Raw genomic sequence first — 902,759 nt, 5'->3', positions numbered from 1 at the left:
GGAGGCGGACAAGCCCGGCGACTTCAAGCGGGAGTATCTGGGCGACCTCTGCTGCATCGTCGGCGGGCCGGACGGCATCCGCGAGGGGCTGGACAACTTCTTCATCAACCCGGCCCAGCGACTGACCCGCCGCCGCTTCGTTCTGGTCGGCGCCGATCTGCCGGACGGCGTGCCGCGGGCCTCCAACATCCTGACCTTCCCCGACCTCGACCCGGCGCAGCATGCCGACGTGCTGGCTTCGGCCAGTCTGGCGCTGACGCTGGCCCGCGACGACGAGCGCAGGATCGGCTGGTGTCCGTCCGACCGGCTGTTCCTCGCCGCCGCCTGCGGCTCTGCCATCGTCGCCGACCAATGGGAGGGGTTGGACAGCTTCTTCGAGCCCGGCCGCGAGATTCTGGTGGCCGCCCAGACCGACGACGTCACCACCGCGATGATGCTGCCGCGCAACCACCTGACCGATCTCGGCCGCCGTGCGCGCAAGCGGGTGCTCGCCGAACACAGCGCCGAGCGCCGCGTGCAGGAACTGCGCGGCATCCTCGACCTGAAGGGTGGCGGCGACGACTGACGGCATCCTGTTCGACAGGGATGCACAGGAGCGGGGAGCGGGCTATGGTCCGCTCCCCGTTTCGTTTGCGCCAAATCAGGGAGCCTGCCGCCGATGCCGACCGTCACCATCCGCCCCGCCGTCGAGGAGGATTGCACCACCATCCTGCGCTTCGTCCGCGAACTGGCGGAGTTCGAGCGCGAGGCCGACGCGGTCAAGGCGACCGAGGAGGATTTCCGCCGCGACGGCTGGGGGCCGCAGCCGGTGTTCGAGGCGCTGATCGCCGAACTGGACGGCGCGCCGGTCGGCTTCGCCCTGACCTTCCGCAACTTCTCGACCTGGGAGGGGCGGCCCGGCCTGTATGTCGAGGATCTCTACGTCACCCCCGACGCGCGGCGCTACGGCGTCGGCCGCAAGCTGCTGGCCGCGGTGGCGCAGCGCGCGGTGGAGCGCGGCTACCGTCGTGTCGACCTCAGTGTGCTGGATTGGAACCCGGCGCGGGGATTCTACGACCGGATCGGCTTCCGCCAGATGAAGGAATGGCTTCCCTACCGCCTGACCGGCGAAGCGCTGGCCACTCTCGCGGCCGAGGGGACGGCCGAGGAGGCGTAAGGCGTGGGATCAGGCGGCGCGGTTCAACGCGGACGCGCCGATGATCTCGGCATAGTCGGCGCGCTCGGTGCGCAGATTGGCCAGAAGATCGACCAGGCTGTCGCGAATGAAGGCGTCGTCCTGCTCGACGATGGTGTCTTGGGTCAGTCGAATGAACTGATCGAGAAGCGCGATATGGGCCGCGGAAGAGGCGTTGATCTTCTTGGAGTTGACGGCGCTGATCATGTAAATCTCCCTTGGCCTGAGCGTTCCCGATGACCTTATTGAGCCATCGGGCCAGTTAAAGACTTCCTAACGGGACTATGCGGCAGGTGGTATCTTCGGGGGTACTTCCGATCTATGGTCGCGTCGCCTATGACTACCAAGAGGAGTTACCCCGAACGTCTCTTGGGACGCTCGATACCCTGCTGCAATGGGTCACTGTCGGATGTCCCGGCGGGTGTCATGCACTATGACAACACGCACCGTTATGTCAGGTTGCTCAGAGCACCTGAGGGATTTGGAGGGAGGGACTACCAAAGGGTGCAGTCCCTCCAACCCCGTTTGAGATCGCGGCCCCCTTGAAATGCCGGCGGTTGCACGGGGTCAGGCGGCGCGGCGGGCCGTCATGCGATCCCGGGCGTCTGCGCGTTCCAATGCGCGGGCGACCAGATCGTCGAAGATTCCGCCGATGGGCGCATCCATCACCGCGGCCCGCCCGGCCAGCATCGGGCCTTCCATCAGGACGGATCCTTCCTCTCCCGGGCCGAGAACGCGCCAGCCGCGGCTTTTCATCTCCGAAACGCGCGTCCGGGCAATGAAGGCGCGGATATGGTCGTGTGCCAGATCGTCCATTCTGTTCCCCCTGTCACTGTCGCCCTATCGCTGCCGATGATCGCCGGCCTCACGACGATTCAACCGGTCACTGGGAAAAGGTACGGAAGAACCGCGAACGCAACAAGAACAAATTCGGGGGTGAAGTGAGGATTCCTGCCGAGTCGCCCAAGCTTCCGCTTGTTCCGCCTCAAACGGCCCCTCCAGAGGCCCCCTTGCCGTCGGCACCTTCACCGCAAAGATCAGGCGGGGCGGGAGCATTTGCAACCCGCCCCATCCGTGACCAAAAGCGGCGATCAGGAAAGGTCCGACCATGAGCGGTGTCCGCACCGAAACCGACAGCTTCGGCCCCATAGACGTTCCGGCCGACCGTTACTGGGGCGCGCAGACCCAGCGCTCGCTCCAGAATTTCCGCATCGGCGGGGAGCGCATGCCGGCCCCGCTGGTGCGTGCGCTGGGCATCCAGAAGCGGGCATCCGCCGCCGCCAACCTGAAGCTGGGCGTGCTCGACCCGAAGCTCGGCGTCGCGATCATGGAGGCGGCCGACGAGGTGATCGACGGCCGGCTGGCCGACCATTTCCCGCTGGTGGTCTGGCAGACCGGCTCCGGCACCCAGTCCAACATGAACGCCAATGAGGTGATCGCCAACCGCGCCATCGAGAAGCTGGGCGGCAGCATGGGGTCGAAGACGCCGATCCACCCCAACGACCATGTCAACATGGGGCAGTCGTCGAACGACAGCTTCCCCACCGCCATGCACATCGCGGCCGCCGACGAGATCGTGCGCAGCCTGATCCCGGCGCTGGAGCATCTCCGCAGCGCGCTGGACGCCAAGGCCGACGCCTTTGGGGACATCGTCAAGATCGGCCGCACCCATCTGCAGGACGCGACGCCGCTGACGCTGGGGCAGGAGTTCTCCGGTTATGCCGCGCAGGTCTCCTACGGCATCGCGCGGGTGAAGGGCGCGCTGCCGCAGCTCTACCGGCTGGCGCAGGGCGGCACGGCGGTCGGCACAGGCCTGAACGCCAAGCCGGGCTTCGCCGAGGCCTTCGCGGAGGAGGTGGCGGCCTTCACCGGCCTTCCCTTCGTCACCGCGGAGAACAAGTTCGAGGCCCTGGCGACCCATGACTCGCTGGTCGACATGCATGGCCATCTGAACACGCTGGCGGTGTCGCTGATGAAGATCGCCAACGACATCCGCCTCTTGGGCTCCGGCCCGCGGTCGGGCATCGGCGAGCTGTCGCTGCCGGAAAACGAGCCGGGCTCCTCCATCATGCCCGGCAAGGTCAATCCGACGCAGTCGGAGGCGATGACGATGGTCTGCGCCCAGGTGATGGGCAATCACACCACGGTGACGATCGCCGGCGCCACCGGCCATTTCGAACTGAACGTGTTCAAGCCGGTGATCGCCTTCAACGTCCTGCAGTCGATCCGCCTGCTGACCGACGCCGCGAACAGCTTCACCGACAATTGCGTGGTGGGAATCGAGGCCAACCGTGACCGCATCGCCAAGCTGGTGTCGGACAGTCTGATGCTGGTGACGGCGCTCAACCCCCACATCGGCTATGACAATGCGGCGAAGATCGCCAAGAAGGCCCACAAGGAAGGGACAAGTCTAAAGGAGGCCGGGCGGGAACTCGGACTCCTGACGGATGAGCAATTCGATCAATGGGTTCGACCCGAACGGATGGTTGGTCCAGGCTAAGCTTGGGGTTAGGGTGGGGGTGTGTCGTTCGCGGCCGTTCCGGCCTTCCTCTGACCACCCCCATCCCCCACTGCGATGCGTGCGTGACCATGAAGAAGCGTTCGGTTCTGATCGCCGGCCATCCTACCAGCGTCTCCCTAGAGGAAGAGTTCTGGGACGCCCTGAAATCGGTGGCGCAGTCCCGCGGTCTGTCGGTGAACGCCCTGATCGAGGAGATCGACCAGAGCCGCAGCGGCAATCTCTCCAGCGCCATCCGAGTCTACGTGCTGAAGGCGGTGCAGGGACGCGGGGAGTGATCGCTCCCGCGGATGGCCGCAATGGACAGGCGGATGCTGCCGGCGTACACGCTTGCTGGCCGTCCGCCTCCCGCTGAGACCCCGCCGCCATGCCGCCCGACCTCACCACGCTCGATATCGTCGCCTTCGTCTGGTTCGTCGGCTCCTGGGTCGGCTTCACCATCACCCAGGACCATCTGCTGACCGGCCGCAACGTGCTGAACCAGCATCTGCGGATCGTGCGCCGCTACTGGATCGAGCGCATGCTGGAGCGCGACAACCGCATCCTCGATTCGCAGCTGTTCGGCCACACCATGCACAGCTGCACCTTCTTCGCCTCCACCAACATGCTGGTGCTGGCCGGTCTGATCGGGTCCTTCGGCGCGGCGGAGCGGGCGCAGCAGTTCATCTCCAACCTGTCCTTCGCCGTTCAGACCTCGCCGCAGCTGTTCGAGATCAAGATGCTGCTGATGGTGGTGATCTTCACCTTCGGCTTCTTCAAGTTCACCTGGGCGCTGCGCCAGTACAATTACTGCTGTGCCCTGATCGGCTCGGCGCCGATGCCGCCGGTGCCGCAGGACGACCGCAAGGAAATCGCCCGGACCATCGGCGAGGCACTGACACTGGCCATTACCGCACTGAACGGCGGGATCCGCGCCTATTACTTCGCGCTGGCGGCGCTGGTCTGGGTCATCGGACCGATTCCCCTGATCCTGGCCTCCAGTGGTGTCGTTCTGGTTCTTACCCGCCGTCAGGCATTTTCCGCCACGGAGAAGGTCATCCGCGTGCAGACCCAATGGCTGGAGAGAAACGATTCAACCAAGATGAAATAACATTTAAAAAGCTACCAAGTTTTCCGCGCGTGCGACCAAATATCCTCTACCTGACGGCGAGTTTCGGCGTCTAAGGTCGGTGCATCAGAAGACGGCGCGACGAACTTCCCGCGCGACGCAGAGGATAAGAGGGCGATGATGGACGCCGATACCGCACTGAGCATCATGGAAACCCTGGATCAGGCCGAAGCGCTGCTGCGTCGCATGCACCTGCGCGACGGTTGTGCGGGCTCACACGCGCTGGCCCATAACCGGCAATTGCTGGACGCCGCCCGCCACCGGCTGGAGCAGGTCCACAGCATCGAGGGGATGGGTGCCTTCGGTGCCGCCCCGGCGCTGGGCTGATACGGCGGTTCCGGCTCAGCCCTTCAGCAGCACCTTGCCGCCGCTGCGCACCTTCGACCAGTCCTTGGCGAAATAGGCGAAGTCTCGCGACGGCCGGCTGAACAGGAAACCCTGGGCCAGCGACACCCCCAGCCCGCTCAGCAGGTCGGCGTGCACGGTCTCCTCCACCTGCTCGCCGATCAGGTCCAGCCCCAGCTGGCGGCAGACGTCGACCATCGACCGCAGCATGGCCATGTCGCGCGGATTGCCGACGGCGCCACGGACGAAACTGCCGTCGATCTTGGCGTAATCGGCCTGGATGCCGTAGAGCGACTGGAAGCTGGTCGAACCGGCGCCGACATCGTCCAGGCAGATGCGGAACCCGCATCCGCGCAGCTTCTGCAGCACCTCGTTCAGCTTGGCGATGTCGGTGACGACGACGGTTTCCGTCACCTCGATCAGCAGCTTCGCGGCCAGATCGCCATAGGGGGCGACGACCGACTGGAACTGCTTGAGGAAGATCGGGCTCATCAGCGTCTTGGCCGACAGGTTGATCGCCACATCCGGCAACTTCGGCTCCTTGCGGAACTCCTGCAGCGTGTCCAGCACGGTGCGGGTCAGCAGCAGGTCGAAGTCGTAGATCAGCCCGACATCCTCGGCGAAGGTGATGAAGTCGGCCGGCGAACTCATCCCGTCGACACGGGTCAGCGCCTCCAGATGGTGGACGGCGCCGGTGCCGATGTCGACGATCGGCTGGTAGACGACGATGAAGTCGCGGTTGTCGATGGTCGCGCGCAGCTGGCCGATCCGCTCCACTGCGCCGGCCATCAGCCGGTTGGCGCCATCCTCCAGGCTGGAGATGGTGAACTCCCCGCCTTGCGCCGAGGCGAAGGCCTGCACAGTATAGACCAGCGCGCGGGCCGCATCGGCCGCGTCCAGCCGGTCGTCGGCCATATCCAGCGTCCAGGAGCGGATGCCGCCGGGCAGGGCGCCGCCCGCCGCCTCGATGATCTGGGCGATGTGGCTCTGCACCTCGTTCCCGTCGATGTCCGCGGCATGGACGATGCCATAGCGGTCGCCGGTCAATTGCCCGGCGCTGTCGCCGTCGGCGGAGATGCCGCGCAGATAGGCGTCGATGCCCTCGCGCACTTCCACCGCGGCCCCTTCCGGCATGGCCTCCACCATTGACTGCAGCCCTTCGACCAGCAGCAGGGTCAGCCCCTGGTCCAGCCCCTTCTCACGGGCGGCGAGGATCCGCTCCTCCAGGATACCGGCGAAGCCGGTCTGGTCCAGCAACTCGCCCTGCGCTGCGGCGGCGGCGCCGTGGCGTGGTGGTGCGGTCAGCAGCACGGTCAGGAACAGTGACCCCGGACAGGAATCGAGCCGGCACCCGCCCAGCAGGGCTGGGAACTGCTGCCCGTCGAAGGCCTGGAACAGAACGCGCGACGGCTTGATCCGCGCCTTTTCCCGGATGCGTTCGAACAGGACATGGACGTATTTGCGATCGCCGGGGGCCACCACCTCCATCAGGTTCGTGCCGACCAGCCCGCCGACCTCGCCCTTGGTCAGGCGGCAGCGCGCCCCGGCGGAAAACAGGATGTTGCCCTGGGCGTCCGTCTCGATCAGCAGATCGGCGGCGGCGAAGGCGAACCCGACGAAGCGGTCGCGGTCGCGGCTTGACGACGGACGGCGCGGCGCCGCCGAACCGGCTGCCGGCGTCACGACCGGCCCGACGATCGGAGCCATCACCGCGGCGGGGCGTCCCGCACTGTCCTGCGCCAAGGGCATCGTCATGAGGTTACAAATTGCATCAAAGTTTAGAGAGTTTCAGGATGAATGTGACCGAGAGTAACCAATATCGCCATAGGTTAGAAGAGAGTCTGTTGCCGATGACCTTCGGCCTAACAAAACGCGACAATTTGTGACATCTGTTCCGCAAATGCCAACGACCCTGCGATGCCTCGCCTTCTGACTGTCTTCGCGGAAATTATCGTTGCCGAAAACTTGAAGTGATCATTCCGGGAACGCAATGAACAATGTCGAATGCACCGGTCGGGACTCGTCAGTCCCAGAGAGCGGGATGTCGAGGGGCTGCCGAGTCCCGGCCGGTGCGCCGGATCAGGTGACTTCCACTGTTGCCGGCTGGACTGTGGGTTTGTGCCGGCCCAGAAGCACCGCATTGAAGTTCGCCTGACCCGGCATCTCGACGAAGCGGTAGGTCAGCGCGGACACCGCGACCACCATCGCCAGATAGGAGAGCGCAAGCCCATCCATCGCCCAAGTGCCACCGAAGAAGATCAGCCGGGTCTCTTCGCCGCCGACCGCCGTCTCGGCGAACATCGGCTGGCCCAGCAGCTTCTGCATCACGGCCGCTATCTTCTGATACAGGGCGATGACCAGCGCATGCACCATGTAGATGGAGTAGGAGCGGGCGCCCAGCCATTGGAAGGGTGCCTTCGCCAGCAGGCGCGAGAGGGCTCCTCCCTCGAAGGCGAACACCCAGACCACCAGACCGAACAGCAGCGGCGAGGCGAAGGACAGGGCGTTGCCCCGCGCCGCCGCCACGAACACGATTACCGCGGCCAGGCAGGCCGCCTCGACCAGCCCCGCCAGCGGCAGCCTTGCCAGCCCGGCGTCGCGGGCGGCCATGAACAGCCGATAGACGATGTGTCCGGCAAAGAAGCCGTACAGGCAGCGGAAATAGCCGAGGTCGAAACTGGTGTCGATGTAATGGTCCGACCATCCCATGACGACGAAGGCGCCGGTGGCCGACAGCGCCACGGCCGCTCCTGTCACCAGCCATGTGCGGCGGGCAAAAAGACAGACCAGGGCAAAGGTGACGTAGGCAAAGACCTCCGCGCTGATCGACCAGCTCGGCATGTTCCAGGTCAGCTCGCTCTCGACGCCCAGCGAATGGACCAGGAAGAGGTTGCTGAGGATGGATGACGGCGCGAAGCGGCCGGTGAAGGCCGCGGCTTCGCCGTGGATCGCCAGCGCCTTCACGATTTCCAGCGGAATGAAGGCGACCAGGGTGGCCGCATGCAGGGGCCAGACACGGCCCAGCCGCCGGACCAGGAAAATCCCGGCATCGGGGGGCGAGTTCAGGCGCCCGAGATAGGCGTGGGTGATGACGAAGCCACTAAGAACGAAGAAAAAGTCGACAAATAGATAACTGCCTCGAACAAATGGATTGGTATAAAAGTTTCCTAAAGCGCTGAAATGGAATAAAGCCACGAATAAGGCGCATAAGCCGCGCCAGCCGTCCAGCACTGGGAAACGCATTGGGCTTCTCCTAATCGGGGTATCAATACAGTCAGGTCATGTCGATCGCCGATGCTGAGGCTGCGGCGGAATATTCCTTCGATAAATAAGGAATACGGGATTGATTACCGCCGGGTGAAAGTAAATGGCGACGGCGCAACCAAATAGCCGAAAATGCGGTTTATTCCGAATGACGGCCGACAGTTACCCCGGTCTGGTTCACGGCGCCGGCCGTGCAATTGCTGGGGAGTGCGGATTTGCCGGATTGTTCGACAGCCATAGCGCCGATGGCACGATCCGCCACACGGATTCGACCGCCTGCCACCGGCTGGGTGCCGCCGCGGCAGTACGCCTCCTGCCCCCAGCGGTTGAACCTTCTCACGATTGTGCCCGGCCGTTCCGCCCGGCATCCTTCATCCATCTCGTCGCGGTCGGAGAACCGGATGATGCCCATCCACCGGCGCAGCGCGTGCAGTGGCTGCAGTTCGGCCGTGGCGAGAACGAATTCCGCCCTGACCTGAATCCCGGCATGAAAAAGGCCCCGCGACCGGTCCGGTCGACGGGGCCTTTAAATCTTTGTGCAAAAGGAACCGTCAGCGGCGCGGGAACAGCCGGTTGACGTGGCCCATCTTGCGGCCGGGCCGGGCCTCCGCCTTGCCGTACAGGTGCAACCGGGCGCCGGGTTCGGCCAGCAGATCGGGCCAGCGCAGCACGTCGTCGCCGATCAGGTTGGTCATCTCGGCATCGGCCACCCGCTCCACCGATCCCAGCGGCAGACCGCAGACCGCACGTACCAGTTGTTCGAACTGGCAGGTGGCGCAGGCGTCCATGGTCCAGTGGCCGGAATTGTGCGGGCGCGGCGCCATTTCATTGACCAGCACGGCCCCGTCGGCGGTGACGAACATCTCCACCGCCAGCACGCCCACCAGATCGAGCGCCTCGGCGATGCGGCGCGCGATGCGGTCGGCCTCCGCCGCGGTCTCATCCGACACCTTGTCCGCCGCGGCGGGGGCGATGGTGACGTCGAGGATGCCGTCCTTGTGGCGGTTCTCCACCGCCGGATAAGCGACCATCGTGCCGTCGGCGCCGCGGGCGACGATCACCGACACCTCGCAGGCGAAGGTGACGAAGCCCTCGACGATGCCTTCCACGCCCGGCTTGCCGCCGCCGATGCTGGCCCAGGCCGCCGCCGGATCGCTGCCGCTGTCCAGCCGCGCCTGTCCCTTGCCGTCATAGCCGAGCCGCGTCGATTTCAGCACGCAGCGCGGACCGATCTCGGCCACCGCGCTTGCAACCTCCGCGGCACTGTTCGCGGCGCGCCAGGGTGCCGTCGCGATGCTGAGACTGTTGACGAAGCTCTTCTCCGCGATGCGGTCCTGCGCCACCGACAGCACGTTCGGGCCGGGGTTCAGGTTGGTGAAGCGGCGCAGATGCTCGGCCGTGGCGACCGGCACATTCTCCCACTCCAGCGTGACGACATCGACCGAGCGGGCGAAGCGCTCCAGCGCCTCCAGGTCATCCCAGTCGGCGACCGTCGCCGCGGCGCTGACCTGCGCCGCTGGGCTGTCGGCCGCGTCGGGGGCGTAGACATGTGTCTTGTACCCCAGCCGCGCGGCGGCAAGCGCCGTCATGCGGCCAAGCTGTCCGGCACCCAGCATGCCGATGGTGGAACCGGGGGCGAGGCGGGGCAGGGGCTTGCCGGTTGGCTTGCCGGTCATGGCGGTCTGACTTTCTCTGTATCAGGTCGGATCGTCGACGGGGGCCTCGGCCACCGCGGCGGTCTGGCGGGCGCGCCAGCCGTCCAGCGCCTCGGCCACCGCCGGGTCCATCAGCGCCATGACCGAGCCGGCCAGCAGGGCCGCATTGATGGCGCCGGCCTTGCCGATGGCCAGCGTGCCGACCGGGACTCCGCCCGGCATCTGCACGATGGACAGCAGGCTGTCCATGCCCTTCAACGCGTGGCTTTCGACCGGAACGCCGAACACCGGCAGCGGCGTCATCGACGCGGCCATGCCCGGCAGATGGGCGGCCCCGCCGGCCCCGGCGATCACCACCTTCAGCCCGCGCGCCTTGGCGGTGGTGGCGTATTCCACCAGCCGGTGCGGGGTGCGGTGGGCGGAAACGATGCGGACCTCGTGCGGGATGCCCAGCGCCGCCAGCGTGTCGGCGGCGTGCTTCATCGTCGTCCAATCGGACTGGCTGCCCATGATGATGCCGACCAGCGGCTGGACGCCGGCAGCCGAAGGGGTGCTGTTCGGGGAGTGGTCGGCGGTCACGGGCTGGCGCTTTCCTCAAGGTCCGGAAAGCGGCGCATTATAGGAAGAGTCGGGCGCCTGTCCAGAGGCGGCGCCGCTCCGCCCCCTTCGGCCATGACGAATCCCAGCCTGCGGCTGCGACATTCCGGCCCTTCCGGTGAAACATGGTTCCACCTATGGTGCCGTCATATATGGACTGGATAGACCCTGCTCATTCCCGGAACCGGACCCATCGCATGACCGACAGCGTTCCCAGCGACGACCAGCGCAAAGAGCACCGCGACATCCGTGCCGCCATGGCGGAGGAGCGGATGGCCGCCGTCGGCATCGACGAGGCGTCGATCGAGACGCTGGTGCGGACCTTCTACGGCAAGATCATGAAGGACGAGGAGCTTGGTCCGATCTTCGGCCGCGCCATCACCGATTGGGAGCCGCATCTGCGCAAGATGATGGATTTCTGGTCGTCCATCGCCTTGCTGACCCAGCGTTACGACGGCCGCCCGATGCCGGTCCACATCTCCCTGGGGCTGGAGCCGCCGCATTTCGAACGCTGGCTCGGCCTGTTCCGTGAGACCGCCCACGAGGTCCTGCCGGCCGAGGGCGCCAATTTCCTGATCGGCAAGGCCGAGAACATCGCCCGCAGCTTCCAGATGGGCATCCAGTTCTTCACCGTGCCAAAGAAGGGGTGAGGGGACCTGGTCTCCCTCTCCCTGGGGGTGAGGGGACCATCAGGCGATCACGCAATGATGTCCGGCAGCAGCCGGCTTTCCAGGACCATGATCTGGTCCTTCAGCATCAGCTTGCGCTTTTTCAACCGCTGCATCTGCAGCTGGTCGTAGGGCGCGCGTTCGACCAGCCGGGCGATGACGTCGTCCAGGTCGCGGTGCTCGCTGCGCAAGCTCGCCAGCTTTTCCTTCAAAATCTCTTGCTCGTTCATCGCGCCCGTTAGGAATGGCCGTTGCCCCGGGTGGATCGGGGGTGCTCTTGCGGGTGACCCGTTGGCTGGGCGGGCCGGACTATACCAGAAATCCGTCGGCACGGCACCGCCAAACCGCCGGTTCGGTCCTTTGGCCATCCGGGATATCACCGCGGCGGGGGATCGGCACAATGCCCCCTTTGCGGATGCGGGCAACGATTGCGGGAAACTCCTGTTCCGGTAACATGGTGGTCCATTTCAATGAACAGGCGAACGGGACGGGAAACTCTCAATGACTGCCCCAATTAAAGCCGGCAAGCGTATCGGCATCCTGACCAGCGGCGGCGATTGCGCCGGGCTGAACGCGGTCATCCGTGCGGTGGTTCACCGCGCCACCGGCTATGGCTGGCAGGTACTGGGCATCAAGGAAGGCACCCAGGGCCTGCTCCAGCGCCCGGTGCAGTATCAGACGCTCGACCTCGGCTGCGTTGACGGCCACATGATGCGCCAGGGCGGCACCATCCTGGGCACGACCAACCGCGGCGACCCCTTCGCCTATCCGATGCCCGACGGCACTCTGAAGGACCGGTCCGACGAGATCATCGGCGGCTATCGCGAACTCGGGCTGGATGCGCTGATCGGCATCGGCGGCGACGGCAGCTTCGCCATCCTGCACAAGCTGGCGCAGAAGGGCGGCTTCCCGATGGTGGGCGTGCCCAAGACCATCGACAACGACCTGGGCAAGACCGAGGTGTCGGTCGGCTACGACACCGCCGTCGCCGTGGCGGTGGAGGCGCTGGACCGCCTGCAGCCCACCGCCGCCAGCCATCACCGCGTGATGGTGCTGGAGGTGATGGGCCGCGACGCCGGCCACATCGCGCTGGCGGCCGGCATCGCCGGCGGCGCCGACGTGATCCTGATCCCGGAAATCGCCTATTCCATCGAAAGCATCGCCGCCAAGATCAAGGACGTCCGCGATTCGGGGCGCAACTTCGCCCTGGTCGTGGTGTCGGAAGCGGTGAAGACCCTGGAGGGCACCGGCGTCAAGAAGGTGCTGCAGGGCGGCGAGAAGCGCTATGGCGGCATCGGTGACTATATCGGCGAGAAGATCGCCGACGCCACCGGGGCCGAGACCCGCGTCACCGTGCTGGGCCATGTCCAGCGCGGCAGCATGCCCAGCCCGCGCGACCGCCTGATCGCGTCGGCCTTCGGCGTCCATGCCGTCGACCTGATCGCGGAAGGCAAGTTCAACCGCATGGTTGCCTGGGCCAACCGCGGCGTCATCGACGTGCCGATCACCGAGGCGATCGAGCATTACTCCTGCGTCGAGCTGGACGGCGCGCTGGTGAAGACCGCCCGCGGCCTGAACATCAGCTTCGGCGACTGACGGGCGCCCCATGACCGGCACCATGTCCGCGAATCCGTTCTGGGACTTCTCCCTGGCCGTCTATGGACGGCCGGGGGTGCCCGCCTGCTGTCTTGCCCTGCAGGACCGGCGCGGGGTGGACGTCAATGTTCTGCTGTTCGCCGCCTGGGCCGGGTTGGAGTGCGGCGTCCGCCTGTCCGCCGACGATCTTGCCCGCATCGACGGGGCGGTGTGCGGCTGGCGGGAGGAGATGGTGCGCCCGCTGCGCGTCCTGCGCCGCCGCGCCAAGCTGGAGGACGACGCCCTCTACCGCCGCATGAAGGCTGCGGAACTGGAGGCCGAGCGTGTCCAGCAGGACCGCCTGTTCGCCGCCGGCGGGCTCACCCCGCAGCCGGGCGGCAGCGTGGAACTGGCCGCCGCCAACATGGCGCTTCTCGTGCCGGGTGGCGATCCGGCACTGGACGAGTTGGTGGGGCTGCTGCGGGGAGGCTAAGTTGTTGCCGTGGGTTTCCCCCTCCCCCTACCTGTTCAGAATCAGCTCGTCCGGATTGCGGGTGACGTTCGACACCAGCACCGGCTTGCCCGCATAGAAGGCGCTGCAGCGCTTGCCGCTGACCAGACGGGTCAGGGCAGCTTCCCACTCGCGTCCCTTGGGGCCGATGATGCGCAACTTCAGCTGGTCGACCAGCGGCACGACCTTGAAGGACTCGATCTCGATCGGCTCGGCACTGGTGGTGGTGAAGAACTCCTGCTTCAGCGTCAGGGTCTTGCCGTTGATCTCCAGCGTCACGTCCTGCGCCCACGGGCAGCCGTTCGACTTGGCGCCTTCGTTGGCCTGCGCGGCAGCGATCCCGAACCCCAGCAACAGGGCAGCGGCGAGAGTGATCCGGTGGAGGCCGGATTGGCAAAATGCCCGGATTGGGCGGGAGGTCATGATCCGCTCCTCAGGAGTGCGGCGCGGACAATAGCGATGCGTCAGTCTCATGACAATCCAGGGAAAATCCTGATTCTGTGACCGTTTGCGACGATTTCCGACCGTGTCCGGCTGGACCGGGGCGGGGGCGCCGGGGCATGATCTGGACCGAGGCTGCATTCCCGCCAACCCGCAAGAGTCCCGATGGTCACTTTGTCGCAGGCCCTGCTGATCGCCCTCGACCACCATCAGGCAGGCCGTGTGGCGGAGGCGGAGGACATCTATCGCCGCATCCTCAACGCCGATCCGGAACATGCCGACGCCATGGAACTTCTGGGCGTGCTCGCCGCCCAGACCGGCCGGTTCGGTGCGGCCGGCCGCATTCTGCGCCTTGCGGTGGCCTTGCGTCCCGATGGGGCCGGCGGCCTGTCCAACCTTGCCGGGGTGGAGCAGTCGGCCGGCGTCCACGATGGCGCGGTGCGGCTCTATGGCCGGGCGCTGCGCCTCATGCCCGGCCTTGCCGACGCTCATGCCAGCCGTGCCGGCGCCCTGCGCCGGTTGGGGCGACCGGAGGCGGCGCTGCTCGCCGCCGGTCAGGCGCTCGCTCTGGCGCCCGGTCATGCCGATGCGCTGGCGAACCGGGCCGCAGCCCTGCTGTCGTCTGGCGATGCCGCATCGGCCGAGCGCTGTGCCCGCCGCTCGCTCCGCCTGAACGCCCGCTCCGCAGTCGCGCACGCGACCCTGGCCGCCGCGCTGGCCGGGCAACGACGTTGGGCGGAAGCGGAGACCGCCGCCCGCGATTCGCTGGCGCTCGACCGGAATGCCGGTGAGGCGTGGGAGGTGCTGGGCGCCGTCCTGGCGAAGCTCGGCCGCTTCACGGAGTCCCTGGAGGCTTTTACGGCGGCCGAACGGCTGCGGCCCGGCCCGTCGCTGTATGCGGCGCGCGGCACCGCCCTGATCGCCATGGCCCGTCCGGTGGAGGCGGCGGCCGACTTCGAGCGTGCCCTGGCCGACCGGCCGCAGGATGCCGGCCTGCACTGGAATCTCGGCTTCGCCTGCCTGATGGCCGGCGATTATCGGCGCGGCTGGCCGGAGTTCGACTGGCGCCGCCATGACGACCGCGCCGAACCGCCCTGGCGCCGCCTCACTCAGCCGACATGGCACGGTGAGTCGCTGATCGGCCGAACCGTCCTGCTCTATGCCGAACAGGGACTGGGCGACACGCTGCAGTTCCTGCGCTATGTCCCGCTGGTGGCGGCCCGCGGCGGCCGGGTGGTGCTGGAGGTACAGCGACCCCTGCTGTCGCTGATGTCCGGGGTGGAGGGCGCGGCGCAGATCATCGCCCGAGGCGACCCGTTGCCGCCCTTCGACCTCGAATGCCCGCTGATGAGCCTGCCGCACGCCTTCGACACCGTCTTGGACGGCGTGCCAGCCGACATTCCCTACCTGCGCCCCGATCCCGTGCGGCTCGCCCGCTGGCGGGACAGGCTCGGGCCGCATACAGCGCTCCGCGTCGGCGTCGTCTGGGCCGGCAACCCGCGCTTTCCCGGCGACGGGGATCGCTCACCCAGGTTGGCCGGCCTGCGTGGGCTGCTCGACGTGCCGGGCTGCCGCTTCTACGGCCTGCAGATGGGGCCGGGCCGCGCCGATCTCGCCGACGCTGTTCTGCCGGAGAGCTTCACCGACCTGGGGCCGGAGATCGCCGACTTCGCCGACACCGCGGCGATCATGGCGAATCTCGACCTCGTGGTGTCGTCCTGCACCGGGCCGGCCCATCTGGCAGGCGCGCTCGGCGTGCCGCTGTGGCTGGCGTTGCCCTTCTCGCCCGACTGGCGCTGGCTGACCGGCCGCGACAACAGCCCCTGGTATCCGTCCGCCCGCCTGTTCCGGCAGCCCGCGCCCGGCGACTGGTCGTCGGTCGTCGGGCACATGGCTGCCGAACTAGCGGCGCTGGCTCAGCGTTTCAGGCCGTTGCCGTAGCGCGAGCAATCGTAATCGTCGGTCCCGGCCTCAGCCCGGCCGCCGTTGGAGGTGTTGTAGCGCGGATCGTCGCAGCGGCCGTTGCGGGCGTAGGACGAATCGGACCCTCCCGACCCGAACAGCCCGCCGCCGCTGCCGCCGAACAGGCCGCCCCCACTACCGCTGCTGCTGGTCTGGTTGCAGGCGGCGAGCGCCAGCGGCACGGCGGCGACGATAAGAACTCGAAGCGCGGTCTTCATGGCATCCCTTCCCGGTTGGTGTTGGCGAAGAAAAAACGTTCCTTCGCCTTCAACAGGGCAGGGCACCGGGAAATTCCCGCGCCGACTCTTTGGCTGATCGTTACTCGAACGGCTGGAACAGGCGGGTGGTGGGATTGATCGCCCACATTTCGCCGGTCTGGATGTCGAACCACCAGCCATGGATGTTCAGTGTGCCGGCTTCCACCCCCTCGCGCACGAAGGGGAAGGTCATCAAATTGTCGACCGACGCGCGAACCGCCGCCCGCTCGATCACCGCCGGGGTGGCCTGCAGCTTTTCCGCATCGGCCCGCGCCTGTTCGGAGCCTTCCGGCCCGACATAGGGGTCGAGCGCCGAACCGGCGATCGACACCCAGGGGGAAACGAAATCGTCGTCCGACTTCTGGCCGGCGCGCAGCCGGATCAGGCCCTGGATGCCACCGCATTGGGCATGGCCCAGCACGATGATCTCCGACACCTTCAGCGACTTGACCGCATATTCGATGGCGGCCGAGGTGCCGTGATAGGCGCCGTCGGGCTGATAAGGCGGGACGAGGTTGGCGACGTTGCGCACGACGAACAGCTCGCCCGGCTCCGCGGTGGTCAGCAGGGCGGGATCGACGCGGCTGTCCGAACAGCCGATCACCAGCACCTCCGGGTGCTGCCCTTCGGTCACCAATTGCCGCATGCTGTCGGGACGCCGCTCGTAGTAACGGGCGCGGAAGGACTTGATGCCGGCCAGAAGCTGGCGGATGGGCTCGCTCGGTTTGCTGCTGAAGGGCATGGTCGGCCTGTTCCCGTTGCTGCCGGCCGGCGGCGTTGCCGGCTCTGCATCATGATTGTTCGACAGCGGTATAACGGCATTGCGTCCGCGCACCAAGCCACCTGTTGGGCGGTGCCGCAACAAGGCGTCGTCGGCGGTTCCGGGTCAAGCTTCTTCCGGTCGTTCGCCCCACCGCCGCAGGTTGCCGGCGTCCAGTCCGAACAGGTCCAGCACCCGCCCGACCGAATGGTCGACCAGATCGTCGATGTTCTGTGGCTTGGCATAGAAAGCAGGGACCGGCGGCGCGATCACCGCGCCCATCTCGGCCAGCGCGGTCATGGTGCGCAGATGGCCCAGATGCAGCGGCGTCTCCCGCACCATCAGCACCAGCCGCCGCCGTTCCTTCAGCGCCACGTCGGCCGCCCGCGTCAGCAGGGTGGAGGTAACGCCGCTGGCGATCTCGCTCATCGTGCGGACGGAGCAGGGGGCGACCACCATGCCCAGCGTGCGGAAACTGCCGCTGGACACCGCCGCGCCGATATCGGCGGCGGCATAGCTGACATCGGCCAGCGCCCGCAGTTCCGCCACCTTCATGCTGCTCTCATGCGCCAGCGTGACCTCGGCGGAGCGGCTGACGACCAGATGCGATTCGACCCCGGTCCGCCGCAGCGTCTGCAGCATGCGGATGCCATAGATCACCCCCGACGCGCCGCTGATGCCAACGACGAGCCGGGGCCGGGGGGTGGCGGAATCGGTCATGGGTGCATTCGCGCCCTCATCAAGGCCCTCTCCCGGGACGGGAGAGGGAACCAATCCCTCAGTGCGCGTCTTCCTGTTCGGAATAGCTGTCGTCGTCGCGGTTCTCGCCATAGAAGTCCTCGGCGGCTTCCTCCGGCGGACGGGGCACGCCGCCGCGGCGGATGGCGAGCGCCAGCGCCTCTTCCAGCTCGCGCTGCGAGCAGAGGCCCAGCATCACCGGACCGCGCGGCTTGATGTTGGCGACGTTCCAGTGGGTGCGGTCGCGCACCGCGGCGATGGTCGGCTTGGTGGTGCCGATCAGGCGGCAGATCTGGGCGTCCGACAGCTCCGGATGGTGCTTCAGCAGCCAGGCGATGGCGTCGGGCTTGTCGCCGCGCTTGGTGATCGGGGTATAGCGCGGACCCTTGGACCGGGAGGCGACCTGCGGAAGGTCGGCGACCAGAAGCTTCAGGCGCAGGTCCTGGTTCTTCTCGCAACGCTCAATTTCCTGCTTGGTCAGCTGGCCGTTGGCGATGGGGTCCAGCCCCACCATACCGACCGCGACCTCGCCGTCGGCGATGGCCTGGACTTCCAGCGAATGCATTCCGCAGAAGGCGGCGATCTGCTCGAAGGACAAGGACGTGTTCTCGACCAGCCAGACGGCAGTCGCTTTCGGCATCAAGGGCAGTGCCATCATCCCTCCTGACAAACTCTTCACCGGCCGCACCCGCTGGCGGGTGGTGCGGCCGGCCGTTCGAACTGGTTATGCGGCGCGGGGGCGGCTTCGCGGCCCCAGGGTCACCCCCGTGGCGGCCGCCCCATTCTCGTCACCACGATATAGGGCGAATACCGGTCCGCGTAAGCATGCTTGCGCAGGCGCACCGGGAAATCCCGGCCGCCCGCTCGCCTCTGCTAACCTGTCTTGGCAGCAGATGGCAAGCCCGACGGCGCCCATACGGTGAAGAAAAGCGCAAAATCAGGCCGACTCCGGCCCCACCGTCAGCACGATCTTGCCGATATGCGCGCTGCTTTCCATCAGCCGGTGCGCCTCGTCCGCCTGATCCAGCGGGAAGGTAGCGTGGATCTGCGGCTTGATGCCGCCGGACTCCAGCAGCGGCAAGACATGCTCGCGCAACGCCCCGGCGATGCGGCCCTTCTCCGCCACCGGACGGGCGCGCAGCGTCGAACCGGTCAGCGTCAGCCGCTTGGTCATCACCGGCGCCATGTTCAGCGACACCTTCGACCCCTGCAGGAAGGCGATGGAGACGTGGCGGCCGTCCACCGCCATGATGTCGATGTCGCGGGCGATGTAATCGCCGCCGACCATGTCCAGCACGACGTCGACTCCGCGCCCACCGGTCGCCTCGCGGATCACCGCGACGAAATCCTCGGTCTTGTAGTTGATGGCCCGATCGGCGCCGAGGTCCTCGCAGGCGCGGCACTTGTCGTCGCTGCCGGCGGTGGTGAACACCGTGGCGCCGAAGGCCTTGGCCAGTTGGATCGCCGTGGTGCCGATGCCGCTCGAGCCGCCATGGATCAGCAGCGTCTCGCCGCGCTTCAAGGCGCCGCGTTCGAACACGTTGGTCCAGACGGTGAAGAAGGTCTCCGGCACCGCCGCCGCCTCGACCATCGACAGCGGGGCCGGGACGGGCAGGGCCTGCACCGCCGGCACCACGCAGTATTCGGCGTAGCCGCCGCCGGCAACCAGCGCGCAGACCTTGTCGCCGCTGGCCCAGGTCTCGACGCCTTCGCCGATGGCGATCACCGTGCCGGACAGTTCCAGCCCCGGCAGGTCGGACGCGCCCGGCGGCGGGTCGTAGCGGCCCTGGCGCTGCAGCGTGTCGGGGCGGTTCACACCGGCGGCCGCGACCTCCACAAGGATTTCGCCGGGGCCAGGCACCGGGGCCGGGCGGCGGGTCGGGCGCAGCACCTCCGGCCCTCCGGGCTGGGTGATCTCGACGCAGCGCATGCTGTCGGGCAAGGCAAGGCCCATGGCGGTCGTCCCTTCCATTTTTGTCTGTCCGTTCCAGGGCCTGACGGCACCGGCACGTTGGCATTGTCCGGTGCGAAAGGTAGATTTGCCGGACCGGCCTGACAAGGCGAACCACGCGGCAGGGGAGGGACCCACACCATGGCCATCGACGACCGTTTCGAGGATCTGGAACCGCGCAAGGCCAAGCCGGCGCCCAAGGACCTGACCGTGATGGGCGTGGCCGAGATCGAGGCCTACATTGCCACGCTGGAGGCGGAGATCGCCCGCGCACGCGCCGCCATCGCCGCCAAGCAGGCGCAGAAATCGGCGGCCGAGGCCTTCTTCAGGAAGGGCTGAGGGGCCAAAGGAAAAGGCCCTTCCCGCCGGGGGGAAGGGCCTTGATTTCCAAGTATTTATCTTACCGCCCGATGCCGACCAGATCGCGGTAGCAGTGCCACGACGCGTGCCCGATCACCGGCAGGGCGATCGCCAGCCCGAGGAAGGCGGTGACCATCCCGGCGCTCATGAACAGCGCGATCAGGAAGCCCCAGGCGATCATCGGCTTGATGTTGGCGCGCACCACGGCGATGCTGGTCGCCATGGCAGTGAAGACGTCGGTCTCGCGGTCCAGCAGCATCGGCACCGACACCACGGCGATGGAGAACACCGCGGTGGCGATGATCCCGCCGAACACCGTCCCGGTCAGCAGGAACGGAATCGTCTCCGCCGAGAAGAAGATGCGGTCGACCAGTTGGTCCAGCGCCGGCGGCTCGCCGGAGAAGAACAGGGCGAAGATCAGGAAGGCGACGCGGATCCAGGCCAGCATCGCCAGCATCAGGACCATGCCGATCCCGGCGATCTGCACGCCGTTGCGGCGATAGGCGGCCACCACTTTGCCGAAGGTCGGCCGTTCCCCCAGTTCCAGCAGCCGGCTGGTCTCGTACAGCCCGACCGCGAACAGCGGACCGACCAGCATGAAGCCCGCCGCCATCGGCAGCAGCAGATACTCCATGTCCAGCGTCGCCAGCCCGACCACGAGGACGAAGCTGGAGATCACCGCCAGCGCGCCATAGGCGAAGCTGATGCCGGGCGCCGCCATCATGTCCTGCCAGGCCGACGCCAGCCAGACCCACGGACGGTCCATCTCGACCGACCGGATCGGCGGAAGCCAAGCCGGGGTATGCGTCTGTGGCGTGTGTGCAGGCCCGCGAAACGACGTCATGTCGACCATGATGACGGCCCTCCCCAAGAACCCAAGGACAGCGCCCGCCGGCGCTCATGAGGGAACTCTCACACAGTCGCGCTGATAGTCGCAATAGGGAACTATCGGTATATCCAATAGTAACAATAACGCTGAGGTTATTCCCACCCCCAAGCTTGGTCTTTTCCGTCCTTTCGGCGGACGACGTCAGTCCTCCCCGTCAAGCTTATGCCCGTCCAAAGTCTGAGTTCGCCGCTCGGCCTCCTTGCGGTCGCGCTCCTTCTCCGCCTTGGTGCGGCCGAATCGGGCCCGATTCGCCTCGGCTTCCTTGGCGCGCTCGGCCTTGTCGCGGGTCTTGCGGAAACGGTTGAGGTTGACCACGTCGCCCATGGCACGGTCTCCGGTGGCTGATTTCAATGGTTCGGGCGCCGCGCGGCCGGTCGGGACGGTCGGCGGACGGGAAATTTCGCGGAAAAAATTCGGGCCGGCCCCGACTTGGCCGTGGGATTGCCCAAATTGCTTGTTTCTTCTGCGGGCGCTAGCTTACCGAAGGACGGCGCGCACCGGAAGTGGACGGTGCGGCGGGTGGGGGGAACGAGTCTTTGTATCGACGTGGCAAAGGGGCGCGGCCGACGACAAGGCCGGTCGCAGGGAAGGCGGAAACCCGGTGAAGAAGATCCTGATCGCTGCACTGGCCGGACTGGCGGTTCTGGCCGGCCTGCTGTTGGCGGCGCCTAGCCTCATCGACTGGAACGCCTACAAGGGCGCCATCGCCGAGCGTGTGTCGCAGGCGACCGGCCGGCAGGTGGAGCTGCATGGCGACGTCGGCTTCACGCTGCTGCCGTCGCCGGCGCTGACCGTGCGCGACGCCCGGCTCGCCAATGCCGCCGGCGCCGCCGAACCCGACATGTTGCGCCTGAAGAAGCTGGACGCCCGGGTCGCGCTCGGCCCCCTGCTTGGCGGGCGCATCCAGGTGGAGAGCATCGCGCTGGTCGAACCGACCTTCGTGGTGGAGGTGCTGAAGGACGGCCGCATCAACTGGGACCTGTCCACCGCCGGCCCCCGTGCCGGTGACGGTCTGGGTGCAGCCGAGGGGCTGGTCTCCGCCGTCAGTTTCGATCAGGTGATGATCGACAACGGCACCATCATCTATCGCGACGACCGCAACGGCCGGACCGAGACGGTCGAGAAGCTGAACGCCCGCATCGCCGCCGGCAGCCTGAACGGTCCCTTCCAGCTCCAGGGCGATTTCCGCCTGCGCGGCCTGTCCCTGCATGGCGAGGCAACGGCCGGCCGCTTCACCGAAGGGGCGGCAGTGCCGGTGCGCGCCACCCTGTCGATGCCCCACACCGACGCGACCCTGCGCTTCGCCGGCATCCTGACCGGCGGCAATGGCGGGACCAATGCCGGCGGCGGGTCCAAGGTGCAGGGAGACCTGCGGGCCGAGGGCAGCGACTTCGCCAAGCTGGTGGACGCCCCCGCCTCCGGCTGGGCTCCCGCGGCGCTGAGCCAGTCCTTCAGCCTGCGTGCGACGGTGGAGGCGGGGACCAGCCTCGCCACCTTCTCCGGCCTGGAAGCGCAGCTGGGCGACACGCGGGCCACCGGCAACGCCACGCTCCGCGCCGGCGACCCGGCCAAGCGCGAGAGTCCGCGCACCGAACTGACCCTCGCCGTCAACCGGCTGGATCTCGATGCCTGGCTGGCGCAGGGCGGGCGCAACGGCGCCGCTGCGAGCAATGGCAGCGGCAGCGGCCGGGGCACGCCGGCTCCCGCCGCCGGTGCCGCGGGCGCCACGGGCGACCGGGCGCCGCTGCCGTCCTTCGCGCTGCCGACCGGCGTGGAGGCGAAGCTGGACGTCGCCATCGACGCCATCGGCTACAACCGCGGCGTGGTGCGCCAGGGCCGGATCGAGGCCAGCCTATCCGCCGGGCGGCTCAACATCGACCGGGTCAGCGCGCTGCTGCCCGGCGGCTCCGACTTCGTCGCGGCGGGCGAAGTGACCACGCCGGGCGGGCAGCCGACGCTCGACCTGCGGATGGAGGCGAATGCCGACAACCTTCGCGCGCTGCTGGAGTGGGCGAAGCTGGACCCGCGCGGCGTCCCGGCCGACCGGCTGCGACGCGCCTCGCTGTCGGCCCGGCTGCAGGGCCATGCCGATCGCTTCGAACTGTCAGGCCTGGATTTCCGCTTCGACAGCAGCCGGCTCAGCGGCGCCGTCGCCTATGTCGACCGTGGCCGGCCCGCCTTCGGCGCCCGGCTGGAACTGGACCGCCTGAACCTGGACGGCTATTTGCCGGCCGATCCCGCTCCGACGCAGCCCGCACTCCAAACTCAAGCCCAGCCCCAGCCGGCTCCGCGCGCCGCCGCCTCCGACGGCGGACAGACCACGCAGCGGCTGCTCGGCCTCGCCGACGCCAACCTCGATCTGCGGGTCGGCCAGCTGACGGTCGGCGGCCTTCCGGTCCAGGGGCTCCACCTCGACGCCACGGTCGCCTCCGGCGCGCTGACGGTGCGCGAGGCCAAGGTGGAGGATCTCGCCGGTCTGCAGGCGCGGATCGACGGGCAGGTCGCCAGCCTGATTCCGCTGCGCGGCGTCAACCTCGCCCTGGCGGCGGATGCCAAGTCCCTCGGCGGCCTGCCCAGCGCCGTCTCCTGGCCGTCCGGCCTGCCGGTGCCGGAACGGCTGGGCGCGGTCAGCGTCAAGGCCCGGCTGGCCGGCGACGGCGAGCGGCTGGCGGTGGAGGCTTCGGCCGGCATGCTCGGCGGCACGGCCGAGGCCGGCGGCGCCCTGCTCGGCCTCGACCGCAAGCCCGAAGCCGACCTGAAGCTGCGCGTCACCCATCCGGAGATGGGGCGCATCGCCGCCCTGTTCACCGACAGCGGTCTGGCCCGCGCCTATGGCCCGCTGGACCTTTATGGAGAGCTGTCGGGCAATGCATCGTCTCCCGCCCTGAAGAACCTCCAGGGGCTGGTCGCCGGCATCCCCGTGCGTGGCAGGCTGACCCTCGACCGCAAGTCGGAGCGCGCCGCCTTCCAGGCCGACATCCAGACCGGCGACCTCGATCTCGACCGGCTGCGCAATGCGCCGCTGGTCGGCGACGGCGCCGGCCGCACCGCCAACGTCGCCTCCGATCCCGCCGCCGACCTGCCGCCAGCCGACCCGCTGTCGGACCTCAGTTGGATGCAGTCGCTGGATGGGCGGCTCGGCCTGACCTCCACCTCCCTGACGGTGGCGGGGCAGCGCATCGTCCAGCCGGCGTTGCGCGCCACCCTCGACAACGGCGTCGCAACGCTGGAGCAACTGGACGGCGAGTGGCAGGGCGGGCAGATCGGCGCCAGCGGCCGGCTCGCCGCCGCGCCGGGGCAGGCGCCGAAACTCGACGCCGACCTCACCGTCATCAAGGCCGACATGGGCGGCGCCCTGTCGGGCTTCGCCGGGCTTGGCCTCAGCGGCGGCACGGTCGATCTGGACGTGACCCTGTCGGGCAGCGGCCGCGGCGACGCGCTTCTGCGCAGCCTGACCGGCCGTGGCCGCGCGGTGGCGTCGGGCGGCGTGCTGCGCGGCGTCGACCTCGGAGCATTGCGCAGCCGCCTTGCCGGGGTCGAGCGCACGCAGGAGGTGCTGGGCGCCGTCGCCGGCGCGCTGCAGGGCGGCGAGACCAAGCTGGACCGGCTGGATGCCCGCTTCGTCGTCGACAAGGGAGAGATCCGCACCGAGGACGCACGCCTGACCACCGCGCCGGCCGACGGCACGCTGACCGGCACGATCTCCCTTCCCGAGGAACGGGTGGATCTGGGGCTGACCCTGGCGGTGAAGGCGGACGGCGATCTGCCGCCGCTGACGTTGCGCATGGCAGGTCCCTGGGCCACGCCGACCCAGACGCTGGACCTGAAGGCTCTGCGTGACCACTTCAACGCAGCCGCGCCCAACAAATAAGGCCCGGCCGAAAGGACGTCCTGCCCACAAGGGTCACGGGCGTTCCAAGGGCGTTGAAGTCGCCGCGCGCGGCGTCCATAATGAACGAACGGTAACCGGAAGTCAGAGCGATGCAGGTGGACAACAGGATTTTGGACGACCTCGCCCGTGTGGCAGGTGGCGCGCTCGGCGCCTTCTCGTCCTTGCGCGAAGAGGCAGAAGGCCAACTGCGGGCCCAGCTCGAACGGGTTCTGTCACGGATGGACGTCGTCAGCCGCGAGGAATACGAGGCTGTCCGCGCCATGGCCGCCAAGGCCCGCGAGGAGCAGGAGGCGATGGCCGAGCGGCTTGCCGCGCTGGAGGCCACCGTCGCATCGCTGAGCGCCGCGAAGGCACCGCTGCCGGTCGTGGTCGAGCCCGCCGGCGTCCCCGCCCTGGCCGAATCCGAGCCGGCAAAGCCCGCCGCGGCAGGCGAGGGCAAGTCCGACACCACTGCCTCCCCGGCACCCTGAGCGGCAGCGCCGCCGCACCCAGCGGACGCTCCCTCCCGTCGGCACGCGCCGTCATACCGCGCCGCGTCCTGCGGTGGGGATGGTCCGCTGCAGCGCCACGCCCGCCTTTTCATCATCTTCGGGGTATTGCCCCGGACCCGCGCGCCAACGCCGGCGCGTCGTTGCGGTCCGGGTGAACGGTACCGCCCATAGCGCCTTCACAGGAGGACGCGCACATGTCGGCAGTCGCCGTAGAGACCACCACTTCCGCCCACAATCCGCTCGACGTGGTCGAGGAGATCGTCACCGCCAACGAATGGCCTTTCGACCGCGCCACCGAGGACGAATTGGTCGTCGAGATCGGCGGGCGCTGGTGCGATTACCGGCTTTATTTCGTCTGGCAGCCGGACGTCAGCGCGATGCAGTTCTCCTGCCAATTCGACATGAAGGTCCAGGCCGCCCGCCGCACCGCCGTCGCCGAACTGCTGGCCGAGGTCAACGGCCGTATGTGGCTTGGCCATTTCGACGTCTGCTCGGAAGAGCACACGCCGATGTTCCGCCAGACCATGCTGCTGCGCGGCTCGCGCGGCGCCGCGGTGGAGCAGCTGGAGGATCTGGTGGAGATCGCGCTGTCGGAATGCGAGCGCTTCTACCCCGCCTTCCAGTTCGTGATCTGGGGCGGGAAATCGGCGTCGGAGGCGGTGTCCGCCGCCATTCTCGACACCATGGGCGAAGCGTAAGCGAATAAACCTGAAGTGAAGGGGAAGGTCACGGTCATGACGGCGGAATCGGGTGCGTCGCTGCTGCTGGTCGGTTGCGGGAAGATGGGCGGGGCGATGCTGGACGGCTGGCTCGCCGCCGGGACCGCGTCGCGCGTGGTGGTGGTCGACCGCGCCGGTCTGCCGCAATCGGTCGCGGGCGATTCGCGCGTCACCCTGGCATCCGGCGCCGACGCGCTGCCGGACGGCTTCGTTCCCGACGTGATTGTCCTGGCGGTGAAGCCCCAGGTGATGGAGGACGCGCTGCCGTCCTACCGCGCCCTGGTCCGTCCGGGCACCGTCTTCCTGTCGATCGCCGCCGGCAAGACCATCGCCTATTTCGAACGGCTGCTGGGGGAGGGGGCGGTCGTCGTCCGCTCCATGCCCAACACGCCGGCCGCCATCGGCCGCGGCATGACCGTCGCCGTCCCGAACGCCCGCGTCAGCGCCGCCCAACGCGATCTGTCCGACCGCCTGCTGCGCGCCGTCGGCGACGTCGCCTGGGTGGAGGACGAAGGACTGCTCGACCCCGTCACCGCCGTGTCGGGCAGCGGCCCGGCCTATGTCTTCTTCCTGGTCGAGGCGATGGCCAAGGCCGGCGAGGCCGCCGGTCTGCCCGCCGATCTGGCGATGCGGCTGGCCCGCGCCACCGTGTCGGGCGCCGGCGCCCTGCTCGACGCCTCGCCGCAGGAGGCCGCCGACCTGCGCAAGGCGGTGACCAGCCCGAATGGCACCACCCAGGCGGCGCTGGAGGTGCTGATGGCCGAGGATGGGGTGCAGCCGGTGATGACCGCCGCCATCGCCGCCGCCACCCGGCGGTCGCGCGAACTGGCCGGTTGAGGGGACGCCGACACCATGACGACGCTCAGCCCCTCCGCCGCCCGCGTCCAGGCCCTGTTGGACAGCATCGGCCTCGGCCATCGCGTGGTCGAGCATGAAGGCAGCACCCGCACCTCGGAAGACGCCGCAAACTCCGTCGGCTGCGAGGTGGCGCAGATCGCCAAGTCGCTGATTTTCCGCACCAAGGAGACCGGCCGCCCGGTCCTCGTCGTCGCCAGCGGCGCCAACCGGGTGGACGAGAAGGCCGTCGGCCGTGTGATCGGCGAGAAGATCGAGCGGGCCGACCCGGAGTTCGTTCGGGAGTCGACCGGCTTCGCCATCGGCGGCGTTCCGCCCATCGGCCATGCCGTCCCGCCTCTGGTGCTGATCGACGACGACCTGCTGCGGCTGGAGACCATCTGGGGCGCCGCCGGCACGCCCAACGCCGTCTTCCGCCTGACCCCTGCCGATCTGGTCAGCATGACCGGCGGCCGGGTGGAAACCATCCGCAAGGCATAACTGAAGGGGGGGACGGGTGACGTTCGCCCGTCCGCACACCACCTTATCAGGCGATCCCTGTCGCCTGGAGGTGATGCCATGTCCGACATGTCGTCCGACAAGCCTGAAGACAACAGCTTCCGCTCCGGTCCAACGGACCCCGATTCCCTCGACCGTGCCGTGGCATCGGCGGCGATGGGGCTGGCGGCCGAGAAGGGCTGGCGCCGCGTCAGCCTGCTGGAGGTTGCGCACACCGCCGGCATTCCGCTGTCACGCTTCCATCACCGCTATCGCGGGCGCGCCGACCTGTTGGCGGCGGTGTCACGGGTCGCCGATGAAACCGTTCTCGCGGGGGATATCGCCGCCGACCCGACCGAATCGGCGCGCGACCGGCTGTTCGACGTGATGATGCGTCGCTTCGACGCGCTGCGCCCCTTCCGCGACGGGCTGCGGTCGGTGGTGCGCGACCTGCCGGCCGATCCCGCGACCGCGCTTGCCTTCTCCTGCGCCTTCGGCCGTTCCATGGCCTGGATGCTGCGCGCCGCCGGGATCGATCCGGACCAGCGCGGCGGCACGGCGCTGGTCGCCGGCCTCGGCACCGTCCATGCGCGGGTGATGCGGGTGTTCCTGAACGACGACACCGCCGACCTGTCGCGAACCATGGCGGCGCTCGACAACGCGCTGCGCGGGGCGGAGCGCTGGGGCGCGACCTTCTGCCGCTGGACCAGCCGGCGCGGTCCATTGGGCCGGTCGTCGGGAACGGAGTCCATGTCGTCAGGCATTTAGCGACGTGCAGGCGATCCGCGTCGGGGGCTTTCTCCCGCCAAGGTTATGCTGCGGCGCAAAAAACCGGATTGACTAACTTTTCGGCACTCTGCATAGTCGGCCTCTGTAATGTTGCGACGCAACATGTCCGTATTCAGATGCGGGCAGCAAACACCGATACCGGGATGAGAAACATGGCCAAGATCAGCGGTAACCCCTTCCTCGAATTCGATCCGTCCAAGATGATGGGCGACCTGAAGGTGCCGGGCGTGGACGTCGAGTCCATCATCGCCAGCCAGCGCCGCAACATCGAGGCGGTGACCGCTGCCAACCAGCTGGCCTTCGAAGGCTTCCAGGCCATCGTCCGCCGTCAGGCCGAGGTGCTGCGCACCGTCGCCGAGGACGTGAACCGCGCCGTCGGTGAGCTGTCGGCCGCCGGCACCCCGGAAGAGAAGGCCGCCAAGCAGGCCGATCTGGTCAAGGCCGCCTTCGAGAAGTCGCTGGCCAACATCCGCGAGCTGAGCGAGATGATTGCCAAGTCGAACACCGAGGCCGCCGAGATCCTGACCAAGCGCGTGTCGGACAGCCTGGACGAGGTCAAGGCCGCCATCGCCAAGGCGAAGGTCTGATCCACTCCGGTTCGCCGGAAATCAGCGAAGAGGGGTCGCCACCGGCGGCCCCTTTTTCGTTTGCGCCGGACGGTCGGTAGATGCCTTCCCGGTTCCGATGCCCGCCCCGCCGCGCTACCCTGGCGCCGATCGCAAGAACCGCATCGGACCCGTCATGACCATTTCCTACGACGATTTCGCCAAGGTCGACATTCGCGTCGGCACCATCCGCGCCGTCGATGCCTTTCCGGAGGCGCGCAAGCCGGCCTACAAGCTGACCATCGATTTCGGCGGCGAGATCGGCACCAAGCGCAGTTCCGCCCAGATCACCAGCCACTACGCCGCCGATGCGCTGGTCGGCCGTCAGGTGCTGGCGGTGGTGAATTTCCCGCCCAAGCGCATCGGCCCCTTCACCAGCGAGGTGCTGTGCCTGGGCCTGCCCGACGCCGAGGGCGCGGTGGTGCTGGTCGGCCCAGATCAGGCGGTGCCGAACGGTGCGCGGCTGTTCTGATTTCGGTCGGCATTCCGAGGCGAGATGAAAGATTCGATCACGCCTCAACTTCGAAAAAATCACCCCGAGGTTGAATTCATGCGTTCGCCGTAAGGCGACAAGTTGCCGCAGGAGTCATATGTATTTTAATTGAATGCACTCTAAACCGGGATGGCATAGTGCGGCGCGACTGCGACTTCGCACCTGCAACATGATTCCTGGTGGATGGCACTCATGGACGCCCTGCGCGCCTTTGTCGGCCGGCTTTCGATCTCCACGAAAGTCACTCTGTTGAACCTCTTCGGCATGCTGGTCCTCAGCACCGCCATCCTGTTCGCGATCGGTCAGGTGATCGTCCGCGACCTGGAGCGGCAGGCGATCGAGATGCAGCGGCTCAGCATGGACATCGCATGGTCGTCGCTGCAGGAACGCGGCGGCCAGTTCTCCGTCGCCGACGGCAAGCTGCTGCTGGACGGCGTCGTGATGAACGACAACAACCTCGTCGTCGACAAGATCAAGCGCATCACCGGGGGCACCGCCACGCTGTTCCTGGGCGACCGCCGCATCGCCACCAACGTCACCAAGCCCGACGGCAGCCGCGCCGTCGGCACCACGCTGGCGCAGGGGCCGGCCTATGACGCGGTGCTGCGTCAGGGCGTTCCCTTCCGCGGCATGGTCGACATCCTGGGCGAGCCCTATTACGCAGCCTATGACCCGATCAAGGACGCGGCCGGCAAGCCGGTCGGCATCCTCTTTGTCGGCATCAGGAAGGCGGAGGTGTTCAAGACCTTTGACGACAGCATGCGTTTCGCCACCATGCTGGTGGTGCTCTGCGCCGTCGTGCTGGCCGTTCCCGGCTATCTGGTGTCGCGCCGGCTGCTGCGCCCCCTGGGCCAGCTCAGCCAGGTGATGACCGCGCTGTCCTCCGGCGACCTGACCGCCAGCGTCGCCGGCGCCAACCGTCTGGACGAGATCGGCGCGATGTCACGCTCCGTCCTCGTCTTCCGCGACGGCATGGCCGAGGCGGAGCGTCTGCGCGCCGAGCAGGAGCATCAGCGCATCCAGGGCGAGGCGCAGAAGCGCAAGGCACTGCAGTCGATGGCCGACACGGTGGAGCAGGAAAGCCGCAGCGCCGTCGAGCGGGTCGCCGCCCGCACGCAGGAGATGGACCGCAATGCCGGCGCCATGGCGACATCGGCCGGGCTGGTCGGGTCCAATGCCCAGAACGTCGCCGCCGCCGCGGCCCAGGCGCTCAGCAACGCCCAGGCGGTGGCCTCCGCCGCCGAGCAGCTCTCCGCGTCCATTGAGGAGATCGGCAATCAGGTCGGCCATGCCGCCGGGGTGACCCGCGCCGCCGTCGCCGCCAGCAACCGGACCGAGACCACCATCGAGTCGCTGTCCTCTGCGGTAAGCCGGATCGGCGACGTGGCGGAACTGATCCAGGGGATCGCCGCCCAGACCAACCTGCTGGCGCTGAACGCCACCATCGAGGCGGCGCGGGCCGGGGAGGCGGGCAAGGGATTCGCAGTCGTCGCCGGCGAGGTGAAGAACCTTGCCAACCAGACCTCGCGCTCGACCGAGGAGATCTCGCGCCTGATCGCCGAAATCCAGTCGGTCACCGCCCGCAGCGTGGAGGAGGTGCGCGACATCAGCCGCACCATCGGCGAGATCGACGCGATTTCCGGCACGGTCGCCGCCGCGGTGGAGCAGCAGGCATCGGCGACCCAGGAGATTTCGCGCAATGTCGGCCAGACCGCCGGGGCGGCGACCGACGTCTCGACCCGAATCGACGAGGTGTCGCGCGAGGCGAAGGTAACGGAGGAGCGCGCCGATATGCTGCGCGCCGGGGCGTCGGAAGTGACCCACAGCATCGACGAACTGATGCATGTGCTGGTCCGCGCCGTGCGTACGGCGACCGACGACGTCGACCGCCGCAGCGTGCCGCGCTATCGCGTCGAGGCGCCCTGCGTCGTGGAGGGGGTGGAAGGGCGCCTGACGGTGCGGCTGCTAGACATCTCGCGCCACGGCGCCGCGCTGGGCGAGGCCGACGCCGTCGGCGCCCGCGGCACCCTGCTGTTCGACAGCCTGGGCGTGGCGCTGCCCTTCGACGCCTTCAACCGGGAGGAGGGGGTGGTGCGCGTCCGGTTCCGGCTGGGCGAGATCGACCGTCAGGCCTTCGACGCCCGCTTCGACCGCTTCGAAGAGGCGATGGCCGGGCGCCGCCTGGCTGGCTGATCCCGGTTCGCCGGGTCAGGACTGGCTTGGCGGCGAAGGCCGGATCGTCAGACCCCGGCCCGGCGGACGGCGGCGGCGTGGACGTGCGGCGGGGTCATGCCGCTCCGCGCCTGCTCAAGGGCGCCCTGCTGCCGGGCGGCGAAGACGCCGGCTTCCGTCCGGTTGCGGAAGTGCAGCTTGGACAGAACGCTGCGCACCATCGACTTGATGACCGCTTCCGACAGGTCCAGCGCGTTGGCGATGGTCCGGTTGTTCATGCCCTCGCCCAGCAGGCGCAGCGTCTCGAACTCCGGATCCGACAGGCGCGGCAGCAGCGTCAGCCGGATCTCGTCGACGCCGAGGCGCGACAGGAACTGCTTGGGCATCAGGCAGTGGCCTTCCAGCCCCAGGTCCAGCAGCTCGTTGATACGGTCGACGTTCAGATCCTCGAACACCCACGCGTCGGCGAAGGCCAGGATATGGGCGGCGTCCAGCAACTCCCGCGAGGACAGGACGACGACGATCCGCGAGCGGCGGGACAGCCGCAGATAGACCATCGGTTCGTTCTCGCGCAGAGTCGTGAACTGCTGCAGCCCGATCAGGATCGCATCCGGCGTCAGCGCGCTCTGGGTCAGCTCCCCGATGTCGTGCAGGACAGTGACCCGGTGGCGCCCGCCACGGTCCAGTTGCTGCACCACGTTCTCGGTCAGCGCGTTGTTGTCGAGGATCAGGCAGACGTGCATGGGAGTCACCGCGTTGCGGGTCTGGTGAGATGCTTTCTCATGGGCGTACTCATGGTGTGTGTGCATGGGTCAGCTCTGTCTGGAGGAGGCATCCACGGCCGGCCCGGCTCAGGGCATTGCCGCCTGCGTCTAAGGGTTGAAGAGGAACCGGCCGGTCGGCCCAGGCACGTCATCATAAAACTCACGTCATCCGGAAAATTATTGTGGGCATCGAAGTATTTCCGCCTGGACTGCAAACTCCCCCTTCGTCGGGATCGGGGAAGTCCTGTTCGCACCGCGTGATTTAGAAATGAACGGTGCTCCGCGTAAATCAGGCGATGGATGATCAGCCAAGATCGCTTATCGTCTCCTTGTTGGTCGCCTCAGGTTTCGAAACGGTAACACCTATGGAATGATGTGTGCTGAGCGGGTCACAGGGGAATGCGCGTTGGTACAGGCATCCATCAGGGCTATCCTTTCGGTTTGGTTGCTGGATTCCTTACTCTTCTGCGCGGCCGAATCGGGATTAACCAAATCCTTGCCACACGAACGCCGCAAAGATGGCAAGGTTCCAGAAAAATTCCCGTCGCTAATGGAGACAACAGGTCTCTTTTCGAATGATCCCGATCGGGCCAAGTGAATCCGATGGGCTCGCGCGATAACTCTATTCGCACGCGCAGAAAAAACTATGACCTTTGGCGGAGGCAACTCTTGGTCGTACCATGACCAAAGGTGCCTCGAAGGGGCATGCCGGCTTCGAATGACCTATGGCCCTTGTCGGGATACAGGGTCCCGACCGATCGTGGTATCAGATACCCAACACAGCGAAGAACAAGCCCACAACGGCAGACGGTCTTCCGGCCGATGTCCGCAGAGGGCGTGCAGACCAATCGACCACCAAGCCATGTATTCGGCGCGAATGTGGTGATCCGGGTGCCGCGGGGGCGTGCCGGACAACAGACAACAGCCCTGACGGGCGGTCGTCCGCAAGCGGACGGCACCGGCAAGGGTCGGCGAGCGAGGATGACGGGGACCATGAAGATTCTGATCGGGGACGACCATCTGCTGTTTCGCGAAGGCCTGCGGCGTCTGCTGGAGCAACTGCAGGGCGAGGCCAGCTTCGTCGAGGCCGGGACCTTCGACGAGGTGCTGGACCAGTGCCGGGCCGGCAGCACCTTCGACATCATCCTGATGGACCTGCATATGCCGAACTGGCCGGGCTTCGACGGCCTGCGCGAGATCCAAGCGCTGCAGCCGGGCGTGCCGGTGGTGGTCATCTCCGCGTCGGAGGCTCTGGGCGATATCCGCGGCGCGCTCGATCATGGCGCGACCGGCTACATCCCGAAGTCGAGCAGCGTGAAGGTGATGATGGGCGCCCTGAACCTGGTGTTCTCGGGCGGCATCTACCTGCCGCCGGGCGCGCTCACCGCCAGCATGGAGGCCGCGCCGCGCCGCCGCACGGTGGACATGTCCGACCGCAGCGCCGGCTACGGCCTGACCCAGCGCCAGCGCGAGGTGCTGGAATGCCTCCGCCTCGGCAAGTCCAACAAGCAGATCGCCTATGAACTGGGCCTGTCGGAAGGCACGGTGAAGATCCACGTCACCGCCATCTTCAAGTCGCTGGGCGTCAAGAACCGCACCCAGGCGGTCATCGCCGCCGCCGCCATGTCGGCGTAAGCCGACGAAGGTCAATTCGGCGTAAGCCGACGAAGGTCAATTCAGCGTAAGGTCAAAGAGCATCGACCGATCCGGGGCACGTACGGGTCGCGGAACTGGGCCGCCGGGGGACCCCCTCCGCGGCCCGTTTTCTTTTTGCGGCAACGCCCGGAGCCGCGTCCGCGGCAGTGAGCCTCTTGACCCGGCGGGTTGCCCGATGCTATCCGCCCCTCTTGATCTTGTGGAATCATCCGTCCGGTTCACCGGCCGGACCGGTTCCGCCTGACCCGCGCCGCCATCCGGGCCGTGCGCAACGCCGCCACCGCAGGGACGCCACCGCAGCGCCATGAGCGATATTTTCCGCGAAGTCGACGAGGATCTGCGCCGGGACCGCGCGGAGCACCTGTTCAAGAAGTATGGCGGCGCCATGATCGCCGCGGCCGTCCTGGTCGTTGCCGGCACCGGCGGCTACAGCTACTGGCGCCATTGGCAGGCGCAGCAGAAGCAGGAACAGACCGCCGCCCTGGTCACCGCCATCTCGCAGAGCGCGCAAGGCCCGGAGAAGGGGGTGGAGGCGCTGTCGGCCTTCGCCGGCTCCGCCAAGCCCGAACTCGCCGCCATCGCCCAGTTCAACGCTGCGGCGCTGCTGATCCGCCAGAACAAGCCGGACGAGGCCGCAACCGTCTATGACGGCATCGCCGCCAACGGTTCCGTGCCCGCCGAATACCGCGACCTCGCCACCCTGCTGGCGGTGACGCAGCGTGCCGAAAAGGGCGACCCGGCCCAACTGACGGCAAAGCTGCAGCCGCTGACCGTCGACACCAGCCCCTGGCGCTTCACCGCGCGCGAGCTGACGGCGATGCTGGCCGCCCGCGCCGGCGATACCGAGAAGGCGCGCACGCTCTACAAGCAACTGGCGGATGACCAGCAAGCGCCGTCGGGCGTGCGCGGCCGTGCCGCCGATCTCGCCTCCCTCTACGGCAAGGGCTGATCCAGGGCCATGAAGACCAACAAGACCAAGGCCGGCTCCATCCGCCGCGCGGCGCTGCTGTCCGCATCGCTGCTGTCCGTTTTCCTCGCCGGCTGCGATACGGTCGACAGCTGGTTCGGCAAGACGCCCGATCCGCCCCTGCCGGGCAAGCGCGTCGCCGTCCTGCAGCGCGAGCGCAAGGTGGAGCCGGACGCCCAGCTCGCCGCCGTCGCCGTCACCGTTCCGTCGCCGGTCGCCAATGCGACCTGGGCGCAGCCGGGCGGCACGCCGGACCATGTGCTGGGCAACCTCGCCCTGTCGGCCAACCCGTCCGATGCCTGGCGCGCCGACATCGGTTCGGGCTCCAGCAGCTCGCGCGCCCTGCTCGGCACGCCGGTGATCGCCGACGGCCGCATCTTCGCGATGGACGCCGATTCGCACGTCAGCGCTCTGAACGAGCGCAGCGGCCAATCGCTGTGGCGGGTCGACACCCGGCCGGAGAATGAACGGGGCGGCGCCACCGGCGGCGGCGTCGCCTATGCCGACGGCCGCGTCTATGCCGCCACCGGCTTCGCCGAGGTGCTGTCGCTCGAGGCCGCCACCGGCAAGATCCTGTGGCGCAAGCGCATCGCCGGCCCGGTCCGCGGTGCGCCGACGGTGGCTGGCGGCCGGGTGCTGGTCATCACGCTCGACAACCAGACCATCGCGCTCTCCACCGACGACGGTTCGGTGCAGTGGTCGCAGCAGGGCATCCTGGAGACCGCCGGCCTGCTCGGCGCCGCCAGCCCCGCCGCCACCGGCACGCTGGTCGTCTCTCCTTATTCTTCGGGCGAGCTGTTCGGTCTGCGTCCGGAAAACGGCCGCGTTTCCTGGCAGGACAGCCTCGCCGCCATCCGCCGCACCGGCCAACTGAGCAATCTGGCCGACATCCGCGGCCTGCCGGTGGTCGACCGGGGTTATGTCTATGCCATCGGCCATTCCGGCCGCATGGTCGCCATCGACGAGCGCATCGGCGTCCGCATCTGGGAAACCGAGATCGGCGGCGTCCAGACGCCGTGGGTCGCCGGCGACTACCTGTTCGTCGTCACCAACGACCAGGAGGTCGTCGCGGTGGCCCGCCAGACCGGCAAGGTCCGCTGGGTGGCGCCGCTTGCCCGCTTCAAGGATCCGGAGGACAAGTCGGGTCCGATCGTCTGGTCCGGCCCGGTGATGGCGGGCAGCCGCCTGTGGGTCACCGGTTCCAACGGCCAGCTGCTCGGCCTGTCGCCGTCGGACGGCCGGGTGGAGGTGACCCGTTCGCTTCCCACCGGTTCCTACTTGCCGCCGGTCGTTGCCAACAACACTCTCTATGTGCTGTGCGACAACGGAACGCTGGTCGCGTTCCGCTGATCGCGGATTTCCTCCGTCTGTTGTGAAAGGCCTTTGGCCCCATGTCGTTCACCGTGGTCCTCGTCGGTCGGCCGAATGTCGGCAAATCGACCCTCTTCAACCGTCTGGCCGGCAAGAAGCTGGCCCTGGTGGACGATACGCCGGGCGTCACCCGTGACTGGCGCTCGGCCCCGGCCCATGTCGGCGGCCTGTCCTTCACGGTGGTCGACACCGCCGGCCTGGAGGACGTGACCGACGACAGCCTGGAGGCGCGCATGCGCCGCCAGACCGAGCAGGCGTTGGAGCGTGCCGACGTGGCGCTGTTCATCATCGACGCCCGCGCCGGCATTACGCCGCTGGACCGCCATTTCGCCAACCTGCTGCGCCGGGGCAAGACACCGGTCCTGCTGGTCGCCAACAAGACCGAGGGCAAGGCCGGCCAGCCCGGCATGTTCGAGGCCTATGAACTCGGCCTGGGCGATCCCATCCCGCTTTCCGCCGAGCATGGCGAGGGCATGGCCGATCTGGTCGAGGCGCTGCTGCCATACGCCCCGCCGGAAGACGGCGGTGAGGTCGAGGAGAAGGACGATGGCTTCGACCCCTCGATCCCGGTCGGCGACCAGCCGGAGCCGGAGGAGGACCGCAGCAAGCCGATCCAGATCGCCATCGTCGGCCGTCCGAACGTCGGCAAATCGACCCTGCTGAACAGCCTGCTGGGCGAGGAGCGCGTGCTGACCGGCCCCGAGGCCGGCATGACCCGCGACGCCATCACGGTCGATTGGGAATGGCGCGACCGCCGCTTCAAGCTGGTCGACACCGCCGGCATGCGCCGCCGCGCCCGCGTCGACGAGAAGGTGGAGAAGCTGGCCGTCGCCGACAGCCTGCGCGTCATCCGCATGGCCAATGTCGTGGTGCTGGTGGTCGATGCCGCCGCCATCCTCGACAAGCAGGACCTGACCATCGCCCGTCTGGTGATCTCGGAGGGGCGCGCCCTGGTGATCGCCGTCAACAAGTGGGACACGGTGGACGACCGCGCCATGGCGCTGCGTCAGGTCGAGGACAAGCTGCAGGCTTCGCTCGGCTACATCAAGGGCGTGAAGGTCGTCACCATCTCGGCGCTGAAGGGCCATAAGCTCGACACGCTGCTGGACGGCGTGCTGGAGACCTACACCGTCTGGAACCGCCGCATCCCCACGGCCCAGCTGAACCGCTGGATCGAAGGCGTCCTGGAGCACCACCCGCCGCCCTTGGTCGAGGGTCGCCGGGTCAAGATCCGCTACGTCACCCAGGTGAAGACCCGTCCGCCGACCTTCGCGCTGTTCGTCAACAAGCCGCTGGATTTGCCGGAGAGCTACCAGCGCTATCTGACGACCCACCTGCGCGACAGCTTCGACATGCCCGGCGTGCCGGTGCGCCTGCTGCTGCGCAAGGGCAAGAACCCCTACGCCGAGGATTGATCCAGAGTTCCTCTCCCTCTCCCGGACCACTCGCCGGGCGAGGGAGGAATGGCGTGGGTCGAACTCCGCCGGAGGATCAGCCTCCTCAATAATGCGGCGGCGGGCGGTCGTCCTGCGGGGAGGCGATGGCATATTCCGCCGCCTCCACCCGGTCGCGCATGCGCTTCAACTGGGCGGTCAGGCGGTCGATGGTCTGGCCCTGGGCGAAGATGACCTCGGACATCTCCTCCGCCATGCGCTCGTGATGGGCGAGGCGGCTTTCCAGATCGGCGAGGCGTTGTTCGAGAGCGGGATCCATTAGGCACCGGTCAGGGATGAGGGATAACGGGAACGGGCCGCAAGATGGACCATTCCCCGCTCCGGGTCGAGGTGCCTTTCCGCTCACGCCATCGCGGTGGTTCCGGCCAGCCAGCCGGACAGGCCGGTCAGCACCAGCACCGTCAGGCTGGCCAGCCGCAGGGTCAGCGGCGCTATCGCCAGCCCGCCCATCAGCTTGTCATTGCGCAGCAGCAACAGCATCGGGATCAGGATGAAGGGCAGGGTCAGCGCCAGCACCACCTGACTCAGCACCAGCAGCCCGTCCACCGCACCGTCGCCGGCACTGCCCAGAACCGCCAGAGCCGGGATCAGCGAAGCGCCGCGGGTGATCAGCGCGCGGGTGATCGGGCGCAGCCGCAGGTTCAGGAAGCCCTCCGTCACCATCTGCCCGGCCATCGTGCCGGTGGTGGTGGAGCTTTGGCCGGCGGCCAGCAGGGCGATGGCGAAGACCAGCGCGGCGACGCCGCCGATGCTGCTGCCCAGCAGGGCGTGGGCGTCCTCGATGCCGGGAGCGCTGCCGGCCCCGGCCCCCTGGAAGGCGACGGCAGCCACCGCCAGGATGGCGCCGTTGACCAGACCGGCCAGCGCCAGCGCGGTGGACAGGTCGATGGTCAGCCAGCGGGCGGCCTGCCGGCGCTCCTCCTCCGTCTTCACCTCGGCCAGCCGCGAACGCACCAGACCGGAGTGCAGGAACAGGTTGTGCGGCATGACCGTGGCGCCGATGATGCCCAGCGACAGGTACAGCATCTCCGGATCGCGGGCCAGCTCGACGCTGGGCATCAGGCCGGCCAGCAGGGCGGCGGGGTCGGGGCGGGCGATCACCAGTTCCCACGCGAAGCAGACCACCACCACGCTCATCAGTGCGCCGACCACCAGTTCAGGGGCGCGGCCACGGGCGCCAGGCAGGGCCAGGATGCCGAAGGTCAGCACGGCGGAGATCACCACGCCGGCCATGATCGGGATGCCGAACAGCAGCTTCAGCGCGATTGCGCTGCCCAGCAGTTCGGCCAGATCGGTGGCGATCATCGCCAGTTCCGACACCGCCCACACCAGCATCGCCACCGGGCGCGGGAAGCGCTGGCGGATCAGCCGGGCCAGATCGGTGCCGGTTGCCAGCGTCAGCCGGACGATCAGCCCCTGCAGGAAGATGCCGGCCAGACTGGCGATCAGCACCGCCGACAGCAGAGCGAATCCGAAGCTGGAGCCTGCCGCGATGTCCGTCGCCCAGTTGCCGGGGTCCATATAGCCGACCGCCACCACGAAGCCGGGGCCGAGCATGGTCCAGAAGCGGCGCCCGCCGGCGGGGGAGGCGGTGCGGACGGTATCGGCGATGGTGGGGGATGCGGTCTTCACGCCGGTTGCTCCTGAACGGTATATGGCGGCCAGAGGCTTGGCCGCCCATGCAACATGGCAGGGTGTTTCGATAGCGTCCAATCGATGCTTCCTAACACCGAGATAGGCGTTATCTATCGACATGGATGCTCTGCCATGGCAGGTCCAGTTCAGAACAAGGCGGCAGTCACTTCGTTCGCAGTGCAGCAGTGCCATGCGAGTGAATTTCGCCGGGAACCATTTGGGATGCTCAGCGCCGGCGCGGGGCGAAACGCTTGCGCGGTGCGCCACGGAAACCGGCGGCCGGCGGCTGTTCGCGGCGGCGGGCACGGGAAGCGAGCGCTTCGGACAGGCGCTGGCCAATGGCGTCGCGGGCGCTGCGCACACGGTCGCGGTCGGGCAGGGCGTCGGGGAACTTGCGCGAGGCCCAGAAATAGAGGTCGCAGGCGCGCGACGCCGCTTCCAGCACATCGGCGGCCAAACCGTCGAACCGCGCCGGGATCAGCCGGGCGAGCGGCAGGACCTCTCCCGCCTCTACCGCGTCGAGGATGGCGGCGAAGACCTTGGCGTCCTCCGGCTCATCCAGGTCGGCGGGGGCGAGCAGCAGGTCGAGCTTGGCGGCCAGCACCAGCCGCCGGGCGTCCAGCATCGGCGCGGCACGGCGCAGCCCCGACAAGTCGGCCAGCCGGAAGGGGGAGCCGGCGGTAGCCGCGCTGCCGAAGCACTCCACCAGCAGCCGCGTCTCGTCGCTGTCGATATGGCTGGCGAGGCGGGCCAGCATGGCGCGGGTCGGGCGGACGGGCAGGGGGGCGTCGGCGCGCAGGCGGCGGTCGGGCGCCTCCAGCAGGCGCTTCAGCGCGGCCGGGGTGCCGCGGGCGATGACGCCGAAATGCCCCTCTTCGAACTGGCCGAAACGGCCGGCGCGGCCGGCGATCTGCTTGACCTCCGTCGCGGTCAGCGGGCGGACGCTGCTGCCGTCGAACTTCTCCAGGGCGGTGAACAGGACGCGGCGGCAGGGCAGGTTCAGTCCCATGCCGATGGCGTCGGTCGCCACCACCACGTCGGCCTCGCCGGCCAGGAAACGGGCCGCCTCGCGCCGCCGCACGGCCGGGGCCAGCGCGCCATAGATGGCGGCGACCGACAGCCCCTGCGCCAGCAGCGTGTCGCGGACGCTGTGCACCTCGCGGCGGGAGAAGGCGATCAGCGCGTCGCCGCGTTCCACCTCCGCCCACTCCAGCCGGCGGTCGAGCATCGACAGCGGGGTCTTGCGGTCGAGTTCGACCACTTCCAACGCCTCGCCGAGATGGGCGGCGGCGCGCTCCACCAACGGGCGCACCTCGGGTGCGCCGAGGATAAAGACGGTCTCCGCTGGCACGCCCATCAGGGCGGCGGTCCAGGCCCAGCCGCGCGCCGGGTCGGCCAGCATCTGGATCTCGTCGATCACCGCGACCTCCACCGGGCGGTCGGGGTCCATCACCTCGATGGTGGAGGCGGTGTGGCGGGCGCCGGGGGTGCGGATCTCCTCCTCACCGGTGATGAGAGTCGTCGGAGTCCCTTCGGCGTTCAGCCGCTCCATCACTTCCAGCGCCAGCAGGCGCAAGGGCGCCAGATAGACGCCGTCGCGTGCCTCGCGGAGTGCCGAAATGGCGCGGTGCGTCTTGCCGGAGTTGGTCGGGCCGATCACAAGCACCAGCTTGCGGTTCATGCCGCGCGCCACCGGGAACAGCCGTTCGAAGCGGGAGAAATCGAAATGCCGGTCGACATAGAGCCGGCCGCGCGCCTCCGCCCGGTCGCGGCGCCATTGGTCGTACTCGCGGTCCCAGCGGTCGAGCAGTTCGTCGGCATCGGTGCGGTTGCGGGCGGCCTTGCCCAACCGCTCGGCGAGGCTGGCGAAGCCCCAGTCGGGGTCGTCGCCGGCCCGCTCCGCCAGATCGCGCAGCCGGGCGGCGACGCGGGACAGTGCCTCGTCGAGGGCGGCGCGCAGGGCGGGGTCATGGTCGAGCCGGGCCGACAGTTCGGCGTCGGACAGGTCCGACAGTTCCAGCGCGTCGAAGGTCCGTGATACCTGCAGGCGGATGGCCGGTGCGATGCCGGGCCAGGGCAGATCGTCGCTTCGGATGGCGCGGACACGGGTGCGGTCCTCGCAGGACAGCAGCGCGGTGTGGGTTCCGGCCAGCGCCCGGCGTCCCTGGGCCAGCAGCGCATCGCGGCGGTGGGCGCGGTCGATGCGGCCGGTGATCTCCAGCAGGATGGCCTCGCGACGCTCGGCCGGAACCAGCAGGTCGCGCTTGCCCTTCGGCAGCGGCAGGCCGAGCGGCACCAGACCGCGCGCCTCGGCGTCATGCATCCGCAGCACGCCGGCCGCCCCGAGAGTCGTCACCTCCGGATGGGCGACGGCAAGGTCGTGGACCAGATGCGGGTCGGCGGGCATGGGGGTGTCGTCTGTCATGAAGCCTGTCCGGAGGCGATATGGTGCAGCACGATGCCGCTGGTGGTCGCCACGTTGAGCGAATCGAAACCGCCGGCCATCGGGATGCGGACGCTGCGGGCGCGGGCCAGCAGGGCAGGGGGCAAGCCCGGCCCCTCCGACCCGAACAGCAGGGCGGCGCGGCGCGGCGGGACCAGGGCGGCCAGCGTCTCGGCACCGGCGGGGCTGAGCGCCACCGCCTCAAACCCGAACCGGTCGAGCAGGGCGAGCGGGTCCTCATCGGCGCCGAGCCTTGCCGTCGGCACCAGCAGGGTCGCCCCCACCGACACGCGGATCGCCTTACGGTAGAGCGGATCGCAGCAGCCGGGATCGAGGATCACCACATCGGCGCCGAAGGCGGCGGCGTTGCGGAAGATGCCGCCCATGTTATCGTGGTTGCCGATGCCGAACAGCATGACGATCCGGGCGACCGGGCCGAAGGCATCCAACAGGTCGGCGGCACTGGGGACTTCCGTCTTCTCGCCGACGGCCAGGATGCCGCGATGCAGGGGAAAGCCGGCGATGCGGTCGAGCACCGGCTGCGTGGCGGTGTAGACGGGGGTGTCGGCAGGCAGCGCCGCCAGCATCGGCTCCAGCGCCGTCACCCGCTTGTCGGCGATCAGCAGCGAGCGGGCGCGATAGCGGGTGGACTGGACGAGGCTGCGCACCACCACCGCCCCCTCGGCGATGAACAGTCCGTCACGACCAACGAGATCGCGCTCCCGCACGTCGCGGTAGGGCTCGATGCGCGGGTCGTCGGGGTCGGTGATCGGGATGATGGTGGGCAAGCGGGCAACTCGGCGTCGGGGATGTGCGCCTACTTAGTGCATGTCGGCGCCGCTTTCCATTGGCATACCCCCTTGCCGGCACTGAAGCCTCTTCTCATGTTGCGGTGCAGCATTAGAAATGGGGACCTGCCGGGCATGACCATGATCCGAAGGCTGTGGAGCCGCATGCGCGGCATGGCGAAGCCTGCGCCGCGCGCGCTGCCGGCCGAACCGCTGGAACTGTCGGGGCCCGGGCCGATGCTGGCCCTGCCGCGGCCCAAGCCGACGCTGGCGCTGGCGTTGCAGGGCGGCGGCGCGCATGGCGCCTTCACCTGGGGCGTGCTTGACCGGTTGCTGGAGGAGGATATCCGGCTGGTCGGAGTCAGCGGCGCCAGCGCAGGGGCGATGAACGCGACGATGCTCGTGCAGGGTTGGGCAAGGGGCGGTCGCGATGGGGCGCGGGCCGAGTTGGCGAATTTCTGGGAGCGGGTCAGCGCCGCCGGCCGGCTTGGGCCGATCCGGCCGAGCGTGACCGACCGGCTGCTCGGCCGCTGGAACGTCGATCACGCGCCCGGGACCCATCTGATGGACTGGGCCAAGCGCTGGGTCACTCCCTATCAGACGCAGGCGGCCGATTTCCACCCGCTGCGCGGATTGCTGGCGGAGATGGTGGAGCCCGACCTGATCCGGCGGAGCGGGCTGCGGCTGTTCGTCAGCGCCACCAATGTGCGCAGCGGCGCCCTGCGGCTGTTCGACGAGACGGAGGTTCAGGTCGACCATCTGCTGGCCTCGGCCTGCCTGCCGCACCTGTTCCGCGCGGTGCGGATCGACGGGCAGGAGTATTGGGACGGCGGCTATCTCGCCAACCCGCCGCTGTCGCCGCTGGCGGAGGCTTGTCCCGGTGCCGACCTGATGGTGGTGGCGATCAACCCCCTCACCTGCGCCACCACGCCGGAGGACCCGGCCGGTATCGCCGCCCGGCTGAACCAGATCACCTTCAACGCCGCCCTGCTGCAGGAGATGCGCTGCCTGTCCGCCCTTCCCGACGCCCCGCGCCTGCATCTGATCGGCGCAGACGAGCATCTGCAGGATCTGGGGCTCTACTCGAAGCTGATGACCGACTGGAGTTTCCTGAACTGGCTGCGCGACGCCGGGCGCGAGGCGGCCGGGCGCTGGGTGGAGGAGAACCTGCAAGCCGTCGGCGTGGAGGGCACCGCCCGGTCACCGGCCCTGGCATGACCCTCACTCCGCCGGGTGATGCCCTGCCGGTTGCTGTTGGGCGTCAGGGTCGGTGTGGGCGAACCAGCGCTTCATCCGGCGCGACAGCCCGTCCAGATAGGTCAGCGCCACCGGCACCACCAGCAGCGTCAGGATGGTGGAGGACAGGAGGCCGCCGATCACCGCATGGGCCATCGGCGCCCGCTGTTGCGCCCCCTCGCCGATGCCGAGCGCCAGCGGGATCATCCCGAAGATCATTGCCGCGGTGGTCATGACGATGGGGCGCAGGCGGATGATGCCGGCCTCCACCAGCGCATCGTTCAGGTTGGCGCCGCGCTTGCGCGCCTGATTGGCGAAATCGACCAGCAGGATGGCGTTCTTGGTCACCAGACCCATCAGCATGATGAAGCCGATGGCGCTGAAGATGTTCAGCGTCGATCCCGCCACCAGCAGACCCAGGAACACGCCGACCAGCGACAGCGGCAGCGAAGCCATGATGGCGAGCGGCTGCAGGAAGCTGCCGAACTGCGAGGCCAGGATCAGGTAGATCAGGATGATGGCCAGCGCCAGCGCCTGCGCCGCGTAGCCGCTGGTCTCCGCGATGTCCTTGGTCGAGCCGCCGAAGACGATGCGGTAGCCGGGCGGCAGCTCGATCTTCGCCAGGGCCGCCTGCAACTCGCGCCCGGCGTCGCCGGCGGCGCGGCCCTGGACGTTGGCCTGGACATTCACCTCGCGCTGCAGGTCGCGCCGGTTGATCTGCGAGGCACCGAGCGTCGTCGTCACCTCCGCCACCTGGGACAGCGGGATCATGCGCGGCGTGCCGTTGGCGTCCATCCCACCCGACAGATAGATGCGGTCGAGATCGGCCCGGCCGGCACGGGCGGCCTCCGGCAGGCGGACCAGCACGTCGTAGCTTTCGCCGTCCGGCGCCTTCCAACTCGACACCGTGTCGCCGGCGAACAGCGGGCGCAGCGTGTCGGCGACCTTGGCGGTGCTGATGCCGAGGTCGCTGGCGAGGTCGCGCTCCAGCCGGACAGCGAGCGTCGGCTTGGCGGCCTTCAGCGTGCTGTCGACATCGACGAAGCCGGGGATGGCGCGCATGGCGCCGATGACCTTCTGCGACAGCCGGTCCAGCTCGGCGATGTCGCGGCCCTGCACCGACACCTGGATCTGCTTCTGCACGCCGCCGACGCCGGGGATGGCGATGCCCATGGTGACGCCGGGGATCGCCGACAGCCGTTGGCGCAGCAGCGGGGCGAGATCGTTGGGTGAGCGCTTGCGCTGGTCGATGGGGACGTAGCGGAGATAGATGCTGCCGCGGTTGTGGCCGATCGACACGCCGGTGTTGACGGTGCTGTAGGTGTAGGCGATTTCCGGGAACTCGCGGATCGCCGCCTCGACCTGTTTGGTCTTGGCGGTGGTTGCGGCGAGCGAGGAGCCGACCGGGGTTTCCACCTCGACGATCTGCTCGCCCAGGTCGGCGGCAGGGACGAACTCCACACCGATGCGCGGAACCAGCAGAAAGCTGCCGAAGAAGATCGCCAGCGCTGCGATCATCACCACCCAGCGCCATCGCAGACCCCAGCGCAGCAGCCGGCCATAGCCATGCGAGACGGCGGTGAAGCCGCGTTCGAACGCCGCGGCGAAGCGGCCGAAGATGGAACGGCCATGGCGGCCGTGCGCCGCCGGGTCATACCAGACGCTGGACAGCATCGGGTCGAGCGTGAAGGACACGAACAGCGAGATCAGCACCGCCGCCGAGACGGTGATGCCGAATTGCAGGAAGAAGCGGCCGATGATGCCGCCCATGAAGGCGACCGGCAGGAAAACCGCGACGATGGTCAGCGTGGTCGCCAGCACCGCCAGTCCGATCTCCGCCGTGCCGTCGAGCGCGGCCTGCCGATGGCCCTGGCCACGGGCGAGGTGGCGCATGATGTTCTCGCGCACCACGATGGCGTCGTCGATCAGGATGCCGATGGCGAGCGACAGAGCCATCAGCGTCATCATGTTCAGCGTGAAGCCCATCGCTGCCAGCATGCCGAAGGTGCCGAGCACGGCGACCGGCAGGGTCAGCGCGGTGATGACTGTGCTGCGCCAGGAGCCGAGGAAGACCATGACGATCAGGATGGTCAGGATGCCGCCCTCGACCAGGGTCTTCTGCACGTTGCTGAGCGAGTTGGTGATGCCGCGGGAGCTGTCGCGCACCACCGCCAGCGTCACGTCCGGCGGCAGCGAGCCGTTGGTCCGCAGATCCTCGATCGCCGCCTGCAGCCCACGCGCGACCTCCACCGTGTTGGCGCCCTGGACCTTGACCACGTCGACGGCAAGCGCCGGGTTGCCGTTCAGCAGGGCGGCGGAATCCTGCTCCTCCTGCCCGTCGATCACCTCGGCGACCTGACCCAGCCGCACCGGGCTGCTGCCGCGCCGCGCGACGATCAGGTCCAGCAGGTCGCGCGGGTTGCGTACGCGCCCCTCCACCTGCACCACGCGCTCCCGCCCCTGGCCGGTGACGGTGCCGGCGGGGACGTCCTGATTCTCGCCGGTGACGGTGGCGATCACCTCGTCGACGCCGACGTTCAGCGCCTCCAGCTTCTCCGGCTTCAGGCGGACCAGGATCTGGCGCTTCACCCCGCCGGCGATGGTGGCCTTGCCGACTCCGCGGACATTCTGCAGCCGCTTCAGGATGACCTGATCGGTCAGGGTGGTGAGGTCGCGCAGACTGCGCAGATCGGATGTGACCGCGATGGACAGGATCGGCTGGTCGTCCGGGTTGAAGCGGGTGATCTGCGGGTCCTTCACCTCGTCCCGAAAGGTCGCGCGGATGGCCGAGACCTTCTCGCGCACGTCCTGCAACGCCTGGACCGACGAGGTCTTCAGGTCGAACTCGGCGATCACCACCGACTGGCCTTCATAGGAGCGCGAGGTCAGTGTCTTGATGCCGGCGATGGTGTTGATCGCATCCTCGACCGGGCGGGTGATGTCGGTCTCCACCGTCTCCGGGCTGGCGCCGGGATAGCTGGTGCTGACCACCACCACCGGGAAATCGACGTCGGGAAACAGGTCGACGCCCAGCCGGTTGTAGGAAAAGAGGCCGAGCACCATCAGCGCCACCATCATCATGGTGGCGAAGACGGGGTTGTCGACGCTGATGCGGGTGATCGGCATGGGGACGGTTCCGCGTCAGATGCCGGCGACCGTGACGGGGCGGCCGGCGGTCAGGCCGGGCAGGTTGCCGGTGACGACGCGGTCGCCCGGCGCCAGCCCTTCCACCTGCACCAGATCGCCGCGCGCCCAAAGTTCGACGCGCGTGACCGGCCGGCGTTCGGTGCGGCCATCGGCGATCACCAGGACAAAATCGCCGCGGTCATCATGACGGATGGCGACCGGCGGCACGGCGACGGCGTCCGATGCCTGGGCCACCAGAACGTCGCCGCTGGCGAACATGCCACCGCGCAGTGCGCCGTCCTTGTTGTCGATGGTCACATAGACGGGAATGGCGCGCGACCCCGCACGCGCCATCGGATTGATGCGGGCGACGCGGCCGGCGAATTCGCGTTCGCCGAAGCCCTCGACCCGCAGGGTCGCGGCCTGGCCGACGGCGAGCCGGGCCACCTGCTCCGCCGGGACGGTCGCCTCGACCTCCACCCGCGACAGATCGACGATGGTGAACATGGCGGCGTTCACCGCCAGATTTTCCCCCGGATTGACGGAGCGGGTGGCGACCAGCCCGTCGATGGGACTGACGACCACGGCATCGCGCAGGGCCTTGCGCGCAAGCTCCACCTGGGCGGCCAGCGCATCGACCTGGGCGCGCTGAAAGCCGAAGCTGCTTTCCGCCTGATCCAGGCTGGTGTCGGAAACGATGTTGCTGCGGTTCAGTGTGCGGTTCTTGGCCAACGTCTTTTCGGCCAGCACCAGCTGGGCGCGGGCGCCCTCCAGATTGGCCTGTTTCTCGTTCAGGCGGGCGGTCAGCTCGACCGTGTCGAACCGGGCCAGCACGTCGCCGCGGCGCACAGCCTGCCCCTCGCGCACCAGCACCTCGGCCAGCCTTGCAGCCACTTCGGCCTTCACCGCCGACTGCTCCATTGGGGAGACGGAGCCGCTGAGGCGCACGGTTTCCGTCAGCGCGCGCGGTGCGACCGCAGTCACTTCCAGCGCCGTCAGTTCAACCGGCCGTTCCGCCGCCGGGACGGCTGGAGCGGGGGGAGGCGCCGCCGGGCTGCGAGCCCGCCACAGGGCAACCCCGCCGCCGGCCACCAGCAGCACCAGAAGGACCAGCAGCATCCGGCCGAGCCGCCGCCGCGGACGGGGCGAGGGCGGGGCATCGTCCTGCGGCGGGGGCCGCTGGGGCTGCAAAGGCTGGGGAGCCGGTGTAAAGGTCCGTTGCGGGGCGGTCATGATGGTCGATCCAGTTCGGCCGGCCCAAGGCGATCAAGAAGGCTTGCGGTCGAGGCGGCGTCGGTTGAGGGCGTGGCCGGCGCTCTCCATTAGGGATGGCGGCGATGTTCCGTCAAGGTTCTCATTGTCGCGCCTTATGACGGGATGGGAGCGCGGGATGGTCCTATCCAGATGGGCAGCGAAGATTGGCATACCAGCATTTGCCAAAAATCCTAATTGTCGACTTCGATACAAGAGATAAATCGGGCAACTTTGAGGCATCTTCGGGACAGGATTCGACAAACGGCCGTGATGTCGCTTGACAGTCGTGGCCTATACATTGAAAAGCGATCCAACTCTTGTCCCGCCCGCGCCAACAGCACGGAAATTCACTCGTGGTCATACGAAACCTCGCGACGATCAACGCCGCCGGTGCAATACTGTGCCTCGCCCTCGGTCTTGCCGGCTGCGCCTCCGAAGCGCCGCAGGTGCAGACGGCCCTGCCGGTCGAAGCCGCCTATGTCCCGGACCCGAACGATCCGCTGTCGCGCTGGGTCCCGCTGATCCGCGAGGCTTCCCAGAAATACGACATGCCGGAGAAATGGATCCGCGCGGTGATGATGCGGGAGAGCAATGGCCGTGCGACCACCAACAGCGGCAAGGTGCTGACCAGCTCCGCCGGCGCCCTCGGGCTGATGCAGGTGATGCCCGGCACTTATGAGCTGATGCGGACGCAATATGGTCTCGGTCCCGACCCGTCCGACCCCCACGACAACATCATGGCCGGCACCGCGTACCTGCGCGAGATGTACGACCTGTTCGGGGCTCCCGGATTCCTGGCCGCCTACAATTGCGGCCCGGCCTGCTATGCCCAGCATCTGGCCGGCAAGCAGCGGCTGCCGCGCGAGACGAAGATGTATTTGGCGGCCCTGACCCCGGTTCTGCGCGGCGTCGGGCCGCGCGAGCCGTCGCAGGCCGCCGGCGCCTCGGCCATCGAGGTCGCGGTGGTTCCGGACGACGCGCCCAAGCCGCACGGTGGCATGCCTGCCGCCCCGCCGCAGCGGTCCGAGCCGGCGCCGGTCGTGGTCGCGTCCGCCGTATCCGAAACCCGCGCGCCTGAATCCCGTGCGGTCGAGCCGCGGCGGATGGAACCGCGCCCGGCCGAGCCGAAACTCGCCGAGCCGGCCCCCGTCGCGGTCGCGTCGCTGTCAGCACCGGTACTGCCGGCCGCCAAGCCGGTCCAGGTCGCCAGCCTCGACTCGGCGCCGACCACGCATCGCGTCAGCCCGCAATTCACCACGCAGGTCGCCGAAGCGCTGCTTCCGCCGCAGTCGGTCGGCAAGGGAGAGCGCGTGGTGATGCGCTTCGTCTCCCAACGCGCCGACGGCTGCGGCAGCCTCGCCGGCCGCGACCGCGCCTGCGTCGCGCTGGCAGACGCACGCTAAGACGGGAGGGCGGTCGGCCGCTTTCCCCTTGCGGGAGAGCAGGGCCGGCCTCCGTCCTCCCAGCGTGAGCTAAGCGATTTTTTTGCGCCCTTGCGGTCTGATTTGATCCGCATCACTTACGGATCGCCTCGCCACTGGCATAACGGTGAGATGGACCGGTCCGAACACAAATCCAGCCCATACCCTCCCTGCAGCTGTTGCGGTGAAGAGGTGCTGCTTGGCGAGCCCATGTATTGGACGCCGGAGCGGCCGGGCCATGTCTGGCATGATCTGTGCGCCCAAAGGGAGGGCCTGTTGCCGGCCAGCCCGAAGCCTGTCCGCGGCAAACGGCGCAGTCCCAGGACGCAGACGGTCGAGTCGCTGTTCTGAGCGGCAACTGAACGGCCAAAAGAAAAGGGGCGGTTTCCCGCCCCTTTGTCCTTCGCCAGCGGAAGCGTCCGCTTGCCTCACTCCCACTCGATGGTCCCCGGCGGCTTCGACGTGATGTCGTAGACGACGCGGTTGACGCCGCGGACCTCGTTGACGATGCGGTTGGACACGCGCGCCAGGAAGTCGTGGGGGAAGGGGTACCAGTCGGCGGTCATGCCGTCGGTGGAGGTCACCGCGCGCAGGGCCAGCACATGGTCATAGGTGCGGCCGTCGCCCATCACGCCGACGGTGCGGACCGGCAGCAGAACGGCGAAAGCCTGCCAGATCGCATCGTAGAGGCCGGCATTGCGGATTTCCTCCAGATAGATCGTGTCGGCCTTGCGCAGGATCTCCAGCTTCTCCGGCGTGATCTCGCCGGGGACGCGGATGGCGAGGCCCGGGCCGGGGAAGGGGTGGCGGCCGATGAAGGCCGGCGGCAGGCCGAGTTCGCGGCCAAGCGCGCGGACCTCGTCCTTGAACAGCTCGCGCAGCGGCTCGACCAGCTTCAGCTTCATCCGCTCCGGCAGGCCGCCGACATTGTGGTGCGACTTGATGGTGACAGACGGGCCGCCGGTGAAGGACACGCTCTCGATCACGTCGGGGTAGAGGGTGCCCTGGGCCAGGAACTCCGCACCGCCGACCTTGGCGCTTTCCTCGTCGAAGACGTCGATGAACAGGCCGCCGATGATCTTGCGCTTCTGCTCCGGATCGGTGACGCCGGCCAGCTTGCCCAGGAACAGGTCCGACGCCTCGCGGTGGACCAGCGGGATGTTGTAGTGGTCGCGGAACAGCCGCACGACCTCTTCCGACTCGCCGGCGCGCATCAGGCCGGTGTCGACGAAGATGCAGGTCAGCTGGTCGCCGATGGCCTCGTGAATCAGCACGGCCGCGACCGACGAATCGACGCCGCCCGACAGGCCGCAGATCACCTTGCCCTTGCCGACTTGGGCGCGGATCTTCTCGATCGCCTGCTGCTTGAAGGCGGCCATGGTCCAGTCGCCCTTGATGCCGGCGACGCGGTGGACGAAGTTCGCCAGCAGCTGCGCGCCATGCGGGGTGTGGACCACCTCCGGGTGGAACTGCACGCCGTACATACGGCGCTGGTCGTTGGCGATGGCGGCGAAGGGCGCGCCGTCGCTGACCGCAACGGCGCGGAAGCCGTCGGGCAACGCCGTGACGCGGTCGCCGTGGCTCATCCACACCTGTTCCTTCGACCCGACTTCCCACAGCCCGTCGAACAGGGCGCAGGGCTCCTTGATCTCGATGAAGGCGCGGCCGAACTCGCGGTGATCGGAGCCGGAGACGTTGCCGCCCAGCTGCTGGCACATCGTCTGCTGGCCATAGCAGATGCCCAGCACCGGGACCTTCAGGTCGAACACCGCCTGCGGCGCGCGCGGGCCGTTCGCCTCGGTGACGGAGGCCGGGCTGCCCGACAGGATGATCGCCTTCGGGTCATACTCGCGGATGCGCTCGTCGCTCATGCCGAAGGGATGGATCTCGCAATAGACCCCGCTCTCGCGCACGCGGCGGGCGATGAGCTGGGTCACCTGCGACCCGAAATCGAGAATGAGGACGCGTTCGGCGGAAAGGGAAGCGGCGCTGGACATCGGCGAATCCTGATGCGTGGGGACTCAAGGCCCCTGACTACCGCACCTCCGGCCCCGCCGACAAGCGTGCAAGCGGCGTCAGGTCGCGCCAGCCATAGGCGATTTCCACCAGATCGGTGCTGGCGAAGCGGATCGGCCGTTCCGCCACCTTGATGCCGCCCAACCGTTCGTAGAACCAGCGCGACGGGTTGTCGCGCAGGCACCACACCGCCGCCGACCGGACGCCGGCAGCCAGGAAGCGGTCGGCCATCGCCGCCATCAGCCGCCGTCCAATGCCGTAACCCTTTGCATCGTCAAGCAGATAGAGCGCGTGGAACTCGCCCGCATGGCCCTGTACCGCGACCCGCCGGGTGCCGAAGGAGGCGATGCCGACGATGGTGCCGGGGGCGGAAAACCGGCCGGCGACGTCCACCGCGACGAAGGCGCCCTGGCCCGGGCCGCGCGTCTCGGCGATGGCTGCCCAGCGCTGGGCGGCGGGCGGCTCGGACAGATTGACCAGGAATTGCGCCGGGATCAGGCCGGGATAGGTTGACCGCCAGCTCTGCACATGGACGCGGGCCATGCCGTCGGCGTCCGACGCGCTCGCCCGGCGGATTGCGACCGTGGTGTCCGTCATCGACCGACCCTCCCGTGCAGCCTGTATACCAACAGTTTGGGGTGCGGATGCAGGAAGTCCAGCCTGAAAAGGAGGCAGGAATGCGTCACCAACGATAGCGCCGCGCGATTGGCGGGAGGGAGGCCTGCCCCCGGCCCGGTTGTCATCGCGCCGCAACAGGGGTAAACAGCCGGGACTGTTCCGGCGGGGGCCCGCACCGATCCAATCGGGCGGGGCCGCGCCAGTCCGCCTCAAGCGCCATGGCGGCGCCGCGGGCGGGGCTCCGGAGACCGGACACCGCATGTATTCCTCGCCTACGCTTTCCCGTTACATCGGGCGGCAGTTCATCGTCTGGTTCTGCCTGCTGATGGTGATCCTGCTCGCCATCGTGCTGCTGCTGGACACGGTGGAACTGCTGCGCCGTGCCGGCACCAAGCCCAACGTCACCTTCGGGCTGGTGGTGGAGATGGCGCTGCTGAAGCTGCCGGAGATCGGGCAGCAGATCTTTCCCTTCGTCATCCTGTTCGCGGGCATGTTCACCTTCTGGCGGCTGACGCGCAGCGCCGAGCTGGTGGTCGCCCGCGCCGTCGGCGTCTCTGCCTGGCAGTTCCTGATGCCGGTGATGTTCGCCGCCGCCGCCATCGGCGTGGTGAAGGTGACGCTGATCAATCCGGTCGGCGCCGTGTTCATCGCCAAGTACGAGCAGTTGCAGGACCGCTATCTGAAACTGCAGTCCAGCACGCTGAACATCTCTCGCTCCGGCTTGTGGCTGCGCCAGACCAGCGAGAAGGAACAGTTCTTCATCCATGCGGAATTGGTGAACCCGGTGACCTTCGAACTGTCGAACGTCATCGTCTTCCTGTTCGATGCCGACCAGAACTATCTGGGTCGTGTCGACGCGCCCAGCGCCGAGTTGAAGGACCGCAAGTGGGAACTGCAGGATGCCGTTCTGAACCGGGCCAAGAAGGATCCGGAGAAGCTCGACAGCTACACGATCCCGACCGAACTGGATATGGCGACCATCGAGGAGAGCTTCGCCCCGCCGGAGACGATCTCCTTCTGGGAACTGCCGCGCTTCATCCACACGCTGGAGACCACGGGCTTCCCCGCCGTGCGGCACCGGCTGCATTACCAGTCGCTGCTGGCCCAGCCCTTCCTGTTCCTGGCGATGGTGCTGTTCGCCGCCGCCTTCTCCCTGCGGCTGCCGCGGCGTGGCGGGACGATGGCGATGGTCACCGGCGGCGTGCTGACCGGATTCGTGCTGTTCGTGATGACCGACGTGGTCCGCACCTTCGGGATGTCGGAGACGATCCCCATCGTGATGGCGGCCTGGAGTCCGGCCGGGATCAGCCTGCTGCTGGGGACCGCCGCCCTGCTTCATCTTGAGGACGGCTGACATCTTGCGAACGGCTGACGCAGGGCGGCCGGGTAGGGGTGGGGCCATTCGCCGCAAAGCGGCCGGTTATCGCCTTCGGTCATAATTCTGCCCGTTTGGTTTTGCACTGGTTTGCCGGGTCCGATTCCGTTTGCAAGCGGCACCGGCCCCACCGTAATAACGGGCGACCCGTTTTTGGAGCTTGAGCAGCATGTCGAGTTTGCGAGCCGTCCGGACCACCGTCGCCGTGGCGACCGCCTGCGCGCTTCTGGCCCTGCCCGCCGCGGCGCAGTCCGTCAAGGCCGCCGCCGGCGCGGCGGCGCCCCGGCCGGCAGACCAGGGCGCGCAGGTGGCGCGGGCACCGGGGTCCGAAGGCATCGCCGCCGTGGTGAATGACGAGGTCGTCTCTGTTTCGGACGTCAACGCCCGCATCCGCATGGCTCTGCTGAACGCCGGGGCCGCCGGCAATCCGGAGACCATCAAGCGCCTGACCCCGCAGGTGATGCGCCTGCTGATCGACGAACGGCTGCAGATGCAGGAGGCCAAGCGCCTGGGCATCACGGTGTCCGCCTCCGAGATCGAGGACGCCATCAAGCGCATCGCCGAACAGAACCGGATGAACGGTCAGCAGCTTCAGGATACCCTGAAGCGGCAGAATGTTCCGGTCTCCACCCTGAAGGATCAGATTCGCGCGCTGCTTGGCTGGCAGAAGGTGATGCAGCGCCGCATCCGCCAGGAGGTCGTCGTCGGCGAGGACGAAATCGACGCGGCGATGGAGCGGCTGAAGGCCAACATCGGCAAGCCCGAATATCTGGTGGCGGAGATCTTCCTGGCGGTGGACAGCCCCGACCAGGACGACGAGGTGCGCCGCAATGCCGAGCGTCTGGTCGAAGAGGTGAAGCGTGGCGGCAATTTCGCCGCGCTGGCCCGCCAGTTTTCGCAGTCGGCCGGCGCCGCGTCGGGCGGCGATCTCGGCTGGGTGCGCAGCGGCGAACTCTCGCCCGAGGTCGACAAGGCTCTCGCCGGGATGCGCGGCGGGCAGCTGTCGGCGCCGGTCCGCACCGCCACCGGCTATCATATCCTGCTGGTGCGCGGCCAGCGGCCCTTCGGCAGCAGCGGCGGCGAAGTTCCGATGCCGGTCGCCCAGCCGCCGGCGCCCCGTCCGCAGCCGCGGCCCGACGTGGCCAAGGCCACGGTCAACATGAAGCAGATCATCATTCCGATCGAGTCCAAGGAGCAGGCCAAGGCGGTCAAGGAACAGGCCGAGAAGCTGCGCAAGTCGATCAAGAGCTGCTCCGACTTCCAGGCCCGCGCCAAGGAAACCGGCATGCCGGAATCGGGCGACATGGGCACCATGCGGGTCAAGGACATGGCGCCGGGCCTGCAGAACCTCGCGCTGGGCATCCCGCTGGGGCAGGCCAGCCCGGTGCTGATGAGCCAGGCAGCCGCGGTGATCCTGATCGTCTGCAAGCGCGACGTGCCGATGATCCAGCCGCCGCCGCAAGCCCAGCCGGCTCCGCCGCCGCCGCCGGCTCCCACGCCGATCAAGGAGGCCAAGCTGCCCGGACGCGACGAGATCGAGCGTGAGCTGATCGCCGAGCGGGCGGAGTTGCTGTCGCGCCGCTATCTCCGCGACCTCCGCCGCACCGCCTTCATCGAGACGCGCCTGTGATCGCCGCCCCGCCGGACAATCTGCCGCTGGCCCTCACCATGGGGGAGCCGGCCGGCATCGGCGGGGACATCACGCTGAAGGCCTGGGCGGCCCGGAACGAGGCCGGCCTGCCGCCCTTCGTCGTCCTCGACGATCCCGTGCGGCTGACGGCACTGGCCGCCAAGCTCGGATTGGCGGTTCCGGTGCAGGCCGTGTCGTCGCCGGACGAGGCTGTGGCGCTGTTCGACCGTGCGCTGCCGGTCCTGCCGGTGGGGCTCGGCACGACCGTCGTCGCCGGCAAGCCCGACCCGGCCAACGGTGCGGCGGTGATCGCCAGCATCGACCGGGCGGTCGCCCTGGTGCAGGGGGGGCAGGCTGCGGCCGTGGTCACCAACCCGATCCAGAAATCCTCGCTCTACGCCGCGGGCTTCCGCCATCCCGGCCACACCGAGTATCTGGCGCATCTGGCCGGACTGGCGGACGAGCCGATCATGATGCTGGCGGCGGCCGACCTGCGGGTGGTGCCGGTGACCATCCATGTCTCCGTGCGCGACGCGGTGACCCTGCTGACCACGGAGGCCATCGTCCATGCCGGCCGCGTGACTGCGGCTTCGCTGACGCGTGACTTCGGCATCAAGCGGCCGAGGCTGGCCGTCGCCGGACTCAACCCCCACGCGGGGGAGGGTGGGGCGATGGGCCGCGAGGAGATCGACATCATCGAGCCGGCCATCGCCATCCTGCGCGCCGACGGCATCGACGTCTCCGGCCCGCGCCCGCCTGACACCATGTTCCACGCCGCCGCCCGCCGCGGCTATGACGCCGCGCTGTGCATGTACCATGATCAGGCGCTGATCCCGGTGAAGACGGTGGATTTCGACGGCGGCGTGAACATCACGCTGGGCCTGCCCTTCGTTCGCACCTCGCCCGATCACGGCACCGCGCTGGACATCGCCGGCACGGGTGCCGCCAACGCGACCAGCCTGATCGCGGCGCTGAAGACGGCCGACCGGATGGCGCGGAACCGGCGGCGGGGCAGCGCGCCTTAGCGTCTGTCCGACGCTTATTGAAGCATCGGGCAGACTCTAACCTTTTGATTTTCCGTGCGATTCACGCTTCAGACGATTCCGTCTGAACCGATCGCACTCAAAGCGCGGCACTGCCGTACATATCTCTGCCGCAAATGAAAAAGGAGCGCTCGTGCGCTCCATTTTTCATGGCGGTCTTCCGGTGCGGTCAGCCCCGGTCGTCGGGATCGTACATCGTCGGCCCACCCTGTTGATCATGGTGAGACGGTGCCTGCTCGCGATGATGGTGGGTGCGGGCGATGAAGGGCGCCAGTTCCTGGAGTTCGATGAAGTTGTCGGCCTGTCGGCGCAGTTCGTCGGCGACCATCGGCGGCTGCGAGCGGACTGTGCTGACGACGCTGAAGCGCACGCCCTTGCGCTGCACCGCTTCCACCAGCCGGCGGAAGTCGCCGTCGCCGGAGAACAGCAGGATGTGATCGACATGGTCGGCCATCTCCATCACGTCGATGGCCAACTCGATGTCCATGTTCCCCTTGATCTTGCGCCGTCCCGATGCGTCGGTGAATTCCTTGGTCGGCTTTGTGACCATGGTGTATCCGTTGTAGTCGAGCCAGTCGACCAGCGGACGGATCGGGGAGTATTCCTGATCCTCGACCAGTGCGGTGTAGTAGAAAGCCCGAACAAGCCGGCCTTCTCCGGCGAACCCGTCACGCAACCTTTTGTAATCAATATCGAAGCCCAACGAGCGCGCTGCGGCGTAGAGGTTGGCGCCGTCTATGAACAGAGCGAGACGCTCTTCCTTGTAAAACAACTTGCTGACATCACGCGGCAAAGTCGAATTGCGGTCCAATGCCAGGATCCTTCCATCGCTGCTTGTTAAAATATGCATGGATTACGCGGAAACCCTCGCGTTCCAATTTTGAAATCTAGTGTATTGAACGCGAACATACAAGGGGGCTGCGGCTGCCGACTGTTCCGGGGCGCTCCACCGATGTATAAGGACATATCAGGGGACGTTCTCCTGGCGCAATGCAGCAACGCTGTCGTTCGCGCTTGCACCTATCGGGCCACATCCATATAGTCTAGAGCCTCCTATGACTCCGGAGTTCGTCTGGCATGGCCCGCGTTACCGTTGAAGATTGCGTCCTGAAGGTTCCGAACCGTTTCGAGCTGGTCATGATGGCTGCCCAGCGCGCCCGCGAGGTCGCGAGCGGCGCTCCGCTGTCGATCGACCGCGACAACGACAAGAACCCGGTCGTGGCGCTCCGCGAGATCGCGGACGAGACGGTGTCGCTTGATTATCTGAAGAACGCCCTGATCAAGGGCCATCAAAAGCATGTCGAGCCGGACGAGCCGGAGGAAGAGATCGTCGAGCTGATGGCCGGCGAGAATGACTGGGCTGCGCGCGGCAACACCTCGCTGGGCGATGAAGACGGCATGAGCGAGAGCGACGGCGAGGAGCTGGGCGAAGAGGACGACATCGCCGCAGACATGGATGCCGAGCCGGGCGCTGGTTTCGCCATGACCGAGGATCCCGACGGAGACCTCTGATTCTGGACAACGACCGCAGAACACGGAGGGGGCCCGGCGCCCCCTCGCCGAAGAATGGGGTGGGGGGCATCCGGCTCCCTTTCGGTTCGCTCAGGACCACCACGCAGACATTTGAGGCGCCACGCGCGCCGGGTCGGGCCGCATGATCCGGCAATACGAGCTTGTCGAGCGCGTCAAGGCGTATGATCCCTCGGCCGACGAGGATCTGCTCAACCGCGCCTACGTCTTCTCGATGAAGGCGCACGGATCGCAGACGCGCGCGTCGGGCGATCCCTACTTCCTCCATCCGCTGGAGGTCGCCGGCATCCTCACCCAGATGAAGCTGGACGCCGGCACCATCGCCACGGCGCTGCTTCACGACACGGTCGAGGACACGGTCGCCACGCTCGAGGACATCGAGCGGGTGTTCGGCAAGGAGATCGCCCGGCTGGTCGACGGCGTGACCAAGCTGTCGCGGCTGGAACTGAACAGCGAACAGGCCAAGCAGGCGGAGAATTTCCGCAAGCTGGTGATCGCGATGTCGGAGGACATCCGCGTCCTGCTGGTGAAGCTGGCCGACCGGCTTCACAACATGCGCACGCTGTTCCACCTGAAGAAGCCGGAAAAGCGCCGCCGCATCGCCCGCGAAACCATTGAAATCTATTCGCCCTTGGCCGAACGCATCGGCATGCACAAGATCAAGGACGAGCTGGACGATCTTGCCTTCGCCGAACTGAATCCCGACGCGCGCGACAGCATCCTGGCCCAGCTGGCCCGCCTGCGCAGCGAGGGCGAGAACCGCGTCCAGACCATCATCACCGAACTGCGCGAGCTGCTGGCGTCCGAAGGGCTGCCCGACGTATCGGTGACCGGCCGCGAGAAATCGGCCTATTCGATCTGGCGCAAGCTGCAGCGCAAGAATGTCAGCTTCGAACAGCTGTCCGACATCATGGCCTTCCGCATCACGGTCGGCACCGTCGGCGAATGCTATCAGGCGCTGGGCATCGTGCACGCCCATTACCCGGTGGTGCCGGGGCGCTTCAAGGACTACATCTCGACGCCCAAGCCCAACGGCTACCGCAGCCTGCACACCGGCGTGATCGGTCCCGGCCGCAACCGGATCGAGGTACAGATCCGCACCCAGGACATGCACGAGATCGCCGAACTGGGTGTCGCCGCCCACTGGGCCTACAAGCAGGACCACCAGCCGCGCCCGAACGGCGGCGAATACCGCTGGCTGCGCGAGCTGCTGGACATCCTGGAGCATGCGCAGAAGCCGGAAGAGTTCCTGGAACACACCAAGCTGGAGCTGTTCCAGGATCAGGTCTTCTGCTTTACGCCGAAGGGCGATCTGATCGCGCTGCCGCGCGGCGCAACGCCCGTCGACTTCGCCTATGCCGTCCACTCGCAGGTCGGCGACCATTGTGTCGGAGCCAAGATCAACGGCCGCATGCTGCCGCTGCGCACCCAGCTGCAGAACGGCGATCAGGTCGACATCGTCACCTCCAAGGCGCAGACGCCGGTCCCGGGCTGGGAACGCTTCGTCGTCACCGGCAAGGCTCGCGCCCGCATCCGCAAGTTCCTGCGCACCCAGCAGCGCGCCCAGTATATGGAACTGGGCCGCGGCATGTTGATGCGGCAGTTCAAGTCGGAGGGCTACGAGTTCACCGAAAAGGCGCTGGAAAACGTCATCAAGATTTTCCAGCAGCCGACGGTCGACGACCTGATGGCCGGTGTCGGTTCCGGCCTGCATTCGGTGCGCGAGGTCTTCCACGCCGTCTTCCCCGGCCACAAGGCGCAGGCCGCCCCCGCCGTCCGCGAGACGGAGGAGAGCGCGCCGAAGCCCAAGGCGAAGACCCGCAAGGAATCGGCGCTGCCGATCCGCGGCCTGATCCCGGGCATGGCCGTGCATTACGCCCGCTGCTGTCACCCGCTGCCCGGCGACCGCATCGTCGGCATCGTCACTACCGGCAAGGGCGTGACGATCCACACCATCGACTGCGAGACGCTGGAAAGCTTCCACGAATCGCCGGAGCGCTGGATCGACGTGTCGTGGGAGACCGGCCCGGATTCGCCGGAGGAGCATGTCGGCCGCATCAGCGTCGTCATCGCTAATGAACAGGGTTCGCTCGGCACGCTGTTCACGGTGATCGGCAAGAACCAGGGCAACGTCATCCATCAGAAGATCACGAACCGCAGCACCGATTATTTCGAGCTGCTGATCGACATCGACGTGAAGGATGCCAAGCACCTGACCAACATCATGGCCGCCCTGCGCGCCACCCCGGCCATCCATTCGGTGGAGCGGGCGCGGGGACGTTAAATTCCCTGTCATCCGCGGGTGCATCGGTCGGTTCGGCGTGACGGAAGGCCGGTGCACCGCTATATAGACGGAATCGCCCCCGCCCGTTCCGGCGGGCGGCGGCGCTTTGGAGTCCGTGCATGTCCCGTTTCCTGCGCCTCGGCGTGAACATCGACCATGTGGCGACCGTCCGCAACGCGCGCGGCGGGGCGCATCCCGATCCCGTCCGCGCGGCGAAGCTCGCCATCGAGGCCGGGGCCGATGGGATCACCGCCCACCTGCGCGAGGACCGGCGCCACATCGTGGATCGCGACATCGACCGGCTGATGGCCGAGATCGACCGTCCGCTGAACCTGGAGATGGCGGCGACCGACGAAATGCTGGCCATCGCGCTGCGCCACAAGCCTCATGCCGCCTGCCTCGTGCCGGAAAAGCGCACCGAGGTCACCACCGAAGGCGGGCTGGACGTGATCGGCCAATACAACCAACTGGTCCGCCCGGTCGGCGAACTGGGGTCCGCCGGCATCCGCGTCTCCCTGTTCATCGATCCGGAACCGGCGCAGCTCGACGCCGCCAAGCGCCTCGGCGCCCCGGTGGTGGAACTGCACACCGGCGCCTATTGCGACGCCCATGACGCTGGGGCGCGCGAGGCGGAGTTGGCGCGCATCGTCCGCGCCGCCGCCCATGCCGAGGCCATCGGGCTGGAATGCCATGCCGGCCACGGCCTGAGCTATGACACCGTCGGTCCCGTGGCGGCGATCCAGACCATCGTCGAGCTGAACATCGGCCATTTCCTGATCGGCGAGGCGATTTTCGTCGGGCTGACCAACTCGATCGCCCGCATGCGCAAGGCCATGGACACGGCGCGGAACGCGGCGGCGCCCGCCCGATGATGATGTCCGGCACCATCATCGGCATCGGCAACGACCTGATCGACATCCGGCGGGTCGAGAAGTCGCTGGAGCGCTTTGGAAAGCGCTTCATCGACCGCATTTTCACCGAGGTCGAGCAGGCCAAGTCGGAACGCCGCGCAGGCTCCGCCGCGAAGAACAACGCCCGCGCCTCTACCTATGCCAAACGCTTCGCCGCCAAGGAAGCGTGCTCCAAGGCGCTGGGCACCGGCTTCCGCGACGGGGTGTTCTGGCGCGACATGGGGGTGGTCAATCTGCCGTCCGGCCAGCCGACGATGCGCCTGACCGGCGGCGCACTGGCCCGGCTGGAGGCGATCACGCCGCCGGGCATGCGCGCCCGCATCCATGTGACGCTGACCGACGAATATCCGATGGCCGAGGCCTTCGTCGTCATCAGCGCCGAACCGATCGAGTCCGCCAACACCGAGCCCACAATGCCCACCAATACGGCGAACCCAGAATGACCTTTCAGAAAGAAACGGCGTCCAACGCCAAGACCAAGGAATCCGGGTTCGCCGAGACCGTCAAGACGGTGATCTTCGCCGTGCTGATCGCCTTCGGCGTTCGGACGTTCGCCTTCGAACCGTTCAACATTCCGTCGGGGTCGATGATCCCGACGCTGCTGATCGGCGACTACCTGTTCGTGTCGAAATACAGCTACGGTTACAGCAAATACACGGTCGGCTTCGGCCTGCCGCTGTTCGAGGGCCGCATCTTCGGCTCCATGCCGGAGCGGGGCGACGTGGCGGTGTTCAAGCTGCCGCGCGACAACAAGACCGACTACATCAAGCGGGTGATCGGCCTGCCGGGCGACACCATCCAGATGATTGGCGGCATCCTGCACATCAACGGCCAGCCGGTGAAGCGCGAGCGGATCGAGGATTACGTCACCACCGATCCGCTGGGCCGTAGCATCCGCACGGCGCAGTTCATCGAGACGCTGCCGAACGGCCGCACCCACCGCATCATCGAGGAGTCGGACAACGGCCCGCTCGACAACACCCCGGTGTTCAAGGTGCCGGCCGGCCATCTGTTCATGATGGGCGACAACCGCGACAACTCGCTGGACAGCCGCGTTCCGTCGCAGGTCGGCTTCGTTCCCATCGAAAACATGGTCGGCCGCGCCGAATTCCTGTTCTTCTCGCTCGACGAGGGCACGCGCTTCTACGAGATCTGGCGCTGGCCGGTCGATCTGCGCTTCAGCCGCCTGTTCAACGGAGTCCGGTAAGTGTCCATCGTCACCAAGGCGCCTGCCGACGCGGGCGCCGGCTCCGAACCCGAGGCCGATGGCGCCGTCCAGTCCGCGGACGTCGCCGGCCTCGCGCGTGCGCTGGGCTATGAGTTTTCCAACCCGTCGCTTCTGCGCGACGCCGTTACCCACCCGAGCCTGATGGGGCTGGAGCGGGCCGGCCGCAAATCGCACAAGGGGCCGGGCATCGCCTATGAGCGGCTGGAGTTCCTGGGCGACCGCGTCGTCGGGCTGGTGGTTGCGCAATGGCTGCTGGAGCGCTATCCGAACGAGCGCGAAGGGGCGCTGGCCAAGCGGCACGCAGCGCTGGTGCGCCGGGAATCGCTGGGCCGCGTCGCCGACGCCATCGGGCTGGGCGCCTATCTGCGCCTGTCGCCGGCGGAAGCGCAGAGCGGCGGGCGGGAGAACCGCACCATCCTGGGCGATGCCTGCGAGGCGGTGCTGGGCGCCATGTATCTCGACGGCGGGCTGGAGCCGGTGACGCGATTCGTCCGCGAGGCGCTCGCCAGCGAGATCGACAAGGCGACGCCGCCTCCGCTGGACAGCAAGACGACGCTGCAGGAATGGGCGCAGGGGCGCGGAAAGCCGCTGCCCCGTTATGAACTGATCGAACGCAGCGGCCCGGCGCACGAGCCGCTGTTCGTGGTTGCGGTGCATGTTGCGGGAATGGAGCCGGTCAGCGGCTCCGGCTCGTCCAAGCGCATCGCGGAAAAGAAGGCGGCCAGCGCATTGCTGCGCCAGGTGGGAGTACAGGTCGATGACTGACGGTCGCGACGACATCGACAAGAACAAGGTTCAGCCCGGTTCCGAAGCTGCGGAGCCGACCCCGGAGCCCCTGATGGACGACGAGGCGCTCGACCATGAGGGCGTTGGCGGCGAGGACGCCGAAGACGGCGACTTCGACGACGAAGACGGCGAATACGAGGACGACGAGTACGAGGCCGATGAGGATGCCCCGCGCGGGCAGCCCATCTCCGTCCTGCCGCCGCTGCCGACGATGCCGGAGCATCCGCGCTGCGGCTTCATCGCCCTGGTCGGCGCGCCCAATGCCGGCAAGTCGACGCTGCTGAACGCGATGATCGGCAGCAAGGTGTCGATCGTCAGCCCGAAGGTGCAGACCACCCGCACCCGCGTGCTGGGCATCACGATCCAGGGCGACGCCCAGATGATCTTCGTCGACACCCCCGGCATCTTCAAGCCGAAGCGCCGGCTGGACCGCGCCATGGTGGCGGCGGCCTGGCAGGGGGCGGAGGATGCCGACGTGATCGGCGTGCTCTATGACGTATCGCGCCGCTCCATCGACGAGGACACCCGCAGCATCGTCGCCCGGCTGAAGGAGCAGGGGCGCGAAGCGATCCTGATCCTGAACAAGATCGATCTGGTGAAGCGGGACGTCCTGCTGGGCATCGCCGACGCCTTCCGGCAGGAGGGCATCTTCTCCGACATCTTCATGGTGTCGGCCATCACCGAGGATGGCGTCGCCGACCTGAAGCAGTTCCTGGCCGACCGCCTGCCGGAAGGGCCGTGGCATTTCCCGGAGGACCAGATCTCCGACATGCCGATGCGCCTGCTGGCGGCGGAGATCACCCGCGAGAAGCTGTTCCTGCAGCTTCACCAGGAGCTTCCCTATTCCGCCACGGTCGAGACCGAGGTGTGGGAGGAGTTCGACGACGGATCGGTGAAGATCTCGCAGGTCATCTTCGTGCAGCGCGAAAGCCAGAAGGCCATCGTGCTGGGCAAGGGCGGCCAGCGGATCAAGGCGCTGGGCTCCGCCGCGCGGACCGAGCTGACGGCGATGCTGGAGCGCCGCGTCCACCTGATCCTATTCGTGAAGGTGCGCGAGGGGTGGGTCGACGATCCGGAACGCTATTCGGCCTGGGGGCTGGATTTCGGGGCGTCCTGAACGACAAAGGCCCTCTCCCGCGGGAGAGGGCCTTTTCCATTCCAGGGCCGGTAAAGCCTCAGGCGGCCAGCAGACGCAGATGACCGTCGAATTCGTCCAGCGCGCGCATCAGCTCCATCATGGCCTGATCGGCCTGGGCGCGGGCGAAGGGCCATGCGTCGTCATCGGCCATATGGGCGGCCTCGATGCGGGCGATGGCGCGATTGTTCAGGCCGCGGAGGCGGTCGAGCGTGCGCTCCCACGTCTCTCGCCGGTCGCTGTCCGCACGCTCCACCATTGATCGCAGGGTTTCCATGCGGTCGGTGGCGCGCAGCACGAGATCACGGCTCAGCGTGTCGAAGGCTTGCCGGTTGCGGCGGCTCATGAAGTGTCCTCCTTTGATCCTCAACCGATTTTGACCTCTCGGCCGGTCGGCAGGATATCCCGACGCCGATACTGCGCAAACGCACCGGAAGCGCAGTCGTCACAGCCCCTTTGGGAGAAGCCGTAACGATTTTGCAATGCGATTTAGCAGTTGCGGGATGTCCGTCCGAATCCAAATCCCGCCGGGTTGCCCCAGCCCGAAAAGGACAAGGCAAACCCGGTGGCCGAGGAAGTCTTCCTGGTTGGATTGCGTTTCCTCCAGGGCCGGTTTCATCCGGCCCGTTGGCGTTTTTATACGCCGCCTTTTTGACGACGTTCTTTTGTTTTGGTGACGCTTTTGTGCCGCATTGGCAGGGCAGGGTCAATCCGCCCAAAAATCATAGACGGCGCGCAATCTGTCGCAGCCTAAAGGCGAGGTTGTAGCCCCGGATCCGGGCGGAAAGTCGGAAGTGGTAGAGCGTTCGTGCGCGTGTTCACTCGGCCGCGACCGCATAGGCGGGAATGGCTTCGGCATTGGCCGGTTCCGGCATCGACGCCGTACCGCAGCAGGGCGCGGTTGCCGCCGGCATTGCGGCGATGGCAGCCTGTTGGGCCATGATGGCGCGATGCTCGCTGGCCATGCTGCGCATGGTGGGCACGCATTTGCCGCACTGGACCTGGCAATTGTGATGGCGGAACACCGAGGCCGGGGTCGTGGCGCCTTGATCCAGCGCGGCCTTGACCTTCTTGTCGTTCAACGCGTGGCAGATGCAGACGTACATTAGCCCTCGGCGACGGTCGGTTGCGGTGCGTATCCTGCGCCCAGCAATAGCTGAGAGTGAGAATCGTTGTCAATGCCGCTATTGCGAACCAATCGCATATAAGAGCTTTCGCGACGCTTTGTCACAACCCCCTTCGCGTCAGTTCGAAAGAGGGGATCCCGCATCCTTGCGCTTGCATTCGGCGGCCGGCGGCGGTAGCCCGTGGGGCATGGACGACAGCACCCCCAAAAACGCCCCCGCCAAAAGCGATCCATATAGCACCCCGCAGCAGGCCCCCGGCGCGGTGGTGACTCCGCTCGGCCAGACGGTCTATCTGGCGGCGGACGGCTTCCTCGACGATCTGGTGGCGGAACTGGGGGAAGTCGCGTCGGTCGACGGCCGGCTGGTCTTCGTCGACGGCCCGGCGCGGCCGGCCGCCTGGGCGCAGAACATCTGGTACGACCCGGTGCGCATCGAGTTCTCGTCGATCAAGGGCGGTGCCAAGGCGCTGCGCGGCATCCAGCGCAATTGGGCGCTGTGGTCGCAGCGGCATCACCGCCGCGCCGCCCTGATCCAGGAGAATCTGCCGCACGTGTCGGCCAAGCCGGTGGTCTTCCCGTCGCCCCTGCCGACGGCGCCGCTGGGCTCCTGGACGCTGACCGACGAGTCCACCATCATCGCCGCTGCGCATTGCTCCAGCCCGTTCCGCAACGGCGAGGTCACCTTCGTCGAGAACCGCACCGCGCCGCCCAACCGCGCCTATCTGAAGCTGTGGGAGGCGCTGACCCTGTTCGGGGAGCAGCCGGGTCCGGGCGACCGCTGTCTCGACCTCGGCGCCTGTCCGGGCGGCTGGACCTGGGTGCTGCACGAGTTGGGGGCGTCGGTGGTCAGCGTCGACAAGGCGCCGCTCGACCCTGCCATCGCAGCCCTGCCGCGGGTGGAAATCCGCCAGGAAAGCGCCTTCGGCCTGAAGCCGGCGGCGGTCGGCCCGGTGGATTGGCTGTGCTGCGACGTGATCTGCTACCCGACACGGCTGTTGCGGCTGGTGAAGGAGTGGATGGACAGCGGGCTGGCCAAGCGCTTCATCTGTACGCTGAAGTTCCAGGCGGAGACGGACCACGAGACCGCCCGCGCCTTCGCCGCGATTCCCGGCGGCCGGGTGGTCCACCTGCACCACAACAAGCACGAGCTGACCTGGATGTGGCCGGCGCAGTGAGCGCCGTCCCTTCGGCCATTTCCGTCAGGCCAGCGCCCGCCCTTCGGCATAACCGAAGCTGACATAATGCTGCCGGGCGCCGGACAGGCTGCCGCCGACGGCGGCGTTGACGTCCGGGTTGGCGGCCAGATAGGCGGCGGCGTTGAATCGGCTGAGGGACCGTCCCTCGAAGCGGCCGAACTGGATGTAATGAAGTTCCACGGCTTCGCGGTTGTTGCCGTAGGCGGCGATCAGGTCGGGATTGCTGGCTTCGTAGGACAGCGTGTCGAACAGGCTGGAGTTGCGGCCCTCGCGATAGCCGTTGGTGATGAAATGACGGGTCGCCGCGGCGGCATCCGTTCCGAAGGCCGAGATCAGGTCGCCATAGCCGGCCAGATAATTGTAGGGGTCGAATCCGCTCAGGCTGCGGCCTTCGTAAACGCCGGAGTTGGCGAGGTGCTGCGCCGCCGCCGCCGTGTCGGTGCCGAACGCGGCGATCAGGTCGCCATTCGACGCGATGTAGCGCAGGGTGTCGAAGTTGCCGGACACCGTGGCGGACAGCGCGCTGCTGCTGTCGGAAAAACGCAGATACTCGATGTTGGCCAGGATGTCGGTGCCGTTGGCGCCGTTGACGATATAACGGCTGCCGTCCAGCTGCTGGACGCTGTATTGCGTGCGGCTGCCGCTGAACACCACGGTATCCGTGCCGCCGCCGCCATCCAGCGCATTGCCCAGGTTGTTGACGGTGAAGCTGTCGTTGCCGCTGCCGCCGATCGCCTGCTGAACCTTGGTGCCGTATGCCAGCGCCAGGAAGGTGGTGGAGCCGGCGCTGCTGAACTGTCCGTCGCGCAGGTCCAGCGACAGCGCCGCCGTCTGGGCGCTGCCGTTCAGGCTGTTGTGTCCGTTGGGATCCCACAGGGTGATGAAGCTGCCGGTGTTCAGCGTATAGCTGGTGTCGCCGGGAGCGGCCGACATGTTGGCGCCGTAGAGATACTGGATCGCCGCGATGTCGTAGAGGCTGGGGCCGGTCAGATAGGTGCCGGACGGCAGGGCGTCGCTGTCGTTGTAGGACATGATGCTGTAGGCATAATTGTCCTGTGCGGACGACAGGTACGGACCCTCCGTCCCCTCGTCGGAGGCCGCATTGTAGTTGCCGGGATGTTTCAGGCCCAGCGCATGGCCGATCTCGTGGATGATCGTCATGTAGCCGTAGCTGCCCGTCGTCGGGTTGGTGTTCGTGGCGCTGTCGTTGGCCAGGAAGACCTGACCGCCCTGGGAGGCGGTGGACGGGTAATAGGCATAGGCCGCCGACTGGCCATACTGTCGGTTGGTGCCGAAAGCCACTTCCGCGGCGGTCGGGTTGGCGATCTCGGTGAAGGTGATGTTGGCGACCGCGCTCCATGCCGCCAGCGCCTGCCGGACGGCAGCCTGCTGGGCGCTGTTCATGGCGGCGAATCCGGCCGAATCGGCGGTGGAGATTTGCCGCGCGCTGGTCAGGAAACCGTAGGTCACGGTCGCGGCGGCACCGACGGACCTGCCGTTCAGCACGGTGCCGTTGTTGCCCCAATGCGGCGTCCCACTGGCGAGCAGGGCGGAAATGTTGGAGGTCGGCGCTGACTGGCTCATGGACGCTCGGTTCCCGCGGCGGTCGGTTGAGGTGTCCAGAGGGATTCCGGACTACCGCTTATACGAAATACGAGCACGGTTGCCAGCGCAACAGGTCAGGCACGCCGCAGTGCCAACTCGATGGACGGACGCAGCATCGAGGCGGCGGCATGGCCGATCTCCACAGCCTCCGCGGCTCGGTCGAATTCCAGGATCCCGATATGGGCCAGCCGCGGCGCGATCAGCACGTCCGGCGGCTCGCCGGCCAGACGCGAGCGGGTGATGCGGTCCTGCATGATGTCGATGGAGCCCGCCATCACCTCCAGCGCATTCGGCATCGGCTTGTGGGCCTGGGCGTCGTCGATCTGATCGGCCAGGAACCGGGTCCGTCGGGTGGGTTTGCGGCCGAGCCAGGTGGAGATCTGGCTGGTCAGATGCGAAAAGGCGGGCGAGCCGGCATCGCCGCCGGCGACCACCGGCTCCGGCACCTTGGCAGACACCGCCTTGACCGCGTCCGATTTGCCGCGGCCGTTCGGCCGGCCCAGCGGCGACAGTTCGCTGTTCAGATTGACCGCCACCACCACGTCGGCGCCGAGGGCCCGGCACAGCGAGACCGGCACCGGATTGACCAGCGCGCCGTCGACCAGCAGGTGGTGGTCGCGCCGCACCGCCGGGAACAGGCCGGGCATGGCGGCGGACGCCAGCACCGCCGACATCAGCGGACCGTCGCGCAGCCACATTTCGCGCCCGGTCGACAGGTCGGTGGCGACGGTGGCGAAGGGCAGGGGCAGATCCTCGATCAGGACATTGCTGCGCTCGTTGTCGAAGCGGCCGAACGCCTTCTCGGCGGCGACCAGGCCGCCACGGCGGAAGGTGAGGTCGATGATGCCCAGCATGCCCAGCCAGCCCATCTTCTGCGCCCAGGACTGCAGCTCGTCCATCTGGTCGGTCAGATAGGCGGCCCCGACCGCGGCGCCGATGGAGGTTCCGCAGATGATATCGGGCTTGATCCCGATCTCCTCCAGCGCACGCAGGACGCCGATATGCGCCCAACCGCGCGCAGCGCCGCTGCCCAGCGCAAGCCCGATCTTCAGGTCGGTTCCCTTCGCCATCCGCTTCCCCCGTCAGCGCCCCCACAAGAATCCGATACCGGATCGGAGGCTTGATCTAGAGCTTATCATCTAGGCATCGCCGCCCGGTATCGGAAGCTGCCGGAAGTGGCACGCCGCCGGAGTGCCGGCGATCACCGCAGGTGAAAATGGCAAATGGCGAAAATTTACCCGATCTTTGACCTGGATCATCGGAATCGGGGCCGTGACTGTGGCATTTCTGTGCCAGTACGACGGTATGATCGCTGTCCCGGCCGATTTTAACCATGCGTCAACTGGACCCGATGCATTTTCGTTGCGTTGCAGTGTAGTTCCCGAACCCGGAAGGCTTGCCATGGCCGACGAACTGAAAAGCTTCAGAAAGGACTGGAAACGCTGGTCGACCGCGGAGCGGCTGATTGCCGTCACCCTGCTGGTCCTGGCTGCGCTTCTTGGTGCGCCGGCCGCCGCCGGTCTGTTCTGATCCCCAGCCTGCCTCAGTACGGTCGCACGGGCCACAGTGTGGCGCGCCGGCAACTTCTGTGGCGCCATGGGAGCGGCGACGGGGTCCTCTTTACGGGCTATTAACCCTCACGACCCTACGCTTGGTCGGCTCGGACAGTTCCTGGGACGGTTGGGCGCCACGATCGGACGGAGCGTCGAACCTCCGCCGCAGGGGCTCTCGACGGGCGCTCGCTGGAGGGCGCGGACCGGGGTGGTTCCGGCATATTCCGCCAAGGCCTTGCCCCTCTCGCTGGACACGCCCGATGACCTTCTCCGCCCAATCCGCCGTGACGGAACAGAAGCTCCTGAGACAGCGCCTCGACGCCGCCTTTGCGGAAGCAGAAACGCCGCTGTCGCGCGACGAGGTGACGGACATCGTCCGCAACATCCTGGGCAGCATGGACGGCGACATTTCCGCCACCGACCTGCGCCTCTACAAGGAAGTCGTGGACCTCGCCAAATTCATTGAGACGGCCAAGCAGGAAATCGCGGCGCTGCAGCCGGCCGAAATCCGCGACGAACATATCCGCACCGCCACGGACGAGCTGGACGCGGTGATCGGCGCGACCGAGAAGGCGACCTTCGCCATCTTTGACGCCTGCGACGCCATCGGTGCCATCGCCGGGCAGACGGATGCGGACAACTCGGCCAAGCTGAACGACCAGATCACCAAGATCTACGAGGCCTGCAACTTCCAGGACATTACCGGCCAGCGCATCAGCAAGGTGGTGCGGACGCTGAAGCACATCGAATCGAAAGTCGACATGATCGTTGCCGCCTTCGGCAGCGAAGTGCGGCAGAACCATGCCCCGCGGCTGGCCAAGCTGGCGGCGGAGGAGGCGGAGGCCGCCGTCCATTACGAACCGATGAGCGAGGAAGAGGCGGACAAGCAGCTTTTGCACGGGCCGCAGATGCCGGGCAACGCCATGGACCAGGACGAGATCGACCGTCTGCTGGCCAGCTTCGACTGACGCCATGCTGCCCGGCGCACCCATCAGCAGGCCCACCGGCGGCCACACGGCCCAAGGTGCAGGACCGGGGACGGGTAATGCCGGGCTGCCGCCGCTGCGGGTCCCGCGGGTCGGCGGTGTCGGCATTGGTGGGCATGCCAACCCGAACAACGGCAGCATCCTGCTTCTGCTGTCGCTGTTCCTGCTGCTTCTGGTCTTCTTCATCGTGCTGAACGCCAATTCGGTGCAGACGGTGCAGAAGGTGAAGGCGGTCGCCGCTTCGCTGGAGCGGACCTTTCCCAGCTTCGTCATCGACCCGCGCCTGCGCGATGGTTCCGAACCGGTGGCCTCCCGCGCCGGGACCGTCTTCGCCGTGCAGCGGCTGGAGGATGTCGGCACCCTCTTCGCCACCGCGGTGGCGGTCGCCAAGGTGGAGGTGGTCGCCCCCGGCCAGTTGCTGGAGGTCCGGCTGCCGGCCGACGACCTGTTCCTTCCCGGCACCATGACCCTGCGGCCGGACCGTCAGGGCCTGATCGACCGCATCGCCGATGCCCTGCGCCAGTCGCGCCAGGGCGAGCGGGTGGAGCTGGACGCGCTGCTCGGCATCGGACCGACGGGGACGCCCAGCCAGCCGCCGGGGCCGGTCGCCCGTGCCGGCGTTCTGGCCCGCGCGCTGGTCGAGGATGGCGCGCCCGCCCGCAATGTCACCGTCGGGATCGAGCGCGGGGAGCCGGGCGGCGTGCGCCTGCTGTTCTCCCTGCGCTGGGACGAGGACGGGACGGCCGCGAAATCCCCGAAGGCAGGGAAGACGGAGGTGCGGAAATGATCCGCATTCCGGGCGTCGTCAACAAGGCCGGGATCGAAGGGGCGGAGGATCGCGGCGGCCAGCGCAAGACGCTGTGGCTGATCAGCTTCACCGACCTGATCTCCCTCATGCTCGCCTTCTTCGTCCTGATGTATTCGATGAGCGAGCCGGAGGCGGAGCGCTGGACCCGTCTGGCGAAAGGCGTGGCGGAGGCGATCCCCGCCGCGCGGTCGACCGCAAGCACCCCGTCCGACCGCCCCGCCGATCCCGGCGCCGCCTTCAACGCCAGGGCGGTGGAAGCCAGGGCGGCCATCGACCTGCATTATCTGGCTGCCCTGCTGGGAAGCCAGCTGCGGTCGAACGCGGAACTGGCGGTTGTCGAGGTTCGGCGCGAGGATGACCGTGTCGTCATCCGCCTGCCCGGCGAGCGGATGTTCGATCCCACCGGCGCCGCCTTCACCGAGGAGGGTCGGCGGGTGCTGTTCCTGCTGGGCGCCGTCATCGGCCGGATTGGCAACCGGATCGAACTGGTCGGCCATGCGGAGCACGAGGATGCGACGGGTGGCGTCGCCTGGGAACGGGCGCTGACTCGAGCCGTCGCCGTGTCCGCCGCGCTGCGCGAGACCGGCTATCGCCGTGATCTGGTGGCACGCGCGGTGATGATGCCGGTTGATGGGGCAGGGGGTGTCGGCAACGGGCGCCTGCCGGTCGACATCGTGGTGCGAGAGGAAGGAGCGGATTGAGGTGACGGACCGGACGGCCCAAGAGTGGAAGCGCTGGCTGCGCGGCTGTGCCGCGGCGGTGGCGCTGCTTGCCGTGCCGGTCCTGCTGTCTCCCCCGGCCGCGGAGGCCGCCACGGTTCCGGTGCGCGGCGGCACCCACAAGGATTTCGGCCGGCTGGTCTTCGACTGGCCGGGCAAGGTCGATTACACCGCTTCGGTCGAGGGCGACCGGCTGGTCGTTACCTTTACCGATAGCATCGACGCCCCGCTCGATCGTCTGGTGCGGGCACTGCCCGGCTATCTGTCCGCCGGACGGATCGAGGCGGACGGCAAGACGGTTTTGTTCGACCTGAAGCGTCCGGTCTCGCTGAAAAGCTTCCGCAACGGCAACGCCATCGCCATCGACCTGTCGCCGGCTGCGCCGCAGACGGCCGCCAAGGCGGAGGACGCGAAGCCGGAACCCGCGAAAGCGGAAGCGGTGAAGCCGGTGCCCTCCGCCGGGCGGCTTCGCGTGCGCGGAGCCGACCAGCCGGACCAGAGCCGCCTGACCTTCGACTGGCCGTCGCCGGTCGGCCACACGGTCACGCGCGACGGCGCCGCGGTGACGGTCGCCTTCGACAAGGGCGGCATCGCCGACCTTTCGGCAGTCTCCAAGGCGGCACTGCGCAACATCCGGAATGTGGAGGCCTATCGGCGGGCCGACGGCGCGCTGTCGGTGACGCTCGCCGTGCCGCAGGATGCCGAGGTGTCCGACAGCGCATCGGGCAAGTCGGTGGTGCTGTCCGTCGGCAACCCCGGTTCCCGCGCCGGCCTGCCCAAGAACGAGGGTGCGTCCGGAACCCGCGGCAGCGAAGGCGGGCAGGCTAGGGAAGGCGGCAGGGATACGCCAACCACGGCATCGGCGACCTCCGGTCGCTCGGCCACCGCGGCGAATGCCGCGGCTCCCGTGCCGATGACGAATGCCGCGGCGCCTCCCAACTCTCCGCCGGCGGAGGTCAAGGCCGCACCGGCGGCGCCCGCCGATGCCAAGGCTCAGCCGGCGGCGGGTCCGAAGGGACCGGTGCTGACCTTCGACACCGGCGGGCCGGCCTCCATTGCCGTTTATCCGCGGGCGGGCCAACTTTACATCGTGTTCGACCGGCCGATGCCCATCGGCGCCGGCAAACTCAGCGGTCCGGGTTCCGAGTTGATGGGCGCGGTGGAGCCGGTTCCGGCGACCGGCGGCAGCGTCTTCCGCACCAAGATCGGCCCCATGGTCTGGCCGACGGTGGAACGGCAGGGCACCACATGGCGCATCCTGTCCTCCGCCCGTCCGGCCAACATGGGCAGCGCCAACGATCTTCGCGTTGAGCCTGACCCTGACTTCCTTCTCGGCGCCCGGCTGCTGGTGCGTGCGCCCGACGCGGCGAACGTCGTGCAGTTCGCCGACCCCGACGTCGGCGACCGCATCCAGGTGGTCCCGCTGCCCAGCGCGGGGCAGGGTGTGCCCGAACCCCATCGGTATCCCGATCTGGAAGTGATGCCGTCCTATCAGGGCGTGGTGGTGCGGCCGATCTCCGACAATGTGACGGTGCGCGCGATCAAGGAGGGGGTGGAGCTGACCACCGCAGGCGGCCTGCACCTGTCGCCCGCCGCCGATGCCGGAAACCCGGCGGTCGCGCCACCGCCGCCACCTCCACCGGCATCCGCTCCCCAGCCGGTTCCGTCGCAACTGGCCGCGGCACCGCTTCCGGTCAATCCGCCGGCCGGCGGCGCCTCGTCCGCCATGGAACCGCCGAAGGCGCAGCCCGCCCAGATGCAGGGCCGCCGCCTGTTCAATCTGCCGGCCTGGAAGCATGGCGACCTCGATCATTTCACCGAGGCGCGGCAGGATCTGCAGCTGGCCGTGGTCAATGCGCCGGAGTCGGAACGGCCGAAGGCGCAGCTCGACCTCGCGCGGTTCTATTTCGCCAACGGCTTCGGTCAGGAAACACTCGGCATGCTGGACGTGCTGCAGCAGAACCAGCCGGACCTGGAGGGCTGGCCGGAGTTCCGCGCGCTGCGTGGCGCCGCCCGCGTGCTGACCGGCGATCTGGACGGGGCGGAAGCCGACCTGTCGATCCCGTCGCTGGCCGGCAATCCGGAAGCCAATCTGTGGCGCGCCGCCATCGCCGCCGACCGCCGCGACTGGCCCAAGGCGATGGCCGGCTTCAAGGCGTCCGGCCCGATCCTGAACAGCTATCCGGAACCGATGATCGGCAAGCTCGGCCTGCGGGCGGCGGAAGCGGCGCTGGAGACGCGCGACACCGCCACCGCCAAGCGGCTGTTCGACCGGGTGCTCGAACACAGCGGCCCGGATCAGGAGGAAAATCCGCAGACGCAATATCTGCGTGGTCTGCTCTTTGCCCAGACCGGGGAGATCGATCAGGCGCGGGAACAGCTGACCGCCGCCTACAACAGCTATGACCGGCTCTATCGCGCCAAGGCCGGGCTGGCGCTGACCAATCTGGAGCTGTCGGAAGGCAAGATGTCGCCGACCGCCGCAGCGGAGCAGCTGGCCGGCCTGACCTTCACCTGGCGCGGCGACGACCTGGAGATGCAGATTCGCTCCCGCATGGGCGAGGTGCTGATCGCCGGCGGCGAATATGCCAAGGGCTTCAACACCATGAAGGAGACGGCGGCCCTGGTCGCCGACACGCCCAGGGCCGAGGCGATCACCAAGGAGATGTCGCGCATCTTCGCCGACCTGTTCAAGGATGGGGCGCAGCGCCTGCCGACGCTGGACGCGCTGCAGCTCTACGACCAGTTCCGCGAGCTGACCCCGGTGGGTGAGGCGGGCGACGAGATCATCCGGCAGCTGGCGGAACGGCTGATCTCCATCGATCTGCTGAACCGCGCGGCCGACCTCCTGCAGCATCAGGTGGAATACCGCCTGTCCGGGCTGGACAAGGCGCGCGTCGGCACGCGTCTGGCCTCCGTCCGGCTGCTCGACAACAAGCCGGAAGAGGCGCTGAAGGCGCTGGAGCTGTCCAATGTCGCCGGGCTGCCGGCCGATCTGACGGCCGAGCGGCGGCTGATGCAGGCCAAGGCGCTGGCCGAGTTGAACCGCGGCGACGAGGCGATGCAGCTTTTGGCCCAGGACGACAGCACCAACGCCAACCTGCTGCGCGTCGACATCGCGTGGAAGGGGCAGAAATGGGATGCGGCGGCGCTGGCGCTGAACAAGGTGATCGGCCCGCCGCCTGCGGCCGGCAAGCCGCTGGACCCCAACATGTCGCAGCTGGTGCTGAACCGTGCGGTGGCTCTGGCGTTGGCCGGCGACGGCAACGGGCTGAACCTGCTGAAGAAGGATTTCGAAGGGTCGATGAAGGGCGGGCCGAATGAGGACGCCTTCCGCATCCTGACCCGCCCCGAACAAGCCATGGGCCTGATCGACGTCGGCACCATTCGCTCCCGCGTTGCGGAAGTGGACATGTTCAAGAAGTTTTTGAAAGAATATCGCGGCGGAAAGCAGTCCGGCGATAAGCCCACTTCATAAGGCGGCGGGACGCCTTGCGGGGGATTGCTGCGCCCCGCCGCCCGCTCCGCGCCGTTGGCCTGGGGCCATTACTTCGGCAGCAGAACCTTGTCGATGACGTGGACGACGCCGTTGGACTGTTCGACATCGGCGATGGTGACACGCGCCATGGTGCCGGAGGCGTCGGCGACCATCACGGCATCGCCGGACTGGGTGAAGGTCAACGGCATACCTTCCACCGTCTTCAGCATGGCCTTGCCATTGCCCTTCTTGATGTCCGCCACGATGTCCCTGGCGTCCAGCTTGCCGGGAATGACGTGGTAGGTCAGCACCTTGGTCAGCTGCGCCTTGTTCTCCGGCTTCAACAGGGTGTCGACGGTGCCGGCGGGCAGGGCGGCAAAGGCCTCGTTGGTGGGGGCGAAGACGGTGAAGGGGCCCTTGCCGTTCAGCGTGTCGGCCAGCCCGGCGGCCTTCACGGCGGCGACGAGGGTGGTGTGGTCCTTGGATTGGGACGCATTCTCCACGATGGTCTTGCTGGGGTACATCGGCGCGCCGCCGACCATCTTTTCCATGGCCGCATTGGCGCAACCGGCAAAAAGAAGGGTGGCGATCGCCACGGTGGCAACCTTCTTCATAGCATTCCCTCTTGTCGGTGAAGGTCCGCTTCCCGCGGACACAACACCGTTACGGGGGAGGCTTTGGTTCAGATCACAGCAGAATCTGTGCGTGATACTGATTTATGCTGTCTCGAAAGAGGTAATTCTTCGGTGGTGCAGTCGCCGTCTCCCGCCGGCTATAGCTGCACCTGCGTTCCCAGTTCCACGACACGGTTGGGCGGCAGCTTGAAGAAGTCGGTGGCGCTGACCGAGGTGCGGGACATCACCACGAACAGCTTCTCCCGCCACAGCGCCATCTGGGAGTTCATCTGCGGGATCAGCGTCTCGCGGCCCAGGAAGAAGGAGGTTGCCATCACGTCGAACTCCAGCCCGAAGGCCTTGCACAGGCGCAGCGCCTTGGGGATGTTCGGCTCCTGCGAGAAGCCGTAGCGCACGGTGATGCGGTAGAAGCCGTCGGCAAGCCCCTCCACCACCACGCGGTCCTTGGCGGGGACGCGCGGCACATCCTCCACCACCACGGTGACGAAGACGATGCGCTCGTGCAGGACCTGATTGTGCTTCAGGTTGTGCAGCAGGGCGATCGGCACGGTGTTGGAACTGGAGGTCATGAAGACCGCCGTGCCCTTCACCCGCTGGATGTCGCCCTTCTTCGCCTGACGCTGGATGAAGGCGTCGAGCGGCAGCGATTCCTCGGCCAGCCGCTTGGTCAGCACGGCCCGGCCACGGCGCCATGTGGACATCAGCCCAAGCGTGACGCAGGCGATCACCAGCGGCACCCAGCCGCCATGGGGGATCTTCACGGCGTTGGCGGCGAAGAAGGACACCTCTACCGTCAGGAAGGTCGCGCCGACGGCGAAACAGAGCGGCAGGCTCCAGTTCCAGCGCCGCCGCGCCACCACGATGAACAGGGTGGTGGTGATGATCATGTCGCCGGTCACCGCGATGCCATAGGCGGCGGCGAGACGGCTGGAGGATTGGAAGACCAACACCAGCCCCAGCACCGCGGCCAGCAGGCCCCAGTTGGCGCGGGGGATGTAGATCTGCCCCTCTTCCTCGGCGGAGGTGTGGCGGATGTCGAGGCGCGGGCACAGGCCCAACTGCACCGCCTGCCGGGTCAGCGAGAAGACGCCGGAGATCACCGCCTGGCTGGCGATGACGGTGGCGGCGGTGGACAGGCCGATCAGCGGATAGAGCCCCCACTCCGGCGCCAGCAGATAGAAGGGGCTGCGCACCGCCGTCGGGTCGTTCAGCAGAAGCGCGCATTGGCCTAGATAGTTCAGCAGCAGGCCCGGCAGCACCACCGCCAGCCACGCCACCTGGATCGGGCGGCGGCCGAAATGGCCCATGTCGGCATAGAGCGCCTCGCCGCCGGTCACCGCCAGCACCACGGCGCCCAGCACCAGGAAGCCGGCGATGCCGTGTTCGGCGAAGAAGGCGATGGCATAGTACGGATTGAAGGCGACAAGCACGCTCGGCTGTTGGATCACCTCCAGCAGCCCGAGGATGCCGAGCGTGGAGAACCACGCCAGCATGATCGGGCCGAACAGCGCGCCGACGCGCGAGGTGCCGTGGCTCTGGATGGCGAACAGGGCGATCAGGATGGCGACGGTCAGCGGCACCACCGCCGACTCCAGCGCCGGCTCCGCCACGCCCAGACCCTCGACCGCCGACAGCACGGACATCGCCGGGGTAATCATGCCGTCGCCGTAGAACAACGCGGCGCCGAACAGGCCGAGCGCCGTCAGAACGGTCAGCTTGCCCGACGCATCCGGCCGCGTCTTGGACGCCAGCGCCAGAAGCGAGAGGATGCCGCCCTCGCCCTTGTTGTCGGCCCGCATGACGAAGCCCACATATTTGACGGTGACGACCATCACCAGCGCCCAGAACACCAGCGACATGATACCCAGGACGTTGTCATGGGTCAGGGCGAGCCCATGCTCGCCGGCGAAGCATTCGCGCAGGGTGTAGAGCGGGCTGGTGCCGATGTCGCCGTACACGACCCCAAGGGCACCCAGGGTCAGCGTCGCGAGCTTGCCGGAGTCGGGCGGCGCGGCCTTCAAAGCGGTATCAGTCATGCAGTGATTGCGGTCCGAAGTTGGTCCGTCGTTCGATGGCGCCCGGTGCGGCGGCGATGATCCGGCCCGTCGCCCCTTCGGCGGTTGCGAACGGTCGGAGCCATCCGGCGGAACAGGCTTACCGGCCAATCATCCCACCGACGCACATCGCCTTTTCTCATACGCGCTTACGGCGTCCAACGCCAGCACGGGCTTGCGCCGCGAAGGCCAAGCCCGGGGGCTGCGACGAAGTGCGCAGGGCTCTTCCCGTCATGCGGGCAATTTCAGAGCGTACCGAAACTCCGGGCCAGCGATCCGGCGATCAGATACCACCCGTCGACCAGCACGAAGAAGATGATCTTGAACGGGATGGCGACCATGGTCGGCGGCAACATCATCATGCCCATCGACATCAGGATGGACGACACCACCATGTCGATGATCAGGAAGGGCAGGAACAGCAGAAAGCCGATCTCGAACCCGCGCTTGATCTCCGAGATCATGAAGGCCGGAACCAGGACGTGCAGCGGCATGTCGTTCGGCTCCTGCACGTTCTGCAGGCGGGCCATATCCATGAAAAGCCGCAGGTCCTTCTCGCTGGTGTGATGCAGCATGAAATCGCGCAAGGGCGCCACCGTGCGGCGGAACGCCTCCATCTCGTCGATTTCCTGGTTCATCAGCGGCTGGATGCCCTGGGTGTAGCTGCGCTCGAACACCGGGGCCATGACGAAGAAGGTCAGGAACAGCGCCAGCGACATCATCACCGTGGTCGGCGGCACCTGCTGCACGCCCAGCGCATTGCGCAGGAAGGACAGCACGATGACGATGCGGGTGAAGGCCGTCATCATGATGAGGATCGACGGCGCCAGCGATAGCACCGTGATCAGGCCGATGGTCTGGACGATACGGCCGGTGGCGGTGCCGCCGGCGTCGCCGAGGTCGAAGGTCAGGCTCTGCGCCAGCGCCGGCCCGGTACTCAGCCCCAGCACAACGCCCACGACCAGCGCCAGTGCCAGCCCCGCGGCTGCAGGCTTCCACCAGGATGTCGGGCGCCTCAGGATTGCCGCCGTCATCGCGGCTGGCTCCCGGCCGGCGCGGAAGCGGCGGGGGAATCGACCGTCCCGGCGAGCGCGGTGTCGAACCCCCCGGCGGGGGCACTGTCGACCAGCAGGTCGCCGTTGGCGCTCAGCAGGATCAGATGCTCGCGGTCATCGCGACGGACCAGGATCAGCCGCCGCTTGGCGTCGATCGGCAGAGCCTCCACCACGCTCAGCCGCCGCTGGCGGGAACGCCCGCGCACGGTGCCGCCGGCCATGCCGGCCCGGCGCATCACCCAGGCGACGACCATGATGAGCGCCACCACGAAGAGGAGCGCCATCAGGAAACGGATATACTGGTCGAGATCCATGGAAACGGCAGGCTTTCTCTTTCAGGGCGTATCGTCGGGACGGCCCGGAGCGGCCGGGCTCCCGGAGCGGCCGTAGGCGGCGGCGGCGCGCTGGCGGGCGGTGTGCGGATCGTCGCGGCCGGCCAGCGCGGCGGCGATGGTCTCCTCCCGCCGGGTCTGCTGGTCGGTCAGCGCGGCGGCCAGCGGCGCCAGCGCCGCGACCAGATCGCCGAGCGGGCCGAGCAGGGTCCGCGCCTCCCCCCGCGGCAGGGACTCGGCGGCGAGGCAGAGATGGGCCACGCGATCCTCCAGCCCGGCGAGGTCGATCAGCACGCCGGATTCGGCCTGCGTGCGCGCATCGTCGAGCGTTGCACCCAGCGCCGCCGCCTGGTCCGCGATCCGGCCGGCCGACTCGGTGCTTTCGGGCGAAGGGGAGGCGGGTGGCAGACGGGTCACGGCTTGTCCTCCTCGATGATGTCCTCGGAGTGCGGTTCCGCGGGCATTGTGCCGTTGGCGCGGTAGACATAAGCGAGGATTTCCGCCACGGCGGCGATGGCCTCGACGGGGATGTCGCTGTCGACCTCGATGGCGGACAGGATCTCCACCAGATCGGCGTCCTCACGCACCTTCACGCCGTTGGCGAAGGCGACCTCCAGGATCTGTTCCGCCACCGTGCCCTTGCCGGTGGCGACGATCCGCGGCAGCGTCTCCGTCCCCAGATGGTATTTCAGCGCGACTGCGACCGGCCGCCGGGCAAGGGGACCCCGGGCAGGGGACTGCGTCTTGCCGGCTGGCGGCGAGGCGGGGGGGCGGGCTTGCGCGGACAAAGGGCGGCCTTGTCGAGGGGGCGTCGAGTAGGGGGTCCTTCCTGGCCCGCATCCTGGACCGGTAGGCTTAACGAACTGTAAAGGCGGCGGGGCCGGTCGATTCGCGTCGGCGGGGATTCATCCTTCGTTAACGCAAACGGGCGACCATCGGAGGCTGTGACGATGCCCGTTCCGGGCGGCGTTCAACAGATTTGCCAGTGGATTTGGCAGCGGCATTCCAGCGGCATCGGGCGGGATCAGGGCCATGGACCTCGGAAATCTCGGCATCTTCAAACTGATGTCGCGCAAGATGGACTGGCTGACCCAGCGTCAGGAAGTCATCTCGCAGAACATCGCCAACGCCGACACGCCGGAATACAAGGGCCGTGACCTGAAGCCCTTCACCTTCCGCGACGCGCTGGGCGACAGCCGGCGGCTGACCCCGGTGGCGACCAACCCGTCCCATCTGGCAGGATCCCGCGGACCGGGCGGCATGGCGCAGGAACAGAAGGTGCGCGACCCGTACGAGACGGCGCCGGACGGCAACAACGTCGTCCTGGAAGACCAGATGATGCGGATGAGCCAGAATTCGATGGATTACCAGACCATCACCAACCTGTACAAAAAGCAGGTGGCGATGATCAAGTCGGCGATCCGCTCGGGCAGTTGATCGGCTTGGATTTGCCGGCGGGTTTTTGAGGAGGCGGTGCGATGGATCTCTACAAGTCGATGGCGGTGTCCGCCTCGGGCATGAAGGCGCAGGGCACGCGCCTGAAGGTCATTTCGGAGAATCTGGCGAACGCCAACACCACTGCGGAAACGCCGGGCGACCTGCCCTACCGCCGCAAGACGGTCATCTTCAAGAACGAGCTGGACCGCGCGATGGACGTCGACAAGGTCCGCGTCGCCAAGGTCGATGTGGACAAGAGCGATTTCCAGCGCCGCTACGATCCCTCCCACCCGTCGGCCGACGCCGACGGCTATGTGCTGATGCCCAACGTCAACACGGTGGTGGAGGCGATGGACATGCGCGAGGCCCAGCGCAGCTACGAAGCCAACCTGTCGGCCATCGACACCGCGCGCCAGATGCTGACCCGCACCATCGACATCCTGCGCGCCTGATCCCGTCCCGCCCAATCGCCCCTGACCTTCCCGACCGACCGGAACCGCCGCCATGATCAATCCGCTGAACGCCGCCGCGGCCTACGCCACCACCGCCGCCAAGACGACCGGCCCCGGCATGGCCGCGCGCGACGGCCTCTCCTTCGGCGACGTGCTGGAGCAGGCGGCCAAGGAAAGCATCGGTACCCTGAAGAAGAGCGAGGACATGTCGGCCATGGCCTCCGTCGGCAAGGCCGACCTGAACGACGTCGTCCAGGCCGTGACCAACGCCGAAGTGACGCTGCAGACCGTCACCGCCGTGCGCGACAAGGTGCTGAACGCCTATCAGGAAATCCTGCGCATGCCGATGTGACGGCGTCAGACCGGTCCCAAGTCACTGTCCTGTATCCGTCGTCATGAACGAGACCGAAGTCATCGAACTCTGCCGCACGTCCATCGTCACGCTGGTGATGGTGTGCGGGCCAATTCTGGTCATCATGATGGCGGTCGGCACCGTCATCTCCATCTTCCAGGCGGTGACGCAGATCAGCGAGCAGACCCTGGCCATGGTGCCGAAGGTGCTGCTGGTCTTCGGTCTCAGCATCCTGCTGATGCCCTTCATGCTGGGCAAGCTGACCGACTTCTTCGAGCATGAGGTCGCCGACCGCATCGTCGCCATCGGCGTCGGCGCCTCCGACAATGGCGGCGCGCCCTTCACCCCCGGCACCGGCGTGACGCCGCCCCCGGCGCCGACCGCCGCCGCGGCGGGCCAATGAACGTCCTGCAGCAGCTCCTGGGCGAACAGATCTTCGTCTGGATGTTGGTCTTCATGCGGGTCGGCACCGCCTTCAGCGTGATGCCGACCATCGGCGACGCCTTCGTCCCCACGCGCATGCGCCTGCTGTTCGCGCTGGCGGTTAGCACGCTGGTGGCGCCGGCGATCCGGCCGATGCTGCCGCCGATGCCCGACAGTCCATTCCAGCTGATGGTGCTGGCCGCCGGCGAGATGACGGTGGGAATTTTCCTCGGCACCATCGCGAGGCTGCTGATGGGAGCGCTGGAGGTGGCCGGCACCATCATCAGCCTGCAGAGCGGCCTTGCCAACGCGCAGATCTTCAATCCGGCGCTGGCGACATCGGGCTCCCTGCCCGGCTCGCTGATGGGCTGGCTGGGGCTGCTGCTGATTTTCGTCACCGACCTGCATCATCTGCTGATCATGGCGGTGGTCGACAGCTACGCCACCTTCACACCGGGGGCGGCGATCCCCATCGACGACATGGCGAACGTGGTCGGGCTGCTGGTGTCGAAAAGTTTCATGCTGGGGGTGCAGATGGCCGCCCCCTTCCTGATCACCGGCATGCTGTTCGCGCTGGCGCTGGGGTTGCTGAACAAGCTGGCACCGCAGGTTCAGGTGTTCCAGCTGTTCACCTCCGTCCAGGTGCTGCTGGGCCTGTTCATGTTCGCGCTGACGCTGGGCGCGATGATGCTGTTCTGGCTGTCGCGCTTCGAATCGACCTTCGTCGAATTCCTGAAGCCGCTGTAGAGGGAGGACGCCGGTGTCGGAAGAGGCGGACGAGTCCTCCAAAACAGAAGAGCCGACAGGCAAAAAGCTCGACGAGGCCCACAAACAGGGCCAGTTCGCGATGACCCGCGAGGCCGCGAACTGGTTGATGGTCGCGGCGATGCTGGTGGTGCTGATCTCGATCCTGCCCGGCACCCTGAAGGGGCTGGTGTTCAGGCTGAATTATTATTTCGAGAACCTGGACCAGTTCACTTTCGATCGCGCCGGGGTCGGCGCTCTGCTGTTCCGGGTGATGCGCGACGTCATGTGGGCGCTGTGGCTGCCCATCCTGCTGTTCGTGGTGGCCGGCGTGCTGTCGACCATCGGGCAGACCGGCTTCCACGTCTCCTGGCAGCTGATCGCGCCGAAATTCGGCAAGCTGAATCCGCTGCCCGGCCTGATGAACATGTTCAAGGCTAACCAGGGGGTGGAACTGCTGAAGAGCATCGCCAAGCTGGCGGTGGTGGGCGGCGTCGCCTACATGGCGCTCGTGCCGATGTTCGGCGGCATCGAGGCGTATATCGGCATCGACATCGTCACCATGCTGCTGCAGATGGACGGGCTGGCCCATCGGCTGCTGATCTGGGTCCTGGTGGTCCTTACCTTCATCGCCGCCGGCGACTTCCTGTGGCAGAAGCAGCAGTTCGACAAGAAGATGAAGATGACCAAGCAGGAGGTGAAGGACGAACACAAGCAGCAGGAAGGCGATCCCGTCGTAAAGGGACGCATCCGGCAGTTGCGGTTCGAGCGCGCGCGCAAGCGCATGATGGCCGCGGTGCCGAACGCCGACGTGGTGGTCACCAACCCGACCCACTTTGCGGTCGCATTGAAATACGACCCGAACCAGATGGGCGCGCCGATGGTGCTGGCGAAGGGCGTCGATCAGGTCGCCTTCAAGATTCGCGAGATCGCCGAATCGAACAATGTTCCGGTCATAGAAAACCCGCCCCTCGCCCGTGCGCTCTATGCCGCTTGCGATATCGACGAAGAAGTTCCGTCCGAGCACTATCGGGCGGTCGCCGAAGTCATTACCTATGTCTTCAAGCTCAAAGGGCGGGCGCTGCGCAACTGATCCGGCTCCGTAACGGTTGACGGGACCGGGTGGAGCGGCCGACCATCGCAGGTGGCGCGACGGAGATGCCCGGTCGGTAAAATCCGGTCCGGTGGCATTTCCCGGGAAGACCGTGTGGGGTTTGGAGTATTGGTGGACGAGACAACTTCCCTTACCGACACCGCACGCAATGCAGCGAACCACCGGGCATCGTCCGGCGGCGTGCTGATGCTCATCCAATATGCGCTGGCGCCGGCCGGGCTGCTGGTGCTGGCCGCTGGCCTTCTGCTGGACCGCGACGAGGTCGGCTGGCTGGGCGCCGGACTGGCGGCGGCAGGCGTGGCTCTGCTGATTGCCCGCAGCGTGTCGGTTGTGCGGCGGTCGGCACGCATCGGCGCGCTGCTGAGCGGTGCGCTGGAAGGGATGCCGGCCGGGCAGCTGGTCTGCGACGGGGCCGACGAGGTGGTGTTCGTCAATGCCGCCTTCCGCGAGTTGGCAGGCTGGCGCCGCGGCGAACGGCCGCTGGACGCCCTGGCGCGCCAGTTTTCCGGCGATCCCGACAGCGCACGCGAGTTCCGCCGCCTGCGCGAGCGGGTGAGGGCCGGTGCCGCCGCCTCGGCCGAACTGGCGATCCCGGCGCTGGACAACCACCCGCCGGAATGGCGCAAGGTGCAGGGGCAGCCGGTCGCCGGCTTCCCCGGCTCCGTCCATTGGCGGATCGAGGACATCACCGCGCGGTGGGAGCTCGAGCATGTCATGCTGCGCGAGCAGGCCAAGCTGGCTGACTTCATGGAGCATGCGCCGGTCGGCTTCTTCTCGGTCGATCAGAACGGCCAGTTCCTGTTCGTCAACGCCACGCTTGCCCAGTGGCTGGAGGCTGCGCCCGGCGACCTGACCGATGGCGAATCGCGCCTGCACGGCATCCTGGCGGCTCCCCCGGTCTCCGCCGCACCCTACGACCTGTTCGATCACGGCGGCGGCGAACAGCGTGGCGAGCTGACCATGGTGGGGCTGCGCGGCCGGCGTTTCCAGGTCGCGGTGGCGCAAAGCGTGGTGCGGGCCGATGACGGCACCATCCACACCCGGTCGGTCGTGCGCGACCTGTCGCCGGAACGGGAATGGCAGGAGGCCCTGCGCCAGTCCGAACAGCGGTTCCAGCGCTTCTTCGAAGACGCGCCGATCGGCATCGCCCTGGTTGACGAGACCGGCCAGCTGACCGAATGCAACGAGGCCTTCCTGGCGCTGATCGGCAGCGAGGCGGGCAGCGTCATCAACCGACCGATGGCCGACCTGATCGTCCCGGCGGAGCGCGAAGCGGTGACCGCAAGGCTGAAATCGGTGCAGGGCGGCGCCGACCCGGCCCACCCGCTGGAGGTGCGGTTGTCCGGTGGGCGGGAACTGACCGCCCAGCTCTACGCCCGGCGCCTCGCCAACCCGGTGCGCACCGATGGCCGCACGGATGCCGGCAAGGCCGACGGAGTGGGCCTGATCCTTCACTTCATCGACATGACCGAGCGCAAGAGCCTGGAGGCGCAGTTCGCCCAGTCGCAGAAGATGCAGGCGGTCGGCCAGCTGGCCGGCGGCGTTGCGCATGATTTCAACAACCTGCTGACGGCGATGATCGGCTTCTGCGACCTGCTGCTTCTGCGGCACAAGCCGGGCGACCAGTCCTTCAGCGACATCATGCAGATCAAGCAGAACGCCAACCGCGCCGCCAACCTCGTGCGGCAGCTGCTGGCCTTCTCGCGCCAGCAGACCCTGCAGCCGCGCGTCATCAACGTGACCGACGTGCTGGCGGAGTTGGCGAACCTGCTGCGCCGGCTGATCGGCGAGAACATCGAACTGAAGATGATCCACGGCCGCGATCTGGGGCTGGTCAAGGTCGACCAGAACCAGCTGGAGCAGGTCATCATCAATCTGGTGGTCAATGCCCGCGACGCTATGGCCGGCGGCGGAAAGCTGACCATCAACACCACCAACTACGTCGTCAGCCAGCCGGAACGGCGGGAGCATGAGACGATCCCGCCCGGCAGCTATGTCTCCATCGAGGTGATCGACACCGGCTGCGGCATCGCGCGGGAGAATCTGCAGCGCATCTTCGAACCCTTCTACACCACCAAGGAGGTCGGGTCGGGCACCGGGTTGGGCCTGTCGACCGTATACGGCATCGTCCGGCAGACCGGCGGCTTCGTGCTGGTCGATTCGGCAGTGGGGGAGGGGACGACCTTCACCATCCTGCTGCCGCACCACCAGGGCGAACTGCGCCCGGTCGACACTGCCGAACCGCGCGAGCGGCGCGGCAGCGACCTGACCGGCACCGGCACCATCCTGCTGGTGGAGGACGAGGACGCCGTGCGCGTCTTCTCCGCCCGCGCGCTCCGCAACAAGGGCTATCAGGTGCTGGAGGCCAAGAACGGCGAGGCGGCGCTGCAGCAGATCGAGACCAACGGCGCCTCCATCGACCTGCTGATCACCGACGTGGTGATGCCGCAGATGGACGGCCCGACGCTCGCCCGCCATGTCCGCAAGCTGCGGCCGGAGATGCGGGTGATCTTCATCTCCGGCTATGCCGAGGACCGGCTGGGTGAGATCGACGGCGTCGAAGTCGCCCATTTCCTGCCCAAGCCCTTCTCTTTGAAGCAGCTGGCCTCCAAGGTGAAGGAGGTCATCCGCGATGGTCGGTGAGGGGCGACTCCATCCGCAACAGCATGCCCGGATATACCCCGTAAAATAGGAACGCACAGGCAACATCAGCCCTTGCAAATGAGAACGAAGAGAGTACATTCAGCCTCGTTGCAAGAGCGCCGACCGTGTGTTCTAAGAGAGGGGTACCGGGCATGTCGTCCGCACAGCTTCGTTTGGTCGAGAAGGATTCCATGGACAAGCAGAAGGCGCTCGATGCCGCCCTGAGCCAGATCGAACGCGCGTTCGGCAAGGGCTCGATCATGAAGCTTGGCGCCCGTGAGAACTTGGTCGAGACGGAGGTCATCTCCACCGGCTCCCTGGGGCTCGATATCGCGCTGGGCATCGGCGGCCTGCCCAAGGGCCGCATCATCGAAATCTACGGGCCGGAAAGCTCGGGCAAGACCACGCTGGCGCTGCACGCCATCGCCCAGGCCCAGAAGGCCGGCGGCACCTGCGCCTTCGTCGACGCCGAACACGCGCTCGACCCGTCCTATGCCCGCAAGCTGGGCGTCAACATCGACGAGTTGCTGATCTCCCAGCCGGATGCCGGCGAGCAGGCGCTGGAGATCGCCGACACGCTGGTGCGCTCCGGCGCCATCGACGTGCTGGTGGTCGACTCGGTTGCCGCACTGGTTCCGCGCGCAGAGCTTGAGGGCGAGATGGGCGACAGCCACGTCGGCCTGCATGCCCGCCTGATGAGCCAGGCGCTGCGCAAGCTGACCGGCTCGATCTCCAAGTCGAACTGCCTGGTGATCTTCATCAACCAGATCCGCCTGAAGATCGGCGTGATGTTCGGCAACCCCGAAACGACGACCGGTGGTAACGCGCTGAAGTTCTACGCCTCCGTCCGTCTCGACATCCGCCGCATCGGCTCGATCAAGGACCGCGACACCGTCGTCGGCAACCAGACCCGCGTCAAGGTGGTGAAGAACAAGATGGCCCCGCCCTTCCGCGTGGTCGAGTTCGACATCATGTACGGCGAGGGCGTGTCGAAGGTGGGCGAACTGCTCGACCTCGGCATTCAGGCCGGCGTGGTCGACAAGTCGGGTGCGTGGTTCAGCTATGACGGCACCCGCATCGGCCAGGGCCGCGAGAACGCCAAGACCTACCTGCGCAACAACCCCGAGATGGCCGACGCGATCGAGGCCAAGATCCGCGGTAACGCCGGTCTGGTCGCCGATGCGATGATGGGCACCCCGGAAGCCGACGGCGAAGCCTCCACTCCGGAGTGACGCTCAGGGCTGGTGAATTGAAAGGCCCCGCCTTCCGAAAGGGAGGCGGGGCTTTTTTGTTGAGGGATGTGGGAGTTTCAGACGGCGTTTGCCCCTAAACATCCACGACCATGTGCGGCCGGAACGCCCCTTCCAGCGTCAGCAGCAGGTGCAGGTAGATCGCCACCTTGCGCGCACGGTCGGTGTTGCGGGCGAGGCAGTCGCGCAGTTGCTCCGCCAGCCGTGCAGTTTCCGGGTCCAATTCCGGTGCGGCGGCGATTGCTGCCTGGACGATGTGCTCAGGATCGACGGGGACCGGCGCCGCCGGATCCTTCAGCAGCGCTTCGGCCAGCGCCTCTTCATCATGGTGGACCGGGGGCGGCGCAGCCGGCGGTGACGGGGCGCGTCGGGAAAGGTGGCTGCGGAGATTGTCCTTCAGCTTGCTCCGCTGACGCTCGTCCAGCCCGTCGAACTGATCGACCTCGTCGAACAGAAGGTCGTAGAGACGGCGGCGCTGCGGATTGGGCGGGTTGTGGTCACGCCGTTCCTGTTCGCGGTCGTGCCGTTCCTGGCGGGGGTTGCGGCGGCTGTTGCGGTCGGTGGCGTTGCCGCTCCGCTCGACGCCCGCGGTGGTGCGGACGCTGAACTCCGGCGGGCCGATGCCGCGGCCGGAGGTGAGATTGCCGGACATGGGCCGCCTCCCGGGAAATGATCCCCTGAGAGACCAAGTCTGGCAGAGCCGGCGCTTTCGTCAATGTGAAAGCGCCGGCTGTCCCGTCAGTCGCCGGCCCCGGCCCCGACGGCGCCGTCGGCGGCTTCCGGCTTGCTCTTGCCGAAGCCGATGGTGGGGAAGACGTTGATCAGCGCGGTGATGAAGGCGGCCAGATAGGGCAGCGACTGCACCACCAGCAGGCCCGACCACATGAAGGCGTCGCGGTTCTCGTGGCCGAAGACCATGACGATGGCCAGCGCCGCGCCCCACAGCGACACCAGCAGCACCAGTTCCTCCCGCGCCATCAGGAAGGCCTGCATCAGCGCCGGCTGGTTCTCGCACTTCGGCGTGCGGACGAAAGGCCGGCCGGAGGTGAAGATGCCCAGCCACATGGCGCGGCCGACCGTGTGGGTCAGCGCCATGCCGGCCACCGCCGCCCCGACCTTGTCCCAGAAGCCGCACTTCACCCGCGCCTCGTAGAGCCAGAGCGACGCGCCGACCTTGAAGGCGAAGACGCTGAGCGTCGGGATCATGAAGACGTTGGGCGGAAACTCGAAATATTTCGGGAAGGCCATCAGGCCGATCGACCACAGGATGCCGGCGATGCCGAACACCATATGGGCGGCGTCGGCGAACCAGGGCAGCCAGCCGGTGATGAAATGGTACTTCTGGCCGGCGGTCAGCTCCTTCGCGCCCGGCGACAGCTGGCGCCAATGGTGCTTCAGGATCTGCACGGCGCCATAGGCCCAGCGGAAACGCTGCGTCTTGTAGGCGGAGAAGCTGTCGGGGACCAGCCCCTTGCCGTAGCTCTCCGGCATATAGACGGCCTCATAGCCATGCTCGAACAGGCGCAGGCCGAGGTCGGCGTCCTCGGTGATGCACCATTCGCCCCAGCGGCCGACCTTTTCCAGGGCCGACTTGCGGATGATGGTCATGGTGCCGTGCTGAATGATCGCGTTGCGCTCGTTCCGCTGGATCATGCCGATGTGGAAGAAGCCGGCATATTCCCAGTTGGTCATGCGCTGGAACAGGTCGTGCTCCCACTCGCGATAGTCCTGCGGCGACTGGACGAAGCCGACCTCCGGCCGGCTGAAGTGCGGGATGGTCGCCTTCAGCCAGTCGGGATGGACCTGATAGTCGCTGTCGATGACGGCGATGTGTTCGGCATCGGGGGCGGTCTGCGCCAAGCCGAAATTCAGCGCGCCGGCCTTGAAGCCCGGCCAGTTGTCGAGGTGGAAGAAGCGGAACTTCGGCCCCAGCTTCCGGCAATACTCCTCGATCGGCCGCCAGACCGCCGGATCCTTGGTGTTGTTGTCGAGCAGCAGGACTTCGTAGTTCGGGTAATCGAGGGCGGCCAGCGCGTCCAGCGTCTGCATGACCATGTGCGGCGGCTCGTTGTAGCAGGGCACATGGATCGACACCTTCGCCGCGTTCGGCAGCGGGGCGGCGGAGCAGGGGATGAACTTGCGCTTGAACTTGTGCTGCCAGACGACCTCCGTCAGCTCCATGCCGTCGATCAGCATGACCGCGAACAGCACCAACTGGCAGAAGATCAGCAAGCCCCAGGCGATCTCGGTGGTGAGCGCGAGTCCGGCGGCCGACGCCGCGCTGACGGTGAAGACCAGGACGGAGGCCACCGCCTGGATCAGTGCGCCGTAGAAGATCTGGCCGCCGATCTTCAGGTCGCTGCGGCGCCACAGGAAGAACACCAGCGGCAGGAAGCCCAGCGCGATGGCGGTGGCGCACTTGATCTCCCAGTTGCGGATCTCGTTCACCCCGCCGATCATCGGGAATTTCGGATTGCGCTGATAGTCCCACAGGCCCCAGCTGGTTCCCGCCGTGCCCTCGATCTCCCGCTTCCAGGGCTGGTCGAAGGCCTCCATGATGAAATAGTCGAGCTTGTTCTGGGCGGCGACGTTCAGGAAGTTGCGGATGAACTTGGCCTGATTGACCTGACTGGCCTCGGCGCCGCGGCGCCACGGGCCGTCGGCCGGCCAGCCGATCTCGCCGATCAGGATGTGCTTGTTCGGGAACTTCTGCTTCAGCTCGTTGTAGCGGAACATGGCGTAATCGACCGACTGGTCGACCGGCACGCCTTCCCAATAGGGCAACAGGTGAACGGCGAGGAAGTCGACGGCCTCGGCCAGTTCGGGATTCTTCAGCCAGACGTGCCACGGCTCGGCGATGGAAACCGGGACGTTGACCTTCTTCTTCACCCGCTTGACGTACTCGATGGCCTGCGGGACCGTCAGGTCGGCGCGCAGGATCGCCTCGTTGCCGACCAGAACGCGGCGCACATTGCTGTTGGCGCGCGCCAGCTTGATCAGGCCGGCCAGTTCCGGCTCGTCGATCTCAGGCTTGCCGGTGGTCCAGGCGCCGGCGGTCACCGGGAGGCCGTGCTTGGCGGCGATGGCCGCCACCATCTCGGAGCCGTCGGTGGTCGAATAGGTCCGGACGGCCTTTACCGCACCCTCCAGCGCGTCCATGTCCTTCTCGATGTCCTCGGCGGACGCCTTGTCGCCCTTCGACGGGCTCTTGTCCGAGTGGAAGGGGGTATAGGCGACGCCGGTGATGGCGCCGGCCCAGGACCGCTCGTCCACCGGACGATTCCAAAGTGCCCAGAAGGCGATGTTGCCGAGGATCACCAGGATCAGAACCGCAAAGGCCGATTTGCGCATGTGGATCGTTCTCGCTCGCCGCACCAGAAAACATGGATACGGCCCGTGGAGATGGCGCAAGGGGACCGTTGCCGCCCCGACCATGTCCTCGGACCGAACTCTATAATCGTCCAACGAATGCCGCTGCGCCGTATGGCCGGCGCGCACGGCAATCTATACAAGCTTCGCGGTTGCCCCGCCACTGCCGGCTATAACAGGGCAGCCTCCGGATTATTCCCCGGCGGCGCCCGGCGCAGGCCATGAATGGAGTGAAGCATGTTTTCCCTTAACGAACGGCTACGGGCCGACACCCGCCCTGTGACCGATCTGGGGCTGTGCCGGGTGCTGCTGATGAACAACCGGCTGTGGCCCTGGCTGATCCTGGTACCGATGCGCGAGGGGGCCGTGGAGATCCATCGGCTGGAAGAGAGCGATCAGGCGACGCTGATGCGGGAGATCGCGCAGGCGTCCCGCGTGGTGGAGCGGCTGTTCTCGCCCGACAAGATGAATGTCGGGGCGCTGGGCAACATGGTGCCGCAGTTGCACGTCCATGTGATCGGCCGGACGCGCGGCGATCCGGCTTGGCCGGGTCCGGTCTGGGGCTCGGGCCATGCCGAACCCTATGAGGCGGCGGAGGCGGATGCCCTGGTGGAACGGCTGGCCGAGGCGTTCCGAACGACGCCGTGAACTTTATCGGGTGGTGAGTGTTTGGGTGGTCAATCATCTTCTCGGGAGACCGCCGCCATGACCGACAAGGACCGCTCCAAATCCGTGACCTCCGACGCGCCATCGGACGCCGCCCAGCGAATCGAGGACAAGCTGGTCGACAAGACCGGCAAGGCGTCCGGCGACCCTGACAAGCCCGTTCAGAAGAAGTGGGACGAGATGGGCGAGCGGGAGGAGATCATCGAACAGAGCCAACGGGAAGGTGGCGGGGTTTAGAAGGAGAAGTTTTGCCCCTCCCTAACCCTCCCCCTCTTCGAGGGAGAGGGAACTCCGCTGCTCTGCATTTCAGTTACTCTGACAAGCGTCATTCCCCCCCTCCCGCGTTAGCGGGGAGGGATGGGGAGGGGGCAAGTGGCGTTAGCGCGCGTCCTACCGCTTCACCGTGCAGCTCAGCGACAGCACGTCCGCCGCCTTGTCCAGATCGTCGGCGCGGACCAGCACATAGTCGGTGTTGTAGGTGGAGATCGCGAAGATCGGCAAATGGGCCTGGGCCAGCGGCACGGCGATGCGGGCAAGGATGCCGAACAGCGAGAAATCGACCACGCCCTCCACCCGGAAGGCGCGCCAGCCGCGTTCGGCCTTCACGCCGTCGGGCACCCGGTCTTCGCGGCAAAGAATCGACAGTTCCTCTCCCGTCCGGGTGGCGCCGACCAGCGGGTCGGTCCAGTCGAGCCAGTCGGGCAGGCCGCTGCCGGGCGGCATCTGCGCCACCGCCAGACGGTCGGGCAGGATCGACAGGGTGAGGCCGGTCTGCTCCCGCACCAAGGCCGCGGTCAGCGTCGCCTCGTCCACCTCGAAGGGTTTCAGGATGCGCCGCGCGCGGGCGGCCAGCGACGGCACGCCGGAGCGCATGGCGCGGCCCAGCATCTCCGCTGAGGTGGCGCGCAGGTTGGCGTCCGATTCGGCCAGATCGACCACGGCCTGCAAGGCGCTGGTCTGGACGATGCGGCTCGGGCTGTTCTCGAACCAGTCGGCCAGCAGCACGGCGGCGCGGTGGCGCTGCTCCTCCGTCATGGTCAGGCGCGGCACGATCTGGGCGAGGTGCCAGCGCACCTCCGCCTGCTCGATGGCGACTGCGTCGGTCAGCAGATGCTCGACATAGGGGTCGAGCCAGCCGGGATTGCCGCGCGACACCCGTTCCAGTGCATCGGCAGCGCGCATGCGCACGCTGGCATTGCGGTCGAACAGACAGCCCACCAGCTCCGCCAGCTTGCCCCGGTCGGCCGACACCTCGTCGGCGACGGAGGGGGCGTCGCCCACCGTCCGCCGGTCGCCGATCGCCAGCCGGCGGGCGAGCGAGGCGTTCCTGATCAACTCATCCATGTCAGCGCCGCCCGGTCGGACGGCCGAAGCGGGACGGCGTGCCGAAGCGCGAGGCGATCTTGGCGCCGGTCGGCTTGGGGGGCGGCGGGGGAGGGGGCGGTGGCGGAGTCTCGCCGCGCGGCACCCCGCCGCCCGACGCCATCTCCGCCAGATCCTTGACCAGCTTCTGCACGCTGCGCACGCGGGCCTGCGGATCGGGCCATTCGCGGACATAGACCAGCTTGTGGTCGGGCCGAAGCTTCATCAGCGTCAGGTGCTGGGCGATGTAGGTCAGCAGCTTGGCCGGCTCGGCATAGAAATTGTCGTGGAAGGCCAGCACAAGCCCCTTCGGCCCGGCGTCGACGCGGTCGATATTGGCCTGTTTGCACCAGCGCTTGATGGTGACGACGTCCAGCAGGTTCTCGACCTCCTCCGGCAGCTTGCCGAAGCGGTCGATCAGTTCGGCGGCGAAGCCGTCCACCTCCGCCCGGTCGACCAGATCGGCGATGCGGCGGTAGAGCGACAGCCGCACCGTCAGGTCGGGGACATAGCTTTCCGGGATCAGCACCGGCGTGCCGAGGTTGATCTGCGGCACCCATTCCTGCGCCGCCGCCGCTGCAACAGCCCCCTCCTGCATCGCCGCGCGGGCGTTGGCGACGGCCTCCTCCAGCATCTGTTGGTACAGCTCGACACCGACCTCGCGCACCTGACCAGACTGCTCCTCGCCCAGCAGGTTGCCGGCGCCGCGGATGTCCATGTCGTGGCTGGCGAGCTGGAAGCCGGCACCCAGGCTGTCGAGCGTCTCGATGACGTGCAGGCGCTGCTGGGCGGTGGCGTTCAGCGGCTTGTTCGGGGCATAGGTCAGATAGGCATAGCCGCGCTTCTTCGACCGGCCGACGCGCCCGCGGATCTGGTAGAGCTGGGCCAGCCCGAACAGGTCGGCGCGGTGGACGATCAGCGTATTGGCGTTGGGGATGTCCAGTCCGCTCTCGATGATGTTGGTGGCGAGCAGGACCTCGAACTTGCCCTCGTCGAAGGCGGTCATCACGTCTTCCAACTCGCTGGCCGGCATCTGGCCGTGGGCGGTGACGATCTTGACCTCCGGCACCAGATCGCGCACCCGTTCGGCGACCTTCGCCAGATCCTCGATGCGCGGACAGACATAGAAGGTCTGGCCGCCGCGGTAATGCTCGCGCAGGATCGCCTCGCGGATCACCACCGGGTCATAGGGCAGGACGAAGGTGCGCACCGCCAGACGGTCCACCGGCGGGGTGGCGATCAGCGACAGCTCGCGCACGCCGGACAGCGCCATCTGCAGGGTGCGCGGGATCGGCGTGGCGGTCAGCGTCAGAACATGGATGTCGGCGCGCAGCTCCTTCAGCCGCTCCTTCTGCTTCACGCCGAAATGCTGCTCCTCATCGACGATGACCATGCCGAGCCGCTTGAAGTCGAGACCCTTGGCGAGCAGGGCGTGGGTGCCGACGACGATGTCGGCGGTGCCCTCCGCCAGTTCCTTCTTCACCAGCGTCTGTTCGCGGGCGGTGACCATGCGCGACAGTTGGACGACGCGCACCGGCAAGCCGGCGAATCGGGTCGAGAAGGTGCGGAAATGCTGGCGGGCGAGCAGGGTGGTCGGCACGACGACGGCGACCTGCTTGCCGCTCATCGCCACCATGAAGGCGGCGCGCAGGGCGACCTCGGTCTTGCCGAAGCCGACGTCGCCGCAGACCAGACGGTCCATCGGCCGGCCGCTGCCGAGGTCGGTGAAGATGTCCTCGATGGCCTTCAACTGGTCGTCGGTCTCGGGATAGGGGAAGCGGGCCGCGAATTCCTGATAGACGCCCTCCGGGGTCAGCACCGGATCGGCCTTCTTCAGCATGCGCTCCGCGGCGATTTTCAGCAGGGCTTCGGCCATGTCCTTCAGGCGCTTCTTGACCCGCGCCTTGCGGCCCTGCCAGCCGGCGCCGCCCAGCTTGTCGAGCTGGACGTTGGCGTCCTCCGAGCCGTAGCGCGACAGCACCTCGATGTTCTCGACCGGGACGTAGAGTTTGTCGCCGCCCTCGTAGATGATGCGCAGGCAGTCGTGGGGCGCGCCGGTGACCTCCAGCGTCTCCAGCCCGTCATAGCGGCCGATGCCGTGGTCCATGTGGACGACGACGTCGCCTTCATGCAGGGCCGAATGCTCGGCGATGAAGTTGGCGGCCTTGCGCTTCTTCTTGGCCGGGCGGACCAGACGGTCACCCAGGATGTCCTGTTCGGTGATGACGGCGAGGTCGGGGGAGGTGAAGCCATGCTCCATCCCCAGAACGATGGTGCCGATGATGCCGCGGTCGAAGCGGCGGACATCCTCCATGCTCTCCGCCGGTTCCAGGCCGGGAATGCCGTGGTCGGCCAGCACGTTGGACAGGCGGTCGCGCGAGCCCGCCGAATAGCCGGCAATCAGCACCCGGCGACCGTCGGCGCGCAAGGCACGGATATGGTCCTTCACCGCGTCGAAGACATTCACGTCGGGGCGGTTGCGCTCCTCGGCGAAGTCGTGACCGCGCTTGCCGCCGGCGTCCACCGTGCCCTTGATGCCGGGGGGCGTGGAGAAGATTTGCAGCTGCGCCACCGCACGCTCGGCCATCAGCGCGTCCCAGACGGTGGCGTCGAGGAACATGGAGGCGACCGGCACCGGCTTGTAGACCGGCGATCCCGCCCGCTTCTCGATGGTCATCATCGAATCGCGGGAGGCGTGGAAATCGACCACCTGGGCGATGCGGGCGTCGCGTGCCTCGTTGGCCTGATGGTCCAGGCTGACGATGCCGCGCGGCAGGTAATCCAACACCGTGTCCATGCTCTCGTGGAACAGCGGCAGCCAATGCTCCATCCCGCCATAGGACCGGCCGGCGGAGATCGCCTCGTAGAGCGGGTCGTCGTCGGTCACCGCACCGAACAGCTCGCGATAGCCGGAGCGGAAGCGGGCGATCCCGGCCTCGTCCAGGAAGACCTCCGACATCGGCTTCAGCTCGACACGGTCGCGCTTGTCGGTGGTGCGCTGGGTCATGGGGTCGAAGGCGCGCACCCCCTCCAGCTCGTCGCCGAACAGGTCGAGGCGGAGCGGCTCCTCCGTGCCGGGCGGGAACAGGTCGACGATGCCGCCGCGCACCGCGAACTCGCCCGGCTCCCGCACCGTCTGGGCGCGGGTGTAGCCGTTGCCGGCGAGGTAGCGCTGCAGCTTCTCCAGGTCGATCCGGTCACGCAAGCCTGCCGAGAACACCGCATCCTTGAAGGCGCTGCGCGGAGGCACCTTCTGCACCACGGCGTTGACGGTGGTCAGCACGATCAGCGGCGCCAGACCGTCGCGGTTCGACGCCGCCTCGCGCCGGGCGATCAGCCGGGTCAGCGTGTCGATGCGCCGGGCGACGATGCCGCCGTTCGGCGACACCCGGTCATAGGGCAGGCAGTCCCAGGCCGGGAAGGTCAGCACCTCCAGCTTCGGCGCGAAGAAGGCCAGCGCCTCCGCCAGCAAAGCGCAGCGTGTGTCGTCCAGCGCGACATGCAGCAGGCCATAGGCCCCGGCCTTCTGCGCAAGCTCCGCCAGGATGCGGGCGTCATGACCCTCGGGCGCGCCGCCGATCAGGAGACGGCCGGCGCGGCCGGGCTGGAGATCGTAACTGACCAAAGGAGGATGCCTCGGAGATGCAGGGGAGAGCGTCGGTGCGTCAGGAGCCTTGACGTGGTGTGTAACGGAATGCCGTCAACAGGCGCATCACGTCATTGTCATGCTCGGCCGGCACCGGCTCGCGCCCGGACATCCAGTCGTAGAGGTCGGGATCGCCAAGCTCCAGCAGCGCTTCGAATCGGTCGAGCATGGCGTGGTCGAAATCGCCGACATGGGCGTCGGCGAAGCTGCCCATCAGCAGGTCCATCTCCCGCGTGCCGCGGTGCCAGGAGCGGAAGCGCAGGCGCTTGCGCCGGTTTTCAAGCGATTCGGCCTTCTCGGGAGCCTGCGTCTTGGAAGCCGTGGGGGTGCCGTTTTCGGTCATTGCTGTCCAACGTCGAAAGCCCCCAGCGCCACCAGCGGCGAAGGGGGAACCATTCAGGAACCCCATCCTGCACGGGCCGGCGCGGCGATGCAACCATGGCCGCCTGCCTTGACCCTGTGCCGGGGATGTCCTATCTGCCGGGGACCCGCGGGGACGACCCCGCCGAATGGAAGAGGGTAACCGGGTGGGGACGACCCCGCCATTCCAGGACGGAGTCGCCGTCATGGCGTGGGTCACGCTGTTCTTCGCCGGTCTTTTCGAAATCGCCTGGGCCGTCGGCCTGAAATACACCGAGGGCTTCACCCGCCCGCTGCCGAGCGTGCTGACCGCCGCGGCCATGCTGGCGAGCATCCTGCTGCTCGGCGCCGCGCTGAAAAGCCTGCCGCTGGGGACTGCCTATGCGGTGTGGACCGGCATAGGAACGGTCGGCACCGCGGTGCTGGGCATGATGCTGTTCGGCGAGCCCGCCGGGGCGCTGCGACTGCTGTGCATCGCAGCGATCATCGGCGGGATCGTGGGGCTGAAGGTTCTGCATGGGTAAGGGGGGCATTCAGCACCCCCTCAAAGCACTTCCGTCCGGCAGGTCAGCCCCAGCGTCTCCGCGGTGTTCGCCACGGCCGACAGGCACACCTCCGCCCGCTCCGCCGGTATCGACACCGAGAAGCGCAGGACGTAGCGCTCACCGGCGCGGTCGGGCAGGGTCTGCGCGTCAAGGCGCACGATGTTGGCCTCGAACTGCGTAAAAATTTCCGACAGGCGCGCCACGAGGCCGGGCTGGTCGCCGCCCGACACCTCGACACGGTGGGTGACCAGCGCCTGCGGCCCAGGCTGCGGATCGAAGGCGAAGGGGCTGACCTTCACCTCTGCACCGGCCAGGACGGGCAGGGACGACAGGCTGGCCTGAAGCTCCGCCACCGTCAGGCCGTCGGGCAGCTCGCAGACGGCGGAGAACTCGGCGCCGGTTCCCAGCGAGGCGAAGGTCGCGTCGCGCAGGTTGATGCCCTGTTCGAACAGGTGGCTGGTGATGCCGGAGACCAGACCGACCCGGTCGGGGCAGAAGGTGGAAACCAGGGCCAGCCCAGCAGTCGATTCCGTCGCCATCGCACGTCTCCCGTGGTCGGTTTTCTTCGCGGACACGGCTTCTGCCGTTCCGCGCGGTTGAGCGATCATCGAAGCCGTATGCCGTGAACGCCAGCGGAAAGTGAGGATCAGCCGCCGAACAGCCGGCGGGTGGCGGCGCTGATGGCGTGAAGCTTGGCCGCCAACTCAGAATCGACATCGTCGACATAGTGGGAGGCGAGCAGGCCGAAATTCAGGTCCTCGGCACAATCCAGCCGCTTGGCCCCGTTCCGCGCCGCGGTGTCGACATAGTCGAGCTGGCGCTGGATGCTGGCCAGCCAACTGTTCTCCGGCTCCCGCCGCGCCAGTGCGGCAACCCCGGCCTGGGCCTGCGCGATGTGGCGGCGCAGTTCGTCGGTGGTGGCGATGTCCGGCATGGCAGGGCTCCCGTGGATGGCGGCGGCCAGTCTGGACCATTGCCGCCATCGGGTGAACACCGACGGCTGCGGTTGGTTGCGGCCTTACTGAACCAGTCCGCCGCTGGTGACGCCGGCCTTGACGGTGTTCGGCACCACGACCTGGGCGCAGCCGCCCTTGGTCTGCACGCTGGTGCCAGGCGTGGTCCAACTGTCGACGATGGGGGCGGCCACCGACTTCAGCCCCTGGCCGGCGGGCAGAACCGCCTTGTACTCGGCCCGCCCGGCGCCGGAAATGCCGAGGCAGTCGGGCGTCGCCGTCACCACCGGAGAGAAGAAGTTGCCGAATCGGATGCTGTCATAGCCGGTGCGGACATACTGATACCAGGTGGTCCCGGCGGTCACGTCGACCACCTCCAGCGGCTTGGAGAAATCGATGCCCTTGGAGTCGTCGGCGTAGCGGGCGGCGGTGAGGTCGGTCGAGGCATAGAAATAGCTCGCCACCACCACGCGCGCGTTCAGCTGGTCGGCGTTGGTGCCGGCAGACTTGGCGGCGACCACCTGCTCGGCGGTGGGAGCGGTCTGGGCATTTCCCGGCAGCGCCGAAACCAGCGCCAGTCCCAATGCGAGTGTCGCTGTCTTGAAAATGCGCGGCAGAGAATACATGGGCAATCATCCAGTCCGGAAAGTTGAAAATCTCCGGAATGACGATACCGATGCAATCGAGTGCTCCAAGCCCGAAATGCGAAGAGGGGCCGGACCGCATGTACGGTCCGGCCCCTCATTCAAGGCAAGGGAGTGGGGATGCTCCTGGACGTCAGGCGGCGGTGCCGCCGACGGTCAGGCCTTCCAGCTTCAGCGTCGGCTGGCCGACGCCGACCGGCACGCCCTGGCCGTCCTTGCCGCAGGTGCCGACGCCGGGGTCGAGGCGGCTGTCGTTGCCGATCATCGACACCTTGGTCAGGCTGTCCGGACCGTTGCCGATCAGGGTGGCGCCCTTCACGGCGGGACCCAGCTTGCCGTCCTCGATCAGGTAGGCTTCGCTGGCGGAGAACACGAACTTGCCGTTGGTGATGTCGACCTGACCGCCGCCGAAATTCTTGGCATAGATGCCCTTCTTGACCGACGCGATGATCTCTTCCGGCGTGTGGTTGCCGTTGCGCATCACCGTGTTGGTCATGCGCGGCATCGGGTTGTAGGCGAAGCTCTGGCGCCGGCCGTTGCCGGTCGGGCGCATGCCCATCAGGCGGGCGTTCATGCGGTCCTGCATGAAGCCGACCAGGATGCCGTCCTCGATCAGCGTGGTGCACTGGCCGGGCGTGCCCTCGTCGTCGACGCTGATGGAGCCGCGCGAGTTCTCGATGGTGCCGTCATCGACGATGGTAACGCCGGGAGCGGCGATGCGCTGGCCCATCAGGCCGGAGAAGGCAGAGGTCTTCTTGCGGTTGAAGTCGCCCTCCAGCCCGTGGCCGATGGCCTCGTGCAGCAGGATGCCCGGCCAGCCGCTGCCCAGAACCACCGTCATCTCGCCCGCGGGGGCAGGGACGGAGGACAGGTTGACCAGCGCCTGCCGCAGCGCCTCGTCGACGAAGCCGCGCCAGGTCTCCGGCTGGATGTAATGTTCGTAGGTGACGCGGCCGCCGCCGCCGTAACCACCGGTCTCCATCCGGTCGCCCTCGGCCACCACGACGGAGACGTTCAGGCGGACCAGAGGGCGCAGGTCGGCGACGCGCACGCCGTCGGCGCGCATGATCTGCACCGCCTGCCATTCGCCGCTGATCGAGCAGCTGACCTGCCGCACCCGCTCGTCCTTGGCGCGGGCATAGGCGTCGATGTCGGCCAGCAGCTTCACCTTCTCCTCGAAGGGAACGAGGTGCAGGGGATTGTCGGGGATGTAGAGGGCCCGGTTGGTGCCGGCCGGCGGTTCCGCCAGCGTGCCGGTGTGGCCGGCCTGCACGGCGCGCACGGTGGCGGCAGCGCGGCGGATGGCCTCTTCCGACAGGTTGCTGGCATGGGCGTATCCGGTCGCCTCGCCGGCGATGGCGCGCAGGCCGAATCCCTGGGTCGTGTCGAAGCTGGCGGACTTCAGCTTCCCATCGTCCCAGCCCAGCGACTCGCTCTGGGCGTATTCGAGATAAAGCTCCCCATCGTCGGCACTGTGCAGGGCGTCCTGCACGACGCCTTCCACGCGGGCGCGGTCCATGCCGGCGCGGTTGAAGAAGAGATCGTCGGTGACGGCAAGCGCGCTCATGAAAACTCCGAACCTGTGATGGGGCGGAACCCGGTCTGCCCGGCCTGACGGCGTGTGCCGGCCTTGTTCCATGGTAGGACACAGCGTCTTAGCGGGCGGTCTCGCGCCGCGCCGCACGATGTGTTCTAACGGACTGACTATAGTGTGGCGACGCTGGCGCGATCCGGCAAGTTCGCCGATGCCGGATTGTGTAACCTCCAGCGTACGGTGCTGGGATGGCGGAGGAAAGCATGGGCGACGGAGCGGTGCGGACGACCACGGATATCCTGAACCGCGCAGGCGCCTCCGGAACCGGCGTCGGCATGACCGGCCCCGGCATGATCGGCCAGCGTCCGTTGCAGGACCATCCGCTGCGGCAGACGCTCACCAACGAGGTCCATGCCCGGCCGCCCGAATCGCTGACGGCGCCGGTGCGCGCCACCATGCTGGCGATGCTGTCGGGGGAGGGTGCGGCGGAGGCCGACCGCCGGCATCTGGAGGCGCTGTGCGACTGGGCCGGCGTGGTACGGCCGCCGCAGGGCGCCACCCACCACAGCGCGTCCTTCGGCAGCTTCAACCTGAAGTGGGAGCGGCACACGGAATTCTCGACCTGGACGGTCTTCCGCCCCAGCGCAATGCCGGCCGGCTCCCTGACCGATCCTTTCCTGGAACCGGCGCTGCATGCCTTGCCGCGTGACTGGCTGGCCGGGCTGCCGGGCGAACTGCTGGTCGGTATCCATGTCGCCGTGCTCTCCGCCGACCAGCCGGAGCCGTCCGCCAACATGATGGCGGCGATGTTCGGGTCGGAAAGCTATGTCGGGTCGCGGATCGCCGGCCGGTCGGCCACCGCCTGGACCGATTTCCGCATCCACGGCGACGGGTTCTCGCGGATGCTGGTCGCCGACCATTCGATGACCCCGCGCCAGACCGGCCGCGTCGTCCAGCGCCTGCTGGAGATCGAGACCTACCGCGTGCTGGCTCTGCTGGCCCTGCCGATGGCGCGCGGCGTTCTGCCCCGCATCGGCCCGATCGAGGCCGGGCTGTCCGACGTCACCACCCGGATCGCCAGCCTGCGCGGCCTGCAGGACGAACGCGACCTGCTGGACCGCCTGACCCTGCTGGCGGCACAGACCGAGCAAATCTCCGCGGAGACCGCCTATCGATTCGGTGCCGCCCGCGCCTACTACGAGCTGGTGGAGCGGCGAATCGAGGAACTGCGCGAGATCCGGATCGAGGGGCTGCAGACCATCCAGGAGTTCATGGACCGCCGCCTGAACCCGGCGATCAGCACCTGCGAGGCGGTGGAGCAACGTCTCGATTCGCTGTCGCAGCGTGTCGCGCGGGCCAGCAATCTGCTGCGCACCCGGGTCGAGATCGCGGTGGAGGGGCAGAACGCCGAACTGCTCCAGTCCATGGACCGCCGGGCGCAATTGCAGCTGCGCCTGCAGGAGACGGTCGAAGGGCTGTCGGTGGTGGCGATCAGCTATTACCTCGTCGGCATCGTCGGCTATGCGGCCAAGGGGCTGAAGGGCTTCGGGTTCAAGGTCGATCCCGACATGCTGGTGGGGGTGATGATCCCCATCGTCATCGCCTTCGTCTGGTCGGGCGTGCGCCGGATTCGCAAGGTGCTGGTCGGGGGGCATTGAGTATTTGTTTTCGGCGGGGTTTTGCACCCTCCCTAACCCTCTCCCGCGGAGCTCTCGCACAAAGCTTCGCTTTGTGCTGACGCGACAGGCGGACCGAAGGTCCGCTGAGAGCGGGAGAGGGTTGGGGAGGGGGCCGCGGCGCCTATCACCTTCGCCCATCTGGCCCGGACCCTGAGCCTTCCCCATCCTAACCCCCTGAGTCGCGCCCAAGCACCGCAACAATCCTGCGCGGCCTTCACAGCGCACTCTCACATCCTTTCCGCACCCCATTCCCACAAAACTCCGCTGGTCCAACGGACTGCGGCGGAATGTCGCATGGCATGACCCCAATCCTCGCTCAACCTTTATCCGCACGGCCCATCCGAATGTGAGGAAAAGTCTATGCAGACAGTGGGAGAGAGGAAAGGCTTGTAACCCAGCGGGGCGCGGGGATAAGCTCCGGCTGCGGGTATATGTCGCGCTAAGATGGCGTGATCCCTGCATAAACTGGCGTTCGCTGATAAGCCCAACCATGGACCGCGCGAACAGATACCGGTCCGGATCAACAGGGCGGAGGGAGCGTCGGCGGGAAGAGACGACCGCGGGCCATGACGAGCGTCGCGGCTAAGAAGGGGTTGGGGATGAGAAGGCAAAGCCTGTACGCCGCCGGCCTGGCGGCTGTGCTGTCGATGGTAGGGGGCTGGGGTGCGACGACCGCCCTGGCGAACGAGCCGCGGCCGTGGGAGATGGGCATGCAGCCCTCCGCCTCGCCGGTCAAACACCTGATGACCTCGTTCAACGACCTGCTGACCGTCATCATCACGCTGATCGTGATCCTCGTCGCGGGCCTGCTGGCCTATTGCGTCGTCCGTTTCAATGCGCAGAGGAACCCGGTCCCGTCCAAGACCTCGCACCACACGGTGCTCGAGGTCGCCTGGACCGTGGTTCCGGTCATCATCCTGATCGTGATCGCCGTTCCGTCCTTCAAGCTGCTCTATGCGGCGGAGCGCATTCCGCAGGCCGACATGACCATCAAGGTCACCGGCCACCAGTGGTATTGGGATTACGAATATCCCGACCATGGCAACATCACCTTCTCCAGCTACATGATCCCGGAGACGGATCTGAAGCCCGGCCAGCGCCGCCTGCTGGAGGTCGACAACCGCGTGGTCGTGCCGGTGAACACCACCGTGCGCGTGCTGGTGACTGCCGGCGACGTGATCCATTCCTGGGCGATCCCCGCTTTCGGTCTGAAGAAGGACGGCGTTCCCGGCCGCATCAACGAGACTTGGTTCAAGGCCGAGCGCGAAGGCGTCTATTACGGCCAGTGCTCGGAGATCTGCGGCACCAACCACGGTTTCATGCCGATAGCGGTGGAAGCGGTGTCCCGGGAAGCGTTCGACGCCTGGGTCGCCAAGGCGAAGACCGCCTTCGCGCCGGCCAACGCCCCTGGGGACGGCGACCGCGACGTGGCGCAGCGCCCGACCGGAACGCTGGTCGAATAAGCGGACATCGCACAGCCCGCCGCAGGGACATTGCGATAAGAAGAACCCACCCAACCGCCGACGCTCCGAACCGACCGGAGCGGACGGCGGCCAGGGACAGCGACAAAGGGTAGAGACATGGCAAACGCCACACCGGGACATGGCACACCAGGACATGGGGAGCATGCTGGCGACCATGGGCACGGGCATGACGATCATCACGTCCCCGGCTTCGTGCAGCGCTGGTTCTATTCGACCAACCACAAGGACATCGGCACGCTCTATCTGATCTTCTCGGTCATCGCCGGGCTGATCGGCGGCCTGTTCTCCGTCATCATGCGGGCGGAGCTTCAGTCACCGGGGCTGCAGTTCGTCTCCGACGGCCAGATGTGGAACGTGCTGATCACGGCGCACGGCCTGATCATGGTGTTCTTCGTGGTGATGCCGGCGCTGATCGGCGGCTTCGGCAACTGGTTCGTCCCGCTCATGATCGGCGCGCCCGACATGGCCTTCCCGCGCATGAACAACATCAGCTTCTGGCTGATCGTGCCGGCCTTCCTGCTGCTGCTGGGCTCCGCCTTCGTCGGCACGGGCGCCGGCACCGGTTGGACGATCTACCCGCCGCTGTCATCGACGCTGGGGCATAGCGGACCATCGGTCGACATGGCGATCTTCGCCCTGCATCTGGCCGGCGCCAGCTCGATCCTCGGCGCGGTGAACTTCATCACCACCATCTTCAACATGCGCGCGCCTGGCATGACGCTGCACAAGATGCCGCTGTTCGTCTGGGCGATGCTGGTGACGGCCTTCCTGCTGCTGCTGGCCGTGCCGGTTCTGGGCGGCGCCATCACCATGCTGCTGACCGACCGCAATTTCGGCACCACCTTCTTCAATCCCGAAGGCGGCGGCGACCCGATCCTGTTCCAGCACCTGTTCTGGTTCTTCGGCCACCCCGAAGTCTACATCATGATCCTGCCGGCCTTCGGCATCATCAGCCACATCGTGTCGACCTTCTCCAAGAAGCCGGTGTTCGGCTATCTCGGCATGGCCTACGCCATGGTCGCCATCGGCGTCGTCGGCTTCGTCGTGTGGGCGCACCACATGTACACGGTCGGCCTGGACGTCAACACCAAGGCCTACTTCACCGCCGCCACCATGATCATCGCGGTGCCGACCGGCGTGAAGATCTTCTCCTGGATCGCCACCATGTGGGGCGGGTCGATCGAATTCCGGGTGCCTATGCTGTGGGCGCTGGGCTTCATCTTCCTGTTCACGGTCGGCGGCGTCACCGGCGTGGTGCTGGCGAACGGCGGTCTCGACAACTACATGCACGACACCTACTACGTCGTGGCGCACTTCCACTATGTGCTGTCGCTGGGCGCGGTGTTCTCGATCTTCGCCGGCTGGTACTACTGGATCGGCAAGATGTCGGGGCGCCAGTATCCGGAGTTCTGGGGCAAGGTCCATTTCTACACCACCTTCATCGGTGTCAACCTGGTGTTCTTCCCGCAGCATTTCCTGGGCCTGTCCGGCATGCCGCGCCGCATCCCGGACTACCCGGATGCCTTCTGGGGCTGGAACATGGTCTCGTCGCTGGGCGCCTACCTCTCCTTCGCCTCGACGCTGCTGTTCGTGTGGATCGCCTGGAAGACGCTGCGCAGCGGCGAACGGGTGCCGGGCGCCTATTGGGGCCCGCAGGCCGGTACGCTGGAATGGTCGGTCAGTTCGCCGCCGCCGTTCCACGCGTTCGAAACGTTGCCGCAGGTGAAGTAAGCATGCTAACGGGCGGGCGTCGCCGCGAAGAGGCGCCCGCCTCATAAAAAAGGTACCAAGCCGAGCAGCCCGAAGAATGGGCGCCGGCAGGAGGGGCACCGGGGTGACGGACCGGGGTTAGTAGACGACAAGGACATGATATGACGGACGTGACGAACGAACTGACGCTCAACCAGACCGGAGGGGCGTCGGCCGGTGACTTCATCGAGTTGCTCAAGCCGCGGGTCATGTCGCTTGTGGTTTTCACCGGGCTGGCCGGCATCGTCCTGGCGCCTGGCCACATCCATCCCTTCCTGGCGATGGTCGCCGTCCTGTGCATCGCCGTCGGCGCTGGCGCGTCGGGCGCGATCAACATGTGGTACGACCGCGACATCGACGCGGTGATGACCCGCACGGTGAAGCGCCCGATCCCCTCCGGCCGGGTCGAACCGGCGGAGGCGCTCGGCTTTGGCGTCACCCTGTCGGTTCTGTCGGTGGTTGTGATGGGGCTGGCGGTGAACTGGGCGGCGGCGGCGCTGCTGGCGGTCACCATCGGCTTCTACATCTTCGTCTACACCATGTGGCTGAAGCGCCGGACCCCGCAGAACATCGTGATCGGCGGGGCTGCCGGCGCCTTCCCGCCGATGATCGGCTGGGCCGCGGTGACCGGCACGGTGGACCTGCCGTCCGTCCTGCTGTTCCTGCTGATCTTCCTGTGGACGCCGCCGCATTTCTGGGCGCTGGCCCTGTTCCGCAACGGCGACTACACCCGCGCCGGCGTGCCGATGATGCCGGTGGTGGCGGGAGAGACGGCGACCAAGCGCCAGATGCTGCTCTACACGCTGATCCTGCTTCCGGTGGCCGCGGCGCCGTACTTCGTCGGCATCGCCGGGCCGGTCTATCTGGCGGTGTCGGCCATCCTCGGACTGATGTTCGTCGGCTGCGCCGTCCGCGTCCTGCGGGCAAGCGACGACAAGCCGGCCAAGAAGATGTTCGGTTTCTCGATCCTGTACCTGTTCCTGCTGTTCGCCGTGATGATGGGCGAGCGGCTGATCCTCGGAGGGTGGGCATGACGGCGATGGAACGCGACGACCTGACCGATACCCGCACTTCTGTCGAAGAGCAGAGGCGGCAGGAGGCCGACCTTCGCGCCAAGAAGCTGCGGGGCCGCAATCTGGCGGTTCTGGCCGCCCTGCTGGCGCTGGTCGCCCTGTTTTATGCCATCACGGTCGTGCGGATGGGTGGGGCGCACTGATGGGCGGGCGCGACGACAAGCTGCGCCGCCGCAACCGCCTCATCCTCGGCACCCTGTTCGGGATGGTGGCGGGAATGATCGGGCTGACCTATGCGTCGGTCCCGCTCTACACCCTGTTCTGCTCGGTCACCGGCTTCGGCGGAACGACCCAGCGGGCGGAACAGGCCGCAGCGCGCGTCGTCGACCGCAAGGTGACCATCCGCTTCAACGCCGACACCAACTCCGCCCTTCCCTGGTCCTTCAAGCCGGAGCAGAAGGAGCTGGTGCTGAAGCTGGGCGAAACCGGGTTCGCCGCCTACCGCGCCGAGAACCGGGCAGGCAAGCCCACCGTCGGCACCGCCGTCTACAACGTCACGCCGGAAAAGGCGGGCGCCTATTTCAACAAGATTCAGTGCTTCTGCTTTGACGAGCAGATCCTGGAACCCGGCCAGGTCGTGGACATGCCGGTGACCTTCTTCGTCGACCCGTCGATGGCCGACGATCCGAACATGGACGACGTGACGACCATCACGCTGTCCTACACCTTCTTCCGCGCCAAGGACAGCGAGGCCAAGCTTGCGCAGCACACGGCCGCCGCCACGTCTTCGGACGCGGGAGCAAGCAAACAAAAGGCGGAGCCGGGGGCGACCGCCACAAACTAAACCATATGGGGTAGTGAGACGATGGCCGACATCACCCACGGGCAAATGCCGCACGCCGAACCATCAGCCCATGAACCGGGCGCCGGCATCCCGCATCCCTACCATCTGCTGAAGCCCAGCCCCTGGCCGCTGATCGGCGCGTTTTCCGGCGGGCTTCTGGCGACCGGTCTGGTCGTCTTCATGCACGGCGGCGGCTCCTTCCTGCTGGTGCTGGGCGTGCTGGCCATCCTGGTGACGATGTTCGGCTGGTGGCGCTCCGTCATCCGGGAATCGGTGGTAGAACATGCCCACACGCCGGTGGTGAAGATCGGCCTGCGCTATGGCATGGCGCTGTTCATCGCGTCGGAGGTGATGTTCTTCGCCGCCTTCTTCTGGGCCTTCTTCCACGCGGCGCTGGAGCCCAAGGTTTCGCCGATCAATCCCGACGCCATCTGGCCGCCGCCGAACGTGCATGTCATCGACCCGTTCGACATGCCGCTGATGATGACGCTTACGCTGCTGCTGTCGGGCGTCACGGTCACTTGGGCGCACCATGCCATCATTGAAGGACAAAACCGGACGGCCGCCAAGGCGCTGGGGCTGACCGTCCTGCTGGGCGTGCTGTTCACCTTCTTCCAGGCCTATGAGTATGTCCACGCCGCCTTCAAGTTCACCGACGGCATCTTCCCGTCGACCTTCTACATGGCGACCGGCTTCCACGGCTTCCATGTGCTGGTCGGCACCATCTTCCTGGCGGTCTGCTGGGTTCGCACGGTGAAGGGGCATTTCACGCCGCAAAGCCATTTCGGTTTCGAAGCGGCGGCCTGGTACTGGCATTTCGTCGACGTCGTCTGGCTGTTCCTGTTCGTGTCGGTCTATTGGTGGGGTGGTCATGGCGGTGTGATCGCCGCACACTGACGCCACCGGTGCCGCACCGTTCCGGCGGCCCATATGTCTGCCGGAACGGTTCGAACGGGAGGTGAAGGCGTGATCGATCTGTACCCCAGAGTTTCCCCACTGTCGGCGGGCCTGCGCAGCGTCTGTCCGCGTTGCGGCAAGGGGAGGCTGTTCGACGGCTATCTGACTGTGGCGGAACGCTGCAATGTCTGCGATCTGGATTTCTCCCAGGTCGACAGCGGCGACGGGCCGGCAGTCTTCCTGATCTTCATCCTGGGTTTCCTGGTGGTGCCGCTGGCGCTGTGGGTGTCGATGACGGTGGACTGGCCGCTGTGGCTACACGCCATCGTCTGGAGCATCGTCGTGCTGGCGCTGACGCTGGGCATGCTGCGGCCTGCGAAGGCCTATGTCGTCGCCTTGCAGTACCGCTATCGCCGCAGCGAAGTGGAGAAGGGGTCGTGAGCGCCGCCGCAGCCGAAGCAGGCGAGCGGCGTCGTTTCCGCCCGTCGCTGGGGGCGACGCTGGTCACTCTGCTGGGGCTGGCGGTGACCATCGGGCTTGGCACATGGCAGCTGGAGCGGCTGCAATGGAAGGAGGAACTGATCGCGCGGATCGACCGGCGGATGGCCGAGCCGCCTGCGCCTCTGCCCGCTCGCATCGACGATCCCGCCGCGTGGGAGTTCCGGCCGGTGACGCTGGCAGGGCGCTTCCTGAACGACAAGGAAATGCTGCTGATCGCCCGCCCGCACCAGGGGCAGGTCGGCTATGAGGTGCTGACGCCGCTTCAACGCGCCGACGGGGCCGGCATCGTGCTGGTCAACCGCGGATTCGTTCCGATGGACCTCCGCGACCCGGCGACCCGTCCGGCCGCGCGGGTCGAGGGGGAGGTGAGCGTCAAGGGCATCGTCCGCGTGCCGCAGCCGCCCGGCTTCTTCCAACCCGGCAACGGCACGCCGGCCCCCGGTTCCGCCTGGATGCGCGCCGATCCGCGGGCGATGGCGGCGGCGCTGTCGCTGGGCGACGTGGCGCCGGTCGTGGTGGAGATGCTGCCGGGGCAGGGGACCATGCTGTCCGGGGCGCCGGCCGGAACGCTGGCGGGGATTGCGCCGCGGGTGGAACTGCCGAACAACCACCTGCAGTATGCCTTGACCTGGTATGGGCTTGCGGTGACGCTCGCCGGGATCTACGTGCTGTCTCAGCGCAAGCGCGCCGACACCGGAACCGACGGACGACCCGATGACCGCATATCAGGAGCTTGAACGCCGACACGCCCGCATCGCCGCCATCGGCGACGCGCTGGGCATCCTCGGCTGGGACACCCAGACGATCATGCCGGAAGGGGCCAACGACAGCCGGGCGGAGCAGACCGCGACCCTGTCGGTGATCGCGCACGAGCTGGCGACCGATCCGCGCATGGCCGATCTGCTGGCGGAGGCGGAAAGCGACGACGGCCTCGACGCCTGGCAGCGTGCCAACCTGCGCGAGATGCGCCGGCATCACATCCAGGCAACCGCCATTCCCGCCGATCTGGTGGAGGCGACCAGCAAGGCGGTGTCGGTCTGTGAAATGACCTGGCGCGCCGCGCGGGCGGAGAGCGACTTCGCCAAGCTGCTGCCATCCCTGACCGAGGTGCTGGCCCGCGTGCGCGAGGGAGCGGAGGCGCTGGGATCGGTGATGGGGATCAGCGCCTATGATGCGCTGCTCGACAGCCACGATCCGGGAGCACGGGCGGAGCGCATCGACGCCCTGTTCGCCGATCTGTCCGGCTTCCTCCCCGACCTGATCGGCCGCGTTCTCGACCGCCAAGCTGCGGCGCCGGCAGTGATCGAGCCGCAGGGGCCATTCCCGGTCGAAAAGCAGCGCGAGCTTGGCGTCCGCATGATGGAGCGGCTGGGCTTCGACTTCAGCCGCGGCCGGCTCGACGTGTCGCTGCATCCCTTCTGCGGCGGAGCGACCGGCGATGTGCGCATCACCACCCGTTACGACGAGGCGAACTTCACCGATGCGCTGATGGGCATCCTGCACGAGACCGGCCATGCGCTGTACGAGCAGAACCGCCCACGCGCATGGCTGAGCCAGCCGGTGGGCCAGTCGCGCGGCATGGCGGTGCATGAAAGCCAGTCGCTGCTGATGGAAATGCAGGCCTGCCGCTCGGCCGAGTTCATCACGTGGCTGGCGCCGGTGGTGCGCGAGACCTTCGGTGGCGAGGGGCCGGCCTGGGAGGCCGACAACCTGCGCCGCCTCTACAGCCGGGTGGAGCGCGGCTTCATCCGCGTCAATGCCGACGAGGTTACCTATCCCGCCCACATCATCCTGCGCTACCGCCTGGAAAAGGCGCTGATCGCCGGTGACCTGACCCTGCCGGACCTGCCGGGCGCCTGGAACGACGGCATGGCCGAACTGGTGGGGGTGGTGCCGCCGGATGACCGGCTGGGCTGTCTGCAGGATATCCACTGGCCGGGAGGCGGCTGGGGCTATTTTCCCAGCTATACGCTGGGCGCCATGACCGCGGCCCAACTGTTCGACGCCGCCCGCACCGCCGATCCGGAGATCGTCCCGGCGCTGTCGCGCGGCGAGTTCGCGCCGCTGGTGAACTGGCTGCGGGTGAATGTGCATGAGACGGGATGCTTCCACGCCTCCGGCGACGAACTGCTGACGGCGGCGACCGGCCGGCCGCTGGATGCGACGGTGTTCAAGCGGCACCTGGAGCGGAGGTATCTCTGACCGTCAACTCGCGGAGGGCTTGCGGAAGCCTCTTGGCAAGCGCGGGAAATGGCTTATCTTTAGGGACAGGTGCGTCGGGGTCTGATCTACCCCGACGCACCCATCCGATCAGCGGTTCAGAAGATCAAGGCATGCCTTGATGATCTGCAACAGCAGGATCAGGAGTGTGAGGATCTTTTCCATCCTCTTCTCTCCCTAGTTTGTGTGCGGCGGTGGCGGCCTATCCGCCACCCCGTTCACACAGTCCCACTATAGATGCATGGTTGCAGATGCGTGCGCGCCCCTTGGTCTGCGACGTGTGCTTTTCTGTGGATAAGCTCCGCCATGGCTAGAGCTCCGTTTCGCGCACAACCTCCATCGCATGAAAAAGGCCGTCAATGAGGCGGCCTGTTTTCGTTGAGCTTTTCGGCGGGCTTATCCCCGCGCGGTGGTGCGCAGGGTTTCTTCGGCGGCGCGGATCAGGGCCATCGACTTGTTGACGGTCTCCTGATACTCGGCCTCCGGGTCGCTGTCGGCGACCACGCCGCCGCCGGCCTGGACATACATCATTCCGTCCTTCAGCACGGCGGTGCGCAGGGCGATGCAGGTATCCATCGCGCCTGACGCGCCGAAATAGCCGACGCAGCCGGCATAGACGCCGCGGCGGGCCTTCTCCAACTCGTCGATGATCTCCATGGCGCGAACCTTCGGCGCGCCGGACACCGTGCCGGCGGGGAAACCGGCGACAAGGGCGTCGAGCGCGTCGAATTTCGGATCCAGCTCACCCTCGACGTTGGAGACGATGTGCATGACGTGGCTGTAAAGCTCCACGATCATCTTGGCCGTCACCTTGACCGTACCGACCTTCGCCACCCGGCCGACGTCGTTGCGGCCAAGGTCGAGCAGCATCAGGTGTTCGGCCAATTCCTTGGGATCGCTCAGCAGATCGGCGGCCAGAGCCTCGTCCTCCGCCGTGGTGGCGCCGCGCTTGCGGGTGCCGGCGATTGGTCGGACGGTGACCTTGCCGTCGCGCACGCGCACCAGGATTTCCGGGCTGGAGCCGACGACGGTCAGCTCGCCGAAATCGCAGTGGAACAGGAAGGGCGACGGGTTCAGGCGGCGCAGCGTGCGGTACAGCGCCAGCGGTGACGGCTTGAAGGGGAAGCGGATGCGCTGGGACGGCACGACCTGGAAGATGTCGCCGGCGCGGATGTACTCCTTCGCCTTCTCCACGATCGCGTGATACTCCTCGCGCGTCGTGTTGGAAGTCCAGGCCAGCGGCAGTCCATTCTCCGTCCGCGGCTCCCGCCGGTAGGGCAGGGGGCGTTCCAGGTCTGCCAGCGCGTCGGTCAGCCGTTCCCGCGCGTTGGCGTAGGCCGTGGCGGCGTCCTTGCCGGCCTTCGGCCACACCGGCGTCACCAGCGTGATCGAATCGGTGTGGCTGTCGAAGATGGCGACGATGCTGGGCCGGGTCAGGATGGCGTCCGGGATGTTCAGCTCGTCCGGATTGTTGTCCGGCAGCCGCTCCATCAGGCGGACCATGTCGTAGGTCATGTAGCCGAACAGGCCGGCGGCCATCGGCGGCAGCTCGTCCGGCAACGGAATCCGGCTCTCGTTGATCAGCGTCCGCAGCGCCTCCAGCGGCGCCTGATCGAGCGGCTGGAAGGCGTCGCGGTCATGCAGGGCGTCGCGATTGATCTCCGCCCGGTTGCCGCGGGACCGCCACACCACGTCCGGCTTGAAGCCGATCACCGAATAGCGGTCACGCCGCGACCCGGCCCCGCGCTCTGCCGACTCCAGAAGGAAGCCGAAGGGCCGTCCGTCCGCCAGCTTCATATAGGCGGAGACCGGTGTCTCCAGATCGCTGACCAGCGTGGTCCACACCACCTGCGGCCGACCGGCGGCGTAAGCGGCATCGAAGGTGGTGGTATCGGGCTGGACCTTCACGGCACGGAACCTCTCGGGGTTGCTGTCGGCTGAGCCGGAGACTCAGTTGCTGGCGAAGAACTGGTCGATGCGCTGGCGGTGGATGGTGACCGGATACTTGTCGCGCAACGCGCTGGTGAACTCAGCCACCAGATCGTTCTCCATCCCCTGTTCGACCGAGGCGCGGACCGGCGCCAGATCGGCGTCGGCGGCCTTCGGATCGGCCGGGATGACCTCCTTCAGGCGGGCGACGACCTGGGCGTCGGCGGTGTTGCCGGTGACGACCTCGTTCGGCTTGGCGGCGAACAGCTTGGCGACCATGTCGGCCGGCAGGCCCTGGACCGACTGGGCATCGCGGGTGAAGGGGGCGGTCATGGCAAAGCTGGCGCCGGCCTGGGTGGCGACGTCCTGCGCCGCAGCCTCGGCGCCCTTCTTCAGGCTGGCGGCGATTTCTTCCGCCTTCTTGGCGGCGCGCTCGGCGCGCTGCTCCTGCTGCCAGTCGGCGATGACCTGATCGCGCACGTCGGCCAGCGGACGGACGGCGGCGGGGATCACGCTGTCGACGCGGACGGCGGTGAAAATGCTGCCTTCGCCTTCGGTCAGGTTGGAAGTGGCGCCGGTCTTCAGCTGGAAGGCGTTGGGCAGCAGCGCCTTCAGGCCGGACAGGTCGGGGGCAGCATCCTTGCCGTCCGGCGCCTTGCCGGTGCTGTCGACGGCGGCGACCTTGGTCAGCGCCAGACCCTGGGCCTGCGCGACCTCTTCCAACGGCGCACCGCTGGCGAGCTGGTCCTCGACCCGGTTGGCGATGGAGAAGACGGAGTCGAGCGCCTGTTCCTTCTTCAACTCGGCCTCCAACTGGCCGCGCACGTCCTCGAAGCTCTTGGTCGAGGCCGGGGTGACGCCGGTGACGGCCATGACATGCCAGCCGAGCGCGCTCTTGATCGGGTCGGAGGGCTTGCCGGGCTCCAGCGCGAAGGCGGCGTCGCCGATCTCCGGCAGGTCGGCCTTGGCGATGTTGTCCAGGGTCACCGGCTCGACGCCCGCGTCCTTGGCGGCATCGGCGAGGCCCTTGGCCTTCGCGGCCTCGGCGATCTGCTTGGCCTTCGCCTCGTCGTCGACGACCACCATCTGCACTGTGCGCTTTTCCGGGGCGCCGAACTCGTTCGCACGCTCCTCATACGCCTTGCGCAGCTGGGCGTCGTCGATCTTGATGTCCTTGGCCAGCGCGTCGGGCGACAGGCGGGCGACCGTCAGGGCGCGGTACTCCGGGGCGGTGAAGCGGACCTGATGGTCCTCGTACGCCTGCTTGATCGTCGCATCGTCCGGCACGCCGACGTCGCCGATAGAGGCGTTGGGCAGGGTCACCACCTCCGCCACGCGCTTCTCGCCGCGATAACGGTAGAGGTCCTGCACCAGCGGCTGCGGCGGGGTCAGGCCGGCGGACACCGCGCCGGCGACCAGCTGGCGCGCCGTCTCGCGCTGGATCATCGCGACATAGGCGTCTTCGGTCAGCTGGTTGTTGCGCAGCACCGACCGGAAGACGTTGGGATCGAACTGGCCCTGCTGGTTGCGGAAGGCCGGTTCTTCGGCGATGCGCATGCGCACCACCTCCGGTCCGACGGCGACGCCCATGTCGGAAGCCGCGAGGTCGAACAGCGTGCGCTGGATCAGCGACTGCAGCGACTGCTCCAGAAGGCCGAAGCGCTTGGCCTGCTCGGCGGTCAGGTTGCCGCCCAGCATCGGGCGCAGCCTTTCCATCTGGCGGCGGAATTCCTGGTCCAGCGCCTGCTGCCCGATCTCCACCTTGCCGACTTCGGCGACGGTGGTGGGGGTGGTGGAGCGGAACACGTCGCCGATCCCCCAGACGCCGAAGCTGAGGATCAACAGCACGAACAGGATCTTGACGACCCAGGAGCCGGCGAAATTGCGGATGAACTGGAGCATGGGACCCGAATCTAAGCGCGTCGTTCGGCCATCCGGCCGGGGCGGCGCATCATAGATAGGGGAGGGTGGGGCGGCAACAGCCCATTTCCACGCAGCCCGCCTCCGATGTCGCTGCTCTCGCCAAAGGGGATCTGCAAACGAACACCCCGGCCTCACGGGGAACGTGGGGGCCGGGGCGTCGGACACTCATACCATCGCGGAGCCCTCGGCGGGCGCCGGGATTACTTCAGCGCGTCGCGTGCGGCATCCTTGGCGCCGCCGATGCTGTTCTGAACCTTGCCGGCGGCCTTTTCGCCGCGGCCCTCGGCCTCGGTCTTGGTGTCGCCGGTCAGCTTGCCGGCCGCTTCCTTGATCGAGCCCTTGATTGAGCGGGCGGCGCCCTCGATCCGGTCCTTGTCCATGGTGGCAACCTCTTGCGTGTTGATTATGCCGGAACAACAGGACGGAAGGGGAAAGGGTCCATTAAAAATATTACACGAAAGACAAGTCGGCCCGGCCGGAGGCGTCGTGCATCAGGCCCGGCGCGGTTCGTCGATGCCGCGGCCTGCCCGGTGCGGCGGGGTGCCGCCGCCGATGCGCATCGGACCAGCGCTGTGCCGGCGCAGTGCCGCCAGTTGCAGGGCGTGGTGGGCGATCGTGTCACGGAAATCGCGGTCGACGCGGCTGAAGGCACTGTAGGCCAGCCTCACCGCCGCCGGAGAGCGGGTGCGCAGGGCCTCATTCAGGGCATCGCGCAGGGTGCGCAGTTCGAGGATGCCGGGAACGAAGGCCATCTCCACCGCCTCCGCCAGGATCTCGACGGAACACAGCGTCGCTTCGTCGTCGAGCGTAAGCCTCACCCTGTCGCGTCCAATCCGATCGTGGGGGCTGATGTTCAGGAACCAAGCAGGTCGAGAACCGCCGTCAGGCAGCGGTGCCGGGTCAGGCACGCCTCGCAGCATCGGGCTGCCTGGGCCGGCTCCGGGCAATGCTGGCGGCGCAACGCCTCCAACCCCTGAAACAGGACGAGCTTCTTCGCATCCGAGATCACGTCGGTGGCTTGGATCGTTTCAAAGGCGTCCCGCATAGGATTGGTCGCGTCTATGAACATCGCCGTATGCCTCCGTTCCGAGCCAATCTATGCCGCACCCCTGATGAAGTCCATGAATGCGCTGTAATATAGCGGCAGCAAATTGAAACGAGCTGTGGCGCCATTCACCGGCGCGCAACGCATTGACGCGGCAATCGGCGATGGGCAGCATCGGCCCGGTCGATGACGAGGAAGAAACGGAGGCGGGATGGCGCAGGCGCTGGGGACGACGCTGGCCGTCTATGGTACGGCCGCATTGGCGGAGATCGCCGGCTGCTTCGCCTTCTGGGCCTGGATACGACTGGGCCGGAGCGCATGGTGGGCGTTGCCGGGATTAGCGAGCCTGTGCCTGTTCGCGTGGCTGCTGACGCGGGCCGACGCCGACTTCGCCGGACGCGCCTATGCCGCCTATGGCGGCGTCTACATCGCGGCGTCTCTGCTGTGGCTCTGGCTGGTCGAGGGCGCGCGGCCGGACCGCTGGGACGCGGCCGGCGCACTGGTCTGTCTGGCCGGGGCGGCGCTTATTCTTGCCGGCCCCCGCGGGAGTTGAAGGTCGGCGGAACCGGCCGGTTGACCGAGCGCCGCAGGGCGGGGCCGTTCACCAGAACAAGGCGGCCGGCGTCGTCCACCCGCAGATAGGCGCCGACGCGCACGGCCCGGCGGAGGATGTCGTCGTTGAGCATGATCTGCGCATCGGCCAGGGACAGCGGGGTGCCCTGGTAGTATGCACGGCCGTCGGTGTGGCTGATCTGGCTGAATGCGTTGGTCATGTCTGTATGCTCCCAATCGTTTTCTTGTACTGCGGACCGTTGGCGGACCCGAAGCGACGGCAGCACCCGGCGTGAGGCTGGAGGTTCACGCCTGTGGCTGCGGCCATTGTCGGACAAACGCCTGGGACGTCCGGTTTATTCCTCCATCGCGGGCTGTGAGGCGAATTGCTTCCCGTGCGGGGAATGTGTGGAGAGAATCCTGGGGCCGATACCGCCGCAGGTCCAGACCACTGCTGCGGATGCCACCGAAATGTCGCAGACCACACGCGCAAAAGCTGTGGTTGTGCTGCCGGGCGCGGCCGTTTATTCCCTGAACCGTGCCGCGCATTGAACCATGTCAATCATGTATCGGACTCTAACCGTTAGAGTGCGAATGCATCACGGGCAACGAATTGCGCAAATGCTTGGCATTTGCGGGAATGCTTGGCGTTGGAAATCAAGCCGGACGGGGTCATAATACCTCCGTCGGGTATCCAATTCAGCCGCCGGGCGTCCGTCGGTGCATCATCAGGCCGGCCTTTGCGGCAGGACAGAGAAAAGCGGATCGTTTCGTGGACCTACAACCGGCGGATCAGATGAACGGTTCCGAGTGCAGCGGTTCCAGCGGGGATCACGCCGCCGCGATGCCGCGCGATCCTGCCTTTCTGGCCTCTTTGGCCACCAGCCTGCTGGACGACGGCGGGATGGCGCTGGTCTATCTGGACCGCGACGGCCTGTGCCGCCACGCCGATCGGCATTTCGCGGCGGTCCTGGACCGTTCGCCGGCGGACCTGATCGGCCGCGAACTGGCGGGCATCGAGCATCCCGTGACTGCGGCGCTGGCCGCTGCCGTCGCGGCGCTGGGCGGATCGCCGGTGCAGACCTCCGCGCCGGTCGATTGCCCGACGGTCGGTTGCGACGGCCGGCGCTCGATCCTCAGCGGCAGCGTGATCGTCCATCGCGATGCCGCCGGGGTGACGGTCGGCTATCTCGGCACCTTTCACCTGACCGGCGACCCCGACCGCATCGCGCAGTTCGTGACCTGCCGGGATTCCTTCATCGCCACCCTGCTGGACGCGGCGGTGGACGGCATCATCGTCTCCGACCGCACCGGCATCATCCGCTCCATCAATCGCGCCTGCTGCCGCCTGTTCGGCTATGAGGATGGCGAACTGGTCGGACGGAACATGTCGATCCTGATGCCGCCGCCCTTCTCGCGCGACCACGGCCGCTACGTCGATACCTACATGCGGACCGACCGGCCCAAGATCATCGGCATCGGCCGCGAAACGCTGGGCCAGCGCAAGGACGGCACGGTGTTCCCGATCCATCTCAGCGTCGGTCAGGCACGGCTGGGCGAGGATGTGACCTTCGTCGGCATCATCCGCGACATCTCCGAACGCCTCGCGGCGGAACAGCGCGCCTCCTACCTCGCGCGGCACGATCCGCTGACCGGGGTCCTGACCCGCACCGCCTTCCTTGAGGAATGCGAGGCGCTGTTCGCCGGCAGCTGCGCCGAAGAGGCGGGGACGGCATCGGCCGGAAGCCAGTTCGCGCTGTTCTCGCTCGACGTCGACCAGTTCAGCGACGTGAACGAGGCCTTCGGCTTCCATGTCGGCGATGCCGCGCTGAAGGCGATGGTCAGCCGGGTGACGGAGGTGCTGCCGCCCAACACCATCATCTGCCGCATCGCCGCCGACGAATTCGCCGCGCTGTCACGGGTGACCGACGCCGACCATGCGCGCACGCTGGCCGGCGTGCTGCACGACCGGCTGACCGCGTCGATTTACGCCGACCGCCATTGGGTGCGGCTGCGGCTGTCGGTCGGCGCCGCGGTGCAGGACGATTCGGTCAGCACGCTGGAGGATTTGAACGCCAAGGCCAAGCTGGCCCTGCAGGCGGTGCAGCACAATGGCGGCAACGCCGTCTGCTTCTACACGCCGGAAATGGCGGCGGCGGCGACCCGGCGGATGCTGCTGACCATGCATCTGACCCACGCCATCGAGCGCAACGAACTTCGCCTCGTCTATCAGCCCATCGTCGACAAAGCCGGCCGGGTCCGGTCGGCGGAAGCGCTGCTGCGCTGGGAGCATCATGCCCTGGGGCCGGTCTCGCCCGGAGAGTTCATTCCGGTCGCGGAGGAAAGCGGCCTGATCGTGCCGATCACCGACTGGGTACTGTCCACCGCCGTCGCCCAGATGGCGGTCTGGGAGGCGGAGGGCGTGCTGCCCGACCGCGTCTTCCTCAACATCTCCGGCCAGCAGTTCCTGCGCGGCAACCTGACCCTCCGGCTGGAGGAACTGCTGGGCGGGCATCCGTCGCTGCGCAGCCATCTGGGGCTGGAGATCACCGAACAGGCGGCGGTGCGCGACCTGAAGGTGGCGGTGCGGACGCTGGGCGAACTGGCCGATCTGGGCATCCAGGCGGCCATCGACGATTTCGGCTCCGGCTATTCCTCCCTCAGCTATGTGCAGCAGTTGCCAGTGGCGAAGCTGAAGATCGACCGCGCCTTCGTCATCGATGTGCCGGAGAATCCCAAGAGCAACGCACTGGTCCGCGCCGCGGTCGGCATGGCGCACGGCCTGGGCCTGACGACGGTGGCGGAAGGGGTGGAGACGGCGGAGCAGCGCGATTTCCTGGTGTCGGTCGGCTGCGACATGATGCAGGGCTATCTGTTCGGCCGTCCGATGCCGCCCGAGGCGCTGGCCGACATGGTGCGCTCACAAGCCGCACCCGCAATCGCCTGATCCCCCTCCTTGGGGTGAATCCTGTCTCGACAGCGTCAGCTGCAACTGATATCCATTCGCACGGAATTGAGAGCCATTCGCAGTCCGGGAGTGATGGATGTTCATCGACAAGATCGCTGGTGTCGCTTTTGCCGTCGGTGCCTTGACCGCCTTTTCGGTTCAGGCGCAGGAAGTCAATGTCTACAACTCGCGTCATTACAACACCGATCGCGCGATCTATGAAACCTTCACGAAGTCGACCGGTATCAAGGTCAACATCATCGAAGGCAACCATGATGAACTGATCCAGCGCATGAAGTCGGAGGGCGCCAGCAGCCCGGCCGACCTGTTCATCACCGTCGATGCCGGCCGTCTGGCCGCGGCGGCCAAGGAAGGGCTGCTCGCCCCGGTCACCTCGCCGGAGCTGGAAGCGGTCAAGGTTCCGGCCAACCTGCGCGACCCGGGTGGGGCCTGGTGGGGCCTGTCCAGCCGCGCCCGCATCATCGTCTACGCCCGCGACCGGGTGAAGCCGGAGCAGATCAAGGATTACGAGGATCTCGCCAAGCCGGAATGGAAGCACCGCGTCCTGACCCGCAGCGGCACCCATCCCTACAGCCTGGCCCTGACCGCGTCGATGATCGAAGCGCTGGGCGAGGAGAAGACGGAGGAATGGGTCAAGGGCCTCGTCGCCAACCTCGCCCGCCCGCCGCAGGGCGGCGATACCGACCAGATCCGCGCGGTCGCGGTGGGCGAGGGCGACGTCGCCATCGCCAACACCTATTATGTCGGCAAGATGATCACCTCGGCCAAGCAGGAGGACCGTGAGGTCGCGGCGAAGGTCGGAGTCATCTTCCCGAATCAGGGCAACCGCGGCACCCATGTGAACCTCAGCGGCGCCGGCGTGGTGAAGACCTCCAAGAACCAGGAGAACGCCCGCAAGCTGCTGGAATATCTGCTGAGCCCGGAGGCGCAGCGCCAGTTCGCCGACGGCAACATGGAATACCCGGTCAACCCGGCGGTCCAGCCGCATCCGGAGCTGGTGAAGCTCGGCAGCTTCAAGGCGGCCGAGGTGAATGCCGCCTCCTTCGCCGCCCACACGCCGCAGGCGCTGCGCATCATGGACCGTGCCGGCTGGAAGTAAGATGACCGACACTCTCGCCCCTTCCGTCATCCTCTCCGGCATCACCCACCGCTACGGGCAACTGACCGCGGTCGACGATGTCTCGCTGTCGGTCGCCCCGCGCGAGGTGGTGTGCATCGTCGGCCCGTCCGGCTGCGGCAAGTCGACTCTGCTGCGCCTGATCAGCGGACTTGAGTCGGTCCAGAAGGGCGAGATCGCGGTGGAGGGGCAGCAGCTCGCCACCGCGGGCCGATCGCTGCCGCCGGAAAAGCGGCCGGTCGGCATGATGTTCCAGGATTTCGCGCTGTTCCCGCACCTGACGGTGGCGGGCAACATCGCCTTCGGCCAGACCGACCGCCCGCGCGCCGAACGCAAGCGCCGGGTGGAGGAGTTGCTGGAGACCATGGCGCTGACCCGCTATGCCGACGCCTACCCGCACACCCTGTCGGGCGGCCAGCAGCAGCGGGTGGCGCTGGCCCGCGCCATGGCGCGCGACCCCAAGGTCCTGCTTCTGGACGAACCGTTCTCCGCGCTGGATGAGCAGCTCCGCCGTTCGGTGCGGGAAGAGGTGGTGCGGATCATCCGCGCCAGCGGCATCGCCACCATCGTCGTTACCCATGACCCTGAAGAGGCGATGGAGATGGGCAACCGCGTGGTGGTGATGGAGGCTGGGCACATCGTCCAGGCCGACACGCCGGTGAACCTTTACCAGCGCCCGGCCAACAGCTTCGTCGCCCGCCTGTTCGGCGAGGTGAATCGCTTCCAGGCGACGGTGCGTGACGGGCAGATCGTCACGCCGCTCGGCCGGGTGATGGCGCCCGGCCTACCCGGCGGGACCAAGGTCGAGGTCGCCTGTCGGGTGGAGGATCTGGAACTGGTGCCGCTGGGTGCCCGGCCGGACGCCGTTCCGGTGCGGGTGCGGCATTCCAGCTTCCTGGGACCGGCGACGCGGGTTTGCCTGGATTTGGGCGGGTCGGAAATCCATGCGCGCCTGCCGGGACATGTCGACGTGCGCGCCGGCGAGGAGTTGTCCGCCGCGATGCTGGCCGAGCGGGTGATGGTGTTCCCGGCGGGGTAAGGGGAGTTATCGAGACGGATGCCCCCTCCCTAACGCTCCCCCACCTTCGGTGGGAGCGGGGACTGCCGCCGCATCGCGATCAAGTTACGCCGACAAGCTTCCCACCCCCTCCACCGCCAAGGGCGGGGGAGGGGTGGGGAGGAGGCGATCGGTGCGGAACGTCACGCCCCCGCCCGCACCTCATCCTCGCCGAACTGCAGCCGGCACAGCCGCGCATAGGCGCCGTCGGCGGCCAGCAGCGCGTCGTGCGTCCCCTGCTCGATGATGCGACCGCCTTCCATCACCACGATGCGGTCGGCGTTGCGCACGGTCGCCAGACGATGGGCGATCACCAGCGTGGTGCGCCCCTCCGTCAGCCGTTCCAGCGCCGCCTGCACCAGACGCTCCGATTCACTGTCGAGTGCGCTGGTCGCTTCGTCCAGCAGCAGGATCGGCGCATCCTTCAGGAAGGCGCGGGCCAGCGCCAGACGCTGGCGTTCGCCGCCCGACAGCTTGACGCCGCGGTCGCCGATCACCGTGTCGTAGCCTTCCGGCAGCTTCGAGATGAAGTCATGCGCGGCGGCAGCCTTGGCGGCGGAGATCACGTCGTCCATCCCGGCGTCGAGGCGGCCGAAGCAGATGTTCGCCCGCACCGTGTCGTTGAACAGAACCGTGTCCTGGCTGACGATGGAGACCGCGCCGCGCAGGCTGCGCAGGGTGGCGCCGCGCACGTCCTGGCCGTCGATCAGCACCTCGCCCCCGGTCACGTCGTAGAGGCGCGGGATCAGGTTGAACACCGTCGATTTGCCGGCGCCGCTGCGCCCGACCAGCGCCACCGTGCTGCCGGCCGGCACGTCGAGGTCGATGCCCTTCAGCGTGTCGGCCCCGGCCTCGTAGCAGAAGCGGACGCCGCGGAGCGCCACCGCACCCTTGGAAACCGACAGCGGCTTGGCGCCCGGCTGCTCGACGATGGTCGGCTGCTGGTCCAGCAGTTCGAAGATGCGCTGTGCGGCGGCCATGCCCTCCTGCAGGGCGGCGTTCAGCGTGCCGATGGCCCGCACCGGCTGGGCCGCCATCAGCAGCGCGCCGACGAAGCCGGAAAAGGCGCCGACCGAGCCCTCGCCCAGCGTCATGCGGTAACCGGCGAAGGCGATCACCCCCGCCACTGCGACGCCGCCCAGCACCTCCATCATCGGATCGATGCGTGAGCGGGCGCGCACCGCCTTCATGGTCAGTTGGTAGTTCTCATGGAAGGCGCGGCCGGCGCGGGCGCGCTCATAGTCCTCCAGATTGTAGGTCTTGACCATACGCGCGCCCGACAGGCTTTCGGTCAGCAGCGAGGTCATGTCGCCCATCTGCGCCTGGGTGTCGCGGGAGACGCGGCGCAGGCGCTTGCCGATGCGCACGATGGGCACGGCGGCGATGGGATAGATGATGAAGACGATCAGCGACAGCAGCCAGTCCAGATAGAACATCGACCCGACCAGCGCGATCACCGTCAGGATGTCGCGCACCAGCCCGGTCAGCGTGCGGGTCAGCGCATTGCGGATCAGGTCGACATCGTTGATGAAGCGGGAGGTCAGTGCCCCGGTCGGGGTGGCGTGCAACTGCGCCATGTCGGCAGTCTGCAGATGCGTGAACATCGCCAGCCGGACGTCGGCGATGACGCGCTGGACGATGTCGCTGGTCACCACGGTCTGGGAATAGAGCGACACGCCCTTGATGACCGTCACCGCGATGATCGCCAGCGGGATCGCCAGCAGCATGCCGCGGTCCTGGGCGGAGAACATGGCATAGGAGCGGTCGATCAGCAGCGGATAGGCGCCGGTGGCCGCCGCCACGACCGCCATCAGCACGAAGCACAGCAGCAGCTTGCCGCGATAGGGACGTACCCACTCGCGCCACATCCGGGCCGCCAGCCGTTCGGTCGCCGCATCCAGGCGCAGGGGCTTGCCGCTCTTGTTCGTCACGGTCGCATCCGATCTCTTGTGCGTTGGGGATGGCTTAGCCCATGGGCTTCGGCTTTGTCCACCGGTCGACGCGATGCCGCCCGCTCTGGTTACAGGCTTCCTTTACCGGTTTCGTGCGAGCCTGCTGATGATCGGCGCCGCAAACACCGGTGCCGCCAGGGGAAGAGGAGTGCCCATGCCGAACGGATTTGGCCTCAACGGCGGACTTAGCAACGGTGCGCGGCGCCCGCGCATCGGCCTCGCGCTGGGCGGCGGGGTGGCGCGCGGCTGGGCGCATATCGGGGTGCTGCGGGCGCTGAAGCGCTATGGGATCGAGGCCGACATCGTCTGCGGCTCGTCGGTCGGGGCGCTGGTCGGCGGCGTCCATCTGGCGGGAAAGCTCGACACGCTGGAAGAGTGGGTGCGCACGCTGACCCGGATGAAGATCGTCGGCTATCTGGATTTGCGGCTGCGCCAGGGCGGCGGGCTGATCGGCGGCGACCGGCTGCTGGCGGAACTGCGCCTGCATCTCGGCGACGTGCGGATCGAGGAACTGCCTTGCCCCTATGCCGCCGTCACCACCGATCTGGTGACCGGCCATGAGGTTTGGCTGCAGCGGGGCGAGCTTGTCGACGCCATGCGGGCGTCCTTCTCGCTGCCGGGGGTGTTCCCGCCGGTGTCCATCGACGGGCGCTGGATGATCGACGGCGCCCTGGTCAACCCGGTGCCGGTGTCGGCCTGCCGGGCGTTGGGCGCGCAGATGGTGATCGCCGTCAACCTGTCCGGCGACATCCTGGGCAAGGCGCGAAAGCCGGGCGCCAGCGTACCGACCGCCGCCGGTTTCGACCTGCTGAAGCTGGTGGAGGACGAGACGCCGGGCCAGCGGCCATTCAGCGGGATCGGCGCCCTGACCCGCCGCATCTTCCGCCGCGACTATGAGGGGCCGAGCCTGTTCGGCGTGATGGTCTCGTCGCTGGGCATCGTCACCGACCGCATCACCCGGTCGCGGCTGGCCGGCGACCCGCCGGACGTCCACATCGTGCCGCGGCTTGGCCATATCGGTCTGACCGAGTTCGACCGTGCCGACGACTGCATCCGCGAGGGTGAGGCGGCGGTGGAGCGCGTCCTGCCCGATCTGCACGACGCGCTTGCCGTCTTCGCCACCGGCCCGCGCGAATCGATGCGCGGGCAGGGGCGGGACTGACAGGCTTCTTAGTGGTCGATTGCGGTGCCCAGCGCCGCACCGCCCAGGCCGCCGATCACGGCGCCGCGGGTGCCGTCCACCGCGTAACCGCCGGCCGCACCGGCCGCACCGCCGACCACGCCGCCAGTCGAGCAGGCAGTGACGGAAAGAAGCGCGAACACCGCACCGATCAGACGCAAACGGGACATCATGCAACCCTCCTCGTGTTGACTGTTCGGTGTCTAAACACGCGACGATGCATTTTGCTTCCATCGTCCCCTGATCTTTCGTTCTGATACTTCCGGATGGAACCTCTTCCCCCTTCAAGCGTTGTCCGGACTTTAACCATGCAACGTTTAAAACGGGGGAACGACCATGCGGTCCATCACCAAACATTTGCGCACAACCGCCCTGGCCGCCACCGCGGCCCTGTCGCTGGCCGCCTGCCAGAACCCCAATGGCGGAATGGGCGGCATCGGCGGCATGAACACGTCGGAGACCGTCGGCACGCTGGGCGGCGCCGTGGCCGGCGGGTTGCTGGGCTCCCGCTTCGGCGGCGGGGCCGGCAAGCTGGCGACCACCGCAATCGGCACGCTGGTGGGCGCCTATGCCGGCCAGCAGCTGGCCAGGCACTTCACCGCGGCCGACCAGAACCGCGCGTCGGACGCGGAGGAGCGGGCGGTCGCCAACAACCAGACCATCACCTGGAACAACCCGGAATCCGGCAACCGCGGCACCATTCAGCCGGTGAAGACCTATCAGGGCAGCAACGGTCAGACCTGCCGCGACTACAACCATACGGTCGTGATCGACGGCAAGACCGAGGTCGCGCGCGGCACCGCCTGCCGCCAGCCTGACGGAAGCTGGAGGCTGATGTCGTAAGCGTACAGCCTATCCGAATGACCGCCTTCAGGTCCTACGCCTTGCGGATGTGGAAGGTTGCCGTCAAAATCAAGGAGTTCCGCCGGATGGCGGCCTGATGCGAACGGCGTGCGGGGCATATGGAGGCGGTCAGCTACATCATCCTCATCGGATCCACCCTGCTGATCGTCAGCGTGCTGACCAGCTACCTCGCTTTGCGGGTCGGTGCGCCGTTGCTGCTGATCTTCCTCGGCATCGGCCTGCTGGCCGGCGAGGATGGGATCGGCCAGATCGCTTTCAACGATGCCGGTTCCGCCTTCCTGATCGGGTCGATGGCGCTGGCGGTGATCCTTTTCGAGAGCGGGTTCGACACCAAGCTCGCCAGCTACAAGGCCGCGGCCTGGCCGGCGATGACGCTGGCAACCATCGGCGTGGCGGTGACGACCGGAGTGGTGGGCGTCGCCGCCCATTGGCTGCTGGGTCTGGAGTGGACCGAGGCGCTGCTGGTGGGGGCGGCCTGCAGTTCCACCGACGCTGCGGCGGTGTTCTTCCTGCTGCGCGTCGGCGGCATCACGCTCCGCGACCGCGTCCGCTCCACGCTTGAAATCGAATCGGGCAGCAACGATCCGGTCGCCATCATGCTGACCATCCTGCTGGTGGAGGCGGCGACCCACGGTCTGGCCTCGCCCGTCGCCATCGTTGGCGAGCTGGTTCTTGCGTTCGCCCTGGGCGGGGTGATGGGACTGGCCGGCGGCTGGCTGCTGGTCGCCTTTATCAACAAGGCGAATTTCGAATCCGGGCTGAACCCGGTGGTGACGCTGACCTTCGCCCTGTTCATCTTCGCAGTCACCAACGTGCTGGGCGGCAGCGGCTATCTGGCCGTCTATGCCGCCGGGCTCTATGCCGGCAATGTCAGACTGCGCGGGGCGCTGGACCTGCGGCGCTTCCATTCCGGGCTGACCTGGCTCAGCCAGATCGTCATGTTCGTGATGCTGGGGCTGCTCGCCACGCCACGGGAGTTCGCCGGCATGATCCTGCCGGCGCTGGGGGTGGCGGCGGTGCTGATCCTGGTCGCCCGTCCGGCCGCGGTGTGGATGTGCCTGCTGCCCTTCCGATTCTCGGTTCGGGAAACCAGCTTCATCGCCTGGGTCGGCCTGCGCGGGGCGGTATCGCTCCTGCTGGCGCTGGTGCCGGTGCTGGGCGGGCTGGAGAACGGCCAGCTGATCTTCAACACCGCCTTCGTCGTCGTGGTCGTCTCGCTGCTGGTGCAGGGCTGGACCATCGGCACGATGGCGCGGGCGCTGGAGCTGATCGTCCCGCCGCGCCGCGGCCCGGTGGAGCGTGTGGAGCTTGAGCTTCCCGGCAATGCCGATCAGGAGCTGGTGGCCTATACCGTCCATGCCAAGAGCCCGGCGGCCCGTGGGCAGCGCATGCCGCGCTGGGCCAAGCCGTCGCTGGTCATCCGGTCGGGCGCGGTGGTGCCGCTGCACAAGGCGAAGCCGCTGCAGCCCGGCGACCATGTCTATCTGTTCACGCCACAGCACCGGCTGCCGCTGATCGACAGGCTCTATGGCGGCAGCCGGGCGCTCGACCAGAATGACCGGGAGTTCTACGGCGATCTGGTGTTGAGCCCCGACGCGACGGTGGAGCAGATCGCCGAGATGTACGGGCTGCCGCTGTCGCTGCCGAACGCCCGTTTGACCTTGAGGGACCTGCTGCGCAACGAGTTCGGCGGCTCCTGCGAACTTGGCGACCGGGTGCGCATGGGCGGGGTCGAACTGATCGTGCGCGACATGGAGGACGACACCATCACCTCCGTCGGCATGGCGCTGGAGCCGGCCCGCGTAACCAGCCGGCGCCGGCCGCTCTATCAGCGGATCGCCGATGTCGGCGGGCGGCTGCGCGGCTGGTGGATCAAGCACTCCTTCCGGCGCTGGAAGGAGCGCGAGAAGCTTCGGGCACGCCGGCAGGAGGCGCTGCCACTGCCTGAACCGAACCACGAGGAACGGGTGGAAAGCCGGAACGACGCCGCCTGAACGTGATCCCCGGAGCTTAACCCTGGTGTCCCGGCCGCGACGCGGCGATGGTGCGGCTCAGATAGATGACCGGCGCCAGCCCGACCAGCACGATCACCAGCGCGGGCAGGGCGGCGTCGTCCAACCGCTCGGTGGAGGCCATGCGGAAGGCTTCGATCGCCAGCGTGTCGAAGTTGAAGGGCCGCAGGATCATCGTCGCCGGCAGCTCCTTGGTGATGTCGACGAACACCAGCATGGCGGCGCTGAGCAGGCTGGGGCGCAGCAGCGGCAGATGGACCCGGCGCAGCACCTGCAGCGGCGTGTGGCCGAGCGAGCGGGCGGCGCCCTCCAGATTCGGGCCGATCTTGGCGAATCCGGACTCCAGCGGCCCATAGGCGACGACGAAGAAGCGGATCAGGTAGCCATAGAGGATGCCGGCGATGGTGGTGCCGAGGATGGCGCCCATCGGCCAGCCGGTCCAGTCGCGCGTCAGCCCGACGGTGATGAGGATGCCGACGGCGATCACCGTGCCCGGCGTGGCGTAGCCGAGCGAGGCGAGGCGCGCGGCGCTGGTGGCGAGACCGCTGCGGTCATGGCGCACGCCATGGATCACCATCAGCGCCACCGTGACCACCAGCAGCGCGCCGCTGCCGCCGAGGATGAAGGTGTTCACCGTCAGGTCGGTGAAGCGGGCGAGGGTCAGTTCGGTGCCGCCGCGCAGGATCATGCGGATCAGCACCGCCCCCGGCAGCAGGAAGCCGAACAGCACCGGCGTCAGGCAGACGATCCAGGCCAGCACCGTGCCGCGGGACGACAGGCGCGGGGCGGGCAGGGCGCGGTAGCGGCCGGTGGTCTGGTGGAAGCGCATCTTGCCGCGTGACAGCCGCTCCAGACCCACCAGCGCCAGCACCACCAGCAGCAGGACGGCGGCCAGTTGTGCCGCTGCGGCCGGGTCGCCCAGTGCGAACCACGTGCGGTAGATGCCGACGGTGAAGGTATCGATGCCGAAATAGCGGACCGCGCCGAAGTCGGCCAGCGTCTCCATCAGGGCATAGCCGACGCCGGCCACCAGTGCCGGGCGGGCCAGCGGCAGCGCCACGCGGCGGAAGGCGCCGAAGGCGGTGCAGCCCAGCGTCCGGCTGGCCTCCAGCACGCAGACCGACTGTTCAAGGAAGGCGGCGCGGGTCAGCACATAGACGTAAGGATACAGCACCGACGACAGCACCAACCCGGCGCCCCAGGCGGTGTGGATCTCCGGAAACCAGTAGTCGCCGCGCCGCCAGCCGAAGCTGGCGCGCAGGAAGGACTGCAGCGGTCCGGCATATTGCAGGAAGTCGGTGTAGGTGTAGGCCAGCACATAGGCCGGCATGGCCAACGGCAGCAGCAGCAGCCATTGCAGGACTCCGCGCCCGCGGAAGTCGTGCATGGTGACGGTCCAGGCGCAGGCGACGCCGGTCACCAGCGTGACGACGCCGACGATGCCCAGCAGGATCAGCGTGTTGAGAATATAGCCCGGAAGCACCGTCCGCGCCATGTGCCCCCACAGGTCGGTGGAGACGCCGGCCGACTGGACGAAGACCGCGAGGATCGGCAGGGCGATCAGCAGCGCGAGGATCAGGGCGAACAGGCCGGTCGGGCCGATGCGTGACCACAGGCGACCGGGGGAGAAGGACGGGGAGCCGGGTGACTTCGCGTCGGTCGCCATCGCCATGCGGAAACATCCTCGCAACGGTTCATAAGAAGGGGGACAAAAAGAAGGCGGCGCCTGCTCCCTGGAGGGGGCAAGCGCCGCCGGTACTCTACACTATATGCGAACCGTTATCAGCTCGCTTCGGCGGCGCGCTGGTGACGCTTGCGCTCGTTCGGGTCGAGGTAGCGCTTGCGCAGGCGGATCGACTTCGGCGTCACTTCCACCAACTCGTCGTCGGAGATGTAGGACAGCGCCTTTTCCAGGGTCATCTGGATCGGCGGAGTCAGGCGAACCGCCTCGTCCTTGCTGGTGGTGCGGATGTTCGTCAGCTGCTTGCCCTTGATGACATTGACCTCAAGGTCGTTGCCGCGGGTGTGCTCGCCGATGATCATGCCCTGGTACACCGGAACGCCCGGATCGATCAGCATCGGGCCGCGATCCTCCAGGTTCCACAGCGCGTAGGCGACCGAGGTGCCGTCGCTGTTGGAGATCAGGACGCCGGTGCGGCGGGCCGCGATGGCGCCCTTGAACGGGGCGTAGCCGTGGAACAGGCGGTTCATGATGCCGGTGCCGCGGGTGTCCGTCAGGAACTCGCTCTGGTAACCGATCAGGCCACGCGACGGGGCGTGGAAGACGATGCGGGTCTTGTCGCCGCCGCTGGGACGCATCTCGATCAGGTCGGCCTTGCGCTCCGACATCTTCTGGACGACCGTGCCGGAGAATTCCTCGTCGACGTCGACGACGACTTCCTCGATCGGCTCCAGGCGCTGGCCGTTCAGCGGATCGGTCTTGAACAGCACGCGCGGACGGCTGATCGCCAGCTCGTAGCCCTCGCGGCGCATGGTTTCGATCAGGATGCCCAGCTGCAGTTCGCCGCGGCCGGCCACCTCGAAGGCGTCGCCGCCCTCGGTGTCAGTGACGCGGAGCGCCACGTTGCCCTCGGCTTCGCGCATCAGGCGGTCGCGGATCATGCGGCTGGTGACCTTGTCGCCTTCACGGCCGGCCAGCGGGCTGTCGTTGACCGAGAAGGTCATCGCCAGGGTCGGCGGGTCGATCGGCTGGGCGGCCAGCGGCTCGGCGACTTCCGGGGCGCAAATGGTGTCGGCCACGGTGGTGTTGGTCAGGCCGGCCAGCGCGACGATGTCGCCGGCATGCGCCTCGTCCACCGGAACGCGCTCCAGGCCGCGGAAGGCCAGCACCTTGCTGATGCGGGCGTTCTCGACCAGCTTGCCGTCGCGGCTCATCGACTTGACGGCCATGTTGACCTTGACCGAACCGGTCAGGATGCGGCCGGTCAGGATGCGGCCCAGATACGGGTTCGCTTCCAGCGTGGTCGCCAGCATGCTGAAGGGCAGGTTCTCCTCGACCTTCGGGGCCGGGACGTGGTCGCGGATCAGCTCGAACAGCGGGGTCAGCGTCTCGCGGGCGCCGTTCTCCAGGTCCGTGGTCGCCCAGCCGTTGCGGCCCGAGGCGAACAGGGTCGGGAAGTCCAGCTGCTCGTTCGAGGCGTCGAGCGAGGCGAACAGGTCGAACACCTCGTCATGCACCTCGTGCGGACGGCCGTCGGGGCGGTCCACCTTGTTGATGACGACGATCGGACGCAGGCCGAGCTTCAGGGCCTTGCCCAGCACGAACTTGGTCTGCGGCAGCGGGCCTTCGGCCGCGTCGCAGAGCAGGACGACGCCGTCGACCATGGAGAGGATGCGCTCCACCTCGCCGCCGAAATCGGCGTGGCCGGGGGTGTCGACGATGTTGATGCGCAGGTCGTTCCACAGAACGGACGTGCACTTGGCCAGAATGGTGATGCCGCGCTCGCGCTCCAGATCGTTGGAGTCCATGGCGCGCTCAGCCACCTGCTGGTTCTCGCGGAACGAGCCGGCCTGCTTGAGGAGTTGATCGACCAGCGTGGTCTTGCCGTGGTCGACGTGGGCGATGATGGCGACGTTACGGAGATTCATGGAGCCTTGGTCTCGCAATGGCACCCCCGACACGCAGCACCTTGCCACAAACAACAAAAAGGCCCGCCGAAGAAGATCGGTGGGCGCTGTCGGGGAAACTGTTGCGGCGCAATATATGGATATTCAGCAAAAACGCAAGCGCCGTGCCGTTTGGCCTAACGCGAATTTCCGGGATGGAGCCATGCATCATTGGACCTTACATTGGGGACGATGATCCGCTTCGCTTCCGCTTCCCGCCGCCGCGCGGCCGCCGCAACGAGGATTGCAGCCGTGCCGCTCAAGGCCCCCATCGCCGCTCCGCTGGTCGCCGCCCTGCTGATGCTGGGGCCGGCAAGTGCCGGGCATGCCCAGGATTCGCCTCCCGACAGCATCCCCGGCGCCGTGCCTGCGGTGCCGCCGCAGGGTGCGCCGCCGGAGAGCGCGTCGCCGGATGAGGAGGTGCGGCCGGCCGGCATCACCTATGAGGTGGACATCACCGGCGTCGAGGATGACGGGCTGCGCGGCACGTTGCGCGACGCCTCCACCCTGGTGGAGTTGAAGGACGATCATCCGCCCTCGCTGATCGGGCTGGAACGGCGGGCCGACAGCGACCGCGACCGTCTGCAGACGGCGCTGCGCTCCGCCGGCTATTACGACGCGAAGCTGGACATCCGCATCGAGGACCCGGCCGCGTCCGGCACCCTGCCCGCCGGGGGAGAGGCGCCGCCGGTCAAGGTGACCGTCGCGGTGACGCCGGGGCCGCTCTACCACATCAAGACGGTGACGGTGCGCGGCGCCAACGGTTCGACCCTGCCGAAGGAGGTCGCGACCGACGACCTCGGCCTCGCCGCCGGTGCTCCGGCCGTGGCGCAGAAGGTGCTGGACGCCGAATCGGAGCTGGTCGGCCGGCTGACCAAGCGCGGCTATGCCTTCGCCAAGGCGTCGGACCGCGAGGTGGTGGTCGACCATTCCGACCGCACGATGGATGTCGCCTACACCGTCGATCCCGGCCCGCTGACCCGCTATGGCGCCACCCGAATCGAAGGGTTGGAGAAGGTCGACGAGGATCTGGTGCGCGGGCGCCTCGCCTGGAAGGAGTGGCAGGTTTTCGATCCCGCCGCCACCGACCGGGCGCGGCAGGACATCGCCGCGCTTCAGGTCTTCGACACCGTCCGCGTGCGGATGGCGGACGAGCCGGGGCCGGACGGCGTGACCCCGGTGATCGTCACGGTCAGCGAGCGCAAGCGCCGCTTCATCGGCGGCGGCGTCACCTTTTCGACGCAGGACGGGTTGGGTGCCAACGCCTATTGGGGGCACCGCAATCTGTTCGGCGGGGCGGAGCAACTGCGCGTCGGCGTCGATGTCGGGCGTGTCGCCGGATCGTCCGGCGGCACGTCGAGCAAGGGCAACGACCTGCCGGACCTGCGTTTCAGCGTCAATTTCCGCAAACCCGACTTCCTGGCGGTGAAACAGTCGCTGGTGGTCAATTTCGCCGTGGTGAACGACCAGCCGCCGGCCTACAGCCGCGTCGCGTCGGAACTGACGGTCAAGCTGGAACGGCCGCTGACCGACCAGTTGACCGTCAGCTATGGCCTGACCGGGGAGCGCGGCCGGGTGCGGACGGAGGACATGACCTATCAGACCTCCTTCATCGGCGTGCCGCTGGGGGCGGCCTGGAACGGCACCGACAATCTGCTGAACCCCACCTCCGGTCAGCGGGCTTCGCTGCAGGTGACTCCCTGGTTCCCGGTGGGCGGGGATACCGAGTCGCCCTTCACCTCCGTGCTGTTCAACGGCTCCACCTATTACGATCTCGGCAACGATGGGCGCTATGTCGCCGCGGCGCGGATCGGGCTGGGCAGCATCCTCGGCACCTCGCTGTCGGACATCCCGCCCGACCACCGCTTCTATGCCGGCGGCGGCGGGTCGGTCCGCGGCTACGGCTTCCAGAAGGCGGGGCCGCGCGACCGCTACGACGATCCGGTCGGTGGCCGGTCGCTGTTCGAGATCGGCGCGGAACTGCGCATCAAGGTGACGGAGAGCATCGGCCTCGTGCCCTTCGTCGATGCCGGCACGGTCTATGATTCGGCCTATCCCGACTTCAGCGAGCCTCTGCGCGTCGGCGCCGGACTGGGCCTGCGCTACTACACCGACTTCGGCCCGCTGCGCGTCGATGTCGGCATTCCCCTCAATCCCGCCAGCGGCGACGCGCGCTGGCAGTTGTATCTCAGCCTGGGGCAGGCGTTCTAACTCCCGCAGGTTTATACGGAAGGGCACATTTTCGTCCCAATCCTCCGGGACGATGACCGTTTATTGCGGTTAGGACACAGGTGGCTGGTGAAAGGGCATGGTGTGACGGCGGTTCGCTTTCTTCTGGTCGGTCTGACGATCCTCACCGGCCTGTTGGCCGGTCCGCAGCCCGTCCGGGCCTTTTCGCTGTTCTCCGGCGACTCCGCCCGCGCGTGGCTGACGGAGAAGATCGAAGGGGCGGTCGAATCGCCGGACATGCACCTGAAGCTCGGCGCCATCGAAGGCAGCATCCCGACCGACTTCACCATCGCCACCGTCACGCTGGCCGACAGCCAGGGCGTCTGGCTGACCATCGACCGGCTGCATGTGGTTATGTCGCCCTCGGCGCTGTTCCTGCGCAGCGCCAAGATCGACGCGCTGGAAGCGGCGTCGGTGACGGTGACCCGCGCACCGGTCAGTACCCAACCTGCCGCGCCGTCCGATCCCAACGCCTCGCTGCTGCCCAGCCTGCCGGTGGACATCGACCTGAAGAAGCTGGTGGTGGAGCGGCTGGACCTGGCGCCGGCGCTGCTTGGCGAACAGGCCGTGCTGCGCATTGCCGGCTCAGTGCTGCTGGAGCATGGCGGCGGGGCGCTGAACGCGAACCTGTCGGTGGCGCGCATCGACGACAAGCCCGGACAAGCCGATCTGGTCGCCGCCTTCGATCCCGGCAAGAACACGCTCAACCTGTCGGTCAATGCGTCGGAACCGGCGGGCGGCGTCATGGCCCGCGCGCTGTCGATGCCGGGCCTGCCCCCGGTCGAGCTGGCGCTGAAGGGCGATGGCACGCTGGACGACTGGACCGGCAAGCTGACCGCCACCGCCGGCGAGGCCGCGGCCCTCACCGGCACGCTCAACGCCGATGCCACCATCAAGAAGGCGCCGGAGGGGCATGTCCTGACGCTCGCGGCCGGCGGCAACGTCGCGCCGCTGATTGCCGGGTTGGCGGGCGACACGGTGACGCCGCTGATCGGTCCCGGCCCGACGCTGAACGCGACCATTGTGCGGGCTCCGTCCGGCGCCATCACCCTGCGGCCGCTTGCGCTGACCGTCGCCGCCGCGAACGCAACGGTGAACGGCGACATCGGCGCCGACTACAACAGCCTCAACCTGCGCTGGACCGTCCAGGCCGGGCCGGATTCCACCCTGCATCCGCTGGTGCCGCTGTCCTGGCGCGAGGGCGTTGTGGAGGGCTCCGCCGAAGGCGCGCTGAGTGCGCTGAACGTCGCGGTGAACGCCACCCTGCGCGACCTCGCCGGGGATGATCCGGCGCTGTCCCAACTGACCGGGCCGGAGACAACCCTGGCCGCCCGCGCGAAGATCGACACCGGCAGCGGCGGGATCGGGCTGGAGACGCTGACGCTGAACGCCGCCGCCGCACGGGCCGAGGCAAAGGGTACCATCGGGGGCTGGGGCCAGACGGCCGACCTGACCCTGAGCGCGAGCGCCGACGACCTCGCCCCGCTGTCCGGCCTCGCCGGCCGGCCGCTGGCAGGCGCGGTGGCGCTGTCGGGGCCGGTCAAGCGCGTCGCCGACGGCACGCTGACCGCCGATCTGACCGGCACCGTCGACCGGCTGTCCACCGGCACCCCGGCCGACGCCGTGCTGGGCGACAAGGCGACGCTGGCGCTGGCGGCGCGGATGGAGCCGGACGGCGCCATGCGCCTGACCTACCTGACGGTCGACGGGCGCAACGGCAAGCTGACCGGCAATGCGGCGCTGGCGGACAACAAGGTCGATGCGCGAACCACCCTGACGGTGGCGAAGCTGGAACCGCTGGGCACCGCGCTCGGCACGCCGATGGAAGGGGCGGCGACGCTGGAGGCGACCGCCCGCGGCCCGCTCGACGCCATCGAGGCGCAGGCGACGCTGAACGCCCGCGACCTCGTGGTGCAGGGCCGTCGGCTGGGCGCCACGGAGGTGAAGGCGACCGCCGCCGGCCTGCCGGCCACGCCGAACGGCACGGTGTCGGCCCGCACCAACCTGGACAAGACGCCGCTGTCGCTCGACGGGCGCTATGCGCTGCGCGAACAGACGCTGCGGCTGGACGGTCTGACCATCGCCAACGGCAGCAACCGCATCACCGGCGAGGCGCAGGTGGCGCTCGACACGCTGCTCGCCACCGGCCGGCTGGACGGCAAGCTGCCCAACCTGAATGGCCTGTCGGAACTGGCGGGAATGCCGCTCGGCGGTGGGGCGACATTCACGCTGGCGCTGGACGGCAAGGGCGGCAAGCAGGCGGCCAGCCTGACCGCCGACGCCAGCGATCTTCGGGTGGACGGCGAAGGCGGACCGCTGCTGACCGCGCGGAAGCTGACCGCGAAAGCCGATGTCGCCGACGCGCTGGGCACCCCCAGCGGCAAGGCGCGGGTGGAGATGACCGACGGCAACGCCGCCGGCAACGACCTGCGCAGCGTCACCGCCTCCGTCGACGGCTCGCTGGCGAAGGCCAACTTCCAGGCCAATGCCAATGGCGCCGGCGCGCAGCCGGTCGCGCTCGACCTTGCCGGCGGGCTGGCGATGGACGGCGGCGTGACCCGCATCCGGCTCGACCGCCTGCAGGCGCGCTATGCCGGCGAAGACCTGCGGATGACCGCTCCCGCCACCATCCTGCTGGCCGACCGCCGCTATGAGGTGAAGGATCTGCGGCTGTCATCGGGCAGCGCCCGGCTGGCCGCCGACCTCGGCCTGAACGGCGAGCGGCTAAGCGGCGAGCTGACCATCGACCGCCTGCCGCTGGCGCTGGCGAAGCTGGCCAGCCCGACGCTTGCGCTGGACGGCGTCGCCAACGCGCGGGCGTCGCTGGGCGGCACGCTGCGCAGCCCGCGCGCCGACGCCACCATTCGGATCAACGGGCTGAAGGCGCAGCAGACCACCCAGGCCGGGCTGCCGGGCATCGACGCGACGGCGGACATCCAGTGGCGCGACCGCCGGCTGACTCTGGCCAGCCGGGTCGCCATGCCGAAGAATGCCGGCACGCTGACCGCCAACGCCGCCCTGCCGCTGGTGATGGATCCGGACAGCTACGCCGTCAGCGTGCCGCCGAATGGCGCGCTGGAGGCGGCGGTCAACGGTACTGTGGATATGTCGCTGGCAAACGACCTGCTCGCCGCGTCGGGCGACCGGGCACGCGGCCTGTTGCGGCTGGACGTGCGCGCCGGCGGGACGGTGGACAAGCCGTCGCTCGGCGGATCGGTGGTGCTGGCGAACGGGCGTTACGAGAACCGTGCCTCCGGCGCCGTCATCACCAACATCGAGGCGCGGCTGGTCGGCGACGGCGACGTCTTCACCATCCAGAGCTTCCGCGGCCGGACCCGCAACGGCGGCGTTATCACCGCCAATGGCGTCATCCGCCCGGGCGCGGAGGCCGACCGGCAGTTGGACATCAGGCTGCAGGCCGACAATGCCCGGCTGCTGGAGATCGATCTGGTGACTGCGGAGATCGGGGCGAACCTGACCCTGACCGGCGGCTTCACCAACGCCCGGCTGGCCGGGCCGGTCGACATCCGCCGTGCCGAGATCCAGGTCCCCGACCGTATGCCCGCCAATGTCGTCGATCTGAAGGTGACGGAGGTCGGCAAGGGCCGCCGCGCCCGCGGGACAACCCAGGTGTCCACCGCCGGCGCCACGCGCCGGGTGCCGGTACCGGAGGAGGCGCCTCCGGCCGCCTCGCCCTTCGTGCTGGCGCTGGACATGACGGTCAATGCGCCGAATCAGATATTCGTGCGCGGCCGCGGGCTGAATGCGGAGTTGGGCGGCAACCTGCGTGTCGGCGGCACCGCCGCCGCGCCGGAGGTGACCGGCCGCTTCACCATCCTGAAAGGCAGCCTGGACCTGCTGGCCAAGAATTTCGAGTTCAAGCGCGGCATCTTCGATTTCGACGGCACGCAACCCATCGACCCCCGGCTCGACCTGCTGGCCGAAGCGACGGCCAACGGCATTACCGCCGACGTCGTGGTCACCGGCACCGCCCGTCAGCCGAAGATCGAGCTGACCTCGCCGCAGGGGCTTCCGCAGGACGAGGTGCTGGCCGGCGTGCTGTTCGGCAAGTCGGTCGGCGATCTGAGCGCCGCGGAGGCGGTCCAGCTTGCCCAGTCGGCGGCATCGCTCGCGGGAATCGGCGGTGGTGGCGGCGGCATCCTGGACAAGGTGCGCCGCGGCCTGGGTGTCGACCGGCTGGACTTCACCCAGGGCGAGAACGGCAAGGGCGGCGCCGTGCAGGCCGGCCGCTATGTCAGCGACCGTGTCTATGTCGGCGTCGAGCAGGGCATCGGCGCCAACCAGAGCCGGGCCAAGGTCGAGATCGACATCACCAAGAACCTGAAGGGCACCGCTTCGGTCGGCGCCAACTCGGAGACGGAATTCGGGGTGATCTACGAGAAGGATTATTGACGGGGGAGGCTCAGGGGGCCGGTCGGCCGGCCCCTACCACCCCACCACGATCCGCGCGTGCGACGGCACCGGCACGATGCCGTCCACCGCCTGGGCATCGAACCGCCGGGCGATGTCCTCCTCCAGCGCCTTGCGCCGTTCCGCGCTCAATCCACCCAGCCGGTGGCCGAAGCTCATGTCCAGCGCGGCGCGCCAGAAGGGTTGGCCCGCCGGGGCCTTGCGCACCGGAGTCAGCTCGACCTCCGAGGTCTCCGCAAATCCCGCGGCCCGCATCACGCCGGACAGCAATCCCGGCTCGGCGAAGCGGAACAGCGGGTCGAGGCTGCCGTCCTCGCCGAGATGGTCGGCGACAGCATCGCCGATCTCCGCGAACAGCCCATTGCCGACGCGCGGTCCCCACACCATGAAGGCCGCCTTGCCGCCGGGGCACAAAACGCGCCGCACCTCGCGCAGAGCGGACTCCACGTCCGGCACGAACATGATGCCGAAGCGGCAGGTCACCCCGTCGAAGGCGGCGTCGGCGAAGGGCAGGGCGGTCATGTCGGCGGCGGTGAAGGCGGGTGCCGGACCCTCCACGCCGCGGGCGCGGCGGATGGCGCCGGCCATCATCCCGGGAACGAGATCGCTGCCCACCACCAGCCCCTCCGATCCGGCGCGGCGCGCGGCGCTCAACGCCGGTTCGCCCGCGCCCGACGCGAGATCGAGCAGCCGATGACCCTCCGTCAGGCCGGCGGCGTCGAGAAGCGGGCGGTTCAGCTTGTCGGCCAGATCGGCCATCGGATCGGCCCAGCGGTCCCAGGCGTCGGCGCTGGCGGCCCAGCGGTCGCGCTCTCTGGCGGCATCGGGATGGGCGTTATCGGGAGCGGGAGTGTCGGGAAGGGTGGTCGCGGTCAATGGAGAAGCCTCGCCGTGCCGGCCACGCGCTGGACCGTGTCGGCGTCGTTCAGCCGTTCGCCCAACGCCGACAACTCGTCGGACAGCTTGCGGTTGGCGTCGGTCAGTTGCTGGATGCGGGTCTGCGCCGCCTGCTGCTGCTGGGACAGGGTCGCCACCGTCTCCGTCAGCCTGCGGATTTGCTGGGACTGGCGCGTCGCCGCCTCGTTCAGGCTGCGGCGGATCGATCCGACGGCCACCAGCACGACGGTGCTGACGGTCACGCCGGCCATGATGGCGACGATGCTGATCCCGGTGAACCAGTCCATGGGCGGAAAGCTTCGGCCCATTTTACCGTTCGGTCAAGCAGCCTGACAATCGGTCAACAGAACGGACCCGGCGCCGCGGTCGGCGTCGGGTCCGCAAAAAATCGGAAATCGGCGGGTGGCGTCAGCCGACGGAGCCGCTGACCGGACGCTCCGCCTTCATGCGCAGTTCCTTCAGGTGATCGCCAAAGGCGCGCAGAACCGGCAAAATGCGCTGGGTCTGGTCGGTGGTGACGTGGGCGTCCGTCTTCAGCACGATGGTCGGCGCCTCGCTCATCAGGCGCTTGGCGCGCATCGGGCCGACCTTGTCGTCGAGGAACATGGCCATGCCCATCAGGATGCCCAGCGTGACGTCGTCCGGAGCCTTGGGCAGGGCCAGGACTTCATGAAGCTCGTTCAGCAGCGTGTAGGCGACGATGGAGGTGCGTTCGATGGTGTCGACGTCGGCGGCCATGGGCATCGGGCAGGTCCTCGGGAAACGTTCGGATGAAACGTTGCAGGTGAGACGCTGGCGGGTGACGCGGGATGGCGTCCCCATGGGCGCCAGCGCTTGCGAAATCCGTCGTGCCCCGAGGGTAATCGTCACTTTATAACCAAAGTGTTAACCAAACGCCTCCCGAGTCGTCCGAGTCGCATTTTTCCGAGTCGCAATCTCCCGTTCTCAGCGTTTTCCGCTGCTGCGCGTCCTGGTCGAAAGCGACAGCTCGGCGACTTCCTCTCGCGCGCTGCTGACGAGACCGGCCGACTGCACGACGCCCCGGTTGAAGGGATGATAGGTCTGCGCGTAGATGCTCCGGATCTTGGTCACGTAATCCTTCGTCTCGCGGTAGGGCGGGATGCCCTTGTACTGCAGGACCGCCCCCTCGCCGGCGTTGTAGCCCGCCAGCGCATAGGCGACGTTGCCGTCGAAATAGGCCAGCAGCCAGCGCAGATACTTCATGCCGCCGCGCAGATTCTGCTCGGCGTTGAAGGGATCGGAGACGCCGAAGCGCTCGGCCGTCTCCGGGATCAGCTGCATCAGCCCTTGGGCGTTCTTGTTCGACACGACGTCGACGCGGTAGCCGGACTCGACCGCGATGACCGCCAGCACCAGATCGGGATCGAGGCCATAGGTCGGCGCCATCTTCTGCACCATGGCGCGGATTTCCGCCGGCGGCTTGCGGATGATGCCCCAGCGCAGGTTGGGCGGCTCGCAGCGGTCGGGCGTCTTCACCTTGGCGCTGACGGTACCGACCAGCCGCTCCGCCTGTTCGTTGCCGAGAGCTGCCGCCTTGCGCAGCCAGGCACGGCCGAGTTCGGCGTCCTTGGACACGCCGCCCACCCCAGCCATGTGCATCCGGCCGGCCATCAACGCCGCGTCGGCATAATCCTGGCGGGCGGCGCGGCAATAGAGGGATAATGCGAGCCGGGAATCGGCCTTCACCCCGTCGGCGCGGTCGTAATGCTGCGCCAGTTCATATTGGGCACGGGCGCTGCCCTTGCTGGCGAGGGCTTCCAGCGCGGCGACGGTCTTCTCGGCGATGCCGGCGTTTGCGGGCGCTGCCGCCAGCAGGGCGGGCAGGAGCACCGCGGCCGACAGTGCGGCCAGCCGTGCCGAGCGGGTTCCACCTCTGCCAACGCGCCGGGAGGTTGCGGGAATGCGCGACGCGGACGGTGTACCGCAAAGGTTCGTGTGGCCTTCCACAGGACCCCCCTGTATGATTTTCTTCAAGCTTTCGGAGACCATCGAATGGTCGGAAGCAGAACTCTCAGGGAGGACGCCGCTGTATCCGTCTGGCCGGGTGTCAGGCGTGGCGGCATAAGCCGAAACGGAAGGCCGGCTGCCGGAAAATACATCGCCGTAAGTGCTTGATGTGGCGCTGCCAATAAAAAATACATAGGCCGATCGACGAATGTCGGTCGGTCTTTTTCTTTTCACGTTGGTCATGCGTCCTCCAATCGAGTTGGAGAAATAACGAAAGACCAGATGTTACGCCAACGCCCGAACGGTGATTGCCGTGGGATACACGGGGTACTCTAGGGGTTAGGCGTCCCTATTGTATGACCCATTAGCCTTTTTCCCAACTGGCAGCTCCTTTGTGCGCTCATTACGTACGGATCGGGCCAGATAATCGGCTGCAAATTCGATGGCCACGGATGATGGAGATTTTCCTTTGAAGATCTCCGCGTCCGGGGCCTTCGCGCCGGAGGCCCCGGCATTGTCGCCCGCACCCCTGAAGAGCGGTCGGCGTCGCCGTGGCGAACGGCATTGAAGGAGGCATCGTTTCACCGATGGCGAACCACGTCGCGACAACCTTGAGCCACCGACTGCGCGGCCCGGCGTTGGCCGATCCGATGCCGTTCGGCGCCGAGGCCGTTGGCCGGACCCGCTCGGACGGCCTGCCGACGTACACAGACCAGAACACCGCCGATGCCGGGATGGAGACCCATTTGACTGTCCATGCGGAGGCCAAACGGGCCGAAGCCAGCACCGAGGCCGACGAAGCCGATACGGCCGCCGCCGATGCCGGCGTGGTGGCCGGTCAGGCGGAAGCCGAGGAGGAGTTCCGCCCCGATCCCAACGCTCCGCCCGATCCCGCGGTGATCCGCCAGATCGAGGAGGAAATCCCGCGACTGCGCCGGTTTGCCCGCGCCATGGTGCGCGATGCGACGCTGGCCGACGATCTGGTCCAGGAATGCCTCGAACGGGCGCTGTCGCGCCTGCATCTGTGGCGGCCCGGCACCAACCTCCGCGCCTGGCTGTTCACCATCCTGCGCAACCTTCACATCAACGGCGTGCGCCGCCGCCAGCCGGTGGTCGACATCGATGCCGAGGCGCAGGCGGCGATCGGGGCCGCACCGGGCTCGCAGTTCGTCCGGATGGAACTGCGCGACCTGCGCCGGGCGCTGGCCCTGCTCCCCAACGAACAGCGCGAGGTCGTACTGCTGATCGGTCTAGAAGGGATTTCCTACAACGAGGCGGCCGACATCCTCGGCATTTCCATCGGCACCGTGAAGTCGCGCCTGTCGCGCGGTCGCCGCGCCCTGCGGCTGCTGATGGAGGGCCAGGATCCGTCGGAAGACGCGGACGCCTGATCACGGGGCGCCTGAGCGGGCCGGCATCGGAGACATGATGGAATTCGCGGGGTGCCCGGTCGCCGGGTGCCCCGTTTTCATGTGCCGCCCTTCCGGCTTCCGCCATGACGGGCGCAATGACGGGAAAAAGAACGGCGGCGCCCGCTTGGGACGCCGCCGGAGGCGGGGACAATCGAAGCGCCGCCCGGGCTCACCGGCCCTGACGTCACCTCTGGAGGAGAGAGTGTTGCAGCGTCAGGAGATACCGTAGTCAACCGGGCGATCCGCCGATGGTTCCTTCGCGTCGGGAAAGGTCCCGGCAGCGAAACCCATGGGCCGATCGCCCGGCCGGTTGGACTTCTGCCTACCGTCGCCGCACCAGACCCATGATCAGGCTGATGGCGAACAGGATCAGGAACAGGAAGAACAGGATCTGCGCGATGCCGGAGCTGGCCGACGCGATCCCGCCGAACCCGAGCGCGCCGGCGATCAGCGCGATGACGAAGAAAACAAGAGCCCAGTAGAGCATCATACCCTCCCTCGGTCGGCCGAATAGTCACCAAGGACTGCCGGCGTCACAGATGAGACAAGTCGTGGCCGCACCCGCCGTCCCGTCGTCTCCGTCACATGGACACTGCCTCGATGGCAAGTCGGGCCAAGGTGACGGTAAGCACAGCCGGTGCGGCGGCATTCGAAGACCAGAACACTGCCGCCGGCGCGATGTTCCCGGTTCCTGATCGGCCGAAGTATCGGGGCGCCGCAAGGCTGGTGCGGACTGGCATTTATGCAACAATGGGGCTTCCGGCGCGTTTCCGGATCATCAGGCCCGGCAATCGCCGGCCAGAGGGGACGACAACAAGCGAGGACCCTATGAAGACCGGATTGATCCTGGCGGCGATGGCCGCTTCATACGCGGTGGTTCCGGCGGCGATGGCGCAGCAGACCTACTCGCAAAGCTATTCCGGCGCCTATTCGGGGAGCACCGGTGGCGACGTCTCCGGATTGACGGGCTCCGCCGGCGGATCCAATTCCGATCTCGCCGGACGCCGCGGTCGGGGGCAGAAGCCGATCGAACTGCAACAAACGACGCTGCTGAACCAACTCAGCGCCGCCGGTTATGTGTCGGTGCGCGATTTCCGCAAGGAGGGTGACCGTTACGTCGCCAATGCCATGACGCCGCAAGGGGAGTGGACGACCGTGGTCCTCGACCCGCGAAACTCCTCGACGACACGCGCGCCGACCCCGGCCACCAAGCCGGCCCGCTGACGTCACTCCAGCAGGTGCGACCATGTGCCGGTGAGGCGGCCGACGCCTCCCGGCACGCGGAGATCGTAGAGCGGAAGTGGTTGCTGCAGACGCTGCCCGGCGTCGCGGCCGAGAGTGCGGACCGCCGTTTCGACCGTGCCGCCGACCGGCAGCCATCCCGATGCGGCGATCGGCACCACCAGCGCCAGCCCCCAGTCCATCCGCCCGCCGAAGCGGCTCTGGGCGCCGTCCGGACCCTCGGTCCAGGTGGCGTGGGCGGTCAGGCCGATGCCGCCGTCGAAGCGGCGCATCACCTCCACCGTGCCGCCCCAATCGCCGCCGAGATAACGGCCGAGCCGCAGCGCGGTGGTGGTGTCCGCGCCGGGGCTCTCCCAATAGAGACTGAGATGCCCGGTGCCGCGGGCGTCGCCGCGGTCGAAGGCCAGCAGGCTTTCCGGTCGCCGTTTCCAGACTTGGTTGAGGTCGAGGCCGAGCGCCCAACGGGCGGTGAATGGTTGCAACAAGGCCTCGGCACCGAAACCCGCATACATCTCCTCCAGATGGCCGGCGGACAGCCGCGTCGTCAGCCCGTCTGCCGGCTTGGTCAGCCACGCCGCATAGGCATGGTCGATCGCGAGCGGACGGTCGGCATAGCGCGGCAGGTCGCTGCGCACCGGCTGCGCCGCCGGCACGGCGTTGGTGTCCAGCAATTGCAGATCGCCCGGCGCATTGATGCGCAGCCCGCCGCCCAGCACCAGCCCGCGCAGAGGCTCCGTCCGTAGCATCACATCGGTGTGGGTGCGCTGGGCCAGCGCCGTCCCCAACTCCGCCAGATCGAAACCGGCAACCAGCCGGGTGGACAGGTCCAGCCGCGGACGCCAGTCCGGCGGCGGCTCCGCCGTGGCGGCAAATTGCGTCGTCCGCCAGATCTCCTCGGCGCTGCCGCGGTGATTGGCAGCCCGTTCCAGGTCGCGGCGCAGGAGGGTAACGGAGGCCGTATCCAGGCCACCCGCACCGGTGACGACGCGCAACCGCTCGACCTGCGGCGGCGCCAGATCGGCCAGCAGGCGGGCGGCGTCGCCGACTTCGCGCGCCAGCGGCATCCGTCCGCTCCCGGCCGGATCGAGCCACAGGGTCGCCATCTCTCCCTCGATGTGCGCCGCGCGCACCGGCAAACCGCGGCTGCGGGCCACCAGGGCGATGGCGTCGGCCGACAGGGTGGACCCGGCGGACGGGCGCGGCCCGACGCCGGGGGGAGGGCGGTCGGGGCGGTCGGCGTCCACCGCCGGGTCGAAGCGCACCGACAACCGCAGCATCAATCGTCTGCCCTGCTCGTAGGCCACCCCGAGGTCGGCCCAGGACACCGGACGCCAGGACAAGCCCAGGCTGTAGCGGCTGCCGGGATCGAATCCCGGTTCGTCCTGCCGCTGGGCCCGGAAGCGGTCGCCGGAGGATTCCAGCTTCAGGCTCAGTCCATCGACCGGCGTGTGCCACTCGACCCCGCCGAACAGCGCCACCCGCTCGCCGGTGAACCACGCCTTGGGACCGCGCGTGGTCGGCCATGCCGACGGATCGCGATCACGGCGGAAACGGCCGCCCAGGAAACGCAGCGGGTTGCGCAACTGCCCGCCCTCCCCCAGCGTGCCCCATCCCATGCCGAGCGTCAGGTCCAAATCCCACCAGCGCCGCGACAGCGCGATGTACTCGCCGGCAAAGCGGCCCTTGCCCGGCAGGTCCAATCCCGATCCGGTGACATCGCGCCCGCCGATCACCAGCGCCGGCCCGCGCTCGTCCTCCCGCCGCAACCGGAGCTTCAGGTCGAGGCCGGGCTCCGAGAGGCCGTAATAGCCGGGATAGGCGCTGTTGCGCGCGGTGACCTCCAGCCAAGGCAGCGGCTGGGCGGATATGGTGTAGTGGCGGTGCAGGTCGCCGAGCGCGGTCAGCCCGCCGCTCATCGAGCCGTCTGGCGCCATGCGGGCATTCGGCATCTGCAACAGCCCGATCCCGCCCCAGTCGGACAGGCTGTATCGCGCCTCATCGGCCAGGGCGGGGGCCAGAGCCGGGGATGCAGCAAGAAGAACGAGAAGTGCAGCGGGTCGCACGCGGTGATCGCGAAGGGTCGGAGATGCAATCCGATCCTTCGCGAGTCATGCGTATGAATGCAACTGAAAAGATGTGAACGCGGCCGCCGTTACGGCGCCTCGATCACCTCGAAGTCATGGGTGATGGTGGCGGTCTGACCCAGCATGATCGAGGCGGAGCAGTATTTCTCCGCCGACAGGGCGATGGCGCGTTCCACCTTGGTGGGGTCCAGCTTGCGGCCGGTCACGGTGAAATGAACGTGGATCTTGGTGAAGACCTTCGGTTCGGTGTCCGCCCGCTCGGCCTCGATGGCGGCGACGCAGTCGGTGATCTGCTGGCGGCCCTTTTCCAGGATCATAACCACGTCGAAGCAGGTGCAGCCGCCCATGCCGATCAGCAGCATTTCCATCGGGCGGATGCCGGCATTGCGACCGCCGGATTCCGGGGCGCCGTCCATCACCACGGCATGGCCGCTGCCGGATTCGCCGACGAACATCTTGCCGTCCACCCAAGTGACGCGCGCCTTCATGACCATTTCCTTCGTTCACTGTTGATCGCGAGTGACCGCGCGAAGCTAGGCGCCGCGGCGGGGCGACGCAAGGGGATGCAGCGCCCCGGTCGCCGGACTTGTCCGGCGGCGCGGCGGCGTCCAAAGTCGGTACTGTGACGTGTATTGCGACGACGAGGCCTAAACCCATGCCGCACGGCCATTCCCATGGCGGTTCTTCCGAAGCGGGCCACAACCACGGCGAACATCACCAGCACGGGCCCGCACGCTACGACCGCTCCTTCGCGCTGGGGGCATTTCTGAACATCGGGTTCGTGGTGGTGGAGGCGGTCTATGGCCTACTCGCGAACTCCACGGCACTGCTGGCGGATGCCGGGCACAATCTCAGCGACGTGATGGGGCTGCTGCTGGCCTGGGGTGCGGCGTGGCTGAGCCGGCGGATGCCGCAGGGGCGCTACACCTACGGCTATGGCAACGCTTCGATCCTGGCGTCGCTGCTGAACGCAATGATCCTGCTGATCGCCGTCGGCGCCATCCTGCTGGAGGCGGCCAATCGTCTTGCCGACCCGCAGCCGGTGGCGGAAACGACGGTGATGGTGGTGGCGATGATCGGCATCGTCATCAACGCCTGGACCGCATGGCTGTTCATGGGCGGGCAGAAGCAGGACATCAACTTGCGCGGCGCCTATCTGCACATGGCGGCCGACACGGCGGTGTCGGTGGGCGTCGTCGTCGCGGCGCTGGCGATCCGCTTCACCGGCTGGCTGTGGCTGGACCCGGTGACCAGCATCGTCATCGCCCTGGTCATCATCGCCGGCACATGGGGACTGCTGCGCGATTCGGTGCGGCTGGCGATGGACGCGGTGCCCGACGGCATCGACCGGGCGGGGGTGGAGCGCTATCTGGCCGGGCTGTCGGGCGTGGAAGAGGTGCATGACCTGCACATCTGGCCGATCAGCACGACGGAAACCGCGCTGACCGCCCATCTGGTGCGTCCCGGCTCAGATCAGGATGATGGTCTCCTGCGGGAGATCTCGTCGGTGCTGAAGGACCGTTTCGGCATCGGTCACGCCACCATCCAGGTGGAGCAGGACGGCAGCTGCTGCCGCCTTGCCCCCGCGGAGGTGGTGTAATGGTTCAGACCTGCTCGCGGGCGAGGCGGCGGGCGTTGGCGCGTACCTTGCGGTAGGCGGGGTTCATGCTGGCAGCCGCCAGCGCCGCCGTCGCCTCGATCAGGCGCAGATTGGCGTGGATGCCGGCATCGACCGCGTCGGCGAGCAGGCGCTGCTGGACGTCGACGATCTCCACCGGGTTCTTGCAGGTGGCGAGCCCGCCGATGGTGGCCGCCGCCGCCTGGGTCTGCTTGGTGATCATGGTGATCCAGGCCTGCCCGAATTCGCCGATGCCGGTGGCGACAGCATGGAAGGCCTCGACCGCCGCCTCCACCTTTTCCGAGCCCATGCGGATGAATTCCGGATTGGCGAAGTCGATGGGGTTCGCCAGTGCCGCCGTCATCATCGCCGTGCGATAGCCGATGGTCTGCGCCGCCGCGACGCCCATTTCGCTGCTGCGAAGGCCGGTCTTGGTCAGCTGACCCGCCACCGCAAGAAGCCTGTCGGTGGGATGGCCGTTGCCGGCGTTCTGTGATGCCATGGGCGTCGCCCCTCTCAAAAAAATCGTTGCCGGAACTTGGCTGCAGCCTCAACGCTGCACTGCAGCATAAGTTCCGGGACGATCTTTACGCCTCGGCGAGCGCGCGGTCGAGATCTTCGATGATGTCCTGGGGGTCCTCGAGACCAACGGACAGGCGCAGCAGGCCGGGTTCGATCCGCGCGGCGACCTTTTCCTCGTCCGTCAGCTTGGAGTGGGTGGTGGTGGCGGGGTGGGTGATGAGGCTCTTCGAATCGCCGAGATTGTTGGAGATCATCACCATGCGCAGGCCGTTCAGCGTGTTGAACGCCTCGGTCTTGCCGCCCTTCAGGAAGATCGACAGCATGTTGCCGCCGCCGGTCATCTGCTTGCGCACCAGATCATATTGCGGGTGGCTGGGCAGCAGCGGGTACAGCACCTGGGCGACCTTCGGATGGCTTTCCAGGAACTCCGCGACCTGCAGCCCGGCCGCCGACTGCGCCTGCACGCGCAGTTCCAGCGTCTCCATGCCCTTCAGCAGCAGCCAGGAATTGAAGGGGGAGATGGTGGGGCCGGTGTTGCGCAGGAAGGGATGGATGACCTCCGACGCGTACTTCTTGTCCTTGGCCAGGATGACGCCGCCCAGGCAGCGGCCCTGGCCGTCGATGTGCTTGGTCGCGGAATAGATGACGACATCGGCGCCGAAGTCGAACGGACGCTGCAGGACCGGCGTCGCGAAGGCGTTGTCGGCGACCACCACGGCGCCCGCCTTGTGGGCGAGATCGCAGACCGCCTGGAGATCGACGACCTCCAGCCCGGGGTTCGACGGGGTTTCCAGGAAGACCGCCTTTGTCGGCTTGGACAGCGCCTCTTCCCACTCCGTCAGGTTGGTGCCGTCGACGAACACCGTCTCGATGCCGTAACGGCCGCACAGCTCCTTCAGGATCCAGTAGCAGGAGATGAAGAGCGCGCGCGGCGCCACCACCCGGTCGCCGGCGCGCAGGCCGCTCATCAGCGCGCCATGCACCGCCGCCATGCCGCTGGCGGTGGCATAGGCCCATTCGGCGCCCTCATACTCGGCCAGCCGGTCCTCGAACATCGCCGAGGTCGGGTTGCGGAATCGCGAATAGACATGGCGCGAGCCGTCGTTGGCGAAGGCGTTCTCCGCCTCCTCGGCCGAGCCGTAGACGAAGCCGGAGGTCTGGTACAGCGCCTCGCAGGTCTCGTCGAACTGCGAGCGGCGGATGCCGCCATGGACCAGCTTGGACCGCGGGCGCAGCCCTGCGACGTTCGGATTGCGATGATCGGTGCGCGACATTCCGCAACTCTCCCCTGATGATCGCCGGTGGGGCGAGGCCGGCCGCAAACAAAAAACGCCCCGACCGATCGGGTCGAGGCGCGGACGCGGCTCGGACCTTTTTAGCGGGTTGTTTTACGTGGCCCGCAAGCCGGTCGACCAAATCACCACGTGGATGCGCTTGTACGACTGCCTATGACCGCCGTCAAGTGGGGCTAGCCATGACTTGCCGTCTCCTCTGCCCCTTGCGGCGAGGGGGATTTCGACAGCATCCCCTTCAAGTCCCCGAGCTTGGCCCCGCCCAGCAGTACCGCCAGCAGTCCGAAGGCCACCGCTCCACCGGCCACCAGCAGTCCGAGCGCGGCGAACCGCACCGCTGTGGAAGCAGCCGCCAGCCAGGGCGCCAGCACATGGTCGCCGACCAGCAGCGCCGCCCCCATGCCCGCCGCCGCCACCGCGATGCGCGGCGCGCGGCGCTTCAGCCGGTCATCCAGGTCGAACAGGCCGCGCCGGCGCATCGCCGCCACCAGCAGCCCGACATCCAGCCAAGCCGTCAAACCGGTCGCGAGCGCGATGCCGACATGGCCCAGCCAGGGCATCAGCAGCAGCGCCAGCAGGGCGGTGGCCACCGTTACGATCACGGCGACCCGCACCGGAGTCACCGTGTCGTGGCGGGCAAAGAAGGCGGCGTTCAGCGATTTCACGATGACATAGGCCGGGATGCCGACGGCATAGGCGGCGAGCGCCATCGCCGTGGCCTGCGCCTCCTCCGGACCGAAGGCGCCGCGCTGGAACAGGACGGAGACGATGGGCGCCCCCGCCACGCCCAGCGCGACCGCCGCCGGCAGGCCGAGCAGCAGGCTGAACTCCAGCGCGCGGCTCAGGTAATGGCGGACCATCCGCTCGTCCCCGGCGGCGACATGACGGGCCAGAACCGGCAGAAGGGCGGTGCCGATGGCGATGCCGATCACGCCCAGCGGCATCTGGTTCAGCCGGTCGGCATAATAGAGGAAGGACACCGCGCCCGACGGCAGCAGCGAGGCAAGCACGATGTTCAGGAATAGGTTGATCTGCATGACGCCGGCCCCGATTGCGCCCGGCCCGATCAGCCGGAACAGCCGCCGCATTCCCTCCGTCATGCGCGGCGGACGCAGCCGCAGGGCGATGCCCGCCTTGCCGCAGGCCCAGGCCATCCACCCGACCTGCACCGCGCCCGACAGGGTCACCGCCGCCGCCATGGTGGTGCCGGGCTCCAGCCCCAGCCGCGGGGCAACCAGCAGGGCGGCGACCAGCGTCAGGTTAAAGGCGATGGGGGCGGCGGCGAAGGGGCCGAAGCGGTCGAGCGCGTTCAGCACGCCGCCCAACAGCGCCACCAGCGAGATCAGCGCCAGATAGGGAAAGGTCAGCCGCGCCATGTCCACCGCCAGGGCGAACTTGGCCGGTTCGTCGGCAAAGCCGGGAGCGAGACCGTGCATCAGCCAGGGCATGGCGACGATGGCGGCCAGCGTGAAGGGCAGCAGCATCGCCAGCAGCATCGCCAACGCCTCCTCCGCGAAGCGGATAGCGGCGGCCCGCCCGCGGGTCTGCAACTCGGCGGCGAAGAGCGGAACGAAGGCGACGCCGAAAGCGCCTTCCGCGAACAGGCGGCGGAACAGGTTGGGCAGTTTCAGCGCGACGAAGAATGCGTCGGCGACCGGGCCGGCGCCGAGCACCGCCGCTGTCAGGATGTCGCGTGCGAAGCCGGCCAGCCGGCTCAGCAGGGTCAGGCCGCCGACGGTGGCGATGGCGCGTGCGAAATTCATCGCGGCGGTATAGCCGGCCGGGGAAGCGTGGCAAAGCCGGCTTTTCGGCGCAGTGGGTGCGGCGCCTCCGGCGCAGTAGGTGCGGCGCCCTTGGCGGTGGTCTACGTGGGTGGAGCAACTGTCCGGCGCTGCCACCTTGCCGGTAATGGCGTTGCGTCGGCATCGGCGTTACGGCATGCTGGCGTCCGCCTGCCGCTGCCGTCCGCATTTCCGCCGATGGACGCGGCCGGCGGACGATCCACTGCGTTCGGGGTATACGTGAAGCGGGCGCTCTGGCTTTTTTCCGGTTTCGGCGGGCGTCTGGTCCTGCCTGCTCTGGCGGTTGCGCTGGCCATCGCCGCCCTGTGGTGGATTCTGCTCGACCGTCTGCATCGGGAAGAGCGGCTGCTCGACCTGACGGCCCATGAGAAGACCGCCGTCGTCGCCCGCCTGGTTGAGGAGCATGCGGTTTCCACCTTCCGCCGGGTCGACGACCTGCTGCTGGACCTGATCGCCAACACCGAGCGCAACCGCGCCATGCGCCTGGATTCCCGCCGCGCCTTCGAAGAGGGGCTGGTGGTGGGCGTCCGCGTCTATGACGCCGCGGGGCTGCTGACCATGGGCGGGGGCAGGGCCACCTTCCAGGGGGCCATCACCGACCGCGACGAATTCCGCGTCGCCCGCGACAGCGCACCGCGCGGGCTGGTGATCGGCATCCCCTATGCCTCGTCGGAGACGCATGACCTGATCATCCCGGTGTCGCGCCGGCTGGAAAACGCCGACGGCACCTTTGCCGGCATCGCCGTCGCCGACCTTCCGGTCGAATCCTTCGTCCGCTATTACCGCGTGCTGGGCATGCCGCCCGACGGTGCGGCGGCGCTGCTGCGTTCCGACGGAATCATCATTGCGCGCAATGCCGGAATGAACGCTGCTTCGAGCCGCGATCCGGCCAACAGCGAGCTTTGGCAGGCGATTAGGCAGCGCCCGGTCGGCCATATGCGCATGATCAGCCCGATCGACGGGGTGGAGCGGATCACCGCCTTCCGGTCGTCGCCCGACTATCCGGTGATCGCGGTCGTCGGCGAATCGGTGGAGACGGTGTTCGGTCCCTGGCGCGACAACGCCCGCCTCTACATCGGCTGGGCGGTCGCCACCACCGTGGTGATCCTGCTGTTCTTCATCGCCTTCATCGTCGAACTGCAATGGCGCCGCCACACCGACCGGGCGCTGCGGGTGCGCAACCGGGCGCTGGCCTGGAGCAACGACGGCATCATGATCGCCGACGCCACCCAGCCGGGCATGCCCATCGTCTATGTCAATCCGGCGCTGGAACAGCTGCTGGGCGCGCCGGTCTCCGCCCTGATGGGCAGCGGCGCCCTGACCGCGCTTGAACGGGCGACGAACGACCGCGCGGCCCTGCAGCCGCTGCGCGACGCCATCGTGGTGGGCCGGGATGCGCGGGTGGAGCTGACCCGCCCCGGCCTTGTCGAGGACGGGGCGGACCCGCAGGGGCCGCGCTGCCTGGAGTTGAGCGCGTCGCCGGTGCGCGATCACGACAATCGTCTGGTCAGCCTGATCGCCACCGTCCGCGACATCTCCGAGCACAAGCGGGCTCAGGCGGCGCTGACCGAAGCCCGGCGGGAAGCAGACGTTGCGAACGTCGCGAAGTCGAAATTCCTGGCGGCGGCCAGCCATGACCTGCGCCAGCCGGTGCAGTCGCTGATGCTGCTGATGGAGGTGCTGTCCACCCGTGTCAGCGACGGCATGACCCGCAATGTCCTGGGCACCATGGACCGGGCGCTGGGCGCCCTGAAGATGCTGCTGGACGGGCTGCTCGACGTCTCGCGGCTGGAGGCCGGGGCGGTCGTGCCGGAGGTAACGGTGTTTCCGCTGCAGGAGGTGATGGAGCGCGTGGCCGCCAACAGCCGCTCCGTCGCCGTCCAGAAGGGGCTGATCCTGCACATCGTGCCGAGCAGCGTCCATGTCCGCAGCGATCCTATGCTGTTGGGCCGCATCCTGCAGAATCTGGTGGAGAACGCGCTGCGGTACACCGACAAGGGGCGCATCCTGATCGGCTGCCGCCGCCGGGGCGATATGCTGCGGATCGAGGTGTGGGACACCGGCATCGGCATCCCTGCCGACCAGCAGGAGGACATCTTCCAGGAGTTCGTGCAGGTCGGCAATCCCAGCCGCAACCGCGACCGCGGCCTCGGGCTCGGTCTGGCGGTGGTGCGGCGGCTGTCGGCGATGCTCGACCATCAGGTCAGGGTGCGGTCCACCCCCGGCGAGGGATCGGTCTTCACCGTGGAGGTGCCGATCGCCGACGCGCCGGCGGCCAAGACCGTGCCCGCTCCGCTGGCACCCCTCCCGGCCTTCGCCACCACCGTTCTGGTTATCGAGGATGACGGAATCGTGCGCGAAGGGCTGCGCGCCATGCTGGAGGAGTGGGGCTATATCGTCCTGGCGGCCGAATCCTGCAGCGAGGCGCTCGACCTTGCCCATCGCGGGCCGGCTCCCGACCTGATCGTCGCCGATTACCGGCTACGCGACGGCCGCACCGGGACCGAGGCGATCCGGGAGGTTCGGCTGGCGCTTGGCCGCATCCTGCCCGGTATTCTGGTCACCGGCGACACCGCCCCCGCCCGTGCGCAGGAGGCGGAGGCCGGCAATTTTCGCGTCATGCACAAGCCGGTGATCGCCGCCGACCTGCGCCGCGCGGTGGCCGAGGCGCTGGAGCCGCTTCTGCGCGAACGCCAGACGGTCGCCTGACCGGGTATCCGCGGTTGGTCAGGGGATCAGGCTGTTCAGGTCGAAATCCTGCGCGAAGGCGATCATGGCGCCGCAGGCGCTGGCCGACCCGACCCGCAGCACGCCTTCGCCGACGACCGTCGGGAACTTGCTCTTCTGCAAGGCCTGCTGGGTTTTGACCGGATCGGCGACGCGCAGCACGAAGCCGGCGAAGAAGGGCAGGGCGGCAGTGGCGAAGGCCGGGTCGGCCGTCCAGGCCCAATTCAGCCGTTCCGGCGTGGCGACCAGCACCGGGACCTGACCGTCGCCGCGCCCCTCGCCACTTTTGTGTGCCGGTTCCACCACGCGGGCGGAACCGCGGTCGGTGACGGTGCCGCCCAGCAGCTTGGCATAGGTCGCGGCGACCGCATCGGGATCGGCGGCGGCGATCACCAGCGCTTCCAGGCCGGTGGCACCGTTGGCGTGCTCCATCTGGTCGGGGCGCCAGACCAGATCGGGCGTGTGGTGCTGGCACAGGAAGACGCGGCCGGCCGGGGTGGCGGCCGGGTCGATCTGGGTGATGGTGAAGTTGGCGTCGCGGGCGCCGCCGGGCAGCTCTACCGGGCGGCCGAAATCGACGGGTTCCGACACCGGAAAGCCGGCGGCGGTCAGCGGCCCAACGGCGGCGCGGGCGTCCGGCGTCTTCAGCGCAATGGCGGCGATGCCCTCGCGCTGGCGCAGGAAGGCGGCGTAATGCGCGTTGGCCGGCCGCTGTTCCTCGATGCCCAGCAACTCCAGATAGGTGCCGGTCGGGAATAGGATGGTGTGGTTGGCCGACTTCAGCTGGGTGTGGTGGCCGCGCGGCGTCACGGTGAAGCCCAGCCGGCTATAGGCGTCGCGCGCCGCGTCCAGGTCGCGGGTGGCGATGACCAGATGGTCCAGTCCGGTGATGCCGTCGATGCTCATGGCGTCCTGCCGCTGTCGGGTTGCTGTGCCGCCAGCGATAGAACAGCCGGCCCGCCGCGGCAAGCGCGAAGCGGCCGGACCTCCCCACCCGGAGAGGCCCGGCCTGATCGTCACAGCGCCTGCTGCAGCTCCGGCAGCGCCTTGAACAGGTCGGCGACGAGGCCGTAGTCGGCGACCTGGAAGATCGGCGCCTCCTCGTCCTTGTTGATGGCGACGATCACCTTGCTGTCCTTCATACCGGCCAGATGCTGGATCGCACCCGAGATGCCGACGGCGACATAGAGATCCGGCGCCACGATCTTGCCGGTCTGCCCGACCTGATAATCGTTAGGCACGAAACCGGCATCGACCGCCGCCCGGCTGGCGCCCACCGCGGCGCCCAGCTTGTCGGCGATGGCCTCCAGCAGGTGGAAGTTGTCGCCCGACTGCATGCCGCGCCCGCCGGAAATCACGATGCGGGCGGAGGTCAGCTCCGGACGCTCCGACTTCGACAGCTCGGCCGAGACGAAGCTGGACAGCGCGGGATCGGCCACGGCGGCGACGCTCTCGACCGGGGCGCTGTTGGTGGCTGCCGCCGCCTCGAAGGCGGTGGTGCGGACGGTGACGATTCTCACCGCATCGGCCGACTGCACGGTGGCGATGGCGTTGCCGGCGTAGATCGGCCGCTCGAAGGTGTCGGCGGAGACCACGCCGGTGATGTCGGAGATCATCGCCACGTCGAGCAGCGCCGCGACGCGCGGCAGCACATTCTTGCCCACCGAGGTGGCGGCCGCCAGCACATGGCTGTAGCCGGAGGCGAGCGAAACCAGCAATGCCGCCACGGGCTCGGCCAGGGCATGCTCGTAGGCGCCATCGTCGGCGAGCAGCACCTTGGCGACGCCGGCCAGCTTGGCGGCCTGCTCCGCCGCCGGCGCGGCGTTGCGGCCGGCGACCAGGAGGTGGATGTCGCCGCCGAGCTTGGCGGCGGCGGTCACCGCATGGGCGGTGGCGGGCTTGAGGCCGGCGTTGTCGTGGTCGGCGAGGATCAGGATGGGCATGGCGAATTCCTCTATCGGGCGGAGTGCGGGGAGTGCGGAGACTTGCCCCCACCCCGACCCTCCCCCGCTCTCAGCGGACCTATGGTCCGCCTGCCGCGTCAGCACAAAGCGGAGCTTTGTGCGAGAGCTGGGCGGGGGAGGGGGAAAGTGCTGATGCGGGAGAGCGGCGGCAGTTCCCTCCCCTGCGAAGCGGGGGAGGGTTAGGGTGGGGGCACCGGACAGGCGCTCAGATCACCCGCGCCTCGTTCTTCAGCTTGTCGACCAGCGTGGCGACGTCCGGCACCTTGATGCCGGCCTGACGCTTGGCCGGCTCGGCCACCTTCACCGTCTTCAGACGCGGCGTGACATCGACACCCAGCGCGTCCGGCGTGACGGTCTCCAGCGGCTTCTTCTTCGCCTTCATGATGTTCGGCAGGCTGGCATAGCGCGGCTCGTTGAGGCGCAGGTCGGCCGTCACCACCGCCGGCAGCTTCAGCTCGACGGTCTCCAACCCGCCGTCGATCTCGCGCGTCACCGCGACCTTGCCGTCGCCGGCGACGACCTTCGAGGCGAAGGTGCCCTGGCCCCAGCCCAGCAGAGCCGCCAGCATCTGGCCGGTCTGGTTGCAGTCGTCGTCGATCGCCTGCTTGCCGAGGATCACCATCCCCGGTGCTTCCTTTTCGACCAGCGCCTTCAAAACCTTGGCGACGGCCAGCGGCTGGGTCTCGACGTCGGTCTGCACCAGGATGGCGCGGTCCGCCCCCATCGCCAGCGCCGTGCGCAGCGTCTCCTGGGCCTGGGACGGGCCGATGGAGGCCACGACGATCTCGGTCGCCGTGCCGGCTTCCTTCAAGCGCACCGCCTCTTCGACGGCGATCTCGTCGAAGGGGTTCATGCTCATCTTCACGTTGGCGGTCTCGACGCCGCTGCCGTCCGCCTTGACGCGGACCTTCACGTTGTAGTCGACGACCCGCTTCACGGGCACCAGCACCTTCATGACGGCGTGTCTCCTCTCGGATGGTGTTCTTGTAACTGTTCAGGCGGCGGCGGACAGGGTTTGCCCGCGCAAGGCTGCGACCGCATCGGGAAAAGGCAGGGAGGCGGCGGTAGTGCCGAGCGCCGCCAGGACCTCGGCCGGCGCGACCACGCCCCGGCTTCCGACGAAAGCGCCCTGGACGACGGCCAGCGCCGCCAGCCCGCCCCGCGTTTCCATGCGGTGTTCGATGAAGATGTATTTGTCGTCCCAGCACAGCACACGGCTGACCAGGGTGAAGCGCTGGAACGGCCGCAGCGAGCGGCGGTAGCGGATCGTCGCCCCGCCCAGCACCGGCTGCCAGCGGTTGCGCAGGATCGCCGGACCCAGGCCGACGCGGATCATCAGGTCGGTGCGACCCAGATCCATCACGCTGAAATAGCGCGCGTTGGTCATGTGCAGGTTGATGTCCAGGTCGGTCGGCCAGACCCGGAAACGCAGCGCCGACGGCTCCAGCAGCCCGGCGCGGCGACCGCGCAGTGCCGCGAAGATGGCGGCGGCGGCGACCGCCAGCAGGCGGAAGATCAGGTTCATGCCCGATCTCCCGGCCGTATGGCCATATCGGCAGCCCGCTGATGTCGCTGTCCCATCATGCTCCGATCTCCCCTTCTACAGGGCCGATCGGCGCATAAAAGGTGCCCGACCGGTCAGCTGTCCTTCGCGGCGGTCTTCAGCTCCGCCAGGGTGTTGTTGACCTGCTCTTCGATGTCGCGCAGCTCCTGCACGGTGGCTTCCAGATCCTCGCGCTGCTGGGCGAGGTCCTTCAGCCGCTTCTGCACCCGCTTCAACAGGTTCTTCTGCTGCTCGACCCCACCGTTGACGTTGTAGAGGTCGAGATATTCGCGGATTTCCGCCAGCGAGAAGCCCAGGCGCTTGCCCCGCAGGATCAGCTTCAGCCGGGCGCGGTCGCGCTTGGTATAGACCCGGTTGTTGCCGACGCGATTCGGCGCCAGCAGCCCCTTGACCTCGTAGAAGCGCAGGGCCCGCGGCGTGATGCCCAGCTCTTCCGCAAGCTGGTTGACCGTGTAGAGCTGTTCCATCCCTGGGAAGACCTTTTGTTTGCGTTCGGCATTGTGCGCCTTCCGTTTGGTAGCACAGCTGCCGTCGCGTGATAAGGCTTCCCTTTACGTCCGGGTCAGAAGGATGACTTCGGGTCATCCTCCATTCGATAGAGCCTGCTGCGCCTCGGCGATCAGTTCCTTCTTCGACAGTTTGCCGACGGCGGTCTTCGGCAGCTCCTCGCGGAACTCGATGGCCGTCGGCATCTCGATGCGGGAGATCTTGTCACGCAGGAAGTCGCGCAGAGTCTCCACCGTCAGGCTTGCGCCCGGCTTCAACTGCACGAAGGCCTTCGGAGTCTGGCCGCGGTAATCGTCGGGCAGGCCGATAACGCAGGCGGCGACCACGTCGGGATGCTGGTAGATCGCTTCCTCGATCATGCGCGGATAGACGTTGTAGCCGCTGCAGATGATGAGATCCTTCAGCCGATCGAGCAGGAAGACGTAGCCGTCCCCGTCCATCGTCCCGACATCGCCGGTCAGCAGGAAGCCGTCGACCACGGTGCGGTCGCTTTCCTCCGCCCGGCCCCAATAGCCGGCCATGACGTTGGGTCCGGCGATCGCCACCTGACCCTTCTCGCCGATGCCGAGCTTGCGGGCCGGGTCCTCCAGGTCGCGGATCTCGATGGCGATGCCGGGCAGCGGCAGGCCGATGGAGCCCTCCTTGTTGACGCCCTTCAGCGGGTTGGCGGCGCAGACGGGGGAGGCTTCCGACAGACCGTAGCCTTCGATCAGCACGCAGCCGGTCGCCGTCTCGAACTGGCGCTTCAGTTCCATCGGCAGCGGCGCCCCGCCGGAAATGCAGTAGCGGATGGAGGTCATCGGATAGCGGGCGACCTGCGGGTGGCCCAGCAGCGCCTTGTACATGGTGGGCACGCCGGGGACGAGGGTCGGCTTGCGCCTGGCGATGGTCTTCAGCACCTGTTCGGTCTCGAAGCGCGGCAGCATGATCAGCTCGGCCCCGCAGGCCAGCCCCATGTTCAGCACCACGGTCATGGCGAAGACATGGAAGAAGGGCAGGACCGCCAGCATGCGCTCCTGGCCCAGCGCCACGTTGGGGAACCAGGCCTGCACCTGCCGCGCGTTGGACAGCAGGTTGTGATGGGTCAGCATGGCGCCCTTGGGCACACCCGTGGTGCCGCCGGTGTATTGCAGCACGGCGACGTCGCGCAGCCCGTCGATCCGCACCGGGCGTAGCGTGCCGTCATTGGTCAGCAGGCTGTCGAAATCGACATGGCGGTCGTCGCGCGGCACGGCGGCGATCTCGCTGCGCTTCAGCACGCGGAACAGCGCGCCCTTCACCGCCGGCAGGATGGTCGGCATGCGGCAGACGACGATCCGCTTCATCGGCGTGCGCGCCAACATCGCCGCGACGCGCGGATAGATCTGCTTCAGGTCCAGCGTCACCATGATCTCGGTCTGCGAGTCGGTGATCTGGTGCTCCAACTCCCGCTCGACATAGAGCGGGTTGTAGTTCACCACGGTCCCGCCGGCCTTCAGCACCGCGAAATAGGAGATGACGTAGGTCGGGCAGTTGGGCAGGCACAGCCCCACCCGCACCCCCGGCCCGACGCCCATGTCCTGAAATCCGCGGGCGGCGCGGTTCACCAGGGTCAGAACCTCGGCGTAGGTGTAGCGGCGGCCCATGAAGTCCAGGCAGGGACGGTCGCCATAGCGCCCGGCCGCCTCCTCGAACAGCATGTGCAGCGGCATCGGCGTGAAGGTCTGGTCCCAGGCAATCCCCTTGGGATAGTGCGCCAGCCAGGGATGGGCGGCGTTCTCTGCGGCAGCGGTGGACGGGTTGGCGCTCTGCGCAAGCGGCTCGGGCATGTTTCGCTCCCCTTGGCGGTGGCGCGTTCCGGATCACCTGGCTGCCGCAATCAGTGGCGCGGGCGTCTGAAACGCTTTCGTTATGACGTTGACGTAAACGTAATGCGCGCCTACTGTCAAGACCAGTCCTACGAACAATCCTGAGGGCACGCTTTCATGGTCGACGACATTCTGCAGGAACTGCGCAGCCGCAGCGGTGATCTGCGCTCACTCAACGCATCGGTCCGCTTCCTGCTGGGCAAGGAGGGGGAGGTGATTCGGGTCGATGGCCGCGCCAGCCCGATCAGCATCAGCCGCGACGACGCCGAATCCGACTGCACCATCCGCATCTCGCCGGAAAACCTGCAAAAGCTCATCAACGGCAAGCTGAACCCGATGCTGGCCTTCACCATGGGCAAGCTGAAGGTCGAAGGTTCGATGGGCGTTGCGATGAAGCTGGCGCAGCTGCTGGACGACTGACGAAGCGGCCGGAAGAGCCGCCTGAAGAGCTGGCAACCACACCCAACCGGGAGGAAACGAACATGACGATGACGCGCACCAAATGCGCCACCCTGTCCGCTGCCCTGATGGCGGCCACGCTGCTGACCGGACTGCCGGGTGCGGCTTTCGCGCAGGCGACTGCGCGCACGCTGACCTACCAGGTCCTGATGGGCGAGGATCCCATCGGCACCGAACAGGTGAAGATCGAACCGCAGGGCGACCGCACCAAGGTCACCGTCACCGCCACCACGCGGGTGAAGGTGCTGTTCATCAACTTCCGCTACGACCACAAGCGGGAGGAGATGTGGAAGGGCGGCGTTCTGGACTCGATGACCGCCACCACCGACGACGACGGCACCCCGCACAAGATCGACATGGCGCGCGATGCCGGCGGCTATCGCCTGACGGTAGACGGCAAGGCCCAGCAGGTTCCGGCGAGCGTCCTGCCGCTGACGCTGTGGACGCCGGATGTGCTGAAGCACCGCGAGCTTCTGTCGGTGATCGACGCCGCCCCCTACAAGGTGGCTTCGCGCAAGATCGGGGCGGAGACGGTGGAGGCCGGCGGCAGGGCGACGGAGGCCGCTCATCACCGCATCGAGGGCGATGTGGAACGCGACCTGTGGTATGCGGCGGACGGCACGCTGCTGAAGACGCGCTTCAAACGCAGCGGCTATGATATCACCTATGTCCTGAAGTGAATTTTGCCCATTGAGGACCCGATGCCCATCTTCCTGTTCCCCGACGACCCCTTCTGGAACGAAGAGGCCGACGCCGTGGAGTTCGCGGTGCAGGTCGGGGAATATCAGGGCCGGGTCTTCGTCACCCGCCGTACCCTGCAGGGCATCGTCGGCCATACGCCGAAGCCGGACGAGGCGGTTCAGCAGGTCTGCATGAACCGCACCCTGTTCGAACGGGCGACCGAACAGCGCATCATGGCCCGCGCGCTCGATCCCGATGCCAACGTTCACCTGACCGGCCGCGACCTTCACCGCGCGGCCGGCTGAACCGAAGACTCAGCGCCCGTCGATCAATCCAGATGGGCGTAGCGGCCGCGGAAATACAGCAGCGGCTCGCCGTCCTCGCGTGAGGCCAGATTGCGGACGCGGCCCAGCACGATGACGTGATCGCCGCCGTCCAGCAGATGCTCGCGGTCGCATTCCAGCGTGGCGAGGCAGCCGGTCAGCAGGCGCACGCCGCCGCGGCCGGTGGTGGTTTCCAGCCCGGCCCAGCGCTCCTGCAGGTCGCGGCGGGAGAAGCGGTTCGACAGCTCCTCCTGGTCGGCGGCCAGGATGTTCACGGCGAAATGCGGCGCGACGTTGAAGGCCTCGAACGACATCGCGGCACGGCCCAGGCAGAACTGCACCAGCGGCGGATCGAGCGACACGGACGAAAAGGAGTTCACCGTCACCCCCAGCGGCAGCCCGTCGGGCGCGATGGTGGTGATGACGGCGATCCCGGTGGCGAAGCAGCCGAGGGCGGAACGGAACGCAAGGGGATCGATCGGCTGTTCGGTGGTCATGACGTCCTGTGGTGTGGGCCGAAGTGGAAGGGGCGAGCGGAGAAGTGGGCAGGGGACCCGTGCAAAGCCCCCGCATTGGTAGAAGATGACACTCAAAGTAGGAAATACCGCGAATTAATCCAGCACGCCATCCGGCGCAAGCCGGATCTCCGTTGCATCCCCAGCCCCGTCTCCGCTGCACCTCCCCTGGAGGCAACGTCGTTAAACGGATCTTAATCAAACCCGGTCAGGGTTTTGCCGCGGCGGACTGCCGCCGCGTCCACCGCGGCGCCACGCGCGGAAAACGGCCTTCGGGCCTTAAACCATTCGCCACGGCCAGGGCATGAGCGGGAATTCCGGCGGCGACGAGCGGCCAATCATCATCAAGAAGAAGAAGGGCGGGCACGGCGGCCACCATGGTGGCGCGTGGAAGGTGGCCTATGCCGACTTCGTGACCGCGATGATGGCCTTCTTCCTGCTGCTGTGGCTGCTGAACGTCACCACCTCGGACCAGCGCAAGGGCATCGCCGACTATTTCTCGCCCGTGTCGGTCAGCCGTGAACAGTCCGGCTCCGGCGGCATGCTGGGCGGCAAGACCATCACCGTGCCGGGCGCGCAGGTCTCCCCCAGTTCACCGATGTCGGCCGACGTTCCGGTGTCGGGCCCGCCCGGCTATTCGGCGCAGCAGACCGACGATGCCGACGACCCGACCGAGTCCACGTCAGGTCCCGGCCAGGGCACCGGTCCCGGAAAGCCCGGCGCCGCAGCAGCGGATGCTGACGTCGCCGACCAGAAGCCGAGCGAGACCCGGGCCGAGTTCCAGAAGCGGATGGAGGAGATGGCCAAGCAGCTCGGCATCCCCGGCCAGAAGCCCGGCGAGAAGCTGTCCGACTTCGGCGAGCGGGTGAAGGAGGCGATGGACAGCCTGCAGGGCGCGGCCAAGGAAGCCCGCCAGTTCCAGCAGGCGGCGACCGAGATCCGCCAGGCGATCCAGTCGGTGCCGGAACTGGAGCCACTGGCCCAGAACCTGATGATCGATCAGACGCCGGAGGGCTTGCGCATCCAGATCGTCGACCAGGACCGCGTGTCGATGTTCCCCGGCGGCTCCGGCCAGATGTATCCGCAGACCCGCCAGTTGGTGCAGCAGGTGGCGAAGGCGCTGTCGAAACTGCCCAACAAGCTGTCGATCAGCGGCCATACCGACTCCACGCCGTTCCCCGCCGGGTCCGGCCGCGACAACTGGGATCTGTCGAGCGAACGTGCCAACGCCACCCGCCGCGCCCTGCTGGCCGGCGGCATCGACCCGTCGCGAATCCAGACCGTCGTCGGCAAGGCGGACACCGATCCGCTGGTCGCCGATCAACCCAACAGCCCGCGCAACCGCCGCATCACCATGGTCCTGCTGCGCGAAACCCAGGCGGCTCCGGCGGCCGGCGGCCAGTCCGGCGGCGGCGGTGCTCCCACCAAAGCACGATAAGTCATCGGCGGCGCCGGTACTTTGGCGCTAATTTCCGGGATCGTCCGCGTCTGAATTCTTGCTTTGTCATTGCGTCGCACAACGGCACGCGCGATTGCCCTGTTCAAAGCGCGCGGCGTTGCGTCATACTTCCTGCACAATGCGACATGGCCGGGGCGATGCCGCCCGGCCCGCGATGATCGGTCAGATACAAGCGCGGGGGAGTCTGTGAGCGTACCCGAGGGCAAACCGTCCGACCTTTTGTCATCCTACAATCCTGGCCTGTACTTCGACGAATTGTTCGGAGCCATGGATTTGCCGGCCGAACATACGGCGCTGATCCGCCAGAGGCTGGCCGCGCTCGACTTCGATGAACTGCGCCGCCGCGCGCAGGATGCGGAGCGGGAGCTTTACAATCTCGGCATCACCTTCATCGTCTATTCCGACAAGGACGCCGTCGACCGCATCCTGCCGTTCGACATCATCCCGCGGGTGATCTCCGCACCGGAATGGAAGCATCTGGAGGCGGGCGTCACGCAGCGAGTCGCCGCGCTGAACCTGTTCCTGCACGACATCTATCACGACCAGAAGATCCTGAAGGACGGGGTGATCCCGCGGGATCTGGTCGAGGGGAACCACAATTTCCGTCCGCAGATGATCGGGCTGGACGTTCCCTTCAACACCTACATCCACATCATGGGCACCGATCTGGTGCGCGACCGCCATGGCACCTTCCGCGTGCTGGAGGACAACGGCCGCGTTCCGTCCGGCGTCTCCTATGTCGTGGAGAACCGCCACATGATGCAGCGGGTCTTCCCCGACCTGATGCAGGACATCGGCATCCGCCCGGTGGACAATTACGGCCACAAGCTGCTCGACGCCATGGTGGAGATTGCGCCGGTCGACGATCCGCAGGTGGTCCTGCTGTCGCCGGGCACCTACAACTCGGCCTATTTCGAGCACATCTTCCTGGCGCGCGAGATGGGCGTGCCGCTGGTGGAGGGGCGCGATCTGGTGGTGGACAACGACCGCGTCTTCATGAAGACGACCAACGGTCTGGCTCCGGTCCATTCGATCTACCGCCGGCTGGACGACGCCTTCCTCGATCCCAAGGCCTTCAACCCGGACAGTCTGCTGGGCGTGCCCGGCATCCTGGAGGCCTACCGCAAGGGCAATGTCGCGCTGGCGAATGCCATCGGCACCGGCGTGGCCGACGACAAGGCGGTCTACTGCTATGTGCCGCGGATGATCAAATACTACCTGGACCAGGACCCGATCATCCCCAACGTCGACACCCGCATCTGCCGCGAGGCCGACGCCCTGCAATACACGCTCGACAATCTGGCCGATCTGGTGGTGAAGCCGGTGGGCGAGGCCGGCGGCTACGGCATCACCATCGGCCCGCGCGCCAGCAAGGCCGAGCTGGAGGATTGCCGGGCCAAGCTGCTGGCCGATCCGTCCAACTACATCAGCCAGCCGGTCGTCGACCTGTCGGTCTGCCCGACCGTCTGCGACGACGCCATCGAGCCGCGCCACGTCGATCTGCGCCCCTTCGCCATCACCGGCAAGAGCACCTGGGTCCTGCCCGGCGGCCTGTCGCGCGTGGCGCTGAAGAAGGGCACGCTGATCGTCAACTCGTCCCAGGGCGGCGGCTCCAAGGACACCTGGGTTCTGGAAGGTGGTGCGGCATGAACCTGCTGTCCCGTTACGCCGAGTGCATTTTCTGGATGGCCCGCTACATGGAACGGGCCGAGAATCTGGCCCGCATCCTGGACGTGCACGAAACCTTCGCGCGCGACACCCGCGGGGCCACCAACTGGTTCTCCATCGTCCAACTGAATGCCGACGAGAAGGACTTCTTCAGCCGCCATGACCGCCCGACGGCGGAAGCGGTGATCCACTACTACATGTTCGACCCGCAGAACCGGAATTCGCTGCTGTCGATGCTGCGGATGGCGCGGGAGAACGCGCGGACGCTGCGCCCCTGGATCTCGACGGAGATGTGGACGCAGATCAACGTGTTCCACAACAAGCTGCTGGAGATGTCGGTAAAGGACGTGGCGGCGCAGAACCTGTCCAAGGTCTGCACCTGGATCAAGGAGGAATGCCAGACCCACACCGGCATCACCGAGGGCACCTTCTACCGCGACCAGGGCTGGTACTTCTACCAGATGGGCAAGTATATCGAGCGGGCGGACCAGACCACGCGCCTGCTCGACATCAAGTACCACACGCTTCTGCCGTCGCCGCTCGATGTCGGGTCCACGCTCGACGTCAGCCAATGGACGACGGTGCTGCGCTGCACCGCCGGCTATCACGCCTTCCGCCGCGTCTATCCCCGCGGCATGTCGCCGACCACGGTCGCCGGCTTCATGCTGTTCAACGAGGGGTTCCCGCGTTCCGTCGTGATGTGCGTGCGGCAGATCGACGGGGTGCTGACCCGGATTCGCTCACGCTACGACCTGCGCGGCGGGTCGGCGGCGATGGAGCGGGTGGACGAGCTGCTGGCCGCGCTGCTGTCCCGGCCGATCGATGCCGTGCTGCGTGACGGCCTGCACGAGTATCTCGATTGGATACAGCTGCAGCTGAGCGTTGTGACCACGGAGATCGCGCAAGCCTTCTTCGGCGTACAGCCTCCTCTGGCAGTTCAGAGCCAGTCGCAGTAAGCTCGGGTCCGGCGGAGGGGGATCGCGCTCCTCCGCCTCCTCTTCACTGTCGTGGTGGTTGTCGGTCAGAATGTCGGTCATCCAGCCGCCGCAGCGTCCATTGCAGCAATTCTTCCGGTCGGGGCCGATGCCCTGCCCCTATCTGCCCGGACGTGTGGAACGCAAGCTGTTCACCCGCCTGATCGGTCCCTTCGCGACCGAGGTGAACTCGACCCTGTCGCGCGCCGGCTTCCGCCGCAGCCACGACATCGTCTATCGGCCGGTCTGCCCCAACTGCCAGGCCTGCGTTCCGGTGCGCGTGCCGGTGGCGGAGTTCGTGCCGACCCGGTCGCAGCGGCGGGTGCTGAAGCTGAACGAAGGGGTGACGCTGGCGGAACGCCCGGCCTACGCCACGTCGGAGCAGTACCGGCTGTTCGCGCTCTACCAGAACTCCCGCCACGGCGATTCGGACATGGCCCGCATGGCGATGGGCGATTTCGCCGCCATGGTGGACGAGGGCAGGGCGGACACCAACCTGCTGGAGGCGCGCGACGAGCGCGGCCAGTTGGTCGGCTGCATGCTGACCGACCGGCTGTCAGACGGCTATTCGGCGGTCTACAGCTTCTACGACGCCGCGCAGGATCGCCGCAGCCTGGGAACCTTCATGATCCTGGGTCTGATCGAACGGGCGCGGCTGGCCGGCATGCCCTATGTCTATCTCGGTTACTGGATAGCCCACAGCCGCAAGATGGCCTACAAGGCGAAGTTCCATCCGCTGGAATGCCTGGGCGAGGACGGCTGGCGCCCCGCCAGAATCGCCGAACGGGACGCCGAATAGAAGCACCGCCGGCGTCTGTGCGGCCGGCGATGCTTTGTTCGGCGTTCAGGCGGGATCCGGGTGACGTGTCCGCTTAGGCGGCCTTGATGTCGCTCAGGAACTTCTCGACATCCCGTCGCATCAACTCCGCCTGCTTGGACAGTTCGCCGGCGGCGCCCAGCACCTGACCGGCGGCATTTCCGGCCTCGCCTGCGGCTTGAGTGACCTGGACGATGCTGCCCGTCACCTCCTGCGTGCCGGCGGCGGCCTGCTGGACGTTGCGGGAAATCTCGTTGGTCGCCGCGCTCTGCTCCTCGATCGCGGCGGCGATGCCGGTGGTGATGTCGTTGATGGTGCCGATGGTGCCGCCGATGCCGGTGATCGCGGACACCACACTCTGGGTCGTCTGTTGGATGGCACCGATCTGGCTGGCGATTTCGTCCGTGGCCTTGGCGGTCTGTCCGGCGAGGCTCTTGACCTCGCTGGCGACCACCGCGAAGCCCTTGCCGGCCTCTCCCGCCCGTGCCGCTTCGATGGTGGCGTTCAGAGCCAGCAGGTTGGTCTGGCTGGCGATGGAGTTGATGAGTTCGACCACCGCCCCGATCCGCTGGGCGGCGTCGGCGAGGCTGCGCACCGCGTCGCTGGTCTGCGCCGCCTCCGCCACCGCCTTGCCGGCGATGTCGGCGGAGCGGGCGATCTGGCTGCCGATCTCGCGGATGGAACTGGCCATCTCCTCCGTCGCTGTGGCGACCGTCTGGACGTTGGCGCTGGTCTGTTCGGCGGCGGACGCCACGACGGTGGCCTGACTGCTGGTCTGCTGCGCCATCGCCGACATGGCGTGCGCGGTGGCGTCCAGTTCCGATGCGGCCGACGCCACGGTGCGCAGGGCTGCGCTCGACGAGGTCTCGAAGGAGGCCAGCAGTCGCTCGACCGCCGCGGTGCGCCGTGCCTTGGTCTGCTGTTCGACGGCCTCGGCCGCGGCGAGGCGGTCGGCCTCGATCAGACCGTCCTTGAAGACCTGGACCGCACGGGCCATGGCCCCCAACTCGTCCTTCCGCTCGGTTCCATCGACGGCAACCGAAAGTTCCCGGTTCGCCAGACGCCCCATGGTCATGGTCAGGTTCTGGATCGGCTTGACGACAGTGGACAGCATCGAAACGGCGATGCCGATGCACAGCACGGCAACCAATCCGGAGAAAGCAGTGATAAGAAGTTTGCTGTTTTCATACAGGTCCTGTCCTTTGTCGGCGGCCTTGGCGCCCTCGCGCGTATTGAAGTCAATCAGCTTTTGTAGAAGGCCTTTCGCCGTCCTATACTGCTCTCTCGCTTGGCCACGAAAAATGGTCGCGGCCTCTTCAGTCTGATTCTTGCGAGAGAGAGGAAGAAGGACAGTTTTGCTGGTCTTTTGATAGCTGTTCCATGCTGATTTGAAAGCCTGGTAGGTATCGGTCTCGTATCCAGGCGTCAGCATGGCGGCGTAAGCCTTATCGGCCTCTTCGAAGGATTTGAGGATTTCCACCATGGTTTGTTCTTCGACGCGCATTTCTTCATCTGAAGTCGAGATGATGTGCGCGCCCTCGATGATGCGATAATAATCGAAGAGCGTGTAAAGATGGGCGACTGCGCCCACGGACGGAAGCCAATTGTTTCTGATGTCGAGAGACTTATCGTTCATCGACGACATCTGCAGGATGGAGAAGCCTCCAAATGCGATGAACATGATTACGACCGCTGTAAAGGAAGCGATCGACTTCATCCGAACCGTCATGTTCGATAGCCACGCCATTCCCCGTCTCCTGCAAAAGGCATCGGTGCTGATTGGTTAAGGCCTTCAATCTGGCCGACTGCCTATCGTCGCGTCTCATTAGACGTCTTTGATACGGCCACTGACCGCAAGGGCAAGGAACGTGCCATCGCGCGCCTGATTGTGAAATTACAGGAAAGGCAGGGGCTTGGCCGGTGACGATCGGTTTGTCGCTCGATGCGCAACCTATGGCACCCGACTTGTGGCGTGGCGAGTTGACGCAGATGGTGCGAATTGCAAAGCATTCCGCAGCACGCGTCTACGGGATTCTACGTAGCTCCAACGTAGCCCTTGCCGCTGGGGGACGGGAAAAGGATAGTCCCGTCCAATCCTATCTTTTGGTATACCCTCGAACCGAGAGAGGGTTGCTACCTGTCGCGCGTGCGCGGCTGCAACAAAAGCAAAAGGGGACGGCCAAAGCCGCGCCCCCGCAACAGGGAGGTTTCTCCTTTGAGAGGTCTGCTCAGACTAAGCGGGCTGATCGATGCCATGAACGAAGGCATCGGCAAGCTCGCCTACTGGCTCGTGCTGGTCGCGGTTGCGGTCAGCTCCGTCAACGCGGTGGTTCGCTATGGGCTGAACACCAGCTCCAACGCGTGGCTGGAACTGCAATGGTATCTGTTCTCGGCTGTGTTCCTGCTGTGCGCCGGCTACACCTTCCTGCGCAACGAACACATCCGCATCGACATCGTGCTGGGCCGCTTTTCCAAGCGGGTACAGGCCTGGGTCGACGTTTTGGGAATCATCTTCTTCATGTTCCCGATGACGCTCCTCATCATGGTGCTGTCCTGGCCGATGTTCATGGACAGCTTCGTCACCAACGAAATGTCGAGCGACGCCGGCGGCCTGATCCGCTGGCCCGTGAAGCTTCTGGTCCCGGTCGGTTTCTTCCTGCTCACCGCGCAGGGTGTCTCGGAACTGATCAAGCGCATCGCATTTCTCACCGGCCATCGCAATGAGCCGGGCGAGAAGATGCACAGCCATTCCTAAGGACCGGGAGCGCCCCTGATGGTCGAGTTCGTAACCGCCAACATGGCGCCGCTGATGTTCGGCGCGCTGGTGTTCTTCCTGTTGATGGGTTTCCCGGTGGCCTTCGCGCTGGCCGCGAACGGTCTGGTGTTCGGTCTGATCGGCATCGAGCTGGGGCTGCTGACCCCGGCGCTGATGCAGGCGCTGCCGGAACGCGTGTTCGGCATCATGCGCAACGACACGCTCCTGGCCATTCCCTTCTTCACCTTCATGGGCCTGATCCTGGAACGGTCCGGCATGGCCGAGGATCTGCTCGATACCATCGGGCAGCTGTTCGGACCGATCCGCGGCGGTCTGGCCTATGCGGTGATCTTCGTCGGCGCGCTCCTGGCGGCGACGACCGGCGTGGTCGCCGCCTCGGTCATCTCCATGGGCCTGATATCGCTGCCGATCATGCTGCGCTACGGCTATGACCGCCGCATCGCCACCGGCGTCATCGCCGCATCGGGCACGCTGGCGCAGATCATCCCGCCGTCGCTGGTGCTGATCGTCCTGGCCGACCAGCTCGGCCGCTCGGTCGGCGACATGTATGCCGGTGCGTTGATCCCCGGCCTCGTGCTGACCGGCCTCTACACCGGCTATATCATCCTGACCAGCATCATCCGCCCGTCGGCGGTGCCGGCATTGCCGCCGGAGGCCCGCACGCTGCGCGGCTGGAAGCTGCTGCTCCGCGTCATCACCTCGCTGGTGCCGCCGCTGGTGCTGATCTTCCTGGTTCTGGGCACCATCTTCATCGGCATCGCCACCCCGACGGAGGGTGGTGCGATGGGCGCGGCCGGCGCCATCCTGCTGGCGCTCGCCAAGCGGCAGCTGAGCTGGAGCCTGATGCGTCAGGCGATGGACTCCACTGCCAAGTTGTCGTCCTTCGTGGTGTTCATCCTGATCGGCTCGACCGTGTTCGGTCTGGTGTTCCGTGCGGTGAACGGCGACCTGTGGGTCGAACATCTGCTGACCGGGCTGCCGGGCGGACAGGTGGGCTTCCTGATCGTCTGCAACATCCTGGTCTTCGTCCTGGCCTTCTTCCTCGATTTCTTCGAGCTGGCCTTCATCATCGTCCCGCTGCTGGGGCCGGTGGCGGACAAGCTGGGCATTGACCTGATCTGGTTCGGCGTGCTGCTGGGCGTCAACATGCAGACCAGCTTCATGCACCCGCCCTTCGGCTTCGCGCTGTTCTTCCTGCGGTCGGTGGCGCCGAAGACCGACTACATCGACAAGATAACCGGACAGAAGATCGCGAAGATCACCACCGGTCAGATCTATTGGGGTGCGGTTCCGTTCGTCGTTATCCAGATCATCATGGTGATCATCGTCATCTCCTTCCCGCAGCTGGTCGATGCCGGCCGCGACAAGGGACCGAAGATCAACCTGGACGACGTGAAGATCGAAATTCCGGCCTTCGACAACCAGGAAGTCGCTCCGCCCTTCGGTGCGCCGGCGCAGCCGGAGTCGAACCCGAACGACGACATCATGAAGCAACTGCAGGGCAAGTGACGGCAATCGTCGCCAAGCCTGGACCAAGCAAATGGGGCCGGTTCATCCGGCCCCTTTCTTGTTGATGCGAATTTTAACGGGAAAGGGTCAGCGCGACTTGGTGGCACCGGCCCAGTTGGTCGGCGCCGTTCCGGTGATGGGGAGCCCCCCACTGCTGCCGAGCGAAACCATGCGGTCGCTTCCGGCGATGGGCGGCAGGGCGGCGAAATCCTCCGCCGTCATGCCGGTCAGGATCACGGCCTGACGGTTGCGGGCGTAGCGCAGATTGTCGCTGGAAACCATCACCTTGTGCTCGTTGGGGTAGCGCGGGGCACCGACGGTGACGATCGCCTGTTCGACCCGGTTGCTCGGCGCGATCACGAGATCGCTGACATTGCCGAGGATGCGGCGGCCGTCGGGCGTCTGCACGGTCAAACCGACCAGTTCCACTGGCGGTTTGGTCGCCACCTCCGCCGATGGGACGCCGCCCATGTCGGAACTGGCGCAGGCGCCCAATGCCAGAACCGGCAAGGCCAGAACCGGCAGGATAGCCAGAGCCGACAGGCTGGGGAGTGGCATGCGCAGGGAAAGGCGGCGGTGATCCATCGGTCTTGGCCCTCTTGCTGACGGCACGGAAATGTCCGCCCCTAAAACAGCACGAGCGTGGCCGGAGGTCCCTCGCGCCGACGGGGTGACCCCATCGCCCACGAAAGACCTCCATCCGGACAGGTCAGGTGAAGATGAAATCGTGGCCGGCGCTGAGCCCGATCTGGTCCACCGTCAGCGACGAGCCATCGGTGAAGGTGAAGACCGAGGTCGAGCCGCTGCTGGTCATGCCCATCTCCCACGCGGCGTAGCCATGGAATTCGATCTGGTCGACACCCTTTTCGAAGTAGTTGATGGTGTCCTGTCCAAAGCCGCCGGGCGCCTGCTCCATCAGGAAGCGGTCGACCTGCCCGTCGGTGTAGCTGACCATCAGGTCGTTGCCGGTGCCCGGCTGGAAAAGGTCGGCGCCGCCGTCGCGGTAGCTGTCATACAGCGTGTCGTTGCCGGCGCCGCCGATCATGGTGTCGTCGCCGCGCATCCCCTTGACGATGTCGTCGCCAGTGCCGCCGTTCAGCCAGTCATTGCCCTCGCCGCCGAACAGCTGGTCGTTGCCGGCATCGCCCCACATCGAATCGTTGCCAGCCTCGTTGCCGCCATAGGGATCGCCGAGCCAATCGTTGCCGTCGCCGCCATGGAACTGGTCGTTGCCCAGCCCGCCGATCAGCGAGTCATTGCCGCGTTCGCCATACAGCAGGTCGTTACCGCCGGCGCCGTTGACGCGGTCGTCGCCATCCAGACCGTCAAGCCGGTCGTCATAGGCGGTGCCGGTCATGGCGTCGTTGTTCGAAGTCCCCCAGAACTGGCGCATGGCGTCTCTCCATCAGTGCCGTTAACGTGCTGTTAACGATTAACCAGATGTTAACCATGGGGCCGGGGCGGTCGAAAAGCGATAAAGGGGCAGTACAAACGGGACAGGGAGAGATGACACAGATAACTGAAACTTGATTGGATTTATGATCTTCAATGTTTCTTTATTCGACGTATTTGTGATCGAAAGCGGGATCTTTCTGTGATGGAACGGGGACTTTGCTCCTCCTATGGGCAGGTCCGGGCCGGCGGAAGGGCACAGGGGCGCCGGCCGAAGGCGATGCGCGGTCGGGGAGGGCGGTAGGCCACAGGCAAAAGCACTGTCGGAACGGATCATCCGAAAGAGGTTCGGCGGCGCAAATGCGCTTTCCGCTGTCCACGATTGCGGATCCAGGGGAATGGACAAAAAATAACCGGGCGCCCAAAGGAGCGCCCGGTGCAGTCATATACAGGGAGGGTTAGAGACAAGAAGGTGTGTATACCCTTTGGCGGGGGTGCCGCTTTGATGTGGATCAAGAAATCCGGCAGCGGCGCCGAACCGCGTCCCCATCCTCCTCCCGCTCAGCCGTGGCTGTGCGAATGCCCGCCATAGAGAATAGACGGATCGGTTTCGACCTCCTGGATCGTCTCCAGCGTTCCGTCCCGCCAAGCCCGATAGAAGCAGCTGCGCCGGCCGGTGTGGCAGGCGACGCCGTCCTGTTCGACAATCAGCAGCAGGGTGTCGCCGTCGCAATCCACCCGGAAATCCTTCAGCCGCTGCACCTGTCCGGACGTCTCGCCCTTGCGCCACAGCCCGCCGCGCGACCGCGACCAATAGCAGACGCGGCCGGTGGACAAGGTCTCCACCACCGCATCGCGGTTCATCCAGGCCATCATCAGGATTTCGCCGCTGCCCTCGGCCTGGGCGATCGCCGGCACCAGACCGTCGGCGGTGAAGCGGATGGCGGCCAGCACCTCTTCAAAGGGGCCAACATCGATCGACGGCGTGTCCGTCATGGCAAATCACTCCTTCACAGGCCCAGCGCTCAGAGGGCGGCGGCCATCCGGCGGAAGCCGGCCTCGAGATCGCGGATCAGGTCGTCGGGGCTTTCCAGGCCGGCATGCAGGCGCAGGACCTGCCCCGGATCGGTCCAGCGGGTGGCGGAGCGCACCGCGGCCGGCCGCGTCGGCAGGATCAGGCTTTCGAACCCGCCCCAGCTGTAGCCCATGCCGAACAGTTCCATGCCGTCCAGCATCGCCGCCAGCGCCTTACGCGGCACCTGGTTGATGATGATGGAGAACAGGCCGCTCGATCCGGTGAAGTCGCGCTTCCACAGTTCGTGGCCGGGGAAGTCGGGGCGGGCGGGGTGCAGCACCCACGTCACCTCCGGCCGGGCGGCCAGCCAGTCGGCGAGCGCCAGCGCGCTTTCCTGATGCTGGCGCATCCGCACCGACAGGGTGCGCAGGCCGCGCAGGCCGAGATAGAGGTCGTCCGGCCCGCCGCAGACGCCGAAACGGGTGGCGGTCTTCTTCACGGCGGTCCAGCTTTCCTCGTCCCGGCAGGTGATCACGCCCAGCATCGCGTCGGCATGGCCGACCATATATTTGGTCGCGGCATGGATCGACAGGTCGACGCCATGGTCGAACGGGCGGAAGAACAGCGGAGTCGCCCAGGTGTTGTCGATCATCACCGTGGCGCCGACCTTTTTGGCCGCCGCGGCGATGGCCGGCACGTCCTGCACCTCGAAGGTCAGGGAGCCGGGCGATTCGAGAAAGACGACGCTGGTGTTCGGCCGCAGCAGCGCCGAGATGCCGGCGCCGATGCAGGGATCATAGAACTCGACCTCCACGCCGTAGGGCGCCAGCGTCTCCTTGGCGAAGCGGCGGGTGGGACCATAGGCGCTGTCGGTGATCAGCACATGGTCGCCCGCCTTGGTGAAGGCCGACAGCGCGATGGCGATGGCGGCAAGGCCGGAACCGGTGTTCACCGCGCGATAGCCGCCCTCCAGCGCCGCCGCCGCCTCTTCGAAGGCGAAGGTGGTGGGGGTGCCCATGCGCCCGTAATGCACGCCTTCCAGCGTGTTGCGGTCGCTTTCCTCCAGCGCGTCCAGCGTCGGGAACAGCACGGTCGAACAGTGATAGACCGGCGGATTGACGATGCCGTGGTTGTTCCGCGGATCGCGGCCGGCATGAACGAGAATCGTATCCTGCGTGACGTCCTTCATCGACTGTCCGTTTGGCTGGTGCGGCGATCCGGTGCGGCGGAGCCGAACATTGTATCATCCCGAATGCCCCGCGACCGTCGCCGATTGCGCCGAAGGGCCGTCAGCGGGCGGTATAGTCTGGTATCACCACAAATGCACGGATGATTCGACAAGCGGGATCAAGTTGATACACTCTTGTCCCACGCGCATGGCTGCGTCGCGATCCCCACAGGGGCGGTCCGTCGGGACGACCCGAACGGTCCCCGGGGGTCACATGGCCGGCGTGGCCGGCGCGTCGTCAGACCGCTCAAATGCGAAGAACGCAAGAACAGGGTGGAGTTTATAATTATGAAGTCAGGGCTTCTCGCCGCCGCCGCGGCGGCTGTGGTCATTACCGCCAGCGCCGCCGCCGGTGCTGCCACGCTCGATACCGTCAAGCAGCGCGGCTTCGTCCAGTGCGGCGTCAACGCCGGCCTGCCGGGCTTCGGCAATCCCGACAGCGCCGGCAACTGGACCGGCCTCGACGTCGATTACTGCCGTGCCGTCGCCGTCGCCATCTTCAACGACCCGAACAAGGTCAAGTTCACCCCGCTGTCGGCGCAGCAGCGCTTCCCGGCCATCCAGTCGGGCGAGGTCGATCTGCTGTCGCGCAACACCACCGCCACGCTGACCCGCGACACCTCGGTCGGCCTGAACTTCGCCCCCGTCACCTATTATGACGGCCAGGGCTTCATGGTTCCGAAGAAGCTGGGCGTGAAGAGCGCCAAGGAACTGAACGGCGCCACCGTCTGCGTCCAGTCCGGCACCACCACCGAACTGAACCTGGCCGACTATTTCCGCGCCAACAACATGACCTACAACCCGGTCGTCATCGAGTCGAACGACGAGGTGAACGCCGCCTACTTCGCCGGCCGCTGCGACGTGCTGACGACCGACGTGTCCGGTCTGGCCGGCACCCGCGCCGGTGTCGCGCCGGTTCCGGAAGACCATGTCATCCTGCCGGAAGTCATCTCCAAGGAGCCGCTGGCCCCGGCCGTGCGCCATGGCGACGACCAGTGGTTCGACATCGTGAAGTGGACGGTGTTCGCCACCATCCAGGCGGAAGAGTTCGGCATCAACTCCAAGAACATCGACGAGTTCGCCAATTCCAAGAACCCGGACATCCAGCGCTTCCTCGGCACCTCGCCGGGCATGGGCAAGGCTCTGGGCCTGGACGAGAAGTGGGCCTACAACACCGTGAAGAAGGTCGGCAACTACGGCGAGATCTTCGACCGCAACGTCGGCCCGGGCACCCCGCTGAAGCTGGAGCGCGGCCTGAACGCGCTGTGGACCAAGGGCGGCCTGATGTACGCGCAGCCGTTCCGGTAAGGCAGACCACCGTTTGAAGGCCGCCCGTCGGGAACCTTGCCGGGGGCGGCCTTCCGGTAGAAGGAGCGGTCGCGAAGGGCGTCAGCGAAACGCCCGCGCATCTGGCCGCATTGGGAGACATGTCGCATCCCCTACGGTGTGGGAAATGCCCGGAAAAACGTCCGGGACCGCGTGGGCACCGTATGGGGCGCGATGGTTGGGGGAGAGTAGTCCGTGGCGACCGAGACCCGGACCACCCAAGGCGCTCCGCCGCCGGGTGGCGTATCCATTTCCCTCAGCGACCCGACGTTCCGTGCCATCGTCTACCAGATCCTGGTGGTGGGCGCGGTCGTTCTGGTCGGCTGGTTCCTTATTTCCAACACGCTCGACAACCTCGCGCGGCGCTCGATCGCGACCGGCTACGATTTCCTGGGGCGTGAAGCGGCCTTCGGCATCGGCGAGTCGATGATCGACTATTCGCCGAAGGACTCCTATGGCCGGGCCTTCCTGGTCGGCGTGCTGAACACGTTGAAGGTGTCGGTCATCGGTATCCTCCTGGCGACGATCATCGGCACGGTGATCGGCGTCGCCCGGCTGTCCAGCAACTGGCTGATCGCCAAGCTAGCCTCGACCTATGTCGAGATCATCCGCAACATCCCGCCGCTGCTGCAGCTGTTCTTCTGGTACGCGCTGGTGTCGGACGGACTGCCGGCCGTGCGCCAGGCGCTGAACCCGATTCCGGGCGTGTTCCTGTCGCAGCGCGGTCTGCGCGTGCCGGTTCTGGAACCCCATCCGGTCTGGGCCAACATGGGCATCGCCCTGCTGGTGGGCATCGTCGCCGCCTGGGGCGTGTCGCGCTGGGCCCGGGCACGGCAGGCGCGGACCGGGCAGCCGTTCCCCGCGGGCTGGGCCGGGCTCGGCCTGATCATCGGCCTGCCGATCCTGACCTGGATCGCCGGCGGGGCGCCGATGGCATTGGACATGCCGAAGCTGGCCGGCTTCAACTTCTCCGGCGGCGCCTCGATCTCTCCGGAATTCTTTGCCATCCTGACCGGCCTGACGCTCTACACCGCGGCCTTCATCGCCGAGGTGGTGCGCAGCGGCATCAAGGCGGTCAACTGGGGCCAGACCGAGGCGGCGCGCGCGCTCGGCCTGCCGAGCGGTCCGACGCTTCGTCTGGTGGTCCTGCCGCAGGCGTTGCGGGTGATCGTGCCGCCGCTGACCAGCCAATATCTGAACCTGATGAAGAACAGCTCGCTGGCTCTGGCCATCGGCTATCCCGATCTGGTGTCCATCGCCAACACGACCCTGAACCAGACCGGTCAGGCGATCGAGGGCGTGACGATGATCATGGGCACCTATCTGGTCATCAGCCTCAGCATCTCGATCTTCATGAACTGGTACAACAAGCGCATCGCGCTGGTGGAGCGGTAACGGCCATGACCGACAACGTGCAAAGCGTCGGCCTGCCGGACGAGCGTCCGCCGGCCAACACCGTCGGCCCCATTGCGTGGCTGCGGAGCAACCTGTTCAACAGCTGGTACAACGCCATCCTGACCATTCTGGTCCTGGCGCTGCTGGTTTCGGCGATCCCGCCCTTCGTCGGATGGCTGCTGGTCAACGCGCATGGCTTCGATTCGACCTCCACGGTCTGCCGGCAGGATGCCGGCGGCGCCTGCTGGGGCTTCATCGGCGAGAAGCTGCGCTTCATCATGTTCGGGATGTTCCCGTGGGATGAGCAGTGGCGTCCGCTTCTGACCATCTGCGTCTTCATCGCGCTGCTGGTCGCCAGCTGCGACCGCCGCTTCTGGAAGCCGTGGTTCGGGCTGGTCTGGGCCGCCGGGCTGACGCTGGTGGCGATCCTGATGTGGGGCGGCGTCTTCGGCCTGACCTATGTCGAGAACACGCTGTGGGGCGGCCTGCCGCTGACCATCATCCTGTCGGTGATCGGTCTGGCCGTGGCCTTCCCGGTGTCGATCCTGCTGGCGCTGGGCCGGCGGTCGGACATGCCGGCGGTGAAGGTGCTGTGCGTCACCTACATCGAGCTGATCCGCGGCGTGCCGCTGATCAGCCTGCTGTTCATGGCGTCGGTGATGCTGCCGCTGTTCCTGCCGAACGGCGTTTCCGTCGACAAGCTGTTGCGCGCGCAGATCGCCTTCATCATGTTCGCCGCCGCCTATATGGCGGAAGCGATCCGCGGCGGCCTGCAGGCGATCCCGAAGGGGCAGTATGAGGCGGCCGATGGGCTGGGGCTCAGCTATTGGCAGAAGATGCGCAAGATCATCCTGCCGCAGGCGCTGGCCATCGCCATCCCGCCGCTGGTGAACACCTTCATCAGCTTCTTCAAGGACACCTCGCTCGTCATCATCATCGGCCTGTACGACCTGCTCGGCACCGCGAAGGCCGCGCTGTCCGACCCGTCCTGGCGCGGTTTCTACCGCGAGGCCTATCTGTTCATCGGCGTGATCTATTGGATCTTCTGCTTCAGCATGTCGAAATACAGCCAGAAGCTCGAACGCGATCTCAATCGCGGCCATCGCCGCTAGATCAACGCCGTCAAGGGAGAAGCAAGACCCATGTCCCAGGCCATGTCCCAGGGCACCAAGCCGAAGCATACCCTCAGCGGCGAGGAGATCATCCGCTGCACGGGCGTCAACAAATGGTACGGCGAGTTCCACGTCCTGAAGAACATCAACCTCAACGTCCAGAAGGGCGAGCGTATCGTCGTCTGCGGCCCGTCGGGGTCGGGCAAATCGACGATGATCCGCTGCCTGAACCGGCTTGAGGAGCATCAGAAGGGCACGATCGTCATCGACGGAATCGAGCTGACCAACAACCTGAAGAACATCGAGCTTGTCCGCCGCGAAGTCGGCATGGTGTTCCAGCACTTCAACCTGTTCCCGCATCTGACGGTGCTGGAGAACTGCACGCTCGCCCCGATCTGGGTCCGCAAGATGCCGAAGGCGGAAGCGGAAGAGCGGGCGATGAGCTACCTGACGCGGGTGCGCATCGCCGAGCAGGCCAGGAAGTATCCCGGCCAGCTGTCCGGCGGCCAGCAGCAGCGCGTCGCCATCGCGCGGTCGCTGTGCATGAGCCCGAAGGTGATGCTGTTCGACGAGCCGACGTCCGCGCTGGACCCCGAAATGGTCAAGGAGGTGCTGGATGTCATGATCGGGCTGGCCGAGGACGGCATGACCATGCTGTGCGTGACGCACGAGATGGGCTTCGCCAAGTCGGTCGCCGACCGCGTCATCTTCATGGACCGCGGCGAGATCGTGGAGCAGGACACGCCGGACGAGTTCTTTTCCAACCCGAAGTCGGACCGCACACGCCTCTTCCTCAGCCAAATTCTAAACCACTGATCCGGGCAGCAGGCCGGCGGTTCCGTCCGGCCTGCTATTTGGAAATAAAACACCTCGATTTGCGGTGCGCGACGCAATGTCCTGTGGCGTCGCGCACCGGTTTGCGGTTCAATCGGTCGCCTGACGTGCTGTTCGACCGATCCGCTTACGGAGACCGAGGTTATGGACCTGCTCAGCCCCCGTCCCAGCGTTGGCCAGATCAAGCCGTACCGTCCCGCTCGCCCGCCTCGCGACGGCCGCCGGTGGATCGACCTGTCGCTCACCCACAATCCGCTCGGACCCAGCCCGCTGGCGCTGGACGCCTATTGCGAGGCGGCCACACGCATCCATTGCTATCCCGATTGGGACCAGGAACCGCTGCGCCACGCCATCGCGCGCCGTCATTCAATCGATGCCGACCGAATCGTCTGCACCGCCGGGTCGGAGGAACTGATCCATCTGGTCGCACAGGCCTTCGCCGGCCCCGGTGACGAGGTTCTGTGCCACGAGCGGGGCTATCGCGGTTTTCTCAAGGCGATCCGCGCCTCCGGCGCCACCGCGGTGGTCGCGGCCGAGCGCGACATGGTGGTGGATGTGGAGGCGATGATCGACCGCGCCAGCGAGCGCACGAAGATCTGCTTCCTCGCCAACCCCAACAACCCGACCGGCACCTACATTCCGGCGGAGGCGGTGCAGCGCCTGCGCGCCGGCCTGCCGTCGAGCACGCTGCTGGTGCTGGATTCGGCCTATGCCGACTATTGCCGGCTGCCGGATTACAGCGACGGTACGGAGATCGTCGAGAATTCCGACAACGTCATGCTGATCCGCACATTCTCCAAGATGCACGGGCTGGCTGGCTTGCGGGTCGGCTGGGGCTATGGTCCCGCCACGGTGATCGAGGCGGTGAACGCCATCCGCGGCACCTTCAACGTCTCGCTTCCCGCCCAGGTGACCGCCGCCGCCGCGCTCAGCGACGCGGAGCATGAGGAGGCGACCTTCGCCCACAATGCGCGGTGGCTGCCCTGGCTGTCGCGCGAGTTGGAGCGGGTGGGGCTGCGCGTTTATCCCAGCGTCTGCAATTTCGTGCTGGCCCGCGTGCCGACAGATCCGTCGCTGGGCACCCAGGCGGTCATCGACCATCTCGCCCGCCGCGGCATCCTGGTGAAGCCGGTGACCGAGTACGGCTTGTCCGACTGCCTGCGCATCACCGTTGGCCGCGAGGAGGAGAACAAGGCGCTGGTGGTGGCGCTGGCGGAGATTCTCGGCTGAGTGGGCCGACCAACCGCTGCGACGGAACGACGCGAACGGATCGCAGAGATTTTCGCCTCTTTTGATGCAGATCAACGAACGGACTATGCGCTTCCGGATAAGGTCCTTCTTGTCTCTAACCCTCCCTGTATCACTGAGCCGGAGCATCCGCATGGATGTCTCCGGCTTTTCTTTTCAGGCGGGAGGGTGACGGAAAATGCCTGTCCGTTGACATGCATCAAGGCGGGATGGGGGATGTGGGCGTAGACCTATGACTGTCTCTAACCCTCCCTGTTTCACAGGAGGCTCCGGTTCCGGTGCCTCCTGTTTTTTTGTCCGGGTTCCAGACAGCGACGCCTATGAGGGCGGGCGCGAGCGCCAGCGCAGCACCAGCCCGATCACCGACAGCGGCACCACGATGACGGCACCGATCAGGATGTAGGGCAGTGCCCAGCGGCCGGCGTCGATCATCAATGCGACGATGTCCTGCACCGTCTGCCAGCTGTTCGTCAGGATGCTGGCCGGATCGATGCGCAGGAACGACAGCACGAAGCCGACGACGAAGCACAACACCAGCGTCCGAATGATCCAACCCACCAAGGCTTCACCTCACGCTCGTCACGGCGGAGCGTGCGCTCCGCCTGAAGCAACGCGCCGCCCCGCGACCGGGTTCCGGCGCCGTCAAACCTCCTCCCGCTCGACCGATAACGCGCGCGGCAGCTTGAAGACGATGTTCTCCGTCGCCGTGCGCAGTTCCTCCACCGTCACGTCGAAACGGGCGCGGGCGGCCTCGATGACTTCCTCGACCAGCACTTCCGGCGCCGACGCGCCGGCGGTGATGCCGAGGCGGGCGACGCCGGCCAGCGCGCTCCAATCAATATCGGCGGCGCGCTGGACCAGCTGGGCGGCCGGACAGCCATGGGTCTTCGCCACCTCCACCAGCCGCTTGGAGTTGGAGGAGTTCGGCGCCCCCAGCACCAGCAGCGCATCCACCTTCGGGGCGATGGCCTTCACCGCTGCCTGACGGTTGGTGGTGGCGTAGCAGATGTCTTCCTTCTTCGGCCCGGCGATGGCGGGGAAGCGGGCCTGCAGCGCCGCAAGGATCTCCGTCGTCTCATCGACCGAGAGGGTGGTCTGGGTGGCGTAGGCGAGGTTTTCCGGGTCGGTCACCTCAAGCGTCGCCACGTCGGCCACCGTCTCCACCAGCACCACGGCGCCGTCGGGCAGCTGGCCCATGGTGCCGATCACCTCCGGGTGGCCGGCATGGCCGATCAGGACGATCTGCTTGCCGTCCTCGAAATGCCGTTCGGCCTCGCGGTGGACCTTGCTGACCAGCGGGCAGGTGGCGTCGAGATAGAACAGCCCGCGCGCCTCGGCCGCCTGCGGCACCGATTTCGGCACGCCATGGGCTGAGAAGACCACCGGGCGGCCGTCCGGCACCTCGGTCAGCTCGTCGACGAAGACGGCGCCCTTGGCTTCCAGGCTTTCGACCACGAAGCGGTTGTGAACGATCTCATGCCGGACATAGACCGGAGCCCCGAAGCGGTCGAGCGCCGTCTCGACGATCTGGATCGCCCGGTCCACCCCGGCGCAGAAACCGCGCGGCGCCGCCAGCAGGATCGTCAAGGGCCGGGTGGCCTGGGGAGAGGTCGTGGTCATATGCGCTGTACCGCCCTTGCGTGGAGTGGGTCGCCCTTAGGTGGTCCTGCGCCAGACGGTCACAAGGGATAGAACCGCCGCGCGGTCTTGTGCCGGTCAAGCTGGGACACTAAAGTCGCGGTCCAACAGCCCGTCAACCGATCAGGCCGAACCGATGGACCGCCGCGACCGTAATATAGGAACCCCCGCCCGGAAAAGCCTGCTGGCGTCCCTCTTTGGGATGGGCCGCCCTGCGCTGCTCGCGGCCGGGGCCGTGCTGGTGCTTTCCGGCTGCTCCGGCATGGGGATGGGACCGACGAATCCGTCGGAGGCGGCACTGGCCTGCCCGAAGGTCAACATCGTCCGCGACCTGCAGGAAGTGACGGTCTTCCGTCCCGGCGGCAAGGATCTGACCGATCTGGAGTCGCGCGCCGCCCTGGTCGATTTCACCGGCAGCTGCGACTACACCAGCAGCGGCGTCACTGTGAACGTGAACGTCTATCTGGTGGCCGAGCGCGGTCCGGCGCTTCAGGGCAACACCGCCAAATACCAGTATTTCGTAGCATTGGCCCAGCCGGACGACACGCTGGTGTCGAAGGCCTATTTCGACACAGACGTGACCTTCGTCCCCGGTCAGCCGCGCGCCGGCACCCGCGAGGAACTGACGCCGAAGATCCCGCTGCCCAAGGACGCCAACGCCAAGGACTGGAAGATCTATCTCGGCTTCCAGCTGACGCCGGAGCAGCTGAACTTCAACCGGACGCAGATGAAGAAGTAAGCGTTTTCGGGTTTCCAGTTGATTGATCGCTTGAAAGGAGCGCCCACACAGAATGTGGGCGCTCCTTCAACTTTGCGAGTTCAAGGCAGAGAGATTACGCCAGTCGGCTTGCGGTGAAGAAGGTTGCCGTCGGCGTGCCATCGAGAATGCCATCGGTGATAATGGTATTGAGCACCTTCATCTCCACGTAATCCGTCGTCCCGTTCATGTAGGTCACCGAAGTCGTGGCGGCATAGGTCGGGGTGGACATGGGGGTGAGGGATCGGCACAGGGCGATATTGGCGTCGTTGAGGTAGAGCCCCGCGTAAATCGACCCGTTGGCGCCGCAGTTCATCATCACCTGTGCGTGAAGCAGATAGTAGCCGGCGATGGAAGGCTGGAAGCGGGAGGTCGTGTTGTTGAAAGCGTTGCCGATATTGATGTCGGCCGTGGTCAGCAGGACCTTGGCCCAACTGTTGTTGGTGATACCGTTCTGGCCGACGTTGTTGCGGTGAGCCCGGACAACGACGGAGTTCTGCGTCGGGGCCGTAAGGTCGATGAAGGATCGCTCATCCACGATCGCATCGTTGGTGATCGCGTCGGTCGTCGGCAGCAACATCACGCGGGCCACCGGCAGCTTGCCGGCCGGAATCGCCGGCGGGGTCAGGCTGTTAGCGGTGCCGGTGACGATGGACGCGGCGCCGGTACTGCGGTCCACCACCACGCGGTCGATGCGGAAGCCACTGGCCGGCGGCGCGAAGGTCCCGACGGACTGGGCGTTCACCTCGGTCAGGGTGGTGCCGTTCAAAAGGTTGCCAGGGTCGAGCGCCAGGGTCAGATTCGGGACGACCTGCGCATGGGGCGCGAAGTTGCCGACGATGCGCTGGGAAACCGCCCAGTTGGCCGCGGACTGTGACAGGTCGGACGGGTTGAAGGCCTGAACGGTCATTGCGCGCTCTCCACTCTGTCGATTGGGATTGGTCCCGCGATGGACGACGGCTGGCCAGCTCGGGTGACGCGGTAAGTAGGTTTGTATACCTAATGCGTGCGCCGAAAAGGAAAATTTCCAAATGAACGATGTTTCAACGACTTAGCCGTGACGGTGCCCAGAGCGCTGATTGACAAACTTGTATAATCGCGACACTGTGCCGCCATCACGCCGATGATCCCTCGCGGGAGAGATCGCTTGTGGGCTTGTCGTGAATCGACAGGTTCGCGGGCGGCGCCGAAGGAGCAACCGCCCCCGGAAACTCTCAGGCAAAAGGACCGCAAGGGGATAAGGCAACTCTGGAAAGCAGCCTCGGCGCCCAGTCGCCGCGACTCACCGAAGGAGTAAACCGGGTGCCCGGCTCGACCGGACGGCGGTGAATCTCTCAGGTCCAAGACAGAGGGGGCAGCTTCCTGCGCCGATCCCGGCGCGGGCGCTAGAACCCTGTCGGAGGACCCGCGTGACCGAGGCCGCAACCGCTCTCAAGACCACCCCGCTGCACGCGCTCCATGTCGAGCTTGGCGCCCGCATGGTGCCTTTCGCCGGCTATGACATGCCGGTGCAGTATCCGCTGGGCATCCTGAAGGAGCACCAGCACACCCGCGAGAAGGCCGGGCTGTTCGACGTGTCCCACATGGGGCAGGTCCGCCTGACCGGCGACGATCCCGCCGCCGCCCTGGAAACGCTGGTTCCCGGCGACATCAAGGGGCTGGCGCAGGGCCGCATGCGCTACACGCTGTTCCTGAACGAGCAGGGCGGCATCCTCGACGACCTGATGGTGACCAATGCCGGCGACCACCTGTTCCTGGTGGTGAATGCCGCCTGCAAGGAGCAGGACGTCGCCCATCTGCGCGAGAAGCTGGCCGGCAAGGCCGAGGTGGAGCTGCTGGACGATCTGGCGCTGATGGCGCTCCAGGGTCCGATGGCGGCAGAGGTGATGGCCCGCTTCGTGCCGGAAGCCGCCACCATGAAGTTCATGAGCTACCTGTCCGCCACCTTCAAGGGTGTGCCGGTGATCCTGACCCGCTCCGGCTACACCGGCGAGGACGGCTACGAGATCTCCTGCGACAAGGCCGATGGCGAGATGATCGCCCGCGCGCTGCTGGCCGAGTCGGAGGTCGAGGCGATCGGGCTGGGCGCCCGCGACTCGCTGCGGCTGGAGGCCGGGCTCTGCCTCTACGGCCACGACATCGACACCACCACGACGCCGGTCGAAGGCGCGCTGGAATGGACGCTGCCGAAGCGCCGCCGCGCCGAAGGCGGTTTCCCCGGTTACGATATCATCCACCGGCAGCTGACCGAGGGCGCCACGCGCCGCCGCGTCGGCATCCAGCCGGAAGGCCGTCAGCCGGCCCGCGAGCACACGGAAATCCAGGACGCCAACGGCACCCGTATCGGCGAGATCACCAGCGGCGGCTTCGGCCCCACCGCCGGCGCGCCGGTCGCCATGGGCTATGTCGATATCGCGAACTCCGCGGTCGGCACGCCGCTGACGCTGATGGTGCGCGGCAAGCCGCTGCCCGCCCGCGTCGCCGCTACGCCCTTCGTGCCGCAGCGTTATTACCGGGGCTGACGCCTCCGCAACCCGATCACAAGCAACCGTTTGGACAGGGAATTTTTCCGATGAGCAAGAAATTCACCAAGGACCACGAGTGGGTTCAGGTCGATGGCGATGTCGCCACCGTCGGTGTCACCGACTTCGCGCAGAGCCAGCTGGGCGACGTCGTGTTCGTCGAGCTGCCCGAGGCCGGCCGCGTGCTGGAGCAGGGCAAGGAAGCCGCCGTCGTCGAATCGGTGAAGGCCGCCAGCGACGTTTACGCCCCGGTCTCCGGCACTGTCGTGGAAGCCAACCAGGCCCTTGTCGATGACCCGTCGATGGTCAACAGCGCCGCCGAGACTGATGGCTGGTTCTTCAGGATTCAGTTGAAGGACGCCTCCGAACTCGATGGTCTGATGGACGAATCGGCCTACAAGGCTTTCGTTGAGGAATCCCACTGACATGCGCTATCTGCCCCTGACCGAGGCCGACCGGCAGTCGATGCTGGAGGCCATCCGCGCAACATCGGTCGAAGACCTGTTCCGCGACGTTCCAAAGGCGGCCCGTCTGGCCGGCCCGATCGGGGGCTTGCCCAACCATATGGGCGAGCTTGAGGTCGAACGGCTGCTGGGCTCCATGGCGGCGAAGAACCTGCCGGCGGGGAGCGTTCCCAGCTTCCTCGGCGCCGGCGCCTACCGCCACCATGTGCCGGCCACCGTCGACCATTTGGTCCAGCGCGGCGAGTTCCTGACCGCCTACACCCCGTACCAGCCGGAGGTGAGCCAGGGCACGCTGCAGGTCCTGTTCGAATTCCAGACCCAGGTCGCGCTGCTGACCGGCATGGATGTGGCCAACGCCTCGATGTATGACGGCGCCACCTCCTGCGCCGAAGCGGTGATGATGGCCAACCGCGTCACCCGGCGGAAGAAGGCGATCCTGTCCGGCGGCCTGCACCCGCATTACCGCGACGTTACCACCACCGATGCCCGCTTCATCGGGTTCGAGGCGGTGGCCCTGCCGGCCGCCCCGACCGGCGGCGAGGATCTGCTGGCGCTGGTCGACGACAAGACCTCCTGCGTCGTCGTGCAGAACCCCGACGTCTTCGGCCATGTCCGCGACTACACCGATCTGGCCGCCGCCTGTCAGGCGAAGGGCGCGCTGCTGATCGTCGTGGTGACGGAGGCCCTGTCGCTCGGCCTGCTGACCCCGCCGGGCGACATGGGCGCCGACATCGTCGCGGCGGAAGGCCAGTCCTTCGGCAACGCGCTGAACTTCGGCGGCCCCTATGTCGGGCTGTTCGCGGTGAAGGACAAATATGTCCGCCAGATGCCGGGCCGCCTGTGCGGCGAGACGGTGGACGCCGACGGCCGCCGCGGCTTCGTGCTGACGCTCTCCACCCGCGAGCAGCACATCCGCCGCGAAAAGGCGACCTCGAACATCTGCACCAACTCCGGCCTGTGCGCGCTGGCCTTCTCGATCCATGTCAGCCTGCTGGGCGAGGCGGGGATCACGCAGCTGGCTCAGCTGAACCACGCCAAGGCGGTCCAGATGGCCGACAAGCTGGCAGCGGTCCCGGGTGTTCAGGTGCTGAACGACGGCTTCTTCAACGAGTTCACCGTCAAGCTGCCGAAGCCGGCCGCCGCGGTGGTCGAGGAGCTTGCCAAGCGCCGCATCCTGGGCGGCGTGCCGGTGTCGCGCCTCTATCCAGGCGAGATGGAAGACCTTCTTCTGGTCGCCGTCACCGAGACCAACACCGACGCCGACATGGACGCCTTCGCGGTCGCGCTCACTGAGGTTCTGGCATGAGCATGAACAACCAGGGCCGTCCGTCGGCCATCCCCGCGAACTCGGGCGCTTTCGACGGCGTGACCGGCACCGTCACCGGCAACCGCGGTCTGCAGATCGAAGAGCCGCTGATCTTCGAACAGGACAGCGCCGGCCGCACCGGCGTCGACCTGCCCGACGTGCCGAAGGTGGCCTCCCGCCTGGGTGCGGTGAAGCCGCGCGCCAAAGTCGGGCTCCCGGGCCTCGCCGAGCCGCAGGTGGTCCGCCACTACACACGCCTGTCGCAGAAGAACTACGCCATCGACAGCGGCTTTTATCCGCTCGGCTCCTGCACGATGAAGCACAATCCGCGCTTGAACGAGAAAATGGCGCGGCTGCCGGGCTTCTCCGACGTGCACCCGATGCAGCCGGTCAGCACGGTGCAGGGTGCGCTGGAACTGATGGACCAGCTGGCATACTGGCTTAAGACGCTGACCGGCATGGCCGCCGTGACGCTGGCCCCCGCCGCCGGCGCCCATGGCGAAATGTGCGGCATCATGGCGATCCGCGCCGCGCACGAGGCCAAGGGCGACAGCGGCCGCACCAAGATCCTGGTGCCGGAAAGCGCCCATGGCACCAACCCGGCGACTGCCGCCGCCTGCGGCTACAGCGTCGACGCCATCCCGGCGACCGCCGACGGCCGCGTCGATCTGGAGGCGCTGAAGGCCAAGCTCGGTCCCGACGTGGCCGGTCTGATGCTGACCAACCCCAACACCTGCGGCCTGTTCGAACGCGACATCATCGCCATCGCCGAGGCGGTGCATGCGGCCGGCGCCTATTTCTACTGCGACGGCGCCAACTTCAACGCCATCGTCGGTCGGGTGCGCCCGGCCGATCTCGGCATCGACGTCATGCACATCAACCTGCACAAGACCTTCTCCACGCCGCATGGCGGCGGTGGTCCGGGGTCGGGGCCGGTGGTGTTCGCGGAGTCGCTGGCGCCCTACATCCCGGTGCCCTACGTCACCCACGGCAAGGATGGGTTCGCGCTGGTGGAGAACGCCGGCGAAGGGCCGGCCTTCGGCCGCATGAAGGCCTTCCACGGCCAGATGGGCATGTTCGTCCGCGCGCTGTCCTACATGCTGAGCCACGGTGCCGACGGGCTGTGGCAGGCGTCGGGCGACGCGGTTCTGAACGCCAACTATGTCATGGCGCGGCTGGAGGACGTGATGACGGCCTCCTTCGAAGGGCCGTGCATGCACGAGTGCCTGTTCGACGACCGTTTCCTGAAGGGGACGGGGGTTACCACGCTCGACATGGCGAAGGCGCTGATCGACGAGGGCTTCCACCCGATGACCATGTATTTCCCGCTGGTCGTTCACGGTGCCCTGCTTATCGAGCCGACCGAGACGGAAAGCAAGGCCAGCCTCGACCAGTTCGTCGACGCGCTGCGTGCGCTGGCCGAGCGGGCGAAGTCGGGCGACGTGGCTTACTTCCAGGCCGCTCCGCGTCTGACGCCGCGTCGTCGCCTGGACGAAACCGCTGCGGCCCGCAAGCCGGTCCTGCGCTGGACCCCGCCGGTGGTGGCGGAGGCTGTGGCGGCGGAGTAAGAAGTCGCGGGGGGTGCCCCCTCCCTAACCCTCCCCCGCTCTCGCGGGAGAGGGGACTGCCGCCGCTGCGGCGGTTAGATCACGCTGACAACGCTCCTACCCCCTCTCCCGCAGAACGCGGGGAGGGATGGAGAGGGGGCAGCGGCTCACTTGTCGGTCTTGTCGACGTACTTGTCGGCCTTCTTCTGATCCTCGGCGGCTTCGCGGGACATCTCCTCGCCGATCTTGGGGTCGATGCGTTTGGCTTCCTCGATCAGGTCGCGTGCCTTGCGGGGATCGCCGCCGGCGGCCTTGTCCAGCGCCTGCTCGGCCAGATCATGGGCCTTCTTGTGTTCCGGGCTGTCTTCGTGGCGGGTGGCCATGGGGCGCTCTCCTGTGTTTTGGGAGTATGGAACCGGACGTTGTCCAACAGGGTGCGGCCGCCAGGGTTCCGCTCTCCGCAGTGCACAAAAAATTTTTCGAAGTGACGGAATAGGGAAGTCGGTCTGCCCGTTTGTGCGGATGTCCGGTGGCGAACGGCCACCCTGCAACAGGGCAACGCGAACTCCCCATGAGCAACCCGAAGAACTCGATCCGGCGCGCAGCCATCGTCGCCGCACTGCTGGCCGTGACCGCCGGCCACGCGTCCTTCTGGTCCTGGCGCAACGCGCCCACGGCGGTGGACGCGGAACCCGGCCGCATCGAATCCGTGTCCTATTCGCCCTCGGGCCGCAACTACGATCCCAACCACCAGCCGATCGTCCCGCGCAAGGGCATCGAGAAGGACATGACCGCCATCGCCGGCTTCGCCGACGGCGTTCGTACCTACTCGACGCTGGGTTCGCAGGGCGAGGTGCCGGAGATCGCGGTGTCCAAGGGGCTGGACGTCACGCTCGGTATCTGGCTGAGCAAGGACAAGGTCCGCAACGAGCGTGAAGTGCTGCACGGCATCGCGCTGGCCAAGGAATTCCGCGGCATCAAGCGCATCGTCGTCGGCAACGAAACGCTGCTGCGCGCCGAACTGACCGACGCCGAGCTGGCCGGCTACATCAAGCGCGTGCGCGCCGCCGTCCCGGCCAACATCAAGGTCGGCACCGCCGACGTCTGGTCGGAAATGGTCAAGGCCGACGCCACGGTGAAGGCGTCCGATTTCATGGGCGTCCACGTGCTGCCCTACTGGGAAGGCGTTCCGGTCTCCGATGCGCTGACCTGGATCCGCGACCGGCTCGACACCGTGCGCAAGGCGCATCCGGGCAAGCCGCTGTTCGTCGGCGAGGTCGGCTGGCCGTCGGGTGGCGAGAACTTCCACGACGCCTATCCGACGCCGGAGGCCCAGGCCGCCGTCGTCCGCGGCTTCGCGGCGGAAGCCAACGCGCTCGGCATCCATTACAACGTCGTTGAGGCCTTCGACGGCATCTGGAAGTCCACCATTGAAGGCTCGCCCGGCCCGACCTGGGGCGTGCTGGATGCCGACCGTCAGCCGAAATGGTCGATGACCGGTGCGGTCGCCGCGTCCTATGGCGACCGCGTCGGTGCGGGCGTCGCGCTCGCCGTCGGTCTGGCCCTGTCGGCTTTCGCCGTCTTCCGCCGCCGGACCAACGCCGGCTTCGCGCTGGCCGCCTCGATGGGTGCCAACATCATCGGCTTCGCCATCGGTTCGGCCGTCGCCGGTGCCTTCGCCGAGTATCTGACCTTCGGCGCGCTGACCACCTGGGGCTCCGCCTTCGCGCTGGGCGCCCTGATGATGAGCGTCGCCTTTGCCGATCTGGTGGATGTCGCCCGCCGGCTGCTGACCGGCCGCGCCCCGGCGCTGCTGCCGCATGCCGTGCCCAGCAGCGACCACAAGCCGATGGTCTCCATCCACGTCGCCGCCTGCCGCGAACAGCCTGACGTGCTGAACGCCACGCTGGCCTCGCTGTCGCGGCTGGACTACCCGAACTACGAGGTCGTCGTCCTCATCAACAACACCGAGGAGGAACACCTCGTCCGCCCGGTGGAGGAGATGTGCCGGGCGCTGGGTCCGAAGTTCAAGTTCCATTGGTACAAGAAGATCTCTGGCTTCAAGGCCGGCGCCCTGAACGCCGCGCTGCGCCACACCGATCCGGCCGCCGAGATCGTCGCCGTGCTGGACGCCGACTACACCGTGTCGCCCGACTGGCTGTCGAAGCTGGCCCCGACCTTCGCCGATCCGTCGGTCGGCATCGTCCAGGCCCCGCAGGAGCACCGCGACGGCCACGAGACGGCGCTGAAGGCCGCGATGACCGCCGAATACCGTCCCTTCTTCGACGTCGGCATGCAGGAAGGCGTGTCGTCCCAGGCCTTCATCTGCCACGGCACGATGATCATGCTGCGCCGGTCGGCGATGGATCAGGTCGGCGGCTGGTCGGAAGCCGGCATCTGCGAAGATACCGAACTGGGCCTGCGCATCCTGTCGGCCGGCTACCGCGCCGCTTACACCGACGAACGGCTCGGCGCCGGCCTGGCTCCGGACAATTTCATGCAGTTCCGCAAGCAGCGTGACCGCTGGGTGTTCGGCTCCACGCAGATCGTCCGCGCCCATTGGAAGAAGTTCCTGCCGGGTGCGGCCGAGCTGAGCGCGCGCCAGAAGCTGGGCTACGTCACCAACTGGATCCGCTGGTGGTCCGATGCCGTGGGCCTGTTCGCCGCCGCCGCCGCCGTGGTCTGGACCTTCGCCTCGCTGGTTCTGCCGCTGCACCTGCCGCCGGTGGCCGCCACTGCCGCCGTCCTGGGTGCCCTGGTTCTGCGTGCCGGATCCAGCCTGCTGGCCTCGCGCTACGCCTCCGGCAACAGCTGGAAGGAAAGCCTTGGCGCCTGTGCCGTCGGGATGGCGCTGTCCACCACGGTCGCCCTGGCCGTCGTCCGCGGCCTGTTCCGCAGCCAAGATGCCTTCCGCGTGACCGCCAAGGGCGGCAAACGCACCGCCGGCCGCTTCTGTGCCAAGCCCGAAGCCTGGCTGTCCGCCGCCCTGGTCGCCTCGTCGGCCACCGCCGCCCTGGTGAACCCGCTGGGCACTCTGTCGCTGGAACTGTGGTCGGTGCTGCTCGCCGCCATGGCGGTGCCGAACCTGATGGCCGTCGCCTTCGGCATCGGTGACATGCTGCCGGTCCGCGAAGCCAAGCCGGCGCCGGTCCCCGCCACCCAGCAGGCCGTCACGGCCAATCAGGAGCAGGGCGCGAACCATCCGGTCGCCGCCTGACCACTTTCCACCTGATGCAAGATGCGGCCCCTTTCCCGCCCGATCGGCGGGGGAGGGGCCGACTTTTTTGGGGGTAGGGGTGCTTTTCTCACCAAGGTGAAACTTGTCGGCAACAGCGCTTCGTGCCTACCATCGACGGCTGAAATCGATAAGGACGCGCGAACCAACGCGCCATGCAACCTCTGGAGGGAGAACGCCATGCACGTCGTCAAAGCGTCCGACCAGTCCACGCCATCGCTGCTGTCGGGCGACAATCGCGTTCGTCTGGAAAACTGGCTGGCCGCGCAGGCCGGTGCATCCCGCGTCGTGGTGACGGAGGATGGACGGCTCGGCGGTGGCGCGATCTCCCTGAATCTTGCGGTGACCCTGGACATCGACGGCGGGCCGCTAGCCGGCCGTCACGCCTGTGTGCTGCGGGCCGAGGGAGGCGGACGTATTTCGGCCAGCATCGGCAAGCTGCGGGAGTTCGTTGTGCTGCGGGCCGCCTTCGCCGGCGGAGTGTCGGCGCCGGAGCCGCTGTTCGCCTGCGACGACCCCGCCGTGCTGGGCCATGACTTCTACATCATGCGGCGCGCCGAGGGACTGGGCGCCGGCCATGCGGTGACGCGGTCGGAAGCGGCTCAGCCGGAACTGGCGCGGGAGCTTGGCAGGCAGCTTGGCCTGCTGCATCGGATCACCCCGGAGACCGAGGGGCTGGAGAGGCTGGGCGACGCGCCGGAATGCCCGGCGCAGGAGACGCTGGCTCAGTATCGCCGCTGGTTCGGCGATCTGGGGCGCCGCGACCCGGTGATCGCCTGGGGCCTGCGCTGGATGGAGGTAAACGCGCCGCTGCCGGGTGCGGTGGTGCTATGCCATCGCGATTTCCGTACCGGCAACTATCTGGTCAAGGACGGCGCCCTGACCGCGATCCTGGATTGGGAGTTCGCCGGATTCAGCGACCCGATGGAGGATCTCGGCTGGTTCTGCGCCCGTTCCTGGCGGTTCCGCCGTCCTGACCGGGAGGCAGGCGGCATCGCCGACCGCGCGGATTTCTATGCCGGCTATGAGGAGACCTCCGGCCGCCGTGTCGATCCGTTGCGCGTCGCCTATTGGGAGACGGCCGCTTACCTGCGCTGGGCGGCCATCGCGGTGGAGCAGGGCCTGCGCCACAGCTCCGGCGCAGAGCCGTCGCTGGAACTGGCGCTGACCGGGCGAATGCTGCCGGAGATCGAGATGGACATGCTGCGCCATCTCCGCTCCATCGGCGGCATGGCGACCGGCGCGGTGGAGAAGGTAGCCTGATGCGCGCCAATCCCGACGCCCGCGGTCTTCTGCAGATCGCCGCCTCCACCTTCCGTGCCGATGTACTTCCCCATGTGGCGCCGGAAGCTCGCTTCGCCGCGCTGATGGTCGCCAACGCGCTGGAGATTGCCGAGCGCGAGTTGAAGGGGTTGGACACCGCCGGCCATTCGATGCTGGCGGCGCTTGCCCTGCTCTATGGCGAGGACGCAGACGATGGGCTATCCGGCGACGATCTGCGCAAACGAGTTGAGGCCTTGCAGCATCGCCTGTGCATCGAGATCGCCGCCGGCGACTTCGACCAAGAGGGCCAGGACGTGCTGATGGATTCGCTGGAGGCCATCGTCCAGGCGCGGCTGGGCATCTCGAACCCGAAGGCGCTGGGACAACAGTAAGGCGATTCCGGGGCGGCACTGCGTTTCGCATGCGCGGGGCGCAGTGCCGCTCAGCCTACGCTCGACAGACGGGGGCGTTGCGGCCATATAATCGGTTCCCGTTCCGTACCCGTCCTCTGATCGGATCGCCGCCCCATGGCAAGCCCCGTCCTGTCCGCCATTCCTGCCCGGCCGCTCGCGAAGCTGGAAGCCGGAAAGCAGTTCGTCATCTCGTCGGATTTCAAACCCGCGGGCGACCAGCCGAATGCCATTGAGGAACTGACCAGCGGCCTGCGGCAGGGCGAGAAGGATCAGGTGCTGCTGGGCGTCACCGGTTCGGGCAAGACCTTCACCATGGCGCACGTCATCCAGACGGTGCAACGCCCGACGCTGATTCTGGCACCGAACAAGACGCTGGCCGCTCAGCTGTATGGCGAGATGAAGTCCTTCTTCCCGAACAATGCGGTGGAATACTTCGTCTCCTACTACGACTATTACCAGCCGGAAGCCTACGTCCCGCGCACCGATACCTATATCGAGAAAGAATCCTCGATCAACGAGCAGATCGACCGTATGCGCCACTCGGCGACGCGGGCTCTGCTGGAGCGGGACGACGTCATCATCGTCGCGTCGGTGTCCTGCATCTACGGTATCGGTTCGGTCGAGACCTATTCGGAGATGACCGTCGATCTGCGCAAGGGCGAGGTGATCGCCCAGCCGGAGTTGCTGCGCAAGCTGACCGAACTGCAATACAAGCGCAACGACGCCGCCTTCGGTCGCGGCCTGTTCCGTGTGCGCGGCGACACGGTGGAGCTGTTCCCGGCCCACATGGAAGACCGGGCATGGCGGATCTCGCTGTTCGGCGACGAGATCGAGGGCATCCACGAGATCGACCCGCTGACCGGTGAGAAGCTGGCGGCGCTGGAGGCGGTGCGCGTCTATCCGAACAGCCACTATGTGACGCCGAAGCCGACGCTGAATCAGGCGATCAACCAGATCAAGAAGGACTTGAAGGACCGGCTGGAGGAGTTCGCCGCCGAGGGCAAGCTGCTGGAGGCGCAGCGGCTGGAACAGCGCACCACCTTCGACATCGAGATGATGGCGGCAACCGGTTCCTGCGCCGGCATCGAGAATTATTCGCGCTATCTGACCGGCCGCGCGGCGGGCGACCCGCCGCCGACACTGTTCGAATATCTGCCGGGCGATGCGTTGCTGATCGTGGACGAGAGCCACGTCATGGTGCCGCAGATCGGCGGCATGTATCGCGGCGACCTGGTGCGGAAATCGACTCTGTCCGACTACGGCTTCCGTCTGCCCAGCGCCAAGGACAACCGGCCGCTGAAGTTCGAGGAGTGGGAGGGAATGAGGCCGCAGACGGTCTTCGTCTCCGCCACCCCCGGCCCGTGGGAGCTGGAGCGCACCGGCGGCGTCTTCACCGAACAGCTGGTCCGCCCGACCGGCCTGATCGACCCGCCGGTGATCGTCCGTCCGACCGAAACCCAGGTCGACGACCTGATCGGCGAATGCAAGGAGGTGGTCGCCAAGGGCTATCGCGTGCTGGTCACCACCCTGACCAAGAAGATGGCCGAAGCGCTGACCGAGTACATGCACGAGGCGGGGTTGCGCGTGCGCTACATCCACTCCGACGTGGAGACGCTGGAGCGCATCGAGATCATCCGCGATTTGCGGCTCGGCGCCTATGACGTGCTGGTCGGCATCAACCTGCTGCGCGAGGGATTGGACATCCCGGAATGCGCGCTGGTGGCGATCCTGGACGCCGACAAGGAAGGCTATTTGCGTTCCAAGACCTCGCTGATCCAGACCATCGGCCGCGCGGCGCGCAACGTCGATGGGCGGGCGATCCTCTATGCCGACAAGATCACCGACAGCATGAAGTACGCCATCGATGAAACGGCGCGCCGCCGGGAAAAGCAGATGGCCTACAACCTGGAACACGGAATCACGCCGGAATCGGTGAAGAAGGCCATCGGCGACATCCTGGAAAGCGTGTTCGAGCGCGGCGACCATGTGACCGTGAAGACCGGCCTGAACTCCAACGAACTGGTCGGGCACAACCTCAAGAACGTCATCGCCGATTTGGAAAAGCGCATGCGCGCCGCCGCCGCCGATCTGGAATTCGAAGAGGCCGCCCGCCTGCGCGACGAGCTGCGCCGGCTGGAGGCGATGGATCTGGGGCTGGAGACCCCCGGCAGCATCGGAATCAGCAGCGCCCGCCAGGGCCGCGGCATTCCCGAAGGGGCGCCGAAGAAGCAAGGGCGGCGCCGCCGCGGGCCATAAGCTTCCCTTGCCGACCCGCCCTTGTCGTCGGCAGGTTGCAACACCATACTTCCGCATCCCGCAGGATGCTGCGGGTGCGCAGGAGGGTTGAGGTTTGCCGGTTCGTCGTGTTGTGAGGGTGCCGCTGATCGTGCTGGTGCTGTGGGGCGCTGGTATCGCGTCGGCACCCATCGCCATGGCGGCGGATGCCAAATCGGCAACGAAGCCGGACGCCGTGGCCGAACTGCCTGCGCCATCGCTTAAGTCCAAATCCACCGATTGTGAACTGGCCGAGCAGGGCGACGCCAACGCCGCCTTCCGGCTGGCCCGCCGCTATCTGTTCGGCAAGGGCGTGCGCAAGGACCGCCGGCTCGGCACTGCATGGCTGCGCGCCGCCGCCTCGCGCGGGCATCCGGAGGCGCGGCGGCTGGTCAACTATGTCCCCGGCCGCATGGGGCGCATCCGTCCCTGGTGCCGCCCGGGTGGCGGCCCGGTGCGCGAGATCGGCCCGCCTCCGGCGGAGGTGGTGGCGCTGGTCAACGCCATCGCCCCGAAATACGGCATCGACCCGGCGCTGGTGCTGGCGGTGATCCAGGCGGAAAGCGCCTTCCGTACCGATGCGGTATCGCCGAAGGAGGCGGCCGGGCTGATGCAGTTGATCCCCGACACGGCCGATCGCTTCGGCGTCGGCGACGTGTTCGACCCGAAGGAGAACATCACCGGCGGGGTGAAGTATCTGCGTTGGCTGCTGGCCTATTTCCAGGGCGACGTCACGCTGGCGCTGGCCGGCTACAATGCCGGCGAGCGGGCAGTCGACCGCTACAAGGGCGTTCCTCCCTATGCGGAGACGCGCAACTATGTCCGTGTCATCCGCCGCATTTACGACAATCTCCGGCATCCGTTCGACGCTTCGGTGACGGAAGCGTCATCGGCGCTGCCGGCCATTCGCGCCGCCGCCGGACGGGATGCGGAGGCGGAGTTGCCACGCGGCGCCAAATCGCCGAAAAAGGGATAGTAAGCCGTTCCCCAAAAAGGAGTGCCCGCCCGTGCCGATGTCCGAACGCAGCCTGCTCGGCCTCAGCGCCGCCGGGTTTCACAAGATCGCCTATACCCAGTGGGGCCGTGACGACGCCGCACGGACGGCAGTGTGCGTCCATGGACTGACCCGCAACGGCCGCGATTTCGACCGGCTCGCACTGGCGCTGGCCGATGGCTGGCGCGTGGCCTGCCCGGACGTGGTCGGACGCGGGCGCAGCGATTGGCTGCCGGTGCCGGCGCTCTACGGCTATCCGCAATATTGCGCCGACATGGCGGCGGTGATCGCCCGCATGGGGGTGGAGACGGTGGACTGGGTCGGCACCTCGATGGGCGGGCTGATCGGCATGACGTTGGCGGCGCAGGCCAAAAGTCCGATCCGCCGGATGGTCATCAACGACGTCGGGCCCTACATCGCCCAGGCCGGATTGCAGCGGATCGCCGATTATGTCGGCAAAGACCCGGTGTTCGAGGATCTGCCGGCTCTGGAATCTTACCTGCGCTTCGTCCTGATGGGCTTCGGCACGATCAGCGATGAATGCTGGCGCCATATGGCGGAGCACAGCGCCCGTCCGCTGCCCGACGGCCGCTTCCGTCTTGCCTATGATCCCGCCATCGGCGAGGCGTTCAAGACCGCACCCATCGCCGACGTCGACCTGTGGGCGCTGTGGGACCGCGTGCGCTGCCCGGTGCTGGTGCTGCGCGGCGCGGATTCGGACCTGTTGAGCGCCGAGACGGCGGAGCGGATGGCGACGCGCGGGCCGGGGGCGTCCGGTCTTGTGCGGGTGGTGGAATTCCCCAACACCGGCCACGCCCCGTCGCTGATGACGGACGAGCAGATCGCCATCGTCCGCAATTTCCTGGCAGAGGGCTGAGGAGGGGAGGGCGGCGGGCTGAACTCCCGCCGCCCTGGATGTCAGTTCACCCGGCGCAGCACTGTGTCAAGCCGTCCGTGGCCGTCCTTGTCCAGCCAACTCGCGGCAACGCGGCCGTCGGGGCGCAGGCGGTAGCGCAGGATGTTGCGGCCCTTCTCGTCGAAGACCAGTTCGCCATTCTCGATCCGGCCCTTGCGGCGCACCCGCTCGAAGGGCTGGTCGGCTTCCATGCCGGCGCCCAGCACATAATCGGCATAGACGGCGTCGCCCTCCGCTTTTTCCACCGACAGTGCGACCTCGCGGCCGTTGATGTAGCTGCCGTACCACATGCCCATGTAGGGGCGGAGCGTCGCCGTGGCGTCGTTGCCCTTGGCCGAGCCCGACGCGTTGGCGGGCAGGGCGGCCTGCAGCAGTTCCGCGCTTGGGCTGCGGCCCCAGGATTCGTCGCAGGGCGGGTCGTTCGGGGTCGGCGGCTCTTCGGCGAAGCGGACGATGCAGGCGCCGAAGCGGCGGACGAACAGGCCGGTGTTGGCGGCGCCATGGCCGGTCAGCAGAGACGGCTGGTCGACGATCAGGCTGCTCAGGCCGCGTTGGGACAGGATGTTGCGGGCCGGCTCGGCGCGCCCGCCCGGATCGAAATCGTCCCCATGGAAGAAGAACATCATCACCCGCGCCTGGCGAACGCCGCGCAGGATCGGCCAGAGCTGGGCGGCGTTCTCGCGATAACTGTCAAAGGCCTCGGTGAAGTTGCCGAAGGCTGCGGGGGCGGTGGCGATGACGGCGTCGATGGCGTTGGTCTGTCCGGCGGCGATCAGGGAGATGAAGGCGCCGAAGGATTGGCCGGTCAGGGCGACCCGGCGATAGCCCTTGGCCTTCAGCGCTTCCGAATAGCTGGCGAGCGCGCGGGAGCTGTTGGGCAGCGTGTCGCTGACGCGCATGCGGTCCAACCGGTAGACGTCCCAGCCGGCATCGCGCAACGCCTTCATGTAGAGCGGGGTGGGCGCCTCCGAATCCTCGGAATCCACCGACCGGCCGTGGCTCCACACCACCGCACCGCGCGCCTTGGCTGGGCCGGCCAGCGACGTCTCCCCATAAGCGGATTTCAGAACGATCTGGGCCGCCGCCGGATGGGCCACCGTCATGCCCGCCGCAACAGCAATTCCGATCACCGCCACCAGTCCGAGAACAGCTCCCCGTAGTGTCCGAATCATCCCCACCGATCCCCCTGTACTGCGAGTCGGTTCAGGATTGCCGCGGTTCGTTAACGCGACCTTTCCGGCGTTCCCGCTGTCACGGGCGCCCGATTTTTGTCACAGGCATGAACGCAAATAAGAATGACTCGCAATTAGAAGAAAGAGGCGCTAGGATGGTCCTGCAACCGGATGAAGGAGCTGCGGCATGTGCGGGACGATGGAAGAAGGGCGGCCGTCGCCCTGGACTGTGACGGACCTGACGACGGCCGAACGGGCTCTGTTGACAGGCGTCCGCCAGTGGTTCCGCGCCGGCACCGCCGGGGCGATGGCGTCGATGCGCATCGGACTGAATGTGGCCGGCGTGCCGAACACCGCGCTGCTGCCGCTCTTCGCGCTGCTCGGCACTTTCGCGGTGGCGGGGGCCCGCAGACCGGAGATTCGCTGCCCGGCCTGCAGCCGCATCAGCGCCGACGAGGCGGCCCTGCTGGATTCCCTGGCCGCGGTCCAGGGCGGCGATGCGGAGGTGGCGGCGCAACTGTTCGACCGCTGGCTTCCGCCCGTGGCGCTGTGCATGGCGGTCGATGCGATGGGCGAATTGGGCAACATCCTGGATGGCGCCCGCATCTTCCTGCCGCGCAGGCGGGCGTCCCGGCTGGTGCCCCTTCCGGCCGGCGCGGCGCTGGCGGCGGAATAGCGGTTAGTCTCCCGCCAGTCGCAGGCAACGACCGTTGTCGGCTCCCGCGGTGGCGGGCTCAGCGCCTTCGGCCATTCGCTTGTGCAGAAGCCATTGATCGATGGCGACGCGGACCAGTCGTCCTTCGGGCGTGTGGTAGAGGAACTGGCCGCGTTCCCGGCCGCAATGTTCGTATCCCAGCCGCTCATAAAAGGGCAGGACACCGGCATTGTCCCGGTCGACGCCCAATTCGGCATACGGAACTGCGCGCTGGATCACCACCTGTTCGGCCTCCCGCACCAGCCGGCCGCCGATGCCGAGGCCCCGGAAGGGCTGGAACACCCGCAAAGCCCACAGCGTGGCCCGGCCACTCGGCCGCTTGCGCAGGAAGTCGATGCAGATTTGCCCGGCGGGGAAGCCGTTGACGTCGGCCAACAACATGGAGCCGTCGCCGCGTTCCTGCAGACGGAAGGCGCCGGCTATGATCTCGCGATGGGGTGTGTGCAGGCCATACCACTCCAGGGTCGGCAAATCCTCCTGCCTTGCTGGACGGATCGTCAGTGGCAGCGCAAGGATGGTGCCCTTGCCGCCATTCTCTCCCGGCTCGGTGCCAAGACTGTCGTTGTTGGCCGTACCGTAAGGACCGGTGCGGCGGTGTGCAGTTGCCATGATGCCGATGCCTCGCAGGTTCTTCCCCGCTGCATGCCGTCGATTGGACAGCGGCTTTCGGTGACAACCCTACACGGCACGCGCTCGTTCCCACGTGGTGCTGTCGGGATAAGGCTTTTGGACAGGCGGAGCCATCTCACGGACGTAGCAAAATATATAAAATTTTCGGATAAAACGAATACAAGTCAATATAGGACGGTGGTGGGATGAAGATTAAGGCTTTCGGATGAAGAGTGACCCATGAAATCGTCATGGGGTTGAATGACGGAAGTCTTATTGACGTGATACGGCAGGTGCTGATACCTCTTTTGAGCAGAGAGATATTCTCTGCCAGAGAAAGCATCTAAATAAATTTGCTAAAATGCACGAGACCGGGCGGGGGTGAAATCATGATGAGAATCGTCAATCTGGGGCGTACGGGTCTGTTCGTCGCGATGCGGGGCGGTGTTCTCACCAGCCTGGGCGGTCGCAGCCATTGGCGCAGCGCCGATGATGTTCGTCGTGCCGCTCAGGCCGAAAATATTCCGGTCAGCGATCTGGTCGTCCGCACGATGCCGTGAGCCGCCCTACGAGGGCGGATTGGATGGTTCACCGCATTCAAATGAAAAAGGCGCGTTCCGTGGAACGCGCCTTTTTCGTTGGCAGACCTGCGGACGGGATCAGCCGGCGCGGACGCGGGCAAGGAAGCGTTCGACCTCTGTCCGCAGGGTGTTGGACTGACGCGACAGTTCGTTGGTCGCCTCCAGCACCTCGCGGGCCTCTTCTCCGGCGCTGTTGGCGGACGCATTCACCGCGACGATGGTCTCGCTGACCTCGCGGGTGCCGATCGAGGCCTGCTGGACGTTGCGGGCGATCTCGGTCGTGGCGGCACCCTGTTCCTCCATGGCGGTGGCGATGGAGGTGGAGATCTCGTTGATTCGCGCGATTGTGCCGGAGATGGAGCGGATGGCGCCGACCGCTTCCTGGGTCGCGCCCTGGACGGCCCCGATCTGCGAGTTGATCTCTTCCGTCGCCTTGGCGGTCTGGTTGGCGAGGCTCTTCACTTCGCTCGCCACGACCGCGAATCCCTTGCCGGCCTCGCCGGCGCGCGCCGCCTCGATGGTGGCGTTCAACGCCAGTAGGTTGGTCTGGCTGGCGATGTCGTGGATCAGCTTCACCACCTGACCAATTCGGCTGGCGGCGTCGGCAAGCCCCTGCACCGTGGCATTGGTCCGTTCGGCTTCCGTCATCGCGGCATTGGCGATGGCGGCCGACTGGGTCACCTGATGGCTGATCTCGCCGATCGAGGCGGTCAGCTCCTCCGCCGCCGCGGCGACGGTCTGGATGTTGACGGACGCCTCTTCCGCGGCGGCGGCGACCTGGGTCGACTGCTCGCTCGTCGTTTCGGCGGTACGGCTCATCGCCTGGGCGGTGCCCTGCAGCTGCTGGGCTGCGCTCGCCACCGCCTGGACCACGCCCTTCACCTCGCGTTCGAAGCTGTCGGCGGTGCTGCCCAGTTCCCGCGCGATGATCGCGGCGGTGTTCAGGTCGATATAGACCGAGGTGGCGAGGTCCATGTCCAGGAACACCGCCTTGTTGATGGCCTGGAGCAGCTGCGACAGCTTTTCCGGCTTCTTGCGGTGGATCTGGGCGGCCAGCTCGATCAGCTTGTTCAGGGTGAAGCAGTAGGCGCCGGTATACCAGCGCGGTTCGAGCCCGATGCGCTGGTGCGTCTGCCCGATCTTCAGGACTTGGCTGACATAAGCCTCGTCGAATGTGCCGGTGAAGACGTTGCGCAGCCAGTGCTGCTTCTGCAGCTCGCGCGCCCGGCCGGTCACCGCGGGATTGACCAGCATCGGCGCCACCTGCGGCACCGACCGGAGATAGCCGTAGAATTCCTCGAGAATCTGATCGATGCGCTGCGCCAGATAGGGCTGGAACTCCCGCAGCGTCGCCTTCGTCGCCTCGTCGATGCGCAGGAAGGTGATCCGATCAATGATCGATTGAGTCTGGGCAGCGTGCGACATGGAGCCCCTCTCCCATTTGAGATATGACTAGCGTACTAAGTATTGGAGAAAATGCAATCTTTCCCGCGAGCCGCACATCATGCGCAAGCATTCGCATCTTTGAACCGGTCACTTTGTCGCACAACACGCAAAGGCAGTAACAAACGAAACATGTGACAACCGACGGGGACCCCGCAACAGCCTGTCCACGCAAGAAAATGCCGGCGGGCCAAGGGCGCCGCCGGCGTGAAGGTGACAGGTCTGGAGGCAACTGGCGGGCGGAATGCCCGCGGCAACGATGCGGCGGCCGGCCGGCTGGCCGGCTCCGCATATTCCCCGTCCGGCATCGCGTCCGCCTGACGGGGCAATCGGATCGGTCAGGCCACCATCGGCGTGGCCGGCCGGCGCAGGGCCTGCGCGGCGCTGAGCACCGCCTTCTGCAGCTTTTCGAAGGCCCGCACCTCGATCTGGCGGACCCGTTCGCGTGACACCGAAAACTGCTGGCTGAGCGCTTCCAGCGTGGACGGATCGTCCTTCAGCCGGCGTTCGAACAGGATGCGGCGTTCACGGGCGTCCAGCCGGTCCAGCGCCTGCCCGACCAGCCGGCGGCGCAGCGCCAGTTCGTCGGCGTCGGCCAGCATGGTGTCCTGGGTGGGGCGATCGTCGGCCAGCAGTTCAAGCCAGTTGGTCTCGCCGTCGGTCGACAGGGTGGCGTCGAGCGAGCTGTCGTTGGCGGCCAGACGGCGGTTCATTTCCACCACCTCGGTCTCCGGCACGTCCAGTTCGGCGGCGATGGTGGCCACGGTTTCCGGCGACAGGTCGCCCTGTTCCAGTTCGGCCATCTGGCTCTTCAGGCGGCGCAGGTTGAAGAACAGCTTCTTCTGCGCGGCGGTGGTGCCCATTTTGACCAGCGACCAGCTGTGCAGAATGTATTCCTGGATTGCGGCGCGGATCCACCAAGTGGCGTAGGTGGCGAAACGGAAGCCGCGCTGCGGATCGAATTTCTGGGCTGCCTGCATCAGGCCGACATTGCCTTCGGCGACCAGATCGACGAGCGGCAGGCCGTAGCCGCCGAAGCCGCGGGCGATCTTGATGACGAGGCGGAGGTGGCTGCCCACGAGCTGTTCCAGGGCCTGCGGACTTCCGCGCTCCCGCCAGGCGATGGCGAGGTCGCGTTCGACGTCCGGCGCAAGGATGGGGAAGCGCTTGGACTCCTCGATGTAGCGGGTCAGGCTGGCGTTTTCACCGGTCAGCAGTTTCTTCAGCACGCGAATGCCTCCTCTCCAACGCTTCCTGGGACGGCCGGTTTTAAGGCCGGCCCATGTCGGGGCCCATGGCGGGGTCGCCTTAGAGGCGATTGTCCATCGGCGGACGCAGGAATATCGTCCGTCGCTTCGGCTCTGGCTGGTTTTGGTTTGTTGTGGGGTTCGTATTTTGCCCGGTGTCTCAAGGAACTGCGTCCTTTCGACAATGTTAATGTGGCCGCGGAAATGCGGCGGATCAACCCTGTAAAGGGCGTGTTCCGGGTGTTTTTCGGCGTATACCCAAGCTCTTCTTCCACCCGCACCGGCAGTCTGGGGGAGGAGGCAATCCTATGACCCAAGACCTTCGGCGAGGTGCCTTTCGGGCGGGTGTCACCCTTCCAATCGGCTGGCATCGATCCGGGCAAGCCGCCCCTGATATGCCAACGTCATGCCGCAGCTGCGAAGTGGATCGGCGGCAGGTGGGCCACCGGTCGACAGGCATAGCGGGAGGCGACTGTGCCTCTGCGGCGAGAAAGGTGATAGGCCCCTCTGCGGCCCATGAACCCTACCGGAACCCTAGATGGGAAGGCCGAGGCGCTTCGCTACCTGAACATTGGTCATAGGACGGCGAGCGGGAACGGGGTAGCCCGCGTGACGGCTCATTGGGCGGAGCGGAGGAAGGTCGCGGACAAAGAAAAAGGCGCGCCCGGGGACGCGCCTTTCTCGACAGCGGTGGGCCTGAGCCGTTATTCGGCCGCCGCACGCTTGCGACCAAGCCCGAGCTTGGTCGCCATTTCCGAACGCGCCTTGGCGTAATTCGGGGCCACCATCGGGTATTCCGGCGGCAGTCCCCACTTGGCGCGATATTCGTCCGGCGTCATGTCATAGACGGTCTTCAGATGCCGCTTCAGCATCTTCAGCTTCTTCCCGTCTTCCAGGCAGACGATGAATTCCGGCGTGACCGACTTCTTGATCGCGACCGCCGGGACCAGTTCGGCCTTGGCCGGAGCCGGCTTGTCGTCGCCCAGATTGCGGAAGGCCGCCTGGACGCTGTTGATCAGCGTGGGCAGATCCTGAACCGGCACCGAGTTGTTGCCGACATAGGCGGCGACGACCCTGGCGGTCAGCGATTGCAGTTCAGTTTGATCGATGGACATGGCTGCGCTCCCCCTGGGACGTGGTTGCGGGCGGATCAGCCGTTCACCAGATCGCGCAGCTGCTTGGCCGGCTTGAACTTCGGAGCCTTGGAGGCGGCAATCGCCACGACTTCGCCGGTGCGGGGGTTGCGGCCTTCACGGGCGGCGCGCTCGGCCACCTCGAAGATGCCGAAACCGGCCAGCCGCACATCTTCGCCGCGACCCAGCGCGCCGGAGATGCCCTCGAACACAGCCTGAACGACCTTGGCCGCGTCGGCCTTCTTGATGCCGGCGTTGGTGGCGACGGTTTCGATCAGCTCGGCCTGGTTCATGCAAAACTCCATTTGTTCGGTTTGGTTTCGGTTTTTCGGAGTTATTGGCAGAACGGCACCATCCGCACAAGAGCGAACACAGATTGGGCAACCGTCGGTGTTTTTCTTGCCCGTCATTTCTTCGCCATCTGTGGCGGCATTGCATCAAGCGCCGAGTCCCGATGCCGTTCCCGGCCCTTCGGCCGCAGATTTCCGCAATGCGGACGGCATCCCGACACTGCCCATGGCGCGACTCGCAAAGGCCAGCGGAAGACGCGGTGCGGTGTTTTTGCTTTCGCCGCCTCATCGCTGTTTGCCGCCATCTTGACCCGCGGCGCGGCAACACCATCTGCGAGGAAGTTCGGGTCCGGGCCCCTCTGACGGCCGAGGCGTCGGTCGTGATGTCGGAACCGCTTGATCTCACCGCTCACGCAGCGTCATCAAGTGGGTTTTGCGATGGATGGTTTGTTTGCAACGATTTTCCTGGAATTTCTGGGAAAACCGGTTTGGATTTGGCTCGTCTTCGTTGGGATCGTCCTGACGCTTCTGGTTCTGGACTTGGGCGTTCTCAACCGGCGTGACCACGTGATCGGCGTCGGTGAAAGCCTGAAGCTCTCGGCCTTCTATATCGCGGTCGCCATGCTGTTCGGCGGCTGGGTCTGGTGGTCGATGGGCGGCGAGGCCGGGTTGCAGTACTACACGGGCTTCTTCGTCGAGAAGAGCCTGTCACTGGACAATGTCTTCGTCATATCGCTGATCTTCAGCTATTTCGCCGTGCCTCGCGAATTGCAGCACCGTGTGCTGTTCTGGGGCATCCTGGGCGTCATCGTGCTGCGTGGCCTGATGATCGGCGCCGGCGCCGCTCTGGTGTCGGAATTCCACTGGATCCTCTACGTCTTCGGCGCCTTCCTGCTGTTGACCGGCATCAAGATGCTGTTCGCCAAGGACGAGGAAACCAACATCGGCGACAATGCGGCGCTGCGGTTTCTGAAGCGTCACATCCGTGTGACCGACCGTTTCCATGGCCATCACTTCATCGTCAAACAGCCGGTGGGCGACAGCGGTGTCATGCGCTGGACGGCGACGCCGTTGCTGCTGGCGCTGATCATGGTGGAACTGGCCGATCTGGTCTTCGCGGTGGACAGCGTGCCGGCGATCTTCGCCATCACCACCGATCCGTATCTGGTCTACACCAGCAACATCTTCGCCATCCTGGGCCTGCGCGCCCTGTATTTCGCCCTGGCTGCGATGGTCCATCGTTTTCGTTATCTGAAATACGCCCTGGCTCTGGTGCTGGTGTTCATCGGCGGCAAGATTTTCTACACGCAGTTCTTCGGGAAGCCCGACCCGCTGATCGCGCTGGGCGTCACCTTTGCCCTGATCGGCGGCGGCGTGGTGGTATCGCTGTGGAAGACCAGCCGCGAGACCAAGACCGCGGCTGCCGAGTAAACGGGTCCGTCGAAACGGGGGGGCGGCGCAAGTGCCGCCCCTCGTCATGTTCAGAACCCCAGCTTCGCCAGTTCGGCGATGCTCTCCTCCGCGCTGCGGTGGAGGATGAAACGGCCACCGGCCGCCTCCCACGGATTGCGGGCCTTCTCGCGGTCGTCGACCAGGATGGCACCGGGACTGGCGTAACGGGCCTTGTCGCGGGCCATGCAGGTGATGACCGGCACCTCGGCCCCAAGCATATGGGCAACCCAGCGCTTCTTCTGCTCCGGCGCCCAACTGCCCAGCGGCAGACCGGTCAGGATGGTCGGCCGGTGCGGCGCACAGAAAGCCCAGAGCTCCTGCGCGTCATGCATGAAGTCCAGCGTGCCGAAGAAGTCGGAGTGGCGGGACAAGGCCCGCCACATCTCCTTCATCGGCAGCTGTTCCGGTCGCTTGCCGGTGACCGCGACGACGCCGCGGTCAAAATCGGCAAGCACACCGTCGAGGTCGAGGAACAGCGGCGACGGCACCTTACGCCCCGCTCAGTTCCGTCCGCTCGCGGAACTCGTCGAGCGCCTGCGGGTTGGACAGCGCCTCCGTGTTCTTGATCGGCCGGCCGTGGACGGCGTCGCGCACCGCCAGTTCGGTGATTTTGCCGGAGCGGGTGCGCGGGATGTCGGTGACCTGCACGATCTTCGCCGGGACATGGCGGGGGGAGCAGTTGTCCTTGATCCGCTTGCGGATGGTGCCGGCGAGAGCCTCGTCCAGCTTCAGGCCCTCGCGCAGGACGACGAACAGAACGACACGGACGTCGCCATCCCATTCCTGGCCGATGCAGACCGCCTCCATGATTTCCGGCAGCTGTTCGACCTGGCGGTAGATCTCCGCGGTGCCGATGCGTACGCCGCCGGGGTTCAGCACCGCGTCGGAGCGGCCGTAGATCACCCAGCCGCCATGCTCGGTCTGCTCGATGAAGTCGCCATGGACCCAGACATTGGGAAAGCGGTCGAAATAGGCAGAGCGGTATTTCGACCCGTCGGGATCGGCCCAGAAGCCGATGGGCATGCTGGGGAAGGGACGGGTGCAGACCAGTTCGCCCTTCTCGCCGCGCACGGCATGCCCGTTGTCGTCGAAGGCCTCGACCGCCATGCCGAGGCCGCGCGTCTGGATCTCTCCCTTCCACACCGGGGAGATCGGGTTGCCCAGCACGAAGCAGGACATGATGTCGGTGCCGCCGCTGATCGAGGCGAGATGGATGTCCTGCTTGATGGCGCGATAGACGAACTCGAAATTCTCCGGCATCAGCGGCGAGCCGGTGGAGGTCAGGGTGCGGACGCTGGCCAGCGAATGGGTCTTCATCGGTTCCAGCCCCGACTTCTCCAGCGACTGGATGAATTTGGCCGAGGTGCCGAACAGCGTGATCCGCTCCGTATCGGCATAGTCGAACAGGATATTGCCGGTGGGCGCGAAGGGCGAGCCGTCATAGAGGACCAGCGTCGTGCCGCTGGCTAGCCCGGTCACCAGCCAGTTCCACATCATCCAGCCGCAGGTGGTGAAGTAGAACAGACGATCGCCGGGCTTCAGGTCGCAATGCAGCCGGTGCTCCTTCACATGCTGAAGGATGGTGCCGCCTGTGCCGTGGACGATGCATTTCGGCTTTCCGGTGGTGCCGGAGGAGTAGAGGATGAACAGCGGATGGTCGAAGGCGACCCGTTCGAAGGTCGGCTCGGCCGCCGGGTGGGGCGCCATGAAGTCGTGGAAGCCGACCGCACCCGGAATCATCGACAGGTCGGGCGCCTTGTCGACATAGGGAATGATGACGGTGGCGACGACGGTCGGCAGTTCCTTCAGGACTTCGGCCACCTTGGCACGCACGTCGTGGCTCTTGCCGTTGTACCAGTAGGCGTCGGGGGCGAAGACCACCTTCGGCTCGATCTGGCCGAACCGGTCGGTGATGCCCTGGATGCCGAAGTCGGGCGAGCAGGAGGACCAGACCGCGCCCAGGCTGGTGGTGGCGATCATCGCCGCCAACGTTTCCGGCATGTTCGGCATGATAGCGGCGACGCGGTCGCCCTTGCCGACGCCCTTGGCCTTCAGCGCCTGCTGCAGGCGGGAGACGGTGGCTTTCAGTTCCGCCCCGCTCCAGCGATACTTGACCTTGTCCTCGCCCCAGAAGATGACGGCGTTGTCGTCCGGTGCGCCGGCCAGAAGATTCTCGGCATAGCTGAGGTTCGCTTCGGGGAACCAGCGGGCGCCCGGCATCTTGTCGCCGTCCAGCAGATCGACGCTGCCGAGGTCGCCGGTCAGCCCGGCCCACTCCCACAGGAAGCGCCAGAACCGTTCCTTCTCTGCGATCGACCAGTTGTAGAGCGCGTCGTAATCGTCCAGCCGCAGTCCGAATCGCGCATTCGCCGCCTCGCGGAAAGCGGTCAGGTTGGCCTGCGCAATGCGCTCCTCACTCGGGCTCCACAGCGGAGTGTCCATTCTCGGTTCCCTCAGCGTCTCGTTGTCCGCCGGCGCCAGCCGCCGGCTCACCTGCCGGGTTGCTTGTTCGTGCCCCGGATTGCCGTGCAGCATAGCGCATGGCCGCCCCGGTTGTCTTTGCCCGGGTGGACGAAATGGGATAGGGCGGGCAGGCGCAAGGGCAGGGGAATGCCAACGGAATCAGAGGACTGCAAACAGATAGGGCGGGGAATCTCCTCCCCGCCCCCTGGTCCGACCGCCGATCGCCGGATCAAGCGGCCCGGATCGTCGCCACGAAGTTCTGCACCTCTCGGCGCAGCTTTTCTGCATCGCGGGCGAGATCGCCGGCCGCGTGGAGAACCTGTCCGGCGGCGGAACCGGTCTCGGACGCCGCCTGATTGACGCCCAGGATATTGGACGACACGTCGCCGGTTCCGTGGGCGGCCTGGGCCACATTGCTGGCGATATCGCCGGTCGCCGCGTTCTGTTCCTCGATGGCGGCGGCAATGCCCGTCGAAATGTCGCTGATCTGGTCGATGGTGCTGGCGATCCCGGTGATGGCGCTCTGCGCTCCGGCCGTGGCCGATTGGATTTCCTTCACCTTGATCTGGATGTCTTCGGTCGCGCGCGCCGTCTGGTTGGCGAGCTGCTTCACCTCGCTGGCGACGACGGCGAAGCCCTTGCCGGCTTCGCCGGCACGGGCGGCCTCGATGGTCGCGTTGAGGGCCAGCAGGTTGGTTTGCCCGGCGATGGAGTTGATGAGGACAACCACCTGCTCGATCTGCTGGGCGGCCTGCACCAGCCCCTCAATGGCCTGACCGGTGCGGCGTGCATCCTCCACTGCCTGGGCGGCGACACGGGTAGAGGCGGTGACCTGCCTGCCGATTTCAGCGATGGAGGCGGACAGTTCCTCGGTTGCTGCGGCAACGGTCTGCACGTTGGCGGAGGCCTGTTCAGCCGCGGCGGCCACGGCGGTTGCCTGGGCGCTGGTCTGATCGGCGGTGACGGACATGGCGCCGGCGGTGCCTTGCATTTCCGTCGCAGCAGAAGCGACCGTCTCCACGATGCCCTGAACGCTGCCTTCGAAGGTGTCGGCCATCTTAAGCATGGCGGCCCGGCGCTGTTCTGCGGCGCGCGTCTCCGCCTCCTTCGCCTCCTGCTCCATGCGGCGGGTCTGGATCATGGTATCGCGGAACACCTGGACGGCCGACGCCATGGCGCCGATCTCGTCACGGCGACCGGCGGCCGGAATGTCGACGGAAAGGTCTCCCTTCGCCAGCCGGCCCATGGCGGACGTCATCGCAATCACCGGATTGGCGACGCTGCGGCCGATCATCCAGGCCAGGATGATGGCAAGTGCGGCGGCCAAGGGGGTGAGGACAGTGCTGAGCGTCTCAGCCATTTCCGTCGTCTCGATCGCGCTCTTGCGCAATTCGGTTTGGCCGGCGGACACGGGTTCGCGGATCTCCTGCAGTTGTTTGGCGATGGCGTTTCCGATCGGGCTGAGACGTGCATTGACGATCTCGTCCATCCCCGCCAGATGCCCCTCGATCGCCTTCATGCCGGTGGCGAGACTGGCGAGCAGCGTGCGCACGGCGGCGATCCGCGGTTCCTGCCCATCGGCCATCGGCAGGCTGGCCAGTTCCTTCACCGCGTCGGAGGCTTGGTTCAGCCGTTCGGCAACTCGGTCGAAGCCATATTCCTTGTCGCCGGCCAGCAGGCGGAAAGCCAGGATGCGCGTGGTCCACACAGCCTCGCTCAGCTTGCTGAGAGTGCCGATGGTGGAATAGTGGTCGGTGCTCTCTTCGGCGGTGCGCATCTCCACGAGTTGGGCGCGCAGGTTCGACCCCGCGTCGTAGACGATCTCTTTGGTCAGACGTTCAAGCTCGCTGCGCCGGGTCAGGTAATCGCGGACCGCGGCGACGTAGGCCTGCAATTTGCTGGATTCCTCGTCGAGGGCGCGGCGGTCGGCATCGTTCGGCATCATCGGCCGGGTTTCAGCCAATTCACGCTCAGCATTGGCCATCTCGGAAAAGATGGCGTTGGTGTTTTCGACCTTACCCGTGGCCATGTAACGCAGGAATGCCATGCGGGCGCGCAAGACGGCCAAGTCGACTTTATGGATCCGCTCGACGATCAGGCCCTGGTCTGCAAAGTCGTTCAGGCTGCTGTTTGAGTTCTGTGCCGAACGCAAGGACACCACTCCAAGCATGACAAGAAGCAGCACCACGACGCCAAAGCCGGCGTATACCCGCGCCCGAATTTTCAATGCGCCCAACATGACTCCGCGTCCTCTATCGTTCGTATGCTGGGGGCCGGCTCACAGATCGTGGCGCCCCCATTGAATACTGAAGTATGTCGGTCGATCGTTAAGGCGAATTTAAAGAAAGGTACCCAATTTGCCGGTTTTCATGGGTAATAACCCTGATCGCCCAATTGGAAGGCCGAATGTTTAGACCAGAAATCTAAATTATAACTTGAATATAGAAGCCAACGAACCGGAAATACTTGATATTATATTCAAGGAAAACTCATGCTCCCTGATGTCTTTGACAAAAATATGATGGTCAGCGGGATGCATACGCCTATAAGGATATCCGATAAGTGCTAATTGTGGTGGCATGCTAGTATATCACGCACCCCTAGATTAACTGTCAGAGGGAAGCGAAGACGTGGCATTTTGCTGCCTTCCGGTATGAAGGCATGCAAGCCTGATCACCATGTGGAGCGCCTTGCTGGACCCAACCGAATAATGAAAAAGCCGGGGCGGATCAAACCGCCCCGGCTTCGTAACGAATTCCATTGAAGAACTGGAGGCTTGGGGTGACCGCTCAGGCGGCCTTCTTCTTGCCGGCGCCGATCTTCGGCTCCTCGCCTTTCAGCAGGCGCCGGATGTTCGCTTCGTGGCGGATGAAGACCAGCGCCGCGATGAACAGGCAGGGGCCACCGACCAGCGGTCCGCCGAAATACCAGCCGGTCAGCGGGCTGATGCCCAGTGCCGTCAGTGCCGACAGCGAGGAGATGCGAAACAGCGCCGCCATGACGATCCAGGTGAGGCAGGCGAGCAGCCCGACCGGCCAGCACACCGCCAGCAGAACGCCGATCGCCGTGGCGACTCCCTTGCCGCCCTTGAAGCCCAGCCAAATCGGGAAGCTGTGGCCCAGCATGGCGCCGCCGGCGGCCAGCACCGCCGCCTCCGGCCCGGCCAGCCACTGCGCCAGCAACGCGGCGATGGCGCCCTTACCGCTGTCGAGCAGCAGGGTTGCCAGTGCCAGCGGCTTGTTGCCGGTGCGGAGCACATTTGTGGCGCCAATGTTGCCGGAGCCGATCTGGCGGATGTCGCCCAGACCGGCCATCCGGGTCAGCACCAACCCGAAGGGGATCGAGCCCAGCAGGTAGCCCAGCAGGGCGGCGAACAGGAGGATCGGCACCGGATCAGTCCTCCGCCCGCCAGACGGTGCGGCCGTCGACGATGGTGCGCAGCGGCCGGCCCTGGACCGGCCGATTTTCGAAAGGCGAGTTCTTCGACTTCGACTTGAAGCGGCTGACGTCGATCTGCCATGGCACGTCGGCGTCGAAGACGACTAGATCGGCCGGCCCGCCCTTGACGATACGGCCGACGGCCAAGTCCAGGATCGCCGCCGGATTGGCGGTGACGCAGGCGAGAGCCTTCAGCAGCGGCATCTTGCCCTTGTGCACCAGTTCCAGGGTCAGCGGGAACAGCGTCTCCAGCCCGATCACGCCGGGGGCGGCCTGGGCGAAGGGCAGGCGCTTCTGGTCCTGGTCCTGCGGCACATGGTCGGATGCGATGGCGTCGATGGTGCCGTCGGCCAGACCATCGACGATGGCGCGCCGGTCCATCTCGCCACGAAGCGGTGGGGAGACCTTGGCATAGGTGCGGTAATCGCCAACGTCGGTCTCGGTCAGGGCGAAATAATGCGGAGCGGTGTCGCAGGTGACCTTCAGCCCGCGCGCCTTGGCGCGGCGGATCAGGTCGACCGATTCACCGGTGCTGATGTGGGCGAAATGCAGGCGCCCGCCGGTCAGTTCGGCCAGCCGCAGGTCGCGTTCGATCATGATGATCTCGGCTTCGCGCGGGATGCCGACGAGGCCGAGGCGGGTGGCGATTTCGCCGGAGTTCATCATGCCGCCCGCGGCCAGCGACGGCTCTTCCGGGTGCTGGACGATCAGCTTGCCGAAGGTCTTGGCGTAGCTGAGCGCCCGGCGCATGGTCTTGGCGCTGGCGATCGCCTTGGTGCCGTCGGTGAAGGCGACCGCGCCGGCCTGACCCAGCAGGCCCATTTCGGTGATCTCGTTGCCTTCGGTGCCGCGGGTGGCGGCACCGTAGGCGAACACCTTGACCAGCTTCACCTCGCGGGCGCGCCGCGCGATGAACTCCAGCCCGGCGACCTCGTCCAGCACCGGATCGGTGTTGGGCAGCAGCGCCATGGCGGTGATGCCGCCGGCCGCCGCGGCGCGGGACGCGCTCTTGATCGTGTCCTTTTCCTCCTCGCCCGGTTCGCCAATCAGCACGCGCATGTCGACGAGGCCAGGGGCGAGGCATTGGCCGCCGAGGTCGACGACCTCCGCCCCCTCGGGCGTGGAGTCGCTGAACAGGCCTTGGCCGAAATCGGCGATCTTTTCGCCGTCGGTCAGCAGGTCGCCGTGCTGGTCCAGGCCCGTCGCCGGGTCGAGCAGGCGGGCGTTGCGGTAGACGATACGGGGGGTCGTCGGGGCACTCATCAGACGGCTCCCGCAAGGTCGGACTGGCGGCGTTCACGGGTCAGCAGGTCGAGCACGGCCATTCGGACGGCGACGCCCAACTCGACCTGATCAAGGATCATCGAGCGCTTGAGGTCGTCGGCGACCTCCGAGTCGATCTCCACCCCGCGGTTCATCGGCCCCGGATGCATGATGACCGCGTCCGGTTTCGCCACCTCCAGCTTCTCGTAATCGAGGCCATAGAAGTAGAAGTATTCGCGGGTCGAGGGCACATACTGGCCGCTCATCCGCTCGGTCTGCAGGCGCAGCATCATCACCACGTCGGCATCGCGAAGGCCAGTCTTCATTGAATGATGGACCTCGACGCCCAGCCGTTCGATCTGCGAGGGCAGCAGGGTCGGCGGCGCGACGCAGCGCACCCGCGCGCCCATGGCGTTCAGCAGGTGGATGTTGGATCGCGCGACGCGGCTGTGCAGGATGTCGCCGCAGATCGCCACGATCAGCCCGTCCAGCCGGCCGAGGCGGCGGCGGATCGCCAGCGCGTCGAGCAGGGCCTGGGTCGGGTGTTCGTGGTGGCCGTCGCCGGCATTGATGACCGAGCAGTTGACCTTGTCGGCCAGCAGTTTCACCGCGCCCGAATCGGCGTGGCGCACCACCAGCGCGTCCAGGTGCATGGCGTTCAGCGTCATCGCCGTGTCGATCAGGGTCTCGCCCTTCTTCACCGAGCTGCTGTCGGTCGACATGTTGATGACGTCGGCTCCCAGCCGCTTTCCGGCCAGCTCGAAGCTGGTTCGGGTGCGGGTGGAGTTCTCGAAGAACAGGTTCACCTGCGTGCGGCCGTCCAACAGGTTGGACTTCTTCACGGGGCGGCGGTTCTGCTCGACATAGCCATCGGCCAGGTCGAGGATCTGGGTGATCTCGCCGGCCCGCAGCCCCTCGATTCCGAGGAGATGGCGGTGCGGGAAGACCGTGTCAGGGGACGGGTTCGCGCTCATGGGCGCGGACTATAGGAGCGGTCCGTTGCGCCCGCAAGCCGCTCTATTCGGCGCTTTTCAGACCGCTTCCGCCTCCTCGAACAACCAGTCATGGAAGGCCTTCACCTTAGGCCTGGAAAAGTAATGCTGCGGCGCCACGACATAGTAAGCGAGGCTGCCCGGCAGCCGCACGTCGAACAGGCGGACCAGCCGTCCCGCCGCGATGTCATCGGCCACCAGAACGCCGCGGGCCAGCGCGATGCCGTGGCCGTTGATCGCCGCCTGCAGGGTAAAGGACGAATCGTCGAATCGCAGACCGCGGTCGGTGTCCACCCCCTCGATCCCCGCCGCCCGGCACCACACCGCCCAGGAGATGTTGTAGTCGTCGTGCAGCAGCGTGTGGTGCCGCAGTTCCTCCGGATTCACCAGCGGCCGGTCGCCGGACAGCAGCGACGGGTGGCCCACCGGGAAGATGTCCTCGGTCAGCAGCCGTTCGACCCGCAGATCCGGCCACAGGCCATTGCCGAAGCGGATCGCCAGATCGACGTCGTGGCGGGCGAAATCCACCACCTGTGACGTGCTGTGAACCCGCACATCCATTTCCGGATGGCGCTTCTGAAAACGCACCAGCCTCGGCACCAGCCATTTCGACGCGAAGCTGGGCATGGTCGAAATGGTCAGCGTTCCGCTGCTGTCGGCGCGGATCAGGCGGTCGGTCGCCTGGGACAGCGTGTCCATCGCCTCGCGCACCGGCGGCAGGTAGCTCTGCCCGGCCTCGGTCAGCGCCAGCGCCCTGTTCATTCGGCGAAACAGCGGTAATCCGAGCCATTCCTCCAGCGCTTTGATCTGGTGGCTGACGGCGGCCTGCGTCACATGCAGCTCGTCGGCGGCTTTCGTGAAGGAAAGGTGGCGTGCGGCGGCCTCGAAGGCACGGAGCGCGTTCAGTGGGGGCAGGCGGCGGGACATGGCGGAGGACGGACCGGCGGCTGGATTCGGATTAGCTTAGCTAATCGATTCTATGAGAAAGCGTCGTTTGTCGGCAAGCGGTCTCTGTACCATCCTCAGTGTCACAAGCGATCTGACCAACGGAGCGGCGAGGCCGAGGCCCCGCTCCCCATTCACCGGAGGGAACTGGATCATGGCAAAGGGAACGCACTCATCGATGTCCGGCGCCGAACTGTTCGTCCGCAAGCCGGCCCCGGCCGGCGCGGGTTTGGGCGAGCGCGTGGTGGCACTGTTCGACCGTCTTGCAACCTGGAACGAGCGCCGTCGGCAGCGCCGCGCGCTGGAGGCTCTGCCCGACCATCTGCTGTCCGACATCGGCATTTCGCGGGCCGACGCGGATTATGAGGCCGAAAAGCCGTTCTGGCGGGGCTGAGCAATGGACGACCTGAAGGCGGGCGGCGAGGGGGAGCGGGTCTGGACCGGCGGTTGCCTGTGCGGCGGAGTGCGCTATGCCATCGACGCTCAGCCCGAGCCGATCTCCTTCTGCCACTGTTCCCAGTGCAGGCGCCAGCACAGCCATGTGGGCGCCTACACCGGTTTGCCGCGTGCGGCGTTGCGTCTGCTCACCGACGACACGCTGACGTGGTACGCCTCTTCCGACCGGGCACGGCGTGGCTTCTGCGCACGTTGCGGTGCCGGGTTGTTCTGGGAGGCGCTGGATCAGTCCGGCGTGGAACCCCGGATCACGGTGACCGCCGGAAGCCTGGACGACGCGTCGGGGCTGCGGGTGGAGCGCCATATCTTCGTCGACCAGAAGGGCGCCTATTACGACATCGGCGACGACGGCGTCGAACGCCGGACCAGTACGGGAGAGGTGGTGGAATGACCGAAGGCATGACGGGGCGGGAGCGGGCATTGGCGGGCGGTTGCCTGTGCGGCGGCGTGCGCTTCCTGCTGGCGGAACGGCCGGATGGGGTCGTGACCTGCCATTGCGGCCAGTGTCTCCGCTTTCACGGTCACATCGGCGCCTATGTCACGGTTCCGCGCGACAGCGTCACTTTCGACGCCGACGGAACGCTGTCCTGGTACCGCTCCTCCGACATCGCGGAGCGGGGGTTCTGCGGACGCTGCGGATCGTCCCTGTTCTGGAAGGGCGACGGCAAGAGCGAGATCGAGATCGCCGCGGGCAGCCTGGACCAGCCGACCGGGCTGACGACGCTCCGCCATGGCTATGTGGCCGATAAGGCGGACTATTATGAAATCACCGACGGGCTGGAGCAGTTTCCCGGCTCGTCCGAGCAGGAGTGACGGGGCAGGGACCCAGGGTACAGGGGCCTTCGAATCGGCGGGAATCCGAAGCGGTGCGCGATTCCGTCGCAGGTGCGTTGCAGCGCCTGCGGGTGCCTTTTCATTTGACCCCAGGGGGCTTGAGTGAGAATGATTTTCACAAGCAATGGCCCACCAGCCCCTGAGGTTTTCTGCGAATGCGTCGTGTTTCCCTGCTTTCTGCCGCCTTTGGCATCGCCCTGTCCGGTGCCGCTCTGATCCATGCCGTCCCGGCGCAGGCTGCCGACACGGTGACCATCGTCATCAAGGAACACAAGTTCGAGCCGGCGGAGGTCAAGATTCCGGCCAACAAGCGGGTGACCCTGCTGGTCGACAACCAGGACGCCACGTCGGAAGAGTTCGAAAGCGGCGAGATGAAGGTCGAGAAGATCGTCGGCGGCCGCAAGCAGATCAAGGTCATGGTCGGTCCGCTGAAGCCGGGGCGCTATCCCTTCTTCGGCGAATTCCACGAAGCGACGGCGCAGGGCGTCGTGATCGCCGAGTGACGGTGTCCCAACAGACCGCCCAGTACCGGAGACGACCATGCTCGCCAGTCTGATCATCGTCTTTCGCGAGGTCCTCGAAGCGGGACTCATCGTCGGCATCGTGCTGGCCGCGACCCAGGGAGTTCCCGGCCGCGGCCGGTGGATTTCGCTCGGCATCGTCGGCGGCATCGTCGGGTCCTGCATCGTCGCCGCCTTCGCCGACAGCATCAGCTCGCTGTTCGCCGATACCGGACAGGAGATGTTCAACGCCACCGTCCTGCTGATCGCCGTCGTCATGCTGGCCTGGCACAATGCCTGGATGGCCCAGCATGGCCGTGAACTGGCGAGCGACATGAAGGCGGTCGGCCGTGCAGTGCAGAGCGGGGAGAAGTCGCTGGCGGCGCTCGCGATCGTCATCGGCGTCGCCGTGCTGCGTGAGGGGTCGGAGGTCGTGCTGTTCCTGACCGGCATCCTGGCCTCGGAGGAGGGCGGCATCGCCACGGTGGCCACCGGCGGCCTGGGCGGCATGGCGCTCGGCGCGCTGGTCTCCGTCCTGCTCTATGCCGGGCTTCTGCAGATCCCGACGCGGCACCTGTTCGCCACCACCACATGGCTGCTGACGCTGCTGGCCGCCGGCATGGCCGCCACGGCGGTCAATTTCCTGGCGCAGGGCGGTATCCTGATGGCGGGCGGCACCGTGCTGTGGGATACCTCGGGCGTCCTGCGCGACAACAGCCTCGTCGGGCAGGCGCTGCATGTGCTGGTCGGCTACACCGACCGCCCGACCGAGGCGCAGCTGATCGCTTATGTCGGCGTGGTCGTCGGCATCGTTCTGCTGACCCGCTGGGCTGCCAGCGGGGCGCCGCCGTCGAACAACACGCGCGTAGCCTCCGCGGCCGAATAATCAATAGCATCTAGGTGTATGGCCGGGCTGACGGTTAAGCGTCTGGCATCGGCCATACAAATCGCGCCATAGTGCCCCCGCTACAGTCGAGCGGCGGGGGACATGGCGGAGCTTGTGACGTTGGTTGTGCTGCTGGCGGCGATGGTGGTCGCCGTGCCGGTGGCAAAAAGGTTCGGCTTCGGTGCGCCGCTCGGCTATCTCGCCGCCGGACTGGCGGTGGGGCCGGCCGGGCTCGGGCTGGTCACCAATGTGGGGGCGATCGCCCACGCTTCGGAACTCGGCGTCGTCATGCTGCTGTTCCTGATCGGGCTGGAGCTGAGGCCTGCCCGTCTGTGGGTCATGCGGAAATCGGTGCTGGGGTTGGGTGGCGCGCAGGTTGCCGTCACCGGTGCCGTCATCACCGGGCTATGCGGCTGGGGGTTGGGACTGGCCTGGCCGACGGCCGTCGTGCTGGGCTTCGGCTTCGCCCTGTCCTCCACCGCCATGGCGCTGCCGATGATGGCGGAGCGCGGGCTGCTCGCCAACCAGTCCGGGCGCAATGCCTTTTCCGTCCTGCTGTTCCAGGACCTTGCGATCATTCCCGCGGTGGCTCTGCTGCCGCTGCTGGGCACCGGCAGCGTGCCGCAGGCCGACGGCGCGTGGCTGTCCGTCGCCAAGGCGGCGGTCGCGGTGGTGGTGGTGCTGATCGGCGGGCGCTATCTGCTGCGGCCGATCTTCCACGCGGTTGACCGGGCCGGCGCGCCCGAGATCTTCACCGCGACCGCCCTGCTGATCGTCATCGGCACCGCCGTGCTGATCCAGGAGGCCGGGCTGTCGATGTCGCTCGGCGCCTTCATGGCCGGCGTCCTGCTGTCGGATTCGGAGTACCGGCACGAGGTGCAGGCGGATATCGAGCCGTTCGAGGGCTTGCTGCTCGGGCTGTTCTTCGTGTCGGTCGGCATGGGGGCGGATGTGCCGACGCTGATGGCGCATCCCGTCCGCTTCCTCGGCCTTGCCGCGGCGCTGCTGGTGGTGAAGGCGCTGGTGATACTGGTTCTTGCCCGCATCGCCGGGGTGCCCTGGGCCGGGGCGACGCGGATGGCGACGGTGCTGAGCCAGGGCGGCGAGTTCGGCTTCGTGCTGTTCGGGCTGGCGGTCGGCGGCGGCGTGATGGGCGGCGAACAGGCGTCGGCGGCGATGCTGGTCGTCACCCTGTCGATGCTGGCGACGCCGTTCCTGTTCGCGGCGGAAGAGCGCTGGTTCGCGCCGCGCCTGATGTCGGCGAAGCCCAAGCGCCCCTTCGACACCCCGCCCGACGACAATCCGCCGGTCATCATCTGCGGCTTCGGCCGGGTGGGGCAGGTGGTCGGCCGCGTGCTGCGGGTGCGCGGCATTCCCTTCACCGCGCTGGAGCAGAGCGCAGCCCAGGTCGATTTCGTCCGTAAGTTCGGCAGCAAGGCCTATTACGGCGACCCGACCCGTGTCGAGCTTCTGCGCGCCGCCGGAGCGGAGAAGGCGAAGATTCTGGTGGTGGCGCTGGAGGATATGGAGCAGTCGCTGCGCGTGGTGGAGATGGCGACGCGCCATTTCCCCAACCTGACCATCTTCGCCCGCGCCCGCAACCGCCGCCATGTCCACCATCTGATGGACCGCGGCGTCACCCACATCGTGCGCGAGACCTTCGATTCAAGCATCCGCTTGACCGGCGATGTGCTGCGGCAGATGGGGTTGACAGAAGGCGAGGTGACGCGGACGCTCGACACCTTCCGCGCCCATGATGAACGGACCCTGATCCGCCAGCATGCCGTCCATAACGACGAGATCAAGCTGATCCAGACCTCCCGCGACGCCGCCGACGAGCTTCAGTCGCTGTTCGAGGCGGATCGGGAAGGTGAGGCCAGGGCGAAGGCGGAGGCTTAACCGATCAGCAGGCTGTCGTCGCTGATCTCCACCCCGCCGCGCTGCTTGGCGAACAGCGCCAGCAGGTGCGGCACGTCCAGCCCGGCGCGCTCATCGCCCGCCACGTCGAGAACGACGCGCCCCTCGTGCAGCATCAGCGTGCGGTCGCCATAGTCCAGCGCCTGCCGCATCGAATGGGTGACCATCAGCGTGGTCAGGCGGTTGTCGCGGACGATGCGCCGGGTCAGCTCCAGCACGAAATCGGCGGTGGCGGGGTCGAGCGCCGCGGTGTGCTCGTCCAGCAGCAGGATCTTGGAGCCGGCCAGCGTCGCCATCAGCAGGCTGACCGCCTGACGCTGCCCGCCGGACAGCAGGCCCATGCGGTCGTGCAGCCGGTTCTCCAGCCCAAGACCCAGCGCCGCGATGCGGTCGCGGAAGTTCCTGCGGCGGTCGCTGCCCAGCGCCAGCCCAAGGCCGCGGCGGCGTCCGCGGGCGGCGGCCAGCGCCATGTTCTCCTCGATGGTCAGGGCGGCGCAGCTGCCGGCCATCGGATCCTGGAAGACGCGGGCGACCAGCCCGGCGCGGCGCGGCGTGTCCCAGCGGGTGACGTCGGTGCCGTCGATGGAGATGCGCCCCTGCTCCGCCAGCACGTCGCCGGCCAGCGAGCCGAGGAAGGTCGACTTGCCGGCGCCGTTGGAGCCGATGACGGTGACGAACTCCCCCTCCGGGATGGTGAGGTCGACGCCGCGCAGCGCGTGTTTTTCCAGCGGCGTGCCGCGGCCGAAGGTGACGTGGATGTCCTCGACGACGATCATTTGGCGGCACTCGGGCTGCGGGAGACGCTGCGCGAGGCCTTGGCCTTCAGGCGCGGCAGGATCAGGGCGACGGCGACCAGCACCGCGGTCACCAGATTGAGGTCGGAGGCCTGCAGGCCGATGGAGTCGGCCGAGAGCGCCAGCTGCACCGCGAGGCGGTAGAGGATCGAGCCGGCGACGCAGCCGACCAGCGCCAGAGCCAATGCGCGGGCGGGCAGCACCGTCTCGCCGACGATGACGGCGGCAAGGCCAACCACGATGGTGCCGATGCCGGTGGTGACGTCGGCGAAGCCGTTGGTCTGGGCGAACAGGGCGCCGGCCAGACCGGTCAGGGCGTTGGACAGGGCGATGCCGGCATAGACATGGGCGTCGGTGTTGACGCCCTGGGCCCGCGCCATCCGCGCGTTGACGCCGGTCGCCCGCATCGCCAGTCCGAACTCGCTGGACAGGAAGCGGGCGAGCAGCAGCACGACGACGGCGACGATGACGCCGACCACCAGCGGGCGGACGATGTGGTCCGGGATTCCGAGTCCGTAGAAGGGCGTCAGCACCGTGTCCTGCATCAGCAGAGCCACGTTCGGCCGCCCCATAACCCGCAGGTTGACGGAGAACAGGGCGATCATCGTCAGGATGCTGGCGAGCAGATGCAGGATCTTGAAGCGCACGTTCAGCGTGGCCGTGACCAGCCCGGCCGCGGCGCCCGCGAGGGCGGCGGCGAGGCTGGCGAGCCAGGGATTGACGCCGGCGATCAACAGCACCGCGCAGACGGCCGCCCCTAGCGGAAAGCTTCCGTCCACCGTCAGGTCGGGGAAGTCCAGGATGCGGAAGGACAGATAGACGCCGATGGCGACCAGCGCATAGACGAGGCCGATCTCGATGGCGCCGAACAGGGCGATTTCGGTCATTGCGGTGCTTCTGCTGGCTGCGGGCGTTACTGCCCGACCACCTTCGTCGCGCGCTTCACCACCGCGTCGGGCAGGGTGACGCCCATGGCGGCGGCGGACTTCGGGTTGACGTACAGGTCGGTGCCCTTGGCGAGCGCCACCGGCATGTCGCCGGGCTTCTCGCCCTTCAGGACGCGGGCGACGATGGCGCCGGTCTGCTTGCCGACCTGGAAATAGTTGAACCCGATCGAGGCGACGGTGCCGCGGGCGACGCTGTCGGTGTCGGCGGAGAAGATCGGCAGCTTGGCCTGCTGGCCGACGGTGATCACGCTTTCCAGCGCCGAGACGACGGTGTTGTCGAGCGGGATGTAGACGGCATCGGCCTTGCCGACGAGGCTGCGCACCGCCTGCTGGGCGTCCGACGACTTCGGAACGGAGGCCTCGACCACGGTCAGGCCGGCCTTGGCGGCCTCGTCCTTCAGCGCCTTGACCAGCACGATGGAGTTCGGCTCACCCGGGTTGTAGAGCACGCCGATGCGCTTGGCCTGCGGCAGGATCTCGCGGATCAGGGCGACATGCTCAGCCACCGGGGCCATGTCGGACAGGCCGGTGATGTTGGCGCCGGGCTTGTCCATCGACTTCACCAGCTGGGCCGACACCGGATCGGTCACCGCAGTGAAGACCACCGGAATGTCGCGGGTCGCCGCCGCCACCGCCTGCGCCGACGGGGTGGAGATCGGAACGATCACGTCGGGGCGGGAGCCGGCGAATTGGCGGGCGATCTGGGCGGCGGTGGCCGGGTTGCCCTGCGCGCTCTGATACTCGACCTTCAGGTTCTGGCCCTGGACATAGCCGGCGTCCTTCAACGCCTCCACCACGCCGTCGCGCGTGGCGTCGAGCGCCGGGTGCTGGACGATGGCGGTGATGGCGACGGTCTTGGTCTGCGCCATCGCCGAAACCGGGGCGGCGAACGGACCGACGAAGGCGGCGAGGGCCGCGGCGGCGCACAACAGACGGGTGACGGGCATGGCTGGGTCTCCGGAACGCAAAGGTCTTCCCCTAGACCGCGCGGTCGCCGCCGTCAACTCGGCAGCAGGGCCGGGGAGGCTGGAGTTGAACATTTGAAACGCTATGAAACAGTTTTCGGGAGATGTTCCACTGTTCCATCCGGCGCCCGATCCATCTTGTCCCCTCCGCGGTTGCAACCAGACCCCCTTTTCATAGCACGAGGCGGTAGACGGGATAAGGACGACCCGAAAATCCGGCCGGCCGCCGCGAACCCGACTCCGCATGACCGACCTGCCCGCAATCGGGGGTGTGGTTTGGCGGGCGAGAGGCTATATTGTCCGCAACACGGAAGGAGTGACCATGATCGCAGGAACCGAAGCGGCTCCGTCGAAGTTTCTCGCGTCCTTCCGCGGCCTGATCGGCTGCTGTCCCAATTGCGGGCGCGGACGGCTGCTGCGGAACTTCCTGAAGCCGGTGGATCACTGTTCGGCCTGTGGCGAGGCTTACGGCCACCTGCGCGCCGACGACGCACCGCCCTGGATGACCATCCTGATCGTCGGCCACATCGTCATTCCCGCCCTGCTGTCGGTCGAGCAGAGCTATGAGCCGCCGACCTGGGTCCACTTGGCGATCTGGCCGGCACTGACCCTGCTGCTGACGCTGATCCTGCTGCCGCGCTGCAAGGGGCTGGTGCTGGGGTTGCTGTGGAGCACCGGCGCACCGGGGTCCGAACGCGGGTAATCGGTTGGGGGAACTCCCGAATGCGAAAACGGCACCGCGCAGCAATGCGCAGTGCCGTTTCTCTATCCGGGCCGTTTCGCTGTCAGGCTGGATCCCCGCCGGTCGGCGGAGGCCCCGGCTGTCGTCAATGCGCGCTCGGCAGGGCGGTGCCGTGGCCGGCGCGGACGCCGAACAGGCTGGCGCGCAGCTTGCCGAACAGGTCGCGCAGGTGGTCGGCGCGCATCTGACGGGCGGCCAGGATGATTTCGTCGTAGGTGCGGGCGTCGCGGACTTCGTTGAAATTGCTGTTCATGACTTTGGGAATCTCCACGTGAGGTGAGAGACGTCCACTCCCTTGGGTTCGTATGAGGCTTTCGTTCGCCTTGTGAGACCCAAGATAGGGCAGAACCGCTGTCCCAAGAAGCGCGGTCCGCGCAATGCGGCCCGACCTTTTCCGTATCAGCTTTATCAATTAACGGAGGGGCGAACTATTGCTGGCCACCATGGTCCGTGGCAGCTTCGACAATAGTTCGCAGTGCCGATTACTTGCGGTCCCGCGCGCCGTCGACCGCGACATTGCGGTCGGAGACGATGCGGTCGGTCGATCCCCGTTCGGTTCCACTGGTGGTCTGGCCCTGCGGATGGTCGGGCTGGCGCGGCGGCAGTGGACCGGTGCCGAGGCCGCCGGCCTCCTCGCTGCCGGGAATGCCGAAATCCTCGTCGGGCTGGTCGATGGGGCCGCCGGCGCCGGGGCCGATGATGCGTTGGAAGCCCTCCACCCGTTCGTCCACGTCGGGATGGTCGACCGTCCGGGGGATGTCCAGTGGGATCTCGCGCTCGTCGATGCCGCCGCTGTCGCTGGGACCGGTGGCGTTGCCGATGTTGCGGTCATCCCTGGGGCGGTCATCCGCCCGGCGGTCATTCGGGGTGCGGTCATCGCTGTTGCGGTTGCGGTCATTGGCGGCCATGGGCGTTCTCCTGTCTGCTGTGTCGAGGTCTCGGTTCCCTCAACAGGGCGGAAGGACGCTCGTCACCGTCCGCACGTCGAACCAGCCGCCGACGCTGTGGCGCAGGTCCTGCCGCCGGTCCTGCTCCGGCGCCGGGGCGATGTCCCACAGCCAGGACATGTCGGGGGCGGGGAGGGCAAGGCCCCAGGTCGAATCCTCCACCTCGGTCACGGTGCCGCCATGCAACCAGGAGGCGTCAATGTCGGTGAACAGGGCCGCGCGTTCGGCGATGGCCGACAGCCAGCAGAGATGGCCATGGACCATGCGCAGGGCGAAGGCCATCCGCTCCGCCTCCGTGGCCGCCGGGGCGCGGCGTTCAACCGCTTCCAGCGGCAGCAGCGGCAGTTGGGACAGCAGGTTGCAGGACACCGCGAAGCGGAAGGGGCCACCGTCGGGGATCGGCGGTTCGAAATCGGTGGGCAAGGGACCGCCGCTGTCCAGCGCTGCGGCAAGCGGTTCCAGGGCGCCGCTGACGTCCAGTTCGACAAGGCGCACATTGGGCAGGGCCGCCGCACGGCGGCGGACGGCGCGGCTGTGCAGGATATCCGCCAGGACCACCTCGTCGAAACGGGCGGTCAGCGTCTCCAGCGGGATTTCGATCAGCAGCCCCGATCCGGCGACCAAGGCCCGTCCGCCCGACTCCACCCGCTGGATCGCCTGATCGATGAAGCGATGGCAGGCGGCGACATGGGGCGCCCAGACGCGTTTCTGCCGGCGGTGGCGGGCACCCAGGGCCACCATTTCCGACAGATAGCCGAAACGGCGGGCCAGCGGCGGGCAGGGAGTGGTCAGATATTCGAAGGCTTCGCGCAACATCGCCGGCTTACCCCTTCCACCAACTTGGCCACCAACTTGGCCACCAACCTGGCCGCCAACTTCGCCACCCACTTTGCCATCGGCCGGGCCTTTGGCCGTCTCACCCCTTGACCGGCGGCGGTGGCAAGGTACCTATGGCGCCATGGTCGAGATCAAGAGGAAAACCGCCCTGGTGACCGGGGCCGGCAAGCGGATCGGGCGGGCCATCGCGCTCGATCTGGCGGGGCAGGGGTGGGACGTCGCCGTCCATTACCGAAGCTCCCGCGGGGAGGCCGATGCCGTCGTCGCGGAGATCGAGCGGGCGGGCGGCCGTGCCATGGCCTTCGCCGCCGATCTGGACCGCGAGGCGGAGGTGAAGACGCTGGTGCCGGCGGTGACGGAGCGGCTCGGCCCGCTGACCCTGCTGGTCAACAACGCCTCCCGCTTCGAACGCGACGAGATGGCCGACGTCACCCGCGAGTCGTGGGATGCGCATATGGAGGCGAACCTGCGCGCGCCCTTCGTGCTGTCGCAGGATTTCGCGTCGCGGTTGCCGGAGGGGGAGCGCGGGCTGATCGTCAACATCATCGACCAGCGCGTTTGGAACCCCACGCCGCACTTCGTGTCCTACACCCTGTCGAAGATGGGGCTGTGGGCGCTGACCCGCACGATGGCGCTGGCGCTGGCCCCGCGCATCCGCGTCAACGGAATCGGACCCGGCCCCACCCTGCGCAACGACCGCCAGACGGAGGAGGAGTTTGCCGCCCAGTGGGACTCGACCCCGCTGCATCGCGGCACCACGCCGGAGGAGGTCTGCGCCGCCATCCGCTTCCTGATCGCCGCCCCGGCGATGACCGGCCAGATGATCGCGCTGGACGGTGGGGAGCATCTGGGATGGGCGCAGCCTGCGCATGGCTTCGTGCCCAACGAATAGCGGCGGATTGCAATCCTTGAACAGGGACGGGCGCGCCCGTCCGTAGCCTTGCGGCTGTTGGGGCGGGTGCGGTGCGGCGAAAATGACCGCGCGTTTTACACAGGTGCCCCACCCCGCGCAAGAGGCGCCTGCACACCCGCGACAATTTTGTGTCGGCGCGTCAATTCCCGCCCTTGACTCGAACCTGACCTAAGGAAATCAAAGGCTTAACGAAAATGCCCAAAAAATAGGCGGAAGCATGCGACCCGTTGTGCCGCCTAGCTCCGGACGGGCTACCCCCGTCGTTATCGACAAACTTATCCACAGGTTTCGTGGATATTCTTCCGGAGGGGTGAGTCGCTCCGCATGCGTCCTTCGCGTGCCCAACGGTTGACCCGCGACGGCCGCTCGACGACATTCTGGTCATGTCCGAAACGCATTCCTCAGAGCCCCTGGTTTCCTCTTCCGACGCCTATGCCCCAGGCGGCGAGGGAGCGGCAGCGCGTGCCAAACGGCGGCCGGCCGACATCAACCGGGGCGTCGAGATCATTCGTGAGCATTTGAAGACCCTGCCGCAGACGCCGGGCGTCTACCGCATGCTGGCGGGCGACGGGGCGGTCCTGTATGTCGGCAAGGCGCGCAACCTGAAGCGCCGGGTCACCAACTACACCCAGGTCGGAAAGCTGCCGGTCAGGCTCCAGCGCATGGTCGCGGAGACCGAGACGATGGAGTTCGTCAACACCCACACCGAGGTGGAGGCGCTGCTTCTCGAATCGAATCTGATCAAGAAGCTGATGCCTCGGTACAACGTGCTGTTGCGGGACGACAAGACCTTTCCGCACATCATGATCACGAAGGACCACGATTATCCGCAGCTGACCAAGCATCGTGGCGCGCGCGGGCGCGACGCCGACTATTTTGGGCCCTTCGCCTCGGCAGGGGCGGTCAACCGGACGATCACGGCTCTGCAGCGCGCCTTCCTGCTGCGCAACTGCGCCGACACGGTGTTCGCCGCCCGCACGCGGCCCTGCCTGCAATACCAGATCAAGCGCTGCACCGCGCCCTGCGTCGGCCGCGTCAGCCCGGCGGAGTATCAGGCGCAGGTCGGGCAGGCGCGCGCCTTCCTGTCGGGCAAGAGCCGAGACATCCAGACGGAATTTGCCGACCGGATGATGGCAGCCTCCGACGCCATGGATTTCGAGACGGCGGCGCGCTACCGCGACCGTATCCGCGCGCTGACGGCGATCCAGGCCCATCAGGACATCAATGTCGAAGGGGTGGTGGAGGATGCCGACGTCATCGCCGCCTATGCCGAGGGCGGGGTGACCTGCATCCAGGTCTTCTTCTTCCGCGGCGGACGCAACTATGGCAACCGCGCCTATTTCCCGAGCCACGACAAGGCGGCGGAGACCGAGGAGGTGCTGGCCGCCTTCATCGCCCAGTTCTACGAGAACAAGGCGGCGCCGCCGCTGGTGCTGGTCAGCCACGCCCTGCCGGAGCTGGAACTGCTGAGCGAGGCGCTGGCGGTGCGCGCGGGGCACCGGGTGGAGCTGGCGGAACCCAAGCGCGGCGAGAAGCGGCGGATCGTCGAGCATGCCCTGACCAACGCGCGCGAAGCGCATGGGCGCCGGCTGGCCGAAAGCTCCAGCCAGGCGCGGCTGCTGGAGGGGGTGGCTTCGGCGTTCGGGATGGACGCGCCGCCGGAGCGGGTGGAGGTCTACGACAACTCCCACATCCAGGGCGCGCACGCCATCGGCGCCATGATCGTCGCCGGACCGGAGGGCTTCATCAAGAACGCCTACCGCAAGTTCAACATCCGGAGCGAGGGGGCCGCCGGCGACGACTTCGCCATGATGCGCGAGGTGCTGACCCGCCGATTCGGCCGGGCGGTGAAGGAGGATCCGGAGCGCAGCCTGGGGACGTGGCCGGATCTGGTGCTGATCGACGGCGGTCTGGGGCAGCTGAACGTGGCGCTGGAGGTGTTCGCGGAGTTGGGCATCGACGACGTGACGTTGGTCGCCATCGCCAAGGGGCCGGATCGCGACGCCGGGCGCGAGCATTTCTTCATGGAGAACCGGCCCCCCTTCCAGATGGAACCGCGCGACCCGGTGCTGTATTTCCTGCAGCGGCTGCGCGACGAGGCCCACCGCTTCGCCATCGGCACCCACCGCGCCAAGCGGACCAAGGCCATCGGCAAATCGCCGATCGACGAGATCGCCGGCATCGGTCCCGCCCGCAAGAAGGCTCTGCTGCACCACTTCGGCAGCGGGGCGGCGGTGGCGCGCGCCGGACTGGCCGATCTGGAGGAGGTGGAAGGGATCAATCGCGCCGTTGCGAAAAAGATATACGATCACTTCCATCCCGATGGTTAGAATGCGGGCACAACAAACCAGCCGGCTCTCTCACGGGCGCCGTGCGGCGACATCCTCCAGCGGTTCGAGTTTTCCGTCATGCTGACCAGCCTGCCCAACCTGCTGACCCTGTCGCGCATCGCGGTGATCCCGGTGGTGGTCGGGCTGTTCTATGTGCCGGAAGCCTGGGCGGCCTATACCGCGTGCTCGCTCTATGCCGCGGCCTGCATCACCGACTGGTTCGACGGCTATCTGGCGCGCGCCTGGGCGCAGGAAAGCGTGATCGGCAAGTTCCTGGACCCGATCGCCGACAAGCTGCTGGTGGCGGCGACCCTCATCATGCTGGCGGGGTTCCACCGGCTGACCGGGCTGTCGATCCTGCCGGCGGTGGTGATCCTGCTGCGCGAGGTGCTGGTGTCGGGCCTGCGCGAGTATCTGGCCGGGCTGCATGTCGGCGTGCCGGTGACCTGGCTGGCGAAATGGAAGACGACGATCCAGATGATCGCGCTGGGTTTCCTGATCGTCGGCGATTATGGTCCGGCGGAACTGCCGGTGACCTTCATCGGCACGGTCGGGCTGTGGATCGCCGCGGCCCTGACCTTCTACACCGGGTGGGATTACATGCGCGCCGGGCTGACCCACATGATGGCGGAGCAGCCGGCGAAGCCCGGCACCGCCCGTTCCGCCCGCAGCGCCGGTTGAGAGTTTCCGACATGAAGATTTTTGGCCTTACCGGCTGGAGCGGCAGCGGCAAGACCTCGCTGATGGTGCGGCTGATCCCGGCGCTGACGGCGCGGGGCCTGCGCGTTTCGACGGTCAAGCATGCCCACAAGGGCTTCGACATCGACCATCCCGGCAAGGACAGCCACAACCACCGCATGGCCGGCGCGACGGAGGTGCTGGTCAGCTCCCCCCGCCGCTGGGCGCTGATGCACGAACTGCGCGACGGCGAGCCGGAGCTGACGCTGGAGCAGCTGGTGACCAAGGTGGCGCCGGTCGACCTGCTGCTGGTCGAGGGCTTCAAGCGCGACCGGCACGAGAAGATCGAGGTCTGGCGGGCCGAGGTGGACAAGGCGCTGATCGCCCCCGACGATCCCACCATCGTCGCGGTGGCGAGCGACGGCGTGGTTCCGGGCTGTCCGGTGCCGGTGTTGGACCTGAACGATGCCGAGACGGTTGCGGCGTTCGTGGTGGAGCGGTGCGGGTTGGGGTGAGGGCTCGCCTTCGCTGATTTGATATTCCAAGAGACGACATGGATACCGCACCTTCCCGCATGCCGCAGGCGCTCGACCGCCGCGGTTATCGGCTTGCCGTCTTCGATTTTGACGGTACGCTGGCCGACAGCTTTCCCTGGTTCATCGGCGTTCTGAACGGCGTCGCCGACCGCTATGGCTTCAACCGCGTGCAGGCGGACGAGGTGGAGCGGTTGCGCGGCTATGATGCGCGGCAGATCATGCGGCACCTGCGGGTGCCGAACTGGAAGCTGCCCTTCATCGCCAACCACATGCGGCAGCTGATGGCGCGCGACATCGACGGGATCCGGTTGTTCGACGGTGTGCCGGAGGTGCTGCAGGAGTTGACCGACCGGGGCGTGACCGTCGCCATCGTCAGTTCGAACTCGGTGGAAAACATCCACCGCATCCTGGGAGCGGAGGCGGCCGGCCGGGTGGCGCATTACGGCTGCGGCTCGTCACTGTTCGGCAAGGCGGCGAAGTTCCGCAAGATGCTGCGCTTGACCGGCGTTCCGGCGGAGCTTGCGGTCGGCATCGGCGACGAGGTGCGCGACATCGATGCGGCGCGGAAGCTGGGCATGGGTTGCGCCGCGGTCTCCTGGGGCTATGCGCGCGCGGATGCGCTGGCAGCGCGACGGCCGGATCGGCTGCTGACGCGGGTGGAGGACATTCCGGGACTGTTCGGCGGCTGAATGCCACGTCCCGGAAAGGACGCCTTTTCCCTCTTCGCAGCGGACGCCGCGACGGACTAGAGTGGCGGCCATGGTGCAACTTGACAATGATTGCTTCGCCTTCGGCGGGCCGATGATGGCGGTGGAGCCGGCGCTGGCCCTGCTGGCCGGACGGGTCGGGCCGGTGACGGCGACGGAGAGCGTGCCGCTGTCCGCTGCGCTCGGCCGGGTGCTGGCCGCCGACGTGGTGGCGCCCTTCAACGTGCCGCCGCACGACAATGCCGCGGTGGACGGCTATGCCGTGTTCTTCGACGATCTCGCCGCTGAGGGGGCGACCGTGCTGCCGGTGACGGCGCGGGTCGCCGCCGGGCAGTGGCTCGGCCGGCCGGCGGTGCGTGGGGAAGCGGTGCGCATCTTCACCGGCGCGCCGATGCCGGCGGGCATGGACACGGTGTTCATGCAGGAGGATTGCCGCAGCGACGGCGCCACCGTCACCTTGCCGGCGGGCATCCGGCGCGGCGTCAACCGTCGGCTGGCGGGGGAGGATGTGCGCGAGGGCTCGGTGGTGCTGGCCGCCGGGCGGCGCCTGCGGCCGGAGGATATCGCGCTTGCCGCCTCCCTGGGTCATGCCGTGCTGGAGGTGCGCTGCCGGCTGCGGGTGGCGGTGTTTTCCACCGGCGACGAGTTGCGGCAGCCGGGGCAGGCGCTGGAGCCCGGCGCCGTTTATGACGCCAACCGCTTCGCCCTGATCGCGCTACTGACCCGGCTGGGCTGCGCCGTCACCGACCTCGGCATCCTGCCCGACCGGTTTGAGGCGATCCGCGATGCGCTGGCCGCCGCTGCGGCGAGCCATGATGCGCTGATCACCTCCGGCGGTATGTCCACCGGGGAGGAGGATCACGTCAAGCCGGCGGTCGAGGCGAATGGGCGGCTGGATTTCTGGCGGCTGGCGATCAAGCCGGGGCGGCCGGTGGCGCTGGGGCGTGTGCGCGACGCTGTGTTCGTCGGGCTGCCGGGAAATCCGGTGGCGGTGGTGGTGACCTTCCTGCGCATCGCCCGGCCGATTCTGCTGCGGCTGATGGGGGCGGCGGACGAGGCGCCGCGGGCTATCCCGGTGCGCGCGGCCTTCGCCCACAAGAAGAAGCCGGGGCGGCGCGAGTTCCTGCGCGGGTCGCTGACACGGGGCGAGGATGGTATGCTGGAGGCGTCCAAGTACCCGCGCGACGGGGCCGGCGTGCTGTCGTCGCTGGTGGAGTCCGAGGGCCTGATCGAGTTGCCGGAGGATCTGGCGCGGGTCGAGCCCGGCATGACCGTCGATTTCCTGCCTTTCAAAGAATTCCTGTAGAGGGCGCGTGATGAAGATTCTCTATTTCGCCTGGCTGCGCAGCAAGATCGGCGTGCCGACCGAAACCGTGGAGTTGCCGACGGAGGTGTCCACGGCCGGCGACCTCGTCGAATGGCTGAAGACCCGCAGCCCCCGCCATGCCGAGGCGCTGGCCAACAGCAAATTGGTCAAGGTGGCGGTGAACCAGGAGCATGTGCCCTACGACCACCCGATCTCCGCGACCGATGAGATTGCGCTGTTCCCGCCGGTGACGGGGGGCTGACGGCATGGCGATCCGCGTCCAGGCCGAGGATTTCGACGTCGGCGCCGAATATGCGGCCTTCACCGTCGGCCGAACCAGCGTCGGCGGCGTGGCGATGTTCGTCGGGCTGGTGCGCGACATCGCCGGCGGTGCGGCGGTCAGCGCCATGACGCTGGAACATTATCCCGGCATGACCGAGAAGCAGCTGGAAGCCATCGGGGAGGAGGCGCGGCGCCGCTGGCCGCTGGACGACGTGCTGGTGATCCACCGTTACGGCCGGCTGGAGCCGGGCGACCGCATCGTGATGGTCGCCACCGCGTCGGCCCACCGCGACGCCGCTTTCGAGTCCTGCCGTTTCCTGATGGATTGGCTGAAGACCAAGGCGCCGTTCTGGAAGCTGGAAGCAACGCCGGAGGGCGAGCGCTGGGTCGAGGCGAAGGAGACCGACGACGCGGCGGCTGCGCGGTGGGCGGAGTAGCGTGTCAGGCGGGCCAGGGCGCGCTCAGGCGTGCCCGGCCTCGCCCGAAAGCATGGAGACGCTGACGCCCAGCTTGCCGATGGCGCGTTCCCACTTGGCGTCCAGGTCGGTGTCGAACAGCAGCTTTTCGTCGCAGGGCACGTTCAGCCAGCCGTTGGCCTGGAATTCGGCGTCCAACTGCCCCGGACCCCAGCCGGCATAGCCCAGCAGCAGCAGGTTGCGGCGCGGGCCGCGGTCTTCGGAGATGGCGCGCAGGATGTCGATGGTGGCGGTCAAGGCAACGTCGTCGTTCACCACCAGCGTGCCGTCGCGGACATAATCGGTGGAGTGCAGGACAAAGCCGCGGCCCGACTCGACCGGACCGCCGTAATGCACCGGCAGGTTGTGGGTCGGCTGCGGGATGTCCATGTCGAGCTGTTCCAGCAGATCCTCGAACGTGATCGACCCGAACAGCCGGTTCACCACCAGACCCATTGCGCCATCCTCATTGTGGGCGCAGACATAGATGACCGTACGCTGGAAACGCGGGTCCTCCATTCCGGGCATGGCGATCAGCAGCTGGCCGGTCAGCGATTCCGTGGTCTTGGAGTCCGGAGACTTGGTCAGGCGCGGCATGGGCGATTATCCTTGTCGTCGGTTCGGTGCGGAAGACCGCCCCCGTCCCTACGGTCGGTTGTGGTTGGCGCTCTGGCGACGCTTTCACCGGAGTGTGACAGCACCGGCCGAGCTTTGTCACCATTATATGGGCTATCATATAGGGTGTCGGGGACGCCGATGCGCCCCTTCCTGGGAAGAGAACAGTGCGCGCGATGAAAAGACATGCCCTCACCCTCCTGCTGCTTCTGGCCATGCTGGCCGGTGGTGCCGTGCCCGCATTCGCGCAGGATGGGATCGGCGCCTGGACCAAGGCCGGGCCGGTGGAGGCGCGGCTGGTGTCCGCGGTGCGCGCAGCCGGCGACCTGACGGCTCTGCCGCTGGGGCTGGAACTGCGGATGGAGCCGGGATGGAAGACCTATTGGCGTTCCCCCGGCGACGCCGGATTCCCGCCGCGCCTGGACTGGAGCCGCTCCGCCAACCTCAGCGGGGCTACGCTGTCCTATCCGGCGCCGCACCGCTTCTCCGTCCTGGGATTCGAAACGGCGGGCTACGACACGGCCGTGATGTTGCCGATCCAAGGGGCGCCGGCGACGCCGGGCAAGCCGGTCGATCTGGCGCTGACCGCCGAACTGCTGGTCTGTTCGGAGATCTGCGTGCCGCAGACGCTGGACCTCGCGCTCGCTCTGCCGGCCGGGCCGGCCGACCCCAGCGAGGTCGCCAACGACGTGGCGCGCGCGCAGGCTCTGGTGCCGAAGGGGCCGAACGGGCTGCTGCGCATCGATTCCGTGCGCGGCAAGGGGGCTTCGCTGGAGGTGGAGGCGACCGCCGCCGACGGCTTCGTCACCCCCGACCTGTTCGTGGAGACCGATCCGGCCCTGACCTTCTCCGCCCCCAAGACGGTCTTTTCCGGCAATGACCGCCATGTCCGCCTGACCCTGACGGTGACCGATCCGCAGCCGGGCCTCGATCTGGCCGGGCGCGCGATGACGCTGACCCTGGTCGATGGCGACAAGGCGGTGGAGGCGCCGGTGACGGCCTCGGCTATGGCGTTGGCGGATTCCGCCGCGCCGACTGCCGGCAGCGTCGGTCTGGTGGCGATGCTGGGGGTGGCGCTGCTCGGCGGGCTGATCCTGAACCTGATGCCCTGCGTGCTGCCGGTGCTGTCGCTGAAGCTGATGTCGGTGGTCAAGCATGGCGGGCGGGCGCCGGCCGCCGTGCGCGCCGGATTCCTGGCGAGCGCAGCCGGCATCCTGACCTCCTTCCTGCTGATGGCTTCGGTGCTGGTCGGCATCAAGGCGGCGGGCGGCGCGGTCGGCTGGGGCATCCAGTTCCAGCAGCCGCTGTTCCTGGTCTTCATGGTCGTGTTGGTCACGCTGTTCTCGACCAATCTGTGGGGTCTGTTCGAGGTGCCGCTGCCGCGCGCCCTGGCCGACCGGCTGGGCGGCGACGGGCTGGCCGGGCCGTTTGCCACCGGCATGTTCGCGACCCTGCTGGCGACCCCCTGTTCGGCGCCGTTCCTGGGGACCGCGGTGGGGTTCGCGCTGTCCAAGGGGCCGGTGGAGATCTATGCGATCTTCGCGACGCTGGGCGTCGGGCTGGCGCTGCCCTATCTGGTGGTGGCGGCGTGGCCGCGGGTGGCCGGCTGGCTGCCAAAGCCCGGGCGCTGGATGGCGACGCTGAAGACGGTGCTGGGCTTTGCGCTGATGCTGACGGCGGTCTGGCTGCTGTCGGTGCTGACGGCGCAGATCGGCGAGGTGGCCGCGGCCACGGTCGGGCTGCTGATGGCGGCGCTGGTGCTGGCGCTGTGGGTCGGGCGGAGTGCCCACGGTGCGGCGCGGATCGCCGGGCCGGTGCTGGCGGGCGTGCTGGCGGTCGCCGCCTTCGCCATGCCGGCGGCGGTCGGCCCGTCGGCCGGCGCGGCGCCGGTGGTCAGCGACAGCAAGGCGCGCTGGGTGCCCTTCGTCGAATCGACGATTCGCGAGCATGTCGCCGCCGGCCGCACCGTCTTCGTCGACGTGACCGCCGACTGGTGCATCACCTGTCAGGCCAACAAGAAGCTGGTCCTGAACCGCGGCGAGGTCGCCGAGCGGCTGGAGGACAAGGGGGTGGTGGCGATGCGCGCCGACTGGACCCGGCCGGACGCGACGATCGCGAAGTTCCTGTCCGACCATGGCCGCTACGGCATTCCCTTCAACATCGTCTACGGCCCCGGCGCGCCGGAGGGCATCGCCCTTCCGGAATTGCTGAGCGACGGCGTGGTGCTGGAGGCGCTGGGGAGGGCTGCGGGCAAGACGGTGGGCAAGTCGTCCTGAGCGTGGTCGGGAAAAGGCCTATGGCCGTTGCGGCTATTCTGCGGTAACAGGGCGGCTCCGGGAGTTCCTCCCGCGCCATGAGGACGATGATGGACGATCAGATCAACTGCCCGCAGTGCAGCTCCGAGAATGCCTATAACGACGGCAGCCTGTGGAACTGCCCCGACTGCGGCCATGAATGGAACCCCGACACGGCCGCCGCGACGGATGCCGAGGCAGGGCAGGGCGTGCGCGACGCCAACGGCAACCCGCTGGCCGATGGCGACAGCGTCACAGTCATCAAGGACCTGAAGGTCAAGGGATCGTCCCTGGTGGTGAAGGGCGGGACCAAGGTGAAGAACATCCGCCTGACCGACGGGGCCGACGGCCACAACATCGCCTGCAAGATCGACGGCATCGGCGCCATGAACCTGAAGTCGGAGTTCGTGAAGAAGGCGTGAGTCGGGCCGTGGAATTGAGCCAACCGTGCCTTGCGGCCACTGGTCGCGGGGGATAGAAGGGATGCAGGGCCGGGCTCCGCAACGAGAGTCCGGTCGAACCCGGGAAAACGGGTCAAACCTATAAATCGGAAGGGTTAGAGACGATGAGCATCCAAGTTGGCGACACCATTCCGTCCGTCACGCTGAAGTGGCTGACCGACAACGGCATGCAGGAAGTCACCACGGACGAGCTGTTCAAGGGCAAGAAGGTCGTCCTGTTCTCCGTCCCCGGCGCCTTCACCCCGACCTGCTCCGCCAAGCATCTGCCGGGCTTCGTCCAGCAGGCCGACGCGCTGAAGGCCAAGGGTGTGGACAGCATCATCTGCCTCGCCGTCAACGACCCCTTCGTGATGCGCGCCTGGGGTGACAAGGGCGGCGTCGGCGACAAGGTGAAGATGCTGCCGGACGGCAACGCCACCTTCACCACGGCTCTCGGCCTGACCATGGACGGTTCCGCCCACGGCCTTGGCACGCGCGGCCAGCGCTTCGCCCTGGTGGCGGAGGACGGCAAGGTCACGCACGTCGCCGTCGAGGCCCCCGGCAAGTTCGAGGTGTCTTCGGCCGAGGCGGTGCTGGAGAAGGTTTGATCTCATAGGATTGGTATAGGGGAATGGCGGGTCTGCTGAATTTGTCCCGCCTCTTGTCACCAATACGAATACGAGATTGACAGCATGGTGTTTCTCCCAAAGGATTGTGCCGCTATCCTTTGGGAGTACCCTCTATGGCATTGGCCCTAAATGCATTAATCAAATGCGTCCACAATTCGTTGGAAGAGGTTTGTAACGAATTTCAGGAGATCAGCGGGATCAGTTGTAATCTCATGCCTGAATATCTTTTGACAGCCGGACTGTACCGTAGTCTGAAGAGACTGAAGTCTGTTGGTTGGGTAAAACCAGAAGCCAACATCAAAGAGTCAATGAGTGAAGCCGGCGCTCTAGGACGGGGAAAATTTCCTGAAGCGCTTAATCAAGGCGGACGATTTGATATTTTTGTTTATGACACTTCTGAGGCGCCGATCGGAGCTATTGAAGTAAAAAGGACTATCAATGCTCACACGACGATAGCGAGTGACCTGTCCCGCTTGCGATCTGCTTTAAAGAAGTCGCCAAACAGTTCGACAATTCAATATGTAGGCATGGCATTTTTGGTGGCGAATGGAGACGGCGCGCGTAAATCCGCGGCTGAAAGAGTTGACACCAGGGCGCACAACATAGGTGAACAGTTTTTCGGACTTAATTACCAGAGATCCAAAGATGGAATTTACCGTTATGGCGAGGATGGGGGATCAGAGTCATATACATATAGAGTTTCTGAATCTGAAGATCAGTCGTTCCGATTTGCTTCTTGCTTCTGGGTTCTGACACGTTAAGGCGGATTGGGACATAAAGGGTTGTACGCTAGCCCTGCGCCCGCACGTCGGCCACGCCACGGCGCGCCAGTTCGTCGGCGCGTTCGTTCTCCGGGTGGCCGGCGTGGCCGCGGACCCAGTGGAATTCGATCTGGTGTTGCCGCTTCGCCTCTTCCAGGCGCTGCCACAAATCGACGTTCTTGACCGGCTTCTTGTCGGCGGTCAGCCAGCCCTTGGCTTTCCAGCCATGGATCCACTTGGTGATGCCGTTCTTCACATATTCGCTGTCGGTGAAGAGGCGCACGGTCACCGGCTTCTTCAACGCCTCCAGCGCCATGATGGCGGCCATCAGCTCCATGCGGTTGTTGGTGGTCGCCGGCTCGCCGCCATACAGCTCCTTCTCGACCTCGCCATAGCGAAGGATGGCGCCCCAGCCGCCGGGGCCGGGATTGCCGCTGCAGGCGCCGTCGGTGAAGATGTCGACGGTCTTGCGGCCGGCTTCGGTCGGGGTGGAGTCGTCGGTCATCGCCCGCCTGCGTCGGAATCGTCGAGGAAATAGTCGCCCAGGCCGCGGACCGACTGGTGGAAGCGCAGCTTGCGCAGATATTCCAGCGGGTCCTTCGGCCGCACGAAGGCGCCCGGCGGGTGGTTCAGCCAGTCGTAAAGGCGCGTCAGCAGGAAGCGCACGGCGCTGCCTCGGCACAGCCAGGGCAGGGCGTCCAGCTCCGCCCGCGACAGCGGCCGGACCTTGCGGTAGTTGGACAGCAGCAACCGCGCCTTGGTGGCGTTGAAGGAGCCGTCGATCTCGAAGCACCACGCGTTGATGCAGATCGCCACGTCGTAGACGAAGAAGTCGTTGCAGGCGAAATAGAAGTCGATCAGGCCGGACAGGCTGTCACCGCGGAAGAAGACATTGTCCGGGAACAGGTCGGCATGGATGACGCCGGCCGGCAGGCCGACCGGCCAGTTGGCCTCCAGCGCCGCCAGTTCGGTCTCCAGCGTTGCACGCAGGCCGGGGGCAACCTCGTCGGCGCGTTCGGCGGACTTGGCGAACAGATCCTTCCAGCCGGGCAGGGCCAGCGCGTTCGGCCGTTCCATGCGGAAGTCGCCGACCGCCAGATGCAGGCGGGCCAAAGCCTCGCCCAGTTGGGCGCAATGCTGCGGCATGATCCGGCGCGGCCACATGCCGGCCAGGAAGGTGACGATCACCGCCGGACGGCCGCACAGCTCGCGCAGGGCCACGCCGTCGCGACCCGCCACCGGCAGCGGGCAGGCGATGCCCTTTTCCGCCAGATGCTCCATCAGGCCGAGGAAGAAGGGCAGATCCTCCTTCCGCGTGCGCTTCTCATAGAGCGTCAGGATGTAGGGTCCGCGTTCGGTCACCAGCAGGAAGTTGGAATTCTCCACCCCCTCCGCGATGCCCTTGCACGACAGCACCGCGCCCAGATCGTACTGGGCGGCGAAGGTGCTGAGATCCTCGTCGGTGACTTCGGTGTATACGGCCATGATGTCCAGCGCCTTACCGGGTTTCCGGCCTGCGGTCAATTTCAGGAGTGATCGGCTCGTAATATTCCGGGCCGAAGCCGGCAAGCTGGCGGCTGGCGGTGTTGAACGGGCGCTTCAATCCGCCGCGGAAATGGCGGGCGACCAGTTCCTGCCAGAGGGCGACCGGTTCCGCCCCGCGCTCGGCGCAGAGATGGACGAACCAGCGGCGGCCGGCGGCGACGTGGCTGATCTCCTCGTCATGGATGGTCTGGAGCAGGTCGGCGCTCTCGCCGTCGCCGAAGTCGCGCAGGCGGCGCACGGTGTCGGGGGTGACGTCCAGGCCGCGCGCCTCCAGCACCATCGGCACCACCGCCAGCCGGGCGGCGAGGTCGTGCGCGGTCTCCGTCGCCGCCTGCCACAGCCCGTCATGGGCCGGCAGGTCGCCGTAGGAGGAGCCCAGTTCGTTCAGCCGGGTCTCCAGCATCTGGAAATGCCGGGCCTCGTCGTCGGCGACCTGGATCCAGTCGTCGGTGAAACCCTTGGGCAGGCCGAGTGGCGCGAATCGGGCGACGATGTCCCAGGCGAGGTCGATGGCGTTCAGCTCGATGTGCGCCAACGCGTGCAGCAGGGCGATGCGGTTCTGAGCGCTGCCGCCGCGCCCGCGCTTGGGCATGTCGCGCGGCAGCTTCAGCTCCGGCCGGTCGGGACGGGCGGGACGGTCGGGCGGCGGGGCCGGCACGGCGGGCGACAGCAGGCCGTCGCGCCAGGCGGCGGCATGCAGGCGGGTCAGGCGCACTTTCTCAAGCGGCGCCGCGGTGGTCAGCACCGCGGTCGCCGCCTCACCCAGGCACGAAACGGAACAGGTCATTTCCAGCCGTAGGCGACGAAGTGCGGGTTGAGGATGTCGTCCTTGCCATAGACCAGCGGCGAGCCGTCCGGCTGCTCCACCCGGCCGCCGGCGCCGATCAGCACGGCGTGGCCGGCGGCGGTGTCCCATTCGCTGGTCAGGCCGAAGCGGGGATAGAGGTCGGCCTTGCCGCTCGCCACCGTGCAGAATTTCAGCGAGCTGCCGCAGGACACCCGGTCCTTGACGGTGTACTTTCCGAGGAAATCCTCCAGCACCGAACCGCTGCCGTGGGAGCGGCTGGCGACGACGGTCAGCCCGTCGGGCGGCGGGTTGCGGACGGCGATGGGGTGATCGTGGCGGCCTTCCGCGCAATGGACGGCGGTGCCGGGACCGGCGGCGGCGTACATGTCGCCGGTGGCGGGTGCATAGACGACGCCCAGAATCGGGGCACCATTCTCGATCAGGGCGATGTTCACCGTGAACTCGCCGTTGCGGGAGATGAATTCCTTGGTGCCGTCGAGCGGATCGACCAGCCAGAAGCGGCCGCCGGAGATGTCGGGCTTGTGGCCGGCGGCCATCGCCTCCTCCGCGACGACGGGCACGCCCGGCAGCAGGTGGTGCAGCGCCGGGACGATCACCGCCTCCGCCGCCTGGTCGGCCTGCGTCACCGGGCTGCCGTCGACCTTGGTGGCGACGTCGATGCCGTCGTTGTAGAAGCGCAGGATGACCTGACCGGCCTCGTGGGCGATGGTGCGGACCGTCGGCAGCAGGCTCGCCACAGCGGCATCGGGCATGGGGTAATCTCCCTATGGTATGAAGAGTCAGCATATCCTGCCCGAAGGCGGGCCGGAAGCTCTTGAACGGGTGTGGAACGGAGAAGGCGGATGACGGCCGGGGAATTGTCGGACATCGGGCGGCCGGACGGCCACGGGGCATTTGCACTATGGCGTGCTATGACCGCGGCCGATCTGGACCGGATCCTGGCCATCGCGGACATCGTTCATCCGGACTATCCGGAGGAACGCAGCGTGTTCGAGGAGAGGCTGATGCTCTACCCCGCCGGCTGCCGTGTGGCGGAATGCCGCGAAAAGGCCATCGGCTATGGCGTCATGCATCCGGGCAAACTGGGGGTGCCGCCGCCGCTCGACACCCCGCTGGGCAGGCTGCCGGCGGATGCGGACTGCCTGTACCTGCACGACATCGCTTTGTTGCCGGAGGCGCGCGGCACCGGGCTGGGGGCGGCGGTGCTGGGCTATGCCCACGGGCTGGCGGCGCGGGAGGGGTGGCGGTGGCTGGCGCTGACCTCGACGCCGGGCGCGCGGAGCTATTGGGACCGCGTCGGCTTCGCGCCCTACGAAGGCGGCGGGGCGGCGCTGGCGGCGAAGCTGGCGAGCTATGGCGGCGGGATGAGCTACATGACCGCGCCGGTGCGGGCTTAAGCGGCCAGCCGCGCCAGATCGGGGTCGGTCACCACCGATTGGAACGCCGGCTTGGCGAACAGGTAGCCCTGCATCAGGGTCACGCCCAGGTCGCGCAGGGTCTTGGCCTCGTCAGCCGTCTCGATGCCCTCGGCGATCGGGGTGATGGCGAGATCCTCGCACACCGCCAGGATGGCCTTGACGATGCTGCGCCGGGCCCGCTCGCTGTCGATGTTGCGGGTCAGTTCCATGTCCAGCTTGATGATGTCGGGCTGGAATTCGGCCAGCAGGTTCAGGCCGGAATAGCCGGAGCCGAAATCGTCGATGGCGGTCAGGAAGCCCTGGCGCTTGTATTCGTTGAAGATGCTCTTCAGGTGGTCGTGGTCCACCACCCGCTCGTTCTCCGTCACTTCGAAGATGATGCGGTCGGTGGGGAATCCGGTGCGGCGGGCGGCGGCGAGGGTCGCCTTGATGCAGGCCTCCGCCTTGTAGACGGCGTTGGGCAGGAAGTTGATCGACAGGCGGGCGCCGTTCATCGGCAGGGACGAGGCCAGCTCGATCGCCTTGATGCGGCAGGACTGGTCGAAGGCGTAGCGGGTGGAGTCGGTCACCTGGCCCAGCACCCAGCCGGCGCCCTGGCCCTGGGCGCCGCGCACCAGCGCCTCATGCGCCCAGACGCCACCGTTGGCGACATCGACGATGGGCTGGAACGCCATCGTGAAGTCCAGATCGAGACGGTCCGCACATTGACCGCCGCACCCACCGTCGCCAAACGCCATGGCCTTACCCCTGTCGGATCGAGAGCTTCCACCTTTAGGTAAGGAACAATGCCATGGTTTTCATCCGACGGAGGTGTGGCAAGTGCCACACCTTCCGACTAGGACTTTCCCCTATTCCGCTGCCATTCGGGTTTCGGCCTTACGGATTGCCGCCCACACCGTTTCCGGCGTCGCCGGCATGTCGATGTGGGTGATGCCGAGGTCGGACAGCGCGTCGACCACCGCATTGATGATGGCCGGCGGCGCGCCGATGGCTCCCGCCTCGCCGGCGCCCTTCATGCCCAGCATGTTGGTGGTGCTGGGCACGCTGTTCAGCTTCACCTCGATCGGCGGCATGTCGACCGCGCGCGGCATCTGGTAGTCCATGAAGGAGCCGGACAGCAGCTGGCCGCTGTCGGGATCGAACACCACCCGCTCCTGCAGGGCCTGACCCAGCCCTTGCGCGACGCCGCCATGGATCTGGCCGATCACCAGCATCGGGTTGATGACCGTGCCGAAATCGTCGACGACGCTGTAGCGCAGCACCTCGACGATGCCGGTGGCGGGGTCGATCTCCACCTCCGCGATGTGGCAGCCGTTGGGGAAGGTGCTGGCCGGCGGGGTCCAGCGCGCCATCTCCGAGAAGGCGATGCCGCCGGTGCCGCCCGCCGCCGCCTTGGCGGCGACCTCCTTCAAGGAGACCGAGCGGTCGGTGCCGACGATGGTGAAGCGGCCGTCGGCGAACTCGACGTCCACCTCGGCGGTTTCCAGCAGGTCGGCGGCGACCGTGGTCGCGGCCTTCACCACCTTGGCCGCACCTTCCGCCAGCGCCGAGCCGCCGACCGGGACGGAGCGCGAGCCGCCGGTGCCGGCGCCCCAGCTGACGCGGTCGGTGTCGCCCTGAACCACCTCCACGTCTTCCGGCGGGACGCCCAGCCGGTCGGCGAGGATCTGCTTGTAGGCGGTCTCGTGGCCCTGGCCGTTGGTCTGGGTGCCGATCATCAGCACCACCTTGCCGTCGCCGTTGACCTGGACGGTCGCCTGTTCCGGCCCGCCGCCTGAGCAGGCTTCGATGTAGGTGGACAGCCCGGCGCCACGCAGCTTGCCGCGGGCCTTGGCCTCCGCCTTGCGGGCGGGCAGGCCGGCCATGTCGGCGAGGATCAGGCCGTCTTCCAGATTCTGGACGAACTCGCCGGTGTCATAGACCTGCCCCATCGGCGTGGCATAGGGCATGGCGGTCGGCGGGATGAAGTTGCGCCGCCGGATCTCCGCCGGGCCGAGGCCGGTGACGCGGCCGGCATGGTCGATCAACCGTTCCAGCAGATAGGCCGCTTCCGGCCGGCCGGCGCCGCGATAGGCGTCCACCGGCTGGGTGTTGGTGAAGACGCCCTTCACCCGCACATAGACGGCCGGAGTCTTGTAGGAGCCGACCAGCATCGCCGATCCGGCATCGGTCGGGATGAAGGGGCCGTAGTTGGACAGATAGGCGCCGAGATTGGCGACGGTATCGACCCGTAGCCCCAGGAAATGGCCGTCGGCGTCGAGCGCGAGGCGGGCCTTGCTGACATGGTCGCGGCCGTGGTCGTCGCTGATGAAGCCCTCGATCCGGTCGGCGGCCCATTTGACCGCGCGGTTCAGCCGGCGGGCGGCGAACAGGCAGGCGACATATTCCGGGTAGTTGAACAGCTTCATGCCGAAGCCGCCGCCGACATCGGTGGTCAGCACGCGGATTCGCTGCTCGGGCTCGTTCAGGATCTTGGCGAACTGCTTCTGCAGCCCGTGGACACCCTGGCTGGTGACGTAGATCAGCAGCCGGCCGGGGCCGCCGTCGGCACCGGATTCGACGCCGGCGACGCAGGCGCGGCCCTCCATCGGGTTGGCGACGACGCGGTTGTTGACCAGTTCCAGTTCGACGACGCGGTGGGCGCCGGAGAGCGCGGACTCCACCGCCGCCTCGTCGCCGGTGTCCCAGTCGAAGCAGAGGTTGTTCGGCGCCTCGTCCCACACCAGCGGGCGGCCGGGCTCCAGCGCTTCCAGCGTGCCGGTGACGGGCTCGCGGTCCTCGTAATCGACCATCACCAGTTCGGCGGCCTCGCGCGCGGCCTCCAGCGTTTCCGCCACCACCATGGCGACCGGATCGCCGACATGGCGGGCGAAGCCGCGGACCAGCGCCGGGCGCGGGGTGCGGACATAGTTGGAGCCGTCGCGCTGCTTCAACACCGCCTGGCAGGGGATCATGCCGACATTCTCGGCGTCGAGATCGGCGATGGTGTAGACCGCCAGCACGCCGGGCTGGGCCAGCGCGTCGGACGTGTCGATGGCGCCGATGGCGGCGAAGGCGTGGGGCGAGCGGACGAAGGCCGCATAGGCCTGTCCGGGAAGAGACACGTCGTCGGTGTAGCGGCCGCCGCCGGTCAGCAGCCGGGCGTCTTCGGTGCGCGGAACCGCCTGTCCGATGCCGAACTTCATGGGTGAACTCCCGCCTTCCGGTTCGATGCGATTGTTGTGCCCCGCGAAGATAGGCCGGCTTAAGCGTCAGGGAAACCCCGACGGGCGACATGGGTGACGGTTGTCCGCTGCAAGGATTGTCGGGTGGACCCGCAAGAATAGGGGCAAACGGCTGGCGCAATCGACCTTCAAGGGCCATATTTCAGGGTATGTGTGGACGCATGCTTCTCACCACCCCGGTCAGCGAGGTCCAGCGCGTGTTCGGCGTGCCCGAACGGCCGAACCTGATGCCGCGGTGGAATATCGCCCCGACGCAGGACATCCCCGTCATCCGTCGCGAGGAGGACGGCCGCCATCTGGCGATGGTCCGCTGGGGGCTGGTGCCGCCCTGGGCCGACGACCCCGCCATCGGCGGGCGGATGATCAACGCGCGAGGCGAATCGGTGGCCGACAAGCCGGCTTTCCGCGATGCCTTCCGCAAGCGCCGCTGCCTGGTCCCGCTGGACGGATTCTATGAATGGACCAGCGTGGGGGAGGGGGCGAAGCCGCGCAAGCAGGGCCACGTCATCCGCCGCCGCGACCGCGGCCTGTTCGCGCTGGCCGGCTTGTGGGAGCGCTGGCGCGGGCCGAAGGGCGCACCGCCGCTCGACCCGCCGCTGGAAACCGCGACGGTGGTGACGACGGCGACCAACGCGACGCTGTCCTTCCTGCACGACCGCATGCCGGTGGTGCTCGACCCCGCCGACTGGGATGCGTGGCTTGATCCCGCGACCCCGCTGCCGGTGCTGGAGGGGCTGATCCGCTCCGCGCCGGATGAGTGGCTGGATGTGGTGCCGGTGGGGCCGAAGGTGAACAGCGTGCGCAACGACGACTGTTCCTGCCTCGATCCGCCGCAGGAGGCCGCTCCGGTCAATGCGAAGGGCAGCAAGTCCGGCGATGACCAGCCGAGCCTGTTCTGAGGCGATGGCGATGCTGCGGAAGGGGCCGGTGAGCGGGCTGCTTCTGGCGGCGGCGCTCGCGGTGGCGGGACCGGCCATGGCACAGACCAATCAGGCGGCCAAGGGGCGCGGCCCCATCGCCAACACGCCGGACCAGACCCTGAAGGGCACCGCCATGGCGGTCGAGGGCGACCTGCTGACCATCAACGGCACGGCGGTCCGATTGATGGGCATCGACGCGCCGGATCCGGGGCAGAAGTGCAGGAACCGTTACGGTCACGAACTGGACTGCTTCAAGGTCGCCACCGCCGTGCTCGCCAACATGGTGAAGGGCGAGGAGGTGAACTGCACCGTCACCGAACAGGACCGCACCGGCGAGAAGAAGGGCGAATGCCGCGTGCGCGGCGTCGATCTGGGGGCGGCGATGGTGTCACGCGGCTGGGCCTTTCAATATGCCAGCCTGTCGCCGGCCTATCAGAAGGGCGAAGCCTATGCCCAGAGCAAGCGCATGGGGCTGTGGGCCGGGCAGGTGGAAAAGCCCTGGCAATGGCGCAGCCGGCAGCTTCGCGAGAACGCCAAATGACCGCGGCTCGCTCTACGATTGCCCTACCCTCGATTGCTTTTTCCTGACCGTAGGGGCCTGATCGTCCGTTGGCGGCCGGCACCCCCATTTCCCATTCGACCGCCACCCCGCACATGATAGGATCCGAATAGGACGAAGGACGGTCAAATAAGCCGGCTTATGGCCCGACGCGATTCGACGGGGCCGGCGCCTTTCCCCGGTCAACGGTTCGAAAGGCGCGAATCCAGAGCGGCAACTCCCGGCGGGGAGCGGAGTCACGGGTATGCTCGTTTACGAATGCGAACTGTTCGAAGTGGTTCCGGTGCTGCGCCGCTACGCGCGGGCGCTGACCGGCGCGACCGATCGCGGCGACGCGCTGGTGACCCGCTGTGTCGAGGCGGCGATGATGGCGCCGTCGCGCTTCGGGCTGGATCGTGGCGGCGACGGGGCGTTGCTGCCGATGTATGCGCTGCTGAACCTGCTGTTCGACCGTTCCGAAGACCTTGGCCCGGCAGGCCGGCCGCTGCGTTCGCCGCACCCCATCGAACGCGCCCTTGCCGAACTGCCGGAGGCCGATCGCCGTCTGTATCTGCTGACCGCGCTGGAAGGGCTGAGCCTGCCGCAGGCGGCGAAGGTGCTGCAACTGCGGCCGGGTGAGGCGATCGAGAGGTTGAAGACCGCGCGCGCACGGGTGCGCGGCGCCATGGTCCAGCGGGTGATGGTGGTGGAGGACAACGCCCTGCTGGCGATGGAACTGGGGGCGCTGGTCGCCGAAATGGGGCATGTCGTCTGCGGGACAGCCGGCAACGAGCCGGAGGCGCTGGCCCTGATGAAGGTGGAGAAACCGACGCTGGCCCTGCTGGACGTCCGGCTGGCCGACGGCGGCAGCGGGATCGAGATCGCGCGGCGGCTGAAGCGCGTGCGCGATCTGCGCACCATCTTCGTCACCGCCTTCGACGACGACATCCAGGCCGGCGATGCCCGCCATCTGGGACAGATCGTCCGCAAGCCCTTCACGAACGCCGGCATCCAGGCCGCCATCTCCCGCGCCATCTTCATGCCGCAGCCGGTGGCGCTGGCGTAAGGTCGCCGATCAGGCCCGCAATATAGGCACACGAAAAAGGGACCGCCGGCCGTCCGGTGGTCCCTTTGTGTTGTCCGGCTTTGGAGCAAGCCGGGCAGCCGGCGGTTAGACCGTCGTCCGGCGGCCGGCGATCATGCGGTAGATGGCCAGGATGATGATCGCGCCCACAATGGCGCCGATGAAGCCCGCTCCCTCGCCCGGCCGGTACCAGCCGACGGCGGCACCCAGATATGTCGCGACGAAAGCGCCGGCGATGCCCAGCAGGGTGGTGATGATGAAGCCGCCCGGATCGCGACCCGGCATCAGGAACTTGGCGACGATGCCGGCGAGAAAGCCGATGATGATCGTCCAGAGAATGCCCATGGTGTTTTCCCTTCCGTTGCGGGACCGTCTTCCCATGCCCAATAACGGGCAGAGACGCATTTGGTTCTCGCCGATGCGTGATCTTTTAGGGTGCCTCGCCTTTGGGTATGCGAAACCCGGGCGGCGGGAACCTTTCCAGGGCCGGCCATGTTCTCCGCATCACGTTCCCGGCGCTGCACTGCGGTGCCGCCACGGACGACTGTTTAGGAGATGCGTTATGAACAAGACCTTCATTTTCACCGCTGTGGGTGCCGTTCTGCTGTCGACCGGCGCGATGGCCCAGGTGGCCGGTTCCGCGACGACGCCTCAGGCCGGGTCCAGCTATACGATGGGCGCGACCACCGGCGTTCCGCCGCTCACCGCGCCGGCGCGCGGCCTGCCGGTGACCGACACGGCGCAGGGCGGCAAGGTCGTCGTGCTGGGCGAGAGCATCGGCGAACGCCAACTGGCCGAACAGCAGCGGATGGAGAACCGGATGCCGGCCGGCGGCTATTCGGGGTCCAGCACCGGGACCTATGGCTCGAACACCGGGACCTACGGCTACAGCAATTCGGGTTCCAGCCATTCCGGATCCAGCTATTCCGGCACCGGTTCCCAGACGGAAGGCAACAACAGCACGCGCGGCCTTGATGGCGGCGCGCCCTATACGCCGCCGACACGCTGATTCATGGCCCGCTGATTGATGGCTGCCGGCCGGTCTTTGGTCAGCCCGGCCTGAAACGAAGCGGCCCCGCATCGCTCCCCATCCGGAGGGCGCTGCGGGGCCGCTGGCGTTTTATAGGGACATTCCGTTCAACGCAGCGCGCGGATGTTGGCCGCATACTGCTCCGGGCCGCCGGTGAAGGTGGCGGTGCCGGCCACCAGCACGTCGGCGCCGGCCTCGATCGCCAGACGGGCGGTCTCCGGGTTGATGCCGCCATCCACTTCGAGGTCGATCTGCTTGCCGAGCGCGTCGATGCGGGCGCGGAGGTCGCGGATCTTCGGAAGCTGGCTCTTGATGAAGCTCTGGCCGCCGAAGCCGGGGTTCACCGTCATCACCAGCACGAGGTCGATGTCCTCCAGCACATGCTGGATGGCGTCCACCGGGGTGGCCGGGTTCAGCGAGACGCCGGCCTTCTTGCCCAGCGACTTGATCAGCTGGATGGTGCGGTGCAGATGCGGCCCGGCTTCCGGATGGACGGTGATGATGTCGGCGCCGGCCTTGGCGAAATCGGGAATGAACAGGTCCACCGGCGAGATCATCAAATGGACGTCGAAGACCTTGGCGGAGTGCGGACGCAGCGCCTTCACCACGCCCGGCCCGATGGTGAGGTTCGGCACGAAATGGCCGTCCATCACGTCGATGTGGATGTAGTCGGCGCCGGCGGCATCCACCGCGCGGACCTCCTCGCCCAGCCGGGCGAAATCGGCGGAGAGAATCGAGGGGGAAATCTTCACGGCGCGCATGGGGCTTTCCTGGTGCGGGAGGGGAGCGGGGCTGATTCGCCGCACTTCCTATCACGGGGCCGCAATGCAAGTCATGACATGATGTGGATGGCGGCCATGCCTCCATCGTGCGGATTGCACCGTTTGCGCTTTACCGCAACTGCGAAGCGTTGTATCCGTTGGAATATAGGTTGGGTGGCGAAATCGGCAGGAGGTGGCGATGGTCGGTTTGAATGGGAAGTTCGGGCGCCGCGGATTCACGGCGGCGGTTTCGGCTTTCGTCCTGGGCATCGGCCTGACGGTCTCGGCACCGGCGGCGATGGCGCAGGACGTGCTGGTTCTGGCGGCGGCCTCGACCAAGAATGCGGTGGAAAAGCTGGCCTCGCAGTTCAAGGTGAAGACTGGGACCACCGTAACGTCCTCCTTCGCCGCTTCGTCGGCGCTGGCCAAGCAGATCGAGAATGGCGCCCCGGCCGACATCTTCATCTCGGCCGATCTTGACTGGATGGACTATCTGCAGAAGCGCGATCTCATCAAGACCGACAGCCGGGTGAATTTGCTGGGCAACGAACTGGTGGCGGTGGTGCCGAAGGGTTCGACCCTGAAGCCGGATCTGTCCAAGGGCGGCAATCTGGCGGACCAGCTGGGCGACGGGCGGCTCGCCACCGGCGACCCGTCGAACGTTCCGGTCGGGAAGTACGCCAAGGCGGCGCTGGAGTCGCTGGGCCAATGGACGGCGGTCGAACCGAAGCTGGCGCGGGCCGACAGCGTGCGCGCCGCGCTGGTGCTGGTCAGCCGGGGCGAGGTGCCGCTGGGCATCGTTTATCGCACCGACGCCGCCATCGATCCGGGGGTGGAGGTCGCCGCGGCCTTCCCGCCGGACAGCTATCCGGCGATCACCTATCCGGCCGCCTTGGTGGCGGCGTCGAAGAATCCGGCGGCCGTCGCCTTTCTCGACTACATGAAATCGCCGGACGGCATGGCGGTGTGGAAGGAATTCGGCTTCGTTCCGGCACCCAAGGCACCGTAAGCTCTGCCGCATGGAACTCCTGACGCCGATGGAAACCACCGCGTTGCTGCTGAGCCTGCGTGTCGCGGGTGTCGCCATCGCGTTTGGATTGCCGGTGGCCGTGCTCGCCGCCTGGGTGCTCGGCCGTTATTCCTTTCCGGGCAAGACGCTGGTCGATGGGCTGGTCCATCTGCCGCTGGTCCTGCCGCCCGTGGTCACCGGCTATATCCTGCTGGTGACGATGGGGACCAAGGGGGTGGTCGGCGGCTGGCTCTACCAGACCTTCGGCATCAAGCTGATCTTCACGGCGGAGGGGGCGTCGCTGGCGGTGGCGGTGACCTCCTTCCCGCTGATGGTGCGGGCGATCCGCCTGTCGGTTGAGGCCATCGACGGCGGGCTGGAGGCGGCGGCCCGTACGCTTGGCGCCGGGCCGGTCGACCGCTTCTTCACCATCCTGCTGCCGCTGATGGCGCCGGGCCTGCTGTCCGGCGCCATCGTCGCCTTTGCCGCCGCAATGGGCGAGTTCGGGGCGGTCATCACCTTCGTGTCCAACATCCCCGGCAAGACGCAGACCCTGCCGCTGGCGATCTATGCCGCGACGCAGGAACCGGGCGGCGACGCGGTGGCGGCGCGGCTGGCGGCGATTTCCTTCGGCGTGGCGCTGCTGGCGCTGATGCTGTCGGAGTTTCTGGCGAACCGGGTTCGCCGCCTGATCGGGCAGGTCTGACCATGCTCGACCTGCACATCCGCCAGACACTGGGCGCCTTCACGCTCGACATTGCCTTCACCGCGGAGGAGCGTGGTGTGACGGCGCTGTTCGGCCGATCCGGCTCCGGCAAGACTTCGGTCATCAATGCGATCGCCGGGCTGAGGCGGCCCGATGCCGGCCATATCCGCATCGGCGACACGGTGTTCTTCGACAGCGCCCGGCGCATCGACGTGCCGGTGGAAAAGCGTCGCATCGGCTATGTCTTCCAGGACTCGCGGCTGTTCCCGCACATGACCGTGCGCAGCAACCTGGAATACGGGCTGCGCCGTGTGCCGGCCGGGGAGCGGCGGATCGCGTTCGCGCCGGTGGTGGAGTTGCTGGGGCTGGGCCATCTGCTGGACCGCCGGCCGCGCGGCCTGTCCGGCGGCGAGAAGCAGCGGGTCGCCTTCGGCCGCGCCCTGCTGGCGCAGCCGCGCCTGCTGCTGATGGACGAGCCGATGGCCTCGCTCGATACCGCCCGCAAGGCGGAGATCATGCCCTATATCGAGCGGCTGCGCGACGAGATGAACATCCCCATCGTCCTGGTCAGCCACGCATTGGACGAGGTGGTGCGGCTCGCCACCACGATGGTGCTGATCGCGGAGGGCAGGGTGCGCGCGGCCGGGCCGGTCGGCGCGGTGATGGGCCGACTGGATTTGTCGGCGGTGACCGGTGCGCAGGATGCCGGCGCGGTGCTGGACCTGATCGTCGAGCATCATGTTCCGGAGGACGGGCTGTCGGTTCTGGGCTTCGACGGCGGGCGCCTGACGGTTCCGCGGATCGACCGCCCGACCGGCGCGGCGGTGCGGCTGCACATCCATGCCCGCGACGTCATCATCGCCTTGCAGCCGCCGAGCGGCGTCAGCCTGCGCAACGCTCTGGCCGCGACGGTGGTGGAGGTGGCGGAGGCGGGGCCTTCCTCGGCCGATGTGCGGCTGGCCGTCGGCGGGTCCTTCCTGATCGCGCGCATCACGCGGGCGGCCGTGCGCGAGTTGGAACTGGCGCCCGGCCGCCCGGTGGTGGCGCTGGTCAAGGGGATCGCCTTCGAGCCGGACAGCAGCGGCGAGCCATCGGACCGGCGGAGGCGGGTGGTGGACGTGTGACCGTCCACCACGTCCGTCCTTACTGGCTGCCCGACGGGGTGGGGGAGCCGCCGGTGCTGGCGCCGCCGCCGGCCGAACCGCCGGCGGTCGAGCCGCCCGGCACGGTGCGGGTGGCGCCGCTGGTCTCGTTCATCGAATTGCCGGAGGTCCCGCCTTGCACCGGAACGCCGGTCGAAGGCGGCGGGACGGTGGTGGATTCGGTGCTCGACCCGCTGCTGGTGGTCGGGCTGGTCTGGTTCGCCGCATTGGAGTTCTGGGCGTTTTGGTCGTCGCAGGCCGCCAGGCCCAGAAGCAGGGCGGGCAGGGCCACGATCAGAAACTTGCTGCGCATGGGGTATCGCTCCTCAGCCAGTTGGCGGCGCCATCGGCGGGATTGGCCGTATGAGCCAGCGTTGGACTCGAAACCGAACCCAGCGGCGCCGTGTGGGTCCAAACACGCCACCGCCGGTTTCATTCCATGCACATTCGCTCTATGCCGCGTGGACGGCTGTACCGATGAGCGGGAGCGTCGCCCAACGGAACGCCCGTTACCAACGAGAACTTTATAGGAACATTCCGTCGACTTGTGGCTTGGGCGTGAGGGATACCCATTACTGGGTTGCGCAAAGATCACGAACCTTTTGCGACTTGGCTGTTCCATCTTTTTCGTTTGACCGGTGGAAAGCCGCTGTGATTCCATCGTGCCACCATGACGATGATCGCCGACCTCACCGACACGCTCGCCCGCGCCGCCAAAAGCGCGATCCGCCAAGCAATCATGCCGGCGCTGTGCGCCTGCGTGGTCGCCTACTTCGCCTACTACGCGATCCATGGCGACCGCGGGCTGGTGGCGATGAAGCAGATCCAGGGGGAAATCGCCCAGGCGGAGGATGTGCTCAACCAGCTCCGCACCGAGCGGGAGGATATGGAACGGCGCGCCCAGCTGCTGCGCGGCGACGGCCTTGACCGCGACATGCTGGAGGAGCGGGCGCGCCTGATGCTGAATTTCGCGAACCCGCGCGACGTCATCGTCAAGCTTCCCAAACTGGCCGATCCGGAAGGTGCGAGCCAGCAGAAGTAAGGGGATATCAGCCGATTAACCGAATCGCGGTTAATCTGAAATAGCGCTGCAAAAACAGACGTTTGCGCAGACCCAGAAGCTCGTGTAGTGTGCGCGCCATATTCGCTTCCGGTGCGGGCTCTCGCATGCCCGCAACGCGCGGCGGCAAAAGGTGTTGTCAAAGACCTTTGCCGCTTGAACCCTGGGGAGGAATCATGGCCGCGTCCCGACGCCGTTCCACCAAGGCGCAGACCGACACCGCGCCCGCTCAAGCCGTCTCTTCCGAAGAGCTTCTTCATTACTATCGCGAGATGCTGCTGATCCGCCGCTTCGAAGAGAAGGCGGGCCAGCTGTACGGCATGGGCCTGATCGGCGGCTTCTGCCATCTCTACATCGGCCAGGAAGCCGTCGTGGTCGGCGTGCAGGCCGCCCTGAAGCAGGGCGACACCGTCATCACCAGCTACCGTGACCACGGCCACATGCTGGCCTGCGGCATGGAGGCCAAGGGCGTGATGGCCGAGCTGACCGGCCGCATCGGAGGCTACTCCAAGGGCAAGGGCGGCTCGATGCACATGTTCAGCCGCGAGAAGAACTTCTACGGCGGCCACGGCATCGTCGGCGGCCAGGTTCCGCTCGGCACCGGCCTCGCCTTCGCGCACAAGTACCTCAATGACGGCGGCGTGTCCGCGGTCTATTGCGGCGACGGCGCCATCAACCAGGGCCAGGTGTACGAGAGCTTCAACATGGCGGCTCTCTGGAAGCTGCCGGTGCTGTTCGTCATCGAGAACAACAAGTACGCCATGGGCACCTCGCAGGAGCGCGCCTCGGCCGGCGAACTGCATCAGCGCGGCGCCGCCTACGGCATCCCCGGCTATCAGGTCAACGGGATGGACGTTCTCGAGGTGAAGGAAGCCGCCGACAAGTGGGTGAACTACATCCGCGAAGGCAACGGCCCGGTCATCCTGGAGATGAAGACCTACCGCTACCGCGGCCACTCCATGTCCGATCCGGCCAAGTACCGGACGAAGGAGGAGGTCGAGAAGATGCGGTCGGAGTCCGATCCCATCGACCAGCTGAAGTCGAAGCTGCTGGCCGGCGGCCATGCCGACGAGGACAAGCTGAAGGAGATCGATCGCGCGGTGAAGGCGATCGTCACCGAATCGGCCGAGTTCGCTCAGCAGAGCCCCGAGCCCGATCCGTCGGAACTGTGGACCGACATCCTGGTCGAGACCTGATCGTCGAATCCACCGTCTGGTCCTGACGTCAACGAAAAGCAGGAGCGGTGCCGACAGGGACGGGTTGCCCCCAGAAGATGGGAGCGGCACCCAGGGTCCCCGCGCCGCCGGAGGTTGAGGAATGCCGATCGAAGTGCTGATGCCGGCCCTGTCGCCCACCATGACCGAGGGCAAGCTGGCGAAATGGGTCAAGAAGGAAGGCGACACGGTGAAGTCCGGCGACGTGCTCGCCGAGATCGAGACCGACAAGGCCACCATGGAAGTCGAAGCGGTCGATGAAGGCCGCGTCGGCAAGATCCTGGTGCCGGAAGGCACCGACAATGTCGCGGTGAACACCCCCATCGCCGTCCTGCTGGAAGAGGGCGAGGACGAGAGCGCGCTGTCCAAGGGCGGCAACGCCCCGGCCGTCGCCGCTCCGGCCAACGCCGCCCCGGCCTCGGAAGAGACCAAGGCCGCCCCGTCGGCGGTGCAGGCTCCCGCCCCGGCGCCGACCGTGCCGGCCGCCCCGGCGTCCGCTCCGGATTCGGACGAGGACAAGTTCTTCGCCAAGACGGTGAAGAAGACGGTCCGCGAAGCCCTGCGCGACGCGATGGCCGAGGAAATGCGCCGTGACGAGAAGGTCTTCGTCATGGGCGAGGAGGTCGCGCAGTACCAGGGCGCCTACAAGGTGACCCAGGGCCTGCTGCAGGAGTTCGGCGAGCGTCGCGTCATCGACACGCCCATCACCGAGATCGGCTTCGCCGGTCTGGGCGTCGGCGCCTCCTTCAAGGGGCTGAAGCCGATCGTCGAGTTCATGACCTTCAACTTCGCCATGCAGGCGATCGACCACATCATCAACTCCGCCGCCAAGACGCTCTATATGTCCGGCGGCCAGATGGGCAGCCCGATCGTCTTCCGCGGCCCGAACGGCGCCGCCGCCCGCGTGGCGGCCCAGCACTCCCAGTGCTACGCCTCCTGGTACGCGCACTGCCCGGGCCTGAAGGTCGTCTCGCCCTGGTCGGCGGCCGACGCCAAGGGCCTGCTGAAGGCGGCGATCCGCGATCCGAACCCGGTGGTCTTCCTGGAGAATGAGATTCTCTACGGCCAGAGCTTCGAGGTGCCGGAGGACGAGGAGTTCGTCCTGCCGATCGGCAAGGCCAAGATCGAGCGCGCCGGCAAGGACGTGACGATCACCGCCTTCTCGATCATGGTCGGCCATGCGCTGGCCGCCGCCGAGGAGCTGGCGAAGGAAGGCATCGACGCGGAGGTCATCAACCTGCGCACGATCCGTCCGCTGGACACCGCCACCATCGTCAACAGCGTCAAGAAGACCAACCGCCTCGTCTCCGTCGAGGAGGGCTGGCCCTTCGCCGGCATCGGTTCGGAAATGTGCGCGCTGATGATGGAGCAGGCGTTCGACTATCTCGACGCGCCGGTGGCCCGCGTGGCCGGCCTGGACGTGCCGATGCCCTACGCCGCCAACCTGGAAAAGCTGGCGCTGCCTCAGGTCGCCGACATCGTCAAGGCCGCCAAGCAAGCCTGCTATCGCTGAGAGGAGGGCTGATAGGATGACCGTTCAGATTCTGATGCCCGCCCTCTCTCCCACGATGACCGAGGGCAACCTCGCCAAGTGGTTGAAGAAGGAAGGCGACACGGTGAAGTCCGGCGACGTGCTCGCCGAGATCGAGACCGACAAGGCCACCATGGAAGTCGAAGCGGTCGATGAGGGCCGCATCGGCAAGATCCTGATCCCGGCCGGCAGCCAGGGCGTCGCGGTGAACACCCCGATCGCCATCCTGCTGGAAGAGGGCGAGGACGAGAGCGCGCTGGCCTCGGCCGGCTCCGCTCCGGCCCCGGCGCCTGCTGCCGCCGCTCCGGCTGCAGCACCGGCACCGTCGGCCGCTCCGACCACAGCGGCTCCGGCTCCGGCTGCCGCTCCGGCGGCTACCACTGGTGAGCGCGTGTTCGCCAGCCCGCTGGCCCGCCGCATCGCCGAACAGGCCGGCGTCGACCTGAAGTCGGTCAAGGGCACCGGCCCGCACGGCCGCATCGTCAAGGCCGACGTGGAGGCCGCCAAGGCCGCCGGTCCGGCCAAGGCCGCTGCCGCTCCGTCTGCGGCCCCGGCTCCGGCCGCCGCCGCTCCGGCGCCCGCGGCGGCTCCGGCTCCGGCGAAGGCCGAGGGTGTGGATGCCAAGGCGCTCGCCGACAAGCTGGGCATGGCCTACACCGCCGTGCCGAACAGCGGCATGCGCAAGACAATCGCCAAGCGTCTGGGCGAGGTGAAGCGCACCGTTCCCGACTATTACCTGACGGTGGATGTCGAGATCGACGCGCTGATGAAGGTCCGCGCCGATCTGAACGGCCGGTCCGACGCCTACAAGCTGTCGGTGAACGACTTCATCATCCGCGCCGTGGCGCTGGCGTTGAAGAAGGTCCCGGCACTGAACGCCGCCTGGACCGACGAGGCGATGCTGCAGTTCCAGCATGCCGACATCTCGGTTGCCGTCGCCACCCCGACCGGGCTGATCACCCCGATCGTCAAGAAGGCGGAGACCAAGGGTCTGGCCGACATCTCCAACGAGATGAAGGCGCTGGCCAAGAAGGCGCGCGACAACGCGCTGAAGCCGGAAGAGTATCAGGGCGGCACGATCTCCATCTCCAACCTGGGCATGATGGGGATCAAGCAGTTCGCGGCGATCATCAACCCGCCGCAGGCCTGCATCCTGGCGGTCGGCGCCAGCGAGCAGCGCCCGGTGGTGAAGGACGGCGCTCTGGCCATCGCCACGGTGATGAGCCTGACCGGCACCTTCGATCACCGCGTCGCCGATGGCGCCGTCGGTGCGGAATTCCTTGCGGCGGTGAAGAAGCTGCTGGAGGATCCGCTCTCGATGCTGCTCTGACGGTTCGAGGATCCGGTTCCATGTCGAAAAGCCTTGCCCCGCTCCGCGCCGAAATCGACGCCATCGACGACGAGCTTGTCGCGTTGCTGGGCAAGCGCCTGTCCGTCGTCCACCGCGTCGCAGCGGTGAAGATGGCGGAGAACCTGCCGGCCGTCCTGCCCGACCGCGTCGAAGCGGTGAAACAACGGGCGGCCGAGGCGGGGCTGGCTTACGGCCTGGATCCGGACTTCATGGCCACCCTGTACCAGACGATCATCGACGAGGCGTGCCGGGTCGAGGAAGGCATCTTTGCCGCCGGCCGCGAGGATGCGCCTCGCTCCTGAATGGGGAGAACACCCTTGGCCGACATGAATTACGACGTCATCGTCATCGGCGGCGGGCCGGGCGGTTACGTGGCGGCGATCCGCGCCGCGCAGCTTGGCCTGCACACCGCGGTCATCGAGCGTGAAAACCTGGGCGGCATCTGCCTGAACTGGGGCTGCATCCCGACCAAGGCGCTGCTGCGCTCGGCCGAGGTGCTGCATCTCGCCAAGCATGCTGCCGACTATGGTCTGGTCATCCAGAACCCATCCTTCGACCTGGACAAGGTCGTCGCCCGCTCGCGCAAGGTCGCGGGCCAGCTGAACGGCGGCGTCAAGCACCTGCTGAAGAAGAACAAGGTCGCGGTGATCGAAGGTTCCGCCAAGCTGCTCGGCAAGGGGCAGGTGGCGGTGACCAAGGGCGAGGCCCCGGTCGGCACCTTCGGCGCCAAGCACATCATCATTGCCACCGGTGCCCGCGCCCGCACGCTGCCGGGCCTGGAGGATGACGGCAAGCTGGTCTGGACCTATCGCAAGGCGATGACCCCGGATGCCATGCCCAAGTCGCTGCTGGTCATCGGGTCCGGTGCCATCGGCATCGAATTCGCCAGCTTCTACAACGCTTTGGGCGCCAAAGTTACAGTGGTCGAGGTGATGGACCGCATCCTTCCGGTGGAGGATGAGGAAATCTCCGCAATGGCCCGGAAAGCTTTTGAAAAGCAGGGCATGCGCATCATCACCGGCGGCAAGGCCGGCAACCTGCGCAAGGCCGCCGACAGCGTGACCGTGGCCGTCGAGGCCGGAGGCAAGACCGAGGACATCACGGTCGACCGCGTCATCGTCGCCGTCGGCATCAGCCCGAACACCGAAGGGCTGGGGCTGGAGAACACCAAGGTCAAGACCGACCGCGGCCACATCCAGACCAACGGCATGTGCGAGACCGACGAGCCGGGCGTGTACGCCATCGGCGACGTGACCGGCGCCCCCTGGCTTGCCCACAAGGCCAGCCACGAGGGCGTGATCGTGGCCGAGCACATTGCCGGCAAGCATCCGCATGCGCTGAACGTCCGCAACATCCCGGGCTGCACCTATTCGCACCCGCAGATCGCGTCGGTCGGCCTGACGGAGAAGAAGGCGAAGGAAGCCGGCTACGAAATCAAGGTCGGCCGCTTCCCGTTCGTCGGCAACGGCAAGGCCATCGCGCTGGGCGAGCCGGAAGGCCTGATCAAGACCATCTTCGACGCCAAGACCGGCGAGATGCTGGGCGCCCACATGATCGGTGCGGAAGTGACCGAGCTGATCCAGGGCTACGGCATCGCCAAATCGTCGGAGCTGACCGAGGCCGAGTTGATGCATGCGGTGTTCCCGCATCCGACCCTGTCGGAAATGATGCATGAGTCGGTCCTTGATGCCTATGGCCGGGCGATCCACTTTTAAATAAGATTTTCCGAGGTGACGTTTTCCCCTTTGGACGGAGCCATGGACCGCAGCAGCGCCGCTTACGACGAGGATTTCTACGCCTGGACCCAAGCCCAGGCGCAGGAGCTTCGCCGTGCCGGCGCCGAGCGGAACAACGCCCCGGTCGACTGGGAGAACGTCGCCGAGGAGATCGAGAGCATGGGCCGCAGCCAGAAATCCGAGATCGACAGCCGCCTTGGCGTTCTGCTGGTCCATTTGCTGAAATGGATGTTCTGTCCTGACCTTCGGGAACGGTGCGAGCGCGGCTGGCGCCTGACCGTCCGGGAGCAGCGCAAGAAGCTGCTCAAGGATATCAAGGACAGTCCCAGCCTCCGGCCCTACATCGCCGACGTCTTTGCCGAGGTTTATTCGGATGCCCGCCTGCGGGCCGCCGTCGAGGCGGATGTCCCCGATGGGCATTTCCCGGTCGAGTCGCCTTTCACGCTTGACCAGGCGCTCGATCCGGCCTATCCGGCCGAGCTGTTTCCGCCGGAATGGCGGGTTTGACATCCTTATCGCACCTATTGTCGGGGCCGGGGCATCGCGTCGGCCATCGGGAGCTTTAGACCATGACCCTCGTCGACCAGACCGAGAAGCTGCGCCACCCCGAAAAGGCCCATAAGCCCGACAACCCGATCCAGCGCAAACCGGCCTGGATCCGGGTCAAGGCGCCGATGAGCCAGGAATACAACGAGACCCGCCAGCTGATGCGCGGGCTGAAGCTGAACACCGTGTGCGAAGAGGCCGCCTGCCCGAACATCGGGGAGTGCTGGAAGCACAAGCACGCCACCTTCATGATCCTGGGCTCCATCTGCACGCGCGGCTGCGCCTTCTGCAATGTCGAGACCGGGCGTCCGGATCAGCTGGACCCGCATGAGCCGGACAATGTGGCCGAGGCGGTCGGCAAGCTGAAGCTGAGCCACGTCGTCATCACCTCGGTCGACCGCGACGATCTGGCTGACGGCGGTGCCGAGCATTTCGCCCGCACCATCCGCGCCATCCGCGCCGCCTCGCCGGAGACGACGATCGAGATCCTGACCCCCGACTTCCAGAAGAAGAAGGGTGCGGTCGAGGTGGTGGTGGAGGCCAGGCCCGACGTCTTCAACCACAATCTGGAGACTGTTCCGCGCCTCTATCCCAACATCCGCCCGGGTGCGCGCTATTTCGCCTCGCTGCAGCTGCTGGCGCGGGTGAAGGAGCTGGATCCGACGATCTTCACCAAGTCCGGCCTGATGGTCGGACTGGGCGAGACGAAGGAGGAGATCGGGCAGGTGATGGACGATCTGCGCTCCGCCGATGTGGACTTTCTGACGATTGGGCAGTATCTCCAGCCCACGCCCAAGCATGCGGCGGTGGATCGTTTCGTGACTCCCGAGGAGTTCGACGGTTATTCCACTGTCGGCCGTGGCAAGGGCTTCCTGCTGGTGGCCTCGTCGCCGCTGACGCGCTCGTCCTATCATGCGGGCGCCGATTTCGAGAAACTGCGCGAAGCCCGGCTGCGCAAGCTGGGGGTCGCGGCCGCCTGATCCAGGCGGTTCAATAAAAGGAAACGGGTACGGGCATGCCGACGCACGCGGAAAAGAAGGTTCTTCCCTACACGCCCCAGCAGATGTACGACCTGGTCGCCGATGTGGAGAAGTATCCCGAGTTTCTGCCCTGGTGCCTGGCGGCCCGCATCCGCAAGCGCGAAGGCGATGTCATGTTCGCGGACCTGATCATCGGCTTCAAGATGGTCCGCGAACGCTTCACCTCTCGGGTGGAGCTGAGCGCGCCGGCTTGCCGGATCGATGTGCAGTACACCGACGGGCCGTTCCAGTACCTGAACAACCACTGGATCTTCAACGATCATCCCGGCGGCTGCTGCGTCGACTTCTTCGTCGATTTCGAGTTCCGTTCGAAGATGCTGCAGAAGATCATGGGCCTGCTGTTCAACGAGGCGGTGCGCCGCATGGTGCAGGCCTTCGAAACACGGGCGGCCCAGCTTTACGGGCCGGGCCGGGTGACGCAGCCGGCTTGACGCCGGCTTGCAGGCAGTTGCGGAGGTGGTCGGTCAGGTCTTGTCCGACCACAACTCCCCGCCGCTGGCCCAATCGCTTTTCTTCACGTCCTGGAAGATGATGTCCACCGCCGAGGGCGAGCAGCCGAGCACCTTCACGGTCGCTTCGGTCAGCGCCTTGGCGTATTCGCGTTTCTGCTCGACGGTGCGGCCTTCGAACAGCTGGATGTTGATGGTCGGCATCTGGTGATTTTCCTTGTTGATGAAGAGTTTGCCGGCGTTTCTTCAGCGCAGGCTTCCGGTCGGACGGGCCAGCCGCAGCCGCTCCAGCGCCGCCTGGACCGTTGCCATGCGCACGGCGTCGCGGTCGCCGGGGAAGGTGTATTCCTTGGCCTTGGCCGCCCCGCCGCGGACGGCGGTGGCGACATAGACGCGGCCCACCGGCTTGGTCTCCGTCGCGCCGCCGGGTCCGGCGATGCCGGTTACCGCCACCGTCACGTCGGCCCGTGATTTCGCCAGCGCGCCGACCGCCATGGCGACCGCCACCTCCGGGCTGACGGCGCCGTGGGCGTGCAACAGGCTGGCGGGGACGCCGAGCAGCTCGGTCTTGGCGATGTTGGTGTAGGTGACGAAGCCGCGGTCGACCACCTTGGACGAACCGGCGATGTCGGTCAGCGCGCCGGCGATCAGCCCGCCGGTGCAGGACTCGGCGGTCGCCAGCATGAAGCCGGCGAGGCCGTATTCGGCCAGCACCTGGGCGGAAAGCTCGCGGATGGGCTCGGGAAACATGTCGGCCTCTCCCGGTATGGACTGTCGGATGGGATGTTAGCCGGGGAGCCGGATGGTCGCCACTGCTTGCGCGGCGATGCCCTCGCGCCGGCCGGTGAAACCCAGCTGCTCGGTGGTGGTCGCCTTGACGCTGACCCGGCCGACCTCGATGCCCAGGATTTGGGCAATGCGTTCGGCCATCGCGGCGCGGTGAGGGCCGACTTTCGGCCGCTCGCAGATGATGGTCACGTCGGCGTGGGCGATGACGCCGCCGCGCTCCGCCACCAGATCGGCGGCATGGCGCAGGAACTTGGCGCTGTCGGCGCCGCGCCAGCGCGGGTCGGTCGGCGGGAAGTGGCTGCCGATGTCGCCGGCGGCCAGCGCGCCGAGAATCGCATCGGTCAGGGCATGCAGGCCGACATCGGCATCGGAATGGCCTTCCAGCCCATGGTCGTGCGGAACCCGCAGGCCGCAGAGCGTCACGAAATCACCGTCGGTGAAGCGGTGGACATCGAAGCCGCTGCCGGTCCGCACATCCCACAGGCTGCTCATGACCGCGCGGGTGGCGCGGGTCAGGTCGTCGGGCGTGGTCACCTTGAAATTGTCCTCCTTGGACGGCACCAGAGCCACGGCCAGACCGGCGCGTTCGGCCACCGCGGCATCGTCGGTCAGCGACAGGCCGGCGGCGGCGCGGTGGGCCTCCAGAATGGCGGGGAAGCGGAAGCCCTGCGGGGTCTGCGCCCGCCATAGCGCCTCGCGGTCCACCGTGCCGGCGATGGTGCCGGAACTGCCGCGCTTGAGCGTGTCGGCGACCGGGACCGCGGCGATGGCGCCGGGCGTGCTGTCGAGCGCGGCGATCACCGCGCCGATGGTGGCCGCGTCGATCAGCGGACGGGCGGCGTCATGGATCAGCACGAGGTCGAGCGCGCCGTCGGCGGCGAGAGCCTCCAGCCCGTTGCGCACCGAGTCCTGACGGCTGGCGCCGCCCGACACCGGCTGGGGCAGGCCGAGGCCGGCGACCGCGGCGTCATAGGCGTCGCGCCACGCCGGATCGATGACCACACGCACGCCGGTGACCTGGGGATGGCTGAGGAACGCCTCCACCGTCCGGCGCAGCACCGGCTTGCCGGCGAGGTCGAGATACTGCTTCGGCCGTTCGGCGCCGAACCGCTGGCCGGATCCGCCGGCGACGATCAGGGCGATGCAGGTGGGCGCGATGCAGGTGGGCATGAGGCAAACCGTAAGATATGATAGCCACTTGACGGGAACGTCGCGGAGCCTAGCCTGTCGCCGTGGTTCCGCCAAGTGCCGAGCCTTGCCGCCTGTGAAGCTCCGGACCATGTCCGGAGGCGGGCGGCATGACATGGCGGCACGTCATGGCAGCATGACGGCGGAAGGACGGGAGTGCATTCGGGTCCATGTCGCAGAACATTTTCTTGAGCCTGACGGCGCTGGTCGCCCTGTTGCCTGCCGCCTTCTATCCTTACCGGCGCATCGCGGGGCAGGGAGTGGAGGGGCGCGGCTGGTCCTTCTGGGGTGCGCTGCTGCTCGCCGCCGCCGGGCCGGGCATGTGGGCGATCATGCAGGTCGCCGGCCAGTGGCAGACCGGCTTTTCAACCGCGCTGTGGGTGACGACCGCCGCCTGCATGGCTCTGTTCATCGGGCTCAGCCTGCTCCATGACACGGCTTGGAGGCTGGCGCCGCTGCTGCTGCCCTATCTGCTGGCGGTCTGCCTGCTGGCGACGCTGACGGAGGATGCGCCGGCCCCGGTCCTGCGCGGCAATGCGCCGAACGTGTGGATCGACCTGCACATCGCGGTTTCCGTCTTCACCTATGCCCTGCTGACCCTGAGTGCCGTGGCGTCCTTCGCCGCGGTGATCCAGACCCGCGCGCTGAAGACCAAGCGGCCGACCCCGCTCAGCCGTTTCCTGCCGCCGGTGGCGGAGAGCGAGCGGCTGCAGCTGCGCCTGCTGATCGCGTCGGAGGTGATCCTCGGCGCCGGTCTCGCCACCGGAATGGCGGTGCTTTATTTCGAGCAGGGAATGCTGTTCCGCACCGATCACAAGACCCTGCTGTCGCTGGCGACCTTCATCGTCATCGGCGTCCTGCTGCTGGCCGAATACCGGACCGGCGTGCGCGGCCGGACGGCGGCGCGGACGATGCTGATCGTCTATCTGCTGGCGACGCTTGCCTATCCCGGCGTCAAGTTCGTGTCGAACGTGCTGATCGGCCAATGGGCCTGGAGTTGAGGGCGCATCCACCGCAAGCCGGTGGAAGAGCATAGGTTTTGCACCAAGCCTTAGCTTATCCGTAGGGCTTCGCGCTTGCACACATCCGCAGCAGCGTGATAACTTGCCCAAAATGGTGGCACTTTGTTGATTTGCCCATCAATCGGGCAGGTGAGAATGACCATACAAATCGGACCCATCACACTCGCCGGACCGGTGATCCTGGCGCCCATGTCGGGTGTCTCCGACCTGCCGTTCCGCCGTCTGGTGAAGCGCGCGGGCTGCGGCCTCGTCGTGTCGGAGATGATCGCCAGCCAGGCGATGATCCGCGAGAACCGCCAGACCCTGCGCATGGTGGAGACCGAGCCGGAAGAGTTTCCGATGGCGGTCCAGCTCGCCGGCTGCGAGCCGGAGGTGATGGCGGAGGCGGCGAAGCTGAACGAAGACCGTGGCGCCGCCGTCGTCGACATCAATTTCGGCTGCCCGGTGAAGAAGGTGGTCAACGGCCATGCCGGCTCTTCCCTGATGCGGGACGAAGCGTTGGCCGGCCGCATCCTGGAGGCGGTGGTGAAGGCCGTCAGCATCCCGGTGACGCTGAAGATGCGGCTGGGCTGGGACGAGACCAACCGCAACGCCCCCAACCTCGCCCGCATCGCCGAGCAGTGTGGGATCAAAATGGTGACGGTCCATGGCCGTACCCGCATGCAGTTCTACACCGGCACCGCCGACTGGACCTATGTCCGCCATGTGAAGGAGGCGGTGTCGATCCCGGTGGTGGTCAACGGCGACATCACCAGCTTCGAGGCGGTCGACCGCGCGCTTGCCGAATCCGGCGCCGACGGCGTGATGATCGGGCGAGGCAGTTATGGCCGGCCCTGGTTTCCGTCCCAGGTCATGCATTACCTGCGCACCGGCGAAAGGCTGACCGACCCGCCGCTGCACGAGCAGATGAACACGCTGCTGGAGCATTTCGACAGCATGCTGAGCCATTACGGCGCCGACGGCGGCATCAAGGTCGCCCGCAAGCATGTGTCCTGGTATTCGACCGGTCTGCGCGAGTCCAACGAGTTCCGCCAGGAGGTCAACCGGCTGGGCGACCCCGACGCAGTGCGCGACCGCATCCGTGCCTTTTACGAACCGGCAATCGAAAGGATGGCCGCCTGATGGATCCCGTACCGATGACCGCCCCGGGCCAGCGTGGCCGCAACCGGTCGGGTGCCTCGCGGGCGCCCCGGCTGGAGTCCCTGGTGGTGCTGAACAGCCTGCCCGATCCGGTGCTGGTGGTGGACGGCAACGGCGACATCCGCTTCGTCAATCTGGAGGGGCAGGAATTTTTCGACCTGTCCGCCAACGCCATGGAAGGCATGCCGCTGCCCGATCTGCTGCCGCCGGACAGCCCGGTGATGGGCCTGATCGCGCAGGTACGCCGCGGCAGCCGTCGGGTGTCGCAGGACGGGGTCATCATCGACACGCCGCGTATCGGCCCGCATCATGTCACGGTGCAGGTGGCGGCCATGGGCGACCCGCCCGACCATGTGGTGCTGACCATCCATGAGCGGTCGCTGGCCCGAAAGATCGACCATTCGCTGACCCACCGCCATGCCGCACGCTCCGTCACCGCCATGGCGGCGATGCTGGCGCACGAGGTGAAGAACCCGTTGTCGGGCATCCGCGGCGCGGCGCAGTTGCTGGAGGAGAACGCCAGCGACCAGGACCGGGTGCTGACCCGCCTGATCTGCGACGAGGCCGACCGCATCGTGGCGCTGGTCAATCGGATGGAGGTGTTTTCCGACGAACGGCCGCTGGAGCGCGCCGCGGTGAACATCCACACGGTGCTGGAACATGTGCGCAAGGTCGCCCAGAGCGGGTTTGCCCGAAAAATACGCTTTGTCGAGCGTTACGACCCGTCACTGCCTCCTGTTTACGGCAATCGCGACCAACTTGTGCAGGTTTTCCTGAATCTGGTGAAAAATGCGGCAGAGGCTGCACCGGAATCAGGCGGCGAGATCACCCTGACCACCTCCTATCAGCATGGCGTGCGCATGGCGCTGCCGGGCGGCGATGTGCGCCGGCACCTGCCCTTGCTGGTGACGGTGCAGGATAATGGCGACGGCATTCCGGAAGACCTGCAGTCCAACCTGTTCGATCCCTTCGTGACGAGCAAAGTGAACGGCACTGGCCTTGGTCTTGCATTGGTGGCGAAACTCATAGGCGATCATGGCGGAACCATCGAGTTCGACAGCCAGCCTCGCCGGACCGTCTTCAAGGTGTCGCTGCCGATGTACGATGATTCGAAATACGACGACCCGAAACTTTCCGGAGAGTCGAAGATTTCAGACGCTGGCTTGCAGTCCAAGGGCGGCCGGGGGACTCGTTGATGAGCGCGGCGACCATTCTCGTCGCGGATGACGATCGCGCCATCCGCACCGTGCTGACGCAGGCGCTCGCCCGGCTGGGGCACGAGGTCCGCACCACCGGCAACGCCGCGACGCTGTGGCGCTGGGTGGCGGACGGGCAGGGGGATCTGGTCATCACCGACGTGGTGATGCCGGACGAAAACGGCCTGGACCTGATCCCGCGCATCAAGAAGCTGCGGCCCGAACTGCGCGTCATCGTCATGAGCGCGCAGAACACGCTGATCACCGCGGTGAAGGCGGCGGAGCGCGGCGCCTTCGAATATCTGCCCAAGCCCTTCGACCTGAAGGAGCTGGTGTCGGTCGTCGAACGGGCGCTGAACGCCAACAACCCGCCGGCCGCCATGCCCGGCGGCGACATGGAAGGAGAGGAGCAACTGCCGCTGATCGGCCGCTCCCCCGCCATGCAGGAAATCTACCGGGTGCTGGCCCGCCTGATGGGCACCGACCTGACGGTGATGATCACCGGCGAGTCCGGCACCGGCAAGGAGCTGGTCGCCCGCGCGCTCCATGATTACGGCAAGCGGCGCAACGGCGCCTTCGTCGCCATCAACATGGCGGCCATCCCGCGCGAGCTGATCGAGTCCGAGCTGTTCGGCCACGAGAAGGGCGCCTTCACCGGCGCCACCAACCGGTCGACCGGCCGGTTCGAACAGGCGCAGGGCGGCACCCTGTTCCTGGACGAGATCGGCGACATGCCGCTGGAGGCGCAGACCCGCCTGCTGCGCGTGCTGCAGGAGGGCGAGTACACCACGGTCGGCGGCCGCACCGCGATCAAGACCGATGTCCGCATCATCGCGGCGACCCACCGCGACCTGCGCACCCTGATCCGCCAGGGCCTGTTCCGCGAGGATCTGTTCTACCGCCTGTGCGTCGTGCCGATCCGCCTGCCGCCGCTGCGTGAGCGGACAGAGGACATTCCGCTGCTGGTCCGCCATTTCCTGAATCTCGGCATCAGCCAGGGACTTCCGGCCAAGAGCATCGATCAGGCGGCGATGGACCGGCTGAAGCGCTACCGCTGGCCAGGCAACGTCCGCGAGCTGGAGAATCTGGTCCGTCGTCTGGCCGCGCTCTATTCGCAGGAGGTCATCGGGTTGGACGTGGTGGAGGCGGAGCTTGCCGACGCCACCCCGGCCGCCCAGCCGGTGGAGGAGCCGCAGAGCGAGGGCCTGTCCTCGGCGGTCGAACGCCACTTGAAGGACTATTTCGCGGCGCACAAGGACGGCATGCCGTCCAACGGCCTGTACGACCGGGTGCTGCGCGAGATCGAACGGCCGCTGATCTCGCTCAGCCTGTCGGCGACCCGCGGCAACCAGATCAAGGCAGCCCAATTGCTGGGTCTGAACCGCAACACGCTGCGCAAGAAGATCCGCGATCTGGACATCCAGGTGATGCGCGGCATCAAATAGGCTGCTGCCGACCGTACAGACGGACGTCGTCCCGCCGCCGCAACCGATCCGTGCCAAAATTGTGACACAGCGTCGGTGCGGACGGCGGTAGACCAAGGGCAGGCAACCGCCCGGCGGCTGCCGCGCCGGCTGGCCTAAGCGGTCCTGTCCGAAAGGCAGATCCATTGCGGCTTGGCAGGGCCGCAACAGAGGTGTATCTTTCCGGCAACAGATTAGCGCCGGACGATGCCACCCAATTCCGACACCGCAGCAGCCGGCCAGAGGCCGGTCTGGCAGAAGATTCTCCACTGGTCCCGGCGGGTAGGCCTGGGCAAGCGGCTGGCTTTCGCCCTGTCGCTGGCAGCCTTGGCCGCCGGCTTCGCCACCTATGCGGCGATGACGGAAAGTGCGCCGTTCGGGCAGGCCAACCCGCGTACGGTCACGCTTCTGCTGACGCTCGACCTTGCGATCCTGCTGACGCTGGGTGTGCTGATCGCGCGGCGGATCGTCGCAATCCTGATCGGGCGGCGGCGCCGGTTGGCGGGATCGCGGCTGCACACCCGGCTGGTTCTGGTGTTCAGCGTGCTGGCGGTGGCGCCGGCCATCATCATGACGGTGTTCTCCACCCTGTTCTTCTATGTCGGGGTGCAGAGCTGGTTCAGCGACCGCGTGCGCACGGCGGTGAACGAATCCCTGGTGGTCGCCAGCGCCTATCTGCACGAGCACCAGCAGAACATCCGCGCCGACGCCCTGGCGATGGCCAACGACCTGTCGCAGGAGGCGCGGCTTTCCAGCGATCCCGAGCGGTTCGAGCAGGTCGTCGCCACCCAGGCGATGCTGCGCGCCCTGTCGGAAGCCATCGTCTTCAACGGCACCACCGGCGCCATCGTCGCGCGGGCCGGCTATACCTTCACGCTCGAATTCGAGCCGATCCCGGAAGACAAGATCCAGCAGGCCCGCAACGGCGAGGTCGCGCTGATCGTCAAGGAATCCGACGACCGCGTCCGCGCCCTGGTCAGCCTGGACCGGGTGTCCGACACCTTCCTCTATGTCGGCCGCATGGTGGAGCCGCGGGTGCTCCAGCACATGGCCTCGGCCGAGGGGGCGGTGAAGGAATACACGGCGCTGGAGAACCAGCGCGGCAGCCTGCAGGTCACCTTCACGCTGATCTTCCTGGTGGTGGCGATGCTGCTGCTGCTGGCGGCGGTGTGGGCCGGGTTGAATTTCGCCACCCGGCTGGTCAGGCCGATCAGCGCGCTGATCGGCGCCGCCGAGCGGGTGCGTGCCGGCGACCTGACGGTCCGCGTCTCCGAGCCGCCGGGCGAGGACGAGTTCGTGCTGCTGTCCCGCGCCTTCAACCGCATGACCACCGAGATCGAGGGGCAGCGGCGGGAACTGCTGTCGACCAACCGGCTGCTGGACGAGCGGCGCCGCTTCACCGAAACGGTGCTGTCCGGCGTGTCGGCCGGCGTGCTGGGTGTCGATGCCGACGGCGTCATCAATCTGCCGAACCTGTCCGCCGCCCGCCTGCTAGGCGAGGAGGACCCGGAGCGGCTGGTCGGCATGCCGCTGGTCGAACTGCTGCCGGACATCGCCGACCTGCTGGAGAACGCGCCGAAGAAGCCCGGCCGCGTCGTGCAGGACCAGATCCAGATCCGCCGTCCGGGCAAGCCGACGCTGACGCTGCTGGTCCGCATTGCGGCGGAGGTGCGCGGCGGCGAGGTGCGCGGCTATGTCGTCACCTTCGACGACATCACCGAACTGGTGTCGGCGCAGCGCAAGGCGGCCTGGGCCGACGTGGCGCGCCGCATCGCGCACGAGATCAAGAATCCGCTGACGCCGATCCAGCTGTCGGCCGAGCGGCTGCGCCGGAAGTACCTGAAGGAGATCTCCAGCGATACGGAGGTCTTCACCATGTGCACCGACACCATCGTCCGGCAGGTCGACGACATCCGCCGCATGGTGGACGAATTCTCCGCCTTCGCGCGGATGCCGCAGCCGGTGATGAAGCCGGTCAACATCAACGATCTGGTGCGGCAGGCCGTGTTCCTGCAATCCAGCGCCCACACCGGCAAGATCCGCTTCGACACCCGGCTGCCTTCGGGGCCGCTGACGGTGGCGTGCGACAGCCGGCAGATCTCGCAGGCGCTGACCAACCTGCTGCAGAACGCGGCGGACGCCATCGAGGGGCGCACGCCGCCCGCCGACGGGTCGGAGCTGCCGCCCGGCGAGGTGGCGATCGCGGTGGAGGATGACGGCGAGAAGATCGTCGTCACCGTCGAGGACAACGGCAAGGGCCTGCCCGGCGGCGAACAGCGCGACCGGCTGACCGAACCCTATGTGACGACGCGGGCCAAGGGCACCGGGCTGGGGCTCGCCATCGTCAAGAAGATCATGGAGGACCATGGCGGCGTGCTGACCCTGGAGGACCGCGAAGGCGGGGCCGGGGCGCGCGTGACCCTGGTCATTCCACACCCGGTTGCGGTCGCGAACGACGCGGGCGGCCGTGACGACAGGCCGGCGGAGACCGGCGGAGAGATGAGGCACGAAGCCCATGGCGCATGACATTCTGATCGTCGACGACGAAGCCGATATCCGGATGCTGATAGCCGGCATCCTGAACGACGAAGGCATCAAGACCCGCGAGGCCGCCGACGCCGATCAGGCCTTCGCCCAGGTCGCGGCGCGCCGGCCGAGCCTCGTCGTGCTCGACATCTGGCTGCAGGGCAGCAGGCTGGACGGCCTGCAGATCCTGGAACAGCTGATGCGGGACCATGCCAATCTTCCGGTCATCATGATTTCCGGGCACGGCAACATCGAGACGGCGGTGCAGGCGATCAAGGTCGGCGCCTACGACTTCATCGAGAAGCCGTTCAAGGCCGACCGGCTGCTGCTGATGGTGGACCGCGCCATCGAGGCGGCGCGGCTGAAGCGCGAGAACCAGGAACTGAAGCTGCGCGCCGGCGGCGACTTGGAACTGATCGGCCGCTCCTCGGCGGTCAACCAGGTGCGCCAGTCCATCGACAAGGTGGCGCCGACCGGCAGCCGCGTGCTGATCTCCGGCCCGCCGGGCGCCGGCAAGGAGGTGGTCGCCCGGCTGATCCATGCCCGCTCGCGCCGTGCCAGCGGCCCCTTCGTCGGGCTGAACTGCGCCACCATGCGGCCGGAGCGGCTGGAGATGGAGCTGTTCGGCACCGAGGCCGGCGTCGACGGTCCCGGCCGCAAGATCGGCACCTTCGAACAGGCTCATGGCGGCACGCTGCTGCTGGACGAAGTCGCCGACATGCCGCTGGAAACCCAGGGCAAGATCGTCCGCGCCCTGCAGGAGCAGGTGTTCGAGCGCGTCGGCGGCGGCCAGCGGGTCGAGGTCGACGTGCGCGTCATCGCCACCTCCAACCGCGACCTCCAGGCGGAGATCGAGCAGGGACGCTTCCGCCAGGACCTGTTCTACCGCCTGTCGGTGGTGCCGATCCGCGTGCCGTCGCTGGCCGAGCGGCGGGAGGACATCCCGGTGCTGGCCCGCCATTTCATGCAGCGCTCCGCCGAGGCGTCGGGCCTGCCGGTCCGCGAGTTCGGCGAGGACGCGATGGCGGCGCTCCAGGCCTATGACTGGCCGGGCAACGTCCGCCAGCTGCGCAACGTGGTGGACTGGCTGCTGATCATGGCGCAGGGCGACCCGAAGGAGCCGATCCGCGCCGACACCCTGCCGCCGGAGATCGGCGCGATCACGCCGACGGTCCTGAAATGGGACAAGGGCGGCGAGATCATGGGCCTGCCGCTGCGCGAGGCGCGCGAGGTGTTCGAGCGTGAATATCTGCTGGCCCAGGTCACCCGTTTCGGCGGCAACATCTCCCGCACCGCATCCTTCGTCGGAATGGAGCGCTCGGCCCTTCACCGCAAGCTGAAGTCGCTGGGCGTCCATGGCAGCGAGAAGGGGAAGATGTTCATCGAGTGACCGGCCGCTTGTACGGGGCCGCCGGAGTGGTCATATTGAATTGACCATTTTGGCGGAGGCTTCCATGGGATTGCCGGTGGTGACGGTCAGCGTGACCGAGTTCAAGGCGAAATGCCTGTCGCTGTTCGACGATCTGGAGGATCACCGCGTGGCCAAGATCGTGGTGACCCGCCATGGCCGGCCTGTTGCCGAACTGAACCCGCCGGATCGCGAATTGCCGCCGCTGTTCGGCGCCCATCCCGGTTCCGTCGAGGTGGTCGGCGATTATGATCTGACCCAGCCGACCTTCGACGACGAGGTCTTCGACGCCGAAAGCGGGATCCTTCACCGGTGAGCGTCGAATGATCCTTCTCGACACCCACGCGATCTTATGGCTTGACGCCGGCGTCGAGCTTTCCGCCGATGCACGCGAGCGCATCGAGCAGGAAAGGTCGACCGGCGGGATCCTGATCTCGACCGTCTCAGCATGGGAAATCGGGACGTTGGTGCGCAAAGGCCGGATCCGGCTGGATCTGGAGCCATCGGCCTGGATGCAGCGATTCCTTGCCGCGGCCGGGCTGCGCTGCCTGCCTCTGTCGCTCGACGCGGCGCTGGGGGCATCGAGCCTGCCCGAACCGCTGCATAACGACCCGGCCGACCGGATGCTGATTGCCACCGCCCGCCAACTCGGCGTTCCTCTCATGACCCGGGACCGGCTGATCCATGACTATGCTGCCATATCGGGGACCATTCGGGTGCACTCCTGCTGACCCGCGCCTGCCTCTTCTGACTTGACCGGAGCATCTCTTGTCCGCCCCCATCACCCTGCCGCGCGCCGTCATCTATGATTGGGACAACACCCTGGTCAGCAACTGGGACACCGTGCGCGCGGCGCTGAACCATGCGCTGGTGTCCTTCGGCCTCGATCCCTGGAGTGCGGAGGAGGCCCGCGAGCGGATCAAGGCGTCGCTGCGCGACAGCTTCCCCCGCATTTTCGGCGAGCGCTGGACCGAGGCGCGCGACCTCTTCTATGCCTATTTCGCCACCCACCATCTGGACGGGCTGAAGCCGCTGCCGGGCGCGGAGACGCTGCTGCGCCATTTCCACGAGCGCGGCGTCTATCAGGCGGTCGTCTCCAACAAGAACGGCAGGTTCCTGCGGGCGGAGGCGGATGCGCTGGGCTGGACCCGGTATTTCGGCAAGCTGGTCGGTGCCCAGGATGCCGAGTTCGACAAGCCGCACATCGCTCCGGTGCGGATGGCGCTGGAGCCGGCGGGGATCGCGCCGGGTGCAGACGTCTGGTTTCTCGGCGATGCCGACATCGACATGGAATGCGCCCATGGCGCCGGACTCGTTCCGGTGCTAATAGGGCTGGGCGAGGGGAGCGGCTTCGACCGTTTCCCGCCCGCCCATCGCCACACCGACTGTACGGCGCTGCACGGCGTCCTGTATGGCTTGGTGGACGGCAATGGTGATACCATATCCCTGCAAACGGCTGTCGAGACGGTACCAACGCGCACCATACCTGCACCGTGAAACGGGGAGCGGACCGCCTGACGAAGGGGTCCCAAGAACATTGAAGAAGGGGGCATGAAAAATGTCTGAAAAAAGCCAAAACGTGCAGGACGTGTTTCTCAATCACGTCCGTAAGAACAAGACTCCCGTAACCGTCTTTCTCGTGAACGGCGTGAAACTCCAGGGCATTATTACTTGGTTCGACAACTTCTCGGTACTTCTGCGGCGCGACGCGCATTCCCAACTCGTCTACAAGCACGCAATCTCGACGGTCATGCCGGCCCATCCCATTCAACTTTTCGAGCCGCCCAAGGAAGGTGAAAGCGTCTGATCCCTTGACCAATGGTAACGGCGCGGCCCCTGAAGGCGCCGCGCGGGCCATCGTGGTCCACCCTGTCCTCCGCATCGAGGCGGACGGGGACATGCGCCCTCCCGAATCGCGGCTCGAGGAGGCGGTCGGTCTTGCCCAGGCCATTCAGCTGGACGTCGTCCATGCCGAATGCGCCAAGGTGAACCGGCCGCAGCCATCGACCCTGCTCGGCTCCGGCACGGTGGAGCAGCTGGCACAGGTGGTGGAGGAGACCGAGGCGACCCTCGTCATCCTCGACCATGCCCTGTCGCCGGTGCAGCAGCGCAACCTGGAACGGGCGCTGAAGGCGAAGGTCATCGACCGCACCGGCCTGATCCTGGAGATCTTCGGCGCCCGCGCCCGGACGCGGGAAGGCATGCTGCAGGTCGAACTGGCCTCCCTGACCTACCAGAAATCGCGGCTGGTGAGGTCCTGGACCCACTTGGAACGCCAGCGCGGCGGCTTCGGCTTCCTCGGCGGTCCCGGTGAATCGCAGCTTGAGCTCGACCGCCGCCTGATCGGCGACCGGATCATCAAGATCAAGAAGGAGCTGGAGGAGGTGCGGCGCACCCGCGGCCTGCACCGCAAGGCGCGCGCCAAGGTGCCGTACCCGGTGGTAGCCCTGGTCGGTTACACCAACGCCGGCAAATCGACGCTGTTCAACCGGCTGGCGAACGCCGATGTCTTTGCCCAAAACCTGCTGTTCGCCACGCTCGATCCCACCATGCGGCAGGTGACGCTGCCGTCTGGGCGCAAGGTGATCCTGTCGGACACGGTCGGCTTCATCTCCGACCTGCCGCACGGGCTCGTCGCCGCCTTCCGCGCCACGCTGGAGGAGGTGGACGCCGCCGACATCATCCTGCATGTCCGCGACATCGCCCACATCGACAGCGAGGCCCAGAAGGCCGACGTCCATGAGGTGCTGTCCGACATGGGCATCGACCCGGAGACGGACGACCGGGTGATCGAGGTGCTGAACAAGATCGACGCGCTGGACGAGGAAAGCCGCGCGGCGGTCCTGGCCCAGACCGGGCGCAATCCGCGCGCGGTGGCGGTCTCCGCCCTGTCGGGGGAGGGGATCGACGACCTCGACCGCCTGCTCGACCAGCGGATGAACGTCAACCGGCAGGTCGTCGACCTGACCGTCGGCCTCGGCGATGGGGCCGCGCTCGCCTGGCTCTATGCCCGGAGCGAGGTTCTAGACCGGCGCGACGACGAGGAGCATGCTCATCTGCAGGTCTCCATCGATCCCGTCGATCTCGCCCGTTTTGAGAAGCGGTTCCAGCCGGCCGAGCAGGTCCAGCCGCAACCTTAAGCGGCGCGGGCCTGTACCTTTGGCCGAAGGATGGGGGTGCGACCCGGGGTCTATGACCTGTTGCACCCCACTCCGGTCTTAAGACGAATGCGGCGTGGTTATTTGCCCGTTGGGGTCGGATTATGGGAACGGAGCGGTGCGCTCCCCCATCAGGAGGACTGCCAATGCGGTTGCAAACCGATCCGTCTCGCTTTTCGATTACGGCTTTCCTCGCCGATCAGGTCGCTCTCGTCGCCCGTCAGGAGAAGCTGCCGCCTGGCGCCGCATTGCTGCGGTTGCAGGAGCTTTCGCGCACGCCGGAAGGCCGCGCGACCCTGATGCGTCTGATCGAATCCGCCGGCCGGTGCGAGCCGAACGCCGAAGAGGCTGCCAAGATCGAAGCGATCTGCCGTGAGCTGGTTGCCTGGGGCTATGGCGGTTTCACCGGTGGAACCCGCCACGAGCCCCATCACGATCACCGCGCCGCGGCCTGACGGTGATTTGACACATGCTTGAGGGATGACGGCGCAGGCGATGGCGGGCCATAATGGGCCGTTCGCCATCGCCGCGGTCCCGTCGTGCTCCGTTCCCCTTCCCGTACCGTCCCGACCGGCGCCGGCCGCCTGATCCCGGCACTGCTGATTCCGGCATTGCCGCTGCTTCTGGCAATCGCCCAGCCGGTGGCGGCCGAACCGGTGCGTTACGGAATGCCGCTGCCGCCCGGCTATGTCGAGGAGCCGGCGGTGCCGCCCGAGGATCCGCTTCCCCCCCCGCCGAAACCCCTGCCGCTGGCGCCCGACCAACCAGTCGTCGTCGCGCCGGACGCTGCGGAGCTGTTGAAGGATTGCAAGCAGCAGGCCTTCACCGACTGCTTCCGCCTGTGGCAACCGCCGCCTCCGCCGCCTCCGGAACCGGAGAAGGAAACCGCGGGTCCCCCGCCGCCGCCTCCGCCGCCGGATCCCAAGGCGCCGCGTGAGCCGGCACAGGGTGGCCCGGTGCCGCCCCCGCCGCCCGATCCCGCCAAGGAGGCCGCTGCTGCCGCCGCCGACCGCGCCACCTTCGACGCGCTGTCGAAGGCGTTGAAGGAGAGCGGGCTGGACGGCAGGGTTCTGCTGACCGACCCGAAGGGCGGCGATCCCGTATTGAAACTGGACGGCGTGCCCGGCAACCAGCCGGCGGCGAAGCGCTGAACCGCCATCATCTCAAGCCATCAGGGACCTTCCGACCATGACGGGTTTCCCGCTTCCCGACATCGACCAGGTTTCCGACCTGATCCGCTCCGTCGCACGGACGGAGATCATGCCGTATTTCCAGAAGCTCGACGCATCGGGTATCCGGCAGAAGACCGGCCCGACCGACCTCGTCACCCTGGCGGACGAGGCGGCGGAGCGGGCCTTGACCCCGGCGCTTTCCGCCCTGCTGCCGGGCAGCCGCGTCATCGGCGAGGAGGCGGCATCGGAGGACGAGCGCGTGCTCGACCGCATCCATGGTGACGATCCGGTCTGGATCATCGATCCGGTGGACGGCACCATCAATTTCGCCCAGGGCCGGCCGATGTTCGCGGTGATCGTGGCGCTCGCCTGCAAGGGCGAGACGGTCGCCGGCTGGATCCATGATCCGGTCGACGGCCGGATGGCAACAGCGGTGAAGGGGCAGGGCGCCCGGCTGAACGGCAGCCGCGTCCATGTCGCGCCGGCCGTACCGCTGCCGCAGATGGTCGGCGCGCTGTCGACGCGTTTCTGCGCCGAGCAAATGGGGCGGCAACTGGAGAAGCGCAGCGCCGGACTGGGCGAGCGCGTCTGCCTGTCGAGCGCCGCCCAGGAGTATCTGCGGCTGCTTGAGGGGCGGGCGCATTACTCGCTTTATCACCGGCTGATGCCGTGGGACCACGCGGCCGGCGTCCTGATGCATGCGGAGGCCGGCGGCTATTCGGCGCTGATCGACGGCACGCCCTACCGGCCGGGGCTGCTCAACGGCAGCATCCTGCTGGCGCCCGACCGCGTGAGCTGGCAGGCGCTGCAGGGGCAGTTGTTCGGGTGAGTGGAGGCTATGGTTACCCCCACCCCAACCCTCCCCCGCTGGGCGGGGGAGGGGGTAGGTGCTTTTTTGGGAGGGCGGCGGCAGTTCCCTCCCCTGCGCAGCGGGGGAGGGTTAGGGTGGGGGCAAATGTCGCAACAAATTCTCTCAAACCCTCAATGCGTCAGCAGCACCGGCAGGGTCAGCCCTTCCAGAACCGTGCGGGTGGCGCCGCCCAGCACCAGTTCGCGCAGACGGGAATGGCCATAGGCGCCCATCACCAATAGGTCGGCACCCTGGTCGCCGCAGCAGGACAGGATCATGTCGCCGACCTCGCCGCCCGAGGCGATGACCGACTGCGGGCGGGCGGCGATGCCATGGCGGTGCAGCCAGTCGACCAGATCGGCGGCGTCGTTGCTGTGCTGGCCCGGCGGCTCGACCGACAGGACGGTGACGGAGTCCGCCGCTTCCAGGAAGGGCATGGCGGCGCGGACGGCGCGGGCCGATTCGGGGCTGTTCTTCCAGGCGACCAGCACATGGCGGCCGATGGGGGCCGCGGCCGGCTGCTTCGGTGGCAGGACCAGCACCGGGGTGGGAGTCTCCAGCGGCAGACGGTCGGGGATATGGTGCAGCGACACCCGTTCGCCAGCCCGCACCGCCGCCGACTGCACCACCACGACCAGATCGGCGTAGGAGGCGCGCTCCGCCAGCAGGTCGACGTGGTCGCCCTCCTCCAGCGTCCAGTCGAAGGACAGGCCGTCGAGCGCCTGACGCACCTCCCGCTCGATGCGTTCGGCATTCTCGTGGGCGATGGCGGTGGCCTCCGCCATGTAGCCGTAGGAGGCGGCGCGGCCGGTGGCACCCGCCGGCATCGACACCGGGGTGGCGATGTAGAGCGCTTGGATATGGGCGGAGAAGCGCTTGGCCAGGGCGGCGGCCACCGCCAGACGGCTGGCGTGGGCGTCGTCGTTGGCCATGTGCAGCAGGATGGTCTTGATCGGCATGCCCTCGCGTCTCCCAATCTTATGCTTTGCCCGCTATCGGCCCAGCGTGTCGGCCGGCGGAGCGCTTTCCCTTCAGATAACGCTCCGCCGCGACGAATGGCAATGACTGCAAGCGGATGGGGTTACTTCACCACCACCGCATAGTGGTCGAGCGGCGCCACCGTCTTGATCAGGCCGCGCGCCTTCAGGAACTCGGCGAAGCGGGTGTAGCGCTCGCCATCCAGCGCCGCCGGGCTGTGGGAGAAGCGCGGCAGCGTGTCGGCCCAGGCGCGGCGGTTCAGTTCGTCGTTCAGCTCCGGCCGGCCCTTGACGAAGGCGGCCTGCGATTCCTCCGGATGGTTCAGGATGTAGAGCGTTGCCCGTTCCACCGCCGCCAGGAAGCGTTTGAAGCGCGGGTCGTTCGCCTTGTCCTTGCGGGCGACCAGGATCAGTTCGTCATAGGGCGGCACCCCTTCCTCCTCCGGGTAGAAGGCGCGTCCGGGATGCTTCTCGATCTCCATCTGGTTCAGTTCGAAGTTGCGGAAGGCGCCGATCACGGCATCGACCTGCCCCGACAGAAGCGACGGCGAGAGCGAGAAGTTGACGTTCACCAGCTCAACGTCCTTCAGGGTCAGCCCTTCCTTCTCCAGCATGGCGCCCAGCAGGGCGTCCTCGAAGCCGGCGATGGAATAGCCGACCTTGCGGCCCTTCAGGTCCTTCAGCGTCTTCACCGGCCCGTCGCGCAGCACGACGACGGAGTTCAGCGGCGTCGACACCAGCGTGCCGATGCGGACCAGCGGCAGACCCTCGTCCACCTGCAGGATCAGCTGCGGCTGGTAGGACACGGCGATGTCGGTGCCGCCGGCGGCGACCAGCTTCGGCGGATCGTTGGGATCGGCCGGGGCGGTCAGCGTCACGTCCAGCCCGGCATCCTTGAAGAAGCCCTTCTCCTGCGCCACCACCAGCGGGGCGTGGTCGGGATTGACGAACCAGTCCAGCATCACGGACAGCTTGTCCTGGGCCAGGGCTGGAAGCGAGGTCATCAGGCTGGCGGCCATCAGGCCGGCGCCAATTATTTGTTTGATTGGCAAGTGCTTCATCGGGTGTCTCTCCCCCTTCAAGGGCAGGTGTATCAAGGGTTGGCGTCTTCGGCAGGTTGGGTATCGGGTTGCCAGGGCAGGGCGCGGCGGGCCAGCGCGTCGACGGCGGCGTACAGCGTCACCGCGAACAGCCCCAGCACCAGCACGGCGGCGAACAGAAGGTCGATCTGCATGCGGGCATTGGCGTGCAGCATCAGGTAGCCGAGGCCGGAGGACGATCCCACCCATTCGCCGATCACCGCGCCGATGGGCGCCACCGCGGCGGCGACGCGCACGCCGGACCAGAAGGCGGGCAGGGCGGCCGGCAGGCGGATGCTCCAGAGAATGGCGGCGGGGGAGGCGCCCATGGTGCGGGCAAGGTCGAGCCAGCCGGGATCGGTGCGCCGCAACCCGTCGAACAGCGCGGTCGTCACCGGGAAATAAATGACCAGCACCGCCATCGCGATCTTGGAGGCCATGCCGTAGCCCAGCCAGAGGACCAGCAGCGGCGCCAGGGCGAAGACCGGGATCGCCTGGCTGACCAGCAACAGCGGCATCAGCCAGCGCCGCGCGGTGCGGAAGCGCGCCAGCAGCAACGCGCTGACCCCGCCCAGCGTCACGCCGGCGACCAGCCCGATCAGGATCTCCGCCAGGGTGGTCAGGCCGTGAGTCAGCAACAGGGGCGCCTGCCGCTGCATGGCGTCGGCCACCGCCAGCGGGCTGGGCAGCAGGTAGCGCGGCAGGCCGGTGGCCCAGACCAGCGCCTGCCAGCCGGCGACCAGCACCAGCAGGGTGACCAGGGCGCGCAGCAGCGCCTTCATTCCGCCAGCCTCCGCAGCAGCTCCGCCTGATGGGCCAGCAGGCCGGGGTCGTCGACGCGACGCGGCACCGGGCCGGACGGCTCCAGCGCCGGCCCCATCACGGCTGGACGGCCGGTCATCACATGCAGGCGGTCGCCGATGCGCAGCGCCTCCAGCGGATCGTGCGTGACCATCAGCACGGTGCGGCCGGCCAGCGTCTCCGCCGCCGTTTCCTGCAGCCGCAGCCGGGTGATGGCGTCGAGTGCGGAGAAGGGCTCGTCCATCAGGACCAGCGGCTTGTCCTCCATCAGCGTGCGGGCCAGCGCCACCCGCTGCCGCTGCCCGCCGGACAGGGCGGCCGGCCGGTCGCGTTCCCGCCCCGCCAGACCGACGCGGTCCAGCAAGGCGCGGGCCTGCTCCACCCGCGCCGGGCCGGGACGGCGGTGGCGCAGCCGGTCGCCGAGCAGGACATTGTCGAGGACGGTCAGCCAGGGCAGCAGCAGGTCCTGCTGCGCCATGTAGGCGATGCGGCCGGCCAGCGGCTGGCCATCGCCGGTGACGACCTGCGTCGGCGGTTCCGGCTCGGCCAGACCGGCGAGGATGCGCAGCAGCGTGGTCTTGCCGACGCCGCTCGGTCCCAGCAGGCAGGTGGTGCGGCCGGCCGGCAGCTCCAGCGTCAGGTCGGAGAACAGCAGCGTGCCGCCATAGGTCAGCCGGGCGCGCGATATCGTCACCGAAAGCGGCGTCATGGCTAACATATCGGTCTGGCGGAGAAGGAGAGGGGGCGGTCCCGCATCACTGATCCCTACGCCGGCATGAACCGGATCAGGTTCCAGGGGTCGTCCCGCAACAGGACCTCTCAGCCGCCCATCGGCTCCCCCCAGTGAAGGCGGCGACTATAGGCGCGGACGATCCGTGACCGCAAGCATTGCCGGATCGGAGTTCCGGCCCTTGGAAGCTGGCGCCTGGAAGCGGGCGCTTGACCGGCGCGTGGCCGCGCCTAGTTTCTGGCGGGCATCATGGAGTGTCAGCCCTGACCACGCCCTTCCGCACCCCGCTGTTCATCGGCGGCGAGATCTATCGCGGCTCGACCTATGGGCCGAAACATCCGCTGGCGATCCCGCGCGTCTCGACCGCCATCGACCTCAGCCGCGCCATGGGCTGGCTGCCGGACGAGATCTATCTGGACACCCATGTGGCGAGCGAACGGGAACTGGCGCGCTTCCACACCGCCGACTACATCGCGGCGCTGAAGCGGGCGGAGGCGGAGCAGCGGGTGGATGAGGCGACCGCCGCCCGCCACAATCTCGGCAAGCTCGAGAATCCGGTCTTCGCCGAGATGTACCGGCGGCCGGCCCACAGCAGCGGATCGGCGCTTCAGGCAGCCCGGATCCTGGGCGACCGCCCGGCCGGTCTGGTCTATGCCCCGGCGGCAGGCACCCACCATGCGCGGCGCGACCGGGCCAGCGGCTTCTGCTATTTCAACGCGCCGGTGCTGGGCATCCTGGAACTGCTGGACCATGGGCTGGAGCGGGTGCTCTACGTCGATCTCGACGCCCACCATGGCGACGGGGTGGAGGAGGCCTTCGCCGACGATGACCGGGTGCTGACCATATCGGTGCACGAGGACGGGCGCTGGCCCTACACCGGCAAGGCGGAGGACCGCGCCGGCGGGATGGCCCGCAACCTGCCGGTGCCGCCGGGCTTCAACGACAGCGAGATGGAGCATGTGATGGAGGCGGCGGTCCTGCCGCTGGCCCGCGCCTTCCGTCCGCAGGCGATGGTGATCCAGACCGGCGCCGACGCGCTGGCCGAGGATCCGCTGAGCCGGCTGGAGCTGTCCAACCGCGCGCTGTGGGACGCGGTGGCGGCGCTGCTGCCGCTGGCGCCGCGGGTGCTGGTGGTGGGCGGCGGCGGCTATAACCCCTGGTCGGTCGGACGCTGCTGGGCCGGGATCTGGGCGGTAATGAATGGCATCGACCCGGCGATCAGACCGACGGCGGAGGCTGAAGCGGTGCTGCGCGCCCTGACCTGGAGCCGCGCCGCCGGCCGCAATCCGCCGGAGCACTGGTTCACCACGCTGGGCGACGAACGGCGGCCGGGGCCGGTGCACGACGCGGTGAAGCGGGTGGCCGAGATGGCGCTGTCCTGATCCGCAGCGAATCGTTTCATTTCCGACGAAATTCGAACCAAGCCGTGACGATTCGTTGACGGACCTGGATTGTTCGGTGATCCTCATACCACTGCGCCGGTGCAGCTTCCGTGTCGGCTGATGCGGACTTTGGTAGGAGAACGGGCGGGCGGATGTCGAACACGACGCTGTTCCTGATCGCCATCGTCATCATCATGCTGGCCGCCGTCCCGGTCGCCATGATGCTGAAGGATTTCCTGCCGAACATCATGGAAAAGAGCAGCGGTCTGGAGCAGATCGAGAACCGCGTCTATGTGCTCCATGCGGAAGCGCAGGAGTTGCAGAACCGCGTCAACCAGCTGGTTCAGCGCCGCAACAGCCAATCCTCCGACCGCAACCGGCTGGAAAGCGACATCCGCAAGGCGGAGAAGCAGATCCGCGAGTTGGCCGAGCAGCCGCCGCTGTTCGTGCATGAGGTCGGCGATCCGCAGGCCGGCCTGATGAAGTTCGTCGCCACAGTCACGCAGGAGAAGGCGTCCGCTGCCGCTAGGGCCGCCGGCGACCGCGGGCCGGTGAACCCGATCTGGCGCTGCGCCAACGTGGCGGAGGTCTGGGCCGCCAGCTTCGACGAGGCGAAGCAGATGTGCGACGTCGCCTTCCCCTTCAAGCTGGGGTTCCAGAAGTCCTTCATGCGGGGCGATGCGAGGACCGGCGGCAAGGGGGGCGTGCCGGTGCCGCCGGCCACCGCCCGCGCCAAGGCGGGTGCCGCCTTATGATGATCAACTTCATCATTGTCCTGGCGATCGTCGCCATCGGCGCATGGCTCGGCAATGTGCTGATGAGCGTGGAACAGCGGGTTTCGCAGGCGCGCCAGCGCGTCCGCGGCGTGCGCAACAGGCAGGACAAGCTGGAGTCCACCATCCACCGCCTGCACCGCGAGGAGGAAAACCTCCATGCCGAGATCGAGGAGCTGACGCGGGAGATCGTGGAACTGCGCAAGAAGCAGGTCGAGGTGCAGCAGCGTCTGACCGAAGCGCAGTCGAAGCGCCGTCCGCAGATCCTGATCCTGACCGACCGGCGCAATCCCGGCGACAAGGAATGGCTGGTGACCGTGGTGAACCAGCAGATCGGCGAGATCGACGCAACCCACCCGCTGGCCGTCGAATGGGCGCGCGGGCGCAATTATCTGGTGTGGGCGGAATCAGACCGCGAAGCGGCCGAACGGGCCAATCGCCGGTTCAGCGCGCGTCCTGGTTATCAGGTGCGGTCGGTGGCAGCGGTCAAGGAAGACCTCTACAGCTCCAGCGCCGCCCGCAGCGCGGCGTAGTAATGGAAAAGCCCTTCTCCCAGGATAGGAGAAGGGCTTCCGGAAACAAAGACAGCCTGAACGGTCGATCCAGCCTCAGCGCGCCTTGGCGGTGGCCGGGGTCTGACGGAAGGCGTCATGCAGGTAGGGCGACAGCGCCTGACGCATGTTGCGCAGCCATTCGTGGATGATGATCAGCGAGCGGGAGGCGACCGGCGGGGTCATGCCCAGCTTCACCAGATCCTCGCGGGTCATCGTCGCCACCTGATCCAGGCGGTGGCCGGTCAGCCGCGCCCAGGCCGGGGCGGTGCAGGGCTGCATGGAGATGACCTGCAGGCCCTCGCGCTCCACCATCTCCGCCTTGCGGCGGGCATACTGGCTGTCCTCCAGCTGGGAGAAGGGACCGGAGAAGCCGTTTTCGACCAGGACGCGCTTGGCCTTCGGGGCGATGGTCGCCACCCGCTCCAGCGTGGTCATGCCGGTGGAGAGAGAGGCGAGGTCGACCGTCACCGGAACCATGAAGGTCAGCCGTTCGCCGTCGCCGACGTAATAATCGAAGCCCGACACCTCGGCCCAGTTGAAGAACCACTGAGAGATGTTGCCGCCGAAATCGTACAGACGGCCGCCGCGCTGCAGCTCCGGACCGATCAGATCCCAGAACTCGTAGAAGCCGTCGCCCGACCCCATCATGTTCATGAAGTCCTGGGTGATGCGGCGATGTTCGACCACGTCCGGGCCGAACAGGCGGGCGAGACGCTCGTTCACCTCGTACTCGACGACCTTCAGCTGCAGGCCTTCCAGCATGGCGGTCGCCATCAGGTGATGGGACAGCAGCGTCTTGCCGACGCCGCCGCGGTCATTGAGGACGAAGATCGTGCCCAGCATGCGATCGCCTTTCCAGTATGCGTTCGTTGATTCGTCTTGGGTCGTCGTGGGAGGCGCAGGCGGGGACGCCGGCGAACCGGTGTCCCGCACAGCCGCCGCGGGGGTCTGCTTGGAGGCCGGCTGTGGTTCCGGCTTGGAGAACTTGGAGTCGGAAGAGACGTCTTGCGTCACGCTGTCGTCGGCGTTGTCGTCCTTCGCCGGTCCCTCGTCGGCAACTGCTATCGCCGGAGCGAGAAGGTCCGGGGCAGGGGAGGCGGGATCGGGTTCGATCTTGTCCGCCTGCGGTGCGGATTCGGCGACATCGGGCACCGGTGCGTCCGACTCCGGTTGTTCCGTTTCCGTCTCATCCTCCGCCACGTCATCCGCGGCGGCGTCCTGAACGGCGTCTTCGGCGGCCTCCGCTGGAGGTTCCGGCTCGGGAGCCGGCGCCCCGTCCGCTGCTTCCGCATCGGAGTCAGCTTTCACTTCCTCTTCCGCGTCGTCGGACAAACCGGCGGACAAACCGGCGGACAGCGCGGCTTCGTGAACGGCGGCCAGCGTTTCCGCAGGCATGACGGAGCCGCCGGCATGGTCGTCGGCCGCCTCGCCGCGCCCCTCGTTCCCGACAAGGAAGAAGGCGGAGCGCAGGGTGACCGGCGAAATCGGCTGATTGTCGCGGGCGGTCACGCCCAGCTTCGCCAGCAGATCGGAGATCTCGGCCCAGGACAGGCCGCGTTCGCGCATCAGCCCGATGTCGGCGTAGCTCTCGCGCACCGCCTGCATGGCGCTGCGGTTGCCAGCCGGGCGATCGGCAAGGAGCCGTTCAAGTTCCGAGCGGTCGATCGACACCGTATGGGATTCCGGCAAGATGAAATGGCGGCGGGGAGGCGCCTGGATGTTGGATCGCAAGGAATCCATTCCCCTGGGGCCGAAAAAATAGTACAAGCGGCCATCACGCGCAAACGGTTTCCAAACGACATCAACGGCGCTAAACATCGTTGCCCGATCAGGGGCAGGCCGTGACTGCTGCAACTTCGCCGACGGTCCGGCAGTTCGCGCCGTCATGTCGGCTTTTGGAACCGGCGTCGGTTGCGCGGGTTGCCATAAGGGGGCACCGCCGCATCATGCCGGCCGGGCGCCTTCATCGGGCTGGGCTTGGAACCGGGGTAAAGCCAAGATGCCTCACGATTTTGGTTCGTCACGGGACCGGCGGTCCTCGTCCCTCCCGGGGGCGGGAATCGGCTTCCACGAGTTGCGGCAGGCATGCGAAATCTCCGCCCTGCGCGAGGATTTGGAGCGGCTGGCACACGAGGCCGGCGCCCTGCGCGATGGCGTGGAACAGGCGGTCGAGACCGTGCGCGACCGTTTCGCGGCGCTGAGCGCGGAGGAAATGGCCGACCCCATGGTGCTGGCCCCGCTGCTGCAACTGGCGATAACCACCCTCCTGGACATTCGCGAGCAGGCACGGCAGCTCAACACCCAAACCGGATCGCTGTCTGACGACGAACGCCCGTCCTGGCTGGGCGCCGCCGACGCGCCGCGCCTGCGACAGCCGGCCGCAGCGGTTTGGGACGACCCTGTCGACCATCAACCGGCCGACCATCGATCGAATGGTGGCGACATGGGGGACGACATGGGAATGGAGGTCGATCCGGCCCCGGTTCCTCCCGATGTGCCACCGCCGCGTCCGAGCAGCCCGCTGGCCCGCGCCGGGCAGCAGGCGCTGGCCGCACCACGCCCCCCGGAATATCGTCCACCCGCATCGGCCGCGGAGCCGCTCCTGACGGCACCGGCAGGTGCCCGACCGCCGCCCAAGTCCGCCGTCCCTGTGGCAGAGGGGCCGAAGTCCGAGGGTCCTGTGTCGGAGGGACACGCATCCTGGCTGGCCGGTGAAGCGGCGCCGCCGCCGCCGCCGTCGCGTGCCGCGACGGTGCGTGCAGGCGGTGGCCGGCAGCGCACATCCGGCGGTATCGACTGGCTTGGACCGGCGGGTCGCTGACCTTTTTTCGATGACCGAAGACAGGTGGCCGGGCTGCGACTCGGATTGACGACTCACGTGCACATCCTCGCGCAAAAGGTCAGGATCTGAACGATTGAGCTTGCAAATTCGGGCTGGTTCTAGTACAAACGGCCTATCGGTAAACGAAAATTTACCAAAATTCGCTGCTTATTGCGCAACACTGGAAACGCCCGAGGTCGGTCGCATGCTCAGGATCGACTCCATCGCCAAGCAGAACACGCCACAGCGCGTCCGGTCGCCCGGGCAACCGCTTCGCGTTCTGGTCCTTGAACATGACGACGCCGTTTCCGATGCATTGTCCGTCCTGGTGGCGGACCTGGGCCACACCGTCTGCGGGATCGCGCGGACGGAGAATGAAGCGGCGGAACTGGCGGGGCGCGAGCGGCCGGATCTGGCCTTGACCGATGTGCGGTTCGGCGGTGGAGACGGCATCGCCACGGCGCGGCGACTGAACCTGGATCACGGCCTGCGGTCAATCTTCCTGTCGGGACACAGCGACCACGGCACCATGGCCCGCATCACCGAGACCTATCCGCTCGGCGTCGTGCACAAGCCGTTTTCCCATGCCCAGTTGAAGATCGCCCTGGATCTGGCCGCCCGCCGACTCCGTTGACCGCCGTACGCCTTCGGTGATCGCGCCTGGCCGCCAGGAATCCCGCGCTACGGCGAAGGAATCGGTTTCCCGGCGCCTGCTGCTCTGCTATATTTGTTCATGGAGTGTTCTGGTGCGGAACGGCAGGGCGAGTGCGCCGGTCCGGGCATCGCCGGTGCACATCCGACGGCGGTTGACCGGCGTCGGTCCCTCGTGCTTCGTTGCGCGGGACCGGGGGGATGGTCGCCATTGAACAGCCGGCCCTGCGAATGGGAACCCTCGGCATCTGGGTGCCTCCGCCGGGCATCCTGACGGGTCGGCATGGATGCTGGGACACTCGCGCTTAGGAGCAACGAGCGATGAATGTTTGGACGTTTACGGGACGCCTGGGCGCGGATGGCGAATTGCGCACGACCCAGAGCGGTGAGAAGGTGCTGGGCTTCCGCGTGGCCAACGATGTCGGCTTCGGCGAACGCAAGACGACCCAGTGGGTCGATTGCTCGATCTGGGGCCGCCGTGCCGAGTCGCTCGCCCCGCACCTGACCAAGGGCAAGAGCGTCGTCGTGTCGGGCGAGGTGACCCTGCGCGAGTATGAGAAGCGCGACGGCACCCGCGGCGCCGGCCTGTCGGTCCGCGTGGCCGAAATCGACTTCACCGGCGGCGCCCGTGAAGAGGGTGGCGGCGGCAGCTATGGCGGCGGTGGCGGCGGCTACGAATCGCGTGGCGGCGGCAGTGGTGGCGGCAGCGGCTATGGTGGTGGCGGCGGCAACTACGGCGGCGGTTCGTCTGGCGGCGGTCGCAGCGGCGGTGGCGCTCCGCCCCGTCACGAGGACCTCGACGACGAAATCCCGTTCTAAGGCGGTCCGCCACAGCGGTAGGATCCATCGGCCGGATGCCCGTCATCCGGCCGATTTCTTTTGGGAGCCCGTCAATCCGCCAGCATCGCCCGCAAGCGCGGCGCCATGTGGTCAAGGAAGGCGCGGACACGGCGGGGCGCACGGTCGCGGCCGGTATAGACGGCGTGGATTTCCTCGGTGTCGACCAGCGCATCGTCCAGAACCGCGATCAGCCGGCCCTCGCGCAGATCGGCGCGGACGTGATAATCGGCCAGGCGGGCCAGCCCCAGGCCGAGCAGTGCCATATGGCGCACCGTCTCGCCATTGTTCGCCAGGATGCGGGTCGGCACCTCGCGGTCGACCAGACGCCCGCCGGATTTCAGCGGCCAGACCGCGGCGGCGCGGCGGAAATTGAATCCCAGGCAGTCATGCGCCTCCAGATCGGCGGCGGTCATCGGCACGCCCTTGCGCTCCAGATAGGCGGGCGAGGCGACGATCCGGCGCCGGACGACGCCCAGCCGCTGGGCCAGCAACGCCGAATCGCTCAACGGTCCGGCGCGGAAGGCGATATCGACCCGGGCGGCATAGAGGTCCACCACCTCGTCCGTCATCGTCATGTCCAGCGTGATGCCGGGATGGTCGCGCAGGAAGTCCGGCAGCAGCGGAAGCAGGCAGTGCTGTCCGAACGGTACCGAGGCGTTGACGCGGATCAGGCCGGTCGGCGCGCGGGCTCCGCCGGCGATTTCGGCATCGAGTGCATCCATGTCCCCAAGCAGCGCTTCCGCCCGCTCGCGGTAGAGTTCCCCCTCGGCGGTCAGCCGCAGCTTGCGGGTGGAGCGTTCGACCAGCCGCACGCCCAGCCGCTCTTCCAGCCGGCCGATCAGCTTCGCCGTGGATGACGGCGTCATCCCGACGTCGCGGCCGGCGGCGCTGAAGCTGCCGCGGGCGGCAACCCGCAGGAACACCCGCATCTCCCAGGCGCGTGGATCGCTCATGCCGGCATCTCCGCTCTTACCTTGTCGCTGAATGACAAAATCATGGGAACAGCGTGGGCATTCCCGTTCCCGACCTTATGGCGCACATCGTCTCCCCAGCACAGTCCTTCTTGGAATGGAGAGTTTGAAATGCCTCTCGCACTGCTGGCGCTGGCGATCAGCGCCTATGCGATCGGGACGACGGAGTTCGTCGTCGTCGGGTTGCTGCCCACGGTGGCGAACGATCTGGATGTCAGCCTGCCGCTGGCTGGTATGGTGGTCAGCGTCTATGCGCTGGGCGTCACCTTCGGCGCACCGGTGCTGACCGCGCTGACCGGCCGGGTGCCGCGCAAGCCGCTGCTGCTCGGTCTGATGGGGGTGTTCGTCGCCGGCAACCTGCTGGCCGGCGTCAGCCCTAATTACGAAACGCTGCTGGTGGCGCGGGTGCTGAGCGCCTTCGCCCATGGCGTCTTCTTCTCGGTCGGGTCGACCATCGCCGCCGATCTGGTGCCGGAGGACAAGCGTGCCTCCGCCATCGCCATGATGTTCTCAGGCCTGACCATCGCCATCGTCACCGGCGTGCCGCTCGGCACCTGGATCGGCCAGACCTTCGGTTGGCGCGCCACCTTCCTGGCGGTTTCGGCGCTGGGCGTCGTCGGCGGGGTGGGGGTCGCGGCGCTGGTTCCGGCGCGGCTCAGCCAGCCGCCGGCCGCCGGTTTGGGGGTGCAGGTCGGCGTGCTGGCGAAGCCGCGGCTGCTGCTGGCCTTCGCGATCACGGCGCTGGGCTATGGCGGCACCTTCGTCGCCTTCACCTTCCTGGCGCCGATCCTGGAGACGATCACCGGATTCTCCAACTCGACCGTCAGCTTCGTGCTGGTGCTGTATGGCGCCGCCATCGCGGTCGGCAATCTCGTCGGCGGCAAGCTGGCCAACCGCCGGCCGGTGCGGGCGCTGGCCTGGCTGTTCGCCTTGCAGGCGGTGGTCCTGATCGTCTTCACCTTCACCGCGGATGCGAAGATCCCGGCGCTGATCACGCTGGCCGGCATGGGGGCGCTGGCCTTCGCCAATGTTCCCGGGCTGCAGCTCTATGTCGTCCAACTGGCGCAGCGCCATGCGCCGGGGGCGGTGGATGTGGCGTCCGCGCTGAACATCGCCGCCTTCAACCTGGGCATCGCGGCGGGCGCTTTCTTCGGCGGGCAGGTGGTGTCCTCCCCGCTCGGCCTCGGCGCCACGCCTTGGGTCGGTGGACTGTTCGTGCTGGGCGGCCTGGTCCTGACGCTGGCGAGCGGGGCACTCGACCGGAGGGAACAGGCCGTTCCGGCGGCCTGCTAGACCCCGCACCGCTAAATCGGGTCAACCTCCAGCGTCAGCGTGTCGAGCAGGAAGCTGCCGTCTTCGGTGATGTCGAAATGGCTGCGGACCTCCGCCGACGCACTGCGCTGGAGCGAGCGGATGGCCTGGGCGTGGAGGTCCGGTGTGCGGGTGCGGGCGGTCCAGACCGCGAACTCCATGCGCAGGCGACGCGGGGTCAGCGCCCGGACGGCGAAGCCTGCCCGTGCCAGCGCCGCCGTCCATTCCGCGGCCGTATAGTTGCGGACGTGGGATGGATCGCGCAGCACTTCCACCACCTGCAGATGGGTGTCCAGCACGGCGGCGGCCGGGGCGACGCAGTCGATGAAGATCGCGGTGCCGCCGGGCGCCAGCACGCGCCGCGCCTCACGCAGGCCGGCCTCGAAATCGCGCCAGTGGTGGGCGGTGAAGCGGCAGAGCACCACGTCGAAGCGGCCGTCGTCGAAGGGCAGCCGCTCGGCCGGCGCCTGCCGTGTGGCGATGTTGGTCAGGCTACGCTCGGCCGCGGTGCGGGTGACCGCCTCCAGCATCTCGGGGGTCAGGTCGACGGCCACGACCTCCGCCACATGGGGAGCCGCGCGGTAGCTGACATGGCCGCCGCCGCAGCCCAGATCCAGCACCCGCGCATCGGACCGGCCGCGCAGAGCCTGTTCGATCTGGTCCAGGTCGGCGCCGCCGGCATGGACGGCGCTGGAGACATAGGCGTCGGCGCGCGGGCCGTAATTCTCGGCGACGACGCCGTGGTGGCTTTGGCTCATGGAAGGGGCTTCCTTGTGACGGTGTGGCTGATGGGGCCAGCGTCGCGCTGAATTCAACCGGGTACAAGGCGGGTGGTTATCCTGGTATAAACAGTGCCACCATGACCTCCGCCGTCTCTGAAATCACTGCCGCCGCCGACCCGTCTGCCGAGCGGCGACGCCTGCTCGGCGCATTCCTGCGGCGCCACCGCGAACGGCTGACTCCGGCGGAAGCCGGTTTGCAGGGCGGCTCCACCCGCCGCCGCACACCCGGTCTGCGGCGCGAGGAACTGGCGCAGCTCTGCGGCATCAGCCCGACCTGGTACAGTTGGCTGGAACAGGGGAGGGACGTGTCGGTTTCTCCGGCCGCGTTGGCCCGGTTGTCCGACGCGCTGCAGCTGTCCGTAGCCGAGCGGGCCTATCTGTTCGAAATGACGCGCAAGCGCGATCCGGATGCACCGCCGGCCGGATCGACCGACCAACCACCGCCGTCACTGCTGGCCGCGCTCGAGGCGATGACCGCGCCGGCCTATCTGCTCGACAGGCTATGGACCGCCGTCGGCTGGAATCCTGCGGCGGCGCAGCTGTTCGGCGGCTGGCTGGGGCAGGGAAGTGGGGAGCACAATCTGCTGCGCTATGTCTTCCTCGACCCCACAGCCCGGAGCTTCATCCTGGATTGGGACAACCGCGCCCGCCGGCTGCTGGCGGAGTTCCGTGCCGAAACCGCCCGTCATCCCGAAGACCCGGCGGTGCAGGCGCTGGTCGCCGGATTGCGGCGGGAGAGCCCGCTATTCTCACGGATGTGGGACGATCATGGCGTGTTGGAGCGCGAAGGAGGCCTGCGCCGCTTCAACCATCCGCTGGACGGGCCATTGACATTGGAGCAAGTGACACTGCGCCCCGGCGGCCGGTCCGCCTATACGCTGGTCATGCTGCTGCAGCCGGCGGAAGGCGCGGTTTAGGGAATCCTGCAGATTTTTCGATTGGGAAAGTTGGCTGGGGCGCCAGGATTCGAACCTGGGAATGGCGGTACCAAAAACCGCTGCCTTACCACTTGGCGACGCCCCAACCGGCGCGGCGATCACTCGTATCGCCGGAAGGAGCGGCACCATAATCGGAAGCCCGGCTGAACGCAACAGGCTGTTTTCAGAAAATTTTCACCGCCAAATCAGACATCCGGAGGGTCGCTCAACGGCCCTCCCGGCGCCATGCCATCAGCAGTCCGCCCAGCACCAGGGCCAGCACTGCGCCCAGCGGCAGAAGCGGGACGTCGGTCACTCCGGTCACCGTGTAATCGCCGTTGGCGCGCAGGCCGATCCAGCCGGAGCCGGTCTGGCTACGGTCGGGCTGGGTGCGGCGCACCTCGATTCCGGGGTTCGGGCCGCTGTCGGTGTCGGTCACCCAATGGATGCCGCCGCCGGTCGCTTCGGCCACCGGCTTCATGCGGTCGCCGGTGGAACGGACGTCGGCCAGTTCCGGCGTGTTCACCGCTCCGACCACGGCGAGTGTCGTCCGCTCCCCGTCGGAGATGCGGTAGATGCCGGGGGCGGCGGCGGTCACCGTGGCGACTGCGCGGCCGGTGCGGTCGTCGGTCAACTGCAGCGTGCTGGTCTGGTCGGACGGGTCGGTGATGGTGACCGCGCGCGGATCGGGGGTGAGGGAGCGGCGTTCGACCGTGATGCGGTTGCCGTCCACATGGGCGCGCAGGTCGTTTTCCTCCAGCTCCGGTTCCTTCATCAGCCAGTGGGCGAGGCGGCGCAGAAGCTCCGCCTGCGGCCCGCCGCCTTCGAAGCCGCGGCTCCACAGCCAGATCTGGTCGGAGGCGAGTTGCGCCACCCGGCCCTTGCCGACGCGGTCAAGCACCAGGAGCGGACGGTTGTCGGCGCCCTGCATCACCACGGTGCCGTTGTTCGGCGTCACATCGACCTGATGGAACCAGCGGCCCCAGGTCGGCGGCGCGTCCAGACGGTCGCCGGGAAGCCCGGCGGTCACCGGATGACGGCGGCCGACGTCGGTGATGGTCGGCAGGAAGGGGCGATCCACCGTCTGGCCGCTGGGGGCCGCCGGCAGGATCGAGCCCAGCGGCGTGCGGTAGAGCGACAGCGGGCCGGCATAGCCCTGGCCGGAGGTCTCCAGCAGGGCGCCGCCCTTGCGGACATAGTCGGCGATGTTCTCCAGATACATCTGCGGCAGCACGCCACGGCGGCGGTAGCGGTCGAAGATGATCAGGTCGAACTCGTCCAGCTTCACCTCGAACAGTTCGCGGATCGGGAAGGCGATCAGCGACAGCTCGCGGATCGGCGTGCCGTCCTGCTTTTCCGGCGGGCGCAGGATGGTGAAATGCACCAGATCGACCGCCGGGTCGGCCTTCAGCAGGTTGCGCCATGTGCGCTCCCCGGCATGGGGCTCGCCGGAGACCAGCAGGACGCGCAGCCGGTCGCGCACGCCGTTCACCACCACCGCGGCGCGGTTGTTGGCGAGCGTCAGTTCCTGCTTCGCCGGCTCCACCTCAAGCTCAAGGACGTTCTGGCCGCCATGGGTGACGGGCAGGTCGACGCGCACGTCGCGGCCGACCGGTACGCGGATGGTGCCCGGCGTGCCGCCATCCTGCCGCAGAGTGACCGCGGCGTCGGCGGACTGGTGGCCGGGCATATCGTCGACGCGGATGGTCAGCTCCACCGGCTTGCCGACGATGCCGTAATTCGGCGCCTGGACGATGGCGATGCGGCGGTCGCCCTCGTCGCGGTCGCCGGTCAGCAGGGTGTGGATAGGGCCGATGTCGGCCAGCTTGCCGGGTACCTGCGGGACGTCGTGCACCTGACCGTCGGTGATGAAGACGGCGCCGGCCATGCGGCGGCGCGGCACATCGGCCATGGCGCGGTTCAGCGCATCGAACAGGTGGGTCTCGTTGATCGAACCGCCATTCTCGGCGCCCTCGGTGCTGCGAACGACGCGCACCTCCAGGTCGTCGAAGCGCTTCAGCCGCCCGGTCAGCTGTTCGGCCGCCCGTTCGGTGCGGTCGCGGCGGTCGCCGATGGCCTGGCTTGGCGAATCGTCGATCACCACGACGGCGACGTCCTTGATCGGGTCGCGCTTCTCCTGGACCAGCGAGGGGTTGATGAGCGCGAGCGCCAGAACCGCCACCGCCAGCAGGCGCAGCCACGTGCCGCGAGCCCGGCGCAGCGCCGCGACCAGCACCACCAGCAGGGCGAAGCCGATCAGGACGCCCAGCACCGGCCAGGGCAACAGCGGCGCCAGCGCCACGGAAAGTCCGGAGAGCAGATCGACGGGCATTTACTGGCCGAGCCTTTCCAGGATGGCGGGCACATGGACCTGATCGGCCTTGTAGTTGCCGGTCAGCGCGTACATCACGAGGTTGACGCCGAAGCGATAGGCCATCTCGCGCTGGCGCTCGCCGCCGGGGATCACGGCGAACAGCGGCTGGCCATTGCGGCCGACCGCCCAGGCCGACGCCCAGTCGTTGCCGCCGATGACGACGGAGGACACGCCGTCATTGGCCATCCCCTCCCGCGCTTCGATCCACAACTGGCCGCCGGAATAGCGGCCGGGGAAGTCGGACAGCAGATAGAAGGACTTGCGCAGCACATGGTCCTGCGGCACCGGGGCGAGCGGCGGAATGTCCAGCCCGTCCACCAGCCGCTGCAGCACGGCGGGGCCGCCGCCCGGCGACTGATCGCGGGTGTCGAACAGGATGGTGCCGCCGTTGCGCATGTATTCGTTCACCCGCTGGCGCGCCTGATCGGACAGCGGCTTCTGCCGGTCGGACACCGGCCAGTAGAGCAGGGGATAGAAGGCGAGTTCGTCCTGTTCGGGATCGACGCCGACCGCGCCCGCGGCCTCCACCGCGGTGCGCAGTCCAAGCACGCTGACCAGCCCCTCCAGCCCGGCGCGCGCGGTGTCGTCGATGCTGCTGTCGCCGGTCCGGACAAAGGCGAGGTAGGTTTCCTCCGTCACCTTGATCGCCTTGTCCTGGTCCAGTGCGCGGGCGGGCTGTGGCGCGGACGACAGCGCGAGTGCGAGCAGCAGGCCGGCCGCAGCGCCCCCGGCACCGCGGCGCAGGCGCGGCGGGCGCAGCAGGCCGCGCAGGGCCAGCGCGATCAGCAGGTCGATGGACAGCAGGGCGAGCGCCGCCGCCAGAAGCGACGGCTTCAGCGGAACCTCGCCGCGGGCACCATAGCCGTCGCGCCCGACCCCTGCCGGCATCGGCGGCAGCGAGGAGAGGGTGGTGACGGCGGCGGACAGGTTCAGCGCGCGGCGCGCATCGTCGGTGCCGTAGAAGCCCGGCGGGTGGCGCGGCCCGATCACGTCGGCGGTGGCGTTGCCGGGGATCGGAAAGGCGGTCGGCGGCGGCGGAACCAGACGGCCGGTGCCGTCCAGCACCTCCACCGGGTCGAGAGAGGTGGTCGCCGCGGTTCCCGTCACGCCGCCGCTGAGCGCCACCAGACGGCGCAGCATGTCGACGAACAGGCCGGACAGCGGCAGGTTCGACCAGTCGGGGCTGGCGGTGGTGTGGACCAGCACGACCCAGCCGTCGCCGCGCTTCTGCGAGGTGACCAGCGGCGTGCCGTCGGCCAGCCGCGCCCAGGTGCGGTCGGCCAGATCGAGGGCCGGTTCGGCAAGCACCTGCCGGTTGACCTGCACGTCGGGCGGGATGGTCAGCCCCTCGAAGGGTGATTTCGGTGGAAAGGGCTGCAGACGCGCCGGCTCCGACCAGGACAGGGCGCCGCCCAGCGCACGGTCGCCGATGCGCAGCCGCTCCGGCACCAGCGTGTCGGCATGCTGGGCCAGACGCGGGCCGGCGAAGCGGACCAGGACGCCGCCCTTCTTCACCCAATCCTCGATGTCCTGCACCTCGGTCCCGGTCAGGGCGCCGATGTCCGACAGGATCAGCACGGCCAGATCGCGTTTCAGCAGGTCCAGCGTATCGCCGCGCCGAACCTCGTTGTAGGGCGACAGCGCGCGTTCGAGGTAATAGAGGTCGGACAGCAGCGGCTGGCTCTCCCCCTCCGACCGGCCGGAGACGAGACCGACGGGACGGCGGCGCCAGCGCTCGTCGAGCAGGACGGTGGCGCCTGCGGTGGTGTCGCCCTCCACCCGCAGGCTTGCGGCGTCGTTGCGCAGCTCGGTGGGCACGTCCAAACGCACCTCCCGCATTTTCTGGCCGGGTTCGAATGCGACGGTCTGGCGGGTCAGCAGCCGGCCATCGGTGGCGGCGAGGCGGACGGTCACCGGCTCCGGCCTGGACGGGTCGGCACGGACGATGCGGGCGGTCAGGGCGGTGCCCTCGCTGGACGGCGGCAGCAGCAGGTGGGGCGGATGTTCGGCGGAATCGTCGAGGACGTCGGCGGAGCCAAGCCGCTGCAGCCCGGCCGCCAGCGCGGCGGCCTGAGCGTCGCCGATGCCGTCGCTCAGCCACACCGCGTGGATGGAGCCGCGGCCGTTGGCCTGCGTCGCCACCGTCTTGAGGGCCTCAAGCGCCGCCGCGCGATCGGTCGGCCAGGGCAGGGGGACCATCGCCTGGGACAGACGGCGCGCCTCCTGCGCCGGGACGATGGCGCTGGCATGGATCGGCTGGCCATCTGCCGGCGGGGCGGTTGGCAACAGGATCACCGGACGCTGCTGGCGGTCGGCCTGGGCGATCAGCCCGTCCATCGTGCGCTTGCGGGTCGGCCAGTCGCGCCCGGCGGCCCAGCCATTGTCCACGACCAGCAACAGCGGCCCGCCGCCGGGCAGGGCGGCACGCGGGTTCAGCAGCGGCCCGGCAAGCGCCAGGATGATGAGCGCCGCCACGATCAGCCGCAGCAGCAGCAGCCACCAGGGGGTGCGGGCCGGTGTCTCCTCCTGAGCGGTCAGGTCGCGCAGCAGGCGGATCGCCGGGAACTGGATGGTGCGCGGCGCCGGCGGCGTGACGCGCAGCAGCCACCACAGGACCGGCAGGGCTGCCAGTGCGGTCAAGACCCAGGGGGCGGCGAAGGCGATCGGTCCTAGACCCAGCATTGGCGCGTCTTCACGAGGGGAAGGGATAAGAGGGTGACGTGGTCGGCCGGCGCGTCACACCGCCTCCATCGCCATCGCACCCCACAGGGTGAGCAGCGCGGATTGTGGTGAACGGTCGGTGCGGTGGACGGCGAAGCTCCAGCCGGCGGTGCGGGCCAGTGCGGCCAGCCCATCCTGCTGGGCCTTCAACCGCTCGCGGTAGGCTTGGCGGACGGCCTCCACCCGGGGGACCAGAAGATTCTGTTCGCCCTCCATGCCGTGGAAGTCGACGCGGCCGTCATAGGGCAGCGTCTCTTCCGCCGGATCGAGGATCTGGACCAGATGGCCGCGCAGTCCGCGGCCGGTCAGGCCGGCGACGGTGGCGTGGATCTCCGGCAGGGGCGACAGCAGGTCGCCGAACAGGACGGTCTGGGCATGACGGGGCAGGGGCTCCACCCGCGGCAGCGGGTCGGGCGCGGCTGCGGCATGCGGGTCGGTCATCAGCCGGGCGATGCGGTCGATGGCGGTCTTGCCATGGTCGGGGCGCACGCCGCTGTTCAGCAGCGCCACCCGCTCGCCGCCACGGGCCAGCAGCACGGCGGTGGCGAGTGTCAGCAGATCCGCCCGCTCGCGCTTGGTCGGCAGGCCGGAGGCCGAGCGGAAATCCATCGAGGCGGAGCGGTCGCGCCACAGCCAGACGCTCTGCGCCGCCTCCCATTCATTCTCGCGGACATAGACCGGCTGGGTCTTGGCCGACTGGCGCCAGTCGATCATCGACGGCGAGTCGCCCGGCTGGTAGCGGCGGAACTGCCAGAAGGTCTCGCCCAGCCCGACGCGGCGGCGTCCATGGACGCCCTGGGCGACGGTGGCGGCCACCCGCTCCGCCGCGACCAGAAGCGGCGGCAGGGCGGATGCCAACTCCTCCGCGCGGTGACGCGCCAGCAGGGTGCTCGACAACTGGCTCTTCTGCGGGGAGGCTGGGCTTCGCGGCATTGCGGCTCCGCTGCGGGGGGTCACATCAGGGGGGCGCAGAGGCGGTCGATGACGTCGTCCAGCGTCACCCCGTCGGCCCGCGCGGCGAAATTCAGCGCCATGCGGTGCTTCAGGATCGGCTTGGCGAGCGCCACCACATCGTCCAGCGACGGCGACAGCCGGCCGTCCAGCACCGCGCGGGCGCGGGCGGCGAGCATCAGGGATTGGCTGGCGCGCGGTCCCGGACCCCAGGCGACGTGCTGGCGCACCTCCATCAGTTCGGAGGTCTCCGGCCGGCCGCGGCGGACGAGGTCGAGGATTCCGTCCACCACCCCTTCGCCGACCGGCACGCGGCGGACGAGCCGCTGAGCAACCTGGAGGTCGGCCGCGGACAGCACCGTCACCGCGCGCTCGTCGGTCGAGCCGGTGGTGGCGATCATCATCCGCCGCTCGGCCTCACGGTCGGGGTAATCGACGTCGATCTGCATCAGGAAACGGTCGAGCTGGGCTTCCGGCAGCGGATAGGTGCCTTCCTGCTCCAGCGGATTCTGGGTGGCCAGCACGTGGAAGGGCTGGGGCAGGGGATGGTACTGGCCGGCGACCGACACCCGGTGCTCCTGCATCGCCTGGAGCAGGGCGGACTGGGTGCGCGGGCTGGCGCGGTTGATTTCGTCCGCCATCAGCAGCTGGCTGAACACCGGGCCGGGCAGGAAACGGAAGGACCGGCGGCCGCTTTCCCCCTCCTCCAGCACTTCAGAGCCCAGGATATCGGCCGGCATCAGGTCGGGCGTGCACTGGATGCGCTTTTCGGCGAGACCCAGCACGGTGCCCAGCGTTTCCACCAGCCGCGTCTTGGCAAGGCCGGGAACGCCGATCAGCAGGACATGGCCGCCGGCCAGCAGCGTAACCAGCGTGCGGTCGATCACCTGCTGCTGACCGAAGATCACGCGGCCGATGCGGTCGCGGACCGAAGCGAGCCGGTCGCCCAGCGCCTCGATCTCCTCCATCAGCCGTTGCGGGTCCTCCGGCACGGGAGGCTGCCCCCTCAGGATGTCCTGTGCGCTCAAGGTCTGCTGCTCCCCGATGATGGGCCGGTCAGTGTCGTCGTCACGGTCACCATTGTTAAGGGTGCCGCGACCTGAAACACGGGATCCGCATGGTTGGCCCTGTTCCTGCGCCTTGTCGACACCCATTTTCCGAATCCCGCCGCCGGACGGGCCGCCGGATGGAGGACGCCGCAGGACCAACAGGGTGGACCTAGCGGGCGAGTGTGGCGAAAATGCGCATGTCCGGGGACAAAACGGCTCCCAACTCCATGAAGGTCGGTAACGCGATGGCGAATGACAAGCGCTCAGATGGGCAAACCGTTTCGGGGACGCCGCCGGAACTGCCGGCCGCGCTGGGCAGGACGCCGACGCTGGAGCAGTACGACATCCGCATTGCGCGCGACGGCACCTGGTTCCACAATGGCGATCCCATCCGCCGCATCGAGCTGGCGAAGCTGTTCTCGACCGTTCTGAAGCGCGACGACGACGGCGATTACTGGCTGATCACGCCGGTCGAACGCGGCAAGATCGTCGTGGAGGACGCTCCCTTCGTCGCGGTGGAGATGACGGTGGCAGGCAGCGGGGAGGATCAGGTCCTGTCCTTCCGCACCAACCTGGACCATTGGGTGGAGGCCGGCCCCGAACACCCGATCCGCGTCGCCGTGAACCCTGAAACCGGGGAGCCGGCACCCTACATCGAAATCAGAAGCCGGCTGGAGGCGCGAATCCTGCGGGCCGTGTTCTACGACATGGTGGAGCGCAGCGAGACGCGCCGAACCGAAACCGGCGAGTCCGAGGTGGGTCTATGGAGCAACAAGGTCTTCTTCGCGCTGGGCAAGCTGCCTGGCGACTGAGCCTGGACGAGGTCCGCCAGCGCTTTCCGGCGATGAGCACCGACGCGGCGGTCGAAAACGCCGTCCATTCGAACCGGATGCCGCCCAGAACGGCAGCCAAGATCAGGGGCGACCACGACCTGAATCCGGAGATGGGGCCGCCATCCGCCCTGCGCGAGGCGGCGGTTCTTGTCCCGCTGGTCGACCGGCCGGAGGAGCTGACCGTCATCTTCACCCAGCGCACCGCGACGCTGAGCGCCCATGCCGGCCAGATCAGCTTCCCCGGCGGGCGGATGGAGCCGGAGGACGGCAGTCCGGAGGAAACGGCGCTGCGCGAGACGGCGGAGGAGATCGGGCTGGAGCGAGCGCGGATCGAGATCGTCGGCCGGCTGGACACCTATGTCACGCGAACGGGTTTCCGGGTGACGCCGGTCGTGGGTGTGGTGACGCCGCCCTTCATGCTGACGCCCGACCCGACCGAAGTGGCGGAGGTGTTCGAGGTGCCGCTGTCCTTCATCCTCGACCCGTCCAACCCGCAGCGCCACAGCCGCGAATTCCTGGGCAAGCCGCGCTGGTTCTATGCCTTCCCCTATCCGCAGCGCTACATCTGGGGGGCGACCGCCGGCATGCTGGTGAACCTGCGCGACGTGCTGGGCGCCGTCGCCGGCGAGACGGAGGAGGGGGCCGACTGACGCAGCCTGACCGACAGCTGTGGCATGGACGGCCTTAATCGGATAGCGTCGCGCGCCATGACCGTTGCCGCACGCCTGTCGCCCCAACCCTGGATGACCGCGCCCGAAAGCCTGGCGGTGTTCGACGCCCTGGCGTCGGGCGGCGCCGACGCGCGATTCGTCGGCGGATGCGTGCGCGATGCCTGGCTCGGCCGTCCGGTGAAGGACATCGACATCGCCACCCATGCGCCGCCGGAGCGGGTGATGGAGTTGCTGGAAGGCGCCGGGATCCGCGTCATTCCCACCGGCATCGCCCATGGCACCGTCACCGCCCTGTGCGGCGGCAAGCCCTATGAGATCACCACGCTGCGGCGCGATGTGGAGACTTTCGGCCGTCATGCCCGCGTCGAGTTCACCGACGACTGGATCGAGGATGCTGCCCGCCGCGACCTGACCATGAACGCGCTGAGCTGTACGCCCGACGGCGCCATGTTCGATCCGTTCGGCGGTCTGGCCGACCTCGCCGCCGGCCGCGTCCGCTTTGTCGGCGAGGCGCGGCGGCGGATCGAGGAGGATGTGCTGCGCCTGCTGCGCTTCTTCCGCTTCCATGCCCATTACGGCCGCGGCGAACCCGATGCCGAGGCGATGGCCGCCTGCCGCGAGCTGGCGCCGCGCCTGCCGACGCTATCGGGCGAGCGGGTGCGGGGGGAGCTGTTCCGCCTGTTGACCGCGCCCTGCGCCGCGGGGGTGTGGCGGCTGATGATGGGGCAGGGGATCATGGTCCATCTGCTGCCGGAAGCCATGGATACCGACCGGCTGGAGCGGCTGATCTCGGTGGAGCGCGACCTCGGGGCGGCGCCCGATCCGACCCGCCGGCTGGCGGCGGTGCTGGACAGCGACCGTCCGGGCGCGCTGCGGGCCGCCGAGGCGCTGCGTCTTTCCAATCACGAACGCGACCGCCTGCTGGCCATGGTCGAGCCGCCGGTTGCCTTGGCGCCGGCCGACCACCAGAAGGCTTTACGTCAAGCGCTCTACCGCCTGGGTGACGCCGAGCTGTTCGGCGATCTGCTGCTGATCGCCGCCGCCATCCATGACGGGCCGCTGGACTTGGCGGCGCTGCGCAGGGCGCTGGCGGTGGCCGACGATCTGCCGGACTTGAAGCTTCCCATCGCCGGCCGCGACCTGCTTGAAATGGGCGTCCCACGTGGCCCGGCGGTCGGCGAAGCGCTGAAGCGCGTCGAGGGCTGGTGGATCGCCGAGGATTTCCAGCCCAGCCGCGATGACTGCCTGGAGATGGCGCGAGGCCTGCTTGATCAGCCGTCCGGGCGTTCGGCATAGCGGCGGCAGTGCTCCAGATAGGCAGCCTCGCGGACGTCGAAAACCGGATGGAAGACTGACACTTCTATGTTGCGCTGGACTGACATTTTAGCTTTGCGCCTACACAGATAAAACACATAAGGAAGGTTATGGAAATTGAATTGGTGATAGGGCGCTCGGACCTTGCGAATTCGAAAGCAAGCACCGGATAGCCGGGACCGAGCCGTATTCGCGACCATCGGGCCGTTCACTGCAATGGAGAATGGCCATGAGACAGCTTGATGGAAAGATTGCAATCGTTACGGGCGCCAGTTCCGGGATCGGGCGCGAGGCGGCGCTGTTGTTCGCCGAACATGGCGCGAAACTCGTGCTCGTGGCCCGGCGGCGCGACGAACTGGAACGGTTGGCCGATGAGATCAGCGGCAATGGCGGCGATGCCGTCGCCGTGGCCGGTAACGTGGCGGAGGCGGAAACCGCGCGCGAAGCCGTGGAGGTCGCCACCCGGCAGTTCGGCGGCTTGGATGTCGCCTTCAACAATGCCGGAACGACCGGCGCAATGGTGTCGATTCCGGAGATGACGGCGGAGATGTGGCATGAGGTGATCGCCACCAACCTGACCAGCGCCTTCCATGCCGCCAAGCACCAGATTCCCGCGATGCTTACCCGTGGCGGCGGATCGCTGATCTTCACCTCGACCTTCGTCGGTCACACCGTCGGCTTCCCCGGGATGGCAGCCTATGCGGCGAGCAAGGCCGGGCTGATCGGGCTGACGCAGGTGATTGCAGCTGAATACGGCCCGCAGGGCATCCGGGCCAACGCCCTGCTGCCGGGCGGGACCGACACCCCGATGGGACGTGCCGTGTCGAACACGCCGGAGGCTTTGGCCTTCGTCCAGGGTCTTCATGCGCTGAAACGTCTCGCTACGCCGCGTGAAATCGCGCAGTCGGCGCTCTATCTGGCGTCCGGCATGTCCAGCTTCACCACGGGAACTACGCTGCTGGTCGACGGCGGCGTGTCGATCACCCGAACCTGACGGGGTAGGGCCGCCCGCCCTTCATCGACGGGCGGCCCACCTGCCCTGCTCTACTCCGCCGCCTGCGGACGCAACGGCTGGACCACGTCGCCCTTGAGATTCATCGCCTTGGCGAGCGCATCGATCCGGCGCTGGACCGCTTCGCCCGACGGGACGCTGCCGTCGTCGGGCAGGGTCAGCACCACCCGGCCGTCGCCGACCTTCAGGCTGGTGCGCTCCAGCAGCGCCGTGGCGCCACCGGACAGCGTATGGGCGAGGCGGAGCGCCAGACCCAGCACCAGCGCCTTCATGCCCTGCCCTTCGGTCAACAGTGTCCGCACCGGCGCGGTCAGCGGCACGTCGATGGTGCCGGAATAGCGGGCATGGGCGGCGAGCGCCAGGAACGCCCGTTCGTCATGGTCCAGCGCCGGGAACGGATAGCGCAGCACGCGCAGGAAGGCATGCTCCGCCCGGTAATCCGGATGGTCGGCCCAGCCGACGTCGCTCAACAGGCAGGCGGCGTGGCGCAGGCGGATGGCGTTGTCGTCCTCCCCGGCGAAAAGTCCGGCGGTCCAGGACATCAGCAGTGCCGGGTCGCCCATCCGCACGAAGCGCCGCGCCCAATCGGCGGCCGACGCCATCAGCGGATCCTCGCGCTGTCCCTCCGGCGAGAGCAGAGAATAGAGATGCCCCTCGCGCAGGCCATAGGCGGAGAAGACCAGCTTCGACGGCTGGGCGATGCGCAGCAGCCGTTCCAGCACCAGCCCGGCCAAGGGCAGCGTGTCGAGCCGGCGGCGCGACCCCGCCATCTTTTCCAGCGACGAACGGCTTTGCCGGCCGATCAGACCGGTGAACTCGCGCGCGTCGGCCGCCGGGATGGTGTAGTGGTGGATGATGTGCAGGGGGTGGCCGGACTGCTCCATATGCAGCTTGGCGATGGCGCGCCAGCTTCCGCCGACCGGGTAGAAGGGCCGCCCCTTCATCGCCGACAACCAGGGCAGCGATTCCAGATGCTGGTCGATCAGCTTGGCCGGGCCGCCCTTGGCCGGGCCGACCTCCATCAGCCGCAAGGGCCCAAGCGGCAGCGTCACCTGCTTGCCGATCACGCCGCGGTCGAGCGTCACCAGTTCCAGGCTGCCGCCGCCGAGGTCGCCGACAAGGCCGTCGGCGCCGGGGGTGCCGGACAGCACGCCCATGGCCGACAGCCGCGCCTCCTCCTCGCCGCTGATGACGCGGACGGCCAGGCCGGCGCGGCGGCGGATGGCATCGACGAAGGCCGCACCATCGCGGGCGTCGCGCATGGCCGCGGTGGCGATCACGTCCAGCCGGCCGACACGCATGCCCCGGGCCAGCGTGGCGAAGCGTTCCAGCGCCACCAGCCCCTGGGCGACGCCGTCGGGGTTCAGCACGCCGGACTTCTCGACACCGCAACCGAGGCCGCACAGCACCTTCTCGTTGAACAGCGCAAGCGGCGACCGGGTCAGCCCGTCATAGACGACCAGACGGATCGAGTTGGAACCGATGTCGATCACGCCGACGCGCTCGCCGGCTTGATCGGGGGCGGCAGCCATGCCGAATCCCCCGGCGCCCGCCTGCCCGACGTCGCCCGGGATGGCGGCCGCACGTTTGTCCTTGCTCATACTCTCGCTCCCGTCACCCGCCCTCAGGACACCGCGTGCAGCATAAGCCGCGGCGGCGTGCGCTTGCTGCTGAGCGCGCTGCCCCGGCCGGACAGGCTGGGGTTGGTCATGAAGTAATTATGGGCGCTGAACGCGTCCGGGCCAGCCTTGATCCGATGGTACACGCCATCGGGGCCCAGCTTCCAGGTGCTTGCGTCATCCTTCATGTTGGCGACCATGATCTGGTCGAGCACCTGTTCATGCACCGTCGGGTTCTCGATGGGAACCAGCGTTTCGATGCGGCGGTCCAGGTTGCGGGTCATCCAGTCGGCCGAGGAGATGAACACCTTGGCCTGGTTGCTGGGCAGGCCATGGCCGTTGCCGAAGCAGATGACGCGGCCATGTTCCAGGAAGCGGCCGACGATGCTGCGCACCCGGATATTCTCCGACAGCCCCTTCACGCCCGGCCGCAGGCAGCAGATGCCGCGGATGATCATGTCGATCTGCACCCCGGCCTGCGACGCCTTGTAGAGCTTGTCGATGATGACCGGATCGACCAGCGAATTCAGCTTCACCCAGATCGACGCCGGCCGGCCGGCGGCGGCATGGGCGATTTCCGCCTCGATCAGGTCGGACAGGCGCTGGCGCAGCGTGATCGGCGCGATGGCGATCTTCTCCAGCACCTTCGGCGTCGCGTAGCCGGTCATGAAGTTGAACATGACCGCGGCGTCGTGGCACAGCGCCGGGTCGCAGGTGAAGAATGACAGGTCGGTGTAGACCTTCGCCGTGATCGGGTGGTAGTTGCCGGTGCCGAAATGGACGTAGCTGCGCAGCGCCTTCTTCTCGCGCCGCACCACCAGCGACACCTTGGCGTGGGTCTTCAGGTCGACGAAGCCGTAGACCACCTGGGCGCCGGCGCGTTCGAGGTCGCGCGCCCAGCGGATATTCGCCTCCTCGTCGAAGCGGGCCTTCAGCTCGACCAGCGCGGTCACCGACTTGCCGGCCTCCGCCGCCTCGATCAGGGCGGCGACGATCGGGCTGTCCTTGCTGGTGCGGTAGAGCGTCTGCTTGATCGCCACCACCTGCGGGTCGCGGGCCGCCTGCCGGATGAACTGCACCACCACGTCGAAGGATTCGTAGGGGTGATGGACGACGATGTCCTTGTGGCGGATCGCCGCGAAGCAGTCGCCGCCGAAATCGCGGATCCGTTCGGGGAAGCGGGCGTTGAACGGGCGGAAGACCAGATCCGGCCGTTCGTCGACGATCAGCTGCTTGGTGTCGGTCAGGCCGATCAGCCCGTCCAGGATGAAGACGTCGTCCGAGGCGACGTTCAGCTCGTGGCGCAGGAAATCGCGCAGGTCGGCCGCCATGCCGCTGTCGGTGGCGAGCCGGATGACGCTGCCGCGGCGGCGGCGCTTCAGCGCGCTTTCGAAGGTGCGGACGAGGTCTTCGGCCTCTTCCTCGATTTCGATCTCGCTGTCGCGCAGGACGCGGAAGACGCCGTGCGCCTTGACCTGGAACGGAGGGAACAGGCGGTCGATGAACTGCATCACCACCTTTTCCAGCTGCAGGAAGCGGATGTCGGAGCCGGGCAGGCGCAGGAACCGCTCCAGCTGCGAGGGCAGCGGCACCAGGGCGTCGATGTGCCGGCCCTTGACCGGGTCATGCAGCTGCAGCGCCAGCGAGAATCCGAGATTGGGCAGGAACGGGAAGGGGTGGGCGGGATCGACGGCGATTGGGGTCAGGATCGGGAAGATGTCGTCCAGGAACTTCGCTTCCAGCCAGTCCAGCTCGCCTTCGCTCAGGTCCTTGGGATCGACCACGGCGATTCCGGCCTCCCGCAGCTCGCCCTTCAGCGTGCGCCACATCGTCTGCTGGCTGTCCATCAGCAGGGAGATGCGCTGCTTCACCGCGGCCAGCTGCTGGGCGGGGGTCAGATTCTCCGGGCTCGGCGCCTTCACGCCGGCGGCCACCTGCCCTTTCAGGCCGGCGACGCGGACCATGTAGAATTCGTCGAGGTTGCTGGCGGAGATCGACAGGAAGCGCAGCCGCTCCAGAAGCGGGTGATTGGGATTGGCCGCCTCGTCCAGGACGCGCTGGTTGAAGGCCAGCCACGACAGCTCCCGATTGATGAAGCGTTCCGGAGCGTTTGGCTCGATACCGACCGAATCGAGTTCCTGGAGTTGCGTCACGTCGACCTCTGAAATCATGAAACCCTGGACGCCGGCGCCTGCCTTATCAGCGGTGCCGACGACGGTTATATGGTGGGCAGACAGAGTATCCCATATGCGTTACGGTTTCAGGACTCCCATTTGGCTATAGGCTGCGACCTCCCCTCCCCCTTCCCATTCCCTGCCGCGACCGATTGCCGCCATGAAGACGCTGTTCCTGCTGCGCCACGCCAAATCCTCCTGGGACGATCCGTCTCTGGGCGACCACGACCGGCCGCTGAACGCCCGCGGCGAGAAGGCGGCCACCCTCGTCGGCGGCTATCTGGCCAAGCATCACGCCCACATCGACCTCGTCCTGTGTTCGACGGCGGTGCGGGCGGTGGAGACGCGCAAGCGGGTGATGGCGGCCATCGGGGCGCCCTTCCCGCCGGTGGAGCATGAGCGGGGACTGTACCTGTGCGGCGCCCGCACGCTGCTGGAACGACTGCGCGACGCGCCGGATTCGGCGACCGGCCTGATGCTGGTGGCGCACAATCCGGACCTGCACGAGCTGGCGAACGCCCTGACGGGCAGCGGCGACCATGGGCTGCGCCATGCGCTGGCCGACAAGTTCCCGACCGGCGCCTGCGCCGTCCTGGTGTTCGAAACGCTGCATTGGGCCGACCTGGAACTGGGGGCCGGGCGGCTGGCGGATTTTGTGCAGCCGCGTAAACTCTCTTAACCTGCGGCGGCGGTTGGGGTATCCACGGAACCACCTGAGTCATTCCAGGCCGTTTGTCATTCCAGGCTGTATTGGCCGCCAGGCCGCTCCGGCCGGATACGGGAGGATGCCGCCCCTTGCCACCCGCCATTCCGCCCGTCAGCCCGCCCGCACTCCCCGATGCGCAGACCTCCACCCCCGCCGCCGTCCGCGAGGTGGAGTTGAAGCTCCACGCCGCGTCGGCGGATCTGGCGCGGGTCGCCGCCCTTCCGGCGCTGCAGGCGCTTGCCGACGGTCCGGCCGTGACGCAGCGGCTGCGCACCGCCTATTTCGACACCCCCGACCTGAAGCTGGCGGCGAACGGCGTGGCGCTGCGCGTGCGGCAGGAGGGCGACCGCTTCATCCAGGCCCTGAAGACCGTCAACAGCGCCAGCCCCGGCGATTCCGCCGCCGTGGCGGTGCGGCGGGAATGGGAGTGGATCGTCGCCGGCGAGGCGGTGGACACCGGCATGCTGAATGATCCCGCCGTCGCCGGTCTGGTGCCGGCGGCGGCGCTCGACGCGTTGGATTGCCTGTTCATCACCGATTTCCGCCGCACCACCCTGCTGCTTCGCCCCGATCCATTGACGGCGGTCGAACTGGCGGTGGATGACGGCGCCATCTATGCCGGCGGCAACTCGCTCCCCATCGGCGAGGTGGAGTTGGAATTGAAGGCCGGCAAGGTCGCCAGCCTGTTCGATCTGGCGCTGACCCTGCAGACCGCCATCCCCATGCGCATCGGCACCGAAAGCAAGGCGGAGGCCGGGCTGCGGCTGGTCACCGGCAAGGCGCCGGGGCCGGTGGAGGCCGAACCGCTCGGCCTGTCGCCGCTGACGACGGTGGCGGAGGCCTACCGGCACATCCTGCGGCAGGCGTTGCGCCAGTTCCTCGCCAACGAATCCTGTGCCCTGGCCGGTGGCGACGTGGAGGGGCTGCACCGCATGCGTGTTGCCTTGCGCCGTCTGCGCATCGCACACCGCTTCTTCGCGCCGCTGGTCGCCTCGCCCGAGGCCGACCGGCTGGTGGAGGAAAGCCGTGCGCTGGCCAAGCGGCTGGGGCCGGCGCGCGGGTGGGACGTGCTGATGTCGGGCGTCATCGACCCGCTTCTCGCCGATCCAAAGGCGGCGCCGGCCATCGACCGCGCTGCGCTGGAACGGCTGGCGACACTTGCCCGGACTGCCGGCGCCGGGCCGGCGCGGGAGGCGGTGGCGGCGATCCTGGCGCCGGGCTGCACCACCATGGTGCTGGCGCTCGCCGCGTGGCTGGAGCATGGCCGCTGGATGTCGGAGGCCGACGGCGAGCGCCGGGCCGCGCTGTCGGCCCCGGTGACAACGGTGGCCGGCGGCTGGCTGTCGACGCGGATGGCGAAGCTCGGCAAGGCCGCGAAGCCGCCGGAGGATGCGAAGGGACGCGACAAGCTGCGCCGCCGGCTGCGGACGCTGCGCTACACCGCCGACGTCTTCCGCGGACTCTATCCGGAGGCCGCCACCCTGCCCTTCTTCGCGGCGCTGGAGCCCTTGCAGGCGGCGCTGGACGCCGACCAGGACGCCGTCACCGGCGCCCGCATGCTGGGCTCGCTGACCGGGGCGGACCCGCAGACTGTAGGCGCCGTCGCCGCCTGGATCGACCGCCAGTCCGACAAGCGGCGCAAGGCGCTGCCGGACCTGTGGAAGCGCTTCCGCGCGGTGCCGCCCTTCTGGTCATGACCGACCCGCGCCGGGCGCCGGTGGCAATGCGGGCCTGAGCGCATATATCGTCAGCCGGCCGGCCGTAAGGAGCACCGCTTTCCGGCCGGCCGTTTTTCGTCATGCGTCGCGGCGCCTTGCCGCTTTCCATCCGGATGGGCTTCGGGTAAAAGAACACTCCATGAACAAGTACATCAGCGTCCGCGGCGCGCGGGAACACAACCTGAAGAACGTCGATGTGGATCTGCCGCGCGACGAACTGATCGTCATCACCGGCCTGTCGGGGTCGGGCAAGTCGTCGCTTGCCTTCGACACCATCTATGCCGAGGGGCAGCGCCGCTATGTGGAGAGCCTGTCGGCCTACGCGCGCCAGTTCCTTGAGCTGATGCAGAAGCCGGACGTCGATTCGATCGAAGGGCTGTCGCCGGCCATCTCCATCGAGCAGAAGACAACCTCGAAGAATCCGCGCTCCACCGTCGGCACGGTGACGGAGATCTACGACTATATGCGCTTGCTATGGGCGCGGGTCGGCATCCCCTATTCGCCGGCCACCGGCCTGCCGATCGAAAGCCAGACGGTCAGCCAGATGGTCGACCGCATCATGGCCATGCCGGAGGGCACGCGCCTGCTGCTGCTGGCGCCCTTCGTCCGCGGCCGCAAGGGTGAGTACAAGAAGGAAATCCAGGACCTGCGCAAGCGCGGCTTCCAGCGCGTGCGGGTCGACGGCACCATGTACGAGATCGACGAGGTGCCGGCGCTCAACAAGAAGCTGAAGCACGACATCGAGGTGGTGGTCGACCGCATCGTGGTGCGCGAAGGGCTGGGCAACCGTCTGGCCGATTCGCTGGAGACCGCGCTGGGGCTGGCCGACGGCATCGTCTGGGTCGAGAACGCCGAGACCAACGAGCAGACCGTCTTCTCGCAGAAATTCGCCTGCCCGGTCAGCGGCTTCACCATTCCGGAGATCGAGCCACGGCTGTTCTCCTTCAACAACCCGTTCGGCGCCTGCCCGGCCTGCGACGGCTTGGGCAGCAAGATCTATTTCGACCCGATGCTGGTGGTGCCGGACGAGCGGCTGTCGCTGGCCAAGGGCGCCGTCGCGCCGTGGGCGGGGTCGACCTCCAAATACTACGACCAGACGCTTGAGAGCATCTGCGAGCATTTCGGCGCGTCGATGACCACGCCCTGGCAGGAGCTGCCGGAAAAGGTGCGCCAGACCATCCTGTTCGGTTCCGGCGGGTCGGCGATCACCATGACCTATGACGACGGTCTGCGGCGCTACCAGACCAACAAGGCGTTCGAAGGCATCGTCAACAATCTGGAACGGCGCTACCGCGAGACCGACAGCGCCTGGACCCGAGACGAGCTGTCGAAATACCAGTCCTCCCAGCCCTGCGAGGTCTGCAAGGGCGCGCGGCTGAAGCCGGAGGCGCTGGCGGTCAAGATTCGTGGCCGCAACATCTCGGAGGCGGCGGAACTGTCCATCGCCGGCGCCGGTGCGTGGTTCAGCGAGCTGAACGAACATCTGCGCCCGAAGGACCGCGAAATCGCCTATCGCATCCTCAAGGAGATCAACGAGCGGCTGGGATTCCTCAACGCCGTTGGGCTTGAGTATCTAACGCTCAGCCGCGGATCGGGAACGCTGTCGGGCGGCGAGAGCCAGCGGATCCGGCTGGCATCGCAGATCGGCTCCGGCCTGACCGGCGTGCTGTATGTGCTGGACGAGCCGTCCATCGGCCTGCACCAGCGCGACAACGACCGGCTGCTGGAAACGCTGAAACGCCTGCGCGATATCGGCAACACCGTGGTCGTCGTCGAGCATGACGAGGACGCGATCCGCAGCGCCGACTATCTGGTCGACATGGGGCCCGGCGCCGGCCAGCATGGCGGCACCGTCATCGCCCAGGGCCGGCCGGAGGAGGTTCAAAAGAACCCCAACAGCATCACAGCCCAATATCTGAACGGCACCCGCTTCGTGCCCGTGCCCGACACCCGCCGGCCCGGCCATCCCGGTCAATTCCTGGAGGTCCACGGCGCACGGGCCAACAACCTGCAGAACGTCTCGACCAAAATCCCGCTCGGCACCTTCACCTGCGTGACCGGCGTGTCGGGCGGCGGCAAGTCGACGCTGATCATCGAGACGCTGTACAAGGCGGTGGCGCGCAAGCTGATGGGCGCCCGCGAGCATCCGGCGGAACACGATGCGGTGCTGGGGCTGGAGCATCTGGACAAGGTCATCGACATCGACCAGTCGCCGATCGGCCGCACCCCGCGCTCCAACCCTGCGACCTACACCGGCGCCTTCACGCCGATGCGCGACTGGTTCGCCGGCCTGCCGGAATCGAAGGCGCGCGGCTACGGCCCCGGCCGATTCTCGTTCAACGTCAAGGGTGGGCGCTGCGAGGCCTGCCAGGGCGACGGCGTCATCAAGATCGAGATGCACTTCCTGCCCGACGTCTACGTCACCTGCGACGTCTGCCACGGCAAGCGCTACAACCGGGAGACGCTGGAGGTCACCTACCGCGACAAGACCATCGCCGACGTGCTGGACATGACGGTCGAGGAGGGCAAGGAGTTCTTCAAGGCGGTGCCCGGCATCCGCGACAAGCTGGACACGCTGGAGCGGGTCGGCCTCGGCTACATCCACATCGGGCAGGCGGCGACGACCCTGTCGGGCGGCGAGGCGCAGCGCGTCAAGCTGTCAAAGGAACTGAGCCGCCGCGCCACCGGCCGCACGCTGTACATCCTCGACGAACCGACCACCGGGCTGCATTTCGCCGACGTCGAGAAGCTGATGGAGGTGCTGCATGCTCTGGTCGACCAGGGCAACACGGTGCTGGTGATCGAACACAATCTGGAGGTCATCAAGACCGCCGACTGGATCATCGATCTGGGGCCGGAGGGCGGCACCGGCGGCGGCGAGATCGTCGCCGAGGGCACGCCGGAGGATGTTGCGAAGGTGGAGCGCAGCTATACCGGACGGTACCTCGCCCCCTACCTGAAGGCGAAGCCGGCGGTGCGGAAATCGGCAACCCGAAAGAGGGCGTGAACAAACGCAAGCTGCACCGCGTTCTCCCCTGCAGAGTTCGCACTGCAAGGGAGACGAGAGGCATGAACAAGACGCTTCTGACCGGTTTGGGGGCCGCCCTGGGTGCGGCCCTGCTGCTGGCGGCCTGCGGGTCCGACGGCTCCACCACCAGCACGACGACCACCACGACCACCACCCCCGGCTATGGTTCGACCACCGTGACTCCGGCCCCGTCCGGCGCCACCACCATCGAACGCAGCACGACGACGAAGAGCGAGTGAACTGTCTCTGAGGTTGACGTTTCCGGCTCACTGTTTTGCCTGGATCGATGTTCTGACTGACTCCTGATCGACCTGAAGCCGGCCTTCCTTGCGGGGGCCGGCCTTTTCCGTTGACCGGATCCTGGCCCGCATTGTGGTAAGCTGCGGCAATGATGAATCCGGTACGCCTGCGCGCCCTCGACACTGTGAAGCGTATAGTCCTCGAACGGTTGGCGGGGCACCCTGCCCGCGTCTATCTGTTCGGCTCCTGTGCCCGTGGCGATGTTGGCCATTGGAGCGACATCGACGTAGCCATCGACCCGGCAGAGCCGCTGCCTCCCGGTCTGATTGGAGAGATCAACGAAGAGTTGGAAGAGAGCACCGTTCCTTACTTCGTCGATGTCGTGGATCTCCAGACGGCCCGGCAGGAGTTCCGGAAAGAGGTCGAACGGGAAGGTATCGAATGGACAAGGTAAGCCGGAAGCTCGACATCGCATCCCAAGCTTTGGCTCGGCTTCAGGAAGTCTTGGCCCTTCCCGTCGATGAAGTCGTTCGAGATTCCGCGATTCTGCGCTTCACCCTGGCAACGGAGACGGTCTGGAAAGCCGCGAGGTCGGTCATTGTCGATCAGATGGGGGCCGAACGCCTCAACTCGGCAAGTCCGAAGGCCATGGTCCGTGAAAGCCAGATCGCCGGATTCCTAACCGAGGAGCAGGCGGAAGCGGCAATGAGAATGATGAACGACCGCAATCTGACGGTTCACACCTACGACGAAGAAAAGGCCGAGGAACTGTTTTCCCGCCTTCCGGCCCACGCCGCACTCATTGAGTCCTGGATCTCGGCGATGCAGAGCGCCATAACCCGCCCCTGATCCGCCTGCTCTTACTGTGTTCTGGAAAGTCCAATGACCGACACACTTCGCCCCGTCCATGTCATCGGCGGCGGTCTCGCCGGCTCGGAAGCCGCGTGGCAGCTCGCCTCGCGCGGCGTGCCCGTCGTGCTGCACGAGATGCGGCCGGTCCGCAAGACCGAGGCCCACGATACCGACAAGCTGGCGGAACTGGTCTGTTCCAACTCCTTCCGGTCGGACGATGCCGAATACAACGCTGTGGGTCTGCTGCATGAGGAAATGCGGCGCTGCGGCTCGCTGATCCTGCGCTGCGCCGACGCCCACAAGGTGCCGGCCGGCGGCGCGCTGGCCATGGACCGCGACGGCTTCGCCGATGCGGTAACGGAGGCTATTGCCACCCATCCTTTGATCACCCTGCAGCGCGAGGAGGTCGCCGGCCTGCCGCCGGAGGAGTGGGACAGCGTCATCGTCGCCACCGGCCCCCTCACCTCGCCTGCCCTGGCCGAGGCCGTGCGCGACCACACAGGCGAGGAGTCGCTGGCCTTCTTCGACGCCATCGCCCCCATCGTCTATCTGGAAAGCATCGACCTGTCGAAGGCATGGTTCCAGTCGCGCTACGACAAGCCCGGCCCCGGCGGCACCGGCAAGGACTACATCAACTGCGCTTTCGAGAAGGACGATTATCGCGCCTTCATCGACGCGCTGATCACCGGCGAGAAGCTGGACTTCAAGGAGTGGGAGAAGAACACCCCCTACTTCGAAGGCTGCCTGCCGATCGAGGTGATGGCGGAGCGCGGCGTCGACACCCTGCGCTATGGTCCGATGAAGCCGGTCGGCCTGACCAACCCGCACAAGCCGGAACGCCGTCCCTATGCGGTGGTCCAGTTGCGGCAGGACAATGCGCTTGGCACGCTCTACAACCTCGTCGGCTTCCAGACCAAGCTGCGCCATGCCGAACAGGCCCGCATCTTCCGCATGATCCCCGGCCTGGAGAACGCCGAGTTCGCGCGGCTGGGCGGCATGCACCGCAACACCTTCCTGAACAGCCCGCGCATCCTCGACGGCGCCCTGCGGCTGAAGTCGCTGCCCCGGCTGCGCTTCGCAGGTCAGGTCACCGGCTGCGAGGGCTATGTGGAGAGTGCCGCCGTCGGGCTGCTCGCCGGCCGCTTCGCCGCGGCCGAACGGCTGGGCCAGGAGATCAGCACGCCGCCGGTAACCACGGCGCTCGGCGCCATCCTCGGCCACATCACCGGCGGGGCGGAGGCGGAGACCTACCAGCCGATGAACGTCAACTTCGGACTGTTCCCGCCGGTGGACGACAAGATCCGCGGGCGCGAGCGCAAGCTGGCCTACACCCGCCGGGCACTGGCCGACCTCGACGGCTGGCTGAAGAACTGACCGGTAGGATAAAGCGCGGGCATCAGTAGCGCCCGCGCATCGCCGCCCAGCCCATCCGAAGCTGGCGGAACGGGTTGGCCAGCATCACGCGCGGGGCGAACACGTCGTTGCCCTCCCGTGCGATCACGCTCAGATGTAGGTCGGCCAGCGTCGCCGGCAGCAGTGCCGGAATGGCCGCCTTCGGCACCTCGCGGCGCAGGGCGCGGGCCTCGGCCAGATGCTTGCGGGCAACCTCGGCGATCTCTCCCACCACCGGCCGCAGTTGCAGCGTCGAGCGGCCGGCGAACAGATCCTCGCTGCCGGCGCCATGGCGCTGCATCAGGTCTTCCGGCAGGCGCTGCCGGTGCTGGCGGGCGAGGAAAGGAACCGCGCGCAGAATGCCGGAGAGAGCATAGGCGATGCCGACATGCCGTCCGGCGGCCATCGCCGCCGCATCCCGCACGCCCAGGACCTCCAACGCCAGTTGGACCAGCGGCGCCCCGGTCACCTCGGCATAGTTGACCAGGCAGGTCAGGTCGGCCGGCGGAGTGTCGTCCAGGTCGGCTTCGCGCGCGTCGATCAACTTGTCGAACAGGGAGCGGGTCAATCCCAGCCCGCGCGCCGCCTGGGCCAGCGGGTCCATCACCTCGTGACGCGGTACGGGTCCGTCCTCATAGACGGCTTCGATGCCATCGCGCCAGAATTGCAGTCTCATCTGGCCCAGGATCGGTTCGCTGACCACCTCGCGCGTTTTCGCGATCTCCAGGTTGAAGGCGTAAAGCGCGAATGTCGCCTCGCGCCTGTCGGCGGGGGTGAACAGACCTGCCAGAAAGTGGTCGTTGTCATATTTCCGAACCTCCCGTCCGCAATAGGACAGGTCGGTCGCAGCCTTCACCATGGGATGCCCGATTGGAAAAAGAGGGGAGGAACGATGGAAGGACGGGCCAAAGCCTGTTGCTACGCCTATATGAAGCACACACGGTCGCACCGCCAGCCCCGACGCGCAGCAGGCAGGGATCCCATGACGGATTTCAACATCGCCCCGACGAAACCCCGCAAGACCGGCCCGGTCGCCCGCAAGGACGAGACCGGTGAGAATTTCCCGGTCGCCTCCCGCCTGATTCCGAAGCACCTGCGTCCCCATGTGATCGCCTTCTACCGCTTCGTGCGTCTGGCCGACGACATCGCCGACGATCCGGATCTCGAGCCGGAGACCAAGCTGGCCTATCTGGAGGCGCTGGAACGGGCGCTGACCTCCGGCCAAGCCAAGCACGCCTATCTGAAGCCGGCCACCGAACTGCGCGAGAGCCTGCAGAAGACCGGCGTCAGCGACCGCCATGCCCGCCAGATCCTGCGCGCCTTCCGCCGCGACTCCGTCGGTGCCCGCTGCCACAGCTGGAGCGACCTGCTTCTCTACTGCCGCTTCTCCGCCAACCCCGTCGGCCGCTACCTGCTGGAACTCCATGGAGAGGGCGTGGCCGCCGGCCCGGCGTCGGATGCGCTGTGCTCCGCGCTGCAGGTGCTGAACCATCTGCAGGATGCGCGCGAGGACTGGACCCAGCTCGGCCGCTGCTACATCCCGCTGGGCTGGTTCGACGAGGCCGGCATCAGCGTCGAACGTCTGGTGGAGGTCGAGAGCGACGCCCGCCTGCGCGCCATCTTCGATCAGGCGCTGGAGCATACCGACCGGCTGCTGGAACGCGCCGCCGCCCTGCCCGGCCTGATCCAGCACCGTGGCCTGCGGATGGAGGCGGCGGTGATCCTCAGCCTCGCCGAATCGCTGTCGCGGCGGCTGAAGGCCCGCGATCCGATGAAGGCGCGGGTAACGCTGGGCACGCATCACAAGCTGGCCGCCGTGGCGCGGGGGCTGGCGCGGAGCTTCTCCGCCGCATAAACTCCGGGGCCACACGTCGCGACGTGCGCCACTGGCGCGCGTCAGGACGGGCAATGCCCAGGATGCTACAGATGACCCCTCCGCCGCTGGAGACGGCCCCGCTGGAACCGGTATCCACGACGTTGCCGGACGAAAAATCCCCCGTTACGGCAACCGCCGTTACCGCGAAATCGGGCAGCACCTTCTACTGGCCGATGCGTCTGCTGCCCGCGTCCAAGCGGGCGGCGATGTTCGCCATCTATGCCTTCTGCCGCCGCATCGACGACATCGCCGACGAACCGGGCGATCCTGCCGCCAAGCGGGCGGCGCTGGATGTCTGGCGGCGTGATATCCGCGATCTCTATGTCGGCGGGGCTCCCAGCGGCCCACTGACCGCCGCGCTGAAGGGCGCCATCGAGCGCTACGGCCTGCCTCGGTCGGAGCTTGAAGCGCTGATCGACGGCATGGCGATGGATGTCGCCGGTGAAGATCCAGGTTCCGGCGGCATGCGGGCGCCCGACCTCGACACGCTGCGGCTCTATTGCCGCAGGGTCGCCGGTGCCGTGGGCATGCTGGCCATCCGCGTGTTCGATCGCGCCGATCCGGCAACCGAGCGCTTCGCCCTGGCATTGGGCGAGGCCCTGCAGCTGACCAACATCCTGCGCGATCTGGCCGAGGATGCGGAGTTGGATCGGCTCTACCTGCCGCGGGAACTCCTGCTGGCCGCCGGCATCGACGCCGACCGCCCGGACGAGGTGCTGGCCCATCCCGCCCTGCCCCGCGCTTGCGAGGCGCTGGCCGAAATGGCGGAGGCCCGCTTTGCAGAGGCACGCTCCGCCATTGCCGGCCATGCGCGGGGCTCCCTCTGGGCGGCCACCGCGATGATGGTGCTGTATCACCGGCTGCTGAAGCGCTTGCGTGCGGCCGGCTGGCGCGACCTGAACGCGCGTGTGCGGGTTGGTCGGCGGGAAAGCGCCTGGGTGGCGGTGCGCTGCATGCTCGGCATTCCTCCGGCCGCCTGATGAGCGAGACGGGCACCGTCCATGTCATCGGCGCCGGGCTGGCCGGGCTGGCCGCCGCCGTCCGGCTGGTGGAGGCTGGCCGGCGCGTCGCGCTCTATGAGCAGGCTCCGCAGGCCGGCGGGCGCTGCCGCAGCTTCCATGACGCCACGCTCGGCCGGTCGATCGACAACGGCAGCCATATGGTGCTCAGCGGCAACCGGGCATTGCTCGACTATGCTCGGCGCACCGGCGGCGGCGATGCGCTGGAGGAACTGCGGCCGGCTGCCTTTCCCTTCCTCGACCTGCGCAACGGTGCCGCTTGGACGCTGCGCCCCGGCGGGCTGTGGCTGTTCGATCCGGCCCGTCGGGTGCCCGGCAGCAGGCCCGCCGACTATCTGGCATCCCTGCGCTGCCTGACCGCCCGGCGGGGGCAGTCGGTCGCCGATTGCCTGCCGCCCGGCGGAGCGTTGTTCGAGCCGCTGTGGCGCCCGCTGGCGGTCTCCGCCCTCAACGGGCCGGTGGAGCGCGTCTCCGCCCGTCTGTTCGGTGCGGTGCTGCGCGAGACGCTGCTGCGGGGCGAGGCGGCCTGCCGGCCTGTGCTGGCGCCGTGGGGCCTGTCCGCCGCCTTCGTCGACCCGGCGCTGGCGCGGCTGCGGGCCGCCGGTGCGGCGCTCAACCTGGGGGCACGGGTCGACGGGCTGGCCTTCGACAGCCACCGCGTGACCGGCTTTTCGGCCGGCGGCAGTGCCGTGACGCTCGGTCCGCTCGACAGTGTGATTCTCGCAGCGCCGGCCTGGGTGGCGGCGCGGCTGGTGCCGGAGTTAACCGTACCGCCGCCGGGTGCGGCCATCGTCAACCTGCATGTCCGGTTGGAGGGGCCGGTGCGGCTGCCAGGCGGCCTGCCCTTCGCCGGGCTGGTCGGCGGCACCGCGGAATGGCTGTTCGCCCGCGACGACCTGCTGTCGGTCACCGTCAGCGACGCCGATGCACTGGCGGACCTGCCGGCCGAGGAGATCGCCGGCCGGCTTTGGACGGAGATCGCCCCCCACCTGCGACTCGAGGGTGCGATTCCGCCCCACCGCGTGGTGAAGGAACGGCGGGCGACGCCGGAACAGTCGCCCGAATCGGTCGCGCGCCGTCCGGGAACCCGCACCCGCTGGAGCAACCTGACGCTGGCCGGTGACTGGACGGAAACGGGGCTTCCCGCGACGTTGGAGGCCGCCGTGCGCTCGGGAAACCGGGCGGCCGAGGCCACTTTGTCGAACGGAAATAACCCTATACGACGTTCGAGAGTGTTTCCGGCCTTCACAAGCTTCCGTCATCGGCCTATTTGGACGGACGGAGGTGCCGTGCTCGCAAGGCCCGGCCCGGAAGGACAATCAAAGAAGAGAGGGTAAATCAAATGGCGTTCGAACTTCCGCCGCTTCCGTATGCGTACGACGCTCTGGCTCCGTACATCTCGTCGGAGACCCTGCACCTGCACCATGACAAGCACCACCAGACCTACGTCACCAACCTGAACAACCTGACCAAGGACACCCCGCTGGCCAACGCCAGCCTGGAGGAGGTCATCAAGGCCTCGGCCGGTGACTCGTCCAAGGTCGGCATCTTCAACAACGCCGCCCAGGTGTGGAACCACACCTTCTTCTGGCAGTGCCTGAAGAAGGACGGCGGCAAGATGCCGGCGGCCCTGGAGCAGCGCATCGTCGCCGACTTCGGCAGCGTCGACAAGTTCAAGGAAGAGCTGACCCAGGCCGCCCTGACCCAGTTCGGCTCGGGCTGGGCCTGGCTGTACCTGGACGGCGACAAGCTGAAGGTCGGCAAGACCGGCAACGCCGACACCCCGCTGGCGCACGGCCAGAAGCCGCTGTTCACCATCGACGTGTGGGAGCATGCCTATTACGTGGATTTCCAGAACCGCCGCGCCGATTTCGTGAAGGCGGTCATCGACAACCTCGCCAACTGGGACTTCGCCGCCGAGCAGCTGGCTGCGTGATCCTTCCCAATCTCCTTCCCCTGCGATCGGATCGGCCTTCGGCCAACCGAGAGCGGGGGAGGGTCGGGGTGGGGGCAAGCGCCGTAAGGACATGCCTAAAGCAAAGGCGCCCGAAAGGGCGCCTTTGTCGTTTTCAGAGCTGATGTATGGATCACACAGGCAGCATCGCCGCCGCGACCCGCCGGCCCTCGGCCAGCAGGACGTTGTAGGTGCGGCAGACCGCCCGGCTGTCCATCAGTTCCACCACCACGCCCCGCTCGCGCAAGCCCAGGCGCAGGTCCTTCGGAATCATCCGCATGGTGGGGCCGGTGCCGAGCAGCAGGATTTCCACCTTCGGCTCGGCCTCCAACACGGACGAGAAGTTGTCCACCGACAGGGAGGCGGCGTCGGTCGCCTCCCACGCCAGGGTGCGGTCGGGCAGGACGATCACCGCGCCGACACGCCACTGGCCGGAAATGCAGAACTGTCCCGGACCATAGCCGTCGATGACCTGACGGTCCGACGGGATCATCGGCATGATGTCGGCCATGCTGCCCTCTCCTTGCTGTCGCTGTCCGGCCTTACGGCGTGGTCGCCGGGGAGTTTCCGGCGGGGGCGTCGGTCGGGGTGCCGCGCCGCAGGCGGTTCTCACCCAGGAACAGCAAGATGGGGGCGGCGATGAAGATCGACGAGCTGGTCGCAAGGAAGATGCCGAAGATCAGCACGATGCCGAAATCCTGCAGCGCCTCGCCGCCGAACAGCGCCAGCGGGATGATCGACAGCAGGGTGGACATCGAGGTGCCGAGCGTACGGTTCAGCGTCTCGTTGATCGATTTGTCGATCAGCTCGCGCAGCGGCATCTTCTTGTAGATGCGCAGGTTTTCGCGCATGCGGTCATAGACCACGACCTTGTCGTTCACCGAATAGCCCATGATCGTGAGTATCGCCGCGACCGCCACCAGATTGAACTGCAACCCGGTGATCGCGTAGAAGCCAACGATCTTGGTGATGTCCAGCAGCAGCGTGACCACCGCGCCGAAGCCGAACTGCCATTCGAAGCGGAACCAGATGTAGATCAGCATCGCCAGCATGGCGAGGCCGAGCGCCAGCATGCCGTTGGCGAACAGCTCGCCGCTGACCGACGCGCCGACCGCTTCGACACGGCGGACCTGGGTGCCGGGGACCGCCTCGGCCAGCGTGTTGCGCACCCGGTCGGCAGCGACCTGCTGCGCGGCATCGTCGCCGGGCTGGCGTTCCAGCCGGATCAGAACGTCCTGCGGCGAGCCGAACTCCTGCAGCGCCACCTGCCCCATGTCGAGGCCGGTCAGGGTGTGGCGGAGCGAGGCGAAGTCGGCTGCCTGCGGCGTGCGGGCCTCGATGACGATGCCGCCGCGGAAGTCGATGCCGTAGTTCAGGCCGGGATAGAAGAACAGGAAGACCGAGGCAAGCGAGAGCACCGCCGACACGACCAGGCCGGCGATGCGGCCGTTCATGAACGGGATCTTGGTGTTGTCGGGAACGAGGCGGAGATGGAACATCGTTGGACCTCTCAGACCGGCAGCGTGGCCGGACGCGTCCGGCGCAGCCAGGTCACCATCATCAGGCGCACGAGCACCGTCGCGGTGAACATGGAGATGAGGATGCCGAAGGTGATGGTGACGGCGAAGCCCTTGATGGTGCCGGTGCCGAAGATGAACAGCAGCGCCATCTTGATGGCCGTCGTCAGGTTGGAGTCGACGATGGTGCTGTAGGCACGGCTGAATCCGGCCTCCATCGACGCAAAGACCCCACGGCCCTTCTTCGTCTCCTCGCGGATGCGCTCGTTGATCAGGATGTTGGCGTCCACCGCCAGACCCAACGTCAGCAGGATGCCGGCGATGCCCGGCAGCGTCAGCGTCGCGTGCAGCAGCGACAGCGCCGCCAGCGTCAGCACGATGTTGATCAGCAGGGCGAAGCAGGCGAAGGCACCGAACAGCCCATAGGACGCGATGATGTAGACGCAGACCAGCACGAAGCCGACGACGACGGCGGTCAGGCCGGCGCGGATCGAATCGGCGCCCAGGTCGGGACCGACCGTGCGCTCCTCGATCACCTTCAGCGGGGCCGGCAGGGCACCGGCGCGCAGCAGCACGGCGAGGTCGTTGGCGCCGGCGGCGGTGAAGTTGCCGCTGATCTGGCCGCGGCCGCCGGTGATCGGCTCGCGGATGACGGGGGCGCTGATGACCTTGTTGTCGAGCACGATGGCGAAGGGCCGGCCGACATTCTGCTTGGTCACTTCGGCGAAGCGGTTGGCGCCGGCAGTGTTGAATTCGAAATTCACCACCCATTCGCCGGTCTGCGGATTGGTGCCGGCCGATGCGTTCTGCAGCGTGGCGCCGTCGACCTCGACCTTCTTGCGAATGACGTATTTGGACTGATAGCGGTCGCCCTCGGCCGACGGCAGGATCTCGGACCCCGGCGGGGCGCGGCCGGTGTTGGGATCGGCGTTTACGTCGACCAGCCGGAAGGTCATCTTGGCGGTGGTGCCGAGCAGCCGCTTGATGCGGTCGGGATCCTCCACGCCGGGCAGCTGGACCAGGATGCGGTCGTCGCCCTGGCGGGCGATGGTCGGCTCGTTCACGCCGGTCTCGTCGATGCGGCGGCGGACGATCTCGATCGACTGTTCGATGGCCTGGGTGGCGCGGTCGCGCAGCGCGACCTCGCTCAGCGCCACGGTCACCGTGTCGCCGTCGGCGGTCACGTCGAGGTCGGGCTGCCCGCCGCCCAGGGCGGTGCGGCCGACCGGGCTGGCGAGCTGGCGCAGGGCCTTCACCGCCTCGGCGGCCTGGGCCGGGTCGCGCAGTTGGACGGTCACGGCGCGCTCGCCGGCGTTCAGCGCGGTGTAGCCGATGTTGGCGGTGCGCAACTGCTGCCGGGCGCCGTCGACCAGACCTTCCACCCGGTCGCGGATGACGGTGGCCATGTCGACTTCAAGCAACAGATGCGATCCGCCGCGCAGGTCGAGACCCAGCGACACCCGGGTGTTGGCGTACCAGGACGGCAGCGCCGCCAACGTGTCGCGGCCCATGAAGTTGGGCAGCATCAGGATGAAACCGGCGATGCAGGTCGCCAGGATCATGTAAATCTTCCAGCGCGAAAAATAGAGCATGCGTCACTCGAATCCGATCAGACACCCGGTCCGGGCGACCGGTCCGCCGCTTGCGGGCGGACGACGGCCGGGCCGGACGGGAAGCGCCTTCGGGCCGACCCGCGGGAGAGGGGCCCGGCTGCGGCTTACTTGCGGCCGAACAGCTTGCCGATCCCGCCGGCGGCGGTGGTGTCGGCCGGCTTCGCCTCGCCCTCGGTGGCCGGGGCGGCGTCGCCGCCGGACTTGCCGGCCGGCTCGGTCTTGGCGAGCACGAGGTTCACGGTGGAGCGCAGGCAGCGCACGCGCACATTCTCCGCGATCTCGACGGTGATTTCGTCGTCGGTGCCGACCTTGGTCACGACGCCGATGATGCCGCCGCCGGTCACGACGCGGTCGCCGCGGCGGATGGCCGACAGCATCGCCTTATGCTCCTTCATCTTCTTCTGCTGCGGACGGATCAGCAGGAAGTAGAAGACGACGAAGATCAGGATCAGCGGCAGAAACTGGACGAGCATGTCACCGCCGCCGCCAGCCGGGGCCGCCGTCTGTGCATAAGCCGTCGAAACGAACATCTGGAAGCTCCTTACAGGTTTGGTCTCGGCACCCAATCGGCGTTCCGCCGGGACGCCGCGACTATAGCCGCCCATGACCGGGATGCAATGGTGATGCGCCACAATCCGCAGGGCGGCCACAGCTTGTGTGCTTGCCCTGCTGTGTTACCGTGCGAAGGCGTCGGAAAGATGGCTGCGCGGGCGCCCACTTTCCATGGAACATCCAGAAAAAATGTCCGGAAAATTATGTCGCAATCCATCAACAACTCTGGCAACGGCTCTGCTGCGGACCAGCCGCTGATTCCGCTGCTGACCCGCATCGCCGAGGCGCTGGAGCGTCTTGCCCCGCCGCCCGACCGGCCGCTCGACTTCGGCGCGGCGGACGCCTTCGTCTGGCATCCCGATCCCGACCGGCTCGAACCGGTGCCGGTGGTCAACCGCGTCGACATCATGCTTCTGCAGGGGATCGAGCGGCAGCGGGAAATCCTGCTGGACAACACCCGCCGCTTCGCCGCCGGCCTGCCGGCCAACAACGCCCTGCTGTGGGGCGCGCGCGGCACCGGCAAAAGCTCGCTGGTCAAGGCGGCCCACGCCGCCATCTGCCTGGAGCGGCCGGGCGAGCTGGCGCTGGTGGAAATCCACCGCGAGGATATCCCCACCCTGCCCCGCCTTCTGACCCGGCTGAAGGGCGAGGCGCGCCGCTTCATCCTGTTCTGCGACGACCTGTCCTTCGACCATGACGACGCCCATTACAAGTCGCTGAAGGCGGTGCTGGACGGCGGCATCGAAGGGCGGCCGGACAATGTGGTGTTCTATGCCACCTCCAACCGCCGCCACCTGATGCCGCGCGACATGATCGAGAACGAGCGGTCGACCGCCATCAACCCAGCGGAGGCGGTGGAGGAGAAGGTGTCGCTGTCCGACCGCTTCGGGTTGTGGCTGGGCTTCCACAACTGCGACCAGGACACCTACTTCGCGATGATCGAGGGCTATGTCCGCCACTTCGGCCTGGACATCCCGGCGGACCGGCTGCGCGCTGAGGCCGTGGAATGGTCGGTCACGCGCGGAAGCCGGTCGGGCCGGGTGGCCTGGCAGTTCATCCAGGACCTGGCCGGTCGCCTCGGGAAGCCCCTTCGCTGACCTTGCGGTCCATCTGGTCGCTCGGGTCAACGGCTTGGCTGCCCTTGCGCAGCTCGAAATGCAGCTGGGGCGAGGATACGCCGCCGGTCTGGCCGACCCGGGCGATCAGCTGCCCCCGCTTCACCGTGGCGCCGCGTTCCACCTCGATCTTGTCGAGATGGGCATAGGCGGTGATCCAGCCGTCGGAATGCTTCAGCAGCAGCAGGTTGCCGAAGCCGCGCAGCTCGTTGCCGGCATAGGCGACCACGCCGTTGTCGGCGGCGACCACCGCGGTGCCCTTCGGTGCTGCGATGTTCAGGCCGTCATTGTGCAGCCCGTCAGGCTTCGGCCCGAAGCCGGAGATCAGCTTGCCCTTCACCGGCCACAGGAAGCGGGCGCTGCCGCGCGGCGGCGGCGCGCCGACTTCGGCCTTCGGCTCCGGCTTCGGCGGCGGCGCGGCAGTGGCCACCTCCTGCTGGGGCGCAGCCGGGGGAGGCGTGGTTGCGGCTGGGGCCGGGATCGGCGTCGGAGCCGGCTTGCTGCCGGGCGGACGCAGCATGGTCGGCGCCTGCCCCGGCTGATAGGTGACGTCGCCTTGGGCCGCCGGTGCCGGCGATTGGCCTGCGGGCGGTTCTGGAGCAGCGGATGCCTTCGGCGGCGGCAGCGGCGTCGCGGAAATGCCGCCGGACGACGAGGACGCGCCCGGCGGCGGCAGTTCGGCCGACTGGATCGAGCCATGCCCGGCGACCGAGCCACCCGGCGCAGTCCCCTGCGGCGTCAGGGCGATGGCACCGCCGCTCGCCACCCCGCCGGACGCCATCATGGTGCCGCTGCCGTCGCTGGCGCCCGGCAGGCGCAGGGGCTGGCCGACCTTCACGCCGTAGGGCGGCGACAGGTTGTTCAGCCGCGTCAGCTCGCTGACGTCGACATTGTACATGCGGGAGATGCTGTAGAGGCTGTCGCCCTTCTGCACGATGTACTGGCGTGAGGTCGGCAGGATCAGCCGCTGACCGACCTCCAGCCGGTAGGGCGCGGCCAGCTTGTTCACCTCGATCAGGTCGCGCAGCGGCACATTGTAGCGGCGAGACAGGCTGTAGGCACTGTCGCCCTTCTGCACCGTGATGGCGCCGCCGGCCGAATCCGGTACGTCGGAGACGGTGGTGAAGGGAGCCAGCCCGCCCACCCGTTCGCAGGCGCCGAGCGCCAGGACGGCGGTGGACAGGACCAGTGCGGACAGCAGGTGCTTGGGCATGGCGGATTTCATGCGGAACGGACCGGTTGCGGCGGGTCGGACAGCAGCGGAACGAAACGGACGGGCCACAGGTCCTCCCGGATAAGGCCAGCTTCGGAGCGCCGGAAACGCACGACCCTTTGGTCGCGGTGATCGGACCCCAACGGAATGACCAAGACACCACCAACGGCGAGTTGATCCGTCAAGTCTTTTGGCGGCTCCGGCCCACCGGCGGCTGTGACCAGTATACGGGCGAAGGGCGCCTGCTCCGGCCAACCCCGCGTCCCGTCGCCGAGCCGCGTGGTGATGTTGCCGATGTCGAGCGCCTTGAAGCGCGCCTCCGCCTCGATCAGAAGCGGTTTCAGCCGCTCGATGGTGAAGACCCGGCGGCAGAGCCGCGACAGCACCGCCGCCTGATAGCCGGAGCCGGTGCCGACCTCCAGGACAAGATGCCGCGGCTGAAGCTCCAGCGCCTGGGTCATCAGCCCGACCACCAGCGGCTGGCTGATGGTCTGGCCGAGGTCGATCGGCAGCGCCGTATCCTCCCACGCCCGGTCCTGGAAAGCCTCGGGGACGAACAGTTCGCGCGGGATCCGCTCGATGGCCGCCAACACCTTCGTGTCGGTGACGCCGGCCCCGCGAAGGGCCATCAGCAAGCGGATCTTGCGCGGGTTGTATGTCACACGAAAGCCTGCCTCAACGTCTGCAGCGTCGGCGTGTGGGTAAGGTCCAGATAGACCGGCGTCACCGAGATCCCGCCGTTGAACACGACATGGATGTCGGTGTCGTCCGCGACGTCGGCCTCGCCCCGCAGGGTGCCGATCCAGATATAGGGCTTGCCGCGCGGGTCCACACGCTCGAACAGCTCGTCGCCGATCTTGCGCTTGCCGTGGCGCACCACCCGGATGCCCGTCACCTCCGCGGCCGGACGGGCCGGGAAGTTGACGTTCAGCAGCACGTTCTTCGGCCAGGCCACCGTCACCGCCTTGCGCACCACGTCGGCGCCATGGGCGGCGGCGGCGGACCAGTCGATAGGCTGGCCCGGCTCGTAATGCTGGCTCATGGCGATGGCCGGAACGTTCAGCAGCGTCGCTTCCATCGCCGCGGCGATGGTGCCGGAATAGGTCACGTCCTCGCCGATGTTGGAGCCCTGGTTGACGCCGGACAGAACCAGCGTCGGACGGGCGTCCCTCATCACATGATTGACCGCCAGCAGCACGCAGTCGGTCGGCGTGCCGTCGACGGTGAAGCGGCGTTCGTCCAGCTTGCGCAGGCGAAGCGGCCGGTTGATGGTCAGCGAATGGCTGGCCGCCGACTGCTCCATCTCCGGCGCGACGACCCAGACGTCGTCGGACAGCTCGCGCGCGATGGCTTCCAGGACCTTCAATCCCTGCGCATGGATGCCGTCGTCGTTGGTGACGAGGATGCGCGTCTGGGACAGGTCGAGCGGCAGGTCGAACATCAGATGGAAATCCTCTCCACTCCGCGCATGTACGGGCGGAGCGCTTCGGGAACCAGGATCGAACCGTCGGGCTGCTGGTAGTTCTCCAGCACCGCGATCAGGCAGCGCCCGACCGCCACACCCGATCCATTGAGGGTGTGCACGAATTGAGTTTGCTTCTCGCCCTTCGGCCTGCAACGGGCTTTCATCCGCCGCGCCTGGAAATCTCCGCAATTGGAGATGCTGGAGATCTCGCGGTAGGCGTTCTGGCCGGGCAGCCAGACTTCGACGTCATAGGTCTTGCGCGAGGAGAAGCCCATGTCGCCGGTGCACAGGACGATGGTGCGGTAGGGCAGGCCCAGCCGCTCCAGGATCGTCTCGGCACAGCGGGTCATGCGCTGATGCTCGTCCTCGGACTGTTCCGGGGTGGTGATGGCGACCATCTCCACCTTCCAGAACTGGTGCTGGCGGATCATGCCGCGGGTGTCGCGCCCGGCCGACCCGGCCTCCGCCCGGAAGCAGGGGGTCAGCGCGGTGTAGCGCAGCGGCAGCTCCTCCGACGCCACGATCTGGTCGTTGACCAGATTGGTCAGCGGCACCTCGCTGGTCGGGATCAGGTAATGGTCGGTCGAGGTGGTCTTGAACAAATCCTCCTCGAACTTCGGCAGTTGGCCGGTGCCGAACAGGGCGTTGTCGCGCACCATCAGCGGCGGGGCGATCTCGGTGAAGCCGTGCTCCGACGTGTGGATGTCCAGCATGAAGTCGGCGAGTGCACGCTCAAGACGGGCCAGACCGCCCTTCAGCACGGTGAAGCGGGCGCCGGACATGCGGGCCGCCGCCTCGAAGTCCATCAGGCCCAGCGCCTCGCCCAGCTCGTAATGCTGCTTGGGGTTGGCGATGTCGGGCGGGGTGCCCCAGCGGCGGACCTCGACGTTGGCGGTCTCGTCCGGCCCGTCCGGCACGTCGTCGGCCGGGATGTTGGGCAGGCCGGCCAGCAGGGCGTCGAGTTCGGCGCCGAGCGCGCGTTCCTCCTCCTCGACCTGGGGCAGGCGGTCCTTCAGGGTTGCCATCTCGTCCAGGATCGGCTGGGCGTCGCGGCCTTCGCGCTTGGCGAGGCCGATTTCCTTCGCCGCCTCGTTCCGGCGGGCCTGCATCTCCTGCATCTGGGTCTGCGCGGCGCGGCGGCGGCCGTCGAGGTCGAGCACGGAGGACGACATCGGCGCCAGTCCCCGGCGGCCAAGGCCGCGGTCGAAGGCTTCGGGATTCTCACGGATGGCGCGAAGGTCGTGCATGGCTCGAACAATCAACGAATTGGGTGGGGGATTGGTTATACGGCGCGACCCCGCCAAGGTCCAGTGCAAGCCCGTCCATCCACATGATCCAAAGGGATCTGCGCGAAAGGGATCTGCGTCAACGGCATGGCCGCTGCGCCCCGGCTGTTGTTGGAACCGGCGGTCGCGACAGGGCAATGTCCGTTGTGCGCCGCAATGGACGGCGTCGAAGACCGAAAATGGAGCCGAGCGCGTGCGCGACGAGATCGAGACCGGTGCCGAGACAGATGCAGAGGTCGCTTATCTGCAGGCCGGCACCCCAGCCTATCGCCGCGCCAGCCGCATCCTGTTCGTCGCCGGCTTCTCCACCTTCGCCACGCTCTACTGCGTCCAGCCGCTGCTGCCGGAGTTCGTGCAGGAGTTCGGGGTGACGCCGGCCGAATCCAGCCTGTCGCTGTCGCTGACCACCGGCGTGCTGGCGGTGGCTCTGTTGGTGGCGGGCGCCATCTCCGACGGGATCGGGCGCAAGCCGGTGATGGTGGCGGCCTTGCTCGGCGCCGGCATCCTCGGGATCATCGGCGCGCTGATGCCGGACTGGCACGGCTTCCTGGCGGTGCGGGCGCTGGAAGGGCTGGCGCTGAGCGGCCTGCCGGCGGTGGCGATGGCCTATGTCTCCGAAGAGGTCGATCCGAAATCGGCCGGCGTCGCCATGGGGCTCTATATCGGCGGCACCGCCATCGGCGGCATGTCCGGCCGGGTGCTGACCGCCATCGTCACCGATCTCGGCACCTGGAGACTGGCGGTGGGGGTTGTCGGCGCGCTGGCGGTGGCGGCGGCCGTCACCGTCTGGCTCGCCCTGCCGCCGTCGCGCCATTTCACCCGCCGCGCGGCAGGACTGCCGGCGCTGGTGCGGGCGTGGCGTGGGCTGTTGACCGATAGGGCACTGCTCGGGCTGTTCTCGCTCGGGTTCCTGCTGATGGGCGGCTTCGTCACCGTCTTCAACTATATCGGCTTCCGCCTGAGCGAGCCGCCGTTCGAGCTGCGGCCGGCCATCGTCGGCGCGATTTTCCTGGTCTACAGCTTCGGTGTCGTCAGTTCGCCGCTGTTCGGTGGCTGGTCGGGGCGCTTCGGGTCGCACCGCACGCTGGCGGCGGCGGTGGCGCTGATGGTGGGCGGGCTGGCGCTGATGGAGATCGACAGCCTGTTCGCCATCGCCCCCGGCATCGCGCTGTTCACCTTCGCCTTCTTCGGCGCCCATTCCATCGTGTCGGCCTGGATCGGCCGGCGGGCGGCGGTTGCGCGCGGGCAGGCCTCGTCCATCTATCTGTTCTGCTACTATCTGGGCTCCACGGTCGCCGGAACGCTGGGCGGGTTGTTCTGGCACGGCTTCGGCTGGACCGGGGTCGCCGCCTTCGTCGGGCTGCTGATCCTGATCGCGGTGGGTGTGACGGCCGGGCTTCAGCGCAGCCGCTGAAGGCGCGGCGAACGGTCGCGGTTGTCCTTCTCCGTATTGCGTTGCGCCGGGGTGCGTATCAGGCTGGACGGGTTCGCTGGGCAGGAGTGCGCAGGGTGAGTGACCTGACCGTCTATCTGGAAAACGATGCCCGCCGCCCGGAACTCCGCACCGCCGATCCGGCGCTGATGGCCGGTCACCTGGCGCATATCGGCATCCTGTATGAACGCTGGACCGCCGGTGCCCCCCTGCCCGCCTCCGCCGACGGCGACGCCGTGCTACGGGCCTATGCCGCGCCCATCGACCGATTGAAGGCGGCCCGCCGCTTCTGCACCGTGGATGTCGTTCGCGTCACGCCCATGACTGACGGCATCGAAGCCCTGCGCGCAAAGTTCCTCTATGAACACACCCATGCCGAGGACGAGGCGCGGTTCTTCGTGGAGGGTGCAGGCGCCTTCTACATCCATCTCAATGCCCGCGTCTTCCGCGTGGTCTGCGAGACGGGCGACCTGCTGAGCATTCCCGCCGGCACGCCGCACTGGTTCGACATGGGGCCTCGGCCGCGCTTCACCACGATCCGCTTCTTCAGCCGGCCCGACGGCTGGGTGGCAACGCCGACCGGCGACACCATCGCCGCACGCTTCCCGCTTTTCGAACATGAGGCTGTGGAGGCGGCCTGACACCACCCCATTTCCGTCCCAAAAAATTCACTTGAATCACGGGCGGAAAAGCGTAAATCAATCCGCACGACGCACCCGCACGTGCCTATGGCCCTCTGTGGTTATGCTACGACGTACCGCGTCCTTTTTGGCAGAACCGGCCATTCCAGTGGGCCGGTCCCGAGAGGGAGGTCAGTATGTACGCTGCCCACGGTGGGGCTGTGAGACGGTAGCCCTTTAGCCGGTAAACGACGCGCTGTTGCCTGGAGCTTCACAGCCCGGGGCCGCTGCTCGCACCGGCTATTTCCGTCTCCCCCCTTTTCCAAATCCGATCAACCGCCGATTCCGCTGCGCCACCCGTGCCCCAGCCTTGTGCTGGCCGGCTTGTGACGCGGCCGGGGATCGCCGTCTGCTCACCGGGCCGGTTTGCACGCCGCCGTCCGGGGATAGGAGTGCGCCATGGGTTTCCTGCGTTCCCGTTCCGCCGTCACCCCGCTGCGCCGCGTCGGCCTGAACGACAGCAGCGCCGTTTCGCTGTCCACCGGCCGCCGCTCGACCGTGACGCAGGCCGTCGCCCTGCACCGCTCGGAAGAGCCGATGCACTGCATCCGCCCCGGTGTGCTGGCCGACACCGCCGGCAGCTTCCTGACGGCATTCGCCGGTGCGACCGACGCGGTCGGCCGCGGCGGCGACGTGCTGTATGCCGTGAAGTGCAACCCGGAGCCGGCGGTTCTGCGCGCCCTGTGGGCCGGCGGCGTGCGCCATTTCGACGTCGCCTCCCCCGGTGAAATCCGCCTGATCCGCCAGATGCTCCCGGACGCCGTCCTGCATTACATGCACCCGGTCAAGGGCCGCCAGGCGATCCGCAACGCCTATCACCAGTATGGCGTCCGCGACTTCGTGCTCGACAGCCGGGAGGAGCTGGACAAGATCCTGGATGAGACGGACGGTGCGGCCGACCTCGGCCTTGTCGTGCGCCTCGCCCTGCCGAAGGGCAACGCGGTCTACGACCTGTCGGGCAAGTTCGGCGCCGCCACGGCCGATGCGGTGGAGCTGCTGCGCGCCGCCCGCGCCGTGGCGCCGAAGGTCGGGCTGTCCTTCCATGTCGGCTCGCAGATGCTCGACCCGTCGGCCTACGAGCGCGCCATCGCGCTGGCCGGCCGCGTCATCGCGGAGAGCGGCGTCGCCATCGACGTGCTGGATGTCGGCGGCGGCTTCCCGGTGTCCTATCCGGGCGTCACCCCGCCGCCGCTCGGCGACTTCATGGCCGCCATCGCCCGTGGGATCGCCACCGTCGACCTGCCGGCGCACTGCCGCCTGTGGTGCGAGCCCGGCCGAGCCCTGGTCGCCCCCGGCGTCTCGCTGGTGGTGCAGGTGGTCAAGCGGCGCGGAGCCGAGCTGTTCATCAACGATGGCGTCTATGGCGCGCTGTCGGATGCCGGCGTGCCCGGCTTCCGCTTCCCGGCGCGGCTGATCCGCCCGTTCGAGGCGATGACCGACGCCGAGAGCGAAGCTTTCAGCTTCTATGGTCCGACCTGCGACAGCGCCGACAAGATGGCCGGCCCCTTCCACCTGCCGGCCGATGTGAAAGCCGGCGACTGGATCGAGCTGGGCCAGCTCGGCGCCTATGGCTCCTGCCTGCGCACCGCCTTCAACGGCTTCGATCAGGCGCGGGTCGTCGAGGTGTCGGACGCGCCGCTGCTCGCCACCCCCGGCTACGAGCTGCGCTCCTGCGCGGCCTAAAAGAGAAGCCGGTTTTCCGTGGATAAAGCGTAAAGACATCCGTAACATTCAGTGGCCCGGCGCATCCCGTTTCCTCTTCTCCGAAGTGGGCGGGCGCGCCGGCTTATGTCGTTGGCCTAAACTACCTCGGGGAGACAAAAAATCATGGCCCTGGACACGAAGCTCTGCACGTTCACAGGCCGCATGGTCATCGTTGGATTCGGTTCGATCGGCCAGGGTGTCTTGCCGCTGCTTCTCCGTCACATCGACGGACTTACGGCCGACCGAATCACCATCGTCACCGCCGAGGAGCGCGGACGGGAGGAGGCGGAGCTTTACGGCGTCGCGTTCCACAACAACCCGCTCGACAACGACAATTTCTTCCAGGTGCTGAAGCCGCTGATCGACAAGGGCGATTTCCTGGTCAACCTGTCGGTCGACGTGTCGTCGATCGCGCTGATCGAATTCTGCCAGCGGGTCGGCGCCTTCTACACCGACACCTGCACCGAACCGTGGGCCGGCGGCTATACCGATTCCAGCCTGTCGCCGTCGCTGCGCTCCAACTATGCGCTGCGCGAATCGGCGCTGGCGCTGCGCAGCCGCTATGAGGGCGGCCCGACCGCGTTGATCACCCATGGGGCGAATCCGGGTCTGGTGTCGCATTTCGTCAAGCAGGCGCTGCTGAACATCGCCGCCGACACCGGGGTCGAGACCGATGTGCCCACCGATCGCGACGGCTGGGGACGGCTGGCGCAGAAGCTGGGCATCAAGACCATCCATGTTGCGGAGCGCGACACCCAGGTGTCGAACCAGCCCAAGCAGATCGGCGAGTTCGTCAACACCTGGTCGATCGACGGCTTCGTCAGCGAAGGCTGCCAGCCGGCCGAACTCGGCTGGGGCACGCACGAGAAGGCGCTGCCGCCCGACGGGCGCCGGCACGAGTTCGGCTGCGATTCCGCCATCTATCTGATGCGGCCGGGCGCGGCTACCCGCGTGCGCACCTGGACCCCGCTGGAGGGGCCGTTCCACGGCTTCCTCATCACCCACAGCGAAGCGATCTCGATTTCCGACTATTTCACGGTGCGCGAGGGCGATCGCGTCGTCTACCGCCCGACCTGCCACTATGCCTATCACCCCTGCGACGACGCGGTGATGTCGCTGCACGAGCTGGCCGGCAAGAACTTCAACATGCAGGCCGAACAGCGGCTGATGATGCACGAGATCACCGGCGGCATGGACGAGCTGGGCGTGCTGCTGATGGGCCATCCCAAGGGCGCCTATTGGTACGGCTCGCGGCTGGACATCGACACCGCGCGGTCGCTGGCCCCCTACAACAACGCCACCTCGCTGCAGGTGACCTCGACCGTGCTGGGCGGCATCGTCTGGGCGTTGGAGAACCCGAATCGGGGCGTGGTCGAACCGGACGAGGTGGACTTCCGCCGGGTGCTGGACATCGCCGATCCCTATCTCGGCGAGGTGGTCGGCGCCTATGGCGACTGGACGCCGCTGCAGGACCGCAATGTCCTGTTCCCCGAGGACATTGACGAGGATGACCCGTGGCAGTTCAAGAACTTCCGGGTCGTTTGAGAGAAATCGGATGAAGTGCTGCAGCCCCCGCCGCCTCTACGGCGGCGCCGGCTGCGGCAGTGCTGCCACAGGGCGCATGGCGACACGGTGACATTGCCCGCCGAAGGGTCTTGAAACCGTTGACTTGGGCTTTCGCTTCCCCCAATCGTTCAGCCATGCCCAAGCACGTCTCCCGGCGCGCCCGCGCCAAAGCTCCGACCGCCGTCACCCTCATCATGCGCTCCGGCATCGTCGGGCTCATGGCGACTTGCGGTGTGGCCGTCGTTGATCTGGCCATTCCGGATTCGGCGAACGCCCAATCGCCAGCGGCCCAGGCTCCGGGAACGAAGCCGGATGCCGCGGCCGTGCAGGGAAGCGCGGGCGGTACCGCGGCCAAGCAGGAACCGGTGCTGCTGACCGCCGATCAGGTCACCTTCGACGAGACGAACAGCGTCGTCACCGCCAGCGGCAATGTCGAGCTGGCGCAGGGCAAACGCAGCGTCCGCGCCGACAAGATCACTTATAACCAGAAGACCAAGGTCGTCACCGCAACCGGCAAGATCCGGCTGGTGGAGCCGTCGGGCGACATCGTCTTCGCCGATTATGCCGAGCTGACCGACGACCTGAAGGACGTGTTCATCGAGAACATCCGCGTCCTGATGACCGACAACGGCCGCATGGCCGGCAATGAGGGCGAGCGGCGCGAGGGCCGGCTGACGCGCGTCAACCGCGGCGTCTACAGCCCCTGCGACCTGTGCAAGGAAGACCCGACCCGTCCTCCGCTGTGGCAGATACGCGCCGTGCGCATCGTTCACGACAACGAGGAGCACGAGGTCCGCTACAAGGACGCGACGATGGAGATCTTCGGGATCCCCGTCGCCTACACGCCCTACCTGTCGCATCCCGATCCGTCGGTGGACCGCAAGAGCGGCTTCCTGACGCCGTCCGCCGGCAACAGCTCCAACCTGGGCGCCATCCTGAAGACCCATTACTACTGGGACATCGGGCCGGACCAGGACGCGACCTTCGATCTGCACTACTACTCCCAGCAGGGGCCGCTGCTGGGCGGCCAGTACCGCAAGCGCTTCGAGAACGGCCGGCTGGAGCTGGAAGGCGCCATCACCCGCGGTGACGGCGGCAACAGCACCACGGCGCCGAAAGAAACGCGCACCCGCGGCTATGTCGCGGCGCGCGGCCTGTTCGACATCGACGAGACGTGGCGGGCCGGCTTCGACGTCAAGCGGGCCAGCGACCCGACCTTCCTGCGCCGCTATTACGATTTCCGTGAAGACTACCTGACCAGCAAGGCCTATGTGGAGGGCTTCCGCGGGCGGAACTATGCGGCGATCACCGGCTACAGCTTCCAGGACATGCGGTATGGGAACACCGTTCCCGAGCCGGTCGCCCTGCCCTATGCGCAGTACAACGCGCTGGGCGAGCCGGGCAGCCTGCTGGGCGGCCGCTGGTCGTTCGATACTAGCCTGCTGGCGGTGTCCCGCTTCAAGAATGCCGGCCCGGATACGCAACGCTTCATGGTGCAGCCGGGGTGGGAGCGCAACATCGTCTCCAATGCCGGCTTCGTCACCACCCTGTCGGGCAGCGTGCTGGTCGCCGGCTATACGGCGCAACAGTTCAACACGGCCGACCCCACCACTCGTGGGAGCGACAATGTCAGCCGTTTCCGCTTCTTCCCGCAGGGGCAGGCCACCGTCCGCTATCCGTTTGTCCGCTACGGCGAAAGCTCGTCCCAACTGGTGGAGCCGATCGGCCAGCTGACCTTCGCGCCGAAGCTGCCCAACGACCGCGTTTTCCCGAACGAAGACAGCCTGGACGTCGAATTCGACGACGTGAATCTGCTGCAGCCCAACCGCTTCACCGGCATCGACCGGCTGGACGACGGCATGCGCTTCACCTATGGGCTGCGCACGGCGATCTACGGCCATACCCAGGGGTCGGCCAGCCTGTTCCTGGGCCAGAGTATCCGCCTGACCGACAGCAATGTCGGCTTCACCGGCGGTTCGGGTCTGGAAGAGCGGGTGTCCGACTATGTCGGCCGCCTGGACCTGCAGCCGGCCGACTGGTTGGACGTCAATTACGGATTCCGCATCGACCACGAGACCTTCCGTCCGCGTCGCCATTCGCTGAATGCGACGGCCGGCGTGCCGCTGCTGCGGCTGTCGACCTCCTACACCTATGTCGACCAGACCACCGCGCGCGACGCGGTGACCCGCAACCGGGTGGAGCAGGCAAGCTTCGGGGTGTCGTCGCAGTTCACCGATTACTGGAGCCTGGGTCTCAGCCACACCCAGGCGATGGAGCCGCAGCCGGGTCCGCGTTCCAGCCTTGCCGTGCTGTCCTATTCCGACGAATGCCTGGTCTTCCAGACCATCGCACGCCGTGACTACACCGTCAGCACGACCGGCGAGAAGGACGGCAACACCATCTTCTTCCGTCTGGTCTTCAAGAATGTCGGCGAGTTCAAGAGCCCCGGCATCAACGCCGGCTTCCTGGGCGGCAGTTCGGCCAACCAGTAAGCGCCTGTCGTCGGGAAAAGTCGGTAGGAAGCGACGGCCAGGGGGTTGCATCCCTTGGCCGTTGCCGTTAGCCATTAACGCCCGACGAGACAGCCCGCCGCGACCGGAATCATGACCCTGGGACGTTACGACTACGAAAGACGCTACCGCAAACGCATGCGGGCCGGCGTGATCAAGTTCGTGCTGCTGGCGGCACTGGTGCTCGGCGTCGGGTTGTTTTCCTATCAGATGGGGATCGAGCAGCTGAAAGGCCGCGACGTCACCCTGCGGGAGGAGATTGCCACCCTTTCCCGCCAGAAGGCCGAGCTGGAACTGCTGGCCAGCCAGATGCAGCACGCCGCCCGCACCGCGGAGGCGCGGGTGGGCGAACTGGAAGGCCGCCTGCAGCGCGAGGTGCCGACCGGCGACCTCGCCAAGCTGACGCAGCTGGTATCCGAACGTCTGAAAAGCGGGCTGGATGCCAACCGCCTCGCCTTCGTCATTTCCCAGGCGCAGATTCCGCGCAACTGCCAGCCGACCGACACCAAGCGCTTCACCCTGACCACTCCGCTGCTGAAGGGCGGCACGCGCGGCGTGACCTTCGGCAACGGCACCGTGACCGTCACCGGCGAGGGGCAGTCTGCCCACAATGCTCAGGGCAATGCCGAAAGCTGGTTCGATCCGGGCCAGCCGGTGACCATCCGCATCACCGGCATCGGCGGCAAGGGCACCACCGTCAGCGGCGTGCTGCCGCTGCACCAGTCGCTGGTGGTCGACAACAGCGAATATCGCTTCACCATCGCCGCCGCCCAGCGTTCCTTCGTCGAGGTCACCGGCGACCGCTGCGCCTATCCCTGAGGCGGAACGGCGAACCCGCGCGGCGGCTCGCCGCCCGCGTGGATGTCCCACATGGTGTCATAGGCCGCCTCGATGGAGCGGGCGAAGCGGTCGGTGTCGAACAGCGGGGCGGTGGCCCTCGCCTGCTCCAACCGCTGCTTCAATGCTGCCAATTCGGCCGGCTGCTCCGCCAAGCGCCTCGCCGTTGTCTCGTAGGCGTCCCAATCCGCCACCGCCAGTTCCGGCAGTCCGACCGCGTGCAGCAAGCTGGCGGCCACCTGCCCGGCAAAGGAGCGGCCTAGCACCGTCAGCACCGGCAGACCGGCCCACAATGCGTCGCTCGCCGTGGTGTGGGCGCCGACCGGGCTCGAATCGAGGAACAGGTCGGCCAGCCGGTGGCGCGCCAGATGCGCCGGACCCGGCAGGCGCGGGGCAAAGACCAGCCGTTCCGGTGCCAGGCCCCGCTCCACCGCCGAACGCCGCAGATTGACCGCGACCTCCGCCGGTCCCTCCAGCAGCCACAGCACCGATTCCGGAACGCGCTCCAGAATCCGGCACCAGCGGCCGAACAGCTCGGGGCCGATCTTGTAGGAGGCGTTGAAGGCGCAGAAGACCATCGCATCGTCGGGAAGCCCGCAGTCGGCGCGGGCCGGCACCGGTCCGATGGCGCGCTTGCGGTCGTTCGGCTGGTAGCTGTCGGGCAGATGGACGATGCGCTCGCTGTAGAAACGCTGGTGATCGGCCGGGGCCACCACCGGATCGGCGATGACATAGTCGATGGCCGGGCTGCCCAACGTGCCCGGATAGCCCAGCCACTGAGCCTGCAGCGGTGCCGGCCGATGGGCGGTGATGCCGGGGCGGGCATTCTGGGTGTGGCCCTTGAGGTCGACCAGGATGTCAATGCCGGCCTCGTTGATCCGTCCGGCCGCCTGCTCGTCGGTGAGGGCGGACAGGTCGATGAAACGGTCGAATCCGGCGACCAACCGCCGGCGCAACGGCCCGCCGTCGTTGGGGCCATAGGAACAGCCGATGATCTCGAAGCGGTCGCGGTCGTGCCGCTCGATCAGTTCGGCGATCAGAACCGCGGTTGCATGCTCATGGAAATCGGCGGAGAGATAGCCGATGCGCAGCTTCAGGCCGCGGTTCGCACGGGTCGGAAAAGCGGGCCGGATGCCGCGCGTCTTCCAGGCGGCATAGCGTTCGGCGCAGGCGCGCTCCAACGCCGGTCCTGCCCCTTCGCCGAGGAAGATCCAGGGATGGGCCTGCTGCGTCCGTCCCTCCCGCACCAGTTCGACCAGCCTGCCCGACAGAGCGGACAGTCCGTCCCAGCGGCAGAGGTGGCGGCGCTGCTGCACCAGCTGGGCCAGCACCCCGCCGGCGTCCGGCAGGCCGATGCGCAGCGCGCGTTCGAAGCCGACGATGCTCGTGGCGCCATCGTCCGCAGGGCCGCCGCGCTGCCCGCTTTCCTTCAGCGTCAGGGCGAGGTTCGCCTGCCCCTCCGCCAGATCGGGCCGCAGGCAAAGGCAGGCGCGGAAGCCGGCAACGGCGCCGTCCAGGTCGCCGCGGTCGCGGTGGAGGGCGGCCAGAGCCAGCCGGGCCGGCACCAGGGTCGGGTCGAGCGCAAGCGCCCGGCGCAACGCCACCTCGGCCTCGTCGAGCCGGCCGAGTTCGCGCAGCAGGACGCCCTGGTTGCAGGGGGCGGGCGCGAATTGCGGCATCAGACGGGCGGCCTCGCCATAAGCCACCGCCGCTTCTGCCGGACGGCCGAGCGCCTGCAGGGTCACGCCCCAATTATAGTGGTTGCCGCCGAAATCCGGCAGCCAAGCCAGCGCCTTGCGGTGATGCGCCTCCGCTTCCACGAGGCGGCCCTGGCGCCGAAGCGCCTCGCCGAGGTTGGAGCGTGCGACCGCCTCCTCCGGCGTGCCGGCCTGCCCCAGCGTGTCGAGGGCCGAGAACAGGGCCGACAGCAGCGCGCCGTCGCCGGGCTTGCCGGCCAGACGGCGGCGCAGATCGGCGACGGCGCGCTGGCCGGACAGGGGGGCGGAAGTCACTTGCGCTGCCACTGGCCCGCGGCGGTCATCACGTACTGGCCGGCCGGAGTGCGCTCGATCAACTGCTGGCCGGCGACCGCCTGGACCTTGTCCAGCGCCGTGCCGTTGCCCTTGGCGATCTCCTGATAGCGGGCGAGGCGCTGTGCGTTCACCTGCTGCGCCAGCGCCTGTGCCGAGGCCGGAGCGCCGGGAACGACGCCGATCAGCCCGTCGGGACGCTCGCCCAACTGACCGGCGGACTTGGCGGCGGCCAGCGCATCCTGCGCCAGGGCCAGCTGCGGCATGGCGGAAGCCAGCAGTCCCGCGGTCAGCGCGGACAGGGCGAGCCGGTTGAAACTGCGGCGGCTGATGGGATCGGTCATCATCACTTCTTCCCCTTCGTGGAAGAGGTCGTGGAGTCGACGGGCAGGCCGAACAGGGCAGGATCGTTGCGGATGGCGTCGTCGACGTCGCGTTCCAGCTTGACCCGCACCTCCTGCTCGATCCGGACGTTCAGGTTGATCTCGATGGGCTTGTCGGGCGCTTCGATCTTCACCGTGGGGGCGCAGGCGGCAGCGGCGGCCGAGATCAGCAGAGCGGCTGCAAGGCCGGCAGGTGGGAATTTGGTCAGCATAATGGCGGTCAGGGGTCCTTCTGGTCGAAGCCGGTCATCCGGTCCCGCAGCGTGTCGGGGATCCGGTAGACGTCGAGGTTCTGGCGCAGAATCCGGTCGAGCGCGCCGGACAGCTTAAGGTTAAGCGCAACCGGATAGCCATCGTAGAATGACGGGTTCGATCCGCGCAGCGAGAGGCCGGCGCTGAGTTCGCCGCCGGCCTGCCCGTCGATGGTGATGCGCAGGGTGTCGTAATGGAAGTCGGTCAGTGCCCCCATCAGCATGGCGGTCGGGCTGCCCTCCTCCCCCTTCAGGGCGGGCGGCGGCTTGTCGGGGTCGTAGCGCAGGGTGCCGGGACCGGACGATTCGAGAACACCGCCGTCGATCGTCACGCTGTCGCCGGCGAACACCACCGGCAGGGCGCCGGCCAGCCTGCCGGTCGCCGCCAGCCCGTCGACTGCGATCAGATCCAGCAGCTTGGCGGCGTCGATCCGGTCAGCATGCAGGGTGACCCGCCCCCTCGGCTTCTCGGGAGACAACTCGAACGGGTCGGCGCGCAGAAGGCCGCCGGCCCAGTTCCACTCCGCCCGATCCACATCCAGGCGGCCGTCGCGGCCATAGCCGAACAGCAGCGTGCCGTCGGTCAGCGGTATGCCGACGTCCAGCAACCCGATGGACAGCTTCTGCCCGTCCGGGATCACCGGCGGCGACAGGCTGGACAAGGCGACGGTGCCGCTGACCCCGGCGACGGTCACCGGCCCGGCGGCGCCGGCGAGCCCCTTCACCACCGCCTGTCCGGCTGTGGTCATGCCTTTCGGCGTCAAAGCGACCGTCGCCTTGCCCGACAGGGTGCCCGACGCCTTTTCCAGGTACGTTGCGGCCAGCGGCGAGACGGCGGCGAGACCGGGGCCGTCGGGGGCAAGGCGGATTGGCTTCGCCACCGCCTGCAGTTTGCCGGCGCCGGCGGTCTGGTCGTATGTGCCGTCGAGCGTGACAGTGAGGAGCCCGTTCGCGCCCTTGGCGGTGCCGTCGATCGCCCATGGCCCCTGCCCTGCCTGTACCGCCTGCAGCGTGACGGACAGCGGCACGACGGGTGCCGGCTTGGCGGTGTTGGTCAGTTGCCCGACATTGGCGTCCGCTCGCCGGCCGTCGCCGTCCTGCGCCAGCCGCAACACGACCTTATCGGCGCGCAGTCCGCCGGCGGGGGCATCGAGACGCGGCGCCTGAAGCTCCGCGGTGACCGTCATGGCATCGGGCGACCAGCGCAGGAGCGGCGCCTCCCCCACCGGACACAGCGTCGCCCCCTGCGGCAGGTCGAGCGGCTGCCCGGAGACCGTGAGCCGTTCCACCTTGGCCGGCAGGCAGCCGGCAGGTGCGACGGTCACCGCACCGCCGTCCATCGCGACCACCAGTGCGCCGGACAGCGTCACGCGCCCCGACATCGGCAGGTCGAGCGCCGGAGCCGCCGCCTCCAGCGGGCCGCTGTCGACCGTGAACGCCAGCCGCAGGCCGCGCCAGCCGTCGGCGAGGCGCAGGTCGGTGACGGTCACCGCGGCCCCGGCGAAGCCGGCATCGTGCAAGGTCTGCGTCGCCGTCCCGCCGACCAGCGCCGGACCGGCCAGGATCGCACCGCCCAGCCCGACCAAGGCCAGCGTGACCGTGACCGCCACCGTGCCGGCTATCGCCCGTCCCAGCCTCAAGCCCCTGTCCTTTCCCGAAAGTCCCGTCATGACCGGCATGCCACGTCCATCTCCGGATGAACACCCGGACGAGTGGCCGTCATCCGTGACTTTTGGCGGATCGCCATCCCCGCCAGCACGGCTTTGCATTCCCGCGCTTTTCCCCTATGGTCCGGAGCGCGGATTTCGGCTCATCGGAGTGTTTCGCATGAAGCGGTGGACCCGCGCGTTGCTGGCGGCCCTGTTCGCCACAATCTTCACTGTCTCGTTCTTTACAGTTTCTCAAGGGGAGGCGAAGGCCTTGGATCCGGAAAACACCATTTACCTCGACCTGAAGGACGGTCGCGTGGTGATCGAACTGCGGCCCGACCTGGCGCCGAACCACGTCGCCCGCATCAAGGAGCTGACCCGCCAGGGCTTCTATGACGGCGTCGTCTTCCACCGCGTCATCGACGGCTTCATGGCCCAGACCGGCGACCCGACCGGCACCGGCATGGGCGGCTCCGGCAAGAAGCTGAAGGCCGAGTTCTCCAGTGCTCCGCACATCCGCGGCACCCTGTCGATGGCCCGCGCCCAGGATCCGGACAGCGCCGACAGCCAGTTCTTCATCTGCTTCGCCCCGTCCCAGTTCCTGGACCGCCAGTACACCGTCTGGGGCCGCGTGGTCGAGGGCATGGAATTCGTCGACATGATCAAGAAGGGCAGCCAGTCTCGCAACGGGCAGGTCACCGACCCGGACAAGATCATCAAGATGCAGGTCGCGGCCGACGTGAAGTAACGTCGCCTCCGCAGCCGTTCAGGGAAAGGGGACCGGTGCGCCGGTCCCTTTTTTCTTGGCGCCGGGTTCCGACCGTCAACCGCCGGCGAGCGAATTGGTCATGGCACGCAGCAGATCCTTCATCGATTGCGGCCGGTCCTGCCAGCGCATCGCCAGCCCGGACAGCAGCACCTTCTCGAATCCGGGGGCCAGTGCCACGCCCAGTTCGGACGGTTTCGGCACCTTGTCGTTCATGAAACGGGCGGTCGCGTCGGGTGGGGTGCGGCCGGTCAGCGCCAGATAGATCGTGGCGCACAGCGCATAGACGTCCGACCAGGGCCCTTGCCGCCCCTCGTTGGAATATTGCTCCGGCGGAGCATAGCCGGGCTTGAGGATCACGGTCAGGCCGGCACCCGGACGGGCGGTCTGCCTTGCGGCGCCGAAATCCAGCAGCTTGCGGTCGCCGGCATTGGTCAGGAAGATATTGTCCGGGCTGATGTCGCGGTGGATCAGTCCCTGCTCGTGGATGGCCTGCAGCGCCTTGGCGATCGGCATCACCACCGACAGCGTCCGCTTCACGTCGATCCGGCCGCCGCAGTCGGCCAGATACTTCTTCATGGTGCGGCCTTCCAGCAGTTCCATGACCAGATAGGCGGTGGCGTTCTCTTCGAAGAAATCCTGGATGCCGACGATCTCGCGCACGTCGCGCAGGCGGGCGAGCGTCCGCGCCTCCTCGAGGAACTTGGCGAGGCCGGCGGCGAAGGTCTCCGCATGCTCGTCGGAGAAGGGAGAGACTGCGGCGGCGTTGGGAACGCGGGAGATCAGGTTCGACGGATAGTATTCCTTGATCGCCACCTTCACCTGCAGCCGGTCATCCCATCCCAGATAGGTGGCGCCGAACCCGCCCTGCCCCAGCACACGCCCGGCGCGGTAGCGGCCATGCAGCAGCGTCCCCGGCACCAGATGCACGCCCGGACGGTTGTCCGACTTGGCCGGGAAGCCGCAGGCGCCGCAGGTCTCCGACCGCCCTTTGGCGGAATAGCAGCTTGGGCATAGCCCCGCCATGTCGTCGGCGACAACGGGAGTGGCGCCGGCCGCACCACCTTGCTGGCTGGCCGGATGAAGAATGGTCTCGGCACTGCGAACCGCCCTGGACGGCGGAGGCGGCACTTCCACGGTGGCCGGCGGAGCGGGAGGCAGAACGGGGGGCGGGGCCGGCGCGGTCGCCATCTGTCGCAGGCGATCCAGCAGTTCCAGCAGCCTACGCACCTCCGCCTGGGCGACCTCGCTATCGGGCTGGGCGAGTTCCGCCTGGAACTGCGGCTGGCGGACGATCTCAAGGATATGCTGGCGCATCAGCGGCAGGGCGCCGTCCTCGCGGATCAGGCTGGAGCAGGCCACCTCCGCCAGCCGGATGGTTCGCCTGCGCAGGACCGGTTCCACCTGTTTCAGACGAACGGCGAGTTGCCCGGTCTTCACGAAATCGTCGACCGCGCGTTCGGCGCGTGCGGCGATCCGTTCGCAGGCGTCGACCGGCAGCGGCGCGGCGCGGATGGCCGCCAGCGCGCGGGTGAATGCGCGCTCCAGCAGGGCGGTGTCCGGCGTCTGCACCAGCATGTTCTCGATCAACAGCTCGTTGCAGACGGCCGCGTCGAGGGAGGCGAGGATTTCATCGGCATGGCGCTCCGCGGCCGGCACGGCGGCGATCCGCGTCAGGTAGTGGATGCGGCAGATCAGGTCCGATTGCCCTTCGCCCATCCCGACGATGGAGCGGCGATAGGCGCTGGCCCCGCCCTGCTCCAGCCGGCGCGAGTAGCGGACGGTCAGCGCATCGGCCATCGCCGCACCGCCGACCAGCCCGTCGCGGGTCAGCAGATGCCCGACCAGCGTCTTCAGCATCTCCGCCTCCTGGTCGAAGGCACCGCGGCCCAGCGGTTGCGGTGCCTTCAACTGGCGGCGGATGCGGTCGAGCACGGCGGCCTTCGCATGGGGCAGCTTGCCCTGGCGGAACAGGGCGTTCAACACGCCGATGCGGTTCGGCCCGAAGGCCTCCATGCCGATGCGGCCGAACAGCATGTCGCAGAGGGTGGACAGCAGCGTTCCCGGCAGCAGATTGGTTCCGAACAGCTCCGCTCCGGCGGCGGAGGAGGCTAGGACGTCGCCGATCACCCCGTCGACCGCCGCGGCCAGCCGCTCGTCCCGGTCCCACTGGTGCAGTTCGAGCAGGCGGTCCAGCTTGCCGTTCCAGCTCTTGATCTCCACCAATTCCAGGGCGATGGCGACACGCAGGTCGTACTCAGCATCGCCGGTGGGAGTCTTGACCCCCTGGGAGAGCAGCCAGTCCACCGGCTTGCGGCCGCGCGGCATGGCGGCGAAGGTGGCCTGGGCGGCGCGCGCCTTTGCCCAGCTTTCATCCACGGCGGCGCGGATGGCGCGTTTGCGCGTCTGCTGCTCCTGCCCCGGCGCACGCGCCTGGGCTGCCGCGACCTTGCTCAGGGCCGCTTCGATCAATGTCCCCTGTTCCAGGCAGCTTTTCAGCGGCTTGGGCAGATGGATCAGCTCCGTCGGGGTCAGGAACAGCGGGTCCAGATACGACCGCAGCACCGCGCCGATCACCAGTCGCGCCGGCAGCGCGTGGTAGTCCGTCAGCGAGTCGCACGGCTCCACCTCGTCGAGCATGGCCATGGCCGACGACGGAGTCGGCATCGCGCGGCTGAGCTGGGGAGTGGACACTCCGGGCCTTTCCTGGACGTGACGGATTGCACCGCCGGGCTGCAACACCGGCGCCACTTCCGCGTTGTCGATACAACCGGCATTCCGCAGCCGCCGGGGAGCGGCGCCGAACGGGCATCGTCGCGCAACGAGGGTAAATGACGAGTGTACGATACCCACATTTTTCGACAAAAACAGATGAACTGTGTCAGCGTCGAGGCAGCCGGTGCCTTGCCGGCGGCGACCGTTTCCTTCGGCTTTCGCATGTGCGATAAGGATCGGGACGCCGACGATGGGAGAAACGCATGATCCGGACGGGCACCATCATCGCGTTGCGGCACGGGCCGATGACGCTCACCGCGGCCCCGCAGTGCGGCGGGTCGCTGGCGAGCTGGAGCCTGTCCACCGCCGATGGCCCGGTCGAGCTGTTCCGGCGGGCCTCCGACCAGGCGCTGGCCGGAAATTTCGCTCCGGACATGGCCTGTTTCCCGCTGGTCCCCTTTTCCAACCGAATCGGTGGCGGCCGGTTCGTCTTCCAGGGCCGGGAGATTGTGCTCGCCACCGATCCCGGATCGCCCCACCGGATCCATGGCCATGGCTGGTCATCCCCCTGGAGCGTGGAGGCCGTCACCGACGACGCCCTGCGCATGGGGTTCGCCCACCGGGCCGACGATTGGCCCTGGAGCTATCGCGCGGCGCAGACGGTGGCGCTGGACGGGGAAGGTCTGACCGTCACACTCGACCTCGTCAACGACTCGGAAACCGACATGCCGGCCGGGCTGGGGCTGCACCCCTATCTGGTCAGGTCGCCGGGCAGCCGCGTGACCGCCGGCGTTCAAACCGTCTGGGAGAATGACGACACCATCCTACCCTGCCGGAATCGCCCGGTGCCTGCCGCCTGGGACTTCCGCCACGGCGTGACCATGGACCATGTGGCGCTGGACAACGGCTTCACCGGCTGGAACGGCTCCGCGACGCTGGACCGCCCGCGCGAGCGGCTGCGCCTGACCATGCTGGCCGACGGGCCGGCCGGTCACCTGATCGTCTACGCCCCGCCCGGCGAATCCTATCTCTGTTTGGAGCCGGTCACCCACATGACCGATGCGCTGAACCGGCCGCAGGAACCCGGCGCCGGCGTGATCGCCCTGCCGCCGGGTGAACGGCTGTCGCTGACCGTGCGTTTCCTCGTGTCACGATTCTAGAGCGCCGCCCTTCGTACCGAGTTCACGAGCGAGGCCGATGAAGGCCCTGAAGGCGGCCGACGGGTTTCGCCGTCCGGGATAGTAAAGGCAGAGCCCGGAACGCGGCGGCGTCCAGTCGTCGAGGACGCGCACGAGACGACCCGCCTCAATGTCGGCCCGCACGTCCGGTTCCATGAAAAAGCCGAGGCCGATGCCTTCGAGGACGGCGATTCGCGCAAGACTGGCCTCGTCCAGAGTGATCGGTCCATTCACATCAATCTGTGCCGACTGTCCGTCCTTCTCGAACTGCCACCGGAATAGGGCTCCGTTCGGCAGGCGGACACGAATGCAGGGGTGATCGAGCAGATCGGGCGGCAGGCGCGGCCGACCATGCGTCGCGAAATAGGCCGGCGTCCCGACGACCGCATGGCGCTGCGGTCGACCCAGGGGAATAGCGATCATGTCGCTTGGTACGAGGTCGGCCGCGCGGACACCAAGGTCGAATCCCTCGGCAACGATATCCACCAGTCGCCCTTCGGTGACGACGTCGACATGAACCAGCGGATGACGGCGGAGGAATTCCAGCACCAACGGCGAGAGGATTTCGCGCGCCGCAGTGGCGAATGCATTGATGCGAAGCGTGCCTGACGGGGTGATCTGCTGCGACCGCACGGCCTCCAGGGCACCTAGAACATCCTGCAATGCCGGACCAACCTGCTCGACGAACACCCGCCCGGCATCGGTGAGGGAGACGCTTCGCGTCGTTCGGTTGAACAGGCGAACGCCGAGGCCTGCTTCGAGCTTTCCGACGGCGTTGCTGAGAGCGGTCGTCGACATACCCAGATCAACTGCCGCTGCGCGAAAGGTGCCCCGCCGCGCGATGGCGATGACCGCATCCAGATCGTTCAGGTCAGCTTTGAGCATTGTCCCGCCAATCAAAACACCTCATCCCGCTTTATCCTGATTATCGAAACAGATGTCCAAGCCTAGTTTGGAACGGGCAAGGAAACTTCGAACAGGAGGAATGGTGCGATGACACTCCCTTCACCGGTTTTGGCCTACATCGATGCAGACAAAAGGAACGACGGCGAGGCACTGATCGATGCCTTCGCACCCGATGCCGCCGTCAAGGACGAAGGTCGAACCCACGCCGGCCATAACGCAATCAGTGCTTGGTGGCGGGCTGCGAAGACCAAGTACCAGCATGTGATCGAACCGCTCGAATCGGTAGAAGACGGCAAGACCACCAGAGTTCTCATGACCGTGTCCGGTCAGTTCCCCGGCAGTCCCGCACGGATGGTCTTCGCGTTCCGGATCGCGGACAGCCGGATTGCCGGCCTGGAGATCACCCCATGAGCCCCTTCATCAGTCTGGACGGCAAGCGAACGCTCGTCACATCGGGCACGCGCGGTGCCGGTGCGGCCACCGTCGCGCTGTTTCGCGAACTCGGGGCCCGTGTGCTGACTGCAGCCCGCTCGCGTCCCGACGGGGTTGACGACGATCTGTTCGTCTCCACGGACCTGACGACCGCGGAGGGATGTGCCGAGCTCGCAGGGGCGGTCCGCGAACGCTTGGGCGGCATCGATGTCATCGTTCATATGCTCGGTGGATCCTCCGCTCCCGCAGGCGGCTTCGCGGTGCTGGAAGACGAAGTCTGGAGCAAGGAACTCGATCTGAACCTGATGCCCGCCATCCGGCTCGACCGCGAGCTTGTGCCGGCGATGGTGGCACAGGGCCATGGCGTGGTCATTCACGTGACCTCGATACAGCGCGAGTTGCCCTTGCCCCAGTCGACGACAGCCTATGCCGCTGCGAAGGCTGCGCTTTCGACCTACAGCAAGAGCCTGTCGAAGGAGGTCTCGCCCAGGGGGGTGCGCGTGGTGCGCGTCTCGCCCGGATGGATCGAGACCGAGGCGGCCGTAAGTTTGGCCGAGCGGCTCGCGAAGGACGCCGGTACCGACTATGAAGGCGGCAAGCGGATCATCATGGACTCGCTCGGCGGTATTCCCATCGGCGGGCCGTCGAAGCCCGTCGATGTGGCCAACCTGATAGCGTTCCTCGCTTCCGACCGTGCCAGAATGATAACCGGCACCGAATACGTCATCGACGGCGGCACCGTACCGACCGTGTGACGCGCGAACGGCGATACAGGCGGCCCGGGTCTCGCAGGCCCCCTCTCAGCGGCAGCGGACGAATTCCGCCGCAAAGCTGGCCGGCGGCTCCATCCGCAGGATCAGCCGGTCGAACCGCGGCGAATCGGCCGGAAGAAGCCGCAGAGTCGCCAGCGGCGCCGGGGTTGCCGGCGCAGAGCCTGCCGTTGCGTCGGCCTGAGGCCCCTCCGTCGGTGCTGCCGGCAGAAGCGCCACTCCCTGCACGGGGTCTTCGTCCGCCGCCAGCGTGCCATCCAGCGGAAAGAGCTGCAGCCGCGGCTCCACGGCGTGAAGGCTGCGGTCGGTCCCGATGTCGAGATAGGAGCTTCGGCAATCGTCGATGGCGGTGCGGTCGGCCGGATCGGCCTTGGCCCAGCGGCCGGCCAGCGTCGACAGCGAGACCTTGCGGCTGATCGGCGGCACCTGTGGCTGCGGGGCGGCGAAGCGGCGGGCCGCGGCGCCGGTGACGGACAGCGGAAGATCGCCGACCGGCCGGGACCGGGCCTGCCGCTCCGCCTCCAGCGCCGCCGTGCGCTTGCGGACGACGCGCAGCAGGCAATCCGCGCGCGTCTTGGCCGTTTTCGCGTCGGCGAGATCGGCCGCGGTCACCGGGCAGGACTCGTCCCGCCGCGCCCGCCAGACGGTCTGGCTGTCCTCGATCGCCGCACGGCCGCTGTCGTCGGTGGTGGCGCCAAGGGCCGCCAGCGCCGCGTCCATCGCCGCACCGGCCGCCGCCAGCTTCGCATCGCGGCACATCAGCTGCGCCGTCGGCGTCTCCGCCGCATCGCAGCCGGGTGCTGCCGTTTCCGGAGCGGCGGCCTCCGGCTGGGGAGTGTCCGCCGGCGCCGAAAGGGCTGGGACCGCAGTCAGGACTGCAAGCAGGGAGCCGGCAGCCAGGAAACCGCCGACCAGGGACAGGGCGCGCATCGCAGGAAACCTTGGATGAGGAAACGGAACGTCACGAAGCGGGGAAGGCCTCCAGCACGGACTTGACCTGACGCTGGAAATCCTGGTCGGTGCGATAGCGCGTCACGACCGACTTGTCACGCTCCACGAAAAACAACATGTCGTCGCGGCTGGGCAGCATGCGCGGATTCGGCTTGTCCAGCAATTCGCCGTTCCAGTCGATCCGCGCCATGAAATAGACCGCGCGGGCGAACAGCATGAACAGCTTGTTGTCCGGTGCCAGCTTCTCCCGCCGCAGCAGCGCATAGTAATAATAGTTGCGGCCATGGAAATAGTTGGTGTGGATCGCCTGCAGCGCCGCGAATCTCTCGTCCGGATTGTTGACCTTCTTGATCTGCTTCTCCAGGCGGAAGCCGGCGAAGAAATACTCCCGCGCCTCATGCTCGAAGGAAAAAGCGCTGCCCTTGATCAGGGCCATCTGTTCGCCGTAGCGCTTCAGCGCGCGGGTCATCAGCAGTTCGAGGAAGCGCCGCTCCACCGCGAAGGTGTCCGGGATGTTCGGCAGCATCTCGAACACATGGCGCAGGTGATAGGGGTGGCGCACGACGACGACCGGAACCGACAGCTTCTTGCTCTTCGCCGGCGCCCGCTTTTCCGCCACCAGCGTGACGGCGGGCGACAGCGAAGCCATGGTCGCCTGGATGGTGTCGTGCAGCTTCCAGCGCAGCTTGGTGTCGGCCGACTGGCTGCCGAGATTCATGCGGGCGAAGAACCGCTTCACGCGACTGCCGAAGGTTTCCTTCGGCAGTTTGTGCGTGGGCAGGTTCGGGACGACGAGTGGATTGCCGAGGATGTCGGCCGACGGCGGCAGCGGCTTGAAATTGAAGTATTTTCCGGTGACGACGCCCCGTCCGGCGCCGCCGGGACCGGCATCGCCCGCACCGCGGTTCCCGCCCATGAGTGAAGAAGCCGCCACTGACACCATCCAGACGCGAACCCCCGCCGCAGCGATACTTCGATCGATTATGATATAAAGGGTAACGCGAACGGAAGAAAGCCGCAGCGCGCGTCATCCGCAACTTCGTGACTTTTTCGCAACTGCGGTAGGATCGGTGCCGCGGCGCTCTGTCGGGTCGAATTCATCGGTGTTACCGTTGCACCGGCGACCCTGGACCAAACCGGGGCGCGAACATCATCGAACAGGCATGAGGCGGGGTTTTCCATGGCGATCCACGTCGCGCTGAACCACAAGACGATCTATCGCTACGACCGGCCGGTGTCGCTCGGCCCACAGATCATCCGGTTGCGGCCGGCGCCCCATTGCCGGACACCGATCCTCAGCTATTCCCTGAAGGTCACGCCCAAGCAGCATTTCCTGAACTGGCAGCAGGATCCGCAATCGAACTTCCAGGCCCGCTTCGTCTTCCCGGAAAAGACGCGCGAGTTCATCGTCGAGGTCGATCTGGTCGCCGAGATCGCCGCGATCAACCCCTTCGACTTCTTCCTGGAGGAGAAGGCGAGCCACATCCCCTTCGCCTACGAAGACTGGCTGCAGCGCGAACTGCGCCCGTACCTGGAGACGGAGGAGCCGGGGCCGGAACTTACCGCCTACCTCAAGAATATCACCCGCGAAAAGACGCCGACCATCAACTTCCTCGTGGCGGTGAACCAGCAACTGCAGCAGGACATCGGCTATGTCATCCGGCTGGAGCCGGGCATCCAGAGCTGCGAGGAGACGCTGACCAAGCGCACCGGCTCCTGCCGCGATTCGGCGTGGCTGCTGGTGCAGATCCTGCGTCACCTGGGGCTGGCCACCCGCTTCGTCTCCGGCTACCTGATCCAGCTGACCGCAGATCAGAAGGCGCTGGACGGCCCGTCGGGTCCGGAGAGCGACTTCACCGACCTGCATGCCTGGGTGGAGGTGTTCCTGCCCGGCGCCGGCTGGGTCGGGCTGGACCCCACCTCCGGCCTGCTGGCCGGCGAGGGGCACATTCCGCTGGCCTGCACGCCGGACGCCTCATCCGCCGCGCCCATATCCGGCCTCGTCGACGAGGCGGAGGTCGAATTCGGCCATGAGATGTCGGTCACTCGCATCTATGAGGCGCCGCGCGTCACCAAGCCCTACAGCCCGCAGCAATGGGCTGCCATCGAGGCCCTGGGCCACCGCGTCGACGAGGACCTGAAGGCCGAGGATGTCCGCCTGACCATGGGCGGCGAGCCGACCTTCGTCTCCATCGACGACATGGACGGCGCGGAGTGGAACACCACCGCGCTCGGTCCGCAGAAGCGCAAGATGGCCGCCGACCTGATCCACCGGCTGATGGCCCGCTTCGCCCCCGGCGGGCTGCTGCATTTCGGCCAGGGCAAATGGTATCCCGGCGAATCGCTGCCGCGCTGGGCGATGACGCTCTACTGGCGCCGTGACGGCGAGGCGCTGTGGGCCAACAGCGATCTGCTGGCGCGCGAGGACACCGATTACGGCCACACCGCCCAGGATGCCGGCGTGTTCCTGATGGCACTGGCGAAGCGTCTGGGCCTCGACCCCAACCTCGTGCTCGGCGCCTATGAGGACCCCTGGCATTACCTGCGCAAGGAGTCGCAGCTTCCGATCAATGTCGATCCGCTGAACAGCAAACTGGACGACAAGGAGGAGCGGGAGCGGCTGACCCGCGTCTTCACCCGCGGCCTGAACGAACCGGTGGGCTTCGCTCTGCCGATCAACCGCCGCATGACCCAGCAGGGGCCGGTGTGGCTGTCCAGCACATGGCCGCTGCGCCAGGAGAAGCTGCTGCTGATCCCCGGCGACAGCCCGGTGGGCTACCGGTTGCCGCTGGGGTCGCTGCCCTGGGTGTCGAAGTCCGACTATCCCTATGGCTGGGAGACCGATCCGTTCGAGGAGCGCGGCCCGCTGCCCCCGCACCCGGTGCAGCGCCGGCAGGAGATCCGCGGCGCGGTGCAGGAGTCCGACCGTGGCGTCCACACCGACAAGCGGATCGCCGAGCGCCAGCGCATCATGGCGGAGGTGCGCGATGAGTTGCCGGAGGAAGGCAAGTCGGCGTGGTGGATCGTCCGCACCGCGTTGACCTGCGAGGCGCGCAACGGGCGCCTGCACCTGTTCATGCCGCCGATGAGCACGCTGGAAGATTATCTGGCGATGCTGGCGGAGATCGAGGCGACGGCGGTCGAACTGGAGATGCCGGTCGTCATCGAAGGCTACCAGCCGCCGAAGGACCCGCGCCTGAACTCCATGGCCGTCACCCCCGACCCCGGCGTGATCGAGGTGAACATCCACCCGGCCCACAGCTGGGACGATCTGGTGCGCAACACCATCGCCCTCTACGAGGATGCGCGCCAGTCCCGCCTGGGGGCGGAGAAGTTCATGATCGACGGGCGCCATTGCGGTACCGGCGGCGGCAACCATGTGGTGATGGGCGGCGCCACCGCGGCCGACAGCCCCTTCCTGCGCCGGCCGGACCTGCTGCGCAGCCTCATCACCTACTGGCAGAACCACCCTGCCCTGTCCTACGTCTTCTCGGGCCTGTTCATCGGCCCGACCAGTCAGGCGCCGCGCGTTGACGAGGCGCGCGACGACCAGCTCTACGAGTTGGAGATCGCCTTCAACCAGATCGATCAGGCGGCGGCGAGCGGCAACTGTCCTCCCTGGCTGGTCGACCGGGTGCTGCGCAACCTGCTGGTCGACGTGCAGGGCAACACTCACCGGGCGGAGTTCTGCATCGACAAGCTCTACTCGCCCGACAGCTCCACCGGCCGCCTCGGCCTTGTCGAGTTCCGCGCCTTCGAGATGCCGCCGCACGCGGAGATGAGCCTGACCCAGCAGCTTCTGATGCGGGCGCTGGTGGCGCGCTTCTGGAAACACCCCTACAAGGGAAAGCTGGTGCGCTGGGGCACGGAGCTGCACGACCGCTTCATGCTGCCGCACTTCGTCCAGCAGGACATGGCCGACGTGCTGCAGGACCTGCGCGACCACGGCTATCCGCTGGAGGACAGCTGGTTCGCGCCGCACTTCAACTTCCGCTTCCCGGTCTACGGCCATGTCAGCCAGCGCGGCATCACCATGGAACTGCGCATGGCGCTGGAGCCCTGGCACGTGCTGGGCGAGGAGCCGGGCGGCGGTGGCACCGTGCGCTATGTCGACAGCTCGGTGGAACGGGTGCAGGTCCGCGTCACCGGCCTGATCGACGCCCGCCACGTCATCACCTGCAACGGCCGGCGCGTGCCGCTGATCCCCACCGGGGTGGAGGGCGAGTTCGTCGGTGGCGTGCGCTATCGCGCGTGGCAGCCGCCGTCCTGCCTGCACCCGACGATTCCCGTCCACACCCCGCTGATCTTCGACATCCTCGACAGCTGGGCCGGCAGGTCGATCGGCGGCTGCACCTATCACGTTATGCATCCGGGCGGCCGCAACTACGAGACCTTCCCGGTCAACGCCAACGAGGCGGAGGGCCGCCGTCTGGCCCGCTTCTTCCCCTTCGGCCACACCCCCGGCCCAATGGACGCTCCGGCGGAGGAACGCAACCCGCAGTTCCCGATGACCCTGGATCTGCGGCGGGGGTGACGACAGCTGGTCCATCGACCTGTCCCCTTCTCCCGCCAAGGAAGAGGACAGGTCGATGACCGGTCCGTCATCCATTTTTCAGCGTCATAACTCGATAGCGCTACCCGTATAACGATTATCGGAATTACCCTCTTCGGTCGAAGGCCAAAGCGCCATACACCAGATGAGGGAATAACAGGGATGAAGCTGCCCTTCTACGCGACGCTGGCGGCCACTGCGCTGGTGCTCAGCTCCTGCGCCGAGCCGCCGCAGCCGCCGCGCCCGGTGCCGGTCAAGCCGCCGGTCGAGGTCAATGGTCTGTGGTATCTGGACCAGGGTTGGTCGGACGAGGCCCGCCAGTGGTACTACAACACCACCCAGGGCTCGCAGATCATGCGCTATGACTGGTTCATGGCGCTGGAGGATCCGCAGACCAAGCAGCCCTTCGTCAAGAGCATCACCCGCTACGGCTATGCCGCCGGCACCGCCAGCAGTTGGAACCCCGATCTGCTGCCGGTCGGCTTCGTCAAGGACACCGATCCCGACAAGACCACCTGGTTCGGCATGACCTGCGCCGCCTGCCACACCGGCGACGTGACGGTCAACGGCAAGACCATGCGCATCGACGGCGCGGTCACCACCGGCGATCTCTACGGCTTCATCAGCGGGCTGAGCAACGCGGTCCACACCACCGTGACCAGCGACGCGGCCTTCCAGCCCTTCGCCGCCCGCGTGCTGGGCGCCGGCGCCACCGATCAGCAGAAGCTGGCGCTGTACAACGACCTGAAGACCTTCGACCGGTCCTTCGCGGCCTTTGTCGCCGCCAGCACCCCGGACACGCCGTGGGGGTCGATGCGCACCGACGCCTTCGGCATGATCTTCAACCGGGTCTCGGCCATCGACCTGAACCTGCCCAAGAACAACCGCGCGCCGAACGCCCCGGTCAGCTATCCCTTCCTGTGGGATGCGCCGCACCAGCCGCGGGTGCAGTGGAACGGCCTGCTGCCGAACGCCACCGCCTTCGATGCGCTGGGCCGCAATGCCGGCGAGGTGCTGGGCGTGTTCGGCAAGGTGGCGCTGAAGCCGCCGGCCGACGCCGCGCACTATTATTACAAGTCGACGGTCCGCGGCCGGAATCTGGTCGACATGGAAAACCAGCTGCGGAAGCTGCGCTCTCCGGTGTGGCCGGACAGCCTTGCCGGCAATGTCGACATCGTCAAGGCCGCGGCCGGCGAGACGATCTACAAGGAAAGCTGCGAGAGCTGCCACGCGATCCTGCCGCGCGGCCAGACCTACACCACCGCGCCGATCCAGATGGTGCCGCTGTTCAATTGGGCGAAACCTGACGACGCCAAGGCGGTGATCGCGGCGTTCGGCACGATCTGCACCAAGGGCGTCGATGCCGCCGTCTCCGCCGGGATGGTGACGGTCAACTATGCCGCCGATCCGAAGATGGCGGTCGACGCGCTGTGCCGTCAGGTCGACACCGGCGTCCTCGCCAACGTCGCCATGCCGCCGCAGCTGCTGGGCGGCAAGCCGCTGAAGAACCCGGATCTGGCGGCGAACCTGCTGTCCAACGCGGTGATCGGCGCCATCCTTGGCGATCTGGTGCGCGAACCGGGCCTGCTGGGCGACCTGCTGAAGGGCGACGACGCCCCGGCGCCGTGGCTGACCGCCAGCGCGCCGGCCGGCTGGTCGCCCGAATCGCAGGCGAAGGGCGGCACGCTGGACACCACGCCTTTCGTGAAGCAGGGCGCCAAGATGACCGCCGACCACCAGAAGGTGATCGCCGCCCTGACCGGTCGCGGCGAGAGCAAGCCGACCGTCGGCGCGGTGCCCGCCGGTGGCCGTGCGGCCAAGGCGGCTGCCGCTCCGGCGAAGTCGACCTCCGGCGGGGCGACCGCCGACGAGGAGGCGCTGGCCGCCACCATCAAGCAGCTGCTGGCCTACAAGGCGCGTCCGCTGGACGGCGTGTGGGCGACGGCGCCCTTCATGCACAACGGGTCGGTTCCCAACCTGTATGAGATGCTGCTGCCGGCATCGCAGCGGTCGGTGGCCTTCCGCATGGGCAGCACCTCCATCGACCCGGTCAAGGTCGGTGTGGATTCGTCCGCCAGGGATGCCACCTTCGTCTATGACACGACGAAGTCCGGCAACCACAACAGCGGCCACGAATTCGGTGCCGGCCTGACCGACGACCAGCGCTGGCAGCTGGTGGAATATCTGAAGACGCTCTGATCGTTTTCGGAGTTTCCGCAACATCCGGCAAGCCGGAGCGTCGCCATCCGCGGCGCTCCGGCTTTTTCCTTTCCGGACAATCGTCAACGGTCCATGCGAACGCGAACGGATATGAGCGGAATCTTTCCTCTTTCGGATGGATCGGCGGGCCGCCAGCCTTGCATCGCCGGGCTTGGACGTTCAGACTGTTGCTTCCTTCATAGGCAATACGCACCAGTCCGACCTTGTCCCAGCCAGATCAGCCTTTCCGCGCGCCGGCATCCGTGATCCCGTCGGGGATGCCGCCGGTTCCCTTCACCCAGGGATCGCTGTTCGGCGAGGCCGACGCCATCGGCTATGGCTCGGGCCAGGTCTATGACGAGATGGTGAACGGCCAGGGCCGGCTGCGGCCGCACTGGCAGACCTTCATGAGCACGCTCGGTCCCCTCGACGCCGAACAGATGGCGCAGCGGTGGGAAGAGGCGCGGCGGCTGCTGCACCAGAACGGCGTCACCTACAACATCTATGGCGATCCCAACGGGATGGAGCGGCCCTGGCCGCTCGACATGATGCCGCTTCTGCTGCCGGCCCATGAATGGAAGGCCATCGAATCGGGGCTGATCCAGCGTGCGTCGCTGCTGAACGCCATCCTGACCGACCTGTACGGGCCGCAGACGCTGACCCGGTATGGCCGGCTGCCGCCCTCGGTAATCCATGCCGACCCCGGCTTTCGCCGCGCGGTCCACGGCATCCGGGTGCCGAACGACGTGCATCTGCACTTCTACGCCGTCGACCTCGCCCGCGCCCCTGACGGGCGCTGGTGGGTGCTGTCAGACCGCACGCAGGCACCGAGCGGCAGCGGCTATGCGCTGGAAAACCGCGCGGTGATCGCCAAGGTGCTGCCCGACAGCTTCCGCCATTGCCAGGTGGAACGGCTGACCGGCTTCTTCGACACCTTCAAGGAAACGCTGCTGTCGATCGCGCCCCGGAATGGCGGCGCCGGCAGCGGACGGGCGCCGCGCGTGGTCCTGCTGACGCCGGGCCCCTACAACGAAACCTATTTCGAGCATGTCTATCTCGCCCGCTACCTCGGCCTGACGCTGGTGGAGGGCGCGGACCTGACGGTGCGTGACCGGACGGTCTATCTGAAGACGCTGTCGGGGCTAGAGCAGGTGGACGTGATCCTGCGCCGGCTCGACGCCGATTTCGCCGACCCGCTGGAGATGCGCGCCGACAGCTCGCTGGGCGTCGCCGGGCTGATCGAGGCGGTGCGGGCCGGCAACGTCGTGATGGCCAACGCGCTGGGTTCCGGACTGATGGAATCGATGGCGATGAAGTCGTCGCTGCCGACGCTCTGCCGCCATCTGCTGGGGGAGGAACTGCGTCTGCCCGGCGTCGCCAGCTGGTGGTGCGGCAACGACGCGGAACGCGCCTACGTCATCGACCATCTCGACGGGCTGGTGATCAAGCCGGCCTTCCCGTCGCTGTCCTTCGAGCCGATCTTCGGCGCCCAGCTGTCGGCCGCCGAGCGCTCCGCCCTGGTCGAGCGGATCAAGCGCCGCCCCTGGTATTTCGTGGCGCAGGAGCAGATGGCACTTTCCACCGCGCCGGTCTGGCAGGATGGGCGGCTGCAGCCGCGCCCGCTGGTGCTGCGCGTCTTCCTCTGCGCCACCCCCAGCGGCGGCTATGCGGTGATGCCCGGCGGCCTGACCCGCGTGTCGAGCGAATCCGGCCGGCTGGTGGTGTCGATGCAGAGCGGCGGCGGCAGCAAGGACACCTGGATCCTGGCACCGCGGCGGGCCGACGTCGCCTCCACCCAACCGCGCCCGGCCCTGGCGGCGGAGCCGACGGCCAGCGGCGCCCGTCCGTCCGCCAACGACCTTCCCAGCCGCGTCGCCGACGGCCTTTACTGGCTCGGCCGCTATGCCGAGCGGGCCGAGGGGGCTTTGCGCCTGCTGCGGGCCACCCAGAGCCGGCTGATCGACAGCAACATGCCGGGCGCCACCCTGCAGCTTCGTCCGCTGCTCGACCTGCTCAGCTCGCTCGGCATGATCCCGGCGGAGATGGCGCGGGTGACGGAGAGCGGCGCCAACCGCGGCCTGCGCGAGGCGCTGCACGCGGCGGTGATCGATCCCGACCATCCCAACAGCCTGCGCTCCCAGGTGCTACGCCTGCACCGCACCGCCTATTCGGTTCGCGACCGCCTGTCGATGGACATGTGGCGGGTGGTGTCGGCGATCGACCGCCAGACCCAGCCGCCGAAGGGGCGGATGGACGCGGCCTCGCTGCTGCTGCGGCTGGACGACGTGATGATCACGCTGGCCGCCTTCTCCGGCCTGGAGCAGGAAAGCATGACGCGGGGCGCCGGCTGGCGCTTCCTCGACATCGGACGGCGGATCGAGCGGTCGCTGCACATGGTGGCGCTGATGCGCGGGGTCCATATCGCCGACCTGGACCGCGAGGACGAGCCGATGCAGGCCGCCACCCTGTCGGTGCTGCTGGAGCTGGGCGAGAGCGTGATGACCTATCGCGCGCGCCACCTGACCAGCGTGCTGCGCACCCCCGTGCTCGACCTGCTTCTGGGGGAGGAGGCGAACCCCCGCGCGCTGGCTTTCCAGCTTGCCGCGCTGGATCGCCACATGCGGGCGCTGCCCAGCCAGGGCGTCGGCACCGGGGCGGATCCGACCGGCGGCGCGCTGGCCATCGTCGCCGCCGCGCGCAACAGCCTGGAACGCACGGACGCCTTGGCATCCAGCGAGGCGCTGCGCACGCTGTTCGACACGTTGGCGATGTCGCTGCCCGACGTGTCCAATTTCCTGGCGCATGCCTATTTCAGCCATGCCTTCGCACGATCGGCCTGACGCGATGACGCCCCCTGCCCCCGCTCCCGGCCCCTCCTCCAGCAGTGGCGGACTTTCGACGCGCTACCGCGTGCGCCACGCCACCGCCTACGACTATGGCGAGGATGTGCCGATCTCCCACCATCTGCTGCATCTGTGCGCCCGGCCGCACCCGCGCCAGCGCATCCGGCGCAGCCTGCTGACCATCGATCCGGCCCCGGCGGTGCGGGCGGAGCGGGTGGATTATTTCGGCAACACCGTCACCTATGTCGCGGTCCAGGAACCTCACCGGACCTTCTCGGTGATCGCGGAAAGCGAAGTGGAGGTGTTCGAGCCGCCGGCGCTGGCGCCGACCGAATCGCAGCCGTGGGAACAGGTGCGCGACAGTCTGCGCGGTCTGTCCGGACCGGACGACGGGGCGGAGATCACGCAATATTGCTTCGACAGCGCGCTCGTCGCTTCCAGCCCGGAGCTGCTCGATTATGCCCGGGGAAGCTTCACGCCTGGGCGTCCGGTGATGGCTGCGGCCATCGACCTGATGAACCGCATCAACCGCGAATTCGCCTTCGATCCCACCGCGACGACGGTGGCGACGCCGATGGCCGCCGTGATGCGCAACCGTCGCGGCGTCTGCCAGGACTTCGCCCACATCGCCGTCGGCTGCGCCCGCGCCGTCGGCCTGCCCGCGCGCTATGTCTCGGGCTATCTGCGCACCCTGCCCCCACCGGGACAGCCGCGGCTGGTCGGCGCCGACGTCAGCCATGCCTGGGCGTCGGTCTGGTGCGGGGCCGCCGATGGCTGGCTCGACATCTGCCCGACCAACGCCTGCGTCGCCAACCGCGATTTCATCACCGTGGCCTGGGGCCGCGATTACGACGATGTCAGCCCGGCCCGCGGCGTCCTGGTCGGCGGGGCCGGGCATGGCCTGACCGTCAGCGTCGACGTCGAACCGCTGGAGGACTGAGCGACCCGCTCATGCCTCCTGCGGCAGGCCCAGCATGCGGTGCAGCGTGTTGCAGATGGTGCGCGGGTTGACCGGCTTGCTGAAGATCTCTAGCGGTTTCCAGCGCTCGTGCGTCAGGTCGCTGTCCTGGGTCAGGTAGCCGGTCATCACCACCACCGGCAAGGCGGCATCCCGCTCTCTGATTTCCCGGATCAGCGTCTGGCCGTCCATGCGCGGCATACGCAGGTCCGTCACCAGCGCGTGCACCGGCCCGCGGGCATAGCGCTCCAGCGCCTCCACGCCGTTGGCTGCGACAGTCACGCGGAAGCCTTTGAAGGTCAGGAAATCCTCCAGCGCCATCGCCGCCAGCACCTCGTCCTCCGCGATCAGGATGTGCAACGGATCAGGCATGCGAAACCTCCCTGTCGGATGAGGCGACCGGCTGGCTCGGCAGGGTGATGCTGAACCGGACGCCGCGGCTTCCGCCCTCCAGTTCGACGTTGCGGGCTTCGATCCGTCCGCCCATGCCATCGATGATGCCGTATCCGATCGACAGGCCGAGGCCGGATCCCTTCCCGACTTCCTTGGTGGTGAAGAAGGGATCGAAGATCTGCGGCAACACCGAGGGGTCGATCCCGCCGCCGTCGTCGGTCACCTGGATGACCACGCTTTGTCTGTCCGGGTCGTCGCTGACTGCTACCATGATGCGTCCCGCCTTCCCGCCGGTTGCACGAAGCGCGACAATGGCATCGCGCGCGTTCGAAAACAGGTTGAGTATAACCTGCTCCAATTCAAGGGGGCGACCAGTTACCGGCAGTTGCGCCGAGTCGGAGCTTTCGACGATCTCGATGTCTTCCAGCGCATATTGATGACGCACAAGTTCCACGGCGCTCTGCACGCAGTTGGCGGGATGGAAGGCCCGCATGCCGCCGCCGTCCCGGCGGCCGAACGTGCGGACATGGTCGATCAGCTTGCCCATGCGGTCGGTCTGCTCGATCACCAGCTTCAAGGCCTTTTCGGCGCGGGCGGGTTCGAGCAGATTTTCCTGCAGGCGGTTCAGGGTGTTTTCGGTCCAAAGCCGGATGACGTTCAACGGCTGGCTCATCTCATGCGCCATGCCGGCGGCCAGCGTGCCCAGCGTCGCCAGCTTGGAGGTCTGAACCACCTCCTCCTGCAGCCGCTTGCGCTCGGTCACGTCACGGCCGCTGCCCAGAATCTGGATCACCCGTCCCGCGGCGTCCTTCACCGGCACCAGCATGGTGTGGAAGACCCGCTGGCCGACCGGCAGGTCCAGCGTCTCCTCGTAATCGATGCTCTCGCCGCGGTCACGGCACTGGGTGTAGCGGGGAACGATAGCCTCCGCCACCTCCGGACCCAGCGCATCGCCGACACGCTTGCCGCGCAGCCGCTCGGGATCCAGACCGGTCGCCCGCGCCAGCGCCGGGTTGATCGCCTCGAAGGCGAAGTCGCCGTCGGGCTCGACGCGGACGATGAACAGGGCCTCGGCCAGATTGTTGAAGAAGCTGGAATAGCGGGTCTCCATCTCCCGCCGCGTCGCGACCTCCAGCGCAAGGGCACGGTTGCTGGCCTCCAGTTCCCGCGGGCTGGGAAGCGCCAGCAGGCGCGGCATCAGCCACCAGAGTGCCGCCGCGGTCGCCAGCGACGCCAAGGCGGTGACGACCTTAACCAGCCCTTCCAGCACATAGTCGGGAGTCCACAGGGTCCACACCGACATGAAATGGGTCGTGCCGCAGGCGATGATGAACAGCGCGAACAGCAAAGCCACCCAACCGAAGGCCACATCGCGCCGGCGCATGACGAAATAGGTCAAGGCAACCGGGATCGAGAAATAGGACAGGCCGATCAGAATGTCGGATGCGACATGCAGCATCAGGATGTCGGGGCGCCAGAGCAGGCAGGCCCCATGGGGGATGAATCCGCTGCTATCCAGAAGCTCGTCCAATCCCGTTGCCATGTCCGCCTCTTTTCCGACCATACCCGTCCGACGGAGGCCATCGCTTCAGTGTCGAAACCATCATGCACGCCCGCACAAGGTCCGCCACCGGACCGACGCCGTCAAGCCGTCAGTCCGGTTGGGGAGACTTTACAGGATTTTCTCGGGAAAGGACGCCCGCCCGCGCCGGTTTGCACGTCGGCGGGCGGGCATCGGTTTCAGGCCGCCGTATGGACCTTGCGGTTCTGCTCGCGGGTCTTCAGGAAACGCAGCGCCGGGAAATCCTCCTGCGCGCGGTTCAGGTGCCAGGCATTGCGGGCCAGGAACACCAGGGCGCCGTCATGATCCTCCGCCAGAGCCGAGCGGTTAAGCTCGATGAATTTCTCCAGCTGGACCTTGTCGTCGGTCTCGACCCAGCGGGCGGCGTCCAGTCCGGCCCCCTCGAATCGGGCCGCGATGCCGTACTCCGCTTCGATTCGCGAGGCCAGCACTTCGAACTGCAGCTGACCGACGACGCCGACGACCCAGTCGGCACCGGTCAGCGGCTTGAACACCTGGGAGGCGCCCTCTTCGGCGAAATGCTCCAGCGCCTTGCGCAGATGCTTCACACGCATCGGATCGTCCGGGCGGACGCGCTGCAGCAGTTCCGGCGCGAAGCTGGGCACACCGGTGAAGCGCAGATCCTCGCCCTCCGTCAGCGTATCGCCGATGCGAAGGCTGCCGTGGTTGGGGATGCCCATGATGTCGCCCGGCCATGCCTCTTCCGCCACCTCGCGGTCGCGGGCCAGGAACAGCACGGCGTTGTTCACCGCCATCAGCTTGCCGGAGCGGATGTGCTTCAGCTTGGCGCCGCGCTTGTAGCGGCCGGAGCAGAGGCGGACGAAGGCGATGCGGTCGCGGTGGTTCGGGTCCATGTTGGCCTGGACCTTGAACACGAAGCCGGTGACCTTCTCCTCGTCGGGCTGGACGGTGCGGGGATCGGCCGGCTGCGGGCGCGGCGGCGGGGCATTCTCCGCCAGACCCGACAGCAGCTCGCGCACGCCGAAATTGTTGATGGCGGAGCCGAAATAGATCGGCGTCAGATGGCCGGCGCGATAGGCCTCCAGGTCGAAGGCCGGCATCAGGCCGCGCGCCATCTCAACCTCTTCGCGCAGCTTGGCGACGGCGTGGGCGGGGAGCAGCTCGTCCAGACGGGGATCGTCCAGGCCGTTGCACTCGATGCCCTCGTCGATCTCGTCGCCCTTGCTGCGGTCCATCAGGATCAGCCGGTCGCGGATCAGGTCGTAGCAGCCGAGGAAGTCGCGGCCCATGCCGATCGGCCAACTGGCCGGCGTGACCTCCAGCGCCAGCGCGCTCTCGATCTCCGAGATCAGGTCGAAGGGATCGCGGGCCTCGCGGTCCATCTTGTTGCAGAAGGTCATGATCGGTACGTCGCGCAGACGGCAGACCTCGAACAGCTTCAGCGTCTGCGCTTCGATGCCCTTGGCGCCGTCGATCACCATCACCGCACTGTCGACCGCGGTCAGCGTGCGGTAGGTGTCCTCCGAGAAGTCCTCGTGGCCCGGCGTGTCGAGCAGGTTGAAAGTGCGCCCGTCGAAATCGAAGGTCATGACCGAGGCGGTCACCGAGATGCCGCGCTCGCGCTCCACCTTCATCCAGTCCGACTTGGCGCGCCGCTGCTCGCCGCGGGCCTTGACGGCACCGGCCATCTGGATGGCGCCGCCGAACAGCAGCAGCTTTTCCGTGAGCGTGGTCTTACCGGCGTCGGGGTGCGCGATGATGGCGAAGGTCCGACGGCGGGAGACGGCGTCCTGAAGTTCGGACATGCGCGGGTCCCGTGACAAGAGAAGGTGATCGTGCGAACGGCGAAAGGGCCGACAGGCGAAACACGCCCGTCGGCCCCCGTCGCATTACATAGCAGTGCCGGCCCTGGGATTCCAGAGCATTGGCCGGTCTGCTTACAGAGCCAGCTCGGCGATCTGCACCGCGTTCAGGGCAGCGCCCTTCAGCAGCTGGTCGCCGCAGACGAACAGGTCCAGGCCATGGTCGCCGAACACCAGGTTGCTGCGGATGCGGCCGACCTCGACGTCATACTGGCCGGTGGCGTTCAGCGGCATCGGGTAGGCGCCGTTGGCCGGATCGTCAACCACCTTCACGCCGGCGGCATCGGCCAGCACGGCGCGGGCGGCGTCCGGCGTGACCGGCTGGATGGTCTCCAGCGTGATGGCTTCGGAATGGGCGCGGTAGGTCGGGATGCGGACGGCGGTGCAGCTGACCAGCAGATCCGGGACCTCCATGATCTTCCGCGTCTCCCACGTCACCTTCATCTCCTCCTTCGTGTAGCCGTTCTCCTGGAAGGCATCGATCTGGGGGATCAGGTTGAAGGGGATCGGGTGGCGGAACACGCTGTTGGTGACCGGCTTGCCGTCCAGCTGGTTGCGCGTCTGCTCCTCCAACTCGGCCATGCCCTCGGCGCCGGCGCCGCTGGTGGCCTGGTAGGTGGAGACGATGGCGCGCTTGATGCCGAAGGCCTTGTGCAACGGACCGAGCGCGACGACGGCGATGGCCGTGGTGCAGTTCGGGTTGGCGATCAGACGAGAACCGGCGGCGTAGGCCTCGCGGAAAACGTGGGCGTTGATTTCCGGAACGATCAGCGGGATGTCGGCGTCGTAGCGGAAGGCCGAGCTGTTGTCGATCACCAGCGCGCCGGCCGAGGCCAGATCCTTGGCGTGCGCCTTGGCGAAGTCGCCCGACACCGCCAGCAGGACAACGTCATAGCCCTTCACCACCGCGGCGTCGAAGGCCTGCAGGGTCAGGGCGCCGTAGGGGGTCTCCTGCACCTTGCCGGCGGACCGTTCGGAAGCGAACAGGCCGAGTTCGGCGACCGGGAAGCTGCGGTCGTGCAGGACCTTGACCATCTCGCGGCCGACGGCGCCGGTGGCGCCGACCACGGCGACGCGGAGGGACTTGGAAGATGCGGAGGCGTTGTTGCTGCTCATGGCGGGGTTCCGTCCTGTCTATCGCACTGTTGATCGGACCGGCCTATCGGTCGTTCGGACAGCGGACCCCGAATACGACGAGGCCCCGTCCGTTGTCCGGCGGGGCCTGCCTCGTGGAAGAAACGCTGGTCGATCCGATCAGCACGCACCACGACGCTTCCCGCCGAAGCGAGTCGCTTTTTTGGTCGTAGTGGTGGTGATGGCCTTGCGGTTCATGGGGCCTTCTTATCCGAATGCGCAGGCATTGTAAAGCGCCTGCGCATTGGCCCTTTCAGAAATTACCGAAACCCCTCGCCGTCATGGCTCGGCTTCACCGGGTGTACGTCCCAGATCTCCTGGGCGTACTCGTTGACCGTACGGTCGGACGAGAACCAGCCCATATTGGCGGTGTTCAGAATGGCCTTGCGGGTCCATTCCTCCGGGTCGCGGTACAGCTGCATCGCCGCGTCCTGCGCCCGGCAATAGTCGGCGAAGTCCGCCGTCACCAGGAAATGGTCGCCGCCGTCGGTCAGCGCCTGGACGATCGGGTGGTAGCGGTTGCGGTCGTCCGGCGAGAAGGCGCCGGTGGAGATCATGTCGAGCGCCCGCTTCAGGCTGGGGTTCGACGCGATCACGTCGCGCGGGTTGAAGCCGCCGCTGGCGCGCAGGTCGTTCACCTCCTCCGCGGTCATGCCGAAGATGAAGATGTTGTCCGGCCCGACATGCTCGCGGATCTCGACGTTGGCGCCGTCCAGCGTGCCGATGGTCAGCGCGCCGTTCAGGGCCAGCTTCATGTTGCCGGTGCCCGACGCCTCCATGCCGGCGGTGGAGATCTGTTCTGACAGGTCGGCCGCCGGGATGATGATCTCCGCCGCGGTGACGTTGTAGTTCGGCAGCAGCACGACCTTCAGGTTGTCATGCACCGCCGGGTCGTGGTTCACCACCTTGGCGACGTCGTTGATCAGTTTGATGATCAGCTTGGCCATGTGATAGGACGGCGCCGCCTTGCCGGCGAACACCTTGGTCACCGGCACCCAGCTGATCGTCGGGTTGTCGCGCATCTCGTTGTAGAGCGCGATGGTATGCAGCACGTTCAGCAGCTGGCGCTTGTACTCGTGCATGCGCTTGACCTGCACGTCGAAGATGCTGTCGACCAGAACCTCCTCGCCCGTCTGGCGGGCGATGTAGGCGGCCAGACGCTTCTTGTTCTTGCGCTTGGCCCGGCGGAACTCCTCGCGGAACACAACGTCGTCGGCTTTCTCGCGCAGCGCCGCGATCTGCGACAGGTCGGAGATCCAGCCCTCGCCGATGCGGGTGGTGATCAACTCCGACAGGGCCGGGTTGGCCTGCTTCAGCCAGCGGCGCGGGGTGATGCCGTTGGTCTTGTTGTTGATGCGATCCGGGAATTCCTGATGGAAATCAGCGAACACCGTCTGCTTCATCAACTCGGTATGCAGGGCCGACACGCCGTTGACCTTGTGCGAGCCGAGGAAGGCCAGATTGCCCATGCGAACCCGGCGCTCGCCGCGCTCGTCGATCAGGGACAGGCGCGACAGCTTGGCGTTGTCGCCTTCCGCCTTCGCCTTCGTCCGGTTCAGGAACTTGGCGTTGATCTCGTAGATGATCTGCATGTGGCGCGGCAGCACCCGCTCGATCATCCGCACCGGCCAGGCTTCCAGCGCCTCGGGCAGCAGGGTGTGGTTGGTGTAGGCGAAGGTGGCGCGGGTGATCTCCCACGCATCGTCCCAGCGGAGCGCATGCTGATCGACCAGCAGGCGCATCAGTTCGGCGATGCCGATGGCCGGGTGGGTGTCGTTCAGCTGGATCGCCGCCTTGTTGGGCAAATTGTCAAAGGTGGAGTGATGCTGCAGATAGCGGCGCAGGATGTCCTGCAACGAGGCGGAGGTGAAGAAATACTCCTGCTTCAGCCGCAGTTCCTTGCCGGTCTCCGTCGCGTCGTTGGGGTAGAGGACGCGGCTCAGATTCTCCGACAGGATCTTCTGCTCGACCGCCTTCATATAGGCGCCGTCGTTGAAGTGGCCGAAGTTGAAGTCGCGGGTGGCGCGGGCCGACCACAGGCGCAGCGTGTTGATCGTCTCGCCGCCGAAGCCGACGACCGGCGTGTCATAGGCCATGGCCAGCACGCGGTCGGCATCGACCCAGCGATAGGCGCGCTCGCCGACGCTGTCGCGGAACTCCTCGACGCGGCCATAGAACTGGACCGGGTACAGCACCTCCGGCCGGGCGAACTCCCACGGGTTGCCGAACTGCAGCCACTGCTCCGGATATTCGACCTGCCAGCCGTTCTCGAAGCGCTGTTCGAACAGGCCGAACTCGTAACGGATGCCATAGCCATAGCCGGGCAGCCCCTGCGAGGCCATGCTGTCGAGGAAACAGGCGGCCAGACGGCCGAGGCCACCGTTGCCCAGCGCCGCGTCCGGCTCGGCATCGACCACGTCGTCCATCGACAGGCCGAGACGGTCGAGCGCCTGACGGCATTCGTCCATGATGCCCAGGTTCGACAGGCTGTTGGTCAGCAGCCGCCCGATCAGGAATTCCAGGGACAGGTAGTAAACGCGCTTGGCGTCTTCCTGGTAATAGCTGCGGGTCGTGTCCATCCAGCGGTCGACGACGCGGTCGCGAACGGCCAGCGCCACGGTGTGGAACCAGTCGCGGCGCGTTGCGGCGCGTGCATCCTTGCCGACCGAATAGACCAGCCATTCCAGGAACGACCGTTTGAGGCCATCGACATCAAGGCTGCGGCGTTCGATGTCGCGAGATTTGAACCGAGCGTCCATGTCCTGACTTTCTGCGTGAAAGGCCAATAGGAGCGGGCGGCTGGAAGGGCGGCGCTCCAATCATGGGGGAAGTGTCTGCCTTGTTGGTTAAGCAAAGCTTTCCCCAGATGGAACGCACCATCGTTTCGCTGTGGTAAAAGGGAGTAGGCTGTCGTCCCCTCCCCTTTTTCCCGTCAACGATGCTTCACGAATCCGATCCTGTCCACTGCAATGCAGCACGCATCGCCATCCGCCGCGCCGAATTGGCCGACATTCCCGCGCTGCTGGCGATCGAGGAGCGAAGTTTCCCGACCGACCGGATGACGCAGCGCAACTTCCGCTATGCGATCCGGAAGGCAAAAGGTGTGGTGCAGGTGGCATACCGCCAAGTGCCGAATGTGCAGGGGCCGCCGCTTGCCTATGGGGTGGTCGGCTTCCATGCCGGCACACGCTTCGCCCGGCTGACCTCCTTCGCGGTGGCGCCCGGCAATCGCGAACAGGGAATCGGCCGCCGGCTGCTGACGGCGCTGGAGGAGTCCGCCGCCGCCCATGGCTGCCGTGGAATGAGGCTGGAGGTGCGGGCTGACAATGCCGCCGCCATCGCGCTCTATATGGCGGCAGGCTATCGCCGCTTCGCTGAATATCCCGACTACTACGAGGACGGGATGGCGGCGCTTCGCCTGGAAAAACCGCTGTTTCCCAACGACTGAGTGTTGCACCGGCGCACCGGCGGGCGCGTTCGATGGTGGTAAGCCCGGCAAGCGGAGACGGGACCGGAATCTCCGCAATCTGCCACCGATGTCACTCTTTCCGGATCCTCCGGTGGAACATCCACGGCGGACGGCGCGTTTAGCTCCCGACACGATCAACGACGGGCAACAACGGGACCTTCTCAATGACGCCACCGCCGACCGGATCGTTCCGCAACACCCCCCAGGGGCCGCCGACCCGCACCGGATGACGGGCCGGCTCACGAACGCCCTGGGGACCATCGCCAGGGCCTGCTGAGCGCTCAAGACCGCAAAAGACACTGTCAGCCCTTCGAACCGGTGGCGCCGCCATTGCGCGCCGGAAAGCCCAATGCCGTCCCCGCCCCGCGCCCCGCCTTCGACCGCGATGGGCGCCGCCGTTAACCCGGCCGGCGGGAGACGTACACAGACCGTGGAGGAAGGAAAGACCATGGCGTACTCGTTCGAAAACGAACTGATCCGCTGCATGCCGAACCTGCAGCGTTATGCCTGCAAGCTGACCCGTGACGCCAACGCCGCAGAGGACCTGCTGCAGGACTGCCTGGCCCGTGCCCTATCGCGCCAGCATCGTTTCGAACCCGGGACGAACATGCAGGCGTGGCTGACCACCATGCTGAAGAACCTGCATTTCAACAATCTGCAGCGTGACCGCCATGTGACGAAGGTGGAACTGTGGGACGGCGCCATGTCGGTGGACGCGGCGCAGATGTCGCGTCTGGTCTTCCGCGACGTCGACCGCGCCTTTTCCTCTCTCACCCCCAGCCAGCGCAAGGTCGTGAAGCTGGTCGCCATCGAAGGGCGTCCCTATCAGGAAGCGGCCGAGACGCTGAACGTGTCGATCGGCACGATCCGTTCCCGCCTGTGCCGTGCGCGGGAGCGGCTGAACAACCTGATGACCGCCTGATCCGACATCTTTCCTGATGGCCCGCCGGCCAAATGCGAACACTCCACGATTGAAAAGCCCCTGCGCTACCTGCGCGGGGGCTTTTCGCATCGGAACCGCTTTGGGAGGGCTGCGAGCCCGCTCAGCCGTTCACCACCGTGCCGCCGTTCGGGTGCAACACCTGACCCGACATATAAGAAGAGTCGTCGGAGGCCAGGAACACATAGGCCGGCGCCACCTCGTCCGGCTGGCCCGCGCGTTTCATCGGCACATTGCCGCCGAAGCTCTCGACCTTCTTCTCGTCGAAGGTGGACGGAATCAGCGGGGTCCAGATCGGACCGGGCGCCACCGCGTTGACGCGGATGCCGCGGTCGACCAGCGACATCGACAGCGACCGGGTGAAGGCGACGATGGCGCCCTTGGTCGCCGAATAGTCCAGCAGTTCCGGGCTGCCCTTGTAGGCGGTGACGGAGGTGGTGTTGATGATGCAGGCACCCTCGTGCATGTGCGGCAGGGCCGCCTTCACCATATGGAACTGTCCGAAGATGTTGGTGCGGAAGGTCCGCTCCAACTGCTCGGCGGTGATGTCCTCGATCGACTTCTGCGGATGCTGTTCGGCCGCGTTGTTGATCAGGATGTCGAGCCGGCCATGCTCGCCGACGACCTGTTCCACCGCCTTCCGGCAGGTCGCCTCGTCGCCGACGTCGCCGCTCAGGATGGTGCAGGGCTGGCCTTCGGCTTCGACCAGACGGCGGGTCTCGCGGGCATCGTCGTCCTCATTCAGGTACAGGATGCCGACCTTGGCACCTTCGCGCGCGTACAGCACGGCGATGGCCCGACCGATGCCGCTGTCGCCGCCGGTGATCAGTGCCACTTTGTCGCGCAGCTTGCCGCTGCCGCGGTAGGCGGGGCGCGTTTCCGACGGCTGCGGGGTCATGGGCGCCTGATGGCCCGGCTGCGTGTTCTGGTGCTGGGGCGGCTGCCTGCTCTCCTGCTGAGCCATGGGCATTCTCCTTCTTCGGCAACCCTGTCGGGACGCTGTAGGGGTGAGTTGCACAATCACAACAGTCCCCATTGCGCGGCGTTCCGCACTAACGGAAGCCGGAACAATCGGCTGCACCGCCCTGTTACTTGGCCGGGCGACGCGAAAGAGGATGGCTTTGCCGGATTGCTCGCCTCGAAAGTGAGCAGTGATCGCGCCGTTTGTCGGACTGGTATGGCTGAGGATCATGCCCATAAGATGGGGTAGGCGTCCTATCGGCCGAGCATTCCGGGAACGGCGAGGCCACCGGACGTGTCACGGTTGATCGTGTCCCAGGGGAGAACCCCGGCGACCCATCCGGGAACGACAGAGATGAAGCGTGTGACGATGACCGATATCAACGCCTATCTGGATGGCGCCCTGGACGAGCGGGAGCGCGCCGAATTCGAAAGCGTGGTCGAGAGCGATCCCGACGCAAAGGCGCTGCTGGCCCAGCATCGCCAGCATGTGGAGGAGCTTCATCGCCTGTACGACCCGGTCCTGAACGAAGAGGTGCCCCCCCGAATGCTTGAGCTGTTGCGCAAGCGGAACGGCTGATCGTCCGGCCCGGAGCGCGATATTTTTTCGCCGTCCGGCGGCGCCTTGCGCTATTGCATGCGACAGGCCCATCTTTGGGGGAAGGGCCGGTTCGGACGGATGAAGCATGGCGCCGAGACGAGCGGAACCGAGCATCCTGCTCGGTCCCATCCTGTATTTCCGTGGTGAACAGCGCGACCGTTGGTGGCTGTCGGCGCTGTTCGTTCTGGACGGGGAGGTCGAGCCCGACGATCTGCGGGTGGACGGCGTCACCCTGCCCGTTCCGCCCCGCCATCTGACGCACTGGCGCCATCGACAGGTCTGGCGATTCGACTTCGCCGTTCCGCGCGGTATGCGCGACACCGACGTCACCTATGGCTTTCCCGACGGCGCCCGCTGGACCGTGGTCGTTCCGGGTCGTCATTCACTCCCGCGTATCGCTATTCTTTACGGAAGTGGAATGACCGGCAATGGGGCGCCGGATGCCGAATCCCCAACCGGTGCCTCACCGGCCCTCTGGTCCGATCTCCTGGCCCGGCATTCCGCCGACCGCTATCACCTGATGGTCCAGGCCGGCGGGCAGATCGACGGCGATGCCGTGACGGCCGCCGCTCCCCAGGCGAATGCCCTGCTGTCCGATGCCTCACGCCGGCTTGGTCCCGCACTGCCCGGGGTGGCGGAAGAGCTGATGGCCGCCGGCCTCGACCGCATGTTGCGGAGCTGGAGCGGTGCCGCCGCGGCGTCGGCGCTGGCGTCGATCCCCTCGGCGATGGTGTGGGACGGCAGCGATCTCGGCCGGCTGCTCGCCGGCGCCTGGGGCCGCCGCGAGGAGGGTGATGCCGCCTCCCGCAGCCTGCGCCCGCTGTTCGCAGCGACCCGGCGGCAGGTCCAGCTTTTCCAGACCGGATCCGTCGCCGACAGCCCGCCGGACTGCCTGTGGGGATCGGAATGCGGAACGCTGACCCAAGGGTTCACCATGGGCGAAGTCGGCTTGCTGACGCTCGACAGCTGGAGCGACCGCAACGGCCGGCGCATACTGTCGGAACGGGGCTGGGGCATGCTGCCGGACTGGCTCGACCGCTTCGCCGCCTGCCGGCACCTGATCCTGGTCAGCGGAGCGCCGCTGCTGACTCCGGCCGCCGTCTTGCCCGACCGGCTGAGCGGCGTGCTCCCCTCCCGGCTGCGCAGCCGGTTCGGCGATCACTGGGCCGCACCGGGCCGTCATGCCGAATGGGAGCGGATGGTCCGCACATTGGCCGATTTCTCCCGACGCAGCGGCTGCCGCATCACGGTCGTCTCGGGGGGAATTGCCGGTGGAGCCGGTGCGCGGGGCGTGCTGCGCGGCGGCGGACTGGAGATGTGGCAGCTCTACACGCCGCGCTTCACCACGGCCACCAGCCCGGCAGCGGGATGGCGATCGCGGCTGGCGGAGCCGCTGGCGACCCGCCCAGACCATCCCCTGCCCGCCCACCGGTTCGAGATGCCGCCTTTTGCCGAGGGTGGCCGGCGCCTGCTGTACCGCTCCGGCTGGCTCGCCTGCAGCTTCGACACCAAGGGGCAGTTGCATGCCCGCTGGTGCCTGCCCGGCGACGCCGGCCGTTACACGCAGGCGATCTGACCCCGACCGGATCGCTACCCCGCCGCCCGTTGCGCCACGAACAGGAGGCCGGGGACGGGGATACCCTTTTCCCGGCGCGGGCTGCAGGGCTCCATCAGGCGGATGAGGAGGCCGGCCGCTTCCGCCGTTGCCCGCACATACTGTTCGGAATGGGCGTATCGGCGTGTCGCGCCGAGTGCGAAGGTCGCGCCGGCCGGCGCGGCCGGATCACCCGGCAGGCGTTCCACGGTGGCGGCGAAATGGCCCCCCGGCGGAAGGGCGCGGGCCGCCGCCGCGAAGACGGGAACGAGGTCGCCGATATAGACCAGCACGTCGGCGGCGACCAGCAAGTCCCAGTTACCGGGCGCCCGCTCCATCGCCTCCACGACATCGCCCACGGTCAACTCGTCGTAAAGCCGGCGCTGCCGCGCCTTCTCGACCATCCGCGGCGACAGATCGACTCCCGCGAGCCGGGACGCCAGCGGCTTGAAGGCGACGCCCGCCAGTCCCGTGCCGCAACCGAGATCGAGGATGCGCAACCCCGCAGCGCCGGGCGTGACGCGGTCGACCGCCGACCGCAGAATATCCGGTGCCGTGTAGCCGAGCTTGCCCACCAGATCCTGGTCGAAGCGGTCGGCATAGCGGTCGAACAGGGCGCGGACATAGGATGCGGACAGGTCGGCGCCCTCCCCGGCCTCCAGTGCCGCGATCAGCCGTTCGATCGCCGCCGCCTCGTCCCCTTCGGCGACCTTTCCGGCATGGCGCAGCGCGGCCAGCGCCTTTGCCGGCTCGCGCAGGGCAAGCCAGCTGCGGCCCAGCGCGTGATGAACGGACGCATCATCCTCCAGCCGCCGCGCCAGCGGCTGCAGCAGTTCGACGGCCGCCAGTGCATCTCCCGACATCGCCAGCGCTTCCGCCAGCGCGAGGACGGCATCGCGGTCGTTGGGGCGCAGCGCCACCGCCTCCCGGTACTCAACCAGCGCCTCCGCGTGGCGGCCGGCAGCGGCAAGGCAGCGGGCCAATCCGAGTCGCGCCTGTGCCGAATCGCTCCGTTCAGCCGCGAGGGACTGGAACAACGCGTGTGCAGCATCGGTTTCGCCGCACCGCCGCAGGGAGTCGGCCAGCATCAGCCGCCAGCCCCAATTGCCGGGTTCCAGAGTGACGGCACGGCGGAAACAGGCCGCCGCCGGCCCTGCCGCATCGGTCCCGCCGCCGGCTTCCGCCAGTGCGGACCATGCCTCCGCATGGGCGGGGTCGACGGCGACGCCGGCGCGAAATGCGCGCGCGGCACCGGCATTATCCCCCGCATAGAGCCGGTCGTAACCGAACCGGAACATTTGATCGAGATTGTAGATTTGCGGCTCGTCGCCGATGGAGGGATCCGCGGACACGGATGAGGTTCCTCTGAACGCGGGCTTCGACCAGGGGAATGCCGCCGGCCCGGATAGCCCGCCTCCGCTCGCCATCGGGCCGTCCCGGGCGTCGCTGCGGCACCGACATGGCCCAGGGACCCGAGTCCAGGGAAACAGGGCGGCGGAGTTTACTGCCCCAACATGCTGCGCCGCGCAAGGGGAACGCGAAAATCCTTCCGAAGTGTGATTCGGGCGACACGCGGTCGCAGTAGCCCCTTTTTTGTCCCCCGTCCGAAGGTTCAAGTGGGGCAGCGGGGCCACCCCAATCGATTTCGCCGGCAAATGTGGCGATTCAATGGCTTATAGCCCCGGCCGAAGCGCCTAAGCCGTCCGTTCGGCGGGCCCGCGTGACATCTGACGGACGAAAGCTGTGGTATTACCAGGGTGCAAGCGGGTTGACGATGGGTCAAATTTTTGGAAGTGTTGCCGCGGCGCCCGATTGGGAGGCGCTGAACATCTGGGTAGGAGGCGGTCGCCGTAAGCGACTCGGTGACCGGAACAACGGCCCCGCGCGGGGGGTCAAACAGCCGCCGTAGAACACGGGGCGACAGCAGAAGGAGGTTTGGGATGCGGGGACGAAATCAGCGCGTAGGCGCCACAGGGTGTGGACGCTTCGCACTGGCTGCGGGACTGCTGACGGCTCCCCTGGTGGCGCTCTCCGTTTCCGGAACCGCCCAGGCCCAGACCGTATCGAAGGAAAGCTGCGTCACCCACGCGGTGGAAGCCGAACAGAAGCTCGGCATTCCCTCCGGCATGCTGGTGGCCATCGCCCTGGTCGAAAGCGGCCAGGACGGCGCTCCCCACCCCTTCGCCATGAGCGTGCAGGGCCGTCCCTACTACGCCCGCAATGTCAGTGACGCCGCCCGTCACCTTCGCGACCACCGCGGCCAGCTACGCTCCAACACCTATGTCGGCTGCATGCAGCTGTCGGTCGCCAGCCACCGGGGCGAGTTCCAGCCGCTGGAGAAGATCGTCGAGCCGCGCGACAACGTGTTCTACGCCGGCCAGCTCCTCGTCCGTTTCCATGGCGAAGAAGGCAACTGGAAGACCGCGCTGGCCCGCTACAACGGCAGCTCCGGCCGCCGCGCCCAGGCCTATGTCTGCAAGATCTGGCAGAGCCTGGGCGAACTGGACACGCAGAGCGCCAAGCTGCTGGCTTCCTCTCGCTGCGAGGACACCGATCCCGTCAGCGTCGCCCCGCGCACCCGCCGCAGCTTCCGCAACGCACAGCAGGTTGCGGCGATCAACTGATCCGTTCGCCAACAGGCCGCGCCGGCAAGAGCGCTGGCGCCGCGGTGCGTGATCGGGTAAACCCCGACGCATGAACTACCGCCACATCTTCCACGCCGGCAACCCGGCCGACGTGATGAAGCACGCCGTGCTGGCGCTGATCCTGGATCATCTGCGCGCCAAGCCGACGCCTTTCTGCGTGCTGGACACCCATGCGGGCATCGGCCGCTACGACCTGACCTCCGAGGCAGCCCGCAAGACGGGTGAGAGCGACGAGGGCATCGGCCGCCTGTTCGGCCAGCCCCTGCCCCATCCGGCACTGGCGCCCTATCTGGATGCCGTCCAGGCGCTGAACCCCGACGGCGCCCTGCGCTGGTATCCTGGCTCCCCGCGGATCGCCCGTGCGGCGCTGCGCCCGCAGGACCGCATGGTGCTGGTCGAACTGCATCCCGACGACGCGGTCAGCCTGAAGGCGGAGTTCGCCGGCGACCGCTCCGTCGCCGTCCACCAGTCCGACGCCTATACCGCGCTGAAGGCCCATCTGCCGCCCAAGGAGAAGCGCGGGCTGGTCCTGATCGATCCACCCTTCGAACAGCCCGACGAGTTCGCCCGCATGGCGGAGGGGCTGGCCCAGGCGCACCGCCGCTGGTCCACCGGCATCTTCGCCCTGTGGTACCCGATCAAGGAGCGTGCGGCGGTCTGGCGGTTCCAGGATGCGGCGGAGAAGGCCGGCATCCCGAAGGTGCTGATCGCCGAACTGACCTGGCACCCCGAGGACACCCATCTGCGGCTGAACGGTTCCGGCCTGCTGATCGTCAATCCGCCCTGGAAGCTGGACGAGACGCTGAAGGAGATGCTGCCGGCGCTGCACCGCGCCCTGCCCTCCACCGGCGGCGGGGCGGCGGTGAGCTGGCTCGCGCCTGAAACGTCATAGCGACAAGGCTCCCGATCCGGCACAGAAAAAACCCCGGTCCTTGCGGGCCGGGGTTCAGTCAGGATGGAGACCGTTCGTTATCGATGGCGTGCCGGTGCAGTCGGCTCGACATTCAGAATCGACGCTCCGTCTGCTGCGCCGCACCTTCCAGGCGGGCGTTCAGCTTGCTCATCGCGGTGTTCGCGGTGCTCGCCGACATCTCGGAAATCTTTACGCTGCGGCTGAGGACCATCTGCATGTTGTCCTTCAGCATGCGGCTCTGCGCCGCATAGAAATCGGGGACGGACCGGCTGCGCATCAGCGCATTCATCCCCTCGGCGTTGCGCGAGGCGACGTCCTGCGCCAGTCCCATCCATTCGCGCCAGGCATTCTGCCAGCCGTCGGCCAGAACGCTGCCGCACTGGACCATCACGTCCATGGTTTCGCGGGTCTGGCTGGCGACCTCGCCCTGCGCTTCCTTTGACAGGCCCAGCGCACGCTGGAGCTGCTCGGTCGTACGCCCGGCAACATCGGTGGCCTTGTTCATCATGGTTCCGGCGGTCTCGGCACCGCGGCGGGTCATGTCGGCACCCACCCCCATTGCCTTCTGACCGGCATTTGCACCGGCGTCGGCGGCCTGCCGGCCGGTCTCCGCCGCGTTCTCACCCATCGAGCGGGCGGCATCGGCGGCGCGGCGCGTGGTGGCCTCGCCGGCGCGCGTAATGTCCTCCACCGTGCCTTTCGCCCGGTCGGCGGTTTCACGCGCGCTCGTCGTGGTGTCCTTGTCCATAGCCATGCGGGATGCTCCTCGAATACGTTCGTCCGGGTGGACGCTTCTTCCCAAAGCTCGCGTCGGTCATTTTGCTGCACCGCCGCACGCGTTGAGACCTATAACACCCGGCAAGCAGAACGTTCCAGGACGCAAAATAATAACCGCACACCCGTTTTTTCGTAGTATGCGGTATTACGAAACCTTAGTGATTTACGGAGGATTCCGCATCTAATATGTTTGTCGTTTTTATTACAGCATCTTAGACATTGCGGCTCTGCTTTCCGAACCGCGCCGCGATCTCCCCGGCGATTCCCCGCCGGAACACCAGAACGCAGACGACGAAGATGCAGCCGATCACCACCGGTACCGGCAGGCTGGTCGCCGCCAGATAATTCTCCAGCGTCACCACCAGGGCGGCGCCGATGACCGGGCCGGTCAGCGTGCCCATTCCACCCAGCAGCGTCATCAGCACGACTTCGCCCGACATCTGCCACGTCACGTCGGTCAGCGTCGCCAACTGGAAGACGATGGCCTTGGTGCCGCCCGCCAGCCCGGCCAGCGTCGCCGACAGCACGAAAGCCAGCAGCTTGTAGCGGTCGGTCCGGTATCCAAGCGAAATGGCACGCGCCTCGTTCTCGCGGATCGCTTTCAGCACCTGTCCGAACGGCGAATGCACCGCCCGCCAGATGATGAAGAACCCGATCAGGAAGACGCCCAGCACCGTGTAGTACATCTCCAGCGGATTGTTCAGGTCGAAGACGCCGAACAGGACGCCGCGCGGCACCGCCTGGATGCCGTCCTCGCCATGGGTGAAGGGCAGTTGCAGGGCCAGGAAGTAGACCATCTGGCTCAGCGCCAGCGTGATCATGGCGAAATAGATGCCCTGCCGGCGGATGGCAATGATGCCGAACACCAGTCCCAGGAGGGCGGCGGCCAGGGTGCCCAGCAGGATCCCCAGTTCCGGCGACCACCCCCACACCTTCACCGCATGGGCGGTGACATAGGCGGCGCTGCCGAAGAACGCCGCGTGCCCGAAGCTGAGCAGCCCGCCAAAGCCGATCAGCAGGTTGAAGGCGCAGGCGAACAGGGCGAAGCACAACACCTTCATCAGGAATACGGGATAGAGCAGGAACGGCACCGCCAGCAGACCGGCAAGCACCACCAGCGCGCCGACTCTCGCCAGGGTCAGCCCTGCCGTCGCCGGTGCACCGGCAGCCTGTGCGGATGCCCGGCCGCTGCTCTGCGAATGAAGGCTCATGCGCTTACCTCTCCCGTCCGAACAGGCCGGCGGGCTTTACCATCAGCACCACCGCCATGATGACGAAGACCACGATGTTCGAGGCCTCCGGGTAGAAGACCTTGGTCAGGCCCTCCAACAGGCCCAGCCCGTAGCCGGTCAGCACGGCGCCGAGGATGGAGCCCATGCCGCCGATCACCACCACCGCAAACACGACGATGATGAGGTGCGATCCCATCAGCGGCGATACCTGATAGATAGGTGCCGCCAGCACGCCGGCGAGCCCGGCCAGCGCCACGCCGAAGGCGTAGGTCAGCGTGACCATCCGCGGCACATTGATGCCGAAGGCCTGCACCAGCACCGGATTTTCGGTCGCCGCGCGCAGATAGGCGCCCAGCTTCGTCTTCTCGATGGCGATCCAGGTGCTGATGCAGACGATCAGCGACGCCACCACCACCCAGCCGCGGTAATTGGGCAGGAACATGAAGCCCAGATTCCGGCCGCCACTGAGTTCCGCGGGGATCGGATAGGGCTGGCCGGAAACGCCGTACTGGTGGCGGAACGCCCCCTCGACGATCAAAGCCAGCCCGAAGGTCAGCAGCAGCCCGTAGAGATGGTCCAACTTGTAAAGCCGCGACAGCAGCGTCTTTTCCAGCACCGCCCCGAACGCGCCGACGATCAGCGGCGCCAGCAGCAGCGCCCACCAATAGCCGATGCCGAGCTGGTTCAGCAGAAGCCACGCCACGAAGGCGCCCATCATGTAGAGCGCGCCATGGGCAAAGTTGATGACGTTCAACATGCCGAAGATCACCGCCAGCCCGAGGCTGAGCAGCGCGTAAAACGATCCGTTGATCAGCCCCAGCAGAAGCTGACCGAACAGCGCCTGGGGCGGAATGCCGAAAATCGTTCCCATCATGAGCGTCGCTCTCCTCAGCGGCATCGCCGCCGCGGCACCGGTCCGAAGACCGTCACCCCGGCGGGAATGCCGCTCCGTCACGTCATGGCGTTTGCCCTGTCGTCATGTTCCGACGCGATCACTTCGGCAGCTTGCAGCCACTCTCCTCAAAGGTGGCGAAGGCCTCCTTGCCGGGGATGGTGCGCAGGATTTGGTAATAATCCCAGGCGCCCTTGGACTCCGACGGCTTCTTCACGCGGGCCAGATACATGTCGTGGACCATGCGGCCGTTCGGCAGGATCGTGCCGTTCTTGGCGAACATGTCGTTGACCGGCATCTCCTTCATCTTGGCGGCGACGGTCAGACCGTCGTCGGTCCCGGCGGCCTCGATCGCCTTCAGATAGTGGCGGACAGCGGAATAGCTGCCGGCCTGCACCATCGTCGGCATCTTGCCGTAGCGGTCGAAGAACTTCTTGGACCAGGCCCGGGTCTCGTCGTCGCGGTCCCAATAGAATCCGGTGGTCAGCACCAGATCCTGGGCAACCTGCAGCCCAAGCGCATGGACGTCGGACAGGAAGATCAGCAGGCCCGCCAGCTTCTGCTGACCGCTCTGCGTCAGGCCGAACTCGGAGGACTGCTTGATCGAGGTGATGGTGTCGCCGCCGGCATTGGCGAGGCCGACGATCTTGGCGCCTGAAGCCTGCGCCTGCAGCAGGAAGGACGAGAAGTCGGCGGTGTTCAGAGGCGCCTTCACCGACCCGACGATCTTGCCGCCGGCCTTCTTCACCTCGGCCGAGGTGTCGGCCTCCAGCTGGTGGCCGAAGGCGTAGTCGGCGGTGATGAAGAACCAGCTGTCGCCGCCCTCCTTCACGATGGCCTGCCCGGTGCCGACCGCCAGGGCGCGGGTGTCGTAGGCCCAGTGGAAGCCGGTGGGGGAACAGGCGTCGCCGGTCAGGCGCGAGGTCGCCGGACCTTCCATCAGGAAGATCTTCTTCTTCTCCTTCGTCACCTCCTGAACCGCGAGCGCGACACCGGAATTCGGCACGTCGACGATGGCGTCGACGCCGTCCTGGTCGATCCACTGGCGGGCGAGGTTGGAGCCGATGTCGGGCTTGTTCTGATGGTCGGCGGTGATGATCTCGATGGGCTTTCCGAGGATCTTGTTGCCGAACTCCTCCGCCGCCATCCGCGCGGCAATGGCCGACCCCTCGCCGCCGAGATCGGCATAGAGGCCGGAGCGGTCATTCAGCACACCGATCTTGACCGTGTCGCCGGAAAGCTTGCCCTGCTGGGCCATGGCGGGCCCGGCGGACATGACACCGATCGTCAGGGCAGCAAGGGCGGCACCGGCCAGAAGACGTGCGATCATACGTGAATTCCTCCCCACAGCGTTGCGTTGCGCATGTTGCGGAAGACCGTCCGGATCGGTTCGTCCGGCGGTTCCCGGGTGGTCGCGTTGGCCTGCGCATTTGGTTTCATCCGAAACCGTCAGGTCGTCCGCGCCGCCCTTTCCCGATCACTATGCAGGCGCATCACCTTGTGCGGAAAGCGGAATTTCAGCGGCCCCAACAATTTTCATCAAGAGTCGGCCGAAACGGGGGCTTTTTCCATTCGGCGGTGTATGGGGGGCGGCGGAGGCGGCGCGGCGGCCTGCCGGCGCCGGTCGATCCGCCGCATGACCGGCGTCACACTGATGCCATGGACGAGAATCGAGAGAAGCACGATCAGGCCGGTGACGGCCCAAAGGGCATTGGGCACGTCGAACTCCGCCGCATTCAGCGCATAGGCGACGTAATAGATGCTGCCCATGCCGCGGATGCCGAAGAAGCCGATGGCCAGCTTCTCGCCGACCGGCATCGCCACGCCGGCCAGCCCCGCCACGCCGGCGATGGGACGCACCAGAAGCAGGATGACGGCCGCGGCGCCGACGGCGCTCCAGGACAGGGCGTCGATCAGCCCATGAGCCAGGGTGCCGCCGAACAGCACCAGCATCAGCATCATCAACAGCCGTTCGGTCTGCTCGACGAAATCATGGAGGCGCTCGTGGTATTCGCTGTTCCGTTCCGCATCGCGCAAGGCGAGCGCGGCGACGAACACCGCAAGGAAGCCGTATCCACCGACCAACTCGGTCAGGCCGTAGGTGACCAGCGTGATACCGAGTGACACGAAGCCGTCGCCGGTCCGCGACAGGTTCGCCCGATTCGGAACGCGGAAGGTGACGTAGCCGAGCACTCGCCCGACCAGCCAGCCGACTCCGACGCCGGCCCCCAGCTTCCACACCACATCCAGCAGCACCCAATGCTGCAGCAAATCCCAGGGCGGGTTGCCGTTCAGCAGGGCGACGCCGATGGCGAGATGGACGAAGGGAAAGGCAAGACCATCATTCAGACCAGCTTCGGAGGTCAGGCTGAAGCGGATCTCGTCCTCCTCGCCCGACTTGGGCGGACCGACCTGGACGTCGGAGGCAAGGACCGGATCGGTGGGCGCCAGCGCGGCCCCCAGCAGAATCGACGCCGCCATCGGGAAATCGAGCCAGTACCAGCCGATGAGGGCGATCATCAGGATCGACAACGGCATGGTGATGCCCAGCAGCCGCCAGGTGATGATCCAGCGGCGCCAGCCGATGCGGCGGTCCAGCTTCAGCCCCGCGCCCATCAGTGAGACGATGACGATCAGTTCGGTCAGCCGCTCCGTCGCCTCGGGAAAGGCCAGCGGCTCCGGGTTCTCCAGCCGCAGGGTGCTGAACACCGCGAAGCCGAGTCCGACGCAGATGATCGGCAGGGAAAGCGGCAGTTCCTTCAAGACCATAGGCAGCCAGGCCACCAGCAGGATCAGAACCCCGAGCCCCACCATCATGACGATATAAGACATAAGCCGCCCGTTGCCTTGGCGCCTTCGGCACGGCTCGGCGGCCGGAAATCGTCCTGCCGCACCGACTGTGGCCGCGCGAAAGCCAATCCCCGTCAACACGCGAAGGCGCCGATGAGTTCAGAACGGATGCTGAAACGGTGCGGAATGGATGGTGAGGGTACCGGCTCGTTCGATTTCGTTTTCCTGACCGTCACACCATGATGGAGACGAATGGAAAGCGGGAACCCGATGCCACCCGCGGGAGCCGGAACCGCGGGCGCCGTCGCAAAGTCCGGCCGGTCAGGCCGCGGAGGTCATCGGAAAGCCGCTGTAGTCGAGCGACGCCGACCAGAAGCGTTCCAGCTTGCGCAGGGTCTCGTTGGCCTTGGTCAGTTCCTCGTCGCTGAAGCCGGCCTTTTCCAGGGCGGTCAGATGACGTTCGAACATGACGCTGATCTTCTCGCGCAGGTCCAGGCCCTTCTCCGACAGGCGGACGCGGACCGACCGGCGATCGTGCGGGGAGCGTTCCTGGCCGAGATAGCCGTTCTCGACCATCTTCTTGACGTTGTAGGAGACGTTGGAACCCAGATAATAGCCGCGCGCGGTCAGTTCGCCGACCGTCATCTCGTCTTCGCCGATGTTGTACAGGATCAGGCTCTGGACGTTGTTGATGTCCTGGATGCCGAGCCGGTCCAACTCAGTCTTGAGCACTTCAAGAAAGTGGCGGTGAAGCCGCTCGATCAACAGAATGCTCTCGTAATAGGGTCTGCGCACCGCGGTCTCCTTTGGCTCTAACCGGCCGTTCCCCGCGCAAGGACGATACCGGGACCTTAAAGCGAGATTAACCGATCATTCGTCGGCAATCATCCTAATAATTCCAGAAAAAGTCTGGCACAACCCGTCTGTACAGGCGCCTTTCGCCGGGTGTCCCCACACGAAGGTTTTCGGCCGGGAGGCACCACCGGCATAAGCGGAAAGGAATGGTCGCGAGACCGCCTGCGCGGCCATTCCCCCGGGATCCTTGCTCCGACGGCGGATCGTCAGTCGCGGAAAACCAGATCGCCGCCCGCCGGTTCGGCAAAGTGCCGCTCGACATCCGACGGGCCGACATCGGCCAGGTCCGCCGGCTTCCATTTCGGGTTCTTGTCCTTGTCGACCAGGACGGCGCGAATTCCCTCGTAGAAATCATCCCCGGCCAGACAGGCGAGGCTGAGGCGCAGTTCCTGCACCATGCAGCCTTCGAAATCCAGTTTCGCCCCGCGGCGGAGCGCGGCCAGCGTCACCTTCAGGCTGGTGGGCGAAACCCGGCGCAGGGTGGCGAGCTGGCCTGCCGCCCACTCCGTCCCCTCGGCCTCCAGCGCCTTGACGATGGCCTCCACGCTGTCGAAGGCATAGCAGCGGTCGACCGCAGCCCGGATGGCGCTCACCGCGGCCTCGCCGGCTTGCCCCCGATGGGACGCGACCGCCTCGTCGGCCGGGACGCCGGCGGCGAGATCGTCGATCAACGCGTCGATCCCGGCACTCGGCACGAAGGCGTCGGCGGCGCCGATGGCCAGCAGGTCGGCCGCCTTCAGCCGGTCGCCGGTCAGCCCAAGCCAGATGCCGACCTGCCCCGGCAGCCGCGGCAGGAAATAGGTGCCGCCGACATCGGGATAGAGGCCGATGCCGGTCTCCGGCATGGCGAACATCGTGCGCTCGGTGACGATGCGGTGGGTGCCGTGGACCGAAAGGCCGACGCCGCCGCCCATCGAGATGCCGTCGATCAGCGCGACATAGGGCTTGGACAGGCGCTTGATCAGCCGGTTCAGCACATATTCCTCGCTGAAGAAGGCGCGGATCGGCCCGGTATCGCCGCGCCCTTCCTTCACCGCCTTGCCGGCCTCGTACAAGCTGACGACATCGCCGCCTGCGCAGAAGGCCTTTTCGCCGGCACCGCGAATCACGACGGCCTTGACCTCCGGATCGGCATCCCACGCCCGGAGCTGCGGATCGAACAGCCTGATCATGCCCAGCGTCAGCGCGTTCAGCGCCTTGGGCCGGTTGAGCGTGACGAGGCCGATCGCGCCCCGACGTTCGAACAGAATCTCAGCAGCGTCGCTCATCGTCTTGTATTTTCTCGGTTATCGTTGCGAATCGGGCGGTGGCGAGCAGTCTGTTCCATCCCCGCGATGCTCCAGGGCGTGGAGACCGGCCCAAAGTGATGATACGGGAGCCGGCGGCGCTGTCAAACCTACCATACGGGTCCGGATGTTCGCCGATGCGCGGAATAGGAACAACGCCCCTCTTGGACCGTTGCGGTCACGCTCTCATCTGAGAACTGCTCCTCTCAGACGCATTACGGAAGGTCAGATGCCGATGCCGCTCCACATCCTGCCGGGTGACGCATGAAGGTCGGAATCATCCTCAACCGGCAGGCGGGCTCGCTGGTCGACCGGCCCATCGACGGCGCCGAGGCGGCGATCCGCAATGCCTTTCAACGCCAGGGCGCCACGGTGGACCTGCACACGGTCGACGGTCCGCAATGCACCGACACCATCAGGCGGGTGCTGGACTCCGATGCCGAGACGGTGGTGGTCGGCGGCGGCGACGGCACATTGCACAGCGCGGTGAAGCTGGCTCTGCCCACCGGCAAGACGCTGGGCGTGATTCCATTGGGCACTCTCAACCTCTTGGCCCGTGATCTTCGCATTCCGCTTGAACTAGAGGATGCGGCCGAAGCCCTGGCCGCCGGCCGGGTGCGGGTCATCGACATCGCGGAGGTGAATGGGGAGCCCTACACCAACAGTTCCATCCTCGGCTTCTATCCCCAGGTGGTCCAGGAGCGCGAGCGCCAACGCAAGCAGCACCGGCTGCTGAAATGGCCGGGGGCCGCGGTGGCCATGGCGAAAACCCTCTACCGCCTGCCGCTGCTGGATGTGCGCCTGGACTGGGGCGACGGTCTCCGCCGCATGCGCACGCCCATCCTCGTCGTTTCCAACAACGTCTATGACGACGGATTCGGCCTCGTCCTGTCGCGGCAGTCGCTCGATGCGGGAAAGCTCGGGGTCTATGTCGCCCGTGAACGGAACGCATTCGCGATGCTGCGGTTGATGGGAAGGCTGGTTGCCGGTTCCTGGAAGCAGGACGAGGGGTTGGAAACCTATGCGGTGACCAGCCTGACGGTCCACAGCCGCCGCCACCGCCTGAAGATGGTCAACGATGGCGAGATCCGGAAGCTGCACGCGCCGCTTCATTACCGGATTCTCCCAGGTGCTCTGAAGGTTCTGGCACCAAGCTGAGAAAAAGGATGAGAATGGCGTGAAACGGCTCGCTCACATCTCCGACCTGCATTTCGGGCGGATCGACCAGCGCGTGGTGGACGGGCTGCTGGCCGACCTCACTGAGCAGGCTCCCGACCTGATCGTCATCTCCGGCGATTTCGTGCAGCGGGCGAAGGCACGCCATTTCCAGGAGGCTAGGACATTCCTGGAGAAATTACCCTTTCCATACATGGCCGTACCGGGGAATCATGACATTCCGGTTTACAACGTGTTCAAGCGCTTCACCGACCCGTTCGGCCATTATCGGCGATACATCACCAGCGATTTCAGCCCGCTGCATGTCGATGACGAGATCGCGGTGCTGGGCATCAACACCGCCCGTCCGGTCATCATGGATTTTTCCGAAGGGCGGATGAACCGGCGCCAGATCGCGCGGGTGCGCGAGGTGTTCTGCGGCATGCCGGACACCGTGTTCAAGGTGCTGTTCACCCACCATCCCTTCCTGCCACCGCCGGACCTGCCCAAGACGCAGCTGGTCGGCCGCCATAAGCTGGCCCTGCCGGCGCTGGAAAGTTGCGGCGTCGACCTGTTGCTGGCCGGCCATCTGCACAAGGCCTATTCCGGCGATATCATGAGCTTCCACACTCAGATCGCCCGCTCGATCCTGGTCGCCCAGGCCTCCACCGCCACCTCCACACGGCTGCGGAACGAAACCAACGCCTACAACCTCATCACCGTCGACCACCCGTCGGTGACGTTCGAGGTGCGGTCCTGGGAGGGTGCGGCCTTTACCAGCGGGCTGACATCGAGTTATCGCAAGGAAAGCAACCGCTGGACGCTGCAGGGGCAGGACACCGGCTTTCGCCCCGTCGCCGGGGAGCCGGCTACAGACAACCCGGTCGCGGCCCATTGGGACAAGGTCGCACGGAATGCAAGCGGGGAAGCCCGTGGCGGGGCATGAGACCTGCGCAAGGCAGACGGCCCGGTCCCAAAGGACTGGAGCCGCGGCCGCGGCTTGAGTTCACTATGCGGGAAGGCGTAGGATCGCGGCACTCGTTCTAAGTGCATGGTCTCCCCGATGCCGATCACCCTGCCCGCCGCCTTCCCGCGCACCCGTCTGCGCCGCAACCGCGCCGACGCCTGGACCCGCCGTCTGGTCGCCGAGAACACGCTGACCGTCGACGACCTGATCTGGCCGGTCTTCGTGATCGAAGGCGCGAATCGGCGGGAGCCGGTCGCCTCCATGCCCGGCGTGGAACGGCTGACCATCGACCTGCTGTGCGAGGCGGTGGCGCAGGCCGGTTCGCTGGGCATTCCCTGCATCGCCCTGTTCCCGGTCGTCGGCTCGGACTCCAAGTCGGAGGATGCGGCAGAAGCCTACAATCCGGAAAACCTGATGAACCGCGCCATCCGCGCGGTGAAGGCGGCGGCGCCGGAGGTCGGCATCCTGGGCGACGTGGCGCTCGACCCCTACACCACCCACGGCCATGACGGCATCCTGCGCGACGGCTACATCCAGAATGACGAGACCGTCGAGGTCCTGATCCGGCAGGCCCTGTCGCAGTCCGAGGCCGGCGTCGACATCGTCGCTCCGTCCGACATGATGGACGGCCGCATCGGCGCCATCCGCGACAAGCTGGACGCCGAGGGTTACCAGTTGACCCGCGTCTGCTCCTATGCCGCCAAATACGCCTCCGCCTTTTACGGCCCGTTCCGCGACGCGGTGAATTCCGGCGGCTTCCTGAAGGGTGACAAGACCACCTACCAGATGAACCCCGCCAACACCGACGAGGCCCTGCGCGAGGTCGCCTGCGACCTGCAGGAGGGGGCGGACATGGTGATGGTGAAGCCCGGCCTGCCTTATCTCGACATCATCCGCCGGGTGAAGGACCAGTTCGCGGTGCCGACCTTCGCCTATCATGTGTCGGGCGAGTACGCGATGCTGCGCGCCGCCTCGGCCAACGGCTGGCTGAACTACGAGAAGGCGCTGCTGGAGACGCTGATGGGCTTCAAGCGTGCCGGCTGCGACGCCATCCTGACCTATGGCGCGGTGGACGCGGCGAAGCTGCTCAAGCAAGGCTGAGCAGTTCGGGGCCATCTTTGAGCCGTTCAGGGCCGCGGAGCGATCCGCGGCCCTTTATCGTCTGGGCATCCCAATCGACGGAGATGCCCCGATGAGCTCGAAAGACCACTTCCACCCCATATTGTTGGTCGCCGCCCTGCTGCTGGCCGCCTCCCCCGCCGCCGCGTTCGAACTGCACAGCCCGGACTTCACCGCCAAAGCGCCGATCCCGGAGCGGAATGTGTTTGCCGGTTTCGGCTGCACGGGTGCCAACCAATCGCCGGCGCTCAGCTGGACGGAACCGCCGGCCGGCACCCGCAGCCTCGCCGTCACCATCTATGATCCCGACGCGCCGACCGGCAGCGGCTGGTGGCATTGGCTGGTGTTCAACCTGCCGGCCGACACCCGCGGCCTGCCCGCCGGGGCCGGCGATTCGGCGAAACCCGCCCTCCCTTCAGGCGCCGTGCAGAGCCGCACCGATTTCGGCACCGCCGGCTATGGCGGTCCCTGCCCGCCGCAGGGCGACAAGCCGCACCGCTATGTCGTCACCGTCCACGCGCTGAAGGTGGACAGCCTGCCGCTGCCGGCCGATGCGTCCGGTGCCATGGTCGGCTTCAACCTGAATGCCGCCAGTTTGGGCAAGGCGACGCTCACCGCCCGGTACGGCCGTTGATCGCCGGCGCCGGCCGGTCCTAGGATGCGCGAAGGCCAGAGGATGAACGCCATGGGTCCGGATCTGCTCGCCCGCCTGTCCCGCTTCGCCGCCCGCGACCTGCGTCCCGGCGGCGGCGACCGGCCGCATCGGCCGGAGCTGTGGGCCTTCGTCGCCCATGACCGCGAACGTCTGGCCGAGGTGCGAATCGAGCGTACGGCTCTGATCGCCGTCCTGGAAGGCACCAAGGAGCTGACTGATCAATCCGGCACCACCCACCGATTCCCGACCGGCAGCGCCATGCTGCTGCCGCCGGGCTGGTGCGGATCGGTGGTGAATGATCCCGGCTCCGCTGGCCGCTACCGTGCCCTGGTGCTGGAGTTCCCGGCGGAGATGGTGCGGCGGCTACTGCGCGCCCATGGCACCGCCGGGCTGGCGCCGCGTACCCGGCCGCGCGACTGGCATGTCACCCTGGCGCCGGCCTTGACCGACGCCATCCACCACGCTGCTACCGGCCTGACTGCCGATCCGCCGCTGCCGCCCAAGCTGGCGGAGCATCGCTGCATGGAGGTGCTGCTGGCCCTGCTGGAAGACGGCGTCTGGTGGCTGGGACCGGTGGCGCCGATTGGGATCGCCGATGCGGTGCGTCAGCTTCTGCGCACCCAGCCCGACCTGCCCTGGACGGCGGAGCGCGTGGCCGGCGCGCTCAACCTCAGCACCGGCACTCTGCGCCGCCGATTGACCGAAGAGGGCTGCTCGGTCCGCAGCATTCTGACGGAGGAACGCGTCGCCCATGCCCGCGACCTTCTGCAGGGAGAAGGCCTGAGCGTTCAGGAGGCCGCGGAGGCCTGCGGCTACGCCAACCGATCCCATTTCGCCCGCCGCATCCGGGCGTCTGTGGGCGTCAATCCGTCTGACCTGCGGGAGCGTTGACCGGCGCGGTGCCATAGGCGCGCAGCAGCGCCGCGACCGAATCGGCAATCACCCGCTCCGGGTCGGCGGTGACCGGCAGCCCCAGCATCGTCGGCCAGAACAGCACTTCCTTCATGCCGCCGAGCAGTTGGGTCGCCACCACATGCGGGTCCGGCGCGTTCAGCCGGCCGCGCGCGTGCTGGGCGGCGATGTAGGCGTCCAGCAGCGCATAGGCCTGGCTCTTCCCGCCTTCCAGATAATCCTGCGACAGTTCGGGAAAGCGCTGGTGCTCCGCGATCACCAGACGCAGCAGGCCACGCACCTCCGGTCGGCCCGTGTGGATCAGCAGGGAGCGCAGGAAGACCGGCAGGGCCTTCTCCGGCGGCTGGTCATGGGAGAGCAGACTCTGGCCGTCGGCGCTGCGGAACCCTTCGTACAGGCCGGACACCACGGCCTGGAACAGCTCGCGCTTGCCGGGGAAGTGGTTGTAGACGGTGCGTTTCGACACATTCGCATCGGCGGCGATGGCGTCCATCGATGAGGCCTCGTAGCCCTGGGTCAGGAAGGCGCGGGTCGCCGCCTCCACCACCGCATCCCGCTTGACCGAACCGCGCGCGCCACCTCCCGCCTGGGTCCCCACCTGAGACGTTGACATTCCCCACCCTCTAAGTACACTGCACTGTGTAGTGTAGTTGTTGCCGCAGGCTCTTAGGGTAATCCGCCCGGCCGCGGCACGGGAGGGGTAAAGCGATGAAACAGCGCAATATCGGTGGCACTCTCGCGGTTTCCGAAATCGGGCTCGGCTGCATGGGCATGTCGGAGTTCTACGGCCCGACCGACGACGCTCAATCGCTCGCCACGCTGGAACGGGCGTTGGAGCTTGGCGTCACCCATTACGACACCGCCGACATGTATGGCAGCGGCCACAACGAAACGCTGCTCGCCCGTTTCCTCGCCGACAAACGCGACCGGGTGACGATCGCCACCAAGTTCGGCATCGTCCGCCAGCCCGGCGAATATGCCCGCCGGGTCGACACCAGCCCCGCCTATGTGGTCCAAGCCTGCGACGCTTCGCTGAAGCGGCTGGGGGTGGAGACCATCGACCTCTACTATGCACACCGTGTGGACCCGGACATCCCGGTGGACGATACGGTCGGCGCCATGGCCGATCTGGTGAAGGCCGGGAAGGTTCGGGCGCTTGGCCTGTCGGAGGTGTCGGCCGCCACCCTGCGCCGCGCCCACGCCGTTCACCCCATCGCCGCGGTGCAGAGCGAATATTCGCTGTGGACCCGCGACGTGGTAGCGGCGGTGCTGCCGACCTGCCGCGAGTTGGGCATCTCGCTGGTTGCCTACGCCCCGCTCGGCCGCGGTATGCTGACCGGTGCCGTGAGCAGCCCCGACCAGTTCGCCGAGAACGATTTCCGCCGCATCGCGCCGCGCTTCTCCGGGGACAATTTCGACCGCAATCTGGCTCTGGTCGAGCAGGTGAAGGCGCTCGCGGTGCAAAAGGGCTGCACGGCCGGACAGGTGGCGCTGGCGTGGCTGCTAGCCCAGGGGCCGGACATCCTGCCGATCCCGGGAACCAAGCGGATCAAGTATCTGGAGGAGAATGTCGGCGCCGCGGCGGTGACGCTGACCGACGCGGAGGTGAAGGCGCTGAGCGATGCGCTGCCGCCGGGCGTGGCGGCGGGGGATCGCTATACGGCCGAAGGGATGCGGGGGGTGAATGTCTGAGCGCATGGGGCCCTTGCCAAGCATGGCCCCTGCTCCCCCTACTTCGGCGTCCCAGCCCAGACCTGGAACTGCGTGGTCTCCAGCAGCATGTCGCTGTGCCCGAAAGCCGCCTTGAACAGCTTGCCGACACCGGCCGTCCGCTGTGTCACCGCCACCAGCGTGCCGCGCAGCTTCAGGTACTGCTTCGTCCCCGCGACCAGCGCGTCGAGCATGCCGAAATCCTCGTCCTTGCCGCGGTGGAGCGGCGGGTTGGACAGGATCAGGCCGAAGCGCTCGCGGGTGCCCAGCCCGGCCAGACCGTCGCTCAGCACCAGTTCGGCGTCCGGCACATTCTGGCGGGCGGCATGCAGGGCCACCGCGTCGATGTCCAGCAGGGTAAGCGGCGCGTCCGGCTGGCGTTCGCGCACAGCCCGCGCAATCACCCCGGCGCCACAGCCGAAATCCAGCACGCGGGTGCCGGCCGCCACCTCCGGCAGCACCTTCAGCAGGCATTCGGTGCCGGCGTCAAGATGGCCGTGGGCGAACAGGCCGGGATAGGTGACCAGATCCAGCGTCCGGTCCGGCAGCGTCAGGGTGACGGTCTGCCGCCAATCCTCCAGTCCGCCCTTTGCCGGCGCATCGGTGCGGCGGGTCAGCAACAGCCGGGCGCGCTTCTTGATGATGAGCGTTTCCGGTTCCTCGGCCAGCCCGTCGAGATGCTTGGGCGCGCTGGTCACTCCCTCGTCGTTGCCACCGGCAATCCACAGCGGGGCACCGGGGGCAAGGCGGGAGGCCAGCGCGTGCAAGGCCATCTCAAATCCGGCCCAGCCGCGCGGCAGGCGCAGGACGGCGCCATCGAAGGCGCCCTCCGCCGGCCAGGGCGTGGCGGTCTGCCCACCTGTGGCCAGCCGGTTCCACACCACCACCTCCGCCCCGCCGTCACGGAGCGCCTCGGCAATGGCGCCGTCACTGTCGAAGGCGACGAGGATCCGGCCCTGCGGCCGGATTTCGGACAGGGCTTCAGCGGCCACGGCGGCGACCGTCTGGTCGCGGTCCGTGGCCCGGTTGTCTAGACGTGCCACCTAAATCAACCCTTGTCGCGCATCAGCCGCGCCTTGTCGCGCTGCCAACTGCGTTCCTTCTCGTTCTGCCGCTTGTCGTGCTTCTTCTTGCCGGTGGCGAGGCCGATCTCGACCTTGGCGATGCCGCGGTCGTTGAAGTAGACCGACATCGGCACGAGCGTGACACCCTTTTGCTTGATGCCGGCCGCGAGCTTGTCCAGCTCGCGGCGGCGGACCAGCAGCTTGCGCGGACGCTTCGGCTCGTGCTGATCGACGCGACCGGCCTGGAGATATTCGGGAATGTACGCGTTGAACAGGTACAGCTCCCCACCCTTCAGACCGGCATAGGCCTCGTTCACACTGGCGCGACCGCCGCGCAGCGATTTCACCTCCGACCCGGTCAGCATGATGCCGGCCTCAAGGACGTCGTCGATGAAGAAGTCGAACCGCGCGCGGCGGTTCTGCGCCGCGAATTTTTTCGCCTCGTCGCGCGTCGCCAAGTCTCTCTCCTATACGGCCTGTTCCGTCACTCAGGACAACAGGCCGGCTTTGGTCATGGCTCCGCGCACGGCGGCGCGGGCGGTCTCGGAGGCCGGAACCAGCGGCAGGCGCACCTCGTCGCTGCCGAGGCCCAGCAGGCTGGCGGCGAACTTCACCGGGGCCGGGCTGGTCTCGACGAACATCGAGTCGTGCAGCGGCGACAGCACATCGCGCAGACGGAACGCCTCCTTGAGATCGCCCTTGGCCCAGGCGGTCTGCATGGCGGAGCACAGCGCCGGCGCGATGTTCGCGGTGACGGAGATGCAGCCCACGCCGCCCTGCGCGTTGAAGCCAAGCGCGGTGGCATCCTCGCCCGACAGCTGGATGAAGTCGGGGCCGACCTCCTGCAGCAGGCGCGAGGGCCGGGACAGATCGGCGGTTGCGTCCTTCACGCCGACGATGTTGGGCAGCTTTGCAAGCCGCGCCATCGTCGCCACAGACATATCCACGACACTGCGGCCGGGAATGTTGTAAATAAAGATCGGCAAATCCGCCGCGTCATGGATCGCCTTGAAATGCTGGTAGAGACCCTCTTGAGACGGCTTGTTGTAGTAGGGCGTGACCACGAGCGCCGCCTGCGCGCCTGCCTGCTTGGCATGGCGGGTCAGGGCAATGGCTTCGTCGGTCGAGTTGGAGCCGGTGCCGGCCATCACCGGCACCTTGCCGCCGGCCGCCTCGATGCAAAGCTCCACGACGCGGTTGTGTTCCTCGTGGGACAGGGTCGGCGACTCGCCGGTGGTGCCGCAGGGCACCAGACCGTGGGTGCCCTGGGCGACCTGCCACTCCACGAAGGACTGGAAGGCCTTCTCGTCCACTTTCCCGCCCTTGAACGGAGTCAGAAGGGCGACGATGGAACCGTGGAACATGGCTGCCTCCTCAGTCGGCTTAGCTGGAAAAAAGAGTTGCGCACATTATCCCTCCCCGCCGCCCTCGGCAAGAGCGCCCGGATCTCTGTTTTCGCGGGTCTCCTCACCCTTTTCGCTGCACTTCCCGGCGCCCTTCCCGCCGCGGCGCTGAGCCCGCAGGACATCGCCATCTACCGCGAGGCTTTCAAGCTCGCCGATGATGAACGGCTGGCGGAAGCGTTGGCGGCGGCTTCCCGCGCGCAGGATCCGTTACCGGCGAAGGTTCTGCGCTGGATCGCGCTGGCCAACCCGGGCGGCGGCGGCTTCAGCGACATCGCCGCCTTCATCCGAGAGAATCCGGACTGGCCGAACATGGCGGGGCTGCGCCGGCAGGCGGAAATGGCCATGCCGGACATCCAACCTGCCGACGTGGTGGAGTGGTTCCGCGAGAACCCACCGCTGACAAACGACGGCTTCGTCCGCTATGCCGATGCGCTGATCGCGACCGGCAGCGTCGAACGCGCGACCACCCTGATCCGCAAGCAGTGGACCGACGGCACCTTCACCGCCGACGAGGAGGCAACCTTCCTCGCCCACTACACGCCTTATTTACGCCAGCAGGACCACAAGGCGCGCATCGACCGGTTGCTGTGGGCGCGGCAGGAAGCGCCGGTGCGGCGGATGCTGCCCTTCTTCGACGAGGCCTATGACACGCTGATCGAGGCGCGCATGGCGCTGGACGGCGACCGCGCCGGTGCCGACGCGGCCTTGGCGCGCGTGCCGCCCGGCCTGTTGAACGATCCGGGGCTGATGTTCGACCGCGCCCGCTACCTGCGGCGCAAGGGCGACGATGCCGGCGCGCTGGAGATCATCGCCCAGGCCACCGCCGACATGGGCCGCCCACAGTCCTGGTGGTCGGAGCGCCATCTGCTGGCCCGCCGTGCGATGGAGCGGGGCGACTACAACCTCGCCTACCGTCTGGTCAGCGAGAACGGCATGAGCGAGGGCGGCGCCTTCGCCGATGCCGAGTTCCTGTCGGGCTTCCTCGCCCTGCGCTTCCTCGACAAGCCGTCGGAGGCCTTCGCGCATTTCCACAAGCTGTACCGGTCGGTCAGCGCGCCGATCAGCAAGGCGCGCGGCGCCTATTGGTGCGGCCGCGCGGCGGAGGCCTTGGGTCAGACCGGCCCGGCGCGGGAATGGTATGCCAAGGCCGCGACCTACCCGACCACCTTCTATGGTCAGCTGGCCTTCCGCCATGTTTCCGGCGGTGCGGTCACCCTGCCCACCCCGCCGTCCGTCTCCAGCGCCGAGGCTGCCGCCTTCAACAGGCGCGAGGTGGTGCGCGTCGCCCGCCTGCTGTCGGAAATCGGCGGGAACGCCGCCGATCAGGTGACCGGCTTCGTCCGCCGCATCAGCCTGGATGCCAAGACGCCGGCCGACTATGTTCTGGCCGCGAGGCTGGCGAGCGAAGTCGGCCGCCGCGATCTGGCCGTCGCCGCCGCGAAGGACGCCGCCCAGAACGACGTTTTCCTGGTCGAAGCCGGCTATCCGATGATCGACGCGCGGCCATCGGCGCCGGAGCTGGCGCTGGTCCATGGCATCATCCGGCAGGAAAGCACCTTCAACCCGACCATCGTGTCGTCCGCCGGTGCGCGCGGCCTGATGCAGCTGATGCCGACGACGGCGCAGCTGGTGGCGGGCAAGCTGGGGCTGAAACACACCAACGCGCGGCTGACGTCGGACCCCGGCTATAACGTCACGCTGGGATCGGCCTATCTGTCCGAGCTGATCGACCGCTTCAACGGCTCCTGGGTGCTGGCGATCGCCGGATACAACGCCGGTCCGAATCGTGTCCGCCAGTGGCTGCAGACCTACGGCGACCCGCGCACGGAAGCCATCGACGTGGTCGACTGGATCGAGCTGATCCCGATCTCCGAAACCCGCAACTATGTCCAGCGCGTGCTGGAGGCCGTCCAGGTCTATCGCGCCCGCCTGACCGGCGACCGGGCGGAGCCGAACCTGGACAAGGATTTGCGGCGATAGGGCGGCGGTACGCATGAATGCGGGAGATCGGACTTACCGATCTCCCGCATTCCCGTCACCCAATCACGCCGTCGTCGGATTCGGCATACCCGGCATCGGCTCGTCGGCCGGCGGCGGGACTTCGGGCAGGATGCCGGGGTTGTCCGGTACCGGATAGGGATCGGGGGTCGTCGGACGGTCGGGCTGCGGCGGATTGGGATTGGACGGGGGCGGAATTTCGCCGGGGGTGGACGGCTTCTGCGGATCGCTCATGCGGCAACTCCTGACAAGGTGGGTCCCTCGGATAACGCTTTACTCGGCCGTCCGTTCAATCGCCCGGCCGCCGGACTGGAGGTCCTGCCCGGCCCCCTCGACCGTGTTGCAGCCGGTCAGCATGGCGGCGAGCGCCATCAGGAAGGTCAGGATCACCACCTCGCGCGCGGGGAACGGGATGGCGCGGGCGGTGGCGCGCTGCCGGCGGTTCTTGGCGTGCTGCATGGTGTCTCTCCGGTCTGGGGTGAGGGGACTGGGGTTGAAGGAACTTGGATTGAAGGAACTGGGCGATGGCCTGGGTGTCGTTCGTCTCTGTTTCTGACAACGGGGCTGCGACGGCTTGGTTCCGCGCCGACCGTCGCCGCCATGCAGAGAATGCAACGGTCCTTTCGGGGCGCGTGAAATCCTTGACGCGGTACACCCACCGGGCAAGATGACCGGCTTTTGCGCAGTCTGCCCGCTTTCCGGCCAAGCCTTACGGTCCGGCGGCGCGGCACGGGCCGCCGTCATCCCTCCGTCGCCACAGGTCCAGTCATGAGCACCGCCACCCTGCCCGCCCCCGAGCCGTTGCGCGCGCGTCTTGCCGCCCACATCGGCGAGCTGCTGCGGCTGGCGGCGCCGGTCATCGTCTCCCGCGCCGGACTGATGGTGATGATGGCGGTCGACACCGCCATCGTCGGCCGCTTCTCGGCGCAGGAGCTGGCCTATTACGGGCTGGCCCACCTGCCGGGCAACATCATGGTCGGAACCGGCGTCGGGCTGCTGATGGGCACGGTGATGATCACCGCCCACGCCTTCGGCGCCGGCAGCGACGTGGAGTGCGGCCGGGCATGGCGTCGGTCGGTCCCCTACGCTCTGCTGCTGGGCTTGCTGTTCGCGCTGATCTCGTTGCTCGGCGATCCGCTGTTCCAGGCCGGCGGCCAGACGCCGGAGATGGCGGCCGGCGGCGCCCATGTGCTGGCGGTGCTGGGCCTCGGCGCACCCGGCATGATGCTCTACATCACCACCGGATTCTTCCTGGAGGGCATCAAGCGGCCGTTGCCGGGAATGATCGCCATGGTGATCGGCAACCTCGTCAACGCCGCGCTCGCCTGGGCGCTGGTGTGGGGCCATGTCGGGCTGGAGCCGCTGGGTGCGGTCGGCTCCGCCTGGGCGACCACCATCGTGCGCTGGTTCATGGGGCTGGGGCTGGTCGCCTATGTCTGGTGGATGCACGACCATGAACGCTGGCAGGTCCGCCTGCCGGTGTCCAATTGGTGGAGCGGTGCCGCGCGCCAGCGTCACCTCGGCTATGCCGCCGGGCTCAGCATCGGGGTGGAGAGCGGGGCCTTCGCCGCGCTTGGCCTGTTCGCCGGCATGATCTCGCCGTTGGCGCTGGGCGCCTATACGGTCGGGCTGAACCTGACCGCCCTGCCCTTCATGGCGGCGGTCGGGCTGGCGTCGGCCACCGCGGTGCGGGTGGGCGTCGCCTATGGCCGCGGCGACCGCAGCGACATGGCGCTGGCCGGCTGGACCGGCCTCGGCGTCACCAGCGCCATCCTGGCCTGCGTCGGCGTGCTCTATCGCAGCCTGCCCGACGCGCTGGGCGCCATCTACACCAACAACCCGGAACTGCTGGAAGCGGTGGCGCCGCTGATCGCCTTCGCCGCCTGGATCCTGATCGCCGACGGCGGCCAGACGGTGATGGCGAACGCCCTGCGCGGCCGGCATGACGCCTGGGTTCCGACCGCGCTGCACTTCTTCTCCTACGCGGTGGTGATGATTCCGGTGTCGGCCTTCCTGGTCTTCGGCCTCGGCCACGGCGCCCATGGGCTGTTCGAGGGAATTCTCATCGCCAGCCTGGTGTCGGTCACCATCCTCTCCCTGCGATTCGCACATCTCAGCCGGCGTTGAACCGCCGGCAGCGGGGCTTTCCGGCCCCGAATCATTGTGTGCAATTGCGAGAGTTGCTATATTTCCTGGGCAAAACTTTCGGCCCGCAAGGCCAGTGACTGCCGCGGATCCGCAAGCGGCGGCACCTTCGAAAAATGAGTGTCCGCTTGAGCAACACGCCCCTTCCTCCCGCCTCCGACATCGCGCCGATCAACATCGAAGACGAGATGCGGAAATCGTATCTCGACTACGCGATGAGCGTGATCGTGAGCCGTGCCCTGCCCGACGTCCGCGACGGGCTGAAGCCGGTGCATCGGCGCATCCTCTACGCGATGAAGGAGGGCGGGTACGATTCGACCAAGCCCTATAAGAAGTCGGCGCGCATCGTCGGCGACGTGATGGGTAAATACCACCCGCACGGCGACAGCGCGATCTACGACGCCATGGTCCGCATGGCGCAGGACTTCTCCATGCGCCTGCCGCTGATCGACGGCCAGGGCAACTTCGGCTCGATGGACGGCGATCCGCCCGCGGCGATGCGCTACACCGAGGCGCGGCTTGCCAAGGCGGCGGAAGCGCTGCTGGACGACATCGACAAGGACACCATCGACTTCCAGGCCAGCTACGACGATTCGGGGCGCGAGCCCACCGTCGTCCCGGCCCGCTTCCCGAACCTGCTGGTGAACGGCGCCGGCGGTATCGCCGTCGGTATGGCGACCAACATCCCGACCCACAATCTGGGCGAGGTGATCGACGCCTGCTGCGCCTACATCGACAATCCCGACGTCACGCTCGACGAGCTGATGGAGCATGTCCCCGGCCCCGATTTCCCGACGGGCGGCCTGATCCTCGGCCGGTCTGGCAGCCGGGCGGCACTGCAGACCGGGCGCGGCTCGGTCATCCTGCGCGCCAAGACCCATTTCGAGGAGGTGCGCAAGGACCGCACCGCCATCGTCGCGACCGAGATTCCCTATCAGGTCAACAAGGCCAAGCTGATGGAACGCATCGGCGAGGTCGTGAACGACAAGATCATCGAGGGCATTTCCGACCTGCGCGACGAGTCCGACCGCGACGGCGTGCGCGTGGTGATCGAGCTGAAGCGCGACGCGGTTCCCGACGTCGTGCTGGCGCAGCTGTTCCGCCACACCCAGCTCCAGACCTCCTTCGGCGTCAATATGCTGGCGCTGAACGGCGGCCGTCCGGAGCTGATGAATCTGCTGCAGATCATCACTGCCTTCATCCGCTTCCGCGAGCAGGTCATCACCCGCCGGACCGAGTTCCTGCTGGGCAAGGCACGCGAGCGGGCACACACCTTGGTCGGTCTGGCCGTTGCCGTCGCCAACCTGGACGCGATGATCCAGCTGATCCGCAGCGCCCCCGATCCGGTCTGGGCACGCGAGGAGATCATGAACCGCGAATGGCCGGTTCATGACGTCGGCCCGCTGATCGAGCTGATCGACGAACCCGGCCGCGGCGTCAGCGAGCAGGGCACCTACCGGCTGTCGGAAGTACAGGCCCGTGCCATCCTCGACCTGCGCCTGCACCGCCTGACCGGGCTGGAGCGCGACAAGATCGGCGCCGAGCTGACCGACGTCACCGACCAGATCGCCGACTTCCTCGCCACGCTCGCCAACCGGCCGAAGCTGATGGGGATCCTGCGCGACGAGCTGGTGGAGATGAAGGAGCGGTTCGGCAACCCGCGCCGCACCGAGATCCAGGATCTGGAGTTCGAGGCCGACATCGAGGATCTGATCCAGCGCGAGGACATGGTCGTCACCGTCAGCCAGTCCGGCTATGTGAAGCGGGTGCCGCTGTCGACCTACCGCGCGCAGAAGCGCGGCGGCAAGGGCCGCGCCGGCATGTCGATGAAGGCGGAGGACGCGGTCAGCGACCTGTTCGTCGCCAACACCCACACGCCGCTGCTGCTCTTCTCGAACCGCGGCATGGTCTACAAGCTGAAGGTCTACCGCCTGCCGCTGGGCAACCCGCAGGCGCGCGGCAAGGCCTTCGTCAACCTGCTGCCGCTGATCGACGGGGAGACCATCACCACCGTCCTGCCGCTGCCGGAGGACGAGGCCGCCTGGTCCGATCTGCACGTCGTCTTCGCCACGTCGAAGGGCAACGTGCGCCGCAACCGCATGTCCGACTTCGCCAACATCCGCTCCAACGGCCTGATCGCCATGAAGCTGGAGGAGGAAGGCGAGCGGCTGATCGGCGTCCACACCTGCTCCGAGACCCACGACGTCCTGCTGGCGACCCGCGGCGGCAAGTGCATCCGCTTCCCGGTCGACGACGTGCGCGTGTTCGCCGGCCGCACCTCCACCGGCGTGCGCGGCATCAGGCTGGCCGACGGGGACGAGGTGGTCTCGCTGTCGATCCTGACCCATGTCGACGCCACGCCGGAGGAACGCGCCGCCTTCTTCAAGATGAAGCGCGACGAAGGGCTGGAGATGGAGGGCGAGGCCGCGCCGGAGGCTGACGACGTGCCGACGGACAGCGTCACCCTGTCGCAGGAGCGATACGAAGAACTGAAACAGAAGGAACAGTATATTCTGACCGTCTCCGACCGCGGCTATGGCAAGCGCAGCTCGTCCTACGAGTATCGCACCGCCGGACGCGGGGGCCAGGGCATCTGGAACATGGAGATGGGCGAGCGCAACGGCTCCATCGTCGCCGCCTTCCCGGTCGAATCGAACCATCAGGTGATGATGGTCACCAACGGCGGCCAGGTGATCCGCATGCCGCTGCACGACGTGCGGGTGGCCGGCCGCAAGACGCTGGGCGTCACGCTGTTCCGCGTGGGGGCGGACGAGCGCGTGGTGTCCGTCGCCACCATCGCCGAGGAAGAAGGCGAGAATGGCGTGGATGTGGGCGTCGAGACCGGCGATGACGCCAACGGTTCGGTCGAGCCCACCGGTGATGCCGGCAGCTCCGCCGCGCCGAACGAATAACGGACGGGCCTAAAGGGGAACCCATGGCGACCAGCCAGACCGAGACCAGCAAGGGTCGTCGAATCGGTGTCTATCCCGGCACCTTCGATCCGATCACCAACGGTCACATGGACATCATTCAGCGCGCCGCCCGTCAGGTCGACCACCTGATCATCGGCGTCGCCCGGAATGCCGGCAAAGGGCCGCTCTACTCCACGGACGAGCGGGTCGCCATGGTTCGCGAGGATGTGGCCGCGCTGAATGCCGGCGGATCCAGCATCGAGGTGCGGGCCTTCGACAATCTGCTGATGCATTTCGCCATGGAGGTGGGTGCCGGCGTCATCATCCGCGGACTGCGCGCCGTCTCGGACTTCGAATACGAGTTCCAGATGGCGGGCATGAACGCGCGGCTGAACCCGAAGGTCGAGACGATCTTCCTGATGTCGTCGGAGAAGCACCAGTTCATCTCCTCCCGTTTCGTGAAGGAGATCGGGCGGCTCGGCGGCGACATCCGCCATTTCGTCTCCCCCCGTGTCGCGGAACGACTGGCCGAACGCTTCGCCCTTGAGGCCGGTAACGGCACGGTGCCGACGACCAGCCAGACCTGATCCCGGAACCATGGGCTTGATAGACAGGGTTGATGGCAAAATCCTGCATTTCCCATCAAGCCCATGGTTGACCTTTCGGGCGCGTCTTTCTATGGTGCGCCCACTTCCGGCGGGGGTCAGTTTCCCACCGCCGCGCTGGATGATCCGGTAGCTCAGTCGGTAGAGCACGTGACTTTTAATCATGTGGCCGTGGGTTCGAATCCCACCCGGATCACCATTCTTTCCAAAGACATAGCATGACAATCGGCGGCAATGGCCTCAGTCTCCCATCATAAGTCGTAGCGGTCGTGCCAGCGCTTTTGGAGCGCGACGATTGCGGCGTGGGAGCAAGCATGGGTGTTGCGACGTTCATCGACCACGAAGTCGCAATGAGGCCGCCATGCTCCAACTGAACCCACCGCTTCCTCTCGACACGCCCAAGGGGCCGGCGCTCGCCCATTTCCTGATCGATTATGGCGCCGAGCATGATCTCTGCTGGGTCTGCTTCCAGGACGAAACCGGCGAATGCTGGACCTGGAGGAACCGTGAGGTTCGGGCGCCCAAGAACATCACCATGGGACGTCGGACCGAGGAGCGGCGCGGCAAGGTGGATCTGCGCGTCGCGGAATAGCCGTTCCGGCGGCGATGGTCAGGACTTTTCCTGCAGCACACTGACCATCGCCGCGCGAAGCGTCTCCGGCGAGCAGGGCATCTCCAGAAGCATGCCTCTGATCTCGCCGGCTCTCCAGCGCTTCAGCAGGCCGAGATCACCGGTGATGCCGATCCACGGCAGCGCGCAGCCGACTTCCGCTTCGAAACGGGCGGCCATCTGGTCTCCGGTCTCCGCTCCGACGACCGGCGGAAGAAGCAACAAGGTCGGCTTCGCTTTCTCGACGCGGATAGCCGCCAACAAATCTTCGACGCCATCTCCGGCAATCACCTCGCATCCCCAGGAGTCCAGCAGGGCTTCCACGCCCAGGCGCAGGATCGCATCAGGTTCCAGAACGACGACGGTGTTTCCGCTGATCGGTGGCAATGCAGTATCCCCGCCTGATATGGGCCGAGCCGGCGAACTTCCGACTACAAAAACCCACGAACGGGCGGACTGTTGTCCACGATCCCATATTTGTCATTAACGTGTGATACTCACAACCTTCCGAGATGCGGAGGCCGCCAGGCTCGCCGTCCAGTCGATCGCAGGACTCAAGGTCCAAGCCCCGCCTGTACCAAAACTCCATTGGTCGCTATTGGACAGGGAAATATTCGAGATGGACCTTACCGGATGGTCCACGACATTGCCGGAATCCGTATTCACACGGAGCGTCGGCAAAGACAGCAAGACGCTTGGATGAAAGAATTTGCACGCCGGGCTGCGGCGGCCAGCTTCCGGTGGCGACCCCAGCAGGATTCGAACCTGCGACCTGCCGCTTAGAAGGCGGCTGCTCTATCCAACTGAGCTATGGGGCCCTGTCCCGGATTCCCGTTCAGAAGCGCGGGCGGTCGGTGCGGAAATTGTCGGCGTAGTTGCGCGGACGGATGCGGCGGACCGGCGCTTCCTGCACGGTGTAGTTCCAGCCCTCACGCTCCGCGAACGCGATGGCCTCTTCCTTCGTTTCGAAGGACAGGCGCACCTGATTCAGCGTGTCGCCGGAGCTGGTCCAGCCCATCAGCGGTTCCGGGCGGCGCGGCGTCTCGATCTCGTAATCCAGCATCCAGCGGTGAGTCTTCGCCCGGCCGGATTGCATGGCCGTCTTGCTCGGCTGATAGATCCGGACGTTCATGGCTCGCTCGTCTCCCCAAATGCCTGCGGTTGCGTCACCGGCGCGGATGGCCTGGACGCAGAGTTGTCCCCTGGCGATGGTCGGGGCGCCCGGATTCGAACCGGGGGCCTCCAGTACCCAAAACTGGCGCGCTGACCAGACTGCGCTACGCCCCGTCGCCGCGTTGTGAGATACACGAACGCCACGCCCACGGCAAGCGGACGGCGCACCGCTTTTGCGGTCTTTTCCATCCGGCCTGCCACCTTGGGCATTTGGTGCGGCGTTCCGTCGCTCAACAGCCTGTCTCCAACACCGTTCCGGATCCGTTTCGTTGCCATCGCTCACCCCCGCCCCGCTTGCCGTCGCCATGTTTCTGCCAGACCTCGCGGACCGGCCGGACCACCGCTCGGCGGTCGATCTCGCCCATGATTTGTTGAGCGCCGGTGTTGCGGTGGATGTGGTGGCGCCGATGGGCGGGGGACCGCTGCGCGCGGCGCTGAACCCGGCCGTCGGGCAGATCGACCTCGCCAAGCGCCATGCCGCGACCTCGGCCCTGGCCCTGGCCCGTGTTATGGCGGAACGGCAGCCGGCGCTGCTCGCCCTACATCGTGAGGTGGCATGGGTCGGGCGGCTGGCGCTGTGGCTGGCCCGCAGCAATGCGCGGCTTGTCGTGCTGGAGGGCGATGCGGCGGCGGATTTCGCCGCTATTCGTGCCGCAGCGCCTCGATGGGGTTGAGGCCGGCCGCGCGGCGCGCCGGGTAAAGGCCGAAGAACACGCCGACCAGCCCGCTGACCGCCACCGCCAGGACGATCGAATCGATCCGGATCAGCGTCGGCCAGCCGGCCAGCGCCGCGACCGCCACGGCGGTGCCGATGCCCAGCGCCACTCCGACCGCGGCGCCGATCAGCGACAGGGTGATCGATTCGATCAGGAACTGCACCAGGATGTCGCGCCGCCGCGCCCCGATGGCAAGCCGCAGCCCGATCTCCCGCGTGCGCTCGGTCACCGACACCAGCATGATGTTCATGATGCCGATGCCGCCGACCAGCAGCGAGACCGCCGCGACGGCGGCCAGCAGAAAGGACAGGGCGCGGGAGGATTCGTCACGGGTCGCCGACACTTCCGACAGGTCGCGCATCCAGAAATCGTCGTCCTGGCCGGGGATCAGCCGGTGGCGCTGGCGCAGCAGGTCGCGGATCTGCGCCTGAGCGTCGGCCATGTCGGCGCCGTCGCGCATCTTCACCGCCATGCTGTGGATGAAGCGCGGGTTGCTCTTCGCCATGCCCGGAATGTTGCGTTTGGCGGTGGACAACGGGACGAAGATGACGTCGTCCTGGTCCTGGCCCTGCGTGTTCTGCCCCTTCTCCGCCAGCACGCCGACGACGGTCAGCGGGGTGGAGAACACCCGCACCTGCTCGCCGATGGGATCGCCGCCGCCGAACAGGTTGCGCACCACCGTCTGGCCGAGGACCACAACCTTGGTCGCCTGCGCCACATCCTCGTCGGACAGGCCGCGCCCCAGCGCGACGGTCCATTCGCGGGCGTCCATATAGTCCGGCGTGATGCCGAACAGAATTGTGCCCCAGTTCTGGTTGCCGGCGACGATCTGCAGGCCCCAGCGCACCGACGGCGCCGTCACCACCACGCTGGGGGTCTCGGACAGCACCGCCAGCGCATCATCTTCCGTCAGGGACGATGCGGTGCCCGCGCCCAGCTTCACCCCGCCACGCACGATGCTGCCCTGCCCCACCAGGATCAGGTTGGTGCCCAGGCTGGCGATCTGGCGCAGCACCTGATCGCGGGCGCCGGCGCCCACCGCGACCATGGCGATCACCGCCGCCACGCCGATGACGATGCCCAGCATGGTCAGCGCGCTGCGCAGCGGGTTCGCCCGCAGGGACTCGAGCGCCGCGCGCAGTGCGTCCCAGGCGGTCATGCCGCGACCTCCGGTTCCTGCCGCAGATCGTCGATCAGGCGGCCGTCGCGGAACTGCAGGACGCGGGCGGCGAAGCGCGCCACCTCCGGCTCGTGCGTCACCAGCACGATGGTGATGCCGCGACGGTTCAGCCGCTGGAACAGACCGATGATCTCCAGGCTGGTGGCGGTGTCGAGCGCGCCCGTGGGCTCGTCCGCCAGCAACAGCAGCGGATCGTTGACCAGCGCGCGGGCGATGGCCACCCGCTGCTGCTGTCCGCCGGAAAGCTGTGTCGGTCGGTGCCGCGCCCGCTCCCACAGCCCCACCGAATCGAGGGCTGCCAGTGCCCGCTCTACCCGCTGTGCGCGACTGACGCCGGCATAGACCATCGGCAGCATGACATTGTCGAGCGCGGTCTGCCGCGGCAGCAGGTTGAAGGACTGGAAGACGAATCCGATGCTGCGGTTCCGCACCGCCGCCAGCGCGTCGGAGGACAGGCCGGCGACCTCCTGCCCATCCAGGCGGTACTGACCGGAATCGGGACGGTCCAGGCAGCCCAGCAGGTTCATGAGGGTGGATTTGCCGGACCCGGATGGTCCCATCACCGCCACGAACTCACCCCGGCGGATGGTCACGGTCACGTCGTCCAGCGCGTGGACGGTCTGCGGCCCCATGCGGTAGCGGCGCGTGAGATGTTCGACCGCGATCAGGGGTTCGGGTGCCGGCGAATCAGAAGCCAAGGCGCGGTCCCCGGCGGGTGTCGCGGTCGGGAGGCAGGATGCCGGTGATGACCTCCTGCCCCGCCCGCAGGTCACCGGACACCACCTCCGTATAGCTGCCGTCGCCGATGCCGAGCCGCACCGGTATGCCGACCGGGCCGCCATTTCCCGGACCGGGCACCCAGACCGTCCGCATCGCCTCCGCCGCCCGGCCGGGCGCCACCAGCGCCTCGAAGCGGTCGCGCTGTTCCGGGGCGAGAAGCCCGGCGATCCGCTCCAGGGCCGCGGTGCGGATGGCGTTGGCTTCCACCCGGCGGCGCTCCGGATCACCACCCTCGGCATCCAGTGCGGCGAAACGGTCGCGGGCCTCGGCGACCAAGGACGCGATGTCGCGGCGCCTGGTTTCATCCAGCATCAGCCCGTCCATCACCCGCTTGGCCGCCGCCTCCAGTGCCGCGGCGCCGCGCCCGCCGTTGGGGCCGCCGGTGGTCGGTGTCGGCGCATCGGCCGAAGCCTCGGCACCCGGCGGGCGGAAGCGCAGGGCGGCGTTGGGCAGCTTCAGCGCGGAGGGTCGCTCGTCCACCGTGATGCGCAGGTTGGCGGTCATGCCCGGCAGCAGCCGCAGTTCCGGGTTCTCCACCGTGATGACAACGATGTAGGTGACGACCGTCATGTCCTCCTTCGGCGCCAAACGCACCTGAGCCACCCGCCCGGTGAAGCTGTCGCCGGGGAAGGCGTTGACGGTGAAGCGCACCGGCATACCTTCACGCACCCGGCCGATGTCGGCCTCGTCGATGTTGGCCAGCACCTCCATCTGCCGCAGATCCTGGGCGATGGTGAACAGGGTGGGGGCCGACAGGCTGGCCGCCACCGTCTGGCCGGTGCTGACCGCCCGATTCACCACCACCCCGTCGATGGGGGAGCGGATGACGGAGCGATTGAGGTCGACGCGGACCAGTTGCAGGGCCGCTTCGCGTTGGGCGACCTGGGCGCGGGCGACCTCCACCTGGGCGGCGGCGACGGCCAGTGAGGCCTCGGCCGACGCCTCCGCCGCTTCGGCCTGCCGTTTCTGGGCACGGGAGGCGATCAACTGGGCTTGCGCGCTGTGCGCCGCGGTTTCCGCCTTCTCCAGATCGGCGGCGGCGACCACGCCGCGGCCCTGCAGGTCGCGCCGGCGCCGCAGGTCGCGCTCCGCGTCACGCTGGACGAGGTCGGCGCGGATGATCTGCGCGTCGGCATTGGCGACGCTGGCCTTGGCGCTGGCGAGATCGGCCCGCGCCTTGTCATGCAGCGCTTGTTGCTGGATGAGCGCCGCCTTGGCGGACTCGAGGTCGGCGCCGGCCTGGGCCAGCCGGGCGGCAAGCTGGTCGCCGTTCAGCCGGGCGAGGATCTGGCCGCTGGTGACCCGGCTGTTGAAATCGGCATACAGCTCCGCGATCTGGCCGGAGAGTTGGGAGCTGACCTCCACCGTCACCAGCGCGCTCATCGTGCCGGTGGCGGTGATGGCGCTGACCAGCGGGCCCTGATCGACCCGCGCAAGGCGATAGGCCGGCCCCGGCTCCGCCCGCGCCAGCACGACATAGGCGGACAGGCCGGCCGCGGCGCTGAGCGCCAGCCCAAGGAAAATCGCCGACCGCCTGCTCATCCCAGCCCTCCGCGCCACCCAAGCCCGCGCGATTGATCTGGGCGAGTTTACGCGAAAGTCATGGGCGGCGGATCATCTATCGGCTTAGGGCTTGGCGATGTCGGGAGACACCACGCGGTCGCCGGGGCGGATGCCCAGCCGCGAGGCCATGCCGCCGTTCAGTTCCAGGATCGCCTTCACCGGCCCGTCGGAATTGACGGAATCCAGCGATTCCGGAACCGCGCGCTCATGGATGTTCACGATGCGGCCGTCGGCGCCGATGAACAGCATGTCGAGCGGGATCAGTGTGTTCTTCATCCAGAAGCTGGCCGGCTGCACCCGGTCGTAGACGAACAGCATCCCGGCATCGGCCGGCATCGACTGACGGAACATCAGCCCCTGGGCCTGCTGGCCCGGCGTCAGCGCCAATTCGACGTCGAAGCGGAACTTGCCGCCGCCCGACGTCTCGACGGTCAGCTTGGATTTCTGAAAGCTCTCCAGCGCCATCGCCGGGAGGGCGACCACCAGCAGCAGGAGCGCCACAACCGCACCCCGAAAACTCCGACCGACCATCATGACTGTCCCCGAAGGCTGAACCGGCCCGAAAAAGCCGGGAGGCGCGCCAATGAAGCACGGCACGCCTCCCAAGCCAAATTAAGCGTTTTTAGGACTTCGCCAGGCGGTCGAAGGCCTGAAGCTTGGCCAGCAGGGCCGGCATGTCCTTCAGCGGGACCATGTTCGGGCCGTCGCTGGGGGCGCAGTCGGGATTCTCGTGCGTCTCCATGAAGACGGCGGCGACGCCGACCGCGATGGCGGCACGGGCCAGAACCGGCACGAACTCGCGCTGGCCGCCCGATGTGGTGCCCTGCCCGCCCGGCTGCTGGACCGAGTGGGTGGCGTCGAACACCACCGGGAAGCCGGTCTCCGCCATGATCGGCAGAGATCGCATGTCCGACACCAGCGTGTTGTAGCCGAAGCTGGCGCCGCGCTCGCACAGCATCACGCGCTCGTTGCCCGAGGCGACCAGCTTGGCCGCGACGTTCTTCATGTCCCACGGCGCCAGGAACTGCCCCTTCTTGACGTTCACCGCGCGGCCGGTCTCTGCGGCGGCAATCAGCAGGTCGGTCTGGCGGCAGAGGAAGGCGGGAATCTGCAGCACGTCCACCGCCTCGGCGACGGGGGCGCACTGGGCCTGCTCATGCACGTCGGTGATGACCGGACAGCCGAAGCGCTCGCGGATTTCCGCGAAGATCGGCAGCGCCTTGTCCATGCCCAGGCCGCGCGCGGTGGTGATCGAGGAGCGGTTGGCCTTGTCGAAGCTCGACTTGTAGATCAGTCCCATGCCGAGCGCCCTGGTCATCTCCACCAGCGCGGACGCGGTCTCCATCGCATGGTCGCGGCTTTCCATCTGACAAGGGCCGGCGATCAGGACGAAGGGACGGTCGTTGGCAACGGTCAGGTCGCCGATCTGGACAGGGCGCGGCGTGGTCATCGGAGTGCTCCAAAACGAATAACGGGCGAGAGGGCGCCGCCCTCTCGCACTCACCCGGCAGGGGATGGGGCAAGGGTCGGAAGACCCTTGCATCCCACTATTTCAGAAGCCGGTCAACGGCGCCCATGTCAGGACAGATGCGTGCGGAAGAACTCCACCGTCAGCCGGTTGGCCTCGTCGGCGGCGTCCCGGTCGTAATGCTCGCCGCCCGGCCGGGCGAAGGCGTGGTCCATGCCGGGATAGACCTTGGCGGTCACCCACCTGTTGTCCTTCAGCCCGGCCACCACCGTGTCGCGCTTCTCGGGGCTGGAGAACTTGTCGTTTTCCGCGATGTGCAGAAGCAGCGGCTTGGCGATCTTGCCCGCCTCGCCCAGCAGCCCTTCCAGCCCGACGCCGTAATAGCCCACATTGGCGTCGGCGTCCGACCGCGTCGCCATCATGAATGCCAACCGGCCGCCCAGGCAGTAGCCGACGCTGCCGGCCTTGCCGGTGCAGCCGTCCTGCCCGCGCACCCAGGACAGAGCCGCCTTCAGGTCCTCCACCGCCTTGTCCTGGTCCATGCCGTTCATCAGGGCGAAGGCCTTGTTCCACTCCTCCTGCGTCTTGTCGGTCAGTTGCACGCCCGGCTGCTGGCGCCAGAACAGGTCGGGGCACACCGCCAGGAAGCCCTGCGAGGCGTACCAGTCGCATTGCTCGCGCATCACTGCGTTGACGCCGAAGATCTCCTGGATCACCACCAGACCACCGGCGGGCGTCACCTTGGGCTTGGCGACATAAGCCGAAAAGCGGCCGCCGTCGGCGGCATCGATCATCACCTCGGACATGGCTTTCTTATCCTCCCGTTGGCAAATCCGCCCCTGATATGGAGCGGACTTGCCCCCGGTCACCCCGCCTTTCGTCAGAAACCGACGCTGACGCCGACAAACCCACCGTAGTCGCGGCGGTTCTCCTCACCCAGCCGGGCATTCAGGCCCAGCGTGCCGGACACCGACTCCGCCAGCTTGAACGAGGCGCCCGCCGTCAGGTCGACATAGCTGCGGTCGGGCTTCGCCACCGCCACATCATAGGCGAGCGTGGAGATGCTGCGGCTTTCGACCGTGATGCTGCGCTGGTCGTCCTTGAACTCCCGGTTCAGCGTCACCTTGGCATAGGGCAGGACGCTGCCGAAATCATAGGCGGCCTGATAGCCGACGCTGCCGACCAACGAGTTGCGGGTCTGCGAGCGATAGGTGAAGCCGAACAGGCTGCTGTCCTCGCTGAAGCCCTCGACCTCGACATGCTGGTAGCGCAGGCCGAGCACCGGGCCGTGGGTCAATCCACCCATGGCGAACTCATAGCCGCCCTCGGCGCCGATGGAGGCGTTGATGCCCTCGGTGCTGCCGCCGGTGGAATGGTCGGTTCCGTTGATCGTCACGCCGCGCCGCAGGTCGTAATCGGCGAAGCCGACGGACCCGACCCCGTTCACGAAGGCGCCGCCCATGCGGTAGATGCCGTAGCCGCTCAGCACATACTCCCGCTGCTTGTAATCGCCGCCGGTGGAGAAGCTGCCGCGGTAATGCGACGCCGTGCCGGCCACGCCGAGCAGCAGGTTTTCGGTGAATCGCTTGTCGATGCCGACGCTGACCGACAGCGGCGTGCCGCGCACCTCCGTCTGCCCGCCGATGCCTGGATCGCCGGTGCGGTCGCTGGTCAGCCGGCCGACTCCGCCGCTGATCCAGGCGCCGCTGGTACCCGGCTTGCGGCTCCACAGGCTGGTCGCCGCTTGGGCCAGGATGGTGGCGGTCAGCCGGTCGCGGGTGTGAATCGGCGATTCGGCAAGCTGCGCCACGTTGCCCGGGGCGGTCAGCGCGTTCAGCACGAAGTCCGACACCGCGCGATGGCCGGCCGTGGTCGGGTGGACGCCGTCGGCGAACAGGTAACTCTGCGCCGCGTTCGGCGCCACCAGCGAGGCGGAAGTGCAGAGCAGCGAACTGCTGGTGGTGCAGGCGGTGCCGGTCACATTGGCGAAGCTGAAGGAGGCCGGATTGGCCACCGCGGCCCGCAGCAGCGAGTATGTGTCGATCGGAATGACCGAGACGCCGGCATTCGCCAGCCCCAGCGTGACCAGTTGGTTATAGCCGCTGACCAACTGCGTGATCTGCGCCGCCGCCGCCGCGCCCTGCGCCTGCCCGAACGGGGTCGATCCGATATCCGGCACCGTCGGCACCAGGATGGTGCGCGCACCGGCCGCGTGCAGCCTCGCCACCTGCGTCACCAGATCGCCGGCCGCCTGCGTCACCGTCGCCTGGGCCGTCGCCGGGTTGTTGAGCGCGGCAAAGATGTCGTTGGCGCCGCCCCAGACGGTATAGAGCGCGTTCGGATCGGCCCGCCCGCCGGTGGAGGCGAGATAGCCGGCGACCTGGGTCGCGACACTGGGCGCCAGGGCCGTCGGGCCGGTCGCCGGGACGCCGACCGACGTGTTCACCCGCGCGCCGCCGACCGCATAGTCGGTGCCGCCGCGCGCCGCCGTGGTGGCGGAGGTGCCGAGCGCCCCGGCGAGATTCTCCGCCCACACCGGTCCCGGATTGGTGGTGAACTTGCCGCCGAAGGGCAGCAGCGACTGGAACGCCCCGCTGTCGGTCAGGCTGTCACCGAAGAAGATGGTGGAGGAATAGTCCGCCGCGGTGGCCGGCACCGCGGCGAGCGCGGTCAGGCAGGTGGCGAGCGCGACGATCCTGACGCGATTCATGGTCACTCCCCGATCCGATTGTTTGCTTGTGCGATTTTCCGCGGATCGTCGCACAAGGTTTTCGGACGCGCAAGGAAGCTGACGTATAGGGAAGGCTCCCGACACGAAAACGCCCCGCCTTTGGAGGGCGGGGCGTTTCCGTGTCCGGGCATAATTCGTGGGGGTCTGACGTCGCCCCCAAAATTCCTCAGACCAATCGGCTCTGATCGATGGCCGCCTTGATGAAGGCGGTGAACAGCGGGTGCGGCTCGAACGGCTTGGACTTCAGTTCCGGGTGGAACTGCACGCCGATGAACCAGGGATGATCGGGGATCTCGACGATCTCCGGCAGTTCCCCGTCCGGCGACAGGCCGCTGAACTTCATCCCGCAGCGCTCCAGACGCTCCTTGTAGTACACGTTCACCTCATAACGGTGACGGTGCCGTTCGGAGATGTCGGTGGTGCCGTAGACCTCGGCGACCTTGCTGCCCTCCAGCAACTTGGCCGGATAGGCGCCCAGCCGCATGGTGCCGCCCAGGTCGCCGACCTCGGCACGACGCTCCAGCGTGTTGCCGCGCATCCACTCCGTCATCAGGCCGACGACCGGGTTGCCCGGCTTGCCGAGTTCGGTGGAGCCGGCATCCTCGATCTTCGCCATGTTGCGGGCGGCTTCGATCACCGCCATCTGCATGCCGAAGCAGATGCCGAAATACGGCACCTTGCGCTCACGCGCAAATTGGGCCGCCCGAATCTTGCCTTCGGTCCCGCGGGAGCCGAAGCCGCCGGGCACCAGAATGCCGTGGACATTCTCCAGCCGCTTCACCGCCGCGTCGTCGTCCTCGAAGATCTCCGAATCGATCCAGTCGAGGTTGACCTTGACGTTGTTGGCGATGCCGCCGTGGGTCAGCGCCTCGGCCAGCGACTTGTAGCTGTCGAGCAGGCTGATGTACTTGCCGACCACCGCGATGGTGACCTCGCCCTGCGGCTTGCGCACCCGCTCCATGATGCGGGTCCAGCGCGACAGGTCCGGCTCCTTGTCGGTCGGCAGGCCGAAATAGCTCAGGACCTGGGTGTCGAAGCCTTCCTCATGGTAGCTGATCGGCACCTGATAGATCGAATCGACGTCGAGCGCCGCGATCACCCGCTCCGGACGGATGTTGCAGAACAGCGCGATCTTCTTGCGCTCGTTCTCCGGGATCGGGCGGTCGGCGCGGCACAGCAGGATGTTTGCCTGGATGCCGACGCTCAGCAGCTCCTTCACCGAATGCTGGGTCGGCTTCGTCTTCAGCTCGCCGGCGGTCGGGATGTAGGGCAGCAGGGTCAGGTGGATGTAGAGGACATTCTCCTGCCCGACCTCGTTGCCGAACTGGCGGATCGCCTCCAGGAAGGGCAGCGACTCGATATCGCCCACCGTGCCGCCGATCTCGATCAGGACGAAGTCCTCGTCGGTGGCGTCGGCGCGGATGAATTCCTTGATCTCGTCGGTGATGTGCGGAATGACCTGGACGGTGCCGCCCAGGTAATCGCCGCGACGCTCCTTCGCGATCACGGTGGAATAGATGCGGCCGGTGGTGATGTTGTCGCCCTTGCGGGCCGACACGCCGGTGAAGCGCTCGTAATGGCCGAGATCCAGGTCCGTCTCAGCCCCGTCGTCGGTCACGAAGACCTCGCCGTGCTGATAGGGGCTCATCGTGCCGGGATCGACGTTCAGGTACGGATCCAGCTTGCGCAGCCGCACCTTGTAGCCGCGCGCCTGGAGAAGCGCCCCAAGCGCCGCCGATGCCAGACCTTTGCCCAGCGAAGAAACGACGCCACCGGTGATGAAGATGTAGCGAGTCATGTCCGTCCGAAGAGCTTGAGAGCTGTTCCATGTCCCCGGAGGGGACGCATGTTTCCTGCCCCCGTAGGGGGCGGATATTTCATGTCCCCGAGGGGTCGGCGCCGAAACTCACGTCGCGGTCGTCGGCCCTCAAAAGAAAGAGGCGGCTTCGGGGAGGCCGCCTCGCTGTCCGCTTCGCACCCGTGCGCTGGGAATTGCCCCGTTACTGGGACACCGGCGGCGCGGGTTGGGCCGGAGCGGCCGGCTGCGCCGGGGCCGCCGGAGAGGCCGGCAGCGTGTCGATGATCGACGCCGGGCGCGAATGACCGCCGGCCAGGATCGCCAGCACGATGCTGGTGGCGAAGAAGCAGCCCGCCAGAATGCCGGTGGTCCGCGTCAGCAGATTGGCCGTGCCACGGGTGCTCATCATGCCGCCCATGGTGCCACCGCCGATGCCGAGTCCGCCGCCTTCCGACCGCTGGATCAGGATCACGCCGACCAGCCCGACGGCGATCAGCAGGTGAATGACCAGAATCACCGATTCCATGCGATGCTCACCCCACGCCCATCCCAAAAATCGAATAGCGCGCCACAGGCCGTCTTAAGGGCCCGTGGCGCGCGCCCATTGTTTGTACCGCGCCGCCGCGGGATATGCCAGCGCCAAAATACCTTTGGCATATCCGTTGGCGGCATGGCTGACACCAACGTGCCGTATCAGCGGCAGGCGGTGGCGATCGCCCAGAAATCGTCGGCCTTCAGGGCCGCGCCGCCGACCAGCGCACCATCGACATTCTCCACCGCCATCAGTTCGGCCGCGTTGTTCGGCTTGACCGAGCCGCCATAGAGGATGCGGACCTTGGCGGACTCGGCGATCTTGCCGTCCAGTTCGGCGCGGATATGGGCGTGCATCGCCTTCACGTCGTCCGGAGTCGCGGTCTTGCCGGTGCCGATGGCCCAGACCGGCTCATAGGCGATGACTGTGTTCTCGGCATTCGCACCGGCGGGGATGGAGCCGGCGAGCTGGCCCGACACCACGGCGTTGGCCTGGCCGGCATCACGCTGCGCCTCGGTCTCGCCGACGCAGATGATGGCGACGAGGCCTTCCTTGTGGGCGGCCACCGCCTTGGAGTTGACCACGGCGTCGCTCTCGCCGTGGTCGGCGCGGCGCTCAGAATGGCCGAGGATGACGAAGCGGCAGCCGGCGTCCTTCAGCATGGTCGGCGCCACGTCGCCGGTGTGGGCGCCGGAGGTCTTCGGCGCGCAGTCCTGGCCGCCCAGCGCCAGCGGGCTGTCGGCGATCGCCTCCCCCACCGGGAACAGCAGCGGGAAGGGCGGGCAGACCAGCATGTCGAAAGCGACCGGCCCGGCGCCCTTCAGCCGACCGGCGAGGTCGGAGGCGAGATCCAGCCCGTCGGCCTTCAACCCGTTCATCTTCCAGTTTCCGGCGATCAGCTTCCGGTTGGCGGTCATGGTCGTTTCCTTCTTGTGTCGGCTTTATATGGGAACTTGTGGAACGTTCTTGGCCTCTCGTGACCCATGCCCATAGCAAGCCCGCCGCGGAATTTCCACTCACCCGACCGGCACATCGGCCGCCGACAGCCATAAGAGACATCTTGTAGCAGCCGCCCGGCGAAGGCCCGTCGGACCCACGGCGGAGCCACATCAGACGAAGTGCCATGTTGCGGATGCCCCTTTCCGGAATAGCATCATTCGCAAAACACCAACCAGACGCGGCGAAGGCCTGATCCCCATGAAGAACTTCTCGGACCTGACGGAAAAGGAGCTGCTGGCGCTCGCCATCGCGCTGGAGGAGGAGGACAGCCGCATCTATGACGAGTTCGCCCACGCCCTCGCCGACAATTATCCCGACACGGCCAAGCTGTTCCGGGCCATGGCGTCGGAGGAGAGCGGGCACCGGCACCGGCTGCTGGAGCTGTTTCGCGCGCGATTCGGCGACCACATCCCGCTGATCCGCCGCCAGGACGTGAAGGGGTTCGTGGAGCGCAAGCCGGTCTGGCTGACCCGGCCGCTGGGCCTCGACACCGTGCGGCGTCAGGCCGAGCTGATGGAGGCGGAGACCAAGCGCTTCTACACCCGCGCCGCCCAGCGGTCGCAGGACGCCGCCATCCGCCAGCTGCTGGGCGATCTCGCCGAGGAGGAGCGGCGGCACGAGGCCAAGGCGGAGCGGCTGGAGGCGAAATACGTCTCGCCGGAGGTTCGGGAGCACGAACACGAATCGGAGCGCCGCCTTTTCCTGCTGCAGGTCGTGCAGCCGGGTCTGGCCGGGCTGATGGACGGGTCGGTGTCCACACTGGCCCCGCTGTTCGCCGCCGCCTTCGCCACCCAGGACAGCCACGAGACCTTTCTGGTCGGTCTGGCCGCCTCCATCGGCGCCGGCATCTCGATGGGCTTCGCCGAGGCGCTGTCCGACAACGGATCGCTCACGGGGCGCGGCAGCCCGTGGCTGCGCGGGCTGGTGTGCGGTGCCATGACCACGCTGGGCGGGTTGGGCCACGCCCTGCCCTATCTGATCCCGCATTTCTGGACGGCGACCGCCATCGCCGTCGCCGTGGTGGTGGTCGAACTGGCCATCATCGCCTGGATCCGCAACCGCTATATGGACACGCCGCTGCTGTCCGCCGCCTTCCAGGTGGTGGTCGGCGGGCTGCTGGTTTTCGCCACCGGCATCCTGATCGGCAGCGCCTGAGCGATGGCGGGAAAAGCCGCCGGCGGGAACGAGCTTGTTCTTGTAACAGGACGCACGATTGTTTATGTCTGACTTGCTGTCCTAATTAGAACAAATCGAACCAACCGCGTTGCCATGGCTGACCTGAAAGCGGGCGTGAACCAGCTCTTCCTCCGCGAGGAGGAACTCCGTACCGGGATGGAGCTGCTTTTCTACGCCTATCGCGAATTCACCGCCGAACCGGATGAAATTCTGGCGGAAATCGGCTTCGGCCGCGCGCATCACCGCGTGATCTACTTCGTCGGCCGCTATCCCAAGATCACCGTGTCGGAACTGCTGGCGATCCTGAAGATCACCAAGCAGAGCCTGTCCCGCGTGCTGGGCGAGTTGGTGCGCCAGGGCTTCATCGACCAGCAGACCGGCGCCCGCGACCGGCGGCAACGGCTGCTGGAGCTGACGGAAAAGGGTGTGGAGCTGGAACGCCAGCTGTCGGAGACGCAGCGTCAGCGCATTGCCCGCGCCTATCGCATGGCGGGGGCCGAGGCGGTGGAGGGATTCCGCAAGGTGATGATGGGCATGCTGGACGAGGAGGACCGGGCGAAATTCGCACCGCCCGTTCCCCCTGCCCGTCTTGCCACTAAACGCTAGTTCGGATCAGCCGGCCTTCGATTCGGCCTTTTCCGCCGGCGCGGCCGCAGTATCGGCGCTTGCGGATTGGGTGGCGCCGTCGGCCGGCTTGTCGGCGGCCGTCTTGGCGTCGTTCGGATTGCGGCGGCGGAAGCCGCCCTTGCGATACACCACGTTTTCGGAAGCGCCCGGTGGGCATTGAACGATATTCCCGCCCTTCGCCAGGAAGGCACGGGTCATGTCGGCGAGGTCTTGGGCGTCCAGGTCCCGGGGGTCGTTGGACCTGTGGTCATAAGCCATCGTGATCGCTCCTCGTGTCTCTCGGCCCTCAGCGGAGGGCATATGGAGGATAACACGGATCGAGGCCAAAACGGCCAAACGCTTACACGCCTGCCCGCCATGCATACCCAAGGTAAGTCCCGCATGGCGGCCCTATGTCGATTGCGGGGAGCCGCGTTATAGTCCCGTCATGACCGAAGATCAGCCTCATATCCTGGTCGTCGACGACGACACCCGCCTGCGCGAACTCCTGCGCAAATATCTCGCCGGCAACGGCTTTCTGGTCAGCACGGCCCGCGACGCCGCCGATGCGCGGGCGCAGCTGGGCGGGCTCGCCTTCGACCTGCTGGTGCTCGACATCATGATGCCGGGCGAGTCGGGGCTGTCGCTGACCGAATCGCTGCGGCGAGAGCGCGACCTGCCGATCCTGCTGCTGACCGCCCGCGACGAGCCGGACGACCGCATCGCCGGGCTGGAGGCCGGGGCCGACGATTATCTCGCCAAGCCCTTCAATCCGCGCGAACTGCTGTTGCGCATCAACTCCATCCTGCGTCGGCAGGCCACGCGCCCGCCGGAGCCGGCGGTCCCGCCTGCGGCGCCGGTGCGGCTGGGTCCGCTCCTTTATCTGCCCGACCGTGACGAACTGCGCCAAGGCGACGAGGTGATCCGCCTGACCACGGCGGAGGCCAGCCTGCTGCGCATCCTCGCCACCTCCCCCGGCGTGACCTTCACGCGCGACGAGCTGACCGAACGCAGCAAGGTCGCCGGCAACGCGCGCACTGTCGATGTCCAGGTGACCCGCCTGCGCCGCAAGATCGAAGCCGACCCGCGCGAGCCGCGCTATCTCCACACCGTCCGCGGCGAGGGATATGTGCTGAGGCCCGATCCGTGACGGCGGCCGGCAGCGGACGGGCCGGCGCCGACGGAGCCGCGGCCGGCAGGGCGGCGGCCCGGCGCGCCGAACGGCGGCGGCGGACGCCCTTTCTGAAGCGCTTCCTGCCGCGCACCCTGTTCGGCCGGTCTCTGCTGATCATCGTCACGCCGGTGATCCTGGCCCAGGCGGTGGCGACCTGGATCTTCTACGACCGCCATTGGGACACGGTGACCAACCGGCTGGCCTATGCGGTCGCCGGCGACATCGCCACCGTCATCGCCATGCTGGAGCGCGACCCGTCGCAGGACGGCCGCGACTGGACGCTGGCCACCGCCGCCCGCACCACCGACCTGATCGTCACGGTGGAGCCGGACCAGACGCTTCCGGACAAGCGCCCGCAACTGAGCGGCCTGTTGGAACGCACGCTGGGCAAGGCGCTGGACGAGCGGGTCGGCCGCCCCTTCACCATCAACACCCGCGTCGCCCATGAATGGTACGAGATTCGGGTGCAGATGGCCGACGGCGTGCTGTCGGTGATGTCGCCGGAGCGCCGTCTGTTCACGCCGACCAGCTATATCTTCATCCTGTGGATGGTCGGGTCGGCCATCGTGCTGTTCGCGGTCGCCATCCTGTTCATGCGCAATCAGATCCGGCCGATCAAGCGGCTAGCCATCGCCGCCGACGCGCTCGGCAAGGGGCGCGACGTCTCCAACTTCAAGATGGAGGGCGCGACGGAGGTGCGGCAGGCCGCCTCCGCCTTCCTGCTGATGCGCGAACGCATCCAGCGCCAGATCAACCAGCGCACCGAAATGCTGGCCGGCGTCAGCCACGACCTGCGCACCCCGCTGACCCGGATGAAGCTGGCGCTCGACATGATCGAGGATCCCGACCTGGATCCGGAGGTGGAGGAACTGAAGGCCGACGTCGCCGAGATGGAGACCATGATCGAAGGCTATCTCGCCTTCGCCCGCGGCGAGGGGACGGAGGCGGTGCAGCCCACCGACCTGACCCGCCTGCTGAACGAGGTCGCCGCCGGCGCCCGGCGCGACGGGACCGAGGTGACGCTGACCGCGCCGGACGGGCTGATCCTGCCGCTGCGCCCTAACGCGGTCCGCCGTTGCATCGCCAACCTGCTGGTCAATGCCGGCCGCCATGCCGGCACCGCCTGGGTCAAGGCCGAGCCGAAGGACGGCGTGATCGAGATCACGGTGGATGACGATGGCCCCGGCATCCCCGCCTATCTGCGCGACGACGTGTTCAAGCCCTTCTTCCGCGTCGACAGCAGCCGCAACCTCGACACCGGCGGTTCCGGCCTTGGGCTCACCATCGCGCGGGACGTGGCGCGCAGCCACGGCGGCGACATCACGCTGGACGACAGCCCCTATGGCGGCCTGCGCGCGGTGATCCGGCTGCCGGTATGATTTCATGAAAAAGCCCGCCTTCATTCAGGCGGGCAATTCATGTCATGCAATGACGGCCTCGTCCCCGCCTCTCCTGCGAACAGGCCCGGCGGGGATGGGGGCAATGGACGGGTCAGTCGTTACTGGTTCGCCGCCGCGGCGACCACGTTGGCGCCGGCCAGCTCGCCGCCGATGCCGTTGTTCAGCGCCCAGATGGCGGCCTGGGTGCGGTTGGAGGCGTTGATCTTGCGCAGCAGGCTCTTCAGGTGAACCTTCACGGTGGCTTCCGTGATGTTCAGGTGGTTGGCGATCATCTTGTTGCTGTCGCCGTTCAGCAGGCAGCGCAGGATCTGCACTTCACGCTGCGACAGGCCCTTGCGCGACACCGGCATCTCGGTGCCGTTGCCGTTGACGCGGCCGGAGATCAACAGCGCGGCTAGATGGGTCGGGAACACCTTCTCGCCCATCATCACCAGCTTCAGCGACTGGGCCAGCGCGTCGGACGACAGGTCCTTCATCAGGTAGCCGTCGGCGCCGGCCTCCAGCGCGTTGGCGAGGCGGCGGGTGCACAGGTCGCTGGTCAGGATGACCATGCGGGTTTCCGGAAGCAGGGCGCGCAGGCGGCGCATCCCGTCGGCTTCCTCGTCGCCGCCATTCTGCAGGTCCAGAAGGACAAGCTGAGGCCGCAAGCCGCTTTCAACCGACCCCAGCGCCTCCCGCAGGTTTCCCGCCTCGGCAACGATCTGGAAGGGCGAATCATCGAGAAGGCGCTTCAGCCCCTCGCGAAACAGCTTGTTCGAGTCGATAAGAAAAGCGCGCACTGAGTCCATCGTCCGCTCCCGCAATTTTGGTCGATCGTCATGACGTCGTGGCCAGGGTGGAGGCCGTTGTACAGAGGAAGGTCCCGACGCATTGGCGATTCGGCGACTACCCCTGGATAGCCTCGGCAGGCCGTTATTTAGGGGGAGGTTACCCCCGTGTCGTGTCCTACGGTACCACTCTCCGGAGTTAAAAGAAGAACGCATTGGGCATATGCGCAAAGCCTCTCCAAGATTTCCGGTTCCAAAGATATCACAGTGGCGAACATTGACGCGCGCGAAGGCGTTAACTGTTTTGTTAACCACCACTTATTTGCGTAAGCCGACCTCTCCTAAGCGAGTGAGGTCGCAATTTTTTCACACGAAGTTGTATGGGCAGCCGCCAGCGTGGTGATGCCAACAGATAACCCGAAGGGAGATGCCACACTTTCGATATAGCCGCGTCTGCGGCGATGGTCGTACAGCTTGACCGGTCCCGGCCGCGCATGCGCATTTCTGCCGGCTTCCGCCGCCCGGGCGGCACTGGACGAGGACGGAATGGGCTGGCAGATCATCGTCGCCGCCATAGCGGGCTATCTGGCGCTGTTGGGGCGCAGTGCGTGGAAGCAGGGCGAGTTCCGCCAGTTCCTGCGCAGCCTCGCCATCGTCGCCACCCTGTGCGCCCTGCTGGCCGGCGCCGTGGCCCTGGCGATGCTGCTGGATGGGGCGTAGGCCGCACCCACCGCAACAAAAAAGGCGCCGGCGGTTTCCCGCCGACGCCCTTGCTGGTCAATCCGCGTGGATCAGCTGAGCGGGATCGCCACGAAGCGCAGGTCGCCCTTGCGGTCGACCAGAAGCAGGACGGACTTCTTGTTCTGCTCCTTGGCCTTCTGGACCTTGGCGGTCACGTCCTCGGGCTTGCGGACCTCTTCCTGGCCGACCTCAATGATGACGTCGCCGGCGCGCAGGCCCTTTTCCGCCGCGGTGGAGTTGCCGGCCACCTCGGTGATGACCACGCCCTTCATGTCGGGCTTGATCTCGTACTGCTGGCGCAGTTCCGGGGTGATCGTCGTCAGTTTCATGCCGAGGGATTCGGTCGGCTTCTGGACCGGCGCCTTCTCCTTCGGCTCCTGCTTGTCGTCCGGACCGGCGGCGAGCAGACCCTGCTCCTCCGCGGCCTCCAACTCACCGACCTTGACCTGGACGGTCTGCGACTTGCCCTTGCGCCACACCTCGACGGGGACGGCCTTGTCGATGGCCGTTTCGGCGACGACGCGCGGCAGGCGCCGCATCTCGTCGATTTCCTTGCCGTCGAACTTGGTCACCACGTCGCCGGCCTGGATGCCGCCCTTGGCCGCCGGACCTTCCGGGGTGACGGAGGCGACCAGCGCGCCCTTGTGGTTGGGCAGCCCCAGGCTCTCGGCGATCTCCGGCGTGACCGCCTGGATGCGCACACCCAGCCAGCCGCGACGGGTCTTGCCGTATTCCTTCAGTTGCGCCACAACCTGCTTGGCGAGGTTGGACGGGATGGCGAAGCCGATGCCGACCGACCCGCCCGACGGCGAGAAGATGGCGGTGTTGATGCCGATGACCTCGCCGTTCAGATTGAACATCGGGCCGCCGGAGTTGCCGCGGTTGATCGAGGCGTCGGTCTGCAGGAAGTCGTCGTAGGGGCCGGCGTCGATGTTGCGCTGGCGCGCCGAGATGATGCCGGCGGTGACCGACCCGCCCAGGCCGAACGGGTTGCCGATGGCCAGCACCCAGTCGCCGACGCGCATGGCGTCGCTGTCGCCGAAGGGTACGGCGACCAGCGGGTGGCTGGTCTTGATCTTCAGCAGGGCGAGGTCGGTCTTGCTGTCCTTGCCGACCAGTTCCGCCTTGATGTTGGTGTCGTCCTGCAGGATGACGGTGATCTCGTCGGCGTCCTGAACGACGTGGTTGTTGGTGACCACATAGCCGTTCTTGGAGTCGATGACAAAGCCGGAGCCCAGCGAGGTCGCCTTGCGCTGCGGCTGGTCCTGCTGCTGCTGGCGGTCGAAGAAGTCCCGGAAGAAATCCTCGAACGGCGAGCCCGGCGGGAATTGCGGAATCTCCGGCCGCTGGCCCTGCGGACGCTGCGGCGCGTTCTGGCTGGTGGAGATGTTGACGACCGCCGGCAGAAGCTTTTCCGCCAGATCGGCGAAGCTGCCGGGCGCGTTGCGGGGCGGGGTAGCCGCCTGGGTCTGGGTCGTCTGGGCTTGGGCCGCCTGGGCCTGGGCGGGGACGGCACCGGCCAGCGCGCCCATGACCGCACCGCCGGCCATGACCGAGGTCATGCCCCAGACGATGGCGGCGACCAGCGGCCGGACGCCCGCCTTGCGAGACCGGGCTTCGGCCACGGCGCCGCGCGTGGCGGGTTCGAAGTTGGGTATGCGAATCAACGTGCTCTCCCTACCAGACGTCCGGCCGATTCCGTGGGCGGGAGCGGCCGCCCGGTTCTGGGCCATATATGTGTTGGGCCACGAGTATGGCCGCAAGATGGCGTGCCGGTCCAGTCGGCACCAGTGGAAATCTTAAGCCTTCGGATTTCCATTGAAACAATGCTGCGGACCGCCTGCCGTGGCCGCAGGCATGCCGAACATGCCTGCGGCCGGATCGGGGGTTGCCCCCGACCCGGCCGCAAGAGCGCGTCGATCCCGCGTTGCGGGAGCTTACTGCGCCGGCGCGGGGGCCGGCGCGGGAGCCGGAGCCGGAGCCGCATTGGCGGCCGGACCGCCGCCCGCCTGCGGACCCGGGCCGCTGAAGTAGCGGAAGAACTCCCCGTTAGGCGACAGCACCATGGTGGTGTCGTTGCCGTTCAGCGACTTCCGATAGGCTTCGAGCGACCGGTAGAAGCCATAGAAGCCGGGGTCCTGCGAGGTCGCCTCGGCGATCAGCTTCAGCGCGGTGTTGTCGCCTTCACCACGCAGGATCTGCGCGTCGCGCTGGGCCTCCGCGACGATGACGGTGCGTTCGCGTTCGGCGCGCGACTTGATCTGCTGCGACTGTTCCTGACCCTGGGCGCGGGCCTCCGCCGCTTCGCGTTCGCGTTCGGAGCGCATGCGGGCGAAGATCGACTGGCTGGTCTCCTCCGGCAGGTCGGCGCGGCGGATGCGGACGTCGACGATCTCGATGCCGAAGCGCTTGGCCTCGTCGTTCACCTGCGCCTTGATGTCGGTCATGATGCGGGCGCGCTCGTCCGACAGCACCGCCAGCACCGTGACGTTGCCGAGCACGCGGCGCAGCGAGGAGTTGACGATCGAGTTCAGGCGGGTTTCGACCACCGCCTCGGTCCCGGCGGTCTGGTAGAAGCGCAGCGGGTCGTGGATGCGGTAGCGGGCGAAGGCGTCGACGTCCAGCCGCTTCTGGTCGGCCAGGATGACCTGCTCCACCGGCGGGTCGAGGTCGAGCACGCGGCGGTCGATCAGCCGGACTTCCTGGATGAAGGGGATCTTGAACTTGAGCCCCGGATCCTGGATCACCCGGCGCGGTTCGCCGAACTGCAGGACCAGCGCCTGCTGGGCCTCGTTGACGGTGAACAGCGAGGACGACGCGACGATGCCGAGCGCCACGATGGCGATGCCGGCGATGGCGAGGGTGCGTTTCATGATGCGATCCTCCTCACTGGCCGGACATTGACGGATTTTGGGACAGCGAGGACAGCGGCTGCGTCTGCGTGCCGGACCGTGCGCCGCCCTGGTTGCTGCCCGGATTGGCCGGAGCTTGGCGCGGCGCCTGCTGCTGCGGGACCGGTGTGGCGTTGGGGGCCAGCTGGTTCAGCGGCAGATAGGGAACGACGTTCTGCGCCGATCCCTCGACGATGATCTTGTTCCGGCCGCGGAGGATCTCCTCCATGGTTTCCAGATACATGCGCTTTGCGGTGACGTCCTTGTTCAGCGCATAGGCCTCGTACACCTTGCGGAAGCGCTCGGCATCGCCCTGCGCCAGGCTGACCACCTGCTCGCGATAGGCCGAGGCCTCCTGCACCAGCCGCTCCGCCTCGCCGCGGGCGCGCGGGATGATGTCGTTGCGGTAGGCTTCCGCCTCGTTGCGGGCGCGTTCGCGGTCGGCGCGGGCGCGCTGAACGTCGTTGAAGGCGTCGATGACCGGCTGCGGCGGATCCGCCTTCTGCAGCTGGACCTGGGTGATCTCGATGCCCGACTGGTATTCGTCCAGCATGGTCTGGAGAAGCTGACGGGTCGAGGTTTCGATCTGCTGGCGGGCCTCGGTCAATGCCGGCTGCAGGTCGGTACGGCCGATGACCTCGCGCATGGCGCTTTCGGCGGCCTTTTTCACCGTCACTTCCGGTTCGCGGATCTTGAACAGGAAGTTGCCGGCGTCCTTGATGACCCAGAACACCGTGAAGTCGATGTCGATGATGTTCTCGTCGCCGGTCAGCATCAGCGACTCGTCCGGCACGTCGCGGTCGGTGCGGCCGCCGGCGACGGAGGAGCGGTAACCGACCTCGATCCGGTTGACGCGCGTCACCTTGGGCAGCAGCACCGTTTCGATCGGCGACGGCAGGCGGTAGCGCAGGCCGGGCTGCTCGGTGCGCACCCATTGGCCGAAACGCATGACCACGCCCTGCTCGTCCGCCTCGACGCGGTAGATGCCGCTGGCGAGCCAGATCAGGCCGAGCACGCCCGCGACCAGCGCGATGCCGCGGCCGCTGCCGAATCCGCCGGGCATGGCGCGGCGCAGGCGATCCTGGCTGCGGCGCAGGAGATCCTCAAGGTCGGGAGGCTGCGGGCCACCGCCACCGCCGCCATTCCCCCCACCCTGTGGGCGCCCCCACGGGTTGCCCGGGCCGTTGTTGCCCGGCGGGGGACCCCAGGGGCCGCCACCACCGCCCCCACCTTGATTGTTCCACGGCATCCGACTGCGTCCCCCTCTGCGATTCGTCCCATCATGTGGAAGCGCAATGGCTTAAGCCCCGCGCATCCCTTTACCGATCTCGTCCGTCGGTCCTATAGTCCCCCATACCCTTCGGCAAGGATTCCACCAACGGATATCCGCCAATATCGGGAAGACAGCGGAGTTTTCAACCATGGCGCAGATCAGCGAAGCTCAAGTCATGCAGGCGCTGAAGACCGTCATCGACCCGGACCGGGGCGGGGACATCGTCAGTTTGGGCATGTTGTCGGGCCTCGTGGTGCGCGACGGCCATGTCGCTTTTTCCATCGAAGTCGACCCCAAACGCGGCGCCCAGGCCGAGCCCCTGCGCCACGCGGCGGAAAAGGCGGTGGACGCCCTGCCCGGCGTCCTGTCGGTCACCGCGGTGCTGACCGCCCATCGTGCCGCCCCCCAGGCAGCCCCCCAGCAGGCGCATTCGCATGCCGGACATGGCCACGCGCACGGGCATTCGCATGGCGCTGCGCCGCAGGGCGACCCGCAGAAGCCGCTGGTCCCCGGCGTGAAGGCGATCGTCGCGGTGGCGTCCGGCAAGGGCGGCGTCGGCAAATCGACCACCTCGGCCAACCTCGCCCTGGCGCTGGCCGCCAACGGGCTGAAGGTCGGGCTGCTTGACGCCGACATCTACGGCCCGTCGATGCCGCGCATGATGGGCATCTCCGGCCGCCCCAACAGCCCCGACGGCAAGCGCCTGGAGCCGATGGAGAATTATGGCATCAAGGTGATGTCGATGGGCTTCCTGGTGGCCGAAGACACGCCGATGATCTGGCGCGGCCCGATGGTGATGAGCGCGCTGCAGCAGATGCTGCGCGACGTCAACTGGGGCACCCTCGACATCCTGGTCGTGGACATGCCGCCTGGCACCGGCGACGCCCAGCTGACCATGGCCCAGCAGGTACCGCTGGCCGGCGCGGTGATCGTCTCCACCCCGCAGGACATCGCCCTGCTCGATGCCCGCAAGGGCTTGAACATGTTCCGCCGCGTCGATGTGCCCGTGTTGGGCATCATCGAGAACATGAGCTATTTCTGCTGCCCCAACTGCGGCCACCGCACCGACATCTTCAGCCACGGCGGCGCCCGCAAGGAGGCCGACGATCTGGGCATGGAGTTCCTGGGCGAGATCCCGCTGCACCTGTCGATCCGCGAGACCTCCGACCAGGGCCAGCCGATCGTGGTGTCGCAGCCCGACTCCGAGCACGCCCAGGCCTATCGCCGCATCGCGACGCGCCTGTGGGAAAAGATCGGCGGCGGCACCGGCGGCCGCGCGGCGCCGCGCATCGTGGTGCAGTGAAAAGATGGGGGTGCTCGCATCGGTGCCCCCTCCCTAACCCTCCCCCGCTTCGCGGGAGAGGGGACTGCCGCCGCTCTGGCACTTACCCCCCTCTCCCGCGTAAGCGGGGGAGGGTCGGGGAGGGGGCAATCGAAGCCGACCCTCACCCATACCGCCGCAACGCCTCCACCGTCAGCCCCAGCCCGACGGACCCGAAGATGTTGCCTTCCACCACCCGCGCGCCCGGCGCCTCGGCCAGGATCGCGGCGCGGACCTGGGGCAGCAGGGTGGAGCCGCCGGTCAGGAACACCGCATCGATGCGGTCGGCTGTGACGCCGGCATCCGCCAGACAGTCGCGGATGCGGCTGCCGATGCGGGCCGCCAGCGATCCGGTGGCGCGGTTCAGCGCCTCGCGATCCACGGCCAGCGCCAAGTCCCCGTCGCCCCAATCCAGCGCCAGTTCGGCCGACTCATGGTCGGACAGCGCGATCTTGGTGCGTTCCACCGCCATCGCCAGCGCATGACCCTGGCGGTGCTCGACCACGCCGATCAGCCGCCCGATCTTCTCCGGCTCGGCGGAATCGCGCTGCAGACGCTCCAACTCCGCCATCGCCTTGGCGGTGTAGAGGAAGTTGATCTTCGCCCAGGTCGCCAGATCGAAATAGATGCTCCGGGGCGCCAGCAGCCCGGCGCGCTTCATGGCGCTGCCCAGCCCCAGCTCCGGCATGGCGGTGGCAAGGCTGAGGTCGCGGTCGAAGTCGGTGCCGCCGACGCGGATGCCGTCATTCGCCAGGATGTCGCCGGCCCGGTCGGCCTTGCCGCGCCGTTCCGGCCCGATCCGCACGACGGAGAAGTCCGAGGTGCCGCCGCCGATGTCGGCGATCAGCGCCAATTCCTCCCCCGCGACCTGCTGCTCGTAATCGAGCGCGGCGGCGATGGGCTCGAACTGGAAGGAGACGTTGCGGAATCCGGCGGCCCGCGCGATCTGCCCCAGCGTCTCTTCCGCCGCGGCGTCGCCGGCCGGGTCGCCGTCGACGAAATGGACCGGGCGGCCGACGACCACGTCGCCCAACTCGCCGCCCATCGCCTCCTCCGCCCGCTTCTTCACCAGATCGAGGAAGGTGCCGATCACCGCGCGGAAGCTGATGCGGCCCTTGCGGAGCGCGGTGTCGGCGTCGATCAGGTCGGTGCCGAGCATCGATTTGATCGAGCGCATCAGCCGCCCTTCCACCCCCGACACATAGCCGTCGATGGCGGCCTGCCCGATGGTGGTCCGGTCATGCTCGAAGTCGAAGAACACCGCGGTCGGCAGGGTCGTGCGCGTGTCGTCCAGCGCCAGCAGCCGGAAGCCGTCCGCGTCCTGCACGCCCAGCGTCGTGTTCGAGGTGCCGAAATCGAGCCCGCACGCCGTCATGTCCCGCCTCCTGCCCGGATGACCGGTGCGGCCAGCCGCCGCACCGGAAAAGGGGCGAGCGTATAACGGCTCCCGACCGCCGGATCAAGCACCCTGCCTGAAATTCATCAGGCGTGGCGCATCCGCCGGGCACCCAGCGGTCGGCTGGCCAGCAGCACCGGCAGCAGGAACAGGGTCAGGTTGGTCCAGGAGAAGGATCGCTCCCGGCGCCCCTCCCCATCCCGGCCGCGCTCCGGCCGCCGCTCCATCCAGCCGCCGCTGGCGCCCTGATATTCCGGCATGGCGGTCAGCACCCCGCCCGAGGTGGCGGGCGCCGAGCGGTTCTGGAACATGTCGCGCTCAATGGTGTGGGCCAGCGCCCGTTCGGTCATCTGCGGGGCCATCGCGTTGCCGACGGCGGCGAGGCGTCCTTCGGCACCGACGAACAGCTCGCGCTGCGGGTTGCGGGCCAGCGACAGGATGGCGGCGGCGACCTCCTCCGGCGGGTGGATCGGGTTCAGCGGCTTCACGGCCCGGCCGGTGTAGTTGGCGCCATGCTGCCACAGGGGGGTGTCGATGGACGCCGGCATCACCATGCAGACATGGATGTCCGGCTCGTCCACCAGCTCCTGCCGCAGCGATTCGGAGAAGCCGCGCACGGCGAACTTGGCGGCGGTGTAGGGGGTGGCATAGCGCTGGCCGATGTTGGACACCATCGACGCCGTGTTAATGATAATGCCCTCGCCATGGTCGAGGAAATGGGGCAGCACGGCGCGGCAGCCATGGACCATGCCGAAGAAGTCGGTGCGCACCACCTGCTCGAACACCTCGTCGGGGATGTCCTCGAACCGGCCGAAGGCGATGACGCCGGCATTGTTCACCCAGATGTCGATGCCGCCGAAGGCCTGGATGGCGCGGTCGGCCAGATGCTGCATGGCGCGCTGGTCGGTCACGTCGGTCGGCACCACCATGGCCCGGCCGCCGGCCTCGACGCATTCCTCAGCCACCTCGTGCAGCGCCGCCATCCGGCGGGCGGCGAGGATCACCGCAGCCCCCTGGCGGGCGAATTCCAGCGCGGTCGCCCGGCCGATGCCGCTGGAGGCGCCGGTGATGACCACCACCTTGTCGTCCATAGAACGCTTCGCCATGACCGCGGTCCTTTCATTCCGGTTTCGTCGATTGCGCCGTACAACAGCGCCGGTTGACGAAAATCCCGAATGCGACCTTTCGGCCGCCGGTGTGGAGAAGCGGGCGCGAACCCGCTACAGTCACGGGTCTGGTAAGGATTTCGTCCTCAATCAACGTGGAGCGGGCACGGTGCCGGCGAGAGAGCTTGACGTGAAGGGGCTGCATTGCCCGTTGCCCATCCTGCGCACCCGCGCGCTGCTGAACGGGATGGAGACCGGGGAGGAACTGGTGGTCTATGCGACCGATCCGGCCTCCGTCATCGACTTCCGGCACTTCTGCAACACGACCGACAACGCGCTGCTGTCGCACGAGACCCAGCCGGACGAGGTCCACAAGACCGTCTTCATCTACCGCATCCGCCGCGGCGGTTGAGGCGCCCGTCGCCGCCCGCCCGCCGTCCCGCGAAAGGTCCATCCCGATGCCGCTTCCCCTCGCCTCCCTGCCGCCGCTGCGCCCCGGTGCCGTGATCCATGGCCCCGGCTCCTACGGCGTCGATGCGCTGCTGGACGGCTTTTCGGCGGAGCTGAAGCGGCGCGGATTCCGCGTCGGCGGGCTGGTGCAGCGCAACCACGGGCCGGGCGACGATTGCGCCGAGCGGATGGAGTTGGTCGATGTCGCCACCGGCCGTGCCTATGACATCACCCAGAAGCTGGGGCGGGAATCGCAGTCCTGCCGCGTCGACCCGACGGGCGTGGCGGAGGCCAGTCAGGCGATCCGCAACGCCGTCGCGTCGGGTGTCGACCTGCTGGTGGTCAACAAGTTCGCCGGGTTGGAATCCCACGGTGACGGTCTGTCGGACGAGATGCTGACGGCCATCGCCGAGGGCATTCCCGTGCTGACCAGCGTGGGCAGCCGCTATCTCAATGAATGGCAGACCGCCACCGGCGGCTTCTGCGACCTTCTGTCGCCGGTGTCAGACGCGCTGTGGCGCTGGTGGGGTCCGCAGCGGATGTACCGCGATCTGGTCCAGGGCGTCGCCGATGCCGAGGTGCGCCGGGTCGTCACCGGCGACAAGTGGGTGCTGGTGGAAACCGCCGATGGCCTCGGTGTCGCCGCCCGGCAAGCCCCGGCGGCCGAAGATGATCCGCAACGCTGGGCCGACCGGAACTTGCGCGATCTGGCCGCGATGGCCGCGCAATCCTGGGATCCGCTGGAGATCGCCGTCGGCGTCGCCGCCCTGAACGCGCATTACAACCGGCCGGACGTGACCGGTGTCCCCGGCAATGGACTCGACCTGTTCGCCTCGGTGGAGGGCCGCGTGGTCGTGATCGGCGGCTTTCCCCAGCTTGCCCGCCGCCTTCCGCGCGCCCAGGTGATCGACCTGAACCCGCAGGACGGCGAGTACCCGGAGGCCGCCTGCGACTGGCTGCTGCCGGGGGCCGAGGCGGTGGCCGTCACCGCGTCCGCCTTCGCCAACCGCACCCTGCCCCGCCTGCTCCGGGTTTCGGCAGGCGCCACGGTGGCGATGATCGGCCCCGGCACGCCACTGACCCCGCGCCTGTTCGATTACGGCGTCCAGTCGCTGGCCGGCTTCGTCGCCGTCGACCGCGAGGCGGTGGTGCGCACAATCGCCGGCGGCGGCGGGTCGCGCGACTTTCATCCCTATGGCCGGATGGTCACACTGCACCGGCCACCCCACTCTTAACTGAACAAGAACACCGGAGGAGTTGAGACCCCATGGCCGATCTGGACCACCAGACCCGCATCGAACTGGAAGCTGCCGCCTTCCGCGGACTGGTCGAGCATCTGCGCAAGCGCACCGACGTGCAGAACATCGACCTGATGAACCTCGCCGGCTTCTGCCGCAACTGCCTGTCCAAATGGTACGCGGCGGCGGCCAAGGAGCGCGGTGTCGAACTGTCCGACGAGGACGCCCGCATCGCCGTCTACGGCATGCCCTATTCCGAATGGAAGCAGAAGCACCAGAAGGAAGCCACCCCCGAACAGCAGAAGACCTTCGAGGACACCAAGCCGCTGCACGCGGAGATCAGCGGCCACCGGTAAGGCGCAACGACCGGCCCCCTCCCTGCCGCCACCGATACGACGACCGGGAGGGGGCGACCGGGAGGGGGCGCCGCCTCAGGCGCTCACCGAAAAGGGCTGCACCACCGCCTGGAACTCCGCCATCGCCTCGCAGGCGTCGGAATGGGCGGCGAGCGCCGGCCAGCGCGAGCGGTCGAACACCTGCGGATGGGCCTCGCCGACGAAGCGCAGGGCGCAGGCTGCGGCGATGTCGGCGTGATTGATCCGCTCACCGAACCACCAGGGGCCCGGCGCGGCGGCGCGATCCGCCTCCAGCACATCCAGGACCGCGCCGATCTGGCCGGTGCAGCGCTCCACCCATAGGTCCGACCGCTCCTTGTGCAGCACACGTTCATAGACAAGGCTGACCGCCTTGTCGGCGAAGCCGGTGGACAGCGCGCAGAGCTTCAGCGCCCGCCGGCGCTCCGCCCCCTGCCGGGCGATCAGCGCATGCTCCGGCCCGGCGACCTCGTCCAGATGGTCGAGGATGGCGCCGCTTTCGATCAGCACCTCGCCATCGTCCAAAACCAGGGTCGGCACCCGCTTCAGCGGGTTGAAGCGCGCAACCTCCGCCGCGTCGGAAAAGACCGACCAGGGCCGGTGCTCGTAAGCCATGCCATAGAGGCGCAGGGCCACGGCGACGCGGCGCACGAAGGGCGAGTCATATTGTCCGATCAGGATCATCGACGATTTCCCCGCTGACTGCTGAAGAACCTCATCGATCCTAATACGGATTTGTCCCGTGGTCGCATTCTTGGCGCGCGGCTCAGTCCCGCGCCACGATGGGGGTCAGCTTGTAGCGGGCGGCGATGGTCTCCAGCCGGCCGTCGGCCTTGATCGCCGCGACGAAGGCGTTGACCCGCTCCAGCCATGCCGCGTCGCCCGGCGCCACCGCATAGGCATAGGGGGTCGGCTGTACCGGCACGTCCGGCACGATCAGCCGCGCCCAGGGATGGAAGGCCAGCATGCGCTGCCCATAGGGATAGTCGGTCAGGAAGGCGTCGGCGCGGCCGGACTGCACTTCCTCCTCGCGCTCCTGCGGGCGGGTGACGGCGACGATGCGCGCGGCCTTCATGGCGGAGCGGGCATAGCCGTCCATGTAGGTGTCCTTTTGCACCGCCACGACATTGCCGGCGCGGTCGAGATCCTCCCATCGCCGGATGCCCTCGTTGGTCTGGGTGGTCACCGCATAGATGCCGCTGCGCAGATAGGGCTGGCTGAAGGCGACGCGCTGCGCCCGGGCCGGGGTGGCACCGATGGCGAACATGCCGATGTCGCAGCGGTCGGCCAGCAGATCGTCGATGAAGCGGGGAAAGCTGCTCTCCACCACGGTCAGCCGCACGCCCAGATCGTCGGCGAAGGCCTGAGCCAGCTCCGCATCCAGCCCCTCCAGCACGCCGGTGCGCGGATTCCGGAACGAGATTGCATAGTAATCGGGCCATGAACAGACACGAAGTTGCTTCTGCTCTGCAATTTTCTGAAGTTTCCCATCAGCCGCCATGACCGGTTCGGCGATGGAAGCCGACAAGACCGACAGAATTGCTGCACCAACTGCCAAAATGACCCGCGTCGCCATGCCACACCTTTCGTTAACCAACGACCCCAGTTCTTCACACTCCAAACACAAGTCCGTGAAGCGGCGCCGGTATCTTAACATATTGCGGATATGGTCGGCAGCGAATGCTTGGCGTCCGCCGTCCGTCCCTGCTATTATCCCGGACGCAAACTTCGACCATGGCCGACGTCCAGCGCCTTGATCCGACTGCAATCCGGAGGCGATTGCGCGCCGGGGCCGCGAAACATGCCGGGTCGCTCGACCACTTCTGACCGTCCGGAACGCAGTCCTGTCCCTGTCCCCAGCCAAAGCGGACCTGAAGGGTCTCTTCGAAAAGCGGGGCGGCGTCATCGCCTTCGCCCTTCTGGCGGTCTTCGCCCTGCTGATCATCCAGGGCCAGCAGCTGATCGCCGCAAGGCAGGCCGCGCTCGATTCGGCGGAGGCAAGCCTGTCCAGCCTTGCCGCGGCGCTCGAGGTATCGACCACCCGCACGATCCAATCGGTGGATGTGACCCTGTCCTCCATCGTCGATTCGCTGTCCGACGCCAGCTGGACCGGCGAGGATGGGGCAGCCGCCTCCGACGCGACCGCCATGCTGACCGACCGGTTGCGCCGCTCGCCGCACCTGCGCGGACTGACGCTTCTCGACCGTACCGGCCGCATCGTCGCCACCACGGAGGGGACGCGCCCCGCCGGCCTGTACCTGACGGAGCTGGACGTCTTCCGCATGCAGGCGGCCGGACAGGGCAATGGTCTGATGATCGGCGATCCGCGCCCGGGACGCAGCCTGATCGACCGCGCCGAGGGTGGCGAGCGGTCGGGACGCTGGATATTGCCGATGAGCCGCGCCCTGCGCGACGCCGACGGCACGCTGCAGGCGGTTGTCGTCGCGACCGTCAATCCGGACTATTTCCAGGGACTCTACCGTGCGGTCCAGGGCGGCCACGTCGCCGGCGTGGGCGACCGCATCGCGCTGTACCGCTATGACGGCACCCTGCTGACGGTGCAGCCGCAGGCCGGGGAGGAAATCGCCCGCTCCTTCGCCGCGACCCCGCTGTTCCAAAGCCATCTGCCGCAGGCCGAATATGGCGTGTTCCGCCATTCCGGAACGGATATCGGCGCCGGTCCCGACACGCGCATCGTCGCCTACCGGACGACGCCGGTCTGGCCGCTGGTCCTGACCGTCAGCGTGCGCAAGGACACGGTGCTGGCCGGGTGGCGCGACGATCTGTGGACGGCGACCCTGCTGTCCGGCGGGATGACCCTGCTGCTGGGGATGTTCGGGATGATGCTGGCCCGCTCGCTGGCGGCCCAGCGCCGGCAGGGCAAGGAACTGGAAGAGACCAACGCCCGTCTGTCCGCCATCGTGGACACCGCGGCGGAGGGCATCGTCACCGCAAGGCCGGACGGCGTGATCGAGGCCGCCAATCCCGCCGCGCATGCCATCTTCCGCTGCGCGCCGGGCGGGCTGGTCGGACGGTCGGTGCTGGATCTGCTGCCGCCGGACATGCGGATCAATGCCGCCCGCGCGCTGGACGAGATCGCGCAGGGCCGCCGCGACATGGGTCGGACGGCACGGGGCGAAACCCTCGCCCTGCGGCCATCGGCGCCCGACGGGACCGGGGAGGCGGAGAGCTTCCCGCTCGCCTATTCCACGGCCCTGGTCATGACCGGAGCCGGCCCGCTCTACGCCGCGATCTTGCGCGACCTGACGGAGGAGAAACGGCTGGAACATACGCTGCGCGACGCAAAGGAACGGGCGGAGGACGGCCAGCGCATCAAGATGGAATTCCTCGCGACCATGAGTCACGAGATCCGCACGCCGATGAACGGCGTCATCGGCATGGCCGGACTGCTGCTCGACACGCCGATGGAGGCTGAACAGCGCACCTATGCCGAGACGATCCGCGATTCCGCCGAATCGCTTCTGGTCATCATCAACGACATCCTCGACTTCTCCAAGATCGACGCCGGCCGGCTGGATCTGGAGATCGGAGAGTTCGAACTGGTGCCGATGGTCGAAAGCGTGGCGGAGATCCTGGCGCCGCGCGCTGCGGCCAAGGGGCTCGACCTCGCCAGCTACGTGCCGCCCGGCCTGCGCGGCCCGCTGCTGGGCGATGCCGGCCGGCTGCGGCAGATCCTGCTGAACCTCGCCGGCAACGCCGTGAAGTTCACCGACACCGGCAGCGTCACCATCCTGCTGAGCGAGGAGCCCGCGTCCGCCGGTTCAGAATCCGCCAAAATTGCGACCGATGGCGTCTGCGTCCGGTTCGAGGTGCGCGACACCGGAATCGGCATTTCGGAGGAGGAACGGCCGCGCCTGTTCGCCATGTTCACGCAGGTGGATTCCTCGCCCGCCCGCCGCCATGGCGGCACCGGGCTGGGTCTGGCGATCTGCAAGCGGCTGGCGGAGCTGATGGGCGGCCAAATCGGGGTGGACAGCCAGCCGGGGTCGGGCAGCGTCTTCTGGGTGACCATCCCGCTGAAGCGCGGCGCCGGCAGCGCCCATCCGCCGGCGCCGGCCGGCGATTGGGCTGGGCGCCGGCTGCTGCTGGTCGACGACATCGCCGTCAACCGCGACCTGCTGACCCGGCAGATCGACGGCTTCGGCATCGTGACCGAAACGGCGGAGAACGGGGAGCAGGCCCTCTACCGGCTGATCGCCGCCGCCCGGAACGGCAAAGCTTTCGACGCCGCCATCCTCGATCACCGGATGCCGGGCCTGACCGGTCCCGAACTGGCCCGGCGCATCCGGTCCATTCCCGAACTGGCCGGCATCCGGCTGGCGCTCGCCTCGTCGCAGAGGCTGGAGGGGCAGGAGCCGGACCGGGCGCCGGTCGATACCCACCTTCCCAAGCCGATCCGCTTCAGCATGCTGTGCCAATGCCTCGCCCGGCTGCTGGAACCGCGACCGCCTGTGGTCGCCGCCAACAACATCCTGTCCCTCCCCATCCGCGGGCCGGCCGAGCCGGCGGTTGTCGCCAAGGCCGGTGCGCCGCCCGCCCCGCAGTCGGCCACGAAACCGGAACCGACGCCGCGCGTCCGTGTGCTGGTGGCCGAGGACAATCCGGTCAACCAGCAGCTGACGCTGGCCCTGCTGCGCCGCGCCGGGCACAGCGCGGAAGCGGTGTCCAACGGCGAGGAGGCGGTGGAGGCGGTGACGGCGCGGCCCTACGACCTCGTTCTGATGGACGTCCAGATGCCGGTGATGGACGGGCTGGCGGCGACGCGGCGGATCCGCCGGCTGTCCGGTCCGGCCGCACGCATCCCGGTGGTGGCCCTGACCGCCAACGCCATGCAGGGCGACGCCGCCATCTGCCTGGAAGCCGGCATGGACGATTACCTGTCCAAGCCGATCAACGCACGCAAGCTGCTGGACACCATCGCCCGTTTCGCCGCTCCGGCCGCCGACACCGCTGCCGATGGCAGCGGGCAAACCCCTGCCCCACCTCAGCCGGAACCTGAGCCGGCCACCGTCAATGTGGAGAAGATCGAGGAACTGCGCGACGCGCTGGGTAGCGACGGGTTCGCGCTGCTGCTGGAAACCTTCTTCAGCGACAGTCCGCAGCATCTCGATCTGCTGCGTGCCGCCATCGCGCGCGGGGACCGCTCCGGCATCGAACGGGAGGCGCACATCCTGAAGGGGTCCGCCGCCAATGTCGGATTCGACCGGCTGGCCGCCACCGCCCATCATCTGGTCGCCGCCGCCCGCAGCGGCGACCATGACGCCCTGACCGCCACCGCCGGCGAACGGGTCGCCGCCGAGCTGTCCGCCGCACGGAAGGCCGCCGCGTTGCTGGAGGCGTCCGTCGGCTGAACCGCTGACCGGGTCGCCGGACACCCTTGCTGCGACGCAGTGCCGCCGGTGATTGTGCAATAGCGTCAGTTTCTGTAAAATGCCGTGGATTTCCCGATCCCGCTCCCCGAAACGCTGGAGTAGACGCCGACCATGGCCGATGCCGTCACCGCTCTGGTCGTCGATGACGAGGAAATGACCCGCGCCATCGTTGCCGGCTATCTCTCCCGCATCGGCTACCGCACGCTGGAGGCCGGGACCATGGCGCAGGCGTGGGAGTTCCTGTCGGCCAGCGGGTCGGCGATCCATGTCGTTCTGCTCGACCGGCGGCTCGCCGACGGCGATGGGCTGGAACTGTATGAACGGATGAAGCAGGAACCGCATCTGGCCGACATCCCCGTCATCGTCCAGACCATCTCCGACAGCAGTTCGGAGATCGCGGCCGCCATCCGCGCCGGCGTCTTCTACTACCTCATCAAGCCCTATGACGGCGCGCTGCTGCGCTCCGTCGTCCGCGCGGCGGAGGAGACGACCGGGCGGCTGAGGAGCCTGCAGGGCGACCTGCGCTCCCGGTCCGACGCCATCGGCCTGCTGCGCGACGGGCGTTTCCGCTTCCGTACCCTGCAGGAGGCGCAGAATCTCGCCATCACCCTGTCATCCGTCGCCGCCACCGCCCACAGCCTGACCTTCGGCCTGTCGGAGATCCTGGTGAATGCGGTGGAGCACGGCAACCTCGGCATCGGGTTCGAGGCGAAGGGCCGTCTGAAGGCCAGCGGCATGCTGGCGCGCGAGATCGAAGCGCGGCTGGCCTCGGCCGAGCATCGCGACAAATACGCCACCGTGCATGTGGAGCGCAGCGACAGCCGCGTGATCTTCACCGTGACCGACATGGGGGCGGGCTTCGACTTCAACCGCTACCTGTCGGTCGATGCCTCGCAGTCGAACGCCACCCACGGCCGCGGGATCGCGCTGGCCCGCATGGTCGGGTTCGACCAGCTGACCTATGTCGGCAACGGCAACCGGGTGGTCGGCATCGTCAATCTGGACCGGGCGCCGGACGGACCGTCCGACTGATCCACTGCACCGTCAGGTCGTCGGCCAGCAGCCGCGCCATCACGGCAAATTGCGTTTCGGAATCCGTCGCCAGCCTACATTCCCGGCTCGAACACCGCGACCCGATTGCGGCCGAGGTGCTTCGCCCGATAGAGCGCCAGATCGGCACGGTGGATCGCCCGCTCCAGCGTGTCGGTGGCCCCCTCCAGCCCGGCGATGCCGATGCTCGCGGTCAGGCGGAAGGTGCCGTCGGTCGCCTCGATCGGCATGCGGGCCAGATGGCGGCGCACCCGTTCGGCCACCACGCGGCTCTCGTCCGCGGTGGCGCCGGGCAGGACCACCACGAACTCCTCCCCGCCCAGCCGGCCGAGAATGTCGTATTCCCGTAGAATCGCCTGACAGCCGGCCGCCACCATGCGCAGCGCGTCGTCGCCGGTGGCATGGCCGAAGGTGTCGTTGATGCGCTTGAAATGGTCGACGTCGAGGACGAAGACGGACAGCGGCTCGTGGAACCGGTGGGCACGGGCCAGTTGGGCGCGGGCCATGTCCATGAAGGAGCGCCGGTTGTAGATGCCAGTCAGCGGATCGCGCGATGCCATGTCGCGCAGCGCCTCTTCCATGCTGCGGCGCTCGGTGTAGTCGTAGATCCAGGCAAGATTGACCGCCATGCCCTGGATCACCGCCTGATTCACCGTGAACAGCGTCCAGAAGGGCGAGCCGTCGGCCCGCTTGAACTGGACCTCCATGTTGGTGACGCCGCCGCCGCCGCCGCGCAGCCTTTCCAGGACGCGCAGGCGCTGGTGGCTGTCCAGGTAATAGTCGCGGGCCCGGCTGCCGATCAGCTTTTCGCGCGGCAGGCCGATCAGCTCGGCGAAGCGGGTGTTGACGAAGATGATCCGGCCGTCGTCGCGCCGGGACACCGAAACGCCGATCGGACTCTGTTCGAGGATGGCCTCCAGCCGCTCCTCGTTCGGGCGCGCTTCGGTCAGCTCGTGGATGGCGCCGACGATGCCCGCCGGCTTGCCCGATCCATCGTGGAAGGCCGTCTTGGTCAGGTTGACCATCCGCATCGCGCCTTCGGCCGTACAGATCGGCGCCTCGTACCGGACGCTGCCGTCATGCTCCAGCAGGTCGCGGTCGTGGCCAACATGCTGGCTCGCCATGTCGGGCCCGGTCAGCGCGAACGCGGTTTGCCGCAGCATCTCGTCGCGGGCGATGCCGGTCAGACGGGAAAAGGCATGGTTGACCGCGATGTACTGGCCGGCGGCGTCCTTGACGAACAGCGGCACCGGCGAGGCTTCCAGCAGAGCGTCGACCACCGGCTTCTCGGTGCAGGCGGCGGTATCGATCGCACCCCCGGTCTGCCGGTACAGTGAATCGACGTCCGTCACGGTCAGCAGCCGCTGCATGCCGGCATCGCCGTCCGCCCCGCTGTCCCACGGCCTTTCCGCAACCGTCACCCAGCGTGCGGAACCGTCGTTCCGCAAGATGCGGAACGCCTGTCCCGTCTCCTGCGCGGCGCCGCCGGGGCCGCCATGATCGAGTGCGAACTCGCACAGGCTGCGGCCGGGGAGACCGCCCGCCTCACAGCCCAGCAGGTCATGCAGGGCCGGATTCGCGTGGTGGATGATCCCCGAAGCCGTGACGAGGCAAACCCCGACCGGCAGGCGGTCAAAGGCCGAAAACGCGGTTTCGCGCCCGTCATCCACACCACGGCCTGACATCATCACCATGCAACCCGGAACCGGCATGGCCGAGAGTGTTTCATAGAATTTTATGTCCCCGCAATGCCGGCGATTTCCGACAGGGTCGAAGTGTGACGGCCGGATTTCTAAAAGCGGTTGAGTATATAAAATTTTCGCCGATTGTTCAAGGTGCTGACGTTTCACGCGGTTGCAGCGCCCTGCTTCCTTCAACGCCCAATGCGACACCAAGCCGCTGCCACTCCCCGGCTGCGCCCGGCAATCCGAATCGCAGCCAGTCCGGCCGCTGTTCGAATCGGCGCACGAGGATCCCGGCCTCGCCCAGGGCGCGATACAGCGCCGGTGCCCGCGGGTCCTCGACGAGACGGTACAGCTCGGTCCCGCCGACCACGCGCAGGCCGGCCCGCTCCAGCAGGCGGTCCAGTTCCGCCGCCGCCGCCGCCAGCCGCCCTCTGGTCGCCTCGATCCAATGGCGGTCGCCCAGCGCCGCCGTGGCGATGGCCAGCCCCGGTCCCGACACCGCCCAGGGGCCGATGGCCTCGCGCAACGCCATCGCCAGCGCGACCGGCGCCAGCGCGATTCCCAGCCGCAGCCCCGCTAGCCCGAAGAATTTGCCGAAGGACCGCAGGACCACCAGCCCCGGTTTGCCGGCATGTGCCGCGAGGCTGTCCTGCGGCCGCATGTCGGCAAAGGCCTCATCCACCACCAGCCAGCCGCCGCGGGCATGCTGCGCATCGGCAAGTTCCAGCAGGCGGGCGGCGGGCCAGCGCCGGCCGTCGGGGTTGTTCGGGTTGACGATCACCAGGACGTCGGCCTCCTCCACCCCCTCCACCATCCGGACGTCATGGCCGGCCAGCGCCCAGCAGCGGGCATGCTCGGCATAGGTCGGCCCCAGGACGGCGACGCGGCCCGGCGCGCGCAGCCGCGGCAGCAACTGGATCAGCGCCTGCGATCCCGACGCCGCAGCCACCACATCCGCCGAAGGCGCGCCATAGCAGGCCGCCGCCGCGCTCCGCAGCGCGGCCTCCTCGCCGCGGCCGGGCAGCCGGCTCCAGGCATCCGGCCGCACAGGCGGCAGCGGATAGGGCCAGGGGTTGATGCCGGTGGACAGGTCGATCCACGGCTCCGGCGCATCCGGGAACGCGGCGCGGGCGCCGTCGAGGTCCCCGCCATGCAGCAGGGTGCCGCCGGCCACTTCCCGTTTCCCCGTCTGCCGTTCGTCCGTCACGCTCGGCTTGGTCGCCGGGCACTCTTCGGCCATGATCGCGCCTCTTCCTCAATCACCGACGCGCGGCCAGCGCGCCGCCCCATTGCCTGGAACGTCCCACCCGTGCCGCTGCTGCATCCTTTCCTGCTCGCCACCGCACTCATCGTCGAAGCGGTGGCGGGCTATCCCGATCCACTCTACGCCCGCATCCGTCACCCGGTCGTGTGGATCGGAGCGCTTATCGCCCAGCTTGACCGTACGCTCAACCATGAGAGCGACCGGTTCGGCCGCCGCAAGGCTTTCGGCGTGCTGGCGGTTGCGGTGCTTCTGCTGACGGTGGGCGGTGTTGCGGTGGCGGTGGCCTGGGTCTGCCGGCTGCTGCCCTTCGGCTGGCTGGCCGAGGCGGTGCTGGCCTCCACCCTGCTGGCCCAGCGCAGCCTGCACGACCATGTGGCGGCCGTTGCCAAGGGCTTCCGCAGCGGTGGGCTGGAGGGCGCGCGCAAGGCGGTGTCGATGATCGTCGGCCGCAACCCGGCGACGCTAGACGAGCCCGCCGTCGCTCGCGCCGCTATCGAAAGCCTCGCCGAGAATTTCTCCGACGGGGTGGTTGCCCCGGCCTTCTGGCTGCTGGTGGGCGGGCTGCCCGGTCTGGCGCTCTACAAGGCGATCAACACCGCGGACAGCATGATCGGCCACCGCACCCCGCGCCACGAGGCGTTCGGCTGGGCGGCGGCGCGGCTGGACGATCTGGTCAACCTGCCGGGATCGCGCCTGACCGCCCTGCTGCTGGTGGGGGCGGCCTGGATGACCGGCGGGGCCGACGCGCGGCAGGCCTGGGCATCGATCCGGCGGGACGCCCACCGCCACCGCTCCCCGAACGCCGGCTGGCCGGAGGCGGCGATGGCCGGCGCGCTCGATCTGCGGCTGGGCGGGCCGCGGGTCTATGGCGCCACCCGGATCGAGGATGTCTGGCTCGGCCCCGGCCGCACCGCCGCCACTCCGGACGACATCGGCCGGGCACTGGTGCTCTACCGCCGCGCCTGCGCCCTGCTGATCGCCTCCGCACTGGTGCTGGCGGTGCTGGGATAAGGTTCACCCCCGCGCCGCCCGCCGCATCATCAGCGACAGCCGCCGCCCGACCCGGCGGCCGAAGCGGCGGAGGGCGTACAGCAGGCGGCGGGCGGCGCGGGCGGGGGCGGTCTCCTTCAGCCAGGCGAGCCAGGCCATTACCCGAACATAGCCCCGGGCGAACCAGCCGATGGTCAGCAGCTTCGGCTTGGCGACGTGGAACAGCCGCTCCACCAGCGTGATCTTGACCAGTTCCGCCCCGACGATCACGGCGACTCCGGCCATCGGGCGGCCGGTGGCGAACAGCCATGCCCCGACCGGCTTGGCCGGCTCCAGCAACGCCAGCGGCACCAGGACGAGAATCAGCGACGGGTAAGGTCCCAGACCGGCGACCCAGCGGCCGATCCGCCCGAACAGCGGCAGCCGAGCAATGCGGCGGACCACCGGCCGCACCACCCAGTAGGCCAGCGCATCCAAAAGGAAATATCCGACCGCGAGCAGGGTTGCGACCGGACGCAGCAGGCGGGCCAACAGCCGCCACGGCTGCTTCGGCCGACTTGGCGATGCGATACGCTTGCCAGCCCCGCGCGTGGGGCCGGGCGGGAAATCGCTTTTCATTTGAAACATCCCGACGGAGGTCCTAGGTCCCTGTCTACCACCAAGGCGAGCCTTTCGTTTGACGGAAGGGGCTGGCACCTTCACCCAAATTGTTCCTGTACACACACGATCAGGTCTGCTCCATCCCCGAACGTAGTCCCACAACAGCAAAGCCCACCGTGCCCGGCCATTACGATCCCCTCCTCGTCGCACTCTCATACGTAATCGCCGTGTTCGGCGGTTATGTGGCTCTGGATCTCGCCCATCACACCGGCAACGGCACGGCCCACCCCACCATCACGCATCCCCGCCGCGACGGCGCCGGCGGCGGTCCGGGCAATGGCCGGCGGCTGATGAGTGCGGCGCTGGCCCTTGGGGCCGGGATATGGTCGATGCACTTCATCGGCATGCTCGCCTATCGCAGCGACATACCGATCAGCTACGACGCCGGGCTCACCGCTTTGTCCTTCGTGCTGGCGGTCGCCGTTTCGGGTGCCGGCCTGTTCGCCGTCGCCCGCAACCGCCCGCGCCGCTACACCCTGCCGGTGGCGGGAACGCTGACGGGGCTGGGCATCGTCAGCATGCATTATGTGGGGATGGCGGGCATGCAAATGGATATGGAGCTGTCCTACGACGCCGTTCTGGTCGCCGTCTCTGTCGCCGTCGCCATCGTCGCCTCCACCGCGGCCTTGTGGCTGGCCTTCCGGACCCAGCGCCCGCTGCAGCGGGCCGCCGGTGCCGTTCTGCTGGGCATGGGCGTGGTGACGATGCACTACACCGGCATGGCCGCGGCCGGGATGGAGCCGATAACCGAGGCGGGCACCGCAACGCTCGACAGCATGGGCCCTTACCACACCATGCCGGCCCATGCGACGACCGCCTCCGGGCAGCGGATGGCGCTGTCCCCCCCGCTGCTGGCGATCATGACCGGGGTGGGCACGCTGCTTCTGCTCTCGCTGGCGATGCTGTCGTCTTTACTGGACCGCCGGCAGCAGGCGGAACGGACGGCGGAGCAGGAGGCGCGCTATCGCGCCATCGTCGACACCGCGGTCGACCCCATCGTCCTGATCAACGACCAGGGCACCGTCGAATCCTTCAACCATGCGGCGGAGAAAACCTTCGGCTATCGCGCCGAGGAGGTGATCGGCCGCAACGTCAACATGCTGATGCCGGAGCCGTACCGGAGCGCCCATGACGGCTATCTCGACCGCTACCACCGGACGGGAGAGCGGCGGATCGTCGGAATCGGCCGCGAGGTGGAAGGGCTGCGCAAGGACGGCTCCACCTTCCCGCTCGACCTGTCGGTCGGCGAATGGCATGTCGGCAAGCGCCGCATGTACACCGGCATCATGCGCGACATCACCGCCCGCAAGGCCGCCGAGGACGCGATCCTGCGCGCCCGCGACGAGGCGGAGGCGGCGAGGGTCGAGGCGGTCCAAGCCCGCGACGAGGCCCAGCGGGCCGACCGCGCCAAGACCAAGTTCCTCGCCGCCGCCAGCCACGACCTGCGCCAGCCGCTGCAGTCGCTGTTCTTCTTCGCCCACGCGTTATCGGACAAGCTGCAGGACCACCCCACGTCACCGTTGCTGGCCAGCATGACCGATTCGCTGAACGGCCTCCGGGTGATGCTGGACAGCCTGCTGGACGTGTCGCGGCTCGATGCCGGGGTGGTGAAACCCAGCGTCACCGATTTCGCGCTCGGACCCCTGCTGGACCGGCTGGCCGAGGAATACCGCATCCGCGCCACCGAATCCGGACTGACCCTGCGCCATGTCCCGACCTCCGCCTGGACCAGCAGCGACCCCGCCCTGCTGGAGCGCATCCTGCGCAACCTGATCGAGAACGCCATCCGCTACACCGAGCGCGGCCATATCCTGGTCGGCTGCCTGCACCGCGGCGGATCTCTGCGGCTCGCGGTGATCGACCAGGGCATCGGCATCCCCGGCGACCGGACGGAAGACATCTTCCAGGAGTTCACCCAGCTCGCCAATCCGGAGCGCGACCGGCGCAAGGGCCTGGGCCTGGGACTGGCCATCGTGCGGCGGCTGGCCGGGCTGCTCGAGCATGGGGTGGCGGTGCGGTCCACGCCTGGCCGTGGCAGCGGCTTCTTCCTCGACCTGCCGGCGGCGGTGCCGCGCCCGATTCCGAAGCCGGTGCGCAGCCCGGCCGAACTGCCGGACGCCAAGGGGCTGATCGTCATCGTCGACGATGACACCATCATCCTGCTCAGCATGCGGGCGATGCTGGAGGAATGGGGATACGAGGTGGTCGCCGCCGTTTCGGCCGACGAGGCGATCGCGTCGCTGCTGAATCTCGGCAGGCAGCCGGCGATGATCGTCGCCGACTATCGCCTGCGCGAAGGCCGGACGGGGGTGGAGGCGATCCGCGATATCTACGGCGTCTGCGGCGTGCGTGTCCCCGCCGTGGTGCTGACCGGCGATACCGATCCCGCCCGCATCGCCGAGGTGCAGCGCAGCGGTCACCGCCTGATCCACAAGCCGGTGTCCGCCCCGATGCTGCGCGAGATCCTGAACGCCGCTGCGTAGGCCGGGCGACGAAAAACCACCCGACTCCACCGAAGCAACCCTGGACGGGCCGGCGGCAGGGGGACTAGCATCCGCCACCCGAACGAGCCCCCCGGCGGCCCCCGCCCGTCGCCGCCCCATTTCTCTCACGGACCGTGATGCTGCGCCGTTCCTTGATCCGCGCCGGTGAGACCTGCGCTTTCCATCTCCGTGCCGCCCTGGCGCGTGCGCTGTCCCGCCCTGCCCCTCCTGCGGCACCGCCCGCCGCACCTCCTTATGACGGCTACCCGGTCCCTCCGCAGCAACAGCCGGTCCAGTACCCTGGCGCCCCCTATCCCGGCGCGCCTTATCCGCAGCCTCCGCAGCAGCCGGTCTATCCGCCTGACGGGTTCCCGCCCAACGCCTACCCGCCGGGCACCCATCTCCCCGCGCCCCCTCCAATGGGTGCGCAACCGCCCGGCCAGCCCTATCCCTATCCGCAGCAGCCGGCGCCGCCCTATGGCGTGCAGCCGCCGCAAGCGGTTCCTCCCTACGCCCCACCACCGCAGTATCCACCCCAAACCGCGCCTTCCGGCCGACCGCCGGGACGCCCGCGGTTGCGCCTGCCGCGCGGACGCTGGGGCAAGGTGGCGGTCGTCGCGGGCGTGCTGGTCCTGCTGCCCCCGGTGACGCTGTTCGGCGCCTATTGGTGGATGCGGGCGCAGCAGCCGCAGACCAGCGGCACCATAGCCATCCCCGGCAGCGGCGCCCCGGCGGAGATCGTCCGCGACCGCCAAGGTGTGGTCCATATCTTCGCGGCGACGGAGCGCGACGCCTACCGCGCGCTGGGCTATGCCCACGCCCAGGACCGGCTGTGGCAGATGGAGACGATGCGCCGCGCCGGCGCCGGCCGGCTGGCCGAGCTGATCGGCATCAAATACGGCGACTTCGCGCTCCGCACCGACCGGTTGATGCGCACGCTCGGCGTCCGCCGCTCGGCAGAGGCGATGGAAGCCACCCTGTCGCCGGAGGCCCGCACCGCCTTCGAGGCCTATGCCGAGGGCGTGAACGCCTATCTCGCCACGCGGTCGGAGGCGCTGCCGGTCGAATTCCAGCTTCTGCGCCACACGCCGGAGCCCTGGACGGTCGCCGACAGTCTGGTGTGGGCCAAGCTGATGGCGCTGCAACTGTCCGCCAACTATCGTGACGAGCTGTTCCGCTCCCGCGTGCTGGAACGGCTGTCGCCGACCCAGGTCGACGACCTGTTCCCGCCCGACGCCCCCGGCGCGCCCACCACGCTGGCGACCGACCTTCGCGGCATGGATTTGCGGGAGACGGTGCGCCGCACCCTGGCGGCCCTGCCGCAAATGGGTTTCGACACTGCGTCAAACGAATGGGTCCTGACCGGCGCCCGCACCACCACCGGCAAGCCGATCCTCGCCAACGACCCGCATCTCGGGCTGGAAGCGCCGATCCTCTGGTATCTCACCCGCATCGTGACGCCCGACCTCACCGTCACCGGCGCCACCGTGCCGGGCGTGCCGCTGACCATCCTCGGCCACAACGGCAAGGTCGCCTGGGGCTTCACCACCACCCACAGCGACACCCAGGATCTGTTCGTCGAGAAGCCGGATCCGCAGGATCCCGCCCGCTACCTGACCCCCGACGGCAGCCAGCCCTTCGAGACGCACGCCGAGACCATCGCCATCGCCGGCGAGCAGTCGCAGACGCTGACCGTGCGCAGCACGCGCCATGGTCCGGTCATCTCCGACCTCGATGCTGCGCCCGCCGGCACTGCGCCCGGCCCGGTGCTGTCTCTGTCCTTCCCCGGCCTTGCCGACGACGACACCAGCGCGGAGGCGCTCTACCGCCTGAACCATGCGGAAACGGCGGAGGCGGCCCGCGAGGCGCTGCGCCTGCATGTCGCCCCGCAACAGAACATCGTCTATGCGGATGTGGGCGGCACCGTCGGCTTCATCTCCGCCGGCCGGGTGCCGATCCGCCGCAAGGGCGATGGGCGCGTGCCGGTTCCCGGCTGGACCGGCGAGTATGACTGGACCGGCTTTCTGCCCTACTACGCCCTGCCGCAGTCGGTGAACCCGCCGTCGGGGCAGTTCGTCAACGCCAACAACGCGGTGGTCGGGCACGACTATCCCTATCGACTCGCCACCGAATGGCCCGATCCGTCGCGTGCCAAGCGCATCGTCGAGATGCTGGGCACCGGGCGTTTTTCCGTCGAGGATGTTGCGCGCCAGCAGATGGACATCGTCTCGCTGCCGGCCCGCGACTTCCTGCCCGAACTGCTGAAATACCCGTCCCCGCCCGGCCTCGCCAGCGACGCGGCGGCGCTTCTGCGCAGCTGGGACGGCCGCATGGACCGCAACAGGCCGGAGCCGCTGATCTTCACCGCCTGGATGCGCGAGCTGGTGCGGGCGGTGTTCGCCGACGAACTCGGCCCCGATTTCGCGTCCTACTGGGAACTGCGGCCGGAGGCCTTGCGCCATGTCCTGGACGAACGGCCGGAGTGGTGCGACGACGTCACCACGCCGCAGAAGGAAAGCTGCGCCGACATGATCGGCCGGTCGCTGGAGGCCTCGGTTGCGATGCTTGCCGAGCGTCACGGCTCCAGCCCGAAAAGCTGGCGCTGGGGCGACGACCACAAGGCGGCGCTGGTCCACCGGATGCTGAGCCGCCTGCCGCTGATCGGCGGCACCGCCGACCTGTCGGTGGAAACCGACGGCGGCTTCTTCACCGTCAACCGCGGGACGACCTCGACCCGCGATCCGGCGAACCCCTTCCGCCATGTCCATGGCGCCGGGTTCCGCGCGGTCTATGATCTGGCCGACCTGGACAATTCCCGCTTCGTGATCGCCACCGGGCAATCCGGCAACATCTGGTCCCGCCATTGGGGCGATCTGGTCGGGCTGTGGCGCGACGGCGGCTCATTGCGTCTGGCCGGCGACCGTGGCACGTTGCTCTCGGCAGGGGCGGAGGTGCTGACACTCACACCACGCAACACCGGGACAGCCAAGAAATGACCATCACTCTGGAGGACGTGCGCGCCGCGGCGGCGCGCATCGCGGGGCACCTGCCCCGGACGCCCACGGTTCCGGCGCCCCGCCTGGGGGACATGGCGGGGTGCCGGCTGCATGTGAAGCTGGAGAACCAGCACGCCACCAGCTCCTTCAAGGAGCGCGGCGCGCTTAACAAGCTGCTGTCGCTGGGCGAGGCGGAGCGCCAAGCCGGCGTCATCGCCATGTCCGCCGGCAACCATGCCCAGGCGGTGGCCTGCCACGCCACGCGGCTGGGCATCCGCTCCACCATCGTCATGCCCGCCTTCACTCCCTTCACCAAGGTGGAGCGGACGGAGAATCTCGGCGCCACCGTCGAACTGCATGGCGAGACGCTGAGCGAGGCCGCCGCCTTCGCCCATGATCTGGCGGCGCGCGACGGGCTGATCTTCGTCCACCCCTACGACGACCCGCTGGTCGCCGCCGGCCAGGGCACCACCGCGCTGGAACTGCTGGAGGATGTGCCCGACCTCGACGTGCTGGTGATTCCGATCGGCGGCGGCGGGCTGATCGCCGGCATGGCGACGGCGGCCAAGGCGCTGCGGCCGGACCTGGAGATCGTCGGCGTGCAGTGCAGCCTCTATCCCGCCGTGCGGCAGGCGCTGGCGGGACAGCCGATCACCTGCGGCGGCGCCACGGTGGCGGAGGGCATCGCGGTGAAGGCCCCCGGCGCCCTGACCCTGCCGATCATCCGCGCCTTGGTCGACGATGTGGTGGAGGTGGGCGAGGCCCGGCTGGAGGAAGCGGTCTACCGCCTCGCCACCGTGCAGAAGCTGGTCGCCGAAGGGGCCGGCGCCGCGGCGCTCGCCGCCATTCTGGAGGAGCCGGAGCGCTACCGCGGCCGCAAGGTCGGCATGGTGCTGTCCGGCGGCAACATCGATTCCCGCATCATGGCGCAGGTGCTGATGCGCGGTCTGGTCTATGAGGGGCGGATCGTCCGCCTGCGCATCGGCATCACCGACGCCCCCGGCGCGCTGGCCCGCGTCACCCGCCTGCTGGGCGAGGCCGGGGCGAACATCGTCGAGGTGCACCACCAGCGCCTGTTCCACAATGTGCCGGTGAAGATGGCCGAGGTAGACGTGGTGCTGGAAACCCGCAACCAGACCCATGTCGAGGCGCTGATGACCCGGATGAGGGATGCGGGCTATCCGACGAACCTGATGGTGGAGGTGGGGTAAAGCCCCACCCCTCAGATGCTGTAATTGTCCGCGATCTCCGACCGCAGCTGTTCCACCTGATCGCGGAACACCGAGCCGTCCCGGCCGGCGCTGTTGCGCACGTCGCGCACCACGCGGGCCGGGGTGCCGCCCAGCACGATGATGCGGTCGGCCAGATGCACCGCCTCTTCCAGATCGTGGGTGACGAACAGCACCGTCTTGCCGGTTTCCTGATGGATGCGGCGAAGCTCGTCCTGCAGATTGTGGCGGGTGATGGCGTCGAGCGCGCCGAACGGCTCGTCCATCAGCAGGATGTCCGGGTCCACCGCCATGGCGCGGGCGATGCCGATGCGCTGGCGCTGGCCGCCCGACAGTTCGTAGGGCCAGCGGCGGGCATAGCCGTCGAGCCGCACCAGCTTCAGCGCGGCCTCGGCGCGCTGGCGCCGCTCGTCGCGGCTGACCGGCAGTCCCTCCAGCCCGAACTCCACATTGCGGATCACCCGACGCCAGGGCAGCAGGCGGGAGTCCTGGAACACCAGCCCGACCGGGCGGTGGCCGGGGCGCTGGTCCTGGTGGATGGTGACGCCACCGCTGCGTGCGGCGTGCAGTCCAGCGACGACACGCAGCAGCGTCGACTTGCCGACGCCGGACGGGCCGACGATAGCGACGAAGCTGCCGCGCTCGACCGACAGGTTGACGTCGACCAGCACCGGCGGAGCGTCCTTGCCGTAGCCGATGGACACATCCTCGAGGTCGATGACCGACGTGGCGGCGGTCTTGGAAAGGATCACCGCTGCCATGAGAGCACCCGCGACTGAACTTGCATGAACAGGAAATCCGATACGCCATAGAGCAGCGCGATGGTGACCATGTAGAGCACGACGATGTGGGTGGCCAGCAGGCCCGACGCCTCCATCATCCGCATGCCGAGGCCGGAGATGCCGAACAGCTCGGCCGCGACCACCGTCATCCAGCCCTGCCCCAACCCGGCGCGCATGCCCGACAGGATGCCCGGCAGGGCGCCCGGCAGGATGATCTTGAACAGGCGCGGGATCAGCCCGCCCTGCCCGAAGGCATGGCCAAGCTCGATCAGGTCCTTGTCCACCCCGCGCACCGCGGCGTAGCTGGCGTAATAGTTGATCCAGAACACCGTCAGCGAGATCAGGAAGGACGCGGCCCCCTCGCTGACGCCGAACCAGATGATGGCGAAGGGGATCCAGGCGATGGCCGGGATCGGGCGCAGCATGCGCACGACCCAGGCCTGGAAGGCGTCCCACTTGCCCCACAGCGCCGCCGCCGTGCCGAACGACACGCCGAGGAAGGTGCCCAGCGACAGCCCGACCAGATAGTGCGACAGGCTGGCCAGCACCATCTCCTGCCAAGTGCCGCTCTTGAACTCGGTCAGGAAGGCGGCGGGCACCGCGCTCGGCGACGGCAGCAGTCGGGCCGGCACGACGCCGCTGCGCGCCACCGCTTCCCACGCCAGCAGGAAGACGAGCACGCCCAGCGCCGATAGGGCGACTTTCTGATAGGACTTCATCGGCTTGTCGGTCTGCATCGGTCGGCCGGCTTACTTGGCGACGGCGTCGTAGAAGCTGAAATCGAAGGCCTCGGCCACCGGAATGGTCTCGCCGGCCGAACCGATCTCCTTGGTGAAGGCCATCATCTTTTCCACCGCCGGCACGACCGAATGCGGATCGGCGACGAACTTGGAGCCGGGGCCCTTGAAGGCGGCTTCCAGCGTCGCCGGCTCCATCAGGCCCTTGCCGAGATAGTTGTTCACCAGCTTGGCCGACGCGGCCGGGTCCTTGGCGATCATGTCGACGGCGCGGATGTGGGCCTTGACCAGCGCCTTGATGGCGTCGGGGTTCTTCTTCAGCACCTCCGCGCGGGCGGACACCACGGTTCCGGGCTGGTCGGGGAACATCTGGGCGCCGGTGGCGACCAGCACGACATTCGGGTCCATCTGCTGGGTGACGGTCACCGTCGGTTCGCGGATGGTGGCGGCGTCGAGCGCGCCGGCCAGCAGGGCCTGCTGCGTCTTCTCGATGCCCATCGGCACCAGCTCGACATCGGCGGGATCGACCTTCACCACCTTGAACAGCCAATGCTTCAGCACGGTGTCGGGGACCGAGCCCGGCGGCTGGGTGCCGATCTTCGGCTTCCGGCCGGTGTCGGCGGCGAACTTCTTGAAGGACTCCGCTGTCGGGTTGGCGCCCACCGCCTTGGCGAAGGGACCGCGCGCGGCGACCACCATCTCTTCCACCGCCGAATTGGCGATGACCGATATGTCGGCGCCCTTGGTGCGGGCGACCAGGACCGGCGCGACGCCGGCATAGAGCAGGTCGATCTGGCCGGCGGCCATCGCCTGGATGGCATGTGGGCCGGATTCGAAGCGGGTCAGCTTCAGCGTGATCCCAGCATCCTTGGCCCAGCCCTGCCCATCGACGATGAACAGCGGCGATGCCGCGAGGATCGGGATGTAGCCGATTTCCAGCTTCACCGGATCGGCGGCGCGCACGGTGCCGGGCATGGCGGCGGCAGCCGTGCCAAGGGCGATCAGGGCGGCAAGGGTGGAGCGACGGGTCAGGCGGAGCATCGGATCGTCCTCGGCTAAGGTTCCGAGGCTATTTAGCACGATTGCGCGGATGGAGAAGAGCGATTTCCACATAACTGGAAACGGGAATTCAATATAACACAAAAGTATTTTGTTGTTACCGCATCGGCGACCGCCGGAAAGCCGCAGAAATTGTGGGTTCGGCGCGGCTCGGACGGTACGGCCTCAGCTCTCCGTCAGCAGATAGAGCGACACACCGCAGAGTGATAACCCCACCAACAGGATCGCCACCGCAATGCGTGTCCAGAGCGTGAGGTGCGAATCGAACGGTTCGCAGAGATCGTCATCGTCCATGGCCTGACTTCCGTCACTGTGGGGAGGACGGCGGGGATATGCCGCCGTCTCTCGGTGCCGGAAAGCGATAGCGGTGCCGTGTTGCGGCGGTGTGTCCCGCGGACGCTGTTGTGTAACCGACGGTAACGGCGCCGGCCGTCCGTTACAGGCCTTCCACCACGATCATCTTGAAATCGGCGGCGTTGCGACGCGCCTCGCGCGCCTTGCGGTATTCCGGGCTGTCGTAGAAGGCCTTGGCCGATGCCATGTTCGGGAACTCCAGGATGACGATCCGGTTGGGCTGCCAATCCCCCTCCAGCACCGCCGTCTCGCCGCCGCGGCTGATGAAGCGTCCGCCGTTCTTTGCGATCGCGTCGGGGGTCAGCGACTTGTAGACCTCATAGGCGACGGGGTCGGTCACGCGCACGTCGGCGATGATGTAGGCGGTCATGGCTCGGCATCCTCTCTTGTCGTTTTTCGGCCCAAAAGAAACGGGCGCGGGAAGCCTTGCCTCCCGCGCCCGTCCCGGTCAAACGCTTTGAATGACGGTCAGGCTTCCATCGCCTTGACGACCTCTTCGGTGACCTTCTTGGCGTCGCCGAACAGCATCATGGTGTTGGGGCGGAAGAACAGCTCGTTCTCCACACCGGCGTAACCGGCGGCCATGCCGCGCTTGATGAAGAACACCGTCTTGGCCTTCTCCACATCCAGGATCGGCATGCCATAGATCGGGCTGGCCGGATCGGTCTTGGCGGCCGGGTTGGTGACGTCGTTGGCGCCGATGACGAAGGCCACGTCGGCAGTGCCGAAGTCGCGGTTGATGTCCTCCAGTTCGAACACCTCGTCGTACGGCACGTTGGCCTCGGCCAGCAGCACGTTCATGTGACCGGGCATGCGGCCCGCCACCGGATGGATGGCATACTTCACGTCGACGCCCTCGTGCTTCAGCACGTCGGCCATCTCACGCAGGGCATGCTGGGCCTGGGCAACCGCCATGCCATAGCCGGGGACGATGATGACCGACTGGGCGTTCTTCATGATGTAGGCGGCATCCTCGGCCGAGCCGGCCTTGACCGAACCCTGCGGCCCCTTGGCAGGACCGCCCGCCGCGGCACTCTCGCCGCCGAAGCCGCCGAGGATGACGTTGAAGATCGAGCGGTTCATGCCCTTGCACATGATGTAGGACAGGATCGCGCCCGAGGATCCCACCAGCGCACCGGTGATGATCAGCAGGTTGTTCTGCAGGGTGAAGCCGATGCCGCAGGCCGCCCAGCCCGAATAGCTGTTCAGCATCGAGATCACCACCGGCATGTCGGCGCCGCCGATCGGCAGGATCAGCAGGAAGCCGAGAGCCAGCGCCACCAGCACGATCAGCCACATCGCGGCCGACGAGTTCGACTGCACCAGCCAGATGATCAGGATGACGGTCAGCACGCCCAACGCCGCGTTCAGCGGATGCTGCATCGGGAACACCAGCGGCTTGCCGGTGACCAGCCCCTGCAGCTTGGCAAAGGCGACCAGCGAGCCGGTGAAGGTGATGGCGCCGATGGCGGTGCCCAGCGCCATCTCGACCAGCGAGCCCTTGGCGATGGCGCCCGGCAGGCCGATGCCGTAGGCCGCCGGCGAATAGAAGGCGGCGAGCGCCACGAAGACGGCGGCGAGACCGACCAGCGAGTGGAAGGCGGCGACCAGCTGCGGCAGCGCCGTCATTTCGATCTTCTTGGCGACCACATAGCCGATGGCGCCGCCGATGGCGATGCCCAGCACGATCATCCAATAGGACTGGACGATGGGCGAGGCCAGCGTGGTCAGGATGGCGATGGTCATGCCGACCATGCCGTAGATGTTGCCCTGGCGCGAGGTCTCCGGGCTGGACAGACCGCGCAGCGCCATGATGAAGCAGATGGAGGCGATGAGGTAGAGAAGGGCCGACAAGGTTTCCATGGTCTTACTTGCCCTTCTTCTTGAACATGGAGAGCATGCGCTGGGTCACGAGGAAGCCGCCGAAGATGTTGACGGACGCCAGGATGACGGCGAGGAAGCCCAGGACCTTGGAGAAGCCGAACCCTGCCGGTCCGGCGGCGATCAGGGCGCCGACGATGATGACCGACGACACGGCGTTGGTCACCGCCATCAGCGGCGAGTGCAGGGCCGGGGTGACGCGCCAGACGACGTAGTAGCCGACAAAGCAGGCCAGCACGAGCACCGTCAGGCCGGTGACGAAGAAGCTGCCATGGCCGCCGGCGGCTTCCGCGACCGGCTGGGCCGAATGGGCGACCTGGGCGGCAAGCAGGTCGGCCTGCTGGCCGAGCGCCGCGAGGTTCGCCTTCAGCTCGGCAATACGGGCGGACAGTTGGGTCTGATCCATTGCGGTAAGTCTCCTCAGGCGCCCGGTCAGCCGGCGAAGGCGGGGTGGACGACGGCGCCGTCGCGGGTCAGCGCGATGGCCTTGACGATCTCGTCGTCCCAGTTGACGGTCACGCCCGTTTCCTTGCCATGCAAGGACGTCAGCAGCGCCAGCAGGTTCTTGGCGTACAAGAGCGAGGCGCTCTCGGCAATGCGGCTGGCGTAGTTAGCGTGGCCGACGATCTTCACGCCGTTGGCCGTGGTCACCACCTCGCCCAGCTTGGCGCCCTCGACGTTGCCGCCCTGCTCCACCGCCAGATCGATGATCACCGACCCCGGCTTCATCGACGCGACATGCTCCGCCGTCACCAGGATCGGCGCCTTGCGGCCGGGGATCAGCGCGGTGGTGATGACGATGTCCTGCTTCTTGATGTGCTCGGCGACCAGAGCGGCCTGCTGGCGCTTGTAGTCGTCCGACATCTCCTTGGCATAGCCGCCGGCGGTCTCCGCCTGTTTGAACTCGTCATTCTCGACGGCGACGAAGCTGCCGCCCAGCGACTGCACCTGCTCCTTCACCGCCGGGCGCACGTCTGTGGCCGAGACGATGGCGCCGAGACGCTTGGCGGTGGCGATGGCCTGCAGGCCGGCGACGCCGACGCCCATGATGAAGGCGCGCGCCGGCGGCACGGTGCCGGCGGCGGTCATCATCATCGGGAAGGCGCGGCCATATTCCGAAGCGGCATCGACGACGGCCTTGTAGCCGGCGAGGTTGGCCTGGGAGGACAGCACGTCCATGACCTGGGCGCGGGTGATGCGCGGCATGAACTCCATGGCGAAGGCGTTCACGCCGGCATCGGCGTAGGCCTTCACATGGTCGCGGCTGTTGTGGGGGTTGAGGATGGCGAACAGCAGCGCGCCCTTGCGGATGAGCGAAAGTTCGTCCTCGCCACCTTCGGCGGCGATCAGCGGGCGCTGCACCTTCAGCACGATGTCGGCATCGGCCAGCGCCGACGCCTCGTCGGCGGCGATGGACGCCCCCGCCGCCTCATAGGCCGCGTCGGTGATGCTGGAGCCGAGACCGGCCCCGCTCTCCACCACCACGTCCAGTCCCAAACCCTTCAGTTTCTTCACCGTTTCCGGTGAGGCGGCCACGCGAAGTTCGCCCGCACGTCGCTCCTTTGGAATGGCGACTTTCATTAGATAAAACTCCCCTGCCTCAGATACGCCGATCCCGGCATCCCCCATGGGTTATCGGCCCAGACGACGCGCATACATGCCGCATCCCTGTGTCTTTGTGAAGCCGAACCCACCGATGGTAATACCAGCCTATTGGGTGCGCCGCAACAAAGGGAATGGCTGCGTAGGTCCATCGTACGATTGTTTCATACAATAAGACAAACCAGCCATGAGCTGTTCAAATCCCGGCGAGGGTCACGCTTGTACGAAGGAATGGCCGCGACGCGATGACGCAGCCGGACCTCTGCCGTGCATGCCCGCGGCGCATCGCCGGCTTGCCATTCCCCCCGCCCGCCGATATTGTCCCGCCCCGTTCCCGAACACCCCCATCGTTTGAGGTTTTGCCATGTCCGACGTCGGCGGCATCGCGGCGGATCGCCTGAAGTCCTTTGTCGAGCGCATCGAGCGTCTCGAAGAGGAAAAGCGCGGTCTGCAGGAAGACATCAAGGAAGTCTACGCCGAGGCGAAGGGCACCGGTTTCGACACCAAGATCATCCGGCAGATCATCCGCCTGCGGAAGATGGACAAGGCCGACCGCCAGGAGCAGGAAGCCATCCTGGAGCTCTACAAGGAAGCGCTGGGCATGGTGGAGTGACGGGTTTCCCCGTCACTCTCCTTCCATCGAAGTCACGCAGCGGCGGCCCCTTCAGGCCGCCGCTTCGCGTTCGGGCACCCTGCTGACGCGCCCGGCCAGCCGTTCCATCACGTTGGCGACGAGCGCCAGACCGGAACCGCCCGCGGCGGCGCCGTCCAAGGTCAGGATCGATTCGGGATGGAACTGCACCGCGGCCAGCGGCAGCGTCCGGTGCTCGATCGCCATCACCGTCCCGTCCTCGGTCTCCGCCGTCACCCGCAGTTCCGGCGGCACGCTGTCGCGATGCGCCACCAGCGAGTGGTAGCGCCCCACCCGCATCCCCTGCGGCAATCCTTCGAACAGCCCGCCACCCTGGTGACGCAGGGCCGAGGCCTTGCCGTGCATCGGCTCCGGCAGGCGCTCCAGTTCAGCGCCGAAATGCTCGGCCATCCCCTGCAGCCCCAGGCAGACGCCGAACACCGGCACGCCGAGGTCGAGCGCCGCCTGCACGCTGCCGCCGACATCGAAATCGGCCGGCCGCCCCGGCCCCGGCGACAGGACCAGCAGGTCGGGCGGGTCGCCGCGCAACGCGGCGCGGGCGTGGGCATGGCGCAGCGTCGTCACGCTGGCGCCGGTCTGGCGGAAATAGTCGGCCAGGGTGTGGACGAAGCTGTCGTCATGATCGACCAGCAGCACCCGCCTGCCCTCCCCGCTCCGCCTCGCGCCGGCCTGGACCACCGACAGACGCGTCCCCTCACCGCGCACCGCGTCGAGGAAGGCCGACGCCTTCAGCCGGCATTCCGCATCCTCCGCATCGGGATCGCTGTCCGACAGCAGGGTGGCGCCGGCGCGGACGAAGGCGACGCCGTCCTTCATGCGGATGGTGCGCAGGGTCAGCCCGGTGTCCATTCCACCGTCGAAGCCGATGCGGCCGAAGGCCCCGCCATACCAGCGGCGCGGCGACCGTTCGGTGTCCTCCAGGAACTGCATGGCCCAACGCTTCGGTGCACCGGTCACCGTCACCGCCCAGCTGTGGGTGAGGAAGGCGTCCAGCGCGTCGAAGCCCTCGCGCAGCCGTCCTTCCACATGGTCGACGGTGTGGATCAGGCGGGAATACAGCTCGATCATCCGGCGGCCAATCACACGGACGGAGCCGGGCTCGCACACCCGCGCCTTGTCGTTGCGGTCGACATCGGTGCACATGGTCAACTCCGCCGCATCCTTGGCGGAGTTCAGCAGGGTCAGGATCTGCGACGCATCGGCCAGCGCATCGCCCCCGCGCGCCACGGTGCCGGAGATCGGGCAGGTCTCCACCCGCCGGCCGCCGACGCGCACATACATCTCCGGACTGGCCGCGACCAGGAACTCGCCGTCACCCAGATTGATCAGCGCCTCGTAGGGTGCCGGGTTGGACGCGCGCAGGCGGCGGAAGATGGTGGCCGGGCTGTCGGCGCAGGGCTCGGCGAAGGTCTGGCCCGGCACCACCTCGAACAGGTCGCCGCGGTTGAAAGCCTCCTTCGCCGCCCGCACCGCCTGCTGGTACTCGCCGGGCGCATGGTCGCACTCCGCGGCGGCATTGGTGTCGGGGCGGTAGCCGTGAGCCCTGCCGCCGCCGGTGAAGCCTTCCGTCGAGACGCCATCGACAACGAACTCATAGGTGAAGCGCCGCGCCACCCCGGCGGCATGGTCGACCACCAGCAGCCGGTCGGGCAGATACAGCACCAGATCGCGCTGGTCGTCCGGCCGCTCCAGCCGCCGCCGGATCGTCTCGAACTGGAATGCGAGATCGTAGCCGAAGGCGCCGTAGAGCCCCAGGAACGGCTCCTCCGGACAGGCGAACAGCGCCATCAGCGCCCGCAGCACGCTGAAGACGGAGGGCTGGCGGCTGCGCTCCTCCTCGGCGAAGACGCCGGCCGGGCGACGCACCAGGGCGGTGACGCGGCCGGCGGTGACCTCCAGCCCGACCAGCGCCTCGTGCCCGTCCAGCGCGCGGGCGACGGCGGGCAGCAGCAGCCGGCCGCGCGGGTTCAGCGCGTCGATGCGGACGGTGCGGCCTCGCGCCGTCACCGACAGCGGCGGATCGACGAAGCCCAGCGCCTGACGGCGATAGCGGCCGGGTGCCTCCACCCCGCCGGACAGCAGCAGGCCGCGCCGCTCGTCGAGCGCGGTGACGAGCGCATCGACCGACTCGGCGATCGCCATTGGCTCGGCCGTGCGGCGCAGACCGAGACCACCGCCGGTGACGGTGGCGACGGGTTCAAGGAAGGCGGGGTCGGCAAGGAACAGGTGGGACGGGATCATGACGGCGGTGCTCCGGTTCGGGCGTCTTGTCGGTGACGCCGCCCGGTGCTTCCGCCTGCCTGTCCGTTCTTCCGCTGGACGACCCGCTGTATCGGGTCAGGAAAAAGGCCGCTCCGGATGCACCGGGCGGCCTTTCGTTCTCAATTCACGCTCACGCGCGTCGCCAGGCCGGCCCGTGGGAGACGGGCCACCACCAATGCTGCGACAGGAGGGGCGAGGACATGTTCATGGCTGCAACCGCAACACAGGGCTGGGGCGTCTGTCAAGTCCTATCCGTCACGCGCCCTCGCGCGGCGGGGCGACGGCATAGCTGCTGAGATCCTCCTTGCGGCGCTCGTCGGACGGCAGGCGGCCTTTGACCAGGAAGCTGATGTTCTCCGCCACGTTGGTGGCATGGTCGCCGATGCGCTCGATCGACTTGGCGGCGAACAGCAGGTGGGTGCAGCCGGTGATCTGCGCCGGCGTCTCCATCATGTAGGTCAGGAATTCACGGAACAGAGCGGTGTAGGCGGCATCGACCTCCCCGTCGCAGTCGCGGACGGCGGCGGCGAGGTCGGCGTCCTGTTCGGTATAGGCGCGGCGCATGTCGCCGATCATCGCCTGCACCATCCGGCCCATGCGGACCAGCGAGGCGACCGGCGGCGCCACCGGCAGGGTGGCCAGAGTGACCGCCCGCTTGGCGACCGATCCGGCGAAATCGCCCATTCGCTCCAGGTTCGAGGCGATCTTCAGCGCCGCGACGATCTCGCGCAGGTCCTTCGCCATCGGCTGGCGCAGGGCCAGAAGGCGGACGGTCATCGCCTCCACCTCCATCTCCAGCCGGTCGATCTCGGCATCGCCCTTCAGCACCTCGCCCGCGATCTCGGCGTCGGGGCCGGCCAGCGAATCGAGCGCCAGCCCGACCTGCCGCTCCACCAATTCGCCCATCCGGTCGATGGCGCTGCGCAGGGCCGCCAGTTCGGTGTCGAAAGCCGCAAGCGTGTGTCCACCCGACATGATCCCCAACTCCCCTTTATGACTGCGCTGCTGCAGGCGGTGCTGCGCCCGTCGCCCCGCAGATGGGGCCGGGCACCGCTCCCGCCAAGGCGCCTCGGCACTGGAGGCGGCTTTAACCTTTGGCATAGATTATTTACGGACACTGGTCTATCGATGGACCACGCAACCACGCAGACCGGGCAGGACCGATGACACCGCACGAGTTGGTTGCCGTGCTGGAAAAGCACGAGCGCTGGCTGAAGAACAAGTCGGGCGGTTCGCGCGCCAACCTGACCATGGCGAACATGGAGGGCTCGAACCTGTCCGGGGTGAACCTGGCGCAGGGCAAGCTGTCCGGCGCCAACCTGTCCCATTGCGACCTGTCCAACGCCAATCTCAGCACCGCCGACCTGTTCGCCGCCCATCTGACGAAGGCGGACCTGTCCGGCTGCAACCTGTATCGCGCCGACCTGCGCGGCGCCCACATGCGCGGCGCCAAGATGAAGCGCGCCATCCTGCGCGAGGCCGACCTGCGCGGCGGCGCCCTGCTGTATGGCGGACAGGGCGGCAAGGGCGGCAAGGGGTTGGACTTCGTCCGCTCCGACCTGTCGGGAACCGATTTCGACGATGCGTCGCTGACCAACGCCAATCTGTCCGGCGCCGACCTGACCGACGTGTCGATGAACGGCGCCGACTGCGAGGGCGCGCTGCTGACCGGCGCCACGCTGATGCGCGCCAGCATGAAGAGCTGCAATCTCGCCCGCGCCGACCTGCGCGGCAGCAACCTGTCCGGCGTGAACCTGCAGGGCGCGGTGCTGCGCGACGCGAACCTGACCGGAGCGATGCTGGCCGGCGCCAACCTGCGCAACGCCGACCTGCAGGGCGCGAAGCTGGAGGGCGCCGATCTGGCCGGGGCCGACACCACCGGGGCCAATCTGGCCCGCTCGGCCGATAATTTCTCGGTCCAGATCCAGCAGGCCCTGCACAGCCACTACACCTGGATCAACACCAACGGCACGATGGGGGCGCGGGCCGATCTGACCGGCGCCGACCTCAGCCACATCGACCTGACCGGCGTGAACCTGTCGGGCGCCAACCTGAAGCGGGCCAACCTCAGCGGCGCCAAGATGCGCGAGGCGCTGCTGATCATGTGCGACATCTCCGAAGCGGTGCTGGCCGGCGCCGACTTCAGCGCGGCGATCCTGGACGGCGCCAACCTGCGCGGGGCCAACATGGACGGGGTGCGGCTGGACGGCGCCGGAGTCGGCTGGGTCGACATCAAGGGGCCTGACGGCCAGCCGACCGGACGGCTGTGGGCGGCGAACCTGACCGGCGCACGGCTGACCGGCAGTTCCTGCGTCCGCACCAACCTGCGCGGGGCCAACCTGTCGGACTGCGACTTCAGCAATGCCGACCTGACCGGGGCGATCCTGAGCGACGCGAACATCCGCGACGCGAAGTTCTCCGGCGCCAACCTGACCGGCGCCAGCCTGCCGCCCCCGCCGGATCCGGATGACGATTGATCCGGGCGGTATCTGATCCACCGTAGCAGCTACGGCCGCCTGCCGCCGGCGGCCCTACCCCTCCTCGCCGTCGCGGGCGGCGGCGCAGGCGGCGTTCAGGTTGGCGCCGACGCGGCGCAGCACGTCCAGCGTCACGTCCAGTTCCTCCGGCGCGATGCCGTCGATGGCGATCTGGGCGATCTCCGAGGCGCTGGGCATCATTGTATCGCGCAGGGCCCGGCCCTTGTCGGTCAGGAAGACGTTCATCTTGCGGCGGTCGTGGCTGTTGCGGACGCGCTGGACGAGTCCCTGCGCCTCCATAACATTGACCGCGGTGACGGTGGTCGGCTCCATCATGCCGACGCGGTGGCTCAACTCCCGCTGGGTCAGGCCGTCCTCCTCCCACAGGGCGCGCAGGAAGAACCATTGACCCATGCTGACCCCGGACCGCGCGATGCGCGTCTGCAGGGCCCGGGCAAAGGCGCGATTCACTTCCCGGACGACGAACGATAAGGCACCGTCGGCCGAACCGGCCGCGTCCTCCGACTCTCCGGGGCGTTCCGGCCCCCACCCCTTGACAGACGCCTCCATACCGACAATCTCTCTGCCGTCGTTCCCGTGCCCGCAACCATCCACGCCGACCGGTCCCGACCGCCGGGCAGTCACCTGTCGAGGCGACGCTGCGGCATTCTGTCCGTCCGGCCCATGCCTGTCTGGTAACACCACCTTGACACGAATGGGCATGGCTGCGTCATCCAATCATAACGTGTTGTGTGCAAAGCGCAAATCAATTGCGCGGGCTGCTCCCTTCGACATGCAATGATATGTCGCGATTGAGCGGCCGAATCGCTGCCGGTCAAAACAGAACGCTTCTCTGGACTCTTCGCATAGCCGCCTTGTGTCACGCCCGTCTTTTTGGCACCGCGTGGAGGCACCATATCCGCATATGATGCTCGACATTATGATTACCGATTGGATCGTCTTTATTTGGCGGTTCGTATAGCACCGACCCGGAAATATGAACATTTCGCTAAATTGTTGATAAATCCCTTCCGGCTGCTTGCATACGCCGCGACCTTTGGTCACACACCTCTCGAACCGTCTTCCACAGGAGCACCGAACCCGCAATGACTGCTTCGACGACCGTTCCCTCGTCCCGTACCGTCACCGTCGCCGCCACCCAGATGGCCTGCAGCTGGGACCGTGCCGCCAACGTCGACGGCGTCGAATCGCTGATTCGCGAGGCCGCCGCCAAGGGCGCGCAGATCATCCTGCCGCAGGAGCTGTTCGAGACCCCCTATTTCTGCAAGGACCAGAAGCAGTCGCTGTTCGAACTGGCCGCTCCCGCCGAGGAGCATCCGGTGATCGGACGCATGCAGGCCCTGGCCCGCGAACTGTCGGTCGTGATTCCGGTCAGCTTCTTCGAGAAGGCGCGCAACGCCTATTACAACTCGATGGCCATGGTCGATGCCGACGGCAGCCTGTTGGGCGTCTACCGCAAGTCCCACATCCCGGACGGCCCCGGCTATCAGGAAAAGTTCTATTTCAGCCCCGGCGACACCGGCATCCCGGTGTTCAAGACCCGCTACGCCACCGTCGGCTGCGCCATCTGCTGGGACCAGTGGTTCCCGGAGACCGCCCGCGTGATGGCGCTGAAGGGGGCGGAGATCCTGCTCTATCCCACCGCCATCGGTTCGGAGCCGCAGGATGCCTCCATCGACAGCCAGGGTCATTGGACGCGGGTGATGCAGGGCCACGCCGGCGCCAACCTGATGCCGCTGGTCGCCTCCAACCGCGTCGGGGTGGAGCAGGGGGAAAGCTGTGCGCTGACCTTCTACGGCTCATCCTTCATCGCCGGGCCGCAGGGGGAGATCGTGGCGCAGGCCGACCGTGAGAGCCGGACGGTCCTGACCGCCACCTTCGACCTCGACCGCATCGCGGCACAGCGCGCCTCCTGGGGCGTCTTCCGCGACCGCCGTCCGGAGTTGTACGGCGCCCTGCTGACGCTGGACGGCGAGACGACTCCGCGCCGCTGATTCGGGCCGAACGGGGAGGAGCGGTAGAAAGCCGGCATAGACGCCGCGCGGCGTCAGACCGTCAGCCCCCTCTCCGCTCCGGCGGAATTGCCCAGGGCCTGCGCCGCGCCATAGGCGGCAGCGGCGCGTCCCGACGCGGTGTCCCCGCCCTGCCGTCGCTGTTCCGACTGGGCCTGCAGCTTCGCGGCGTCCGCCTGAGCCGCGACGCGCAGATCCTGCGGCGACGGGTCGGCCGGGGCAAGAGCCGCGGCCTTCACCTGCTCCATCTTGGCGACGGTGGCGGCCGGCTCCGATTCGGGGCTGACGTCGATCGGCACCTCGCCGGCGGTGGCGTAGTTCTTGCCGTCCGGCCCGCGGGTAAAGGTGAAGGAGGCGCCGCCGGCATGGGCGCCGCCGGCCGCCTGATGCGCCGCCTCGTGCTGACGGACGCTGGTGTCGGCCTGCTTGAGCTTTTGGACCTGCTGCTGCGCCGCGTCGGACAGGGTGACGGTGTCGGTGGAGCCGCCGCCCTGGCCCTTCCCTTCGGCAATGTCCTTCCCGCCGCCGGAAGCGTCCTTTCCATCCCGCCGCAGAGTCTGGCTTCGCTGGGCGGCATAGGTCCCGATGGACGGGCTGATGATGGACAGGTCGGCAGCCACCGCCCGCATCCTCAAGAAAAGAGGCCGAACTTCCCTTCAATTTAGGACGATTCGACCGCACCGGCAATGGTGCGGCCGCGGTCAGGCTGCGCTGCCCCCGCTCAGCCCTGCTCGAAACCGGTCAGGACGTTGGTGACATTCACGCCGAGGTCGTCGACGGCATAGCCGCCCTCCATCACGAACAGGGTCGGCAGGCCGATGGCGGCGATGCCCGCGCCCATGTGCAGGAAATCCTCCGACAACAGCCGGAAGCGGGAGATCGGGTCGCCGCCATAGGTGTCCGCCCCCAGCGACAGCACCAGCGCGTCGGCACCGAAGGCGCGGATGCGTGCCGTCGCCGCGGCCAGCGCCTGGGCATAGCCGTCCCAATCGGTTCCCCAGGGCAGCGTCAGGTTCAGGTTCGCCCCCTCGCCCACCCCGGCCCCGGTCTCGTCGGCATGGCCGCAGAAATAGGGGAACTCGTCGGCCGGATCGGCATGGATCGACACGAACAGCACGTCGCCGCGTTCCCAGAAGATCTCCTGCGTGCCGTTGCCGTGGTGATAGTCGACGTCCAGCACCGCCACCCGCGTGGCCCCGCCGTCACGCAGGGACTGCGCCGCGATGGCCGCGTTGTTCAGGAAGCAATAGCCGCCGTAAAAGGCATGGCCGGCATGGTGTCCGGGCGGACGGCACAGCGCGAAGGCGCTGCGCTCGCCGGCCCGCAGACGGTCGGCGCCGGTCAGCGCGCTGTCGGCGGCGGCGGTTGCCGCCCGCCACGTCCCGGCGGTGATCGGCGTCCCGGCATCGAAGGAATAGAAGCCGAGTCGTCCGTCGATGGAGCGCGGCACCCGGCGCCGCGACATGCCCGGCGCCACCCAGTTCAGCGGCAGCGCGTCGATGTCGTCGCCATGCTCCACCACCCACTCGTCCCAGGCGGTCTGCAGGAAGGCGAGATAGCCGGCGTCATGCACCCGTTCCAGCGGGGCGAGGCCGTGACGGGTGGGTTCCACGATCGGCCCCAGCCCCACCGCCTCGATCCGCGCCCGGACGATGTCGGCACGGGCCGGCTTCTCGTAACAGGGGACGAGCTGGCCGTCGTTGAGTTCGGACCGGCCGGCCTGCAGCCGGTGCTCTTCGCTGTGAATGACGATCACGCCACTGGTTTCCCTGATTGTTCCATGACTGTTCCGCCGCCGGGAGTTGTCCGGGCCGGCGCATGTCCGGCCCATCATAGACCCGCCGGAGCGGCGGCGGATGATGGCCTTTTGCATGGCGACCCGGATGCGAACCATTGCCTTTCGGCTGAACGCACGCAATAGTGTTCATTGCCTTTCGCTCGCGCTGTGCGGGTGTTTGATGAGGTTGCTGGACATCTATGCTGGCTGCTGCGTGCAGGATATTCGCCCGCCTGGCGCCGGGGGCGGTGCCGATTCTGTGGGCGTGCGCCGTGTTTGCCGCGGGGCCGACGCGAAGTGACTCCTCGTCGCCGCAACAACCGTCCGCATTATATGCGGACGTCTCCTCCTCTCCCATCGAAGCCGCCTTCTCAGCCCGCGCCGGTGAGCCGCTGCGCCAGTTCGGATACGACCTGTTCGGCACTGCCGCGGATGCCTTGGGGTCGGAGACGGCCCCCGGCGCCATTCAGGGCGATTACGTGCTGAACACCGGCGACGCCGTTCTGGTGACCCTGCGCGGCCAGAAATCCTTCAGCAAGCGCTTCACGGTCGACCGTAACGGCCAGTTGGTGGTGGACGACCTGCGCCCGCTGACCGCCGCCGGCCTGACGCTGGATGCCCTGCGGCGGGACCTTGCCGCCGCGGTGGCCGCCACCTGGCCCAGCACGGACGCCTTCGCCTCGCTGGCGGAGGTGCGGCGGATCAGCGTTCTGGTCACCGGTGCGGTCCGCCGGCCCGGCCGGCAGGAGATCAGCGCCTTCGCCACCGTGCTGGATGCGCTGTCCGCGGCCGGTGGGGTGGAACGCGGCGGCAGCCTGCGCGCGGTCCGGCTGGTGCGTGCGGGCGGCGGCGTCACCGTCGACCTCTATGCCCTGCAGATCGCCGGCGCCCCCGGCAATGCGGATATGCCGCTGCGCGACGGCGACCGCCTGTTCGTTCCGCCGCTGGGCGCCACGGTCGCCGTCGCCGGCCCGGTGAAACGGCCGGGGATCTACGAACTTCCGCCCGGCGGCGGCCCGCTGTCGGCGGCGGAGTTGCGCGACCTCGCCGGCGGCCCGCTGCGGCCCGGCCAGGGAAGGCTGCTCCGATTCGGCATCGGTCCCGCCGGCGAGGAGACGACGGAGGAGATCGCGGACGCCGATGCCAAGCGCTTCGACGACGGCGACCTGCTGCTGCTCGCCCCGCGGCGCGAGGACCGCCGCGGCGAGGTGCGGCTGGAGGGGCATGTCCTGCGGCCCGGCCCGCGCGCCTGGACCCGGGCGGAGACATTGCCCGGGCTGCTGTCCCGCACCGATCTGCGACCCGATCCCTATCTGCCCTTCGCCGCCCTGGAAAGCACCGTCCCCGCCACCGGCGCGCGCGACCTGCGGCCGGTCTCCCTGTCGGCCGTCCTGAACGGCAAGGACCGCCGCGGACTGGCCGAAGGCGACACGCTGTACGTGCTGGGGACGGCGGACGTCGATTTCCTGACTTCGGAGCCGGTGCTGACCATCCTGCGCGGCGACCGGCAGCCGCCGCAGGATGCCTGCCCCGGACTGGTCGCGCTGGCCAGAACCCTGGCGGCGGAACCGGACGGTCCGCTCGCCACCGGCCCGCAGGCCCGCGCCGCCGCCACGCTGACCGGCGCACGCACGCCCTGTCCGCCGCTGTTCGCCGCGGTGCCCGACCTGCTGCCTCTGGCCCTGCGCCATTCGGTTCTGCGCCTGACCGGCGTGCCGCGCCCCGGCTTCTATCCCGTGGCCGACGGAACGGAGGGTGCCGGCGCCCGCGAGACCATCGTCGTGTCGGACGCGCCGCAGTATGAGGTGATCGGCCATGTCCGCCACCCCGGCACCCGCCGGCTCGCCGCCGGAACCACGCTGCGCAAGGCTCTGGCCAGCGGCAAGCTGCTGAAGCGTGACGTCTATCCGCTGCTGGGCATCGTCGAGCGATACGACCGGCGGACCCTGACCCGGCTCTATCTGCCCTTCTCTCCGCAGGAGGTTGCCGCCGGGCGGGCGGATCGCGGGTTGACCGACGGCGACCGCATCCACCTGTTCGCCGCCGACGACATCCGCAGCCTGGAAAAGCCCGCCGGGGCGGCGACGGACGACAGGACGGACGGTGAAAGCGAGCCGCCAATGCTGGCCGCGCTGCTCGATCCCGCCATCGTTGCGGTGATCGGTGAGCGGACGGTGCAGGTGCGCGGCGCGGTGCGCGATCCCGGCGGCTACCCGGTGGCCGACCGCACGCCGCTGTCGGCACTGGTCGCGGCGGCGGGCGGGCTGTCCGCCGATGCCGACCCGGCGGTGGCGGAACTGACGGCCGCCGACGGCACACGCAGCAGCATCGACCTTACCCGCGACGGGGGGCGATCGGTTGGCCCCGGAGATGCGCTGCGGGTCAATCCGCGGCCACAGGCGCTGGAATCGCGCGCCGTGGCCATCGAAGGGGCGGTGCGCCGTCCCGGCCGCTACGACATCGGCCGCGGCGAGACGCTGTCCTCGCTGATCGCGCGGGCCGGCGGCCTGCTGGACGATGCCTATCCCGCCGGGGCGGTCTTGACCCGCGAGAGCGAGCGCCGCCGCGAGAAGGAGCAGTTCCAGCGGCAGGCGCGCGAGCTGGAACGGACATTGGCGCTGGAGGTGGAGAAGGGCGAGCCGGTGAAGGCGGAGAATGTCGCGCTGGCCCGCCAACTCGCCGCGCAGCTTCGCGGCGCCGAACCGCTCGGCCGCGTGGTGGTCGAGGCGGACCCCGCCGTCCTGCGCGGCCGGCCTGAGCTGGACCCGCTGCTGGAGCCCGACGACCGTATCCTGATCCCGAAACGGCCGTTGACCGTCGCGGTCTCGGGCGAAGTGCTGCACCCCACCGCCGCCCAGTTCGTCAGCGGCAAGACGGCGGAGGATTATCTCGGCGATGCCGGCGGCACCACCCGCGATGCCGACACCGGGCGAAGCTTCCTGGTCCTGCCCGACGGACGGGCCCGGCCGCTGGCGCTGTCCTCGTGGAACCACAGGGTGGACGCAATTCCGCCGGGGTCGATCCTGGTGGTACCGCGTGATCCACGCCCCTTCGACGGGCTGGACGCCACCAAGGCGGTCGGCAGCATCCTGAGCCAGCTGGCGATCACGGCCGCCTCGATCTCGGTGATCACGCGATGACGGCGCCCAACCCTCCCCGCCTCGCCATCCTGACCGTGGTCCGCAACGACCGCGCCGGGCTCGCCGACACCTATGACAGCCTGAGCGGTCAGCTGAGTCACGATATCGTTTGGCTGGTGGCCGACGGCGCCTCCACCGACGGAACCGCGGAGTGGCTGGCCGCCCATGCCGAGATTCCCCTCTGGTGGCGGTCGTGTGCCGACTCGGGGCTGTATGACGCGATGAACGACCTGCTCGACACTGCCCGCCGGCTGGGCTGCAGCCACGTCCTGTTTCTGAACGCCGGCGACCGGCTGGCGGCTGCGGACAGCGCTCCGCGGCTGCTACAGGACATCGTCCGGCACCCCGGCTGTGCCCTTCTCTATGGCGATGCGCTGGAGCGGCAGGGGGACGGACGTATCCTCCTGAAGCGCGCCCGGTCACACCGCTGGGCGCCGCTGGGTATGTTCACCCACCATCAGGCAATGATCTACCGGGTTTCCGCTCTGGCTGACCTTCGCTTCGACCCCGGCTATCGGATCGCCGCCGATTACGCCTTCACGCTGGCCGTTCTCGACCTCGGCGAGGCGGTTCAGCTGCGCTGGCCCGTCTGCCTGTTCGCACCCGGCGGCCTGTCACAACGCGACGCCACCGCCGGCCGGCGGGAGCAGGCTGCGATTCGCCGACGCCATTACCGCTGTGGAGCGGCAGGCGCAACGGCCATCGCCGCAGCTCAGCGAGTCGCGCTGGCAGTGCGTCATCATTTTCCCTCAGCATACGCGAAATTACGTTTCCGGTGCCCGGAAACATAACGTCTTTTGCTCACGTCCTCCCACTTCCACCCGAACGGGCCATTGATACGCACAAATGGTTGCATAGAATTTACTTTCTGAACTAAGCATTCTCGCGGCGCCTTCCCTCCGGCTTTCCCTTCGAGGTACGACTTATGAGCGCGACCAAGACCAAACTCGCCCCTGCCCACACCCTGTCGCGCCGCGGCGAAGGTCCCAACCCCATCGACATCCATGTCGGCGCCCGCCTGCGGCTTCGCCGCACCCTGCTCGGCCTGAGTCAGGAAAAACTGGGCGAGGCGGTCGGGATCACCTTCCAGCAGCTGCAGAAGTACGAGCGCGGGTCGAACCGCATCAGCGCCAGCCGCCTTTACAACCTTTCGCAGGTCCTGGGCGTGCCGGTCAGCTACTTCTTCGACGACATGCCGTCGCCCGACCAGATCACCGCCGAATCCCCTGCCGAGAGCATGAGCGAGACGGACGAATTCGAATCGATGGCGCGCCGCGAGACGCTGGAGCTGGTCCGGGCCTATTACCGGATCGAGGATCCGGGCGTGCGCAAGCGCACCTTCGACCTGCTGAAGGCGCTGGGCGGCGACCGCATCGCCTTACTCGAAGAGTAAGCCTCGCATCCGGAGCGAGCGGGCGGAGGACGATCGGGCGGACTGCCGACCGACGAAACGCGAACGGCCGAATCCCGCGCCTGTGCGGCCGAGCGCATCTTGACGCCGACCTGCCAATAGTAGAACGCGCGCGCAAGTGCGTGGTCGAGCCCTCTTGCGCCGTCGAGTACGCCGAGACGCAGCACATAAGCGTGCAGGAAGGCCCAGAGCGGCCGGCCGGGGAGGCGGTGGAACAGCCGTTTCTGCGCGCGCCGGCCGACGAGACCGGACAGGCCGGGCAAAGGTCCGGCGCCGGCTTCCGGTTCGCCGTCGATCAGCCGCTCCATCCGGCCGTCCGCACGCATGGCCGCCTCCCAGTCGGAATAGCGGTTGTGGCGGTCGAACCATGCGGAGAGCGGCTTGGCGTCGGCATGGTCCATCGGGTGGCGCAGCCGGCCGGTCGTGCCGGCAACCCGCGGCTGGTAATGCCCCTCCACCTCCCACATGAATGCGACATCCAGGTCGGGCTGTTCGGGAAAACGCACGCGCCGGCGGTCGACCAGCGCCAGCTTGCGATTCCAGCAGCCGAACCGCAGGGGACGGCCGCGGACGACCGGCCGCCCGTCGATCCAATAGGCGGCATGGCGCGGTCCATCGGCCGAGGATTCCGCCATCAAGCTGGCAATCTCTTCCACCAGTTCCGCGGTCGGCCGTTCGTCCGCATCGACGAACAGGACCCAGTCATGGGCGAAGGGCAGAGTGTCCAGACACCACTGCTTCTTCTTTGGATAGCGGCCATTCCAGCGGAAGGACACCAGCTGCGCGCCGTGTGACAAGGCGATGTCCGGCGTTCCGTCGACGCTGTGGCTGTCGACCACGAAGCACTCGGCAAAACGGTCGAGCGACGGCAGGCAGGCGGGCAGATTCGCCGCCTCGTTGCGCGTCATCACGACCACAGAGACAGGAATCGTGGTCATGACGCCGCCTCCACCCCGATGCCGTGGTCCCTCAGCGCGTGGCGCGCCGACAGGCCGAAGGCGGCGGCGACCAGCCCGACCAGCCCGGCCAGCGGCACCACGACGGCAGGATTGGGCCAATCCGGCAGGATGCCGGCGGTCGGCGGCTGGATCAGGTCGGCGGCAAAGGGCAGGTCGACGCCGATCATCATCGCCACCCGCTCCTGGTCGAGCAGCAGGTCGCTCAGGGCCTGCCGATGCTCCGCCACGGTGACGGCGCCAAGCCGGAGCTTGATGTGGGCGATCTGCGCGGCGCTGCGCCGGGCCGCCTCCGCCCGCAGATGGGCATCGGTGGCCGCGGCGATCCGCCCCAGCAGATCCAGCGCCGTCGCCCGGTCGGCATGGCGGAAGGTGATGCGCCGCATCGGCCCCGACCGCAGCATGTCGACCACCAGCCGTTCGCGCAGGGCGCGCGCCACGCGGTCGCCGTCCGGCTCCACCCAGTCCTGGCGTCCGACCAGCGCCAGCAGCCCCCGCTTCACCATCGCAAGCAGCCCCGGCGGCGGACGCCACCGCCCCGCTTCCGCATCCCAGCGGTCTGGGAACAGGGCACGCAGGATGTCGGGATCGCGCGCCAGACGCTCTGCCACCGGCCCCGATCCGAACAGTTCCAGATAGCGGGCGAAGTCCGACAGCGATTCGTCTCCCGCCCCCGGTTCGGCGACGGCGGCGGAGTCCCGGCCGCTCAGCGTCGGCACCCGGGCGCCCATCGCGGCCGATCCGACGCGCGCCGTCGGCCCGATGACCATCGCCGCGGTGTAGGCCGGCGTCACCGCCCACATGCCGGCAATCGCCAGCGCCAGCCCGCTCAGCCAGCCCGCCAGCAGCCAGCGCCACCCCGTCCGCAAGGTACGAACGAAGGCGCGCAGGTCGCCCTCCCCGTCCGACGCGGGCAGGACCAGGGTCAGGGCCTGCGGCGCGGGCTGGTGGCGTTTGGCTGGTGAGATGACGCCGTCAGGCATGGGGCAGCGCCCTTCCCATCACCGGCCGGGCAAGCCTGCGTTCCGCCACGAGGCGTTGGGCCAGCCCGGTGAAGACCGTGGCGGCCCGATCGGCGGTCCAGGCGGCCGACTGCCGGGCCGCGCGCGCTCCCTCCGCCGCGCACCGGCCGGGATCGGCGGCATAGGCGCGCACCGCGTCGGCAATGGCCGAACCGTCGAACGGGTCGATCACCAGACCGCAACCCACGACCCGAGCCGCCGCCTCGCTTCCCGCCGGCCCCAGGAACAGGCAGGGCCGGCCCGCCGCCTGCACCCCGGCCAGCTTGCTCGGCACCAGCATTCCCTCCGCCGCCGGGTCCATCGCCACCAGATGCAGATCGGCGGCGGACAGGCACTCCGCCAGCCGCCCGGCCGGCTGCCAGGGAAGCCGGCGCAGGTTGCGCAGGCCCCGCCGAGCCGCGGCCTTCTCCACCGCGGCAAATCCCCTCCCCTCCCCGACCAGCAGGAAAAGCACGGCGGGATCGCTGTCCTGCAGCCGAGCCGCGGCCTCCAGAACACCTTGCATCGGATGGGCAAGCCCGAGCGTCCCGCAATAGGCCACCAGGAAACGCCCGTCGCCCTCCACCAGTCCCAACGACCGCCGGAAGCCATTGCCCGCCATCGGCAGCGGGCGGATCGCCGGATCGGGCCAGTTCGGCAGCAGAGTCACCCTGTCCGCCGGCACACCGGTCGCCAGGATGCGCTCGCGCATGCAGCGCCCGATGGCGACCACCCCGTCCTGCCGGCGCAGGGCGCGTGCCATACCGTTCCCGGCCACCCGCCGAAGGATCGCCGGCATCCGCACACCCAGAACCGGCAGCAGGTCCGGATACAGATCCTGGCACCAGTGCAGCGACGCCGCCCCATGCCGGGCAGCCAGAACCGGACCGGCCAGCGCCAGCAGCGGCGGGTCGGTCATCGTCACCACGAGGTCGTGGCGCGGCAGGCGCAAGGCCCGGCTGGTCAGCCGGCACAGCGAATCGAGATAGGCGCGCGCATCCGGCCGCTCCCCTGCCTTCTCCCCTGCCGCAACGCTGCCGCCGGTCCTGCAAAGCGTGACGCCGGCGGGGGCGCGGCCATCCGACCGCTCGCCGTCCGCAACCACCGTCACCCGCCAGCCTGCAGCCGCCATACGGCCGGAAAGGTCCGACAGGCAACGGCCGGTGGCCCCGCGGTCCGGCGGGAACACCCGATTGACGAACAGGATTGACGGCGGATCGAACGTCACGGTGCACCGTTGCAGGAATTGCACGCGAAAGTATGCAGATCCGCTAAGGCGCCGACAACCCCTTCCTGCACCCCGCCGCCACAAGCATCAGCGACAGGATGACGCCGGTGTCGAGATATTTGAAGCTGGTGTGGAGGCAGAGCGCCATCAGCAGCGGCGGCACCACCGCAAGGGCCAGCGGCGGGTCGGTCTTCAGCAGCCGGCACCAGGGCCGGACCAGCGCCGCCAGATAGGCCCCCAGCGCGATCATCCCGAAAAGACCGGTCTTCAGTAGGCTGTAGCTGGCCAGCGTGTGGGTGTAGCTGACCCGCCAGCCGCCCACCGCAGGATTGGCGATCCGGGCTCCCCAACCATCGCCGAACAGCAGCGCCCAGGGCGTGGCGACGGCATGGTCGATCACCGCCGCGGCCTCCTCCCAGCGGGCGTTGGCGCCGGTCAGCCGCGTCTTCTCCGCCGCCTGCTGCCATGCGCCGACCAGGGCATCGCCGCCGGCCATCGCCAGCAGGCCGAAGCCCAGCAGCAGCGGCAAGGCAAGCCACGGTCGCCGCCGCGCCCACCACAGGGCGGTCAGGGCGAGCGACAGCACCGCCAACCCCAGTGCGGTGCGATGGACCGCGCCGGCCAGCGCCCCAAGGCAAAGCGCACCACCGGCGGCACAGGGAATTGCCGCCATCCAGTACCGGACACGCCCGCCGACGGCCACCAGCGATAGCGCAAGCGCCGGCAGCAGCACCGCGGCGAACAGGACCGACGGCGCATTGAGCAGATAGACGCCACCATCGGCCATCGCCCGCCGACCGATGGCGCCGAATCCCCACTCCGCCTGCCGCCACCAGCGCAAGGCCAGCAGCAGACCGGCCACGGCCAACCCGCCCGCCAGCGCACGCACCGCCCGGTCGCCACTGCTCCGCAGCGCCGGCACCAGAAGCACGGGAAGGAACAGAAAGGCCAGCGGAACGACATCGCGCAGGATGTCGGCCGCCTCCCACCCCAGCGCCGCCCCGCGCAGCAGCGGCGCCCACAGCAGCCAGGCGAATGCGGCGACCGCGACCGGCATCCAACCGATATCCGAAGGCCTCCGCAAGGCATGACCACTTGCCACCGCCAGCGGCAATTTCCAGCCGACGGCGGCCAGGATCAGCAGGCCGATCGACAGTTCGACGCCGCGCAGGGCGGGCGGCGCCGGCACGCTGAGGCCGCCATAGAGCAGCAGGGCCACCGTCATCGACAGCGCGCCCAGTCTGCCGGCCCCGACCGTCACTGCCGGCCTCCGGAAGGAGAGCCTACGGGGTTCAGGCCCAGCGCTGCTCGGCGCGGTCCAGCCGGTAGAACAGCCCTTCCTGCGGACGCAGGCGCAGCGTTCCGGTCAGGGTCAACGGTTCCCGCGTCGCCGGCAGGGCGATGCCGGTGTGGACATGCATCATGGTCGCCGGTCCCGGATTCTCGCAGGCGGGACACCCCAGTGGATTGGCGGACAGGATGAAGCGGTTGTGGGTGGCGCCGTCGGTCAGCGGCGCCATGAAGCCGCGGACGGTGACCGGCCGGCCATCCAGCGCCGAAACCTTCACGGGAAATTGCGGATTGCCGGCAAGGCCGCCGAACCGCACGGCGCCCAGATCGCGCCAGATCGCCGTGGTTTCGTCCAGCGGCAGATGGAAGGGGCCGGCGGGATGGCTCGGCGCATCGGCCGATCCGGCGGCCCAGACGGCCCATCCGGCGACGGGGGCGAGCGCGAGCGGCAACAGAATCTGGCGCCGGCCGGGCATGGTCGTGCCCAGGGCCGCGCCAAGACGGGTGGCGGTGTTCATGGTCGCTTCTCCCCTGCTGCGTTGCTTCGTCACCGGGGCTGCGAAATCGGGGCGCCGTGTTTTGTGGAAGTCTTTCGTCCGGTCGCCAGGGAGCAGCTTTGTCCGGTGCGGGGCGCCCCCTTCTGCCGGGTGGTCGCCGATTGCGCGAAAGTCTCCGGCAAGTGCGGTCCGCGGTCAACCGGCAATTCTCCGGGACGCTCGCGGAATACAGACGCGTAAGGACAGGTTTTTCGCGGTACGCCACCCCGGTACTTTCAAAAAAACGCAATCTGTTTGACGGAATGCGGCACCGCACTCCATAGTCCCGGGACTGGCCGTGCCGCACTGCACACAGTCCCGCGCAAGCCGTTCCGATGACGAGACGAGCCATGGAAACCTTTCGCTTCCAGCCGGGCGAAACCCCGGTCCTGCTCAGCATTCCGCATGTCGGGACCATGATTCCGCCGGACATCGCAGCCACGATGACGCCGGAAGGGCTGGCCCAGCCCGACGTCGACCGCCATCTGGACCGGTTGTACCATTTCGCCCCCGCACTCGGAATCGGTTTCCTGACCGCTCTCTGTTCGCGTTACGTGGTGGATCTGAACCGCGACCCCGACGGGGCGATGGTGCAGCCGGGTCTCGACCCGACCGAAATCTGCCCGCTGACCACCTTCGACCGTCAGCCGATCTACCAGCCGGGTCTTGAACCCGACCGTGCGGAGGTCGACCGGCGGGTCGGCGCCTACTGGCGTCCCTATCATGAGCAGTTGCGCAGCGAACTGCGCGCGCTCCGCGACCGTTACGGAGTCGCCGTCCTGTTCGACGCCCATTCGGTGCGCAGCCGGGTTCCGCGCTTCTTCGACGGCACCCTGCCCGACTTCAACCTGGGCACCGGCGATGGCAGCAGCACCGCCCAGCCGCTGGTCGTGCGGCTGATGAACGTGCTTTCGGCGTCGGAGCGCTATTCGGCCGCGCTGAACGGCCGCCTGCGCGGCGGCTTCATCATCCGCAGCTACGGCCAGCCGGAAGAGAACATCCACGCCATCCAGCTGGAACTGACCCAGTCCACCTATATGGACGAGGATGCGCCCTATCAGTTCCGCCCCGATCTGGCGGCGGAGGTGAAGCCGTCGCTGGAACGGCTGCTGAGCGTCGTCGTCGAGTGGGCGTGGCAGAAGGCCAGCGGGCAACGGCGGGCGGCATTCCTGTAACGCCTCCCCGTCGCCAATCCACCGCACCAAAGAGTGGCCCTTCCCCGTCGCCGGGGAAGGGCCGAAGGACGGCCTGATCGGGGATGGATCAGATCTGGCCGCGCTCGCTGGCCTGACGCATCAGGACATATTGGCGCATCATCTGGTTGCGGAAGCGGTAGCGTTCCAGTCCCGGCTCCACCACCGGGGCCAGGATGCCGCCATGGTCTTCCCGCGTCAGGCGCTTCAGCAGGTCGAGCGTCGCGGCGCTCGGCAGCTCGCCGCTGTCGCCCGCCAGATCGTTGGGATCGAACACGCCATAGGCATCGGCCGGGCACAGCGCCGCCGCCAGCAGGGCATCCTCCAGCTCGGCCCGGCGGTCGGCGGCCAGCGCGCGGGCATAGCTTTCGACGATGCCGCGCTCGGCCTCCTGAAGGCAGCGGGCGACGGCATAGCCGAGATCCGGCCGTTCCACCAGCTTGCTGCCGCGGCTGACGGCGCTGCGCGCCGCATGAAGTCCCAGAAGCTGCGCGTAGTAAGGCAGGCCGCGCACGAACTCGGCGATCCGCCGCACCACGTCGGGCGCGAACTCGATCCCGGCATTCTGCGCCCCCGCCTGGATCAGGCGGCCGATCTCCTGATCGGTCATCAGCGGCAGATGCACCGGCACCAGGGAGCGCTGGATCGACGGATGCTTGCCCAGAAGCTGGTCGAGATTCTCGGCGACGCCGACCACCAGCAGGGTGACGGGGATCGAGCTGTCGGTCAGGTTCTTGAACAGCTCCGCCAGCTTGTTGCGGAAATCCTCGTCGGTGACGCGGTCATACTCGTCGAGGATCAGCAGCACATGGGTGGCGTGGATGCCCGACAGCACCTCGTTCAGTTCGGTGACGCTGAAGGTGCCCTCCGGCAGCAGCTCGTTGAAGCTGGCGAAGTTGCGCCGCGCCGCGAACGGGTTGTCGAGCGCCGAACGGTAATAGGTCGAGGGGATCTTCTTCAGGAAGTGCCGGAAGATGTCCTCGAAGCTCAGCTCGCCGCTGCAGGTCAGCTTCAGCGACAGATAACCCGCCTGCCCGGCGATCTTCTCGATCGCGTTGGCGACGGAGGTCTTTCCGCGGCCGCGGTCGCCATAGAGGATGACGTGCGCCCGTTCCTCCTCGATGGCCGAGATGATACGGCGCAGGGTGTCGTTGCGGCCGATGAACAGGCCGTTCAGCTGCTGCTTCGGCCTGGTCGGGGTGAAGGCTTCGCGCAGAAGACCGTTCAGCTCCGGCGTCAGGCCCTTCAGCATCGCCGGGGCGTTGGCACCGCCATTGGCGCCGAAGCCGCCGCGGTAGCCGCCATTGACCGACATGGTGAAGCGCGGCAGGTCGTGTTCGCCGCCTGCATCATCCCCGCCGGGCTGCGGGAACATATGGCCGCGGCGGTCGCCGGTGGCCTCGTTGTCGATGACGTCGGGCAGGCGCGGTGCGGCCGGGCCGCGCATCGCCTCGAAACCGGCCCGGCCACCAACGGGGCTACCGATGGGGCCACCGACGGCATTGCCGCCCGCGTTGGCGTCGACCGGACGCAGATGGAGCCCGCCCGGCCGGCCCGGCGCATTGGAGAATCCGCCGCCCCCCGGTCCGTTCATGCCGCCGGCCATCCCTGGCCCGCCGGTCAGCGGACCTGACCCGAGACCCCCGCCGGTGATGCCGGGACTACCCAGGCCGGCAGCGCCGGCAGCCGGCAGCCGCTCGTCCGCCACGGCGGCCGATCGGCGCTTTCGAAAGAAATTCCGCATCCGTCCCAATCCCCACGCGTTGTCGGCGTTCGCGGAACCGACCCCCTTTCGGCTTCTCTGATGGGCCAGGGACGGTTCCGCGTGTTCCCGATGTAAGCGCTGCGCCGGCTGGGGTGGGCTGGGATTTCGGATATTATACCGACGCGGCATCCCCCATTCGGAGAGCTCTTCCGAAGGGATCGACCGCCCCGCCCTGCACCGGAACGCAAGTTGGCCGCCTCGACGGACCTCACCCGATCAGGATTGGCCCGACCGTGGCCCAGCCATAGAGCACCGCAAGGAACAGGGCGAGAGTCACGCACTCACGCAGGAAAGCCAGAACCGACATGCCACCCTCCATTGTTCGCGTCTTGTTCCAATAGAGCTACCAGAACGGACGCGGAACGGCAACTGGGCAGTTCTGTCTATGTTCCTGTTATGGACTCGGGTGTTCCATTCCGGACACAGATCGAACGGACAGGCGGTCAGAAAGTTACGTGTCGAAAGCGTGAAGTTTCAGGCCGGATCGGCGTCGTCGTAGCGGATCAGGTCGGTCCAGGCGCGTTCCAGCCGGCGCAGCGTGCGGTAGGTGGTCTCGAAATCGGCGCCGTCGCTGTCGGTGCGCAGCAGGCTGTCGGCGCGCATCGCCTCCAGCTTCTTCAGCGCCTCGCAGGTCGCCAGCCCCCGCTCGGACAGCTTCAGCCGGGCGGCGCGGCGGTCGCGCTGGGACGGACTGCGGTCGACATAGCCCGCCTCGACCAGATGCTTCAGATTGTAGGAGGCGTTGGAGCCCAGGTAATAGCCGCGCTCCAGCAGGTCGCGGACCGACAGTTCCTCGGTGCCTATGTGCAGCAGCATCAGCGCCTGCGTCGGGCTGAGGTCGGTCACGCCGATGCGGGCCAATTCCATCCGAAGCACGTCGAGGAAGCGCCGGGTGATGCTTTCCATGACGCGGCCAAGGTCGGTGTAGACCGCGGGGGCCGCCACACTCTGCTGCATGCTCATCATTCCTGTGCCAGTGGCCTGCGAAAGCACCAGTGCTCTGCAAACGCCGTTATCCGGTCGCCGCGACATCTTCCGATGCCTGCCGACCGGCGGACCGGGGAAGCGGTGGTTGCGCACCCCTTCCCGTCGCCGTTTCTTAATGGCCTGTGACGATGGGCGGATTTTGTAGCGAATTGGAGGGACAAACTTGAGACGCGGCGGCGGCCCGTCTCCTGATACCGCAGTTTACATCGTGCCGGGAAAGGCTCCGCCGTCCAGAAGGATGTTCTGGCCGGTCATGAAACCGGACTTGGCGGCACAGAGAAAGGCACAGGCGGCCCCGAATTCCTCCGGATCGCCGAATCGGCCGGACGGATTCGTCTTGCGGCGCAGATCCATCTCTTCGTCAATGCTGCGGCCGGCGGCCTTGGCGCCGCCCTCCATGGTCTTGCGCAGGCGGTCGGTCTCGAAGGGGCCGGGCAGCAGGTTGTTGATGGTGACGTTGTGCTTCACCGTCTGCCGCGACAGGCCGGCGACGAAGCCGGTCAGGCCGGTGCGGGCGCCGTTCGACAGACCGAGAATCGGGATCGGCGCCTTCACCGCGGCCGACGTGATGTTGACGATCCGGCCGAAGCGGCGGGAGATCATGCCGTCGACCGTCGCCTTGATCAGGAAGATCGGCGCCAGCATGTTGGCGTCCAGCGCGCGAATCCAGTCGTCGCGGTCCCAATCGTGGAAGTCGCCGGGCGGCGGGCCGCCGGCATTGTTGACGAGGATGTCCGGTTCCGGACAGGCGGCCAGCGCCGCGGCCCGGCCCTCCTCCGTCGCGATGTCGCCGGGGGCGGTGGTGACGGTGACGCCGGTGGCCTTGCGGATCTCCTCGGCGGTCGCCTCCAGCGCCTCGGCATTGCGGGCGGTCAGGGTGACGTGAACGCCCTCACGGGCCAACGCAAAGGCGCAGGCGCGGCCCAGCCCCTTGCTGGCGGCGCAGACGATGGCGCGGCGGCCGGCGATACCCAAATCCATGGTCGTCTCTTCCCTTATGGAACTAGAGGGTTGTTTTGGAACCGGATCGTTGCGGTTCCGTCCGTTGCAGATCCGAAAGGACTTCGCGCGCCAGCGGCACGGTCACGCCGCGATGGGCGGCCAGCGACGCATGGTCCAGCGCCGCCACCAGCCGGCGGGCGAAATCGAGCGACCGCTCCATCCGTGCCAGCAGATAGGTGATGACCTCCATCCCCGGCCGCAACTGGCGGTCGGCAAACAGCTTCACCAGCACCGCGGCCAGCAGCGCGTCATCGGGCGGCCTGACCTCCACCGCCGGCGCGCCCTTGATGCGGGAGCGCAGGTCGGGCAGCCGGGTGCGCCAGCGCGACGGCGCCTTGCGCGACAGCAGAAGCAAGTGGCCCTGCTGCTCGCGGGCGAGGTTGTAGAGGTGGAACAGCGCCTCTTCCCGCTCGGCCCTGCCGGCGACCATGTCGGCGTCCTCCACCACCACGGCGTTGGCGGGCGCCAGCAGCGTGGGCGGCGCGGCCGAGTCGAGCAGGTCGGCCCGGATCACCACCGCATGGCTGCGGGCGCGCCAGACCTGGGACAGATGGGTCTTGCCGCAGCCGGCCGGGCCGAACAGGGTCAGCGCCGGGGCCGGCCAGGACGGCCAGCGGTCCAGCCACGCCACGGCATCGGCGTTGCTGGGCGCCACGAGGAAATCCTCGCAACCCATCGCCGTCCGGTGCCCGAGGTCGAGCGGTATCTGCGCCGGCAAGCTCATGCGGACACACCCATCAGCGTTCCGCGTCGGTGCCGCGGTAGTACGGGCTTGAGAGATACTGTCGCAATGCGAAGCGGGTCAACACGCCGATCACCGCGGCCACCGGCACCGCCAGCAGCACGCCGACGAAGCCGAACAGGCTGCCACCGGCCAGCAGGGCGAACATCACCCAGACCGCATGCAGCCCGACCTTGTCGCCCACCAGCTTCGGCGTCAGGACGTTGCCTTCCACCGCCTGACCGAACAGGAAGATGCCGATGACGATGGCGACCCGCCAAAGTTCGTCGAACTGCAGCAGGGCAAGGCCGGTGCTGGCGACGAAGCCGAACAAGCTGCCGACATAGGGAATGAAGGACAAGAGACCGGCGACGAGGCCGATCACCAGCCCGAAATCCAGCCCCGCCGCCGACAGCGCCAGCGCGTAGAAGACGCCCAGCACGACGCAGACCGTCGCCTGACCGCGGACGAATCCAGATAGGGTGACGTTCACCTCGCGCGCCTGCTCGCGCACCGTCTCGGCATGCTGGCGCGGCAGCCACGAATCGACCTTGCCCACCATCAGGTCCCAGTCGCGCATCATGTAGAAGGCGACGATGGGCGTGATGAACATCAGCGTGACGATGTCGAACAGCGCTAGCCCGCCCGACAGGATGCGGGTGACCACGCGGCCGACCAGCCCCGCCACCTCCCCGGCATAAGTGCCGGCGGCGGCGCGCAGCCGCTCCACATCGTCGGCCGGCAGGCGGTGGATGAAGCGGTCGAGCGCCGGGATCAGCCGCTCCTTCACCAGCGTCGCATAGGTCGGCAGCACCTCCAGCAGGTGGGAGACCTGCCCCTGCACCAGCGGCAGCAGGAGCAGCGCCACCAGCACCATGATCAGGACGAAGCCCAGCAGCACCACCGTGGTGCCGAGCCAGCGCGGCAGCCCCGCCGCCTCCAGCCGGTCGACCGCGGGGTCGAGCAGATAGGCGATGGCCAGCCCGACCACGAAGGGAAGCAGCATGTCCGACAGCAGCCACAGCGCCAGGACGAACAATCCAAGCCCGATCAGCCAGAAGCGGAGCTGCTTGGCCGCCGTCACGGAACGCCGCCGAGCCGGTTGAACAGCAGGGCGCCGCGCCGCGCGTACAGCACGCCGGACAGCACCGTCGTCACCGTACAGGCGTACACCAGCACGTCGACCAGCTCCCACCCGTACAGGTGAACCTCCGGCAAGCCCAGCGCCGGCGGCGCCAGAATCGCGGCGGCCAGCGCGATCTGCACCACCGTGTTCACCTTGCTGATGTAGAGCGGCTGCATAGCCAGCGTCTCCTTCAGCGTGAACAGCAGGATGACGCCGCCGATGATCATGATGTCGCGGAACACCACCATCATCGCCAGCCACAGCGGGATCGCGCCGACCCAGGCCAGCGCCACATACACCCCGACGATCAGCGCCTTGTCGGCCAGCGGATCGAGATATCCCCCCAGCACCGTACGCGCGCGGAACATCCGGGCGATGGCGCCGTCCAGCGCATCGGACAGACCGGCGGCGACGAACAGGGCGAAGGCCCACTCCATGTTGCCGATCAGGATCATGTACATCGCGGCCGGAACCGCCACGATGCGCAGGAACGTGATGATGTTGGGAACGCTCACGGCAGGCTCTTGGCCGGCAGCGTGCCCAGGTTGCGCGGCGGTGCGCCCATGGTGGCCGGCGCACCGGCGCCCATAGTGCCGGCGCCCATCGGCGCCGACGGCGCCAGCGAGGTCGGCGACGCCATCGGCGACGCGCTCGCGGGGACGGCACCGGCCGACGCAGCACCCGAACCGCGCGGCAGCAGGGTCAGCTGCCAGTCGGCCGACTGCACCGGCAGCGGCGCCCCCGGATAGGCCGGCGGATAGCCCGCGGGCGCGGTGGCCGACCGCGCGAATCCGAGATCCTGGCGGGCGAGCGCCTGGGCCAGCTGTTCGGGATCGCCGCGATAGGTCAGGGTGATGAGCGCCTCATTGCGGCTGATCGACATCAGGCTGGTGCGGCTTACCGCGGGAACGGCGGACAGCCGCTTTCGCGTTTCGACCCAATCATTCACCGCGGTCAGCGGCACGCTGACGATGGTGTTCTGCTCCGGACCGGTGGCGGTGGTGTGCTCGCGCCGCCACGAATCGTCGATCTGCGTGCCGACCGCCGCGACCGCACGGTTCATCAGTTCGTCGGCACTGCCGCCACCCTTCACCTGCACCGTCTGATTGTCGCGGTTGCCGTCCAGCCCATAGCGGGTGACGTCCACCGTCAGTCCGCGCGCCGGGTCGGGACCGTTCGCCGGCATGTCGGTGCGGGCGACCACGACCCCGCCGGCCTTGTAGGCCTGCGCAATGCGGGCGAGCGCCTCCGAATTGCCGGCGATGGCGTCCTCGCCGCTGATTGCCTGGGCGTCGGACAGCTCGCCGTCCGGCACCACCAGAGGCACCAGCGCGGCGGCGGGCTGCCGCGCCTCCCAGGCCGCGCGCCAGGGGGTGCGGTCCTGCCACAGGATGGTACGGCCGTCGACCTGGGTCACCGGCAGGATGACGAAGGGGCGCGACGGCGGCTCGACATATTGCGTGGCGCCGCCGCTCTGGCCGAGCGCGTCGCGCACCGCGTTGGGACGGAAACGCACGGTGATGGCGCCGACATAGCGGCTGGCCGACACTTTCTCCTCGTCGATTTCGAAGCCCTGGACCAGCCGGGCGATCTCGTTGTCCGACAGGCGCGGCGGATTGCCGCCGCCGGGAACGAGGCGCCGGTACAGTTCGGCCCAGGCCTTGGCCTGCGCCTCGCGGATCGCCTGATCGCGGACGGTGGTCGGGTTGCTGCCGCTGATGTCGACCTGCACGCCGGACACGGCGAAGGGATCGGCGGCGGACGAGACGGCGGCCGGCGGCAGGGAGCCGGTCTGCGCCCCCGCCGGCCCGGTCATGGTCAGGACCAGAGCGGTGGACATGGCAGCAAGACCGGCGAGGAGCGGCGCGCGGCGGCGGTGGAGCATTGCAAAGCCTTCCGATTCGAGTATGTTCGGCCCGAGCCCAAGGCCCGGTATATAGCTCAGCCCAAGCGAGGATACCATCAGCACCCAGTCCTATAACATGTCCGACGCCTACAAGCAGGCCGGTGTGGACATCGATGCGGGCAACGCGCTTGTCGAAGCGATCAAGCCCCTTGCCCGCTCCACCGCGCGCTCCGGCTCCGACGCGGGCCTGGGCGGTTTCGGCGCGCTGTTCGATCTGCGTGCCGCCGGCTACCAGGATCCGCTTCTGGTCGCGACGACCGACGGCGTCGGCACCAAGCTGAAGGTGGCGATTCTCGCCAACCGTCACGACACGGTCGGCATCGACCTCGTCGCCATGTGCGTCAACGATCTGGTCGTGCAGGGCGCCGAGCCGCTGCTGTTCCTGGATTACTATGCCACCGGCAAGCTCGACGTGGCCGCCGGCCGCGACATCGTCGCCGGCATCGCCGAAGGCTGCCGTCAGGCCGGCTGCGCCCTGGTTGGCGGCGAGACCGCCGAGATGCCGGGCATGTATTCGGAAGGCGATTACGACCTCGCGGGTTTCTCCGTCGGTGCTGTGGAACGCCAGCACGCCCTGACCGGTTCCGCCGTCCAGGCCGGTGACGTCGTCCTCGGCCTTGCCTCCACCGGCGTGCATTCCAACGGCTATTCGCTGGTGCGCAAGCTGGTTGAGAAGTCGGGCCTCGGTTACGACTCCGCCTGCCCCTGGGACGGGTCGAAGACGCTGGGCGAGGCGCTGCTGACGCCGACCCGCATCTATGTGAAGAGCACGCTGAAGGCGGTGCGCGCCGGCACGGTCCGTGCCATGGCCCACATCACCGGCGGCGGCCTGATCGAGAACATTCCGCGCGTCCTGCCGGACGGGCTGGGTGTCGTCCTCGACGCCTCGACCTGGACCCTGCCTCCCGTCTTCTCCTGGCTGATGAAGACCGGCGGCATCGCTCCGTACGAGATGGCCCGCACCTTCAACGTCGGCCTCGGCATGGTCGTCGTGGTTCCCGCCGAAAAGGCGGAGGAGGCCATCGACATCCTGCGCGAGGGCGGCGAGACGGTCTACACCGTCGGCACCGTCACCGCGCTGAAGGACGGCGACGCCCGCGTGACCGTCAATGGCATGGATGCGGCCTGGACCGCGTAAGGGACGCCTAAGGATCTTGTGATGAGCAAGTTGAAGCTCGGCGTCCTGATCTCGGGGCGCGGCAGCAATCTGCAGGCGTTGATCGACGCCTGCGCCGCGCCCGATTTCCCGGCCGAGATCGCCCTGGTCCTGTCCAACAAGGCCGACGCCTTCGGTCTGGAACGGGCGGCCAAGGCCGGCATCGCCACCGCGGTGGTCAGCCACCGCGACTATCCCGGCGACAAGCCGGCCTTCGAAGCGGCGATGAACGCCACTCTGCGCGACTCTGGTGTCGAGCTGGTCTGCCTTGCCGGCTTCATGCGCCTGCTGTCGCCCTGGTTCGTCGGGCAGTGGCACAACGCGCTCATCAACATCCACCCGTCGCTGCTGCCCTCTTTCAAGGGGCTGGACACCCATCAGCGGGCACTGGACACCGGCGTCCGCTTCCATGGCTGCACCGTGCATTACGTGCGGCCGGAGATGGACGAAGGCCCGATCATCGCCCAGGCCGCCGTCCCGGTCCTGCCCGGTGACGACGCCCACCGTCTGGCCGACCGTGTGCTGGACTCGGAACATCGCCTCTACCCGCACGCCGTCCGTCTGATCGCCGAGGGCCGCGCCCGAGTCGATGGCGATCTGGTGCGGATCGAAGGCCCGGTCCCGGAGCTTGCGGCCGTGGTGAACCCGCCGCTCTAGGCACACTCTTCCTTCCGATCATCCCTCTTCCGGCATAGTTGACGGTTCCGCTCGGAATCTGTTGCGTTTCCGTGCGTCCGCGTCAAAAATTGCGGGCAAAAGAAACTGTTGGAGGGTTGATCGAAATGGCGGCCGTCAGTCCGAACCCGGTCAGTGAAGAGACCGTCCGCGCACATCAGGCGAACTGGATCGCCTTCACCAAATTCATGAAGCTCAGCATCGCCGGAGTCATCGCGGTGCTGGTGCTGCTGGCGATCTTTACGCTGTAGCAGGCAAAGGTCGCTGTAAGGGGGCACATGCCCCCCACCCTAATCCTCCCCCGCTGGGCGGGGGAGGGGATTGGCGCTTATATAGCATAGCGGCGGCAGTCCCTCCCCCGCCCAGCGGGGGAGGTTAGGTGGGGGCAAGTGTCCGCCCCCACAAACATCACCCCGCCAGCATCTCCAGCGCCTTCTGCAGCTTGTCGCGGGCCTGATCGGCGGCCTCGCGGCGGTCGCGCTGCTCCTCGATGACCTCTTCCGGAGCCTTGGCGACGAACTGCTCGTTCGACAGCTTGGCATCGATCTTCTTGATCTCGCCGGTCAGCTTGTCGATCTCCTTGGACAGGCGCGCCTTCTCCTTGTCGAGATCGACGATGCCTTCCAGCGGCAGAACCAGCGTGGTCTCGTCCAGCACCGCCTGCACGCTGCTCTTCGGCACCTCGCCCTGCAGCGGATCGACGCTCGACAGGCGGGCCATGCGCAGGATCAGGTCGCGGTGGGTGTCCAGCCGCTTCAGGCTGACCGCGTTCGGATCCTTCAGCTTCAGCTCGATCTGCGCCGCCGGCGGGACGTTCATTTCCGACCGCATCGAGCGGACCGAGGAAATCAGCCGCACCACCCAGTCCATCTCGTCGCGGGACGCCGGATCGACGATGTCGGCAGCGAACTCCGGCCATTCCGCCGAGATCAGGCGGTTGGCGCGCGCCGGCGACAGTTGCTCCCACAGCTCTTCGGTGATGAAGGGCATCAGCGGGTGCAGGATGTGCAGGATCTGGTCCAGTACCCAGGCGGTGGTCGCCCGCGTCTCCGCCTTCGCCGCCTCGTCCGACCCGGCCAGGATCGGCTTGGTGAACTCCATGTACCAGTCGCAGAAGGTGCCCCAGGTGAACTGGTAGGCGGCGCCGGCGGCCTCGTTGAACTTGTAGGCGTCGATCGACTCGGCGACCTTCTTCGCCGCATCGGCCAGCGCGCCGACGATCCAGCGGTTGACCGTCTGCGTCAGCCCGACCGGCTGGTAGCCGGCGACCGGCTCGCAGCCGTTCATCTGGCAATAGCGGGCGGCGTTCCACAGCTTGGTGGCGAAGTTCCGGTAGCCCTCGACCCGGTTCACCGCCAGCTTGATGTCGCGACCCTGGGCGGCCATCGCCGACAGGGTGAAGCGCAGCGCGTCGGTGCCGTACTGGTCGATGATCTCCAGCGGGTCGATGACGTTGCCCTTCGACTTCGACATCTTCTGGCCCTTCTCGTCGCGGACAAGGGCATGGATGTAGACGGTGCGGAAGGGCACGTCCTTCATGAAGTGCAGGCCCATCATCATCATCCGGGCGACCCAGAAGAAGATGATGTCGAAGCCGGTGACCAGCACGTCGGTCGGATAGTAGCGGTCCAGCTCCGGCGTCTGGTCGGGCCAGCCCAACGTCGAGAACGGCCACAGCGCCGACGAGAACCAGGTGTCGAGCACGTCGGCATCGCGCGTCAGTTCGACGTCCTGACCGTAATGGGTATTGGCGGCGGCGCGTGCCTCCTCCTCGGTCTCCTCGACGAAGAAGGTGCCGTCCGGGCCGTACCAGGCCGGAATCTGATGCCCCCACCAGATCTGGCGGCTGATGCACCAGGGCTGGATGTTGCGCATCCATTCGAAATAGGTGTTCTCCCACTGCTTGGGCACGAACACCGTCTTGCCGGTCTCCACCGCCTCGATGGCCGGCTTGGCCAGCGTCGCGGCATCGACATACCACTGGTCGGTCAGCCACGGCTCGATGGCGACGCCGGAGCGGTCGCCGTGCGGGACCATGTGGGTGTGCGGCTCGATCTTCTCCAGAAGCTCCAGCGCTTCCAGTTCGGCAACGACCTTCTTGCGCGCCTCGTAGCGGTCCAGGCCGCGATAGGCCTCGGGAACGTTGTCGTTCAACCGGGCGTCGCGATCCATGATGTTGATCTGCTCGAGCCCGCAGCGCTTGCCGACCTCGAAGTCGTTGAAGTCATGGGCCGGCGTGATCTTCACGGCGCCCGAACCCGTCTCCGGATCGGCATATTCGTCGCCGACGATCGGGATCAGGCGGCCGACCAGCGGCAGCCGGACCATCTTGCCGATCAGGTCCTTGTACCGCTCATCCTCCGGGTGCACCGCGACGCCGGTATCGCCCAGCATCGTCTCCGGACGGGTGGTGGCGACGACGATGAATCGGCCCTCCTCCCCGTCGATGGGATAGCGGAAGTGCCAGAGGTTGCCCTTGATCTCCTTCTGCTCGACCTCGAGGTCGGAGATCGCGGTGTGGAGCTTCGGGTCCCAGTTGACCAGACGCTTGTCCTTGTAGATCAGCCCCTGGCGGTGCAGTTCGACGAACACCTTGCGGACGGCGCGGCTCAGCCCCTCGTCCATGGTGAAACGCTCGCGCGGCCAGTCCGGCGAGGCGCCCAGGCGGCGCAGCTGACGGGTGATGGTGCCGCCCGATTCGGCCTTCCATTCCCAAACCTTGTCGATGAAGGCGTCGCGGCCGAAATCGTGGCGGGTCTTGCCGTCCTTCGCGAGGTTGCGCTCCACCACCATCTGGGTGGCGATGCCGGCATGGTCGGTGCCGGGCTGCCACAGGGCGTCACGGCCGCGCATGCGGTTGTAGCGGGTCAGCACGTCCTGGATGGTGAAGGTCAGCGCATGGCCCATGTGCAGGCTGCCGGTGACGTTCGGCGGCGGCATCATGATGGTGTAGGGCTTGCCGTTCCCCTGCGGCTGGGCGGCGAAGGCGCCCGACTCTTCCCACAGGCGGTAGTGCTTCTCCTCGACCTCGGCGGGCCGGTACGTCTTTTCCAACATCACCACGAACTTTCGCTAGGAACGTCTCAACCAGGGATCAGAAAGGCGGGGCTTAAAACACTCAGGATCAGAATTTCTGAGACCGCCGGATCATACGGTCGATCTCCTGCTGGACCAGCCGCTCGACCACCGTCGGCAGGTTCTCGTCCAGCCATTCCTTCAACAGCGGCTTCAGCAGTTCGCGCACGACCTCCTCCACCGTACGGATGCCGATGGGCATCGGGCCGATGGACAGGTCGTCGCCCAGTTCGCGCGCCAGATGGGTCAGGTGGTGAGAGGCATCCTCCGCCGTCCGGCGGGAGATCAGCCCGTCATCCGGATCGACCGCGCGGCGGCGCGGCCGCGGCGGGGGCGGCGGCTCGTCATCCTCGAAATCGTCGAACACCGGCGCCGGCCGCCGGGCGGCGGGGCGCGGCGGCGGCATCGGCTCGGGTTCCGGCTCGTCCCAGCGCGGCGGGGGCGGCGGAGGCGGCGACGGCTCCGGAAAAGCCGGTTCCTCCGGCCACGGATCGGGGTCCTGCTGGCCGAAGTCGGGCCGGTCGTCCGGCTCGTCCTCCACCATCTGGGTCAGTTCCAGGACGTCGTCGTCGTCCTCGTCCACCGGCGGGGGTGGCGGGGGCGGCGGCGGAGGGGGTGGCGGCGGAGGAGGCGGCGAAGGCGCCTGGGTTTCCGATTTGGCAGGCTCGCCGTCCTCGGAAATGATCCGCCGGATGGAGGCGAGGATTTCCTCCATCGAAGGTTCTTGCTGGCCCTTATCGCTCATCGTGGCAACCCGAGACGTCAACCTGACCCAAACCTAGGGCAGGGCTGACAAAAAAGCCATAATACAAAAACGGCCCGCTTTCGCGGGCCGTCTCGTTCATTCGGTCACCGAAGTTCCGAACCACTTGCCCCGCGTCTTGTCGTAATTCGCTTGCGGGTCGTATTTCTGGACCGGCAGGTTGAGCCGGTCGGCGGTCAACTGTCCGCTCGACGCCAGAACATTGAAGGCCGCCACCATCTCGTCGTGCTGGGCACGGACCAGGAAGACGCGGGCGTTCAGCAGTTCCTGTTCCTGGTTCAGCACGTCGAGCACGGTGCGCGAACCGACCTGCGCCTCCTGACGGACACCTTCCAGGGCGATCTGCGCCGCCTTGATCTGCGCCGAGTAGGACTCGATGCTGGCGCGCGCGGTCTGCAGGGCCTGCCAAGCGCTGACCGCCGATTCGGTCACCTGACGGCGGGCCTCCTCGATCTGCAGGCGGGCCTGATTGGCGGTCTGCTTGGCCTCGCGGACCAGGGCTTCGGGCTGGCCGGCCTGATAGAGCGGGATGGTCACCTGGGCGGTGATCTGCGCGCTGTCGGAGCGGTTCAGGTCGATGCCGGAGGAGCGGCCGGGATCGTAGGTGCGGCTGCCGGAGGCCGAGAGGTTCACCGACGGCAGCAGGCGGCCGTACTGCTGATCCACCGCCTCGCGCTGCGCCGCTTCGGTGTAGGAGGCGGACAAGACGTTCGGGTTGTTGGCGCGGGCCAGCTCGACCAGCTCGTCCAGGTTCTTCGGCAGGCGGAAGGCCGGCTTCGGCGCCTTCAGCTCTCCGGGGGCGGAACCGACCAGACGCTCGTAGGTCGCGCGCGAGGCGCGCAGCGTGCCTTCGGCCGAGATCTTGGAAGCGATGGCGGCCGACAGGCGCGACTCGGACTGGCTGACGTCGGTGCGGGTGTATTCGCCGACGCGGAAGCGATCGCGGGCGGCGTCCAGCTGACGGCGCAGCACCTGCTCGTTGTTGGTCTGCAGCTGCAGGATGGCCTGGTTCTGGACGATGTCCAGATAGGCCTGGGCGGCGGCCAGCAGGACCGACTGCTCCGACGCGATCAGGGTCGCGCGCTGCGCCTCGACCAGCCGTTCGGCCCGGCGGACGGCCGGGGCGACGGTGGCGTCGTAGATCGGCTGGGTGGCGGTGACGCCGACGCTTTTGGCGTTGGACTCCGACCCGGTCGAACCGCCGTCGTAATTGCTGTTGCCCATCGAGCGGGAGATGCCGGCGGTCACGCGGGCGGTCGGACGGTAGCCGGACAGAGCCTGCGGCACGCCTTCGTCGACGGCACGCAGACGGGCGCGCTGGGCGCCGATGGTCGGGTTGTTGGCATAGGCCTGGGCGAGGGCCTGTTCCAGGGACTGCGCCTGGGCCGTACCACCGCCGGTCACTGCTGTGCCCATCGTGGCGGTCAGGGTCAGGGCCGTCGCCAGCAGCCAGCGGCGCGCAAAACGGCTTCGCACGGTCATGTTCAGTAGACCTTCATGTTCGGGTCGATTCGGCGCGCCCAGGCATCGACACCGCCATCCAGGTTGATGGCGCGGTCGAAGCCCCTGGAACGCAGCCACATGGTGACCTGCGCGCTGCGGCCACCGTGATGGCACACGACGACGATGTCGCGGTCCTTCGGCAGCTCGTCCACCCGGCCGGGAAGCCCGTTCATCGGGATGTGCAGGCTGTCGTCGATGGCGCACAGCGCAAACTCCCACGGCTCGCGCACGTCGAGGACGACCGGATCGTCACCCGCCTTGCGGCGGCGGTCCAGTTCTTCCACCTCGATCTCAAACGGCGCGGCCATGGGTGCTCACTTTCGTGCAAGGGCGACGGCGACGGTAGCGCAGAACCGCGCAGAGGTAAACTGCACGGTTCAGTTCAAAACCTCTCCAACCGGCGAATCCGGTCAGAACACGAAGGACGCCTTCTTTTCGAAGCCCGGCAGCGCATGCGGCTGGGCCTCGAACAGGATGCGGCTCGACACCACGCCGGCGGTCCGCTGGAACAGGCGGACCTCCCCGACGGCGCCCTTGCCCTGGACAATGGCGACGAGGCGTCCGCCTTCCGCCAGCTGCTCGGTCAGCGCCGCCGGCACCTCCGGCACGGTACCTTCGACGACGATGACGTCGTAAGGGGCGTTTTGGGCGTACCCCTCCGCCAGCGGGCCGGTGACGGCCTTGGCATTCGTGATGCCCTGCCCGGCCAGCGCCGCGGTCGCAGCGGCGGTCAGCCCCTCGTCGCAATCGAGGCCGACCACCGACGAGGCGAGACGGCCCAGCACCGCGGTGGAGTAACCGCCGGCGGCGCCGACGTCGAGCACCCGGTCGGTCTCCTGCACGGCGACGGCCTGGAGCATGCGGGCGAAGACCATCGGCTCCAGCAGGAAACGGCCCTTGCCGATGGGAAGGTCGTCGTCGACATAAGCGACGCCACGCGCCGTCTCAGGAACGAAGGCTTCGCGCGGAAGCTCCGACAGGACATCGACGAGACGTTGATCGGTCACCTTGTTGGGGCGGATCTGTCCCTCGACCATGAAATAGCGTGCGGCGGCGAAATCGGTCATGGCGGTCGCTTATTGATGTGTTGTGACGACACCGGCACCAAGCCGAACAGCGGACGGCTTCCTGCCATGGCGGTATATAGCCGCAAAGGCCTGGCGAACACAACGCCACGAGCGGTTGGCATCCGGCCTTTGCCGGGTGTCGGGAAAACGGGTGGGGAAACCGCCACCGGGATCAGGTTCCGGCCGCCCGGCGAACGATGTTCAAAAATCGTCACCAATCGCCTTGACCGCTCCGTTCCGGGCCGCTATACCACCGCTCCACACCGAGGTCGCACCGGAAACGGCGCGCCGGTGCCGGTCAGGATGGCGCGGTGGCAGAGTGGTGATGCAGCGGACTGCAAATCCGTGTACGTGGGTTCGATTCCCGCCCGTGCCTCCATACCTGACGATAGTATAGCAGACGACCGAATGGTCCGAACGCAGCCCCGCTCCGGCGGGGCTTTTTGCGTTTGGGCCTTGTTTTCGTTGATGGATTGCCCCTCCCTCCCCCTTCGCGCCTTGGGCCAAGAAAATTCATTTTCCTGTCGGAATTGGCTTGGCAGGGTCGGATGGTTCGGCTATACACCCGCCACGCCAACAACGGCGGCGGCCGAAAGGTCAGTCACCGATCCCGGTTAGCTCAGTTGGTAGAGCAGCGGACTGTTAATCCGCTTGTCGCTGGTTCGAGTCCAGCACCGGGAGCCAGATCGAAGAGGCCGGATGCAACACGCATCCGGCCTTTTCTTCTTTCTGCACCATTGCGCCTTGACTGTGGCGGTTAAGTAACCGAATTCGGTTTAAAGCAGTCGGGCTAGGACCGACGGTCGTCCGCTGTGGCAAGAACTAGTCCCAAAAGACGATCCTGACTTGCCGGAAGCGAAATGCCGCGCCCGGCCGCACGGCGTTAGACTTGATAACAATCCGGACCCAGTCTTGGACCGGGCGTCTCCAGCCATGGAGGATCGCCGTGCTTATGCCATTCCAGTCAGAACGTCTTCGCACCGCTCCGCCGGTCGATGGAACCGGCCGCGGTTCTCCCGAACCGGACGACCAACCGGTGCGGACGGTGGATTGCGTCACCGCGGTCCTGCTGTTCCTGGCGGCCGTGCTGGTCGCCCTGCTGGCCTTCAGCACGGATTGGGACGGCCCGGCCACCGACAGCCTCCCACAGGCCTACGAGAACACGCCGGTCCTGGTGATCCCGCCCCACCCGCGGTGAGGCGGCCCTACTCCACCAGATCATCATAGATGGTGTCGCCGGACTCCGACGGATCGCCCCCGACCGCGGCGACGGCCACCCGCTTCCATTCCCCGCACCAGTCGGTGGACAGCGTGATGGGAAAATCGCCTTCGGGGCTGCGCGGGGTCACCACCGGCGGATAGCGCCGGCAGGTCCCCTTCGGCCCGCGCTGGCGGAGCCCCTGCCCCTCCCAGAAGCGGCAGGTATAGCAGGTGTCGAGTCGCTTCATCGCGGACCGGTCTCCTTCCTTATGGCCGATTCTGCCGGCCGCTTTGGCCGGCATATCACCGGGACCCGCCTGCGCCCTCCGGTCAGCCGGTGGAGGGCGGCTTGCCGGGCCGCATCGTGTTGGCGCATCTGGCGTAATACGCCTTGATGTCCGCGTCCAGAACACTGCGGCGGCGTCCGTCCTCCGAGCCCTCCGGTGCATCGCTCAGGCGCTGGAACTCCTGAACGGCCTGTTCCAGTTCCTGTTCGCTGTTGATGGGCATGCTGTCGCCTTTCCTCTTCATTGTCCGGGCCGATTTCCGGTCTCCGACAGGACAACACCGGCCGGCAGCGGTATGTTTCCACCCGCAAAGGCGCGGCGGGCGCCCGGCAGCGGCTTGATGAGCCGCGACTCGAGCGCAATGTCATGTCAGTGTCATCCGAGTCGCGACGGACAGGGCCGCGCGACGACGGGGGTGCCCTTGGCCCTGCCTTGTGCGGGAGTGCGGCGTCATGCGGGTCGTCTCAACACCGGTCGTGAAGCGGCTGGCAGCCGCCATCCTCGTTCTTGTCGGCATTCAACTGGGCGCGGGTGCCGCGCGGGCAGCGGAACCGGAACAGCTTGATCCGGATCGCGTCGTCCGTTCCATCGTCGGCATCACCGCAACCGTGCCGCCGGACAGCCAGAGCGCGCGCACGCTGGGAACCGACCGCGAGGGCAGCGGCGTGGTCATCGACGGGTCCGGCCTGATCCTGACCATCGGCTATACGGTGATGGAGGCCTCGCAGATCGAGGTCACCGCCGCCGACGGGCGCAGCTATCCCGCCAGCATGGTCGCCTACGATCCCGTCAGCGGCTTCGGCCTGCTGCGGGCGGAGCTGGGGTTCTCGGCCCCCTGGCTGCGGCTGGCCAACGCCGATGCGGTGAAAGAGGGCGACACGCTGCTTGTGCTCAGCGGCGGCGACAATCGCGGCGCCACCGCCGTGAAGCTGGTCAGCAAGCGCGAGTTCGCCGGCTACTGGGAGTATCTGCTGGACGAGGCGCTGTTCACCTTCCCGCCGATCCGTGCCTTCAACGGCGCCGCCCTGGTCGACCGCGAGGGCCGGCTGGTCGGCATCGGATCGCTGCTGGTGATGGAGGCGGTGGAGGGCCGCGGCCTGCCCGGCAACATGTTCGTCCCGGTGTCGGCGCTGGAGCCGATCCTCGCCGACCTGCTCGCCTATGGCCGCCGGCAGGAGCCGGCCCGGCCGTGGTTGGGCGTTACCCTGCGCGAGGAGTTGGGCCGGCTGATGGTGGAAAAGGTGTCGCCGCGCAGCCCCGCCGAGTCGGCCGGCCTGCGTCCGGGCGACTGGATCGTCGGCGTCGGCGGCCAGCGCTTCAGCGGACTGGCGGATTTCTACCGCAAGCTCTGGGGCCTGGGGCCGGCCGGCGTCGTCGTCCCGCTGGAGGTGATGCGCGGCGCCACACTGACTCCCGTCCCGGTCACCTCGGCCGACCGCGTGCGCTTCCTGCGGCTGAACCCGACGCTGTGATGGCCGCCCCGGCGCTTGTGGTGGAAACTGCGGCGTAGCACCCTGTCGGGAACAGCCACCCGTGGGACCGCGCCGATCATGAATCACCCCGACATCGAGATCATCGACAAGAAGACCCCCTACAAGGGCTTCCTCACCATCGACGTCTACCGCCTGCGCCACAAGAAGTTCGACGGAAGCTGGACCGACGTGCTGCCGCCGCGCGAGGTGTGCGACCGCGGCGCGGCGGTGGGCGTGCTGCTGTACGATCCCGATCTCGACAGTGTGGTGATGATCGAGCAGTTCCGCGTCGGCTCCGCCGCGGCCGGCGGCCCGGCCTGGATGACCGAGATCGTCGCCGGCATGGTCGGCGAGGGCGAGAGCCCCGAGGAGGTGGCGCGCCGCGAATCGCTGGAGGAGGCCGGCTGCGCCATCCGTGAGATCGAGCAGATCTGCGATTACTACGTCAGCCCAGGCGCCTTCACCGAGGTCGTCACCGTCTTCTGCGGCCGGGTCGACAGCCGCAACCTCGCCGCCACCGGCGGCCTGGAGGAGGAGCACGAGGATATCCGGATTTTCGCCCTGCCGGCCGACGAGGCGATCCGCATGATGGACGAGAACCGCCTGCGCAATTCCGTCGCCATCATCGCGATCGGCTGGCTCGCCCGTCACCGCGAGGGCTTGCGCAAGCGCTGGCTCGGTCAGGGGTGAGTGTGCCGGGCGCCGGCAAGCGGCGCCCTCCCTCCGTCGTCAAATTCACACTTATACCTCGTTCAATGCAGCATTTCACACCGCCGCCTTGAAACCGCCGCTCCCCGACCTGATAGTATCGTCAGCAATCCACACCTGACCTTGGGAGTACCCGTCTTGGACATCCGCAACGGCTTTATCGGCGCCATCGGCAACACGCCGCTGATTCGCCTGGAAGGGCCATCGAAGGCGACGGGCTGCGAGATCCTGGGCAAGGCGGAGTTCCTGAACCCCGGCGGATCGGTCAAGGACCGCGCGGCGCTCGCCATCGTGCGCGACGCGGAAAAGCGCGGCCTGCTGCGCCCCGGCGGCACCATCGTCGAGGGCACGGCCGGCAACACCGGCATCGGGCTGGCGCTGGTCGGCAATGCGCTCGGCTATCGCACCGTCATCGTGATGCCGGAGACGCAGAGCCAGGAAAAGAAGGACATGCTGCGCCTGATCGGCGCCGACCTGCGGCTGGTCCCGGCGGTTCCCTATTCCAATCCCGACAACTACGTCCGCTATTCCGGCCGGCTGGCCGAGGAACTGGCGAAGACGGAGCCGAACGGCGTCGTCTGGGCCAACCAGTTCGACAACACCGCCAACCGCGAAGGCCACCGCACCACCACCGGCCCGGAGATCTGGGAACAGACCGGCGGCAAAATCGATGCCTTCACCTGCGCGGTCGGCAGCGGCGGCACGCTGGCCGGCATCGCGCTGGCGCTGAAGGAGCGGAACCCGAACATCCGCATCACGCTGGCCGACCCGATGGGCGCAGCGCTGTTCAGCTACTACACCAAAGGCGAGTTGAAGTCGGAAGGCAGCTCCATCACCGAAGGCATCGGCCAGGGCCGCATCACCGCCAACCTGGAACAGGCGCCGATCGACGACGCCCTGCAGATCCCGGATGAAGAGGCGCTGCCGATCATCTTCGACCTGATCAAGAACCAGGGTCTGGTGCTGGGCGGCTCGTCGGGCATCAACGTCGCCGCGGCGATGCGGGTTGCCCGCGACCTCGGTCCGGGTCACACGGTGGTGACCATCCTGTGCGACGGGGGGCAGCGTTACCAATCGAAGCTCTTCAATCCTGACTTCCTCCGTGAGCAGAATCTTCCGGTGCCAGACTGGCTGGCCTGATTCTTCTCGAGGGGGATATGGACGCGCTATTCCGCGAGGACGCCTACGCCCGAAACTGCGTCGCCACCGTCACGGCGGTGGACGACCGCGGCATCCGGCTCGACCGCACCGTCTTTTATCCGACCGGCGGCGGCCAACCGGGCGACAGCGGGGTGCTGCGCTTCGACGGGTTCGAAGTCCGCATCAAGGACACGGTGAAGGGCGACGGCGGCCCCGACGACGTCATCCATGTGCCGGAGGACGGGCAGGAGCTGCCCGCCCCCGGCACCGCGGTGGAGGCGGAGATCGACTGGGACCGCCGCTATCGCCACATGCGCATGCACACCGCCCTGCACCTGCTGTGCGCGGTGGTGCCGGGATCGGTCACCGGCGGGCAGATCGGGGCGGACAAAAGCCGGCTCGACTTCAACGTCCCGGCCGAAGCCCTCGACAAGGATGCCATTGCCGAGGCGGTGAACCGGCTGATCGCCGCCGACACGCCGGTCGGCACCCGCTGGATCTCCGACGAGGAGATGGCGGCGCAGCCGGAGTTGGTCCGCACCATGTCGGTGAAGCCGCCGACCGGCAGCGGCCGGGTGCGCCTGCTGAATGTCGAGGGCGTCGATCTGCAGCCCTGCGGCGGCACCCATGTCGCCCGCACCGGCGAAATCGGCGGAATCGAGGTGACGAAGATCGAAAACAAGGGCAAGCAGAACCGGCGCGTCGTTATCGCGCTGAAGGACTGAACCCGTCACCCCGATCTTCCGCCCGAAAGATTCCTTTTCAAGGACGCGCAGAATGAGCGACAGCACCGTGGATCCGCTGACCGGCCCCGTCGTCTCCACCGACTGGCTGGCCCACAATCTCGGAAGGCCCGGCCTTAAGGTTCTCGACGGGTCCTGGCACATGCCGGCCCTGAAGCGCGACATCCGGGCGGACTTCGCCACCTGCCACATCCCCGGCGCCCGGCTGTGCGACGTCGACGAGGTGGCGGCCCCGGACACCGCCCCCCTGCCCCACATGGCCCCCGATGAGGCGACCTTCGCCGCGAAGATCGGCGCGCTCGGCATCGGCGACGGCGACACGGTGGTGGTCTATGACGCCGCCGGCATGGCCACCGCGGCGGCGCGCGTCTGGTGGCTGTTCCGCCTGTTCGGCTTCGACCGCGTGGCGGTGCTCGACGGCGGACTGCCGAAGTGGCTGGCCGAGGGTCGCCCGACCGAATCGGGTGAGGCCGCCCCGGTCCACCCGACGGCCTTCACCGCACGCAAGCGGCCGGAGCTGATCCGCAGCGCCGATCAGGTGCTCGCCAACATCGACGCGCGGGCCGATCAGGTGACCGACGCCCGTGCCCAGCCCCGCTTCGAAGGCGCGGTGGCGGAGCCCTGGCCCGGCCGGCGCAGCGGACGCATTCCCGGCAGCTTCAACCTGCCCCACAGCGACCTGATCGACGCCGAGTCCAAGACCCTGCTGCCGCCGGATGTCATCGCGGAGAAGGCACGCGCCGCCGGACTGGATCTCGACCGGCCGGTCGTCGCCTCCTGCGGCAGCGGCATCACCGCCTGCGTCATCGCGCTCGGCCTCGCCAGCGCCGGCAAGCGGGACGTGGCGATCTATGACGGATCCTGGGCGGAGTGGGGCCTGCGCGAGGATCTGCCGCTGGAAACGGGACCCCGGCAATCGTGACCGAAGCCGTCACCGTCAGGCCCTGCACGGCGGACGACCGCGACGCCGTCGTTGCGCTGTGGACCGCCTGCGGGCTGGTGGTGCCGTGGAACGACCCGGCGGCCGATTTCGCGCTGGCGCTGTCGAAGACCAGTTCGATGGTGCTTGCCGCCGTGGCCGACGGGCTCCTCGTCGCCACCGCCATGGTCGGGCAGGATGGCCATCGCGGCTGGATCTATTACGTCGCCGTCGACCCAACTCGGCAGGGACAGGGGCTCGGCCGGCGCATGGTGGCGGAGGCCGAAGGCTGGCTGGCTGGCGCCGGCATGCCGAAGGTCCAGTTGCTCGTCCGTGAGACCAACCAACGGGTGCTGGCCTTCTACGAGAGGCTGGGCTATGCCAGATCGCCCGTCACGATGATGCAGAAATGGCTGACCAACCCTTCTCCCTGACCCGTCCCACCGTACCCGCCGCCAGCCGGCCGGGCCATCTGCCGGTAATCGTCACCTATCTGGAGATGACGGCGCCGCCGACCCACGCGCCCGTGCGCCAGCCGGCCGGCAACCTCTCCCTGGTCCGGGCCAACCCGCCGACCTGGTCCTTCTACCGCTACCTGTACGACACGGTCGGCGAACCCTGGCTATGGCACGAACGCCGCCGGATGCCGCGCAAGGAGCTGGAGCGCTCGATTCACGATCCGCTGGTGGAGGTCTGGGTGCTGTATGTCGACGGCACGCCCGCCGGCTATGGCGAGTTGGACCGGCGGACGCAGGAAACCGATCTTTCCTATTTCGGCCTGATTCCGGATTTCATCGGCCACAAGCTCGGCCCCTGGCTGCTCGACACCATCATCCGCAAGGCGTGGGACGGCGGTGCGACGAAGCTGGTCGTCAACACCTGCACCTTCGACCATCCGAAGGCGCTGCCGCTCTACCAGAGCATGGGTTTCGTGCCCACCCGCCATGTCGCCCGCGAGGTCCGCGATCCGCGCCTGGACGGCGTGCTACCGCGCAGCGCCGGCGACCATATCCCGCTCGCCCGCTAACTCAGAGAGGGCGGCGACACTCCGCCGCCCAGTCAGTCTTCCTGGCCGAACCGCTAAGCCCCCTCGGCCAGCGCAAGCAGCCCATCGACATCGACCGTCGACTCCAGCCGGTCGGCAACGGCGTCCAGCGCCCGCTCCACCGCCACGCCATAGGCCAGTTCCGACCCGTCGCCGCCCAGCCGGCGCAGATAGGCCGCACGGAAACCGTCGGCGCCGAACAGCCCGTGCAGATAGCAGCCGGCCACCCGCCCGTCCGCCGACTCCGCGCCGTCCGTCACACCGCCCGCCAGTTCCAGCATCGGCCGCGCCCGGTCCGGCCCTTCGGTGCGCCCCATGTGCATCTCGTACCCCGCAACCGCCGCGCCGGTGCGGCGCTCCGTGCCGCGAGCCTCCTCCAGCACCTTCGGCCCCTTCAGCACCGTCTCGACATCCAGCAGGCCCAGCCCCGTGGCCTCGCCCGGCGGTCCCTCGATGCCGTCCGGATCGGCGATGCCCCGGCCCAGCATCTGATAGCCACCGCAGATGCCCAGCACGCGCCCGCCGCGCCGCCAATGGGCCAGCAGATCGATGTCCCAGCCCTGCGCCCGCAGGAAGGCGAGGTCGGCAATCGTCGTCTTGGTGCCGGGCAGGATCACCAGATCGGCGTCGCCCGGCAGCGGCTGGCCCGCACGGACCATGGTCAGAGCCACACCCGGTTCCTGCGCCAGCGGATCGAAATCGTCGAAGTTGGCGATGTGCGGCAGCATCGGCACCGCCACGCGCAGCGCCCCGTTGCCGGATATCCGTGGCCGGTCCAGCGCCACCGCATCCTCCGCCGGCAGGGTCGCCGCCTCGTGCAGCCAGGGCACCACGCCGAATCCACGCCATCCGGTGTGGCTCTCGATGATCCGCAATCCTTCATCGAACAGGCGAACATCGCCGCGGAACTTGTTGATGAGAAAGCCTTTGATCCGCTCCTGTTCAGATTTCGGTAGAAGTGCGTGGGTGCCGACCAGACTGGCGATCACGCCGCCGCGGTCGATGTCGCCGACCAGCAGGACCGGCACGTCGGCGGCGGTGGCGAAGCCCATGTTGGCGATGTCGCCGGCCCGCAGATTGACCTCCGCCGGGCTGCCGGCGCCTTCGACCACCACGATGTCGGCCTCGGCCCGCAGCCGCTCGAAACTGTCCAGCACGGTGCCCAGAAGTTCGCGCTTGCGCGCCTGATAGTCGGCGGCCCGCGCGGTGCCAACCACCACGCCGCGCACCACCACCTGGGACCCGACGTCGGACTGCGGCTTCAGCAGCACCGGGTTCATGTGGACGCTGGGCGCCACGCCGCAGGCCCGCGCCTGCAGTGCCTGGGCACGGCCGATCTCGCCGCCGTCCGCCGTCACCGCCGCATTGTTCGACATGTTCTGCGGCTTGAACGGCCGGACGGTCAGCCCGCGCCGCACCAGCGCCCGGCACAGCCCGGCCACCAGCAGCGACTTGCCGACGTCGGAGCCGGTGCCCTGCAGCATGATCGCCCGTGATCGCATGGCCCGAGACTGCATGGCTCAGAACTCGATACCGGCCTGGGCCTTCACCCCGGCCTCGAACGGGTGCTTGACCAGCGTCATCTCGGTGACGAGGTCGGCGGCGGCGATCAGCTCCGGCTTGGCATTGCGGCCGGTGATGCAGACATGCAGATCCGGCCGGCGGGCGGCCAGCGTCGCCAGCACCTCGTCCAGCGGCAGATAGTCCATGCGCAGCACGATGTTCAGTTCGTCCAGCACGATCAGGCGGTAACGCGGGTCGGCCATCAGTTCCTTGGCCTTAGCCCAGGCGGCTTCGGCGGCGGCGATGTCGCGGGCGCGGTCCTGGGTGTCCCAAGTGAAGCCCTCGCCCATCGTGTGGAAGTCGACCAGATCCTCGAATCGCTCCAGCGCCACTGTCTCGCCGGTCGACCAGGCGCCCTTGACGAACTGCACCATGCCCACCCGCATGCCGTGGCCGACCGCACGCATCATCAGGCCGAAGGCGGCGGTGGACTTGCCCTTGCCCTTGCCGGTGTGGACCATCAGCAGGCCCTTCTCCACCGTCTTGGAGGCGAGCGCCCGCTCCTGCAGCGCCTTGCGCCGCTTCATCTTCTCGGCGTGGCGGCGGTTGATCTCATCGGAGTCGGTCATACGGGAGTTCCCTTCACGAACATCGGCAGACCGGCGACGGTCAGCACGACGCGCGGCGCCACGGCCGCGATGGATTGGTGCAGGCGGCCGGCATGGTCGCGGAAGCGGCGGGCCAGCGCGTTGTCGGGCACGATGCCCATCCCGACCTCGTTGGAGACCAGGACCACCCGGCCCGGCAGCGTCGCCAGAAGCTCCACCAGCGCCGCGCTCTCCGCCGCGACATCGGCCTCCGCCATCATCAGGTTGGTCAGCCACAGGGTCAGGCAATCGACAAGAATGCCGGTGCCCTCGGCGGCATGGGCACGCAGGACCCCGGTCAGGTCGCGCGGTTCCTCCACCGTCGTCCAGCCGGGGCCACGGTCGTCGCGATGCTTCGCCACCCGCTCCGCCATCTCCGCGTCCCACACTTCCGAGGTCGCGATATAGACGCGCGGGCCGCCCAGCGCCGTCACCAGCTCCTCGGCATAGCGGCTCTTGCCCGACCGCGCGCCACCCAGCACCAGCGTCAGGTCGGCGCTCATTCCCCCAACCGTCATTCCCAATCGGTCCCGTCGCGGTGCCGATAGGCGCCATCGCGCCAGACCATGTCCTCGTCGGAATAGTCGATCTCGTCGCCGGCGCTGCGGTCGCCGACCTCCAGATAGCTGGCCGGGCGGTCGCTGCGGTTGATCAGCCGGTGCCCGTCGGCGACGCCATGCGGGAAGCCGGCGCACATGCCGGCGGTCAGCAGCGTCTCGCCGGCATCGGTCACCAGCGTCAGCTCTCCCTCCACCACATAGACGAACTCGTCCTGTTTGCTGTGCCAGTGGCGCAGGGCCGACGAGGCGCCGGGCGCCAGCCGGGTCAGGTTGACGCCGAAATTGCTGAGGCCCAGCGGATCGCCCAGCACCACCCGGTGCCGCCCGGCGACCTGCGCCCGGAACGGCTGCGGATAGTCGGTGGCGCCGGTTTCGGCGGTCAGCGTCGCGGGATCAAGGACCGGTGGATTCGGCATGGGCGCTCTCCGGTTCTGCAGTGCGGGTCCGGACTGTCGCAAACCGCACCGGCGGCGTCAAATGGTGCCAAGTCCCCTGACAGGGCAGGGTTGCCGCCCCCGCGGCTGGACAGGAGCCCATTCGCCCACCATGCTTATTGCAGCGCAAAACAACAACCTGCGATGCGATGTCGACCCTGGAGATCATCAGCCGCCGTCCCGCCGGGACTTCCAAGATGCCGCCGCTTCTGTTCGTCCATGGCGCCTTCAGCGGCGCCTGGATCTGGGATGCCAAGTTCCTGCCCTGGTTCGCGTCGCGCGGGTGGGATGCCCATGCCGTCTCGCTGCGCGGCCATGGCAACAGCGAGGGCCGCGACCGGTTGCATGATTTCGGCATCGCCGATTACGTCGACGACGTGCTGGAGGCGGCGGACCGCCTCTCATCCCCGCCGGTGCTGATCGGCCATTCCATGGGCGGCATGGTGGTGCAGCGCGCGCTGGCGAAGCGCCGGTTTCCCGCCGGCGTGCTGATGGCGTCCGCCCCGCCCTACGGCCTGCTGTCCTCCACCATGGGGCTGGCCTGGCGCTCGCCCTATGTGTTCCAGCAGATGTCGATGCTGATGACCTTCGGCGAGAAGGCGATCGACCCCGACGCCATCCGCCGCGCCATGTTCTCCGACAAGATGCCGCGCGCCGAAGCCGCCAAGTACGAGAGCTACCTGCAGGAGGAATCGCGCCGCGTCCTGCTGGACATCGGCGGCTGGATTCCCTTCCCCGTCCTGCCGCCGCGAGACCTGCCGATGCTGGTGATGGGTGCGGAGGAAGACCTGCTGTTCCCCCGCGCGGAGGTGGTCGCTACCGCCGCGGCGCTGGGCACCCGGCCGGAGTTCATGCCGGGCATGGGCCACGCGATGATGCTGGAGCAGGACTGGCAGTCCGCCGCCGAGCGGGTCGAAGCATGGATCAGCGCGTCGGTGACCGCCGAGGTGGCTTGAGCCGGCCCTACCCCTTCGGCCGCTCCGACCGGGAATAGTTGCTGAAGTGCCCCTCCTTGGCCGCCATCCGGCGGGCGGACTGGACGATGGCGCCGGACTTTCCCTCCGGCGCCACGTTCGACAGCTGGCGGGTCAGGTCGGCGCCGCCACAGGATGGGCAGGCGGGAGTCTCACCGGAGCGCACCAGGGTCTCGAACCCATGGTCGCAGGCCTTGCAGCGATAGGAATAGAGCGGCATCGCACCCTCGCGGAACGGATCGCATCGTCCCGAGCATGCCGCAATATCCACATTATGAAAATGGCTTTGTTGCGCCGCACCAAATAACGGTCAGGCGGCAGCTCCGCCGAAATCGAAACCGGCTGCCTCGACCGCCTGCCGCACCACATCGGCCGGCACCCCGCCATCGACCAGCACGGTGCCAGTGGCGAGGTCCACGGTTACCACGGCATCGGGCGCCGCCTTGGTGATCGCGTTGGAAACGGAGCGGGCGCAGCCGCCGCAGGTCATCCCATCCACCTTGTACGCATCGGCCATCGTCACGGGGCTCCCCTTTTGGTCGGGTCAGCCGCCGGCATGGTGCGTCCGCACCACCGCGCTGACCGGGACAAGAACGAAGCCACGCTTTTGCACGTCCGGCAGCCAGGATGCCAGAGCCTCGATTGTCGCATCATGCGGGTGGCCGATGGCGACGGCATAGCCCTGCCGCTTCGCCACCTGCTCCGTCTTCGCCAGCTGGGCCTTCACCGCCGCCACCGTTTCCTCGTTGTCGAGGAAGATGTCGCGGCCGACCCAGGGCATCTTCAACTCGCGCGCCAGCCCGATTCCGGCGCTGTTGGGCGTCGTCCGGCTGTCGAGCCACAGCAGCCCGCGGCGGTGAAGCTCCGCCAGCACCGGGGCCAGCGCCGCCCGGTCGGCGGTGAAGCGGCTGCCCATATGGTTGTTCACCCCGACATAACCGTCAAAGCTGTCCAGCGCCGCGCGGAACCGCTTCACGATCTCGCCCTTGTCCAGCGAGACCAGCAGAGCGTTCGGCCCCGGATCGGCCTTCACGCTGGGCTCCATCGGCATATGCAGCATCAGCTCATGCCCGTTGGCGCGCGCCGCCTTCGATTGGGCCGACAGGTCGCGGGCATAGGGCAGCCAGGACAGGGTCAGCGGACCGTGCAGCCCGGCCATCCGCGCCGAGCGCTTGCGGTCCAGCCCCATGTCGTCGATGACGATGGCGATGATCGGCCTGCCCGGCGGCACCTCGGCCGGCAAGGCGTTCTTGCGCCACAGCGCGGCATTGCCGCTCGGGGCCTGCACCGGCGGCTGGGCCGGAGGCGCGGGCGGCGGCAGCATCGCCACCGTAGTGGCTGGAGGAGTGGCGGGCGGGCGCGCCTCAGCCTTGTCCTGCGCGGGTTTTTCCGGAACCGCATGTTCCGGCCCCTCTGCCGCGTGTGCCGGCGCATCGGTCTTCACCGCGGGTGGCGAAGGCGGCGGTGCGGGCGGTGCGGAGGACGGCATAGTCGGCACCGCGGCCTGCTGCACCGGCGCCTGCTGCGCCTGTCCGCCGCCGGATCGACCGCCGGTCAGCGTGGCGACGCCCATCGCCACGGCGAACACCGCGGCAACGGCGGCCAGAGCCAGAACGAAGGGATTCGACAGAAACGGGGGAAGCGAAGTCTTGCGGGCTTTCGAAGGCGCCTTGCGGGCCATGGTGACGATGTCCATCCTGCGACCGGGGCGCCGCACAGTGGCACCCCGCCGCCGCCGCCGCAACCGCCCAAACGGCGCAAACGGCTGGGGCGGCAAGCCCACGGCGCGCCCCGACCAAGCCCACGCAGAAGAGTCCGCCCGATGCGTCCCATCTTTGTTACCGCAGCACTCCTGCTGGCCGGCGCTGTCCCGGCGGAGGCCGCCGCCGGCCCGCAATGCCCGGCCAGCCTGACGGTCCAGGCGCAGCCCGACGCCCCCGGCGGCTGGTCGCCCTACCCCGGCCGCGACAGCCACGGCTTCGCCGGCATCACCATCGTCGAGGGCGACCGCGCCGCCGAGATGACCAGCACCGCGCCCGCCACTCTGGCCCCCGACCGCGAGGTCCGGCGCGGCCGCAGCATCGTGCAGGTGTGGGAGTTCAGCGGCGCGCGGCGGCGGAATATCTTTCTGGTCTGCCGCTACCGCAACACACAGGCGACGCTCGCCGCCGACCTGCCGTCCCATGTCCGCCGCTGCACCCTGACGCTGGCGACCGACATCCGCGGCACCGTGCTGGACGACCCGAAGACCCCGCCGCAGCTCGACTGCCGCTGAGGCGGCGAAGTTCTGCGCGAAGGCTGGAAATCCGCCCCCTCAGCGGCTAGGGTGTCCGTCGTTGGAACAGGGCCGGAACGGCCCCGACGGTCAGGTGGAAGGCGGAAGGCGCATGCTGCTGCTCATCGATAACTACGACAGCTTTACCTACAACCTCGTCCATTACCTGGGCGAGCTTGGCGCCGACGTGCAGGTCCGCCGCAACGACGCCCTGACGGTCGAGGAGGCGATGGCACTCCGCCCCGACGGCATCGTGCTGTCCCCCGGCCCCTGCGATCCCGACCGCGCCGGCATCTGTCTGCCGTTGATCGACGCCGCCGCCAAGGCCCGCCTGCCGCTGCTGGGCGTCTGCCTGGGCCACCAGTCGATCGGCCAATCCTTCGGCGGCCGGGTGATCCGCGCGCCGGTCCCCATGCACGGCAAGGTCGACAACATCCGGCACGAGGGCCGCGGCGTGCTCGCCGGCCTGCCCAGCCCGTTCCGCGCCACCCGCTACCACTCGCTGATCGTCGAGCGCGAGACGCTGCCCGCCTGCCTGGAGGTGACCGGCGAGACCGCCGACGGCCTGATCATGGCGCTGGCCCATCGCGAGTTGCCGATCCACGGCGTGCAGTTCCATCCCGAGAGCATCGAGAGCGAGCACGGCCACAAGATCCTGCAGAACTTCCTGGACCTGACCCGTCCCCGCCCGGAAAGCGCTGCCCTGGAGAACGCGGCATGAGCGGCGATCTCAGCGACATGAAGGCGATCCTGGGCAAGGTCGCCACCGGCGCCGCCCTGACCGAGGCCGAGGCCGGCTTCGCCTTCGACATCATCATGTCCGGCAACGCCACCCCGTCGCAGATGGGCGGCTTCCTGATGGCGCTGCGCGTCCGCGGCGAGACGGTGGACGAGATCGCCGGCGCCGCCCGCGTCATGCGCGCCAAGGCGATCCCGGTGGAGGCGCCTCCCGGCACCATCGACACCTGCGGCACCGGCGGCGACGGGGCCGGCACCTACAACATCTCCACCGCCGCGGCGCTGGTGGTGTCGTCCTGCGGCGTGCCGGTCGCCAAGCACGGCAACCGCGCCATCTCCTCCAAATCCGGTGCGGCCGACGTTCTCGGGTCGCTGGGCGTCAACCTCGACTGCGACTTCGCGCTGGTGCGCAAGGCGCTGTGGGATGCCCACATCGCCTTCCTGATGGCGCCGCGCCACCACCTCGCCATGCGCAACGTCGGCCCGACCCGCGTGGAACTCGGCACGCGCACCGTCTTCAACCTGCTGGGTCCGCTCGCCAACCCGGCGACCGCCAGGCGGCAAGTGCTCGGCGTCTTCTCCAAGCAATGGGTGGAGCCGCTGGCCCAGGTGCTGAAGCGTCTGGGATCCGAGGCCGCCTGGGTCGTCCATGGCTCCGACGGGCTGGACGAGATCACCACCACCGGCCCCACCACCGTCGCCCAGTTGAAGGACGGCGAGGTGACGGTGTTCGAGGTAACGCCGGAGGATGCCGGCCTGCCGCGCGCCCGCATCGAGGACCTGAAGGGCGGCGACGCCCAGGTCAATGCCGAGGCGATCCACGCCCTGTTCGACGGGGTGCGCAGCCCCTACCGCGACATCGTACTGCTGAACGCCGCCGCCGCCCTGCATGTGGCCGGCAAGGCCGCGACGTTGAAGGAGGGCGTGGCGATGGCCGCCCACGCCATCGACAGCGGCGGCGCCCGCGACCGCCTGCGCCGGCTGGTCGCCATCACCAACGAGGCGGTGGCCTGATGAGCGACGTCCTGACCCGCATCAACGACGACAAGCGCGCGCTGGTCGCCTCCCGCAAGGCCGCCCGACCGCTGTCGGAGGTTGAGGCCGCCGCCAAGGCCGCAAACGAGACCAACCCGCCGCGCGGCTTCATCCGGGCGCTCGGCGCCGCGGTGGAGGCCGGCCGCTACGGCCTGATCGCCGAGATCAAGAAGGCCAGCCCGTCCAAGGGCCTGATCCGCGCCGACTTCGACCCGCCGGCGCTGGCCCGCGCCTATCGCGAGGGCGGGGCGACCTGCCTGTCGGTGCTGACCGACGAGCCCTATTTCCAGGGCAGGGACGAGTACCTGGTCGCCGCCCGCGCCGCGGTGGACCTGCCGGTGCTGCGCAAGGACTTCATGGTCGATCCCTATCAGATCGTGGAGGCCCGCGCGCTGGGTGCAGACTGCATCCTCATCATCATGGCGTCCCTGTCCGACGCCCAGGCGGCGGAGATCGAGGACGCCGCGATATCCCAGGGTCTGGACGTGCTGGTCGAGGTGCATGACCGTGCCGAGTTGGACCGCGCGCTGCTGCTGAAGACGCCGCTTCTCGGTGTCAACAACCGCAACCTCAAGACGCTGGCCGTCGACATCGCGACGACGGAGGAACTGGCGGCCAATGTCCCGGCCGACCGCATGCTGGTGGCGGAAAGCGGCCTCTACACCCCCGCCGATCTTGCCCGCATGGCGAAGGTCGGGGCGCGCTGCTTCCTGGTCGGCGAATCGCTGATGCGGCAGGCCGACGTGACGGCCGCCACCCGCGCCCTGCTGGCGCCGGCGTGACGCGATGAGTGACGTGGTGATCGCGGCGGAAAGCCCGCGCCAGGATGCCGTCGTCGCGCTGGTGGCGGCGCTCGACCGCTATCTGCTGGACCTCTATCCGGCGGACACCTGCCACCTGCTCGACATCGGGGAACTGGAGGCGCCGGACCTGCGCTTCTTCGTCGCCCGCAAGAACGGCGTTCCGGTCGGCTGCGCCGCGCTCCGCGTCGATCAGACCGGATACGGCGAGGTGAAGCGCATGTATGTCGATCCCGCCGCCCGCGGCCACCGCATCGGCGACCGTCTGCTCGCCCGGCTGGAAGAGCAGGCGAGGGACGAAGGGCTGACCGCCCTGCTGCTCGAATCCGGCATCCACCAGCCCGAGGCGCTGGCGCTCTACCGCAAGGCCGGCTTCACCGACCGCGGCCCCTACGCCTGCTATGAAGACAACGGCGTCAGCGTCTTCATGGAGAAACCCCTGCTGGAGACCGTCCGATGACCGGCTTCACCCATTTCGACGCCGAGGGCAAGGCGGTGATGGTCGACGTCTCCGACAAGGCCGAGACCGAACGCACCGCCACCGCCGCCGCCACCGTGCTGATGCAGCCGGAAACTCTGGCGCTCATCATGCAGGGCGGCGTGAAGAAGGGCGACGTGCTGTCGGTCGCCCGGCTGGCCGGCATCATGGGGGCCAAGCGCACGCCGGACCTGATCCCGCTTTGCCACCCGCTGATGCTGACCTCGGTCAAGGTCGACCTCTCCTGCGATCCCGCGCGTAACGCGGTGGACGTGACCGCCACCTGCAAGCTGAAGGGCCAGACCGGCGTGGAGATGGAGGCGTTGACCGCCGTCACCGTCGCGGCACTGACCGTCTACGACATGTGCAAGGCGGTGGACCGCGGCATGACCATCACCGACGTCCGCCTGCTGCACAAGGCCGGCGGCAAGAGCGGCGAATGGGGTGCCGCCACCCCATCCACGGGGGGTTAAAACGATGATCTCCGTCGCCGAGGCGCGCGCCCGCATCCTGTCGGCCTTCGCCCCTCTGCCGGCGGAGACCATTGCCCTGACCGACGCGCTGGGCCGCGTGCTGGCCGAGCCGGTGTTCGCCCGGCTGACCCAGCCGCCCTTCCACGCCGCCGCGATGGACGGTTGGGCGGTGCGCGCCGCCGACATCGCCGCCGCGACCGCCGAGTCCCCCGTCCCCCTGCGCCGCATCGGCGAATCCTCCGCCGGCCACGCCTTCACCGGCAGGGTCGGCCCTGGCGAGGCGGTGCGCATCTTCACCGGCGCGCCTCTGCCCGACGGTGCCGACGCCGTGGTGATGCAGGAGGATTGCAACGCCGACGACACCACCGTCTGGATCGGCCGCGCCGTGGTCGCCGGCCGCTTCATCCGCGAAGCCGGCTTCGACTTCACGCTCGGCCAGGAACTTTTGCCGAAGGGCCGGCGCCTGACCGCCCGCGACATCGCGCTGGCGGCCGGGGGCAATGTGCCTTGGCTCTCGGTGCATCGCCGGCCGCGAATCGCCATTCTCGCCACCGGTGACGAGATCGCCCTGCCCGGCGACCCGCTGGGGCCGAGCCAGATCGTCAGCACCAACGCCCTCGGCCTCTGCGCCCTGGTCGCCGCCCAGGGCGGCCTCGCCCACAACCTCGGCGTCGCCAAGGACACGCCGGAGAGTGTGGCGACCCTGGCGAAGGGGGCCGCCGGCTGCGACCTGCTGGTCACCACCGGCGGGGCGGCCCATGGCGACTACGACCTCGTGCGCGACGTGCTGGCGGAGCGCGGCGTGGCGCTGGAGGTGCAGACCGTGGCTATGCGGCCGGGCAAGGCGCTGATGTTCGGCCGGGCCGGATCGGTGCCGCTGCTGGGCCTCCCCGGCAACCCGGTGTCCACCGGTGTCACCGCCGTCCTGTTCCTGCGCCAGATCCTGCGCCTGCTGCAGGGCTTGCCGCCCGAGGACGACCGCCTGCCGCTGCGCGCCCGCCTGACCACAGCGCTGAAGGCCAATGACCGTCGCGAGGAGTATCTGCGTGCCACGCTCGCCGCCGGCCCCGACGGTGTCCTGACCGTCACGCCCTTCGCCCGGCAGGACAGTGCCATCACCACGCTCTACGCCCAGGCCGATTGCCTGATCCCCCGCCCTCCCAACGCCGACCCGGAACCGGCCGGCGCCATGGTGACCGTGCTTTCTTTGACCGACGGAGCGCTCAGCATCTAGACTTGGCGGCATGGCCCCGGAGGGCGGATGGAACAGTTGAACAGCACGCCGAAAACTGTTTCACGGCGTTCCAAATGTTCCATTCAAGTTCTAAAAGAAGCCGATGGGGGGCTTGACGCGCGGCAGGAACCAAACTAGAACATGGAGGCAACGTTTGGTTTTTGTTCCATCTTCAGTCTGGCGACGGCCGGGAGGCATCCATGCTCACGCGCAAGCAGCACGAATTGCTGCTGTTCATCCACGAACGGCTCGGCCAGGGCGGTGTCTCGCCGTCGTTCGACGAGATGAAGGACGCCCTGGGGCTGAAGTCCAAGTCGGGCATCCATCGCCTCATCACCGGACTTGAGGAGCGTGGCTTCATCCGCCGCCTGCCCCACCGCGCCCGCGCACTGGAGGTTCTCCGCCTGCCGGAAGGTCTCGACGCCGCCCGCAGCCGCGCCGCAGCGCCCAAGCCGAAGTTCCAGCCCAACGTCATCAAGGGCGATTTCGCCTTCGCCGGCCGCGATAACACGCCTCCCGCGGCAACGCCCGCCGCCGCCAACGAGACGGTTCAACTGCCGCTCTACGGCCGCATCGCCGCCGGCACGCCGATCGAGGCCCTGCGCGACAACAGCGCCTTCGTCGACATCCCCGCCTCGATGCTGACCGCCGGTGACCATTACGCGCTGGAAGTCTCCGGCGACTCGATGATCGAGGCCGGCATTCTCGACCACGACACCATCATCATCCAGCGCTGCGACGCGGCGGAGAACGGCACCATCGTCGTCGCCCTGGTCGATGAAGGCGAGGTGACGCTGAAGCGCCTGCGCCGCAAGGGCAACACGGTGGCCCTGGAGCCCGCCAACGCCGCCTACGAAACCCGCATCTTCGGCGCCGACCGCGTCCGCGTGCAGGGCAAGCTGGTCGGTCTCGTCCGCAAGTACTGAGACCCATTCTCCCTCCCCCGCCCAGCGGGGGAGGGCTGGGGTGGGGGCAAATGTGTCAACTCCTACCTCCCTCCGGTCCAGGGCCTATCCCCCCTAAGCCCCCGCACCGTCTCCACCCGGACACCCTCCTCCGTCACCGTCAGCGTGTGCGCCCCTTCATGCCGCAGCGCCCACCGGTCGACCACTATACCGGCCCGACACCCCCGCGCGACCGCCGGCGTCACCACCGCATCCGCCGCGCCGCAATCCTCGTCCAGCGCGTCCGGCAGCCGCGGCAACGCCAGCGTCCTCCCCCGCACCCGGTACAGACACCCCAGCGCATCGCAACTCAGCGACCGCTCTCCGTCGCTCCATCCCCCCGCCGCAGGCCAGGGATCCGCCGCCGTCCGCGCCCCATCCCGCTCCCGCCAGGTCTCGGTCACCCTCCCGCCACTCTTCACCGAAGCGCTGAGCCGCCCATCGGGCAACCGCACCGCTGCAACCGCGCCGTCCCCGGACACCAGCACATCCGGCCGCGCCACCAGCATCGGCGAGGTCAGCCCGGCCAGGATCGGCAGCATTCCCAGCCATCGCCACCGCCGCGTCCATATGCACAGCCATAGCCCGCCCGCCACCAGCGCGGCGAATCCCTCCACCGGCATCGCCGGCACCGTCAGCGAGGCCCAGGGCAGTCGGCCAAAGAATTCCGCGGTCCAGATCACCGCCCGGTCACCCCAATTCATAGCGATCAGCGCCGGCGCCTCCAGCCCGAAGGGAAGCAGCGCGTAGGCGATCAGGCTCCATGGCATCACCCAGAAGGACGTGATGGGAATGGCGATTAGGTTCGACAGCACGCCATAAAAGGCGATCTGCTGAAAATGAAAGAGCGAGAAGGGCAAGGTCGCCAGTGTCGCCACCACGCTGGTCAGCAGAATCCCGCCGACATAGAACAGCCCGCGCACCAGCCATCCCGCATCCCGCCGCCATTCCGCCAGCCTGACACTGCCGCGCTCGAACGCTGCGATCAGCGCCACCACCGCCGCGAAGGACATCTGGAAGCTCGGTCCCAGCATTCCCTCCGGGTCCATGGCGATGGTGACCAGCCCGGCGAAGGCGACCAGCCGCATGCTCAACGGGTGGCGGTCCAGCATGATCGCCCCCATCACCATGCCGGTCATCAGCACCGACCGCACCGTCGGCAGCGGCGCACCGACCAGCAGCGTGTAGGCAAGCGCCGACAGAATGCCGAACAGCGCCGCGATTTTCTTGATCGGCCACCGCAGCGCGATATAGGGCACCGCCGCAAGCAACGCCCGCACCACATAGAACAGGATGCCCGCCGCGATGCCGACATGCAGGCCGGAGATCGACAGCAGATGCGCCAGCCCGCTGTTGCGGAAATCGTCCAACGTCGCCTCGGGGATGCCGAATTCCTCGCCATTCAGCAGCGCGGTGGTGACGCTCGCCTCCACCGGGTTACCGATCGCCGCCGCGACCCGTTCGGCAATAGCACCCCGCGCCCGTTCGAAGGCGATGGACACCGTGCTCCATCCCGTAATCGGCGGTGCCTCCACCTGCTCCACCGCCCCTGTGGCGAAGCCGGTTCCACCCAGCCCCATGAACCAGGCCCGCCGCTGAAAGTCGAAGGCACCGGGTTCGGCCGGCGCCTGCGGCGGCAGCAGCGCCGCCCGCAGCCGAACCACCGAACCCGGCGCGGGCGCTGGATTGCGGTCGGACAGGCGGATCCTCAAGGCGGCCGGCGTCTGCTCCGGTGCCAGCCTGCTGACCGTCGCCTCGCGCAAGGTGATCCGCACCGCACCCGGCCGCCGCTCCACCGCCATCACCCGCCCGGTCACGGTGGCGCCCGCGATGCTTCGGGTCAGGACCGGCGCCGCCATCCGGACCGTATGCGCCTGCGCCACCAGAAATCCGGCCGCAGCCATCAGCAGCGCCATCGCCGCCCCAGCCAACGCGAACCAACGCCGCACCGCCAGAAGCAGAACCGCCGCTCCGCCGACAGCCGCGAGCCCGCCCCACCAGACCGGCTCCTGCCGCAAGCCGAAATAGAGCGACACACCGGCCCCGAACGAAACGGGCAGCCACAGTACCCAGCGCTCCCCCTCCGACCCCGCCCACGCCGCGAGTCGCCCCCACACGCGCACCAACAGGCGCCGCCAGCGTCCGCTGAGTGCCGGTGGGTCGTCCGCCTCCTCCTCCGGCCAGCCGGCGGCCGTCACCGACAGTGGGCTCCTGGCGCAGCGATGCCGCCTGCGGGCCCTTCAACGACCGTCCATGCACGCATCGCATTGCCTCCAAGCCGGGTGGCTGTGTTAAACCACGGTGTCGAACCACCGGCGCATCATACCAGCGCCGAACCGGAAATTGAGAGACCGATGACCGTCGTCACCCGCTTCGCTCCGTCGCCGACCGGCTTTCTGCACATCGGCGGTGGCCGCACCGCCCTGTTCAACTGGCTGTACGCCCGCAACACCGGCGGCAAGTTCCTGCTGCGGATCGAAGACACCGACCGGCAACGCTCGACCCAGGCGGCGGTGGACGCCATCCTGGATGGACTGCAGTGGCTGGGTCTCGACTGGGACGGCGATGCGGTCAGCCAGTTCGAACGCAAGGACCGTCATGCCCAGGTGGCGCACCAGATGCTGGCCGCCGGCAAGGCCTATCGCTGCTATTGCAGCCCGGCGGAGCTGGAGGAGATGCGCGCCGCCCAGAAGGCGGCCGGCCAGCCGGTGCGCTATGACGGCCGCTGGCGCGACCGCCCCGAGTCCGATGCCCCTCCGGGCGTGGCGCCGGTGATCCGGCTGAAGGCGCCGCAGGAGGGCCAGACCGTCCTGAACGACCTCGTCCAGGGCGAGGTGACGGTGCAGAATGCCCAACTCGACGACCTGATCCTGCTGCGCGCCGACGGCACGCCGACCTATCTGCTGGCGGTGGTGGTGGACGACCACGACATGGGCGTCACCCACGTGATCCGCGGCGACGATCATCTGACCAACACCTTCCGCCAGATCCAGATTTTCAACGCCATGGGCTGGGACCTGCCGCGCTTCGGCCATATCCCGCTGATCCATGGTCCCGACGGCGCCAAGCTGTCCAAGCGCCACGGCGCGCTGGGCGTCGACGCCTATCGCGACATGGGTTACCTGCCGGAGGCGGTTCGCAACTATCTGCTGCGGCTCGGCTGGTCGCATGGCGACGACGAGATCATCTCGACCGAACAGGCCATCGAGTGGTTCAATCTGGAGAGCATCGGCCGCTCGCCGTCGCGCTTCGACTTCGCCAAGCTCGAAAATCTGAACGCCCATTACATGCGGCTCGCCGACGACGACCGGCTGGTCGGCCTGATCTCCCCGCGCCTGGAGGCGGATCTCGGGCGCAGCCTAAGCGACGCCGAACGCGACCTTCTGACGCGGGCGATGAACGGCTTGAAGCAGCGCGCCCGCACCGTGGTCGATCTGGCGCAGAGCGCGCGCTTCTATGTCGCGCCGCAGCCGCTCAGCTATGACGAAAAAGCAACCGCCCTGCTGGACGAAAAGGGCCGCAATCTGTTGAAAGAACTGGCGGCAGCCTTCGCCGAAGAGCCGGACTTCACAGCTGCTGCGCTGGAATCGCAGGTCCGCGCCTTCGCCGAGGTGCGGGGCGAGAAGCTGGGCAAGGTGGCGCAGCCGTTGCGCGCCGCGCTGACCGGGTCGACGGTGTCGCCGCCGATCTTCGAAGTGGCCGAACTGCTGGGCCGCGAAGCGACGCTTTCTCGCATCCGCGATGCAGCGGGTGCAGCATAATGGTCACTTCCGTGCGTTGCCATCGGGCAGCCATGGAACTATGCTGCGCCGACGAAAAAAGGGCGCCAAGCCCGACCCTCAACGATAAGGACGTGCCGAGATGACCCAGACTGAGGACGGCAAGGACACCGTAACCCTCATCGACAATAAGACGGGCAAGCAGGTCACGATGCCGATCATGCACGGCAGCGTCGGGCCGAGCGTGATCGACATCCGCAAGCTCTACGCCGAGACCGGCTATTTCACCTACGATCCGGGCTTCACCTCCACGGGCAGCTGCGAGTCGGGCATCACCTACATCGACGGCGACGAGGGTGTGCTGCTGCACCGCGGCTATGCCATCGATGAGCTGGCCGAGCATTCGACCTTCCCGGAAGTCTGCTTCCTCCTGCTCAACAACCATCTGCCGACCGCGGCCGAGCGCACGGAGTTCGAGAACATCCTGCGCCGCCACTCGATGGTGCACGAGCAGCTGACCAAGTTCTACAGCGGCTTCCGCCGTGACGCCCACCCGATGGCGATCATGTGCGGCGTCGTCGGCGCCCTGTCGGCCTTCTACCACGACTCGCTGGACATCAACGATCCGCAGGCGCGCAAGATTGCCGCGCACCGCCTGATCGCCAAGATGCCGACGATCGCGGCGATGGCCTACAAGTACTCGACCGGCCAGCCCTTCATGTATCCGCGAAACGACCTGTCGTATGCGGAGAACTTCCTGTACATGACCTTCGGCACGCCGTGCGAGCCGTTCAAGGTCAACCCGATCCTGTCCAAGGCGATGGACAAGATCTTCATCCTGCATGCCGACCACGAGCAGAACGCCTCGACCTCGACCGTCCGTCTGGCCGGTTCGTCGGGCGCCAACCCCTTCGCCTGCATCGCCGCCGGCATCGCCTCGCTGTGGGGTCCGGCCCATGGCGGCGCCAACGAAGCCGTGCTGAAGATGCTGGAGGAGATCGGCTCGGTGGATCGCATCCCCGAGTTCGTCCGCCGCGCCAAAGACAAGAACGACAACTTCCGCCTGATGGGCTTCGGCCACCGGGTCTACAAGAACTACGACCCGCGCGCACAGGTCATGCGCCAGACCTGCCATGAGGTCCTTGGCGAGCTCGGCATCAAGGACGAGCCGCTGCTGGACATCGCGATGGAGCTGGAGAAGATCGCCCTGTCGGACGAGTACTTCATCGAGAAGAAGCTCTATCCGAACGTCGACTTCTACTCGGGCATCATCCTGAAGGCGATGGGCTTCCCGACCAGCATGTTCACCGTGCTGTTCGCGCTGGCCCGCACCGTCGGCTGGATCAGCCAGTGGAAGGAGATGATCGAGGACCCGGTGCAGAAGATCGGCCGTCCGCGTCAGCTCTACACCGGCGACACCAAGCGGCCGTTCGTGCCGCTGGCCGAGCGTGGCTAACCGGCCCACAGCCCATATCGGAATGGGCGGCTCCAATGGAGCCGCCCAGGACCCGACTGCGTACATCGTTCCGGCCCGGCGGGTGCGTCTGCGCCCGCCGGCCAACGACAACCGGGCGCCGCTCGGCTGGCGCGTCCGCCGGCTGATCGTCTATCTGCTGATCCTGGCACTGATCGCCGGGATCGTCTTCATCTGAGGCGATGCCTCAGGTATCGCACACCAGTGCGAAACCCTCGTCGATCCACCCTGTAATGCCGCCGATCATCAGTTTGACCGGCCGCCCGATCCTCGCCAGCCGCAAGGCCGCGCGGTCGGCACCGTTGCAATGCGGCCCGGCGCAATAGACCACGAACTGCGTGCCCTCCGGCCAATCCGCCATCCGCCGGTCGGTGATCTTGCCATGCGGCAGGTTCAAGGCTCCCGGCAAATGCCCCCGCGCAAAGGCTGCAGGACCGCGTACATCGAGCAGGATGAAGTCCGGGGTTCCCGATTTCAGCGTCTCGTGAACGTCCCAACAGTCAGTTTCCAGCGACAGTCGCTTTGCAAAATGATCCGCCGCGGTCTCCGACGGCGCAGCAGGAATTTCGGTGACGAGACTGGGCATGGGGTCCTCGTTGCTGGAAGTGACGACCACATCATTCCAATCGCGTCTTCGGCTGGAAAGTGGCGCAACCGCCAGCTATCGTACAAATCATGCCAATCGCCACGTCCCCGCTGGTCGTTGCCCTCGCCTATGACGGTCTCTGCACCTTTGAATTCGGCGTCGCCGTCGAGGTGTTCGGCCTGTCACGCCCTGAACTCGGACCGGACTGGTACCGCTTCGCGGTCGCCGCCCTGGATGCCGGACCGCTGCGCGCGGTGGGCGGCATCCGCGTCGAAGCCGATGGCGGACTCGACCTGCTCGATCAGGCAGACATCCTCGTCATTCCAGGGTGGCGCGGCGCACGGGAGCCGGTACCGGACGACCTGATCGCTGCGTTGCGCCGGGCCGACGATCGCGGAGCGCGCATCCTGTCGATCTGCTCCGGCGCGTTCGTTCTCGCCGCCGCCGGGCTCCTGAACGGACGCCGGGCGACCACGCACTGGCGATATGCGGCAACGCTCGGTGAACTCTACCCCGATATCCGGGTGATGCCCGACGTGCTGTATGTCGACGAAGACAACATCCTGACCTCAGCCGGCAGTACCGCCGGCATCGACCTCTGTCTGCATCTGGTGCGCCGCGATTTTGGACCGGAGGCGGCCAACAGCGTCGCCCGCCGTCTGGTCGTCCAGCCCCACCGCGAGGGCGGACAGGCACAATTCATCGAGACGCCGGTGCCCATATCCCGCGAAGGAGCCCGCCTGGCTCCCCTGCTCGATCATTTGCGGGAGAAGCTGGCCGAGGAACACAGCCTGTCCGGCATGGCATCGCGGGCAGGGATGAGTGTCCGCACCTTCCTGCGCCGATTCCAGTCCTTGACCGGGACAACGCCAGGTGACTGGCTGCTGACCGAGCGGCTGGGTCGAGCCCGTGACCTTCTGGAAACGAGCAGCCTGCCGGTTGAGGAGGTGGCGACCCTGACCGGCTTCGGTTCCGCCGCGACACTCCGTCACCATTTTCGGCGCCGGCTTGGCCTCAGCCCGGCCAACTACCGCGAGCGCTTCCGCCGCGTGACTGGGCCTGCACCAAAGAAAAAGGGCGCTGCCGTCGCCGACCACGCCCCTCCTCATGACCTTTGACCGGACGGCCAGTCACTTCCGCTCGATCAACTCGACCTTGTAGCCGTCGGGGTCCTCGATGAAAGCGATCACGGTCGTGCCATGCTTCATCGGGCCCGGTGGACGCGGAATCTTGACACCTTCGGCCGCCAGCTTCTCGCAGGTGGCGTAGATGTCCGGAACGCCGAGCGCGATGTGACCATAGGCGGTGCCGATCTCATACGGCTCCTTCTGATCCCAGTTATGGGTCAGTTCCAGAACGGCGGTATCGGACTCGTCACCATAGCCGACGAAGGCAAGGGTGAAGCGGCCGCCCTCATAGTCGTTGCGACGCAGCAGCTTCATGCCGAGCAGACGGGTGTAGAAGTCCAACGACTTCTCCAGGTCCAGCACGCGCAGCATCGTGTGCAGCAGGCGGAATTCACTCATGGTCTCTGTTCTCCCATTCAGGGTTTGCCCGCTTGGGGCCTGTTCAAGCGTTGCTCCGCAACGACGTCCAGGATGGTGCGGGCTGCCCGTTCGCTGGGTGGCGTATCGCCTTGTCCCAGCCAGCGGGCGACCTCGGCCACGCCATCGATCTGCGCCTGACGTGCCGCCGGATCGTCGAGCAGCCGGCCCAGTTCGGCCGCCAGCTTATCCGGCCGGCAATCCTGCTGCAGCAGTTCCGGAACCAGCATCCGATCAAGCATCAGGTTGACGAGGTTGACGTACTTCACCCGGATCAGCCGCCGATAGAGCGCGACCGTGACCGGGTTCAGTCGATAGGCAATGACCGTCGGCAGCCGCGCAAGAGCCAACTCCAAAGAAACGGTGCCGGACGCGGCGAGTGCCGCCTCCGCCGCGGCAAAGGCATCGTATTTTTCGGCGTCTCCTTCGACCAGCACGGTTCGCACCGGCCAGTCGGCGATGGCGGCGGCGACCCGGTCGCGAACCGTGGCAACCGTCGGCACCACGGCGACCAAGGTCGGGTGGGAGGGTTGCAACCGTTCAAGCGTTGCGCGGAAATCCGGCAGCAGCCGCGACACCTCTCCTTTGCGGCTGCCGGGAAGAACGGCGACCACGCGGTCTGCTGGTGCGATCCCGTGCCGATCACGAAAGCCTGCTCCGTCGCCCTTCCCCGCCCCGCCCTCGACCACGGAATGACCGACGAAGGTGCAGGCGAGCCCTTCCCTCTCGAAATAGGGCGGTTCGAAGGGAAGCACGGCAAGCAAATGATCATAGATGGCGGCGTATTTCGCCGCACGCTTCGGCTTCCAGGCCCAGACGGTCGGTGCGACGTAGTGGACCAGGGCGATGGAAGGTGCCGCCGCACGCACCTTCTTCGCCACGCGCACCGTGAAGCCGGGCGAGTCAATGCCGACCACGGCGTCGGGACGTACACGCATGATCTCCGCGACCGTCTGGTCGATGCGGCGGATCAGGTTCGGCAGGTGCGGCAGCAGTTCGAAGATGCCGAACAGGGTCAGTTCCGACATGGGGAAGAGGCTGACCAGCCCCTCCGCCATCATCTTCTCTCCGCCGACACCGACGAACCTCACCTTTCCGTCGGTCAGCCGCTTGGCCGCAGCCATCAGCCGGGCGCCCAACGCGTCGCCTGACGGCTCGCCGGCGATCAGGAACAGCGTAGGGCCGCTGTCGGCCACAATCGCATCGTTCATTGCGGAATCTCGATGCCGACAACGAATAGGCCAAGGCGATCCGCAGCCTCTGCCACCGCAGGCCGGTCCACCAGCAGGCTTCCTCCAGCCTCGACCGCGATCCCCCGCAGACCGGCGGCCGCAGCCTTCTCCACCGTGGTGACGCCCATGGTGGGAAGGTCGATGCGGCGATCCTGCTTTGGCTTCTTCACCTTGACCAGCACGCCGCCTGGTCCCGGACGCGCCAAGGCGACGCAGCGGTCAAGCATGGCATCGGTTCCCTCAATCGCCTCGACCGCCAGAACGAGTCCCTGCTGGACCACCGCGCCCTGCCCGACGTCCATCGCCCCCATGGCGCGGGCAACTTCGACCGCACGGGCAATGTCCCGATCAGCGTCCGCGTCGGGGACGAGGCGGCCGACCGGTCCGATGACAGTCAGCAGATCCTTCAACAGATCATGCAATCCGACCACGCGGAATCCATCCTCCTCGACCTCGCGCACCACGGCGCGGAGCAGGCCGTCATCACCGAGTGCGCGGGTGCCGACACGGGCAAGGAAGCGCGCTGTACGCCAATCCGGCATCAATTCGGTGAAAGAGGGACGCTTCACCGGACCGGCGAGAACGACCTCTCCCACGCCTTCCTCGTGCAGACGCCGCAGGATCGTGCCGGCGGCGCCGAAGCGGCTCCAGACATGGGGCACCCCGGCAACCGTCTCGGGATCGGTGTGTCCGTCGAAGGCAACGATGAAGACCTCGCGCCCCTGCCCGCGCACCGCATCGGCGATGCGGGCCGGAAGCGTGCCGCCGCCGGCCAGGATCGCCAGCTTCGGACCCGCTGCCGGCGATCCGGTGCCCTGTGTCATGCCGGCCATGGGCCGTTCGCCTCAGCTCTCGCGTGGCTGGCAGAGAGACCGGGCTTCCTTGGCCCGGATGAAGGAGAGAACATCCGAAATCAGCGCCCGTTCGCCGAAGTCGCGACCGACCTCCTCCACCCGCTCGGCGAAGGTGCCTTCCGGACCGAACAGCATGCGGTAGGCTGCACGCAAGGCGTGGATGTCGTCCTTCTTGAAGCCGCGGCGCTCCAGGCCGACCAGATTCAGGCCGGCCAGACGGGCGCGGTCGCCCATGACCAAGCCAAAGGGGATCACGTCGTTTTCGACGCCCGACATACCGCCGATCATGGCATGGGAGCCGATACGCACGAACTGGCGCACCGCCGACAGCCCGCCGATGATGACATAGTCACCCAGCGTGACGTGACCGCCCAGAGTGGCGTTATTGGCCATGATGACGTGGTCGCCGACGATGCAGTCATGGGCGACATGCGAGCCCATCATGAACAGCCCGTCGTCGCCGACGCGGGTGATCATGCCGCCACCCTCGGTGCCCGGGTTCATCGTCACATGTTCGCGAATCTGGTTGCGCGCACCGATGACAAGTTCCGACGGCTCGCCATGGAACTTCAGATCCTGCGGCCGATGTCCGATGGACGCGAAGGGATAGATGACGGTTTCCGCGCCGATGCTGGTGCGCCCGTCGATCGCAACATGCGAAACCAGCCGAACGCCGTCGCCCAGCGTGACGTCGGGACCGACGACGCAGAAGGGGCCGATATTGACCCCCTCCCCCAGCTTGGCCGCGGGATCGACGATGGCGGACGGATGGATGGTAACGGTCATTTTTCGTCCAGGATCATGGCGGAATAGACTGCTTCAGCGACGAGGACGCCGTTGACCTTGGCCTCGCCCTTGAACTTCCACACGTTGGCGCGCTGACGCTGCTTGGTGACGTGGATGTGGATGGTGTCGCCGGGAGTGACGGGGCGGCGGAAGCGAGCCTCATCGACGGTCATGAAATAGACCAGCTTGCCTTCGGCGTCGGGACCCAGGGTCGCCACGACCAGCACGGCGGAGGTCTGAGCCATCGCCTCGATGATCAGCACGCCGGGCATCACCGGGCGCGACGGGAAGTGGCCCTGGAAGAAAGGTTCGTTGATCGTGACGTTCTTCACGCCGGTGGCACCTTCACCCAGCGTCACATCGATCACCCGGTCGATCATCAGGATCGGGTAGCGATGCGGGATCATCTTCATGATCCGCGTGATGTCGATGTCGTCGATCTTATTGCTTTGCGCGTTGTTGTCCGCCGTCACGTCCATTGCCCGGCCGCCCGCCTTTCCACCAACCGATAGAGTTCAGCATTCCCCATTTCAGGGAAATGGGCACCGTCGCCCCAATGGGGAACACCGGCACCTTATTGTTTGCTCCGCCTTCTTGCCCCATTTCCGCGGCGACCGCAACCGCCGAACCCGGAAACGGAACAGGGCCGCCACCGTCCCCGCTCGGGATGGCGACGGCCCTGTTCAGACAAGCATCACTGCTTGGGGACGTTCAGCGCGACCTGCGGCAGCTTCTTGTTTACGCGCTCCATCACCGCGTCGGTGACGTCGAGCTGCGTGTCGACCAGAACGAACTGCTGGCGGGCCAGAACGAGGTTCGCCCCGCGCTCGCGCGAGATGTCGGCAACCACCTCGACCATCGTCTTGTGAACGACGGCCATCGCTTCGTTCAGGCTGGTCTCCAGAGCGCGCTTGCGGTTCTGGACAGTCTTCTGCACGTCGGCGACCTGCTTTTCGAAATCGCGGCGCTTGGTGGCCAGAGCTTCCGGTGACAGGACGGTCTGCTGCTTGCGCAGTTCGTCCTCGTTCTTGCGGAGCTTGTCCTCCAGCGCGGAAATTTCCTTCTGGTAAGAATCACGCAGCGATTCGAAGGATTTGGTGATGCCCTTCGATGCGTTGGATTCCTGCATGATCTTCTGGACGTCGATCACGGCGATGACGGGCGCCTTGAGCTCCGCACCCGGACCAGGGACTTCCGCCTTCGGGGCGTCGGTCTTGGGCGCCGATTGGGCCGGAGCCGCCTGGGCCATGGCCGAGGTCGCGGCGAAGAGGAGACCGGCAGCCGTAACGGCCGACAGGACGGCGACGCGGAACGGCGTCTTCGACAGGGTGGGTTGCATCTTAGAACCTGGTTCCGAAGCTGAAGCGGATAAGCTCTTTCTTGTCGTAGCCTTCCTTGCGGATCGGCAGGGCGACATCGAGCCGGATGGGGCCGAACGGCGACTTCCATGACACGCCGGTGCCGATGGAGACGCGGATGCTCTCGTCATCCTTCACGTTCGGATCGCTGATATCGACCTTTCCCAGTGTGCCGACATCGGTGAAGGCATGGCCGAGCAGACCGAATTCCTCCGGCAGGCCGAAGGGGAAGCTCATTTCCACCGAGGCGCGGGCATAGCGCGTGCCGCCCAGCGCGTCGCCGGTCGAAATGTCGCGCGGGCCGATACCGGCGGTGTTGAAACCGCGCAGGGTGTCGCCGCCGATGAAGAATCGGTCGCCAAGGTCGACCTTCTTGCCGAGACCATGGATGTAGCCGATTTCACCGGTGGTGCTGAGCACCCACTGGTCCTCTCCGAGCGGCACATAGTAACCGGCAGCCAGCTTGTTCCGCAGGAAGCGCACCGACCCGCCGAGACCGGCGATGTCGTTGGTCAGGCGGACGAAATAGCCTTCGGTCGGCGTCAGCTTGCTGTTGCGAACGTCGTAAGTCAGCTCCTGCCCGATCAGCGATGTCAGACGCTCACCGCGCTGCTCCTGGATGTACTTCGACGCGGTGGTCGGCACTTCCTCGATCAACGTGTCCTGCAGCTGATAGTAAACGCGCTGGCGCAGGCGCTCGGTCAGCGGATAGCCGAGGCGCAGGGCGAAGCCGGTGTTCTTCTCGTTGAACGAGCTTTCGTCTTGATAGTTGTAGCGCGTCCGGAAAATGTCGACACCGGCCGACAGGTCGCGGTCCATGAAGTACGGCTCCGTGAAGGAGATATCGTACAACTGGCGCCGGCCAGACAGCGTGGCGCCCAGACGCAGATCCTGGCCACGACCGAGTAGATTGCGTTCACGGATCGAGAAATCGCCCAGCGGGCCGTCGGAGGTCGAGAAACCCGCACCGACGGAGATTTCACCGGTGGACTGCTCGGCAACGTCGACGTTGACGACGGTGCGATCCGGCGCGCTGCTCTCGGACGTCGTGATGTTCACACGCTCGAAAAAGCCGAGATCCTTGATGCGCTGCTCCGACCGCTTCAGCTTCGACGCGTTGAAGGGGTCGCCTTCGGACAGCAGCATCTCGCGACGAATCACCTTGTCGAGGGTCCGGACGTTGCCGGAAATGTCGATGCGATCGACGAAGGTGCGCGGCCCTTCGTTGATCTCGTAGGTAATGTCGATGGTGTGGGTTTCGCGGTCGCGCGAAATCCGAGGACGGACATCCACGAAGGCGTACTGCAGATCGCCGACCGCGTTAGTCAGCTTGGTGATGGTGTCTTCCACCTTCTGGGCGTTGTACCAGTCGCCTTCGGTGGTGGTGACGCTGTTCTGCAGAACGGCGGGGTCGAGCTGCTTCAGCGAGGTCTTGATGTCGACCTTGCCGAACTTGTAGCGCTCGCCTTCCTCGATGGTGAAGGTGATGAAGAAATCCGATTTGTCCGGTGTCAGTTCGGCGACCGCCGACACGACGCGGAAATCGGCATAGCCTTCCTTCAGGTAGAAGCGGCGCAGCAGGTCGCGATCGTAGTTCAGGCGGTCCGGATCGTAATTGTCATCCGACGACAGGAACCGCCACCAGGCGGATTCCTTGGTCTGGATGTTTTCGCGCAGGGTCCCGTCCGAGAAATGCTCGTTGCCGATGAAGGTGATGCCGCGCACGCCGGTGCGCACGCCTTCATTGATCTCGAACACCAGATCGACGCGGTTCTGGTCGAGCTGGATGATCTTCGGCTCGACCGTCGCTCCGAACCGGCCTTGCCGCCGGTAAATCTCCTGAATGCGCTGAACGTCGGACTGCACCCGGGTTCGGGTATAGACGACGCGGGGGCGCAGCTGGATTTCCTTATCCAGCGTCTCCTTGTCGATGCGCCGATTGCCCTCGAACGCGATGCGATTGATGATCGGGTTCTCCGCCACCGTCACGACCAGCGTGTCGCCCTCGCGTTTCAGCACGACGTCGGCAAACAGACCGGTGTTGAACAGCGACTTCAGCGACTGGTCGATCCGGTCGGGATCGAACGGGTCGCCGGGCTGAACGGTCAGGTAGGAGCGGACCGTGGAGGGCTCGATGCGCTGGGTGCCTTCGACCCGGATGTCGCGCACCGTACCGCCACTGAACACCTGGGTGACCATGGACCCGGTGACCGCCGGCGCCCCCGCGGGCGAGGCGGCGGTTTGGGCGAGGGCGACAGACACCGTCGTCATGGCGCAGCCGGCCATCAGGCCCGCCACCAGAACTTTGCTCGACACCGGCAAATCACGCTCCCTGGCAAGGGGCTGGCTTTAGGAAACCAGTCCCCGGAAGAAATCGACCACGCGCAGTTGAACAAGGTCGTTCCACGTGGCGAAGACCATGAGCGTTAATACCAAGGCCAATCCAATTCGGAAACCGTATTCTTGCGCTCGCGCTCCAAGCGGCCGGCCGAGCAGCTTTTCGATGCCGTAAAAAAGCAGGTGGCCGCCGTCCAGCATCGGCACCGGAAACAGGTTGATCAGCCCCAGGTTCACCGACAGGAAAGTCATGAACCAGACCAGCGGATACCAACCGGATTGCGCGACCTCGCCCGACATCTGGGCGATGCGCAACGGCCCGCCCAACTCCTCCGTGCCGCGCGATCCCTGGACCATCTGGCCCAATGCGGTGAAGGTGCCGGTGATCATGCCTGCGACTTCACGTCCCGCCTGCCAGACGGCAGTCAGGGGGTCATGACGCATCATCCCGACGCTGCCGCGGCTGATCCCGAGCAGGCCGATCTGGTGAGCGTTGCCGAGTCGGTCGGTGACGGTCTGCGACTCCGGCGTGACGGTCAGGGTCAGCACCCGCCCATCGCGCTTCAGTTCGACGGCGAGCGGCTCGCCCGGGCGGATCGAAACGATCTGCCGGATTTCCTCGAATCGCTGAACCCCGGTGCCGTCGACCGACAGGATCAGATCACCCGGCTGGATGCCGGCGCGTTCCGCCGCGCTGCCGGGCTGCACGCCGCCGACGTCCGGCGGGGTGAAGGACTGGCCGGCGGTCATGAACAGCAGGGAAAGAACGACGATGGAGAAGACGAAATTCGCGATCGGCCCGGCCGCGACGATGGCCGCGCGCTGCCCCACCCGCTTGTGGTGGAAGGACACCGCGCGCTCCTCCGCCGACATGGCCGTCAAATGCGCGCCCGGCGTGCTGGCCGGATCGGCATCGCCGAACATCTTGACGTAACCGCCGAGCGGCAGCGCGCTGAACTTCCAGCGCGTGCCCGCCCGGTCGGTGAAGCCGAACAGTTCCGGTCCGAAACCGATGGAGAAGGTCTCGATCCGCACACCGTTGCGGCGCGCGATCAGATAGTGACCAAGCTCGTGCACGAAGACGAGCACGGTGAGGACCAACAGAAAGGCCAGCACCGAGGTCCAGAAACCGCCGATAACGTCCATATCAACCCTTGCGCCTTCCAGCGCCTCGAACGCGGATCATCGGCTGCCAACCGCCGTCGCACCGATGGCCGCAATGCGTCCGGCGGCATCCCGCCTTGCGTCCGCGTCGGCCTCCCGCACGGCGGCGAGATCGCGCAGCGGGCGGTGGGGCAACGCCGTCAACGTCTCCTCGACGATCCGTTCGATGTCGAGGAAGCCGATCCGGCGGTCGAGAAACGCCTGGACGGCCACCTCGTTGGCGGCACTGAGTATAGTAGGAGCGGCCCCCCCGCTTTGCAAGGCGGCCCGGGCCAGCCGAAGTGCGGGGAAACGCAAGGGATCGGGAGCCTCGAAGGTCAGCGTCGCCGCCTTGACCAGATCGAGCCGTTCCGCCGGCGTGGCGATGCGGGCGGGCCAGCCGAGCGCATAGGCGATCGGCGTGCGCATGTCGGGCGTGCCGAGCTGGGCCAGGACCGAACCGTCGACATATTCGACCAGCGAATGGATGACGGATTGCGGGTGGACCAGCACGTCGATGCGTTCTTCCGGGATGCCGAACAGGAAGTGGGCTTCGATCAGTTCCAGCCCCTTGTTCATCATCGTGGCGCTGTCGACCGAAATCTTGGCGCCCATGTCCCAGGTCGGATGGGCGACCGCCTGCTCCCGGGTTGCAGCGGCCATGAAGGCGCGATCCCTGGAGCGGAAGGGACCGCCGGAGGCCGTCAGGATCAGGCGGGCAACGCTGTCGGTGCGGTCGAAGTCGAAGACCTGATAGATGGCGGAATGTTCGCTGTCGACCGGCAGCAGCGTCGCGCCGTGGGCCTTCACCTCCTCCATCATCAGAGCGCCGGCGCAGACCAGCACCTCCTTGTTGGCGAAGGCGACGATGGCGCCGCGCCGCACGGCGGCGAGCGTCGGCTCCAGACCGGCGGCGCCGACGATGGCGGCCATCACCCAGTCGGCCGGGCGCTCCGCCGCCGCGGCAACCGCTTCGGAGCCGGCGGCGACCTCGATGCCGGTGCCGGAAAGCAGGCTCTTCAACTCGGCATAGGCGGTCGGATCGGCGACCACCGCCAAGCGGGCGTTCAACTGCCGGGCCTGCCGGGCCAGCAGAGCGACGTTGCGGTTGGCGGTCAGCGCCTCCACCGGAAAACGCTCCGGATCGCGGGAGACGAGATCCACGGTCTGCGTCCCGACCGAGCCCGTGGACCCAAGAATCGTTACGCTGCGCGGCGCATCAGGCCCCGCTCCCGCTTTCACCACCATGACAGAACCGATCCAATGGCCGCGTGAAACAGGGCCAGCACCGGGGCCGCGGCCAGAAGCCCGTCGATGCGGTCGAGGATGCCGCCATGCCCGGGAATGAGCTGGCCGCTGTCCTTCACATTGTAGCGCCGCTTGACCGCCGATTCGAACAGGTCTCCGGCCTGCCCGACCACGGCGACGGCAGCGCCGACCACCAAAGCGATGTCCGGACGCGCAGCCCCGAAGGCGAGAGCCACCAGCCAGCCGAACAGGGCCGACGAGGCCATGCCGCCGATCAGGCCGGCCCAGGTCTTCTTCGGGCTGATGCGTGGCGCCAGCTTCGGCCCGCCTATGCTGCGGCCCGCGGCATAGGCGCCGATGTCGGTCGCCCAGATGGCGATGAGGACGAACAGGAAGAGCGAGAGGCCGGCATCCGGCAGATCGCGCAACCACGTCAGACCGGCCATGCCGACGGCGACGTAGAAGACGCCAAACCCGAGCAGGTTGCGGTCACTGCCGCCGCCGATGATGGCTGTCAGAACGGCGAAGGCTGCCGCCGCTCCCAAACCGGCGGCCGGGCCGGCGGCGATCTGCGCCATCAAGGCAACGACGATGCCGGCCGCCGCCATGATGCGGGCCGGCAGGCGGCGGGCGCTGGGGACGATGCTGGTCCATTCGGAAACGGCGATCACCGATCCGAAGGCGATCAGGGCATGAAATACCCAGCCGCCAATCCAGACGGCGCCCAGCACGACCGGCGCCATGACCAATGCCGACAGGACGCGAACCTTGAGGTCCCCTGCCTTGGATGGCTTGGCCGGCACGTCGGATGAAGCCGGCGTGTCAGCGCGACCCGGCGGTGGTGGCGCCGAAGCGGCGTTCCCGTCGGTGGAACTCTTCAATCGCCGCCTCCAGATCGCGCTTGGTGAAATCGGGCCAGAGCGTATCGATGAAGACCAGCTCGGCATAGGCCGCCTGCCACAGCAGGAAATTGCTGATCCGCTTCTCGCCGCTGGTGCGGATTATCAGGTCGGGGTCGGGGATGTCGGCGGTGTAGAGCCGCGCCGACAGCGCGTCTTCGTCGATGGCGTCCGGCGCCAGACGTCCGGCGGCCACCTCTTCCGCCAGCCGACGGGCCGCCTGTACGATCTCCAGGCGCGAGCCGTAGCTGAGCGCCACCACGAGCGTCATCACCCGGTTGTCGCGGGTCAGTCCCTCGGCATTGTCGATCAGCCGGTTGATGTCCTCCGACAGACGCGTGCGGTCACCGATCACCCGCAGGCGGACGCCCGCCCGGTGGAGTTCGGCAACCTCGCTGCGCAGGTAGAAGCGCAGCAGACCCATCAGGTCGCTGACCTCTTCCTCCGGCCGGCGCCAGTTCTCCGAGGAGAAGCTGAAAATCGTCAGAGTGCCGATGCCAAGTTCGCGCGCCGCTTCCACGGTACGGCGGACGGCGTCCACGCCCTTCTTGTGTCCGGCGGTGCGCGGCAGGCCGCGCGCCTTGGCCCAGCGCCCGTTGCCATCCATGATGATGGCGACATGCCCTGGAGCCGTGTTGGACCGGTTGTCGTCCGCGTCGCGCATTCCGGATCAGACCTGCATGATTTCCTTTTCTTTTTGCGCAAGCGAGTCGTCGACCAGCTTGATGTGCTGGTCGGTCAGCACCTGCACCTTGTCCGCCTGGACCTTGTGCTCGTCCTGGGTGATCTCGCTGGCCTTCTCGGCCTTCTTCAGGCCGTCCATGCCGTCGCGACGGATGTTGCGGATGGCGACGCGGCACTGCTCGGCGTATTTGTGGGCGACCTTCGCCAGTTCGGCGCGGCGCTCCTGCGTCAGGTCGGGCAGCGGCACGCGGATGACCTGCCCCTCGGCCTGCGGGTTCAGGCCCAGACCGCTGTCGCGGATGGCCTTCTCGACCGCCTTGGTCATGCCGCGGTCCCACACCTGCACGGAGATCAGGCGCGGCTCCGGAACGGAGACCGTCGCGACCTCGCGCAGGTGCATGCGGCTGCCATAGGCCTCCACCATCACCGGTTCGAGCAGATTGGAAGAGGCGCGGCCGGTACGCAGACCGCCCAGTTCCTTGCGAAACGATTCGAGCGCGCCTTCCATGCGGCGCTTCAGATCCGATAGGTCGGGCGCAGCCACGGGCCTACTCCCTTTCTTCCGTTATGATGGTGTGCTTGCCACGGCCCTGCATCACTTCGGCGAAGGCGCCGGGCGTGTGGATCGAGAAGACCAGGATGGGAATGTGGTTCTCGCGCGACAGCGCGATCGCCGAAGCGTCCATCACCTGCAGGTCCTTGGTCAGGACATCCATGTAGGTGAGGCGTTCGTAGTGCTGGGCCGACGGATCCTTCTTCGGATCGGCGGTGTAGACGCCGTCGACCTGCGTCCCCTTCAGCAGACCGTCACAGCCCATTTCGGAGGCGCGCAGCGCCGCGGCGGTGTCGGTGGTGAAGAAGGGATTGCCGGTGCCGGCGGCGAAGATCACCACCCGGCCCTTTTCCATGTGACGGACGGCGCGGCGCCGGATATAGGGCTCGCAGACCGTCGACATGGGGATGGCCGACTGCACCCGCGTGATGACGCCCATCCGCTCGAGCGCGCTCTGCATCGAGAGCGCGTTCATCACGGTGGCGAGCATCCCGATATAGTCGGCCGAGGCACGCTCCATGCCGCTCGCCGCACCCTTCACACCCCGGAAGATGTTCCCCCCGCCGATGACCAGACAGACCTGGACGCCGAGTGCGATGACCGCCTTCACCTCGTTGGCGATGCGGTTCACCATCTCCGGGTCCAGACCATAGTCGCGCTGACCCATCAGCGCCTCGCCCGACACCTTGAGGAGGACGCGCTTGTAGCGGACGCCCTCGGCCGGCGCGGTGGTCCCGGTGGTTTCGACCATGGGGGGAACGCTCCCTTGCTGTTTCGGAATGCGGCTTGCTGACCTTAAGCGTTCGACCTTACCGGTCTCAGCCCTGACCGCCGGCGGCGGCTGCGACCTCGGCGGCGAAGTCGGACTGGGCCTTCTCGATGCCCTCGCCCAGCGCGAAGCGGGTGAAGGCCGTGACCTTGACCGGAGCGCCGATGTCCTTGGCGGCGTTCTCCACCACCTTGCGGACCTTGGTCTCGCCGTCGATCACGTAGGTCTGCTCCAGCAGGCAGACTTCCTCGTAGTACTTGCGGACGCGGCCTTCGACCATCTTCTCGATGATGTTCTCCGGCTTGCCCGAAGCGCGGGCCTGCTCGGCCAGCACGTTGCGCTCACGCTCCAGCGACGAGCTGTCGACGTCGGCGATGTCCAGCGCGTCCGGACGGGCGGCGGCGATGTGCATGGCGATCTGCTTGCCGAGATCGGCCAGCTTGGCGGTGTCGCCGGTCGACTCCAGGGCGACCAGGACGCCGATCTTGCCCAGGCCCGGCGCGATGGCCGAGTGGACGTAGCTGACGACGACACCGGCCGAAACCGACAGGGTGACGGCGCGGCGCAGGTTCATGTTCTCGCCGACGGTGGCGATCAGGCTGGTCAGCTCGTCCTGGGCGGTGTGCGAGGTGCCCGGATAGGTGGCGGCCTTCAGCGTCTCGACGTCGCCGGCCGTGGTCAGGGCCAGCTCGGCGGCCTTGGCGGCGAAAGCCTGGAACTTGTCGTTGCGGGCGACGAAGTCGGTCTCGGCGTTCACCTCGACGACGGCACCCTTGGTGCCGGCGGTGGCGACGGCGACCAGACCCTCGGCGGCGACGCGGCCCGACTTCTTCGCAGCGGCGGCAAGGCCCTTCTTGCGCAGCCAGTCGACGGCGCCCTCGAGGTCGCCCTGCGTCTCGTTCAGCGCCTTCTTGCAGTCCATCATGCCCGCGCCGGTCTTCTCGCGCAGTTCCTTGACGAGCGAGGCGGTAATCTCGGCCATGTTGCGCCCTCTTCCTTCCAAGCGATCCGGCAGGCGGATCGGATTGAGTCACAAAGTCAAAACGGGTGGCAACCCATAAAAAAGGCAGCCGGGCCATAGGTCATAAGGCCCGGCTGCCCTTGAACCGTCAGGGTCAGGCCTGGGCGGTCTCGGCGGTCTCTTCCTCCGGCAGCTGCTCGGCCGGGGCGTCCTCGGCGGCGCCGACGTCGATGCCGGCGGCGCTCATCTCGGCCTGCAGGCCGTCAAGCACGGCGCCGACCGTCAGGTCGCAATACAGCTCGATGGCGCGCAGGGCGTCGTCGTTGCCGGGGATCGGGAAGGCCACGCCGTCCGGATCGGAGTTGCTGTCGAGGACCGCGATGACCGGGATGCCCAGCTTGTTGGCTTCCTTGACCGCGATCGACTCCTTGTTGGTGTCGATGATGAAGATGACGTCCGGCAGGCCGCCCATCTCCTTGATGCCGCCCAGCGCGCGCTCCAGCTTGTCGCGCTCGCGGGTCAGCTCCAGGACTTCGCGCTTGGTCAGGCCCGAGGTGTCGCCGCCCAGACGCTCTTCCATCTCGCGCAGGCGCTTGATCGACTGGGAGATGGTCTTCCAGTTGGTCAGCATGCCGCCGAGCCAGCGGTGGTTGACGTAGTACTGGCCGCACTTGGCGGCAGCCTCGGCGATGCGCTCCTGGGCCTGGCGCTTGGTGCCGACGAACAGGACGCGGCCACCGCCGGCGACGACGTCACGCACGGCCTGCAGGGCGCGGTGCAGCATCGGGACGGTCTGCTCGAGGTCGATGATGTGCACGCCATTGCGGACGCCGAAGATGTACTGGTTCATCTTCGGGTTCCAGCGGCGGGTGTGGTGACCGAAGTGGACACCGGCTTCCAGCAGCTGGCGCATGGTGAAGGTGGGCATGGTCATGTGGAAAAAATCCCTTTTTCCGGTTGCTCCGCCGCGGGCATTGTCGACAGCGCATGGAAACCATGGCTGAAGACACCGGATCGGGCCATCGGAGTAAAACCGAGGGTCCGCCAGCCCGCGTGAGGTTTTGACGACGGCGCTTACATAGCCCCGCACGCGCATGTTGACAAGGAAAAAGGCCACCCGGACCAGCGTCCGGATGGCCTTTTCACCAAACCGCCAAGGACCGGTGAAAGTTCCTTTACGCCTGCGGCGCGGAGGGCACAGCGACCTTCGGCTTCGGCAGGTCGAGCTTCAGGTGCAGTTCCTTCAGACGGGCGGTGTCCACCGGCGCCGGGGCCTGCATCAGGAGGTCTTCGGCCCGCTGGTTCAGCGGGAAGGCGATGACCTCGCGGATGTTCGGCTCGTCGGCCAGCAGCATGACGATGCGGTCGATGCCCGGGGCCGAACCGCCGTGCGGCGGGGCGCCCAGCTTGAACGCGCTCAGCATGCCGCCGAATCGGGCTTCCAGCTCCTCCGGCGGATAGCCGGCGATCTCGAAGGCCTTGTACATCACTTCCGGCAGGTGGTTACGGATGGCACCGGACGACAGTTCGACGCCGTTGCAGACGATGTCGTACTGGTAGGCCTTGATGTCGAGCGGGTTCATCGTCTCCAGCGCCTTCAGGCCGCCCTGGGGCATGGAGAACGGGTTGTGGCTGAAGATGACCTTGTTGGTCTCCTCGTCCAGCTCGTACATCGGGAAGTCGACGATCCAGCAGAAGCGGAAGGCGTTCTTCTCGATCAGGTCCAGCTCCTCGCCGATGCGGGTGCGGGCGAGACCGGCCAGCTTGGCCGCCGGGCCGGGCTGGTCGCAGACGAAGAAGATCGCGTCGCCGTCCTCAAGACCGGCCAGTTCACGCAAGGCGGCCTGTGCGGCTTCCGGCACGAACTTGGCGATCGGACCCTTCCCGCCGCCGGCTTCCATGACGATGTAGCCGAGGCCGGGGGCGCCGAGGCCGCGGGCCCAGTCGTTCAGCTTGTCGAAGAAGCTGCGCGGACGGTCGGAGACCTTCGGCGCGCGGATGGCGCGGACGACGCCGCCCTTCTCCAGCGTCTGCTTGAAGGCGCGGAATTCGACGTCGTCGCGCTTGAACACCTCGGTCACGTCGGTGATGACCAGGGGGTTGCGCAGGTCCGGCTTGTCGTTGCCGTACTTCAGCATCGATTCGGCAAAGGAGATGCGGCGGAACGGCAGCCCGTCGATGACCGGCTTCGAGTCGCGACGGAAGCCGCCGAACTCGTCGAAGATGCCGTGCAGCACCGGCTCGATGGCGGCGAAGACGTCTTCCTGGGTGACAAAGGACATCTCGAAATCGAGCTGGTAGAACTCGCCCGGGCTGCGGTCGGCGCGGGCGTCCTCGTCGCGGAAGCAGGGGGCGATCTGGAAGTAGCGGTCGAAACCGGCGACCATCAGCAGCTGCTTGAACTGCTGCGGCGCCTGCGGCAGGGCGTAGAACTTGCCGGGATGGTTGCGGCTCGGCACCAGATAGTCGCGCGCGCCCTCCGGCGAGGACGCGGTGAGGATCGGCGTCTGGAACTCGGTGAAGCCCTGGTCGATCATGCGGCGGCGCGCCGAGGCGATCACGCGCGAACGCAGCATGATGTTCTCGTGGATGCGCTCGCGGCGCAGGTCGAGGAAGCGGTAGCGCAGGCGCACGTCCTCGCCGGCGTCGGTGTCCTGATTGACCTGCAGCGGAATCTGCTCCGCCTCGCCTTCCACGGTCAGCTCGGCGATCTGCAGCTCGATGCGGCCGGTGGGCAGCTTGTCGTTGATGGTCTCGGCCGTGCGCTTCACCACCTTGCCGGTGACGGTGATGACCGATTCCAGCTTCAGCCGGTTGGCGACCTCGAAGGCCGGGTTGGAGGTATCGACCACGCACTGCGTCAGGCCGTAATGGTCGCGCAGGTCGATGAACAGCAGCTGTCCATGGTCGCGCTTCCGGTTCATCCAGCCCGACAGGCGGACGGTTTCACCGGCATTCTCTTCACGAAGCTGGCCGCAGGTGTGCGTGCGGTAGGGGTGCATGGGTCGAAACACCTTGAAAAGGGCGGATTCCGGCGGAAAAAGCGGTTCGACACACCACACCGGACGCGCGCGAAAGTCAAGCCGCGATAGGGTGCAGCGCAGTGCGGCGGGAGCCCGGATGGAACGTTTGGAACGGTTTGAAACATCCTGGGCCACCCTGTTCAACCGTTCCATCCGCCGTCGGTCCGACCGCCGGAGCCCAGTTTAACACCGCCTGGGCCGTGGGATAAGCGAACCGGGAAAATCCGCCCGCCGGCCCGGCCGGACCGCCCTTCTGCAACGCGCATCGGCCCCGCGCGTCGGCGGACTTTCAAGCACCCGTTCGGTCGTGTATGAAGCAACCATGACGCTCATCACGACAACCGACGCCCTTCAGGCCTTCTGTCAGTCGCTGGCAGGGGCCGAGTACATCACGGTCGACACCGAGTTCCTGCGGGAAAAGACCTATTGGCCGCAACTGTGCCTCGTGCAGGTCGGCGGGCCCGACGGCGCGGTCGCCATCGACCCGCTGGCCGAGGGCATCGACCTGGCGCCGCTGTTCGCGCTGATGAGCGACCCGTCGGTGCTGAAGGTGTTCCACGCCGCCCGCCAGGACGTGGAGATCTTCTGGCACCTGTCCGGCCAGATCCCGCATCCGCTGTTCGACACCCAGGTCGCGGCGATGGTCTGCGGCTTCGGCGAAAGCGTCGGCTACGAGACGCTGGTGACCAAGCTGGCCGGCGCCCGCATCGACAAGTCCAGCCGCTTCACCGACTGGTCGCACCGGCCGCTGACCGACCGGCAGCTGACCTACGCCCTGTCCGACGTAATCCACCTGCGCCCGGCCTATGAGAAGCTGAAGCGCCGCCTCGCCCGATCCGGCCGCTCGCACTGGCTGGAAGAGGAGATGGCGATCCTGACCGACCCGGCCACCTATCAGGTCGATCCGGAAAGCTCCTACATGCGGCTGAAGGTGCGGACGAACAAGCCGCGCTTCATGGCCGTGCTGAAGGAGTTGGCGGCGTGGCGCGAGCGCGAGGCCCAGCGCCGCGACCAGCCGCGCTCCCGCGTGCTGCGCGACGAGGCGTTGCTGGAGATCGCCGCCCACGCGCCGACCACGGTCGACGACCTCGCCCGCACCCGCGGTCTGGGCCGGGGCTTTGCGGAGGGGCGCCAGGGGTCCGACGTGCTGGCCGCGGTGCAGGCCGGGCTGGACCTGCCGGACAGCGCCCTGCCCCGCGTCGAACCGCGCGAGGAACCGCCGCCCGGACTGCAACCGATCGTCGAATTGCTGCGCGTGCTTCTGAAGATGAAGTGCGACGAGAACAATGTCGCGGCGAAGTTGGTGGCATCCTCGGCCGATCTGGAGGCGTTGGCAGCCGATGATCGGGCCGAGATTCCGGCAATGCAGGGCTGGCGGCGCGAACTGTTCGGCAATGATGCGCTCGCCCTGAAACACGGAAAGATCGGACTTGCGGTCATAGACCGTCGCGTCCGCATCGTTCCTGCTGGCGAACCGCGCCAGACGACCGATTCGGCCGAATCCGAAACTTGACCTTTTCGGATGGCGTCGCTTCGATGATTGCGGCGCCTTTTACGGCGGTCCGGGTGCCTCCTGCGCCCGGACTTTAGCCTTAAGGGCTTTTTAAAGAAAGTTACCGTTAAGATCGGTTCGGCTTCGTATGATCGGACGGATCGGGCATGCCCGGCCGGTTCACGAGCCGCCGGAGTCGGCCGGGCGGAAAGGCCCGGACGAAAATCAAAAGGCTGCCGAACAATGAGCGGCCGAAGACATGGGTGGTTGGCAGGCGCGACGCTTGTTGTGGGAGTGAGCAAGGTATGAGCAGGTTTGGCGGCAGACCACCGGTTGGACGGGACCGTGTCCGGCTTTCCACAACGGAAAAGCAGGCCGCCGTCGCCGCCGCCAAGGACCAGAAGCCGGATTTCGACAACGACAAGCTCCTGAACCTGCTGCGGTCGGCGAAGAACGAACTGCAGGGCATGCGGCTGATCCACATGCACCTGTCGCTGCTGAAGGACCGCGATCCGACCAGCCAGATGATGGTCCGCTCCATCATCCAGGAACTGGCGACCAAGGCCTCCTATCTGCAGTCCTTCAACATTTCCAACGGCGACGTCATCATCCTCTACAAGGGGCTGAAGCTGACAGGCGTCACGGACGTCTGCCAGACGGTGGAACAGGTCTTCCTGTCCAAGACGACGCTGACCGGGCCGAACCCCTATAAGGAATATTCGCTCTATTCGATCATGGAACTGGCGTTGAACTTCATCAACGTCATCCGTTTCATCGAAGAACTGCAGGCGAACGAGACCGGGCAGCACGTCACCGAGACCAAGCCGCCGATCACGCTGGAGGAGTTGGGCAAGCTCGAACGCTCCATGCAGATGTTCGACCTGTCGCCCTTCCTGTTCAACCAGGGCATCGCCAACATCGGCGGCGGCGATGCGGAGATGGAGTATTATGAACTCTACATCTCCATCAAGCTGCTGCAGGAGCGGCTCTGCCCCGACTACGACATCACCGCCAACAAGTGGCTGTTCAACTACTTCACCGCCAATCTCGACCAGTCGGTGCTGCGCGCGCTGAACCATGGCCTGAGCTTCATGCGCGGGCGGCGGATCGGCATCAACATCAACCTGTCGACCGTCATCTCCACCGGCTTCGTGAAGTTCGACGAACGGCTGCCGATCGACTTCCGCGGGCAGGTGGTGCTGGAGGTGTCGAAGGGTGACCTGATCGAGAATCTGTCGCTGTTCAACGAGGTGGTGGAGTTCGCGCAGGACCGCCGGTACCAGATCGCGGTGGACGGGCTGAACCCGTTCTGGGTGACGAACTTCGATCTGGAATATCTGAACGCCGATTACGCCAAGATCTTCTGGTCCAACGACATGCTGGAGATGGACCCGCAGTTCGAGAAGTATTTCCGCGACCGCATCGCCGAACAGGACCGCTGCAAGTTCATCCTGGCGCGCTGCGACAGCGTGACCAGCCTGGTCTATGCCCACAAGATGGGGATCAATCTGGTCCAGGGCCGTGCGGTCGACAACATCATGCGCAAGGGCGTCAGCGTCCGCGAGGCCATCGCGCACGCCAAAGTCGATTAGGGCCAAAGTCGATTAGGGCCAAGGTGGATTGAGGACGGCGGTCACGGCTTGCGCGGCGCCTGCCGCAGCAAGCCGTCGGTCCATGCCGGGGGAAGCAGGGCCAGAAGCCAGACCGCGGCCATCATCGGCCAGGGAAAGGCGATCCGCGCCTTGTTGCGCTCCAGCCCACGGCGGATGACGCGGGCAGCCGCATCGGTTTCCATCAGGAAGGGCATGGGGAAGCGGTTCACCGCCGTCATTCGGCTCTTGACGAAGCCGGGGCAGATCACCGACACGCCGATCCCCTCCCCGGCCAGATCGCCGCGCAACGCCTCGCCATAGACCCGCACCATCGCCTTGCTGGCGCAATAGGCCGGCGCGCCGGGAAGGCCGCGGAATCCCGCCAGTGACGCCATGATGGCAATCTGGCCGCGCCGCCGCGCCCGCATGGCCGGAAGCAGCGGGTGGATGCTGTTCAGCACGCCGTCGATGTTCACCGCCAGGATGCGCCGGGCCTGCTCCTCCGTCTCACCGCCATCGCCGGTGCCGGCCGACATGCCGGCGTTGGCGATCAGCAGGTCGACCGGCATTGCGGCATCGACCCGCGCCAGCCAGTTGGCCATGGCGGCGCGGTCGGCCACGTCGATCACCGCCGTCTCCACTTGGGCGCCGGCGGCGCGGCAGCGCTGGGCCACCGCCTCCAGCCGCGCAAGATCCCGGCCTGTCATGGCGAGTGCCGTGCCGGGGACGGCATAGAGAAGCGCCAGTGCCTCGCCGATGCCGCTCGATGCGCCGGTGATGACGATGGAACGCGGCTGCTTCATGGAGTTACTGCCCTGTTCGTGGGATGCCGCATGGTGCGGACGCTTGTTGTAGGTTGGTGTCGCGTTTATAAGCACGACACACATCGACACCGCTTTTCAAAAGAGGCCGCCTTTGCCAGCCCATCGCCCCGTCATTGCCAGCATGACCGGTTTCGCGCGCGTCGACGGGCACGGCGACGGTTATTCCTGGACCTTCGAGGCCAAGAGCGTCAATGGCCGCAGCCTGGATTTGCGCTGCCGCCTGCCGTCGGGCTTCGACAGCGTCGAGGCGGTGGCGAGAGCCGAGCTGCCCAAGCGGCTGGCCCGCGGCAACGTCAACCTGACCCTGACCGTCAACCGCGCCCAGGCGGTCTCCCAACTGCGCATCAACCGCGAGCTTCTGGCTCAGGTGCTGGAGATCGCGCGGGAGATCGAGGGGGCTGGCGCCGCCCCGCCGCGGCTGGATTCGCTGCTGGCGGTCCGCGGCATCATCGAGCCGGTGGAAGAGGACGAGACCGAGGCGCGCGAGCGCGTCGAATCGGTGTTGAAGGGCGAACTGGCCAAGCTGATCGACCAGCTGGTGGTCAACCGCCTTGCCGAGGGAGCCCGCATCGCCGAGGTGCTGAACGGCCATCTCGACGAGATCGCCCGGCTGGTCGAGGCGGCGTCGGCCTGCGCCTCCACCCAGCCGGAAGCGCTGCGCGAGAAGCTGCGCACCCAGGTCGCCGCGATCCTCGGCTCCTTCCCCGCCCTGTCGGAAGACCGGCTGGCGCAGGAGGCGGCGATCCTGATCGGCAAGGCCGACGTGCGCGAGGAGCTGGACCGCCTGCGCGCCCACATCCAGGCCGCGCGCGACCTGATGGCCGAAGGCGGAGCCATCGGCAGGCGGTTCGATTTCCTGTGCCAGGAGTTCAACCGCGAGGCCAACACGCTCTGCTCCAAATCGGCGGACGTCGAACTGACCCGCATCGGCCTGTCGTTGAAAGCCTCCATCGAGCAGCTTCGCGAGCAGGTCCAGAACATCGAGTGATCATCCAAACCGAGTGAGCGCCATGGCTGCGACCAACACCTCCCTGATCCACCGGCGCGGCCTGATGCTGGTGCTGTCCTCCCCGTCGGGTGCCGGCAAGACCACCATCGCCCGCGGCCTGCTGGAGCGCGATGCCGGCATCACCATGTCGGTGTCGGTGACGACCCGGCCGATGCGCCCCGGCGAGGCCGAAGGGCTGGACTATTACTTCATCGACCAGCAGCGCTTCGACCATATGGCGGAGACCGGCGATCTGCTGGAGCATGCCCGCGTGTTCGGCAACTGCTATGGCACGCCGCGGGTGGCGGTGGAGGATGCGCTGGGCGCCGGGCGCGACGTGCTGTTCGCCATCGACTGGCAGGGCGCGCAGCAACTGGCGCAGAACGCCCGTGACGATCTGGTCAGCGTCTTCGTCCTGCCGCCGTCGGTCGGTGAGCTGGAACGCCGCCTGCGCGGCCGGGGCCAAGATTCGGAGGAGGTCATCGCCAACCGCATGGCGAAGGCGTCCAACGAGATCAGCCACTGGCCGGAATACGACTATGTCATCGTCAACAGCGACGTGAACGAGAGCATCAACGCGGTCGAGTCGATCCTGCACGCCGAACGGCTGCGCCGCCGCCGTCAGGTCGGCCTGCCGGAGTTCGTGCGCAGCATTCAGGACACGCTGTAACTATCCGTTTGGAAACGGTTTCGCCCGGACCTTGATCTCATGGCCGGGCGGGCCGTCCGTGCCGTCCGGCTGCTTGCCGCGGTAATAGCCCTTCTGCCAGCGTTCCTGCGCGGCGGCGCTGCCCGGCGTCTGCAGGTCGCTGTTGAACTGGCTGCGCGAGGCCGCCCACGCGCGGTACTGCGCCGCCGTCTCCGGATCGCTGTCGAGGTCGCGGACCTCCGGCGCCAGGCTTTCCACCAGACCGCGCTGGATCGGCATCAGATGGGCGAAGGGCTCTCCCTTCTCCCAGGTCACCGGCACGCCGGGCGCGGTGAATTTCCAGTTCATGGTGAAGGGATAGGGTGACCAGTCGGTCTCGATGATTCCCGACAGGCCCAAGATGCCGTGCTTCGGGTGGTTCAACGGTCCGGTCACCATCAGGTTGACGCCCGGCGGGGTGCGGAACAGCGCGGCGACATGGAAGGTTAGCACGCCGCTGCCGAAATGGCTGGCGGGCAGCAGGGGATGCTGTTCCTCCGCAGTGACGGTGATGGCCTCGACGCCGACCCCGCCGTCCCACACCGCCGTCACCCGCACGGGACAGCAGACCTCCCACCCATGCATGCTGGCGATGTTCAGCGGCAGGCAGCGATAGCCGTACTGCTCCGGCAGGTTGTCGATCCAGTCGCGGGTCGGACGGGCCGGGCGGATGTCGGGCAGCACGCCCGAGAGCGGATATGCGATCAGCGTCATGGCGCCGCATCCTGCCAGACTTCGCCATCAGGTGTAACCCGGAGGCTGGAGATGGTCACAACCGGCCGCCTGTTCATCCGGATTATTCCTAGCCCCGCGTTAGAGATTGCGCAGTCGCGAAGTACTCAGGTATGTGTCACACTTCGCATTAGATTTCGATAAATTAGCGAAGCGCACTATGCCGTGTCCGCAAGCGACGGCCGTGGTGGCGCGCGCATCGTGTGGGGCTGGGCAATGTTCACAAAACTCAACAGCATCAAGGCGAAGCTCCTGATCCTTCAGGGGCTGTTCCTCGCCGCCATCCTGGTGGCCGGCATCTGGTCCGCGACCTCGAAGCGCGAGACGATGGTCGAGGGATACCGCAACTCGATCCAGGCGGTGGTGCAGACCTCGCTGTCGATCATGAAGTCCTACGACGCCCGCGCCGCGAAGGGAGAGTTCAGCCGGGACGAGGCGCAGGCCCGCGCCAAGGCTGCGCTGCGTGCCCTGCGCTTCTTCGGCAACGAATACATGTTCGGGTACGAGTTCGACGGCACCAACGTGTTTCACGGCGTCCGCCCCGACCTGGAAGGCACCCGCAAGCTGGCCGATTTCAAGGACAGCAACGGCGTTCTGGTGATTCGCGGGCTGATCGACTCGGCGCGCAGCGGCGACGGCACGCTGATATACAACTTCCCCAAGGCCGGCGGCACCGAGCCGTTTCCGAAGCTGGCCTATGCCGCGATCTATGAGCCGTGGGGCTGGATGATCGGCACCGGCGTCTACATCGACGACGTCGACGCCGCTTTCCGCAGCACGCTGATCAACACGCTGGCGGTGACGCTGGCGGCGGCGCTGGTGCTGGGGCTGTTCGGCTTCCGGCTGGTGTCGCGCATCGGCAAGGGGCTGGACGGCATCGCCGCAGCCACCGGCCGGATCGCCAAGGGCGATCTCGCCGCCCAGGTCGCCGGCACCGACCGCGCCGACGAGGTGGGGGCGCTGGCCCGCTCGGTGGAGACCCTGCGTCTCAGCGCCATCGAGGCGGAGGATCTGCGCCGCCGCCATGCCGCGCTGGAACGGGAAGCCGAGGAGGCCCGCCGCGCCACCATGAAGCGGCTGGCCGACGAGTTCGAAAGCACGGTCGGCGCGCTGGTCCATTCGGTCGCCGAATCGGCGGGTCAGCTGACCCACACGTCGGGCGCCATGAGCAGTGGGGCGGAACAGACCACCCGGCTGATGGACGGCGCCGCCCGCGCCGCGGGAACGACCTCCGGCAATGTCCAGGCGGTGGCCGGCGCCACCGAGGAGCTGGCCGCCTCCATCCGCGAGATCGCCCAGCAGATCGCCGAATCGACGTCTGGCTCGGCCCGCGCGGTGGAGGATGTGCGCCGCACCTATGCCCTGATCGAACAGCTGGACAGCGTTGCCCGGCGCACGGTGGAGGTTGTCGATCTGATCCGCTCCATTGCCGAGCAGACCAACCTGCTGGCGCTGAACGCGACCATCGAGGCGGCACGTGCCGGCGAGGCCGGGAAGGGCTTCGCCGTGGTCGCCAGCGAGGTGAAGAACCTCGCCAACCAGACCGCCAAGGCCACCGACGACGTGCAGGCGCAGATCGCCGCCATGACCGACGCCACCTCGTCGGTGGTCGAGGCGATGCGCGGGGTCGGCGGCGCCATCGAGACGGTGAACAGCGTCGCCTCCAGCATCTCCGCCGCCATCGAAGAACAGGGGGCGGCGACCCGCGACATCAGCCGGAACGTCAACGAGGCGGCGCAGGGCGTCAGCTCGGTGTCCGACAGCCTGAACCTGGTGTGCAGCCACGCCACCGCCACCGGCCAGGCCTCCGCCGAGGTCGCCGCCGCGGCCCGCGCGGTGGGTGAGCGCGCCGACCGCATGCTGGGCGAAGTGTCGGCCTTCGTCGCCCGTATCCGTCAGGGCTGACCGCCTGTAGCGGTGGGGAGGGTATTCTACCGGATGCATTCGGTAAAATTCCGCGCTATGGATGGGGCCAGCAATTGTCGGACAGGACCCCATGACCGCCCCCTCCCCCGCCCAGAACACCCCCACCTCTGCCCGCCGGGGCTGGCTCGACGAGGCTCTGCGCCGACTCGAGGCGGACGTGAACCGCTCCGCCGACACCCACCTGCTCCGGCTGCCGATCCCGGCGGCGCAGGGGATCACGCTGTACCTGAAGGATGAGTCGACCCACCCCACCGGCAGCCTGAAGCACCGGCTGGCGCGGTCGCTGTTCCTCTACGCCATCTGCAACGGCTGGGTGCGCGAGGGCACGACGGTGATCGAGGCATCTTCCGGGTCGACGGCGGTGTCGGAGGCTTACTTCGCCCAACTGCTGGAACTGCCCTTCGTCGCCGTGGTGCCGCGCAACACCTCGCCGGCCAAGATCGCGCAGATCGAGTTCTATGGCGGCCGCTGTCATATGGTGGAGCGCGCGTCGGAGGTCTGTGCCGAGGCGCAGCGGCTGGCGCGCGACTGCGACGGCCATTTCATGGACCAGTTCACCTATGCGGAGCGCGCAACCGACTGGCGCGGCAACAACAACATCGCCCAGTCGATCTTCGAACAGTTGGCGCAGGAACCGCATCCGGTGCCGGACTGGATCGTCTGCGGCGCCGGCACCGGCGGCACCTCCGCCACCTTCGGGCGCTATGTCCGCTATCGCCGGCTGCCGACGCGGGTGTGCGTCGCCGATCCGGAGCATTCGGCTTTCTTCCCTGGATTCCGCGACAACGACCCGAAGGCCAATGTCGGACGGGGGTCCGGCATCGAGGGCATCGGGCGGCCGACGGTGGAACCGTCCTTCCAGCCGACAGTGATCGACCGGATGATCCGCGTGCCCGACGCCGCCAGCATTGCCGCCGTCTGGGTCCTGCGCGAGCGGCTGGGCCGCGCCTGCGGCGGCTCCACCGGCACCAATCTGGTGGGTTCCATCGACCTGATCGCCGAAATGATGCGCGAGGGCCGGCAGGGCAGCGTCGCCACGCTGATCTGCGATCCCGGCGAGCGCTATATGGGCACCTACTTCAACCGCGACTGGCTGCAGGCTAACGGGCTGGACATCGACCCGTGGTGCGAGCGGATCGACGGCTTCTTCCGGACCGGCGCCTGGAGCGGCGACGGGCTGGAAACGGCCGGACGCTGACCGCGGAGCCGGCGGTTATGACCCGCATGCGGATCCGCATCGATTTCGAGACCGGCGGCTCGATCGGTCCCGGCAAGATCGCTCTGCTGGAGCGGATCCGCGACACCGGCTCCATCTCCGCCGCCGGGCGGGCGCTGGGGATGTCCTATCGGCGGGCTTGGCTGCTGGTGGACGACCTGAACCGCATCTTCCGCGAGCCGGTGGTGAGTGCGGCGGTCGGCGGCAAGCATGGCGGCGGCACGGTGCTGACAGAATTTGGCGAACAGGTGATCGACCACTACCGCGCGGTCGAGCGCGAGGCGCATGTGGCGACCGCCCACCGGCTGGCGGCACTGGCGGCGGGGACCAACCCGGATTACGGCGCGGACAAGCAGGTGGACGACGGGAGCTTCGCCGGCGATCCGGGGGTGGGGCCGGGTTGCGGCCCGGGCAGATAAGCGGACGTCATCAAAAGAAAAAGGCCGGGCTCTGCGCCCGGCCTTTTTTCATTCGAAGCCACCCTGGCTTTACGCGAACGCCTTGTACGCAATCAGCGTGAAGGTGTCGCGGACGCCGGGAAGCGTCTGCACATGCTCCGTCACGAAACGGCCGATGTCGTCGTCCTGCTTCAGATAGCACTTCATCAGCAGATCATACTGGCCGGAGATGGAATGCACCTCCGACACCTGTTCGATCAGCTGCACGGCCTGATCGGCGACTTCATAGGCGCGACCGAGGTCGCATTTGACCATGACGAAGATGGTCTGCACGGACTCAGCCCTCCTGCGACGGGTCGGTCGAGGCTTCGCTGGACGGACGCGGGCGGGCCGAGCGCAGCATGAAGGCCGGCATGTGATCGCCGAAGCCGATCACCGGCACGTCGTCGTCATCGTCGTCACGGCGGCGGCGGCGGTCGCGATCACGGTCGCGGCGCGGCTCGTTGCTGCGGCGGGATTCGGCGGCGGCCAGCGACTCGCGGGGCTGACGCTCCTCGCGAACCGGACGGTCTTCGCGCATCGGGCGCTCTTCACGGGCCGGACGCTCTTCGCGAGCGGCACGCTCCTCGCGGGGGGCGGCCTCCTCACGCGGGGCGCGCTCTTCACGGCCGCCGCGGGGCGGACGGCCTTCCGAACGGGCTTCCGGCTTGGCACCACGGCCGCCACGGCCGCGGCCACGCCCGCGGGAGCTGCTGTCTTCCTCGCCGAACTCGGCCGTCTCCAGGCCGTCGATGGCGATCATGGGAATCTCCCGCTTGATGAGGCGCGTGATGGCGCCAACCAGTTTCGTGTCGTCCGGCGTGGCCAGCATGAAGGCGCGGCCCTGCTTGCCGGCGCGGCCGGTGCGGCCGATCCGGTGGACATAGTCGTCGGGGGTCAGCGGCACGTCGAAATTGAAGACGTGGCTGAGACCCTGGACGTCGATGCCGCGGGCGGCGACGTCGGAGCAGACCAGCAGCGTGATCTCGCCCTGCTTGAACCGTTCCAGCGTCTCGGTCCGCTTCGACTGCACCATGTCGCCATGCAGCGCGCCGACATTGAAGCCGTGGCGTTCCAGCGACTTCTGCAGAACGGCGATGTCGCGCTTGCGGTTGCAGAAGATGAAGGCGTTCTTGACGTCCTCGGTCTGCAGCAGATGGCGCAGCGCCTTGCGCTTGTCCATCTCGTGGACCAGGGCCAGCGCCTGGGTCACCGTCTCCGCCGGCGAGGCGGGCGGGGCGACGCTGATCTCCAGCGGCTGGGTCAGGAAGGCGTCGGCCAGACGGCGGATTTCCGGCGGCATGGTCGCCGAGAAGAACAGGGTCTGGCGGTTCTTCGGCAGCTTGCTGACGATGCGCTCGATGTCCGGGATGAAGCCCATGTCGAGCATGCGGTCGGCCTCGTCGATGACGAAGACCTTGATGTCGTTCAGCATGATGTTGCCGCGCTCGAACAGGTCGATGAGACGACCCGGAGTCGCGATCAGCACATCCACGCCACGATCGAGCTTCTTCACCTGTTCGGTGAAGGTCTCGCCGCCGATCAGCAGCGCCATGCTGAGCTTGTGGTACTTGCCGTAGGTCTCGAAGCTTTCCGACACCTGGGCGGCCAGCTCGCGCGTCGGCTCCAGGATCAGAGACCGCGGCATCCGCGCGCGGGCACGGCCCGACGCCAGGATGTCGATCATGGGCAAGGTGAAGCTCGCCGTCTTGCCGGTGCCCGTCTGCGCGCAGCCCAGCACGTCGCGGCGTTGCAGGACACAGGGAATTGCCTGTTCCTGAATGGGCGTCGGTTGGGTGTAACCCTTGTCCTCGATGGCGCGCAGGACGTCAGGGCCAAGCCCAAGTTCCGAAAAAAGCATCCAACCTGTTTCTGTTCTGGAGTGCGGAAATCGAGCGTTCGACGCCCGATGCCTGGATGAGGCCGAAGAATAGGAAGTCAAAGCTGCATGTCAATAGATCCGATGTTCCGAAACCGAAAATCGGCGCGAAAACACGCCGCGTTGGCGAATTCGGCGCCCTGCGCTAGGCTGTCGTCCGGCAGTACCGCGAGTCGCGGCGCTTGCCGACGCCCCGGTCGGGGGCTGTCCGCTTCAAATGGAACGGTCGAGAGCATTTGATGATTCTTCGTGCCCAGGAATCGGTGCTGGTGGTGGTGGATGTGCAGGAACGGCTGCTGCCGGCCATCCACGACTCCGAGCGGGTCGTCCGCAACGCCACGATGCTGCTGAAGGGTGCCGCCACCCTGTCGGTGCCGGTGCTGGTGACCGAGCAATATCCGCGCGGGCTGGGGCCGACGGTGGAGGCGGTGCGCGCCCATCTGCCGGAAGGCACGCCGGTGATCGAGAAGATCACCTTCGGCAGCACCGGCGAGCCGGCCTTCAATGCGGCTGTCGAGGCGTTGAACCGCCGACAGATCGTGCTGTGCGGGACGGAGGCGCATGTCTGCGTGATGCAGACCGCGCTGGGGCTGCGCCAGCAGGGCCATGCGGTCTATCTGGTCGCCGACGCGGCATCGTCGCGCACCCCTGCCAACCATGCCATGGCGCTGGAGCGGATGCGCGCGGCCGGCGTGACCATCGTCACCACCGAAATGGTGCTGTTCGAGTGGATGGAACGGGCCGGCACGCCGGTCTTCAAGGTCGTCAGCGCGCTGGTGAAGTGAGCGCAGGAGAAGCCGCATGTCCTCTCGCCCTGCCCTGATCCTGCTGCCCGGGATGCCGCTGGACGCGGCGCTGTGGGATCATCAGGTCCGGCATCTCGGCGAGGTCGCCGACCCGCAGGTGATCGAACTCGCCGACTGCGCGACCATCGCGGCGATGGCCGACAAGGTGCTGGCCCAGGCGCCGGAACGCTTCGCCGTCGCCGGCCTGTCGATGGGCGGCTATGTCGCGCTGGAGATCCTACGCCGCGCGCCGGAGCGGGTGGAAAGGCTGGCCCTGCTCGACACCAATGCCCGCCCCGACACGGAGGAGGCGACGGCCACCCGGCGGGAGGCGGTGGCGCTCGCCCGGCAGGGCCGCTATGGACAGGTCATCCGCGCCGCCCTGCCCCGCCTGATCCATCCGGACCGCTTGACGGACGACGGGTTCGTCCGCTCCGTCCTGGCGCAGATGGAGCGGGTCGGCGTCGACGGCTATGCGCGCGAGCAGGAGGCGATCATCAACCGGGTGGACAGCCGGCCGGGGCTGGCCGCCATCCGCTGCCCGACCCTGGTGATCTGCGGGCGCCAGGACATCCTAACGCCGCCGGCCCTGCATGAGGAGATGGCGGACGCCATCCCCGGCGCCCGGCTGGTGCTGATCGAAGACTGCGGCCACCTGTCGGCGATGGAACAGCCGCAGGCGGTCACCGCTCTGATGCGCGACTGGCTGCTGCGGGACTGAGTCTGGTCAGCAGTCGGATCCGTTGCAGAACAGTTCCGCCCGCGGGCTGGGGAACAGCGAGAAGGTCATGTCGCTGATGAGGCTGCGGAAATCCGGATCGTCCGGCCCCTGCGGCCGGTCGAGCCAGCCGGTGGCGGAGGTCAGCGCGGCACCAGACCGGCAGAACGCCCCCTGCACGACGATGGCCCCGCCCGGCGGAGAGGTGGGGATCGGGCCGTTCGTGCAAAGCTCCGAGTTCAGCGTGTTTTCCGCCACGTTGAAGGCCAGAACCACCTTGTAGTCACGCCGCGCCGTATCATTGGGCGTGGTGGTGAGAGTGGTCTTCACGCCCATCACGCGGTTCTGCATGTGGGGCAGCACCTTCTCCGCGAAGCGCTCCGGCGGCAGACCGAAGGGGTCGCCGTGCAGCACCACCCGCAGGTCGCGGTTGCCCGCCGCATAGGCCACTTCGCTGCGCGTGTAGGCCGGGGCCGGCTCGCTCGCCACCACCCGCTCGTTGGAGCAGGCGGCAAGGGTCGAGGCACCCAGCACAAGGGCGGCGAGCGGCGGGAGCATGCGCATTTTCAGGTCGTCCGTTGGTGTCGCTGTTCCCGATATGGGGAGCAACGCCGCGCCGGACGAGAGGATCGGCCCGGTGCATGACCAAAGCGTCACACGTCCTTCAGCCATTTGTCCGCGGCGCGACCGATCAGGGACGGATAATCGGGAAGCTCCGGCCCGATCAGCGGAAGATCGAATTCCGCGACGATCCGCGCCACCGTCGCCTCATTCAACTCCAGCCCGAGCGCGCGGGCACGGCGGGCGATGACGAGTTCCTGGCCCCAGACATAGACTCGGCGGGCACCGGTGTTGCGCGCCATGATGCGGGACTGCTCCATCCGCTCGTCGCCGTTGATCGGCAGCCAGATGTCGGTCATCAGCGTGTCGGCCGGCTCGTCGGTGCGGAACTTCAGCGCGTCGGCGTTGACGATGGAAATCTTGGCCACGGCTTCGGCCGGTAGCTGGTCGAACAGGCCGACGCTGCGGTTGACCTCGATCACATCGGGATCCAACTCGACCACCGTGACCCGCGTTACCTCCGGCCGCAGGGCCGCGTTCACCGCCGCCCAGCCCATGCCCATACCCATCACCACCGTATGGCCGGCGGCGGCACGGACGCCGATCTCCTGGCTTTCGATCTCCATCGGCGTCATCGACATCCAGCAGCGATACTCGCCGTCTGCCTCGCGCCGTAGCAGGGCACCGGTATCGGTCGTCATCAGCGCCGGACTCCAATAGCCGGCACTGAGCAGGATCGGCGCCACCTGCAAACGCCAGCGCCCGACCTCGCAGGGTTGATAGCGGGGAACGAAGAGGTCGGTGACGAAGGGAGTCAACGGCGACAGCGCGTCGGCGATCATCTCGGGCGGGATGGCATCGGCCGGATGGGTGCCGGGATGGGCCAAGGGGTGCATACGCCTCCTGCGGGTCGGGCCATGGTCCGCGAGACAATCTCCCGGAAACGGCGCTTTCCCGAATGATAGACCAGGCGACACCTTCCCCAAAACAGCGAAATATTTGCGGGATTTTCCACCCAATCCTACGCCGCATCCGGGGTCGGATCGAGCCTGTCCTCCTCCGGCATCAAACCCGTGCGCAGATATTCGTAGGCACACCAGCGCGCGTCATGGGGCATCCGCGCCCGCCGCAAGGGCTCCGCCTCGACGAACAGCATCCTGCGACGGAAGGCCATCGGGCTTTCGACCAGAAGGATCGGCTTCTCCGCCTGCACGCCCGGCGGAAACCAAGGGCGACGAAGGAAGCGGCAAGGTTCCTCGGTCCATTCCGGCGGCGTGCCGAGGTGCCAACGGCGCACCAAATGTTCGCCGACCGCTCCGGCATAGGCGTCAAAGACGTTGTCGCCAACGCACTCCGGAGATTCCTGGACGCGGGCGTACCGGCTGCCCGTGTCGTCGTCCATATAGAATTCGTCGAGGAACTCGCCTAACGCCACCGAGAAGGTCTGCCGTCCGGATTTATAGCGTCGGATGGCCTCGGCCAGCGTTCCAGGACGGTGGTTCAGTTCGTCGGTCATCTTCACACCCCCGGGCAGCATAACCCTGGACGATATCCTCGATCTTAGCGGCGATGCGCGAGTTTATCCCGGGAACCTGCGGATAGCAGAGCGTCACAAGCTCCGCCAGCTGCTCTGCTGTCGCCAGGCCTGTGACATCCATCAGGAAATAGAGGTCGCGCCTGTCTCGGGCCAACCCTTCGGGATCGTCGAGCCGGTTGGCGAGCAACTTCATCGCCAGCATGTATTCCGGAGTCGGCAGATAGACGCGAAGTCCGATCTGCCCATTTCCGGGATATTCCCCGAACGGAAGCAGATTAGGCTGCGGATTGCCCTTCGGCGGAGCAACGCTCTTTACCGCCTGATTGAGCCAGTCATCGGGAAGGCCGAGACGACGCCCGACGAGATCGGCAAGCTCGTAGCCGCGACTGCGTTCGCTGAGGAACACCGCGTCGACATCACGAGTCACGTGGCGGATGTTGCCGGCGAGCAGAAGGCACGATCCGCCATAGACGGCGATGTCGATGACCTTGCCGTCCTGTGCGGCAAGGTCACCCATCATTTCAAATGCCCGTTCCAGCAGTTTCCTCGACAGCTCCACGGCGCCTCCGCTGATCTCGAATTCCGGCGCCGCCCAGCATCGCCGTCACACGTCGATGTCGTCGGCCTTCACGAACTTCGCGTTGTCCTGGATGAACTTGAAGCGCAGCTCCGGCCGCTTGCCCATCAGGTCTTCCACCAAGGACCGTGTGCGCTCGCATTCCGGCTTTTCCTCCGGATCGGCGGCGTTGGGGACGACCACGCGCAGGAGCGAACGCTTGGACGGGTCCATCGTCGTGTCGCGCAGTTGGGCCGGCATCATCTCGCCCAGGCCCTTGAAGCGGCTGATGTCGGGCTTCTTGCCCTTGAACATCTTGGACAGCAGCTCGTCCTTGTGGGCGTCGTCGCGGGCGTAGACCTGCTTGTTGCCGTGGCTGAGGCGGTAGAGCGGCGGCAGGGCGAGGTAGAGGTGGCCCTCCTGGATCAGGCCCGGCATCTCGCGGTAGAAGAAGGTCATCAGAAGCGAGGCGATGTGGGCGCCGTCGACGTCGGCGTCGGTCATGATGATGACCCGCTCGTAACGCAGCTTGTCGGTCGAGAAGTCCTTGCCGACGCCGCAGCCCAGCGCCTGCACCAGATCGTTCAATTCCTGGTTGGCCTTCATCTTGTCGACCGACGCGCTGGCGACGTTCAGGATCTTGCCGCGCAGCGGCAGGATCGCCTGGGTCTCGCGCTGGCGCGCCTGCTTGGCGGAGCCGCCGGCCGAGTCGCCCTCCACCAGGAACAGCTCGGTGCCTTCGGGGGAATTGCGCGAGCAGTCGGCCAGCTTGCCGGGCAGGCGCAGGCGGCGGGTGGCCGACTTGCGCGTCATCTCCTTGGACTGCTTGCGGCGCGCCCGCTCCTCCGCCTTTTCGATCAGCCGTTCCAGCAGTCCGTTGGCGCTCTGCGGGTCGCCGGACAGCCAGTGGTCGAAATGGTCCTTCACCGCGGTCTCGACGAGGCGCTGCGCCTCCGCCGTCACCAGCTTTTCCTTGGTCTGGCCCTGGAAATGCGGTTCGCGGATGAAGACCGACAGCAGGACGCAGGCGTCGCCCATCACGTCGTCGGCGGTGACCTGCCCGGCGCGCTTGTTGTTCGTCAGCTCGCCATAGGCCTTCAGGCCGCGCGTCAGCGCAGTGCGCAGACCGGCCTCGTGCGTGCCGCCCTGCGGGGTCGGCACGGTGTTGCAGTAGGTGTGCGAGAAGCCCTCGTCATCGTCGGGCCACGCCACCGCCCACTCCACCCGGCCCTGGCCGTTGGGGAAGTCGAGCGCACCGGCGAAGGGAAAGCGAGTCAGCGTCTTGCGGTCCTTCAGCGCGGCGTTCAGGTAGTCCTGAAGCCCGCCGGGGAAATGCAGGGACTCCGAAGCCGGCGTGGTGGCGTCGACCGACAGCAGGGACGGGTCGCAGCTCCAGCGGATTTCGACGCCGCGATAGAGATAGGCCTTGGAGCGCGCCAGCCGGTAGAGCCGATGCGGCTCGAAATGAGCGGTCTCGCCGAAGATTTCCGGGTCGGCGTGGAAGCGGATGGTGGTGCCGCGCCGGTTGACGTTGCCGCGATGGGCCAGCGGCCCCTGCGGCAGGCCGCGGCTGTACTCCTGGACGTAGAGCTGCTTTTCGCGGGCGATCTCCACGGTCAGCCGGTCCGACAGGGCGTTCACCACCGACAGGCCGACGCCGTGCAAGCCGCCCGAGGTCTGGTAGACCTTGTTGGAGAATTTGCCGCCGGAGTGCAGCGTGGTCATGATGACCTCCAGCGCCGACTTGCCCGGATATTTCGGGTGGTCGTCGATGGGGATGCCGCGCCCGTTGTCGCGCACCATCACCGTGCCGTCGGCGGCAAGCTCCAGGTCGATGCGGCTGGCGTGACCGGCCACCGCCTCGTCCATGGCGTTGTCCAGGACCTCCGCCACCAGATGGTGCAGCGCACGGTCGTCGGTGCCGCCGATATACATGCCCGGCCGGCGCCGGACAGGCTCCAGCCCCTCCAGAACCTCGATGTCCTGGGCGGAATAGCTGTCGGCCTTGGGGGCCGTGTTCTCGAAAAGATCGCTCATGACGGGATGATAGGAATTTCGTCAGGGGTGCGCAAGCGCGTCCTGGGCCGTTTATAGTGCGGTGCCACAGGCTATGGGGCAGGAATTTTTCGTGACGCCGGAGGAAGCATGAGCGCAGCGGACACTTACGACTTCGACAATGGCCCTGCCCTGCGGGCCATCGCGATGCCGGCGGACACCAACCCGAACGGCGACATCTTCGGCGGCTGGCTGCTGGCGCAGATGGATCTGGCCGGCGGGACGGTGGCGGTGCGGCGCAGCCATGGCCGCGTCGCCACCGTCGGGATCGAGGCGATGACCTTCCACAAGCCGGTCTTCGTCGGCGACGAGGTCAGCTGCTTTGCCCGGATCGAGAAGGTCGGCCGCACCTCGCTGCGCGTGCGCATCGAGACCTGGGTGCGGCGCGAACGCTCCGGCTCCGACCCGATCAAGGTGACGGAGGGCGTGTTCACCTATGTCGCCATCGGCGAGGACCGCAAGCCGCGCGAAGTGCCGCCGGAGTAAGCGTCGTCAGGCCGCCGGCGCCTTGACGAAGTGCTGGTGGCCGTGGTCGCACTGGCCGCGGGCATGCTTGTCGTCGCAGCTCTCGCCGGAGGTCAGGCCGATCCAGGCATGCAGCGTGGTGGGGTCGAAGCCGGCCTCGCGGCGGTCGCCGACCTGGATCAGCGGACGGCGGATCAGGTCGCGGTCGGCCAGCATAGCCGCGAGCGCCGTGGATTCGTCGAGGGCGGCGGGCTTGACGGCGCCGGACTTCACCGCGGCGGCGCGGCGGTTGAACCAGGAATCGACCTCCTTGTCGCCGAAGAAGGCGCGGAGATCGGCGGCAGTCAAATCGGCGGTGGCGAGGTCGCGTTCGACCAGCCTGTGGCCGGCGGCGGTCAGCTGCTGCTTCTGCTTGGCGTTCGCCGGGCAACCGGCCAATCCGTAGAAAATCACCTCGGCCATGGGGCACTCCGCTGCTGGATGGGAGGTCCTGGCCGGAGGGGCAATCAGGACCGATTTCGTCCAGTCTAACGGCGATGCAGCATGAAAAAGGGCGCGACATTCTGCCGCGCCCACATTTTTTCTATGGGTATTCCGAAGCGGCCGGCAGGCTCACTTCTGCAGGCGCTTCAGGGAATCCTCGGCGAACTGGTTGGTGTAGGTCTTGGACAGGTCGATGTTGGCCGACGCCACCGCCGGATCGAAGGCCTTCAGCACCTTCAGCGCGGCTTCGGCGCCGTCCTGGGTGAAGCGGCCGTCGGGCGAATAGGTCGGCTTGGAATGCTCGAAGGCCTGGGCGTAGAGGTCCTTGTTGCCCAGGAAATACTCCGGCGGCAGCACCTTCAGCACGTCATCGGTGCTGGCCTTGTTCAGCCACAGCAGGGTGCGGACGAAGACGTCGGCCAGCGCCTGGGTGGTCTTCGGGTACTCCTTCACGAAGTCCGGCCTGGTGTAGAGCACGGCGGCGGGATAGGGGCCGCCGTAGACCTCCATCGTGCCCTTGGCCGTCCGGGTGTCGGCCAGCACGGTGATGTCGCCGTCGGCCTCGGCCTGGCTGATGACCGGGTCGAGGTTGACGATGGCGTCGATCTCTCCGCGCTTGATCGCGGCGATGGCGCTGGCGCCGCCGCCGACGCCGATGACCGACACGTCGTCCGGCTTCATGCCCATGGAGGTGAGTACGTAGTTCAGCATGAAGTTGGTGGAGGAGCCGGGGGCGGTCACGCCGACCTTCTTGCCCTTCAAGTCTTTCACCGACTTGATGGTGCCGGCCTTGTTGACGGCGGCCAGCACGATGCCGGGATAGCGGCCGAGCTGGGTGACCGCGACGATCGGCTGGCCCTTGGCCTGCATCTGGATGGTGTGGTCGTAGGCGCCGGTGACCACGTCGGCCGAGCCGCCGACCAGGGCCTGCAGGCTCTTGGCGCCGCCGCCGAAGTCGCTGATCTCGACGTTCAGGCCGGCATCCTTGAAGTAGCCCAGCCGCTCGGCCAGCGTCAGCGGAAGATAGTAGAGCAGCGGCTTGCCGCCGACCGCGATCTTGATGTCGGTCTTCTCGAGCTTGTCCTGCGCCGCGGCCAGTCCGGCCGTTCCCAGGGTCAGAGCGACCGCGGCGGCCGCGATCAGCGATTTGAATTTCATTGGTTCCCTCCCTTTTGGAATCCGTATTGGATTTCAGTGCTGCCCGCCGTGATTGTCCTGCGGGCGCCAGTGCAGAAGCCGCTTCTCGATCATGGTGACGCCGGTGTCGATCAGGACGACGAAGATCGTCAGCACCAGCATGCCGGAGAAGACGCCGACGGTGTCGAACACGCCCTCCGCCTGATGGATGCGATAGCCCAGCCCGGCGGCGGAGCCCAGATACTCGCCCACCACCGCGCCGACCATGGCGAAGCCGACGGCGGTGTGCAGCGAGGAGAAGACCCAGGACAGGGCCGAGGGCAGATAGACGTGCCGGAACAGATCGCGGGAGCTGGCGCCCAGCATGCGGGCGTTGGCCAGCACCACCGGGCTGACCTCCTTCACGCCCTGATAGACGTTGAAGAAGACGATGAAGAAGACCAGCGTCACCCCCAGCGCCACCTTCGACCAGATGCCGAGCCCGAGCCACAGCGCGAAGATCGGCGCCAGCACCACGCGGGGCAGCGCGTTGACCGCCTTGATGTAAGGGTCGAAGACGATGGAGACCAACGGCGCGCGGGCGAACCAGAAGCCGAAGGCGATGCCGGCCACCGTGCCGATGACGAAGGCCAGCGCGGTCTCCAGCAGCGTGATGCCCAGGTGATACCAGATGACGCCCGAGGCGAAATCGGCCCAGGTGCGGGCCAGCACCGCCCCCGGCGTGCCGAAGAAGAAGGGGCTGAGGATCTTGGTGTCGGTCAGGACATGCCAGATCAGGAAGAAGGCGATCAGGACGCCCAGCTGAAGCAGCAGGATGACCGGTCGGCTGGGCAGGCGTTTGGCGTGGGATCTCATGATGTCGTCACCGCAGCTTGGTCTGGGCGTAGCCCTTCAGCACTTCGTCGCGCAGTTGCGCCCAGATCTCCTGGTGCAATGCGAGGAAGCGCGGGGTCATGCGGATTTCCGCCACGTCGCGCGGACGGTCCAGGTCGATGCGGTATTCGCCGATGAGCCGCGCCCCCGGTCCGGCGGACAGCACCAGCACCCGGTCGGACATGGCGATCGCCTCCTCCAGGTCGTGGGTGATGAAGACCACCGACTTGCGGTCCGCCGCCCAGAGGTCGAGCAGCTCGTTCTCCATCATCTGGCGGGTCTGGACGTCGAGCGCCGAGAAGGGCTCGTCCATCAGGATGATCTTCGGATCGACGATCAGCGTCTGAGCCAGCGCCACGCGCTTGCGCATGCCGCCCGACAGCTGGTGCGGAAAGCGGTCGCCGAATCCTTCCAGCCCGACGCGGGACAGCCAGGGCCGGGCGCGCTCCCGCGCCTCCGCCTTCGAGACGCCGCGGAACTCCAGCCCGGCGGCGACATTGTCGAGCGCCGACTTCCAGGGCATCAGCGCTTCGGCCTGGAACATGTAGCCTGCCTTGGGATTGATGCCGGTCACCGGCTGCCCGAAGGTCAGCGCCCTGCCCTCGCTGGGTTTCAGCAGGCCGGCGGCGACGTTCAGCATCGTCGACTTGCCGCTGCCGGTCGGGCCGACGATGGATACGAACTCCCCATCGGCGACGGTGAAGCTGGCGCCCTGTACGGCGGTGTAGGATCGTCCCCGGCCGTCGGGTGAGGGAAAGGTGCAGGTCACGCCTTCCAGCTGAAGGGCGGGCGCCGCGGCGGCCTCGGCCATGTCGGTGTGGTCCTTATCTTTTTGGCGGTGCGGTTCGGCAGGCGATGCGCTTTGGTTGGAGTGCCATACTGTCCGAACTGGAGCCTATCGGCAACCGCTTGAGATCTCCGTAGAATCCGAAAGGAGCCATTCCGCAAACGCACCGCTTACGGTGTCAAAGAAGGGACGCGGGGCCTTATCGGTTGCCGCGGCGGCCTGCCGTCCAGCATCAATGCTTCCATCAATGGCATAGATCGAAAGCCAGCCCTTTTCCCTTCGCGGAGCCGATATGCCCACGCTGCCGAAACGCCTGCTGATCGCACTCGCCGTCCTGGCCGCCCTGCTCGCCGCGTGGCTCGGTTTCGCCGCCTGGTACGATCACCACCAGCGGGCGAACGAGCGGCCGGCCACCTACAGCGCGCTGATCGAGCAGGCGGGCCGCGGGGAGATCAGCTCCATCACCTTCGCCAACGGCACCGGCCATGCGCTGGCCGCCGACGGCAGCCGCTATCGCGTCGTCATGCCGGTCACCGACGATCTGCTGAAGGAACTGCGCGCCCACGCGGTCGCCATCTCCTTCGAAGAGGGGCCGGGCGGGCTGATGGCGCAGACGGTCGGCGTGCTGGACCGCGCCGCGCCCTTCGTGGTGGTGGCCCTGCTGATCGGCGGACTGCTGATGAGCGGCGGACAGTTCTTCGGCATGGGCCGCGCCACCCGAGTGCGGCCGGAGGACACCAACACGGTGTTCGCCGACGTGGCCGGCGTCGACGAGGCGAAGGAGGAGCTGCGCGAGACGGTGCAGTTCCTGAAGGACCCGCGCCGCTTCGCCATGGCCGGTGCCCGCGTGCCGAAGGGCATCCTGCTGGTCGGCCCGCCCGGCACCGGCAAGACCATGCTGGCCAAGGCGGCGGCAGGCGAGGCCGGCGTGCCCTTCTTCGCCGCGTCGGGGTCGGATTTCGTCGAGATGTTCGTCGGGCTGGGCGCGGCGCGCGTGCGCAGCCTGTTCAAGACCGCCCGCGCCAACGCCCCCTGCATCCTGTTCATCGACGAGATTGACGCGCTGGCCGGCAAGCGCGGCGAATCGACCAGCCATTCGGAACGCGAGCAGACGCTGAACCAGCTTCTGGTGGAGATGGACGGCATCGTCGAGGGCGGAGAGGTGGTGGTGATCGCCGCCACGAACCGGTCGGAAATGCTGGACCCCGCCGTGCTGCGCCCCGGCCGCTTCGACCGCCACATCCATGTCAGCCTGCCCGACGTTGCCGGGCGCGAGGCGATCCTGGGCGTCCATGCCGGCCGCCTGACCCTGGCTCCCGACGTCTGCACCCGCACCGTGGCGCGCGGCACGCCGGGCTTCTCCGGCGCCGAACTCGCCAACCTGACCAACGAGGCGGCGCTGTCGGCGGCGCGCCAGGGCCGCGTCGTCGTCACCATGGCGGACTACGAGGCCGCCAAGGACCGCGTGCTGATGGGCACGGAACGCCGCAGCCTCGCCCTGACGGCGCACGAGCGGCGGCTTATCGCGGTGCATGAGGCCGGCCACGCGCTGGTGTCCTTGCGCTGCCCGCAGGCCGACCCGATCCACAAGGCGACCATCATCCCGCGCGGCGGCGCGCTGGGCATGGTGGTGCGGCTGCCGGAGGGCGACCGCGTATCGGTCTCGCGCGCCAAGCTGATGGCCGACATCGCCGTCGCCATGGCCGGCCGCGCGGCGGAGGAGATGGCCTTCGGTCCCGATCACGTCACCACCGGGGCCGAGGCTGACTTCCGCGCCGCCACCGATCTGGCCCGCCGCATGGTCACCGCCTGGGGAATGAGCGAGGAGATCGGCTTTGTCGCCCATGCGGCGGCGGAGCCGGGCGCGCGGTCGGAACGGACGGCCTGGCGAATCGACGAGGAGGTGCGCCGAATCACCGACGAAGGCATGGAGCATGCCCGCCGCCTGCTGCGCAGCAACCGCGAGGCGCTGGACGGCATCGCCCAGGCTCTGCTGGAGCGTGAGACCCTGAGCGGCGGCGAGATCGCCGAACTGGCCGACCGCGAGCAGGAGCGCGCCACCGAGGCGGCCTGAGGCCGGGGAGGTTTCATGCGAACTCTCTTAATAAGGGAATGTCCCGCATTGCGGCATGGGTGCATACGGGGGTAGACTGACCTTTACGCGAATTGGGGTTACAGGAGAGGGGCGCGATGACGGGGCCGCTATCCCGCCGCAGGGTTTTGCAGACCGCGCTGCCTCTCCTCTCCGCCCTGCCCTTCCTGGAGTCGCGGCCGGCGGCGGCGCACCCCACCGTCATCCGTGTCGGCGCCTATGAGTTTCCGCCCTATGTCGACGAAACGGGCGGCGGCGTCACGCGCGACCTGCTGGACCTGTTCAATGCCGCGCAGGATGAATTCCGGTTCGACATGGTGAGGACCGCCCCGCAGCGGCGCTATGAGGATCTGGAACAGGGGCGATTCGACATGATCGCCTTCGAATGCCTCAACTGGGGCTGGCAGGATCGTCCGGTCGATGCCACCCGGCCATTCCTGCACGACGCGGAGATATTCGTCGCGAAGGCGGCGCCGGGACGCGACCAGAATTATTTCGACGACCTGAACGGCAAGTCGATTCTCGGGCGTCTGGGCTATCACTACGCCTTTGCCGGGTTCGAGGCGGACCCCAAGCTGCTGGAGCAGCGCCATCACACCCGCGTCACCGTGACGCATGAGGGCAATGTCCGCAGCGTCGTCGCCGGCCGAGCCGACCTCGCCATCGTCACCCGCTCCTTCCTGACCCGCTTCCTGCAGCGCGAGCCGGAATTGGCCCGGCAGGTCCTGGTGTCCGAGCGCATCGACCAGATTTACGAGCACACCATCCTGACGCGGAGCGGCCGGGCGATCACCGCCGGCTGGCTCGACGCGCTGCTGAACCGGCTGGCGGCGGACGGACGGCTGGAAACCTTGTGGCGGCGCAGCGGAATCATCGCGTGAGGCGGCGATCCTCCCTGCTGGCGCGGGTGGCCGGGGCCATTCTGCTGACGACGGCGAGCATCGGCGCCGCCGCGATGCTGCTGTCCGACCACATCGTCGAGGGGCAGCGCCACCAGGACCTTCTGCACCGGGCGGAACTGGTCGCCGCCACCCAGGCCGACGCGCTGAGCGGCCCGGTGTGGGAACTCGACACCCGCAGTGCCGAGCGCATGATCGAAGCGTTGACCGTCCGCGATCCGGCCATCCGCTCCATCGCCGTCTTCGAGACCGACCGCGACGAACCGCTGGCAATGACCTCGTCGGGAGAGGTCGGGGACGGCGCCGGCCGCATCACGGTCGAGCGCCCCATCGTCCTGCATGGGCGCGAAGGACGGGTGCAGACGGTCGGGCATCTGCGCATCGTCTATTCGACGGCCGAGGTGCGGCAGGCGACGCTGAACGCGCTGGTCCCGGTGGCCGGTCTGTTGCTGCTGTCGCTGCTGGGGGCGATGGTGGCGCTGGGGCTGACGCTGAACCGCATGGTGCTGCGCCCGCTGCGGCGGCTGACCCAGTTGGCCAGTGCCATGGCGCGCGGCGACTATAGCGCCCGCATGGATGCCCGGCGGATCGATGAGATCGGCATGCTGGCCGACGGCTTCAACCGGATGGCAGCGACGGTACAGGACCATACCAGCACCCTGGAAAGCCGGGTCCGCGAACGGACGGAGGCGCTGGCCGCCACCAACCGCGCCATCATGGACAGCATCAACTACGCCCAGCTGATCCAGTCCGCCATCCTGCCGTCGGCCGATGCGCTGTCGGCCGGGCTGACCGAGCATTTCGTGCTGTGGCGGCCGCGCGACGTGGTCAGCGGCGACTTCTATGTCTGCCGCGAGGTGGCGGACGGCTTCGTCGTCGCGGTGGCCGACTGCACCGGCCATGGCGTGCCCGGCGCCTTCATGACGATGACCGCCAGCGCGATGCTGAACAATGCGCTGGACCAGATGGGGGCGGACGATCCGGCCGCGGTGCTGGCCGCCGTCGACCGCAAGGTCCGCGCCGCCCTGCACCAGGAGGGGAAGGCGCGCAGCGGGACGGACTGTTTCGACAATGGTCTCGACCTGGGTCTTTGCCATATCCGCCCGGCCGAAGGACGGCTGGTCTTCGCCGGTGCCCGCGTTCCGCTGCTGATGGTGACCGGCGGCGAGGTGACGGAACTGCGCGGCGACCGCCGCAGCCTGGGCTATCGCCCCACCACATTTGTGCCGACCACCGAAGACGCCGAGTCGCCTTTCACCAACCACAGCGTCGCCCTGCGCCCAGGGCAGACCTTCCTCATCGGCACCGATGGGCTGGTGGACCAGAATGGCGGCGAGCGGGGGCGCAGTTTCGGCCGAATCAGGCTGCGCCAGCTGCTGAGCCGCGGCGGCGAAGGACCGCTCGACCGGCTGAAGTCCGAGCTGGAAAGCTCGCTGGACCAGTTCCAGGGCGGTCGCGAACAGCGGGACGACATCACCCTGTTCGGCTTCCGCGTGCGGCTGACCGACGCAGCCGCCGTTTCCGGCGCTGGATCCGACCGCCGCGCTGCGTAAAACTCCTGACCCCCTCCCTCAAATCTGTTACAGAGATGCTATTTTTTGTGACAGGTTGTGACGGCAACGCGTCGCGGATGGCAGATGCCTGTCGAGTTTGTTTTAAAATTTAGGCATTCCAGGGTATGTTGTACCCGCTGAAGTGGCGACTGGGGAGAGCACGGCATGGCAGGTCCGACGATCGTCGTGGTCGAAGATGAGAATTCCCTGCGGTCCGACATGGTCGAGTATCTGTCGAGCTGCGGATTCGATGCGATCGGCGCGCGCGATGGGGCGGAACTGGACCGGCTGCTGCGGAACCGCAGCGCCGCCATCATCATCCTGGACGTGAACCTGCCGGACGAGGACGGGTTCAAGATCGCGGCCCGGCTGCGCGACGGCCATGGCGCCGGCATCATCATGGTGACCGCCCGCAGTTCGACCGTCGACCGCGTGGTCGGGCTGGAAATCGGCGCCGACGCCTATCTGGTGAAGCCGGTCGAGCTGCGCGAACTGGAAGCGCAGGTGAAATCGCTGCTGCGCCGTCTGAGCGAGCGTGCCGCGGAAACGGCGAGCCAGGCCGCCAACGGGAACGCAGGCGGCGAGGCCGGCGATTCTGCCGACGAGGCGCGCTGGTCGCTGGACCCCACGGAATGGAGCCTGACCAATCCGGCCGGAATCCGCATCAGCCTGACCAGCATGGAGATGAAGCTGACCAGCCTGCTGGCCGCCCAGGCACGCAAGCCGGCGACTCGCGACCAGATCTCGCAGGCGCTCTACAACCGCCGCTGGAACCCGGAAGACCGCTCCATCGACACCGTCGTCGGGCGCCTGCGCCACAAGGTGGAGGGCGCCATCGGCGGTCCGGCCCCGCTCAAGTCGGTGCACGGGGTCGGCTATGTCTTCTCCGCGCCGATCCGGGTGGTGGGCGCCGCGCAGGGGTGAGTCAGTCCCGCGGCGATGCGTCCTGACCTGCCGCCTCCCGGTCGGGCGTGCGGCGGGGGAACAGCAGGGTGAAGCTGGTGCCGCGATCCGGCGCGCTGTCCACGGTGATCGACCCCGCCAGCGCACCGACCACCAGATTGTGGACGATGTGCAGCCCGAGCCCGCTGCCGCCGCGACCACGCCGGGTGGTGAAGAAGGGCTCGAACACCCTGGCGCGATGGTCCTCGATCATGCCGCGCCCATTGTCGGTGAAGCACAGGCGGACGGTGTCGGGATCGGGGCAGTCGACCGTGATCGCCATGTCCCCTGCCCGCCCGTCGGCGAAGGCATGGGTCAGCGCGTTCATCACCAGATTCGACAGAATCTGCGACAGCACGCCGGGATAGCTGTCCAGTTCCAGGTCGGCCGGGCAGCTTACCGCCACGGCATGGCCCGATGGCCTCAGCTTAGGCTGCAGGCTGACCAGCGTGTCCTGGATGTAGGCGGCGAGGTTGACGCTGCGCCGCTCTGCGCTGGCACGGTCGACCGCGACCTGCTTGAAGCCGGCGATCAGTTGCGCCGCCCGTTCGCAATTGCCGAGGATCAGGTCGGTGGTGTCGGTCGCGGTGGCGAGGTAGCGGGCGAATTCCGCCTTGCCCAGATCGCCGTCGGCGGCCCGCCGGCGCATCGCCAGGGTGGCGTCGGCCAGATGCGAGGCGCAGGACACGGCGATGCCGACCGGCGTGTTGATCTCGTGGGCGACACCGGCGACCAGCGCGCCGAGTGAGGCCAGCTTTTCCGACTGGATCATCGCCTCCTGCGCTTCGCGCAGCCTGTCCAGCGCCGCCTCCGCCTCGCTGCGCCGCCGCTCCAGCTCGTGGTTGGCGTCGCTCAGCTGGGCCTGCAGCCGGTCGCTGACCCGCACGAGGCGCTGCTGCTCCCGCGTGCTGAGTTCGAAGGCGGCGATCAGGTCGCGGAACTCCGGCAGGCACTCCGGCGCCAGCGCGCCCAGCCTCTTCTCCAGCGCGCGGGCCTTGGCAAGCGCCTCCTCCTCCGCGGCGAAGAGGTTGAAGGTCACGGGGCCCCGCCGGCGGGCAACTCCCGCATCTGGAAGACGACATGCCGCAAATCCTCGGCGAAGTCCTCGCCCAGTTCGCGCATGGACTCGTCATTCTCCTCGACGCACCAGGTCACGGTCACCGGCCGCCCGCCGCGGGCCACCGTCTCCAGCATCTGGAAGATGTTCATCAGCGCCTTGGCGCTGGAGCTGTTGAAATACAGGAGTTCCATGTCGAAGCGGATGGCGCCGCCGTCCGGACGGTCGAGAAAGCCGCGCAGCGCGTCGAACACCGGGCCGAAGAACCCGGCGACATCGTCGGGGTAGGATTCGCCGGTCATGCGTAAATGGCCGCCGGCGAAATCGAAGAAGACGCCCGGCGTGCGTCCTGTGGCGGGGATGGTCAGGCTGTCCATGGCGTATCGCTCTGTTCGGCCGCTCACACGCGGACCTTGAGGCAGAAGAAGCTGCGGTCCGCGTCCATCGCATCGAAATCATAGTCGATGGGGTCGCTGGCCCGCCGTGCGATCTCGATCAGCCCCAGGGTCGCGCCGCGGCTGCCGTCGTCCGGCTCCTCCCGAAGCTGTTCGCGGTAATAGGTCTTGATGGCGTCGCGATCCAGGCTCTTCAGATGGTCCAGCCGCTGCTTCAGGCGGGGAACCTCGCTGTTGTGCACGGTGTTGCCGCAGACGATGAAGACCTTGCCACCCTCCATCCCGATGGTGACCATGCCGGCGCTGAGTTCCACCGCGCGGCCAGCGTTGCCCGACATCTTTTCCGCGGAATAGCGGATGATGTTCTGCATCTGCTCGACGAAGACCGAGAAGACGCGGCGGATGGTGGGGCCATCGGCCTCCTCAAGCGCCATCTTCTCGCGCAGCGCTTCGCCGAGGGAGTAAAGTATCCCTTCCGACAAGTATCCACTGAAAGAGAACACGATCCCCCGCTCGTCGAGATCGCGCTTAATCGACGCATACTGTTGGGCGAGCATCATTGTGGCCTAAGGTTCCACAGGTGCTTGGAGTCAGCCGACTATGTCATCTCCCATAAGAAAGGGCCATAGTCTTTCGGGAATCAGGTCTTTTGGCGGCCGCGACATCGGGCTGCATCACACGGGAAGCACGACCCGGAAGGTCGAACCCTTTCCCAGAGTGCTGTCGACCGCGACGGCGCCGCCATGCAGATGGACGATCTGCTGCACCGTGTGCAGACCGATGCCGGTGCCCGGCACGCCGGACGCCCCAGAGCCGCGGAAGAAGCGGTCGAACAGGTGCGGAAGCTCCGGTTCGGGAATGCCGCGGCCGTGGTCCGTCACCTCGATCACCGCCATAGCGCCGTCGGTGTCGCCGTGGAGATGGATCGCTTCGCCCAGACCGGAATATTTGACGGCGTTGTTGACGAGATTGGTCAGGACCAGCGCGATCAGGTTGGCGTCGACCTCCGCCCGCCGCGGCAATCCGGACAGGGTCATCCGGAATTCACGATCGGGATAGGCCACGCGGAACGGCCGGACGACATTGGCGATCAGGTCGGGCAGGTCGACCTCGGCCCGTTCCAGCACCAGGGCGTTGGTCTGCAGCCGCTCGTCGGTCAGATGGGCGTCGATCAGGCCGGTCAGACGCTGCACGCTGCCGCGGATCACCGCCAGCCGTTCCAGCATCACCGGCTCCACCTGCCCGGCCCGTATCGCCAGCAGCTGTGCCGCGCTGTCGATGATGGCGAGTGGCGTGCGGAACTCGTGGCTGACCATGCCCAGGAACTGGCGCTGCCGGTCGCGGGCGAGAAGCTCCCGCTCCAGCGCCCGCTCCACCCGTTCCTTGGCCAGGATCAGCGCCTTCTGGTTGGCGGCCAGTTCGAGCGTGCGTTCCTCCACCCGCTGCTCCAGCGAATGGTTCAGCGCCACCAGCTCCTCGTACAGGCAGACATTGTCGAAACCGATGGCCACACGGTTGCAGAACAACTCCAGCAGGCGGTGCTCGTCCGCGGTGTAGGGCTCCACCCGTTCAAGCCGGAAGACGGTCACGCCATGCTCGCGCGTGCGGAAAACCAGGACGCAATGGTTGTCGTGATAGAGGTTGCGCTGGGTCAGCAGGGCGTCCGCCACTTCCGCCACCGCGCCGGCCGGCAGGACATCGGCGGCCGGCAGTCCGATGCAGCCGGAAAAGACACCCAGTCCCGCCACCACGTCGACCGTCCGGCTGCCGTCGGCGCGGTCGACCGGACGGCAGGCCAGAACCGCCGGAGCGCTGCCGTGATCGACGACGCGGGCGATCTGCTCCACCAGCCGTTCGACGAAGGCGCGCATCGGCCGCATCTCGAAGAGCGGGGCGGAGGCGCTGAGAATCCGTTCCAGCCCCTGCCTGTTGCGCTCGATCGTCACGATGTCGCGCCAGGCCCGCAGGCTGCTGACCAGTGTTGTGAACAGACGCTGCGCGGTCAGCTCGCTCTTGGCCTTGTAGTCGTTGATGTCGTAGCCGACGATCACGTCCCGCTCCGGCGCCTGACCGGGCTGGCCGGTGCGCAGGATGATCCGCATGCGGCGGTTGCCCAATTCCTCCCTGATGTGGCGGACCAGCTTCAGGCCGGCGTCCTCCGTCTCCATCACCACGTCGAGAAGGGCGACGGGCATGTCGGGCCGCTGGGCGAGGACCGCCTTGGCCTCTTCCGCCGACAGGGCGCTCACCACCTCGAACGGGCGTCCGTCAAAGTCGAAGTCGCGCAGCAGCACGGAGGTCATGGCGTGAACCTGGGGATCGTCGTCCACCACCAGGATGGGCCAGGGCGCACCGGACGGCCGTTGGGAACTTGCCGCCGTCGCGGCGCCGTCCTCCGGGCCGAACAGCAGTTCGTCGTCCAACCCCCCGTCCATCCCCGCCATCCGCCGCCCCCGTCACACTATGCGTGATTGCCTATGCCCTGCCGCAATGGAACCACCGTACGGTGCAGCTTCCAAGACCGATAAACCGAATTGGCAGCATTCGTTTCAATTTGTCGCATATGAACGAAGAGTCATGTACGAAGATGCCAATGTTATGCAAAGATTTATTACGACGGTGCATAACGGAATGTCCGGAAAGTAAGAGTGCGAAGCGTCGACGACCACGGCGTGCTGGCCGGACGGTACCGCCATGACCGCTTCGCCTTTGCGCTTCACCGGCATGCTCGGCCGAACGGGCGCCGCTGTGGGGCCGTGGATCGATGGCCAGGATCGAAGCGATACGGAAGAAGCCGACCAATCCGGGAATTTGTAGGCTATTTTATCACGACATGGTTGTTGAGTGACGGGTATCGATCATTGCGCTATGCTTGAGCCTTGCCAATCCGACTGAATGGACGACCTCACCCCGATGATCCCTGCCGGCTTCGAACAGGATGCACATGCCGCAGGACGCCCGGACACCGTCCGTGGGGGACGCAAGGCCGTTTCACCGGCGATTCTCGCGCTGCTGGCGGTCGCCGTCGCCCTTACCGCCGCCCTGTTGGTGTTTGCGGCCTATCAATACCGTGCCCAGGTGATCGCCGAGGCGGAGGTCCGCAGCGCCGCCATCGCCCGCGTGCTCGAGGAGCATGCGGCCAAGACCCTCGGCATCCATGCCGCCACGCTGTCGCACATGGAATGGATGGTCGATGATCTGGGATGGGACCGGATCGACAGCTCTCCCCTGCTGCACGAACGTCTGAAAACCATGGCGGCCCAGACGCCGGAGGTGCAGTCCTATTGGATCACCGACGAGAGTGGGCGAGTCCGGGTCAGCAGCTTCGAATGGCCGATGCGCCCGCTCAACGCGAGCGACCGCGAATATTTCCGCGCCCTTCTGAACCCGGGCAGCACCGTCCACATCGGCCCGCGGCTGACGGGCAAGATCAACTCAGAGGTTTTCTTTACCCTCAGCCGCCGGATGGAACTGCCGAACCACCAGTTCCAGGGGGTGGCCCAGATCTCTCTCCTGCCCCGCTATTTCGCCGACTTCTACCGTTCCGTCCTGCGCGGGTCGAGCGACATGATCCTGCTGATGCGCGAAGACGGCGAGGTGCTGATCCGAACCCCGCAGAGCGCCCCTGAGAACCGTGCCGACATCGGGCGTATGCCGGAACTGATCACGATCCCTGACAGGAACGGCGTCTTTCAAACGGTGACACCCTCCGACGGAATCGAGCGGCTGATGGCCCGCCGCAAGGTGCCGGACATGCCGATCTATGTGGTCTACGGCACCGACGTCGGATCGATCGAGAAGGCATGGCGCGACAGGGTGATACCCTACGCGCTGTTCGCGATCCCGGCACTGGGGCTGCTTGTCCTGCTGGGCGGCATCGCGCTGCACCGCTCCCGTCAGGCCGCCGAGGCGCAGGAGGCATTGCGCCGTGCCAACGAGGCGCTGGAGGACCGGATCACCGAACGCACCCGGCACCTCGACCAGGCCCTGGCCGATAAGGAGGTGTTGCTGCGCGACATCCATCACCGGGTGAAGAACAATCTGCAGGTGATCCTCAGCCTGCTGGAACTGCAGGCGCAACGCGCGCCGGAACTGGAGGCGCCCTTCAGCGAGGCGCTGACCCGCATCAACACGATGGGACTGATCCATGAGCAGATTTACCGCGCCACCGGCGTATCGGCGGTCGCGCTCGACAGCTTCATCGAAGCGTTGGCCGGGCATCTGCGCAGCTTCCACAGCCGTCCGGGCAGGACGATCACCATCAGGCATCAGGTGGAACCGCTCAGCCTCGACCTCAACCGTGTGGTGCCCTTCGCCCTGATCCTGAACGAGGTGGTGTCGAACGCCTTCAAGCATGCCTTCACCGGCCGCTGCACCGGCACCATCGACATCGTGGTGACGGCGGAAAACGGATCGCTGCATCTGACGATCCGGGACGACGGCAACGGCGCCCCCGAGCCGGAGGATCCCGCAACCCCCGGACGGCGGTCGATGGGCATGGACCTGATCCGGGCCTTCGCCCGGCAGATTCGCGGCGAGTATCATTTCACCAGGGACGCCGGCACACGGTTCGATCTGATCTTCCCGCAGGAGAACGAGACCGTTTAGCGTTTGCAGCGTTTGGCGGAACCCGTCTTCTGTCCATTGGACTCCACTCCGCCGGTGGAGCCGCCAGTGGAGCCGTTGGCCGGGCCGGTGGTCGGGTCTTCGGACTTCGGAAGCTTCTCCGCGATGCCGAATGCCAGTTCGCGCCGCCGCAGCTCGGCCAGAATTTCGTCGGGGGAAATGTCGAAGTCGGCCAGCAGAACGACCAGGTTGTACAGGAGGTCGGCCGCCTCCATCACCAATGCGCCGCGGTCGCCCCGCATCGCCTCGATTGCCACCTCGATCGCCTCTTCTCCCACCTTCCGTGCCATGCGGGCCCGGCCTTGCGCCAGCAACTTTGCCGTGCGCGAGGCTTCGGGGGCGGAGGAAGGCTCGCGCCGCAGGGTTTGCACGGCCTCGTGCAGACTGCGGAGCGGATCGGGACCGATGTATTGAACCATGTTCCTGAAATCGTTTTTCAAACCGGCGCTGTCAAGACGTTGGTTGGCCGACCGAACATTTCACCGCTGTCACGAGGCTGCCCCAGCAGTTCAGATCGCCGGAGATAGTCAGTGATGCTGATTGATTTTGTATTCGACCATTGGCTGAAGGAAATCTCTGTATAGCTGTAATTTTTGCAGCATTCAGCAATGCAAAGGCAGCGCATTTGGTATTGGGTATACCAGTATATAGTCTCCTCAACAGCCCGATGGAGACGATCATGACCACCACCACTTTCCAGCCCGGCACCGACAACCACGCTTCGAACGACGCCCTGCATGCGGTCGCCGAATTCCCGGTGGCCTGGTTCGAAGCCACCCCGGCCTATCTGGTTCTGCAGCCGGTCGGCACCTTCCTCCGCGAATGGGTCGCCGCCACCCCGGTGGGCTTCGTCCTGAGCCTGCTGAAGCGCTGACGCTCGCCCAGACCCGCCTTTCATCCCCAATCAACGGAGACGATCATGAGCATCCTCAGCCTTCATCACGGCGACCACGGCATCCATGGCGAAGCCCAAACGCTGCACCCGGTTCGCGATTTCATCGCCGACTGGCTGGAAGCCACCCCCGCCGCCATCCTGCTGCGTCCGGTCGGTGCGTTCCTGACGGACTGGGTGAAGTCCACCCCGGCGGTGATCCTGTTCCAGTCCCTGCATCGTTGATCACAGCGCAAGAACAAGAAAATCTGAAGGTTTGAAAGGCGACCGCGGCACAGCCCAACCAATCGGGCGGCCGCGGCCTTTTCTTTTTGGGAGGTCCGCTTTCGGCCTGCGCCTTAGGCGCCGCCGCGGACATCCTCGACCAACAGTTCCAGCCGTGGCAGATCGCGCACCACCAGCGCGTCGGAACGGCGTTCCAGCATCCCGTCACGGGTCAGGTCGCTCAGCACCCGGGCCACCGTCTCGCGGGTGGTGCTGACGCGCGCGGCAATGTCGGAATGGACGGGGATCGGCGTGATGATCGCGGACGCGCCCTGCCGCGCCGCACGCCGGGCAAGGCGCAACAATTCCGCATGGACCCGGTTGTTGGCGCCGAGGGTCGACAGTTCCATGATGCGGTCGGTGGCGCCGCGCAGCTTGTCGCACAGGCGCAGCATCATCGCCATCGCCAGTTCCGGATGGGCGGTCACCAGGGTCTGGAAGGGCTTCGCCGGCAGGAAGGCGACCAGCGCCCCCTCCTCCAGCGCCACCACCGACGCGGAGCGCGGCCGGCCGTCCAGCGCCGACATCTCCCCCACCAACTCCCCCGCATCGATATCGCTGAAGCTGATTTCACGCCCGCCGGCCGAATGGCTGAGCACCCGCACCTGCCCCTCCACCACGAAGGCGACGTCGCGCGTCTCGGCCCAATGGTCGATCAGCTGCTCGTCGGGACCGAAGCGCCGCCAGCGGCATTGGCGCGCCACCGCGGCGCGCTGATCGGCGGAAAGCGGGCGCAGCAATTCGATGCGGTCCAGCCCGGCGGCCGGAGGGTCGGCCGGGGTGTCGGGCAGCGCATCGGCCAGACTGTCGGATTTGCTCATTTCGGCCTTCGGTACGGGAAGTTCCGGAGCCGCCCCGGACTGTTTGTTGCGCCAAAGGATAGCGTGACCTGCGCAAAGGTGGAAGGCGCTGTGACCAATGGCCGGTGTCAACTCTCCGTTAACGCCGAACGCGCAGAAGGGAACGACGCCTCGCCGACCCGTCCCCCAACCGCACCCCGTTCATCGTTGCCGGAGCGCCGACCATGACCAGCCTGTTCACCGTTCCCACCGCCCGCCGCGTTGATTCGCAACGGCTGCTGTCGGTCGCCCTGATCCCCTTCGCCGCGGCCATCGCCATGGCGAGCACGGTCGCCGCCACCGGATTCACCGCCAGCCCGCTGGGCGAGGCGAACAGCACGCTGGGCTTCCTGCTGGATTTCGTGAAGCTCTGCTATCTGGCCGTCGCCATGGCCCATCTGTCCGGCGCCATCGCCGACCGCACCTGCGGCAGCATGGCTGCCGGCCTGTCGATGGACGAGTTCGACGCGCCGGAGCCCATGTCGCGCGAAGAATTCTGGCGTGCCTTCCCCAACCATGTCGACGGCGCCGCCATCGCCGGGGCCGTCACCCTGCTGTGCGTGATCGCCGGATCGCTGGTCGGCTGAACCCACCGCCGCCAAACGGCAGTTGAGAGAGGACCGCGCTTGCCCCACTATGGCGCGGACAGACGATCGGCGGGTGGGCGGGCGTGAGCGGAGATCAGACTGAACCGAAGGTCCCCGGAAAGGGTCAGGTGAAGGCCCAGCCGGCGGAGCCGGCGCGGCACCGCCGCGAGGGCATCGGGTTTATGGGTCGCCTGCGCGCCTATTTCCTGGCCGGCATCCTGGTGACGGCCCCGATCGCCATCACCGTGTATATAGCGTGGTGGTTCGTCTCGCTGATCGACGGCTATATCCGCCCGCTGATCCCCAGCACCTACAATCCCGAAAACTACCTGCCCTTCTCGATTCCCGGCATCGGCGTGCTGGTGGTCATCGTCGCCGTCACCCTGATCGGCGCCTTCACCGCCGGCTATGTCGGACGCCTGGTTCTGGGCGTCGGCGAGGGGGTGGTCGGGCGCATGCCGGTCGTCCGCTCCGTCTATGGCGGGGTGAAGCAGATCTTCGAGACGGTGCTGGCCAAGAAGTCCAATGCCTTCCGCGAGGTGGTGGCGATCCAGTATCCGCGACCCGGCGTGTGGTCGCTGGGCTTCATCACCGGCAGCGCCCATCCGGAGGTGCAATTGCAGCTGGCCGGGGTGGCGGACGACATCGTCAACGTCTTCATCCCCTGCGCACCGCCCACCGCCGGCTATCTGGCGATGGTGCCGCGCCGCGAGGTGACCGTGCTGAACATGAGTGTCGAGGACGGGCTGAAGCTGGTGATGTCCGGCGGCATCGTCGTCCCGCCCGAGCGGCGCCCGACTCTGGTGGAGCCGCCGGCCGGCCCCGGCCCCAACCCTGGCCAGGACGGCCCCAACCGGGAAGGCGGCGACGATCAGCCGGACCGCAAGGTCTTGGCCGCCGCGTCGCGCTCGAACAGGTAGAGCAGGGTCCGCAGCGCCTGCCCGCGCGGGCTGGCGAGGTCAGGGTCGCGGTCCACCACCAGCCGGGCATCGTCCCGCGCAACCGCCAGCAGGTCGCCATGCACGGCGAGATCGGCCAACCGGAAGCCGGGCAGTCCCGACTGACGGGTGCCCAGCACCTCTCCGGCGCCGCGCAGGCGCAGATCCTCTTCGGCGATGACGAAGCCGTCCTCGGTGTCGCGCAGGGTCTTCAGCCGCGCCCGCGCCGTTTCCGTCAGGTTCGAGTCGAACATCAGCAGGCAGCTCGACGGCTTCTCGCCGCGCCCGACCCGGCCGCGCAGCTGATGGAGCTGGGCGAGGCCGAAGCGCTCGGCATGCTCGATCACCATCACGGTCGCCTCGGGCACATTGACGCCGACTTCGATCACCGTGGTGGCGACCAGCACGTCCAAGCTGCCCTCGGCGAAGGCGGCCATCACGGCGTCCTTGTCCGGCCCGCGCATCTTGCCATGGACCAGCCCGACCCGGTCGCCGAAGGTGGCGCGCAGGAAAGCGTGGCGCTCGGTGGCGGCGGCGAGGTCGCTCTGTTCCGATTCATCGACCAGCGGGCAGACCCAATAGACCCGCGCGCCCTCCGCCACCTTGCGCTGGATGCCGTGGACCACCTCCTCCAGCCGGTCGAGCGCGATGGTGACGGTCTGCACCGGCTTGCGGCCGGCCGGCTTCTCGGTCAGGCGCGACACGTCCATGTCGCCATAGGCGGTCAGCGTCAGCGTGCGCGGAATCGGCGTGGCGGTCATCACCAGCACGTCCACTGCCCGGCCCTTGGCCGACAACTGCAGGCGCTGGTGGACGCCGAAGCGGTGCTGTTCGTCGATCACCGCAAGGGCCAGATCCTTGAAGGCGACATCCTCCTGGAACAGGGCATGGGTGCCGACCAGCAGCGGCAGCTCGCCCGACGCCAGCCGGTCGAGCACGGCCTGTCGCGCCTTGCCCTTGTCGCGCCCGGTCAGAAGGCCGATTTCGACGCCGGCCGCCTTGCAGAGCGGCGCGAGGCTTTCGGCATGCTGGCGGGCCAGGATTTCGGTGGGGGCCATCAGGGCGGCCTGGGCGCCGGTCTCCACCGCGTTCAGCATCGCCATCAGGGCGACCACGGTCTTGCCGCTGCCGACATCGCCCTGGAGAAGCCGCAGCATGCGCCGCTCGGCGGCCATGTCGGCGTAGATGTCCTCCAGCGAGGCCGCCTGCGAACCGGTCAGCGAGAAGGGAAGCGCCGCGAGCGCCGCCTGGCGGAGCCTGCCGTCGCCCTGGGTCGCGCGTCCGGCCAGCCTGCGCTGGCTGGCCCGCACCAGCATCAACGCGAGCTGGTTCGCCAGCAGCTCGTCATAAGCGAGACGGCAGCGGATCGGCGCGGTGGCGGCGAGGTCGCCCTCGTCCTCCGGCGTGTGGGCGCGCTTCAGCGCTTCCGCCCAGCTGGGCCACTGGCGACGGGCGAGCCATGCCGGATCCTGCCATTCGTCGAGCGCCGGAATGTCGTTGAGCGCGGCGCGCACCGCCTTGCGCAGGGTCTTGGCCGGCAGGCCGGCGGTCATCGGATAGACCGGCTCCACCAGTTCCAGCTCTTCCTTGGAATCGACCGGGACGACGGCGTCGGGATGGGTGATCTGGGCGGTGTCGTTGAACCACTCCACCTTGCCGGAGACGACCATGGTGGTGCCGGCCGGAATCTGCTTCGACAGCCAGTCGCCGCGGACATGGAAATAGACCAGTTCCAGGACGCCGGTCTCGTCGGTACAGCGGATCTTGTAGGGGTGGCGCGGGTTCACCGGCGGCGCGTGCGAATCGATGCGCACGGTCAGCGTGGCGATGCGCCCGTGCGGCGCCTGCGCGATCTTCGGCGAGAAGCGGCGGTCGACGACGCCGCAGGGCAGATGCCACAGCAGATCGACGACGTGGGCGCCGGCGAGCTTCTCCACCAGCTTGCCCAGGCGGGGGCCGAGGCCGGGGAGTGCCGTGACCGGTTTGAACAGCGGAAACAGGATGGCGGGACGCACGGGCGGGACGCTACCGGGAAAGCCTTCGACGGCTTCCAGAAAGCCGGGTGGACCCAGCCGCGTCAAGGCTGCTGAACGGAATTGGAAAAATGGGGGAAAAGGAAGGGACGGCGGAGCGCACCCGAGGCCAGGGGCCTATGGTGGGGGGCAACGTCGGCCTTGGATTTGGCCACGGACGCGCTCCGCCGATAGGTACCGTCCGGAGGCAAACGGGAGAACCGGACGGTCATATCCGATGGCAGGGGACCATCGGGAAGAGACACCAGATAAGAAGACGCTCTCGTGACGGGCCGGTGTTTCAGGGGGGCTGGCCCGACCGCGTCACAAGAAGGACAATAGCCCGGCCGCCCTGTCCCGAACCTGACCCGTCCATGAAATCCACTTCATGAACTGCGGTCGCCGCGTCGGTTTGAGCGACGGCCCAAATACGGGCTCACGGCACATTTCCGGCCGCCGGTGCGGTCGGGTAAGGCCGGTCATTGAAGTTCTTTGATGGCGGGTAGAACGCGACCGTAATCCGGTCCGCAGAACCAGCGGGCTGTCGAGGTCTCGGCAGAATCCGAAGTGGTAATTCTTAATCCCTGCCGGAGATATCTCGCATTTAAAGTTCTTTTAACCCTATTCGACGCCTAATCGGTCTCGCGGGGCGTTCGACCGCGAGAAGACGCTCTACCGAACATTAGACCCACACGACACCAAGGGAGCTACCCATGCCCGCACACAAGGTCGCCGATGAAGTCCGCTTGGCCAGCCGCATTCATGCGCGCCTGCTGGACGCCTTCATCGACTTGACGGAGCGGGAACTGGCCGGACTGGCCCCGGGCTTCGCCGAGGAAAGCCTGACGGAGGCGCTGGAGGCCTTGCGCGCCGCCCGCAAGAACTACGGCACGACCGCCGGGGTGATGGTCGTCTCGAACCTGGAACTGCCCCAGGCCTCCAACGCCGCCTGACACCCGGCGGTCTCCGCTTGGACTCCTGTCAGGCAGAGGCCGATTTGCGGGTGCGCGGCTTGCGGGTCTTGGAGGGCTCGGGAGTTGCGGACTCCGGTTCGGCGGCTTTCACCGATGCCCACGGCTTCGCGTTGGTGGTCTTGCGCGGAGCCTTCACCACCGCGACGACCGGGGCGATATCGGAAATGGCGGTCGCCTCGGCCAGGATTGCGCGTTCGGCCTGCAGCCAATGGTCGGCGTCACGGCCATGGGGACGACCCTCGTCCAGCCAGATCGCATAGGCGCGGTCACGGATGCGCTGTTCGACATCCACGGTCATCACATCTCCCCAGGGAATGGTGGTCGGGTTTGCTGCGATGCAAAGACTGCACAATTTGCGAAAAACACGCAACCAAGCGGATCGTTATCGGCCCTTCACCTCAGACCGCCGCACGCCTCTGCCGTCACTCCGATGACGTTTCGCCATGTTCCGGCTGCCGGCTCTGCTGAACCTCGCGCCATTTGGCGACGTTCCGGTTGTGGTCGGTCAGCGACTTGGCGAAGACATGGCCGCCTGTGCCGTCGGCGACGAAATACAGGAACTCGTGCCGCTCCGGCTTCATCACCGCCTGGATCGACGCCTTGCCAGGATTGGCGATGGGGCCCGGCGGCAGGCCGGTCGCCACATAGGTGTTGTAGGGCGATTCGAACTTCCAGTCGTTGCGGGTCAGCGCCCGCCCCAACTCTCCGCTGCCATCGGTCAGCGCGTAGATCACCGTCGGGTCCGACTGCAGCTTCATGCCGGCTTCCAGCCGGTTGACGAAAACCCCCGCCACTCTCGGCCGCTCGGCGGCGATACCGGTTTCCTTCTCGACGATGGACGCAAGCGTCAGCGCCTGCTGGGGCGTTTCGAAGGGAAGATTCTGGTCACGGGTCTTCCACGCCTCCGCCAACGCCTGGGTCATCGCCGTCTGCATTCGCTCGATCAGTGCGGCGCGGCTGTCGCCATAGGCGAAGTGGTAGGTTTCCGGCAGAAGTGAGCCTTCCTTCGGCGGCTTCGCGATGTCACCGGTCAGCACGGCTTCCCGTTCAAGTAGCGCCACCACCTGGGCCGAGGTCAGCCCTTCCGGCACGGTGATGCGATGCACAATGGTGCGGCCCTGGCGCATCTGCTCCAGGACGCCCTCGATGCTGATTCCTGCGGGAAACTGGTATTCGCCGGCCTTCAACTCACGGAAGGTGCCGGACAGCTTGGCCGCGGCGACGAACACCAACGGCGAGCCGATCACACCGGAGTCGCCCAGCGTGATGGCAATGGCCTCAAGCCCGCTGCCGCGCGGGATGACGACCGTCTCGGCCTGCTCCAACGGACCGGGGGCCGAATAGCGCTGGTAGCCCCAGACGCCGATTCCGCCCGCCGCACCGACCGCGAGGGCCAGCGTCCCCGCAAAAATCCGGAGACCCCAGCCCATCGCTCACCTCTTGAAGACTGCAGACCGCAATGCCGGTGCGGAGATTCGCTTACGCGAATTCCTTGAACACCAGCGAGGCGTTGGTGCCGCCGAACCCGAAGGAGTTCGACAGAGCGGCGCGCACGCGGCGCTCCTGCGCAACCTTCGGCACCAGATTGACGCCCATGCAGCTTTCCGACGGGTTGTCGAGATTCAGCGTGGGCGGCACGATGCCGTGGTTGATCGCCTTGATCGAGTAGATGGCCTCGACCGCGCCGGCAGCCCCCAGCAGGTGGCCGATGGCCGACTTGGTGGACGACATCGCCAGATTGTCCATGGCGTCGCCGAACAGGCGCTTCACCGCACCCAGTTCGATCTCGTCGCCGAGGGGCGTCGAGGTGCCGTGGGCGTTGACGTAGTCGATTTCGGACGGGTTCATGCCGGCGCGCTTCAGCGCCGCCTTCATGGCGCGGAAACCGCCATTGCCGTCTTCCGCCGGGGCGGAGATGTGGTAGGCGTCGCCCGACATGCCGTAACCGACCACCTCGGCATAGATGGTGGCGCCGCGCTTCTTGGCGTGCTCCAACTCCTCCAGCACCACGACACCGGAACCCTCGCCGATGACGAAGCCGTCGCGGTCCTTGTCATAGGGACGCGACGCCTTTTCCGGCGTGTCGTTGAAGTTGGTGGACAGCGCGCGCATTGCGGCGAAACCGCCGACGCCGAGACGGCTGACCGCCGCCTCCGTGCCGCCAGCGACCATGACGTCTGCATCGTCCCACATGATCAGACGGGCGGCGTCGCCAATGGCGTGCGCGCCAGTCGAGCAGGCGGTGACGACCGCGTGGTTGGGGCCCTTGAAGCCGTGCTGGATCGAGATGTGGCCGGAGGCCAGATTGATCAGGCAGGCGGGGATGAAGAAGGGCGACAGGCGGCGCGGACCCTTTTCATGTAGGGTCACGGCGCCGTCGGCGATGCCCGGAAGGCCGCCGATGCCCGAACCGACCATGACGCCGGTCCGCTCGCGCTCTTCATCGGTCTGGGGAGTCCAACCCGAATCCTTGATTGCTTCCTGCGCCGCGGCGATGGCGAAGATGATGAAGTCATCCATCTTGCGCTGGTCCTTCGGCGAAACGAAGGTGTCGGCGTTGAACTCGCCCTCACCCGTTCCGCGCGGGAGCTGCCCGGCGACCTTGGAGGCCAGGTCCGAAGCGTCGAACCCCGTGATGCCGCGGATTCCCGAAGTTCCGGAAATCAGCCGCTCCCAGTTCAGCGTGTGGCCGACGCCGAGCGGCGTGACCATACCGAGTCCGGTGACGACGACACGTCTCATGAGGCTGTTCCTTGACCTTTCCTCGAATAAACTGTCGACGAACTGGTCGTCGACGGCCAGGCCCCGCGCTGCTGATGTCGCAATTGCGGTTCGCCTGGCCCTCGGGGGCTCAATGCCCGCAGCCCGATCAGGCCGCGGCGTTGGCCTTGATGAAGTCGATGGCGTCCTTCACCGACAGGATCTTCTCCGCGGCGTCGTCCGGGATCTCGACACCGAACTCTTCCTCGAAGGCCATGACCAGCTCGACGGTGTCGAGGCTGTCGGCGCCCAGATCGTCGATGAAGGAGGCGTTCTCCACCACCTTCGACTCCTCGACACCCAGGTGGTCCACAACGATCTTCTTCACGCGCTCGGCGATGTCGCTCATCTTTTAAGACCTTCCAATCCTTGAAACCGCTCGGGATAATCCGGTCGGAGCAACACGCGAAGAACGTGCCGTCCTGCCGCGAAAAGCCCCGTCCGATAACACATTTCAGCAGCCTTGACCAGCACCCGCGAGGGAGCCCGGTTGGCGCCGTTCTTCACACGTGGCGATGCCGCCCCGTCCGATCCTCATCAGATCATGGCCATGCCGCCGTTGATGTGCAGCGTCTGACCGGTGACGTAGGCGGCCTCCTCGCTCGCGAGGTACACGACCCCGGCGGCGATCTCGTCCGGCTGGCCCATGCGGCCGGCCGGAATGGCGGGGAGCAGCTTCTGCTTCTGCTCGTCGTTCAGGGCGTCGGTCATGGCCGTGGTGATAAACCCCGGCGCGACGCAGTTGACGGTGATGTTGCGCGAGGCCAGCTCGGCCGCCAGCGACTTCGACATGCCGATCAGGCCGGCCTTCGACGCGGCATAGTTGGCCTGCCCCGGATTGCCGGTGACGCCGACGACCGACGTGATGTTGACGATGCGGCCCCAGCGGCGCTTCATCATGCCGCGCATGGCGGCCCGCGACAGGCGGAAGGCCGCCGTCAGGTTCACGTCGATGACCGACTGCCAATCCTCGTCCTTCAGGCGCATCCCGATCTGGTCGCGGGTCAGGCCGGCATTGTTGACGAGGATGTCGATCTTGCCAAGGGCCGCCTCGGCGTCCTTGAACAGCTGCTCGGTCGCCGCCGCCTCGGACAGGTTGCCGGGCACGACGAAGGCGCGCTCGCCCAGCTCGGCGGCCAGGGCCTCCAGCGGGGCGACACGGGTGCCGGACAGCGCGACGGCGGCGCCCTGGGCATGCAGCGCACGGGCGATCGACGCGCCAATGCCGCCGGACGCGCCGGTGACGAGGGCCGACTTGCCGGTCAGGTCAAACATGGATGGCCTCACGAGGCTGATGTATCACGGATCTGATGGGTCACAGGGTCTTCAGGAACGACTCGACATCGGCCGGCGTTCCGACCGAGACCGCCGCCAGATCCTTGTCGATGCGCTTGGTCAGCCCGGCGAGCACCTTGCCCGACCCGACCTCGACCAGCCGTTCGACACCCTGCTCCTTCATATAGAGCACGCATTCGCGCCAGCGGACCATGCCGGTCACCTGCTCGACCAGCAATTGACGAATGGCGTTGGGGTCCGACACCGCAGAGGCGGTGACGTTCGCCACCACCGGAACCACCGGGGCGGAAATCGTGACGTTCGCCAGGGCCTCCGCCATCGCGTCGGCGGCCGGCTGCATCAGCGAGCAATGGAAGGGCGCCGACACCGGCAGGCGCACCGAGCGCTTCAGCCCGCGCTCCGCGGCCAGCGCGATGGCACGGTCGATGGCATCGGCGCTGCCGGAAATCACCACCTGCCCGACCGAGTTGTCGTTGGCGATGCTGCACACCTCGTCCTGGGCGGCGTCGGCGGCGATCGCCTGCGCCTGCTCCAGATCGGCGCCCAGCAGGGCCGCCATGGCGCCCTTGCCGACCGGAACCGCCTTCTGCATCGCCTGGCCGCGCAGCTTCAACAGGCGCGCGGTGTCGGCCAGCGAGAAGGCGCCGGCGGCGCAGAGCGCCGAATATTCGCCCAAGGAGTGGCCGGCGACGAAGGCGGCATGCTTGGACAGGTCGACCCCGCCCTCGCTCGCCAGAACCCGCATCACCGCGACGCTGACCGCCATCAGGGCGGGCTGCGCGTTCTCGGTCAGGGTCAGATCGGCCTCGGGGCCTTCGACCATCAGTCGCGACAGCCGCTGGTTCAGCGCGTCGTCCACCTCTTCGAAGGTGTGACGAGCGACTTCGAACGCTTCGGCGAGTTCGCGGCCCATGCCGACAGCCTGGCTGCCCTGCCCCGGAAAGACGAACGCCCTGGTCATGCTTCGGTGAAACCCTGGATGAATGCGCCCCGCCCCTGCGGCGGCACCATGGATTGGGCGACAGTCATACCCTCACTTTTGAGCAAGTCAAGCGACGCGCGATGACCAAAGCGACAATGGTGCGATAAAACGCCACGTATTGACGCAGAAGGCCCACGAAAAACCGCCGTGCAGAAGGGGTTGTTCGTAGGCTGACCCAGAGGTGCCGCGAACCGGGTCTTGCGCCTTCTGCTGCGGCGCAAATCAAAGGGCTGCGCTCATGCCTTGCCCACCAGCGCCACCCTGGTCCAGGGCCTGATCTGCGCCAAAGCCTCCAGCACCATCGGGCCGGTCAGGCCGGCGATCAGCGCCACGCAGAAAATTATGCCGTCCGTGGCAGCCAGCCGGTGCAGGACCACCCGCGCACCGGCTGCGAACAGGGCGTGATGCAGATAGATGGCGTAGGAGGAGGCGCCCACCGTCCGGAAAATCCGGCCCGGCGGCATGGCGTGCAGCAGCGTCACCGCTCCCCCCATACCGCACAGGAGGGCGACGCCGCTGTTCCAGCCGAAATGCGGCAGATACCCCCACAGCGACGCCTGATGCAGTGCCACGCCGATGGCGAGCGCGGCACCGGCGGCCCCCAGCATCGTCTGCCGGGGAACCATGGCGCGGAAGCGGATCACCCCCACCCCCAGCAGGAAGTGCGGCAACAGGAAGCAGGCCTCGTTCACCGACAGGACGTTCGAGTCGACATGGACCGTCAGGCACAAGACCACCGCGGCCGCCATGGCGAGCGCGAAGCGGCCCGGCCGGTCCATCGCGTGCAGCACGTCGAGCAGCGCGACGCCCGTGAAGATCAGGAACAGCGCCTGCAGATACCAGAAATGGGCATAGGAGAAGACGTAGATCCGCCACATCGAATCGGGGGCGGAGGTCCCGTTCGCACCGGGTGCGTGGGTCTGCAACAGATAGAAGAGAGTGGACACCACCAGGAAGGGAAAGCCCAGGCGACGCAGCTTCTTGACGAAGAAGGTCTTCAGCCGGTCGCCCCTGGCCGGGTTCAGGGCGTAGACGAGCCCCGAGATGAAGGTGAAGAGCGGCATGCGGATCAGTTCGAAGCTGTCGGTGGCATAGCGGTAGACCGACCCCTCCGCCACCTGCATGCCGGCCCCGGGAATGCCGACCACGTGGTAGGCGACCAGCAGGATGCAGGCCAGCCCCCTCAGTTCCACAACATGATACGGCAACATGTTCTTGCGCATGGCTACTCCAGGCACCGGGCTGTCATCGCCGCGGGCGGAGTGCGCGACCGACGGACGCACCGCGAACTCCGCCGCAAAACGGCAGGCAGAACATGGCGTCTGGAGCGATCCGTTGCACTTCGGTCAAATGCGCCGGAGCTTATCCCGCGCGATAGCCACCCCTGCCTCGCCCTGCCCACCCCATGCCCAAGGCAGCCCAGCGGGGGTCATCCGGGCAGATCCCTATAACGCGAATAGATTTTTCCGAAAGGCGGCGCGTCCCGGCCCGGATTTCCGCTTGCTACCACCGCCGGCCTGTGCATACTGCGCCGCTTCATAACTCCTTGCCGGCGGTTCGCCGTCGGCTAGGCCCGGGCAGCTGATCCGATCCATGAGGGATGGGGCGCAGCGCCGGACCATGAACAGCCATGGGGAGTGCAATGGCACTTTACGAGTGCGTGCTGATCGCGCGCCAGGACATTTCGGCCGCCCAGGCCGAGCAGCTCTCTGAGCAGTTCGCCCAGATCGTCCGCGACAACGGCGGCACGATCGCCAAGAGCGAATACTGGGGTCTGAAGACCCTCACCTACAAGATCAAGAAGAACCGCAAGGGTCACTACACCCTCTTCAACATCGACGCGCCGGCCGCCGCCGTCGCCGAGATGGAGCGGAACATGAGCATCAGCGAAGACGTGCTGCGCTTCATGACCGTGCGTGTCGACGCCCTCGACGCCAACCCGTCGGCGATGATGCAGAGCCGCAACGAGCGTGGTGAGCGCGGCGATCGTGGCGACCGTGGTCCGCGTCGCTTCGACGACCGTGGCCCGCGTCCGCCGCGCCGCCAGGAAAACGTTGCCGCCGCCGAAGGGGAGACCGCGTAAATGTCCGACAAGCAGACCACGGGCGCTCCGGCCCGCACCGGCGGCGCGCGCCGCCCGTTCTTCCGTCGCCGCAAGACCTGCCCGTTCTCGGGCGCGAATGCTCCGGCGATCGACTACAAGGACGTCAAGCTGCTGTCCCGCTTCATCTCCGAGCGCGGGAAGATCGTCCCGAGCCGCATCACCGCGGTCTCGACGAAGAAGCAGCGTGAACTGGCCCGCGCCATCAAGCGCGCCCGTTTCCTGGCCCTTCTCCCCTACGTGGTGAAGTAAGCCCGGCAACGGCCGAACTGTTTCGGTGAAGGTATTCAAGGGGTTTCCATGGCCTTGGGTCCGGCCTTGCCGCTGGTGGTCGCCGTCGGCGGCGGTCTGGCAAGCGCGTTCTTCTACCTGTCGGTCACGTTCGGCGGGATGGGTGCGCTGATCCTTGGCTATCTGGCCCCCCTGCCGCTGTTCCTGACGGGGCTGTGGCTGGGGGCGCCGGCGGTGATGCTGGCCGGTCTGGCCGGCGCCGCCGCGGTGATGCTGTGTACCTCCGGCAGCATGCTGGTGGCGCTGTCCTACCTGGTGACCGGGGCCGCCCCGGCGGTCCTGGTGGTGCGGCAGTCGCTGCTGGCGCGTGCGCGGGAGGATGGAACCCTGGAATGGTATCCGCCCGGCCGGGTCCTGATGGGCCTGACCGGGATGGGCGTGGCGGCGCTGCTCGCCGCGGTGATCCTGACGCTCGACCAGCCCGGTGGGTTGGAAGGGCTGATGCGGCAGACCCTGGCCCGAGTCGTCGAGCCGGCGTTCCGCTCGCAGGGCCAGCCGGCCCCGGATCCCGCGGAATTCTGGGTGGCGGCCGTCCTGCCGGGGCTGGTTGCGGTCTCATGGCTTGTCATGACGATCGTCAACGCGGTGCTGGCGCAGGGGGCGCTGATGCGGTTCGGCCGCAACCGGCGCCCTGCCATGCGTCTGGCCGAGCTGGAACTGCCGCATTGGCTGGCGCCGCTGTTCGCGGTGGCGGTCGCGGCGGCTTCGGCCGTACCGGGAACCGTCGGGTTCCTGGCGGTCAATCTGGCTCTGATCCTGGCGGTACCCTTCGCCTTTGCCGGGCTTTCGGTGGTCCATGTATTCGCCAGCAGCAAATCGGCGCGCACGCTGATCCTGGTTGGCTTCTACATGATGCTGTTTCTCTTCGGGTGGCCGATCCTGCTTTTGGTCGGCCTGGGCATGATCGAGCAATGGATCGGGCTGCGCCGCCGGTTTTCCCCCGCGGCCCCCGGTCAGGAGGACGAGTGATGGAAGTTATTCTGCTGGAGCGGGTCGAGAAGCTCGGCCAGATGGGCCAGGTCGTCAATGTGCGTCCCGGCTTCGCCCGCAACTATCTGCTGCCGCAGAAGAAGGCCATGCGCGCCACCAAGGCGAACCTGGCCGTCTTCGAGAAGCAGAAGGCCCACCTTGAAGCCGTGAACCTGGAGCGCCGCAAGGACGCCGAGCAGGTCGCGACCAAGATGGACAACGTGACGGTCGTCGTGATCCGTCAGGCCGCCGAGACCGGCGTTCTGTACGGTTCCGTGACCACCCGCGACGTCTCCGACGCGCTGACCGCCGCCGGCTACAAGACCGACCGCAAGCAGGTCCAGATCGACACCCCGATCAAGACCCTGGGTCTGTTCAAGCTGCGCGTCGTCCTGCATCCGGAAGTGTCGATCACGGTCACGGTCAACGTCGCCCGTTCGGCTGAAGAGGCCGAACTGCAGGCCCAGCGTGGTGGCATGATCACCGCCGCCGACCTGCGCGACGAGGACGAGGAAGAAGAGACCTACGTCGAAGAGACCGCGACCGAGGAAGAGGAGGGCTGATCGCCCTTCTGCGGCCGAAGCCCCGGAGACGTCTTCGGGATTTCGGCGGCACGTCGTACCGCTCGTCCGGAAACCGCCCGCCCCACCCGGGGCCGGGCGGTTTTCCGCTTTTTCTTGGCCGCCGATACTGACGGCAGGCACGACTGTGTGCATACGTCCGCAATACCCAATTGGGTAGCAGTTCTGACCGATTGACGAATTGTCGCACCCCTTCCTGCGCGCCATGCTTGGAACGGCACCGCGGAAGGAGTTCGGCATGCTGCTGGTTCGTCTGCTTGCCGCCGCCAAGGGCGACGGAACGCTCAATCTCATTACGGCCGATGGGAAGCACCATCGGATCGGATCCGGGTCACCAAACCTGACCCTTCGCCTTCACGACCGCGCCCTGGAGCGCGACCTGCTCATCAATCCGCGCCTTCGGTTCGGCGAGGCCTATATGAACGGTCGCTTTTCCATCGAAGGCGGCGGCATCTACGACCTGCTGTCGATGCTGATGAGCGGTGCCGAGGTGCAGGGCGCCCTCGGCACCGCTTTGGAGTCGCTGTCGCCGCTGCTGCGTCGGGTGCAGCAGCACAACCCGATGCGGCGTTCCCGCCAGAATGTCGAGCACCATTACAACCTGTCACGCCAGTTCTATCAGCTGTTCCTCGATCGGGACATGCAGTATTCCTGTGCCTATTTCGCCGAGCCCGGCCTGTCACTGGACGAGGCGCAGGAGGCCAAGAAGCGGCACATCGCGGCCAAGCTGCTGATCGTCCCCGGCATGCGGGTGCTCGACATCGGCTGCGGCTGGGGCGGCATGGCGCTCTATCTGGCGCGGCACACCGGAGCGCGGGTGACCGGCATCACGCTGTCGTCCGAGCAGCTCGCCGTGGCCCGCCAGCGGGCGGATGAGGCGGGACTGTCCGACCGGGTCACCTTCGAACTGCGCGACTATCGCGAGTTCGCCGCCGCCCATCGCGGGGCCTTCGACCGCATCGTTTCGGTCGGCATGTTCGAGCATGTCGGCGTGCCGCATTACCGCAATTACTTCGATGCGGTGCGCGACATGCTGAACGACGAGGGCGTGGCGCTGATCCATTCCATCGGCCGACTAGATGGACCGGCAAGCACCAATCCGTGGATCCGCAAATACATCTTCCCCGGCGGCTATTCCCCCGCCCTGTCGGAGGTGCTGCCGGTCATCGAGCGATCGGGCCTGCTGGCCACCGACCTTGAGGTTCTGCGCCTGCATTACGCCGAGACGCTGCGCCACTGGCGCGCCCGCTTCACCGCCCATTGGGAGGACGCGAAGGCGCTGTATGACGAGCGCTTCTGCCGGATGTGGGAGTTCTATCTGGCCGGCGCCGAACTGGCCTTCCGCCTGCAGGGCCATATGGTGTTCCAGGTGCAGGTCGCGCGCTCGCTGGGCGCGGTGCCGCTGACCCGCGATTACATGCTGAATGCGGAACGGGACCTTGCCACCGCGTCACACGGCCAATCGGCGGAACTGAGGCCCGCGCGCACGCCGGAGTCGGCAGCCTGACCACTCCTGAGGCCGGATTTGAGGCGTCCGCGGCACATTCCGCCTCGCCGAGCGCTCAATCCGGCCAACCGGTAATACCAATTGACCATCATGGCCGGCCGCGGGGCTGCGTTGCAAGCGGAATCATGCGACATCGACGCCTAAGCCACCGCCGCGCCTTCCTTTCCGTCACGGGGCGATGCTATATAACCGCGATTGATTTCCGCCCGGGGTACCGGGGAGCCACCCATGCGGCATGCTCCCCGGCAACAAGCGCCCGCTGGACGACGCGCCCGGCTCCCAAGGAATGACAACGCCCTTACCCGTTCGGGGAGATCTCGCACCCATGACCAAGATCAAGGTAGCCAATCCGGTCGTCGAACTCGACGGCGACGAGATGACGCGCATCATCTGGCAGTTCATCAAAGACAAGCTGATCCTGCCCTACCTCGACATCGACCTGAAGTACTACGACCTCGGCATCGAGAACCGCGACAAGACCGACGACAAGGTCACCGTCGAGTCCGCGAACGCCATCAAGCAGTATGGCGTCGGCGTGAAGTGCGCGACCATCACCCCGGACGAAGCTCGGGTGAAGGAGTTCAACCTCAAGAAGATGTGGAAGTCGCCGAACGGCACGATCCGCAACATCCTGGGCGGCACCGTCTTCCGCGAGCCGATCGTCTGCTCCAACGTTCCGCGCTACGTCCCGGGCTGGACCAAGCCGATCATCATCGGCCGTCACGCCTTCGGCGACCAGTACAAGGCCACCGACTTCGTCGTCCCCGGCCCGGGCAAGATGACGATCAAGTGGGAAGCCGCCGACGGCAGCCAGCAGATCGAACATGAGGTGTTTGACTACCCCAGCGCCGGCGTGGCGATGGGCATGTACAACCTCGACGACTCGATCGAGGGCTTCGCCCACTCCAGCTTCATGTACGGCCTGGAGCGCGGCTACTCGGTCTATCTGTCGACCAAGAACACGATCCTGAAGGCCTATGACGGCCGCTTCAAGGATATCTTCCAGAAGGTCTTCGACGAGACCTATGCCGACCAGTTCAAGGCCAAGGGGCTGGTCTACGAGCACCGCCTGATCGACGACATGGTCGCCTCGGCCCTGAAGTGGGAAGGCGGCTTCGTCTGGGCCTGCAAGAACTACGACGGCGACGTCGAGTCGGACGTCGTGGCGCAGGGCTTCGGCTCGCTGGGCCTGATGACCTCGGTCCTGGTCACGCCGGACGGCAAGACCGTCGAGGCCGAAGCCGCCCACGGTACGGTGACCCGCCACTACCGCGAGCACCAGAAGGGCAAGGAAACCTCGACCAACCCGATCGCCTCGATCTATGCCTGGACCCAGGGTCTGGCCTATCGCGGCAAGTTCGACAACACCCCGGACGTGATCAAGTTCGCCCAGACGCTGGAGCGCGTCTGCGTCGAGACCGTCGAGTCCGGCTTCATGACCAAGGATCTCGCCATCCTGATTGGCCCGCAGCAGCCGTGGCTGACCACCAAGCAGTTCCTGGACAAGCTGTCGGACAACCTGGAGAAGAAGATGGCCGCCTGGTCGTAAGGTCGGCTTCGTCTCTGTCCAGCGCTTATAGTTTACAGGGTGCGACGCCGCGTCCGGGTCAAACCGGACCGCGGCTCAGCTAGGGTTCGGGTGGGGAGTTTCGGCTCCCCGCTTTTTTCTTGCGCGATTCGTGAAAGGACCGAACCCGATGCCCAACAATCTGTTCCGCGTCGCCGTCGTGGGCGCCGGCGAGACCGGAACGCCGCTGCTGCGCAAGCTGCTGGCCGCCCCCTTCGTCGAACTGCTGGGTGTGGCGGACCTCGATCCGGAGGCGCCGGGCATGAAGCTTGCCATCCATCGTGGCGTGAAGACCACCACCAATTTCCACGAGTTGGCGCAGTTGGGCGAGCAGTTGGATGTGCTGATCGACGTCACCGGCGTGCCGGCCGTGCGCGATGCGCTGCGCAAGGCGATGCAGGAGACCGGTAATCACCACACCGTGATCGTTCACGAGATGGTCGTGCAGCTGATGCTGTCGCTGCTGAACGGCGAACTGGTCAAGCTGAAGCACGACACCCAGGACTATTAAGACGGATCATCGCGGCGGAGGCGGGATTTGCAGCCTCCGCAAATTGCCTCATGATAGGCGGAGGACGCCCGATGCGGCGTCCGCCCATGTCAGGAGCGGCCATCGATGGAACTCGGCATTCTGGTCATCGCGGCGTTCGTGCTGGTCGTCATCCTGGCGATCACCAGCGTCCGCATCGTCCCCCAGGGCTTCAACTTCATCGTCGAGCGGCTGGGCCGCTATCAGGAAACGCTGCATCCGGGCTTCAACGTCATCTTCCCGGTCATCAGCTCGGTGCGGGCCAAGGTGGACATGCGCGAAACGGTGGTGGACGTGCCGTCGCAGAGTGTCATCACCAAGGACAATGCTGCAGTGACGGCCGACGGCGTCCTGTATTTCCAGGTGCTGGACCCAATGAAGGCGACCTATGAGGTCAACGACCTGCAGCGGGCGATCCAGACGCTGGCAATGACCACCACCCGCACGGTGATGGGCTCAATGGACCTCGACGAGTTGCTGAGCCAGCGCGAGGCGATCAACGCCAGCCTGCTGCGCGCGGTGGACGAGGCGACGGCCTCCTGGGGCGTGCGGGTGACCCGCATCGAACTGCGCGACATCACCCCGCCCGACGACATCGTCCAGGCGATGGGCCGGCAGTTGAAGGCGGAACGCCTCCGCCGCGCCCAGATCCTGGAGGCTGACGCCGAGAAGGAAAGCCAGATCCGCATCGCCCAGGGCAAGCTGGAAGCCGCCAAGCTGGAGGCCGAGGCGCGCGAACGTCTGGCGGAGGCCGAGGCCAAAGCCACCCGGCTGGTGTCGGAGGCGGTGGCGCAGGGATCGAACCAGGCGCTGGGCTATTTCCTCGGCCAGAAATACATGGAGGCGTTGAAGGCCTTTGCCGCGTCTCCCAACCAGAAGACCATGATCCTGCCGGTGGAACTGGCCGGCGTCGCAGGCGCGCTGGCGGGCTTGGGCGATCTGGTGCGCGACGCCACCCCGCCGCGTCCGGCCTCCCCGCCCTCATCCGCTCCGCGCAATCCCTGGTCGGTGCCGCCCACCACGACTGCGTCGGATGGGGAGTGAGCGAATGTCGCCTCTGTTGTGGGGAGCGCTGGGTGCCGTGCTGATCGCGGCGGAACTGGTGATCCCCGGCATTTTCCTGGTCTGGTTCGGCGGAGCCGCGCTGCTGACCGGGCTGGTGACGGCGTTGTGGCACGATTGGGGACTGATCAACGAGGCTGGCTTCTTCACCATTGCCGCCGGTGCGGCGGTTGGCGTCGCCATCGTCCTTTCACGCCGCCGCAACGCATCGGTGGAAGGCAATGCTGCGCGGATCAACGACCGCGCTGGCCAACTCGTCGGACGGGCGGTGACGCTGAGCGAGCCGATTGTCAACGGACATGGACGGGTGTTCGTCGGCGACACACTGTGGTCGGTCGAGGGACCGGACCGGCCGGCAGGTGCGGCGATGCTTGTCGCCGGACACAAGGGGATGGTGCTGGTGCTGCGCGATGCGGCGGAAGGGCGGTAAGGCGCTCGCGGCTCGGCCGATCCAAGATTCAGGCAACAAAAAAGCCCGCCTCTCCCCCGAGAGCGGGCTTTTTTGAATGGCTTGTCGACCGGTCAGGCGGCGCCGACGTTGCGGTCTTCCTCGCGCTTCTTGCCGCCCGATGCCGGCTGATAGGCCATTGCCGCATGTTCCGCGCAATAGGGCATGCCGGGCAAGGCGTTCTTGCCGCAGAAATGGAAATCCTGGTGCTTGGGGTCGCCGACCGGCCATTTGCACATCCGCTCCGTCAGAGCAAGGATGGTGGCGCCGCGCGTCGGCTTCTTCTTGATGGGCGACGGCCGGCCCGACAAACCCAGGCGATGGGCCTTGCCGATGACCGCGTTGCGGGTGATGTCTCCCAGAATGTCGGCGATCTCGCTCGCGCTCAACCCCTGGGACCAGAGATCCTTGAGCTGTTGAATCCGCTCGTCCGTCCAACTCATCCCCGAGTACTCCCGATCCGGTGTCCGGTTATGTTGTGGCAAACAGGTCACGGTCTAGTGCCGTTTTCCATAAGCCGCAACATTTTGTGCCAGCCGGTGAGGAAGCTACCAGATGACGGCCGCGGACGATAGGGGGGCGCGGCAACATTCCTGTTGATAAGTCCGTGGGCAGACTCATGAATTCAGCGCGCCATAAACCTCCTCGGCGACGCCGGACAGGGTATCCCGATCGGCCTCTCCGGCGACGGCCAGCGCCAACCCATTGTCCTGCCAATACAAAGCGCGCACACCGCCATCCTGGGCGAAGCGGAACGCTGAACCGGAGGTGTTGGGAGAGGGGCGGATATACAACGTGATGCGACGCCCGGCCGCATCCTCGTACATGTACATTGCAACAGGTCCAGCGGAATCGGCCAAAAGCCGCCCGCCGATCAGCTGGTAGCCCCCTCTTGTGACTTTTGGGCAACGCATGTTCTTGCCCAGCCGCTTGGACAGCCAGTTCACCAAATGAGCCTCCTCATCGACGCCGATCTCGACCGGATGGCGAACCTCGACGGAGAAGACGCGATGGGCGGCGACGGCGTCGGCGATGAAGGCGGCGGTCAAGGGCTCGGCCCGCCAGCCGACGCGGTCGCGCAGCAGCCAGCCGCCGGCCCCGCCGGCGACGAACATCAGGAGGGAGGCGGCGATCGCCGCCCCCCACCAAGCCCCCCTGCCCCAGCGGTGCGGGACCGGAGCGGCATGGTCGCGGGCGGTGAAGGGCGGGGTCAGGCGGTCGGGCAGCGGCTGGTCGATCAGCGGACCGAAGCTCTGGCCCAGCAGCGACCGCTGGGCACGGTAGCGGTCGAAGCGCTGGGCGACCTCGGGATTGTCGGCGAGGTGGCGCTCGACATCGGCCAGCCGTTCCTCCGGCAACTCGCCGTCCAGCCAGGCATGAAGCTCGGCCTCGGTCACGGGATTGCTGGTGCCGCTCATCACTTGATCCTCCTGACGACCTGCTGGGTTCCACCGTCCAGCAGGACCCTCAATTTTTCGCGCGCCCGGGCCAGCCGCGACATCACCGTTCCGATCGGCAGTTCCAGAACCTCCGCCACCTCCCGGTAGGACAGCCCTTCCATTCCCGTCAGCAGCAGGATGGTGCGGTGCTCGTCGGTCAGCTGGGCGAAGGCGCGGACGAAGTCGCGCACCGCCCCGCGGTCGGAGGGAGGGGCGCTGAGCGCCAGATCGTCGGCCAGATCCTCCACCGGCACCTCGGCGCCGCGACGGCGCCGGCCGCGCTGGCCGGAGATGTGCAGGTTGTGCAAGATCGTCATCAGCCAGCCGCCGAGCTTCGACGGGTCGCGCAAGGTATGGCGGTTGGCCAGCGCCTTTTCCACACAGTCCTGCACGAGGTCGTCGGCGTCGAACCGGTTGCCCACCAGGGCGGTCGCATAGCGCCGAAGCCGCGGCACATGGGCGGCGATGGCGCGGTCGTCGATGTCTGGCGGGGTCATGTCGGGTCCGGGCAAGGCGTCGTCACCTGTCATGACGCCCTGCCCTGCCACTTTATTCCCACCGCGGCCATGGGTTCACAGGCCCGGCGAGGAAAAGCCGGCCTTGCCGTCGAAATTGCTGAGATTCTCGGTCTGGGTGAAGTCGATTCCCGCGGCGGCCAGCCGGCCCAGCAGTTCGACGATGGCGCCATGCTGCACTGGTCCGTGCTGCGACAGGAAGCGGCAGCGCCAATGGTCGGTGCAGAAGACGTCGGCGTTGCCGTCCGGCCAGACCCGTTGCGAGCGGTTGGAGATGCTGGTCAGCTTCAATGCGTCGGTCGACAGCGGCAGCACCAGCTCCGCCAGATCGTCGGGCAGGCCGCCGGACCATTGCAGGAAGACGTCGACGCCGACCAGCTCCTTCAGCGCACGCACGCGCGGGGCCAGCCGGTTGATGCCGTCGTAAGCCGGGCGGGCGGTCGAATAGCCGACCGGCGGCATGGTGACCGGGGTCTGGCCCAGCCGCTCCACCACCGCCTCGGCGAAGGCGGCGGTGCCGGCACGCACGCGCCCCAGCCCGCGGGCATAGATGTCGGCGGTGTGGATGCCGTCCTCGATGGTCTTCAGCCACGCATTGTGGATGCGCGCGGCGATGTCGCCCTGACCGATATGGACCAGCATCATCACCGCGGCCATCAGCAGGCCGGACGGGTTGGCGATGCCCTGTCCGGCGATCATCGGGGCGGAGCCGTGGATCGCCTCGAACATGGCACAGGTCTCGCCGATGTTGGCGGAGCCGGCCAGCCCGACCGAGCCGGTCAGCTGGGCGGCGATGTCGGAGACGATGTCGCCATAGAGGTTCAGGGTGACGATGACGTCGAAGCGCTCCGGCTGGTCCGCCAGCCGGGCGGCGCCGATGTCGACGATCATGTGGTCGGCCTTGATCTCCGGATAATCGGCCGCGATCTCGTAGAAGATTTTCAGGAACAGCCCGTCCGTCATCTTCATGACGTTGTCCTTGACGAAGGCCGTCACCTTTTGCCGGTGGTTGGAGCGGGCGAAGTCGAAGGCGTAGCGGACGATTCGCTCCGACCCCGGCCGCGAGATCAGCTTCACCGACTGGATCACGTCGTCGGTCTGGCGATGCTCGATCCCGGCGTAGAGGTCTTCCTCGTTCTCTCGGATGATGACCACGTCCATGCGCGGGTGCCGGGTCCGCACATAGGGATGGTAGGACACGCAGGGACGGACGTTGGCGAACAGGCCCAGCGTGGTGCGGGCGACGACATTCAGCGACTTGTTGCCGTATCCCTGGGGCATGGTGATCGGCCCTTTGAGGAAGACCCGCGTGCGGCGGATCGATCCCCAGCCGGCGGCATCCAGCCCACCGGGATGGCCCCGCTTGTAGACGGCCTCGCCGGCCGGAACCTCTTCCACCTTCAGCCGCGCGCCGGCCGCGTTCATCACATATAGCACCGCGTCCGTGATCTCTGGGCCGATGCCGTCGCCGCGTGCGACCGTGACGGGGGTGATATCGCGCATGCACTCACTCCAAGGGGACGCGCGACCGTAGACGCAAACAGGGGCCTTTTTCAATGGTTGGAGGCAGCGACGGATCGCAGCAACGGGCGGAGCGCACTCCCCGCCCCCGACTTGTCGGGGCAGGGAGTGCGCGACCGGTCAGTGGTGGGCCCCGGCGACGCCGCCGCGGCCATCCGGCACGCCGATGCTGACATTCTGCATCATGCCCTGGTCCTCGTGGTCGAGGATGTGGCAGTGCAGCACATACTCGCCGATGAAACGCTCGTAGCGGGTGCGGACGGTCACCTTATAGACGCCCTTGGGCGGCTGGGCGGTGGTGAGCGCGCTGCTGTTGTCGCTCTTCACCCAGATGGTGTCCTTCCACACGCCCTTCATGCCGGCATAGTCCGGATCGCCCGAGCCGGGTTCGCTGACGTCACGCCCATCGGGACCGATGACCGAGATGATCTCGAACGGGTTGACGTGGATGTGGAAGGGATGGCTGACGAAGTAGGAGGCCAGTTCCCACTGCTGGGCGGTGCCCAGGATCACCGGCCGGTTGACCACGCTCGGCTGGTAGGCGGCGGCGCCCTTCGGACCATAGGTGCCGTCGGGATTCTCGACCACCTGGAAGCTGTCGGCGACCTGGAACAGCGGGTTGGTGCGCTTGCCCCCTTCCGGCGGCAGGTTGATGAAGAAGGTCAGTTCCTGCTTGGGCTGGTGCATCACCTCATGCTCGGTGATCGGCCGGTGGGCGGTGAATTTGCTGAAGCGCGGGCAATAGGGGGTGTCGACCATGGTCTTCCCGAAGCAGCGGGCGGTCAGCCCGTCGATGACCTCCTTGGCGACCGACGGCGCGTATTTCGTCGCGTTGACCGCCAACTGGCGGATGGTCTCCTTCACCGGGTCCTTGACCACGCGGTCGCCCTTCACGCGGACGAAGCCGAGCACGCCGGTGGAGGTGGCGGTCTGGTCCGGGCTGGAATTGGCCGCCGCCGGCTTGTTGACGACGCAGTAGATGCCGGGTTCGGGGAAGTTGACCAGCAGGTCGTCACGATAGCCCGGCTGCATCGGCACGCTGGTGCGCACCTGCCCTTCGGTCATGGTCAGACCGTCGGAGGCCGCCAGGATGTAGGGGACCGGCTGTCCGGTGCAGCGTTCCTTGGCGAAGCGGTCCTGGTCGGCGGCCGACAGCGTCTTTTCGGCCTGGAAGAAGCCGGTGGGGTCCAGCTTGCGGAATTCCACCGTGATGGGGGAGCGGACGCCGCCATGGATCAGGCGCCAGCGTTCGGCCTGCCCGGTCTTCGCATTGGCGAACATCGGGCGCACGCGGCCGTTGACGGTGGTGAATCGCCCGGACTGCTCCCAGGTGCCCGGCGCGAACTGGTTGTAGGACACGATCTCCCCGACCTCGCCCGGCGCGCAGCTCCAGTCGATGGTCTTGCCATCGGCCTGGTATTTCAGCTTGCCGTCCTTGGTGCAGGCGTAGGGGATCTGCTCGAACAGCAGGACCCGCTCGGTCATCGGCACGCCCTTGGGGCTTTTCAGCAGGGTGTCGAGGTCGCCGTTGGCGTCGGGGGTCGGCGGGCGGTCGCCGCGGATGATCAGCGCGCCGGCCATGCCGCTGCCGACCTGCAGGGCGGTCGAGCCGTGACGGTGCGGGTGGTACCAGAAGGTGCCGGCCGGATGGTCGGCCGGGATGTTGTATTCATATTCGAAATCGACGCCGGGATTGATCGACACCAGTACATTGTCGCTGTTGCCGGTCGGGCTGACCCAGACGCCGTGGCTGTGCAGATTGGTGCCGTTGAAGCAGTGCGGCGTGTTGATGTCCGCCGCCGCCTGGTTGGCGCAGTTCGGATCGTCCGGCAGCTGGTTGTGCAGCTTGATGCGGACGGTGTCGCCCGGCGTCGCTTCGATGGTCGGCGCGACATAGGGATGGGCGGGGTCGACGTTGGTGCCGCGGTAGCTGCGCAGCCGCACGGCGTCCGGACGGCCCTGGGCCGGGTTGCGGATGTAGCCGTCGGTGAAGGAGACGAACAGGTCGTAATTGCGCGCCTGCCCGGTGTGAGGACGGGCGGTCGCCTGCGGCTGGCGCATCAGCAGCGAGCCGACGCGCGGCGATTCGGAATTGGTCAGCACCGGCGGATTGCCGAACGCCTCGCCGGCCGGTTCCGGGTTGTCCTTCGCCGCCGCGGTTGCCGCCAGGACGGACGGTGCAGCGCCCAGCGCAAGGGGCAGCAGCAGGCCGATCAAATATGTATGCCTCATGAAATGCTCCATCTGAAAAGACTTATGGGAGCCGATATGATTCCTGATAATTGAAGTTTTCAACATTTATGCACGTTTTTCATATGGCGGGCCGCGATGGCGGCGGGATGCGATCTGCTGCAATGCTGAGTGGCGCAGTACAATTCATCACCGCTTAATGCTTGCCTGAGCGGCCGAATTTCCGCTCACTACCGCGCCTGTGACGGCGATCCGCCGCCGTACCGGAAATCCGTTCCAAGCATCCGGATTCGACGCGACATCATGAGCGACGCCCCAAATCGGAAGCCCTCCGCCGGCCGTGGCCGGACCCTGGCCGCATCGGCGATGATCGGGCTGATCGCGGGCATCGACAATCTGGGCAATGGGCTTGCCATCGCCGCGCTGCTGTTCACCGGGCCGCTGGCGGCGGGCCTTGGCGCCGGGGTCGGCGTGGTCCTGTTGAGCGCCGCCATCCTGGCCCTGCTCGTCGCCCTGCGCAGCACGCAGCCGAACTCCGTCGCACTGGTGCAGGAGACCGGGGTCGCCATCCTCGCCGCCACCGTGGCGACCATGGCGGCGGACCTGCAGGGCGCGCCGGAGGGGGTGCGGGTGGCGACGGCCTTCGCCATCCTGGGCGGCAGCACGCTGGTGAGCGGGCTGCTGTTCTGGATGGTGGGACGGCTGCGGATGGGCCGGCTGGTGCGCTTCTTCCCCTATCCGGTGGTGGCGGGGTTCCTGGCCGGGTCGGGCTGGCTGCTGGTGGAGGGCGCGCTGGCGATGGTCAGCGGCCGGCATGGCTTGAGCGCCGGCTTGGCGGAGTTGTCCACGCCGGCGGTGGGCGTTACCGCGGCGGCGGCGGTGGGGCTGGCGGTTCTGCTGATCCTGGTGATGCGGCGGAGCGACAGCCCGTTCGCCATGCCGCTGGTCCTGCTGGCGGCGGCGCTGGCGTTTCATGCCGCCCTGCCCCTGCTGGGGTTGTCGGTGGAGCAGGCGCGCGGCCTGGGCTGGCTGCCCGCCGTGGCCGGTGATGGCGGGTTCAGCCTGCCGGTTCCGACCGAGGTGCTGGCGCTGGCCGATTGGGGCCGGGTGCTGGACGCGCTGCCCGCCATGGTCTCGGTGGCGGTGCTGGGCATGCTGGGGCTTCTGTTGAATGTCAGCGGGATCGAGCTGGCGCAGGGCCGCGACATCGACGCGGATGCCGAGTTGCGCTGCACCGGGGCTGCCAACCTGCTGGCGGGGGCGCTGGGCGGGCCGTCGGGCTATGTCGGACTGGGCATGACCCTGCTGGCCGGGCGGCTGGGCGCCACCGGCCGCGGCGCCGGGCTGGCGACGGCGGCGGTGATCCTGGGCGGGCTGGCGGTTGCGGGATGGCTGGTGTCGGTGACGCCGGTGTTCCTGACCGCCGGGCTGATCCTGTTCCTGGGCGTCGAGCTGTTGCAGGAGTGGCTGATCGACGCGCGCCGCCGGCTGCCGCGGACGGAGTGGCTGATCGTGCTGGCCGTGGTGCTGGCGATCGCCGGGATCGGCTTCATGGAGGGGCTGGCGCTGGGGTTGGCGGTGTCGCTGGCGATGTTCGTCTACAGCTATTCCCGGCTGCCGGTGATCCGCGGCCGGAACAGCGGGGCGGAACTGCGCAGCCGGGTCGACCGCAGTCCGGCGGCCAGCCTGCATCTGTCCGGCGCCGGGGCGGCGATCGAGGCGATGCAGCTTCAGGGCTATCTGTTCTTCGGCACCGCCGAGCAGATCGTCGCCCCGATCCGCGACCGGCTGGAGCGGACCGGCGAGCCGCCGCTGCGCTTTCTGGTCATCGATTTCCGCCACATCAAGGGCATGGATTCGGCGGCGGCCGGGGTGTTCCGCCGCATCCGCAACCTGATGGAGGCGGCCGGCGCCGTCCTGGTGCTGAGCGCCCTGCCCGGGGCGGTGGAGGACGCCTTCCGCAACTGCGGCCTGGACCCTGATGCCGACCCGGTGCTGCGCCGAGCGCCCGACCTGGATCATGCGCTGGAATCCTGCGAGGAGGCGCTGCTGGCCGAGAGCGGGCGGGGCGGCGGAGCGGCGGGGGCCGACGCGCCGCTGCTGCGCCATCTGGAGGCGATGACCGGCCCGCACCCCCGGCTGGGCGATGCGGTGGCGGCACTGGACACCCTGCATCTGCAGCCGGACGAGCTGCTGATCCGCGCCGGCGAGGCGGCGAGCGACGTCTTCATCATCGGGTGCGGCCGGGTGAAGGTGCAGATCGCCCTGCCCGACGGCCGGAGCCTGCGGCTGCGCACCATGACCGCCGGGGCGGTGGTGGGCGAGATCGCCCTGCTGCTGAACCAGACCCGCGGCGCCGACGTGGTGGTGGAAACCCCCGCCACCATCCACCGCCTGACCGCCGCGACGCTCGCCCGGCTGGAGCGCGAGGATCCGGAGCTGGCGCTGGTCCTGCACCGCATCCTGGCGACGACGCTGGCGCAGAAGGTGACGCTGGCGAACCGGCTGATCGAACAGGCGGTGGGGTGAGGGGCGCCGGCTGGCTGTGAGTGGAACGTTTGAAACGCCATGAACCGTTTTTCCGGCGGCGTTCCACTGTTCACATCGGTCACCGGCGTCGAGTGAAGGCGCCCTGCCCGCCCCGCCGCTCCAGCGCCGAGCCGAGATTGGGGAAGGCATCGTCGGGGTTGTAGGTCCAGGGATAGACTCCCTTCGGCCCCTCCGATTCCGGGCGGGCGAGGATCGCGGCGATCTCCGCCGGGTTGGGCGGCGTGCGCTCGCGGATGGCGCCGGGGACAGAGTCGTCGTCGAACGGCTCGGCCGTGTCGGCGAGGTCGGTCGAAGGAGCCGGCTGCGGGTCGGCGGGCGGACTGTCCGGAGGGTTGGCGGCTGCAGCGGCGGCAGGGGTGCTCTCCCCGGCATCGATCCCTCCGGCCTGCTTGCCCGGCTGGGTGTCGAACTCCTTGAACAGGCCGAGCCGCTCGGCCAGCCAGCGCACGGTGGAGGGATCGCCGGCGGAGACCAGCCGCTCGATCTGCTCCGTCACCTGGGCGCGCAGCGATGCGAGCCGCAGGTCCGATTCGCGGTTCAGCGCCTGCCTCTCCCACCAGACGCGATGGCGGAACGCCTGCGACCCGTAATAGGCCCGCCACAGCGTGGTGCGGCTGCAGCCCATGGCCCGGGCGACCTGCATGAAGGAGGCCCCGCGCGCCAGCATCCCGGCGGCCATGATCCACTGTTCCTCGTGGAAGCGCGAACCGGGGACGAGCGAACCCTCGGGCGGAACCGGCGGCTCCTCGGCCCAGAGCGGGAAGCGGTCGGCGGGGTGGCTGGCGGGGGGCAGGCAGTCGGGCATGGGGCATCTCCGGGAGTGGGTGGGTGGACGCTCCTATTTCAGCGGGGAATGCGGCAGGATGATAGGATAATTTTCATATTTTGCACCGGCGCAGCCTGCCGGCGGTCAAGGCGCGTAGTCTTCGGACTGCGGTGGGTCCGCTCAAAGGCCGTTGTCAAAAGTACGGCATTGCCGCATATTGGGACTGATGGACATTGAACTCGACACCGAGAAGGACGCCATCAACCGGGCCAAGCACGGCTTTCCACTGGCTCTCGGTTTGATCGTCCTGGAGAACCGCGTCGGTGATGTCGCGGACCCACGGGAGTATGTGAGCGAGTTCGGGACCGAGTACCGCCGCCTTGCCTTCGGAATGATAGGCGGACGGCTGTTCGTCTGCGTTTACACGATGCGCGGCGAGACCTACCGCCTGATTTCGGTGCGGAAGGCGAACAAGAGGGAGCAACGGACATGGCTACGGTGAAGGTCACCAAGGAAATGGCGGCAGACGCGCTCCGGGGGATCGACTGGGCCGCCGTGGACGCGACGACCGACGAAGAGATCGCGCGGCAGGTGGCCGATAATCCTGACGCTGCGCCGATCCTGTCCGACGCCGAACTGGACCGGGCGAGGTTCGGCGAGCGCGTGAAGGCGATTAGGGAGCGGCTGCGACTGACCCAACCGGCCTTCGCCGAACGCTTCGGCTTCCCCACCGCCAGCCTGCGCGACTGGGAACAAGGCCGCCGCAAGCCGGACGCCGCGACCACGGCCTATCTGGCCGTGATCGAGCATGAACCGGAAGCGGTGATGCGGGCGCTGGAGAAGTCACGGGCGGCATGATGTATATCAATACAGTAATTCTAACAGATAAATAAATATAAGGTTAGATGCCTTCTTAGTAAGTTTTTATTTTATGGGAAAATACTGCTTTTTTTCCCTCACCCCACCATTATGAACTGCCGACAAATTATTTGGTTGCAATTCAATAATCTCCATTTCGATAATATCCAAGCATCAATCTTCCCAACTTTCCTTCAGTCTTTATGTTGACTTCCTCTAAAGCTCTCTTGATATAATTTTTTTGATCTTCGCTTAGCAGCGAGTTTCCACAAGATGCTTGTGCAGCCTCCTTACAGAACTGCATCGCCATTTTTATCGGCACAGACAAGCAGCAATGATCCCTATCAAAGCAGTAAATATAGTCGCTATCATCAATATAATTGTGAATCCTCTCCTCAATTCCGCACGAAAAAATACTTTCGGAAAATCCAACAATTTCTGGCTCGAAGAAAGTAGCATCCCTGTAATTTACATAGTCTCTTCTAGACATCATCCAATCAATAACATTCATTCCATCTACGTTTAGCGAGATAACCCGATCACCGGAAAAATTCTTTTTGTAAAAATGCAAGATAGTCTTATGGTCTCCTGAAATTTTTATCCCGTTCTCCTTAACTCCATCTCTTTTAACCGGCAACTCCCCCTCTGCAATTCTCAAGGTATATATTCCATGGCATTTAAATACAGCAATCCCTCTAATCGATATCAGGCATCGCACGAGATAGAAAACTGAATAGTATAATTTTACAACAGCCCAAGAGCATCGTCCGCGGGACAACGCCTCAACCGACTCTATTATGCTGACTAGAGCTTTGAAATATATACCGCAAGCATCCTGAAACAGTAAAGGATTGATCTCGGCCTCCATCTGAGAATCGACAACAATCCTCTCCACTTCGCGCTTAAACTCCTTCCATTTAGATAAGTCATTACAACCTGAAACTTGCTCAATAAATTCTTGGACTTTGTATCTGTTAGAATTCGTATTCATCATGATTCGGCAGCGAGCTCAATATGTGGCTTTCAAGAAGATCGCGGATAAGTTTTCTTGCAGTTTTTCCATCCTTACCTCTTAGATCGTCCCAAGTAATTAACCCTTCTCTGTCGAGTCTAATTAGGTTTTTCATAGTTGGAACCGAGAATGATCCTTTTTCAGCACAGCGCTTCATCAAGGACTCTATAAAAAAGTCAACTGCTCCATTGAATCCCGCCGCTTTTAAGAACGGGTTTTTCGCAGAGTCCCACAGCTTCTGATCGGAATAATAATCCCTAATAGCCTGGAAATAATTTCCAATTGCAAGTTTTTGCCTCTCGTAATCCCTGATTTTGTAGTTATAGAATGTTCCCTGCGGATGTTTAAGATGTTCTTTGAACGCAGCAACAAAGGTCGAAAGCTCAATATTGCCTTGCCCTCTTGGAGATCCAGGAAACTTGATTAATTTATACAAAGCAGATTCAGGATCTCCGTTAAGATCTCTAGCAAGATCAGTAGCTCTGTTTACCACGTGAGTTTCATCATCCACGACCTCCCCAAACAGGTCGAAAATGAGACTTTTAGGAACAGGCTTTTGCTCGGTGTTTATGTTCAAAAAAATCCTTGCCGCCTCAGGAGTAGACAGACCGATGCACAGTGTTACCAACAAGTCTTGCTCACCGATCTCCTCTCTCACAGAGATAGCTTGAGCAAGACCAGTAAGCCTATGCTGTCCATCAATTACCTGTGCAACAGCTCTCTTGATTGGAATAGAAATATTTCCCTTAGAAATTTTCGGGTTATAATTTTTATCCGTCCAATTAAGAATAAAAGAATTAAAGAACGTATTTCCATCCAATACGTAATTTCTAATATTGAGAATTCTCCTACTGTTTAATGGCCTCTGAACAGCACCCTCCTCATCATCTCGCCCACGAACTGCAACATAATGAAGAAGCAAAAGATCTTTTGCTTTAATCGCAAAAGTGTAAGCGGGTATTTCTCCGAATTTTGTAACGAGACAGGAGGTCGAATGGTAAGCTACGCTTTTTTCGAGAGAAACCATCTTTCTTTCCCTAAAGAGATTTATAGGCATCATATCAGATCAGAAAAAGGCTAGTAAAGCGAAGATAGATCTCTCACCTCCCCAACTCCCGCATAGCTCCGTCCAGCCCCTCCAACGTCAGTGGGAACATGCGTCCCCCCATCAGGCGCTGGAGCAGGCGGGTGCTTTCCGTGTAGTCCCAGTATTGCGGCGGGGTCGGGTTCAGCCACACCGCCTTGCCGTAGACCGACAGCAGGCGCTGCATCCAGACCTGACCGGCTTCCTCGTTCCAATGCTCGACGCTGCCGCCGGGATAGACGATCTCGTAGGGGCTCATGGCGGCGTCGCCGACGAAGACCAGCTTGTAGTCGGCGGGATAGGTGTGCAGGACGTCCCAGGTGGACAGGCGCTCCGTATGGCGGCGGGCGTTGTCGCGCCAGACGCCCTCGTAGACGCAGTTGTGGAAATAGAAGTGCTCAAGGTGCTTGAATTCGCTGCGCGCGGCGGAGAACAGTTCCTCCACCAGACGGATGTGGTCGTCCATCGAACCGCCGATGTCGAGGAACAGCAGCACCTTGATCGTGTTGTGACGCTCCGGAACCATCTTCAGGTCGAGCCAGCCGGCGTTGTTGGCGGTGGCGCGGATGGTGCCGGGAAGGTCCAGTTCGCTGGCCGCGCCGCTGCGCGCGAATTTGCGCAGGCGGCGCAGAGCCACCTTGATGTTGCGGGTGCCGATCTCCACCCGGTCGTCGAGATTGCGGAACTCGCGGCGGTCCCACACCTTGACGGCGCGGCGGTGGCGGCTCTCGTGCTGGCCGATGCGCACGCCCTCCGGGTTGTAGCCGTAGGCGCCGAACGGCGAGGTGCCGGCGGTGCCGATCCATTTCGATCCGCCCTGGTGCCGGCCCTTCTGCTCCGCCAGACGCTGGGCCAGCGTCTCCATCAGCTTGTCCCAGCCGCCGAGCGCCTGGACCTGCGCCTTCTCCTCGTCGGTCAGGAAGCGTTCGGCCAGCTTGCGCAGCCATTCCTCCGGCAGGTCGGCGACGGGGACCTCGTCGGCGGCCGGGGTGTCGTCGGTCAGGCCCTTGAAGGTGGCGCCGAAGACGCGGTCGAAGCGGTCGAGGTTGCGTTCGTCCTTAACCAAGCATGCACGACTGAGATAATAGAAATCCTCGACGCGGAAGGACGCGGTGCCCTGCTTCATGGCCTCCATGAGCGTCAGGTACTCCGTCAGCGAGACGGGGACGCCGGCCTTGCGCAGATCGAAGAAGAAAGACGTGAACATGGGCGCGGACCTTCGCTTCTGGGTTCCCAAGATGTGGTCCCTGGGGGCGCAGGATAATGCAATGCCCCAGCCGAGAGAACAGCATGAGCCTGCCTAACGCTTCCCCGTCCAGCGCGCCCCTCCTCGATTTCGCGCGGGCGCTGGATTTCGCCGCGCACAAGCACATCGACCAGCGCCGCAAGGGCGTGCGGGCCGAACCCTATGTCAACCACCTGTCGGAGGTGGCCCTGCTGGTGGCCCAGGCGACGGAGGGCAAGGACCCGGTGGTGGTGATCGCGGCGCTGCTGCACGACACGCTGGAGGACACCGACGCCAGCTATGAGGAGATCGAACAGCTGTTCGGCGCCGAGGTGGTGCAGGTCGTCGCCGAGACCACCGACGACAAGCGCATGTCGAAGGCCGAGCGCAAGCAGCACCAGATCGACGCCGCGCCCCATGCCTCGACGCGGGCGAAGCTGGTGAAGCTGGCCGACAAGGTGTCGAACCTGCGTTCCATGGCACACAGCCCGCCCGCCGACTGGCCGCTGTCGCGCAAGGTCGAGTATTTCGAATGGGCCCATGCGGTGGTCGCGGGCCTGCGCGGCGTCGATGCCCGGCTGGAGGCTCTGTTCGACCGCGCCTATCACGATGGGCTGGCGGAACTGCGCGGGCAGACGGCGTAATCCGTCGCGGATTGATTTCGCGCAATGCGGCTTCATCACGGAAGTCTTATGGAGAAGGGACGATGCAGACGCCACCCGTGCCGCTGACGGCCGAGGAAAGATGCCATGTCCCTTCCGCAAGAAGACACCACCCTCACCCGCCGCCCCGCCCAAGCGGCCAAGCCCGCCGCTCCGTCCCCTGCCGAGCCGCATGAGGAACCGGGACGCCACTGGTTCGTCAACCGGCCCAAGGTCTATGCCGCCGACGTGAAGGGGCGGTTTCGGCAGATCAAATGGGCGGCGTTGATCGTCCTGTTGGCGATCTACTACATCACGCCGTGGATCCGCTGGGAACGCGGGCCGGGCATTCCGGATCAGGCGGTGCTGATCGACATGGTCGGGCGCCGCGCCTATTTCCTGTGGATCGAGATCTGGCCGCAGGAGGTCTATTACCTGACCGGCCTGCTGATCCTGGGCGCCTTCGGCATCTTCTTCGCCACCACGCTGGCCGGGCGCATCTGGTGCGGCTATGCCTGCCCGCAGACGGTGTGGACCGACCTGTTCATGTGGGTGGAGCGCAAGATCGAAGGGCCGCGCACCGCCCGCATCCGCCTGGACAAGGCGCCGATGACCGGTGCGAAGTTCGCGCGCAAGACCGCCAAGCACGCGGCGTGGATCGGCATCTCGCTGCTGACCGGCGGGGCGTGGGTGTTCTATTTCAACGACGCGCCGACGCTGATGAGCGACCTGCTGCATGGCAACATCACCAGCGGCGTCGCCACCTTCATCGCGCTGTTCACCTTCACCACCTATTTCTTCGCCGGCTGGGCGCGCGAGCAGATCTGCATCTATGTCTGCCCGTGGCGCAGCTTCCAGTCGGCGATGGTGGACGAGGACACCTTCCTGGTCACCTATGAGGACTGGCGCGGCGAGGGCCGCGGGCCGATGCGCAAGTCGCAGAGCTGGGAGGAGCGGCAGGCGGCCGGCCTCGGCGACTGCATCGACTGCAAGCAGTGCGTCCATGTCTGCCCGACCGGCACCGACATCCGCGAAGGGCAGCAGATCTCCTGCATCGGCTGCGGCCTGTGCGTCGATGCCTGCAACGACGTGATGCGCCAGATCGGCCGGCCGATCGACCTCGTGCGCTTCGACACCCAGTCGAACCAGATCGCCAAGATCGACGGCAAGCCGGAGCGGGTGAAGCTGGTCCGGCCGCGCACGGTGATTTATTCGCTGATCATGCTGGTGGTGGCCTGCGCCATGGGCATCGCGCTGATGCTGCGGCCGACGCTGGACGTCAGCGTGCTGCGCGACCGGGCGCCGCTGTTCGTGACGCTGTCCGACGGGTCGGTGCAGAACGCCTACACCATCAAGGTGCTGAACAAGACTCACATCGCCCGCAGCTATGTGGTGACCTTCGACGGGTTGCGCGATGCGCAGTTGTCGGTGGCCGGCGACGAGGAAGCCGGCAGCGGCGGCAGCCTGACGCTGAAGGCCGATGCCGACACGGTGGCGACCTATCGGGTGTTCGTGAAGGTGCCGGCGTCGGCGGTGAAGTCCGGGTCGACCGACGTGTCGGTGGTCGCCAAGGAGCAGGCGAGCGGCGAGGTCGGCAAGCACGCCAGCGTGTTCATGGCGCCTTGAGGGGTTGTAAGGAATTTGTTCCCTCTCCCGCCCCGGGAGAGGGAGGGACCCTAGCGAAGCTTGGGAGGGTGAGGGGTGTGACAAGGATCAAGAATCCATGTCCACATTGCCCCTCACCCTCCCCGCCTGCGGCGGGTCCCCTCCCTCTCCCGGGGCGGGAGAGGGCTTTTTACGTCACCTTCGCCCTGGTCCGCTTCACCGTCGTGGGCGGGGGGGCGTCGCCGGTGGGGTCGTCCAGGGCGCTCAGCAGGCGTTCCTTGATCTTCGCCAGCTTGCCCTCGTGCGTCACCTTCAGGCCGAAGACGTCCTTCACATAGAAGACGTCGATGGCCTTCTCGCCGAAGGTGGAGACCTTGGCCGAGCTGATCTGCAGGGTCAGGTTCGACAGCGCGCGGGTCAGGTCGTAGAGCAGGCCGGGACGGTCGCGGCCGTTCACCTCGATCACCGTGTGGGTGGTGGAGGCGTTGTTGTCGATCAGCACGCGCGGCGGCACATGGAAGACGCGGGTGCGGCTGGCCTGGGTGGTGCGGCGGGTCGACAGGTCGTTCAGCGGCTTCAACTGGCCCGACAGCACCTTCTCGATCATCACCGACAGCTTGGCGAGCTTGTCGCCGCTCTCGAACGCACCGCCGGCAGCGGCGTCCTGCACCGAGAAGACGTCGAGCGCCATGCCGTTGGTCATGGTGAAGATGCGGGCGTCGACGATGTCGGCGCCGCAGGCGGCCAGCGCCCCGGCGAGGCGGGAGAACAGGCCGCTGTGGTCGGTGGCGTAGATCGTCACCTCCGTCACCGCGCGGCCGCGGTCGACGCGGGTCTCCACCGTCAGCGGGCGCTGGGCGCGCTCCGCCTCGCGGACGAGACGGGCCTGATGGGCCAGCGTATCGGTGTCGAAGGCCAGCCAATAGCCGGGATAGCCGAGGCTCTTGTGACGCTCGAAGGCCTCCTCGTCGAAGTCGGTCAGCTCGGCGCGGAGCGCGGCCTGGGCCGACTGGATGCGCCGGCCGCGGCCCTCGACGGTCATGCCGCCGGACATCAGCTCTTCGGAGCGGTTGTAGAGTTCGCGGAGCAGCGTGGCCTTCCAGTTGTTCCAGCGCTGAGGACCCACCGCGCGGATGTCGGCCACCGTCAGCACCAGCAGCAGGCGCAGACGTTCCGGCGACTGGACCAATGCCACGAAGTCGCGGACGGTCTTGTCGTCCTCCAGGTCGCGCTTGAAGGCGGTGTGCGACATGGCGAGGTGCCAGCGCACCAGCCAAGCCACGGTTTCCGTCTCTTCGGCACTCAGGCCGAGGCGGGGGCAGAGCTTTTCGGCGACGCGGGCGCCCAGCACCGAATGGTCGCCGCCGCGGCCCTTGGCGATGTCGTGCAGCAGGACGGCGACGTAGAGCGCACGCTTGGAGACGACCTTGTGGATCACCTCGGTGGACAGCGGCAGCTCGTCGGCATGCTCGCGCGACGCGATCTTGTGCAGGATGCCGAGAGCGAACAGCGTGTGCTCGTCCACCGTGTAGACATGGTACATGTCATACTGCATCTGCGCGACGACCCGGCCGAAGTCGGGGATGAAGCGGGCCATGACGCCGGCCTCGTTCATGCGGCGCAGCGTGATCTCCGGATCCTTCGGCCCGGTCAGGATATCGAGGAAAAGGCGGTTGGCCTCCGGATCGTTGCGCAGCTTCGGGCCGATGGCGCTCAGCGAGCGGGTGATGGAGCGCAGCGCCGCCGGGTGGATGTCGATGTCGTTCATCTGCGCGGTGTGGAACAGGCGGATCATGTCGATCGGCTGTTCCTTGAACTGCTTGTCGCTGCGGGCGTTCAGCCGCTCGCCGTCGACGATGAAGCCGTCCACGTCCTTGCGCCGGGCGACCGACGCCAGACGAAGCAGGTTGAACTTGGGCGGACGCTTCGACTCGGCTTCCAGCGCCGCGCAGAAGATGCGCGTCAGGTCGCCGACATCCTTGGCGACCAGGAAGTAATGCTTCATGAAGCGCTCGACGCCCTTGGTGCCGGCATGATCGGTGTAGCCCATGGCGGCGCCGATGCTGGTCTGGACGTCGAAGGTCAGGCGGTCTTCCAGCCGGCCGGTCAGGTAATGCAGGTGGCAGCGCGCGGTCCACAGGAAGTTCTGCGCCTTGGCGAAGCGCTGCGCCTCCTCCGGCGTCAGCACCTTCTTGCCGACCAGCTCGTCCACGCCCTCGACGCGGTAGAGATACTTGGCGATCCAGAACAGGGTCTGCAGGTCGCGCAGGCCGCCCTTGCCGTCCTTCAGGTTGGGTTCCAGCACATAGCGGCTGTCGCCCATCTTCTGGTGGCGGGCGTCGCGTTCCGCCAGCTTGGCCTCGACGAATTCGGGGCCGGTGCCGGCGACCACTTCCTTGTCGTAGCGCTTGCGCAGCTCGGCGAACAGCTTGCCCGGACCCCAGAGATAGCGGGATTCGAGGATGGCGGTGCGGATGGTGACGTCGGCCTTGGACTGGCGGATGCACTCGTCCACGCTGCGCACGGCATGGCCGACCTTCAGCCCCAGATCCCACAGGATGTAGAGCATGTATTCCACCACCTGCTCCACCCGCGGCGTGCGCTTGTAGGGCAGCAGGAACAGGAGGTCGATGTCGGAGAAGGGCGCCAGCTCGCCACGGCCGTAGCCGCCGGTGGCCGCCACGTCGAACACCTCGCCGGAGGTCGGGTTGGCGGTGGGGAAGATGAAGCGGACGGTGAAGTCGGCCAGCGTGCCCACCACGCGGTCGGCGAGATAGCAGTTCTCCCGCACGCACTGCTCGCCGGAGCCGCCGGCGTCGAAGCGTTGCCGCACTTCGGCCCGGCCCTCGGCCAGCGCCTTGCGCAGGCAGGCGATCAGCGCCGGGCGCAGCTTGTCGCCGGTGCCGTGTTCGGCGACCAGATCCTCAAGCTCCCCCGCCAGCTTGCGGCGGGAGATGATGGCGCGCTTGTTCGGGATGGCGGGCGCGGGCGACTCGGGCGGGGGCGGCGCCTTGGAGCGGGACAGCATCGGTTGGGGAAAACCTCGGCTTTCGGGGCGGCTTCTAAAGCGGCGTGCAGGCGATCCGGAATGGCCGCACGGCCGCACTATAGCGGTAAAGCCTTCAGGTAGCACGCCCGCACTGGAAAACCAGTGCGCCCCGCCCGCTTGTGCCTCTGGTTGTGACGGCCGTCACAGCGGTTGCGACGTTGCGGGGCCAGAGTGATCCCATACGGAGCGTATTGCGGGAGATGGGCCATGACCGGCCGGACGATCACGGGACGCGCGGCGGGAGAAGCTTCGGTGAAGGGGCGGCGGGAGCTGGCGGCGCTGAACGACGCGCTGACGCTGGCCGAACGCGGGCTGGGCCGGCAGACCACGGCGGCGCTGATGGCGCGGCTGCTGCGGGTCGCGGCGATGTTCCCACGGTCGGTGGACGACACGCTGATGTGGCAGGTGACCGACCTCGTCACCGGCGACGACGTGTCGGACACGGTGAAGCTTACGCTGATCCGCATGGGATGGGCGTCCATCGTCCAGGCGCAGTACCGGGCGCATGGGCTGCGGATGGCCGCCGCCCCGAAATGCCGGCAGGCCGCCGCGGCCTGACTGACAGGGCGGAACCGGCAGGGATTGGGCCGGCAGAACTTGCCCGGCGGCAGACTCCACCGCCCCGGCGGACGCATCAAGTTACGGAAACGGAAAGACTTCCCGTTCGGCGTTGAAATTGCATCGCGGTCAGCGCTGCCGGCAGTTGCTGTCGGGCAAAGGCGCAACCAACAGCGGGAGCACCGCGATGCAGATCAACGGCTACAGCGGCTATTCGAACTCGCTCTACACCCAGTCGCAGACGGCGACCGCCCGCAAGGGCTGGGGCAGCAGCGCAGGGCCGACCACCGACACCACCGCCGTCGCCGACTTCCTGGCGGAGGCGAAGAAGTCGCCGGCCGAGCGGATTCGCGACGAGTGGCTCGCCCGTCACAAGATGACGAAGGACGACCTGAACGCGTTGCCGCCGGAACAGCGGGAAGCCATCGAAAAGGAGATCGCGGAGGAATTGAAGCGGAAGCTGACGGGGCAGGACGCCAAGCGCGGCGCAGTGATGAATTTGACCGCCTGACGCCTTCCCGGACCTACGCCCTTCCCGTCCCGTCCGGTTCCGTCACGCGTCGCGCACGCTCACATGCACATTCACCCCGCCCTCGCGCTCCAACAGCGCGGCGGCCTGGGCCTCCTGATCCGGCGATTTGACGCGCACCCACAGGATGACGCCGCCGGCCTCCAGCGCGCGGGTGAACTCGTCGGGCTTGGGATGGCTGGTCAATTCGTCCAGATAGTCCTTGATGGCGGCGCCGCCGACGCCGGCCGCGACCAACGCCGCCAGCGCGGCCTCGATGGGACCGCCGACGATGGCGATCAGGCCGGCGGTGGTCAGGGGGAAGGCGTATTTCAGTTCGCCCACCAGACCGGTCAGCGCCTCGTCCCGCGGCTTGCCCTTCGGATCCGCGACATCCAGCGAGGCGTGGCTGGCGAGGACCGACAGGTCGGCGCGGTCGAAGCCGGCCGCCAGCAGCGCCTCCACCGCACGGTCGAAACCGGCGCGGGTGGAGAAGAGGGCAACGACCTCCCGCACCTCGGCTGGTACGGTTTCCTCGGTCATTTGCGTCATGATGGCCGTCTCCCTATGTTTCAGCCTGCCCTATTGTAGCGACCGGCGGCGCGCGCCCGTCAACCGCAACGGGGACGCAGGCTCGAGTCGTTCGTGCGCGTCTTGTTGTCCCATGCGCCCTTGTCCGATGTTCGGCCAAGCGGCCTATCCCGCGGCTGCATATCCCGTGCTACGGTGCGCTCCTGAGACAACACCCACCCAAGGCCCCGTGGTTCCCGTGTCCGACATCGCAGAAATCGTCATTCCGCCCGACGCCACGCCGATGATGGCGCAGTATCTTGAGATCAAGCAGGCGCATCCCGATTGCCTGCTGTTCTACCGGATGGGCGACTTCTACGAGATGTTCTTTCAGGATGCGGTGAATGCCGCGGCGGCGCTGGACATCGCATTGACCAAGCGCGGCCAGCATCTGGGCGAAGACATCCCGATGTGCGGCGTGCCGGTGCACAGCCACGAGAATTACCTGCAGCGCCTGATCCGACAGGGCTTCCGCGTCGCCATCTGCGAACAGATGGAAGACCCGGCGGAGGCGAAGAAGCGCGGGGCGAAATCGGTGGTGAAGCGCGGCGTCATCCGCATCGTCACCCCCGGCACCCTGACCGAGGACAGCCTGCTCGACGCCCGCTCCTCCAACTGGCTGGCGGCGGTGGCGGAGACGGCGGGCGGGCTGGGGCTGGCCTGGTTGGAGATGTCGACCGGCGAGCTGGTGGTGCAGCCGGTGGAGCGATTGGGTCTCGGTGCCGCGCTCGGACGGCTCGACCCGCAGGAGGTGCTGATCTCCGAAAAGCTGAGCCAGACGCCGGAGCTGTTCGAGCTGTGGGGCGAATGGAAGTCGCGGCTGACCGTGCAGCCCAACCCGCGATTCGACAGCGAGAACGGCAAGCAGCGCCTGCTGACCCAGTATGGAGTCGGCACGCTGGACGCCTTCGGCAATTTCAGCCGGGCGGAGGTCGCGGCGGCGGGTGCCCTGGTCGGCTATGTCGAGCTGACGCAGAAGGGGCGCGTGCCCCGGCTGTCGCCGCCGCGCCGGCTGGGGCCGGGGGCGGTGATGGAGATCGACGCCTCCACCGCGCGCAATCTGGAACTGACACGGACGCTGAGCGGGGAACGGCGCGGCAGCCTGCTCGCCACCATCGACCGCACGGTGACGGGGGCCGGTGCCCGGCTGCTCTGCGCCCATCTGGCGGCGCCGCTGACCGACCCGGCCGCCATCGGCCGCCGGCTGGACATGGTGGAGTTCGCGCTGGCCGAAGAGCGGCTGCGCGGTGAGCTGCGCGGCGCCTTGCGGAGCTGCCCGGACCTGGAGCGCGCGCTGTCGCGTCTGACGCTGGGGCGCGGGGGGCCGCGCGATCTGGCGGCGGTCCGCGACGGGCTGCGGCAGGCCGGACTGATCCGCGAGCTGCTGGCAGGATCCATGCCGCTGCCGGACGGGCTGGCGGCGCTCGACAAGCGGCTGGGCGCGCATTCGGAACTGGTCGACCAGCTGACCCAGGCGCTGGCGCCGGAGCTGCCGCTGCTGGCGCGCGACGGCGGCTTTATCGCCCGCGACTACAGCTATGCGCTGGACGAGCTGGTGACGCTGCGCGACGAGAGCCGGCGGCTGATCGCGGGTCTGCAGACGAAATACGCCGAGATCGCCGGGGTACCGTCGCTGAAGGTCAAGCACAACAACGTGCTGGGCTATCACATCGAGGTCACCGCCGCCCATGCCGACAAGCTGATGTCGGATCGGGGCCGCGAGGTCTTCATGCACCGGCAGACGATGGCGAACGCCGTGCGCTTCGGCACGGTGGAGCTGTCGGACCTGGAGCGGCGGATCTCGGAAGCCGCCGACCGGGCGCTGGCGGTGGAGCTGGAACTGTTCGGCGGGCTGGTGGAGGTGGTGGCGGCCAAGGCCGACGCCATCGCCCAGGCGGCGCATGCGCTGGCGGCGCTGGACGTCGCCACCTCGCTGGCCGAACTGGCGGAGGAACGGCGCTACAGCCGGCCGCTGGTGGACGACAGCCTCGCCTTCTCGATCAGGGGCGGGCGGCATCCGGTGGTGGAGGCGGTGCTGGACGCCGCCCATGGCGGGCCGTTCGTGGCCAACGACTGCGACCTTGCGCCGGACAACCGGCTGTGGCTGCTGACCGGTCCGAACATGGCCGGTAAATCGACCTTCCTGCGGCAGAACGCGCTGATCGCGGTGCTGGCGCAGATGGGCGGCTTCGTGCCGGCGGAGCACGCGCATATCGGGGTGGTGGACCGGCTTTACAGCCGTGTCGGCGCCGCCGACGATCTGGCGCGCGGGCGCTCCACCTTCATGGTGGAAATGGTGGAGACCGCGGCGATCCTGAACCAGTCCGGTGCGCGGGCGCTGGTGATCTTGGACGAGATCGGGCGCGGCACGGCGACCTTCGACGGGCTGTCGATCGCCTGGGCCTGCGTCGAGCATCTGCACGACGTGAACCGCTGCCGGGCGCTGTTCGCCACGCATTACCACGAGTTGACGATGCTGGCGTCGAAGCTGCCGGCGCTGTCCTGCCACACCATGCGCATCAAGGAATGGCAGGGCGACGTGGTGTTCCTGCACGAGGTGACGGCGGGGGCGGCGGATCGCAGTTACGGCATCCACGTCGCCAAGCTGGCCGGGCTGCCGCCGGCGGTGGTCGGGCGGGCGGACGAGGTGCTGAAGCTGCTGGAATCGGGCGACCAGAACGCGACGATCCACCGGCTGGCGGAGGATCTGCCGCTGTTCAGCGCGGCGCTGAAGCGGCCGGCGCCGAAGGTGGAGGCGGCGGAGGTGCTGCCTGCGGGGCCGTCGGCGGTGGAAGAGGCGCTGGCGGGGATCGATCCTGACAGTTTGACGCCCCGGCAGGCGTTGGAGGAGCTGTATCGGCTAAGGGGGATGCTTCGCTGATCGCTCAATCACTCCCTCTCCCGCCCCGGGAGAGGGAAGGGGCCCATGGCATCGCCATGGGAAGGGTGAGGGGTGAGGCACGAAGCCATGCGCTTCGGGATTCTTGGATCACCCCTCACCCTCCCCGCCTTCGGCGGGTCCCCTCCCTCTCCCGGGGCGGGAGAGGGCGATTTATTTCACTGCGCCTGCACCAGTTCCCCATGCCGCTCGCACCCCGCCTCGGCCAGTTCGACGAAGCGCTCCGTCACGTCGTCGGGCTGGGCGATCTTGGTCGGGTCCTCGCCGGGGAAGGCCTGGGTGCGCAGCTTGCTCGCCACCACGCCGGGGTCGATCAGGTTGACGCGCAGGGTCGAGCCGGAGACCTCCATCGCGTAGGTCTTCACGATCATCTCCAACGCCGCCTTGCTGGCGCCGTAGGGCATCCAGTAATGATGCGGCGCCTTGGCGGCGGCCGACGTCACGAAGATGGCGCGGCCGGTGCCCGATGCGCGCAGCAGCGGGTCCATCGAGCGGATCAGCCGGTAGTTGGCCGTCACGTTCAGGTCCATCACCCGCGACCACAGCTTCGGATCATACTGGGCGACCGGGCCCAGCGCCTCCAGCGCGCCGGCATTGCCGACGACCACGTCCAGCTTGCCGAAGCGCTGGTAGAGCGCATGGCCGAGTTGGTCGATCTTGTCGTAGTCGCGCAGATCCATCGGCACCAGGGTCGCCGACTGACCGGAAATCTTCTGGATGGCGTCGTCGGTCTCCTCCAGCCCGCCGACGGTGCGGGCGACCAGGACCAGATGGGCGCCTTCGGCGGCGAAGCGCTTGGCGACGGCGGCGCCGATGCCGCGCGATGCACCGGTGACGAGGGCGATGCGGCCGGAGAGACGGGACATGGTGACGACTCGTTTCCTGGGATTATTTTATTCGTCTACATACGAAAATCCCTCCCCCATGACGGGAGAGGGATCGTTCGTCAGGCGCGGACGGCGACGTTCGCCTCGACCGGCGGGCTTTCCAGCGCGTCGGTCAGCGGGATCGGGTAGTCGCCGGTGAAGCAGGCGTCGCAATAGCCGAGATTGGCCGGGTCGCGCTTCTCCTCGCCCATCGCACGGTACAGGCCGTCGAGCGAGATGAAGGCGAGGCTGTCGGCCTGGATGAAGTCGCGCATCTGCTCCACCGTCATGCGGTGGGCCAGCAGCTTGCCCTGCTCCGGCGTGTCGATGCCGTAGAAGCAGGGGTGCGAGGTCGGCGGGCTGGAGATGCGCATGTGCACCTCGGCGGCACCGGCGGCGCGCACCATCTCGACGATCTTCTTCGAGGTGGTGCCGCGCACGATGCTGTCGTCGACCAGCACGACGCGCTTGCCCTCGATCATCGCGCGGTTGGCGTTGTGCTTCAGCTTGACGCCGAGGTGACGGATCTGGTCGGTCGGCTCGATGAAGGTGCGGCCGACATAGTGGTTGCGGATGATGCCGAGGTCGAAGGGCACACCGGCTTCCTGGGCGTAGCCGAGCGCCGCGGGCACGCCGCTGTCGGGAACCGGCACGATCACGTCGGCGGGCACGCCGGCCTCGCGGGCCAGTTCACGGCCGATGCGCTGGCGGGCCTGATAGACGGAGGTGCCCTCCATCACGCTGTCGGGACGGGCGAAATAGATGTATTCGAAGATGCAGAGGCGGCGCTGCTGCGGCTGGAAGGGACGCAGGCTGTGGACGCCGCTGCCGTCGATGACGATCATCTCGCCCGGCTCGACGTCGCGGACATATTCGGCGCCGACGATGTCGAAGGCGCAGGTCTCGCTCGCCAGCAGGTGGATGTCGCCCAGCTTGCCGAGCACCAGCGGACGGACGCCCAGCGCGTCACGCACGCCGATCACTTCCTTGGAGGTCAGGGCCACCAGGGAGAAGGCGCCCTCGACCTGCCGCACCGCCTCGATCAGGCGATCGACCGGCGAGCCGCCGCGGGCAGTCGCCATCAGGTGGACGATCACCTCGGTGTCGGTGGAGGACTGGAACAGGCAGCCGCGGCGGACCAGCTGGCGGCGCAGCGCCTGGGCGTTGGTCAGGTTGCCGTTGTGGGCCAGCGCGAAGCCGCCGAACTCGAAATCGGCGTAGAGCGGCTGGACGTTGCGGATCGAGGTGTCGCCGGTGGTGGCGTAGCGCACATGGCCGATGGCGCTGGCACCCTTCAGCTTGGCGATGATCGCCTCGGAGCTGAAATGGTCGCCGACAAGGCCCAGCGTGTGCTGGAGATGGAAGCGGCCGCCGTCGAAGCTGACGATGCCCGCCGCCTCCTGCCCGCGGTGCTGCAGGGCGTGCAGGCCCAGCGCCGTGATGGCGCCCGCCTGCGGGTTGCCGTAGATGCCGAACACGCCGCACTCTTCGCGCAGCTTGTCGTCGTCGAACGGATGCGTCGTCAGCATCACCAGAAGTCCTTCGTCCAAGAGGCGCCGGGGGCGCGCGTCAGCACATGCAACGGAAAGAAACGGTCCACAAACGTCGATAGCGCCGAAACCGAGCGGTCAAGCTCAGCGGGCGTTGTTCTGCATCAGCCTTTCAAGGTCGGCGCGGTCGCGGTCCTTATAACCGCTATCGGGCGCCTGCGCACCCCCGGTCTTCGCGGGGCTGGGCACCGGTGTCGACAGGCGGTCGAGCGCCTGCTTGGCCTCCATCGCCTGACGCGCACGGTCGCGCGCCATGTCCATCTGGCCGAGACCTTCCCGGCGCAGGTTCTCCGGCACGAAGGCATAGAGCGTCTCGGCGCCGGCGGCCAGGAAGGGACGGGTCTTCGCCTGCTGCAGCCACACCGGCTGTTCGGCCGGATTCGGCACCAGCCAGAGGAAGAACAGATAGGCGATGGACACCAGCACCCCGCCCTTCACCAGCCCGAAGGCGAAGCCCAGCGTGCGGTCCAGCGCCGACAGCGCGGATGCCTGCACCCCGCGCGACAGCGCGCGGCCCAGCAGCGACAGCACGATCAGCGCGACGACGAACACACCCGCCGCCGAGGCGGCGTAGGCCAGCATCTCGAAACGGATATAGATCTGCGCGTAGGGAAGGACATGGGGCAGCGCGTAGAGCGTGACGATCGCCGCGCCGGCCCAGGCGAGGACCGACACCAGTTCGGCCACCAGACCCCGGCTGAAGGCCAGCAGTGCGGCCAGGAGCACGACGGCGATGACGACGATGTCCACCGGATTGACGGGAAGATTGTCCATGACCCTGTGCCGATTATTGGATGCCGATTGAGTGGGTACGGTCAGATGAATTCGTCGTCACGCCAGCGGCGCGTGTCGTTGTCGTCGTGAGGGCGCCGTGACGGCGGCCGGCCGGAGGAGCCCTGCGGCTGGAACAGCGGCATCAGCTCGCCCAACTGCTGGAGTTCGACCGTCTTCAGGCCGTTGTCGCCGCGGCCGCCCTTCTTGCCGGTGCGCCGGGCCGGGAAGATGGCGGAGGAGAAGCCGAGCTTCGCCGCCTCCTTCAGCCGCGTGTCGCTCTGGCCGACGGCGCGGACCTCGCCCGACAGGCCGATCTCGCCGAACACCACGGCGTCGGCCGGCACCGGCTCCCCGGTCAGGGAGGAGACCAGGGCGGCGGCGACGGCGAGGTCGGCGGCCGGTTCGGTGATGCGCAGGCCGCCGGCGACGTTCAGATAGACGTCGTTGGCGCCGATCTGCACGCCGCAACGCGCCTCCAGCACCGCCAGCACCATGGCGAGGCGGGCCGAATCCCAGCCGACCACGGCGCGGCGCGGCGTGCCGAGCGGCGACGGGGCGACCAGCGCCTGGACCTCCACCAGGACGGGGCGGGTGCCCTCCATCCCGGCGAAGACGGCTGCGCCGGACACGTCGCCGCGCCGTTCGGCCAGGAACAGGGCGGAGGGGTTGGCGACCTCCCCGAGGCCGGCGTCGCCCATCTCGAACACGCCGATCTCGTCGGTCGGGCCGAAGCGGTTCTTGACCGCGCGCAGGATGCGGAACTGGTGGCCGCGCTCGCCTTCGAAATAGAGGACGGTGTCCACCATGTGCTCAAGCACGCGGGGACCGGCGATCATGCCTTCCTTGGTGACATGGCCGACCAGAAGCAGGACGACTCCGCGCCGCTTGGCGACGCGGATCAGCTCCTGCGCGCTGGCGCGGACCTGGGCGACGGTGCCGGGGGCGCTGTCCAGATTGTCCATATACATGGTCTGGATCGAGTCGATGACGATCACCTCCGGACCCTTGGCGTCGTCCAGCGAGGCGACGATGTCGCGCACGCTGGTGGCCGAGGCCAGATCGACGGGGGCGGACGCGCAGCCGAGGCGCTGGGCGCGCAGGCGGACCTGATCGACCGCCTCCTCGCCCGAGACATAGGCGCAGCGGTGGTCCTGCGACAGCCGGGCCATCGCCTGGAGCAGAAGGGTCGATTTGCCGATGCCGGGATCGCCGCCGATCAGGATGGCCGAGCCGGGGACCAGCCCGCCGCCGCAGACGCGGTCGAACTCGGCGATGCCGGTCATGCGGCGGGGCGGCGCCTCGCTGGAGCCGTGCAGGCCGACGAAGTCGATGCGGCGGCCACGGGCGCTGCCGAGGCCCTTGGGCGCGCTGTCGGGCGCCGCCTCCTCCACGAGGCTGTTCCATTCGCCGCAGGCGTCGCACTTGCCTGCCCATTTCGGGAAGGAGGCGCCGCAGGCCTGACAGACATATCGGGTGGTGGGCTTCGCCAAAGGTCTGGTAGTCCGATGGGGATAGGGCCCGCCACATATAGCAAGCCGTTCCGCCGAATCCTACGTTTGCAGGGGTGGAATGCAGGAGCTTTTTTCGGACCGGTGCCGTGATAGGTTGCTTGAGCCGTCTGCGGATGGGCGCAGCGGTTGAAGAGTGTCAGAGGAATTACGTGACGGATGAAGGTCTGATGGACAGGGAAGGCAAGCGGATCGTGCTGCACGGTCCGGAGGGGTTCGAGGCGGTGCGGAAGGCCTGCCGGCTGGCGGCCGAGACGCTGGACTACATCGCGCCCTTCGTGGTGCCGGGGGTCAGCACCGGGCGGCTCGACACGCTGATCGAGGAGTTCCAGCGCGACCGCGGCGGCATTCCGGCAACGCTGGGCTATCAGGGCTATCCGGCCAGCAGCTGCATCTCGCCCAACCACATCGTCAACCATGGCATCCCCAGCGACGACAAGAAGCTGGTGGAGGGCGACATAGTCAACATCGACGTCACGGTGATCCTCGACGGCTGGTACGGCGACAGCAGCCGCATGTATTTCGTCGGCGAGAAGATCGGCGTGAAGGCGCGCAAGCTGGTCGACCTGACCTATCGCTGCATGATGGCCGGCATCGCCCAGGCCAAGCCGGGCAACCATCTGGGCGACATCGGCCATGCCATCCAGACGATGGCGGAAGCGGCGCGCTGCTCCGTCGTGCGAGATTTCGGCGGGCACGGCATCGGACAGGTCTTCCACGGCGCGCCCCATGTCGACCATTTCGGCAAGCCCGGCACCGGCGTGGAACTGCGCCCCGGCATGATCTTCACGGTGGAGCCGATGATCAACGCCGGCCGGCCGGAGGTGAAGATTCTGTCCGACGGCTGGACCACGGTCACCCGCGACCGCTCGCTGTCGGCACAGTTCGAGCACCAGATCGGCATCACCGAGGACGGCTGCGAGATCTTCACCCTCTCCCCCGCCGGCTTCACCCAACCTCCCTACGGAAACGCCGCATGAGCGACGACGAGCAGAAGCCGTGGGAGGTGTTGGGCAGCCGCGAGCTGCTGGACGCCAGCCCGTACCTGAAGGTGCGGGCGGAGACGGTGCGGCTGCCGGACGGGCGGACGGTGGAGAATTTCTATCAGCTCGACCAGCCCGACTTCGCCTTGATGTATGTCGAGACCGAGGACGGCAAGGTCGTGATGCTGCGCACCTACAAGCACGGGGCGCGGCGGGTCAGCCTGACCTTCCCGGCCGGCGCCATCGACCCCGGCGAGGAGCCGCTGGAGGCCGCCAAGCGCGAGCTGCTGGAAGAAACCGGCTATGCCGCCGACGACTGGACGGCGCTGGGCGGCTTCGTCGTGGGGGCGAACTCCAAGGGCAGCACCTGCCACATGTTCCACGCCAAGGGCGCCCGCAAGGTGGCGGAGCCCGATCATGGTGACCTGGAGGACATGCGGATCGAGCTGCACAGCGCGCGCGAGCTGATCGACGCGGCGGCGCGCGGCGATTACGCGGTGCTGCCGGTGATCGCCATGCTGGGGGCGATGCTGATGCCGGAGCTGCGCGAGGGGCTGGGCATGGCGGCGCGGTCGCGGTCGGTGTAAAAAGACAGGGCGACCTTTCACCGACCAGGAGGGCGGGCATGGCCCTGCGCAAACAGCGCCTGATGACGCTTGACGAGTTTCTCGCCTGGGAGGAGCGGCAGGACGGCCGCCACGAATTCCTCCAGGGCGAGATCGTCGCCATGGTTGGCGGAACGGTCGCCCACAACCAGATCTCCGGCAACATCTACGCCGCCTTGCGCGCGGACCTGCGCGGCTCGCCATGCCGGGTTTTTCAGGAAACGATGCGGATCCTCGCCGACGAGTCGGTGTTCTATCCGGACGTCTTCGTCACCTGTGCCGCGCTGGACGACCGCGACCGGCTGGCGACCGCGCCGACGGTGATCGTCGAAGTGCTGTCGGACAGCACGTCGAGCTACGACCACACCACCAAGAGCGCCGCCTACCGCACCCTGCCCTCCCTGACGCAATATGTGCTGGTCCATCAGCGTGTGGCGGTGGTGGAGAGCTTCCGGCGCACGGGCGACGGCTGGACGCATGAGCTGATCTCCGGACGGGAGGGAGCTTTGTCGATCCCGGCGCTGGAGGTGACGTTGCCGCTGTCCGCGATCTATGAGGACACGCGGGTATCCTTCGATCTGACCATCCATATGGGCGACACCGACGATGCCTGAGCAAGCCTTGTCTGCGGAGCGGCTGATCGAGTTGCTGGGGCTGCAGCCGCATCCGGAAGGCGGTTGCTACGTCGAGACCTATCGGGCACCGGGGGATGGCGGGCGCGGGGCGGTGACGGCGATCTACTTCCTGCTGCGGGCGGGGGAACGGTCGCATTGGCACACGGTGGATGCCGTGGAGATCTGGCTCTGGCATGGCGGGGCGCCGCTGGAGCTGTCGGTCTATGAGGACGGCGGGACGGTCGAGCGCCGCCGGCTGGGGATGGACATTGCCGGCGGCGAACGGCCGCAGGCGGTGGTGCCGGTCGGGGCCTGGCAGGCGGCGCGGAGCCTGGCCGACGGGCCGGACGGCTGGTCGCTGGTAAGCTGCACCGTGGCGCCGGCCTTCGAGTTCGCCGGGTTCAGGATGGCGCCGGAGGGATGGGAGCCCGGGGAGAACCTGTAAGAGGTGGATGATCGCCCGCCCTCCCCCGGCGTTCGGACCGGGAGAGGGTTGGCGTGGGGGTTCAATGCTGCGCGTCAGCGCTTCTCAAACGAATCCCTCATAGACCACCTCCGTCATCATCCCGGTCGCCATGTGCAGCAGGTTGTGGCAGTGCAGCGGCCAGCGGCCGGGGTTGTCGGCGTCGAAGGCGACGGTCACGCTGGCCATCATCGGCACCAGAACGGTGTCGCGCACCGCACCCGCCACCGGCCGCCCGTCGATCGCCACCACCTGGAAATGATGCCCGTGCAGGTGCATGGGATGCGCCATCATCGACGCGTTCTCGAAGGTCAGCTCCACCCGCTGGCCCTGGCGGACAATCAGCGGCCGGTGATTGCCGAAGGTCCGGCTGTCGAGGCTCCAGACATAGGGCATCATCGAGCCGGTCAGCTGCATCCGCTGGCTCAGGTCAGCCGCGCGGGCCGCCAGCGGCGCCACGGCCACCAGTTGACGTTCCAGCGACAGATCGAGGGCGTCGGTCTCCGCCTGTCCGGTGTCCGCGATCTTCTCCACCTCCGCACCGGGGGTGGCGAGGATGATGCCGGTGCGCTGCACCGCCCCTTCGCGCAGGGCCAGGATCGGAAAGGCGCCGCCGCCGGCCGGCAGGGTCAGGCGGATGTCGAGCCGCTGCCCCATCGACAGGCCGAAGCGGCTGCCCGCCACCGGTTGCACAGGATTGCCGTCGGCGGCGATCACCTGCCCGGTCAGGCGCCCGAGGTCGAGGTGGAAGGCGGTGGAGGTGGCGCCGTTGATGACGCGCAGCCGCACCCGCCCGCCGCGCTCCACCCGCACCACCTGCGGATCGGCAAGGGTGCGGTCGTTGGCAAGATAGGCGTCGTAATCGATGTCGTTCAGGTCCATCGCCATGCCGCCGGACATGCCCATCATGTCATGGCCGTTGGGCTGGGGCATGGAACCGTGCCCCATGGCGCCGTGGTCCATCTGGCCCTGGGTCATCTGGCCCGGACTCATCTGGCCGTGATTCATGGCGCCGTGGTTCATGGCGCCGTGATCCATGGACCCCTGGCTCATGGCCCCCTGCCCCATGCCGGCGGCACCATGCCCGCCATGCGCCATTCCGGCCGACGGCCCGCCCAGCGATGCCAGAAGCTCGGCCGGGTCGCGGAAGGTGAAGTCGTGCAGCAGGATGACCACCTCCTGCTCGTCGGCGCGGAGGTCCTCGTCGCTGCGGACCACCAGCGGGGCGGCCATCAGCAGCTGTTCCTGCAGCCCGTGATGGGAGTGCATCCAGTGCGTGCCGGTGCGCGGGGCGAAGTCGTAGCGGACCGTCAGGCCGTCGCGGATCGTCGGCCGGTTCATGTCGGCGACGCCGTCCTGGACATAGGGCGGGGTCTGGCCATGCCAGTGGATGATGGTGTCCTCCCCGGCCCGGTTCGTCAGGTCGACCAGGAAACGCCGGCCGGGATCGAGGGTCAGCCCATGCGTGCCGTCGGGCTGGCGGATGCCGAACATGCCGGCGCCCTTGCCGTTCACCTCCAGGGTGCGGCGCTCGACGGTCAGGCGGACGGCATCGCCGGCGGTTGGGGCCGCGTCGGGACCGGCAGCCAGGACCGATCGGGGAAAGGCGGGCAGCAGGGCGGCACAGCCGCCGGCCACCGCCGTGGACAGCAGACGGCGGCGGGAAAGCGCGAGAGTCATGACGGACTCCGGATGATCGGAAGTGGATTGGGGATGACGGCGGCGCCGCGGAAAGCCGGCGGCGCATCGGCATCATCCCAGCCGGGGCGGAGGCAAATCGGGGCGCAGGCCCAGCCCCTCGCGCAGCAGTCCGGCGGCCCAGTCCAGCTTGGGACCCGCCGATCCGAGCGGCGACGCCAACTCCGCACCCGGCAGCCCGACCGCCACGGCGGCGCAGGCCATCCCGGCGCAGCAGGGCTGCACCGCATGGTGCGGACGTCCCGGCGCCTGCCGGCCATGGTCGATGCGGTTCGCGTCCATCGCGTGCGACGTACCGTGCGACATGCCATGAGTCGCGACGGCAGCCGCGGCCTCCGGCCGCTCGTGCGGGCACGCGGCGGTGGCCATATCCGACCACAGCAGCAGGCCGAGCATCACGAGGACCATCGCCCTCGCGACACCACCCAGCATCCGCATCCAGTCGGCGACGCGCACCGGCACCGTACCGCTCCCGCTTGTTGTCAGCCTTTCCAGATAGGCCCGAGGGCCGAGCCGGTCAACCACCCCCGACCGCCGGACAGGCCCGATACCCATTCAGTGCTAGGCGTTTTCCCGAGCATGGAACTGCAACACACCGCCCCTATATTGGCGCTCACCCGAAACCAGCCCGAACTCTTCCAGATGTCCGCCTCCGCCCGTCCGGCCAATTTCCCGCACACCGCGACCCGCCAGCTGCATTGCGCCTGCTGTGGCCGTCCCTTCGTCCGTCCGTCCATGCGGGGACCGGCGCCGCTCTATTGCTCGGTGGATTGCCAGAAGCAGATGCGGGTCCGCACCCGGGTGTGGAGCCAGCGCGACGACGCGCCCTTCGGCCTGCGCCGCGCCTCTTATTAGCGTTCAGCGAATCTCGACGGTCGCGCTGTCGCTGCGGCCGTCGGCGTCCAGCACGGTCACCCGCACCACCCCCGGCCCCGCCGGCCGCCACAGCACCTCGCGCGCGATGGGCGACTGGGCGATGCGCCGGCCGTCGATCAGCCAGGACAGCGGACGCCGCCCACCGCTGGCGGTCAGGGTCATCGGTTCCCCCCTGCCGTCCGGCCCCAGCGCCTCCAGCACCATGTCGCTGACCGGGAAGGTCAGGCGCAGGCGGTCGGTCTGGCGCGGTCCCGCCAACTCCACCTCGCCTGGCCGCAGGCGGCGCAGAAGGTCCGGCGGCGCGTCGTTGCGCACCGGCCCGGCGGGACGGCCACGCTCGGCCGGCAGCAGGTCGAACACCTCGAACAGCAGCGGGGCGGCGGTGTTGCGGCCGTAATGGTCGGGGCTGGGCGTGCCGTCGGGCCGGCCGACCCACACCCCCACCGTGTAGCGCCCGGTGACGCCGAAGGCCCAGGCGTCGCGGAAGCCATAGCTGGTGCCGGTCTTCAGCGCCACCGGGCCGCTGCCACGCAGTTCCTGCGCCTGCACCACGCCCGGCGGCGGCGGGGAGCCTTCCAGGATCGCCCGCACCTGCTGCGCCGCAGTGGCGGACAACAGCCGCTGCTCCGGCCCGTCCTGCTGCTCCGCCATGGTGCGCAAGGGAGCCACCATCCCGTCGCGCGCCAGCCCGCTGTAGAGGGTCGTCATGTCCCACAGGCTGATCGAGGCCCCGCCGAGCGCCACCGGAAGCCCCGGCAGCGCCGTGCCGCGGGGCAGCACCAGCCGGACGCCGGCCTTGCGCAGCGCCTCGGCGAAGCGCAGCGGGCCGACGCGGTCGAGCACCAGCACCGCCGGGACATTCAGCGAGCGCTGCAGCGCCTCCATCACCGTCAGGTCGCCGGTGAAGCTGCGGTCGAAATTGCGCGGCGCCCAGTCGCCGAAGCGGGTGGACACGTCGGCGATCTGGGTCAGCGGGTGGATGATGCCATCGTCGAAGCCCAGCCCATAGATGAAGGGCTTCAGCGCCGACCCCGGCGAGCGCACCGCCCGCACCATGTCGATGGGACCCTGCCGCGTCTCGTCCAGCGCGTCAGGACTGCCGAGATAGGCCAGGACCGAGCGGTGGCGGTTGTCCACCACCAGCACCGCCAGCCCGGCCTGCGGGTTCAGCGTCTCCGCCGCCCGGCGGGCCATCGCCTCGACGGCGTGCTGCAGCGTGTCGTCGATGGTGGTGGCGATCACCGGCCGGTGGGGATCGGCGTTGCGCAGCCGGTCGGCCAGATGCGGGGCGGAGGCTGGCAGCGACAGGCGGGCCGAGGGCACCGGCAGGGTCTTGGCCTCCGCCACCGCCTTGGGCGGCAGCGCACCGGCTTCGCCCACCCGGTCCAGCACCTTGTCGCGCGCCGCCTGCGCCCGCTCCGGATAGCGGTCGGGCCGCAGGCGGGAGGGCGATTGCGGCAGCGAGACCAGCAGCGCCGCCTCCGCCGCGTCCAGTTCCACCGGGGCCTTGCCCAGCAGCATCAGCGACGCGGCGCGGATCCCCTCGATGTTGCCGCCATAGGGGGCGAGGGTCAGGTACATGCCGAGGATGTCGCGCTTGCCGTAGCGCCATTCCAACTGCGCCGCCCGCGCCGCCTCGATCAGCTTGGCGCCGAAGGTGCGCGGGCGCGGCTCCAGCAGGCGGGCGACCTGCATGGTGATGGTGGAGGCGCCGGAAACCACCCGCCCCGCCCCCAGATTCTGCGCCGCCGCCCGCAGCACCGCCAGCGGATCGACACCGGCATGGCTTTCGAAGCGCCGGTCCTCATAGGCAAGCAGCAGTTCGATGAACAAGGGAGACACGTCGTCCACCGTCGCCGGCAACCGCCAAGCCCCGGCCTCGTTGGTGAAGACGCGCAGCGGCCGGCCCTTGCGGTCGGTGACCGTCACCGACAGGTCGGCCAGCCGGTCCAGCGGCGGCGGGAACAGCCGGTCGAGCGCCAGCGCCGTCCCCAGCAGGGCGGCGACGCCCGCCGCGGCGAGCGCCGTCCGCCGCACCCATTTCCGCGCCAATCGTCACTCCGCCGGATGGACGGTGATCCGCCCGGTGGTCTGGCGGGCGAAGAAGCGCGGCTTGTACATATCCTCCACCGTGGCGCCCGGCAGTTCATAGGTGCCGGGGGTGATGGCGCGGACGATGAAGGCCAGCTTGAAGGTCTGCTGGTCCTCCGTCAGGTCCACCGCGGCGACATAGCGGTCGTCGCGCGCCTCGGTCGTGCGGGTGTAGCTGAGATCGCCCAGCCACTGCATCTCCTCCGGCGTGCCGCCGCCCAGCTTGGCGTTCTCGATCTCCCAGCCGGCGGGCAGCGCGTGGGTGACCATGCCCTGGTGGAACAGCTTGGTGTTGGCCTCGCCCTCCAGCACGACGACGAAGACGTCGTTCTGCTTGATGGTGTCGAGGTTCAGCGGCTCGCCCTTGCGGGTGAAGAAGTAGCGCTTGATGCGCAGCCCCTCGCGCGCTGCCGGCTGCGGCGCCACCGGCACGCCGGACAGCGACACCGCCTGCCACACCGCCGCCTTGCCGGCGTTGGCGACCGGGATGCCGGCCTTCAGCTGGGCCAGAGTCGGGGTCAGGTCGACCCGCGCGCCTTCCTTGCGCGTGCCGGACAGCGTCACCTCCGCCTTGGCCGGCGCGCCGCGCAGCAGGGCGTCGGCGGCCAGCACCGACCACGCCTTCTCCTGCGTGTTGGTGCGGCCGGCGGCGGTGGCGGAGGCCGGAAGCCGGTCGATCAGCGCCGGGATGCGGGTGCCGGCCATGTCGACCTCGGTCATCAGCGCCACCAGCGCCGCGGCGTCGCGGACGGTGGAGCCGTAATCGACATGCCAGTCCTCGCGCGCCAGATGGCCGACCGCGCTGTCGAAGGCGCTGGCCGCCCGCTCCTTGTCGCCCATGCGGGCGAGCGCCGCGCCGAGCTGGCCCTTGGCGAGCGGCGTCGGCAGCTTTTCCAGCGCGGTGTCGTGCAGGTAGCGCGCCGGCCCCGGCAGCGACACGCCGGCCAGCGCCAACGTGTGCAGGGCATAGGCGCGCACCGCCAGCTCCTCCGGCTCGCTCGCGCTGGCGATGGCGCGCTGGCGCAGCCAGGACAGCGCGTCGGTCAGCGGCTTGTCGGGAACCGCCTCCCCCTTCTGCTTGGCGCGGACCAGGAACTCGGTGGCATAGGCGGTCAGCCAGCCGTCGGCCTCGTCATGGGCGCCCCACAGGCCGAAGGCGCCGTCGAAGCGCTGCTTGTCGAGCGTGCGGGAAATCGCCTGCTGGACGCGCGCCTCAAGGCCATCGTCCGGCTTGCGGTCCTTGCCCAGCGCCAGTTCGACGTCGCGCACCACCAGCAGCGGCAGGGCGCGGCTGACCGTCTGTTCCAGACAGCCGAACGGATAGCGGTCGAGCGCCCGCAGGATGCCGCCGACATCGAAGGGTGGCGCGGTGGTGAAGCTGGCCGACCAGTTGGCAGTCCCCGGCAGATATGTGGCCAGTTCCGCACCGTCGAAGCGGACGCTCTCGCCGGGGGCGATCTGGCGGGTGAGGAACTGGGTCTCCACCGCACGGGCCGGGCGGACGGTGATGCCGTAGTCGTGGCTCAGCGCCAGGTTTTCCGGTCCCTTCACCGCGACGGCGACATGGCCGATGCCGGCGGAAACGCCCTTCAGCGGGACCACCAGCGTCTTGCGCTCCCCCTTCGCCAGCGGGACGGAGAGGGTGCCGCCCTCCACCGACACGGCGTCCTGCGCGGTCACCGCCACCTCGTAGGTGCCGGCCGCCGCCTCCACATTGTGGAGCGACAGGGTCACGCGGCTGTCGTCGCCGGGGGCGAGGAAGCGCGGCAGGATGGCGTCGGCCACCAGCGGATCGCGCACCGTCACCGGCCCGGCGGCGGAGCCGACCCGACCGCGGCTGTAGGCCACCGCCATCAGCCGAAGCTCGCCGTTGAAGTCCGGCACGTCGAAGCCGATGCGGGCGGTGCCGTCGGCGTCGACCTTCACCGGCCCGTGGAACAGCGAAACCACGGTGAAGGGCACCACCGGCAGACCGGCGCCGCTGGAATCGCCGCCCTGGCGCATGGCGCCATAGGGGCCGTCGAGCGGGTCGATCAGCCGGCCGTAATCGTCGCGGATGTCGAGGCCGAGCCGGCGCTTGCCGAAATAATGCTTCTCCGGCTGCGGGCTGGCGAAGTCGGTCAGCCGCAGGATGCCCTCGTCCACCGCGGCCAGCGTGACATAGGTGTCCGCCATCGCCCCGCCATCGGCGGCGGCGACCTTCACCCCGACCTCCAGCCGGCTGCGCGGACGCATCACCTGCGGCGCGTCGAGCGCGACGGTCATGGTGCGCACCGACGGATCGACGCCGACCCAGGCGACGCCCATGGCGCGCACCGGCTGGCGTTCCCGACCCTTGACCGGCGGACGGTAGGCGGTGGCGGTGACATAGGCGCCGGGACCCCAGGCGGCATCGACCGGGATTTCCACCGTCGCGCCCTCGGCCGGGACCGACAGGGTGCGCACGTCGAAGATGCGGTCGGTCGCCACCGTCACCAGCAGTTCGCCGGCGAAGGGTGGCGCAATGCGGATGCGGGCGGTCTCGCCCGGCTTGTAGGACTGCCTGTCGGTGGAAACCTCCAGCTTGTCCGGAATGTCGGCGCTGTCGTCGCCGCTCGCCCAGCCGGAATAGAAGCGGTAGGAGCTGGCGACGCCCGCCGCCTTGTCCGTCACCTCCAGCCGGTAGCGGCCGAAATCGCGCTTGCCCAACGCCACCAGCGCCGGCTTGTCGGCGCCGACATCGACGGTGCCCGAGGCCAGCGGCACGTCGCGCACCGAGGCGTTGTAGCTGTAGCGGCCGTCGCGGCGGTACCAGACGAAGGAGACACGCTCCTCCACCAGTTCCCATTTGACGCCGGGCTTGGCGATGGCGCTGCCGTCCGGCGCCACGGCGACGAGGTCGAAGGCGGCCTCGCCTCCCTCGCCGATGCGGCCGTCGGAAAAGCGCGGGCGCAGGCCGAGCGCATAGGTCTTGGGCCGCACCGGGACCGAGACCGACTTCTTCACCGGGCGCCCGCCCGGCTCCGACAGGGTGACGCGGATGTCGGCGCGCAGCGGCTTGCTGGTGTCGGGCACCTCCGGCAGGGTTACGGCGATGTGGGAGACGCCCTGCTCGTCGGTGGTCGGGAACTCCAGCGGGTCGAGCCGCTCGGTCGGGTTGTCCTGCACCCGGCCGAAACGGTAGTCCTTGAAGGACGGATAGGGCATCGGGTCGGGCTTCAGCGCCACCTCGGCGGTGCCGTCCAGCCCGGCGGCCGGCGGGCCGTAGAGGAAGCGGCCCTGCGCCGTCACCTCGAAGGGTTGGCCCGGCACCAGGATCGGCGCGCCGGCGGTCAGGTCGAGCGCCAGCTTGACCGGAACGAAATCCTCGACCTGGAACCCGCCGCGGCCGATCGGCTCGCCCTTCGGGTCGCCATAGACCAGCACCTCCCAGCCGCCGAGCGGCGCCGTGCGGGTCAGGCTCAGCGGCAGGAAATAGCCGCCGGCCCCCTGCCCCTTCAGAGCGCCGCTGTAATATTCGGTGCCGCTGGGACGCAGGACCTTGACCGTCAGCGGGAAATTCTCGACCGCCTCCGTCTTGTCGTCGCGCAGCAGGATCGACAGGTTGACCGTCTCGCCCTGGCGGTAGACGCCGCGGTCGGCATAGACGAAGGCGTCCATCGGCCCCGGCGTCGGACGCCCGCCGACCCCGCGGTCGCTGAGGTCGAAGGCGGCGCCGGTCAAGTCCTGCATGGCGAAATCGGTGCCGAGATAGGCCATCACCATCTCGGGCGCGTTGCCGCCGGTCTTCAGCAGGCCGGGTGCGAAGCGGGCGCGGCCGAACTCGTCGGTCTTCACCCGCGCCAGTTCGGTGTTGTTGCGGGCGACCAGCGCCACTTCCACCCCTGGCAGCGGCTTGGCGGTGCCGAAGGAGCGGGCGAAGACGGTCAGCCCGTCGGCGCCGCGGAAGCTGGTCAGGCCGATGTCGGACAGCAGGACCCATTGGGTCGCCAGCGCGTCCCAGCGGTCGCCCTCCTCCACGTCATGCGGGCGGGCGGTGACGACATAGAGGCCGGGCTTGGGATCGTCGCCGACCGCCTGCCGGAAGGGGATCGCCGCGGTGGTGTCGCGGTTGCGCTCCCCCTTCACCTCCAGCGAGCCGGACCAGACCAGCTCGCCATTCTCCTCCGCCAGACGGTCGGCGGAATAGCCGGTCAGCTCGTTGAAGATGTTGCCTTCGGACTTGTTGGAGACCAGCGCCCGGTCGGCGATGCGGTAGACCGAAATGTCGAGCCGGTCTGTGTTGACGCTGACCACCGGGATGCCGTCGGCGCCCTTGCGCGGCAGGATGTAGGCGGAGCCGCGGAAGGCGGCCATGGAGGGCCGGTCGGGGACGCGCACACGCTGGGTCTCGTCCGCCTTCAGCACCACCCCGTCCTCGCCGGGCAGGCCCTGGCGCAGGGTGACGGTGTAGCCGTTGCCGTGGCTGACGCCGCGCAGGCACAGGCTGTTCTCCCGCGCCTCGATGGCGGTCTTGGTCGGCGGCTCCACCCGGACGTAATCGTCGAAGCGCACGCCCTGCTTGCCGCTGAGGCGGTCATTGAACTGGAAGCAGACGCGCGGGCTGCTGCCCTCCGCATTCACGGTCACGCCGGTCATCGCCAGCCCGGCCTTGCGGCGCATGGCGACGAAGCGCTCCTCCAGCTTCGGCGCGCGGGCGTCGAGCGTCGCCGTGTCGAGCTTCGGCGCCAGCTGGCGGATGGCGTTCAGCGCCTTCACCGCCTCGTCCGGCTTGCCGAAGGCCTCGTCCATCAGGGTGGCGATGCGCCAGAGGATGGCGACGCGTTCCTCGTCCTTCGGGTTGAACTGGCCGGCCATCACGGCGCTCTGCAGCGCGCGGTCCTTGTTCGGCGGCGTGGCCGCCGTCCAGGCGGCGCTCAGCTCCAGCCAGACCGACGGCGAGGCGCCGCCCTGGGTGATGACCTTCTCATAGGCCTGGACGGCGCCGGCCATGTCCTTGCGGTCGCGGGCAGCATGGGCCTGCTTCAGCAGGTCGGCGATCACCTGCGGCTTGGGCTGCGGCGGCGATTTCAGCAGCAGGCCGTTGGCATAGGCGGTGGCGTCCGACAGCGCCCCCGGCGGCGTGTAGTCGGCCCGGACCGGACCGGCCGCAAAAACCATCACCACCAGAACCCAGAGCAGCGTCAGCAGCCGTGCCATCATGTCGCCTTGCAAGCGGTAACGGGAATGCCTCCGGTTATAGCGCCGATAACCGGGGCGTGGCGATATGGCGAACCGCCGATGCACCGTTCGGCTGTAGAGAGATCCCGCCGCACTTGTTCGCCTCCCGCGGATCGGGTAACGATCCGTTTCTAAAGCTTGCGAGGCGGTCGCAATCGGATGCTGGCTTATTGCCGCACAGTGCAGGAACGGTGGGGTCTGGCGCTTGCGCTCGCGCTGGCGTTCAGCCTGTTCCTGCGCGTCGCCGCCCCCACCGCCGGCGCCGCCGACCGCGACGGCTATGTCGCGATCTGCACCGGCAGCGAGATCGTCTATCTGCCGGTCGATCAGGACGGCGTGCCGCTGCCTGACGGCGGCGAGAGCGACAAGCAGCAGCTTTCCCCTCTGCATCTGCCCTGCAGTTGGCTCGGCCAGTATATCGCGCTGCTGCCGGCCTTGCAGATGCCGCTCATTCCGGCGGGCATCCTGCAGCTGCCGGAGTCCGCGAAGCCCGACGAGGTCCACCGGCCGAAGGAGCGGAAGCCCTTCCAGTCCCAGGCCCCGCCATCCGGTCGTCACCCGACGCACTGAGCCGCCCGCTTGGCCGGGCGATCCGCATCGCGACGACCGAATGGATTCATCATGACTGGAACTCTGCAAAGCGGAGCCATCGGCTCTGCCCTTTACCGTGCGCTGTGGCGCTGGCATTTCTTCGCCGGGCTGATCTGCGCGCCCATCGTCATCCTGCTCGCCGTGACCGGCGGCATCTATCTGTTCAAAGACGAGATCAACGACGGCCTGCACCGCGATTTGCGCATCGTCGCACCGCAGAGCAGCGAACGGCTGGCGCCTTCCGCCCTGGTGGCGAAGGCGCTGGAGGCACATCCCGGCACGCTGACCGGCTACAGCCCGCCCGAGGCGGCCGACCGCGCCGCCGGGGTGCAGATCGCCGGCGCCGACGGCCTCAAGGACATCGTCTATGTCGATCCCTACAGCGGCCGGGTGCTGGGCAGCCTGTGGGACGGCGGTGCCGCCGGATCGCCGTCGATGTATGTGGTGCGGAAGCTGCACAGCCTGAAATATGCGGGCTGGTTCGCCGAGCGCATCGTCGAGGCGGTCGCCGGCTGGATGGTGCTGATGGTCGCCTCCGGCATCTATCTGTGGTGGCCACGCGGCCAGAATGGGGGAGTCGTCACCGTGCGCGGCACGCCGGGCAAGCGCCTGTTCTGGCGCGACCTGCACGCGGTGACCGGCGTCTTCGTCAGCGTGTTCATCGTCTTCCTGGCGATGACCGGCCTGCCCTGGTCCGGCTATTGGGGCAAGCAGTTCTACGGCTTCGCCTATGCGGTCGGCATGGGCATGCCCGACGGCTATTGGGACAAATATCCGGTCTCCACCGTGCCGCTGAAGGACAGCATCGACCGCGCCCCCTGGATCATCGAGAACCAGCCGACGCCGCTGTCCACCACCGCGAGCGGGGCACCGGCCAAGCTGGACGACGTGGTGCGGACGGTTGAGGGGCTGGGGATCGCGCCGGGCTATGCCCTCGTCATTCCAGGCAGGCCGGACGGCGTCTTCACCGCGTCGGTCTACCCCGACGACATCACCAAGGAGCGGGTCGTCCATCTCGACCAGTACAGCGGCAAGGTGCTGTTCGATATGCAGCTGAAGGATCTGGGCCTGTTCGGCCGGCTGGCGGAATGGGGGGTCAGCATCCACATGGGTCAGGCCTTCGGACTGGCCAACCAACTGGTGCTGCTCGCCTCGCTGGTGGCGATGGTCGGGCTGGTGGTGTCGGGACTGGCGATGTGGTGGAAACGCCGCCCCGCCGGCAGCCTGGGCGCGCCGCGCCTTGCCACAGGGGCCGGCGTGCCGAAGGGGCTGTTCGTCATTGCGGCGGCTGCCGGCCTGCTCTTCCCGATGGTCGGGATTTCGATGCTGGTCTTCGCCGTCATCGAGGCCGCGACCTACGGCGTCCGCACACTGCGCACGGCCTGACCGGCCATTCAGGGGGAAGCCGGGACCGGCCCGGCTTCCAGCGCGCTGCGCACGAAGGCGCGCTCCGCCAGACTGCGGTGGCGGTCGCGGTGGCGGACCAGATGGAAGGGGCGGGACGGCAAATCCAGCCCCTCCAGCGCGACGATGCGGCCGGCGGCCAGATCGTCGGCCAGGATCAGGTCCGACAGGACGCTCGCCCCCACCCCGGCCAGCAGGGCCGCGCGGATGATGCCGCCGCCGGGCAGGGTCATGGCGACATCCAGCCCGTCCGGATCCAGCCCGACCCCGCGCACCGCCGCCTCGAACAGCGCGCGGGTGCCGGAGCCGGGTTCGCGCAGGATCCAGCGCCCGGCCGCCATCTCGTCCCGCCCGACCCGGCCGAGCCCGGCCCAGGGATGGGAACCGCCCACCACCAGCCGCAGCCGGTCGCCCTCGACCGGTTCGCTGATCAGGGCCGAATCGCTCACCGCCCCTTCGGCGATGCCAAGCTCGGCCCGGCCGTCGCGCACCGCCTCGGCCACCTGTTCGGTGTTGCCGATGGACAGGTCGACGCGGATGCCGGGATAGGCGGCGGCGAAGCGCAGCAGCCGCGGCGGCAGCCAGTGATTGCCGACGGTCTGGCTCGCCGCCAGCCGCAGGGCGCCGCGCGACAGGCCCGACAGTTCGGCCAGCATCGTTCCGGCCTCTTCCACCTTCGCCAGGATGGCGCGGGCCTGACCGTGGAGAAGCTGGCCGGCGGCGGTCAGTTCCACCCGCCGGCCGATGCGGTCGAACAGGCGCAGGCCATGTTCCGCCTCCAGCGCGGCGATGGCGGCGCTGACCGCCGGCTGCGACAGGTGCAGCACCTCGGCGGCGCGGGTGAAATGCAGCATCTCCGCCACCGTGGCGAAGATGCGCAGCTGTTCCAGCGTCACGCGAACAGACCGGTGAAGGGCAGGAAATCGACCAGATCGCCGGGATGCACCGCGGTGGCCTCCGCCGGCATGTCGACCAGCCCGTCGGCCTCCACCATCGAGGTCAGCACGCCGGAGCTGTTGCTGGGGAACTTCACGGCGACCGGACGCCCGTCCGCGCCGCGCTCCAGCCGGGCGCGCAGGAACTCGCGCCGGCCGGGCTTCTTGGTGAAGGTGAAGTCGGCGACCACGAGGCTGCGCGGCGTGGCGATGCCGGTCGCCCCGGACAGGCGCAGCACCAGCGGCCGGCCGACCAGCAGGAAGGTCACCATCGCCGACACCGGGTTGCCGGGAAGCCCCAGGAAGGGCGTGTCGCCGACGCGGCCGAGCGCCAGCGGCTTGCCCGGCTTGATCGCCAGCGTCCAAAGGTCGATGGAACCCAGCGCGTTCACCGCCGCCTTGACATGGTCCTCTTCGCCGACCGAAACGCCGCCGCTGGTGACGATCAGGTCGCCGGCGCCGGCCGCCTCGGCCAGGGCGGCGCGGGTGGCGTCGGGCCGGTCGGGCAGGATGCCGAGGTCGCGCACCTCCACCCCCAGCGCGTCGAGCTGGGCAGCCAGCGTGTAGCGGTTGGCGTCATAGATGGCATGGTCGGGCTTGGGCTGCCCCGGCTCCCGCAATTCATTGCCGGTGGAGAACAGCACCACGGTCAGCCGCTTGCGCACGGTCAGGCTGGAGCGGCCGACCGCGGCGGCGAGCCCGACCTCCTGCGCGCGCAGGCGCTGGCCCGGATGCAGCACCACCGCGCCGGCGGTCATGTCCTCCCCCGCCAGACGGACGTTGGAGCCGCGCTTCAGCGACACCGGGACCAGCACGGCGTCGCCGTCGGTCCGGCAATCCTCCTGCATCGCCACGGTGTCGACCCCGGCCGGGACCGGCGCGCCGGTGAAGATGCGCACCGCCTGTCCGGCGGCGACGGTGCCGTCGAACCTGGAGCCGGCCGGCACGCGCCCGACGATCTCCAACCGGCGGAAGCCCTCACCCGCCTGGGCGGCGAAGGCCCAGCCGTCCATGGCGGAGACGTCGGCCGGCGGCACATTGACCGGAGCCACCACCTCCTCCGCCAGCACGCGGCCGAGCGCCTGGCGCAGCGGCACCTCCTCCGTCCCAGTCACCGCGCCATAGCCCTGTGCGACGCGCGCGACCGCCTCGTCCAGCGACAGGGGAATGGGGCCGTGTGCGGAGCAATCGTCCATGGTCTCGGTGTCCTTAAAAGGGTGTGGCGGCGCCTTTCCTACCGCCAACTGCAGCCCGCGACTTTGATCGGCGTCAAGGCTCTGTTTGGGCATGGCCGCAATTCGGCCGATAATCGCCCTCTCCCGCCCCGGGAGAGGGAGGGGACCCGCGCCGAAGGCGTGGGGAGGGTGAGGGGTGATCCAAGGGACCTTGCGGTTCTGGATTCTTGCCTATCCCCTCACCCTTCCCATGCTCTGCATGGGCCCCTTCCCTCTCCCGGGGCGGGAGAGGGAGACTGTCGAACTGGCGGTGATGCAGGAGGTTTCCGGCATGGGGAAAGCCCCCCTCCTTTTCGATGCACCTGTGCCGCGCTTTCGCGTAGGATGCCCGCACTTTGCCACAGGCCCCATGGGGGCCGGCAATCCCCTGTCCGATCCCGTATCCGCAAGAGCAGCCCGTCCCATGGCCAAGTCCCGCCGTTCCTCGTCCCGCAGCGCCCCGTCCGACGTTCAGGGGGCATGGCTGCGCCGCGGTCTGGGCCAGCCGGGCGGCAAGCTGCCGCTGTTCGACGAGCGCGGCCAGCGGGTGAAGAAGGCGACGGTGGAGGCCTGCCTGAAGGCCGGCTGGGCGGAGCGCTGGTTCGACAATCCGTTGAAGCCCGACTGGCTGGTCTGCCGCCTGACCGAGACCGGCCGCACCGCGCTCGGCGGGCATGGCCACGGCGATGCCGCCCCGGTCGGCGAGGCGCAGGACGACGCGCGGCAGGGCGCGCTGATTTAAGAGAGAAAGGCGGCGATCGGCCCGGCGATGCGGTTTACTGCGCCACTTCCGCCAGACCGCTGCCGCGCTTGATCCGCAGCTGGCGGTCGACCTCGGCCTGGAGCTGGCGCGGGGTCACCGGCTTGTGCAGGATGGCGACCCCATGGGCGGAGGCATCGGCCAGGGTGTCGGTGCCGGTTTCGCCGGTCAGGATCAGCGCGGGAACCTCGGCCCCATAGCGGGCGCGAACGCGGCGGATCACCTCGGTGCCGACGCGCCCTTCGCGCAAACGGTAGTCGGCGATGACGATGTCCGGCACCCGCCCCAGCGACTCCAGCCGGTCCATCGCCCGGTCGGCGCTGTCGGCGGCGACGACGCGGAAGCCCCACTCCGTCAGCACCGTCTGCAAGCCCAGCAGCACCACCGCATCGTCGTCGACCAGAACCGCCAGCCGCGGCCGGTCGATGGCCGGCGGCCGTTCGGGACCACCCGGCCGTCCGGCCAGGAAACGGGCCGGGGCCAGCGGCACCAGGACGCGGAAGGCCGACCCCTGCCCGTGCACCGACCGGACCTCGACGGGATGGTCGAGCAGCTGCGACAGCCGCCGCACGATGGCGAGCCCCAGCCCAAGCCCGCGCAGCCGGTCGCGCTCCGGATTGCTGACCTGATGGAACTCGTCGAAGATGCGGTCGAGATGTTCGGGCGGGATCCCGATGCCGGTGTCCTGCACCTCGATCGCCAGCCGGTCGCCGCCCGGTGCGGCATCGATGCGGCAGCGGATGCGGATCGCCCCGGCCTCGGTGTAGCGGAGCGCGTTGTCGACCAGATTGCGCAGCAGCTGCATCAGCAGGCCGCGGTCGCTGCGCAGGACCGCCTCGCAGCTCTCCACCCGCCAGACCAGCCCCTTGGCGGCCGCCTGCCCGCCATAGGCGGCGTCGAGCGCGTCGGTGATCTCGCCGATCTCGAAGGTGTCCAGCACCGGGGTCACCACCCCGGCCTCCAGCCGCGACACCTCGAGCAGCCCGTCGAGCAGGCCCTTCATGGTGTCCAGCCCCTGGTCGAGCCGGGACAGCAGATCGCGCCCGTTGTGGTCGCCGACATGGCGGGCGAGTGCGGCGGACAGGAAGAACAGGGCCTGGAGCGGCTGGCGCAGGTCGTGGCTGGCGGCGGCGAGGAACTTCGATTTCGCGAGATTTGCGCGCTCGGCTTCCTCCCGGGCGGCATCGCGCTCCGCTTCCAGCGACTGAAGGCGATGAATGAGACTCATGCTTCGACCACGGCTCTCACGGAGGATGATGGGGTTCCCGAAGGCGCCCCGTTTCCATTTTCGAACAGAACCGGGGATAATGTTAAACTGCATTAACCATAACCATGCTGCAGCGCGCAACCCTTCCCAGGCATATGTGCCGCATGGGCAGGGTCCATGAAGAAAAGGTTAATGGTGGTTCATATGCGAAAGCCCCGGCATTTTTCCGGGGCTTTCCGCATTCGGGACTCGATAAGCGGTCCTGCGCCAGACGTCGTGGGCAAACCTTTCGAGAGGCCGGCCCTCAGAACCCCCGGCGGACCGCCATGTGGATCTCGCCGCGGGTCAGCCCGATGTCGGACAGTTCGGCGTCGGACATATGGTGCAGCTCATCTTCCGCACGGTGAAGTTCAATCCGTTCGCGGACCCAATGAACGACACGTTGAAAGAGGGAGGTTTCCTTTGTTCCGGCGACAAACAATTCACCGGACGAAGACTGCATCGAAGAGTAGGCCATGTTGATCTCCTGCGCTTGGCGCTGAATTACATGAGCCTATTTTGCCTTTCGCATCCGCGAAATCAATGGCGGACCCTCTGCGGCGCCGCGTCGGCAGACCTGCGCGAATTCGATAGAACCTTTGTAGGCAAATGGAGCCAGATCAAAGCGGGCATGAAAAAACGCGCGGAGGTTTTCCCCCGCGCGTCTTCAAAAACAAAGGCTTGGTGCTGTCAGGCTTACTTCACGCTGACTTTGCGCGACAGGTTGTGGTGCGCCTCGATGTAGCGGACCGTGCCCGACTTGGAGCGCATGATGACCGAGTGGGTGTAGGCGCCGCCCGGGAAGCGGCGAACGCCCTTCAGCATGGCGCCGTCGGTCACGCCGGTGGCGGCGAACATCACGTTGCCGCGCGCCAGTTCGTGCAGGCTGTACTTCTTGTCGAGGTCGGTGACGCCCCACTTGGCGGCGCGGGCCTTCTCGTCGTCGTTGCGGAACAGCAGACGGCCCTGGAACTGGCCGCCGATGCAGCGCAGGGCGGCGGCGGCCAGCACGCCTTCCGGCGCGCCGCCGGAGCCGACATACATGTCGACGCCGGTGCCGGCCTGGCTGGTGGCGATGACGCCCGACACATCGCCGTCGTTGATCAGCATGATGCGGGCGCCGGCTTCACGGACGCGGGCGATCAGCTCGGCATGGCGCGGACGGTTCAGGATGCAGACCAGCAGTTCCTGCACCTCGGTGCCCTTGGCCTTGGCCAGAGCCTTCAGGTTGTTGGCCGGCGTCTCGTCCAGGTCGACGATGTTGTCCGGCAGGCCGGCGCCGACGGCGATCTTGTCCATGTAGACGTCGGGGGCGTTCAGGAAGCCGCCCTCCTCCGCCATGGCGATCACGGCCAGCGAGTTCGGGCCGCCGGTGGCGCAGATGGTGGTGCCTTCCAGCGGGTCGAGCGCGATGTCGACCTTCGGGCCGGAGCCGATGCCGGCACCGACCTTCTCGCCGATGTAGAGCATCGGGGCTTCGTCGCGCTCACCCTCGCCGATCACGACGGTGCCGTCGATGTAGAGCGTGTTGAGCGCCTGGCGCATGGCATCGACCGCGGCCTGGTCGGCCAGCTTCTCGTCGCCGCGGCCCATCAGCAGCGAGGCCGACAGGGCGGCGGCCTCGGTCACGCGGACGGCCTCCAGCGCGAGGTTGCGGTCCATATGGGACAGATCGACATGCGTAGACGGCGTAGACATCGTGTGCTCCCCCCGACTCTTCGGTCGTATCAGGCTGTATTGGTTATTGTGGGAAACGGGGCAGGTCAGGACTGTCCTGTTCGGGAAAGGGCTCAGAACTGTTCGATGCGGATCATCCGCGGCGGCTCCAGCACGTTGTCGCTGGCCGCGATGGTCGCAAGCGCACGCTGCATGGCCGCCTCGTCGGTGTCATGGGTGGTGAGGACCACCGGAACGCCTTCGCCCGGCGAGCGGCCGCGCTGCAGGAACTGCTCCATGGAGACGTTCTGGTCGCGCATCGCCGCTGCGATATCCGCTATCACACCGGGGCGGTCCACGACCATCAGGCGGACGTAGTACGACCCGCGGCGCGCTTCCATCGGCGACGGGGTTGCCGCGCCCAGCCGATCGGCCGGAACGCCGAAGGTGGGCGTAGACCGCCCGCGGGCGATGTCGATCAGGTCGGCGACCACCGCCGACGCGGTCGGGCCGGCGCCGGCGCCGCGGCCGACGAACAGCACGCGGTCGGCGAAATCGGCCTGGGCCACCACGGCGTTGAACACGCCGTCCACCGACGCGATCGGCGCGTTCTTCGGCACCATGCAGGGATGCACGCGCTGCTCGACGCCCTTGTCGGTGCGCCGGGCGATGCCCAGCAGCTTGATGCGGAAGCCCAGCTGGTCGGCATAGTCGAAATCGACCGCCGAGACCTGCCGGATGCCCTCGATGTAGACGGCGGGGAAATCGACCGGCGTGCCGAAGGCGACGGAGGCGAGGATCGCCAGCTTGTGCGCGGCATCGACGCCGTCGATATCGAAGCTGGGATCGGCCTCGGCATAGCCCAGCGCCTGGGCATCGGCCAGCACATCGGCGAAGTCGCGGCCGGTGGTCCGCATCTCCGTCAGGATGTAGTTGCAGGTGCCGTTGAGGATGCCGTGGATTTCCGACACGGAATTGGCGGCCAGACCTTCGCGCAGCCCCTTGATGATCGGGATGCCGCCGGCCACCGCCGCCTCGAAGGCGACGGTCAGGCCGCGCGATTCGGCCTTCTGGGCGATCTCGGTGCCGTGGACGGCCAGCAGAGCCTTGTTGGCGGTGACGACGTGCTTGCCGGTCTCCAGCGCGGTGGCGACGGTGTCGCGCGCCGGGCCTTCCGACCCGCCGATCAGTTCCACCACCAGATCGGCGCCGGCCTGGGCGGCCATGGCGACGGGATCGTCGAACCACTGGACGCGCGACAGGTCGACGCCGCGGTCCTTGCCCTTGGAGCGCGCGCTGACCGCGACCACCTCGATCCGGCGGCCGCAGCGCTGTTCGATCAGCGAACCTTGCGTTTCCAGCAGCTTCAGGACGCCGGCACCGACCGTACCAAGGCCGGCGACGGCGATTTTCAGGGGGGCTTGCTGGGCGTTCGGCATCAGGCTTTCGCTTTCTCGGATTCCAGAAGGGCGGCGCGGGCCACCGGGTCCTTGCTCGCCGCAACGCCGCCGGCGTTGGAACGGAAGAACTCCTTGATGTTGCGGGTCGCCTGGCGGATGCGGTGGACGTTCTCCACCATCGCCAGACGGACATGGCCGTCGCCGTATTCGCCGAAGCCGATGCCGGGCGCCACCGCGACCTCCGCCTGCTGCAGCAGCAGCTTGGAGAATTCCAGCGAGCCGAGATGGGCGAACTGCGGCGGGATCGGCGCCCAGGCGAACATCGACGCCTTGGGGCTGGGAACCTCCCAGCCGGCGGCGGCCAGACCCTCGATCATCACGTCGCGGCGCTGCCTGTACATGTCGCGCACCTGCTGCACGCAGTCCTGCGGACCGTTCAGCGCGGCGGCGGCGGCGACCTGGATCGGCGTGAAGGCGCCGTAGTCGAGGTACGACTTGATGCGGGCCAGCGCGGTGATCAGCGTCTTGTTGCCGGTGGCGAAGCCGATGCGCCAGCCGGCCATCGAATAGGTCTTCGACATCGAGGTGAATTCGACCGCGATCTCGCGCGCTTCCGGGATCTCCAGGATCGAGGGCGGCGGGTCGTTGTCGAAGAAGATCTCGGCATAAGCCAGATCGGACAGGATGTAGATGCCGTGCTTGCGGCAGAACTCGACGATCGGGCGGTAGAAGTCCAGCCCGACCACCTCGGCCGTCGGGTTCGACGGGTAGTTCAGCACCAGCGCCAGCGGCTTCGGCACGCTGTGGCGCACGGCGCGCTCCAGCATGATCATGAAGCTGTCGATGTCGGTCGACGCCCCGTTCTCCATGCCCACCGGCAGGTGGCGCACCGAGGCGCCGGCCAGGATGAAGCCGAAGGGGTGGATCGGGTAGCTGGGGTTCGGCACCAGGATGATGTCGCCCGGGCTGGTGATCGCCTGGGCGAGGTTCGCCAGACCTTCCTTCGAGCCGATGGTGACGATGCACTCCGTCTCCGGATCGACATCGACGTTGAAGCGGCGCTTGTAGTAGGCGGCATGGGCCTTGCGCAGGCCGGGGATGCCGCGGGAGTTCGAGTAGCGGTGCGTCTTCGGATCGCGCACGGCCTCGACCAGCTTGTCGACGATGTGCTGCGGGGTCGCCTGGTCGGGATTGCCCATGCCGAGGTCGATGATGTCGGCGCCGTTGGCCCTAGCTCGCGCCTTCATCGCGTTCACTTCGGCGAAGACGTAGGGCGGCAGGCGCTTGATGCGATGGAATTCGTTGTTCGACATGGACGCTCCGGAAGACCGCTCCGGTCACGCCACGAACCCAAGAGACCTGCGGACCGGGACTGACGTTCTACCGCCCCGACGCGACGGAAGCGAGGCAAATTTCGTTGCCGGGCCTTTCAAGCCGGTGCTTCGGCGGCAATGAGCTTGCCGCTTCCGGCAATAAAGTGACTTAACAATCTCCCTAGCAACATCGTGGTTAAACCTAACTGTGTCTTAACTCATTAGCTTTCATACAGTTCCGAATTCGAGCCACCCCGCCGGGCTCCGTTGGTTCCGTTTGCTGGAGAGTTGAGATGGTATCGCTGCTGAAGGCCGCCGACGGCCTGCTCGGGAACATGCGCTTCACGCGGAAGATGGCGCTTGCCCTGTCGGTCCCGATGGCGGGCGTGGTCGTCCTGTCGTCCCTGCTGGTGTGGGAGCAGGTCGATGCCAGCCGCCGGGCGGCAGATCTCGCCTCCGTCACCCGCCTGTCGGTCGGCATGACCAGCCTCGTGCATGAACTGCAGAAGGAACGCGGCTCCTCCTCCGTCTTCCTCAGCAGCAAGCGCGACGACGACCGCCGGCGCATGGACGGCGTGCGCACCGCGTCGGACGCGAAGCTGGCGGAACTGGCCGGGCAGTTTGCCGACGCCCGCATCCGCGATCCCCAGGTGGCCCAGGCGATGACCGGGGCCCGCGACGCACTGTCGCAGCTGTCCGGCCTGCGGTCCGGCGTCGACGGGCAGTCGCAGTCGTCGCTGGAGGTGGTGAAGAGCTACACCGGCATGATCCGCAAGCTGCTGGACGCCGCCGGGCAGGCCCGCATCCTGTCCACCGACGCCGACCAGCTGCGCGCCGCCGACGCCATGGTCGCCCTGTCGGAAGCGAAGGAACGGCTGGGCCAGCAGCGCGCCGTCGGCGGCGCCGCCTTCCGCAAGGACCGCTTCCCCGCCGACGCGCATGAGCGCTTCATCGAGTTGTCCGGCGAGTACAAGGCGTTGATGACCGGCCTGAAGGCGAAGCTGACCGCGGAAGAGGCGGCTTTCCACGACCGGACCTTCTCCGGCCCGGCCATCGCCGAGGTGGAGCGGATGCAGCGCATCGGCATCGCGTCCGCCTATGGCGGGGCCGACAATCAGGGGACCGACGCCGGCAAGTGGTTCGACACCATCACCGTCGTCATCGACATGCTGCGCAGCGTCGAGACCCATGTGGCGGACGACCTGATCGCGCTTGCCAACCGCGACGCGCGGGAGTCGATGACCCGTCTGACCGGCGTCGCCGCCGGCCTCGCCATCCTGCTGGTGGTGATGTCGCTCATCGCCTATCTGGTCGCCCGCAACATCACCCGACCCATCGCCCGCCTGAACGGCGATATGAGGCGCCTGGAAGCCGGCGAACGCGAACTGACCATCCATGGCGCCGAACGCGCCGACGAGCTTGGCGCCATGGCCCGCAGCCTGGATCAGTTCCGCCTCAGCCTCGCCCAGGCCGACCGGCTCGCCGCCGAACAGCAGCGGCACCAGGAGGAGCGGCTGCGCGAAGCCGAGCGGCTGGAACGGCTGGTGGCGGAGTTCGACCGCCACATCGAGGCGGTTGCCGAACAGCTGGCGGGCGCCGCCAGCGGCCTGCGCGGCAATGCCGAACAGATGAGCAGCATCGCGTCGCAAACCGAAAGCCATGTTCTGTCGGTCGCCCGCGCTTCGGAAGGCGCCTCGGGCAACGTACAGGCCGTGGCTGCGGCGACCGAGGAACTGACCGCGTCAATCTCGGAAATCGGCCGGCAGATGACGGGGTCGACCGAGATGGCCGAACGGGCGGTCAGCGACGTCCGCCGCACCGCCGGCATCATCGCCGACCTCAGCGGCGCCGCCCAGCAGGTGGGCGAGATCGTGCGGATGATCACCGACATCGCCAGCCAGACCAACCTGCTGGCGCTGAACGCCACCATCGAGGCAGCCCGCGCGGGCGAGGCCGGCAAGGGCTTTGCGGTTGTGGCGCAGGAGGTGAAGCAGCTCGCCAGCCAGACCGCCAAGGCGACCGAGGACATCACCGCCAAGGTCGCGGAAATCCAGTCGGCGACCGACCACACCGTCCGGGCCATCGGCGACATCGGCACCGTCGTCACCCGGATCGAGGAGAACATCTCCGCCGTCGCCGCCGCCGTGGAGGAACAGAACGCCGCCACCGCGGAGATCGGCCGCAACGTCCGCCAGGCCGCCGACGGCACCGATCAGGTCTCCCAAAACGCATCGCTGGTCGGCACCGAGGCCTGCCGCGCCGGCGCCATGGCGAAGGAGGTTCTCGTCATGGCCGACGCGCTGAAACGGAGCACCGACAGCCTGCGTGGCGACGTGGCCGACTTCATCGGGAAGATCCGGGCCGCGTGAGGGGTGGGTCGCCGCTTTTCACTCCAGGGTGAGGCATGTATCCTTACAACGCCCCGATTTTTTCCCGGAGGACTCCGCGATGCCCGTTTCGCCGACACCGCCGGCCCGTCCCCCCCGGATAACGGCCACCATTCAGGCGGAAGAACTGCCGCGGGCAATCACGGCCGCCCTCCCCTTCCGTCCGCCGGCCGGTACCCGCTTCCGGGTGACGATCGAACCGGTCGAGGAAAGCGAGGAGGAACGACGGCAATCGCTGCAGGACGACATCGCTGCCGGTCTGGAAGATGCCGATGCCGGGCGCACAACGGATGGCGAACGGCTTTTCGAACGGCTGATCGCCAAATACGCCCAGGCTGGCCAGCCCGACTTGGATTGACCGGCCACAATGGCACGGCTTGACTTTGCCGCGGCGGCTGAATCCGATCTGGAGAGCATTGGCGACTACATCGCCCAAGACAATCCGCTTGCCGCCATCCGCCTGATCCTGGACATCAGGGATCATTGTCGGAAGATTTCCTCGATTCCGGCCATCGGCCGTGCCCGTCCAGAATTGGGAGCCGGTTTGCGCAGCCTGTCCGTTTCACCTTACGTGATCATCTACAGGTATGAGGAGCCGGATCGGGTCGTCGTGGTCCGCATCATCCACGGTGCACGCGACCTGCCGCAGGTGATGAGAGAATAGCCTCCCTCACCCCACCCCGGTCGCCTTCGCATACTTCCTCTTCGCCACGTCCAGCGACGCCAGCAACTGCTGCCCGGTCGTGCCGCCGTCGCCGCTGACGCGGCCGGTCATCACCGCCTTGATCGCGTCGACATGGGCCTTGAACAGCAGGTGCTCGTTGGCGGTGACCGTGGTCAGGCCGCTGCGGGTGGCCTCGTAGAGGGACTTGGCGATGTGGGTGATCAGGGGATAGCCGAAGATGCCGCCCTGCCCGCGCATCTCGTGGGCGGAGCGGTTGACCTGGGCCAGCAGGGCGGGCACCGACTCCGGCTCGCGCGGCAGGCGGTCGACGCGGCGGCCCATCTCCTCCACCTCCGCGCCGATCCACACGGCATAGTCGCCGGCGCGGTTCAGGATTTCCTCCTCCGCGGCGGCCAGCACCTCGGGCGGCAGGGTCGGGACGGGATCGCGCGGGGCGAGGCCGACCTTGGCGCCCAGACGGTTGGGCAGGTCGAAATAGATGACGGGGAAACGGTCGATGCCGCGCGCTTTCGACGCGCTGTGCACCACCAGGATCTCCGACGGCGCGGTCGACCGGCAATCCATGGCGACCGGCTTGTCAGCGCGGCGGCGGTCGGGACCGAAATAGCCCTTGGCCAGAACGTAGCGGCGCGGCCGGGCGATGGCGAACAGCAGACGGCTGGCGATGGTCTGGGCGGAGAAGGGCTTGGCGATGAAGTCGGTGGCGCCGAGATCCCGCGCCTGCTCCACATACTGGCGGTCGGCGGCCCCCGACAGCATCAGCACCGGCAGGAACTTGTCCGGACTCTTGGGGCTGTAGCGGATCCAGCGCAGCAGCATCAGCCCGTTGACCTCCGGCATCACCAGATCGGACAGGATCAGGTCGACCGGAGCCGTCCCCGGCGGCAGGGCCGCGCGGCGCTCCTCCAGCCAGCGGATGGCGTCGGCGCCGCTCGCCACCCCCTCCACCCGGCCGATGCCGATGGCGCGCAGGGTGGCGGTCAGGACCGAGCGGATGAAGCCGCTGTCCTCCACCACCAGGACCGAGAGAAGATCGAGCTTCGGCTGGGTCATCGTCCACTGGTTCGCCAAACGGGACATATCCCCGCATTCGGATTCCATTTCTGGCACAGGCTCGTCCGATTGGCGAGCGGCAAGCGGAACGGAAGACAAACCGGCCGGCCGCGGTTACCCTCCCCCCGCCGGAAGGCCCAACAATCAATCAGGAGAGGACACGCCCGATGCCGCAACCCGATCACGTCATGGCCCTGCCCCTGCCGGAGACGCCGGACCTCGATCCGGACATGCAGGTCCTGTTCGACAAGTGCAATGAGAAGCTGGGCTTCGTGCCGAACGTGCTCCAGGCCTACAGCCTGCGGCCGAAGAAGCTGCGCAACTTCGCCATGCTCTACAACGAGCTGATGCTGGGCGAGAGCGGGTTGAGCAAGCTGGAGCGCGAAATGATCGCCGTCGTCGTCTCTTCCGCCAACCATTGCTATTACTGCCTCGTCGCCCATGGGCAGGCGGTGCGCAAGCTGTCCGGCGATCCGGAACTGGGCGAGATGCTGGTCGCCAACTACCGCGTCGCCCCGCTGGAGCCGCGCCAGCGCGCCATGCTCGATTTCGCCTGGAAGCTGACCGAGAACCCGATGTCGGTGGGCGAGGCCGACCGCGAGGCGCTGCGCGCCGTCGGATTCAGCGCGGAGGACATCTTCGACATTGCCGACACGGCCGCCTTCTACAACATGTCCAACCGTCTGGCGACCGCGGTGGACATGATCCCGAACCGCGAGTACCACAGCCAGGATCGGTAAGGCCGTTTATCGCCTTCGTCGAGGCCACACAGGGTAGGAATCATGGCGATCGTCCGTTTCTTCGTCCGTCTGTTCGCGCTCATCGGACTGCTTCTGGTGGCCGGCGCGGTGACGGTGGCGGTGCTGGTGGTGCGCCATGAACCCACCCTGCCCGACGCGGTGGTGCTGGACCTCGACCTGACCAAGCCGCTGGCGGAGAGCGACGGCGGCAAGATCGGCAGCCTGTTCGAACACCAGACCACCCTGCGCGAGGTGCTGGACGCGCTGGATGGCGGCCGGCGCGACCCAAGGGTGAAGGGCGTGCTGGCCCGCTTCGGCGACGACAGCATCGGCTTCGCCCAGACGCAGGAGCTGCGGACCGCCATCGAGCGGTTCCGCGCGTCGGGCCGTTTCGCCGTCGCCTTCGCCGAGGAATATGGCGGGGCCGGGGCCGGCAACCGCTCCTACCTGCTGGCCAGCGCCTTCGACGAGGTCTGGCTGCAGCCGATGGGCACGCTCGGCATCACCGGCCTGTCGGCGGAACTGCCCTTCGCCCGCGGCGCGCTCGACCAGCTTGGCGTGCAGCCGGAATTCGCCCAGCGCGAGGAATACAAGAGCTTCGCCGAGACCTTCACCAAGTCCGGCATGACCCCGGCCAACCGCGAGATGATGCAGGCGCTGGTCACCGATCTCGGCAACCAGCTGGTCGACGGCATCGCCAAGAGCCGGCGCCTCGCTCCCGCAATGGTCAGGGCCGCCATCGACAAGGCGCCGCTGCTGAGCAAGGAGGCGCTGGACCAGAAATTCGTCGACCGGCTCGGCTATGCCGACGAGGCGCGCGACGAGGCGCTGAAGCGGGCCGGCGCCGGGGCGGAGGCGATGGAGCCGGCCGATTACCTGTCGGTCGCCGGGAACCCCAACGGCAAGGGGCCGACCATCGCCCTGATCCACGCCGTCGGCACCATCACCGGCGGCGAGAGCGGCAAGCCGGCGCTGGGCGGCACCTCCGCCGGGTCGGAGACCATCGTCGACGCCATCGAGGAGGCGGCCGACGATCCCGACGTGCGCGCCATCCTGTTCCGCATCGACAGCGGCGGCGGCTCCGTCTCCGCGTCCGAGGCGATCCGGCGGGCACTGGTCACGGCGCGGCAGAGCGGCAAGCCGGTGATCGCCAGCATGGGCGACACCGCCGCGTCGGGCGGCTATTGGATCGCGCTCGCCGCCGACCGCATCGTCGCCTCCCCCGCCACCATCACCGGGTCGATCGGCGTCGTCGCCGGCAAATTCGCCATCGGCGGCCTGTCCGACAAGCTGGGCATCCAGTGGGACCGGGTGCAGGGCGCCCGCAACGCCGGCATGTGGTCGCCGCTGCGCCCCTTCGACGACAGCGAATCCGAACGGCTGAACGCCATCATCGACGACACCTACGCCAACTTCCTGCAGCGGGTGGCCGAGGCCCGGCACATGACGCCGGAACAGGCGCGCGGCGTCGCCAAGGGCCGCGTCTGGACCGGCGCCCAGGCCCGCGAGCTCGGCCTCGTCGACGATCTCGGCGGGCAGGAGCAGGCGCTGACCCTGGCCCGCACCGCCGCCGGCCTGTCGCCCGACGCCCCGGTGACGCTGGCCCCCTACCCGCCGCCGAAATCCATGACGGACCAGATCCTGGATCTTGTGTCCGGCAAGGGCGAGCTTGTCGGCGCGCTGGCCGCGGCGGCGGAACTGCGCCCGCTGCTGGCCCACCTGCGCCCCCTGCTCGCCGCCGCCCAGGCGGATGGCGTGCAGGCCCGCATGCCGGCGATGACGCTGGAGCGGTGACGCGCGCCCGGAACTATCCCCCTCCCCCCGGGGAGAGGGGGATAGTTCCGCTCAAAGACCTCAACGTCCGAGACGACCGACCATGACAGAGACCGCCGCCAGCCCGTCGCAAGCCGCCGCCGAGCATCCCGTCTTCACCCACCAGGAAATCCTGCGGGTGTTCAGCGGGGTGGCGCTGGCGATGCTGATGGCGGCGATGGACCAGACCATCGTCGCCACCGCGCTGCCGACGATGGCCAGCCAGTTCGGCGGGCTGGAGATGCTGCCCTGGGTGGTCACCGCCTATCTGCTGACCTCCACCACCACCACGCCGATCTACGGCAAGCTGTCGGACCTCTATGGACGCAAGCGGGTGCTGCAGACGGCGATCATGCTGTTCCTGGCCGGTTCGCTGCTGTGCGCGATGGCGCAGAGCATGACCCAGCTGATCCTGTTCCGGGGCCTGCAGGGGCTGGGCGGCGGCGGGCTGATGTCGCTGGCCTTCACCATCATCGGCGACGTGGTCGCCCCGCGCGAGCGCGGACGCTACCAGGGCATGATCGGCGGCGTCTTCGCGCTGGCCAGCGTCGCCGGGCCGCTGCTGGGCGGCATCTTCACCGAGACTATCGGCTGGCACTGGATCTTCCTGATCAACCTGCCGCTGGGCGTCGCCGCCTTCGCCATGACGCGCAGCACCCTGTCGCGCCTGCCCGCCGGCCGGGCCAAGCCGCGCATCGATCTGGCCGGGGCGGCGCTGCTGACCGGCGCGGTGACCAGCCTGCTGATCGTCGCCACCCGCGGCGACGCCATGGGCTGGGGCAGCCCGGCGGCGCTCGGCCTGCTGGCCGCCGGCCTCGTCATGCTGGTGGTCTTCCTGTGGCACGAGCGCCGGATCGAGGAGCCGATCCTGCCGCTGCACCTGTTCCGCCGCCCGGTGGTGGCGGTGGCAACGCCGGTGGTCGCGGTGTCGGCGATGGTGCTGTTCGCCGGCATCGTCTATCTGCCACTGCACCTCCAGCTGGTGCAGGGGGCCAGCGCCACCGTGTCGGGGCTGCTGCTTCTGCCGCTGGTGCTGGGCATGACCTTCGGGTCGGTCGGCGGCGGCCGGCTGATCGCGAAGACCGGGCGCTACAAGGCCTTCCCGCTGGCCGGGCTGGCGCTGTCGGGCGCGATGTACGCGCTGCTGGGCACCCTGCCGGAGCTGGCCGCGGACGGCCTGTGGTCGACGCTGATCCTGGTGCCGCTGGGCATGGGTCTGGGGCTGGTCATGCCGGTGATGACGGTGGCCGTGCAGAATGCGGTGGAGCAGCGCGACCTCGGCGCCGCCACCGCGTCGGTCGGCTTCTTCCGCTCGCTCGGCGGGTCGGTCGGCGTCGCGGTGTTCGGCGCCGTCTTCAACGCCGTGGTGTCCGAGCGGCTGGAGGGCGCCGGCCTGTCCGGCCGCGCCGTGCTGGACCATGGCGCCGCCGCCCTCGCCGCCCTGCCCCCCGCCGCCCGCGGCGGCGTGGTGGCGACGCTGGAGCACGGTTTCGCCACCCTGTTCCTGCTGGCCGCGGCGTTGGCAGTCGTCTCCTTCGCCATGACGCTGTTCCTGAAGGAACTGCCGCTGCGTTCGGCCAATCCGGGCCGCGCCAAGGCCGCCCCGGCGGCGGAGGGCTGACCGGTCAGGACCGGTCGTCCCCCGATTTTTCGCCCTCTGAATTGTCACTGGGGAAGTGCCTGGGCTGCCCCAGCTTGTCCTCGATGTAGAGCAGATTGACCATCACCAGCGCGACCACGGCCAACGGCGTCGCCAGGAACATGCCGAGGATGCCGAACAGCACGCCGCCGGCGGCGATGGCGCCGATGGTGACCACCGGCGGCAGGTCGACCACCCGCTTCTGCAGCAGCGGCGTGACGAGGTTCCCTTCGATCTGCTGGATGATCAGATAGAGCCCGGCGACCCACAGCGCGTCCTGCGGCGATTGGGCGAAGGCGATCATCAGCGCCGGCACCGCCGCCAGGAAGGGGCCGATCAGCGGGATGAACTCCAGCAGCGCCGCCACCAGCCCCAGGGCCGGCGCCGACGGGATGCCGAGCAGCATCAGCCCGGCGGTGGTCAGGATGCCGACCACGGCCATCGCCACCAGCTGCCCGATCAGCCATTTCCACAGGCTGTCCCCCGCGACCTCCATCACCTCGCAGGCGCGGCGTTGCCCGCGCGGCGGCACCAGCAGGACGACTCCGCGCTGATAGACGCCCGGCGAGGCCGCCAGATAGAGCGCCGCGAACATCACCACCACCGCATCGCCGACGATATAGATCAGGGTGGAGGCGAAGCTGCCGAGCTGGTTCATCCAGGGCCACTCCTTGCCCTGCTCCACGATGCGCTCTCGCCAGCCGTCCGGCAGCATGCCGGCGGCATTGCCGACCTGTTCGCGCAGCTGGTCGAACTGGGCCGCCATCGAGGTTCCCATCAGCCAGCCGCCGCCGCCGACCAGAAGCACCAGCGTCAGCAGCACGATGGCCAGCGCCCAGCCGTGGCCCAACCCCGTCCACCGTCGCACATAGCCGGTCAGCCGCTGCAGCAGGATGGCGAACAGCACGCCGGTGAAGATCAGCAGCAGCGTGCCCGACACCTTCCACAGGAAGATCCCCAGCGCCACCACCCCGGCGACGATCAGCACCTTCCAGGTGAAGACGGCCAGTTCCCCGCGCCCCGCTCGTGCCGGCGGCTCGTCCTGCGCCGCCCCGCCGCCCGGCTTGGCGGCATGGTGAGCGGTGGGCCTGCTGGGTATCGCCATCTTTCGAAACTCCCGCGCTTGGCGCCGCCCTGACGGACGGCCTTCGGGGAGAACGCGCAAAGCCCGCCGACGTTGCGGAAAGTCAGCCGGCTAGGTCGTCGGCGATAGTCCGAAAATGGGTATGGAAGCCGCTGCACGCCGCCCCATATCAAACGTGACGCCAAGGAGTCATTCTCGCTGATGTCACTTGAAGAGCCCGCCCCATCAGGCGGGCTTTTTTTTGGCCGCCTTCTGGGAATTTGGGCGCTTCGCCCTTACCGCCGCGCCTCCGGCGGAAAGATCAGGGCGACCTTCAGGCCCGGCTCGTTGTCGCTCAGCTCCAGCCGGGCGCCGTGCAGCGTCGCCACCGCATCCACCAGACTGAGCCCCAGCCCGTTGCCGGGCGAGGCGCGGGCGGTGTCCAGCCGAACGAAGCGCTGCAGGACCTTGTCGCGCATCTCCGCCGGAATGCCGGGGCCGCTGTCGGCAACCTCGATGCTGGCGGCGCGGCCGGGGGCCGGGCCATCGAGCACCAGCGTGATGGTGCCGCCCTCCGGCGTGTATTTGATGGCGTTGTCCAGCAGGTTCGACACCGCCTGCGCCAGAAGCTGGCCGTTGCCGCGGACGGTCGGCTTGCCGCGGACGGCCACCGACAGGCGCTGCCCGCGCTCGTCCGCCACCGGCTCGTATAGGTCGGCGGCCAGTTCCACCACCTCGGCCAGTTCGACCGGGACGAAGTCCTGGCGCTTGGCGCCCGATTCCGCCTCGGCGATCGACAGCAGGGCGGTGAAGGTGGCGAGCAGCCGGTCGGCCTCGACGATGGTGTCCTGCAGGACGCCGCGATAGACTTCCGGGTCCTCCGTCTCGTGCAGCAGCGCCAGCTCGATGCGGGAACGCAGGCGGGTCAGCGGCGTGCGCAAATCGTGGGCGACGCTGTCGGTCACCTGCCGCATGCCGGTCATCAGCCGTTCGATGCGGTCCAGCATGGCGTTGAGATTGCCGGCCAGCCGGTCCATCTCGTCGCCGCCGCCGAAGCGGGGAACACGGTCGCTGAGGTCGCCGCCCATGATCTGGCGGGTGGTGCGGTTGATCGCCTCGATCCGCCGCATGGCGCCGCGGCTCATCAGCAGCCCGCCCCCCAGCCCGAGCAGCGCGGTGGAGCCCAGGATCCAGCCCAGCGAGCGGAACATGCGGGTGCGCAGCTGGTCGATCTCGCTCATGTCGCGGCCGACCAGCAGGCGGAAATGCCCCGGCAGGGTGAAGGTCACGGCCTGTGCCGTCGACGGGCGGTCGGTGACACCGCCATAGTCGGCGACCTTGAAATGGGTCCAGCCGGTGGCGTTGGGCACCGCCGCCGGCCAGCCCGACAGATTGCCGGCCAGGATCGTCCCCGTCGCCGTCGTCAGCAGATAGATGGAGTTGTTGTTGGCGACCGCGCTGCGCGTCCGCACCACGTCGACGAGGCCGGACAACCCGTAATTGCGGTAATGGTCCTGCAGACCGGCGACCTCCAGCGCGATGGTCTCCCCGATCTCCTGTTCGAGGAAGCCCGCGGTGGTGCGGTAGACGACGCCCAGGATCAGCCCGACCGACAGGACGAACATCGCCAGATAGAGCAGCGCCAGCCGGAACGCCGTGGCCCGCACCAGCCGGAAGCCCGCGGCGACGAAGCCGTGCAGGCCGGCGGTCGCGCCGTCATGTTTCATGAAGAGGCACCAAAACTCACCCTTCCGCCGCGCGCAGGCTGTAGCCGGCGCCGCGCACGGTGTGGATCAGGGGGGTGGGAAAGTCCTTGTCGATCTTCTGGCGCAGGCGGGCGATGTGCACGTCGATCACGTTGGTCTGCGGATCGAAGTGATAGTCCCACACATTCTCCAGCATCATGGTGCGGGTCACCACGCTGCCGGCGTTGCGCATCAGATATTCCAGCAGAGAGAACTCGCGCGGCAGCAGGTCGATGGCCTTGCCGGCGCGCCTGACGCTGCGCGACAGCAGGTCGAGTTCCAGGTCGCCGACGCTGAGCCGGGTCTGCGGCTGGCCGGCGCCGCGCCGGCGCACCAGCACCTCGATCCGCGCCAGCAGTTCGGAAAAGGCGAAGGGCTTGGTCAGGTAATCGTCGCCGCCGGCCTTCAGCCCCTTCACCCGGTCGTCGACGCTGCCCAGCGCCGACAGGAACAGCACCGGCGTGTCGTTGCCGGCCGCCCGCAGCACCTGGACCAGAGACAGACCGTCACGGCCGGGCAGCATGCGGTCGACGATCATCACGTCGTAATGCTCGGCCCCTGCCAGGAAGAGGCCCTCCTTCCCGTCGTTGGCGACGTCGACCACATGGCCCGCCTCCTTCAGCCCCTTGGCAAGGTAGCTGGCGGCCTGGCGATCATCTTCGATGACGAGAATCTTCATGAGCACGAGTGTAGCCTCCCAAAACAGCCCGGCCAAGCACCTCCCTCTCCCGCCTCTCGCACAAACTTCGTTTGTGCTGACGGCGTCAGGCGGATCGAAGATCCGCTGAGAGCCCCGGGAGAGGGAAGGGGCCCATGCGGAGCATGGGAAGGGTGAGGGGTGATCCAAGGAACCATGCGCTTCTGGCTCCTTGGATCACCCCTCACCCTCCCCACGCCTTTGGCGCGGGTCCCCTCCCTCTCCCGGGACGGGAGAGGGAGAGGTTCGTCTCACGCCTTCAGCTTCAGCGCGACGAAGGACTCGTTGCCCTGGCGGTTGATCAGCATCAGCAGCGCCTTCTGACCCGCCTTCTCGGCCTCCGCCACCCGGTGGCGGACGTCGGCCGGGCTCTTCACCTCGCTGTCGCCGACCCGTTCGATCACGTCGCCGGGGCGGATCGGCACGTCGACGCTGGAGGACAGGCCGGTGACCACCACGCCCTGGACGGCATCGTCGATGCCCAGCCGCTTGCGCGCCGCCCGGTCGAGCGGGGCGAGCTTCAGCCCCTTCACCGGCGCGACCTCCTCCTGCCCGGCGGAGCCATTGCCGGTGTCGACCGAGGCGACCTGCGTCTGGTCGGACAGGCGGTCGATGCGCACCGGAACCGTCTTTTCGCGGCCGTCGCGCAGGATCTTGACCTCGACCGTGTCGCCGGCCTTGGTTTCCGCCACGTTGCGGGTCAGGTCGCGCAGGTTGTTGACCGGCTTGCCGGCATAGGTCAGCACGACGTCGCCCTGGTGCAGGCCGGCGCGCTGGGCCGGGCTGTCGGCGGTGACGTCGGCGACCAGGGCGCCCTTGGCGCTGGGCAGGCCGACGCTGTCGGCGATGTCCGGCGTCACCTCCTGGATCTTCACGCCGAGCCAGCCGCGCTCGACCTTGCCGCTGTCCTTCAACTGGGCCACCACCTCCTTGGCAAGGTTGGAGGGAATGGCGAAGCCGATGCCCACCGAACCGCCGTTGGGCGAGTAGATGGCGGTGTTGATGCCGATCACATGGCCGCTGAGGTCGAAGGTCGGGCCGCCCGAATTGCCGCGGTTGATGGCGGCGTCGAGCTGGAAGTAGTCGTCGTAGGGACCGCTGTGGATGTCGCGGCCGCGGGCCGAGACGATGCCCTTGGTGACGGTGCCGCCCAGCCCGAACGGGTTGCCGACCGCCATCACCCAGTCGCCGACGCGGGTCTTGTCGCTGTCCGCCCAATCGACCGAGGGCAGCGGCTTGTCCGACTTCACCTTCAGGAGGGCAAGGTCGGTCTTGGCGTCGCGGCCGATCAGCTTGGCCGGCATGGCGGTGCCGTCCTGCAGGGTGACGGTGATCTCGCTGGCGCCGTCGATGACGTGGTTGTTGGTCACGACATAGCCGGCCGGGTCAATGATGAAGCCGGAACCGAGCGCCCCCAGCTTGCCGCGCGGCGCCTGTTCCTGGTCATCCTGGCCGCCGTTCGGTCCACCATTCTGGCCCATCTGGTCCTGGAACTGGCGGAAGAACTCCTCGAAGGGCGAGCCGGGCGGGAAGCCGGGGATCTGCGGGCCGCGCTGCGCCCGCGGTTCGGCCTTGGCCTCCTGGGTGGCGGCGATGTTGACGACGGCGGGGCTGACCTTGGCCGCGAGGTCGGCGAAGGTCGAGGGGGTATCCTGCGTGATCGTGACGGCGGGCGGCGTGGCGTTCTGCTCGGCCCGCGATGCCGCCCAGCCGGCCAGCGCCGGAGCCGTCAGCACGGTCGAACCCAGCAGCAGGGCGGCGACGGTCCGGCGAAAACGGCCCGGACGTTGGGTCTGGTTCGGGGTCTGGCTCTGGGCGGGAGGAAGGGTGGTCATGACGGCGACACTCCAATCAGGCGATTCCGACTGCCGGGAGGCGATGGACGGTTCGTTGTCCGCCGCACTGCCTCACCGCTGTTGTCCAGAACATAGGGAACCGCCCTTCACCGCCGCCTTGCGACCGGATGAAAGATATTTCAGGCAAGGAAACCGCCTCAGTCCCCGATCAGGTGCAGCGCGATCTCCCGCCGGTGCGGCCGGGCGCGGTGTTCGAACAGGTAGATGCCCTGCCAGGTGCCCAGCGCCGGCTCGCCGCCCATCACCGGGATGGACAGGCTGACGCCGGTCAGGGCCGAGCGGATGTGGGCGGGCATGTCGTCCGGCCCCTCGGTGGTGTGGGCGTAGAGCGACGGGTCCTCCGCCACCAGACGGCGGAAAAAGCGCAGCAGGTCGGCCTGCACGTCGGGGTCGGCATTCTCCTGGATGGTCAGGGAGGCCGAGGTGTGGCGGCAGAACACCGTCAGCAGCCCGGTGTCCATCCCTTGCTCCGCCACCCAGCGCCGCACCTGGGCGGTCACCTCGACCAGTCCGGCGCCGCGGGTGGGGACGGTCAGCATCGTGGCGGCTTGTCGCATGGCATTCTCACTCCGTCATTTTCACTGGCTTGGTTCCGGGGACAAGCAATACCAGATGTCATCGCCCGAACGGATTTGTCGGGATGATTTGGCCCGTCCACACTGTTGTACCGGGATACCAAAGGAGGAAGCGCGCGCATGGACATCACCGGCACCCACAGCGTCCCCGGACCGCGCGACCGCGTGTTCGCGGCGCTTTGCGACCCGGCGGTGCTGATGCGCTGCATCCCCGTCCTGGAAGAGATGGAGCGGCTGTCCGCCACCGACTATGCCGCGCGGGTGCGGACCACGCTCGGGCCGATGAAGGCGCGGTTCTCCGGCCGGCTGCGGCTGGAGCCGGAGGACGGCGCCCACCGCTACCGGCTGTTCGCCCAGGGCAACGGCGGGCTGGCCGGCGCCGTGAAGGGCGAGGCGCTGGTGGTGCTGGAGGAGGCGGACGGCCGCACCCTGCTGACCTACAGCCTGTCGGTGGCGCTGGGCGGCGCCGTCGGCCGGCTGGCGGTGAAGCTGGTGCAGGCCAAGACCGACCGCGTGCTCGCCGGCTTCTTCGAACGCTTCGCCGAAGAGATCACGGAGGAGATCGACGATCCTAGGGGCTGATGCGGCGCAATGCCGCAGGCCTGGCAGGCGGACAGCGCCTTTCGCAACTGCAGCATCATGGGTCAGGATAGCTGGTGTCGCGGGCGCTATCAGCTGGTGGAGATGCCAAGTGGACCTGTCCCAGCCCACTGCCCAGTCGCCTGCCCAAACCGCAAGTCCGGATGACGCCGCCGCCGATCGCATGATCTTCGGCCGGATCCTGGCGCTGGCCGCCGCCGACCCGGCGCGGACGATGCCCCAGGCGCTGGCGCTGACCAAAGCGGAATTGGCGGAGATTGCCGCGCGTCACGCCCCGCAATTCGCCGCTACGGTCGCCGCCCTGCCCGACGGCGACGAGTCCGGCGAGGACGCCATCGAGGAGGCCGACCTGCGCGCCTTCCTGGCCGAGCATGGGGCGCGGGGCGCCGACGAGGAGCGCTGGCTCGCCGCCATCCTGGCCCGCCGGTCGCTGGAGCCGAACCATCTGTGGCAGGACATGGGCTTCCACGACCGCGGCGAACTCAACACCATGTTCCGGCGGCATTTCCCGGCGCTGGTGGCGATGAATGCCGGCGACATGAAATGGAAGAAGTTCTTCTATCGCCAGCTTTGCGAGCGCGAGGGGCTGATGCTGTGCAAATCCCCCAACTGCGAGGTGTGCGACGACGTCGATGTCTGCTTCGGCGAGGAGGCCGGCGATCCACTGTCCACCCTCTCCCGCCTCGCGCGCGGCAGTTGAGAGGTCTCAGCGCGGCTGAGCGCCCAGATCCTCGAAGGCCATGCCCTTGTCGGTGCGGCGGAAGCGGCCCTTGCCGTTGACGGTCAGCGGCTGCTGCCCCGGTTGCGGCACGAAGGTGGCGGCGTAATAGCAGTCATATTGGCCGCTGTTGTCCTGCCCGCCCTTCAGCTTGGCGTCGACACAGCCCTGCTTGCGGAATTCGTCGAAGGCGCGGAAGCCGGCATTGCCCTGCCGCTCCAGCATGCGGCGGGTGTGCGCCTCCACCAGCTTGCGCATGTCGCCTTCCGACGGCTCACCCGAACAGGCGGCGAGCAGCAGCGCGGCGAGCAGGACGACGTGCCTCACCGTCCCCCCAGCAGCCGGTCCACCCGCTCCTTCAACGCGGAGAAGGAGGGCGGCTTGACCACGAAGCCGTTGACGCCCAGCGCCATCGCCTGCTTCACGATCTCCGATTCGGTGTGGTTGGTCAGGAACACCACCGGCGCGCGCGGATTGGCGGCCTCCGTGCTGGCGCGCAGGCGGGCCAGGAACTGCAGGCCGGACACCGGCTTCATGTCGATGTCGCAGACGATCAGGTCGGGATTGACGCGGATCGATTCGTGCATCGCCGTCTCGCCGTCCTCGGCCTCCGCCACCTCGCGGAAGCCGATCTGGCCCAGGATCTGGACGATGGTGCGGCGGACGAAGGGCTGGTCCTCCACGACCAGGATACGATGCCGGGAATAGTCGATCGCCTGCAAATCCATCCCCAACCCTCCAGCCGGATCACCGTTTTCCACTGATACCGTCCGAACCGGCGGCCGGCAACCGGTGCTCGGTTACCATGGAGTGGAATATGGTTTTGGTTCTGTAAACTATTCGACAATTTGTGCCGCGCGCCGCGATCAGCCGACCTGCACCCGGCCGGGGAACAGGCGATCCAGCACCGCGCGCAGACGATCCATGGTCAGCGGCTTGTGCAGGCAGTCGTCCATGCCGGCGGCGCGGCACTGCGCGTCGTCCTCGGCATCCGTGCCGGCGGTCAGCGCGACGATCGGCACGCGGCCGGCCTCGCCGGGCAGGGCCCGGATGGTGCGGGAGGCCTCGTGGCCGTCCATCACCGGCATCTGGATGTCCATCACGATCAGGTCGAACCGCTTCTCCGTCGCGGCGGCCAGCCCCTGCGCCCCGTCTTCCGCCGTCGTCACGGCATGGCCGAGCGCCTTGAAGAAGCCGGCGGCGACCAGCCGGCCGATCGGGTTGTCCTCCACCAGCAGCACCGACAGGGCGGCCGGCCGCTCCATCCGGCGGACGGGGATGCGGATGACCATCCCCTCCCCCGCCTCGTTCACCGGGCCATCGGACAGCAGGCGCCCTTGCAGCCGCCGCAGCGCCGGCTGGATCGCCGCCAGCAGCAGCGGGCGCAGCCGCGCCTCGCCCCGCCGCCGCACCGACAGCTCGGCGCCATCGCCGGCCGGACGCAACGCCAGCGACACCGAAGCCCCCGCCTCCGCCGTCAGCAGGGACAGCAGCCCCCGCAGCGCGGCGGCATCGCCGGTGAAGCACTCCTCCGCCCCGCTCTCCACCGTCACCGCCCTGACGCCGGACGCCAGCGCCGCGAGGGTGAGACTTTCCTCCACGGCGGACTCCCGCCCGGCCTGCCGCAGGGCCGAGCACGTGGCGCGCAGGGCGGCCCCCGCCGTCTGAACCGCGACCAGCCGGTCCTGCTGGCGCGGCAACAGCGGCGATTCCAGCGCGGCCGAGGTCAGCGCCATCATCGGGTCGAGCGCGGCCGCCACCGCGGCCCCCGCGGCGTCGAGCAGGGCGTGCGCCTCCCCCCGCGCCCGCTCCGCCTCGGCCAGAGCCAGCCGCAGCCGGTTTTCCCGCAGCTGCCGCCGGCGGGCGGCCGACACCGCGGCCCGCAGGCATTCGGCGGTGACGGCGCCGGCCGGCAGGGCGTCCTGCGCCCCCGCCGCGACGAAACCCGCGACGTCCTGATCCTGCGCCTCGGTTTGGCCGTCCCCTTTGCCGTCCGGGAGCAGCACCACCACCGCGGGAGCCGGATCCAGCCGGGCCAGCGCCTCGACCGCCGCCACGGTGGGGGCGTCCAGCAGCACCACCGTCTCGCCCGACGCCCCACCGCCGCCGCGCAGGCGGTCAAGCGCCGCGGCCACGGTCTCCACCCGCGCCAGCACCCCCAAGACGGGAGCGCAGCGCTGGGCAAGCGCCACCTGCGAGGACACCAGGAGTACCGGCTCCGGCTTCTCCGCCATTTTAGTCGTCCGCTGGGTCACGGGTCCGTCGGTCCTTTTTCCTCGAACATGCCGTCAGCTCGCGATCGAGATGGGACCGGACGCGGAGGCGAAGGCCGGACCGGGATAGCCGTCGCTGATGACCACGCGGTTGCGGCCCGCCGCCTTCGCCTCATAGAGCGCCCGGTCGGCGCGGCCCAGCGCGCGTTCGATGCTGGAATCCTCGTCGCCGCACATGGCGACGCCGATGCTGACGGTCATGCGCAGGCACCCCTGGCCCTGGTCGCCGGGGACGATCGGCACCTCGGCCAGCGCCAGACGCTGGCGCAGCCGTTCGGCCACCTCCGCCGCCGAAGCCAGCGGGGTTTCCGGCAGGATGATGGCGAACTCCTCGCCGCCCAGCCGGCCGATGTGGTCGGTATCGCGCAGCTCGTCGCGGCAGATCTCCGCCAGCGTGACCAGGGCATGGTCGCCCACCGCATGGCCGTGGGTGTCGTTGATCGCCTTGAAGCGGTCGATGTCCAGCATCAGCACCGACACCGCCCGGCCATAGCGGCGCAGCCGCGCCATCTCGACCTCCGCCAGCTCCATGAAGCGGCGGCGGTTGTTCAGCCCGGTCAGCGGATCGGTGGTCGCCATGCGGCGCAGTTCGCTCTCCACCCGCTTGCGTTCCGACACGTCGCGGATCACGGCGGTGAACAGCAGGCCGTGGGTATGGTGCAGCTTGGCGATCGAGACCTCCGCCGGGAATTCCCGGCCGTCGGCGGTCAGGCCCAGAACCTCGCGCCGGTTGGTCATCACCCGGGCCTGAAGCTCCGACACGCTGAAATCGGCGATGTGCGCCTCATGGTCCGGCCGGAAGCGTTCGGGGATCAGCAGAGCCAGCGGACGGCCCAGGATGTCGTCGGCGTCATAGCCGAACAGGCTTTCCGCCGCCCGGTTGAACAGGGTGATGTTCAGGTTGGCGTCGGTGGTCAGGATGGCGTCCTGCGCCAGCCCGATGATGCCCTGCAGCCGCTCCTCCGACAGGCGCAGCTCCTCCTCCAGCCGCTTGCGGGCCATGGCGTGCTGGACGGCGCGCCACATCAGCGGCCCGTCGGTCTGCCCCTTGACCAGATAGTCCTGGGCGCCGTGGGCGAGGATATCCAGCGCGAAATCCTCGTCGTCGTAGCCGGTCAGCACCACCAGCGGCAGCGACGGCGCGTCGGCATGCAGGCGCGTCACCGTCTCCAGCCCGAAACTGTCGGGCAGCGACAGGTCGAGAAGCACGACGTCGCAGGCATTGCGGTGCAGCCACGCCCGCGCCTCCTTCAGCGAGGTGGCGCGCGCCACGCCGGCGCGGCGGGCATAGGGAGTCAGCGACCGGGTGACCAGCCGCGCGTCGGCATCGTCATCCTCGACCAGCAGGATGGCGGTGCGGCCGTCCTCCCGGTCGGAGGTGTCGGATAAGAGCGGCTTGCCGGATAAGGCGATGGACATGGCGGACCTCCCTCACCGCGGCAGCCGGACGACGCGGAACCAGTATTCCTCGATGCTCTTCACCGCATCGAAGAAGGCGTCCATGTCCATCGGCTTGGTGATGAAGCTGTTGGCGCCCAGCAGATAGCTGGCGTTGACGTCGCGGTCGACGTCGGATGTGGTGAGGATCACCACCGGAATGGTCTTCAGCTCGTCGTCCGCCTTGAGTTCCTGCAGCACTTCCCGGCCGTCCATCCGCGGCATGTTCAGGTCGAGCAGGATCAGGTCCGGGCGGGCGGCGCCGGCGAAGGAGCCCTGACGGCGCAGATACTCCATCGCCTCCACCCCGTCGCGGACATGACCGACGTTGCACAGGATGCGCCCGTCGCGCAAAGCGCGCTTGGCGAGGCCGGCGTCGGCCGGATCGTCCTCGACCAGCAGGATCTCGAAGGGGGTGGTCAGGTCCTGCATCAGGAAAATCCTCGGAAGGCGGGGGTGGGCAGATGGATGGAAAAGACGCTGCCGAGGCCGGGGCTGGAGGCGACGGTGATGCGGCCGCCCAGCCGCTCCGCCATCTTGCGGGCGATGGCCAGCCCCATGCCGGTGCCGGGATGCTCGTCCCGCGAATGCAGGCGCCGGAACACCTCGAAAATCTGGTCGCGGTAGCGCGGGTCGATGCCGATCCCGTTGTCGCGCACGTCGATCACGTCATGGCCGTCGGCCCGGCGATGGGAGACGTGGACCTCCGCCGCGCGGTCGGGATGGCGGTATTCGATGGCGTTGCCGATCAGCACGATGAAGATCTCGCGCAGGCGCCGCTCGTCGCCCCGCACCTCCGGCAGGTCCGCCGCCGTCACGGTGGCCCCGGCTTCGGCGATGCGCCGCTTCAGCGCGGTCAGGGCGGCCTTCAGCGCGTCGCCCGCCGGCACGACGCCGCCGCCCAGCGGCACCCGGTCCTCCGCCAGGAAAAGCTGCACGTCGCGCAGCAGCATCTTCAGCCGGCCGGCGCCCTCGACGATCTCGCGGATGAAGCCTTCGCTCTCCTCGTCCAGCCTGCCCTTCTGCTGCTTCTCCAGAAGCTGGGCATAGCTGGCGATGGCGCGCAGCGGTTCCTGCAGGTCGTGGGCGGCGGCATAGGCGAACTGTTCCAGCTCGTTCTTGGCGCGGCCAAGCTCGGCGGTGCGCAGGTCGACCTGCCGTTCCAGAGAATAGCGGCGGCTGACCGCCATGAAGGTGATCGCCTCGGTCAGCAGGGCCAGCAGCAGGAAGGCGGCCTGGAACCCGCGGAAGGTCGGGTCGGCATGGGCAAGCGCCTCCCAGCTGCTGCGGGGTGCCAGCGCCAGTTCCCAGTGGCCCTCCGGCAGGTTGATCCGCTCGACCAGCGGGTCGTTCCTCAGCACCGACGTGTCGCCCGCCACCCGCTGCCCGGAATCGGTCACCAGGGCGAAGCCCAAATGCGGCGGCACCCGGTCGAAGCGCACCTCGTCCAGAATGGCGCCGACGTCGAACACCAGCCCGACGGCGCCCCACGGCTTGTCCGGTCCGTAGACGATCTGACGGGCGATCAGCCCCTGCCCGCCCTGCAGCAGGTCGACCGGGCCGTGGATGGTCACGTCGCGGCTGATGATCGCGCGCTGCACCGTCTCGGCGAAGCCCGGACGGGGATCCTTCAACAGGTCGTTGCCCAGGACCTTCCTGTTGCCTTCCACCGGATAGACGATGCGGACGACGAAATCCGGGGCGGCGGAGATGTTGCGCACCCCCACCACCGACCGCCGCAGGCTTTCCGCATAGCGCGGGAACTGGTCGGCGAGGTTCCCGGCGCCGGAGGCAACCTCGACAAAGGCGGTCAGACCGCGGACCAGGGCGAGACGCTCGTTCAGCGCGCTCGACAGGGTGCTGGCCAGCGAGGAGGCGGTCAGCGCCGCGCCGGCGCGGTATTCGGCCACTTCGACGCGGATGTAGACGTCGCTCATCCAGACATAGCCCACCGCCAGCACCAGCGTCACCGCCGACTGGAGGGCCGCAAGTTTCCAGATGCGCCGTCCGGCGGACAGCAGCCGGCGCAAAGCGGCCGGAAGCGGCCGGCGCATGGCGGGCGAAGACGGCACCGTCATGGCGGGCTCGGGGCTCCTCCGCCCTTTCCGTCCCCCCTCTCCTCTTGCCCATCCAGGGCCGGCAGCACCAAGCGGAACAGGCTGCCGCAGGGGCGCCCGTTCTCGTCGCGCAGGTCGTCCGCCCCATCCGCAGGAAGGTCGTCGACCCACAGCCGGCCGCCGTGATGCTCTACGATCTTCTTGCAGACCGCCAGACCGACGCCGGTGCCCTCATATTCGTCGCGGCGGTGCAGCCGCTGGAAGATGCCGAAGACGCGCTCGCGGTCCTCGGCGGCGATGCCGATGCCGTTGTCGCGGATGTCGATCCGCCAGACCGCGGCGCCGTCCTGCCGATCCGCCGCGACGGCGACGCGCACGATGGGTGGCCGGCCGGGCTCGCGGTACTTCACCGCGTTGCCGATCAGGTTCTGGAACAGCCGCATCAGCTCGTTGTCGTCACCGGCCACCGCCGGCGGCTTACCATCGCCGGCCATCTCGACGGTCACCGTGGCGCCGGCATCCTGCACCGCCACCTCCAGGTTCAGCAGGGCGAGACGCAGCGGCTCCTCCAGCGGCACCGGGCGGAAGGGCTTGGCCTTGCGCCCGACCCGCGAATATTCCAGCAGATCGACGATCAGCCGGTCCATGCGCTGGGCGCCGTCGCGGGCAAAGTCGATGCACTCCCGCCCTTCCTCGTCCAGCGACTTGCCCAAGCCACGCTCCAGCAGGGTCAGGTAGCTGTTGATGACGCGCAGCGGCTGGCGCAGGTCGTGCGAGGCGACGTAGGCGAAGGCCTCCAGCTCGGCGTTGGAGCGTTCAAGCTCGCGCGTCTTGCGGCGAAGGGCTGCAGCGGCGAGGCAGCGTTCGGTGATGTCGTGGACCAGCGACATCAGCAGGGTGCGGCCATGCACGACGATGTTGCTGATATAGACCTCGACATCGCGAATGTCGCCGGAGGCCAGCCGGTGGCGGAACTGGAAATGCCGCTGCCCGGCGCTGCCGGCGTGATGCAGGTTCCGCTCCACCTCGGTGCGCGGGGCGGCGTTGATGTCCTGGATATGCATGCTGCGCAGCCGGTCGAGCGGATAGCCGTAGAACTCCGCCGCCGCCGGGTTGGCGTCGACGATCCGCCCGTCCGCCGGGTCGATCAGCAGCTTCACCGCGCAGCTGGCGACGAAAATCTGCTCGAACAGCTGCTGACGTTCCAGCAGGGCCTGTTCGGCATGCTTGCGCTCGCTGATGTCCATCACCGCGCCGACGATTCCGGCCGGCTTGCCGCCCGTCCGGCAATAGACGGCCTTGGAGAACAGCACGTCACGCAGAGTCCCGTCGGCGGAGCGCAGTTGCGTCTCGTAGCTCTGCGGCTTCTGGTCGGCCAGCAGGGCCTTATCCGCCGCCTCGTCCGCCTCGGCGATGTGCGGCGGGGCGAGATCGAAGACGGTGCGGCCGAACAGCGCCTGCCGGTCGATGCCCATCCAGCGTTCGAAGGCGCTGTTGGCGTCGACGTAATGGCCCATCACGTCCTGCACGAAAATCGGCACCGGCACCGTGTCCAGTAGTACGCGCTGGAAGCCGGCGCGGTCGTTCAGCGCCTGTTCGGCGCGCCAGCGGACGGTGACGTCCTCCACCACCCAGACATAGCCGCGGGCGGGATCGCCCACTTTAACCGACCGGCCGATCAGACGGCAGCGGATGTCGGCGCCGTCGGCGCGGCGCATCACCACCTCCTCGTCGAACTGGCCGCCGGCCTGCATCCGCGGATAGGCGCGGCGCCCCACCTCCTCGAACACCCGGTCGTCGCCGTAGATGACGCGGGCGCTGCAGCCGACGATGTCCTTCAGCCGGTGCTGGAAGGTGGCGGCCACCGACTTGTTGACGCGGCGGATCACCCGGTCGCGGTCGACCAGCAGGACCCCCACCGGCGCGTTGTCGAGAATGGCGTCCAGCTGCATCCGGCTCTCGGCCAACTCCTCCTCGATCCGTTTGCGGGCGGAGATATCGACATGGGTGCCGATCATGCAGGACGGACGCCCCTCCGCATTCCACGCCACCACCCGGCCGCGGTCGAGAATCCACAGCCACGCACCCGATTTGGTGAGGACCCGATGCTCGCATTCATAGACCGGGCGCTCGCCGGCCAGATGCGCCGCCAGCGCCGACTCGACCAGCGGCAGATCCTCGGGATGCACGCGGGAGCGCCAGAAATCGACATGCGGCGGCACCTCGCCCGGCGCGAAGCCCAGCATCGTCTGCCATCGCGGGCTGTACCACACCGCGCCGCTGGCCATGTCCCAATCCCACACCCCATCGCCGGCGGCGTCGGTCGCCTGATACAGGCGGGGAACCGCCGATGCCTGCCGGCCGCGCCGCCAGCGCAGCCGGGTGCGGAGCGTCCGTCCGGTTCGCAGGGCGTGCGGCTCGGAACACTCCATCAGGGGGGACAAGGCTGTGGTGTTGACCATGGATGCGGCCGGCCCTCGATTCCGTGCAAGCGGCGGGACACGTGAGCGAGCACAGCATCCCGGCGACAAGCCTAATAATAGCCCTTCGGTTCCTAAGGACTTCCTTGCGAAATTGTCACAGGGGAGCGGACCTCAACCTCCGGGAATGGAGACGACACGCAAATTTTCCGTGCCGAACACTGTTGGCGGGGCGTCGGATACCGCCGGAACCGCTCAGGCGGCCACGTCGACCGGCGGACGATCCTTGGTGGCGATTTCGACGGCCCGGACGAAGTCGCGCGACATCGTCTCGCCATCGAAGGCGAGATGGATGCGGTTATGCTCCACCGCCTTGACCGCGACCGTCGTCTCGGCGCCGTAGCGGTCGAAGCGCAGCCTGCCGGTGGCGCCCGCCAGCGAACCGCCGTCGGTCGCCGTCACCGGGTCGATCATGGCGCCGCCGATGGACAGGTTGCGCACGGTCACCGCCAGACGGTCGCCGCCGATCAGCAGCGTGCCCGTCTCCTCCACCTGATAGCGCGGCTTGCGCCGGCGGTCGGCATCCCCGGTGGAGGTGCGGACGATGCGGACCAGCACCATGCGCAGGCTCTCGATGGAGCGGGCGACGTCGCCGGAACCGTGCTTGACCTGGGTCGCCTGCTCGCCGGTGCGGTCGGCCTCCTCCGACACCGCCGCGATGCGGAACGACACCTCCTGCGCCGCGGTGGAGGTCTCCACCACGTTGCGGCTGATCTCCTGGGTGGCGGCCGACTGCTCCTCCATCGCCGCGGCGATCGAGCCGGCGATGTGGTCGATCTCGGCGATGGTCCGGCCGATCTCCTCCACCGCCTGCACCGCCTGATCGGTCACCGACTGGATGGCGGTGATCTGGCGGGTGATCTCCTCGGTCGAGGAGGCGGTCTGGTTGGCGAGGTTCTTCACCTCCTGCGCGACGACGGCGAATCCCTTTCCGGCCTCCCCCGCCCGCGCCGCCTCGATGGTCGCGTTCAGCGCCAGCAGGTTGGTCTGGCCGGCGATGGACTGGATCAGGTTCACCACCTCGCCCACCTTCGCCACCGTCTCCGACAGAGAGCGGATGGTGGCCTGGGTGTGGTGGCCGCTTTCCACCGCGCGGCGGGTGACCGCGCTGGAATGGGCGATCTGCGAGGAAATCTCGCGGATCGAGGCGGCCAGCTGCTCGCTGGCGGCGGCGACGGTCTGGGCGTTGGCCAGCGCCTGCCCCGCGGCCGATGCCACCGTCTGGGCGTTGATGCTGACCCGCTCGGCCGAGCCGGACATGCCTTCGGCGTCGTTGGCCATGGCGCCGGTGCGCTGGGCCACCTCCTCCACCGCGCGGCCGGCCTCGCGCTCCACGGTCGAGGCCATGGCCTCCAGCGCGCGGCGCCGCTCCTCGTCGGCATGGCGGGCGCGCTCGACGCGCTCCTGCACGGCGTAGCACAGCCGGGCCTTCAGCCCACGCAGCTGCCCGGCGATGGGATGGAATTCGACCGCCGCCGGCAGGTCGATGATGTGAGCCTGGTCGTTGCGGGCGATGGCGTCGAAATCGGCCGAGAAGTCGGCAAGCGGCCGCCGCACGGTGCGCAGCAGCATGAAGCCGCAGAGCACGGCCGCCACCAGCACCGCCAGCCCGGCGGCCACCGCGAAGACCAGATGCCAGCGGAAATCCGCCAACGCCCCCTCATATTCGGTGCGGGCCACGGTCAGCTGCAGCTGCAGCAGGTCCTTGTTGGTCTGGAAGGCGGCCTGGAACAGCGGATCGATGCGGTCGCGGACCAGCACCTCCAGCCGCAGCGAATCGCCCTGGCGCGCCAGCTCGACCGCCGGTTTCAGCCCTTCGTCGAGGAAGGCAGCGCGCTGTTTGGCGAAGCGCCCGGCCAGTTCCTTTTCCTCGGGCGTCAGATAGGTGGTGAGATAGTCCGCCCACAGCCGGTCGATGGTGGCGGCATTGGCGAAGATGCGCTGCTCGCGGCCGGCCATCACCTTGGGATCGGTGCCGTCGCGGGCGTCGATGATCAGGTGCTGCAGCGTCTGCACATTGTCGCGCATGTGGTCCAGGATCTCGCCGATCTGCACGGCGGGAACCGTCCGGTCCTCATACACCGTCTTCAGCGAGGCGTTGCTGTCGGCCATGCCGCGCAGCGTGACGCCGCCCACCGCCAGCATCGACAGGACCATGAAGGCGAAGATCAGGGTCAGCCGCCCGGTGATGCTGGTCGTCCAACGCCGCAGGCGCGCAGCGGCGCCGCGGGCCACCGCCTGCCCGTCGCGCACCATCAGATGGGCGGCCCGTCCTTCGCGGATGTCGGCGTAGAGCCGTTCCGCCGCCGCTACCTGCTCGCGCGACGGTTTGGTGCGGATGGAGATGAAGCCGGTCACCGTCCCGTCCTCCACCACCGGCGTGACGTTGGCGCGGACCCAGTAGAAGTCGCCGGCCTTGGTCCGGTTCTTCACCAGCCCTTCCCACGGCCGCCCGCCCTTGATCGTCGCCCACAGGTCGGCGAACGCCTCCTTCGGCATGTGGGGATGGCGGATCAGGTTGTGCGGCGCCCCGATCAACTCGTCTTCGGCATAGCCGCTGATGTCGACGAAGGCCTTGTTGACGAAGGTTATGCGGCCCCCCGTGTCGGTTCGCGACACCAGCAGCACGCCGTCTTCCATCTCGATTTCGCGGTCGGTGATCGGTTCATTGAGACGCATGGACGGAACCTCGTCGGGCAAGGGGCAGGTTCGGCAGCGCAATGGATGCGCTGCCGGGATGCGGACCAGGGGAACGCGACATCGCCGAAATCGGGGCCGAAATCGAGCGACGGTACGGCACAGCTAACGGAATGGAGTTTCGTCTACCCTGGGTAGGCACCGCCCCGCACTGATGCAGATCAAGTCAGCAAGAGGTGTGCCATGCACACCATTTCGGTTGGAAAGCCGCCTTCCGGGGAAACCCCTATGGACGGCGAGGCCGAAGGGAACGGGGGTTGCCGCCGCCCGGCGCCGTCATATGCATTCGGCGTCGCAGTTTGCGAGAAATGGCGCGGGCGAGCCGCCGGATTGCCAGATTGCAAAGAACCGGATCACGGCCGGTGAATAGAACCCGCTTCATCAGCGAAATGTCATAAAAGAAAAGCCCCTCTCTCGACTTGAGGGAGGGGCTTTCAACACTGCGACATTTCGCCGCAGCATTTGCGGGTATGCAATATAGAGGCGGCGGGATCAGGACTTCGCCATCAGCTGTTCCAGCCAATGGATGTCGTAATTGCCGTCGATGAAGGCCTGCTGGGCGATGATGCGGTCATGCAGCGGCAGCGTGGTCTGAATGCCGCCGATCACATACTCCTCGATGGAGCGGCGCAGGCGCATCAGGCACTCGTTGCGGGTGGTGCCGTGGACGACCAGCTTGGCGATCAGGCTGTCGTAGTGCGGCGGCACGCGGTAGCCATCATAGAGCGCCGAATCGACGCGCACGCCCAGACCGCCCGGCGCGTGATAGCCGTCGATCTTGCCCGGCGACGGGATGAAGGTCTCCGGATTCTCGGCGTTCACTCGGCATTCGATGGCATGGCCTTCGAAGCGGATGTCCGACTGGCCGTAGCCCAGCGGCGCGCCGGCGGCCACGCGGATCTGCTCGCGCACCAGATCGATGCCGGTGATCATCTCGGTGATGGTGTGTTCGACCTGCAGGCGGGTGTTCATTTCGATGAAATAGAACTGCCCGTCCTCGTAGAGGAACTCCATCGTGCCGACGCCGCGATAGCCGATGGCCGCCGCGGTCTTCGCCGCCAGATCGCCGATGAAGGCGCGCTGTTCGGCGTTCAGCGCCGGGCTCGGCGCCTCTTCGATCACCTTCTGGTGCCGGCGCTGGACCGAGCAGTCGCGCTCGCCGAAATGCACGCAGGCGCCGTGGGTGTCGCCCAGGAGCTGGATCTCGATGTGCCGCGGATGGCCGAGATACTTCTCCAGATAGACCTCGTCGTTGCCGAAGGCGGCGCGCGCCTCGCCACGGGCCAGCTGATAGGCTTCCTTCAACTGGTCGGGGTTGCGGGCGACCTTCATGCCCTTGCCGCCGCCGCCGGCCGCCGCCTTGATCAGCACCGGATAGCCGGTCTCGTGGGCGATCTTCTCCGCATCTTCCAGCGACGTCACCGGACCGTCGGAACCGGGCACCACCGGCAGCCCCTGCTCCATCACCGTCTTCTTGGCGGTGACCTTGTCGCCCATGATCCGGATATGCTCCGGCGTCGGGCCGATGAAGGTGAAGCCGTGCTCCTCCACCATCTCCGCGAACTGGGCATTTTCCGACAGGAAGCCGATGCCGGGATGGATGGCGTCGACATTGGTGATCGACGCCGCCGACAGGATGGCCGGAATGTTGAGGTAGCTTTCGCGCGCGGACGCCGGGCCGATGCACACGCTTTCGTCGGCGAGGCGGACGTGCATGGCGTCGGCGTCGGCGGTGGAATGCACCGCCACGGTCTGGATCCCCATCTCGCGGCAGGCGCGGTGGATGCGCAGAGCGATCTCACCACGGTTCGCGATCAGGACCTTTTCGAACATCGCCAAGGGAATGCCCCGCTTACTCGATGATGAGGAGAACTTCGCCGAACTCGACCGGCTGGGCGTCGGACACCAGAACCTCGGCGACCGTGCCGCCGCGCGGGGCCTTGATCGGGTTCATGACCTTCATCGCCTCGATGATCATGATGGTCTGGCCGGCCTTGACCACGTCGCCCGGACGGACGAAGGGCGTGCCGCCCGGCTCGGCCGCCAGATAGGCGGTGCCGACCATCGGCGAGGTCACCGCACCCGGATGGCTCACCGGCTTGCCCGCCGGAGCAGCCGCCGCGGCGACCGGGGCGGCCGCCAGGACCGGGGCGGCCTGGACGGCGACCGTCTGGGCGGCGGTCGGGCGGGTGACGCGGATGCGCTTTTCGCCCTCGGCGAACTCGATCTCGCTCAAGCCCGTCTCACGCAGGAGGTCCGCCAGCTTGCGGACCAGATCGCCGTCGATGTCGAAGCTCGCCATGATGTCAGTCGTTCCCGTTTCCTTAATCGCGGTCGATGATGTTCGCGATGGCGTCCAGCGCCAGAAGATACCCGTGCGGCCCGAACCCGCAGATCATCCCCCTCGCCACCGGCGAGATGTAGGAGTGATGGCGGACCGGCTCGCGCTTGAAGATGTTCGACAGATGGACCTCGATCACCGGCAGCTCCGACAGGATCAGGCTGTCCATGATCGCGACCGAGGTGTGGGTGTAGGCGCCGGCGTTGATGACGATGCCGTCATTCTCCGTACGGGCCTGCTGGATCCACGAGACCAGCTCGCCTTCGTGGTTGGACTGCCGGAAATCCACGGTCAGACCCAGCTGATCGGCACGCTCGTGGCAGGCGGCCTCCAGGTCGTCCAGGGTCATCGACCCGTAGATTTGCGGCTCCCGCACGCCCAGCATGTTGAGGTTCGGCCCGTTGAGGACCAGAATCGACGCGTCGATGGCCACGGCCCGCGCCCCTTTTCCATGATCGAAACCGCGCGTTTATAGCACGAAGCACCGTCCTGTCCATGGCGACGGGGGCCTATGGCGCGGAAAAGCGCGGCATCGGGCCGGAATATCGCCCCGGCCGCCGCAAAGACCGCGCAAAACCGAGGGAAATCTAGGGAGCGGGCTGAACCGTGTGGGCGGCCAGCAGCCGGTCGTAAATCCCCTGCTGTTTCAGCATCTTCAGCCCGTCGTTGAAGGCGGCGACCATCGCGTCCGCCCCCGGCGTGGCCCGCCCCACCACCAGATGCAGGGTCACCACGGCAAAGGGCTGCTCCGACACCCGGATCTCCTCGGCCAGACCGGCGCGGGCGATGGACGCGGCGCCGCTGTATTCGTCGATCACCAGGGCGTCGGCCCGGCCGGCCGCCACCATGCGCACGCAGGCGCCGAGGTCCGACGGCGTGTGCCGGGTCAGCCGCCCCAGCTGCACCATCTCTTCCAGTTCGGCCGGCAGGGCATAGCCGGCAGGCTGGCAGACCGTCCGCCCGCGAAAATCCGCCTCGCCGCCGGAGTCGCCACCGGTGCCGCCGCCATGAAACTCCATCGCGGACCGTTTCGACAGGTAGACGTACTGCCGCACCTCGACCACAGGGTCGGAGAACAGCACCTCGCGCTCCCGCTCGGGCGTGCGGACATAGGGAAAGGTGGCGAGGAAACGGCCCAGCACCACGCCGTCATAGCCCCGCTTCCACGGCAGGAAGCGCACGTCGAAGCGGCGACCGCCGACCGCGAAGGACTGGCGGACCAGCTCCGTCACCAGGCCGCCGCCCGGCAGATCCTCGCCGGTGTAGGGGGCGTAGTCGTTGCCGGTCACCAGATCCAGCCCGGTGTAAGGGGCGGGCACGGGGCCGGGCCCAGGACCGGACTGCGCCTCCCCCGCCGACGGCCGGACCGGCGCCATGCACAGCAGCAGCCCGGCCAGGACGGCGCCCAGGCCCGCCCGCCCCGCCCTGCCTGCAACGCCGCCCGCCGATTCCCGCAAGTCCACTGGCCGTCCACCGCTTGAGTCCCGCACCGCCGTCGGGCGATGGAGCGCAGATCTAACGGCCCATCCGCTGCGCTGTAAAGGGCGGCCGAGGTCCTATGCGGCCCGCGGTCATTCCGCCGCGGCGGCCGGGCCGGGCGCGGCTTCCCGGGCGCGGCGGCCGGCCGGATCGGTGTAGAGATCGTTGATGCGCTGGACATGCACCGCCGTCGCCTCGCGGATGGCGAAGATCGCCTTGCGCGCCCGTCCGCCCCAGCCGGCCGGCTGCTTGGCGAAGATCGAGCGGAAGAAGCGCGTGTTCTTCAGGAAGGCCGCCCGCAGGTCGAGGTCGACGTCGCCGAAGCGGTCGCTGAGCGACGCGGCGATGCGGCGGGCGAAGAACTGGCGGATCTTGAAATGACCGGCCAGGAACAGCCCGCCCAGCAGCACGGCGGTGCCGATCAGGTGCAGCGGCAGCCCGCCGTCGGCATTGTCGAACAGCCAGCCGAGGAACGCGCCGAAGCCGCCGCCCACCGTCTGGACCACCGCCCCCAGCAGCGCCAGCAGCAGCACGCCCCACACCGCGTCGCCGGTCAGCACGCGGCGACGCCACGTCGCCATCGCCTCGCGCAGCTTGGGCAGCACCTCGCCCTCCAGCTCCTTGGTCAGGCTGTCGATCGAGCCGATGATGCGGTAGGCGCGGGCGACCTCCACCTCGTTGATGCGGGTGTGGATCTCGGCAAGGTCGTGGTCGCGGCGCGCCTCGTAGCGGGCGCGGCGGCCGTCATCCTCGATCTCGACGGCGGAGCGCTGGTCGTAGATGGCGTAGAAGCGGCCCGACACCAGCCCGGCCTGGGCGATGGCGCGCTGCCAGGCGCCGAACACCGCCTCCAGATTGTCCTCCTTGGCCGTGGTGTCGACCTGATTGAGGATGTAGCAGACCTTGCGGGCGTCGGCGCGGTTCACCGTCTTGGCGACCAGATGGCGCAGCGTGTCCTGCATGGCGCCCGGTTCGGGATGGCGGGCGTCGAAGAAGACCAGCACGAGGTCCGACAGCTCGACGATGTGGTCGACCAGCCGCAGGACCGAGCGGCGCTGGTCGTCGGCGTCGAAGCCCGGCGAATCGATGAAGATCTTGCCCTTGGTCCGCGGCCCGGCCAGCGTCTTCAGCTGCAGGTAATTGTCGATCCGCTTGCCCTCGCCGGCCGCCACCTTCTCGATCTCGTCGGCGATGCGGTAGAAGGGGAAGCGCGGGTCGGCGTTCAGCGCGGTGCCGGGCAGCGCCTCCTTGCGGGTTTCCGGCCCGTGGCAGATGACGGTGAACTTGTCGTCGACCGCCTGGTTGCCGGTGTTCTGCAGCACCTCGCCCAGATAGCCGTTGAGGAAGGTCGACTTGCCGGCCGAGAAGGTGCCGAGCACCGCGACCATCGGCCACCAGGGGATGCGGGTGGTCAGCGATTCATGGCGGTCGATCAGCCCAAGCCCGGCCAGGATGCGGTCGAAGGCGCGGAAGGTCGGAAGGACCGGCAGCAGGTTTGGGTTTTCCGCGCGCAGATGGGCATCCAAGGCCGCAAGGCGCTGCTGAAGGGCTTGCCGGGGGGTCATGGGCGGGCGAATTCCACTGTTGCACGGGCCGGGAAGACGGGCCGGAGACAGGACGGCGGCCCGGATGAGGACGGCCTTTCTCTAGCACGGGCGGCACCGCCACCGGACATGAAATCTCCCTCATCATCCATGCGGAGACTCCGGCCGAGAGTCCGAAAGGGCGCGGGAACATGGCGGGCGGGCTTTGCGTTCCCAAGCGATGGACGACACCGACCGCGACCGCGACAGTCCCTCTGCCTCCGTGCCCGCCGGTCCGGAGCAGGAGCATCGGCTGACCGCGGAGGAACTGGCTTTCCTGCTGCGCGACCCGATGTTGCAGGCGCGCGAGGCGGAGCGTGCCGCCCGCTCCAACCGCAGCCGCACCGAACGGCGCGCCGCCGACCCGGCCTATGCCGAGCGGCTGCGCGCCGGCGACCGCGAGCGCCAGCGGCGGCGGCGCCTGCGCGACTCCATCGGCCGCCCCGAACCGCCGGAGCAGCCGGCCGTCGCCCTGCCCGACCTGACCCAGGCGCAGGCGGCGGAGCGGCTGACCGATCACCTGCACCGCAGCGCCTCGGCCCAGGCGGCGCAGCTGCGCGCGCGGCCCGACCGCATCCGCCTCTATGCCGAGGCTTTCGTCGCCTACCGCACCCTGTCGGCCGATGGCGTCCGCCCGACACGCGGGACGCTGGCCGCCCTGCTGAAGTCCCGTTTCGGCCGCAGCGTCACCCCGTCCCAGGTCCAGAAGCTGCGCGACCATGTGGAGGGGTTCGCCGCCGCCGGCGGTCCCTGGGCGGAGATGCCCGCTTCCGGCGCCGCTTCCGGAACCGTTGCCGCCCGGAAGCGGAATGGCGGGAAGGCCGATACGGACGGTCACGCACCACGCCCGTTTCGGCCCTGAATCCGCCATATCCGGCGCCGATCGGCACCGCGCGAATATAGTTAATTATGTATTAAAGATCGTCTGACCAACGATGCCGGCCCATAGCGGCCCGCCACCGGTGCGTGATGCGGTGTATCGGCCTGCCGAACATAAAGTTTTCCTGCAAGCGTCCGAATATTTACCACAACCAGAAGGTTTTTGATCACCATTTGTAGCGGTGCAAACCCTAACTGGTCCCGATCGTCGAACTCCTGTAAACAAAAAGCTATCGACCCAACCATTGGGCGAGCCGAAAGATTCGGAGATTTCCGCAAAAGGGTTGAGTGCAGGGATCGGACAAGCCCTTCTGGCAATTGATCCTCATCGGCTGCGGAATAATACAAATCTGTAACAGGACAACTCTTGCGAATGTTGCTGTGCCATCGATGCCTATCCGAATATGGCGGCCACATGCCAATATTCAAAAGTTTTCTCTTGAACAGCAGCAAGGAATGTGTGAACAATCCTTTCATTCTCGCAAAGAGAGGCGGCGGAAGACTGGGCATCGGAGACCAATGGACATGAGTGAACCGACGGCGCGCAAAAGAGGACGACGCGGATCGCCGGAATCCTGGTCTGTGGACGCCCATGTCGGGCAGCGCGTGCGGATGCGCCGGACCCTTCTGGGAATGAGCCAGGAAAAACTTGGCGAGGCGATCGGGCTGACCTTTCAGCAGGTCCAGAAATACGAACGCGGCTCCAACCGGATATCTGCAGGAACCCTGTACCGACTGGGACAGGTGCTGGATGTTCCGGTGAGCTTCTTCTTCGACACCTACAGCGATGCCGACGGCCTGCGCCGCTCGCGCGGCGGCTTTCAGGAATCGGACGACAACGACACGCAGATCAGCCGGCGCGAGGCGCGGCTTCTCCGCCTGTGGCGCGCCGCCCCCTCCCACGTGTCGGACGAGATGCTGTCGCTGCTCTCCGCCCTGTCACCGGAAATCAAAGAGCCGCCGGAAGGCTCCGACGAGGGCGAGGACGGCGAGCCCGACTCCTCGCCGTCGCTGGCGCCGACGCAGTCATCCGGCGGCAGCAGCAGCCTCGCAGGCAGCGAAATCGTCGCTGCGGCTCCGGAAGGGGACAGCGTCCGCAAGCGCGGCCGCACCGTCCGCAGCGATCCCCAGCGGATCAAGCCGGCGAAGTCCGCCGAGGGCTCCAGCGAGGGCAAGGCTCGCCGCCGTCACGGCGCGGTCTGGGACCCGACCGACATCCTGCGCGCGACCAAGCCGTCGCCGCGAAGCTGAAGGCGCCAACGCGACAGCGCAACCGGCAGGACGCGCCATGTCATCCGCACATCAAAAAGGCTCCGCATCGGTCGATGCGGAGCCTTTTTGCCCAAAGCCTTTTTACATGCAATGCTGCACCCAGGTCGACGGCCGAGACAGCCGCCGATCCGATGACTACCAGCTGCGAACCGGGCCGACGTCGAGATGGACGAAGCCGCTGCGCGGGTAGAAGCCGACGCCGCCCGACTGCATCGCCTTCGCGGTTTCCGAAATGGCGCGCAACTGGGTGTCCGGCAGGCGGATGTCGATGGCCATGCCGCGGGTGTGATAGCTTTCCTTCGCCACCCCGCGCGACCGGCGCCGCGCCATCGCATTGGTGCGGCGGGAGCGGTAACCGCAGATCACTTCGAACGGATCGTCCGACCCGACGCTCTGGTGGACGCGGGCAAGCAGATCGAACAGGCGCGGATCGTAACGGCAGACCTGCTTGGCCCGGTGGTCGCGCAGGAGCACGTCCAGCTTGCGCAGCGCATCCGGCTTGTAATGGCCGTCGGCCCAATAGACGCCGTCGAACCGTTCTTGCGTGTTGATGTTGTGCAGGCTGATGCGCCGGACGCTGCCGGCCAGGGGAGCGGCCTCCGCGCTGCCCGACCCCAGAAGGACCGGCGCCGTCGCCACACCCGTCGCCACGCTGGTGGCGACCCCCGTCATCAATCCCGAAGCGGCCGGAAGGGCCGACGTCACCGCCGCGGCGGCAAAACCCAGGAACCCGCGCCGCCCGATGGCCGGAGCGGCACGCTCGTCATCCCCCAAATGCATCCCCGAACCTCGTCGTTTTACGTTTTTGGCCGTTCTACGCTGTGGCCGTTCGGCGTTTGGCGGGTCGCGTGGCGCCCGCGGCTGGTATAACCTTATGACCAACGCTGGTCCGGAGCGTCCCGTCTGGTGTGAATCGTCTCCGGACGGATATTCGTATAGGGAAGGTCATCGGTCGGGGCAACCAAAAAATTTTGCACTGTGACCTTCTTGCATAGGCAGGTCATAGGACGGCGGCAGGAAGATCACACCGGGAGAGTGATCGACGGAATTTCGCGCCGCACGCCTCGCCTTCCATTATTGCGTTGCATAAATTGTTCGGAAGGGCGGCGGCGCGTTCGTTCGTATGCGCGGCCGGCCCACAGTGACAGAGGGTATCCGCCATGACCGTATCCGCCGACCTCCGCAAGCCCCGCAAGCTGGCCATGCTGGCGCTCGCCGCCGCATCGGCGCTGGCGCTGCTCGGCGTCGGGCCCGCGGACGCCCTGCCCTACCGCGACACGCTGACGCAATGGGCCGACCGGCTGGACGCCGCCGCCGTGGAGCTGGACCGCAGCCCGGTGCAGCCGTCGACCCGAATCGGCGAAGGCGGCCTGATGAAGCGCGGCAGCAGCGGCGAGCGTGTCGGCCGGCTGTCGCAGCGGCTGGTCGAACTCGGCCTGCTGCCGCCGGACAAGGCGTCGGACGTCTTCACCGCCGACATCGACCTTGCGGTCAAGGCCTTCCAGCTCTCCCAGCGGATGAAGCAGGACGGGCTGGTGGGCGCCGGCACCCGCGCCGCGCTCGACCGCACGCCGGCCGAGGCCGCCGCGCTGATGCGGCAGAGCGCCGCCGCGATGCGCGGTTTCCGCGACACCGCCCCGGACAATGTCCTGGTGGTGAACCTGACCGACCAGACCACCACGCTGGTGCGCGGCGGCGAGGAGGAGCTGACGATGCGCGCCATCGTCGGCCGGCCGTCGCGCGAGACGCCGCTGCTGACCGACCGCATCACCCACGTCATCGTCAACCCGACCTGGACCGTGCCGCCCACCATCCTGAAGGAAGACAAGCTGCCGATGCTGCGGGCCAAGGGCGTGCCCGGCATCCAGAACGCCATCATCTATCTCGACGGGCAGGAGGTGGCGCCGGAAACGGTCGACTGGCACGACGTCACGCCCGGCCGGGTCCGCATCGTGCAGCAGCCGGGCGACCACAATGCGCTCGGCCGGTTCCGCTTCAACCTGACCAATCCCTACGACATCTATCTGCACGGCACCAACGAGCCGCGGCTGTTCGCGCGCGAACTGCGCTCCATCAGTTCCGGCTGCGTCCGGCTGGAGGATCCGCGCCGGCTGGCGGAGCTGCTGCTGCAGGGAACCAGCGTGACGCCGGCGCGAATCGACCGCATGCTGGGCAAGCCGCAGCCGCAGTGGGTCAAGCTGCCCACGCCGATGCCGGTGCAGTTCGTCTATTGGATCGCCACGGTCGAGGCCGACGGCGCCGTCCGCCTGCATCCGGACATCTACGACCGCCTGGACGACGTGCCGGTCGGCGCCTCGGCCCCGGCGGCGGAACCGGCGCCCGGTTCGCTTCCGGCCATCTCGCCCGCAACCGTTCCGGCGACCACCCCGGCGGTGATGCCGGCCGACACCGGCCGCGCCGCCATGCCCGAGGGCAGGAGCGGCACGGCGGACGGCACAGTGGGCGACACGGGGGGCGGTACGGCGGGCAAGTCCCCCGTCTGAGAGCCCTACGCCCGGCGGCGGGTCTTCTTGCTGCGGTTGGGCGGCACGGCGGTGGAGGCCGCCTCCTCCGGCGTCGGCCAGACATCGCGGTCGCCGCGCATCGGAATGCCCATCTCGTCGCCCTGGTCGGCGAGGCCGGGCTGCTCGCCCTGATTGGCGATGCTCAGCACCGGCTCCACCGGCTCGGTCCGCATCGCGGTCGCTTCCGGACCGCCGGCCGGGTTGGGCTTCAGCGTGTCGCGGTAATTGTCCTGGATCGCGATCTCCTCGCTGGCCAGTTCCCAATGGGCGGCGTCGCGGCCTTCCGGGCGGCCTTCGCGTTCCCAGATCTCATGCGCGCGCCGACGGATGCGGCTTTCCAAATCCTCGGCCATACGAGTCGTCTCCTTCACGGGTAAACCTTCCAAAAGGGTAAGTGGCGCGGCCGGCGGCGCCTGTCCCGGCGCCCGGCGATCCGCCCGTCCCCTAATGAACCCCGCCGCTCCCCCGCCGGTTCCGGCATGCCTCTTCGCACGCCTTTGCCCACCCCTTGGCATGACCGGTCGAGGTACCGTTTCCGAACGGCAACGCCCCTGCGAAAAGCGGCGAAGCCGCCACAATTTCGCCGCTTGTCGTTTGAATTACCCCCTTCGGGATGATATTGCACCGCCATCAACCGGCGGTCCGCAGAGTATGGCTGGGCCAAGCAACGGGACCGATATGTTGCGCATTTCCTGGCCGAACGCCACATCCCCCAGTTCCAGCCTCCTGATGGCCGGCGGTCCCGGCGTGCTTCTCAAGGCCGCCCTGCTGGCCTGCGCGATCGCCCTGCCCGCCGCCCTACCCACCCATGCGGCCGAATCGCCCGCCAAACGCCAGACCGCCGCCAAGGTCGAGCAGAAGGCGCCGACCCCGACCACGGCCGCCACCCCGGCCGATGGCCCGGCCGCCAACCAAGCCGACGGCCCGGTCCTGCAGTTGGGCATCTATTCCGGCGACGGCGACGCCTGGTGGAGCTGGAAGAACCTGCAGCGGCGCGAGCGCGACCTGACGGCCGGTATGACCGCCTCGGTCATGCTGCTGGACGGCAAGAGCGAGGCCGGCGGCGTTGCGCTCTACGCCCAGATCGCCAAGGGCACCGACGCGCGGGCGCTGTGCCGGCGGATCGTCGGCGCCGGCTTCGGCTGCCTCGTCGTCGACCGCCCGGCCCCGGCCGCGACGCCGGCGCCCGTCACCCTGGCGCCGGTTACGCTGGCAAAGGCCGCTCCCGAAAAGACCGCGCCTGCTCCCGAGCTTGCCCCGGTACAGGCGGCGACACCGGCGGAGCCGGCCTTCGTGCCGTCGCCCGCGGCCAAGCCGCCGGCCGTGACGGTGGCCGTCGCCCCGCCGCTGCCCGAAGCCAAGCCGCCGCAGCCGGCCGTCGAGCGCGAGACGGTGACGACGACGACCACGTCCGTCCTGGCGCCGATCGGCTCCGCCGTCGCCGCTCCGCTGCCGCCGCCGTCGGTCGCCGCCGTCCTGCCGCCGGCCGACGGTCTGGTGATCTACAACGAGGAAGATGCCCGCACCATGGCGGACATCGAGCAGCACAGCCGCCGCAAGGGCCGGCTGCGCTCGGTGATGCCGGATTCGCGCTACGACGTGATGCCGGCGACGCTGAAGCGGGAGAACTGGAACCTCTGCGCCCTGACCTTCGACGACGGGCCGCACCGCACGGTCACCCGTCAGGTTCTGGACATCCTGAACCGCGAGGGCGTGCGCGCCACCTATTTCCCGGTCGGCCGCATCGCCGAACGGCAGGGGGACCTGATCCGCGACTTCGTCGCCGGCGGGCATGAGATCGGCAACCACAGCCTGACCCATTCCGACCTGCGCAAGATGGACGCCGCCGGCGCCCGCTACGAGATCACGGAGACCAACCGCATCCTGCGCGAGTTCGGCGCCAACCCGGTGCTGTTCCGCCCGCCCTACGGCCGCTATTCGGACGAGTTGCTGACCATCGCGCGGGAGGAGCATATGGGCTCCGTCCTGTGGTCGGTGGACACGCGTGACTGGCAGGTGCGCAACGCCGACAAGATCGTCAGCCAGATCAAGATCGCCGGCATGCCGGGCAACGTCTTCCTGATGCACTCCACCTACCCCAGCACGGCGCAGGCTCTGCCCCGCGTGATCGCGGAACTGAAGGCCAAGGGCTGCGAGTTCGTCACCCTGTCCGAATGGCTGGAGCGGGCGCGCGTCCTGGCACTGCCGAAGATCGTCAATGCCGGCATGCCCTCGCCGGTGGCCGGAACGCCCACCGACCGCCAGTAACGGATCGCCGGTAAGGGGGGAGGCTGCTCCCCTAGCGGGCGGCCTTGCCGTCCTGCTTCTTGCGGTTCTGGGCGTATTGGCGGATCACCGCATCGACTTCCGTCGGCAGGATCGTCCAGGTGGCGCCGATGGTGTCACCCTTGACCTCGACCACCGAAACGGTCGCGTTGAAGGTGAATTTGCCGGCCGGGTCGTCGACGCGCACCGACACCTTGGCGTTCTGACCGACGATCAGCGAGCCGTCGAAACCGCGGGCGACGAAGCCCTTCGGCGTCAGCGACACGATGGGAAAGCTCTTTCCGTCGCACTGGATGACACTGACCGGCATGCGGCCGGCGGGCTTGGCCGCCTTGCTGTCCTTAACCGCAACCTTCAGGAAATCGAAAAGCCCCATCCCGCGCCCCCGGAAAACCGTCCCGGATCACCGGGAGGAAGGGCGAATGCCGCCCCCACCCGCGATTAAACGCGGGCACGCCCCGTAGGGCAACGGAATCCTTATCGGGGGTAATCCTATGGAAAGCGGCCTCAGCGGCGGAAGGACTCCTGCATGGCGGCCCAGGCCCGTTGCGCCCGCCGGACGGACAGCAGCGCGAAGGGCAGCAGGGTCACCAGGACCACCGCCATCCCGACCATGACCGACAAGGCGCCCAGCGCATCGGTTGCGGGAAGCCGGGCAATCAGGCCGGCCAGAAGATGCAGGATCAGCGCCCCCAAAACCGAAACCGCCAGCAGCGGACCGACGACGGCCGGCAGCAGGCCGAGGGTGCCGCGCCTCGGGCGTCCGACAGGTCCGGCCGCAGCGGCATCCTCCGCCGCCCATCCCGACCGGCCCGCCGGGTACGGCATGCCGGCGACGCCCCGCACAACGCTCCGCATTGGCACCTCCGCTCTGGCTGTCTTTCCGCACTCCGTACGGCTGCATTCACGATGGTTCAGTCGGGGTACCGAGAGAACCGACGCGGGAACTATAGGATGCTTTCTCCGGTCTGGCTAAAATCCAATGCGATTACCCCCTTGCGCAGAGCCCCACCCCTGCCCCGGCCCAAAGCATGGGCATCGAAAGTACAGGTTCGGCCATCAGGCACGCCGGAAGGCATGGCCGCCGGCCAAGCCGACGGTCTCCACAGAGGCTGTGGATAACTGTGTGGGCAAGCCGTGGGCAGTCCCGATTCGCGCTAGGCGATTCAAGGGGGCCACGGTGTTTGCCCAAAAATCAGGCAAATAGCGCAAGCACCTGATTTATAACAGAAAACCCTGTTTTCCGGCTCTGGGAGCCCTGGCCACGTGTCAACCGAAATCTGTCACATTCCGGCTGACCCGTAGATTTCACACCCTGTTGTGCCCTGTTGACAACTGCTCCCAAGGGCATTCCACCATCGTTGCGGGTGGGGTGGCCATCATCGACCGCCCTATGACCTTCGGAAAGGCAGGGCCTGCGCAACCGCCAAAGCTCTCAGTTCTCCGTCTTCGCCCAGCAGCGCAGGACCTCCGCCACGCTCCAGGCCTGGGAGATGCAGCCGCGCGGGGTGAAGGGCGCCTCGGCGTCGAAGATTTCGCTGATGGTGCCAATTCCGGCCTCGTCCAGATGAGGCAGGAAGCCCTCCAGCAGGCGCCGCGCCCCCGCCTTGTCCTCCGGGTGCAGCTTCAGCCACGCATCGACATAGGGGCCGATCAGCCAGCCCCAGACGGTGCCCTGGTGATAGGCGGCGTCGCGCGCCCGCAGGTCGCCGAAATACTTCGCCTTGTAGTCGCGGCAGCCCGGCGCCAGCGACCGCAGCCCCACCGGAGTCAACAGGCGGCTGCGCACCGTCTCCACCACCGGCTCCCACCGCTCGCGCTCCAGCACCGGATGGTCGAGCGAGATGGCGAAGATCTGGTTGGGCCGGCAGGCGATGTCGTCGCCATGCTCGCCATCCACCACGTCGAACAGGTGGCCGGCCGACGGGCACCAGAAGCGCGCGTTGAAGGAGGCGTGGGCCTGATCGGCCAGCTCGCTCAGCGGACGGGCGGCGGTCTCGCCGTCCTCCTCGCGCAGCCAGCCGGCCATCAGCCGCAGGGCGTTGTGCCACAGCGCGTTGATCTCCACCGCCTTGCCCCGGCGCGGCGTCACCACCCAGTCGTCGACCTTGGCGTCCATCCAGGTCAGCTGGTAGCCCTCCTGCCCCTGGCGCAGCAGCCCGTCCTTGGGGTCGACGCCGATGCCGAACCGGGTGCCGCGGCGGTGGAAATCGATCACCTCGCGCAGCTTGGGCAGCAGCAGGCGCAGCGTGTCGCGGTCGCCGGTGGCGGCCAGATAGCGGTGCAGCGCGTGGAAGAACCACAGCGTCGCGTCGGCGGTGTGATATAGCCCGCGGTCCTTGCCGTCGGGGAACATGTTGGGGATCAGGCCGTCGCGGATGTAATGGCCGAAGGTGTGCAGGATCCAGCCCGCCTCCAGGTGGCGCCCGGTGGCCAGCGTCAGCCCTTCCAGCGCGATCATGGTGTCGCGGCCCCAGTCGGTGAACCAATGATAGCCGGCGATCACCGTCCGCACCTCGTCGCCTTCGGCCCGCGCCCGCATCTGGTCGGCGACGCGGCCGGCCGGCACGAACAGGAAGCTGTCGGCGGACAGCACCAGCTCCGCCATCGCCCCGTCGCGCAGGGCGGGATGGGCGTTCTGGATGATGCGGCGGCGGCGCTCCGTCTCGAACACCAGCACGTCCGGCGGCGGCAGCGCCTCCAGCCGCCACCAGTCCTCGGTCGCCGCGGCGAAGGTGATGCTCTGGCCCGACCCGACCTCGCCGCTGAAATAGCCGGGAGTCCACAGCGAGCCGCGCGCCTGATAGCCGCGCTCGTCCTCCACCCGGTAATAGACGTCGCGCCGGATGCCGCCGTCGAGCGTCATCGGGAAATCGCCGCCCTCGATCGCCATGCGCAGCACCGGCAGGTCGGGTCCGGCGGAGACCTCGTAGCGCTGCCCCGCCGCGGTGATGCGGTAGGCGCCGGCCAGGGGCCGATCGACCGCCGATTCCAGCGTGCGGAAGGCCAGCACCGGCCGCAGGCGCAATTGCACCGGCGCCTTCGCCTCCATCACCCGGTAGGTGACGTGGACGATGTTCTGGCCGTGCGGCAGGACGACCTGCTTTTCGATCACCGCCCCGCCGGCGCGGAAACGCCAGACCGGCAGCCCTTCCTCCATGCGGAATTCCTGCAGGGCGGCGGTCTGTCCGTCCTCCGCCGTCTCCCCGCCTACCGGATCACCGCCGGTATCGCGGCAGCTGAGGCGATAGCTGCGGCCGTCGGCGTCGATGACCACGTCACTCAGCTGGCTCAGCATCAGCACGCGGCCGAGCGGGGCCGGCAGCGCCGCGATCAGCAGCCCGTGGTAGCGCCGCGTCACCGCCCCCGACACCGACCCGGAGGCATAGCCGCCAAGACCGTTGGCGACCAGCCATTCACGGGTTTCGGCACCTTTCGGACCGGTGTTCAGGACCTCGCGCGACAGGGTGCGGACGAAATCAGCCATGATGGACCTATGCTCAGCTATCGGTTTCCGACCCTTGGGAAACCACGATGACCGGGGTTGTGTTGCCTCCGGACCCGTTGCTTTTTATTGACGCGCTTTTCGTCGGAGATTCGCGCGCAGGCCCCAGAACCAGCGCCGCGTGGCCGGGCAGCCGCCAAGCGCCGTCCGGCTGCTCCACCGCCGCCGTGCCGCAGCCGCCATAGGCAGGTTCCTCGCTGGACCACAGCACCGTCCATGCGCCGTCGAGCGGCGGGGCCAGCAGCGGCTCCGCCAGCGCGCGGAGCGTGAGGTCGCGGCCGAGATTGACCAGGACCAGACGGTCGTCGCCCTCCTCCTCCCCGAAGAAGCGGAGGACAAAGGCCTCGTCGTCCAGCACGGCGCCGTCCAGCCCGCCGGTGCGCTGGGCGGCGAACACCGCATCCCCCCGGCGCAGGCGCAGCAGGTCGCGGTGCATTGTCCAGACCGCGGCGTTGGCTTCGCGTTCCCGGTGGTCGAGCTTGCAGCGGGTGAAGCTGTCCTCCGCCTGCGGCTTGGGCAGCCCGGTCCGCATCGCCGGCTCGGCGATGCTGGGGAACTGCGCCAGGAACTCCGCCCTGCCCGCCTCGACCAGCGCGGCGAGGTCGGGCTTGTGGTCGGCGAAATAGAGGAAGGGGGCGCTGGCGGCGAACTCCTGCCCCTGGAACAGCATCGGCGTGCCGGGTCCCAGCAGGATCAGCGCCGTCATCGCCCGCAGCAACCCCGGCGTGGTCAGCGCATGCAGCCGCAGGCCGCGGGCGGAGTTGGCGATCTGGTCGTGGTTCTGCAGGAAATTGACGAAGGCCGGTCGCGGCATGGCGAAGGCCGGCATGCCGCGCCGCTGGCCCTGCCAGCGATACCACTGCCCCTGATAGAGGAAGCCGTGCTTCATCGCCGACACGAACTCCTGCGGCGTGCCGCGATAGTCGGTGTAATAGGCCTCGTTGCGGCCGGTCAGCGCCACCATCGCCGAATGGTGCAGGTCATCGTTCCAGATGGCGCACAGGCCGCAGCCGCCCTCGTCGGCCGGCTTCACCATGCTGGCGTGCTGCGGCTCGTTCTCCCCCACCAGGATGGCGGCGCGCCCGCCGGCTGCCTTGCGCACGGCGCGGGAGATCTCGGTCAGGATGTGCGGTTCACCTTTTTCCTGGCTGGAATCATGGATCGACTGGGTGGCGTCCAACCGCAGCCCGTCCAGATGATATTCCTCGATCCAGAAGGCGGCGTTGCACAGGAAGAACTCCCGCACCGGCTCCGCGTTGGCGCCGTCGAAGTTGATCGGCTCGCCCCACTCGTTCCTGTAGCGGTCGGTGAAGTAATCGTCGGCGAAGCATTTCAGGTAATTGCCGTCCGGGCCGAAGTGGTTGTAGACGACGTCGAGAATGACGGCGAGCCCCAGCCGGTGCGCCCCGTCGACGAAGCGCCGCATGGCGCTGGGATCGCCGTAGAGCCGCGTCGGCGCGAACAGGTTCACCCCGTCGTAACCCCAGCCGAAGCGGCCGGGAAACTCCGACACCGGCATCACCTCCAGCACCGTCACGCCGAGATCGGCCAACGCCGGCAGCTCCCGCAGCGCGGCATCCCAGGTCCCTTCCTGTGTGAAGGTGCCGATGTGCATCTCGTAGATCACCTGGCCCCGGATCGCGCGGCCTCGCCAGTCCTGGTCGGTCCAGGCGAAGCGGTGCGGGTCGACCAGTTGGGAAGGCCCATGCGGCCCCTCGGGCTGGAAGCGCGACATCGGGTCGGGATAGAGCATGTCGCCGCCGTCCAGCCGGAAACGGTAGAGACCGCCGGCCTCCAGCCCCGGCACGGCGCCGGAGAAATAGCCGTTGCCCTCGCGCTCCAGCGCCGTCGCCTGCCCGTCCGGTTCGGCCACAAGCTCGACCCGTCCGGCCTTCGGCGCCCAGACCCGCGCATGGACGCCGCCGGGCAGCAACTCCACACCGATGGGCCAGCGGCGTTTCACGGTGGCCTGCGCCTGCTCGACAGGCGGTGCGGCGGCGGACATCTTCACGGCAGCTGGCCCCCGAATGAGTGATGCGGACTTGCCTCGCGGGTATGGTCAACAGGAGCGGGGCGGCGTGGTCGCGGGCGGGCTGAAAATTGTTTCAGCGGCTAAGGATTTCGGGGTGGAGCATCGGCTTTGGATGCCCCACCCGGCCCCTCATCACACCCGCTCCCCGAAGCTCCGCGCCGCCGCGTCGATCACCAGCGGGTGGGCGCGCAGCGCGGTCAGCGCCGCTTCGACCTTGTCGTCGGTGACCTCCAGCGTCACCACCACGTCGGACCGGTCGCCGCGCTCGGCGTCGCGCTCCTCCCGTCCCCGCTGCACGACATGGCCGAAGCGGTCGCGCAGGCTGCCGACGATCTCGGCCTCCACACCCCGGCCGCGTTCGGCGGGATAGGCGTAGACCAGTTCCATGCGGCTCTCCCTTCTCACTCTATCCTTGCGGGGCGAAGACGACGCGCAGGCAGTCGTCGGCCTTCTCCTTGAACATGCGGTAGGCCTGCGGGCCGTCGTCCAGCGGCAGCCGGTGCGTCATCAGATAGGAGGGGTCGAGGTCGCCGTTGCGGATGTGCTCGAACAGGCGCTCGGCATAGCGCTGGCCGTTCTGCTGGCCCATGCGGAAGGTCAGGGCCTTGTTCATCGCCGCCCCCATCGGGAACTTGTCGATCACCCCGCCATAGACGCCGACGATCGACAGGGTGCCGCCCTTGCGGCAGCTCTCGATCATCTGGCGCAGCACCGCCGGCCGGTCGGTCTGCAGCCCCACCGCCTGCTTGGCGCGGTCGTACAAATCCTCCACCGCGTTCGACGCGCTGTCGGCCTCCATGCCGACGGCGTCGATGCAGACGTCGGGACCGCGCCCGCCGGTCATCGCCTGCAGCGCATCGAAGACGTCGACGCGGCTGTAGTCCAGCGTCTCCGCCCCGACCTTCATCTGGGCGGAGCGCAGCCGGTCGGGAAAGCGGTCGATGCCGATCACCCGCTCCGCCCCCAGCAGATAGGCGCTGCGGATCGCCATCTGGCCGACGCCGCCGCAGCCCCACACCGCCACAACGTCGCCCGGCTTGATCCCGGCCATGTCGGCGGCCATGTAGCCGGTCGGCACCGCGTCCGACACGAAGACCGCCTTCTCGTCGCTGACCCCCTCCGGCACGCGGAAGGCGTTGAAGTCGGCGTAGGGCACCCGGATGTATTCGGCATGGCTGCCGGCATAGCCGCCGAAGGCGTGGCTGTAGCCGAAGATGCCGGCGCCGCAATGGCCGTAGGCGGTGCGGGCGTAGTCCGGGTTCGGGTTGGAGTTGTCGCACAGCGAGCTTTCGCCGTGTTGGCAATGCCCGCAATGACCGCAGCCGATGATCGACACGGTGATGACCCGGTCGCCGCGGTTGAGATAGCGGACCTCCGGCCCCTTCTCCACGATCTCGCCGAGGAATTCGTGGCCGATGATGTCGCCGGGCCGCATGGTCGGCACATAGCCGTCGATCAGATGCAGGTCCGATCCGCAGACCGACGACAGCGCCACCTTGACGATCACGTCATGCGGATTGACCAGCACCGGGTCGGGCACCCGCTCCACCCGCAGGTCGTTGGTTCCGTTCCAGCAGAGCGCCTTCATTCCGTCGCCTCCCGGAAAGTGCCGGAGCCGTTTCCGCGCGGCTGCCGGTCGATCGTCGACAGCTCGCCGGTCTCAACCCGCTGTTTCAGCCGGCGCAGCGCCTCTTCCGCCTGCCCTTCCGGCGTCACGCCCAGAAGCGCCGCCACCTCGGTCGCCGGAACGCGGTAGACCAGCGTCAGCCGCACCTCCGTCCCGCGGTCGCCCGGCGCCGGGCTCAGCATCAGCGAGGCGCGGTGCGGCAGCGCCGTCTCGCCCACCGTGTGCCAGGTCAGCAACCGGTCCTCGTCGACGCGGTCGAGCACGCAGCGCCAGCTCGGCCCCTCGCCGCCCGAGAAAGGTTTGGCGATCCAGCGGCTTTCGGTGGCCGACAGCACATCGACCCGCTCCAGCTGCGGCATCAGCTTCGGCAGATTGGCGAAATTGCGCCAGAAGCGGAAGACGGCGCCAGGGTCGGACGCGATGGTGACGACGGCCTGCGTGCGCTCCGGCGTCAGCGACCGCCGGCGGGAGGACGGGACGCTGCGCCAGGAGGCTGAGGTCGGTGCGGCATGCAGGGACCGCTCGCCGAAAGGCCGCAACCCAAGCGCGCCGACGGCGAACAGTCCGGCGCCGCCCAGCGCCAGCATCGCCCCGCCCCAACCCGACCGCCGCAACCCCATCACACCGAGCGCGGTGCCGCCCATCATGGCAAGCCAGCGGCCGCCGGTCGCGGCCCCGCCCGATCCAAGCCGGTCGCCGATCCGGCTCAAGCCCGAGCCGAGCGAGTCCGTCCGCGGCCAGCGACCGTCTCCGGTCAAACTGTTCGACGCCATTGCCGCTCCTTTCCCGAATGTCCAATGCCTGTCGACAGAGAACAGCCGGGTTGCGGCTTCGTTGCCTCGCCCGCCCCGGTATGCGGCAACCGCGGGGCGTTCCCGCTGTTACCATCTGCAGCAGCAAAGATCGGAAGGGAGAATGGCCGTGCCGCTTCTGGACGCCACCATGGGCATCGCCGACGCCGAAGGCTTTCAGCCTGTGACGCTGGAAACCGATCGTGGCCCGGTCGAGGGCCGCTATTACCCGGTGCCGGGCGGGGATCTGGCGGCGCTGTGGGTCGGCGGGGTCGGCGGCGGCTTCGACACGCCGGCGCGCGGGCTCTATCCCCGGCTGGCCGCCGACCTGACCGCCGACGGCATCGCCTCGCTGCGCCTGCGCTTCCGCGATCCGCGCGACCTGGAGGAGGCGGTGTACGACCTGCTGTGCGGGCTGAGTTTCCTTGGCCGCCAGGGCATCCACCATGTGGCGCTGGTCGGCCATTCCTTCGGCGGGGCGGTGGTCATCCAGGCGGCGGTGTCGAACCGCGGTGCCGTCTGCACGGTGGTGACGCTGGCGACCCAGGGCTACGGCACCGACCCGGTCGGCGACCTGTCCTGCCCCATCCTGCTGATCCACGGCGAGGCGGACGAGATCCTGCCGCCCAGCTGCTCCATCCACGTCCACCGCAAAGCGCGCGAACCGAAGAAGCTGGTCCTGGTTCCCGGCACCGGCCACGCCCTGGACGAGGCGTCGGAGGCGGTCTGCCGCGAGGTGCGCGACTGGCTGAAGGAAATTCTGCTGCTGAAACGCTGAGGGGAGCCATCGGCTCCCCCCATCCACTCCCTCAGCTCTCCTTGGCCTTGTGCGTGTCGCTGATCGGCTGCACGCCGGCCGGCTGTTCCTGCTGCGGTTGCGGCTGTTGCTGCTGGGGCTGCTGTTCCGGCGGCGGCTCGCGGCGCGGCGGGCCGGCCTTCACGTCCTGATAGACCGCCTTGGCGATCTCAAGCAGTTCCTCCTTCGACAGGCGGCCGGCCAGCGCGTAGGCCAGCGGACCCTCGACCCAATAGAACGTCGCGACGTCGCCGTTCTGGGTGAAGCTGAAGTTGGACTGGTTCCCGCTTTGGGGGGCCCCGACGAACAGGGTGATCCGCTTGTTGCCGTCGTTGGCGTACATGTACTGGGCGCCGGCACCGAGATCGGTCGGCAGCGACCGGCCGCCGATCAGCCGGTAGCCGACGCGGCCAAGGTCCGGACCGAACACGTCGCGGCCCATCCGCTTGGACAGCCAGCCGTTCAACTCGTCCTGATTGTCGGCGCCAAGCTCCACCTGGAACCGTTCGTCGGAGGTGTAGAAGCGGTGCGCCTGCGTCGCCTCCTGGGCGAAGGTGGCCAGCGTCTGGCGCTGCTGGGCGACGGGAGCGGCGGCCTGCTGGTCGGCGCCACGGCCCATCCAGCCGCCGGCCGCACCGGCGACCACCAGCATCACCGCGGCGGCGAACCGCACCAGCGGGCGGGCATGCCAGGCCGGACGGTTGTCGTTGAAGGCGATGCGACCCTTCAGCCGGTCGGACAGCTCCTGAACCGTGTCGCTCGGCGGTTCGCGCAGGACGGAGTCGAACATCTCGTGCAGCAGCAGCCCCTGGGCGCGGTAATCCTCCGCCCGGCGCGCCGCCTCCGGATCCTCGGCAAGCCATCGCTCCACCGCCAGACGGCGGTTGCCGTCCAGCTGGCCATCCACATAGGCGTGGAGTTCGTCCTCCGTGACCCGTCCAGTCGCTTGATGCGCGTTCATCACTTCACCCGCCGGAGGGTGACGCCACCCTCGTTCGCCAGTTTCGCCCGCACCGCCTCGCGCGCCCGTGAAAGGCGCGACATGACGGTCCCGATCGGTACGCCGAGCATGTCGGCGACCTCGTCATATTTCAGGCCCTCCAGCGCCACCAGAAGCAGCACCTTGCGCTGTTCCTCCGGCAACTCGTCGACCGCGCGCATCATCTCGCGCAGCTCGACACGCTCTTCCTGCCGGGCCGGACTGACCAGCTTCGATTCGACGTCGGCGACGTCGACCTCCTGCGGCCGGGCGGCCTTGGAACGGACCTGATTGACGTGGACGTTGTGCAGGATGGTGAAAAGCCATGCCCGCAGGTTCGTCCCCGCCTGGAAGCTGTCGGCGCGCGCCACCGCGCGCGTCAGCGCCTCCTGCACCAGATCCTCCGCATCCGCACCGTTGCGCAGCAACGCACGCGCGTAGCGCCGCAAGGACGCGATGTGGACTTCCAGATCGACCCCGAATTTGCTCAACCGCGCACCCGTTCCTTACCGGTAACGCCAAGGCTCACGCCATGGACTCCCCCTTCCAGCGAGAGGCCGGACGGGACGACGAGGGCGCCGCAACTCCAGGGCCGGGCCGGCTCACTCGACCCTGCGGCCGAAATGGGGACCCGATGCATATGGGTGCGAACGCGCGCCGCGCATCCTTTATTCCAGACTTTGTCGGGCTTGCAGCAAAATTTGTGCGGTACGGCCACGCTTGTGCCGAAAAGGCTTCAGGCCGGCCCGGCGGGGAACGGAATGCCGCATGCGGCGGCAGCGATCCTGCGGGCGTGGACCGTGCTGCATACTTTCACCCGTTGGGGACGACCCGCCCGTCGCGCAACGTCACCGTGCCGTCGAAGCGGCCGAAGATCGTCTCGTCGTGCGTGACGACCAGGATCGCCGCCTGCTGCTCGATGGCGAGCCGGCGCAGCAGGTCCATCACCATGGCGGCGCGCCCGGAATCCAGGGCCGCCGTCGGCTCGTCGGCCAGGATGATGCGCGGACGATTGGCGAGCGCGCGGGCGATGGCGACTCGCTGCGCCTCGCCGCCCGACAGCCGCGACGGCAGCGTTGCGCTGCGGTGCCCCACCTCCAGATAGTCCAGCAAGGCCCGCGCGCGGCGCCGCGCCTCGGCGCCGGGAACGCCGGCAAGGTCGAGCGCGACCGCGACATTCTCCTCGGCGGTCAGGAACGGCAGCAGGTTGTGGAACTGGAAGATGAAGCCGATCTTCTCCAACCGCAGCCGGCGCAGGTCGGATCGAAGCCAGCGGCCGTCGTAGACCGTCTCGCCGTCGAGATCCAGGCGGCCGCGCGTCGGTTCGACGATGCAGCCGATCAGGTTCAGCAGCGTCGTCTTGCCCGATCCGCTGGGGCCGAGCAGCCCGACCACCTGCCCCGGATAGACCTGCAGGTCGGTGTCCGTCAGCGCATGCACGGCGGCCTCGCCTCGGCCGTAGGTCTTGGCGATACCCCGAAGCTCGACGAGCGGCGCGGCCATCGCCCTACCCTCCCAGCGCCGTGGCCGGATCGACCTTGAGCGCCAGGCGCACGCCAAGCCCGCTCGCCGCCACGCACAGGACCAGCACCGCCGCGCCCAGCATCAGCGCGTCCTCCGGCAGCAGCAGCAGACGGCGCGGAAAGTGATCCTTGGCGAGCAGTATCAGCAGCGTGCCGGTGCCCCAGCCAATGCTCCCCATGGCGAGCGCCTGCTGCACGATCAGGGCGACGATGGTGCGGTCGGGTGCGCCGATCAGCTTGAGCGTGGCAATGGCCTTCACCTTGTCCATGGTCAGCGTGTAGAGGATCAGCGCGATCACCACCGCCGACACCGCCAGCAGGATCCCCGTGAACAGGCCGATCTGCCGGCGCGCCTTCTCGACCACCGATTTCAGCAGCAGCCCTTCCTGGTCCTCCTGCGTCAGCGCCCCCAGATGCTTCCAGCGCGCCGCCTCCGCCGCGACGCCGGCCGCCGGCACGCCGGGCAGCATCCGCGCCACCACCGCGTTCACGGTGTCGAGACCGGCCGGGCTGGCGCCACGCGCCAATTCGCGCCGGGCGGCGGGCGGGTCCAGCTCGAACTGCAGACGCTGGCTGTCCTTCAGCGTCAGATGAACCACCGGATCGCCGCCCGACGCGACGATGCCCTCGGTCAGCCCCACCACCTCGTAGAAGTCCCGTCCCAGCCGCACCCGTTCGCCGATCTCCAGCCCGGCGCGACGTTCGGCGAGCATTTCGTAGTGGCTGCGGGTGATCGGCCGCCCGGCGGCGAGGCGCTTCGGCTCGCCCGGCCGGCCCTGCTCGTAACCGACCACGTACAAGCGCAACGTCCGCCCACGGTGTGCGGTTTCCACCGACTGGAAGGTGAGCGACCCTGCGGCCGCCACCCCGGCCAACCGCGCCACCGCGTCGCGCGTGTCGCCGGGAATGCGCGAGGCCTCGGCAAAGGGGCCGCGGGTGCCGGATTCGACGATCCACAGGTCGGCGCCGGGGGCACGCACCAGGGTCAGCGCCTCATCGACCAGCCCACGGTAGATGCCGATCATCGACAGCACGACGCCCAGCAGCAGGCTCAGCCCCAGGCAGGTCAGCAGGAAGCGGCCCAGGTTGTGGCGGACGTCGCGCAGCGCGAGGTTCATGGCGGCGCCCCCAACGGATCGGCGCGCCGGCCCTCGCGCAGGCCGGATGCGGCGGCGACCACCGGCCGCACGCCATCGGGCAGGCCGCCGGTCACCTCCAGCCGACCGTCCAGCATGCGCCTGCCGAAACTCAGCGCGCGGCGGGCGAGGCGGCCGTCCTCGATGGTCCACACCGTGCCGCTCCGTCCGTCGAAACCATCGATCGCCATCTGCGGCACCAGCACGGCGCGCGGCAGGCGGCCCACCGCGATGGTCGCCTCGACCTGTTCGGCGAGATAGACACGCGGCGGGCAGACCTCGCATTTCAGGTAGACTTTCCGCTCCTCGGTGACGCGGTCGCTTTCCAGCTCGATGCGGGTCACGCGCGCCCGAAAGGTTGCGCCGGGAAGCGAACGCAGACGCACCGTCGCCGCAAGACCTTCCGCCAATCCACCGGCCGAGGCTTCATCGATGTGGACCAGCGCCCAGACGCTGTCCGGGGCGATCAGGGTGAACAGCGGCTCGCCGGGATTGACGGCGGCGCCCAGTTCCTTGTGGCGGGCGATCACCAACGCGTCGAACGGGGCGGTCAACGTGTAGCGGTCGAGCCGCGCGGATTCGTAGCGCAGCCGCGCTTCGGAATCGGCCACGGCGGCTTCGGCCACCGCAAGGTCGGACTGCGCCACCGCCAGTTCCGCTTCTGCAACGCGCAGGTCGGCGGCACTGTCCTCCGCAACCTCCACCGACACGCTGCCCTTGGCCAGCAGTTGCTGCCGTCGTCCGGCGGCCTGCCGGCGCTTGTCGAGCAGTGAATGCGCCTTGAGGATGGTTGCCTCCGCCCTGGCGCGCGCCGCCCGTGCCTGCCCGACTGCGGCCTTGGCCTCGGCGACGCGGGCGTCCTGCTGGCGGGTGTCGAGGCGGGCAAGCACGGCGCCCTGGGGCACGCGGTCGCCGTGGTCGGCGAACAGTTCCGTCAGCGTGCCGGCAACCTCCAGCCCGACCGCGGAGCGCACCCGCGCCTCTACCGTGCCTATGCCGTAGACCTCCAAAGGAACCTCGTCCTCCTCTGCCGCGACCGGCACCGCCAGCGGGCGCAGCCACAACGCCCAGGCACCGCCGGCCAGGACGCCGAGGATCGGGAGCAGCGCGAGACCGCGGCGCAGCAGCCGACGCATGTCCGAGTTTCCTTCGCCCGTTCCCAATTGCGGAAACGATACACCCCGCCGCGCACCCGCGTCGGTGAGATCGTCACCAACGCACCGAGGCGAACCGCCGCAGGCCAACCGAAGGCTGTCCTATCAGACCAGAGGAAATAGTGTGCTTTATCCCACGCAATCCGCGACGGGGAGGAGGGTGCCGACAGCCTGTCGGAACCCGCTGGAAAAGCGTGGTGGGCCCGGCCGGATTCGAACCGACGACAACACCGTTATGAGCGGCGCGTTCTAACCGCTGAACTACAGGCCCTACCGCGGGGCGCACTTTGCGACAAAGCTTCGGGGAAATGCAACCCCTCGTTCATCGTTCCGACGCGGAAGTCCGAAAACGAAAACGGGGGCCAACCGGCCCCCGCTTCGTCTCAAACCGAAACGCTTCCAATCAGGTATCCAGGAAGCTGCGCAGCTTGCGCGACCGCGACGGGTGCTTCAGCTTGCGCAGCGCCTTCGCCTCGATCTGGCGGATGCGCTCGCGGGTCACGTTGAACTGCTGGCCGACCTCTTCCAGCGTGTGGTCGGTGTTCATGCCGATGCCGAAGCGCATGCGCAGCACACGCTCCTCGCGCGGCGTCAGCGAGGCCAGGACTCGGGTCGTCGTCTCGCGCAGGTTCGCCTGGATGGCGGCGTCGAGCGGCAGGACCGCGTTCTTGTCCTCGATGAAATCGCCGAGATGCGAATCCTCCTCGTCGCCGATCGGCGTTTCGAGGGAGATCGGCTCCTTGGCGATCTTCAGGACCTTGCGGACCTTCTCCAGCGGCATCATCAGACGCTCGGCCAGCTCTTCCGGGGTCGGCTCGCGACCGATCTCGTGCAGCATCTGGCGGCTGGTGCGGACCAGCTTGTTGATCGTCTCGATCATGTGGACCGGGATGCGGATGGTCCGCGCCTGGTCCGCGATGGAGCGGGTGATGGCCTGACGAATCCACCAGGTGGCGTAGGTCGAGAACTTGTAGCCGCGCCGGTACTCGAACTTGTCCACCGCCTTCATCAGGCCGATGTTGCCCTCCTGGATCAGGTCCAGGAACTGCAGGCCGCGGTTCGTGTACTTCTTGGCGATGGAGATGACGAGACGCAGGTTGGCCTCGACCATCTCCTTCTTGGCCCGGCTCGCTTCCTTCTCGCCCTTCTGGACGGTGGAGACGATGCGGCGGAACTCGTTGATCGGCAGGCGCGCTTCCTCGGCGACGTTGGAGATCGCCTCGCGCGTCTTGCGGATGTCGCCGTCGTACTTCTCCGCGAACTTGCCCCAGGTCTTGGGGTTCAGGCCGCGGATGCGCTCCAGCCAGTTCGGGTCCAGCTCGTGGCCGAAATACTGGTTCAGGAAGTCCTCGCGCTTCACCCGGCACTCGGTCGCCATGCGCAGCAGACGGCCTTCGAAGCCGGTCAGCTTGCGGTTCAGGCCATAGAGCTGCTCGACCAGTTGCTCGATGCGCTGGTTGTTCAGGCGGACGGTGTTCATCAGCTCGACCATTTCGAGCTTCAGCTTGTCGTACTTCTTGTCCGTCTGCTTGCCGACATCCTCGCCGCGCTGCATCGCGGCCATGCGGGCCTCATGCAGCTTGTGCAGCTTGTCGTAGGTCGCCTTGATGTTCTCGAAGGTCTCGATGACCTGAGGCTTCAGCGCGGCTTCCATCGCGGACAGCGACAGGCTGTTCTCGCCCTCTTCGCCTTCCTCGCCCTCATCGCCCTCGCCTTCGGCGCGCGGCGGACGCGGCTCGTCGCCTTCCTCCTCGGCCGGCGCTTCGGATGCGGGAGCGGCACCGGCGGTACCGGCGGTCTCGACCGCCTCGGCCAGCCCCTCCGGCATCTCCTCGCCGTCCGGACCGCCGCCATAGGTGGCGTCCAGATCGATGATGTCGCGCAGCAGCATCTTCCCTTCCATCAGGGAATCATGCCACTCCAGAATGGCGCGGATGGTCAGGGGCGATTCGCAGATCGCGCCGATCATCATCTCGCGGCCGGCCTCGATCCGCTTGGCGATGGCGATTTCGCCTTCTCGCGACAGCAGCTCCACCGAACCCATCTCGCGCAGATACATGCGCACGGGGTCGTCGGTGCGGCCGATGTCGTCGTCGTCGAGGTTGCCCGACGAACGGCCTTCGCCCTCGCCGGCCCCTTCGCCGCTGTTCTCCGAATCCTGCTCTTCCGATTCGACGATGTTGATGCCCATTTCGGACAGCATCGCCATCGTGTCTTCGATCTGCTCGGACGAGGACGAATCCTGCGGCAGCGCTGCGTTCAGCTCGTCATAGGTGACATACCCGCGCTCCTTGCCACGGGCGATCATCTTCTTGACGGCCAAACCCATGCCGTCCATCAGAGGACCGTCTGCGGATTCCTCCCGCGTTTCGGAAACTTCCACGCTGTTCGCAGCTTTCGTGGCCATGCGATCGGTGCCCCCGCATTACCCCAGTGAATAAAGACGAAAGGAGCGCCCGGTCCCGGTTTCCCGGCCCGTCCGCCCCACCCCCAACCGTGTATCTACCCAGAACCCGCCATCACAGAAACTGTCATGCGGCCCCGTCCTGTTGCCCTTTGTCCCATCAACCGATGCCCGATTGGCGACGATATAGGTCATCAACCGTCAGACATCGTCAAAGTCACTGTCGTCCGCGATACCCAGACCGGACTTGATGACCTCCTGCTGAAGAGCAGCAACACGTGCGAGGTTGGCCTCGTTCGTATCACGCTTCAGAGCCGCTTTCGCTTCCCTAAGATCGTCCAGCACCCGCTCGTGATGCAGATGCCGCCACGCAGGCCACCATCCCTTCCTAGCATCCTCCGTAGAGGCGTCAGGACGGGCGAAGCCGGCATGGTTATAAGTCGACTCGCCTAGCAAAGCACCGACCATTGCCTCATGGCCGGCGGATGACAAGTGGCGACAAAGCGCAGCGGCGTCAAGTGTCGAGTCGTGATTGCGGTCGTCGGAAAGGCATTCCATGACCGCCCAGCGCAGTTTTTCCAGCTCCGGGTCACCGAACGGCAACAGCCCCAGCGGCTCGGCCAGTTCGCCGAACAATTCCGGATGATTGATGAGCGTCGCCAGCAGGATCCGCTCCCGCATCGAGGCGAGGCGCGAGGCGCGGCCCCGCCCCTCCCCGACCGGCTTGGAGGTCAGGCGGCCCGGCGTGCCCGGCACATGGCGGCGCGGCGCCTCGCCGAAGCGGCCCCGCCCCTGCCCCGGCACCCAGGGGCCGCGATTGTAGCCCTGGCGCACCGGGGCAAAGGCCTCGTCGACGCGGCGGCGCATCTCGGTGCGGTAGAAGCTCTGGACGTCGCGGTCGGCGATGGTGGCGACGCGGGCTTCCAGCGCCGCCTTCACCGCGGCCTTGGCCTCCGGCGTGTCGGTCGGCCGGCCTTCGCTCTCCATCCGCCACAGGGCGTCGGACAGCGGGATGGCGGCCTCCAGCACCGCCCCCATCGCCTTCGCGCCGCTGGCGCGGATCAGGCTGTCGGGGTCCTCCCCTTCCGGCAGGAAGGCGACGCGGGCCGACTGGCCGGGGGCGAGGTGCGGCAAAATGCGCTCCACCGCCCGCCACGCCGCGCGCCGGCCGGCATTGTCGCCGTCGAAGCACAGGAAGGGCACCTTCTCCGCCGCCGGGATCAGCTTCCACAGTTCCTGCACCTGCGTCTCGGTCAGCGCGGTGCCCAGCGGCGCCACGGCGCCCTCGAAGCCGGCGCGAACCAGCGCGATCACATCCATATAACCTTCGGCGACGATCACCGGCTTGCCGTCCGCCGCCGCCTGCCGCGCCCGCGACAGGCCGTAGAGCAGCGTGCCCTTGTGGAAGAGCGGGGTGTCGGCGGTGTTGACGTATTTCGGCCCGTCGCCCTCCAGGATGCGCCCGCCGAAGGCGACCACCTGCCCGCGCCGGTCGGTGACCGGGAACATCACGCGGTTGCGGAAGAAGCTGTAGGGAGACCGGCCGTCGTCCGGCCGCTTCAGCAGCCCGGCATTGACCATGTCCTCGTCGGAAAAGCCCTGCTTGCCCAGATATGTCCGCAGCGCGTTCGAATCGCCGGGGGCGTAGCCCAGCCGGAAGCGGGCGATGGTCTCGCCGTCCAGCCCGCGCCGCATAAAATAGTCCAGCCCCGGCCGCCCGGCCGACGTGTGCAGCTGCTGCTCGAACCAGCGCGCCGCCTGCTCGACAAGGTCATGCAGGGTCTTGCGCCGCTCGTAGCGCTGCCGGTCCTCCTCCGTCGGGCGCGGCACCGGCAAGCCGGCCTCGCCCGCCAGATGCTCGACCGCATCGGGGAAGCCGAGGTTGTCGTGGCGCATGACGAAGCCGATGATGTCGCCATGGGCGCCGCAGCCGAAGCAATGGAAGAAGCCCTTCTGGTCGTTGACGTAGAAGGACGGCGACTTCTCATTGTGGAAGGGACAGGGCGCCTTGTACTCCCGCCCGGCGCGGATCAGCCGGAGACGCTTGGAGACCACTTCCGACAGGGTCAGCCGGGTGCGCAGTTCTTCCAGGAATTGGGGCGGGAAAGCCATGGTCGAACGGTCACCGGGGTACGAAGGCCAAAGGGCGGAAACGATGGGCGGAGCCAATGGGCGCTAGGCTATAGCAGAGGCATAGTATGGGAACCAGCGCCGCCGGCCCCAAGGGCGCAGATGGCGCAGAGGCAATGCGTCAGTCCGGCTGCCCGACGAGATGCGTTCCGGCATAGAGTGCACGCAAGGGGGCCTGATAGCCGATGCTGTCCAGAGTCAGCACGTCATCTGCCATGATCACCAATGGGCTCTCCGGCCAGTTGCCATCCGCCTGCCGCCGCAGAAGCTCCGCACCGATCCCGGCCGTCCACAGCACCAGGATCTCGCGGACCGACGGCAGCGTTGTGTAGGTCCAGACATTCTCCCAGGTCTCGGCTTCGTTGCTGGGCGAGAGGATCTCGATCAGCAGGACCGGATCTGGCAGCGTGCGCAGGCCCCGTTCATCCGGGGTGCAGGTCACGCCGAGGTCGGGGATGCGCATGTTGTGGCTGGAGCGGACGCGCGGTTGCACGCCCGGCGCGGTCACGACATGGCAGCCGGGCGCGCGGTCGGCCAGATGATTGCCGATCAGGCGGGCGACGGTGCTTTGCAGAATGCCGTGGGTGATGCTCGCCGGCGCCATGGCGCGCGGTTCGCCGTTCACCAGCTCATAGCGCGTGTCGGTGCCGTCGCCGTTCCAGTCCAGGAACTCCGCGACGGTCATGCCTGAGAAGGTGGATTTGCGGACCGCGACCATTCCACTGTCCTCCTGCCCGTCTGCCGCGCGGGGGATCAGACCTCAGCCTAGCCTGAGTCGCCCCGCGGCGGCCAGCGCGCCTTACTTGCCCGAAAGCCGGGCCTTCACCAGACCACCGGCCTTGGCGAAGTCCATTTGGCCGGCATGGCGGGCCTTCAGCTCGGCCATCACCTTGCCCATGTCCTTGATGCTGGAGGCGCCCAGTTCGGTCACGATGGCGTCGATGGCGGCGGCCGACTCCTCCTCGCTCATCTGTTTGGGCAGGAAACGTTCGATGACCGCGATCTCCTCGCGCTCCTGCTGCGCCAGTTCGGGACGGCCGCCCTGATCGTACAGCCCCGCCGATTCGTTGCGCTGCTTCACCAGGGTCTGCAGCATCGACAGGATCTCCGCCTCGTCGATGCCGTCGGTCACGCCGCGGGTGCGGGCGGCGATGTCGCGGTCCTTCAGTCCGGCGAGGATCATGCGGATGGTGGACACCGCGCGCTGGTCCTTCGCGCGCATCGCATCCTTGAGGCTGTCGTTGAACTGCGTGCGCAGCGTCATATCCTGTCTTCCTTGGTTCGTCGGGCCGGGATCGAAAGGCTCCGGCCGGACAGCCGACTATTCCGAAAATGGCCGCCGATTTCCATGGCAAAAGCCCCATCCGGCGAAAGGGCGCCCCGGGACCCTCCGACCTTGTCGGCGGATCAGGGCCGCCTTGCAAAGCTATTGCTGGAAATCCGGCAGCCAATCGTCATATAGGATGTCCGGCCCACCCGATCAGCCCACTCGATCCCACGTCGTTGCCCTCCAGGGCGGATATGGGGTGCGAGCGGTTGCGTGTGCGCGCCCGGCGGGACGCTAGGCCGTCGCCGTTCCGCCGATTACCCGATCCGTCGCCGGCCGCGGTTTTTGGGAAGGTTCACAGGAATGACTCTCGCCACTCCCCCCTCCGACAATGCGGTTCACACCGGCGTCCTGGTCCTGGCCGACGGCACGGTGTTCCGCGGCCGAGGCATCGGCGCCACGGGGGATTCGGTGGGCGAGGTGTGCTTCAACACCTCCATGACCGGCTATCAGGAGATCCTGACCGATCCCAGCTATGCCGGCCAGATCATCACCTTCACCTTCCCGCACATCGGCAACACCGGCGCCAACGCCGAAGACATCGAGACGATCACCCCGGCCGCCCGCGGCCTGATCCTGCGCGCCGACATCACCGACCCGTCGAACTGGCGCGCCACCCGCCACCTGGACGACTGGCTGAAGAGCTATGGCCTCGTCGGTCTGACCGGTGTCGACACCCGCCGCCTGACCCGCCGCATCCGCGACCTGGGCGCGCCCAACGGCGTCGTCGCCCATGCGCCGGACGGCAAGTTCGACATCGAGGCGCTGATCGCCAAGGCCAAGGGCTGGCCGGGTCTGGAGGGCATGGATCTGGCCAAGGACGTGTCCTGCCGCCAGACCTATGACTGGACCGAGGCCGGCTGGACCATCGGCGGCGGCTACGCCACCCAGGACAAGCCGCAGTACCATGTCGTCGCCATCGATTACGGCGCCAAGCGCAACATCCTGCGCTGCCTCGCCGCGGCCGGCTGCAAGGTGACGGTGGTTCCCTCCACCGCCTCGGTCGAGGACGTGATGCGCCACCAGCCGGACGGCGTCTTCCTGTCCAACGGCCCCGGCGACCCCGCCGCCACCGGCGAATATGCCGTGCCGACCATCAAGGGCCTGCTCGACACCGGCGTGCCGATGTTCGGCATCTGCCTGGGCCACCAGATGCTGTCGCTGGCGCTGGGCGCCAAGACCACCAAGATGCCGCTGGGCCACCGTGGCGCCAACCATCCGGTCAAGGACCTCGCCTCCGGCCGGGTGGAGATCACCAGCCAGAACCACGGCTTCGTCGTGGTGCCGGAGACTCTGCCGGCCGATGCCGAGGTCACCCATGTCAGCCTGTTCGACGGCACCAACGAGGGCATCCGCCTGAAGGGCAAGCCGGTCTTCTCGGTGCAGTACCACCCGGAAGCCTCGCCCGGCCCGCAGGACAGCCATTACCTGTTCGACCGCTTCGTCCAGCTGATCGCCGAGAAGAAGGCGGCCTGACGCCCATCCGCCGGCAGGTCATGAAAAAAGGGGGAGCCGTTCGCGCGGCTCCCCCTTTTTCTATTCGGAGTTCGGTCCCTTGTCAGGGGACACCGTCGCAGCGGTCGCCGTGCGCGGCTGGACCCGCTGGATGCCGCCATAGCAGCTGGTGCCGCCACGCCCGCCGGGCGATCCGGCGGCCTGGCCGTACTGGGTGCAGTCGGCGGCCTTCTCGTTGGCGCTTTTCTGGTCACGAGGCTGTGATTTGGGATCGTTCACAGTGGCCTCCCGGAGGTTGCGGACCATATCGATTATGGCCTCTCCTAGATTGCCAACATGGGCAGCGTTCAGCGGTTCCAAAAGACATGCGCCTTCCGGATCATCCGTTTTCCCACAAGCCTCCGCCGGCCGCCGAGCCCGACGGCCCCGCCTGCCCGCTCTGCGGCCGGCCGATGGTGCCGGGGGCCAGCCTGAACGAGCATCACCTGATCCCGCGCACCTATGGCGGCCGGGAAACGGTGACGATGCACCGCATCTGTCATGCAAAGATTCACGCGGTGCTGACCGAACAGCAGTTGCGCGACCATTATCACGGGATCGACGCGCTGCGCGGCCATCCGGACATCGCCGCCTTCATCCGTTGGGTCCGCCGCAAGCCGCCGGAGTTCATCGACGGCCATGCCACCGACCGGCGGCGGCACAAGCGCTGACCGGCCTCAGCCGTGGCGCATCGCCCGCCGCGCGGCCGGCTTCGGCAGATAGTTGCGGGCCTCGCCGTTGCACACGCGGCTGACCCGTTCATATTCCTCGACCGTGTCGACCTGGGCCTGCCGGCGGTCGCGCTCGCGGCCGAACTCCTGCATGATCCGCCGCATCGCCGATTCGAGCGGCCGGCGGATCGCCGCCATCGCCTGGGTCTGGCTGCGCGAGCGCACCGGCTTCATCCCGTCGATCACCTGCTCCAGGCGGTTGCGGATCTGCGGCATCATCTCGTTCAGGAGCGCCTCGTCCACCGCGACATGGCGCATCTCATGGGCCAGAACCTCGCCATGCAGGCAGGAGTCGGCCGGGATCTCGCTGGCGACATGGACGATGCGCTGTTGAAACCCGAAGCTGATGGTCAGGGCGCTGGCGGATGCGCAATAGGTGCCGTCGCCCATCGACTTGAACAGCGCCTGCACCTGCGACTGCTCGCCGTAACGCGCCTGGGTCAGCCCCAGAACATGGCTGTCGGCGGTGCTGGCCGGCCCCGGCGTCCGCCCCGGAAGCCGGGTGAGTTGGGCGATCGACCGGCTGTCGTCACGCTTGATCGGCGCCAGCACGGTGTCGAGCGTCAGCTTGGTCGGCGGAAAGCCGCCGCAGCCGCTGGACTGCGCCGCAGCCGGCATCGCCGAAAGAAGGAGACCCAGCAGGGAAAGGAACAGGAGGCGAACGGTCATCCCAGCACTGTTACCGGGAAACCGTTCGCCGACAAGAGATATGGAAGGGCGGATGCGCCCCACCCGCCTACTTCCCCGCCTTCAGCTGCTCCCGCGTCAGCCAGAACACCTCGCCGAAGCTGTTGGCGGTCTGCAGCCACAGGAAATCCAGGTGCGGATACTCCGCCTCCAGAATCTCGCGGCCGGTGCCGAACTCGCACAGCAGTCCGCCCTCCGGGGTCAGGTGCTTGGGCGCTTCCTTCAGGATGCGGCGGACGATGTCCAGCCCGTCGTCGCCGCCGGCCAGCGCCATCTCCGGCTCGGCGCGGAATTCCGGCGGCAGGGCGTCCATCGATTCGGCGTCGACATAGGGCGGGTTGGTGATGATGACGTCATACTTGCGCGTCTTCAGCGGGGCGAACAGGTCGCCCTGATGCAGGGTGATGCGGTCCTCGAAGCCGCTGTCGGCGACGTTGCGCTTCGCCACCTCCAGCGCGTCGGGCGACAGGTCGACGGCGTCCACCTGGGCTTCGGGGAAGATGCGGGCGGCCAGGATGGCGAGGCAGCCGGAGCCGGTGCAGAGATCCAGCACCCGCTCGACCGCGGTCGGGTCCTCCACCAGCGTGAAGTCGTCACCGCCGAACAGGTCGGAGAACAGCAGCTCCCCGATGTAGGAGCGCGGGACGATCACCCGCTCGTCAACATAGAAGGGGATGCCCTGGATATAGGCCTTGTTCAGCAGGTAGGGCGCCGGCTTGCGGGTGTCGATGCGGGCATGGAGGATGCCGGCCACCGCCTCGCGCTCCGCCGCGGTCAGCCGGGAGTCGAGATAGGGGTCGAGCTGGTCGACCGGCAGGTGCAGCGTCTCCAGCACCAGGAACACCGCCTCGTCGAAGGCCGTGGTGGTGCCGTGGCCGTAATCCAGATCGGCCTCGTTGAAGCGGCTGACGCCGTAGCGCAGGAAATCGCGGATGGTCGACAGCTCGGCGGAGGCTGCGGCGGCGGTGTGCTTGCTGGTCACGGGGCGCTGGCTCCGGTCAGGGGCGGGGATGAGGGGTCAGAACAGGTCGAGGACCGAGTCCGGCGGACGGCCGACCCGGGCGCGGTCGCCCTTCACCACGATCGGGCGTTCGATCACCGCCGGATTGGCGGACAGCGCGGCGATCAGCGCCTCGCCGTCGAGGTCCTTGGCGATGCCGGCCTCCGCCGCCTCCTTGGCGCGGGTGATGTCGCGCGGGCCCTTGCCCAGCTTGGCGAGGATGGCAGACAGCTCCGCCACGGTCGGCGGGGTCTTCAGATATTCGATCACCGTCGGCTCGACGCCGCGCGACCGCAGAAGCTCCAGCGTCTCGCGCGATTTGCTGCAGCGCGGATTGTGATAGATCGTCACGTCGCTCATGACAGGCCTTCTTGGTTTGAAGAGCGGTCAGACTGATACACCCAACCCGCGTGCCGCGCCAATCCGGCATGCGGAAACGCGCGCCGCGGCGCAACATCGGTCAGGTGACAAGGGATGGCTTTGGTATTATTTTGCGCGCTCACTTTTCCGAAGGCCCGTGCGCGCCCTATCCCGGTGGGCGGGCCATGCGGAACAGATCCGATGCCCAGATACGGATGCCGGCCGTGACCAAGCTCTCGCTCTCCAAGGACAAGATCAACATCCTCCTTCTGGAAGGTGTCCACGACAACGCCATCGAAGAGCTGGCCCGCGGCGGCTATGCCTCCGTCGAGCGGCTGCCGCGCGCGCTGGACGAGTCGGAACTGCTGGAGCGCATCGGTTCGGTCCACATCCTCGGCATCCGCTCGCGCACCCACCTGACCGCCAAGGTGCTGGAAGCGGCGAACAAGCTGATCACCGTCGGCTGCTTCTGCATCGGCACCAACCAGGTCGACCTGAAGGCGGCGCGCCGCCAGGGCGTGCCGGTGTTCAACGCCCCCTATTCCAACACCCGGTCGGTGGCGGAGCTGGTGATCGGCGAGATCATCATGCTGATGCGCGGCATCTTCGAGAAGTCGCAACTGGTCCATGGCGGCGGCTGGATGAAGTCGGCCAAGGACTCCTACGAGATCCGCGGCAAGACGCTGGGCATCGTCGGCTACGGCCACATCGGCACGCAGGTGTCGATCCTGGCGGAAGCCATGGGCATGCAGGTGCGCTTCTACGACACCGTGCGCAAGCTGGCCCTCGGCAACGCGCGCGCCTGCGATTCGCTGGAGGAGCTGCTGTCGGTGTCCGACGTGGTGACCCTGCATGTGCCGGACACCCCGCAGACCCGCAACATGATCGGCGAGCGCGAACTGGCCGCCATGAAGAAGGGCAGCCACCTGATCAACGCCGCCCGCGGGCAGGTGGTGGACATCGAGGCGCTGGCCGCCGCGATGAACTCCGGCCACGTGCTGGGCGCCGCCATCGACGTCTTCCCGGTCGAGCCCGGCTCGGACAAGGACGAGTTCCAGAGCGCGCTGCGCGGCATCAAGACCGCCATCCTGACCCCGCACATCGGCGGCTCGACGATGGAGGCCCAGGCCAACATCGGCACCGAGGTGGCGCAGAAGCTGCTCGAATATTCGGACAACGGCTCCACCGTCGGCGCGGTCAACTTCCCGCAGGTTGCGCTGCCGGTTCAGGCCGGCTGCACCCGTTTCCTGCACGTCCACGAGAACCGTCCGGGCATCCTGCGCAAGGTGAACGAGGTGTTCTCCGGCCGCGACCTGAACATCGCCGCCCAGTATCTCCAGACCGATCCGGAGCTGGGTTACGTGGTGGTCGACGTCAACGGCGATGTCGACGAGCTGGAGGTCGTCAACGACCTGCGCGCCATCGAGGGCACCCTGAAGGCGCGCTTCCTGTTCCCGTCTCAGCGCTGACCGGATGGCGGGAGGGTGGCGCCGGCGGTGGCGCCCCCTCCCGCGGGAACCCTTTCCCCGGTGCTCGGTTGTCCCCTCACGATGCTGCGACGCAGCACCAGCCTTGAGAGGACGACCGCCATGACCGACCGCCATTCCACCATGCTCAAGACCCTGGGCATCACCGCGCTGGCGCTGGGCGGGCTGGCCATCGCCAACACGCTGGCGGCACGCGCGGCCGAGCGCCGCTATCCGCCGGAAGGCCGTTTCCTGACCGTCGACGGCGTCCGCCTGCATTACATGGAGGCCGGCGAAGGCCCGCCGGTCGTGCTGCTGCACGGCAACGTCTCCGCCCTCGGCGATTCGCTGGCGAGCGGGCTGTTCCAGCGGCTGGCGCGCAATCACCGGGTGATCGCCTTCGACCGCCCCGGCATGGGCCACAGCGACCGGCCCCGCGACAGGGATTGGACGCCGGAGGATCAGGCCGATCTGCTGGCCCGCGCCTTCGACGCGCTGGACATCGCAAACGCCGTGGTGGTCGGCCACTCCTATGCCACGCTCGTCGCCCTGGCCCTGGCGCTGGACCATCCGCACACCGTGAAGGGCCTGGTGTTGATGGCCGGCTATTACTTCCCGACCAAGCGGGTGGATTCGGCACTGGTGGCGCCGGTGGCGACGCCGGTGCTGGGCGACCTGCTGCGCTACACGCTGTCGCCGCCGGTCTCCAAGGCGATGATGCCGGCGATGCTGAAGACGCTGTTCTCGCCGCGGCCGGTGCCGGACCACCTGACGGAGAGCTTCCCCGCCGCCCTGACGATCCGGCCGGGCCAGCTGCGCGCCAATGCCCAGGACGGCGTCACCATGGTGCCCGCCGCCGAGCGGCTGCAGCACCGCTATGCCGGGGTGACGGTCCCGGTGGCGATCTTCGCCGGCCATCACGACCGCGTCGTTTCGCAGGAGGAGCAGAGCGGCCGGCTCCACCATGTCCTGCCCGACAGCACCATTCATTGGGTGCCGGACAGCGGCCACATGGTGCATTACGCCGACCCGGAGCTTGTGGTGCACCGGATCGACGAGCTGTCAGCCGAAAAGGCGGTGCCGCAGGTCGCCGCTCACAAATAACGCCGCATCAGGATGCTGCCGCCCTGGTGCGGCAGGCGGGGGTGCCAGGGGATGCCGGCGCGACCGATCTCCTCGAACCCCTCGCCGGCGTAGACACGGCGGGCGGCCTCGTTGTCGGCCCAGACATGCAGGGTGACGCGGTCGAAGCCGCCGGTCCGCGCCCGCTCATAGAACCAGCCGAGCAGCCGCCCGGCGATGCCCTGCCGCCGCTGCTCCGGATCGACCGCCAGCGCCGACAGGAAATAGCTGCCCCAATCCAGCGTCTCGGTGAATTCGGCCATATGGGCGACCCGGTCGGGCGGCAGGCCGCTGTAATCCTCCGTCCGAATCCAGTCGGTGGGATAGCCGTGGGCGACGCCGACCACCTGCCCGTCCAGTTCCGCCACCCCGCTCTGCCGGTGCGACAGCGACCCGCTGCGCCCGGCCAATCCCGGCATCAGCATCTCCGCCGCCGTCATTCCCGGAATCAGCCCGTCGAGCAGAAATTCGTAGACCCCGCCCCCGGCGATGTCGATCAGCCGAGCCAGATCCGGGGCGTCGTCCGCATCGGCCGGGCGGATGCGGAGACGGTCGTCAGTCAAGGCAGGGCTCACGGCGGGGACCTTCGATCAGGAGAGCGGCCGAATAGAAGAGGCTCTCCCGCCGCGGATTTCCAGCCCCTTTCGTGCGAACCGGCTCGCTCAGCCCCGATCCGCTCAGCCCTGATCGGCGGCGCGGTTCAGGTCGTCGCGCAGCCGCAGCAGCGCATCGCGGAGCGACATCAGTTCCTCGGCCGAATCGCCGGCGGCGGCGGCGATCCGCGTCGGCAGGCATTCGGCCTTGCCGCGCAGAGCCGCCCCCTCGGCGGTCAGGCCGATTCGCACCAGCCGTTCGTCCTGCGGATCGCGGGCGCGGGTGAGAAGCCCCTGCCCTTCCATCCGCTTCAGCAGCGGGGTCAGCGTGCCGCTGTCCAACCCCAGCCGCTCGCCCAGCAACTTCATCGACTGTCCGTCCTGCTCCCACAGCAGCAGCATGATCAGATACTGCGGATAGGTCAGGCCAAGCTGCTCCAGCATCGGGCGATAGACTCGGCTCATCGCCAGATTGGCCGAATAGAGCGCGAAGCACGCCTGGTTGGAGAGCAGAAGCGGGTCGTCCTTGTCGGCTGCCATGATGTGTGAACCCTGATGAGACCAGGCGGAAAAGACGACGCTCAAAATGACGGCGCGCCGCCGGGATGCCGCGCGTGATCGTGCGCCCTGCACAATCGCGCGCAACAGCCCGGCGGCGCAATGCCGAAGGCCATTCGCCTCAGGCGATGCCTTCAGGTCCGGCCCTCAATTCACCGTCAGGCGACGGTCGTGGTGACCGGGATGTTGCCCTTGGTGGCGTGGCTGTAGGGGCAGACCTTGTGGGCGCGGGCCAGCAGATCCTCGGCGGCGGCCTTGTCCATGCCCGGCAGCGAGACCACGAAGTCGACGGTCAGGCCAAAGCCCTCGCCATCGTCGCGGGCGCCGATGCCGACCGTAGCGTTCACCGTCAGATCGGCCGGAACGGCGATCTTGTCGCGGTTGCCGACGAACTTGATGGCGCCGATGAAGCAGGCCGAATAGCCGGCGGCGAACAGCTGTTCCGGATTGGTGGCGCCGCCCTGGCCGCCCAACTCCTTCGGCGCGGCCAGCGCGACCGACAGCAGTCCATCCTCGCTTACGGCCTTGCCGTCACGGCCACCGGTCGCGGTCACCTTGGTCGAATACAGGGTCTTCATGGCGTGTGCTCCTTCTTTGGGTTTCGGATTTGGGTAGCGGGTTCTGGTTTTCGGGGCGGCGGGTTGGACCGGCGCCCGTCGATCTCGTGAGACAGACAATGGCGCACGATTGAATTGCGCGCAATCTATTTTATCGTGCGCGATCAGATTGCGTGCAATGCGTTGGGCGCATGGCGCTGCCCTGGAGCCGGATCGCCCATGTGCGGTGCGGGTTAGTCCGCATACCCGCGTATTGCCATTTGTTAACCCAGCCGGGTTTACTGCCGAGTTCGTGCCGACGGAATGACCTTCCGGCCCTTCATTCCGCCCCCCGGAGAGTCCAATGAAGCTTTCCAACAAGATTCTGCTGCCGGTCCTGGTCCTGTCCATCGTGGCGGCCGCCATCGGCGGCACCTCGGTATGGGGGCTGAACCGCATCGCCTCCGCCAACCAAGCCCTGATCCGGACGGACCGCATGGTCCTGACCGCGTCGGAGCTGCGGTCGATCAGCCGCTCCCTGCAGCGCGACGCCCTGAACCTGATTTCCGAGGACACCGCAACGCAGGCGAAGATCAGCGAGCGGTTCGGCGCGCGCATCGATGAAATGGCGGACACCAACCGCCGGCTCGACCGGCTTCTCGCCGCGTCGGGCAATCCGGCCGCCGGTCGGATCGGCCCGCTGCAGGACAAGGTGATGGAGGCTCTGGCCAAGACGCAGGACCTCGCCCTAGCGGGGCAGCGCGACGCCGCAGCCGCCCTGTTCCGCGGCGATGTGCGCAGCAGCGAGCGCGAGGCCTCGGCCCTGACCGATCCGATCATCGAGACGGGGACGGAGCGGATTGCCCAACTCACCGATGCGGTGGAGGAGACCGAGAGCTTCGTGAAGGTCACCGTGGCGGCGGTCGGGCTGATCGGCATTCTCGCCGGCGCCCTGCTCTCGCTGCTGATCGCCCGCCGCAGCGTCGTGGAGCCGCTGTCCCGCCTGACCGCGAGCATGGAACGCCTTGCCCGCAAGGATTACGGCGTCGACCTGTCGGACGCGGCGCGCGGTGACGAGGTCGGCGCCATGGCCACCGCGGTCGTCACCTTCCGCGACGCGCTGCAGACCGCCGACCGGCTGGAGGCGGAACAGGCGGCCGACCGCGCCGCCAAGGAACGGCGCACGGCCGAGGTCGAGCGTCTGGTTCGCCATTTCGAAGCGACCGTCAGCGGCATCCTGCACACGCTGTCGTCCGCCGCCACCGAACTGAGCCAGACGGCGCACAGCATGTCGGGCATCGCCGACCAGACCAATGCCCGCGCGTCCGCCGCGGCGGGTACGGCGGTCGAGGCCTCGTCCAACGTCCAGGCCGTCGCGGCGGCGACCGACGAACTGACCGCCTCCATCACCGAAATCAGCGGGCAGGTGTCGCGTTCCACCGCCATCGCCGATCAGGCGGTGAGCGAAGCGCAGCAGACCAACGCCCAGGTCCAGGGGCTGGTCGAACAGGCGCAGCGCATCGGCGAGATCGTGCAGATGATCAACGGCATCGCCACCCAGACCAACCTGCTGGCGCTGAACGCCACCATCGAGGCGGCACGGGCGGGAGAAGCGGGCAAGGGCTTCGCCGTGGTGGCGTCGGAGGTGAAGAGCCTCGCCAACCAGACGGCCAAGGCGACCGAGGACATCGGCACCCAGATCGCCTCCATGCAGGGCGCCACCAACGGCGCGGCCCAGGCGATCGGCGGCATCAGCCGGACCATCGCGACGATCAGCGAGGTCGCCACCTCCATCGCCTCCGCCATCGAGGAGCAGGGTGCGGCAACGGCCGAGATCGCCCGCAACGTTCAGGAGGCCTCCAGCGGCACCGCATCGGTCAGCGCCAACATCGGCGGCGTCAGCGAGGCGGCGGCCCAGACCGGCGCCGCGGCCAGCCAGGTGCTGGGCGCCTCGGGCGAACTGGCGCGTCAGTCGGAACTGCTGCGGCTGGAGGTGGAGACCTTCCTGAGCGGCATCCGCGCCGCCTGACCGGTCTCGCCCTCTCGCACCCTGGATCAGGCGCGGAAGGGGCCGAGCATGGCGCCGCCGCGCGCGCAGCTGCTTGGTCACCTCCTCACCTTGACCTCTGACGCCTCGATCTTGGCCCGGAACCGCGCTTCGGCCATTTCATTCTCAGTCAAGATGTGACGGCCGTCACTGCCGGCGCGCCCTCGGCGGGCGACACTGGCAGCCCGAAGACACACTGCAATGCCGGCTATTCGACATGCTCAGGACCAGCAGGATCGGGATGTCCCAGAAGCCCCAACCCGTGGCGATCTGCCTGGAATGCGGAACACCCTATCTTGGGTTGGAGCCGATCACGGACGGATGCAGGACGCAAACTTCCGCCGGCCGATGCGACGGCGAGGTCGTTGCCCGATGGCGCAACGAGGATTGGATCGTCTGCCCGTCCTGCGACGGTGGCGGCTGTCCGAAATGCCGCGACCTCGGCTGGTTGCCCGTGCCGCACTGAGAGCGCCGTGCAACGCGGTGGAGGCGATCCCGATGAAGGCCTTCGCCAACGCGGTGGCAGCGCCAAGTCGCAAACAAGAGCCGCAGACGGACGGGGCAGCAGCGGCGAAAGCAACCGATGACGCGGGCAAAGAAAAAGCCTTGGAACCGTTGGGTTCCAAGGCTTTTCCGGTCCTTCCGGAACTGGTCGGAGCGACAGGATTTGAACCTGCGACCCCCAGACCCCCAGGAAGGGGCTTGCCGGCTAAGTTGTTGAAAATCTTCGATCATGAGAAAAGAACGCAGGACGAAAAGGTACCGGATTCACCTCCGACTTCCACACGGAGTTCCACACATGACGATCCGGTCGACACCTGATTGCAAAAACGTTGACTTCCTTGCCAACCATGGATCTTTCCCACTTCTGACCGACAGCTATCCGCACAGGTGGGCACCAGCCAGATTATGCGCCGGCATCTGCTCGGCCGTTGCATAGGTGAGCATATTGGCCCGGCTGGTGTAGATCGGGAGGAAGGCAACGCAGCCGCCTAGCCACGCGAGCAGGATGCCGGTGCAGATCATCCTCAATGGCATGGCGCGCCTCTGCGTTCCGGAGTATCTGCGTGGACGACTCGAGGGCGAAATCCTGCCGCCCGGCTTGGCGCCGGATCTCGCCGAAGATAGCGATCCCCGCCACACCAGACTGGCGGGATCAGGCCGGCAACCGCTCGGCCCTAGCCCATAGCGAGGAAGGCCGGCATTAAGGGTGCGGATCAGAACCGGACTTCGGCTCAGGAAAATCAACGGCTTCAGTACGCCAGATCGGGGTTTTGATCGGCACAGCTAGATGCAATGGGTGCACGATTAGGGAGCGGCTTTTTACCCCACTTCAGTTGCATTCACGGCAATCTCGGCATAAAAAGGGTACAGTGTCGTTTATGTCTCAATTCAGGGTGAATTTTATGGTCAGGATCATGCCTACACGCTACTGACCTCAAACCAATGCCTGGGAACCTGTTGACAGCCAAACGCGCTTCATCGACTCAAGTTTTCCTTAGATCATGAAAGATAAACAACTAGGAGAATATGATGCTTTCACCAATGCAGATGCAATATATCGTTGGCCTTTGCTGCTTGAGGCATGATCCAAATGCAGTTGAAGTCATAGTCGGCGATATGGTTCGAGATGCTGTTACCGAAACTGATCGGGACGTCGACGTAACTCTTAGAGTCAATGAGGGAGATAAAGAGGCATACGCATTTAAAGCCTATGAGGTTAAAAAGGAAGCTCGTCCATTAGATGTAACCTCTGTTGAGCAACTTTGCTCAAAATTAAACGATATGCCGGAAATCACTCACAGAGGAATAATTTCAGCGTCCGGCTTTACGGATCCAGCAATAAAGAAGGCTAGGCACAATAATGTTATTCCATTTATTTTAAAGAAATGGGATGTTCCCATTGGAGAGAAATTTACAGCATTTTCTGGAACAGGAAAACCTTCCGAATTTTTCCAAGAATTTACTAGCTACCTTTTGTGTTGGGCAGACCATTATTCTTGGTTTAACATGGACGATAACCTTGAAAAATTTTCATGGGATTACAGCTACAAAGTACTGAACCATAAAGGAAAGATACATCCGGACTTTCCAACAATTAAGAAATTTATGGAAAAGGTTTTGATGAAATCCACTGAACAATTACTTTCGAGCGATCTCGCAAAACACCTAGCCAACACCTATAAAACACCCGCGACACTCCTTTCTTCTGTAGATTACAGCGCCTCAGATATCACAATTGATTTGGTTGATACCGACAATTTTAATGCTTATCTCAAGGTAGGCTCCAATATACGCAAAATAAAATCTGTTGAAATATCCGGATCAATTCGTTGGGAGCGAAGGATTGTTCTTCCAGAATTTTATATTATCGAATCGGTTCTTGATGGCTCTGCTTTTTCCGCCGCTGCAGTTGCAAGCTATGGAAGTATTGACGGCAAAATGCTTGCAATCACATTTCCGACGGACACTAGAGAGCTTGGTATCGAAACATTTTCTCTGGGTGAGAAAAACGAGAACATAATACGTAAAATGATGATCAGGCAATCTGAAAATATAAAAAATAACATGAGCGCCAACCATAACGCGCCATGAACACAATTGTCATCAGATGATATACTTCGCTGTAAATATAAATACAAGATTTTCTGCGTCACTGGCCGACCTCAATTGACTGAAAACTGAGTTCGAACAAGTATAAATTCACGAAGAACAAACAAGAACTCTGATCTGATTAAATTGCACACGAGTACTTTTTTAAAACGTATCATCTTGTGTAAATCCAACCGCAGAGGCTAGCGCCGGTCAGATTATGAGCCATCAGCTGCTCGGCCGTGCCATCCGTGAACACGTCGGCACGGCTGATGTAGATAGGGCGGAAGGCGGCACAGCCGCCTTCAGTCCCGGCTCCATTGGTCGCGCAGCCGCTCAGCAGCGCTAGCAGGATGCCGGCGCAGATCATCCTCAATCCCATGGCGCACCTCTGCGTTTCGGAGTGTCTGCGTGGTCGACTCGAGGGCGGCATCCTGCCGCCCGACTTGGCGCTGAAGCGCGCCGAAGGTGGCGATCCCCGCCAGCACCACGCTGGCGAGGATCAGGCCGGCAGCCACGCGGCCCCAGCCGGTGGTGAGGAAGGCCCGCATCAGGCCGCCTTTCGCTGGTCATCCCAGCGCCGGTAGAGCATCACGGCCACCGCCGCCCCCAGCAGGGCGGCCACCGTCCAGCCCATCGCCCCCGACGGCAGCGTCTCCAGCAGCCCCTTGATGGCGGTCGAGACGACGCGCGCTTGGTCCAGCAGGACGGCAACGCCGGCGAGGCCGAGTGCACCACCGCCACTGACGGCACTGACCGACTTGGCCATCGGCTTCATGGCCGGCGCCAGCTCGGCAACCCGGCTGACCGGGTGGACCTCGTCCGACAGGAACAGGGCCGCCTCGGCCGCCCGCCGCTTGACCAGGCCGGGCATCACCTTGCCGGCGCCCCGCGTCCATTTGGCGAACTCGGCTGCGGCGCCGGCCGCGTCACCAACGTTCAGCTTGCGCAGCAGGGTGGAGGGCTGGCCGCTCTTCAGGGTGACGAAACCGTCCTTGCCAGCGTCCTTGCCCTTGGCCTTCCGGCCGGGGCCGATGTTCATGACGAAGGCCACCAGCGCACCGCGCTGATTGTCGGACAGCTCGATGGTGACGGCGCGGTCGACCACCGCCGCGGCGGTGTCGAGGTCGGCCTGCAGCAGCTGCTCGGCCTGCGCCTTGGTAATGCGCAGGCCCGGCTGGACGTCCGAACCGGTGTGGCCGTAGCCGATCGTCCAGGGAGCGCCGCCGGTGGCGGGATCCGGGTAGGCGGTGAGGCGCAGGCCTTCGGCCTCCTTCACCAGGTCGACGGCGGCTTGCGGGATGGCACGCATGGCGGAAACTCCTTCGCGCATAAAAAGAGCCGCCGGGCGCATGCCGGGCGGCTTGGTTGAAGTTCTTCAGAACGGACGATGACGTTGCGTTGATAGATCGCTATTGTTTCACTGGCTCAGCCACTTTGTGAGTAAGCGCGGGAATATCATGATCGAAAAGTTTGAGCTGAACCTTGAATGCGCAGCCTTATTGGAGATCAACAACATCTACATGAGAGGCGGCAAATACACTGCCAATCTGGATATGCGCATCGAGGCGCCATCTCTTATATTCTCGGGCACCGACAATGATTATCCTGCCACGATCAGCGCATTCTCTTACAGCTGGAGCCTGATAAAAAACATTGGGGATGTCGGTCGATACACGTCGATCGCAAAGGATGTGACGTTTGGTGAGACCGAGCATCCGACCGACTGGCTTAGCAGCTCCAGTTTTACCTACGATGCCGGCTTCATCTGGCAGAGGTTCGCCGAACAGCACGGAACTGGATTTCAGCCGATCACCCTGCCTGATGATCCCAAACGCTCACCCGTAATTATCGGCAACGATGTTTGGATCGGCACGAGAGCCTATATCCGCGGAGGCGTTACCATTGGAGACGGTGCTATTGTCGGCAATGACGCCGTCGTGACAAAAGACATTCCCCCCTATGCCGTGGTGGTTGGCAATCCGGGCCGGATCGTCAAATACAGGTTTCCAGAGCCGATTATTGAACGTTTGCTGCGCCTGGAATGGTGGAGGTTCGCCTACACAGATTTCGGAGGGATCGACATTCGAAATGTTCCGGAAGCCATTTCCTCTTTAGAAGATCTGTGCTCCTCCGGACGCATCGCACCCTATAATCCCATGTCCTTGACGTTCAGAGACCTGAAGGAGATGGGGACAAGGCCCAATGATCTGGCGCATTTCCTACGGAACGCCCGGATTGCTGCGACACAATCGCGTTAGACACGCCAGGGTTTGGAGTGTTGTCGCGGGCGATTAGGCTGGCGGCGCGCCCAAGGCCATCCGCTCACGCCAGAAAGCGAGGTGCCCCTCCCATGCCTTGCGGCAATGATCGGTCTCGCCGGTGACATGCAGGTTCAGCCAGTTGACGAACGCCACGCGGCGGGCACCCCACCAGCGGGCGCGCGGCGTGGCGCCGAAGGTGGCCAGCTCATAGGAGGCGGCGCTGAAGGTGATCTCACGCTGCCCGCCGGCCAGCACGTTCAGTAGGCAGGACAGCAGGGACAGGAACTCTCCGACCATGGTCAGGCCTCGATCGTGGCGGCTTGGCGGAACAAATCGTCCAGTTGGGCGGCGGTCAGGCCGAGCATTTCGGCGACGCTGTTGACCAGCGTACCGGTACGGGTGATGTCGTTGGCGTATTCCCACGCCTGATAGGCGGCGGAATCGGCGGGTTGCGCCTTCATCGCATCGTTGACCTGGGCGAACAGCCCGGCAGCCAGTAGCGCCGCCCGGGCTTGAAAGTTCGTCACAGCGGCCGGCACCGGCGGCTTGGCTGCCTCGATCTCAGCCGGCGTCATGTTCACTACCAGCGGCCGAACACTGACTGTCATCGTCGCTGCATCGGGAACTTCGTCCATCTGATCGGAAAGGCGTTGCGTCGTGGGATCATAGGGAGGCACTTCAAACAGCATCGGCCAGTATCCGAAGCCGATATGTTGAGGCGGACAAGGATCAACGTAGACCGAAGGATCAGCCAAGACATCGGGGGACAGCCCTTCAAGATCTGCCGGGACGCCCGTTCTTCCTACAATTGCGAGCGTGGAAAGTTCAACTTTGTAGTGGGTTACCATGTCGCCCTCATTAGTAACGCAGCACGATGCGGCCAGCATTGCCAGACCGGCCGGCATTGCCCGCATAATCGACATTGGCGCTTACAGCGGCATCATCACCGCGCAGGTTGCTGACAAGCGAGACCAGGGCAGCATTGTACCAGTTTGAGCCGCCGCCGCCGCCGCCGCGCCCCGTGCCGGAATTCAATGCGCCCGATCCGCCGCCATAGAAGCCCCCACCGCCGGCACCGCCTTGGAAGTAGTTGGCGCCCTGATACTGGCCCGACGAAGTGCCGCCGCTGTTGCCGTTGGCGCCACCCGCCGATTGCGTACCACCACGGCCACTATAGGCAGATGTCACGCCTCCAACGGGCACACCATCGCCGCCGGTAGCCGGGCCACCTGCACCGCCAAGGCCTACATCCCCAGCCCCACCGCCGCCAGCAGCAATCGCCAGATCCGCCGCTCCCCGCCGGATCACCGCATAGCCGCCGCCGCCATCCCCGAGATAACCGGGCGCACCACCGCCGGGGCTACCCGCAGCGGAGTTGCTGCCCGCCGTCGGCACAACCAGCGTCAACACCTCACCAGGGTTGACCGGAATATCTACCTCCATGAAGCCGCCAGGGCCGCCATTGCTGCCGCTGCCGCCAGAGGCACCCCAAAGCCGCGCCTTAAGCAGGGTAATGCCGGCCGGGACGGTGAAGAGATAGGTGCCTGTCGCTGTCAGGCCGGCATCGCCACCCACACCATAGGCAACCCGGTTGCTGAACGGCTGCGCTGTCGCGGCCCGGATCGCGGCTGCGCTGGTACTGGCGCCCAGCGCGACGCTCAGCGGCTGGAACATCGCCATGGTCAGTAGTCCTTGCGCTGTGCGTTGCAGACGACGCCGCCGGCCAGGGCGACGCCAATGGCGGCATAGAGCTTCCACCCCGCTTGCAGGCGGAGCGGGTTGGCTTCGGTGATCTGGGTGCCGTCGATGTGCTGCACCAGCGTGGCCGAAATGGCGGTCGTCTGGTTGACCGTGGTGGCTGGAATGAGGCAGGTCGCCAGCAGGTAGTAGGTGGTCCCGTCGAAGGCGTAGAGTTGCCCCTGCGTCGCTGTGCAGGTGGCGCGCGGGATCATCGCGATATGCGGATACTCGCTGCCGTTCGGCCCCGCCGTGGACAGCAGAACGGCTCCGGCGCCATCGCCGTAGAATGTCTTGGCCGCAGTCAGGATGCAGGCATCATGCGCAAAGCCTTGGGCAAACACGCCGGTGTTGGTAACAGCCATGGGGAATACTCCAGATCAGATTGAAAACATGGCCGCATGGATCGCGGCGAGATTGGCGCCGCCACCGCCGGCAAGGCGCCATTGACCGGACACCAACGTGACGGTGTATTTCGTGCCGGCGACGACGTCGCCCTTGCCGGCCGCCGTCCCGTCCGCCTTGCGGATCGACGCGTCTCCGGTGCCGGAGACGTTCAGCGTCGCGGCACCAGTGATCGAATAGCCGGCGATGAACTCGTAGGACGGGTTGCCGCTCAGGCTGCCCAGCGCAACGGCCGGCGCGAGGGTCTGCGCGTTGGCCGTCCCGGCAGAGGTGCCTCCCCAATTCGGACCAGCACCGGCCGCGCCCGTATCACCCTTATCGCCGCTCCGCACCCATCCCAGCGCGACGGCATCCCCGGTCGCGAAGCCACCCGGACCACCGATGCAGGTCACGCCGACAGTCCGATAGGCACCAACACCCGTGACGCCGGTGATCCGCAGGTCGAGGTACTTTGCGGCGTCGCCCACCGCCACCAGCCGCGCCCGCGCCCTGATGGCCGAGCTGCTGGCGCCCAGCTCGGTCAGCATGGCGCCGATGTCGGCGCCGGCGGAGTCGGTGGCCGACACCAGCAGGCTGTAGCTGCCCACCGCCGGTGTGGCCGTGGTGGCGCGCAGATTGCCGGCGCCGGGGTCGGCCACGGTGGTGGCGGCATCCCAGACCATGCCGATGGTGGACTGCGCGGCGGCGATGGTGCCGGCAACCTCCCCTACCCCGTTGGCCACGGTGCCAATGTCCTGGATGCACGGATCCCAGTTGTCGGCCATGCCGCCCACACCGGTGAGGCCGCCCGGGTTCTGCGCCGTCTTTTCGTCGCCGTTGTAGTAATTCAGCAGCCGCAGGGCCGCCGCCAGCAGGGCCGCGCGCGTGATCATGTCGTCACCTCACCAAGGGAAATCGTGGCGGCGGAATGCAGGTCGTTCAGGTACTTCTGGCTGAAGTCCTCGGTGACCTGGAAAAGGCCGCCATAGCGGTAGCAATCGAAAGGGCTAGCGGTGTCCGGCAGCCACACCGCCGGCCGGTCGGCGTCGAGGAAGTTGACCAGGTCGAACAGGCGATCGCGGTCACCGGCCTCGTTGACGGTGCGGTCCAGCGTGGCAGTGCGCCGGCCGCGCCCGGGCTCCACCGCCACCCCGCCGCCGGCCAGCTCCGTCACCTTGCCGCCGCGGCGGAAGCCTTCGGCCGACGCACCGACATGGCGGTCGAACTGCAGGCTATCGCCTGCCCAGCCGAAGCCGATGCGATAGGCCTGCTCCGTGGTGCTGTAACGGCTGCCGGTCACCCGATAGGCCGGGCCGTAGATCGTCCAGCGCAGCACCTGCGCGCTGCACAGCGGCATCACCACATGGATGTTGGTCGGGTAGCGCAGGAACTCCCGGGCGCCCAGCTGGCCCAGCACGGTGTTCTCACCGCCGAAGCGCAGAGTCTTGGGATCGTAAAGCCCAGGCAGCACCAGGCGGTCGATCCCGCCTGCGAATTGCGTGCTGAAGGCCAGCGAGGTCCGTGCGCTGGTCTTGAAGGCCTCCAGCCGGATGCGGCCGGTCTTCCACAGGTTGGTGCGGTAGAGGCCGGCATAGGTCAGGTCGATCGGCCGCGGCCACTCCCACTCCAGCACCACCGGCTCGTCGCGGGTGCCGATCCGGGTGGACACCGCGGCGTCCACCAGCGGCAGCGTCTTCAGCGCATCGAGCGGCGCCGTTGCCGCCCAGTCGCCAGTTTGGCCGGTGACGTCGCAGTCCTGTTCCGACAGCTCGTTGATATGGGCCAGCAGTCCGGTCCCCATGGCTCACCGCGCCACGTAGAGGGTGGCGCCGCCGGCGCGGTCGGCGATCGTCCGGCCATAGACCACCACCGGCGCCCCGTCGGCAAAGCCGGCGATGTCGTCCTCCACCGTCACGGTGTCACCGATCCAGACGCCGGGCGCTCCGTCCAGCGCCGGCAGCTCGTAGAGAGTCGGCGGCGCCGACAGCTCGGCCACCCAGGCCGGCAGCTCCGCCGCGGCATCGGCGCTGAAGGTCAGGGCGGTCTCGATGGTGGCCACCTTGGCCGTGCTGCCCCAGGCCGCGGCGATCTCGTCGTCCACCGCGGACGGCACCTCGACCCATTCCTGCGTCCAGCGGGTGGCGTCGGCCGCGGTGGCGTCGGTGGCGGCGCTGCTGGACGGGCTGGGGTTGTGGGCGCAGCGCAGCACCACCTGTTTGGCCGGCGGGTTATGCTGACCCTCGACATACTGCAGTCCCGTGGTGGTGCCGGCGGCGGCACTGTAGGCGCGCACCGCCGCCGCGGCGGTGGGGGTGGGAACGCGGGTCACCACCAGCTGGCCGTCAGTGCCGACATACCAGCCGCCGCGCGGCACGCTGCCGACGAACCTGGCATAGGCGGCGGCGTGGGTGGTGCCGTCACCGGCGGCGAGGAACAGCCCAACCGTGCGCGGCACCGCGTCCATGCCGGCGCTGTCCACCGTGCTGGCCAGCCCGGCACCGGTGGCCAAGGCGGCGATCAGCTCGCCGATATAGCGACGGTAGACGCCGGCGAAGATCCGGCCCTGCACCTCGACGCGGAAGTCAGCGTATTTCACCGTGGTGGTGATGATCCCGGTGGCGAGGTCGACCGTGAAGTGCGCGTTGTCCGCCGGCGTGGCGCCGCTCTGCTTGGCCACCCTGACACCGGAAGACCAGCCGCGCGGCACGTCCTGCACCGGCTTGCCGCCGCCGACAGACCAGCGGTGGAAGCCGTCGATGATGCCGAGATAGGTCGGCCGCGCCATCGGGCAGTGCCCGAGCGGCAGCTCCTTCAGCGTGTCCTTCAGCTCGGCCGGCCCCTCATAGCCGCCGGTGCCCTTGTAGCGCTCGGTCTGGATCGGCGTGTCGTAGTCGAGGCGGGTGTCGTAGATCGGCAGGGCGATCTCGGTGCGCTTGGGCTTGGGCTGGCCAACCCGGGCGGTCCAGATGGTCACCGCGTCGGCCAGCGGCGCCCCGTCCTCGATCTCCCGCTCGGTCACCGACTGGATGACATAGTCGCCGGTCAGCAGCAGGTTGAGCGGCCGATCATCGAGGGCGACGCGCAGCCAGGCGCCGGTGTCGAGGTCCTGCAGGGTGGCGAAGCGCTGCGCCGGGTTGCGGGTGGCCTCGTTGCGCAGCACCAGGTCGCCGATCCGCAGCTCGGCCTGCCCGTCCGCCGCCCCAAGGCTGCCGATCGACACCGACGCGTCGGCGCCGGCGGTCACCAGCGGCAGCCAGGTGACGTTGGGCGGATCGTCGGCCGGGCCGGACTGGTAGCCGGGGAAGGTGGCCAGCGGCAGCCGGTGGCGGTGGCCGCTGGGGCGGTGGAACAGGGTGAGGTCGACGAGACGCACCTTCATCAGGCGGCCCTCCGGGTGTTGGCGAGTTTTCTGGGCAGGTCGCTGGTGGCGGCCTCGACGCGGGTCAGCAGGGCGGCGGCATCGGCGCCGATGCGGGCGCGTTGGGTGAGGGCGTCGCGACCGATCGCGCGGACCTCGTCGCGCAGGCCCTCCACCGCCTCCAGCAGCTCGGCCACGCCGGCGCCGCCGGCATCGAGGTCGGGGCGGCGGAAGGAGACCAGCGGCGCCGGCGGCTGCAGGTCGCTGCCGGGCAGCCGTAGGTCGAGCGCCACCGGGATGCGCCGGCCGTCCGGCAGCGGCACATGGGCCTCGGCGGTGTGGGCGCCTTCTGACACCCACGCCAGCTGCGGACCGTAGGAAATGCCGCCGGTGGCAAAGCCGGCGATGCCTGCCGTATGCGCCTGTGCCCGCACCGCTGCCTCGAAGGCCGCTTGGTGGCCGAGCTGCACCCAGGCGTTCAAGCCGCTGTCGAGTCCGCCGTCGTAGCCGGCGGCGCGTACTGCTGCGAGCCGCTGCGCCTGGGTCAGCGCTTCCCAGGCCCGGCCGACATCGTCCGGCGCGCCGTAGCGCGCCCCGCCGGCGATGGCGGTGACGTCAGCGCCGAAGGTGGTGGCGCGCTGGGTCGAGGTGGCCAGCCACAGATTGAAGGCCTCGTCCAGCTGGCCACCCCAGCCCATGGCGCGGGCGATGCCGTGCTGCTGTTCGGCCGACAGGCCGTCCCATGCCGACTGCACCGCCGCCGGCGCGCTGTAGTGCGGCCGGTTGTCGTTGCTGTTGGTCAGCTGCATCAGCGGCGTCAGCGCCGCCTGCCAGACGGCATAGCTCTGGTCCATGACGTCGCGCAGGCTGGACAGGCTGCCGAGCTGGCGCTGCCCGATCGCCGCGGCGTCGGCCCGGGCCTTCTGCAGTTCCTTCAGCTGGTCCTGCGCCACCTGCAGGTCCTGGGTGGCGGTGTCGAGGCTGAGCCCGCTGGTGTCGCCCAGCTCGGCAAAGACCTTGTCGACCTTGTCGAACAGCACCGACGCGGTGCCGCCGCTGGCCGCCTTCTCCAGCGCCACCAGCGTCGGGCCGACCTGCAGCAGGGTCTGCCGGGCGGTGTCCTTCTCGGCATCGGTGGAGCTGCCGTCCTTCAGCACGGCATAGGCGGCGTCGAAGCGGTCGGTTGCCTCCTGGATCTTCTGGCGCGGCGCCAGCGGCGAGTCGTCGCCTTCGCGCAACGCCGCCCGGGCATCCTTGAACTGCTGGGCGGCCTGCAGCAGGGCGATGGCGCCGGACTGGATGGAGTCGACCACCTCCTGTTTGGCGGCGATCTCGCGGTCGTAGGCGTCCAGCAAGTCCTGCTGGGCAAGCTGGAATGCTTGGGCGCCCCGCTCAGCCGACTGGACCAGGCGCAGCTGGGTGGTGTCGTAGCCGGCCGCGGTGGCCTCTGCCAGGGCTGCCGCCTGCTGGGCGTCCAGCGCGATCAGCCCGGCGCCGCGGCTGTTGCCGAGCGCCGCATACATCCGGCTGGTGACGTCCGCCTGCCAGGACGCCTTCTGCGCCGCCTTCTCCGCCGCGTCGGCGCTGTCGCTCCACGCCTGGGTGAGATAGCCCACCATCGTGGTGTACTGGTCGCCGGTGATGGTGCCGTCGTAGAGCGCGCTGTTCAGCCGGCCCACGGCGGCCCGCTCGGCCTCGATCGTCAGTGCACCACCGGAGGCGGCCTTCTCCACGCCCTCAATGACGCCGGCCAAACCCTTAATGGCGGAGTCGGTGCGGTCGAGACCCAGCCCCTGCAGCCGGTCCAGCGCGCTGGATTTGGCGTTGGGGTTGATCAGGGCCTCGATGGCGACCGCACCCTGCCGCTGCACATAGGCCACCGCGTCGGCGTAGCTGTCCCGCGCCTTCTTCGTGTAGCGCGCCGCCAGCTCGGCCACCTCGCCGGTGGTGTAGCCCAGCGACAGCAGCGCCGGCCGGAACTGTTCGAACTCGATCTCGGCTTGCTTGGTCGCCGCGGCCATGCCCACCAGCGGCTTGGTCGCCGGGCCGAGCCCCATCATCGCCTCGATGCCCTTGCGGGCGGCGGCGGTCAGCTCCGACTCGGTCGCCAGCCCCAGCTCGCTGGCCTTGTCGCGCCAATCGGTGATGTTGGTCTTAACCTGGTCGCCGATCGCCTTGGCCGCTTCGGTGAAGGCCTTGATCTGGTTGTTGGTCGGATCCAGGCTGGCGTTCATCAGGTCGAGCTGCTGGCGGAAGCCGGCGGCGAAGCCCAGATCGTTGGCCAGGTCCTCGGCCTTGGTCGCCTTGGACGTGGTCAGCGCCTTCTTCACGTCGTCATTCGCGCCGGTCAGCTGGCCGCTGCCGATCAGCCCCTTCAGGCTTTCGCGCATGTAGAAGGCGATGGCTTCGTTCTGGTCGGTGAAGGCGACACGCTCGCCGGCCCTGTCACCCACCTTGGGCGTCACGTACCACTTGCCGTCCTTTGCGAACTGCTGCAGCAGCGCAGTGTTGGCGCCGTCGCCACCGGTGACCTTGCCGCCGATCCCGGCCACCACCGTGTTCATGGCGGCGGCGACGGCATCGGTCACCTGCTGCATCTGGCCGGCGTCGGCGCCGTTGTCGGCCAGAGCGGTGTCGCTGCGGAACCCGCCCTTGCCGTTCAGGACGATGTTGCCGGAGCTGTTGGGACCGACGGTCGCCTTCTGCGTCCCGATCATGCCCATGATGGCGCCGACCACGGCACCGATGGCGATGCCGACCGGCCCGCCGATGGCGCCCAGCCCCATGTAGGCGGAGAGTGCCGACGCGCCCGCGCCCAGCGCCGCACCCGACAGGCCACCCACGGCTTTCGAGTTGGTCAGGGTTCCCAGGTAAGCCCCGCCCATGCCACCGAAGGCGCCGGCGCCGGCGGCGCCCAGATAGGCCGACAGGCCGGTCCCGGCAGCCACACCGCCGGCAGCACCACCGGAAGATCCGGCAACGACAGTGGGAGACGCCGTAACAGCCAAGCCAGGATTGGCGGCCTGCAGCATGGCTGTCTGCGATGCCAGCACCTCGGCAGAGGGCGCCAGAACCGTCTGTCCGGCCAGCATCGTCGCCGGACTTCCGATCCCGAGGGTGCTGTAGCCGAAACTGTCGATCAGACCGCTGATGCCACCGGACCCGCCGATGCCGAGCTTGTCCATCGCCCAGCCGGCGCCCTTGCTCAAGACGGTGTTGGTCAGGCTGCCGGTCAGGCCGCTGCCCTGTCCCGTTTGCCCGCTGCTGCTGCCGAACAGGTCGAACAGGGTGGGCAGGTTGGTGCCCATCACCATGTTCTTCAGCGGGTTGATGACAGCCATCTTCAGCGCGAGCTGCTGCAGCTCCACACTGACGGTGCTGATGGCGTCGGCCCACGACATGGTCGACTTGCCGGCGGCCGACAGCTTCTGCAGGATGGCGTCGAAGCTGCGATCGCCGAACTGCTCCAGCTCCTGGTAGGCGGCGTTGGTCCGCTCCAGCGCCAAATTCTGCCGGGCAAGCGCTTCGGCGTTGGCCAGATAGGCCTGCCCTTCCCGGCTGGCGGCGTCGATGTTGCGCTCGCGCAGGTCGATCAGGGCCTGGGTGCGCGCCAGCTCCACCGCGCGCTGTTCGGCCGACGCACCGATCAGCTGCAGTTGCTTCTGTCCCAGCTCCAACTGGTCGCGCTGCCGCTGCAGCATCGGCCCGGCCGCCACCGCCGACTCCAGCTGCTGCGCCTGGGTCAGCAGCTCGATGTAATGAGCCTTGGCCTCGTTGTAGAGCTGGGTTCCCTGCTCGCCTTCCTTCAGCGCCAGCGTGTGCGCCTGCTCGGCCACCTCGGCCGCCTTGACCGCCTGCGGTCCCTCCCCGTAGGCGGCCACCAGCGCTTTCTGGGCTTCGATCCGAGCCAGGATCGGCTGGGTGGACTCGGTGCGGAGTTGCTGCTGGGTGGAGCGCTCCTGTGCCTCCAGGTTGGTACGGGTTGCCGCCGACAGTCCACGAACCGCCGCGGCCGCGACCTGGTTCTCGATCGTGGCCCGCCGGGTTGCTGCCTCGCCCTTGCCGGCAGCAGCGGCCAGACGCGCCTGCGCATCGGTCTGCAGCTGCAGCTGCAGCGTGCCCTGCGCCGCCGCCCCGGCCAGTTGCGCCTGCGACGACGATTGCAGCACGGCCCATCGCTGCTGCAGGTCGAGCGGCAGCGTCTTCAGTACCGCCCCGAAATCCTTGGTCGTCAGCAGAGTCTTCGCCGTCTCCGCCCCAAGGCCGGGGTATTCCATCGCCACCTTGGCCAGCTCGATGCGGTTCTGGGCGTGCGCCTTGGCCGCATCGGTGACCGCACCGGCCAACAGGCGCTGCCTATTGGCCTGCCGCTCCAGCTCGGCGGTCTGGTCCTGGGTTTCCAGACCGACGATCGGGCGCAGCGTCGCATCGGCGGCGTCGCGCTTGCGCCGCCACAGGTCGAGATCCTTGGCGTCGCCATTCGTCGGCTCCGGCCCGACCAACTCGGCCAGCCGCCGCTGGTAGCCGGCCGGCACCTCCAATTGCTTGGACTTGGCCACCAGGTCAGCGAGCTTCGCCGTCAGTCCGGCGACCTCACCGCCCATGGTCTGGAAGCCGGATGCCGCCGTGGCCGCGTTGGTGCCGACACCGAGCACGGCCTTGGCCGCATCGTCGGCGGTGCCGTTCAGCAGCGCCAGCCCGGCCTCGGTCTCCTTGACCTCCTGCTTTGCCTTGGCCAGCGGAGCGGCCCACTCCGCGAAGGCCTTGACCAGCGGCTTCAGCCGGGCGTCCTGGCTGGCCAGCTTGTCGATGGCGGCAAACAGCGCCTCGGCGTCGATGGCGCCGGCGAGGAATTGCTGCTGAAGCTCGCGCGCCGGACCGAAGACCTTGGCGGCGTCCTCCTTCGACAGGCCGGACTCGTAGGCGGCGCGGTCGATCTTGAAGGCACCGGCACGCGCGTAGGTCTCTTCCTGCTTCACCGCAGCCAGGGCGGCGTCGCGGGCAGCCTCCAGGTTCTGACGACGCAGGGCGGCGACCGCCTCCGTCATCGTTTTCACCTTGCCGGTGCTGCGGTCGAAGGCGGAGTCGAAGTCCCGCATCGCGTCGCTGTGCAGACGCGTCGCCTTTTCCGATGCGGTCATCCCGCTGGAAAAGACCGCGACCGCCGCGGCGCCCGCCAGCAGGGCGGCACCCACCGGGCCACCCACCAGGGCCATGGCTCCCGACAGCAGGGCCATGCCGCGCGAGGCGACCGTGGCCGCCACACCGGTGCCCGCGATGGCAGAGGCCTGGGCACTCTGCGCCATGGTCAGCGCGACCGTGGTCTCCGCCACCCGCGCATCCGCCGCCGCCCGCGCGGTGCGGGCGGCGATCAGCGCCTCCTCGGCCTGCACCAGGCGCGCGGTCTTGCCAATGGCGGCGTCGAGCGCCGCCGCCGCCTCGTACTGCGTCGCGCGGGCAGCCAGGTCGGACCGGGCCTTGGCCTGGGCAGCCTGCGCCGCGGCGACGTCGGCCGCCGCCGCCTCCACCGTCGCGGCGGCGCCGGCGCGCAGCGCAGCCTCCTTCTGCAGCAGGTGGCCGGTGTTGGTCAGCAGCTCCTTGCGCAGCGCCACCTGGGAAGCGGCGAGCTGCCCGGCAGCCTGGATGGCCGGCCCGACGCCGCGGGCAACGAAGGCCGCCCCCAGGGCCAGAGCGGTGGTTTCCGCCGCCGCCGTCACCCGGTCGAAGTTGTCGGCAAGCCCCGCCATCGCCGGCTGTACCGCGGACAGCAGCCGGTCGCCCAGTTCGACGCGGTAGACCTCGGCCGCCGCACGCAGGCGGCTGGCCACCTGCTCCCCGGTTTCGGCCAGGCGGCTGTATGCGGCCTCAGTGGCGCCCGCCTTGTTCTGCAGCTCCTGCTGCGCGTCGGCGAAGGCGGTGCTTTCCCGGCTGGCCAGGGCCATCACCGGCAGCAGCGCCTCGACTCCGCCGAACAGCAGGGCCATCGACTCGGAGCTGCCGCCGGTCTTATCGGCCACCTCCTGGATGAAGTTGGCGAGGCCCTTCGCCTTCAGCGCGCCGGCGTTGAACTCCAGCCCCAGCGCGCGGGCGGTCGCGGTCGCTTCCTGCGACGGCTTCAGGACGGCGGCGATCACCGACCGCATGCCGTCCATGGCGGTGGAGGTCTTGATGCCGTTGGCGGTCAGCGCCGCGGCGGCGGCCATTAGCTCGTCCAGCGACACGCCGGTCTGCGCCGCGATCGGGGCGACCTGCCCGATGTAGGAGGCCAGCTCCTTGATGTTGGTCTTGCCGGCGGCGGCGGACGCGAAGAAGGCGTCGGCAACATTGGCCGCACCGCCGGCAGCTGCTCCGTAGGAGTTGAGCACGGAGGTCAGGCCATCGGCGGCGGTCTGCACGTCGGTGACGCCACCGATCGCCAGCCGGTTGGCCTCGGTCAGCACCGAGATGGCATTGGCCGCACTGTAGGCGCCGGCGGAAATGACCTCGTAGAGGGCCTTGGCCTGGTCTGTCGGCAGCCCGCCGAACTGCCGCGCCAGATCCTTGACCTGGGCGGCGTAGCGGCTGGTGTCGGCCCCCTTCAGCAGAGTGCCGACCTGGGCAACGGCGGTTTGGAACGCCATTGCAGCCTTGGTGGCCTCCACCAGGGAATCGGCGGCTCCGGTGCCGAGCTGCACACCGGCCAGAGCCACCACGGCGGTGGCGACGCCGGACGCGGAGCGGCCCAGCGCGTCAAAGCTGGACGATGCCCGGCGCACGGAGCCGTCGACGCGGCCGGCGAACTGGTCGACGCGGGCTTCCGCCTGCGACAGCACCCGCCGCAGGCCGGAGTCATCCGCGCCAACCGGCACCATCATGCCGGGGAAATCAGCCATGCCGGTCTCCGGAAACGAAAAGGGCGCCAGTCACCCGGCGCCCCTGCCCTTGCCCTGTTCCGGGCGCTTCAGGCCAAAGACGGCCCGCGCCCGCTCCTTCAGCTCCGCCGCGTCCTTGGGCTTGCGCGTCTTGCGCTTGGCCCCAGGCGTGGTGGCGGCGAGGAAATCGACCTTCCCGTCCAGGGCCAGCTGGATGTCGGGGAACGGGGCGTCCAACGCTTCGCTGCGCGACCATCCCAGCCAGCCCGTGGCGTACGCGAACATCTGGTCCACGTACTCCGGAAAGGTCAGCCGGCTTCCCCCGATGCGGCAGCCTCGCTGCCGGCGTCACCCTTCGCGGTCTTGCCCGCCTTCTTGGTTTCCGTCTTGGGCGCCTTGCCGCCGCCGGCGAGGAAATTCAGGAACAGCAGGACCTGCGGCGCCACGACGACGACACCCTCGGCGAAGATCGCCTCGGCGGTGGCCTCGGCCTGTTTGCCGACGCGGCCGGCGGCGGCGTTGACGACGTTCACCAGCGTGTCGAAATCGAAGGCGTTGGTGTTGGTGAAGGCCTGCTGCAGGCCGCCATACAGGCGGCAGATGGTGCGGCTGGCGCGGACGTTGGCGAACAGCTCGATGTCTTCGCCGTCGAGGCTGATGGTCATCACGCCGTGCGCGAAGCGCGGCGCCGTGCTGGAGGCGGTCATGGCTGGATCTCGCTTTGGACAGGGAAAGTGCGAACAGGGAAAGGGGCCGGCAGCCAGGGCGGGCTGCCGGCATCAGGGCCCCGGCGCTTACGGCGTGACGGCGGCCGCCACCTCGATCGGTTCGGCGTCGATTTCGAGGCCGACACTGGCCTCGATCACCTTGTCGTTGCCGCCGATTTCGGTCGTGTAGCCCATGACGAAGGCGTTGAGGTAGATCGTGGTCGGTGTGCCGGCGTCGGGGGCGTCGTCGAATTCGATCTTGTGGTTGTAGGCGGTCTTGCGGTTCTTGGCCGCCAGCTTCACCGCCGCCTGCCCGGTGCCGGTCGGCACGCGGGCCAGCTTGACGGTGGCCGAGCCGTAATCGACCGTGCCCTTCTTCTTGTGGACCGCGCCGTCGCCCAGCGTCTTGTAGGTGACCTTCTCGTACTGCTCACCGAAGGCGCCGAAATCCTCGACTTCCTCGACCTCGACCCAGGTCAGGGCGGCATACTCCGCCGCGGTGGAGCACTTGTTGGTGGCGTCGGAACCGGTGGCGATGAAGTATCGCGTGCCGGCGCTCTGAACAGCGTTGCCGCTCATGGGATTGCCCCTCCTTCGGGCAAAGAAAAGGCCGCCCGAAATCCGGGCGGCCGGGTAACTCCGGAGGCTCCGGAGGGCTCAGGCGTCGGACTCAGGCGTTGGGCTGGCCGAAACTGGTCTGGTAGGTCACGACGAACTGCAGGCGGGTCACCCCGGCCTTCAGCTCGCCGCTGGTCAGGCGGTCGGTGACGGTGCGCACCAGCTCGATGCGGTCCAGCGTCCCGCCGAACTTGCCGCCGGCGGCGATCGCCTGCTCGATGCGCAGCGCCATGGCGTCCAGCTGGTCGTCCAGGTCGGCACCGGCGCGGACGTAGCCGTCGACATAGAGGTCCATGCGCCGCATCTGGCGCCGGCTGCCCATGGTGATTTCCTGGGTCGCCTCGTCGGGCGTGAACAGGCCGATGCAGGGCAGCGCGTCGGGCTGCAGCGGATCGTCCCGGTTGGCGGTGACGGGAGCGACGACGCCCAGCGCCGCGGCGATGGCGGTGCGGATGTGGGTGCGGGGGTGCATCAGCGCGACTCCCGCAGCAGCAGGACCGTCATGCCCTGCCCGTCCGGCCGCGGCTCCGACACCGTGAAGGACAGGCCGCGCACCTCGACGGTGGCACCGGCGGGCACCGGCCCGCCCATGTCGGCGTCGACCACCGCCAACGAGGTCATCAGCGTGGAGACCGGCCCGTCGTCCGTCTCCACCTGATAGTGCCGGCGGTCGAAGATGCCGGTGACGGTGATGTCGGGCCGGCCGGCCCGGCGGATCACCGCCGGCTCACCGAAGGCGCCGACGCAGGCGGCGTTGAGGTCATCGAAGAACATGGGCGTGCCTCCAAACGCGACGGGCGGCCCGAAGGCCGCCCGTGTCGCGTCACTGCTGGTGATGGCGCTGGTGATGCCGGTCAGCCCTGCAGGGCCGCCCAGGCCTGGTCACGCTGGTCGGCGGTGATGTCCGCCCCCAGCACGTCGCCCAGCGCCTTCAGCTCCGGCTTGCCGCCCTTGAAGTGCTTGGCGTTGGCCGGGTCCAGCTTGCCGATCGCCGCGATGATGCGGTCGAGCGGCAGAGCCTCCCCTTCGGCCTCGTCCCCCGGCTTCACCCAGCGGGCAAAGCCGCGGGCCACCAGCGAAGCGGCCTGTTCGTCCTCCGGGTCCTTGACCTCGATGACGGCCCCCGGCCGCAGCGTGGTCTCCTTTGCCACCTTCACGGTGGCCAGCAGGCGCAGCTTGGCCATGGATCACCTCACCGTCGCGCACATGCAGGCGTTGGGACGCCGCGGGTAGACCAGCGGCGCCGACTGGCTCAGCAGCATGCGCCGGCCCGGGTTCTCTTCGATCCAGCTCTTGGGGAAGACCTCCAGGGCCTGGTAGCCGGCGCGCGGGTCGAGGATGGCGCCATGGGCCTGAATGCCCTCCATGGCGCCGGTGGCGCCCAGCAGCACCGTGTGGTCCGGCAGCAGCTCCTTGGTGGCGCCGGCATCCTTGTAGGTGTCGTTGTAGGTATAGAACTCCACCATGCCGATGCGGCCCTTGAACACCGGGGTGCCGGGCACGCCGGGCTGGAAGCCCATCTGCACGATGGCGGCCTGCCCCAGCGTGCGGTCGAGCACCTTCTCCAGCTTGGGGTCGGCCTCGAACAGCGCCCAGGCCTTGGCGTCCATCACCACGACGTTGACCGCGGCGCCGGACTTGCGCCCGACAAGGTCGATCCACTCCGACACGTCGGCATAGGGCGACACACCGGCCTCGCCCCAGCGGACGGCGCCGGACAGCACCAGCGACAGATCGCCGTCGCGCTGGAAATCCACCAGGACCTCCGGGTAATCGTCGCCCTTCACCACGCATTTGCCGGTGCGCAGAACCTCGGCCGCCATCACCTCCTTGCGGCGCAGGATCTGGTTCAGCTGGCGCTGCAGCTTGGCGCCCAGGATCGCCTGTTCGCGGGCGCCGGCCGACAGGGTGCCGCTCAGCGGTTCACCGGCCAGCCGGCGCAGCGGCTCGCCCGGCTTGATGTCGTGCAGCGGTTTCACATAGGCCGGGGCGAACATCCGGGTTTCATAGCCGGTGTCGGCGCCGACGCGGCCGGCGGCCAGCGGCGAGACGAAGGGGGCGATCTCGATGTCATCGACCTCGACGTCGAAGATGATCTTTTCGTCGTCGCTGAAGCTGGCCAGCGGGAAGAACATGTTCAGCAGGAAGCGGGGGGCCTTGGCGCGCAGCGACTGCAGCACCCCCAGCATGGCGAGGGTGGAATAGATGTCCATGGGTGGGGTCCTCAGATGAAGATCGACAGGTCGCGCAGCGCGTCGGCCGCCGACGCGGCGGAGTGGCCGGCGCCGAAGGTCAGCTGGTCGGCGTTGAACTCGCCGGTGAAGTAGACGACGGCCTGGACGTCGGCCGCGGTGGCGTCCACCGGCTCGGCCAGCACCGCGCGCACCGCTTCGGAGCCGTCGCTGGACGCGGCGGCCGACAGGGTGAACTTCTTGCTGGCGGTGATGCGGCCGAGCACGGCGCCGGCGGCGAGCACGCCGGCGCCGCTGGCGATGGTCACCAGCCGGGTGACGCGCGGGAACTCGCCGGCGATCAGGGACGGCAGCGGCTGACTGGTCATGGAGGAGAAGCTGGCGGAGGTCATCACTTGCCGTCCTTGTTGGAAATGAGCCCGACGGCCGCCATGCTGGCCAGCACCGCGGCGGCGGCCTTCTGGTCGTCGCTCATGGTCGCGGTGTCGGTGGAGGCGCCGACGGTCGGGTTGGGGTGGGCGTCCATGGCGGCGAGCGCCAGCGGGTTACCGGTGGAGGCGCCGGGCACGGTGGCGCCGATGGGTGCTGCCTCCAGCGCGGCGCAGGCGGCCTCGACCGTCAGGTCGGTGTTGAAGGCCAGATGCGCGGCGAGCTGGACGCGGCCGGCGGCGGCCGGCGCGGCGAAGATGGCGGCGCAGCGCTCGCGCTCGCCGGGCGCGGCGGCCTGCTGGCCGCTGGCGGTCTTGTCGCCACCGTCGCCAGTGCCGGGCGCGTCGTCTTCCTCGCCGTCCTTCGGCTTGTCCTTGCCCTTGTCCTTCTGGTCGGCATCGTCACCGGTACCGGCCTGCGGCGTGGTGCCGCCGGTGCCGGCCTTGGGGGTGGTGTCGGTGCCCGCCTGGGTCTCCCCTTCCGCGGCCTTGGAGCGGCCGAAGGGATTCAGGTGAGCGAAGCTGAACGTCTTCACTGGTTTTCCCTCACATGATCCACCAGAGCCGAAAAGGCCTGGTCGGGTGGCAGGACCGCATCGGCCAGCCCAAGGCGCACGGCCTCGGCGGTGCCGACCGGCCCCTCAAAGCAGCGGGCCTCTGTGGTAAGGACCGCCGCCACGTCGATCCCGCGGGCGCGGGCGACGGTTTCGGCGAAGAGCTGGCGCAACGCATCGACCTGCCCCTGCCAGTCGGCGCGCACCGCCTCGGGCAGCGCGGCATAGGGGTGCCCATCGGTCTTGTGGGCGCCGGACTGGATGATGGTCGGCTTCAGCCCGGCCTCCTCCAGCATGCGGGAATAGTCCCAATGCATCAGCCAGACGCCGATCGAACCCACGCCACCGGTGCGCGGCACCGCGATGCTGTCGGCGGCGCAGGCGACGGCGTAGGCGGCGGAATAGGCCTCTTCGCTGCAGATGGCCCCCACCGGCTTGGCCGCGGCCTTCTTCGCGGCAACGATCCAGTCCACCAGGTCGAAACAGCCCTGGGCGATGCCGCCGCCGCTGTCGATGTCGAGGCAGACGGCGCGGACGTCCGGATCGGCGAAGGCGTGCGCCAGTTGGAAGCGCAGCCCGTCATAGCCGGTGACCCAGCTGCTGCCGATGTAACCCAGCTTGGGCACCAGCAGCCCGGCGACCGACACCACCGCCACGCCCTGGTCCACCTCGTAGGGCCGGCGCGTGCCGTTGACCTCGCCCAGCCGGTAGCAGCTGGCCGGCAGCTCCCCGCCGGCGCGGTTCGCCTGGGTCAGCTGCACCATGCGGGCAGCCGCCGTCTCGGCCCAGGCTGGGGACACCAGCACGGGCTGCATCGTCTTCAGCATGTCGAAAGGCTCCGTTACGCGCCGGCGGCGGCCGGCTCGGGCTGGTCCGGGGTGGGCATGAAGTTGACCTCGGGCAGGGTCAGCCCGCGCGCCTTCAGCGCCTCCTGCTCCAGCGCGATCTGGTCCAGCAGGTCATCGAGGTCGCGGCCCTGGTCGAGGGCCTCGTCGCGCAGGGTGGAGATGCCGAGCCGCACCCGCATCGCCGCGGCGGTGATTTCCTTGACCGGGTCCACCCAGCCGCGCGCCGGACCGCGCCACACCCCGCGCAGCCAGGCCTGCCGCCGGGCCCGGCTTTCCGAGAAGCCCGGCAGGTCGAGGTAGCCGCGCCACACCGCCTCCTCCAGCACCAGGTCGAGCGTCGGCCGGCACCAGGTCAAGGTCTTGTGCATGCGCAGGAACAGCACGAAGCGCCAGCCCTCCAGCAGCGACGCGCGGGCCGAGCTGTAGTTGGTCTTGGAGAAGTCGCGCATGAAGGTCTCGTAGGTCATGCCGATGCCGGTGGCGATCAGCCGGCTGACCGTGGTGACGAAGCCGTCCATGCCGGCGCTGGGGCGGTTGGACGAGTAGCCCTTCAGCGTCTCGCCGGGCAGCAGCCGCGGGATGGCGCCGCCCGGTCCGATGCCGAGCTGCACCGACGGCTGGGCGTTGCGCATGTCCATGTAGCTGTTGGCGTCGCCGAACAGGTCCAACAGCGTCTGCCCGTCGGCCGGGCTTTCCAGCACCGCGGCGATCACCGCGTTGACCACCGCCGCCTGCAGCTCGGCCCGCTGAAACCGGGCGCGCTGTTTCAGCTCGGTCATCACCGGCGCGAACACCGACACGCCGCGGTGCTGGCCCGGCCGCTTCTGGTCGAAGGAGTGGATCACCACCCGCCGGCCGCCCGGCCCGCGCAGCGGCACCCGCTGCCAATCGGCCGCGGCGATCGCCCAGGGCATGAACAGGTCGCCCGGGTGGCTGCTGCGGATATGGTACGCGACGGGTGCGCCATACTCGTCGATCTCGACCCCGTCGCGCAGGCGCGGATCGCCGATGCGGTCCTGCGGGTTGGACAGGCGGTCGGCCTCCACCGTCTGCATCACGGTGGCGAAGCGGCTGCCCAGCCGGCGCTGCCGCTCCGGCAGCCACAGCGCCAGTTGCAGGCTTTCGCCGGCAACGAGGTCGGACTGCACCGACTGGCGCAGCATCGCGCCGAAGGGCAGCTGGCCGGTGACGTCGCAGGAGTCGCGGTCCTCGCTCCACTCGTGCCAGATCGACTCGATCCGCCGGGCGGCGTCCTGCGCCTGGTCGCGGCTGATGCCCAGCGCCCGGTAGTCCGGCATCGACTGGAAATCCAACCCGAAGCCGATGGCGCTGTCCTTCAGCGACTGGACGGCACCGGAGACCAGGGCGTCGTTACGCTCCAGGTCACGGGCGCGGGCGACGATGGTCTGGCGATCGCCATCGAGGTCGGCATCGGGAGACCCCGCCGCCGGCGTCCAGTCGCGCAGCTCGGGCGCGTTGCCCGATCCGGCGAGAAAGGCGCCCATGGCCGCCTGCGCCCGGGCGCGGCGGATCTCGGCCTGGGCGATCGGGCGGCCGTGCTGGTCCAGGATGACGGGAGCGGTGGCCATCAGCCGATCATCCGGACATAGGGCGACACCACCGGCCCGCGCCGGCCCTTGGCCGCATTGATCTGTCGCTCCAGCGAAGCGATGTAGCTGGCCAGCTGGGCGACGTTGGCCGGGGCGTATTCGACCACGCGGTCGCCGAAACGCACGCTGACCTTCTGCTGGCCGAGCTGCAGGGCGTGGTACGCGGCCCGCGCGTCGGCGAGCCACGCCTCCAGGGTGGTGACGTCGGTCATAGGTAGAGTTCCCCTTTGTCGGTCGAGGCCGGCGACGCCGGCGCCACCGGTTGGACGGCTGCGGCCGGCCGGCTCAGCCGGCGTGCCCGCTCCACCGCCGCGGCGATGGCATCGACCGGTGTCGACTCCGTGGCGGTTCGGGCAGCCTCGCCGGCGGCCTCCCCGGCTTCAGCCGGTGCCGCTTCGATGTCGGCCTCGCCCAGTTTCACGTATTTGCCGGACAGCGCCTGCAGGCCGCACACCGCGGCGTAGGCGTAGACGAAGCACACCCCGGCCTCATGGGCCTCGGCCGGCTTCTGCCACACCGTGTATTGCTGGCCGCGCGGAACGATCAGCCGCTCGCGGGTCAGCTGGGCGAAGAACTCCTCGTCAAGCTCGCGGGCGCCGTCGATGGCGGCTTGCGGGAAATGCACATGGCGCGGCCCGGCCTTGTCCACCGCCAGGCTGCCATAGGCCCAGTCACGCGCGGCGTTGCCGCCGATCATGTACCAGACATGGCCCAGCTTGCTGGACGGCTTGCGCGGCCAGACCTTGCCCCGCTGGCCCCGGCTTTCCGAGCGGCCCTTGATCGCCCACACCCGCCGGGAGCGGCGCTTGTTGGCGAAGGCATAGACCTCCTGCGTGTGGTGGCCGCCGCTGTCGATGCAGCTGGCCCGCACGTCCAGCGTGGTGCCGTCCGGCTTGCGGTAGCGGCGCAGCAGCACGCCATCGTCCAGCGCCGCCCACACCTCGCCTTTGGCCGGATCGCCGGCCAAGACGAAATGGCCGATCAGCCAGACCTCCAGCCCGCGGCCCCAGCCATAGACGGAGGCCTCCAGGCGCGGGTTCACCGTGCCGGACTGGACGTCCACCCCGACGGTGATGAACTCGACAGCCGCCGGCACCTCAGCCGGGTACGGCTCCATGCGGTCGATGAAGCTGCTGCTCTTGACCTCCTGCCCGTAGGTCGCCCGGTAGGGGCGGCCCAGCCGCAGGTTCATGAAGGGCTGCACCAGACTGGCCGGATCGGCCTGCGCCTCCAGCCACTCCTGGACGATCACCGTCCAGGCGGCGTTGGGGTTGAGCGACATGCCGGTCCACAGATGCATGCCGACATGGCCGGGCACCTTGGCCTTGGCGGTCGGGCGCCATTCGCCGTTGGCGTCCATCCACGCCTTGTGCCGCTCTTCGATGATGCAGCCGCAGGTGCCGACGTACCACACCTTGTCCAGGGTGCCCTCGGCGTCCAGGCTCCATTTCAGCCCGTGCGGCACGTCCGGCCCGCCCCAGTCCAGATACTGCCAGCCGTCGAGGTGGCCGGCGGCATCCGAGCATTGCGGGCACGGCACGAAGTAGCGCCGCTGGTCCGACGCCAGCCACAGCTTCCACACCCGGCTCGTTTCGAACAGCAGCGGGGTGGAGCCGCGCACCTGCTTGCGGTTCCAGAAGGTTTCACCGCGGGTCCAGAACAGCTTCAGCTTGTCGCCCTGGGTCTTGGCCCCGGGCGTCCAGCCATCGCCATCGATTTCGTCGGCGAACAGGAAGCGGGCCGAGTAGCGGCGGAAGGCATCGTCCGACGCGGCCCCGACCACCCGCACGCTGGCGCCGTTGCTCAGCTGGTAGAAGGTGGCGTTGTCCTGCTTCTCCCCCTTGCGGGTCGGCCGCATCAGCGGCTTCAGCACCGGGGTGTCGCGCAGCATCGGCGCGATTTCGCCGCTGCCGAAATCTTCCGCATCCGGGATCGTCGGCTGGGCGATGGCGCACAGCGTCGGGTCCTGGTGCAGGTGGTAGCCCACCGCCAGCGTGGCGCAACGCGTGTAGCCGACGCGCGCCGCCTTCAGCACCGTCAGCAGCGGCACGGTCGGATCGCACATCAGGTCCACCAGCCCGCGCTGGTAGCCGTAGAGCGTCACCTTGCCGTGCTCGGCCCCGGTGCCCTTCGGGATCCAGCCGAAGCGTTCCGCCCACACGGAACCGCTCATGCGTTCCTGGAACTTCAGGCTGCCCTCGAACAGGGCCAGCAGCGCCGTGCGCAGCTCGCCCCGTCCGGTGCGGTAATCGCCGTGACGGTGGGCGCTGACCCGCGCCGCGGCTTCAAGCCCCCGGCTCATCGCCCCAGCTCTTGACCAGCTCGTCGCGGGCGGCGTCGAAGGCCTGGTTGATTTCCTTCTCCGCCATCGCCTGTATTTCCGGCGCTCCGGTCATCGCCGCGGCGCGGCCGGCGATCTTGGCCACCGCGTTGGACAGGCCGGTGCGCAGGCTGATGCAGAAGCCGGCGACGTCGGCCGCGGCCTCGTGGCGGTTCACCACCTCGTTCAGGGCCTCGTCGGCCTTGATCTCGGCCACCACCGCATCGGCCACCGCCTTGCGGCGCTTGGCCTCGTCGGCGGTGATGACGCCGATCTCGCCCTCGTAGCCGGCGGCAACGTCGGCCACCGCACGGTCCACCAGCCAACGGTGGACGTCGGCCGTCTCGAATGCCCATTCCCGGCCCTTGGCCCCCTTCTCCGCGAAGGGGCAGCCGTCGCGCACCCACGCGTCGACGGTGGGCAGGCTGACGCCGAACAGGTCGGCCAGCTCCGCCCGGTTCACCCGTTGGCCCGGTTTGGACATAAACAAAAACCTCGATTCAAAAATTTCTTAGAGGGTGGACCGGTGCGGCCCGAATTACCCTCGCCGGGGGGTGCCCCCGGAAGGACCCGCGGCCGCCGGTCGGCCGGTCACCGCCGGGCGGCGAAGCGGGCGTTGACCGTCCGCACCGCCTCCTCCAGCCGCCGACCGATGTTGGCCCGCACCGCCCGCTCGACGATGTCGTGGAAGCGGAAGCGCGGGCGGTAGCTCGGCGCCCGAACGAAGATCACCACCGGCCGGGCGTCGGCGCCGTCGCGCTGATAGATGCCCGGCGGCAGCCCGCCGGCGTTGCCGGGCAGAGCGGCGAAGTAGCCGTTGCGCCGCCGCTTCTTCCGGCTGCGGGCGCTGTCGCTCCGGTTGGCGGTGTAGCCCTGTTCCCCGAAGGCCCGGGTCTGCGACAGGATGCGCACCACCTCGGACCGCCGCATGTTGCCGTAGGCGTCGAGGCTGGCCTCTTCGCCCGGGACGGCGAACATGCCGGCCGGCAGCAGGCCCGCGGCCCGCAGCTGGCGCTCCATCCGCTTGTCCCGGCGCGGCCCGCCCTCGACGTTCGGCAGCAGGTAGCGCGCCGCCGGCGTGCCCTTGCCCCAGTCGTCCTTGAAGCCCACCCACGCCACCGGGGCCGCCTTGGTGGCGGGCCGGACGAAAGTGGCGTTGACGGTGTAGGGCGTCGGCCGGTCGAAGGTCTCCGGCAGCGCCCGCTGCACCGCCAGCTTTGCGTCTTGCGCTGTTCTGGTCAGCGCAACCGGCAATGCGTACCGGGTGAGTTGGTCGCCGTACTGGCGGATGGCTGCCTTAACCCGCTGGGCTGATGCATGAATTCGTGCGTCAGCCAATCTGTGAATGCTCCATTCAGCGGCTCGCTCGTGGTTCTCATGCAAGCGCATGCGACACTGTGGTCTTAGACAACTTCCGCCGGCAGGTTGATATTCTTAGTGTTAATGCAGTCTGAACCATTGGAGGCTGCTATGACCGAGAAGAAGCAGCCAATTGCCCGCTGCCTGACTTGCGGAACACCATACTATTCGCTGGCACCCGTCATCGATGGATGCGTGACGCAAACTGTCTCTGGCCGCTGCGATGGTGAAGTCGTGATCCGGTGGAACAACGACGACTGGATCATCTGCCCGCATTGCGATGGCAGCGGATGCCCTCACTGCGACGATATAGGCTGGCTGCCCGCCCGTCCGTGAGCCACGAACATAAGCCTACATCCCTTCACTGTCTGGGGTCGGCGCCGCCGTCAAAGTGTTCACGCGTGAACACTTTGGACCGACCACGGAAGCGGTCCCGGAAGTCCAGCGCCAGCAGCACCAGGCGCCCGACCACCAGCGCCACCGTGCCCCAGAAGGCCAACTCCTGCGCCGGCCCATGCAGGGCGTCGAGCCACCAGCCCATGGTGCCGCCGATCGTGACGATGACCCCATCGGCAGCGGTGCGGGTGGTGAGGCCGTGCATCACGTCCTCCAGGTGCATGGTCATGCCGCCAGTTCCTCGGTGAGGTTGGCCAGCCGTTGCCAGCCGGCCTCGAAATAGCGCCGGTCGCGCTCAATGCCGATGAAACGCCGGCCCGTGGTTAGCGCGGCATGGCCGGCCGACGCGCTGCCGAAGAACGGGTCGAGCACCGTCTCGCCCTGCGGGCACACGGTGCCGATCAGCTCGGCCAGCAGCCCAACGGGCTTCTCCGTCGGGTGGGCGCCGAACCGCACAGGCGCATGGCGCAGCACGTTGGCGACGTTCCGGCGCAGCGGCTCGGTGCCCTTGCCCTTGGTGAAGTGGTGGATCAGCTCGTGCTGGTGCCGGAAGTGCGTCCCCATGCCGAAATAGGTCTTGTCCCACACCAGCAGCCCCACCCGCTTCAGGTCGGCGCTTTCCATGGCGTCGGCCGCTTGGCCGGACAGGAACAGCGCGGCCTCTCCCCCGTCGACGGCATCGGCCAGATGATCGCCCATGCGCCAGTCGATGAAGGCCAGCACATGGCCGCCCGGCTTCAGCACCCGCTGCCACTCCATGGCGCAGCTGCGCAGAAGGTGGAGGAAGCCGCGCGTGCTCAGGCTGTCGGAACCGAACCACCGGTCACCAACGCCGCCCTTGGTCGACCGCGTCATGGTCTTGCCGTAGGCGGTGCGCCCGGCCTCGCGGGTGGCGCCGCTGGAATAGGGAACGTCGGTCAGCACCAGGCTGACCGAGCTGTCGGGAAGCTCCCGCATCCGGTCGATGCAGTCGCCCAGCATCAGCGTCGCGGCGCCGATCGTCACGGATTGGGAGGTCATCACGGAACCCTTTGATTTCAGCCGTTTTTCAGAGGTCAGCTTGCGATAATGCTGATTTTCGCAAGCTTGGTTTTAGGCAGTCGCCACCATGAGCGGCTTGACGAAGAAGGCGTCGTCCCCGCCCTCGATGACGACGCCGGGGATGGTCACCGCCACCTTCGGCTCCGCCAGCAGCGCAGCCCGATCGACCTCGCTCTTGGTGCGGATGAAGCGCCGCAACTTGCGGTCTTCCTCCAGCCGCTTCAGCAGCGCGTCGACATCGCCCACCACCAGCTTGGCCGCCGTCTTCTTCACACCAATCATGCCGGTGGACAGCGCCACCGACTTCTTGGCCCCGGTCAGCAGATTGGCCCGGTTGGCGTCGAAGTAGCCGCGCAGCAGCTCGGTGTCGGCGGCGATCGCCGTCCGCAGCGGTGCCGCCGCAGTCTCGTAGGCGAGGTTCGCCTGGGCGACCGCCACGTCCAGCGAGGCCTTCAGCCGGCCCAGCTGCGCCTGCGCAGCGCCGATCCGGCCGACAACGGCCGCTGCCTGGTCCTGGGTGCGCACCCTGCGCACCGGAGCGGCGACAGTCTCGCCCATGTCAATCCTCCGCAATGAGCGCCGCTATCTGGCCAGCCAGATCGGCGCGGTTGTCGTCGTAGATCTGCAGGGTCTGGACGTTGCGGTGCCGGCTGAAGCGCTGAACCGCCCGGATGTTGCCGTTGCTGGCGTCCAGCGCCGCAGTGATGGCCGAGTGCCGCAGCCCGTGCGGCCGGGTGGCGATTCCCACCCCGGCGCCCAGCTCGCGGACGATTTGGTACACGGCGGCGCCGGTCAGGCGCCCCTCGCCTCGGCCGGCGGCATCGAGGCGATGGAACAGCGGTCCGGGGCCCTTCCCCCGCACCGCGATCCATGCATCGAGCGCCGTCCTGGAGGCGGCCGGCAGGGTGATCCGCTCGCGCTGGGTCCGCCCCTTGCCCAGCACTGCGACGGTGCCGCGCCGGCTCTCGTAATGCTCCAGGTCCAGCGACACCACCTCGCCGCGGCGCAGGGCCACGTCGTGCAGCAACCGGACGATCGCCGTATCGCGCAGGCCCTTGGCGTCGGTCCGTTCCTTGGCCTGCGCCACCATGGCCCGCACGCCGTCCCGCCCCGGCCCCCGCGTGTCGCGGTAGGTGACGGTGTCGACGTTCTCCACGTCCAGCGCCCAGCTGACCAGGCCCAGCGTGTTGCCCAGCTTGACCACCGACCGCAACGCCGCCAGCCGACGGTTGACGGTCGCGGGCTGGAGCTGGCGCCGCACCATGTCGTTTCGGTAGCCCAGCGCCAAGGCGTTGGCCTGCCCGTGCTCCACCGCCAGCAGCATCCGCACCGCCTGCTCGGCGGTGGTGGCGAAGGCGGCCAGCCCATCCTGCCGGGCCACGAAGGTCCGGAAATCCTCATGATCCCGCCGGTAGGCCCGCACCGTGTTGGCCGAGCGCCCGGCATAGAAGGCGTCCAGCAGGTGCTCCTGGATGCGGTCCAGCCGCAGCGCCGGGGCTTGGCGGGCGTCGCTGACGTCCTGTCCGGCCGGATCGCCTGGAAGGACGGGAAGGTTCATCCGTCGATCGCGTCGCGTAGCTCGGCCACGGTCATGTCCTCCGGCAGCTCGCGCAGCATCGCCGCGACCTGCTGGCCGAAGAACTCGACGGCCCCATCCGACGGGCACACCGCCGCCGGCTCGTTGCCACGGGTGAGGCCGGCGCCGGCGGCGACCGCCTCGCGGATTAGCTCGTCCATCCTGCTTTCCTGTCAGGAAAGCCGCGCGACCACCCGCGCATCGGCCACACGGCCGGCGGCATGATCGCGCAGCATGTCGAAGAGAGGCGCGCAATCCTCCACCAGCTCGATCAGCCAGGGCGCCCGGATCCAGCCCTGCGGGGTCTGGATCTCGATCGCCTCGATGTCAGCGCGGAAGGGTCCGCCCTGGTAGGTGATGCGCGCGACGAAGTGACGATCCACCGGGCCGAGCTGAAGGCACAGCACGCCGTCCCATTCGGTCCGCATGGCCAGCCCCCGGACAGCAGAAGGCCCGCCGCGGCATCTGCCGGGCGGGCCTTCGTTCACACGCAATTCGTCCCGCTCACCCTGTCAAGGAATTGACTTTTCGTCAAGGAATATTTTCCCATGGCGATGCTGGTGCGGTGAAGCCGGTGAGCACATGATCGCGCAAATCCCAGCGCCCGATCCGGTCCAGCAACTTCGCCATGCCGGCATGCCAGCCGGCATAGTCGGTGTTGGCCTCGACGATCTCGGCATCGCTATGGGCCGGCTCCAGCGGGCACCATTTCACCTGCACCTGCCGGCGCCCATCGCCGAAGGTGCGGAAATGGAAGCCTCGTTCTTCCTCGACGATCCGACGCTGACCTCGGGCATCGAAGAGCGACTGGCCACGCAGCAGGTAGCGCTTGGCCAGCTCGGAACGGGTCGGTACGAACTCCCACCGCTCGGCCGTGACATGCCGGTAGCGGCCGCGCGCTTCGCTCGGCCGCTTCACCGCCACCATGAGCGGCACCAGCGGCAGCCAGTCCGGCCGGGTGCCAGATCGCCCATGGAAACGGACGAGGCGCCGTTGCCAAGGCTCCAGCCACCCCACCGCGTTGGCGACCGCCTCGGCATCGGGATGGACCGTCACGGCGATGCCGCGCACCGGGCCACCGCCGTCCACGTGGTCACCGGTCTCATGCCGGCGCAGCAGCTCGGCCACACCGTCGCCGCTCACGCCTTGCGGTTCCCATCCATGGTCATTCGCCGCAGCCTCGATGTCGAAAAGGCCGGACTGGACGCGGTCGGCCTGCTGATCGCGCAGCGCCCAGGTCACCAGGGTTTCAAGGTCGAGACGCCTGCGGGTGTCGCAGTGGGCAAAGGCTAAGGCCATGGTTCACAGCCCTCACGCCGCCGCCTGGGACAAGCCCGGCCCCAGCAGCCGGGCCACCCCGGCCACCAGCGTGTCCAGGGCCTCCATCGGAATCAGGCCAGGGTCGATCCGTCCGCAATCCTGCAGATAGCGCGCCTTGGCGAACAGATCGTCGGCGGAAACCACCTCGCCTGCCGCCAGAGCATGCTCCAAAGTGCCCCGCAGCCGGTCGGCCGCCTCGCACTCCGCGCAGCCGGCCAATTGTTGATAGGCGAGGAACAACGGCATCAGCGACGCGGGCTTGGACATGGAAACCTCCGGGCAAAACCCCGGCGCGTCGACAACTCGCCGGGTGATTTAGGATTGTTTGCCCAAAAGGATTACCAATTCCTTGCTGATTGTTGCATTGCCCTCTGCAAGATTGCTCATGATCCCCCAACGACTACAATCGCCTGTATTTTGCGGATCATCTCGGCAACGTTGCGGCTGGACCCCGATCCCCCAGCGGCTACAATCATGCGCCAAAGGCCCGGAGCCGTAGGCAGTTGCGGCTGGACCCCGATCCCCCAGCGGCTACAATGGTGGTTCTGGTGGGGCATCTAACGTGCCGGTTGCGGCTGGACCCCGATCCCCCAGCGGCTACAATGGCGTGATAACGGTGCCTTTGGACCGCCAGGTTGCGGCTGGACCCCGATCCCCCAGCGGCTACAATGGGAGCAAGCCCACGTCCAGGCCATGACGAGTTGCGGCTGGACCCCGATCCCCCAGCGGCTACAATGTTGTCCGGCGACGTGATCAGGATGGATCGGTTGCGGCTGGACCCCGATCCCCCAGCGGCTACAATCCACCACACAACGACAAAGGCCACCTCACCGTTGCGGCTGGACCCCGATCCCCCAGCGGCTACAATCGGAATCGCGTTGCCCTTGGCGTCGACATAGTTGCGGCTGGACCCCGATCCCCCAGCGGCTACAATGCAGTATCAGGCGGCATTGAGCAACGCCGAGTTGCGGCTGGACCCCGATCCCCCAGCGGCTACAATCGTCATCCGGGCGTTGTCCCTAGCCCGTCAGTTGCGGCTGGACCCCGATCCCCCAGCGGCTACAATGGCGGAGTGGGAGGGGCCCCCGCGCAAGCGGTTGCGGCTGGACCCCGATCCCCCAGCGGCTACAATAGGTCGGCAAGGAAGTCCTTCAGCGGATCAGTTGCGGCTGGACCCCGATCCCCCAGCGGCTACAATGTGCCACGGAGAGCGGCACGCCGTCGTCTCGTTGCGGCTGGACCCCGATCCCCCAGCGGCTACAATAATGGACCTCGAAAGGGACGCCCTGAATAAGTTGCGGCTGGACCCCGATCCCCCAGCGGCTACAATCATCGACCTGTGGGGCTGATCGGCTTTCTTGTTGCGGCTGGACCCCGATCCCCCAGCGGCTACAATTTCGTCCAGTGCCAGGGCACCGAAGGCCTCGTTGCGGCTGGACCCCGATCCCCCAGCGGCTACAATAGCGGCTAGGCAGTGACGCGCTGGGGAGATGTTGCGGCTGGACCCCGATCCCCCAGCGGCTACAATGGTGCCGGAAGATAAGGCCCGGATGTACGGGTTGCGGCTGGACCCCGATCCCCCAGCGGCTACAATGGTGCCGGAAGATAAGGCCCGGATGTACGGGTTGCGGCTGGACCCCGATCCCCCAGCGGCTACAATGGTGAACACCAAGCGCCCGACGTCGGTGTTGTTGCGGCTGGACCCTGATCCCCCAGCGGCTACAATCGAGCGCCTGCGGTGGTCGCTGAATGGTTCGTTGCGGCTGGACCCCGATCCCCCAGCGGCTACAATGACCGAAACCACCACGACCACGATACCGGCGTTGCGGCTGGACCCCGATCCCCCAGCGGCTACAATCCCCCCAGCATGTGCCCGTTACCGCTCTACGTTGCGGCTGGACCCCGATCCCCCAGCGGCTACAATGCTAGACGACAACATCGCCAAGCATGGCACGTTGCGGCTGGACCCCGATCCCCCAGCGGCTACAATACCGGAGGCATTGGGGCCGACCTTCGGTTTGTTGCGGCTGGACCCCGATCCCCCAGCGGCTACAATACAGGACTTAGAGCGTACGGCGTCGGCCGTGTTGCGGCTGGACCCCGATCCCCCAGCGGCTACAATCAAGGACGGTCATGCCCTCCTGTTCAAAGAGTTGCGGCTGGACCCCGATCCCCCAGCGGCTACAATTTGGTGACCTTCCTGGTTCTCGTTACTTCGGTTGCGGCTGGACCCCGATCCCCCAGCGGCTACAATCCGGGCAGGTCGGGTTCAGCCGCTCGTTGCGTTGCGGCTGGACCCCGATCCCCCAGCGGCTACAATCGGACCCCGGATAACCCACTGAAACAAAACGGGTTATCCGGGTTTCTTTTCTGAAGACCTTCCATCGGATGCCCGTCAAAACAGCTTGAACTGTTCGTATTTCGCGGCGGGTTCTTGTTTCGTGCGCGTGTCGAAACACACCATCGTCTGGTATTGACGGTCGGTGAAGGTCAGGATCTGCACCTTTCCCCGCTTCGGCAGGTTGGATCTGATCCGTCCGATTCGCGCCTCGACCTGCGGAGTGCCGGCGCAAAAGCGCATGTAGACGCTGAATTGCGACATCTCGAAGCCCTCATCCAACAGAAAATTTCGGAACCGATTTGCCGCATTCTGATCGGACTTGGTCACAGTCGGCAGGTCAAACATCACCATCATCCACATGAGCCGATACGCGCTGAGTGACATGCGCGCCCTCCTTGCCTGACGGTCCACGAGCGATTTCGAGGGGAAGCGGCGACAGCGGAAGATCGAGAACCTGACGCTCGCCCGATAGAACCTGCGCGAGCGATGTCGCCAGCCGGAACAGACAGGTGGTCAGCGGCGTCACCCCGGCGTCCGTTCGCAAGTCCTGCACCAGCAGCCCGGCCAGGATCCGCTTCGTCTCGCGATCGACCTCCAGAAACCCATCCGAGACCATGCGGTGAACGGCGATGTCCACCATCGGCCGGAACGGCTCCAGCAGATCGTCGACGAGACACATGGGGTTGGAGCGGTTGGAGTGTTTCAGGCCAAGGCTCGGATGCAGACCGGCGGCAGCGGTCGCCCGCGCCGTACCGCCGCGCAGCACCGCATAGCCGTAGTTCAACAGCCCATTGATTCTCGGCTCCTCGGCATCGCGGCGAAAATCCGGTCCGAACAGCAAGGGCCAATAGCGCCGCGCCGCCTGCGCCTCGATGTTCTCCGGGTCGCCAGTCCGCATCTTGCGGGCAAGCTCCTCGAAGGCGCCGGCGGGATGGCCGAGCGCCTGGAGAATCGCCCCCTGATTGCGGACCTTCGCGCGGGCGATGGCCTGCCATAGCCGACGCTTGAACGCATCGGTGATGTCCGCCTGCGCCCGCATGCGCTGGGCCTGGATGTGATGGCCGTCCAGCGGCCAAAGGACGGCCGCCGGTGCGAAATTGCGCCCGCACAGGACGACTGAGCAATCCCGCTCCAGCAGGGCCAGCAGCAGGTTGTTGGAATAGGTCAATCCATGGGCGGTGGCGATCAGCACCGCCATGTCGTCGAGCGGAACGCGGCCAAGCTCGCGCCCCTTTTCCGACACCACCATAAAGCCGCGGTCGAGCGACAGATGTCGCCCGTCCTCGGCCACCTCCACCACAACTCCGGCGGCGCTTGCCATGACCTACTCCAGCGGACCGCGATCATGGAGGAAGCCGACAGGATCCACCCCCACCGGCCGCGCCCGCGCCTTGCGCAAGGCATCGGGAGAACAGGTTCGGTATTTGAATGGGTCGTCCTTGTCCGCGTCACGCGCCTTGAGGTTGCCCGCCTCGCGATGGCCGGCGAAAACGATCTGTCCTTCCGAGAACTTGACCAACCTCATGATTTCCCGGTTCGGCGCAGTTCCGAAGGCCAGCATGTCGCCCTTGAACAGGCGGAAAAGCGGCGTGCCGATGCCGGCGCACAGCCGGCGTGCCGCCCAGTCCGGGAAAGCGGCATCGTTCCGCTCGCCGTCCCCCCCCTCGGCCAGCCATTCGGCATGCAGCCGATAGGCCTCATAGGTGCTAACGATCCGCCCCGTCCAACGCCCGCGCCCATCGCGCAGGATCTCGTACCAGGCGTTGCTGTCGCCCTTGTAGAGCTTGAAGGTTTGTCCATCATCGTCCTGGACCGCGACAGGGCTGCCCAGCTTGTCCAGCATGCGGACCCGGCGCACCTCTCCCCCCGTCCAGGTGAAGCAGGACAGCGCCTCGCCCAGGCTGCGCCCCTGCGCCGCCTGTTCGGCGACATGGCGTTCCAGCGCCGCGGCAAGGACGCGGTCGCGGATGTTCACGAAATCCTTTTCGGCAAGCGACCCCAACGGCTTGCGCGTTACCACCCGATGGGTTCCGTCGGGCAGCCGCTCAACCGGACCATAGGCGGTGTCATTGTGCATCCGGCCTTGCCAACCATGTTCGGGCTTGTGGGACACGATAATCCCCTGAGCCTTCTCCTGGACCTGCTCGCGGAAGGACAGGCCGGGCAATCCATCGAACGGATCGGGCAGGCCGTCGAACAGCTTTTCCAATTCCTTCTCTTCCGCCCGCTTGGCGGCGTCGGCCACACTCTGCACCAACCGCTGGTCGATTACCCCCAACACGGCGGCATCGACGGCATGGTGGCGATGATCCGACCGGTTTTTCAGGTTCGCGTCGGACAGGATGGAGTTCAGCCCCCAGCGGCCGCGCAGCATCGCTGTCAACCGGCCGGGGGCGGCCCGCACCTTTTCCAGCGGCACGATGCAGCCCAGATATTCGCGGGCAACCCTCGACAGGTGCCGGGTCTCCACCAGCTGCCGGTCGATGAATCCCCGCTCGTCCTCGAACCGCTCCATCGCATTGGGCAGGAAGCGCCAACGCTTGTTTTTGGGGAGCGACTCGGCGCGTTCGGCGATGGCCGCCCAATCATAGCCGTCGGCGGCGACAACGCCGAACGCCTCCCACGGCGTCCGGTTGCGCTTGATGCGGTTGGCGCGACGGTGGCAGACGATCTTGTTGTCGGCGCCGTTGGCCAGCGTCCGGCTGAAGGGCAGGATGTGATCGACATCCACATCGCCTTGCAGCAGCTGCGTCATACTGATCGGTTGGCCGGTATAAACGCAGACATGGGCGCTGCCGATCCGCGGCAGTTCCTCCCACAGCCGCAGCCGCAGCAGCGCCTCCCCGGTCGGCTCCATCCCCAATTCGCGAAGCTGCTGGGTCCGCGTCCAGTTCTTTTTCTGATTGTCCGCCTGCTCGCGCTGCGTCTTGTCGCGGTCGGCGCGGCTCTGTTTCAGATCGCGGGCCAGCTCGACCACGATCTCCTCCGGCTTGCCCCAGCGCCGGATGATCCGGTTCACCACCCGCTTCAATTCGTTCAACGCGACATGGACGGTCGGATTGGGAAAGCGGCCGATCCGCAGCTCCGGCGGGTCGTCCGCCTCGCCGGTGCCGAAGGCGATGAAGCGCTCCAGCGGCAGGCCGTAATAGGGCAGCTCGTCCAGCAGCTCGTCCGGGCGATGGTCGGAGTGATGCAGGCCGAGCGCGCGCACCGCCTCGTCATAGGGCAGATGCTCCTCGTGCATCAGCGGCACCACCTGCTCCAGCGCCTTTTCGCTCAGTCGGCAATAGCCGTCGGGCAGGCCCGGCCGCTCGGCCGTCAGGATCGCCACCTCCCACGGCAGCGCCAGCTCCTCCACCAGCCAGGCGGCCAGTTCGCCTTCATCCTCGGCATCGATCAGGCGGCCGACGATCTCGCGCTGACGGTCGGCCGGGAAGCTGTGCCAAGCCGCGCCGATTCGCCGGCGTTTGCCCTTTTCGGCCGACAGCGCGTCAGCGGTGGCGTCGCCCTTCAGCCGGTCGCGCTTGTCATCCTCGAGGTTGATGCGGGCGTCGGGGGGAAGCTTCAGCTCCTTGGCCAGCGTCTTGAAGGTCAGATCGCCCTTGCGGCACAGCCGGTCATAGAAGCGGTCTAGGTCGGCCGGCGACAGCCCCTCCTCCCCCTGCCCCGGCCGGACGATGCGCAGATTGTGCAGCTCATGCAGGATGCGGAACCGCTGGGCGATGGGCAGCGCCCAATGCGCCCGCTCCTCTTCCGGATAGAGGGTGCATTTGCCAGGCTTCACCGGCTTCAGCGGGCGCTGGTGGAAGATGACGCTCTCGATCCGGTCCCACTGTTCCGCGGTGACACCGGGATGATGCGGCGCCTGGGCAGCGCGGATCGCCTGGAATTCCTCATGGACCAGTGCGCGGTCCGGATAGAAGCTGTAGGCCGCCTTGGCCCCTGTACCGGTCAGCCTTGCCCGCACCGGCTGGCGATTGGCATGGCGGGCGGCGAGCCACTGGCCGAGCGTACCGGTGCCGCTGGCGGCCAGCTCGGCCTTCAGGGCGGAAATGCCGCTCTTGACCTTGCCCGCCTCATTCTCATCTCCGGCTGCCTTGCGATTGCTCTTGAAGCCCCGGCGCTGGTTCAGATGGAACAGGGCGCGGCCGAGCTGGTGGGCCGACAGCGGGCCGGCGACCGCCGCCGCGCGCAGCTCGTAGGGGTCCAGCGCCTCCAGCGCCTTGCGCGACTTCGGGTCCGCCGGCATCAGGGTGGCGGCGACCAGGGCGTTCATCAGAGCCTTGCGCCGACGAAGATAGCGATCCCGGCGCCGGCGCATCGACCTCGCCAAGCGCCGATCGGCCGCCAATGACTGCTGCGATTTTGGATCCCGGCCATCTGGAAAGATGCGAACGCCCATGCGGCGCACTCCGCAGGGCCGGCCATCCCCGTTCAGATCGAGCAGACAGAACCCAATGCTGTTAGTGCCGAGATCCAAGGCGAGTCGATAGCGGAGACGTTTGGACACGAAGGACTTCCTCCCGCACATGATGCGAACAATCAGACCGCGCTCGCATGTGAAGAGAGGAATTGTGATAAAGCATCCTTAGTGTGTCTAGGACCAAAAGATCCACAACCTAGTTGACAGCATCAATCCCCTATGAGATATTTCTCGCGGAAAGACAATCACCTTGCTTAGCCGCTGGGGGATCGGGGTCCTTCCGTTAACACGTCGCGGGGATTTATCCCTTTGCGGCACAAGATGTGCGGCGGGCTTCGGCCCGCCGCGTTCTTTTTGATCAGAGTTCAGCGAACTCCTCTCTGAACTGCTGCGTTATGCAACTCCACAACATGCCGCACCACGTCGGCCGCCGCTGGATCGGGCGCCACCATCACCAGCAGGTAACGGCGCACACCGTCCAATTCGACAGTGATGGCGCCGGGATCGTCCGGATCCGTGTGCCAGGGGAGCGACAGCGCCGCCGCGAAGCGTGACTCACGCGGTGGCGACTGCTCACGCGCCGGCGGGGTGGACAGTGCGATCACCTCGACCGGCCGGGCTGGCGGCTTCAGCGCCGCTACTTCGGCCCGCGTCACCGCCGGGTGGATCGTACCGGCGTCCAGTGCCTGCTGGCGCGTCTCGTCCGGCAGCGTCGCGATGGCGTAGAGGGTGCCCATCGCTTCCGGCAGCTGGTCCAGCGGCACCTTGCCCTCATCAACGAAGGCGGCGATCTCGCGCAGCTTGCGGGCGGTCGAGGTGCTGAACGGAAGGTCGTTCGTTACCATCGCCTCGTATTCGCCGTGCGGCAGCGCCTCCTTGGCCTCATTCAGGCGGCGGCCCACCGCCACGGTGGCCTCCAACGCGTTGGTCCATTCCCGGCGGATGTCGGCGGCGAACTCGGCACGGGTGGTCAGGGGGCGCGGCTTGGCCAGCATGGACAGGCGGGCATTCCCCAGGCTGCGGGCGGTCGGTGCCATCGTCAGACTCCCATCTCGGCGGACAGATAGGCCCACAGGTCGCGGAACAGCGGGCCGGTGCGGGTGCCGGGGATTTCGGCGGTGCCAAGCCCCGCCATGAAGCTGCGCGGCACCTCTTGCAAGAGCGGGATCTCCACCGGCGCCGGCGTGCCCATGGTGGCAACGATGGCGCGTGCGTCGGCGGTTTCGCGCAGGCGCGGCTGGATCTGGCTCAGCAGCAGCCGCATCGGCCGGCGCCGGCTGTGCAGGTAGGGCAGCATGGCCTGCATGCTGACCAAGTCCTCCGGTCCCGGCCGCACCGGCACCAGCACCAGGTCGGCCGCGTCGAACAGCAGGGCGGTCGATTCGGGGAAGAACTCCACCGCGGTCGGCGTGTCGATCACCAGCAGGTCGAGGCCCTGCGGCGTCGGCCGCTCCGTCACCTCGCCCAACACGCGCTGCTCGCCGGCGATCGGCGCCATGTCGGCCGGGCGCAGGCTGTGCCAGTGCGTCAGGCTGCCCTGCGGATCGGTGTCCAGCGTCCCCACCCGCAGCCCGGCCGTCGCGGCCGCCACCGCCAGATTTCGTACGGTCGCCGTCTTCGGCCCGCCGCCCTTTCCCTGCACCACCAGGATCGTCTTCATGTCCGGCCCCCAAAGCGTTCACGCGTGAACACTTTCGCGTTTCCCCACGCCGCCGGTCCGCGCTGTCGGCAGAACGGCGACACCCGATTCGTGCCGCCGCTTCAGCGGTCGGCCTTGCCCTGTTCCCGCCGCTGGTGGGCGTGGAAGAGACGCATCAGCTCCGCCGTGGTCAGCAGCTTCCCGTCGACCAGATGCAGCGCGCCGTTCCGGTAGACCCGCAGCCCGGCCGCGCGCAGTGCTTCCACGGCGCGGTACACGCCCGGCTCCTCCGGCTGGACCTGCACCGGTCGGCGTCGCGCCGTGCGCGGCGGCACTCCCAGATCCAGGGGCAGCTGCTGGCTGGCCCGGCTCATGGCCGCGCGCCCCGCCGCAGTGCGCCGCTGTTTCCTGTGCCTTTTCCGACCGAGCCGCCCATCCCTGCCCCCTCCCCCGCCAAGCGCGAGCTGCTGCACCATGCCGCCGTTTCTCAGGCAGCCACGGTGCCCGCCCCGCCACCCTGAAGCTGCTGCTGAAGCGCCTGGATCAGCGTCGGCACGATCGACGGAAGCACGTCGCGCACGGCCTGCTGGGCGGCCAGTTGGACCGCCTGCGCCAGATCCGGCGGCAGCTCACCGGCCGGCGCCAATCCACCAGCCCCGTCCACCCGGTCGAGCGCCCAGCCCAGCCACTTCTCCAGTTCTTCCGCCTTCGGCCGGTAGCCGTCGCGCAGCCGCTCTTTCTGCGCATCCTCCAGCCACTCGACCGCCAGGATCGCGCGCTGGGCGTCGCCCAGAATCTCAGCCGCTCTCTGCACGATTCTCGGCTGCCAGCCACGATTCCGCTCGGCCCCCGGATAGCCCTGGGATTCTTCCGCCGCAGAACGTCCGCCGGAAATGGGAAGAGGAAGGTGACGCTGGCGGCGGTCAGGATTCTGGCCTGTCGCAGTTTTCACCGCTCGCGCGTCTCTATTTCTATTATTTAGATCTATTTCGGGCGGCAGAGCTGCGCCGCAGTTTCCGGCTGAATTGCCGCAGTTTGCGGTCGCCAGTGCCGCAGTTTCTCCGCCGTCTTCCGAAAACGCGCCGCAGTTTTGCCCGGATACTGTGGCAGTGGCGCCGCTGTTCTCTGCGCTGCCGCCCATCATGCCGCTGTTTGCGCCCGGAACTGCGGCGACCAAGCCGCTGTTTCGGCCACCCTGCCCCGCCCCCTGCCACCCATCCGCCGCAGTATCGCCGCTGAACCGGGCGGCAACTGCGGCATATGTGCCGCCGTTTGCCACGGCAAACAGATCATCGGGCAGACCATAGGCTTCGGCGATGCCGCAATTTTCCAGCTGGACGGCGGTCGCCCCCAGCCACTGTTTGCTGAAGCGGTAGCGGGTGGAGCGGGCGCGTCCGCCGCCCTTTCGGTCCACCTCGATGATGCCGGCACCCAGCAGCCAGGACAGGCCGCGCTGAACGGTGCGGCGGTCGCACCGCATGGCCCGCGCCAGCTTGTCGGCGCCGATCCACGCCACCAGCTCGCCGCAGCGGACGAAGATCGACTCGTCGCTGCGCCTGACCAGCAGCAGCGCCAGCACCCGGCGCTTGTCGGTCAGGCCGGGCGCGAGGCCCAGCGCGTCCTGGAACAGCTCGCGCAGCAGGTAGAAGGGAGAACGCTTTTCCGCCTGGATCATGCCGCCCCCGCTGTATGAGGGGATCCGGGCTGCCGCAGAATTCGACCACAGTGGGGGGAGCATAACAGCGGCACCGGCACAGCGCGGTCGAGGCGGATCGATGCGGCGGCACTCATGGTCGCAAACCCATACTTCCGTGCGCCATTCCGGCCTATCTGGCTGACTTCCATGAACGGCATGACGCACCTAATTTTCGTTGGTCGAAGACGGCAATGGGCTCGCGTGGCAGCCGCCGCGCAGAGCGCAACCTGTTTGACATCAGCAGCGGTAGACTCCGGGGCGGTCGCGGACACGACCGCTCCGTCTACCGGCGGGCCTCGCGCGGCAACATGACGCTGGCCGGCACGATGGAGTTGCACCGCCGCCGCGGCACAGCTCCCGGTGATACAGATAGATCTCGGATCCTTTCGCAGGCGTAACGGTCGCCCGCGGGCGGTCATTCACGTCCTCGTGTGGCAGCGCCAGCGGTAGCCATCCGCAACGATGCCAGAGTGTGCAGACGCGCCGTCCCGCGGCGCAGCAGCGCCGCCAGCTCGATCGCTTCCCTTTCGTCCAGCTCGGCCAGCGAATGCGCGTTGCAGAGTGTTCGCACCACCTTGTCGACGGTCGCCCACTTCACCGCTGCGGCAGCCTCGAAGGCCGGCCACGCATCAAGCACGGCGCGCTGGGCAGGCGTCAGATGGGATCGATCAAGCCCGGTCATCACGCCTCCCCAGGTACAGAGCTGCGGCCGGCGCCGGCTGGAAATGGCGCCGGCCGCGATCACATCCCGGCCACGGACAAGGGAAGACCGGGAGCGAACCGAAGGCCCATGCGGAAGAGGACCACACAGGTGAGAAGGAAGAAGAACTCGGGAGGCCCCCGATTGACCGAAACAATCGGCCGACACCTAACTTCTCAGGCCTCACCGCCGGTCGAATCCCATGAGCTTGGCTGTTGCGCAGAGCGCGGAATACGAGCGATGCTTCCCCGATAAACAACTGGTGATCTTCGCACATGTGCATACGTCTCCCCGACTACCCGTTGACCGACAGCGCAGGAAGAGCGCGTGAACGCCGCACTCGCGGGCCTTTGGATGGTTGAGCGGTTTCAAGCGCCTCTCGAGTGATGCCCTGAAGGCCAAGGCGAGAAGCTGCACGCGCGACAATCCCCCAGTAACGCGGTGGAATTCCGTTCCTCCGCCACTTGTAGACGGCTTCACGATCAACAGGGCTGCCTTCGGCCTCCAAGGCCGCTGCCATGTTCGTGCCGCCACCGAAAGCGGATATGACATGATCGTGCGTGAGCATACACCGACAGTCCGAAAATATTTCGGACAAGTCAACGGGAATTCTTCGGACAAGGTTCCCGCTGATGTCGGGGATGATTCCATCTCACTGATGGAATCTGAATCGATGCCTCTCAAATCAGAAAAGGCCTATGCGGTCGCGGCCGGACGCAGATTGCGAGCCACACGCGAAGCGTTGGGGTATGTAACTGGTCGGGAATTTGCCCAGCTCACAAACGTCTCGGAAGACGTTCTATCTTCCTGGGAAAGAGGAAAAGCTCTCGTCAGGCCGTGGTATATCTCAACGCTAAAAGAGCGCTGGGGAATAACGCAGGACTGGATTTATGACGGCGAGATTAAAGGATTAGAGTTTTCGCTAGGCACCAAATTGAAGGATCTCGACTCACAATCCTCCCCCTCTGGAGAAAGAAGTGACTTATCGGAAATCGATAACGAGCCGAAAAGTAAGTTGGTAGCTCAGCGCTGATCAAAATTTCCCAATGCGCCATTACGATCCCAAGAGACTTTTTCATTAGCATACCAATCTGAAAACTTGAAGGGTGTCTTCGCAAGGTAGTGAGCCAAAGCTCCACCTCACCCTTCACGTGTCCGAAAATTTTTCGGTTTTCCCGGCCATCAGCCGTTGACCTGTCCGAAAATAATTCGGACAATGTGCGTCGAATCACGCACGAGGTAAAGGATGATGGATGTCTCCATCAAGGCCCCGCTTCAGCGTCGTGCCGGGGCGCAGAACGTATCCATGGACCGATCCTTCGCGCCGTCGCACTCCGAAAAGCTGGAGAGCACCTTACGGCATATGGATCCGGCTCTGCCGAAGAAGGGCTCAACGCCGTTGGTCACCTATAACGTGGTGGTCAACAACCGCTGGACCGTGCATCGGACCTCCATGCGACTCGATGTGACGTCGTGGCTGCTACTGGACCACATAGCGGAAGCGGAAGGATACGCGAACCGGGACGTCCTGATCAGCGCAGTGCATGAGCGGTTCCACGCCGACGAACTGCCGCTGACTGCCCTGGTCCGTCTCTTCCTTCAGACCTACACCGCGCCGGTCGCCGTGCTGGACTTCCTCGGTCGCGAGCGCCGAGCCAATGGCCGCGGGTTCGCGGCCGATCGGACGAGGAACTGACGTGACCTGCGCAGGGCAACAAACCGCTGCCATCGCCAGTCTGGCCCGATGGCATCTGGAGGAAGCCGGCCGGGCCGAGCTGGAGGCGGGAAACACCGGCCTTCCCTCCCGCCGCCTGCGTCTGCTGTCCGCCGCACGCTATCACCGCGACTGCGCCGAACTGGCACGGGAGGAACTGCCGTGATCCCAACCCTGGAGGCCACCGACTGGCAGATGTGCCACGCCGCACGGTTCGACACCCCGGCCGACGTCCGGCGCATCCAGTTCCGCCGGGGCGAGCGGCTGGTCATCCTCGCCGTGGACGAGGTGCCGGTCATCTGCGACATCCTCACCCCCGGCGTCTACAACGTGGACATCCCCGCCCACTACCCGCACGCCACCTTCCCCGTGCTTGTGGTCGCCGTCCCCTCCACCATCGCCTACCTGCTGGTGCATGGCGGACCGACGCGGGCGCTGCCGGCGGTGCCTCTTGCCGATCCGCACACAGGAGGTCCGGCATGACCGTCCGCACTGCCTTGGATCCGGCCTCGATGCCGCCGATCATCGGAGTCGAGCGGTCGATCACCGTCGCGGAGGCCGCCCGGACAATGGGCGCCGACGAGTCGACCGTGCGGAAGCTGGTGCGGCAGAAGGAATTGCAGGGATATCGACTCGGGAAGCGTGGGGTGCGCGTCTACGTCTCCAGCATCCGGGATTACCAGGAACGTCAAAAGCTTCAGGGGCCGGGCGTCGCGACGAAGGCCGCGCCGGCGCACAGACGTCCGCCGACACCTGCGCACCGCGAGGCTGTTGCCCAACTGGCGGCACTCGGCATCATGGTCTCCCCTGCCAAACCCTAGATCGCGGACACATGACCGTTTTCCATGACAAGGCGCGCAATCGCTGGCGCTACGACTTCCGACTCGATGGCACCCGATACAGCGGTTACTGCGTCGATCCGGACACTGGGCAGCCGGCGACCAACAAGACCGAAGCGCGCCGATGCGAGGCGCTGGTGCATGCGACAGCCCTCAAGTCCAAGCCTGCGTCGGCCGCGCCGACGGTCTTCACCGTCGCGCAGATGTTCGTCGCCTATGCCACGCGCAAGCAGGCGCTGAAGGACTGGCCGAACAAGCGTGTCTATGTGGCGGACCTCATCCACTTCTTCGGTCCGGAAACCGCGGTGGCCGAGCTGACCGAACAGCGGATCTGGGAATACATCGCCTGGGCGCGATCGCAGCCGGTGATGGTCTACAAGGGCGGGCCGAAGGCGCGCACGCCGGAAGAGCGGCTGAAGCACTATCATCCGACCGATCGCAACCGCGCCGACTCGACCATCAACCGCTATCTGGTGACTCTGGGGGAAGCGCTGCGAATCGCCCACGCGCTGCGCGACGGCGCCGGCCGCCTGCTGCTGGCCGAGCTGCCGAAGGTGCCCAAGCTGACGGAGGCGCAGCACCTGCCCCGCCCGGTTTCGGACAGCGATCTCGAGGCGATCATGGCGGCCGCGCCGCCGCATCTGCGCGACGGCATGTTGCTGGCCCGCCTGATGGGGTTCCGCAAGGCGGAGGTGTTCGGGCTGACCATCGACCAAGTCGATTTTCAGCAGCGTGGGGTTTGGCTTGAGGCAGCCTCGACCAAGGCCAACCGTGCCGAGTTCATCCCGGCCAATCCGGAGGCGATGGAGCTGCTGACGCACCTGGTGCGGCAGGCGCGGGAATGGAGGGTCACCCACCTGCTGACCTACCAGCATGGGGCGAAGGGGGAGCGCAAGCCGGTGAAGAACCCGAAGCGGGCTTGGCGGACCGCGCTGGAGAAGGTGGGGCTGAAGCACCGCTTCCACGACACCAAGGCCAGCTTCGTCACCGCGGTCGCCCATGTCGCGCCGGCGGCGGTCACCCAGCAGCTCGCCCGACACAAGAGCTATGAGACGACGCGGCGCTATCTGCGCGTCGCCGATGCCGCCGCCCGTCAAGCTGTGGAGGCGGCGACCATGGCGGCACTGCGTGTGGGAACCGGCCCGACTTCCACACAAGAGTTCCACACGGCGCCGATAGATGACGCACTGGCAGCCGATGAGGCGGGCAAAGAAAAAGCCTTGGAACCGTTGGGTTCCAAGGCTTTTCCGGTCCTTCCGGAACTGGTCGGAGCGACAGGATTTGAACCTGCGACCCCCAGACCCCCAGTCTGATGCGCTACCAGGCTGCGCTACGCTCCGTCAACTTCACCGCAGTGCTTGCGGCTTGGCTCCGGAAGGGAACGGGACTATAGCCGCGGGCTTTTGCCGATGCAACATCTCCCGTGATGATTTTTCAGCTTTTTTTGCTCCCTATTTCGGACAGGCGGGACAGCACCGATCGCAGCGATTTCAGCTCGTCCAGCACCATGGTGATCTCGTGACGCACGGCATCGGGCAGCGGCGGGTGATCGGCACCGCCCTCCCCGCCGTCATCGGACCCGTCCCCGGCGAAGGCCTCGACATCCGCCGCGTCGCCGCCATCATCCGTGTCCTCCGGCAGCGGCGGCGTCGGATCGGACATCCGCCCTTCCTTCAACAAGCGCTGGACGCCCTTGATGGTGTAGCGGTCCTCGTACAGCAGCGCCTGGATGCGCCGCAGAAGCTCGACATCCTCCGGCCGGTAATAGCGCCGGCCGCCGCCGCGCTTCAGCGGACGGATCTGGGGAAACTTCGTCTCCCAGAACCGCAGCACATGCTGAGGCACGTTGAGGTCGGTCGACACCTCGCTGATGGTGCGATAGGCCGTGGCGGATTTCATGACCGGATCAGGCCGCCACCAAACGAAGACCGGAGGCGACAGTCCGCTGGGCGGCACGGCACGGCGATGGACGGGACATCCGAATCATCGGAAAGGGCCGGCGTCAGGACAGAGCCCGCGCGGGCGTCGGCGCCCCACCCTCCTGAACCTCGTTGATGCGGTTCTTCAGCACATGGCTGGCGCGGAAGACCAGGACGCGGCGCGGCAGGATCGGCACCTCTTCCCCGGTCTTGGGATTGCGGCCGATTCGTTCGCCCTTCTGGCGGACCTGAAAGCTGCCGAAGGAGGAGATCTTCACCATCTCCCCCCGGGCGAGCGCATCGGAAATCTCGTCCAGGACGGTTTCGACCAGATCGGCCGATTCATTGCGCGAAAGACCGACTTCCTGATAGACGGCTTCGCTCAATTGCGCGCGCGTGACGGTGTTTTGCGACATTGTTCGACCTCCCCCCGCAACCATTGCGAAGACGGTAATCCGGGGGAAGAAGGTCCGTCAATTCAAAAGCTTGGCAGCCGCAAACGGCCCGGCCGAAGTCCGGCCGGGGTTGCAGCGCAGCATGCTGACGGGGAAACGGGGAAGGAGCGCCGGGCTTACCAGCGGACCAGCGCCGACCCCCAGGTCAGGCCGCCGCCGATGGCTTCCATCAGGATCAGGTCGCCGCGCTTGATACGGCCGTCGGCAACCGCCTCGCCCAGCGCCAGCGGGATCGACGCGGCCGAGGTGTTGCCGTGGCGATCCACCGTCAGCACCACCTTTTCCGGCGACAGCTTCATCTTGCGGGCCAGGCCGTCGATGATGCGGCGGTTCGCCTGGTGCGGCACCATCCAGTCGATGTCGGTCGACTCCAGGCCGTTGGCGACCAGAGCCTCCTCCACCACCGCCGACAGCTTGGACACGGCGTGGCGGAAGATTTCCTGCCCGTGCATGCGGACATGACCGATGGTACCGGTCGACGACGCGCCGCCGTCGACATAGAGCAGGTCGTACTGGCTGCCGTCGGAATGCAGGTGGGTGGACAGCACGCCGCGGTCGGACGAATCGCCCTTGGCCTCATAGGCCTCCAGCACGATCGCGCCGGCGCCGTCGCCGAACAGCACGCAGGTGGTGCGGTCGTTCCAGTCGAGAAGGCGGGAGAAAGTCTCCGCCCCGATCACCAGGGCGCGCTTGGCCTGACCGTTGCGCAGGAAATTGTCGGCCACCGACATGGCATAGACGAATCCGGCGCAGACCGCCTGGATGTCCATGGCGAAGCCCTTGGTCCCCAGCGCCGCCTGCACCTTGGTCGCCGTGGCCGGGAAGGTGTTGTCAGGCGTGGTGGTGGCCAGGATGATGCAGTCGATGCTGCCGGCCGGCACGCCGGCATGCTCCAGCGCGCGGGTCGCCGCGGCGATGGCGAGGTCGGAGGTCTTCTCCCCTTCCGCGGCGATGTGGCGGGACTTGATGCCGGTACGCTGGACGATCCATTCGTCCGACGTGTCGACCCGCTGTTCCAGATCTTGGTTGGTGACGACGTTGGACGGCAGGAAGATACCGCAACCCAGAACTCGGGAACGCATGACCATTGTTCAGCCCGCCGCCGCCTTCGTGTCGGGAAGAGGGTTCGCGTCGGCTATGCGCCCCATCTCTTCCTTGATGCGTTCGTTGAAGCCATGCGTCGCCAGATTGACGGCGACCGCGACGGCATTGGCGAAGCCGACCGCGTCGGTGCCGCCATGGCTCTTCACGCAGACGCCGCGCAGGCCTAGGAACATCGCGCCGTTGTAGCGGCGTGGGTCGATCCGCTCGCGGAAGCGCTTGAAGGCGCCCCGTGCCAGCAGATAGCCGATCCGGGCCAGGAGCGACGTCGCGAAAGTCCGGCGCAGGAACTCGGAGAACAGCTTGGCCGTGCCCTCCGCCGTCTTCAGCGCGACATTGCCGGTGAAGCCGTCGGTGACGATGACGTCGACCGTACCCAGACCGATGTCCGTGCCTTCGACGAAGCCATGGAAGCGGCCGGGCAGCGGCATGTCGCGCAGGCTGGCCGCCGCGGCACGCACCACCTCGTTGCCCTTCATGTCCTCCGATCCGATGTTCAGCACACCGATCGACGGCTCCGGCAGGCCCAGGATGGCGCGCGCGAAGACGGCCCCCATCACGGCGAACTGGACGAGGTTTTCCGGCTGGCATTCGGCGTTGGCGCCGAGGTCCAGCATCACGCTCTCGCCCCGTTGCGTCGGGAAGAAGGACGCCATCGCCGGCCGGTCGATGCCCGGCAGCGTCTTCAGCACGAATTTCGCCATCGCCATCAGGGCGCCGGTGTTGCCGGCCGACACCACGCAGGCAGCCTCGCCCGCCGCGACGGCGTCGATGGCAAGCCGCATGCTGGACTGGCGACCCGCGCGCAGCGCGACTGCCGGCTTGGCGTCACCGGCCACGAAGTCGGCGGTGTGGCGGATTTCCGCCACCGCCTTCAACGCAGGCCGCTGGTTCAGCAGCGGTTCAAGCCGCTGCTGGTCGCCGTACAGCAGAAAGCGCACGTCGGGATGGCGCTCCCGCGCGATGTCCGCCCCGGCCACGACCATGTCGGGACCGTGATCGCCACCCATGGCATCCAGGGCGATGGTCAGGCGCTGGCTCACCGCGAACAGGCTCCCCGGCTTGGACCCCGGCAGGGGCGACCAGCGCCCCCGGTCATCGGGACCTCAGACAACGCGATCCGGATCAAGCGGCCGCGGTGCCGCTCTGAACCACTTCACGCTGGTCGTAATGGCCGCAAGACCCGCAGACGTGGTGCGGACGCTTCAGCTCGCCGCAGTTCTGGCACTCGTTGTAGGCCGAGGTCGGCAGAGCGTGGTGCGAACGACGCATGTTGCGCCGCGACTTGGAGGTCTTCTTCTTCGGAACAGCCATGACCGTAAACTCTCTTCATTGGAAAGGGCGGCCCGAACAGGGGCCGCCCAGCGCGAGCGGCATTCAATAAGGCAAATGCCCCCAAAGGGCAAGCCCGAACAACCCCCATTTCGCAACCCCGCGCCGCTCATTGGTGGGGGTGGAAATGCCGGCCCTTATACAAGCCGCGGCGGGGAAAGCAACAGTGCGTTCAGTTCCGCGACTTCAACTGCTGCAGAACGGCGAAGGGATTGGGTTTCTCGGGCTCTTCCGCCACCTCTTCCTCCGCCGGATCCTCGTCGTAGCCTTCGAATTCCACCCCTTCGGCATGGGGATAGGGGTCGAGGCCCAGCGACAGGTGCTGCGCCGTCAGCTCGCCGATGTCGATTCGGTTGTTCTCCATCGGCTCGGGAATGTCCTCGTCCGACAGGGACGGGTCGAAATCGATCTCCAGCCCCTGGTCCTCGATCATCGACGGCGGCGCGAACAGCGCATCGAAGCTCTCGCTGACATGGGCGGGCACCGGCTCCAGCGTGACGACGCAGGTCTGCACCACATCGGCCTCCAGCTGGCCGGAGACGCGGATCATCTGGCCGCCGCGCACCGCGCGCAGTTTCACCGTGGCGGTCAGGCTGCCGATCGCCTCCAGCTCCAGCCGTTCGGCCAGCGCCTTGCGCTCCGTCTCCGTCGCTTCGATGGTTTCGGTCACGTCGGCGCGGCGCACCGCGTCGGCGGTGACGATGCGCGAGAATTCCGGGGCCGGCAGGGCACCGTTGGCAGGACTCATGGCGAAAGACTCTCTGATCGGAAACCGAAACGGCCGGCGCGACAGGCGACCGGCATCTTCTTGAGTCACATGCAGCCGCCGGACCGGAAAGGCAAGCCCTCCGGCATCGGACGGCCCACAGCGTCCCTCATATATAGTGTGAGCCTCACGCCGGCAGCGGCGCGAAGCGGACCTCCCCCCGCATCAGCGACTCCAGCGGCTGGGCGTCGAGCGCGGCGGCGCAGGCGCGGACATAGCCGGTCATGGCCGCCAGCACCCCGTCGGGCACCGGGTCCACCGTGCCGTAGAGGTTGTTGTCCAGCGCCACCTCCAGCCTGCCGTCGCCGGAGTCGGCCAGCGCCTCGTCATAGGCGCGGATTCGCCCGGCCATGCCACGCGCCATCGTCTTGACCTTCCGGGCGATGCCGCTGTCGCCGGCCCCCATCTCCATCAGCGACTTCTCGAAATCGTCGACCATCGTCTCATAGAGGCGCTGCGACAGTTTGCCCGCCTCCGCGCCCTGCCCCTTCAGCCGGCGCATCACCAGCAGCAGATGCAGCGCCACCATCTCGAACCGCCCGTCGAGCGTATCGGGCACGGCGAGCGCACTGTAGAAGGCCGGCTCGCGCGCCCGGCCGACGATGGCGGTGAACAGCCCACCCACCGCCGTGGCGTTGCGGGCACGGGTGCCGCCGCCGATGCCGGACATCAAAGGGGCCAGCAGACGGCCGATAAAGCTTCCTGACACGAACGGCAGCCCTTCCCCGACTCGGAGTCTCGTTGACAGGGCGAAGCAGCCGGTGCGATTGTCCCGTCCGGAGACTGTCCACAGCCGTGGACGGCCTCCCTGCCCCGCCGGCTCCATCATAGCCCGAGCACCATGACCAGATCGAACTTTTCCGCCCCCCGCACCGTCATTCGCACCGCCCTGCTGGGCAGCGTCCTGCTCGCCGGCCTCGCCGCGACCGGCTGCTCGCCCGTCGTCGCCACCCGCGGCAACCTGACGGACCCGCAGCTGGTGGCAGAGCTGCAGCCGGGCCAGAGCCGGCGCGACGACGTCGCCGCGGTGCTGGGCACGCCGACCTCGGTCGGCACCTTCGATCCGAACGTCTGGTACTACATCGGCCAGAAGACCGAGAAGACCGCCTTCTTCGAGCCGGAAGTGACCGAGCGCCGCGTTGTCGTCGCCCATTTCGACGACAACGGCGTCCTGCGCGAGATCAAGACGCTCGACAAGTCGGCAGGCCAGGACGTCGATCTGGTGGAGCGCACCACCCCGACCGCCGGCCGCGAGATGGGCTTCCTGGAGCAGATGATGGGCAACGTCGGCCGCTTCTCCGCCAAGGACACCAAGGGCAAGGGCCCCGGCAGCTGATCGCTTAGCCGACAGCCTGGCCCTCCGTGACCGCTCATCCCGATACAGACACCGACCTGCGCCACATGCGCGCCGCCCTGACGCTCGCCGCGCGCGGGCTGGGGCGCACCTGGCCCAATCCGGCGGTCGGCTGCGTTCTGGTCCGCGACGGCGCGGTGATCGGCCGCGGCTGGACCCAGCCCGGCGGCCGGCCGCATGCGGAGACGGAGGCGCTGGCCCGCGCCCGCAGCCTTTCCGGCGGAGCGGAAGGCGCCACCGCCTACGTCACGCTGGAACCCTGCAACCACTATGGCAGGACGCCGCCCTGCGCCCTGGCGCTGGTGGAGGCGAAGGTGGCGCGCGTCGTCGTCGCCTGCCAGGACCCCGACCCGCGGGTTGCCGGCGGTGGTCTGACCCGGCTGCGCGACGTCGGTATCGAGGTCGTCACCGGCGTCTGCGAGGCCGAGGCGCTTGCCCTCAACGAGGGCTTCTTCAACCGCATCACGCTGGGCCGGCCACTGGTCACGCTGAAGGTCGCCAGCACCCTGGACGGCCGCATCGCCACCGCGACCGGCGAGTCGCAGTGGATCACCGGCCCCACCGCCCGCGCCTGGGGGCACCGGCTGCGCGCCGGCCACGACGCGATCCTGGTCGGCATCGGCACCGCGCTGGCCGACGATCCCGAACTGACCTGCCGTCTGCCCGGCCTGGAAGACCGCAGCCCGGTGCGCGTGGTGCTGGACAGCAGCCTGCGCCTGCCGCCGACGGCGAAGCTCGCAACCGGTGCCGGCCGCATCCCGACCTGGGTCGTCACCGGTCCCTCCCCCGACCCCGCCCGTGCCGCGGCGCTGACCGCGCTCGGCGTCGAGGTGATCCCGGTCGCCGGTGCCAACGGACAGGTCGATCCGGCCGCCGCAATGGCCGCCCTCGCCTCCCGCGGCATCACCCGCGTGCTGGTGGAGGGCGGAGCGTCCATCGCCGGCGCCCTGCTTGGCGCCGGTCTGGTCGACAGGCTGGAGTGGTTCCGCGCCGCCTCGCTGATCGGCGGCGACGGGCTGCCGGCGGTTGCCGGCTTCGGAGTCGAGGCGCTGGCCGCAGTGGCGCGTTTCGAACGCACCGCCGTCCGCAGCGCCGGCGTCGATCTGGCCGAAAGCTACCGCCGGATCCCCGGCAAGGCATCGGTCTGACCGACGCAACAGACCGTTGCGCCGTTCGCGGTGTCGCGCGCGCTTCCCCTGGCCGCGAAACCTGCTAAATTCCCCGCCATGTTCACCGGAATCATCACCGATGTCGGGCGCGTCCGGGCCGTGGAGCGGCAGGGCGACACCCGGTTCACCATCGAGACCGCCTTCGACACGGAGACGATCGCGATCGGGGCGTCCATCGCCCACAACGGCGTCTGTCTGACGGTCATCGAAAAGGGACCGGGGACCTACGTCATCCAGGCGTCGGGGGAAACCCTGTCGAAGACGACGCTCGGCGGCTGGGAACCCGGCACGCGCGTCAACCTGGAACGCGCGCTGAAGGTCGGCGACGAGCTGGGCGGGCACATCGTGTCCGGCCATGTCGACGGCGTCGGCCGGCTGGTCTCGATCCGCCCCGAAGGCGAATCGCTGCGCCTGACTTTCGAGGCGCCGGCCACCCTCGCCAAATACATCGCGTCGAAGGGGTCCGTCGCCATCGACGGCGTGTCGCTGACCGTCAACGAGGTCGAGGGCAGCCGCTTCGGCGTCAACATCATCCCCCACACCCAGACCGCCACCACCTTCGGCGGGCTGAAGGAGGGCGATCCGGTCAATCTCGAAATCGATATGCTGGCGCGCTATGTCGCCCGGCTCGCGGGGCAGGAATGACGTCCGAGTTTCACCAATACCTGTCGAGCGCCGAAGAGATCATCGAAGAGGCGCGTCAGGGCAGAATGTTCATCCTGGTCGATGACGAGGACCGGGAAAACGAGGGCGATCTGGTGATCCCCGCCTCCTGCGCCACGCCGGAAGCGGTGAACTTCATGGCCAAGCATGGCCGCGGCCTGATCTGCCTGACCATGGACCGGCCGAACATCGAACGGCTGCGCCTGCCGCTGATGGCGCAGCAGAACGCCTCGCGTCACCAGACCGCCTTCACCGTCTCGATCGAAGCGCGCGAGGGGGTGACCACCGGCATCTCCGCGGCCGACCGCGCCCGCACCATCGCCGTCGCCATCGACCCGGCGTCCGGCCCGCAGGACCTCGCCACCCCCGGCCATATCTTCCCGCTGCTGGCGCGCGACGGCGGCGTGCTGGTCCGCGCCGGCCATACGGAGGCGTCGGTCGACATCGCCCGCCTGTCCGGCCATTCCAACTCGGCGGTCATCTGCGAGATCATGAACGATGACGGCACGATGGCCCGCCTGCCGGACCTCGTGCAGTTCGCCCAGTTCCACGGGCTGAAGGTGGGCACCATCGCCGACCTGATCGCCTATCGCCGCCGCACCGAGACCATCGTCGAGCAGGTGCTGGCCGGCACGCTGGACAGCCGCTACGGCGGCCGGTTCCAGTCCTACGTCTACGTCAACAAGATCCAGTATGCCGAGCACATCGCGCTGGTCCGCGGGGACATCTCCGGCGACGAGCCGGTGCTGGTCCGCATGCATGCCCAATCGGTGCTGGACGACGTGCTGGGCGACCGCAACTCCGGCCGCGACAACGACCTGCACGCCTCGATGGAGCTGATCGCCAAGGAAGGCCGCGGCGTCATCGTGCTTCTGCGCGAGCCGAACCCGAACGGCCTGTCGGTCACGCTGAAGGCCCGGCTGGAAGGTCAGGGCAGCAGCGTGCCCGAGCTGCGCGATTACGGCATCGGCGCGCAGATCCTGCTGGATCTGGGCGTCCGCAAGATGGAGCTGATCTCCAACCGCAAGAAGCCGATCATCGGGCTGGAAGGCTATGGCCTGACCGTGGTCGGCCACCGCGCGATCAATCCGGGCGCCGCCGAGCCGGGCGACGACTGAGAAAGGGACTGGTCGCCGCCGGATGACCGACACGCCCCACATCATGGTCGTGGACGCCCGCGTCCACGAGGACATCGCCGATGAGCTGGCGCGTGGCGCCGTCGCGGAACTGGACCGCGCCGGCGCCACGCACATCCGCTATGGCGTGCCCGGCTGTCTGGAGCTTCCGGCGGCAATCATGTACGCCATTCGCTCGATGGATTTCTTCACCGCCCGCAAGCGCTTCGACGGCTATGTCGCGCTGGGCTGCGTGATCCGGGGCGAGACGACGCGGTATGAAACGATCTGCGCCGAAAGCGCCCGCGGCTTGCAGGATCTGGCCCTGCGCTACAGTCTGGCGGTCGGAAACGGCATCCTGACGGTGGAAAACCGCGAGCAGGCCTGGGCGCGCGCCAATGTCGGATCGGTCAATATGGGCGGCCGCGCCGCGCGGGCCTGTCTTGACATGATTGACCTGAAGCGCAAATTCCGCCTCTATCCGCGCTGATCCCGACATCTCCTCTCTTTTAGCGACTGCAGATCATGAGCAACGACGACGCGGGCAGCCCCGTGACACCCGATCACGCCCCCAAGGGCGGCGACTCCAAGGGCAAATCGAAGTCCCGCAAGAACAAGACCGGCGGCGGCTCCGCCAAGGCGCGCCGCAAGGCCGCCCGTCTGGCCGCGGCCCAGGCGCTGTACCAGATCGATCTGGCCCAGGCCCCGGTCGAGAATGTCGTCGGCGAGTTCGTCGCCCACCGGCTGGGTGAGGAGATCGACGGCGACAAGTTCGTCGCCGGCGATCCGCAGCTGTTCGCCGACATCGTCCGCGGCGTCGTCCACCGCCGGGCCGAGGTCGACGGGGTGCTGGGCGCCGCGCTTGACCCGCGCTTCCCGCTCGACCGGCTGGAACTGCTGCTGCGCGCCATCCTGCGCGCCGGCGCCTATGAGATCGCGGTCCACATGGACACCCACCCGCGCATCCTCATCAGCGAGTATGTCGACGTCGCCCGCGCCTTCTTCTCCGGCCGCGAGCCGGCGATGGTGAACGGCGTTCTCGATCACGTCGCCCGCGCACTGCGCGCCGACGACCTCGCCAAGCCCGATCCCGGCCGTAGCGCGGGCGAGGAGTGACATCTCAAAGCCACCACCTCGGCGAGTTCGGCCGCATCGCCCGCTTCTTCAAGCCGCTGGCCGCCGGGTTCCCCGGCGCCCGCGGCCTGCGCGACGATGCCGCCGTGTTCGGGGTGCCGGAGGGGCGGGAGTTGGTGGTGACCACCGACGCCATGGTGGCCGGGGTGCATTTCTTCCCCGACGACGCGCCGGCCGACATCGCCGCCAAGCTGATGCGCAGCAACCTGTCCGACATCGCCGCCATGGGGGCGGAGCCGCTGGCCTACACGCTGGTGACCGCCCTGCCCCGCGGGCTGGACGAGTCGTGGCTGGAGAGCTTCGCCGCCGGCCTGGGCGAGGACCAGCGGCAATTCGGCATCGCACTGGCCGGCGGCGATTCGGTTTCCACGAGCGGCCCGATCACCCTGTCGGTGACCGCCTTCGGGCTGGTGCCCACCGGCCGCGCCCTGCCGCGCTGGGGCGGACAGCCGGGCGACCGCGTCTTCGTCACCGGCAGCATCGGCGATGCCGCCCTGGGGCTGGAGATCGCCTATGGCCGCCTCGACGTCCCGGATGAAGAGACCCGCGCCCATCTGCTGCGCCGGATGCGCCGGCCCGATCCGCGCATGAGCGTCGGGCCGCGCCTGATCGGGCTGGCCAGCGGCGCGATGGACGTGTCGGACGGTCTGGTCGCCGATCTGGGCCATCTCTGCGAGGAATCCGGCTGCGCCGCCCTGCTGCGGGCCGATGCGGTGCCGCTGTCGGATGCGGCGCGCGGCGCCATCGACGGCGATCCGGCCCGGCTGGCGCTGGCGATCACCGGCGGCGACGATTACGAGCTTCTGTTCACCGCCCCGCCATCGGCCCGTGACGCCCTGGCAACCCTGGCGGCAGAGTGCGGCGTCGCGATCACCGAGGTCGGCGAACTCCGCCCCGGCACACCCGGTGAGGTGGTCGTGCTGGATGCGGCCGGTGCGCCGCTGCCGCTGACCCGGCGCGGCTGGGACCATTTCTGACCGGCCCTTGCCGATCCCGCGCATTTAAGACAATCGAAAGCATCCCCGGCGCAGGGTTCGGCGAATTTGCGTCTGCGTAAGGTGTGCTGCCGTGGTCAAGGCCCTGATCGTCCTCGTGCTCGGCATCGTGCTGCTGGGTGGCGCCAGCTTCGGCGGCTGGTTCGTCTATCAGAAATACTTCACCCCGCATCCGGAAGAGCCGAAGAAGGTCGAGCCGCCGCCGAAGCCGCCCACCGCCTTCGTCCGTCTGGCCCCGCTGGTGGTGCCGATGATCGGGCCGTCCCGAGTCGAGCAGTTCGTCACCGTGGTGGTGGCGGTCGAGGTGATCCTAGAGCAGCAGCCGATGGTCCAGGCCAACCAGCCGCGCCTGACCGACGCCTTCCTGACCGCGCTCTACGGCGGCATCGCCGACAAGTCGATCCTGAACGGCGCTTTGGTCAATATTCCTGCCGTAAAGGCGAAATTGAAGGAGGCCGCCATCAAAGTGGTCGGCAAGGACGCGGTCTATGACGTGCTGGTTCAGGCGGTTACGCAGCGCAATCTCTGACCGCACCGCACAACACCCGCGACTTGCACCCTTTTTGCGGTGCAGAAGCCCTGCACTACCCATAAAGGTCAGGACCACCCTCGGCCATTTCGCCGCGTCGCCGCTCCCCGTGCGGCGGTTGCAAAGCGGCGGCACCGGGCGCATGCTTTTCCCGATAATACTTGCGCCCGACTTCTCCCCCACTTGAATCCGTGGTGGGACCAGCCTTTCCGGGGCGCGTCCTTAAAAGCAATCGGGGGATGCGATGGCTCTAGCGTTCATCGTCATCATCGCCGCCGGCCTGCTTGCGCTGGCCTACGGTTTTCGTACCGGAAAAGAAGTCATGGCCGCGTCGCCGGGGTCCGACCGGATGCAGGCCATCGCCGCCGCGGTGCAGGAAGGGGCGCGCGCCTATCTGAACCGCCAATACACCACCATCGCCATCGCCGGCGTCGTCCTGCTGTTGATCCTGTGGGTGACGCTGGGCTTTCCGGTGGCGCTCGGCTTCCTGATCGGCGCCGTCCTGTCGGGCAGCGCCGGCTATATCGGCATGAACGTCTCGGTCCGCGCCAATGTCCGCACGGCGGAGGCGGCGACCCGCGGGCTCGCCCCCGCGCTCGACATCGCCTTCAAATCGGGGGCGATCACCGGGATGCTGGTGGTCGGGCTTGGGCTGCTGGGTGTCGGCGGCTATTTCGGCATCCTGACGCTGGTCTACCACGTCAACGACCCGGTGGAGGTCCGCACCGTGCTGGAGGCGCTGGTGGCGCTCAGCTTCGGCGCCTCGCTGATCTCCATCTTCGCCCGTCTGGGCGGCGGCATCTTCACCAAGGGCGCCGATGTCGGCGCCGATCTGGTCGGCAAGGTGGAGGCCGGCATCCCGGAGGACGACCCGCGCAACCCGGCGGTCATCGCGGACAATGTCGGCGACAATGTCGGCGACTGTGCCGGTATGGCCGCCGACCTGTTCGAAACCTACGCCGTCACGATCGTCGCCACCATGCTGTTGGCGGCGATTTTCTTTACCGGCGGCGTGTTGCGGCTGATGCTGGTCTATCCGCTGCTGATCGGCGCGGTGTGCATCCTGGCCTCCGTCGCCGGCACCTTCGCGGTCAAGCTCGGTGCCGACAACGCCATCATGAAGGCGCTATATAAGGGTCTGGCCGTCGCGGCGGGTCTGTCGCTGGTGCTGATCCTGATCGTCACCGCGATCCTGTTCGGCTTTACCCGCGCCATCCCGATGACTGATGGCACGGCGATCACCGGCGTCAACCTGTTCGTCTCGGCCCTGGTCGGGCTGGGCGTCACCGGGCTTCTGGTCTGGATCACCGAATTCTACACCTCGACCGCCTTCCGCCCGGTGCGCAGCGTCGCCAAGGCGTCGGAGACCGGACACGGCACCAACGTCATCCAGGGCCTTGCCGTGTCGATGGAATCGACCGCCCTGCCGGTGATCGTCATCTGCGCCGGCATCCTGATCGCCCACGGGCAGGCCGGCGTCTTCGGCATCGGCATCGCCGCGACGACGATGCTGGCGCTGGCCGGCATGGTGGTGGCGCTCGACGCCTACGGGCCGGTCACCGACAATGCCGGGGGCATCGCCGAGATGTCGGACATGCCCGCCAACATCCGCGTCACCACCGACGCGCTGGACGCCGTCGGCAACACCACCAAGGCGGTGACCAAGGGCTATGCCATCGGCTCCGCCGGTCTGGCCGCCCTGGTCCTCTTCGCCGCCTATGTCCAGGACCTTGGCCATTACTTCCCGAACATCCCGGTCGAGTTCCGGCTGAACGACCCCTATGTCGTCGTCGGTCTGCTGGTGGGCGGCCTGCTGCCCTACCTGTTCGGCGCCATGGGCATGACCGCCGTCGGCCGCGCCGCCGGATCGGTGGTGGTGGAGGTGCGGCGCCAGTTCCGCGAAATCCCCGGCATCATGGAGGGCACCGCCAAGCCCGATTACGGCCGTGCGGTGGACATGCTGACCAAGGCGGCAATCAAGGAGATGGTGATCCCCTCGCTGCTGCCGGTGCTGGCCCCGGTGGTTCTGTATTTCGTCATCTCCGCCATCGGCGGGCAGGCGGCAGGCTTCGCGGCGTTGGGCGCCATGCTGCTGGGCACCATCGTCACCGGCGTGTTCGTCGCCATCTCAATGACGTCGGGCGGCGGCGCCTGGGACAATGCGAAGAAATACATCGAGGAGGGCAACCACGGCGGCAAAGGCTCCGACGCCCACAAGGCGGCGGTGACCGGCGACACCGTCGGCGACCCCTACAAGGACACCGCCGGCCCGGCGGTGAACCCGATGATCAAGATCACCAACATCGTGGCGATCCTGCTGCTGGCCATCCTGGCGCAATTCAGCTGAAGGGTCGGTGCGGGGCAGGAAACCACCCGCCCCGCACCGGACCACTCACATCCCCGGCGATGCTTCCGGCGCCAACTGCTCCACGAACTCGTTGAAGTCCGAGGCTTCGCGGAAGTCCTTGTAGACGGAGGCGTAGCGGATGTAGGCGACCTGATCCATCGTCTGCAGCGCCTCCATGATCTTCTCGCCGATCTGCTTCGACGGGATTTCGCTCTCGCCGGAAGACTCAAGCTGGCGGACCATGCTGTTCACCACCCGGTCGATGCGGTCGGCGTCGATCGGGCGTTTGCGCAGCGCGATCTTCATCGACCGCAGCAACTTCTCGCGGTCGAACGGCTCGCGCTGGCCGTTGCTCTTCACCACCGTCAGCTCGCGCAGCTGGACGCGTTCGAAGGTGGTGAAGCGGGCGCTGCAACTGGGACAGAAGCGCCGCCGGCGGATTGCCGAGTTGTCTTCGGTCGGGCGCGAGTCCTTGACCTGGGTGTCCTCGTTTCCGCAGAACGGGCAGCGCATCTGTCGATCACCTTATCGGATCAGAGAGTCGGGCCTTAGAGAGTCGGATAGATCGGGAACTGACGGCAGAGGCCGCGCACCCGCTCGCGCATCGCGGCCTCGACCGCCGTGTTGTCGCCGGAGTTGCTGGCAGCCAGCCCGTCCAGCGTCTCGACGATCATCTCGCCGACCTGTTTGAACTCGGCGGTGCCGAAGCCGCGGGTGGTCGCCGCCGGGCTGCCCAGACGGACGCCGGAGGTGATCATCGGCTTCTGCGGGTCGAACGGCACGCCGTTCTTGTTGCAGGTCATGCCGGCATGCTCCAGGCTGGCTTCCGCCGCCTTGCCGGTCAGGTTCTTCGGACGCAGGTCGACCAGCACGATGTGGCTGTCGGTGCCGCCCGACACGATGTCCAGCCCGCCGCCGATCAGCGTCTTGGCCAGCACCTGGGCGTTGTCGACCACCGCCTGGGCGTAGGTCTTGAACTCCGGACGCAGCGCCTCGGCGAAGGCGACGGCCTTGGCGGCGATGACATGCATCAGCGGGCCGCCCTGCAGGCCGGGGAACACCGCCGAGTTGATCTTCTTGGCGATCTCTTCGCTGTTGGTCATCACCATGCCGCCGCGCGGGCCGCGCAGGGTCTTGTGGGTGGTGGTGGTGGCCACGTCGGCATAGGGGAACGGGTTCGGATAGACGCCGCCGGCGATCAGGCCGGCATAGTGGGCGATGTCCACCATCAGGTAGGCGCCGACCTCGTCCGCGATGGCGCGGAAACGCTGGTAGTCCAGAACGCGCGGATAGGCGGAGCCGCCGGCGATGATCAGCTTCGGCTTGTGCTCGCGGGCCAGCGCCTCGACCTGATCGAAGTCGATCAGGTGGTCGTCCTTGCGGACGCCGTACTGCACCGCCTTGAACCACTTGCCCGACATGTTGGGCGCCGCGCCATGGGTCAGGTGGCCGCCGGCGGCCAGCGACATGCCCAGCACGCAGTCGCCGGGCTGCAGCAGGGCCAGCATCACCGCCTGGTTGGCCTGGGAGCCGGAGTTCGGCTGCACGTTGGCGAACTCGCAGCCGAACAGCTTGCAGGCGCGCTCGATCGCCAAATTCTCGGCGATGTCGACGAACTCGCAGCCGCCATAGTAACGCTTGCCCGGATAACCCTCGGCATACTTGTTGGTCAGGACCGAGCCCTGCGCCTCCAGCACCGCCTGCGAGACGATGTTCTCGGACGCGATCAGTTCGATCTGCTCCTGCTGGCGGACCAGCTCGTCGCGCACCGCGCGGGCCAGTTCGGGATCGGTCTCGGCGAGCGAGGCGGCGAAGAAGCGGCCGATCTCGGCGGTGTTGCTGCTGGTCATGGCGGAAGGTTCCTCGATCGAAGGGCGCGAAGCCGGCCGGACGCCCGGTCAGGCGGCTTCCGTTGGGTCTTTCCGGGCCCTGTCGCGTCCCGGTTGCGGGCCTTGGCGGCCAAATAAGGGGCCAGGAAAAGGCGGCGCGACGGCGCGCTCAGCCCATCTTGGCGATGCGGCGGCTGTGACGCTCGCCGCCTTCGAAACCGGTCTTCAGGAAGACGTCGACGCAGTCCTTGGCGATCTCCGGCCCGATGACACGGGCGCCGAGAGCGATCACGTTGGCGTCGTTGTGCTCGCGCGAAAGGCGCGCGGTGGTCACGTCATGGACCAGGGCGGCGCGGATGCCGGGATGGCGGTTGGCGGCGATGCTGATGCCGATGCCGCTGCCGCAGATCAGCACGCCCCGCTGCGCCCGGCCGTCGGTGACGGCGGCGGCCAGCGCCGCGGCGAAATCCGGGTAATCGACCGAGGCCGGCCCGTCGGTACCGAGGTCGAGGACGGTGTAGCCGGCGTCCTCGAGTTGCCGGGCGATCTGGGCCTTCAGCTCATAGCCGGCGTGATCGGAAGCGAGTGCCACGGTGCGGACGGTCATGACGGCAAAAACTCCGGTGCGTGCGGTAGCGGATGCACAAACGACGACAGCGCCGGCAATGCGGCGAAAGACGCCCGCACCCTACCAGATGTCGGTGCCGCCCGCCACTGCCACACCATGACATGGATGCATAGCTAACTCCGGGGCCAAGTCCGGCGCCCCCTCCGGCCGCGGCGGGAGACGCGGCGACGCAGTGACGCGGAGACGCAGGTCGCGCCTCCCGGCTTCCGGCCCGTGCCGAACCATGGCACCCCACCACCGCGAAGGTTTGGAGATGGATTTCACCTCTGCGTTGCCGAGAAGCCGAAACAAGGGAAATAGCCGGTTCGTTATAGGAGCGGGAAATCGCCCAATTGCCGCGGCGGACTCGGCGGAAAATCACAAGCCCCGGCTTACTAGACCGCCGCTAAAGCCGCGGCACAGCCACAACCGCGCAACGATTTTCAGCGAAGGCTGATTTGCACCGCGTTCCTTTGTTCTGGCAGCCAAGAGCAACTAATTTGGAGCTTGCCGAAATTATATTGACACCCAAATCACGGTATGCAACTTGGTTCGTACGGACAAATGAAAAACCAGGACACAGTGCAATGAGCGACCAGCTTCGCGCCGATGTACCGGACAATGCGCTGCTGCGGATGACCGCCGACATCGTATCGGCGTATGTCAGCAAGAACGTGTTGCCTGCTCAGCAAATCCCCGATGTGATCAATACGGTCTACTCGTCGCTGACTGGCCTGAATGGTCAGCCGCGCGAGGTCGCGGCGGAACCGCTGAAGCCTGCCGTTCCGATTCGCAAGTCGGTGACGCCCGAATACATCGTCTGTCTGGAAGACGGGAAGAAGCTGAAGATGCTCAAGCGGCACCTTCGCTCGACCTACAACATGTCGCCGGACGAGTACCGCTCCCGCTGGGGACTTCCGCCCGACTATCCGATGGTCGCGCCGAACTATGCCGCCCAGCGTTCGGAATTCGCCAAGCGCATCGGCCTCGGCCGCAGCTCCGGCCGCCAGACCCGCCGCAAGGCAGGCTGATCGTGTAAAGTCCGTATGCAACGCGGGCCGGTCCCAGGGGATGCGGCCCGTGTGCATGTCAGAACGATGGCAAAGCGGTCGGAACGGCGGCAAAGCCATCGGATTGGTTGACGAGAGGCAAGTCGGTCACCCCCGCCAGTTGCGACAAACCGACCAAAGCCGACATCGCAGCCGTCTCGCCGCATCCCGGCGGCCATGGCCCCAGGCGACGCCGCCCCGATTGGCCCAGGCTCAGTTGGCGCAGCCCTTGCGGCCCGACAGGCGGCAGTTGAACCGGTCGACATTGCGGCTCAGTTCCCGCCCGGTCGCCACATTCTCTTCATTCAGGCAGGTCAGGTAGGCCATCGACTTGTCGACATACTCCTTCACCTCGCCCTGACAGGACGACATCTTGTCGGCACTGAGGAAGGTCGACTGGTCGTCCATGCACAGCGGCACGTCCGGCTTCAGGCAGCCCGCTGCCGGGGTGGTGGGCTGGGGCGCCGTCGATGCCGCCCCGCCGGCCTGCGTACCCGGCGACGGTGCGGCGGGCGCGGCAGTCCGGCCGCCATGATCCTGCGTCCCGTGGCCCGGCTTCTGCGAGGTCGCGGCGGTTGCCGTCCGCACGGTGGCCAGCACCGGAAGGGCCGCCGTCAAGGCGGTTGCCGTCACGACCGCCGACATCACCGACACGCGCAGGAAAGCCGTCACACGAAGCGCCCTCACACCAACCATGGCCTCGATCCCCTGGTGTTTCGTTCCTCTGTCCGAAAGCCGGCCTGAGACCGGCCGGAACCATTCTTCGCATCCCCGCCGTGGCGGCGCGCGAGAAGGGCCATTTCTATGCGCCATTCGTTCAGAGATGCGCGGTTCTACAAGCGTTACACCCCCTGCGCCAGTGCCAACGGGCAGGCATAGGTCTACTGTCTGGGTCGAGCGGTTCGCTCTACGACCGGCGATCCGGCCTTGGACCATGTCCATTGCGGCCATGTCCCATGCGGGGTTGCCGGCGGAGGCATGCCGGCGCTCACCATCAGCAAAAGCCAGACTTCGATCCGCGCCGCCCGGCCCCGTCCGGCGGCGCGTTTTCTTTGGCAGGCCCCGGCCGGTCAACAACAGCCCGCCAACAACAGCCGGCCAACAACAGCCGGTCAGTAAAGGCCGCCGCGACCTTTCGGCCCAGGCTTGCCCGCACCACCGGCCGGGCTTCCGCCTTCCGCATTCTTGTTCTGGACGAAGCGCAGCTTGTTGATCGCCGTCCGCTTCAGCAGCTCCTGGCTGCCGGTCGCCGGGCCGGCCACCGTCACCTCGACGCCCGTCTTCGCGTCGATGGCGGTGACCCTGAGATAGCTGCCGACCCGCTGGAATTCGAAAAGCACCTCGCCGTCGCCGCCCGTTGCCGTCATGATCCGTCCCCTCCCCTATCCGAAGGCCGATCCCCGTTCGAGACCGCAACGCCCGGTGGCCGCCACTGTTGTTCCCGCTGCCATTCGGCGCGCAGGAGCCCCGCTCCGCCAACACCCACAGCGAGGAAGGACCATCATAATGGCCGCCAAGACGATGCAGGATCTGCTGATCGAGGATCTTCGCGACATCTACCACGCCGAGAAGCAGATCGCGAAGGCCCTGCCCAAGATGGCCAGGGCCGCCAGCTCCGACCAGCTGCGCAAGGCCTTCGAGACCCATCTGGAACAGACCAACGGCCAGATCGAGCGACTGCAGCAGGTGTTCGAGGAAATGGACACCCGCCCCCGCGGCAAGCATTGCGACGCGATGGAAGGGCTGATCAGCGAGGCGCAGGAAATCCTCGAGATGGGTCTGGCGCCCGAGGTTCAGGACGCCGCCCTGATTGCCGCCGCCCAGAAGGTGGAGCATTACGAGATCGCCAGCTACGGCACGCTCCACGCCTATGCCACCGCCTGCGGCCTCGACAAGGTGGCGCAACTGCTGGACGAGACGCTGCAGGAGGAAAAGGACACCGACACGCTGCTGAACAAGCTGGCCATCGGCGACGTCAACAAGAAGGCGATCGCCGCCAGCGGCAAGAAGGCCGCCTGATCCCCGCCAGACCGTGACCAATCGCCCCCGGGTCCGTCAAAGGCCCGGGCGGCGGTTGCAACCGCCGCGTCGGACCGGTAGCATCCCAGCCATCCGGTCCTTCGCGGTGTCTGTCATGCGCGGCTTTCTGCCTGCCCTCTGCCTTGCCCTGTTCCTGACCCTGCCGTCGGCGTTGCCGGCCGCCGCGAACGAAGGGGCGCCGGGCGCCCTGCCCCCGTCGGTGCGGATCAAGCCGCTGATGGTCCCGGTGGTGAATGCCGGCCGGATCGAGAAATACACCCAGGTCGAAGTGAACCTGGAAATCGGTGACGCGCTGAAGCTGGGCGAGGTGCAGTTGAGCATCCCCCGCCTGCACGACGCCATCCTGACCGCCATCTACAAGGGCATCGACGAGGGATGGATCGTCCGCGGCAACATCGCGAACGTCCCAGCCCTGCGCCGCCGGATCGACGAATCGGTGATCGCCATGTTCGGCAAGGATGTCGTCAGCCGCATCCTGATCACGCCCATCGCCCGCCAATCGTCGCTGCAATAACGCAACTCCAACAGCCTGTGCCGGGAGGATCGAGTCGTCATGCCCGTCGTCTATGTCGCGCGCAGCGCCGCCCTGACCAAATGGGCGTCCGACGTCGGCCAGGGTAAGCACATCTACAAGCTGGGCGTCGCGGAAGACGAGGCGGCGGTGAAGGCCGCCGTCGCCGCCGGCTGGGGTGGCGAATCCGACTGGAAGCTGGTCCAGTCGAAAGAGGTCGAGGATCTCGACGAGGACGGCGCGCTGGCACGGCTCGGCCGGCGCGAGAAGGTGATCGACCCCACCTATTACCCGCGCCTGAAGGGGGCGGCCGGTATCTACCGCATCACCCTGACCAACGTGCAGAACAGCCTGCTGGTCGCCAAGGCGATGACCGCCGACGAGCCGCTGACCGAGGTCAAGGTCAAGCCCAAGGACATCGCCGACTACATGATCCGCAACGCGATCGCCTGAGCAGTCCGCCGAAATGTCCACTTCGACGATCCGCCGCCCACCGATCCGCCGCGTCGCCTTCGACGCCCTGTCGCTGAACGAACTGCACGACCTGCTGGCCCTGCGCAGCCGCGTGTTCGTGGTCGAGCAGGCTTGCCCCTATCCCGACATCGACGGCCGCGACCCCGGGGCGCTTCACCTGATCGCGGTGGACAACGCCGGCGCCATCGTCGGCTGCGCCCGCTGCCTTGGCCCGGATGGCGAGATCTCCGATCCCGGGGGTCGTGACGCGACGGTTTCCTTCGGCCGGCTGGCGGTGGACCCGTCGCAACGCTCCACCGGGCTGGGGCGGGCGTTGGTCGCGGAATCTCTGGCGGTGCTGTCGGAACGCTGGCCCGGCCGCGACGTGCTGATCGGCGCACAGCTCTATCTGGAGCGCTTCTACGGCAGCTTCGGGTTCGCTCGGGTCACCGAACCCTACGACGACTTCGGCATTCCGCACATCGACATGCGGCTGCGTCGCTGACCGCAAAAAGCGGTCTTTCGATATGCACAGGTTGCTGCGTCCCCAAGCCGCATGCGCGCAGAGGCAATAGCGACGCCCCATCCCGTTACCATCGGTAGAACAACCTCGGGGCGTTAACGCTTTGTTTGCAAGGCGGGTATAGGCCTTGTGTGACAGACAGAAGATTTCGTCATACGTAAAATTTTCGATGATCGAAATCGGAATTCCTGCCGTATCAGGTGTTGCATTCGAACGGGTTAGACACTCACCCGATTGGATGCGACTCCGCGAGGCAAGGCCACTGTCCGCGCGAATGACAAGCCCGTCCGGTCACATGAGGCGCAAGAAATGTCCTGGTTCATCAATCTCCGAATCGGCGGAAAGCTGCTGACGGCCTTCGCCGCGCTGATCGTCATCATCGGCGCGATCAGCTTTGCCAACTACGTCACGCTGTCGTCCATCCAATCCTCCATCGGCTGGACGATCCACACCTACCGCGTGATCCAGACCACCGACGCGGCGCTGGCGGCCATGGTCGACCAGGAGACCGGATTGCGCGGCTATCTGGTCAGCGGCGACCAGGCTTTCCTGGAGCCTTATCGCAAGGGTGAAGAGGCGTTCGACCGCGCCATGGCGGAGGTGAAGTCGCTGACCGCCGACAATCCGCAGCAGCAGGCCCGGCTGGAGGATTTGCGCAGGCACGCCGCCAGCTGGCGCCAGACCGTGGCGGAAAAGGAAATCGCCCTGATGTCCAAGGCCGAAACGCGCGAGGAAGCCCGCGCGATGGAAGCGAAGGCGCTGGGCAAGGCCTCGATGGACAATGTCCGCACGCTGGTCCGCCAAATTGGGGATGCGGAGCGTGCGCTGCTGACCCTGCGCAAGGACGAACAGAAGGCCGCCTTCTCGACCGGCTATCTCACCGCCATCGCCGGCGCGCTGGTTTCCGTGCTGGTCGCGGTGACCGCCGGCATGATCCTGCGCGGGGCCATCGCCACGCCCATCGTCGCGATGACCGCCGCCATGGGCCGTCTGGCCGGCGGCGACCGCGCGGTCGAGGTGCCCGGCGTCGGCCGCAGGGACGAAGTCGGCGCCATGGCCGACGCGGTCGACGTCTTCAAGCGCAACGCCATCGAGGCCGACCGCCTCACCGCCGCCCAGCGCGCCGAGGAAGAGGCCAAGGCCCGCCGCACCGCCCGGCTGGAGGAGCTGATGCGCGCCTTCGAAGGCAATGTGACCGCAGTGGTGCAGAGCCTGTCGGGTGCCGCGACCCAGATGCAGCAGTCGGCCGGCACGCTGACCAGCACCGCCGACGAGACCAACCGCCAGAGCACCACGGTGGCCTCGGCCGCCGAACAGGCCTCCGCCAACGTCCAGACCGTCGCCGCCGCGGCGGAGGAACTTTCCTCCTCCATCGCCGAGATCGGCCGTCAGGTCTCGCAGTCGACCCGCGTCGCCGAACAGGCGGTCAGCGGCGCCAGCCGGGCCAACGGCGTCGTGTCCGGCCTTGCCGACGGCGCGCAGAAGATCGGCGAGGTGGTGGACCTCATCAACAACATCGCGGCGCAGACCAACCTGCTGGCGCTCAACGCCACGATCGAGGCGGCCCGCGCCGGTGAGGCGGGCAAAGGCTTTGCGGTGGTGGCGAGCGAGGTGAAGAGCCTGGCCAACCAGACGGCGAAGGCGACGGAGGACATCACCGGCCAGATCGCCACCATCCAGGGCGCGACCCGCGAGGCGGTGTCGGCAATCGAGGAGATCGGCCGCATCATCACGGAGATCAGCCAGATCTCCGCGACCATCGCCTCGGCGGTGGAACAGCAGAGCGCGGCGACCCAGGAGATCAGCCGCAACGTCCAGGAAGCGGCCCAGGGCACCCAGCAGGTGACCAGCAACATCGTCGGCGTCACCCGCGCCGCCGGCGAAACCGGCCGCGCCGCCGGCGAAGTCCGCAGCGTCGCCGACCATCTAAGCACCGAATCCACCCGCCTGCGCCAGGAGGTGGAGAGCTTCCTGAGCGGGGTGAAGGCGGCGTGAGGCGTCGGGGGAGAGGTTCGTTGCCCCTCCCCCTTCGACATCCGCTCAGTGCGACAGCAGCAGCGGCACCGGGCAGGTGCGCAGGACGTGGCGAGTCCCGCTGCCGCGATGCAGGAACGGGAAGCCGTAATGGCCATGGGCGCCCATCACCAGCAGGTCGGCGCCGGTGTCCATGGCGCGGGCCAGCAGGGCGTCCATCGCGCCGATGTCGTTGACCGTGAAGTGGGTCTGCTCCGCCTTCACGCCGTGGAAGGCGAGATGGTCGAGCAGCCCGACCCGCGGCGCTTCCGGCGCGGCGTTCGAGGCCTGGGTCAGCACGGTGATGACCGTCACCTCGGACGCCTTCTCCAGCATCGGCATGGCGTCGGACAGGGCGCGGGCGGCCTCGCGCTCGGCATTCCAGGCGACGGCGACGCGCTTGCCGATCACCGGGAAGCGGCCGGCATAAGGAATCACCAGCACCGGACGGCCGGAGTTCAGCACCACCTGCTCGTTCAGTTCCTCCGGCGCGGCCTGCGATCCGGCCTCGCGGTCATACTGGCCCAGCACCGTCAGGTCGGCGAAGCGCGACCAGATGATGACCTCGCGGATGACGTGGTTGTATTCGCCGTGGGTCAGGCCGTGCCAATGGCCCTGCAGGCCGGACGCCGCCAGCTTCTCGTTGAACAGCGCCTCGCTGCGCGCCGCCGCCTCGACCAGATGGTCGCTGGACCGGCGGGCGATCACGCTGGTGGCGCTGCGGTCGCCCTGGGCGAACAGGCCGCGCAGGAAGGCGCCGTGGCTCTGGGCCAGCGCGATGGCGGCGTCGAGTCGCGCCTCGACATGCGGGCCGCTGTCGAGATGGACGAGGATATGCTTGTAGGTCATGCGGGTCCTCCCGGTATGAAATGCGAAGTCTTGCGACGTCTGCCGTTTTCCGCGGAGCCATTGTGCAGCCAAACGGATTGTTTCATATGCATCATGTTTAACCGGGCGGCGTTCGTCCAGCAGCCTTCGTCCTGCCTGCGGTGAAAGGTCGCAATGGCTGAGACGCATCGCCCGGAACCGGTCAGGCGTCGCGGAACCGTCCATAGGTGTAGTGCGCCGCGCAGGCGCCTTCGGCCGAGACCATGCAGGATCCCATCGGGTTTTCCGGGGTGCAGACGGTGTCGAACAGCTTGCAGTCGACCGGCCGCTTCACCCCGCGCAGGATGGCGCCGCAATCGCAGCCCTTGTGGTCGGGCACGCTGGCCCCGGAGATGGGAAAGCGTCGCTCGGCGTCGAAGGCGGCATAGGCCTCGCGCAGCTTCAGCCCGCTGTGCGGGATGCTGCCCAGCCCGCGCCATTCGAAGCTCGGCCGGGTTTCGAAGATCTCCAGCACCAGCGCCTGGGCCTTGCGGTTGCCGTCGGCGGTGACGGCGCGGGTGAACTGGTTTTCCACCTCCGCCCGCCCGTCGTTGATCTGGCGGACCAGCATCAGGATGGATTGCAGCACGTCCAGCGGCTCAAAGCCGGAGATCACCACCGGCTTGCCGTGTTCGACGGCGGCAGGGGCGTAGGCCTCCGACCCGATGACGACGGAGACATGGGCCGGCCCGACGAATCCGTCGAGCGACAGCCCCTCATCCGCCCCCGCCAGAATGCCCTGGATGGCCGAGGGGGTGAGCACATGGTTGCAGAAGACGGAGAAGTTGGTCAGCCCCTGCGCCGCCGCCGCCCGCACCGCCAGCGCGGTGGGCGGGGTCGTGGTCTCGAAGCCGATGGCGAGGAACACCACCTGCCGGTCCGGATTCTCCGCGGCAATGCGCACCGCAGCGTCGGCCGACACCACCATGCGCACGTCGGCACCCTGCGCCTTGGCCTTCAACAGGCTGAGCCGGCCCGACCCCGGCACCCGCATGACGTCGCCATAGGTGCACAGCGTCACCTCCGGCCGGCGGGCCAGCGCGATGGCGTCGTCGATCCGCCCGACCGGCAGGACGCAGACCGGACAGCCCGGCCCATGGATCATGCGCACATTGTCGGGCAGCAGGTCGGGAATGCCGTAGCGCGAGATGGCGTGGGTGTGGCCGCCGCAGAACTCCATCAGGTGATAGGAGCGGTCGGCCCGCACCTCCCGCGCGATGGCGGCGGCGACGTTGCGGGCAAGCACCGGATCGCGGAACTCATCGACATATTTCATGGTCGCTCCCTCTGCCCCGCCATTTCACCCGCAAGGCTGATCGTATGCGTTGATACGGATCAAGAGGGAAGTTCGGCAATTCGCGCGCTTGCCGGCGCGCCCGCCCGTGCGCCTGCCGCTATCTCACACCTTGTATGCCAGCCGCAGCCCGCCCCAATGGCGGCCGCGGACGGTGACGGGGGCGGAGACGTCCTTCATCAGGGTGTATTTCCCGCCGCCCATGTCGCGCCGGTAGGTCTGCAGCAGGAAGGGCTTGGTGTTGCGCCCGGCGGCCAGACCGACGCGGTCGTTGAAGATGCGGCGGTTGCGGCAGTTGGCGGCGTTCCACACCGGGTCACGGCCCTGCGGCTGGCTGAACTGGCGGTTGTGGGTGGGCAGATAGCCGTTCTCGTCGATCGCCACGCAGAAGACGATGCGGCTGTTGGCCGCCAGCACCGGCTCCTGGATGCCGGGCAGCACCCGGTCGCACAGTTGGGTGTAGCGGGTCAGCATCTGCTGCGGGTCCGATCCGGCGACCGGCTGGTACTTGCGGTCGAACAGATCCGACTCGCTGATATCGCCGCGGGCCAGCGCGTCCTCGAAGGCGGCGGACACCTTGGCGGCGGCGTCCTTGACCGCGGCGATGAAGGGGGTGTCGACCGTCTCGATGTTCAGTTCGGCGGTGATGCCGATCAGCCGCTCGCTCATGCCGACCAGATTGTTCACCCGGTCGCGCGCCTGCGCCAGATTGTCGCTGGACAGCTTCACGCCCGCCGCCAGATCGGTGATCTCGCGCTCCAGCTCGCCGCAATTGCCGCCGATCTCGGCGGAGGCGGCGTCGATCTTGTCGGTCTCGCCGTTCAGTTCGCGCATGGCGCGGCCGACCGTCTCGATCACCGTGCCGATGGCGGTGGTGCCCTCGCTGACCGCGCGGGCCTTGGCGGCGCTGGCGGCGCTCTCCGCCATCAGGCGCTGGGCCTGCTCGTTCAGCACCTTCAGCGTCGCGTCGATTTCCGTCGTCGCCTCGCTGGTCTTGGTGGACAGCGACTTCACCTCGTTCGCCACGACGGCGAAGCCGCGCCCGGCCTCCCCGGCACGGGCCGCCTCGATGGTGGCGTTCAGCGCCAGCAGGTTGGTCTGCTTGGCGATGGTGAAGATCTCCTTGGCTACCTTGCCGACGCGGTCCAGCGCCTCGCGCAGCCCGGCGATCTGCCCCTCGATCCCCGTCACCGACGACACCAGCGCATGGATGTCGGACAGCGACTGCTGCACCCGGTCGTGGGAGCTGTCGACCTCCTGCCGCGCCTGCTCGGTGACCGAGCGCGCGACGGCCGACGCCTCCGAAATCCGCTGCGTGCTGCGCGACATCTTGGCGCCGGTGTCGCGCAGTTGCGTGAACACCTCCGACTGGTGGGTGACGCGGGCGTTCACGTCCTCGATATGGCCGGCGATATCCGCGATCTCGATTCCGAGATTGCCAGCTTCCTGCGCGATGTCCGCGATCAGATGCGGACGAAGCCCAAAGCCACCATCCATCATGTCCACCATTCTTGCTGTTTTGTAGCCGAGCGCTTTCTCCCAAGAACTATTATTGCGCTTTTGATACAGATTCGCAACGAACGGGGTGCCGGATTGATGCCCGGCACCCCTGTCCTTTGGTAGGATACCCTAAGGGGAGCACACGCCCGGCGATTGTGCGATACCTCTCGCCCGACGCGAAATGCGGGTTATCCCGCACTACGGAACCCTATCGAAGGCTGCGCCACCCACAACCGCCGGTGATCAGCCGACGATCCGGTGATCCAGCCGTTCGTCGGCCAGCCCGGCCGGCTCCTGGTGAACGATGACCTCGGTATTCGCGAAGGCCTCCTGCAGCCGCCGCTCCACCCTGTCGGCGATCTCGTGCGCGGCGGTCAGGCTCAAGTCACCGTCCAGCTCCAGATGCAGTTCGATGAAACAGCCGGTGCCGGCGTTGCGCGTGCGCAGGTCGTGCAGGCCGCGCACCCCCGGCTCGGCCCGTGCCAGCTCGACGATGCGCCCGCGTTCCTCCTCGGCCAGTTCGCGGTCCATCAGCACGTCCAGCGCGTCGCGCGCCACGCCGCGGGCGCCGTTCAGCAGGAACAGGGCGATGCCGATGCCGAACAGCGGGTCGACCACGGTCAGCCCGGTCGCCTCGGTCAGCAGGATGGCGACGATGACCGCGCCGTTCATCAGCAGGTCGCCGGAGTAGTGCAGCCGGTCCGCCCCGATGGCGACGGAGTTGGTCGCCGCCTGCACCCGGCGCTGGAAGGTGATGAGCCCGGCGGTCAGCACGATCGACAGCAGCATCACGGCGATGCCCATCGTGCCCTCGGTGATCGGCTCCGGCCGGATCAGCCGCCGCACCGCCTCCACGCTCAGCAGCACGGCCGAGCCGCCGATGAAGGCGGCCTGGGCGAGCGCGGCCAGCGCCTCGGCCTTGCCATGCCCGAAGCGGTGGTTGGCGTCGGCCGGGCGCAGGGCATGGCGCACCCCCAGCAGGGTCACCACCGACGCCATCAGGTCGGTGCAGGAATCGATCAGCGACGACAGGATGCTGACCGACTCGGTCAGCAGATAGGCAGCCAGCTTCGCCGCGATCAGGGTGGAGGCCACCGACACGCTGGCATAGGTGGCATAGCGGCGCAGCCGGTCCGCCGATGCCGCATTCTGCGCACTCTGCGCACTGTCGCTCAATGCTCGCTCCCCCCTATCCATTCGACCGGCCGCCCCGGCCGGCGCGCGACCGTAGCGGCCCATCCTTACGGGGCGCTTACGGCCGGCCTGTGCCTGGAGTGCCCCGGTTTACGGATAAAGATGCTCGGTGGTCCAACCCGTCTGCGTGCCGTCGGTCCCCTCGGCGCGCAGGAAGACCAGCCGGTCGTGCAGGCGGAACGGACGGTCGCGCCAGAATTCGATCCGCGAGGGCAGCACGCGGAAGCCGGTCCAGTGCGGCGGGCGCGGCACGGTGCCGATGGCGTATTTGGCGGCGAACTGCGCCACGCGCTTCTCCAGCTCCCACCGCCCCTCCAGCGGGCGCGACTGCAGCGAGGCCCAGGCGCCGATGCGGCTTTCGCGCGGCCGGCTTTCGAAATAGGCGTCGGCCTCGGCGTCGGTGACGACCTCCACCGGCCCCTCCACCCGCACCTGACGGCGCAGGCTCTTCCAGTGGAAGCACAGGGCGGCGTTCCGATTCGCCAGCAGCTGGGTGCCCTTCCGGCTTTCGGTGTTGGTGTAGAAGACGAAACCGCGCGGATCGATCCCCTTCAGCAGAACCATCCGCACCGACGGGATGCCGTTGGCGTCGGCGGTGGCGAGCGCCATGGCGTTGGGATCGTTCGGTTCGCTCTGCTCCGCCTCCTTCATCCATTCGGCGAAGAGATCGTAAGGGTCGCGGTCGGTGCTGTCCGTCATGCCTGTGGTCCTGTATCGATGGGTCCCGCGCCGCCGTCCGGCCGGGGGAGCGCGAGCTGGCTTCCGTGCAAAAGCGTAAGGGTCACAGCCTCATCACAATTCACAGCAAGCATAGGGTCGCTTATATCACTGTCCACCGCGAAGCCACCGATAAGGTGCCGCGGCAACCAACCTTTTCGAGGCGCAAGGATGTTCGTGAAGAAAGTCGTTCCGGCCATGATCGTCGCCGGCCTGCTGGCCGGCTGCCAGCTGGGTGGCCAGAAGGAAACGATCGGCACGGCGGGCGGCGCCGTCGCCGGCGGCCTGATCGGCTCGCAGATCGGCGGCAGTACCGGCAAGCTGGTGGCGACCGGCGTCGGCACCCTGCTCGGCGCCTTCATCGGCCGGGAGGTCGGCAGCTCGCTCGACAAGGCCGATGCCGGCTATGCCGAGACCGCCGCCCGCCAGGCCTACGCCGCCCCGGTCGGCGACCGCATCAACTGGAACAACCCGCAGTCGGGCAATTCCGGCACGATCGTCACCACCCGCGACGGCTACAGCAGCGCCGGCACCTATTGCCGCGAGTTCCAGCAGACCATCGTCGTGAAGGGCCGGACGGAGCAGGCGTACGGAACCGCTTGCAAACAGGCCGACGGTACGTGGAAGATCATCGGCAACTCGTAACTCGCCGACCAGCACCCCGCACTCGCAACCTTTAAGCCCCCCTGGGGCGGGAACCCTCTGCCCGTGGCCACGCGCGATCCCTACAGCGTTCTCGGCGTCAGCCGGTCCGCCAGTGCCGACGACATCAAGAAGGCATACCGCAAGCTCGCCAAGCAGCATCACCCGGATCTGAAGCCGGGCGACGCCGCCAACGAGGAGCGGTTCAAGGAAATCTCGGCGGCCTACACGCTGCTGTCGGATGCCGAGAAGCGCGCCCGCTACGACCGCGGCGAGATCGACCCGTCGGGGCAGGAACGGCACGCGGGCTTCGGCTCGCGCGGCCGTTCCGGCAGCCGCGGCCGGGCCTACAGCAGCACGGCCGACGACACCTTCTTCGGCGGCGGCGACGACTGGTTCTCCGACCTGTTCGGCGGCGGCCGGCGCCGTCCCGGCGGGCCTGGGGCCGGAGCGGGTGCGGGTGCGGGGGCCGGCGGGTCCGCAGGGCCGCGGGTGCGGGGCAGCGACATCTCCTATTCGGTCACCGTCCCCTTCGTCGAGGCGGCGAACGGGTCGAAGCGCCGCATCAACCTGTCCAACGGCAAGAGCATCGACGTCGCCATTCCGCCGGGGACGGAGAACGAGACGAAGCTGCGGCTGAAGGGCCAGGGCCTGCCCGGCATGGGCGGCATGCCCAACGGCGACGCCATCGTCGAGGTGCATGTCGAATCGCACCCCTACTTCACCCGGCAGGACAGCGACATCCATGTCGAGGTGCCGATCACCCTGAACGAGGCGGTCCTGGGCGCCACCGTCAATGTTCCGACCATCAGCGGAAAGGTGGCGGTGAAGGTGCCGCCCGGCGCCAACACCGGTTCGGTCCTGCGGCTGCGCGGCAAGGGCGTGGTCAATCAGGCCACCAAGCAGCCCGGCGACCAGTATGTGAAGCTGAAGGTCGTCCTCCCCGACCCGCCCGACGCCGAACTGGTCAAGTTTGTCGAGCAATGGGCCAAGACCCGCAGCTACGACGTCCGCAAGAAGGCGGGGCTGGAGTAAAAGCGACAGGTGCCCTCTCCCGCCTCTCGCACGAACGAAGTTCGTGCTGACGGCGTCAGGCGGATCGAAGATCCGCTGAGAGCCCCGGGAGAGGGAGTCACTTCTTCACCGCCCGCAACGGCACCGGCCCGGCGCTCCCCTGCCCGGCCGGCTGTCCTTCCGGCGGCAGGTCGTCGTTCAGCAGCAGCTTCAAGGGCACGTTCAGCAGGTCGCTCTGCCGCGCCTCGGCGGCGTCCAGCAGGCGGGCGGTGCGCTCCTGCCAGGGCAGGTCCAGCCCGCCCAGCCCGTGGACGGAGCCGCGCATGCCGATGCCCAGCGCCTTCATCAGCTCCAGCAGCGTCGCCTCGCCCATGTCGCGGGTGACCACCCAGGCGTCGCGCGTGGTGTGGGCCACCCAATGGGCGTCGCGCAGCTGTTCCAGGATGCCGTCGATCAGCAGCGTGCCCACCGGCACCCGGCCGACCAGCGTGCGGCGGCGCATGCCGACGCCCAGCCGGCTCGCCTCCATCAGCTCGTGCAGGACGGCCAGCGCCAGCGCCAGACGCTGGGCCGGCAGCAGCCCCTCCATGCCGCCGCGGGTGACCTTGCCGGCCCGCCATTCCGGCAGCGACGCGGCGACCACCGCGCCGAACAGCACCGTCGACCAGGCGATGTAGAGCCAGAACAGGAAGATCGGCACCACCGACAAGGCGCCGTAGATGGTCTGGTAGGCCGGGTATTCGCGCATGTACCAGCCGAAGATCGCCTTCGACCCTTCCAGCAGGATCGAGCCGATGGCGCCGCCGCACAGCGCGTCCAGCCAGAACACGTCGCGATTCGGGATCACCAGATACAGCAGCGTGCAACCCAGCAGCTGCAGCCCGAACGGCAGCAGCATGCCGATTCCCGCCAGCGGATGGACCACGCCCTCCAGATGCGCCACCTCCAGCGCGGTCCACAGCGTGCTGGACAGGGACAGGCTGGCGCCGGCGAACAGCGGGGTCAGCGACACCACCGCCCAGAAGGACAGGATGCGGGTCACGTAGGATCGCGGCTCGCGCACGCGCCAGACGGTGGCGAAGGACCCCTCTATCGTCCAGATCAGCAGCACCGCCGACACCGCCAGCCCGATCACGCCGAAGATCGGCATCTGCCCGGCGTTCGCCATGAAGCGGCCGAGATATTCCAGGATCGCGTCGCCGATCTCCGGCACCAGATTCTTCACCAGGGCAGTCTGGATGCGCAGCTGCAGCGCGCTGAAGGCCGGGAAGGCGGAGAAGATGGCGAAGCCGATGGTCATCATCGGCACGATGGCCAGCAGCGAGGTGTAGGTCAGCGCCGCCGCGGTCTGGAAGCAGTTGTCGTTGTAGAAGCGCAGCATCGAATGGCCGAAGAAGCCGCCAAGCTCCCTCAGGCCGGTCAGGATGCGGCTGCGCTCCTCCTCCTCGCGCCCGTCACTGTGCTTAGGGTGAGCCATGCGACGCCTCCTGCTGCCGAATCGCCCGCGTCGGTTTGACCGGTGGGCGCTTTCGTGTAGGATGCGCCCCACTTTTCGCGGCTCGTCCCGCAGCACATCCGTCGTTCACGAGGTTCCGATGTCCAATCCGATGCCGCTCATGGCCGGCAAGCGTGGCCTGATCATGGGCGTGGCCAACGATCGTTCGATCGCCTGGGGGATCGCCTCCACCCTGGCCCAGCACGGGGCGGAGCTTGCCTTCACCTATCAGGGCGATGCGCTGCTGAAGCGGGTGAAGCCGCTGGCCGAGCAGGTCGGCGCCAAGCTCGTCCTGCCCTGCGACGTGACGGACGAGGGCAGCATCGATGCGACCTTCGCCGCCATCGAGAAGGAATGGGGCGGGCTGGACTTCGTGGTTCATGCCATCGCCTTTTCCGACAAGAACGAACTGGACGGGCTGTACCTGGACACGACGCGGGCCAACTTCCTGCGCACCATGGACATCTCCTGCTACTCCTTCACCGCGGTGGCGCAGCGCGCCGTGCCGCTGATGAAGGACGGCGGCAGCCTGCTCACTCTATCCTATTATGGCGCCGAGCGCGTCATGCCCCATTACAACGTGATGGGTGTCGCCAAGGCGGCGCTGGAGGCCAGCGTGCGTTACCTGGCCGTCGATCTGGGTGGCCGCAACATCCGTGTCAACGCCATCTCCGCCGGTCCGATCAAGACTCTGGCCGCCAGCGGCATCGGCGACTTCCGCTATATCCTGAAGTGGAACGAACTGAACGCCCCGCTGAAGCGCAACGTCACCATCCAGGAGGTCGGCGGCGCCGGCCTGTTCCTGATGTCGGATCTGGGCAGCGGCGTCACCGGCGAGGTGATGCATGTCGACAGCGGCTATCACACCGTCGGCATGGTCGCGGTGGACGAGGCGGCCGAGGTCGCCAGCCTGCTGGGCTCGCTGGGCGGCACGCCGAAGGCCGGCTGAAATCCGGTCGGTTGAGCCGGAGAACGGCGCCCGCAATCGCATGATGAAGAGAGGGATCGGTCCGCCGATCCCTCTTTGCGTTTGCAAAAACGGCGTTTATGATTTGCGCAATATTCGCGGATTTGGGTAATATTCATGCGCGCTCGCAAGAAAATGGACTCGGTTTCTCCGATCCTTGAGCAGATCCTCTATGGCGGCTCCAGCGTGTCGATGAATCTCATCGCCATCACGCGCGAGATTCCGGAAGAGCAGCGCATGTTCAAGGCCCAGGGCCTGAACAATTGCATCCTGTTCAAATACCCGAACTTCGACGACCGCGAAGACGACGGCGGCGATCCGATCGCCGAGGACGAGGAGTTGGAAGGCGGCGAGCGCCCGGTGGAGACCGGCATCTATGTGCCGCACAACGCCCGCGCGCCGGAGGCCGGCGGCATCGCCATCTATCTGCGCGGCCGCAACGCCGAAACGCTTCTGGAGGAGCAGTTCGGCCTGAAGCATGGGCCGCAGGAGAACGGCATCATCGGCGACATGAAGATGCTGCAGATGATCGACGACGTGCCGTCGCTCGACGCCTTCCTGCTGAAGACCTGCTTCGAGGCGGAAAAGGTCGGCGTCGATCCGCGACACTGGCTGATCTCCAACGAGGAGGATCACCAGCTCCGCCGTCTGATCCGTGCCCGCATCGAGCCGATCGTCCGCAAGGCGCTGTCCGGCGGCAACGGCAATGCCCAAAGCATCGAGCGTTTCCTGGAAGCGATCTGGAACCCGAATCTGGAAGAGGCCGGCCTGTTCGTCTCCGCCTTCGGCATCGAACGGTCGGAAGCCGACACCATCTTCAGCGCGTGGAAGGGCACGACCTTCTACGAATACCAGCTGCGCCGCATCGCCCCGCGCGCCCGCACCATCCTGACCTGGCTGAACTCGCGGGACTGCATCCCGGTCGACATCCGCATGCACAAGCCCTACGAGACCCAGCTGCTGATGCACATCGAGCGGGTGGGCAAGCTGCTGGAAACCACGCTGCTCGACATCCGCACCATCCTGTCGGACTACGAGACCTCCTTCAGCAGCTTCATGAACGGCCAGCCGGAGCCCTTCCGCGACTATCTGCGCAGCATCCGCTCGCGCTACTGGCTGCTCGGCTACTGCGTGTCGGCGCTGACCAGCGTCGCCCATCTCGACGCCCGCTGCATGAAGAACACGCCCTCGCGCAAGCTGTACTTCGAAGGCATGCAGAAGCTGCTGCGCCAGTTCGACGTCGCGCTGGACCGTCGCCGCGAACAGAAGGGGGCGCTCTGAGGCATCAGCGGCAGTCCCCTCTCCCGCGCAGCGGGGGAGGGTTAGGGAGGGGGCAGAGCACTGAGCACTCCAGGAACACCCAACAAAAAAGGCGGCGCCTCGCAGCGCCGCCTTCTTCATGTCGGACCCCTGAGAACTCAGGTGCCCTGCGGTTCCGGACCGATGCCGCCGCTCTCCTGCCCGCTGCTGGGCGGAACGGAGGACCGGCGGCCGCTGCCGGTGGTCGGACGCGGCGGGACGGGCATCGTCTCGCGGTCGTCGTCGCGCAGGATCGGTTCGCCGCGCAGCAGACGGTTGATCTCGTCGCCGCTCAGCGTCTCGTACTCCAGCAGGCCCTTGGCCAGGGTGTGCAACTGGTCGATGTTCTCGGTCAGGATGGTCCGGGCGCGGTCGTAGCTCTCGTCCACGATGCGGCGGATCTCCTCGTCGACCAGCTGGGCGGTGCGATCGGACATGTTCTTGTGCTGGGTCACCGAATGGCCCAGGAACACCTCCTGCGTCGGCTCGCCGTAGAGCAGCGGGCCGAGCTTGTCGCTCATGCCCCACTCCGTCACCATGCGGCGCGACATCTCGGTCGCCATCTTGATGTCGCCCGAGGCGCCGGTGGTCACCCGCTCCTTGCCGAAGATCAGCTCCTCGGCGATGCGGCCGCCCATGGCCACCGTCAGGTCGGCCAGCAGTTTGGCCTGCGACAGGCTGATGCGGTCGCCTTCCGGCAGGCGCATCACCATGCCCAGCGCACGGCCGCGCGGGATGATGGTGGCCTTGTGGACCGGGTCGCTGTCGGCGCAGTGGATGGCGCAGATGGCGTGGCCGGCCTCGTGGTAGGCAGTCAGCTTCTTCTCGTCCTCGGTCATCACCATGGAGCGGCGTTCCGCACCCATCATGACCTTGTCCTTGGCGGCCTCGAACTCGGCCATGCCGACGACGCGCTTGCCGATGCGGGCGGCCAGCAGCGCCGCCTCGTTCACCAGGTTCGCCAGATCGGCGCCGGAGAAGCCGGGGGTGCCGCGGGCGATGACCTTGGCGTCGACGTCCGGCGACAGCGGGACCTTCCGCATGTGGACCTTGAGGATCTTCTCGCGGCCCAGCACGTCGGGGTTCGGCACCACGACCTGACGGTCGAAGCGGCCCGGACGCAGCAGCGCGGGGTCGAGAACGTCCGGACGGTTGGTCGCGGCGATCAGGATCACGCCCTCGTTCGCCTCGAAGCCGTCCATCTCGACCAGCAGCTGGTTGAGGGTCTGCTCACGCTCGTCGTTGCCGCCGCCCAGGCCGGCGCCGCGATGGCGGCCGACCGCGTCGATTTCGTCGATGAAGATGATGCAGGGGGCGTTCTTCTTGCCCTGTTCGAACATGTCGCGGACGCGGGACGCACCCACACCGACGAACATCTCGACGAAGTCCGAACCGGAAATGGTGAAGAACGGGACATTGGCTTCGCCGGCCACCGCGCGGGCGGTCAGCGTCTTACCGGTACCCGGCGGGCCGACCAGAAGGCAGCCCTTCGGGATCTTGCCGCCCAGCCGCTGGAACTTCTGCGGGTCCTTCAGGAACTCGACGATCTCCGTCAGCTCCTGCTTGGCCTCGTCGATGCCGGCGACGTCGTCGAAGGTCACGCGCCCGACCTTTTCGGTCAGCAGGCGGGCCCGCGACTTGCCGAAGCCCATGGCCTTACCGCCGCCGGACTGCATCTGGCGCATGAAGAAGATCCAGACGCCGATCAGCAGAAGCATCGGGAACCAGGACAGCAGAACCGAGAACAGCGACGGCACGTTGCTGTCGTCGGGGACCGCATTGATCCGGACATTCTTGTTGGTCAGGCGCTCCACCAGACCCGCTTCGGGCGGGACATAGGTGCTGAAGGAGCGGCCGTCCGAGAAATGGCCCGAAACCTGGTTGCCCTTGATCGTCACGTCTGCAACCTGGCCCCGGTCCACTTCGGCGAGAAGCTCGCTGAACGGAACGGTCGTTTGCGGGCTGCGGGTGGAAGAACTCTGGAACAGATTGAACAGGGCCACGAGCAGCAGCCCTATGATGATCCAGAGCGCGAGGTTCTTGCCGAAATTGTTCACGTCACACGCCTTTCTGCGAACCCATCGCCATGCGGTGCGCCGACAAGGCCGCACCCCGGACTCCTACGGGCACGTTCCCTGATTAAATAATGCCGCGCCGGTCCGAAACAACCGTAAAAGCTGGTCTTCCCAACGGCGAAAGTGGACGGAAGATCGCGCGGTCCATCGGGACCTGTCCATCTGCGTCGCACCAGTATCGCCCACCGATCATCGGTACGCCAAGCAAATCCGTTCCCGACCAAAGGCTTGGCAGCGTCTCCCGTACCGGAACCGGCAGGTCCGGCACCCTCGCCGGCGCCGTCCGCGCCACCCATTCGCGCCAGCCCGCCGCCCCCAGCGCCGCGACCGTGACAGGCTCGCCATGACTCGGCGACAGCCGCAGGTCGAAGCGGCCGTCCCACAGTACCCGCCCGCCCGGCGGCACGTTCAGCCGCTCCGTTGCCGCGACCGGCTCGCGCGCCACCATGACGGCGCCCCGCCGCAGCCGCACCACGCAGCCGCCCAGAGTCGTGCCCTGCCCGTCCGCCAATGCGCCGAGCAGCCGCTCCAGCGCTTCGTCGCGCACGGGATGGGCCGGCCCGCCGACCGCGCTCAGCGCCTGGGCCAGCGCCCGCAGCGCAATCTCCGCCGGCGCGGCCAGCAGGGGCGCGGGTGCCAGCGCGATCCAGCCTTCCGGATGGATGGTCGCCGCCTCGGCCAGCAGGCCGGCAGTCGCCTGTTCCAGGGCGGCGCGCGCTCGCCCGGCACGGCGGGCGACCTCGCCCAACCGGGTGGCGTCCAGCCCCTCCCCGCCCAGCAGATCGACGGCGGCGCGCAGCCGGGCACGGGCGAAGCGTGGATTGCGGTTGGACGGGTCCTCGATCCAGTCGACAGCCTCGGCGCGGCAGGTCGCCAGCAGCCGGTCATGGGAAAAGCCCAGCAGCGGCCGGATCACCCGCACCGCCCCATCGGCGCGCACTGCGGCCATCCCGGCCAGCCCGTCGATGCCGGAGCCGCGGGCCAACCGCAGCAGCACCGTCTCCGCCTGATCGTCGCGATGGTGGGCGAGCGCCAGATGCAGGATGCCGGCCTCGCCGCAAGCCTCCGCCAGCAGCCGGTGCCGCGCCGCGCGCGCCGCCGCCTGCAGCCCTGTCTTGGGCTTCTCCCCGTCCCAGCGCAGGATGCGGTGAGGAATGCCGTGCCGGGCCATCGCCTGCGCCACCGCCGCCGCCTCGCCGGTCGATTCGGGCCGCAAGCCATGGTCGACGATCAGCGCCAGCAGGCTTCCGTTCCGCTCTGCGACCCAATGCCGCAGCAGCAGAACCAGCGCCATGCTGTCGCCGCCGCCGGAAAGCCCGACGGCGACGGCCGGCGCCGGTTCGAACCCGCCCAGCGCCGCCATCGTACGGGCGAACTCCTCCCGCGATACCGGATCGGAGTCGCCGGCCATCAGGCCGGGCAATTGATGCGCTTGCGCTCCGTGTCGGCGCGGCGCTTCACGCTGGCCGAGGCTTCGGGAAACTTGGTCAGCAGCTGGTTGAAGGCGGTGCAGGCATCCGACTTCTTGTTCATCTGCTGCAGGGTCATGCCCAGCTTCAGCAGGCTGTCCGCCGCCTTCGGGTTGGTGCGGTACTTGGACAGCACCTCGGCGAAGGCCTGGGCCGCCTCCGGGTAGCGGTTGCGGACGTAATAGCTCTCGCCCAGCCAATATTGCGCGTTGCCGGCATAGGCATGGGACTTGTTCTTGGCGATGAACTCCTGCAGCGCCTTCTCCGCCCGATCATAGTCGGAGTTGCGCAGCAGTTCGAAGGCCTGCTCATACTGCTTCTCCGGCGACAGGCCGGCGGTCGAGGGCGGATTGGCCGCGGCGGTCTGTGCCGGCTTGTCGGCGGGCTTCTTGTCGTCGGCAGCCTTCGACGGCTTGGACGGCGCGGCGTCTGCCATGGCACCGCCCATAGCGCCGCCCATGGCGCCTCCAGTGGCCCCGCCGCCCTTCTCCAGCTCCTTCAGGCGGAAATCGACGTCGGCGTTCACCTTCTCCAGGCGCTCGCGCAGCTGGGTGACCTGATAGGTCGATTCCTCGTACTTGCCGGTCAGCTCCTGGATGGCGCGTTCCAGGTTCTGCAGCCGGATCTCGAAGTCGGCGGCGACGGAGGGCGACAGCTGCGCCACCTCCACCGGACCGCCCAGCGCCGCAACCTGGGTTTCCAGCGATTGCAGCCGCTCAATCTGCCCCTTCGACTGGGCCAGGGCGGGGCTTGCCGCGAGCATGCCACCCAGCAGCAGGGCGGCGACGGGACGGATGTTGGTCATGCGCGTGGGATCCTGAGGAGATCTGATGCCGGGGGGAACACCCACGGCGACCATGGCGAACGAAAAAGGCGACGCGATGGCCGCTGTTTAGCAGAACTTGCGCACCGGCGCAAAGAACCCGCCTCGTCTGCAGTTGCCACCTGCCGGAAAGAAAAAGGCGCCGCCCCGGTTGCCCGGCGGCGGCGCCTTTTTCCAAATCCCCGTCAGCCGGGGACCGGCGTCATCAGTTGACGACGGTCACGGCGCGGCGGTTCTGCGACCAGGCGGCCTCGTTCGAGCCAACCACGGCCGGACGCTCCTTGCCGTAGGACACGACGTTGACGCGGGCAGCCGGGATGCCCTTGGCGGCCAGGTAGTTCTTCACCGAGTTGGCGCGACGCTCACCCAGGGCCAGGTTGTACTCGCGGGTGCCGCGCTCGTCGGCATGGCCCTCGACGGTGACGGTGACCGAACCGTAGGTCTGCAGCCACTTGGCCTGACGGTCGAGGGTGGCGCGAGCCTCCGGCGACAGGTCGAAGCGGTCGAGGCCGAAGAAGACGCGGTCGCCGACGTTGACGACGAAATCTTCCGCCGAGCCCGGACGGACCGAGGTCTGCTGGGCACCGGTGTTGGCGCCGTTGGCGGCGTCGTTCGGCGTGGATTCGCAAGCGGCGAGCAGGGCAACCGCGGCGAGGGCGAGGAACTTCATACGCATGTTCAGGGACCCCTTGAACGACAATTGTTGATTGGCCGGACTAGTCAGCACGAGAGCCGCTTCTTTTCGCCAATCCCCGACGAAAAGACGACGTCCGACCTTTGTCTTGAGCATTGCTCCCGCGCCGCCGCAAAATAGGGCTACTCCACTAGGGAATCAAGGGCGACCACGCAGGGTCCGACGCACCGACCGGGGTGCTCACGCGACGCTCGTTCGCGCCGGTGATGTCGATGCTGTACAGGTTCGCATTGCGGCCACGGCCGTCACCCGTCGGCAAGTCCTTGAAGAACATGAGAACACGGCCATTCGGCGCCCAGGTCGGCCCTTCGACGTGGAAGGCTTCGGTCAGGATCCGTTCCCCGGTTCCATCCGGACGGATTACGCCGATTGCAAAGCTGCTACCACGCTGGCGCGTGAAGGCGATCAGATCGCCGCGCGGCGACCACACCGGCGTGCCGTACCGGCCCTCGCCGAAGGTCAGCCGCTTCACGCCCGACCCGTCGGCACCCATGACATAGAGCTGCTGCGTGCCGCCGCGGTCCGACTCGAAGACGATCTTCTGGCCGTCCGGGGAATAGCTGGGACCGGTGTCGATGCCCGGCGCGTCGGTCAGCTGGGTCTGGCGGCGGGTGCGCAGGTCCAGCGTGTAGATGTCGGTGTTGCCGTTCTGGGCCATCGACATGATGACCTTGTTGCCGTCCGGCGAGAAGCGCGGGGCGAAGGTCATGCCGGGGAAGTCGCCCAGGACTTCCTGGCGGCCGGTGTCGATGTTGAACAGGTACACGCGCGGCTTCTTGTTGAAGTACGACATGTACGTGATTTCCTGGGACGTCGGCGAGAAGCGCGGCGTCAGGACCAGGGTCTGGCCGTCGGTCAGGAACTGATGGTTGGCGCTGTCCTGGTCCATGATGGCCAGCTGCTTCTTGCGCGCGTTTGCCGGGCCGGATTCGGCGACATAGACGATGCGCGTGTCGAAATAGCCGTCCTCGCCGGTCAGGCGCTTATAGATGGCGTCGGCCACGATGTGGGCGATGCGGCGCCATTCCTGCGGCGAGGCGCTGTAGCTCAGCCCCTGCATGTACTGCCCGGCCGCGACGTCCCACAGGCGGAAATCCACCTTCATGCGGCCGTCGCCGCCCGTCGTGGTGTTGCCGGCGACCAGAGCCTGGGCGCCCAGCGCCTTCCAGTCCTGGTAACGCGGCTCACCGCTGCGCAGCTGCTCCGGCGTCTGCAGGAAGCCGCGCGGGTCCAGCGGCTTGAACAGGCCGGAACGCTCCAGGTCGGCGGAGATCACCTTGGAGATGTCGGCGCCCAGTTGGGCATCGCGCCCGCCCGCACCGGCGAAGCTGGTGATCGCAATGGGCAGCGGCTCGGACACGCCCCGCGTGATGTCGATGCGCAACTCGGCGCGCGCCTCCTGCGGAGCGGCAACGCCGAGGGAGAGGAGAAGCGCGCCGGTGGCCCCGGCCAGCTTCAACAGAAGCCTCGTCTTCGTCGTCATGGTCAGAACATGTCCCTCGGGTCGAAATTGAACACGATGAAGCGCCAGTCTTCATAAGTCTGCGACGTGAACTCGCTGGGCAGCAGGTCCAGCGGACTGGACCGTTTGACCGCGCGCACCGCCGCGTCGGCCGACGCCCGGAAGGCGGCGTCCGACATGTAGCGCGACTTGTACTTCTCGTCGATCCAGGCACGGATCACGCTGTGGTCGCGACCGACCTCGACGTGGATCTCGATCTGCATCGACGAAGCGTCCTTGCGGCCGCTGTCGAAGTTCCAGTTCTTGCTCAACTGGCCGCGGATGGCGTCCAGCGCGCGGCCAGACGGCTTGAACGGCTTGTCGGGGCCGTTGGTTGCCTTCGCCGCCCCGGCCGGCGCCGCCGAGGCGGTCTTCTGGCTGGGCTTGGCGTCGTTGGCGCTGGCCGAAGCCTTGCCGTCCGCCTTCGGGTTGTCCGACGGCTTGATCTTCCCGACGTTCGACAGCAGGTCGGACAGCGGGTCGGTCTTGGCCGACGGCTTCTCCGGCTGCTTGGCCGGCGTCTCCGCCTTCTTCGGCTCGGCCTTCGCGACCTCCTTTGCCGGCTCCGGCTTCTTCGGCTCCGCCTTGGGCGGTTCCGGCTTCGGCTCTTGCTTGGGAGGCTCGGGCTTCTTCGGCTCGGGCTTTGGGGGCTCAGGCTTGGGCGGCTCCGGTTTCGGAGGCTCAGGCTTGGGCTCGTGCTTCGGCGGTTCCGGCTTGGGCGGTTCCGGCTTCGGCGGCTCGGGCTTGGGAGGCTCCGGCGGTTTCGGAGTCGGCGACGGCGCCGGATCCGGGGGCGGAGGCGGCGGGGGTGGCGGCGGCGGAGGGGGAGGCGTCGGAGCCGGCTTGGGCGGCGGCGTCGGCTCGCGCGGGGGCGGCGGCACCTGGGCGACCTTCGGCGGCTCCGGCGTCTTGGCCGGCGGCGGGGGCGGCGGAGGCGGTTCGTCCTCCTCGTCCGGCGGTTCGGGCGCCGGCGGGGACGGCTTGGCCTCCGGCATCGGCGGACGCGCGGCGTTGGTCGGCTTGGGCTCGCCCTTCTCGACCCGGGCGGCCTGGGTGACCTCGCCGATGTCGACGATCTCGATCGGGATCGAGGAGGCGATTTCGAGCTTGCGATCGCTGGGCGGCAGGCCGAGCACGAACAGCGCGACCAGCGCGACGTGCAGCACCGCCGAGGCGATCAGTGGCTTGCGCATGGGAGTTCCGCCCGCCTCAACGCGCCGGTTTGGGAGCGCCGACCCGCGCGCTGGACGCGGTCGGGCCGTTCGGCATCTCGGCGACCAGACCGACCTTCTTGAAGCCGGCGGCGCTCATGGTGCCCATCACCTCCAGCATCTTGCCGTAGGCGATCTTGGCGTCGCCGCGGACCAGGATGCGGGCCTCCGGGTTGTTGTTGGTCACCGCGATCAGCAGCGGCACCATGTTGGTCAGCTCGACCGGCGTCTCCTGGACGAAGACGCGGCCGTCGGTCTGCACGGTGACGAACAGCGGGTCCTTCTGCTGCTCCAGCGGAGCGGCGTTGGTCTTGGGCAGGTCGACCGGCACGCCGACGGTCAGCATCGGGGCGGCGACCATGAAGACGATCAGCAGGACCAGCATGACGTCGATGAACGGCGTCATGTTGATCTCGGCCATCGCGCGATAGCCCCGGCGCTTGCCGCGCCCGTGGGACTTGCCTGCGAGTTGTCCGGCCATGGTTCAGGCGGCTCCCCGCTCCTCGAGGTGGCGGGACAGGATCGCCGAGAACTCGCCCGAGAAGGTGTCCAGCCGGTCGGCGTAGCGGCCGAGGTCGGTGGAGAACTTGTTGTAGGACAGCACCGCCGGGATGGCGGCCAGCAGGCCCATGGCGGTGGCGAACAGCGCCTCGGCGATGCCGGGCGCCACCACGGCGAGGCTGGTGTTGCCCGAGCCGGCGATCGAGGTGAAGGAGTTCATGATGCCCCACACCGTGCCGAACAGGCCGATGAAGGGCGCCGTCGAGCCGACCGAGGCCAGGAAGGTCATGTAGCGTTCGGCCCGCGCCATTTCGCGGCCGATGGTCACCGCCATCACCCGCTCCACCCGCTGCTGCAGCGAGCCCTTCATGGTGCCGGCGATGCCGCGGTCGGCGGCGTGGCGCCATTCGCGCATGCCGGCGGCGAAGGTCGCGGCCATCGGGTCGGCCGGCGTCTGGCCGATGCGGTCGTACAGCGCATCCAGCGAGCCGCCGGACCAGAAGGCCTCTTCGAAGGCGTCGGCCTGGGCGTTCAGGCGGCGGATCCGCATCAGCTTTTCGATGATGATCGCCCAGCACCAGATCGAGGCGACGACGAGCATCATCATCACGATCTTGACGATCGCGTCGGCCTGCCAGAACAGGCCGAGGATCGTGATCTCATGTGCCGTCGTGGCGGCGGTGCCGGCCAGTTGGGCGGTTTGCAGGGCGTCCATCGCAGTCAGTCTCGCGGTTGCGCTGTTGGCACGGGGATGTGGAAGGGAAAGGGTCGATTAAGAGTAGGCAGGCGTGGATGAGCTTTGCTTTGCATGCAGCGACTCCATCGCCGCTTTCACCGGTTCGGGAAGGCGCACGGCCCGTCCGGCCCGGTTGATCGTCACCAGCTGCAGGTCGGCGCGCGCCAGCACGCGACCGTCGCGACGGATGACTTGTGCAACTGCGAAGGAGGCACCGCGGATATCGACGATTCGGGTTTCCACTTCAAGCGTGTCCTCCAGCTTGGCAGGGGCGTCAAAATCAATGGTCAGGCGCCGTACCGCAAATGACACACCTGTGACATCGCCCGAACCCTCCGCCATCTCCTTCTGACGGAAGCCCATCAGGTACAGCATCTCCGTCCGCGCCCGCTCCGCAAAGCGGAGGTAGTTGGCGTGATAAACGATGCCGCCGGCGTCGGTGTCTTCGTAATAGACCCGCAGCGGATAGCGGTGCGTGCCGTCCTCGGCGAACCAGCCGGAGAGAGACGGAGCGGCGTTACTCATCGCCATCCCCTTCGGTCGGGTCGGGAACCCGGTCCAGCAGGTCGAGCTGACGGAGCGGCGCGTTCGGCGGGTTGAGGCCGAGATAGCGGAAGCCCTGGTCGGTCAGCATGCGCCCGCGCGGCGTGCGCTGCAGGAAGCCCTGCTGGATCAGGTAGGGTTCGACCACCTCCTCGAGCACGTCGCGCTGTTCGCCCAGCGCCGCGCCCAGCGTCTCGACGCCCACCGGCCCGCCGCCATAGTTGTTGGCGACCAGCCCGAGATAGCGGCGGTCCATGCTGTCCAGCCCCAGCCGGTCGACCTCCAGCCGGGTCAGGGCGGCATCGGCCACGCGCTTGTCGACCTCCTCCACGCCCGCCACTGCGGCGAAATCGCGCACCCGGCGCAGCAGCCGGCCCGACACGCGCGGCGTCCCGCGCGAGCGGTTGGCGATCTCGCGCGCGCCCTCCGGGGTGATGCCCATGCCCAGCACCCCGGCGGCGCGGCGCACGATCAGCTCCAACTCGTCCGGCTCGTAGAATTGCAGGCGCACGGGAATGCCGAATCGTTCCCGCAGCGGGCGCGTGATCAGGCCGCTGCGCGTCGTGGCGCCGACGAGGGTGAAGGGCGGCAGGTCGATCCGGATGGACCGCGCCGACGGGCCTTCGCCGATGATGAGATCGAGCTGGAAATCCTCCATGGCGGGATAGAGCACCTCTTCCACGGCGGGATTAAGGCGATGAATCTCGTCGATGAAGAGGACGTCGTGCGGCTGCAGATTGGTCAGCAGCGCCGCCAGATCCCCGGCCCGCGCGATGACCGGCCCGGATGTGGCGCGGAACCCCACCCCCAGTTCGCGCGCCACGATCTGCGCCAGCGTGGTCTTGCCGAGGCCGGGGGGCCCGAACAGCAGCACATGGTCCAGCGCCTCGCTGCGGGAACGGGCGGCCTGGATAAAGATCGACAGGTTCTCGCGCGCCTGCCGCTGGCCGATGAACTCGGCGAGCGACAGCGGACGGATCGACGACTCGGATGAGTCGCCCTGCCCCTGGCCCGGCTGGACCAGACGGTCGTGATTGGGGTCGCTCATTGGCTCAGTTCCTTGAGGCCCTGGCGGATCAGATCGGACACGCCGGCGTCATCGCCCAGCACGCGCCCGGCGGCGACGACCGCGCCGAAGGCCTCCGACCGGCCATAGCCGAGATTGACCAGCGCCGACACCGCGTCGGCCAGCGCCGGGCTGGCGCCCGGAACGGCGGCGGGGACGCCCTTGCCAGCCGGCGCGCCTGCGGTCGCAGCGGGGCCGAGCGCCAGATTGCCGACCTTGTCCTTGAGTTCGTTGAGGATGCGCGCCGCCACCTTCGGCCCGACGCCGTCGGCGCGGACCAGCGCGGTCTTGTCCTGCGACGCGATGGCGCGGGTCAGCTGGTCGGGGTCGAGAACGCCGAGGATCGACAGCGCCAGCCGGGCGCCGACGCCCTGGATGGTGGTCAGCAGCTTGAACCACTCGCGCTCGGCCTGATCGCCGAAGCCGTGCAGGACGATGCGTTCCTCGCGAATGAAGGTCTCCACCACCAGCGACACGCGCTCTCCCGCCACCATCCGCGACAGCGTGCGGTTGGAGCAGGACAGCAGGTAACCGACGCCGTTCACGTCGAGCACGACCCAGTCGGTGCCGGTGGAATCGACGATGCCGGTCAGCTTGGCGATCATGGGAACTCCCGGCCCGAGGGTTGGCTGCGAAGAATGGGGGTCTCTTCGAGACGCGCGCGGATGGTTTCCAGCACGCCGTCAAGGTTGTCGATCACGTCGGTTTTCCAGAAGCGCAGAATACGGAAGCCGGCCTGCTCCAGCATGCGCGCACGCCTCTCGTCATGGGCTGCGCGCTGCTCGGCATGCTGGCCGCCGTCCAGTTCGATAATCAAGCGATGGTCATGGGCGACGAAGTCTGCGACGAAGCCCAGAATTGGCTCCTGCCGTCGGAACTTCGCGCCGAGCTGGGCATTGCGCAGCTTCTGCCAGACGATCTTTTCCACATCCGTGGCGTTCATCCGCAGGTCGCGCGCGCGTTCCGTGATGTATTCGGTGGGCTTCGCCTTTGCGACGCTCGCCATACCCCCCACGCGCCCACGGGGACCATCCCCCTCTCCCCCCCGGGGAGAGGGTCGGGGTGAGGGGGAGGCACCGCGTGGAGTCTTGGTAAAGGGCCGCGGCGCGTCCCCCTCACCCTGCCCTCTCCCCGGGGGGGAGAGGGTTTGCCTCGATGGTTCTGCACCCCGCCGCCACATCGTCCAGCTCGCGCGATGATGCGCGTGGCAGATCGCCACGGCCAGCGCGTCGGCGGCGTCCGGGCTGCCGATCTCGCAGCCGGGCAGCAGCAGGCGCACCATCGTCTGGACCTGCGCCTTTTCGGCGCGGCCCTGCCCGACAACCGCCTTCTTGACCATGTTGTTGGCGTATTCCGCCACCGCCAGCCCGGCCTGGGCCGGCACCAGCAGGGCCACCGCGCGGGCCTGCCCCAGCTTCAGGGTGGACACGGCGTTGCTGTTGACGAAGGTCTCCTCCACCGCCGCCTCGTCGGGACGGTAGCGCTCCACCACCGCCGACAGCGCGTCGTGGAGCTGCACCAGCCGCTCGGCCAGCGGGCAGGAGTCGTCGGAATGCACGGCGCCGTCGGCGACGTGGCTCAGACGGTTGCCCGCCACGTCGATGATGCCCCAGCCGGTGTGGCGCAGACCGGGGTCGATCCCCAGCAGCCGCACCGGCGACGGCACCCCCGCCTCACTTCGTCCTGCCCGCGCAAACACGGCACCCGCACTCCGCCTGCAAGACCAGCGTTCAGCTTACGCGGTCAGCTTCTGCATCAGCTCTTCGGAGATGTCGAAGTTGCCCTCGACCACCTGGACGTCGTCGTTGTCCTCCAGCACGTCCAGCAGCTTCAGCAGGCTGGCGGCGGCATCCTCGGACGGGGCGACGGTGTTCAGCGGACGCCAGGTCAGACGCGCGCTCTCGGCACCGCCGAACTTGGCCTCCAGCGCATCGCGGACGGCGCCGAAGCTATCCACCGTGGTGGTGACCTCGTGGCCGTTCTCGTCGGATTCGACGTTGTCGGCACCGGCCTCCAGCGCCACCTCGAACAGGGCGTCGGCATCCGCCGCGGCGGCCGGGTAATAGATCGCGCCGACGCGGTTGAACATGAAGCTGACCGAGTTGGTCTCGCCCAGGCTGCCGCCATACTTGGTAAAGCTGGAGCGCACTTCCGCGGCGGTGCGGTTGCGGTTGTCGGTCAACGCCTCGACGATCAGGGCGACGCCGCCGGGGCCGTAGCCCTCGTACCGCACCTCCTCATAGTTCGCGTCGTCGCCGCCGCCGGGCGTGCCCTGCTTGATGGCGCGGTCGATGCGGTCGCGCGGCATGTTCTGGACGCGGGCGGCCAGGATGGCGGCGCGCAGGCGCGGGTTGGCCGCCGGGTCGGGCAGGCCGCTCTTGGCGGCCACGGTGATCTCGCGGGCGAGCTTGTTGAAGATCTTGGACCGCTTGGCGTCCTGCGCGCCCTTGCGGTGCATGATGTTCTTGAACTGGGAATGACCGGCCATGGGTCGAACGAGCCTCGAAACGGAATTGGTCAATCGGGCGGGGTTAAGCGCACGACACATGTAACAGGTCTGCCGCCCCACCGCACCTTTTCGGCGCGGGAGACGACACCCACGGGATTAGAAAGTCAATATGGCGAGATTGCGGCGCGGCCGGGGTCGAGCTGTGAACGCCCTACTGCATCCGTTCCGGCAGAGTCTGGCTGAGCCGCCCGCCGATGCGCAACGGCTCGATGCGGACGGCCAGCCCGGTGCGGTCGTCGGTCTCGACGTAGCAGCCGCAGACGGTGCCCTCGCCTTCCGCCGGCGACAGGCGTTCGGTCGGCAGCTTGCGCACCATCTTGGCCAACGCCACCTCCTTCTTCATGCCGATGGCGCTGTCGTAATCGCCGCACATGCCGGCGTCCGACTGGTACGCGGTGCCCTTCGGCAGGACCATATGGTCGGCGGTCGGCACATGGCTGTGGGTGCCCACCACCAGCGAAGCGCGGCCGTCGCAGAAATGGCCCATGATCATCTTCTCGCTGGTCGCCTCTCCATGCATGTCGACCAGCACGGCATCAACGCCGCCCGGCCCGAGCCGGTGCGCCTTCAGCACCCGGTCCACCGCGGCGAAGGGGTCGTCCATCGGCTCCATGAACAGCCGCAGCAGCACGTTGATGACCAGCACCTTTCGCCCGCCGCGCGCCTGCAGCAGGACGAATCCACGGCCGGGCGTGCCTTCCGGGTAGTTCAGCGGGCGGATGATGCGCGGCTGCTGTTCGATGGTGGACACCAGTTCCTTCTGGTCCCAGGTGTGGTTGCCCAGCGTCACCACGTCGATGCCGGCCTCGAAGAACTCCTCGGCGATCTTGACGGTGACGCCATAGCCGCCGGCAGAATTCTCGCCATTCACCACGGTCAGGTCGGGGTCCAGCTTCTCGCGCAGCATCGGCATGTGCGCCAGCACCGCCTCGCGCCCGGCCCGGCCCACCACATCGCCGAAGAACAGAATCCGCATCGCCCCAACCTTCCCGATAAGATCGGATCGCGTAAAATCGGTATCGATTTGAAGCGTGACTCCGATCGTCAATCATAAAACTCACTTACGAATGCGGAGCGTCTCGCGCTCCGTCACGATCCAGTCCAGCCGCTCGTCATGGCCGTCAACCGGCACCGCCGGCATCTCCTGCGCGGCGAAGGCCACACCGACCGCGACCACCGCCCCGCCGTCACGAAGCGCGTCCAGCGTCCGGTCGTAATAGCCGGCGCCATAGCCCAGCCGATGGCCGGAACGGTCGAAGGCCAGCAGCGGCACCAGCAGCAGCGACGGGCGCAGGACGGCACGCCCCTCCCCCGGTTCCTGGATGCCGTAACGGCCGGCCGCCATCGGCGCCTGCGGATCCCAGTCGCGGAACACCAGCGCGGTCCCGCGCGGCCCCGACACCGGCAGTCCGACGGAGTGACCAAGCTGTCTAAGATGGAGCAAAGCCGGCCGCGCGTCGAGTTCGGAGCCGAGCGGCCAATATCCCCCGGCGTCGCCGCGCGGCAGATGACCGTCGCGCGCCAGTTCGGCGATGCGGTCGCGCACGGCGGCGGATGCGGCGGGGCGGTCGGAGTCGGCGATGGCGTCGCGCCGGGCGCGCGCCTCGCGTCGGGCGGCGTCCTTGGCTTGCGGATCGGTCATCGCGGACTGCGTACGGAGGGGGGAAAGGGGTGGAAGGCGCCGCCTCGGCCGGTGGCCATGTGCCTATCCTCCATGGCCTGCATGAGCAGGTGGGCGCCGTGTACCCGGCCCAATGGACCGGACAGGGACAGCTCCCTAGAGATCAAGGTTATCGGCCCTGGGGATTATTGCAGCCTGTCGAACCAGGCAGCGGTCCTTCCGTGTACCAATCTAGGCGCGCTCGAGCCGCGCGGCAACCTCTTCGATGCGTTTTGCCACACGATCGAGTTCGCCGACCACCGCGCCCTCGTCCACGGCGGGGGCGATGCCCTTGCCGGACATCACGTCCTGCAGCTCGTCGGCCAGCACCAGACAGGTCATCAGCATCATCTGCGCCTCCGACCCGCTGCGACCGCCACCGGTCAGCCGGCGCAGACGCTCGTCGACGTAGGCCGCCAGTTCCCGCAGCCGCGCTTCCTGGCCGTCCTCGCACAGCATGCGATAGAAGCGGCCGTTCACTTCGATGTCGACCTGGGCCATGGCGTCAGCTCTCCAGCACTTGTTGCAGTCGGGCGATGGCGACTTCCAGACGCTGGGACACCGCCTCCGCGGTGGCCTGGGCGGTCGCCCGGTCCGCCCGCGCGGTTTCCAGCGCCTGCGACAAGTCCTGTTCGCGCCGGACCACCCGCTCGTCGCGGGCCGTCGCGGCATGTTCCAGCCGGTCCACCGCGCGGCCGAGACGGTCGAGAGCGGCTTTCAGGGAATCCATGGACGTCAACCTCGACCTGTGGGCACGTCATGCTCTTGGGCATCGAAGCTCGACCGGCGCCGCGCCAAGCCGAGCCGCTGCCTTATCGCGACGCCTAGAGTTGGGCCGGCACGCCGACCGCGTCAACCACAACGACGGGCTCTTCCACCGAATGCCCATACGGAATACCGGGGCGTGACGGAAGGCCGCAGCAGATGCGGCAGTCACGAACCAATGCCGGACGGGGCGCTTCCCACACGGAAGAGGGGCCTCTGCCATACCATTTCCTACTCCATTCCCATGTTGACCTGCGGACGGCGGTTCTGCATGGTGCGCCCGTTTCGCGGCGCCTTCCAAGGCGACCGCGCAACGTCCGTTGCCGACGCCGCAACCGCGCCCGACTCCGCAGGAAACGCCAGATGTCCGCTGCCTCCGCCCAGCCCTCCCTCCACACGATGGCCAGCGCGATCCGCGCGCTCTCCATGGACGCGGTCGAGGCCGCGAAGTCCGGCCACCCGGGCATGCCGATGGGCATGGCCGACGTCGCCACGGTCCTGTTCACCCAGTTCCTGAAGTTCGATCCGAAGAACCCGTCCTGGCCCGACCGCGACCGCTTCGTGCTGTCGGCCGGCCACGGGTCGATGCTGATCTACTCGCTGGCCTACCTGACCGGCTACGAGCGGATGACCATCGACGAGATCAAGCGCTTCCGCCAGCTGGGCAGCCTGACCCCCGGCCACCCGGAAGTCGATCCCAGCCTGGGCATCGAGATGACCACCGGCCCGCTCGGCCAGGGCGTCTCCACCGCGGTCGGCATGGCGCTGGCGGAGCGGATCACCAACGCCCGCTTCGGCGACGAACTGATCGACCATTACACCTACGTCATCGCCTCCGACGGCGACCTGATGGAGGGCGTCAGCCACGAGGCCTGCTCGCTGGCCGGCCATCTCGGGCTGAACCGCCTGATCGTGCTGTGGGACGACAACCACATCTCCATCGACGGCTCGACCGACCTCAGCTTCACCGACGACACCCAGGCGCGCTTCCGCTCCTACGGCTGGAACACCATCGCCGTCGACGGCCACGATACCGACGCCGTGTCGAAGGCCATCGCCCAGGCCCGGACCTCCACCGACAAGCCGACGCTGATCGCCTGCCGCACCATCATCGGCAAGGGCGCGCCGAACAAGGCCAACACCCACGGCTGCCACGGCTCGCCGCTGGGCGCCGACGAGGTCGCCGCGACCCGCGAGGCCATCGGCTGGACCCATGAGCCCTTCGTCGTTCCCGACGAGGTCCTGTCCGCCTGGCGCGCCGCGGGCGCCCGCAGCGCCGACGCTTACAATGCCTGGAGCAGCCGCCGCGCCACCCTGACCGAGGCCGCCGGCAAGGCGTTCGACGAGGCCTTCGGCCGCGGCGTGCCCTCCGCCCTGGCCGAGACCATCGTCGCCTTCAAGCAGAAGGTCAGCGCCGACAAGCCGAGCTGGGCGACCCGTGTCGCCTCCGGCAACACGCTGGAGGTGCTGGTCCCGGCGATCCACGAGCTGATTGGCGGCTCCGCCGACCTGACGCCGTCGAACAACACCAAGGTCAAGAACACCGCCGACGTGAAGGGCAAGGGCGAGTTCGCCGGCCGCTACGTCCGCTACGGCGTGCGCGAGCACGGCATGGCGACGCTGATGAACGGCATGACGCTGCATGGCGGCATCATCCCCTACGGCGGCACCTTCATGCAGTTCGCCGACTATTGCCGTCCGTCGATCCGTCTGGCCGCGCTGATGAAGCAGCGCACGGTCTTCGTGATGACCCACGACTCGATCGGCCTCGGCGAGGACGGCCCGACCCACCAGCCGGTGGAGCATCTGGCGGCCCTGCGCGCCATCCCCAACCTGCTGGTCCTGCGCCCGGCCGACGCGGTCGAGACCGCCGAATGCTGGCAGATCGCGCTGGAGGCCACCGGCAGCCCGTCGGTCCTGGCGCTGACCCGCCAGAATGTCCCGACCCTGCGCACCGAGCATACGGCCGAGAACCTGTCCGCCCGCGGCGCCTACGTCCTGGCCGAGGCCGAGGGTGAGCGCAAGGCGACCATCCTCGCCACCGGTTCGGAAGTGTCGCTGGCGATGGAGGCCCGCAAGGCCCTGCAGGCCCAGGGCATCGGCACCGCCGTTGTGTCTATGCCGAGTTGGGAACTGTTCGATCGCCAGGACGATGCGTACAAGGCATCGGTGCTCGGCACCGGCGTGCGCGTCGGCGTCGAGGCGGCGATCCGTCTGGGCTGGGACCGCTGGCTGGGCGAAAAGGGCGCCTTCGTCGGCATGGCCGGCTTCGGCGAATCGGCGCCCTACCAGGAACTGTACAAGCACTTCGGCATCACCGCCGAAGCGGTCGTGGACGCCGTTAAGGCGCGTCTCTGAGAGAAGCCGAAGGGGCGTCCAGCAGAATTCGGACGCCCCATATCCAACTGGAGGAAGTCATGGCTGTACGGGTAGCGATCAACGGTTTTGGCCGCATCGGCCGTCTGGTTCTGCGCGCCATCTACGAGAGCGGCCGCAAGGACGTGGAGGTCGTGGCGATCAACGACCTCGCCGATCTGAAGGCCAACGCGCACCTGCTGAAGTACGACAGCGTCCACGGCCGCTTCCCCGGCACCATCGAAACCGGTGACGGTGTCCTGATCGTCAACGGCCACTCCATCAAGGTCGTGCAGGAGCGTGACCCGGCCAAGCTGCCGTGGAAGGATCTCGGCGTCGAGATCGCCATGGAATGCTCGGGCATCTTCACCAAGCGCGCCGACGCCGCCAAGCATCTGGAAGCCGGTGCGCAGAAGGTCCTGATCTCGGCCCCGGCCACCGACGAGGACATCACCGTCGTCTACGGCGTCAACCACGACAAGCTGACCGCCGAGCACAAGATCGTTTCCAACGCCTCCTGCACCACCAACTGCCTGGCCCCGGTCGCGCATGTCCTCCACAATCTGGTGGGCATCGAGAAGGGCTTCATGACCACGATCCACTCCTACACGGGTGACCAGCGGATCGTCGACACCAACCACAAGGACCTGCACCGCGCCCGCGCCGCGGCCCTGAACATGATCCCGACCTCCACCGGCGCCGCCAAGGCCGTCGGCAAGGTTCTGCCGGAGCTGAAGGGCAAGCTGGACGGCACCGCCATGCGCGTCCCGACCCCGAACGTCTCGGTTGTCGACTTCAAGTTCACCGCCAAGCGCGCCACCTCGGTGGAAGAGATCACCAAGGCGATCTCCGACGCCTCCAACGGCGCCCTGAAGGGTGTGCTGGCCGCCTACACCGAGGATCTGGTGTCGACCGACTTCAACCACGACCCGCACAGCTCGATCTTCGCGCTGAACGAGACCAAGGTCATCGACGGCAACTTCGTCCGCATCATGACCTGGTACGACAACGAGTGGGGCTTCTCCAACCGCATGAGCGACACCGCCGTCGCCATGGCGAACGCCAAGTAAGCCTCACTTGGCCAAGAAAAAGGCGCCTTCCCGCGGGAAGGCGCCTTTTTGCTTTTCAGGGGCTGCCGGCCTTCACGCCGCCCGCACCGTCGCCAGGAAGTCGCCGACCTGCGCGTTCAGCCCGGCCGCCTCGCTGGTCAGCTTGCCCAGCGCCTCGACCAGTTCGCGGGCGGTGCGGCCGCTCTCGTCGGAGGCGACGGTGACGCCGGAGATGCTGGACGACACCTCGCCGGTGCCGGACGCCGCCTGCTGGACCGAACGGGAAATTTCCGCGGTGGCGGCGTTCTGCTGGTCGACCGCGGCGGCGATCGTCGTCGCGATGGTGCTCAGCCGCTCGATCACCGCCGACACCTTCTGGATTTCCGTCACCGCCTGACCGGTCACCGCCTGGATGCCGCTCATCTGGCCGCCGATCTCGTCGGTCGCCTTGGCCGTCTGGTTGGCCAGCGCCTTCACCTCGCTCGCCACGACGGCGAAGCCCTTGCCGGCCTCCCCCGCCCGCGCCGCCTCGATGGTGGCGTTGAGCGCCAGCAGGTTGGTCTGCCCGGCGATGGAGTTGATCAGCCCGACCACGGTGCCGATCCGGTCGACCGCCTCGGCAAGGCTGGAGATGCGGCCAGTGGCCTCCTGCGCCATGCCGACCGCCTCGCCGGCGACGCGGCTGGCTTCCGACACCTGCCGGCCGATCTCGACGATGGAGCTGGACAGCTGTTCCGACGCGGCGGCGACGGTCTGCACGTTGGCGGCGGTGCCGTCGCTGGCGCTCGCCACGATCCCGGCCAGCTGGCTGGTCTGCTCCGCGGCGTGCGACATCGCCCGCACCTTCTGCCCCAGCGCGTCGGTGGTGGTGGAGACGGAGCGGATCATGCCGCCCACCGTTCCCTCGAAGCGCGCGGCCAGCCGGTCCATCGCCTGCCGCTTCTCCTCCACCGCCCGGCGCGCGGCTTCGGCCTGCTCGGCTTCCAGCCGGCGGGCGGCCTCGGCATTGACCCGGAACACCTGGACCGCCCGGCCCATGTCGCCCAGTTCGTCGCCGCTCTCCGTTTCCGGAATGCTGACCGACAGGTTGCCGTCGGCGAGGCCGCGCATGGCGTCGGACAGGCGGCGGATGCGCCGGCTGATCGAGTTGCCGACCAGCGCGATCAGCACCACCACCGGCAGCGCCAGCCCGCCGACGAAGGCCGCCATGGTCCACAGGCTGCTCAGGAAGCGGGCGTCCAGATCGTCGATATAGACACCGGTGCCGATGGCCAGCTGCCACGGCTCGAACATCTTCACATAGCTGAGCTTGGGCAGCGGCTCGGTGCCGCCGGCTTTGGGATAGCTGTAATAGACGAAGCCCTCGCCCTTGGCCTTGGCGGCGTCGACCATCTCGCGCGAGAAATAGACGCCGTTGGCATCCTTCTGGTCGCGCTGGTCCCTGCCGATCACGTCCGGCCGCACCGGATGGATGACGGTGCGATAGCCGGTATCCAGGACGAAGATGTAGTCCTTGCCGTTGTAGAGCATCGTGTTGACGTTGGCCTTGAACCGTTCGAAGGCCTGGTCGCGGGTCAGCCGGCCGGCCTTCACCTCGGCCTCGTAGCCGCTCGCCAGTCCATGGGCGGCCTGCACGACGGAGCGCAGCGTCTCCTTGCGGTCCTCCAGAGTGCTGCGCTGGTTGAGCCACAACGCAACGCCGGCAAGCGCGATGCAGATGGCGCCGGCAAGCGCGACCAAGGCCCACAATCTGGTCCGCAGGGTCAGTCTAAATCCGCTCATGTGGCACCTCCCGTGATGGCTGGAGATACCTGAGCAAGGAGGATGCCAGTTCCAAAGCAGCGGCGAAGCCTCTGCGCCGCCACACCAACACTCCGTCACCGCGGCATTTCGCCAATCCAGCGACCATTGGCAAGCAAGACGCTTCGCATTTTGCGAAACTTCACCCGGCCTTCACGTTGGTCACGCCGGCGGCGCGGCCCAGGCACTCGGCGATCCAGGCCGAAACGCTCTTGCCCTCGCGCGCGGCGCAGTCGGCGACGGCGCGGTGCAGGATCGGGTTGATGCGGATCGCCAGCCGTCCGGAGAAGGGCTGTTCGCCCTCGCCCCCCATGTCGCAGGAGAGGTCGAGGTAATCGTCGACCGCCCGCCGGAAGGAGTCCCGCAATTCGTCCACAGAGCGGCCGGAGAAGGTGATGCCGTCATGGGTGTTGATGACCTCGCCGACAAAGACGCCCGCGTCGTTGTCAAAGTCGATCTGGGCCTTGTAACCCTTGTATTCCATCATCGCGGCAATCCCGGGGGAGGTATACCAGTGAAACGGACGCCGGTGCCCCGGCCTGCTGTCCGCTGTGACTGACCATACTCCGGGACCGCGATCGCAGGGTTTGACCTGCCTCAATTCTCTCAACCGGCTGGAGTCTGGAGCGCAACCGCGCCCACCGCTAAAGTGTCCGCCCGCTTTCCCGCCCCAGCGCCGCCACAGTCCATGACCGCCTCCCCGCCAATCCCCCCGGCCCTCCTCCGCCCCATCCTGGTCCGCGGCCTCGCCGACGCACTGGCGGCCGCCGACGCCGCCAGGTCGGCCGGTGCCGCCCTCGCCCTGATGGCGCCGCCGGCGGGCGGAGCGCTGTGGCTGCTCGACCTGATCGAGCGGGTACGGCAGGCCCACCCGGACCTGGAGGTGACCGGCCTGCTCGACTGCGGCGACCGTGCCGGCGAGGCGCAGGGGGCGCTGGCCGCCGGGGTGCCGGCCTTGCTGTTCACCGGCCGGCCGGAGGCGGCGGAGCGCCTGTCGGTCATCGCCGCGGCCTGCGGCTCGGTTCTGCTGACCGCCTGCCCGCCCCTGCTCGACCTCGCCGCCGAAGGTCATGGCTCCACCCGGTCAGTCCTGCTGGAGGCGCTATGCCGCGACTGGCTCGTGTCGTCGAACGGCCGGGCCGAAAGTCATGCCGGGGGTTAGGTCCGGACTACCGCTTTTTCGCACAGCCTCGCCGCGCAAAGGTGGTGTAACGTCACCTAAGGATATTTTTGTGACACAGCACCCTCCCTCCGATGCCGGATGAGCCGCCCATGAGCATCACCTCCCTGACCACGCCGGATCAGACGATCGCGCAACCGCACCATCCGGGGCAGGCCGCAAACGGCCGGTCATCCGACCGGATGGGGAAAAGTCCGGTTCCCCGGCCGGAGAAGATGCGCGGCCTGCGGCTGGTCGCCGTCTGGGTCGGGCTGACCGCCGGCTCCTGGGCGGTGCTGGGCGGGGCCGGATACGGCCTCTACACCGTGGTCAGCTCTCTTCTGCCCTAACCCCTCCGGCGGAGCCTTTCCACCCGGACGCGCGTCACCCGGCCGCAGGCCCTAGGCCGTTCAGGCGTGGCAAATGGCCGCTTTATGCCCCTCCCGCCGTTGCAAAGCGGGCCAATCCGGGCTAAGACGGCGCCATTTCCAAGAATGCCCCAGGGGAAGAGCCACAATGAAGCTCACGCGCCGCGTCAAAGACATTCTCGCCAACTACGAGAGCGACAATCCCGGCACCAAGGCGAACCTCGCCCGCATCCTGATGGAAGGCAAGCTCGGCGGCACCGGCAAGCTGGTGATCCTGCCGGTCGACCAGGGCTTCGAGCACGGCCCGGCCCGCAGCTTCGGCCCGAACGAGCCGGGCTATGACCCGCACTACCACTACCAGCTGGCCATCGACGCGGGCTGCAACGCCTACGCCGCTCCCCTGGGCTCGCTGGAAGCCGGCGCCGGCACCTTCGCCGGGTCGATCCCGCTGATCCTGAAGATGAACAGCGCCAACTCGCTGTCCACCCAGAAGGAAGCCGCCGACCAGGCCGTCACCGCCTCGGTCCAGGACGCGCTGCGCATCGGCGCCTCGGCCATCGGCTTCACCATCTATCCCGGCTCCGACGCCATGTACTCCCAGTACGAGGAGTTCCGCGAGCTGTCGAAGGAGGCCAAGTCCTACGGCCTCGCCACCGTGCTGTGGTCCTACCCGCGCGGCGGCGCCGTCACCAAGGACGGCGAGCTGGCCATCGACGTGATCGGCTACGCCGCCCACATGGCCGCTCTGCTGGGCGCCCACATCATCAAGGTGAAGCTGCCGTCGGCCCATCTGGAGCAGGCGGAAGCCAAGAAGGTCTACGAGTCGAAGCAGATCGCCATCGGCACCCAGGCCGAGCGCGTGAAGCACATCATGCAGTGTGCCTTCAACGGCCGCCGCATCGTGGTCTTCTCCGGCGGCGCCACCAAGGGCGAGGACGCGGTGTTCGAGGACGCCCGCGCCATCCGTGACGGCGGCGGCAACGGCTCGATCATCGGCCGCAACGCCTTCCAGCGCCCGCGCGAGGATGCCCTCAAGCTGCTCGACCGGATCATGAAGATCTACCAGGGCCGGGAGTAACACTTGGCCAAGGGAAAGCCGACGCAGGCGGAACCTGCCGCCTGCCGACTGTACCTCGTGACGCCGCCGGCCCTGGAGCCGGCGGCGTTCGCGCCGCTTCTGGCGGAAGCGCTGGATGCCGGCGACGTCGCCTGCGTGCAGCTCCGCCTCAAGGACTGCTCCGAGGACGATATCCGCCGCGCCTGCGACGTCCTGCGCCCCATCGCGCAGGAGCGTGAGGTCGCCTTCATCCTGAACGACCATCCCCGCCTCGCGCGGGAGGCCGGCTGCGACGGCGTCCATGTCGGCCAGACCGACACGCCCTATCGCGATGCCCGCAAGATTCTGGGCAACGACGCCATCGTCGGCGTCACCTGCCACGACAGCCGCCATCTCGCCATGATCGCCGGCGAGGAAGGGGCGGATTACGTCGCCTTCGGCGCCTTCTTCCCCACCAGCACCAAGATGGCCGAATACAAGGCCGAGCCGGAGCTGCTGAGCTGGTGGTCGGAGCTGATGGAGGTCCCCTGTGTCGCCATCGGCGGCATCACCGCCGGGAATTGCGCGCCGCTGGTCACCGCGGGCGCCGATTTCCTGGCCGTGGTCAACGCCGTCTGGGGTCATCCGCAGGGTCCCGGCGCCGGGGTCCGGGCGCTGAACGCCGCCATCGAGGCCGCACTCGCCGGCTGAACCGGCAGACTTTCTGGACGCCCCCAAAATCATGGACCTTCTGACGCCCGAGTCGCTGGGCATCCTGTTTGCCGTCGGCCTGCTGGCCGGCTTCGTCGATTCGATCGCCGGCGGCGGCGGTCTACTGACCATCCCGGCGCTGCTGGCCGCCGGCCTGTCACCGGCGGAGGCGCTGGCGACCGGAAAGCTGCAATCCAGCTTCGGCTCGCTGTCCGCCACCATCAAGTTCGTCCGCCGCGGCGAGGTCCATCCCGCCTCCATGCGGACGATGATCCTCTGCACCTTCATCGGCGCCGGGGCCGGCGCCACGCTGGTGCAGATGCTGGATCCCAGCTTCCTGCGCGACGTCATCCCGATCCTGCTGATCGGCATCGCCCTCTACCTGCTGCTGTCGCCCAAGGCCGGCGACGTCGACGCCCACCAGCGCATCGGCGAGCATGCCTTCGCGCTCAGCATCGGCACCGGCATCGGTTTCTATGACGGCTTCTTCGGGCCGGGCACCGGCACCTTCTTCGCCATCGCCTTCGTCTCGCTGCTCGGCTACAACCTGCGCAAGGCGACCGCCCACACCAAGGTGCTGAATCTGACCAGCAACTTGGCCTCGCTGCTGTTCTTCATCGCCGGCGGCCATGTGCTGTGGACGATCGGCCTGCTGATGGGCGTCGCGCAATATATCGGCGCCCAGGCCGGCGCCCATATGGTGATCCGCAACGGCGCCCGAGTCGTGCGTCCGATGCTGGTCGTCGCCTCCATCGTCATCACCGCCAAGCTGGTGTGGAGCGACGAGCACAACATCCTGCGCGAGCTTTTCACCGCCGCCGCCGCCTGGATCGCCTGACGGCGCCGGCCCGCGCCGGCGACCGCCGCGCCGTTTCTCCATTGAACTGCCTGGATAATCTCGCCCGGCAACCGTGAGGCGGGCATGAGCGCGGCTGCCTCCGGTGGCCGCGCCACAGCCTTTTCTCCCTTTTCCGACTTCCGGAACCGATGCAGGCCCGCAACACTGCTTGTACGGCCAACAAAAAGTGGTGGGCGGCTCTTTACGTAAGCGTCAGTTTGTGTATCATTGCGTCAATAACACAATTGGGGGAAGGAACGAATGTCTCCGACGACGCTCAAGACACGCCTGATGACCGCCGCTGCCGCCATTGCGGTGACCGCACCGATCGCGACCGCCTCGACCGCGTTCGCCGCCGGTTTCGCGTTGAAGGAGCAGAGCGTATCGGGCCAGGGCACCGCCTATGCCGGCGTGACCGCCGGCGGCAACGGCGACGCCAGCTCCATGTTCTACAATCCGGCGACCATGGGTCTGGTGACGGGGATCGAGGCGGTGCAGACCGCCACCGGCGTCATCGTGAAGTCGAAGGTCGACAGCGCCAGCGCCACCCGCGCCCGGCGCCTGGGCGGCACCGCGATCAGCGGCAACGCCTCGCCCGGCGACATCGCCCAGGACGCGCTGGTTCCGGCCGGCTACTTCGTCTATTCGATCAGCGACGACCTGAAGGTCGGCCTGTCGGCCAACGGCCCCTGGGGTCTGGTCACCGACTATGGCGACAACTGGATCGGCCGCTATCACGGCATCCGCTCGGATCTCCGCACCTACAATTTCGCGCCGTCGGTGTCCTATCGCATCAACCCGATGATCACGCTGGGCGGCGGCGTGCAGATCCAGTATGCCAAGGCCAAGCTGTCGCAGGCCTCCGACTTCGGCGCCAGCCGCCTCGGCCGTCCGGGCTCGCTCGACGTCAAGAGCGATATGACCGGCGACGATTGGGGTTGGGGCTTCACGCTCGGCGCCCTGATCGAGCCGGTCAAGGGCACCCGCGTCGGCCTCGCCTACCGGTCCGCGGTCAAGCACACGCTGACCGGCACCATCTCCTTCACCGGCCTGCCAGCGCCGCTCGCCGGTGCCCTGCCCTCCCAGAGCATCAACGCCGATCTGACCACACCGGACATCGCCTCCATCGGCCTCTACCACGAGGTCAACGACCGCTGGGCGGTGATGGCCGACGTGCAGTGGACCAACTGGTCGCGCTTCCGCGAACTGCGTGTCAACGTCGCCAATCCGGCGCTCAATTCCGTGACGGAAGAGCACTGGAAGGACACCTGGTATTATGCGCTCGGCACCTCCTACAAGGTGACCGACAAGCTGACGCTGCGCGGCGGCATCGCCTTCGACAAGGGCTCGGTCGACGTCGAGTACCGCACGCCCCGCATTCCGGAGCAGAACCGCTACTGGCTGTCGGTCGGCGCCGGCTATCAGGTCACCGACAGCCTGCGCGTCGATGCCGCCTATTCGCACGTCTTCATCCCGAAGACCTCGGTCGCCCTAACCGACGACCTGACCGGCCCCGAAGCCGGCCGCGGCAACCTGAATGCGGACTACAAGAGCAGCATCGACCTGATCGGCCTGCAGGCGAAGTTCACGTTCTGAGGTTGGTTACCCTCTCCCGTCCAACAACCAATCCCTTCTCCCCCCGCTCACGCGCAAACTTCGTTTGCGCTGACGCGACAGGCGGACCTTCGGTCCGCCGAAAGCGGGGAGAAGGTTAGGATGAGGGGGTTCGGCGCAGCCGAAGAGATCATCGCGGTGCATCCCCCTCACCCCGACCCTCTCCCCGGGGGGGAGAGGGGGATTCCCCCTCAGACCCCCGCCACCGGCAGCCAAAGCACCTGTTCGATGCTCTCGGCCCCGCTGCACAGCATCGCCAGCCGGTCGAAGCCCATGGCGATGCCGCTGCTCTGCGGCATGCCATGCTCCAGCGCGGCGAGGAAATCCTCGTCCACCGGGAAGCGCTCACCGTAAAGCCGCTCCTTCAACTCCATGTCCGCCTCGAAGCGGACGCGCTGCACCGCCGGGTCGGTCAATTCGCCGAAGGCGTTCGCCAGTTCCAGCCCGCAAGCATACAGCTCGAACCGCTCGGCCAGCCGCGGGTCCTCCGGCTTCGGCCGCGACAGCGCCGCCATGCACAGCGGATAGTCGGTCAGCACGCAGGGCACGCCCTCGCCCAGATGGGGTTCGATGCGGTCGAACATGATGCGGAAGACGATGTCCTCCCAGCGGTCGCCGTGATGGGGGGCGACGCCGATCCGCTCTGCCGCCGCCGCCAGCGCCGCCGGGTCGGGATCGTGGCTGCCGTCATAGGTCGCCATCAGGTCGATGTCCGCGTACTCCCGGAATGCCTCCGGCACGGTCAGCACCCGCCATGGCGCGAAGGGATCGCAGGTCATGCCGCGGAAGCTGAAGCTCCGCCGCCCGCCGGCCTCGGCCCCGGCGCACAGCAGTTCCCGGCAATCGTCGATCAGCGTGCGGTAGCCGTCTCCGGCGCGATACCATTCCAGCATCGAGAATTCCGGCGCATGGGTCCCCGACCGCTCGCCGTTGCGGTAGACATGCGCCAGCTGCCACAGCCGCGGCACGCCGGCGACCAGCAGCTTCTTCATCGCGAATTCGGGACTGGTGTGCAGGTACAGCGGCCGGCGGTCATCCGGGTGCGGCCCCTGCAGCATTGTGGCGAAGGCCTGGAGATGCGGCTCCATCCCCGGCGAGACCTGCAGGGCCGGCGTGTCGACCTCGACGAAGGCCAGTTCCTCGAACACGCGGCGGACGGCGTTCAGGACCCGGCCGCGCGCCGCCAGATAGGGCCGGCGGCGGGCCAGCGCCTCGGGATGCCAGGGGGGAAGTTCGCCGGTGGGAATCGAGGCGGATCGGATCGGGGCGGACATGCGGGCGCGCTCTTCATGGACGGTCGAAAGGGGTGCGGGCGCATCAGAGCATCCACAGGCGGCGTACTCAAGTCGGGTCGCCATTGGTCACAGCGGCCTCCCGTGATACACTCCGCCCCATCGTCGGCGGACCGCACGAACCGGACGGGTGGAACACTGAACAGAGTCGGCAAAAACGTTCCAAACGTCCCGTTGCTGGAGCCGTTCTAAACTGCGCGGGCCGATTCGGCGAAGATTCATCCGCCAATCGCCCGGATTGCGCGTCGCTATCGTTCCGCGCCGTTGCCTATGGCCGGTCAAGCTGGTAGGGTCCGCGCCGCCCGTATTTCTGGAAGTCACGAGTAAGCCATGAAGGTCAATGCCAACACGATGCGCCCCGGCCATGTGCTGGAGCACAACGGTAAGCTCTGGGTCATCACCAAAACCGCCATCGTGCAGCCCGGCAAGGGCGGCGCCTTCATCCAGCTGGAAATGAAGGACGTTCGCACCGGCACCAAGTCGATCGAGCGGTTCCGCACCCAGGAGACCGTTGAGCGCGCTCGCCTGGACGAGCATGAGATGACCTTCCTCTTCGCCGAAGGTGACAGCTTCACCTTCATGGATAAGGAGACCTTCGAACAGGTCGCCATCCCGCGCGACATCATCGGCGACCCGGCCGTCTTCCTGCAGGACGGCATGGAAGTCACGGTGCAGAGCCATGAAGGCTCGCCGCTGGGCGTCGAGATCCCCGGCAAGGTCACGCTGCTGATCACCGAATCCGACCCGGTGGTGAAGGGCCAGACGGCCTCTTCCTCCTACAAGCCGGCCAAGCTGGAGAACGGCGTGTCGATCCTGGTTCCGCCGCACATCGAGGCCGGGACCCGCGTCGTCGTCGATACCGCCACCGGCGAATACGTCGAGCGCGCGAAGGACTGATCCTTCCCAGGTCGGTTCTGCCATCACCGGTCTTCGCCATGCGCGGAGGCCGGTGTATTGTTTTCTGGTTCCTGCACGAAACGGTACACCCACACCCATGGCCACCCGCTCCGCTCTCATCAACGTCATGGTCCGCGCCGCCGAAAAGGCCGCCCGCGGTCTGGTCCGCGACTTCGGCGAGGTCGAACACCTCCAGGTGTCGCGCAAGGGGCCCGCGGACTTCGTGTCCGCCGCCGATCTGAAGGCCGAACGCACCCTGCGTGAGGAACTGCAGAAGGCGCGGCCCGAATTCGGTTTCCTGATGGAGGAGAGCGGCGCGTCCAAGGGCAGCGATGCCGAGGCGCGCTGGATCGTCGATCCGCTCGACGGCACCACCAACTTCCTGCACGGACTGCCGCACTGGGCGATTTCCATCGGCGCCGAGCGCAACGGCGAGATCGTCGCCGGCGTGATCTACGCCCCCATCGGCGACCAGCTGTTCTGGGCCGAGAAGGGGGTGGGCGCCTACGTCAACCACACCCGCCTGCGCGTGTCCGAGCGCCGCCGGCTGGAGGATTGCGTGATCGCCACCGGCATCCCCTTCAAGGGCCGCGGCGACCACGCCACCTTCCTGAAGGAACAGGAAGCGGTGATGAAGGAGGTTGCGGGCATCCGCCGCTTCGGCGCCGCCTCGCTCGACCTCGCCTACACCGCCGCCGGCCGCTTCGACGCCTATTGGGAACGCGGTCTGGCGCCCTGGGACTGCGCCGCCGGCGTGCTGATGGTCACCGAGGCCGGCGGTTTTGTCGGCGAGATCGAAGGCGGCCGCAATCCGGTCTTCACCGGCAACGTGCTGGCCGCCAACAGCCACCTCCAGGTCCCGGTCGCCCGCCTGTTGAAGTCCGCCAAGGGCTGACCCCGGCCCCGACCATCCGCCGCCTTCCCTAACGGGAATGGCGGATGGGTGGTTGTGGCTGGAGCGATCGATAGGCTATGGTTTGCAGGACAAAGGTTTAACAGGACACATCGTTTTGCGCCGCTGGGGACACGCCGACCGCAAGCACCTTGCCGCCGCCGCGCTGTGCGCGGTCTGGACGCTCTCCCCGGCTGCCCTGTCGGCGGCGGCCCCGGCCAACGCCCCGACGCAGACTGCCGCCGGACTGACTTTGGAAAACGCGGTCCCGCTGTCCGTGCCGCCGCGCCCCAATCTGCGCACCCCGCCGCCGGTCAAGGCGCCGCCGCGACTCGTCCTGCCGCAGCCGCTGGACGCCCCGCCTCCGCCCGTCCTGACGGCAGCCCCGGCCCAGCCGGCCCCCCGCGCCACCGCCCGGACGGAGCCGGCCCCCACGACGGCGCAGCCGCAGCAACCGGCGGTCCAGGCGCCTGCCGCCCAGACACCCGCTGCCCCGGCACCCGGCCAGCCGCCGAGCGCGCCGCGAACCGACACAGCCGCGCTGCCTCCTCCCCCGGAGGCGGCACCCCCTGCGGCTAGCCTGCCACCTTCGAGCGTTTTGAGCCTTGTGTTCCCGGCCGACGCCACCAATCTGCCGGATGCGGCGGACGCCGTGGTCGACCGGATCGTCGAACGGCTGCGCGCCAGCGACACCGCAAGGCTCCAGTTGCGCTCCTACGCCAGCGGCACCGCCGACACGGCGCGCGAGGCGCGGCAGCTGGCACTGGCCCGGGCACTGGCGTTGCGCGAGCGGCTGACGGCCTTCGGGATCCGCAGCACCCGCGTCGATGTCCGCGCGCTGGGCGTCGACGACAACGGCGGGCCACCAGACCGGATCGATGCAGTCTTTCTGAATGAATAGCGCCTAACCCGTGCGCGAGGTCTGATCGGAACACCCCTTCGGAGCATCATGACCGCCACAACCCCGACGACCCGACCGCTGGAGGTATCCGCCCTCATGACACGCCCGGAGCGGTTCCTGACCCGGATGATCCTGTTCCTGGTGGTGGTCGGCGCCGTGTCCGGACTGCTGTTCCCCGCCCTGCGCTCGGCCTTCCTCAACAATGCGCCGCTGAACAGCGTCATCCTCGCCGCGCTGCTGGCCGGCATCGCCTTCATCTTCCGGCAAGTCCTGATGCTCCGCCCCGAAGTGGCGTGGCTGGAGCAGTACCAGAGCGGCGTCGCCCCGGCCTCGCTGCAGGAGCCGGTGCTGCTCGCCCCGATGGCGCGCATGCTGGGCGAACGGCGCGGCCGGCTGACCCTGTCGGCGCTGTCGATGCGCTCCCTGCTGGACGGCATCGCCTCGCGCCTCGACGAATCGCGGGAGCTGTCGCGCTACCTGATCGGCCTGCTGATCTTCCTCGGCCTGCTCGGCACCTTCTGGGGCCTGCTGCACACCGTGCAGTCGGTCGGCAACGTCATCGGCAGCCTGTCGGTCCAGGGCGGCGACGTCGGCACCATGTTCTCCCACCTGCAGCAGGGGCTGGAAGCGCCGCTGGTCGGCATGGGCACCGCCTTTTCCTCCTCGCTGTTCGGCCTCGCCGGCTCCCTGGTGCTGGGCTTCCTGGAACTTCAGGCCAGCCAAGCGCACAACCGCTTCTTCCAGGACCTGGAGGACTGGCTGTCCAGCGCCACCCGCCTGTCGAGCGGCGCCGCCGGCGGCCTCGAATCGGGCGACCACGCCGCCTCCGCCTATCTGACCGCCCTGCTGGAACAGACCGCCGAGAACCTCGACTCGCTGCAGCGCACCGTCGCCACCGCCGAGGAAGGCCGGCGCGCAGCCAACGCCAACCTGATGGCGCTGACCGAACGGCTGTCGAGCCTGACCGACCATATGCGGGCCGAACAGCAGCTTCTCCTGCGGCTGGGCGAGAACCAGCTTGAGGTGAGGGGGCTGCTCGACCGGCTGGCGGAGAGCGCCGGCGGCGGCTTCGACGACGCTTCGCGCCAGCATCTGCGCAACATGGACATCTATCTCGCCCGCATCGTCGAGGAATCCTCCAACGGCCGCGTCCAGGCGGTGCAGGAGATCCGCAGCGAGATCAAGCTGCTGGCCCGCACCATCGCCGCGTTGGCCGAAGAAGCCGACCAGCAGCAGCGCTGACACTCTGACACCGTAGGCCAACGCCGGGAGCACCCATGGCCAGCATCAGCCGCCGCAACGGCCACCGCGACGCCAGCGCATGGCCCGGCTGGGTCGACGCCCTGTCGTCGCTGGTGATGGTCGTCATCTTCCTGCTGATGGTCTTCGTCGTCGCGCAGTTCTACCTCGCCACCGCCCTGACCGGCCGCGACGAGCAGCTGACCGCGCTCAACCACAAGATCGCGGAGATGAACGACCTGCTGGCGATGGAGCGGGATGCCAACGCCGACCTGCGCGTCAACATCACCCAGCTGTCGACCGAGTTGCAGACCTCCGTCGCCTCCCGCGACGACATGACCCTGACGCTGAGCCAGCTTCAGGAGGACCGCGACCGCACCACCCGTACGTTGGAAGAGCTACAGCGCAATGTCCGCGTCGACCGCGAGACGCTCGACCTGAAGCTGAAGGAGATCATCAGCCTTCAGAACGACATCAAGGCCCTGCGCGAGGCCCGGCAGAAGCTGGAGGGTGAACTTGCCGCCGCCGTCGCCGCGACCAAGCTGACCGAGCAGCAGCGCCAAGCCCTGCTGACCGAACTCGGCACCACCCGCGACCGCGCCAAGGCACTGGAATCGGAACTGGCCTCCGCCACCGAGAAGACGATGCTGGCGCAGAAGGAGATCGACCAGCGCGACATCCGGCTGAAGGCGCTGGAATCGCAGTTGGCCGACAGCCAGACCCAGGCGCAGAAGGATCTGGAGCAGCGCGATATCCGCATCCGCGACCTGATGGCCTCCCTTACCGGTGAGAAGGCGGAGGGCACCAAGAGCAAGCAGCAGATCGACCTGCTGAACCAGCAGCTTCTGGCCCTGCGGGAGCAGCTCGCCCGAATCGGCGCGGCGCTGGACGCGTCGGAGAAGGCATCGGCCGAGCAGAAGGTGCAGATCGCGGAACTGGGCGCCCGGCTCAATCAGGCGCTCGCCGCCAAGGTCCAGGATCTCGCGCGCTACAAGTCGGAGTTCTTCGGCCGCGTCCGCGAGGCGCTGGGCAACCGGCCGGACGTGAAGATCGTCGGCGACCGCTTCGTCTTCCAGTCGGAACTGCTGTTCCCGTCAGGCTCGGCCACACTGGAGGAGGCCGGCAAGCAGCGGTTGGCCGACCTCGCCCACACACTGATGGAGATCGGCAAGGCGATCCCGTCTGACATCAATTGGGTGCTGCGGGTGGATGGCCACACCGACGTCAAGCCGGTGCGCTTCCAGTTCGCCTCCAACTGGGAGCTGTCGGCGGCGCGTGCCATCTCGGTGGTCAAGTTCCTGATCGACCAGGGCATTCCGCCCGAGCGGCTCGCCGCCGCCGCCTTCGGTGAGTTCCAGCCCATCGACCCCGGCACGTCGGACGAGGCGCTGGCGAAGAACCGGCGGATCGAGATCAAGCTGGACCAGCGTTAGGAGTTGCCCTGCCACTCCTCCCGCAGGATGGCGTAGAGGACGTGGTCGCGCCATGCGCCGTCGATGCGCAGATAGCCGCGGGCATAGCCCTCGTGGGTGAAGCCGACCTTTTCCAGCAGGCCGCGGCTCGGCAGGTTGGTCGGCAGGCAGGCGGCTTCGACCCGGTGCAGGCCGAGTTGTCCGAAGGCGAATTCCAAGGCCAGCCGGGTGCCGCCCGACACATAGCCGTTGCGGGCATAGGGCTGGCCGGCCCAATAGCCGAGCGTGCCCATCTGAGCCACGCCACGGCGGATGTTGGTCAGGCCGAGGCCGCCGACCAGCGCGTCGGTCGCGCGGTCGAAAATCAGGAAGCTGTAGCCGAGATCGTCCCGCCATTCCTGGGCCTGCCGCCGCAGTCGCCGGGAGAAGGCCGCCCGCGTCAGGGCGTCGGCCGGCCAGGTGGGTTCCCAGGGCGTGAGAAAGGCGCGCGAGGCGGCGCGGAGGTCCGACCACTCGCGCCAGTCGCGGGGCAGCGGCGGCCGGATGTAGCAGTGCGGGCCGTCGAGACGGACCGCGGGCGGGCTGATGAGGCCGCTGCCGAGGAGGCGGATCATCGCGAAGCGGGAGCCACCGGCCCCCTCCCTAACCCTCCCCCGCTTCGCGGGAGAGGGGACTGCCGCCATATCGCAAGCTCCCCCTCTCCCGCTCTCAGCGGACCGAAGGTCCGTCCGATTGCGGGGGAGGGAGGGACCCACGCGCAAGCGTGGGAGGGAGGGGGCACCACAGCCGCCATCGTCAGGCGAGACGCTCCACGATGCGGTCGTAGCTTTCCAGCTTGGCGATCGGGCCGAGCGCCGCCACGGTCGGGCGGCTGGCGCGCAGGCGGGAGGCGGCCTTGACCACGGCGTCGCGGTCGACGCCGTCGATCTTCGCCACGATCTCCTCCACCGGAACCGGACGGTCGTAGATCAGGATCTGCTGACCCAGCTGCTCGCAGCGCGACATGGTGCTTTCCAGCGCCATCAGCGTCCCGGCCTTCAACTGGGCGCGGGCGCGGGCGACCTCGTCCTCGGTGACGTCGGCGCCGACCTTGGCGATCTCGTCGCAGACGACGGGAATCAGTTCCGCCACCTCATCCTCGCCGGTGCCGGCATAGACGCCGAACAGGCCGCCGTCATGATAGCCGCCGGTAAAGGTGTAGATGGAATAAACCAGCCCGCGCTTCTCCCGAACCTCCTGGAACAGGCGGGATGACATGCCGCCGCCCAGCAGGGTGGACAGCACCGAATGGGCGTAGAAGTCGGGATCATGGACCCCTACCCCGTCGAAGCCGAGCACGAGGTGCATCTGCTCCAGGTCGCGGTCCTCGCGGAAATCGCCGCCGGTGTAGCGGGCGGTTTCCGGCTTGGGCGGGGCGCCGCTCGGCAGGTCGCCGAAGGCCTTGAAGGCGAGGTCGACCATCCGGTCGTGCTCGATCCGGCCGGCGGCGCTCAGCACCATGCCGGGAGCGCCGTAATGGCCGGCGATGTAGTCGACCAGCGCCTCGCGCGGAAGGGCGCCGACGATCTCCGCCGAGCCCAGCACCGGACGGCCGATGGCCTGCCCCGGATAGGCGGTGGACTGGAAATGATCGAAGATGATGTCGTCGGGAGTGTCGGCGCTCTGGCCGATCTCCTGCAGAACCACCGTGCGCTCGCGCACCAGCTCCTCGGCGTCCAGCGTGGAGTGCTGGATCATGTCGGACAGGATGTCGAGCGCCAGCGGCGCATCCTCGTGCAGGACCTTGGCGTAATAGGCGGTCTGCTCGCGGGTGGTGTAGGCGTTCAGCTGCCCGCCGACATTCTCGATCTCCTCGGAGATGCGGAATGCCGAACGGCGTCGGGTGCCCTTGAACAGCATATGCTCGACGAGGTGGGCGACGCCGTTGACGCTCGCCGCCTCGTTTCGGGTGCCAACCCCGACCCAGCAGCCGAGCGAAACGGACTGCACGTCGGGCATCGTATCGGTCGCGACGCGAAGCCCGTTGGGCAACGTCGTCACACGAATGGAACTCATGCGGCCTCCTGGGCGGCGCGGGCGCGCGCGGTGACGAAGTCCTGAACCGCCGCCAGATCGTTCGGCAGTTCGGACAGGCGCTCCTCGCGCACATAAAGATCGGACAGGCGCGGCGGCAGGTCCGGCCGGCGGCCGGTCGCCTTTTCCACCGCGTCGGGGAACTTGGCGGGATGGGCGGTGGCGAGAACCACCATGGGAACGGACGGATCGACCCGGCCAGCCGCGACGGCGGCCTTGGCAGCACCGATGCCGACCGCCGTGTGCGGATCGAGCAGATAGAGGCTGCCCTTCCAGACGTCGGCGATGGTCGCCATGGTGGCGGCCTCGTCAACCCGATGACCGGAGAAGATGGCAAGCGCGCGGGCGAGCTGCGCGTCGGTCACCGCGAACTTGCCCTCGGCACGGAAGCGGTTCAGCGCCTCCGTCACCGCATTGCCGTCGCGGTCGAGCAGGTCGAACAGCAGCCGTTCGAAGTTGGAAGAGATCTGGATGTCCATGCTGGGAGACAAGGTAGGCACGACGGGCGCCGCGACCATGCTCCCACTGGCGAAAAAGCGCGCCAGGATGTCGTTGCTGTTGGATCCCACCACCAGCGTCTCCACCGGCAGCCCCATGGCGCGGGCGCCATAGGCGGCATAGACGTTGCCGAAATTGCCGGTCGGCACGGTGAAGGCCAGCTTGCGGTCGGGGGCGCCCAGCGCCACCGCGGCGGTGAAGTAATAGACGATCTGGGCCATGATGCGGGCCCAGTTGATCGAGTTCACCGCCGACAGCCCCATCCGATCGCGGAAGGCGCCGTCGTTGAACATCGCCTTCACGAGGTCCTGGCAATCGTCGAAGGTGCCGTCCAGCGCGATGTTGTGGACGTTGGACGACAGCACGCTGGTCATCTGCCGGCGCTGCACCTCGGACGTGCGGCCCTTGGGATGCAGGATGAAGATGTCGACGTTCTGGCGGTCGCGGCAGGCCTCGATGGCGGCGGAGCCGGTGTCGCCGGAGGTGGCGCCGACGATGGTCACCCGCTGCCCGCGCTTGGCCAGCACATGGTCGAACAGGCGGCCGAGCAGCTGCAGCGCCACGTCCTTGAAGGCGAGCGTCGGCCCGTGGAAGAGCTCCAGCACCCAGGTGGTCGGGTCGACCTGCACCAGCGGGGTCACCGCGGCATGGTCGAAGCCGGCATAGGCGTCGCGGACGATGGCGCGGAACTCGTCCTCGGCGATCGAGCCGCCCAGGAAGGGCAGCATCACGCGGACGGCGATCTCGCTGTAGGGCAGACCGCGCATGGCGCGGATGTCATCGGCCGTGAACTGCGGCCAGGTCTCCGGCACATAGAGGCCGCCGTCGCGCGCCAGCCCGGCAAGAAGGACGTCCTCGAAACCCAAGACCGGGGCCGCGCCCCGCGTGCTGACGTACCGCACCGCTTACACTCCGTCCGATGAAGTGGGCATAGTTAGCGAGGACCCTGCCCGCACGCAAGCGGTGCGGGACGCACGGCGCATATTCCGTCCGGTTGGGGGCGCTTGGTGGCTGCGGATGGAACGTTTGGAACGCCGTGAAACAGTTTTCCGGGGTGTGTTCAGTGTTCCATCCGGGCCGGGGCCTCTCACGCCGCTTCCTCGACCGCCTCTCCGGCCGCCTCTTCGGCCGTGCGCCGACGCACGAGCGAGGCTGCGCGTTCCAGCACTTCCGGGCCGGCGCCGGGACGGTGGGCGTTCTCGGCGATGTGGCGGCGGTAGGCGCGGGCGCCGGGCAGGCCCTGGAACAGGCCCAGCATGTGGCGGGTGATGGAGGAGAGCGGCGTGCCCAGCGTCATGCGTGCCTCGATGTAGGGCAGCATGGCCGCGATCACCGCGTGGCGGTCGGGACCGGGTTCCCCGCCCATCAGGCGGCGGTCGGCGTCGGCCAGCAGATAGGGCGTCTCGTAGGCGGCGCGGCCGATCATCACGCTGTCGACCTTGCCCAGATGTTCCTCGGCCTCGTCCAGCGTCTTGATCCCGCCGTTGATGGCGATGGTGAGGTGCGGATACTCCGCCTTCAGCCGGTGGACGAGGTCGTAGCGCAGCGGCGGGATGTCCCGGTTTTCCTTGGGGCTGAGGCCCTTCAGCCAGGCCTTGCGGGCGTGGACGATGAAGTGGGTGCAGCCCGCGGCGGAAACGGTGCGGATGAAGTGGTCGAGCGTCGGCCATTCCTCCATCTCGTCGATGGCGATGCGCGACTTGACGGTGACGGGGATCGACACGGCCTCGCGCATGGCGCCGACCAGCCGGGCCACCAGATCCGGTTCCGCCATCAGGCAGGCGCCGAAGCGGCCGGACTGCACGCGGTCGCTGGGACAACCGACGTTCAGGTTGACCTCGTCATAGCCCCACTCTTCCGCGATGCGGGCGCAGGCGGCGAGGTCCGCCGGGTCGGACCCGCCGAGCTGGAGCGCCACCGGATGCTCCGCCGCGTCGAAGCCCAGCAGCCGCTCGCGGTCGCCATGCAGCACGGCGCCCGTGGTGACCATCTCGGTATAGAGCAGGGTCGAGCGCGACAGCAGACGGTGGAAGTACCGGCAATGCCGGTCGGTCCAGTCCATCATCGGGGCGACGCTGAGGGGGATGGCGGGGTTCGGGGCGGTCATAGCGGTCAGCTCTGCTGCGGCCGGAAGATTCAGGATGGGCGAAACGGCATCGGCGGGCAACCGCCGGGCGCAAATCCCGCCAAAAGCAAAAGGCCCGGCAATGCAGCCGGGCCTTCTAAGCTTGTCGCGCACCTTGGAGAAGGTGGCGTCCCCGACGGGAGTCGAACCCGTGTCGCCGCCGTGAAAGGGCGGTGTCCTAGGCCTCTAGACGACGGGGACGTCGTTCGCGGTGACGCGCTTTCTAAAGATCGGAGCCGGGGAGCGCAAGCGCTTTTTTGCATCCTCCGATACTTTTTTGCGCCCTGCCCGCCCGGCGTCTTGCGAAGGCTCAGGCGGACCGCGCCGGCGCCGCGTCGTCGATCAGCAACTGCACGCCCTCGGACCCGTTCCAGCGGTCGATGCGCAGCACGCCGGCGAGGTGGAAGGGCGTGCCGCGGCCGGTCAGCAGGGCTTGGCCCATGTCGCTGTCCAGCGCACGGAAGGCGATGGCCTTCAGCCGGGCGCCGTCGTTGCCCTGCAGGATGCAGCGGACATGGTTGGCGCCCACCACGTCGGCACGCACAACGCGGGCGTCGGCGATGGCGAAGCGCGGTTCGGAGTTGCCGGTGCCGTAGGGGCCGAGCTTGTCGAGCATCGTCACCAACCCGACGCTGGCGCCGCCGACCGACAGGGCGCCGTCCAGTTCCAGCGTCGGCACCAGCGGGGCGGATGCCACCTGTTCGGAGATGCGGCCGTGCAGGAAGTCGCGCAGAGCGTCGATCTTGTCGCCGGCCACGGTGAAGCCGGCCGCCATGCGGTGGCCGCCGCCGGCCAGCAGCAGCCCCTCCTGCCGGGCGGCGATCACCGCCGACCCCAGATCGACACCGCGGACCGAGCGGCCGGACGCCTTGCCGATGACGGTGCCGTCGGCGGTTTGCTCCAGCGCGACGACGCAGGCGGGGCGGCTGTAGCGCTCCTTCAGGCGGGCGGCGACGATGCCGATGACGCCGGGGTGCCAGCCGACACCGGTGACGAAGACCAGATCGGTCTCGCGTCCGGCTTCGGCGGCGACGCGCTCCAGCGCCTCGTCCAGCACCGATTGCTCGATGGTGCGGCGTTCGGCGTTGTGGCCTTCCAGGCGCTGGGCCAGTTCCATCGCCTCGATGGGATCGTCGGTGGAGAGCAGGCGGGCGCCGAGGTCTGACGCGCCCACCCGGCCGCCGGCATTCACGCGCGGGCCGAGGACGTAGCCGGCATGATAGGCGTCAGGCTTCTCCTTCACGCCGGCCACGTCGGAGAGGGCGGCGAGACCGGGGTTGGCGCGGCGCGCCATCACCTTCAGCCCCTGCGCCACCAGCGCGCGATTCAGCCCGGTCAGGGGCACCACGTCGCACACCGTGCCGAGAGCGACGAGGTCCAGCCACTCCATCAGGTTGGGCTCCGGCCGGTCGGCGTAGAAGCCGGACTGGCGCAGTGCGCGGTTGACGGCGACGATGGTGATGAAGGTGACGCCGGCGGCGCAGAGTGTGCGATAGGCGCCGTCCTCGTCCAGCCGGTTGGGGTTTACCAGGGCGACGGCGGGCGGCAGGCGCGGTTCGGCGGCATGGTGGTCGAGCACGACGACCTCCAGCCCGGCATCGGCCGCCGCCTCCAGCGCCGCGAAGGCGGAGATGCCGCAATCGACGGTCACCACCAGCCGCACCCCCTCCCCCTTCAACCGCAGCAGCGCCGCGGCGTTCGGGCCGTAGCCCTCGGTGATGCGGTCGGGGACATAGACGCGGATGTCGGCGCCGAGCGAGCGGAAGAAGCGGCGCAGCAGCGCGGCGGAGGTGGCGCCGTCGACATCGTAGTCGCCGAAGACCGCCACCGGCTCGCCGTCGCGGATGGCGCGTGCGATGCGTTCGGCCGCCGGGTCCATGTCGCAGAAGCGCGAGGGATCGGGCAGCAGCGCCTTCAGCGTCGGGTTCAGAAAGGTGTCGCAGGTCTCGTCGGTGACGCCGCGGGCGGCCAGCACCCGGCCGACGATCTCCGGCAGGCCGCGCCCCTGGGTGAGAGCCTGCGCCTGCCGCTCGTCGCAGGGCCGCGCCTGCCAGCGCTTGCCGGACAGGGAGTTGGCGACGTTGAGGAAGGCGGCGGCTTCGGTCATGGCGGTGCTGCACGGTCGCTGGGATGGGGGCACAGCCATAGCAGAGATGGGCGCGTGGCGCACGGGTGGGTGTTGACAGGGGTGGGATGTCGTCGGCTGACGAAATGCCCCCTCCCCAACCCTCCCCCGCTTCGCGGGAGAGGGAGCAAGTCGCAGAACGGCGGCAGTCCCCTCTCCCGCCGAAGGCGGGGGAGGGTTAGGGAGGGGGCACCCGCGGCCGAACTTACGCCGCCCGCATCCAAACCGCCGTGTCGTGGAACGCCGCCCCACCCGCGGGCGGGACCGGCTCCGGCGAGGTCAGGCTGTTGATGCCCATGCCCTCGACGAAGGCGCTGTTGGGCCAGATGCCTTCGACGATCACCACACCGCGCGGCACGCCGGCGAAGGGCTTGGCATGGACCACCACGCTGCCCTGCGGGTTGCCCAGACGCACGGCGTCGCCGTCGGCAAGGCCCAGACCGGTCGCGTCGTCGGGGTGGATCAGCGCGGTGGGACGACCTTCACGCTTCTGGGCGGTCAGCGTCTCGGTGAAGGAGGTGTTGAGGAACTGGCGGGCCGGGGCGGTGACGAGGCGGAACGGATGCTCGGCGTCGGCGTCGCGGCCGGGGGGCATGTGGTCGGGCAGTTCCGGCATGCCGCCATAGGGACCGAGCGCCGCCCAGTCGGGGGCGAAACGGAACTTGTCGTCGGGATGGGCGAAGCCGTTGAGGAAGTGCGAGGTCTCGAATTCCGGCTGGGCGTCGATCCAGCGGTTCTCTGTCAGGGTCGCCGCGTCGCCCAGGTTGGAGGCCTTCAGCATGGCGTCGATGATCTCCAGCGCGGTCATGCCGAAGCCGGGATGCTCGGCGCCGACGCGGCGGGCGACCTCGGAGATGACCCAGTGGTTCTCGCGCGCCTCGAACTGCGGCTCGATCACCTTGCGGCCGATCAGGATGTGCATCTGGCCGCCGCCGCGGTAGATGTCGTCATGCTCCAGGAAGGTGGTGGCGGGAATCACCAGATCGGCCAGCTTGGCCGTGTCGGTCATGAACTGCTCATGCACCGCGACGAACAGATCCTCGCGCAGGAAGCCCTGGCGAACACGGGTCGAATCCGGGCAGATCGCCGCCGGGTTGGTGTTCTGGATCAGCATCGCCGTCACCGGCGGGCCGCTGGTCAGGTCGCGCGGGTCGCCGGTCAGCACCGCGCCGATGCGCGACTGGTCGAAGCTGCGCACCGAGGTATCCAGCCGGTCCAGCCCCTCCGACAGGGTCTTGTCGAGCTTGTAGATGCCGGACGAGCAATAGAGAGCGCCGCCGCCCTTGTGCTGCCATGCGCCGGTGACCACCGGCAGGCAGGACACGGCATGGACCTGGGCGGCGCCGTTGTGGGCACGCGACAGGCCGTAGCCGATGCGCAGGTAGCTGCGCTTGGTGGTGCCGTAGAGGCGGGCGAACTCCTCGATCTCCGCCACGGTCAGGCCGGTGATGCCGGCCGCCCATTCGGGCGTGCGGGTGGCGAGATGCGCCTCCAGCCGGTCGGTGCCGGCGGCGAGCCGGGCCAGATAGGCGCGGTCGGCGTAGCCGTCGCGGAACAGCACATGCATCACCGCGCAGGCCAGCGCCCCGTCGGTGCCCGGCCGCAGCATCAGGTGCAGGTCGGAGACCTCGGCCGTGCCGGTGCGATAGGGGTCGATGGTGACCAGCTTGGCGCCGCGGCCTTTGCGGGCGCGGCTGACATGGGTCATGACGTTGACCTGGGTCGCCACCGGGTTGCCGCCCCAGTTGACGATCAGGTCGCTCTCCGCCATCTCGCGCGGGTCGGCACCGCGGATGTCGCCGTAGCCGGCGAGCCAGCCCATGTTGGCCGGCGTGTCGCACACCGTGCTGGTCTGGCGCGAATAGCCCTTGGCATGGCGCAGGCGCTGGATGGCGCCGCGCTGCACCAGACCCATGGTGCCGGCGTAGAAATAGGGCCAGACGGCTTCGGGGCCATGGGTGCGCTCGGCCGTCAGGAAGGAGTCTGCGATGCGGTCCAGCGCCTCGTCCCAGCCGATCTCCTTCCACTGGCCGGAGCCCTTGGGGCCGGTGCGCAGCAGGGGCGTCTTCAGCCGGTCGGGGGAATGCACCCGCTCGGCATAGCGGCTGACCTTCGCACAGATGACGCCGGCGGTGTAGCTGTTCTCCGCCGCGCCGCGCACCTTGCCAATGCGTTCGGGGGCGCCGATGCGGTCGGGGGCGAGACGCTCCACCTCCAGGGCGCAGGTGCTGGGGCAGTCGTGCGGACAGGCGGTGGGGAGGAATTGGGCCGGCAAGGCTAACCTCTGGTCTGGCTGGCGGCGGAAGAACGCGAAGTTTAGGCCCGGCCGCGCGTCCGCTTCAATGCACAACAATGTAATGGAGACAATAATGAAGGGCCGGATACGCGAAGGGGCCGCGAAATCCCGTTCCGGACTTCGCGGCCCCTGCCGACTCAGCGAGGGAAATCCCCTGACGATCTGTGGCTTTACGCCGGGCTTTTCTACATGGCCCCGATCAGGCGCGGGAACCACAGCGAGATCGCCGGCACATAGGTGACGAGGCCGAGGAAGAGCAGCATCGTCAGCAGCCACGGCCACACCGCCACCGTCAGTTCGGTGATGCCCATCTTGGTGATGCCCGATGCGACGTAGAGGTTCAGGCCCACCGGGGGGTGGCACATGCCGACCTCCATGTTCACGATGATCAGGATGCCGAAATGGACCGGATCGATGCCCAGCGACATCGCCACCGGGAACAGGATCGGCGCCATGATCAGGACGATGGACGACGGCTCCATGAAGTTGCCGGCGGCCAGCAGCACGATGTTCACCACCAGCAGGAAGACCCACACGCCCAGATGCTGGCTCTGGATCCAGGCCGCCATGTTCTGCGGGATCTGCTCCGACGTCATGACGAAGGAGAAGAGGACGGCGTTGGTGATGATGTAGAGCAGCATCGCCGACATGCTGGCGCTGTCCAGCAGCACCTTCGGCACCCGGCTGAGCGGCATGTCGCGGTAGACGAACACCGCCACGACGAAGGCATAGACCGCCGCCATCGCCGCCGCTTCCGTCGGGGTGAAGACGCCGGTGTAGATGCCGCCCATCACGACGACGATCAGCAGCAGGCCCCAGAAGCTCTCGCGGAAGGCGTGCCAGCGCTGGCCGGCCGACGCCTTGGGGAGGCGGGGATAGCCGAACTTGCGGGCACGGAACCAGGTGGTGAAGCCGAGGAAGGCGGCAAGCATCAGGCCCGGCACAACGCCGGCCAGGAACATCTGGCCAATGGACGGCGCCTGCGGATGGCCGGTGGTGGCGACGCAGTACATCACCATCACGATCGACGGCGGGATCAGGATGCCGAGCGCGCCGGAGGTGGTGACGATGCCGGCGCCGAAATTCTTCGGGAAGCCCTGCTTGACCATCGCCGGCAGGATGATGGAGCCGATGGCCACCACCGTCGCCGGGCTGGAGCCCGACACCGCCGCGAACAGGGCGCAGGCCAGCACGCCGGCCAGACCGAGGCCGCCGTGCCAGTGCCCGACCATCGAGGTGGCGAAGTTGATCATGCGCCGGGCGACGCCGCCGTGGGTCAGGAAGTTGCCGGCCAGGATGAAGAACGGGATCGCCATGATCTCGAACTTCTCGATGCCGGTGAACAGCTTCAGCGCCACCGCCGCGATCGGCACGTCGGTCATCGTGAACAGGAAGGTCAGAACCGTCAGGCCGAGCGAGATGGAGATCGGCATGCCGGTGAGCATGAGGGCCAGCAGCAGCCCGAAGATGATGGCGGCGTTCATGCCGGGCCTCCTTCATTGGCGGCTTCGACCGGGTCGATGCCGTCGACCTGGGCATGATCGTGGTGGGGCAGTTCGCCGGTCCGGATGAAGGTCCAGGCGACCTGAAGGAAACGGAAGCACATCAGGTAGGATCCGAGTGGGATCGCCAGATAGATGATCCACATCGGCCATTCCAGATCGGCCGACACCTGCTCCGTCTCCGACATGTGGTAGACGAAATTGGCGCCCAGCGTGCCGACGACGCCGGTGAACAGGGCGCCGGCCAGCAGGCCGAAGATGACGAAGCGGCCGCGGATCTCCGGCCGCAGCCGGTTGATCACCACGTCCACGCCGACATGGATGCCGGTGCGCACGCCATAGGCGGCGCCGAACTTGGCCATCCACACGAACAGGTAGATGCAAAGTTCCTGGGCCCAGGCCAGATTCCAGTGGATGACGTAGTCCTGGATGTAGGGCACGCCGGACAGATAACGGTGAAGGACGGCCGCGAAGATGACGAGCGTCGCCACCGCCATCAGCGAGGCGATCAGCGTCTCCTCGAGGCGGTTGAGCAGTTTCATGAGCATGTCGGGGGGATCTCCCGGTCGGCGGAGATGGTCTGGTACGCTGGAGAGGCGCCGCAAAACCCACGGCGCTCCGTCTGGCCGTCATCCCCGCGCAGGCGGGGATCCAGGCGACTGCCGCAGCGAAAACATCGGGAAGGCTGGATTCCCGCCTTCGCGGGAATGACGGCCGAACAGGGCGGATGTCGCGTTCGAGGGGGCGACGCCTTCCATCGGGAAGAGGCCGCCCGCTCCCAGGTCCTTACATCTTGAAGCCGGCAGCCGCGGCTTCCTTGTAGATCGCTTCGATCAGGTCCTTGCCGACGCGGGATTCGGCGTCCTTGTGGACCGGCTTCAGCGCCTTGATCCAGGCCTCGCGCTCTTCCTTGGTCTGGGTGTGGAACTCGGTCTTGCCCGACGCCTTCATCTGGGCCAGGGCCACGTCGTTCTCGTTCTGCGCGATGTCGTTGGCGTAGTCGGTCGCCTCCTTCATCGCCTCTTCCAGCTTGCCGCGGAGGTCGGCGGGCAGGCCTTCCCAGAACTTCTTGTTCACGATGACCGCATAGCCGAGATAGCCATGGTCGGTCAGCGTGGCGTTCTTCTGCACCTCGTGCATCTTCTGGGTGTACATGTTCGACGGCGGGTTCTCGGTGCCGTCGACGACGCCGGTCTGCAGCGCCTGATACACTTCGGAGAAGGCCATCACCTGCGGCAGGGCGCCCAGGGCACGCATCTGGGCGTCCAGAACCTTGGACGACTGGATGCGCATCTTCAGGCCCTTCACGTCCTCCGGCTTGATGAGCGGCTTGTTGGCGCTCATGATCTTGAAGCCGTTGTCCCAGTAGGCCAGCCCGATGATGCCCTTGGACTCCAGCTTCTGGAACAGCTTCTTGCCGATCTCGCCCTTGGTGACGCGCTGAAGGACTTCCTTGCTGGGGAAGATGTAGGGCAGGTCGAAGACCTCGAATTCCTTGGCGCCGAGCGGGCCGAACTTGGCCAGCGACGGGGCCAGCATCTGCACAGCGCCGAGCTGCAGCGCCTCAAGCTCTTCCTTGTCCTTGTAGAGCTGGCTGTTCGGATAGACCTCGACCTTGACCTTGCCGGCCGTCAGCTTCTCGGCCAGTTCCTTGAACTTCTCGGCACCCTTGCCCTTCGGCGTCTCCGGGGCGACGACGTGGCTGAACTTGATGACGATCTGGTCCTGGGCCCAGGCCGTCGAAATGGCCATTGGCGCCGCCATCATGCAGCCGACCGCAGCCGCGCACAGGAGCTTCACGAGTTTCATGGGTGCGTCCCCCTTCCGGTGTTGATTGTCGACGGGGCTGAATGTTCCGCCCCGTACTTGTTGCGCATTGTTCATGATCGGACGAATTGCGGCTATTGTGGATATCCGCAGAGTCGGCCTATCCCACTTTCGTCCGGTCCCGCCATCCCCCGCCGCCACACTTTCGTGTCCATTCCAATGTCGAACCCGCTCCGCACCGGCACCTCCCCCTCCCCCGCCCGTCCGCCCTTGACCAATTTCGGGCGGGCGGTGCCGCATGCCATGCCGGTGGTGGCGATGGCGCTGGTCGTGGTGCTGCTGGGCGCCTTTCTCTGGCTGCTTCAGCGCAACGAGCGCGACGAGGAGGCGCTGGCGCTGATCAAGGACGCGCTTTGGGTCGAGCAGAACCTGCATTTCCAGCTTGCCTCCGACGAGGACAAGCTGGAGAGGCTGGCGGAGACGCTGGGACGCACCGAAGTGGACATGCGGCAGTTCGCCGCAATGGCCCGGCTGGTGGTGAACACCAATCCGGCGATCGAGCGGGTGCTGTGGCTGGACTCCCAGGGGCGCACCCAACTGGCCGAGCCGCCGTTGCCAGGGAACGGCGCGGCGGCCGGGGAAAATGCGGCCAGGGAAAACGCGGACGGGGACGACAGCCGGCTCGGCGGGCTGAGCCGCGCCGACGCCGTGCGCATCGCCCGGTCCTCCGGCCTGCGCGCCCACAGCGCGCCCTATCGGGTCGATGCCGGCAACCACGGTTTCGACGTCGCCTTCCCACTGTTCCGCGATGACAAGTTCGCCGGCGCGCTGGTCGGGGTCTTCTCGTTCGAGGCGATGCTGACCCACCATGTCCCCTGGTGGTTCGCCCAGCGCTACCAGCTGGAGGTGATCGACGCGCGGGGGACGGTGCTGGGGTCGAAGTCGCGCATGTCGGTGCCGGGGTCGATGGCCGGCCCGACGCCGGATCCGGCGCGCAGCCACGTCATCCCGTTCGACCCGCCCGGCCATGGGCTGGCGCTGGTCGCCACCGCCTATCCCAGCGATTCGAACGTCATGCGCACGGTCCTGGTTGCGGCGATCTTCGCGCTGACCGGATCGGCTCTGTGGAGCCTGTGGTCCCTGCGCCGCCATATCGCCGGCCGCCTGCGCGCCGAGGAGGCCCTGCGCGAGGAACACGCCTTCCGCAAGGCGATGGAGGACAGCCTGACCGTGGGCATGCGCGCCCGCGACCTGGATGGGCGCATCACCTACGTCAATCCGGCCTTCTGCAAGATGGTCGGGCTGGAGGCGGAGGATCTGATCGGCCGCGGCCCGCCGGCGCCCTATTGGCTGCCGGAGGAGATCGACCGGGCCGAGGCCGCCTTCCAGGACGTGCTGGCCGGCCGCGCGCCGGAGAACGGGCTGGAGATGCGGTTCCAGCGCCCGAACGGCGAGCGCTTCGACGCCCTGATCTACGAGGCGCCGCTGATCGACGCCAACGGGCGTCAGACCGGCTGGATGGGCTCCGTCCTCGACATCACCGAGCGCAAGCGCGCCGAGGAGCTGGCCCGCCAGCAGCAGGAGCGGCTGCAGCAGACCTCCCGCCTGATCACCATGGGCGAGATGGCCTCCACCCTGGCGCATGAGCTGAACCAGCCGCTGTCGGCCATCGCCAGCTATTGCACCGGCTGTCTCAACCGCCTGCGCTCCGACCGCTGCGACACGCAAGAGGTGGCGGCAGCGCTGGAGAAGTTGGCGGCGCAGGCCAAGCGCGCCGGGCTGGTGGTGCGGCGCATCCATGATTTCGTGCGCAAGCGCGATCCGAAGGTCGCCCCCTGCTCGCTCGCCCGCGTGCTGGAGGATTGCGTCGGGCTGGCCGGCAGCGACGCCGCGCGGCTGGGCGTGCGGGTGGAGCTGGACGCCCCGGCCGACCTGCCGCCGGTCACCGGCGACCGCATCCTGCTGCAGCAGGTGGTGCTGAACCTGATGCGCAACGGGATCGAGGCGATGGCCCGCACCCCGCGCGCCGACCGCCGCCTGACCGTCACCGTCCGCCCTGCCGGCGGCGATGACGGCGGCGAAGACGGCGGACAGGCCGCCACCGGCGAAGGCCGCGTGCTGCTGACGGAGATCCGCGACCATGGCTGCGGCATCGCGCCGGACGTCGCCGACCGGCTCTTTTCCCCTTTCTTCACCACCAAGCGCGAAGGTATGGGCATGGGCCTGAACATCTGCCGCTCCATCGTCGAGCACCACCGCGGCCGGCTGTGGTTCGAGGCGGTGACGGACGGTGACGGCCCGGAGGCGGTTCCTGCCGGCGCGCGCTTCCTGTTCACCCTGCCCGTTCATGCCCAGGCGCCGGACCGGCTTCCCGGCCACGCTTCCGAAAACACCGCTCCCGATCACACTGCCCCCGATCACACTGCCCCCGATCACACTGCCGAGGCCGCCGAATGACCACGCTCCACATCGTCGACGACGACGAGGCCATCCGCGACGCCCTCGGCTGGCTGTTCCAGTCGCGCAACGTCCCGGTGGCGGGCTGGCCATCCGCCGAGGCTTTCCTGGAGGCGTGGCGGCCGGACACCGCCGGCTGTCTGCTGCTGGACATCCGTATGGAGGGGATGAGCGGGCTGGAGCTGTTCGACCGGCTGCTCGCCAAGGGTTGCCGCATGCCGGTGATCTTCCTTACCGGCCATGGCGACGTGCCGATCGCCGTCGGCGCCCTGAAGAAGGGAGCCCGCGATTTCGTGGAAAAGCCCTTCAACGACAACGAATTGGTCGACCGGGTGATCGACGCGCTGGCCTTCGACGCCGAACAGCGCGAGCGCGAGGCGGGACAGGCGGGGCTGGCGGCCCGGCTGGCCACCCTGACCCAGCGCGAGCGTCAGGTGATGGAGTTGGTCGTCGCCGGACGGCTGAACAAGGTCATCGCCGACGAGCTGGGCATCAGCATGCGGACGGTGGAGGTCCACCGCAGCCATGTGTTCGAGAAGATGCGGGTGAAGACGGCGGTCGAACTGACCCGGCTGCTGACCGGCGCGTCCTGACCGGCTGAATCCGATTGGGGGAAACCCTGTAGGACGGCGCTCGTCACTGGAGTCGGTGCGGATCGCGTACTACTCTGCCCTGTCACTGCGGTGGTTTTTCCCAGAGGTTCGGAGTATCTGCGGTTGCGTATCCGGTTGCCCAGTTCCTTTCTCGCCATCGGCCTTGCCGTGATCGCGCCACTGCTGCTGTTCGGCGCCGTGCTGGTCTGGCAGCTGGACACGCGCGAGCGGGCGGAGACGGAGGACGCGCTGCAATCGGTGGCGCAGTCGCTGTCGCTGGCGGTCGACCGCGAATTGGCGAGCCAGCTGCGGCCGCTGGAACTGCTGGCATCGCTGCTGCAGCCCAATGTCGCCGACCTGAGGACCCTGTATCAGGAGACGACCACCGCCAGCCATGGCCAGCCGGGCTGGCTGGCCATGGGGCTGATCGACGCCGACACCGGCCGCTTCGTCTTCCACACCCATTACCCGCTGGGGGTTCAGCCGCTGCCGCCCCCGCGGCTGGACGAGGTCACCCGCCATGTGATCGAAAGCCGCCGGGCGGTGATCGGCGGCGTGCTGCCGCCCGGAGGGCCGCCGGGCCGTCCGTCGCTGATCCTGCGCGCGCCGATCATGCAGTACGACCCGGTGCGCCAGAACGACCGCGTGCGCTATGTCCTGTCGCTGGCTCTTGGCCTGGAAGGGCTGAGCGGCGCGCTGCGGACCCGCGATACCCCGCCGGAATGGACGGTCGCAGTCATCGACCCGACCATGCTGATCGCCGCCCGCTCCCGCGATGCCGCCGCCTATCTGGGCCAGAAGGTCCATGCGGCGCTGGAGGCGCGGATCCGGACCGGCAGCAACCGCATGTTCCTCGGCCGGACCAGGGACGGGGTGGAGGTGAATTCGGTCATCCACCGCTCACCGGAAACCGGCTGGTCGGTGGTGCTGGGCGTGCCCTCCGACCTCGTGCAGCGAAAGCTGAACGCCACGCGGATGACGGTGGTCGGCGGCGGCGTCCTTGCCTGCGCGGCGACGTTGACGCTGGCCCTGCTGGTGTCGCGCGCCTACCGCCGCCGCCGCAGCGCCGAGGAGGAGGTGCGCCGCGCCCGCGAGGCGGTGCTGATCGAGCAGCGTCGCCGGCTGGAATCGGAGAAGGAGCATGCCGAGGCGGCCAATCGGGCAAAGAGCGACTTCCTGGCCAACATGAGCCACGAGCTGCGCACGCCGCTGAACGCCATCATCGGCTTCGCCGAGGCGCTGATGTCCGGCATCTTCGGCGCCGCCCCGCCCAAGCATGCCGAATATCTGTCCGCGATCCACCAGTCCGGCCGCCACCTGCTGGACCTCGTCAACGAATTGCTGGACATGGCGAAGATCGAAGCCGGCCGGCTGGAGCTGTTCCCGGCCAACGTCGCGCTGGACGAGCTGCTGGACGATTGCCTGGGGCTGGTGGAGGCGCTGGCCCTGCGCAAGGGCGTGACCCTGACCGGCGGCGCCATCACGAGGAACCTGCGGGTCACGGTGGACGGCGTCCGTATGCGTCAGGCGGTGCTGAACGTCCTGTCCAACGCCATCAAGTTCACCCCGCCCGGCGGCGCCGTGCGGGTGGAGGCGGCCCCCGGCCCAGGCGGCACCGGCGCGGTCATCGTGATCGCCGACACCGGCGTCGGCATGACCGCGGACGAGCTGCTGATCGCGATGGAGCCGTTCCGTCAGGTTCACAACTACCTGACCAAGGCGGAGGCCGGGACCGGCCTGGGCCTGCCGCTGGCCCGCCGCTTCGTCGAGGCCCATGGCGGCACCCTGACCCTGGACAGCACGCCGGGAGTCGGCACCGCGGTGACCATTCGGTTGCCGTAGGGGCAGGCTGCCGTAGGGGGCAGTCCGGCGTTGACGGGGCGCTTCAGCCCCGGCGGGGCGGGCGTCCGGGAAGCATCGCGCGCTGCAGCTTGGCGCCGGCAAGGTCGGCCCCGTCCATGTCGGCGCTGTCGAGGTTCGCGTCGGACAGGTTGGCCTGCACCAGGCAGGTGCCAACCATCAGCGCGCCGCGCAGGTCGGCCCCCATCAGGTTGGCGGCCCAGGAGCGGCCGGTGGGGCGGCCGGAGGGATCCTTGATCGCCGCCGGCCCCAGCCGCACCCGCGTCAGGTCGGCGCCGGTCAGCACGGCATAGCTGAGGTTGGCGCCCGACAGGTCGGCGCCCATCAGGTTGGCGCCCTCCAGATTGGCGCCGGACAGATCGGTCATCATCAGCCGGGCGCCGGTCAGCGCCGCCGCCGACAGGTTCGCCCCGCGCAGGCTTGCGGCGCTGAGGTTGACGTTGCGCAGATCGGCGCGGCTGAGGTCGGTGCCGTCGAGGTCGGCCCTCTGGCCGCGCTGGCCGAAGCTGTCGATCCAGCGTTCATGGTCGAAGATGGCGCGCTGGATCTCCGACCCCATGCTGTCGATGGGGCGGGTCATCTGCGCGGTGTCGATCCGGGTGGAGGACAGGTCGCAGTCGGCCATCCGCGTGCCGACCATGTCGGCCTTGTCGAAGCGGGTGCCGTCCAGCGCCGCGCCGGACAGGTTGGCGCCGTTCAGCCGCGCCCCCGTCAGGTCCGCCCCGTTCAGCACCGCCCCCGACAGGTCGGCGTTCTGCAGCACAGCGCCGGTCAGGTCGGCATCCGCCAGATTGGCGCCGCGCAGCACCGCGCCGGTCAGGTCGGTGGGAATGCCGCCTTCCGCCGTCAGCCCGTTCTGCAGGCGGGCCAGGGCCGCCTTGTGGATCTGGCGGGCGCTTTCGGCGTCCTGGGCATCGGGGCCGGCGCCGCGCCGCGCGGTGCCCCCCGGCTCCAGCGTGCCGGCGCGTAGGTCGGCGCCCTTCAGGTTGGCGTTGGAGAAGTCGGCCGCGCGCAGCCGCGCGCCGCGCAGGTCGGTCTGCATCAGGTTGGCGCGGCTGATGTCGGCATCGCGCAGGTCGACGCCGAACAGGTCGGCGCCGGCCAGATTGGTGCCGTTCAGCCGCCCGCGCGCCAGCCGCGCGCCGACCAGGCGGGCGCCGCGCAGGTCGCGCTGCGACAGGTCCGCACCCTCGAGGTCGGCCATGGCGAGGTTGGCACGGGCACCGCCCGGCTGGCCCTTGATCCAGCGGGCATGCCGGTCCAGCACCTCGGCCAGTTGGTCGGGCCGGAAGAAGGACACGGAAGAGGCGGTCGGTGTGGTGGCTGGCACGGACAAGTTGTCGCCGTGAAATTGGTTACATCGCGCCAATCATGCGATTCATTCCTTACCGAAGGCTGAATGAATCCCCCTTTTGCGCACTCCCTTTCGGGGGATGCGTTTCGGCTGCCCACCGGTATCCCTACCCGCAGATGCGGCGCCGGGATCCGGCAGGATGAATATGGAAAACAGAGGCTTGGCCATAGGCGCGGCCATAGGCCCGCCCCTGCTTCTGCCGATGATGGTACGGCAATGGTCCCGAGTCGCGCACGTTACGGTTCTGTAATCGAACCAGCTGCGAACGAGTCGCGAACAGCTTCGACTCGGCCGGTGGGACCGTGGGCGGCCGAGTCGGCGGAAACCCTGGAGTCACCGAAAAACCGGCATCGGTTAAGCAATGGTTTCTTGACAGAAAAGGCCACGGACATCCTAAAAGTGTCCCACCTTTCGGAATAACGCACCGCAGCGCGCCTCGACCTTGGCCAGGGCGCGGCTTAGGCCGTAACCGGAACGATGGGCTCCAGAAGACGGATCCCGGGCGCCGGAGCGGAAAAACGGGATATGAAGGAAGCATGATGAAGGATGCGGACGCCCGGTCGATCACGACCGCACGCCCGAGCGCTGGCGAGAGCCACGCCACCGAACGCCGTCATCTCGATCGCCGCCATCTTCTGCGCGCCGGCCTGGGTCTGGCGGCGGCGGCCTCGGCCGGGGGAACCCTGTTCACCAGCGAAGAGGCGGAGGCCGCCGCCCTGCGCGCCCCGCCGCGGGTGCTGACCCTGGTGAACCTGCACACCGGCGAGAAGCTCCACGCCGAATACTGGTCGAGGGGCCGCTACGTGCGCGACGCCATGCGGGCGGTCAACCATCTGCTGCGCGACCACCGCAACAACGCGGTGCACGCCATCGACCCGAAGCTGCTGGATCTGGTCCATTCGCTGAGCCGCAAGATCGGCCGCCGCGGCCCGATCGAGATCGTGTCCGGCTACCGCTCGCCGGAGACCAACGCGATGCTGCGCGAGGCCGACCACAGCGGCGTCGCCCAGAACAGCTATCACATGCGCGGCATGGCCATCGACCTGCGGGTGCCGAACATGTCGACCCGCCATCTGCAGCGCGCGGCGCTGAGCCTGCGCGGCGGCGGGGTCGGCTATTACCCGGACAGCAACTTCGTCCATGTCGATGTGGGGCCGCTTCGCCACTGGTGAGCGGCTGGACCGCGGGCAGTTCCCGGTCCCAGAAAGCCCCCCGTCTTTTATCCGTCCGGTTCGATGTGGCGCCAAATCCAGGCAGGATTCGGCGCCACAGTCGTTTTCACGCCATCTCGCGCCACCACAACCGCCCCCTCCCCCTCCCCATCAAGCGTGCGCGACACAAAAGAACGGTGGCAGTTGTGGCTTATTGCCGCACTTTAAAGTAGTGTATCACGTGAGTTTTTCCTTCTAAGCTGGCCCGTGCATCATTCATGCAACCGGAATCGCTTTCTGTTGGAATGCGTGTGGGGGGATTCACATGGGCATATCGGTTGAAGACTTGCAGGGCGGCTTTCCTCCGTCGGGAATGGACGGCTCCGATCCCTTCGGCGGTTTCGGGGGATGGCAAAGTTCCTACCTCTTCGGCGGGAGCGGCGACGATCTTCTGATCGGGGGCGACGGGGACAACACCATCGACGGCGGCTCCGGCAACGATTCCATGATCGGCGGCCTGGGCAACGACATCTACATCGCGGACAGTACGGGAGACGTCATCCAGGAACAGGCCGGCGAAGGCACCGACGAGGTCCGGACCTCGTTGGGCGTCTTCACCCTCGGCGACAATCTGGAGACGCTGACCTACACCGGATACAGCGACTTCCAGGGCACCGGCAATGTGCTGGACAACGTCATCACCGGCTGGTGGAGCAACGATACGCTGAGCGGCGGCGCCGGTTCCGACACGCTGGTCGGCGATGCCGGCAACGACCTTCTCGATGGCGGCACCGGCGACGACCTCCTGATCGGCGGCCGGGGCGACGACGTCTACATCGTGGACAGCACGGGGGACGTCATCCAGGAACAGTTTTTCGAAGGCTTCGACGAGGTCCGCACCACGCTGAACGCCCTGACGCTCGGTGACAATCTGGACCGGCTGACCTTCATCGGAACGGGCGCCTTCCAAGGTACCGGAAACGAGCTGAGCAACCTGATCGTCGGAGGGGCCGGCAACGATACCCTGATCGGCGGCGGCGGCTTCGACACGCTGAACGGCGGCGACGGCGACGATCTTTTCTACATCGACGACACCAGCGCGACCATCGAGGGCGGCGCCGGCTTCGATTCGGTCATTATCCGGTACGACTTCGGCGTCCAGTTCGATCTTGCGGCCAGCGGCATCGAACAGGTTTATGGAGGAGCCGGAAACGACACGCTGGTCGGCACCGGCTCGACCGTCGGCCTCCTGATCGACGGGGGAGAGGGCAACGATTCCCTCATCGGCGGCGATGGCGACGATGTTTTCTCCATCGACGCCGGGGACCGGGTGGAGGGTGGAGCCGGCTTCGACACCGTCCATGTCAGAGGCGGGCAAGACCTGACCTTCGTTTTCGGCTATACCGGCATCGAGCGATTCTACAGCGGCAGCGGCAACGACAATCTGATCGCCCATGACTCCGCGGTCGAGGTCGACGGCGGGGCCGGCGACGACGTGCTGAGCGGCAGCGACCTCAACGACACGTTCCGTGGCGGCGAGGGCAACGACCGGCTGTTCGGCCGTGGGGGCGATGACAGTCTGATCGGTGGGGACGGCGACGACACGTTGTCCGGCGGTGAGGGCGACGATGTCCTGATCAGCGGGAGCGGCAACGATATGCTGTTCGGCGATGAGGGCAACGATCGCATCTATGTCGATGCCCCGACGGTAGCCCTGCTGGACGGCGGCGCCGGCGACGATACGGTCGAGGTCCGCTACGGCGGCGGTGTCACCCTGAACATCTCCTCCTCCATCGAGCATTTCATCAGCGGCTCCGGCGACGACAGCGTAACCGCGACCGACGGCTATTATGGCGTGACGATGGCCGGCGAGGACGGCAACGATCGGCTGACCGGAAGTTCGGGCAATGACGCGCTGTCCGGCGGGAGCGGCGACGACACGCTGAGGGGCGGCGACGGCGACGACCAGCTGCAGGGCGGCGCCGGTGCGGACCTGTTCGATTTCTCGACCGACCTCAACAGCAACAGCGGCAACGATGGCAACGACATCGTGACCGATTTCAATGCGGCGGAAGGCGACCGGATCGCCTTGTCCATGTTCCAGAGCTACACGGTCGGCGCCAACGCCCAAGGCGAGGCCGTACTCAGCATCTCCGGCTTCCGCGCGTCTCCGGTCGTCACCCTGTCCGGTGTGATGGCGGCGGACGTGTCCGGTTCCTGGTTCGTCACCCTTTGACGGGAAAAGGCGCCGCCCCGGCCGGGACGGCGCCTTTCCTTCTCGTGTCGGTCGGCGGAAACCGCCTTACCCGACGTCGGCCTGTCCCACCTTCAGCTTGCGGCGCAGCAGTGACAGCGGCGCGGTGTCGTCCAGGCTGGGCTGGAAGGCGATGGTGACCTCGGTCAGCGCGTTGGCCCAACTGTCCGGGTTGGTGCCTTCCGGCGCCTCCACCGAGGTGAAGCCGGTGCGGACCAGATAGAGATACTGGTCGGGGATGACATGGCCGACCGCGCGGATCTCGCCGGTGTAGCCATAGCGCTCCCGCAGTTCGCGCGCGGTGGAGAAGCCGCGGCCATCGCGGAACTTGGCGAACTCCACCGCCACCAGGGAGAAGCGGTCGAGGTCGGCGGCGATGGCGCCCGCCAGCGTGCCGCTCTTCAGCCGCACGCCGAGCCGGGCGTTGCGGCCCTCGAAGCTGTCACGCTCCGCCTGCCAGCGCTCGAAGCTGATGATGACCGGGCGGTCGTTGGGGACCGGCTCGCCGTCGGGGATGAAGCTCCAGGCGTCCTCGCCGATGCGCCCATTCTCAATCAGCGGCATAGATTCTCTCCTTGAACGGGGCATGGCCGACGCGCTTGAGCGTGTCGATGAAGCGCTCGCTCTCGTCCGACCGGTTGGCGAGATAGACGTCGACGATGGCCTCGATGGCGTCCACCGCTTCGGTCTCCGTCACCGCCGGGCCGAGGATGTCGCCGATGGCCGTGGTCAGCGTCGGGTCGCCGCCGACGGTGATCTGGTAATACTCGGTGCCCTTCTTGTCGACGCCGAGGATGCCGATGGCGCCGACATGGTGATGGCCGCAGGCGTTGATGCAGCCGCTGATCTTGATGCCCAGCTCGCCGATGGTGCGCTGGCGGAGCGGATCGGCGAAGCGGGCCGAGATCGCCTGCGCCAGCGGGATCGAGCGGGCGTTGGCCAGCGCGCAGTAATCCAGCCCCGGGCAGGCGATGATGTCGCCGATCAGACCGGCATTGGCGCTGCCGAGACCGGCGGCGTCCAGCTGCTTCCACAGGTCGTACAGCTCGTCCTTCTTCACATGGGCGAGGACGAGGTTCTGGACATGGGTGACGCGCAGCTCGCCGAAGCTGTGACGCTCGGCCAGATCGGCGACGAGGTCCATCTGGTCGCAGGTGGCGTCGCCCGGAATGCCACCGGCCGGCTTCAGCGAGACGGTGGCGATGGCATAGCCCGGCGCCTTGTGCTCCGCGACATTGACCGCCAGCCAGTTGGCGAAGGCCGGGTCGGCCGCACGGGCACGCTCCAGGGATTCCGAATGGTCGGGCAGTTCCTCGAAGGGCGGCGGGGCGAAGTGCTTGCGTATCCCCTCGACGATCTCCGGGTCCAGGCGGTATTTGGGGCCGCGCAGCCGGGCGAACTCCTCCTCCACCTCCTGGGTGAACTTCTCCAGCCCCAGCTCGTGGACCAGGATCTTGATGCGCGCCTTATAGATGTTGTCGCGGCGGCCGTACTGGTTGTAGACGCGCAGGATGGCTTCCAGGTAGGCGACGAAATCCTCCTGCGCCACCCACTCGCGGACCAGCTTGCCGACGAAGGGCGAGCGGCCGAGACCGCCGCCGACATAGAAGGAGAAGCCCGGCTCGCCCTTCTCGTTGCGGCGCGCCAGCAGGCCGACGTCATGGATGCGGACCGCGGCGCGATCGCTCTCGGCGCCGGAGATGGCGATCTTGAACTTGCGCGGCAGGTAGGTGAACTCGGGGTGCATCGTCGTCCACTGCCGCAGGATCTCGGCATAGACGCGGCCGTCCACGACTTCATCCTTGGCGGCGCCGACGAACGGGTCGGTGGTGACGTTGCGCACGCAGTTGCCGCTGGTCTGCAGCGCGTGCATGTCCACCTCGGCCAGCTCATGCAGGATCGCCGGAGTGTCCTCCAGCTTGATCCAGTTGTACTGCAGGTTCTGGCGGGTGGTGAAATGGCCGTAGCCGCGGTCATACTTGCGCCCGATGGCCGACAGCTTGCGCAGCTGGGTGGCGGACATCACGCCATAGGGCACGGCGATGCGCAGCATGTAGGCGTGAAGCTGGAGGTAGAGGCCGTTCATCAGCCGGATCGGCTTGAACTCCTCCTCCGTCAGCTCGCCCGACAGGCGGCGGTCGACCTGTTTGCGGAACTGCTCGACGCGCTCGGCGACGAACTGCCGGTCGATCTCGTCGTAGTGATAGATGCCGGCACGGGCGCCGGGCGCGATGTGGTTCATGTCGATAAACCCTCAGGGCCGCCGGAACGGCCAGCATTCAAGAATTCAGGCGGCCTGCTTGCCGAGATCGAGACGGACGGTCGGGCCGGCGGTGCGGATGCGCTCGCGCATCGTCGCCGGGACCGGAACGCCGTCCTGTTCCACCACCTCGAAGGTGTAGATGTCGACGGCGAACTGCTCGCGCTCCGCCTTCTCCTTGGCGGGGGCCAGCACGGCGTCGGCCTCGGCGCGCGGGAACAGCGCGGCCTCGGCGAAGGATTCGACCCACCGGCCGCCCTCGCCCAGGAACACGACTTCCCCGTCGCGCAGGCGGTTGGCGGTGATGGCTTTCATCGACCCTTCCTTCGATCGATCCTTGGCCGACATCTGGCTCTCCTGGCTGGTCGTTCTCTAAAGCGGTGGTGTCTTACCCGAACCGACGATGGTCCGGCAGTGAATTCGGCGGGATTGCGGCCATCATGGCGGTGTTCATGGCAGCCAACCCTCCCGGTCGATCAGCTCGCGGGTTTCGCGGGCGACATCGGACATCGACGCCCCCTCCGCCCGGCGGCGGTTGCGGAAGTCGGCGATGGTGCGCAGACGCTCCGCCCACTCCGCCGGGAACAGCGCCTCAAGCCGCTGGCGCAGCAGGCTGGCGAGGGTCGGGCTGCGGCCGCCGGTGGAGATGGTCATCACCAGATCGCCACGCCGCACCACGGAGGGCGAGTGGAAATCACACAAGGGGATGACGTCCTCGACATTCACCAGCACGCGGCGCTGCCGCGCCAGCTCCGCCAGCGCCGTCTCGGTCTCCGTCCCCAGCCCCATGACATACAGCACGCCGATCTTGTCCAAATCGGCGGCTTCGGGCAGAGCCCGCACCAGACGGTCGCCGGCCAGCGCGGCCAATTCCCCATCCGGCTCCGGTGAAAACACCTGCGGGTCCGCCCCACCCTCGCGCAGCTGGGTCAGGCGGCGCACCGCGAGCGGGCCGTTGCCGGCCAGCGCGATCACCACCTGCGCCGGGTCGAGCGCCAGCGGAATCATGGCCGCATCCCCAATGCCGATGCCGGGTTCGACGGAACGGAGCGGCGGTTCGCGCCGCTTATATGGGTGATGCTGTGCATGGCGGTATTTAGCCCAGCCGCCACACGACAATCAACATATTTCACACAAGCGATTGCAGCAAAGCACAAGCCTATTAAACAAGTAGAGAATGTATTTACGTTGCACGGGTTTTCCGCTGGTGTTAATGTGCAAACACAAACGCATTGCCTACTTCATCAGTAGATTTAATGAGCCACCGCGAAAGGCAGCCGATGATGGACGCGGAAACACGGGTGAAGCATCTGACCGACAGCCACGGCACGCTGGAAGGCGCGCCGCTGCTGGCCGCCATGCATGAGCTGTTCGGCGGGCGGATCGCGCTGCTGTCGTCCTTCGGCGCCGAATCCGCGGTGCTGCTGGCGCTGGCCGCCGAGGCGACGCCGGATTTCCCGGTTCTGTTTGTGAATACCGGCAAGCTGTTCGGCGAGACCCTGCGCTACCGCGATCAGCTGGTGGAGCGGCTTGGCCTGCGCGATGTGCGGGAGATCGGGCCGACGGCCGACGATCTCGCCGCCGGCGACAAGGACGGCCTGCTGTTCAACCGCGACTATGACGCCTGCTGCCATCTGCGCAAGACGGTGCCGCTGGAGCGCGCGCTGGCCACCGCCGGGCTGGAGGCCTGGGTGACGGGCCGCAAGCGTTTCCAGTCGGCGACCCGCGCCGCCCTGCCCCTGTTCGAGGCGGAGGGGGGCCGCGTGAAGGTCAACCCGCTGGCCAACTGGGACAAGGACCGGCTGGAGGAAGAGTTCACCCGGCGCGATCTGCCGCGCCACCCGCTGGAGGCCGACGGGTTCCTGTCGATCGGCTGTTACACCTGCACCGAGCGAGTGGCGCCCGGTGCCGACCCGCGTTCCGGCCGTTGGGCCGGCAGCGCCAAGACCGAATGCGGCATACACACCACCATGATTGGAATCGCCCGATGAGCGCCGATCTCGACCAGCTCGAAAACCAGAGCATCTATATTCTGCGCGAGGCCTACAACCGCATCGACAAGCTGGCGATGCTCTGGTCGATCGGCAAGGACAGCAACGCGCTGCTCTGGCTCTGCCGCAAGGCGTTCTTCGGGCGCATCCCCTTCCCCGTCGTGCAGCTCGACACCGCCATGGAGCTGCCGGAGGTCTACGAGTTCCGCGACCGCATCACCAAGGAATGGGACCTCGACCTGAAGGTGGAGCAGTGCCCGCCCGAGGAGGAAATGGACCAGACCCTGCCGCCGCTGACCCGCGCCGCCGCGCGCAAGACGGAAGGGCTGAAGAACCTGCTGCGCGACCATGCCTATCAGGGCGTGATGGTCGGCATCCGCCGCGACGAGCAGGCGACCCGCGCCAAGGAGCGCGTGTTCTCGCCACGCTCGCTGGAAGGCGACTGGGACGTGAAGGACCAGCCGGCGGAGTTCTGGGACCATTACAAGACCCGCTTCCCCGAAGGCGTCCATGTCCGCATCCACCCGCTGCTGGCCTGGACCGAGCTGGACATCTGGCGCTATTCGCAGCGCGAAGGGATTCCCATCGTCCCGCTGTACTTCGCCAAGGACGGCAAGCGCTATCGCTCCCTGGGCGAGAAGAACATCACCTTCCCGGTCGACAGCAACGCGTCCACCATCGACGAGATCATCGCCGAGCTTCAGGTGACCCGCGTGCCGGAACGCGCCGGCCGCGCGATGGACAATGAATCAGAAGACAGCTTCGAGCGCCTGCGCAGCGTGGGGTACATGTAAGATGCCGCATTCTCAACTTCGCATCGTCATCGTCGGCCATGTCGACCATGGCAAGTCCACGCTGATCGGCCGCCTGCTGAACGACACCGGCAGCCTGCCCGACGGCAAGGTGGAGCAGGTCCGCGAAATGAGCCGCAAGCGCGGCATGCCGTTCGAATGGGCCTTCGTCATGGACGCGCTGCAGGCCGAGCGTGACCAGGGCATCACCATCGACACCACGCAGATCCACTTCAAGACCAAGCAGCGCCCCTACGTCATCATCGACGCGCCCGGCCACACCGAGTTCCTGAAGAACATGGTGACCGGCGCCTCCCAGGCCGACGCCGCCCTGCTGGTGATCGACGCCGACGAGGGCGCGCTGGAACAGTCGCGCCGCCACGCCTTCCTGCTGCATCTGCTGGGCGTGCGTCAGGTCGCGGTCGTCGTCAACAAGATGGACAAGGTCGAGTTCTCCAGCCGCCGCTATGAGGTGGTCGCGCAGGAGATCAAGGACTATCTGGCCGAGCTGGGGCTGCAGCCGAAGGCGGTGATCCCGGTTTCCGCCCGCAACGGCGACAACATCGTCAGCCGCAGCGAGCAGTCCGACTGGTATCTCGGCCCGACGGTGATCGAGCAGCTCGACGCCTTCCGTCCGCAGCAGACCTCGCCGGACCAGCCGCTGCGCTTCCCGCTGCAGGACGTCTACAAGCCGGACGACCGCCGCATCCTCGCCGGCCGCATCGAAAGCGGGCGGCTGCGCGTCGGCGACACCCTGCACTTCTCGCCCACCGGCGCCAGCGCCAAGGTGGTCAGCATCGAGGCGTGGAACCATCCGGAGACGGTGCTGTCGGCCCAGGCCGGGCAGAGCATCGGCATCACGCTGGACAAGCGCATCTTCGCCGAACGCGGCCACATCGCCCACCATCAGGCCGACGCCCCGACGCTGGCCCACCGGCTGAGCGTGCGGCTGTTCTGGCTGGTGTCCGACCCGCTGGTGGTCGGCAAGACCTACACGCTGAAGATCGCCACCGGCGAACACCGGGTGACGGTGGAGCAGGTGACGGCGGTCATCGACGTGGAGGATTTGTCCAGCACCCCCGGCAAGGCGGTCCGCCGCAACGAGGTTGCGGAGGTGGTGCTGCGCTCCCGCTCACCGATCGCCTTGGATCTGGCGTCGGAGCTGCCGCGCACCGGCCGCGGCGCGCTGATCGACGGCAACGACGTGGTCGGCGGCTGCCTGGTGGTGGAGATCGAGGACGCTGCGGCGGCCAACATCACCGAGGTGTCGCACACCGTCTCGCTGGAGGAGCGGTCCCAGGCCAACGGCCACAAGGGCGGCATCGTCTGGCTGACCGGCCTGTCGGGTGCCGGCAAGTCGACGCTGGCGATGGCGCTGGAACGCGCGCTGTTCGACCGCGGCTGGCAGACCTTCGTGCTGGACGGCGACAATGTCCGCAACGGCCTGAACGCCGGCCTGGGCTTCTCGTCGGATGACCGGGCGGAGAACATCCGCCGGGTGGCCGAGACGGCGAAGCTGTTCGCCGACGCCGGCATGGTGGTGATCGCCTCGCTGATCTCGCCGCTGAAGTCCGACCGGGCGCGGGCGCGGGTGATCGGCGGCGAGCGCTTCCACGAGGTCTATGTCGCCGCCGACCTCGCCACCTGCGAGGAGCGCGACCCCAAGGGCCTCTACAAGAAGGCACGGGCCGGCGAGATCGCCGAGTTCACCGGCATCTCGGCCCCCTACGAGGCGCCGGACCAGCCCGAACTGGTGATCGACACCGACGCGCTGAGCCGCAGCGAGGCCCTGGCCCAGCTGCTCGACTATGTCGACGAGACCTTGGGCAAGAACAGCCTGAAGTCGGAGAAAGAGCTGACCTATGTGATCTGAGGGTCGGCGTTATAGGGTGAAGCTTCGGGCGCGGGGGAAAGACCGCGCCCGAAGTGTTTTCAGGCCGCCTTTTGGTCGCCGCGATACATCGCCGTCACCATCAGCGCCACGGTCGCCAGCACCAGCGGCACGAAGGAGATGCGCAGGACGGTGTCCCAGCCGTAGCTGGTCAGCAGGCTGCCAGAGGCGAAGGAGCCGAAGGCCATGGTGCCGAAGACGAGGAAGTCGTTCAGCGACTGCACCCGCGTCTTCTCCTCCGGCCGGTGGCAGTCCAGCACCAGGGCGGAGGCGCCGAGGAAGCCGAAGTTCCACCCCACCCCCAACAGGATCAGGCTGAACCAGAAATGGGCGACATCCTGCCCCGACAGCCCGACCGCCGAGGCCGCGGCGATCAGCGTCAGTCCGGCGGCGACCATCCGCGGGGAACCGAAGCGGCCGATCAGCCGTCCGGTGAAGAAGCTGGGGGCGTACATGGCGATGACGTGCCATTGCAGGCCGAGGTTGGCCGATTCCTGCGGCAGGCCGCACAGCCTCATCGCCAGCGGGGCGGCGGTCATCAGGAAGTTCATCAGCAGATAGGACACCACCCCGCAGATCACCGCGGTGACGAAGCGGGGCTGGCGCAGGATGGCGCCCAATGGCCGCCCACCGGCGACCTCCGCCGCGGTCGGCTTGGGCAGGCGGACACCGAGCAGCACCAGCGCCGATACCGCCGCGACGGCAGCCTGCGCGACGTAGGTCGCGGCGAACAGGTGGGGCGGCCACAGGTTCATGGTGTGGGTGACCAACTGCGGCCCGACCACACCGGCGACCACGCCTCCCGCCATTACCACCGACATGGCGCGTGGCCGGCGCTCCGCCGAGGTGCAGTCGGCGGCGGCAAAGCGGAAGGACAGCACCACGGCGGCATAGGCCCCGCCGGGAATCATCGCCGCGCAGAACAGCCAGAACGACCCGAACAGGATGGCGAGCGACGACAGCAGCCCGACCAGCACGCCGCATCCGGTCCCCGCCAGGAAGGCGGCACGACGGCCGAAGCGCCGGGCGATGGTCCCGGCCGGCAGGGTGCAAACCGCCATGCCGACCACGAAGATGGAAATCGGCAGGGTCGCCAGCGCCGGGCTGGGAGCCAGCGTGTTGCCGACGATTGCGCCGGTTGCATAGACGACGATCGCGTTGGCACCAGCGAGCGCCTGGGCGATGACCAGCCGGACGATGTTGCCAAGCTCATGCGCTTGTGGGATCGCGGAGGCCGCTTCTGTCCGGGTGGTGGCTTCGGCTTGCGACATGGGACTCCTCGGACGATGCTGCGGCGGACTTTGCGCGTCGCGGTGGCCGATCCAGCTTTAGCGATGCGGCAGCATGAACAGAAATGGTTTGTCCGCATGGATCGATTGATCAGGCGTCATGAATGCTCAACCGCCGGATTTTCGGGATCTCGCGAGAAGGAGGAGGTGGATTATCTCGCCGGCTTCCTTGCGCTGGCGCGGGAGGGTGGACGGTAGCGGTGCTGCGGAGCCGATCAGGACTCTGTCGCGGCGCACATCCTGTGGCATAAGGGGCCGCCATCACGCTCCCCAGCAATATGCCTTTGAGGACCCCTGTCGCCCATGATCCGCTTCGATAACGTCAGCAAGCAGAACGGCCACCGCATCCTGTTCCTGGAGGCCTCCGCGGCGCTCAACCGGGGTGAGAAGGTCGGGCTGGTCGGTCCCAACGGCGCCGGCAAGACGACCCTGTTCCGCATGATCACTGGCGAGGAGCAGCCGGACGGCGGTCAGGTCGCCATCGAGAAGCAGGTCAGCATCGGCTATTTCAACCAGGATGTCGGCGAGATGTCCGGCCGTTCCGCCGTGGCGGAGGTGATGGACGGCGCCGGGCCGGTCAGCGTCGTCGCCGCCGAACTGGCGGAGTTGGAAGCCGCCATGGCCGACCCCGACCGCGCCGCCGAGATGGACGCCATCATCGAACGCTATGGCGAGGTTCAGGCGCGTTTCGATGAGCTGGGCGGCTATGAGCTGGAAGGCAAGGCGCGCGAGGTGCTGGCCGGCCTCAGCTTCAGCCAGGAGATGATGGACGGCGACGTCGGTGGCCTGTCTGGCGGCTGGAAGATGCGTGTGGCGCTGGCCCGCATCCTGCTGATGCGTCCCGACGCCATGCTGCTCGACGAGCCGAGCAACCATCTGGACATCGAAAGCCTGATCTGGCTGGAAGGCTTCCTGAAGGGCTACGAGGGCGCCCTGCTGATGACCTCGCACGACCGCGAGTTCATGAACCGCATCGTCACCAAGATCATCGAGATCGACGGCGGAACGCTGACCAGCTATTCCGGCGACTACAGCTTCTACGAGAAGCAGCGGGCGCTGAAGGAGAAGCAGCAGGAGGCCCAGTTCGAACGTCAGCAGGCGATGCTGGCGAAGGAGTTGAAGTTCATCGAGCGCTTCAAGGCCCGCGCCTCGCACGCCTCCCAGGTGCAGAGCCGGGTGAAGAAGCTGGACAAGATCGAGCGCTTCGAGCCGCCCAAGCGCCGCCAGGTGGTGACCTTCGACTTCCCGCCCGCCCCGCGCTCCGGCGACGACGTCGCGGTTCTGAAGAACGTCCACAAGGGCTATGGCAGCCGCGCCATCTATGAGGGGCTGGACCTGACCATCCGCCGCAAGGAGCGCTGGTGCGTCATGGGCGTCAACGGCGCCGGCAAGTCGACCCTGCTGAAGCTGATCGCCGGCGCGGCCGAGCCGGACAGCGGCACCGTCACCGTCGGCGGCAGCGTCAAGATGGGCTATTTCTCGCAGCACGCGATGGAGTTGCTGGACGGCGACCAGACCATCTTCGAATCGCTGGAGGCGCATTTCCCGCAGGCCAGCCAGGGCTCGCTGCGGGCGCTGGCCGGCTGTTTCGGCTTCTCCGGCGACGATGTGGAGAAGAAGTGCCGCGTGCTGTCGGGCGGCGAGAAGGCCCGTCTGGTGATGGCGATCATGCTGTTCAACCCGCCCAACTTCCTGGTGCTGGACGAGCCGACCAACCACCTGGACCTCGACACCAAGCAGATGCTGATCCAGGCGCTGGCGGCCTATGAGGGCACGATGCTGTTCGTGTCGCACGACCGCCATTTCCTGGCGGCGCTGTCCAACCGCGTGCTGGAACTGACGCCGGAAGGCATCCACCAGTACGGCGGCGGCTACACCGAGTATGTCGAGCGCACCGGGCAGGAGGCGCCGGGGCTGCGGAGTTGACCGAGGGAGGCGTCACGCCCCCTACGGGGCGGCGGGGCATCACTCCGGCCAGAACTCCACATCCATGATCCGCTCGCACGGCCAGGGGCAAGCTACCGGAAAGGTCGAGGCCGAGAGGCCGGTTTCCGCAGCCGCATCACGGCGAGCGCGCCGGTAAGCCGCTTCGATCGCATCCGGGAGGCGGCTTTTAAGGCTTGGATTATCCTCCAGATGATCGACCAGATCGTCCCGCGAGTTGGCGATGGACGCCTCCCAAGAGGCTCCACGTCGGGAAGGCTGGAACTGCCATTTCAGCAGCTGCAGGAGAAGGATCGTGAGGCGGCTCACCAATTCACGCTTCTCGCTCCGCCCCATGCTCTCGATCTCCTCGGCGATGTGGGCGATATCGGCAGCGTCCAGCTTGCCGGCGCGCAACAAGGCCGCCTGCTCGTTCGCCCAGGCATAAAAGTCGCGATCATACAGACTGGCGGTCATTTCGGCCTCCACGCTGGGGGGCAGCCTCGTCAGGTAAACTAGTTTACGCGCCAATTCGTTTCAATCCACAGGTGCCCGAAGGACTGGGTTTCCAGCGGAGCTTCGCCACACCGCTCGCAGCCCGCATAGTATCTCGCGGCTTCCCAACGCCACCCAGCGAGCCGTCCGGTTGCGGCCGTTCGAATTGGCGGAGTCGCTCGACCGACCCCGCCAATTCCGAGTGGCGCCGTTGCCGCTCCCTTCACTCCAAGTGAACGCCTCCTTCAGAACAAGTCATTGGTCGTGAAGAACGCCGGGGCGTAGCATCGCCTTACTTGTCGAGGCGACGGAGGCGGAGATGCCCTCTCACACGGATTCCCTTGAACGGCTGGGGCTGCGGTCGCCAGTGATCCAGGCGCCGATGGCCGGGGGCGGCGATACGGCGGCGCTGGTGGCGGCGGTCAATGAGGCCGGCGGGCTGGGCTTCGTCGGCGCCGCCTACCTCACCCTGGCGCAGATCGCCGAACGGGCGCGCGACATCCGCGACCGCACCGCCCTGCCCTTCGGCATCAACCTGTTCGCGCCAACGCCGGCGCCCGGACCGGCGCCGATGATGGCCGAGGCGATGGCCCGCGTGGCAGGCTTCCACGCCGAGCTTGGATTGCCGGAGGCGGAGGAGCCCGCCTACGCCGGCGATGCGTTCGACCGACAGATGGCGGCCGTTCTGGACAGCGGTGCCGCCTTCTACAGCGTCACCTTCGGGCTGCCGCCGGCCGACAGCGTCGCCGCGGCGAAGACACGCGGCATCAGGGTGCTGGGCACCGCAACCACGGTGGCGGAGGCGGTGGCGCTGGAGCAGGCCGGCGTCGATGCGGTGATCGCCCAGGGCGGCGAGGCCGGCGGGCATCGCGGCAGCTTCCTCGGCGATGCCTGGAAAGATCGCGGGGCCAATCTGGTCGGCACGATGGCGCTGGTGCCGCAGGTGGCGGATGCGGTGAGCGTGCCGGTGATCGCATCCGGCGGGATCATGGACGGGCGCGGCATCGCCGCGGCGCTGGCGCTGGGAGCGACGGCGGTGCAGTTGGGCACCGTCTTCCTGACCACCGAGGAGGCCGGCATTCCGGAGGCGCACAAGGCCGCCATCCTGGCCGCGCGGGAGGACCAGACCCGCATCACCCGCGCCTTCTCCGGCCGGCCGGCGCGCGGCATCGTCAACCGTTTCATGGAGGCGGTGGAGGACCCGGATGCGCCCGACGCGGTGCTGCCCTTCCCCTTGCAGAACACGCTGACCCGGCCGCTACGGACCGCCGCCGGCAAGGCCGGGCGGGCGGAGTTCCTGTCGCTGTGGGCCGGCCAGGGGCTGGGGCTGGCACAGCGGCGGCCGGCGGGGGAACTGGTCGCCGACCTGCTGCGCGGGACCGAGGCGGTGCGGCGGGGATTGGCCGGCTGACCGCCTGTCGAGCGGTGCGGCTCAGCCGGCCTCGACCGACACGCGGTTGCGGCCGCCGCGCTTGGCGGTGTAGAGCGCCTGATCGGCGCGGCGGACCAGCGTCATCGCCGGTTCGCCGGGGCGGAACTGGGCGACGCCGACCGACAGGGCGACGGTGCCGTAATTGGCGTTGCGCGCCTTGTTCACGATCTGCCGGCCGCCGACGAAGGTCCGCACCTGCTCCGCCAGCTTGATGGCGTTTTCCAGGCTGGTGCGCGGCAGGATGATCGCGAACTCCTCGCCGCCATAGCGGGCGGCGGTGTCGCGGCCCTTGATGCATTCGGTCAGCATGCGGGCGACCAGCTTCAGCACATGGTCGCCGACCAGATGGCCGTGGGTGTCGTTGAAGGCCTTGAAATGGTCGATGTCGACCATCAGCAGCGACAGCGGCTGCTCGTCGCGCACGGAGGCTTCCATCGCCTCCGCCAGCATCTGGTCGAAGGCCTTGCGGTTGCCGATGCCGGTCAGCCCGTCGGTCAGCGCCTCGCGCCGGGCGCTGTCCAGGCTGACCCGCATCTCCGCCAGTTGCTGGCTCGATTCCTGAAGTTGGGATTGCAGGGCGGCCTGGCGGTCGACGATCTCCCTGGTTTCCGCGGCGATGGCGGCGATCATGGCGCGCAGTTCCGTCAGGCTGAGCGGCTGGTCCAGCTCTTCCCGGAAACCGGACAGGGCGTTGCCGTAGCGCTCCGTCTCCGATCCGACATTGCCCAGCTGTTCAAGGATGCGGCCCAGCGCGAAGCGCGCCTTGTCGGAGGTCTCGCGGATCGCCTGCGCTTCGGCATCCGTGGTGAAAAAACGCTTGTAAAGCTCGTCGCAGAGCGTTTGCGAAACGCCCAGCCCATCCCGCCGCGCCAGATCGACGGCGCGGGTCAGGTCGGGGTTGTTCCCGTTGAAATACACGTACCAGAGCGTGAAATTTTCCGGGGTGGGCGCCAGCCCGTCGGACAGCATCCGCTCCATGGCCTTTGCGGCAAGTCCGCTGGAACGTTCGAAATCCCCCTCAGCTGCCACGACCGTCGTCCGTCCAGAAATCATTCGGTTTCGAACGGTACGCGGCACAAGCCCTTACGGCAAGAAGGTTTTTAAGAGCGTGACGAGATGCTGCAAACGGTTTGGTTGCACCCCGTCCGATTAGTTGCACTGACCGACCGAGCTTTCCGCGCAGATATGAGTGCCGTCGGTCCAGCGGGCGCCCGACAGGTCGGCATGGCGCAGGTCGGTGCCGGACAATCTGGCGCCGGTCAGGTCGGCCCGCGCCAGCGATGCGCCCACCATCTTGGCGTTGCGCAGGTCGGCCTCGCGGAAGCTGGCGCCGGTCAGGTCGGCGCGGGTGAAGTCGGCCTCGATCAGCCGCGCCTTGTCGAACACCGCACCGGGGGCAGTGGCGCTGATGAATTTGGCGCGGTAGCCGTCGGCGTCGGTCAGCTTCGCTTCCCCCAGCGTGGCGCGCTGAAAGGTCGCATCGCGCAGCATGGCGCCGCTGAGGTCGACACCGGTCAGCGTCTGCCCCTCCAGCGAGCAGCGGCGCCAATTGACCTTCGGCTGCGCCGCCTCGGTGCAATCGGCCAGCGCCGGCGCGGCGGAAAGGACGGCCAGGACGGCGGCTGCGGCGGCGAGAATGCCGGAACGGAGACGGGAGTGGATCGGCTGGACGGATGCGGTCTTCATTCTTCGATAGATGGGGCCGGCAACCGTCAACTCAACCACCCGGACGCACCCGGCCGGTCGAAGGCCCATCCAGCCGGGCCACCGCCCGTCCGGCCTGCGGCGGCCGGGGATGGGCGGCATGGGCCGCCGCCTGTTCGCCCAGCGCCGCGGCGACGGCGGACGGGAACGGGCCGGTCTTGCGGGTGCCGAGGTCGACATGCAGCAGCATGAACTCCGCCGTCGCCGCCAGCCACCCCTCCTCCGCATGCCGCATTTCGTGGAACAGGTGCAGACGCTTAGGGTCGGCGCCGAGCAGCAGCGACTCGAAGCGCAGCGGCGTCCCCTCCGTCACCTCGCGGGCGTAGGTCAGGTGGGCATCGACGACGAAGACCGACCGGTTCTCCGCCGCCACATAGGCCTTGCCGATCCCGAACCGGTCCAGCACGGCGTCGGTCGCATGATCGAAGGCCAGCAGGTAATAGGCGACGTTCATGTGCCCGTTGTAGTCGATCCACTCCGGGCGGACGGTCTCGTGGTGGAGGGTCAGGGGCGTGGTGGGGGTCATGGAATTCCGAGGAAACAGATGATGTCGGCGCGCAGAGTTTCGATCTCCGACAGCCAGCCGGCAACTTCCGAAATCGGCAGGTCGGGAAGCGGATCGTCGAATATGCCCGCGCCCGGATAGCGAGAGGCGCTGATGAAGGCGGTAAGATGGGCGAGTGCGGCTATGCGTTCAGCCAGCGGGTGACCGGTTGTTAGCCGTGCGACCAGAACATCGATGTCGTGTGATTTCGGCGGCATCATGCCGGCCGCCACCAACAGGGTCTTGGCCAGTTTCTCGACCGCCTGCTGGCAGTGATAGGCCGCCATCTGAGGCTCCGGTTCAGGACCATAGAGGTTGTTGCGGATCGCCTTCAGGTCGCGATCCACCACAACCAGCCACGCCTGGATTTCCCTATGCGCCATAGACCCTGAGTCCCCGGCGTTTGACCTCATAACTCAACGTGCCGACGACGTCCTTGGACGCCTCGTAATTGGTGCGCGTGCAGGGAATGATGTCGGCCGGAATGCCGGTACCGATCTTCGACGCATAGGCGTAGCGGATCGACCGCCGCTCCTTCGGCGCATCGTCCGGGACGATCACCAGCAGGTCGTAGTCGCTGTCCTCATCGAAATCGCCGTGCGCCCGGCTGCCAAACAGGTAGACGGCTTCCGGCTCCAGGGCCGGCACGATCCGGTCCAGCAGGATTTGCAGCTTCTCGTCATGCTCTGCATCGATGGACGCCATCGTCTACGTCCTCGTCTCCAGAAAAGCGGAAACCGTTACCCGGACCTGTTCGATTTCAGCAAGCCAGCGGGATACATCGTCGGGATCGGGCTCATCCGGCGGACTGTCGAAAACATCCATGCTCGGGTAGCGGAAGGCCGCGGCGAAGATGGTGAAGCGCTCCAATGGCAGCAAGGTCGCACGCAACGGGTGGTCCGACGGCACATCGTCCAACAATGCGACGATGTTGTGTTGCTTGCGCGGATGGCGGCCGAGCGAGACCAGAACCGCCTTGACCAGCTTCTCCGCCGCCTGCTGGCAATGATAGGCCGCCGATTTGACCGCCGAGCCGACGAGGCAGGCGCGGATCGCGCGGATGTCCTCGTCCACCACCGCCAGCCAGGCTGCGACCACCCTATCGACCATAGACCTGCACCCCGTGGTGGTTCGCCTCGTAATAGAGCGTTCCCACCGAGTCCTTGTAGCGTTCGAATCCGGTGCGGGAGCAGGGAATGATGTCGGCCGGAACCCGGGATTGCCGGCTGGCTTCGAAGGCGGTGGCCATCGACCGCCGCTCCTTCGGCGCATCATCCGGCACGATCACCAGCAGGTCGTAGTCACTGTCCTCGTCGAAGTCGCCGCGCGCCCGGCTGCCGAACAGGTAGACGGCTTCCGGCTCCAGGGCCGGCACGATGCGGTCCAGCAGGCGTTGCAGCTTTTCGTCGTTCCGTGCGTCGACTGTGCCCATGGAAATCCTCCGCCACCCATCCTAACACGGAACGGGCGGCGGAGGATCAACGTCAAACCGAGGGCATCACACCGAGAAGTACTTGGCCCGCGGGTGGTGCAGGACGATGGCGGAGGTGCTCTGCTCCGGATGCAGCTGGTCCTCGTCCGACATCTCGATGCCGATGCGGCCAGCGTCCAGCAGCTTCAGCAGCTGTTCCTGGTCCTTCAGGTTCGGACAGGCCGGATAGCCGAAGCTGTAGCGGCTGCCGCGATAGGACTGCTGCAGCAGCTTCTCCTTGTCGCGGCTGTCCTCGGCGCCGAAGCCCAACTCCGCACGGATGCGGGCGTGGACATATTCCGCCATCGCCTCAGTCATCTCCACCGACAGGCCGTGCAGGTAGAGATAGTCCTGATAGCGGTTCTCGGCGAACCACTCGCGCGCCACCTCGGCGCAATGCTGGCCCATTGTGACGACCTGGAGGCCGATCACGTCACGCTCGGGGTCGGTCACGTCGCGCAGGAAGTCGGCGATGCACTCGCCATCCTCCTTGGCCTGACGGGGCATGGTGAAGCGGGCGGCCTCGGTGGTGCCGTCCTCCTCGAACAGGATCACGTCGTTGCCGTCGGCCGCCGCCTTCCAGTAGCCGTAGACGGCGGTCGGGCGCAGGATTTCCTCCTTCGCCGCAATCTGGAGGATGCGGTCGAGCACCGGCCGCAGCTCCTTCTTCGCCCACTCCTTGAACTCCTCGAAGGACTTGCCGTCCTTCCGGTAGCCCCATTGCAGCTGATAGAGCATCCGCTCGTTCAGGTAGGTGACCAGCGTCTTCAGCGGCACATGATCGATCAGCTTCGGCCCCCAGAAGGGCGGGGTCGGCACCGGCACGCCTTCGGCCAGCCGGTGGCGGCGGGCGCGGACGGCGTCCTTGTCCACCGGGCCGGTGGCGGCGCTGGTCGCCTGCCCCAGCACGCGGCGGCGGTTGGTCGCCTTGCCGGCGCGCTTGGCTTGCTGGATGGCGAGCTGCTGGTCGAAGCTGCCCTCCACCACCTTGTCCATCAGGGTGAGGCCATCGAAGGCGTCGCCGGCATAAGCCACGCGGCCGGAGCCGTAGGACGCCACGCAATCGCCCTCGACATAGGCGCGGGTCAGCGCGGCGCCGCCGAGCAGGACCGGCACCTCCAGCCCCTCGCGGGTCATTTCCTCCAGGTTCTCGCGCATCACCACGGTGGATTTCACCAGCAGGCCGGACATGCCGATGGCGGTCGCCTTGTGCTCCTTGGCGGCCTGGATGATGGCGGTGACCGGCTGCTTGATGCCGAGGTTGACGACTTTGTAGCCGTTGTTGGTCAGGATGATGTCGACGAGGTTCTTGCCGATGTCGTGGACGTCGCCCTTCACGGTGGCGAGCACCAACGTGCCCTTCTGCTGGCCCTCGACCTTCTCCATGTGGGGCTCCAGCCACGCCACCGCGGCCTTCATCGTCTCGGCCGACTGCAGAACGAAGGGAAGCTGCATCTTGCCGGCGCCGAACAGCTCGCCCACCACCTTCATGCCGTCGAGCAGATAGGTGTTGATGATCTCCAGCGGCGGATGGGTCTTCATCGCCTCGGCGAGGTCGTCCTCGAGGCCGGTGCGGTCGCCGTCGACGATGCGCTCCTTCAAGCGCTCCTCGACGGTTTCGGCGCGCGCCTTCTTCTTGGCGTCGGCAGCCTTGCGGCCTTCGAACAGGGCGATGAAGGCCTGGAGCGGGTCGTACCCCTCGGCGCGGCGGTCGAAGATCAGATCCTCGGCGGTCTTGACCTCCTTCTCGGGGATCTGGTGCAGCGGCAGGATCTTGGAGACATGGACGATGGCGCCGGTCATCCCCTTCTTCACCGCATGGTCGAGGAAGACCGAGTTCAGCACATGGCGCGCCGCGGCGTTCAGGCCGAAGGAGACGTTGGACAGGCCCAGGATGATCTGGCAGCCGGGCATCTCGCGGGCGATGGCCTCGATGCCCTCCAACGTCCAGATGGCGAGCTTGCGGTCGTCCTCGTTGCCGGTGGCGATGGTGAAGGTCAGCGGATCGAACAGCAGGTCTGACGGGGCGAGGCCGTACTCGTTCACCGCCAGATCGTAGAGGCGCTTGGCGATGGCGAGCTTGCGGTCGGGCGTCTTCGCCATGCCCTCTTCGTCGATGGTCAGCGCGATGACGGCGGCGCCGAACTTCTTGGCCAGTTCCAGACGCTTGCGCGCCGGCTCCTCGCCGTCCTCGAAGTTGATCGAGTTGAGGATCGCCTTGCCGCCATAGAGCGCCAGCGCCTGTTCCAGCACCTTGTACTCGGTGGAATCGATCACCAGCGGGGCGGTGACGGAGCCGGCGAAACGGGAGATGACCGCGTTCATCTCCGCCACCTCGTCACGGCCAACGAAGGCGGTGCAGACGTCCAGCGAGTGGCTGCCCTCCTTGACCTGCTCGCGCGCCATCTCGACGCAGCCGTCCCAGTCGTTCTTCTCCTGCAGCTCGCGCCACTTCTTGGAGCCGTTGGCGTTGCAGCGTTCGCCGATGGCGAAGAAGGCGTTCTCCTGGCGCAGCGTGACCTGGGAGTAGAGCGAGGCCACCGCCGGCACCCAATGGACGGTGCGGCCCTTCGGCGCCGGGCGGTGCGAACCGGCCGGGGCCAGCTTGCGCAGCATCTGGTTCGCCGCCGCGATGTGCGGCACATTGGTGCCGCAGCAGCCGCCGACGAGGTTCACCCCGTCCTCCGACACGAAGCGCTCCAGCCAGTGGGCGAAATCGTCGGCGCGGAGCGGATAGTGGGTCTTGCCGTCCACCAGTTCCGGCAGGCCGGCGTTCGGCTGGACCGAGATCAGGCCCGGCCAGTTCTGCGACAGCCAGCGCACATGCTCGCTCATCTCCAACGGGCCGGTGGCGCAGTTCAGGCCCATCAGCGGCACGTCGAGCGCCTGGATGACGGTGGCCGCCGCGGCGATGTCGGTGCCGACCAGCAACGTGCCGGTGGTCTCAACCGTCACCTGCACGAAGACGGGGGTGTCGGACTTGGCCTCGGCCCGTGCGCGCTTGATGCCGTTGACGGCGGCCTTGATCTGCAGGGGGTCCTGGCAGGTCTCGACCAGGATGGCGTCGGCCCCGCCGGCGATCAGGCCGGCGGCCTGGACATAGAAGCTGTCCTCCGCCGGCTGATAGGCGATGTGGCCCAGGCTGGGCAGCTTGGTGCCCGGCCCGATGGAGCCGATGACGAAGCGTGGCTGGCCATCCTTGAAGCTCTCAGCCGCCTCGCGCGCCAGTTCGACCGCGCGCTGGTTGATCTCGAAGGCCTTCTCGGAGATGCCGAACTCGCCCAGCGTCACCGGCGAGGCGCCGAAGGTGTCGGTCTCCACCATGTCGGCGCCGGCTTCGAAATAGCCGCGATGGATGTCGCGGACGATGTCGGGGCGCGACAGCGGCAGGATATCGGTGCAGTTCTCGTGCCCCCAGTAATCCTTCTCGACGTCGAGGTCGAGCGCCTGGATGCGGCTGCCGAACCCGCCGTCGCAAAGCAGAACGCGGTCACGCAGGGTGTCGAGGATGTGGGGCATGGGAATGCGTCTTGTCCGTTATTTGGCGGGGTCAGGGCAGAAGCAGTGTGGTCAGGTGAGGCCGTGGCGGTTGGTGGGCCACCAGCCTGAATCCAGAAGTTGGTCGAGAGAATACGGGCATTCAGCCGGCAAGGGGCCGTTTCCCGTTTGAGCGATTTCATCCGACAAGAGTTGCACCGCGCTTTCGTAAAGCTCGGTCAGTTCAATCCTGACCGGCAAGCTCGGACTGTCCTTGAGAATCTGTTCAGCAAGAAAGCGCTCATACAGGATCGAAGAGCGGAACTCACGGTCGCGATCGGTATTAGGAACATATTGGCACCGCAGCAGTCCGGTGATGACTTGGCGAAGGCGCTGTTTAGCATCACGCACGTCCCGTCTACCGATACTCTCGACCTCCTCGGCCAGATTGGCGAAATCCAGGGACGACGACACCTTCCCTCCAGCCGCCTCACGCAGCAGGCGGGCCTGTTCCTCGGTCCAGGCGAGGAAATCCGTGTCGTATCCGATCCGGCTGTCCATGGCGTCAGCCCTCCAGCCCATGACGGCTCACCGGCCACCAGTCGAGATTGCGCAGGTCCTCCAGGGCGTAGGGGCACTCCTTCGGCAGCGTGTCGATGGCGATGCCGTCGTCCTGGCAGGCGTCGTCGCGGCCGTCCAGCCACGCCTTCTCCAGGCTCTCGGCGGGCCAGCGCTGCAGGCTCGGATGCTCCTCAAGCTTGTCCTGCAGATGGCGGCGGGCCTTGGTCGCGGAGATCCGCCACTTCCGGCGCGGATATGGATCGGGCGAATGCTCCAGCTTCAGAAGATGCTCGATCACCGTGGCCAGTTGGCTGCGGATCGCGTCCTTGACCTGACCGCTCATGATGTCGAGTTCCTCGGCGATGTGCTCCCAGTCGATGGGCGAGTTCGAGCGCTCGGTCGCCGCTTCGCGCAGCAGCCGCGCCTGTTCCTGGGTCCAGGCGTAGAAGTCCGTGTCGTATCCAATCCGGCTGTCCATGGCATCGCCCTCCCGCGCCCCGTTCAGCTGCCCAGTTTCGCCGCCCCAGCATAGCACAGGGGCGGCGTCCGGCGCCCTACCCCGCCACCGCTGCCGCCGCCGGAGCCGCCTTGGCCTTCACACCCAGCATCCGGCAGATGGCAATGGTCAGGTCAGACCGGTTCAGGGTGTAGAAATGGAAATCGTTCACGCCCTGCGCCTGCAAGGCCTGGCACTGCTCGGCCGCCACGGTCGCGGCGACGAGTTGGCGGGTCTCCGGGTCGTCGTCCAGGCCCTCGAAGGTCTCGGCAAGCTTCTTCGGCATCGAGGCGTTGCACTTGCCGGCGAACTCCACCGCGCGGGCGAAGTTGGTGATCGGCAGGATGCCGGGGACGATCGGCACATGGATGCCGGCCGCAGCGCAGCGGTCGAGGAAGCGGAAGTAGGCGTCGTTGTCGAAGAAGAACTGGGTGATGGCCCGGGTGGCACCGGCATCGACCTTGCGCTTCAGGTTGTCTAGGTCGAATTGCGCGCTCGGCGCCTCCGGATGGGATTCCGGATAGGCCGCGACCGAGATCTCGAAATCGGCGATGCGCTTCATCCCCTCGACCAGATCGGCGGCATAGGCATAGCCGCCTGGAAAAGGCTCGTACCGGCCGCCGATGCCGCCCGCGGTCTCCGGCGGATCGCCGCGCAGAGCCACCAGATGGCGGATGCCGGCATCCCAATAGGTGCGGGCGATGGCGTCGATCTCGTCACGGGTGGCGCCGACGCAGGTGAAATGGGCGGCGGCCGGGATGCCGGTCTCCGCCTGGATGCGGCAGACGGTGGCGTGGGTGCGCTCGCGGGTCGAGCCGCCCGCCCCGTAGGTCACCGACACGAAGCTGGGCGACAGCGGGGCCAGCCGCCGGATCGACTGCCACAGGCTCTGCTCCATCTTCTCCGACTTGGGCGGGAAGAATTCGAAGCTGATGGAGGGCAGCGAAGAAATGGGCGCGGTCATGACGGAACTCCGCTGAGCGAGTGGGCGGGCTTTTGGGATTTGGCTTGGGGAGAAGGAATTTGCGCGCCGGCCGCAAGGCGGGTGGCCGGCCAGATCGAAACGGTGAGCGGGTCGCCCGGCAGATGCACCACCGGGCCGCAATCCAGGCCGGACTGGCGGCACCAGCCGGCGACCTCGGCGTCCGCGAAGCCCAGCCTGCGGTGCGCATGCTCCTCGCGCAGGGCTTCCAGATGATGGGGGGCGAAATCGACGACCAGCAGCAGTCCGCCGGGGCGCAGGACACGCGCCGCCTCGGCCAGCACGCCGGCCGGCGATTCGGTGTAATGCAGCACCTGATGGATCACCGCGGCGTCGAAGGAGCCGGAGGGGAACGGCAGCTGGTACATGTCGGCCTGACGGACATGGCAGTGGCGCAAGCCCGCCTCCTCCAGCCGGTTGCGGGCGACGGCCAGCATCTCACGCGACTGGTCTACCCCGATCGCGCGGTGGACGCGCCCGGCCAGCACCTCCAGCATTCTTCCGGTGCCGGTGCCGATATCCAGCAGTTCCTCCACCCCCTCTTCCGGGAACAGGCGCAGCAGAGCGGCCTCGACCTCGCCTTCCGCAACGTGAAGGGAGCGGATTTCGTGCCAGCGCGCGGCATTCTCACGGAAATAGGCGGCGGCGGTCTCCGACCGGGCGCGCTTGATCGCGTCCAGCCGCTCCAGATCCAGGATCAGGGTGGCGTCGTCCGCCGGGATGGCGGCGACCAGAACCCGCGCCAGTTCGGCCGACTGCCCCTTCTCGGCGAGGCGGTAGAAGGCGAAGGTGCCCTCGCGGAAGCGGTCGAGCAGGCCGGCGTCGCACAGGAGCTTCAGGTGGCGGGAGACGCGCGGCTGGCTCTGGCCCAGGATCTGGGTCAGTTCCGTCACCGTCAGTTCGCCATGCGCGCAGAGCGCGAGCAGCCTGAGCCGGGTGGTTTCGGCCGCCGCCTTCAGCGTCGCAAGCAGATCGTCCATCGCCTCACGTCCGATTCGGGCCAGGAAGGGTGGTGGCCGGCCGACGCACCATGCCCGGCCGCTTCGAATACAGATATAAAGATATCTTTATGCGTCGTAAACCGCTTTTCGCGAAGCCCGGCGGCAATGGCTGCGAGCCGGCCCCGCGGAACCGCTTTCACCGTGCAGTTCAGCGGTCAAAACCGCGGCCGCGCAAGCTTTCCGCTGGTTCTGCGGCAAAGCCGCCACAATCGTCCCGCCGTTCCGGAGGGCAGGCCCGCGCATGCTGGTCAAAAGGCCAAGCCTGTGTTAGGTCAGGAAACGGTGGAAATTCTGCGATATCTCGCCCAATCTTCCCCCCGACCGCGTAGCCACCTTGCCAGGGTTGAGGACTTCGGCCATCGGAGTCTTCGGTTGTGGACAGGACATGCGACGCCCCGCACCTGAGTCGAGCCCACAGATAAAGAGCCGTCGCACATGAAGCTGGCCAGCCTTTCCCGCTCCCTCCTCCGTTCGGCCACCGTCCTGGCTTTCGCCCTGACGGCAACCGCCTGCGCGACCAATCCGGGCGACTCGGGTGCTTCGGATGCGGCTTACCGGGTCAGCGATCCGCTCGAGATCCCCAACCGCTTCGTCTTCGCCGCCAACGAGGCGGCCGACGTCCTGGTGATCCGCCCGGCGGCCGAGGTGTATGTGGGCGTCGTGCCCGATCCGGTCCGCGACGCGATCCACAACTTCATCGACAACCTGATGGCGCCGCTCTACATCGCCAACAACCTGCTGCAGGGCAACATCGAAGGGGCGTCGAACGCCACCGGCCGCTTCATGACCAACACCATCCTGGGCGTGGGCGGTCTCGCCGACGTCGCCAGCGAGGCGGGCATCCCGCACGCGCCGGAGGATTTCGGCCAGACCCTGGCCGTGTGGGGCGTTGGCGACGGCCCGTATCTGGTCCTGCCGCTGCTCGGCCCGTCGAACCTGCGCGACACCGCCGGCTATGCCGTCGATACCGTCGGCGACCCGGTCCGCATCTGGGCCTATGCCAACGACCACAAGGGCGTCTACATGACCCGCGGCGTCGTCAGCGCCATCGACCGCCGGTCGGAGGTGCTGAAGGAGGTCGACGACCTGCGCCGCAACTCGCTGGACTTCTACGCCACCGTGCGCAGCCTGTACCAGCAGCAGCGCCGCGCGGCGATCAACAACAACAAGGCGCCGGCCACGCCGGAATTCCCGGACTTCTCCACCCAGCAGCCCAAGCCCTGAGGCATCGGCCGCGCCGGAACCGCCGTGCCCTGCCCTTTCGGGTGGGGAGCGGCGATCCGGCCGGCGTGGTTCTCGATCCGGCCGGGACAGGCCCAAAAGCGTCCAGATGTCGCCCAAAGGCCAGATGACCGTTGACAAAGCCGCCGCAACAGCCACTTTTCGCCCTATCATGCTGACACGCCGCCAGTTTGTCGCGTCCGCTGCCCTGCTCGCGGTGAGCGGTTGGGCCGGGCACTCTCTCATCTCCCCCGCCGCAGCGCAGAGCGCGGACCAGGGGGCAGCCTCGTTCATCCAGAAACTGGGGAACGACGCCATTGCAACCTTCTCGGACAAGAGCCTGTCGCGCGATCAGGCGATCCAGCGTTTCCGCAAGCTGCTGTACGCCGGCTTCGACGTGCCGTACATCGGGCGCTGGGTTCTGGGCCGCTACTGGAACAGCGCCAGCGAGGCGCAGCGGGGCGAATACCAGAAGCTGTTCGAACAACTGATCGTCAACACCTATGCCGAGCGTTTCGTCGAATATTCGGGCGAGACCTTCAAGATCACCGGCGTCACCCCGGCCGGTGAATCTGACAGCATGGTGACGACGCAGATCGTCCGCCCCAACGGCCCGCCGGTGAATGTCAGCTGGCGCGTCCGCAAGGTCGGCGGCGACTACAAAATCATCGACGTGGTGGTTGAGAATGTCAGCATGGGCGTGACCCAGCGGCAGGAATTCGCCTCCGTCATCGAACAGAATGGCGGGCGCGTCGAAGGCCTGATCCAGGCGCTGCGCCAGAAGGTCGGCCGCGCCGGCTGACAGCCGGGCGGCAAGGCAGTCGACAATCCGTGAAAGGCCGCTGTCCCGGACGGGAGGCGGCCTTTTCCTTGTGCGGATCGCCGGCCCCGACGTTGGCCGGCCGTTCAGAATCCGTGACGCGCCTGCCCGAACGGGCTATCGTTGCGCCGACGCTGCTGTCTTTCGTCATACGGTGGATCCGGGAACCCGACGCCATGGCCGAACGCGATCCGAAAGAGATCGACGAACTCCGGACGATCATCCAGGCGCATCAGGCGTGGCTGAAGCGCCCGTCCAGCGGCCGGCGCGCCGACCTCAGCTTCCGCGACCTGTCGCGGCTGAACCTGGAGCGCGTGTCGCTGGCCGGCGCCAAGCTGGCCGGAGCCAACCTCAGCAACACCCGCATGGTGAAGGCCGATCTGTCGCAGGCCGACCTGTTCGGCGCCGACATGGAGGCGGTGAACCTGACCGGCGCCATCGTCACCGGCGCCGACCTGCGTGGCGCCAACCTGCACCGCGCGCTGCTGACCGACGCCAACCTGCGCGGCGCCGATTTCCGTGCGGGCGAACTGGTGGACAGCGGCGGAACGGACGGCAGCCCGACCGCCCGCGGCACCGGCACCACCCGGCTGACCGAGGCGAAGATGGAGCGGTCGATCCTGGCCGGCGCCAATTTCTCCGGCTGCGACCTGACCGGCGCAGACCTGAACGATGCCGACCTGACCGGGGCGGAGCTGACTTCCGCCGTGCTGATGGGCACCGATTTCTGCGGCGCCAACCTGGACGGGGCCGTGTTCGGCAACACGGTGATGGACCACGCCACCCTGACCCGCACCTTCATCCCCTTCGTCCTGCCGCCCGACGCCATCGTCCGGCCCAGCTACACCGCGATGCCGGTGGCCGAGTTCCTGGAGCTGGTGGAGCGGCACGAGCGCTGGGTCGACAGCGGCGGTGCGGAGGGCGCGCGGCTCGACCTCGACCTCGTGTCGGTGGCGGGGGCGGACCTGCATGGGCGGACGCTGGCGGCGGCCCGGCTGCGCCGCTGCCGCCTGCCCGGCGCCCGCCTGACCAAGGCCAGCCTGGAGATGGCGGAGCTGTCCTATATCGACCTGGACGAGGCCGACCTGCGCGATGCCGTGCTGCGCGGCGCCACCCTGCGCCGCGCCTATCTGGCGCACACGCTGATGACCGGGGTCGACGCCCGCCCGGTGCCGCTGGCCGGCGGCCGTGACTGGCCGGCCAATTTCGAAGGCGCCGACTTTTCCGACGCCGACCTGCGCGACTCCACCATGGGGCCGGCGATCGTGCGCGGCGCCGTGTTCAAGAATGCCCTGACCGACCGGTCCGGCATCGACATGCCCGGCGCCTCCAGCCCCTTCCCCCCTCCCCCACCGGAGGAACGGCGGCGGCAGAAGCGCTTCGTCCGGCCCGGCATGGTCGTCCACACCGACCATGGCAGCTTCCCGGCCCGCAACTGGTCGGTGGGGGGCTTGTGCCTGCTGGCGGTCAACCAGCCCTACCAGCGCGGCCAGACCTTCCAGGCCCGCGTCGTTCTTGCCGACCGGCAGGAGGTGGCGGCCGTCGCCAACCTCGTCGTCCTGCACCGCGACGAGGAGCGCGGCCAGTTGTCGGTCCGCTTCCACCAGTATGGCGACGACCTGAAGGCACTGCTGAAGACCGCCTTCCTGGAACACCAGAAAATGGCCGGCTGAGCTGCCGCTTCGACATTCCTGCCGTCGATCGTTTGATTTGATAGGATCGTTGATTCCCCGAAACGATCAGGGGGAACGATCCACGCGAGCCCCTGTTTGAATGGAGCATGCCGGATGGGGGCGAACCCGCCGGTGGAAATCCTCAGGAGGCTCCCATGGCAGACGAACAGAAGCCCAGGAAAGTTGGTGTGTATGACGGCTCCGACGGCGGGGCCGGCAGTTCGGGCATGAACTGGATGTGGATCATCATCGGCCTGATCGTGGTCGCGATCGTCCTCTACCTCCTGTTCCGCTGATCCGCACCCCCCTGCCGCCATGACGGCCGACAACGGACCGCCTCCCGCCCGGACCAGCCAACAGGGCGATGCGGTCATTCCCCTGCACGACGAGTCGGTGACCGTCGGCAAGCAGCGGGTGGAACGAAGCCGCGTCCGCGTCACCACACGCGTGTCCGAACGCGAAGAGACGGTCCGCGAAGCGCTGGAGCATGAAGAGGCCACAGTCACCCGCGTTCCCATCGACCGAGAGATCGACGCCCATCCCGGCATCCGCCAGGAGGGGGACGTGACGGTGATCCCGCTGGTCGAGGAAGTGCTGGTGGTGGAGCGCCGCCTGATTCTCCGCGAAGAACTGCACATCCGCAAATCCCGGCGCATCGTCGAGGTCGAGCAGCCCGTCACCCTGCGTTCCGAAGAAGCGGTGGTGGAGCGGGTCACAGCCCCCAACGCACCCGTCCGGTCCCCCAATCAGAACACGTCCGAGGAGTAAAGCCGATGACCAAGACCATCGTCGCCCTCTATGACCACCGATCCGACGCCGAAACCGCCTCACGCGATCTGCAGGCCGCCGGTTTCGAGTCCAGCGCCATTGAAATCCTGTCGCACGGCGACCTGACCGGCGGCAGCTGGAGCGGCAGCGACACGTCGGAAACCGGAACCGGCATGGGCACCACCACCGGCGACGCTTCTCTGGGTGCGGCGAGCGGCACCGCCCGCACCGACCTGTCCACCGGCTATGTCGCCTCGCCCAACACGGTGCCGCCCGTCGGCATGGGGCTGGGCGCCGGAGGCGGCATGGGGACCGGCTCCACGGCGGCGGGAACCACGGGCTACACGGGCTCGACAACCGGCACGAATTCCGGCGGCATGCTGACCCGCCTCGCCGGCTGGGGCGTGCCGAACCAGGATGCGCAGGTCTATGCCGAAGGCGTCCGCCGCGGCGGCTCGCTGCTGAAGGTCCGGCTGGACGAGGAAGACGTCGATCGCGCCATGGAGGTGCTGGAGCGCGGCAACGTGGTGGATGTCGAGGAACGCGGCAGCGCCTATCGCGAATCCGGCTGGACCGGCTACGACGAAGCCGCCGACTATTATGACGAGCCATCGGCTGAGGAAGAGCGCCTGCGCTACTCGCCGGGCCGCACGCCTGTCGACACCACCACCGGCACCACCTCCGGGACCGGCCTGACCGGCGCCGCGGCGGCCATGCGCGACGTGAACACCGAAACCACCCGCAGCGGCACGTCCGAACGCGAGGAGCAGATCCCGGTCGTCGAGGAGCAGGTCAACATCGGCAAGCGCACCGTCGAGCGCGGCGGCGTCCGCGTCCGCAGCTATGTCGTCGAGACGCCGGTCGAGGAGCAGGTGCGCCTGCGCGACGAGACGGTCACCGTCGAACGCCGCCCCGGCGGTATGGTGGAGGGCAGCACGGACGTCCCCGCCGACGCCTTCCGCGAGCGCACCATCGAGGTGACGGAGACCGACGAGGAAGCGGTGGTCAGCAAGACCGCCCATGTCCGCGAGACGGTCGTGGTCCGCAAGGACGTCGAGGAACGCGCCCAGAGCGTCCGCGACACCGTCCGCCGCACCGAGGTGGAGGTCGAGGATACGCGGGACGAAAGCCTGCGCGACCGCCGCACCGACCGGCCGGACGACGTCACCCGCTGACGGGCTTGACCGATCACGGTCGTGAAAAAGGCCGCCCCTTCCATCCGGAGGGGGCGGCCTTTTCCGTTCAGCGTACGGGATCAGCAGCAGAAATCAGCTGCGGACCAGCGGCTTGTACTTGATGCGGTGCGGCTGGTCGGCATCGGCGCCCAGGCGGCGCTTCTTGTCGGCCTCGTAATCCTGGAAGTTGCCTTCGAACCATTCGACGTGGCTGTCGCCCTCGAAGGCCAGGATGTGGGTGGCGATGCGGTCGAGGAACCAGCGATCGTGGCTGATGACCACGGCGCAGCCGGCGAAGGCCTGCAGCGCGTCTTCCAGCGCCCGCAGCGTGTCGACGTCCAGATCGTTGGTCGGTTCGTCGAGCAGCAGGACGTTGGCGCCGGACTTCAGCATCTTGGCGAGGTGGACGCGGTTGCGCTCACCGCCCGACAGCTGGCCGACCTTCTTCTGCTGGTCGGGGCCACGGAAGTTGAAGCTGGAGACATAGGCGCGGCTGGGCATGGTCTTCTTGCCAAGCTCGACCAGATCCAGACCGTCGGAGATTTCCTCCCACACCGTCTTCTTGGCGTCCAGGCTGTCGCGGCTCTGGTCGACATAGCCGAGCTTCACCGTGTCGCCGACGCGGAAGGTGCCGGCGTCCGGCCCATCCTGTCCGGTGATCATACGGAACAGCGTGGTCTTGCCGGCGCCGTTGGGGCCGATGACGCCGACGATGCCGCCCGGCGGCAGGCGGAAGGACAGGCCGTCGATCAGCAGGCGGTCGCCGAAGCCCTTGGCGATGTTCTCCGCCTCGATGACGACGTTGCCCAGGCGCGGCGGCACCGGGATGACGATCCGCGTCTCGCCGCCCTGCTCCTTGGCGCTTTCGGCCAGCAGCGTCTCGTAGGCGGTGATACGCGCCTTGCTCTTGGCCTGACGGGCGCGCGGGCTTTGGCGAATCCACTCCAGTTCGGTCGCCAGCTGCTTCTGGCGGGCTTCCTCCTGGCGGCCTTCCTGCTCCAGGCGCTTCTGCTTCTGCTCCAGCCAGGACGAGTAGTTGCCTTCCCACGGAATGCCCGACCCGCGATCGAGTTCGAGGATCCAGCCGGTGACGCTGTCCAGGAAGTAGCGGTCGTGGGTGACCAGCACGACGGTGCCCTTGTAGTCCTCCAGATGCTTCTGGAGCCAGGCGACCGATTCGGCGTCGAGGTGGTTGGTCGGCTCGTCGAGCAGCAGCAGGTCGGGCTTTTCCAGCAGCAGCTTGCACAGCGCGACGCGGCGGCGCTCACCGCCCGACAGCTTGGTCACGTCGGCGTCGCCCGGCGGGCAGCGCAGCGCGTCCATGGCGATCTCGACCGTGCGGTCGATGTCCCAGGCGTCGGCCGCGTCGATCTTCTCCTGCAGCTCGCCCTGTTCGGCCAGCAGCGCGTCGAAATCGGCGTCCGGATCGGCCATCAGGTTCGACACTTCGTTGAAGCGGTCGAGCAGCGCCTTCGTCTCCTTCAGCGCCTCCATGACGTTTTCCTGGACGTTCTTGGTCGGGTCCAGCTGCGGCTCCTGCGAGAGGTAGCCGACCTTGGCGCCCTCGGCCGCCCAGGCTTCGCCGGAGTAGTCCTTGTCCAGACCGGCCATGATCTTCATCAGGGTCGACTTACCGGCGCCGTTGACGCCGAGCACGCCGATCTTCACACCCGGCAGGAACGAGAGCCAGACGTTGTCGAGAACCTTCTTGCCGCCAGGATAGACCTTGGTCAGGCCCTTCATGACATAGACATACTGGTAGGACGCCATGCGCCGCTCCGACCTTCCGAAAAGATGTGAGAATTGGCGCCGCCCCTGCCTTGCGGTTCCACGGCACCCTGTCGCTAGGGACCGGTTTTAGCGCATAAGGGCCTTGCATGAAACCTTGTTGAGCCGATCGGCCCGGATCGGCCGGCAACAGGAGGAAAAGGATTGGTCAGCCCCAAAGTCGAAATCTACGTCGATGCCGACGCCTGCCCGGTCAAGGCCGAGATTTACAAGGTCGCCGGCCGCACCGGCTGCAAGGTGTGGATCGTCGCCAACGCGCCCTTGCGCCTGCCGACGGAGTGCATGGCGGAACTGGTGGTGGTCAGCGACGGCTTCGACGCCGCCGACAACTGGATCGCCGAGCATGCGGGGTCGACCGACATCGTGGTGACCGCCGACATCCCGCTGGCCGACCGCTGCGTGAAGCGCAACGCGGTGGTGATCGGCCCGACCGGACGCCCCTTCACTCCGGACAGCGTCGGCTCCGCGCTCGCCACCCGCGCGCTGATGCAGGATCTGCGCGACATGGGCGTGGTCGGCGGCGGCAACGCCCCGATGAGCCAGCGCGACAAGTCGCAGTTCCTGCAGACGCTGGACCAGGCGGTGCAGGCGCTGAAGGCGGGACGGCGGCCGAAGTTTCGGTGAGGGACAGTGAAATGCGGCTGCACAGCACTTGACAGCCCACAATACCCTGTGGACTTTTGGTGACTATTTTTAATTGTCAGGACCTCGCTCATGCGCGCAATCGGCTTGATGATCCTCGCCGCGATTTCCCTCTCGGCTTGTGCGGTGGATCAGGTATCGAACCAGCCCATACCGACAATGCTTCCCAACAACAAGCCTGGGTTCGGGATGAGAGGCATCATTCAGTTCACGCCGGAAGAGGCGAAGGCTCGGCAGGAAATTGAAGGAATATTCGTTCAGGCCTGCAGTTCGGCAGTCAAAATTCATTCGCTGAAAATGGAAAAGTATACGGGACCGATCAACAACGGATACACCTACGCCGCTGTCGCGGAATGCCTTTGATTGGGCGCATAAACCATAGCGTTCATCTCAAAGGGGCTATCGATCGCGACGGCTTGATTGCCCATCGGTAAAGAGTTGGCCCGCCTCAGCTCGGAAGCGGGCCACTTTTCCGTCCGAACATCCTCGGCGGTCAGTGGGGAAAGAATCACTCCCAGCCGGCGGCCTTCTCGCAGGCCTTGCGGGCCTGCGGATTGGCTTTTTCCCACTGGGTGATGGTCCGGGTTTCGTTGTCGTCCATCTTTTCGTTCATGCAGACCCAGTATTTGTTAACCACCGCCTCCGGCACCTTGGCGTCGGCGTTGTCCTTCATGCACTGGGCCACCCACTTGGCGTTGTCGACCGCCATGGCCGGCGAACCCGTCGCCAGTCCAACGAACGACAGGACACCAAGAGCAAGAGCGAGAGCAGCAAACTTCATGACCGGGCTACACATTGGGCGGCGCGACGGGATGGTCGCGCCGCGCCGACAGTCGGCATCGCCAATGGTAAGAGCGATAATCAGAGTCCCACAAGAAAAGACCACGCCTTAAAAAATAGGGCGTAATTCATAGGCACTCAAAGACTTGCTTGTGATTAGACCCGCACCACCTTGCCCGGATTCAGCAGGTTGTCCGGATCGAAGGCGCGCTTCAGGTCGCCCATGACGTTGAACGCTTCGCCGGCCTCCTGTTCCAGGAACGCCATCTTGCCGTAACCGATGCCGTGTTCGCCGGTGCAGGTGCCGCCCATCTCCAGCGCGCGGGACACCATCTTGTCGGCAAGACGCTGGGCCTCGGCCAGCTCGGCCGGGTTCTCCGGGTCGAGGACATAGACGAGGTGGAAGTTGCCGTCGCCGACATGGCCGACCATCGGGGCCAGCATGTTGGACTCGGCCAGATCCTGCTTGGTCTCCAGGATGCAGTCGGCAAGGCGGGAGATCGGCACGCAGACGTCGGTCGGCCAGCCCTTCGACCCCGGACGCAGGGCCAGCGCGGCGTAATAGGCGTCATGCCGGGCCTGCCAGAGCTTGGACCGATCCTCCGGCCGGGTGGCCCAAGCGAACTCCATGCCACCATGTTCCTGGGCGATGGCAGCAACCATCTCCGCCTGCTCCTTCACGCCGGCGTCGGTGCCGTGGAATTCGAAGAACAGGGTCGGGGCGACCGCGTAGTCGAGCTTGGAGTATTTGTTGACGGCGTCGATCTGCACCTCGTCCAGCAGCTCGATGCGGGCGACGGGCACGCCGACCTGGATGGTCTGGATCACGGTGTCGACCGCGCCCTTGATGGTCTGGAAGGCGCAGACGGCGGACGAGATGGCTTCCGGGATGCCGTAGAGCTTCAGCGTCACCTCGGTGATGATGCCGAGCGTGCCTTCGGACCCCACGAACAGGCGGGTCAGGTCATAGCCGGCCGCCGACTTGCGCGCCCGCCCGCCGGTCTTGATGACGCGGCCGTCGGCCAGGACCACGGTCAGACCCAGGACATTCTCGCGCATGGTGCCGTAACGCACGGCGTTGGTGCCGCTGGCCCGCGTCGCCGTCATGCCGCCGAGCGAGGCGTTGGCGCCGGGATCGATGGGGAAGAACAGGCCGGTGTCGCGCAGATGCTCGTTCAACTGCTTGCGGGTCACGCCGGCCTGGACGGTGACGTCCAGATCCTCCGGGCTGACGCGCAGGATCTGCTGCATGCCCGACAGGTCGATGGTGATGCCGCCGGCCAGCGCGGCGATGCCGCCCTCCAGCGAGGTGCCGGTGCCGAAGGGGATGATCGGCAGCTTGTGCTTCGCGCAGATCCTCACGATCGCGCTGACGTCCTCGGTCGAGTTGGCGAAGGCGACGCCATCGGGCGGACAGGGGGTGTGATAGGACTCGTCCTTGCCGTGATGCTCGCGCACCGGCAGGGAGGTGGTGAACCGGTCGCCCAGCAGAGCCGTCAGCTCGGCCCGAGCCTCCTCGGTCAGGGCCGCGCGCGGCTGGGTGGTGGCGATGACGGTCATGGGTGTTGTCCTCCCCGCTCCAAGATTCATTAGGATGGTTCATTGGTATGACCAAGCGAGGCTAAAGCGGCGGGTGAGTGCTTGGCAAGACGGGCGATGCGCAGGGGTGGAATGCTGGCATGCCGGCGCCACACCTGTTGCACCGGCGGCGCAACAGTCCGTGCAACACCTGTTGCAACGCCCCACCCCGCTGCGCCGCCGCCAACCGTTGAAAATCAAGAAAATCCGCTGAACTGACCATCTGGCACGGCGGTTGCTCTTACCCCTTCGAACCGCGCGTCGATCAACGGCGCGCCGCAACGAGGGGGAGGCGCAATCTTGGCTCCGGTCGTCGGCATCGTCGCCAATCCGGTTTCCGCCCGCGACATCCGCCGGGTCGTCGCCAACGCCACCAGCCTGCAGATCGCCGACCGGGCGAACATCCTGCTGCGGGTGCTGGCGGCGCTGCATGCCTGCGGCGTCCGCGACGTTCTGATGATGCCGGAGAATGGCGGCATCCGCGCCCATGTAGAACGCGGCATGATGCGCGCCCGGTCACGTGGCGAGGACATCTACCCTGCCCTCCACCCGGTTTCCATGCCGATCACCGGCACCGTCGCCGACACCCACCGCGCCACCGCGGAGATGCGGCGGGCGGGCGTCTCGGCCCTGGTGGTGCTGGGCGGCGACGGCACCCATCGGGCGGTGGCGGCGGAATGCGGGACGGTGCCGATCGCCGGCATCTCCACCGGCACCAACAACGCCTTCCCCGAACATCGCGAGCCGACGATCACCGGGCTCGCCACCGGGCTGGCGGTCACCGGCCGGGTGCCGCCGCACATCGCCTTCGCCGCCAACAAGCGCATCGACGTGTCCCTCGACCGCGGGGCGAACGGCGACGCCGTCAGCGACATGGCGCTGGTCGATGTCGCCCTGGTGACGGAGCGCTACATCGGCGCCCGCGCCCTGTGGCGGACCGAGAATTTCCGCGAACTCTACGTCACCTTCGCCGACCCGGAGGTGATCGGCATGTCGGCCATCGCCGGCCTGCTGGAGCCCGTCGGCCGCGACGAGAGCGGCGGCCTTATGGTGCGGCTGTCACCGGATGCCAATCACCAGGGCGACTGCCGCAAGGCTGCCACCACGCTCCACGCCCCCATCGCGCCGGGGATGATGGCCCGGGTCGGCGTCACCGACTGGCGCCGCATGCCGGCCGATGTGGCCTTCGTGCCGGAGGTCACCGCTGGCTCCATCGCGCTGGATGGGGAGCGCGAACTGTCCTTCACCGAACGCGACCGTCTGTCCCTGACGCTCAGGGACGACGCCTTCCGCACGGTCAACGTCGCCGCAGTCATGCGGCACGCCGGCCAGAACCGGCTGCTGACCGGCACCCCGGTGCCCGTCACCGCCGCTTTCTGAACTTCAAACATCAAGCAGGGAGAAAACACCTCATGGCCCAGAATCCCTTCCCCCTCGGCAAGGACGAGCTGCTGAAGGCCTACCGCACCATGCGGACGATCCGCGAGTTCGAGGAGCGGCTGCACGTCGATTTCGCCAAGGGCGACATCCCCGGCTTCGTCCACCTCTATGCCGGCGAGGAGGCCTGCGCCACCGGCATCATGATGCACCTGAACGACAACGACCGCATCGCCTCCACCCACCGCGGCCACGGCCACTGCATCGCCAAGGGCGTCGACGTCCACGCCATGATGGCGGAGATCTACGGCCGCTCCACCGGCGCCTGCCGGGGCAAGGGCGGGTCGATGCACATCGCCGACCTGTCCAAGGGCATGATGGGCGCCAACGGCATCCTGGGCGCCGGCGCGCCGCTGATCTGCGGCGCGGCGCTGGCGGCCAAGGTGCGCGGCGACCGCGGCGTCGGCATCACCTTCGTCGGCGACGGCGCGTCCAACCAGGGCACCTTCCTGGAAAGCCTGAACCTCGCCGCGGTGTGGAACCTGCCGGTGGTCTTCGTGGTGGAGAACAACGGCTATGCCGAATCCACGGCGATGGAATGGGCGGTGTCCTGCGACAGCTACGTCGACCGCGCCACCGGCTTCGGCATGCCGGGCGTCACGGTGGACGGCACCGACTTCTTCGCGGTGTACGAGGCGGCCGGCGAGATCATCCGCCGCGCCCGCGACGGCGGCGGCCCGGCGCTGCTGGAATGCAACATGGTCCGCTTCTACGGCCATTTCGAAGGCGACGCCCAGACCTACCGCGCCAAGGGCGAGCTGGAGGCGATCCGCGCGTCCCGCGACTGCCTGACCATCCTGTCGGAACGGGTGATCGAGGCCGGGGTGATCGGCCGCGACGAGTTGCAGACCATCGACCGCGAGGTCAACGCGCTGATCGAGGACGCGGTGCGCGCCGCCAAGGACGCACCGCTGCCGGTGGCGGAAGATCTGCTGCGCGACGTCTACGTCTCCTACTGAGCCCATTCAAGAAACGCCAAACGCGGAGGAAACACATGTCCCGCAAGATCAGCATGAAGCAGGCGATCAACGAGGCCCTGGACCTGGAGATGCGCCGCGACCCCACCGTCATCGTCATGGGCGAGGACATCGTCGGCGGCACCGGCGCCCAGGGCGAGGAAGACGCCTGGGGCGGCGTGCTGGGCGTCACCAAAGGGCTGTACGCCAAGCATGGCGACCGGCTGATGGACACGCCGCTGTCGGAGTCCGCCTATATCGGTGCCGCCATCGGCGCCGCCGCCTGCGGGCTGCGGCCGGTGGCCGAGCTGATGTTCCTGGACTTCATGGGCGTCTGCTTCGACCAGATCTTCAACCAGGCTGCCAAGTTCCGCTACATGTTCGGCGGCAAGGCCGAGACGCCGGTGGTGATCCGCGGCATGGTCGGCGCCGGCTTCCGCGCCGCCGCCCAGCATTCGCAGATGCTGACCCCGCTGTTCACCCACATTCCGGGGCTGAAGGTGGTCTGCCCCAGCAACGCCTATGACGCCAAGGGCCTGCTGATCCAGTCGATCCGCGACAACGACCCGGTCATCTTCTGCGAGCACAAGAACCTCTACGGCCTGGAATGCGAGGTTCCGGCGGAGAGCTACGCCATCCCCTTCGGCGAGGCGAATGTCCTGCGCGACGGCGACGACGTGACCATCGTCAGCTATGGCCTGACCGTCCACCGCGCGATGGAGGCGGCGACGGCCCTGGCCAAGGACGGCACCGAGGCGGAGGTGATCGACCTGCGCACCCTGTCGCCCATCGACTGGGACACCATCATCGAGAGCGTCGAGCGCACCGGCCGGCTGGTGGTGGTGGACGAGGCGCACCCGCGCTGCAACCTCGCCACCGACATCGCCGCCTTCGTCGGCCAGAACGCCTTCGGGGCGCTGAAGGCCGGCATCCAGATGGTGACGGCGCCGCACACGCCGGTGCCCTTCGCGCCCTCGCTGGAGGATCTGTACGTCCCCAGCGCCGACAGCATCGCCGGCGCCGTGCGGCGGACGCTGTCACCCAAGGGGGCGCGCAGCATCGCAGCGTGAGGTAGGCGCCGGCATGAATGCCCCCACCCTAACCCTCCCCCGCTTCGCAGGGGAGGGAACTCCGCTCCCCTCCCGAACAGGCGCTTAACCCCCTCCCCCGCCCAGCGGGGGAGGGTCGGGGTGGGGGCAAGTGACGCCCCAATCAAAAAAGCATTCCCAGGAGACCGAGTTCCATGTTGAACGAGCGCATCAAGCCCATCGTCATGCCGAAATGGGGCCTGTCCATGTCGGAGGGCAAGGTCACCGGCTGGCTGAAGCGGCCGGGGTCCACCATCTCCATCGGCGATGAGCTGCTGGAGGTCGAGACCGACAAGATCACCAATGTGGTCGAGGCGGGAGAGACCGGCGTGCTGCGCCGGGTGCTGGGCGAGCCCGGCACCGTCTATCCGGTCAAGGCGCTGATCGCCGTGCTGGCCGAACCGGACGTGCCGGACGACGACATCGACGCCTTCATCAGCGCCTATGCCGTCCCCGCCGGCGAAGACGACGGCGAGGCCGAGGCCGGTCCGCAGTACCACACCGCCGAGACCCCGGCCGGCACCATCCGCTACGCCAAGCGCGGCGAGGGTGGGCCGACCGTGCTGCTGGTCCACGGCTTCGGCGGCGACCTCGACAACTGGCTGTTCACCATCGACGCTCTGGCGGAAAACGCCACCGTCTATGCGCTCGACCTGCCCGGTCACGGCCAGTCGACCAAGCAGATGGCCGATCCCAGCCTGTCCGGCCTGTCGAAGGCGGTGCTGGGCTTCCTCGACACGGTCGGGGTGGAGCGCGCCCATTTCGTCGGCCATTCGATGGGCGGGGCGGTGTCGATGCGCACCGCGCTCGACGCGCCGGGCCGGGTGGCGTCGCTGTCGCTGATCGCGTCGGCCGGCCTGGGCGAGCAGATCGACCACGGCTACATCCAGGGCTTCGTCGGTGCGACATCGCGCCGCGACCTGAAGCCGGTCCTGGAGACGCTGTTCGCCGACCGCGGCCTTGTCAGCCGCCAGATGGTTGACGACCTCCTGAAGTACAAGCGGCTGGACGGCGTAGACGAGGCGCTGCGGGCGCTGTCTTCGTCGCTGTTCGCCGACGGTAGGCAGGCCAGCGTGCTGGCGTCCGGGATCGCGGACGGCAGGACGCCCACGCTGGTCGTGTGGGGCGAGGAGGACCAAGTCATCCCCGCCCACCATGCCCAGGCGTTGGCGAACACGGCACAGGTCGCCGTCATCCCCGGCGCCGGCCACATGGTGCAGATGGAGGCGGCCGGCAAAGTGAACGCGCTGCTCAAGGACCACATCGCCAAGGCGAACTGAGGCCCGACCGGCCTCGTCTTTGATCCATTCCGAACCCCTCGCCACCGGCGTGCGGCCATCCGCCAGCGCGCCGGCAGGAGACCGCTCATGCCTGATCTCAAGGACAAGAGCATCATCGTCACCGGCGCCGGCCGCGGCATCGGCGCCACCATCGCCAAGGCGCTCGCCGCCGACGGTGCAAAGCTCACCATCGCCGACCGCACCGAGGCCGACGCCCAACAGGTGGCGGAGGCCATCCGCGCCGCCGGCGGCACGGCAATCGCCGTCACCGTCGATGTCCGCGACCGCGCCGCCGTCCGCCGCATGATCGACGAGACGGTGAAGGCCCACGGCCGGCTCGACGTGATCTTCAACAATGCCGGTATCGCCCAGACCAAGCCCTTCCTCGACATCACCGAGGACGACTGGCACACGGTCAACGACGTCAACGCGCTGGGCGTGCTGATCGGCATGCAGGAAGCGATCAAGACGTTCAAGAGCCAGGGCGGCGGCGGCAAGATCGTCAACACCGCCTCCATCGCCGGCAAGCAGGGCTACGAGCCGCTGGCCCACTACTCCGCCAGCAAGTTCGCCGTCGTCGCCCTGACCCAGGCCGCCGCCCGCGGCTTCGGCAAGGACGGCATCACCGCCAACGCCATCTGCCCCGGCGTGGTGGCGACCGAGATGTGGAAGATCATCGACCAGGGCTTCCGCGACACCGGCATCACCAAGTCGGAGAATGAGGCCTTCGACATGTTCGCCGCCGGCGCCGTGCTGGGCCGGCCGTCGCGGCCCGACGATCTGGTCGGCGTCGCCCGCTTCCTCGCCTCGTCCGACAGCGATTTCATGACCGGCCAGTCCCTGCTGGTCGATGGCGGGATGGTCTTCGCCTGACCGCCATCGCCGAACGCCGATAATAAAAATCCGGAGGACAACACCATGAATGCGATTTCCACGATGAAGGCCGCCGTCTGGCATGGCCGCAAAGACATCCGGGTCGAGGACGTGCCGCTGCCGGGCGCCCCGCCCGCGGGATGGGTGCAGATCAAGGTGCATTGGTGCGGCATCTGCGGGTCCGACCTGCATGAGTATGTCGCCGGCCCGGTCTTCATCCCCGTCGACACCCCCCACCCGCTGACCGGCCTGAAGGGCCAATGCATCCTCGGCCACGAGTTCAGCGGCGAGATCGCGACGCTGGGCGAGGGCGTCACCGGCTTCAGCGTCGGCGACCGGGTGGCGGCCGACGCCTGCCAGCATTGCGGCGAGTGCTATTACTGCAAGCACGGCATGTACAACATCTGCGAAAAGCTGGCCTTCACCGGCCTGATGAACAACGGCGCCTTCGCCAGCCTGGTCAATGTTCCGGCCGAACTGCTCTACAAGCTGCCCGACGGCTTCCCGACCGAGGCCGGCGCCCTGATCGAGCCGCTGGCGGTCGGCATGCACGCGGTGAAGAAGGCCGGCAGCATCGTCGGCGAGACCGTGGTGGTGGTCGGCGCCGGCACCATCGGCCTGTGCACCATCATGTGCGCGAAGGCGGCGGGCGCCGGACGGATCATCGTCCTTGAGATGTCCGCCGCCCGCAAGGCCAAGGCGCTGGAGGTCGGCGCCAGCATCGTGCTCGACCCCAAGGAGTGCGACGCGGTGGCGGAGGTCAAGGTGCTGACCGGTGGCTATGGCGCCGACGTGTCGTTTGAGTGCATCGGCCATCGCGACACCGCCAAGCTCGCCATCGACGTGATCCGCAAGGCCGGCAAGGCGGTGCTGGTCGGCATCTTCGAGGAGCCCAGCTCCTTCAACTTTTTCGAGATCGTCGCCACCGAGAAGCAGGTCATCGGCTCGCTGGCCTACAACGGCGAGTTCGCCGACGTGATCCGCTTCATCGCCGACGGCCGCATCGACGTGCAGCCGCTGATCACCGGCCGCATCACGCTGGACGACATCGTCAGCGGCGGCTTCGAGGAGTTGGTCGCCCACAAGGACCGCAATGTGAAGATCATCGTGCAGCCGCAGGCGGCGACTGCCGCGGCCGAACAGCCGGAGCTTGTCCACTGATGGCCCTGCCCGCGATGCACATGAAGCCCGCCCGCCCGGAGCATCGGGCCGAGAAGCCGGCCTGGCTCCGCGCCCGCGCCCCCGGCGGGGCGGCGTTCGAGGACACGCAGTCGCTCGTCCGCCGCCACGGCCTGAACACGGTCTGCGAGGAGGCCGCCTGCCCCAACATCGGCGAATGCTGGAGCAAGCGGCACGCCACGGTGATGATCCTGGGCAGCGTGTGCACGCGGGCCTGCGCCTTCTGCAACGTCGCCACCGGCCGGCCGGACGCGCTCGACCCCCACGAGCCGGACCGGTTGGCCGAGGCGGTGGGCGAGCTTGGCCTCGCCCATGTCGTCATCACCTCGGTCGACCGTGACGACCTGCCGGACGGCGGTGCGGCGCATTTCGCCCGCTGCATCCGCCGCCTGCGCGAGACCTCCCCCACCACGACGGTGGAGGTGCTGACCCCCGATTTCCGCAACAAGCAAGGGGCGGTGGAGACGGTGGCGGACGCCCGGCCCGACGTCTACAACCACAATCTGGAAACCGTGCCGCGGCTCTACGCCGATGTGCGGCCGGGGGCACGCTATTACGGCTCGCTGCGCCTGCTGGACCGGGTCAAGGAACGTGATCCGTCGATCTTCACCAAGTCCGGCATCATGGTCGGGCTGGGCGAGGAGCCGGCGGAGGTGCTGCAGGTGATGGACGACCTGCGGGCGGCGGGGGTGGATTTCCTGACCATCGGCCAGTATCTCCGCCCCACCCCTAACCACCACCCGGTCGCCCGCCACGTCACGCCCGAGGAGTTCGAGCGCTACGGCACGGTGGCGCGGGCGAAGGGCTTCCTGATGGTGTCGGCGACCCCGCTGACCCGCTCCTCCCACCATGCCGGCCGCGATTTCGAGGAACTGCGGCGGCGGGCGGGAGCGAAGGATTGAGCGTTGCTCTGATCCCAGCAGTCTTCGACGGGACCGCTGGGATCAGAGCGTGGTCTTCGGTCCGACCGCGACCCCGTCCGGTTGTGGCGGCTTCATCAGCTTGCAATCCTTGACGCAAAAGGTCTGCTGCTCGATCCGGCCGCCGCAGGATTTGAAGCACTGATCGTAATCAGATGAGCAGTAAAGATTGCTGGAGCAGCTGATTTCCCGCTCAAAGTCCTCGAGCCGCTTCATCTTCTTTCTATTGAAGTCTTTGGGTAGTGACTTGAGATAAGCCCGATAATCCTCATGCGCACGGGTCAGTCCCTCTGCCCGGCAGGTTTGAAGAGCCAATTCTCTTGCGGACTCACACATGGACTGTACCTGCCGGCACTGGGCTACGCAAAGTTTCCCAGCTTCGCTGACCGGTGAAAAATAGTTCGTCGTCGTCTCGAAGCGTGGACTTGGGACGCAACCGGCCCCCCCGGCTGCCAGCAGGCAGCCGAGCACAATAAAGCGCGCCATCATAGTGAATGCCCCGCCATGGATTACTTTCAATCGACATGAACAGAGCGCCGATACAAAATAATCCACGTCATAGGCCGATTTCGCGAGAGCGGCATTCAACTCAATGACTGACCGCCCGTTAAGCGGCAAGCCGAAGCGGGTTACAGCTTTCAGGCTGCCCGCGCTTACGTCAAATGCTGCCGTTGCAGGTAGTCCTCGCTCTGCATCTCCATCAGTATTCCAGTCCCTTCGGCGAGGTAAGCGCGAGGGCCGGAAAATGCTGGAAATGCCGGAATCTGATATGCCGGCAAGCGGCTGAAGTTTCAAGGATAATCCGGAACGCGTGACATCATGCAGGCGACTGATTGGGCCGCCGGGACTACGCTTGGATTCGCCACTCTACCCCCTGGCATCCGCGATTTGTGTGACACCGGCTGTGACACCATTTATCGGACTGTATTTCTGACAGTCTAAGAACGGCCATGCCCAGACTGACCGACACGACGATCCGCCACGCCCGCGCCAAGGACGGGATTCGCACCATTCTGAGGGACGGCGCCGGCCTCGAATTGCAGGTCCATCCGAGCGGCACCAAGACGTGGTATTTGCGCTGCCGCGTCCGCGCGGAAGGCGGCGGCAAGGGCATCCAGCGCCGCGTCGCGCTGGGCGCCTATCCCGCGGTGTCGCTGTCGGACGCGCGGCTGGCGGCCGGCCGCGTCGTCTCAGAGGCGCGCAGCGGCCGGGACCCCAAGGCGGCCGAGACGCGGGCCGTACTCGCCCTGGAGAAGCCCCGCACGGTGGCCGACGCAGCCACGCTCTACATCGCGCACCTGAAGGCGATCGGGCGGGCGGAACGCTACTGGAAAGAACGGGAACGGCTGCTGAAGCTCCACCTCGTGCCAGCGCTGGGCAAGCTCGCGCCGGCCGACGTCGATCGCGCCATGCTGTCGGCCGTGGTGGACCGCGAGGCCCGGCGCCAAGCCAGGGCCAAGCAGAAAGGCGTGCAGACGCGCCGGCTGGGCAGCGTGATCACCGCGCTGTGGCGGCACCTGGAGGATAAGGGATGGCTTCCCACCCGCGGCACGGCGGATCGGCTGCTGGTATCGGCCGCCGCGGAACGCTCGCGGGACCGCATTCTGAGCGACGGCGAACTCGGCGAACTCGCCTTGGCGCTCGGTCTGCTGGACGGCCGCACGATCTACCAGCGGGAAGCGGACGGCACCCGCCCGATAAGCCGGCAAACGCTCGACGCCATGGCCCTGGCGCTGCTGCTCGGTTTGCGCGCCGGGGAGGTGCTGCGCATTCAGGCCACCGACATTCAGGAGGACAGCGAGATAGGCTTTGTCCTGCTGCGGGTGGCCGCTCTCGGCGGCAAGACGGCGGCCGCGCGCCGTGATCTGCCGCTTCCACCTTTGGCGCTCAGCGTCCTGCGCCGCCGCCAGCAAGCGTGCGGGGATGGCCCCCTGTTTCCCAGCCCAAGCGGAAAGACCGCAGGCGCACTCACCGTGGACGGGCTCGCGTGCGCCGCCCGGCTGCTAACCGGCAAGCTGGGTCACCATGACGCGGAAGACCGACGCTGGACACCTCACGATCTGCGCCGCACCTGCGCCTCGATCCTCGGCGAATACGACACGCCGGATGCGGTGCAGAAGCGCATCCTGGGTCATGCTAGCGATGGGGTGACCGCGCGCGTCTACGACCGCTCGCGCCGACTTCGCCAAATGCGCGAGGCACTGATGATGGTCGAGAAGCACACGACCATACAGGCCCGCAAGGCGGCCGGGCTGGATACGGAGCCGGTGCGAATCGGCGGGTAGCGCGTCATGCACAGGGCGCCGACAGGTACCACCCCGGAGATGCGGGATCCGGACCCGCCTTGGGTATTTCCCTTTCCCGCACGACCTTTTAGAAGCACCATAATAGTTTGGAATCCTTGTATAGTGGGAGCGAGGCTGCTCGCCTCGCTCCCGCCGGCTCTACAGATCCTCGACATCCACTTCGACCGGCTCACCGGACGCCTCTTCGGCAGAGTCATAGTTATCACCCGCCCATTCAGAGGCGAACTGCTTCTCGTGCCGATCACCTTCGACCAAGAGGCCATTGAACCCGCTCGTCGCGATGCGAACGACGTCGCGGACTTCATATTCGATGCCGTCGAACCACCGCCCCGGCGCAACCTTCACCCAATAGTCCGCCTGCGCATTCGAGTCGCACCAGATCGACGCGACCCGTTCCCGCACATAGTCGGGCATGGCATCGACGATCTCTCGCATCCTGGTCAGCTCATGGCCGATGTCCCACCGGCTCGACACATCCACACCGCGATACAGACCGCTGAGCTCAGGCGCCTGCGGCCCGGCTTCCATTATGTCTAGGTCGCGCTGATGCTTCAGCGCTGCGGCAAGTTTGGGCGACATCTCGATAATTTCGACCGGCGGCAAGGGTGCCTTCGTTTCCTCTTCGTCTTCCCCAGGCCAGTCGTGCTCGCTGAACGGCGCGGGAAGCGCGGCGAGGCGGCGAGCCATTTCTGCCAGATCGATGCCGCCTGCCTTGGCGGTCAGGTACAGCTCCGTTCCGTGGCCATACATGCTGCCCCAGTGCGACTGCACGGTCTTCCAGCCATGCTTGGCGGCCCATACCCTGCGCTCCTCGGCACTCCGCTGATGCCGGCCTGGATAGGGTTCCTCGGTCAAAAGGAAGCTGCGCGTCGCGGGGTCGTACCACCCTTGATCATGGTCGGCGCCGGGCGGCCGGTAATTTTGGTCGCCCTTGGGATAGCAACGTCCACCCCGCGAAGGTTTAAGCCCGGTCGCCGCCATGAACTGGAACGTCCGCGCCATCCGGCAGATCTCGGCGCGCGCCTGAGCCTGACTGTGCGAATGGCCATAGCCAACCAGGCCAAGCTCCGAGATTTGGGTTCCACCAAGATAGCCCAACAGCTGATGCGGCTTCACGAGGTCATCAAGCGGCTTGGGCAGCATGAAGGTTCGCGACTCGTTGCCGCGCGTACCGACTGATCGGTTCGACCAGAATTCGTAGATCGTGATGGCGTAGCCGGGCGCCGCGGGTGCTGCAGCATAGGAGACTGTCGCAGCGTGGTAGTCCGTAAAGCCGGCCTCACGTGCGATCTGGTTCAACGCTTCGTTGTGCTTCACGCCAGTGCGGCGCTTCAGCTTAATCGCAGCGCGCTTGATTCCATTGAGTGTAGCAAAATGCTTCGCCATGACCATCTCCATCGGCCATGATCGAAACGTCGCCCGCTAACGCTTCCCACGGCCTTGGAATGGGCATGGTGCCTCGGTCGTCCTGACAGTGCCGTTGAGGGCTGCGCCACGCGGGCGGCTCACTCCTGTCGAGAGCAACGACGAATATACCGCGAGTGGTGCACTACGCAAAAGGGATATCTGCGGCGCCACCTACGGATCGCGTGTGCACTACAACGCTGAGCGGACTTAGGTCTGGGTTCCAGAACCTCCCACGGTCAGCTGCGAACGCGATCAGATGACCACATACCGCTTTCCATACCTTTGTCATGGGAGCGGACACGCGCGCACAGGCGATAGAGTTGGTGGCTGACATCATCGGCCGGATCGAGAGCTGCTCTGTCCCCGTCAGAACCTCGACACGCTGGTAAGCCATGACGTCTGGCACTCGTTTGCGTCCGCGCGATGACGCGCCGCGCAAATCTCAGCCGCCGCCCCCTACCTTGCCAAGGCGGCGCTCACCGGATGCGTACGGGTAGACCTCCTTTGGCGACCACAGTGTGATGCCGCGGGGCCGACCGCGATATGGATCGCTCAGCAGAGTGAAGCCACCGCGAAACAACGCTAATCGACGAGCGTGGCTGCCCGAAGCTTTCGTACGTCAGCGTTCGCGCACGATGCGAGGGGCGTCACTCAGTTGCGCCAGATCAAGTTCGAGTTCGACGCCGTGCGCGGGTATCCAGACGCCGAGCGTGAACCCGCCCCAGACGGTCACTGTGAGTTTGGCCACACCGGATCTGAATTTTCGCGTTTCGAGCGGTGGCTTGAAGCTGTTGTGCAAATGGAACTGAACCGCTTCTCCATCGCGGCTCGGCCCCTCGACGCGAAGGATGGCCCTCGTCCAATTTTTAGAGTTGGTCTTTTCGAATTCGGCGGAAACGGCGAAGCCTCCACGACGTGGTTCACCGCCAAAGCGGCCCTTCTGTAGGTCGTTCTTATGCAGGATGCGCAGCGACAGTCCAGGGGCCTGCTCGCGCGGCCGGCTGGGGGTATCTGCCAAGCTCTTGTCCCGGCCCGATGTGAGCGTCGATGCACTGGCGGAATCGAGCGCTTCGCTCGTTTTGACAAGCCGCTTACGAAGCAAGCGGGACGGCAAACCCAGCGCCACTGCTAAGTCAGTGATCGTATCGGTAGAGACCTTGGTGGCAGTGGGCACCACAAGCTGAAGCGCGCGAAGCGCGGTTGCCTGGATGTCAGGGCTCAACCCTTCCAACCCGTTGAGGAAGCTGCGATTAAGATCATGCGGATCGACCAAAGCCGCAACCTTGCCCGCGACCCGCGTCACCAGAGAAGGCAAATCGCCCGCCTTTGCTCTGACGGGGGAGAACCGTGCTTTCGCCGCAGCCAGTTGCCAGCAAAGCCAGGGCTGGCTGCCTCCTGCCGATCGCGCGGTTGCGGCGACGATCGCCGTCCCGCGTACTGCGCTGGGGCGTGCGATGCTTTCTTCGATCGCCCATCGCCACGCGCATTCAAGCATTGGCGGTGCTTCAATTCGCGATGGCAAGGTATTCCACTCGGCCATGTCGAAGGCATGTGGATTGCTGCGTTGCAACCTCCAGCAGGCAGCGAGCGCATCGGTCGGCAGTCCGGGCTGGGCCGGCTTGGCGATCCAATCCCGCAGCCGTGCAGTCCAGGATTGATCGAAGAAGGACAGTATCCCGTCTTGCCGTGCCTCGCTTGGCGTTATCGATCCACTTCGTTCGTGAACGGACAGCGCGACGAGAGCGCCATAGAGCTTCAGCAGCGGATCGGTTTTGGGATCGTCAAGCACCGCGACAACATCGTCCGAAAGCGAGTTCGTCGCGTTTGTCAGATCGAACAGCATCAACCGAGCCAACCGCACGCGTTCACGGACCCGATAATCTTCCTCATCGCCGCGCACGGTGATGATCGTCGTACGCGCAGGGTCAACGCCGACACTATCCTCTTCGTCGAATTCCTCACCATCGGCCACGATCAATTTGGTATGCGAGACGGTGAGGAAGACCAGCGTCTGCCGCCCTGCGAGCGCCGGTACGCTTTGGCCGAGACGCTCGCCCAGGATCGACTGAAAGCCGATATGGTAGCGACCTGGCCTGACGCGATAGCAATGCGCACGCTCGCCGGCACCGAGCACCAGATCGGGGGCGGCGGCGCGGTCGGCACGCATTGCGACCTCCTCCCGGTCGTACAGCCGCAGATTGAGGTCGGCTGCTTTCCTGAGGGTATCGGATTCGCCTGACACTACGAGAATGATCGAGGATTCGGAGTTGCGCTCCGACGGTCTCAACGTGCCGTTGACGGCGTCGACTAGGGCGATGCGCTCATTCGTATCATGGTCGAGTGCGTCCGAAGAATCCTTGTCGCTGGGATCGAAGTGGATCTCCTCTCTCTCCTGGCTACCGTCGAGACGGACCATCGTCTGCGACTGCCGCCCCGCCGAACTCCATTCTACCAAATAGAGACCTTGAGGCTGCTCCGTATCGAGCCGCCCGCTGCCCCGTGCGATCTCGTGCAGCCCGCCATCAAGCAGACGAATCGCAATGCCAGGGCGCGCAACGAGCGACAGACCAATCAGGGGCCGTGCCGGCGCGGTTTCAGCCGACATGGACGGGCTCCACGCTGGGGTGCTTGAACATGGAATATCGGCCGGTGCCGTCGGCGATCTCGATCAGGTACAGGCCTGGCGCGAGCGGCGGCATTTGCAGGGTCGGCCCGGCGACCACGAAGGGTGCCATTCCCGGCAACGGCTTGTTGTCGCCGCCATTCAGGATGAGCTGCGTACCGGCGACAAGTGCGGAGACATCGATAAGCGGACCGATGGGAGGTGGCGCAGCAGCGGCCGGAAAGCCTGAGACGATCAACGGCCCGTCCGGATCGGGTTGAAACCACATGTTGGGAACTTGCCCGCTGGTCGTGAAATCCTTGATGTTATCGATGACATATTGCCTGAGCGGCGCCGCGTGCAGAGCCGCCACGGCGCCGATCCGGTGGGTGCGAAGTCCGCGCATGAGCGCGCTCGAAAAGGCGCCACGCACCGGCGGGTTTGTGGTCTCGTAGGCCAGCATGCTGTCTTGCGCCGCAAAGGCAATGCTGCATGGCTCGGTCGGCTGGCCGCTATAGTCGGATACCTGCTGCGCGACCAGGGTTGAACGGGCGGTCTGCGAGCGGCAGCAATCGGTGAACAGGATCGCTTCGTCGAAGCGGCCGCTGAGCAGTGCTCTTCGAAAGCTGTCGCAAGGCACAAGCCCGGCTGCGAGACTGGAATTGAGCGGCCGGAAATCACCCGCCAGGAAGCAGGTTTCCTCGTTGCGATCAACCGTCTTCGCTCGAATGCCGTGGCCGGCGAGAAACACATAGACACGCCGGGTCTCGGTATCGCCGTCTTCCAATGCCTTTCCACGCATGGCACGGCCGACGCTCTCAATCGTCGTGGTAATCTCCAGCGCTTTGGGTGCACGCGTCTGATCGGGCGCGGCCGAGCCAGTGTCGACATTGTCCCAAAGCGGCGGACCGGCCGCGAGATAATCCTGAAGCCGGCCTTGCGCAGCCGCCGGCCAAGGGTATGTCCAGAAGTACAGGCATTCCGGCGCAACATTTCCACCCGCCGGGTCGAGCGCCCAATCAGCAAAATCGCAAGCATCAGCAACGGCGCCATGCAAAGGCCTTTGCATGGCAAGCTGCGGATAGATGTTGATCCCGACGACGATCGCCCAACTCTTCACAGCGGGCTCTTTAGAAAGAGCGCGCGGGCGGTCGCGAGCGTCAGCGGTTCGTCGTCGAACGCACCGTGGCTGTCAGCCATCGACACGCCTGGCGTGGGCGACGAGATGATACCATGGTCGCTCCCCTGGAAGAAGTTGGCAATCCGCTTTGCAGCGCCCTGCTCATCGCTGTCGAGACCCGACAGGTTCAGGTAGCGCTGCATTCCCAGGATCGGAGCGTCGGGGTAAGCCTTGGCACTTCGCTCCTCGAACATCCCCGAGACGATGTAGAGAAGCGAACTTGGGTAGATGTAGCCCTTGTCGTGGCCAAGTACGGCGTCGCGGCGCTCAAGCTCATCGGTCATCGTGATCATGCGGCAGCTCTCGATCATGCTGCCGGCGTGGTCAATCATCTCGGCGAAAACATCTATGCGAATCGCCGGTGCAAGCAGGATCAGCTTGACCCCTTTGTTGAGACCCGCGGCCTTTGCCGCGCGCAGGAACTGCGCGGCCCAGATCGAACCGGCGCTGTGTCCGGCGATGACGAGATCGTCGGGACTGTGAGCCTTGATGATGCCGATCAGGGTGCTCCCCAATCCGCCCAGCTCGAAATGATCGGCGGCGTCGCGGACCATCATGCCCCAGACCTTTGCGCCGACGAGGTCGCCATAGAACTCGCGGCAGACCTCCTCGACGACCGTGGCGTGGAGGCCATGGTCGCGGCCGCTTCGGAAGCGCTTGAAGCATCTAATCGCGACTTGCCCGGCATGGGAGAGGAGAAAGGTGCCAGCCGAGACGATGCCGCGCGGTGCCTCTTCGATCGCAGGCGGAGGCTGGAGCTGATCGCGGATGGTGCCGTCCAACCGCCCCAGCATCGCCTCGCCGGCAGACATATCGGCGCCGACTGAGGGAGCGCGGGCTCCGCTCGGTACATTGATAGCCTCGTCAATGTCGGCAACCACGCGCTGGAAAGCCTCATCCGCCGCCAGTTCGTCCTGAAAGTCGATCGCAAGCTCGCCGTTCGTCTGCTCGCCCATGATCGTGGAACGCGCGCCCGGAGGCCGGTCGGGCACCAGCTGACGATCCAAGTCGTCGAACGGCCGTGCGCCAGCCTGACCGGTCAATCGCCTGTGGATCTCTGCGTCATCTATATCGACCGCCCCCGGGCCACGCGCCATGATCGCTGACACGCCGAGCTTGCGGGCCACGAAGCCAATAAGCTTGCGCAGGATCGTCTGATAGAGACGATCATCATGTACCAGATCGGTCCAGTTTGTTTTGATCGTCTCGAAAGCACCAGTCCGCCAGATGACATAGACTTGTGTCCAGTCAGGCCCGAGCTGCCAGCTGTCCGGACCGTTTCCCGAGAGCCGCTCGGCAACAACCTCGCCCGACGCTTGGTCTACCAATCCGCCATGCAGGTGAAGCAGCAATTTCGCGCCGGGCTTCTGCAGCTCGGCGACGAGGTTGGAAAGCAATTGCTCCTGTCCGGGATCAGCTGCGCCGTTCCTGGTCAATATTTTGAAAGCAGTCATAGCGTCGGTCTCCCGATGACGGATTCAGCGCAGCCGGTCGGGTCGCTACCAGCTTCCAGAGTGGATGTTATCGCAAATACACCAGAGCGCACAACAGACCCGCCTTTGCGCACGCTGTTATACGCAATGGCCCTCTCACCCTTTAAAGCGGTTGCACATAGTGCGGGAGGTGGCGCAGATCGAACCTGCGAATTCAGAAGGGAGAACGCTAGCCAAGCGGAAGTGAGGAATGAACAGCAACGGCGACGCTGCGAAATCGGTAAGCGGAGCGTGATCGCACCGGATCAGGCGTTGACGGCGGGCTTCCAGTTCCAGGGGAGCAGATCGGCAAGGCGTGCGGCGGGGTAGCCGTTCACCATGCGCTCCAGGACGTCGCGCAGGTAGGCGAACGGCTCGACAGCGTTGAGCTTGCAGGTCTCAACCAGCGAGGCGATCACCGCCCAGCGATGGCCGCCGCCCTCCGAGCCGGCGAAGAGGCTATTCTTCCGGCCGAGGGCTACCGGTCTGATGCAGCGCTCCACCGTGTTGGTATCCATCTCCACCCGGCCGTCATCCAGGTAGACGCACAACGCCCTCCAGCGGCCGAGCGCATAGCGGATCGCCTCGGCCAGCTTGGAGCGGCCCGGCAAGCGGGGAAGTTCGTGCTCCAGCCACGCCTTCAGCTCCGCCACCTGGGAAGCGGCTTCGGCTTGCCGAAGCTGCCGGCGCTCATCGGCCGTGCGGCCGCGGATGCGCTCTTCGATCGCGTAGAGCCGGGCGATGCGGCGCAGCGCCTCGGCGGCGATCGGCGAGCCGTTTTCGGCCAAGTCGTAGAAGCGTCGACGCGCATGGCTCCAGCACGCCGCCAGCACGACCCGGTTGCCGGCAGCCAGCCGTTCGAACCCGGCATAACCGTCCACCTGCAGCACACCGCAGAACTCCCGCAGGTGGGCGGCTGGGCGTTCGCCTTTGCGATCGCTGGTGTAGGCGTAAATCACCGCCGGCGGGTCCAGCCCCTGCCAGGGCCGGTCATCGCGGGCATAGGCCCACAGCCGTCCGGTCTTCACCCGGCCGGTTCCTGGCGCCAGCGTCGGCATCGGCGTGTCGTCGGCGAACAGCTTGGCCGAGGCGAACAGGGCCTTGGCCAACTCCTCATGCAGCGCCTCCAGCCACCAACACGCCTGTCCCGCCCAGCCCGCCAGAACCGAGCGGTCAACGGGAAAGCCGTTGCGGGCCAGGATCTGCGCCTGGCGGTAGAAGGGCAGATGATCGCAGTAGCGGCTGGTGATGACGTGCGCCAGCATCGCCGGCGTCGCCATGCCCTTGGCGATCGGCTTCTCCGGGGCCGGCGCCTGATGCAGCGTGCCGCAGCCGCGGCAGGCGTATTTGGGCCGGCGAATGCGCAGCACCCGCACCTGGGCCGGCACATAGTCGATCATCCGGGCCACCGTCTCGCCAGCCTCATGCAAAGCCCCGCCGCAGCAGGGGCAAACCCCGGCGCCGGACTCCAGCCCAGGCGGCTCGAGTGTGAGATCGTGATGCGGCAGATCATCGGGCAAGTCGCGGCCACGGCTGGGTGGTTCCGCAGGGGCCGACGGTTCCAGTTCAGGGGCTGCGAGTTTTGCCTCGACCCGGGCGATGTCCGCCTCCAGCTCCTCCAACCCGAGATCGAGCTGATCGGGATCGAGCCGTTCGGAGCGGCGCCCGAAGACGGTGCGCTGCATCTGCCGGAGTTGCTGACGCAGAGCCTCCAGCTCCGCCAGATCGGCTTTCTGGCGCTCCACAACCTCGGCCAAATCGCGCACCATCTGCTGCAGCAGGGCTGGATCAGCGGGCAGGTTGTCGAGGTCGAAGCGCATGGCCGATTGTATCTCGGATCACGGCCCCAAGCCAGCCAAGCCCGCGGTTTTCCTCACTTTTTCTCCCATTCATCCCGCTACGGCCGGCCTGGATGCCGGCACGGTGTGACGCCAGTCCAGCCCCTCCAGAAGCAGGGACAGTTCCGCCGGCGTCAGTACCACTGTGCCGCCCGGCGTCCGCGTCGTTGGCCAAACGAAACGGCCGCGCTCCAGCCTCTTGGCGAACAGACACATGCCGTTCTGATCGGCATAGAGAATTTTTACGCGTCCAGCCCCTTTCCCTCGGAAGATGTAGAGGTGGCCGCAGAACGGATCCTTGCCCAGCGCCTGCTGCACCAGCAGGGCCAGTCCGTCGAAGCCGCGGCGCATGTCGCAGGGCTCCAGCGCCAGGTAAATGCGCACACCGGCCGGGATCGACAGCATCATGGCCGCTCCAGCACGCTGATCACCCGGCGCAGTGCTTCGGTATCGACATCCCGACCGACCCGCAGCCGCCGTCCGCCGGCCAACTCGATCTCGATCATGCCGGCACTGCATGGAGTTGGCGGCGTGAGGGGAAGAGCGGACGTGGTGTCCGCCACCTCCACCGGCGCGAAGATGGGCGTCGGCTCGGCCGGAGTGAGCATCTGGCGGCGCCAGCGGAACAGCAGGCTGGGATCGACCCCGCGCCGGCGGGCGACCAGCGACACGCTCACGCCCGGCTCGCAGGTTTCCGCCACCAGCTGCTCTTTCTCCGCCTGCGACCAATACCGCCGGCGGGGTGCCGCCTCGACGATCTCCATCACCAAGGGAGCGCTCGCCGTCATAGGGACAGCACCAGGGCTATCCCTATGACAGCGAGCGCTCACCTCCTCCGCAGCGGCAAAGCGGCGCGACCACCGTCCCAGAGCCCAGCGTCCAATTCCATGGGCTTCAGCATAGGCTTTCAGCGTCAGCCCGCTGCCCTTCCAGGCATCGACATGACCGCGCCAATAGCTCTCCAGATCCTGACCCGACATCCTCTTACCCCGCTGAACTGCGACCAGCGGAATATTTCATGAACCACGATCACGTCGGATGTGTCGTCACACAACGCTTACCGAAATCGCGGCCGAAACTACGCTATTGACGCCGTGTGTATCCGTTACTCCCACTCGATTGCTCCAAACAAAGCTAAGATATTGATTAGTTTATATCTTCTCGTGTATTTGGCGTCGAAAGCCGACACACGGTCCGTCAAAATTTTACGATGATAATTTAAAAGGGAAAATTGCTCGAGAAAAATTTGGCGCGGTTTCGGTATCTATCGAGGTCGATCACTTCTCGCGGCCCATTCTCGGCGACTCGGATGAGTCTTGTTGCGAACCAAGAAAGTACCGTCACGAAATTCATAGCACAGTACGCTGTGCGACGTGACCCGCCGCAACAGCGTCATTCAAAAGCAAGTTTCGGACTCGATATTTAACGAGTTCGGAGGTGTTTCCTTCAGCGCCCACGACGAACAACGGTGACATCTAGCCGATACTTCTCGGAAGCCTTGCCCCACAACTCGCCTGTCTCACGGTCGCTGCCTCAGCTTTGTCTCAATGAATCGGAACGCGATCTGCTCATCGAGCTCAAACACGTCAGGCCGCTTCTCGATGGTGTCCGCCAAGACAAGCGTCACCGTGTCAAACAGATTGACGAGCAGTGCGTCGCCAATGGCCCGCGTCTCCGACAAATCCTCGAACAGGCCTGCCGCCTCGCCGTGCGCCAGCTTGTTGCGTCCTTCACGATAGACCCGTGAGACGGCTTTCGCGACAGAGAGCATGCCCGGGGGCGTCGCCTCACCCTTGGGGTTGAGCACAGCCTCGGCGAAGGAGGTGATGGCAGTGGCCTTTCCCTTCGCTCCCGTCAGCCCGTCGGCGGCGCAGCCGTAATCGACAACGGCCATGAAATCCGACGCTTCCCGACGAGCCTCGCCCACCCAGTAGAGCGCGTTCGCCCATCGCTCTACGAGATGCGGCGCGCGGCCAGATTGTCGCCCCACCACAAAGGCGTCGAGGACCTTGCCGGCCGCATCGAGGAAGGGGCGCTCGGCCGCCATCTTTGCCGCCAGCGCCCCCGGCGCCGAACCAAGACCTGGCATCTGCATGCTGGACCCACGCAGAAAGTCGCCGGAGGGCGATGTGGCCAGCCGCTCCTCTCCAAAGAGATGCTGCCGGCCCGCCTTCGTGAACCGTCGCGCATCCTCCACCTGGAAGCGCAATCCAATCGCATCGATCGCCAAACCGACCAGGACCGAAGCCTTCTGATGCGACTGGCTGAGCGCGTGCCCTCTCATCCTTATCGTCGCCACCCACTCGAAGTTCCGCAGCGAGCTAAGAATTTCCCACGCACGATAAAGGTCGCGATCGCTGCCCACCTGTAAGGCCTGCTCGCGGAAATCGCTGTAGCTGACCGCGCGTGTCTCCACCCGCTGGATATGGGCCAGCTGAGTAGGATCACGGACGTAGCGGGCGATCCAATCGGCGCGTGGCAGAAACTCGATCGGACCAACCGCAAAGGCAGGCACCGCCTGATCGCCGTGGAAGAGATGACATGGAATATGCCGGTCGACGTCAGACCGGGCTGCATCCGCCAAACGATCCACGTTCTTTGAGAAGTCCCGAGCCACAGCGGCGTAGAAGTCAGGCCCGACCTGAGCGTCTGGGGCGCCGTGCTCATCCGACAGATGTGCGCGGCAATCGAAGATCGTTTGGCCAATGGCGTGGAAGGTGATCTTGTCGAACTCCGGGCGCGTGAGCGTCTGTCGGAAGTCCTGGCGCGCGAGCCAAGTCTGTGCCGCCAATGTGTGTGCGGCATCAACCCCGGTCTGGGTGACTTTGTACTGGCGACCGGCGTCGATCGGAATTGCCAGGGGCACGAACGGGTTATTGCTCAGCCCGCTCCATTCGTCGAACGGCATGGCAGCCGTCTCGATGACGTCAGCGAGGATCTTCGCAACAAGAGCCTCGGCCGTCTCGCCCGGTGCTTCCGGCTCGGCAAGTTCGCGTCGTCGCGACAAGATCGCCCCCCATTCTCAATGTCTGGTCATTTGACGCCAGCGCCACACTGACGGCAGGTATCAGTGGCATTTACAACGCTATCGAAGCATGAAACTGTGTCGGGCTATCTCAATCCCTCGCACGCATCCGGTAATGCCTTATACTACCTTACCGATCGGCCTGCCACAAACGATCCGAGTGCATCAACTCCGGCCGATCGCCCCGCTCGCCGAAAACACCATCTATGACATGGAACAGCGCGGCGGGGCCACCCGTTCGCCGAGGTCGGCGATGAGGAGCGCCGGCAGGTTGATCTCCGGCGCCCTGATCCGGCGACCGCCTGGGCGCGCCCGAGCCCACAACATCGTCAACACCGTCCAGGCTGATCTGGACCAAACGATCACTGGCGTTGCGTCCAGAACATGGATCGGTTGGTCTCCGGCGTGCGCCAGCCGGCGCGCCCCGGGTCACTTCTTGATGCGCATGAAGCCGAGCACCCGGGTGCAGATCGCGGGGGCGCCGAGATCGGCCAGCAGCACGTCGTCCGGCTCCACAACATCGCCGCCAAGCGCCCAGGCCACCGCCGGATGCCCGGCAGGCAGCATTGCCGCGATCTCTTGGGCGATCGGCGGGTTCCGCTTGTTCATGAACCAGACAAGCAGGAGGAGCAGCACGCGTCGGTCCGCATTCGTCGCCAGTTCCTCGGCTACCGCGCGCACCCTGTCCTGATCCCCCCGCCAAGCGAGCAAAAGGGAGAGCGAGGCGGCCACAGGCTCGTACCGTGTCGCGAGCATTGGCGCCGTGATCTTTTCCAGGATCTCCGGTCGCACTGCCTCCGCGCCCTGAAGGAGGCCGCCCACGGCCGCCCGCCGTACGCCCGGCTGCCCGGGACGGACGGCCAAGTCCAACAACTGCTCCTGTAGCTCAAGATCGCCGCTGTTGGTCAGCAATCGGAAGATCGACGTCCGGACGTCCGGATCGTCCGTGTCCAGGGCGATCGCCATCAGCTCGCGAGCCTCGGCTGGCGGCAGAGGCGCCGCAAGGGCGATGGCCTCGACGGCGCCTCGCGCGATCGGGAAATCCCTGTCATCGCCGTAATGCCGCTCGTCCCTGGACCAAGTGTCCCTGGCAAGGATCATCAGAGCCGGCAGATGGGCGATGTGCGGCTTCTGCTTGAGCAGGGCGACGAGGGCCTTGCGCACGGGACTGCCATGGTCTGAGGCTTTGGCAAGAAGACGAACCGGTATCGGCAGGTCGGCCCGCTCCCCAAGCGTCGTGAGCGCACAAGCACTGACATGGGCAAACTTGTGGTCAAGAGCCGCCTCAACCTCGGCGTCCATGTCGAGCCTGATCGCGGCCTCGACCGCCAAGACCGCCGTGGCAGAGTCGGCGCTGTGCTGGAGAAGCCAGCGCACGTCCTCCTCGACCGGCGAAGGCGCGACGGCGGCCAGGGCGACCCGCAACCGACGGACGCGCTCGCTCGGTGACGCGATGGCGGCGAGCGTCGCCTGCGCCTCGTCGTCCAACGTCGGCGTATCGTTGGTATCCACCGCGAGCGCCGCCTCGCTGATCTGCCGGTATGGGCCGGGAAGCGCCTGAACCGCAAGCTCGGCGGCATCGCCATGCTGCGTGCCGTCGCCTCCGCGCCGCCAGCGCAGGCTGGCGAGTTCGATCGCGATCTCGACAAGGCGACTCGCACCACCGTCAGCCGCGAGTTCGCCCATGATGCTCCGGAAAGCATCGGGCGCTCGCTCAATCAGGCAGGTCAACGCCGCTTGCGCGACATCCTCATCGGTGTGTCCCGCCACGATCCGGTCACGCAGCGGCGGAAGGTAGACCGGATCCCAGGCGGACTGCAGGATGAGCCAGAGCAGGTCCTCACGCTCATCGCCATAAGCCGCTCGGAAAACGCCTTGCAGCTCCTCGGCGTCCGCGCCTTTCACCTTGACCTCTTTCGCTAGCTGGTGAAGCCAGTAGAACAGCAGCCTGGCGGCATGGCGATGCGTGACGAGGCTGCGCCACCCCAGGATGGCCCGCGCCTGCCGGACATACGCGGTCAGGAAGACTTCGGCGGTGTGACCCTCGTCATCTTCGGCCAGATGCTGTGCATAGTCATCGGAGTAGACTTCGTTTGCGAAATCGAGGCGGAGCTGCGCGGCCCTGTTTCGATCCGCGTCGTTCGGAGTCAGCTCGGCGACGGCCGAGTCGACAATTCGCTCGAAGCCCACCAGGTCCCGGAGCGCGCCTTCGGCGATCGCATCGTCGGCTTGCATAACGCCAAAGCGCACCACCTGCATCGCCGCATCGAGAAACGCACCCGACAGATCGGGCGCAAGCCGCTCCAGTTGCGCCGAGAGGCTGGCAGGATAGCTAACGCGATCGGCGGGCAGGATCTCTCGCACGAAACCCTCGATCAGGGGCTTCGTCCGCGGATCGGCGCGCCGGGCCTCGTACCAAGCCTCCGACCGCTCTGGCGCACCCCAGACGGTGAAGCCCGGAAAGGTGTTGTCGGGGCGATGCAGGAGGAAGCGCGCCACCTCGGCTCCGTTGCTCGCGGCTGAGCCGGCCTCGGCGGCGAGTTCAATATAGCTTTCGAGCGCCTTGCCCCCCTCCGTCAGTCTGCCTTCCAGCCAAGCGTCGATCTTGGTCGCGGTCGGACCACTCGCCTTGACGGAGAACCGGCTCCGGCCCGCGGCGAGAATCCGCGCCGCAGCCCCGGTTCCCCACTCTCCGCCGGGCCCGTCCTCAGAAACGAGAAGATCCAGAAGGTGTTTGAGCGTATGCCGGACCTCCTGGCGATGCGCCTCCATCGCTTTCTCGACCCCCGCTTCGACCCGGGGATGGTAGTAGGCCACGATCCCGCCGTCGGCTTGCCGCAGATTGCGGGCGGCGATGAAGAAATTGACCAGCGGCGACACGCCCCGCTCCATCGCCGCGTCGAGATCCGCCAGCCCATCCTCGATCTCCCGGAGCACGGATTGGGACAGTTTGTCCGAAGCCTTGAGCAGGCTCCAGATCACCGCGGCGGCGCGAATGTCCTTACGCTCCTCGATTTGGTCGACAACCGTGTTCTCGATAGCGTTCTGGTGCGCGCTGCGGATTGCGTCCGCGATGAAGCCCAGCGGGTTCTTCAGCCCAGCTCGATCAAGCGTTCGAAGAGCGTCGAAGAACTTCTGCAGCTCGAGCGGCGTGGCCAGCTCGTCCAGCACCTTCCGCTCGGCGCCTCGAGCCAGGGGCTGCAGCTCGCGCGGCAGGCCGCTGATCCGGGATTGGTAGAGGCGACTGCGCTCCGCTGCGCCGTAATGCTCGGCCTCCAGTTTGATGAGCCACGCAGCCACGCTGTCCAGCGCCTTCGACTCCTGGGCGACGTCAAGCCGCGAGGTGGCGACAATCATCCGGTTCGGCCCCGCTTCCGCGAAGAAGCGCGCGAGTTGGTCGTTCCAAGGTCGGCTCTTCGGGTCGAAGTCGAAGCGCCCCCATGGGTCTTCGATGTCGTAGAGCACGGGCGATGGCGTCTGGTCGTCGCGAAGCTGCTGCGGCCCGAGCCGGATCGGCACCCGCGTAAGTCCGGGCATCTCCAGGCGAAGCTCGTCATAAAGCTTCTTCGTCGCCAGGGTCTTACCCGTCCCCGACTGGCCGATGATCAGCGCCGCGCTGCGCTCGCGCATCGCCGCCCGCAGATCGCTCCAGTTCGTGGGATGCACATAGTGCTCAAGCTCGGGCGCGCTCGCGAGATAGCCGCCATGCTCCCGGACGACGTGCTCCAGCTCCTCGCGGCGCCACCAGCCTCCGCCGGCCCGCGCGATCCTCGCCCGAGACTCTTCTCGGAGCTTTCGGCGACACGCGTCCAGGTTCGCGTTGGGCACGCGGCAGCCCTCGGTCAGCAGACGCTCGATGTCCGCCCTGAGGCGCTCGTCATCCTCGTTTGCGATCACCGCCACGCGGCCCGCTGCATCAGCGGGAAGCACCTCCGCGATCACGTCCGGGAGAGCGGCGTGCTTGGGCCAGTTTCCGGCGCGCCGGACCTTGAGCTGGCGCGCGTCGCCGTTGAGCCCTGCGCTCGTGATCAGCAGGTAGCGCGACGCGGAGTCGGCGAGCCGCTTCGCCGCCGACGGTCGGGTGTCGCTGCCATGCAGTAACAACGATTTCACCGTGGTCGGCGTCCAGGCATCGCCGCCACGGCGCTTCACCTGCACGATCAGCTTGTAAGCGCCGAGCGGCACTTGAGTGACTGCGCGTGACGGCTCGAAGTCGGCCAGCTCGCCTTCGAGGTCCTCTTGGCTCGCCGGCTCGAGCTGCAGCGCCGAGGTCAGCCGCGAAACGACGACGAGATCGAGCGCCAACCAGACCGATGCGTCGATCTGGTACTCGTAGCCGGCCAGGGAGGCGCCGCCGCCACCCGAACCTTCCTCTTCATCCACCGGCGCCACGGTCATTTATGCTCCCCCTCCCACGGCTCAAGCGGCTGCTTCGCCGCACCGGCGGAGCCACGCAGCGGATTGTGACCGTTAAGGCACGACAACAGACGTGCCAAATTTGACCCGATCAAGCGCGACCAATGTCCGGTAACGAGCGACGAGATCGCTTTCGGCGAACAGTGTCCGCGTGAGCGCCTCATAGGTGCGCATGTCAGGTGTGACGACGATGAGGAGAAGCTCGTTCCGCCCGTGACATAGTAGCACTGCTGCACCTCCTCGGCGCCGCGGAATAGAGATTTGGCGGCATCGACCGTTTCGGCGCGTTCGTCACGAAGGTGCACCTCGACGATCGTGGTGATCGCCAGCGACAGCGTCGCCGTATCGACGATGGCGGCATTGGCCGCAATGACGCCCGCCGCCTCCATTGCGGCGATGCGCCGCTGGACGGCCGCCGGGGAGAGGTTGACCAAGTCGGCGATGGCGCGCTGGGACGTCTTGTTGTCCCGCTGCACGATGCGCAGGATCGCCCGGTCAAACGGGTCAAGTTGGCGGTGCATGGCGACTCGTTTCGGCATGAGATGAGTTTTTGTTGCATTCCGCATGGAAAGCAAGAGCTCGAATCTCACACCGAAGAGAGTATTACCCGCTCAACGCAACTGTGGACACCCCATGTCTCGCACCGGCAAGCACCACGACATGCCTATTCCGCTGGATGTGCTCCGCAGGCGCCTTCCGTGATCGCACTTCTACCAAGCTCCATCAACAACAGTCCGCAGGAGACGAGCCATGACAGAAACCATTACGTTCGATCAGTTTGCCGCCGTCGATGTCCGAGCCGGCGAGATCGTCCAGGTCGAGGCCTTTCCGGAGGCCCGCAAGCCAGCCTGGAAGCTGGTGATCGATCTGGGGCCGGAGATCGGCGTGAATGTGAATCGGCACGGGGTTTCGGCGCCGATCAGCACAATAGCCTGCTGAAACTATGAGACCCCTTGGGGTCCTACCTGCGTGCTGTTTCACAAACCGGGGAAGTACGAGCCCTTGCGCAGTTTTGGGATGCGCAGCTCGACGGTGCCGGCGCGGGCTACCCAGTCGCGCTCGCGGTAGCCGTTGCGCTGGACCAGCCGCTCGGCGGAGCGCTCGCCGTGGGCAGCGCCGGTCAGGCCCTGCACCTCCAGCTCCATCAGCCGCTCGGCCGCGAAACCGATCATCTCGCGCAGAACGTCGGCGTCAGGGCTCTTCTCCAGCAGCGCGCGAAGCGCCATCATCTCGTCGGTCATCGCGGACATAGCGGATCCACTCCGCTGCCTCGGCCATGCGGAACTGGAGGAACTCATCGAGCGCCACCAGCAGCTTCCAGCGCCGCGCCCGCCCGTCGTCGGCGCGATCCCGGTCGACGGTGAGGAAGTCGATCATTTGCGTCAGGATCAGGGTGAAGACCCGACGCAGGCGCCACGCGTCCATCGGCCGGGCGACGATGTAGAGCGTCACCGGTCGCTCGCCGGCCACAAGGTCGGAGATCGAGAAGTCGCTGGCGGCGGTCTGGGCGTCGAGGACGGCATCCTCGAACTCGGCGAGCAGCACCGAGGCGGTGACGTAGACCGACTTGCGGTAATGCAGGCTCTTGTCGACCGCCCCACCCCGCCCGCTCTTCCTGGCCGGCGCGTCCTTCCTGCCCTCCTCGTCCAACCCTGACGCCGGCGGCTCGGCGTCGGTGGCGACGCTCTTGTCCCACAGCTCCTGGGCGGCGCGTTGGGCGGTGGGATGGACGTTCTCCGCCAGCATCAGCGTCAGCCCGTCATCGCCGAGCAGGATGTGCCGGCGGGCGCCAGCCAGCGACTTCTCGGCATCCGCCGCGGCGGTCAGCAGGTAAACGAAGACGCCGGTGAGGTAGGAGAAGGCGGCGTTACGCCAGTGCCCCTCCTTCTCGCCTTCGGTGAGGATGCGGGCGGCGTGCTGGCAGTCCGGCACCAGATGCGCACCCGGCCGCACCGCCATCAGCGGGTTGTAGCGCGGACCGCCGGGCCGAGCGAGGTCGAGCACGATGACGTCGCCGAAGCGCTCGCGCGCCGCGCCCGTATCGCCAGCCATGGCGCCCTTGAAGTCCCAGACGACGGCGCTCTCGCGCCAGCCGGCGAACAGGGTGGGCAGAACGGTGGTGGTGGTCTTGCCCGAGCCGGTGGGGCCGATCACCAGGACCGGCTGCAGGGTGCGTTCACGCAGGGGCCGACCGTTCCAGGCGCCGAGGACGATGCAGGTGTCTGTCATCGCCGCCCCCGTCACAGCAGGCCGCTGCGGCGGACGTCGGCGTCCCCAGCCCAACGGCCGGCGCCGAAGCGAGGGCCGCAGTCGCCGGGCAGGGCGAGGCCGATGCGCACCACCAGTGCCAGGGCACCGGCCAAGCAGGCCGCCAGGGCGACGGAGACGATCCAGCGGTGGCTGGGGGCCAGCAGGCTGCGCCAGGTCAGGAACTGACCGGGCCAGTAGAGCGCGATGCCGCCGATGCGCAGGCCGCCGCAGACCGCCGGCCAGGCGAAGAGCCAACCGACCAGCTCAGTGACCGCCTGGACGGTCAGCAGCCAGACGGCGATACCGCCGAGCACGGTAAGGGCGGAGAGGCGGATCACAGCTCGCGCCCTCCCAGCTCATCCAAGCCATCGCGCCCGGCCTCGCGGCCGCGCTCCTCGCGCAGGCGCTGCATCTCGACCAGCTGGCGCTCGTAGGCTTGCCGCTCGCGCTCGTCCATCCAGCCCAGCGTCCGGGTGGCGACCTCGACGGCGTCATGCCGGAACCAGTGGGTGACGACCTCGCGGTCGAAATAGAGGTCGCGCTCATCCTGCACGCCGCGGATCATCACATGCAGGTGCTGGTTGCCGTACGGGTGGGCCATGTCGGGCTTGCGCTCGACCGCCGCCACCCATTCCAGCTCGCCGACCCGGCGTTCCCAGGCGGTCATCACCTCGCGGCCGTAAGCGACCATGTCGTCGATGCGGTGGCCGTCGTTCGGGCTGACGATGACGTGGAAGACGCGGCGATCGTCCGACCAGGATGCTGCGACCTCGCCCTTGTCGATACCGAGGCGGTCGCGGTCGAACAGCGGGCCGTCCTTGGCGAGGTAGTTGGCCAGCACGGCGACCGAGTTGGGAAAGGCGCCGCGGGCGCGATCGTGGTAGAGCAGCTTGACGTTGACCGGGCGGGCGTAGGCGCCGTGCCCGGCCGAGGCAGCGCGGACCTTCACCCGGCGCTCGCTCCGGCGGACGTAGCCGCGGGCCAGTGCGCGGCCACGGTCGACCAGCGCCTTCATCCGCGCCTTGAAGCCGTCGTCCGCCGAGAGGCCGTCGAAGATAGACCCGCGTCCCCGCATGCCGCTGCTCCTCCACCAAAACTGGAGCCGACGATGGGCCAGGACGCGGCCTCCATAACAGTTTTCAAAGGAGTGACGGGAGAACAGAGGCTGTGTTCGTCCATGTTCGCTCTGAGAGGGGCGTTCACAGGGAAACATGAAGGAAATCAACGATCATGACCGACCGCGAACCGCCCCTTTATCTTGCTGACCGTTGATTTCCTCCTCTCTCCAGGCCGCCACGCAGTCCCGCCGGAGCTTTCCGACTTTGGCCGTTTCCCTGTCTTTGTGCGCTGATGAGCGAACAGGTTCGCCGACCGGCCCAAGAGGACGGTCGGCCCCTTGATCAGTCGGCCACCGGGGCCGTCGCCAGCCCAAAGGTTTCCGAGACGAGGTGGCGGATGTCGGCCTCGGCCTGCCCCGCCATCTCGAGTTCCGGCACCAGCAGCCCAGTGTCCATGCTGTCGGCGAACGCCTGCCGATGCCGGATCACCGCCGCAGAGACCGGCAGGCGCAGCCCCAGCACGGTGGCCTCGCTGCCC

The 902,759-nt window shown here is 67.5% G+C and carries 854 protein-coding genes, 9 tRNA genes, 1 other RNA gene, 4 pseudogenes, 1 CRISPR repeat array and 3 riboswitches (2 of these 872 running past the window's edge); of the genes and pseudogenes, 392 read left to right on the top strand and 476 right to left on the bottom strand.

Features of this window, described 5'->3' with window-relative positions; translation table 11 throughout:
* Positions 1–565, top strand: the 3' portion of a protein-coding gene (locus B9N97_RS20885) for a CgeB family protein (RefSeq protein ID WP_085089659.1). Its footprint begins 503 nt before the window's first position; only the last 565 of its 1,068 coding nucleotides appear in the window; its start codon lies off the left edge, out of view; the stop codon is at positions 563–565.
* A gap of 93 nt (positions 566–658) precedes the next feature.
* The gene (locus B9N97_RS20880; protein WP_085089658.1) at positions 659–1,156 is read left to right on the top strand and encodes a GNAT family N-acetyltransferase; all 498 of its coding nucleotides are present in this window, start codon (positions 659–661) and stop codon (positions 1,154–1,156) included.
* A gap of 9 nt (positions 1,157–1,165) precedes the next feature.
* Here the strand turns inward: B9N97_RS20880 and B9N97_RS20875 are convergent, their stop codons facing one another.
* Together B9N97_RS20875 and B9N97_RS20870 are read right to left on the bottom strand one after the other, a co-directional pair.
* Positions 1,166–1,381, bottom strand: coding sequence for a hypothetical protein (locus B9N97_RS20875; protein ID WP_085089657.1), 216 nt, complete (start codon positions 1,379–1,381; stop codon positions 1,166–1,168).
* A 360-nt stretch (positions 1,382–1,741) separates the two neighbouring features.
* Positions 1,742–1,990, bottom strand: a complete 249-nt coding sequence (locus B9N97_RS20870) for a hypothetical protein (protein WP_085089656.1) — start codon at positions 1,988–1,990, stop codon at positions 1,742–1,744.
* 292 nt (positions 1,991–2,282) lie between these two features.
* On the opposite strand from B9N97_RS20870, the gene fumC reads away from it, so the two are divergent.
* The 4 genes from fumC to B9N97_RS20850 all read left to right on the top strand — a co-directional run bounded on the left by fumC (position 2,283) and on the right by B9N97_RS20850 (position 5,127).
* Positions 2,283–3,674, top strand: a complete 1,392-nt coding sequence (fumC, locus tag B9N97_RS20865) for a class II fumarate hydratase (RefSeq protein WP_085089655.1) — start codon at positions 2,283–2,285, stop codon at positions 3,672–3,674.
* Between the two features lie 89 nt (positions 3,675–3,763).
* Positions 3,764–3,970: a ribbon-helix-helix domain-containing protein gene (locus B9N97_RS20860; protein ID WP_085089654.1), complete on the top strand. Its 207-nt coding sequence runs from the start codon at positions 3,764–3,766 to the stop codon at positions 3,968–3,970.
* 89 nt (positions 3,971–4,059) lie between these two features.
* The gene (locus B9N97_RS20855; protein ID WP_085089653.1) at positions 4,060–4,782 is read left to right on the top strand and encodes a DUF599 domain-containing protein; all 723 of its coding nucleotides are present in this window, start codon (positions 4,060–4,062) and stop codon (positions 4,780–4,782) included.
* Positions 4,783–4,917: 135 nt separating this feature from the next.
* Positions 4,918–5,127: a hypothetical protein gene (locus B9N97_RS20850; protein ID WP_085089652.1), complete on the top strand. Its 210-nt coding sequence runs from the start codon at positions 4,918–4,920 to the stop codon at positions 5,125–5,127.
* 15 nt (positions 5,128–5,142) lie between these two features.
* Here the strand turns inward: B9N97_RS20850 and B9N97_RS20845 are convergent, their stop codons facing one another.
* Together B9N97_RS20845 and B9N97_RS20840 are read right to left on the bottom strand one after the other, a co-directional pair.
* Entirely contained in the window at positions 5,143–6,900 is a 1,758-nt protein-coding gene (locus B9N97_RS20845) for an EAL domain-containing protein (RefSeq protein ID WP_085089651.1), read from the bottom strand.
* Between the two features lie 324 nt (positions 6,901–7,224).
* A complete protein-coding gene (locus B9N97_RS20840; protein WP_085089650.1) occupies positions 7,225–8,388 on the bottom strand; it encodes an acyltransferase family protein in 1,164 nt (387 codons plus the stop codon).
* A 169-nt stretch (positions 8,389–8,557) separates the two neighbouring features.
* On the opposite strand from B9N97_RS20840, the gene B9N97_RS35115 reads away from it, so the two are divergent.
* Positions 8,558–8,986: a hypothetical protein gene (locus B9N97_RS35115; RefSeq protein ID WP_143266796.1), complete on the top strand. Its 429-nt coding sequence runs from the start codon at positions 8,558–8,560 to the stop codon at positions 8,984–8,986.
* Here B9N97_RS35115 and B9N97_RS20835 read toward each other — a convergent pair.
* A complete protein-coding gene (locus B9N97_RS20835) occupies positions 8,961–10,085 on the bottom strand; it encodes a 5-(carboxyamino)imidazole ribonucleotide synthase (protein ID WP_085089649.1) in 1,125 nt (374 codons plus the stop codon). The genes B9N97_RS35115 and B9N97_RS20835 overlap by 26 nt on opposite strands.
* Positions 10,086–10,106: 21 nt before the next feature.
* On the bottom strand, positions 10,107–10,643 hold the full coding sequence (gene purE, locus B9N97_RS20830; RefSeq protein WP_085089648.1) for a 5-(carboxyamino)imidazole ribonucleotide mutase: 537 nt from the start codon (positions 10,641–10,643) through the stop codon (positions 10,107–10,109).
* A gap of 215 nt (positions 10,644–10,858) precedes the next feature.
* Here purE and B9N97_RS20825 point away from each other — a divergent pair, with 215 nt between their 5' ends.
* A complete protein-coding gene (locus B9N97_RS20825) occupies positions 10,859–11,311 on the top strand; it encodes a group III truncated hemoglobin (protein WP_085089647.1) in 453 nt (150 codons plus the stop codon).
* Between the two features lie 47 nt (positions 11,312–11,358).
* On the opposite strand, the gene B9N97_RS20820 is transcribed toward B9N97_RS20825, so the two are convergent.
* Positions 11,359–11,559 (bottom strand): YdcH family protein, encoded by a 201-nt coding sequence (locus tag B9N97_RS20820; protein WP_085089646.1) that lies wholly within the window; start codon positions 11,557–11,559, stop codon positions 11,359–11,361.
* Between the two features lie 271 nt (positions 11,560–11,830).
* Here B9N97_RS20820 and B9N97_RS20815 point away from each other — a divergent pair, with 271 nt between their 5' ends.
* Positions 11,831–12,925, top strand: a complete 1,095-nt coding sequence (locus B9N97_RS20815) for an ATP-dependent 6-phosphofructokinase (protein ID WP_085089645.1) — start codon at positions 11,831–11,833, stop codon at positions 12,923–12,925.
* Between the two features lie 22 nt (positions 12,926–12,947).
* A complete protein-coding gene (locus tag B9N97_RS20810) occupies positions 12,948–13,397 on the top strand; it encodes a TIGR02444 family protein (RefSeq protein WP_085090692.1) in 450 nt (149 codons plus the stop codon).
* A gap of 27 nt (positions 13,398–13,424) precedes the next feature.
* Here B9N97_RS20810 and B9N97_RS20805 read toward each other — a convergent pair whose 3' ends face one another.
* Positions 13,425–13,838, bottom strand: coding sequence for a hypothetical protein (locus tag B9N97_RS20805; protein WP_085089644.1), 414 nt, complete (start codon positions 13,836–13,838; stop codon positions 13,425–13,427).
* A gap of 183 nt (positions 13,839–14,021) precedes the next feature.
* Here B9N97_RS20805 and B9N97_RS20800 point away from each other — a divergent pair, with 183 nt between their 5' ends.
* Positions 14,022–15,797 (top strand): tetratricopeptide repeat protein, encoded by a 1,776-nt coding sequence (locus tag B9N97_RS20800; protein ID WP_085089643.1) that lies wholly within the window; start codon positions 14,022–14,024, stop codon positions 15,795–15,797.
* Here the strand turns inward: B9N97_RS20800 and B9N97_RS20795 are convergent.
* The 5 genes from B9N97_RS20795 to B9N97_RS20775 all read right to left on the bottom strand — a co-directional run bounded on the left by B9N97_RS20795 (position 15,773) and on the right by B9N97_RS20775 (position 19,527).
* A complete protein-coding gene (locus B9N97_RS20795) occupies positions 15,773–16,036 on the bottom strand; it encodes a hypothetical protein (RefSeq protein ID WP_085089642.1) in 264 nt (87 codons plus the stop codon). The genes B9N97_RS20800 and B9N97_RS20795 overlap by 25 nt on opposite strands.
* Before the next feature lie 100 nt (positions 16,037–16,136).
* A complete protein-coding gene (locus B9N97_RS20790; protein WP_085089641.1) occupies positions 16,137–16,817 on the bottom strand; it encodes a carbonic anhydrase in 681 nt (226 codons plus the stop codon).
* A gap of 144 nt (positions 16,818–16,961) precedes the next feature.
* Positions 16,962–17,555: a UbiX family flavin prenyltransferase gene (locus B9N97_RS20785; RefSeq protein WP_085089640.1), complete on the bottom strand. Its 594-nt coding sequence runs from the start codon at positions 17,553–17,555 to the stop codon at positions 16,962–16,964.
* 58 nt (positions 17,556–17,613) lie between these two features.
* Positions 17,614–18,228 carry a DUF1013 domain-containing protein gene (locus tag B9N97_RS20780; RefSeq protein WP_085090691.1) on the bottom strand — a complete coding sequence of 205 codons (615 nt, stop codon included), beginning with the start codon at positions 18,226–18,228 and terminating at the stop codon, positions 17,614–17,616.
* Positions 18,229–18,510: 282 nt separating this feature from the next.
* Positions 18,511–19,527, bottom strand: coding sequence for an NAD(P)H-quinone oxidoreductase (locus tag B9N97_RS20775; protein WP_085090690.1), 1,017 nt, complete (start codon positions 19,525–19,527; stop codon positions 18,511–18,513).
* A 138-nt stretch (positions 19,528–19,665) separates the two neighbouring features.
* On the opposite strand from B9N97_RS20775, the gene B9N97_RS20770 reads away from it, so the two are divergent.
* Positions 19,666–19,863: a DUF1192 family protein gene (locus B9N97_RS20770; protein ID WP_085089639.1), complete on the top strand. Its 198-nt coding sequence runs from the start codon at positions 19,666–19,668 to the stop codon at positions 19,861–19,863.
* Positions 19,864–19,924: 61 nt separating this feature from the next.
* Here the strand turns inward: B9N97_RS20770 and B9N97_RS20765 are convergent, their stop codons facing one another.
* Positions 19,925–20,650, bottom strand: a complete 726-nt coding sequence (locus B9N97_RS20765; protein ID WP_244560816.1) for a DUF2189 domain-containing protein — start codon at positions 20,648–20,650, stop codon at positions 19,925–19,927.
* Between the two features lie 264 nt (positions 20,651–20,914).
* Positions 20,915–21,097, bottom strand: coding sequence for a DUF4169 family protein (locus B9N97_RS20760; RefSeq protein ID WP_085089637.1), 183 nt, complete (start codon positions 21,095–21,097; stop codon positions 20,915–20,917).
* Between the two features lie 277 nt (positions 21,098–21,374).
* Here B9N97_RS20760 and B9N97_RS20755 point away from each other — a divergent pair, with 277 nt between their 5' ends.
* The 9 genes from B9N97_RS20755 to B9N97_RS20715 all read left to right on the top strand — a co-directional run bounded on the left by B9N97_RS20755 (position 21,375) and on the right by B9N97_RS20715 (position 31,287).
* Entirely contained in the window at positions 21,375–24,644 is a 3,270-nt protein-coding gene (locus tag B9N97_RS20755; RefSeq protein ID WP_085089636.1) for an AsmA family protein, read from the top strand.
* A gap of 110 nt (positions 24,645–24,754) precedes the next feature.
* Positions 24,755–25,135: an accessory factor UbiK family protein gene (locus B9N97_RS20750; protein WP_085089635.1), complete on the top strand. Its 381-nt coding sequence runs from the start codon at positions 24,755–24,757 to the stop codon at positions 25,133–25,135.
* A gap of 215 nt (positions 25,136–25,350) precedes the next feature.
* The gene (locus tag B9N97_RS20745; RefSeq protein WP_085089634.1) at positions 25,351–25,854 is read left to right on the top strand and encodes a type III secretion system chaperone family protein; all 504 of its coding nucleotides are present in this window, start codon (positions 25,351–25,353) and stop codon (positions 25,852–25,854) included.
* Positions 25,855–25,890: 36 nt separating this feature from the next.
* On the top strand, positions 25,891–26,712 hold the full coding sequence (proC, locus tag B9N97_RS20740; protein WP_085089633.1) for a pyrroline-5-carboxylate reductase: 822 nt from the start codon (positions 25,891–25,893) through the stop codon (positions 26,710–26,712).
* Positions 26,713–26,727: 15 nt separating this feature from the next.
* Positions 26,728–27,210 carry a YbaK/EbsC family protein gene (locus B9N97_RS20735; protein WP_085089632.1) on the top strand — a complete coding sequence of 161 codons (483 nt, stop codon included), beginning with the start codon at positions 26,728–26,730 and terminating at the stop codon, positions 27,208–27,210.
* Positions 27,211–27,288: 78 nt separating this feature from the next.
* Positions 27,289–27,975: a TetR/AcrR family transcriptional regulator gene (locus B9N97_RS20730; RefSeq protein ID WP_085089631.1), complete on the top strand. Its 687-nt coding sequence runs from the start codon at positions 27,289–27,291 to the stop codon at positions 27,973–27,975.
* Positions 27,976–28,148: 173 nt separating this feature from the next.
* Positions 28,149–28,583, top strand: coding sequence for a phasin family protein (locus tag B9N97_RS20725; RefSeq protein ID WP_085089630.1), 435 nt, complete (start codon positions 28,149–28,151; stop codon positions 28,581–28,583).
* Positions 28,584–28,737: 154 nt separating this feature from the next.
* Positions 28,738–29,073 (top strand): tRNA-binding protein, encoded by a 336-nt coding sequence (locus B9N97_RS20720; RefSeq protein WP_085090689.1) that lies wholly within the window; start codon positions 28,738–28,740, stop codon positions 29,071–29,073.
* A 213-nt stretch (positions 29,074–29,286) separates the two neighbouring features.
* Positions 29,287–31,287, top strand: coding sequence for a methyl-accepting chemotaxis protein (locus B9N97_RS20715; protein ID WP_085089629.1), 2,001 nt, complete (start codon positions 29,287–29,289; stop codon positions 31,285–31,287).
* A gap of 47 nt (positions 31,288–31,334) precedes the next feature.
* Here the strand turns inward: B9N97_RS20715 and B9N97_RS20710 are convergent, their stop codons facing one another.
* The gene (locus B9N97_RS20710) at positions 31,335–32,075 is read right to left on the bottom strand and encodes a response regulator transcription factor (RefSeq protein WP_244560815.1); all 741 of its coding nucleotides are present in this window, start codon (positions 32,073–32,075) and stop codon (positions 31,335–31,337) included.
* A 948-nt stretch (positions 32,076–33,023) separates the two neighbouring features.
* Between B9N97_RS20710 and B9N97_RS20705 the strand changes: the two genes are divergently transcribed.
* From B9N97_RS20705 to der, 4 genes are all read left to right on the top strand, one after another.
* A complete protein-coding gene (locus B9N97_RS20705) occupies positions 33,024–33,665 on the top strand; it encodes a response regulator transcription factor (protein WP_085089627.1) in 642 nt (213 codons plus the stop codon).
* 325 nt (positions 33,666–33,990) lie between these two features.
* A complete protein-coding gene (locus tag B9N97_RS20700) occupies positions 33,991–34,635 on the top strand; it encodes a tetratricopeptide repeat protein (protein WP_085089626.1) in 645 nt (214 codons plus the stop codon).
* Between the two features lie 9 nt (positions 34,636–34,644).
* On the top strand, positions 34,645–36,003 hold the full coding sequence (locus tag B9N97_RS20695) for an outer membrane protein assembly factor BamB family protein (protein WP_085089625.1): 1,359 nt from the start codon (positions 34,645–34,647) through the stop codon (positions 36,001–36,003).
* A gap of 41 nt (positions 36,004–36,044) precedes the next feature.
* Entirely contained in the window at positions 36,045–37,439 is a 1,395-nt protein-coding gene (der, locus tag B9N97_RS20690; protein WP_085089624.1) for a ribosome biogenesis GTPase Der, read from the top strand.
* 85 nt (positions 37,440–37,524) lie between these two features.
* Here the strand turns inward: der and B9N97_RS20685 are convergent, their stop codons facing one another.
* The 4 genes from B9N97_RS20685 to B9N97_RS20670 all read right to left on the bottom strand — a co-directional run bounded on the left by B9N97_RS20685 (position 37,525) and on the right by B9N97_RS20670 (position 42,344).
* The gene (locus B9N97_RS20685) at positions 37,525–37,737 is read right to left on the bottom strand and encodes a SlyX family protein (RefSeq protein WP_085089623.1); all 213 of its coding nucleotides are present in this window, start codon (positions 37,735–37,737) and stop codon (positions 37,525–37,527) included.
* 83 nt (positions 37,738–37,820) lie between these two features.
* Complete coding sequence (locus tag B9N97_RS20680; RefSeq protein WP_085089622.1) at positions 37,821–39,110, bottom strand: Nramp family divalent metal transporter; 1,290 nt, start codon at positions 39,108–39,110, stop codon at positions 37,821–37,823.
* Between the two features lie 229 nt (positions 39,111–39,339).
* On the bottom strand, positions 39,340–41,538 hold the full coding sequence (locus tag B9N97_RS20675; RefSeq protein WP_085089621.1) for a helicase-related protein: 2,199 nt from the start codon (positions 41,536–41,538) through the stop codon (positions 39,340–39,342).
* A complete protein-coding gene (locus B9N97_RS20670; RefSeq protein WP_085089620.1) occupies positions 41,535–42,344 on the bottom strand; it encodes a TrmH family RNA methyltransferase in 810 nt (269 codons plus the stop codon). Before B9N97_RS20670 ends, B9N97_RS20675 begins: the two co-directional genes overlap by 4 nt.
* 135 nt (positions 42,345–42,479) lie before the next feature.
* On the opposite strand from B9N97_RS20670, the gene B9N97_RS20665 reads away from it, so the two are divergent.
* Positions 42,480–43,562, top strand: coding sequence for a patatin-like phospholipase family protein (locus B9N97_RS20665; RefSeq protein WP_085089619.1), 1,083 nt, complete (start codon positions 42,480–42,482; stop codon positions 43,560–43,562).
* Positions 43,563–43,565: 3 nt separating this feature from the next.
* On the opposite strand, the gene B9N97_RS20660 is transcribed toward B9N97_RS20665, so the two are convergent.
* Positions 43,566–46,706, bottom strand: a complete 3,141-nt coding sequence (locus B9N97_RS20660; protein WP_085089618.1) for an efflux RND transporter permease subunit — start codon at positions 46,704–46,706, stop codon at positions 43,566–43,568.
* Between the two features lie 15 nt (positions 46,707–46,721).
* Positions 46,722–47,939 carry an efflux RND transporter periplasmic adaptor subunit gene (locus B9N97_RS20655; RefSeq protein ID WP_085089617.1) on the bottom strand — a complete coding sequence of 406 codons (1,218 nt, stop codon included), beginning with the start codon at positions 47,937–47,939 and terminating at the stop codon, positions 46,722–46,724.
* A 374-nt stretch (positions 47,940–48,313) separates the two neighbouring features.
* On the opposite strand from B9N97_RS20655, the gene B9N97_RS20650 reads away from it, so the two are divergent.
* Positions 48,314–49,363 carry a lytic transglycosylase domain-containing protein gene (locus tag B9N97_RS20650; RefSeq protein ID WP_244560814.1) on the top strand — a complete coding sequence of 350 codons (1,050 nt, stop codon included), beginning with the start codon at positions 48,314–48,316 and terminating at the stop codon, positions 49,361–49,363.
* Between the two features lie 446 nt (positions 49,364–49,809).
* Here the strand turns inward: B9N97_RS20650 and guaA are convergent, their stop codons facing one another.
* A complete protein-coding gene (gene guaA, locus B9N97_RS20645; RefSeq protein ID WP_085089616.1) occupies positions 49,810–51,378 on the bottom strand; it encodes a glutamine-hydrolyzing GMP synthase in 1,569 nt (522 codons plus the stop codon).
* A 37-nt stretch (positions 51,379–51,415) separates the two neighbouring features.
* Entirely contained in the window at positions 51,416–51,994 is a 579-nt protein-coding gene (locus tag B9N97_RS20640; protein WP_085089615.1) for a GNAT family N-acetyltransferase, read from the bottom strand.
* Between the two features lie 280 nt (positions 51,995–52,274).
* Between B9N97_RS20640 and lptG the strand changes: the two genes are divergently transcribed.
* From lptG to pdxA, 3 genes are all read left to right on the top strand, one after another.
* Positions 52,275–53,369, top strand: a complete 1,095-nt coding sequence (gene lptG, locus B9N97_RS20635) for an LPS export ABC transporter permease LptG (RefSeq protein WP_085089614.1) — start codon at positions 52,275–52,277, stop codon at positions 53,367–53,369.
* Positions 53,370–53,559: 190 nt separating this feature from the next.
* A complete protein-coding gene (locus tag B9N97_RS20630) occupies positions 53,560–55,020 on the top strand; it encodes a peptidylprolyl isomerase (protein WP_085089613.1) in 1,461 nt (486 codons plus the stop codon).
* Complete coding sequence (pdxA, locus tag B9N97_RS20625; protein ID WP_085089612.1) at positions 55,017–56,045, top strand: 4-hydroxythreonine-4-phosphate dehydrogenase PdxA; 1,029 nt, start codon at positions 55,017–55,019, stop codon at positions 56,043–56,045. Before B9N97_RS20630 ends, pdxA begins: the two co-directional genes overlap by 4 nt.
* A 187-nt stretch (positions 56,046–56,232) precedes the next feature.
* Here pdxA and B9N97_RS20620 read toward each other — a convergent pair whose 3' ends face one another.
* Positions 56,233–56,835: a LabA-like NYN domain-containing protein gene (locus B9N97_RS20620; protein WP_085090687.1), complete on the bottom strand. Its 603-nt coding sequence runs from the start codon at positions 56,833–56,835 to the stop codon at positions 56,233–56,235.
* 305 nt (positions 56,836–57,140) lie between these two features.
* Between B9N97_RS20620 and rpoZ the strand changes: the two genes are divergently transcribed.
* The 7 genes from rpoZ to era all read left to right on the top strand — a co-directional run bounded on the left by rpoZ (position 57,141) and on the right by era (position 63,919).
* A complete protein-coding gene (gene rpoZ / locus B9N97_RS20615; RefSeq protein WP_085089611.1) occupies positions 57,141–57,575 on the top strand; it encodes a DNA-directed RNA polymerase subunit omega in 435 nt (144 codons plus the stop codon).
* Between the two features lie 142 nt (positions 57,576–57,717).
* Positions 57,718–59,877, top strand: a complete 2,160-nt coding sequence (locus B9N97_RS20610) for a RelA/SpoT family protein (protein WP_085089610.1) — start codon at positions 57,718–57,720, stop codon at positions 59,875–59,877.
* 119 nt (positions 59,878–59,996) lie between these two features.
* A complete protein-coding gene (locus B9N97_RS20605) occupies positions 59,997–60,749 on the top strand; it encodes a pyridoxine 5'-phosphate synthase (RefSeq protein WP_085089609.1) in 753 nt (250 codons plus the stop codon).
* Positions 60,746–61,231, top strand: a complete 486-nt coding sequence (gene acpS, locus B9N97_RS20600; protein ID WP_085089608.1) for a holo-ACP synthase — start codon at positions 60,746–60,748, stop codon at positions 61,229–61,231. Before B9N97_RS20605 ends, acpS begins: the two co-directional genes overlap by 4 nt.
* Complete coding sequence (gene lepB, locus B9N97_RS20595; RefSeq protein ID WP_085089607.1) at positions 61,228–61,995, top strand: signal peptidase I; 768 nt, start codon at positions 61,228–61,230, stop codon at positions 61,993–61,995. Before acpS ends, lepB begins: the two co-directional genes overlap by 4 nt.
* Complete coding sequence (gene rnc, locus B9N97_RS20590) at positions 61,996–62,781, top strand: ribonuclease III (RefSeq protein WP_085089606.1); 786 nt, start codon at positions 61,996–61,998, stop codon at positions 62,779–62,781. It abuts the gene before it with no gap.
* On the top strand, positions 62,774–63,919 hold the full coding sequence (gene era, locus B9N97_RS20585; RefSeq protein WP_244560813.1) for a GTPase Era: 1,146 nt from the start codon (positions 62,774–62,776) through the stop codon (positions 63,917–63,919). Before rnc ends, era begins: the two co-directional genes overlap by 8 nt.
* A gap of 58 nt (positions 63,920–63,977) precedes the next feature.
* On the opposite strand, the gene B9N97_RS20580 is transcribed toward era, so the two are convergent.
* Both B9N97_RS20580 and B9N97_RS20575 read right to left on the bottom strand, forming a co-directional pair.
* Positions 63,978–64,283, bottom strand: coding sequence for a hypothetical protein (locus B9N97_RS20580; RefSeq protein WP_085089605.1), 306 nt, complete (start codon positions 64,281–64,283; stop codon positions 63,978–63,980).
* A gap of 472 nt (positions 64,284–64,755) precedes the next feature.
* Positions 64,756–65,043 carry a (2Fe-2S)-binding protein gene (locus B9N97_RS20575; protein ID WP_085089604.1) on the bottom strand — a complete coding sequence of 96 codons (288 nt, stop codon included), beginning with the start codon at positions 65,041–65,043 and terminating at the stop codon, positions 64,756–64,758.
* Between the two features lie 208 nt (positions 65,044–65,251).
* Between B9N97_RS20575 and B9N97_RS20570 the strand changes: the two genes are divergently transcribed.
* On the top strand, positions 65,252–66,238 hold the full coding sequence (locus tag B9N97_RS20570; protein WP_244560812.1) for an SAM-dependent methyltransferase: 987 nt from the start codon (positions 65,252–65,254) through the stop codon (positions 66,236–66,238).
* A gap of 24 nt (positions 66,239–66,262) precedes the next feature.
* On the opposite strand, the gene B9N97_RS20565 is transcribed toward B9N97_RS20570, so the two are convergent.
* Positions 66,263–67,843, bottom strand: coding sequence for a matrixin family metalloprotease (locus tag B9N97_RS20565; protein ID WP_085089603.1), 1,581 nt, complete (start codon positions 67,841–67,843; stop codon positions 66,263–66,265).
* Positions 67,844–67,938: 95 nt separating this feature from the next.
* Complete coding sequence (locus B9N97_RS36795) at positions 67,939–68,934, bottom strand: patatin-like phospholipase family protein (RefSeq protein WP_085089602.1); 996 nt, start codon at positions 68,932–68,934, stop codon at positions 67,939–67,941.
* Positions 68,935–69,265: 331 nt separating this feature from the next.
* Between B9N97_RS36795 and B9N97_RS36790 the strand changes: the two genes are divergently transcribed.
* The 5 genes from B9N97_RS36790 (at position 69,266) to B9N97_RS20540 (ending at position 75,408) form a co-directional block, all read left to right on the top strand.
* Positions 69,266–69,394, top strand: a complete 129-nt coding sequence (locus B9N97_RS36790) for a hypothetical protein (RefSeq protein WP_256379245.1) — start codon at positions 69,266–69,268, stop codon at positions 69,392–69,394.
* 283 nt (positions 69,395–69,677) lie between these two features.
* Complete coding sequence (locus B9N97_RS20555; RefSeq protein WP_085089601.1) at positions 69,678–70,385, top strand: protein phosphatase CheZ; 708 nt, start codon at positions 69,678–69,680, stop codon at positions 70,383–70,385.
* A gap of 4 nt (positions 70,386–70,389) precedes the next feature.
* Positions 70,390–71,190 carry a hypothetical protein gene (locus B9N97_RS20550; protein WP_085089600.1) on the top strand — a complete coding sequence of 267 codons (801 nt, stop codon included), beginning with the start codon at positions 70,390–70,392 and terminating at the stop codon, positions 71,188–71,190.
* Complete coding sequence (locus B9N97_RS20545; RefSeq protein WP_085089599.1) at positions 71,187–71,912, top strand: OmpA/MotB family protein; 726 nt, start codon at positions 71,187–71,189, stop codon at positions 71,910–71,912. The genes B9N97_RS20550 and B9N97_RS20545 overlap by 4 nt, the downstream gene beginning before the upstream one ends.
* A gap of 1 nt (position 71,913) precedes the next feature.
* Positions 71,914–75,408 carry a tetratricopeptide repeat protein gene (locus B9N97_RS20540; protein WP_085089598.1) on the top strand — a complete coding sequence of 1,165 codons (3,495 nt, stop codon included), beginning with the start codon at positions 71,914–71,916 and terminating at the stop codon, positions 75,406–75,408.
* 68 nt (positions 75,409–75,476) lie between these two features.
* Here the strand turns inward: B9N97_RS20540 and B9N97_RS20535 are convergent, their stop codons facing one another.
* From B9N97_RS20535 to B9N97_RS20510, 6 genes are all read right to left on the bottom strand, one after another.
* Positions 75,477–76,022, bottom strand: a complete 546-nt coding sequence (locus B9N97_RS20535) for a fasciclin domain-containing protein (protein WP_143266794.1) — start codon at positions 76,020–76,022, stop codon at positions 75,477–75,479.
* 158 nt (positions 76,023–76,180) lie between these two features.
* Positions 76,181–78,079, bottom strand: a complete 1,899-nt coding sequence (locus B9N97_RS20530; protein WP_085089597.1) for a potassium transporter Kup — start codon at positions 78,077–78,079, stop codon at positions 76,181–76,183.
* A 263-nt stretch (positions 78,080–78,342) separates the two neighbouring features.
* A complete protein-coding gene (gene fliP, locus B9N97_RS20525) occupies positions 78,343–79,131 on the bottom strand; it encodes a flagellar type III secretion system pore protein FliP (protein WP_143266792.1) in 789 nt (262 codons plus the stop codon).
* A complete protein-coding gene (locus tag B9N97_RS20520; protein WP_085089596.1) occupies positions 79,128–79,466 on the bottom strand; it encodes a FliO/MopB family protein in 339 nt (112 codons plus the stop codon). Before B9N97_RS20520 ends, fliP begins: the two co-directional genes overlap by 4 nt.
* Before the next feature lie 21 nt (positions 79,467–79,487).
* Positions 79,488–79,901, bottom strand: coding sequence for a hypothetical protein (locus B9N97_RS20515; RefSeq protein WP_085089595.1), 414 nt, complete (start codon positions 79,899–79,901; stop codon positions 79,488–79,490).
* On the bottom strand, positions 79,898–80,272 hold the full coding sequence (locus B9N97_RS20510; protein ID WP_085089594.1) for an EscU/YscU/HrcU family type III secretion system export apparatus switch protein: 375 nt from the start codon (positions 80,270–80,272) through the stop codon (positions 79,898–79,900). Before B9N97_RS20510 ends, B9N97_RS20515 begins: the two co-directional genes overlap by 4 nt.
* A gap of 244 nt (positions 80,273–80,516) precedes the next feature.
* On the opposite strand from B9N97_RS20510, the gene flgB reads away from it, so the two are divergent.
* The 8 genes from flgB to recA all read left to right on the top strand — a co-directional run bounded on the left by flgB (position 80,517) and on the right by recA (position 87,881).
* Positions 80,517–80,921 carry a flagellar basal body rod protein FlgB gene (gene flgB / locus B9N97_RS20505; RefSeq protein WP_085089593.1) on the top strand — a complete coding sequence of 135 codons (405 nt, stop codon included), beginning with the start codon at positions 80,517–80,519 and terminating at the stop codon, positions 80,919–80,921.
* A 41-nt stretch (positions 80,922–80,962) separates the two neighbouring features.
* Positions 80,963–81,373, top strand: coding sequence for a flagellar basal body rod protein FlgC (flgC, locus tag B9N97_RS20500; RefSeq protein WP_085089592.1), 411 nt, complete (start codon positions 80,963–80,965; stop codon positions 81,371–81,373).
* A gap of 52 nt (positions 81,374–81,425) precedes the next feature.
* Positions 81,426–81,725 (top strand): flagellar hook-basal body complex protein FliE, encoded by a 300-nt coding sequence (gene fliE / locus B9N97_RS20495; protein ID WP_085089591.1) that lies wholly within the window; start codon positions 81,426–81,428, stop codon positions 81,723–81,725.
* Between the two features lie 43 nt (positions 81,726–81,768).
* Positions 81,769–82,128, top strand: a complete 360-nt coding sequence (locus B9N97_RS20490) for a flagellar biosynthetic protein FliQ (RefSeq protein ID WP_085089590.1) — start codon at positions 81,769–81,771, stop codon at positions 82,126–82,128.
* Positions 82,125–82,895 (top strand): flagellar biosynthetic protein FliR, encoded by a 771-nt coding sequence (gene fliR, locus B9N97_RS20485; RefSeq protein WP_085089589.1) that lies wholly within the window; start codon positions 82,125–82,127, stop codon positions 82,893–82,895. The genes B9N97_RS20490 and fliR overlap by 4 nt, the downstream gene beginning before the upstream one ends.
* Positions 82,896–82,908: 13 nt before the next feature.
* Positions 82,909–83,985 (top strand): flagellar biosynthesis protein FlhB, encoded by a 1,077-nt coding sequence (gene flhB / locus B9N97_RS20480; protein ID WP_085089588.1) that lies wholly within the window; start codon positions 82,909–82,911, stop codon positions 83,983–83,985.
* Between the two features lie 132 nt (positions 83,986–84,117).
* Positions 84,118–86,649, top strand: coding sequence for an ATP-binding protein (locus B9N97_RS20475; protein ID WP_085090682.1), 2,532 nt, complete (start codon positions 84,118–84,120; stop codon positions 86,647–86,649).
* A gap of 152 nt (positions 86,650–86,801) precedes the next feature.
* The gene (gene recA / locus B9N97_RS20470) at positions 86,802–87,881 is read left to right on the top strand and encodes a recombinase RecA (protein WP_085089587.1); all 1,080 of its coding nucleotides are present in this window, start codon (positions 86,802–86,804) and stop codon (positions 87,879–87,881) included.
* A gap of 94 nt (positions 87,882–87,975) precedes the next feature.
* Here recA and B9N97_RS20465 read toward each other — a convergent pair whose 3' ends face one another.
* Together B9N97_RS20465 and B9N97_RS20460 are read right to left on the bottom strand one after the other, a co-directional pair.
* The gene (locus tag B9N97_RS20465) at positions 87,976–88,551 is read right to left on the bottom strand and encodes a hypothetical protein (RefSeq protein ID WP_085089586.1); all 576 of its coding nucleotides are present in this window, start codon (positions 88,549–88,551) and stop codon (positions 87,976–87,978) included.
* An 86-nt stretch (positions 88,552–88,637) separates the two neighbouring features.
* Positions 88,638–91,250, bottom strand: coding sequence for a glycosyltransferase family 2 protein (locus tag B9N97_RS20460; RefSeq protein WP_085089585.1), 2,613 nt, complete (start codon positions 91,248–91,250; stop codon positions 88,638–88,640).
* Between the two features lie 255 nt (positions 91,251–91,505).
* Between B9N97_RS20460 and B9N97_RS20455 the strand changes: the two genes are divergently transcribed.
* Complete coding sequence (locus B9N97_RS20455; RefSeq protein WP_085089584.1) at positions 91,506–91,916, top strand: HIT domain-containing protein; 411 nt, start codon at positions 91,506–91,508, stop codon at positions 91,914–91,916.
* 57 nt (positions 91,917–91,973) lie between these two features.
* Complete coding sequence (locus B9N97_RS20450) at positions 91,974–92,171, top strand: hypothetical protein (RefSeq protein ID WP_085089583.1); 198 nt, start codon at positions 91,974–91,976, stop codon at positions 92,169–92,171.
* Between the two features lie 153 nt (positions 92,172–92,324).
* Here B9N97_RS20450 and B9N97_RS20445 read toward each other — a convergent pair whose 3' ends face one another.
* The 3 genes from B9N97_RS20445 to B9N97_RS20435 are packed head-to-tail and all read right to left on the bottom strand — an operon-like array spanning position 92,325 to position 97,285.
* Positions 92,325–93,278 (bottom strand): ACT domain-containing protein, encoded by a 954-nt coding sequence (locus B9N97_RS20445; RefSeq protein ID WP_085089582.1) that lies wholly within the window; start codon positions 93,276–93,278, stop codon positions 92,325–92,327.
* A 1-nt stretch (position 93,279) separates the two neighbouring features.
* On the bottom strand, positions 93,280–96,921 hold the full coding sequence (gene mfd / locus B9N97_RS20440; protein WP_085089581.1) for a transcription-repair coupling factor: 3,642 nt from the start codon (positions 96,919–96,921) through the stop codon (positions 93,280–93,282).
* Between the two features lie 40 nt (positions 96,922–96,961).
* Positions 96,962–97,285 carry an FAD assembly factor SdhE gene (locus tag B9N97_RS20435; RefSeq protein WP_085089580.1) on the bottom strand — a complete coding sequence of 108 codons (324 nt, stop codon included), beginning with the start codon at positions 97,283–97,285 and terminating at the stop codon, positions 96,962–96,964.
* 223 nt (positions 97,286–97,508) lie between these two features.
* Here B9N97_RS20435 and sugE point away from each other — a divergent pair, with 223 nt between their 5' ends.
* On the top strand, positions 97,509–97,826 hold the full coding sequence (sugE, locus tag B9N97_RS20430; protein WP_085089579.1) for a quaternary ammonium compound efflux SMR transporter SugE: 318 nt from the start codon (positions 97,509–97,511) through the stop codon (positions 97,824–97,826).
* A 20-nt stretch (positions 97,827–97,846) separates the two neighbouring features.
* On the opposite strand, the gene B9N97_RS20425 is transcribed toward sugE, so the two are convergent.
* The 4 genes from B9N97_RS20425 to tldD all read right to left on the bottom strand — a co-directional run bounded on the left by B9N97_RS20425 (position 97,847) and on the right by tldD (position 101,011).
* Positions 97,847–98,386 (bottom strand): glycine cleavage system transcriptional repressor, encoded by a 540-nt coding sequence (locus B9N97_RS20425; RefSeq protein WP_085089578.1) that lies wholly within the window; start codon positions 98,384–98,386, stop codon positions 97,847–97,849.
* 107 nt (positions 98,387–98,493) lie between these two features.
* On the bottom strand, positions 98,494–98,781 hold the full coding sequence (locus B9N97_RS20420) for an immunity protein Tsi6 family protein (RefSeq protein ID WP_085089577.1): 288 nt from the start codon (positions 98,779–98,781) through the stop codon (positions 98,494–98,496).
* 84 nt (positions 98,782–98,865) lie between these two features.
* A complete protein-coding gene (locus B9N97_RS20415; protein ID WP_085089576.1) occupies positions 98,866–99,426 on the bottom strand; it encodes a polymorphic toxin type 46 domain-containing protein in 561 nt (186 codons plus the stop codon).
* A 151-nt stretch (positions 99,427–99,577) separates the two neighbouring features.
* Complete coding sequence (tldD, locus tag B9N97_RS20410; protein WP_085089575.1) at positions 99,578–101,011, bottom strand: metalloprotease TldD; 1,434 nt, start codon at positions 101,009–101,011, stop codon at positions 99,578–99,580.
* 230 nt (positions 101,012–101,241) lie between these two features.
* On the opposite strand from tldD, the gene B9N97_RS20405 reads away from it, so the two are divergent.
* The 10 genes from B9N97_RS20405 to B9N97_RS20360 all read left to right on the top strand — a co-directional run bounded on the left by B9N97_RS20405 (position 101,242) and on the right by B9N97_RS20360 (position 111,347).
* Positions 101,242–102,636 (top strand): DUF3422 family protein, encoded by a 1,395-nt coding sequence (locus tag B9N97_RS20405; RefSeq protein WP_244560811.1) that lies wholly within the window; start codon positions 101,242–101,244, stop codon positions 102,634–102,636.
* Positions 102,637–103,256: 620 nt separating this feature from the next.
* Positions 103,257–104,120 (top strand): cytochrome c oxidase subunit II, encoded by an 864-nt coding sequence (coxB, locus tag B9N97_RS20400; protein ID WP_085089574.1) that lies wholly within the window; start codon positions 103,257–103,259, stop codon positions 104,118–104,120.
* A 117-nt stretch (positions 104,121–104,237) separates the two neighbouring features.
* Positions 104,238–105,872, top strand: coding sequence for a cytochrome c oxidase subunit I (gene ctaD / locus B9N97_RS20395; RefSeq protein WP_208621238.1), 1,635 nt, complete (start codon positions 104,238–104,240; stop codon positions 105,870–105,872).
* Positions 105,873–106,012: 140 nt separating this feature from the next.
* Positions 106,013–106,924 (top strand): heme o synthase, encoded by a 912-nt coding sequence (cyoE, locus tag B9N97_RS20390; RefSeq protein WP_085089572.1) that lies wholly within the window; start codon positions 106,013–106,015, stop codon positions 106,922–106,924.
* Positions 106,921–107,106 carry a hypothetical protein gene (locus B9N97_RS20385; protein ID WP_085089571.1) on the top strand — a complete coding sequence of 62 codons (186 nt, stop codon included), beginning with the start codon at positions 106,921–106,923 and terminating at the stop codon, positions 107,104–107,106. The genes cyoE and B9N97_RS20385 overlap by 4 nt, the downstream gene beginning before the upstream one ends.
* A complete protein-coding gene (locus B9N97_RS20380) occupies positions 107,106–107,747 on the top strand; it encodes a cytochrome c oxidase assembly protein (protein WP_085089570.1) in 642 nt (213 codons plus the stop codon). Before B9N97_RS20385 ends, B9N97_RS20380 begins: the two co-directional genes overlap by 1 nt.
* 21 nt (positions 107,748–107,768) lie before the next feature.
* Positions 107,769–108,644: a cytochrome c oxidase subunit 3 gene (locus B9N97_RS20375; RefSeq protein WP_208621237.1), complete on the top strand. Its 876-nt coding sequence runs from the start codon at positions 107,769–107,771 to the stop codon at positions 108,642–108,644.
* A gap of 33 nt (positions 108,645–108,677) precedes the next feature.
* Entirely contained in the window at positions 108,678–109,085 is a 408-nt protein-coding gene (locus B9N97_RS20370; protein WP_143266790.1) for a DUF983 domain-containing protein, read from the top strand.
* The gene (locus B9N97_RS20365; protein WP_085089569.1) at positions 109,082–109,882 is read left to right on the top strand and encodes an SURF1 family protein; all 801 of its coding nucleotides are present in this window, start codon (positions 109,082–109,084) and stop codon (positions 109,880–109,882) included. The genes B9N97_RS20370 and B9N97_RS20365 overlap by 4 nt, the downstream gene beginning before the upstream one ends.
* On the top strand, positions 109,860–111,347 hold the full coding sequence (locus B9N97_RS20360; RefSeq protein WP_085089568.1) for a carboxypeptidase M32: 1,488 nt from the start codon (positions 109,860–109,862) through the stop codon (positions 111,345–111,347). The genes B9N97_RS20365 and B9N97_RS20360 overlap by 23 nt, the downstream gene beginning before the upstream one ends.
* A gap of 414 nt (positions 111,348–111,761) precedes the next feature.
* Here B9N97_RS20360 and trpE read toward each other — a convergent pair whose 3' ends face one another.
* From trpE to B9N97_RS20335, 5 genes are all read right to left on the bottom strand, one after another.
* Positions 111,762–113,273, bottom strand: coding sequence for an anthranilate synthase component I (gene trpE / locus B9N97_RS20355; RefSeq protein WP_085089567.1), 1,512 nt, complete (start codon positions 113,271–113,273; stop codon positions 111,762–111,764).
* 42 nt (positions 113,274–113,315) lie between these two features.
* Positions 113,316–115,196 (bottom strand): peptidylprolyl isomerase, encoded by a 1,881-nt coding sequence (locus B9N97_RS20350; protein ID WP_085089566.1) that lies wholly within the window; start codon positions 115,194–115,196, stop codon positions 113,316–113,318.
* Between the two features lie 221 nt (positions 115,197–115,417).
* The gene (locus B9N97_RS20345; RefSeq protein ID WP_085089565.1) at positions 115,418–115,597 is read right to left on the bottom strand and encodes a CsbD family protein; all 180 of its coding nucleotides are present in this window, start codon (positions 115,595–115,597) and stop codon (positions 115,418–115,420) included.
* A gap of 111 nt (positions 115,598–115,708) precedes the next feature.
* Positions 115,709–116,035 carry a hypothetical protein gene (locus tag B9N97_RS20340; RefSeq protein WP_085089564.1) on the bottom strand — a complete coding sequence of 109 codons (327 nt, stop codon included), beginning with the start codon at positions 116,033–116,035 and terminating at the stop codon, positions 115,709–115,711.
* 35 nt (positions 116,036–116,070) lie between these two features.
* Positions 116,071–116,286 carry a hypothetical protein gene (locus B9N97_RS20335; protein ID WP_085089563.1) on the bottom strand — a complete coding sequence of 72 codons (216 nt, stop codon included), beginning with the start codon at positions 116,284–116,286 and terminating at the stop codon, positions 116,071–116,073.
* Between the two features lie 187 nt (positions 116,287–116,473).
* Here B9N97_RS20335 and B9N97_RS20330 point away from each other — a divergent pair, with 187 nt between their 5' ends.
* Positions 116,474–116,815: a YnfA family protein gene (locus B9N97_RS20330; protein WP_085089562.1), complete on the top strand. Its 342-nt coding sequence runs from the start codon at positions 116,474–116,476 to the stop codon at positions 116,813–116,815.
* Here B9N97_RS20330 and B9N97_RS20325 read toward each other — a convergent pair.
* The gene (locus B9N97_RS20325; protein ID WP_085089561.1) at positions 116,787–117,035 is read right to left on the bottom strand and encodes a hypothetical protein; all 249 of its coding nucleotides are present in this window, start codon (positions 117,033–117,035) and stop codon (positions 116,787–116,789) included. The two genes, B9N97_RS20330 and B9N97_RS20325, sit on opposite strands and share 29 nt — an antisense overlap.
* Before the next feature lie 623 nt (positions 117,036–117,658).
* Here B9N97_RS20325 and B9N97_RS20320 point away from each other — a divergent pair.
* The 3 genes from B9N97_RS20320 to B9N97_RS20310 all read left to right on the top strand — a co-directional run bounded on the left by B9N97_RS20320 (position 117,659) and on the right by B9N97_RS20310 (position 121,938).
* Positions 117,659–119,761, top strand: coding sequence for a putative bifunctional diguanylate cyclase/phosphodiesterase (locus B9N97_RS20320; RefSeq protein ID WP_244560810.1), 2,103 nt, complete (start codon positions 117,659–117,661; stop codon positions 119,759–119,761).
* 97 nt (positions 119,762–119,858) lie between these two features.
* Positions 119,859–120,881 (top strand): Fe(3+) ABC transporter substrate-binding protein, encoded by a 1,023-nt coding sequence (locus B9N97_RS20315; RefSeq protein WP_085089559.1) that lies wholly within the window; start codon positions 119,859–119,861, stop codon positions 120,879–120,881.
* Position 120,882: 1 nt separating this feature from the next.
* A complete protein-coding gene (locus tag B9N97_RS20310) occupies positions 120,883–121,938 on the top strand; it encodes an ABC transporter ATP-binding protein (RefSeq protein WP_085089558.1) in 1,056 nt (351 codons plus the stop codon).
* 161 nt (positions 121,939–122,099) lie between these two features.
* Here B9N97_RS20310 and B9N97_RS20305 read toward each other — a convergent pair whose 3' ends face one another.
* A complete protein-coding gene (locus B9N97_RS20305) occupies positions 122,100–123,887 on the bottom strand; it encodes an ABC transporter ATP-binding protein (RefSeq protein ID WP_085089557.1) in 1,788 nt (595 codons plus the stop codon).
* A 175-nt stretch (positions 123,888–124,062) separates the two neighbouring features.
* Here B9N97_RS20305 and B9N97_RS20300 point away from each other — a divergent pair, with 175 nt between their 5' ends.
* Positions 124,063–125,070, top strand: a complete 1,008-nt coding sequence (locus tag B9N97_RS20300; protein ID WP_085089556.1) for a patatin-like phospholipase family protein — start codon at positions 124,063–124,065, stop codon at positions 125,068–125,070.
* An 8-nt stretch (positions 125,071–125,078) separates the two neighbouring features.
* On the opposite strand, the gene B9N97_RS20295 is transcribed toward B9N97_RS20300, so the two are convergent.
* Complete coding sequence (locus B9N97_RS20295) at positions 125,079–125,261, bottom strand: hypothetical protein (protein ID WP_085089555.1); 183 nt, start codon at positions 125,259–125,261, stop codon at positions 125,079–125,081.
* A gap of 163 nt (positions 125,262–125,424) precedes the next feature.
* Here B9N97_RS20295 and B9N97_RS20290 point away from each other — a divergent pair, with 163 nt between their 5' ends.
* Complete coding sequence (locus B9N97_RS20290; protein ID WP_085089554.1) at positions 125,425–125,931, top strand: RT0821/Lpp0805 family surface protein; 507 nt, start codon at positions 125,425–125,427, stop codon at positions 125,929–125,931.
* A 119-nt stretch (positions 125,932–126,050) separates the two neighbouring features.
* Positions 126,051–127,946, top strand: a complete 1,896-nt coding sequence (locus tag B9N97_RS20285; RefSeq protein ID WP_085089553.1) for a potassium/proton antiporter — start codon at positions 126,051–126,053, stop codon at positions 127,944–127,946.
* A 16-nt stretch (positions 127,947–127,962) separates the two neighbouring features.
* Here the strand turns inward: B9N97_RS20285 and B9N97_RS20280 are convergent, their stop codons facing one another.
* A complete protein-coding gene (locus tag B9N97_RS20280) occupies positions 127,963–129,636 on the bottom strand; it encodes an ABC transporter permease (protein WP_085089552.1) in 1,674 nt (557 codons plus the stop codon).
* A 110-nt stretch (positions 129,637–129,746) separates the two neighbouring features.
* Entirely contained in the window at positions 129,747–131,573 is a 1,827-nt protein-coding gene (gene typA / locus B9N97_RS20275) for a translational GTPase TypA (RefSeq protein WP_085089551.1), read from the bottom strand.
* Between the two features lie 270 nt (positions 131,574–131,843).
* Here typA and B9N97_RS20270 point away from each other — a divergent pair, with 270 nt between their 5' ends.
* Together B9N97_RS20270 and B9N97_RS20265 are read left to right on the top strand one after the other, a co-directional pair.
* Positions 131,844–133,802: an autotransporter assembly complex protein TamA gene (locus B9N97_RS20270; protein ID WP_244560809.1), complete on the top strand. Its 1,959-nt coding sequence runs from the start codon at positions 131,844–131,846 to the stop codon at positions 133,800–133,802.
* Between the two features lie 87 nt (positions 133,803–133,889).
* Entirely contained in the window at positions 133,890–138,233 is a 4,344-nt protein-coding gene (locus tag B9N97_RS20265; protein WP_244560808.1) for a translocation/assembly module TamB domain-containing protein, read from the top strand.
* A gap of 33 nt (positions 138,234–138,266) precedes the next feature.
* Here the strand turns inward: B9N97_RS20265 and B9N97_RS20260 are convergent, their stop codons facing one another.
* From B9N97_RS20260 to B9N97_RS20245, 4 genes are all read right to left on the bottom strand, one after another.
* On the bottom strand, positions 138,267–139,127 hold the full coding sequence (locus B9N97_RS20260; protein ID WP_244560807.1) for a class I SAM-dependent methyltransferase: 861 nt from the start codon (positions 139,125–139,127) through the stop codon (positions 138,267–138,269).
* Positions 139,124–139,435, bottom strand: a complete 312-nt coding sequence (locus B9N97_RS20255; protein ID WP_085089548.1) for a hypothetical protein — start codon at positions 139,433–139,435, stop codon at positions 139,124–139,126. Before B9N97_RS20255 ends, B9N97_RS20260 begins: the two co-directional genes overlap by 4 nt.
* A gap of 121 nt (positions 139,436–139,556) precedes the next feature.
* Positions 139,557–139,892 (bottom strand): hypothetical protein, encoded by a 336-nt coding sequence (locus B9N97_RS20250; protein ID WP_085089547.1) that lies wholly within the window; start codon positions 139,890–139,892, stop codon positions 139,557–139,559.
* Positions 139,893–140,093: 201 nt separating this feature from the next.
* On the bottom strand, positions 140,094–140,999 hold the full coding sequence (locus B9N97_RS20245; RefSeq protein ID WP_244560806.1) for a lytic transglycosylase domain-containing protein: 906 nt from the start codon (positions 140,997–140,999) through the stop codon (positions 140,094–140,096).
* Positions 141,000–141,703: 704 nt separating this feature from the next.
* Here B9N97_RS20245 and B9N97_RS36375 point away from each other — a divergent pair.
* The gene (locus tag B9N97_RS36375; protein ID WP_244560805.1) at positions 141,704–142,507 is read left to right on the top strand and encodes an RNA polymerase sigma factor; all 804 of its coding nucleotides are present in this window, start codon (positions 141,704–141,706) and stop codon (positions 142,505–142,507) included.
* 343 nt (positions 142,508–142,850) lie between these two features.
* Here the strand turns inward: B9N97_RS36375 and B9N97_RS20235 are convergent, their stop codons facing one another.
* On the bottom strand, positions 142,851–143,015 hold the full coding sequence (locus B9N97_RS20235; RefSeq protein WP_085090676.1) for a DUF1328 domain-containing protein: 165 nt from the start codon (positions 143,013–143,015) through the stop codon (positions 142,851–142,853).
* A gap of 98 nt (positions 143,016–143,113) precedes the next feature.
* On the opposite strand from B9N97_RS20235, the gene B9N97_RS35110 reads away from it, so the two are divergent.
* Complete coding sequence (locus B9N97_RS35110) at positions 143,114–143,752, top strand: hypothetical protein (RefSeq protein WP_143266788.1); 639 nt, start codon at positions 143,114–143,116, stop codon at positions 143,750–143,752.
* Between the two features lie 2 nt (positions 143,753–143,754).
* Here B9N97_RS35110 and B9N97_RS20225 read toward each other — a convergent pair whose 3' ends face one another.
* Both B9N97_RS20225 and B9N97_RS20220 read right to left on the bottom strand, forming a co-directional pair.
* Complete coding sequence (locus tag B9N97_RS20225) at positions 143,755–145,833, bottom strand: YjbH domain-containing protein (protein WP_085089544.1); 2,079 nt, start codon at positions 145,831–145,833, stop codon at positions 143,755–143,757.
* Between the two features lie 89 nt (positions 145,834–145,922).
* Positions 145,923–146,342: an OsmC family protein gene (locus B9N97_RS20220; RefSeq protein WP_085090675.1), complete on the bottom strand. Its 420-nt coding sequence runs from the start codon at positions 146,340–146,342 to the stop codon at positions 145,923–145,925.
* Between the two features lie 167 nt (positions 146,343–146,509).
* On the opposite strand from B9N97_RS20220, the gene B9N97_RS20215 reads away from it, so the two are divergent.
* The gene (locus B9N97_RS20215; RefSeq protein ID WP_085089543.1) at positions 146,510–147,454 is read left to right on the top strand and encodes a cation diffusion facilitator family transporter; all 945 of its coding nucleotides are present in this window, start codon (positions 146,510–146,512) and stop codon (positions 147,452–147,454) included.
* Positions 147,455–147,458: 4 nt separating this feature from the next.
* Here B9N97_RS20215 and B9N97_RS20210 read toward each other — a convergent pair whose 3' ends face one another.
* The 3 genes from B9N97_RS20210 to murJ all read right to left on the bottom strand — a co-directional run bounded on the left by B9N97_RS20210 (position 147,459) and on the right by murJ (position 151,049).
* The gene (locus B9N97_RS20210) at positions 147,459–147,974 is read right to left on the bottom strand and encodes a phasin family protein (RefSeq protein WP_085089542.1); all 516 of its coding nucleotides are present in this window, start codon (positions 147,972–147,974) and stop codon (positions 147,459–147,461) included.
* Positions 147,975–148,059: 85 nt separating this feature from the next.
* Positions 148,060–149,268, bottom strand: coding sequence for an O-succinylhomoserine sulfhydrylase (metZ, locus tag B9N97_RS20205; protein WP_085089541.1), 1,209 nt, complete (start codon positions 149,266–149,268; stop codon positions 148,060–148,062).
* A gap of 80 nt (positions 149,269–149,348) precedes the next feature.
* Positions 149,349–149,428: riboswitch (SAM riboswitch) on the bottom strand.
* Between the two features lie 34 nt (positions 149,429–149,462).
* Positions 149,463–151,049 carry a murein biosynthesis integral membrane protein MurJ gene (murJ, locus tag B9N97_RS20200; RefSeq protein WP_085089540.1) on the bottom strand — a complete coding sequence of 529 codons (1,587 nt, stop codon included), beginning with the start codon at positions 151,047–151,049 and terminating at the stop codon, positions 149,463–149,465.
* A 258-nt stretch (positions 151,050–151,307) separates the two neighbouring features.
* Here murJ and B9N97_RS20195 point away from each other — a divergent pair, with 258 nt between their 5' ends.
* Positions 151,308–153,797 carry an ATP-binding protein gene (locus B9N97_RS20195; protein WP_244560804.1) on the top strand — a complete coding sequence of 830 codons (2,490 nt, stop codon included), beginning with the start codon at positions 151,308–151,310 and terminating at the stop codon, positions 153,795–153,797.
* A gap of 18 nt (positions 153,798–153,815) precedes the next feature.
* Here B9N97_RS20195 and B9N97_RS20190 read toward each other — a convergent pair whose 3' ends face one another.
* The 6 genes from B9N97_RS20190 to B9N97_RS20165 form a co-directional block, all read right to left on the bottom strand.
* The gene (locus B9N97_RS20190; protein WP_085089538.1) at positions 153,816–154,721 is read right to left on the bottom strand and encodes a VOC family protein; all 906 of its coding nucleotides are present in this window, start codon (positions 154,719–154,721) and stop codon (positions 153,816–153,818) included.
* 110 nt (positions 154,722–154,831) lie between these two features.
* Positions 154,832–155,758: an electron transfer flavoprotein subunit alpha/FixB family protein gene (locus B9N97_RS20185; protein ID WP_085089537.1), complete on the bottom strand. Its 927-nt coding sequence runs from the start codon at positions 155,756–155,758 to the stop codon at positions 154,832–154,834.
* Between the two features lie 226 nt (positions 155,759–155,984).
* The gene (locus tag B9N97_RS20180) at positions 155,985–156,734 is read right to left on the bottom strand and encodes an electron transfer flavoprotein subunit beta/FixA family protein (RefSeq protein WP_085089536.1); all 750 of its coding nucleotides are present in this window, start codon (positions 156,732–156,734) and stop codon (positions 155,985–155,987) included.
* A gap of 39 nt (positions 156,735–156,773) precedes the next feature.
* Positions 156,774–157,304 (bottom strand): thioesterase family protein, encoded by a 531-nt coding sequence (locus tag B9N97_RS20175; protein ID WP_085089535.1) that lies wholly within the window; start codon positions 157,302–157,304, stop codon positions 156,774–156,776.
* Between the two features lie 113 nt (positions 157,305–157,417).
* Complete coding sequence (locus tag B9N97_RS20170; RefSeq protein ID WP_085089534.1) at positions 157,418–157,810, bottom strand: MerR family transcriptional regulator; 393 nt, start codon at positions 157,808–157,810, stop codon at positions 157,418–157,420.
* A gap of 114 nt (positions 157,811–157,924) precedes the next feature.
* Positions 157,925–159,658 carry a long-chain-fatty-acid--CoA ligase gene (locus B9N97_RS20165; RefSeq protein ID WP_085089533.1) on the bottom strand — a complete coding sequence of 578 codons (1,734 nt, stop codon included), beginning with the start codon at positions 159,656–159,658 and terminating at the stop codon, positions 157,925–157,927.
* Positions 159,659–159,814: 156 nt separating this feature from the next.
* Between B9N97_RS20165 and B9N97_RS20160 the strand changes: the two genes are divergently transcribed.
* From B9N97_RS20160 to B9N97_RS20150, 3 genes are all read left to right on the top strand, one after another.
* A complete protein-coding gene (locus B9N97_RS20160) occupies positions 159,815–160,117 on the top strand; it encodes an SCP2 sterol-binding domain-containing protein (RefSeq protein WP_085089532.1) in 303 nt (100 codons plus the stop codon).
* A 62-nt stretch (positions 160,118–160,179) separates the two neighbouring features.
* Entirely contained in the window at positions 160,180–160,836 is a 657-nt protein-coding gene (locus B9N97_RS20155; RefSeq protein WP_085089531.1) for a DUF6134 family protein, read from the top strand.
* Positions 160,837–160,857: 21 nt separating this feature from the next.
* Positions 160,858–161,142 carry a DUF1488 family protein gene (locus B9N97_RS20150; RefSeq protein ID WP_085089530.1) on the top strand — a complete coding sequence of 95 codons (285 nt, stop codon included), beginning with the start codon at positions 160,858–160,860 and terminating at the stop codon, positions 161,140–161,142.
* Between the two features lie 23 nt (positions 161,143–161,165).
* On the opposite strand, the gene B9N97_RS20145 is transcribed toward B9N97_RS20150, so the two are convergent.
* A complete protein-coding gene (locus B9N97_RS20145; protein WP_085089529.1) occupies positions 161,166–161,657 on the bottom strand; it encodes a flavin reductase family protein in 492 nt (163 codons plus the stop codon).
* Positions 161,658–161,979: 322 nt separating this feature from the next.
* Here B9N97_RS20145 and B9N97_RS20140 point away from each other — a divergent pair, with 322 nt between their 5' ends.
* The 4 genes from B9N97_RS20140 (at position 161,980) to B9N97_RS20125 (ending at position 166,575) form a co-directional block, all read left to right on the top strand.
* A complete protein-coding gene (locus tag B9N97_RS20140; protein WP_085089528.1) occupies positions 161,980–163,113 on the top strand; it encodes a flagellar motor protein MotB in 1,134 nt (377 codons plus the stop codon).
* 288 nt (positions 163,114–163,401) lie between these two features.
* The gene (locus B9N97_RS20135) at positions 163,402–164,784 is read left to right on the top strand and encodes a circularly permuted type 2 ATP-grasp protein (protein WP_244560803.1); all 1,383 of its coding nucleotides are present in this window, start codon (positions 163,402–163,404) and stop codon (positions 164,782–164,784) included.
* Entirely contained in the window at positions 164,781–165,758 is a 978-nt protein-coding gene (locus B9N97_RS20130) for an alpha-E domain-containing protein (protein WP_085089526.1), read from the top strand. The genes B9N97_RS20135 and B9N97_RS20130 overlap by 4 nt, the downstream gene beginning before the upstream one ends.
* Positions 165,759–165,828: 70 nt before the next feature.
* Positions 165,829–166,575, top strand: a complete 747-nt coding sequence (locus B9N97_RS20125; RefSeq protein WP_085090674.1) for an arginyltransferase — start codon at positions 165,829–165,831, stop codon at positions 166,573–166,575.
* Between the two features lie 73 nt (positions 166,576–166,648).
* On the opposite strand, the gene B9N97_RS20120 is transcribed toward B9N97_RS20125, so the two are convergent.
* Entirely contained in the window at positions 166,649–168,340 is a 1,692-nt protein-coding gene (locus B9N97_RS20120) for a methyl-accepting chemotaxis protein (RefSeq protein WP_085089525.1), read from the bottom strand.
* 507 nt (positions 168,341–168,847) lie between these two features.
* On the opposite strand from B9N97_RS20120, the gene B9N97_RS20115 reads away from it, so the two are divergent.
* Together B9N97_RS20115 and B9N97_RS20110 are read left to right on the top strand one after the other, a co-directional pair.
* Positions 168,848–169,348, top strand: coding sequence for a TRAP transporter small permease subunit (locus B9N97_RS20115; protein ID WP_244560802.1), 501 nt, complete (start codon positions 168,848–168,850; stop codon positions 169,346–169,348).
* Between the two features lie 18 nt (positions 169,349–169,366).
* Positions 169,367–170,878, top strand: coding sequence for a TRAP transporter large permease (locus B9N97_RS20110; RefSeq protein WP_085089523.1), 1,512 nt, complete (start codon positions 169,367–169,369; stop codon positions 170,876–170,878).
* 87 nt (positions 170,879–170,965) lie between these two features.
* Here B9N97_RS20110 and B9N97_RS20105 read toward each other — a convergent pair whose 3' ends face one another.
* From B9N97_RS20105 to metC, 4 genes are all read right to left on the bottom strand, one after another.
* Complete coding sequence (locus tag B9N97_RS20105) at positions 170,966–171,463, bottom strand: PRC-barrel domain-containing protein (RefSeq protein WP_085089522.1); 498 nt, start codon at positions 171,461–171,463, stop codon at positions 170,966–170,968.
* 124 nt (positions 171,464–171,587) lie between these two features.
* Positions 171,588–172,271, bottom strand: a complete 684-nt coding sequence (locus B9N97_RS20100; RefSeq protein ID WP_085089521.1) for a calcium-binding protein — start codon at positions 172,269–172,271, stop codon at positions 171,588–171,590.
* A 560-nt stretch (positions 172,272–172,831) separates the two neighbouring features.
* Entirely contained in the window at positions 172,832–173,266 is a 435-nt protein-coding gene (gene hisI, locus B9N97_RS20095; protein ID WP_085089520.1) for a phosphoribosyl-AMP cyclohydrolase, read from the bottom strand.
* A gap of 29 nt (positions 173,267–173,295) precedes the next feature.
* Positions 173,296–174,474 carry a cystathionine beta-lyase gene (gene metC / locus B9N97_RS20090; protein ID WP_085089519.1) on the bottom strand — a complete coding sequence of 393 codons (1,179 nt, stop codon included), beginning with the start codon at positions 174,472–174,474 and terminating at the stop codon, positions 173,296–173,298.
* A 327-nt stretch (positions 174,475–174,801) separates the two neighbouring features.
* Here metC and B9N97_RS20085 point away from each other — a divergent pair, with 327 nt between their 5' ends.
* The 5 genes from B9N97_RS20085 to B9N97_RS20065 all read left to right on the top strand — a co-directional run bounded on the left by B9N97_RS20085 (position 174,802) and on the right by B9N97_RS20065 (position 180,410).
* Positions 174,802–175,821, top strand: coding sequence for an amino acid ABC transporter substrate-binding protein (locus tag B9N97_RS20085; protein WP_085089518.1), 1,020 nt, complete (start codon positions 174,802–174,804; stop codon positions 175,819–175,821).
* A gap of 213 nt (positions 175,822–176,034) precedes the next feature.
* Positions 176,035–177,234 (top strand): amino acid ABC transporter permease, encoded by a 1,200-nt coding sequence (locus B9N97_RS20080; RefSeq protein WP_085089517.1) that lies wholly within the window; start codon positions 176,035–176,037, stop codon positions 177,232–177,234.
* Positions 177,235–177,239: 5 nt separating this feature from the next.
* A complete protein-coding gene (locus tag B9N97_RS20075) occupies positions 177,240–178,346 on the top strand; it encodes an amino acid ABC transporter permease (RefSeq protein WP_085089516.1) in 1,107 nt (368 codons plus the stop codon).
* Between the two features lie 30 nt (positions 178,347–178,376).
* The gene (locus B9N97_RS20070) at positions 178,377–179,162 is read left to right on the top strand and encodes an amino acid ABC transporter ATP-binding protein (RefSeq protein ID WP_085089515.1); all 786 of its coding nucleotides are present in this window, start codon (positions 178,377–178,379) and stop codon (positions 179,160–179,162) included.
* A 162-nt stretch (positions 179,163–179,324) separates the two neighbouring features.
* Positions 179,325–180,410 (top strand): pyridoxal phosphate-dependent aminotransferase, encoded by a 1,086-nt coding sequence (locus B9N97_RS20065; protein ID WP_085089514.1) that lies wholly within the window; start codon positions 179,325–179,327, stop codon positions 180,408–180,410.
* Positions 180,411–180,746: 336 nt separating this feature from the next.
* Here the strand turns inward: B9N97_RS20065 and B9N97_RS20060 are convergent, their stop codons facing one another.
* Both B9N97_RS20060 and ispH read right to left on the bottom strand, forming a co-directional pair.
* On the bottom strand, positions 180,747–180,986 hold the full coding sequence (locus B9N97_RS20060; protein WP_244560801.1) for a hypothetical protein: 240 nt from the start codon (positions 180,984–180,986) through the stop codon (positions 180,747–180,749).
* 84 nt (positions 180,987–181,070) lie between these two features.
* Positions 181,071–182,048, bottom strand: a complete 978-nt coding sequence (gene ispH, locus B9N97_RS20055) for a 4-hydroxy-3-methylbut-2-enyl diphosphate reductase (protein WP_085089512.1) — start codon at positions 182,046–182,048, stop codon at positions 181,071–181,073.
* A 220-nt stretch (positions 182,049–182,268) separates the two neighbouring features.
* Between ispH and B9N97_RS20050 the strand changes: the two genes are divergently transcribed.
* Positions 182,269–182,805, top strand: coding sequence for a lipoprotein (locus B9N97_RS20050; RefSeq protein WP_085089511.1), 537 nt, complete (start codon positions 182,269–182,271; stop codon positions 182,803–182,805).
* 94 nt (positions 182,806–182,899) lie between these two features.
* Here the strand turns inward: B9N97_RS20050 and B9N97_RS20045 are convergent, their stop codons facing one another.
* Positions 182,900–183,733: a hypothetical protein gene (locus B9N97_RS20045; protein WP_085089510.1), complete on the bottom strand. Its 834-nt coding sequence runs from the start codon at positions 183,731–183,733 to the stop codon at positions 182,900–182,902.
* Between the two features lie 214 nt (positions 183,734–183,947).
* Positions 183,948–184,063, top strand: a riboswitch (glycine riboswitch).
* A gap of 169 nt (positions 184,064–184,232) precedes the next feature.
* Between B9N97_RS20045 and gcvT the strand changes: the two genes are divergently transcribed.
* From gcvT to gcvPB, 4 genes are read left to right on the top strand one after another with little or no spacing between them, the layout of a single operon-like run.
* On the top strand, positions 184,233–185,345 hold the full coding sequence (gene gcvT, locus B9N97_RS20040; protein WP_085089509.1) for a glycine cleavage system aminomethyltransferase GcvT: 1,113 nt from the start codon (positions 184,233–184,235) through the stop codon (positions 185,343–185,345).
* Between the two features lie 50 nt (positions 185,346–185,395).
* Positions 185,396–185,770, top strand: coding sequence for a glycine cleavage system protein GcvH (gene gcvH / locus B9N97_RS20035; RefSeq protein ID WP_085089508.1), 375 nt, complete (start codon positions 185,396–185,398; stop codon positions 185,768–185,770).
* A 1-nt stretch (position 185,771) separates the two neighbouring features.
* Positions 185,772–187,115, top strand: a complete 1,344-nt coding sequence (gene gcvPA / locus B9N97_RS20030; protein WP_085089507.1) for an aminomethyl-transferring glycine dehydrogenase subunit GcvPA — start codon at positions 185,772–185,774, stop codon at positions 187,113–187,115.
* Entirely contained in the window at positions 187,112–188,683 is a 1,572-nt protein-coding gene (gene gcvPB, locus B9N97_RS20025) for an aminomethyl-transferring glycine dehydrogenase subunit GcvPB (protein WP_085089506.1), read from the top strand. The genes gcvPA and gcvPB overlap by 4 nt, the downstream gene beginning before the upstream one ends.
* Positions 188,684–188,829: 146 nt before the next feature.
* On the opposite strand, the gene B9N97_RS20020 is transcribed toward gcvPB, so the two are convergent.
* Positions 188,830–189,045, bottom strand: coding sequence for a hypothetical protein (locus tag B9N97_RS20020; RefSeq protein WP_085089505.1), 216 nt, complete (start codon positions 189,043–189,045; stop codon positions 188,830–188,832).
* 188 nt (positions 189,046–189,233) lie between these two features.
* On the opposite strand from B9N97_RS20020, the gene B9N97_RS20015 reads away from it, so the two are divergent.
* The 6 genes from B9N97_RS20015 (at position 189,234) to B9N97_RS19990 (ending at position 197,718) form a co-directional block, all read left to right on the top strand.
* Positions 189,234–191,879, top strand: a complete 2,646-nt coding sequence (locus tag B9N97_RS20015; RefSeq protein WP_085089504.1) for a glycosyltransferase — start codon at positions 189,234–189,236, stop codon at positions 191,877–191,879.
* A gap of 198 nt (positions 191,880–192,077) precedes the next feature.
* Entirely contained in the window at positions 192,078–193,160 is a 1,083-nt protein-coding gene (locus B9N97_RS20010) for a phosphotransferase family protein (RefSeq protein ID WP_085089503.1), read from the top strand.
* Positions 193,160–193,552, top strand: a complete 393-nt coding sequence (locus B9N97_RS20005; protein ID WP_085089502.1) for a DUF6285 domain-containing protein — start codon at positions 193,160–193,162, stop codon at positions 193,550–193,552. Before B9N97_RS20010 ends, B9N97_RS20005 begins: the two co-directional genes overlap by 1 nt.
* Positions 193,553–193,687: 135 nt before the next feature.
* The gene (uvrB, locus tag B9N97_RS20000; RefSeq protein WP_085089501.1) at positions 193,688–195,829 is read left to right on the top strand and encodes an excinuclease ABC subunit UvrB; all 2,142 of its coding nucleotides are present in this window, start codon (positions 193,688–193,690) and stop codon (positions 195,827–195,829) included.
* A 94-nt stretch (positions 195,830–195,923) separates the two neighbouring features.
* Positions 195,924–196,823 (top strand): lytic transglycosylase domain-containing protein, encoded by a 900-nt coding sequence (locus B9N97_RS19995; RefSeq protein ID WP_085089500.1) that lies wholly within the window; start codon positions 195,924–195,926, stop codon positions 196,821–196,823.
* A 31-nt stretch (positions 196,824–196,854) separates the two neighbouring features.
* A complete protein-coding gene (locus B9N97_RS19990) occupies positions 196,855–197,718 on the top strand; it encodes an alpha/beta fold hydrolase (RefSeq protein ID WP_143266786.1) in 864 nt (287 codons plus the stop codon).
* Between the two features lie 41 nt (positions 197,719–197,759).
* Here the strand turns inward: B9N97_RS19990 and B9N97_RS19985 are convergent, their stop codons facing one another.
* Positions 197,760–198,929, bottom strand: a complete 1,170-nt coding sequence (locus B9N97_RS19985; protein ID WP_085089498.1) for an alpha/beta hydrolase — start codon at positions 198,927–198,929, stop codon at positions 197,760–197,762.
* A gap of 187 nt (positions 198,930–199,116) precedes the next feature.
* Between B9N97_RS19985 and B9N97_RS19980 the strand changes: the two genes are divergently transcribed.
* Positions 199,117–199,605, top strand: a complete 489-nt coding sequence (locus B9N97_RS19980) for a hypothetical protein (RefSeq protein ID WP_085089497.1) — start codon at positions 199,117–199,119, stop codon at positions 199,603–199,605.
* 3 nt (positions 199,606–199,608) lie between these two features.
* Here B9N97_RS19980 and B9N97_RS19975 read toward each other — a convergent pair whose 3' ends face one another.
* Positions 199,609–200,253, bottom strand: coding sequence for a GNAT family N-acetyltransferase (locus B9N97_RS19975; protein ID WP_085089496.1), 645 nt, complete (start codon positions 200,251–200,253; stop codon positions 199,609–199,611).
* 389 nt (positions 200,254–200,642) lie between these two features.
* Between B9N97_RS19975 and B9N97_RS35715 the strand changes: the two genes are divergently transcribed.
* Positions 200,643–200,813 carry a hypothetical protein gene (locus tag B9N97_RS35715; protein ID WP_158282444.1) on the top strand — a complete coding sequence of 57 codons (171 nt, stop codon included), beginning with the start codon at positions 200,643–200,645 and terminating at the stop codon, positions 200,811–200,813.
* A 99-nt stretch (positions 200,814–200,912) separates the two neighbouring features.
* Here B9N97_RS35715 and B9N97_RS19970 read toward each other — a convergent pair whose 3' ends face one another.
* From B9N97_RS19970 to B9N97_RS19955, 4 genes are all read right to left on the bottom strand, one after another.
* Entirely contained in the window at positions 200,913–202,259 is a 1,347-nt protein-coding gene (locus B9N97_RS19970; protein ID WP_085089495.1) for a globin-coupled sensor protein, read from the bottom strand.
* Between the two features lie 356 nt (positions 202,260–202,615).
* The gene (gene rpoH / locus B9N97_RS19965) at positions 202,616–203,506 is read right to left on the bottom strand and encodes an RNA polymerase sigma factor RpoH (protein WP_085089494.1); all 891 of its coding nucleotides are present in this window, start codon (positions 203,504–203,506) and stop codon (positions 202,616–202,618) included.
* Positions 203,507–204,228: 722 nt separating this feature from the next.
* Positions 204,229–204,639 carry a Ros/MucR family transcriptional regulator gene (locus tag B9N97_RS19960; RefSeq protein ID WP_085089493.1) on the bottom strand — a complete coding sequence of 137 codons (411 nt, stop codon included), beginning with the start codon at positions 204,637–204,639 and terminating at the stop codon, positions 204,229–204,231.
* A 35-nt stretch (positions 204,640–204,674) separates the two neighbouring features.
* Positions 204,675–204,950, bottom strand: a complete 276-nt coding sequence (locus B9N97_RS19955; RefSeq protein WP_012974184.1) for an HU family DNA-binding protein — start codon at positions 204,948–204,950, stop codon at positions 204,675–204,677.
* 435 nt (positions 204,951–205,385) lie between these two features.
* On the opposite strand from B9N97_RS19955, the gene B9N97_RS19950 reads away from it, so the two are divergent.
* Positions 205,386–206,378 carry a TerC family protein gene (locus B9N97_RS19950; RefSeq protein ID WP_085089492.1) on the top strand — a complete coding sequence of 331 codons (993 nt, stop codon included), beginning with the start codon at positions 205,386–205,388 and terminating at the stop codon, positions 206,376–206,378.
* A 50-nt stretch (positions 206,379–206,428) separates the two neighbouring features.
* Here B9N97_RS19950 and B9N97_RS19945 read toward each other — a convergent pair whose 3' ends face one another.
* The 7 genes from B9N97_RS19945 to B9N97_RS19915 form a co-directional block, all read right to left on the bottom strand.
* On the bottom strand, positions 206,429–206,887 hold the full coding sequence (locus B9N97_RS19945; protein WP_085089491.1) for a hypothetical protein: 459 nt from the start codon (positions 206,885–206,887) through the stop codon (positions 206,429–206,431).
* A 1-nt stretch (position 206,888) separates the two neighbouring features.
* Positions 206,889–208,841: an acetoacetate--CoA ligase gene (locus tag B9N97_RS19940; RefSeq protein WP_085090673.1), complete on the bottom strand. Its 1,953-nt coding sequence runs from the start codon at positions 208,839–208,841 to the stop codon at positions 206,889–206,891.
* Between the two features lie 250 nt (positions 208,842–209,091).
* Entirely contained in the window at positions 209,092–211,101 is a 2,010-nt protein-coding gene (locus tag B9N97_RS19935) for a methyl-accepting chemotaxis protein (RefSeq protein WP_085089490.1), read from the bottom strand.
* 550 nt (positions 211,102–211,651) lie between these two features.
* Positions 211,652–212,251: a glycerol-3-phosphate 1-O-acyltransferase PlsY gene (gene plsY / locus B9N97_RS19930; protein WP_085089489.1), complete on the bottom strand. Its 600-nt coding sequence runs from the start codon at positions 212,249–212,251 to the stop codon at positions 211,652–211,654.
* Positions 212,252–212,255: 4 nt separating this feature from the next.
* Complete coding sequence (locus B9N97_RS19925) at positions 212,256–213,563, bottom strand: dihydroorotase (protein ID WP_085089488.1); 1,308 nt, start codon at positions 213,561–213,563, stop codon at positions 212,256–212,258.
* A complete protein-coding gene (locus B9N97_RS19920) occupies positions 213,563–214,537 on the bottom strand; it encodes an aspartate carbamoyltransferase catalytic subunit (protein WP_085089487.1) in 975 nt (324 codons plus the stop codon). Before B9N97_RS19920 ends, B9N97_RS19925 begins: the two co-directional genes overlap by 1 nt.
* A gap of 57 nt (positions 214,538–214,594) precedes the next feature.
* Positions 214,595–215,482: a transcriptional regulator GcvA gene (locus tag B9N97_RS19915; protein ID WP_085089486.1), complete on the bottom strand. Its 888-nt coding sequence runs from the start codon at positions 215,480–215,482 to the stop codon at positions 214,595–214,597.
* 172 nt (positions 215,483–215,654) lie between these two features.
* On the opposite strand from B9N97_RS19915, the gene B9N97_RS19910 reads away from it, so the two are divergent.
* The 6 genes from B9N97_RS19910 (at position 215,655) to B9N97_RS19885 (ending at position 220,075) form a co-directional block, all read left to right on the top strand.
* Positions 215,655–215,894 (top strand): DUF1127 domain-containing protein, encoded by a 240-nt coding sequence (locus B9N97_RS19910; protein WP_085089485.1) that lies wholly within the window; start codon positions 215,655–215,657, stop codon positions 215,892–215,894.
* Between the two features lie 3 nt (positions 215,895–215,897).
* Positions 215,898–216,347 carry a GFA family protein gene (locus B9N97_RS19905; protein WP_085089484.1) on the top strand — a complete coding sequence of 150 codons (450 nt, stop codon included), beginning with the start codon at positions 215,898–215,900 and terminating at the stop codon, positions 216,345–216,347.
* Positions 216,344–216,769, top strand: coding sequence for a GFA family protein (locus tag B9N97_RS19900; protein WP_244560800.1), 426 nt, complete (start codon positions 216,344–216,346; stop codon positions 216,767–216,769). Before B9N97_RS19905 ends, B9N97_RS19900 begins: the two co-directional genes overlap by 4 nt.
* A gap of 176 nt (positions 216,770–216,945) precedes the next feature.
* Positions 216,946–217,293 (top strand): cupredoxin domain-containing protein, encoded by a 348-nt coding sequence (locus B9N97_RS19895; protein ID WP_085089483.1) that lies wholly within the window; start codon positions 216,946–216,948, stop codon positions 217,291–217,293.
* A gap of 37 nt (positions 217,294–217,330) precedes the next feature.
* Positions 217,331–218,176, top strand: coding sequence for an FTR1 family iron permease (locus tag B9N97_RS19890; RefSeq protein WP_085089482.1), 846 nt, complete (start codon positions 217,331–217,333; stop codon positions 218,174–218,176).
* Between the two features lie 102 nt (positions 218,177–218,278).
* On the top strand, positions 218,279–220,075 hold the full coding sequence (locus tag B9N97_RS19885; protein ID WP_085089481.1) for a monovalent cation:proton antiporter-2 (CPA2) family protein: 1,797 nt from the start codon (positions 218,279–218,281) through the stop codon (positions 220,073–220,075).
* Here B9N97_RS19885 and B9N97_RS19880 read toward each other — a convergent pair.
* Genes B9N97_RS19880 through B9N97_RS19870 form a run of 3 tightly spaced genes read right to left on the bottom strand, consistent with a single transcriptional unit; the run spans position 220,072 to position 222,781 of the window.
* The gene (locus B9N97_RS19880; RefSeq protein WP_085089480.1) at positions 220,072–220,869 is read right to left on the bottom strand and encodes an ABC transporter ATP-binding protein; all 798 of its coding nucleotides are present in this window, start codon (positions 220,867–220,869) and stop codon (positions 220,072–220,074) included. The genes B9N97_RS19885 and B9N97_RS19880 overlap by 4 nt on opposite strands.
* Positions 220,866–221,774 (bottom strand): ABC transporter permease, encoded by a 909-nt coding sequence (locus B9N97_RS19875; RefSeq protein WP_085089479.1) that lies wholly within the window; start codon positions 221,772–221,774, stop codon positions 220,866–220,868. The genes B9N97_RS19880 and B9N97_RS19875 overlap by 4 nt, the downstream gene beginning before the upstream one ends.
* A 26-nt stretch (positions 221,775–221,800) precedes the next feature.
* On the bottom strand, positions 221,801–222,781 hold the full coding sequence (locus tag B9N97_RS19870) for an ABC transporter substrate-binding protein (RefSeq protein ID WP_085089478.1): 981 nt from the start codon (positions 222,779–222,781) through the stop codon (positions 221,801–221,803).
* Between the two features lie 340 nt (positions 222,782–223,121).
* Between B9N97_RS19870 and B9N97_RS19865 the strand changes: the two genes are divergently transcribed.
* Positions 223,122–223,502 (top strand): DUF983 domain-containing protein, encoded by a 381-nt coding sequence (locus B9N97_RS19865; protein ID WP_085089477.1) that lies wholly within the window; start codon positions 223,122–223,124, stop codon positions 223,500–223,502.
* Between the two features lie 124 nt (positions 223,503–223,626).
* Here B9N97_RS19865 and B9N97_RS35710 read toward each other — a convergent pair whose 3' ends face one another.
* From B9N97_RS35710 to B9N97_RS19855, 3 genes are all read right to left on the bottom strand, one after another.
* The gene (locus B9N97_RS35710) at positions 223,627–223,794 is read right to left on the bottom strand and encodes an RSP_7527 family protein (protein ID WP_167393332.1); all 168 of its coding nucleotides are present in this window, start codon (positions 223,792–223,794) and stop codon (positions 223,627–223,629) included.
* A 229-nt stretch (positions 223,795–224,023) separates the two neighbouring features.
* Positions 224,024–224,449, bottom strand: a complete 426-nt coding sequence (locus B9N97_RS19860; protein ID WP_085089476.1) for a hypothetical protein — start codon at positions 224,447–224,449, stop codon at positions 224,024–224,026.
* Positions 224,450–224,488: 39 nt separating this feature from the next.
* Positions 224,489–225,304 carry a hypothetical protein gene (locus B9N97_RS19855; protein ID WP_085089475.1) on the bottom strand — a complete coding sequence of 272 codons (816 nt, stop codon included), beginning with the start codon at positions 225,302–225,304 and terminating at the stop codon, positions 224,489–224,491.
* 142 nt (positions 225,305–225,446) lie between these two features.
* Between B9N97_RS19855 and B9N97_RS19850 the strand changes: the two genes are divergently transcribed.
* The 8 genes from B9N97_RS19850 to moaE all read left to right on the top strand — a co-directional run bounded on the left by B9N97_RS19850 (position 225,447) and on the right by moaE (position 232,514).
* Positions 225,447–226,217, top strand: coding sequence for an SDR family oxidoreductase (locus B9N97_RS19850; RefSeq protein ID WP_085089474.1), 771 nt, complete (start codon positions 225,447–225,449; stop codon positions 226,215–226,217).
* Between the two features lie 404 nt (positions 226,218–226,621).
* Complete coding sequence (gene uvrC / locus B9N97_RS19845) at positions 226,622–228,568, top strand: excinuclease ABC subunit UvrC (RefSeq protein ID WP_085089473.1); 1,947 nt, start codon at positions 226,622–226,624, stop codon at positions 228,566–228,568.
* 78 nt (positions 228,569–228,646) lie between these two features.
* Positions 228,647–229,249, top strand: coding sequence for a CDP-diacylglycerol--glycerol-3-phosphate 3-phosphatidyltransferase (gene pgsA / locus B9N97_RS19840; protein WP_085089472.1), 603 nt, complete (start codon positions 228,647–228,649; stop codon positions 229,247–229,249).
* 11 nt (positions 229,250–229,260) lie between these two features.
* Complete coding sequence (gene mobB, locus B9N97_RS19835; protein WP_085089471.1) at positions 229,261–229,761, top strand: molybdopterin-guanine dinucleotide biosynthesis protein B; 501 nt, start codon at positions 229,261–229,263, stop codon at positions 229,759–229,761.
* 38 nt (positions 229,762–229,799) lie between these two features.
* The gene (locus B9N97_RS19830) at positions 229,800–230,471 is read left to right on the top strand and encodes an HAD hydrolase-like protein (protein ID WP_085089470.1); all 672 of its coding nucleotides are present in this window, start codon (positions 229,800–229,802) and stop codon (positions 230,469–230,471) included.
* Between the two features lie 70 nt (positions 230,472–230,541).
* On the top strand, positions 230,542–231,795 hold the full coding sequence (gene moeA, locus B9N97_RS19825; RefSeq protein WP_085089469.1) for a molybdopterin molybdotransferase MoeA: 1,254 nt from the start codon (positions 230,542–230,544) through the stop codon (positions 231,793–231,795).
* A gap of 10 nt (positions 231,796–231,805) precedes the next feature.
* On the top strand, positions 231,806–232,057 hold the full coding sequence (moaD, locus tag B9N97_RS19820) for a molybdopterin converting factor subunit 1 (RefSeq protein ID WP_085089468.1): 252 nt from the start codon (positions 231,806–231,808) through the stop codon (positions 232,055–232,057).
* 4 nt (positions 232,058–232,061) lie between these two features.
* Positions 232,062–232,514, top strand: a complete 453-nt coding sequence (moaE, locus tag B9N97_RS19815; protein WP_085089467.1) for a molybdopterin synthase catalytic subunit MoaE — start codon at positions 232,062–232,064, stop codon at positions 232,512–232,514.
* A 24-nt stretch (positions 232,515–232,538) separates the two neighbouring features.
* On the opposite strand, the gene B9N97_RS19810 is transcribed toward moaE, so the two are convergent.
* The gene (locus B9N97_RS19810; protein ID WP_085089466.1) at positions 232,539–233,129 is read right to left on the bottom strand and encodes a YqgE/AlgH family protein; all 591 of its coding nucleotides are present in this window, start codon (positions 233,127–233,129) and stop codon (positions 232,539–232,541) included.
* Positions 233,130–233,323: 194 nt separating this feature from the next.
* Here B9N97_RS19810 and B9N97_RS19805 point away from each other — a divergent pair, with 194 nt between their 5' ends.
* The 4 genes from B9N97_RS19805 to B9N97_RS35105 all read left to right on the top strand — a co-directional run bounded on the left by B9N97_RS19805 (position 233,324) and on the right by B9N97_RS35105 (position 237,271).
* Positions 233,324–235,423 (top strand): protein-disulfide reductase DsbD family protein, encoded by a 2,100-nt coding sequence (locus tag B9N97_RS19805; protein ID WP_085089465.1) that lies wholly within the window; start codon positions 233,324–233,326, stop codon positions 235,421–235,423.
* A gap of 89 nt (positions 235,424–235,512) precedes the next feature.
* Entirely contained in the window at positions 235,513–235,863 is a 351-nt protein-coding gene (locus tag B9N97_RS19800) for a zinc ribbon domain-containing protein YjdM (RefSeq protein WP_085089464.1), read from the top strand.
* A gap of 143 nt (positions 235,864–236,006) precedes the next feature.
* Complete coding sequence (locus tag B9N97_RS19795) at positions 236,007–236,489, top strand: peroxiredoxin (RefSeq protein WP_085089463.1); 483 nt, start codon at positions 236,007–236,009, stop codon at positions 236,487–236,489.
* Positions 236,490–236,623: 134 nt separating this feature from the next.
* Positions 236,624–237,271, top strand: coding sequence for a hypothetical protein (locus B9N97_RS35105; RefSeq protein ID WP_143266784.1), 648 nt, complete (start codon positions 236,624–236,626; stop codon positions 237,269–237,271).
* Between the two features lie 28 nt (positions 237,272–237,299).
* On the opposite strand, the gene rnhA is transcribed toward B9N97_RS35105, so the two are convergent.
* From rnhA to cysQ, 4 genes are read right to left on the bottom strand one after another with little or no spacing between them, the layout of a single operon-like run.
* Complete coding sequence (gene rnhA / locus B9N97_RS19790; protein WP_085089462.1) at positions 237,300–237,776, bottom strand: ribonuclease HI; 477 nt, start codon at positions 237,774–237,776, stop codon at positions 237,300–237,302.
* Complete coding sequence (locus tag B9N97_RS19785) at positions 237,773–238,756, bottom strand: homoserine kinase (RefSeq protein ID WP_085089461.1); 984 nt, start codon at positions 238,754–238,756, stop codon at positions 237,773–237,775. Before B9N97_RS19785 ends, rnhA begins: the two co-directional genes overlap by 4 nt.
* 13 nt (positions 238,757–238,769) lie before the next feature.
* A complete protein-coding gene (locus tag B9N97_RS19780) occupies positions 238,770–239,603 on the bottom strand; it encodes a ferritin-like domain-containing protein (protein WP_085089460.1) in 834 nt (277 codons plus the stop codon).
* Positions 239,600–240,376, bottom strand: coding sequence for a 3'(2'),5'-bisphosphate nucleotidase CysQ (cysQ, locus tag B9N97_RS19775; RefSeq protein ID WP_085089459.1), 777 nt, complete (start codon positions 240,374–240,376; stop codon positions 239,600–239,602). The genes B9N97_RS19780 and cysQ overlap by 4 nt, the downstream gene beginning before the upstream one ends.
* Positions 240,377–240,535: 159 nt before the next feature.
* Here cysQ and B9N97_RS35100 point away from each other — a divergent pair, with 159 nt between their 5' ends.
* Positions 240,536–241,021: a GNAT family N-acetyltransferase gene (locus B9N97_RS35100; RefSeq protein WP_244560799.1), complete on the top strand. Its 486-nt coding sequence runs from the start codon at positions 240,536–240,538 to the stop codon at positions 241,019–241,021.
* Here B9N97_RS35100 and B9N97_RS19770 read toward each other — a convergent pair.
* Together B9N97_RS19770 and B9N97_RS19765 are read right to left on the bottom strand one after the other, a co-directional pair.
* Positions 241,018–241,716: an EAL domain-containing protein gene (locus B9N97_RS19770; protein WP_208621236.1), complete on the bottom strand. Its 699-nt coding sequence runs from the start codon at positions 241,714–241,716 to the stop codon at positions 241,018–241,020. The genes B9N97_RS35100 and B9N97_RS19770 overlap by 4 nt on opposite strands.
* 174 nt (positions 241,717–241,890) lie before the next feature.
* Complete coding sequence (locus B9N97_RS19765; protein WP_085089458.1) at positions 241,891–244,227, bottom strand: xanthine dehydrogenase family protein molybdopterin-binding subunit; 2,337 nt, start codon at positions 244,225–244,227, stop codon at positions 241,891–241,893.
* Positions 244,228–244,427: 200 nt separating this feature from the next.
* Between B9N97_RS19765 and B9N97_RS19760 the strand changes: the two genes are divergently transcribed.
* The 3 genes from B9N97_RS19760 to B9N97_RS19750 all read left to right on the top strand — a co-directional run bounded on the left by B9N97_RS19760 (position 244,428) and on the right by B9N97_RS19750 (position 246,790).
* Entirely contained in the window at positions 244,428–245,165 is a 738-nt protein-coding gene (locus B9N97_RS19760; protein ID WP_085089457.1) for an SOS response-associated peptidase, read from the top strand.
* Positions 245,143–245,727: a thermonuclease family protein gene (locus B9N97_RS19755; RefSeq protein WP_085089456.1), complete on the top strand. Its 585-nt coding sequence runs from the start codon at positions 245,143–245,145 to the stop codon at positions 245,725–245,727. Before B9N97_RS19760 ends, B9N97_RS19755 begins: the two co-directional genes overlap by 23 nt.
* A 262-nt stretch (positions 245,728–245,989) precedes the next feature.
* Positions 245,990–246,790: a PhyR family response regulator anti-anti-sigma factor gene (locus B9N97_RS19750; RefSeq protein ID WP_085089455.1), complete on the top strand. Its 801-nt coding sequence runs from the start codon at positions 245,990–245,992 to the stop codon at positions 246,788–246,790.
* A gap of 105 nt (positions 246,791–246,895) precedes the next feature.
* Here the strand turns inward: B9N97_RS19750 and B9N97_RS19745 are convergent, their stop codons facing one another.
* Positions 246,896–247,153, bottom strand: a complete 258-nt coding sequence (locus B9N97_RS19745) for a GlsB/YeaQ/YmgE family stress response membrane protein (protein WP_085089454.1) — start codon at positions 247,151–247,153, stop codon at positions 246,896–246,898.
* A 217-nt stretch (positions 247,154–247,370) separates the two neighbouring features.
* On the opposite strand from B9N97_RS19745, the gene B9N97_RS19740 reads away from it, so the two are divergent.
* Positions 247,371–247,817: a hypothetical protein gene (locus B9N97_RS19740; RefSeq protein WP_085089453.1), complete on the top strand. Its 447-nt coding sequence runs from the start codon at positions 247,371–247,373 to the stop codon at positions 247,815–247,817.
* A 128-nt stretch (positions 247,818–247,945) separates the two neighbouring features.
* On the opposite strand, the gene rpe is transcribed toward B9N97_RS19740, so the two are convergent.
* Positions 247,946–248,599 (bottom strand): ribulose-phosphate 3-epimerase, encoded by a 654-nt coding sequence (gene rpe, locus B9N97_RS19735; RefSeq protein WP_085089452.1) that lies wholly within the window; start codon positions 248,597–248,599, stop codon positions 247,946–247,948.
* Between the two features lie 199 nt (positions 248,600–248,798).
* Between rpe and modA the strand changes: the two genes are divergently transcribed.
* The 3 genes from modA to modC are packed head-to-tail and all read left to right on the top strand — an operon-like array spanning position 248,799 to position 251,438.
* A complete protein-coding gene (gene modA, locus B9N97_RS19730; RefSeq protein ID WP_085089451.1) occupies positions 248,799–249,608 on the top strand; it encodes a molybdate ABC transporter substrate-binding protein in 810 nt (269 codons plus the stop codon).
* A gap of 10 nt (positions 249,609–249,618) precedes the next feature.
* Complete coding sequence (modB, locus tag B9N97_RS19725; protein WP_085089450.1) at positions 249,619–250,314, top strand: molybdate ABC transporter permease subunit; 696 nt, start codon at positions 249,619–249,621, stop codon at positions 250,312–250,314.
* 2 nt (positions 250,315–250,316) lie between these two features.
* Positions 250,317–251,438, top strand: coding sequence for a molybdenum ABC transporter ATP-binding protein (modC, locus tag B9N97_RS19720; protein ID WP_085089449.1), 1,122 nt, complete (start codon positions 250,317–250,319; stop codon positions 251,436–251,438).
* Positions 251,439–251,457: 19 nt separating this feature from the next.
* Here modC and B9N97_RS19715 read toward each other — a convergent pair whose 3' ends face one another.
* Positions 251,458–251,769, bottom strand: a complete 312-nt coding sequence (locus tag B9N97_RS19715) for a hypothetical protein (protein WP_085089448.1) — start codon at positions 251,767–251,769, stop codon at positions 251,458–251,460.
* Between the two features lie 357 nt (positions 251,770–252,126).
* On the opposite strand from B9N97_RS19715, the gene B9N97_RS19710 reads away from it, so the two are divergent.
* The 9 genes from B9N97_RS19710 (at position 252,127) to B9N97_RS19670 (ending at position 260,365) form a co-directional block, all read left to right on the top strand.
* Positions 252,127–252,498 carry an FtsB family cell division protein gene (locus tag B9N97_RS19710; RefSeq protein WP_085089447.1) on the top strand — a complete coding sequence of 124 codons (372 nt, stop codon included), beginning with the start codon at positions 252,127–252,129 and terminating at the stop codon, positions 252,496–252,498.
* A gap of 194 nt (positions 252,499–252,692) precedes the next feature.
* Positions 252,693–253,712 (top strand): pyruvate dehydrogenase (acetyl-transferring) E1 component subunit alpha, encoded by a 1,020-nt coding sequence (gene pdhA / locus B9N97_RS19705; protein WP_085089446.1) that lies wholly within the window; start codon positions 252,693–252,695, stop codon positions 253,710–253,712.
* Between the two features lie 121 nt (positions 253,713–253,833).
* Positions 253,834–255,243 (top strand): pyruvate dehydrogenase complex E1 component subunit beta, encoded by a 1,410-nt coding sequence (locus B9N97_RS19700; protein WP_085089445.1) that lies wholly within the window; start codon positions 253,834–253,836, stop codon positions 255,241–255,243.
* A 16-nt stretch (positions 255,244–255,259) separates the two neighbouring features.
* Positions 255,260–256,591, top strand: coding sequence for a pyruvate dehydrogenase complex dihydrolipoamide acetyltransferase (locus tag B9N97_RS19695; protein ID WP_085089444.1), 1,332 nt, complete (start codon positions 255,260–255,262; stop codon positions 256,589–256,591).
* 20 nt (positions 256,592–256,611) lie between these two features.
* Positions 256,612–256,914 (top strand): chorismate mutase, encoded by a 303-nt coding sequence (locus B9N97_RS19690; protein ID WP_085089443.1) that lies wholly within the window; start codon positions 256,612–256,614, stop codon positions 256,912–256,914.
* Between the two features lie 15 nt (positions 256,915–256,929).
* Positions 256,930–258,327: a dihydrolipoyl dehydrogenase gene (gene lpdA / locus B9N97_RS19685; protein WP_085089442.1), complete on the top strand. Its 1,398-nt coding sequence runs from the start codon at positions 256,930–256,932 to the stop codon at positions 258,325–258,327.
* A gap of 42 nt (positions 258,328–258,369) precedes the next feature.
* Positions 258,370–258,855, top strand: coding sequence for a DUF29 domain-containing protein (locus B9N97_RS19680; protein WP_085089441.1), 486 nt, complete (start codon positions 258,370–258,372; stop codon positions 258,853–258,855).
* A gap of 62 nt (positions 258,856–258,917) precedes the next feature.
* Complete coding sequence (lipA, locus tag B9N97_RS19675) at positions 258,918–259,874, top strand: lipoyl synthase (protein WP_085089440.1); 957 nt, start codon at positions 258,918–258,920, stop codon at positions 259,872–259,874.
* A 35-nt stretch (positions 259,875–259,909) separates the two neighbouring features.
* Positions 259,910–260,365 carry a type II toxin-antitoxin system RatA family toxin gene (locus B9N97_RS19670; protein ID WP_085089439.1) on the top strand — a complete coding sequence of 152 codons (456 nt, stop codon included), beginning with the start codon at positions 259,910–259,912 and terminating at the stop codon, positions 260,363–260,365.
* Between the two features lie 33 nt (positions 260,366–260,398).
* Here B9N97_RS19670 and B9N97_RS19665 read toward each other — a convergent pair whose 3' ends face one another.
* Genes B9N97_RS19665 through B9N97_RS19655 form a run of 3 tightly spaced genes read right to left on the bottom strand, consistent with a single transcriptional unit; the run spans position 260,399 to position 262,342 of the window.
* Entirely contained in the window at positions 260,399–260,587 is a 189-nt protein-coding gene (locus tag B9N97_RS19665) for a 4-oxalocrotonate tautomerase (protein ID WP_014247666.1), read from the bottom strand.
* A 42-nt stretch (positions 260,588–260,629) separates the two neighbouring features.
* A complete protein-coding gene (locus tag B9N97_RS19660; protein ID WP_085089438.1) occupies positions 260,630–261,133 on the bottom strand; it encodes a CinA family protein in 504 nt (167 codons plus the stop codon).
* Between the two features lie 36 nt (positions 261,134–261,169).
* On the bottom strand, positions 261,170–262,342 hold the full coding sequence (locus B9N97_RS19655) for a bifunctional 2-C-methyl-D-erythritol 4-phosphate cytidylyltransferase/2-C-methyl-D-erythritol 2,4-cyclodiphosphate synthase (RefSeq protein WP_143266778.1): 1,173 nt from the start codon (positions 262,340–262,342) through the stop codon (positions 261,170–261,172).
* Between the two features lie 188 nt (positions 262,343–262,530).
* On the opposite strand from B9N97_RS19655, the gene B9N97_RS19650 reads away from it, so the two are divergent.
* The 14 genes from B9N97_RS19650 to B9N97_RS19585 all read left to right on the top strand — a co-directional run bounded on the left by B9N97_RS19650 (position 262,531) and on the right by B9N97_RS19585 (position 276,274).
* A complete protein-coding gene (locus B9N97_RS19650) occupies positions 262,531–263,361 on the top strand; it encodes a cytochrome C assembly family protein (protein ID WP_085089437.1) in 831 nt (276 codons plus the stop codon).
* 156 nt (positions 263,362–263,517) lie between these two features.
* Positions 263,518–264,504, top strand: a complete 987-nt coding sequence (gene dusB, locus B9N97_RS19645; protein WP_085089436.1) for a tRNA dihydrouridine synthase DusB — start codon at positions 263,518–263,520, stop codon at positions 264,502–264,504.
* 14 nt (positions 264,505–264,518) lie between these two features.
* Entirely contained in the window at positions 264,519–265,718 is a 1,200-nt protein-coding gene (locus B9N97_RS19640; protein WP_085090670.1) for a two-component system sensor histidine kinase NtrB, read from the top strand.
* Positions 265,718–267,163 carry a nitrogen regulation protein NR(I) gene (gene ntrC / locus B9N97_RS19635; protein WP_085089435.1) on the top strand — a complete coding sequence of 482 codons (1,446 nt, stop codon included), beginning with the start codon at positions 265,718–265,720 and terminating at the stop codon, positions 267,161–267,163. Before B9N97_RS19640 ends, ntrC begins: the two co-directional genes overlap by 1 nt.
* A gap of 225 nt (positions 267,164–267,388) precedes the next feature.
* Positions 267,389–269,707 carry a sensor histidine kinase NtrY-like gene (locus B9N97_RS19630; RefSeq protein WP_085089434.1) on the top strand — a complete coding sequence of 773 codons (2,319 nt, stop codon included), beginning with the start codon at positions 267,389–267,391 and terminating at the stop codon, positions 269,705–269,707.
* Positions 269,697–271,097, top strand: a complete 1,401-nt coding sequence (locus B9N97_RS19625) for a nitrogen assimilation response regulator NtrX (RefSeq protein ID WP_085089433.1) — start codon at positions 269,697–269,699, stop codon at positions 271,095–271,097. The genes B9N97_RS19630 and B9N97_RS19625 overlap by 11 nt, the downstream gene beginning before the upstream one ends.
* 64 nt (positions 271,098–271,161) lie before the next feature.
* Complete coding sequence (locus B9N97_RS19620; RefSeq protein WP_085089432.1) at positions 271,162–271,431, top strand: type II toxin-antitoxin system Phd/YefM family antitoxin; 270 nt, start codon at positions 271,162–271,164, stop codon at positions 271,429–271,431.
* A 7-nt stretch (positions 271,432–271,438) separates the two neighbouring features.
* Entirely contained in the window at positions 271,439–271,846 is a 408-nt protein-coding gene (locus tag B9N97_RS19615) for a type II toxin-antitoxin system VapC family toxin (RefSeq protein ID WP_085089431.1), read from the top strand.
* A 37-nt stretch (positions 271,847–271,883) separates the two neighbouring features.
* On the top strand, positions 271,884–272,612 hold the full coding sequence (locus tag B9N97_RS19610; RefSeq protein ID WP_085089430.1) for an HAD family hydrolase: 729 nt from the start codon (positions 271,884–271,886) through the stop codon (positions 272,610–272,612).
* 61 nt (positions 272,613–272,673) lie between these two features.
* Complete coding sequence (gene hfq / locus B9N97_RS19605) at positions 272,674–272,922, top strand: RNA chaperone Hfq (protein ID WP_012974114.1); 249 nt, start codon at positions 272,674–272,676, stop codon at positions 272,920–272,922.
* A gap of 91 nt (positions 272,923–273,013) precedes the next feature.
* Positions 273,014–274,255 (top strand): GTPase HflX, encoded by a 1,242-nt coding sequence (gene hflX / locus B9N97_RS19600; protein WP_244560798.1) that lies wholly within the window; start codon positions 273,014–273,016, stop codon positions 274,253–274,255.
* A gap of 164 nt (positions 274,256–274,419) precedes the next feature.
* Entirely contained in the window at positions 274,420–274,728 is a 309-nt protein-coding gene (locus B9N97_RS19595; RefSeq protein ID WP_085089429.1) for a hypothetical protein, read from the top strand.
* A gap of 84 nt (positions 274,729–274,812) precedes the next feature.
* The gene (locus tag B9N97_RS19590) at positions 274,813–275,424 is read left to right on the top strand and encodes a hypothetical protein (RefSeq protein WP_085089428.1); all 612 of its coding nucleotides are present in this window, start codon (positions 274,813–274,815) and stop codon (positions 275,422–275,424) included.
* Between the two features lie 37 nt (positions 275,425–275,461).
* Positions 275,462–276,274 (top strand): inositol monophosphatase family protein, encoded by an 813-nt coding sequence (locus tag B9N97_RS19585; protein ID WP_085089427.1) that lies wholly within the window; start codon positions 275,462–275,464, stop codon positions 276,272–276,274.
* A gap of 152 nt (positions 276,275–276,426) precedes the next feature.
* Here the strand turns inward: B9N97_RS19585 and B9N97_RS19580 are convergent, their stop codons facing one another.
* From B9N97_RS19580 to B9N97_RS19565, 4 genes are all read right to left on the bottom strand, one after another.
* Positions 276,427–277,254: a universal stress protein gene (locus B9N97_RS19580; RefSeq protein WP_085089426.1), complete on the bottom strand. Its 828-nt coding sequence runs from the start codon at positions 277,252–277,254 to the stop codon at positions 276,427–276,429.
* Between the two features lie 122 nt (positions 277,255–277,376).
* A complete protein-coding gene (locus tag B9N97_RS19575; RefSeq protein WP_244560797.1) occupies positions 277,377–278,333 on the bottom strand; it encodes an ABC transporter substrate-binding protein in 957 nt (318 codons plus the stop codon).
* A gap of 32 nt (positions 278,334–278,365) precedes the next feature.
* The gene (locus B9N97_RS19570; protein ID WP_085089425.1) at positions 278,366–279,133 is read right to left on the bottom strand and encodes an ABC transporter permease; all 768 of its coding nucleotides are present in this window, start codon (positions 279,131–279,133) and stop codon (positions 278,366–278,368) included.
* Complete coding sequence (locus tag B9N97_RS19565) at positions 279,130–279,870, bottom strand: ABC transporter ATP-binding protein (RefSeq protein ID WP_085089424.1); 741 nt, start codon at positions 279,868–279,870, stop codon at positions 279,130–279,132. Before B9N97_RS19565 ends, B9N97_RS19570 begins: the two co-directional genes overlap by 4 nt.
* A gap of 26 nt (positions 279,871–279,896) precedes the next feature.
* A riboswitch (TPP riboswitch) is annotated at positions 279,897–280,003 on the bottom strand.
* Positions 280,004–280,136: 133 nt separating this feature from the next.
* On the opposite strand from B9N97_RS19565, the gene B9N97_RS19560 reads away from it, so the two are divergent.
* The 3 genes from B9N97_RS19560 to B9N97_RS19550 all read left to right on the top strand — a co-directional run bounded on the left by B9N97_RS19560 (position 280,137) and on the right by B9N97_RS19550 (position 282,570).
* Positions 280,137–281,264 (top strand): acetoin utilization protein AcuC, encoded by a 1,128-nt coding sequence (locus tag B9N97_RS19560; protein WP_244560796.1) that lies wholly within the window; start codon positions 280,137–280,139, stop codon positions 281,262–281,264.
* A 152-nt stretch (positions 281,265–281,416) separates the two neighbouring features.
* Positions 281,417–282,019 (top strand): hypothetical protein, encoded by a 603-nt coding sequence (locus B9N97_RS19555; RefSeq protein ID WP_085089422.1) that lies wholly within the window; start codon positions 281,417–281,419, stop codon positions 282,017–282,019.
* On the top strand, positions 282,016–282,570 hold the full coding sequence (locus tag B9N97_RS19550; protein ID WP_085089421.1) for a hypothetical protein: 555 nt from the start codon (positions 282,016–282,018) through the stop codon (positions 282,568–282,570). The genes B9N97_RS19555 and B9N97_RS19550 overlap by 4 nt, the downstream gene beginning before the upstream one ends.
* A 75-nt stretch (positions 282,571–282,645) precedes the next feature.
* Here the strand turns inward: B9N97_RS19550 and B9N97_RS19545 are convergent, their stop codons facing one another.
* Positions 282,646–284,322, bottom strand: coding sequence for a hypothetical protein (locus B9N97_RS19545; protein WP_244560795.1), 1,677 nt, complete (start codon positions 284,320–284,322; stop codon positions 282,646–282,648).
* Positions 284,323–284,590: 268 nt separating this feature from the next.
* Here B9N97_RS19545 and B9N97_RS19540 point away from each other — a divergent pair, with 268 nt between their 5' ends.
* The 3 genes from B9N97_RS19540 (at position 284,591) to B9N97_RS19530 (ending at position 286,882) form a co-directional block, all read left to right on the top strand.
* Complete coding sequence (locus tag B9N97_RS19540) at positions 284,591–285,412, top strand: hypothetical protein (RefSeq protein ID WP_085089420.1); 822 nt, start codon at positions 284,591–284,593, stop codon at positions 285,410–285,412.
* A 205-nt stretch (positions 285,413–285,617) separates the two neighbouring features.
* Positions 285,618–286,046 (top strand): response regulator, encoded by a 429-nt coding sequence (locus tag B9N97_RS19535; protein ID WP_085089419.1) that lies wholly within the window; start codon positions 285,618–285,620, stop codon positions 286,044–286,046.
* Between the two features lie 338 nt (positions 286,047–286,384).
* The gene (locus tag B9N97_RS19530) at positions 286,385–286,882 is read left to right on the top strand and encodes a single-stranded DNA-binding protein (RefSeq protein WP_085089418.1); all 498 of its coding nucleotides are present in this window, start codon (positions 286,385–286,387) and stop codon (positions 286,880–286,882) included.
* Positions 286,883–286,953: 71 nt separating this feature from the next.
* Here the strand turns inward: B9N97_RS19530 and B9N97_RS19525 are convergent, their stop codons facing one another.
* Entirely contained in the window at positions 286,954–287,856 is a 903-nt protein-coding gene (locus B9N97_RS19525) for a LysR substrate-binding domain-containing protein (protein ID WP_085089417.1), read from the bottom strand.
* A gap of 129 nt (positions 287,857–287,985) precedes the next feature.
* On the opposite strand from B9N97_RS19525, the gene B9N97_RS19520 reads away from it, so the two are divergent.
* Positions 287,986–289,167 carry an MFS transporter gene (locus B9N97_RS19520; RefSeq protein WP_085089416.1) on the top strand — a complete coding sequence of 394 codons (1,182 nt, stop codon included), beginning with the start codon at positions 287,986–287,988 and terminating at the stop codon, positions 289,165–289,167.
* Positions 289,168–289,178: 11 nt separating this feature from the next.
* Here the strand turns inward: B9N97_RS19520 and B9N97_RS19515 are convergent, their stop codons facing one another.
* Positions 289,179–289,943 (bottom strand): class I SAM-dependent methyltransferase, encoded by a 765-nt coding sequence (locus tag B9N97_RS19515; RefSeq protein ID WP_085089415.1) that lies wholly within the window; start codon positions 289,941–289,943, stop codon positions 289,179–289,181.
* A 101-nt stretch (positions 289,944–290,044) separates the two neighbouring features.
* Between B9N97_RS19515 and B9N97_RS19510 the strand changes: the two genes are divergently transcribed.
* Positions 290,045–290,884 (top strand): helix-turn-helix transcriptional regulator, encoded by an 840-nt coding sequence (locus B9N97_RS19510; protein ID WP_085089414.1) that lies wholly within the window; start codon positions 290,045–290,047, stop codon positions 290,882–290,884.
* Between the two features lie 31 nt (positions 290,885–290,915).
* Here the strand turns inward: B9N97_RS19510 and B9N97_RS19505 are convergent.
* The 5 genes from B9N97_RS19505 to B9N97_RS19485 form a co-directional block, all read right to left on the bottom strand.
* Positions 290,916–290,990: transfer RNA gene (locus B9N97_RS19505), tRNA-Gln, on the bottom strand.
* Positions 290,991–291,110: 120 nt separating this feature from the next.
* The gene (locus B9N97_RS19500; RefSeq protein ID WP_085089413.1) at positions 291,111–293,216 is read right to left on the bottom strand and encodes a glutamine amidotransferase; all 2,106 of its coding nucleotides are present in this window, start codon (positions 293,214–293,216) and stop codon (positions 291,111–291,113) included.
* Positions 293,217–295,940, bottom strand: coding sequence for a DUF4159 domain-containing protein (locus B9N97_RS19495; RefSeq protein WP_085089412.1), 2,724 nt, complete (start codon positions 295,938–295,940; stop codon positions 293,217–293,219).
* Between the two features lie 54 nt (positions 295,941–295,994).
* Complete coding sequence (locus B9N97_RS19490) at positions 295,995–296,912, bottom strand: DUF58 domain-containing protein (protein ID WP_085089411.1); 918 nt, start codon at positions 296,910–296,912, stop codon at positions 295,995–295,997.
* Positions 296,913–296,932: 20 nt separating this feature from the next.
* Positions 296,933–297,898 (bottom strand): AAA family ATPase, encoded by a 966-nt coding sequence (locus tag B9N97_RS19485; RefSeq protein WP_143266869.1) that lies wholly within the window; start codon positions 297,896–297,898, stop codon positions 296,933–296,935.
* Between the two features lie 278 nt (positions 297,899–298,176).
* Between B9N97_RS19485 and B9N97_RS19480 the strand changes: the two genes are divergently transcribed.
* The 4 genes from B9N97_RS19480 to B9N97_RS19465 all read left to right on the top strand — a co-directional run bounded on the left by B9N97_RS19480 (position 298,177) and on the right by B9N97_RS19465 (position 301,791).
* On the top strand, positions 298,177–298,791 hold the full coding sequence (locus tag B9N97_RS19480; RefSeq protein WP_244560793.1) for a DUF1285 domain-containing protein: 615 nt from the start codon (positions 298,177–298,179) through the stop codon (positions 298,789–298,791).
* 32 nt (positions 298,792–298,823) lie between these two features.
* Positions 298,824–299,462: a CoA pyrophosphatase gene (locus B9N97_RS19475; protein ID WP_085089409.1), complete on the top strand. Its 639-nt coding sequence runs from the start codon at positions 298,824–298,826 to the stop codon at positions 299,460–299,462.
* Positions 299,463–299,519: 57 nt separating this feature from the next.
* Positions 299,520–300,779, top strand: a complete 1,260-nt coding sequence (locus B9N97_RS19470; protein WP_085089408.1) for a CCA tRNA nucleotidyltransferase — start codon at positions 299,520–299,522, stop codon at positions 300,777–300,779.
* Positions 300,780–301,026: 247 nt separating this feature from the next.
* Positions 301,027–301,791, top strand: coding sequence for an SDR family oxidoreductase (locus B9N97_RS19465; RefSeq protein ID WP_085089407.1), 765 nt, complete (start codon positions 301,027–301,029; stop codon positions 301,789–301,791).
* A gap of 50 nt (positions 301,792–301,841) precedes the next feature.
* Here B9N97_RS19465 and B9N97_RS19460 read toward each other — a convergent pair whose 3' ends face one another.
* Both B9N97_RS19460 and B9N97_RS19455 read right to left on the bottom strand, forming a co-directional pair.
* Complete coding sequence (locus B9N97_RS19460; protein ID WP_085089406.1) at positions 301,842–303,410, bottom strand: Ppx/GppA family phosphatase; 1,569 nt, start codon at positions 303,408–303,410, stop codon at positions 301,842–301,844.
* 23 nt (positions 303,411–303,433) lie between these two features.
* The gene (locus tag B9N97_RS19455) at positions 303,434–305,581 is read right to left on the bottom strand and encodes an RNA degradosome polyphosphate kinase (protein ID WP_085090665.1); all 2,148 of its coding nucleotides are present in this window, start codon (positions 305,579–305,581) and stop codon (positions 303,434–303,436) included.
* A gap of 181 nt (positions 305,582–305,762) precedes the next feature.
* Here B9N97_RS19455 and B9N97_RS19450 point away from each other — a divergent pair, with 181 nt between their 5' ends.
* The 7 genes from B9N97_RS19450 to trmFO all read left to right on the top strand — a co-directional run bounded on the left by B9N97_RS19450 (position 305,763) and on the right by trmFO (position 313,520).
* Entirely contained in the window at positions 305,763–306,281 is a 519-nt protein-coding gene (locus B9N97_RS19450; RefSeq protein ID WP_085089405.1) for a SixA phosphatase family protein, read from the top strand.
* A 116-nt stretch (positions 306,282–306,397) separates the two neighbouring features.
* Positions 306,398–308,005, top strand: coding sequence for a CYTH and CHAD domain-containing protein (locus B9N97_RS19445; RefSeq protein ID WP_085089404.1), 1,608 nt, complete (start codon positions 306,398–306,400; stop codon positions 308,003–308,005).
* Positions 308,006–308,165: 160 nt separating this feature from the next.
* Positions 308,166–311,033: an excinuclease ABC subunit UvrA gene (uvrA, locus tag B9N97_RS19440; RefSeq protein ID WP_085089403.1), complete on the top strand. Its 2,868-nt coding sequence runs from the start codon at positions 308,166–308,168 to the stop codon at positions 311,031–311,033.
* A 62-nt stretch (positions 311,034–311,095) separates the two neighbouring features.
* Complete coding sequence (locus B9N97_RS19435) at positions 311,096–311,293, top strand: hypothetical protein (RefSeq protein ID WP_085089402.1); 198 nt, start codon at positions 311,096–311,098, stop codon at positions 311,291–311,293.
* A 149-nt stretch (positions 311,294–311,442) separates the two neighbouring features.
* Positions 311,443–311,748: a nucleotidyltransferase family protein gene (locus B9N97_RS19430; protein ID WP_085089401.1), complete on the top strand. Its 306-nt coding sequence runs from the start codon at positions 311,443–311,445 to the stop codon at positions 311,746–311,748.
* Complete coding sequence (locus B9N97_RS19425; protein WP_085089400.1) at positions 311,736–312,143, top strand: nucleotidyltransferase substrate binding protein; 408 nt, start codon at positions 311,736–311,738, stop codon at positions 312,141–312,143. Before B9N97_RS19430 ends, B9N97_RS19425 begins: the two co-directional genes overlap by 13 nt.
* A gap of 33 nt (positions 312,144–312,176) precedes the next feature.
* A complete protein-coding gene (trmFO, locus tag B9N97_RS19420) occupies positions 312,177–313,520 on the top strand; it encodes a methylenetetrahydrofolate--tRNA-(uracil(54)-C(5))-methyltransferase (FADH(2)-oxidizing) TrmFO (protein WP_085089399.1) in 1,344 nt (447 codons plus the stop codon).
* A 22-nt stretch (positions 313,521–313,542) separates the two neighbouring features.
* Here the strand turns inward: trmFO and B9N97_RS19415 are convergent, their stop codons facing one another.
* On the bottom strand, positions 313,543–314,397 hold the full coding sequence (locus B9N97_RS19415; RefSeq protein WP_085089398.1) for a phytoene/squalene synthase family protein: 855 nt from the start codon (positions 314,395–314,397) through the stop codon (positions 313,543–313,545).
* Positions 314,398–314,520: 123 nt separating this feature from the next.
* Here B9N97_RS19415 and B9N97_RS19410 point away from each other — a divergent pair, with 123 nt between their 5' ends.
* From B9N97_RS19410 to B9N97_RS19395, 4 genes are all read left to right on the top strand, one after another.
* The gene (locus tag B9N97_RS19410) at positions 314,521–315,393 is read left to right on the top strand and encodes a squalene/phytoene synthase family protein (RefSeq protein WP_085089397.1); all 873 of its coding nucleotides are present in this window, start codon (positions 314,521–314,523) and stop codon (positions 315,391–315,393) included.
* Positions 315,394–315,464: 71 nt separating this feature from the next.
* Positions 315,465–316,394 carry a presqualene diphosphate synthase HpnD gene (hpnD, locus tag B9N97_RS19405; RefSeq protein ID WP_085089396.1) on the top strand — a complete coding sequence of 310 codons (930 nt, stop codon included), beginning with the start codon at positions 315,465–315,467 and terminating at the stop codon, positions 316,392–316,394.
* Positions 316,394–317,770 carry a hydroxysqualene dehydroxylase HpnE gene (hpnE, locus tag B9N97_RS19400; protein WP_085089395.1) on the top strand — a complete coding sequence of 459 codons (1,377 nt, stop codon included), beginning with the start codon at positions 316,394–316,396 and terminating at the stop codon, positions 317,768–317,770. The genes hpnD and hpnE overlap by 1 nt, the downstream gene beginning before the upstream one ends.
* A gap of 5 nt (positions 317,771–317,775) precedes the next feature.
* Entirely contained in the window at positions 317,776–318,369 is a 594-nt protein-coding gene (locus B9N97_RS19395; protein ID WP_085089394.1) for a superoxide dismutase, read from the top strand.
* 151 nt (positions 318,370–318,520) lie between these two features.
* Here the strand turns inward: B9N97_RS19395 and B9N97_RS19390 are convergent, their stop codons facing one another.
* The 4 genes from B9N97_RS19390 to yajC all read right to left on the bottom strand — a co-directional run bounded on the left by B9N97_RS19390 (position 318,521) and on the right by yajC (position 322,047).
* On the bottom strand, positions 318,521–318,898 hold the full coding sequence (locus tag B9N97_RS19390; RefSeq protein ID WP_085089393.1) for an Mth938-like domain-containing protein: 378 nt from the start codon (positions 318,896–318,898) through the stop codon (positions 318,521–318,523).
* Positions 318,899–318,929: 31 nt separating this feature from the next.
* Positions 318,930–319,886 (bottom strand): protein translocase subunit SecF, encoded by a 957-nt coding sequence (gene secF, locus B9N97_RS19385; RefSeq protein ID WP_085089392.1) that lies wholly within the window; start codon positions 319,884–319,886, stop codon positions 318,930–318,932.
* Positions 319,887–319,897: 11 nt separating this feature from the next.
* A complete protein-coding gene (secD, locus tag B9N97_RS19380) occupies positions 319,898–321,496 on the bottom strand; it encodes a protein translocase subunit SecD (RefSeq protein ID WP_085089391.1) in 1,599 nt (532 codons plus the stop codon).
* Between the two features lie 125 nt (positions 321,497–321,621).
* Positions 321,622–322,047 carry a preprotein translocase subunit YajC gene (gene yajC, locus B9N97_RS19375; protein WP_085089390.1) on the bottom strand — a complete coding sequence of 142 codons (426 nt, stop codon included), beginning with the start codon at positions 322,045–322,047 and terminating at the stop codon, positions 321,622–321,624.
* Positions 322,048–322,272: 225 nt separating this feature from the next.
* Here yajC and B9N97_RS19370 point away from each other — a divergent pair, with 225 nt between their 5' ends.
* Positions 322,273–323,166 carry an ATP-binding protein gene (locus B9N97_RS19370; protein ID WP_085089389.1) on the top strand — a complete coding sequence of 298 codons (894 nt, stop codon included), beginning with the start codon at positions 322,273–322,275 and terminating at the stop codon, positions 323,164–323,166.
* Here the strand turns inward: B9N97_RS19370 and B9N97_RS19365 are convergent.
* From B9N97_RS19365 to serS, 4 genes are read right to left on the bottom strand one after another with little or no spacing between them, the layout of a single operon-like run.
* Positions 323,123–324,397 (bottom strand): peptidoglycan DD-metalloendopeptidase family protein, encoded by a 1,275-nt coding sequence (locus tag B9N97_RS19365; protein WP_244560792.1) that lies wholly within the window; start codon positions 324,395–324,397, stop codon positions 323,123–323,125. The genes B9N97_RS19370 and B9N97_RS19365 overlap by 44 nt on opposite strands.
* Positions 324,398–324,405: 8 nt before the next feature.
* On the bottom strand, positions 324,406–325,059 hold the full coding sequence (locus B9N97_RS19360) for a protein-L-isoaspartate(D-aspartate) O-methyltransferase (RefSeq protein ID WP_085089387.1): 654 nt from the start codon (positions 325,057–325,059) through the stop codon (positions 324,406–324,408).
* Entirely contained in the window at positions 325,056–325,838 is a 783-nt protein-coding gene (surE, locus tag B9N97_RS19355) for a 5'/3'-nucleotidase SurE (protein WP_085089386.1), read from the bottom strand. The genes B9N97_RS19360 and surE overlap by 4 nt, the downstream gene beginning before the upstream one ends.
* Positions 325,838–327,109, bottom strand: a complete 1,272-nt coding sequence (serS, locus tag B9N97_RS19350; protein ID WP_085089385.1) for a serine--tRNA ligase — start codon at positions 327,107–327,109, stop codon at positions 325,838–325,840. Before serS ends, surE begins: the two co-directional genes overlap by 1 nt.
* A 232-nt stretch (positions 327,110–327,341) precedes the next feature.
* On the opposite strand from serS, the gene B9N97_RS19345 reads away from it, so the two are divergent.
* The 6 genes from B9N97_RS19345 (at position 327,342) to B9N97_RS19320 (ending at position 335,859) form a co-directional block, all read left to right on the top strand.
* A complete protein-coding gene (locus tag B9N97_RS19345) occupies positions 327,342–328,562 on the top strand; it encodes an MFS transporter (RefSeq protein WP_085089384.1) in 1,221 nt (406 codons plus the stop codon).
* A gap of 95 nt (positions 328,563–328,657) precedes the next feature.
* A complete protein-coding gene (locus tag B9N97_RS19340) occupies positions 328,658–329,221 on the top strand; it encodes a 1,2-dihydroxy-3-keto-5-methylthiopentene dioxygenase (RefSeq protein WP_085089383.1) in 564 nt (187 codons plus the stop codon).
* Between the two features lie 438 nt (positions 329,222–329,659).
* Positions 329,660–330,943 carry a type III PLP-dependent enzyme gene (locus B9N97_RS19335; RefSeq protein WP_085089382.1) on the top strand — a complete coding sequence of 428 codons (1,284 nt, stop codon included), beginning with the start codon at positions 329,660–329,662 and terminating at the stop codon, positions 330,941–330,943.
* Positions 330,944–331,087: 144 nt separating this feature from the next.
* Positions 331,088–332,509, top strand: a complete 1,422-nt coding sequence (locus B9N97_RS19330; RefSeq protein ID WP_085089381.1) for a homospermidine synthase — start codon at positions 331,088–331,090, stop codon at positions 332,507–332,509.
* A gap of 155 nt (positions 332,510–332,664) precedes the next feature.
* A complete protein-coding gene (locus B9N97_RS19325; RefSeq protein WP_085089380.1) occupies positions 332,665–335,022 on the top strand; it encodes an LPS-assembly protein LptD in 2,358 nt (785 codons plus the stop codon).
* A 111-nt stretch (positions 335,023–335,133) separates the two neighbouring features.
* Positions 335,134–335,859, top strand: coding sequence for a hypothetical protein (locus tag B9N97_RS19320; protein ID WP_085089379.1), 726 nt, complete (start codon positions 335,134–335,136; stop codon positions 335,857–335,859).
* Here the strand turns inward: B9N97_RS19320 and B9N97_RS19315 are convergent.
* From B9N97_RS19315 to B9N97_RS19300, 4 genes are read right to left on the bottom strand one after another with little or no spacing between them, the layout of a single operon-like run.
* Positions 335,850–337,889 (bottom strand): O-linked N-acetylglucosamine transferase, SPINDLY family protein, encoded by a 2,040-nt coding sequence (locus tag B9N97_RS19315; RefSeq protein ID WP_244560791.1) that lies wholly within the window; start codon positions 337,887–337,889, stop codon positions 335,850–335,852. The genes B9N97_RS19320 and B9N97_RS19315 overlap by 10 nt on opposite strands.
* Positions 337,886–338,254, bottom strand: a complete 369-nt coding sequence (locus tag B9N97_RS19310; protein WP_085089378.1) for a YdbL family probable chaperone protein — start codon at positions 338,252–338,254, stop codon at positions 337,886–337,888. The genes B9N97_RS19315 and B9N97_RS19310 overlap by 4 nt, the downstream gene beginning before the upstream one ends.
* Positions 338,254–338,502, bottom strand: coding sequence for a YnbE family lipoprotein (locus tag B9N97_RS19305; RefSeq protein ID WP_085089377.1), 249 nt, complete (start codon positions 338,500–338,502; stop codon positions 338,254–338,256). Before B9N97_RS19305 ends, B9N97_RS19310 begins: the two co-directional genes overlap by 1 nt.
* An 8-nt stretch (positions 338,503–338,510) precedes the next feature.
* Positions 338,511–340,220 (bottom strand): intermembrane phospholipid transport YdbH family protein, encoded by a 1,710-nt coding sequence (locus tag B9N97_RS19300; RefSeq protein ID WP_244560790.1) that lies wholly within the window; start codon positions 340,218–340,220, stop codon positions 338,511–338,513.
* Between the two features lie 148 nt (positions 340,221–340,368).
* Here B9N97_RS19300 and B9N97_RS19295 point away from each other — a divergent pair, with 148 nt between their 5' ends.
* On the top strand, positions 340,369–340,938 hold the full coding sequence (locus B9N97_RS19295) for a peptidylprolyl isomerase (RefSeq protein WP_085089375.1): 570 nt from the start codon (positions 340,369–340,371) through the stop codon (positions 340,936–340,938).
* A 75-nt stretch (positions 340,939–341,013) separates the two neighbouring features.
* On the opposite strand, the gene B9N97_RS19290 is transcribed toward B9N97_RS19295, so the two are convergent.
* The gene (locus tag B9N97_RS19290) at positions 341,014–343,650 is read right to left on the bottom strand and encodes a serine/threonine-protein kinase (RefSeq protein ID WP_244560789.1); all 2,637 of its coding nucleotides are present in this window, start codon (positions 343,648–343,650) and stop codon (positions 341,014–341,016) included.
* A gap of 284 nt (positions 343,651–343,934) precedes the next feature.
* On the opposite strand from B9N97_RS19290, the gene B9N97_RS19285 reads away from it, so the two are divergent.
* Complete coding sequence (locus tag B9N97_RS19285; RefSeq protein WP_085089374.1) at positions 343,935–344,831, top strand: aldose 1-epimerase; 897 nt, start codon at positions 343,935–343,937, stop codon at positions 344,829–344,831.
* Here B9N97_RS19285 and B9N97_RS19280 read toward each other — a convergent pair.
* The gene (locus B9N97_RS19280; RefSeq protein ID WP_085089373.1) at positions 344,820–345,734 is read right to left on the bottom strand and encodes a LysR family transcriptional regulator; all 915 of its coding nucleotides are present in this window, start codon (positions 345,732–345,734) and stop codon (positions 344,820–344,822) included. The genes B9N97_RS19285 and B9N97_RS19280 overlap by 12 nt on opposite strands.
* 108 nt (positions 345,735–345,842) lie before the next feature.
* On the opposite strand from B9N97_RS19280, the gene B9N97_RS19275 reads away from it, so the two are divergent.
* Both B9N97_RS19275 and B9N97_RS19270 read left to right on the top strand, forming a co-directional pair.
* Positions 345,843–346,166 carry a nuclear transport factor 2 family protein gene (locus B9N97_RS19275; RefSeq protein ID WP_085089372.1) on the top strand — a complete coding sequence of 108 codons (324 nt, stop codon included), beginning with the start codon at positions 345,843–345,845 and terminating at the stop codon, positions 346,164–346,166.
* A complete protein-coding gene (locus tag B9N97_RS19270) occupies positions 346,163–346,942 on the top strand; it encodes an SDR family oxidoreductase (protein WP_085089371.1) in 780 nt (259 codons plus the stop codon). Before B9N97_RS19275 ends, B9N97_RS19270 begins: the two co-directional genes overlap by 4 nt.
* 45 nt (positions 346,943–346,987) lie before the next feature.
* On the opposite strand, the gene B9N97_RS19265 is transcribed toward B9N97_RS19270, so the two are convergent.
* Together B9N97_RS19265 and B9N97_RS19260 are read right to left on the bottom strand one after the other, a co-directional pair.
* Positions 346,988–347,887 (bottom strand): lysozyme inhibitor LprI family protein, encoded by a 900-nt coding sequence (locus B9N97_RS19265; RefSeq protein ID WP_085089370.1) that lies wholly within the window; start codon positions 347,885–347,887, stop codon positions 346,988–346,990.
* A 31-nt stretch (positions 347,888–347,918) separates the two neighbouring features.
* Positions 347,919–348,824 carry a hypothetical protein gene (locus tag B9N97_RS19260; RefSeq protein WP_244560788.1) on the bottom strand — a complete coding sequence of 302 codons (906 nt, stop codon included), beginning with the start codon at positions 348,822–348,824 and terminating at the stop codon, positions 347,919–347,921.
* Positions 348,825–349,088: 264 nt separating this feature from the next.
* On the opposite strand from B9N97_RS19260, the gene B9N97_RS19255 reads away from it, so the two are divergent.
* The 4 genes from B9N97_RS19255 (at position 349,089) to B9N97_RS19240 (ending at position 358,442) form a co-directional block, all read left to right on the top strand.
* The gene (locus B9N97_RS19255; RefSeq protein ID WP_085089368.1) at positions 349,089–352,442 is read left to right on the top strand and encodes a transglutaminase family protein; all 3,354 of its coding nucleotides are present in this window, start codon (positions 349,089–349,091) and stop codon (positions 352,440–352,442) included.
* Positions 352,443–352,622: 180 nt separating this feature from the next.
* Positions 352,623–354,659: a di-heme-cytochrome C peroxidase gene (locus B9N97_RS19250; RefSeq protein WP_085089367.1), complete on the top strand. Its 2,037-nt coding sequence runs from the start codon at positions 352,623–352,625 to the stop codon at positions 354,657–354,659.
* A gap of 278 nt (positions 354,660–354,937) precedes the next feature.
* Entirely contained in the window at positions 354,938–357,499 is a 2,562-nt protein-coding gene (locus B9N97_RS19245) for a circularly permuted type 2 ATP-grasp protein (protein ID WP_085089366.1), read from the top strand.
* Positions 357,500–357,503: 4 nt separating this feature from the next.
* On the top strand, positions 357,504–358,442 hold the full coding sequence (locus B9N97_RS19240) for a transglutaminase family protein (RefSeq protein ID WP_085089365.1): 939 nt from the start codon (positions 357,504–357,506) through the stop codon (positions 358,440–358,442).
* Between the two features lie 9 nt (positions 358,443–358,451).
* Here the strand turns inward: B9N97_RS19240 and B9N97_RS19235 are convergent, their stop codons facing one another.
* The 5 genes from B9N97_RS19235 to B9N97_RS19215 form a co-directional block, all read right to left on the bottom strand.
* Positions 358,452–358,832, bottom strand: a complete 381-nt coding sequence (locus B9N97_RS19235) for a response regulator (protein ID WP_085089364.1) — start codon at positions 358,830–358,832, stop codon at positions 358,452–358,454.
* The gene (locus tag B9N97_RS19230) at positions 358,825–360,396 is read right to left on the bottom strand and encodes a sensor histidine kinase (RefSeq protein WP_085089363.1); all 1,572 of its coding nucleotides are present in this window, start codon (positions 360,394–360,396) and stop codon (positions 358,825–358,827) included. Before B9N97_RS19230 ends, B9N97_RS19235 begins: the two co-directional genes overlap by 8 nt.
* Before the next feature lie 197 nt (positions 360,397–360,593).
* Positions 360,594–362,201, bottom strand: coding sequence for a peptide chain release factor 3 (locus B9N97_RS19225; protein ID WP_085089362.1), 1,608 nt, complete (start codon positions 362,199–362,201; stop codon positions 360,594–360,596).
* A gap of 132 nt (positions 362,202–362,333) precedes the next feature.
* Positions 362,334–363,374, bottom strand: coding sequence for an aspartate-semialdehyde dehydrogenase (locus B9N97_RS19220; protein ID WP_085089361.1), 1,041 nt, complete (start codon positions 363,372–363,374; stop codon positions 362,334–362,336).
* A gap of 278 nt (positions 363,375–363,652) precedes the next feature.
* On the bottom strand, positions 363,653–366,151 hold the full coding sequence (locus B9N97_RS19215) for a glycogen/starch/alpha-glucan phosphorylase (protein WP_085089360.1): 2,499 nt from the start codon (positions 366,149–366,151) through the stop codon (positions 363,653–363,655).
* Between the two features lie 179 nt (positions 366,152–366,330).
* On the opposite strand from B9N97_RS19215, the gene B9N97_RS19210 reads away from it, so the two are divergent.
* A complete protein-coding gene (locus B9N97_RS19210; protein ID WP_085089359.1) occupies positions 366,331–366,840 on the top strand; it encodes a GNAT family N-acetyltransferase in 510 nt (169 codons plus the stop codon).
* A 469-nt stretch (positions 366,841–367,309) separates the two neighbouring features.
* Positions 367,310–367,783 carry a sigma-70 family RNA polymerase sigma factor gene (locus tag B9N97_RS19205; RefSeq protein WP_085089358.1) on the top strand — a complete coding sequence of 158 codons (474 nt, stop codon included), beginning with the start codon at positions 367,310–367,312 and terminating at the stop codon, positions 367,781–367,783.
* Positions 367,784–367,904: 121 nt separating this feature from the next.
* On the opposite strand, the gene B9N97_RS19200 is transcribed toward B9N97_RS19205, so the two are convergent.
* The gene (locus tag B9N97_RS19200) at positions 367,905–368,765 is read right to left on the bottom strand and encodes an SDR family oxidoreductase (RefSeq protein WP_085089357.1); all 861 of its coding nucleotides are present in this window, start codon (positions 368,763–368,765) and stop codon (positions 367,905–367,907) included.
* A gap of 351 nt (positions 368,766–369,116) precedes the next feature.
* Here B9N97_RS19200 and B9N97_RS19195 point away from each other — a divergent pair, with 351 nt between their 5' ends.
* Together B9N97_RS19195 and B9N97_RS19190 are read left to right on the top strand one after the other, a co-directional pair.
* Positions 369,117–369,341 (top strand): anti-sigma factor family protein, encoded by a 225-nt coding sequence (locus B9N97_RS19195; RefSeq protein ID WP_085089356.1) that lies wholly within the window; start codon positions 369,117–369,119, stop codon positions 369,339–369,341.
* Between the two features lie 106 nt (positions 369,342–369,447).
* A complete protein-coding gene (locus B9N97_RS19190) occupies positions 369,448–370,938 on the top strand; it encodes a hypothetical protein (protein WP_085089355.1) in 1,491 nt (496 codons plus the stop codon).
* A 14-nt stretch (positions 370,939–370,952) separates the two neighbouring features.
* Here B9N97_RS19190 and B9N97_RS19185 read toward each other — a convergent pair whose 3' ends face one another.
* The gene (locus B9N97_RS19185; RefSeq protein ID WP_085089354.1) at positions 370,953–372,308 is read right to left on the bottom strand and encodes a tetratricopeptide repeat protein; all 1,356 of its coding nucleotides are present in this window, start codon (positions 372,306–372,308) and stop codon (positions 370,953–370,955) included.
* A 588-nt stretch (positions 372,309–372,896) separates the two neighbouring features.
* Between B9N97_RS19185 and B9N97_RS19180 the strand changes: the two genes are divergently transcribed.
* Entirely contained in the window at positions 372,897–373,580 is a 684-nt protein-coding gene (locus B9N97_RS19180) for a lytic transglycosylase (protein WP_085089353.1), read from the top strand.
* A gap of 70 nt (positions 373,581–373,650) precedes the next feature.
* Complete coding sequence (locus B9N97_RS19175; RefSeq protein ID WP_085089352.1) at positions 373,651–374,493, top strand: 23S rRNA (adenine(2030)-N(6))-methyltransferase RlmJ; 843 nt, start codon at positions 373,651–373,653, stop codon at positions 374,491–374,493.
* A 112-nt stretch (positions 374,494–374,605) separates the two neighbouring features.
* On the opposite strand, the gene B9N97_RS19170 is transcribed toward B9N97_RS19175, so the two are convergent.
* From B9N97_RS19170 to B9N97_RS19140, 7 genes are all read right to left on the bottom strand, one after another.
* A complete protein-coding gene (locus B9N97_RS19170; RefSeq protein WP_085089351.1) occupies positions 374,606–375,268 on the bottom strand; it encodes a phasin family protein in 663 nt (220 codons plus the stop codon).
* A gap of 235 nt (positions 375,269–375,503) precedes the next feature.
* Positions 375,504–376,502, bottom strand: a complete 999-nt coding sequence (locus B9N97_RS19165) for a branched-chain amino acid ABC transporter permease (protein WP_085089350.1) — start codon at positions 376,500–376,502, stop codon at positions 375,504–375,506.
* A gap of 4 nt (positions 376,503–376,506) precedes the next feature.
* Complete coding sequence (locus B9N97_RS19160) at positions 376,507–377,394, bottom strand: branched-chain amino acid ABC transporter permease (RefSeq protein WP_085090662.1); 888 nt, start codon at positions 377,392–377,394, stop codon at positions 376,507–376,509.
* 121 nt (positions 377,395–377,515) lie between these two features.
* Entirely contained in the window at positions 377,516–378,745 is a 1,230-nt protein-coding gene (locus B9N97_RS19155; RefSeq protein ID WP_085089349.1) for an ABC transporter substrate-binding protein, read from the bottom strand.
* 209 nt (positions 378,746–378,954) lie between these two features.
* Positions 378,955–380,247 (bottom strand): cation:proton antiporter, encoded by a 1,293-nt coding sequence (locus B9N97_RS19150; protein ID WP_085089348.1) that lies wholly within the window; start codon positions 380,245–380,247, stop codon positions 378,955–378,957.
* A 279-nt stretch (positions 380,248–380,526) separates the two neighbouring features.
* Positions 380,527–381,000, bottom strand: a complete 474-nt coding sequence (locus B9N97_RS19145) for a MarR family winged helix-turn-helix transcriptional regulator (RefSeq protein WP_085089347.1) — start codon at positions 380,998–381,000, stop codon at positions 380,527–380,529.
* Positions 381,001–381,266: 266 nt separating this feature from the next.
* Positions 381,267–382,328 (bottom strand): enoyl-CoA hydratase/isomerase family protein, encoded by a 1,062-nt coding sequence (locus B9N97_RS19140; RefSeq protein ID WP_085089346.1) that lies wholly within the window; start codon positions 382,326–382,328, stop codon positions 381,267–381,269.
* A gap of 282 nt (positions 382,329–382,610) precedes the next feature.
* Here B9N97_RS19140 and B9N97_RS19135 point away from each other — a divergent pair, with 282 nt between their 5' ends.
* The 5 genes from B9N97_RS19135 (at position 382,611) to B9N97_RS19115 (ending at position 387,133) form a co-directional block, all read left to right on the top strand.
* Positions 382,611–383,504, top strand: a complete 894-nt coding sequence (locus B9N97_RS19135) for a diacylglycerol/lipid kinase family protein (RefSeq protein ID WP_085089345.1) — start codon at positions 382,611–382,613, stop codon at positions 383,502–383,504.
* 19 nt (positions 383,505–383,523) lie between these two features.
* On the top strand, positions 383,524–384,447 hold the full coding sequence (locus B9N97_RS19130; protein ID WP_085089344.1) for a metallophosphoesterase family protein: 924 nt from the start codon (positions 383,524–383,526) through the stop codon (positions 384,445–384,447).
* Between the two features lie 117 nt (positions 384,448–384,564).
* Positions 384,565–385,569: a porphobilinogen synthase gene (gene hemB / locus B9N97_RS19125; RefSeq protein WP_244560787.1), complete on the top strand. Its 1,005-nt coding sequence runs from the start codon at positions 384,565–384,567 to the stop codon at positions 385,567–385,569.
* Between the two features lie 91 nt (positions 385,570–385,660).
* Positions 385,661–386,221, top strand: a complete 561-nt coding sequence (locus tag B9N97_RS19120; protein WP_085089342.1) for a YbhB/YbcL family Raf kinase inhibitor-like protein — start codon at positions 385,661–385,663, stop codon at positions 386,219–386,221.
* 51 nt (positions 386,222–386,272) lie between these two features.
* Positions 386,273–387,133, top strand: a complete 861-nt coding sequence (locus B9N97_RS19115; protein WP_085090661.1) for a helix-turn-helix transcriptional regulator — start codon at positions 386,273–386,275, stop codon at positions 387,131–387,133.
* Here the strand turns inward: B9N97_RS19115 and B9N97_RS19110 are convergent.
* On the bottom strand, positions 387,105–387,767 hold the full coding sequence (locus tag B9N97_RS19110) for a TetR/AcrR family transcriptional regulator (protein ID WP_085089341.1): 663 nt from the start codon (positions 387,765–387,767) through the stop codon (positions 387,105–387,107). The two genes, B9N97_RS19115 and B9N97_RS19110, sit on opposite strands and share 29 nt — an antisense overlap.
* Before the next feature lie 95 nt (positions 387,768–387,862).
* Here B9N97_RS19110 and B9N97_RS19105 point away from each other — a divergent pair, with 95 nt between their 5' ends.
* On the top strand, positions 387,863–388,846 hold the full coding sequence (locus B9N97_RS19105; RefSeq protein ID WP_085089340.1) for an aldo/keto reductase: 984 nt from the start codon (positions 387,863–387,865) through the stop codon (positions 388,844–388,846).
* A gap of 38 nt (positions 388,847–388,884) precedes the next feature.
* Here the strand turns inward: B9N97_RS19105 and B9N97_RS19100 are convergent, their stop codons facing one another.
* From B9N97_RS19100 to dapA, 3 genes are read right to left on the bottom strand one after another with little or no spacing between them, the layout of a single operon-like run.
* A complete protein-coding gene (locus tag B9N97_RS19100; protein ID WP_085089339.1) occupies positions 388,885–389,907 on the bottom strand; it encodes a methyltransferase in 1,023 nt (340 codons plus the stop codon).
* 5 nt (positions 389,908–389,912) lie between these two features.
* A complete protein-coding gene (smpB, locus tag B9N97_RS19095; RefSeq protein ID WP_085089338.1) occupies positions 389,913–390,386 on the bottom strand; it encodes an SsrA-binding protein SmpB in 474 nt (157 codons plus the stop codon).
* Positions 390,387–390,416: 30 nt separating this feature from the next.
* Positions 390,417–391,292, bottom strand: coding sequence for a 4-hydroxy-tetrahydrodipicolinate synthase (dapA, locus tag B9N97_RS19090; protein WP_085089337.1), 876 nt, complete (start codon positions 391,290–391,292; stop codon positions 390,417–390,419).
* A 36-nt stretch (positions 391,293–391,328) separates the two neighbouring features.
* Between dapA and B9N97_RS19085 the strand changes: the two genes are divergently transcribed.
* A complete protein-coding gene (locus B9N97_RS19085) occupies positions 391,329–393,314 on the top strand; it encodes a lytic transglycosylase domain-containing protein (RefSeq protein WP_244560786.1) in 1,986 nt (661 codons plus the stop codon).
* Positions 393,315–393,377: 63 nt separating this feature from the next.
* On the opposite strand, the gene B9N97_RS19080 is transcribed toward B9N97_RS19085, so the two are convergent.
* Both B9N97_RS19080 and B9N97_RS35955 read right to left on the bottom strand, forming a co-directional pair.
* The gene (locus tag B9N97_RS19080; protein WP_085089335.1) at positions 393,378–393,566 is read right to left on the bottom strand and encodes a hypothetical protein; all 189 of its coding nucleotides are present in this window, start codon (positions 393,564–393,566) and stop codon (positions 393,378–393,380) included.
* Between the two features lie 39 nt (positions 393,567–393,605).
* A complete protein-coding gene (locus tag B9N97_RS35955; protein ID WP_085089334.1) occupies positions 393,606–393,791 on the bottom strand; it encodes an entericidin A/B family lipoprotein in 186 nt (61 codons plus the stop codon).
* A gap of 309 nt (positions 393,792–394,100) precedes the next feature.
* Here B9N97_RS35955 and B9N97_RS19070 point away from each other — a divergent pair, with 309 nt between their 5' ends.
* From B9N97_RS19070 to B9N97_RS19050, 5 genes are all read left to right on the top strand, one after another.
* On the top strand, positions 394,101–395,459 hold the full coding sequence (locus tag B9N97_RS19070) for an MATE family efflux transporter (protein ID WP_085089333.1): 1,359 nt from the start codon (positions 394,101–394,103) through the stop codon (positions 395,457–395,459).
* 146 nt (positions 395,460–395,605) lie between these two features.
* Positions 395,606–398,389, top strand: coding sequence for a DNA gyrase subunit A (gene gyrA / locus B9N97_RS19065; protein WP_143266776.1), 2,784 nt, complete (start codon positions 395,606–395,608; stop codon positions 398,387–398,389).
* Positions 398,390–398,412: 23 nt separating this feature from the next.
* Positions 398,413–398,976 (top strand): pantetheine-phosphate adenylyltransferase, encoded by a 564-nt coding sequence (gene coaD / locus B9N97_RS19060; RefSeq protein WP_085089331.1) that lies wholly within the window; start codon positions 398,413–398,415, stop codon positions 398,974–398,976.
* A 141-nt stretch (positions 398,977–399,117) separates the two neighbouring features.
* Positions 399,118–399,193 (top strand) — tRNA-Lys (locus tag B9N97_RS19055).
* Positions 399,194–399,355: 162 nt separating this feature from the next.
* The gene (locus B9N97_RS19050) at positions 399,356–399,586 is read left to right on the top strand and encodes a hypothetical protein (RefSeq protein ID WP_085089330.1); all 231 of its coding nucleotides are present in this window, start codon (positions 399,356–399,358) and stop codon (positions 399,584–399,586) included.
* An 18-nt stretch (positions 399,587–399,604) separates the two neighbouring features.
* Here B9N97_RS19050 and B9N97_RS19045 read toward each other — a convergent pair whose 3' ends face one another.
* From B9N97_RS19045 to B9N97_RS19030, 4 genes are all read right to left on the bottom strand, one after another.
* Complete coding sequence (locus B9N97_RS19045) at positions 399,605–399,991, bottom strand: hypothetical protein (RefSeq protein ID WP_085089329.1); 387 nt, start codon at positions 399,989–399,991, stop codon at positions 399,605–399,607.
* A 354-nt stretch (positions 399,992–400,345) separates the two neighbouring features.
* A tRNA-Arg gene (locus tag B9N97_RS19040) sits at positions 400,346–400,422 on the bottom strand.
* A gap of 17 nt (positions 400,423–400,439) precedes the next feature.
* Positions 400,440–400,736, bottom strand: a complete 297-nt coding sequence (locus B9N97_RS19035) for an ETC complex I subunit (RefSeq protein ID WP_085089328.1) — start codon at positions 400,734–400,736, stop codon at positions 400,440–400,442.
* 77 nt (positions 400,737–400,813) lie between these two features.
* A tRNA-Pro gene (locus B9N97_RS19030) sits at positions 400,814–400,891 on the bottom strand.
* Between the two features lie 155 nt (positions 400,892–401,046).
* On the opposite strand from B9N97_RS19030, the gene B9N97_RS19025 reads away from it, so the two are divergent.
* Complete coding sequence (locus B9N97_RS19025; protein WP_085089327.1) at positions 401,047–401,451, top strand: hypothetical protein; 405 nt, start codon at positions 401,047–401,049, stop codon at positions 401,449–401,451.
* On the opposite strand, the gene B9N97_RS19020 is transcribed toward B9N97_RS19025, so the two are convergent.
* From B9N97_RS19020 to tpiA, 10 genes are all read right to left on the bottom strand, one after another.
* A complete protein-coding gene (locus B9N97_RS19020) occupies positions 401,420–402,652 on the bottom strand; it encodes an ABC transporter permease (protein ID WP_085089326.1) in 1,233 nt (410 codons plus the stop codon). The two genes, B9N97_RS19025 and B9N97_RS19020, sit on opposite strands and share 32 nt — an antisense overlap.
* Complete coding sequence (locus tag B9N97_RS19015; RefSeq protein WP_280174794.1) at positions 402,649–403,371, bottom strand: ABC transporter ATP-binding protein; 723 nt, start codon at positions 403,369–403,371, stop codon at positions 402,649–402,651. Before B9N97_RS19015 ends, B9N97_RS19020 begins: the two co-directional genes overlap by 4 nt.
* On the bottom strand, positions 403,361–404,995 hold the full coding sequence (locus B9N97_RS19010; protein WP_085089324.1) for an efflux RND transporter periplasmic adaptor subunit: 1,635 nt from the start codon (positions 404,993–404,995) through the stop codon (positions 403,361–403,363). The genes B9N97_RS19015 and B9N97_RS19010 overlap by 11 nt, the downstream gene beginning before the upstream one ends.
* Positions 404,996–405,079: 84 nt before the next feature.
* Entirely contained in the window at positions 405,080–405,517 is a 438-nt protein-coding gene (locus B9N97_RS19005; protein WP_244560785.1) for a DUF192 domain-containing protein, read from the bottom strand.
* A 121-nt stretch (positions 405,518–405,638) separates the two neighbouring features.
* On the bottom strand, positions 405,639–406,466 hold the full coding sequence (gene kdsA, locus B9N97_RS19000) for a 3-deoxy-8-phosphooctulonate synthase (RefSeq protein WP_085089323.1): 828 nt from the start codon (positions 406,464–406,466) through the stop codon (positions 405,639–405,641).
* Positions 406,467–406,594: 128 nt separating this feature from the next.
* The gene (locus tag B9N97_RS18995) at positions 406,595–407,290 is read right to left on the bottom strand and encodes a dienelactone hydrolase family protein (protein ID WP_085089322.1); all 696 of its coding nucleotides are present in this window, start codon (positions 407,288–407,290) and stop codon (positions 406,595–406,597) included.
* A gap of 74 nt (positions 407,291–407,364) precedes the next feature.
* Positions 407,365–409,194 (bottom strand): autotransporter domain-containing protein, encoded by a 1,830-nt coding sequence (locus B9N97_RS18990; RefSeq protein WP_143266775.1) that lies wholly within the window; start codon positions 409,192–409,194, stop codon positions 407,365–407,367.
* A gap of 187 nt (positions 409,195–409,381) precedes the next feature.
* Positions 409,382–411,013 carry a CTP synthase gene (locus B9N97_RS18985; RefSeq protein ID WP_085089320.1) on the bottom strand — a complete coding sequence of 544 codons (1,632 nt, stop codon included), beginning with the start codon at positions 411,011–411,013 and terminating at the stop codon, positions 409,382–409,384.
* Between the two features lie 202 nt (positions 411,014–411,215).
* Positions 411,216–411,539 (bottom strand): preprotein translocase subunit SecG, encoded by a 324-nt coding sequence (gene secG, locus B9N97_RS18980; RefSeq protein ID WP_085089319.1) that lies wholly within the window; start codon positions 411,537–411,539, stop codon positions 411,216–411,218.
* 167 nt (positions 411,540–411,706) lie between these two features.
* Positions 411,707–412,462 carry a triose-phosphate isomerase gene (gene tpiA, locus B9N97_RS18975; RefSeq protein ID WP_085089318.1) on the bottom strand — a complete coding sequence of 252 codons (756 nt, stop codon included), beginning with the start codon at positions 412,460–412,462 and terminating at the stop codon, positions 411,707–411,709.
* Positions 412,463–412,742: 280 nt separating this feature from the next.
* Between tpiA and mbfA the strand changes: the two genes are divergently transcribed.
* The gene (gene mbfA, locus B9N97_RS18970) at positions 412,743–413,699 is read left to right on the top strand and encodes an iron exporter MbfA (RefSeq protein ID WP_085089317.1); all 957 of its coding nucleotides are present in this window, start codon (positions 412,743–412,745) and stop codon (positions 413,697–413,699) included.
* 114 nt (positions 413,700–413,813) lie between these two features.
* Positions 413,814–414,326, top strand: a complete 513-nt coding sequence (locus tag B9N97_RS18965; RefSeq protein ID WP_085089316.1) for a MarR family winged helix-turn-helix transcriptional regulator — start codon at positions 413,814–413,816, stop codon at positions 414,324–414,326.
* Positions 414,327–414,332: 6 nt separating this feature from the next.
* Here B9N97_RS18965 and B9N97_RS18960 read toward each other — a convergent pair whose 3' ends face one another.
* Positions 414,333–414,605 (bottom strand): hypothetical protein, encoded by a 273-nt coding sequence (locus B9N97_RS18960; RefSeq protein WP_244560784.1) that lies wholly within the window; start codon positions 414,603–414,605, stop codon positions 414,333–414,335.
* 169 nt (positions 414,606–414,774) lie between these two features.
* Here B9N97_RS18960 and B9N97_RS18955 point away from each other — a divergent pair, with 169 nt between their 5' ends.
* A complete protein-coding gene (locus tag B9N97_RS18955; protein ID WP_085089314.1) occupies positions 414,775–415,476 on the top strand; it encodes a response regulator in 702 nt (233 codons plus the stop codon).
* A complete protein-coding gene (locus tag B9N97_RS18950; RefSeq protein ID WP_085089313.1) occupies positions 415,473–416,879 on the top strand; it encodes an ATP-binding protein in 1,407 nt (468 codons plus the stop codon). Before B9N97_RS18955 ends, B9N97_RS18950 begins: the two co-directional genes overlap by 4 nt.
* Before the next feature lie 119 nt (positions 416,880–416,998).
* On the opposite strand, the gene B9N97_RS18945 is transcribed toward B9N97_RS18950, so the two are convergent.
* Positions 416,999–417,688 (bottom strand): LuxR C-terminal-related transcriptional regulator, encoded by a 690-nt coding sequence (locus B9N97_RS18945; RefSeq protein ID WP_085089312.1) that lies wholly within the window; start codon positions 417,686–417,688, stop codon positions 416,999–417,001.
* Between the two features lie 525 nt (positions 417,689–418,213).
* Between B9N97_RS18945 and B9N97_RS35705 the strand changes: the two genes are divergently transcribed.
* The gene (locus B9N97_RS35705; RefSeq protein WP_167393329.1) at positions 418,214–418,387 is read left to right on the top strand and encodes a hypothetical protein; all 174 of its coding nucleotides are present in this window, start codon (positions 418,214–418,216) and stop codon (positions 418,385–418,387) included.
* A gap of 71 nt (positions 418,388–418,458) precedes the next feature.
* On the opposite strand, the gene B9N97_RS18940 is transcribed toward B9N97_RS35705, so the two are convergent.
* The 3 genes from B9N97_RS18940 to hflK form a co-directional block, all read right to left on the bottom strand.
* Positions 418,459–419,970 (bottom strand): DegQ family serine endoprotease, encoded by a 1,512-nt coding sequence (locus tag B9N97_RS18940; protein WP_085090659.1) that lies wholly within the window; start codon positions 419,968–419,970, stop codon positions 418,459–418,461.
* A gap of 375 nt (positions 419,971–420,345) precedes the next feature.
* Positions 420,346–421,281, bottom strand: a complete 936-nt coding sequence (gene hflC, locus B9N97_RS18935; RefSeq protein ID WP_085089311.1) for a protease modulator HflC — start codon at positions 421,279–421,281, stop codon at positions 420,346–420,348.
* Between the two features lie 13 nt (positions 421,282–421,294).
* A complete protein-coding gene (gene hflK / locus B9N97_RS18930; RefSeq protein WP_085089310.1) occupies positions 421,295–422,548 on the bottom strand; it encodes an FtsH protease activity modulator HflK in 1,254 nt (417 codons plus the stop codon).
* 172 nt (positions 422,549–422,720) lie between these two features.
* Between hflK and apbC the strand changes: the two genes are divergently transcribed.
* Complete coding sequence (apbC, locus tag B9N97_RS18925; RefSeq protein WP_085089309.1) at positions 422,721–423,875, top strand: iron-sulfur cluster carrier protein ApbC; 1,155 nt, start codon at positions 422,721–422,723, stop codon at positions 423,873–423,875.
* A 142-nt stretch (positions 423,876–424,017) separates the two neighbouring features.
* Here the strand turns inward: apbC and B9N97_RS18920 are convergent, their stop codons facing one another.
* Together B9N97_RS18920 and B9N97_RS18915 are read right to left on the bottom strand one after the other, a co-directional pair.
* Complete coding sequence (locus B9N97_RS18920) at positions 424,018–425,268, bottom strand: Hsp70 family protein (protein WP_085089308.1); 1,251 nt, start codon at positions 425,266–425,268, stop codon at positions 424,018–424,020.
* Positions 425,269–425,375: 107 nt separating this feature from the next.
* Positions 425,376–426,395 (bottom strand): SDR family oxidoreductase, encoded by a 1,020-nt coding sequence (locus B9N97_RS18915; protein WP_085089307.1) that lies wholly within the window; start codon positions 426,393–426,395, stop codon positions 425,376–425,378.
* A 190-nt stretch (positions 426,396–426,585) separates the two neighbouring features.
* On the opposite strand from B9N97_RS18915, the gene B9N97_RS18910 reads away from it, so the two are divergent.
* From B9N97_RS18910 to B9N97_RS18900, 3 genes are read left to right on the top strand one after another with little or no spacing between them, the layout of a single operon-like run.
* On the top strand, positions 426,586–426,807 hold the full coding sequence (locus B9N97_RS18910) for a sulfurtransferase TusA family protein (RefSeq protein WP_244560783.1): 222 nt from the start codon (positions 426,586–426,588) through the stop codon (positions 426,805–426,807).
* 46 nt (positions 426,808–426,853) lie between these two features.
* Positions 426,854–428,080, top strand: a complete 1,227-nt coding sequence (locus B9N97_RS18905; RefSeq protein WP_085089305.1) for a DUF2478 domain-containing protein — start codon at positions 426,854–426,856, stop codon at positions 428,078–428,080.
* 32 nt (positions 428,081–428,112) lie between these two features.
* Positions 428,113–428,439, top strand: a complete 327-nt coding sequence (locus tag B9N97_RS18900; protein WP_085089304.1) for a DUF1244 domain-containing protein — start codon at positions 428,113–428,115, stop codon at positions 428,437–428,439.
* Positions 428,440–428,514: 75 nt separating this feature from the next.
* Here B9N97_RS18900 and B9N97_RS18895 read toward each other — a convergent pair whose 3' ends face one another.
* Positions 428,515–429,141 carry a glutathione S-transferase family protein gene (locus B9N97_RS18895; protein ID WP_085089303.1) on the bottom strand — a complete coding sequence of 209 codons (627 nt, stop codon included), beginning with the start codon at positions 429,139–429,141 and terminating at the stop codon, positions 428,515–428,517.
* Between the two features lie 82 nt (positions 429,142–429,223).
* Positions 429,224–429,958, bottom strand: a complete 735-nt coding sequence (locus B9N97_RS18890; RefSeq protein WP_085090658.1) for a substrate-binding periplasmic protein — start codon at positions 429,956–429,958, stop codon at positions 429,224–429,226.
* A gap of 556 nt (positions 429,959–430,514) precedes the next feature.
* Here B9N97_RS18890 and B9N97_RS18885 point away from each other — a divergent pair.
* Entirely contained in the window at positions 430,515–433,829 is a 3,315-nt protein-coding gene (locus B9N97_RS18885) for a response regulator (RefSeq protein WP_432264196.1), read from the top strand.
* 132 nt (positions 433,830–433,961) lie between these two features.
* Entirely contained in the window at positions 433,962–434,882 is a 921-nt protein-coding gene (locus tag B9N97_RS18880) for an ATP-binding response regulator (RefSeq protein WP_085089301.1), read from the top strand.
* Between the two features lie 74 nt (positions 434,883–434,956).
* Here B9N97_RS18880 and B9N97_RS18875 read toward each other — a convergent pair whose 3' ends face one another.
* Together B9N97_RS18875 and cobD are read right to left on the bottom strand one after the other, a co-directional pair.
* Positions 434,957–436,588: a sensor domain-containing diguanylate cyclase gene (locus B9N97_RS18875; protein ID WP_244560781.1), complete on the bottom strand. Its 1,632-nt coding sequence runs from the start codon at positions 436,586–436,588 to the stop codon at positions 434,957–434,959.
* A 142-nt stretch (positions 436,589–436,730) separates the two neighbouring features.
* The gene (gene cobD, locus B9N97_RS18870; protein ID WP_085089299.1) at positions 436,731–437,825 is read right to left on the bottom strand and encodes a threonine-phosphate decarboxylase CobD; all 1,095 of its coding nucleotides are present in this window, start codon (positions 437,823–437,825) and stop codon (positions 436,731–436,733) included.
* Between the two features lie 69 nt (positions 437,826–437,894).
* Here cobD and cbiB point away from each other — a divergent pair, with 69 nt between their 5' ends.
* Positions 437,895–438,860 (top strand): adenosylcobinamide-phosphate synthase CbiB, encoded by a 966-nt coding sequence (gene cbiB / locus B9N97_RS18865; RefSeq protein ID WP_085089298.1) that lies wholly within the window; start codon positions 437,895–437,897, stop codon positions 438,858–438,860.
* 3 nt (positions 438,861–438,863) lie between these two features.
* Here cbiB and B9N97_RS18860 read toward each other — a convergent pair whose 3' ends face one another.
* Entirely contained in the window at positions 438,864–439,457 is a 594-nt protein-coding gene (locus tag B9N97_RS18860; RefSeq protein ID WP_244560780.1) for a hypothetical protein, read from the bottom strand.
* A 158-nt stretch (positions 439,458–439,615) separates the two neighbouring features.
* Between B9N97_RS18860 and B9N97_RS18855 the strand changes: the two genes are divergently transcribed.
* From B9N97_RS18855 to B9N97_RS18845, 3 genes are all read left to right on the top strand, one after another.
* Positions 439,616–441,982, top strand: a complete 2,367-nt coding sequence (locus B9N97_RS18855; RefSeq protein ID WP_085089297.1) for a hybrid sensor histidine kinase/response regulator — start codon at positions 439,616–439,618, stop codon at positions 441,980–441,982.
* Between the two features lie 419 nt (positions 441,983–442,401).
* The gene (locus B9N97_RS18850; RefSeq protein ID WP_244560779.1) at positions 442,402–444,978 is read left to right on the top strand and encodes a penicillin acylase family protein; all 2,577 of its coding nucleotides are present in this window, start codon (positions 442,402–442,404) and stop codon (positions 444,976–444,978) included.
* Positions 444,975–446,189: a threonine ammonia-lyase gene (locus B9N97_RS18845; RefSeq protein ID WP_085089295.1), complete on the top strand. Its 1,215-nt coding sequence runs from the start codon at positions 444,975–444,977 to the stop codon at positions 446,187–446,189. The genes B9N97_RS18850 and B9N97_RS18845 overlap by 4 nt, the downstream gene beginning before the upstream one ends.
* 11 nt (positions 446,190–446,200) lie before the next feature.
* Here the strand turns inward: B9N97_RS18845 and B9N97_RS18840 are convergent, their stop codons facing one another.
* From B9N97_RS18840 to B9N97_RS18810, 8 genes are all read right to left on the bottom strand, one after another.
* On the bottom strand, positions 446,201–446,968 hold the full coding sequence (locus B9N97_RS18840; protein ID WP_085089294.1) for an ABC transporter ATP-binding protein: 768 nt from the start codon (positions 446,966–446,968) through the stop codon (positions 446,201–446,203).
* Positions 446,956–447,726 (bottom strand): ABC transporter permease, encoded by a 771-nt coding sequence (locus tag B9N97_RS18835; RefSeq protein WP_413340217.1) that lies wholly within the window; start codon positions 447,724–447,726, stop codon positions 446,956–446,958. Before B9N97_RS18835 ends, B9N97_RS18840 begins: the two co-directional genes overlap by 13 nt.
* A 12-nt stretch (positions 447,727–447,738) precedes the next feature.
* Complete coding sequence (locus B9N97_RS18830) at positions 447,739–448,767, bottom strand: ABC transporter substrate-binding protein (protein WP_085089293.1); 1,029 nt, start codon at positions 448,765–448,767, stop codon at positions 447,739–447,741.
* A gap of 183 nt (positions 448,768–448,950) precedes the next feature.
* Positions 448,951–449,079, bottom strand: a complete 129-nt coding sequence (locus tag B9N97_RS36785) for a hypothetical protein (protein WP_280174793.1) — start codon at positions 449,077–449,079, stop codon at positions 448,951–448,953.
* Between the two features lie 142 nt (positions 449,080–449,221).
* The gene (locus tag B9N97_RS18825; protein ID WP_085089292.1) at positions 449,222–449,509 is read right to left on the bottom strand and encodes a DUF1330 domain-containing protein; all 288 of its coding nucleotides are present in this window, start codon (positions 449,507–449,509) and stop codon (positions 449,222–449,224) included.
* 98 nt (positions 449,510–449,607) lie between these two features.
* On the bottom strand, positions 449,608–451,002 hold the full coding sequence (locus B9N97_RS18820; protein ID WP_085089291.1) for an NAD(P)(+) transhydrogenase (Re/Si-specific) subunit beta: 1,395 nt from the start codon (positions 451,000–451,002) through the stop codon (positions 449,608–449,610).
* Between the two features lie 4 nt (positions 451,003–451,006).
* Positions 451,007–451,426 (bottom strand): NAD(P) transhydrogenase subunit alpha part 2, encoded by a 420-nt coding sequence (locus B9N97_RS18815; RefSeq protein WP_085089290.1) that lies wholly within the window; start codon positions 451,424–451,426, stop codon positions 451,007–451,009.
* A gap of 26 nt (positions 451,427–451,452) precedes the next feature.
* Positions 451,453–452,601 (bottom strand): Re/Si-specific NAD(P)(+) transhydrogenase subunit alpha, encoded by a 1,149-nt coding sequence (locus B9N97_RS18810; RefSeq protein WP_085089289.1) that lies wholly within the window; start codon positions 452,599–452,601, stop codon positions 451,453–451,455.
* 385 nt (positions 452,602–452,986) lie between these two features.
* Between B9N97_RS18810 and B9N97_RS18805 the strand changes: the two genes are divergently transcribed.
* Entirely contained in the window at positions 452,987–453,235 is a 249-nt protein-coding gene (locus B9N97_RS18805; protein ID WP_012973951.1) for a DUF2312 domain-containing protein, read from the top strand.
* Between the two features lie 51 nt (positions 453,236–453,286).
* On the opposite strand, the gene B9N97_RS18800 is transcribed toward B9N97_RS18805, so the two are convergent.
* Positions 453,287–455,515 carry an anthranilate synthase gene (locus B9N97_RS18800; RefSeq protein ID WP_085089288.1) on the bottom strand — a complete coding sequence of 743 codons (2,229 nt, stop codon included), beginning with the start codon at positions 455,513–455,515 and terminating at the stop codon, positions 453,287–453,289.
* Positions 455,516–455,791: 276 nt separating this feature from the next.
* Positions 455,792–456,511 carry a phosphate signaling complex protein PhoU gene (phoU, locus tag B9N97_RS18795; RefSeq protein ID WP_085090655.1) on the bottom strand — a complete coding sequence of 240 codons (720 nt, stop codon included), beginning with the start codon at positions 456,509–456,511 and terminating at the stop codon, positions 455,792–455,794.
* Positions 456,512–456,699: 188 nt separating this feature from the next.
* On the opposite strand from phoU, the gene B9N97_RS18790 reads away from it, so the two are divergent.
* The gene (locus B9N97_RS18790) at positions 456,700–458,013 is read left to right on the top strand and encodes a pentapeptide repeat-containing protein (protein WP_085089287.1); all 1,314 of its coding nucleotides are present in this window, start codon (positions 456,700–456,702) and stop codon (positions 458,011–458,013) included.
* A gap of 54 nt (positions 458,014–458,067) precedes the next feature.
* Here the strand turns inward: B9N97_RS18790 and B9N97_RS18785 are convergent, their stop codons facing one another.
* The gene (locus tag B9N97_RS18785) at positions 458,068–458,427 is read right to left on the bottom strand and encodes a MarR family winged helix-turn-helix transcriptional regulator (protein WP_244560778.1); all 360 of its coding nucleotides are present in this window, start codon (positions 458,425–458,427) and stop codon (positions 458,068–458,070) included.
* Positions 458,428–459,119: 692 nt separating this feature from the next.
* Between B9N97_RS18785 and aguB the strand changes: the two genes are divergently transcribed.
* Complete coding sequence (gene aguB, locus B9N97_RS18780) at positions 459,120–460,028, top strand: N-carbamoylputrescine amidase (protein ID WP_085089285.1); 909 nt, start codon at positions 459,120–459,122, stop codon at positions 460,026–460,028.
* Between the two features lie 53 nt (positions 460,029–460,081).
* Here aguB and B9N97_RS18775 read toward each other — a convergent pair whose 3' ends face one another.
* Positions 460,082–460,675: a putative metalloprotease CJM1_0395 family protein gene (locus B9N97_RS18775; protein WP_085089284.1), complete on the bottom strand. Its 594-nt coding sequence runs from the start codon at positions 460,673–460,675 to the stop codon at positions 460,082–460,084.
* Positions 460,676–460,767: 92 nt separating this feature from the next.
* Positions 460,768–461,802, bottom strand: a complete 1,035-nt coding sequence (locus B9N97_RS18770) for a histone deacetylase family protein (RefSeq protein ID WP_085089283.1) — start codon at positions 461,800–461,802, stop codon at positions 460,768–460,770.
* A gap of 293 nt (positions 461,803–462,095) precedes the next feature.
* Between B9N97_RS18770 and B9N97_RS18765 the strand changes: the two genes are divergently transcribed.
* The 3 genes from B9N97_RS18765 to B9N97_RS18755 all read left to right on the top strand — a co-directional run bounded on the left by B9N97_RS18765 (position 462,096) and on the right by B9N97_RS18755 (position 466,356).
* Positions 462,096–464,963 carry an SLBB domain-containing protein gene (locus B9N97_RS18765; protein WP_244560777.1) on the top strand — a complete coding sequence of 956 codons (2,868 nt, stop codon included), beginning with the start codon at positions 462,096–462,098 and terminating at the stop codon, positions 464,961–464,963.
* Positions 464,960–465,754, top strand: coding sequence for a glycosyltransferase family protein (locus B9N97_RS18760; RefSeq protein ID WP_085089281.1), 795 nt, complete (start codon positions 464,960–464,962; stop codon positions 465,752–465,754). The genes B9N97_RS18765 and B9N97_RS18760 overlap by 4 nt, the downstream gene beginning before the upstream one ends.
* Positions 465,755–465,888: 134 nt before the next feature.
* A complete protein-coding gene (locus B9N97_RS18755) occupies positions 465,889–466,356 on the top strand; it encodes a helix-turn-helix domain-containing protein (RefSeq protein WP_085089280.1) in 468 nt (155 codons plus the stop codon).
* Here B9N97_RS18755 and B9N97_RS18750 read toward each other — a convergent pair.
* Genes B9N97_RS18750 through B9N97_RS18730 form a run of 5 tightly spaced genes read right to left on the bottom strand, consistent with a single transcriptional unit; the run spans position 466,266 to position 471,367 of the window.
* Entirely contained in the window at positions 466,266–467,312 is a 1,047-nt protein-coding gene (locus B9N97_RS18750; protein WP_085089279.1) for a glycosyltransferase family 2 protein, read from the bottom strand. The two genes, B9N97_RS18755 and B9N97_RS18750, sit on opposite strands and share 91 nt — an antisense overlap.
* Positions 467,309–468,313 (bottom strand): GumC domain-containing protein, encoded by a 1,005-nt coding sequence (locus tag B9N97_RS18745; RefSeq protein ID WP_085089278.1) that lies wholly within the window; start codon positions 468,311–468,313, stop codon positions 467,309–467,311. The genes B9N97_RS18750 and B9N97_RS18745 overlap by 4 nt, the downstream gene beginning before the upstream one ends.
* Positions 468,306–469,559, bottom strand: coding sequence for a glycosyltransferase family 4 protein (locus B9N97_RS18740; RefSeq protein WP_244560776.1), 1,254 nt, complete (start codon positions 469,557–469,559; stop codon positions 468,306–468,308). Before B9N97_RS18740 ends, B9N97_RS18745 begins: the two co-directional genes overlap by 8 nt.
* A 43-nt stretch (positions 469,560–469,602) precedes the next feature.
* A complete protein-coding gene (locus B9N97_RS18735) occupies positions 469,603–470,820 on the bottom strand; it encodes a hypothetical protein (protein WP_244560775.1) in 1,218 nt (405 codons plus the stop codon).
* Positions 470,821–470,851: 31 nt separating this feature from the next.
* Positions 470,852–471,367 carry a hypothetical protein gene (locus B9N97_RS18730; RefSeq protein WP_085089276.1) on the bottom strand — a complete coding sequence of 172 codons (516 nt, stop codon included), beginning with the start codon at positions 471,365–471,367 and terminating at the stop codon, positions 470,852–470,854.
* Between the two features lie 368 nt (positions 471,368–471,735).
* Between B9N97_RS18730 and hutG the strand changes: the two genes are divergently transcribed.
* Positions 471,736–472,560, top strand: a complete 825-nt coding sequence (gene hutG, locus B9N97_RS18725) for an N-formylglutamate deformylase (RefSeq protein WP_085089275.1) — start codon at positions 471,736–471,738, stop codon at positions 472,558–472,560.
* A gap of 88 nt (positions 472,561–472,648) precedes the next feature.
* On the opposite strand, the gene B9N97_RS18720 is transcribed toward hutG, so the two are convergent.
* The 7 genes from B9N97_RS18720 to B9N97_RS18690 all read right to left on the bottom strand — a co-directional run bounded on the left by B9N97_RS18720 (position 472,649) and on the right by B9N97_RS18690 (position 480,064).
* The gene (locus B9N97_RS18720; RefSeq protein ID WP_280174792.1) at positions 472,649–474,322 is read right to left on the bottom strand and encodes an ATP-binding protein; all 1,674 of its coding nucleotides are present in this window, start codon (positions 474,320–474,322) and stop codon (positions 472,649–472,651) included.
* A gap of 495 nt (positions 474,323–474,817) precedes the next feature.
* On the bottom strand, positions 474,818–475,300 hold the full coding sequence (locus tag B9N97_RS18715) for a MarR family winged helix-turn-helix transcriptional regulator (RefSeq protein WP_244560774.1): 483 nt from the start codon (positions 475,298–475,300) through the stop codon (positions 474,818–474,820).
* A 231-nt stretch (positions 475,301–475,531) separates the two neighbouring features.
* Positions 475,532–476,311 carry an SDR family oxidoreductase gene (locus tag B9N97_RS18710; RefSeq protein WP_085089274.1) on the bottom strand — a complete coding sequence of 260 codons (780 nt, stop codon included), beginning with the start codon at positions 476,309–476,311 and terminating at the stop codon, positions 475,532–475,534.
* A gap of 22 nt (positions 476,312–476,333) precedes the next feature.
* Positions 476,334–477,056, bottom strand: coding sequence for an HdaA/DnaA family protein (locus B9N97_RS18705; protein WP_085089273.1), 723 nt, complete (start codon positions 477,054–477,056; stop codon positions 476,334–476,336).
* 13 nt (positions 477,057–477,069) lie between these two features.
* Positions 477,070–478,137: an AI-2E family transporter gene (locus B9N97_RS18700; protein WP_085089272.1), complete on the bottom strand. Its 1,068-nt coding sequence runs from the start codon at positions 478,135–478,137 to the stop codon at positions 477,070–477,072.
* On the bottom strand, positions 478,134–478,694 hold the full coding sequence (locus B9N97_RS18695) for a CDP-alcohol phosphatidyltransferase family protein (RefSeq protein WP_085089271.1): 561 nt from the start codon (positions 478,692–478,694) through the stop codon (positions 478,134–478,136). The genes B9N97_RS18700 and B9N97_RS18695 overlap by 4 nt, the downstream gene beginning before the upstream one ends.
* Positions 478,691–480,064 carry a DUF2066 domain-containing protein gene (locus B9N97_RS18690; RefSeq protein ID WP_085089270.1) on the bottom strand — a complete coding sequence of 458 codons (1,374 nt, stop codon included), beginning with the start codon at positions 480,062–480,064 and terminating at the stop codon, positions 478,691–478,693. Before B9N97_RS18690 ends, B9N97_RS18695 begins: the two co-directional genes overlap by 4 nt.
* Before the next feature lie 97 nt (positions 480,065–480,161).
* Here B9N97_RS18690 and purM point away from each other — a divergent pair, with 97 nt between their 5' ends.
* From purM to B9N97_RS35700, 3 genes are all read left to right on the top strand, one after another.
* The gene (gene purM / locus B9N97_RS18685; RefSeq protein WP_085089269.1) at positions 480,162–481,223 is read left to right on the top strand and encodes a phosphoribosylformylglycinamidine cyclo-ligase; all 1,062 of its coding nucleotides are present in this window, start codon (positions 480,162–480,164) and stop codon (positions 481,221–481,223) included.
* 21 nt (positions 481,224–481,244) lie between these two features.
* Positions 481,245–481,898, top strand: coding sequence for a phosphoribosylglycinamide formyltransferase (purN, locus tag B9N97_RS18680; RefSeq protein WP_085089268.1), 654 nt, complete (start codon positions 481,245–481,247; stop codon positions 481,896–481,898).
* Between the two features lie 125 nt (positions 481,899–482,023).
* Positions 482,024–482,167 (top strand): hypothetical protein, encoded by a 144-nt coding sequence (locus tag B9N97_RS35700; protein ID WP_158282093.1) that lies wholly within the window; start codon positions 482,024–482,026, stop codon positions 482,165–482,167.
* Positions 482,168–482,324: 157 nt separating this feature from the next.
* Here the strand turns inward: B9N97_RS35700 and B9N97_RS18675 are convergent, their stop codons facing one another.
* The 5 genes from B9N97_RS18675 to B9N97_RS18655 all read right to left on the bottom strand — a co-directional run bounded on the left by B9N97_RS18675 (position 482,325) and on the right by B9N97_RS18655 (position 488,324).
* Complete coding sequence (locus tag B9N97_RS18675; protein ID WP_208621235.1) at positions 482,325–484,973, bottom strand: valine--tRNA ligase; 2,649 nt, start codon at positions 484,971–484,973, stop codon at positions 482,325–482,327.
* Positions 484,974–485,040: 67 nt separating this feature from the next.
* On the bottom strand, positions 485,041–485,736 hold the full coding sequence (locus tag B9N97_RS18670) for a DUF2497 domain-containing protein (RefSeq protein ID WP_085089266.1): 696 nt from the start codon (positions 485,734–485,736) through the stop codon (positions 485,041–485,043).
* 96 nt (positions 485,737–485,832) lie between these two features.
* Positions 485,833–487,236: a TolC family outer membrane protein gene (locus B9N97_RS18665; protein WP_085089265.1), complete on the bottom strand. Its 1,404-nt coding sequence runs from the start codon at positions 487,234–487,236 to the stop codon at positions 485,833–485,835.
* 2 nt (positions 487,237–487,238) lie between these two features.
* Positions 487,239–487,565: a rhodanese-like domain-containing protein gene (locus tag B9N97_RS18660; protein WP_085089264.1), complete on the bottom strand. Its 327-nt coding sequence runs from the start codon at positions 487,563–487,565 to the stop codon at positions 487,239–487,241.
* Between the two features lie 102 nt (positions 487,566–487,667).
* Positions 487,668–488,324, bottom strand: a complete 657-nt coding sequence (locus B9N97_RS18655) for a protein-L-isoaspartate O-methyltransferase family protein (protein ID WP_085089263.1) — start codon at positions 488,322–488,324, stop codon at positions 487,668–487,670.
* Between the two features lie 305 nt (positions 488,325–488,629).
* Between B9N97_RS18655 and B9N97_RS18650 the strand changes: the two genes are divergently transcribed.
* The 3 genes from B9N97_RS18650 (at position 488,630) to B9N97_RS18640 (ending at position 489,522) form a co-directional block, all read left to right on the top strand.
* Positions 488,630–488,703 (top strand) — tRNA-Cys (locus B9N97_RS18650).
* Positions 488,704–488,932: 229 nt separating this feature from the next.
* Positions 488,933–489,008: transfer RNA gene (locus tag B9N97_RS18645), tRNA-Asn, on the top strand.
* A gap of 268 nt (positions 489,009–489,276) precedes the next feature.
* A complete protein-coding gene (locus B9N97_RS18640; RefSeq protein ID WP_244560773.1) occupies positions 489,277–489,522 on the top strand; it encodes a hypothetical protein in 246 nt (81 codons plus the stop codon).
* A gap of 7 nt (positions 489,523–489,529) precedes the next feature.
* Here B9N97_RS18640 and B9N97_RS18635 read toward each other — a convergent pair whose 3' ends face one another.
* The gene (locus B9N97_RS18635; protein ID WP_085089261.1) at positions 489,530–489,772 is read right to left on the bottom strand and encodes a hypothetical protein; all 243 of its coding nucleotides are present in this window, start codon (positions 489,770–489,772) and stop codon (positions 489,530–489,532) included.
* Positions 489,773–489,854: 82 nt separating this feature from the next.
* Positions 489,855–490,034 (bottom strand): hypothetical protein, encoded by a 180-nt coding sequence (locus B9N97_RS18630; protein ID WP_085089260.1) that lies wholly within the window; start codon positions 490,032–490,034, stop codon positions 489,855–489,857.
* Between the two features lie 229 nt (positions 490,035–490,263).
* Here B9N97_RS18630 and B9N97_RS18625 point away from each other — a divergent pair, with 229 nt between their 5' ends.
* From B9N97_RS18625 to B9N97_RS18595, 7 genes are all read left to right on the top strand, one after another.
* Complete coding sequence (locus B9N97_RS18625; RefSeq protein WP_085089259.1) at positions 490,264–491,283, top strand: S1C family serine protease; 1,020 nt, start codon at positions 490,264–490,266, stop codon at positions 491,281–491,283.
* 78 nt (positions 491,284–491,361) lie between these two features.
* A complete protein-coding gene (locus B9N97_RS18620) occupies positions 491,362–491,973 on the top strand; it encodes an NUDIX domain-containing protein (protein ID WP_085089258.1) in 612 nt (203 codons plus the stop codon).
* A 156-nt stretch (positions 491,974–492,129) separates the two neighbouring features.
* Positions 492,130–493,131, top strand: a complete 1,002-nt coding sequence (locus B9N97_RS18615; RefSeq protein ID WP_085089257.1) for a cysteine synthase A — start codon at positions 492,130–492,132, stop codon at positions 493,129–493,131.
* Positions 493,132–493,148: 17 nt separating this feature from the next.
* Complete coding sequence (locus B9N97_RS18610; protein WP_085089256.1) at positions 493,149–493,856, top strand: alanyl-tRNA editing protein; 708 nt, start codon at positions 493,149–493,151, stop codon at positions 493,854–493,856.
* Between the two features lie 52 nt (positions 493,857–493,908).
* Positions 493,909–494,796: a rhodanese-like domain-containing protein gene (locus B9N97_RS18605; protein WP_085089255.1), complete on the top strand. Its 888-nt coding sequence runs from the start codon at positions 493,909–493,911 to the stop codon at positions 494,794–494,796.
* A complete protein-coding gene (locus B9N97_RS18600) occupies positions 494,793–495,227 on the top strand; it encodes a GNAT family acetyltransferase (protein ID WP_085089254.1) in 435 nt (144 codons plus the stop codon). Before B9N97_RS18605 ends, B9N97_RS18600 begins: the two co-directional genes overlap by 4 nt.
* Complete coding sequence (locus tag B9N97_RS18595; protein ID WP_085089253.1) at positions 495,203–495,820, top strand: GNAT family N-acetyltransferase; 618 nt, start codon at positions 495,203–495,205, stop codon at positions 495,818–495,820. The genes B9N97_RS18600 and B9N97_RS18595 overlap by 25 nt, the downstream gene beginning before the upstream one ends.
* Positions 495,821–495,873: 53 nt before the next feature.
* Here B9N97_RS18595 and B9N97_RS18590 read toward each other — a convergent pair whose 3' ends face one another.
* Genes B9N97_RS18590 through B9N97_RS18575 form a run of 4 tightly spaced genes read right to left on the bottom strand, consistent with a single transcriptional unit; the run spans position 495,874 to position 498,964 of the window.
* Positions 495,874–497,340, bottom strand: coding sequence for a cobyric acid synthase (locus tag B9N97_RS18590; protein WP_085090651.1), 1,467 nt, complete (start codon positions 497,338–497,340; stop codon positions 495,874–495,876).
* Positions 497,341–497,358: 18 nt separating this feature from the next.
* The gene (gene cobO, locus B9N97_RS18585; RefSeq protein ID WP_085089252.1) at positions 497,359–497,970 is read right to left on the bottom strand and encodes a cob(I)yrinic acid a,c-diamide adenosyltransferase; all 612 of its coding nucleotides are present in this window, start codon (positions 497,968–497,970) and stop codon (positions 497,359–497,361) included.
* Entirely contained in the window at positions 497,967–498,491 is a 525-nt protein-coding gene (gene cobU / locus B9N97_RS18580) for a bifunctional adenosylcobinamide kinase/adenosylcobinamide-phosphate guanylyltransferase (protein ID WP_085089251.1), read from the bottom strand. The genes cobO and cobU overlap by 4 nt, the downstream gene beginning before the upstream one ends.
* An 11-nt stretch (positions 498,492–498,502) precedes the next feature.
* Entirely contained in the window at positions 498,503–498,964 is a 462-nt protein-coding gene (locus B9N97_RS18575; protein WP_085089250.1) for a cupin domain-containing protein, read from the bottom strand.
* A 215-nt stretch (positions 498,965–499,179) separates the two neighbouring features.
* Between B9N97_RS18575 and B9N97_RS18570 the strand changes: the two genes are divergently transcribed.
* The gene (locus B9N97_RS18570; RefSeq protein ID WP_244560772.1) at positions 499,180–499,938 is read left to right on the top strand and encodes an alpha/beta hydrolase; all 759 of its coding nucleotides are present in this window, start codon (positions 499,180–499,182) and stop codon (positions 499,936–499,938) included.
* A gap of 7 nt (positions 499,939–499,945) precedes the next feature.
* On the opposite strand, the gene B9N97_RS18565 is transcribed toward B9N97_RS18570, so the two are convergent.
* The 3 genes from B9N97_RS18565 to B9N97_RS18555 all read right to left on the bottom strand — a co-directional run bounded on the left by B9N97_RS18565 (position 499,946) and on the right by B9N97_RS18555 (position 501,652).
* Positions 499,946–500,176 carry an FmdB family zinc ribbon protein gene (locus B9N97_RS18565; protein WP_085089248.1) on the bottom strand — a complete coding sequence of 77 codons (231 nt, stop codon included), beginning with the start codon at positions 500,174–500,176 and terminating at the stop codon, positions 499,946–499,948.
* A 90-nt stretch (positions 500,177–500,266) separates the two neighbouring features.
* On the bottom strand, positions 500,267–500,473 hold the full coding sequence (locus tag B9N97_RS18560) for a heavy-metal-associated domain-containing protein (protein WP_085089247.1): 207 nt from the start codon (positions 500,471–500,473) through the stop codon (positions 500,267–500,269).
* 27 nt (positions 500,474–500,500) lie between these two features.
* A complete protein-coding gene (locus B9N97_RS18555; protein WP_244560771.1) occupies positions 500,501–501,652 on the bottom strand; it encodes a divergent polysaccharide deacetylase family protein in 1,152 nt (383 codons plus the stop codon).
* 126 nt (positions 501,653–501,778) lie between these two features.
* Between B9N97_RS18555 and B9N97_RS18550 the strand changes: the two genes are divergently transcribed.
* The 8 genes from B9N97_RS18550 to lexA all read left to right on the top strand — a co-directional run bounded on the left by B9N97_RS18550 (position 501,779) and on the right by lexA (position 507,915).
* On the top strand, positions 501,779–502,231 hold the full coding sequence (locus B9N97_RS18550) for an STY0301 family protein (protein ID WP_085089245.1): 453 nt from the start codon (positions 501,779–501,781) through the stop codon (positions 502,229–502,231).
* Positions 502,232–502,343: 112 nt separating this feature from the next.
* A complete protein-coding gene (locus tag B9N97_RS18545; RefSeq protein ID WP_085089244.1) occupies positions 502,344–502,952 on the top strand; it encodes an anthranilate synthase component II in 609 nt (202 codons plus the stop codon).
* A complete protein-coding gene (gene trpD, locus B9N97_RS18540; protein ID WP_085089243.1) occupies positions 502,949–503,983 on the top strand; it encodes an anthranilate phosphoribosyltransferase in 1,035 nt (344 codons plus the stop codon). Before B9N97_RS18545 ends, trpD begins: the two co-directional genes overlap by 4 nt.
* The gene (gene trpC, locus B9N97_RS18535) at positions 503,983–504,786 is read left to right on the top strand and encodes an indole-3-glycerol phosphate synthase TrpC (protein WP_085089242.1); all 804 of its coding nucleotides are present in this window, start codon (positions 503,983–503,985) and stop codon (positions 504,784–504,786) included. The genes trpD and trpC overlap by 1 nt, the downstream gene beginning before the upstream one ends.
* Before the next feature lie 4 nt (positions 504,787–504,790).
* Complete coding sequence (locus tag B9N97_RS18530) at positions 504,791–505,264, top strand: GNAT family N-acetyltransferase (RefSeq protein WP_085089241.1); 474 nt, start codon at positions 504,791–504,793, stop codon at positions 505,262–505,264.
* Entirely contained in the window at positions 505,261–505,755 is a 495-nt protein-coding gene (gene moaC, locus B9N97_RS18525; RefSeq protein ID WP_085089240.1) for a cyclic pyranopterin monophosphate synthase MoaC, read from the top strand. The genes B9N97_RS18530 and moaC overlap by 4 nt, the downstream gene beginning before the upstream one ends.
* 4 nt (positions 505,756–505,759) lie before the next feature.
* Positions 505,760–506,989: a molybdopterin molybdotransferase MoeA gene (locus B9N97_RS18520; RefSeq protein WP_085089239.1), complete on the top strand. Its 1,230-nt coding sequence runs from the start codon at positions 505,760–505,762 to the stop codon at positions 506,987–506,989.
* Positions 506,990–507,189: 200 nt separating this feature from the next.
* Positions 507,190–507,915: a transcriptional repressor LexA gene (lexA, locus tag B9N97_RS18515; RefSeq protein WP_085089238.1), complete on the top strand. Its 726-nt coding sequence runs from the start codon at positions 507,190–507,192 to the stop codon at positions 507,913–507,915.
* Between the two features lie 62 nt (positions 507,916–507,977).
* On the opposite strand, the gene B9N97_RS18510 is transcribed toward lexA, so the two are convergent.
* Positions 507,978–510,131: a ComEC/Rec2 family competence protein gene (locus B9N97_RS18510; protein ID WP_085089237.1), complete on the bottom strand. Its 2,154-nt coding sequence runs from the start codon at positions 510,129–510,131 to the stop codon at positions 507,978–507,980.
* Between the two features lie 156 nt (positions 510,132–510,287).
* On the opposite strand from B9N97_RS18510, the gene gltX reads away from it, so the two are divergent.
* From gltX to B9N97_RS35695, 3 genes are all read left to right on the top strand, one after another.
* On the top strand, positions 510,288–511,694 hold the full coding sequence (gltX, locus tag B9N97_RS18505) for a glutamate--tRNA ligase (RefSeq protein ID WP_085089236.1): 1,407 nt from the start codon (positions 510,288–510,290) through the stop codon (positions 511,692–511,694).
* 100 nt (positions 511,695–511,794) lie between these two features.
* Entirely contained in the window at positions 511,795–513,108 is a 1,314-nt protein-coding gene (gltA, locus tag B9N97_RS18500) for a citrate synthase (RefSeq protein ID WP_085089235.1), read from the top strand.
* 22 nt (positions 513,109–513,130) lie between these two features.
* Positions 513,131–513,304, top strand: a complete 174-nt coding sequence (locus B9N97_RS35695) for a hypothetical protein (RefSeq protein ID WP_158280154.1) — start codon at positions 513,131–513,133, stop codon at positions 513,302–513,304.
* Between the two features lie 9 nt (positions 513,305–513,313).
* Here B9N97_RS35695 and B9N97_RS18495 read toward each other — a convergent pair whose 3' ends face one another.
* Positions 513,314–513,712, bottom strand: coding sequence for a rhodanese-like domain-containing protein (locus B9N97_RS18495; RefSeq protein WP_085090650.1), 399 nt, complete (start codon positions 513,710–513,712; stop codon positions 513,314–513,316).
* 59 nt (positions 513,713–513,771) lie between these two features.
* On the opposite strand from B9N97_RS18495, the gene ftrA reads away from it, so the two are divergent.
* The gene (gene ftrA / locus B9N97_RS18490) at positions 513,772–514,830 is read left to right on the top strand and encodes a transcriptional regulator FtrA (protein WP_432264195.1); all 1,059 of its coding nucleotides are present in this window, start codon (positions 513,772–513,774) and stop codon (positions 514,828–514,830) included.
* Positions 514,831–514,842: 12 nt separating this feature from the next.
* Here the strand turns inward: ftrA and gloA are convergent, their stop codons facing one another.
* From gloA to aspS, 16 genes are all read right to left on the bottom strand, one after another.
* A complete protein-coding gene (gloA, locus tag B9N97_RS18485) occupies positions 514,843–515,238 on the bottom strand; it encodes a lactoylglutathione lyase (RefSeq protein ID WP_085089233.1) in 396 nt (131 codons plus the stop codon).
* 17 nt (positions 515,239–515,255) lie between these two features.
* Entirely contained in the window at positions 515,256–516,467 is a 1,212-nt protein-coding gene (gene lpxB, locus B9N97_RS18480; protein ID WP_085089232.1) for a lipid-A-disaccharide synthase, read from the bottom strand.
* Positions 516,464–517,312 (bottom strand): LpxI family protein, encoded by an 849-nt coding sequence (locus B9N97_RS18475; RefSeq protein WP_143266868.1) that lies wholly within the window; start codon positions 517,310–517,312, stop codon positions 516,464–516,466. The genes lpxB and B9N97_RS18475 overlap by 4 nt, the downstream gene beginning before the upstream one ends.
* Positions 517,313–517,333: 21 nt before the next feature.
* Positions 517,334–518,128 (bottom strand): acyl-ACP--UDP-N-acetylglucosamine O-acyltransferase, encoded by a 795-nt coding sequence (gene lpxA, locus B9N97_RS18470; protein ID WP_085089230.1) that lies wholly within the window; start codon positions 518,126–518,128, stop codon positions 517,334–517,336.
* Positions 518,125–518,607 (bottom strand): 3-hydroxyacyl-ACP dehydratase FabZ, encoded by a 483-nt coding sequence (gene fabZ / locus B9N97_RS18465; protein WP_085089229.1) that lies wholly within the window; start codon positions 518,605–518,607, stop codon positions 518,125–518,127. Before fabZ ends, lpxA begins: the two co-directional genes overlap by 4 nt.
* 215 nt (positions 518,608–518,822) lie before the next feature.
* Positions 518,823–519,467, bottom strand: a complete 645-nt coding sequence (locus B9N97_RS18460; RefSeq protein WP_085089228.1) for an OmpH/Skp family outer membrane protein — start codon at positions 519,465–519,467, stop codon at positions 518,823–518,825.
* A gap of 1 nt (position 519,468) precedes the next feature.
* Complete coding sequence (gene bamA / locus B9N97_RS18455) at positions 519,469–521,808, bottom strand: outer membrane protein assembly factor BamA (protein ID WP_085089227.1); 2,340 nt, start codon at positions 521,806–521,808, stop codon at positions 519,469–519,471.
* Positions 521,809–521,835: 27 nt separating this feature from the next.
* Entirely contained in the window at positions 521,836–522,969 is a 1,134-nt protein-coding gene (gene rseP, locus B9N97_RS18450; RefSeq protein WP_085089226.1) for an RIP metalloprotease RseP, read from the bottom strand.
* 36 nt (positions 522,970–523,005) lie between these two features.
* Positions 523,006–524,214: a 1-deoxy-D-xylulose-5-phosphate reductoisomerase gene (locus B9N97_RS18445; RefSeq protein WP_085089225.1), complete on the bottom strand. Its 1,209-nt coding sequence runs from the start codon at positions 524,212–524,214 to the stop codon at positions 523,006–523,008.
* A complete protein-coding gene (locus tag B9N97_RS18440; protein WP_085089224.1) occupies positions 524,205–525,095 on the bottom strand; it encodes a phosphatidate cytidylyltransferase in 891 nt (296 codons plus the stop codon). Before B9N97_RS18440 ends, B9N97_RS18445 begins: the two co-directional genes overlap by 10 nt.
* Positions 525,037–525,777, bottom strand: a complete 741-nt coding sequence (locus B9N97_RS18435) for an isoprenyl transferase (protein WP_085089223.1) — start codon at positions 525,775–525,777, stop codon at positions 525,037–525,039. The genes B9N97_RS18440 and B9N97_RS18435 overlap by 59 nt, the downstream gene beginning before the upstream one ends.
* Before the next feature lie 6 nt (positions 525,778–525,783).
* Positions 525,784–526,305 (bottom strand): ribosome recycling factor, encoded by a 522-nt coding sequence (frr, locus tag B9N97_RS18430; RefSeq protein ID WP_432264202.1) that lies wholly within the window; start codon positions 526,303–526,305, stop codon positions 525,784–525,786.
* A gap of 40 nt (positions 526,306–526,345) precedes the next feature.
* Positions 526,346–527,101, bottom strand: coding sequence for a UMP kinase (gene pyrH, locus B9N97_RS18425; RefSeq protein WP_085089221.1), 756 nt, complete (start codon positions 527,099–527,101; stop codon positions 526,346–526,348).
* 67 nt (positions 527,102–527,168) lie between these two features.
* Positions 527,169–528,101 (bottom strand): translation elongation factor Ts, encoded by a 933-nt coding sequence (tsf, locus tag B9N97_RS18420; protein ID WP_085089220.1) that lies wholly within the window; start codon positions 528,099–528,101, stop codon positions 527,169–527,171.
* A gap of 133 nt (positions 528,102–528,234) precedes the next feature.
* Positions 528,235–529,014 (bottom strand): 30S ribosomal protein S2, encoded by a 780-nt coding sequence (gene rpsB / locus B9N97_RS18415; RefSeq protein WP_063634331.1) that lies wholly within the window; start codon positions 529,012–529,014, stop codon positions 528,235–528,237.
* Between the two features lie 241 nt (positions 529,015–529,255).
* A complete protein-coding gene (gene aspS, locus B9N97_RS18410; RefSeq protein ID WP_085089219.1) occupies positions 529,256–531,082 on the bottom strand; it encodes an aspartate--tRNA ligase in 1,827 nt (608 codons plus the stop codon).
* Between the two features lie 343 nt (positions 531,083–531,425).
* Here aspS and rnd point away from each other — a divergent pair, with 343 nt between their 5' ends.
* A complete protein-coding gene (gene rnd / locus B9N97_RS18405) occupies positions 531,426–532,616 on the top strand; it encodes a ribonuclease D (RefSeq protein WP_085089218.1) in 1,191 nt (396 codons plus the stop codon).
* Positions 532,617–532,900: 284 nt separating this feature from the next.
* Positions 532,901–534,187 carry an EAL domain-containing protein gene (locus B9N97_RS18400; RefSeq protein WP_085089217.1) on the top strand — a complete coding sequence of 429 codons (1,287 nt, stop codon included), beginning with the start codon at positions 532,901–532,903 and terminating at the stop codon, positions 534,185–534,187.
* Positions 534,188–534,228: 41 nt separating this feature from the next.
* Here B9N97_RS18400 and B9N97_RS18395 read toward each other — a convergent pair whose 3' ends face one another.
* Positions 534,229–534,990 (bottom strand): SDR family NAD(P)-dependent oxidoreductase, encoded by a 762-nt coding sequence (locus B9N97_RS18395; protein ID WP_085089216.1) that lies wholly within the window; start codon positions 534,988–534,990, stop codon positions 534,229–534,231.
* Positions 534,991–535,132: 142 nt separating this feature from the next.
* On the opposite strand from B9N97_RS18395, the gene B9N97_RS18390 reads away from it, so the two are divergent.
* Entirely contained in the window at positions 535,133–535,999 is an 867-nt protein-coding gene (locus tag B9N97_RS18390; RefSeq protein ID WP_085089215.1) for a YicC/YloC family endoribonuclease, read from the top strand.
* A gap of 22 nt (positions 536,000–536,021) precedes the next feature.
* Positions 536,022–536,669 (top strand): guanylate kinase, encoded by a 648-nt coding sequence (gene gmk / locus B9N97_RS18385; RefSeq protein ID WP_085089214.1) that lies wholly within the window; start codon positions 536,022–536,024, stop codon positions 536,667–536,669.
* Here the strand turns inward: gmk and B9N97_RS18380 are convergent, their stop codons facing one another.
* Entirely contained in the window at positions 536,670–537,401 is a 732-nt protein-coding gene (locus B9N97_RS18380) for a DUF6065 family protein (protein ID WP_085089213.1), read from the bottom strand.
* A gap of 234 nt (positions 537,402–537,635) precedes the next feature.
* On the opposite strand from B9N97_RS18380, the gene B9N97_RS18375 reads away from it, so the two are divergent.
* From B9N97_RS18375 to B9N97_RS18365, 3 genes are all read left to right on the top strand, one after another.
* The gene (locus B9N97_RS18375; RefSeq protein ID WP_085089212.1) at positions 537,636–539,324 is read left to right on the top strand and encodes a methyl-accepting chemotaxis protein; all 1,689 of its coding nucleotides are present in this window, start codon (positions 537,636–537,638) and stop codon (positions 539,322–539,324) included.
* Between the two features lie 91 nt (positions 539,325–539,415).
* Positions 539,416–540,543: a PLP-dependent cysteine synthase family protein gene (locus B9N97_RS18370; protein ID WP_085089211.1), complete on the top strand. Its 1,128-nt coding sequence runs from the start codon at positions 539,416–539,418 to the stop codon at positions 540,541–540,543.
* Between the two features lie 17 nt (positions 540,544–540,560).
* Positions 540,561–540,980: a winged helix-turn-helix domain-containing protein gene (locus B9N97_RS18365; protein ID WP_085089210.1), complete on the top strand. Its 420-nt coding sequence runs from the start codon at positions 540,561–540,563 to the stop codon at positions 540,978–540,980.
* Between the two features lie 69 nt (positions 540,981–541,049).
* On the opposite strand, the gene B9N97_RS18360 is transcribed toward B9N97_RS18365, so the two are convergent.
* Together B9N97_RS18360 and B9N97_RS18355 are read right to left on the bottom strand one after the other, a co-directional pair.
* The gene (locus tag B9N97_RS18360; RefSeq protein ID WP_085089209.1) at positions 541,050–541,292 is read right to left on the bottom strand and encodes an Lrp/AsnC ligand binding domain-containing protein; all 243 of its coding nucleotides are present in this window, start codon (positions 541,290–541,292) and stop codon (positions 541,050–541,052) included.
* A gap of 4 nt (positions 541,293–541,296) precedes the next feature.
* Complete coding sequence (locus B9N97_RS18355) at positions 541,297–542,859, bottom strand: DEAD/DEAH box helicase (protein ID WP_085089208.1); 1,563 nt, start codon at positions 542,857–542,859, stop codon at positions 541,297–541,299.
* 257 nt (positions 542,860–543,116) lie between these two features.
* Between B9N97_RS18355 and B9N97_RS18350 the strand changes: the two genes are divergently transcribed.
* Together B9N97_RS18350 and B9N97_RS18345 are read left to right on the top strand one after the other, a co-directional pair.
* Positions 543,117–543,662 (top strand): hydrolase, encoded by a 546-nt coding sequence (locus B9N97_RS18350; protein ID WP_085089207.1) that lies wholly within the window; start codon positions 543,117–543,119, stop codon positions 543,660–543,662.
* Between the two features lie 16 nt (positions 543,663–543,678).
* Complete coding sequence (locus B9N97_RS18345) at positions 543,679–544,383, top strand: alpha/beta fold hydrolase (RefSeq protein ID WP_085089206.1); 705 nt, start codon at positions 543,679–543,681, stop codon at positions 544,381–544,383.
* 6 nt (positions 544,384–544,389) lie between these two features.
* Here the strand turns inward: B9N97_RS18345 and B9N97_RS18340 are convergent, their stop codons facing one another.
* The 5 genes from B9N97_RS18340 to parE all read right to left on the bottom strand — a co-directional run bounded on the left by B9N97_RS18340 (position 544,390) and on the right by parE (position 549,071).
* The gene (locus B9N97_RS18340) at positions 544,390–544,944 is read right to left on the bottom strand and encodes a hypothetical protein (protein ID WP_085089205.1); all 555 of its coding nucleotides are present in this window, start codon (positions 544,942–544,944) and stop codon (positions 544,390–544,392) included.
* An 89-nt stretch (positions 544,945–545,033) separates the two neighbouring features.
* Positions 545,034–545,837 (bottom strand): hypothetical protein, encoded by an 804-nt coding sequence (locus B9N97_RS18335; RefSeq protein ID WP_244560770.1) that lies wholly within the window; start codon positions 545,835–545,837, stop codon positions 545,034–545,036.
* Positions 545,838–545,962: 125 nt separating this feature from the next.
* Positions 545,963–546,457, bottom strand: a complete 495-nt coding sequence (locus B9N97_RS18330; RefSeq protein WP_143266769.1) for a hypothetical protein — start codon at positions 546,455–546,457, stop codon at positions 545,963–545,965.
* A complete protein-coding gene (locus B9N97_RS18325; protein ID WP_143266767.1) occupies positions 546,399–547,037 on the bottom strand; it encodes a hypothetical protein in 639 nt (212 codons plus the stop codon). Before B9N97_RS18325 ends, B9N97_RS18330 begins: the two co-directional genes overlap by 59 nt.
* Before the next feature lie 45 nt (positions 547,038–547,082).
* A complete protein-coding gene (gene parE / locus B9N97_RS18320) occupies positions 547,083–549,071 on the bottom strand; it encodes a DNA topoisomerase IV subunit B (protein WP_085089202.1) in 1,989 nt (662 codons plus the stop codon).
* Between the two features lie 108 nt (positions 549,072–549,179).
* Here parE and B9N97_RS18315 point away from each other — a divergent pair, with 108 nt between their 5' ends.
* Positions 549,180–549,575 carry an acyl-CoA thioesterase gene (locus B9N97_RS18315; RefSeq protein ID WP_085089201.1) on the top strand — a complete coding sequence of 132 codons (396 nt, stop codon included), beginning with the start codon at positions 549,180–549,182 and terminating at the stop codon, positions 549,573–549,575.
* 6 nt (positions 549,576–549,581) lie between these two features.
* On the opposite strand, the gene B9N97_RS18310 is transcribed toward B9N97_RS18315, so the two are convergent.
* From B9N97_RS18310 to B9N97_RS18295, 4 genes are all read right to left on the bottom strand, one after another.
* Positions 549,582–550,016 (bottom strand): ArsC/Spx/MgsR family protein, encoded by a 435-nt coding sequence (locus B9N97_RS18310; protein ID WP_085089200.1) that lies wholly within the window; start codon positions 550,014–550,016, stop codon positions 549,582–549,584.
* Positions 550,017–550,166: 150 nt separating this feature from the next.
* On the bottom strand, positions 550,167–551,195 hold the full coding sequence (locus tag B9N97_RS18305) for an ABC transporter substrate-binding protein (RefSeq protein WP_085089199.1): 1,029 nt from the start codon (positions 551,193–551,195) through the stop codon (positions 550,167–550,169).
* Positions 551,196–551,228: 33 nt separating this feature from the next.
* Entirely contained in the window at positions 551,229–552,029 is an 801-nt protein-coding gene (locus tag B9N97_RS18300) for an ABC transporter permease (RefSeq protein WP_085089198.1), read from the bottom strand.
* 7 nt (positions 552,030–552,036) lie between these two features.
* Positions 552,037–552,858, bottom strand: coding sequence for an ABC transporter ATP-binding protein (locus tag B9N97_RS18295; RefSeq protein WP_085089197.1), 822 nt, complete (start codon positions 552,856–552,858; stop codon positions 552,037–552,039).
* Positions 552,859–553,126: 268 nt separating this feature from the next.
* Here B9N97_RS18295 and ftsH (B9N97_RS18290) point away from each other — a divergent pair, with 268 nt between their 5' ends.
* The 4 genes from ftsH (B9N97_RS18290) (at position 553,127) to B9N97_RS18275 (ending at position 558,302) form a co-directional block, all read left to right on the top strand.
* Entirely contained in the window at positions 553,127–554,908 is a 1,782-nt protein-coding gene (ftsH, locus tag B9N97_RS18290) for an ATP-dependent zinc metalloprotease FtsH (protein ID WP_085089196.1), read from the top strand.
* 116 nt (positions 554,909–555,024) lie between these two features.
* Positions 555,025–555,807 carry a substrate-binding periplasmic protein gene (locus tag B9N97_RS18285; protein WP_085089195.1) on the top strand — a complete coding sequence of 261 codons (783 nt, stop codon included), beginning with the start codon at positions 555,025–555,027 and terminating at the stop codon, positions 555,805–555,807.
* Positions 555,804–557,378, top strand: a complete 1,575-nt coding sequence (locus B9N97_RS18280; protein ID WP_085090648.1) for a SpoIIE family protein phosphatase — start codon at positions 555,804–555,806, stop codon at positions 557,376–557,378. The genes B9N97_RS18285 and B9N97_RS18280 overlap by 4 nt, the downstream gene beginning before the upstream one ends.
* 165 nt (positions 557,379–557,543) lie before the next feature.
* On the top strand, positions 557,544–558,302 hold the full coding sequence (locus tag B9N97_RS18275) for a response regulator transcription factor (protein WP_085089194.1): 759 nt from the start codon (positions 557,544–557,546) through the stop codon (positions 558,300–558,302).
* A 1-nt stretch (position 558,303) separates the two neighbouring features.
* On the opposite strand, the gene B9N97_RS18270 is transcribed toward B9N97_RS18275, so the two are convergent.
* The 4 genes from B9N97_RS18270 to B9N97_RS18255 all read right to left on the bottom strand — a co-directional run bounded on the left by B9N97_RS18270 (position 558,304) and on the right by B9N97_RS18255 (position 562,207).
* Positions 558,304–559,359: a sensor histidine kinase gene (locus tag B9N97_RS18270; RefSeq protein WP_085089193.1), complete on the bottom strand. Its 1,056-nt coding sequence runs from the start codon at positions 559,357–559,359 to the stop codon at positions 558,304–558,306.
* Positions 559,356–559,754: a DUF1987 domain-containing protein gene (locus tag B9N97_RS18265; RefSeq protein ID WP_085089192.1), complete on the bottom strand. Its 399-nt coding sequence runs from the start codon at positions 559,752–559,754 to the stop codon at positions 559,356–559,358. Before B9N97_RS18265 ends, B9N97_RS18270 begins: the two co-directional genes overlap by 4 nt.
* A gap of 23 nt (positions 559,755–559,777) precedes the next feature.
* A complete protein-coding gene (locus B9N97_RS18260) occupies positions 559,778–560,332 on the bottom strand; it encodes a SiaB family protein kinase (protein ID WP_244560769.1) in 555 nt (184 codons plus the stop codon).
* Positions 560,333–560,446: 114 nt separating this feature from the next.
* On the bottom strand, positions 560,447–562,207 hold the full coding sequence (locus tag B9N97_RS18255) for an ATP-binding response regulator (RefSeq protein WP_244560768.1): 1,761 nt from the start codon (positions 562,205–562,207) through the stop codon (positions 560,447–560,449).
* 460 nt (positions 562,208–562,667) lie between these two features.
* On the opposite strand from B9N97_RS18255, the gene B9N97_RS18250 reads away from it, so the two are divergent.
* On the top strand, positions 562,668–564,380 hold the full coding sequence (locus tag B9N97_RS18250; RefSeq protein ID WP_244560767.1) for a sensor histidine kinase: 1,713 nt from the start codon (positions 562,668–562,670) through the stop codon (positions 564,378–564,380).
* Here the strand turns inward: B9N97_RS18250 and hisE are convergent.
* Complete coding sequence (gene hisE, locus B9N97_RS18245) at positions 564,377–564,838, bottom strand: phosphoribosyl-ATP diphosphatase (RefSeq protein ID WP_244560766.1); 462 nt, start codon at positions 564,836–564,838, stop codon at positions 564,377–564,379. The genes B9N97_RS18250 and hisE overlap by 4 nt on opposite strands.
* Positions 564,839–565,077: 239 nt before the next feature.
* On the opposite strand from hisE, the gene B9N97_RS18240 reads away from it, so the two are divergent.
* Positions 565,078–565,272 carry a hypothetical protein gene (locus B9N97_RS18240; RefSeq protein ID WP_244560765.1) on the top strand — a complete coding sequence of 65 codons (195 nt, stop codon included), beginning with the start codon at positions 565,078–565,080 and terminating at the stop codon, positions 565,270–565,272.
* A 45-nt stretch (positions 565,273–565,317) separates the two neighbouring features.
* Positions 565,318–565,515, top strand: a complete 198-nt coding sequence (locus tag B9N97_RS18235; protein ID WP_085089189.1) for a hypothetical protein — start codon at positions 565,318–565,320, stop codon at positions 565,513–565,515.
* A 113-nt stretch (positions 565,516–565,628) separates the two neighbouring features.
* Here the strand turns inward: B9N97_RS18235 and B9N97_RS18230 are convergent, their stop codons facing one another.
* Positions 565,629–566,375 (bottom strand): Crp/Fnr family transcriptional regulator, encoded by a 747-nt coding sequence (locus tag B9N97_RS18230; RefSeq protein WP_085089188.1) that lies wholly within the window; start codon positions 566,373–566,375, stop codon positions 565,629–565,631.
* A gap of 203 nt (positions 566,376–566,578) precedes the next feature.
* On the opposite strand from B9N97_RS18230, the gene B9N97_RS18225 reads away from it, so the two are divergent.
* Both B9N97_RS18225 and B9N97_RS18220 read left to right on the top strand, forming a co-directional pair.
* On the top strand, positions 566,579–566,980 hold the full coding sequence (locus B9N97_RS18225) for a hypothetical protein (protein ID WP_085089187.1): 402 nt from the start codon (positions 566,579–566,581) through the stop codon (positions 566,978–566,980).
* A 128-nt stretch (positions 566,981–567,108) separates the two neighbouring features.
* Positions 567,109–567,900 carry a DUF502 domain-containing protein gene (locus tag B9N97_RS18220; protein WP_244560764.1) on the top strand — a complete coding sequence of 264 codons (792 nt, stop codon included), beginning with the start codon at positions 567,109–567,111 and terminating at the stop codon, positions 567,898–567,900.
* Here B9N97_RS18220 and recG read toward each other — a convergent pair.
* Entirely contained in the window at positions 567,852–569,933 is a 2,082-nt protein-coding gene (gene recG, locus B9N97_RS18215) for an ATP-dependent DNA helicase RecG (protein ID WP_085089185.1), read from the bottom strand. The genes B9N97_RS18220 and recG overlap by 49 nt on opposite strands.
* A gap of 710 nt (positions 569,934–570,643) precedes the next feature.
* Between recG and B9N97_RS18210 the strand changes: the two genes are divergently transcribed.
* A complete protein-coding gene (locus B9N97_RS18210) occupies positions 570,644–570,883 on the top strand; it encodes a hypothetical protein (RefSeq protein ID WP_085089184.1) in 240 nt (79 codons plus the stop codon).
* 28 nt (positions 570,884–570,911) lie between these two features.
* Here B9N97_RS18210 and B9N97_RS18205 read toward each other — a convergent pair whose 3' ends face one another.
* The 7 genes from B9N97_RS18205 to B9N97_RS18175 form a co-directional block, all read right to left on the bottom strand.
* The gene (locus B9N97_RS18205; RefSeq protein WP_085089183.1) at positions 570,912–571,202 is read right to left on the bottom strand and encodes a DUF2934 domain-containing protein; all 291 of its coding nucleotides are present in this window, start codon (positions 571,200–571,202) and stop codon (positions 570,912–570,914) included.
* Positions 571,203–571,326: 124 nt separating this feature from the next.
* A complete protein-coding gene (mltG, locus tag B9N97_RS18200) occupies positions 571,327–572,334 on the bottom strand; it encodes an endolytic transglycosylase MltG (RefSeq protein WP_085089182.1) in 1,008 nt (335 codons plus the stop codon).
* A gap of 49 nt (positions 572,335–572,383) precedes the next feature.
* On the bottom strand, positions 572,384–573,646 hold the full coding sequence (gene fabF / locus B9N97_RS18195; protein ID WP_085089181.1) for a beta-ketoacyl-ACP synthase II: 1,263 nt from the start codon (positions 573,644–573,646) through the stop codon (positions 572,384–572,386).
* Positions 573,647–573,773: 127 nt separating this feature from the next.
* Positions 573,774–574,013 (bottom strand): acyl carrier protein, encoded by a 240-nt coding sequence (locus tag B9N97_RS18190; RefSeq protein ID WP_014247969.1) that lies wholly within the window; start codon positions 574,011–574,013, stop codon positions 573,774–573,776.
* A 188-nt stretch (positions 574,014–574,201) separates the two neighbouring features.
* Positions 574,202–574,939 carry a 3-oxoacyl-[acyl-carrier-protein] reductase gene (gene fabG, locus B9N97_RS18185; protein WP_085089180.1) on the bottom strand — a complete coding sequence of 246 codons (738 nt, stop codon included), beginning with the start codon at positions 574,937–574,939 and terminating at the stop codon, positions 574,202–574,204.
* 40 nt (positions 574,940–574,979) lie between these two features.
* Positions 574,980–575,921 carry an ACP S-malonyltransferase gene (fabD, locus tag B9N97_RS18180; RefSeq protein ID WP_085089179.1) on the bottom strand — a complete coding sequence of 314 codons (942 nt, stop codon included), beginning with the start codon at positions 575,919–575,921 and terminating at the stop codon, positions 574,980–574,982.
* A 257-nt stretch (positions 575,922–576,178) separates the two neighbouring features.
* Positions 576,179–577,165, bottom strand: a complete 987-nt coding sequence (locus B9N97_RS18175; protein ID WP_085089178.1) for an acyltransferase family protein — start codon at positions 577,163–577,165, stop codon at positions 576,179–576,181.
* Positions 577,166–577,584: 419 nt separating this feature from the next.
* Here B9N97_RS18175 and rpsF point away from each other — a divergent pair, with 419 nt between their 5' ends.
* From rpsF to B9N97_RS18130, 9 genes are all read left to right on the top strand, one after another.
* Positions 577,585–578,025, top strand: coding sequence for a 30S ribosomal protein S6 (rpsF, locus tag B9N97_RS18170; protein WP_085089177.1), 441 nt, complete (start codon positions 577,585–577,587; stop codon positions 578,023–578,025).
* A complete protein-coding gene (rpsR, locus tag B9N97_RS18165) occupies positions 578,026–578,295 on the top strand; it encodes a 30S ribosomal protein S18 (RefSeq protein WP_012974291.1) in 270 nt (89 codons plus the stop codon).
* 48 nt (positions 578,296–578,343) lie between these two features.
* Positions 578,344–579,303: a DUF2232 domain-containing protein gene (locus B9N97_RS18160; protein ID WP_085089176.1), complete on the top strand. Its 960-nt coding sequence runs from the start codon at positions 578,344–578,346 to the stop codon at positions 579,301–579,303.
* Positions 579,303–579,866, top strand: a complete 564-nt coding sequence (rplI, locus tag B9N97_RS18155; protein WP_085089175.1) for a 50S ribosomal protein L9 — start codon at positions 579,303–579,305, stop codon at positions 579,864–579,866. The genes B9N97_RS18160 and rplI overlap by 1 nt, the downstream gene beginning before the upstream one ends.
* A gap of 256 nt (positions 579,867–580,122) precedes the next feature.
* The gene (locus B9N97_RS18150; protein WP_085089174.1) at positions 580,123–581,391 is read left to right on the top strand and encodes an SAM-dependent methyltransferase; all 1,269 of its coding nucleotides are present in this window, start codon (positions 580,123–580,125) and stop codon (positions 581,389–581,391) included.
* Positions 581,392–581,716: 325 nt separating this feature from the next.
* A complete protein-coding gene (locus tag B9N97_RS18145; protein WP_085089173.1) occupies positions 581,717–582,940 on the top strand; it encodes an NADP-dependent isocitrate dehydrogenase in 1,224 nt (407 codons plus the stop codon).
* Positions 582,941–583,088: 148 nt separating this feature from the next.
* Entirely contained in the window at positions 583,089–583,469 is a 381-nt protein-coding gene (locus B9N97_RS18140) for an oxidoreductase (protein WP_085089172.1), read from the top strand.
* Between the two features lie 105 nt (positions 583,470–583,574).
* Positions 583,575–584,531, top strand: coding sequence for an SPFH domain-containing protein (locus B9N97_RS18135; protein ID WP_085089171.1), 957 nt, complete (start codon positions 583,575–583,577; stop codon positions 584,529–584,531).
* 4 nt (positions 584,532–584,535) lie between these two features.
* Complete coding sequence (locus tag B9N97_RS18130) at positions 584,536–584,979, top strand: NfeD family protein (protein WP_085089169.1); 444 nt, start codon at positions 584,536–584,538, stop codon at positions 584,977–584,979.
* Positions 584,980–585,071: 92 nt separating this feature from the next.
* Here B9N97_RS18130 and B9N97_RS18125 read toward each other — a convergent pair whose 3' ends face one another.
* The 5 genes from B9N97_RS18125 to B9N97_RS18105 form a co-directional block, all read right to left on the bottom strand.
* Complete coding sequence (locus tag B9N97_RS18125; protein ID WP_085089167.1) at positions 585,072–585,440, bottom strand: GcrA family cell cycle regulator; 369 nt, start codon at positions 585,438–585,440, stop codon at positions 585,072–585,074.
* Between the two features lie 174 nt (positions 585,441–585,614).
* Entirely contained in the window at positions 585,615–586,415 is an 801-nt protein-coding gene (locus B9N97_RS18120; protein ID WP_085089165.1) for an anti-sigma factor family protein, read from the bottom strand.
* The gene (locus B9N97_RS18115) at positions 586,415–586,933 is read right to left on the bottom strand and encodes an RNA polymerase sigma factor (protein WP_244560763.1); all 519 of its coding nucleotides are present in this window, start codon (positions 586,931–586,933) and stop codon (positions 586,415–586,417) included. Before B9N97_RS18115 ends, B9N97_RS18120 begins: the two co-directional genes overlap by 1 nt.
* 75 nt (positions 586,934–587,008) lie before the next feature.
* Positions 587,009–588,454 (bottom strand): NADP-dependent isocitrate dehydrogenase, encoded by a 1,446-nt coding sequence (locus B9N97_RS18110; RefSeq protein WP_085089161.1) that lies wholly within the window; start codon positions 588,452–588,454, stop codon positions 587,009–587,011.
* A 138-nt stretch (positions 588,455–588,592) separates the two neighbouring features.
* Positions 588,593–590,704: a multicopper oxidase family protein gene (locus B9N97_RS18105; RefSeq protein ID WP_085090645.1), complete on the bottom strand. Its 2,112-nt coding sequence runs from the start codon at positions 590,702–590,704 to the stop codon at positions 588,593–588,595.
* Positions 590,705–590,965: 261 nt separating this feature from the next.
* Here B9N97_RS18105 and B9N97_RS18100 point away from each other — a divergent pair, with 261 nt between their 5' ends.
* Positions 590,966–593,191, top strand: coding sequence for an SLC26A/SulP transporter family protein (locus B9N97_RS18100; protein ID WP_085089159.1), 2,226 nt, complete (start codon positions 590,966–590,968; stop codon positions 593,189–593,191).
* A 79-nt stretch (positions 593,192–593,270) separates the two neighbouring features.
* Here the strand turns inward: B9N97_RS18100 and B9N97_RS18095 are convergent, their stop codons facing one another.
* Complete coding sequence (locus B9N97_RS18095; protein ID WP_085089157.1) at positions 593,271–594,017, bottom strand: hypothetical protein; 747 nt, start codon at positions 594,015–594,017, stop codon at positions 593,271–593,273.
* 187 nt (positions 594,018–594,204) lie between these two features.
* On the opposite strand from B9N97_RS18095, the gene B9N97_RS18090 reads away from it, so the two are divergent.
* Together B9N97_RS18090 and B9N97_RS18085 are read left to right on the top strand one after the other, a co-directional pair.
* Positions 594,205–594,480, top strand: a complete 276-nt coding sequence (locus B9N97_RS18090) for a BrnT family toxin (protein WP_085089155.1) — start codon at positions 594,205–594,207, stop codon at positions 594,478–594,480.
* The gene (locus B9N97_RS18085) at positions 594,468–594,836 is read left to right on the top strand and encodes a helix-turn-helix domain-containing protein (protein WP_085089153.1); all 369 of its coding nucleotides are present in this window, start codon (positions 594,468–594,470) and stop codon (positions 594,834–594,836) included. The genes B9N97_RS18090 and B9N97_RS18085 overlap by 13 nt, the downstream gene beginning before the upstream one ends.
* Positions 594,837–594,978: 142 nt before the next feature.
* On the opposite strand, the gene B9N97_RS35085 is transcribed toward B9N97_RS18085, so the two are convergent.
* The 3 genes from B9N97_RS35085 to B9N97_RS18075 form a co-directional block, all read right to left on the bottom strand.
* A complete protein-coding gene (locus B9N97_RS35085) occupies positions 594,979–595,830 on the bottom strand; it encodes a hypothetical protein (protein WP_143266763.1) in 852 nt (283 codons plus the stop codon).
* Positions 595,811–596,875: a DGQHR domain-containing protein gene (locus B9N97_RS18080; RefSeq protein WP_085089151.1), complete on the bottom strand. Its 1,065-nt coding sequence runs from the start codon at positions 596,873–596,875 to the stop codon at positions 595,811–595,813. Before B9N97_RS18080 ends, B9N97_RS35085 begins: the two co-directional genes overlap by 20 nt.
* A 73-nt stretch (positions 596,876–596,948) precedes the next feature.
* A complete protein-coding gene (locus tag B9N97_RS18075; RefSeq protein WP_085089150.1) occupies positions 596,949–598,139 on the bottom strand; it encodes a vWA domain-containing protein in 1,191 nt (396 codons plus the stop codon).
* A gap of 83 nt (positions 598,140–598,222) precedes the next feature.
* Here B9N97_RS18075 and B9N97_RS18070 point away from each other — a divergent pair, with 83 nt between their 5' ends.
* Positions 598,223–598,801 carry an HD domain-containing protein gene (locus tag B9N97_RS18070; RefSeq protein ID WP_085089148.1) on the top strand — a complete coding sequence of 193 codons (579 nt, stop codon included), beginning with the start codon at positions 598,223–598,225 and terminating at the stop codon, positions 598,799–598,801.
* A 105-nt stretch (positions 598,802–598,906) separates the two neighbouring features.
* The gene (gene ccoG / locus B9N97_RS18065) at positions 598,907–600,424 is read left to right on the top strand and encodes a cytochrome c oxidase accessory protein CcoG (protein ID WP_085089146.1); all 1,518 of its coding nucleotides are present in this window, start codon (positions 598,907–598,909) and stop codon (positions 600,422–600,424) included.
* Positions 600,425–600,593: 169 nt separating this feature from the next.
* On the opposite strand, the gene B9N97_RS18060 is transcribed toward ccoG, so the two are convergent.
* Positions 600,594–603,431 (bottom strand): [protein-PII] uridylyltransferase, encoded by a 2,838-nt coding sequence (locus B9N97_RS18060; RefSeq protein WP_085089144.1) that lies wholly within the window; start codon positions 603,429–603,431, stop codon positions 600,594–600,596.
* Positions 603,432–603,659: 228 nt separating this feature from the next.
* Here B9N97_RS18060 and B9N97_RS18055 point away from each other — a divergent pair, with 228 nt between their 5' ends.
* Together B9N97_RS18055 and B9N97_RS18050 are read left to right on the top strand one after the other, a co-directional pair.
* Positions 603,660–604,010 carry a hypothetical protein gene (locus B9N97_RS18055; RefSeq protein ID WP_085089142.1) on the top strand — a complete coding sequence of 117 codons (351 nt, stop codon included), beginning with the start codon at positions 603,660–603,662 and terminating at the stop codon, positions 604,008–604,010.
* Positions 604,011–604,197: 187 nt separating this feature from the next.
* Positions 604,198–604,521, top strand: a complete 324-nt coding sequence (locus B9N97_RS18050; protein WP_085089140.1) for a hypothetical protein — start codon at positions 604,198–604,200, stop codon at positions 604,519–604,521.
* 42 nt (positions 604,522–604,563) lie between these two features.
* Here the strand turns inward: B9N97_RS18050 and B9N97_RS18045 are convergent, their stop codons facing one another.
* Positions 604,564–605,070, bottom strand: a complete 507-nt coding sequence (locus B9N97_RS18045; RefSeq protein ID WP_085089138.1) for a hypothetical protein — start codon at positions 605,068–605,070, stop codon at positions 604,564–604,566.
* Between the two features lie 262 nt (positions 605,071–605,332).
* On the opposite strand from B9N97_RS18045, the gene mutS reads away from it, so the two are divergent.
* A complete protein-coding gene (gene mutS, locus B9N97_RS18040) occupies positions 605,333–607,969 on the top strand; it encodes a DNA mismatch repair protein MutS (RefSeq protein ID WP_143266867.1) in 2,637 nt (878 codons plus the stop codon).
* 176 nt (positions 607,970–608,145) lie between these two features.
* Here mutS and B9N97_RS18035 read toward each other — a convergent pair whose 3' ends face one another.
* From B9N97_RS18035 to radA, 4 genes are all read right to left on the bottom strand, one after another.
* Entirely contained in the window at positions 608,146–608,853 is a 708-nt protein-coding gene (locus B9N97_RS18035; RefSeq protein WP_085089136.1) for an SDR family NAD(P)-dependent oxidoreductase, read from the bottom strand.
* An 80-nt stretch (positions 608,854–608,933) separates the two neighbouring features.
* The gene (gene purF / locus B9N97_RS18030; protein ID WP_085089134.1) at positions 608,934–610,382 is read right to left on the bottom strand and encodes an amidophosphoribosyltransferase; all 1,449 of its coding nucleotides are present in this window, start codon (positions 610,380–610,382) and stop codon (positions 608,934–608,936) included.
* Positions 610,383–610,487: 105 nt separating this feature from the next.
* The gene (locus B9N97_RS18025; RefSeq protein WP_085089132.1) at positions 610,488–611,177 is read right to left on the bottom strand and encodes a CvpA family protein; all 690 of its coding nucleotides are present in this window, start codon (positions 611,175–611,177) and stop codon (positions 610,488–610,490) included.
* Positions 611,178–611,218: 41 nt separating this feature from the next.
* Entirely contained in the window at positions 611,219–612,667 is a 1,449-nt protein-coding gene (gene radA / locus B9N97_RS18020) for a DNA repair protein RadA (protein ID WP_085089130.1), read from the bottom strand.
* A 188-nt stretch (positions 612,668–612,855) separates the two neighbouring features.
* Between radA and map the strand changes: the two genes are divergently transcribed.
* The 4 genes from map to B9N97_RS18000 are packed head-to-tail and all read left to right on the top strand — an operon-like array spanning position 612,856 to position 615,332.
* The gene (map, locus tag B9N97_RS18015) at positions 612,856–613,665 is read left to right on the top strand and encodes a type I methionyl aminopeptidase (protein WP_085089128.1); all 810 of its coding nucleotides are present in this window, start codon (positions 612,856–612,858) and stop codon (positions 613,663–613,665) included.
* Positions 613,662–614,255 carry an NUDIX hydrolase gene (locus tag B9N97_RS18010; RefSeq protein WP_085089126.1) on the top strand — a complete coding sequence of 198 codons (594 nt, stop codon included), beginning with the start codon at positions 613,662–613,664 and terminating at the stop codon, positions 614,253–614,255. The genes map and B9N97_RS18010 overlap by 4 nt, the downstream gene beginning before the upstream one ends.
* Before the next feature lie 38 nt (positions 614,256–614,293).
* On the top strand, positions 614,294–614,887 hold the full coding sequence (locus tag B9N97_RS18005; protein WP_085089124.1) for a Uma2 family endonuclease: 594 nt from the start codon (positions 614,294–614,296) through the stop codon (positions 614,885–614,887).
* On the top strand, positions 614,880–615,332 hold the full coding sequence (locus tag B9N97_RS18000) for a cupin domain-containing protein (RefSeq protein WP_085089122.1): 453 nt from the start codon (positions 614,880–614,882) through the stop codon (positions 615,330–615,332). The genes B9N97_RS18005 and B9N97_RS18000 overlap by 8 nt, the downstream gene beginning before the upstream one ends.
* Before the next feature lie 84 nt (positions 615,333–615,416).
* Here B9N97_RS18000 and B9N97_RS17995 read toward each other — a convergent pair whose 3' ends face one another.
* Both B9N97_RS17995 and B9N97_RS17990 read right to left on the bottom strand, forming a co-directional pair.
* A complete protein-coding gene (locus tag B9N97_RS17995; RefSeq protein WP_085089120.1) occupies positions 615,417–617,030 on the bottom strand; it encodes a multicopper oxidase family protein in 1,614 nt (537 codons plus the stop codon).
* Positions 617,031–617,102: 72 nt separating this feature from the next.
* Complete coding sequence (locus B9N97_RS17990) at positions 617,103–617,603, bottom strand: hypothetical protein (RefSeq protein ID WP_143266761.1); 501 nt, start codon at positions 617,601–617,603, stop codon at positions 617,103–617,105.
* Between the two features lie 24 nt (positions 617,604–617,627).
* On the opposite strand from B9N97_RS17990, the gene B9N97_RS17985 reads away from it, so the two are divergent.
* Positions 617,628–617,903 carry a hypothetical protein gene (locus B9N97_RS17985; protein ID WP_244560762.1) on the top strand — a complete coding sequence of 92 codons (276 nt, stop codon included), beginning with the start codon at positions 617,628–617,630 and terminating at the stop codon, positions 617,901–617,903.
* Between the two features lie 3 nt (positions 617,904–617,906).
* Here B9N97_RS17985 and pbpC read toward each other — a convergent pair whose 3' ends face one another.
* Together pbpC and B9N97_RS17975 are read right to left on the bottom strand one after the other, a co-directional pair.
* The gene (gene pbpC, locus B9N97_RS17980) at positions 617,907–619,976 is read right to left on the bottom strand and encodes a penicillin-binding protein 1C (RefSeq protein ID WP_085089116.1); all 2,070 of its coding nucleotides are present in this window, start codon (positions 619,974–619,976) and stop codon (positions 617,907–617,909) included.
* Positions 619,977–619,979: 3 nt separating this feature from the next.
* Positions 619,980–625,196: an alpha-2-macroglobulin family protein gene (locus B9N97_RS17975; RefSeq protein ID WP_085089114.1), complete on the bottom strand. Its 5,217-nt coding sequence runs from the start codon at positions 625,194–625,196 to the stop codon at positions 619,980–619,982.
* 177 nt (positions 625,197–625,373) lie between these two features.
* Here B9N97_RS17975 and B9N97_RS17970 point away from each other — a divergent pair, with 177 nt between their 5' ends.
* Both B9N97_RS17970 and B9N97_RS17965 read left to right on the top strand, forming a co-directional pair.
* A complete protein-coding gene (locus tag B9N97_RS17970; RefSeq protein ID WP_085089112.1) occupies positions 625,374–625,784 on the top strand; it encodes a hypothetical protein in 411 nt (136 codons plus the stop codon).
* Between the two features lie 51 nt (positions 625,785–625,835).
* Positions 625,836–627,191: a PepSY-associated TM helix domain-containing protein gene (locus B9N97_RS17965; RefSeq protein ID WP_085089110.1), complete on the top strand. Its 1,356-nt coding sequence runs from the start codon at positions 625,836–625,838 to the stop codon at positions 627,189–627,191.
* An 8-nt stretch (positions 627,192–627,199) separates the two neighbouring features.
* Here B9N97_RS17965 and B9N97_RS17960 read toward each other — a convergent pair whose 3' ends face one another.
* Both B9N97_RS17960 and B9N97_RS17955 read right to left on the bottom strand, forming a co-directional pair.
* Positions 627,200–628,105 carry a LysR family transcriptional regulator gene (locus tag B9N97_RS17960; protein WP_085089108.1) on the bottom strand — a complete coding sequence of 302 codons (906 nt, stop codon included), beginning with the start codon at positions 628,103–628,105 and terminating at the stop codon, positions 627,200–627,202.
* The gene (locus B9N97_RS17955; protein WP_085089106.1) at positions 628,102–629,340 is read right to left on the bottom strand and encodes a molybdopterin molybdotransferase MoeA; all 1,239 of its coding nucleotides are present in this window, start codon (positions 629,338–629,340) and stop codon (positions 628,102–628,104) included. The genes B9N97_RS17960 and B9N97_RS17955 overlap by 4 nt, the downstream gene beginning before the upstream one ends.
* Before the next feature lie 442 nt (positions 629,341–629,782).
* Between B9N97_RS17955 and B9N97_RS17950 the strand changes: the two genes are divergently transcribed.
* On the top strand, positions 629,783–630,100 hold the full coding sequence (locus B9N97_RS17950; protein WP_085089104.1) for a hypothetical protein: 318 nt from the start codon (positions 629,783–629,785) through the stop codon (positions 630,098–630,100).
* 34 nt (positions 630,101–630,134) lie between these two features.
* On the opposite strand, the gene B9N97_RS17945 is transcribed toward B9N97_RS17950, so the two are convergent.
* The 5 genes from B9N97_RS17945 to B9N97_RS17925 form a co-directional block, all read right to left on the bottom strand.
* Positions 630,135–631,346 carry a hybrid sensor histidine kinase/response regulator gene (locus B9N97_RS17945; protein ID WP_085089102.1) on the bottom strand — a complete coding sequence of 404 codons (1,212 nt, stop codon included), beginning with the start codon at positions 631,344–631,346 and terminating at the stop codon, positions 630,135–630,137.
* A gap of 283 nt (positions 631,347–631,629) precedes the next feature.
* Complete coding sequence (locus tag B9N97_RS17940) at positions 631,630–631,842, bottom strand: DUF1127 domain-containing protein (protein WP_085089100.1); 213 nt, start codon at positions 631,840–631,842, stop codon at positions 631,630–631,632.
* A gap of 218 nt (positions 631,843–632,060) precedes the next feature.
* Positions 632,061–633,062 carry a class II fructose-bisphosphatase gene (gene glpX / locus B9N97_RS17935; protein WP_244560761.1) on the bottom strand — a complete coding sequence of 334 codons (1,002 nt, stop codon included), beginning with the start codon at positions 633,060–633,062 and terminating at the stop codon, positions 632,061–632,063.
* Between the two features lie 92 nt (positions 633,063–633,154).
* Positions 633,155–634,459, bottom strand: a complete 1,305-nt coding sequence (locus B9N97_RS17930; RefSeq protein WP_085089096.1) for a homoserine dehydrogenase — start codon at positions 634,457–634,459, stop codon at positions 633,155–633,157.
* Complete coding sequence (locus tag B9N97_RS17925) at positions 634,459–635,733, bottom strand: LL-diaminopimelate aminotransferase (RefSeq protein ID WP_085089094.1); 1,275 nt, start codon at positions 635,731–635,733, stop codon at positions 634,459–634,461. The genes B9N97_RS17930 and B9N97_RS17925 overlap by 1 nt, the downstream gene beginning before the upstream one ends.
* A 293-nt stretch (positions 635,734–636,026) precedes the next feature.
* On the opposite strand from B9N97_RS17925, the gene B9N97_RS17920 reads away from it, so the two are divergent.
* The 3 genes from B9N97_RS17920 (at position 636,027) to B9N97_RS17910 (ending at position 638,784) form a co-directional block, all read left to right on the top strand.
* On the top strand, positions 636,027–638,102 hold the full coding sequence (locus tag B9N97_RS17920) for a methyl-accepting chemotaxis protein (RefSeq protein ID WP_085089092.1): 2,076 nt from the start codon (positions 636,027–636,029) through the stop codon (positions 638,100–638,102).
* A gap of 79 nt (positions 638,103–638,181) precedes the next feature.
* On the top strand, positions 638,182–638,478 hold the full coding sequence (locus B9N97_RS17915) for a hypothetical protein (RefSeq protein WP_085089090.1): 297 nt from the start codon (positions 638,182–638,184) through the stop codon (positions 638,476–638,478).
* 9 nt (positions 638,479–638,487) lie between these two features.
* A complete protein-coding gene (locus tag B9N97_RS17910; protein ID WP_085089088.1) occupies positions 638,488–638,784 on the top strand; it encodes a type II toxin-antitoxin system RelE/ParE family toxin in 297 nt (98 codons plus the stop codon).
* Positions 638,785–638,790: 6 nt separating this feature from the next.
* Here the strand turns inward: B9N97_RS17910 and B9N97_RS17905 are convergent, their stop codons facing one another.
* Positions 638,791–639,885 carry a response regulator gene (locus B9N97_RS17905; RefSeq protein ID WP_244560760.1) on the bottom strand — a complete coding sequence of 365 codons (1,095 nt, stop codon included), beginning with the start codon at positions 639,883–639,885 and terminating at the stop codon, positions 638,791–638,793.
* 140 nt (positions 639,886–640,025) lie between these two features.
* Here B9N97_RS17905 and B9N97_RS17900 point away from each other — a divergent pair, with 140 nt between their 5' ends.
* The 3 genes from B9N97_RS17900 (at position 640,026) to B9N97_RS17890 (ending at position 644,031) form a co-directional block, all read left to right on the top strand.
* Complete coding sequence (locus B9N97_RS17900; RefSeq protein ID WP_085089086.1) at positions 640,026–640,598, top strand: peroxidase-related enzyme; 573 nt, start codon at positions 640,026–640,028, stop codon at positions 640,596–640,598.
* Between the two features lie 42 nt (positions 640,599–640,640).
* Positions 640,641–642,392, top strand: a complete 1,752-nt coding sequence (gene sppA, locus B9N97_RS17895; RefSeq protein WP_085089084.1) for a signal peptide peptidase SppA — start codon at positions 640,641–640,643, stop codon at positions 642,390–642,392.
* 82 nt (positions 642,393–642,474) lie between these two features.
* On the top strand, positions 642,475–644,031 hold the full coding sequence (locus B9N97_RS17890; protein WP_085089082.1) for an MDR family MFS transporter: 1,557 nt from the start codon (positions 642,475–642,477) through the stop codon (positions 644,029–644,031).
* Between the two features lie 4 nt (positions 644,032–644,035).
* On the opposite strand, the gene B9N97_RS17885 is transcribed toward B9N97_RS17890, so the two are convergent.
* The 5 genes from B9N97_RS17885 to B9N97_RS17865 form a co-directional block, all read right to left on the bottom strand.
* Positions 644,036–645,154 (bottom strand): AI-2E family transporter, encoded by a 1,119-nt coding sequence (locus tag B9N97_RS17885; protein WP_085089080.1) that lies wholly within the window; start codon positions 645,152–645,154, stop codon positions 644,036–644,038.
* A 254-nt stretch (positions 645,155–645,408) separates the two neighbouring features.
* Positions 645,409–646,839, bottom strand: a complete 1,431-nt coding sequence (locus B9N97_RS17880; RefSeq protein WP_085089078.1) for a sensor histidine kinase — start codon at positions 646,837–646,839, stop codon at positions 645,409–645,411.
* A gap of 16 nt (positions 646,840–646,855) precedes the next feature.
* Positions 646,856–647,536 carry a winged helix-turn-helix domain-containing protein gene (locus B9N97_RS17875; protein WP_085089076.1) on the bottom strand — a complete coding sequence of 227 codons (681 nt, stop codon included), beginning with the start codon at positions 647,534–647,536 and terminating at the stop codon, positions 646,856–646,858.
* Between the two features lie 269 nt (positions 647,537–647,805).
* Complete coding sequence (locus B9N97_RS17870; protein WP_085089074.1) at positions 647,806–649,389, bottom strand: DegQ family serine endoprotease; 1,584 nt, start codon at positions 649,387–649,389, stop codon at positions 647,806–647,808.
* A 158-nt stretch (positions 649,390–649,547) separates the two neighbouring features.
* Positions 649,548–649,967: a secondary thiamine-phosphate synthase enzyme YjbQ gene (locus tag B9N97_RS17865; RefSeq protein WP_085089072.1), complete on the bottom strand. Its 420-nt coding sequence runs from the start codon at positions 649,965–649,967 to the stop codon at positions 649,548–649,550.
* Positions 649,968–650,105: 138 nt separating this feature from the next.
* On the opposite strand from B9N97_RS17865, the gene B9N97_RS17860 reads away from it, so the two are divergent.
* Positions 650,106–650,567 (top strand): CoxG family protein, encoded by a 462-nt coding sequence (locus B9N97_RS17860; protein ID WP_085089070.1) that lies wholly within the window; start codon positions 650,106–650,108, stop codon positions 650,565–650,567.
* Positions 650,568–650,676: 109 nt separating this feature from the next.
* Entirely contained in the window at positions 650,677–651,285 is a 609-nt protein-coding gene (locus B9N97_RS17855; RefSeq protein ID WP_244560759.1) for a nitrogen fixation protein NifQ, read from the top strand.
* Between the two features lie 6 nt (positions 651,286–651,291).
* Here the strand turns inward: B9N97_RS17855 and B9N97_RS17850 are convergent, their stop codons facing one another.
* The 13 genes from B9N97_RS17850 to B9N97_RS17790 form a co-directional block, all read right to left on the bottom strand.
* Positions 651,292–651,630, bottom strand: a complete 339-nt coding sequence (locus B9N97_RS17850; RefSeq protein ID WP_085089068.1) for a hypothetical protein — start codon at positions 651,628–651,630, stop codon at positions 651,292–651,294.
* Positions 651,627–652,031: a response regulator gene (locus B9N97_RS17845; protein WP_085089066.1), complete on the bottom strand. Its 405-nt coding sequence runs from the start codon at positions 652,029–652,031 to the stop codon at positions 651,627–651,629. Before B9N97_RS17845 ends, B9N97_RS17850 begins: the two co-directional genes overlap by 4 nt.
* Positions 652,032–652,169: 138 nt before the next feature.
* A complete protein-coding gene (locus B9N97_RS35950; RefSeq protein ID WP_085089064.1) occupies positions 652,170–653,537 on the bottom strand; it encodes a response regulator in 1,368 nt (455 codons plus the stop codon).
* A gap of 54 nt (positions 653,538–653,591) precedes the next feature.
* On the bottom strand, positions 653,592–654,995 hold the full coding sequence (locus tag B9N97_RS17835) for a diguanylate cyclase (RefSeq protein ID WP_085089062.1): 1,404 nt from the start codon (positions 654,993–654,995) through the stop codon (positions 653,592–653,594).
* Between the two features lie 12 nt (positions 654,996–655,007).
* Positions 655,008–655,445, bottom strand: a complete 438-nt coding sequence (locus B9N97_RS17830; RefSeq protein ID WP_085089060.1) for a response regulator — start codon at positions 655,443–655,445, stop codon at positions 655,008–655,010.
* On the bottom strand, positions 655,445–657,091 hold the full coding sequence (locus B9N97_RS17825; RefSeq protein ID WP_085089058.1) for a sensor histidine kinase: 1,647 nt from the start codon (positions 657,089–657,091) through the stop codon (positions 655,445–655,447). Before B9N97_RS17825 ends, B9N97_RS17830 begins: the two co-directional genes overlap by 1 nt.
* The gene (locus B9N97_RS17820; RefSeq protein WP_085089056.1) at positions 657,088–659,532 is read right to left on the bottom strand and encodes a PAS domain-containing sensor histidine kinase; all 2,445 of its coding nucleotides are present in this window, start codon (positions 659,530–659,532) and stop codon (positions 657,088–657,090) included. The genes B9N97_RS17825 and B9N97_RS17820 overlap by 4 nt, the downstream gene beginning before the upstream one ends.
* 213 nt (positions 659,533–659,745) lie before the next feature.
* Positions 659,746–662,229: a methyl-accepting chemotaxis protein gene (locus B9N97_RS36780; protein WP_085090640.1), complete on the bottom strand. Its 2,484-nt coding sequence runs from the start codon at positions 662,227–662,229 to the stop codon at positions 659,746–659,748.
* A 510-nt stretch (positions 662,230–662,739) separates the two neighbouring features.
* Entirely contained in the window at positions 662,740–664,080 is a 1,341-nt protein-coding gene (accC, locus tag B9N97_RS17810; protein ID WP_085089054.1) for an acetyl-CoA carboxylase biotin carboxylase subunit, read from the bottom strand.
* 19 nt (positions 664,081–664,099) lie between these two features.
* A complete protein-coding gene (locus tag B9N97_RS17805; protein WP_085089052.1) occupies positions 664,100–664,549 on the bottom strand; it encodes an acetyl-CoA carboxylase biotin carboxyl carrier protein in 450 nt (149 codons plus the stop codon).
* Between the two features lie 22 nt (positions 664,550–664,571).
* Positions 664,572–665,021 carry a type II 3-dehydroquinate dehydratase gene (gene aroQ / locus B9N97_RS17800; RefSeq protein ID WP_014247329.1) on the bottom strand — a complete coding sequence of 150 codons (450 nt, stop codon included), beginning with the start codon at positions 665,019–665,021 and terminating at the stop codon, positions 664,572–664,574.
* Positions 665,022–665,175: 154 nt separating this feature from the next.
* Positions 665,176–666,045, bottom strand: a complete 870-nt coding sequence (locus B9N97_RS17795; protein WP_432264194.1) for a substrate-binding periplasmic protein — start codon at positions 666,043–666,045, stop codon at positions 665,176–665,178.
* Between the two features lie 114 nt (positions 666,046–666,159).
* A complete protein-coding gene (locus tag B9N97_RS17790; protein ID WP_085089048.1) occupies positions 666,160–667,632 on the bottom strand; it encodes a dynamin family protein in 1,473 nt (490 codons plus the stop codon).
* A gap of 199 nt (positions 667,633–667,831) precedes the next feature.
* Between B9N97_RS17790 and B9N97_RS17785 the strand changes: the two genes are divergently transcribed.
* Together B9N97_RS17785 and B9N97_RS17780 are read left to right on the top strand one after the other, a co-directional pair.
* Positions 667,832–668,512 carry a hypothetical protein gene (locus tag B9N97_RS17785; RefSeq protein WP_085089046.1) on the top strand — a complete coding sequence of 227 codons (681 nt, stop codon included), beginning with the start codon at positions 667,832–667,834 and terminating at the stop codon, positions 668,510–668,512.
* Positions 668,513–669,054: 542 nt separating this feature from the next.
* A pseudogene (locus B9N97_RS17780) lies at positions 669,055–669,307 on the top strand (helix-turn-helix domain-containing protein); the annotation flags it as partial.
* Positions 669,308–669,936: 629 nt separating this feature from the next.
* Here the strand turns inward: B9N97_RS17780 and B9N97_RS17775 are convergent.
* Positions 669,937–670,581: a peptidoglycan L,D-endopeptidase MepK gene (locus B9N97_RS17775; protein ID WP_085089044.1), complete on the bottom strand. Its 645-nt coding sequence runs from the start codon at positions 670,579–670,581 to the stop codon at positions 669,937–669,939.
* A gap of 380 nt (positions 670,582–670,961) precedes the next feature.
* Between B9N97_RS17775 and B9N97_RS17770 the strand changes: the two genes are divergently transcribed.
* Complete coding sequence (locus B9N97_RS17770) at positions 670,962–672,305, top strand: L,D-transpeptidase family protein (RefSeq protein ID WP_085089042.1); 1,344 nt, start codon at positions 670,962–670,964, stop codon at positions 672,303–672,305.
* Between the two features lie 5 nt (positions 672,306–672,310).
* Here B9N97_RS17770 and B9N97_RS17765 read toward each other — a convergent pair whose 3' ends face one another.
* Entirely contained in the window at positions 672,311–672,679 is a 369-nt protein-coding gene (locus B9N97_RS17765; protein WP_085089040.1) for a DUF2934 domain-containing protein, read from the bottom strand.
* A 325-nt stretch (positions 672,680–673,004) separates the two neighbouring features.
* Between B9N97_RS17765 and B9N97_RS17760 the strand changes: the two genes are divergently transcribed.
* Positions 673,005–674,594 (top strand): polysaccharide deacetylase family protein, encoded by a 1,590-nt coding sequence (locus B9N97_RS17760; RefSeq protein WP_085089038.1) that lies wholly within the window; start codon positions 673,005–673,007, stop codon positions 674,592–674,594.
* Between the two features lie 31 nt (positions 674,595–674,625).
* On the opposite strand, the gene B9N97_RS17755 is transcribed toward B9N97_RS17760, so the two are convergent.
* The 7 genes from B9N97_RS17755 to B9N97_RS17725 all read right to left on the bottom strand — a co-directional run bounded on the left by B9N97_RS17755 (position 674,626) and on the right by B9N97_RS17725 (position 682,549).
* Complete coding sequence (locus B9N97_RS17755; RefSeq protein ID WP_085089036.1) at positions 674,626–674,988, bottom strand: hypothetical protein; 363 nt, start codon at positions 674,986–674,988, stop codon at positions 674,626–674,628.
* 131 nt (positions 674,989–675,119) lie between these two features.
* Positions 675,120–675,470 carry a hypothetical protein gene (locus B9N97_RS17750; protein ID WP_085089034.1) on the bottom strand — a complete coding sequence of 117 codons (351 nt, stop codon included), beginning with the start codon at positions 675,468–675,470 and terminating at the stop codon, positions 675,120–675,122.
* Positions 675,471–676,047: 577 nt separating this feature from the next.
* Positions 676,048–678,099, bottom strand: coding sequence for an amylo-alpha-1,6-glucosidase (locus B9N97_RS17745; RefSeq protein WP_085089032.1), 2,052 nt, complete (start codon positions 678,097–678,099; stop codon positions 676,048–676,050).
* A gap of 13 nt (positions 678,100–678,112) precedes the next feature.
* Entirely contained in the window at positions 678,113–680,122 is a 2,010-nt protein-coding gene (gene treZ, locus B9N97_RS17740; RefSeq protein ID WP_085090639.1) for a malto-oligosyltrehalose trehalohydrolase, read from the bottom strand.
* A gap of 159 nt (positions 680,123–680,281) precedes the next feature.
* Entirely contained in the window at positions 680,282–680,536 is a 255-nt protein-coding gene (locus B9N97_RS17735) for a hypothetical protein (RefSeq protein ID WP_085089030.1), read from the bottom strand.
* Positions 680,537–680,555: 19 nt separating this feature from the next.
* The gene (locus B9N97_RS17730; RefSeq protein ID WP_085089028.1) at positions 680,556–681,737 is read right to left on the bottom strand and encodes a zinc-dependent alcohol dehydrogenase; all 1,182 of its coding nucleotides are present in this window, start codon (positions 681,735–681,737) and stop codon (positions 680,556–680,558) included.
* Positions 681,734–682,549 carry an SRPBCC family protein gene (locus tag B9N97_RS17725; RefSeq protein WP_085089026.1) on the bottom strand — a complete coding sequence of 272 codons (816 nt, stop codon included), beginning with the start codon at positions 682,547–682,549 and terminating at the stop codon, positions 681,734–681,736. Before B9N97_RS17725 ends, B9N97_RS17730 begins: the two co-directional genes overlap by 4 nt.
* A 142-nt stretch (positions 682,550–682,691) precedes the next feature.
* Here B9N97_RS17725 and B9N97_RS17720 point away from each other — a divergent pair, with 142 nt between their 5' ends.
* A complete protein-coding gene (locus B9N97_RS17720) occupies positions 682,692–683,345 on the top strand; it encodes an alpha/beta hydrolase (RefSeq protein ID WP_244560758.1) in 654 nt (217 codons plus the stop codon).
* A gap of 31 nt (positions 683,346–683,376) precedes the next feature.
* Here B9N97_RS17720 and B9N97_RS17715 read toward each other — a convergent pair whose 3' ends face one another.
* From B9N97_RS17715 to B9N97_RS17670, 10 genes are all read right to left on the bottom strand, one after another.
* Positions 683,377–684,324: an anti-sigma factor family protein gene (locus B9N97_RS17715; protein WP_085089024.1), complete on the bottom strand. Its 948-nt coding sequence runs from the start codon at positions 684,322–684,324 to the stop codon at positions 683,377–683,379.
* Positions 684,324–684,833, bottom strand: a complete 510-nt coding sequence (locus tag B9N97_RS17710; protein ID WP_085089022.1) for a sigma-70 family RNA polymerase sigma factor — start codon at positions 684,831–684,833, stop codon at positions 684,324–684,326. Before B9N97_RS17710 ends, B9N97_RS17715 begins: the two co-directional genes overlap by 1 nt.
* A 322-nt stretch (positions 684,834–685,155) precedes the next feature.
* Positions 685,156–685,845, bottom strand: coding sequence for an ABC transporter ATP-binding protein (locus B9N97_RS17705; RefSeq protein ID WP_085089020.1), 690 nt, complete (start codon positions 685,843–685,845; stop codon positions 685,156–685,158).
* Between the two features lie 4 nt (positions 685,846–685,849).
* Positions 685,850–686,983 (bottom strand): ABC transporter permease, encoded by a 1,134-nt coding sequence (locus B9N97_RS17700; protein ID WP_085089018.1) that lies wholly within the window; start codon positions 686,981–686,983, stop codon positions 685,850–685,852.
* Positions 686,980–688,137 carry an efflux RND transporter periplasmic adaptor subunit gene (locus tag B9N97_RS17695; RefSeq protein WP_085089016.1) on the bottom strand — a complete coding sequence of 386 codons (1,158 nt, stop codon included), beginning with the start codon at positions 688,135–688,137 and terminating at the stop codon, positions 686,980–686,982. The genes B9N97_RS17700 and B9N97_RS17695 overlap by 4 nt, the downstream gene beginning before the upstream one ends.
* A 213-nt stretch (positions 688,138–688,350) precedes the next feature.
* Positions 688,351–688,426 (bottom strand) — tRNA-Ile (locus B9N97_RS17690).
* Between the two features lie 132 nt (positions 688,427–688,558).
* The gene (gene rpoD / locus B9N97_RS17685) at positions 688,559–690,562 is read right to left on the bottom strand and encodes an RNA polymerase sigma factor RpoD (protein WP_085089014.1); all 2,004 of its coding nucleotides are present in this window, start codon (positions 690,560–690,562) and stop codon (positions 688,559–688,561) included.
* A gap of 198 nt (positions 690,563–690,760) precedes the next feature.
* Complete coding sequence (dnaG, locus tag B9N97_RS17680) at positions 690,761–692,671, bottom strand: DNA primase (RefSeq protein WP_085089012.1); 1,911 nt, start codon at positions 692,669–692,671, stop codon at positions 690,761–690,763.
* Positions 692,672–692,810: 139 nt separating this feature from the next.
* Positions 692,811–693,407: a Uma2 family endonuclease gene (locus B9N97_RS17675; protein ID WP_085089010.1), complete on the bottom strand. Its 597-nt coding sequence runs from the start codon at positions 693,405–693,407 to the stop codon at positions 692,811–692,813.
* Between the two features lie 81 nt (positions 693,408–693,488).
* On the bottom strand, positions 693,489–693,953 hold the full coding sequence (locus tag B9N97_RS17670; RefSeq protein ID WP_085089008.1) for a GatB/YqeY domain-containing protein: 465 nt from the start codon (positions 693,951–693,953) through the stop codon (positions 693,489–693,491).
* A gap of 366 nt (positions 693,954–694,319) precedes the next feature.
* On the opposite strand from B9N97_RS17670, the gene carA reads away from it, so the two are divergent.
* Positions 694,320–695,492 (top strand): glutamine-hydrolyzing carbamoyl-phosphate synthase small subunit, encoded by a 1,173-nt coding sequence (carA, locus tag B9N97_RS17665; protein WP_085089006.1) that lies wholly within the window; start codon positions 694,320–694,322, stop codon positions 695,490–695,492.
* Positions 695,493–695,552: 60 nt separating this feature from the next.
* Here the strand turns inward: carA and B9N97_RS17660 are convergent, their stop codons facing one another.
* A complete protein-coding gene (locus tag B9N97_RS17660) occupies positions 695,553–695,777 on the bottom strand; it encodes a hypothetical protein (RefSeq protein ID WP_085089004.1) in 225 nt (74 codons plus the stop codon).
* A 59-nt stretch (positions 695,778–695,836) separates the two neighbouring features.
* Between B9N97_RS17660 and B9N97_RS17655 the strand changes: the two genes are divergently transcribed.
* Entirely contained in the window at positions 695,837–696,181 is a 345-nt protein-coding gene (locus tag B9N97_RS17655; protein WP_085089002.1) for an HNH endonuclease, read from the top strand.
* Between the two features lie 6 nt (positions 696,182–696,187).
* Here B9N97_RS17655 and B9N97_RS17650 read toward each other — a convergent pair whose 3' ends face one another.
* The 3 genes from B9N97_RS17650 to arsC form a co-directional block, all read right to left on the bottom strand.
* Positions 696,188–696,910 carry a hypothetical protein gene (locus B9N97_RS17650; RefSeq protein ID WP_085089000.1) on the bottom strand — a complete coding sequence of 241 codons (723 nt, stop codon included), beginning with the start codon at positions 696,908–696,910 and terminating at the stop codon, positions 696,188–696,190.
* Positions 696,911–696,977: 67 nt separating this feature from the next.
* On the bottom strand, positions 696,978–697,910 hold the full coding sequence (gene prmB, locus B9N97_RS17645; protein WP_085088998.1) for a 50S ribosomal protein L3 N(5)-glutamine methyltransferase: 933 nt from the start codon (positions 697,908–697,910) through the stop codon (positions 696,978–696,980).
* Between the two features lie 36 nt (positions 697,911–697,946).
* Positions 697,947–698,288, bottom strand: a complete 342-nt coding sequence (gene arsC, locus B9N97_RS17640; RefSeq protein WP_085088996.1) for an arsenate reductase (glutaredoxin) — start codon at positions 698,286–698,288, stop codon at positions 697,947–697,949.
* 224 nt (positions 698,289–698,512) lie between these two features.
* Between arsC and serA the strand changes: the two genes are divergently transcribed.
* Together serA and B9N97_RS17630 are read left to right on the top strand one after the other, a co-directional pair.
* On the top strand, positions 698,513–699,757 hold the full coding sequence (gene serA, locus B9N97_RS17635) for a phosphoglycerate dehydrogenase (protein WP_085090637.1): 1,245 nt from the start codon (positions 698,513–698,515) through the stop codon (positions 699,755–699,757).
* Between the two features lie 120 nt (positions 699,758–699,877).
* Entirely contained in the window at positions 699,878–700,858 is a 981-nt protein-coding gene (locus B9N97_RS17630; RefSeq protein ID WP_085088994.1) for an alpha/beta fold hydrolase, read from the top strand.
* On the opposite strand, the gene B9N97_RS17625 is transcribed toward B9N97_RS17630, so the two are convergent.
* The 3 genes from B9N97_RS17625 to B9N97_RS17615 form a co-directional block, all read right to left on the bottom strand.
* A complete protein-coding gene (locus B9N97_RS17625) occupies positions 700,849–701,439 on the bottom strand; it encodes a GNAT family N-acetyltransferase (protein ID WP_244560757.1) in 591 nt (196 codons plus the stop codon). The genes B9N97_RS17630 and B9N97_RS17625 overlap by 10 nt on opposite strands.
* A 114-nt stretch (positions 701,440–701,553) precedes the next feature.
* The gene (locus B9N97_RS17620) at positions 701,554–702,009 is read right to left on the bottom strand and encodes a MarR family winged helix-turn-helix transcriptional regulator (RefSeq protein WP_085088989.1); all 456 of its coding nucleotides are present in this window, start codon (positions 702,007–702,009) and stop codon (positions 701,554–701,556) included.
* Positions 702,010–702,185: 176 nt separating this feature from the next.
* On the bottom strand, positions 702,186–702,605 hold the full coding sequence (locus tag B9N97_RS17615; RefSeq protein WP_012973667.1) for an organic hydroperoxide resistance protein: 420 nt from the start codon (positions 702,603–702,605) through the stop codon (positions 702,186–702,188).
* Between the two features lie 322 nt (positions 702,606–702,927).
* On the opposite strand from B9N97_RS17615, the gene B9N97_RS17610 reads away from it, so the two are divergent.
* The 3 genes from B9N97_RS17610 to B9N97_RS35055 all read left to right on the top strand — a co-directional run bounded on the left by B9N97_RS17610 (position 702,928) and on the right by B9N97_RS35055 (position 707,205).
* The gene (locus B9N97_RS17610) at positions 702,928–704,592 is read left to right on the top strand and encodes a methyl-accepting chemotaxis protein (protein WP_085088987.1); all 1,665 of its coding nucleotides are present in this window, start codon (positions 702,928–702,930) and stop codon (positions 704,590–704,592) included.
* 516 nt (positions 704,593–705,108) lie between these two features.
* Complete coding sequence (locus B9N97_RS35060) at positions 705,109–705,432, top strand: hypothetical protein (protein ID WP_143266757.1); 324 nt, start codon at positions 705,109–705,111, stop codon at positions 705,430–705,432.
* 708 nt (positions 705,433–706,140) lie between these two features.
* On the top strand, positions 706,141–707,205 hold the full coding sequence (locus B9N97_RS35055) for a hypothetical protein (protein WP_143266755.1): 1,065 nt from the start codon (positions 706,141–706,143) through the stop codon (positions 707,203–707,205).
* Positions 707,206–707,507: 302 nt separating this feature from the next.
* Here B9N97_RS35055 and B9N97_RS17605 read toward each other — a convergent pair whose 3' ends face one another.
* Positions 707,508–707,753, bottom strand: a complete 246-nt coding sequence (locus tag B9N97_RS17605; RefSeq protein ID WP_085088985.1) for a hypothetical protein — start codon at positions 707,751–707,753, stop codon at positions 707,508–707,510.
* Positions 707,753–708,514 (bottom strand): lysozyme, encoded by a 762-nt coding sequence (locus B9N97_RS17600; RefSeq protein ID WP_085088983.1) that lies wholly within the window; start codon positions 708,512–708,514, stop codon positions 707,753–707,755. Before B9N97_RS17600 ends, B9N97_RS17605 begins: the two co-directional genes overlap by 1 nt.
* Before the next feature lie 148 nt (positions 708,515–708,662).
* Here B9N97_RS17600 and B9N97_RS17595 point away from each other — a divergent pair, with 148 nt between their 5' ends.
* On the top strand, positions 708,663–709,463 hold the full coding sequence (locus B9N97_RS17595; RefSeq protein ID WP_085088981.1) for a CatB-related O-acetyltransferase: 801 nt from the start codon (positions 708,663–708,665) through the stop codon (positions 709,461–709,463).
* Between the two features lie 33 nt (positions 709,464–709,496).
* Here B9N97_RS17595 and B9N97_RS17590 read toward each other — a convergent pair whose 3' ends face one another.
* From B9N97_RS17590 to B9N97_RS17480, 23 genes are all read right to left on the bottom strand, one after another.
* Positions 709,497–709,763: a hypothetical protein gene (locus B9N97_RS17590; protein WP_085088979.1), complete on the bottom strand. Its 267-nt coding sequence runs from the start codon at positions 709,761–709,763 to the stop codon at positions 709,497–709,499.
* Positions 709,764–709,765: 2 nt separating this feature from the next.
* On the bottom strand, positions 709,766–710,314 hold the full coding sequence (locus B9N97_RS35045) for a hypothetical protein (RefSeq protein WP_143266751.1): 549 nt from the start codon (positions 710,312–710,314) through the stop codon (positions 709,766–709,768).
* A 10-nt stretch (positions 710,315–710,324) separates the two neighbouring features.
* Positions 710,325–711,146, bottom strand: a complete 822-nt coding sequence (locus tag B9N97_RS17580; protein ID WP_085088975.1) for a glycine-rich protein — start codon at positions 711,144–711,146, stop codon at positions 710,325–710,327.
* Positions 711,147–711,148: 2 nt separating this feature from the next.
* Complete coding sequence (locus B9N97_RS17575; protein ID WP_085088973.1) at positions 711,149–711,568, bottom strand: hypothetical protein; 420 nt, start codon at positions 711,566–711,568, stop codon at positions 711,149–711,151.
* Positions 711,569–711,583: 15 nt separating this feature from the next.
* Positions 711,584–712,480: a hypothetical protein gene (locus tag B9N97_RS17570; protein ID WP_208621234.1), complete on the bottom strand. Its 897-nt coding sequence runs from the start codon at positions 712,478–712,480 to the stop codon at positions 711,584–711,586.
* A complete protein-coding gene (locus tag B9N97_RS17565; RefSeq protein ID WP_085088971.1) occupies positions 712,477–713,388 on the bottom strand; it encodes a hypothetical protein in 912 nt (303 codons plus the stop codon). The genes B9N97_RS17570 and B9N97_RS17565 overlap by 4 nt, the downstream gene beginning before the upstream one ends.
* A 3-nt stretch (positions 713,389–713,391) precedes the next feature.
* Positions 713,392–714,966 (bottom strand): hypothetical protein, encoded by a 1,575-nt coding sequence (locus B9N97_RS17560; RefSeq protein WP_085088969.1) that lies wholly within the window; start codon positions 714,964–714,966, stop codon positions 713,392–713,394.
* A complete protein-coding gene (locus tag B9N97_RS17555; RefSeq protein ID WP_085088967.1) occupies positions 714,966–721,817 on the bottom strand; it encodes a phage tail tape measure protein in 6,852 nt (2,283 codons plus the stop codon). Before B9N97_RS17555 ends, B9N97_RS17560 begins: the two co-directional genes overlap by 1 nt.
* A 30-nt stretch (positions 721,818–721,847) precedes the next feature.
* Complete coding sequence (locus B9N97_RS17550) at positions 721,848–722,081, bottom strand: hypothetical protein (RefSeq protein WP_085088965.1); 234 nt, start codon at positions 722,079–722,081, stop codon at positions 721,848–721,850.
* A gap of 23 nt (positions 722,082–722,104) precedes the next feature.
* Positions 722,105–722,503, bottom strand: coding sequence for a hypothetical protein (locus B9N97_RS17545; RefSeq protein WP_085088963.1), 399 nt, complete (start codon positions 722,501–722,503; stop codon positions 722,105–722,107).
* A gap of 87 nt (positions 722,504–722,590) precedes the next feature.
* Positions 722,591–723,082 (bottom strand): hypothetical protein, encoded by a 492-nt coding sequence (locus B9N97_RS17540; RefSeq protein ID WP_085088961.1) that lies wholly within the window; start codon positions 723,080–723,082, stop codon positions 722,591–722,593.
* A gap of 91 nt (positions 723,083–723,173) precedes the next feature.
* A complete protein-coding gene (locus B9N97_RS17535) occupies positions 723,174–723,593 on the bottom strand; it encodes a hypothetical protein (protein WP_085088959.1) in 420 nt (139 codons plus the stop codon).
* Positions 723,593–723,895, bottom strand: coding sequence for a head-tail joining protein (locus B9N97_RS17530; protein ID WP_085088957.1), 303 nt, complete (start codon positions 723,893–723,895; stop codon positions 723,593–723,595). Before B9N97_RS17530 ends, B9N97_RS17535 begins: the two co-directional genes overlap by 1 nt.
* An 80-nt stretch (positions 723,896–723,975) precedes the next feature.
* A complete protein-coding gene (locus B9N97_RS17525) occupies positions 723,976–724,305 on the bottom strand; it encodes a hypothetical protein (RefSeq protein WP_085088955.1) in 330 nt (109 codons plus the stop codon).
* A gap of 3 nt (positions 724,306–724,308) precedes the next feature.
* Entirely contained in the window at positions 724,309–725,334 is a 1,026-nt protein-coding gene (locus tag B9N97_RS17520; RefSeq protein ID WP_085088953.1) for a major capsid protein, read from the bottom strand.
* A gap of 11 nt (positions 725,335–725,345) precedes the next feature.
* Positions 725,346–725,705 (bottom strand): head decoration protein, encoded by a 360-nt coding sequence (locus tag B9N97_RS17515; RefSeq protein WP_085088951.1) that lies wholly within the window; start codon positions 725,703–725,705, stop codon positions 725,346–725,348.
* A complete protein-coding gene (locus B9N97_RS17510; RefSeq protein ID WP_085088949.1) occupies positions 725,705–726,277 on the bottom strand; it encodes a hypothetical protein in 573 nt (190 codons plus the stop codon). Before B9N97_RS17510 ends, B9N97_RS17515 begins: the two co-directional genes overlap by 1 nt.
* Positions 726,274–727,122 (bottom strand): S49 family peptidase, encoded by an 849-nt coding sequence (locus tag B9N97_RS17505; RefSeq protein ID WP_085088947.1) that lies wholly within the window; start codon positions 727,120–727,122, stop codon positions 726,274–726,276. The genes B9N97_RS17510 and B9N97_RS17505 overlap by 4 nt, the downstream gene beginning before the upstream one ends.
* Before the next feature lie 14 nt (positions 727,123–727,136).
* Positions 727,137–728,732 carry a phage portal protein gene (locus B9N97_RS17500; protein WP_244560756.1) on the bottom strand — a complete coding sequence of 532 codons (1,596 nt, stop codon included), beginning with the start codon at positions 728,730–728,732 and terminating at the stop codon, positions 727,137–727,139.
* The gene (locus tag B9N97_RS17495; RefSeq protein WP_085088945.1) at positions 728,732–728,965 is read right to left on the bottom strand and encodes a phage head-tail joining protein; all 234 of its coding nucleotides are present in this window, start codon (positions 728,963–728,965) and stop codon (positions 728,732–728,734) included. Before B9N97_RS17495 ends, B9N97_RS17500 begins: the two co-directional genes overlap by 1 nt.
* Positions 728,962–731,055 carry a terminase gpA endonuclease subunit gene (locus B9N97_RS17490; RefSeq protein WP_085088943.1) on the bottom strand — a complete coding sequence of 698 codons (2,094 nt, stop codon included), beginning with the start codon at positions 731,053–731,055 and terminating at the stop codon, positions 728,962–728,964. Before B9N97_RS17490 ends, B9N97_RS17495 begins: the two co-directional genes overlap by 4 nt.
* Positions 731,039–731,557, bottom strand: coding sequence for a terminase small subunit (locus tag B9N97_RS17485; RefSeq protein WP_085088941.1), 519 nt, complete (start codon positions 731,555–731,557; stop codon positions 731,039–731,041). Before B9N97_RS17485 ends, B9N97_RS17490 begins: the two co-directional genes overlap by 17 nt.
* 107 nt (positions 731,558–731,664) lie before the next feature.
* Positions 731,665–732,411 carry a hypothetical protein gene (locus tag B9N97_RS17480; RefSeq protein WP_085088939.1) on the bottom strand — a complete coding sequence of 249 codons (747 nt, stop codon included), beginning with the start codon at positions 732,409–732,411 and terminating at the stop codon, positions 731,665–731,667.
* A 132-nt stretch (positions 732,412–732,543) separates the two neighbouring features.
* On the opposite strand from B9N97_RS17480, the gene B9N97_RS35040 reads away from it, so the two are divergent.
* Positions 732,544–732,768 carry a hypothetical protein gene (locus B9N97_RS35040; protein WP_143266749.1) on the top strand — a complete coding sequence of 75 codons (225 nt, stop codon included), beginning with the start codon at positions 732,544–732,546 and terminating at the stop codon, positions 732,766–732,768.
* Positions 732,769–732,793: 25 nt separating this feature from the next.
* On the opposite strand, the gene B9N97_RS17475 is transcribed toward B9N97_RS35040, so the two are convergent.
* From B9N97_RS17475 to B9N97_RS37040, 17 genes are all read right to left on the bottom strand, one after another.
* Positions 732,794–733,057 (bottom strand): hypothetical protein, encoded by a 264-nt coding sequence (locus tag B9N97_RS17475; protein ID WP_085088937.1) that lies wholly within the window; start codon positions 733,055–733,057, stop codon positions 732,794–732,796.
* Positions 733,054–733,848 (bottom strand): DNA-methyltransferase, encoded by a 795-nt coding sequence (locus tag B9N97_RS17470; RefSeq protein ID WP_085088935.1) that lies wholly within the window; start codon positions 733,846–733,848, stop codon positions 733,054–733,056. The genes B9N97_RS17475 and B9N97_RS17470 overlap by 4 nt, the downstream gene beginning before the upstream one ends.
* Positions 733,849–733,920: 72 nt before the next feature.
* Positions 733,921–734,427 (bottom strand): host-nuclease inhibitor Gam family protein, encoded by a 507-nt coding sequence (locus B9N97_RS17465; protein WP_085088933.1) that lies wholly within the window; start codon positions 734,425–734,427, stop codon positions 733,921–733,923.
* A gap of 1 nt (position 734,428) precedes the next feature.
* Positions 734,429–735,427 carry a tyrosine-type recombinase/integrase gene (locus B9N97_RS17460; RefSeq protein ID WP_085088931.1) on the bottom strand — a complete coding sequence of 333 codons (999 nt, stop codon included), beginning with the start codon at positions 735,425–735,427 and terminating at the stop codon, positions 734,429–734,431.
* Positions 735,424–735,606, bottom strand: coding sequence for a hypothetical protein (locus B9N97_RS17455; protein WP_085088929.1), 183 nt, complete (start codon positions 735,604–735,606; stop codon positions 735,424–735,426). The genes B9N97_RS17460 and B9N97_RS17455 overlap by 4 nt, the downstream gene beginning before the upstream one ends.
* Positions 735,607–735,618: 12 nt before the next feature.
* Complete coding sequence (locus B9N97_RS17450) at positions 735,619–735,873, bottom strand: hypothetical protein (protein WP_085088927.1); 255 nt, start codon at positions 735,871–735,873, stop codon at positions 735,619–735,621.
* 103 nt (positions 735,874–735,976) lie between these two features.
* A complete protein-coding gene (locus tag B9N97_RS17445) occupies positions 735,977–736,744 on the bottom strand; it encodes a hypothetical protein (RefSeq protein WP_085088925.1) in 768 nt (255 codons plus the stop codon).
* A gap of 12 nt (positions 736,745–736,756) precedes the next feature.
* Positions 736,757–737,032, bottom strand: coding sequence for a hypothetical protein (locus tag B9N97_RS17440; RefSeq protein ID WP_085088923.1), 276 nt, complete (start codon positions 737,030–737,032; stop codon positions 736,757–736,759).
* Between the two features lie 170 nt (positions 737,033–737,202).
* Positions 737,203–739,085: direct repeats of the CRISPR family, unit length 36 nt; unit sequence GTTGCGGCTGGACCCCGATCCCCCAGCGGCTACAAT.
* Between the two features lie 75 nt (positions 739,086–739,160).
* On the bottom strand, positions 739,161–739,451 hold the full coding sequence (cas2, locus tag B9N97_RS17435; RefSeq protein WP_244560755.1) for a CRISPR-associated endonuclease Cas2: 291 nt from the start codon (positions 739,449–739,451) through the stop codon (positions 739,161–739,163).
* Complete coding sequence (gene cas1 / locus B9N97_RS17430) at positions 739,444–740,427, bottom strand: type II CRISPR-associated endonuclease Cas1 (protein WP_085088921.1); 984 nt, start codon at positions 740,425–740,427, stop codon at positions 739,444–739,446. The genes cas2 and cas1 overlap by 8 nt, the downstream gene beginning before the upstream one ends.
* 3 nt (positions 740,428–740,430) lie before the next feature.
* Entirely contained in the window at positions 740,431–743,637 is a 3,207-nt protein-coding gene (gene cas9 / locus B9N97_RS17425) for a type II CRISPR RNA-guided endonuclease Cas9 (protein WP_085088919.1), read from the bottom strand.
* Positions 743,638–743,894: 257 nt separating this feature from the next.
* Positions 743,895–744,566 (bottom strand): DUF3102 domain-containing protein, encoded by a 672-nt coding sequence (locus B9N97_RS17420; protein WP_085088917.1) that lies wholly within the window; start codon positions 744,564–744,566, stop codon positions 743,895–743,897.
* Between the two features lie 2 nt (positions 744,567–744,568).
* Positions 744,569–745,189 (bottom strand): ParA family protein, encoded by a 621-nt coding sequence (locus tag B9N97_RS17415; RefSeq protein ID WP_085088915.1) that lies wholly within the window; start codon positions 745,187–745,189, stop codon positions 744,569–744,571.
* Between the two features lie 101 nt (positions 745,190–745,290).
* Complete coding sequence (locus B9N97_RS17410) at positions 745,291–745,542, bottom strand: hypothetical protein (RefSeq protein ID WP_085088914.1); 252 nt, start codon at positions 745,540–745,542, stop codon at positions 745,291–745,293.
* Positions 745,543–745,655: 113 nt separating this feature from the next.
* Positions 745,656–746,843, bottom strand: a complete 1,188-nt coding sequence (locus tag B9N97_RS17405) for a hypothetical protein (RefSeq protein ID WP_085088912.1) — start codon at positions 746,841–746,843, stop codon at positions 745,656–745,658.
* A gap of 436 nt (positions 746,844–747,279) precedes the next feature.
* Positions 747,280–747,546, bottom strand: coding sequence for a hypothetical protein (locus B9N97_RS17400; protein WP_085088910.1), 267 nt, complete (start codon positions 747,544–747,546; stop codon positions 747,280–747,282).
* 313 nt (positions 747,547–747,859) lie between these two features.
* Positions 747,860–748,084 carry a hypothetical protein gene (locus B9N97_RS37040; protein ID WP_432264201.1) on the bottom strand — a complete coding sequence of 75 codons (225 nt, stop codon included), beginning with the start codon at positions 748,082–748,084 and terminating at the stop codon, positions 747,860–747,862.
* Between the two features lie 30 nt (positions 748,085–748,114).
* On the opposite strand from B9N97_RS37040, the gene B9N97_RS35035 reads away from it, so the two are divergent.
* The 6 genes from B9N97_RS35035 (at position 748,115) to B9N97_RS37035 (ending at position 751,430) form a co-directional block, all read left to right on the top strand.
* Positions 748,115–748,597 carry a helix-turn-helix domain-containing protein gene (locus B9N97_RS35035; RefSeq protein WP_143266747.1) on the top strand — a complete coding sequence of 161 codons (483 nt, stop codon included), beginning with the start codon at positions 748,115–748,117 and terminating at the stop codon, positions 748,595–748,597.
* Positions 748,598–748,810: 213 nt separating this feature from the next.
* Entirely contained in the window at positions 748,811–749,260 is a 450-nt protein-coding gene (locus B9N97_RS17395) for a ribbon-helix-helix domain-containing protein (RefSeq protein ID WP_244560754.1), read from the top strand.
* 1 nt (position 749,261) lies between these two features.
* Complete coding sequence (locus B9N97_RS17390; RefSeq protein WP_085088908.1) at positions 749,262–749,444, top strand: hypothetical protein; 183 nt, start codon at positions 749,262–749,264, stop codon at positions 749,442–749,444.
* A complete protein-coding gene (locus tag B9N97_RS17385) occupies positions 749,441–749,761 on the top strand; it encodes a hypothetical protein (RefSeq protein WP_085088906.1) in 321 nt (106 codons plus the stop codon). The genes B9N97_RS17390 and B9N97_RS17385 overlap by 4 nt, the downstream gene beginning before the upstream one ends.
* Complete coding sequence (locus B9N97_RS17380) at positions 749,758–750,099, top strand: helix-turn-helix domain-containing protein (protein WP_085088904.1); 342 nt, start codon at positions 749,758–749,760, stop codon at positions 750,097–750,099. The genes B9N97_RS17385 and B9N97_RS17380 overlap by 4 nt, the downstream gene beginning before the upstream one ends.
* Positions 750,100–750,110: 11 nt before the next feature.
* Positions 750,111–751,430, top strand: a complete 1,320-nt coding sequence (locus B9N97_RS37035; RefSeq protein WP_085090633.1) for a tyrosine-type recombinase/integrase — start codon at positions 750,111–750,113, stop codon at positions 751,428–751,430.
* On the opposite strand, the gene B9N97_RS17370 is transcribed toward B9N97_RS37035, so the two are convergent.
* The 8 genes from B9N97_RS17370 to B9N97_RS17335 all read right to left on the bottom strand — a co-directional run bounded on the left by B9N97_RS17370 (position 751,381) and on the right by B9N97_RS17335 (position 756,399).
* Positions 751,381–751,457: transfer RNA gene (locus tag B9N97_RS17370), tRNA-Pro, on the bottom strand. The two genes, B9N97_RS37035 and B9N97_RS17370, sit on opposite strands and share 50 nt — an antisense overlap.
* A gap of 94 nt (positions 751,458–751,551) precedes the next feature.
* Positions 751,552–752,016 carry a MerR family transcriptional regulator gene (locus B9N97_RS17365; protein ID WP_085088901.1) on the bottom strand — a complete coding sequence of 155 codons (465 nt, stop codon included), beginning with the start codon at positions 752,014–752,016 and terminating at the stop codon, positions 751,552–751,554.
* 103 nt (positions 752,017–752,119) lie between these two features.
* Positions 752,120–752,452, bottom strand: a complete 333-nt coding sequence (locus B9N97_RS17360; RefSeq protein ID WP_085088899.1) for an integration host factor subunit alpha — start codon at positions 752,450–752,452, stop codon at positions 752,120–752,122.
* Between the two features lie 155 nt (positions 752,453–752,607).
* A complete protein-coding gene (locus B9N97_RS17355) occupies positions 752,608–753,579 on the bottom strand; it encodes a beta-ketoacyl-ACP synthase III (protein ID WP_085088897.1) in 972 nt (323 codons plus the stop codon).
* A gap of 3 nt (positions 753,580–753,582) precedes the next feature.
* Positions 753,583–754,635: a phosphate acyltransferase PlsX gene (gene plsX, locus B9N97_RS17350; protein WP_085088895.1), complete on the bottom strand. Its 1,053-nt coding sequence runs from the start codon at positions 754,633–754,635 to the stop codon at positions 753,583–753,585.
* A gap of 82 nt (positions 754,636–754,717) precedes the next feature.
* A complete protein-coding gene (gene rpmF / locus B9N97_RS17345) occupies positions 754,718–754,906 on the bottom strand; it encodes a 50S ribosomal protein L32 (protein ID WP_085088893.1) in 189 nt (62 codons plus the stop codon).
* Between the two features lie 190 nt (positions 754,907–755,096).
* Positions 755,097–755,672 carry a YceD family protein gene (locus tag B9N97_RS17340; protein WP_085088890.1) on the bottom strand — a complete coding sequence of 192 codons (576 nt, stop codon included), beginning with the start codon at positions 755,670–755,672 and terminating at the stop codon, positions 755,097–755,099.
* Positions 755,673–755,817: 145 nt separating this feature from the next.
* The gene (locus B9N97_RS17335) at positions 755,818–756,399 is read right to left on the bottom strand and encodes a ubiquinol-cytochrome C chaperone family protein (protein ID WP_085088888.1); all 582 of its coding nucleotides are present in this window, start codon (positions 756,397–756,399) and stop codon (positions 755,818–755,820) included.
* Between the two features lie 132 nt (positions 756,400–756,531).
* Between B9N97_RS17335 and B9N97_RS17330 the strand changes: the two genes are divergently transcribed.
* The 9 genes from B9N97_RS17330 (at position 756,532) to B9N97_RS17290 (ending at position 764,996) form a co-directional block, all read left to right on the top strand.
* A complete protein-coding gene (locus tag B9N97_RS17330) occupies positions 756,532–757,026 on the top strand; it encodes an outer membrane protein assembly factor BamE (RefSeq protein WP_085088886.1) in 495 nt (164 codons plus the stop codon).
* Between the two features lie 26 nt (positions 757,027–757,052).
* Entirely contained in the window at positions 757,053–758,192 is a 1,140-nt protein-coding gene (gene ribD, locus B9N97_RS17325; RefSeq protein ID WP_348520089.1) for a bifunctional diaminohydroxyphosphoribosylaminopyrimidine deaminase/5-amino-6-(5-phosphoribosylamino)uracil reductase RibD, read from the top strand.
* A gap of 78 nt (positions 758,193–758,270) precedes the next feature.
* Positions 758,271–758,858, top strand: coding sequence for a riboflavin synthase (locus tag B9N97_RS17320; RefSeq protein WP_085088882.1), 588 nt, complete (start codon positions 758,271–758,273; stop codon positions 758,856–758,858).
* Positions 758,855–759,994: a 3,4-dihydroxy-2-butanone-4-phosphate synthase gene (gene ribB / locus B9N97_RS17315; protein WP_085088880.1), complete on the top strand. Its 1,140-nt coding sequence runs from the start codon at positions 758,855–758,857 to the stop codon at positions 759,992–759,994. The genes B9N97_RS17320 and ribB overlap by 4 nt, the downstream gene beginning before the upstream one ends.
* Positions 759,995–760,016: 22 nt before the next feature.
* The gene (gene ribH / locus B9N97_RS17310) at positions 760,017–760,481 is read left to right on the top strand and encodes a 6,7-dimethyl-8-ribityllumazine synthase (RefSeq protein ID WP_012973639.1); all 465 of its coding nucleotides are present in this window, start codon (positions 760,017–760,019) and stop codon (positions 760,479–760,481) included.
* A gap of 35 nt (positions 760,482–760,516) precedes the next feature.
* Positions 760,517–761,107 (top strand): transcription antitermination factor NusB, encoded by a 591-nt coding sequence (gene nusB, locus B9N97_RS17305; protein ID WP_085088878.1) that lies wholly within the window; start codon positions 760,517–760,519, stop codon positions 761,105–761,107.
* The gene (gene thiL / locus B9N97_RS17300) at positions 761,104–762,102 is read left to right on the top strand and encodes a thiamine-phosphate kinase (RefSeq protein ID WP_085088876.1); all 999 of its coding nucleotides are present in this window, start codon (positions 761,104–761,106) and stop codon (positions 762,100–762,102) included. The genes nusB and thiL overlap by 4 nt, the downstream gene beginning before the upstream one ends.
* A gap of 91 nt (positions 762,103–762,193) precedes the next feature.
* Complete coding sequence (locus B9N97_RS17295; RefSeq protein WP_085088874.1) at positions 762,194–762,649, top strand: hypothetical protein; 456 nt, start codon at positions 762,194–762,196, stop codon at positions 762,647–762,649.
* Positions 762,650–762,893: 244 nt separating this feature from the next.
* Entirely contained in the window at positions 762,894–764,996 is a 2,103-nt protein-coding gene (locus tag B9N97_RS17290; protein ID WP_085088872.1) for a sodium-translocating pyrophosphatase, read from the top strand.
* A gap of 45 nt (positions 764,997–765,041) precedes the next feature.
* Here B9N97_RS17290 and nrdR read toward each other — a convergent pair whose 3' ends face one another.
* The 3 genes from nrdR to rpiB form a co-directional block, all read right to left on the bottom strand.
* The gene (gene nrdR / locus B9N97_RS17285; protein WP_014247245.1) at positions 765,042–765,509 is read right to left on the bottom strand and encodes a transcriptional regulator NrdR; all 468 of its coding nucleotides are present in this window, start codon (positions 765,507–765,509) and stop codon (positions 765,042–765,044) included.
* 35 nt (positions 765,510–765,544) lie between these two features.
* Entirely contained in the window at positions 765,545–766,846 is a 1,302-nt protein-coding gene (glyA, locus tag B9N97_RS17280) for a serine hydroxymethyltransferase (RefSeq protein WP_085088870.1), read from the bottom strand.
* Between the two features lie 148 nt (positions 766,847–766,994).
* A complete protein-coding gene (gene rpiB / locus B9N97_RS17275; protein WP_085088868.1) occupies positions 766,995–767,432 on the bottom strand; it encodes a ribose 5-phosphate isomerase B in 438 nt (145 codons plus the stop codon).
* Positions 767,433–768,019: 587 nt separating this feature from the next.
* On the opposite strand from rpiB, the gene B9N97_RS17270 reads away from it, so the two are divergent.
* On the top strand, positions 768,020–768,463 hold the full coding sequence (locus B9N97_RS17270) for a Ros/MucR family transcriptional regulator (protein WP_042701716.1): 444 nt from the start codon (positions 768,020–768,022) through the stop codon (positions 768,461–768,463).
* 231 nt (positions 768,464–768,694) lie between these two features.
* Here B9N97_RS17270 and B9N97_RS17265 read toward each other — a convergent pair whose 3' ends face one another.
* The gene (locus tag B9N97_RS17265) at positions 768,695–769,177 is read right to left on the bottom strand and encodes a hypothetical protein (RefSeq protein WP_244560752.1); all 483 of its coding nucleotides are present in this window, start codon (positions 769,175–769,177) and stop codon (positions 768,695–768,697) included.
* 416 nt (positions 769,178–769,593) lie between these two features.
* Complete coding sequence (locus tag B9N97_RS17260; RefSeq protein WP_085088864.1) at positions 769,594–769,848, bottom strand: DUF6898 family protein; 255 nt, start codon at positions 769,846–769,848, stop codon at positions 769,594–769,596.
* 139 nt (positions 769,849–769,987) lie between these two features.
* On the opposite strand from B9N97_RS17260, the gene B9N97_RS17255 reads away from it, so the two are divergent.
* The 5 genes from B9N97_RS17255 to B9N97_RS17235 all read left to right on the top strand — a co-directional run bounded on the left by B9N97_RS17255 (position 769,988) and on the right by B9N97_RS17235 (position 774,003).
* A complete protein-coding gene (locus B9N97_RS17255; RefSeq protein ID WP_085088862.1) occupies positions 769,988–770,500 on the top strand; it encodes a YciE/YciF ferroxidase family protein in 513 nt (170 codons plus the stop codon).
* Between the two features lie 115 nt (positions 770,501–770,615).
* Entirely contained in the window at positions 770,616–771,035 is a 420-nt protein-coding gene (locus B9N97_RS17250; RefSeq protein WP_085088861.1) for a hypothetical protein, read from the top strand.
* A 39-nt stretch (positions 771,036–771,074) separates the two neighbouring features.
* Complete coding sequence (locus tag B9N97_RS17245) at positions 771,075–771,485, top strand: hypothetical protein (RefSeq protein ID WP_085088859.1); 411 nt, start codon at positions 771,075–771,077, stop codon at positions 771,483–771,485.
* 13 nt (positions 771,486–771,498) lie between these two features.
* Positions 771,499–771,990: a GNAT family N-acetyltransferase gene (locus B9N97_RS17240; RefSeq protein WP_167393324.1), complete on the top strand. Its 492-nt coding sequence runs from the start codon at positions 771,499–771,501 to the stop codon at positions 771,988–771,990.
* A 327-nt stretch (positions 771,991–772,317) separates the two neighbouring features.
* The gene (locus B9N97_RS17235) at positions 772,318–774,003 is read left to right on the top strand and encodes a methyl-accepting chemotaxis protein (RefSeq protein ID WP_085088857.1); all 1,686 of its coding nucleotides are present in this window, start codon (positions 772,318–772,320) and stop codon (positions 774,001–774,003) included.
* Positions 774,004–774,048: 45 nt separating this feature from the next.
* On the opposite strand, the gene B9N97_RS17230 is transcribed toward B9N97_RS17235, so the two are convergent.
* From B9N97_RS17230 to pdxH, 5 genes are all read right to left on the bottom strand, one after another.
* A complete protein-coding gene (locus B9N97_RS17230; RefSeq protein WP_085088855.1) occupies positions 774,049–774,870 on the bottom strand; it encodes a universal stress protein in 822 nt (273 codons plus the stop codon).
* 181 nt (positions 774,871–775,051) lie between these two features.
* Complete coding sequence (gene hypD, locus B9N97_RS17225; RefSeq protein ID WP_085088853.1) at positions 775,052–776,164, bottom strand: hydrogenase formation protein HypD; 1,113 nt, start codon at positions 776,162–776,164, stop codon at positions 775,052–775,054.
* Positions 776,165–776,287: 123 nt separating this feature from the next.
* Positions 776,288–777,682 carry a methyl-accepting chemotaxis protein gene (locus B9N97_RS17220; RefSeq protein WP_244560751.1) on the bottom strand — a complete coding sequence of 465 codons (1,395 nt, stop codon included), beginning with the start codon at positions 777,680–777,682 and terminating at the stop codon, positions 776,288–776,290.
* A 243-nt stretch (positions 777,683–777,925) separates the two neighbouring features.
* Positions 777,926–778,879, bottom strand: a complete 954-nt coding sequence (locus B9N97_RS17215; protein ID WP_143266745.1) for a cation diffusion facilitator family transporter — start codon at positions 778,877–778,879, stop codon at positions 777,926–777,928.
* An 87-nt stretch (positions 778,880–778,966) separates the two neighbouring features.
* On the bottom strand, positions 778,967–779,575 hold the full coding sequence (gene pdxH / locus B9N97_RS17210; protein ID WP_085088849.1) for a pyridoxamine 5'-phosphate oxidase: 609 nt from the start codon (positions 779,573–779,575) through the stop codon (positions 778,967–778,969).
* A gap of 189 nt (positions 779,576–779,764) precedes the next feature.
* On the opposite strand from pdxH, the gene B9N97_RS17205 reads away from it, so the two are divergent.
* A complete protein-coding gene (locus B9N97_RS17205; protein ID WP_085088847.1) occupies positions 779,765–780,238 on the top strand; it encodes an RT0821/Lpp0805 family surface protein in 474 nt (157 codons plus the stop codon).
* 63 nt (positions 780,239–780,301) lie between these two features.
* The gene (locus B9N97_RS17200) at positions 780,302–781,270 is read left to right on the top strand and encodes a DnaJ C-terminal domain-containing protein (RefSeq protein WP_085088845.1); all 969 of its coding nucleotides are present in this window, start codon (positions 780,302–780,304) and stop codon (positions 781,268–781,270) included.
* Between the two features lie 97 nt (positions 781,271–781,367).
* Here B9N97_RS17200 and B9N97_RS17195 read toward each other — a convergent pair whose 3' ends face one another.
* On the bottom strand, positions 781,368–782,726 hold the full coding sequence (locus tag B9N97_RS17195) for a YihY family inner membrane protein (RefSeq protein ID WP_085088843.1): 1,359 nt from the start codon (positions 782,724–782,726) through the stop codon (positions 781,368–781,370).
* A gap of 118 nt (positions 782,727–782,844) precedes the next feature.
* On the opposite strand from B9N97_RS17195, the gene fabI reads away from it, so the two are divergent.
* Together fabI and B9N97_RS17185 are read left to right on the top strand one after the other, a co-directional pair.
* Positions 782,845–783,693, top strand: coding sequence for an enoyl-ACP reductase FabI (gene fabI, locus B9N97_RS17190; protein WP_085088841.1), 849 nt, complete (start codon positions 782,845–782,847; stop codon positions 783,691–783,693).
* 135 nt (positions 783,694–783,828) lie between these two features.
* Positions 783,829–784,992, top strand: a complete 1,164-nt coding sequence (locus B9N97_RS17185) for a hypothetical protein (protein WP_085088839.1) — start codon at positions 783,829–783,831, stop codon at positions 784,990–784,992.
* Between the two features lie 137 nt (positions 784,993–785,129).
* On the opposite strand, the gene ftsH (B9N97_RS17180) is transcribed toward B9N97_RS17185, so the two are convergent.
* From ftsH (B9N97_RS17180) to B9N97_RS17095, 19 genes and pseudogenes are all read right to left on the bottom strand, one after another.
* Positions 785,130–787,067, bottom strand: coding sequence for an ATP-dependent zinc metalloprotease FtsH (ftsH, locus tag B9N97_RS17180; protein ID WP_085088837.1), 1,938 nt, complete (start codon positions 787,065–787,067; stop codon positions 785,130–785,132).
* Between the two features lie 82 nt (positions 787,068–787,149).
* The gene (gene tilS, locus B9N97_RS17175) at positions 787,150–788,508 is read right to left on the bottom strand and encodes a tRNA lysidine(34) synthetase TilS (protein ID WP_244560750.1); all 1,359 of its coding nucleotides are present in this window, start codon (positions 788,506–788,508) and stop codon (positions 787,150–787,152) included.
* Positions 788,496–789,359 carry a tol-pal system protein YbgF gene (ybgF, locus tag B9N97_RS17170; RefSeq protein WP_167393323.1) on the bottom strand — a complete coding sequence of 288 codons (864 nt, stop codon included), beginning with the start codon at positions 789,357–789,359 and terminating at the stop codon, positions 788,496–788,498. The genes tilS and ybgF overlap by 13 nt, the downstream gene beginning before the upstream one ends.
* 223 nt (positions 789,360–789,582) lie before the next feature.
* Positions 789,583–790,053 (bottom strand): peptidoglycan-associated lipoprotein Pal, encoded by a 471-nt coding sequence (pal, locus tag B9N97_RS17165; RefSeq protein ID WP_085090629.1) that lies wholly within the window; start codon positions 790,051–790,053, stop codon positions 789,583–789,585.
* A 148-nt stretch (positions 790,054–790,201) separates the two neighbouring features.
* Positions 790,202–791,554 (bottom strand): Tol-Pal system beta propeller repeat protein TolB, encoded by a 1,353-nt coding sequence (tolB, locus tag B9N97_RS17160; RefSeq protein WP_085088832.1) that lies wholly within the window; start codon positions 791,552–791,554, stop codon positions 790,202–790,204.
* A 2-nt stretch (positions 791,555–791,556) separates the two neighbouring features.
* Positions 791,557–792,765, bottom strand: coding sequence for a hypothetical protein (locus B9N97_RS17155; protein ID WP_085088829.1), 1,209 nt, complete (start codon positions 792,763–792,765; stop codon positions 791,557–791,559).
* A gap of 16 nt (positions 792,766–792,781) precedes the next feature.
* Complete coding sequence (locus B9N97_RS17150; protein ID WP_085088826.1) at positions 792,782–793,264, bottom strand: ExbD/TolR family protein; 483 nt, start codon at positions 793,262–793,264, stop codon at positions 792,782–792,784.
* A gap of 3 nt (positions 793,265–793,267) precedes the next feature.
* Positions 793,268–793,999 carry a protein TolQ gene (gene tolQ / locus B9N97_RS17145; RefSeq protein WP_085088824.1) on the bottom strand — a complete coding sequence of 244 codons (732 nt, stop codon included), beginning with the start codon at positions 793,997–793,999 and terminating at the stop codon, positions 793,268–793,270.
* A 57-nt stretch (positions 794,000–794,056) separates the two neighbouring features.
* Entirely contained in the window at positions 794,057–794,545 is a 489-nt protein-coding gene (gene ybgC / locus B9N97_RS17140) for a tol-pal system-associated acyl-CoA thioesterase (protein ID WP_167393322.1), read from the bottom strand.
* Entirely contained in the window at positions 794,538–795,611 is a 1,074-nt protein-coding gene (gene ruvB, locus B9N97_RS17135) for a Holliday junction branch migration DNA helicase RuvB (RefSeq protein ID WP_085088819.1), read from the bottom strand. The genes ybgC and ruvB overlap by 8 nt, the downstream gene beginning before the upstream one ends.
* Entirely contained in the window at positions 795,608–796,234 is a 627-nt protein-coding gene (gene ruvA / locus B9N97_RS17130; protein ID WP_085088816.1) for a Holliday junction branch migration protein RuvA, read from the bottom strand. Before ruvA ends, ruvB begins: the two co-directional genes overlap by 4 nt.
* Positions 796,231–796,635, bottom strand: coding sequence for an endonuclease domain-containing protein (locus B9N97_RS36355; RefSeq protein WP_280174798.1), 405 nt, complete (start codon positions 796,633–796,635; stop codon positions 796,231–796,233). The genes ruvA and B9N97_RS36355 overlap by 4 nt, the downstream gene beginning before the upstream one ends.
* A 183-nt stretch (positions 796,636–796,818) precedes the next feature.
* Positions 796,819–797,283 (bottom strand): annotated as a pseudogene (gene ruvC, locus B9N97_RS36350) (crossover junction endodeoxyribonuclease RuvC); the annotation flags it as partial.
* Positions 797,284–797,364: 81 nt separating this feature from the next.
* Entirely contained in the window at positions 797,365–798,117 is a 753-nt protein-coding gene (locus B9N97_RS17120; protein WP_085088813.1) for a YebC/PmpR family DNA-binding transcriptional regulator, read from the bottom strand.
* 172 nt (positions 798,118–798,289) lie between these two features.
* On the bottom strand, positions 798,290–799,114 hold the full coding sequence (locus tag B9N97_RS17115; RefSeq protein WP_085088810.1) for a TIGR00282 family metallophosphoesterase: 825 nt from the start codon (positions 799,112–799,114) through the stop codon (positions 798,290–798,292).
* Positions 799,115–799,195: 81 nt separating this feature from the next.
* The gene (locus B9N97_RS17110) at positions 799,196–799,780 is read right to left on the bottom strand and encodes a 5-formyltetrahydrofolate cyclo-ligase (protein WP_085088807.1); all 585 of its coding nucleotides are present in this window, start codon (positions 799,778–799,780) and stop codon (positions 799,196–799,198) included.
* 32 nt (positions 799,781–799,812) lie between these two features.
* Positions 799,813–799,976, bottom strand: a non-coding RNA gene (gene ssrS, locus B9N97_RS17105) — 6S RNA.
* Between the two features lie 14 nt (positions 799,977–799,990).
* On the bottom strand, positions 799,991–800,299 hold the full coding sequence (locus B9N97_RS17100) for a cell division protein ZapA (protein WP_085088805.1): 309 nt from the start codon (positions 800,297–800,299) through the stop codon (positions 799,991–799,993).
* A 4-nt stretch (positions 800,300–800,303) separates the two neighbouring features.
* The gene (locus tag B9N97_RS17095; protein ID WP_085088803.1) at positions 800,304–800,528 is read right to left on the bottom strand and encodes a hypothetical protein; all 225 of its coding nucleotides are present in this window, start codon (positions 800,526–800,528) and stop codon (positions 800,304–800,306) included.
* 398 nt (positions 800,529–800,926) lie between these two features.
* Here B9N97_RS17095 and tkt point away from each other — a divergent pair, with 398 nt between their 5' ends.
* Positions 800,927–802,921, top strand: coding sequence for a transketolase (gene tkt, locus B9N97_RS17090; RefSeq protein WP_085088800.1), 1,995 nt, complete (start codon positions 800,927–800,929; stop codon positions 802,919–802,921).
* A gap of 59 nt (positions 802,922–802,980) precedes the next feature.
* Positions 802,981–803,988: a type I glyceraldehyde-3-phosphate dehydrogenase gene (gap, locus tag B9N97_RS17085; protein ID WP_085088797.1), complete on the top strand. Its 1,008-nt coding sequence runs from the start codon at positions 802,981–802,983 to the stop codon at positions 803,986–803,988.
* Between the two features lie 72 nt (positions 803,989–804,060).
* On the opposite strand, the gene B9N97_RS17080 is transcribed toward gap, so the two are convergent.
* Complete coding sequence (locus B9N97_RS17080) at positions 804,061–805,749, bottom strand: methyl-accepting chemotaxis protein (RefSeq protein ID WP_085088794.1); 1,689 nt, start codon at positions 805,747–805,749, stop codon at positions 804,061–804,063.
* 160 nt (positions 805,750–805,909) lie between these two features.
* Positions 805,910–806,254, bottom strand: a complete 345-nt coding sequence (locus B9N97_RS17075) for a type II toxin-antitoxin system HicB family antitoxin (RefSeq protein WP_085088791.1) — start codon at positions 806,252–806,254, stop codon at positions 805,910–805,912.
* A gap of 201 nt (positions 806,255–806,455) precedes the next feature.
* Here B9N97_RS17075 and B9N97_RS17070 point away from each other — a divergent pair, with 201 nt between their 5' ends.
* The 6 genes from B9N97_RS17070 (at position 806,456) to B9N97_RS17045 (ending at position 811,475) form a co-directional block, all read left to right on the top strand.
* Positions 806,456–806,929 (top strand): hypothetical protein, encoded by a 474-nt coding sequence (locus tag B9N97_RS17070; protein WP_085088788.1) that lies wholly within the window; start codon positions 806,456–806,458, stop codon positions 806,927–806,929.
* Positions 806,930–807,039: 110 nt separating this feature from the next.
* A complete protein-coding gene (locus B9N97_RS17065) occupies positions 807,040–807,276 on the top strand; it encodes a hypothetical protein (RefSeq protein ID WP_244560749.1) in 237 nt (78 codons plus the stop codon).
* 166 nt (positions 807,277–807,442) lie between these two features.
* Positions 807,443–808,372, top strand: coding sequence for a class I fructose-bisphosphate aldolase (locus tag B9N97_RS17060; RefSeq protein ID WP_085088782.1), 930 nt, complete (start codon positions 807,443–807,445; stop codon positions 808,370–808,372).
* A 3-nt stretch (positions 808,373–808,375) separates the two neighbouring features.
* A complete protein-coding gene (gene thiE / locus B9N97_RS17055; protein ID WP_085088779.1) occupies positions 808,376–809,041 on the top strand; it encodes a thiamine phosphate synthase in 666 nt (221 codons plus the stop codon).
* A gap of 31 nt (positions 809,042–809,072) precedes the next feature.
* Positions 809,073–809,879, top strand: coding sequence for a TSUP family transporter (locus B9N97_RS17050; RefSeq protein WP_085088776.1), 807 nt, complete (start codon positions 809,073–809,075; stop codon positions 809,877–809,879).
* Between the two features lie 261 nt (positions 809,880–810,140).
* Complete coding sequence (locus tag B9N97_RS17045; RefSeq protein ID WP_085088773.1) at positions 810,141–811,475, top strand: OmpP1/FadL family transporter; 1,335 nt, start codon at positions 810,141–810,143, stop codon at positions 811,473–811,475.
* Positions 811,476–811,684: 209 nt separating this feature from the next.
* On the opposite strand, the gene epmA is transcribed toward B9N97_RS17045, so the two are convergent.
* Entirely contained in the window at positions 811,685–812,767 is a 1,083-nt protein-coding gene (epmA, locus tag B9N97_RS17035; RefSeq protein WP_085088767.1) for an EF-P lysine aminoacylase EpmA, read from the bottom strand.
* A gap of 348 nt (positions 812,768–813,115) precedes the next feature.
* Between epmA and efp the strand changes: the two genes are divergently transcribed.
* The 5 genes from efp to B9N97_RS17010 all read left to right on the top strand — a co-directional run bounded on the left by efp (position 813,116) and on the right by B9N97_RS17010 (position 818,147).
* A complete protein-coding gene (gene efp / locus B9N97_RS17030) occupies positions 813,116–813,682 on the top strand; it encodes an elongation factor P (protein ID WP_085088764.1) in 567 nt (188 codons plus the stop codon).
* Positions 813,683–813,779: 97 nt separating this feature from the next.
* Positions 813,780–814,577 (top strand): inositol monophosphatase family protein, encoded by a 798-nt coding sequence (locus tag B9N97_RS17025; protein ID WP_085088761.1) that lies wholly within the window; start codon positions 813,780–813,782, stop codon positions 814,575–814,577.
* A 115-nt stretch (positions 814,578–814,692) separates the two neighbouring features.
* On the top strand, positions 814,693–815,475 hold the full coding sequence (locus B9N97_RS17020; protein WP_085088758.1) for an OmpA family protein: 783 nt from the start codon (positions 814,693–814,695) through the stop codon (positions 815,473–815,475).
* 48 nt (positions 815,476–815,523) lie between these two features.
* Entirely contained in the window at positions 815,524–816,717 is a 1,194-nt protein-coding gene (locus B9N97_RS17015) for a DNA repair protein RecN (RefSeq protein ID WP_085088755.1), read from the top strand.
* A gap of 35 nt (positions 816,718–816,752) precedes the next feature.
* Positions 816,753–818,147, top strand: a complete 1,395-nt coding sequence (locus B9N97_RS17010; RefSeq protein WP_085088752.1) for a peptidoglycan -binding protein — start codon at positions 816,753–816,755, stop codon at positions 818,145–818,147.
* Here B9N97_RS17010 and B9N97_RS17005 read toward each other — a convergent pair.
* From B9N97_RS17005 to B9N97_RS16960, 10 genes are all read right to left on the bottom strand, one after another.
* Positions 818,144–818,740, bottom strand: a complete 597-nt coding sequence (locus tag B9N97_RS17005) for a GNAT family N-acetyltransferase (protein ID WP_085088749.1) — start codon at positions 818,738–818,740, stop codon at positions 818,144–818,146. The two genes, B9N97_RS17010 and B9N97_RS17005, sit on opposite strands and share 4 nt — an antisense overlap.
* A 181-nt stretch (positions 818,741–818,921) precedes the next feature.
* Complete coding sequence (locus B9N97_RS17000; RefSeq protein ID WP_085088746.1) at positions 818,922–820,181, bottom strand: M16 family metallopeptidase; 1,260 nt, start codon at positions 820,179–820,181, stop codon at positions 818,922–818,924.
* The gene (gene thrC, locus B9N97_RS16995) at positions 820,178–821,599 is read right to left on the bottom strand and encodes a threonine synthase (protein WP_085088744.1); all 1,422 of its coding nucleotides are present in this window, start codon (positions 821,597–821,599) and stop codon (positions 820,178–820,180) included. Before thrC ends, B9N97_RS17000 begins: the two co-directional genes overlap by 4 nt.
* A gap of 185 nt (positions 821,600–821,784) precedes the next feature.
* Positions 821,785–822,804, bottom strand: a complete 1,020-nt coding sequence (gene dusA / locus B9N97_RS16990; protein ID WP_085088741.1) for a tRNA dihydrouridine(20/20a) synthase DusA — start codon at positions 822,802–822,804, stop codon at positions 821,785–821,787.
* A 143-nt stretch (positions 822,805–822,947) separates the two neighbouring features.
* Positions 822,948–823,023, bottom strand: a tRNA-Glu gene (locus B9N97_RS16985).
* 109 nt (positions 823,024–823,132) lie between these two features.
* A complete protein-coding gene (recJ, locus tag B9N97_RS16980) occupies positions 823,133–824,929 on the bottom strand; it encodes a single-stranded-DNA-specific exonuclease RecJ (RefSeq protein WP_085088738.1) in 1,797 nt (598 codons plus the stop codon).
* Positions 824,930–825,152: 223 nt separating this feature from the next.
* Complete coding sequence (locus B9N97_RS16975) at positions 825,153–827,222, bottom strand: molybdopterin oxidoreductase family protein (protein ID WP_085088735.1); 2,070 nt, start codon at positions 827,220–827,222, stop codon at positions 825,153–825,155.
* 206 nt (positions 827,223–827,428) lie between these two features.
* Complete coding sequence (locus B9N97_RS16970; protein ID WP_085088732.1) at positions 827,429–828,727, bottom strand: TRAP transporter large permease; 1,299 nt, start codon at positions 828,725–828,727, stop codon at positions 827,429–827,431.
* Positions 828,724–829,293, bottom strand: a complete 570-nt coding sequence (locus tag B9N97_RS16965) for a TRAP transporter small permease (protein WP_208621231.1) — start codon at positions 829,291–829,293, stop codon at positions 828,724–828,726. The genes B9N97_RS16970 and B9N97_RS16965 overlap by 4 nt, the downstream gene beginning before the upstream one ends.
* A gap of 238 nt (positions 829,294–829,531) precedes the next feature.
* A complete protein-coding gene (locus B9N97_RS16960; protein WP_085088729.1) occupies positions 829,532–830,554 on the bottom strand; it encodes a TRAP transporter substrate-binding protein in 1,023 nt (340 codons plus the stop codon).
* 177 nt (positions 830,555–830,731) lie between these two features.
* Between B9N97_RS16960 and B9N97_RS16955 the strand changes: the two genes are divergently transcribed.
* The 3 genes from B9N97_RS16955 (at position 830,732) to B9N97_RS16945 (ending at position 835,404) form a co-directional block, all read left to right on the top strand.
* Complete coding sequence (locus B9N97_RS16955; RefSeq protein WP_085088726.1) at positions 830,732–832,969, top strand: two-component system sensor histidine kinase NtrB; 2,238 nt, start codon at positions 830,732–830,734, stop codon at positions 832,967–832,969.
* Entirely contained in the window at positions 832,966–833,562 is a 597-nt protein-coding gene (locus tag B9N97_RS16950) for a response regulator transcription factor (RefSeq protein WP_085088723.1), read from the top strand. The genes B9N97_RS16955 and B9N97_RS16950 overlap by 4 nt, the downstream gene beginning before the upstream one ends.
* A 135-nt stretch (positions 833,563–833,697) precedes the next feature.
* On the top strand, positions 833,698–835,404 hold the full coding sequence (locus B9N97_RS16945; RefSeq protein WP_244560748.1) for a sensor histidine kinase: 1,707 nt from the start codon (positions 833,698–833,700) through the stop codon (positions 835,402–835,404).
* Between the two features lie 43 nt (positions 835,405–835,447).
* Here the strand turns inward: B9N97_RS16945 and B9N97_RS16940 are convergent, their stop codons facing one another.
* Positions 835,448–836,752: a pentapeptide repeat-containing protein gene (locus B9N97_RS16940; protein WP_085088717.1), complete on the bottom strand. Its 1,305-nt coding sequence runs from the start codon at positions 836,750–836,752 to the stop codon at positions 835,448–835,450.
* A 560-nt stretch (positions 836,753–837,312) separates the two neighbouring features.
* On the opposite strand from B9N97_RS16940, the gene B9N97_RS16935 reads away from it, so the two are divergent.
* On the top strand, positions 837,313–837,948 hold the full coding sequence (locus tag B9N97_RS16935; protein WP_244560747.1) for a peptidoglycan L,D-endopeptidase MepK: 636 nt from the start codon (positions 837,313–837,315) through the stop codon (positions 837,946–837,948).
* A gap of 304 nt (positions 837,949–838,252) precedes the next feature.
* Positions 838,253–840,163, top strand: a complete 1,911-nt coding sequence (locus tag B9N97_RS36775; protein ID WP_143266741.1) for a calcium-binding protein — start codon at positions 838,253–838,255, stop codon at positions 840,161–840,163.
* A gap of 66 nt (positions 840,164–840,229) precedes the next feature.
* Here B9N97_RS36775 and B9N97_RS16925 read toward each other — a convergent pair whose 3' ends face one another.
* The 4 genes from B9N97_RS16925 to B9N97_RS16910 all read right to left on the bottom strand — a co-directional run bounded on the left by B9N97_RS16925 (position 840,230) and on the right by B9N97_RS16910 (position 843,449).
* Positions 840,230–840,745 (bottom strand): DUF934 domain-containing protein, encoded by a 516-nt coding sequence (locus B9N97_RS16925; RefSeq protein ID WP_085090624.1) that lies wholly within the window; start codon positions 840,743–840,745, stop codon positions 840,230–840,232.
* Entirely contained in the window at positions 840,732–842,423 is a 1,692-nt protein-coding gene (locus tag B9N97_RS16920; RefSeq protein WP_085088714.1) for a nitrite/sulfite reductase, read from the bottom strand. The genes B9N97_RS16925 and B9N97_RS16920 overlap by 14 nt, the downstream gene beginning before the upstream one ends.
* Positions 842,424–842,468: 45 nt before the next feature.
* Entirely contained in the window at positions 842,469–842,756 is a 288-nt protein-coding gene (locus B9N97_RS16915) for a DUF2849 domain-containing protein (RefSeq protein ID WP_085090623.1), read from the bottom strand.
* Between the two features lie 135 nt (positions 842,757–842,891).
* A complete protein-coding gene (locus B9N97_RS16910; RefSeq protein ID WP_085088712.1) occupies positions 842,892–843,449 on the bottom strand; it encodes a precorrin-2 dehydrogenase/sirohydrochlorin ferrochelatase family protein in 558 nt (185 codons plus the stop codon).
* A gap of 275 nt (positions 843,450–843,724) precedes the next feature.
* On the opposite strand from B9N97_RS16910, the gene B9N97_RS16905 reads away from it, so the two are divergent.
* Genes B9N97_RS16905 through cysC form a run of 3 tightly spaced genes read left to right on the top strand, consistent with a single transcriptional unit; the run spans position 843,725 to position 847,096 of the window.
* Positions 843,725–844,432 (top strand): phosphoadenylyl-sulfate reductase, encoded by a 708-nt coding sequence (locus B9N97_RS16905; protein ID WP_085090622.1) that lies wholly within the window; start codon positions 843,725–843,727, stop codon positions 844,430–844,432.
* The gene (gene cysD / locus B9N97_RS16900) at positions 844,429–845,226 is read left to right on the top strand and encodes a sulfate adenylyltransferase subunit CysD (protein ID WP_085088709.1); all 798 of its coding nucleotides are present in this window, start codon (positions 844,429–844,431) and stop codon (positions 845,224–845,226) included. Before B9N97_RS16905 ends, cysD begins: the two co-directional genes overlap by 4 nt.
* A gap of 1 nt (position 845,227) precedes the next feature.
* The gene (gene cysC / locus B9N97_RS16895; RefSeq protein ID WP_085088706.1) at positions 845,228–847,096 is read left to right on the top strand and encodes an adenylyl-sulfate kinase; all 1,869 of its coding nucleotides are present in this window, start codon (positions 845,228–845,230) and stop codon (positions 847,094–847,096) included.
* 59 nt (positions 847,097–847,155) lie between these two features.
* On the opposite strand, the gene B9N97_RS16890 is transcribed toward cysC, so the two are convergent.
* Complete coding sequence (locus B9N97_RS16890) at positions 847,156–848,385, bottom strand: MFS transporter (protein ID WP_085088703.1); 1,230 nt, start codon at positions 848,383–848,385, stop codon at positions 847,156–847,158.
* A 321-nt stretch (positions 848,386–848,706) separates the two neighbouring features.
* Between B9N97_RS16890 and B9N97_RS16885 the strand changes: the two genes are divergently transcribed.
* Positions 848,707–850,329, top strand: coding sequence for an ABC-F family ATP-binding cassette domain-containing protein (locus tag B9N97_RS16885; protein ID WP_085088700.1), 1,623 nt, complete (start codon positions 848,707–848,709; stop codon positions 850,327–850,329).
* A gap of 39 nt (positions 850,330–850,368) precedes the next feature.
* Here the strand turns inward: B9N97_RS16885 and B9N97_RS16880 are convergent, their stop codons facing one another.
* A complete protein-coding gene (locus tag B9N97_RS16880) occupies positions 850,369–850,803 on the bottom strand; it encodes a DUF29 domain-containing protein (RefSeq protein WP_085090621.1) in 435 nt (144 codons plus the stop codon).
* 337 nt (positions 850,804–851,140) lie between these two features.
* Between B9N97_RS16880 and B9N97_RS16875 the strand changes: the two genes are divergently transcribed.
* On the top strand, positions 851,141–852,232 hold the full coding sequence (locus B9N97_RS16875; protein ID WP_085088697.1) for an NAD(P)H-dependent flavin oxidoreductase: 1,092 nt from the start codon (positions 851,141–851,143) through the stop codon (positions 852,230–852,232).
* A gap of 21 nt (positions 852,233–852,253) precedes the next feature.
* Here B9N97_RS16875 and B9N97_RS16870 read toward each other — a convergent pair whose 3' ends face one another.
* From B9N97_RS16870 to B9N97_RS16815, 12 genes are all read right to left on the bottom strand, one after another.
* Positions 852,254–853,282, bottom strand: a complete 1,029-nt coding sequence (locus B9N97_RS16870; protein ID WP_085088695.1) for a GGDEF domain-containing protein — start codon at positions 853,280–853,282, stop codon at positions 852,254–852,256.
* Between the two features lie 120 nt (positions 853,283–853,402).
* Positions 853,403–853,939 carry a pentapeptide repeat-containing protein gene (locus B9N97_RS16865; RefSeq protein WP_085088692.1) on the bottom strand — a complete coding sequence of 179 codons (537 nt, stop codon included), beginning with the start codon at positions 853,937–853,939 and terminating at the stop codon, positions 853,403–853,405.
* Between the two features lie 31 nt (positions 853,940–853,970).
* The gene (locus B9N97_RS16860) at positions 853,971–854,483 is read right to left on the bottom strand and encodes a thioesterase family protein (protein WP_085088688.1); all 513 of its coding nucleotides are present in this window, start codon (positions 854,481–854,483) and stop codon (positions 853,971–853,973) included.
* A complete protein-coding gene (locus B9N97_RS16855) occupies positions 854,480–854,884 on the bottom strand; it encodes a HEPN domain-containing protein (RefSeq protein WP_085088685.1) in 405 nt (134 codons plus the stop codon). Before B9N97_RS16855 ends, B9N97_RS16860 begins: the two co-directional genes overlap by 4 nt.
* Positions 854,874–855,206, bottom strand: a complete 333-nt coding sequence (locus B9N97_RS16850) for a nucleotidyltransferase domain-containing protein (RefSeq protein WP_085088682.1) — start codon at positions 855,204–855,206, stop codon at positions 854,874–854,876. The genes B9N97_RS16855 and B9N97_RS16850 overlap by 11 nt, the downstream gene beginning before the upstream one ends.
* Positions 855,207–855,209: 3 nt before the next feature.
* Complete coding sequence (locus tag B9N97_RS16845) at positions 855,210–855,611, bottom strand: HEPN domain-containing protein (protein ID WP_085088679.1); 402 nt, start codon at positions 855,609–855,611, stop codon at positions 855,210–855,212.
* Positions 855,601–855,933, bottom strand: coding sequence for a nucleotidyltransferase domain-containing protein (locus tag B9N97_RS16840; RefSeq protein WP_085088676.1), 333 nt, complete (start codon positions 855,931–855,933; stop codon positions 855,601–855,603). The genes B9N97_RS16845 and B9N97_RS16840 overlap by 11 nt, the downstream gene beginning before the upstream one ends.
* A 66-nt stretch (positions 855,934–855,999) precedes the next feature.
* The gene (metH, locus tag B9N97_RS16835) at positions 856,000–859,491 is read right to left on the bottom strand and encodes a methionine synthase (RefSeq protein WP_085088674.1); all 3,492 of its coding nucleotides are present in this window, start codon (positions 859,489–859,491) and stop codon (positions 856,000–856,002) included.
* A 51-nt stretch (positions 859,492–859,542) separates the two neighbouring features.
* Complete coding sequence (locus B9N97_RS16830) at positions 859,543–860,010, bottom strand: DUF29 domain-containing protein (protein ID WP_167393321.1); 468 nt, start codon at positions 860,008–860,010, stop codon at positions 859,543–859,545.
* A 4-nt stretch (positions 860,011–860,014) separates the two neighbouring features.
* Entirely contained in the window at positions 860,015–860,488 is a 474-nt protein-coding gene (locus tag B9N97_RS16825; protein ID WP_085088668.1) for a DUF29 domain-containing protein, read from the bottom strand.
* 76 nt (positions 860,489–860,564) lie between these two features.
* Entirely contained in the window at positions 860,565–861,470 is a 906-nt protein-coding gene (gene metF / locus B9N97_RS16820) for a methylenetetrahydrofolate reductase (RefSeq protein ID WP_085088666.1), read from the bottom strand.
* Positions 861,467–862,468 carry an ArsR/SmtB family transcription factor gene (locus B9N97_RS16815; protein ID WP_085088663.1) on the bottom strand — a complete coding sequence of 334 codons (1,002 nt, stop codon included), beginning with the start codon at positions 862,466–862,468 and terminating at the stop codon, positions 861,467–861,469. The genes metF and B9N97_RS16815 overlap by 4 nt, the downstream gene beginning before the upstream one ends.
* Positions 862,469–862,924: 456 nt before the next feature.
* Between B9N97_RS16815 and B9N97_RS16810 the strand changes: the two genes are divergently transcribed.
* The 6 genes from B9N97_RS16810 to B9N97_RS16790 all read left to right on the top strand — a co-directional run bounded on the left by B9N97_RS16810 (position 862,925) and on the right by B9N97_RS16790 (position 868,146).
* A complete protein-coding gene (locus tag B9N97_RS16810) occupies positions 862,925–863,713 on the top strand; it encodes an MlaA family lipoprotein (protein ID WP_085088660.1) in 789 nt (262 codons plus the stop codon).
* A 106-nt stretch (positions 863,714–863,819) separates the two neighbouring features.
* Positions 863,820–864,512 (top strand): MlaC/ttg2D family ABC transporter substrate-binding protein, encoded by a 693-nt coding sequence (locus B9N97_RS16805; protein WP_244560746.1) that lies wholly within the window; start codon positions 863,820–863,822, stop codon positions 864,510–864,512.
* Positions 864,513–864,706: 194 nt separating this feature from the next.
* Positions 864,707–866,203 (top strand): pentapeptide repeat-containing protein, encoded by a 1,497-nt coding sequence (locus B9N97_RS16800; RefSeq protein ID WP_085088654.1) that lies wholly within the window; start codon positions 864,707–864,709, stop codon positions 866,201–866,203.
* 155 nt (positions 866,204–866,358) lie between these two features.
* Positions 866,359–866,499 (top strand): hypothetical protein, encoded by a 141-nt coding sequence (locus tag B9N97_RS35675; RefSeq protein WP_158282065.1) that lies wholly within the window; start codon positions 866,359–866,361, stop codon positions 866,497–866,499.
* Positions 866,500–866,518: 19 nt separating this feature from the next.
* Positions 866,519–866,971, top strand: coding sequence for a YsnF/AvaK domain-containing protein (locus B9N97_RS16795; RefSeq protein ID WP_085088650.1), 453 nt, complete (start codon positions 866,519–866,521; stop codon positions 866,969–866,971).
* A 5-nt stretch (positions 866,972–866,976) separates the two neighbouring features.
* The gene (locus B9N97_RS16790) at positions 866,977–868,146 is read left to right on the top strand and encodes a YsnF/AvaK domain-containing protein (RefSeq protein WP_208621229.1); all 1,170 of its coding nucleotides are present in this window, start codon (positions 866,977–866,979) and stop codon (positions 868,144–868,146) included.
* Positions 868,147–868,239: 93 nt separating this feature from the next.
* On the opposite strand, the gene ettA is transcribed toward B9N97_RS16790, so the two are convergent.
* Positions 868,240–869,916: an energy-dependent translational throttle protein EttA gene (ettA, locus tag B9N97_RS16785; protein ID WP_085088647.1), complete on the bottom strand. Its 1,677-nt coding sequence runs from the start codon at positions 869,914–869,916 to the stop codon at positions 868,240–868,242.
* Between the two features lie 162 nt (positions 869,917–870,078).
* Here ettA and B9N97_RS16780 point away from each other — a divergent pair, with 162 nt between their 5' ends.
* On the top strand, positions 870,079–870,558 hold the full coding sequence (locus B9N97_RS16780) for a YaiI/YqxD family protein (RefSeq protein ID WP_085088644.1): 480 nt from the start codon (positions 870,079–870,081) through the stop codon (positions 870,556–870,558).
* Between the two features lie 90 nt (positions 870,559–870,648).
* Positions 870,649–870,939 carry a hypothetical protein gene (locus tag B9N97_RS16775; RefSeq protein WP_085088641.1) on the top strand — a complete coding sequence of 97 codons (291 nt, stop codon included), beginning with the start codon at positions 870,649–870,651 and terminating at the stop codon, positions 870,937–870,939.
* Between the two features lie 145 nt (positions 870,940–871,084).
* Here the strand turns inward: B9N97_RS16775 and B9N97_RS16770 are convergent, their stop codons facing one another.
* A complete protein-coding gene (locus B9N97_RS16770) occupies positions 871,085–871,285 on the bottom strand; it encodes a hypothetical protein (protein WP_244560745.1) in 201 nt (66 codons plus the stop codon).
* A gap of 227 nt (positions 871,286–871,512) precedes the next feature.
* Positions 871,513–872,916: an FAD-binding oxidoreductase gene (locus B9N97_RS16765; RefSeq protein ID WP_085088635.1), complete on the bottom strand. Its 1,404-nt coding sequence runs from the start codon at positions 872,914–872,916 to the stop codon at positions 871,513–871,515.
* 318 nt (positions 872,917–873,234) lie between these two features.
* On the opposite strand from B9N97_RS16765, the gene B9N97_RS16760 reads away from it, so the two are divergent.
* From B9N97_RS16760 to lipA (B9N97_RS16730), 7 genes are all read left to right on the top strand, one after another.
* Positions 873,235–874,314, top strand: coding sequence for an ATP-NAD kinase family protein (locus tag B9N97_RS16760; RefSeq protein WP_085088632.1), 1,080 nt, complete (start codon positions 873,235–873,237; stop codon positions 874,312–874,314).
* 32 nt (positions 874,315–874,346) lie between these two features.
* Positions 874,347–875,330, top strand: coding sequence for a thiamine pyrophosphate-dependent dehydrogenase E1 component subunit alpha (locus B9N97_RS16755; protein WP_085088630.1), 984 nt, complete (start codon positions 874,347–874,349; stop codon positions 875,328–875,330).
* Between the two features lie 35 nt (positions 875,331–875,365).
* The gene (locus B9N97_RS16750; protein WP_085088627.1) at positions 875,366–876,397 is read left to right on the top strand and encodes an alpha-ketoacid dehydrogenase subunit beta; all 1,032 of its coding nucleotides are present in this window, start codon (positions 875,366–875,368) and stop codon (positions 876,395–876,397) included.
* 173 nt (positions 876,398–876,570) lie between these two features.
* Positions 876,571–877,695 carry an acetoin dehydrogenase dihydrolipoyllysine-residue acetyltransferase subunit gene (locus B9N97_RS16745; RefSeq protein WP_208621228.1) on the top strand — a complete coding sequence of 375 codons (1,125 nt, stop codon included), beginning with the start codon at positions 876,571–876,573 and terminating at the stop codon, positions 877,693–877,695.
* Positions 877,696–877,782: 87 nt separating this feature from the next.
* Positions 877,783–878,568: a glucose 1-dehydrogenase gene (locus tag B9N97_RS16740; RefSeq protein ID WP_085088624.1), complete on the top strand. Its 786-nt coding sequence runs from the start codon at positions 877,783–877,785 to the stop codon at positions 878,566–878,568.
* 45 nt (positions 878,569–878,613) lie between these two features.
* Positions 878,614–879,729, top strand: coding sequence for a 2,3-butanediol dehydrogenase (locus B9N97_RS16735; RefSeq protein WP_244560744.1), 1,116 nt, complete (start codon positions 878,614–878,616; stop codon positions 879,727–879,729).
* Positions 879,729–880,649, top strand: a complete 921-nt coding sequence (lipA, locus tag B9N97_RS16730) for a lipoyl synthase (RefSeq protein ID WP_085088621.1) — start codon at positions 879,729–879,731, stop codon at positions 880,647–880,649. The genes B9N97_RS16735 and lipA (B9N97_RS16730) overlap by 1 nt, the downstream gene beginning before the upstream one ends.
* Before the next feature lie 42 nt (positions 880,650–880,691).
* On the opposite strand, the gene B9N97_RS36330 is transcribed toward lipA (B9N97_RS16730), so the two are convergent.
* Positions 880,692–881,462, bottom strand: a complete 771-nt coding sequence (locus B9N97_RS36330; protein ID WP_244560743.1) for a hypothetical protein — start codon at positions 881,460–881,462, stop codon at positions 880,692–880,694.
* A 155-nt stretch (positions 881,463–881,617) separates the two neighbouring features.
* Here B9N97_RS36330 and B9N97_RS16720 point away from each other — a divergent pair, with 155 nt between their 5' ends.
* Positions 881,618–882,952 (top strand): tyrosine-type recombinase/integrase, encoded by a 1,335-nt coding sequence (locus B9N97_RS16720; protein ID WP_085088615.1) that lies wholly within the window; start codon positions 881,618–881,620, stop codon positions 882,950–882,952.
* 159 nt (positions 882,953–883,111) lie between these two features.
* Here the strand turns inward: B9N97_RS16720 and B9N97_RS16715 are convergent, their stop codons facing one another.
* The 11 genes and pseudogenes from B9N97_RS16715 to B9N97_RS16665 form a co-directional block, all read right to left on the bottom strand.
* Positions 883,112–884,359, bottom strand: a complete 1,248-nt coding sequence (locus tag B9N97_RS16715; protein ID WP_143266739.1) for a hypothetical protein — start codon at positions 884,357–884,359, stop codon at positions 883,112–883,114.
* 640 nt (positions 884,360–884,999) lie between these two features.
* Positions 885,000–886,985 (bottom strand): pYEATS domain-containing protein, encoded by a 1,986-nt coding sequence (locus B9N97_RS16710; protein ID WP_085088611.1) that lies wholly within the window; start codon positions 886,983–886,985, stop codon positions 885,000–885,002.
* The gene (locus B9N97_RS16705; protein WP_143266737.1) at positions 886,975–888,102 is read right to left on the bottom strand and encodes a caspase family protein; all 1,128 of its coding nucleotides are present in this window, start codon (positions 888,100–888,102) and stop codon (positions 886,975–886,977) included. Before B9N97_RS16705 ends, B9N97_RS16710 begins: the two co-directional genes overlap by 11 nt.
* On the bottom strand, positions 888,099–889,616 hold the full coding sequence (locus B9N97_RS16700) for a hypothetical protein (RefSeq protein ID WP_085088605.1): 1,518 nt from the start codon (positions 889,614–889,616) through the stop codon (positions 888,099–888,101). The genes B9N97_RS16705 and B9N97_RS16700 overlap by 4 nt, the downstream gene beginning before the upstream one ends.
* 284 nt (positions 889,617–889,900) lie before the next feature.
* Positions 889,901–891,454 (bottom strand): IS66-like element ISAli15 family transposase, encoded by a 1,554-nt coding sequence (locus B9N97_RS16695; protein ID WP_085086472.1) that lies wholly within the window; start codon positions 891,452–891,454, stop codon positions 889,901–889,903.
* 69 nt (positions 891,455–891,523) lie between these two features.
* Positions 891,524–891,880: an IS66 family insertion sequence element accessory protein TnpB gene (tnpB, locus tag B9N97_RS16690; RefSeq protein WP_085086474.1), complete on the bottom strand. Its 357-nt coding sequence runs from the start codon at positions 891,878–891,880 to the stop codon at positions 891,524–891,526.
* On the bottom strand, positions 891,877–892,260 hold the full coding sequence (tnpA, locus tag B9N97_RS36770; RefSeq protein ID WP_085086476.1) for an IS66-like element accessory protein TnpA: 384 nt from the start codon (positions 892,258–892,260) through the stop codon (positions 891,877–891,879). The genes tnpB and tnpA (B9N97_RS36770) overlap by 4 nt, the downstream gene beginning before the upstream one ends.
* Positions 892,261–892,302: 42 nt before the next feature.
* Positions 892,303–892,452: pseudogene (gene tnpA, locus B9N97_RS37030) on the bottom strand (IS66 family insertion sequence element accessory protein TnpA); the annotation flags it as partial.
* Positions 892,453–892,991: 539 nt separating this feature from the next.
* Positions 892,992–894,479 carry a hypothetical protein gene (locus B9N97_RS16675; protein ID WP_208621227.1) on the bottom strand — a complete coding sequence of 496 codons (1,488 nt, stop codon included), beginning with the start codon at positions 894,477–894,479 and terminating at the stop codon, positions 892,992–892,994.
* 447 nt (positions 894,480–894,926) lie between these two features.
* Positions 894,927–898,895 (bottom strand): nSTAND3 domain-containing NTPase, encoded by a 3,969-nt coding sequence (locus tag B9N97_RS16670; RefSeq protein WP_085088601.1) that lies wholly within the window; start codon positions 898,893–898,895, stop codon positions 894,927–894,929.
* Positions 898,892–899,434 carry an Lrp/AsnC family transcriptional regulator gene (locus B9N97_RS16665; RefSeq protein WP_348520088.1) on the bottom strand — a complete coding sequence of 181 codons (543 nt, stop codon included), beginning with the start codon at positions 899,432–899,434 and terminating at the stop codon, positions 898,892–898,894. Before B9N97_RS16665 ends, B9N97_RS16670 begins: the two co-directional genes overlap by 4 nt.
* A gap of 229 nt (positions 899,435–899,663) precedes the next feature.
* On the opposite strand from B9N97_RS16665, the gene B9N97_RS16660 reads away from it, so the two are divergent.
* Positions 899,664–899,852: a hypothetical protein gene (locus B9N97_RS16660; protein ID WP_085088599.1), complete on the top strand. Its 189-nt coding sequence runs from the start codon at positions 899,664–899,666 to the stop codon at positions 899,850–899,852.
* A gap of 47 nt (positions 899,853–899,899) precedes the next feature.
* Here B9N97_RS16660 and B9N97_RS16655 read toward each other — a convergent pair.
* From B9N97_RS16655 to B9N97_RS16635, 5 genes and pseudogenes are all read right to left on the bottom strand, one after another.
* A pseudogene (locus B9N97_RS16655) lies at positions 899,900–900,154 on the bottom strand (transposase); the annotation flags it as partial.
* On the bottom strand, positions 900,105–901,142 hold the full coding sequence (locus B9N97_RS16650) for a type IV secretory system conjugative DNA transfer family protein (RefSeq protein ID WP_085088596.1): 1,038 nt from the start codon (positions 901,140–901,142) through the stop codon (positions 900,105–900,107). The gene B9N97_RS16650 and the pseudogene B9N97_RS16655, both read right to left, overlap by 50 nt.
* Before the next feature lie 11 nt (positions 901,143–901,153).
* Entirely contained in the window at positions 901,154–901,501 is a 348-nt protein-coding gene (locus tag B9N97_RS16645) for a hypothetical protein (protein WP_085088593.1), read from the bottom strand.
* A complete protein-coding gene (locus B9N97_RS16640) occupies positions 901,498–902,238 on the bottom strand; it encodes a hypothetical protein (protein ID WP_085088590.1) in 741 nt (246 codons plus the stop codon). Before B9N97_RS16640 ends, B9N97_RS16645 begins: the two co-directional genes overlap by 4 nt.
* Before the next feature lie 325 nt (positions 902,239–902,563).
* Positions 902,564–902,759, bottom strand: partial view of a nucleotide-binding protein gene (locus B9N97_RS16635; RefSeq protein WP_085088587.1) — the end only. It continues 458 nt past the right edge of the window; only the last 196 of its 654 coding nucleotides appear in the window; its start codon lies beyond the right edge, outside the window; the stop codon is at positions 902,564–902,566.

The sequence above is a fragment of the Azospirillum oryzae genome (assembly GCF_900177515.1).
Lineage (GTDB): Bacteria > Pseudomonadota > Alphaproteobacteria > Azospirillales > Azospirillaceae > Azospirillum > Azospirillum oryzae_A.
This window is presented reverse-complemented; position numbering and strand designations above follow the sequence as displayed.

Excerpts from the sequence above, each read along its gene's own strand:
- B9N97_RS20715 (WP_085089629.1), top strand. The coding sequence starts at position 29,287 with ATGGACGCCCTGCGCGCCTTTGTCGGCCGGCTTTCGATCTCCACGAAA.
- B9N97_RS19195 (WP_085089356.1), top strand. The coding sequence starts at position 369,117 with ATGAAGCGTGTGACGATGACCGATATCAACGCCTATCTGGATGGCGCC.
- B9N97_RS20610 (WP_085089610.1), top strand. The coding sequence starts at position 57,718 with ATGATCCGGCAATACGAGCTTGTCGAGCGCGTCAAGGCGTATGATCCC.
- B9N97_RS20070 (WP_085089515.1), top strand. The coding sequence starts at position 178,377 with ATGTCCCAGGCCATGTCCCAGGGCACCAAGCCGAAGCATACCCTCAGC.
- B9N97_RS17250 (WP_085088861.1), top strand. The coding sequence starts at position 770,616 with ATGCGCGGCTTTCTGCCTGCCCTCTGCCTTGCCCTGTTCCTGACCCTG.
- B9N97_RS35710 (WP_167393332.1), bottom strand. The coding sequence starts at position 223,794 with ATGAACAGCAATTTCAACGAAGTCCGCGACGCCCGCACCTACGACGAA.
- B9N97_RS20745 (WP_085089634.1), top strand. The coding sequence starts at position 25,351 with ATGTCGGCAGTCGCCGTAGAGACCACCACTTCCGCCCACAATCCGCTC.
- rpsF (WP_085089177.1), top strand. The coding sequence starts at position 577,585 with ATGGCACTTTACGAGTGCGTGCTGATCGCGCGCCAGGACATTTCGGCC.
- B9N97_RS19800 (WP_085089464.1), top strand. The coding sequence starts at position 235,513 with ATGGACGATCAGATCAACTGCCCGCAGTGCAGCTCCGAGAATGCCTAT.
- B9N97_RS19960 (WP_085089493.1), bottom strand. The coding sequence starts at position 204,639 with ATGTCCATCGATCAAACTGAACTGCAATCGCTGACCGCCAGGGTCGTC.
- B9N97_RS19715 (WP_085089448.1), bottom strand. The coding sequence starts at position 251,769 with ATGCGCAGCAAGTTTCTGATCGTGGCCCTGCCCGCCCTGCTTCTGGGC.
- B9N97_RS19660 (WP_085089438.1), bottom strand. The coding sequence starts at position 261,133 with ATGTTTCCCGAGCCCATCCGCGAGCTTTCCGCCCAGGTGCTGGCCGAA.
- lpxA (WP_085089230.1), bottom strand. The coding sequence starts at position 518,128 with ATGACCGTTACCATCCATCCGTCCGCCATCGTCGATCCCGCGGCCAAG.
- B9N97_RS17670 (WP_085089008.1), bottom strand. The coding sequence starts at position 693,953 with ATGACGCTGCGCACGCAGTTCAACGACAGCCTCAAGGATGCGATGCGC.
- B9N97_RS20660 (WP_085089618.1), bottom strand. The coding sequence starts at position 46,706 with ATGCCGATCACCCGCATCAGCGTCGACAACCCCGTCTTCGCCACCATG.
- B9N97_RS17110 (WP_085088807.1), bottom strand. The coding sequence starts at position 799,780 with ATGACCGATCCGCAAGCCAAGGACGCCGCCCGACGCGAGGCGCGCGCC.
- B9N97_RS17565 (WP_085088971.1), bottom strand. The coding sequence starts at position 713,388 with ATGGGGACCGGACTGCTGGCCCATATCAACGAGCTGTCGGAACAGGAC.
- B9N97_RS17995 (WP_085089120.1), bottom strand. The coding sequence starts at position 617,030 with ATGACTCTCGCGCTTTCCCGCCGCCGTCTGCTGTCCACGGCGGTGGCC.
- cyoE (WP_085089572.1), top strand. The coding sequence starts at position 106,013 with ATGACGGACGTGACGAACGAACTGACGCTCAACCAGACCGGAGGGGCG.
- ntrC (WP_085089435.1), top strand. The coding sequence starts at position 265,718 with ATGAGCGCGGCGACCATTCTCGTCGCGGATGACGATCGCGCCATCCGC.
- B9N97_RS19830 (WP_085089470.1), top strand. The coding sequence starts at position 229,800 with ATGGATACCGCACCTTCCCGCATGCCGCAGGCGCTCGACCGCCGCGGT.
- B9N97_RS18945 (WP_085089312.1), bottom strand. The coding sequence starts at position 417,688 with ATGGACTCAGTGCGCGCTTTTCTTATCGACTCGAACAAGCTGTTTCGC.
- B9N97_RS18530 (WP_085089241.1), top strand. The coding sequence starts at position 504,791 with ATGAGTGACGTGGTGATCGCGGCGGAAAGCCCGCGCCAGGATGCCGTC.
- B9N97_RS19240 (WP_085089365.1), top strand. The coding sequence starts at position 357,504 with ATGACGCCCCCTGCCCCCGCTCCCGGCCCCTCCTCCAGCAGTGGCGGA.
- ruvB (WP_085088819.1), bottom strand. The coding sequence starts at position 795,611 with ATGAGCGACCCCAATCACGACCGTCTGGTCCAGCCGGGCCAGGGGCAG.
- hflK (WP_085089310.1), bottom strand. The coding sequence starts at position 422,548 with ATGCCGTGGAACAATCAAGGTGGGGGCGGTGGTGGCGGCCCCTGGGGT.
- B9N97_RS19460 (WP_085089406.1), bottom strand. The coding sequence starts at position 303,410 with ATGAGCAAGGACAAACGTGCGGCCGCCATCCCGGGCGACGTCGGGCAG.
- B9N97_RS17920 (WP_085089092.1), top strand. The coding sequence starts at position 636,027 with ATGGTATCGCTGCTGAAGGCCGCCGACGGCCTGCTCGGGAACATGCGC.
- map (WP_085089128.1), top strand. The coding sequence starts at position 612,856 with ATGGACAGGGAAGGCAAGCGGATCGTGCTGCACGGTCCGGAGGGGTTC.
- hpnE (WP_085089395.1), top strand. The coding sequence starts at position 316,394 with ATGAGCGAGACGGGCACCGTCCATGTCATCGGCGCCGGGCTGGCCGGG.
- B9N97_RS18720 (WP_280174792.1), bottom strand. The coding sequence starts at position 474,322 with ATGCGGAATTTCTTTCGAAAGCGCCGATCGGCCGCCGTGGCGGACGAG.
- tsf (WP_085089220.1), bottom strand. The coding sequence starts at position 528,101 with ATGGCCGAGATTACCGCCTCGCTCGTCAAGGAACTGCGCGAGAAGACC.
- B9N97_RS18665 (WP_085089265.1), bottom strand. The coding sequence starts at position 487,236 with ATGACCGTGCGAAGCCGTTTTGCGCGCCGCTGGCTGCTGGCGACGGCC.
- B9N97_RS18380 (WP_085089213.1), bottom strand. The coding sequence starts at position 537,401 with ATGACGCTGATCGCATATCCGCTCTCGGGCGTGCTGCCCGACATCCGC.
- B9N97_RS17555 (WP_085088967.1), bottom strand. The coding sequence starts at position 721,817 with ATGGCTGATTTCCCCGGCATGATGGTGCCGGTTGGCGCGGATGACTCC.
- B9N97_RS18130 (WP_085089169.1), top strand. The coding sequence starts at position 584,536 with ATGTCGCCTCTGTTGTGGGGAGCGCTGGGTGCCGTGCTGATCGCGGCG.
- hisI (WP_085089520.1), bottom strand. The coding sequence starts at position 173,266 with ATGACGGACACGCCGTCGATCGATGTTGGCCCCTTTGAAGAGGTGCTG.
- B9N97_RS16660 (WP_085088599.1), top strand. The coding sequence starts at position 899,664 with ATGACAGAAACCATTACGTTCGATCAGTTTGCCGCCGTCGATGTCCGA.
- gltA (WP_085089235.1), top strand. The coding sequence starts at position 511,795 with ATGACCCAGACTGAGGACGGCAAGGACACCGTAACCCTCATCGACAAT.
- B9N97_RS19225 (WP_085089362.1), bottom strand. The coding sequence starts at position 362,201 with ATGTCCGAACTTCAGGACGCCGTCTCCCGCCGTCGGACCTTCGCCATC.
- B9N97_RS17965 (WP_085089110.1), top strand. The coding sequence starts at position 625,836 with ATGACTGGAACTCTGCAAAGCGGAGCCATCGGCTCTGCCCTTTACCGT.
- B9N97_RS17745 (WP_085089032.1), bottom strand. The coding sequence starts at position 678,099 with ATGGCTGATTTCGTCCGCACCCTGTCGCGCGAGGTCCTGAACACCGGT.
- B9N97_RS19625 (WP_085089433.1), top strand. The coding sequence starts at position 269,697 with ATGGCGCATGACATTCTGATCGTCGACGACGAAGCCGATATCCGGATG.
- B9N97_RS19755 (WP_085089456.1), top strand. The coding sequence starts at position 245,143 with ATGACCAGCCGAGCCTGTTCTGAGGCGATGGCGATGCTGCGGAAGGGG.
- B9N97_RS19760 (WP_085089457.1), top strand. The coding sequence starts at position 244,428 with ATGCTTCTCACCACCCCGGTCAGCGAGGTCCAGCGCGTGTTCGGCGTG.
- B9N97_RS20280 (WP_085089552.1), bottom strand. The coding sequence starts at position 129,636 with ATGGCGATGGCGACCGACGCGAAGTCACCCGGCTCCCCGTCCTTCTCC.
- B9N97_RS19620 (WP_085089432.1), top strand. The coding sequence starts at position 271,162 with ATGGGATTGCCGGTGGTGACGGTCAGCGTGACCGAGTTCAAGGCGAAA.
- B9N97_RS17270 (WP_042701716.1), top strand. The coding sequence starts at position 768,020 with ATGAGCGACCAGCTTCGCGCCGATGTACCGGACAATGCGCTGCTGCGG.
- B9N97_RS16640 (WP_085088590.1), bottom strand. The coding sequence starts at position 902,238 with ATGCGGGGACGCGGGTCTATCTTCGACGGCCTCTCGGCGGACGACGGC.
- B9N97_RS17255 (WP_085088862.1), top strand. The coding sequence starts at position 769,988 with ATGGCCGCCAAGACGATGCAGGATCTGCTGATCGAGGATCTTCGCGAC.
- B9N97_RS17715 (WP_085089024.1), bottom strand. The coding sequence starts at position 684,324 with ATGAACGCGCATCAAGCGACTGGACGGGTCACGGAGGACGAACTCCAC.
- B9N97_RS20520 (WP_085089596.1), bottom strand. The coding sequence starts at position 79,466 with ATGGATCTCGACCAGTATATCCGTTTCCTGATGGCGCTCCTCTTCGTG.
- B9N97_RS19395 (WP_085089394.1), top strand. The coding sequence starts at position 317,776 with ATGGCGTTCGAACTTCCGCCGCTTCCGTATGCGTACGACGCTCTGGCT.
- B9N97_RS17720 (WP_244560758.1), top strand. The coding sequence starts at position 682,692 with ATGGCCGTGCCGCTTCTGGACGCCACCATGGGCATCGCCGACGCCGAA.
- B9N97_RS17220 (WP_244560751.1), bottom strand. The coding sequence starts at position 777,682 with ATGATGGATGGTGGCTTTGGGCTTCGTCCGCATCTGATCGCGGACATC.
- B9N97_RS18115 (WP_244560763.1), bottom strand. The coding sequence starts at position 586,933 with ATGACCCCGCCAGACATCGACGACCGCGCCATCGCCGCCCATGTGCCG.
- B9N97_RS18300 (WP_085089198.1), bottom strand. The coding sequence starts at position 552,029 with ATGAGATCCCACGCCAAACGCCTGCCCAGCCGACCGGTCATCCTGCTG.
- B9N97_RS17515 (WP_085088951.1), bottom strand. The coding sequence starts at position 725,705 with ATGACCTCCGCCAGCTTCTCCTCCATGACCAGTCAGCCGCTGCCGTCC.
- B9N97_RS17455 (WP_085088929.1), bottom strand. The coding sequence starts at position 735,606 with ATGGACGAGCTAATCCGCGAGGCGGTCGCCGCCGGCGCCGGCCTCACC.
- B9N97_RS17240 (WP_167393324.1), top strand. The coding sequence starts at position 771,499 with ATGTCCACTTCGACGATCCGCCGCCCACCGATCCGCCGCGTCGCCTTC.
- B9N97_RS19565 (WP_085089424.1), bottom strand. The coding sequence starts at position 279,870 with ATGTTAGCCATGACGCCGCTTTCGGTGACGATATCGCGCGCCCGGCTG.
- B9N97_RS20445 (WP_085089582.1), bottom strand. The coding sequence starts at position 93,278 with ATGGATGAGTTGATCAGGAACGCCTCGCTCGCCCGCCGGCTGGCGATC.
- B9N97_RS19485 (WP_143266869.1), bottom strand. The coding sequence starts at position 297,898 with ATGGAGGAGATCGAGGCGCTGGGCGACCGGCTCGCTTCGGTCCGCGAC.
- B9N97_RS17535 (WP_085088959.1), bottom strand. The coding sequence starts at position 723,593 with ATGCACCCCCGCACCCACATCCGCACCGCCATCGCCGCGGCGCTGGGC.
- B9N97_RS19245 (WP_085089366.1), top strand. The coding sequence starts at position 354,938 with ATGCCGCCGGTTCCCTTCACCCAGGGATCGCTGTTCGGCGAGGCCGAC.
- B9N97_RS20725 (WP_085089630.1), top strand. The coding sequence starts at position 28,149 with ATGGCCAAGATCAGCGGTAACCCCTTCCTCGAATTCGATCCGTCCAAG.
- trpC (WP_085089242.1), top strand. The coding sequence starts at position 503,983 with ATGAGCGACGTCCTGACCCGCATCAACGACGACAAGCGCGCGCTGGTC.
- B9N97_RS19260 (WP_244560788.1), bottom strand. The coding sequence starts at position 348,824 with ATGGGCGGGAACCGCGGTGCGGGCGATGCCGGTCCCGGCGGCGCCGGA.
- ctaD (WP_208621238.1), top strand. The coding sequence starts at position 104,238 with ATGGCAAACGCCACACCGGGACATGGCACACCAGGACATGGGGAGCAT.
- B9N97_RS19210 (WP_085089359.1), top strand. The coding sequence starts at position 366,331 with ATGCTTCACGAATCCGATCCTGTCCACTGCAATGCAGCACGCATCGCC.
- ribH (WP_012973639.1), top strand. The coding sequence starts at position 760,017 with ATGACCGACACGCCCCACATCATGGTCGTGGACGCCCGCGTCCACGAG.
- B9N97_RS18070 (WP_085089148.1), top strand. The coding sequence starts at position 598,223 with ATGAGCCTGCCTAACGCTTCCCCGTCCAGCGCGCCCCTCCTCGATTTC.
- B9N97_RS18845 (WP_085089295.1), top strand. The coding sequence starts at position 444,975 with ATGACCATCACTCTGGAGGACGTGCGCGCCGCGGCGGCGCGCATCGCG.
- B9N97_RS18610 (WP_085089256.1), top strand. The coding sequence starts at position 493,149 with ATGGACGCGCTATTCCGCGAGGACGCCTACGCCCGAAACTGCGTCGCC.
- der (WP_085089624.1), top strand. The coding sequence starts at position 36,045 with ATGTCGTTCACCGTGGTCCTCGTCGGTCGGCCGAATGTCGGCAAATCG.
- B9N97_RS17025 (WP_085088761.1), top strand. The coding sequence starts at position 813,780 with ATGGCCACCCGCTCCGCTCTCATCAACGTCATGGTCCGCGCCGCCGAA.
- B9N97_RS17380 (WP_085088904.1), top strand. The coding sequence starts at position 749,758 with ATGACCGTCCGCACTGCCTTGGATCCGGCCTCGATGCCGCCGATCATC.
- B9N97_RS19950 (WP_085089492.1), top strand. The coding sequence starts at position 205,386 with ATGGATGGTTTGTTTGCAACGATTTTCCTGGAATTTCTGGGAAAACCG.
- B9N97_RS19885 (WP_085089481.1), top strand. The coding sequence starts at position 218,279 with ATGGCGGAGCTTGTGACGTTGGTTGTGCTGCTGGCGGCGATGGTGGTC.
- B9N97_RS18395 (WP_085089216.1), bottom strand. The coding sequence starts at position 534,990 with ATGAAGCAGCCGCGTTCCATCGTCATCACCGGCGCATCGAGCGGCATC.
- B9N97_RS20180 (WP_085089536.1), bottom strand. The coding sequence starts at position 156,734 with ATGAAGGTGCTGGTGCCCGTGAAGCGGGTCGTCGACTACAACGTGAAG.
- B9N97_RS19575 (WP_244560797.1), bottom strand. The coding sequence starts at position 278,333 with ATGAAGCACTTGCCAATCAAACAAATAATTGGCGCCGGCCTGATGGCC.
- B9N97_RS19710 (WP_085089447.1), top strand. The coding sequence starts at position 252,127 with ATGACGATGATCGCCGACCTCACCGACACGCTCGCCCGCGCCGCCAAA.
- B9N97_RS20825 (WP_085089647.1), top strand. The coding sequence starts at position 10,859 with ATGACCGACAGCGTTCCCAGCGACGACCAGCGCAAAGAGCACCGCGAC.
- B9N97_RS18915 (WP_085089307.1), bottom strand. The coding sequence starts at position 426,395 with ATGGCGAAGCGTTCTATGGACGACAAGGTGGTGGTCATCACCGGCGCC.
- B9N97_RS18190 (WP_014247969.1), bottom strand. The coding sequence starts at position 574,013 with ATGAGCGACATCGCCGAGCGCGTGAAGAAGATCGTTGTGGACCACCTG.
- B9N97_RS18835 (WP_413340217.1), bottom strand. The coding sequence starts at position 447,726 with ATGCAGACCGACAAGCCGATGAAGTCCTATCAGAAAGTCGCCCTATCG.
- B9N97_RS35045 (WP_143266751.1), bottom strand. The coding sequence starts at position 710,314 with ATGGTAACCCACTACAAAGTTGAACTTTCCACGCTCGCAATTGTAGGA.
- B9N97_RS17400 (WP_085088910.1), bottom strand. The coding sequence starts at position 747,546 with ATGACCGGGCTTGATCGATCCCATCTGACGCCTGCCCAGCGCGCCGTG.
- B9N97_RS20050 (WP_085089511.1), top strand. The coding sequence starts at position 182,269 with ATGGGCCGCCCTGCGCTGCTCGCGGCCGGGGCCGTGCTGGTGCTTTCC.
- cysD (WP_085088709.1), top strand. The coding sequence starts at position 844,429 with ATGAGCGCCGATCTCGACCAGCTCGAAAACCAGAGCATCTATATTCTG.
- B9N97_RS18090 (WP_085089155.1), top strand. The coding sequence starts at position 594,205 with ATGGACATTGAACTCGACACCGAGAAGGACGCCATCAACCGGGCCAAG.
- B9N97_RS19665 (WP_014247666.1), bottom strand. The coding sequence starts at position 260,587 with ATGCCGACCATCAACATCCAGCTGTTCGAAGGCCGCACCGTCGAGCAG.
- hfq (WP_012974114.1), top strand. The coding sequence starts at position 272,674 with ATGTCTGAAAAAAGCCAAAACGTGCAGGACGTGTTTCTCAATCACGTC.
- B9N97_RS16770 (WP_244560745.1), bottom strand. The coding sequence starts at position 871,285 with ATGGCGGTCGACAACGCCAAGTGGGTGGCCCAGTGCATGAAGGACAAC.
- B9N97_RS17865 (WP_085089072.1), bottom strand. The coding sequence starts at position 649,967 with ATGCGACAAGCCGCCACGATGCTGACCGTCCCCACCCGCGGCGCCGGA.
- B9N97_RS18880 (WP_085089301.1), top strand. The coding sequence starts at position 433,962 with ATGGCCGATGCCGTCACCGCTCTGGTCGTCGATGACGAGGAAATGACC.
- B9N97_RS19020 (WP_085089326.1), bottom strand. The coding sequence starts at position 402,652 with ATGACCGCCTGGGACGCACTGCGCGCGGCGCTCGAGTCCCTGCGGGCG.
- ruvA (WP_085088816.1), bottom strand. The coding sequence starts at position 796,234 with ATGATCGCCAAGCTGACCGGCATCGTCGATTCCACCGGCACCGACTGG.
- B9N97_RS20820 (WP_085089646.1), bottom strand. The coding sequence starts at position 11,559 with ATGAACGAGCAAGAGATTTTGAAGGAAAAGCTGGCGAGCTTGCGCAGC.
- B9N97_RS20845 (WP_085089651.1), bottom strand. The coding sequence starts at position 6,900 with ATGACGATGCCCTTGGCGCAGGACAGTGCGGGACGCCCCGCCGCGGTG.
- B9N97_RS20380 (WP_085089570.1), top strand. The coding sequence starts at position 107,106 with ATGGGCGGGCGCGACGACAAGCTGCGCCGCCGCAACCGCCTCATCCTC.
- tnpB (WP_085086474.1), bottom strand. The coding sequence starts at position 891,880 with ATGATGCTGTCGATCCCGGCCGGTGTGCGCATTTACCTGGCGCTGGAG.
- murJ (WP_085089540.1), bottom strand. The coding sequence starts at position 151,049 with ATGAATTTCGCACGCGCCATCGCCACCGTCGGCGGCCTGACCCTGCTG.
- B9N97_RS17835 (WP_085089062.1), bottom strand. The coding sequence starts at position 654,995 with ATGTCCATCGCCTTATCCGGCAAGCCGCTCTTATCCGACACCTCCGAC.
- B9N97_RS18590 (WP_085090651.1), bottom strand. The coding sequence starts at position 497,340 with ATGCGATCACGGGCGATCATGCTGCAGGGCACCGGCTCCGACGTCGGC.
- gcvPB (WP_085089506.1), top strand. The coding sequence starts at position 187,112 with ATGAGCATGAACAACCAGGGCCGTCCGTCGGCCATCCCCGCGAACTCG.
- B9N97_RS20605 (WP_085089609.1), top strand. The coding sequence starts at position 59,997 with ATGTCCCGTTTCCTGCGCCTCGGCGTGAACATCGACCATGTGGCGACC.
- B9N97_RS19285 (WP_085089374.1), top strand. The coding sequence starts at position 343,935 with ATGATCCGGACGGGCACCATCATCGCGTTGCGGCACGGGCCGATGACG.
- mutS (WP_143266867.1), top strand. The coding sequence starts at position 605,333 with ATGATGGCGCAGTATCTTGAGATCAAGCAGGCGCATCCCGATTGCCTG.
- B9N97_RS20780 (WP_085090691.1), bottom strand. The coding sequence starts at position 18,228 with ATGGCACTGCCCTTGATGCCGAAAGCGACTGCCGTCTGGCTGGTCGAG.
- B9N97_RS17545 (WP_085088963.1), bottom strand. The coding sequence starts at position 722,503 with ATGACCGCCTCCAGCACGGCGCCGCGCTTCGCGCACGGCGTGATGACC.
- B9N97_RS36790 (WP_256379245.1), top strand. The coding sequence starts at position 69,266 with ATGGCCGACGAACTGAAAAGCTTCAGAAAGGACTGGAAACGCTGGTCG.
- parE (WP_085089202.1), bottom strand. The coding sequence starts at position 549,071 with ATGAGCGATCTTTTCGAGAACACGGCCCCCAAGGCCGACAGCTATTCC.
- B9N97_RS20860 (WP_085089654.1), top strand. The coding sequence starts at position 3,764 with ATGAAGAAGCGTTCGGTTCTGATCGCCGGCCATCCTACCAGCGTCTCC.
- B9N97_RS17095 (WP_085088803.1), bottom strand. The coding sequence starts at position 800,528 with ATGGATTCCCTGAAAGCCGCTCTCGACCGTCTCGGCCGCGCGGTGGAC.
- B9N97_RS19510 (WP_085089414.1), top strand. The coding sequence starts at position 290,045 with ATGACCTCCGCCGTCTCTGAAATCACTGCCGCCGCCGACCCGTCTGCC.
- B9N97_RS18445 (WP_085089225.1), bottom strand. The coding sequence starts at position 524,214 with ATGGTGGTGAAAGCGGGAGCGGGGCCTGATGCGCCGCGCAGCGTAACG.
- B9N97_RS20125 (WP_085090674.1), top strand. The coding sequence starts at position 165,829 with ATGTCGGTCATCCAGCCGCCGCAGCGTCCATTGCAGCAATTCTTCCGG.
- B9N97_RS18390 (WP_085089215.1), top strand. The coding sequence starts at position 535,133 with ATGACCGGTTTCGCGCGCGTCGACGGGCACGGCGACGGTTATTCCTGG.
- B9N97_RS17355 (WP_085088897.1), bottom strand. The coding sequence starts at position 753,579 with ATGGTCATGCGTTCCCGAGTTCTGGGTTGCGGTATCTTCCTGCCGTCC.
- B9N97_RS20295 (WP_085089555.1), bottom strand. The coding sequence starts at position 125,261 with ATGATGTCCCGTTTGCGTCTGATCGGTGCGGTGTTCGCGCTTCTTTCC.
- B9N97_RS18235 (WP_085089189.1), top strand. The coding sequence starts at position 565,318 with ATGAGCATCCTCAGCCTTCATCACGGCGACCACGGCATCCATGGCGAA.
- B9N97_RS19640 (WP_085090670.1), top strand. The coding sequence starts at position 264,519 with ATGACCGCCCCGGGCCAGCGTGGCCGCAACCGGTCGGGTGCCTCGCGG.
- B9N97_RS20300 (WP_085089556.1), top strand. The coding sequence starts at position 124,063 with ATGCCGAACGGATTTGGCCTCAACGGCGGACTTAGCAACGGTGCGCGG.
- ettA (WP_085088647.1), bottom strand. The coding sequence starts at position 869,916 with ATGGCGTCCTACCAGTATGTCTATGTCATGAAGGGCCTGACCAAGGTC.
- B9N97_RS18705 (WP_085089273.1), bottom strand. The coding sequence starts at position 477,056 with ATGAGCTTGCCGGCGCAGATACCGCTCGACCTCGGGCACCGGACGGCG.
- B9N97_RS35675 (WP_158282065.1), top strand. The coding sequence starts at position 866,359 with ATGGCAGACGAACAGAAGCCCAGGAAAGTTGGTGTGTATGACGGCTCC.
- B9N97_RS17365 (WP_085088901.1), bottom strand. The coding sequence starts at position 752,016 with ATGAAATCCGCCACGGCCTATCGCACCATCAGCGAGGTGTCGACCGAC.
- B9N97_RS20750 (WP_085089635.1), top strand. The coding sequence starts at position 24,755 with ATGCAGGTGGACAACAGGATTTTGGACGACCTCGCCCGTGTGGCAGGT.
- B9N97_RS19905 (WP_085089484.1), top strand. The coding sequence starts at position 215,898 with ATGGACGACCTGAAGGCGGGCGGCGAGGGGGAGCGGGTCTGGACCGGC.
- B9N97_RS19370 (WP_085089389.1), top strand. The coding sequence starts at position 322,273 with ATGTCGCAATCCATCAACAACTCTGGCAACGGCTCTGCTGCGGACCAG.
- B9N97_RS20655 (WP_085089617.1), bottom strand. The coding sequence starts at position 47,939 with ATGACCGCCCCGCAACGGACCTTTACACCGGCTCCCCAGCCTTTGCAG.
- B9N97_RS18560 (WP_085089247.1), bottom strand. The coding sequence starts at position 500,473 with ATGGCCGATGCGTACAAGGTGGATGGGATGACCTGCGGCGGCTGCGCC.
- moeA (WP_085089469.1), top strand. The coding sequence starts at position 230,542 with ATGGTGCAACTTGACAATGATTGCTTCGCCTTCGGCGGGCCGATGATG.
- B9N97_RS19410 (WP_085089397.1), top strand. The coding sequence starts at position 314,521 with ATGACGGATTTCAACATCGCCCCGACGAAACCCCGCAAGACCGGCCCG.
- B9N97_RS20175 (WP_085089535.1), bottom strand. The coding sequence starts at position 157,304 with ATGAACCTGATCTTCCGCCTGCTGGCGGTCGCCGCCGCCGCCATCTTC.
- B9N97_RS16750 (WP_085088627.1), top strand. The coding sequence starts at position 875,366 with ATGTCCCGCAAGATCAGCATGAAGCAGGCGATCAACGAGGCCCTGGAC.
- B9N97_RS17875 (WP_085089076.1), bottom strand. The coding sequence starts at position 647,536 with ATGAAGATTCTCGTCATCGAAGATGATCGCCAGGCCGCCAGCTACCTT.
- B9N97_RS19155 (WP_085089349.1), bottom strand. The coding sequence starts at position 378,745 with ATGATCGCACGTCTTCTGGCCGGTGCCGCCCTTGCTGCCCTGACGATC.
- uvrB (WP_085089501.1), top strand. The coding sequence starts at position 193,688 with ATGGCAAGCCCCGTCCTGTCCGCCATTCCTGCCCGGCCGCTCGCGAAG.
- B9N97_RS17885 (WP_085089080.1), bottom strand. The coding sequence starts at position 645,154 with ATGGCGATACCCAGCAGGCCCACCGCTCACCATGCCGCCAAGCCGGGC.
- modB (WP_085089450.1), top strand. The coding sequence starts at position 249,619 with ATGGAACTCCTGACGCCGATGGAAACCACCGCGTTGCTGCTGAGCCTG.
- B9N97_RS18345 (WP_085089206.1), top strand. The coding sequence starts at position 543,679 with ATGTCCTCTCGCCCTGCCCTGATCCTGCTGCCCGGGATGCCGCTGGAC.
- tkt (WP_085088800.1), top strand. The coding sequence starts at position 800,927 with ATGTCCGCTGCCTCCGCCCAGCCCTCCCTCCACACGATGGCCAGCGCG.
- fabF (WP_085089181.1), bottom strand. The coding sequence starts at position 573,646 with ATGAGACGTGTCGTCGTCACCGGACTCGGTATGGTCACGCCGCTCGGC.
- B9N97_RS18815 (WP_085089290.1), bottom strand. The coding sequence starts at position 451,426 with ATGGATCAGACCCAACTGTCCGCCCGTATTGCCGAGCTGAAGGCGAAC.
- B9N97_RS18985 (WP_085089320.1), bottom strand. The coding sequence starts at position 411,013 with ATGACTCGCTACATCTTCATCACCGGTGGCGTCGTTTCTTCGCTGGGC.
- flgB (WP_085089593.1), top strand. The coding sequence starts at position 80,517 with ATGGACCTCGGAAATCTCGGCATCTTCAAACTGATGTCGCGCAAGATG.
- B9N97_RS18355 (WP_085089208.1), bottom strand. The coding sequence starts at position 542,859 with ATGCTTTTTTCGGAACTTGGGCTTGGCCCTGACGTCCTGCGCGCCATC.
- B9N97_RS18570 (WP_244560772.1), top strand. The coding sequence starts at position 499,180 with ATGCCGCCGCTTCTGTTCGTCCATGGCGCCTTCAGCGGCGCCTGGATC.
- B9N97_RS17805 (WP_085089052.1), bottom strand. The coding sequence starts at position 664,549 with ATGGCGAGCTTCGACATCGACGGCGATCTGGTCCGCAAGCTGGCGGAC.
- B9N97_RS20695 (WP_085089625.1), top strand. The coding sequence starts at position 34,645 with ATGAAGACCAACAAGACCAAGGCCGGCTCCATCCGCCGCGCGGCGCTG.
- B9N97_RS18310 (WP_085089200.1), bottom strand. The coding sequence starts at position 550,016 with ATGGCCGAGGTGATTTTCTACGGATTGGCCGGTTGCCCGGCGAACGCC.
- B9N97_RS17115 (WP_085088810.1), bottom strand. The coding sequence starts at position 799,114 with ATGCGGATTCTGTTCTTCGGCGATGTGGTGGGCCGGGCCGGGCGCGAG.
- B9N97_RS20100 (WP_085089521.1), bottom strand. The coding sequence starts at position 172,271 with ATGCGCCAGTTCTGGGGGACTTCGAACAACGACGCCATGACCGGCACC.
- B9N97_RS18860 (WP_244560780.1), bottom strand. The coding sequence starts at position 439,457 with ATGAAAAGCGATTTCCCGCCCGGCCCCACGCGCGGGGCTGGCAAGCGT.
- B9N97_RS18265 (WP_085089192.1), bottom strand. The coding sequence starts at position 559,754 with ATGGACAGCCTGACCATCCCCGCCACAGGACGCACGCCGGGCGTCTTC.
- B9N97_RS17070 (WP_085088788.1), top strand. The coding sequence starts at position 806,456 with ATGACCGCCTCCCCGCCAATCCCCCCGGCCCTCCTCCGCCCCATCCTG.
- B9N97_RS19255 (WP_085089368.1), top strand. The coding sequence starts at position 349,089 with ATGGCGATCCACGTCGCGCTGAACCACAAGACGATCTATCGCTACGAC.
- B9N97_RS20325 (WP_085089561.1), bottom strand. The coding sequence starts at position 117,035 with ATGACCAACGCATTCAGCCAGATCAGCCACACCGACGGCCGTGCATAC.
- tnpA (WP_085086476.1), bottom strand. The coding sequence starts at position 892,260 with ATGACGGCGAGCGCTCCCTTGGTGATGGAGATCGTCGAGGCGGCACCC.
- B9N97_RS20210 (WP_085089542.1), bottom strand. The coding sequence starts at position 147,974 with ATGGCATCACAGAACGCCGGCAACGGCCATCCCACCGACAGGCTTCTT.
- B9N97_RS16700 (WP_085088605.1), bottom strand. The coding sequence starts at position 889,616 with ATGACTGCTTTCAAAATATTGACCAGGAACGGCGCAGCTGATCCCGGA.
- B9N97_RS20250 (WP_085089547.1), bottom strand. The coding sequence starts at position 139,892 with ATGCCCATGGCCGCCGACGTCGACACCATCGAACGCACCTCCATCGTC.
- B9N97_RS18495 (WP_085090650.1), bottom strand. The coding sequence starts at position 513,712 with ATGCCCAGTCTCGTCACCGAAATTCCTGCTGCGCCGTCGGAGACCGCG.
- B9N97_RS16810 (WP_085088660.1), top strand. The coding sequence starts at position 862,925 with ATGAAGCTGGCCAGCCTTTCCCGCTCCCTCCTCCGTTCGGCCACCGTC.
- B9N97_RS16910 (WP_085088712.1), bottom strand. The coding sequence starts at position 843,449 with ATGATTCCGCTGGCGCTCGACCCGGCGCAGGTGGTGATCGCGCTGGCC.
- B9N97_RS17955 (WP_085089106.1), bottom strand. The coding sequence starts at position 629,340 with ATGGACGATTGCTCCGCACACGGCCCCATTCCCCTGTCGCTGGACGAG.
- B9N97_RS16905 (WP_085090622.1), top strand. The coding sequence starts at position 843,725 with ATGGACGCGGAAACACGGGTGAAGCATCTGACCGACAGCCACGGCACG.
- cas2 (WP_244560755.1), bottom strand. The coding sequence starts at position 739,451 with ATGTTTGACCTGCCGACTGTGACCAAGTCCGATCAGAATGCGGCAAAT.
- B9N97_RS19080 (WP_085089335.1), bottom strand. The coding sequence starts at position 393,566 with ATGAGCGATCCGCAGAAGCCGTCCACCCCCGGCGAAATTCCGCCCCCG.
- B9N97_RS20165 (WP_085089533.1), bottom strand. The coding sequence starts at position 159,658 with ATGCCCGAGCCGCTTGCGCAGAGCGCCAACCCGTCCACCGCTGCCGCA.
- B9N97_RS35700 (WP_158282093.1), top strand. The coding sequence starts at position 482,024 with ATGGCGGCCGTCAGTCCGAACCCGGTCAGTGAAGAGACCGTCCGCGCA.
- B9N97_RS18175 (WP_085089178.1), bottom strand. The coding sequence starts at position 577,165 with ATGCGCAAGAACATGTTGCCGTATCATGTTGTGGAACTGAGGGGGCTG.
- B9N97_RS20450 (WP_085089583.1), top strand. The coding sequence starts at position 91,974 with ATGACCGACAAGGACCGCTCCAAATCCGTGACCTCCGACGCGCCATCG.
- fabI (WP_085088841.1), top strand. The coding sequence starts at position 782,845 with ATGTCCAATCCGATGCCGCTCATGGCCGGCAAGCGTGGCCTGATCATG.
- B9N97_RS20705 (WP_085089627.1), top strand. The coding sequence starts at position 33,024 with ATGAAGATTCTGATCGGGGACGACCATCTGCTGTTTCGCGAAGGCCTG.
- B9N97_RS17735 (WP_085089030.1), bottom strand. The coding sequence starts at position 680,536 with ATGGAACTGGTCTACGCCTATCCCGCCGAACGCGGCCGGGGTGTGGAG.
- B9N97_RS19910 (WP_085089485.1), top strand. The coding sequence starts at position 215,655 with ATGGCAAAGGGAACGCACTCATCGATGTCCGGCGCCGAACTGTTCGTC.
- B9N97_RS19940 (WP_085090673.1), bottom strand. The coding sequence starts at position 208,841 with ATGGACACTCCGCTGTGGAGCCCGAGTGAGGAGCGCATTGCGCAGGCC.
- B9N97_RS19280 (WP_085089373.1), bottom strand. The coding sequence starts at position 345,734 with ATGCTCAAAGCTGACCTGAACGATCTGGATGCGGTCATCGCCATCGCG.
- B9N97_RS18900 (WP_085089304.1), top strand. The coding sequence starts at position 428,113 with ATGGCCGATCTGGACCACCAGACCCGCATCGAACTGGAAGCTGCCGCC.
- gcvH (WP_085089508.1), top strand. The coding sequence starts at position 185,396 with ATGAGCAAGAAATTCACCAAGGACCACGAGTGGGTTCAGGTCGATGGC.
- B9N97_RS20375 (WP_208621237.1), top strand. The coding sequence starts at position 107,769 with ATGGCCGACATCACCCACGGGCAAATGCCGCACGCCGAACCATCAGCC.
- B9N97_RS19850 (WP_085089474.1), top strand. The coding sequence starts at position 225,447 with ATGGTCGAGATCAAGAGGAAAACCGCCCTGGTGACCGGGGCCGGCAAG.
- B9N97_RS16955 (WP_085088726.1), top strand. The coding sequence starts at position 830,732 with ATGTCGAACCCGCTCCGCACCGGCACCTCCCCCTCCCCCGCCCGTCCG.
- B9N97_RS20850 (WP_085089652.1), top strand. The coding sequence starts at position 4,918 with ATGATGGACGCCGATACCGCACTGAGCATCATGGAAACCCTGGATCAG.
- B9N97_RS18655 (WP_085089263.1), bottom strand. The coding sequence starts at position 488,324 with ATGACCGATTTCGCCGCCGCACGCTATTTCATGGTCGAGGGACAGATC.
- B9N97_RS19115 (WP_085090661.1), top strand. The coding sequence starts at position 386,273 with ATGGGTCCGGATCTGCTCGCCCGCCTGTCCCGCTTCGCCGCCCGCGAC.
- B9N97_RS16950 (WP_085088723.1), top strand. The coding sequence starts at position 832,966 with ATGACCACGCTCCACATCGTCGACGACGACGAGGCCATCCGCGACGCC.
- B9N97_RS19150 (WP_085089348.1), bottom strand. The coding sequence starts at position 380,247 with ATGTCTTATATCGTCATGATGGTGGGGCTCGGGGTTCTGATCCTGCTG.
- hflX (WP_244560798.1), top strand. The coding sequence starts at position 273,014 with ATGCGCCCTCCCGAATCGCGGCTCGAGGAGGCGGTCGGTCTTGCCCAG.
- B9N97_RS19530 (WP_085089418.1), top strand. The coding sequence starts at position 286,385 with ATGAATGTTTGGACGTTTACGGGACGCCTGGGCGCGGATGGCGAATTG.
- B9N97_RS20580 (WP_085089605.1), bottom strand. The coding sequence starts at position 64,283 with ATGAGCCGCCGCAACCGGCAAGCCTTCGACACGCTGAGCCGTGATCTC.
- B9N97_RS19975 (WP_085089496.1), bottom strand. The coding sequence starts at position 200,253 with ATGGCAACTGCACACCGCCGCACCGGTCCTTACGGTACGGCCAACAAC.
- B9N97_RS20685 (WP_085089623.1), bottom strand. The coding sequence starts at position 37,737 with ATGGATCCCGCTCTCGAACAACGCCTCGCCGATCTGGAAAGCCGCCTC.
- rpe (WP_085089452.1), bottom strand. The coding sequence starts at position 248,599 with ATGCGCGCCGTGAAGATTTCCCCCTCGATTCTCTCCGCCGATTTCGCC.
- cas9 (WP_085088919.1), bottom strand. The coding sequence starts at position 743,637 with ATGTGCGGGAGGAAGTCCTTCGTGTCCAAACGTCTCCGCTATCGACTC.
- modA (WP_085089451.1), top strand. The coding sequence starts at position 248,799 with ATGGTCGGTTTGAATGGGAAGTTCGGGCGCCGCGGATTCACGGCGGCG.
- B9N97_RS18850 (WP_244560779.1), top strand. The coding sequence starts at position 442,402 with ATGGGTGCGCAACCGCCCGGCCAGCCCTATCCCTATCCGCAGCAGCCG.
- B9N97_RS16830 (WP_167393321.1), bottom strand. The coding sequence starts at position 860,010 with ATGGACAGCCGGATCGGATACGACACGGATTTCCTCGCCTGGACCGAG.
- accC (WP_085089054.1), bottom strand. The coding sequence starts at position 664,080 with ATGTTCGAAAAGGTCCTGATCGCGAACCGTGGTGAGATCGCTCTGCGC.
- B9N97_RS16965 (WP_208621231.1), bottom strand. The coding sequence starts at position 829,293 with ATGCTCATGAAACTGCTCAACCGCCTCGAGGAGACGCTGATCGCCTCG.
- B9N97_RS17080 (WP_085088794.1), bottom strand. The coding sequence starts at position 805,749 with ATGAGCGGATTTAGACTGACCCTGCGGACCAGATTGTGGGCCTTGGTC.
- B9N97_RS20790 (WP_085089641.1), bottom strand. The coding sequence starts at position 16,817 with ATGCCCTTCAGCAGCAAACCGAGCGAGCCCATCCGCCAGCTTCTGGCC.
- B9N97_RS20530 (WP_085089597.1), bottom strand. The coding sequence starts at position 78,079 with ATGACTGATACCGCTTTGAAGGCCGCGCCGCCCGACTCCGGCAAGCTC.
- B9N97_RS17560 (WP_085088969.1), bottom strand. The coding sequence starts at position 714,966 with ATGAAGGTGCGTCTCGTCGACCTCACCCTGTTCCACCGCCCCAGCGGC.
- B9N97_RS18790 (WP_085089287.1), top strand. The coding sequence starts at position 456,700 with ATGACACCGCACGAGTTGGTTGCCGTGCTGGAAAAGCACGAGCGCTGG.
- gcvPA (WP_085089507.1), top strand. The coding sequence starts at position 185,772 with ATGCGCTATCTGCCCCTGACCGAGGCCGACCGGCAGTCGATGCTGGAG.
- phoU (WP_085090655.1), bottom strand. The coding sequence starts at position 456,511 with ATGTCGGGTGGACACACGCTTGCGGCTTTCGACACCGAACTGGCGGCC.
- B9N97_RS19970 (WP_085089495.1), bottom strand. The coding sequence starts at position 202,259 with ATGTCGCACGCTGCCCAGACTCAATCGATCATTGATCGGATCACCTTC.
- B9N97_RS20835 (WP_085089649.1), bottom strand. The coding sequence starts at position 10,085 with ATGACCGGCAAGCCAACCGGCAAGCCCCTGCCCCGCCTCGCCCCCGGT.
- B9N97_RS19300 (WP_244560790.1), bottom strand. The coding sequence starts at position 340,220 with ATGCCGGTCATGACGGGACTTTCGGGAAAGGACAGGGGCTTGAGGCTG.
- B9N97_RS17395 (WP_244560754.1), top strand. The coding sequence starts at position 748,811 with ATGATGGATGTCTCCATCAAGGCCCCGCTTCAGCGTCGTGCCGGGGCG.
- cobU (WP_085089251.1), bottom strand. The coding sequence starts at position 498,491 with ATGAGCGCCGACCTGACGCTGGTGCTGGGTGGCGCGCGGTCGGGCAAG.
- B9N97_RS19535 (WP_085089419.1), top strand. The coding sequence starts at position 285,618 with ATGCTCAGGATCGACTCCATCGCCAAGCAGAACACGCCACAGCGCGTC.
- B9N97_RS19805 (WP_085089465.1), top strand. The coding sequence starts at position 233,324 with ATGAAAAGACATGCCCTCACCCTCCTGCTGCTTCTGGCCATGCTGGCC.
- B9N97_RS18760 (WP_085089281.1), top strand. The coding sequence starts at position 464,960 with ATGACGGCGCCCAACCCTCCCCGCCTCGCCATCCTGACCGTGGTCCGC.
- B9N97_RS35040 (WP_143266749.1), top strand. The coding sequence starts at position 732,544 with ATGACCGAGAAGAAGCAGCCAATTGCCCGCTGCCTGACTTGCGGAACA.
- B9N97_RS17155 (WP_085088829.1), bottom strand. The coding sequence starts at position 792,765 with ATGCGCAAGCCACTGATCGCCTCGGCGGTGCTGCACGTCGCGCTGGTC.
- B9N97_RS16850 (WP_085088682.1), bottom strand. The coding sequence starts at position 855,206 with ATGGCGTCCATCGATGCAGAGCATGACGAGAAGCTGCAAATCCTGCTG.
- B9N97_RS19430 (WP_085089401.1), top strand. The coding sequence starts at position 311,443 with ATGATGAATCCGGTACGCCTGCGCGCCCTCGACACTGTGAAGCGTATA.
- B9N97_RS20675 (WP_085089621.1), bottom strand. The coding sequence starts at position 41,538 with ATGACAGACGACACCCCCATGCCCGCCGACCCGCATCTGGTCCACGAC.
- B9N97_RS19495 (WP_085089412.1), bottom strand. The coding sequence starts at position 295,940 with ATGCTGGGTCTAGGACCGATCGCCTTCGCCGCCCCCTGGGTCTTGACC.
- B9N97_RS20840 (WP_085089650.1), bottom strand. The coding sequence starts at position 8,388 with ATGCGTTTCCCAGTGCTGGACGGCTGGCGCGGCTTATGCGCCTTATTC.
- glyA (WP_085088870.1), bottom strand. The coding sequence starts at position 766,846 with ATGACCAGCAGCAACACCGCCGAGATCGGCCGCTTCTTCGCCGCCTCG.
- B9N97_RS18575 (WP_085089250.1), bottom strand. The coding sequence starts at position 498,964 with ATGCCGAATCCACCGGTCCTTGATCCCGCGACGCTGACCGCCGAAACC.
- B9N97_RS20575 (WP_085089604.1), bottom strand. The coding sequence starts at position 65,043 with ATGTACGTCTGCATCTGCCACGCGTTGAACGACAAGAAGGTCAAGGCC.
- tolB (WP_085088832.1), bottom strand. The coding sequence starts at position 791,554 with ATGACGACGAAGACGAGGCTTCTGTTGAAGCTGGCCGGGGCCACCGGC.
- aspS (WP_085089219.1), bottom strand. The coding sequence starts at position 531,082 with ATGCACCCCTACCGCACGCACACCTGCGGCCAGCTTCGTGAAGAGAAT.
- B9N97_RS20075 (WP_085089516.1), top strand. The coding sequence starts at position 177,240 with ATGACCGACAACGTGCAAAGCGTCGGCCTGCCGGACGAGCGTCCGCCG.
- B9N97_RS19140 (WP_085089346.1), bottom strand. The coding sequence starts at position 382,328 with ATGAGCGACGCTGCTGAGATTCTGTTCGAACGTCGGGGCGCGATCGGC.
- purN (WP_085089268.1), top strand. The coding sequence starts at position 481,245 with ATGAGCAAGTTGAAGCTCGGCGTCCTGATCTCGGGGCGCGGCAGCAAT.
- pdhA (WP_085089446.1), top strand. The coding sequence starts at position 252,693 with ATGGCCGCGTCCCGACGCCGTTCCACCAAGGCGCAGACCGACACCGCG.
- B9N97_RS18595 (WP_085089253.1), top strand. The coding sequence starts at position 495,203 with ATGGCTGACCAACCCTTCTCCCTGACCCGTCCCACCGTACCCGCCGCC.
- B9N97_RS17215 (WP_143266745.1), bottom strand. The coding sequence starts at position 778,879 with ATGGATAGGGGGGAGCGAGCATTGAGCGACAGTGCGCAGAGTGCGCAG.
- B9N97_RS20460 (WP_085089585.1), bottom strand. The coding sequence starts at position 91,250 with ATGCGCAAATCGGCCTTTGCGGTTCTGATCCTGGTGATCCTCGGCAAC.
- B9N97_RS18670 (WP_085089266.1), bottom strand. The coding sequence starts at position 485,736 with ATGAGCGATAAGGGCCAGCAAGAACCTTCGATGGAGGAAATCCTCGCC.
- B9N97_RS18640 (WP_244560773.1), top strand. The coding sequence starts at position 489,277 with ATGCCATTCCAGTCAGAACGTCTTCGCACCGCTCCGCCGGTCGATGGA.
- B9N97_RS20810 (WP_085090692.1), top strand. The coding sequence starts at position 12,948 with ATGTCCGCGAATCCGTTCTGGGACTTCTCCCTGGCCGTCTATGGACGG.
- B9N97_RS17825 (WP_085089058.1), bottom strand. The coding sequence starts at position 657,091 with ATGACGGTGCCGTCTTCGCCCGCCATGCGCCGGCCGCTTCCGGCCGCT.
- B9N97_RS16695 (WP_085086472.1), bottom strand. The coding sequence starts at position 891,454 with ATGCGCTTCGACCTCGACAACCTGCCCGCTGATCCAGCCCTGCTGCAG.
- B9N97_RS19740 (WP_085089453.1), top strand. The coding sequence starts at position 247,371 with ATGAACAAGACCTTCATTTTCACCGCTGTGGGTGCCGTTCTGCTGTCG.
- efp (WP_085088764.1), top strand. The coding sequence starts at position 813,116 with ATGAAGGTCAATGCCAACACGATGCGCCCCGGCCATGTGCTGGAGCAC.
- B9N97_RS17950 (WP_085089104.1), top strand. The coding sequence starts at position 629,783 with ATGGCCAAGTCCCGCCGTTCCTCGTCCCGCAGCGCCCCGTCCGACGTT.
- B9N97_RS17320 (WP_085088882.1), top strand. The coding sequence starts at position 758,271 with ATGTTCACCGGAATCATCACCGATGTCGGGCGCGTCCGGGCCGTGGAG.
- B9N97_RS16715 (WP_143266739.1), bottom strand. The coding sequence starts at position 884,359 with ATGGCGAAGCATTTTGCTACACTCAATGGAATCAAGCGCGCTGCGATT.
- B9N97_RS35705 (WP_167393329.1), top strand. The coding sequence starts at position 418,214 with ATGGGCTGGCAGATCATCGTCGCCGCCATAGCGGGCTATCTGGCGCTG.
- B9N97_RS18635 (WP_085089261.1), bottom strand. The coding sequence starts at position 489,772 with ATGAAGCGACTCGACACCTGCTATACCTGCCGCTTCTGGGAGGGGCAG.
- B9N97_RS19955 (WP_012974184.1), bottom strand. The coding sequence starts at position 204,950 with ATGAACCAGGCCGAGCTGATCGAAACCGTCGCCACCAACGCCGGCATC.
- B9N97_RS18630 (WP_085089260.1), bottom strand. The coding sequence starts at position 490,034 with ATGCCCATCAACAGCGAACAGGAACTGGAACAGGCCGTTCAGGAGTTC.
- B9N97_RS16925 (WP_085090624.1), bottom strand. The coding sequence starts at position 840,745 with ATGCCGCTGATTGAGAATGGGCGCATCGGCGAGGACGCCTGGAGCTTC.
- B9N97_RS19585 (WP_085089427.1), top strand. The coding sequence starts at position 275,462 with ATGACGGGTTTCCCGCTTCCCGACATCGACCAGGTTTCCGACCTGATC.
- fliP (WP_143266792.1), bottom strand. The coding sequence starts at position 79,131 with ATGACGGCGGCAATCCTGAGGCGCCCGACATCCTGGTGGAAGCCTGCA.
- B9N97_RS20545 (WP_085089599.1), top strand. The coding sequence starts at position 71,187 with ATGATCCGCATTCCGGGCGTCGTCAACAAGGCCGGGATCGAAGGGGCG.
- B9N97_RS20155 (WP_085089531.1), top strand. The coding sequence starts at position 160,180 with ATGACGATGACGCGCACCAAATGCGCCACCCTGTCCGCTGCCCTGATG.
- B9N97_RS20285 (WP_085089553.1), top strand. The coding sequence starts at position 126,051 with ATGGAGGCGGTCAGCTACATCATCCTCATCGGATCCACCCTGCTGATC.
- B9N97_RS18120 (WP_085089165.1), bottom strand. The coding sequence starts at position 586,415 with ATGAGCGGCACCAGCAATCCCGTGACCGAGGCCGAGCTTCATGCCTGG.
- B9N97_RS18005 (WP_085089124.1), top strand. The coding sequence starts at position 614,294 with ATGGCCCTGCGCAAACAGCGCCTGATGACGCTTGACGAGTTTCTCGCC.
- moaE (WP_085089467.1), top strand. The coding sequence starts at position 232,062 with ATGGCGATCCGCGTCCAGGCCGAGGATTTCGACGTCGGCGCCGAATAT.
- B9N97_RS18295 (WP_085089197.1), bottom strand. The coding sequence starts at position 552,858 with ATGGCCGAGGCCGCCGCGGCGCCCGCCCTTCAGCTGGAAGGCGTGACC.
- B9N97_RS20010 (WP_085089503.1), top strand. The coding sequence starts at position 192,078 with ATGCACGTCGTCAAAGCGTCCGACCAGTCCACGCCATCGCTGCTGTCG.
- B9N97_RS20345 (WP_085089565.1), bottom strand. The coding sequence starts at position 115,597 with ATGGACAAGGACCGGATCGAGGGCGCCGCCCGCTCAATCAAGGGCTCG.
- B9N97_RS17870 (WP_085089074.1), bottom strand. The coding sequence starts at position 649,389 with ATGACCACCCTTCCTCCCGCCCAGAGCCAGACCCCGAACCAGACCCAA.
- B9N97_RS17440 (WP_085088923.1), bottom strand. The coding sequence starts at position 737,032 with ATGTCCAAGCCCGCGTCGCTGATGCCGTTGTTCCTCGCCTATCAACAA.
- B9N97_RS36795 (WP_085089602.1), bottom strand. The coding sequence starts at position 68,934 with ATGGCGAAGGGAACCGACCTGAAGATCGGGCTTGCGCTGGGCAGCGGC.
- B9N97_RS19855 (WP_085089475.1), bottom strand. The coding sequence starts at position 225,304 with ATGTTGCGCGAAGCCTTCGAATATCTGACCACTCCCTGCCCGCCGCTG.
- B9N97_RS20110 (WP_085089523.1), top strand. The coding sequence starts at position 169,367 with ATGGTCGAGTTCGTAACCGCCAACATGGCGCCGCTGATGTTCGGCGCG.
- B9N97_RS18620 (WP_085089258.1), top strand. The coding sequence starts at position 491,362 with ATGAATCACCCCGACATCGAGATCATCGACAAGAAGACCCCCTACAAG.
- B9N97_RS20405 (WP_244560811.1), top strand. The coding sequence starts at position 101,242 with ATGGGCGACGGAGCGGTGCGGACGACCACGGATATCCTGAACCGCGCA.
- B9N97_RS19415 (WP_085089398.1), bottom strand. The coding sequence starts at position 314,397 with ATGGTGAAGGCTGCGACCGACCTGTCCTATTGCGGACGGGAGGTTCGG.
- B9N97_RS19700 (WP_085089445.1), top strand. The coding sequence starts at position 253,834 with ATGCCGATCGAAGTGCTGATGCCGGCCCTGTCGCCCACCATGACCGAG.
- B9N97_RS16970 (WP_085088732.1), bottom strand. The coding sequence starts at position 828,727 with ATGAACGCCGCCATCATCTTCGGGCTGCTGCTGGCCCTCATGCTCACC.
- B9N97_RS19765 (WP_085089458.1), bottom strand. The coding sequence starts at position 244,227 with ATGAAGTTCGGCATCGGACAGGCGGTTCCGCGCACCGAAGACGCCCGG.
- B9N97_RS17150 (WP_085088826.1), bottom strand. The coding sequence starts at position 793,264 with ATGGCCGGACAACTCGCAGGCAAGTCCCACGGGCGCGGCAAGCGCCGG.
- B9N97_RS18920 (WP_085089308.1), bottom strand. The coding sequence starts at position 425,268 with ATGACGGCGTGCGGGCTCGATTTCGGCACCTCGAACACGACGCTGGGC.
- B9N97_RS19680 (WP_085089441.1), top strand. The coding sequence starts at position 258,370 with ATGGACCGCAGCAGCGCCGCTTACGACGAGGATTTCTACGCCTGGACC.
- B9N97_RS16670 (WP_085088601.1), bottom strand. The coding sequence starts at position 898,895 with ATGACCGTGGCGCCGGTGGATGAAGAGGAAGGTTCGGGTGGCGGCGGC.
- B9N97_RS36775 (WP_143266741.1), top strand. The coding sequence starts at position 838,253 with ATGGGCATATCGGTTGAAGACTTGCAGGGCGGCTTTCCTCCGTCGGGA.
- B9N97_RS35035 (WP_143266747.1), top strand. The coding sequence starts at position 748,115 with ATGATCGTGCGTGAGCATACACCGACAGTCCGAAAATATTTCGGACAA.
- B9N97_RS17195 (WP_085088843.1), bottom strand. The coding sequence starts at position 782,726 with ATGGCTCACCCTAAGCACAGTGACGGGCGCGAGGAGGAGGAGCGCAGC.
- mltG (WP_085089182.1), bottom strand. The coding sequence starts at position 572,334 with ATGGGCTGGGGTCTCCGGATTTTTGCGGGGACGCTGGCCCTCGCGGTC.
- B9N97_RS19205 (WP_085089358.1), top strand. The coding sequence starts at position 367,310 with ATGGCGTACTCGTTCGAAAACGAACTGATCCGCTGCATGCCGAACCTG.
- B9N97_RS19010 (WP_085089324.1), bottom strand. The coding sequence starts at position 404,995 with ATGAGCAGGCGGTCGGCGATTTTCCTTGGGCTGGCGCTCAGCGCCGCG.
- B9N97_RS20805 (WP_085089644.1), bottom strand. The coding sequence starts at position 13,838 with ATGACCTCCCGCCCAATCCGGGCATTTTGCCAATCCGGCCTCCACCGG.
- B9N97_RS16775 (WP_085088641.1), top strand. The coding sequence starts at position 870,649 with ATGCGCGCAATCGGCTTGATGATCCTCGCCGCGATTTCCCTCTCGGCT.
- rpoD (WP_085089014.1), bottom strand. The coding sequence starts at position 690,562 with ATGGCCACGAAAGCTGCGAACAGCGTGGAAGTTTCCGAAACGCGGGAG.
- B9N97_RS19120 (WP_085089342.1), top strand. The coding sequence starts at position 385,661 with ATGAGCTCGAAAGACCACTTCCACCCCATATTGTTGGTCGCCGCCCTG.
- B9N97_RS20330 (WP_085089562.1), top strand. The coding sequence starts at position 116,474 with ATGGCGCAGGCGCTGGGGACGACGCTGGCCGTCTATGGTACGGCCGCA.
- B9N97_RS18940 (WP_085090659.1), bottom strand. The coding sequence starts at position 419,970 with ATGACCTCGGTCATGGCCGGCGGTGCGGTCATGGGCGCGCTGGCCGGT.
- cysC (WP_085088706.1), top strand. The coding sequence starts at position 845,228 with ATGCCGCATTCTCAACTTCGCATCGTCATCGTCGGCCATGTCGACCAT.
- B9N97_RS19870 (WP_085089478.1), bottom strand. The coding sequence starts at position 222,781 with ATGCCCGTCACCCGTCTGTTGTGCGCCGCCGCGGCCCTCGCCGCCTTC.
- B9N97_RS18275 (WP_085089194.1), top strand. The coding sequence starts at position 557,544 with ATGGCAGGTCCGACGATCGTCGTGGTCGAAGATGAGAATTCCCTGCGG.
- B9N97_RS18565 (WP_085089248.1), bottom strand. The coding sequence starts at position 500,176 with ATGCCGCTCTATTCCTATCGCTGCAAGGCCTGCGACCATGGGTTCGAG.
- B9N97_RS16740 (WP_085088624.1), top strand. The coding sequence starts at position 877,783 with ATGCCTGATCTCAAGGACAAGAGCATCATCGTCACCGGCGCCGGCCGC.
- B9N97_RS16875 (WP_085088697.1), top strand. The coding sequence starts at position 851,141 with ATGCCCTCTCACACGGATTCCCTTGAACGGCTGGGGCTGCGGTCGCCA.
- B9N97_RS37035 (WP_085090633.1), top strand. The coding sequence starts at position 750,111 with ATGACCGTTTTCCATGACAAGGCGCGCAATCGCTGGCGCTACGACTTC.
- uvrA (WP_085089403.1), top strand. The coding sequence starts at position 308,166 with ATGAACAAGTACATCAGCGTCCGCGGCGCGCGGGAACACAACCTGAAG.
- B9N97_RS18435 (WP_085089223.1), bottom strand. The coding sequence starts at position 525,777 with ATGCGCGACGCGGACGACAACCGGTCCAACACGGCTCCAGGGCATGTC.
- coaD (WP_085089331.1), top strand. The coding sequence starts at position 398,413 with ATGGCGACCAGCCAGACCGAGACCAGCAAGGGTCGTCGAATCGGTGTC.
- B9N97_RS19780 (WP_085089460.1), bottom strand. The coding sequence starts at position 239,603 with ATGACCTGTTCCGTTTCGTGCCTGGGTGAGGCGGCGACCGCGGTGCTG.
- B9N97_RS19860 (WP_085089476.1), bottom strand. The coding sequence starts at position 224,449 with ATGGCCGCCAATGACCGCAACCGCAACAGCGATGACCGCACCCCGAAT.
- B9N97_RS20425 (WP_085089578.1), bottom strand. The coding sequence starts at position 98,386 with ATGGCGACGGAATCGACTGCTGGGCTGGCCCTGGTTTCCACCTTCTGC.
- B9N97_RS18830 (WP_085089293.1), bottom strand. The coding sequence starts at position 448,767 with ATGCTCCGCCTGACCCGTCGCTCCACCCTTGCCGCCCTGATCGCCCTT.
- B9N97_RS19980 (WP_085089497.1), top strand. The coding sequence starts at position 199,117 with ATGTGCGGGACGATGGAAGAAGGGCGGCCGTCGCCCTGGACTGTGACG.
- B9N97_RS19270 (WP_085089371.1), top strand. The coding sequence starts at position 346,163 with ATGAGCCCCTTCATCAGTCTGGACGGCAAGCGAACGCTCGTCACATCG.
- B9N97_RS17595 (WP_085088981.1), top strand. The coding sequence starts at position 708,663 with ATGATCGAAAAGTTTGAGCTGAACCTTGAATGCGCAGCCTTATTGGAG.
- B9N97_RS20020 (WP_085089505.1), bottom strand. The coding sequence starts at position 189,045 with ATGGCCACCCGCCACGAAGACAGCCCGGAACACAAGAAGGCCCATGAT.
- B9N97_RS19050 (WP_085089330.1), top strand. The coding sequence starts at position 399,356 with ATGCTCCAACTGAACCCACCGCTTCCTCTCGACACGCCCAAGGGGCCG.
- nrdR (WP_014247245.1), bottom strand. The coding sequence starts at position 765,509 with ATGCGCTGCCCGTTCTGCGGAAACGAGGACACCCAGGTCAAGGACTCG.
- B9N97_RS19795 (WP_085089463.1), top strand. The coding sequence starts at position 236,007 with ATGAGCATCCAAGTTGGCGACACCATTCCGTCCGTCACGCTGAAGTGG.
- B9N97_RS19500 (WP_085089413.1), bottom strand. The coding sequence starts at position 293,216 with ATGCCCGTCGATCTGCTCTCCGGACTTTCCGTGGCGCTGGCGCCGCTG.
- B9N97_RS18675 (WP_208621235.1), bottom strand. The coding sequence starts at position 484,973 with ATGTTGGAAAAGACGTACCGGCCCGCCGAGGTCGAGGAGAAGCACTAC.
- B9N97_RS20360 (WP_085089568.1), top strand. The coding sequence starts at position 109,860 with ATGACCGCATATCAGGAGCTTGAACGCCGACACGCCCGCATCGCCGCC.
- B9N97_RS17550 (WP_085088965.1), bottom strand. The coding sequence starts at position 722,081 with ATGTTCGCGTACGCCACGGGCTGGCTGGGATGGTCGCGCAGCGAAGCG.
- B9N97_RS18050 (WP_085089140.1), top strand. The coding sequence starts at position 604,198 with ATGCAGATCAACGGCTACAGCGGCTATTCGAACTCGCTCTACACCCAG.
- B9N97_RS17185 (WP_085088839.1), top strand. The coding sequence starts at position 783,829 with ATGCGCGCTCGCAAGAAAATGGACTCGGTTTCTCCGATCCTTGAGCAG.
- B9N97_RS20570 (WP_244560812.1), top strand. The coding sequence starts at position 65,252 with ATGGACGACAGCACCCCCAAAAACGCCCCCGCCAAAAGCGATCCATAT.
- gltX (WP_085089236.1), top strand. The coding sequence starts at position 510,288 with ATGACCGTCGTCACCCGCTTCGCTCCGTCGCCGACCGGCTTTCTGCAC.
- secG (WP_085089319.1), bottom strand. The coding sequence starts at position 411,539 with ATGGAATCGGTGATTCTGGTCATTCACCTGCTGATCGCCGTCGGGCTG.
- B9N97_RS17260 (WP_085088864.1), bottom strand. The coding sequence starts at position 769,848 with ATGACGGCAACGGGCGGCGACGGCGAGGTGCTTTTCGAATTCCAGCGG.
- B9N97_RS17075 (WP_085088791.1), bottom strand. The coding sequence starts at position 806,254 with ATGATGGAATACAAGGGTTACAAGGCCCAGATCGACTTTGACAACGAC.
- B9N97_RS18550 (WP_085089245.1), top strand. The coding sequence starts at position 501,779 with ATGCGTCCCATCTTTGTTACCGCAGCACTCCTGCTGGCCGGCGCTGTC.
- B9N97_RS19745 (WP_085089454.1), bottom strand. The coding sequence starts at position 247,153 with ATGGGCATTCTCTGGACGATCATCATCGGCTTTCTCGCCGGCATCGTC.
- moaC (WP_085089240.1), top strand. The coding sequence starts at position 505,261 with ATGACCGGCTTCACCCATTTCGACGCCGAGGGCAAGGCGGTGATGGTC.
- mbfA (WP_085089317.1), top strand. The coding sequence starts at position 412,743 with ATGAAGAACTTCTCGGACCTGACGGAAAAGGAGCTGCTGGCGCTCGCC.
- B9N97_RS18890 (WP_085090658.1), bottom strand. The coding sequence starts at position 429,958 with ATGGCGGCTGATGGGAAACTTCAGAAAATTGCAGAGCAGAAGCAACTT.
- B9N97_RS20370 (WP_143266790.1), top strand. The coding sequence starts at position 108,678 with ATGTCTGCCGGAACGGTTCGAACGGGAGGTGAAGGCGTGATCGATCTG.
- B9N97_RS18010 (WP_085089126.1), top strand. The coding sequence starts at position 613,662 with ATGAGCGACGACGAGCAGAAGCCGTGGGAGGTGTTGGGCAGCCGCGAG.
- B9N97_RS19390 (WP_085089393.1), bottom strand. The coding sequence starts at position 318,898 with ATGGCCGACATCATGCCGATGATCCCGTCGGACCGTCAGGTCATCGAC.
- B9N97_RS17470 (WP_085088935.1), bottom strand. The coding sequence starts at position 733,848 with ATGACCTCCCAATCCGTGACGATCGGCGCCGCGACGCTGATGCTGGGC.
- ftsH (WP_085089196.1), top strand. The coding sequence starts at position 553,127 with ATGCCCACGCTGCCGAAACGCCTGCTGATCGCACTCGCCGTCCTGGCC.
- B9N97_RS20045 (WP_085089510.1), bottom strand. The coding sequence starts at position 183,733 with ATGACCGTTCAGGCCTTCAACCCGTCCGACCTGTCACAGTCCGCGGCC.
- B9N97_RS19785 (WP_085089461.1), bottom strand. The coding sequence starts at position 238,756 with ATGGCCGTATACACCGAAGTCACCGACGAGGATCTCAGCACCTTCGCC.
- B9N97_RS18135 (WP_085089171.1), top strand. The coding sequence starts at position 583,575 with ATGGAACTCGGCATTCTGGTCATCGCGGCGTTCGTGCTGGTCGTCATC.
- B9N97_RS19550 (WP_085089421.1), top strand. The coding sequence starts at position 282,016 with ATGATGATCAACTTCATCATTGTCCTGGCGATCGTCGCCATCGGCGCA.
- B9N97_RS18730 (WP_085089276.1), bottom strand. The coding sequence starts at position 471,367 with ATGAACACCGCCACCCGTCTTGGCGCGGCCCTGGGCACGACCATGCCC.
- B9N97_RS17975 (WP_085089114.1), bottom strand. The coding sequence starts at position 625,196 with ATGATGGCACGGCTGCTGACGCTGCTCTGGGTTCTGGTGGTGATGGTT.
- B9N97_RS17600 (WP_085088983.1), bottom strand. The coding sequence starts at position 708,514 with ATGCGTGCCATCCCGCAAGCCGCCGTCGACCTGGTGAAGGAGGCCGAA.
- B9N97_RS17940 (WP_085089100.1), bottom strand. The coding sequence starts at position 631,842 with ATGGCCTACTCTTCGATGCAGTCTTCGTCCGGTGAATTGTTTGTCGCC.
- B9N97_RS19525 (WP_085089417.1), bottom strand. The coding sequence starts at position 287,856 with ATGAGCGATCCACGCGCCTGGGAGATGCGGGTGTTCCTGCGGGTTGCC.
- B9N97_RS17265 (WP_244560752.1), bottom strand. The coding sequence starts at position 769,177 with ATGGTTGGTGTGAGGGCGCTTCGTGTGACGGCTTTCCTGCGCGTGTCG.
- B9N97_RS35060 (WP_143266757.1), top strand. The coding sequence starts at position 705,109 with ATGAAGGCCTTCGCCAACGCGGTGGCAGCGCCAAGTCGCAAACAAGAG.
- B9N97_RS18060 (WP_085089144.1), bottom strand. The coding sequence starts at position 603,431 with ATGCTGTCCCGCTCCAAGGCGCCGCCCCCGCCCGAGTCGCCCGCGCCC.
- B9N97_RS17330 (WP_085088886.1), top strand. The coding sequence starts at position 756,532 with ATGACCAGATCGAACTTTTCCGCCCCCCGCACCGTCATTCGCACCGCC.
- sppA (WP_085089084.1), top strand. The coding sequence starts at position 640,641 with ATGGCGATCGTCCGTTTCTTCGTCCGTCTGTTCGCGCTCATCGGACTG.
- typA (WP_085089551.1), bottom strand. The coding sequence starts at position 131,573 with ATGAATCTCCGTAACGTCGCCATCATCGCCCACGTCGACCACGGCAAG.
- pyrH (WP_085089221.1), bottom strand. The coding sequence starts at position 527,101 with ATGGTCGAAACCACCGGGACCACCGCGCCGGCCGAGGGCGTCCGCTAC.
- B9N97_RS16890 (WP_085088703.1), bottom strand. The coding sequence starts at position 848,385 with ATGTCGCAAGCCGAAGCCACCACCCGGACAGAAGCGGCCTCCGCGATC.
- B9N97_RS17770 (WP_085089042.1), top strand. The coding sequence starts at position 670,962 with ATGACCGTATCCGCCGACCTCCGCAAGCCCCGCAAGCTGGCCATGCTG.
- B9N97_RS17945 (WP_085089102.1), bottom strand. The coding sequence starts at position 631,346 with ATGAGTCTCATTCATCGCCTTCAGTCGCTGGAAGCGGAGCGCGATGCC.
- sugE (WP_085089579.1), top strand. The coding sequence starts at position 97,509 with ATGGCGTGGGTCACGCTGTTCTTCGCCGGTCTTTTCGAAATCGCCTGG.
- B9N97_RS17700 (WP_085089018.1), bottom strand. The coding sequence starts at position 686,983 with ATGAACCTCGCGCTGCGCGACGTCCGCCACAACCTGGGCCGCTTCCTG.
- B9N97_RS17580 (WP_085088975.1), bottom strand. The coding sequence starts at position 711,146 with ATGGCGATGTTCCAGCCGCTGAGCGTCGCGCTGGGCGCCAGTACCAGC.
- B9N97_RS20185 (WP_085089537.1), bottom strand. The coding sequence starts at position 155,758 with ATGCCCATCCTGATCCTCGCCGACCACGACAACGCCGGCCTCAAGCCC.
- B9N97_RS18460 (WP_085089228.1), bottom strand. The coding sequence starts at position 519,467 with ATGCAACCCACCCTGTCGAAGACGCCGTTCCGCGTCGCCGTCCTGTCG.
- B9N97_RS20735 (WP_085089632.1), top strand. The coding sequence starts at position 26,728 with ATGACGACGCTCAGCCCCTCCGCCGCCCGCGTCCAGGCCCTGTTGGAC.
- B9N97_RS17290 (WP_085088872.1), top strand. The coding sequence starts at position 762,894 with ATGGCTCTAGCGTTCATCGTCATCATCGCCGCCGGCCTGCTTGCGCTG.
- proC (WP_085089633.1), top strand. The coding sequence starts at position 25,891 with ATGACGGCGGAATCGGGTGCGTCGCTGCTGCTGGTCGGTTGCGGGAAG.
- B9N97_RS18350 (WP_085089207.1), top strand. The coding sequence starts at position 543,117 with ATGATTCTTCGTGCCCAGGAATCGGTGCTGGTGGTGGTGGATGTGCAG.
- B9N97_RS20235 (WP_085090676.1), bottom strand. The coding sequence starts at position 143,015 with ATGCTCTACTGGGCTCTTGTTTTCTTCGTCATCGCGCTGATCGCCGGC.
- B9N97_RS18140 (WP_085089172.1), top strand. The coding sequence starts at position 583,089 with ATGCCCAACAATCTGTTCCGCGTCGCCGTCGTGGGCGCCGGCGAGACC.
- B9N97_RS20065 (WP_085089514.1), top strand. The coding sequence starts at position 179,325 with ATGGACCTGCTCAGCCCCCGTCCCAGCGTTGGCCAGATCAAGCCGTAC.
- tpiA (WP_085089318.1), bottom strand. The coding sequence starts at position 412,462 with ATGACCGCCAACCGGAAGCTGATCGCCGGAAACTGGAAGATGAACGGG.
- B9N97_RS18375 (WP_085089212.1), top strand. The coding sequence starts at position 537,636 with ATGTTCACAAAACTCAACAGCATCAAGGCGAAGCTCCTGATCCTTCAG.
- B9N97_RS16765 (WP_085088635.1), bottom strand. The coding sequence starts at position 872,916 with ATGACCGTCATCGCCACCACCCAGCCGCGCGCGGCCCTGACCGAGGAG.
- B9N97_RS35115 (WP_143266796.1), top strand. The coding sequence starts at position 8,558 with ATGACGGCCGACAGTTACCCCGGTCTGGTTCACGGCGCCGGCCGTGCA.
- B9N97_RS18045 (WP_085089138.1), bottom strand. The coding sequence starts at position 605,070 with ATGACGCAAATGACCGAGGAAACCGTACCAGCCGAGGTGCGGGAGGTC.
- B9N97_RS17620 (WP_085088989.1), bottom strand. The coding sequence starts at position 702,009 with ATGGCAGCCGACAAGGACGACCCGCTTCTGCTCTCCAACCAGGCGTGC.
- B9N97_RS16860 (WP_085088688.1), bottom strand. The coding sequence starts at position 854,483 with ATGACCCCCACCACGCCCCTGACCCTCCACCACGAGACCGTCCGCCCG.
- B9N97_RS20760 (WP_085089637.1), bottom strand. The coding sequence starts at position 21,097 with ATGGGCGACGTGGTCAACCTCAACCGTTTCCGCAAGACCCGCGACAAG.
- B9N97_RS19310 (WP_085089378.1), bottom strand. The coding sequence starts at position 338,254 with ATGATGACCGATCCCATCAGCCGCCGCAGTTTCAACCGGCTCGCCCTG.
- pdxH (WP_085088849.1), bottom strand. The coding sequence starts at position 779,575 with ATGACGGACAGCACCGACCGCGACCCTTACGATCTCTTCGCCGAATGG.
- fliE (WP_085089591.1), top strand. The coding sequence starts at position 81,426 with ATGATCAATCCGCTGAACGCCGCCGCGGCCTACGCCACCACCGCCGCC.
- B9N97_RS18260 (WP_244560769.1), bottom strand. The coding sequence starts at position 560,332 with ATGATGCTCGCCCAACAGTATGCGTCGATTAAGCGCGATCTCGACGAG.
- surE (WP_085089386.1), bottom strand. The coding sequence starts at position 325,838 with ATGTTCGACCTGCCGCTCGACCTGTCCCAGACGCGCATCCTCGTCACC.
- B9N97_RS16720 (WP_085088615.1), top strand. The coding sequence starts at position 881,618 with ATGCCCAGACTGACCGACACGACGATCCGCCACGCCCGCGCCAAGGAC.
- B9N97_RS35085 (WP_143266763.1), bottom strand. The coding sequence starts at position 595,830 with ATGATGAATACGAATTCTAACAGATACAAAGTCCAAGAATTTATTGAG.
- B9N97_RS20875 (WP_085089657.1), bottom strand. The coding sequence starts at position 1,381 with ATGATCAGCGCCGTCAACTCCAAGAAGATCAACGCCTCTTCCGCGGCC.
- B9N97_RS18840 (WP_085089294.1), bottom strand. The coding sequence starts at position 446,968 with ATGGCAGCGGTGATCCTTTCCAAGACCGCCGCCACGTCGGTCATCGAC.
- B9N97_RS19925 (WP_085089488.1), bottom strand. The coding sequence starts at position 213,563 with ATGAGTGCCCCGACGACCCCCCGTATCGTCTACCGCAACGCCCGCCTG.
- B9N97_RS20320 (WP_244560810.1), top strand. The coding sequence starts at position 117,659 with ATGCCGCGCGATCCTGCCTTTCTGGCCTCTTTGGCCACCAGCCTGCTG.
- B9N97_RS18990 (WP_143266775.1), bottom strand. The coding sequence starts at position 409,194 with ATGAATCGCGTCAGGATCGTCGCGCTCGCCACCTGCCTGACCGCGCTC.
- B9N97_RS18335 (WP_244560770.1), bottom strand. The coding sequence starts at position 545,837 with ATGCACCCCTTGGCCCATCCCGGCACCCATCCGGCCGATGCCATCCCG.
- B9N97_RS20775 (WP_085090690.1), bottom strand. The coding sequence starts at position 19,527 with ATGGGCCTTGCCTTGCCCGACAGCATGCGCTGCGTCGAGATCACCCAG.
- B9N97_RS20120 (WP_085089525.1), bottom strand. The coding sequence starts at position 168,340 with ATGGCGTGGCTATCGAACATGACGGTTCGGATGAAGTCGATCGCTTCC.
- B9N97_RS16915 (WP_085090623.1), bottom strand. The coding sequence starts at position 842,756 with ATGAAAGCCATCACCGCCAACCGCCTGCGCGACGGGGAAGTCGTGTTC.
- B9N97_RS17235 (WP_085088857.1), top strand. The coding sequence starts at position 772,318 with ATGTCCTGGTTCATCAATCTCCGAATCGGCGGAAAGCTGCTGACGGCC.
- B9N97_RS18710 (WP_085089274.1), bottom strand. The coding sequence starts at position 476,311 with ATGGATTTGGGTATCGCCGGCCGCCGCGCCATCGTCTGCGCCGCCAGC.
- B9N97_RS19215 (WP_085089360.1), bottom strand. The coding sequence starts at position 366,151 with ATGGACGCTCGGTTCAAATCTCGCGACATCGAACGCCGCAGCCTTGAT.
- B9N97_RS18035 (WP_085089136.1), bottom strand. The coding sequence starts at position 608,853 with ATGTCCCGTCTCTCCGGCCGCATCGCCCTCGTCACCGGTGCATCGCGC.
- B9N97_RS18210 (WP_085089184.1), top strand. The coding sequence starts at position 570,644 with ATGCCCGCACACAAGGTCGCCGATGAAGTCCGCTTGGCCAGCCGCATT.
- B9N97_RS18825 (WP_085089292.1), bottom strand. The coding sequence starts at position 449,509 with ATGACCGCCTACATCATCGCCGACGTGCGCGTGACCGACCCCGTCGCC.
- tolQ (WP_085088824.1), bottom strand. The coding sequence starts at position 793,999 with ATGGACGCCCTGCAAACCGCCCAACTGGCCGGCACCGCCGCCACGACG.
- B9N97_RS20630 (WP_085089613.1), top strand. The coding sequence starts at position 53,560 with ATGTCGAGTTTGCGAGCCGTCCGGACCACCGTCGCCGTGGCGACCGCC.
- B9N97_RS16650 (WP_085088596.1), bottom strand. The coding sequence starts at position 901,142 with ATGACAGACACCTGCATCGTCCTCGGCGCCTGGAACGGTCGGCCCCTG.
- B9N97_RS18810 (WP_085089289.1), bottom strand. The coding sequence starts at position 452,601 with ATGAAAGTCGCCATTCCAAAGGAGCGACGTGCGGGCGAACTTCGCGTG.
- B9N97_RS18955 (WP_085089314.1), top strand. The coding sequence starts at position 414,775 with ATGACCGAAGATCAGCCTCATATCCTGGTCGTCGACGACGACACCCGC.
- B9N97_RS19865 (WP_085089477.1), top strand. The coding sequence starts at position 223,122 with ATGATCGCAGGAACCGAAGCGGCTCCGTCGAAGTTTCTCGCGTCCTTC.
- rplI (WP_085089175.1), top strand. The coding sequence starts at position 579,303 with ATGGAAGTTATTCTGCTGGAGCGGGTCGAGAAGCTCGGCCAGATGGGC.
- gap (WP_085088797.1), top strand. The coding sequence starts at position 802,981 with ATGGCTGTACGGGTAGCGATCAACGGTTTTGGCCGCATCGGCCGTCTG.
- B9N97_RS35695 (WP_158280154.1), top strand. The coding sequence starts at position 513,131 with ATGGGCGGCTCCAATGGAGCCGCCCAGGACCCGACTGCGTACATCGTT.
- ccoG (WP_085089146.1), top strand. The coding sequence starts at position 598,907 with ATGTCCCTTCCGCAAGAAGACACCACCCTCACCCGCCGCCCCGCCCAA.
- B9N97_RS20465 (WP_085089586.1), bottom strand. The coding sequence starts at position 88,551 with ATGTCCGGCAATCTCACCTCCGGCCGCGGCATCGGCCCGCCGGAGTTC.
- B9N97_RS19480 (WP_244560793.1), top strand. The coding sequence starts at position 298,177 with ATGTCCGGGGACAAAACGGCTCCCAACTCCATGAAGGTCGGTAACGCG.
- B9N97_RS35100 (WP_244560799.1), top strand. The coding sequence starts at position 240,536 with ATGACCGCGGCCGATCTGGACCGGATCCTGGCCATCGCGGACATCGTT.
- B9N97_RS17985 (WP_244560762.1), top strand. The coding sequence starts at position 617,628 with ATGGAACTGCAACACACCGCCCCTATATTGGCGCTCACCCGAAACCAG.
- B9N97_RS17605 (WP_085088985.1), bottom strand. The coding sequence starts at position 707,753 with ATGCGGGCCTTCCTCACCACCGGCTGGGGCCGCGTGGCTGCCGGCCTG.
- rseP (WP_085089226.1), bottom strand. The coding sequence starts at position 522,969 with ATGGACGTTATCGGCGGTTTCTGGACCTCGGTGCTGGCCTTTCTGTTG.
- B9N97_RS18545 (WP_085089244.1), top strand. The coding sequence starts at position 502,344 with ATGCTGCTGCTCATCGATAACTACGACAGCTTTACCTACAACCTCGTC.
- B9N97_RS17005 (WP_085088749.1), bottom strand. The coding sequence starts at position 818,740 with ATGATCCGCCTCCTCGGCAGCGGCCTCATCAGCCCGCCCGCGGTCCGT.
- B9N97_RS16805 (WP_244560746.1), top strand. The coding sequence starts at position 863,820 with ATGTCGCCCAAAGGCCAGATGACCGTTGACAAAGCCGCCGCAACAGCC.
- purM (WP_085089269.1), top strand. The coding sequence starts at position 480,162 with ATGTCCGACGCCTACAAGCAGGCCGGTGTGGACATCGATGCGGGCAAC.
- B9N97_RS17615 (WP_012973667.1), bottom strand. The coding sequence starts at position 702,605 with ATGAAGACCCTGTATTCGACCAAGGTGACCGCGACCGGTGGCCGTGAC.
- B9N97_RS17245 (WP_085088859.1), top strand. The coding sequence starts at position 771,075 with ATGCCCGTCGTCTATGTCGCGCGCAGCGCCGCCCTGACCAAATGGGCG.
- B9N97_RS19915 (WP_085089486.1), bottom strand. The coding sequence starts at position 215,482 with ATGTCCCGCCGCCTGCCCCCACTGAACGCGCTCCGTGCCTTCGAGGCC.
- B9N97_RS19470 (WP_085089408.1), top strand. The coding sequence starts at position 299,520 with ATGACCGTTGCCGCACGCCTGTCGCCCCAACCCTGGATGACCGCGCCC.
- B9N97_RS19250 (WP_085089367.1), top strand. The coding sequence starts at position 352,623 with ATGAAGCTGCCCTTCTACGCGACGCTGGCGGCCACTGCGCTGGTGCTC.
- B9N97_RS17650 (WP_085089000.1), bottom strand. The coding sequence starts at position 696,910 with ATGACCGTTCGCCTCCTGTTCCTTTCCCTGCTGGGTCTCCTTCTTTCG.
- gloA (WP_085089233.1), bottom strand. The coding sequence starts at position 515,238 with ATGAGTGAATTCCGCCTGCTGCACACGATGCTGCGCGTGCTGGACCTG.
- B9N97_RS18025 (WP_085089132.1), bottom strand. The coding sequence starts at position 611,177 with ATGGACAATCTTCCCGTCAATCCGGTGGACATCGTCGTCATCGCCGTC.
- B9N97_RS19035 (WP_085089328.1), bottom strand. The coding sequence starts at position 400,736 with ATGAACGTCCGGATCTATCAGCCGAGCAAGACGGCCATGCAATCCGGC.
- B9N97_RS17830 (WP_085089060.1), bottom strand. The coding sequence starts at position 655,445 with ATGCAGGACCTGACCACCCCCTTCGAGATCCTGCTGGTCGAGGACGAT.
- dapA (WP_085089337.1), bottom strand. The coding sequence starts at position 391,292 with ATGTTCCACGGTTCCATCGTCGCCCTTCTGACTCCGTTCAAGGGCGGG.
- B9N97_RS17230 (WP_085088855.1), bottom strand. The coding sequence starts at position 774,870 with ATGACCTACAAGCATATCCTCGTCCATCTCGACAGCGGCCCGCATGTC.
- B9N97_RS19880 (WP_085089480.1), bottom strand. The coding sequence starts at position 220,869 with ATGATCGTCGTCGAGGACATCCACGTCACCTTCGGCCGCGGCACGCCG.
- secF (WP_085089392.1), bottom strand. The coding sequence starts at position 319,886 with ATGTTCCATCTCCGCCTCGTTCCCGACAACACCAAGATCCCGTTCATG.
- B9N97_RS19695 (WP_085089444.1), top strand. The coding sequence starts at position 255,260 with ATGACCGTTCAGATTCTGATGCCCGCCCTCTCTCCCACGATGACCGAG.
- B9N97_RS20770 (WP_085089639.1), top strand. The coding sequence starts at position 19,666 with ATGGCCATCGACGACCGTTTCGAGGATCTGGAACCGCGCAAGGCCAAG.
- B9N97_RS19690 (WP_085089443.1), top strand. The coding sequence starts at position 256,612 with ATGTCGAAAAGCCTTGCCCCGCTCCGCGCCGAAATCGACGCCATCGAC.
- B9N97_RS17905 (WP_244560760.1), bottom strand. The coding sequence starts at position 639,885 with ATGTCCCGTTTGGCGAACCAGTGGACGATGACCCAGCCGAAGCTCGAT.
- B9N97_RS20105 (WP_085089522.1), bottom strand. The coding sequence starts at position 171,463 with ATGGATCACCGCCGCCTTTCCCTGCGCATGCCACTCCCCAGCCTGTCG.
- B9N97_RS18995 (WP_085089322.1), bottom strand. The coding sequence starts at position 407,290 with ATGTCCGAGGTGATGATCGATGCCGCCGACGGCGGCCGCTTTTCGGCT.
- B9N97_RS20815 (WP_085089645.1), top strand. The coding sequence starts at position 11,831 with ATGACTGCCCCAATTAAAGCCGGCAAGCGTATCGGCATCCTGACCAGC.
- B9N97_RS18820 (WP_085089291.1), bottom strand. The coding sequence starts at position 451,002 with ATGGAAACCTTGTCGGCCCTTCTCTACCTCATCGCCTCCATCTGCTTC.
- B9N97_RS20190 (WP_085089538.1), bottom strand. The coding sequence starts at position 154,721 with ATGAGCATCGACGGCATCACCGGACTGGACCATCTGGTCATCGCCACC.
- B9N97_RS20335 (WP_085089563.1), bottom strand. The coding sequence starts at position 116,286 with ATGTTCATAGACGCGACCAATCCTATGCGGGACGCCTTTGAAACGATC.
- B9N97_RS17010 (WP_085088752.1), top strand. The coding sequence starts at position 816,753 with ATGGCCAGCATCAGCCGCCGCAACGGCCACCGCGACGCCAGCGCATGG.
- B9N97_RS17820 (WP_085089056.1), bottom strand. The coding sequence starts at position 659,532 with ATGGTCAACACCACAGCCTTGTCCCCCCTGATGGAGTGTTCCGAGCCG.
- B9N97_RS19110 (WP_085089341.1), bottom strand. The coding sequence starts at position 387,767 with ATGTCAACGTCTCAGGTGGGGACCCAGGCGGGAGGTGGCGCGCGCGGT.
- B9N97_RS16795 (WP_085088650.1), top strand. The coding sequence starts at position 866,519 with ATGACGGCCGACAACGGACCGCCTCCCGCCCGGACCAGCCAACAGGGC.
- B9N97_RS17970 (WP_085089112.1), top strand. The coding sequence starts at position 625,374 with ATGCTGGCTTATTGCCGCACAGTGCAGGAACGGTGGGGTCTGGCGCTT.
- B9N97_RS20145 (WP_085089529.1), bottom strand. The coding sequence starts at position 161,657 with ATGACCACCGAACAGCCGATCGATCCCCTTGCGTTCCGTTCCGCCCTC.
- yajC (WP_085089390.1), bottom strand. The coding sequence starts at position 322,047 with ATGTTCGTTTCGACGGCTTATGCACAGACGGCGGCCCCGGCTGGCGGC.
- B9N97_RS20435 (WP_085089580.1), bottom strand. The coding sequence starts at position 97,285 with ATGACCGAAAACGGCACCCCCACGGCTTCCAAGACGCAGGCTCCCGAG.
- B9N97_RS36375 (WP_244560805.1), top strand. The coding sequence starts at position 141,704 with ATGGCGAACCACGTCGCGACAACCTTGAGCCACCGACTGCGCGGCCCG.
- B9N97_RS19465 (WP_085089407.1), top strand. The coding sequence starts at position 301,027 with ATGAGACAGCTTGATGGAAAGATTGCAATCGTTACGGGCGCCAGTTCC.
- rnhA (WP_085089462.1), bottom strand. The coding sequence starts at position 237,776 with ATGACCGACGACTCCACCCCGACCGAAGCCGGCCGCAAGACCGTCGAC.
- B9N97_RS17495 (WP_085088945.1), bottom strand. The coding sequence starts at position 728,965 with ATGACCGACGTCACCACCCTGGAGGCGTGGCTCGCCGACGCGCGGGCC.
- B9N97_RS16790 (WP_208621229.1), top strand. The coding sequence starts at position 866,977 with ATGACCAAGACCATCGTCGCCCTCTATGACCACCGATCCGACGCCGAA.
- B9N97_RS18785 (WP_244560778.1), bottom strand. The coding sequence starts at position 458,427 with ATGGGTCAATGGTTCTTCCTGCGCGCCCTGTGGGAGGAGGACGGCCTG.
- glpX (WP_244560761.1), bottom strand. The coding sequence starts at position 633,062 with ATGTCTACGCCGTCTACGCATGTCGATCTGTCCCATATGGACCGCAAC.
- epmA (WP_085088767.1), bottom strand. The coding sequence starts at position 812,767 with ATGTCCGCCCCGATCCGATCCGCCTCGATTCCCACCGGCGAACTTCCC.
- B9N97_RS19365 (WP_244560792.1), bottom strand. The coding sequence starts at position 324,397 with ATGCCCAAGCACCTGCTGTCCGCACTGGTCCTGTCCACCGCCGTCCTG.
- B9N97_RS18365 (WP_085089210.1), top strand. The coding sequence starts at position 540,561 with ATGACCCGCATGCGGATCCGCATCGATTTCGAGACCGGCGGCTCGATC.
- B9N97_RS18370 (WP_085089211.1), top strand. The coding sequence starts at position 539,416 with ATGACCGCCCCCTCCCCCGCCCAGAACACCCCCACCTCTGCCCGCCGG.
- B9N97_RS18205 (WP_085089183.1), bottom strand. The coding sequence starts at position 571,202 with ATGACCGTGGATGTCGAACAGCGCATCCGTGACCGCGCCTATGCGATC.
- B9N97_RS18605 (WP_085089255.1), top strand. The coding sequence starts at position 493,909 with ATGAGCGACAGCACCGTGGATCCGCTGACCGGCCCCGTCGTCTCCACC.
- B9N97_RS17450 (WP_085088927.1), bottom strand. The coding sequence starts at position 735,873 with ATGCGGACCGAATGGGACGGCGTGCTGTGCCTTCAGCTCGGCCCGGTG.
- B9N97_RS16920 (WP_085088714.1), bottom strand. The coding sequence starts at position 842,423 with ATGAACCACATCGCGCCCGGCGCCCGTGCCGGCATCTATCACTACGAC.
- B9N97_RS17530 (WP_085088957.1), bottom strand. The coding sequence starts at position 723,895 with ATGTTCTTCGATGACCTCAACGCCGCCTGCGTCGGCGCCTTCGGTGAG.
- lepB (WP_085089607.1), top strand. The coding sequence starts at position 61,228 with ATGACCTTTCAGAAAGAAACGGCGTCCAACGCCAAGACCAAGGAATCC.
- B9N97_RS19425 (WP_085089400.1), top strand. The coding sequence starts at position 311,736 with ATGGACAAGGTAAGCCGGAAGCTCGACATCGCATCCCAAGCTTTGGCT.
- flgC (WP_085089592.1), top strand. The coding sequence starts at position 80,963 with ATGGATCTCTACAAGTCGATGGCGGTGTCCGCCTCGGGCATGAAGGCG.
- B9N97_RS19615 (WP_085089431.1), top strand. The coding sequence starts at position 271,439 with ATGATCCTTCTCGACACCCACGCGATCTTATGGCTTGACGCCGGCGTC.
- B9N97_RS35105 (WP_143266784.1), top strand. The coding sequence starts at position 236,624 with ATGGCATTGGCCCTAAATGCATTAATCAAATGCGTCCACAATTCGTTG.
- B9N97_RS16755 (WP_085088630.1), top strand. The coding sequence starts at position 874,347 with ATGGCCCAGAATCCCTTCCCCCTCGGCAAGGACGAGCTGCTGAAGGCC.
- B9N97_RS17050 (WP_085088776.1), top strand. The coding sequence starts at position 809,073 with ATGGACCTTCTGACGCCCGAGTCGCTGGGCATCCTGTTTGCCGTCGGC.
- metF (WP_085088666.1), bottom strand. The coding sequence starts at position 861,470 with ATGACCGCGCCCATTTCTTCGCTGCCCTCCATCAGCTTCGAATTCTTC.
- lptG (WP_085089614.1), top strand. The coding sequence starts at position 52,275 with ATGTATTCCTCGCCTACGCTTTCCCGTTACATCGGGCGGCAGTTCATC.
- lipA (WP_085089440.1), top strand. The coding sequence starts at position 258,918 with ATGACCCTCGTCGACCAGACCGAGAAGCTGCGCCACCCCGAAAAGGCC.
- B9N97_RS20005 (WP_085089502.1), top strand. The coding sequence starts at position 193,160 with ATGCGCGCCAATCCCGACGCCCGCGGTCTTCTGCAGATCGCCGCCTCC.
- B9N97_RS19295 (WP_085089375.1), top strand. The coding sequence starts at position 340,369 with ATGAAGCGGTGGACCCGCGCGTTGCTGGCGGCCCTGTTCGCCACAATC.
- B9N97_RS18805 (WP_012973951.1), top strand. The coding sequence starts at position 452,987 with ATGTCCGACGTCGGCGGCATCGCGGCGGATCGCCTGAAGTCCTTTGTC.
- pal (WP_085090629.1), bottom strand. The coding sequence starts at position 790,053 with ATGCGTATGAAGTTCCTCGCCCTCGCCGCGGTTGCCCTGCTCGCCGCT.
- B9N97_RS20140 (WP_085089528.1), top strand. The coding sequence starts at position 161,980 with ATGAGCGGGAATTCCGGCGGCGACGAGCGGCCAATCATCATCAAGAAG.
- coxB (WP_085089574.1), top strand. The coding sequence starts at position 103,257 with ATGAGAAGGCAAAGCCTGTACGCCGCCGGCCTGGCGGCTGTGCTGTCG.
- B9N97_RS20215 (WP_085089543.1), top strand. The coding sequence starts at position 146,510 with ATGCCGCACGGCCATTCCCATGGCGGTTCTTCCGAAGCGGGCCACAAC.
- B9N97_RS17120 (WP_085088813.1), bottom strand. The coding sequence starts at position 798,117 with ATGGCCGGTCATTCCCAGTTCAAGAACATCATGCACCGCAAGGGCGCG.
- rpiB (WP_085088868.1), bottom strand. The coding sequence starts at position 767,432 with ATGACCGTCCGCACCGTGGCACTCGCTTCCGATCACGCCGGCTATGAG.
- B9N97_RS20385 (WP_085089571.1), top strand. The coding sequence starts at position 106,921 with ATGACGGCGATGGAACGCGACGACCTGACCGATACCCGCACTTCTGTC.
- fabG (WP_085089180.1), bottom strand. The coding sequence starts at position 574,939 with ATGTTTGACCTGACCGGCAAGTCGGCCCTCGTCACCGGCGCGTCCGGC.
- modC (WP_085089449.1), top strand. The coding sequence starts at position 250,317 with ATGCTCGACCTGCACATCCGCCAGACACTGGGCGCCTTCACGCTCGAC.
- ybgC (WP_167393322.1), bottom strand. The coding sequence starts at position 794,545 with ATGAGTAACGCCGCTCCGTCTCTCTCCGGCTGGTTCGCCGAGGACGGC.
- rpoZ (WP_085089611.1), top strand. The coding sequence starts at position 57,141 with ATGGCCCGCGTTACCGTTGAAGATTGCGTCCTGAAGGTTCCGAACCGT.
- B9N97_RS20640 (WP_085089615.1), bottom strand. The coding sequence starts at position 51,994 with ATGACGGACACCACGGTCGCAATCCGCCGGGCGAGCGCGTCGGACGCC.
- B9N97_RS20565 (WP_085089603.1), bottom strand. The coding sequence starts at position 67,843 with ATGAGCCAGTCAGCGCCGACCTCCAACATTTCCGCCCTGCTCGCCAGT.
- metZ (WP_085089541.1), bottom strand. The coding sequence starts at position 149,268 with ATGTCGCGCACCGATCATCGCAATCCGAACGTCGCAGGGCTGCGCCCG.
- lpxB (WP_085089232.1), bottom strand. The coding sequence starts at position 516,467 with ATGAACGATGCGATTGTGGCCGACAGCGGCCCTACGCTGTTCCTGATC.
- B9N97_RS20800 (WP_085089643.1), top strand. The coding sequence starts at position 14,022 with ATGGTCACTTTGTCGCAGGCCCTGCTGATCGCCCTCGACCACCATCAG.
- B9N97_RS17675 (WP_085089010.1), bottom strand. The coding sequence starts at position 693,407 with ATGGTCGCGGTCCGCAAATCCACCTTCTCAGGCATGACCGTCGCGGAG.
- B9N97_RS16855 (WP_085088685.1), bottom strand. The coding sequence starts at position 854,884 with ATGGCGCATAGGGAAATCCAGGCGTGGCTGGTTGTGGTGGATCGCGAC.
- B9N97_RS17100 (WP_085088805.1), bottom strand. The coding sequence starts at position 800,299 with ATGGCCCAGGTCGACATCGAAGTGAACGGCCGCTTCTATCGCATGCTG.
- B9N97_RS18315 (WP_085089201.1), top strand. The coding sequence starts at position 549,180 with ATGAGCGCAGCGGACACTTACGACTTCGACAATGGCCCTGCCCTGCGG.
- hutG (WP_085089275.1), top strand. The coding sequence starts at position 471,736 with ATGGAAACCTTTCGCTTCCAGCCGGGCGAAACCCCGGTCCTGCTCAGC.
- hemB (WP_244560787.1), top strand. The coding sequence starts at position 384,565 with ATGCCGATCACCCTGCCCGCCGCCTTCCCGCGCACCCGTCTGCGCCGC.
- B9N97_RS35950 (WP_085089064.1), bottom strand. The coding sequence starts at position 653,537 with ATGGCGGAGAAGCCGGAGCCGGTACTCCTGGTGTCCTCGCAGGTGGCG.
- apbC (WP_085089309.1), top strand. The coding sequence starts at position 422,721 with ATGGCGCAGATCAGCGAAGCTCAAGTCATGCAGGCGCTGAAGACCGTC.
- B9N97_RS19770 (WP_208621236.1), bottom strand. The coding sequence starts at position 241,716 with ATGGCGTTCCAGCCCATCGTCGATGTCGCCAACGGTGGCGTCTGGGCG.
- metH (WP_085088674.1), bottom strand. The coding sequence starts at position 859,491 with ATGCCCCACATCCTCGACACCCTGCGTGACCGCGTTCTGCTTTGCGAC.
- B9N97_RS19750 (WP_085089455.1), top strand. The coding sequence starts at position 245,990 with ATGCTCGTTTACGAATGCGAACTGTTCGAAGTGGTTCCGGTGCTGCGC.
- B9N97_RS17755 (WP_085089036.1), bottom strand. The coding sequence starts at position 674,988 with ATGGGGCTTTTCGATTTCCTGAAGGTTGCGGTTAAGGACAGCAAGGCG.
- hpnD (WP_085089396.1), top strand. The coding sequence starts at position 315,465 with ATGACCCCTCCGCCGCTGGAGACGGCCCCGCTGGAACCGGTATCCACG.
- B9N97_RS17340 (WP_085088890.1), bottom strand. The coding sequence starts at position 755,672 with ATGAGTCCTGCCAACGGTGCCCTGCCGGCCCCGGAATTCTCGCGCATC.
- B9N97_RS18000 (WP_085089122.1), top strand. The coding sequence starts at position 614,880 with ATGCCTGAGCAAGCCTTGTCTGCGGAGCGGCTGATCGAGTTGCTGGGG.
- B9N97_RS17775 (WP_085089044.1), bottom strand. The coding sequence starts at position 670,581 with ATGCATTTGGGGGATGACGAGCGTGCCGCTCCGGCCATCGGGCGGCGC.
- B9N97_RS20130 (WP_085089526.1), top strand. The coding sequence starts at position 164,781 with ATGAACCTGCTGTCCCGTTACGCCGAGTGCATTTTCTGGATGGCCCGC.
- lexA (WP_085089238.1), top strand. The coding sequence starts at position 507,190 with ATGCTCACGCGCAAGCAGCACGAATTGCTGCTGTTCATCCACGAACGG.
- B9N97_RS20855 (WP_085089653.1), top strand. The coding sequence starts at position 4,060 with ATGCCGCCCGACCTCACCACGCTCGATATCGTCGCCTTCGTCTGGTTC.
- B9N97_RS17415 (WP_085088915.1), bottom strand. The coding sequence starts at position 745,189 with ATGAAGACGATCCTGGTGGTGCAGGGAAAGGGCGGCGGGCCGAAGACG.
- B9N97_RS19540 (WP_085089420.1), top strand. The coding sequence starts at position 284,591 with ATGCCTCACGATTTTGGTTCGTCACGGGACCGGCGGTCCTCGTCCCTC.
- kdsA (WP_085089323.1), bottom strand. The coding sequence starts at position 406,466 with ATGACCACGCCGCGCCCTGTCCAGATCGGCGACCTGACCGTTGCCAAC.
- B9N97_RS20160 (WP_085089532.1), top strand. The coding sequence starts at position 159,815 with ATGGTCGACGACATTCTGCAGGAACTGCGCAGCCGCAGCGGTGATCTG.
- B9N97_RS17790 (WP_085089048.1), bottom strand. The coding sequence starts at position 667,632 with ATGACCCCCCGGCAAGCCCTTCAGCAGCGCCTTGCGGCCTTGGATGCC.
- B9N97_RS18145 (WP_085089173.1), top strand. The coding sequence starts at position 581,717 with ATGACCAAGATCAAGGTAGCCAATCCGGTCGTCGAACTCGACGGCGAC.
- B9N97_RS36785 (WP_280174793.1), bottom strand. The coding sequence starts at position 449,079 with ATGGACGATGACGATCTCTGCGAACCGTTCGATTCGCACCTCACGCTC.
- B9N97_RS17900 (WP_085089086.1), top strand. The coding sequence starts at position 640,026 with ATGCCGCAACCCGATCACGTCATGGCCCTGCCCCTGCCGGAGACGCCG.
- cas1 (WP_085088921.1), bottom strand. The coding sequence starts at position 740,427 with ATGGCAAGCGCCGCCGGAGTTGTGGTGGAGGTGGCCGAGGACGGGCGA.
- B9N97_RS19890 (WP_085089482.1), top strand. The coding sequence starts at position 217,331 with ATGCTCGCCAGTCTGATCATCGTCTTTCGCGAGGTCCTCGAAGCGGGA.
- B9N97_RS17660 (WP_085089004.1), bottom strand. The coding sequence starts at position 695,777 with ATGGTCCGCAACCTCCGGGAGGCCACTGTGAACGATCCCAAATCACAG.
- B9N97_RS17490 (WP_085088943.1), bottom strand. The coding sequence starts at position 731,055 with ATGAGCCGGGGGCTTGAAGCCGCGGCGCGGGTCAGCGCCCACCGTCAC.
- B9N97_RS18520 (WP_085089239.1), top strand. The coding sequence starts at position 505,760 with ATGATCTCCGTCGCCGAGGCGCGCGCCCGCATCCTGTCGGCCTTCGCC.
- B9N97_RS18755 (WP_085089280.1), top strand. The coding sequence starts at position 465,889 with ATGAGCGCGACCAAGACCAAACTCGCCCCTGCCCACACCCTGTCGCGC.
- B9N97_RS16745 (WP_208621228.1), top strand. The coding sequence starts at position 876,571 with ATGTTGAACGAGCGCATCAAGCCCATCGTCATGCCGAAATGGGGCCTG.
- B9N97_RS18105 (WP_085090645.1), bottom strand. The coding sequence starts at position 590,704 with ATGAGGCATACATATTTGATCGGCCTGCTGCTGCCCCTTGCGCTGGGC.
- B9N97_RS20730 (WP_085089631.1), top strand. The coding sequence starts at position 27,289 with ATGTCCGACATGTCGTCCGACAAGCCTGAAGACAACAGCTTCCGCTCC.
- B9N97_RS18240 (WP_244560765.1), top strand. The coding sequence starts at position 565,078 with ATGACCACCACCACTTTCCAGCCCGGCACCGACAACCACGCTTCGAAC.
- B9N97_RS18075 (WP_085089150.1), bottom strand. The coding sequence starts at position 598,139 with ATGTTCACGTCTTTCTTCTTCGATCTGCGCAAGGCCGGCGTCCCCGTC.
- B9N97_RS19105 (WP_085089340.1), top strand. The coding sequence starts at position 387,863 with ATGAAACAGCGCAATATCGGTGGCACTCTCGCGGTTTCCGAAATCGGG.
- B9N97_RS17915 (WP_085089090.1), top strand. The coding sequence starts at position 638,182 with ATGCCCGTTTCGCCGACACCGCCGGCCCGTCCCCCCCGGATAACGGCC.
- B9N97_RS37040 (WP_432264201.1), bottom strand. The coding sequence starts at position 748,084 with ATGGCAGCGGCCTTGGAGGCCGAAGGCAGCCCTGTTGATCGTGAAGCC.
- B9N97_RS17845 (WP_085089066.1), bottom strand. The coding sequence starts at position 652,031 with ATGGATTTGCAGGCGATCGACTATTCCCGGCATCGTATCCTGGTCGTG.
- B9N97_RS19325 (WP_085089380.1), top strand. The coding sequence starts at position 332,665 with ATGCCCAAGCACGTCTCCCGGCGCGCCCGCGCCAAAGCTCCGACCGCC.
- B9N97_RS35110 (WP_143266788.1), top strand. The coding sequence starts at position 143,114 with ATGGACACTGCCTCGATGGCAAGTCGGGCCAAGGTGACGGTAAGCACA.
- fabD (WP_085089179.1), bottom strand. The coding sequence starts at position 575,921 with ATGACCAGGGCGTTCGTCTTTCCGGGGCAGGGCAGCCAGGCTGTCGGC.
- B9N97_RS20170 (WP_085089534.1), bottom strand. The coding sequence starts at position 157,810 with ATGGAACAGCTCTACACGGTCAACCAGCTTGCGGAAGAGCTGGGCATC.
- B9N97_RS18715 (WP_244560774.1), bottom strand. The coding sequence starts at position 475,300 with ATGCAGCAGAGTGTGGCGGCCCCCGCGGTCTACACCGACCTTGGCCGC.
- B9N97_RS17910 (WP_085089088.1), top strand. The coding sequence starts at position 638,488 with ATGGCACGGCTTGACTTTGCCGCGGCGGCTGAATCCGATCTGGAGAGC.
- trmFO (WP_085089399.1), top strand. The coding sequence starts at position 312,177 with ATGACCGACACACTTCGCCCCGTCCATGTCATCGGCGGCGGTCTCGCC.
- B9N97_RS19200 (WP_085089357.1), bottom strand. The coding sequence starts at position 368,765 with ATGGCTCAGCAGGAGAGCAGGCAGCCGCCCCAGCACCAGAACACGCAG.
- B9N97_RS17730 (WP_085089028.1), bottom strand. The coding sequence starts at position 681,737 with ATGAAGGCGCTCTGCTGGAACGGAACCAACGACCTGCGGGTGGAGCGG.
- era (WP_244560813.1), top strand. The coding sequence starts at position 62,774 with ATGACTGACGGTCGCGACGACATCGACAAGAACAAGGTTCAGCCCGGT.
- secD (WP_085089391.1), bottom strand. The coding sequence starts at position 321,496 with ATGCTCTATTTTTCGCGCTGGAAGATTTACATGATCCTGGCGACCTGC.
- B9N97_RS17990 (WP_143266761.1), bottom strand. The coding sequence starts at position 617,603 with ATGGGTATCGGGCCTGTCCGGCGGTCGGGGGTGGTTGACCGGCTCGGC.
- treZ (WP_085090639.1), bottom strand. The coding sequence starts at position 680,122 with ATGTCCGCCGCCGCACCGCCTGTCGAGCAGGCGCAGGCCACCGTGAAA.
- B9N97_RS19265 (WP_085089370.1), bottom strand. The coding sequence starts at position 347,887 with ATGCGCGCCCTGTCCCTGGTCGGCGGTTTCCTGGCTGCCGGCTCCCTG.
- B9N97_RS19190 (WP_085089355.1), top strand. The coding sequence starts at position 369,448 with ATGGCGCCGAGACGAGCGGAACCGAGCATCCTGCTCGGTCCCATCCTG.
- B9N97_RS19160 (WP_085090662.1), bottom strand. The coding sequence starts at position 377,394 with ATGGGAACGATTTTCGGCATTCCGCCCCAGGCGCTGTTCGGTCAGCTT.
- B9N97_RS16840 (WP_085088676.1), bottom strand. The coding sequence starts at position 855,933 with ATGGGCACAGTCGACGCACGGAACGACGAAAAGCTGCAACGCCTGCTG.
- B9N97_RS17575 (WP_085088973.1), bottom strand. The coding sequence starts at position 711,568 with ATGGCTGTTACCAACACCGGCGTGTTTGCCCAAGGCTTTGCGCATGAT.
- B9N97_RS17205 (WP_085088847.1), top strand. The coding sequence starts at position 779,765 with ATGTTCGTGAAGAAAGTCGTTCCGGCCATGATCGTCGCCGGCCTGCTG.
- B9N97_RS19170 (WP_085089351.1), bottom strand. The coding sequence starts at position 375,268 with ATGGCTATGGACAAGGACACCACGACGAGCGCGCGTGAAACCGCCGAC.
- B9N97_RS17760 (WP_085089038.1), top strand. The coding sequence starts at position 673,005 with ATGTTGCGCATTTCCTGGCCGAACGCCACATCCCCCAGTTCCAGCCTC.
- metC (WP_085089519.1), bottom strand. The coding sequence starts at position 174,474 with ATGAAGGACGTCACGCAGGATACGATTCTCGTTCATGCCGGCCGCGAT.
- B9N97_RS17750 (WP_085089034.1), bottom strand. The coding sequence starts at position 675,470 with ATGCGGAGCGTTGTGCGGGGCGTCGCCGGCATGCCGTACCCGGCGGGC.
- B9N97_RS19165 (WP_085089350.1), bottom strand. The coding sequence starts at position 376,502 with ATGAGCCTTCATTCGCAGAGCAGCGGCCGGGCATCCGCACAGGCTGCC.
- B9N97_RS17930 (WP_085089096.1), bottom strand. The coding sequence starts at position 634,459 with ATGCCGAACGCCCAGCAAGCCCCCCTGAAAATCGCCGTCGCCGGCCTT.
- B9N97_RS19875 (WP_085089479.1), bottom strand. The coding sequence starts at position 221,774 with ATGACCGAAATCGCCCTGTTCGGCGCCATCGAGATCGGCCTCGTCTAT.
- B9N97_RS19235 (WP_085089364.1), bottom strand. The coding sequence starts at position 358,832 with ATGCCTGATCCGTTGCACATCCTGATCGCGGAGGACGAGGTGCTGGCG.
- dusB (WP_085089436.1), top strand. The coding sequence starts at position 263,518 with ATGACCATACAAATCGGACCCATCACACTCGCCGGACCGGTGATCCTG.
- B9N97_RS17695 (WP_085089016.1), bottom strand. The coding sequence starts at position 688,137 with ATGCGTCGGCTGCTGCGCCGCGGTCTCGCGCTGCTCCCGATCCTCGGC.
- B9N97_RS19305 (WP_085089377.1), bottom strand. The coding sequence starts at position 338,502 with ATGCTGACCAAATTCCCACCTGCCGGCCTTGCAGCCGCTCTGCTGATC.
- B9N97_RS19650 (WP_085089437.1), top strand. The coding sequence starts at position 262,531 with ATGTCGCAGAACATTTTCTTGAGCCTGACGGCGCTGGTCGCCCTGTTG.
- B9N97_RS19670 (WP_085089439.1), top strand. The coding sequence starts at position 259,910 with ATGCCGACGCACGCGGAAAAGAAGGTTCTTCCCTACACGCCCCAGCAG.
- B9N97_RS20310 (WP_085089558.1), top strand. The coding sequence starts at position 120,883 with ATGACCGACACTCTCGCCCCTTCCGTCATCCTCTCCGGCATCACCCAC.
- B9N97_RS17880 (WP_085089078.1), bottom strand. The coding sequence starts at position 646,839 with ATGAAACATGACGGCGCGACCGCCGGCCTGCACGGCTTCGTCGCCGCG.
- B9N97_RS19180 (WP_085089353.1), top strand. The coding sequence starts at position 372,897 with ATGCGGGGACGAAATCAGCGCGTAGGCGCCACAGGGTGTGGACGCTTC.
- B9N97_RS16735 (WP_244560744.1), top strand. The coding sequence starts at position 878,614 with ATGAATGCGATTTCCACGATGAAGGCCGCCGTCTGGCATGGCCGCAAA.
- B9N97_RS18800 (WP_085089288.1), bottom strand. The coding sequence starts at position 455,515 with ATGATCCCGTCCCACCTGTTCCTTGCCGACCCCGCCTTCCTTGAACCC.
- B9N97_RS19475 (WP_085089409.1), top strand. The coding sequence starts at position 298,824 with ATGAGCACCGACGCGGCGGTCGAAAACGCCGTCCATTCGAACCGGATG.
- B9N97_RS18690 (WP_085089270.1), bottom strand. The coding sequence starts at position 480,064 with ATGCTCCACCGCCGCCGCGCGCCGCTCCTCGCCGGTCTTGCTGCCATG.
- dusA (WP_085088741.1), bottom strand. The coding sequence starts at position 822,804 with ATGACCGCCCCGAACCCCGCCATCCCCCTCAGCGTCGCCCCGATGATG.
- B9N97_RS19490 (WP_085089411.1), bottom strand. The coding sequence starts at position 296,912 with ATGCCGCGAAGCCCAGCCTCCCCGCAGAAGAGCCAGTTGTCGAGCACC.
- B9N97_RS17405 (WP_085088912.1), bottom strand. The coding sequence starts at position 746,843 with ATGATCCAGGCGGAAAAGCGTTCTCCCTTCTACCTGCTGCGCGAGCTG.
- B9N97_RS35715 (WP_158282444.1), top strand. The coding sequence starts at position 200,643 with ATGATGAGAATCGTCAATCTGGGGCGTACGGGTCTGTTCGTCGCGATG.
- B9N97_RS17460 (WP_085088931.1), bottom strand. The coding sequence starts at position 735,427 with ATGAACCTTCCCGTCCTTCCAGGCGATCCGGCCGGACAGGACGTCAGC.
- B9N97_RS16665 (WP_348520088.1), bottom strand. The coding sequence starts at position 899,434 with ATGCACCGCCAACTTGACCCGTTTGACCGGGCGATCCTGCGCATCGTG.
- B9N97_RS19810 (WP_085089466.1), bottom strand. The coding sequence starts at position 233,129 with ATGCCGCGCCTGACCAAGTCTCCGGACTCCAAGACCACGGAATCGCTG.
- B9N97_RS18285 (WP_085089195.1), top strand. The coding sequence starts at position 555,025 with ATGACGGGGCCGCTATCCCGCCGCAGGGTTTTGCAGACCGCGCTGCCT.
- B9N97_RS35055 (WP_143266755.1), top strand. The coding sequence starts at position 706,141 with ATGATGCTTTCACCAATGCAGATGCAATATATCGTTGGCCTTTGCTGC.
- B9N97_RS20535 (WP_143266794.1), bottom strand. The coding sequence starts at position 76,022 with ATGAAGAAGGTTGCCACCGTGGCGATCGCCACCCTTCTTTTTGCCGGT.
- frr (WP_432264202.1), bottom strand. The coding sequence starts at position 526,305 with ATGGAAGGCGCGCTCGAATCGTTTCGCAAGGAACTGGGCGGTCTGCGT.
- B9N97_RS18330 (WP_143266769.1), bottom strand. The coding sequence starts at position 546,457 with ATGACCGACGAACTGAACCACCGTCCTGGAACGCTGGCCGAGGCCATC.
- fumC (WP_085089655.1), top strand. The coding sequence starts at position 2,283 with ATGAGCGGTGTCCGCACCGAAACCGACAGCTTCGGCCCCATAGACGTT.
- B9N97_RS18905 (WP_085089305.1), top strand. The coding sequence starts at position 426,854 with ATGCCGCTTCCCCTCGCCTCCCTGCCGCCGCTGCGCCCCGGTGCCGTG.
- B9N97_RS19570 (WP_085089425.1), bottom strand. The coding sequence starts at position 279,133 with ATGAAGGCGCTGCTGCGCGCCCTGGTCACCCTGCTGGTGCTGGTCGCC.
- B9N97_RS20420 (WP_085089577.1), bottom strand. The coding sequence starts at position 98,781 with ATGCCGGACATCGCCACCACCGACGAACTGCGCCGCCACATCGCGCAG.
- B9N97_RS18160 (WP_085089176.1), top strand. The coding sequence starts at position 578,344 with ATGGCCTTGGGTCCGGCCTTGCCGCTGGTGGTCGCCGTCGGCGGCGGT.
- B9N97_RS17525 (WP_085088955.1), bottom strand. The coding sequence starts at position 724,305 with ATGGCCAAGCTGCGCCTGCTGGCCACCGTGAAGGTGGCAAAGGAGACC.
- B9N97_RS20665 (WP_085089619.1), top strand. The coding sequence starts at position 42,480 with ATGACCATGATCCGAAGGCTGTGGAGCCGCATGCGCGGCATGGCGAAG.
- B9N97_RS19595 (WP_085089429.1), top strand. The coding sequence starts at position 274,420 with ATGCGGTTGCAAACCGATCCGTCTCGCTTTTCGATTACGGCTTTCCTC.
- lipA (WP_085088621.1), top strand. The coding sequence starts at position 879,729 with ATGGCCCTGCCCGCGATGCACATGAAGCCCGCCCGCCCGGAGCATCGG.
- hflC (WP_085089311.1), bottom strand. The coding sequence starts at position 421,281 with ATGAAACGCACCCTCGCCATCGCCGGCATCGCCATCGTGGCGCTCGGC.
- rpmF (WP_085088893.1), bottom strand. The coding sequence starts at position 754,906 with ATGGCTGTTCCGAAGAAGAAGACCTCCAAGTCGCGGCGCAACATGCGT.
- ybgF (WP_167393323.1), bottom strand. The coding sequence starts at position 789,359 with ATGACCAACATCCGTCCCGTCGCCGCCCTGCTGCTGGGTGGCATGCTC.
- tldD (WP_085089575.1), bottom strand. The coding sequence starts at position 101,011 with ATGAGCGCGCTTGCCGTCACCGACGATCTCTTCTTCAACCGCGCCGGC.
- B9N97_RS19900 (WP_244560800.1), top strand. The coding sequence starts at position 216,344 with ATGACCGAAGGCATGACGGGGCGGGAGCGGGCATTGGCGGGCGGTTGC.
- B9N97_RS16960 (WP_085088729.1), bottom strand. The coding sequence starts at position 830,554 with ATGAAACTCGTGAAGCTCCTGTGCGCGGCTGCGGTCGGCTGCATGATG.
- B9N97_RS17890 (WP_085089082.1), top strand. The coding sequence starts at position 642,475 with ATGACAGAGACCGCCGCCAGCCCGTCGCAAGCCGCCGCCGAGCATCCC.
- B9N97_RS18225 (WP_085089187.1), top strand. The coding sequence starts at position 566,579 with ATGACCAGCCTGTTCACCGTTCCCACCGCCCGCCGCGTTGATTCGCAA.
- B9N97_RS20550 (WP_085089600.1), top strand. The coding sequence starts at position 70,390 with ATGCTGCCCGGCGCACCCATCAGCAGGCCCACCGGCGGCCACACGGCC.
- B9N97_RS19555 (WP_085089422.1), top strand. The coding sequence starts at position 281,417 with ATGTCGAACACGACGCTGTTCCTGATCGCCATCGTCATCATCATGCTG.
- cobD (WP_085089299.1), bottom strand. The coding sequence starts at position 437,825 with ATGGCCGAAGAGTGCCCGGCGACCAAGCCGAGCGTGACGGACGAACGG.
- B9N97_RS18100 (WP_085089159.1), top strand. The coding sequence starts at position 590,966 with ATGAGCGACGCCCCAAATCGGAAGCCCTCCGCCGGCCGTGGCCGGACC.
- B9N97_RS19175 (WP_085089352.1), top strand. The coding sequence starts at position 373,651 with ATGAACTACCGCCACATCTTCCACGCCGGCAACCCGGCCGACGTGATG.
- fliR (WP_085089589.1), top strand. The coding sequence starts at position 82,125 with ATGAACGTCCTGCAGCAGCTCCTGGGCGAACAGATCTTCGTCTGGATG.
- trpD (WP_085089243.1), top strand. The coding sequence starts at position 502,949 with ATGAGCGGCGATCTCAGCGACATGAAGGCGATCCTGGGCAAGGTCGCC.
- nusB (WP_085088878.1), top strand. The coding sequence starts at position 760,517 with ATGAGCAACGACGACGCGGGCAGCCCCGTGACACCCGATCACGCCCCC.
- serS (WP_085089385.1), bottom strand. The coding sequence starts at position 327,109 with ATGCACGACCTTCGCGCCATCCGTGAGAATCCCGAAGCCTTCGACCGC.
- B9N97_RS17410 (WP_085088914.1), bottom strand. The coding sequence starts at position 745,542 with ATGAGCCGGGCCAGCCAGCAGCTGCCCCTGGATCTGGGAGTGCCGCCG.
- B9N97_RS20490 (WP_085089590.1), top strand. The coding sequence starts at position 81,769 with ATGAACGAGACCGAAGTCATCGAACTCTGCCGCACGTCCATCGTCACG.
- acpS (WP_085089608.1), top strand. The coding sequence starts at position 60,746 with ATGATGATGTCCGGCACCATCATCGGCATCGGCAACGACCTGATCGAC.
- dnaG (WP_085089012.1), bottom strand. The coding sequence starts at position 692,671 with ATGGCTTTCCCGCCCCAATTCCTGGAAGAACTGCGCACCCGGCTGACC.
- B9N97_RS17360 (WP_085088899.1), bottom strand. The coding sequence starts at position 752,452 with ATGTCGCAAAACACCGTCACGCGCGCGCAATTGAGCGAAGCCGTCTAT.
- B9N97_RS19230 (WP_085089363.1), bottom strand. The coding sequence starts at position 360,396 with ATGGCAACGGGATTGGACGAGCTTCTGGATAGCAGCGGATTCATCCCC.
- B9N97_RS19275 (WP_085089372.1), top strand. The coding sequence starts at position 345,843 with ATGACACTCCCTTCACCGGTTTTGGCCTACATCGATGCAGACAAAAGG.
- B9N97_RS18080 (WP_085089151.1), bottom strand. The coding sequence starts at position 596,875 with ATGGTTTCTCTCGAAAAAAGCGTAGCTTACCATTCGACCTCCTGTCTC.
- B9N97_RS20455 (WP_085089584.1), top strand. The coding sequence starts at position 91,506 with ATGTTTTCCCTTAACGAACGGCTACGGGCCGACACCCGCCCTGTGACC.
- rpsB (WP_063634331.1), bottom strand. The coding sequence starts at position 529,014 with ATGACCATGCCCACCTTCACCATGCGCCAGCTGCTGGAAGCCGGTGTC.
- B9N97_RS16815 (WP_085088663.1), bottom strand. The coding sequence starts at position 862,468 with ATGGACGATCTGCTTGCGACGCTGAAGGCGGCGGCCGAAACCACCCGG.
- B9N97_RS17475 (WP_085088937.1), bottom strand. The coding sequence starts at position 733,057 with ATGACCATGCACCTGGAGGACGTGATGCACGGCCTCACCACCCGCACC.
- B9N97_RS16710 (WP_085088611.1), bottom strand. The coding sequence starts at position 886,985 with ATGTCGGCTGAAACCGCGCCGGCACGGCCCCTGATTGGTCTGTCGCTC.
- B9N97_RS18255 (WP_244560768.1), bottom strand. The coding sequence starts at position 562,207 with ATGGACGGGGGGTTGGACGACGAACTGCTGTTCGGCCCGGAGGACGGC.
- recJ (WP_085088738.1), bottom strand. The coding sequence starts at position 824,929 with ATGACCGAAGCCGCCGCCTTCCTCAACGTCGCCAACTCCCTGTCCGGC.
- B9N97_RS16865 (WP_085088692.1), bottom strand. The coding sequence starts at position 853,939 with ATGAAGACCGCATCCGTCCAGCCGATCCACTCCCGTCTCCGTTCCGGC.
- B9N97_RS20785 (WP_085089640.1), bottom strand. The coding sequence starts at position 17,555 with ATGACCGATTCCGCCACCCCCCGGCCCCGGCTCGTCGTTGGCATCAGC.
- B9N97_RS17000 (WP_085088746.1), bottom strand. The coding sequence starts at position 820,181 with ATGAGTTCCATTCGTGTGACGACGTTGCCCAACGGGCTTCGCGTCGCG.
- moaD (WP_085089468.1), top strand. The coding sequence starts at position 231,806 with ATGAAGATTCTCTATTTCGCCTGGCTGCGCAGCAAGATCGGCGTGCCG.
- cobO (WP_085089252.1), bottom strand. The coding sequence starts at position 497,970 with ATGACCGACTCCGATGAGATCAACCGCCGCCACGCCGAGAAGATGAAG.
- B9N97_RS17590 (WP_085088979.1), bottom strand. The coding sequence starts at position 709,763 with ATGGTCGGAGAGTTCCTGTCCCTGCTGTCCTGCCTACTGAACGTGCTG.
- B9N97_RS17520 (WP_085088953.1), bottom strand. The coding sequence starts at position 725,334 with ATGGACATCTATTCCACCCTCGCCATGCTGGGGGTGCTGCAGTCGCTG.
- B9N97_RS20555 (WP_085089601.1), top strand. The coding sequence starts at position 69,678 with ATGACCTTCTCCGCCCAATCCGCCGTGACGGAACAGAAGCTCCTGAGA.
- B9N97_RS19330 (WP_085089381.1), top strand. The coding sequence starts at position 331,088 with ATGGCCCTGGACACGAAGCTCTGCACGTTCACAGGCCGCATGGTCATC.
- B9N97_RS18400 (WP_085089217.1), top strand. The coding sequence starts at position 532,901 with ATGAGCAGGTTTGGCGGCAGACCACCGGTTGGACGGGACCGTGTCCGG.
- B9N97_RS20350 (WP_085089566.1), bottom strand. The coding sequence starts at position 115,196 with ATGCTCCAGTTCATCCGCAATTTCGCCGGCTCCTGGGTCGTCAAGATC.
- carA (WP_085089006.1), top strand. The coding sequence starts at position 694,320 with ATGACTCTCGCCACTCCCCCCTCCGACAATGCGGTTCACACCGGCGTC.
- B9N97_RS20015 (WP_085089504.1), top strand. The coding sequence starts at position 189,234 with ATGAGCAACCCGAAGAACTCGATCCGGCGCGCAGCCATCGTCGCCGCA.
- B9N97_RS17485 (WP_085088941.1), bottom strand. The coding sequence starts at position 731,557 with ATGTCCAAACCGGGCCAACGGGTGAACCGGGCGGAGCTGGCCGACCTG.
- B9N97_RS36780 (WP_085090640.1), bottom strand. The coding sequence starts at position 662,229 with ATGCGTCTCAATGAACCGATCACCGACCGCGAAATCGAGATGGAAGAC.
- B9N97_RS17540 (WP_085088961.1), bottom strand. The coding sequence starts at position 723,082 with ATGAGCGGCAACGCTGTTCAGAGCGCCGGCACGCGATACTTCATCGCC.
- B9N97_RS17765 (WP_085089040.1), bottom strand. The coding sequence starts at position 672,679 with ATGGCCGAGGATTTGGAAAGCCGCATCCGTCGGCGCGCGCATGAGATC.
- hypD (WP_085088853.1), bottom strand. The coding sequence starts at position 776,164 with ATGAAATATGTCGATGAGTTCCGCGATCCGGTGCTTGCCCGCAACGTC.
- B9N97_RS19320 (WP_085089379.1), top strand. The coding sequence starts at position 335,134 with ATGACCCTGGGACGTTACGACTACGAAAGACGCTACCGCAAACGCATG.
- B9N97_RS16935 (WP_244560747.1), top strand. The coding sequence starts at position 837,313 with ATGATGAAGGATGCGGACGCCCGGTCGATCACGACCGCACGCCCGAGC.
- B9N97_RS18750 (WP_085089279.1), bottom strand. The coding sequence starts at position 467,312 with ATGACCACGATTCCTGTCTCTGTGGTCGTGATGACGCGCAACGAGGCG.
- B9N97_RS20795 (WP_085089642.1), bottom strand. The coding sequence starts at position 16,036 with ATGAAGACCGCGCTTCGAGTTCTTATCGTCGCCGCCGTGCCGCTGGCG.
- B9N97_RS17505 (WP_085088947.1), bottom strand. The coding sequence starts at position 727,122 with ATGCTGAAGACGATGCAGCCCGTGCTGGTGTCCCCAGCCTGGGCCGAG.
- rpsR (WP_012974291.1), top strand. The coding sequence starts at position 578,026 with ATGTCCGACAAGCAGACCACGGGCGCTCCGGCCCGCACCGGCGGCGCG.
- B9N97_RS20150 (WP_085089530.1), top strand. The coding sequence starts at position 160,858 with ATGCCCATCTTCCTGTTCCCCGACGACCCCTTCTGGAACGAAGAGGCC.
- B9N97_RS18305 (WP_085089199.1), bottom strand. The coding sequence starts at position 551,195 with ATGAAATTCAAATCGCTGATCGCGGCCGCCGCGGTCGCTCTGACCCTG.
- B9N97_RS20700 (WP_085089626.1), top strand. The coding sequence starts at position 33,991 with ATGAGCGATATTTTCCGCGAAGTCGACGAGGATCTGCGCCGGGACCGC.
- B9N97_RS17465 (WP_085088933.1), bottom strand. The coding sequence starts at position 734,427 with ATGGGCGAGACTGTCGCCGCTCCGGTGCGCAGGGTGCGCACCCAGGAC.
- B9N97_RS17725 (WP_085089026.1), bottom strand. The coding sequence starts at position 682,549 with ATGGCGTCGAACAGTTTGACCGGAGACGGTCGCTGGCCGCGGACGGAC.
- B9N97_RS20085 (WP_085089518.1), top strand. The coding sequence starts at position 174,802 with ATGAAGTCAGGGCTTCTCGCCGCCGCCGCGGCGGCTGTGGTCATTACC.
- B9N97_RS18125 (WP_085089167.1), bottom strand. The coding sequence starts at position 585,440 with ATGAGTTGGACGGACGAGCGGATTCAACAGCTCAAGGATCTCTGGTCC.
- B9N97_RS18965 (WP_085089316.1), top strand. The coding sequence starts at position 413,814 with ATGGCTGACCTGAAAGCGGGCGTGAACCAGCTCTTCCTCCGCGAGGAG.
- B9N97_RS18150 (WP_085089174.1), top strand. The coding sequence starts at position 580,123 with ATGCTGCTGGTTCGTCTGCTTGCCGCCGCCAAGGGCGACGGAACGCTC.
- gmk (WP_085089214.1), top strand. The coding sequence starts at position 536,022 with ATGGCTGCGACCAACACCTCCCTGATCCACCGGCGCGGCCTGATGCTG.
- B9N97_RS17630 (WP_085088994.1), top strand. The coding sequence starts at position 699,878 with ATGACCGACCGCCATTCCACCATGCTCAAGACCCTGGGCATCACCGCG.
- B9N97_RS17860 (WP_085089070.1), top strand. The coding sequence starts at position 650,106 with ATGGACATCACCGGCACCCACAGCGTCCCCGGACCGCGCGACCGCGTG.
- B9N97_RS20290 (WP_085089554.1), top strand. The coding sequence starts at position 125,425 with ATGCGGTCCATCACCAAACATTTGCGCACAACCGCCCTGGCCGCCACC.
- B9N97_RS19630 (WP_085089434.1), top strand. The coding sequence starts at position 267,389 with ATGCCACCCAATTCCGACACCGCAGCAGCCGGCCAGAGGCCGGTCTGG.
- B9N97_RS18340 (WP_085089205.1), bottom strand. The coding sequence starts at position 544,944 with ATGCGCATGCTCCCGCCGCTCGCCGCCCTTGTGCTGGGTGCCTCGACC.
- fabZ (WP_085089229.1), bottom strand. The coding sequence starts at position 518,607 with ATGGACGTGACGGCGGACAACAACGCGCAAAGCAATAAGATCGACGAC.
- B9N97_RS16825 (WP_085088668.1), bottom strand. The coding sequence starts at position 860,488 with ATGGACAGCCGGATTGGATACGACACGGACTTCTACGCCTGGACCCAG.
- B9N97_RS18475 (WP_143266868.1), bottom strand. The coding sequence starts at position 517,312 with ATGACACAGGGCACCGGATCGCCGGCAGCGGGTCCGAAGCTGGCGATC.
- B9N97_RS19435 (WP_085089402.1), top strand. The coding sequence starts at position 311,096 with ATGAACAAGACGCTTCTGACCGGTTTGGGGGCCGCCCTGGGTGCGGCC.
- B9N97_RS19580 (WP_085089426.1), bottom strand. The coding sequence starts at position 277,254 with ATGCCGATCAAGACCATCCTGCTGCACATGGCCAACGACGACGCCCAC.
- B9N97_RS19920 (WP_085089487.1), bottom strand. The coding sequence starts at position 214,537 with ATGAGCGCGAACCCGTCCCCTGACACGGTCTTCCCGCACCGCCATCTC.
- B9N97_RS18110 (WP_085089161.1), bottom strand. The coding sequence starts at position 588,454 with ATGCGCGATATCACCCCCGTCACGGTCGCACGCGGCGACGGCATCGGC.
- B9N97_RS20765 (WP_244560816.1), bottom strand. The coding sequence starts at position 20,650 with ATGGACCGTCCGTGGGTCTGGCTGGCGTCGGCCTGGCAGGACATGATG.
- B9N97_RS16845 (WP_085088679.1), bottom strand. The coding sequence starts at position 855,611 with ATGGTCGATAGGGTGGTCGCAGCCTGGCTGGCGGTGGTGGACGAGGAC.
- purF (WP_085089134.1), bottom strand. The coding sequence starts at position 610,382 with ATGCTGACGACGCATCCGTTCGACGACGACAAGCTGCGCGAAGAGTGC.
- B9N97_RS17570 (WP_208621234.1), bottom strand. The coding sequence starts at position 712,480 with ATGATCACGCGCGCGGCCCTGCTGGCGGCGGCCCTGCGGCTGCTGAAT.
- B9N97_RS18625 (WP_085089259.1), top strand. The coding sequence starts at position 490,264 with ATGCGGGTCGTCTCAACACCGGTCGTGAAGCGGCTGGCAGCCGCCATC.
- recA (WP_085089587.1), top strand. The coding sequence starts at position 86,802 with ATGTCGTCCGCACAGCTTCGTTTGGTCGAGAAGGATTCCATGGACAAG.
- B9N97_RS18230 (WP_085089188.1), bottom strand. The coding sequence starts at position 566,375 with ATGAGCAAATCCGACAGTCTGGCCGATGCGCTGCCCGACACCCCGGCC.
- B9N97_RS19655 (WP_143266778.1), bottom strand. The coding sequence starts at position 262,342 with ATGCCCACCTGCATCGCGCCCACCTGCATCGCCCTGATCGTCGCCGGC.
- B9N97_RS19335 (WP_085089382.1), top strand. The coding sequence starts at position 329,660 with ATGGGTTTCCTGCGTTCCCGTTCCGCCGTCACCCCGCTGCGCCGCGTC.
- B9N97_RS36355 (WP_280174798.1), bottom strand. The coding sequence starts at position 796,635 with ATGGCGAGCGTCGCAAAGGCGAAGCCCACCGAATACATCACGGAACGC.
- B9N97_RS19070 (WP_085089333.1), top strand. The coding sequence starts at position 394,101 with ATGAGCACCGCCACCCTGCCCGCCCCCGAGCCGTTGCGCGCGCGTCTT.
- aguB (WP_085089285.1), top strand. The coding sequence starts at position 459,120 with ATGACTGCTTCGACGACCGTTCCCTCGTCCCGTACCGTCACCGTCGCC.
- B9N97_RS18055 (WP_085089142.1), top strand. The coding sequence starts at position 603,660 with ATGACCGGCCGGACGATCACGGGACGCGCGGCGGGAGAAGCTTCGGTG.
- B9N97_RS19895 (WP_085089483.1), top strand. The coding sequence starts at position 216,946 with ATGCGTCGTGTTTCCCTGCTTTCTGCCGCCTTTGGCATCGCCCTGTCC.
- B9N97_RS20115 (WP_244560802.1), top strand. The coding sequence starts at position 168,848 with ATGAACGAAGGCATCGGCAAGCTCGCCTACTGGCTCGTGCTGGTCGCG.
- B9N97_RS17045 (WP_085088773.1), top strand. The coding sequence starts at position 810,141 with ATGTCTCCGACGACGCTCAAGACACGCCTGATGACCGCCGCTGCCGCC.
- arsC (WP_085088996.1), bottom strand. The coding sequence starts at position 698,288 with ATGAGCGACGTGACGATCTATCACAATCCGCGCTGCAGCAAATCGCGC.
- B9N97_RS20710 (WP_244560815.1), bottom strand. The coding sequence starts at position 32,075 with ATGCACACACACCATGAGTACGCCCATGAGAAAGCATCTCACCAGACC.
- B9N97_RS17925 (WP_085089094.1), bottom strand. The coding sequence starts at position 635,733 with ATGTCGAACAACGAATTCCATCGCATCAAGCGCCTGCCGCCCTACGTC.
- B9N97_RS20220 (WP_085090675.1), bottom strand. The coding sequence starts at position 146,342 with ATGAAGGCGCGCGTCACTTGGGTGGACGGCAAGATGTTCGTCGGCGAA.
- guaA (WP_085089616.1), bottom strand. The coding sequence starts at position 51,378 with ATGTCCAGCGCCGCTTCCCTTTCCGCCGAACGCGTCCTCATTCTCGAT.
- B9N97_RS18095 (WP_085089157.1), bottom strand. The coding sequence starts at position 594,017 with ATGCCCGACTGCCTGCCCCCCGCCAGCCACCCCGCCGACCGCTTCCCG.
- B9N97_RS19515 (WP_085089415.1), bottom strand. The coding sequence starts at position 289,943 with ATGAGCCAAAGCCACCACGGCGTCGTCGCCGAGAATTACGGCCCGCGC.
- B9N97_RS20880 (WP_085089658.1), top strand. The coding sequence starts at position 659 with ATGCCGACCGTCACCATCCGCCCCGCCGTCGAGGAGGATTGCACCACC.
- B9N97_RS18085 (WP_085089153.1), top strand. The coding sequence starts at position 594,468 with ATGGCTACGGTGAAGGTCACCAAGGAAATGGCGGCAGACGCGCTCCGG.
- B9N97_RS18660 (WP_085089264.1), bottom strand. The coding sequence starts at position 487,565 with ATGGCCGCGCCGTTTGAGATCGAGGTGGAAGAACTGGACCGCCGCCGC.
- B9N97_RS16800 (WP_085088654.1), top strand. The coding sequence starts at position 864,707 with ATGGCCGAACGCGATCCGAAAGAGATCGACGAACTCCGGACGATCATC.
- B9N97_RS17785 (WP_085089046.1), top strand. The coding sequence starts at position 667,832 with ATGGACGACACCGACCGCGACCGCGACAGTCCCTCTGCCTCCGTGCCC.
- B9N97_RS19935 (WP_085089490.1), bottom strand. The coding sequence starts at position 211,101 with ATGTTGGGCGCATTGAAAATTCGGGCGCGGGTATACGCCGGCTTTGGC.
- B9N97_RS35955 (WP_085089334.1), bottom strand. The coding sequence starts at position 393,791 with ATGCAGCACGCCAAGAACCGCCGGCAGCGCGCCACCGCCCGCGCCATC.
- B9N97_RS19135 (WP_085089345.1), top strand. The coding sequence starts at position 382,611 with ATGAAGGTCGGAATCATCCTCAACCGGCAGGCGGGCTCGCTGGTCGAC.
- B9N97_RS18775 (WP_085089284.1), bottom strand. The coding sequence starts at position 460,675 with ATGCGGGCGGTGGCTGCCGACCTGTCCATCATCAGCCCGTCCATCGGG.
- B9N97_RS17610 (WP_085088987.1), top strand. The coding sequence starts at position 702,928 with ATGAAGCTTTCCAACAAGATTCTGCTGCCGGTCCTGGTCCTGTCCATC.
- B9N97_RS19450 (WP_085089405.1), top strand. The coding sequence starts at position 305,763 with ATGAAGACGCTGTTCCTGCTGCGCCACGCCAAATCCTCCTGGGACGAT.
- ribB (WP_085088880.1), top strand. The coding sequence starts at position 758,855 with ATGACGTCCGAGTTTCACCAATACCTGTCGAGCGCCGAAGAGATCATC.
- B9N97_RS16880 (WP_085090621.1), bottom strand. The coding sequence starts at position 850,803 with ATGACCGCCAGTCTGTATGATCGCGACTTTTATGCCTGGGCGAACGAG.
- B9N97_RS17500 (WP_244560756.1), bottom strand. The coding sequence starts at position 728,732 with ATGGCCACCGCTCCCGTCATCCTGGACCAGCACGGCCGCCCGATCGCC.
- B9N97_RS17655 (WP_085089002.1), top strand. The coding sequence starts at position 695,837 with ATGCGCCTTCCGGATCATCCGTTTTCCCACAAGCCTCCGCCGGCCGCC.
- uvrC (WP_085089473.1), top strand. The coding sequence starts at position 226,622 with ATGTCCGAAACGCATTCCTCAGAGCCCCTGGTTTCCTCTTCCGACGCC.
- rnd (WP_085089218.1), top strand. The coding sequence starts at position 531,426 with ATGACGCTCATCACGACAACCGACGCCCTTCAGGCCTTCTGTCAGTCG.
- B9N97_RS20720 (WP_085090689.1), top strand. The coding sequence starts at position 28,738 with ATGACCATTTCCTACGACGATTTCGCCAAGGTCGACATTCGCGTCGGC.
- B9N97_RS20255 (WP_085089548.1), bottom strand. The coding sequence starts at position 139,435 with ATGGACTGGTTCACCGGGATCAGCATCGTCGCCATCATGGCCGGCGTG.
- B9N97_RS19520 (WP_085089416.1), top strand. The coding sequence starts at position 287,986 with ATGCCTCTCGCACTGCTGGCGCTGGCGATCAGCGCCTATGCGATCGGG.
- pgsA (WP_085089472.1), top strand. The coding sequence starts at position 228,647 with ATGCTGACCAGCCTGCCCAACCTGCTGACCCTGTCGCGCATCGCGGTG.
- ispH (WP_085089512.1), bottom strand. The coding sequence starts at position 182,048 with ATGACCACGACCTCTCCCCAGGCCACCCGGCCCTTGACGATCCTGCTG.
- B9N97_RS18895 (WP_085089303.1), bottom strand. The coding sequence starts at position 429,141 with ATGATCCTGATCGGACAATATGACTCGCCCTTCGTGCGCCGCGTCGCC.
- B9N97_RS18960 (WP_244560784.1), bottom strand. The coding sequence starts at position 414,605 with ATGGCTTATGACCACAGGTCCAACGACCCCCGGGACCTGGACGCCCAA.
- B9N97_RS17705 (WP_085089020.1), bottom strand. The coding sequence starts at position 685,845 with ATGGCCGCGCCGCTCGTCGAGCTTCGGGGTATCGCCAAGACCTACGGC.
- mobB (WP_085089471.1), top strand. The coding sequence starts at position 229,261 with ATGAAGATTTTTGGCCTTACCGGCTGGAGCGGCAGCGGCAAGACCTCG.
- B9N97_RS20415 (WP_085089576.1), bottom strand. The coding sequence starts at position 99,426 with ATGTATTCTCTGCCGCGCATTTTCAAGACAGCGACACTCGCATTGGGA.
- B9N97_RS20315 (WP_085089559.1), top strand. The coding sequence starts at position 119,859 with ATGTTCATCGACAAGATCGCTGGTGTCGCTTTTGCCGTCGGTGCCTTG.
- B9N97_RS16885 (WP_085088700.1), top strand. The coding sequence starts at position 848,707 with ATGATCCGCTTCGATAACGTCAGCAAGCAGAACGGCCACCGCATCCTG.
- B9N97_RS20870 (WP_085089656.1), bottom strand. The coding sequence starts at position 1,990 with ATGGACGATCTGGCACACGACCATATCCGCGCCTTCATTGCCCGGACG.
- B9N97_RS17445 (WP_085088925.1), bottom strand. The coding sequence starts at position 736,744 with ATGGCCTTAGCCTTTGCCCACTGCGACACCCGCAGGCGTCTCGACCTT.
- B9N97_RS18875 (WP_244560781.1), bottom strand. The coding sequence starts at position 436,588 with ATGATGTCAGGCCGTGGTGTGGATGACGGGCGCGAAACCGCGTTTTCG.
- cysQ (WP_085089459.1), bottom strand. The coding sequence starts at position 240,376 with ATGCCCGATGCCGCTGTGGCGAGCCTGCTGCCGACGGTCCGCACCATC.
- B9N97_RS17065 (WP_244560749.1), top strand. The coding sequence starts at position 807,040 with ATGAGCATCACCTCCCTGACCACGCCGGATCAGACGATCGCGCAACCG.
- B9N97_RS18555 (WP_244560771.1), bottom strand. The coding sequence starts at position 501,652 with ATGGACATCGTCACCATGGCCCGCAAGGCGCCTTCGAAAGCCCGCAAG.
- B9N97_RS19220 (WP_085089361.1), bottom strand. The coding sequence starts at position 363,374 with ATGAGCAGCAACAACGCCTCCGCATCTTCCAAGTCCCTCCGCGTCGCC.
- B9N97_RS18250 (WP_244560767.1), top strand. The coding sequence starts at position 562,668 with ATGGACGACCTCACCCCGATGATCCCTGCCGGCTTCGAACAGGATGCA.
- B9N97_RS17015 (WP_085088755.1), top strand. The coding sequence starts at position 815,524 with ATGACCGCCACAACCCCGACGACCCGACCGCTGGAGGTATCCGCCCTC.
- B9N97_RS19985 (WP_085089498.1), bottom strand. The coding sequence starts at position 198,929 with ATGATTCGGACACTACGGGGAGCTGTTCTCGGACTGGTGGCGGTGATC.
- B9N97_RS18745 (WP_085089278.1), bottom strand. The coding sequence starts at position 468,313 with ATGCCTGACGGCGTCATCTCACCAGCCAAACGCCACCAGCCCGCGCCG.
- B9N97_RS17060 (WP_085088782.1), top strand. The coding sequence starts at position 807,443 with ATGAAGCTCACGCGCCGCGTCAAAGACATTCTCGCCAACTACGAGAGC.
- B9N97_RS17420 (WP_085088917.1), bottom strand. The coding sequence starts at position 744,566 with ATGGCACCGACCGCCCGCAGCCTGGGGAATGCCCGCCTGTCCATGCTG.
- B9N97_RS20135 (WP_244560803.1), top strand. The coding sequence starts at position 163,402 with ATGGATTTGCCGGCCGAACATACGGCGCTGATCCGCCAGAGGCTGGCC.